Annotated in this window: 792 protein-coding genes, 6 tRNA genes, 3 rRNA genes, 9 pseudogenes and 1 riboswitch (2 of these 811 only partly in view); of the genes and pseudogenes, 421 read left to right on the forward strand and 389 right to left on the reverse strand. The window is 59.5% G+C overall.

What is annotated here, in order from left to right:
* Both AB4N44_RS04180 and AB4N44_RS04185 read right to left on the reverse strand, forming a co-directional pair.
* Positions 1–349, reverse strand: partial view of a GlxA family transcriptional regulator gene (locus AB4N44_RS04180; protein WP_150751049.1) — the beginning only. It extends 677 nt beyond the left edge of the window; only the first 349 of its 1,026 coding nucleotides appear in the window; it begins with the start codon at positions 347–349; its stop codon lies off the left edge, out of view.
* Between the two features lie 46 nt (positions 350–395).
* On the reverse strand, positions 396–1,340 hold the full coding sequence (locus tag AB4N44_RS04185; protein ID WP_160040420.1) for a LysR family transcriptional regulator: 945 nt from the start codon (positions 1,338–1,340) through the stop codon (positions 396–398).
* Between the two features lie 113 nt (positions 1,341–1,453).
* Between AB4N44_RS04185 and AB4N44_RS04190 the strand changes: the two genes are divergently transcribed.
* From AB4N44_RS04190 to AB4N44_RS04225, 8 genes are all read left to right on the forward strand, one after another.
* Positions 1,454–1,846, forward strand: a complete 393-nt coding sequence (locus AB4N44_RS04190) for a RidA family protein (protein ID WP_150751047.1) — start codon at positions 1,454–1,456, stop codon at positions 1,844–1,846.
* Positions 1,847–1,935: 89 nt separating this feature from the next.
* A complete protein-coding gene (locus AB4N44_RS04195) occupies positions 1,936–2,655 on the forward strand; it encodes an SDR family NAD(P)-dependent oxidoreductase (RefSeq protein ID WP_460110102.1) in 720 nt (239 codons plus the stop codon).
* Between the two features lie 129 nt (positions 2,656–2,784).
* Entirely contained in the window at positions 2,785–3,648 is an 864-nt protein-coding gene (locus AB4N44_RS04200; protein WP_160040426.1) for a putative selenate ABC transporter substrate-binding protein, read from the forward strand.
* Entirely contained in the window at positions 3,645–4,442 is a 798-nt protein-coding gene (locus tag AB4N44_RS04205) for a phosphonate ABC transporter ATP-binding protein (protein ID WP_127928208.1), read from the forward strand. The genes AB4N44_RS04200 and AB4N44_RS04205 overlap by 4 nt, the downstream gene beginning before the upstream one ends.
* Positions 4,436–5,260 (forward strand): PhnE/PtxC family ABC transporter permease, encoded by an 825-nt coding sequence (locus AB4N44_RS04210; protein WP_127928210.1) that lies wholly within the window; start codon positions 4,436–4,438, stop codon positions 5,258–5,260. Before AB4N44_RS04205 ends, AB4N44_RS04210 begins: the two co-directional genes overlap by 7 nt.
* Entirely contained in the window at positions 5,257–6,024 is a 768-nt protein-coding gene (gene phnE / locus AB4N44_RS04215; RefSeq protein ID WP_127928212.1) for a phosphonate ABC transporter, permease protein PhnE, read from the forward strand. Before AB4N44_RS04210 ends, phnE begins: the two co-directional genes overlap by 4 nt.
* Before the next feature lie 188 nt (positions 6,025–6,212).
* On the forward strand, positions 6,213–7,892 hold the full coding sequence (locus AB4N44_RS04220) for an MFS transporter (RefSeq protein ID WP_150774738.1): 1,680 nt from the start codon (positions 6,213–6,215) through the stop codon (positions 7,890–7,892).
* Between the two features lie 114 nt (positions 7,893–8,006).
* Entirely contained in the window at positions 8,007–8,222 is a 216-nt protein-coding gene (locus tag AB4N44_RS04225) for a hypothetical protein (protein ID WP_127928216.1), read from the forward strand.
* 184 nt (positions 8,223–8,406) lie between these two features.
* Here AB4N44_RS04225 and AB4N44_RS04230 read toward each other — a convergent pair whose 3' ends face one another.
* Complete coding sequence (locus tag AB4N44_RS04230; RefSeq protein ID WP_460110099.1) at positions 8,407–9,156, reverse strand: DUF72 domain-containing protein; 750 nt, start codon at positions 9,154–9,156, stop codon at positions 8,407–8,409.
* 154 nt (positions 9,157–9,310) lie between these two features.
* Positions 9,311–11,098 (reverse strand): thiamine pyrophosphate-requiring protein, encoded by a 1,788-nt coding sequence (locus AB4N44_RS04235; RefSeq protein ID WP_460110098.1) that lies wholly within the window; start codon positions 11,096–11,098, stop codon positions 9,311–9,313.
* A 185-nt stretch (positions 11,099–11,283) separates the two neighbouring features.
* Between AB4N44_RS04235 and AB4N44_RS04240 the strand changes: the two genes are divergently transcribed.
* On the forward strand, positions 11,284–12,054 hold the full coding sequence (locus AB4N44_RS04240; RefSeq protein WP_316916511.1) for an APH(3')-II family aminoglycoside O-phosphotransferase: 771 nt from the start codon (positions 11,284–11,286) through the stop codon (positions 12,052–12,054).
* 135 nt (positions 12,055–12,189) lie between these two features.
* On the opposite strand, the gene AB4N44_RS04245 is transcribed toward AB4N44_RS04240, so the two are convergent.
* Complete coding sequence (locus AB4N44_RS04245) at positions 12,190–12,465, reverse strand: DUF2798 domain-containing protein (protein ID WP_127928222.1); 276 nt, start codon at positions 12,463–12,465, stop codon at positions 12,190–12,192.
* A 123-nt stretch (positions 12,466–12,588) separates the two neighbouring features.
* Between AB4N44_RS04245 and AB4N44_RS04250 the strand changes: the two genes are divergently transcribed.
* The 7 genes from AB4N44_RS04250 to AB4N44_RS04280 all read left to right on the forward strand — a co-directional run bounded on the left by AB4N44_RS04250 (position 12,589) and on the right by AB4N44_RS04280 (position 20,414).
* Positions 12,589–13,500, forward strand: a complete 912-nt coding sequence (locus AB4N44_RS04250) for a LysR family transcriptional regulator (RefSeq protein ID WP_150751038.1) — start codon at positions 12,589–12,591, stop codon at positions 13,498–13,500.
* An 88-nt stretch (positions 13,501–13,588) separates the two neighbouring features.
* Complete coding sequence (locus AB4N44_RS04255; protein ID WP_460110096.1) at positions 13,589–14,665, forward strand: alpha/beta hydrolase family protein; 1,077 nt, start codon at positions 13,589–13,591, stop codon at positions 14,663–14,665.
* Between the two features lie 2 nt (positions 14,666–14,667).
* Entirely contained in the window at positions 14,668–15,078 is a 411-nt protein-coding gene (locus AB4N44_RS04260) for a GFA family protein (RefSeq protein WP_127928228.1), read from the forward strand.
* A gap of 54 nt (positions 15,079–15,132) precedes the next feature.
* Entirely contained in the window at positions 15,133–15,516 is a 384-nt protein-coding gene (locus tag AB4N44_RS04265) for a hypothetical protein (RefSeq protein ID WP_316916514.1), read from the forward strand.
* 258 nt (positions 15,517–15,774) lie between these two features.
* Positions 15,775–16,614, forward strand: coding sequence for a glutathione-dependent disulfide-bond oxidoreductase (gene yghU, locus AB4N44_RS04270; RefSeq protein ID WP_316916515.1), 840 nt, complete (start codon positions 15,775–15,777; stop codon positions 16,612–16,614).
* Between the two features lie 285 nt (positions 16,615–16,899).
* Entirely contained in the window at positions 16,900–19,080 is a 2,181-nt protein-coding gene (locus tag AB4N44_RS04275; RefSeq protein WP_127928235.1) for a TonB-dependent siderophore receptor, read from the forward strand.
* A 140-nt stretch (positions 19,081–19,220) separates the two neighbouring features.
* Positions 19,221–20,414, forward strand: a complete 1,194-nt coding sequence (locus AB4N44_RS04280) for a GAF domain-containing sensor histidine kinase (RefSeq protein ID WP_127928237.1) — start codon at positions 19,221–19,223, stop codon at positions 20,412–20,414.
* On the opposite strand, the gene AB4N44_RS04285 is transcribed toward AB4N44_RS04280, so the two are convergent.
* From AB4N44_RS04285 to AB4N44_RS04295, 3 genes are all read right to left on the reverse strand, one after another.
* Positions 20,411–21,052, reverse strand: coding sequence for a LysE family translocator (locus tag AB4N44_RS04285; protein WP_127928239.1), 642 nt, complete (start codon positions 21,050–21,052; stop codon positions 20,411–20,413). The genes AB4N44_RS04280 and AB4N44_RS04285 overlap by 4 nt on opposite strands.
* A 727-nt stretch (positions 21,053–21,779) precedes the next feature.
* Positions 21,780–22,121, reverse strand: a complete 342-nt coding sequence (locus AB4N44_RS04290; protein ID WP_460110093.1) for a hypothetical protein — start codon at positions 22,119–22,121, stop codon at positions 21,780–21,782.
* An 86-nt stretch (positions 22,122–22,207) separates the two neighbouring features.
* The gene (locus AB4N44_RS04295) at positions 22,208–22,852 is read right to left on the reverse strand and encodes an ATPase (RefSeq protein ID WP_127928243.1); all 645 of its coding nucleotides are present in this window, start codon (positions 22,850–22,852) and stop codon (positions 22,208–22,210) included.
* Between the two features lie 169 nt (positions 22,853–23,021).
* On the opposite strand from AB4N44_RS04295, the gene AB4N44_RS04300 reads away from it, so the two are divergent.
* The 3 genes from AB4N44_RS04300 (at position 23,022) to AB4N44_RS04310 (ending at position 25,099) form a co-directional block, all read left to right on the forward strand.
* Positions 23,022–23,270, forward strand: coding sequence for a hypothetical protein (locus AB4N44_RS04300; protein WP_127928245.1), 249 nt, complete (start codon positions 23,022–23,024; stop codon positions 23,268–23,270).
* A gap of 147 nt (positions 23,271–23,417) precedes the next feature.
* Positions 23,418–24,575 carry a GGDEF domain-containing protein gene (locus tag AB4N44_RS04305; RefSeq protein ID WP_460110091.1) on the forward strand — a complete coding sequence of 386 codons (1,158 nt, stop codon included), beginning with the start codon at positions 23,418–23,420 and terminating at the stop codon, positions 24,573–24,575.
* Positions 24,576–24,583: 8 nt separating this feature from the next.
* Positions 24,584–25,099, forward strand: coding sequence for a PaaI family thioesterase (locus AB4N44_RS04310; protein WP_160040471.1), 516 nt, complete (start codon positions 24,584–24,586; stop codon positions 25,097–25,099).
* A gap of 269 nt (positions 25,100–25,368) precedes the next feature.
* Here the strand turns inward: AB4N44_RS04310 and AB4N44_RS04315 are convergent, their stop codons facing one another.
* Entirely contained in the window at positions 25,369–27,567 is a 2,199-nt protein-coding gene (locus AB4N44_RS04315; protein WP_460110090.1) for an OsmC domain/YcaO domain-containing protein, read from the reverse strand.
* Between the two features lie 221 nt (positions 27,568–27,788).
* Here AB4N44_RS04315 and AB4N44_RS04320 point away from each other — a divergent pair, with 221 nt between their 5' ends.
* Positions 27,789–30,401 (forward strand): bifunctional diguanylate cyclase/phosphodiesterase, encoded by a 2,613-nt coding sequence (locus tag AB4N44_RS04320; protein WP_460110089.1) that lies wholly within the window; start codon positions 27,789–27,791, stop codon positions 30,399–30,401.
* A gap of 5 nt (positions 30,402–30,406) precedes the next feature.
* Here AB4N44_RS04320 and AB4N44_RS04325 read toward each other — a convergent pair whose 3' ends face one another.
* Together AB4N44_RS04325 and ppk2 are read right to left on the reverse strand one after the other, a co-directional pair.
* Complete coding sequence (locus AB4N44_RS04325; protein WP_316916522.1) at positions 30,407–30,622, reverse strand: hypothetical protein; 216 nt, start codon at positions 30,620–30,622, stop codon at positions 30,407–30,409.
* A gap of 265 nt (positions 30,623–30,887) precedes the next feature.
* A complete protein-coding gene (ppk2, locus tag AB4N44_RS04330) occupies positions 30,888–31,655 on the reverse strand; it encodes a polyphosphate kinase 2 (protein ID WP_460158183.1) in 768 nt (255 codons plus the stop codon).
* A gap of 235 nt (positions 31,656–31,890) precedes the next feature.
* On the opposite strand from ppk2, the gene AB4N44_RS04335 reads away from it, so the two are divergent.
* From AB4N44_RS04335 to AB4N44_RS04360, 6 genes are all read left to right on the forward strand, one after another.
* Entirely contained in the window at positions 31,891–34,017 is a 2,127-nt protein-coding gene (locus tag AB4N44_RS04335) for a TonB-dependent receptor family protein (protein WP_460110085.1), read from the forward strand.
* Between the two features lie 235 nt (positions 34,018–34,252).
* Entirely contained in the window at positions 34,253–35,044 is a 792-nt protein-coding gene (gene sseB / locus AB4N44_RS04340) for an enhanced serine sensitivity protein SseB (RefSeq protein WP_460110083.1), read from the forward strand.
* Between the two features lie 201 nt (positions 35,045–35,245).
* The gene (locus tag AB4N44_RS04345) at positions 35,246–35,623 is read left to right on the forward strand and encodes a c-type cytochrome (RefSeq protein ID WP_127928262.1); all 378 of its coding nucleotides are present in this window, start codon (positions 35,246–35,248) and stop codon (positions 35,621–35,623) included.
* A 67-nt stretch (positions 35,624–35,690) separates the two neighbouring features.
* Entirely contained in the window at positions 35,691–36,341 is a 651-nt protein-coding gene (locus tag AB4N44_RS04350) for a hypothetical protein (protein ID WP_460110081.1), read from the forward strand.
* A gap of 64 nt (positions 36,342–36,405) precedes the next feature.
* Positions 36,406–37,119 (forward strand): DUF695 domain-containing protein, encoded by a 714-nt coding sequence (locus AB4N44_RS04355; protein WP_224790121.1) that lies wholly within the window; start codon positions 36,406–36,408, stop codon positions 37,117–37,119.
* A 58-nt stretch (positions 37,120–37,177) separates the two neighbouring features.
* On the forward strand, positions 37,178–37,651 hold the full coding sequence (locus AB4N44_RS04360; RefSeq protein ID WP_460110079.1) for a DUF2059 domain-containing protein: 474 nt from the start codon (positions 37,178–37,180) through the stop codon (positions 37,649–37,651).
* Positions 37,652–37,756: 105 nt separating this feature from the next.
* On the opposite strand, the gene msrA is transcribed toward AB4N44_RS04360, so the two are convergent.
* The 3 genes from msrA to AB4N44_RS04375 all read right to left on the reverse strand — a co-directional run bounded on the left by msrA (position 37,757) and on the right by AB4N44_RS04375 (position 40,036).
* On the reverse strand, positions 37,757–38,263 hold the full coding sequence (gene msrA / locus AB4N44_RS04365) for a peptide-methionine (S)-S-oxide reductase MsrA (protein ID WP_095118586.1): 507 nt from the start codon (positions 38,261–38,263) through the stop codon (positions 37,757–37,759).
* An 85-nt stretch (positions 38,264–38,348) separates the two neighbouring features.
* Positions 38,349–38,642, reverse strand: coding sequence for a hypothetical protein (locus AB4N44_RS04370; protein WP_460110077.1), 294 nt, complete (start codon positions 38,640–38,642; stop codon positions 38,349–38,351).
* Between the two features lie 176 nt (positions 38,643–38,818).
* Positions 38,819–40,036, reverse strand: coding sequence for an MFS transporter (locus tag AB4N44_RS04375; RefSeq protein WP_460110075.1), 1,218 nt, complete (start codon positions 40,034–40,036; stop codon positions 38,819–38,821).
* 131 nt (positions 40,037–40,167) lie between these two features.
* Here AB4N44_RS04375 and AB4N44_RS04380 point away from each other — a divergent pair, with 131 nt between their 5' ends.
* Both AB4N44_RS04380 and AB4N44_RS04385 read left to right on the forward strand, forming a co-directional pair.
* The gene (locus AB4N44_RS04380) at positions 40,168–40,803 is read left to right on the forward strand and encodes a TetR/AcrR family transcriptional regulator (protein ID WP_460110073.1); all 636 of its coding nucleotides are present in this window, start codon (positions 40,168–40,170) and stop codon (positions 40,801–40,803) included.
* Complete coding sequence (locus AB4N44_RS04385; RefSeq protein ID WP_460110071.1) at positions 40,800–41,057, forward strand: hypothetical protein; 258 nt, start codon at positions 40,800–40,802, stop codon at positions 41,055–41,057. Before AB4N44_RS04380 ends, AB4N44_RS04385 begins: the two co-directional genes overlap by 4 nt.
* Positions 41,058–41,092: 35 nt before the next feature.
* Here AB4N44_RS04385 and AB4N44_RS04390 read toward each other — a convergent pair whose 3' ends face one another.
* Complete coding sequence (locus AB4N44_RS04390; RefSeq protein ID WP_460110069.1) at positions 41,093–41,347, reverse strand: hypothetical protein; 255 nt, start codon at positions 41,345–41,347, stop codon at positions 41,093–41,095.
* Positions 41,348–41,488: 141 nt separating this feature from the next.
* Entirely contained in the window at positions 41,489–41,869 is a 381-nt protein-coding gene (locus AB4N44_RS04395) for a hypothetical protein (protein WP_460111609.1), read from the reverse strand.
* A gap of 400 nt (positions 41,870–42,269) precedes the next feature.
* On the opposite strand from AB4N44_RS04395, the gene AB4N44_RS04400 reads away from it, so the two are divergent.
* From AB4N44_RS04400 to AB4N44_RS04410, 3 genes are all read left to right on the forward strand, one after another.
* Positions 42,270–43,067, forward strand: a complete 798-nt coding sequence (locus tag AB4N44_RS04400; protein ID WP_127928277.1) for an enhanced serine sensitivity protein SseB C-terminal domain-containing protein — start codon at positions 42,270–42,272, stop codon at positions 43,065–43,067.
* Positions 43,064–43,672 (forward strand): hypothetical protein, encoded by a 609-nt coding sequence (locus AB4N44_RS04405; protein ID WP_160040499.1) that lies wholly within the window; start codon positions 43,064–43,066, stop codon positions 43,670–43,672. The genes AB4N44_RS04400 and AB4N44_RS04405 overlap by 4 nt, the downstream gene beginning before the upstream one ends.
* A gap of 625 nt (positions 43,673–44,297) precedes the next feature.
* On the forward strand, positions 44,298–44,660 hold the full coding sequence (locus AB4N44_RS04410) for a DUF6124 family protein (protein WP_127928279.1): 363 nt from the start codon (positions 44,298–44,300) through the stop codon (positions 44,658–44,660).
* Positions 44,661–44,951: 291 nt separating this feature from the next.
* Here AB4N44_RS04410 and AB4N44_RS04415 read toward each other — a convergent pair whose 3' ends face one another.
* The 4 genes from AB4N44_RS04415 to AB4N44_RS04430 all read right to left on the reverse strand — a co-directional run bounded on the left by AB4N44_RS04415 (position 44,952) and on the right by AB4N44_RS04430 (position 48,694).
* Entirely contained in the window at positions 44,952–45,872 is a 921-nt protein-coding gene (locus AB4N44_RS04415) for a hypothetical protein (RefSeq protein WP_127928281.1), read from the reverse strand.
* Positions 45,873–46,106: 234 nt separating this feature from the next.
* On the reverse strand, positions 46,107–47,225 hold the full coding sequence (locus AB4N44_RS04420) for a hypothetical protein (protein ID WP_238704343.1): 1,119 nt from the start codon (positions 47,223–47,225) through the stop codon (positions 46,107–46,109).
* A gap of 112 nt (positions 47,226–47,337) precedes the next feature.
* On the reverse strand, positions 47,338–47,724 hold the full coding sequence (locus AB4N44_RS04425) for a hypothetical protein (protein WP_127928283.1): 387 nt from the start codon (positions 47,722–47,724) through the stop codon (positions 47,338–47,340).
* Positions 47,725–47,890: 166 nt separating this feature from the next.
* Entirely contained in the window at positions 47,891–48,694 is an 804-nt protein-coding gene (locus tag AB4N44_RS04430; protein ID WP_460110065.1) for a 2OG-Fe(II) oxygenase, read from the reverse strand.
* Positions 48,695–48,962: 268 nt separating this feature from the next.
* Here AB4N44_RS04430 and AB4N44_RS04435 point away from each other — a divergent pair, with 268 nt between their 5' ends.
* Positions 48,963–49,934, forward strand: a complete 972-nt coding sequence (locus AB4N44_RS04435; RefSeq protein ID WP_127928287.1) for an AraC family transcriptional regulator — start codon at positions 48,963–48,965, stop codon at positions 49,932–49,934.
* A gap of 683 nt (positions 49,935–50,617) precedes the next feature.
* Here AB4N44_RS04435 and AB4N44_RS04440 read toward each other — a convergent pair.
* Positions 50,618–52,537: a tyrosine-protein phosphatase gene (locus AB4N44_RS04440; RefSeq protein ID WP_460110063.1), complete on the reverse strand. Its 1,920-nt coding sequence runs from the start codon at positions 52,535–52,537 to the stop codon at positions 50,618–50,620.
* Between the two features lie 662 nt (positions 52,538–53,199).
* On the opposite strand from AB4N44_RS04440, the gene AB4N44_RS04445 reads away from it, so the two are divergent.
* Positions 53,200–54,711, forward strand: coding sequence for an EAL domain-containing protein (locus AB4N44_RS04445; RefSeq protein ID WP_460110061.1), 1,512 nt, complete (start codon positions 53,200–53,202; stop codon positions 54,709–54,711).
* A gap of 42 nt (positions 54,712–54,753) precedes the next feature.
* Here the strand turns inward: AB4N44_RS04445 and AB4N44_RS04450 are convergent, their stop codons facing one another.
* The gene (locus tag AB4N44_RS04450; protein WP_460110059.1) at positions 54,754–55,020 is read right to left on the reverse strand and encodes a hypothetical protein; all 267 of its coding nucleotides are present in this window, start codon (positions 55,018–55,020) and stop codon (positions 54,754–54,756) included.
* 143 nt (positions 55,021–55,163) lie between these two features.
* Here AB4N44_RS04450 and tspO point away from each other — a divergent pair, with 143 nt between their 5' ends.
* The 4 genes from tspO to AB4N44_RS04470 all read left to right on the forward strand — a co-directional run bounded on the left by tspO (position 55,164) and on the right by AB4N44_RS04470 (position 57,812).
* Positions 55,164–55,604 (forward strand): tryptophan-rich sensory protein TspO, encoded by a 441-nt coding sequence (gene tspO / locus AB4N44_RS04455; protein WP_007916213.1) that lies wholly within the window; start codon positions 55,164–55,166, stop codon positions 55,602–55,604.
* Positions 55,604–56,605, forward strand: a complete 1,002-nt coding sequence (locus AB4N44_RS04460) for an alpha/beta hydrolase (protein ID WP_460110057.1) — start codon at positions 55,604–55,606, stop codon at positions 56,603–56,605. Before tspO ends, AB4N44_RS04460 begins: the two co-directional genes overlap by 1 nt.
* A gap of 93 nt (positions 56,606–56,698) precedes the next feature.
* A complete protein-coding gene (locus tag AB4N44_RS04465) occupies positions 56,699–57,325 on the forward strand; it encodes a DUF3885 domain-containing protein (RefSeq protein WP_455806788.1) in 627 nt (208 codons plus the stop codon).
* A gap of 76 nt (positions 57,326–57,401) precedes the next feature.
* Positions 57,402–57,812 (forward strand): hypothetical protein, encoded by a 411-nt coding sequence (locus AB4N44_RS04470; RefSeq protein ID WP_150751008.1) that lies wholly within the window; start codon positions 57,402–57,404, stop codon positions 57,810–57,812.
* Positions 57,813–57,867: 55 nt separating this feature from the next.
* Here AB4N44_RS04470 and AB4N44_RS04475 read toward each other — a convergent pair whose 3' ends face one another.
* On the reverse strand, positions 57,868–58,062 hold the full coding sequence (locus tag AB4N44_RS04475; protein WP_093433302.1) for a hypothetical protein: 195 nt from the start codon (positions 58,060–58,062) through the stop codon (positions 57,868–57,870).
* A 235-nt stretch (positions 58,063–58,297) separates the two neighbouring features.
* On the opposite strand from AB4N44_RS04475, the gene AB4N44_RS04480 reads away from it, so the two are divergent.
* From AB4N44_RS04480 to AB4N44_RS04490, 3 genes are all read left to right on the forward strand, one after another.
* Positions 58,298–60,157: an ABC transporter ATP-binding protein gene (locus AB4N44_RS04480; RefSeq protein ID WP_460110055.1), complete on the forward strand. Its 1,860-nt coding sequence runs from the start codon at positions 58,298–58,300 to the stop codon at positions 60,155–60,157.
* Between the two features lie 127 nt (positions 60,158–60,284).
* Positions 60,285–60,581, forward strand: coding sequence for a hypothetical protein (locus tag AB4N44_RS04485; RefSeq protein ID WP_460110053.1), 297 nt, complete (start codon positions 60,285–60,287; stop codon positions 60,579–60,581).
* Between the two features lie 176 nt (positions 60,582–60,757).
* Complete coding sequence (locus AB4N44_RS04490; protein WP_158013183.1) at positions 60,758–60,922, forward strand: hypothetical protein; 165 nt, start codon at positions 60,758–60,760, stop codon at positions 60,920–60,922.
* Here AB4N44_RS04490 and AB4N44_RS04495 read toward each other — a convergent pair.
* The 5 genes from AB4N44_RS04495 to AB4N44_RS04515 form a co-directional block, all read right to left on the reverse strand.
* Positions 60,900–65,285, reverse strand: a complete 4,386-nt coding sequence (locus tag AB4N44_RS04495; RefSeq protein ID WP_460110051.1) for a response regulator — start codon at positions 65,283–65,285, stop codon at positions 60,900–60,902. The genes AB4N44_RS04490 and AB4N44_RS04495 overlap by 23 nt on opposite strands.
* A 43-nt stretch (positions 65,286–65,328) precedes the next feature.
* A complete protein-coding gene (locus AB4N44_RS04500; protein WP_160040538.1) occupies positions 65,329–66,486 on the reverse strand; it encodes an HD-GYP domain-containing protein in 1,158 nt (385 codons plus the stop codon).
* Positions 66,487–66,750: 264 nt separating this feature from the next.
* Complete coding sequence (locus tag AB4N44_RS04505; RefSeq protein WP_064118477.1) at positions 66,751–67,164, reverse strand: PaaI family thioesterase; 414 nt, start codon at positions 67,162–67,164, stop codon at positions 66,751–66,753.
* A 182-nt stretch (positions 67,165–67,346) separates the two neighbouring features.
* Entirely contained in the window at positions 67,347–68,747 is a 1,401-nt protein-coding gene (gene gabP / locus AB4N44_RS04510) for a GABA permease (protein ID WP_150751003.1), read from the reverse strand.
* Between the two features lie 313 nt (positions 68,748–69,060).
* Positions 69,061–69,543 carry an HIT family protein gene (locus AB4N44_RS04515; protein ID WP_127928316.1) on the reverse strand — a complete coding sequence of 161 codons (483 nt, stop codon included), beginning with the start codon at positions 69,541–69,543 and terminating at the stop codon, positions 69,061–69,063.
* A 293-nt stretch (positions 69,544–69,836) separates the two neighbouring features.
* Between AB4N44_RS04515 and AB4N44_RS04520 the strand changes: the two genes are divergently transcribed.
* Positions 69,837–71,366 carry a ComEC/Rec2 family competence protein gene (locus AB4N44_RS04520; RefSeq protein WP_127928318.1) on the forward strand — a complete coding sequence of 510 codons (1,530 nt, stop codon included), beginning with the start codon at positions 69,837–69,839 and terminating at the stop codon, positions 71,364–71,366.
* A gap of 222 nt (positions 71,367–71,588) precedes the next feature.
* Here AB4N44_RS04520 and AB4N44_RS04525 read toward each other — a convergent pair whose 3' ends face one another.
* On the reverse strand, positions 71,589–77,063 hold the full coding sequence (locus AB4N44_RS04525) for a trifunctional serine/threonine-protein kinase/ATP-binding protein/sensor histidine kinase (RefSeq protein WP_460110047.1): 5,475 nt from the start codon (positions 77,061–77,063) through the stop codon (positions 71,589–71,591).
* 29 nt (positions 77,064–77,092) lie between these two features.
* Entirely contained in the window at positions 77,093–77,764 is a 672-nt protein-coding gene (locus AB4N44_RS04530; protein ID WP_122660604.1) for a response regulator transcription factor, read from the reverse strand.
* Between the two features lie 200 nt (positions 77,765–77,964).
* Between AB4N44_RS04530 and AB4N44_RS04535 the strand changes: the two genes are divergently transcribed.
* The 5 genes from AB4N44_RS04535 to AB4N44_RS04555 all read left to right on the forward strand — a co-directional run bounded on the left by AB4N44_RS04535 (position 77,965) and on the right by AB4N44_RS04555 (position 82,599).
* Positions 77,965–78,981, forward strand: a complete 1,017-nt coding sequence (locus tag AB4N44_RS04535) for a GlxA family transcriptional regulator (protein ID WP_460110045.1) — start codon at positions 77,965–77,967, stop codon at positions 78,979–78,981.
* Positions 78,982–79,111: 130 nt separating this feature from the next.
* Positions 79,112–79,483, forward strand: a complete 372-nt coding sequence (locus AB4N44_RS04540; protein WP_127928324.1) for a response regulator transcription factor — start codon at positions 79,112–79,114, stop codon at positions 79,481–79,483.
* A 294-nt stretch (positions 79,484–79,777) separates the two neighbouring features.
* Positions 79,778–80,980, forward strand: coding sequence for an NAD(P)/FAD-dependent oxidoreductase (locus AB4N44_RS04545; RefSeq protein WP_150750998.1), 1,203 nt, complete (start codon positions 79,778–79,780; stop codon positions 80,978–80,980).
* 53 nt (positions 80,981–81,033) lie between these two features.
* A complete protein-coding gene (locus AB4N44_RS04550; protein ID WP_127928328.1) occupies positions 81,034–81,963 on the forward strand; it encodes an MBL fold metallo-hydrolase in 930 nt (309 codons plus the stop codon).
* 159 nt (positions 81,964–82,122) lie between these two features.
* Positions 82,123–82,599, forward strand: a complete 477-nt coding sequence (locus tag AB4N44_RS04555; RefSeq protein ID WP_460110042.1) for a short chain dehydrogenase — start codon at positions 82,123–82,125, stop codon at positions 82,597–82,599.
* Positions 82,600–82,645: 46 nt separating this feature from the next.
* Here AB4N44_RS04555 and AB4N44_RS04560 read toward each other — a convergent pair whose 3' ends face one another.
* Positions 82,646–83,080, reverse strand: coding sequence for an HhH-GDP family DNA glycosylase (locus AB4N44_RS04560; RefSeq protein ID WP_150774784.1), 435 nt, complete (start codon positions 83,078–83,080; stop codon positions 82,646–82,648).
* Between the two features lie 194 nt (positions 83,081–83,274).
* On the opposite strand from AB4N44_RS04560, the gene AB4N44_RS04565 reads away from it, so the two are divergent.
* The 4 genes from AB4N44_RS04565 to AB4N44_RS04580 all read left to right on the forward strand — a co-directional run bounded on the left by AB4N44_RS04565 (position 83,275) and on the right by AB4N44_RS04580 (position 84,758).
* Positions 83,275–83,523, forward strand: coding sequence for a DUF6555 family protein (locus tag AB4N44_RS04565; RefSeq protein ID WP_016984867.1), 249 nt, complete (start codon positions 83,275–83,277; stop codon positions 83,521–83,523).
* Between the two features lie 2 nt (positions 83,524–83,525).
* The gene (locus AB4N44_RS04570) at positions 83,526–83,918 is read left to right on the forward strand and encodes a GFA family protein (protein WP_460110039.1); all 393 of its coding nucleotides are present in this window, start codon (positions 83,526–83,528) and stop codon (positions 83,916–83,918) included.
* Positions 83,919–84,028: 110 nt separating this feature from the next.
* Positions 84,029–84,316 carry a hypothetical protein gene (locus AB4N44_RS04575; protein ID WP_127928336.1) on the forward strand — a complete coding sequence of 96 codons (288 nt, stop codon included), beginning with the start codon at positions 84,029–84,031 and terminating at the stop codon, positions 84,314–84,316.
* A 1-nt stretch (position 84,317) separates the two neighbouring features.
* A complete protein-coding gene (locus AB4N44_RS04580; RefSeq protein WP_460110037.1) occupies positions 84,318–84,758 on the forward strand; it encodes a hypothetical protein in 441 nt (146 codons plus the stop codon).
* Positions 84,759–84,857: 99 nt separating this feature from the next.
* On the opposite strand, the gene AB4N44_RS04585 is transcribed toward AB4N44_RS04580, so the two are convergent.
* Positions 84,858–85,865 carry an NAD(P)-dependent oxidoreductase gene (locus tag AB4N44_RS04585; protein WP_460110035.1) on the reverse strand — a complete coding sequence of 336 codons (1,008 nt, stop codon included), beginning with the start codon at positions 85,863–85,865 and terminating at the stop codon, positions 84,858–84,860.
* A gap of 492 nt (positions 85,866–86,357) precedes the next feature.
* Here AB4N44_RS04585 and AB4N44_RS04590 point away from each other — a divergent pair, with 492 nt between their 5' ends.
* From AB4N44_RS04590 to AB4N44_RS04600, 3 genes and pseudogenes are all read left to right on the forward strand, one after another.
* The gene (locus AB4N44_RS04590; protein ID WP_127928342.1) at positions 86,358–86,720 is read left to right on the forward strand and encodes a DUF6124 family protein; all 363 of its coding nucleotides are present in this window, start codon (positions 86,358–86,360) and stop codon (positions 86,718–86,720) included.
* Positions 86,721–87,586: 866 nt separating this feature from the next.
* Positions 87,587–88,134, forward strand: a pseudogene (locus tag AB4N44_RS04595) (nucleotidyltransferase family protein).
* Positions 88,135–88,233: 99 nt separating this feature from the next.
* Positions 88,234–88,701, forward strand: a complete 468-nt coding sequence (locus tag AB4N44_RS04600) for a thiol-disulfide oxidoreductase DCC family protein (protein WP_150774982.1) — start codon at positions 88,234–88,236, stop codon at positions 88,699–88,701.
* On the opposite strand, the gene AB4N44_RS04605 is transcribed toward AB4N44_RS04600, so the two are convergent.
* The 3 genes from AB4N44_RS04605 to AB4N44_RS04615 form a co-directional block, all read right to left on the reverse strand.
* Complete coding sequence (locus AB4N44_RS04605; RefSeq protein WP_127928349.1) at positions 88,685–89,176, reverse strand: DUF2269 family protein; 492 nt, start codon at positions 89,174–89,176, stop codon at positions 88,685–88,687. The genes AB4N44_RS04600 and AB4N44_RS04605 overlap by 17 nt on opposite strands.
* Position 89,177: 1 nt before the next feature.
* A complete protein-coding gene (locus AB4N44_RS04610) occupies positions 89,178–90,305 on the reverse strand; it encodes a saccharopine dehydrogenase family protein (protein WP_460110032.1) in 1,128 nt (375 codons plus the stop codon).
* Positions 90,306–90,378: 73 nt separating this feature from the next.
* On the reverse strand, positions 90,379–91,605 hold the full coding sequence (locus AB4N44_RS04615) for an NADH:flavin oxidoreductase/NADH oxidase family protein (RefSeq protein ID WP_127928353.1): 1,227 nt from the start codon (positions 91,603–91,605) through the stop codon (positions 90,379–90,381).
* A 250-nt stretch (positions 91,606–91,855) separates the two neighbouring features.
* On the opposite strand from AB4N44_RS04615, the gene AB4N44_RS04620 reads away from it, so the two are divergent.
* Positions 91,856–93,667: a P-loop NTPase fold protein gene (locus AB4N44_RS04620; RefSeq protein WP_460110030.1), complete on the forward strand. Its 1,812-nt coding sequence runs from the start codon at positions 91,856–91,858 to the stop codon at positions 93,665–93,667.
* Positions 93,668–93,792: 125 nt separating this feature from the next.
* Here AB4N44_RS04620 and AB4N44_RS04625 read toward each other — a convergent pair whose 3' ends face one another.
* Positions 93,793–94,242: a MerR family transcriptional regulator gene (locus AB4N44_RS04625; RefSeq protein WP_460110028.1), complete on the reverse strand. Its 450-nt coding sequence runs from the start codon at positions 94,240–94,242 to the stop codon at positions 93,793–93,795.
* A 280-nt stretch (positions 94,243–94,522) separates the two neighbouring features.
* Positions 94,523–94,728, forward strand: a riboswitch (cobalamin riboswitch).
* Between the two features lie 92 nt (positions 94,729–94,820).
* Between AB4N44_RS04625 and AB4N44_RS04630 the strand changes: the two genes are divergently transcribed.
* From AB4N44_RS04630 to AB4N44_RS04655, 6 genes are all read left to right on the forward strand, one after another.
* Positions 94,821–96,758, forward strand: a complete 1,938-nt coding sequence (locus tag AB4N44_RS04630; protein ID WP_460110026.1) for a TonB-dependent receptor plug domain-containing protein — start codon at positions 94,821–94,823, stop codon at positions 96,756–96,758.
* Positions 96,758–97,117, forward strand: a complete 360-nt coding sequence (locus tag AB4N44_RS04635; RefSeq protein WP_316916560.1) for a (2Fe-2S) ferredoxin domain-containing protein — start codon at positions 96,758–96,760, stop codon at positions 97,115–97,117. The genes AB4N44_RS04630 and AB4N44_RS04635 overlap by 1 nt, the downstream gene beginning before the upstream one ends.
* The gene (locus AB4N44_RS04640; RefSeq protein WP_460110023.1) at positions 97,114–98,031 is read left to right on the forward strand and encodes an ABC transporter substrate-binding protein; all 918 of its coding nucleotides are present in this window, start codon (positions 97,114–97,116) and stop codon (positions 98,029–98,031) included. Before AB4N44_RS04635 ends, AB4N44_RS04640 begins: the two co-directional genes overlap by 4 nt.
* A 54-nt stretch (positions 98,032–98,085) precedes the next feature.
* Positions 98,086–98,289: a PLD nuclease N-terminal domain-containing protein gene (locus AB4N44_RS04645; protein ID WP_127928365.1), complete on the forward strand. Its 204-nt coding sequence runs from the start codon at positions 98,086–98,088 to the stop codon at positions 98,287–98,289.
* Between the two features lie 181 nt (positions 98,290–98,470).
* Positions 98,471–99,535, forward strand: coding sequence for an NAD(P)/FAD-dependent oxidoreductase (locus AB4N44_RS04650; protein ID WP_460110021.1), 1,065 nt, complete (start codon positions 98,471–98,473; stop codon positions 99,533–99,535).
* Positions 99,536–99,638: 103 nt separating this feature from the next.
* Complete coding sequence (locus AB4N44_RS04655) at positions 99,639–101,039, forward strand: aminotransferase-like domain-containing protein (RefSeq protein WP_460110019.1); 1,401 nt, start codon at positions 99,639–99,641, stop codon at positions 101,037–101,039.
* On the opposite strand, the gene panB is transcribed toward AB4N44_RS04655, so the two are convergent.
* Positions 101,040–101,855: a 3-methyl-2-oxobutanoate hydroxymethyltransferase gene (gene panB / locus AB4N44_RS04660; RefSeq protein WP_150750985.1), complete on the reverse strand. Its 816-nt coding sequence runs from the start codon at positions 101,853–101,855 to the stop codon at positions 101,040–101,042.
* 304 nt (positions 101,856–102,159) lie between these two features.
* On the opposite strand from panB, the gene AB4N44_RS04665 reads away from it, so the two are divergent.
* The 3 genes from AB4N44_RS04665 (at position 102,160) to AB4N44_RS04675 (ending at position 104,827) form a co-directional block, all read left to right on the forward strand.
* A complete protein-coding gene (locus tag AB4N44_RS04665; RefSeq protein ID WP_460110017.1) occupies positions 102,160–102,582 on the forward strand; it encodes a bleomycin resistance protein in 423 nt (140 codons plus the stop codon).
* A gap of 52 nt (positions 102,583–102,634) precedes the next feature.
* Positions 102,635–103,144 carry a GNAT family N-acetyltransferase gene (locus AB4N44_RS04670; protein WP_127928373.1) on the forward strand — a complete coding sequence of 170 codons (510 nt, stop codon included), beginning with the start codon at positions 102,635–102,637 and terminating at the stop codon, positions 103,142–103,144.
* A 141-nt stretch (positions 103,145–103,285) separates the two neighbouring features.
* Complete coding sequence (locus AB4N44_RS04675; protein WP_150774991.1) at positions 103,286–104,827, forward strand: class I SAM-dependent methyltransferase; 1,542 nt, start codon at positions 103,286–103,288, stop codon at positions 104,825–104,827.
* Between the two features lie 120 nt (positions 104,828–104,947).
* On the opposite strand, the gene AB4N44_RS04680 is transcribed toward AB4N44_RS04675, so the two are convergent.
* Positions 104,948–105,424, reverse strand: coding sequence for an anti-virulence regulator CigR family protein (locus AB4N44_RS04680; protein ID WP_191630206.1), 477 nt, complete (start codon positions 105,422–105,424; stop codon positions 104,948–104,950).
* Between the two features lie 190 nt (positions 105,425–105,614).
* On the opposite strand from AB4N44_RS04680, the pseudogene AB4N44_RS04685 reads away from it, so the two are divergent.
* Positions 105,615–106,002, forward strand: a pseudogene (locus AB4N44_RS04685) (alpha/beta fold hydrolase); the annotation flags it as partial.
* 147 nt (positions 106,003–106,149) lie between these two features.
* Entirely contained in the window at positions 106,150–106,305 is a 156-nt protein-coding gene (locus tag AB4N44_RS04690) for a DUF2986 domain-containing protein (protein ID WP_150750981.1), read from the forward strand.
* A gap of 81 nt (positions 106,306–106,386) precedes the next feature.
* Here AB4N44_RS04690 and AB4N44_RS04695 read toward each other — a convergent pair whose 3' ends face one another.
* Positions 106,387–107,271 carry an EamA family transporter gene (locus AB4N44_RS04695; RefSeq protein ID WP_460158184.1) on the reverse strand — a complete coding sequence of 295 codons (885 nt, stop codon included), beginning with the start codon at positions 107,269–107,271 and terminating at the stop codon, positions 106,387–106,389.
* Between the two features lie 108 nt (positions 107,272–107,379).
* Here AB4N44_RS04695 and AB4N44_RS04700 point away from each other — a divergent pair, with 108 nt between their 5' ends.
* A complete protein-coding gene (locus AB4N44_RS04700) occupies positions 107,380–108,147 on the forward strand; it encodes an AraC family transcriptional regulator (protein WP_160040588.1) in 768 nt (255 codons plus the stop codon).
* On the opposite strand, the gene AB4N44_RS04705 is transcribed toward AB4N44_RS04700, so the two are convergent.
* The 7 genes from AB4N44_RS04705 to AB4N44_RS04735 form a co-directional block, all read right to left on the reverse strand.
* A complete protein-coding gene (locus AB4N44_RS04705; RefSeq protein WP_460110014.1) occupies positions 108,107–108,853 on the reverse strand; it encodes a class I SAM-dependent methyltransferase in 747 nt (248 codons plus the stop codon). The genes AB4N44_RS04700 and AB4N44_RS04705 overlap by 41 nt on opposite strands.
* Before the next feature lie 114 nt (positions 108,854–108,967).
* Positions 108,968–109,405 (reverse strand): SRPBCC family protein, encoded by a 438-nt coding sequence (locus tag AB4N44_RS04710; RefSeq protein WP_137219559.1) that lies wholly within the window; start codon positions 109,403–109,405, stop codon positions 108,968–108,970.
* Between the two features lie 56 nt (positions 109,406–109,461).
* Entirely contained in the window at positions 109,462–109,848 is a 387-nt protein-coding gene (locus AB4N44_RS04715) for a nuclear transport factor 2 family protein (protein ID WP_077572513.1), read from the reverse strand.
* An 81-nt stretch (positions 109,849–109,929) separates the two neighbouring features.
* Entirely contained in the window at positions 109,930–110,673 is a 744-nt protein-coding gene (locus AB4N44_RS04720) for an SDR family oxidoreductase (RefSeq protein WP_150750976.1), read from the reverse strand.
* A gap of 46 nt (positions 110,674–110,719) precedes the next feature.
* On the reverse strand, positions 110,720–111,823 hold the full coding sequence (locus tag AB4N44_RS04725; protein WP_127928387.1) for an alkene reductase: 1,104 nt from the start codon (positions 111,821–111,823) through the stop codon (positions 110,720–110,722).
* A 117-nt stretch (positions 111,824–111,940) separates the two neighbouring features.
* A complete protein-coding gene (locus AB4N44_RS04730; RefSeq protein WP_127928389.1) occupies positions 111,941–113,197 on the reverse strand; it encodes a cation:dicarboxylate symporter family transporter in 1,257 nt (418 codons plus the stop codon).
* 112 nt (positions 113,198–113,309) lie between these two features.
* Complete coding sequence (locus AB4N44_RS04735; protein ID WP_026000724.1) at positions 113,310–113,735, reverse strand: VOC family protein; 426 nt, start codon at positions 113,733–113,735, stop codon at positions 113,310–113,312.
* A gap of 156 nt (positions 113,736–113,891) precedes the next feature.
* On the opposite strand from AB4N44_RS04735, the gene AB4N44_RS04740 reads away from it, so the two are divergent.
* The 4 genes from AB4N44_RS04740 (at position 113,892) to AB4N44_RS04755 (ending at position 118,255) form a co-directional block, all read left to right on the forward strand.
* Positions 113,892–114,770 (forward strand): LysR family transcriptional regulator, encoded by an 879-nt coding sequence (locus AB4N44_RS04740; protein WP_127928391.1) that lies wholly within the window; start codon positions 113,892–113,894, stop codon positions 114,768–114,770.
* Between the two features lie 123 nt (positions 114,771–114,893).
* The gene (locus tag AB4N44_RS04745) at positions 114,894–115,043 is read left to right on the forward strand and encodes a hypothetical protein (protein WP_460110009.1); all 150 of its coding nucleotides are present in this window, start codon (positions 114,894–114,896) and stop codon (positions 115,041–115,043) included.
* A 168-nt stretch (positions 115,044–115,211) separates the two neighbouring features.
* Positions 115,212–117,596: a DUF3772 domain-containing protein gene (locus tag AB4N44_RS04750; protein WP_460110007.1), complete on the forward strand. Its 2,385-nt coding sequence runs from the start codon at positions 115,212–115,214 to the stop codon at positions 117,594–117,596.
* A gap of 197 nt (positions 117,597–117,793) precedes the next feature.
* Positions 117,794–118,255 (forward strand): DUF3574 domain-containing protein, encoded by a 462-nt coding sequence (locus AB4N44_RS04755; protein ID WP_460110004.1) that lies wholly within the window; start codon positions 117,794–117,796, stop codon positions 118,253–118,255.
* Positions 118,256–118,371: 116 nt separating this feature from the next.
* On the opposite strand, the gene AB4N44_RS04760 is transcribed toward AB4N44_RS04755, so the two are convergent.
* From AB4N44_RS04760 to AB4N44_RS04855, 20 genes are all read right to left on the reverse strand, one after another.
* The gene (locus tag AB4N44_RS04760) at positions 118,372–119,772 is read right to left on the reverse strand and encodes an APC family permease (protein ID WP_460158185.1); all 1,401 of its coding nucleotides are present in this window, start codon (positions 119,770–119,772) and stop codon (positions 118,372–118,374) included.
* A complete protein-coding gene (locus tag AB4N44_RS04765; RefSeq protein WP_127928401.1) occupies positions 119,762–122,149 on the reverse strand; it encodes a TonB-dependent receptor plug domain-containing protein in 2,388 nt (795 codons plus the stop codon). Before AB4N44_RS04765 ends, AB4N44_RS04760 begins: the two co-directional genes overlap by 11 nt.
* Before the next feature lie 427 nt (positions 122,150–122,576).
* On the reverse strand, positions 122,577–123,242 hold the full coding sequence (locus AB4N44_RS04770; RefSeq protein WP_460109997.1) for a sulfite oxidase-like oxidoreductase: 666 nt from the start codon (positions 123,240–123,242) through the stop codon (positions 122,577–122,579).
* Positions 123,243–123,400: 158 nt separating this feature from the next.
* Positions 123,401–124,456 carry a substrate-binding domain-containing protein gene (locus AB4N44_RS04775; protein ID WP_460109994.1) on the reverse strand — a complete coding sequence of 352 codons (1,056 nt, stop codon included), beginning with the start codon at positions 124,454–124,456 and terminating at the stop codon, positions 123,401–123,403.
* A 23-nt stretch (positions 124,457–124,479) separates the two neighbouring features.
* Entirely contained in the window at positions 124,480–125,505 is a 1,026-nt protein-coding gene (locus tag AB4N44_RS04780) for an ABC transporter permease (protein ID WP_160040603.1), read from the reverse strand.
* Positions 125,498–127,054: a sugar ABC transporter ATP-binding protein gene (locus AB4N44_RS04785; protein WP_460109992.1), complete on the reverse strand. Its 1,557-nt coding sequence runs from the start codon at positions 127,052–127,054 to the stop codon at positions 125,498–125,500. The genes AB4N44_RS04780 and AB4N44_RS04785 overlap by 8 nt, the downstream gene beginning before the upstream one ends.
* 8 nt (positions 127,055–127,062) lie before the next feature.
* Positions 127,063–127,734: a methionine ABC transporter permease gene (locus tag AB4N44_RS04790; RefSeq protein WP_007950374.1), complete on the reverse strand. Its 672-nt coding sequence runs from the start codon at positions 127,732–127,734 to the stop codon at positions 127,063–127,065.
* Positions 127,731–128,531, reverse strand: a complete 801-nt coding sequence (locus AB4N44_RS04795) for a methionine ABC transporter ATP-binding protein (protein ID WP_460109989.1) — start codon at positions 128,529–128,531, stop codon at positions 127,731–127,733. Before AB4N44_RS04795 ends, AB4N44_RS04790 begins: the two co-directional genes overlap by 4 nt.
* Complete coding sequence (locus AB4N44_RS04800) at positions 128,528–129,337, reverse strand: MetQ/NlpA family ABC transporter substrate-binding protein (RefSeq protein ID WP_460109986.1); 810 nt, start codon at positions 129,335–129,337, stop codon at positions 128,528–128,530. Before AB4N44_RS04800 ends, AB4N44_RS04795 begins: the two co-directional genes overlap by 4 nt.
* 27 nt (positions 129,338–129,364) lie before the next feature.
* A complete protein-coding gene (locus AB4N44_RS04805) occupies positions 129,365–130,411 on the reverse strand; it encodes an isopenicillin N synthase family dioxygenase (RefSeq protein WP_460109985.1) in 1,047 nt (348 codons plus the stop codon).
* A gap of 495 nt (positions 130,412–130,906) precedes the next feature.
* Positions 130,907–131,824, reverse strand: a complete 918-nt coding sequence (gene catA / locus AB4N44_RS04810; protein WP_460109984.1) for a catechol 1,2-dioxygenase — start codon at positions 131,822–131,824, stop codon at positions 130,907–130,909.
* Positions 131,825–131,993: 169 nt separating this feature from the next.
* Positions 131,994–132,284: a muconolactone Delta-isomerase gene (gene catC / locus AB4N44_RS04815; RefSeq protein WP_127928417.1), complete on the reverse strand. Its 291-nt coding sequence runs from the start codon at positions 132,282–132,284 to the stop codon at positions 131,994–131,996.
* A 15-nt stretch (positions 132,285–132,299) separates the two neighbouring features.
* Positions 132,300–133,421 (reverse strand): muconate cycloisomerase family protein, encoded by a 1,122-nt coding sequence (locus tag AB4N44_RS04820; RefSeq protein WP_460109981.1) that lies wholly within the window; start codon positions 133,419–133,421, stop codon positions 132,300–132,302.
* A 22-nt stretch (positions 133,422–133,443) separates the two neighbouring features.
* Positions 133,444–134,205: a 1,6-dihydroxycyclohexa-2,4-diene-1-carboxylate dehydrogenase gene (locus AB4N44_RS04825; RefSeq protein ID WP_460109979.1), complete on the reverse strand. Its 762-nt coding sequence runs from the start codon at positions 134,203–134,205 to the stop codon at positions 133,444–133,446.
* A gap of 21 nt (positions 134,206–134,226) precedes the next feature.
* A complete protein-coding gene (gene benC, locus AB4N44_RS04830) occupies positions 134,227–135,240 on the reverse strand; it encodes a benzoate 1,2-dioxygenase electron transfer component BenC (RefSeq protein WP_127928423.1) in 1,014 nt (337 codons plus the stop codon).
* Between the two features lie 20 nt (positions 135,241–135,260).
* Positions 135,261–135,749, reverse strand: coding sequence for a benzoate 1,2-dioxygenase small subunit (gene benB / locus AB4N44_RS04835; protein ID WP_150750959.1), 489 nt, complete (start codon positions 135,747–135,749; stop codon positions 135,261–135,263).
* Complete coding sequence (gene benA, locus AB4N44_RS04840; RefSeq protein WP_460109976.1) at positions 135,749–137,104, reverse strand: benzoate 1,2-dioxygenase large subunit; 1,356 nt, start codon at positions 137,102–137,104, stop codon at positions 135,749–135,751. Before benA ends, benB begins: the two co-directional genes overlap by 1 nt.
* Before the next feature lie 152 nt (positions 137,105–137,256).
* A complete protein-coding gene (locus AB4N44_RS04845) occupies positions 137,257–138,213 on the reverse strand; it encodes a helix-turn-helix transcriptional regulator (protein ID WP_460109973.1) in 957 nt (318 codons plus the stop codon).
* An 880-nt stretch (positions 138,214–139,093) separates the two neighbouring features.
* Positions 139,094–140,017: a bifunctional helix-turn-helix transcriptional regulator/GNAT family N-acetyltransferase gene (locus tag AB4N44_RS04850; protein ID WP_160040633.1), complete on the reverse strand. Its 924-nt coding sequence runs from the start codon at positions 140,015–140,017 to the stop codon at positions 139,094–139,096.
* 67 nt (positions 140,018–140,084) lie between these two features.
* The gene (locus tag AB4N44_RS04855) at positions 140,085–140,360 is read right to left on the reverse strand and encodes a hypothetical protein (RefSeq protein WP_127928433.1); all 276 of its coding nucleotides are present in this window, start codon (positions 140,358–140,360) and stop codon (positions 140,085–140,087) included.
* A gap of 138 nt (positions 140,361–140,498) precedes the next feature.
* On the opposite strand from AB4N44_RS04855, the gene AB4N44_RS04860 reads away from it, so the two are divergent.
* Together AB4N44_RS04860 and AB4N44_RS04865 are read left to right on the forward strand one after the other, a co-directional pair.
* On the forward strand, positions 140,499–141,335 hold the full coding sequence (locus AB4N44_RS04860; protein WP_460109970.1) for an AraC family transcriptional regulator: 837 nt from the start codon (positions 140,499–140,501) through the stop codon (positions 141,333–141,335).
* 54 nt (positions 141,336–141,389) lie between these two features.
* A complete protein-coding gene (locus AB4N44_RS04865; protein ID WP_127928437.1) occupies positions 141,390–141,986 on the forward strand; it encodes a LysE family translocator in 597 nt (198 codons plus the stop codon).
* A 118-nt stretch (positions 141,987–142,104) separates the two neighbouring features.
* On the opposite strand, the gene AB4N44_RS04870 is transcribed toward AB4N44_RS04865, so the two are convergent.
* Positions 142,105–142,875, reverse strand: coding sequence for an AraC family transcriptional regulator (locus AB4N44_RS04870; protein WP_123593317.1), 771 nt, complete (start codon positions 142,873–142,875; stop codon positions 142,105–142,107).
* A 231-nt stretch (positions 142,876–143,106) separates the two neighbouring features.
* Between AB4N44_RS04870 and AB4N44_RS04875 the strand changes: the two genes are divergently transcribed.
* The 7 genes from AB4N44_RS04875 (at position 143,107) to AB4N44_RS04905 (ending at position 151,557) form a co-directional block, all read left to right on the forward strand.
* The gene (locus AB4N44_RS04875) at positions 143,107–144,732 is read left to right on the forward strand and encodes an APC family permease (RefSeq protein ID WP_460158186.1); all 1,626 of its coding nucleotides are present in this window, start codon (positions 143,107–143,109) and stop codon (positions 144,730–144,732) included.
* Positions 144,733–144,754: 22 nt separating this feature from the next.
* Complete coding sequence (locus AB4N44_RS04880) at positions 144,755–145,681, forward strand: 4-hydroxyproline epimerase (protein ID WP_460109966.1); 927 nt, start codon at positions 144,755–144,757, stop codon at positions 145,679–145,681.
* A gap of 55 nt (positions 145,682–145,736) precedes the next feature.
* On the forward strand, positions 145,737–146,684 hold the full coding sequence (locus tag AB4N44_RS04885) for a dihydrodipicolinate synthase family protein (protein ID WP_460109965.1): 948 nt from the start codon (positions 145,737–145,739) through the stop codon (positions 146,682–146,684).
* Between the two features lie 72 nt (positions 146,685–146,756).
* Complete coding sequence (locus AB4N44_RS04890) at positions 146,757–148,349, forward strand: aldehyde dehydrogenase (NADP(+)) (protein WP_460109964.1); 1,593 nt, start codon at positions 146,757–146,759, stop codon at positions 148,347–148,349.
* Positions 148,339–149,601 carry an NAD(P)/FAD-dependent oxidoreductase gene (locus AB4N44_RS04895; protein WP_460109961.1) on the forward strand — a complete coding sequence of 421 codons (1,263 nt, stop codon included), beginning with the start codon at positions 148,339–148,341 and terminating at the stop codon, positions 149,599–149,601. The genes AB4N44_RS04890 and AB4N44_RS04895 overlap by 11 nt, the downstream gene beginning before the upstream one ends.
* Positions 149,602–149,773: 172 nt before the next feature.
* Entirely contained in the window at positions 149,774–150,607 is an 834-nt protein-coding gene (locus AB4N44_RS04900; RefSeq protein WP_460109958.1) for an oxidoreductase, read from the forward strand.
* An 11-nt stretch (positions 150,608–150,618) separates the two neighbouring features.
* Positions 150,619–151,557: an AraC family transcriptional regulator gene (locus AB4N44_RS04905; protein WP_460109956.1), complete on the forward strand. Its 939-nt coding sequence runs from the start codon at positions 150,619–150,621 to the stop codon at positions 151,555–151,557.
* A gap of 5 nt (positions 151,558–151,562) precedes the next feature.
* Here the strand turns inward: AB4N44_RS04905 and AB4N44_RS04910 are convergent, their stop codons facing one another.
* From AB4N44_RS04910 to AB4N44_RS04920, 3 genes are all read right to left on the reverse strand, one after another.
* Complete coding sequence (locus tag AB4N44_RS04910; RefSeq protein ID WP_460109953.1) at positions 151,563–151,775, reverse strand: hypervirulence associated TUDOR domain-containing protein; 213 nt, start codon at positions 151,773–151,775, stop codon at positions 151,563–151,565.
* Between the two features lie 29 nt (positions 151,776–151,804).
* Positions 151,805–152,005, reverse strand: coding sequence for a hypothetical protein (locus AB4N44_RS04915; RefSeq protein ID WP_127928457.1), 201 nt, complete (start codon positions 152,003–152,005; stop codon positions 151,805–151,807).
* 168 nt (positions 152,006–152,173) lie between these two features.
* Positions 152,174–153,100 (reverse strand): Gfo/Idh/MocA family protein, encoded by a 927-nt coding sequence (locus tag AB4N44_RS04920; protein WP_460109951.1) that lies wholly within the window; start codon positions 153,098–153,100, stop codon positions 152,174–152,176.
* 188 nt (positions 153,101–153,288) lie between these two features.
* Here AB4N44_RS04920 and AB4N44_RS04925 point away from each other — a divergent pair, with 188 nt between their 5' ends.
* The 6 genes from AB4N44_RS04925 (at position 153,289) to AB4N44_RS04950 (ending at position 157,977) form a co-directional block, all read left to right on the forward strand.
* On the forward strand, positions 153,289–154,338 hold the full coding sequence (locus AB4N44_RS04925; protein ID WP_127928461.1) for an NAD(P)-dependent alcohol dehydrogenase: 1,050 nt from the start codon (positions 153,289–153,291) through the stop codon (positions 154,336–154,338).
* 123 nt (positions 154,339–154,461) lie between these two features.
* Positions 154,462–155,157 (forward strand): tRNA (adenine(22)-N(1))-methyltransferase, encoded by a 696-nt coding sequence (locus tag AB4N44_RS04930; protein ID WP_318186567.1) that lies wholly within the window; start codon positions 154,462–154,464, stop codon positions 155,155–155,157.
* A gap of 168 nt (positions 155,158–155,325) precedes the next feature.
* A complete protein-coding gene (locus AB4N44_RS04935) occupies positions 155,326–155,541 on the forward strand; it encodes a tautomerase family protein (RefSeq protein WP_095111896.1) in 216 nt (71 codons plus the stop codon).
* On the forward strand, positions 155,538–156,194 hold the full coding sequence (locus AB4N44_RS04940) for a DsbA family oxidoreductase (RefSeq protein WP_460109948.1): 657 nt from the start codon (positions 155,538–155,540) through the stop codon (positions 156,192–156,194). The genes AB4N44_RS04935 and AB4N44_RS04940 overlap by 4 nt, the downstream gene beginning before the upstream one ends.
* 49 nt (positions 156,195–156,243) lie before the next feature.
* On the forward strand, positions 156,244–156,954 hold the full coding sequence (locus AB4N44_RS04945; RefSeq protein WP_460109946.1) for an SDR family NAD(P)-dependent oxidoreductase: 711 nt from the start codon (positions 156,244–156,246) through the stop codon (positions 156,952–156,954).
* A 93-nt stretch (positions 156,955–157,047) separates the two neighbouring features.
* A complete protein-coding gene (locus AB4N44_RS04950) occupies positions 157,048–157,977 on the forward strand; it encodes a LysR family transcriptional regulator (protein WP_460109944.1) in 930 nt (309 codons plus the stop codon).
* A 57-nt stretch (positions 157,978–158,034) separates the two neighbouring features.
* Here the strand turns inward: AB4N44_RS04950 and ycaC (AB4N44_RS04955) are convergent, their stop codons facing one another.
* Positions 158,035–158,667 carry an isochorismate family cysteine hydrolase YcaC gene (ycaC, locus tag AB4N44_RS04955; RefSeq protein ID WP_460109942.1) on the reverse strand — a complete coding sequence of 211 codons (633 nt, stop codon included), beginning with the start codon at positions 158,665–158,667 and terminating at the stop codon, positions 158,035–158,037.
* Between ycaC (AB4N44_RS04955) and AB4N44_RS04960 the strand changes: the two genes are divergently transcribed.
* Entirely contained in the window at positions 158,666–158,830 is a 165-nt protein-coding gene (locus AB4N44_RS04960) for a hypothetical protein (RefSeq protein ID WP_460158187.1), read from the forward strand. The two genes, ycaC (AB4N44_RS04955) and AB4N44_RS04960, sit on opposite strands and share 2 nt — an antisense overlap.
* Before the next feature lie 26 nt (positions 158,831–158,856).
* Here AB4N44_RS04960 and AB4N44_RS04965 read toward each other — a convergent pair whose 3' ends face one another.
* Positions 158,857–159,867, reverse strand: coding sequence for a LacI family DNA-binding transcriptional regulator (locus tag AB4N44_RS04965; protein WP_127928473.1), 1,011 nt, complete (start codon positions 159,865–159,867; stop codon positions 158,857–158,859).
* 204 nt (positions 159,868–160,071) lie between these two features.
* On the opposite strand from AB4N44_RS04965, the gene AB4N44_RS04970 reads away from it, so the two are divergent.
* The 3 genes from AB4N44_RS04970 to AB4N44_RS04980 are packed head-to-tail and all read left to right on the forward strand — an operon-like array spanning position 160,072 to position 163,588.
* Positions 160,072–161,235 carry a Gfo/Idh/MocA family protein gene (locus tag AB4N44_RS04970; protein WP_460109940.1) on the forward strand — a complete coding sequence of 388 codons (1,164 nt, stop codon included), beginning with the start codon at positions 160,072–160,074 and terminating at the stop codon, positions 161,233–161,235.
* Positions 161,225–162,307, forward strand: a complete 1,083-nt coding sequence (locus AB4N44_RS04975; protein WP_460109938.1) for a sugar phosphate isomerase/epimerase family protein — start codon at positions 161,225–161,227, stop codon at positions 162,305–162,307. Before AB4N44_RS04970 ends, AB4N44_RS04975 begins: the two co-directional genes overlap by 11 nt.
* A gap of 42 nt (positions 162,308–162,349) precedes the next feature.
* Complete coding sequence (locus AB4N44_RS04980; protein WP_460109936.1) at positions 162,350–163,588, forward strand: nucleoside permease; 1,239 nt, start codon at positions 162,350–162,352, stop codon at positions 163,586–163,588.
* An 82-nt stretch (positions 163,589–163,670) separates the two neighbouring features.
* On the opposite strand, the gene ycaC (AB4N44_RS04985) is transcribed toward AB4N44_RS04980, so the two are convergent.
* On the reverse strand, positions 163,671–164,303 hold the full coding sequence (gene ycaC, locus AB4N44_RS04985; RefSeq protein WP_007916011.1) for an isochorismate family cysteine hydrolase YcaC: 633 nt from the start codon (positions 164,301–164,303) through the stop codon (positions 163,671–163,673).
* A 128-nt stretch (positions 164,304–164,431) separates the two neighbouring features.
* Positions 164,432–165,028 (reverse strand): TetR family transcriptional regulator, encoded by a 597-nt coding sequence (locus AB4N44_RS04990; RefSeq protein WP_127928479.1) that lies wholly within the window; start codon positions 165,026–165,028, stop codon positions 164,432–164,434.
* Positions 165,029–165,168: 140 nt separating this feature from the next.
* Here AB4N44_RS04990 and AB4N44_RS04995 point away from each other — a divergent pair, with 140 nt between their 5' ends.
* Genes AB4N44_RS04995 through AB4N44_RS05010 form a run of 4 tightly spaced genes read left to right on the forward strand, consistent with a single transcriptional unit; the run spans position 165,169 to position 169,012 of the window.
* The gene (locus AB4N44_RS04995) at positions 165,169–166,269 is read left to right on the forward strand and encodes an alkene reductase (protein ID WP_460109934.1); all 1,101 of its coding nucleotides are present in this window, start codon (positions 165,169–165,171) and stop codon (positions 166,267–166,269) included.
* A 60-nt stretch (positions 166,270–166,329) separates the two neighbouring features.
* A complete protein-coding gene (locus AB4N44_RS05000) occupies positions 166,330–167,112 on the forward strand; it encodes an SDR family NAD(P)-dependent oxidoreductase (protein ID WP_150750930.1) in 783 nt (260 codons plus the stop codon).
* Between the two features lie 5 nt (positions 167,113–167,117).
* Positions 167,118–167,957, forward strand: coding sequence for an alpha/beta fold hydrolase (locus AB4N44_RS05005; protein ID WP_460109933.1), 840 nt, complete (start codon positions 167,118–167,120; stop codon positions 167,955–167,957).
* Positions 167,958–168,013: 56 nt separating this feature from the next.
* Positions 168,014–169,012 carry an NADP-dependent oxidoreductase gene (locus AB4N44_RS05010; protein WP_460109931.1) on the forward strand — a complete coding sequence of 333 codons (999 nt, stop codon included), beginning with the start codon at positions 168,014–168,016 and terminating at the stop codon, positions 169,010–169,012.
* A gap of 532 nt (positions 169,013–169,544) precedes the next feature.
* Here the strand turns inward: AB4N44_RS05010 and AB4N44_RS05015 are convergent.
* Together AB4N44_RS05015 and AB4N44_RS05020 are read right to left on the reverse strand one after the other, a co-directional pair.
* Positions 169,545–171,671: a TonB-dependent siderophore receptor gene (locus AB4N44_RS05015; RefSeq protein WP_460109928.1), complete on the reverse strand. Its 2,127-nt coding sequence runs from the start codon at positions 171,669–171,671 to the stop codon at positions 169,545–169,547.
* A 166-nt stretch (positions 171,672–171,837) separates the two neighbouring features.
* On the reverse strand, positions 171,838–172,422 hold the full coding sequence (locus AB4N44_RS05020) for a TetR/AcrR family transcriptional regulator (protein ID WP_150750925.1): 585 nt from the start codon (positions 172,420–172,422) through the stop codon (positions 171,838–171,840).
* 212 nt (positions 172,423–172,634) lie between these two features.
* On the opposite strand from AB4N44_RS05020, the gene AB4N44_RS05025 reads away from it, so the two are divergent.
* From AB4N44_RS05025 to AB4N44_RS05040, 4 genes are all read left to right on the forward strand, one after another.
* Entirely contained in the window at positions 172,635–173,312 is a 678-nt protein-coding gene (locus AB4N44_RS05025) for a type 1 glutamine amidotransferase domain-containing protein (protein WP_150750924.1), read from the forward strand.
* 103 nt (positions 173,313–173,415) lie between these two features.
* Positions 173,416–174,540, forward strand: a complete 1,125-nt coding sequence (locus AB4N44_RS05030) for an alkene reductase (RefSeq protein WP_460109926.1) — start codon at positions 173,416–173,418, stop codon at positions 174,538–174,540.
* A 279-nt stretch (positions 174,541–174,819) separates the two neighbouring features.
* The gene (locus tag AB4N44_RS05035; protein WP_460109923.1) at positions 174,820–176,358 is read left to right on the forward strand and encodes a cryptochrome/photolyase family protein; all 1,539 of its coding nucleotides are present in this window, start codon (positions 174,820–174,822) and stop codon (positions 176,356–176,358) included.
* A 127-nt stretch (positions 176,359–176,485) separates the two neighbouring features.
* Positions 176,486–178,948 (forward strand): PAS domain-containing protein, encoded by a 2,463-nt coding sequence (locus AB4N44_RS05040; RefSeq protein WP_460109920.1) that lies wholly within the window; start codon positions 176,486–176,488, stop codon positions 178,946–178,948.
* Here AB4N44_RS05040 and AB4N44_RS05045 read toward each other — a convergent pair.
* Entirely contained in the window at positions 178,910–180,457 is a 1,548-nt protein-coding gene (locus AB4N44_RS05045; protein WP_127928510.1) for a sensor domain-containing diguanylate cyclase, read from the reverse strand. The two genes, AB4N44_RS05040 and AB4N44_RS05045, sit on opposite strands and share 39 nt — an antisense overlap.
* 265 nt (positions 180,458–180,722) lie before the next feature.
* Here AB4N44_RS05045 and AB4N44_RS05050 point away from each other — a divergent pair, with 265 nt between their 5' ends.
* On the forward strand, positions 180,723–181,973 hold the full coding sequence (locus AB4N44_RS05050; RefSeq protein ID WP_160040699.1) for an MFS transporter: 1,251 nt from the start codon (positions 180,723–180,725) through the stop codon (positions 181,971–181,973).
* 81 nt (positions 181,974–182,054) lie between these two features.
* Here AB4N44_RS05050 and ycaC (AB4N44_RS05055) read toward each other — a convergent pair whose 3' ends face one another.
* On the reverse strand, positions 182,055–182,687 hold the full coding sequence (gene ycaC, locus AB4N44_RS05055) for an isochorismate family cysteine hydrolase YcaC (protein ID WP_460109916.1): 633 nt from the start codon (positions 182,685–182,687) through the stop codon (positions 182,055–182,057).
* Between the two features lie 211 nt (positions 182,688–182,898).
* Between ycaC (AB4N44_RS05055) and AB4N44_RS05060 the strand changes: the two genes are divergently transcribed.
* A complete protein-coding gene (locus AB4N44_RS05060; RefSeq protein WP_460109913.1) occupies positions 182,899–184,485 on the forward strand; it encodes a sensor domain-containing diguanylate cyclase in 1,587 nt (528 codons plus the stop codon).
* Between the two features lie 135 nt (positions 184,486–184,620).
* Complete coding sequence (locus tag AB4N44_RS05065) at positions 184,621–185,367, forward strand: response regulator transcription factor (RefSeq protein ID WP_150750917.1); 747 nt, start codon at positions 184,621–184,623, stop codon at positions 185,365–185,367.
* A 260-nt stretch (positions 185,368–185,627) separates the two neighbouring features.
* Here the strand turns inward: AB4N44_RS05065 and AB4N44_RS05070 are convergent, their stop codons facing one another.
* The 5 genes from AB4N44_RS05070 to AB4N44_RS05090 form a co-directional block, all read right to left on the reverse strand.
* On the reverse strand, positions 185,628–187,586 hold the full coding sequence (locus tag AB4N44_RS05070; protein ID WP_127928524.1) for a MacB family efflux pump subunit: 1,959 nt from the start codon (positions 187,584–187,586) through the stop codon (positions 185,628–185,630).
* 2 nt (positions 187,587–187,588) lie between these two features.
* A complete protein-coding gene (gene macA / locus AB4N44_RS05075; RefSeq protein WP_455806904.1) occupies positions 187,589–188,737 on the reverse strand; it encodes a macrolide transporter subunit MacA in 1,149 nt (382 codons plus the stop codon).
* Positions 188,738–188,803: 66 nt separating this feature from the next.
* On the reverse strand, positions 188,804–206,650 hold the full coding sequence (locus tag AB4N44_RS05080; protein ID WP_460109910.1) for a non-ribosomal peptide synthase/polyketide synthase: 17,847 nt from the start codon (positions 206,648–206,650) through the stop codon (positions 188,804–188,806).
* Positions 206,647–219,663, reverse strand: a complete 13,017-nt coding sequence (locus tag AB4N44_RS05085) for an amino acid adenylation domain-containing protein (RefSeq protein WP_460109908.1) — start codon at positions 219,661–219,663, stop codon at positions 206,647–206,649. The genes AB4N44_RS05080 and AB4N44_RS05085 overlap by 4 nt, the downstream gene beginning before the upstream one ends.
* 257 nt (positions 219,664–219,920) lie before the next feature.
* Positions 219,921–226,331 carry an amino acid adenylation domain-containing protein gene (locus AB4N44_RS05090; protein ID WP_460109905.1) on the reverse strand — a complete coding sequence of 2,137 codons (6,411 nt, stop codon included), beginning with the start codon at positions 226,329–226,331 and terminating at the stop codon, positions 219,921–219,923.
* Between the two features lie 477 nt (positions 226,332–226,808).
* Here AB4N44_RS05090 and AB4N44_RS05095 point away from each other — a divergent pair, with 477 nt between their 5' ends.
* The 4 genes from AB4N44_RS05095 (at position 226,809) to AB4N44_RS05110 (ending at position 230,273) form a co-directional block, all read left to right on the forward strand.
* On the forward strand, positions 226,809–227,603 hold the full coding sequence (locus tag AB4N44_RS05095; protein WP_150776092.1) for a helix-turn-helix transcriptional regulator: 795 nt from the start codon (positions 226,809–226,811) through the stop codon (positions 227,601–227,603).
* Between the two features lie 33 nt (positions 227,604–227,636).
* Complete coding sequence (locus AB4N44_RS05100) at positions 227,637–229,031, forward strand: efflux transporter outer membrane subunit (RefSeq protein WP_460109904.1); 1,395 nt, start codon at positions 227,637–227,639, stop codon at positions 229,029–229,031.
* Positions 229,032–229,188: 157 nt separating this feature from the next.
* On the forward strand, positions 229,189–229,794 hold the full coding sequence (locus AB4N44_RS05105; RefSeq protein WP_008079652.1) for an SCO family protein: 606 nt from the start codon (positions 229,189–229,191) through the stop codon (positions 229,792–229,794).
* Positions 229,794–230,273, forward strand: a complete 480-nt coding sequence (locus tag AB4N44_RS05110; protein WP_460109901.1) for a copper chaperone PCu(A)C — start codon at positions 229,794–229,796, stop codon at positions 230,271–230,273. Before AB4N44_RS05105 ends, AB4N44_RS05110 begins: the two co-directional genes overlap by 1 nt.
* Before the next feature lie 79 nt (positions 230,274–230,352).
* Here the strand turns inward: AB4N44_RS05110 and AB4N44_RS05115 are convergent, their stop codons facing one another.
* Positions 230,353–230,850: a hypothetical protein gene (locus AB4N44_RS05115; protein ID WP_460109898.1), complete on the reverse strand. Its 498-nt coding sequence runs from the start codon at positions 230,848–230,850 to the stop codon at positions 230,353–230,355.
* 233 nt (positions 230,851–231,083) lie between these two features.
* Here AB4N44_RS05115 and AB4N44_RS05120 point away from each other — a divergent pair, with 233 nt between their 5' ends.
* The 3 genes from AB4N44_RS05120 to AB4N44_RS05130 all read left to right on the forward strand — a co-directional run bounded on the left by AB4N44_RS05120 (position 231,084) and on the right by AB4N44_RS05130 (position 233,297).
* Positions 231,084–231,458 (forward strand): hypothetical protein, encoded by a 375-nt coding sequence (locus AB4N44_RS05120; RefSeq protein ID WP_127928539.1) that lies wholly within the window; start codon positions 231,084–231,086, stop codon positions 231,456–231,458.
* Positions 231,455–231,652, forward strand: a complete 198-nt coding sequence (locus AB4N44_RS05125) for a helix-turn-helix transcriptional regulator (RefSeq protein ID WP_093430734.1) — start codon at positions 231,455–231,457, stop codon at positions 231,650–231,652. Before AB4N44_RS05120 ends, AB4N44_RS05125 begins: the two co-directional genes overlap by 4 nt.
* A 103-nt stretch (positions 231,653–231,755) precedes the next feature.
* Complete coding sequence (locus AB4N44_RS05130; protein ID WP_160040719.1) at positions 231,756–233,297, forward strand: alkaline phosphatase D family protein; 1,542 nt, start codon at positions 231,756–231,758, stop codon at positions 233,295–233,297.
* A 33-nt stretch (positions 233,298–233,330) separates the two neighbouring features.
* On the opposite strand, the gene AB4N44_RS05135 is transcribed toward AB4N44_RS05130, so the two are convergent.
* Positions 233,331–234,347 (reverse strand): ABC transporter substrate-binding protein, encoded by a 1,017-nt coding sequence (locus AB4N44_RS05135; RefSeq protein WP_038365959.1) that lies wholly within the window; start codon positions 234,345–234,347, stop codon positions 233,331–233,333.
* Positions 234,348–234,754: 407 nt separating this feature from the next.
* Between AB4N44_RS05135 and AB4N44_RS05140 the strand changes: the two genes are divergently transcribed.
* Positions 234,755–236,965 carry an LTA synthase family protein gene (locus AB4N44_RS05140; RefSeq protein WP_460109895.1) on the forward strand — a complete coding sequence of 737 codons (2,211 nt, stop codon included), beginning with the start codon at positions 234,755–234,757 and terminating at the stop codon, positions 236,963–236,965.
* A gap of 82 nt (positions 236,966–237,047) precedes the next feature.
* Here the strand turns inward: AB4N44_RS05140 and AB4N44_RS05145 are convergent, their stop codons facing one another.
* Complete coding sequence (locus AB4N44_RS05145; protein WP_460109892.1) at positions 237,048–239,084, reverse strand: TonB-dependent receptor; 2,037 nt, start codon at positions 239,082–239,084, stop codon at positions 237,048–237,050.
* A 335-nt stretch (positions 239,085–239,419) separates the two neighbouring features.
* On the opposite strand from AB4N44_RS05145, the gene katG reads away from it, so the two are divergent.
* Complete coding sequence (katG, locus tag AB4N44_RS05150; RefSeq protein ID WP_150750904.1) at positions 239,420–241,690, forward strand: catalase/peroxidase HPI; 2,271 nt, start codon at positions 239,420–239,422, stop codon at positions 241,688–241,690.
* Positions 241,691–241,990: 300 nt separating this feature from the next.
* Here katG and pepN read toward each other — a convergent pair whose 3' ends face one another.
* From pepN to AB4N44_RS05180, 6 genes are read right to left on the reverse strand one after another with little or no spacing between them, the layout of a single operon-like run.
* Complete coding sequence (gene pepN, locus AB4N44_RS05155) at positions 241,991–244,648, reverse strand: aminopeptidase N (RefSeq protein WP_460109890.1); 2,658 nt, start codon at positions 244,646–244,648, stop codon at positions 241,991–241,993.
* Positions 244,649–244,658: 10 nt separating this feature from the next.
* Positions 244,659–245,489, reverse strand: coding sequence for a DUF2797 domain-containing protein (locus AB4N44_RS05160; protein WP_460109889.1), 831 nt, complete (start codon positions 245,487–245,489; stop codon positions 244,659–244,661).
* Positions 245,486–245,746: a YeaC family protein gene (locus AB4N44_RS05165; protein ID WP_007919229.1), complete on the reverse strand. Its 261-nt coding sequence runs from the start codon at positions 245,744–245,746 to the stop codon at positions 245,486–245,488. Before AB4N44_RS05165 ends, AB4N44_RS05160 begins: the two co-directional genes overlap by 4 nt.
* 32 nt (positions 245,747–245,778) lie before the next feature.
* A complete protein-coding gene (locus AB4N44_RS05170; RefSeq protein WP_127928555.1) occupies positions 245,779–246,648 on the reverse strand; it encodes a rhomboid family intramembrane serine protease in 870 nt (289 codons plus the stop codon).
* A complete protein-coding gene (locus tag AB4N44_RS05175; protein WP_007919225.1) occupies positions 246,645–247,616 on the reverse strand; it encodes a metallophosphoesterase in 972 nt (323 codons plus the stop codon). Before AB4N44_RS05175 ends, AB4N44_RS05170 begins: the two co-directional genes overlap by 4 nt.
* Entirely contained in the window at positions 247,616–248,506 is an 891-nt protein-coding gene (locus AB4N44_RS05180; RefSeq protein ID WP_003224174.1) for an NAD(+) kinase, read from the reverse strand. Before AB4N44_RS05180 ends, AB4N44_RS05175 begins: the two co-directional genes overlap by 1 nt.
* 115 nt (positions 248,507–248,621) lie before the next feature.
* On the opposite strand from AB4N44_RS05180, the gene AB4N44_RS05185 reads away from it, so the two are divergent.
* Complete coding sequence (locus AB4N44_RS05185; protein ID WP_127928559.1) at positions 248,622–249,572, forward strand: DUF1853 family protein; 951 nt, start codon at positions 248,622–248,624, stop codon at positions 249,570–249,572.
* Positions 249,573–249,702: 130 nt separating this feature from the next.
* On the opposite strand, the gene AB4N44_RS05190 is transcribed toward AB4N44_RS05185, so the two are convergent.
* Together AB4N44_RS05190 and AB4N44_RS05195 are read right to left on the reverse strand one after the other, a co-directional pair.
* Entirely contained in the window at positions 249,703–250,986 is a 1,284-nt protein-coding gene (locus AB4N44_RS05190; RefSeq protein WP_127928561.1) for an arsenic transporter, read from the reverse strand.
* 165 nt (positions 250,987–251,151) lie between these two features.
* Positions 251,152–251,709 carry an NADPH-dependent FMN reductase gene (locus AB4N44_RS05195; protein ID WP_108226072.1) on the reverse strand — a complete coding sequence of 186 codons (558 nt, stop codon included), beginning with the start codon at positions 251,707–251,709 and terminating at the stop codon, positions 251,152–251,154.
* A 184-nt stretch (positions 251,710–251,893) separates the two neighbouring features.
* Here AB4N44_RS05195 and AB4N44_RS05200 point away from each other — a divergent pair, with 184 nt between their 5' ends.
* Together AB4N44_RS05200 and AB4N44_RS05205 are read left to right on the forward strand one after the other, a co-directional pair.
* Positions 251,894–252,124: a hypothetical protein gene (locus AB4N44_RS05200; RefSeq protein WP_127928565.1), complete on the forward strand. Its 231-nt coding sequence runs from the start codon at positions 251,894–251,896 to the stop codon at positions 252,122–252,124.
* An 85-nt stretch (positions 252,125–252,209) separates the two neighbouring features.
* Positions 252,210–253,103: a LysR family transcriptional regulator gene (locus AB4N44_RS05205; protein ID WP_460109885.1), complete on the forward strand. Its 894-nt coding sequence runs from the start codon at positions 252,210–252,212 to the stop codon at positions 253,101–253,103.
* On the opposite strand, the gene AB4N44_RS05210 is transcribed toward AB4N44_RS05205, so the two are convergent.
* From AB4N44_RS05210 to AB4N44_RS05230, 5 genes are all read right to left on the reverse strand, one after another.
* Positions 253,069–253,683 carry a GNAT family N-acetyltransferase gene (locus tag AB4N44_RS05210; RefSeq protein WP_034152338.1) on the reverse strand — a complete coding sequence of 205 codons (615 nt, stop codon included), beginning with the start codon at positions 253,681–253,683 and terminating at the stop codon, positions 253,069–253,071. The two genes, AB4N44_RS05205 and AB4N44_RS05210, sit on opposite strands and share 35 nt — an antisense overlap.
* Positions 253,684–253,697: 14 nt before the next feature.
* On the reverse strand, positions 253,698–255,953 hold the full coding sequence (locus tag AB4N44_RS05215; protein WP_127928569.1) for an Orn/Lys/Arg family decarboxylase: 2,256 nt from the start codon (positions 255,951–255,953) through the stop codon (positions 253,698–253,700).
* 189 nt (positions 255,954–256,142) lie between these two features.
* Complete coding sequence (dnaQ, locus tag AB4N44_RS05220) at positions 256,143–256,901, reverse strand: DNA polymerase III subunit epsilon (RefSeq protein ID WP_150774720.1); 759 nt, start codon at positions 256,899–256,901, stop codon at positions 256,143–256,145.
* Positions 256,902–257,093: 192 nt separating this feature from the next.
* Entirely contained in the window at positions 257,094–257,564 is a 471-nt protein-coding gene (gene rnhA / locus AB4N44_RS05225) for a ribonuclease HI (RefSeq protein WP_007910572.1), read from the reverse strand.
* Positions 257,565–257,654: 90 nt separating this feature from the next.
* Entirely contained in the window at positions 257,655–258,413 is a 759-nt protein-coding gene (locus AB4N44_RS05230) for a class I SAM-dependent methyltransferase (RefSeq protein ID WP_007910573.1), read from the reverse strand.
* Positions 258,414–258,479: 66 nt separating this feature from the next.
* On the opposite strand from AB4N44_RS05230, the gene gloB reads away from it, so the two are divergent.
* The 9 genes from gloB to AB4N44_RS05275 all read left to right on the forward strand — a co-directional run bounded on the left by gloB (position 258,480) and on the right by AB4N44_RS05275 (position 272,728).
* Complete coding sequence (gene gloB / locus AB4N44_RS05235; protein ID WP_316916622.1) at positions 258,480–259,247, forward strand: hydroxyacylglutathione hydrolase; 768 nt, start codon at positions 258,480–258,482, stop codon at positions 259,245–259,247.
* 99 nt (positions 259,248–259,346) lie between these two features.
* Entirely contained in the window at positions 259,347–260,810 is a 1,464-nt protein-coding gene (locus AB4N44_RS05240) for a transglycosylase SLT domain-containing protein (RefSeq protein ID WP_102899186.1), read from the forward strand.
* Positions 260,811–261,249: 439 nt separating this feature from the next.
* Positions 261,250–263,082, forward strand: coding sequence for an extracellular solute-binding protein (locus AB4N44_RS05245; protein WP_460109881.1), 1,833 nt, complete (start codon positions 261,250–261,252; stop codon positions 263,080–263,082).
* Positions 263,079–264,920 (forward strand): extracellular solute-binding protein, encoded by a 1,842-nt coding sequence (locus tag AB4N44_RS05250; RefSeq protein WP_127928575.1) that lies wholly within the window; start codon positions 263,079–263,081, stop codon positions 264,918–264,920. The genes AB4N44_RS05245 and AB4N44_RS05250 overlap by 4 nt, the downstream gene beginning before the upstream one ends.
* Positions 264,921–264,924: 4 nt before the next feature.
* On the forward strand, positions 264,925–265,998 hold the full coding sequence (locus tag AB4N44_RS05255; RefSeq protein ID WP_110719911.1) for a microcin C ABC transporter permease YejB: 1,074 nt from the start codon (positions 264,925–264,927) through the stop codon (positions 265,996–265,998).
* Between the two features lies 1 nt (position 265,999).
* Positions 266,000–267,019 carry an ABC transporter permease gene (locus tag AB4N44_RS05260; RefSeq protein ID WP_064118586.1) on the forward strand — a complete coding sequence of 340 codons (1,020 nt, stop codon included), beginning with the start codon at positions 266,000–266,002 and terminating at the stop codon, positions 267,017–267,019.
* 1 nt (position 267,020) lies between these two features.
* Complete coding sequence (locus tag AB4N44_RS05265) at positions 267,021–268,631, forward strand: ABC transporter ATP-binding protein (RefSeq protein ID WP_095111844.1); 1,611 nt, start codon at positions 267,021–267,023, stop codon at positions 268,629–268,631.
* Between the two features lie 19 nt (positions 268,632–268,650).
* A complete protein-coding gene (gene fabI / locus AB4N44_RS05270) occupies positions 268,651–269,445 on the forward strand; it encodes an enoyl-ACP reductase FabI (RefSeq protein ID WP_007910591.1) in 795 nt (264 codons plus the stop codon).
* Between the two features lie 151 nt (positions 269,446–269,596).
* Positions 269,597–272,728: a hypothetical protein gene (locus AB4N44_RS05275; RefSeq protein ID WP_460109878.1), complete on the forward strand. Its 3,132-nt coding sequence runs from the start codon at positions 269,597–269,599 to the stop codon at positions 272,726–272,728.
* 67 nt (positions 272,729–272,795) lie between these two features.
* Here AB4N44_RS05275 and AB4N44_RS05280 read toward each other — a convergent pair whose 3' ends face one another.
* The 4 genes from AB4N44_RS05280 to AB4N44_RS05295 all read right to left on the reverse strand — a co-directional run bounded on the left by AB4N44_RS05280 (position 272,796) and on the right by AB4N44_RS05295 (position 277,045).
* The gene (locus AB4N44_RS05280) at positions 272,796–273,761 is read right to left on the reverse strand and encodes a GGDEF domain-containing protein (RefSeq protein ID WP_150750892.1); all 966 of its coding nucleotides are present in this window, start codon (positions 273,759–273,761) and stop codon (positions 272,796–272,798) included.
* 63 nt (positions 273,762–273,824) lie between these two features.
* Complete coding sequence (locus tag AB4N44_RS05285) at positions 273,825–274,403, reverse strand: hypothetical protein (RefSeq protein ID WP_038366052.1); 579 nt, start codon at positions 274,401–274,403, stop codon at positions 273,825–273,827.
* A gap of 1 nt (position 274,404) precedes the next feature.
* Positions 274,405–276,567, reverse strand: a complete 2,163-nt coding sequence (locus tag AB4N44_RS05290; RefSeq protein ID WP_460109875.1) for a xanthine dehydrogenase family protein molybdopterin-binding subunit — start codon at positions 276,565–276,567, stop codon at positions 274,405–274,407.
* 22 nt (positions 276,568–276,589) lie between these two features.
* Entirely contained in the window at positions 276,590–277,045 is a 456-nt protein-coding gene (locus tag AB4N44_RS05295) for a (2Fe-2S)-binding protein (protein ID WP_003224136.1), read from the reverse strand.
* Positions 277,046–277,311: 266 nt separating this feature from the next.
* On the opposite strand from AB4N44_RS05295, the gene AB4N44_RS05300 reads away from it, so the two are divergent.
* Positions 277,312–278,142 carry an alpha/beta fold hydrolase gene (locus tag AB4N44_RS05300; RefSeq protein ID WP_116029616.1) on the forward strand — a complete coding sequence of 277 codons (831 nt, stop codon included), beginning with the start codon at positions 277,312–277,314 and terminating at the stop codon, positions 278,140–278,142.
* Between the two features lie 143 nt (positions 278,143–278,285).
* Here the strand turns inward: AB4N44_RS05300 and AB4N44_RS05305 are convergent, their stop codons facing one another.
* Complete coding sequence (locus AB4N44_RS05305; RefSeq protein ID WP_460109872.1) at positions 278,286–278,678, reverse strand: GFA family protein; 393 nt, start codon at positions 278,676–278,678, stop codon at positions 278,286–278,288.
* Between the two features lie 628 nt (positions 278,679–279,306).
* On the opposite strand from AB4N44_RS05305, the gene AB4N44_RS05310 reads away from it, so the two are divergent.
* The 10 genes from AB4N44_RS05310 (at position 279,307) to AB4N44_RS05355 (ending at position 288,329) form a co-directional block, all read left to right on the forward strand.
* Positions 279,307–279,672 (forward strand): DUF6124 family protein, encoded by a 366-nt coding sequence (locus AB4N44_RS05310; protein ID WP_212621679.1) that lies wholly within the window; start codon positions 279,307–279,309, stop codon positions 279,670–279,672.
* Positions 279,673–279,900: 228 nt separating this feature from the next.
* On the forward strand, positions 279,901–280,569 hold the full coding sequence (locus AB4N44_RS05315; protein ID WP_371044027.1) for a class I SAM-dependent methyltransferase: 669 nt from the start codon (positions 279,901–279,903) through the stop codon (positions 280,567–280,569).
* Between the two features lie 418 nt (positions 280,570–280,987).
* Positions 280,988–281,512 carry a sigma-70 family RNA polymerase sigma factor gene (locus AB4N44_RS05320; protein WP_460109870.1) on the forward strand — a complete coding sequence of 175 codons (525 nt, stop codon included), beginning with the start codon at positions 280,988–280,990 and terminating at the stop codon, positions 281,510–281,512.
* A 4-nt stretch (positions 281,513–281,516) separates the two neighbouring features.
* Positions 281,517–282,482 (forward strand): FecR domain-containing protein, encoded by a 966-nt coding sequence (locus AB4N44_RS05325; protein WP_460109869.1) that lies wholly within the window; start codon positions 281,517–281,519, stop codon positions 282,480–282,482.
* Between the two features lie 90 nt (positions 282,483–282,572).
* Positions 282,573–284,993: a TonB-dependent siderophore receptor gene (locus AB4N44_RS05330; RefSeq protein ID WP_460109867.1), complete on the forward strand. Its 2,421-nt coding sequence runs from the start codon at positions 282,573–282,575 to the stop codon at positions 284,991–284,993.
* A 94-nt stretch (positions 284,994–285,087) separates the two neighbouring features.
* Positions 285,088–285,591, forward strand: coding sequence for a VOC family protein (locus AB4N44_RS05335; protein WP_460109865.1), 504 nt, complete (start codon positions 285,088–285,090; stop codon positions 285,589–285,591).
* Between the two features lie 35 nt (positions 285,592–285,626).
* Entirely contained in the window at positions 285,627–286,460 is an 834-nt protein-coding gene (locus AB4N44_RS05340; protein WP_460109863.1) for a helix-turn-helix transcriptional regulator, read from the forward strand.
* Between the two features lie 190 nt (positions 286,461–286,650).
* On the forward strand, positions 286,651–286,953 hold the full coding sequence (locus AB4N44_RS05345) for an ArsR/SmtB family transcription factor (RefSeq protein ID WP_077572353.1): 303 nt from the start codon (positions 286,651–286,653) through the stop codon (positions 286,951–286,953).
* A gap of 61 nt (positions 286,954–287,014) precedes the next feature.
* On the forward strand, positions 287,015–287,998 hold the full coding sequence (locus tag AB4N44_RS05350) for a zinc-dependent alcohol dehydrogenase family protein (RefSeq protein WP_460109860.1): 984 nt from the start codon (positions 287,015–287,017) through the stop codon (positions 287,996–287,998).
* A gap of 22 nt (positions 287,999–288,020) precedes the next feature.
* The gene (locus tag AB4N44_RS05355) at positions 288,021–288,329 is read left to right on the forward strand and encodes an antibiotic biosynthesis monooxygenase family protein (protein WP_095118403.1); all 309 of its coding nucleotides are present in this window, start codon (positions 288,021–288,023) and stop codon (positions 288,327–288,329) included.
* Positions 288,330–288,450: 121 nt separating this feature from the next.
* On the opposite strand, the gene AB4N44_RS05360 is transcribed toward AB4N44_RS05355, so the two are convergent.
* The 3 genes from AB4N44_RS05360 to AB4N44_RS05370 all read right to left on the reverse strand — a co-directional run bounded on the left by AB4N44_RS05360 (position 288,451) and on the right by AB4N44_RS05370 (position 292,133).
* Entirely contained in the window at positions 288,451–289,038 is a 588-nt protein-coding gene (locus AB4N44_RS05360) for a LysE family translocator (protein WP_316916636.1), read from the reverse strand.
* A 246-nt stretch (positions 289,039–289,284) separates the two neighbouring features.
* Positions 289,285–291,522, reverse strand: a complete 2,238-nt coding sequence (locus AB4N44_RS05365) for an ATP-binding protein (RefSeq protein WP_455806611.1) — start codon at positions 291,520–291,522, stop codon at positions 289,285–289,287.
* Complete coding sequence (locus AB4N44_RS05370) at positions 291,519–292,133, reverse strand: biliverdin-producing heme oxygenase (RefSeq protein WP_150750882.1); 615 nt, start codon at positions 292,131–292,133, stop codon at positions 291,519–291,521. The genes AB4N44_RS05365 and AB4N44_RS05370 overlap by 4 nt, the downstream gene beginning before the upstream one ends.
* A 275-nt stretch (positions 292,134–292,408) precedes the next feature.
* On the opposite strand from AB4N44_RS05370, the gene AB4N44_RS05375 reads away from it, so the two are divergent.
* The gene (locus AB4N44_RS05375) at positions 292,409–293,029 is read left to right on the forward strand and encodes a LysE family translocator (RefSeq protein ID WP_460109855.1); all 621 of its coding nucleotides are present in this window, start codon (positions 292,409–292,411) and stop codon (positions 293,027–293,029) included.
* On the opposite strand, the gene AB4N44_RS05380 is transcribed toward AB4N44_RS05375, so the two are convergent.
* On the reverse strand, positions 293,026–293,439 hold the full coding sequence (locus AB4N44_RS05380) for a VOC family protein (RefSeq protein WP_460109853.1): 414 nt from the start codon (positions 293,437–293,439) through the stop codon (positions 293,026–293,028). The genes AB4N44_RS05375 and AB4N44_RS05380 overlap by 4 nt on opposite strands.
* Positions 293,440–293,650: 211 nt before the next feature.
* On the opposite strand from AB4N44_RS05380, the gene AB4N44_RS05385 reads away from it, so the two are divergent.
* Genes AB4N44_RS05385 through AB4N44_RS05395 form a run of 3 tightly spaced genes read left to right on the forward strand, consistent with a single transcriptional unit; the run spans position 293,651 to position 296,194 of the window.
* A complete protein-coding gene (locus AB4N44_RS05385) occupies positions 293,651–294,733 on the forward strand; it encodes a bifunctional transcriptional activator/DNA repair enzyme AdaA (RefSeq protein WP_460109850.1) in 1,083 nt (360 codons plus the stop codon).
* A gap of 32 nt (positions 294,734–294,765) precedes the next feature.
* Positions 294,766–295,563, forward strand: a complete 798-nt coding sequence (locus AB4N44_RS05390) for an isocitrate lyase/PEP mutase family protein (RefSeq protein WP_460109848.1) — start codon at positions 294,766–294,768, stop codon at positions 295,561–295,563.
* 1 nt (position 295,564) lies between these two features.
* On the forward strand, positions 295,565–296,194 hold the full coding sequence (locus tag AB4N44_RS05395) for a DNA-3-methyladenine glycosylase family protein (protein ID WP_460109846.1): 630 nt from the start codon (positions 295,565–295,567) through the stop codon (positions 296,192–296,194).
* A gap of 320 nt (positions 296,195–296,514) precedes the next feature.
* Here AB4N44_RS05395 and AB4N44_RS05400 read toward each other — a convergent pair whose 3' ends face one another.
* From AB4N44_RS05400 to AB4N44_RS05410, 3 genes are all read right to left on the reverse strand, one after another.
* Positions 296,515–297,612, reverse strand: coding sequence for an extracellular solute-binding protein (locus AB4N44_RS05400; RefSeq protein WP_160040779.1), 1,098 nt, complete (start codon positions 297,610–297,612; stop codon positions 296,515–296,517).
* A 2-nt stretch (positions 297,613–297,614) separates the two neighbouring features.
* Positions 297,615–298,724: an agmatine deiminase gene (aguA, locus tag AB4N44_RS05405; RefSeq protein ID WP_455806604.1), complete on the reverse strand. Its 1,110-nt coding sequence runs from the start codon at positions 298,722–298,724 to the stop codon at positions 297,615–297,617.
* A 104-nt stretch (positions 298,725–298,828) separates the two neighbouring features.
* The gene (locus AB4N44_RS05410; protein ID WP_455806603.1) at positions 298,829–299,713 is read right to left on the reverse strand and encodes a LysR substrate-binding domain-containing protein; all 885 of its coding nucleotides are present in this window, start codon (positions 299,711–299,713) and stop codon (positions 298,829–298,831) included.
* A 351-nt stretch (positions 299,714–300,064) separates the two neighbouring features.
* On the opposite strand from AB4N44_RS05410, the gene AB4N44_RS05415 reads away from it, so the two are divergent.
* Positions 300,065–300,580 (forward strand): HvfX family Cu-binding RiPP maturation protein, encoded by a 516-nt coding sequence (locus AB4N44_RS05415; protein WP_460109844.1) that lies wholly within the window; start codon positions 300,065–300,067, stop codon positions 300,578–300,580.
* A 3-nt stretch (positions 300,581–300,583) separates the two neighbouring features.
* Here AB4N44_RS05415 and AB4N44_RS05420 read toward each other — a convergent pair whose 3' ends face one another.
* A complete protein-coding gene (locus AB4N44_RS05420) occupies positions 300,584–302,200 on the reverse strand; it encodes a L,D-transpeptidase family protein (RefSeq protein ID WP_460109842.1) in 1,617 nt (538 codons plus the stop codon).
* Between the two features lie 151 nt (positions 302,201–302,351).
* On the opposite strand from AB4N44_RS05420, the gene AB4N44_RS05425 reads away from it, so the two are divergent.
* From AB4N44_RS05425 to AB4N44_RS05440, 4 genes are all read left to right on the forward strand, one after another.
* Entirely contained in the window at positions 302,352–303,062 is a 711-nt protein-coding gene (locus AB4N44_RS05425) for a murein L,D-transpeptidase catalytic domain family protein (protein ID WP_007918401.1), read from the forward strand.
* 241 nt (positions 303,063–303,303) lie between these two features.
* Positions 303,304–303,561 carry a DUF2790 domain-containing protein gene (locus AB4N44_RS05430; protein ID WP_122600320.1) on the forward strand — a complete coding sequence of 86 codons (258 nt, stop codon included), beginning with the start codon at positions 303,304–303,306 and terminating at the stop codon, positions 303,559–303,561.
* Between the two features lie 9 nt (positions 303,562–303,570).
* Positions 303,571–304,242, forward strand: a complete 672-nt coding sequence (locus AB4N44_RS05435) for a heavy metal response regulator transcription factor (protein ID WP_127928635.1) — start codon at positions 303,571–303,573, stop codon at positions 304,240–304,242.
* Positions 304,239–305,642, forward strand: a complete 1,404-nt coding sequence (locus AB4N44_RS05440) for a heavy metal sensor histidine kinase (protein ID WP_460109839.1) — start codon at positions 304,239–304,241, stop codon at positions 305,640–305,642. The genes AB4N44_RS05435 and AB4N44_RS05440 overlap by 4 nt, the downstream gene beginning before the upstream one ends.
* 507 nt (positions 305,643–306,149) lie before the next feature.
* On the opposite strand, the gene AB4N44_RS05445 is transcribed toward AB4N44_RS05440, so the two are convergent.
* Positions 306,150–307,562, reverse strand: a complete 1,413-nt coding sequence (locus AB4N44_RS05445; RefSeq protein ID WP_460109837.1) for an MFS transporter — start codon at positions 307,560–307,562, stop codon at positions 306,150–306,152.
* A gap of 103 nt (positions 307,563–307,665) precedes the next feature.
* Here AB4N44_RS05445 and AB4N44_RS05450 point away from each other — a divergent pair, with 103 nt between their 5' ends.
* Positions 307,666–308,553 carry a LysR family transcriptional regulator gene (locus AB4N44_RS05450; RefSeq protein ID WP_127928642.1) on the forward strand — a complete coding sequence of 296 codons (888 nt, stop codon included), beginning with the start codon at positions 307,666–307,668 and terminating at the stop codon, positions 308,551–308,553.
* On the opposite strand, the gene AB4N44_RS05455 is transcribed toward AB4N44_RS05450, so the two are convergent.
* Complete coding sequence (locus AB4N44_RS05455; RefSeq protein ID WP_150750869.1) at positions 308,550–309,170, reverse strand: cell wall hydrolase; 621 nt, start codon at positions 309,168–309,170, stop codon at positions 308,550–308,552. The two genes, AB4N44_RS05450 and AB4N44_RS05455, sit on opposite strands and share 4 nt — an antisense overlap.
* A gap of 208 nt (positions 309,171–309,378) precedes the next feature.
* On the opposite strand from AB4N44_RS05455, the gene AB4N44_RS05460 reads away from it, so the two are divergent.
* Complete coding sequence (locus AB4N44_RS05460) at positions 309,379–310,221, forward strand: CAP domain-containing protein (protein WP_460111606.1); 843 nt, start codon at positions 309,379–309,381, stop codon at positions 310,219–310,221.
* A 724-nt stretch (positions 310,222–310,945) separates the two neighbouring features.
* Here AB4N44_RS05460 and AB4N44_RS05465 read toward each other — a convergent pair.
* From AB4N44_RS05465 to AB4N44_RS05480, 4 genes are all read right to left on the reverse strand, one after another.
* Positions 310,946–311,101: a DUF2474 family protein gene (locus tag AB4N44_RS05465; RefSeq protein WP_095118385.1), complete on the reverse strand. Its 156-nt coding sequence runs from the start codon at positions 311,099–311,101 to the stop codon at positions 310,946–310,948.
* Positions 311,088–312,104 (reverse strand): cytochrome d ubiquinol oxidase subunit II, encoded by a 1,017-nt coding sequence (gene cydB / locus AB4N44_RS05470; RefSeq protein ID WP_460109833.1) that lies wholly within the window; start codon positions 312,102–312,104, stop codon positions 311,088–311,090. Before cydB ends, AB4N44_RS05465 begins: the two co-directional genes overlap by 14 nt.
* A 3-nt stretch (positions 312,105–312,107) precedes the next feature.
* Positions 312,108–313,511: a cytochrome ubiquinol oxidase subunit I gene (locus AB4N44_RS05475; protein ID WP_460109830.1), complete on the reverse strand. Its 1,404-nt coding sequence runs from the start codon at positions 313,509–313,511 to the stop codon at positions 312,108–312,110.
* A gap of 106 nt (positions 313,512–313,617) precedes the next feature.
* Entirely contained in the window at positions 313,618–315,942 is a 2,325-nt protein-coding gene (locus AB4N44_RS05480) for an FdhF/YdeP family oxidoreductase (RefSeq protein WP_460158188.1), read from the reverse strand.
* A 354-nt stretch (positions 315,943–316,296) separates the two neighbouring features.
* On the opposite strand from AB4N44_RS05480, the gene moaA reads away from it, so the two are divergent.
* Complete coding sequence (gene moaA / locus AB4N44_RS05485) at positions 316,297–317,295, forward strand: GTP 3',8-cyclase MoaA (RefSeq protein WP_160040797.1); 999 nt, start codon at positions 316,297–316,299, stop codon at positions 317,293–317,295.
* 36 nt (positions 317,296–317,331) lie between these two features.
* Complete coding sequence (locus AB4N44_RS05490; protein ID WP_077572313.1) at positions 317,332–318,228, forward strand: bestrophin family protein; 897 nt, start codon at positions 317,332–317,334, stop codon at positions 318,226–318,228.
* 403 nt (positions 318,229–318,631) lie between these two features.
* Here the strand turns inward: AB4N44_RS05490 and AB4N44_RS05495 are convergent, their stop codons facing one another.
* Positions 318,632–319,837 carry a molybdopterin molybdotransferase MoeA gene (locus AB4N44_RS05495; protein ID WP_460111603.1) on the reverse strand — a complete coding sequence of 402 codons (1,206 nt, stop codon included), beginning with the start codon at positions 319,835–319,837 and terminating at the stop codon, positions 318,632–318,634.
* Positions 319,834–320,373: a molybdenum cofactor biosynthesis protein B gene (moaB, locus tag AB4N44_RS05500; protein WP_038365659.1), complete on the reverse strand. Its 540-nt coding sequence runs from the start codon at positions 320,371–320,373 to the stop codon at positions 319,834–319,836. Before moaB ends, AB4N44_RS05495 begins: the two co-directional genes overlap by 4 nt.
* A gap of 289 nt (positions 320,374–320,662) precedes the next feature.
* Here moaB and AB4N44_RS05505 point away from each other — a divergent pair, with 289 nt between their 5' ends.
* The 8 genes from AB4N44_RS05505 to AB4N44_RS05540 all read left to right on the forward strand — a co-directional run bounded on the left by AB4N44_RS05505 (position 320,663) and on the right by AB4N44_RS05540 (position 328,697).
* Positions 320,663–321,562 carry a LysR family transcriptional regulator gene (locus tag AB4N44_RS05505; RefSeq protein ID WP_095124581.1) on the forward strand — a complete coding sequence of 300 codons (900 nt, stop codon included), beginning with the start codon at positions 320,663–320,665 and terminating at the stop codon, positions 321,560–321,562.
* Between the two features lie 216 nt (positions 321,563–321,778).
* Complete coding sequence (fdhD, locus tag AB4N44_RS05510) at positions 321,779–322,624, forward strand: formate dehydrogenase accessory sulfurtransferase FdhD (protein WP_127928658.1); 846 nt, start codon at positions 321,779–321,781, stop codon at positions 322,622–322,624.
* Positions 322,621–323,106, forward strand: coding sequence for a cyclic pyranopterin monophosphate synthase MoaC (moaC, locus tag AB4N44_RS05515; RefSeq protein WP_460109828.1), 486 nt, complete (start codon positions 322,621–322,623; stop codon positions 323,104–323,106). Before fdhD ends, moaC begins: the two co-directional genes overlap by 4 nt.
* Complete coding sequence (locus AB4N44_RS05520) at positions 323,103–323,354, forward strand: MoaD/ThiS family protein (RefSeq protein ID WP_460109826.1); 252 nt, start codon at positions 323,103–323,105, stop codon at positions 323,352–323,354. The genes moaC and AB4N44_RS05520 overlap by 4 nt, the downstream gene beginning before the upstream one ends.
* 2 nt (positions 323,355–323,356) lie before the next feature.
* Positions 323,357–323,818 (forward strand): molybdopterin synthase catalytic subunit MoaE, encoded by a 462-nt coding sequence (gene moaE, locus AB4N44_RS05525; protein WP_460109824.1) that lies wholly within the window; start codon positions 323,357–323,359, stop codon positions 323,816–323,818.
* Between the two features lie 330 nt (positions 323,819–324,148).
* Entirely contained in the window at positions 324,149–325,492 is a 1,344-nt protein-coding gene (gene chrA, locus AB4N44_RS05530; RefSeq protein ID WP_460109822.1) for a chromate efflux transporter, read from the forward strand.
* 407 nt (positions 325,493–325,899) lie between these two features.
* On the forward strand, positions 325,900–327,264 hold the full coding sequence (locus tag AB4N44_RS05535; protein ID WP_127928666.1) for a glutamine synthetase family protein: 1,365 nt from the start codon (positions 325,900–325,902) through the stop codon (positions 327,262–327,264).
* 149 nt (positions 327,265–327,413) lie between these two features.
* Positions 327,414–328,697, forward strand: coding sequence for an NAD(P)/FAD-dependent oxidoreductase (locus AB4N44_RS05540; RefSeq protein ID WP_460109819.1), 1,284 nt, complete (start codon positions 327,414–327,416; stop codon positions 328,695–328,697).
* A gap of 174 nt (positions 328,698–328,871) precedes the next feature.
* Here AB4N44_RS05540 and AB4N44_RS05545 read toward each other — a convergent pair whose 3' ends face one another.
* Together AB4N44_RS05545 and AB4N44_RS05550 are read right to left on the reverse strand one after the other, a co-directional pair.
* The gene (locus tag AB4N44_RS05545; RefSeq protein WP_460109817.1) at positions 328,872–329,657 is read right to left on the reverse strand and encodes a DeoR/GlpR family DNA-binding transcription regulator; all 786 of its coding nucleotides are present in this window, start codon (positions 329,655–329,657) and stop codon (positions 328,872–328,874) included.
* 253 nt (positions 329,658–329,910) lie between these two features.
* Positions 329,911–330,804 carry a LysR family transcriptional regulator gene (locus AB4N44_RS05550; RefSeq protein ID WP_038365641.1) on the reverse strand — a complete coding sequence of 298 codons (894 nt, stop codon included), beginning with the start codon at positions 330,802–330,804 and terminating at the stop codon, positions 329,911–329,913.
* Between the two features lie 85 nt (positions 330,805–330,889).
* Here AB4N44_RS05550 and AB4N44_RS05555 point away from each other — a divergent pair, with 85 nt between their 5' ends.
* Positions 330,890–331,666 carry an NAD(P)H-dependent oxidoreductase gene (locus AB4N44_RS05555; protein WP_460109814.1) on the forward strand — a complete coding sequence of 259 codons (777 nt, stop codon included), beginning with the start codon at positions 330,890–330,892 and terminating at the stop codon, positions 331,664–331,666.
* A gap of 336 nt (positions 331,667–332,002) precedes the next feature.
* Here the strand turns inward: AB4N44_RS05555 and AB4N44_RS05560 are convergent, their stop codons facing one another.
* The 4 genes from AB4N44_RS05560 to AB4N44_RS05575 all read right to left on the reverse strand — a co-directional run bounded on the left by AB4N44_RS05560 (position 332,003) and on the right by AB4N44_RS05575 (position 334,620).
* Entirely contained in the window at positions 332,003–333,022 is a 1,020-nt protein-coding gene (locus AB4N44_RS05560) for an AbrB family transcriptional regulator (RefSeq protein WP_460109812.1), read from the reverse strand.
* A 50-nt stretch (positions 333,023–333,072) separates the two neighbouring features.
* On the reverse strand, positions 333,073–333,720 hold the full coding sequence (locus AB4N44_RS05565; protein ID WP_150650431.1) for a hypothetical protein: 648 nt from the start codon (positions 333,718–333,720) through the stop codon (positions 333,073–333,075).
* Positions 333,721–333,792: 72 nt separating this feature from the next.
* Positions 333,793–334,215, reverse strand: a complete 423-nt coding sequence (locus AB4N44_RS05570) for an HD domain-containing protein (protein ID WP_150750854.1) — start codon at positions 334,213–334,215, stop codon at positions 333,793–333,795.
* 15 nt (positions 334,216–334,230) lie between these two features.
* Positions 334,231–334,620 (reverse strand): hypothetical protein, encoded by a 390-nt coding sequence (locus tag AB4N44_RS05575; RefSeq protein ID WP_150650429.1) that lies wholly within the window; start codon positions 334,618–334,620, stop codon positions 334,231–334,233.
* A gap of 165 nt (positions 334,621–334,785) precedes the next feature.
* Between AB4N44_RS05575 and AB4N44_RS05580 the strand changes: the two genes are divergently transcribed.
* Positions 334,786–335,217 (forward strand): hypothetical protein, encoded by a 432-nt coding sequence (locus AB4N44_RS05580; protein WP_460109809.1) that lies wholly within the window; start codon positions 334,786–334,788, stop codon positions 335,215–335,217.
* Between the two features lie 78 nt (positions 335,218–335,295).
* Here the strand turns inward: AB4N44_RS05580 and AB4N44_RS05585 are convergent, their stop codons facing one another.
* Positions 335,296–335,580 (reverse strand): hypothetical protein, encoded by a 285-nt coding sequence (locus AB4N44_RS05585; RefSeq protein WP_127928684.1) that lies wholly within the window; start codon positions 335,578–335,580, stop codon positions 335,296–335,298.
* A gap of 442 nt (positions 335,581–336,022) precedes the next feature.
* On the opposite strand from AB4N44_RS05585, the pseudogene AB4N44_RS05590 reads away from it, so the two are divergent.
* From AB4N44_RS05590 to AB4N44_RS05600, 3 genes and pseudogenes are all read left to right on the forward strand, one after another.
* Positions 336,023–336,106: pseudogene (locus tag AB4N44_RS05590) on the forward strand (hypothetical protein); the annotation flags it as partial.
* Between the two features lie 54 nt (positions 336,107–336,160).
* The gene (locus AB4N44_RS05595; RefSeq protein ID WP_460111601.1) at positions 336,161–336,436 is read left to right on the forward strand and encodes a fructose-bisphosphate aldolase; all 276 of its coding nucleotides are present in this window, start codon (positions 336,161–336,163) and stop codon (positions 336,434–336,436) included.
* A 585-nt stretch (positions 336,437–337,021) separates the two neighbouring features.
* Positions 337,022–338,422 carry an RNA-binding domain-containing protein gene (locus AB4N44_RS05600; protein ID WP_460109807.1) on the forward strand — a complete coding sequence of 467 codons (1,401 nt, stop codon included), beginning with the start codon at positions 337,022–337,024 and terminating at the stop codon, positions 338,420–338,422.
* A 161-nt stretch (positions 338,423–338,583) separates the two neighbouring features.
* Here the strand turns inward: AB4N44_RS05600 and AB4N44_RS05605 are convergent, their stop codons facing one another.
* The 4 genes from AB4N44_RS05605 to AB4N44_RS05620 all read right to left on the reverse strand — a co-directional run bounded on the left by AB4N44_RS05605 (position 338,584) and on the right by AB4N44_RS05620 (position 344,112).
* Entirely contained in the window at positions 338,584–339,132 is a 549-nt protein-coding gene (locus tag AB4N44_RS05605) for a cupin domain-containing protein (RefSeq protein WP_007950154.1), read from the reverse strand.
* A 511-nt stretch (positions 339,133–339,643) separates the two neighbouring features.
* Positions 339,644–340,927, reverse strand: coding sequence for an NAD(P)/FAD-dependent oxidoreductase (locus AB4N44_RS05610; protein WP_095124565.1), 1,284 nt, complete (start codon positions 340,925–340,927; stop codon positions 339,644–339,646).
* Between the two features lie 49 nt (positions 340,928–340,976).
* Positions 340,977–342,467 (reverse strand): aldehyde dehydrogenase, encoded by a 1,491-nt coding sequence (locus tag AB4N44_RS05615; RefSeq protein WP_460109804.1) that lies wholly within the window; start codon positions 342,465–342,467, stop codon positions 340,977–340,979.
* A 268-nt stretch (positions 342,468–342,735) separates the two neighbouring features.
* Positions 342,736–344,112: a glutamine synthetase family protein gene (locus AB4N44_RS05620; protein WP_064120847.1), complete on the reverse strand. Its 1,377-nt coding sequence runs from the start codon at positions 344,110–344,112 to the stop codon at positions 342,736–342,738.
* 282 nt (positions 344,113–344,394) lie between these two features.
* Here AB4N44_RS05620 and AB4N44_RS05625 point away from each other — a divergent pair, with 282 nt between their 5' ends.
* From AB4N44_RS05625 to AB4N44_RS05645, 5 genes are all read left to right on the forward strand, one after another.
* Positions 344,395–345,156, forward strand: coding sequence for a gamma-glutamyl-gamma-aminobutyrate hydrolase family protein (locus tag AB4N44_RS05625; protein WP_150750846.1), 762 nt, complete (start codon positions 344,395–344,397; stop codon positions 345,154–345,156).
* A 365-nt stretch (positions 345,157–345,521) separates the two neighbouring features.
* Positions 345,522–346,664: an ABC transporter ATP-binding protein gene (locus AB4N44_RS05630; protein ID WP_007919249.1), complete on the forward strand. Its 1,143-nt coding sequence runs from the start codon at positions 345,522–345,524 to the stop codon at positions 346,662–346,664.
* A 29-nt stretch (positions 346,665–346,693) separates the two neighbouring features.
* The gene (locus AB4N44_RS05635; protein WP_410479230.1) at positions 346,694–347,575 is read left to right on the forward strand and encodes an ABC transporter permease subunit; all 882 of its coding nucleotides are present in this window, start codon (positions 346,694–346,696) and stop codon (positions 347,573–347,575) included.
* The gene (locus tag AB4N44_RS05640; RefSeq protein WP_122598593.1) at positions 347,572–348,447 is read left to right on the forward strand and encodes an ABC transporter permease subunit; all 876 of its coding nucleotides are present in this window, start codon (positions 347,572–347,574) and stop codon (positions 348,445–348,447) included. The genes AB4N44_RS05635 and AB4N44_RS05640 overlap by 4 nt, the downstream gene beginning before the upstream one ends.
* Positions 348,448–348,602: 155 nt before the next feature.
* On the forward strand, positions 348,603–349,700 hold the full coding sequence (locus tag AB4N44_RS05645; protein ID WP_034155530.1) for a polyamine ABC transporter substrate-binding protein: 1,098 nt from the start codon (positions 348,603–348,605) through the stop codon (positions 349,698–349,700).
* Positions 349,701–349,936: 236 nt separating this feature from the next.
* On the opposite strand, the gene thpR is transcribed toward AB4N44_RS05645, so the two are convergent.
* Positions 349,937–350,458, reverse strand: coding sequence for an RNA 2',3'-cyclic phosphodiesterase (gene thpR / locus AB4N44_RS05650; protein WP_316916663.1), 522 nt, complete (start codon positions 350,456–350,458; stop codon positions 349,937–349,939).
* Positions 350,459–350,565: 107 nt separating this feature from the next.
* Between thpR and AB4N44_RS05655 the strand changes: the two genes are divergently transcribed.
* Positions 350,566–350,760, forward strand: a complete 195-nt coding sequence (locus AB4N44_RS05655) for a hypothetical protein (protein ID WP_150750843.1) — start codon at positions 350,566–350,568, stop codon at positions 350,758–350,760.
* A gap of 165 nt (positions 350,761–350,925) precedes the next feature.
* Here AB4N44_RS05655 and AB4N44_RS05660 read toward each other — a convergent pair whose 3' ends face one another.
* Entirely contained in the window at positions 350,926–351,279 is a 354-nt protein-coding gene (locus AB4N44_RS05660; protein WP_095118352.1) for a DUF1428 domain-containing protein, read from the reverse strand.
* Between the two features lie 2 nt (positions 351,280–351,281).
* Positions 351,282–352,364: a hypothetical protein gene (locus tag AB4N44_RS05665; protein WP_460109799.1), complete on the reverse strand. Its 1,083-nt coding sequence runs from the start codon at positions 352,362–352,364 to the stop codon at positions 351,282–351,284.
* A gap of 286 nt (positions 352,365–352,650) precedes the next feature.
* Between AB4N44_RS05665 and AB4N44_RS05670 the strand changes: the two genes are divergently transcribed.
* Complete coding sequence (locus AB4N44_RS05670; RefSeq protein ID WP_160040831.1) at positions 352,651–352,926, forward strand: hypothetical protein; 276 nt, start codon at positions 352,651–352,653, stop codon at positions 352,924–352,926.
* Positions 352,927–352,997: 71 nt separating this feature from the next.
* Here the strand turns inward: AB4N44_RS05670 and AB4N44_RS05675 are convergent, their stop codons facing one another.
* Both AB4N44_RS05675 and AB4N44_RS05680 read right to left on the reverse strand, forming a co-directional pair.
* On the reverse strand, positions 352,998–354,062 hold the full coding sequence (locus AB4N44_RS05675; RefSeq protein ID WP_150750840.1) for a hypothetical protein: 1,065 nt from the start codon (positions 354,060–354,062) through the stop codon (positions 352,998–353,000).
* Positions 354,063–354,178: 116 nt separating this feature from the next.
* Positions 354,179–354,382: a hypothetical protein gene (locus AB4N44_RS05680; RefSeq protein WP_007918829.1), complete on the reverse strand. Its 204-nt coding sequence runs from the start codon at positions 354,380–354,382 to the stop codon at positions 354,179–354,181.
* Positions 354,383–354,625: 243 nt separating this feature from the next.
* On the opposite strand from AB4N44_RS05680, the gene AB4N44_RS05685 reads away from it, so the two are divergent.
* The 4 genes from AB4N44_RS05685 (at position 354,626) to paoC (ending at position 360,553) form a co-directional block, all read left to right on the forward strand.
* Positions 354,626–356,380, forward strand: coding sequence for an L-lactate permease (locus AB4N44_RS05685; RefSeq protein WP_150750839.1), 1,755 nt, complete (start codon positions 354,626–354,628; stop codon positions 356,378–356,380).
* 401 nt (positions 356,381–356,781) lie between these two features.
* Positions 356,782–357,405, forward strand: coding sequence for an aldehyde dehydrogenase iron-sulfur subunit PaoA (paoA, locus tag AB4N44_RS05690; protein ID WP_160040835.1), 624 nt, complete (start codon positions 356,782–356,784; stop codon positions 357,403–357,405).
* Positions 357,402–358,358, forward strand: a complete 957-nt coding sequence (locus tag AB4N44_RS05695) for an FAD binding domain-containing protein (protein ID WP_460109795.1) — start codon at positions 357,402–357,404, stop codon at positions 358,356–358,358. The genes paoA and AB4N44_RS05695 overlap by 4 nt, the downstream gene beginning before the upstream one ends.
* Entirely contained in the window at positions 358,355–360,553 is a 2,199-nt protein-coding gene (paoC, locus tag AB4N44_RS05700; protein ID WP_150774658.1) for an aldehyde oxidoreductase molybdenum-binding subunit PaoC, read from the forward strand. Before AB4N44_RS05695 ends, paoC begins: the two co-directional genes overlap by 4 nt.
* A 199-nt stretch (positions 360,554–360,752) precedes the next feature.
* Here paoC and AB4N44_RS05705 read toward each other — a convergent pair whose 3' ends face one another.
* Positions 360,753–361,229, reverse strand: a complete 477-nt coding sequence (locus tag AB4N44_RS05705) for a (R)-mandelonitrile lyase (RefSeq protein WP_460109793.1) — start codon at positions 361,227–361,229, stop codon at positions 360,753–360,755.
* Between the two features lie 97 nt (positions 361,230–361,326).
* Between AB4N44_RS05705 and AB4N44_RS05710 the strand changes: the two genes are divergently transcribed.
* Positions 361,327–362,220 carry a LysR family transcriptional regulator gene (locus AB4N44_RS05710; protein WP_127928724.1) on the forward strand — a complete coding sequence of 298 codons (894 nt, stop codon included), beginning with the start codon at positions 361,327–361,329 and terminating at the stop codon, positions 362,218–362,220.
* Between the two features lie 19 nt (positions 362,221–362,239).
* Here AB4N44_RS05710 and AB4N44_RS05715 read toward each other — a convergent pair whose 3' ends face one another.
* A complete protein-coding gene (locus AB4N44_RS05715) occupies positions 362,240–363,184 on the reverse strand; it encodes an aldo/keto reductase (protein WP_460158189.1) in 945 nt (314 codons plus the stop codon).
* Positions 363,185–363,296: 112 nt separating this feature from the next.
* On the opposite strand from AB4N44_RS05715, the gene AB4N44_RS05720 reads away from it, so the two are divergent.
* Together AB4N44_RS05720 and AB4N44_RS05725 are read left to right on the forward strand one after the other, a co-directional pair.
* A complete protein-coding gene (locus AB4N44_RS05720; protein WP_160040841.1) occupies positions 363,297–364,067 on the forward strand; it encodes an alpha/beta hydrolase in 771 nt (256 codons plus the stop codon).
* Positions 364,068–364,155: 88 nt separating this feature from the next.
* Entirely contained in the window at positions 364,156–365,022 is an 867-nt protein-coding gene (locus tag AB4N44_RS05725; protein ID WP_137216463.1) for a CAP domain-containing protein, read from the forward strand.
* A gap of 187 nt (positions 365,023–365,209) precedes the next feature.
* Here the strand turns inward: AB4N44_RS05725 and AB4N44_RS05730 are convergent, their stop codons facing one another.
* Positions 365,210–366,493, reverse strand: a complete 1,284-nt coding sequence (locus AB4N44_RS05730; RefSeq protein ID WP_160040843.1) for a Zn-dependent hydrolase — start codon at positions 366,491–366,493, stop codon at positions 365,210–365,212.
* A 136-nt stretch (positions 366,494–366,629) separates the two neighbouring features.
* Positions 366,630–368,114, reverse strand: a complete 1,485-nt coding sequence (locus AB4N44_RS05735; protein WP_460109790.1) for an NCS1 family nucleobase:cation symporter-1 — start codon at positions 368,112–368,114, stop codon at positions 366,630–366,632.
* A 626-nt stretch (positions 368,115–368,740) separates the two neighbouring features.
* On the opposite strand from AB4N44_RS05735, the gene hydA reads away from it, so the two are divergent.
* The 3 genes from hydA to preA all read left to right on the forward strand — a co-directional run bounded on the left by hydA (position 368,741) and on the right by preA (position 372,990).
* On the forward strand, positions 368,741–370,180 hold the full coding sequence (gene hydA, locus AB4N44_RS05740; protein ID WP_460109788.1) for a dihydropyrimidinase: 1,440 nt from the start codon (positions 368,741–368,743) through the stop codon (positions 370,178–370,180).
* A 167-nt stretch (positions 370,181–370,347) separates the two neighbouring features.
* Entirely contained in the window at positions 370,348–371,715 is a 1,368-nt protein-coding gene (locus AB4N44_RS05745; RefSeq protein ID WP_460109785.1) for an NAD(P)-dependent oxidoreductase, read from the forward strand.
* On the forward strand, positions 371,716–372,990 hold the full coding sequence (preA, locus tag AB4N44_RS05750; RefSeq protein WP_460109783.1) for an NAD-dependent dihydropyrimidine dehydrogenase subunit PreA: 1,275 nt from the start codon (positions 371,716–371,718) through the stop codon (positions 372,988–372,990).
* 289 nt (positions 372,991–373,279) lie between these two features.
* On the opposite strand, the gene AB4N44_RS05755 is transcribed toward preA, so the two are convergent.
* A complete protein-coding gene (locus tag AB4N44_RS05755) occupies positions 373,280–373,900 on the reverse strand; it encodes a TetR/AcrR family transcriptional regulator (RefSeq protein WP_007919317.1) in 621 nt (206 codons plus the stop codon).
* A 139-nt stretch (positions 373,901–374,039) separates the two neighbouring features.
* Between AB4N44_RS05755 and copC (AB4N44_RS05760) the strand changes: the two genes are divergently transcribed.
* Entirely contained in the window at positions 374,040–374,402 is a 363-nt protein-coding gene (gene copC / locus AB4N44_RS05760; protein WP_127928742.1) for a copper homeostasis periplasmic binding protein CopC, read from the forward strand.
* Between the two features lie 3 nt (positions 374,403–374,405).
* Positions 374,406–375,263, forward strand: coding sequence for a copper homeostasis membrane protein CopD (gene copD / locus AB4N44_RS05765; protein WP_460109780.1), 858 nt, complete (start codon positions 374,406–374,408; stop codon positions 375,261–375,263).
* Positions 375,264–375,378: 115 nt separating this feature from the next.
* On the opposite strand, the gene AB4N44_RS05770 is transcribed toward copD (AB4N44_RS05765), so the two are convergent.
* Positions 375,379–376,521: an HlyD family secretion protein gene (locus AB4N44_RS05770; RefSeq protein ID WP_460109777.1), complete on the reverse strand. Its 1,143-nt coding sequence runs from the start codon at positions 376,519–376,521 to the stop codon at positions 375,379–375,381.
* Complete coding sequence (locus AB4N44_RS05775; RefSeq protein WP_460109774.1) at positions 376,518–378,173, reverse strand: MFS transporter; 1,656 nt, start codon at positions 378,171–378,173, stop codon at positions 376,518–376,520. Before AB4N44_RS05775 ends, AB4N44_RS05770 begins: the two co-directional genes overlap by 4 nt.
* A 295-nt stretch (positions 378,174–378,468) precedes the next feature.
* Between AB4N44_RS05775 and AB4N44_RS05780 the strand changes: the two genes are divergently transcribed.
* From AB4N44_RS05780 to AB4N44_RS05805, 6 genes are all read left to right on the forward strand, one after another.
* Entirely contained in the window at positions 378,469–379,764 is a 1,296-nt protein-coding gene (locus AB4N44_RS05780) for an OprD family porin (RefSeq protein WP_150811774.1), read from the forward strand.
* A 281-nt stretch (positions 379,765–380,045) separates the two neighbouring features.
* Positions 380,046–380,870 carry an NAD-dependent epimerase/dehydratase family protein gene (locus tag AB4N44_RS05785; RefSeq protein ID WP_127928752.1) on the forward strand — a complete coding sequence of 275 codons (825 nt, stop codon included), beginning with the start codon at positions 380,046–380,048 and terminating at the stop codon, positions 380,868–380,870.
* Between the two features lie 30 nt (positions 380,871–380,900).
* Entirely contained in the window at positions 380,901–381,794 is an 894-nt protein-coding gene (locus AB4N44_RS05790; protein ID WP_127928754.1) for an SMP-30/gluconolactonase/LRE family protein, read from the forward strand.
* A gap of 63 nt (positions 381,795–381,857) precedes the next feature.
* Positions 381,858–382,829, forward strand: a complete 972-nt coding sequence (locus AB4N44_RS05795; protein ID WP_127928756.1) for a TRAP transporter substrate-binding protein — start codon at positions 381,858–381,860, stop codon at positions 382,827–382,829.
* Positions 382,830–382,905: 76 nt separating this feature from the next.
* Entirely contained in the window at positions 382,906–383,433 is a 528-nt protein-coding gene (locus AB4N44_RS05800; protein WP_038365548.1) for a TRAP transporter small permease, read from the forward strand.
* Positions 383,433–384,713, forward strand: a complete 1,281-nt coding sequence (locus tag AB4N44_RS05805; RefSeq protein ID WP_460109770.1) for a TRAP transporter large permease — start codon at positions 383,433–383,435, stop codon at positions 384,711–384,713. The genes AB4N44_RS05800 and AB4N44_RS05805 overlap by 1 nt, the downstream gene beginning before the upstream one ends.
* 49 nt (positions 384,714–384,762) lie before the next feature.
* Here AB4N44_RS05805 and AB4N44_RS05810 read toward each other — a convergent pair whose 3' ends face one another.
* The 3 genes from AB4N44_RS05810 to AB4N44_RS05820 form a co-directional block, all read right to left on the reverse strand.
* Complete coding sequence (locus AB4N44_RS05810; RefSeq protein ID WP_102899274.1) at positions 384,763–385,563, reverse strand: sulfite exporter TauE/SafE family protein; 801 nt, start codon at positions 385,561–385,563, stop codon at positions 384,763–384,765.
* A 9-nt stretch (positions 385,564–385,572) separates the two neighbouring features.
* On the reverse strand, positions 385,573–386,817 hold the full coding sequence (locus AB4N44_RS05815) for an NAD(P)/FAD-dependent oxidoreductase (protein WP_460109767.1): 1,245 nt from the start codon (positions 386,815–386,817) through the stop codon (positions 385,573–385,575).
* Between the two features lie 169 nt (positions 386,818–386,986).
* Complete coding sequence (locus tag AB4N44_RS05820) at positions 386,987–387,328, reverse strand: ArsR/SmtB family transcription factor (RefSeq protein WP_460109764.1); 342 nt, start codon at positions 387,326–387,328, stop codon at positions 386,987–386,989.
* Positions 387,329–387,419: 91 nt separating this feature from the next.
* Here AB4N44_RS05820 and AB4N44_RS05825 point away from each other — a divergent pair, with 91 nt between their 5' ends.
* Entirely contained in the window at positions 387,420–388,283 is an 864-nt protein-coding gene (locus AB4N44_RS05825) for an MBL fold metallo-hydrolase (RefSeq protein WP_460109762.1), read from the forward strand.
* A 125-nt stretch (positions 388,284–388,408) separates the two neighbouring features.
* On the forward strand, positions 388,409–389,266 hold the full coding sequence (locus AB4N44_RS05830; protein WP_127928765.1) for a tyrosinase family protein: 858 nt from the start codon (positions 388,409–388,411) through the stop codon (positions 389,264–389,266).
* Positions 389,267–389,269: 3 nt separating this feature from the next.
* Here AB4N44_RS05830 and bkdR read toward each other — a convergent pair whose 3' ends face one another.
* On the reverse strand, positions 389,270–389,758 hold the full coding sequence (gene bkdR, locus AB4N44_RS05835; protein ID WP_016985245.1) for a Bkd operon transcriptional regulator BkdR: 489 nt from the start codon (positions 389,756–389,758) through the stop codon (positions 389,270–389,272).
* 185 nt (positions 389,759–389,943) lie between these two features.
* On the opposite strand from bkdR, the gene AB4N44_RS05840 reads away from it, so the two are divergent.
* The 5 genes from AB4N44_RS05840 (at position 389,944) to AB4N44_RS05860 (ending at position 396,126) form a co-directional block, all read left to right on the forward strand.
* Complete coding sequence (locus AB4N44_RS05840; protein WP_127928767.1) at positions 389,944–391,179, forward strand: 3-methyl-2-oxobutanoate dehydrogenase (2-methylpropanoyl-transferring) subunit alpha; 1,236 nt, start codon at positions 389,944–389,946, stop codon at positions 391,177–391,179.
* A gap of 1 nt (position 391,180) precedes the next feature.
* Positions 391,181–392,239 (forward strand): alpha-ketoacid dehydrogenase subunit beta, encoded by a 1,059-nt coding sequence (locus tag AB4N44_RS05845; protein WP_003224000.1) that lies wholly within the window; start codon positions 391,181–391,183, stop codon positions 392,237–392,239.
* The gene (locus AB4N44_RS05850) at positions 392,240–393,511 is read left to right on the forward strand and encodes a dihydrolipoamide acetyltransferase family protein (RefSeq protein WP_150750815.1); all 1,272 of its coding nucleotides are present in this window, start codon (positions 392,240–392,242) and stop codon (positions 393,509–393,511) included.
* 7 nt (positions 393,512–393,518) lie between these two features.
* Positions 393,519–394,892, forward strand: coding sequence for a dihydrolipoyl dehydrogenase (lpdA, locus tag AB4N44_RS05855; protein ID WP_150776142.1), 1,374 nt, complete (start codon positions 393,519–393,521; stop codon positions 394,890–394,892).
* Between the two features lie 214 nt (positions 394,893–395,106).
* Positions 395,107–396,126, forward strand: a complete 1,020-nt coding sequence (locus AB4N44_RS05860) for a branched-chain amino acid aminotransferase (protein ID WP_007915073.1) — start codon at positions 395,107–395,109, stop codon at positions 396,124–396,126.
* A 249-nt stretch (positions 396,127–396,375) separates the two neighbouring features.
* Here AB4N44_RS05860 and AB4N44_RS05865 read toward each other — a convergent pair whose 3' ends face one another.
* From AB4N44_RS05865 to AB4N44_RS05875, 3 genes are all read right to left on the reverse strand, one after another.
* Entirely contained in the window at positions 396,376–397,209 is an 834-nt protein-coding gene (locus tag AB4N44_RS05865) for a TIGR03915 family putative DNA repair protein (protein WP_150650387.1), read from the reverse strand.
* The gene (locus AB4N44_RS05870; protein ID WP_160040869.1) at positions 397,206–398,426 is read right to left on the reverse strand and encodes a putative DNA modification/repair radical SAM protein; all 1,221 of its coding nucleotides are present in this window, start codon (positions 398,424–398,426) and stop codon (positions 397,206–397,208) included. Before AB4N44_RS05870 ends, AB4N44_RS05865 begins: the two co-directional genes overlap by 4 nt.
* 156 nt (positions 398,427–398,582) lie before the next feature.
* Positions 398,583–399,335: an ArsR/SmtB family transcription factor gene (locus AB4N44_RS05875; RefSeq protein ID WP_460109759.1), complete on the reverse strand. Its 753-nt coding sequence runs from the start codon at positions 399,333–399,335 to the stop codon at positions 398,583–398,585.
* Between the two features lie 79 nt (positions 399,336–399,414).
* Between AB4N44_RS05875 and AB4N44_RS05880 the strand changes: the two genes are divergently transcribed.
* Positions 399,415–400,518, forward strand: a complete 1,104-nt coding sequence (locus tag AB4N44_RS05880; RefSeq protein ID WP_460109757.1) for a cytochrome P450 — start codon at positions 399,415–399,417, stop codon at positions 400,516–400,518.
* Positions 400,519–400,647: 129 nt separating this feature from the next.
* Here the strand turns inward: AB4N44_RS05880 and AB4N44_RS05885 are convergent, their stop codons facing one another.
* Together AB4N44_RS05885 and AB4N44_RS05890 are read right to left on the reverse strand one after the other, a co-directional pair.
* On the reverse strand, positions 400,648–401,967 hold the full coding sequence (locus tag AB4N44_RS05885) for an Nramp family divalent metal transporter (protein ID WP_127928780.1): 1,320 nt from the start codon (positions 401,965–401,967) through the stop codon (positions 400,648–400,650).
* A gap of 72 nt (positions 401,968–402,039) precedes the next feature.
* Positions 402,040–402,576 carry a chalcone isomerase family protein gene (locus AB4N44_RS05890; RefSeq protein WP_127928783.1) on the reverse strand — a complete coding sequence of 179 codons (537 nt, stop codon included), beginning with the start codon at positions 402,574–402,576 and terminating at the stop codon, positions 402,040–402,042.
* A gap of 147 nt (positions 402,577–402,723) precedes the next feature.
* Between AB4N44_RS05890 and AB4N44_RS05895 the strand changes: the two genes are divergently transcribed.
* Both AB4N44_RS05895 and AB4N44_RS05900 read left to right on the forward strand, forming a co-directional pair.
* Positions 402,724–403,497, forward strand: a complete 774-nt coding sequence (locus AB4N44_RS05895) for a hypothetical protein (protein ID WP_150776578.1) — start codon at positions 402,724–402,726, stop codon at positions 403,495–403,497.
* 84 nt (positions 403,498–403,581) lie between these two features.
* Positions 403,582–404,139, forward strand: a complete 558-nt coding sequence (locus AB4N44_RS05900) for a DcrB/PsbP domain-containing protein (protein ID WP_007915061.1) — start codon at positions 403,582–403,584, stop codon at positions 404,137–404,139.
* Here the strand turns inward: AB4N44_RS05900 and AB4N44_RS05905 are convergent.
* The 4 genes from AB4N44_RS05905 to AB4N44_RS05920 all read right to left on the reverse strand — a co-directional run bounded on the left by AB4N44_RS05905 (position 404,129) and on the right by AB4N44_RS05920 (position 407,885).
* Positions 404,129–404,845, reverse strand: coding sequence for an alpha/beta hydrolase (locus AB4N44_RS05905; RefSeq protein ID WP_460109753.1), 717 nt, complete (start codon positions 404,843–404,845; stop codon positions 404,129–404,131). The two genes, AB4N44_RS05900 and AB4N44_RS05905, sit on opposite strands and share 11 nt — an antisense overlap.
* A 180-nt stretch (positions 404,846–405,025) precedes the next feature.
* Positions 405,026–406,138 (reverse strand): M14 family metallopeptidase, encoded by a 1,113-nt coding sequence (locus AB4N44_RS05910; RefSeq protein WP_460158190.1) that lies wholly within the window; start codon positions 406,136–406,138, stop codon positions 405,026–405,028.
* A gap of 201 nt (positions 406,139–406,339) precedes the next feature.
* Positions 406,340–407,119, reverse strand: a complete 780-nt coding sequence (locus tag AB4N44_RS05915) for an ABC transporter substrate-binding protein (protein ID WP_016775210.1) — start codon at positions 407,117–407,119, stop codon at positions 406,340–406,342.
* Between the two features lie 337 nt (positions 407,120–407,456).
* Entirely contained in the window at positions 407,457–407,885 is a 429-nt protein-coding gene (locus AB4N44_RS05920) for a rhodanese-like domain-containing protein (RefSeq protein ID WP_460109749.1), read from the reverse strand.
* 101 nt (positions 407,886–407,986) lie between these two features.
* Between AB4N44_RS05920 and ftrA the strand changes: the two genes are divergently transcribed.
* Complete coding sequence (gene ftrA / locus AB4N44_RS05925) at positions 407,987–408,964, forward strand: transcriptional regulator FtrA (RefSeq protein ID WP_460109747.1); 978 nt, start codon at positions 407,987–407,989, stop codon at positions 408,962–408,964.
* A 155-nt stretch (positions 408,965–409,119) separates the two neighbouring features.
* Here the strand turns inward: ftrA and AB4N44_RS05930 are convergent, their stop codons facing one another.
* A complete protein-coding gene (locus AB4N44_RS05930) occupies positions 409,120–412,041 on the reverse strand; it encodes a hypothetical protein (RefSeq protein ID WP_460158191.1) in 2,922 nt (973 codons plus the stop codon).
* Between the two features lie 307 nt (positions 412,042–412,348).
* Positions 412,349–415,267, reverse strand: coding sequence for a hypothetical protein (locus AB4N44_RS05935; RefSeq protein ID WP_460158192.1), 2,919 nt, complete (start codon positions 415,265–415,267; stop codon positions 412,349–412,351).
* A gap of 539 nt (positions 415,268–415,806) precedes the next feature.
* Here AB4N44_RS05935 and AB4N44_RS05940 point away from each other — a divergent pair.
* Positions 415,807–416,187 (forward strand): DUF6124 family protein, encoded by a 381-nt coding sequence (locus tag AB4N44_RS05940; protein ID WP_460109741.1) that lies wholly within the window; start codon positions 415,807–415,809, stop codon positions 416,185–416,187.
* 2 nt (positions 416,188–416,189) lie between these two features.
* Positions 416,190–416,459, forward strand: coding sequence for a hypothetical protein (locus tag AB4N44_RS05945; protein WP_116030089.1), 270 nt, complete (start codon positions 416,190–416,192; stop codon positions 416,457–416,459).
* 139 nt (positions 416,460–416,598) lie between these two features.
* Here AB4N44_RS05945 and AB4N44_RS05950 read toward each other — a convergent pair whose 3' ends face one another.
* Positions 416,599–417,012 carry a hypothetical protein gene (locus tag AB4N44_RS05950; RefSeq protein WP_127928799.1) on the reverse strand — a complete coding sequence of 138 codons (414 nt, stop codon included), beginning with the start codon at positions 417,010–417,012 and terminating at the stop codon, positions 416,599–416,601.
* Between the two features lie 34 nt (positions 417,013–417,046).
* Positions 417,047–417,385, reverse strand: a complete 339-nt coding sequence (locus tag AB4N44_RS05955) for an FKBP-type peptidyl-prolyl cis-trans isomerase (protein ID WP_127928801.1) — start codon at positions 417,383–417,385, stop codon at positions 417,047–417,049.
* Positions 417,386–417,527: 142 nt separating this feature from the next.
* On the opposite strand from AB4N44_RS05955, the gene AB4N44_RS05960 reads away from it, so the two are divergent.
* On the forward strand, positions 417,528–418,571 hold the full coding sequence (locus AB4N44_RS05960) for a M4 family metallopeptidase (protein WP_460109737.1): 1,044 nt from the start codon (positions 417,528–417,530) through the stop codon (positions 418,569–418,571).
* A gap of 14 nt (positions 418,572–418,585) precedes the next feature.
* Positions 418,586–418,897, forward strand: coding sequence for a protealysin inhibitor emfourin (locus tag AB4N44_RS05965; RefSeq protein ID WP_095118301.1), 312 nt, complete (start codon positions 418,586–418,588; stop codon positions 418,895–418,897).
* Position 418,898: 1 nt separating this feature from the next.
* Here AB4N44_RS05965 and AB4N44_RS05970 read toward each other — a convergent pair whose 3' ends face one another.
* A complete protein-coding gene (locus AB4N44_RS05970) occupies positions 418,899–419,411 on the reverse strand; it encodes a hypothetical protein (protein ID WP_127928805.1) in 513 nt (170 codons plus the stop codon).
* 86 nt (positions 419,412–419,497) lie between these two features.
* Positions 419,498–419,806 carry an RcnB family protein gene (locus AB4N44_RS05975; RefSeq protein ID WP_127928807.1) on the reverse strand — a complete coding sequence of 103 codons (309 nt, stop codon included), beginning with the start codon at positions 419,804–419,806 and terminating at the stop codon, positions 419,498–419,500.
* 431 nt (positions 419,807–420,237) lie between these two features.
* Here AB4N44_RS05975 and tcuC (AB4N44_RS05980) point away from each other — a divergent pair, with 431 nt between their 5' ends.
* Together tcuC (AB4N44_RS05980) and AB4N44_RS05985 are read left to right on the forward strand one after the other, a co-directional pair.
* The gene (tcuC, locus tag AB4N44_RS05980; RefSeq protein ID WP_127928811.1) at positions 420,238–421,530 is read left to right on the forward strand and encodes an MFS transporter; all 1,293 of its coding nucleotides are present in this window, start codon (positions 420,238–420,240) and stop codon (positions 421,528–421,530) included.
* A 12-nt stretch (positions 421,531–421,542) separates the two neighbouring features.
* Positions 421,543–422,313, forward strand: a complete 771-nt coding sequence (locus tag AB4N44_RS05985; protein WP_460109734.1) for a substrate-binding domain-containing protein — start codon at positions 421,543–421,545, stop codon at positions 422,311–422,313.
* Here AB4N44_RS05985 and AB4N44_RS05990 read toward each other — a convergent pair.
* Positions 422,303–423,217 (reverse strand): LysR family transcriptional regulator, encoded by a 915-nt coding sequence (locus tag AB4N44_RS05990; protein ID WP_127928815.1) that lies wholly within the window; start codon positions 423,215–423,217, stop codon positions 422,303–422,305. The two genes, AB4N44_RS05985 and AB4N44_RS05990, sit on opposite strands and share 11 nt — an antisense overlap.
* Positions 423,218–423,468: 251 nt before the next feature.
* Between AB4N44_RS05990 and AB4N44_RS05995 the strand changes: the two genes are divergently transcribed.
* Complete coding sequence (locus AB4N44_RS05995) at positions 423,469–425,277, forward strand: monovalent cation:proton antiporter-2 (CPA2) family protein (RefSeq protein WP_316916696.1); 1,809 nt, start codon at positions 423,469–423,471, stop codon at positions 425,275–425,277.
* Positions 425,278–425,395: 118 nt separating this feature from the next.
* On the opposite strand, the gene hcnC is transcribed toward AB4N44_RS05995, so the two are convergent.
* The 5 genes from hcnC to AB4N44_RS06020 all read right to left on the reverse strand — a co-directional run bounded on the left by hcnC (position 425,396) and on the right by AB4N44_RS06020 (position 430,307).
* Positions 425,396–426,655 (reverse strand): cyanide-forming glycine dehydrogenase subunit HcnC, encoded by a 1,260-nt coding sequence (hcnC, locus tag AB4N44_RS06000; RefSeq protein WP_460109731.1) that lies wholly within the window; start codon positions 426,653–426,655, stop codon positions 425,396–425,398.
* Complete coding sequence (hcnB, locus tag AB4N44_RS06005; RefSeq protein WP_316916697.1) at positions 426,648–428,057, reverse strand: cyanide-forming glycine dehydrogenase subunit HcnB; 1,410 nt, start codon at positions 428,055–428,057, stop codon at positions 426,648–426,650. Before hcnB ends, hcnC begins: the two co-directional genes overlap by 8 nt.
* The gene (gene hcnA / locus AB4N44_RS06010) at positions 428,054–428,371 is read right to left on the reverse strand and encodes a cyanide-forming glycine dehydrogenase subunit HcnA (RefSeq protein ID WP_127928823.1); all 318 of its coding nucleotides are present in this window, start codon (positions 428,369–428,371) and stop codon (positions 428,054–428,056) included. Before hcnA ends, hcnB begins: the two co-directional genes overlap by 4 nt.
* 240 nt (positions 428,372–428,611) lie before the next feature.
* Positions 428,612–429,151: a hypothetical protein gene (locus AB4N44_RS06015; protein WP_127928825.1), complete on the reverse strand. Its 540-nt coding sequence runs from the start codon at positions 429,149–429,151 to the stop codon at positions 428,612–428,614.
* Positions 429,152–429,377: 226 nt separating this feature from the next.
* Positions 429,378–430,307, reverse strand: coding sequence for a hypothetical protein (locus AB4N44_RS06020; protein WP_127928827.1), 930 nt, complete (start codon positions 430,305–430,307; stop codon positions 429,378–429,380).
* Positions 430,308–430,614: 307 nt separating this feature from the next.
* Between AB4N44_RS06020 and AB4N44_RS06025 the strand changes: the two genes are divergently transcribed.
* Positions 430,615–431,298: a response regulator transcription factor gene (locus AB4N44_RS06025; protein WP_016986226.1), complete on the forward strand. Its 684-nt coding sequence runs from the start codon at positions 430,615–430,617 to the stop codon at positions 431,296–431,298.
* Positions 431,276–432,670 (forward strand): sensor histidine kinase, encoded by a 1,395-nt coding sequence (locus AB4N44_RS06030; RefSeq protein ID WP_127928831.1) that lies wholly within the window; start codon positions 431,276–431,278, stop codon positions 432,668–432,670. The genes AB4N44_RS06025 and AB4N44_RS06030 overlap by 23 nt, the downstream gene beginning before the upstream one ends.
* Before the next feature lie 129 nt (positions 432,671–432,799).
* Here AB4N44_RS06030 and AB4N44_RS06035 read toward each other — a convergent pair whose 3' ends face one another.
* The 3 genes from AB4N44_RS06035 to AB4N44_RS06045 are packed head-to-tail and all read right to left on the reverse strand — an operon-like array spanning position 432,800 to position 435,048.
* Positions 432,800–433,210: an SRPBCC family protein gene (locus AB4N44_RS06035; RefSeq protein ID WP_460109723.1), complete on the reverse strand. Its 411-nt coding sequence runs from the start codon at positions 433,208–433,210 to the stop codon at positions 432,800–432,802.
* Between the two features lie 21 nt (positions 433,211–433,231).
* The gene (locus tag AB4N44_RS06040; protein ID WP_460109721.1) at positions 433,232–434,029 is read right to left on the reverse strand and encodes an SDR family NAD(P)-dependent oxidoreductase; all 798 of its coding nucleotides are present in this window, start codon (positions 434,027–434,029) and stop codon (positions 433,232–433,234) included.
* Entirely contained in the window at positions 434,026–435,048 is a 1,023-nt protein-coding gene (locus tag AB4N44_RS06045; protein WP_460109718.1) for an aldo/keto reductase, read from the reverse strand. The genes AB4N44_RS06040 and AB4N44_RS06045 overlap by 4 nt, the downstream gene beginning before the upstream one ends.
* Before the next feature lie 112 nt (positions 435,049–435,160).
* On the opposite strand from AB4N44_RS06045, the gene AB4N44_RS06050 reads away from it, so the two are divergent.
* Together AB4N44_RS06050 and AB4N44_RS06055 are read left to right on the forward strand one after the other, a co-directional pair.
* The gene (locus AB4N44_RS06050) at positions 435,161–436,057 is read left to right on the forward strand and encodes a LysR substrate-binding domain-containing protein (RefSeq protein WP_095118275.1); all 897 of its coding nucleotides are present in this window, start codon (positions 435,161–435,163) and stop codon (positions 436,055–436,057) included.
* Positions 436,058–436,671: 614 nt separating this feature from the next.
* Positions 436,672–437,331, forward strand: coding sequence for a methyltransferase family protein (locus AB4N44_RS06055; RefSeq protein ID WP_127928840.1), 660 nt, complete (start codon positions 436,672–436,674; stop codon positions 437,329–437,331).
* Positions 437,332–437,452: 121 nt separating this feature from the next.
* On the opposite strand, the gene AB4N44_RS06060 is transcribed toward AB4N44_RS06055, so the two are convergent.
* Complete coding sequence (locus AB4N44_RS06060; protein WP_460109715.1) at positions 437,453–438,118, reverse strand: HAD family hydrolase; 666 nt, start codon at positions 438,116–438,118, stop codon at positions 437,453–437,455.
* Between the two features lie 67 nt (positions 438,119–438,185).
* Positions 438,186–438,599, reverse strand: coding sequence for a response regulator (locus AB4N44_RS06065; RefSeq protein WP_095118272.1), 414 nt, complete (start codon positions 438,597–438,599; stop codon positions 438,186–438,188).
* Between the two features lie 199 nt (positions 438,600–438,798).
* Here AB4N44_RS06065 and AB4N44_RS06070 point away from each other — a divergent pair, with 199 nt between their 5' ends.
* Positions 438,799–439,740, forward strand: a complete 942-nt coding sequence (locus AB4N44_RS06070; RefSeq protein ID WP_127928844.1) for a class I SAM-dependent methyltransferase — start codon at positions 438,799–438,801, stop codon at positions 439,738–439,740.
* 121 nt (positions 439,741–439,861) lie between these two features.
* Here the strand turns inward: AB4N44_RS06070 and AB4N44_RS06075 are convergent, their stop codons facing one another.
* On the reverse strand, positions 439,862–440,638 hold the full coding sequence (locus AB4N44_RS06075) for a helix-turn-helix transcriptional regulator (RefSeq protein ID WP_460109712.1): 777 nt from the start codon (positions 440,636–440,638) through the stop codon (positions 439,862–439,864).
* A 110-nt stretch (positions 440,639–440,748) separates the two neighbouring features.
* Between AB4N44_RS06075 and AB4N44_RS06080 the strand changes: the two genes are divergently transcribed.
* Together AB4N44_RS06080 and AB4N44_RS06085 are read left to right on the forward strand one after the other, a co-directional pair.
* Positions 440,749–441,864, forward strand: coding sequence for an extracellular solute-binding protein (locus AB4N44_RS06080; RefSeq protein WP_460109710.1), 1,116 nt, complete (start codon positions 440,749–440,751; stop codon positions 441,862–441,864).
* 150 nt (positions 441,865–442,014) lie between these two features.
* Entirely contained in the window at positions 442,015–443,133 is a 1,119-nt protein-coding gene (locus tag AB4N44_RS06085) for a DmpA family aminopeptidase (RefSeq protein ID WP_150750787.1), read from the forward strand.
* A 350-nt stretch (positions 443,134–443,483) separates the two neighbouring features.
* Here the strand turns inward: AB4N44_RS06085 and AB4N44_RS06090 are convergent, their stop codons facing one another.
* The gene (locus AB4N44_RS06090) at positions 443,484–444,116 is read right to left on the reverse strand and encodes a TetR/AcrR family transcriptional regulator (RefSeq protein WP_316916707.1); all 633 of its coding nucleotides are present in this window, start codon (positions 444,114–444,116) and stop codon (positions 443,484–443,486) included.
* Between the two features lie 163 nt (positions 444,117–444,279).
* On the opposite strand from AB4N44_RS06090, the gene AB4N44_RS06095 reads away from it, so the two are divergent.
* Positions 444,280–444,720, forward strand: coding sequence for a hotdog fold domain-containing protein (locus tag AB4N44_RS06095; RefSeq protein WP_150750785.1), 441 nt, complete (start codon positions 444,280–444,282; stop codon positions 444,718–444,720).
* Positions 444,721–444,784: 64 nt separating this feature from the next.
* On the opposite strand, the gene AB4N44_RS06100 is transcribed toward AB4N44_RS06095, so the two are convergent.
* Positions 444,785–445,471, reverse strand: a complete 687-nt coding sequence (locus AB4N44_RS06100) for a GNAT family N-acetyltransferase (RefSeq protein WP_127928856.1) — start codon at positions 445,469–445,471, stop codon at positions 444,785–444,787.
* A gap of 151 nt (positions 445,472–445,622) precedes the next feature.
* Here AB4N44_RS06100 and AB4N44_RS06105 point away from each other — a divergent pair, with 151 nt between their 5' ends.
* Entirely contained in the window at positions 445,623–446,108 is a 486-nt protein-coding gene (locus AB4N44_RS06105) for a DUF3592 domain-containing protein (protein ID WP_150750784.1), read from the forward strand.
* A gap of 9 nt (positions 446,109–446,117) precedes the next feature.
* Here AB4N44_RS06105 and AB4N44_RS06110 read toward each other — a convergent pair whose 3' ends face one another.
* Both AB4N44_RS06110 and AB4N44_RS06115 read right to left on the reverse strand, forming a co-directional pair.
* Positions 446,118–446,675: a YceI family protein gene (locus AB4N44_RS06110; RefSeq protein WP_316916709.1), complete on the reverse strand. Its 558-nt coding sequence runs from the start codon at positions 446,673–446,675 to the stop codon at positions 446,118–446,120.
* 74 nt (positions 446,676–446,749) lie between these two features.
* Positions 446,750–448,105 carry an MATE family efflux transporter gene (locus tag AB4N44_RS06115; protein WP_460109705.1) on the reverse strand — a complete coding sequence of 452 codons (1,356 nt, stop codon included), beginning with the start codon at positions 448,103–448,105 and terminating at the stop codon, positions 446,750–446,752.
* Between the two features lie 199 nt (positions 448,106–448,304).
* Between AB4N44_RS06115 and AB4N44_RS06120 the strand changes: the two genes are divergently transcribed.
* The 3 genes from AB4N44_RS06120 (at position 448,305) to AB4N44_RS06130 (ending at position 451,143) form a co-directional block, all read left to right on the forward strand.
* Positions 448,305–448,865, forward strand: coding sequence for a chorismate mutase (locus AB4N44_RS06120; protein ID WP_460109702.1), 561 nt, complete (start codon positions 448,305–448,307; stop codon positions 448,863–448,865).
* Between the two features lie 123 nt (positions 448,866–448,988).
* Positions 448,989–449,351, forward strand: coding sequence for a hypothetical protein (locus tag AB4N44_RS06125; protein WP_160040928.1), 363 nt, complete (start codon positions 448,989–448,991; stop codon positions 449,349–449,351).
* Between the two features lie 148 nt (positions 449,352–449,499).
* Positions 449,500–451,143 carry a sensor domain-containing diguanylate cyclase gene (locus AB4N44_RS06130; RefSeq protein WP_460109699.1) on the forward strand — a complete coding sequence of 548 codons (1,644 nt, stop codon included), beginning with the start codon at positions 449,500–449,502 and terminating at the stop codon, positions 451,141–451,143.
* Here the strand turns inward: AB4N44_RS06130 and AB4N44_RS06135 are convergent, their stop codons facing one another.
* From AB4N44_RS06135 to AB4N44_RS06145, 3 genes are all read right to left on the reverse strand, one after another.
* Complete coding sequence (locus AB4N44_RS06135) at positions 451,144–451,437, reverse strand: hypothetical protein (RefSeq protein ID WP_460109697.1); 294 nt, start codon at positions 451,435–451,437, stop codon at positions 451,144–451,146.
* 91 nt (positions 451,438–451,528) lie between these two features.
* The gene (locus tag AB4N44_RS06140) at positions 451,529–452,617 is read right to left on the reverse strand and encodes a polyamine ABC transporter substrate-binding protein (protein WP_460109694.1); all 1,089 of its coding nucleotides are present in this window, start codon (positions 452,615–452,617) and stop codon (positions 451,529–451,531) included.
* A gap of 51 nt (positions 452,618–452,668) precedes the next feature.
* Entirely contained in the window at positions 452,669–453,970 is a 1,302-nt protein-coding gene (locus tag AB4N44_RS06145) for an NAD(P)/FAD-dependent oxidoreductase (RefSeq protein WP_460109691.1), read from the reverse strand.
* A 160-nt stretch (positions 453,971–454,130) separates the two neighbouring features.
* On the opposite strand from AB4N44_RS06145, the gene AB4N44_RS06150 reads away from it, so the two are divergent.
* Positions 454,131–455,033: a LysR substrate-binding domain-containing protein gene (locus tag AB4N44_RS06150; RefSeq protein ID WP_460109689.1), complete on the forward strand. Its 903-nt coding sequence runs from the start codon at positions 454,131–454,133 to the stop codon at positions 455,031–455,033.
* Between the two features lie 59 nt (positions 455,034–455,092).
* Entirely contained in the window at positions 455,093–456,742 is a 1,650-nt protein-coding gene (locus AB4N44_RS06155) for a hypothetical protein (protein ID WP_460109686.1), read from the forward strand.
* A 63-nt stretch (positions 456,743–456,805) separates the two neighbouring features.
* Here AB4N44_RS06155 and AB4N44_RS06160 read toward each other — a convergent pair whose 3' ends face one another.
* Positions 456,806–457,213 (reverse strand): c-type cytochrome, encoded by a 408-nt coding sequence (locus AB4N44_RS06160; RefSeq protein ID WP_460109684.1) that lies wholly within the window; start codon positions 457,211–457,213, stop codon positions 456,806–456,808.
* Between the two features lie 52 nt (positions 457,214–457,265).
* On the reverse strand, positions 457,266–458,597 hold the full coding sequence (locus AB4N44_RS06165; RefSeq protein WP_150775046.1) for an aminotransferase-like domain-containing protein: 1,332 nt from the start codon (positions 458,595–458,597) through the stop codon (positions 457,266–457,268).
* 89 nt (positions 458,598–458,686) lie between these two features.
* Between AB4N44_RS06165 and AB4N44_RS06170 the strand changes: the two genes are divergently transcribed.
* Positions 458,687–459,580 carry a DMT family transporter gene (locus AB4N44_RS06170; protein WP_127928875.1) on the forward strand — a complete coding sequence of 298 codons (894 nt, stop codon included), beginning with the start codon at positions 458,687–458,689 and terminating at the stop codon, positions 459,578–459,580.
* Between the two features lie 3 nt (positions 459,581–459,583).
* On the opposite strand, the gene AB4N44_RS06175 is transcribed toward AB4N44_RS06170, so the two are convergent.
* Complete coding sequence (locus AB4N44_RS06175; protein WP_127928877.1) at positions 459,584–460,399, reverse strand: AraC family transcriptional regulator; 816 nt, start codon at positions 460,397–460,399, stop codon at positions 459,584–459,586.
* 131 nt (positions 460,400–460,530) lie between these two features.
* On the opposite strand from AB4N44_RS06175, the gene AB4N44_RS06180 reads away from it, so the two are divergent.
* Positions 460,531–461,043 (forward strand): carboxymuconolactone decarboxylase family protein, encoded by a 513-nt coding sequence (locus AB4N44_RS06180; protein ID WP_150750776.1) that lies wholly within the window; start codon positions 460,531–460,533, stop codon positions 461,041–461,043.
* A gap of 496 nt (positions 461,044–461,539) precedes the next feature.
* On the opposite strand, the gene AB4N44_RS06185 is transcribed toward AB4N44_RS06180, so the two are convergent.
* On the reverse strand, positions 461,540–462,985 hold the full coding sequence (locus AB4N44_RS06185) for a SulP family inorganic anion transporter (RefSeq protein ID WP_150750775.1): 1,446 nt from the start codon (positions 462,983–462,985) through the stop codon (positions 461,540–461,542).
* A gap of 157 nt (positions 462,986–463,142) precedes the next feature.
* Between AB4N44_RS06185 and AB4N44_RS06190 the strand changes: the two genes are divergently transcribed.
* Together AB4N44_RS06190 and AB4N44_RS06195 are read left to right on the forward strand one after the other, a co-directional pair.
* Positions 463,143–463,460, forward strand: coding sequence for a DUF7693 family protein (locus AB4N44_RS06190; protein WP_127928882.1), 318 nt, complete (start codon positions 463,143–463,145; stop codon positions 463,458–463,460).
* A gap of 53 nt (positions 463,461–463,513) precedes the next feature.
* Positions 463,514–464,059 (forward strand): hypothetical protein, encoded by a 546-nt coding sequence (locus tag AB4N44_RS06195; protein WP_007908120.1) that lies wholly within the window; start codon positions 463,514–463,516, stop codon positions 464,057–464,059.
* Positions 464,060–464,101: 42 nt separating this feature from the next.
* Here AB4N44_RS06195 and AB4N44_RS06200 read toward each other — a convergent pair whose 3' ends face one another.
* Positions 464,102–464,737 carry a hypothetical protein gene (locus AB4N44_RS06200; RefSeq protein ID WP_150775043.1) on the reverse strand — a complete coding sequence of 212 codons (636 nt, stop codon included), beginning with the start codon at positions 464,735–464,737 and terminating at the stop codon, positions 464,102–464,104.
* A 127-nt stretch (positions 464,738–464,864) separates the two neighbouring features.
* On the reverse strand, positions 464,865–465,323 hold the full coding sequence (locus AB4N44_RS06205) for a GNAT family N-acetyltransferase (protein WP_160040940.1): 459 nt from the start codon (positions 465,321–465,323) through the stop codon (positions 464,865–464,867).
* Between the two features lie 143 nt (positions 465,324–465,466).
* Here AB4N44_RS06205 and AB4N44_RS06210 point away from each other — a divergent pair, with 143 nt between their 5' ends.
* Positions 465,467–466,111, forward strand: coding sequence for a TetR family transcriptional regulator C-terminal domain-containing protein (locus tag AB4N44_RS06210; RefSeq protein WP_460109681.1), 645 nt, complete (start codon positions 465,467–465,469; stop codon positions 466,109–466,111).
* A gap of 19 nt (positions 466,112–466,130) precedes the next feature.
* Here AB4N44_RS06210 and AB4N44_RS06215 read toward each other — a convergent pair whose 3' ends face one another.
* From AB4N44_RS06215 to ggt, 3 genes are all read right to left on the reverse strand, one after another.
* A complete protein-coding gene (locus AB4N44_RS06215) occupies positions 466,131–467,144 on the reverse strand; it encodes a lysozyme inhibitor LprI family protein (RefSeq protein ID WP_160040944.1) in 1,014 nt (337 codons plus the stop codon).
* A 166-nt stretch (positions 467,145–467,310) separates the two neighbouring features.
* Positions 467,311–467,844 (reverse strand): cysteine hydrolase family protein, encoded by a 534-nt coding sequence (locus tag AB4N44_RS06220; RefSeq protein WP_150775039.1) that lies wholly within the window; start codon positions 467,842–467,844, stop codon positions 467,311–467,313.
* A gap of 66 nt (positions 467,845–467,910) precedes the next feature.
* Complete coding sequence (gene ggt, locus AB4N44_RS06225) at positions 467,911–469,638, reverse strand: gamma-glutamyltransferase (protein WP_127928894.1); 1,728 nt, start codon at positions 469,636–469,638, stop codon at positions 467,911–467,913.
* Positions 469,639–469,791: 153 nt separating this feature from the next.
* On the opposite strand from ggt, the gene AB4N44_RS06230 reads away from it, so the two are divergent.
* The gene (locus tag AB4N44_RS06230; protein WP_127928896.1) at positions 469,792–470,307 is read left to right on the forward strand and encodes a methylated-DNA--[protein]-cysteine S-methyltransferase; all 516 of its coding nucleotides are present in this window, start codon (positions 469,792–469,794) and stop codon (positions 470,305–470,307) included.
* Between the two features lie 98 nt (positions 470,308–470,405).
* Here the strand turns inward: AB4N44_RS06230 and AB4N44_RS06235 are convergent, their stop codons facing one another.
* The gene (locus AB4N44_RS06235; protein WP_160040946.1) at positions 470,406–470,993 is read right to left on the reverse strand and encodes an NUDIX domain-containing protein; all 588 of its coding nucleotides are present in this window, start codon (positions 470,991–470,993) and stop codon (positions 470,406–470,408) included.
* A 194-nt stretch (positions 470,994–471,187) separates the two neighbouring features.
* Between AB4N44_RS06235 and AB4N44_RS06240 the strand changes: the two are divergent.
* Positions 471,188–475,966 (forward strand): annotated as a pseudogene (locus AB4N44_RS06240) (RHS repeat-associated core domain-containing protein).
* Entirely contained in the window at positions 475,963–476,382 is a 420-nt protein-coding gene (locus AB4N44_RS06245) for a DUF6896 domain-containing protein (RefSeq protein ID WP_460109679.1), read from the forward strand. Before AB4N44_RS06240 ends, AB4N44_RS06245 begins: the two are co-directional and overlap by 4 nt.
* Positions 476,383–476,451: 69 nt before the next feature.
* Here the strand turns inward: AB4N44_RS06245 and AB4N44_RS06250 are convergent, their stop codons facing one another.
* The 3 genes from AB4N44_RS06250 to AB4N44_RS06260 form a co-directional block, all read right to left on the reverse strand.
* Positions 476,452–477,510, reverse strand: a complete 1,059-nt coding sequence (locus AB4N44_RS06250) for a chitinase (RefSeq protein WP_460158193.1) — start codon at positions 477,508–477,510, stop codon at positions 476,452–476,454.
* Positions 477,511–477,553: 43 nt separating this feature from the next.
* Complete coding sequence (locus tag AB4N44_RS06255) at positions 477,554–478,189, reverse strand: lytic polysaccharide monooxygenase auxiliary activity family 9 protein (RefSeq protein WP_127928902.1); 636 nt, start codon at positions 478,187–478,189, stop codon at positions 477,554–477,556.
* Positions 478,190–478,410: 221 nt separating this feature from the next.
* Positions 478,411–478,848, reverse strand: a complete 438-nt coding sequence (locus AB4N44_RS06260; RefSeq protein ID WP_127928904.1) for a hemerythrin domain-containing protein — start codon at positions 478,846–478,848, stop codon at positions 478,411–478,413.
* A 148-nt stretch (positions 478,849–478,996) separates the two neighbouring features.
* Here AB4N44_RS06260 and AB4N44_RS06265 point away from each other — a divergent pair, with 148 nt between their 5' ends.
* Positions 478,997–479,422, forward strand: a complete 426-nt coding sequence (locus AB4N44_RS06265; RefSeq protein WP_127928906.1) for a GNAT family N-acetyltransferase — start codon at positions 478,997–478,999, stop codon at positions 479,420–479,422.
* 117 nt (positions 479,423–479,539) lie between these two features.
* Here the strand turns inward: AB4N44_RS06265 and AB4N44_RS06270 are convergent, their stop codons facing one another.
* The gene (locus tag AB4N44_RS06270) at positions 479,540–479,890 is read right to left on the reverse strand and encodes a hypothetical protein (RefSeq protein ID WP_127928908.1); all 351 of its coding nucleotides are present in this window, start codon (positions 479,888–479,890) and stop codon (positions 479,540–479,542) included.
* Positions 479,891–480,024: 134 nt separating this feature from the next.
* Here AB4N44_RS06270 and AB4N44_RS06275 point away from each other — a divergent pair, with 134 nt between their 5' ends.
* The 8 genes from AB4N44_RS06275 to AB4N44_RS06310 all read left to right on the forward strand — a co-directional run bounded on the left by AB4N44_RS06275 (position 480,025) and on the right by AB4N44_RS06310 (position 484,751).
* Positions 480,025–480,354, forward strand: coding sequence for a DUF6388 family protein (locus tag AB4N44_RS06275; protein WP_016987055.1), 330 nt, complete (start codon positions 480,025–480,027; stop codon positions 480,352–480,354).
* A 25-nt stretch (positions 480,355–480,379) separates the two neighbouring features.
* On the forward strand, positions 480,380–481,084 hold the full coding sequence (locus tag AB4N44_RS06280) for a YoaK family protein (protein ID WP_460109676.1): 705 nt from the start codon (positions 480,380–480,382) through the stop codon (positions 481,082–481,084).
* A gap of 200 nt (positions 481,085–481,284) precedes the next feature.
* Complete coding sequence (gene tusD, locus AB4N44_RS06285; protein WP_150751082.1) at positions 481,285–481,677, forward strand: sulfurtransferase complex subunit TusD; 393 nt, start codon at positions 481,285–481,287, stop codon at positions 481,675–481,677.
* A gap of 1 nt (position 481,678) precedes the next feature.
* On the forward strand, positions 481,679–482,035 hold the full coding sequence (gene tusC, locus AB4N44_RS06290) for a sulfurtransferase complex subunit TusC (RefSeq protein WP_127928914.1): 357 nt from the start codon (positions 481,679–481,681) through the stop codon (positions 482,033–482,035).
* Positions 482,035–482,328, forward strand: coding sequence for a sulfurtransferase complex subunit TusB (gene tusB / locus AB4N44_RS06295; RefSeq protein WP_460109673.1), 294 nt, complete (start codon positions 482,035–482,037; stop codon positions 482,326–482,328). Before tusC ends, tusB begins: the two co-directional genes overlap by 1 nt.
* On the forward strand, positions 482,325–482,660 hold the full coding sequence (locus tag AB4N44_RS06300) for a TusE/DsrC/DsvC family sulfur relay protein (protein WP_150775033.1): 336 nt from the start codon (positions 482,325–482,327) through the stop codon (positions 482,658–482,660). Before tusB ends, AB4N44_RS06300 begins: the two co-directional genes overlap by 4 nt.
* On the forward strand, positions 482,657–483,658 hold the full coding sequence (locus AB4N44_RS06305; protein ID WP_460109669.1) for a glycosyl transferase family protein: 1,002 nt from the start codon (positions 482,657–482,659) through the stop codon (positions 483,656–483,658). Before AB4N44_RS06300 ends, AB4N44_RS06305 begins: the two co-directional genes overlap by 4 nt.
* A 91-nt stretch (positions 483,659–483,749) precedes the next feature.
* Entirely contained in the window at positions 483,750–484,751 is a 1,002-nt protein-coding gene (locus AB4N44_RS06310) for a glutathione S-transferase family protein (RefSeq protein ID WP_460109666.1), read from the forward strand.
* A gap of 116 nt (positions 484,752–484,867) precedes the next feature.
* Here the strand turns inward: AB4N44_RS06310 and cysG are convergent, their stop codons facing one another.
* The 6 genes from cysG to AB4N44_RS06340 all read right to left on the reverse strand — a co-directional run bounded on the left by cysG (position 484,868) and on the right by AB4N44_RS06340 (position 492,493).
* Complete coding sequence (gene cysG, locus AB4N44_RS06315) at positions 484,868–486,262, reverse strand: siroheme synthase CysG (RefSeq protein WP_127928925.1); 1,395 nt, start codon at positions 486,260–486,262, stop codon at positions 484,868–484,870.
* Entirely contained in the window at positions 486,263–487,543 is a 1,281-nt protein-coding gene (serS, locus tag AB4N44_RS06320; protein ID WP_160040960.1) for a serine--tRNA ligase, read from the reverse strand. It lies immediately after the preceding gene.
* 15 nt (positions 487,544–487,558) lie between these two features.
* Positions 487,559–487,933, reverse strand: a complete 375-nt coding sequence (gene crcB / locus AB4N44_RS06325) for a fluoride efflux transporter CrcB (RefSeq protein ID WP_064390665.1) — start codon at positions 487,931–487,933, stop codon at positions 487,559–487,561.
* On the reverse strand, positions 487,933–489,255 hold the full coding sequence (locus AB4N44_RS06330) for a replication-associated recombination protein A (RefSeq protein WP_064587012.1): 1,323 nt from the start codon (positions 489,253–489,255) through the stop codon (positions 487,933–487,935). The genes crcB and AB4N44_RS06330 overlap by 1 nt, the downstream gene beginning before the upstream one ends.
* Positions 489,256–489,396: 141 nt before the next feature.
* The gene (lolA, locus tag AB4N44_RS06335; protein WP_127928929.1) at positions 489,397–490,017 is read right to left on the reverse strand and encodes an outer membrane lipoprotein chaperone LolA; all 621 of its coding nucleotides are present in this window, start codon (positions 490,015–490,017) and stop codon (positions 489,397–489,399) included.
* 67 nt (positions 490,018–490,084) lie between these two features.
* Positions 490,085–492,493: a DNA translocase FtsK gene (locus tag AB4N44_RS06340; protein WP_034155142.1), complete on the reverse strand. Its 2,409-nt coding sequence runs from the start codon at positions 492,491–492,493 to the stop codon at positions 490,085–490,087.
* A 309-nt stretch (positions 492,494–492,802) separates the two neighbouring features.
* Between AB4N44_RS06340 and trxB the strand changes: the two genes are divergently transcribed.
* The 4 genes from trxB to infA all read left to right on the forward strand — a co-directional run bounded on the left by trxB (position 492,803) and on the right by infA (position 495,602).
* Complete coding sequence (gene trxB / locus AB4N44_RS06345) at positions 492,803–493,762, forward strand: thioredoxin-disulfide reductase (RefSeq protein WP_460109663.1); 960 nt, start codon at positions 492,803–492,805, stop codon at positions 493,760–493,762.
* A gap of 63 nt (positions 493,763–493,825) precedes the next feature.
* Positions 493,826–494,506, forward strand: coding sequence for a leucyl/phenylalanyl-tRNA--protein transferase (gene aat, locus AB4N44_RS06350; protein WP_150751088.1), 681 nt, complete (start codon positions 493,826–493,828; stop codon positions 494,504–494,506).
* Between the two features lie 57 nt (positions 494,507–494,563).
* Positions 494,564–495,271 carry an arginyltransferase gene (locus AB4N44_RS06355; protein WP_110719379.1) on the forward strand — a complete coding sequence of 236 codons (708 nt, stop codon included), beginning with the start codon at positions 494,564–494,566 and terminating at the stop codon, positions 495,269–495,271.
* A gap of 112 nt (positions 495,272–495,383) precedes the next feature.
* Positions 495,384–495,602 carry a translation initiation factor IF-1 gene (infA, locus tag AB4N44_RS06360; protein ID WP_002553999.1) on the forward strand — a complete coding sequence of 73 codons (219 nt, stop codon included), beginning with the start codon at positions 495,384–495,386 and terminating at the stop codon, positions 495,600–495,602.
* Positions 495,603–496,582: 980 nt separating this feature from the next.
* Here the strand turns inward: infA and clpA are convergent.
* Positions 496,583–498,853, reverse strand: a complete 2,271-nt coding sequence (gene clpA / locus AB4N44_RS06365) for an ATP-dependent Clp protease ATP-binding subunit ClpA (protein ID WP_016987404.1) — start codon at positions 498,851–498,853, stop codon at positions 496,583–496,585.
* Positions 498,854–498,883: 30 nt separating this feature from the next.
* Positions 498,884–499,267 (reverse strand): ATP-dependent Clp protease adapter ClpS, encoded by a 384-nt coding sequence (clpS, locus tag AB4N44_RS06370; protein ID WP_016987405.1) that lies wholly within the window; start codon positions 499,265–499,267, stop codon positions 498,884–498,886.
* 224 nt (positions 499,268–499,491) lie between these two features.
* Here clpS and AB4N44_RS06375 point away from each other — a divergent pair, with 224 nt between their 5' ends.
* Positions 499,492–499,773: a cold shock domain-containing protein gene (locus AB4N44_RS06375; RefSeq protein ID WP_127928935.1), complete on the forward strand. Its 282-nt coding sequence runs from the start codon at positions 499,492–499,494 to the stop codon at positions 499,771–499,773.
* Between the two features lie 77 nt (positions 499,774–499,850).
* Here the strand turns inward: AB4N44_RS06375 and icd are convergent, their stop codons facing one another.
* A complete protein-coding gene (gene icd, locus AB4N44_RS06380; RefSeq protein WP_034155137.1) occupies positions 499,851–501,107 on the reverse strand; it encodes an NADP-dependent isocitrate dehydrogenase in 1,257 nt (418 codons plus the stop codon).
* A gap of 481 nt (positions 501,108–501,588) precedes the next feature.
* Here icd and AB4N44_RS06385 point away from each other — a divergent pair, with 481 nt between their 5' ends.
* From AB4N44_RS06385 to AB4N44_RS06500, 24 genes are all read left to right on the forward strand, one after another.
* The gene (locus AB4N44_RS06385; RefSeq protein ID WP_460109659.1) at positions 501,589–503,814 is read left to right on the forward strand and encodes an NADP-dependent isocitrate dehydrogenase; all 2,226 of its coding nucleotides are present in this window, start codon (positions 501,589–501,591) and stop codon (positions 503,812–503,814) included.
* Positions 503,815–504,012: 198 nt separating this feature from the next.
* Positions 504,013–504,459, forward strand: coding sequence for an NUDIX hydrolase (locus AB4N44_RS06390; protein ID WP_102358980.1), 447 nt, complete (start codon positions 504,013–504,015; stop codon positions 504,457–504,459).
* Positions 504,460–504,518: 59 nt separating this feature from the next.
* On the forward strand, positions 504,519–505,643 hold the full coding sequence (mnmA, locus tag AB4N44_RS06395; RefSeq protein ID WP_127928939.1) for a tRNA 2-thiouridine(34) synthase MnmA: 1,125 nt from the start codon (positions 504,519–504,521) through the stop codon (positions 505,641–505,643).
* On the forward strand, positions 505,640–506,263 hold the full coding sequence (gene hflD / locus AB4N44_RS06400; protein WP_127928941.1) for a high frequency lysogenization protein HflD: 624 nt from the start codon (positions 505,640–505,642) through the stop codon (positions 506,261–506,263). The genes mnmA and hflD overlap by 4 nt, the downstream gene beginning before the upstream one ends.
* 127 nt (positions 506,264–506,390) lie before the next feature.
* Entirely contained in the window at positions 506,391–507,761 is a 1,371-nt protein-coding gene (purB, locus tag AB4N44_RS06405) for an adenylosuccinate lyase (protein ID WP_460109656.1), read from the forward strand.
* Between the two features lie 86 nt (positions 507,762–507,847).
* The gene (locus AB4N44_RS06410) at positions 507,848–509,017 is read left to right on the forward strand and encodes a ribosomal protein uL16 3-hydroxylase (RefSeq protein WP_102899355.1); all 1,170 of its coding nucleotides are present in this window, start codon (positions 507,848–507,850) and stop codon (positions 509,015–509,017) included.
* The gene (locus tag AB4N44_RS06415) at positions 509,010–509,435 is read left to right on the forward strand and encodes a GNAT family N-acetyltransferase (protein WP_034155132.1); all 426 of its coding nucleotides are present in this window, start codon (positions 509,010–509,012) and stop codon (positions 509,433–509,435) included. The genes AB4N44_RS06410 and AB4N44_RS06415 overlap by 8 nt, the downstream gene beginning before the upstream one ends.
* A gap of 233 nt (positions 509,436–509,668) precedes the next feature.
* A complete protein-coding gene (locus tag AB4N44_RS06420) occupies positions 509,669–510,430 on the forward strand; it encodes a secretin N-terminal domain-containing protein (RefSeq protein WP_095113686.1) in 762 nt (253 codons plus the stop codon).
* A gap of 474 nt (positions 510,431–510,904) precedes the next feature.
* Positions 510,905–512,230 carry an isocitrate lyase gene (gene aceA, locus AB4N44_RS06425; protein ID WP_007920195.1) on the forward strand — a complete coding sequence of 442 codons (1,326 nt, stop codon included), beginning with the start codon at positions 510,905–510,907 and terminating at the stop codon, positions 512,228–512,230.
* 646 nt (positions 512,231–512,876) lie between these two features.
* Positions 512,877–513,290 (forward strand): NADH-quinone oxidoreductase subunit A, encoded by a 414-nt coding sequence (locus AB4N44_RS06430; RefSeq protein WP_003223812.1) that lies wholly within the window; start codon positions 512,877–512,879, stop codon positions 513,288–513,290.
* A gap of 10 nt (positions 513,291–513,300) precedes the next feature.
* The gene (locus AB4N44_RS06435) at positions 513,301–513,975 is read left to right on the forward strand and encodes a NuoB/complex I 20 kDa subunit family protein (RefSeq protein ID WP_007920192.1); all 675 of its coding nucleotides are present in this window, start codon (positions 513,301–513,303) and stop codon (positions 513,973–513,975) included.
* 73 nt (positions 513,976–514,048) lie between these two features.
* Positions 514,049–515,833 carry an NADH-quinone oxidoreductase subunit C/D gene (gene nuoC, locus AB4N44_RS06440; protein WP_064117789.1) on the forward strand — a complete coding sequence of 595 codons (1,785 nt, stop codon included), beginning with the start codon at positions 514,049–514,051 and terminating at the stop codon, positions 515,831–515,833.
* A gap of 2 nt (positions 515,834–515,835) precedes the next feature.
* Positions 515,836–516,333, forward strand: a complete 498-nt coding sequence (gene nuoE / locus AB4N44_RS06445) for an NADH-quinone oxidoreductase subunit NuoE (RefSeq protein ID WP_007920186.1) — start codon at positions 515,836–515,838, stop codon at positions 516,331–516,333.
* Entirely contained in the window at positions 516,330–517,685 is a 1,356-nt protein-coding gene (gene nuoF, locus AB4N44_RS06450) for an NADH-quinone oxidoreductase subunit NuoF (RefSeq protein WP_007920184.1), read from the forward strand. Before nuoE ends, nuoF begins: the two co-directional genes overlap by 4 nt.
* 133 nt (positions 517,686–517,818) lie before the next feature.
* Entirely contained in the window at positions 517,819–520,533 is a 2,715-nt protein-coding gene (gene nuoG / locus AB4N44_RS06455) for an NADH-quinone oxidoreductase subunit NuoG (RefSeq protein WP_460109654.1), read from the forward strand.
* Positions 520,530–521,537, forward strand: a complete 1,008-nt coding sequence (gene nuoH, locus AB4N44_RS06460) for an NADH-quinone oxidoreductase subunit NuoH (RefSeq protein ID WP_007920179.1) — start codon at positions 520,530–520,532, stop codon at positions 521,535–521,537. The genes nuoG and nuoH overlap by 4 nt, the downstream gene beginning before the upstream one ends.
* Before the next feature lie 11 nt (positions 521,538–521,548).
* Positions 521,549–522,097, forward strand: a complete 549-nt coding sequence (gene nuoI, locus AB4N44_RS06465; RefSeq protein ID WP_007920177.1) for an NADH-quinone oxidoreductase subunit NuoI — start codon at positions 521,549–521,551, stop codon at positions 522,095–522,097.
* 9 nt (positions 522,098–522,106) lie between these two features.
* The gene (gene nuoJ / locus AB4N44_RS06470; protein WP_007920176.1) at positions 522,107–522,607 is read left to right on the forward strand and encodes an NADH-quinone oxidoreductase subunit J; all 501 of its coding nucleotides are present in this window, start codon (positions 522,107–522,109) and stop codon (positions 522,605–522,607) included.
* A gap of 3 nt (positions 522,608–522,610) precedes the next feature.
* Positions 522,611–522,919, forward strand: coding sequence for an NADH-quinone oxidoreductase subunit NuoK (nuoK, locus tag AB4N44_RS06475; RefSeq protein WP_003223790.1), 309 nt, complete (start codon positions 522,611–522,613; stop codon positions 522,917–522,919).
* Positions 522,916–524,769 carry an NADH-quinone oxidoreductase subunit L gene (nuoL, locus tag AB4N44_RS06480; protein WP_460109652.1) on the forward strand — a complete coding sequence of 618 codons (1,854 nt, stop codon included), beginning with the start codon at positions 522,916–522,918 and terminating at the stop codon, positions 524,767–524,769. Before nuoK ends, nuoL begins: the two co-directional genes overlap by 4 nt.
* A 39-nt stretch (positions 524,770–524,808) precedes the next feature.
* Complete coding sequence (gene nuoM / locus AB4N44_RS06485; RefSeq protein WP_016986254.1) at positions 524,809–526,341, forward strand: NADH-quinone oxidoreductase subunit M; 1,533 nt, start codon at positions 524,809–524,811, stop codon at positions 526,339–526,341.
* A 7-nt stretch (positions 526,342–526,348) separates the two neighbouring features.
* The gene (nuoN, locus tag AB4N44_RS06490; RefSeq protein ID WP_007920173.1) at positions 526,349–527,812 is read left to right on the forward strand and encodes an NADH-quinone oxidoreductase subunit NuoN; all 1,464 of its coding nucleotides are present in this window, start codon (positions 526,349–526,351) and stop codon (positions 527,810–527,812) included.
* Between the two features lie 447 nt (positions 527,813–528,259).
* Complete coding sequence (locus AB4N44_RS06495; RefSeq protein ID WP_460109650.1) at positions 528,260–529,585, forward strand: OprD family porin; 1,326 nt, start codon at positions 528,260–528,262, stop codon at positions 529,583–529,585.
* Between the two features lie 179 nt (positions 529,586–529,764).
* Complete coding sequence (locus tag AB4N44_RS06500; RefSeq protein ID WP_127928948.1) at positions 529,765–530,952, forward strand: acyltransferase family protein; 1,188 nt, start codon at positions 529,765–529,767, stop codon at positions 530,950–530,952.
* A gap of 156 nt (positions 530,953–531,108) precedes the next feature.
* Here AB4N44_RS06500 and AB4N44_RS06505 read toward each other — a convergent pair whose 3' ends face one another.
* The 8 genes from AB4N44_RS06505 to AB4N44_RS06540 form a co-directional block, all read right to left on the reverse strand.
* Positions 531,109–531,630: a hypothetical protein gene (locus AB4N44_RS06505; protein ID WP_127928949.1), complete on the reverse strand. Its 522-nt coding sequence runs from the start codon at positions 531,628–531,630 to the stop codon at positions 531,109–531,111.
* Positions 531,588–531,878: a type II toxin-antitoxin system TacA family antitoxin gene (locus AB4N44_RS06510; RefSeq protein ID WP_127928950.1), complete on the reverse strand. Its 291-nt coding sequence runs from the start codon at positions 531,876–531,878 to the stop codon at positions 531,588–531,590. The genes AB4N44_RS06505 and AB4N44_RS06510 overlap by 43 nt, the downstream gene beginning before the upstream one ends.
* A gap of 289 nt (positions 531,879–532,167) precedes the next feature.
* On the reverse strand, positions 532,168–532,548 hold the full coding sequence (locus AB4N44_RS06515; RefSeq protein WP_127928951.1) for a DUF6124 family protein: 381 nt from the start codon (positions 532,546–532,548) through the stop codon (positions 532,168–532,170).
* 389 nt (positions 532,549–532,937) lie between these two features.
* Positions 532,938–533,270 (reverse strand): DUF2790 domain-containing protein, encoded by a 333-nt coding sequence (locus AB4N44_RS06520; protein WP_127928953.1) that lies wholly within the window; start codon positions 533,268–533,270, stop codon positions 532,938–532,940.
* Positions 533,271–533,349: 79 nt separating this feature from the next.
* Positions 533,350–533,553 carry a co-regulatory protein PtrA N-terminal domain-containing protein gene (locus AB4N44_RS06525; RefSeq protein WP_127928954.1) on the reverse strand — a complete coding sequence of 68 codons (204 nt, stop codon included), beginning with the start codon at positions 533,551–533,553 and terminating at the stop codon, positions 533,350–533,352.
* A gap of 212 nt (positions 533,554–533,765) precedes the next feature.
* The gene (locus AB4N44_RS06530; RefSeq protein WP_460109645.1) at positions 533,766–536,915 is read right to left on the reverse strand and encodes a CusA/CzcA family heavy metal efflux RND transporter; all 3,150 of its coding nucleotides are present in this window, start codon (positions 536,913–536,915) and stop codon (positions 533,766–533,768) included.
* A 14-nt stretch (positions 536,916–536,929) separates the two neighbouring features.
* Complete coding sequence (locus AB4N44_RS06535; protein ID WP_460109642.1) at positions 536,930–538,126, reverse strand: efflux RND transporter periplasmic adaptor subunit; 1,197 nt, start codon at positions 538,124–538,126, stop codon at positions 536,930–536,932.
* A 49-nt stretch (positions 538,127–538,175) separates the two neighbouring features.
* Positions 538,176–539,423: a TolC family protein gene (locus AB4N44_RS06540; protein WP_134176547.1), complete on the reverse strand. Its 1,248-nt coding sequence runs from the start codon at positions 539,421–539,423 to the stop codon at positions 538,176–538,178.
* 443 nt (positions 539,424–539,866) lie between these two features.
* Here AB4N44_RS06540 and AB4N44_RS06545 point away from each other — a divergent pair, with 443 nt between their 5' ends.
* The 4 genes from AB4N44_RS06545 to AB4N44_RS06560 all read left to right on the forward strand — a co-directional run bounded on the left by AB4N44_RS06545 (position 539,867) and on the right by AB4N44_RS06560 (position 542,914).
* Positions 539,867–540,541: a heavy metal response regulator transcription factor gene (locus tag AB4N44_RS06545; RefSeq protein WP_095048087.1), complete on the forward strand. Its 675-nt coding sequence runs from the start codon at positions 539,867–539,869 to the stop codon at positions 540,539–540,541.
* Positions 540,538–541,944: a heavy metal sensor histidine kinase gene (locus tag AB4N44_RS06550; protein WP_460109640.1), complete on the forward strand. Its 1,407-nt coding sequence runs from the start codon at positions 540,538–540,540 to the stop codon at positions 541,942–541,944. Before AB4N44_RS06545 ends, AB4N44_RS06550 begins: the two co-directional genes overlap by 4 nt.
* A gap of 257 nt (positions 541,945–542,201) precedes the next feature.
* Entirely contained in the window at positions 542,202–542,540 is a 339-nt protein-coding gene (locus AB4N44_RS06555) for a type II toxin-antitoxin system Phd/YefM family antitoxin (RefSeq protein WP_224790125.1), read from the forward strand.
* Entirely contained in the window at positions 542,537–542,914 is a 378-nt protein-coding gene (locus tag AB4N44_RS06560; protein WP_008083738.1) for a type II toxin-antitoxin system VapC family toxin, read from the forward strand. The genes AB4N44_RS06555 and AB4N44_RS06560 overlap by 4 nt, the downstream gene beginning before the upstream one ends.
* Positions 542,915–543,148: 234 nt before the next feature.
* Here AB4N44_RS06560 and AB4N44_RS06565 read toward each other — a convergent pair whose 3' ends face one another.
* From AB4N44_RS06565 to AB4N44_RS06590, 6 genes are read right to left on the reverse strand one after another with little or no spacing between them, the layout of a single operon-like run.
* The gene (locus AB4N44_RS06565) at positions 543,149–544,891 is read right to left on the reverse strand and encodes an ABC transporter substrate-binding protein (protein WP_064389298.1); all 1,743 of its coding nucleotides are present in this window, start codon (positions 544,889–544,891) and stop codon (positions 543,149–543,151) included.
* Between the two features lie 47 nt (positions 544,892–544,938).
* Positions 544,939–545,211, reverse strand: a complete 273-nt coding sequence (locus AB4N44_RS06570; protein WP_007912485.1) for a DUF2160 domain-containing protein — start codon at positions 545,209–545,211, stop codon at positions 544,939–544,941.
* A 10-nt stretch (positions 545,212–545,221) separates the two neighbouring features.
* The gene (locus AB4N44_RS06575) at positions 545,222–546,022 is read right to left on the reverse strand and encodes a carbohydrate ABC transporter permease (RefSeq protein WP_090284391.1); all 801 of its coding nucleotides are present in this window, start codon (positions 546,020–546,022) and stop codon (positions 545,222–545,224) included.
* Positions 546,023–546,031: 9 nt separating this feature from the next.
* The gene (locus AB4N44_RS06580; RefSeq protein WP_007912484.1) at positions 546,032–546,898 is read right to left on the reverse strand and encodes a carbohydrate ABC transporter permease; all 867 of its coding nucleotides are present in this window, start codon (positions 546,896–546,898) and stop codon (positions 546,032–546,034) included.
* A complete protein-coding gene (locus tag AB4N44_RS06585) occupies positions 546,895–548,004 on the reverse strand; it encodes an ABC transporter ATP-binding protein (RefSeq protein ID WP_460109637.1) in 1,110 nt (369 codons plus the stop codon). Before AB4N44_RS06585 ends, AB4N44_RS06580 begins: the two co-directional genes overlap by 4 nt.
* A complete protein-coding gene (locus AB4N44_RS06590) occupies positions 548,004–549,098 on the reverse strand; it encodes an ABC transporter ATP-binding protein (RefSeq protein WP_007912480.1) in 1,095 nt (364 codons plus the stop codon). Before AB4N44_RS06590 ends, AB4N44_RS06585 begins: the two co-directional genes overlap by 1 nt.
* Before the next feature lie 380 nt (positions 549,099–549,478).
* Here AB4N44_RS06590 and AB4N44_RS06595 point away from each other — a divergent pair, with 380 nt between their 5' ends.
* Entirely contained in the window at positions 549,479–551,317 is a 1,839-nt protein-coding gene (locus tag AB4N44_RS06595; protein WP_127928963.1) for a sigma-54-dependent Fis family transcriptional regulator, read from the forward strand.
* Positions 551,318–551,622: 305 nt separating this feature from the next.
* Here the strand turns inward: AB4N44_RS06595 and AB4N44_RS06600 are convergent, their stop codons facing one another.
* The 3 genes from AB4N44_RS06600 to AB4N44_RS06610 all read right to left on the reverse strand — a co-directional run bounded on the left by AB4N44_RS06600 (position 551,623) and on the right by AB4N44_RS06610 (position 556,394).
* A complete protein-coding gene (locus AB4N44_RS06600) occupies positions 551,623–552,840 on the reverse strand; it encodes an MFS transporter (protein ID WP_460158194.1) in 1,218 nt (405 codons plus the stop codon).
* A gap of 458 nt (positions 552,841–553,298) precedes the next feature.
* Positions 553,299–554,681, reverse strand: coding sequence for a cysteine--tRNA ligase (gene cysS / locus AB4N44_RS06605; RefSeq protein ID WP_016986558.1), 1,383 nt, complete (start codon positions 554,679–554,681; stop codon positions 553,299–553,301).
* Between the two features lie 15 nt (positions 554,682–554,696).
* Positions 554,697–556,394: a glutamine--tRNA ligase/YqeY domain fusion protein gene (locus tag AB4N44_RS06610; RefSeq protein WP_122600546.1), complete on the reverse strand. Its 1,698-nt coding sequence runs from the start codon at positions 556,392–556,394 to the stop codon at positions 554,697–554,699.
* A gap of 266 nt (positions 556,395–556,660) precedes the next feature.
* Between AB4N44_RS06610 and AB4N44_RS06615 the strand changes: the two genes are divergently transcribed.
* Both AB4N44_RS06615 and lpxH read left to right on the forward strand, forming a co-directional pair.
* On the forward strand, positions 556,661–557,167 hold the full coding sequence (locus tag AB4N44_RS06615) for a peptidylprolyl isomerase (protein ID WP_095118204.1): 507 nt from the start codon (positions 556,661–556,663) through the stop codon (positions 557,165–557,167).
* Positions 557,164–557,910: a UDP-2,3-diacylglucosamine diphosphatase gene (gene lpxH / locus AB4N44_RS06620; RefSeq protein ID WP_150774799.1), complete on the forward strand. Its 747-nt coding sequence runs from the start codon at positions 557,164–557,166 to the stop codon at positions 557,908–557,910. Before AB4N44_RS06615 ends, lpxH begins: the two co-directional genes overlap by 4 nt.
* Before the next feature lie 180 nt (positions 557,911–558,090).
* Here lpxH and AB4N44_RS06625 read toward each other — a convergent pair whose 3' ends face one another.
* From AB4N44_RS06625 to AB4N44_RS06660, 8 genes are all read right to left on the reverse strand, one after another.
* Positions 558,091–559,620, reverse strand: coding sequence for a DHA2 family efflux MFS transporter permease subunit (locus AB4N44_RS06625; protein WP_127928968.1), 1,530 nt, complete (start codon positions 559,618–559,620; stop codon positions 558,091–558,093).
* Positions 559,621–559,756: 136 nt separating this feature from the next.
* Positions 559,757–560,959, reverse strand: coding sequence for an HlyD family secretion protein (locus AB4N44_RS06630; RefSeq protein ID WP_460158195.1), 1,203 nt, complete (start codon positions 560,957–560,959; stop codon positions 559,757–559,759).
* 15 nt (positions 560,960–560,974) lie between these two features.
* Positions 560,975–562,444 (reverse strand): efflux transporter outer membrane subunit, encoded by a 1,470-nt coding sequence (locus AB4N44_RS06635; RefSeq protein ID WP_460109631.1) that lies wholly within the window; start codon positions 562,442–562,444, stop codon positions 560,975–560,977.
* A complete protein-coding gene (locus AB4N44_RS06640; protein WP_077573642.1) occupies positions 562,434–562,916 on the reverse strand; it encodes a MarR family winged helix-turn-helix transcriptional regulator in 483 nt (160 codons plus the stop codon). The genes AB4N44_RS06635 and AB4N44_RS06640 overlap by 11 nt, the downstream gene beginning before the upstream one ends.
* Positions 562,917–563,171: 255 nt before the next feature.
* Positions 563,172–564,491 (reverse strand): hypothetical protein, encoded by a 1,320-nt coding sequence (locus AB4N44_RS06645; RefSeq protein WP_127928970.1) that lies wholly within the window; start codon positions 564,489–564,491, stop codon positions 563,172–563,174.
* 118 nt (positions 564,492–564,609) lie between these two features.
* Positions 564,610–568,284, reverse strand: coding sequence for a translocation/assembly module TamB domain-containing protein (locus AB4N44_RS06650; protein ID WP_460109628.1), 3,675 nt, complete (start codon positions 568,282–568,284; stop codon positions 564,610–564,612).
* Positions 568,281–570,008 carry an autotransporter assembly complex protein TamA gene (locus tag AB4N44_RS06655; protein WP_460109626.1) on the reverse strand — a complete coding sequence of 576 codons (1,728 nt, stop codon included), beginning with the start codon at positions 570,006–570,008 and terminating at the stop codon, positions 568,281–568,283. The genes AB4N44_RS06650 and AB4N44_RS06655 overlap by 4 nt, the downstream gene beginning before the upstream one ends.
* 66 nt (positions 570,009–570,074) lie before the next feature.
* Positions 570,075–570,725 carry a GNAT family N-acetyltransferase gene (locus tag AB4N44_RS06660; protein ID WP_150652300.1) on the reverse strand — a complete coding sequence of 217 codons (651 nt, stop codon included), beginning with the start codon at positions 570,723–570,725 and terminating at the stop codon, positions 570,075–570,077.
* A gap of 303 nt (positions 570,726–571,028) precedes the next feature.
* Between AB4N44_RS06660 and xthA the strand changes: the two genes are divergently transcribed.
* Together xthA and AB4N44_RS06670 are read left to right on the forward strand one after the other, a co-directional pair.
* Entirely contained in the window at positions 571,029–571,841 is an 813-nt protein-coding gene (xthA, locus tag AB4N44_RS06665) for an exodeoxyribonuclease III (RefSeq protein WP_008082104.1), read from the forward strand.
* Between the two features lie 191 nt (positions 571,842–572,032).
* A complete protein-coding gene (locus AB4N44_RS06670; RefSeq protein ID WP_127928974.1) occupies positions 572,033–573,367 on the forward strand; it encodes a substrate-binding domain-containing protein in 1,335 nt (444 codons plus the stop codon).
* Positions 573,368–573,486: 119 nt separating this feature from the next.
* On the opposite strand, the gene AB4N44_RS06675 is transcribed toward AB4N44_RS06670, so the two are convergent.
* Positions 573,487–574,716 carry an acyl-CoA dehydrogenase gene (locus AB4N44_RS06675; protein ID WP_127928975.1) on the reverse strand — a complete coding sequence of 410 codons (1,230 nt, stop codon included), beginning with the start codon at positions 574,714–574,716 and terminating at the stop codon, positions 573,487–573,489.
* Positions 574,717–574,873: 157 nt separating this feature from the next.
* Here AB4N44_RS06675 and AB4N44_RS06680 point away from each other — a divergent pair, with 157 nt between their 5' ends.
* From AB4N44_RS06680 to AB4N44_RS06690, 3 genes are all read left to right on the forward strand, one after another.
* On the forward strand, positions 574,874–575,803 hold the full coding sequence (locus tag AB4N44_RS06680; protein ID WP_016986544.1) for a LysR family transcriptional regulator: 930 nt from the start codon (positions 574,874–574,876) through the stop codon (positions 575,801–575,803).
* Between the two features lie 196 nt (positions 575,804–575,999).
* Positions 576,000–576,398, forward strand: a complete 399-nt coding sequence (locus AB4N44_RS06685) for a MerR family transcriptional regulator (RefSeq protein WP_007917234.1) — start codon at positions 576,000–576,002, stop codon at positions 576,396–576,398.
* A gap of 147 nt (positions 576,399–576,545) precedes the next feature.
* Positions 576,546–577,445 carry a hydroxymethylglutaryl-CoA lyase gene (locus AB4N44_RS06690; RefSeq protein ID WP_095124471.1) on the forward strand — a complete coding sequence of 300 codons (900 nt, stop codon included), beginning with the start codon at positions 576,546–576,548 and terminating at the stop codon, positions 577,443–577,445.
* A 668-nt stretch (positions 577,446–578,113) separates the two neighbouring features.
* Here AB4N44_RS06690 and AB4N44_RS06695 read toward each other — a convergent pair.
* Positions 578,114–579,811, reverse strand: a complete 1,698-nt coding sequence (locus AB4N44_RS06695) for an AMP-binding protein (RefSeq protein WP_460109622.1) — start codon at positions 579,809–579,811, stop codon at positions 578,114–578,116.
* Positions 579,812–580,105: 294 nt separating this feature from the next.
* On the opposite strand from AB4N44_RS06695, the gene AB4N44_RS06700 reads away from it, so the two are divergent.
* From AB4N44_RS06700 to AB4N44_RS06715, 4 genes are all read left to right on the forward strand, one after another.
* Positions 580,106–581,269 (forward strand): isovaleryl-CoA dehydrogenase, encoded by a 1,164-nt coding sequence (locus tag AB4N44_RS06700; protein ID WP_122590347.1) that lies wholly within the window; start codon positions 580,106–580,108, stop codon positions 581,267–581,269.
* A 97-nt stretch (positions 581,270–581,366) separates the two neighbouring features.
* Positions 581,367–582,971, forward strand: coding sequence for a carboxyl transferase domain-containing protein (locus AB4N44_RS06705; protein WP_460109619.1), 1,605 nt, complete (start codon positions 581,367–581,369; stop codon positions 582,969–582,971).
* Positions 582,972–582,984: 13 nt separating this feature from the next.
* A complete protein-coding gene (locus AB4N44_RS06710; protein ID WP_127928979.1) occupies positions 582,985–583,800 on the forward strand; it encodes a gamma-carboxygeranoyl-CoA hydratase in 816 nt (271 codons plus the stop codon).
* Complete coding sequence (locus AB4N44_RS06715; protein ID WP_150751117.1) at positions 583,800–585,749, forward strand: acetyl/propionyl/methylcrotonyl-CoA carboxylase subunit alpha; 1,950 nt, start codon at positions 583,800–583,802, stop codon at positions 585,747–585,749. The genes AB4N44_RS06710 and AB4N44_RS06715 overlap by 1 nt, the downstream gene beginning before the upstream one ends.
* A 40-nt stretch (positions 585,750–585,789) precedes the next feature.
* Here the strand turns inward: AB4N44_RS06715 and AB4N44_RS06720 are convergent, their stop codons facing one another.
* Positions 585,790–586,449 carry a LexA family protein gene (locus tag AB4N44_RS06720; protein ID WP_224794656.1) on the reverse strand — a complete coding sequence of 220 codons (660 nt, stop codon included), beginning with the start codon at positions 586,447–586,449 and terminating at the stop codon, positions 585,790–585,792.
* A gap of 130 nt (positions 586,450–586,579) precedes the next feature.
* Here AB4N44_RS06720 and AB4N44_RS06725 point away from each other — a divergent pair, with 130 nt between their 5' ends.
* The 3 genes from AB4N44_RS06725 to AB4N44_RS06735 all read left to right on the forward strand — a co-directional run bounded on the left by AB4N44_RS06725 (position 586,580) and on the right by AB4N44_RS06735 (position 589,892).
* Positions 586,580–586,918: a DUF6124 family protein gene (locus tag AB4N44_RS06725; RefSeq protein WP_093434137.1), complete on the forward strand. Its 339-nt coding sequence runs from the start codon at positions 586,580–586,582 to the stop codon at positions 586,916–586,918.
* 480 nt (positions 586,919–587,398) lie between these two features.
* Positions 587,399–588,550, forward strand: a complete 1,152-nt coding sequence (locus AB4N44_RS06730) for a M14 family metallopeptidase (RefSeq protein WP_460109615.1) — start codon at positions 587,399–587,401, stop codon at positions 588,548–588,550.
* A 148-nt stretch (positions 588,551–588,698) separates the two neighbouring features.
* Positions 588,699–589,892, forward strand: coding sequence for an MFS transporter (locus AB4N44_RS06735; RefSeq protein WP_460109613.1), 1,194 nt, complete (start codon positions 588,699–588,701; stop codon positions 589,890–589,892).
* On the opposite strand, the gene AB4N44_RS06740 is transcribed toward AB4N44_RS06735, so the two are convergent.
* Together AB4N44_RS06740 and AB4N44_RS06745 are read right to left on the reverse strand one after the other, a co-directional pair.
* On the reverse strand, positions 589,889–590,434 hold the full coding sequence (locus AB4N44_RS06740) for a cytochrome b (protein WP_123594163.1): 546 nt from the start codon (positions 590,432–590,434) through the stop codon (positions 589,889–589,891). The two genes, AB4N44_RS06735 and AB4N44_RS06740, sit on opposite strands and share 4 nt — an antisense overlap.
* The gene (locus AB4N44_RS06745; protein WP_455806452.1) at positions 590,431–591,537 is read right to left on the reverse strand and encodes a catalase family peroxidase; all 1,107 of its coding nucleotides are present in this window, start codon (positions 591,535–591,537) and stop codon (positions 590,431–590,433) included. Before AB4N44_RS06745 ends, AB4N44_RS06740 begins: the two co-directional genes overlap by 4 nt.
* Before the next feature lie 157 nt (positions 591,538–591,694).
* Here AB4N44_RS06745 and AB4N44_RS06750 point away from each other — a divergent pair, with 157 nt between their 5' ends.
* Positions 591,695–592,201, forward strand: coding sequence for an RNA polymerase sigma factor (locus tag AB4N44_RS06750; RefSeq protein ID WP_460109610.1), 507 nt, complete (start codon positions 591,695–591,697; stop codon positions 592,199–592,201).
* Positions 592,198–592,953 carry an anti-sigma factor family protein gene (locus AB4N44_RS06755; protein WP_150751122.1) on the forward strand — a complete coding sequence of 252 codons (756 nt, stop codon included), beginning with the start codon at positions 592,198–592,200 and terminating at the stop codon, positions 592,951–592,953. The genes AB4N44_RS06750 and AB4N44_RS06755 overlap by 4 nt, the downstream gene beginning before the upstream one ends.
* Positions 592,954–593,076: 123 nt before the next feature.
* On the opposite strand, the gene AB4N44_RS06760 is transcribed toward AB4N44_RS06755, so the two are convergent.
* From AB4N44_RS06760 to AB4N44_RS06790, 7 genes are all read right to left on the reverse strand, one after another.
* The gene (locus AB4N44_RS06760; protein ID WP_110719340.1) at positions 593,077–594,048 is read right to left on the reverse strand and encodes a Csu type fimbrial protein; all 972 of its coding nucleotides are present in this window, start codon (positions 594,046–594,048) and stop codon (positions 593,077–593,079) included.
* Positions 594,045–596,402 (reverse strand): fimbria/pilus outer membrane usher protein, encoded by a 2,358-nt coding sequence (locus AB4N44_RS06765; protein ID WP_460109609.1) that lies wholly within the window; start codon positions 596,400–596,402, stop codon positions 594,045–594,047. The genes AB4N44_RS06760 and AB4N44_RS06765 overlap by 4 nt, the downstream gene beginning before the upstream one ends.
* Positions 596,403–596,481: 79 nt before the next feature.
* Positions 596,482–597,270 carry a fimbrial biogenesis chaperone gene (locus tag AB4N44_RS06770; protein ID WP_460109606.1) on the reverse strand — a complete coding sequence of 263 codons (789 nt, stop codon included), beginning with the start codon at positions 597,268–597,270 and terminating at the stop codon, positions 596,482–596,484.
* A gap of 34 nt (positions 597,271–597,304) precedes the next feature.
* A complete protein-coding gene (locus AB4N44_RS06775; RefSeq protein WP_122607800.1) occupies positions 597,305–597,805 on the reverse strand; it encodes a Csu type fimbrial protein in 501 nt (166 codons plus the stop codon).
* A 4-nt stretch (positions 597,806–597,809) separates the two neighbouring features.
* Positions 597,810–598,346, reverse strand: a complete 537-nt coding sequence (locus AB4N44_RS06780; RefSeq protein ID WP_150775909.1) for a Csu type fimbrial protein — start codon at positions 598,344–598,346, stop codon at positions 597,810–597,812.
* A 20-nt stretch (positions 598,347–598,366) separates the two neighbouring features.
* Complete coding sequence (locus AB4N44_RS06785; protein WP_127928992.1) at positions 598,367–598,900, reverse strand: Csu type fimbrial protein; 534 nt, start codon at positions 598,898–598,900, stop codon at positions 598,367–598,369.
* A 102-nt stretch (positions 598,901–599,002) separates the two neighbouring features.
* Positions 599,003–599,506: a Csu type fimbrial protein gene (locus AB4N44_RS06790; RefSeq protein ID WP_160042560.1), complete on the reverse strand. Its 504-nt coding sequence runs from the start codon at positions 599,504–599,506 to the stop codon at positions 599,003–599,005.
* Between the two features lie 304 nt (positions 599,507–599,810).
* On the opposite strand from AB4N44_RS06790, the gene zapE reads away from it, so the two are divergent.
* On the forward strand, positions 599,811–600,941 hold the full coding sequence (gene zapE / locus AB4N44_RS06795; RefSeq protein WP_460109602.1) for a cell division protein ZapE: 1,131 nt from the start codon (positions 599,811–599,813) through the stop codon (positions 600,939–600,941).
* A 149-nt stretch (positions 600,942–601,090) separates the two neighbouring features.
* Positions 601,091–602,404: a leucine-rich repeat-containing protein kinase family protein gene (locus AB4N44_RS06800; RefSeq protein WP_460109599.1), complete on the forward strand. Its 1,314-nt coding sequence runs from the start codon at positions 601,091–601,093 to the stop codon at positions 602,402–602,404.
* A 112-nt stretch (positions 602,405–602,516) separates the two neighbouring features.
* Here the strand turns inward: AB4N44_RS06800 and AB4N44_RS06805 are convergent, their stop codons facing one another.
* A complete protein-coding gene (locus AB4N44_RS06805; RefSeq protein ID WP_099756686.1) occupies positions 602,517–603,221 on the reverse strand; it encodes a YebC/PmpR family DNA-binding transcriptional regulator in 705 nt (234 codons plus the stop codon).
* A gap of 221 nt (positions 603,222–603,442) precedes the next feature.
* Between AB4N44_RS06805 and AB4N44_RS06810 the strand changes: the two genes are divergently transcribed.
* Complete coding sequence (locus tag AB4N44_RS06810) at positions 603,443–604,840, forward strand: type VI secretion system Vgr family protein (RefSeq protein ID WP_127928996.1); 1,398 nt, start codon at positions 603,443–603,445, stop codon at positions 604,838–604,840.
* 38 nt (positions 604,841–604,878) lie between these two features.
* Here the strand turns inward: AB4N44_RS06810 and AB4N44_RS06815 are convergent, their stop codons facing one another.
* Positions 604,879–606,270: an FAD-dependent oxidoreductase gene (locus AB4N44_RS06815; RefSeq protein WP_460109597.1), complete on the reverse strand. Its 1,392-nt coding sequence runs from the start codon at positions 606,268–606,270 to the stop codon at positions 604,879–604,881.
* A 72-nt stretch (positions 606,271–606,342) separates the two neighbouring features.
* Entirely contained in the window at positions 606,343–607,668 is a 1,326-nt protein-coding gene (locus AB4N44_RS06820) for an MFS transporter (RefSeq protein WP_095118172.1), read from the reverse strand.
* A 281-nt stretch (positions 607,669–607,949) separates the two neighbouring features.
* Here AB4N44_RS06820 and AB4N44_RS06825 point away from each other — a divergent pair, with 281 nt between their 5' ends.
* Positions 607,950–608,822, forward strand: a complete 873-nt coding sequence (locus tag AB4N44_RS06825; RefSeq protein WP_460109594.1) for a LysR family transcriptional regulator — start codon at positions 607,950–607,952, stop codon at positions 608,820–608,822.
* Between the two features lie 96 nt (positions 608,823–608,918).
* On the opposite strand, the gene AB4N44_RS06830 is transcribed toward AB4N44_RS06825, so the two are convergent.
* On the reverse strand, positions 608,919–609,779 hold the full coding sequence (locus tag AB4N44_RS06830; protein WP_160041021.1) for a LysR substrate-binding domain-containing protein: 861 nt from the start codon (positions 609,777–609,779) through the stop codon (positions 608,919–608,921).
* Positions 609,780–609,891: 112 nt separating this feature from the next.
* On the opposite strand from AB4N44_RS06830, the gene AB4N44_RS06835 reads away from it, so the two are divergent.
* Entirely contained in the window at positions 609,892–611,001 is a 1,110-nt protein-coding gene (locus AB4N44_RS06835) for a 2-aminoethylphosphonate--pyruvate transaminase (RefSeq protein WP_127929001.1), read from the forward strand.
* Between the two features lie 141 nt (positions 611,002–611,142).
* Positions 611,143–611,970, forward strand: coding sequence for a phosphonoacetaldehyde hydrolase (phnX, locus tag AB4N44_RS06840; protein ID WP_127929002.1), 828 nt, complete (start codon positions 611,143–611,145; stop codon positions 611,968–611,970).
* An 87-nt stretch (positions 611,971–612,057) separates the two neighbouring features.
* On the opposite strand, the gene AB4N44_RS06845 is transcribed toward phnX, so the two are convergent.
* Positions 612,058–612,624, reverse strand: coding sequence for a hypothetical protein (locus AB4N44_RS06845; RefSeq protein WP_238786294.1), 567 nt, complete (start codon positions 612,622–612,624; stop codon positions 612,058–612,060).
* Between the two features lie 384 nt (positions 612,625–613,008).
* Between AB4N44_RS06845 and AB4N44_RS06850 the strand changes: the two genes are divergently transcribed.
* Entirely contained in the window at positions 613,009–613,557 is a 549-nt protein-coding gene (locus AB4N44_RS06850) for a cytochrome b (RefSeq protein ID WP_007917296.1), read from the forward strand.
* Between the two features lie 3 nt (positions 613,558–613,560).
* Here AB4N44_RS06850 and AB4N44_RS06855 read toward each other — a convergent pair whose 3' ends face one another.
* Positions 613,561–614,487 carry a 1-aminocyclopropane-1-carboxylate deaminase/D-cysteine desulfhydrase gene (locus AB4N44_RS06855; protein WP_460109590.1) on the reverse strand — a complete coding sequence of 309 codons (927 nt, stop codon included), beginning with the start codon at positions 614,485–614,487 and terminating at the stop codon, positions 613,561–613,563.
* Positions 614,488–614,631: 144 nt separating this feature from the next.
* Positions 614,632–616,671 (reverse strand): NADPH-dependent 2,4-dienoyl-CoA reductase, encoded by a 2,040-nt coding sequence (locus AB4N44_RS06860; protein WP_127929004.1) that lies wholly within the window; start codon positions 616,669–616,671, stop codon positions 614,632–614,634.
* 209 nt (positions 616,672–616,880) lie between these two features.
* On the opposite strand from AB4N44_RS06860, the gene AB4N44_RS06865 reads away from it, so the two are divergent.
* The gene (locus AB4N44_RS06865) at positions 616,881–618,011 is read left to right on the forward strand and encodes a carbon-nitrogen hydrolase family protein (RefSeq protein WP_460109588.1); all 1,131 of its coding nucleotides are present in this window, start codon (positions 616,881–616,883) and stop codon (positions 618,009–618,011) included.
* Between the two features lie 3 nt (positions 618,012–618,014).
* Positions 618,015–619,055: an AraC family transcriptional regulator gene (locus AB4N44_RS06870; RefSeq protein ID WP_460109586.1), complete on the forward strand. Its 1,041-nt coding sequence runs from the start codon at positions 618,015–618,017 to the stop codon at positions 619,053–619,055.
* A gap of 410 nt (positions 619,056–619,465) precedes the next feature.
* Here AB4N44_RS06870 and AB4N44_RS06875 read toward each other — a convergent pair whose 3' ends face one another.
* Both AB4N44_RS06875 and AB4N44_RS06880 read right to left on the reverse strand, forming a co-directional pair.
* The gene (locus AB4N44_RS06875) at positions 619,466–620,320 is read right to left on the reverse strand and encodes a DUF2242 domain-containing protein (RefSeq protein ID WP_460109583.1); all 855 of its coding nucleotides are present in this window, start codon (positions 620,318–620,320) and stop codon (positions 619,466–619,468) included.
* A 92-nt stretch (positions 620,321–620,412) separates the two neighbouring features.
* Positions 620,413–621,312 (reverse strand): LysR family transcriptional regulator, encoded by a 900-nt coding sequence (locus tag AB4N44_RS06880; RefSeq protein WP_127929008.1) that lies wholly within the window; start codon positions 621,310–621,312, stop codon positions 620,413–620,415.
* A gap of 118 nt (positions 621,313–621,430) precedes the next feature.
* Here AB4N44_RS06880 and AB4N44_RS06885 point away from each other — a divergent pair, with 118 nt between their 5' ends.
* Positions 621,431–622,636, forward strand: coding sequence for an MFS transporter (locus tag AB4N44_RS06885; protein WP_460109579.1), 1,206 nt, complete (start codon positions 621,431–621,433; stop codon positions 622,634–622,636).
* 1,057 nt (positions 622,637–623,693) lie between these two features.
* Here the strand turns inward: AB4N44_RS06885 and AB4N44_RS06890 are convergent.
* The 10 genes from AB4N44_RS06890 to AB4N44_RS06935 form a co-directional block, all read right to left on the reverse strand.
* Positions 623,694–625,565, reverse strand: coding sequence for a SurA N-terminal domain-containing protein (locus AB4N44_RS06890; RefSeq protein WP_460109576.1), 1,872 nt, complete (start codon positions 625,563–625,565; stop codon positions 623,694–623,696).
* 228 nt (positions 625,566–625,793) lie between these two features.
* Complete coding sequence (locus AB4N44_RS06895) at positions 625,794–626,066, reverse strand: HU family DNA-binding protein (protein WP_003183171.1); 273 nt, start codon at positions 626,064–626,066, stop codon at positions 625,794–625,796.
* Positions 626,067–626,214: 148 nt separating this feature from the next.
* Positions 626,215–628,611: an endopeptidase La gene (gene lon / locus AB4N44_RS06900; RefSeq protein WP_127929012.1), complete on the reverse strand. Its 2,397-nt coding sequence runs from the start codon at positions 628,609–628,611 to the stop codon at positions 626,215–626,217.
* A gap of 163 nt (positions 628,612–628,774) precedes the next feature.
* Positions 628,775–630,058, reverse strand: coding sequence for an ATP-dependent Clp protease ATP-binding subunit ClpX (clpX, locus tag AB4N44_RS06905; protein ID WP_003223632.1), 1,284 nt, complete (start codon positions 630,056–630,058; stop codon positions 628,775–628,777).
* A gap of 112 nt (positions 630,059–630,170) precedes the next feature.
* Positions 630,171–630,806, reverse strand: coding sequence for an ATP-dependent Clp endopeptidase proteolytic subunit ClpP (gene clpP / locus AB4N44_RS06910; RefSeq protein WP_007951559.1), 636 nt, complete (start codon positions 630,804–630,806; stop codon positions 630,171–630,173).
* 93 nt (positions 630,807–630,899) lie between these two features.
* Entirely contained in the window at positions 630,900–632,210 is a 1,311-nt protein-coding gene (gene tig, locus AB4N44_RS06915) for a trigger factor (protein ID WP_127929013.1), read from the reverse strand.
* 402 nt (positions 632,211–632,612) lie between these two features.
* Positions 632,613–632,688 (reverse strand) — tRNA-His (locus tag AB4N44_RS06920).
* A gap of 77 nt (positions 632,689–632,765) precedes the next feature.
* Positions 632,766–632,850 (reverse strand) — tRNA-Leu (locus AB4N44_RS06925).
* Positions 632,851–632,906: 56 nt separating this feature from the next.
* A tRNA-His gene (locus AB4N44_RS06930) sits at positions 632,907–632,982 on the reverse strand.
* A 32-nt stretch (positions 632,983–633,014) separates the two neighbouring features.
* Positions 633,015–633,091 (reverse strand) — tRNA-Arg (locus AB4N44_RS06935).
* Positions 633,092–633,366: 275 nt separating this feature from the next.
* On the opposite strand from AB4N44_RS06935, the gene folD reads away from it, so the two are divergent.
* Together folD and pbpG are read left to right on the forward strand one after the other, a co-directional pair.
* On the forward strand, positions 633,367–634,221 hold the full coding sequence (gene folD / locus AB4N44_RS06940; RefSeq protein WP_038362797.1) for a bifunctional methylenetetrahydrofolate dehydrogenase/methenyltetrahydrofolate cyclohydrolase FolD: 855 nt from the start codon (positions 633,367–633,369) through the stop codon (positions 634,219–634,221).
* Positions 634,222–634,451: 230 nt separating this feature from the next.
* Entirely contained in the window at positions 634,452–635,390 is a 939-nt protein-coding gene (gene pbpG, locus AB4N44_RS06945) for a D-alanyl-D-alanine endopeptidase (protein WP_127929014.1), read from the forward strand.
* Positions 635,391–635,443: 53 nt separating this feature from the next.
* Here pbpG and AB4N44_RS06950 read toward each other — a convergent pair whose 3' ends face one another.
* The 3 genes from AB4N44_RS06950 to AB4N44_RS06960 all read right to left on the reverse strand — a co-directional run bounded on the left by AB4N44_RS06950 (position 635,444) and on the right by AB4N44_RS06960 (position 636,631).
* Positions 635,444–635,650, reverse strand: a complete 207-nt coding sequence (locus AB4N44_RS06950) for a hypothetical protein (RefSeq protein ID WP_127929015.1) — start codon at positions 635,648–635,650, stop codon at positions 635,444–635,446.
* 12 nt (positions 635,651–635,662) lie between these two features.
* The gene (locus AB4N44_RS06955; RefSeq protein ID WP_127929016.1) at positions 635,663–635,869 is read right to left on the reverse strand and encodes a DUF6021 family protein; all 207 of its coding nucleotides are present in this window, start codon (positions 635,867–635,869) and stop codon (positions 635,663–635,665) included.
* A gap of 90 nt (positions 635,870–635,959) precedes the next feature.
* Complete coding sequence (locus AB4N44_RS06960; protein ID WP_460109572.1) at positions 635,960–636,631, reverse strand: peptidase C39 family protein; 672 nt, start codon at positions 636,629–636,631, stop codon at positions 635,960–635,962.
* 234 nt (positions 636,632–636,865) lie between these two features.
* Here AB4N44_RS06960 and AB4N44_RS06965 point away from each other — a divergent pair, with 234 nt between their 5' ends.
* Positions 636,866–637,036: a hypothetical protein gene (locus AB4N44_RS06965; RefSeq protein WP_191629857.1), complete on the forward strand. Its 171-nt coding sequence runs from the start codon at positions 636,866–636,868 to the stop codon at positions 637,034–637,036.
* Positions 637,037–637,292: 256 nt separating this feature from the next.
* Here AB4N44_RS06965 and AB4N44_RS06970 read toward each other — a convergent pair whose 3' ends face one another.
* Positions 637,293–638,042 (reverse strand): TerC family protein, encoded by a 750-nt coding sequence (locus tag AB4N44_RS06970; RefSeq protein WP_150751142.1) that lies wholly within the window; start codon positions 638,040–638,042, stop codon positions 637,293–637,295.
* Between the two features lie 29 nt (positions 638,043–638,071).
* On the reverse strand, positions 638,072–638,314 hold the full coding sequence (locus AB4N44_RS06975; protein ID WP_034154673.1) for a hypothetical protein: 243 nt from the start codon (positions 638,312–638,314) through the stop codon (positions 638,072–638,074).
* Between the two features lie 133 nt (positions 638,315–638,447).
* Here AB4N44_RS06975 and nhaR point away from each other — a divergent pair, with 133 nt between their 5' ends.
* On the forward strand, positions 638,448–639,347 hold the full coding sequence (gene nhaR, locus AB4N44_RS06980) for a transcriptional activator NhaR (RefSeq protein ID WP_127929019.1): 900 nt from the start codon (positions 638,448–638,450) through the stop codon (positions 639,345–639,347).
* On the opposite strand, the gene AB4N44_RS06985 is transcribed toward nhaR, so the two are convergent.
* Positions 639,342–640,505: an MFS transporter gene (locus AB4N44_RS06985; protein ID WP_127929020.1), complete on the reverse strand. Its 1,164-nt coding sequence runs from the start codon at positions 640,503–640,505 to the stop codon at positions 639,342–639,344. The genes nhaR and AB4N44_RS06985 overlap by 6 nt on opposite strands.
* A 336-nt stretch (positions 640,506–640,841) precedes the next feature.
* Here AB4N44_RS06985 and sstT point away from each other — a divergent pair, with 336 nt between their 5' ends.
* Positions 640,842–642,074 carry a serine/threonine transporter SstT gene (gene sstT / locus AB4N44_RS06990; protein ID WP_141128110.1) on the forward strand — a complete coding sequence of 411 codons (1,233 nt, stop codon included), beginning with the start codon at positions 640,842–640,844 and terminating at the stop codon, positions 642,072–642,074.
* A gap of 240 nt (positions 642,075–642,314) precedes the next feature.
* Here the strand turns inward: sstT and AB4N44_RS06995 are convergent, their stop codons facing one another.
* Positions 642,315–642,824, reverse strand: a complete 510-nt coding sequence (locus AB4N44_RS06995) for a DUF1993 domain-containing protein (RefSeq protein ID WP_150652255.1) — start codon at positions 642,822–642,824, stop codon at positions 642,315–642,317.
* Positions 642,825–642,949: 125 nt separating this feature from the next.
* On the opposite strand from AB4N44_RS06995, the gene AB4N44_RS07000 reads away from it, so the two are divergent.
* Positions 642,950–643,597, forward strand: coding sequence for a YceH family protein (locus AB4N44_RS07000; RefSeq protein ID WP_110719311.1), 648 nt, complete (start codon positions 642,950–642,952; stop codon positions 643,595–643,597).
* Positions 643,598–643,797: 200 nt separating this feature from the next.
* Here the strand turns inward: AB4N44_RS07000 and AB4N44_RS07005 are convergent, their stop codons facing one another.
* A complete protein-coding gene (locus AB4N44_RS07005) occupies positions 643,798–644,616 on the reverse strand; it encodes a shikimate 5-dehydrogenase (protein WP_150751145.1) in 819 nt (272 codons plus the stop codon).
* Positions 644,617–644,872: 256 nt separating this feature from the next.
* Here AB4N44_RS07005 and AB4N44_RS07010 point away from each other — a divergent pair, with 256 nt between their 5' ends.
* From AB4N44_RS07010 to AB4N44_RS07020, 3 genes are all read left to right on the forward strand, one after another.
* Complete coding sequence (locus AB4N44_RS07010; protein ID WP_007917357.1) at positions 644,873–645,232, forward strand: hypothetical protein; 360 nt, start codon at positions 644,873–644,875, stop codon at positions 645,230–645,232.
* A 230-nt stretch (positions 645,233–645,462) separates the two neighbouring features.
* Entirely contained in the window at positions 645,463–645,657 is a 195-nt protein-coding gene (locus AB4N44_RS07015) for a hypothetical protein (protein WP_016984641.1), read from the forward strand.
* A gap of 102 nt (positions 645,658–645,759) precedes the next feature.
* On the forward strand, positions 645,760–645,942 hold the full coding sequence (locus AB4N44_RS07020; RefSeq protein WP_007917359.1) for a hypothetical protein: 183 nt from the start codon (positions 645,760–645,762) through the stop codon (positions 645,940–645,942).
* Here AB4N44_RS07020 and AB4N44_RS07025 read toward each other — a convergent pair.
* Positions 645,939–647,000: an AI-2E family transporter gene (locus AB4N44_RS07025; RefSeq protein ID WP_064389213.1), complete on the reverse strand. Its 1,062-nt coding sequence runs from the start codon at positions 646,998–647,000 to the stop codon at positions 645,939–645,941. The genes AB4N44_RS07020 and AB4N44_RS07025 overlap by 4 nt on opposite strands.
* Before the next feature lie 155 nt (positions 647,001–647,155).
* Here AB4N44_RS07025 and trhP point away from each other — a divergent pair, with 155 nt between their 5' ends.
* On the forward strand, positions 647,156–648,487 hold the full coding sequence (gene trhP / locus AB4N44_RS07030) for a prephenate-dependent tRNA uridine(34) hydroxylase TrhP (protein WP_460109568.1): 1,332 nt from the start codon (positions 647,156–647,158) through the stop codon (positions 648,485–648,487).
* 269 nt (positions 648,488–648,756) lie between these two features.
* On the opposite strand, the gene AB4N44_RS07035 is transcribed toward trhP, so the two are convergent.
* Positions 648,757–649,623 carry a LysR family transcriptional regulator gene (locus tag AB4N44_RS07035; protein WP_127929026.1) on the reverse strand — a complete coding sequence of 289 codons (867 nt, stop codon included), beginning with the start codon at positions 649,621–649,623 and terminating at the stop codon, positions 648,757–648,759.
* Between the two features lie 101 nt (positions 649,624–649,724).
* Between AB4N44_RS07035 and AB4N44_RS07040 the strand changes: the two genes are divergently transcribed.
* Positions 649,725–650,621, forward strand: a complete 897-nt coding sequence (locus AB4N44_RS07040) for a DMT family transporter (protein ID WP_460109566.1) — start codon at positions 649,725–649,727, stop codon at positions 650,619–650,621.
* A gap of 137 nt (positions 650,622–650,758) precedes the next feature.
* Here AB4N44_RS07040 and AB4N44_RS07045 read toward each other — a convergent pair whose 3' ends face one another.
* Positions 650,759–650,992, reverse strand: coding sequence for a hypothetical protein (locus AB4N44_RS07045; RefSeq protein WP_186616236.1), 234 nt, complete (start codon positions 650,990–650,992; stop codon positions 650,759–650,761).
* A gap of 92 nt (positions 650,993–651,084) precedes the next feature.
* The gene (locus AB4N44_RS07050) at positions 651,085–651,798 is read right to left on the reverse strand and encodes a FadR/GntR family transcriptional regulator (RefSeq protein WP_127929029.1); all 714 of its coding nucleotides are present in this window, start codon (positions 651,796–651,798) and stop codon (positions 651,085–651,087) included.
* A gap of 346 nt (positions 651,799–652,144) precedes the next feature.
* Here AB4N44_RS07050 and AB4N44_RS07055 point away from each other — a divergent pair, with 346 nt between their 5' ends.
* Together AB4N44_RS07055 and gudD are read left to right on the forward strand one after the other, a co-directional pair.
* The gene (locus AB4N44_RS07055; RefSeq protein WP_460109564.1) at positions 652,145–653,491 is read left to right on the forward strand and encodes an MFS transporter; all 1,347 of its coding nucleotides are present in this window, start codon (positions 652,145–652,147) and stop codon (positions 653,489–653,491) included.
* A 39-nt stretch (positions 653,492–653,530) separates the two neighbouring features.
* A complete protein-coding gene (gene gudD, locus AB4N44_RS07060) occupies positions 653,531–654,874 on the forward strand; it encodes a glucarate dehydratase (RefSeq protein WP_102901669.1) in 1,344 nt (447 codons plus the stop codon).
* A 128-nt stretch (positions 654,875–655,002) separates the two neighbouring features.
* On the opposite strand, the gene AB4N44_RS07065 is transcribed toward gudD, so the two are convergent.
* Positions 655,003–655,875, reverse strand: coding sequence for a LysR family transcriptional regulator (locus AB4N44_RS07065; RefSeq protein WP_095050837.1), 873 nt, complete (start codon positions 655,873–655,875; stop codon positions 655,003–655,005).
* A 160-nt stretch (positions 655,876–656,035) separates the two neighbouring features.
* On the opposite strand from AB4N44_RS07065, the gene ampC reads away from it, so the two are divergent.
* A complete protein-coding gene (gene ampC, locus AB4N44_RS07070; protein WP_460109562.1) occupies positions 656,036–657,202 on the forward strand; it encodes a class C beta-lactamase in 1,167 nt (388 codons plus the stop codon).
* 92 nt (positions 657,203–657,294) lie between these two features.
* Here the strand turns inward: ampC and AB4N44_RS07075 are convergent, their stop codons facing one another.
* Entirely contained in the window at positions 657,295–657,561 is a 267-nt protein-coding gene (locus AB4N44_RS07075; RefSeq protein WP_016984652.1) for a hypothetical protein, read from the reverse strand.
* A 16-nt stretch (positions 657,562–657,577) separates the two neighbouring features.
* On the reverse strand, positions 657,578–657,904 hold the full coding sequence (locus tag AB4N44_RS07080) for a DUF6124 family protein (protein WP_460109560.1): 327 nt from the start codon (positions 657,902–657,904) through the stop codon (positions 657,578–657,580).
* A gap of 423 nt (positions 657,905–658,327) precedes the next feature.
* On the opposite strand from AB4N44_RS07080, the gene AB4N44_RS07085 reads away from it, so the two are divergent.
* Positions 658,328–659,512: an AAA family ATPase gene (locus AB4N44_RS07085; RefSeq protein WP_460109558.1), complete on the forward strand. Its 1,185-nt coding sequence runs from the start codon at positions 658,328–658,330 to the stop codon at positions 659,510–659,512.
* A 176-nt stretch (positions 659,513–659,688) separates the two neighbouring features.
* Here the strand turns inward: AB4N44_RS07085 and AB4N44_RS07090 are convergent, their stop codons facing one another.
* Positions 659,689–660,252 (reverse strand): DUF4174 domain-containing protein, encoded by a 564-nt coding sequence (locus tag AB4N44_RS07090; RefSeq protein ID WP_316916767.1) that lies wholly within the window; start codon positions 660,250–660,252, stop codon positions 659,689–659,691.
* 208 nt (positions 660,253–660,460) lie between these two features.
* Between AB4N44_RS07090 and AB4N44_RS07095 the strand changes: the two genes are divergently transcribed.
* Positions 660,461–660,925, forward strand: a complete 465-nt coding sequence (locus AB4N44_RS07095) for a GNAT family N-acetyltransferase (protein WP_150751154.1) — start codon at positions 660,461–660,463, stop codon at positions 660,923–660,925.
* 67 nt (positions 660,926–660,992) lie between these two features.
* Here AB4N44_RS07095 and AB4N44_RS07100 read toward each other — a convergent pair whose 3' ends face one another.
* The 3 genes from AB4N44_RS07100 to AB4N44_RS07110 all read right to left on the reverse strand — a co-directional run bounded on the left by AB4N44_RS07100 (position 660,993) and on the right by AB4N44_RS07110 (position 664,199).
* Positions 660,993–661,778, reverse strand: a complete 786-nt coding sequence (locus AB4N44_RS07100) for a sulfite exporter TauE/SafE family protein (protein ID WP_077573721.1) — start codon at positions 661,776–661,778, stop codon at positions 660,993–660,995.
* 228 nt (positions 661,779–662,006) lie between these two features.
* Positions 662,007–663,221 (reverse strand): MFS transporter, encoded by a 1,215-nt coding sequence (locus AB4N44_RS07105; RefSeq protein ID WP_460109555.1) that lies wholly within the window; start codon positions 663,219–663,221, stop codon positions 662,007–662,009.
* A 228-nt stretch (positions 663,222–663,449) separates the two neighbouring features.
* Positions 663,450–664,199: a hypothetical protein gene (locus AB4N44_RS07110; RefSeq protein WP_460109553.1), complete on the reverse strand. Its 750-nt coding sequence runs from the start codon at positions 664,197–664,199 to the stop codon at positions 663,450–663,452.
* 278 nt (positions 664,200–664,477) lie between these two features.
* Here AB4N44_RS07110 and AB4N44_RS07115 point away from each other — a divergent pair, with 278 nt between their 5' ends.
* The 3 genes from AB4N44_RS07115 to AB4N44_RS07125 all read left to right on the forward strand — a co-directional run bounded on the left by AB4N44_RS07115 (position 664,478) and on the right by AB4N44_RS07125 (position 667,099).
* Positions 664,478–665,626: an aldose epimerase family protein gene (locus AB4N44_RS07115; protein WP_460109551.1), complete on the forward strand. Its 1,149-nt coding sequence runs from the start codon at positions 664,478–664,480 to the stop codon at positions 665,624–665,626.
* 155 nt (positions 665,627–665,781) lie between these two features.
* Positions 665,782–666,603 (forward strand): aldo/keto reductase, encoded by an 822-nt coding sequence (locus AB4N44_RS07120; RefSeq protein WP_460109548.1) that lies wholly within the window; start codon positions 665,782–665,784, stop codon positions 666,601–666,603.
* Between the two features lie 25 nt (positions 666,604–666,628).
* Complete coding sequence (locus AB4N44_RS07125) at positions 666,629–667,099, forward strand: DUF1810 domain-containing protein (RefSeq protein WP_460109545.1); 471 nt, start codon at positions 666,629–666,631, stop codon at positions 667,097–667,099.
* Here the strand turns inward: AB4N44_RS07125 and AB4N44_RS07130 are convergent.
* On the reverse strand, positions 667,064–669,424 hold the full coding sequence (locus AB4N44_RS07130) for a DNA polymerase II (RefSeq protein WP_460109542.1): 2,361 nt from the start codon (positions 669,422–669,424) through the stop codon (positions 667,064–667,066). The two genes, AB4N44_RS07125 and AB4N44_RS07130, sit on opposite strands and share 36 nt — an antisense overlap.
* 198 nt (positions 669,425–669,622) lie before the next feature.
* Between AB4N44_RS07130 and AB4N44_RS07135 the strand changes: the two genes are divergently transcribed.
* The gene (locus AB4N44_RS07135) at positions 669,623–670,063 is read left to right on the forward strand and encodes a CBS domain-containing protein (protein ID WP_007918278.1); all 441 of its coding nucleotides are present in this window, start codon (positions 669,623–669,625) and stop codon (positions 670,061–670,063) included.
* A gap of 130 nt (positions 670,064–670,193) precedes the next feature.
* Here the strand turns inward: AB4N44_RS07135 and AB4N44_RS07140 are convergent, their stop codons facing one another.
* Positions 670,194–670,817 carry a glutathione S-transferase gene (locus AB4N44_RS07140; protein WP_064117678.1) on the reverse strand — a complete coding sequence of 208 codons (624 nt, stop codon included), beginning with the start codon at positions 670,815–670,817 and terminating at the stop codon, positions 670,194–670,196.
* A gap of 1,196 nt (positions 670,818–672,013) precedes the next feature.
* Here AB4N44_RS07140 and AB4N44_RS07145 point away from each other — a divergent pair.
* The 12 genes from AB4N44_RS07145 (at position 672,014) to AB4N44_RS07200 (ending at position 685,339) form a co-directional block, all read left to right on the forward strand.
* On the forward strand, positions 672,014–672,835 hold the full coding sequence (locus AB4N44_RS07145; protein ID WP_316916769.1) for an energy transducer TonB: 822 nt from the start codon (positions 672,014–672,016) through the stop codon (positions 672,833–672,835).
* Between the two features lie 67 nt (positions 672,836–672,902).
* Positions 672,903–673,589, forward strand: coding sequence for a MotA/TolQ/ExbB proton channel family protein (locus tag AB4N44_RS07150; RefSeq protein WP_371857975.1), 687 nt, complete (start codon positions 672,903–672,905; stop codon positions 673,587–673,589).
* Positions 673,589–673,990 carry an ExbD/TolR family protein gene (locus tag AB4N44_RS07155; RefSeq protein WP_007918272.1) on the forward strand — a complete coding sequence of 134 codons (402 nt, stop codon included), beginning with the start codon at positions 673,589–673,591 and terminating at the stop codon, positions 673,988–673,990. The genes AB4N44_RS07150 and AB4N44_RS07155 overlap by 1 nt, the downstream gene beginning before the upstream one ends.
* Positions 673,991–674,196: 206 nt before the next feature.
* Positions 674,197–676,908, forward strand: a complete 2,712-nt coding sequence (locus AB4N44_RS07160; RefSeq protein WP_460109539.1) for a TonB-dependent receptor — start codon at positions 674,197–674,199, stop codon at positions 676,906–676,908.
* A 151-nt stretch (positions 676,909–677,059) separates the two neighbouring features.
* A complete protein-coding gene (locus AB4N44_RS07165; RefSeq protein ID WP_460158196.1) occupies positions 677,060–678,925 on the forward strand; it encodes an extracellular solute-binding protein in 1,866 nt (621 codons plus the stop codon).
* Between the two features lies 1 nt (position 678,926).
* The gene (locus tag AB4N44_RS07170) at positions 678,927–679,991 is read left to right on the forward strand and encodes a microcin C ABC transporter permease YejB (RefSeq protein WP_127929047.1); all 1,065 of its coding nucleotides are present in this window, start codon (positions 678,927–678,929) and stop codon (positions 679,989–679,991) included.
* Entirely contained in the window at positions 679,991–681,013 is a 1,023-nt protein-coding gene (locus tag AB4N44_RS07175; RefSeq protein ID WP_460109536.1) for an ABC transporter permease, read from the forward strand. Before AB4N44_RS07170 ends, AB4N44_RS07175 begins: the two co-directional genes overlap by 1 nt.
* A 1-nt stretch (position 681,014) precedes the next feature.
* Positions 681,015–682,649, forward strand: a complete 1,635-nt coding sequence (locus tag AB4N44_RS07180; RefSeq protein WP_127929048.1) for an ABC transporter ATP-binding protein — start codon at positions 681,015–681,017, stop codon at positions 682,647–682,649.
* 168 nt (positions 682,650–682,817) lie between these two features.
* Complete coding sequence (locus AB4N44_RS07185; RefSeq protein ID WP_116030600.1) at positions 682,818–683,339, forward strand: DUF3455 domain-containing protein; 522 nt, start codon at positions 682,818–682,820, stop codon at positions 683,337–683,339.
* Positions 683,340–683,504: 165 nt separating this feature from the next.
* Positions 683,505–684,038, forward strand: coding sequence for a sigma-70 family RNA polymerase sigma factor (locus AB4N44_RS07190; RefSeq protein WP_316916773.1), 534 nt, complete (start codon positions 683,505–683,507; stop codon positions 684,036–684,038).
* Positions 684,035–684,727 (forward strand): anti-sigma factor, encoded by a 693-nt coding sequence (locus AB4N44_RS07195; protein WP_316916774.1) that lies wholly within the window; start codon positions 684,035–684,037, stop codon positions 684,725–684,727. Before AB4N44_RS07190 ends, AB4N44_RS07195 begins: the two co-directional genes overlap by 4 nt.
* Positions 684,728–684,859: 132 nt before the next feature.
* Complete coding sequence (locus AB4N44_RS07200; RefSeq protein WP_316916775.1) at positions 684,860–685,339, forward strand: phage infection protein; 480 nt, start codon at positions 684,860–684,862, stop codon at positions 685,337–685,339.
* Between the two features lie 70 nt (positions 685,340–685,409).
* Here AB4N44_RS07200 and AB4N44_RS07205 read toward each other — a convergent pair whose 3' ends face one another.
* Complete coding sequence (locus AB4N44_RS07205; RefSeq protein WP_316916776.1) at positions 685,410–686,501, reverse strand: DUF1615 domain-containing protein; 1,092 nt, start codon at positions 686,499–686,501, stop codon at positions 685,410–685,412.
* A gap of 293 nt (positions 686,502–686,794) precedes the next feature.
* Here AB4N44_RS07205 and AB4N44_RS07210 point away from each other — a divergent pair, with 293 nt between their 5' ends.
* On the forward strand, positions 686,795–688,999 hold the full coding sequence (locus tag AB4N44_RS07210) for a TonB-dependent receptor (protein WP_316916777.1): 2,205 nt from the start codon (positions 686,795–686,797) through the stop codon (positions 688,997–688,999).
* Between the two features lie 311 nt (positions 689,000–689,310).
* Positions 689,311–690,846: an FAD-dependent oxidoreductase gene (locus AB4N44_RS07215; RefSeq protein WP_316916778.1), complete on the forward strand. Its 1,536-nt coding sequence runs from the start codon at positions 689,311–689,313 to the stop codon at positions 690,844–690,846.
* 124 nt (positions 690,847–690,970) lie between these two features.
* On the opposite strand, the gene hemB is transcribed toward AB4N44_RS07215, so the two are convergent.
* Together hemB and AB4N44_RS07225 are read right to left on the reverse strand one after the other, a co-directional pair.
* Positions 690,971–691,945 carry a porphobilinogen synthase gene (gene hemB, locus AB4N44_RS07220; protein WP_047300672.1) on the reverse strand — a complete coding sequence of 325 codons (975 nt, stop codon included), beginning with the start codon at positions 691,943–691,945 and terminating at the stop codon, positions 690,971–690,973.
* 248 nt (positions 691,946–692,193) lie between these two features.
* Positions 692,194–692,892 (reverse strand): glutathione binding-like protein, encoded by a 699-nt coding sequence (locus tag AB4N44_RS07225; RefSeq protein ID WP_316916779.1) that lies wholly within the window; start codon positions 692,890–692,892, stop codon positions 692,194–692,196.
* A gap of 341 nt (positions 692,893–693,233) precedes the next feature.
* On the opposite strand from AB4N44_RS07225, the gene AB4N44_RS07230 reads away from it, so the two are divergent.
* Positions 693,234–693,908: a histidine phosphatase family protein gene (locus AB4N44_RS07230; RefSeq protein ID WP_150651608.1), complete on the forward strand. Its 675-nt coding sequence runs from the start codon at positions 693,234–693,236 to the stop codon at positions 693,906–693,908.
* A gap of 119 nt (positions 693,909–694,027) precedes the next feature.
* Here the strand turns inward: AB4N44_RS07230 and mnmH are convergent, their stop codons facing one another.
* Both mnmH and selD read right to left on the reverse strand, forming a co-directional pair.
* A complete protein-coding gene (mnmH, locus tag AB4N44_RS07235; protein ID WP_460109528.1) occupies positions 694,028–695,131 on the reverse strand; it encodes a tRNA 2-selenouridine(34) synthase MnmH in 1,104 nt (367 codons plus the stop codon).
* Positions 695,131–696,165, reverse strand: a complete 1,035-nt coding sequence (gene selD / locus AB4N44_RS07240) for a selenide, water dikinase SelD (RefSeq protein WP_460109525.1) — start codon at positions 696,163–696,165, stop codon at positions 695,131–695,133. The genes mnmH and selD overlap by 1 nt, the downstream gene beginning before the upstream one ends.
* Positions 696,166–696,318: 153 nt before the next feature.
* Here selD and AB4N44_RS07245 point away from each other — a divergent pair, with 153 nt between their 5' ends.
* From AB4N44_RS07245 to AB4N44_RS07255, 3 genes are all read left to right on the forward strand, one after another.
* Entirely contained in the window at positions 696,319–697,311 is a 993-nt protein-coding gene (locus tag AB4N44_RS07245; protein WP_127929059.1) for a hypothetical protein, read from the forward strand.
* A 13-nt stretch (positions 697,312–697,324) separates the two neighbouring features.
* Positions 697,325–698,983: a hypothetical protein gene (locus AB4N44_RS07250; RefSeq protein WP_460109522.1), complete on the forward strand. Its 1,659-nt coding sequence runs from the start codon at positions 697,325–697,327 to the stop codon at positions 698,981–698,983.
* 106 nt (positions 698,984–699,089) lie between these two features.
* Positions 699,090–700,496 carry an OmpA family protein gene (locus tag AB4N44_RS07255; RefSeq protein ID WP_460109519.1) on the forward strand — a complete coding sequence of 469 codons (1,407 nt, stop codon included), beginning with the start codon at positions 699,090–699,092 and terminating at the stop codon, positions 700,494–700,496.
* Positions 700,497–700,567: 71 nt separating this feature from the next.
* On the opposite strand, the gene AB4N44_RS07260 is transcribed toward AB4N44_RS07255, so the two are convergent.
* Positions 700,568–711,091: an autotransporter-associated beta strand repeat-containing protein gene (locus AB4N44_RS07260; RefSeq protein WP_460109516.1), complete on the reverse strand. Its 10,524-nt coding sequence runs from the start codon at positions 711,089–711,091 to the stop codon at positions 700,568–700,570.
* A gap of 514 nt (positions 711,092–711,605) precedes the next feature.
* Here AB4N44_RS07260 and AB4N44_RS07265 point away from each other — a divergent pair.
* Positions 711,606–712,565 carry a nucleoside-specific channel-forming protein Tsx gene (locus tag AB4N44_RS07265; RefSeq protein WP_460158197.1) on the forward strand — a complete coding sequence of 320 codons (960 nt, stop codon included), beginning with the start codon at positions 711,606–711,608 and terminating at the stop codon, positions 712,563–712,565.
* 15 nt (positions 712,566–712,580) lie between these two features.
* Positions 712,581–713,603 (forward strand): purine-nucleoside phosphorylase, encoded by a 1,023-nt coding sequence (locus AB4N44_RS07270; protein ID WP_460158198.1) that lies wholly within the window; start codon positions 712,581–712,583, stop codon positions 713,601–713,603.
* Positions 713,604–713,727: 124 nt separating this feature from the next.
* Here the strand turns inward: AB4N44_RS07270 and AB4N44_RS07275 are convergent, their stop codons facing one another.
* The 3 genes from AB4N44_RS07275 to AB4N44_RS07285 all read right to left on the reverse strand — a co-directional run bounded on the left by AB4N44_RS07275 (position 713,728) and on the right by AB4N44_RS07285 (position 715,896).
* Positions 713,728–714,684, reverse strand: coding sequence for a quinone oxidoreductase family protein (locus AB4N44_RS07275; protein WP_460109514.1), 957 nt, complete (start codon positions 714,682–714,684; stop codon positions 713,728–713,730).
* Between the two features lie 31 nt (positions 714,685–714,715).
* Positions 714,716–714,889: a DUF1427 family protein gene (locus AB4N44_RS07280; protein WP_007969534.1), complete on the reverse strand. Its 174-nt coding sequence runs from the start codon at positions 714,887–714,889 to the stop codon at positions 714,716–714,718.
* 224 nt (positions 714,890–715,113) lie between these two features.
* Positions 715,114–715,896 (reverse strand): AraC family transcriptional regulator, encoded by a 783-nt coding sequence (locus tag AB4N44_RS07285; RefSeq protein WP_127929066.1) that lies wholly within the window; start codon positions 715,894–715,896, stop codon positions 715,114–715,116.
* Positions 715,897–716,032: 136 nt separating this feature from the next.
* Here AB4N44_RS07285 and AB4N44_RS07290 point away from each other — a divergent pair, with 136 nt between their 5' ends.
* Both AB4N44_RS07290 and AB4N44_RS07295 read left to right on the forward strand, forming a co-directional pair.
* A complete protein-coding gene (locus AB4N44_RS07290; RefSeq protein ID WP_150751180.1) occupies positions 716,033–716,260 on the forward strand; it encodes a DUF6555 family protein in 228 nt (75 codons plus the stop codon).
* Between the two features lie 39 nt (positions 716,261–716,299).
* A complete protein-coding gene (locus AB4N44_RS07295) occupies positions 716,300–716,572 on the forward strand; it encodes a hypothetical protein (RefSeq protein WP_095121132.1) in 273 nt (90 codons plus the stop codon).
* Between the two features lie 23 nt (positions 716,573–716,595).
* Here AB4N44_RS07295 and AB4N44_RS07300 read toward each other — a convergent pair whose 3' ends face one another.
* The 3 genes from AB4N44_RS07300 to AB4N44_RS07310 all read right to left on the reverse strand — a co-directional run bounded on the left by AB4N44_RS07300 (position 716,596) and on the right by AB4N44_RS07310 (position 718,653).
* Positions 716,596–716,763: a metallothionein gene (locus AB4N44_RS07300; RefSeq protein ID WP_150751181.1), complete on the reverse strand. Its 168-nt coding sequence runs from the start codon at positions 716,761–716,763 to the stop codon at positions 716,596–716,598.
* Between the two features lie 948 nt (positions 716,764–717,711).
* Positions 717,712–718,164, reverse strand: coding sequence for a DMT family transporter (locus tag AB4N44_RS07305; protein WP_460109510.1), 453 nt, complete (start codon positions 718,162–718,164; stop codon positions 717,712–717,714).
* 3 nt (positions 718,165–718,167) lie between these two features.
* On the reverse strand, positions 718,168–718,653 hold the full coding sequence (locus AB4N44_RS07310; RefSeq protein WP_150651597.1) for a DMT family transporter: 486 nt from the start codon (positions 718,651–718,653) through the stop codon (positions 718,168–718,170).
* A gap of 113 nt (positions 718,654–718,766) precedes the next feature.
* Here AB4N44_RS07310 and AB4N44_RS07315 point away from each other — a divergent pair, with 113 nt between their 5' ends.
* Complete coding sequence (locus AB4N44_RS07315; RefSeq protein WP_460109507.1) at positions 718,767–719,702, forward strand: LysR family transcriptional regulator; 936 nt, start codon at positions 718,767–718,769, stop codon at positions 719,700–719,702.
* Between the two features lie 208 nt (positions 719,703–719,910).
* Here AB4N44_RS07315 and AB4N44_RS07320 read toward each other — a convergent pair whose 3' ends face one another.
* From AB4N44_RS07320 to AB4N44_RS07330, 3 genes and pseudogenes are all read right to left on the reverse strand, one after another.
* Complete coding sequence (locus AB4N44_RS07320) at positions 719,911–720,732, reverse strand: methyl-accepting chemotaxis protein (protein WP_410479232.1); 822 nt, start codon at positions 720,730–720,732, stop codon at positions 719,911–719,913.
* Between the two features lie 84 nt (positions 720,733–720,816).
* Positions 720,817–721,593, reverse strand: a pseudogene (locus tag AB4N44_RS07325) (cache domain-containing protein); the annotation flags it as partial.
* Positions 721,594–721,795: 202 nt separating this feature from the next.
* Positions 721,796–723,112 (reverse strand): Na+/H+ antiporter family protein, encoded by a 1,317-nt coding sequence (locus tag AB4N44_RS07330; protein ID WP_095121127.1) that lies wholly within the window; start codon positions 723,110–723,112, stop codon positions 721,796–721,798.
* A 1,528-nt stretch (positions 723,113–724,640) separates the two neighbouring features.
* Between AB4N44_RS07330 and AB4N44_RS07335 the strand changes: the two are divergent.
* A pseudogene (locus AB4N44_RS07335) lies at positions 724,641–724,787 on the forward strand (HAMP domain-containing protein); the annotation flags it as partial.
* A gap of 102 nt (positions 724,788–724,889) precedes the next feature.
* A complete protein-coding gene (locus AB4N44_RS07340) occupies positions 724,890–725,645 on the forward strand; it encodes a methyl-accepting chemotaxis protein (protein ID WP_371044236.1) in 756 nt (251 codons plus the stop codon).
* Between the two features lie 341 nt (positions 725,646–725,986).
* Here the strand turns inward: AB4N44_RS07340 and AB4N44_RS07345 are convergent, their stop codons facing one another.
* Genes AB4N44_RS07345 through AB4N44_RS07360 form a run of 4 tightly spaced genes read right to left on the reverse strand, consistent with a single transcriptional unit; the run spans position 725,987 to position 728,588 of the window.
* Positions 725,987–727,300: a sensor histidine kinase gene (locus AB4N44_RS07345; RefSeq protein ID WP_127929075.1), complete on the reverse strand. Its 1,314-nt coding sequence runs from the start codon at positions 727,298–727,300 to the stop codon at positions 725,987–725,989.
* The gene (locus tag AB4N44_RS07350) at positions 727,297–727,965 is read right to left on the reverse strand and encodes a response regulator transcription factor (RefSeq protein ID WP_016986295.1); all 669 of its coding nucleotides are present in this window, start codon (positions 727,963–727,965) and stop codon (positions 727,297–727,299) included. Before AB4N44_RS07350 ends, AB4N44_RS07345 begins: the two co-directional genes overlap by 4 nt.
* A gap of 3 nt (positions 727,966–727,968) precedes the next feature.
* Entirely contained in the window at positions 727,969–728,280 is a 312-nt protein-coding gene (locus AB4N44_RS07355; RefSeq protein ID WP_038362521.1) for a PepSY domain-containing protein, read from the reverse strand.
* Positions 728,280–728,588: a PepSY domain-containing protein gene (locus tag AB4N44_RS07360; RefSeq protein ID WP_455807019.1), complete on the reverse strand. Its 309-nt coding sequence runs from the start codon at positions 728,586–728,588 to the stop codon at positions 728,280–728,282. The genes AB4N44_RS07355 and AB4N44_RS07360 overlap by 1 nt, the downstream gene beginning before the upstream one ends.
* Before the next feature lie 243 nt (positions 728,589–728,831).
* Here AB4N44_RS07360 and AB4N44_RS07365 point away from each other — a divergent pair, with 243 nt between their 5' ends.
* The 5 genes and pseudogenes from AB4N44_RS07365 to codA all read left to right on the forward strand — a co-directional run bounded on the left by AB4N44_RS07365 (position 728,832) and on the right by codA (position 734,194).
* Positions 728,832–729,911, forward strand: coding sequence for a patatin-like phospholipase family protein (locus AB4N44_RS07365; protein WP_127929077.1), 1,080 nt, complete (start codon positions 728,832–728,834; stop codon positions 729,909–729,911).
* A gap of 85 nt (positions 729,912–729,996) precedes the next feature.
* On the forward strand, positions 729,997–730,353 hold the full coding sequence (queD, locus tag AB4N44_RS07370) for a 6-carboxytetrahydropterin synthase QueD (protein WP_007915588.1): 357 nt from the start codon (positions 729,997–729,999) through the stop codon (positions 730,351–730,353).
* A gap of 201 nt (positions 730,354–730,554) precedes the next feature.
* Positions 730,555–731,374 (forward strand): annotated as a pseudogene (locus AB4N44_RS07375) (alpha/beta fold hydrolase).
* A gap of 285 nt (positions 731,375–731,659) precedes the next feature.
* Complete coding sequence (gene codB, locus AB4N44_RS07380) at positions 731,660–732,931, forward strand: cytosine permease (protein WP_460109504.1); 1,272 nt, start codon at positions 731,660–731,662, stop codon at positions 732,929–732,931.
* Between the two features lie 15 nt (positions 732,932–732,946).
* Positions 732,947–734,194, forward strand: coding sequence for a cytosine deaminase (gene codA / locus AB4N44_RS07385; RefSeq protein ID WP_460109501.1), 1,248 nt, complete (start codon positions 732,947–732,949; stop codon positions 734,192–734,194).
* A gap of 191 nt (positions 734,195–734,385) precedes the next feature.
* On the opposite strand, the gene AB4N44_RS07390 is transcribed toward codA, so the two are convergent.
* Positions 734,386–735,366, reverse strand: coding sequence for a diaminopimelate epimerase (locus AB4N44_RS07390; RefSeq protein ID WP_460109499.1), 981 nt, complete (start codon positions 735,364–735,366; stop codon positions 734,386–734,388).
* A gap of 283 nt (positions 735,367–735,649) precedes the next feature.
* On the opposite strand from AB4N44_RS07390, the gene AB4N44_RS07395 reads away from it, so the two are divergent.
* Positions 735,650–736,801, forward strand: coding sequence for an MFS transporter (locus AB4N44_RS07395; RefSeq protein ID WP_316916797.1), 1,152 nt, complete (start codon positions 735,650–735,652; stop codon positions 736,799–736,801).
* Between the two features lie 85 nt (positions 736,802–736,886).
* On the opposite strand, the gene AB4N44_RS07400 is transcribed toward AB4N44_RS07395, so the two are convergent.
* The 9 genes from AB4N44_RS07400 to asnB form a co-directional block, all read right to left on the reverse strand.
* Positions 736,887–739,313 carry a TonB-dependent siderophore receptor gene (locus tag AB4N44_RS07400; protein ID WP_160041127.1) on the reverse strand — a complete coding sequence of 809 codons (2,427 nt, stop codon included), beginning with the start codon at positions 739,311–739,313 and terminating at the stop codon, positions 736,887–736,889.
* Between the two features lie 97 nt (positions 739,314–739,410).
* The gene (locus AB4N44_RS07405) at positions 739,411–740,394 is read right to left on the reverse strand and encodes a FecR family protein (RefSeq protein WP_316916798.1); all 984 of its coding nucleotides are present in this window, start codon (positions 740,392–740,394) and stop codon (positions 739,411–739,413) included.
* 88 nt (positions 740,395–740,482) lie between these two features.
* Positions 740,483–740,974, reverse strand: a complete 492-nt coding sequence (locus AB4N44_RS07410) for a sigma-70 family RNA polymerase sigma factor (RefSeq protein ID WP_460109497.1) — start codon at positions 740,972–740,974, stop codon at positions 740,483–740,485.
* Positions 740,975–741,197: 223 nt separating this feature from the next.
* A complete protein-coding gene (locus AB4N44_RS07415) occupies positions 741,198–742,490 on the reverse strand; it encodes an MFS transporter (RefSeq protein WP_460158199.1) in 1,293 nt (430 codons plus the stop codon).
* A 107-nt stretch (positions 742,491–742,597) separates the two neighbouring features.
* Positions 742,598–743,857: an ATP-grasp domain-containing protein gene (locus AB4N44_RS07420; RefSeq protein WP_127929087.1), complete on the reverse strand. Its 1,260-nt coding sequence runs from the start codon at positions 743,855–743,857 to the stop codon at positions 742,598–742,600.
* The gene (locus tag AB4N44_RS07425) at positions 743,854–744,816 is read right to left on the reverse strand and encodes an EamA family transporter (protein ID WP_460109488.1); all 963 of its coding nucleotides are present in this window, start codon (positions 744,814–744,816) and stop codon (positions 743,854–743,856) included. The genes AB4N44_RS07420 and AB4N44_RS07425 overlap by 4 nt, the downstream gene beginning before the upstream one ends.
* The gene (locus AB4N44_RS07430; protein WP_460109487.1) at positions 744,803–746,887 is read right to left on the reverse strand and encodes a GNAT family N-acetyltransferase; all 2,085 of its coding nucleotides are present in this window, start codon (positions 746,885–746,887) and stop codon (positions 744,803–744,805) included. Before AB4N44_RS07430 ends, AB4N44_RS07425 begins: the two co-directional genes overlap by 14 nt.
* Positions 746,884–747,747, reverse strand: coding sequence for a TauD/TfdA dioxygenase family protein (locus AB4N44_RS07435; protein WP_460109484.1), 864 nt, complete (start codon positions 747,745–747,747; stop codon positions 746,884–746,886). Before AB4N44_RS07435 ends, AB4N44_RS07430 begins: the two co-directional genes overlap by 4 nt.
* Positions 747,748–747,795: 48 nt before the next feature.
* Positions 747,796–749,661: an asparagine synthase (glutamine-hydrolyzing) gene (gene asnB / locus AB4N44_RS07440; protein WP_127929091.1), complete on the reverse strand. Its 1,866-nt coding sequence runs from the start codon at positions 749,659–749,661 to the stop codon at positions 747,796–747,798.
* Between the two features lie 861 nt (positions 749,662–750,522).
* Here asnB and AB4N44_RS07445 point away from each other — a divergent pair.
* The 6 genes and pseudogenes from AB4N44_RS07445 to AB4N44_RS07470 all read left to right on the forward strand — a co-directional run bounded on the left by AB4N44_RS07445 (position 750,523) and on the right by AB4N44_RS07470 (position 755,930).
* On the forward strand, positions 750,523–751,914 hold the full coding sequence (locus AB4N44_RS07445) for a M48 family metalloprotease (RefSeq protein WP_150776347.1): 1,392 nt from the start codon (positions 750,523–750,525) through the stop codon (positions 751,912–751,914).
* 16 nt (positions 751,915–751,930) lie between these two features.
* Complete coding sequence (locus AB4N44_RS07450) at positions 751,931–752,626, forward strand: class I SAM-dependent methyltransferase (protein WP_127929093.1); 696 nt, start codon at positions 751,931–751,933, stop codon at positions 752,624–752,626.
* Positions 752,627–752,663: 37 nt separating this feature from the next.
* Positions 752,664–753,923 carry a diaminopimelate decarboxylase gene (locus AB4N44_RS07455; protein ID WP_150751194.1) on the forward strand — a complete coding sequence of 420 codons (1,260 nt, stop codon included), beginning with the start codon at positions 752,664–752,666 and terminating at the stop codon, positions 753,921–753,923.
* Positions 753,924–754,754: a 2,3,4,5-tetrahydropyridine-2,6-dicarboxylate N-succinyltransferase gene (locus tag AB4N44_RS07460; protein WP_460109481.1), complete on the forward strand. Its 831-nt coding sequence runs from the start codon at positions 753,924–753,926 to the stop codon at positions 754,752–754,754. It abuts the gene before it with no gap.
* Positions 754,751–755,335, forward strand: a pseudogene (locus AB4N44_RS07465) (aminotransferase class I/II-fold pyridoxal phosphate-dependent enzyme); the annotation flags it as partial. The gene AB4N44_RS07460 and the pseudogene AB4N44_RS07465, both read left to right, overlap by 4 nt.
* A 112-nt stretch (positions 755,336–755,447) precedes the next feature.
* Positions 755,448–755,930 carry an aminotransferase class I/II-fold pyridoxal phosphate-dependent enzyme gene (locus AB4N44_RS07470; protein WP_460158200.1) on the forward strand — a complete coding sequence of 161 codons (483 nt, stop codon included), beginning with the start codon at positions 755,448–755,450 and terminating at the stop codon, positions 755,928–755,930.
* Here the strand turns inward: AB4N44_RS07470 and AB4N44_RS07475 are convergent.
* From AB4N44_RS07475 to AB4N44_RS07485, 3 genes are all read right to left on the reverse strand, one after another.
* On the reverse strand, positions 755,927–757,102 hold the full coding sequence (locus AB4N44_RS07475; protein ID WP_460109479.1) for a M20 aminoacylase family protein: 1,176 nt from the start codon (positions 757,100–757,102) through the stop codon (positions 755,927–755,929). The two genes, AB4N44_RS07470 and AB4N44_RS07475, sit on opposite strands and share 4 nt — an antisense overlap.
* Before the next feature lie 196 nt (positions 757,103–757,298).
* Positions 757,299–761,768 carry a hemagglutinin repeat-containing protein gene (locus AB4N44_RS07480; protein ID WP_460109477.1) on the reverse strand — a complete coding sequence of 1,490 codons (4,470 nt, stop codon included), beginning with the start codon at positions 761,766–761,768 and terminating at the stop codon, positions 757,299–757,301.
* Between the two features lie 98 nt (positions 761,769–761,866).
* A complete protein-coding gene (locus tag AB4N44_RS07485; RefSeq protein ID WP_460109475.1) occupies positions 761,867–763,594 on the reverse strand; it encodes a ShlB/FhaC/HecB family hemolysin secretion/activation protein in 1,728 nt (575 codons plus the stop codon).
* Between the two features lie 414 nt (positions 763,595–764,008).
* On the opposite strand from AB4N44_RS07485, the gene AB4N44_RS07490 reads away from it, so the two are divergent.
* Together AB4N44_RS07490 and AB4N44_RS07495 are read left to right on the forward strand one after the other, a co-directional pair.
* On the forward strand, positions 764,009–765,118 hold the full coding sequence (locus AB4N44_RS07490) for an HlyD family secretion protein (protein WP_460109473.1): 1,110 nt from the start codon (positions 764,009–764,011) through the stop codon (positions 765,116–765,118).
* Entirely contained in the window at positions 765,115–766,707 is a 1,593-nt protein-coding gene (locus AB4N44_RS07495; protein WP_460109470.1) for a DHA2 family efflux MFS transporter permease subunit, read from the forward strand. Before AB4N44_RS07490 ends, AB4N44_RS07495 begins: the two co-directional genes overlap by 4 nt.
* A gap of 138 nt (positions 766,708–766,845) precedes the next feature.
* On the opposite strand, the gene AB4N44_RS07500 is transcribed toward AB4N44_RS07495, so the two are convergent.
* Positions 766,846–767,286, reverse strand: coding sequence for a carboxymuconolactone decarboxylase family protein (locus AB4N44_RS07500; protein ID WP_150751202.1), 441 nt, complete (start codon positions 767,284–767,286; stop codon positions 766,846–766,848).
* A gap of 186 nt (positions 767,287–767,472) precedes the next feature.
* Between AB4N44_RS07500 and AB4N44_RS07505 the strand changes: the two genes are divergently transcribed.
* Positions 767,473–767,772, forward strand: coding sequence for a hypothetical protein (locus AB4N44_RS07505; RefSeq protein WP_150751203.1), 300 nt, complete (start codon positions 767,473–767,475; stop codon positions 767,770–767,772).
* A gap of 145 nt (positions 767,773–767,917) precedes the next feature.
* On the opposite strand, the gene AB4N44_RS07510 is transcribed toward AB4N44_RS07505, so the two are convergent.
* The 3 genes from AB4N44_RS07510 to AB4N44_RS07520 all read right to left on the reverse strand — a co-directional run bounded on the left by AB4N44_RS07510 (position 767,918) and on the right by AB4N44_RS07520 (position 771,157).
* On the reverse strand, positions 767,918–769,489 hold the full coding sequence (locus tag AB4N44_RS07510) for a sensor domain-containing diguanylate cyclase (protein WP_460109467.1): 1,572 nt from the start codon (positions 769,487–769,489) through the stop codon (positions 767,918–767,920).
* Between the two features lie 177 nt (positions 769,490–769,666).
* Complete coding sequence (locus AB4N44_RS07515) at positions 769,667–770,440, reverse strand: aldolase (RefSeq protein WP_127929104.1); 774 nt, start codon at positions 770,438–770,440, stop codon at positions 769,667–769,669.
* Between the two features lie 12 nt (positions 770,441–770,452).
* Complete coding sequence (locus AB4N44_RS07520; RefSeq protein ID WP_460109464.1) at positions 770,453–771,157, reverse strand: haloacid dehalogenase type II; 705 nt, start codon at positions 771,155–771,157, stop codon at positions 770,453–770,455.
* A gap of 109 nt (positions 771,158–771,266) precedes the next feature.
* Here AB4N44_RS07520 and AB4N44_RS07525 point away from each other — a divergent pair, with 109 nt between their 5' ends.
* Positions 771,267–772,124: a LysR family transcriptional regulator gene (locus AB4N44_RS07525; RefSeq protein ID WP_460109463.1), complete on the forward strand. Its 858-nt coding sequence runs from the start codon at positions 771,267–771,269 to the stop codon at positions 772,122–772,124.
* An 86-nt stretch (positions 772,125–772,210) separates the two neighbouring features.
* On the opposite strand, the gene AB4N44_RS07530 is transcribed toward AB4N44_RS07525, so the two are convergent.
* Positions 772,211–772,876, reverse strand: a complete 666-nt coding sequence (locus AB4N44_RS07530) for a ribonuclease T2 (protein WP_123595092.1) — start codon at positions 772,874–772,876, stop codon at positions 772,211–772,213.
* A 165-nt stretch (positions 772,877–773,041) separates the two neighbouring features.
* On the opposite strand from AB4N44_RS07530, the gene AB4N44_RS07535 reads away from it, so the two are divergent.
* Positions 773,042–773,512: a hypothetical protein gene (locus AB4N44_RS07535; protein ID WP_127929107.1), complete on the forward strand. Its 471-nt coding sequence runs from the start codon at positions 773,042–773,044 to the stop codon at positions 773,510–773,512.
* A gap of 9 nt (positions 773,513–773,521) precedes the next feature.
* Here the strand turns inward: AB4N44_RS07535 and AB4N44_RS07540 are convergent, their stop codons facing one another.
* A complete protein-coding gene (locus AB4N44_RS07540) occupies positions 773,522–774,373 on the reverse strand; it encodes a LysR family transcriptional regulator (RefSeq protein WP_460109461.1) in 852 nt (283 codons plus the stop codon).
* Positions 774,374–774,474: 101 nt separating this feature from the next.
* On the opposite strand from AB4N44_RS07540, the gene AB4N44_RS07545 reads away from it, so the two are divergent.
* From AB4N44_RS07545 to AB4N44_RS07570, 6 genes are read left to right on the forward strand one after another with little or no spacing between them, the layout of a single operon-like run.
* Positions 774,475–775,155 carry an FMN-dependent NADH-azoreductase gene (locus AB4N44_RS07545; protein WP_127929109.1) on the forward strand — a complete coding sequence of 227 codons (681 nt, stop codon included), beginning with the start codon at positions 774,475–774,477 and terminating at the stop codon, positions 775,153–775,155.
* A 52-nt stretch (positions 775,156–775,207) separates the two neighbouring features.
* The gene (locus tag AB4N44_RS07550) at positions 775,208–776,905 is read left to right on the forward strand and encodes a copper resistance system multicopper oxidase (RefSeq protein ID WP_460109459.1); all 1,698 of its coding nucleotides are present in this window, start codon (positions 775,208–775,210) and stop codon (positions 776,903–776,905) included.
* 11 nt (positions 776,906–776,916) lie between these two features.
* On the forward strand, positions 776,917–777,786 hold the full coding sequence (locus AB4N44_RS07555) for a copper resistance protein B (RefSeq protein ID WP_460109458.1): 870 nt from the start codon (positions 776,917–776,919) through the stop codon (positions 777,784–777,786).
* 30 nt (positions 777,787–777,816) lie between these two features.
* Entirely contained in the window at positions 777,817–778,191 is a 375-nt protein-coding gene (gene copC, locus AB4N44_RS07560) for a copper homeostasis periplasmic binding protein CopC (RefSeq protein ID WP_460109456.1), read from the forward strand.
* 3 nt (positions 778,192–778,194) lie between these two features.
* The gene (copD, locus tag AB4N44_RS07565; protein ID WP_460109455.1) at positions 778,195–779,064 is read left to right on the forward strand and encodes a copper homeostasis membrane protein CopD; all 870 of its coding nucleotides are present in this window, start codon (positions 778,195–778,197) and stop codon (positions 779,062–779,064) included.
* Positions 779,065–779,123: 59 nt separating this feature from the next.
* The gene (locus AB4N44_RS07570; protein ID WP_460109453.1) at positions 779,124–779,915 is read left to right on the forward strand and encodes a transporter substrate-binding domain-containing protein; all 792 of its coding nucleotides are present in this window, start codon (positions 779,124–779,126) and stop codon (positions 779,913–779,915) included.
* Positions 779,916–779,918: 3 nt separating this feature from the next.
* Here the strand turns inward: AB4N44_RS07570 and AB4N44_RS07575 are convergent, their stop codons facing one another.
* Positions 779,919–780,131 (reverse strand): hypothetical protein, encoded by a 213-nt coding sequence (locus AB4N44_RS07575; protein ID WP_038362448.1) that lies wholly within the window; start codon positions 780,129–780,131, stop codon positions 779,919–779,921.
* A 118-nt stretch (positions 780,132–780,249) separates the two neighbouring features.
* Positions 780,250–780,750 (reverse strand): Lrp/AsnC family transcriptional regulator, encoded by a 501-nt coding sequence (locus AB4N44_RS07580; RefSeq protein ID WP_093433799.1) that lies wholly within the window; start codon positions 780,748–780,750, stop codon positions 780,250–780,252.
* 119 nt (positions 780,751–780,869) lie between these two features.
* On the opposite strand from AB4N44_RS07580, the gene AB4N44_RS07585 reads away from it, so the two are divergent.
* The 3 genes from AB4N44_RS07585 (at position 780,870) to AB4N44_RS07595 (ending at position 784,549) form a co-directional block, all read left to right on the forward strand.
* Positions 780,870–781,904 carry a histone deacetylase family protein gene (locus AB4N44_RS07585; RefSeq protein WP_455806982.1) on the forward strand — a complete coding sequence of 345 codons (1,035 nt, stop codon included), beginning with the start codon at positions 780,870–780,872 and terminating at the stop codon, positions 781,902–781,904.
* Between the two features lie 49 nt (positions 781,905–781,953).
* Positions 781,954–783,006, forward strand: a complete 1,053-nt coding sequence (locus tag AB4N44_RS07590) for an ornithine cyclodeaminase (protein WP_460109450.1) — start codon at positions 781,954–781,956, stop codon at positions 783,004–783,006.
* A gap of 127 nt (positions 783,007–783,133) precedes the next feature.
* Positions 783,134–784,549, forward strand: a complete 1,416-nt coding sequence (locus AB4N44_RS07595) for an amino acid permease (RefSeq protein ID WP_460109448.1) — start codon at positions 783,134–783,136, stop codon at positions 784,547–784,549.
* A gap of 44 nt (positions 784,550–784,593) precedes the next feature.
* Here AB4N44_RS07595 and lepB read toward each other — a convergent pair whose 3' ends face one another.
* From lepB to AB4N44_RS07610, 3 genes are all read right to left on the reverse strand, one after another.
* Positions 784,594–785,391, reverse strand: coding sequence for a signal peptidase I (gene lepB, locus AB4N44_RS07600; RefSeq protein ID WP_150776234.1), 798 nt, complete (start codon positions 785,389–785,391; stop codon positions 784,594–784,596).
* Positions 785,392–785,472: 81 nt separating this feature from the next.
* Entirely contained in the window at positions 785,473–785,880 is a 408-nt protein-coding gene (locus tag AB4N44_RS07605; RefSeq protein WP_150751219.1) for a hypothetical protein, read from the reverse strand.
* Between the two features lie 147 nt (positions 785,881–786,027).
* Positions 786,028–786,390, reverse strand: coding sequence for a DUF6124 family protein (locus tag AB4N44_RS07610; protein ID WP_460109445.1), 363 nt, complete (start codon positions 786,388–786,390; stop codon positions 786,028–786,030).
* Between the two features lie 852 nt (positions 786,391–787,242).
* Here AB4N44_RS07610 and AB4N44_RS07615 point away from each other — a divergent pair.
* The 4 genes from AB4N44_RS07615 to AB4N44_RS07630 all read left to right on the forward strand — a co-directional run bounded on the left by AB4N44_RS07615 (position 787,243) and on the right by AB4N44_RS07630 (position 793,619).
* Positions 787,243–790,755: an NACHT domain-containing protein gene (locus AB4N44_RS07615; RefSeq protein WP_460158201.1), complete on the forward strand. Its 3,513-nt coding sequence runs from the start codon at positions 787,243–787,245 to the stop codon at positions 790,753–790,755.
* 870 nt (positions 790,756–791,625) lie between these two features.
* A complete protein-coding gene (locus tag AB4N44_RS07620) occupies positions 791,626–792,000 on the forward strand; it encodes a hypothetical protein (protein ID WP_460109438.1) in 375 nt (124 codons plus the stop codon).
* 176 nt (positions 792,001–792,176) lie between these two features.
* Entirely contained in the window at positions 792,177–793,172 is a 996-nt protein-coding gene (dusA, locus tag AB4N44_RS07625; RefSeq protein ID WP_460109435.1) for a tRNA dihydrouridine(20/20a) synthase DusA, read from the forward strand.
* A 75-nt stretch (positions 793,173–793,247) separates the two neighbouring features.
* On the forward strand, positions 793,248–793,619 hold the full coding sequence (locus AB4N44_RS07630; protein WP_460109434.1) for a DUF2388 domain-containing protein: 372 nt from the start codon (positions 793,248–793,250) through the stop codon (positions 793,617–793,619).
* Here the strand turns inward: AB4N44_RS07630 and AB4N44_RS07635 are convergent, their stop codons facing one another.
* Positions 793,620–794,453 carry an undecaprenyl-diphosphate phosphatase gene (locus AB4N44_RS07635; RefSeq protein ID WP_150648565.1) on the reverse strand — a complete coding sequence of 278 codons (834 nt, stop codon included), beginning with the start codon at positions 794,451–794,453 and terminating at the stop codon, positions 793,620–793,622.
* Positions 794,454–795,039: 586 nt separating this feature from the next.
* On the opposite strand from AB4N44_RS07635, the gene AB4N44_RS07640 reads away from it, so the two are divergent.
* The 3 genes from AB4N44_RS07640 (at position 795,040) to AB4N44_RS07650 (ending at position 798,476) form a co-directional block, all read left to right on the forward strand.
* Positions 795,040–795,780, forward strand: coding sequence for a winged helix-turn-helix domain-containing protein (locus AB4N44_RS07640; RefSeq protein ID WP_460109431.1), 741 nt, complete (start codon positions 795,040–795,042; stop codon positions 795,778–795,780).
* Positions 795,781–796,059: 279 nt separating this feature from the next.
* Positions 796,060–796,692 carry a winged helix-turn-helix domain-containing protein gene (locus AB4N44_RS07645; RefSeq protein WP_122596996.1) on the forward strand — a complete coding sequence of 211 codons (633 nt, stop codon included), beginning with the start codon at positions 796,060–796,062 and terminating at the stop codon, positions 796,690–796,692.
* Positions 796,693–797,081: 389 nt separating this feature from the next.
* Complete coding sequence (locus AB4N44_RS07650; protein WP_007950006.1) at positions 797,082–798,476, forward strand: undecaprenyl-phosphate glucose phosphotransferase; 1,395 nt, start codon at positions 797,082–797,084, stop codon at positions 798,474–798,476.
* An 870-nt stretch (positions 798,477–799,346) separates the two neighbouring features.
* Here AB4N44_RS07650 and AB4N44_RS07655 read toward each other — a convergent pair.
* The 6 genes from AB4N44_RS07655 to galE all read right to left on the reverse strand — a co-directional run bounded on the left by AB4N44_RS07655 (position 799,347) and on the right by galE (position 805,546).
* Complete coding sequence (locus AB4N44_RS07655; RefSeq protein WP_460109428.1) at positions 799,347–801,425, reverse strand: YjbH domain-containing protein; 2,079 nt, start codon at positions 801,423–801,425, stop codon at positions 799,347–799,349.
* Complete coding sequence (locus AB4N44_RS07660) at positions 801,422–802,180, reverse strand: capsule biosynthesis GfcC family protein (protein WP_460111594.1); 759 nt, start codon at positions 802,178–802,180, stop codon at positions 801,422–801,424. Before AB4N44_RS07660 ends, AB4N44_RS07655 begins: the two co-directional genes overlap by 4 nt.
* Entirely contained in the window at positions 802,180–802,845 is a 666-nt protein-coding gene (locus tag AB4N44_RS07665) for a YjbF family lipoprotein (RefSeq protein WP_460109426.1), read from the reverse strand. The genes AB4N44_RS07660 and AB4N44_RS07665 overlap by 1 nt, the downstream gene beginning before the upstream one ends.
* Positions 802,846–802,856: 11 nt before the next feature.
* Complete coding sequence (locus AB4N44_RS07670; protein WP_174245072.1) at positions 802,857–803,972, reverse strand: polysaccharide biosynthesis/export family protein; 1,116 nt, start codon at positions 803,970–803,972, stop codon at positions 802,857–802,859.
* Positions 803,973–804,062: 90 nt separating this feature from the next.
* Positions 804,063–804,299 carry a hypothetical protein gene (locus tag AB4N44_RS07675; RefSeq protein ID WP_007910552.1) on the reverse strand — a complete coding sequence of 79 codons (237 nt, stop codon included), beginning with the start codon at positions 804,297–804,299 and terminating at the stop codon, positions 804,063–804,065.
* 230 nt (positions 804,300–804,529) lie between these two features.
* Positions 804,530–805,546, reverse strand: a complete 1,017-nt coding sequence (gene galE, locus AB4N44_RS07680; RefSeq protein ID WP_127929130.1) for a UDP-glucose 4-epimerase GalE — start codon at positions 805,544–805,546, stop codon at positions 804,530–804,532.
* 393 nt (positions 805,547–805,939) lie between these two features.
* Here galE and galU point away from each other — a divergent pair, with 393 nt between their 5' ends.
* Both galU and AB4N44_RS07690 read left to right on the forward strand, forming a co-directional pair.
* On the forward strand, positions 805,940–806,773 hold the full coding sequence (gene galU, locus AB4N44_RS07685) for a UTP--glucose-1-phosphate uridylyltransferase GalU (RefSeq protein WP_108225788.1): 834 nt from the start codon (positions 805,940–805,942) through the stop codon (positions 806,771–806,773).
* A gap of 29 nt (positions 806,774–806,802) precedes the next feature.
* Positions 806,803–807,207: a mannose-1-phosphate guanylyltransferase gene (locus AB4N44_RS07690; RefSeq protein WP_102902263.1), complete on the forward strand. Its 405-nt coding sequence runs from the start codon at positions 806,803–806,805 to the stop codon at positions 807,205–807,207.
* Positions 807,208–807,349: 142 nt separating this feature from the next.
* Here AB4N44_RS07690 and AB4N44_RS07695 read toward each other — a convergent pair whose 3' ends face one another.
* The 8 genes from AB4N44_RS07695 to AB4N44_RS07730 form a co-directional block, all read right to left on the reverse strand.
* On the reverse strand, positions 807,350–808,480 hold the full coding sequence (locus tag AB4N44_RS07695; protein ID WP_160041187.1) for an SGNH/GDSL hydrolase family protein: 1,131 nt from the start codon (positions 808,478–808,480) through the stop codon (positions 807,350–807,352).
* Between the two features lie 186 nt (positions 808,481–808,666).
* A complete protein-coding gene (locus AB4N44_RS07700) occupies positions 808,667–809,713 on the reverse strand; it encodes an acyltransferase family protein (protein WP_460158202.1) in 1,047 nt (348 codons plus the stop codon).
* Positions 809,714–809,725: 12 nt separating this feature from the next.
* Positions 809,726–810,829, reverse strand: coding sequence for a hypothetical protein (locus AB4N44_RS07705; protein WP_016986717.1), 1,104 nt, complete (start codon positions 810,827–810,829; stop codon positions 809,726–809,728).
* Positions 810,820–812,052, reverse strand: a complete 1,233-nt coding sequence (locus AB4N44_RS07710; RefSeq protein ID WP_460109424.1) for an MATE family efflux transporter — start codon at positions 812,050–812,052, stop codon at positions 810,820–810,822. The genes AB4N44_RS07705 and AB4N44_RS07710 overlap by 10 nt, the downstream gene beginning before the upstream one ends.
* Entirely contained in the window at positions 812,049–813,161 is a 1,113-nt protein-coding gene (locus tag AB4N44_RS07715; RefSeq protein WP_460109423.1) for a polysaccharide pyruvyl transferase family protein, read from the reverse strand. Before AB4N44_RS07715 ends, AB4N44_RS07710 begins: the two co-directional genes overlap by 4 nt.
* A 15-nt stretch (positions 813,162–813,176) precedes the next feature.
* On the reverse strand, positions 813,177–814,259 hold the full coding sequence (locus AB4N44_RS07720) for a glycosyltransferase (RefSeq protein WP_160041191.1): 1,083 nt from the start codon (positions 814,257–814,259) through the stop codon (positions 813,177–813,179).
* Between the two features lie 40 nt (positions 814,260–814,299).
* Entirely contained in the window at positions 814,300–816,528 is a 2,229-nt protein-coding gene (locus AB4N44_RS07725; RefSeq protein WP_160041193.1) for a polysaccharide biosynthesis tyrosine autokinase, read from the reverse strand.
* 39 nt (positions 816,529–816,567) lie between these two features.
* Positions 816,568–817,008 carry a low molecular weight protein-tyrosine-phosphatase gene (locus tag AB4N44_RS07730; RefSeq protein ID WP_127929137.1) on the reverse strand — a complete coding sequence of 147 codons (441 nt, stop codon included), beginning with the start codon at positions 817,006–817,008 and terminating at the stop codon, positions 816,568–816,570.
* Between the two features lie 293 nt (positions 817,009–817,301).
* On the opposite strand from AB4N44_RS07730, the gene AB4N44_RS07735 reads away from it, so the two are divergent.
* Positions 817,302–818,258, forward strand: coding sequence for a glycosyl hydrolase family 5 (locus tag AB4N44_RS07735; protein ID WP_460109419.1), 957 nt, complete (start codon positions 817,302–817,304; stop codon positions 818,256–818,258).
* A gap of 202 nt (positions 818,259–818,460) precedes the next feature.
* Entirely contained in the window at positions 818,461–819,387 is a 927-nt protein-coding gene (gene tal / locus AB4N44_RS07740; RefSeq protein ID WP_038362268.1) for a transaldolase, read from the forward strand.
* A gap of 189 nt (positions 819,388–819,576) precedes the next feature.
* Here tal and rssC read toward each other — a convergent pair whose 3' ends face one another.
* Together rssC and rssB are read right to left on the reverse strand one after the other, a co-directional pair.
* Entirely contained in the window at positions 819,577–820,059 is a 483-nt protein-coding gene (gene rssC / locus AB4N44_RS07745; protein WP_003226553.1) for an anti-sigma factor antagonist RssC, read from the reverse strand.
* Positions 820,059–821,240 (reverse strand): two-component system response regulator RssB, encoded by a 1,182-nt coding sequence (rssB, locus tag AB4N44_RS07750; RefSeq protein WP_016986724.1) that lies wholly within the window; start codon positions 821,238–821,240, stop codon positions 820,059–820,061. The genes rssC and rssB overlap by 1 nt, the downstream gene beginning before the upstream one ends.
* 275 nt (positions 821,241–821,515) lie before the next feature.
* Between rssB and AB4N44_RS07755 the strand changes: the two genes are divergently transcribed.
* Complete coding sequence (locus AB4N44_RS07755; protein WP_127929139.1) at positions 821,516–821,815, forward strand: PilZ domain-containing protein; 300 nt, start codon at positions 821,516–821,518, stop codon at positions 821,813–821,815.
* A gap of 52 nt (positions 821,816–821,867) precedes the next feature.
* On the opposite strand, the gene AB4N44_RS07760 is transcribed toward AB4N44_RS07755, so the two are convergent.
* Positions 821,868–822,557 carry an MlaA family lipoprotein gene (locus AB4N44_RS07760; protein WP_038362262.1) on the reverse strand — a complete coding sequence of 230 codons (690 nt, stop codon included), beginning with the start codon at positions 822,555–822,557 and terminating at the stop codon, positions 821,868–821,870.
* Between the two features lie 198 nt (positions 822,558–822,755).
* Between AB4N44_RS07760 and AB4N44_RS07765 the strand changes: the two genes are divergently transcribed.
* From AB4N44_RS07765 to AB4N44_RS07775, 3 genes and pseudogenes are all read left to right on the forward strand, one after another.
* Positions 822,756–823,376, forward strand: coding sequence for an HAD family phosphatase (locus AB4N44_RS07765; RefSeq protein ID WP_150776370.1), 621 nt, complete (start codon positions 822,756–822,758; stop codon positions 823,374–823,376).
* 108 nt (positions 823,377–823,484) lie between these two features.
* Positions 823,485–823,748 carry a DUF4404 family protein gene (locus AB4N44_RS07770; RefSeq protein WP_077573823.1) on the forward strand — a complete coding sequence of 88 codons (264 nt, stop codon included), beginning with the start codon at positions 823,485–823,487 and terminating at the stop codon, positions 823,746–823,748.
* A 64-nt stretch (positions 823,749–823,812) separates the two neighbouring features.
* Positions 823,813–823,911: pseudogene (locus AB4N44_RS07775) on the forward strand (metal ABC transporter ATP-binding protein); the annotation flags it as partial.
* A 26-nt stretch (positions 823,912–823,937) separates the two neighbouring features.
* Here AB4N44_RS07775 and queF read toward each other — a convergent pair.
* Together queF and copI are read right to left on the reverse strand one after the other, a co-directional pair.
* Positions 823,938–824,768, reverse strand: a complete 831-nt coding sequence (gene queF, locus AB4N44_RS07780) for an NADPH-dependent 7-cyano-7-deazaguanine reductase QueF (protein WP_460109415.1) — start codon at positions 824,766–824,768, stop codon at positions 823,938–823,940.
* 61 nt (positions 824,769–824,829) lie between these two features.
* Entirely contained in the window at positions 824,830–825,363 is a 534-nt protein-coding gene (gene copI, locus AB4N44_RS07785) for a copper-resistant cuproprotein CopI (RefSeq protein WP_127929142.1), read from the reverse strand.
* Positions 825,364–825,531: 168 nt separating this feature from the next.
* Between copI and AB4N44_RS07790 the strand changes: the two genes are divergently transcribed.
* Positions 825,532–826,212 (forward strand): heavy metal response regulator transcription factor, encoded by a 681-nt coding sequence (locus tag AB4N44_RS07790; RefSeq protein ID WP_064392816.1) that lies wholly within the window; start codon positions 825,532–825,534, stop codon positions 826,210–826,212.
* Positions 826,212–827,558 carry a heavy metal sensor histidine kinase gene (locus tag AB4N44_RS07795; RefSeq protein ID WP_150776373.1) on the forward strand — a complete coding sequence of 449 codons (1,347 nt, stop codon included), beginning with the start codon at positions 826,212–826,214 and terminating at the stop codon, positions 827,556–827,558. Before AB4N44_RS07790 ends, AB4N44_RS07795 begins: the two co-directional genes overlap by 1 nt.
* Positions 827,559–827,677: 119 nt before the next feature.
* Here AB4N44_RS07795 and AB4N44_RS07800 read toward each other — a convergent pair whose 3' ends face one another.
* From AB4N44_RS07800 to AB4N44_RS07810, 3 genes are all read right to left on the reverse strand, one after another.
* A complete protein-coding gene (locus AB4N44_RS07800) occupies positions 827,678–828,922 on the reverse strand; it encodes a lipoprotein-releasing ABC transporter permease subunit (protein ID WP_034156425.1) in 1,245 nt (414 codons plus the stop codon).
* A 63-nt stretch (positions 828,923–828,985) separates the two neighbouring features.
* Positions 828,986–829,684 carry a lipoprotein-releasing ABC transporter ATP-binding protein LolD gene (gene lolD, locus AB4N44_RS07805; RefSeq protein WP_007910506.1) on the reverse strand — a complete coding sequence of 233 codons (699 nt, stop codon included), beginning with the start codon at positions 829,682–829,684 and terminating at the stop codon, positions 828,986–828,988.
* Positions 829,677–830,927: a lipoprotein-releasing ABC transporter permease subunit gene (locus tag AB4N44_RS07810; RefSeq protein WP_007910504.1), complete on the reverse strand. Its 1,251-nt coding sequence runs from the start codon at positions 830,925–830,927 to the stop codon at positions 829,677–829,679. Before AB4N44_RS07810 ends, lolD begins: the two co-directional genes overlap by 8 nt.
* A 94-nt stretch (positions 830,928–831,021) precedes the next feature.
* Here AB4N44_RS07810 and AB4N44_RS07815 point away from each other — a divergent pair, with 94 nt between their 5' ends.
* Together AB4N44_RS07815 and AB4N44_RS07820 are read left to right on the forward strand one after the other, a co-directional pair.
* Positions 831,022–831,603 (forward strand): PilZ domain-containing protein, encoded by a 582-nt coding sequence (locus AB4N44_RS07815; protein ID WP_016986736.1) that lies wholly within the window; start codon positions 831,022–831,024, stop codon positions 831,601–831,603.
* A gap of 14 nt (positions 831,604–831,617) precedes the next feature.
* On the forward strand, positions 831,618–832,340 hold the full coding sequence (locus tag AB4N44_RS07820) for a glycerophosphodiester phosphodiesterase (protein WP_460109409.1): 723 nt from the start codon (positions 831,618–831,620) through the stop codon (positions 832,338–832,340).
* Positions 832,341–832,382: 42 nt separating this feature from the next.
* Here the strand turns inward: AB4N44_RS07820 and sthA are convergent, their stop codons facing one another.
* Positions 832,383–833,777: a Si-specific NAD(P)(+) transhydrogenase gene (gene sthA / locus AB4N44_RS07825; protein WP_127929145.1), complete on the reverse strand. Its 1,395-nt coding sequence runs from the start codon at positions 833,775–833,777 to the stop codon at positions 832,383–832,385.
* Between the two features lie 197 nt (positions 833,778–833,974).
* Entirely contained in the window at positions 833,975–834,919 is a 945-nt protein-coding gene (locus AB4N44_RS07830; protein ID WP_460109408.1) for an FAD:protein FMN transferase, read from the reverse strand.
* Positions 834,920–835,081: 162 nt separating this feature from the next.
* On the opposite strand from AB4N44_RS07830, the gene tcuC (AB4N44_RS07835) reads away from it, so the two are divergent.
* Complete coding sequence (tcuC, locus tag AB4N44_RS07835) at positions 835,082–836,383, forward strand: MFS transporter (protein WP_316916835.1); 1,302 nt, start codon at positions 835,082–835,084, stop codon at positions 836,381–836,383.
* Between the two features lie 170 nt (positions 836,384–836,553).
* Here the strand turns inward: tcuC (AB4N44_RS07835) and AB4N44_RS07840 are convergent, their stop codons facing one another.
* A complete protein-coding gene (locus tag AB4N44_RS07840) occupies positions 836,554–838,017 on the reverse strand; it encodes a glyceraldehyde-3-phosphate dehydrogenase (RefSeq protein WP_016986741.1) in 1,464 nt (487 codons plus the stop codon).
* A 354-nt stretch (positions 838,018–838,371) separates the two neighbouring features.
* Between AB4N44_RS07840 and mfd the strand changes: the two genes are divergently transcribed.
* Genes mfd through AB4N44_RS07855 form a run of 3 tightly spaced genes read left to right on the forward strand, consistent with a single transcriptional unit; the run spans position 838,372 to position 845,100 of the window.
* Positions 838,372–841,821, forward strand: a complete 3,450-nt coding sequence (mfd, locus tag AB4N44_RS07845; protein WP_460109406.1) for a transcription-repair coupling factor — start codon at positions 838,372–838,374, stop codon at positions 841,819–841,821.
* 10 nt (positions 841,822–841,831) lie between these two features.
* Positions 841,832–842,398: a CsiV family protein gene (locus AB4N44_RS07850; protein ID WP_127929149.1), complete on the forward strand. Its 567-nt coding sequence runs from the start codon at positions 841,832–841,834 to the stop codon at positions 842,396–842,398.
* Positions 842,399–842,409: 11 nt separating this feature from the next.
* On the forward strand, positions 842,410–845,100 hold the full coding sequence (locus AB4N44_RS07855; protein ID WP_460109403.1) for a DEAD/DEAH box helicase: 2,691 nt from the start codon (positions 842,410–842,412) through the stop codon (positions 845,098–845,100).
* 124 nt (positions 845,101–845,224) lie between these two features.
* Here the strand turns inward: AB4N44_RS07855 and AB4N44_RS07860 are convergent, their stop codons facing one another.
* The 4 genes from AB4N44_RS07860 to AB4N44_RS07875 all read right to left on the reverse strand — a co-directional run bounded on the left by AB4N44_RS07860 (position 845,225) and on the right by AB4N44_RS07875 (position 851,152).
* Positions 845,225–848,518 (reverse strand): DEAD/DEAH box helicase, encoded by a 3,294-nt coding sequence (locus AB4N44_RS07860; RefSeq protein ID WP_460158203.1) that lies wholly within the window; start codon positions 848,516–848,518, stop codon positions 845,225–845,227.
* Positions 848,519–848,527: 9 nt separating this feature from the next.
* A complete protein-coding gene (locus AB4N44_RS07865) occupies positions 848,528–849,265 on the reverse strand; it encodes an S-methyl-5'-thioinosine phosphorylase (protein ID WP_127929152.1) in 738 nt (245 codons plus the stop codon).
* A gap of 10 nt (positions 849,266–849,275) precedes the next feature.
* Positions 849,276–850,286, reverse strand: coding sequence for a beta-N-acetylhexosaminidase (nagZ, locus tag AB4N44_RS07870; protein ID WP_127929153.1), 1,011 nt, complete (start codon positions 850,284–850,286; stop codon positions 849,276–849,278).
* Between the two features lie 158 nt (positions 850,287–850,444).
* Positions 850,445–851,152, reverse strand: a complete 708-nt coding sequence (locus AB4N44_RS07875; protein ID WP_007910473.1) for a TetR/AcrR family transcriptional regulator — start codon at positions 851,150–851,152, stop codon at positions 850,445–850,447.
* A 229-nt stretch (positions 851,153–851,381) separates the two neighbouring features.
* Between AB4N44_RS07875 and lexA the strand changes: the two genes are divergently transcribed.
* Positions 851,382–851,990, forward strand: coding sequence for a transcriptional repressor LexA (lexA, locus tag AB4N44_RS07880; RefSeq protein ID WP_003226590.1), 609 nt, complete (start codon positions 851,382–851,384; stop codon positions 851,988–851,990).
* A gap of 10 nt (positions 851,991–852,000) precedes the next feature.
* Entirely contained in the window at positions 852,001–852,474 is a 474-nt protein-coding gene (gene sulA / locus AB4N44_RS07885; RefSeq protein WP_150751290.1) for an SOS-induced cell division inhibitor SulA, read from the forward strand.
* Between the two features lie 93 nt (positions 852,475–852,567).
* Here the strand turns inward: sulA and AB4N44_RS07890 are convergent, their stop codons facing one another.
* The 7 genes from AB4N44_RS07890 to AB4N44_RS07920 form a co-directional block, all read right to left on the reverse strand.
* The gene (locus AB4N44_RS07890) at positions 852,568–852,801 is read right to left on the reverse strand and encodes a hypothetical protein (protein WP_003226592.1); all 234 of its coding nucleotides are present in this window, start codon (positions 852,799–852,801) and stop codon (positions 852,568–852,570) included.
* A gap of 106 nt (positions 852,802–852,907) precedes the next feature.
* Positions 852,908–853,432: a DUF6586 family protein gene (locus AB4N44_RS07895; protein ID WP_460109398.1), complete on the reverse strand. Its 525-nt coding sequence runs from the start codon at positions 853,430–853,432 to the stop codon at positions 852,908–852,910.
* A 143-nt stretch (positions 853,433–853,575) separates the two neighbouring features.
* On the reverse strand, positions 853,576–856,206 hold the full coding sequence (gene topA, locus AB4N44_RS07900) for a type I DNA topoisomerase (protein WP_034156438.1): 2,631 nt from the start codon (positions 856,204–856,206) through the stop codon (positions 853,576–853,578).
* Positions 856,207–856,320: 114 nt separating this feature from the next.
* Positions 856,321–856,557, reverse strand: coding sequence for a DUF1653 domain-containing protein (locus tag AB4N44_RS07905; protein WP_017337558.1), 237 nt, complete (start codon positions 856,555–856,557; stop codon positions 856,321–856,323).
* Positions 856,558–856,655: 98 nt separating this feature from the next.
* On the reverse strand, positions 856,656–857,831 hold the full coding sequence (fadA, locus tag AB4N44_RS07910) for an acetyl-CoA C-acyltransferase FadA (protein WP_007910465.1): 1,176 nt from the start codon (positions 857,829–857,831) through the stop codon (positions 856,656–856,658).
* 29 nt (positions 857,832–857,860) lie between these two features.
* Entirely contained in the window at positions 857,861–860,008 is a 2,148-nt protein-coding gene (gene fadB / locus AB4N44_RS07915) for a fatty acid oxidation complex subunit alpha FadB (protein WP_122607489.1), read from the reverse strand.
* 518 nt (positions 860,009–860,526) lie between these two features.
* Positions 860,527–860,964 (reverse strand): hypothetical protein, encoded by a 438-nt coding sequence (locus tag AB4N44_RS07920; RefSeq protein WP_127929156.1) that lies wholly within the window; start codon positions 860,962–860,964, stop codon positions 860,527–860,529.
* A gap of 103 nt (positions 860,965–861,067) precedes the next feature.
* Between AB4N44_RS07920 and AB4N44_RS07925 the strand changes: the two genes are divergently transcribed.
* Positions 861,068–861,505, forward strand: a complete 438-nt coding sequence (locus tag AB4N44_RS07925) for a universal stress protein (protein ID WP_038369392.1) — start codon at positions 861,068–861,070, stop codon at positions 861,503–861,505.
* Positions 861,506–861,678: 173 nt separating this feature from the next.
* Here the strand turns inward: AB4N44_RS07925 and AB4N44_RS07930 are convergent, their stop codons facing one another.
* Positions 861,679–863,601: an ATP-binding cassette domain-containing protein gene (locus AB4N44_RS07930; protein ID WP_127929157.1), complete on the reverse strand. Its 1,923-nt coding sequence runs from the start codon at positions 863,599–863,601 to the stop codon at positions 861,679–861,681.
* 214 nt (positions 863,602–863,815) lie between these two features.
* Between AB4N44_RS07930 and AB4N44_RS07935 the strand changes: the two genes are divergently transcribed.
* Positions 863,816–865,744, forward strand: coding sequence for a transglycosylase SLT domain-containing protein (locus AB4N44_RS07935; protein WP_127929158.1), 1,929 nt, complete (start codon positions 863,816–863,818; stop codon positions 865,742–865,744).
* Positions 865,745–865,823: 79 nt separating this feature from the next.
* On the opposite strand, the gene AB4N44_RS07940 is transcribed toward AB4N44_RS07935, so the two are convergent.
* Both AB4N44_RS07940 and AB4N44_RS07945 read right to left on the reverse strand, forming a co-directional pair.
* On the reverse strand, positions 865,824–866,852 hold the full coding sequence (locus tag AB4N44_RS07940) for a Fic family protein (protein ID WP_460109392.1): 1,029 nt from the start codon (positions 866,850–866,852) through the stop codon (positions 865,824–865,826).
* A 57-nt stretch (positions 866,853–866,909) separates the two neighbouring features.
* Positions 866,910–868,694, reverse strand: coding sequence for an ABC transporter transmembrane domain-containing protein (locus tag AB4N44_RS07945; protein WP_460109389.1), 1,785 nt, complete (start codon positions 868,692–868,694; stop codon positions 866,910–866,912).
* A 255-nt stretch (positions 868,695–868,949) separates the two neighbouring features.
* Between AB4N44_RS07945 and AB4N44_RS07950 the strand changes: the two genes are divergently transcribed.
* A complete protein-coding gene (locus tag AB4N44_RS07950; protein ID WP_038369402.1) occupies positions 868,950–869,129 on the forward strand; it encodes a PA1571 family protein in 180 nt (59 codons plus the stop codon).
* A gap of 160 nt (positions 869,130–869,289) precedes the next feature.
* Here AB4N44_RS07950 and pdxB read toward each other — a convergent pair whose 3' ends face one another.
* Positions 869,290–870,432 carry a 4-phosphoerythronate dehydrogenase PdxB gene (gene pdxB, locus AB4N44_RS07955; RefSeq protein ID WP_460109386.1) on the reverse strand — a complete coding sequence of 381 codons (1,143 nt, stop codon included), beginning with the start codon at positions 870,430–870,432 and terminating at the stop codon, positions 869,290–869,292.
* A 159-nt stretch (positions 870,433–870,591) separates the two neighbouring features.
* Here pdxB and AB4N44_RS07960 point away from each other — a divergent pair, with 159 nt between their 5' ends.
* Positions 870,592–872,001, forward strand: coding sequence for an MATE family efflux transporter (locus AB4N44_RS07960; protein WP_127929161.1), 1,410 nt, complete (start codon positions 870,592–870,594; stop codon positions 871,999–872,001).
* Positions 872,002–872,136: 135 nt separating this feature from the next.
* Here the strand turns inward: AB4N44_RS07960 and tusA are convergent, their stop codons facing one another.
* Both tusA and rlmM read right to left on the reverse strand, forming a co-directional pair.
* Positions 872,137–872,388, reverse strand: coding sequence for a sulfurtransferase TusA (gene tusA, locus AB4N44_RS07965; RefSeq protein WP_127929162.1), 252 nt, complete (start codon positions 872,386–872,388; stop codon positions 872,137–872,139).
* 182 nt (positions 872,389–872,570) lie between these two features.
* Positions 872,571–873,644, reverse strand: a complete 1,074-nt coding sequence (gene rlmM, locus AB4N44_RS07970) for a 23S rRNA (cytidine(2498)-2'-O)-methyltransferase RlmM (RefSeq protein WP_127929163.1) — start codon at positions 873,642–873,644, stop codon at positions 872,571–872,573.
* Between the two features lie 221 nt (positions 873,645–873,865).
* On the opposite strand from rlmM, the gene acnA reads away from it, so the two are divergent.
* Positions 873,866–876,607: an aconitate hydratase AcnA gene (gene acnA / locus AB4N44_RS07975; RefSeq protein ID WP_455806933.1), complete on the forward strand. Its 2,742-nt coding sequence runs from the start codon at positions 873,866–873,868 to the stop codon at positions 876,605–876,607.
* Positions 876,608–876,932: 325 nt separating this feature from the next.
* On the opposite strand, the gene AB4N44_RS07980 is transcribed toward acnA, so the two are convergent.
* On the reverse strand, positions 876,933–877,745 hold the full coding sequence (locus AB4N44_RS07980) for an aminoglycoside phosphotransferase family protein (protein ID WP_177413872.1): 813 nt from the start codon (positions 877,743–877,745) through the stop codon (positions 876,933–876,935).
* A complete protein-coding gene (locus tag AB4N44_RS07985) occupies positions 877,735–878,223 on the reverse strand; it encodes an SRPBCC family protein (RefSeq protein WP_127929166.1) in 489 nt (162 codons plus the stop codon). Before AB4N44_RS07985 ends, AB4N44_RS07980 begins: the two co-directional genes overlap by 11 nt.
* A 197-nt stretch (positions 878,224–878,420) precedes the next feature.
* On the opposite strand from AB4N44_RS07985, the gene AB4N44_RS07990 reads away from it, so the two are divergent.
* Both AB4N44_RS07990 and AB4N44_RS07995 read left to right on the forward strand, forming a co-directional pair.
* A complete protein-coding gene (locus AB4N44_RS07990; RefSeq protein WP_460109382.1) occupies positions 878,421–879,341 on the forward strand; it encodes an ADP-ribosylglycohydrolase family protein in 921 nt (306 codons plus the stop codon).
* A 56-nt stretch (positions 879,342–879,397) separates the two neighbouring features.
* Positions 879,398–879,802, forward strand: coding sequence for a lysozyme inhibitor LprI family protein (locus tag AB4N44_RS07995; protein WP_016983718.1), 405 nt, complete (start codon positions 879,398–879,400; stop codon positions 879,800–879,802).
* 72 nt (positions 879,803–879,874) lie between these two features.
* Here AB4N44_RS07995 and AB4N44_RS08000 read toward each other — a convergent pair whose 3' ends face one another.
* A complete protein-coding gene (locus AB4N44_RS08000; protein WP_150776640.1) occupies positions 879,875–880,315 on the reverse strand; it encodes a MerR family transcriptional regulator in 441 nt (146 codons plus the stop codon).
* Positions 880,316–880,426: 111 nt separating this feature from the next.
* Between AB4N44_RS08000 and AB4N44_RS08005 the strand changes: the two genes are divergently transcribed.
* The 4 genes from AB4N44_RS08005 (at position 880,427) to AB4N44_RS08020 (ending at position 882,953) form a co-directional block, all read left to right on the forward strand.
* Positions 880,427–881,068 carry an NAD(P)H-dependent oxidoreductase gene (locus AB4N44_RS08005; protein WP_224794702.1) on the forward strand — a complete coding sequence of 214 codons (642 nt, stop codon included), beginning with the start codon at positions 880,427–880,429 and terminating at the stop codon, positions 881,066–881,068.
* Between the two features lie 307 nt (positions 881,069–881,375).
* Positions 881,376–881,981, forward strand: coding sequence for a hypothetical protein (locus AB4N44_RS08010; RefSeq protein ID WP_460109379.1), 606 nt, complete (start codon positions 881,376–881,378; stop codon positions 881,979–881,981).
* Positions 881,982–881,990: 9 nt separating this feature from the next.
* Positions 881,991–882,197: a helix-turn-helix domain-containing protein gene (locus AB4N44_RS08015; protein WP_003226632.1), complete on the forward strand. Its 207-nt coding sequence runs from the start codon at positions 881,991–881,993 to the stop codon at positions 882,195–882,197.
* 84 nt (positions 882,198–882,281) lie between these two features.
* Positions 882,282–882,953 carry a hypothetical protein gene (locus AB4N44_RS08020; protein WP_127929171.1) on the forward strand — a complete coding sequence of 224 codons (672 nt, stop codon included), beginning with the start codon at positions 882,282–882,284 and terminating at the stop codon, positions 882,951–882,953.
* Positions 882,954–883,011: 58 nt separating this feature from the next.
* Here AB4N44_RS08020 and mrdA read toward each other — a convergent pair whose 3' ends face one another.
* The 6 genes from mrdA to AB4N44_RS08050 form a co-directional block, all read right to left on the reverse strand.
* Entirely contained in the window at positions 883,012–884,904 is a 1,893-nt protein-coding gene (gene mrdA / locus AB4N44_RS08025; protein WP_150751306.1) for a penicillin-binding protein 2, read from the reverse strand.
* Positions 884,905–885,126: 222 nt separating this feature from the next.
* Positions 885,127–885,242, reverse strand: a 5S ribosomal RNA gene (gene rrf, locus AB4N44_RS08030).
* A 153-nt stretch (positions 885,243–885,395) separates the two neighbouring features.
* Positions 885,396–888,289: ribosomal RNA gene (locus AB4N44_RS08035) — 23S ribosomal RNA — on the reverse strand.
* 233 nt (positions 888,290–888,522) lie between these two features.
* A tRNA-Ala gene (locus AB4N44_RS08040) sits at positions 888,523–888,598 on the reverse strand.
* Positions 888,599–888,608: 10 nt separating this feature from the next.
* Positions 888,609–888,685: transfer RNA gene (locus tag AB4N44_RS08045), tRNA-Ile, on the reverse strand.
* 122 nt (positions 888,686–888,807) lie between these two features.
* A 16S ribosomal RNA gene (locus tag AB4N44_RS08050) occupies positions 888,808–890,344 on the reverse strand.
* Together the 16S, 23S and 5S rRNA genes with 2 tRNA genes alongside form the textbook arrangement of a ribosomal RNA operon.
* Positions 890,345–890,954: 610 nt before the next feature.
* On the opposite strand from AB4N44_RS08050, the gene rhtA reads away from it, so the two are divergent.
* Together rhtA and AB4N44_RS08060 are read left to right on the forward strand one after the other, a co-directional pair.
* The gene (gene rhtA / locus AB4N44_RS08055; protein ID WP_127929172.1) at positions 890,955–891,842 is read left to right on the forward strand and encodes a threonine/homoserine exporter RhtA; all 888 of its coding nucleotides are present in this window, start codon (positions 890,955–890,957) and stop codon (positions 891,840–891,842) included.
* A 168-nt stretch (positions 891,843–892,010) separates the two neighbouring features.
* Positions 892,011–892,292 (forward strand): hypothetical protein, encoded by a 282-nt coding sequence (locus AB4N44_RS08060; RefSeq protein ID WP_007917561.1) that lies wholly within the window; start codon positions 892,011–892,013, stop codon positions 892,290–892,292.
* A 1-nt stretch (position 892,293) separates the two neighbouring features.
* On the opposite strand, the gene AB4N44_RS08065 is transcribed toward AB4N44_RS08060, so the two are convergent.
* Positions 892,294–892,857, reverse strand: a complete 564-nt coding sequence (locus AB4N44_RS08065) for a TetR/AcrR family transcriptional regulator (protein ID WP_150750756.1) — start codon at positions 892,855–892,857, stop codon at positions 892,294–892,296.
* A gap of 91 nt (positions 892,858–892,948) precedes the next feature.
* Between AB4N44_RS08065 and AB4N44_RS08070 the strand changes: the two genes are divergently transcribed.
* On the forward strand, positions 892,949–893,677 hold the full coding sequence (locus AB4N44_RS08070; protein ID WP_127929174.1) for an SDR family oxidoreductase: 729 nt from the start codon (positions 892,949–892,951) through the stop codon (positions 893,675–893,677).
* A gap of 35 nt (positions 893,678–893,712) precedes the next feature.
* Complete coding sequence (locus AB4N44_RS08075; RefSeq protein WP_460109374.1) at positions 893,713–894,309, forward strand: 2-hydroxychromene-2-carboxylate isomerase; 597 nt, start codon at positions 893,713–893,715, stop codon at positions 894,307–894,309.
* Positions 894,310–894,352: 43 nt separating this feature from the next.
* Here AB4N44_RS08075 and AB4N44_RS08080 read toward each other — a convergent pair whose 3' ends face one another.
* The 4 genes from AB4N44_RS08080 to AB4N44_RS08095 form a co-directional block, all read right to left on the reverse strand.
* Positions 894,353–896,161, reverse strand: a complete 1,809-nt coding sequence (locus AB4N44_RS08080; protein WP_460109372.1) for an aminopeptidase P family protein — start codon at positions 896,159–896,161, stop codon at positions 894,353–894,355.
* A 56-nt stretch (positions 896,162–896,217) separates the two neighbouring features.
* Positions 896,218–897,384, reverse strand: a complete 1,167-nt coding sequence (locus tag AB4N44_RS08085; RefSeq protein ID WP_460109370.1) for an aminotransferase class V-fold PLP-dependent enzyme — start codon at positions 897,382–897,384, stop codon at positions 896,218–896,220.
* A gap of 205 nt (positions 897,385–897,589) precedes the next feature.
* Complete coding sequence (locus AB4N44_RS08090; RefSeq protein ID WP_095113070.1) at positions 897,590–898,204, reverse strand: LysE family translocator; 615 nt, start codon at positions 898,202–898,204, stop codon at positions 897,590–897,592.
* A 101-nt stretch (positions 898,205–898,305) separates the two neighbouring features.
* Positions 898,306–898,563 carry a hypothetical protein gene (locus AB4N44_RS08095; RefSeq protein WP_160041241.1) on the reverse strand — a complete coding sequence of 86 codons (258 nt, stop codon included), beginning with the start codon at positions 898,561–898,563 and terminating at the stop codon, positions 898,306–898,308.
* Between the two features lie 389 nt (positions 898,564–898,952).
* Between AB4N44_RS08095 and msuE the strand changes: the two genes are divergently transcribed.
* The 4 genes from msuE (at position 898,953) to AB4N44_RS08115 (ending at position 903,073) form a co-directional block, all read left to right on the forward strand.
* Positions 898,953–899,516, forward strand: a complete 564-nt coding sequence (msuE, locus tag AB4N44_RS08100; protein ID WP_016985421.1) for an FMN reductase — start codon at positions 898,953–898,955, stop codon at positions 899,514–899,516.
* 10 nt (positions 899,517–899,526) lie between these two features.
* Positions 899,527–900,672 carry an FMNH2-dependent alkanesulfonate monooxygenase gene (gene ssuD / locus AB4N44_RS08105; protein ID WP_007949711.1) on the forward strand — a complete coding sequence of 382 codons (1,146 nt, stop codon included), beginning with the start codon at positions 899,527–899,529 and terminating at the stop codon, positions 900,670–900,672.
* 76 nt (positions 900,673–900,748) lie between these two features.
* On the forward strand, positions 900,749–901,936 hold the full coding sequence (locus tag AB4N44_RS08110) for an acyl-CoA dehydrogenase family protein (protein WP_460109366.1): 1,188 nt from the start codon (positions 900,749–900,751) through the stop codon (positions 901,934–901,936).
* 36 nt (positions 901,937–901,972) lie between these two features.
* On the forward strand, positions 901,973–903,073 hold the full coding sequence (locus AB4N44_RS08115; protein WP_160041245.1) for a sigma-54 interaction domain-containing protein: 1,101 nt from the start codon (positions 901,973–901,975) through the stop codon (positions 903,071–903,073).
* Here AB4N44_RS08115 and AB4N44_RS08120 read toward each other — a convergent pair.
* Complete coding sequence (locus AB4N44_RS08120; RefSeq protein WP_460109364.1) at positions 903,070–903,423, reverse strand: antibiotic biosynthesis monooxygenase; 354 nt, start codon at positions 903,421–903,423, stop codon at positions 903,070–903,072. The two genes, AB4N44_RS08115 and AB4N44_RS08120, sit on opposite strands and share 4 nt — an antisense overlap.
* A 93-nt stretch (positions 903,424–903,516) precedes the next feature.
* Between AB4N44_RS08120 and soxR the strand changes: the two genes are divergently transcribed.
* The 6 genes from soxR to AB4N44_RS08150 all read left to right on the forward strand — a co-directional run bounded on the left by soxR (position 903,517) and on the right by AB4N44_RS08150 (position 909,466).
* Entirely contained in the window at positions 903,517–903,969 is a 453-nt protein-coding gene (soxR, locus tag AB4N44_RS08125; RefSeq protein ID WP_150775672.1) for a redox-sensitive transcriptional activator SoxR, read from the forward strand.
* 105 nt (positions 903,970–904,074) lie between these two features.
* The gene (locus AB4N44_RS08130) at positions 904,075–904,533 is read left to right on the forward strand and encodes a VOC family protein (protein WP_150750750.1); all 459 of its coding nucleotides are present in this window, start codon (positions 904,075–904,077) and stop codon (positions 904,531–904,533) included.
* A 129-nt stretch (positions 904,534–904,662) separates the two neighbouring features.
* Entirely contained in the window at positions 904,663–906,231 is a 1,569-nt protein-coding gene (locus tag AB4N44_RS08135) for a trypsin-like serine peptidase (protein WP_150775671.1), read from the forward strand.
* A gap of 16 nt (positions 906,232–906,247) precedes the next feature.
* Positions 906,248–907,480, forward strand: a complete 1,233-nt coding sequence (locus AB4N44_RS08140; protein WP_150775670.1) for a hypothetical protein — start codon at positions 906,248–906,250, stop codon at positions 907,478–907,480.
* Between the two features lie 135 nt (positions 907,481–907,615).
* Complete coding sequence (locus AB4N44_RS08145; protein ID WP_150750747.1) at positions 907,616–908,491, forward strand: alpha/beta fold hydrolase; 876 nt, start codon at positions 907,616–907,618, stop codon at positions 908,489–908,491.
* A 24-nt stretch (positions 908,492–908,515) separates the two neighbouring features.
* Positions 908,516–909,466 (forward strand): LysR substrate-binding domain-containing protein, encoded by a 951-nt coding sequence (locus AB4N44_RS08150; RefSeq protein ID WP_460109359.1) that lies wholly within the window; start codon positions 908,516–908,518, stop codon positions 909,464–909,466.
* A 127-nt stretch (positions 909,467–909,593) separates the two neighbouring features.
* Here the strand turns inward: AB4N44_RS08150 and leuD are convergent, their stop codons facing one another.
* Positions 909,594–910,208 carry a 3-isopropylmalate dehydratase small subunit gene (leuD, locus tag AB4N44_RS08155; RefSeq protein ID WP_460109357.1) on the reverse strand — a complete coding sequence of 205 codons (615 nt, stop codon included), beginning with the start codon at positions 910,206–910,208 and terminating at the stop codon, positions 909,594–909,596.
* Entirely contained in the window at positions 910,205–911,623 is a 1,419-nt protein-coding gene (gene leuC, locus AB4N44_RS08160) for a 3-isopropylmalate dehydratase large subunit (RefSeq protein ID WP_460109354.1), read from the reverse strand. Before leuC ends, leuD begins: the two co-directional genes overlap by 4 nt.
* A 404-nt stretch (positions 911,624–912,027) precedes the next feature.
* On the opposite strand from leuC, the gene AB4N44_RS08165 reads away from it, so the two are divergent.
* Genes AB4N44_RS08165 through AB4N44_RS08200 form a run of 8 tightly spaced genes read left to right on the forward strand, consistent with a single transcriptional unit; the run spans position 912,028 to position 918,291 of the window.
* Positions 912,028–913,227 carry a PepSY-associated TM helix domain-containing protein gene (locus AB4N44_RS08165; RefSeq protein WP_460109352.1) on the forward strand — a complete coding sequence of 400 codons (1,200 nt, stop codon included), beginning with the start codon at positions 912,028–912,030 and terminating at the stop codon, positions 913,225–913,227.
* On the forward strand, positions 913,224–913,766 hold the full coding sequence (locus AB4N44_RS08170; RefSeq protein WP_150775663.1) for a thiamine pyrophosphate-binding protein: 543 nt from the start codon (positions 913,224–913,226) through the stop codon (positions 913,764–913,766). The genes AB4N44_RS08165 and AB4N44_RS08170 overlap by 4 nt, the downstream gene beginning before the upstream one ends.
* Entirely contained in the window at positions 913,763–914,104 is a 342-nt protein-coding gene (locus tag AB4N44_RS08175) for a hypothetical protein (RefSeq protein WP_150750742.1), read from the forward strand. The genes AB4N44_RS08170 and AB4N44_RS08175 overlap by 4 nt, the downstream gene beginning before the upstream one ends.
* The gene (locus AB4N44_RS08180) at positions 914,101–914,676 is read left to right on the forward strand and encodes a DUF6162 family protein (RefSeq protein WP_150750741.1); all 576 of its coding nucleotides are present in this window, start codon (positions 914,101–914,103) and stop codon (positions 914,674–914,676) included. The genes AB4N44_RS08175 and AB4N44_RS08180 overlap by 4 nt, the downstream gene beginning before the upstream one ends.
* Before the next feature lie 35 nt (positions 914,677–914,711).
* Positions 914,712–915,641 carry a metal ABC transporter substrate-binding protein gene (locus AB4N44_RS08185; protein ID WP_127929192.1) on the forward strand — a complete coding sequence of 310 codons (930 nt, stop codon included), beginning with the start codon at positions 914,712–914,714 and terminating at the stop codon, positions 915,639–915,641.
* Positions 915,638–916,486, forward strand: a complete 849-nt coding sequence (locus tag AB4N44_RS08190) for a metal ABC transporter ATP-binding protein (protein ID WP_160041265.1) — start codon at positions 915,638–915,640, stop codon at positions 916,484–916,486. Before AB4N44_RS08185 ends, AB4N44_RS08190 begins: the two co-directional genes overlap by 4 nt.
* Positions 916,486–917,385 carry a metal ABC transporter permease gene (locus AB4N44_RS08195; protein WP_007917717.1) on the forward strand — a complete coding sequence of 300 codons (900 nt, stop codon included), beginning with the start codon at positions 916,486–916,488 and terminating at the stop codon, positions 917,383–917,385. The genes AB4N44_RS08190 and AB4N44_RS08195 overlap by 1 nt, the downstream gene beginning before the upstream one ends.
* Positions 917,386–918,291: a metal ABC transporter substrate-binding protein gene (locus AB4N44_RS08200; RefSeq protein WP_460109348.1), complete on the forward strand. Its 906-nt coding sequence runs from the start codon at positions 917,386–917,388 to the stop codon at positions 918,289–918,291.
* 185 nt (positions 918,292–918,476) lie between these two features.
* Here the strand turns inward: AB4N44_RS08200 and AB4N44_RS08205 are convergent, their stop codons facing one another.
* From AB4N44_RS08205 to AB4N44_RS08225, 5 genes are all read right to left on the reverse strand, one after another.
* The gene (locus AB4N44_RS08205) at positions 918,477–918,701 is read right to left on the reverse strand and encodes an MbtH family protein (RefSeq protein WP_016985437.1); all 225 of its coding nucleotides are present in this window, start codon (positions 918,699–918,701) and stop codon (positions 918,477–918,479) included.
* An 83-nt stretch (positions 918,702–918,784) separates the two neighbouring features.
* A complete protein-coding gene (locus AB4N44_RS08210; RefSeq protein WP_150775660.1) occupies positions 918,785–920,197 on the reverse strand; it encodes an aspartate aminotransferase family protein in 1,413 nt (470 codons plus the stop codon).
* 142 nt (positions 920,198–920,339) lie between these two features.
* Positions 920,340–920,825 (reverse strand): GNAT family N-acetyltransferase, encoded by a 486-nt coding sequence (locus AB4N44_RS08215; protein WP_127929196.1) that lies wholly within the window; start codon positions 920,823–920,825, stop codon positions 920,340–920,342.
* A gap of 128 nt (positions 920,826–920,953) precedes the next feature.
* On the reverse strand, positions 920,954–922,276 hold the full coding sequence (locus AB4N44_RS08220) for an ATP-binding protein (RefSeq protein ID WP_127929197.1): 1,323 nt from the start codon (positions 922,274–922,276) through the stop codon (positions 920,954–920,956).
* Positions 922,276–922,746, reverse strand: partial view of a response regulator gene (locus AB4N44_RS08225; protein ID WP_007908710.1) — the 3' portion only. The gene runs 210 nt beyond the window's last position; the window shows 471 of its 681 coding nt (coding positions 211–681); its start codon lies off the right edge, out of view — the gene reads right to left on this strand; it ends in the stop codon at positions 922,276–922,278. The genes AB4N44_RS08220 and AB4N44_RS08225 overlap by 1 nt, the downstream gene beginning before the upstream one ends.

Raw genomic sequence — 922,746 nt, forward strand, 5'->3', positions numbered from 1 at the left:
TCGCGCGCAGTTCGGTGCGATACCCGCCACACACTACCAGCAGATCCAGTTGCTGAAGCGCGGCCAAATCCAGACGTGCATCGGGCCGGATCACCAGCCCAAGATCACTGATGACTTCGCCGTCGCCCAAACCAAACGTGCGCGAAGAAAACAATCCTGGGCGCAGCAGATTAGTAGTGACAACGGTGTCCAGCGCCTGGGTAAAAGCCGGCAGTGAAAAGTGTTCGAGCAGCAGAAAACCGGTGCGGGTCAGGCGCGTGTCATCCGCGCCTTGCTCATTCAGATAGCGGAGGTTTTTCCCCTTCATGCCTCCGCTGAATTGCCGTCGTTCGATCAAGTTCGGGTCCATCGGTCATGTTGTTGTGCGCCGATAGTTGGCTCGAATGGCGTCAGAGTCAATCACCTGTCGTTGACCGCACCCCCAGCCGATCGATCAACGGGTCATGCTGCGCCATCACCTCGACAATCCAGTCGATGAACACTCGCAGTTTCAGGCTGACATGGCGGTTCGGTGGATACGCGATGTAGAGCGGCATCGACTCGAGTTTCCAGTCCTCGAACAGCGGCACCAGTTCGCCGCGCGCCTCGTGTTCGGCAGACATGTATTTGGGCAGCCACAGCACGCCCAGGCCCGCCAGACCTGCCGCGAGGTAGGCATTACCATCATCGACCGCGAGCACGTGACGGCCTTTGATTTGCAGGTTTTCACTGGCGTTGTGCAAGGCATACGGCACCGGTTTGCCGGTACGTGCCCAGAGGAAACCGACCACCCGATGATGGCTGCCTTCCAGCTCCCGTGGATGCGCAGGTGTGCCCGCGCGTGCCAGATATTGCGGTGCGGCGAATACACCCAACTGCAGATCGGCGACCTTGCGCGCCATCAGCGACAAGTCCATAAGCTCGCCACCGCGCACCACGCAATCGACATTCTCATCAATAATGTCGACGATGCGGTCGCTGACGCCCATGTCGATCTGGATATCCGGATAACGCGCGTGAAACTCAGGCAGGGCCGGCACCAGAATCAGCCGTGCCAGCGGACTCGGTACGTCCACGCGTAGCCGCCCCTTGGGCAACGCCGCCGCGCCGGGCAGGCTGGTTTCGGCGTCGTCCATATCCGCCAGCAACTTAATCACTCGCTCGTAATAAACCGCGCCATCGGTGGTGACGTTGACCTTGCGCGTTGTGCGGTTGAGCAGCTTGACCCGCAGCCGTGCCTCCAACTGTTGAACCAGTTGCGTCACGGTGGTTTTGCTCATGTGCAGGGTTTCGGCGGCTTTGGTGAAACTTCCGGCCTCGACCACCCGGGCGAACGCCTGCATTGCGTCAAAACGGTCCAAGGTGCGCCCTCGATTGTTTGGATTTCACAAACAGTGAACGCCAAGCTTGCGCGTTTATCGCCCGTCTGCAAATACCTACAGTGGCTCCATCAACTCACTGATGGAGACACACCATGACCCAGCGCGATGTTGTTTTCCCCCCTGCCCGCCGCGCCCTTTACGAGCGCCATCGTTATTCGCCGGCGGTGCGTTCCAACGGTTTTCTGTTTGTTTCGGGACAAGTCGGCAGCACCGAGGACGGCACGCCCGAGCCGGACCTGGAGAACCAGGTGCGTCAGGCTTTCACCAATTTGAATGCAATCCTCAATGAAGCCGGTTGCACGTTCGACGACGTGGTCGACGTCACCGTGTTCATCGTTGATCCGCAGTCGAAGTTCGAAACTATCTGGAATCTGGTGCTGACGGAATTTTGGGGCGAGGCGCCGCACCCGACTGCCACCGCGATTGGTGTGACGTGGCTGTATGGCTTTGATTTCGAGATCAAGGTGATCGCCAAACTGCCGTAAATATCCGGACACACCCATTCGTTTGCCATTTCAGAGGTCGTCTGCTTGCATGCTGTCCCACATCAGCATTCAGATCAGGGAGACGATCGATGAACATTTTGGTGGTCGGTGCCAGCAAGGGCTTGGGTAGAGCTTTGATTGATGGTTTGGGGAACGCGGGAGACACGCTGATCGGTGTTTCCCGCACGCGCCCCGAGGACTTGATCGTCGATGCCGAGCGCAACGTACGCTGGGTAGAGGCCGACCTGATGTTTGCGGCGAAAGCGGCGCATACCATTGAGCAGGCAGTCGCCAAGGATGGTCTGGATACATTGATTTACAACCTCGGCATCTGGGAAACCTTGGCCTTCGATCCAGCCTATGCGCTTCTCGATTCCCCGGACGAGGAAGTGCAAGCCATCGTCAGTTGCAACATCACCTCAACAATCCTGCTGATCAAACGTCTGCTCCCTCTGCTGCTGAAAAGCGCCCAACCCAGAATCATCCTCACCGGATCAACCTCGGGCCTGCCACAAAGCGGACGCCCGGAAGTCGCTTTCGGTGCCTCGAAATTCGCTCTGCGCGGGATTGCCGATTCATTGCGCGAAGGCTACCGACACCAGCGTCTGGCGGTGACCTGCCTGAACCTTGGGTATCTGAATACAGAGGATCCGCTGAGCACCCCGCCAGATCTGGCGGCGCAGCGTGGCGAGGGTCAATTGATTCCCGTACACGATGTCCTTCAGGTAGTGCGCATGATCCTGAGCCTGTCTGCGGCCAGCTACGTCAAAGAGCTCACGCTCCCGGCGATACTCGACGAACGTTTTTGACCACTCCAGCCCTGATGGCGCTGGTCTTTGCGCGTGGGAATACGTATAACCTCGCCGATTCGTCTACCCTCACGTAGCGCCCTGATTCAGCTCTTCACACTTTTTGACGCTCACGAAACGGAGAATTCCATGCTCAAACGAACACTGGCACTGACCGCCGGCCTGGCCCTGTCCTTTTCGACTTTGATGGTGCAAGCCGCCGACGTTTTGCGCGTCAGCGCGATTCCCGATGAAGCGCCGACCGAACTGCTGCGCAAATTCGAGCCGCTGGGTGCCTATCTGGAGCAGCAACTGGGCATGAAGGTGCAGTTCGTGCCGGTGGCCGATTACCCGGCAGTGGTTGAAGCCTTGGCGACCGATCGCCTCGACATGGCCTGGCTCGGCGGTTTTACCTTTGTGCAGGCGCGTTTAAAGACTGATGCAACGACGCCAGTCATTCCGCTGGTTCAGCGCGAACAGGACGCGCAGTTCACGAGCAAATTCATCACTGCTGACCCGAACGTGAAAAGCCTGGCGGATCTGAAAGGCAAGACCTTCGCTTTCGGTTCGGTGTCGTCGACCTCCGGCAGCCTGATGCCGCGTTACTTCATGCTGAAAAACGACAACATCAAGCCTGAGGCGTATTTCAGCCGTGTCGCCTACTCCGGCGCGCACGATGCCACCGTGGCCTGGGTGCAGGCCGGCAAGGTCGACGCCGGTGTACTGAACGCCAGCGTCTGGCAGAAACTGGTCGACGCCGGCAAGGTCGACACCACCAAGGTCAAAGTCTTCGCCACCACGCCGACCTACTTCGATTACAACTGGACCGTGCGCGGCACCCTCGATCCGGCTCTGGCGGCGAAGATCAAGAAAGCCTTCCTCGATCTGGACCCGGCCAACCCTGAGCAAAAGAAGATTCTTGATCTGCAAGCCGCCAGCCGTTTTATCGACACCAAGCCTGAGAACTACAAGGGCATCGAGGAAGCCGCCCGCGCTGCCGAACTGCTGAAATGACCCTGAGCCTCAACCAGGGCAGCCTGCGCCACGCCAATGGAGTCGACGCCCTGCGCGGTGTCGACTTGCAGATTGGCGTTGGTGAACAGGTCGCCATCATAGGCCCGTCCGGGGCTGGCAAATCGAGTTTGCTCAACCTGCTGGCCACCGCGTTGCGGCCCAGCAGCGGTGAAGTTGAAGTGTTGGGTGAGCGCGCCTGGCACTTGTCCGCCCGCCAGCGTCAACGCCTGCGTGCGCGAATCGGTCTGGTGCATCAGGCACCGCCGTTGCCGCCGCGTCAGCGCGTGGTCACGGCGGTGCTGGCCGGTAAGCTCGGCCAATGGAGTCTGGGCAAAAGTCTTCTGAACCTGTTGCATCCACTGGATGTGGCGGGTGCGCGCGCGGCGTTGGCGCGGCTGGATCTGGGTGACAAGTTGTTCGCGCATTGTCAGCAACTGTCTGGCGGCCAGTTGCAACGCGTCGGGATTGCCCGGGTGTTGTATCAGGCGCCGGAGATTCTGCTGGCTGATGAACCGGTGTCAGCGATGGACCCGGTGATGGCCGGGCATACCCTGTCGATCCTCTCGCGCCACGCTCGCGAGCACAACGTGACACTGGTGGCCAGCCTGCATGCGGTGGATCTGGCGTTGTCGCACTTCCCTCGGATCATCGGTTTGCGCGACGGGCAGATTCTGTTCGACAGCCCTTCCGGACAAGTCAGCCATGAAATGCTCGATGCGCTGTACGCCAACGAAAAACTGCAATCGCCGACGGCTGCGGTGACGCCTTTGACTGTGCAGATCCCCCGATGCTGAAAGCCGATTCACGGGATCCGGCGGCGTGGCCGCGATTGATGCTGACGTTGCTGGCGATAGCCTTGCTGTGGCCGGGCGTTCAGCTCAGCGAGCTGAATTTGGGTGTATTGCTGCCCGACAGCCAGAATGAAATGGGCCGTTTTGTCGCGCAATTCTGGCCACCTGCACACGACCAAGCGTTTCTCCAATTACTGCTCAAAGCCACTCTGCAAACCTTGGCTATCGCCACCGCCGGCATGGCTTTGGCGCTGTTGCTGGCGGTACCGGCGGGCCTGATTGCCAGTCGCGCGCTGTCGCTGTCCGCCGCCTCGCGCGGTGGCGTGCCGAGCCGACTGGGGCGTCTGCTGCGCTGGCCGGTTCGCGGTTTGCTGATCTTTTTGCGCAGCGTGCCGGAAATTGTCTGGGCGCTGTTGTTTGTGCGCGCTGTTGGAATTGGTCCGGCGGCAGGTGTGTTGGCGATCGCCATCACGTACAGCGGCATGCTGGGCAAGGTTTACGCGGAGATTTTCGAATCCACTGATCAGCGCCCGGCACACGCGTTGTTGCAGGCCGGCAGCGGCCGGTTGGCGGCGTTTGCTTACGGCACGTTGCCCAATGTTGCGTCGGAACTGCTGTCGTATACGGTCTATCGCTGGGAATGCGCGATCCGCGCATCCGTGGTGATGGGGTTTGTTGGCGCCGGAGGCTTGGGTCAGCAGATCGACCTGTCGATCCGCATGTTCGCCGGCGGTGAAGTCGCCAGTATTCTGCTGTGCTTCCTGATTCTGGTGTTGGCCGCCGATCAACTCAGCCGCTTGCTGCGCTGGAGGTTGACATGAATCGTTTGCTCAACCTGCTGCTGATCGCCGGTATTGCGCTGGCGGTGATCGCTTCCTTCGTTTATCTGGGGCTGGATCTTGGCGAACTGGGCAGCGCCACCAGCCTCAAGCAGATGGGCGCGTATGTGCAGCGCTTTCTGAGCCCGGATCTGAGCGCCGATTACCTCAAGGCAATCTTCCACGGTTCGCTGGAAACGTTGGCCATGTCGGCCCTCGGCACGTTGCTCGCCGCGGTGTTCGGTATCGCCCTGGCGCTGCCCGCCGCCGGGCGTTTCGGCTGGCCGCTGCAAAGTGCCTCGCGCTTGCTGCTCAACGCCTTGCGGGCGATTCCGGAACTGGTCTGGGCGGCGCTGATGGTGCTTGCCGCTGGCCTCGGCCCGAACGCCGGCACCCTCGCCCTCGCCCTGCACACCACCGGCGTGCTTGGCCGGTTGTTTGCCGAAGCTCTGGAAAATACGCCGCCGCAACCGGCCGAAGCCATTCGTTTGCAGGGCGGCAATCCGCTCCTTGCCTTCTGTTACGGCACGCTGCCGAACCTTGCGCCGCAACTGCTCGCCTACATTCTGTATCGCTGGGAAAACAACATCCGCATGGCCAGCGTGCTGGGTTTTGTCGGTGCCGGCGGGCTTGGGCAGATGCTCTATGTGAGTCTCAGCCTGTTTCAGGAAGCGCAGGCGAGTACGGTGATTCTGGCAATGCTGGTGCTGGTGTTTGTGGTCGACTGGCTGAGTGCGTGGAGTCGTCAGCGCTGGGTCAAGGCCTGATGCACGGGCCGGCGGGTGGATATCTGGCAAAAGCTGATTATGCTTCAGGAAACCTGGCAGCGATGCGAGGCGGTCAGACTGTGCAAGTTTCACGCGAGAGCAGTTGCGGCATACGCCACAAGGCCAGAGTGCGATAAGCGGTAACGGGGGACTCCGGCCTACGACAATAAGCACGACGGAGAACACCCATGCCCACAATCGACACAGCATCCACCGGCAGTCCACCGCGCAGCGGCGGCATCACCAAGGAGGAGCGCAAGGTCATCTTCGCTTCGTCCTTGGGCACGGTTTTCGAGTGGTACGACTTTTACCTCTACGGCTCACTGGCGGCGATCATTGCCAAGCATTTCTTCGCCGGCGTCAACGAAACCACCGCGTTCATCTTTGCTCTGCTCGCCTTTGCCGCCGGCTTCGCGGTGCGGCCGTTCGGGGCGATCGTGTTCGGCCGGCTCGGCGACATGATCGGACGCAAACACACATTCCTAATCACCATCGTCATCATGGGCATCTCGACAGCCATTGTCGGTATATTGCCTGGCTACGCGACCATAGGTGTCGCCGCACCCGTCATCCTGATCACCCTGCGTCTATTGCAAGGCCTGGCGCTCGGTGGCGAGTATGGCGGGGCTGCGACCTACGTGGCCGAACACGCGCCGCGCAACAAACGCGGGTTCTTCACCTCGTGGATTCAAACCACTGCAACGCTTGGCCTGTTCCTTTCGTTGCTGGTGATCCTCGCCTGCCGCACCGCACTGGGCACCGAAGCCTTCGAAGCGTGGGGCTGGCGGATTCCGTTTCTGCTGTCGATCCTGCTGCTGATCGTCTCGGTGTACATTCGCCTGCAACTGAGCGAATCACCGGTGTTCCAGAAGATGAAGGCCGAAGGCAAGGCGTCGAAAGCGCCACTGACCGAGTCCTTCGCGCGCTGGGACAACCTCAAAGTGGTGATCATGTCGCTGCTTGGCGGCACGGCCGGGCAAGCGGTGGTCTGGTACACCGGGCAGTTCTATGCGCTGTTTTTCCTGCTGCAAACGCTGAAGATCGACCCGCAGACCGCCAATCTGCTGATCGCCGGTTCACTGCTGATCGGCACGCCGTTCTTCGTGATTTTCGGCAGCCTCTCTGATCGTATCGGGCGCAAGCCGATCATCATGGTCGGCTGCATTCTGGCGGCGCTGACCTACTTCCCGATCTTTCATGCGCTGACCCAATACGGTAACCCCGACGTGTTCATCGCCCAGGAGAAGAACCCGGTCAAAGTCATCGCCAACCCCGACCAGTGCTCGTTCCAGTTCGACCCGGTGGGCAAGGCCAAATTCACCAGTTCCTGCGACCTGGCGAAGACCTTGCTGGCAAAACGGGCGATTCCCTATGAGAACGTGATTGCGGAGCCGGGCACCATCGCGCAAGTGCGCATCGGTGACAAAGTCGTCGAGAGTTTTGAAGGCAGCGCCCTGCCAGCCGCCGACTTCAAGACGCGCAATGATGCGTTCACCGCGACCCTCGGCACAGCACTCAAGGAGGCCGGTTATCCGGAGAAAGCCGACCCGGCGAAAACCAACTACCCGATGGTCCTGCTCCTGCTCACCGTGCTGGTGATCTACGTAACCATGGTCTACGGCCCGATCGCGGCGTGGCTGGTCGAGCTGTTCCCGACCCGCATCCGCTACACCTCGATGTCGCTGCCGTATCACATTGGTAACGGCTGGTTCGGTGGTTTCCTGCCGACGGTGGCGTTCGCCATGGTCGCCGCCACGGGGGATATCTATTACGGGCTGTGGTACCCGATCGTGATCGCGGTGATGACGGCGGTACTCGGCACGTTCTTCCTGCCGGAAACCAAGGATCGCGACATTCTCAAGGACTGAAAACCGTCAGCGCGCCCTCTCGCGGGAGGGCGCCATTCGGCACAACCCGGCAAAAATATCGAACGCCTGCCGCACTGCCTGCCTCCAATGTTTACACCACTGGAGGTCACCAATATGAACAGCGACGATAAAACCCCGAACGCCCCGCCCACCGATACGTCCGGCAAACCGGTGAACGTAGTCGAGCGCGATCTTGAAGACCGGGACGATGACAGCGAAGCCGTGGATGAAGTCATCACGCCTTCGTCCACAAGGGTGAAGGAACAGGACGCCGAGACGCTGCAGCGCAAGATCGATGAGATCGAACGCAAAGTGGCCGACGGTAATTAGTGGTATTGAAGGCGATCGCAACAGTCTGTTCGATCTCCCCCCTCACCCCAGCCCTCTCCCCGCGGGGAGAGGGGGAAAGGGAGCCGATTTGTGTGCTTTTCAAATCTTGCATTCAGCTCGGTCTTTCAAGTCGGCGTAACTTGCACAAACACCTCGGTCAGTCCCCTCTCCCTCTGGGAGAGGGTTAGGGTGAGGGCTTCTTCGCCAAGTTGAGTTTCACGGCCGCGCGAATCTGCGCAAGCGTCAAGGCGTTGCTCAGTGCTGCGCCGCTGGCGGTGTTGTCGAAAATACACCAGGTCGCCGCACCTGCAGCAGCCGCTGACTGCAAGGCTTGTGCGAGGTTTTGCAAGTAAAGTGAATCATAGGCGCTGTGGTAGATGCGCGGTGAACCGTGCAGGCGCCAATATCGGGTTCCCGCCCAGCCACTGGGCGCAGCATCACTGCTGATGCGCGAGGGATCGACGGCCGCTTGGGCGATCTGACAAGTCTTCAACATTGGCTCAGCGCTGACCCACGATGCATGCCGTGGCTCAAGCACCACAGGGCCGGAAAACCGCTGACGCAACGTCGTGAAAAAGGCGTAGGCGCTGGCTTCTTCGAACACCAGCGATGGCGGCAATTGCACCAATAAGCAGCCCAGGCGCTCGCCCAACCCGCCGCACTCAGCCAGAAACTTGTCCAGCGTCGCCTCGCAGCCTGCCAGGCGTAATTCATGGGTAATGTGTTTGGGCATTTTCACCGAAAAGCGAAAGGCCTCAGGTACGCCATCGGCCCAGCGCTCATAGGTTTGCCGACGGTGCGGGCGGTAGAACGAACTGTTGATTTCCACGGCGTTGAGGCGCCCGGCATAGCGCTGTAAATGCGTGCCCTCTACGGGAAATGCCGGCCAATGCTCGCGCCCCAGACTCCAGCCTGCACAGCCCACGAAAATCATAAACTCACCTCTTGTCGTGCCCACTCGATCGGTGATCGTTCCCACGCGCAGCAAAGGAATGCAGCCCGTCACGCTCCGCGTCACTGGACGCAGAGCGTCCCTAGAGGCATTCCCACGCAGAGCGTGGGAACGATCAAGCCTGCTCGCTAACCGGTTATTTTTTCCCGGGCAATACCGAGCCGAGCACCTGCTTGGCGGTTTGCATGATCACCCCGGCCTCATCCGGATCGCCCTTGAGCAACGTCGTGGCGAATTTCTTCGCCTGCTCAAGTTTGATGTGCGGCGGCAACGGCGGCACGTTGGGGTCAGTCTTGAACTCGATCACCACCGGCACTTCCGAGGCCAGTGCCTTTTCCCAGGCAGCGGCGACGTCTTCTTCGCGATCGACAAAAATGCCCTTCAGGCCAATGGAAATGGCAAACAAGTGATAAGGCACGTCCGGAATACTTTGCGAAGCTTCGAACTTTGGATCGCCCTCCATCACCCGCTGCTCCCACGTCACCTGATTGAGGTCCTCGTTGTTGAACACCGCGCAGATCCATTTCGGGCTCGACCATTGCCGCCAATACTTGGCGACGGTAATCAGTTCGGCCATGTTGTTCATCTGCATCGCACCGTCGCCCACCAGTGCGATCACTGCACGCTCGGGGTAGGCGAATTTGGCGGCAATCGCGTAAGGCACCGCAGCGCCCATGGACGCAAGTCCGCCGGACAATGAGCACTGCATGCCACGGCGGATTTTCAGGTCACGGGCAAACCAATTGGCGCACGAGCCCGAATCGCTGGTGACGATTGCCTCATCGGGCAGGCGCGGCGACAGCTCATACACCACCCTTTGCGGGTTGACCGGGTCGGCTTTGGCCATCGCGCGTTTTTCCAGGGTTTTCTCCCAGCTCCCGCGCCAGCCTTCGACTTTCTTGCGCCACTTGTTTGAGGTTTTCTGTTCGAGTAGCGGCAACAACGCCGCGAGGGTTTCCGCCGAATCTCCGACCAGATTGACTTCCATCGGATAGCGCAGGCTGAGCATGTCGGGCTGCAAATCGATCTGCACGCCACGGGCCTGACCCTCCTTGGGCAAAAACTCCGCGTAGGGAAAGCCCGAACCGATCATCAGCAAGGTGTCGCATTCGTTCATCAGCTTGTAGCTCGGTTCAGTGCCGAGCAGGCCTATGCTGCCGGTGACCCAAGGCAAATCGTCCGGCAGCGCGGCTTTACCCAACAGCGCTTTGGCGACGCCGGCGCCGAGTTTTTCCGCCACCGCGATGACTTCATCAGTCGCTTGCAATGCCCCGGCGCCAACCAGAATCGCGACCTTTTCGCCCGCGTTCAAAACGTCGGCGGCACGCTGCAGATCGGCGTCATAAGGCAACACTTTGGGTTTCGTATAACCCACACCGGAATGCGCAGTGCCATGGGCGCGCGCGGGTGCTTCGTATTTCAGATCCTGCAAATCGTTGGGCAGAATCAGCGCGGTCACCCGACGCTCGCCCACGGCCGTGCGCACGGCACGGTCGAGCAGATGCCGAACCTGCGAAGGCGCTGACGCTTGTTGCACGAATGCTCCGGCGACATCCTTGAACATCGACACCAGATCAAGCTCTTGCTGATAGTGACTGCCGAGCGCCGTGCGCGCCTGCTGGCCGACGATGGCCAGCACCGGCATGTGATCCATGCGCGCATCGTAGAGGCCGGTGATCAGGTGCGAAGCGCCGGGGCCGGAAGTGGCGATGCACACACCCAACTCGCCAGTGAACTTGGCATGCGCCGAGGCCATGAACGCGGCCATTTCTTCATGGCGTGCCTGGATGAATTCGATTTTTCCCTTGGCCCGGCTGAGCGCGCCGAACACGCCGTTGATGCCGTCACCCGGATAGCCAAAAATCCGCGTGACGCCCCATTGGCTGAGCCGCTCAACCAGAAAATCTCCTACGGTCATGGTCATCTTGATCCTCGTCTTTCTCCGCTGCATGAAGCTGTCCCGGCAGAACATCCGCCGTGTGCTGTAAGGGTCTGGACAGTCGGCTTGTCGGCGAAGTTTCGATTGATTTCCCTGAACCGATCCTTGTTTGCGCACCAAACCGCCAGAGCGGCACAATGCGCGCTTCGATAATCGCAAGGACAAAAGACATGGATTTCCCCGCAGCATGGCGCAGCCAATTTGCCGGTGCGGCCATTGAACAGCAGACCATTGGCGAGTCGCGCGCCGATGTATGGCGGATTACACCTGCCGGGGCGGCGCCGCAGTTCGTCAAAACCGAACAAGTGATGACTTGGGGCGAGTTGCCCGGTGAAGTGCAACGCTTACGCTGGATGGCGACTCAGGATTTACCGGCGCCGCGTGTGCTCGACACCACCACCGAAGCGCAACACAACTGGCTGTTGATGACCGCCGTGCCAGGTCGGGATCTTGCCAGCAGCGAGCACCTTTCGCCGGAGCAGATCGTCGCGCTCGCGGCGCAGGCATTGCGCACATTGCACGCGGTGGCGATCGACAGTTGCCCGTTCGATCACAGTCTGGAGCAGAAGATCACACGGGCCCGCGAACACCTGCTCGCCGGATTGATCGATGAAGAGGACTTCGACGATTCGCGCATTGGCCAATCCGCCGAAGCCGTGTTCCAGCAGATGCTCGCCGCACGCCCAGAGCACGAAGATCTGGTGGTGACTCATGGCGATGCATGCCTGCCCAACCTGCTCGCCGCCAATGGCCGCTTCAGTGGGTTTGTCGACTGTGGACGACTGGGCGTCGCTGACCGTTATCAGGATTTGGCGCTGGCCGCCCACAGCATCACGGACAACCTCGGCGCGCAGTGGCTGCCGCTGTTTTTCGAGGTCTATGGTGTGGAACCGGATCAGCAGCGGATCGCCTTTTATCAGTTGCTCGACGAGTTTTTCTGAGGTCCCCATAAGACCTCTGGGTCGGCAGTGAGGCCATTCGCGAGCAGGCTCGCTCCCACAGGGAATCGCGGTCTAAATGTGGGAGCGAGCCTGCTCGCGAAGACGTCAGAACAGTCACTGCTGAGACGGGGCCTTTCAACAATGCGGATGCACCGTCCACGCCACCAGTTTGATCACGATCGGCCGCACGACCAGGATGCACAGAAACGCCACGGGCATCGCCAGCTTGTAGGCGTGCAAGGCATTACTCAGGTAGTCGTTATCAATGCCCGAGTTGGCGGCAGTGATCACCAGCGACATCAGAAAGGCCATGATCGTCGCCATGTACAACGCAAACACATACGGCGTGGCACGCGGCGCCAGCTTGCGGCGACCGATGATCAAGGCTTCGGCGTTGGTTCTTTGATTCATATGGCTTTTCCATCCATTGACAGGGAGACCGCACGTTAGCAAAGCCGACCCAGCGCAACTAGACGCTCAACCGCAGGTACTTTATAAAGCAGATCTTACGAATCCACCCTCGGCAGGACATGGATGAATCTGTTAGCGGCGATTGCCAGTTTTATCAAAGTGGTCGAAGCCGGCTCGATTGTCGGCGCCGCCAAAATTCTCGGCGTCAGTGCAGCGGCGGTCAGCCAGACGATCAATCGACTGGAAGCGCACCTCGGCGTACGCCTGTTGCAACGCACCACGCGCAGCATGGCGCTGACCGAAAACGGCGCGGTGTACTACGAGAAAGTCCGGCGCATCGCCGCCGATCTGGAGGCCGCGCAAAGCTCGATCAGCCACGATGAAACCGAGTTGCAAGGCCGGCTGAGCATTGCCTCCACCTCAGCGTTCGGCCGCCATGTGCTGGCATCCCTGATCGCCAGTTTTGGCGCACTGCACCCGCGCCTGCTGATCGAACTCTCGACCACCAATGGCAAGATCAACCATATCCAGGACGGCATCGACCTGAGCCTGCGAATCAAGCCGCAACTGGAGGACGGCATCGTCGCGCGCAAGATCGTTTCACTGCCCTTCATCATGTGCGCCGCGCCGGCCTATCTTCAGCGCGCTGGATGGCCGCAATCACCCGATGACCTGCAAAACCACGCTTGCCTGGCCTTTCGTTATCCCTTGGACGGGCGTTTTCTGCGCTGGAGTTTTGTTCGCGACGGCCAGCGTTTCGACGCCCCTATCAATGCCACCGCCATCAGTGATGACATCGATGCCCTGGCGCAAATGGCTGTGCACGGCGCCGGGGTCACGCGACTGGCGGAGTTTGTTGCAGCGCCTTATCTGGCGAGCGGGCAATTGGTGCCGCTGTTTGAACACAGCGTCGTCCAGCCAATGGACATCTACGCCTGCGTACAGGAACGCGCGGCGATGACGCCCAAGGTCAAAGCCTTTCTGGACTATCTGACGGCGCATCTGGCCACGCGCTGGCCAATGGAAAATGTTTAAGACGCAGGGCTCAAAGAGGCTCGCTGAAGCGCGCGAAATCAGTCAAAGTCTACCTCGCCCATTCGGCCTATCACGGAAGATAACAACAATGAAAAAATCTCTCGGCGCGCTGCTATTGATCTGCTTGAGCAGCTACGCATTCGCTGACACCCGACCCGTCGGTTTCCAATACGCCACGCTGGCGGATCCAAGCAATGAGCGCCCAGTGGAAATGGTCGTCTGGTACCCGAGTGCGACCACCGATGCGACGCCGCAATTGTTCGGCGACAACCCGGTATTCGTTGGCGCACCTGCGGTGCTTGATGCCCCGGCCGCCAAGGGCGAGCATCCCTTGATAGTGATTTCCCACGGCAACGGCGGAAGCTGGATCAACCAGACCTGGCTGGCCAGTGCGCTGGCGCATCAGGGTTACATCGTCGCGGCAGTCAACCATCCCGGCACCACCAGCCGCGATCGCAGCCCACAAGCGGCGGCACAACTGTGGCAACGTCCGGTCGACCTCAGCCGCGCCATCGACGCGGTGACGGCGCAACCGGAAAAATTCGGCGCGGTGGCCAAGGATCGCATTGCCATCGTCGGCCATTCTCTCGGCGGCTGGACCGTGCTCGAAGCCGGCGGCGCACGCTTCGACCCCGAGCGTTTTGCCGAAGACTGCAAAATCCATCCGCAACTGGCCAGTTGCACGGCATACCTGCAGATGAACACTGCAAGCACCGCGCAATCGAAAGCCCGGTTGGCGGCCGACTGGCGTGACAAGCGCGTCACTGCCGTGGTTTCACTGGACCTGGGTCTGTCGCGCGGGATGACCGATGCCAGCCTGGCAAACTACCCCGTGCCGATCCTGGTGATCGCTGCCGGCGTGCCGTCGAAGGAACTGCCCGCTGAACTGGAATCCGTCGATCTCGCCAAACGCCTGCCAAAAACCTCATCGCGTTTCGTCGAGATCAGCGACGCCAGTCACTTCAGTTTCATGGCAATCTGCAAACCTGGCGCCGTGGCCATGCTCGACGAGGATGTACCGGGCGACAGCATCATCTGCACCGATGGCGAGGGCGGCCGCCCACGCGCAGAGATCCAGCAACAGGTAATTTCCCTGATTACCGGGTTTCTGGCGCCTTCACCTGACCGCTTGAAACCAGCCATCACTTACCAGGATCCCCGATAACAATGCTCACGCCCTCCCCTCAGACCTTCCGGGGCAGCTGCCTGTGCGGAGCGGTGAAATACCAGATCCGCTCACGGCCCAAAGCGCTTTCGCACTGCCATTGCAGCCAATGCCGCAAAAGCCACGGCGCAGCGTTTGCCAGTTATGGCAGCGTACTGCGTCAGAACCTGGAACTGCTGGAGGGCGCCGAACAGCTCAAGGCCTATCAGTCTTCGCAATCGGTACAGCGCCAGTTTTGCCTGAACTGCGGCTCGTCGCTGTTCTGGGCAAACAATCAGGGTGAGTGCCGCGACTGGATTTCGGTAGCCCTGGGCACGCTGGACACGACGTTCACCACGGAAAAACAGCAGCACGTCGAAGTGACGTCGAAGGCGCCGTGGTTTGAAATCAAGGATCAATGGCCGCAGCGCTGAGCCTGAAAGATTCTTCATCAGACGTTGCTTCACCCTTTGGAAACCCGAGATCAGATGAAACTCTCAAAAAAAGCGGCTTTCCTTGCGCTGGTAATGGCCGCGATACCTGTCATTGCGTTGCAGATATTTCTGTATGACGCCGAAATAACCATGGCTCAGGCATCCATGGGCAGCGTGCCTGTTCAATTGATCGCAGAAATACTGATCACCATCGCCACTCATCTGTTTGTCGTCCTGATGGCGCCAATGCTCTTGATCGCTTACAGGAAGTACCTCGCCGGCTATGCGGTGCTTGGCCTGTCCCTCGCTGCTTACGCCCAGATGACCACAGGGCTGGGTGTGATCGGGCCGATGATCGCGGTCATCGCCGTCTCGATCCTGGGGTTTTATGGCTTCAGAAAAGCCAGCGAATGGGTACGTTATATGCGCGCGAAATGAATGACGCGACCGCTCAATCGCACAGCAGACCACCGTCGTGCTGACGCGAGCAAGCGCTCATCGCTTCGCTCAGCCATGTCCTGAAGGCTGTGCTATTGGCGCAGTTCTCAAACGGCCGTGGTGATTTGGCCAGTCTCAGTGCCGTGGGCAATTGCAAGCACAGAAATCCATCGCGCTCTGGAACAGCAAGCGGGTTCTGTGGTGTCCTGTCCATTCTCAGCAGGTATTTTTCCACTCGCCAACGATGAGGCCCCTTACATGAGCAAAGCGCCGTACGTTCCGCCCCAGGTCTGGAAAAACGAAGCCCCGTCCGGTGGCCAGTTCGCCAGTATCAATCGGCCGATTGCCGGGTCGACCCATGACAAGACCCTGCCGGTGGGCAAGCACCCGTTACAGCTGTATTCACTGGCCACGCCCAACGGCGTCAAAGTGACGATTCTGCTGGAAGAGCTGCTGGCGCTGGGGCACAGCGCTGCCGAGTACGATGCGTGGCTGATCCGCATTGGCGAGGGCGATCAGTTTTCCAGCGGGTTTGTCGAGATCAACCCGAACTCGAAAATCCCGGCGCTGCTGGATCGCAGCGTCGAGCCACCGATCCGTGTGTTCGAATCGGGTTCGATCCTGCTGTATCTGGCGGAAAAGTTCGGTGCTTTTCTGCCGAAAGACCCGGCCGGCCGTAGCGAAACGTTGAACTGGCTGTTCTGGCAGATGGGCGCAGCGCCTTATCTGGGTGGCGGCTTCGGGCATTTCTATGCGTATGCGCCGGAGAAGATGGAGTACCCGATCAACCGCTTCACCATGGAAGCCAAGCGGCAGCTGGATGTGCTTGATCGACGTCTGGCCGAAAGCACTTACCTGGCGGGTGACCGTTACACCATCGCCGACATCGCGGTCTGGCCGTGGTACGGGCAACTGGTGCGCAACAATGTCTACTCCGCCGCCGAGTTTCTTGCGGCTCATGAATACACCCATGTACAGCGCTGGGCAGAGGAGATCGCCCAACGGCCGGCCGTCATTCGCGGGCAACGCGTCAATCGCACGTGGGGCGATGAGGCGACTCAAGTGCCCGAGCGGCACCAGGCCGAAGATCTGAACTGAGCCCTTTTCACCTCACGCTCATCCGCTGAGCGTCCCCCATCAGCAGCGCCGGCGCAGTTTTTTTGCGCCGGGCCGCTGCGCTTTGATTCACCCCTCGCACGCCCCCGAAAACTCCACTTCCCTGCCAATCCCTCGCGGTAGAGCCTCCGGTCAATTGTGAAAAATTCATTAACTAACTGAGCCGTACGGCTTTCTTCACCCGGAATGATCTGACACACTAATGCGAATAATTCCTACAAGCACTCGCACTTAATTCGTTTTCGTATCATTTGGGGAAGCAGATTGATGTCGTTTCACACCCTACACCGCCGCGCAAACCTCTCGCCCAACCTGTTGGCGCTCGCCATTTGCATGGCCAGCGTCGCACCTGCACTGGCCGATGAAACAACGCCCGCCACGCCTGAAAAAGCCGCGGCGACCGGCACGCTGGAGCTAGACGCGACCGAAATCGGCGCCACCCAGATGAGCAGCACCACCGAAGACACCCAGTCCTACACCACTGGCCCGATGCGCACGGCGACCAAACTGTCGCTGACCATGCGCGAAACGCCTCAGGCGGTGACGGTGATTACCCGTCAACGGATGGACGACCAGAACATGACCAGCATCAACGACGTGGTGAAAGGCACGCCGGGGTTGTTCCTCAGCCAGGCCAGCGGCCCGGGCCGGCAGACCTACAGTTCGCGCGGCTTCGACATCGACACTATCATGTACGACGGCCTGCCGAGTTCGTACTCGCCGTTCTCGATGGCGGTGCAACCGAACCTGGCGATGTTCGACCGCGTCGAAATCGTCCGTGGTGCGACCGGCCTGGTCACCGGTGCCGGCAACCCTTCGGCGGCGATCAACCTGGTGCGCAAACGCCCGACGGCCGATCAACGCGTGACCCTCACCGGTGCCGCCGGCAGTTGGGATGACTACCGTGGCGAGATCGACGCTTCCAGCCCGTTGAACGAAAGCGGCACCTTGCGTGGTCGCGTGGTCAGCTCCTATCAGGGCGCCGACAGTTTCCGCGACAAGGAAGAGAACGACCATGGCTTGTTCTACGCCATCGGTGAAGCCGACCTGAGCGACAGCACCACTGCGACCCTCGGTTTCTCGCGGCAGAATGAACAAACCAACTATTTCTGGGGCGGCCTGCCGATCGGCACCAATGGCCATCACCTCGATCTGCCCCGCTCCACCTACCCGGGCACCGATTGGGAAAACCGCAAGCTGCAAATCGACACCGTGTTCGGTGAAGTGGAACATCGTTTCGACAACGACTGGAAACTGCACGTTGCCGGCTCGACCTCAACCCTCGACGGCGAGTTCTCCGGGACTTACCTGTCGCGTTACGCCGGCCCGCTGGAAACCACGGCCTATCAATCCCATCACACTGACAAGCAGCGCTCGCTCGATGTGTTCGCCAGTGGCCCGTTCGAAGCGTTCGGCCGCAGCCACGAACTGGTCGTCGGCGCCAGCAACCGGGTGTATGACGCGACCACCAAGGAATACGACCCGTACACCACCGCCTGGCCGATTGGCGCACCCAAACCTGACTTCGTGCGGGACGGCAAAACCCGCAACGTCACCACCCAGGATGCCGTGTACCTGACCACCCGCCTGAGCCTGGCCGATCCACTGACGCTGATCCTCGGCGGCCGTCTCGACTGGTATGACTACGATGACCGCTCCGGCGATGGCGACTACAAGGTCACCCGCAACCTCACCCGCTATGCCGGCCTGATCTACAAACTTGACGACCACCACTCGGTGTACGCCAGCTACACCGATATCTTCACCCCGCAGACCCAGAAGGATCTCGGCGGCAAAGTGCTCGACCCGATCGTCGGTGAAAACTACGAAGTCGGCATCAAGGGCGAGTACTTCAACGGCGCCCTCAACGCCAGTCTGGCAGTGTTCCAGATGGACCAGACCGGCCGTTCCACTCTGGCCGACAACCAGTTCGGCTGCCCGGTCATGACCTGCTACAACTCATCGGGCAAGGTGCGCAGCCAAGGCGTCGATATGGAATTGCAAGGCGCCCTGACCGACAACTGGCAGGTCGGCGCCGGCTACACCTACACCCGCGCGCACTACATCAAGGACGAAAACCCGGCCAACAACAATCAGCGTTTCGAAACCGACACGCCAGAGCATCTGTTCAAAGTGTCCACCGTGTACCGCTTCCAGGGTCCGCTGCAACACCTGCGCGTGGGTGGCAACGTTTACTGGCAGAGCCGCATGTACAACGATGTCGCCCTCGCCAATAACGGTAGCTACCGCCTGGAACAGGGTGGCTATGCGGTCACCGACCTGATGGCCGGGTACGAAGTCAACAAACACCTGGATCTGCAGGTCAATGCGAACAATATCTTTGACCGCGTCTATTACTCCGCCATTGGCTCCAATGTCACGTGGGGCTCCAACGATAACTATGGCAACCCACGCAGCTACATGCTGACTGCCAAGTACAAGTTCTGAGTTACAGACGATCAATTGCTTAACCAATACCAAGGGCGCCCGGAAATCCGCGGCGCCCTTGTTTTTTTCCGCCCGCCGCATTAGTCATGAACGGCAATACCAGATAGTCTCTGAGCGAACTCATCACAAAGCATCGCCCCATGACCAACCCGGACTTTGCACCCGACATCGAAGCCATCCGCAGTATTGACTCGGTGCCGGTCATCCTGAGCATGGTCAAACACCTCACGGGCATGCGGTTCGCTGCGGTCGCTCGGGTCACCGAAAGCAACTGGGTGGCATGCGCCGTCGATGACTCGATTGATTTCGGGCTCAAACCCGGTGGCGAACTGGTGCTCGAATCGACCATCTGCCATGAGATTCGCCAGCATCAGCAGCCGGTGATCTTCGGTCATGCCAGTACGCACCCGATCTTTTCCTTGCACCACACGCCGAAAACCTATGGGCTGGAAAGTTACATTTCCATTCCCATCGTCAAAGCCAACGGCGACTTCTTCGGCACGCTGTGCGCCATCGACTCGGTCCCGGCCAATATCGATGAACCGGCCATTACCAAAACACTGACCCTGTTCGCGCAATTGATCGCCATGAACCTGGACACGCAACGCCATCTGGAAGCGACCCAAATCGAGCTGAACAACGCCAATGAACTCGGGCGTCTGCGCGAGCAGTTTATCGCCGTACTCGGCCATGACCTGCGCACCCCACTGAGCGCGGTGCGCATGAGCGCCGACCTGCTGCAAAGCAAAACCGAAGACAAACGCTCACTCAACCTGATTGCGGCGATTCGCAACAGCTCGGTGCGCATGGGCGTGTTGATCGAAAACATCCTCGACTTTGCCCGAGGACGACTGGGCGGCGGAATTCCGGTGCAGCGCAAGCTGGTGGATGACTTGCAGCACACCTTGCAACTGACCCTTGCCGAGGTTCAGGCGTCCCATCCGCAGGCGAATTTCATCCATGAACTGGATGTGCCGGCAGGCGTCTATTGCGATGCGCTGCGGATCAGCCAGTTGCTTTCCAATCTGCTGGGCAATGCGGTTACCCACGGCTCGAACAGCACACCGATCGTTCTCAAAGCCTGTGCAGAAAACGACGAGATCGTGATTTCCCTGACCAATCAGGGCACACCGATTTCAGCGCAGCTGATGCCGCTGCTGTTCGAACCCTTCTCCCGCGCCGAAGCCGGGCAACGTTGCGAGGGCTTGGGACTGGGGCTTTACATCGCCTCGCAGATAGCGATGGCACACAACGGCACGTTGAGCGTTACCTCAAGCGCCGAGTCGGGAACCTGCTTCGTGGCGAGATTCCCGGCCCGGTTCAAATGGGTTTAAGCGGTCTGCCGACGCATCGTCAGAATCGCCGCGCCAAAACCGATAAACGTAGACCCGACCACCCGACTGACCCAACGGGACAACGCCGGACGAGTCAACACGCCCTTGGCCCGCGAGGCCAGCGCGGCATAAACGCTCAGTGACGATACCGACAACGCCATGAAGATCGAGGTCAGGATCAGAAATTGCGGCAACAGTGCGGCGCCCTGATCGATGAACTGCGGGAACAACGCGGTAAAAAACATCGTCGCCTTGGGATTGGTCACCGCCGTCAGAAACGCCGACTTGTACAGCTTGCCGCGAGTCGGCCGCCCCTTGCTCGCCTCCCCCTCGATAGCCTCCGGGAGCATCGGGCCCTTCTTGAACAGCTGCTTGACGCCGAGGTAGAACAGATACCCGGCACCGATGATCTTCACTGCGTTAAACAGGATTTCCGAGCTGGCCAACAACGCCCCCAACCCCAACATCGCCGCCGCCGACAGACAGAACAGACCGCTGGCATTACCCAGCGACGACCAGATCGTGCTGCGCTGCCCATGCGCGAGACTGTTATTGATCGCCATCAGCGTCGCCGGTCCCGGGCTGGCGATGGCAATTGCGGCGACCAGAGTGAAGGTCAATATCGAGTGAGAATCCATTTTCGCTGCTCGCAAGATTGAAGTTGCCGCATCTTACAACAACCGGCTGCATAGCCCAGATCAAAAGCCCCTCACCCTAGCCCTCTCCCAAAGGGAGAGGGGACTGACGGTGGTGTTTGGGAGAGTTACGCCGACGTGCGATACCGCGTTGAGCTGAGGCCTTGAAAAGCACACAAATCGGCCCCCTCTCCCTCGGGAGAGGGCTGGGGTGAGGGGCAGCTCCAACACAAATCCCAAGCCGACCACGCCCCGCTCTTCACCACTCAATAGGCCGAGTGTCAGCTCGCCTGCTTTTGATCTTGATCCACGGGCGACGTCGGAAGGCTGAGTGGAGGGATTGATCCGGGCGTGGGAGCGCAGCGACCGTTTGGCGCAGCCAAACACAGCGAGAGGAGGTGCAGCGAAGCAAACCGTAGGCGCTGCGCCCGGATCGATCCCGGAGCGAAGGAACCCCGAGCCCCAGCGAGCGGGCCGCACGCAGGAGCAAGCGTTTTTTGCTTACTTTTTTTGGCGTTTGAAAAAAAGTGAGTCGCCGTAAGGGCGAAACCGTAATAAGCCATCACCGCAGCAACGGATATTCACAAAGAACACCCCGAGCATGGTCGGCCCAAAGGCCGCCAAGCCCAAACAAAAAAAGCCCCGCAAACCGAATGAAAGGCGCGGGGCAAAAAATTGGTTGGTTGCGGCCAACCAAAGGAGCTCAGTCAAATACGTACAAAAGCGAAAATCAGATGCAATCCTGCGCAGCCCGCTCAAAACTCGAAGGCAAAAGATTCGAAGCCAACAAATGCCGCTCGTAGATAAACACCTTGCCGCCATTGCCAGCCTTGTAAGCCTCCAGCACGTTGTCAGCCGAAATCTTGCTCGGCACCACAATCCGGTAACTACGCTGAGTCTGCGAAACCGTCGGATTCATCGCACTGCCCTGCAACTTCGGCACCACGCAATCAGCGTATTGCGCAGGCGTCTTGCTGGTCTGCAGAGTAAGGCTCGGATTGTTCGGCGCCGAAGCGCAACCAGCGAGCAGCAAAGAGGCAACGGCCAGAGCAGGCACAAAGAAAAGACGCATCGGTGTCATCCTGAAAATAAAGGTTCGGTTCAACCGGCAACGGTTCAGCCTCACGGAGCCGCCGTCGCCATTTATGTTTTAAGTGTTCAGCTCGACGCCACCAGCGCCTTGAGCGACACATCGAATTGCCTCAAAGCGTTGAGTTGCAGGTCACGCTGTTTGTCGATCTGCGCGGCAATGGCCGGTGCCGCCTGGTGATGCACCCAGACCGATGGCAGCTGTTTCTCGACGGCGCCTTCAGCCTTGCCGATGTATTGCAGGTCGGCGTCGTAGAAACGTGCGGTGAAGCGCGCTTCGACCAGGCTGTTTTGCTGCGTCAGCAAGCGATTGAAGGTGTCGAGCTTCACCACCACGTCGGGATGCGCCTGTACCAATGCGTCGAGGTTGTCGTAAACGGTCACCGACAAGAACTGTTGTTGCAGCGAACTCACCAGCCAGTCGATGGCCAGTTCCGGATCGGAGCTGCTGACGAAGGCTTCACGAATCCGCGAGTCGAGCGCATCTTTCGCGCCGTTGACCGCCATGTCGTGGTAACGCTCAAGGTATTGCAGGTTGTCCAGGGTGTTCTCGCTGAGCAACACGCCGACGGTTTGCGAATGCTGCAATGTCGCGCTGCTGCCGGTGAGAGTCTGGAAGTGACACGACCCGGCGTCGGCTGCGAACGTCGGTGCAGTGAAGAGTGCTCCGCCCGTCAGCAGGGCGACCATAGCCAGTCGGGTCAATGTGTTCATCGCGCAAATTCCTTGAGCTGCGTGTTCGATGGAGGCGATTTTCCGCCGATTGCCGACAAAGCAGAACTTGCGTTTCTTGATGGTCACTATTACTTCTAGCAATAGTTGCGCGACGTGCAGACTGATACACACTCAATACAAGTAGAAAAAGACCCATGAGGAACCTTCCTTGAGAACGTTTGACCTGATCCGAGACGCCGTTCTGCCCGACTTCCGCGAGCGCGTGGCCGAGTACCTTGTGCAGTACGAAAGCATATTGCTGGACAAAAACCTCACCGACCCGCAGCTCATCACAGACACCGCCAATCAGTTACGCGGTTACCTGCGCGGGCTGAACACCACCCGCGTGCTGGGTATGGCTTATTGGGAAGAACTGGATCGTCGAGTCGTCGACACCTGGCTCGCGCCGGAGCAATGACCAATCCGCGCAGTGGTTGGGGCGGCGGCGAGCAACCGCGCCCTCCCCGTTGCCAGTGGTCTGCGCGGCAACGCGACCTCTGCGAAAAAACCGCCCGAACGCTTACAATCGCCGGTCTCACTGCCAATCAGACAGGCGCATCAAGAAATGCCGCTCGACCCACCTACGATGTTGACCATTTCCATCGCCCTCGCAGCCGCCGCCGCGCTGTATCTGGCGATCGAATGGCGCAGCATTCGTGAGCCATCGCTACTGTTCTGGAGCGCCGGTTTCGCCACCATCACCGTCGGTTCCACCCTGGCCCTGCTGCGCAGCAGCGGCTTTTTGCTGATCGGCATCTGGTTCGCCAACGGGCTGCTGGTGACCGCGCATTTCCTGTTCCTGCTCGGCGTGGCGCGCTTCACCCAGATACGCCTGTCGTCGGCCTGGTACCTGATCTTCGTGACCTGGCTGGTCATGCTGTTGTTGCCGGACGGGCCGCTGTGGTCGAAGGTGATGCTGGCGGCCAATTCGTTGCTGGTGGCGCTGTCGACCCTCAAGGCCAGCTCGCTGCTGCGCCCCCACGGCAAATCGTTGAGCGTCGGCGCGGTGCAGTTGCGCTATGTGCTGCTCGGTCACGGGATTTTCTACGTGGCCAAAGCCCTGACCGTGGTGATCCCCGGCACGCTGATCGATCTGGCGGCGTTTCGTGGCGAGATCATCCAGATTTCTCTGGTCGAGGGCGCGATGGCAATCATGTTGATCGCCTTGTCGATGACCGGCACCGAACGTTACCGCCGGGAAAAACAGATCGCCCGGCTTGCCGAGCGCGATCCACTGACCGCTTTGTACAACCGCCGCGCCCTCGAGAAACGTGCGCCGCGCCTGCTCGAACAGGTATCGCCCGAGCATCCCGGCGCCCTGCTGCTGATCGACATCGACAACTTCAAACTGGTTAACGACCAGTATGGCCACACCGCCGGTGACCGTTTGCTGATTGCCCTGAGCGAGCTGATCCGCTCGGTGCTGCCGCGTAATGCGCTGACAGCCCGTTTGGGTGGTGACGAGTTCGTCATTCTGCTCAACAGTGCTTCGAGTGAGCGCGTCATGGAACTGGGCAACACGCTGCGCGAGCAGTTTCTCAGCACCACTTCGCAGACATTCCCCACCACCGCTGCCGTTACCCTGAGCATCGGCGCCAGCCTGTTCGACAACCAGCCGGCCAACCTCACCGCGCTGATCGAACAAGGCGACGCCGCCCTCTACGAATCGAAACGCGGCGGGCGCAATCGCTTGCGTCTGACCGGGCTCACCACTCCAGGATAATAAAAAACATGTCCAGCCTCGATACGCCTCTGCAAGACCTCGCCGCGCCCGAAGGCGTTTGCTACGGCTGCGGCGGCCGCAACCCGCACGGCCTGCACGTCAAAAGCCATTGGCACGAAGACGGTGTGCACGTGATTGCCGAACACCTACCGGAGGCCAAGTACTGCGGCTGGCCGGATCTGGTCTACGGCGGTCTGATTGCGATGCTGGTTGATTGCCATTCCAACTGGACGGCGATGGCGTACCACTATCGAGCGGAAAACCGCGAACCCGGCAGCCTGCCGCGCATTGATTGCGTCACCGGCAACCTCGGGATCAAGTTCATCAAACCGACACCGATGGGTGTGCCGCTGGTTTTACGGGCGAAAGTCGAAGGTGAAGTCGGGCGCAAGACGCGGGTGATTTGTGAAGTGTTTGCCGGTGACGTCCTCACCGCCGTGGGTGATTCGGTGTTTGTGCGAGTGGATACCGGGCAATTGGCGAATGCGGCGCATGGGCGGAAAAGCCAAAGCCCCTCACCCTAGCCCTCTCCCAGAGGGAGAGGGAACTGACCGAGGTGTTTGGTTGAAATACGCCGACCTGAGATATCGAGCCGAACTCGGGTTTTGCAAAATCCTCACCTCAGCCCTCTCCTTGGGGAAAGGAGACTGACCGAGGCGTCTGGTTGAAATACGCCGACCTGAGATATCGAGTCGAACTAGGATTTTGAAAAGCCCACAAATTAGCTCCCTCTCCTAGGGGAGAGGGCTGGGGTGAGGGGTGAATTCACCACCGAACCCAATGTGAAACAGGCTTAAACCTGTTTCACATTCGCCCGCGCCGTATGCAGCTTTTTATAGCTCTCGATCAAACGCAAATGCCGATCCAGCCCTTCCAGCTTCATGCTGGTCGGCGTCAAACCGTAGAAACGCACGCTGCCGTTAACCGAACCAATCGCCGCATCCATACGCTCATCGCCAAACATACGACGGAAGTTAGCCTCGTAGTCTTCCAGTTCCAGATCCTCGTCCAGCTCCATCTCCAGCACCACGTTGACCGCTTGATAGAACAAGCCGCGCTCGACGGTGTTGTCGTTGTATTGCAGGAAAGCTTCGACCAGATCCTTGGCCTGCTCGTACTTCTGCAGGGCGAGGCAGATCAGCAAGCGCAGTTCCAGAATCGTCAACTTGCCCCACGGCGTGTTGTCGTCGAACTCGACGCCGATCAGTGTGGTGATCTCGGTGTAATCGTCCTGCTCGCTGTTTTCCAGGCCTTGGGCGAGGTTGCGCAGGCCGACTTTGCTCAGGTTGTGCAGGTTGAGGATGTCGGCACGGAACTGCAGGGCCTTGTTGGTGTTGTCCCAGATCAGGTCTTCGACCGGGTAGATTTCCGAGTAGTCCGGCACGAGGATGCGGCAGGCCTTGGCACCGATGTGCTCGTAGACCGCCATGTAGACCTCTTTGCCCATGTCTTCGAGGATGCCGAACAGCGTCGCGGCTTCTTCGGCGTTGGAGTTTTCACCCTGGCCGGAGAAGTCCCACTCGACGAATTCGAAGTCCGGTTTGGCACTGAAGAAGCGCCACGACACCACACCGCTGGAGTCGATGAAGTGCTCGACGAAGTTGTTCGGCTCGGTAACCGCCTGACCGGAGAAGGTCGGCTGCGGCAAGTCGTTCAAACCTTCAAAGCTGCGCCCCTGCAGCAATTCGGTGAGGCTGCGTTCCAGCGCCACTTCCAGGCTCGGATGCGCGCCGAACGAGGCGAACACGCCGCCCGTACGCGGGTTCATCAAGGTCACGCACATCACCGGGAATTCACCGCCCAACGACGCGTCCTTGACCAGCACCGGGAAGCCCTGCTCTTCCAGGCCTTTGATGCCGGCAAGGATGCTCGGATACTTCTCCAGCACTGCTTGCGGCACGTCCGGCAGGGCCATTTCGCCTTCGAGGATTTCACGTTTGACCGCGCGCTCGAAGATCTCCGACAGGCACTGCACCTGCGCTTCGGCGAGGGTGTTGCCGGCGCTCATACCGTTGCTGAGGTAAAGGTTTTCGATCAGGTTAGACGGGAAGTACACCACTTCATTATCCGACTGGCGCACAAACGGCAGCGAGCAGATGCCGCGCTGGGTATTGCCGGAGTTGGTGTCGAACAGGTTCGAGCCGCGCAGTTCGCCGTCACGGTTGTAAATCTTCAGCGTGTAGTCGTCGAGGATCTCGTTCGGCAACTCGTCTTTCGGGCCCGGTTTGAACCATTGTTCGTCCGGGTAGTGGACGAATTCGGCGTTGGCGATTTCTTCGCCCCAGAACTGGTCGTTGTAGAAGAAGTTGCAGTTCAGGCGCTCGATGAATTCGCCCAGTGCCGAGGCCAGTGCGCCTTCTTTGGTCGCGCCCTTGCCGTTGGTGAAGCACATCGGCGAATGCGCATCGCGAATGTGTAGCGACCAGACGTTAGGCACGATGTTGCGCCACGAGGCGATTTCAATCTTCATGCCCAGATCGGCGAGAATGCCCGACATGTTGGCGATGGTCTGCTCCAGCGGCAGGTCCTTGCCGGCGATGAAAGTGCCTGCGTCCGAACCGGCAACCGGCATCAACAGCGCCTGGGCATCGGCGTCGAGGTTCTCGACTTCTTCGATGATGAATTCCGGCCCGGTCTGCACGACCTTCTTCACCGTGCAGCGGTCGATCGAGCGCAGGATGCCCAAACGATCTTTCTCGGAAATGTCCGCCGGCAACTCGACCTGGATCTTGAAGATCTGGTTGTAGCGGTTTTCCGGGTCGACGATGTTGTTCTGCGACAGGCGAATGTTCTCAGTCGGAATGTTGCGGGTGTCGCAGTACAACTTCACAAAGTAAGCCGCACACAACGCCGACGATGCCAGAAAGTAGTCGAACGGCCCCGGTGCCGAACCATCGCCCTTGTAGCGGATGGGCTGATCGGCGATCACCGTGAAGTCGTCGAACTTGGCTTCAAGTCGAAGGTTGTCGAGAAAGTTGACCTTGATTTCCATGCGGGATTACCAGAATACGGCTAAACGAATGGCCGCCATTATCCGGTTTTTGCGCGGGAAGTCTTGCCCTTTCGGGATTGGCCGCTGATCGGCGTCCTGCACTTGGGAAGACAAATCACGCGGGGTTCACTACGCTTTCAGAGCAGTCGCCGAGAACAATCTGAACATTGCGCCCACGCCGTGGTTCTAGATTCAGAAGACAGCGGATCAAGGACGAGCACATGGACCTTTCCAGCTATGCAGCCCCGCTTCCACCACGCCAGAGCGCGGTCACCCGGCGCCTGGCCTTCGCGGTCGGAGCGCTGTTTGTCAGCGGCGTGATTGCGGCGGCGGTCGCTTTGCTGGGTATCGCCGAGCGCCTGGACAGCGAAGAGATCAACAAAACCGGCTTTTACTCGGCTCGCGCGCTGGAAAACCGCATCACTGCCTCGAAAAACTACATCACCAGCTACGCCTACTGGACCACCGCCTACGAGCATTTGAGCGGTCAGGTCGACACCGACTGGGCCTACACCGAGCAGAACCTCGGCAAAACCCTGTTCACCAGTGACGGCTATGACGGCGTGTTCGTCCTCAACCGCGAAGGCACCCGTTACGCGGTGGTGCGCGGGCAAATGGTCGATGCCGAGCTGTCCGCGTTCGTTCAGGTAAGCGCCACGGAGTTACTCGATCAAGTGTTGGGCCAAGGTGATCTGACCAAGCCAGTCAGCCGCTATTCACTGTTCGAAGGCTGGCCGGCGCTGGTGTCGGCGGCGACGATCATTCCCAACGATGAACGACCACTCGGCGATCCGCAGACTTCTTCGGTGCTGGTGTTCGTCGACAAACTCACGCCGACCAAATTGCGCCTGATCGGCAGCGGTTACGGCTTGAATAACCTGACCCTGGCACTGGACGATACGCTCGACCCGAAACGCCCTCGCGTGCCGCTGGACAGCACCGGTTACAGCCTGATCGCTGATCTGGAACGGCCCGGACAACATTTACTGTGGTCATTGCTGCCGCCACTCGGCGCGACGATTGTGGTGCTGATGCTGCTGACCGCGTACTTCTTCCGTCACGCCTTGCGCTCATCGCAGTACGTCGACCAGAGTTTTGCCGTCATGCAAACCTCCAATCAAGCACTGGAAAACGCCAACCGGGAGCTGGAAGCCAGTGAAGAACGCTTTCGCGCCGTGGCCGAAGCCGCGTCCGACTGGATCTGGGAAGTCGACCGCCACCTGGCGCTGACGTACCTGTCGGCGCGCTTCAGCGAAGTGACCGGTTACCCGCAAACCCTGTGGCTGGGTCAGAACATCGGCCAACTGTTGAGCTGTGACACCACGCCACTGGAACTGTGGCTGAGAAACCTCACCGAGGAGAACAGCGCCAGTGATTTGCGTTGCACCTACCGTGACCACTCCGGCCAGCAACGCCACTGTCGGTTGTCCGCCCGGCCGATCTTCGACAAACACACGGTGATCGGCTATCGCGGTACCGCCAGCGACATCACCGACGAAGTCGCTGCTCATGCGCAGATCCAGCATCTGTCGATGCACGACGCCCTCACCGGCCTGCCCAATCGCAACAAACTCGCGCGTTATCTCGATGAAGCGCTGCTGCTCAAGGAGCACGCGCCGCCGCTGTCGCTGCTGATGATCGACCTCGACAACTTCAAACCGATCAACGATTCGCTCGGCCATCCGGCCGGTGATGCCGTGCTGCAGGAAGTCGCCACGCGCCTGCGTGAATGCACCCGCGAACACGACATCGTCGCGCGTCTGGGCGGCGACGAGTTCATCGTGGTGCTCAACGGCATGGACAGTCCGCACGAAATCGACAAGTTCTGCACCCGCCTGATCGGCAGCCTGCATCAACCGGTGGTGTTCGAACATCATCCGCTGCACATCGGCGCCAGCATCGGCATCTCGCTTAGTCGCCGCCACGGCTACGTACCCAGCGACCTGATCCGTTACGCCGACATTGCCCTGTATCAGGCCAAGTCCGAGGGCAAGAACACCTGGTGCTATTTCGAAGCGCACATGAGCGACCAGATCCAGACCCGTCGGCAGATGGAAGACGACCTGCGCCATGCGCTCAAACACAACGAATTCATCCTGCACTATCAACCGCGCTACAAGATCGATGGCAAGCACATCGTTTCGGTCGAAGCGCTGGTGCGCTGGCAACACCCGACCAAAGGCCTGCTCGGCCCGGACCTGTTCATACCGCTGGCGGAGCAGACCGATCTGATCGTGCCGCTCGGGCGCTGGGTGTTGCGTGAAGCCTGCGAAACCGCGCTGGGCTGGCCGGAAGACATTCTGCTGTCGGTGAATCTGTCGCCAGCGCAGTTTGCCGTCAGCGATGTGGTCGAGGATGTTCGGGAGGTACTGGTGCAAACCCGCTTCCCGGCCAGTCGCCTGGAACTGGAAATCACCGAGAACGTGATGCTCAACGACACCGACGGCGCGTTGACCACCATGAATGCCCTGAAAGAACTCGGCGTGCGCCTGAACATGGACGACTTCGGCACCGGTTACTCATCGCTGGGTTACCTGCGCGCTTATCCTTTTGACGGGATCAAGATCGACAAGCGCTTCATCGCCTCGATCAGCAGCGGCACCAATGATCGCGCGGTGGTGCAGGCGATCATCGGCCTGGGCAAAGCCATGGGCCTGACTGTCACCGCCGAAGGGGTCGAGACTGAAGAGCAACTGGATATTCTCGGGGTCGATCAGTGCAATGAGGTGCAGGGTTATTTCATGAGTCGGCCGATCGACAAAGTCGCGTTTGCGCGGCTGTTGCAGGACTCCAGAGGTGTACAGCTGAAATCAAAAAAGGGTCGGGTAACCTGAGCGTTTCAGCTGTGTGTTCGACCCGATTCGCCGGTAAACACATTGCCCGCATCACGCACCAACTGCCGCCACTCGGCGCTGGTGATCAGACCTTGCTCTTCCATTTCATCGGCGGCCTTGAGCAGCTCGTCGTACTGCTCTTCCGGGTCTAGACGCATCTGCGATTGCGTCGCCAGTTTTCGCCATGCCGCCAGTTTTTCTTGTTTGCGCTGATTGAACATCGGGGAATGATCTCGCGAAGGAATACCTTGATAGAAAGACGTGAGATCCCAGTGGTTCAGCGTAATCGACGGATGGACTGTTTGCCTCTGAAGGGTTTGTGCTGATCAGCAATGATGGATACACCACCGAATACTGTAGGAGTGAGCCTGCTCGCGATAGCGGTGTGTCAGGCAACACACCCGCCACAGACAATCCGCTATCGCGAGCAGGCTCACTCCTACAGGGATTTGTGCTGGCCTGCTCCCCTGCGTCTGACGCAATTCGTCAGAACTTTTGCGCTACACGTGTGTAGGGATAATCCGGATCGCGGTACTTGCCCGGCTTCTGCCGCTTGGGCAGCTCGACCTTGTCGCGCTTCACATCCTCATACGGAATGCGGCTGAGCACATCGGTGATGATGTTCAGCCGTGCGCGGCGTTTGTCGTTGGAGTCGGCCACCAGCCACGGCGCATGTTCAGTGTCGGAGTATTTGAACATTTCGTCCCGCGCCCGTGAGTAGTCGTACCAGCGGCTGTAGGACTTGAGGTCCATCGGTGTCAGTTTCCAGGTCTTGCGCCCGTCGTTGATTCGCGCCTCAAGCCGGCGGGTTTGCTCTTCAGGGCTTACTTCCAGCCAGTACTTGAGCAGGATCACTCCCGATTGGACGATGGCGTGTTCGACCCAGGGAATCGATTTGAGGAATTTGTCGGCCTGCTCGTCGGTGCAGAAGCCCATCACCCGCTCGACACCGGCGCGGTTGTACCAGCTGCGATCGAAGATCACCACTTCGCCTGCCGCCGGTAGATAAGGCAGATAACGTTGCACGTGCATCTGGCTTTTCTCGCGATCGGTCGGCGCCGGCAGCGCCACCACGCGAAAGACACGCGGGCTGACGCGCTCGGTCAATGCCTTGATGGTCCCGCCCTTGCCAGCGCCGTCGCGGCCTTCGAAAACGATGCAGACCTTGACGCCCTTGGCAATCACCCATTCCTGCAACTTGACCAGTTCGACGTGCAGTTTGCGCAAATGCTCGAGGTAATCCTTGTTTTTCAATTTCGGACTTTCAGGCGCCGTGGCGGCCTTCTTTTGCCTTTTGCCATGACCTTGGCCTCTCTCCAATAAATGCAGAAACAGAGTGTTGATTGACGGGATACACCAGACACGTGAGGTTAGTTCATGACGTGCCGTTTGCCATGGCCGGGCAAAAAGCCAAATTGCCATGTGTTTCGTTCGTTCTTTGTTACGTCGCACTGTTCATTGCCCGTTCTTGCCTGCCTGGAGTTTTTCGATGCCGTCGTCCAAATCCCTGCCCACCGCCCTGCTTGGCCTGGCGCTCGCCTGCCCGGCGATGGCCGAGACTCAAGGTCTGGAATTGGGGCAAGTACTGATTTCGGCCGAGGATCGCAACGGCAGTGATGTCTCTGTTGAGGAAGCCAAGGCCCGCCTCGATCAGGTGCCCGGCGGCACCAGCGTGGTCGACATGCGCCAGCCATTGCAGGGCCGCGTGGCGAGCAATCAGGATGTGCTGGCGTATCAGCCGGGGGTTTATGCGCAGTCGGCGGGCAACGAAGGCGTGAAAATCTCGGTGCGTGGCTCAGGCATCAACCGCGCACCGGGCGCTCACGCGTCGGGGCTGTACACGATGCTCGACGGTCTGCCGTTGACCGGCCCGGGCGGCACGCCTTACGAATTGCTTGAACCGCTGTGGGTCGATCACGTTGAAGTGCTGCGCGGCGCCAACGGCTTTGATCGCGGTTCGCTGGCCTTGGGCGGCGCCATCGATTACGTCAGCCACACTGGCTACAACGCGCCGAAACTGCAAGTGCGCTACGCCACCGGCAGCCACGGCTATCAGCAGCGTCAGGTCAGTTCCGGGCAAGTGCTCGGCGATTTCGATTACTACGTGTCGCTCACCGATTCCAACGCCGACGGCTATCAGGATCACACCGCCAGCGAGAGCAAAGGCCTGATCGCCAACTTCGGTTATCGCTTCAACCCGAACCTGGAAACCCGCTTCTATATCCGCTACCGCGAGACCGACAACGACCTCGCCGGCCGCGTAACCAAGCACTCCATCGAACACTCGCCTCGCGCGGCCAATCCGTCCTACGTGGCGCGCGACGATAGCCGCAAACAGCCGGGCAGCACCTTCATCGGCAACAAGACCACCTATTACATCGACGACGATTCGAGCATCCAGACCGGCCTCGTTTATCACGACTACCCGATGGACCTGCGCGAAGGTCCGAACCGTTTGAAGGTCGCCTACACCGACGTCAGTGGCACCTTCGACTACAAACGCCGCGACACGATTTTCGGCATGGAAAGCCGCAGCAACGTCGGCCTGCGCGTGACCAAACACCTACCCAACGACGGCGCCAGCGAGTTCGTACGCATCCCCAGCGGCAATACCGCCGGCTACGTGCCCGGCACGCGCATGCGCAACTTCACCTATCAGGGTTCGGACACGGTTCTGCACTTTGGTAACGATCTGGAAATCGCCGACGACCTCTGGCTAACCACCGGTCTCGCCGCCATCTACACCCGCCGCGAAAGCGACGTGACCTACCCGCAAAGCGGCGGCAAAACCAGCATGAACGACTGGGATTACGCGCCGCGCCTCGGCCTGCGCTACCAGATCACCCCGGATCTGCAAGTGTTCGGCAACCTCAGCCGCTCGGTTGAAGCGCCGCACCCGTGGTCGCTGATCTACAGCTCCAACGTGCGTTTCCCGGCCGGCAGCGGCGCCGCGACCGGCACGCAGAAAGACCCGATCAAACTGCAGAACCAGACCGCGACCACGCTGGAACTCGGCGGCCGTGGCGACAGCGCTGTCGGCGAATGGAGTCTGGCCTGGTACTACGCGCAGGTGCGGCATGAATTGCTGTCGGTGCTGCCGGATGCCACCGCCGTCACCCCTTACGAGCTCAACGCCAGCCCGACCGTGCACCAAGGCATCGAAGCCAGCCTCAACAGCAAACTCTGGTCGGCTGCTGATGGCCGCCAATTGAGCTTGCGCCAGGCGTATACCTTCAGCGACTTCCACTATCGAGATGATGATCGTTTTGGTGACAACCGCCTGCCCGGTCTGCCAATGCATTACTACCAGGGTGAGCTGCGTTACGACTGGCCGCAGGGGTTCTTTGCGGCGGTGAATACGCAATTGGTGTCCAAGGTGGCGGTGGATTACGCCAACAGCTACTACGCCGATCCGTATGCACTGTTCGGCGCGACGCTGGGTTACAACGCGCCGAAGGGTGACTGGCAGACGTGGGTGGATATGCGCAACCTGACCAACAAACACTACGCAGCAACGGTCACACCGGGGTATGACGACAAAGGGCTAGATGCCGCGAGGTCTACGCCGGGTGAAGAAATGGGAGTTTATGTCGGGGTGTCGTGGAGCTTGCTCTGACACCTCCCTTGTGGGAGCTAGCCTGCTGGCGATGGCGGCGAATCTGTCGCGAAGAAGCTAACTGACCTACCGTCATCGCTTGCAGGCAAGCTCCCACAGTGATTTGCGCTGTACCCGAATTTTGTGATCTATACACAAACCTGTGGCAACAGGTTTGCCCGCGAAGGCGTCAGCCGAACACGCGTCGATGTAAATGTTCTATGCCCTGTTTCAGAACGAGTCACGGATGAACACCATGGATTCCCAACCAGAAAACCTGCTGGAAAAAAGCCTCAAACGGGCCGCCGACGAACCGGCACATCGTCCGGAGTTTTTCAACACTCTGTTGAATTCGAACGTTTATATTCTCGGCACCGCCGGAGAGGCAGACGGCCACGTCAATCTCCAAGCCGGCAGCAACATCAGCATCGCCCATTGGCAAAAACCGGATGGCACCCCGGTCATCCCGTTTTTCTCGTCCCTGCAAACACTGCAACAGTCCATCGACAGCGAGCAGACCTACCTCGAAATACCCGCCCGATCGTTGTTCGAAATCACACTGGGCGCCCTGCTCTGTCTGAATCCGAAGTCGCCGTACGGCAAAGAGTTTTTCCCGCAAGAGGTGCACAATTTGCTCGCCGATGCCGTTGGCCAGACCGCCACGCAACGCACGGTCGAGAAAGAAACCAACGTGCTGCTCGGCCAGCCTGCCGAATACCCGTCACAAATGGTCCACTCGCTCACGCAACTGCTCGCCAAACATTCCAATGTGAAGCGCGGGTTTCTGGCATTGATGCATGACACCTCGGTGGACGAAAAACCGCACTTGATCGTGGGCATTGAGGCGGACGGCGATATTGAGCGGGTTATGCGTGAGGCGGGCAATGTTGCCGGGGATACCGCGCCGCAGGGCGAGCCGGTTGATTTGTGCCGGGTATCCCAAGGTGAAGCCGGCCTGAGTGATTACTTTCTCAGGGAAACCACGCCCTTCTATGAGCGCAAGTGGGGCAATAAACTGCGTTCTTTTCTGGGATTTGGTAAGGCGTGATTGAACATGCACCGGGACCCTGGGTTCTCGACGAGACCGCCGAGGTCACGGCCGGACTTGCTGATTTGATCGCGGCGATTGCCAAAACCGAGCGATCGCAAATCCTATGAGTCCGGGCTGGAAACACGGGTTCACGCTTGAAAACTGAGTGATCGTAAAATGTGGACCGGGTTGACCGGTCCGCCACAAGGACCGTGAAAAATGAAAGTATTGCTCATCGCTTCGCTTGCAATTTTGTCGATAACTCAAACATCTTTGTCCTTCGCCGATAACGCCAATGGCAAAAATCTTTTTTTACAGCGATGTGCGGTGTGCCATGGAGCAGATATCAAGGCAACAGGCCCCTTGGCGAATAAAAGCCAACCGCCGACGCCTGACCTGACAACAGCCATCTTCAAGAAGCGACTGCATGATTATCCAGGCGTCATCGTCTCCTCGATCATTCTTCGCCCCAATGGCGACCTGATTCCAAGAACCCTGCGGGACAACGGCATAAAAATCGCGCCGCACGCCTGGAGCGTTCAGGACTTTCGCGACTTGAATCAATACATGAGTCGTGTGATTTCAGAGAGTCGGTGATTTGATAAAACGACGACGTTTGAACCGGAACACCCCCTTCTCCAATGCCCACTTGGTCAGGAAATGAATGAACTTCACCGATGAAATGGCAACCGCTTTTCCTGCGGGCAATCCAATGCCCGCACGTCTTCGCCAAGCACTTGAGTTGTTGGAAGAACATGGTTGCGTGCGCAGTCACCGCGATGGCACGCGCTATATGACGCTGCATCCGGAACCGGCACACAGCGATGTGGCGACAACCGCTTTTTACCTGCCAGTGCCTGCCGACACCGCCCGCTGGACTAACAGCGATGATCCTGAGGTAAACCAGCGCCTGACCCTATTCCTCAGAACCGGTGGGGACGGCTCGTGGGCCGGGCTGTGGCTGGACGACAGCGGGCAACAGCGATTCGTCCATCTGGGATCAGGGTCCGGGTCAACGATGCTTTGCGTCCTGACCGACACGATTGAAGACTTGCTGAGGCTGTTGGCTATCGGTTACGACGAGCTCTGCTGGCCGGAGCAATTTCAACTGACCCCGGATCAAGTACGCGAAAAAGAATACGCCGAAGACGATTACCCTCCTCCGCCTCTTCTGTTGCGAAGCCACGTCGAGCGAACGCTCGGGCTGAGCATACCGGCGCGAGCAGCGGATCTGGTCCGCGGTACAGCGTGCATGGATGTGAGCGAATCGAACGACCCCTTCTGGAACTGGCTCAAGCAGGTCAGCCGGCATTAATGGCGACACTGCTCGATCACTTCCACTCCAAACCAGTCCTCGCCCCTCCCAAGGAAGGCATGTTGTGAATGACGTCAAACCCGACAATCGAAATACCCTGAATCGCGCTTGGCCGCTGTTTTTGCTACTGGCATCGACAGCTCTGCTTAACACGGGCTGTTCCCACCCCCCGCCACCGATCGAACGCGACCCCTGCCTGGATGAAGGCCCACTCCACAGTGCGGCTTACGATGACTGCGTGGCTGACCGTAAGGACGCAAGTGATGCTGCACTCAAAGCCATTCTGGGCGATGCCCCTGATCTTTACACACAAACGCGCCTAGCCGAGCCGGGCGAGGAAACTTTCCAGAAGTCCGACTATCCGGACACCCCCAGCCCCATGAGTTACCGGACTGCTCGCTCAATTTCCGCGACGGAGCAGCAGGCGCTACCGTTCAAGATGAGAGTCCGCTGGAATTACACCTCCAGGAAACTCCTGCCGCGACCTCGTGATCTTGTACGCATGAATGAGATGGAGGCCCTTTTACTGTCGGCCGCGGCGGATGACGGGCTCGCGAAGTGGGTGTGCACGGTCACTGGAGAACACCGTCGGGAGTGGATCTTCTACGCCCGAAGTGACACTGATTTCATGAACCGGATGCAGACGCTGTTGGCACCCAGCGGACCTTATCCTGTCGAATGGAGCGGTCGTAAAGAGCCTGCGCGCAGTGCCGAGGGGGCCAATAGTGCCGACCCGTCCGGGGAAATCCGCATGACCCCTAAACGGTGTTTGGAGTGAGAGACAGGGACACTTGTGGCGCTCTCTGCACTTACAGATCATTCAAGGAAAAATGCTCATGAGCATGAAAAAAATTATGCTGGCTGTATTGGCCGCAGCGGCGCTGGCGGGTTGTGGGGGTAACAAGGACAAGGCGCAGGCGTTCGTCGAGTCCAGTGGCATGACCAAGCAATACGCCAGCATGGTCGAGACCGCGTCCAGCGGTTATGCGTCCCGCTACCCGATGCTCGAACACGAGCAAGTTCGCAACGTTGTACGAGAGAACATCGATCCTGACGACCTGAAGGGCATGGTCGTGGAAATCTATGCCAATCACTTCAACAACGATGAGCTTGACCTGCTGACTCGCGCCAACCAGCATCCCGAGCAGGCGATGACGATCATCCTGAGTTCGAAAAAGGGCCGCGATCTGGCCGAAAAATTCATGGCCGTCCAGAGCACCCTCGCTAAAGATATGCGAGATGCAATGGCCGACAGCGATGAGGCGATCATCGATGCGCTGGATGATTTGAAGGATCAAGCGCAGGGCTAAAACGGCGCCATGGGCACTCGCCGCTTCGCGGGCTTGCCCGCGAAGTCGGAAACTCATTCAGCCTCGCAACCACTGAAGTGGCGCGGAATGAGCGGCGTGCCCCCCTCACCCGCGCTTCGGCAGCTTCCAGTTCGGGCGAATGAAATGGCAGGTGTAGCCATTCGGAATACGCTCGAGGTAATCCTGGTGTTCCGGCTCCGCTTCCCAGAACGGCCCCGCCGGTTCGATCTCGGTGACCACGCGACCCGGCCACAGTTTCGAGGCGTCGACATCGGCAGCCGTGTCTTCAGCGACATCGCGCTGTTCTTCACTGAGGTAGTAAATCGCCGAGCGATAGCTGCGTCCAAGGTCGTTGCCCTGCCGGTTGGGCGTGCTCGGGTCGTGAATCTGGAAGAAAAACTCAAGGATCTGTCGATAGCTGATCACCGCCGGATCGAAGGTGATTTCGATAGCTTCGGCGTGGTCACCATGGTTGCGATAAGTAGCGTTCGGCACGTCGCCGCCGGTGTAACCGACGCGAGTCTGCAACACGCCGGGATAGCGCCGCAGCAGATCCTGCATGCCCCAGAAGCAGCCGCCGGCGAGGATGGCGGTTTCGGTTTGAGTGGTCATGGCGTGTCGTTCCTCTTCGGGGTGTTGGGTATAGCGATGGTTATGAGGGCGGGTTGGCGGATTCCAAGGGGCTGAGCCAATAGAACTACTGACGCGCTGAAACCTGATTGGCTTCCTCGAGCAAAGAACCCGTAATCCTTCGGCCGCTGTAATCACTGACAAAGTAATTGATTCGGTTAGCCAGATACTGCATCGATAACCAGCCCAAACCGTGGTAGTCACGCATCTCCTCAGCATTGAGCTTGATCATGGACTGGTACCCCACAAAAGACGCTTCACATTCAACGAGGATGTAGACAGAACCATCTTCAGCCTTGAAAAGTCGCCAGTAGCTGTCGTCGGTGTGATATTGCGCGGGGGTGAGTCGAACCAGTTCCATGATTGAATTCCGTGGGCTTTCTTTTGGTTTCGAGACCATAACATGGCTGCAAAGCCACGGTTTTAGATGAGACGCTTCTGGCCGGTTGCCGACGTTGACGACATTCAGATTCAGGTCAAAAGCGCTAAGCGTGCCATGGTCGCCCTCGAGGCTCACGCAGTGCGCGCATCCGGGCATCAGTGCCCGGCAACCCCAACCGCTCCAGCAACACGCGGCCCCGATCTGAACCCATGCACCCGCGCGCCGAAGGCAATGGCAAACCCTACGCTCACCAGCACCACCATGGCCCAGGGAAACGAGGCGACGCCCCAGCGGTCGAGCAACACCCCGCCGACCACCCCGCTGCCAGCAATCGCGCTGTTCCAAGCCACCACATTCAACGACAGCGCGACATCGGCGCCGTCACCGGCAGCATCCGCCAGTGCCGTCTGCAACAACGTCGCCGCGCCGCCAAAACTCAATCCCCACACCAACACGCCGAGGTAAATCACCTGCGGTACACGCCCCCAAAAGCCAAACACCACGCAAACCAATGCAAACGTCGCCAGACTCACCAGCACTGTCTTGCGCAACAGCGGCTCAACCAGTTTCGCGGTCAGCCAGATCCCCGCCAACGCTGCGAGACCAAACACCAACAACACCAGATCTACACGATCCGCCAGCCCCGCCGGCGCCACAAACGGTGCGATGTAGGTGTAGAGAATGTTGTGCGCCAGCATCCAGCTGATCACCACCGCCAGCACCGGCCGCACACCCGGCGTGGTCAACACGCGGCGCAACGACAGACGCTGATGCGCAGGCTGCGGCGGATAATCCGGCACCTTCACCAACACCCAAACGATCAGTATCAACGTCAGGGCCGACATCAGGCCAAACGTCGTGCGCCATCCGACGAGGCCACCGAGCCATGTGCCGAGCGGCACGCCTAGTGACAGGGCAATCGGCGTACCGACCATGGCCAGTGCCAACGCTTTGCCCTGCTGATCAGGCTCAACCATGCGCCGCGCATAACCGGCCAACAAACTCCACGCCAACCCGGCCGAAACCCCGGCAAAGAACCGCGCCACCAGCGTCACACCATAGTGCGACGACAGCGCCGTGATCGAGTTGAACAGCAGAAAACCAACGATGGTCAGCAACAGCACATTGCGCCGACGCCAGCCGCGCGTGGCGATGGTCATCGGGATCACCGCCAGCACCGAACCCAGTGCATACGCGGTCACCATCTGCCCGGCCATCGAAGGCGAAATCGCCAGACCATCACTGATCAGCGGCAACAGCCCGGCGGGCAGGGTTTCGGTGACGATGCAGATAAAACCGGTCATGGCCAGCGCCAACAGCGCGCCGATGGGCAGGCGTTTGGGCGTCGCCGTAAGAGTCAATGAAGGTGTCACGGGAAACTCCTTGAGTTTGGAAATTCAGACTTGCGTACCGATCGATATAAAATACTGGCGGCAGCCGAGGCACGTTGTCAACGACTTATGTATCGACTAGTATCCAAATCACTTTCCGAGGAGTTTCAGCTATGGCCAGAACCGGCCGCCCCCGCGCATTCGATCGCGACGACGCCGTCGACCAGGCCATGCAATTGTTCTGGCAACACGGCTACGACTCGACATCCCTTTCACTGTTGAAGGCTGAACTGGGCGGCGGCATTTCCGCACCGAGTTTCTACGCCGCGTTCGGCTCAAAAGAAGCCCTGTTCGACGAATGCGTGCAGCGCTACCTGACGACCTTCGCCCAAGTCACCGAATGCCTGTGGGACGAAACCCTGCCGCCCCGCCAAGCCATCGAAACCGCACTGCGCCAGTCAGCACGCATGCAATGCGACGACGGCCACCCCAAAGGCTGCATGGTCACCCTCGGCGTCATGAGCGCCCCGAGCCCGGAAAACGCCCACGTCGCTCAAGCCCTCACCCATTCCCGAGCCCGAACCCGCGCGGGGATTGTGGCGTGCGTCGAGCGGGGTGTGAGTGAAGGATTGTTAGCAGACGACACGAACGCGGCCGCCATAGCGACGGTGTTCGACAGCTTCCTGCAGGGGATCTCCATCCTTGCTCGGGATGACACGCCGATCGAGAGCATTGATGCGGCGATTACGCAGGTGATGCGGACTTGGGATGTGGCCCGTACCACCGCACCTGCACCAGAACAGGCATGAAAGGCGTCTGGATGCTCAAACAGCATAAGGAAAACCAGCCATTGCAAATCCACGTTATTTACACCCACACCGAGGTGCTGCTCTCCAGACACCCTTACGCCTCATGGAGAGAAATTCAGAATCAGTACCCTGACTACATCACATCGCTCGGCCCCTGGGATGACCAAGCCGTTATCGAATACCTGATCGATGAATACCCCGAACTTTCTCCCCAATCCGAAAGAGCAGGTCGCAGCGCTCATCGCGGATACTGAAGAGACAAAAGTGATAACAACAGTACATTCACCGGCTAGACAGCCTTAGACGCGAGCTCCAGCATTCTGGCGAATTGAGCAATCGCCAGATGAATCTCATCCTGAGTGTCGCCATCCCAATCCTCAACCGTCGACAACTCGGTCCTCAGCGCGTCAATGCGACTGCGTATTTCAGCAACCTCTTCGTCCCCACACTGCTGCGCAATTGCCGCCCACTTCTCATCCGAAATACGCTGCTGCACGGACAGCCCCGCACTCGCTTGCGCGATCATTGCTGACAGTTTGCTCATCAAATATCCCTACTCTATTCCTTGCAGACAGTCGGCCCAATGCTTACACCGGAAATAAACAGGATGTAATTGCCCATGCTAAAGCGCAGCGCTTCATAATCTGAACAGACGATCAAAATCAGCGGGCTGAACGAGCCGGACCTATGTCGACAGACAGTCCGGGTATACCTCAAAGTAACTCGACTCCCCGCCTCCACTAGCACCGGACAACCACCCCCACACAAAGCTCAACGTCGTTCGCCCTCCGTCGTCCACCCCGACAATGCCACGGGACCAACCGGACAAAATCTCGTCCTCAGTCGTCAGGCAATGAAACAGCAACTCTATGGTGTCAGGACCAGTCACGCGGCCAACCTGATGCCCCATACGAATCCGCCCGCCTTGGTAAGTGCTGGAAATGCCCGAACCCTCAACACGGTAATGAAACACCGTCCCGCTACCCGACAGCCCCTGCGTGTTATCCGCTACCGCGAATCGACGATCATGCAAACGTTCGCTGACTTGAGAAAAGAGAGCTTCCATAAATGTCGCGACCTTGATGAAGAAGGCTATTCCAGTGTGTGAGCATCCTACCCCATCAAATTTCAGATTTATCAGAAGGCTTTTCTTCACGTTTTCACAGGCACGTAAAAACCTGCTCACGATTCTGCCGGGCAAGCCGTTACAACAATGGAGGCGTATGAAAGTTTTAAACGCGAAGATATCACGCAACTTGCCAGCGAGATGATGCGACCTGCACATGTCAATGAGGCTGACCAGATAAGCGCCTTCATATACGTAAAGGGGCGCCCGGGTTATCCGGTTTTCTGGGAGTTTGCCTACGACGTACACGCTGAAGGGAAACGCTGGATCCTGCTGGGGTGCAGCAGCGACTGATCCACTCTTTGCCATTCATTTTTTGTCTGTTTTTATGGAACCACCGATGGACATCAGCAATACCCAGGAAGAAAACACACTAGAACAATCGCTCGAGTTGGCTGCGAAAGAACCAGCCCGCCGACCTGATTTTTTCAAGACGCTGTTGAACTCAATGGTTTATGTCCCGGGCTCGACCGGCGCAGGCAAGGGGCACATTGACCTTGAGGCTGGCAGCCAAATCAGCATCGCACATTGGGAAAAGCAGGACGGCACGGCAGTCATCCCGTTTTTTACCTCGCTGCAAACGCTGGAGCAGTCCATAGCTCGTGGCGAGTCCTACCTGGAAATTCCGGCCAGATCCCTGTTTGAAATGACGCTGGGCACTCCGCTTTTCCTGGAACCGAAGTCGCCCTATGGCAAAGAGTTTCTCCCGGAAGAAGTGCAAAGCCTGCTGTCCGCCGAGATTGGCCGGACAACACAACGCACATTGGAAAAAGACGCCCACGTGCAACTCGGGCAGCCCGCGCAATATCCAACAAAAATGGTTAACGCGCTCACGCAGCTATTCGCCAAACATCGCAACATCAAGCGTGGGTTTCTGGCGCTTATGTACAACGTAACGACGGATGAAAAGCCTCACCTGGTGGTTGGCATCGAAGCGGACGGCGATATTGAATTGATCTTGCGCGAAGCCAGTCAAGTTGCCAGGGACACCGCACCCGATGGCGAAGACGTTGGCCTGTATCGCATTCAGGAAGGTGAGCAGGACCTGAGCGATTACTTCTTTACACAAACCACTCCGTTCTATCAGCGGACGTTGGGCAGCAAACTGCGTTCATTGTTTGGTTTTGGTAAAGCGTGACCGAGTTCAACCCCAAACTGACCGCAGATCAGGCGTGCGCAATCGTGCTCGCGCTGTTTGACGGTGTGATGAGAGATGGCAAACCCGAGCGGTTTGTCATTCAGAACTGTGAGCTGTCCGCCAACGGTGATTACTGGGTCATTCGCAGCAACAGCGAGGACTACGTCGTCCACGGCATGACAGAGTTCTGTTATGTCGGTGTCAATGCGCACTTGATCAATGTGGTGACCGGCGAGCGCGAGACGGTCGCCAATTGCTTCAGTGTCGAGGAGTATCTACAGGACAAATACGACCTGACCGCGGCGACGGGCAAACAGTATGTACTGACCCCGGCACTCGACCGGGCGAATAAACCCGCGCTGATCAATCTGCGCCGAAAACTGCAGTGCACCTACCCGCAAACCCTCGCGTTGCTGACGGGCCCGCAACGACTATGGCTCACGGGTACACGCAGACGTCTGCAAGACGCACAGCGACTGCTTGGCGAGCAAGGCATCATCACTCAAATCGAGTTAGTGCCTGATGCCAGTGAAGCCGTCGCCATCGGCGTCGAAACCTGGTACATCGAAGCGGTGTTGAAAGCGGTGCGCAAACGCTTGGGTTAAGCGGTGAATTACCCGCCGCTGCCTTTCAGACTCAGTCGATCAATTTGCTCAAGACTCGGTGCCCATCAGGGTTGCATGCTGTCGGTGGGTGAAGGCAAGGTCTACCAAATGAAATGGGGCGAAAAGGCCGATCAAAGCTGCCGCATCGAACTGGACGTGAGCAAAGCACCGCTGGTGGATGGTTATCGCGTGGCGGATGCCGTGTGTAGGTAAAACCGGGGCTTGATGCGCGGTGATGATCGACGCGGTTTAAGGGTGCTAGGCCTCACACGCCGGCATTTCAACGACCGGTTTAAAAACGTTCCGAGATACGTCCGACAGGCTACAACGCCTTGCGCCGTTGCCTACGACTACGCCAGAATCCGCCGGCTTGTGCGCCGGGTGGGCGGGTTCTATTGTGGGTCGGTCACTGAATAGCAGTGATCGGGTTTGGTAGCCCGGCTTACCTGTCGCATCGCAGATCTATTTGCACGGACGTCTTCGTCCGCTGTTTATGGTGGCCATGCGTAGGGCGTCTTCGGACGCGCCGGGTATCCAGGTGACCGGTCTACCAACCTGCGTTTGGCCACCACCCTCGTTTGGTAGCGAAAGTGATGGCTCCATTTTTCATCCTGGAGTTTCATCTATGTTCAAAATTACGCCGAATCCACCAGAAACCGATCCAATCTCAGGCGACGAATCCCCCGACACCAAGAAATTCAACGAAGCCGTCGACCGCGCCCTCTCCCATTACCTCGGCCCTGCCCCGGAAATCATGCTCACCCCGTACCAAACCAACAAGATGTTCATCGCCAACCCGAACACCAAGACTGAGGAATTGCTGGTGAATGCCAGTGAATCGCTCGGCTCGGCCTCTGTAATGTTGGGCGATGTAATCGGTCTGGTTCACGGACCGGCACGCAAGACACTGCAAGGCATTGCGCAGGTGGTAATGCTTGGGGAGTTAGCGGTGAATCGGGCGTTGGATAACGTAGTGCCGACGGAGTAACGAGAACTCCTCCATGACGGTCGGGATGTCGTCATGGAGGCAGACCAGACAGACCCACCAAGACAGAAAATAAATCAGCCCCCTTTATTCTCGTTTTATTGCCGTTAGCAACTCAGGGCGAAAGCCGAATACAGAGGGCACAACGGCAATGTGGTGTTTTCCTGGTTTTCAGGCTTTGGCGGGCTCCGAAGTGATCGGACGCAGGTTCGAATGGCCAAGAGCAGGAATGCAGTGCAACAGCCACGAAGGTTCGCGCAAGAGGCGCACGCCGAATCCACCTCTATCCAACCGCTAGATCGGAAATACCGGAACCTGACCTCCTTTGATTTCAATTTTATGTTCTGAGTAGAACGCCACCGCCCCTTTGCACTCTGCGACCGGGCGGTGGCCTTTTGAATTGGGCTTGAGGAAAACATCCGCTTTACCTGCGACAACAACTCTCGCTTCAGCGGCCCCTCTGATCGCTATGGCAACTTCATCGCCTCCGGGCGAGCACGCAAAGTTGCAGGCGTAAATGCCAATACCCAATTTAGGGCCAAACAGTTTCTTCAACAGCACGCCAAATGATTCCGGATTGATAAAATCCTTTCCGGATTCAGACCGGCCCAACACTGCAGCAAAATTTCTCTTTACAAATATTTCGTCCGCATTACCCAGCCACATCTGCCCGATATAACCATGTGTGACGATCAGTACAGTGTCGATCCAACCGTCAGCCACCTCTGCCACGCTGGTCAGTTTTACAACCAGCTCTTCATATGTGCCATCGGCATGAACCAGGTGCGACACGCCTGAAAACGTCTCAACATAGCTCTCGACACCTTTAGCAAAAGCACTGCCCGAGTTGCCCTTTTTGATCTCTTCTGAAAAATCGTGGTAGATCACCACTATTTCACGCTGATAAGGATCGACGAACTCTTCCTCATCAATTCTGAATTTGAAATCCCCGCGAAAAGCGGCATAAGCAGGCACCAGCTTTTCTTCCTTTTGCTTGAAAAATACAATTAATGCTCGCCCGACAATGACCGATTCTTTTTCGGTTTCTGCGACCCACGGCGTTCCTATCAACCAATCGGTTAACTTGTTGACAGGGTCTAGAACTGCCAGTTTTAGTGTCGTAAACGGGATCAGTGCTTCGCTCCCGTCAAGCATGTTTTTTATGACGACGCCGGCTTTGACTTTTCTTTCGACAACTGCATTCCAGCAGATCATGTGAAGCTCCTTGAATAAGCGTGTAGTCGAAAACCGTAAATCAGTGTAGTCGTTAGTTGGCGAAGTGCCCGGTGCTGTGGCGATGAACCGGGCACTGGATAACGTGGTGCCGACGGAGCAATGAAAATTCCTCCATGACGGCTAGGATGCCGTCATGGAGGAGGATCAGATATACGCACCAAGACTGAAAATTAATCCGTCCCCCTTTTTCACCGTCCCTTTTTCACCCCGTGATTACCAAGCCCATGGTTGCTCAGTCTGCCCCATAAACTTCGAACCATGCAGGAACGTATTACGCTCCTGCGTAGTGGTCAGCGCAAATCGGGCCCAATGCGAATGGGCGATCACGTTCAATTCCTCTTGCCACTGCTGCTTGATTTCCAGCTCTTGGATGTTTCGCCCTTCAAGCACCTCTTCTGAGAACAAATCCACAAGCTCAATGGGTATCGCATTAGCCGAGCCTAGACGAGATCGTATGTTTACCGAGCAAAGCTCCACGACCAATCCGGCAACGCCTTTTTTCATCAACTGCTGTAGCACTCTAAGCTTTTCGCTTGCAGCAAAATTCGTTTTTTTCAGTAGGGTGTTGTAGCGCGGCTTGAAATAATTAATCAACGCCGCTTCTGCCAGGGATACCACCTCATGTCGCTGCAGTCGGACATCCCTAAGACGATTGAAATGGGCAGAATCTTGCGCATCAGTGGCCTGAGCTTCCACATTGAAGTCGCCTCCATTGCTGATGATTGTCCTCCGATGCTCGAACCGATAGAGCAAAAGTAAAACCTCGCGCTCCGGGGAATGTGTCGAGTTCTCGGCGAGAATTTGCTGAAACTTGGTATGCGACAACAAGCGATTCAAAGCAGTCAGGGTATTCGTTCGTCCGATGCTCTGGCCAACATAGAGCACTTCCATATCCGTGTCGGGACGCGTCAATTCACTTTCGGCAGCCGCAACGATGACGCTGACGGCAATCATCTGATCTCCTTCGGAAGTCATCACGACCATCGATGATCCGTTGGCGGCAACGGCGACACCTAAAATGTCTGCGGTACCCGCAGTTGTTGGAAGACGAATCTCATAAGTAAAGGGGACCCGCGTCACCCCGTGTTCGCGCAATACCAAAAACTCACCCAAAACGATCCGTCCATTGCGAGATAGACTTTCAGGATTCAGGTAAATGCGATGACGACTGACGATGAGATAAATGTTGGAGCCGGCGAGCGCGGCCTTATGAACTGGATTGTCCTTTATATGGTAAAGGTCTGCCGGCGTCAGCATCGATGGAAGGCTCGAGTAGAGATGGGTTGCCCCTTCCATTGAAAAGAGCCTGATAGTTTCACTCAGATCGATCACGCATCGCTCCTGTGAAGTGCATTGAAATAATTGAAGCCCACCCCAGCTCAGGGGTATTCCGTCCGTAAAAACCATTCAGAAATGGACGAACGAGGACGCGCAGGCACCGACTTCAAAGACGATGCAGCCCTGTAGCATCTCGCCAGTACAAGGTTTCTTCGAATTGGAAGCTAATAAGAAAGAAGGCCGAACACGACTGAGATATGGATTGAGCGATTTTATCCACATCTTCCATAGACGATTCCCCCTCAGGTTCGGGGCCTTTTAATCTGATGGTGCAACGCAAAGCGACAGGAAAGTCGAGTCCCTTTGTATTCTCAGCATAGATCGTAGAGTCATCTGTTACATCACCGCCATTCAATCTAAGCCCCGAGGCAAATACAGCGGACAAGCCATTACCCGCCACCTCTATTTCCCAAGCCCCCGCATTCTCAACGGCGCATTTCAGCGCTGTAATTGTGAGTGTACTATCAGCTTCCAAGCACAGATCAAGACTCATGAATCCTCTCTTTTTCCTGCCTGAACAGTTACACCAAAATTTTGAGTACGATCTTCGCGATAGTGTATTGGGCTAGTGGCTTGAACGTCTCCTTCTTGCCGTAAACTGCACCAGCTGCTCACCACCCAGTCCAAAAAACGGCTGCTTCCCTGATTACGCGGCCTCCTCACCCCTTCTTCTTAAACAATTTATTCAAGTAATACTTCAAACTGACACGATCCTTCGGCCGCGGCTTATAGTGCGTTTTATTCCTCTGCCCCGGCTCCCCGCCCACCCCACTCGCCGTGTAGTAATAAAGCGCAATCGACCGCCGAGTGATGTGTTCCGGCGTAGTCAACGGCTCCGGATGCCCATGGTTACTATCCTTATCCGTATTGAAAATCACGCACCGGTTATAAATCGGCAGTACCTTCTTCAGGCATTTCTTCATCCCCACATCCCAAAGCTCCAGGTTGCCGCCGTACGCTTCCTGCCAGTCCTCGGTCAGGTAAATGATCACGTTCAGCCGCCGCTCAACATTGAGTTTTTTGTTCAGCCGAAAATCCGAGTGCACGCCGAGGAAGCCGCCGGTTTTGGTTTCGTGCAGGCCGCCGCCCGCGAAATAAGGGTCTGGGATCAGGCCTTGTATACCGGTGAGTTTTTCGAGGAATTCCAGCATGGGGGCGGAGTTGAAGGTGTTGAAGACGTTCTTCAGGTACGGGCTGCAGGCGTTGGGGCTGATCTGGCGTTTGAGTTGGCCTTTGTAGCCGCGCTCGTAGATCTGTTCGTTGTTGGTCGGTTCGACCGGGAAGTGTTCGCGGATGCTGGCGATGACGTCGGCTTGCAGGAAGTTGTCGATGACGATGTGCGGGAATGGCGTGGCTTGGGTGTATTCGTGGTTCAGCGATTCGCCGAAAGCGCTGGCGGCGTTTTGGTCGAAGTCGAGTTCGGGGGTCAGGGTGATGGGGAGTGTTTGTGTGTTGGCTTGCATTGCCGCTCCAATTAACTTGAATGCTTTCAGGTCATGTCAAACAGGGCCAAGCGCTGAGTGCATCGCCGCTATTTGTTTGCTGAGTACAGTTGCGAGCAGGTTGCCATGTTGGCCTTTGCCTGCCGAGTGTCCTTGTTCCTAAACGTGGTGCGGCGCTGTAACGGCATGTTTCTGGCTGTCACAAACTCGTCATATATCCTCTGCTAATCTCCTCGGCGCCCTGCCCTACACCCCAGTTCTAGAGCCCCCAACCGAAGGTGCCGCCAAGGTGTTTCCGACTCCCGTTCGCCAACAAATCATCCTGCGCTCCGACAACCTCCGTTCGGACGACTTCGGTGCATTGTTTTCCAGATTGTTTGGCAATCGTTATGCCGACAATCCGCCGCTGCCGTCGAACATCATTATCGGCGGCGTTTACGGGCGGCACGATGGCGTGAGTTTTCGGCGGATGCATTATCACGGTGATTTCACCGTCGCTTTCCCCGATCCACAGGATGAGATCACCTTCGTCATTCCCACTGCCGGCAAGATCGTTTTCAACCACGCCACCGAGTCTATCGGTATGTCGCACGTGGGGCTGGCGATCGATAAGGCGGATATCCGTTCGATGCGCTTTCTGGATGACCACGCGCATCACGGGATGTCGATCAATCGGCATCAGCTCACTGAGCGGTTGTCGACGCTGTTGGATAAACCGATTCTGCAGAAGATTGTTTTTGAGCCGAGTGTGGATCTGAATTCGGCAGCGTTTCAGGGGATCAAGGCATTGATCGATCTAGCCACAGGGACGGAGTTTGATCTGTTGCTCAACAGTGGAACGCTGATGCCGTCGCGGTTGCGCGAGATGTTGATTGATGCGGTGCTGGAGGCGTGGCCGCACAATTTTTCCGAGGCGTTGCGGCGGCCGACGGCGATGGTTGCGCCGCGACATGTGAAGTTGGCGGTGGAGTTTATTCAGGCGCATCCGGAGCAGTTGGTCAGTGGTGTGGATCTGGCGCGGTTGAGCCATGTCAGTCATCGCGCGTTGCAGGAGGGCTTTCGGCGGTGTGTCGGGATGTCGATTGTGGGGTATCAGCGGCAGGTGCGGCTGGAGCGGGCTTATGAGGTTTTGAAGCGGCGGGGTTCGGGGTCGGTGACCGAGGTGGCGTTGCGGTTCGGGTTTAGTAATGTGGGGCGGTTTTGCCGGTATTTTCAGGGGGCTTATGGGGTGAGTCCGGCGGAGTTTCGGGCTCGGGGGTGATTGGGTAACAGGTTTGCAAGGTAACTTGTGGTGAGAAGATTTAGCTAAACGTCGCACCGCGCCGATGGGTCGCTAAGCGTGGGGATGGCACGCCGACGCGGTTGTTCGAGGAGTGGGCGCGGAGGCGTTTGACCGAGTTGGCCAGTTGATTTTGCGGTAACTGCTTTCCCCTCACCCTAGCCCTCTCCCCAAGGAGAGGGAACCGAGCCGGGGATATTGAAGATCTACACCGACCTGAGAGTCTTGTTTTGAATCCATAATCGCCTCGATCTTTCAGGTCGATGCATGACGCAAGACGCCTCGGTCAGTCCCCTCTCCCACAACTTCATATACCAGCGCAAGGGACACTCGCAGGTTTTGTGGTGGGGCCGCCCCTCATCGGAACGCCGCCCGCCCATCCCTCTCCCGAGGGAGAGGGAGCCGATTGGTGGGCCTTTCAAAATTTGAGCTCGACTCGGTATGCCACGTCGGTGTAACTCTTCCAATCCACGCGGTCAGTCCCCTCTCCCTTCGGGAGAGGGTTAGGGTGAGGGGCTTTTGTGGGAGCGAGTTTGCTCGCGAAGGCGGTGGGTCAGTCGATGTTGGTGTTGACTGGACTGGCGCTTTCGCGAGCAGGCTCGCTCCCACATTGGGTTTTGGGGTGTTTGTTGGATTGGGGGGTCATCCTTGATCCCGTGTGTCTTTTAGAAGGCGTAGCTGGCCTTGAGACCGCCGTTGAAGCCGTGGCTGTCGCCGCCGCCATTGGCGCCGATTTCTGCGCCAAGACTCAGGGCGCCCAGGCTGGCCATCACATTCACACCGCCGCTGAATTGGTCGCGATTATCAAACGCGGCGCGTTGTTCGATGTCGAGGCCCAGCAGGTGGCTTTGGCTGTCGACCTGGTTGTCGCCCAGTGTGCGTTCGTAACCGACTTGTACGCCGGGCACCAGTTGCCATGCGCCCATCGTCACCGGGGCGAAACCTACGTTGAGGTTGGCGACGGCACTGCGGCGGGTGGCGCTGTTGTCGTCGACATCGAGTGAGAGTTCGCTGCCCTTCTCTTTGAAGCCGTTGAGGTCTAGGTGGCTGATGCGCAAACCCAAGCTTGGTTCGAAAGTCATGCCGTTGACCGGGGCGCGGTAGCCGAGGGCGACAGTGGCGCCGGTGAGGTTGCCGTGGGTGTCGCCTTTCGCGGTACCGAGGCCGCCGCCGAGGTCGCGTTTGCTGTTGTAGTCGACGTAGCCGGCGCTGGCGTTGGCGTCGAGAAACAGGCCTTGTTCGAGGCTGGTGAAACCGTAGCGGGCGCCGATGTTGAGGAAGGTGAAGTCGGTATCGGCTTCGCCACCCGCGCCGCCGACGCTGCCCTTGCTGTAACCGAAACCGCCGCGTGCGCTGAGTTGTTCGCTGAAGCGTTGTGTGATGCCGACCATCAGACCTTGGCTGTGTTCGTTGCTGCTGTCGGCATGGGCCGAGCCGTCGGTGCCGAGGTAGCCGGCGAGCGCGGTGGTCCAGAGGCGGTATTGGCCGACCTTGAGATCAGTGCCGCTGGCGAACGGCGCGGCGGCTTGCTCGATCATTGCGTTTTGGCGCAGCAGGTAGCTGGCGGCGTCGGCGTGCACCTGGCCGCCGACCTGGGATTCGACACCGCCGAGGGTGCCGGCGTCGATGGCCGATTGCAGGTAATAGTTGTAGGCGCTGTAGGTGCCGGACAGGTTGGTGTTCTGCAATTCGCGGAGCAATTCGGCGCCAGCAGCGGCGTTGCCAATCAACCCGGCCTGACCCGGCAGGCTGTTGTATTCGACCAGTTTGCCGCGCAGCACATAGATCGTTTCCTGCGACAGACCGAGACCTTGTTTGAGGTAGTTGTCCATGCTGCCGTATTGCGCGGTGACTTCATCGAGGCCGGCCTGAAGGTAGCTGGCCTGCACACCGAGCAGCGGCTCGTAGATGGCGGCCATGCTTGGCGGTAGCGCTTTCAGTGTGGCGGCGACACGGGCGGCAGTGTAGTCGTTGGTCGCCAGGTAGTTGGCCATGATGGTGGCGTTGTCGACGCCGGCAATGCTCTGCAACACGGCGGCGGTCCAGCCGGTGCGATCCTTGCCGGCGGTGCAGTGGAACAGTTGCGCGGCATCGACACTGGCCAGTTCATTGAACAGCACGCCGAACTGGCCGCGCATGCCGGCGTCGCTGACGAAGGCGCGGTTGGTCTGCTCCATCATGGCGATGGCGTCGGCGGCACTTTTGAAGGAGATATTGGTGATGTTCGCGCCGGAGGTGGTGCTGCCGATGATGTCGATGTTCTGCCAGGTTGCGCCGCTGATCATCGTGTCGGGGGTGGCGGCGATTTCGCTGGGGGTACGCAAGTCGTAAACGGCTTTGATGCCGAGGCCGTTGAGAATCGCCAGATCGGCCGCGGTCGGCGTCAGCGCGTTGGAACGGTAGAACACCCCGGCGCGCATCGTGCCGTCGTGGGCCGTGGTGTACGCGGTGGTGATGCCGGCGACGTCGCGAAAGTTGTCGATGCCTTGCAGGCGCGGCGTGTCGAGCGGCACAGACTCGGCAGCATGGGCGGCGGCGATGGACAGGCTCAGTACGGACAGCGAACACAGAAGACGTTGAAACACGGTGCAGCCTCATTTCGGTTAGCGTTGGGCTGCCTACTATCTGCACTGAATTGACACGAAATATGACAAATTCGCGTAGCGCGAAAATGCCTGCGCGAATGGGCCGTGGGGTGCGTGAATTGTCCATCGGGTCGGATGGTGGAGTTTGAGCGGCGACACTGTGGGAGCGAGCTTGCTCGCGAATGCGGTGGGTCAGCTAAGGTGATGTTGGCTGACAGGGCCCCTTCGCGAGCAAGCTCGCTCCCACAGGGTTCTTCGGGATGCTGGATATCTCGGTTTTCACCCAAAAACTGTAGGAGCTCGGGAGTGCTGGATATCCTGGATTTGACACAAATTTTGTAGGAGTGAGCCTGCTCGCGATAGCAGGGTGTCATCTAGCACATCAACGGCCTGACCCACCGCCATCGCGAGCAGGCTCGCTCCTACACAGGTACGTGGTGTTCGCAGAATCGGCGGTTGAACATAACCACTCGCGCAGTCAGCCTGGTTGATCTACAGCAATAGTTGCCCCACACAGCGGCGTTATTCTGCAGTGGCTGAAAACAGCCGTGCTGTGCGCACGTCACAGGCCTTGTGGCCAAGGTGGCGCCATGAACAAAAAACGCATTGTCTGGGGGAGCGTTCTCCTGGGCCTTCCGTGTGTCTTGCTTCCGCTCCTTTTGATGGGTTACGTCGCCTGGATGTTGAATCTGGCGGCGGCGCAACAGCGCCTGGAAACCCTCGCTTCCGTCGCTTCCAGTCGCGCCCACGGGACTTTCAGTGAAGCGGCCGGCGCACTGAAATCCATCGCGGGTTCGCGGCTCGCGCCGTGCACGCCAGAAGGCATCGACGAGATGCGTCTGCTGACCATCAACACCCTCTCGGTGAAGTCGATCGGTTACGTCGAAGAAGAGATTTACGCCTGCGGTTCCTGGGGACCGGTCGGGCAGCACGCGACGCCATGGCGCGAGGACTTCACCACATCGGACGGCGTGCGTGTGTCGCTCGGCGTGCAGTCGCGCATCGTTGCGGCGAAACCGATGATGGCGCTGCAATATGCGGCGTTCAACGTGCTGGTCGATCCCGAGCAGTTTCTGCAGGTGATGCTTGATGAGGATTTGCACTTGGCGGTCGGTACCGCGTCCGGGCAATTGATCAGCACCTCGCGCCCGGGTGCGGAACACTTCCTGGCTCGCGTGCATTCCGGCCCGCATTCGGGCCTTGCCGACGGCTATCTCTACACCCTCGTGCACAGCGGCGACTGGGTCGCCATCGCCGCGCTGTCGCGCCATGAGCTGATGCAAGGCTTGATCCACCGGGAATTACTGCTGTTGCCCATCGGTGGTTTGCTCGCGGGGGTGCTGGTGTTGCTGATCGTGCGCCGCACCCGGCAACGTCTGTCACCGCTGGCGGAACTGCAACTGGCGGTGCGCAATCGCGAGTTCGTTGTTCACTATCAACCGATCATCCGCCTCAGCGACGGTGCCTGCGTCGGCGCAGAGGCACTGGTGCGTTGGCAGCCCCCGGACGGTACGCGGGTCTGCCCCGATGCGTTTATCCCACTGGCCGAGCACAGCGGTTTGATTCTGCCGATCACCGATCAAGTGATTGACCACGTGATGGACGACCTCGGTCCGCTGCTGGTCGAGGAACGCAGCCTGCACGTGGCGATCAACCTGGCGGCGAAGGACGTCAGCAGTGGGCGCTTTCTGCCGAAACTGGAAGCCGCTTTGCGTCGCGCTGATGTGCAGCAGAAGCAGATCTGGCTGGAAGCGACTGAACGCGGTTTCGTCGAGATCGACGCTGCCCGTGCCACCGTCAATCGCGCCCGGGAGTTGGGTTATCTGGCGGCCATTGACGATTTCGGCACGGGTTTTTCGAGTCTTCAGCATTTGCAGCAATTGCCGCTGGATGTGCTGAAGATCGACAAATCGTTCGTCGACAACATCGATCAGGATGCAGCCACCGGATCAGTGACTGGCCACATTATCGAAATGGCCAAGAGTCTGCGTCTGCAGATAGTCGCCGAAGGCATCGAGACCGAAGCCCAGCGCGATTACCTGCGCGATCACGGTGTGCAGTTTGGTCAGGGCTGGCTGTTTGGCAAAGCGATGCCGGCGGAGGAGTTTTTGCGTTTCTATAGAGAGTGCGCGCACGTAGAGCACGGTGCGCTGGAAGCAGCGATACCGGTCTAAGCGCGAAGAACCTTGCGCATGAGCCAACGTCTGCTTCGCGCTTCAGTTGGTCTGGCTGACAACCGTTATTTGCGTAATCCCTACCCGCTCTGCATGTTCAAGAATCTGCTCGGGCGTTGAATCCGCTGTGGGCATGATCAGGCCGTTTTCCGCGTCGCCCAAGTGCAGTTCCAGCAGATGCATCGCAGCCTCATGCTCGGCCAACTGCTGTTCCTTGAGTTCAAGCAGAAAAGTCCGCGGCTCGTCGTTGAATCGATATTCGATGTGATAGGTGTACATGATGTCATCCGCGTCAGTAGGAAAAGGCAACTGATCATCCTGACGCAGTGGTCAGTTTTTAGTTCAAATTGAATATCCCCTCCGGCCATTCTGAAATTCATGGCAAACTTTTCGCGCGCCGGGGCGTCCTTTTCTTAAACCCCTTACCGGCTGATTTCAGCCAAGGACTGGCGATGACCTTTTTCATTTTTCTTCTGGCCTGCGCGGCTGCGGCAACCACCGGCGTGATGTTCAAACCGGGGCCGTGGTACGAAGGGCTGAACAAACCCGGTTTTACCCCGCCCAATTGGGCGTTCCCCGTGGCCTGGACGATTATCTATCTGCTGCTGGCCTGGGCCGGTTACCGCTTGAGCCTGATCCCCGGCAGCCAGACGGTGCTGGCCCTATGGGCGGCGCAGATTGCGTTGAACACGCTGTGGACGCCGGTGTTCTTCGGCGCGCATCAGGTGTTGGCGGCGATGGTGATTCTCACCGTGTTGTGGCTGGTGGTCGCGGCGATGGTGGTGCTGGCGATACAACTGGACCTGATCACTGGTTTGATCCTGTTTCCTTATCTGGCGTGGCTGTGCGTGGCGGCGGCGTTGAATTTTTCCATCCTGATCAAGAACCGCTGATGACCAATGCCAATTGGGGTGCTGAAACACCGTGGCCGCAAGGCGAGCGTGAGTTGGCGCAGGTGCGCGCCTTCAACCGGAAGCTTGCTTGGCTGCCGCGTTTCAAGGTCCGTAATCGCCTGACGCCGCGTTTGATTCAGGCGCTGTTGCGCGTCAGTCAGGTCGGCGGCTCGGGGAAGTTGCGCACGCATGGCCTGACGGCTGAGCAGAAGCTGATCGGTAACGTGCCAGTGCGGATCATCCGGCCCAAAGGCAAGACAAAAGGCGTGGTGCTGGACTTTCACGGTGGCGGCTGGGTGATCGGCAATGCGCAGATGGATGACAATTTCAACATCGCCATCGTCAACACCTGCCAAGTGACGGTGATCTCGGTCGATTATCGATTAGCGGTCTCGACGCCGCTTGAAGGTCTGCTGGAGGACTGCCTCAACGCTACTCGCGGAGTATTGAGTGATGCCGAATTTGCCGGTCTGCCCGTCGTAGTGGTCGGTGAATCGGCGGGCGGTCATCTGGCGGCGGCGACGTTGCTGGCGCTGAAGCAGTGGCCGGAGTTGCTGCAACGCATCAGCGGCGCGCTGCTGTATTACGGCGTCTACGACCTGACCGGAACCCCAAGCGTACGCAGCGCGCCTGCCGATACACTGGTGCTGGACGGCCCCGGCATGGTCGAGGCACTGCGCTTGCTCACCCCGGAACTGACTGACGAACAGCGCCGCCAGCCACCGTTATCCCCTCTGTACGGCGACTTCAGCGGTTTCCCGCCCGCCCTGCTGTTTGCCGGTGAACTCGATCCGCTGCGCGACGACACCCTCGACATCACCAAACGCTGGGCGCAATCGGCGCCGGTCGAAATGTACCTGCTGCCCTCCTCGCCCCACGGCTTTATCCACTTCCCCACGGCGATCGCTCAGGGCGTTCTGGCCTACAGTCGGCAATGGATTTCGGCGCGTGTCGAGACCGTTGGTTCGCCACAAACGCCAGCAGCTGCAGCGTCTCGTTGAGTTCACCGACTTAGCTCAAGCGTCAGGGTTAAAGTAAGATCTGTCCGCAGCTCCTTGGCCGAGGAGACAGGCGAATGAATACGAAGGGATAACGTGAACCTACGAGATAAAATCGAGAGGACTTTTCAAGGCAAAGCCTTCGCCCGACCTCTTTTCTATTCCTGCCCCGGAGGACTGCGCTTCGAGCTCTCCGAAACGGGCGGGATCATCGAGCAGTTCCTGACTGCCCTACGAAAATCGACAACGATCTGCAGCGATATCTTTGCTGATGCAGAAACGTTTGTGGTGTGTCTGCGCACTCACTCAGGCAGCCATGGATTTATGCATCGGGCCGCGATTCGCGCATTTCGATCTGCCGGCATTGATATTCCTCCTGAGCGCTCAATCTGGAGCGAGGAGATAGATGTCGAAGAATGGTATTGCGAAGAAGAGCCTGAGTACTGGATCAACATCGCGTTCGAAGCACCGATCACAAGCCTTCAAGCATTTCTCTGGTGTGCATTGGCTAAAGATTTTGGCGCTATTGAGCCCAATCCCCACTGTGATGTGTATCTGTTCAATCTGCCGAAACAGGTCATGGTCTTCCCCTACGACGACAGAGGCATGGATGTCGTCGGCCTTAATGCACCACTGCTTTCGCAACTCTACGAGCGGCACAATCAATACCTGCTGGACTATGACCGCTCGGCCATGGACGTCACGTTCGCAGGGGTGCGTTAGGCGCTATTTATGGCGCTCACATCAGCGAGAATTCAAAAAGGGTGTTTCTGGGCGTGAGCAATACTGGATGCGCGACATGGAAATAGATCGTCTGCTGAAGAAGCGGCAACTCAATGTGCAGGAACAGAATGCGGTGACTGCCCATCGCCTGACGGAAACCGCTCGATTCTGGCGTGATGCCTGTATTCCCGAGGCCTTGGCACGTTTCGGCGAGCGCCAAGGTATTGATTGGTCAGGAACGGTCGTAATCGATCTTGAAGTCGACTTCCCTGGAATGCCACGCCTGTATGGCTTGATCCTCGATCAAGCGGAACGGTTCATAGCGTTTCAAATTGACACCGACAGTGATCATCAACACGTTGAGTTCGTAAGCCAATGGGAGGATGTCTCGGCGCATCAGAACTATACGGCTTCCGAGCGCGGCACTGGCCAAGGGTTTGCTGTGATTGCTTTGCAGGTCAGGCGTGAAGTGCTTGCACAAGGATAGGTATCGGTTTTCAGGCATAGGTTTCCTCTCTCTGGAAGGCCGACAACCGCCGCGCTCAGGCGATGTAGAAAAAGTACAGCGCCAAACCCAGCAACTGCATGAGCAGCAGGATGGAAAGCAAATGATTACAGCCCTTCCAGACATTGCTCACCGGTTTGTTTCTGGCGACTCGGTAGCGAAGATAACTGTCGAGTGAAAGCGACGCCGTGGGGATCAACACGAACAAAAACGTCAAAAAGAAATTAAACATTTCCTTTGCCCGTCGACTCCCAACATGAAACCGGATTTGTTCGCTGCATCGTGCACTGCTCAAGTCGTCTGAGCAGACAGCTTAGCTGATCGGCATGTACCCGGGATCCTTGGGGTTCTGCACCGCAGTGATCCCGGGCATTAACACTTAGTGGGGACACGCCGGTGACGTGCGATGCCTCAAAGCCGCCATTAAGTGGCAAAATCCCCCGACCCTGATCATTTCGGAGACCACAATGCTTCGCGTGTTTGAACAACGGCTCGACCCATTTCCTCCCGACGAAGCACCACCTCCGCCCGTCGGCCTGATGCGGTTCCTGTGGGCCTGCACGCGCGGCGCTCGCGGTTATATCCTCGCATTGGCGCTGCTCAGTGCCGGTGTGTCGATCTACGAAGCCTGGCTGTTTTCCTTTCTCGGCCAAGTCGTCGATCTGCTCTCGACGTGGCAGGCCGGTGGCGGTGTCAACGCACAAGAAAGTCGCGTGCTGTGGGGCATCGGCATCGTGTTGTTCATCAGCATTGGCCTGGTGGCGCTGCGCACTATGGTCCAGCACCAGATATTGGCAATCAATTTGCCGCTGCGGCTGCGCTGGGATTTCCATCGGCTGATGCTGCGGCAAAGCCTTTCGTTCTTCTCCGATGAGTTCTCCGGACGGGTCACGACCAAGGTCATGCAGACCGCGCTGGCCGTGCGCGAAGTCCTGTTCACCCTGATCGAAATCGCACCGGGCATCGGCGTTTACTTCATTGCGATCATCGCCCTGGCCGGCGGTTTTGCCTTGAAACTGATGCTGCCGTTCATTGCCTGGCTCGCGTTGTTCGGGCTGGCCATGTTGTATTTCGTGCCGCGCCTGGGGAAGGTTGGCCAGGAACAGGCCGATGCGCGATCGTCGATGACCGGGCGCATTGCCGACGCCTACACCAACATCACCACGGTGAAACTGTTCTCGCACTCCAAACGTGAAGCGCATTTCGCCCGTGCGGCCATGGAGGATTTCAAGCTCACCGGTTTTCGCCAGATGCGTCTGGTCAGCCAGTTTGAAATCGTCAATCAGGCATTGGTGGTCGGGTTGATTCTGGGCGCCGGCGGCTACGCGCTGTGGCTGTGGCACCTGGGCCAGGTCGGTACCGGTGCGGTGGCGGCGATCACCGCCATGGCGCTGCGCATCAACGGCATGTCGCACTGGATCATGTGGCAGATGACGTCGCTGTTCGAAAACATCGGCACCGTGCAGGACGGCATGGCCACCCTCACCCGTGGCCCCAAGGTTCAGGATGCGCCGAACGCCGGCGTGCTCGTGCCGGCTGGCGGTGCGGTGTCTTTTGAGCATGTGAGTTTCAACTACAACGGCGAACGCCAGGTTCTCGACAACCTCAGCCTGCACATCCGCCCCGGCGAAAAAATCGGCCTGGTCGGCCGCTCCGGTGCGGGCAAATCGACGCTGATCAATCTGCTGCTGCGGTTTTACGATGTCGACAGCGGCGAGATTCGCATCGATGGGCAAAACATCGCGCACGTGACGCAAGACAGTCTGCGCAGCGCGATCGGCATGGTCACGCAAGACACGTCCCTGCTCCACCGCTCGATACGCGACAACATCGCCTACGGCCGCCCGGACGCCACCGACGAAGACATCCGCCGCGCCGCCGCCAATGCGCAGGCCGATGGCTTCATCAGCCAACTGAGCGACAAGCAAGGTCACAGCGGCTACGACACCCTGGTCGGCGAGCGCGGCATCAAGCTCTCCGGCGGCCAGCGCCAACGCATTGCCATCGCTCGCGTGATGCTGAAAAACGCGCCGATCCTGTTGCTCGACGAAGCCACCAGCGCGCTGGACTCTGAAGTCGAAGTGGCCATTCAGGAAAGCCTCGATGAAATGATGCAGGGCAAAACCGTGATCGCCATTGCCCATCGGCTGTCGACGATTGCGGCGATGGATCGACTGATTGTGATGGATGAGGGGCGCATTATCGAACAGGGAACACACACTGAATTGCTGCACAGAAACGGCATTTATGCGCGGCTCTGGCAGCATCAGAGCGGTGGGTTTCTGGGTGAGGAACAGGGTGTGGCGGCGGCGATGGATCAGGCTTGAGGGTATGGGGTGGGGAGCAGTTGTTTATAAGCGACTGCTTTCGGCCAGAAGCAGACATTGGCTTCAGTCGCATGCATTCGCCGAAACTGGCCTGTAGTAGGATACGGATTTAATCGAAAGAAGCTTCATGATGGATGTTCGCGCACTTGAACAAAGCAGCGTCTTGTCGATCACGGTGGACCAAGCCCATCTCTACTTCGAGATGGTTGTGAGACTGGATGACGGGATCAAAAACAAACTGATGGCATGGAACGCGGACGGCACAGAGCTAGCTATCAGACTTGGCGCGCTTCACGTTCAAAATGCAAGCGAGCTCGGAGAGCTTGAAGGGATAAACATCGTTGATAATGTTTTATTCCTTGAGGGTGATTTTGGAGATATCGCAATTCAAGCCACTTCGATTTCCATTGAAAAGTTGGTGTAACTACCGTTCTGCAGGCTACTTCGAGCTGAAGGTTACCTCTCATGGATGTCTGCTTCTGGCCAATAGCGGCCACTCACGAACGACCTGTTTCGGCCAGAAGCGGACTGTAGACAGGTCGCCGCTGAGATCTCTACGCTGATCGATCTGGTGACAGCACACCCTAAAAAGGAGCCGTCATGTTGGTAATTCCCATTGATCGAGATAGCGTTCATGCGGGGGATGATCTGAAAAGCCACGCAATGTCGATCACACTCGATCCATCAGCAACACTGCGCACCTTAATCAAAGTGATACAAGATATGGACTACCTGCCTTGTATCAGTGGAATTTATCCTGAATGAGCTGCAAGGCGCGATCAAAGTCGAACAGTTCCACCTGCGCCGCGGCGAGTGCCAGCCGTTCTGCCAACGCTCGATCGAGTGGCATATTGCGCAGTGCCACCAGCACTTCCGAAGCCGCCGTATCACCTTCGTCCAAAAGAACAATAAGCCTGTTCAGTTGCTCGCTGATTGCCGAGTCGTCCAGCGGGTAGCCATCCATGGAGGCCGGTGTGTTTGCCTTAAGGTCGGCCAGAGCCGCCAGGGTCGGGAGCAAGCAATGCTCGACCTGCATCGCTAGCGCTTGCACTACCGTAGCCGGCTCGCCGTTCTGGCAGGCCTGTTCTAACAACGTGCATGCCTGCGCCACGGCCTTGGCGCCGATGTTGCCGGCGGTGCCGCGCAAACTGTGCGCCAGCCGTCCCGCGGCACCAGGATCCGGATCGATTCGTGCGGCCTGGAATTGCTCGGTAAAGTCTGTCTGAGTATCGCGAAACTTGCAGAGCAGACGTAAGTAGAGATCCCGCCGCCCCATGCAAGTGGCGAGACCCGCCGCCAGATCAATGCCCTCAAGACGATCTGGCAAGCCATCGGCGAAGCCTGCGTTCAGCGGTGCTTGAGCGGCTCTTGGTTTAATCCACTTTGCCATTGTCGCGAACATCGTTTCGACATTCAGTGGCTTGGAGATATGGTCGTTCATGCCGCATTCGAGCGCTCGCTCGCGGTCACCGTCCATAGCGTTGGCGGTCATGGCGATCACTGGCAGATTGCTGAAGCGCGGTTGCTGGCGAATTTGCCGGGTGGCCGTGTAGCCATCCATTACCGGCATCTGGCAATCCATCAGCACGCCATCGAAGTCGCCATCCTCGCCGAGGATATCCAAGGCCTCTTGGCCGTGCGTGGCGAGTCGCAAGCGTATTCCGACACTTTCCAGCAGCTCGCTGGCCAATTCCTGATTCAGCTCGTTATCTTCGACCAGAAGCAGCCGCGCGCCATTGAGACTGGCTACGGTACTGGCATTCTGTTGGGAGCGTTCGCCAGCCCGAGTGTCGCTGTGCGTGTCTCTGCCCAGCACGACACCGATGGCTTCGAGTAACGAGGACGGCGTGACGGGTTTGGTCAGTATCACCGGCAACTGGAGACCCTGACGTTCGGCTTCTTCGCGAGCTTCCTCACGGCCAAAAGCGGTCACCATGATGACCGATGGTGTGCGCATCAGACTGGCGGAATGCATTCTGCTTACGGCTTCCATGCCATCCATGCCGGGCATCCGCCAGTCCATCAAGACCAGATCGTAAGGCAGGACCTTGTGCTCGGCGTCGGCCAACATGCGCAGCGCCAGACTACCGCTCTGCGCGACATCCACTTCCAGGCCAAAGCTGCGTGCCATGCCCGAGAGAATTTCACGGGCACTGGTGTTGTCATCCACGACCAGTACCCGCATACCAAGCAGTTCGCCGGCCTTGAACATACGGCGCGGCTGCACGTTTTGCTGCACGCCGAGTTGCACCTGGAAATGGAATGTGGAGCCGATCCCCGGTTCACTTTCGACCCAGATTCGGCCGGCCATCAGCTCCACCAGTTTCTTCGAGATAGACAGCCCCAGCCCGGTGCCACCGTATTTGCGGGTGATCGAACTGTCCGCCTGGCTGAATGACTGAAACAGGCGTGAACACTGCTCGACAGTCATGCCAATGCCTGTGTCGCGCACCCAGAAATGCAGTTGCACACTGTCCGTGTGCGCCCCCACTTCTTCCACTCCGACCACGATTTCGCCGTGCTCGGTGAATTTGGCTGCGTTGTTGCCCAGGTTGATCAGCACTTGCCCCAACCGCAGAGGATCACCCAGCAGTGCCGTGGGCAAGTCGGGAGGGATCTGGAACAACAACTCGAGGCCTTTGTCCTCGGTCTTCAGGCCAATCATCGAGGTGAAACTGTCGAATACGTCCTCCAGGCGGAAAGGCACGTGTTCGAGGCTCATCCTGCCGGCCTCGATCTTGGAGAAGTCGAGGATGTCGTTGATGATTCCCAGCAGGTTCTCCGCTGATCGGTGGACCTTTTCAATGTAGTTGCGCTGGCGTTTATCCAGTTCTGTACGCAGCGCCAAGTGGCTCATGCCGATGATGGCGTTCATCGGTGTTCGGATCTCATGGCTCATGTTGGCGAGGAACTCGCTCTTGGCCAGCGTGGCCTCTTCCGCTGCAGCCCTTGCCTCTGCCAGCGCGGTGACGTCGATGTTGATGCCGGTTGCGCGCAATGGTTTGCCGTCAGGCGTGCGTGAGAAGCGATTCAGCGAGCGGAACGTGCGCACCTGCCCATCGTTTTTACGCACGATCCGGAAGTCGAACTCGACGCGATCATCGCCACTCTGAACGGCGTTCTCGAAGGTGCTGCTGACTCGTGCCACATCCTCGGGATGCACCAGCGCTTTCCAGTGCACCAACGAGCCACCGAAGCCGCCAGCCTCAAGTCCGAACAGCGTTTCAAGCTGAGGAGTCCAATAGTTGGTGCCGCTGACCAGATCGACGTCGAACAACCCGATGTCACCGGCCTCTTGTGCCAGGTTCAGGCGATCGCTGGCAGTTCGCAGCCTGGCTTCCATCGCCCGGCGCTCACTGACATCGCGCACCGAGGCGCACACACAGACGCCACGACCCTCGAGCCGGGGCAAATGGGAAAGGCCGATTTCCACGGAGAACAGGCTGCCGTCTTTGCGTACTCCGCTCAAATCGTCCAGATCGCCGCCCATCTGCCGGGTTCCGCCGCTGGCAATGAAGCCGTCGCGTAACCTGACATGCCGCTCGCGAGCAGCCTGCGGTACCAGACGCTCGATACTGGCGCCAATCAGCTCGCCGGGGGCGTAACCAAACAGGGTGTCCATTTGCGGGTTGGTCATCAGGATGCGGCCGTCGGCTCCCAGCACCAGCATGCCGTCCGGGGCTGCCTCGATGATGCCGCGGTACCAGGCCTCGGTGGCGCGCAGTTCGGCCTGCTGGGCCTCCAGCTCTCTGGCCTGGTGTTCCAGCAGCAAGGTTTGCGCGCCCATTTCGTCAGCCTGGCGCCGTGTTTCCTGCAGCAGCGCCTGGGCTGCCTCGCTGCGTTCCATAATGGCCATCGCACCGGCCAGCCTGGGCAGGACTTCTTGCAAGAGCAACGCCTCTTTCTCCTCCAGCGAGTGAAAGCCAGCCATTTCCACAACCCCGAGCAGGCGCTCGCCACGCAGCACCGGCTGCACCATCAGATGGCTGGCGGCTGCTGCGCCCAACTGCGCGCGCACATGCCAGAACGATTCGGGCAGATCCTCAAGCTGACGGGGTTGGCGATCCAGTGCGCACTGGCCAAGCAACCCCTCACCGAGTTCAAGCTCGGCGGGCAACGGGTGCTCACTGTCCACCGCATAACCGCCGACTAATTGCAGGCGCGACGCGCCCTCATAGAGCACGTAAAGCGCCCCCTGGCACATGCCCAAACGGGGCGCGATGCGGCTGAAAAAAGCCTGGGCCAACTGCTGTGGCGTCTCTGCCTGTTGCAGATCCACTTGCAGGAGCGAGGCATGGCCTTTCACCCAACGCTGACGTTCAAGTTGACAAGCCTCCACTTGCAGCGTGGCAATGGCCCGCGCCAGGTCGCCGGTTTCGTTGCGCAGGTCGGTGTGGGGGATCTGGCCGTCCAGCTTGCCCGACGCCAATTCATCAACCGCCACGCGGACGCGGTTGAGCGGCACACGAATGGAATAACTGACCAGCCAGGTCAACAGCAAAGCCAACGTTGAACCGCCCAACAGCAAGACATAGGTGATCATGCTGCTGCGCTGGGCGTACTCTGCGAGGTTCTTCGCCGTATCGTGGATGTCGGCTTCCTTGTTTTTCTCGATCTGGTTGAGCAACCCGTCGCCGCCCTGTTCCAACGCAAGAAAATCCTTACTGTTGAGCAACATCAAGGCCTGACCCAAGGAACCCTTGCCGGCGAACTCCAACGCTTCATCGCCATCTTTTTGCAGACGCTGTAATACCCGTTCGAATTCCAGCAGGCTGCTGATGCTGCTTTGTCTGCGCAGAGTTGGACGAACCTGCTCCAGCGCGTCATGGAGTCGCGCCTGGGCGACATCCATCTGGGCTCTGGCGCTGATACGGATGTCCGCGTTGTTGGTAGCGATTGCACGTTGCATGGCGAGCAACAGATGCGGCAACTGTACCCGAACCTCCTGCACATGCTGGATACCCACCAGATCCTGTTGGTACAACTGCTGCATTTCGTTTCTGAGCGAATACTGGGTGCGCAGGCTTTGCACGCCGAGTATCAGGATCAATGTCATCAACGCCGCGAAGCCGATGATCAATTTGCTGCGCAGGGACAGGCGCTCGAGCATCTCGAACAGTCTGTTCATAAACGGCCTCTTTCAGCTGGATGTGCAGAGTGATGCGCGGGGCTCAGGGACGATCAGCAATTTGTTCAAGCAGGGCTAACTGCCTGGCCATGTCCTGGTCGCTGTCGGCAAATCGCTCGGCAATTGCGCGGAACTGTTCGGCATTGGCGAGAAACGCGTCACAGATGTCCGGATCAAAATGCGAGCCCCGGCCTTCGCGGATGATTTTCACCGCCTGCTCGTGGGGCATGCCGGGCTTGTACACGCGGCGACTGATCAGCGCATCGTAGACATCCGCCACGGCCATCAATCGGGCGCTGATCGGGATGTCGTCAGTGGCCACACCTTGCGGATAGCCACTGCCATCCCACTTTTCCTGGTGGCCGTAGGCAATTTCCTTGGCCAGATGAAGGAAGTCGACGTTTATTCCCAACTGATCCTCGGCGTGCTGGATGGCGTCGCGCCCCAATGTGGTGTGGGTTTTCATGATCTCGAACTCTTCGGCGGTCAGCCGCCCCGGTTTCAGCAGGATGCGATCAGGAATGCCAATCTTGCCGATATCGTGCAGCGGTGCCGATTTGAAGAGCAGTTTGATCGTGTCCTCGTCGAGGAAGTCCCGGAAGCGCGGGTGATTGCGCAACAGTTCAGCCAGGCGTTTGATGTAGTGCTGGGTGCGGCGAATGTGGTTGCCGGTTTCGTTATCACGGGTTTCGGCCAGCGAAGCCATGGCGTGGATCGTGACATCCTGGATGGCGATCACCTCGCGGGTACGCCGTTGCACTTCCTGCTCCAGAAAATCGTTCTGATTGCGCAGGAAATCGGCAACGGCCTTGAGCTTGATCTGAGTCTCGACCCTGGCCATTAGAACCGGGGGAATGATCGGCTTGGTGATGTAATCCGCAGCGCCCAGGCTCAAGCCGCGAATCTCGTCCTCCGTAGCGGTCATCGAGGTCAGGAAAATGATCGGGATATGGCGAATGCGAGCGTCAAGCTTGAGCTGTTCGGCAACGTCATAACCGGACAGGCCGGGCATCATGATGTCCAGCAGAATCAGGTCGGGAAGCGGGTCGGCCTGCAGCAGGCGCAGGGCCTTTTCGCCGCTGTTGGCGGCTTTGACCCGATATTTGTCCTTGAGCAACTCGGCGATCAGCATCAGGTTATCGGGTGTATCGTCGACCACCAGAACGGTAGCTGATGGGTAAACGTCCTGCATGCTATCCATGTATGTTGGCTCCCGTGTGCGCAATTCAAGAGCAGGCGCACTTACGCCAATCTCTTGCTGGCAAGCGTAGCTAGAAAAGCTGCAATCGCTAGGTGAAGATCGGCAGGTTGGTTCGAAGAAACACTAAATCGAATGTCTGCGCTTGGCCGAAAGCAGTCGTTAGCAAGCCACTACCGGCTACAAGCCGTCATTCAACGGGGCAACACTCACTCGATCAGCAGCATGATGTGGTCTGCGGACCAACGCCTTGATGGCCATGCCTTTTCAACCCATTGGCACAGCAAACACCGCACTGGCCCGCGCCACCGTTCTCTCCCCGACATGCAGGCTGACAGCGGCAAACGCCAGTTGGCGTCCTTTTTTCGAGTACTCGAGGCGCACTTCCAGCCACTCGTTCATTTTTACGGCACCGAGATAATCCAGGGTCATGCTCGCGGTGATCAATGGCTGCGGAGGGTCGCTGGAAAAGGCCATGGCGTAACCCATACCGACATCGGCCAACGTCGCCAGTACACCGCCATGCAAGGTACCCCGGCCATTGGCATGGCGGGAGTCGGTCAGCAATCCCAGTTCCAGTTGCAGGCCGCTGCCCCTCGCGTAGATCGGGCCAAGCAAATCAAGCAACGGACTGCTGCGGGTAAATGGGGTGAATCCTTCGGGAATTGCGGTGGCGTCCATGGTCCCTCCGTGTGCCAGCGACTCACCGGCTTCATTGACCTGAATACTTCGATGCAACTGGAGGGTTTATGGGGAATGATGTAACGGGGCAAGCACTATACGGATGCGAAATCTGCAGTGATAAAGCGTGCACCCTGCCCCTCCGACCTTACCGAAGGGAGTCTCAGGTTCGACGCCAACGCCTAACCCGCCGACGTGACCCTTGCCGCCGGCGCTGGATGACGCGAAGTCACCAGGCCGATAAAGGAAATCGCCAGCGCCAGGCCAATGGTGGTGGTGACTTCGGTGCGGTGCTCCGGGGTAATCATCATCACCGCCAGCGCGGCGCAGATGAACACGATCACCAGCCAGGTCAGCCACGGAAACAGCCACATGCGAAAGGTCAGCTCGACGTTGCGCTGACGCAAAATCCGGCGCATGCGCAACTGCGACACCGCAATGGCCAGGTACACCAGCAAGGCAATCGCGCCGGAGCTGGCTAGCAGGAATTGAAACAGCCCGGCGGGCATGAAGTAGCTCCACACGGTGATCAACGCGCCGAGCACGGTACTGGCAATCACTGCTGCGCGTGGCACGCCTGCCGAGGAGGTCGCCTTCAGCATCTTCGGCGCATCGCCGCGCCGGCCCAGCGAGAACAGCATGCGCGAGGCAATGTAGATCGAGGAGTTCATGCAACTGGCCACGGCGATCAGGACGACGACGTCGACCATGAACTTGGCATGGGGAATGTTCATGATTTCCAGGGCGCGCTGATAAGACCCGACCGAGGCCAGCAACGGATCATTCCAGGGCACCACGGAGATCACCACGAAGATCGACAGCAGGTAAAACACGCCGATGCGCCAGATCACCGAGCGCGTGGCCTTGGCAATGTTTCGCGACGGGTCATTGGATTCGGCGGCGGCGATGGTCACCGCTTCAGTGCCGATGAAACTGAACATGATGGTGATGAACGCGCCGACAACCGCCGACAAACCGTTAGGCGCAAATCCGCCATGTTCGGCCATCAGCCCGGTCAAGCCGCTGACTTCGCGATCGGGCACCCAGCCCATCAACACGGCAAAACCGACACCGATGAAACCGATGATCGCCACAACCTTGGCCATGGCGAACCAGAATTCGAACTCACCGTACTTGGACACGCTGAACAGGTTGGTCACCACCAGCGCAATGATCGAGCCCAAGGCGAACAGCCAGGCATCGACCTGCGGAAACCATTGGTTCAACACATGCCCGGCCGCCAATGCTTCGATGGGAATCACCAACACCCAGAACCACCAGTAGAGCCATCCGATGGTGAAGCCCGCCCAACGCCCGATCGCCTGATCGGCATAGGTCGAGAAAGAACCGGTGTCCGGATTGGCGACCGCCATTTCGCCGAGCATGCGCATGACCAGCACGACAAGCAGACCCGAGAACAGATAAGCCAGCAGAACCGCCGGCCCCGCCGCTGCAATGGCGTGCCCTGAACCTACGAACAATCCGGCGCCGATAATCCCGGCGATGGACAGCATGGTGACGTGACGAGGCTTGAAGCCCTGCGCCAATTGGCTACTCGAATCCATGGAGTTCGGGCTGATCATTGGTTTTTTTATTCTCTGCTGATCGACATTCAAGCAAGTTGACTGGGCAAACGAGCACGATCGTTGCCTGCTGAACCTCCCGAAAGAAGCCCGTTCAACCGCCGCAGTTCTTATCAACCCCATGATCTGGATGGGGTTATTTTGATGTGAAGACGCATCACCTTACCCGGCCTGCCGGACCACTCAATAGCCTGATTGCGCCATGGTTGTGTCTGATATCGACATGCAAAGACCGAACGGTCGGGATCGACACCAACCAGTCAGCGAGAAGTCGCAGAATAGTTTGCGGGTTCGTTGCGCCTTGTTCCAACAATCAGCCAAACGCAATACGCAAATGTTTGATCACTTCTTCAATGGAAGGGCCGTGCGCCTTCGGTGGTATCGGGTTTTCACCAAACTCCCGCCAGACGAATAACGTCAGCTCTGCACCGTCAGTCGCTGATGCAGCGCCTTCAGCGTGGGCAAACGTTTCGAGGAGTCGATATCGCGTGTCCTGCCAGAACAGCGCTTCGACCCAGTGATAAACCGGAATGAAATGGAAGTGGATCGGTAAACCCGGCTGATGCCCGTAGCGACCGATGTAGAGGTGTTTTGGCGTGAGTTGTCGCTCGATGACTTGCTGGGTTTTGGCAAGCAAACCGCCCAACTCGCTCAAGGCATCGGATGACAACTCGGCCAGCGATGTGGTTTCGACCTTTGTCCCCAGCATCAGATAGCCGGGAAGCGTGCTCGCCAGATGGTGATTGATGATCCAGTGTTCGGTTTCATGAATGATGAAATTCGGGGCAATTTCCATGTGCCGGAGGTCCTGAAGCAAATGAGGTGCCAGCGTAACAAAGGCTGCTTTACGATGCCTGCTGCGTAGTTTGTCGCGTGTTCGAGGAAACGCCCGTAACGAATGGGACTTGTGGTTAGATATCCAGTCTCCGCTTGAGGCCGAGTGGAAAAATTTCAAGAGGCAGAACGTATTTGGAAATCAGATTCTGCTCACTTACAGCATGTATTTCAGGAACGCCAATAGCGCATTGCAAGAGTAGAAACCATTCAGACATATGACATGTCTGTCGCGGAATCCAAAGGACCGTAACAATGAACAATCATTTTCGCCCTACCCCTCCCAACGAAGATTATCCAGTTACCAGGCTTCCCACTCGTGCATACGCCCGCTTCGATCACCTCGAGGTCATCTCGGGTACCAACTCTGTCCTGCTGGCATTCGACTTGGTCGATGGAGAATGGCTGGACCAGGAAGGACAAAAAAACCCGTTACTCAATGTCGAGCAACCCAACGAGGTTGCAAAGGCGTGGAGTAACTGGAAACAACTTCCTTTGCACCAAGCCCCCAATCCTTTCGAAGCCATGCCAATGTATCGGTTGGAATTCGAACTGTCTGACGGACGTGGATTTTTTGGATTACCACCACTCCCCTCGACAAATGATCTACGCGCCCTACGCAACGCAGCGGGAGATATTGAGAGGCTGTGGTTTGAGCTGGAAATTTACAATCAGCGCGGACAGGGACTCGAAGTGGCACAGCTTTATCCCGGACTCTTCGCTAACCCCGTCCAAGTATATATAAAGGGAAAAATGCCAAAAGCGCGAAAGAATAAATCCCTGTCCACCGTTTTTTCCCTGAACCGTCTGCCGACCATCTCCACGGGCCAGTTGGAAATTGAGCTTTCCAGCGCCACTGCCGACCTTTTAGCGGTGTATGACGTGGGGCAAGGCAATGCAAATGCGCTGATGTCGACTGAACAGTTCCCTGCTGGGTTACCGACACACTATTACGACCTTGGCGCTGGCGTTTACAGAAACAAGCACACAACGCCTCACCCGCTAGCGTTTTGTTTCACCCAATCGCCGTCGATCATACTTTCCCATTGGGACGCCGATCATTGGGCTGGAGCCTACGCGCTTAACATCAACAACAATTATCCCGCGCTCAAGCGCAAGTGGATTGCACCACTTCAAGAGGTCGGTCCTCTGCACATCGCGTTTGCCCACGACGTCATCAATAACGGTGGAGAATTTCTCATCTACTCCCCGCTTCCCGGGCAGATCGGTAACGCCAAGCTATCGAAACAACGGCGTATCAGATTTATGTGCGGTCAAGGCAGAGACCGCAATGGCACCGGGATCGTCATGGCAGTGGAAGAGCCTGACAATATCCCTGCAAGAAGCTGGCTGCTTACTGGTGATTGCGACTATCTGCACTTCGTTAAACAACTGAGCCCGTTACCACCCGTGGGTATGGTTGCACCGCATCATGGCGCCGATCTGGACAGCAAGAGCCCCATCCCTAAACCACCAAGCAACGTGAATTACAAGCGGCTGGCATACTCGTTCGGCCCGGGAAACAAACACGGCAAAGCGGCAGTCCGGCATCCGACATCGCAAGGTGTGACACTTCACAACCATGCGGACTGGGATCACTATTACTGGAATTTGATAACTCCCGGCGACCGTATTCCCAGAGGCGATATTTTGGCGACTTGTGAGCATACAATCGTAACTGCGCGCGGCGGTGCATTGATCGGGTGGGATTCTCCCCCCGGAGCTCTAAGCGCGCCATGCCACGGCTTCGCAATCCAATGTTCCGCACCGCTCATCCAGAGCTAGCGGAGCCACCGTCCTTTCCCTGGATGACCTGTAGAACGGAAGGCGAGTATGCATACGCATTGACAGTAAGACTGACAGTCTCGCCTTCGGAGCTGCTCCTCCAGGAATTTATTCCGTTGAAGTCCTGCTGTGCACCAGCATGACGATAATCGAACCCCAACTATTTCTCTGCTGTTGATCTGTCATAAACATCAGATCTTGAGACAGATGGGATTTTCAGATCTACATCTCTCCCTCCCCCATCGGCAACGCCAACACAACCCGCGCCCCACAAGGCGCATTCACCTCCGCCCACAAGCGTCCGCCATGCGCCTCAATGATCGACCGGCAGATCGACAGCCCCATCCCCAGCCCGGTGGATTTGGTGGTGTAGAACGCAGTGAAGACCTCCTCCACCCGATTGCAGGCGAATCCCGGCCCGGAGTCGCTGACGGTAATCCGCACGTTTCCATCGGCACGATCGCTGGTGATAGACAGCCGACGCTCGCCCTCCTCCATCACCGCCATGGCCTCCAAACCATTGACGATCAGGTTGAGCAGAACCTGTTGCAACTCAACCCGGTCGGCCAATACCGCCGGCAAGTCGCTGGCCAGTTGCACGGACACCACGACCCCATATCGAGTCGCTTCACTGCGCGTAAACCCGACCATCTCATCCACCACCGCATTGAGATCCAGCGTTTGCCGTTGCGGTGGTGTCTTGCGGATCAGCGCGCGGATGCGACCGAGCACGTCGGCTGCGCGGTTGCCATCGTTGATGATGCGCTTGAGCCCCAGTTCGACTTCATCGGTGTTCGGCGGTTGTGCGCCGAGCCAGCGCAACGCGGCGTTGGCATTGGTCACGGTGGCGGCGATCGGCTGGTTGACTTCGTGAGCGATGGACGCCGCCAGTTGGCCCATGGTCGCCACGCGGTTGGCGTGGGCCAATTCCGCTTGCACCTCGCGATACCGGCGTTCGCCTTCGCGCACTTGTTCTTCCGCCTGTTTGCGTTCGCTTAAATCAAGCACGAATGCCACGCCCTGTTGCTGACTGGCTTCGAACGCGGCCAGACCGACAATCACTGGCAGCCGACTGCCGTCCTTGCGGATGTATTCCTTCTCGAACGGCTGGGCGCGCCCGGTGCGGATCGCCGTCGCCAGCGCCGCTTCGCTTTCGGCGCGTCGTGCCGGCGGGGTCATGTCGCGCCAATGCACGTTTCCCGAGAGCAGATCATCGCGTTGGTAACCGACCATGCGCAGGAAAGCGTCATTGGCCTCGATGATTTCTCCTTCGACACTCCAGACAATGATGCCGATGATGTTGGCGTCGACCAGCCGGCGAATCTTTGCTTCACGCTCGGCGACGTCGCGATACAGCCGCGCGTTGTCCAGCGAGATTGCCGCTTGTGAAGCGACCAGCCGCAAAACGGCAATGCGCGCCGGGCTGAACACGCCGGCCGACAGATTGTTTTCCAGGTACAGCGCCCCAGCGACCCGACCTTGATTCATCAATGGCAGGCACAGGATCGAGCGGACGCCGTGCTGTTGCATGTACGGATCAGCGGCGAATGCCGGATCGGCGACGGCATCGTCCAGACATAGGTTTTCGCCGGTGCGCAGGGTCTGGTAGAGCACCGATTCGGCCAGCGCGGTTGCGTTGATCGGCTCATTGCAGAGTAATGTGCTGCTGTCGCCAATGCGGGTTCGCGCGGCGATATACGGCGTCTCGCCTTCGGTGAGAATCAGCACACCCTGCTCGGCGCCGGCCTGTTCGATGGCGGTGCGCATGACCGTTTCAATCAAGCGGTCGAGAACAATTTCGCCAGACACGGCCTGGGACACCTTGAGCACTGTGGCCAGATCCAGATGCTCAACGGCGGTGATGATGGTCGCTGTCGCGCTCGGCTGCGCGTCTTCCTGGCGCAGAAAACGGTGCCGCCGCTCCAGTTGCCGCACCTTGCCATCGGCCCCCCAACGCAGGTAACCGTAGCGCGCGTCTTGCAGGTAGACGCGGGCGATTTTCGCCAGACCGCGAGCACCGTAGAAACGCGACGCCAGTTCGTTGGCCAAAGCCTCAATGTGAACGAAGCCGCTATCCACCGCCAATTGAATCGCCCGCTCGTACAGCAACTCTGCTTCGATCGGTTGCCCCGCAACCCGAGCGATTTCGGCACCGACCAGCGCTACATGACTGGCGAAGGTTTCGGCACACTGTTGTGCCCAGATTTGCAGTTGATCGTGGTGCTCTGCCAAGCGTTGCAGTGGATCGGTATCGGCGTCGCCATGAACAGCCAATGTCAGCGCTGCGTAGAAGTGGTATTCGGCCTCCTCGAAAAACGAAGAAATTACCCACATCAATTCCCGGGCCTGGGCCGCGCATTCAGCCGCTGCCGCGTAATCCCCGGCCAGATAGCGCGCCTGCAACTTGCGCACCCAATATTTGCCACGGGCCAACGCCAGATCAGGCGCAGCGAGGTTCGTCTCGAAGCGCGTTTCATCAAATTGTTCATCGTTGAAACTGCCAAATTCCACAGTCTGCCCGCGCAGCATGCGGATCAATGCTCGTTGGCAACTCATGAAGCTCACCACCAACCCGAAGCGGATTTTCTGCGCGTAGGCCAGCCCCGCCTCGGCCTGAACCTGCACCTCCGCCAGCGGCTCGCCAATAAACAGCAGGTCAGAAATCAGGCTGTTGCCGGCATAGGCCGCGTAGGGCAAATCGCCGATGCGGTTCGCGGCGCTAAGTGCACGGCGCAGCAATTCGCGGCACTCGCGCACTGGGCGCATCCAGCGCACCACGAAGATCGAGAAGCACAGATAAGTGCTCGCCTCGTAGCGTGTCAGGCCGCGGCGGTCGACCAGATCACACCCCAAACGGCCAAAGTGGTAGCCAGCGGCATAGTCGCCGAAGCGCCGCCCGGCGACACGGGCAACGTTGGCGTAGAGCACGCAAGAGGCGTCGCAATTACCCTGTTGCAGGCTCAGGCTGACGGCTTTGCAAATGGTAAGGCAGGCAAGGTTCGCATCTGACTGCAACGCCGGAGCGAACAGTTTGCTCAACGCATCCAGCGTCACCAGTGAGGCCGGATCTTCCATCAACGGCAAGTCGATCAGTTGTTCGATGCTGCGTTCGCCCAGTTGCACCCAGATCTGCTGGTATTCCCGGCGCACTTGCTGATCGTCCGGATGTGCCGTCCAGTCGATGCCAACCTGGCGCAGATAGGCCAGGCAGACGGCAACCGCGCGGTCGCTGCGATCGAGCAAAAGGTAGACATCCATGTGCAGACACGTCACCGCGGCGCGCTCCACTGTGTTTGCCGCGCGCTCGGCCAGAACCTGCAATCGGGAGTCGGCCAGCGCCAATTGTCCGGTAAGAAATTCGCACTCGGCGCGGTTCAGCTCCAGGGCAAACGCCAACTCATGGCGGCTGTCATAGCCTTGTTCGCCAAGCACCGTCGCGCCCGCGCCCAAATAGGTCAGCGCGGAGGTGTAAGCGGTCGAAGCCTTGGCACGCTGACCGGCGAGCAGGTTGAATTCGGCCAACTGCTCACGCTCGGACCGGGCGCTGATCAGGCTGGCGCCGCGATTGAGCTGGCCGACGATTTCAAAGATTGCCTCTTCGCGGCCCTCGCCCGGCGTTTGCAGCGCCAACAGCCGGCCGATGCGCAAATGCGCCTGCGCGCGCTCGGCTTCGGCAATCAGCGAGTAAGCCGCCTCGTGCACACGGTCGTGTGCAAACGCACAGGCGCCGTCCAGCCGTTCAACCAGATCCTGGCGCACCGCCGGCCACAACGCCGCGTGCACGCGAGCCGTGGACAGATCGAGGACAGTGGCCAGCGTATCGATCCGCGCGACGTTCCCCAGGCACGCCAGTTGTTGCAGGGCCTGGCGGGTTTCCAACGGCAAACGCGCCAGCTTGCCGACCATCAGATCGACAACGTTGTCGGTGTAACCTTTGCCGTTGATCAACTCCAGATCCCAGCGCCAACGGTTGAACTGATGGTCGTAAATCAGCAGTTCTTCCTCGGCGAGAGCCTGGAGAAACTGGATAACGAAAAACGGATTGCCGCCGGTCTTGTCCAGTACCAGCCGCGCCAGAGTGACGATGCTCGCGGGTGGGCAACGCAGGGCTTCGGCAATCAGTTGTTCGATGTGCACACCGGCGAGCGGGTTCAGGCGAATCTCGTCGATGTGCGCGCCGGCATTGCGAATGGCTTTGAGTTTGCCGCTGAGCGGATGGTCGGCATCAACCTCATTATTGCGGTAGGCGCCAACCAGCAGCAGATAGCCAACCTCCGCGCGGGTCAGCAGATCTTCGAGCAGATCCAGTGTCGCCGCATCCAGCCATTGCAGGTCATCGAGGAACAGCGCTAACGGGTGTTCAGGTCGGGCGAAGACGCTGATAAAACGCTGTAGCACCCGCATGAACCGCTGCTGAGCTTGTTGCGGTTCAAGTTCCGGCACCGGTGGCGGCTCGCCGATAATCAGTTTCAATTCGGGGATCAGTTCGGTCATCAGACGCGCGTTCGGTGACAGTGCCTGCAACAGCGCCGCGCGCCATTCAACGAGCACTTCGCGGCGCTTGCCCAGCAGCGTACGCACCAGCCCCTGAAAGGCCTGAACCAGCGTCGCATAGGGAATATCGCGCTTGTACTGGTCGAACTTGCCGCAGGCAAACAAGCCGCGCGAGGGCACCAGCACTTTATGCAACTCGTTGACCACAGAGGACTTGCCGATGCCGGAATAACCGGAGACCAGCACCATTTTCGGCGATTGGGTTTGTACCATGTGGGCGAACGCATCAATCAGCGTTTGCACTTCGCGCTCGCGACCGTAGAGCTTTTCCGGGATCAGCAGGCGATCGATGGCGCCCTGCTCGTTCAGCGTGAATGTCTCGATGTGCCGGTCGCGGCGCCAGTCGTCCAGGCAACGGCGCAGGTCATGCTCGACACCGGCAGCGGTTTGATAGCGCTCTTCAGCGGTCTTGGCGAGCAACTTCATGACCACCCGCGAGAGCATCACCGGCACGGTGGCCACCCGTTGACAGGCCGGCATCGGCAACCGCGCGATATGGCAATGCACCCACTCCATCGGGTCATTGGCGCTGAACGGCAGCGAACCGGTGAGCATTTGATAAAGGGTCACGCCAAAGGCATACAGATCACTGCGCGAATCGATCGAGCGATTCATCCGCCCGGTTTGTTCAGGCGCCATGTAGGCCAGGGTGCCGGCGATGGTTTCCGGTGGCTCCGGCGCCTGCCGTTCACGGGGCAGACGTGAGGCGAGACCGAAGCCGGTCAGCCGTGCCTGGCCGTCGCTGCAATTGACCAGAATGTGTTGCGGCTTGAGGTTTTTGTGCACCAGACCGCACTGGTGCAGACGGCCCAGCGCCACGGCGATATTGATTGCCAGCAGCAGGGCGGTCTCGGTGTCCAGCGGAGCGGTCAGCAAGCGCGACAGCGGCTCACCGCCGGGGTCGTCGAACACCAGGCATGTCGTTGCGCCTGCGCGTTCAAGGACTTGCGGTTGCAGCGCCCATTCAGCGTTGAGATCGTCCTTGAGGCTGTATTCATGCGCCAGGCGATCAAGGGTCGCAGGCAGCGGCTGAGCGAGGGCCGGGCGCATCACCAGAACACTGTGACGGCCCTCCCTCTGGTCGCGTTCGCGAGCAAACACCCGTTCGCCGTCGTCCCACAACATCTGCTTTTTGCTGGCCATCTGTGTCGACACCGTCAATGGGTTGCTGCTCAACCGTTGCGGCGCGCGGGCTCGATGCCCAGGGCTTCGGCTATACGCACCAGATCCGCCACTGAGCGGGCTGACAGTTTTTTCATCACCTGGCCGCGATGGACTTTCACCGTCACTTCGCTGAGGTTGAGTTGCGCGGCGATCTGCTTGTTCATCAGCCCTGCGATGACAAACCCCAGCACCTCACGCTCACGCACGGTCAGCGTCTCGTAAGCCAGACGCATAACCGCGCCAGACTGCTCGGCAAGCAACCGCGCACTGTCCCGGGCCAGCGCGCTGGCCACGGCGTCGAGCATGTCCTGATCGCGAAACGGCTTGGCGAGAAAGTCCACTGCACCGGCCTTCATCGCCTTGACGGTCATGGCGATATCGCCATGACCGGTCATGAATACGATGGGAATGCGCACGCCGGTCTTTTCCATCTGCTCCTGAAAGGTCAGGCCGCTTTCACCCCGCAGGCGCACATCGAGCACCAGACAACCGGGGACATCGCGTTTGGCCGATGCAAGAAAATCCTGGGAGGTTTCGAAGGTCTGCACCTGCAGGCCGATCGAACGCAGCAAACCGTCGAGAGCCTGACGCATGGAGGCGTCGTCGTCGACCACATAAACCACCGGTTCCCTCAGCACGGGCGGGCTTGCGCTGGGGCTGGAATGCGACCACAGAGTCATCGTGAGTCCTCGGCGAGATCGCAACGCGTGCGATGTGCAGGTGAATAAATCTAGTCCATGATGGCAAACGCAGCCAGATGCCAGCCAAACGGTCGCGCAGCAGGCTAGCAGTCGGCGCACGTTGCCGACAGGCCAGAAAACCCTGAATATCGGCCATGCCGCAACCGTCCCACTTCAGCCGATTGAACAGGCAGATTTCGATGCCCAGCGTTTCCCCGCAGCCCGGCACTTCAACCGCGCAATCACGCGACGTGGTTTTCATCGCCTACCCGCGAATGAGCCTGCTCGACCTCAGCGGTGCACAAACGGTGTTCTGGGCCGCGAGCAAAGCAATGTCCGAACGCAGTCAAGCGGGCTATCAACTGCACACCGCCAGCCTTGAAGGCGGGTTGGTGCACACCGTCGAAGGTTTGGCCGTCGACACCCGCGCGCTACGCGATCTGAACATGGCCGCACTGGATACCCTCGTCGTCCCCGGTGCCCCGGACATCTGCCAGACCCTAGACGAGCATGGCCAACTGACCGACTGGCTGCGTCGCGAGGCGCCGAGCGCGCAACGCGTGGTCTCGGTGTGCAGTGGCGCGTTCCTGCTGGCCAAGGCTGGCCTGCTCGACGGCTGTCGCGCCGCAACGCACTGGGCCATGTGCGAGACCTTGCGCGAACGCTTCCCGACGATCGAAGTGGATGCCGATGCGATTTTCATCCAGCAAGGGGCGGTGTGGACATCGGCGGGGGTCACGGCCGGTATCGATCTGGCGCTGGCGCTGGTCGAGGCGGATGCCGGCCGCGAAGTGGCCTTGCAGGTAGCCCGCGAGCTGGTGGTGTACCTCAAACGCCCCGGTGGTCAGGCGCAATACAGCACGTTGCTGCAAGCGCAGGTGCAGGACAGCCCGTTGTTCGAGCCGCTGCACCTGTGGCTGATGGACAACCTCGGCGATCCCAGACTGAGTGTGGAGCGTCTCGCCGAGCAGGCCAGAATGAGCCTGCGCAATTTCACCCGGGTCTACAAACAGAACACCGGCCGCACGCCATCCAAAGCCATCGAACTGTTCCGCCTCGAAGCGGCCAAGCGTCTGATGGAAAACTCGGCGCACAACATCGACAAGGTCGCGCGCCTCTGCGGTTTCGGTGATGAAGAGCGTCTGCGCGCCTGCTTCCAGCGTCACCTGTCGATTTCTCCGCGTGATTACCGTAGTCGCTTCACTCGTGAAGGCTGATCGCCGGAAGCGCTGACTATCAAAGGGTCTCGACGCGCTATACCTAGGTATAGTTTTGCGCCAGCGCGGACGGCGTATGGTGCAAGAACGACAGGAGTCGTCACGCTTGCCCATCCGGTCAGGGAGCCCTATGCACAACACGGTTGTCATTGCAGTGGTTGACGACGACGAGGCCATTCGCAGTGCGCTGGAAAGCTTGTTGCGCGCCAGCGGTTATCGGGTACGGACCTTTCCCGACGCCCGCACCTTCCTTGAATCAACAGGGCCTGAGCAGGCGCACTGCCTGATTTCCGATATCCAGATGCCCGGCATGAGCGGCCTGCAACTCAATGAGGCGTTGCAGGCGCAAGGTTGGCGCATCCCGGTGATTTTCGTCAGTGCTCATCCCGATGACGTGAACACCCGAGTCCCCGGAGTGGTGGCTTGCCTGCCCAAGCCCTTCCAGGCCGATGACTTGCTCAGCCATATCAAACAAGCCCTGAATAGAACCCCTCCCGTGTAGGAGCTGCCGAAGGCTGCGATCTTTTGATGTTGCCTTTTAAAAGCAAGATCGACAGATCGCAGCCTTCGGCAGCTCCTGCAGTTCGATACCTTCGTATACCTCCCTTCGACCCATGCGTAATCCACGCACACCGATGGACAACTGCGCCCGCGCCTCCCACGCCATAGCATTGCTTTCGACAGCGGGCGATTAAGCGCCATGCAGTACGGCAAGCAGTTTGCGGCGGCCAGTGATCGTCACGCCAAGGTCGAAACGACCCGGTTTTATCCATCCATCAGCGTCAGGGAGCACATTATGAAACAGCAATTATTGGTGATCGGTGCAGGGTTCGGTGGGCTATGGAGCACGTTGAGCGCCGCGCGTTTGCTGGATATGCATGACCGCAACGATGTGGAAATCACACTGCTCGCCCCGCAAGCCGAACTGCGCATCCGTCCGCGTTTCTACGAACCCGATGTGCACAGCATGTACGCGCCGCTGGATGCACTGTTCGCTGCCGTCGGTGTGCGTTTCGTCAAAGGCACCGCCGAGAGCATCGACGGCCAGGCACGTCGCGTTGGTTATCGTGATGAAAGCGGTCGTCCGGGTGAGCTTTCTTACGATCGACTGGTGCTGGCCAGCGGCAGCCAACTGGCCCGTCCGCCGGTGCCGGGGCTGAAAGAGCATGCGTTCGACGTCGACCAGATCGAATCGTCGGCGCGCCTGGAACGCCACCTCCATTCGCTGGCCAGTCAACCGGTCAGCAAGGCCCGCAATACCGTGGTCATCGCCGGGGGTGGTTTCACCGGTATCGAAACCGCGACCGAAATGCCGAGCCGTCTGCGCGCCATTCTCGGTGACGATCAAGACGTCCGGGTGATCATCGTCGACCGCAGCAAAGACATCGCCGCGACCATGGGCGACGGCATCCGCCCATCCATCATCGAAGCATCAAAAGCACTGGGCATCGAATGGATCGTCGACGCCAGCGTTGCCGCCGTGGATGCCAACGGCGTCACCCTCGCCGACGGCCGTCACATCGAGAGCAACACGGTGATCTGGACCGTGGGTTTCCGCGCCAGCCCGCTGACTGAACAGCTCAATGCCGAGCGCGATGGCCAGGGTCGTCTGCACGTCGACGGCAACCTCAAAGTGCAAGGCCTTGAACACGTGTTCGCCGCCGGTGATGTCGCCCGCGCCGCCACCGACGACGTCGGTAATTTTTCGGTGATGTCCTGCCAGCACGCGATCAGCCTCGGCCGTCACGCCGGCAACAACGCCGTCGCCGATCTGCTCGGCTTGGCACCGACCACCTACCGTCAGCCGAAATACGTGACCTGCCTCGACCTGGGCGCCTGGGGCGCGGTGTACACCGAGGGCTGGGATCGCCAGCTGAAACTGGTGAAAGACGAAGCCAAGGAACTGAAGACGCAAATCAACAGCGTATGGATCTACCCGCCGGTCGCCGAGCGTAGCGCCGCTCTAGCCGCTGCCGACCCTGCGATTCCGGTGGCCTGATCTGCCCCGAGCGCCCAAGAACCGATGTCTTGCCTGATAAAAAGGAGAACACCATGACCATGCATCTGGATTCCTTCACCGCCAACAGCGCCACCCTGCAAACCCCGACCGAAGAGCTGGTGCCGTCGCGCTACGCGCTGCGCCTCGGTGACATCGACGTGATGGTAATCAGCGACGGCGTTCTGCCGCTGCCGACCCAGACCATGTCGACCAACGCCGATCCCGCCGACCGCGCTGAGTGGTTCAAAGAGATGTATCTGGGCCCCGACGCGTTCGACTGGGCACTCAATGTGCTGGTGGTACGCAGCGGCGAACAGGTGATCCTCGTCGACGCCGGACTTGGCGGCCAGTTCCCCGGCTTCCCCCGCGCCGGGCAGTTTCCCAAACGCCTCGCGGCGGCCGGCATCGACCTCGCAGACGTCACCGATATCGTCATCACCCACATGCACATGGACCACATCGGCGGACTGCTCGTCGACACGGTGAAAAACCGCTTGCGCGACGACGTGCGCATCCACGTCACCGCCACCGAAGTCGACTTCTGGACCTCGCCGGACTTCACCAGCACCGACATGCCCGCGCCGGTGCCGGACGTGCTGCGCTCGACCGCCAATGCGTTCATCCAGCAGTACCAAAGCAAGCTGCGCATCTTCGAAGACGCGTTCGAAGTCGCCCCCGGCGTAGTCGCCAAAATCACCGGTGGCCACACCCCGGGCCACTGCGTGGTCTACGTGACCTCCGGCGCCGAACGCCTGACTTTCGCCGGCGACGCCCTGTTCCCGGTGGCCTTCGACCACCCGGACTGGCACAACGGCTTCGAGCACGACCCAAATGAAGCCGTGCGCGTGCGCGTGCGCCTGCTGCAGGAAGCCGCCGCCAGTGGCGAACTGTTTGTCGCCACACACCTGCCCTTCCCGTCGGTCGGCCGCGTTGCCGTCAATGGCGAGGCGTTCCGCTGGATTCCGGCGATCTGGGATTACTGATTGAGCTAGCGCCACACCGCTTCGCCCGGCCTTGGTCGGGCGAAGTTGTTTTCGCCTGTTACAGATCCGTTCCGGGACAACCGCTACCTTTCCTCTTTTACATGGAACGACGCTCGATCCTTGTTCTCTACCGCTGAACCTACAGCGGAGGGATTGACCATGATTGCCCCTGAAACCGGTATGAAACCGGGTGAGCGTTATCGCATTGAAAGCGTCGAGCGCGCGCCGCAATTTCCTGGGTTTTTCCTCGACGGCAAGTATTACCTGGGCCCCGAGTTGCAGACGGCCGTTGGCTGGCTCGAAGGGCAGCATTTCCTGTATGACCAACTTGATCCCAATGGCGAACCGGTTTATCCAGACAGAATCGTTGGCACGATCACCGCGCGGACACTGGAGTTGTCAGATGAGCTGCGTCTGAGCATCGAGGAAATGCCCTTTCAGGCAGAAGCTATTACGCCATTCCACACGCTTGACGAAGCGACCGTTGAAACCCGACCACTGGCGATATCGCAGCGACGTACAGCCACTGGCTTTCGACAGCCGATGCAGCCTTCGGCGCTCCTGGTTGCAGGTGCAGCATTGCTGGTCGGGCTGTGCCTGTTGGCGATCAATCGTTCTGGCCGTCGAGTCAAATAGGCTTTGCACGACCTGGGCGGTGAGCGCTTTTCGTCACGGCCCACGATCAAAGGCTGATCACAGCGTTTGCCTCGCGCATGAAGATTTCCACGGTCTTCGGGCCGATGCCGTCGAATTCCGCCAGTCGCTTCTCAAACGCCGGGCGATCAGCGCTGACCTCGACCATATGGCTGACCGTGCCCGCGTACTCGTCGTTAAGCTTGCGTGCCAAGGCGTGCAGCCGCACGGCGGTGGTCTCGTCGTAACGCACGTAATGCGCCTCCCCGAGCATCGCGACCAGCTCACGATGGCTGCACGCAGCCAGTTTGCGCGGTGTATCGCGCCCGTGTTTATCGGCAATCACCCGATAGGCTTCGGCGGCTATTTCGGCCTGTATCCGCTTGCCCATCAGGAAACTGGCAAGCAGCCATTTGAACAGTGCAGCGTCATCGTTGTGCTTGAGCTGAATGTTCAAATCCCTGGCGCTGATCGTCTTGTTCACCGGGTACCTCCGGGGTTGAAATCGAGGGGATTTTTCGTGTTCTGTCTGCTTGGCAAAGGCTTGATCTTTAGGCCGCCGCCGGTTCCAACCGTTCAAAGCAAAACAATTGTCAGCAGCCTGAAACAAACCCCGAAAATCCTTTGAATTTTTTCCGTCGGCAAAACTCATTTGCGTATGAGCGTAAGGAGGAACGCATGAGCAACGTCGACATCTTCGTCATCGAATACAAACTTCACGGCCAGCCAAAGTCATTCGTCATCCGCGCAAAAACCATGCGCAACGCCGACGCATGGCATTGGGCGAGTTGCGATGCCGGCATTGCGCCGATTCCCAAACCCGGCAAGCCACCGTTGAAAGTCATCTCCAAACCCCAGGCCGAGCGGTTCGGCATCACCGAGGTGAAATGGCGCGAAACGGCGACGGTGGACTGGATGGAGGCTTAGTCATGCTCAAACACATAGGGAACACGCTGATCCGCCGTGACCACCGCGCGAGTTGCCATTGCGGCGCCGTCATTCTAGAAATCCACCTGCCCGAAGGCCTGCCCACGCCCCACCGCTGCGACTGCTCGTTCTGCAAACGCCGAGGCGCAATTGTCGCCGCAGTCCCGGCGGCTGACCTGAAAGTGATCCGCGGTAAGTCTGCGTTGTTGAAGTACAGCTTTGGCCAGCAAGTGGCAGAGCATTTTTTCTGCGGGAATTGCGGCATTTACACCCATCACCGACGTAGTACCAATCCGCAGGAGTTTGGTTTCAATGTTGGCTGCCTTGAAGGGGTTAATCCTTACGATCTGGGTGAGGTGCCGGTGGCGAATGGCGGGGCTTGGCAGTCGCCGTGAGATTCCTGTGGTTAATGTGACTGGGTTAAGCTCATTTGATTGAGGGGTGAGTTTCATCTCCTCCGAACAGAGCGAATCGCCTGGCCCGTTAGTCTGACTTCAGGAAGTTTATGACCTCAAAATTGGCAATCTCGAATCTTTTAGGGCCATGGCACGGGGATGTCCATACCGGGCTGATGCAACGCTGCCAGGAGTCATGGGATACACCGCTAGTGCATTTGAGCGATCTGATGGTCGCTACTTTCTTGAATCAGAATATCGCTCCCGAACAGCTGTTGATCGAGGCAAAAGAGCGCATCGAAGTGCGCGAAAGAGATGGCTCCGAGTACTTCGACGGCCAGCTTCTCGAAGCGATAGAAAATGTGAAGTCTCGGGGGCTGGATTTTTCTGGAGTTTGATATGGGGTTCTCCTCCACGCTATGGGCTTGGTACGGCCAGAATGAGTACAAGCAGGTTCTTGCCGCGTGCGAAGTAATCGAAGCGCTTGGGTTTCTGGCCCAACCCTCGGACATACAGCAGACAACTATCCCGGATTGCCCCGCCTGTGAAGTCTGGTCCGAGATGATTCTTCCGATAGAAAAGCTACTTTCAATCTGCCGCAGAGGGCTACCGGAGGACGTGAAGAGCCGGCTGGAAGACATTTGGCAGCGATGCAATAGCCTTACCGAGGCCGCATTTCATTGCCATGAACGCCTGATCTTTGAGCATGAAGAATGGATGCCCATCAGGACGCGAGCCACAGAGCTGATGGCTTTAATGGAGTCGTCGGAAATCCACCCATTCCTGGGTGACCTGCAATTGGACTGTAAAAAGTTGCTCTCGGAACAATTCGCTGAGTAGTTCACGCTTACCAGATCGGTTTTACGCTTCAACAGTTGAGTGAATGCGCATCACCGCCGACCTGAATGAGCGGCAAGTCGGCGGTGCTGCGCATGACGGTTACTGCACTCGTAGCTCCAGCAGCTCACCGCCCTCTTTGTTCAGACGCTGCAGATATGAACCGGCGTCGAGCAACTGATAAGGAAAGTAAAGACCTGCCGGAGTGGGTGGTTTGCCATCCAGCCCAAGCAGTCGTTCCAATAACATGGCCACGCTGAGCCCTGTCAACGCTGCGGCGCCTGCCGGGTGAACGACGGCATGCCGTGTGTGCAACGCCCGACCCTTGCGATCCTCGCCGACCATTTCGATGAGGATCTCGGTCGACATCGGCCGACCCGCGCGTCGCGAAGAACTCACCCCGCTGGCCAGATTGAACTGCACATTTGGCGCGTCGGTGGCGGCAGCCAGCCCGGTAACATCAATGGACGAGAAGCCAGAGGCTTGCATCGACGTGCCGTCCACCGCCCGGAAGCTGACGTTCTGCTCCTCACCTTCACGCCAGACGTAATTGCCATCGCGCCGCGTCAGGGCGGCGGGCAGCATTTTGCTCAAGTGTTCAAAATCTTTAGCCACGGTCGGCCCGCCGCCGTCCTGCTCGTCAACCAACGCATCAATGCGAATATCGCGCACCCGGGCAAACGCCTCAGCAATGTGCAGCGCCGCCACCGTCGTCGCGCCCACCATCCATTCGTAACCCAGCACGATGGGGGACGCGTCAGGGCGATGGATGTAACTGGCGATTTGCGGCGCAATCTCGAAAATGCCGGACGAAATGCTCAGATGCGGCACCTTGCGCTGCTGCGCAAAACGCAGCCCGACCAGGGAATGATCCATGTAGAAAACCGCCACAGCGCTGATCGGGCGATCACCCAGCCCCAAGTCATCGGCAGCAGGATCAATGACTACGCCCTGCGCCCCGCCCATTTCTTGCGCGGCTTGTTGAGCCTTGGCCAGGTCGCGGCCGCCGATCAGTAACGGTACGTCAGGATGCGCGGCGCGCAACGCTTCGGCAGAACGGTGGCCGATGGCGCCGGAGCCACCCAGAAACAAAATCGGATGAACTGACATGGGTATCCTTCCTCGTCTTTTTGGGATGCAACTTAGTGTTGGTGCGTGCCCGGGCGTGAGGGTTCCAGGCCATTGCCTGAGCTGGAGGGCGGGCCGACGAATGTCATTTTGAACGGCGTGTTGATGAGGCGTGTTTAGGAGTTTTTTGTGGTTGTTTAAAAGACACGTCGCGTTACCGGCTCAAGGCTACAACTTCTTGCGCCGTTGCCTACGACTACGCCAGAATCCGCCGGCTTGTGCGCCTCAAGGGCCACCGGTAACTTGGTTCGCGTCACTGATTCCCAGTGATCGGGTTTAGTAGCCCGTGGTAAATGAAAGTGCACAAGCGTCCGTCAAAAGGTATTTACGTACCTGCACTTGATGGCGGCTGTGCGTAGGGCGCCCTCGGGCGCGCCGGCTTTCTTCTTTTCCCCGGTCTACTAACCTGCGTACAGCTGCCACCCCTTGTTTAGTAGCTCGGTGCGGCGGCCACACCACAGGAAAAAGAAGAACATGTTCAAGATCACGCCGAACCCGCCGGAGACAGATCCGGCCTCCCCGTACGAATCTCCCGATTCCAGGAAATTCCACGAAGCCGCCGAACGCGCCCTTGATTACTACCTCACACCAACCCAACGCATCATGGGCAGCGACAAAAAACACGCCCCCATGTTTCTAGCCAACGCCGACTACGACAGCGAGTCCCTGCTCGTCAACGCCAGCGAGTCCCTAAGCTCAGCCACCGAAATGCTCTGCAACTTCGCCGCCCTCTTGGACCCAGGCCACCGCAAAACTGCGCTGGGGATTGCGCAAGTGGTGATGCTGGGGGAATTGGCGGTGAATCAAGCACTGGATAAAGTTGTGCCGGTGGATTGAGGGGACATCCCTTTGTGGCGGCGGTCTGGCTGCTGTCACAAAGGGATCAAGATTGCATTGGGCGTCTGCTTTCGGCCAAAAGCGGACATTTAGAGCAGGTATGATAGATCCGTCGTTTTTCTTCCCTATTTGGCAATTTGCGGACACGCCTTTACATTCTCAGAGCTGGAAAACGAAAGTTTAAAAATCAACTAGCTGCCTTTTAAAGTAGGTGCCGATGGTTACTCCCCTTGATGTTGAGGGCTTTGATGTTGGATGGATCGCTACTGACGCCATCGGGCACATTGCGTTGTTCACTACGGCTGGTCGGGGTCCGATTCCTGACTCCGCACTTCCCTCCACCGAGGACTGCGAAGAATGGGTCCTTTCATTGTCGGAGGTGTCCGATGTAAATTCAGTCACTTCCATGTCTGGCGCAAACGCTTTCGTCGCCTTTGCCAAGCGTGGACTCTTTGCCTATGACTGGTCGGACGTCCATCGCGCTGCAAGCCAAGCCTTGAACGGGTATGAGCTACAATACCGTCCATTAAGTCCACTAACACTTGACGATTTGCCTACCCCTTTACGGCCGTTGGCTGAGCTTACCCGGCTATCTGGCGTAACGTTCGGAGTATCTATCATAGTGATGGCTGATCGGGTTTCTTAGCCATTATTGGGCGATCAGTGCTGTTTTTGGCTGACTGCTGTCGACCACTGAGGGCAACTCAGAGTCGTTATCAGACGAATCGAACGTCCGCTTCTGGCCGAAAGCAGACATTCACGACGATCCGCTTCAATCTGAAAACAGTCGAAAGCATTCATCAAATGTCACGATTGTGGATACCTTTGCCAAGATCCACATGACCAAGCGCAATGAGAAACACCCAATGCAGCACGAAACACAGCTAAAAACCCTGCTCACTCAGGATCCTGTAAGGATGAAAATCCTGCGCATGGCTCGCGAGCTGAACTTGCCGGATTGCTGGATTGGCGCCGGCTTCGTGCGCAGCCTGGTGTGGGATCACCTGCATCAGCGTTGCCCGCAGACATCGATGTCATCTGGTTCGACCCGGCACGTGCCAGTGCGCAAACCGATTCGGCGCTGGAAAGCACACTCTCGAGCCTCTGCAGTGAAGTGAACTGGTCTGTAAAGAATCAGGCTCGAATGCACTTGCGCAACGCCGATGCTCCCTATCGCTCCGCTGCCGATGCGATGACCTGTTGGCCCGAAACGGCAACTGCCGTTGCTGTCAGACTTGATCGTCAAGACGAGATAGAGGTTTCGGCGCCGTTGGGGCTGGATGATCTGTTCTCGCTGGTGGTACGGCCAACAGAACGATTCAGAATCGAAAAACATGCCATGTTTCTGGATCGCATTCGAGCCAAGGCGTGGCGTGAGACTTGGCCCGACTTGATGTTTGTCACCGAACGGTGAGTTCTCACCTCAGCCGGTTCCTGCCAAGTACGGCCATTCGCAGACAGCAACTTCTAAGGCTATGATCGCAACATTCCAGCCTCTCCCGAACCCAACCCCATGCCCACCTCAAAAACCCGCCCAATCCCCGCCCCGCTCCTCAACCCCGGCGAATCCGTGGTCCTCTTCGACGGCGTGTGCAAACTCTGCAACGGCTGGGCACGCTTCCTTATCCGCCACGACCACCAACGCCGCGTGCGTCTGGCCGCCGTGCAATCGCCCGAGGGTCAGGAGCTTCTGGCCTGGGCCGGTCTGCCCATAGATCAATTCGACACCATGGCCGTTATCCGTGACCGCCACTACTGGGAACGTTCCGACGCTTTCTTCGAAGTCATCAGCCAATTGCCCGCCCGCTGGCAGCCGTTGCGACTGCTGCGCATTTTCCCCCGGGGCCTGCGCGACTGGGCTTACGACCGCATTGCGCTGAATCGCTATCGCCTGTTCGGCAAATACGACACCTGCCTGCTGCCCACTCCAGACCACGAACAGCGCTTTCTGAAAGCAGCGGCGTCTACATCAGAAAGCTGAACAACTGCACGGGTGTCATCTTCGTCACCATCATCAACACGATGACGAACATCCCGGAAAAACCGAGCACGCCCATCCAGAACCATTTGCGGTAAACCGCCTGATAATGCTCATCAAGCCCCGCCCCCGCTTCGCTCGCACTCGTCGCCATCACATACAGTCGCTTCTGCAACAGCAACACCGGCAGCCACAGCGAGCCGACGCAGAGGAAAATGATCAACGACGTCAGCACCCACTCGGTGCTCATGGTCAAGCCTGAAAGCCGCATCAGCAGATAACCGCTGATGATCTGCACGAACCCGGCCGGTGTGGTGATCCAGGTGTCGAAGCGCACGACCATGCGTGCGACATGCGCGATCACTTGCGGGTTGGCCGTGCGACTGGCGGCGATCAGGTAGAGGTAGGAGCCCATGCCGAAGCCGAACAGGAAAATCGCCGCGATGATGTGCAGGTACTTCAGGCACAGATAGAGCATGTCAGCGCTGCCCGTCCGAGAAGTTCACGGCCAGGCTCAGGTTGGCCGGGTCGTTGATCGCGGCCATGTACTCGGCGACGCTGATTTCGCCCACGCAAGGTCGGGCGCCGGCGGTCGGCACGTAGCCTTGGGCCATTTTCGTCGCCAGTGCTACGGCGGCGCAGCTGGGGATTTCCGGGCCTTTGTCGTTCAGGGCGGTGAGTTGCGCGGTCATGGACAGCGGTTTGCCGTCAATGCCAAGGCCTTGCACGTCGATGTACATCGCGCTTTTGCCATCGCCGAAACGCTCGAAGCGCGTGCCCAGGCGATGCAATCTTGCGGCCCACAAAGCATGGTCGCGCACCAGTCCGATTTTGAGTGCCTGAGCCAGCAGACCATTGGCGATACCGCCGAGCTTGAGCCCGGCGCCCGCCTTGAAACTCAGGGTCTGCGCGCCATAGCGCCTGGCGAAGATATCCATGTCCGGGACATCGACGTTGGCCAGCAGCCGCGTGCCCATCTGCGGCATTTTGCGCAAGGTCAGGTCCAGCCAGCCGGACACTTCGTGCACCTTGCCGTTTTTCAGTTGTTTGATCGGTTTGCCGGCATAGGCGAGTACGCCTTCGATGGTCGACAGACCCGGCATTTTCGCCGATGAGGAAATGCCGTGTTCGATCGAGTCGATGCGTGAAAAACGCTGGCGCTGTTCATCGATGATTGCGGACGACAGCGTCGGCACCGAGCTGCAACCGCTGAGGATCGCCACGCCGGCCTGCTTCGCCCGTGTGTCGAGAACGTCGATGCCATTGACGAACGTGCGGCAGTCCGCCAGATCGCAGTAGTTCACGCCAGCGTCGATGCAACTCTGCGCAACGGCATAGGATTGCCCCTGAAACGGCCCGCCGGTATGCACGACCAACTGAATGTTCAGCGCACGCAATGCGGCCTCGAACTCTTCGCCCATGGCGTCGCCGCACCAGCCTTCGCAGACATTGCCCGATTGGCTGTTCAGCTCATCGAGTTTGCGCTGCAATTTGCGCGGGTCACGACCCGAAAGCACCAGACCGATGTCCGGCATCAGCGCCAGATGGCGGCACACGATGCTGCCGAAATTTCCGTAACCACCGACCACCATCACCCTGAACGGCATGCAATTCTTCCCTAAATCAATCCATCAAACAGGCGTGCAGGATATAGGGCTGAACGTCAGCAAGCCATTCAGATCAGTTGCTCGCCACCCACTTGCGGTACTGGCGGGTACGCAAGGCGTTGCCGATTTGCTGCATGATCAGCGCGCGCAGCGGTGACACGTGCGGATCTGGTGTTTTCGCCTGACTGAGTTTGCGCAACTGGAACTTGACCACCGCCATGTTGGCCAGCGACGCCATGGCCTTGTTCTTCCAGGTGATCGGCGGCAGTTCGGGGGCACTGTCCCTGCCCTGCAGCCAGTCACGCGGCAGGTTCGGATCGATGGCCAGTGCCGTGCCGATGCCGACCATGTCCACACCACTGTTAACGACCATTTCAGCGATGGGCCGACGACGTACGCCGCCGGTAACCATCAGCGGCATCCGCGCGACTTTCTGCAGGTCCTGGGCGAACTCGACGAAGTACGCCTCACGTGCCAGGGTACGACCATCTCGCGCCTCGCCCTGCATGGCCGGGGCTTCGTAGCTGCCGCCGGACAATTCGACCAGATCCACACCCAGATCGTTGAGCCATTCGACGACTTGTCGCGCCTCATCGGCGCTGAAGCCGCCGTGTTGGAAGTCGGCGGAATTGAGTTTCACCGCCACCGCAAACTGCGCAGAAACCAGTGCACGCACAGCCTTGACGATGTCCAGCAACAGCCGCGCGCGGTTCTCCAGCGAGCCGCCCCACTGGTCCGTGCGCTGATTGGTCAGCGGCGACAGAAACTGACTCAACAGATAACCATGGGCGGCGTGGATTTCCACACCGGTGAAGCCGGCATGCTCGCCAAGCTGTGCGCTGCGGGCGAAACGCTGAACGACCTTTGCAATCACACTGGCAGTCATCGCATGGGGCGTGGAGAAATGTTTGGACAGGCTGCCCATGTTGAGCGGGACCGCCGATGGCGCCCAGGTTTTCTGCCCGAGGTTGGCCTGCATCTGTCGGCCGGGATGGTTGATCTGCAGCCAGAACTGCGCGCCGCCCGAGCGGCCAATCTGCGCCCAGCGCTTGAACTTGGCCAATTGCTGATCGTCCTGCAGCACCACGCCGCCCGGCCCGGTCATCGCGCGGCCATCGACCATGACGTTGCCAGTGATCAACAGCCCGGCACCGCCATCGGCCCAAGCTTGATACAGGCGCATCAGTTCTTCCGAAGGTGCCTGATCGGCGTCGGCCATGTTTTCTTCCATGGCGGCTTTGGCAATGCGGTTCTTGAGGGTCGAACCATTGGGGAGCATCAGGTTGTCGAACACGTTCATGAGGAGTCCTCGATTGGGCGTGGGACAACCATAAGATTAAAGCCAACTTTAGGGTCAATCGTTTTTTCGAAAGCTTCCGGATAAGATTCCAGACGCGGGAGGGTGTCTGAAAACGGGCAAAGGGATTGCGCTGCCCTTAATGAAAAGTAGACACTGCGCATGATGGCTCTAGGCCAGAATCCGCATTTAACGCTAGAGAAAATTTCTACTGCATTTTTAATATCGTTCGAAATTCATAGGGAAATGACACATGACCGAATCAGTCAACGAAAATATCGAAACGAATTTACTTCACTACCTAAATAGCAAACACTCGAGCCAAGCCATTTTACTCACCGGGAATTGGGGTTGTGGTAAAACTCACTTCATCAATTTTTTTGTCACAAACAACAAAATTAAAAACCTTAAACTGGTTAAAGTCAGCCTGTTTGGACTCCACAAAATATCCGAAGTGGAAGACCGCATACTAGGATTCTTTTATCCTGTCATGAACTCCAAAGCAATGAAACTCTTGGGGAGCTCGGTCAAAAAACTGGCGACCGCAATAAAGCTGGAAGCGCCCGGAGAAATGAAAACTGAAATCTCCATGAGCGCTAATGCAGGAGATATCAATTTATACAACCTGCTCATCGATGGAAAATCCGACTACGCGCTGATTCTTGACGATGTTGAACGCTCTAGAATCCCGCTCCAGGATTTACTAGGCTACATCAACCACATCGTAGAAACCTGCCAGATAAAAACCATATTGATTGCCAACGAAGCGGAACTCGAGAGAGGGCAGGAAGAGAACTATAGAAAATTCAAAGAAAAAGTTATCAGCAAAACTTTTCTGGTCAATCACAGTGCTGAAGACGTCATTGAGCGATTCCTCCATGACGACGCAGATAACATCCAGCAATTCAAAAAAATAATTGTAGAAGCCTATGCCGCGTCAGACTGTCGCAACCTCCGATCGCTAAAACAGGCAATCGACGATTTCTCCCAAATGTGGGATACCCTTGAACGTAAATTTCAAGACCATGAAAAATACGCAAACTTGCTAGCCAAAACCTTTTTTGCACTCAGCATGGAAGTCAGGTCTGCCAAGATTCGTAAGGAAGACCTGTTATGCAATAATATTTTCCAATCAGGCACGGCTTTCACAAAAAAATACTTCCCTTCGGAACTACCAATCTTGAGAGATAACTTTTGGTTCGATGTTCTGTTTAACGGCGACCACTCAAAAATCAACTTACTCTCCGAGTCACTGCCATTTTTTGCAAAACAGGAGACACCCGAGCAGGACACGCTGGAAAAAATCAACTACTTTCATTCTCTGGAAGATGATGAGTTCCTCCTCCTCAACAATACGCTGGAAAGTGAAATTTTAAGCCTTGATGATGAACACCCGCTAAAATTCCTTAGAAAGGCGGAGTTGATGGCGAAGTTAATTGAACATGACTTGAGTCATATGGAAGCCACTGACCTGGCTAACTGCATAAGTGCTTATCCGAGAAAACATCAAGGTTCCGACAGTTGGAAAAATTGCAATCTCAATGATTTTATTCAGTGGGAAGTGGCCAACCTGAAGAGCAACGAAAAACTGGCACACTCGTTCGAGTTTTTTATAAGTGCGCACGCGGACGCTTTCAAAAAAGCCCAGATTGAAAAATCCAAAACTCACGCTTCAGACAAACTTTCTAGCTTCTATACGGCCATTAAACAAGGCACCCGGACGACACTCGTTAAATTACTGATCACCGAGCACCGCCATACTGTGTTCTTCACGGATGTTGATGTGGATTTGTTCGTTACTGCGCTTGTCGAGGCTCCTAATACAGCCATTGCTGACTTCATTGAGATTGCCTCAGAGCGTTATCTCACGGACCGTTTAAGATCCAATCATGGCAGCAACGAACTCACACTCGAACTGGACTTTTGGGAAAAGGTAAAAATCGCAATCGAAGCGCGTTTTGACAACGTGGGGCCCTTGAAAAAATATAACCTGAAAAAACTCATTGACCCGACGATTGCCAATTTCCAGAGCATGTTGGCACCCGTAGTTCACTCTTACCAGTAACTATCACATACCCGCTTGGCATCCTCTCATGACAGTGATGCCAAGCGTTGACTCTCATTGAACTCAAACTAGAGTCTCTAAATCTATCGGCCAGCACCGTCAAACGGCGGCCTTTCAATACGCTTTTACTTCCCGGAGGCCATGCCACGCAGGCCGGAAATCACCGGCGCCTTCTCCTCGCGGATCTGGCTGATCAACAACTGCGCGTTGTCGGCACAGCCGACGTCGGCCGGTTTGCTCTCGATGCCGTGAATGACCCGCAGCAACTGCGCCTTGTTATGCGCCAGGCGTTGCTGGAGGATTTTGATTTCTTCGACCCTGCGTTTGAGCCCGACCAGCATTTCTTCGTGCTGCCATTCCTGCGCGTTCACCGGCAGTAACTGGCGGATTTCCTCGAGGGAAAAACCCGCTGACTGCGCGCCGGTGATGATATGCAGGATCCACTCGGTTTCCGGGGCGTAGTCGCGATAACCGTTGGCCTTGCGCTCGACCGACTTGATCAGCCCGCTCGCCTCATAGAAGCGGATGCGCGAAGGCGCCAGACCGCTGATTTTTGCCAGTTCGCCGATTTTCATGATTGACCTGAGCTGCAAATGACTTTGAAGTGAACTTTAAACCTTCAAGGATTTGACGGCCAATGCTGGCGGACAGGATCTACACCAATCTTGTGCCCCTGTAGGAGTGAGCCTGCTCGCGATAGCGGAGTGTCTGCACCGAATAGGTTGACTGACCCTGCGCAATCGCGAGCAGGCTCACTCCTACAGGGTATTGCGGTGTATGCAGACATCCTCATGGCTATCGCCGTCGCCCCCCAGCCGATAATTGGCAAGTTGACGAACGGTCATTCGAATGTTCAGATGCCGCCCAGTTTCAGGTGTCCCATGCCGCCGTGCATGGGGTGAAACGGGAAACCGGTACGTTCTTTTCGAACAAGTCCGGTGCTGCCCCCGCAACGGTATGCGCGTGATGCTTTCGATACACCACTGTGGCCGCACGGCCATGGGAAGGTGAAAGCCTCGATACGCGCGAGCCCGGAGACCGGCCTGAATTGCTGTTTGGCAAAATCCTGCGGTGGGCGGGCATGGGCCGGTATTGGCTGTGCGCGATGCCTTCTCCTGCATGCTCTTCTGCGAAGATCCTTTTCGAGAAGACAATGATTCGACCTTTCTACACCTCGGCTCCAACCCTTCTGTTCGGCTGTTTGTTCAGTCCCCTGCTGCTGGCAGATGACACGCCGCTGGAACTCAATCAGCAAATCGTTTCCGCACCGTCGGTGGAGTCGACCACGGTCGCCGAGATGGCGAAGTTCGGCAGCAAGGTCGAGATCGTCAGCCGCGAACAGATAGAGCGCGCTGGCCCCAGTGCCGATGTCAGCCGCGTCATGCAGATGTTTATTCCCGGCCTGTATGTCGCGCCGAAAAACGGCCCGTTCGACTACGGCACCTATTCGCTGCTGGGCGGGCGCAACGATGACACGCTGATCCTGCTCGACGGCGTGCGCCTGAACAATCGCCTGTACGGCGGCCTCTATCTGGACACCCTGCCGGCCAACGCCATCGAGCGCATCGAAGTGCTCAAGGGTGGCCAGAGTCTGTTGTTCGGCACCCAGGCAGTGTCGGGGGTGATCAACATCGTCACCCGCAGCCCGCAATCGCGCAAAACCTCCGGCGAAGTGAATCTGGGCGTCGACAGCTTCGGCGGCACCACCGAAGACGCTCGGGTCGAAAACATCTTCAGCAACGGTTTCGGCGATCTCGGTTTGCTCGCGTACGTCAGCCACAACGTCTCCGACGGTTACCAGCCCTATCGCAACCGCGACATGAAAAACGTCAGCGAGAAGAACCGCGCCTACGAAGTCACCACCTTCGGCGGCAAGGCGATTCAGTCGTTTGGCGAGGATGCGCGGCTGGAACTGTTCTACCAATACGCCGACGCCAACCTCGACTTCGCCCGTCCGGTCGACAATCACAAGACCACCAACGACCGCGTGCAGCAGATCGCCACGGCGACTTTCGAGCAGACCATCAATGAGCGTCTGAGCTACTTCGTCAAAGGCCATATCAACGACTGGGACACGCGCTACACCCGGGTCAACAACATCGCCGGCGGCGGCACCAAAGTCATCAACCACAACGACTATTGGGGCTTCACCGATTGGGGCGTGCAGGCCGAAGGCAAAGCAGAATTGCCCGGTGGCCATGTGTTGGTGTTCGGCACCGACAACCAATGGTTCAAGGGCCAGGACGATGTGCTGATTATCGACAACGACAAGGCTGAAGCGCACGCGTTCTACACGCAACTGCGCCCGCAGATCGACGCCCTGCCCGACTGGCACCCGAGCATCGGCGTGCGTCACGAGGCCATGAGCGGCGGCGACAGTGCCACGGTCGGCATGCTCACTTCGCTGTATGACCTCAATGACAACTGGGCGGTGCGCGGTCAGTACGGCAGCGCCTACAAACTGCCGAACGCCGAGCAACTGTTCGTCAACGAGCCGGGCGACGAGATCGGCAACCGCAATCTCAAACCGGAAAAAAGCCGCAACGCCGAACTGGGTGTCGACTACAAAGGCTTTCTGCTCGACCGCGAATTCAGCGCCAGCGTGACCCTGTTCAAACGCAAGATCGACGACCTGATCACCCTCGATGACATTCAGTGGGTCAACGGTGAAGGCACGATCCAGATGCGCGGTTTCGAGGCCGACGCCAAACTGGCGCTCAACGATCAGTGGAGCCTGCAAGCGGACATGACCCGCAACCTCACCGAGTCGCGCAGCGGTGTGACGATCAACGACATCCCGAGCTTCTTCGCCCGTTCACGCGTGGGTTATGAATCGGAAAACCGCCTGTGGGGCGCCGGCGGTGCGATCCGCTATATCCGCGACATCAAAAGCTCGAAGCAGGTCGAGTACGGCAACTATTCAGTGGTCGACGCCGACGCTTATCGCTATCTCGACAACGCCCACCAACACCGCGTCAGCCTGCTGGTGGAAAACCTCTTCGACCGCGATTACGTCACCAGCCGTTCGAGCAACGTCGATAACCTCGGCCGGCCGTTCACCTCCGAAGTACGCTACACGTACCGCTTCTGATGAGTGACATCAAAACCGTCGACGGCGTCGACACGCACCCGGACTGGTCGCACGTGCCCGAGCACGCACGCCATGTGTTCCTCTGCACCGGCCCGCGCTGCACCCAACGCGGCGCCTTGCAGTTATGGAAAACCTTGCGCCGGCATTTACTCGCGCACGATCGCATCGAGAAGCCGGGCGGTGTTTTGCTGACCCGCACGCATTGTCAGTTTCCGTGCAATCTGGGGCCGATTGTGACCGTGTATCCGGAGCGCTGCTGGTATGGCGTGCGCAGCCATGAAGATGTGCAGCGGCTGGTCGAGGGGCATCTGGTGGACGGTGAAGTGGTTGCGAACTTGCTGATCAAGGCGCGGCCATGAACAGGTTGTGGATGTTATTGAGTGCCCTGCTCTGCGCGGCCCCCGCGTACGCCGACCATTACCGTAATTGCGGCGAAGACTGGCGCGCCGCTGCGCCCTCACGCATCGTCGCGCTCAATCAGCATGCGGCGGATCTCGTGCTGGCACTGGGTGCCGGGCCAGCGCTGGTCGGCGTGGCTTATCTGGATGACACCGGTGCCGGGCAGCGCCAAGCCGAGTATTTCGGTGTGCCGGTGATCGCGCGGCAATACCCGGCCAGCGAAGTGCTTTACGCTGCGAAACCGGATCTGGTGATCGGCGGTTTTGCCACGGCGTTCGGCGACGGGGTGACCTCACGCTCGGGACTGGCGCGCAATGGCGTGGGTTCGTATCTGCTGGAATCCGCCTGCAACGGGCACTCGCTGGATTATTTCGCGCATGTACGCAATGACTTGCTGACGCTGGGCAAGCTGCTGCACCAGCAGCAAAAAGCCCAAGCGTTGATCGACTCCATGGAAAAGGACATTGCCGGCGCCCGAGCCTTGGCCGGTGCGGGTAAACCGTTGTCCGTGTTCTATCTCGACAGCGAAGTCAAAGGCCTCGACAGCGAAGGCCGACGCGGATTTGTCACTCCGCTGCTGGCGGCTGCCGGGGCACGCAATGTGTTCGCCGACATCAACCTGTATCGAGTCACCGCCAACAGCGAAACCCTGCTGGCCAGCGACCCGGACGTGATCCTGCTGGCCGACGCCGAATGGTCGCCCGCCCGCCGCAAACGCTACCTGTTGACCCACGACCCGGTCCTCTCGCAACTGCGCGCGGTGCGCGAGAACCGCATCATCGAGATCCCTTTCACCCACCTGCTGCCAACCTACAACAGCGGCCGCGTCGCCTTGCAACTGGCCCGCCAGCTCAACGCGCTGGACAAAAAATAAATGAACCCGCCGCACCGCACGCCACCTAACGAACAGACCATCAGGAGGTAGCCAATGCAAATCGAAACCGTGTGGATCGTACTGGCGGCAGTTCTTCTGCTAATCGAACTCTGGGCCATCAATCGGGTGCGCAAGAGTCAGGGGAAATCGAGCAACAAAGGTGTATGGATTGTGCTGATCGTGTTTGTGCCGTTGTTCGGCTTGATTGCCTGGGCGTTGGCGGGGCCCAAGCATGTCAGTCGGCATTCGGCGTCGTAACCTGACTCTTGATCCATAGCGACTGAGCATCCGTCACGGACTGGCATGCCAAATGCCCGCGGGAAATATGGCCGCTTAACCCGTTGCAGGTTTACGAGCCCTGCTTTGGCCGGGCTCTTTTCTGTTTGCTCCCATCGTCACCCTGTTGCAGGATCAGCCGTCGACAACAGGGAATGTTGAAATGGATCAGAAAGCATGTGGGCGAATTGTGGTGGTGGGTGCAGGCATCGTCGGCGCTTCCCTTGCGTATCACCTGTCCGGTAAAGGTGCGCAGGTCACGTTGATCGAGGCTGACGAGATCGCGAGCGGCGTGACGGCAAGCTCTTTCGCCTGGATCACTGCCACGCACGCCGGCGCTGATCCGATTGCGCAGTTGCGCGGTATGGCCATAGAAGCATATCGACGACTCGAAACCGAGCTGCCGGATTTGCAGATTCGCTGGACCGGGGCTTTGTCGTACAACGAATCAGCAGAGTATCCGGCGTCGGCGACATTGTTATCGTCTGCCGAGGTGCTTGCCCGCGAACCCAATCTGAAAAATCCCCCACCGTGCGCGTTATTTCGCGCTGACGAAGGTGCGCTCGACGCCGTGCAGACCACCCACGCCTTGATTGCCAGCGCCCGGGCGCTGGGGGCGGAATTGCTCACGCACACCCGAGTGACCGCTTTCAAAACCTGCAACGCAGATGTCACTGGCGTTGAAACCACAGCGGGCACGTTTGAGGCCGACCTTGTTGTGCTTGCCGCGGGGACTGGCACCCGGCAGTTAACACAGATGCTCAACGTTTCCTTGCCCATCGACGCCTCACCGGCCATTTACATCCGCTACAAGACCCAACCGGGCCTCGTCAAAGGCATCATTTCCAGCCCTGAAATGGAGGTCCGACAAGGTGCCGACGGCACGTTGCTGGCCGCTGAAGATTATCTGGGAGAAGCGCCGGGTAACTCGCCGACGGACATCGCCCGGCAAACCGCCGAAGCCATACGCAAAGAACTTCACGGGGTGGTTTTGATTGAGCCGCAAACCGTCGCCGTCGGAATCCGGCCCATGCCCGCTGATGGCATCCCCGTGGTCGGTTACCTGCCCGGCGTCGGCGGAGTTTACGTTTGTGCGATGCATCCCGGTGTAACGCTGGCGGCAATCGTCGGGCGCCTCGCCAGTGAAGAAATCCTTGATCGCCAGTCATCTGCAGCCCTTGTGCCGTGCCGTCCTCAGCGCTTTTTCAAGAACTCGGGCGATGCTTGATTTAGACTCGCCGACGTCTTGCAGCAAGGAATGCGCACCGGCAACGCATGGTCATTTTGCGCAACTCGGACAGCGAAAAATCGCAGTGAAAAGGAGAACAACATTGCCGGCCCCCAAGCACACCGCGTTCGCCTATCAAGCGGTCTATCACTACATCGTCGGCCTGATCGAGGCGGCCAGTGGCACGACTGAGCAGAAACTGCCGTCCCTGCGACAACTGGCCCTGCGCCTCGGCGTTTCGGTGTCGACGACCAAATACGCCTATGCACTGCTCGAAGACGAGGGCCGAATTTACGCCAAAGCCAGGTTCGGCTATTTCACCCGGTCGATGCCGGCGGCGCCTGTGACAGCCAGCTCCGGCAATCTTCTGGACCACGTCTTCGCCAGCGCCCGTCAGCCCGGCATGCTGGCGTTGAGCAGCGATGCGCCGGCGATGTTGCTGTCGCTGCAGGGGCCGTTGTTGCTGATCGAGCGTGAGCTGACTCGCCAATACCCGCCCTCGAATGCACCGCTCTATCAGCCACTCGGCGAGCCGGAATTACGCGCCGCCCTGGCTGAACGCTACACCCGTTCCGCTCACAACCACTGGCAGGCCGAGCAGGTGTATATCGGCGCGGAGCTGCGCAGCGTATTGGAGTTGTCGCTCAGTGCCTTGAATCTCGGTGGCACTGTGGCGCTGGTGGAGTCGCCCTGCTCGTGGGCGATTCTGCGCCAGTTGCAGGCGGCCAATATCCGCGTCATCGAAATGCCCCTCGGCGATGATGGCCGCTTCAACCTGCCCGCGCTGAACGAACTGCTCACACGCGAACCGGTGCGCCTGGCGGTGCTCTCCTTCACGGTGAATATTCCCCAAGGCCAGTTGATGCCAGCACAGGATAAACAGCAGATCTGTCACTGGCTGGCCGAGCGCGATGTCTGGCTGTTCGAAAACGATGCTTGGGGCGAGTTATGTTTCTCCGATTCACCCGCGCGCTATCGCGATTTTGCCGACCCGGACAAGCTGCTGGTGTTCTCGACGTTCGACAAGATCATTGGCGGCGAAGCCCCGTATGGTTATGTGCTGTGCCGCCAGCATGCACCGCAATTTCATCGATTGTTTATGCAGCGTGGGTTTCGCCTCTCGCCCATTCGGCAGAAAGCGATTGCCAGACTCTACAGCTCCAGGCGCATCGACCAGCACCTGACCACCCTGCGAGCACTGTTGCGCAAGCGCATGCAACAGCTACAGACCTTGCTGGAAGAACACGGTAACGGTCAGTGGCAGGTAGTCGCCCCACAGGGCGGTGCGAGCTTCTGGCTCAAGGCTGTGCGTCCAATCGACATGCAACGGGTGTTCGAGCGTTTGCTGACCGAGCGAATCGTCATCGCCCCCGGCGAGATCTTCAGCCAGCAAGGCGCCTGGAAGCAGTACCTGCGCCTGAGTTACACCCTCGATTGGGACAAGGACATCGGCCATGCGGTGCAACGACTGGCGCAGGCTATCGGCGCAGAACATCACGCGTAATTAGAGTCCATAACAATGCCGCGCTTCCGGAAACCGGCCATGGCGCACATCGTCGGCAAACTGCGCGCAGGCCTCACTGATCACCGCGCCAACATCGGCGTAGCGTTTGACGAAACGCGGCAGATGCTCACCGCCCAGGCCGAGCACATCTTCGGTGACCAGCACCTGCCCGTCGCAAGCCGGTGAGGCGCCGATGCCGATGGTGGGCATTTTCGACTCCAGGGTAATCTGCCGCGCCACGCCCTCCGCCACACCTTCGAGCAACAGGCTGAAGGCGCCTGCCTCGAGATTGGCCCGGGCATCCTCGGCAATCACTGCGCCGGTCTCAGCGGTCAGGCCCTGGGCCTTGAAGCCGCCCATGACATTGACGAACTGCGGCATTAACCCGACATGGGCCATGACCGGAATACCACGTGCCACCAGAAACTCGACCGTTGGTGCCAAGGCCTTGTTGGCCTCCAGCTTCACCGCGTCGCAACCGGTACGCGCCAATACCTGAGCGCAATTACGAAAGGCCTGCTCGTGAGATTCCTGATAACTGCCAAAGGGCATGTCGGCCACCACACAGGCCAGACGCGTGCTATCGACCACCGCCCGCGTGTGGCCGATGATTTCTTCAAGCTGCATGCTCAGCGTCGAGGCGCGGCCATAACCGACCATGGCCGTGGAGTCGCCGACCAGAATGAAGTCGACGATCGGGTCGATCAGTTTGGCGATACTGCTGGAGTACGCCGTCAGCGAGACGATTTTCTGTTGGCCTTTCATGGCGACCAGTTGCGGCACGGTCAGGCGTTTGGTGCGGGTATGCAGGCTCATGGGCGGCTCCTTGAGGCAGCCGTCCGTAAACGATAAATGTCGCCGAAATCAACGCGAAAATCTTTCATACAGTGCTCAATTCCAAAGGTTTCGAGCGGTCGATTATTCGCCTGACGTAAAAACATTCAATGCACAGATCTACCTGAAAAAGCGACCCAGATGCACCCTGCTTCGGACGCTCTCGGTGAAATGCCGTAGGCGCCGGGATGTTTTATTCAGCCGTTTACCGCAGGATACGAAGCTTACGAAGGATTCAACCGATCGATTTTGATCACAGCTTACAACTCGAAACGGAAGTCACCTCATGCTCGAACGCAACAGACTGGTCCCGGAATTGATGGTGACCAACCTGCAAAACAGCCTGCGGTTCTGGGTGTCTTGCCTGGGATTCAGCATCGCTTATCAGCGGCCCGAAGACGGTTTCGCCTACCTGAATTTGAATGGCGCGCAGGTCATGCTCGAACAAGTTGATCCAGATGCCGGCCAATGGTTGACGGCTCCGCTGAGCAAGCCGTTCGGACGCGGCATCAACCTGCAGATCGACGTTGCTGAAGTCGCTTCGATCATCCGTCATCTCGGGCAGGCCGGTTTTTCGCTTTACCGTGATTGCCAAGACACTTGGTATCGCGCTGACAACGTTGAAGTCGGCCAACGCGAATTCATCGTTCAGGATCCCGATGGGTATCTGGTCAGACTGGTAGAGCGCTTGGGTGAACGGGCAATTTGAGCTTTACCCTGACGCAACGCTACGATTCCCGAACAACACAGGAGCGCCATTCATGGAAGAAGTCATTACCTACCGAACCGCCACCGCTGAAGATGCGCCGGCGATGTGCGAACTGGGCCAATTGCTCAATTCGGTTCACCACGCCGCCCGCCCCGATATCTACGCCGCCGCCACCGAAGATTTCACCCGAGATTTGCCGCACTGGGCCGGGGTATTTGAAAAGGCAGGCCAGATCGTCTTTATCGCCAGCGCCGGTGAACGGCCCGTGGCGTTCATTACGGCCACCCTCTCCGCCAGTTCCGGGCCGTTGATGCAGCCGCAGAACGTGGTGCGCATTGGTTCGGTGTGTGTCGCCGAACCGTTCTGGGGTAAAGGTATCGGTCGTACGCTGATTCAACGCGTCAAGGACTGGTCCATCGCGCACGATGCGCAGGATTTGCGCCTGACGGTATGGCCATTCAACGAGCGCGCGGTGCGCATGTATGCCGAGTTCGGGTTCGAGACCCGCGCCTTTGAGATGGGTGTGCGTTTGTCAGCAGCGGACAAGTCCGATCATCAATAACCTCTGCGAAATATCCGCATGCCCCCTATCGAATGCTGCCATCCTGCCGACAACATTCTGATGGACACCGAGAGGTTTTCACGACGCCAGTCCACCTCCCTGTAAGTGCCACTTCCTATTACGATTCAAGAGGCTGCACCCATGAGCAACGCCTGGAACGAAGGTTATTTCACCGACGAAGGCTACACCTACAGCTATAGCCGGGAAATCAATCCGGTTTTCCAGCGTTACTGCCTGTTGTTGCGCGGCTTTGCCGGGCTGGACAATCCCGACGGTTACCACTGCGAACTCGGTTTCGGTCAGGGTGTGTCAATCAATATTCACGCCACAGCCAGCCCTGCCGGTTTCGTCGGTACGGACTTCCACCCCGGTCAGGCGGCTCACGCGATTGAGCTGGCGGAACTCAGCAACAACGGCGCAAGACTCTATGACGACAGCTTCGAGCAACTGCTGGCGCGCCATGATTTGCCGCAATTCGACAGCATCAGCCTGCATGGCATCTGGACCTGGGTCAGCCGCGACAACCAGAAACTGATCGTCGAATTCGCCCGCCGCCACCTCAAACCGGGTGGTCATCTGTACGTCAGTTACAACGCATTCCCGGGCTGGTCGCCTTCAGCGCCGTTGCGCCAGTTGTTCAGCCTGCACGACCGCTTTGCCAGTCACTCGACGCGGGCGGATCAGCGCATCGATGCCGCGTTGCAGTTTTCCGAAGCGCTGCTGGCGGCCAACCCCAAGTACGCCATCGCCGCGCCGAGTCTGGGCGCCCGGCTGCAGACCATCAAAGGTCAGGACCGCCAATACGTCGCTCACGAATATTTCAATCGCGACTGGAACTGCATGTATTTCGCCGACATGGTGGATGCGCTGGCCCCGGCCAAGCTCGATTACGTCACGACGGCGGTGCCGCTGGATTCGGTCGACGTACTCAACCTGAGCGCCGAAGGCCTGGCCTTTCTCGACGGTATCGAGCACCCGATAATGCGCGAGCAGGCGCGTGACTACTTCGTCAACCAGGCTTTCCGTCGCGACCTGTACGTGCGCGGTGCCAACCGACTCAGCGCGACCGAGCGCCGGTCGCGCATGCTCAATACGCGATTTGTGCTGATGCAACCGACAGAAAACGTAGCGTCCAGCGTCACTGGCCCCGCTGGCGAAGCGTCACTGCAAGCGGAAATTTACGGCCCGGTCCTCGATGCACTCGCCGGCCAGACCTACGAAGCCAAAACGATGCAGCAGTTGCTCGATGCGGTGTCACCAATGGCCTACGACGATCTGGAACAGGCCATCGCCATCCTGGTCAGTATGGGCGCGGTAGCCCCTTGCCAGAGCGAAGCCGCCGAGGCGCTGGTGTACGAACGCTGCGCCGCGTTCAACCTGCAACTGTGCAAACGCGCGCTGTTCAATGCCGACATTCAGGTGCTGAGCAGCCCGGTTACCGGTGGCGGCGTCACCGTCAGTCGTTTCCAGCAACTGTTCCTGATTGCGATCCGTCAGGGCAAGCAGCACCCGGCGGAGTGGGCGCAACTGGCGTGGAGCGTCATCGCCGAACAAAACGAAGTGTTGGTCAAGGACGGCAAAACGCTGACCACCGCCGAAGCCAACATCGCCGCACTGACCGAACAGGCTCAGGCTTTTGCCGAGCAATCGCTGATCGTGCTGAGTGCTTTGAAAATCGTTTGATCAAGGTGGGTGGCGCGCAGTGGTGCAGGCAGGAAATCTGCTGCCACTCGCGCCATCGGCACAGGCCACTGCCGGCAGTCAAAAGCCCATGGCAAACGGCAGCATTTGCCAAGGGGCGCCTTAATCAAACGCCCCGTTGAGCACCTCATAAATCAGCCCGGTTGCCAGCGCGACGAGGATCAGATCCGTGCCCACCTGCTTCCATTCATAACCATCGTAATGCGGCAGACGACCGACCAGACGTCCATCGAGCTTTTTCGCGATCCCGGGCGGCAGCGGTTTGCCGCGCGCAAGGTTCTTTTGAATGCCCGGTGGCAGCGAAGGGCCCGGGCTCCAGTAGTCGCGGTAGCCGCCAACAATCCCGAGCACATTGCCGCGATCGATGCTTGGGCCATGACTCCAGTCACCACCGGAGTTGTTGCCCTTGTTGCCGCCATTGCCTTTCTGGTTACCGTGCCCCTGCACGTTCTGCGAATTGCCCTTGCCATTGCCATTGCCCTGACCCTTCCCATTACCGGGATCAGCCAATGCCATCGCCGAACTGAAAACCAGCGCAAGGGACGAAATCATTGCAATCAACGTACGTGACTTCAACATGCGGCGCGCTTTCATGGTGAGTTGCTCCTGTGTCAACTTGACGTTACACATCAGCTTAGTTTATTCCGGCTGACCGATCGTCGATTACAGCCCAGCCCATCGACACCGCCCAACAGGAGCTATTTCAAGGATTTAAAGTTCAGCCACATCGACGTACTGGTCAAAGACCTTGAACAAGCTTGTGCTTGCGGACATGGAGCGTCTGGTGGCCGGACGTGAGCGCATCTACCTCGACCGCTTCTGGAACGAGTTCGCCGGCACCCCGGCCAAAGTCGAAAGGCACCCGTCAGCACTACGCCAAGCTCTACGCCCGGCCCGGCGCCATGCACGCGGTTTTCGCGCAATTTCGCAGCATTCGTCAGGACGCCATCGACAACGCTCCCGTCCTGCAGAAACACTTGAGCATGCCGGTGCTAGCCGTGGGCGGTGAAAAGTCCTTCGGCAACAATGAAGCGATAGTCATGCGCAATGCCGCGGACAACGTCACCGAAGTGGTGATCCCGGCGGCGGGACATTGGTTGATGGAAGAAGCCCCGGCGCCGACCATCAAGGCGGTGCGCGACTTCATCGCAATGTAAGGAATGGCATTGCCTTGGACGGAGGCTTACGTCAGGATTCGCCCCTTTTCGAGGGCAAAGTGCAGCCTATCTCGTGGCTCGTCCATTGATGCGTACGTTCACGCCCTTCGCTAACCGATATTCAAACTTGCAGACCGGGTAGAAAACATGAATCGTCAAAAGAAACTCAAGCAGTTGTTCAAGGAAAAGGCCAAAAAGGCCAGCGCCAAACTCGCGCCGAAAAAGCCCAAGTACATCAGCAAGGCGGACCGGGCGAAACTGGAAGCTGAAACCGCAGAGCCAGTCGAAACCAGCGAAAGCTGAAATCCCTCTCGCCTGGCGAAAATCCTCTGCATTCTCCAACGGTCTGTCCAAGGCACAATGGGTCGCGTCAACTACTGAACGTTAATGCCGCACACTAAGGCGAAGAAACATTGCGTGCAGGTGCCCTGATCCCAAGGCGATTGCCAGTAACACCAGCAAAATCAAAAGCCAATCAGCAAGACCTGGGTACTGGCCGAAAATCGCCATCGAGCTGAAGATCCCCAACAGCGGAATCAACAGCGACAACGGCGCGACACGCGATATCGGGTATTCGCGCAACAGCAGGTTCCAGCCCCAATAACTGAAGTGCGTCGCGGCATAGACCTGAAACGCCAGCGAAAACACCGTCATCGCATTGAGCTGCGACGGCAATGCCGTGAACGGTGCCGAGCCATGCAACAGCCACGTCAGCAGCATGAGCGGGATGGGTGGAAACAGGCTCGCCCACACCACAAACGCGAAAATCTCACGCACCTTCGAGACCTTGATCACGACGTTGCCAATGCTCCACGCCAGGGCGCTGCCAATGACCAGTGCCAAACCCGCCACCGATGCGTCGCCGGGGCGACTCAATACGATGCCCATCAGGCCCGCGGCGGCCAACAAAGTGCCAAGCCATTGCAACCGGCCCAGACGTTCGCCGAAAAAAACCACGCCCCAACCCAAGGTAAAAAACGCACTGAACTGGATCAGCAGCGATGCCGTTCCGGGGGGCACGCCCCAAGCAATACCAAGGTTGATCAACGCCCACATCGCCACGCCGAAAATCAATCCGTAAGCAGCCAGCCAGTGGAACGCCACACGAGGACGCTCGACAAAAAACACCCAGGGCAATGCGGCCAACGTGAAACGCAGTGCGGTCAGCAGCAGCGGGTCGATAGCGGCCAGTCCGAGTTTGGTCACGGGGAAGTTCAATCCCCAGACAGCCGTCACCAGAACGGCGAGTACAAGATGCTTCTTTTGCATGGTCAATCTTTCCCGGCGCCGAGCGGAAGTACTCGGGCGCGGAGAAATATGCCGGCAATCGGCCTGGCCTGCTTTCAGTCACAGGCCAAACTTCATTAGAATCGGGCCATGCGAGAAATGACCCGTCATACTTACCAGAACACCCCACGCGATGCCGTCGTGACCGCCATTGATTACGCGGACGGCACGCTGTTCCCGCTGCACGATCATCAGCGTGGCCAATTCGCCTACGCCGCTAGCGGCGTCATCACCGTGTTTACCGATGACGGCAACTGGGTCGTGCCGCCGCAACGCGGTATCTGGGTTCCCGCGCGACTGCGCCACTCCATGCAAATGCGTGGGCCTGTCACGTTGCACAACACTTACATCCGCCAGCAAGCGGCGCAGCGCCTCGGACTGCCGGGGCAATGCCAGGTGCTCGATGTGTCGCCGTTGTTGCGTCATCTGCTGTTGAAAGCCATCGATGTACCGGCGCGCTATTCCACGCAAGGGCATGACGGCCATTTGATGGGCTTGCTGCTGCACGAAATCGCCAGCATGCCCGTGCTTTCGCTCAATGCGCCATTGCCGGCGGAACCTAGACTGGCAATGGTGTGCCGCGCGTTTCTGCAGCAGCCTTCGCTGGAGGTCGGTATCGACGACATGGCGCAACGGGCGGGCATGAGCCGACGCACCTTCACCCGACACTTTCGGCTGCACACCGGTATCAGCTATATCGAATGGCGCCAGCAAGCCTGTCTGCTGGCGGCGATTGTCATGCTCGGCAAAGGTAAGTCGGTCACACAGGTCGCCATGGACTTGGGCTACAGCAGCTCCAGTGCGTTTGCGACGGTGTTCAAGCAAGTGTTGGGGGAAGTGCCGAGTCGCTACTTTTAGAGGCGTCCGTTTTACACGTCAGCCACGCGCCCCAGAACAGACTGCTGAAAAACCGCGTCGCCTCGCCAAATCCAGCCTCGCGCAACAGCGCCTGAACTGCCGCCTCGGAATGCGGCGGATCGGCGCCTTGCAGAATCTTGCCCAGCTTGGCCTTCACCTCCTCCGCACTGGCACCCTGCTGGCGCCAACGCTGCCCCCATGCCTGCAGCAATAATGGTTGGCTGGTATAGGCGTAATGATTGCCCGCGACAATCAGCGGCGCGCCCTGCTTGAGACGTGCCTGAATCGTTTGCAGGATCTGGCGCTTGGGATCGTCACCGTTCAGATGATGGAGCACGCCGATCAAAGTCGCCGCGTCGAATTGCCCATCGGCCGGCAAGTCCTCGACATGCCCGAGATGAACCTGCGTCCGATGCAGCAAGTCGTTGGCCTCCAAATGCTGCACGGCGGCTTCAAGCATCGGCGCGGAAGGATCGACCGCGATGAAACGCCACTGCGGTTCCAGCGCCGCCATCGCAATGATTTCCTGCGCCGTACCGCCCGCGCCGACCACCAGTATGTTGGCCGGGCGCGAACCGAGACTGGCGGCCAACATGCAGGCCGCCAGATCGTGGCAGGCGTCGTAGCCGGCCAGGGCGATGCGGCTTTGCCGGGCGTATTCGCTGGCGCGCAAGGTGTCGAATTTTTCTGCTGATGATGGGTTCACGACGAGACTCCTTTCTGTTTCAGAAGAAACTACGCCGAGACATCAGATAAGAAAAATTCATTAATTTTATGCCCTGCATTCCTTACGGGAATGCGGGGTGTAAACGGTGTGATGTCAATGCTGAGCGATCAATGCCTGCAGCCCATTGTGACCCTCAACGATCAGGCTTTGGATCAGTGCCTGATAGTGCTCAGCGGTATTCAGCTCTTGAGGATCGAAACTTGCCGACCAACTGATGAGCGTTTTGTTCTGTCCCGTCAAAGCGACCAACTTCACGCTGGCCACGTAGTTATCCAGCGGTAAAGGTGCCTCTTCAAAGCGGTAGGACAGCGATAATGCTGAGTCATCAAGCGCCAACAAGCGTTCTCTGACAACCGCGCCATCGGTCAGCGTGAGGGTGCGAATACAACCCACCCTCTGCGCTGCACCGCCTTCGATCTGGCTGCTCACGATCGAAGGATGCCAGTTCTGAATCTGGCCAAACTGCTTCAACACGTTCCAGATCTTTTGTGCATCGCCGTCCACGACAGCGTCAAACTCAACCATCGGCATGACATAAATCCTCTTATGTTGATCCCCGGCAGCGAACTGCCGGGAGCGGTCGGTATTCAGACCTCGAACTGGTGATACACCTTGGCAATGACCTTCCAGACACCGTCGATTTTGATCAGGGTCAGGTAGTCGTTGTAGTCGGCACCAATTGCATCCGTTTCCATGTCCACACGTACCACCGCAGTGGTCGGGGTGATCGCCAGCACGTCGAGTCGCGTGCTGATTTCGGGGGCTGCGCCGTTCTTCTCGACAAAGTCGAACAGGTTCTTGATCGGGCCGCCGAGCAGTTCGCCGTTGGTGAAACCGTACATCACTGCCTCTTTATGGAAGGCTTGAGCGACGCCTTGCGCGCTGCCAATGCGCAGGCCTTCGACGTATTGATTGGCGGTCGCGATCACAGCGTTGTATTCAGCCGTCGGTACGGCTTTGATGTTCTTGGACATGGTTGTTTCCTATCGTTGGGGGTGAGTGACAAAGGCTGCCGGGAGCCGGGGTTGGCACTCGGCAGCGGGAGTAACCGACGTTCACCAATCCTGGCGCGTCGGCGAAATGATCAGGTCGTTGACGGTGACGTTTTCCGGCTGGTTGAGCGCGTAGATCACGGCACGGGCGATATCGTCAGGCGCAATGGCGATGCGGTTGAGTTCCTGGGCGGCCTTGCGCCCTTCTGGATCACTGACCTTGTCCGCCCAGCCGGTATTGATAACGCCGGGGCTGACCGTGTTGACGCGGATGCCGTGCTGCACGCCCAACTCCTTGCGCATGGACTCGGTCATGGCCTGCACGAAGAATTTGGTGGCGCTGTAAACACCCGCCGCCGGCCCGACCTGATGGCCGGCCACCGAGTCCATGTTGAGGATCTGCCCGGACTTGTGCTCGAGCATCATTGGCAGCACGGCTGCTGTGGCATTGAGATAGCCCTTGATGTTGACGTCGATCATCTTGTCCCAATCCGCCACAGCCAGATCGACCCAGTTGGAGAACAGCATCAGCCCGGCGTTATTCACCAGAATGTCGACAGCGCCATAGGTGTCCTGCGCGAATCTGGCGAGCGCCCGGGTTTGATCCGGCCGGGTCACATCAGTGGTAAAAGCGGCCACGTCGTGACCGGCTTCACGCAACTCGGCGACGAAGGCTGCCAGACCCTGTTCATCCAGCGCGGCAGCAACGACGCGAACGCCGTGTGCTGCCAGCGCACGAGTGGTTGCCGCCCCGATACCGGACGATGCGCCGGTGACGATGGCGACTTTGTTGTGCAGATAGTTCATGTTCCGTTCCTCTTTACAGTGAATGCGATTGCGTCCGGGCAGTCATTCAGGCGTTGGCGGTTGGCCAATCGATGTAGCCTTTGGCGCCCCCGCCGTAGTAACTCTCACGCGGCGCAATGGTCAGTTCGAGACCGCGCCGCAGACGTTCCACCAGATCGGGGTTGGCAATAAACAGGCGACCAAACGCCACCGCGTCGATGCGGCCCTGCGCCCGACGCTCAAGCGCCATCGCCAGGTCATAGTTGTTGTTGCCAATGAACGCGCCTTCGAACTGCGCACTCAGTGCGTCCAGGTCCACGCCCGCGGGCACGGTTCGAGATGTGGCAGTGGCACCTTCGACGAAATGCAGGTAGGCCAGATTGAATCGATTGAGTTGCTGGATCAGGTACCCGTATGTCGCCATGACGTTGCTGTCGGGCGGCGTATTGCCGGCATCGGGCGTTACAGGTGAAAGGCGGATACCGACGCGGTCGCTGCCCCAGATCGAAACCACCGCTTCAGTCACTTCCAGCGTCAGCCGCGCACGGTTTTCGATGGAGCCGCCATACCGATCGGTGCGCTGATTGGTCGAATCGCGCAGAAACTGGTCGAGCAGATAACTGTTGGCAGAATGCACTTCCACACCGTCGAAACCGGCGCGCTTGGCGTTCTCGGCAGCCAGTTTGTACTGCTCGATGATTCCCGGAATTTCCGAGGTCTCAAGCGCACGCGGCATCGACACTTCGACAAAACCTTTCTCGGTGTACGTGCTGCCCTCAGCCTTGATCGCCGAAGGCGCGACCGGTGCCTGGCCATTGGGCTGCAACTCGACACTGGAGAAACGCCCGACATGCCACAACTGGCTGACGATTTTTCCACCCGCGGCGTGTACAGCATCGGTGACTTTCTTCCACCCGGCGACCTGCTCTTGCGACCAGATTCCCGGGGTCATCGCATAGCCGCGCCCCTGAGCGGAAATGTTCGTCGCTTCGGCGATGATCAAGCCTGCACTGGCGCGCTGGGCGTAGTACGTCGCGTGCATTTCATTCGGCACGCCGTCTTCGGCCATCCGGCTGCGGGTCACCGGTGCCATGACAATCCGGTTGGCTAACTGCAGCGCGCCCATGGCCATGGGCGAAAAAAGGTCGGTATCACCAGCGTTATCAATCATAAGCACTCCAAATCAATAGACCGGTCGTCTAGTAAAAAGACCCAAAAAAACGCCCCTGTGCCAGCGGGCGTGCACTCGTCAAAAGTGCGATTGCAAAAGCGAATGTCCGCGAAAAACTCACACTTCGGCTGCGGTACGAGCACGTGAGGGTTCAAGCGCAGCCCTTTCCCACTTGGCAATCACCAGCGGTGCGATGGCATTGCCCAATACATTCAGCGTGGTCGTGCCGCTGTCGATGATCCTGAAAATACCTGCGATCAACGCCACACCCTCTAAAGGAAGACCGGCTGAAGCCAACGTTGCGGAGAGGATGATGATGGCAAACCCGGGCACACCCGCCGCGCCTTTCGAGGTCAGCACCATCGTCACCACCAGCAGGATCTGCTGCGACAGGGACAGGTCGATGCCATAGAGTTGCGCCACGAAAATCGTCGCCACGCCGAGGAAAATCGAGGCACCGTCCAGATTGAAGGCATACCCGACCGGTACCACGAAACTGACAATCCGACGCGGTACACCGTAACTCTCCAACCGAGTCATCAACTGCGGCATGACGGCGGCCGATGCGGCACTCGAGAACGCCAGAATCAATTCACTGCGAAAGTAGCGGATCAATTTGAAAATGTTCTCGCCAATCAAGTAGCAAATGCCACCGAGTATCACCAAGGCGAAGACCACCAGAGCCAGGTAAACCACACCAATCAACTTGAGCAGCGGCAACAGCGAGGCAAACCCAAACGTCGCGACAGTCGCGCCGATCATGCCGAAGACACCTATCGGCGCGTAGGCCATGACCATTGAGACCACTTTGAACATCGCGTCGGAAATGCTCTGAACCAGCGCGATTGCAGGTGCACTTTTCTCTCTCGGCAGCGCATTCAGGGCGAGGCCGAACAGCACGGCGAAGAACAGCACCGAGAGCAATTTCGCTTCCGACATCGCCACCAGAACATTGTCCGGCACGATGTTCTGCAGGATCACCAGTGCGCCTTTTGATGGCTCCATGTTGATCGACGCCGTGCCGTGGGACAGGCCGGAAATATCGGTGCCGGTACCCGGCTCGAAGATATTTGCGAAACACAGGCCGACCACAATCGCCAGCGCGGTTATCGCAAAGAAATACCCCAGCGACTTGATGCCCATGCGGCCAAACGACTTGTTATCGCCACCGCCGGCAATGCCCAGAATCATGCAACAGAACACAATCGGTACCACCACCATCTTCATCATCTTGATAAAGATGTCGCCCAGAGGCTTCAGGATCTCCACACTCACCCACGTTTGATACTGCGGATGGGTATTGAAATACCAACCGACGAGCACGCCAAGCAACAGCCCGGCAACGATTTGCCACACCAGGGGAATACGTTTCATGTCTAGCCTTCTTGTTGGAATGAAAGGTCTGCGCTAAGGGCAGTTGCTAGAGTCATGAGCTTCCAGCTCACTTGAGACCGAATGGCACAACCGGGTTGTGCCATGACGTTTGTCACTTGGCGAAGAGCTGGCTCATATCCTTGAAAGCCTTGAATTCCAGAGCGTTGCCGCATGGATCAAAGAGAAACATGGTGGCTTGCTCGCCAACCTGCCCCTGAAAACGAATGTACGGTTCGATCACAAACTCGGTGCCAAAGGACTTCAGGCGTTCGGCCAAGGCTTCCCACTGTTGCCAGCCCAGAATGATGCCGAAGTGCGGAACCGGAACGTCGTGACCGTCGACCGGGTTGCTGTGAACACTTTCCTGGGACGCGGTTTTCGGGTGTTCGTGAATGACCAGTTGGTGGCCATAAAAATCGAAGTCGACCCACTGAGTACTGGAGCGCCCTTCTTCAAGACCAAAGACTTCACCGTAAAAGGTGCGCGCTGCAGCCAGATCGTAAACGGGGATAGCGAGGTGGAAAGGCGAGAGGCTCATCAGAACTCCGATCATATTGTTGTGGGTTGGCGAACATTCCTACCGTCATCGGCGCCTTGGGTTCAGCCGCTGCCGGGGTATGGGAAACATCCTAGGACGGAAAACCAAACATAAAAATCAATATATATTTCTTAGAAACACAATTAATATTTGTGAATGATCAAAGAACTGAAGACACTTATCGCCGTCGCTCGCGAAGGTACTTTCGCTGCAGCAGGCAACAAAATCGGCCTCACGCAGGCCGCCGTCAGCGCACAGATCCAGCGCCTGGAAGCAGAACTCGGCTTCGAGCTTTTCGACAGAAAGGGGCGCTCGGCACACCTCAACAAAATGGGCCAGCAGATCCTCCTGCAGGCGCAAGAACTGCTCAGGCTCTACGACAGCCTCGGTTCGACAACGGTGGGATTGCCGCCCAGCGTGCTGGTCAACATTGGCGCGATTGCTTCGGTGCAGCGCTCTTACTTGCCTGACGCGCTGGCAAAGTTTCACCAGCACTGCCCGCAATGCCGATCCCGGGTAGTGCCGGGCTTGTCGATGGAACTGGTCAACCTGGTGGATGTTGGCGAGATCGACATGGCCGTGATCATCCGCCCACCCTTTTCACTGCAAAGCGACCTGCGCTGGACAACGCTGGCACTGGAGCCTTACCGATTGATCGTGCCCCGTGACGTGCCGGGCGATGACTGGTCCCAGTTGCTGTGCAGCCAGCCGTTCATTAGATATGACCGATCTTCCTTTGGCGGCAGGCAGGTCGACCGCTTTTTGCGGCAGATGCATTTCACACTGCGTGAGGTCTGCGAACTGGATGAGCTGGAAGCAATTATCAAACTGGTCGAAAACGGTGTCGGCGTGGCGTTGGTGCCGCAAACGGCGCCCGACTTTGCATGGCCTGCCGGTGTGCGGGTGCTCGACCTCGGGCAGCACACTTTCCACCGTGATATCGGACTGGTGCACCGGTCGCGGCAGACTTTTACAGAACCTGTGCGGATGCTGGCTGAACTGATCAGTGCTCAGGTGAAGATGGGGTATGAGTGAGGCCTTCAAAAAACAATCATTAACCGCATCAATAACAACCATTGATTCAATGAAGTTCTCTTATCAGGCTCGCGGCGTAAGATCGGCTCCAGACCTAACCACTACCCCACGGAGCACACACTCATGAAACGCCAAGCCCTTTTCAGCATCGCTTTCTCACTGTTCGCCCTGAATGCTTTTGCCGCTGAACCTGCCACCCAGACCGACCCACTGTTCAGCGACGCAGTCGCCGAAGGCGGTTCAGACCGTCTGCTCGAACGCCGCGCCGTCTGAATGCAGCGCTTCAGCGCAGTCACCGAAGAAAGGCCCGACCTTACCCGTCGGGCTTTTTTCGTTTGGCAGCGCTGCGCACCTGCCCTGCTCTGCCGGAAAGTTTTCCTCCTCGATCGGCTCGATCACCTAACCTCATAGACTGTGTGATCCATTCGAGCCGCCTCACCCATGCGCAACACATTGAACTCGTTGTTTTTTGTCGTATTCATGCTGCTGGTTGGCGGCAGTCCGCCGCTGTGGGCAGCCGACTTGCCGGCGCCGGTAACCACCGCTGCCGCGCCGTTGCCGGTGATTTCGCAAAGCGATCTGCAGGCCTTGCAACAGCGCCTCGATGGCCTCAAACAACAGATTTCCGCCGCGAACAACTACAACCAGCTCGAAGGCCCGCAGGATCGGGTGCAGTCATTCATTCTGGATGTCGACCGGTTGTCGGCGGCGTTGTTGCCGCAGCAGGCGCAACTGGCCGTGCAGCTAGGGGTACTGGGGGCCGCGCCGGACGCTGATCTGGCGGCGGAGCAGGCAGACATCGTCGCGCAACGGGCATCGCTGGCCGAGCAGAAGAACAAGGTCGACGGCACGCTGAAGAGTCTGGCGGCGCTGAAGCAGAGCGCAGCGGATCTGATTACGCAGATCGCCGGCATCCGTCGCACACTGCTGGAAAGTGAGCTGACGCTGGGCACTGACAGCGTGCTGAGCCCGAGTTTCTGGTCGCCACTGGTGAGTCCGACCGAGGATGATCGTCAGCGTCTGCGCTTTTTCGTCGCGCAGGTGCGCGACACATGGGCCACCGTGTGGGCCCCGGGCCAACGCGTCTACACCAGTGTGCTGATGGCGTTGGCGCTGATCATCTGGACGTTCGGGCGCAGGCTGGCTGAACGCGGTCTGACCTGGGTGTGCATTTACCGCATGCCCGAGGGACGTCTGCGCCGCAGTGCGCTGGCGTTCGCCTCAGCGCTGGCGACCATTGCCACCACCGGCATTGCCTTGCAGTTGCTGTTCTACGCCTGCACCCGCCACCAACCGTTACCCCCTGTGCTGGAAACGTTTTCCGAAGAGTTCGAGAAGGTTGTATATGCCTGCGTGCTGATCACCGGGCTAAGCCGCGCGTTGCTGTCGACCGAACATCCCTCGTGGCGCCTGCCGGCGATTGCCGATCAGGTGGCGCTGGCGCTCAGACCCTACCCGCGCATCTTGTCCTGCACGCTGCTGGTGCTGGTGACGCTGGTGCAGGTCAGCAATGCCACCGGCATGAGCAGCCAGATCGTGATCGCCGGGCGCGGGGTCATTTCGATCGTCGTGCTGGCGATCGTGACGGTCCTGCTGTTGCGCGTCGGCAAAGTGCGCAAGGCACTGGTCGCGGCCAATGATGCCTCGGCGGCCAACAGCACATTTGCCGGGGTGATTTACACCATCGCGAGCATCTCGATGTTTGTCTCGGCGATTGCCCTGCTCACCGGCTACGTATCACTGGCACGGTTCATCAGTTATGAGCTGGTGTGGGCGTACATTGTCTTGTCGGGTTTCTACCTGCTGATTCAATTGGTCAAGGACGTCTGTGAGCATGTGTTTTCACCCCGCCATGCGAGCGGCAAGGCGCTCAAACAGCTGCTCGGCATTGGTGATCGACGGCTTGATCAGATCGAGATTCTGCTGTCGGGTTTCAGTCGGGCAGCGCTGCTGTTGCTGGCGGTCATCGCCCTGTTTGTCGGCGGCATCGGCACCACGCTCGGGCAACTGGCGAGCAACATCATGGCGATCCTCGGCGGTGCCGGGCTGCGCAAGCTGAACATCGTCCCCGGCCACCTGCTCAATGCCGTGCTGGCGCTGATGATCGGTATCTGGCTGATCCGCGCCCTGCGCCGCTGGCTCGACAATGAGTTCCTGCCCAAGACCGACATGGACCCGGGCATGTGCGCCTCGCTGAGCACGCTGTTTTCCAACATCGGTTATGCCTTTGTGATTCTGTTGACGCTGTCGTCGCTGGGCGTGCAGTGGACCAATCTGGCGTGGATCGTCAGTGCGCTGTCGGTGGGCATCGGCTTTGGTTTGCAGGAGATCGTGAAGAACTTCGTTTCGGGTCTGATTCTGCTGACGGAACGGCCGGTGAAGGTCGGCGACTTGATCAGCATCAGTGGTGTGGAAGGCGACATCCGCCGCATCAACGTGCGCGCCACGGAAATCCAGCTCAGCGACCGCTCGATCGTCATCGTGCCCAACTCGCAACTGATCTCGCAGAACCTGCGCAACGTGACGCTGGGCGGCAGCGCGCAAGGCGTGGCGGGACTGGAACTCGTGTTCCCGCTGGACATCGATCCTGAAGAGGTCAAAGAGCTGTTGCTCAACACCTACCGGGAGAACGAAACCATCCTTGATAAACCGGCGCCGTTCGTGCGCTTCAGCAAATTGTCACCGGACGGGATTACCTTGTCGGTGACCGGTTATGTGGGCAGTCCGAGGATTGTCGGGGTGACCAAAAGTGATTTGCTGTTCGAGATTCTCAAGCGGCTGGGTGCGGCAGAGATTGCGTTGGCGAAACCACCGGCGAGTGGGTAATGAATCGGTGAAGCTGTGGCATGGAATATTTTCGCTGTCTGAAAAATCGCTTTCGCGAGCAGGCTCGCTCCCACATTTTTTGCGCGGTGAAGGGTTATTCCCGAAGCGCCTATATGCCTGCCTTTTAGGTCTTTATTGGCGGTCAGAGCGCAACCTTATACTCGAGCGGTTTACTCATCGTTCAATAAGGATGTTCCATGCCTCGACGTCTTCTACTGGCTGCACTGTTCATCGCAGTCGCCGGTTGCGCCAGCCCTCCTCCCGCCTCTGTTCACACCCACGATCCAGCCAGTTCCACTCTGCAAGGCGACGCCGCGCGTCCTGCGCAGGCGCAGTGGATTCGCACCGAGTTGTACTTTTCCGTTGGTTCGATCGATGGCAAGGACGGTGCAGTCAGCCCGGCGCGCTGGCGTGACTTTCTTGATCAGGAGGTGACGTCGCGGTTTCCTGATGGATTCAGTGTGCTTGATGCATATGGGCAGTGGCGGGATAAGGGCGCGAAGGAGCCTGAGCGCTTGAGCACCAAGGTGATTGTGATTTTGCATGAGAACAGCGCGAAGAATGGGGCCAGCATCGAAGCGATTCGACTGGCTTACAAGCGTATTACCGGGGACTTGTCGGTGCTGCGGTTGTCGCAGCCGGCGGAGGTGTCCTTCTAGAATCAGAAGCCCCTCACCCTAGCCCTCTCCCCGAGGGAGAGGGAACCGATCCGGGGATATTGGAGACGTACGCCGACCTGTATTTGCTTCTCTGAATCCATAATCGACTCGTTCTTTCAGGTCGATGTATCACGCAAGACAACTCGGTCGGCCCCCTCTCCCTCCGGGAGAGGGCTGGGGTGAGGGTTCGCTTTTAAACGGCTCAACCCGGCCAATAGCACGGCACCAACCAGCAACACCGCAATCCCCAAAAACGCGCCAACCCCCACCACCGTCACGCTGGAATACAGCATGTACAGGCACAACCCGAAGAACAACAACGGCAACAGCGGATACAACGGCACCTTCACCGGCCTCGGCACCTCGGGAAAGCGCCGTCGCAGAATGATCAGCGCCACGCTGCTCAAACTCAGAAACAGCCAATAGACCGGTGTCAGGTACTCGACCATGGTGTTGAAACCGCTCTGAGTAAAACTGCCAAACAGCACCAGCAACAACGCCACCGCACCTTCCGCCAGCAACGCTTTGCGCGGCACACCATGCCGGTCATCCCATTCGCCGAATCTGCGCAGTTGCGGTACATCGCGCGCAGCAGCGTAAGTGGTACGGGCGCCCACCAGCAGGGTCGAGTTGATGGTCGCAATCGCCGCGATACCGACCATCAGCAAAATCAGCATCACACCCGGTGCACCGAAGGCTCGGTTCAACAACTCAACGGCCGGCGCATTGCTGGCGGCCAGTCCAGCGAATCCCAAGCCCTGAACGAACGCCCAATTGAGCGCCAGATAGATGGCCATCAACACGCTCAGCGCACCGAGCATGGCGATGAAAATCCCGCGCCGGCCATCACGCACTTCCGCCGATAACGTCGCCGCATCGCTCCAGCCGCCAAATGCCAGAAAGACGAAAATCATCGCCGCCGAGAACCCGGCCATGCCGGTGTTTTGCGCGACGGGCGCAAGACTCGGCGCAGGCGCTTCGATGCCTTGCCAAGCCAAAAAAACGCCGGCACTGGCAATGCTCAAAAAACCTAGCGCCAGCAACCCCACCAACAAGGTTTGGGTGAGAAAGCCAATGTGCTTTCCAGTGAGATTGAGCAGTACCAGCGCCGCAATCACCGTCCCGGCAAACAACCCCGAGCCGTACTGACCCAGCGGCACCACCGCATTGACGTAATCGGCAAACATGAACGCCGACAAAGCAATCCACCCGGTGTGCATCACCGAAAACCGCGACCAGGCGAACAGGAATCCCATGCGCTCGCCATACGCCGTGCGCAGAAAGTGATAATCACCGCCCGGGTGCGGAAACGCCGTGGCCATCTCGGCAAAACACAGTGCGCCAATCATCGACGCGACACCGCCCAGCACCCACACCAGATAGAAATGCTCTGGCCCGACGTTGAGGGCCACGGTCGGCGCGGTTTTCAGAATATCGGTGGTGATCACCATGCCCAGCGTGATCAGCAACGCCTGAAACACCGGCAGATGCCGCCCCGGTCCCGCGTCAGAAACCATAGGTGGCGCGGGCGTAGTAGTAGGCGCCGTTAGTGCCGATCGGCGAGAGCACGTCGTACGGCAGGTTGCCGCCGTAGTTGATCGCCGAACCGGAGCGTTCCGGGTAGTTGTCGGTGAGGTTGTTGCCGCCCACGGCAATGTTGAATTTCGGGGTGAATTTGTAAGCCACTTCGGCGTCCAGCTGCCACACGGCACCGTAGGTTTGCTCCGGTTGCGAATCGCCGAAATCGAAGACTCGGGTGGTCTCGCCCTGGCGCGTCAACCTCCCAAGCAGGCCCCAGTGTTCGCTGGCCCAGTTGGCGGAAAAGATGAAGCGATCCTTCGGCGCTGCGTCGGTCAGGGTGTTGGTTTCTTCGACGCCAACAAGTGCATCATTGCCGATGCCCAGCGCCGTCAGTTGCGACGGCGTGCCTTTGGTGCTGGTGACTTTGGTGTGGTTGTAGGTGTACGCGGTGGTCAGGCCCAGTTGCCCTTCGTAGAACGGCTGGTGGTAGTTGAGCACCAGTTCGGCGCCGTCGGTGCTGGTGTCGGCGGCGTTGGTGAAGAAGTTGACGTCGTGCACGCCAGCAACGCCGAAGTTGTCATTGATGTAGTTTTCCAGCGCATCGCTGCCAATGCGTTGCGACAGGGTGATGCGGTCTTTGACGTCGATGCGGAACACGTCCAGCGAGGCGTCGAAGCGTTCGTTCAACTGAAAGGTCAGGCCGAGGCTGAAGTTCTTCGAGGTTTCCGGATCAAGCTTCTCGGCGCCCAGTGCGCGGGCGATCGGGTCGTTGACCGAGAGCACGCGGATGTCAGTCAGCGTGCCGCCATCGCCGAAGTTGCTGGTGGTGTTCTGGAAGCCGCTTTGGGCCAGCGACGGTGCGCGGAAGTTGTTCGATACCGCACCGCGCAAGGCCCATTGCTCGGTGAGCTTGTAGCGACCGCTGAGTTTGCCGGTGAGTTTGCTGCCGGCATCGTCGTAATGCTCCCAGCGGGTGGCGGCGTCGACAAAGAAGCGATCAGTGAGATCGCCGGACAACTCGGCGTAAGTGCCGAACACGTTGCGATCCAGATCCGACTCTTCGCTCGGGCGCAGGCCGTTGGCGCCGTCGGCTCCGGAGCCGATGTAGGAGGCCTCGTCACCGGCATAGGTGAGGTAGTTTTCGTAGCGGTATTCACCGCCGACCGCCAGTACGAACGAGCGCTCGCCAAGACGCAGTTCGCGGCTGAAATCGAGGTTGGTGGTGGTCTGGCGCAGTTCGTAATCGCCGGTGTCGAACTTCGTGGGTGAGTCTTCACCGAGGCTGGCGTTGAGCGTCTGCCGGGTCGAGCCATCGAAGCGGTTGCGACCGTGGGTGATGCTGCTGTCGAAATCCCACTCGTCTCCGAGCAGGCCTTTGAAACCGGCGGTGGCGGAGATGTCCTTGTTGTCGCCGAGCGATTGCGGCAAGTAGCCGTTGGGGTAGAACTGCGGCTGTTCATACGGGTAGCGATAGAACTCGGCGCCGGTGGTGTGGCGCTGGTTATAAGTACCGAAGCTGTAAGCCTTGCCGCCGGCCAGCGGCAGTTCGCTGTTGAACCAGAGGTTGACGTCGCGCGCGACGCCGTCGCCCATCACATAGTTGCGCTGGCCGGGGGTGTCGGCAAAACCGTCGAAACCGGCGCGGTTGGTCGGGTTGCGATCTTTGTATTCGGTGCCGCCGCGGATAAACCCGCCCTCTTCGCCCAGGCGCGTGCCGATCTTCGCAGTGGTCACGCTGTTCTGGCCGTCGGTGGTGGTCTTGTCGATAGCGTCCTGATGGGTGTGATAAGCGCCATAACTGGTCGACACTTCGCCGCCCTCGGGGGCGTCGTCGAGAATGATGTTGATCACCCCGGCAATCGCGTCTGAGCCGTACTGCGCGCCGGCACCGTCACGCAGCACTTCGATACGTTTGATCGCGCTGAGCGGGATCGAGTTGAAGTCGACCGGCGCAGTACCGCGACCAATCTTCGACGAGTCGTTGACCACCGCTGAGGTGTGGCGGCGCTTGCCGTTGACCAGCACCAGCACCTGATCCGGGCTCATGCCACGCAGTTGCGCGGCGCGCACATGGTCGGCGCCGCCGGAGTTGGACTGACGCGGCAGGCTGAAGGATGGCAACAGCGTCTGCAACGCCGCGCCCAGTTCACCATCAGCGGCGCCGGCGGATTTGAGGTCTTCGGCGGTGAGCACGTCGACCGGCACCGGCGAATCGAGCACGGTGCGCGAAGTGCCACGGGTGCCGGTGACCAGCACGGTACCGAGGCGGGATTCGCTGTCGGCGCTGACGGAAGTTTCTTCGGCGTTAGCGGGAAGTTGCCAAATAGCGGACACGACAGCGGCCGCCAGTAATGAACGGGAACGGTAATGCATATAACAGCTCCTTGAATCGCAGTTAATACCCGGCCGTTACCGACAATAAAGTTCGGCAAGCAATGCGCGGCAATGTCTGCTGTAGTTTTGGATTTCTGGAAGGCAGTAAAGCTTTTTTACGGTGAGTTGCAGTTTCCCCAGCGTGAGACGTTTCCCCTTGAAAGCCGATGCTAGACGAGCTGCCGCAACTCGTAAAAGAACCAATAACGCTTAGGTTAGATCGCTCCAAAGGATTGTTCTTAGTTCAGCAGAAGTGTTGCTGAGCCAACACTTCAACCAACTAAAAACAATTTTTAGACTGAAATACGGTTCCCTGTAGGAGTGAGCCTGCTCGCGATAGCGGTATATCAGTAAGAAAGTTGTCAACTGACACACCGCTATCGCGAGCAGGCTCACTCCTACAGTTTTGATCTGCATCAGACGCTACTTAGTCGAACTCTTTTTCCAGCCAGGCATCCTCGGCAATATCCAGTTCATCACCACTGAATCGCTGTTCGGCAAACGGATCGGCGTGCAGATGAAAGCCGTTTTGCTCCCAGAAACCCGCTTGTTCCTGTTCGACGAATTCAAGCCCGCGCAGCCACTTCGCGCTCTTCCAGAAATACCGCCCCGCCACCACCAGCCGCAGTGGCCAGCCATGTTGCGCGCTCAGCGGCTGGCCGGCGTAGTGGGTGGCCAACAAACTGTCGGGGTGTAACAGATCATCGAGTCGCAAGTTGGTCTGGTAATCGGGGTCGGCATGAGCCATGACGAACGCCGAGGTTGGCTGGATATCGAACGCCTGCAACAAATCCTGCAGATGCACCCCACTCCACTCGGTGTCGAACTTCGACCAGCGTGTCACGCAATGGATGTCGCAGCGCAGTTGTCGTTGCGGCAGTGCCTGCAGGTCGGCGTAACGTAATTCGATAGGCTGTGCGAGCGTGCCGAACAGGCGCAGCGACCAGTTGGCGAGGTCGTAGTCCGGGATTTCGCCTTCGTGGAGAATTGGAAATCGCTCCGTCAGCACTTGGCCTGGGGGCAGTCGTTTACCGAGTGCCGGATCGGTTTTCGGCGAACGGCTTTTGCGTAATCGCAAGGCTTTGTTGTGCATGTAAGCTCCAGAACTCCCTCAGTTTGCGCAACTACGCATTACCCCTGTGGGAGCGAGCCTGCTCGCGAAAGCGGTGGGTCAATCAACAGAGATATCAACTGATCAGACCTCTTCGCGAGCAGGCTCGCTCCCACATGGGCAATGTCGTGGCAAATGTTCTAGTTGGCCACGGGAATCCACGGGGCCCGCGCGACATTCGCGGTATCACCAAAGCTCGGGAGCTTCTGCGCCAGATCCCGAACGTTTTTCACATCCAGATCCAGCAACTGCTGACGGGTAATCAGCGTCGGCGGCACCAGCACCTGATGCCCCGGACTCTCCCCGGCAATCAACATCGCCAGACTGCGCACACTAATTGCCCCGGCCACTTGCGGATTGACCGCCGCCGTCGCCGCCCAGGCGCTGTCCGGCTCTTTCATGATCTGAATATCGGCGGTGGAAATATCGGCGCTGTAGATCTTCACCTTGCTCGTCAGCCCTGCTTCGTCGACGGCGATTTTCGCGCCTTTGGCGAACTCATCGAACGGCGCAAAAATCACGCTGATGCCCGGATTGGCGCGAAGCACGGCGCTGGCCTGATCCGCCACCGAGTTGGCGATCGGCGGATTCAGCGTGCCGAAGCGCGCCTTCTCGACGATCCCCGGATTGGCTTTCTTGACCTGACTCCAGATCTCGTCGCGGCGCTCCATCGGCGTAAAACCGCTGATGTACACGTAGCCGGCATCGAACTTCGTGCCGTTGTCCTTGACGACTTGATCGAGGGCCAGACGCGCCAACGCATGGTGATCCTGCTCGACCTGAGTCACTTGCGGGGTGTTCAGATCGACGTCGAAAGCGACGACCTTGATGCCTTTAGCGATAGCGCGATCAATCGGTGCTTTCAGGGTTTCGGCCAAACCGAGCTGGACGATGATGCCGTCGACGCCCAGATCGATCGCCTGATCGATCATCTCGCCCTGACTCGCCGCCTGCTGCCGGGCATCGAATACGCGCAGGTTGGCACCCAGTGCTTCGGTCTGTTTTTCGACGCCGCGCAAATACGCCTCGGGGAAGTCCCCGGAGAACAAATACCCCACCAGCGCGATCTGCACCTGACCTTTGTCGAACGGTGCGGGTGCGCCGGGCAAGGCTTTGGCCTGAGCGCTCAGTGCCATCGCCGAAAGCAACGCACCGGCGAGGCAATGACGGGCGAACTGTGTGATTGAACCGTGCATACAACATCCTTGAATGAAGCGGCTCAACGCGCCCGATGCGCGAGGCCGAAGGTGAACATCAGGGCCAGCACCAGCACCAGTCCCTTAACGAAATCCTGCGCGTAATACGGCGCGTTGAGCATGGTCAGACCGTTGAGCAGCGCCGCCACCAGCAGCGCGCCGACCAGGGTGCCAAAGGCGTTGGGCTTCTTCGCGCCGAGTACGGCAAACCCGATCAGCGCCGCGCCGAGGGCATCCAGCACCAGACCGTTACCGGAACTGACGTCACCACGGCCCAAGCGCGCCGCCAGCAACAATCCGCCCAGCGATGCGAGCAACGCCGAGAGCACGTAAGCCAATAATTTGAAGCGCTGCACCGGTGCACCGGCCAGTCGTGCGGCTTGCTCGTTGCCGCCGATGGCATAGAACAAACGACCAATGCGCGTACGTTCGAGAAACAGCCACACCGCCACCGCTACCACCGCCGTGATCAACACCGGAATCGGCACCACCTCCCACAACCGCCCACGCCCCAGCGCCAGAAACGCAGCACTGAAGGTACCTTCGGTTTCCTCACCGCTGGGCAAAGTCATGCCTACCGCAATCGAGCGCCCGCCAGTGGGAATCAGCTGCACGCCGATTACCAGAAACATGCTGCCCAGCGTCGCGAGAATGTCCGGCACCCGCAGTTTGACGATCAGCCAACCGTTGAGCAGGCCGACCAGCGCCCCACCGGCCAGACTGATCAATACCGCCGGCACCGCACCCCAGCCGAGCACGACCATCACGTAACTGGCGATCATCAGGCTCATCGCCGCCACCGCGCCAATCGACAGATCGAGGCCGCCGACGGCCATGGTCAGCGTCACCCCCAGCGCCAGCAGCGCGACAATCGACACCGATTGCAGGATGCTGAACAGGTTGCCGACGCGCAGGAATGCCGGCTCGGCCACACTGAAAAACACCACGATCAGCGCCAGCAGCCACAACAGGCCGTAGCGGATCAACCCGTGCAGCAGACGTTCGGCGCGTGCCGGCTCGATCGATAACAGTGAACTTGAATCAGGCACTCGCTCTGCTCCTTGGCGTGGCTTGAGGGGAAGGTTTGGTCACGTCGCTGCCGGCCAATGCAGCGACCAGATCAGCACGATTGAGGCCGGCGCGCGGGTACTCGGCGACCACCGCGTGATCGCGCACCAGCAGGATGCGGTCGGCAATTTCCAGGGCTTCATCGACATCGGCGCAAATCACCAGCGTCGCCCTGCCCTTGGCGCTGTCGCGCAGCAGTTGGCCTATGTCGCGGCGGGCACGCACGTCGACGCCTTGGAAAGGCTCATCAAGGATCAATACCCGCCCTTCGCCGAGCAGCCAGCGGCCGAGCACGACTTTCTGTTGATTGCCGCCCGACAGTGCGCTCATCGGCACATCGATACCGGCAGTCTTGATCCCCAGCGCCGCCACCTGTGCCTCGACCGCTGCCGCTTCGGCGCGGTTGCGGATGAAACCGCCGCGGGTAAAGCGTTCAAGAAACGGCAAAGTCAGGGTGCGACGCAAAGAAAAATCAGGTATCAGCGACTGACTGGCGCGATCTTCGGCCGCGAAGAAAACCCCGCTTTGAATGGCCTGGCGCGGTGAGTCCGCACGCCAGTCCGCGCCACCCAGTTGCACCCTGCCCGAGGCCGCTTTACGCAGACCGAACAGGACCTCAGCGATTTCACTTTTGCCGGCGCCCAACAGCCCGATCAGCACCACCACTTCATTCTCGTGCAGGCTCAGATCGAACGCGGCGGAGCGCGGCAGGATTTGCATGGCGCTGAGCTTCAATACCTCGCGCCCGGCCACGCGCGGCTGGTAAACATGTTCGGCCAGCGCCTGTCCCAGCATGGCACTCACCGCTTCCGGCAATTGCCGTGCCGCGAACTCGCCCGCGAACTGGCCATCGCGCAGAACGATGGCGCGATCCGCCACGCGTTGCAGGTCGGAGAGTCGATGGGAGATGTACAGAATCGCCACACCGCGAGTGCGCAAGGTGTCGATCAATCCAAACAGCCGCTGCGCCTCGGCATCGGAAAGCGCCGCCGTCGGCTCATCCAGAATCAGCAGGCGCGGCTGCAACGCCAAGGCTCGAGCGAGCACCACCAATTGCCGTTCGGCCTGACCGAGATGCTCGATCGGTTGCTCCAGCGGCAAGGTCAAACCCAGCCCGGCGGCGATGCTCGCAGCGCGTTCCAGCAGGCGTTGGCGATTGAGCCAGAAGTCCGCGTCTGGCTTGCACAGTTCATCGAGCAGGAGGTTTTCCGCGACGCTCAGACCCGGTGCGATGCCCTCGTTGATCTGTTGGTGCACCGCGACAATACCGAAGCGTCGCGCCGACAGCGGCGAACTGAAATGGCGTGGCGCGCCCTCCAGCCAGATCTCGCCCGCGTCGGCAGTCTGGCTGCCCGCGAGGATCTTCACCAGAGTCGACTTACCCGCACCATTGGCGCCGAGCAGCGCCACCACTTCGGCGGGATAGATGTCCAGGCTGACCGCGTCCAGCGCCCGGCTCGCGCCAAATATCTTGCTCAACTCACGTACACGAATCAGCGGTTCGCGGACGACGGCGACCGGCACACTCATACAATTCCTTAGCGGCGATGCGCCAGCGAACGAACCAATCGATCACCCAGGCTTTGCACGCCTTGGACGAGGATCACCAACACCACCACCGTGGCAACCATCACTTCATTGTTGAACCGCTGATAGCCGTAACGGATCGCCAGATCACCGAGCCCGCCACCGCCGATCACGCCGGCCATCGAGGAAAAACCGATCAGCATCACCAGCGTCAACGTGATCCCGGCCAACAACGCCGGCAGCGCTTCGGGTAGCAACACCTTGAAGATCACATGACCGATGTCGCCGCCCATGGCGAGGATCGCTTCGATGCGCCCCTTGTCGACTTCGTCCAGAGCGTTTTCGACGATGCGCGCGAAGAACGGAAACGCGCCGATGGTGATCGGTACCACAGCGGCGGTGCTGCCCAGCGTTGTGCCGACCACCAGCCGCGTCAACGGGATCAGGGCGATCAGCATCACCACGAATGGCAGCGAACGGCCGAGGTTGACCACGCCACCCAGCACGGCATTGAGGCGTGGCATCGGCAGCAGTCCATCGCGTCGACTGATAAACAGCAGCACGCCCAGCGGCAAGCCGATCAGCAGCGTGAACAGCCCTGCGAGCAGGACCATGTACAGGGTTTCACCGGTGGCGTTGAACACCAATTGCAGGATTTCATCCCAATTGACCGTGCGGTTCATGAGTGCGCCGCCCGTACGCCGTATTGTTTTAGAAAACTCAGGCCCGGCTCAGCGTGGCCCAGCGGCAGGCCGCAGGTCGGCCGCAGCGAAGCACCCAGTTGCGATTGCGCATCGGCCAGCAGACGTGGCACCGGCCCGGCTTCGACCAAGCGTCCATTGGCCATGAACGCGGCGTGGTCGCAGATCGACTTGACCACGTCCAGTTCGTGGGTGATCAGCACGATGGTCACGCCCAGTTGCCGGTTGATGTCGCGCAGCAGTTCAAGAATCGACGCAGTGGTTTCCGGGTCGAGCGCACTGGTGGCCTCGTCCGAGAGCAAATACGCCGGCTCAGCGGCCAAAGCGCGGGCAATGCCGACGCGCTGTTTCTGCCCGCCGGACAACTGCGAGGGAAAGGCCTGCGCCTTGTCACTCAAGCCAACCAGCTCCAGCAGTTCGCGGACCCGTACGTGGCGCCACGGCTTGCCCACCTTGGCGATCTCCAGCGGCACCGCGATGTTGTCGAAAACAGTGCGCGAATGCAGCAGGTTGAAGCCCTGGAAGATCATGCCGATGCGCTGGCGCTGCTGGCGCAGTTCGCTGACCGACAGCGTCGGCAGGTCGATGCCATCCAGCAGAATGCGTCCGCTGTCCGGTCGTTCGAGCAGATTGAGGCAACGCAGCAGCGTCGACTTGCCCGCGCCGCTACGCCCGAGAATCCCGTAGACCGCGCCGTCGGGAATGCTCAGCGAGACCTGATCGAGTGCCGGTTGCGCGGCCGAAGGATAAGTCTTGCTCAACTGCTCGACGGCGATCATGGCTTGCCGCCCGCCACCGGAATCACCGAACCGGCGAAGTTGTCGGTGATGTATTTGGCGACCTCGGGCGACGTCAGGTCCTTGGCCAGTTGCGCGATACGCGGGTCGTGTTCGAGCTTTGGTGTGGTCACCAGAATGTTGGCGTACGGGTTGTGCTCGGCTTTCTCCAGACCCAAGGCATCCTTGGCCGGCACCAGGCCTGCGTCGAGCGCGTAGTTGCCGTTGATCACGGCCAGATCGACGTCGTCCAGCGAGCGTGGAATCTGCGGCGACTCGATTTCCAGAATCTTCAGCTGTTTCGGATTTTCGGCGATGTCCTTGGGCGTTGCCTGATCGGCCGCAGGATCGTTGAAGCCGGGTTTGAGCTTGATCAAGCCGTTGTCCTGCAACAGGTACAGCGCCCGACTCAGGTTGGTGACGTTGTTGGGCACGGCGACGGTGCCTTTTACCGGCACGTCGGCGAAGCTTTTGTGCCGGTGCGAATAGATGCCCAAGGGTTCGATATGCACCGTGGCCGCCACCGCGAGTTTCTCGCCGAGGGCCTTTTCCTGGGATTTCAGGTACGGCAGGTGCTGGAAGTAATTGGCGTCGACATCACCGTGCACCAACAGTTCGTTGGAGTTCACACCATTGGGGATCTCGATGACTTTAAGATTCAGCTGCGGATCGATTTTCTGGATGTACGCCAGAATCTGCGCGTGGGGCACCGGGTCGGCAGCCACGCGCAACGGCTCCTGCGCCTGCGCACCGAACGACGTCACCAGCGCGCCGAGCACGGCCAGGGTCAAACCTGCTTTCTTGATCATGTGCGGAGTCCTTGAGCGGTGGTTGAGTCAGGCGGATTTACGAACGGGCGGTGGCGGCAGCAACGCATCGGCGTAGAAGCGCTGCGCGACATCCGGATGTGAGCGCAAACGACCCTTGAGGTAGTTCCAGCCGACATCGCGAAACAGCGGATTGAGCGGATCACTCGCCGGCCCGCGAGCCTCGCGCAACAGTGCGGTGGGCAGCGGATACAGCGGCACCACGGCGTCCAGTTGCGCACCGAGGAAGAACGCGACAGACAGGCGTTCACTGCCCGCCGGAGGCGAAACCACCCGGTGCACCGTGGCGCGCAGATAACCGTTGCTGGCCAGTTCGAGCAGTTCGCCGATGTTCACCACCAGGGTGTTTTCACGCGGCAACGCGTCGATCCAGCGCCCTTCTTCGATCTCGACTTGCAGCCCGGCCTGTTGGTCTTGCAGGAGGAAGCTGAGGAAACCGGAATCCTTGTGTGCGCCGACACCTTGATGGCTCGACTCGCTGGACTGGCCGGGATAGCGCATCAACTTGATGTGTTCGTTGGGCTTGTCGCCGTAGAGCTGATCAAACGCATCGGCGCGCAGCGACAACGCCTGAGCGAACGCACGCAGCAGGCGCAACGACATCCGCGTCATCGCCTCCTGCCATTCCAGCAGCAAAGGTTTCAGTTCCGGCAGTGCCGCCGGCCATTGGTTGGGGCCTTGCAGCCGCGCCCAGAACGGGCTGTCCGCCGTCAATGGCAACGCCTCGCGCTCGGCACCCAGATCGAACTGCTCACGCAGATCGGGCTGGCCACGGGTGATCTCCGAGGCGGCACGGTTGTAACCGCGAAAGTGCGGTGAATTGATCATGCCGACGGCGGTTTTTTCGCTCTCGGGCAAGGCGAAGAATTGCCGGGCGTGGGCCTGTACCTGCTTGAGCAAGTCGCTGTCGATACCGTGGCCGGTCAGGTAAAAGAAGCCGACGTCGCGCGCGGCGTGGCGCAGGTCTTCAAGAAATTCGTAGCGCTGTTGCGCCGTGCCTTCGAACAGCGACAGGTCCAGCGTCGGTAATGCGGTGATATCGAGGGTATGCGGCATGATTCACTCCCGTGTGAATCAAACCTGAAGAACCTGTGATCGATTCAGCGTGTGCCGTCATGGCAATCGGGGGTCTATCGGTTTGATGCGTTTTGATTCATCGTTGTGACAAAACTAAACGATCTTAAAAATACGTAGCCAATATCTTTTTCGCATTACCTTAGGCCTGATTTCCCCTCACCCCAGCCCTCTCCCGGAGGGAGAGGGAGCCGACCGAGGTGTATATCGCGATACATCGACCTGAACGACCGAGTCGATTATGGATTCGGCACAAACTGTTCAGGTCGGCGTAGCACTAAATATCGCCTCGGTCAGTATCCTCCCAACCCTCTCCCGGAGGGAGCCGACCGAGTTGTTTAGCGTTATGCATCGACCTGAACGACCGGGTTGGATTCGGTACAAAACGTTCAGGTCGACGTAGCACTCAAGGTCATCTCGGTCAGTCCCCTCTCCCTCTGGGAGAGGGTTAGGGTGAGGGAAACAGACGACTCGGTATCAAGCGTCTTGCAACGCACGCGGCCGTTGGCTGCGTTGTTCGGCACTGGCGTCCGGCGCCGGTTGCAACTGGAAGTCAAACTTCAGCTCGGCATAACGCCCCAAAACCGCGTCCTCGCGGAACACCACCTCCCCGACCAAACCTTCACGGGTGGCATAGGCGAAGTCATCCCACAAATACTGATCACCCGACAGATTGATCTGCGTCGTCAGGTGCCGATGCCCCGGTGCGCTGATGAAGAAATGCACATGCGCCGGGCGCTGGCCATGGCGGCCGAGCTGGTTCAGGCATTCCTGGGTCGGCCCTTGCGGGTCGCAGCCATAGCCGGACGGCACGATGCTGCGAGCGCGGTAACGGCCATCGGCGTCGGTGATGATGCGGCGGCGCAGGTTGTACTCGGACTGGCTCGGGTCGAAAAACGAATAGGTGCCCTTGGTGTTGGCGTGCCACAGGTCAACGGTGGCACCGGACAACGGCTGGCCCTGCAGATCGAACACTTGGCCTTCGAGGTGCATAACGGTGGCGACGCCCTCCTCGCTGCCGTCATCCATGCGGCACTCGCCTTCACACAGCGGCGCGCCGGCCACGTAGAGCGGGCCTTCGATGGTGCGCGGTGTGCCGCCGGTCAAGCCGATCTGTGCATCCTTGGCATCCTGTAGCAGGTCGAGAAAATGCTCGAGGCCCAGTCCCGCGACCAATAATCCTGCTTCCGAGCGAGCACCCAAACGGTTGAGGTAGTCGACCGCTTTCCAGAACTCGTCCTCGCTGATCTCGAGGTCTTCGATGATCTTGGCGCTGTCCTGCAAGATGCGCAGGACGATGGTTTTCAGCCGGGAGTTGCCGTCGTCGTTGGCAAAACCGGCGGCTTCTTTGAAGAACGATTGCAACTCGGCAGTGTGGGCAATTTTCACGGTCATGGTGGTTACCTCATCTTGTTGTTGTGTCGACGCAGTTCTTGGCTCCCCCATTCACCTGTGGGAGCGAGCCTGCTCGCGAATTCGGTGGATCAGTCGCTATTGATGCCGAATGACATATCGCTTTCGCGAGCAGGCTCGCTCCCACAAGGTTTTTGGGGCAGACCGGGATTTAGCGATCGTCGCTGTGGATCGACGACGGATGCCGGCAGAGGCCATCGACCTCGATGTTCATATAGGGAAACAGCGGCAAGCGCATCAGCGTGTCGTGCAGGGCCTCGACGCTCGGCACATCGAACACGCTGTAATTGGCGTAGTGCCCGGCGATGCGCCACAGGTGCCGCCAGACACCTTCGCGTTGCAGCCGTTGGGCCAGTTCCTTCTCGTCTGCCTTGAGCCGGGTGGCCAGTGACGGGTCCATATCGACGGGTAATTTCACGGTCATTTTTACGTGGAACAACATGCTGGTTCTCCTGATTCAGTGGCGACGAAAACGCGCCAGACGCTCTTCGTCCAGCGTCAGGCCAAGGCCCGGGGTTTGCGGGATGTGCAGGTGGAAATCGCGGTACTGCGGCGCTTCGGTGACGATGTCTTCGGTCAGCAACAACGGGCCAAATAGCTCCGTGTCCCAGGTCAGTTGTTTGAGCGTGAGGAAGGCGTGCGCCGAGGCCAGCGTGCCGATGGAGCCTTCGAGCATGGTGCCGCCGTAGAGCGCGATGCCTGCTGCTTCAGCGATCTGCGCAGTTCTGAGCACAGCACGCGGGCCGCCGTTCTTGGCGATTTTCAGGGCGAACACACTGGCGGCGCCGTCAGCAGCAAGACTGAAAGCATCCTCGACGCTTTCGATCGATTCATCGGCCATGATCGGCGCCGGGCTGCGCTGGTTCAGGCGAATCTGCCCGGAGCGGTTGACCCGCGAAATCGGCTGTTCAATCAGGTCGATGCCGTTGTCACCCAGTACCTGACAACCACGAATTGCCTGGGACTCATCCCAATACTGGTTAACATCAACCCGCACACTGGCGCGCTCGCCCAAGGCTTTTTTGATTGCCACCACGTGCTTGAGATCCTGCTCCAGCGGGTTGGCACCGATCTTCAATTTGAAGATGCGATGGCGACGCGCTTCAAGCATCTGCTCGGCTTCGGCAATGTCGCGCGCGGTGTCGCCGCTGGCCAGGGTCCAGGCCACTTCGAGGCTGTCCCGCACGCGGCCACCGAGCAGTTCACTGACCGGCAGGCCGAGGCGCTTGCCTTGAGCATCGAGCAGTGCACTTTCGATGCCGGACTTGGCGAAGGTATTACCCTTGGCGATCTTGTCGAGCCGCTGCATCGCCGCGTTGATGTTATTGGCCTCCATGCCGACCAGCGCCTGGGCCAGATGCGCGTCGATATTGGCTTTGATGCTTTCCGGGCTTTCATAACCGTAGGCGAGGCCGCCGATGGTGGTGGCTTCACCGATGCCTTCAATACCATCGCTGCAGCGCAGGCGCAGAATCACCAGGGTCTGCTTCTGCATCGTGTGCATCGCCAGTTTGTGCGGGCGAATGGTCGGCAGGTCGACGATGATCGTCGTCAGGTTTTCAATCAGAATTCGCTGCATTTCAATATTCCTTGAAAAGTCATCAACCGAGGTCGCCGCCACCGACCGGCAAAGTCACGCCGGTGATGTACGAGGCGTCATCGGAAGCCAGAAAGAGGATCGCGCCGACCTGTTCATCAAGGCTGCCGTAGCGTTTCATCAGGCTGCTGTCGAGGGTTTGCGCGACGATTTCCTGATACCAGGCCTGCTCCTGCGCCGACGGTTCGGCGGCATTGCGCGGGATGCGCCGGGGCGGTGCTTCAGTGCCACCCGGCGCGGTGGCATTGACGCGAATACCGCGCTCGGCGTTCTCGAATGCCAGGCACGCGGTCAGCGCATTGATGCCGCCCTTGGCCGCGCCGTACGGCACGCGATTGACGCTGCGGGTAGCAATCGATGAAACGTTGACGATGGCGCCGCCCCGTTGCTTGAGCATGTATGGCAGCGCGGCGTGGCAACACCACAGGGTCGGGAACAGCGAGCGGCGCACTTCCGCTTCGATCTGTTCGACTTCGTAGTGCTCGAACGGCTTGGCCCAGATCGTGCCGCCGACGTTATTGATCAGTATGTCGAGTCGGCCGAAGGTGTTGATCGCCTCGGCCATCACCCGCGCACAATTGGCGTATTGCTCAAGGTCGGCGGTCAACGCGAGAACGCCCTCGCCTTGCAGCTCGTGAACCAGCTCGGAGCGGTCGACGGCAACCACTTGCGCGCCTTCGCGCAACAGGCGTTCGCACACACGGCGGCCGATACCCTGCGCCGCGCCAGTGACCAGCGCGACCTTGTTGGAGAATCTGTTGTTCATGACAACCTCGAAAGAAGGGTTTCAGGCAGCCGCAGCGGCGAATTTTTCGTAGTAGAAATTCGCGGGAGTGATGCCCTGCTCGCGGATGTATTGGCTGACCGCTTCGACCATCGGCGGCGGGCCGCAGAGGTAGACGTCGACATCGCCTTCATTGAGGTGGCGCGGCTCGATGTGCTGGGTGACGTAGCCCTTCAGAGGATGCGCACTCTGCGGGTTGGCCACGCAGGCACCGAAACTGAAATTGGCGATCCGTGCGGCAAAGGACTCGAGACGATCGAGTTCCACCAGATCGAAATCGTTGGTCACGCCGTAGATCAAATGCACCGGGTGCGCGCTGCCCTGCTCGGCGATCTTTTCCAGCATCGCGGTGAACGGTGCCAGGCCGGTGCCGCCCGCCAACAACAGCAGCGGCCGCTTGATCTCGCGCAGGTAAAAGCTGCCCAAAGGCCCGGCCAGGTTCATGCTGTCGCCAGCCTTGGCCAGCCCGGTTAGGAAGCTGCTCATCAGGCCACCGGGCACGTTGCGGATCAGGAAACTGACTTCTCCGTCCTTCTGCAATGAGCTGAAGGAATAAGCGCGGGTCTGTTCGCTGCCGGGCACTTGCAGGTTGACGTATTGCCCCGGCAGAAACGCCAGTTTGCTCAGCGCTTCGCCCTTGATCGACAGCGCGATGGTGCTCTCGGACAACTGCCGGACAGCGCTGATCGATGCCTGGAAGTTCGCTTGTTCGGTCTTGCACACCTGCGAGCCTGCCGGCACTCGCACCACACAATCGCTTGCAGCGCGCATCTGGCAGGTCAGCACATAGCCTTGCGCAAGCTCGTCGTCGCTCAAGGCGTCTTCAATGAAGTTGTCGCCCATGTCGTACCGCCCGGCCTCGGCGAAACATTTGCAGGTGCCGCAGGCGCCATCGCGGCAGTCCAGCGGGATGTTGATGCCTTGGCGATACGCCGCATCGGCGACGGTTTCATGGCCGCCAGCCTCGATGAAACGGGTGACGCCGTCTTCAAAATTAAGCGCGATCTGGAAATTCATGGTGCACCTCGTCGTGTCGACTAGATGTGATAAATGTCGATGACCTGACGGACATAATCGTTTTTCAGCACGACTTTCTTGGCCTTGATCAGCGGCTGTTCGCCACGCAGATCGAGGATGTAGAAACTGCTGCCGAAGTAGCTGTCGGTGACCTGATAGCGAAAGCTCAGGGTGTGCCAGTTGAAGCGCACCAGGCACTGGTCTGCGCTCTGCTCGACGATTTCGATGTTGCTCAGGTTGTGGGAGGTGCGGGTGTCGGGAATGGTCGCGCTGGAGCGCTCGGTCTTGATCCGGAAAATGCGGTCTTCGAGGCCGCCACGGTTGCCGTACCAGATCAGCGAGATTTCGCTTTGCGGGTCTTCGGTGAGCGTGTCGTTGTCGTCCCAGGCCGGCATCCAGAAGGTCGCATCGGCGGCGTACAGTTCCAGCCATTGATCCCACTGGCCGTCATCGAGATAACGCGCCTCGCGGTAGAGAAAATCGCGCACGCTGTCGTAGAGGTTGCTCATCACACGGCCTCCACGGGGATCAACTGTGGCTCGGCGGCAGCGGCCTTGAGCATGGTTTCCTGCCAGTACTTGTGTTGCAGCACGAACAGGCCTTCGTCTTCGGTGCGCATGCCGGAGAGCAGCGGTTTCAGGTCGATTTCTTCGGCCGCTGCGTCCGCGCCTTCAACCCAGTGGGTGGCGCCACGGGACATATCATTCCAGCCGCGCCCGGCGCCGTAGCCGGTCTGGCATGAGCGGAACTCTTCCAGATCATCCGGCGTGGCCATGCCGCTGACGTTGAAGAAATCTTCGTACTGCCGAATACGTTTGGCGCGCGCCTCGGCGCTCTCGCCTTTGGGAGCGATGCAGTAAATGGTGATTTCGGTCTTGTTGACCGAGATCGGCCGGGCGATACGGATCTGTGAGCTGAACTGATCCATCAAGTACACGTTGGGGTACAGGCACAGGTTGCGTGAGTTCTCGATCATCCAGTCGGCGCGGGCCTGGCCGAAATCCCGGGCCAGTTCGTCGCGACGCTCGTAGGCCGGACGATCTTCCGGGTTGGCCCAGCGGGTCCAGAGCAGCAGATGGCCGTGATCGAACGAGTAGAAACCGCCGCCCTTCTTCGCCCAACTGCCGGCGCTCATGGTCTTGATCGCTTCGCCCGCTTCGCGCTGTTGACGCTGGTTCTGGGTGGCGGCGTAGTTCCAGTGCACCGAACTGACGTGGTAACCGTCGGCACCGTTTTCGGCGGTGAGTTTCCAGTTGCCTTCGTAGATATAGGAACTGGAACCGCGCAGTACTTCCAGGCCATCTGGCGACTGGTCGACGATCATGTCGATGATTTTTGCCGACTCGCCCAGATGTTCGGTGAGGGATTTCACATCGGCATTCAGGCTGCCGAACAGGAAGCCGCGATAGGACTCGAAACGCGCGACTTTGGTCAGGTCGTGAGAGCCTTCGCAATTGAAACCTTGCGGGTAACCCGCTTCGCTCGGGTCTTTGACCTTGAGCAGTTTGCCGCTGTTGTTGAACGTCCAGCCGTGAAACGGGCAGGTGTAGCTGGAACGGTTGCCGGACTTGTGCCGGCACAGCATGGCGCCGCGATGGCTGCAGGCGTTGAGAAAAGCGTTGAGCACACCGTCCTTGTTGCGCGCGATAAAAATCGGCTGGCGCCCCATGGTGGTGGTGAGAAAATCGTTGTTGTTGGGCAGCTGGCTTTCGTGGGCGAGGTAAATCCAGTTGCCTTCGAAGATGTGCGCCATTTCCAGTTCGAACAGCCGCGGATCGGTGAACATCTCCCGCTTGCAGCGGTAGGCGCCCTTCTCTTGGTCTTCTTCAAGCATGGCATTGAGGTAGTCGATTCCCAGGGACATGGCCGGGGCCTCCATTGTTATTGTTCAGGCCAGGTCAGATTAGGGAGGCGATGCACGGGGCAATAGCCGAATCCTGCAGATCGCTATCCGTTTTGCGCAGGACGGCGCGGCAGGTGATTCGGCGTGTTTCAGAGGGGGGTTAGCGCAGTGTTTTAGTGGCGGCGTTTGAAGGTCTGCGACGGCAGTTCGCCGTACTGTTGGCGATAGCTTTCGGAGAAACGCCCCAGGTGCAGGAAGCCGTAGTCCAATGCCAGTTCGGTGAGGTTGCGTACCGGGCAGCTCGGATCGCTGAGGCAGGCGTGGATGCGCGCAAGCTTGCGCTGGCGGATGTATTGCATCGGCGTGATGCCGAGCTGGCGCTCGAACAAGGTGTACAGCGAACGTGGGCTCATGCTCGCCTGCGCCGCTAGATGTTCGGCGGGCAAATCCAGTTTCAGATTGCGCTCGATGTAATCGAGAATGCGTTCGAAGCTTACGCTCGGTGCACTCAGACACTCACGGCTGACGTTGGTGTTCATCAGCGAGATCAGTTTGCTACCGATGATCTGCGCGTAATGCTCCTGCACCCGCAGCAACGGATCGCTGGCCTCGGCTTCCTGACAGATCATCGCGAGCAGGTTGGTGAAACCTTCCAGCTCATCGAGCCGATAGTGATTGCGCAGGAAACGGATACCGCTGGAGGGGTGCTGCCAGCGCTGCTCATCGCACACCGATTCGAGCACGCTGACCGGCACCTTGAGGATGAATTTCTCGCAGTCTTCCGAGTACGTCAGATCGACCGGATCATCGGGGTTGATCAACAGCAACTCGCCAGGCACCAGATGCTGTTCGTGCTTGTGCCCGCGCCACAGGCAATTGCCTTGCAAGAGCACTTGCAGGTGGTAAACGGTCTCCAGCGCCACGGAGGTCACGCGCACGCTGCCGCCATAGCTGATGCGGGCCAGATCGAGATCGGCGAGTTTGCGATGGTTGAGGCTGGCTTGCGGGTGGGTGGTTCTGGACAGGCCAATGAAGTGCTGGCCGACGTGCTGATTGACGTAGTCGGAGACGGCATAAGGGTCAGCGTGACGGAACACGCTGCTGCGATCGCTCAGCAGATGGCTGTCCATGGGGCATTGCTCGTTGTTGTCGTTATTTTGGGATCACGGGGTTTCAGGCATCACCACTCACAGTACGCCGGAGTGTCACAGTGGGCAATTGGACGAAGGTTTGGGTACTCGATAATCGAACACTTCTTGCGGATTACGGAGTGGTTTGTACAACGCCTACGCTCACCGAAGAAATACCCTACACGCCAAAAAAATCGATACAGAAAAATCCTACTAATGACAGTTGTATAAAACAAAAAAGCCCGTTTCAGTCGAAACTGAAACGGGCTTTTCCCAGATCAACGGCCTTTACTTCAGGTCGTCAAAGTGGTCTCGCAGGAACTCGTAAAAGCGAAAGGCTTTAAACAATCTCCATACAAGGCTCAGCGTACGCAGCAAAAGCTTCATACGTTTTGGCCTCCAGGGTTGGGGGCCAAACCTCCAGCAAGCTTACCGGATCATGCTTGCCTTCAGCATGCATGTCAAAGCAGCCAATGAGGCGGCCGGTTGAAAGCCCTCCGAAGTATCATTCCGGCACGGGTGCAAAACCGTGTCAGAGGGAATGAAATCGTTGAGTTGCCAGCCAAACCTCGTCGCTGCTTAGACATGTGAGCGTCGGCATCATAACCCTCAATAGAACGATACATGACCAGGTAATTCATCGGCTTTGTAAAACGTTATTTCTGCCAGCATTGCTCTTTTCAACATTGGATAACGTATGCATCCACCTGAAACAGAATATTAATGTTGCGAGGGGACGCAAAGACTCATACCATGAGCACATGTCAAAGCAGCTAGTGAAGCAACAAACCTCGGCCGCAAACCAAGGTTAAAAAAACCACCCCGCTAAGGTGGTTTTTTTTCGTCTGCCTTTTCACTGCACTCGACGACGAAAAACAGATCACAACGTCCGCGCCCACGTCTGACTCACCAGATCCTTGCCAAAGCTGTGAACCGCCTCCTCCTCCACCAATTCAAAACCGGCCTTCTGATAAATCTTGCGCGCAGCGGTCAGGTTACTGGTCGTCCACAAGGTCATTTTCTGGTACCCGATCTGCCGGGCAAAGCGCAGGCACTCCTCGACCAGACGGCTGCCAATGCCCAAGCCCCGCGCGCTGGCGTCGACGTAGAGCATGCGCAGTTTGGCGGTTGTTTCATCCTGGCGGACGATGAACACCGAGCCGATGACCTTGCCGTCCTTTTCCGCAATCCAGCAGCGCTCGCTCGTCGGGTCGTAATCACGCAGGTACTTGGCGACCACCTCGGCCACCAGCGCCTCGAACTCCGAATTCCAACCGTACTCACGGGAATACAGGGCCGCTTGTTGCTGCATCACCGTGCCCATGTCGCCGGGCTGCGGATCGCGTAATACGTAGGTTGCGTCTTTGTTGCCTTGCAGCAGTGCCTGGATCAACGTCATGGCGCCGATCAGTTGCTTCTGCTGCGGTTCAGGCAATCGCTCGAGCATGGCGACGATCTGTTCGCGGGAGGCCTTTTCCAGCGGAATCAGGATTTCACGGCCCAAATCGGTTAAGTGCAATTGCGCAGCGCGAGCGTCCGTGGGCGACGGGACTTTCTGGATCAAGCCGCGCTTCTCGAAACCGCTGATGATGCGGCTCATGTAGCCGGCGTCCAGGCCGAGCATCTGGCGCAGGTCGGCACTGGTCAGGTCACCGCGCGAGGCCAATTCATACAAGATGCGTAGCTCGGTCAGCGAGTAGTCGCTTTGCAGCAAATGCTCCTGCAATACGCCGATCTGATGGGTGTAGAAGCGGTTGAAGCCGCGCACAACGTCGGCTTGCTCGAGGAGATGGCTGCTGGACATGGCAGATACTCAGTTAATTGCTTAAAGCAACTATATATTTGCCTAAAGCAACCATGTCAACAGAAAGCTATCGGCACTTGGCCAACACCACCTGACAGGTGTCCGGCGTGCCCCCGGAGCGACCGGCATAACGAATACAGTTGTTCATCGATTTCTGCCGGGCCATGTTCAGACTGGAACCCCACGCCAGACCGCCCTCGCCGACCGACGGCAAGGCTTTGGCGTAGCAGGCGTCGCCAACACCCGACGGTGGATAGTGTTTTCGGCTGGAGCAACCTGCATTAAACGTCAGGCTAAGGCCGATCAGGGTAAGCATGCCCCAGAGCGTGCATCGGTTGAGCATCGTATTTCACCTGCCGCCAAAACGGGTCGTAACCTGCTGAGTCTAGCCCCCTCACCTGCACAAATCTTCTAAACGTCGATGACCATTGCGCGGTATTTTATGGGGCCGCACCTTTCAATGGCGAACACTGGAGCCTTCGTGGATAAACGCAACTGGATCGAGCTGTCCCAGGATGTCGACACCGGGATTGAATCGATTCGCGCTCACTTTGAGGGCCATGCCTACGATCCGCACTGGCATGACAGTTTCCTCGTCGGCGTCACCGAGCAAGGTGTGCAGCAGTTCAATTGCCGCCGCGTGCGCCATCGCAGTACGCCGGGAAACGTGTTCCTGCTGGAGCCGGGGGAAATCCACGATGGGCAAGCGCCGACCGAGGAAGGTTTTACCTATTCGATGCTCTACCTCGATCCGCACTGGCTGGAGCGTGAACTGCATGCGCTGTTCGAAGACGCACCGTCCGACAGCCAGCCCGGTTTTGCCGACACGCTGAGTCAGGACCCGCGTCTGGCCACAGCGATCAGTCACGCTTTCCATGCGTTGCATGACGGCGATCTGCGCATCGTCCGGCAGACCGCCGTCGATGGTTTGCTGAGCTCGCTCACGCGCCATCTCGACTGGCGCAAGCGCCAGGTTTTCGATCCGCGCCTGCCATTGGTGGCGCAACTGGCGCGGGATTATCTGCACGCGCACACCTATGAAGATATCGGTCTCGATGATCTCGCGCGGGTATGCGGGGTCGACCGTTTTCGTCTCACCCGCGCCTTCAAGTCGGCTTTTGGCCTGGCGCCCCACGCGTACCTGATCCAGTTGCGCCTGGCCAAGGCGCGACAGTTACTGGCCCGGGGTGAAACGCCGGCGCAGGTCGCCAGCGTGCTCGGTTTTGCTGATCAGAGTCACCTTGGGCGCTGGTTCCGCCGGGCCTACCAACTCACTCCCGCCGACTACCGCAAGCGCTGCTCAAACCTTCCAGACTGATCCACAACGACTGGCGATCATGGCTTCCTGTGTTTACTTCCAAGGAATCCGCCCGTGGCGTCATTATTGCCCTTCCTGCTGTTTGCTTTCGTTGCCTCGATCACGCCGGGGCCGACCAATATTCTGGTGTTGAGCCACAGTTCGCGCCAAGGCTTGCTCGCCACGCTGCCAATCATTTTTGGCGCCTGCGCGGCGGCGGCACTGATTGTATTGGTGGTCGGCCTCGGTGCCGGCGAAACCTTGCTGCGCTACCCGCGCGTGCAGCAAGCCATGGCCTGGGGCGGCGTGCTTTGGTTGAGCTGGTTGGCGTGGCAGATCTATCGCAGCACGCCGCCATCGCTGGACCCTACGGATACACAGGAAGAAAGTTTCAACGTGCTGGGCGCCGCCATGCTGCAACTGGTCAATCCCAAGGTATGGATGATGGCTGTAGCGGTGGTCAGCGTGTTTGTCGGCGGTGGTGACAAAACCCTGCGGCTGCTGGTGTTGTCGCTGGCGTTTCTGTTGGTGTCGCTGCCGTGCATGACGTTCTGGGCGTTGCTGGGTGTGGGCAGTGCGCGATTGATGGGATCGCCAAAGGCGTTCAAGCGGATGAACACGGCACTGGCGTTGTTGTTGCTGCTCTCGGCATGGCTGACTGTCCTGGCTTAACGCCCTCGTAGGAGCTGCCGAAGGCTGCGATCTTTTGGTTTTGTTTTTTAAGATCAAGATCAAGATCAAAAGATCGCAGCCTTCGGCAGCTCCTACATAGCGCTTCAATACCATTTCATCAGGGTGAGGTGGCCTGCCGGTACTCACGCGGCGTAAACCCGGTCGACGCCTTGAACTGCCGAGTGAAGGCGCTGTGATCGGTATAGCCGCATTGCAACGCCACATCGGTAATCGGCAAGTCGGTGTGCAGCAAGCGGTGCGCGTGTTCGAGGCGCACTTTCTGGATCATCTGCCGTGGCGTCAGGTGGAACACCCGTTTGCAGTAACGCTCCAGTTGCGCGACTGAAATACCGGCGATTCGCGTCAGTTCACCGAGGGTCACCCGGCGATTGAAGTTCGCGCGGATATGCTCATCGACAGCCGCCAGCCGCTCGAATGCCGGGTGCGTTTCACTGGCCGATTGCAGGTCCACGGAAATGCCCGCCAGGCCAATGATCACCCCGTCACGGTTGTACAGCGGCTGCTTGTGTGTCAGGCACCAGCCCGGTTCGCGACTGCCGTACAGATGCAGTTCGAGCTGATCCTCCAGCACAAAGCCCTCCTCCAGCACCTTGCGATCCTGCTCGGTGTAGCCCGGCCCGAGTTGCGCCGGAAACACCTGCGCACTGGTTTTTCCGAGCAACGGGCGTAAATCCTTCAAGCCACAGCGCTGCACCAGCGTGCGGTTGGCGAGCACGTAACGGGCCTGCACATCCTTGATGAAAATCGCCGCGTTGGGGATCACATCGAGCATCGGCAACAACAGCGCGGCGCCAGCCAAGAGTTCCTCAAGTGTTTGCGGACGATGCCCATCAATGCCTTGAGACAGGATCGAGAACGCCTGTTGCATCAAAGATTCCCCTCGTAACGTGGATGGACGAAGCGCCCGCCATGCGGTCTTCGCGTGCAGATTGCAGCATCGCTCAAGACCTGTCGAGGGCCACGTTTCGCCAGCGCGACTGTGCTGATTTCGTCATCGAAGCCGCCGCAAAACATCAATCGCCCCACCGTTGATAAGTTCAAAGTCTGGCCGTCCCAGTGACACAACTGCCTATCCAATAACTCACAAGAAGGCGATGCCATGTCAGGCCAAGGCAAGTTCAAAAAACAGCTTTCACTGATCGACCTCACATTTATCGGGCTCGGGGCGATCTTCGGTTCCGGCTGGTTGTTCGCGGCCAGTCATGTGTCCGCCATCGCCGGGCCGGCGGGGATTTTCTCCTGGCTGCTGGGCGGCTTTGCGGTGTTGTTGCTGGGCATCGTTTACTGCGAGCTGGGCGCGGCATTACCGCGTGCCGGTGGTGTGGTGCGTTACCCGGTTTACTCCCACGGGCCGCTGCTCGGCTACTTGATGGGCTTCATCACCCTGATTGCGTTTTCCAGTTTGGTGGCGATCGAAGTGGTTGCTTCGCGCCAATACGCGGCAGCGTGGTTTCCCGAGCTGACCAAGGCTGGCTCTGGCGATCCGACGATCCTCGGCTGGATGGTGCAGTTTGGTCTGCTTTGCGTGTTTTTCCTGCTCAACTACCGCAGCGTGAAAACCTTCGCCAAGGCCAACAATCTGGTCAGCGTGTTCAAATTCATCGTGCCGCTGCTGGTGATCGGTGTGCTGTTCACCTTTTTCAAACCGGCCAATTTCGAGGTACAGGGTTTCGCCCCGTTCGGCCTGTCGGGTGTGGAAATGGCGGTGTCGGCGGGCGGGATCATTTTCGCTTATCTGGGCCTGACGCCGATCATCTCGGTGGCCAGCGAAGTGAAGAATCCGCAGCGCACCATTCCCATCGCGCTGATCCTCTCGGTGCTGCTGTCGACGCTGATTTACGTGCTGCTGCAAATGGCCTTTCTCGGCAGCATCCCGACGGAAATGCTCGCCAATGGCTGGGCCGGTATCAGCAAGGAGTTCGCCCTGCCGTACCGTGACATCGCGCTGGCACTGGGCGTGGGCTGGCTGGCCTGGCTGGTGGTCGCCGACGCGGTGATCTCGCCGAGCGGTTGCGGCAACATCTACATGAACGCCACCCCCCGCGTGATCTACGGCTGGGCGCAGACCGGGACCTTCTTCAAAGTCTTCACCCACATCGATGAGAAGTCCGGCATCCCGCGCCCGGCGCTGTGGCTGACCTTCGCCCTGTCGGTGTTCTGGACCCTGCCGTTTCCGTCGTGGGAAGCGCTGATCAACGTGGTCTCCGCCGCGCTGGTGCTGAGCTACGCCGTGGCACCTGTGTCAGTCGCCGCGCTGCGCCGCAATGCGCCGGACATGCCACGGCCGTTCCGGGTCAAGTGCATGGGCGTGCTCGGGCCGGTGTCGTTCATCATCGCCGCGCTGATCGTCTATTGGTCGGGCTGGAACACCGTGTCGTGGCTGCTTGGCCTGCAAATCCTGATGTTCGTGGTGTATCTGCTGTGCGGCCGTTTTGTGCCGACCGCGCACCTGAATCTGGCGCGTCAGGTGCGCTCCTCGGCGTGGTTGATCGCCTTCTACGCGGTAACCATCGTGCTGTCGAAACTCGGCACGTTTGGCGGCCTCGGCATCCTCGCCCACCCGTTCGACACCATTGTCGTCGCTGCTTGCGCCACCGGCATTTATTACTGGGGCGCCGCGACCGGTGTGCCGGCGCATCTGCTGCGCCTTGAAGAGGACGACGAGGAAAGCGAAGCCACCGCCCCTGCCTCGACCGTTTCTGCACGCCCTGCCGGCGCCTACTGAAATCATCCAACGGGATCTAATCATGAAAGAACTACACGTCATTGATTCCCACACCGGCGGTGAACCGACGCGCCTGGTGATGAACGGCTTCCCCGATCTGCCCGGCAACACCATGGTGGAAAAACGCGATGCGCTGCGCACTGAGCATGATCAATGGCGCCGCGCCTGCCTGCTGGAACCGCGCGGCAACGATGTGCTGGTCGGCGCCCTGTATTGCGAGCCAGTATCGGCGGACGCCACTTGCGGGGTGATCTTCTTCAACAATGCCGGTTATCTGGGCATGTGCGGCCACGGCACGATAGGCCTGATCAATTCGTTGTATTACCTGGGGCAGATCGAACCGGGGGTGCACAAAATCGACACCCCGGTCGGCCCGGTCAGCGCGACGTTGCATGACGACGGAACCGTCACCCTGTGCAACGTCCCCGCCTACCGCCATCGCAAGCAGGTGCCAGTTGATGTGCCGGGATTCGGTCGTGTCTTCGGTGATATCGCCTATGGCGGCAACTGGTTCTTCCTCGTTTCCGAGCACGGTCAGACGCTGACGATGAACAACGTCGAACACCTCACCGCCTACACCTGGGCGATGCTCAAGGCCCTCGAAGACTCAGGCATTTTCGGCGAGGACGGTGCCGTCATCGATCACATCGAACTGTTCGCAGACGACTCCGTTGCCGACAGCCGCAACTTCGTCATGTGCCCCGGCAAAGCCTACGACCGCTCACCGTGCGGCACCGGCACCAGCGCCAAACTCGCCTGTCTGGCCGCCGACGACAAGCTGCAACCCGGCGCAACCTGGGTGCAGGCGAGCATCACCGGCAGCCAGTTCGAAGGCCGCTTCGAATGGGACGGCGAACGAGTCCGCCCGTTCATCACCGGCCGCGCTTACATGACCGCCGACAGCACCTTGCTGATCGACGAAGCAGACCCGTTCGCGTGGGGCATCTGAGCCACCGCGCTGACTTTTCACTTCACTTTGAATGATGTGCCAAGGAGTTAAAACAATGAGCGACAACATCTTCACCGGTTGCATGCCGGCCCTGATGACCCCGTGCACCGCCCAGCGCAAACCGGACTTCGATGCCCTGGTGGCCAAGGGTCGCGAGCTGATCGATATCGGCATGAGCGCCGTGGTTTATTGCGGTTCGATGGGCGACTGGCCGTTGCTCACCGAGGCGGAACGGCAGGAAGGCGTGGCGCGTCTGGTCGCTGCCGGGATTCCGACCATCGTCGGCACCGGCGCAGTGAACTCACGAGAAGCGGTTTCCCATGCAGCGCACGCGGCGAAAGTCGGCGCGCAGGGTCTGATGGTGATTCCGCGTGTGCTGTCCCGTGGTGCTTCGCCGGCCGCGCAAAAAGCCCACTTCGCAGCGATTCTGCAAGCCGCACCGAACCTTCCAGCAGTGATCTACAACAGCCCTTACTACGGCTTCGCCACCCGCGCTGACCTGTTCTTCGAACTGCGTCGCGAGTACCCGAACCTGATCGGCTTCAAGGAATTCGGCGGTGGCGCCGACCTGCGTTACGCCGCCGAAAACATCACCTCCAAAGATGAAGACGTGACCCTGATGGTCGGCGTCGACACCCAAGTGGTGCATGGTTTCGTCAACTGCAACGCCACCGGCGCGATCACCGGTATCGGCAACGCCCTGCCCCGCGAAGTGCTGCAACTGGTGGCGCTGAGCAAGCAAGCGGCCAAGGGTGACGCCAAGGCCCGTTGTCAGGCGCGGGAGCTGGAATCGGCGCTGGCGGTGCTGTCGTCATTCGATGAAGGCTGCGATCTGGTGCTGTATTACAAGCATTTGATGGTGCTCAACGGCGACAAGGAATACACCCTGCATTTCAACGAGACCGATGCGCTGAGCGACTCGCAGCGGCGTTATGCCGAGAAGCAGTACTCGCTGTTCCGTCACTGGTACGAGAACTGGTCGGCGGAACAGAACTTCGCCTGATCAACGCCTCCTCACCTGCCGCGATGCGTTGTGCTACGCGGCAGACATTTCCCTTTTTCTCAGGAAGACACCATGACTCTGACGGGCCACATGCTGATCGGGCAGCAATCCATTGCGGGAAATCGCGAGGCTGTTCGCGGGATCAATCCGGCCACGAATGAAGCGCTGGAACCGGCGTATGCCGGAGGATCGACGGAGCATGTCGAACAGACCTGCGCGCTGGCCTGGGCAGCGTTCGATGTTTATCGCGAGACAGCACTGAATCTCCGCGCCGAATTTCTGGAAAGCATTGCTGGAGAAATCGAAGGGCTCGGCGATGAACTGATCGAGCGTGCACACGCCGAAACCGGCCTGCCGCGCGCGCGTTTACTAGGCGAACGCGGGCGTACTTGCCAACAATTAAGAATGTTCGCCCGCACCGTGCGCGCCGGTGAGTGGCTGGATGTACGCGTCGATAGCTCGCAGCCGCAACGCCAACCGCTGCCGCGTGCCGATCTGCGTCAACGGCAGATTGCACTGGGGCCGGTCGCGGTATTTGGTGCGAGCAATTTTCCGCTGGCGTTTTCCGTGGCCGGTGGTGACACCACGTCAGCATTGGCCGCCGGTTGCCCGGTGATCGTCAAGGCGCACAGCGCGCATCCCGGCACCAGCGAACTGGTCGGCCGTGCAGTGGCGCAGGCAGTGAAAGCCTGTGGTTTGCCGGAAGGCGTGTTCTCGTTGCTGTACGGTTCCGGCCGCGAAGTGGGCATTGCGCTGGTCACTGATCCACGGATCAAAGCGGTGGGCTTCACCGGTTCGCGCAGTGGTGGCCTGGCGTTGATTCAAGCGGCGCAAGCGCGGCCCGAACCGATTCCGGTGTACGCGGAAATGAGTTCGATCAATCCGGTGCTGCTGTTTCCGGCGGCGTTGGACAATCGCACGCAAGCATTGGCGGAAGGGTTTGTGGCTTCGCTGACACTGGGCGCGGGTCAGTTCTGCACCAATCCGGGTTTGGTGATTGCATTGAAAGGACCGGCGCTGGACAAGTTTATCGCCGCCACCGCCGAGATCATTCAACGCAGTCCGGCGCAGACGATGCTGACACCAGGCATTTTCAGCGCTTACGAATCGGCGGTGAATGCGTTGGCCGAGAATGCCAGTGCGAACATCGCGGGTGTTGGTCAGAGCGGCAACGGCCCGAACCAGTGTCAGGCGCACATATTCGTCACAGAAGCGGCCGACTTTCTCGCCGATCACAGGCTGCAAGCGGAAGCATTCGGCGCGGCGGCGCTGATCGTGCAATGCAGCAGTGAGGCTGAAATGCGTCAGGTGACCGAACATCTGGAAGGCCAGTTGACCGCGACATTGCATCTGGATGACCAAGACCTGGAACAGGCGCGTGTATTGCTGCCGACGCTCGAGCGCAGGGCCGGTCGCTTGCTAGTCAATGGCTGGCCCACCGGGGTCGAGGTGTGTGACGCAATGGTTCACGGCGGGCCGTTCCCGGCCACGTCCGACTCGCGCACGACATCCGTCGGTACCGCGGCGATCCTGCGTTTCCTGCGCCCGGTGTGCTATCAGGACTTCCCCGACAGCTTGTTGCCGACCGCACTGAAACAAGGCAATCCGCTGCAATTACGCCGTCTGCTCGATGGACAAAGGGAAGCGCAGCACTATGGCGAATAACGTCTCCCACGACATCGCCGTGGTCGGCGCCGGCATCATCGGCGTCGCCTGCGCACTGCGTCTGGCACGCCAAGGATTGCGCGTGGTGGTCATCGATTCGCAGCAACCCGGCCACGGCGCCTCGTTCGGCAATGCCGGGCATCTGGCGACCGAGCAAGTGTTTCCGATCGCCGATGCGTCCATCCTCAAGCGCCTGCCGGCCATGTTGATGGACCCAATGGGACCACTGCGACTGGACTGGAAGTACCTGCCGCGCGCCTTGCCGTGGTTCACGCGGCTGCTGTTGAATCTGCGCCCGGCGCCTTTTCAGAACACCGTGGCAGGTTTGCGCGCGCTCAATGAAAACAGTCTGCAGGCTTGGCAGCGCTTGCTCGCCGACATCCAGCGGCCGGGCCTGCTGAAGATCGATGGCTCGTTACTGGTGTTCGAACGTCCCGAATCGCGTCAGGCAATCCAGGCATTACAGACTCGACTGCATCAGCAGCAGGTGCCGGTCGACTACTGGCAGGCCGCTGCCATACGCGATACCGCGCCGCAACTCAGCGAACAGCTTCAGGGCGGCTTGTTCTTCCCGCGCACCGGGCATTTCATCGATCCCTACCGCGTGGTGTGTGAATTGGTCGAAGCGGCCAAGGCCAGTGGTGTGAGTTTTGTCCAGCAACAGGTTCAGGGCGGCTATGTACAGGAGCACGGTGTTTCGCTGATCACCGGATCGGGTGGTTTGACGGCCAGCCGGGTGCTGATCGCCTGCGGTGCGCACTCAGCGAAACTCACCGCCGCCCTCACCGGCAAAAAAGTACCGCTGGACACCGAGCGCGGTTACCACCTGATGCTGCCGCAGGAACACGACCGACTGCCCTTCCCCGTCACCTCACTGGAACGCAAGTTCATCATGACGCCGATGTCCGAAGGCTTGCGTCTGGCCGGCACCGTCGAATTCGCCGGTCTGGAGAAGCCACCGAGCATGGAGCGCGCGTGGCAGTTGCATCGGTTGAGTCAGGGTTTGTTTCGCAAGGATCTGAGTGCTGAAGCGGCGACGCCGTGGATGGGTTTTCGACCATCGTTGCCCGATTCATTGCCGGTGATTGATCAGGTTTGTGAGGGCAAGGTGTTGCTTGCGTTTGGGCATCAGCATCTGGGGCTGACACAGGCAGCGGTGACGGCGGAGATGGTGGTGCGGATGACGGGCGCAGATGCAATCCCGGCAACGGCTTTGCCAAGTGGCGCGCCCTATCGATTGGCACGTTTCTGACGGCCACAGAACAGCAAGATCGACCGTGAGCGTGCTTAGCGGCGCTGCCACCGTTTTATCTGCACATCACGAGCGCCTGATAGGAATAGGCAAGTCTCCAAGACAAACCGGCATAGGTCACCGGTTGGGGGATGGCTACCATGACACCACACCCGAGTCATTGGAGACCGTCATGAAAACCAGCAAAACCCTGTTCATCACCGGCGTCAGCAGCGGTTTCGGCCATGCACTGGCCAAGGAAGCCATTGCCAACGGCCACCGCGTGATCGGTACTGTGCGCAATGAAAGCGACCTGAAAAACTTCCAGGCGCTGTCCCCGGACAACGCGTACGGCGTGCTGCTGGACGTTACTGATTTTGAGCGGATCGACAGCGTCGTTGCACAAGTGGAAGCCACTCACGGTCCGGTCGATGTGCTGGTCAACAATGCCGGTTACGGTCACGAAGGCATTTTTGAAGAATCGCCGCTGGAGGACATGCGCCGTCAGTTCGACGTCAATGTGTTCGGCGCTGTCGCCATGACCAAAGCCTTCCTGCCCTACTTCCGCCAGCGTCGCGCCGGCCACATCCTCAACATCACCTCCATGGGCGGCACCATCACGATGCCCGGCATTGCCTATTACTGCGGCAGCAAATTTGCGCTTGAAGGGATCTCCGATACCCTGAGCAAAGAGCTGCGGCCCTTCAATGTCTTCGTCACGGCGGTGGCGCCTGGCTCGTTTCGCACCGACTGGGCCGGCCGTTCGATGCAACGCACCGCGCGCAGCATTGCCGACTACGACGCCAGTTTCGACCCGATCCGCCAAGCCCGGGAAGCAAAAAGCGGCAAACAGCTCGGCGACCCGCAAAAGGCTGCGCAAGCGATGCTGCAGATCATCGATTGCCCCGAGCCTCCCGCCCATTTGTTACTCGGCAGTGATGCGTTGGGACTGGTGCGTGACCGCCTGCAACGGGCGCTCGACGAGATTGATCAATGGCAAGCGCTGAGCTGCTCCACCGATCACTGAGAGAGAAAACAATGACGCCGGCCGATACCAGCACCGCACGCATGGTGCAACTGATGGAAGTCCTCGCACCGGTCGAGGGCTACAATCTCAGCGCGCTCGATGACGTGCGCTTCCTGCGCTCGAATCGCCCACTGACCCGCACCCCGGTGTTGTACGACCCCGGCATTGTCATCCTCTGCCAGGGTCGCAAGCGCGGTTATCTGGGTGAGGACACCTACGTCTATGACGCGCAGCATTATCTGGTGGTGTCCGTGCCCATCCCCTTCACCATGGAGACCGACGCCACGGCAGCCGAGCCGATGCTCGCGATTTACATGCAACTGGATTTTCAGTTGGCCAGCGAGTTGATGTTGCAAGTCGATGAGGTGCATGGCGTCAGCGATGCTGAGCCAAAAGGCATGTACGCCTCGCCGATGGACGAAGCGCTGCGCACTACGACCCTGCGTTTTCTCGAGGCGATGAGCGTCGCCGGTGAAGCGCAAATTCTCGGGCCGGCGCTGGTACGCGAGATCTATTACCGCATTCTCACGGGCGAGCAAGGTGGATCAATGCGTGCCGCGCTGCACCGTCGCGGGCATTTCGGCAAGGTGAGTCGGGCGATCCGCAAGATTCACAGCTGTTATCAGCAGCGCCTCGACGTTGAGCAATTGGCCCACGAAGCGAGCATGAGCGTACCGAGTTTTCACCTGCACTTTCGCAGCGTGACCGATACCTCGCCGATGCAATACCTGAAGTCGACACGCCTGCATCAGGCGCGGCTGCTGATGCTGCGCCAAGCCATGAGCGCATCGGCGGCAGCGTTCGACGTCGGTTATGAAAGCGCCTCGCAATTCAGTCGCGAGTTCAAGCGATTTTTCGGCCGCACGCCGCAGGCGGAGATTGAATGGATGAAGGCGACGTACTCATTGCCGCCGCCGACAACGCCTTCCGAATTCGTATCGTCGCACTAGACCGGTCATTTCGCGGGATGAAGCGCCGCGCCGTGGTGCATCGCCAGATGTCCGGTCTTGTCACTTTTGACTTCGTACTGCGGTTCGTCCTTGGAAGCAGGCCGATGGCGGCCCATGAACTCGATATCCCGGGTGTGCACCTTGACCACCTTGCCGCGAATCTCCCCGGCCTCGCTGTTCCAGTGAACCGCGTCGCCGACCTTGAATGACGTGCTCATGGCCTGCCCCCCACACTTATTAAATACGGTCATTGCGACTCAGGATGCTCGCTCGACACCGAGTTGTTGGCCGCCACATCCGTCATGTCTTCATCGACCGGGGATTCTTCATCGGCGGGCAATGGAACCTCAGGCGGATTGCGTTCCGGATCATGCCCCGTCTCATTGTCCGTCGTCCGTGTCACGTTTTGCTGTGACCGGTTGCCCGGTGCATTTTCATCGATGTCCATGCTTGCTTCTCCGTTCTTGTACGCGGGATATCCGCGCTTAAACGTGAGAGGCAACGGCACAGCGCAAGTGCCGGGCACTGGACGAACGGTGCTCCAACGAAAAAAGCCTGCCGTTCAGGGCAGGCTTTCGCTTGGCGACTGAAATAATCGTGCCGGGCCAGCCGGACGCTAATCGTAGAACGCCTCAACCGACACTCGGCTGCCGACAAAGAAACTGTCCGCCACCAAGCGCAACGGCTGCACATCCAGGTCACTGGCCTTGTCGCCGATCAACTGCTGAAAATGCCGATACACTGCCGCGTACTCACCCTCCTCCGACACGGCCTGACGCACGCCATCGATGCTCAACAACGCCCCGCCGTTATCCAGACGCAGAACACCCTCGGCGCAACGAACTTCGATACTCCACAGCTCATCATGGCCATGGTCGAAGTCGAACTCCGCACGCACATCGAGTTGATGCGCATCAGCCATTTTGATCGAAGCGGCAATCGGCGATTGGCAGTTGCTCGGCACACGCAGTTCGGCGGATTCGACAAACAGCGGCAGCTTCAGCAGATGGGTGACGATCGACAAGGCATTGATCCCCGGATCGAACACACCGAGGCCGCCGGGTTGCCAGATCCAGGTCTGGCCGGGGTGCCATTTGCGCACGTCTTCTTTCCAGTCGATCTGCACGCTTTGCAAAGTGCGCGAGGCGAGCCAGTCGCGAGCCGCTTCGATACCGGGCGCGTAGCGTGAATGCCAGGCAAACAACGCGCTGACGCCCTGCCCGGCAGCCTGATCGACCAGCGCCAGCGCCTCGCCCAACGTGGCGCACGGTGGTTTTTCCACCAGCACATGTTTGCCGGCAGCCAGCGCCTCTTGCACCAAAGCAAAGCGACCTTGTGGCGGCGTGCAGAAGGCAATCGCGTCAACCTGCGGACCGTTTTCCAGCAGCTCGCTCAACGAACGGAAATTTTCGACACCGGGGCAAGGCTGGCCTTGGGTAGCGACGGAGACCAACTGGAAAGCGGGATTGGCGAGGATCGCCGGGACGTGTTGATCCTGGGCAATCTTGCCGTAGCCCACCAGACCGAGACGGATTGGTTGCATCAATGACTCCTGTTTTGATTTTGTTGTCGTCAGTGAACCGGGAGATTACCTGTAAACGCCACGAGCGTCTGTCCGCGCAATGTCACAACAACGCACAGTATCAGGCAAGGATTGCACAGGAATGCACTAGTGCCCGAAGCGCCGGAAAAGAAACAATGCCTTACGACAAACCGATCGAGGATGTTCCCATGCTTGTACAAGCCTACGGCGCCCACGCGGGCGACAAACCCCTTGAACCGATGCAGATAAACCGCCGCGCGCCGGCCGCCCATGATGTGCAGATCGATATCGCCTTTTGTGGCATCTGCCATTCGGATCTGCACCAGGTGCGCGCGGAATGGGCCGGTACACAATTCCCATGCGTACCGGGGCATGAAATCGTCGGTCGCGTTTCCGCCGTCGGCGCACATGTGTCGGACTATAAGGTCGGTGATCTGGTCGGCGTCGGTTGCATCGTCGACAGCTGCAAACATTGCGATGACTGCGAAAGCGGTCTGGAAAACTATTGCGACGGCATGATCGGCACCTACAACTTCCCGACCGCGGATGCGCCGGGCTGGACGCTGGGCGGCTACTCGCAAAACATCGTTGTGCATGAACGCTACGTGTTGCGCATCCGTCATCCTGAAGCGCAACTGGCCGCCGTCGCACCGCTGCTGTGCGCGGGCATCACCACCTACTCGCCGCTGCGTCACTGGAATGCGGGACCGGGCAAGAAAGTCGGCGTGGTTGGCATCGGTGGCCTCGGCCACATGGGCATCAAACTGGCTCACGCTCTGGGCGCCCACGTTGTCGCATTCACTACCTCTGAATCCAAACGCGAAGCGGCCAAAGCGCTTGGCGCCGATGAAGTGGTGGTGTCGCGCAATGCCGAAGAAATGGCCGCACACGCCAAGAGCTTCGACCTGATCCTCAACACCGTCGCCGCGCCGCACGATCTCGATGCATTCCTGGTGCTGCTCAAGCGCGATGGTGCGTTGACGCTGGTCGGCGCGCCTGCGACGTCGCATCCTTCGCCGAACGTGTTCAACCTGATCATGAAGCGTCGCACGATTGCCGGTTCGATGATCGGCGGCATTGCCGAAACTCAGGAAATGCTCGATTTCTGTGCCGAGCACGGCATCGTTTCCGACATCGAACTGATCCGCGCCGACCAGATCAACGATGCCTACGAGCGCATGCTCCAGGGCGATGTGAAATATCGTTTCGTGATCGACAACGCAACGTTGGCGGGCTAAGTCTCAGCGCCCATTGGCCGTTCAGCGCGGTCAATGGGCCATTGAATTCTGTCGCCGGGATTTGACAGGCCCGGCGTTGCTCGCCAGAGTCGCACCCCTTTGCCTGCCATCAAGGGGTTGCCGTTGAACGAACAGACATTGTCCATGCGCCTTGAGCGGGTGGCTGCCCACGTACCTGCCGGTGCGCGATTGGCGGATATCGGCTCGGATCACGGCTATCTGCCGGTGGCGCTAATGCGCCGTGGTCTGATCAGCGCGGCCGTGGCTGGCGAAGTCGCGTCGACGCCGTTCCACGCGGCTGAACGCACCGTGCGCGAGAATGATCTGCAGCAGCAAATCAGTGTGCGCCGGGCCGATGGTCTGGCAGCAATCAAACCTGACGACGGCATCACCGCCATCAGCGTCTGCGGCATGGGCGGTGAAACCATCCGCGACATCCTCGACAGCGGCAAGGCCCACCTCAACGGCCAGGAACGTCTAATCCTGCAACCCAACGGCGGCGAACAACCCTTGCGCCAGTGGCTGATGGAAAACGGCTACCGCATCCTCAGCGAAGAGCTGCTGCGGGAAAACCGCTTCGACTACGAAATCATCGTCGCCGAACGCGCTGAACCGGTGATCTATACCGACAAGGAACTGTACTTCGGCCCCTTGCAGATGCAGGCCCGCAGCCCCGAGTTTCTGCGCAAATGGCAGCACAAACTTCACCATAAGCAGAAGACGCTGAGCCAACTCGCCCATGCGCAACAAAGCCTGCCAGAGCAAAAGCTGCAAGACCTCGAACAACAGACACGCTGGATTACCGAGCTGCTGGCCTGAGCGCCAGCGTTTCGCGCAGAAATGCAGTGGGTTCTCAGGCCTGCATTTGATACACCACATCACAAATGATGTACCTCAAGCCCCATTTATCAATTCCCGCCTGCCTCTTAAAGTCCTCTCCAACAACTGCCCATCACTCCGACGGGCCAGTGACTGGAGATACCCCAAATGCCTTTCATCAGCGTACGTATCACCCGTGACGGCGTGACCCGGGAACAGAAAGCCCAGGTCATCAAGGAAATCACCGAAACGATGCAGCGGGTGCTGCACAAGGACCCGAAACTCACCCACATCGTGATCGAGGAAGTCGACACCGATAACTGGGGTTATGCCGGCATCACCACCACCGATTATCGCCAGCAATTAGCGGATTCGCAGTCGTGAACCGCACCGTGAAAATCGACTTTGTGTCGGATGTCGTTTGCCCCTGGTGTGCTTTGGGCGTTACCGCTCTGGAGCAAGCGATCAAGAATCTGGCGGGCGAAGTCGATGTGGAGCTGACCTACAAACCGTTCGAACTGAATCCTGACATGCCCGCCGAAGGTGAACACGCCATCGAGCACATGATGCGCAAATACGGGCGCAGCGCCGAGCAAGTGGCGGATCGCAACGCGATGATCATCGAACGCGGCGAGCAGATCGGTTTTCACTTCGACCTGGAAAAACGCAGCCATTTCCACAACACCTTTGATGCTCATCGACTGCTGTTCTGGGCCGCCACCCAAGGACGTCAGCGTGAGTTGAAGCAGGCCTTGCTCAAGGCCTACTTCACCGACGGCATGAACCCGAACGACCACGCCACGCTGGTGACACTGGTAGGCGCAGTCGAACTCGACAGCCAGCGTGCGCAAGAGGTTCTGGCCAACGCTGAGTTCAGCCAGGCCGTGCGCGAACTTGAACGGTTTTACCAGCAGCGCGGCATCGATTCGGTTCCGGCCATGGTCCTTGATGACAAACAGGTCATCCCCGGTTCCCAGTCCGTCGCTTATTACGAGCAAGCGTTACGTCAAGCCGCGCAGATTGCGGCTCACGCCTGACACCCAAACTTCGTTTTTTCAAACCATTCAGATTGCATGAGGAAACATCATGAACACGTCCAACAAAGTTGTAGTGATTACCGGCGCCTCGCAAGGCATTGGCGCAGGCCTGGTCAAGGGTTTCCATGAACGCGGCTATCAGGTTGTCGCGACCTCGCGCTCGATCAAACCCTCCACTGACCCGGATATTCTCGCCGTCGCCGGTGACATCGCCGACCCACAAACCGCCGAGCGGGTGATTCGCGAAGCCGTTGCTCGTTTCGGGCGCATCGACACGCTGGTCAATAACGCCGGGATTTTCGTCGCCAAACCCTTCACCGAGTACAGCCAGGCAGACTACGCACAAGTGGTAGCGACCAACATGAGCGGCTTCTTCCACATCTCGCAATTGGCCATTGCCGAAATGGAGAAAAACGCCAGCGGCCACATCGTCAGCGTCACCACCAGCCTGGTCGACCACGCGATTGACGGCGTACCGTCGGTGCTCGCGTCGCTGACCAAAGGTGGCATAAACGCGGCGACCAAATCCCTGGCCATCGAGTACGCCAAGCGCGGCATTCGGGTCAACGCGGTGTCGCCGGGCATCATCAAAACGCCGATGCACGGCGAAGAGACGCACGCCGCCCTCGGCAGCCTGCACCCGGTTGGGCATATGGGTGAGATCGACGACATCGTGCAAGCGATCCTTTACCTGGACAGTGCGAAGTTCGTGACCGGCGAAATCCTCCATGTCGACGGTGGTCAAAGCGCTGGCCATTGACACCTCCCCACGGCACTGCCGGTGTGTACCGGCGGTGCCGCTTCATGAGATAAACCTGAGAATGAACCGTCAGTTGATCCTCAGGCTTATTCCATGAAGCGCCACTTTGAAGACTTGCAGTTAGGCAGCATCGAACTCTTTTGCCTCGCCGCTGAAGCCGGCAGTTTCACCGCTGCCGCGCAGCTCGCGGGCGTGACGCCGGCCGCGGTGAGCCGGTCGATTCTTCGCCTCGAAAAAAGATTGGGTTCACGCTTGTTTGCCCGAACTACCCGCAGCATTCGCTTGACCGAAGCGGGCAGAAACTTTTTCGTCCAGTGCAGCCAGGCCCTGACGCAACTGGTCGAAGCGCAACAAGAGGTCATGGGCGCACAGACCTCACCGTCCGGTCAGTTGCGCATCAGCCTTCCCACCACTTACGGGCATCACCGCATTCTGCCGCTGCTGCCAAAATTCCGCGCGCTCTACCCTGACGTCACCGTCGACATCCACTTGGGCAACCGCAATATCGACTTCGTCGGCGAAGGCTACGACCTGGCGATCCGCGTCCGCGCGCAACCGGATTCGACCATGGTTGCGCGGCTGCTGGAGGATGCCAAACTGGTGGTGGTCGCCTCCCCCGACTATCTGAAAAAGGCTGGCACACCGAAGACGCTTGAGGATCTGGTGCAACACGAATGTATTCAGTTCGAACTGCCGAGCAGCGGGCGGCGGATCTCCTGGCTGTTCCAGGAAAATGGCCACGATCGCGAAGTGATTTCCGACGGCGGTTACTCCTGCTCCGATGACGTGCTCGGCGGTGTCACCCTGGCCAGACATGGTGCCGGGGTCTTCCAGACGTACAAGTTCATTGTCGAAAAGGAGCTGGCGGACGGCAGCTTGGTCGAGGTACTTAAGCCGTACGCCGGGCGCTCGCGACCTTACACCTTGCTCTACCCGCACGGGCGGTATGTGCCGCAACGGGTCAGGGCGTTTGTCGACTTTCTGTTGCAGTTTCGTGATGAGTGGGCGGTTGACGCTGATTGAATCGGCGCAACACAAAAGCCTGCTTTTCATGGCAGGCTTTTGTGTGGTCGCGCAGGCTTACTTCTGCTGTGCGGTCAGCGCCGAGTAGCTGTTCATCAGGTTGCGGTAGTTCGGGATCCGCTGCGACAGCAGGTTACCCAGACCTTCAATGTCGTTGCGCCAGTCGCGGTGCAGCTCACACGCCACCGAGAACCAGTTCATCATTTGCGCGCCGGCCTGAGTCATGCGACTCCACGCGGCTTGTTGCACGGTGGTGTTGAAGGTGCCGGACGCATCAGTCACCACAAACACCTCAAACCCTTCCGCCAGCGCCGACAAGGTCGGGAACGCTACGCAGACATCCGTGACCACACCGGCAATGATGATTTGCTTGCGACCGGTAGCTTTGATCGCCTTCACAAAATCTTCGTTGTCCCAAGCGTTGATCTGACCTGGACGAGCGATGTACGGCGCGTCCGGGAACATCTCTTTCAGCTCTGGCACCAGCGGGCCGTTCGGGCCTTGTTCGAAACTGGTGGTGAGGATGGTCGGCAGTTCGAAGAACTTGGCCAGATCCGCCAGGGCCAGCACGTTGTTCTTGAACTCGTTTGGCGAGATGTCCTGCACCAGGGAAATCAGGCCGGTCTGGTGATCAACCAGCAGCACGATGGCGTCGTCTTTGTTCAGGCGGTTATAGGTTGGAGTGGTCATGGTGGGCATCCCTTTTGAGTTTTTGAAGTTGTTGTTGCGTTCAAGTTGGGTACAGATTACTGACGCACAGGGACGGGATAAATCGGCTGAAAAGCGTTTCACCGTCAACTCAAAAGGGACAATTTTCCGGCTGCCGGTGAGTCTGAAAAACTGGCACCACTGACAAACCTGCGCGGAGCAGTCACGGGGTCATTTATCAGCTGCAGGTCCCCGCGCCGTGCTGTCGCGCTTCGTCAATGTGAACGGCAACACCACATGCCGTTGCGGCAACGGCTGTTTCTCGATCAGCGCAATCAGCATTTCCACGGCTTTCTCGCCAAACATTTCGGCGGGTTGAGCAATGGTCGTCAGCGGTGGATCGCAGTACGCGGCCATTGGAATATCGTCAAATCCGGCGAGCGAAATATCCTCCGGCACGCGCAGCCCCTGCTCTTTAATGCTCTTGAGCGCGCCGATGGCCATTTCGTCATTTTCACAAAACAGCGCGCTCGGTCGGTTGTCGAGCGCGAGCAGTTTCCCGGCACCCGAATAGCCAGCGTCCAGGGTGAAATCGCCGTGACAGATGAGCGTGTTGTCCAGCGCAAGACCGGCGTCGCGCAGGGCCGCCTCATACCCCGCCAGACGATCACGCGTGAGCGGGCTGCCTTTGGGGCCTTTGATCAGTCCGATGCGCTGATGCCCCATCGCGATCAGGTACTCGGTCATGGCTTTGGCCGCCGCAACGTTATCCAGACTGATCGTTGGATGCCGTCCGTGCCGGATGACTTCGCAGGCATTGACGATCGGGGCCAGTGCTGGCTCGGCGGTAGATTCTTCGAAGGGATCATAGGCGCGCAACTGAATGACGCCATCGGCTTGATGGGCGTGCACCAGATCAGCGAACTGGCGCTCAAGTGATGCCTGGCCCTGGGTGTCGCACAACAGCAACCGGTATCCGGCGGCCTGCGCGGCTTTCTGTGCGCCGCTGATCACCCTGGCGAAAAAGGTGTTGGCAATGGTCGGGACCAGAATCACCAGGTTGCCCGTTCTACGCGAGCGAAACTGCACCGCCATCAAATTCGGTCGATAGCCGGTTTGCTGGACGGCGGCCATGACCCGCTCGCGGGTATCGGGCAGCACACGCTCGGGGGACTTCAATGTTCTCGACACCGTTGCTACCGAGACACCCGCCAGCCGTGCCACTTCGCGGATATTGGACAAGACTGCCTCGCTCTTTCAATCAAATCGGCCGTCGAGCTTACCGCACAGCGTCACACGCCGAAACGTTGGCATTCGTCAGACACGGTTTGACACTCGCTGATTTCAGGCCTAGATTTCGCCGACGATGTAACCGGTTACATCATCTATGTTCCGCATGAATCCACTGAGACAATTGCCATGATTGCAGCAGGTAGAAAAATAAGAATGGGCTTCGTCGGCGGTGGTGAAGGCGCCTTCATCGCCCAGGCACACCGGCAAGCCGCCGGCCTCGATGGACGCTTCGAACTGGTCTGCGGTGCGTTCAGCCGCGACGCCCATAACAATCAACGCAGTGGTGCGGCGCTTGGGCTGCCTGCGCAACGCTGCTATGACGCCTGGCAAGACATGCTGGCCGCCGAACACGCACTGCCGGCCGATCAGCGCATGGAACTGCTGGTGATCGTCACGCCTAATCACCTGCACGCCCCTATCGCCAGTGCAGCACTGAGTGCGGGTTTCCATGTGTTCAGTGAAAAGCCCGCTGCGCTCAATCTGGCGCAAGTGCAGGACTTGGCCCGCGTGGTCAACAACAGCCAGCGGATCTACGCCTTGGCACATACCTACCTGGGGTATGCGATGGTCTGGCAGGCACGCGAGATGGTCGCCAACGGTGAAATCGGGCGTCTGCGCAAAGTCCTCGTCGAATACCCGCAAGGCTGGCTCAGCAGCGATGTGGCTGGCCAAGGCAACAAACAGGCGGGCTGGCGCGACAATCCTGAACAATCCGGCATCGGTGGCTGCATCGGTGACATCGGCACGCACGCGTTTTCCCTCGCGGAGTTTATCGCCGGTCAATCCATCCAGTTCATCAGCGCGATGCTCGGGTCGCATTTGAGCAGTCGCCAGCTGGATGACGACGCCTCGATGTTGTTCAAAATGGCCGACGGCGCCAGCGGCGTATTGATCGCCAGCCAAGTGTGCGCGGGCGAAGAGAATCCGCTGAAGATTCGCCTTTATGGCGACAAGGGCGGGCTGGAATGGCGTCAGGAAGAGCCCGCCAGTCTGATCCATCGCCCGTTTAATGAACCGATGCGCGTGCTGCGCTCAGGCGTTGGCCAGCCTTGGCTGTGCGAAGCCGCCACCCGGCGCATGCGCTTGCCCGCCGGGCACCCGGAAGGCTACCTCGAGGCCATGGCCAATCTCTACGGTGACCTCGCGCAGGCCATTTTCCAGGGTGCGAGCGGCCCTGACGCACCGGGCGTTCCCGGCATAGCCACCGGGCTGCGCGGCATGGCCTTCATCGAGACCGCCATTGCCAATCATTGTGGCGAAGCCAAATGGACTGCAATACCTGACCTTGCCAATGGAGCAACCGCCAATGAACGTTAATCAACAACGCCCGAGCGGGATGCGCGGCCCCGGTATCTTTCTCGCCCAATTCATCGCCGACGAAACGCCTTTCGATACCTTGGCCAACATCGCGCAATGGGCAGCTTCCCAAGGCTACAAAGCCATTCAATTGCCGACCCTCGGCACGCGCTTCATCGACCTTGAACGCGCCGCCGACAGTCAGGATTACTGCGACGAACTCATCGCCGTATGCGCCAAGGCCGGCGTGGTGATCAGCGAGCTGTCGACGCACCTGCAAGGCCAACTGGTCGCGGTGCATCCGGCGTTCGACGCACTCTTCGATGACTTCGCCCCGGCAGCGCTGCGTGGCAATCCGCAAGCACGCACCGAATGGGCGATAAACCAGTTGAAACTGGCGGCGCGCGCCAGTCAGCGCTTGGGGTTGACCGCCCACGCGACCTTTTCCGGCGCCCTGCTCTGGCCCTACGTCTACCCATGGCCGCAACGCCCTGCCGGCCTGGTGGAACAGGGTTTTGCCGAATTGGCGAAACGCTGGTTGCCGATCCTCGAATGCTTCGATGAGGCCGGGGTGGACCTCTGCTACGAGATCCACCCCGGCGAAGACCTGCACGATGGCGCCTCTTTCGAACAATTTCTTGAAGCGGTGAATCATCATCCGCGCGCGGCAATTCTGTATGACCCGAGCCATCTGTTGCTGCAGCAAATGGACTACCTGGGCTTCATCGATCGCTACCACGCGCGCATCCGCATGTTCCACGTCAAGGATGCGGAGTTTCACGCCAACGCGCGATCCGGCGTCTACGGCGGCTATCAGGGCTGGGTTGATCGCCCGGGGCGGTTTCGTTCATTGGGCGATGGCCAGATCGACTTCAAAGCGATCTTCAGCAAACTGACTCAATACGACTTCAACGGTTGGGCCGTGCTGGAGTGGGAATGCTGTCTGAAAGACGCTGCGCAAGGCGCTGCCGAAGGGGCGGCCTTCATCGAGCGACACATGATCACCCGAACCTGCAAGGCATTCGACGATTTCGCCAGTGTGAGCGCTGACGAGCAATCCAACCGGCGTCTGCTGGGCCTTGGCGAACGCTGATTACCACGCTGTTACCGACATAAAAATAATACGGTGATTGAAATGAACCTAATGAATGCGCGACTCAGCGTCATGATGTTTCTGCAGTTTTTTATCTGGGGCGGCTGGTTCGTCACCCTCGGCACTTTCCTCACCACGACACTGGCAGCCAGCGGCGGCCAGGTGGGAATGGCGTTCTCCACGCAGTCGTGGGGCGCGATCATTGCACCTTTTGTCGTAGGTCTGATTGCTGATCGCTTTTTCAATGCCGAACGCATCTTGGCGGTGTTGCACCTGCTGGGGGCGGTGCTGCTTTTTCAGCTTTATCAGGCAGCTGATTTCAGTGCGTTTTATCCCTATGTGCTGGCCTACATGCTGGTCTACATGCCAACCCTGGCCCTGGTCAACGCGGTAGCCTTCCGACAGATCAAAGACCCGGCCCGGGAGTTTTCCCGCATCCGCGTATGGGGCACCGTTGGCTGGATCGTCGCCGGCATCGTGATCAGTTTCGGCTTTGCCTGGGACGCTCAACAGGCGATCGCTGCGGGCGGTTTGCGCAACACGTTCCTGATGTCCGCCGTGGCCTCGCTGGTGTTGGGGCTCTACAGCTTCAGCCTGCCGAAAACCGCACCGTTGAAATCCACCACCGATACGCCTGGTATCAAACAGATGGCGGGGATGGACGCATTGGGACTGCTCAAGGATCGCAGTTATCTGGTGTTCTTTCTCGCGTCCATCCTGATCTGCATTCCTCTGGCGTTCTATTACCAGAATGCCAATCCGTTTCTGGCCGAAATCGGTGTCACCAACCCCACCGCGAAGATGGCTCTGGGTCAGGTCTCCGAAGTGCTGTTCATGCTTCTGCTACCCCTGTTCATCCAGCGTTTCGGCATCAAGATTGCCTTACTGGTCGGGATGCTGGCCTGGGCCTTGCGCTATGTGTTGTTCGCCTACGGCAACAATGGTGACCAAGCGTTCATGCTGCTGATCGGTATTGCACTGCACGGCGTGTGTTATGACTTTTTCTTCGTCTGTGGGCAGATCTACACCGATGCCAAAGCGCCCGAGCGCTTCCGCAGCTCGGCTCAGGGCCTGATCACCTTGGCCACTTACGGTGTGGGCATGCTGATCGGATTCTGGGTGGCGGGTCAGATCACTGACCACTTCACCGCGCAAAACGGCCACGACTGGAGAAGTATATGGCTGTTCCCGGCAGGATTTTCGGTGGTGGTTCTGCTGTGTTTCGCACTGGCGTTCAAAAGCCGTGGCGGCGAAAAGGAAGGGATGCCGTCGACCGTCTAGAAACGCCGTTCTGATAGGCGCAGCGCAGAAAACAGAAAAAGCCTGCTTTTCAGGGCAGGCTTTTCGTTTACATCGCGCAGGCTTACTTCTGCTGTGCGGTCAGCGCCGAGTAGCTGTTCATCAGGTTGCGGTAGTTAGGGATCCGCTGCGACAGCAGATTACCCAAGCCTTCAATGTCGTTGCGCCAGTCGCGGTGCAGCTCACACGCCACCGAGAACCAGTTCATCATCTGCGCACCAGCCTGAGTCATGCGGCTCCACGCGGCTTGCTGCACGGTGGTGTTGAAGGTGCCGGAGGCGTCAGTCACCACAAAAACATCAAACCCCTCCGCCAGCGCCGACAAGGTCGGGAACGCTACGCAGACATCCGTCACCACACCGGCAATGATGATCTGCTTGCGCCCGGTGGCTTTGATCGCCTTCACAAAATCTTCGTTGTCCCACGCGTTGATCTGGCCTGGACGAGCGATATACGGCGCGTCGGGGAACATCTCTTTCAGCTCTGGCACCAGCGGGCCGTTCGGGCCTTGTTCGAAGCTGGTGGTGAGGATGGTCGGCAGTTCGAAGAACTTGGCCAGATCGGCCAGGGCCAGCACGTTGTTCTTGAACTCGTTTGGCGAGAAGTCCTGTACCAGGGAAATAAGGCCGGTCTGGTGGTCGACCAGCAGCACGATGGCGTCGTCTTTGTTCAGGCGGTTGTAGGTTGGAGTGGTCATGGTGGGCATCCCTTTTGAGTTTTTGAAGTTGTTGTTGCGTTCAAGTTGGGTACAGATTACTGACGCACAGGGACGGGATAAATCGGCTGAAAAGCGTTTCACCGTCAACTCAAAAAGGACAATACCGATCAACCAGGCACTTCTGCACTGTCGGCAGATATCAGCAATGACGCGGTCATCTCAGCGTGGCATACCGCAAGGATTTCATCGGCCAGCGCTGAATCATCCGGGCAGGCACGCGACAGAATAATCGCGCCCACCGCCCGCGCCAGCATGTCGATCATTTTCACTCGCCCCTCACCAGATGCCGCGTCGGGCCCTGTCGGGTACTTGTCGCCGAGCGTCTGCAGCGTGCGTTCGATCCCCTCGGCAAACGCCGTTTTCACATCGTCAGACTGACGCGCTGCGTCGCCGCACAACGCTGCCATGGTGCAACCGCTGCCCCGCCCGTCCCGATGTTCTTTCGAGACATAAGCGTCGATGAAGCCTTGAACATCGACCATTTCGGCACCGACCAACGAGCGCGCAAGACTGTTGGCCGAAGCTTCGGACATCAGGTCGGCTTTCGAGCCGAAGTGTTTGTAGAAACCGCCATGGGTAAATCCGGCCGCCGCCATCAGGTCCGCGACGCCGACACCGTCAAAACCTCGCTCACGAAACAGCACCGAGGCGGTCTCGACGATGTGCTCGCGGTTTGCCTGCGCCTGGGCTTTGGTGACTCTCACGTGCAATACCTCCGCTGAAATTCATGCGCCGATGATACATAGATGTCAGCCATAATCAAAACCGTTGACAGTTTAGATTTCGATCATCATCCTAATTACAGAAGTTATCGCTGCTCATCCACAGGCACGGATCAAACCCCATGACCGATCAAAATCTGTTCACGCCGTACACGCTTGGCTCCCTGACGCTGGCGAATCGCATCGTTCTCGCGCCGCTGACCCGCAATCGAGCGGGCGAAGGCTTTGTGCCCAGTGAGTTCGCAGCCACCTATTACAGCCAGCGCGCCTCCGCTGGCCTGCTGATTTCTGAAGCGACGCAGATCTCCCGACAGGGCCAGGGCTATCAGGACACCCCGGGGATTTACACGCAGGCGCAGATCGATGGCTGGCGCAAGGTGACCGCTGCGGTGCACGAACAAGGCGCGAAGATCTTTCTGCAACTGTGGCATGTCGGTCGTGTTTCACATGTTGATCTTCAAGAAAACGGCGCCGCACCTGTAGCGCCCTCGGCGATACGCCCGGCGACCAAAGTGTTCGTCAACAACCGTTTTGAAGACGTTTCCGCGCCACGAGCACTGGAGATCAGCGAACTCCCGGGGATCGTCAACGATTTCCGCCAGGCAGCGGTCAACGCGATCGCCGCTGGGTTCGATGGTGTGGAAATCCACGGTGCCAACGGCTATTTGCTCGATCAATTCATCAAGGATGGCGCCAACGTGCGCACCGATGCCTACGGCGGCTCGATAGAAAATCGTGCGCGCTTGTTGCTGGAAGTGACGGCCGCGGTCGCCGCCGAGATTGGCGCAGATCGCACAGGCATTCGCCTCTCGCCGGTGTCGCCGGCCAACGGGGTGTCGAGCAGCGACCCGCAAGGGCAATTCGATTACATCGTCGAGCAACTTGATGCGCTGGGCATCGTTTATCTGCACGTGGTCGAAGGCGCAACCGGTGGGCCGCGCGATGTCGCGCCGTTCGATTTCGGCGCTCTGCGCCAGCGTTTCAAAAACACCTACATCGCCAACAACGGCTATGACCTCGAGCTGGCGAACGCGCGGATTGCCGAGGACCACGCCGATCTGATCGCCTTCGGTCGCCCGTTCATTGGCAATCCCGATCTGGTCGAGCGCCTGGCGGCCGGTGCGCCGCTGGCCGGTTTCAATCCCGCCACCCTGTATGGCGGCGGTGCGGAAGGCTACATCGACTATCCGACCTTGGCTGAATGGAGCGCTGCTGCTCAGTAAGCCGAGCCCCAGCGCATTTACTGCCTCTCCTTAATCGTTTTTGTGAAAAGAGATGACCCTATGAACGCCCACCCTACTGTTCTTATCACTGGCGCCTCGACCGGTATCGGCGCGGTTTACGCCGATCGCTTCGCCCAACGCGGGCATGATCTGGTGCTGGTCGCCCGCGATCTTCAGCGCCTGGAAACGCTCGCCGCGAAGTTGCGCAGCGAATACAGCGTCGCCATTGATGTGCTGCAGGCCGACCTGACCCAACTCAGCGATCTGCACACCGTCGAAACGCGCCTGCGCGACGATGCGCGCATTGGCATCCTCGTCAATAACGCGGGCGCCGCGCAGTCCGGCAACTTCATCGAGCAGAGCACCGACAAAGTGGCCAATCTGGTCGCCCTCAACACCACGGCACTGGTGCGGCTCGCCAGCGCCATCGCTCCCCGTCTGGCAAAGGCCGGTGACGGCGCCATCATCAACATCGGCTCGGTGGTCGGTCTGGCCCCGGAGTTCGGCATGTCGGTGTACGGCGCGACCAAAGCGTTTGTCCTGTTCCTGTCTCAGGGCCTGAGCCTGGAACTTTCGCCACTCGGCGTCTACGTACAAGCCGTGCTGCCGGCCGCGACGCGTACCGAGATCTGGGATCGCGCGGGCATCGACATCAACACTTTGAGCGAGATCATGGAAGTCACCGATCTGGTCGATGCGGCGCTGGTCGGTTTCGATCGTCGCGAACCGGTGACCATTCCACCGCTGCATGAAGGTGAGCGCTGGGATGCCTTGCAGACCGCGCGGCAGGGCCTGCTGGCACAGATCCGCCAGTCGGCAGTCGCGCAGCGTTACCTGGCGTGAGTCCGATGGAACCAATGCCTTTCGTCAAAGCCGCCAACCAATCGATTCTGGTTGGCGGCACGGCCTTCGCCTATCGCGACCTCGGCCCAAAATCGGCGGTGCCGCTGATCCTGCTCAATCATTGGGGCGCAGCACTTGACGACTTCGACCCGCGAATCGTCGATGGTCTGGCGCGGAACCGGCGCGTGCTCGCCATTGACTATCGCGGTGTCGGTGGCTCAGGCGGCACCGCGCCCCTGACCGTCGCGCAGATGGCCGACGACGTCATCAGCCTGATCGCTGCGCTGGAATTCACCAGCGTCGATCTGCTGGGTTTTTCCCTCGGCGGATTCGTTGCTCAGGACATCGCGCTCAAAGCGCCCGCGTTGGTGCGGCGCCTGATTCTGACCGGCACCGGACCGGCTGGCGGAGTCGGTATCGCCAAGGTCGGTGCGGTTTCCTGGCCACTGATGTTCAAGGGTTTGCTGACCCTGCGCGATCCCAAGTTCCACCTGTTTTTCACCACAACCGCCAACGGACGCCGGGCCGCGACAGACTTTTTGCAACGCCTGAAAGAACGCCGCAAAGACCGCGACAAGCGCCCGACACCCAGCGCTTTTCTACGGCAGTTGAGAGCCATCAAGGCATGGGGAAAACAGACGCCACAGAACCTTGGCGGCCTGCAAATCCCGACGCTGGTGGTCAACGGTGACAACGACATCATGGTGCCGACGGTCAACTCGATTGATCTGGCGAAGCGTATTCCCTACGCGCAACTGATCATTTATGAAGACGCCGGACACGGCGCGATTTTCCAGAACTACGCTGACTTTGTCAGCAAGGCGCAGGCGTTTCTCGACAACTGAACCAATCTGCTCAGGCAACCCTGACCTCCCCCAGAACCGTGAGAGCCGTCCCCACCATGAAAGCTTATTTTATCGATCGCTACGGCAAGCAGAACGGGCGTATTGGCGATGTCTGCGAGCCTGTACCCGGCGCCCATGACGTGCTGATTGAAGTCCATGCAGCCAGCGTCAACGTACTCGATTCAAAGATTCGCAGCGGCGAGTTCAAACTGATTCTGCCGTACTCATTGCCCTTGGTGCTGGGCAACGATTGTGCCGGCGTGGTGATTGCGGTTGGCGCAGCGGTCAAGGGTTTCAAGCCCGGCGACGCGGTGTATGCACGCGTGCCCGAACAACGAATCGGCACGTTTGCCGAGCGAATCGCCGTCGAGCAAAACGCCGTGGCGTTGAAGCCCGCCAACCTCAGTATGGAGCAAGCCGCCGGCATTCCCTTGGTTGCCCTGACAGCCTGGCAAGCGCTGGTCGACATCGCCCGTTTGCAAAAGGGTCAGAAGGTCCTGATTCACGCCGGTTCCGGCGGTGTCGGCAGCATCGCCATTCAACTGGCCAAACACCTCGGCGCGGTTGTCGCGACCACCACCAGCACCGCGAATGTCGAATGGGTTAAAGCGTTCGGCGCAGACGTGGTGATTGATTACAAACAGCAGCACTTCGAGGAGGAACTGCGCGACTACGACGTGGTGCTGAACAGCCTCGGCACCGACGTTCTGGAAAACTCGCTGAAGGTACTCAAACCGGGTGGCCAGCTGATTTCCATATCAGGCCCGCCAACTGCCGAGTTCGCCAAGGCGCAGGGCCTGGCCTGGCCGCTGCGGCAAGTCATGCGCTTGTTGAGCCTGAGCATTCGGCGCAAGGCGCGCAAGCAGGATGTCCGTTACAGCTTCCTGTTTATGCGGGCCAACGGTGCACAGCTGCAAGAAATCACCTCCCTGATTGAAGCCGGCGAAATAAAGCCCGTGCTGGATCGCACCTTCGCCTTCGAGTCAGCGGGCGAAGCCCTGACTTACGTCGAACAGGGCCGTGCGAAAGGCAAGGTAATCGTGCAGATCAAATAGTTGCCTGCCTGTAATCATCTGGCGAAAGAACCATGGATAACGTTGCCTGCGACACCGAAAAGCCCCCCGCCGACGAACTGCAAGACACGGAGAACAAACACCCACCTGAACCCGCGAACCACGAAACGCCTGACCCCAAGCGGCACAATGCGATACTTGGTGTTGCTCCGATCGTATGGCGGCCCTTGATGCTTGAGCCCTAGGTGTTCAACGCACAGGGGTGAGAGGGTGGTGGCGCGTTTGCTGGAAAGCTTTGCCGGGAAGACGCCGCAGGGTTGTGTCACTGGCTAAGTGGCGCGTGCCGAAACAGCTGCCCTCACCCTAGCCCTCTCCCCCAGGAGAGGGAACCGATTGGGGGATATTGGCGATAAACGCCGACCTGAAATAACGCCTGTGAATCCAATCCCGTCAAGCACTGCGGATGGGCCCGTAATCGACGCGATCTGTCAGGTCGATGCATAACGCCAGACACCTCGGTCGGCTCCCTCTCCCCCCGGGAGAGGGCTGGGGTGAGGGGACGCTGTGCTCCGGCTTACAAGGTGTAGGAAATCCCGACCTGCACGGTTCTCGGCGCGCCCGGATAGGCGTAGACATTACCGAACGCGCCCTCTTCATAATCCCGATCAAACAGATTCTTCACGTCAAGATTGAGCCGCACCTTCTCGTTGACCTTATAGAAGCCGAGCAAGTCGACAACCGTGTAGCTGTCCATCGAGAACGCAGTATTGGCGGTCTGTCCGGCACGCTCGTCGACGTACTTGAGTCCGGTACCCAGGCCCAAACCTTTAAGCGCTCCGTCCTGAAACTCATAGACGTTGAGCAGGCTGAAGCTGTTTTGCGGGATGTTCATCAACCGTGTGCCCGAACGGATCACGTTGTCCTTGGTCACTTCGGCATCCACATAGGCGTAGCCGCCGATGACGCGCCATTCGGGTGTCAGGTTGCCGGCGACGTTCAGGTCGAAACCACGGCTGCGCACTTCCCCGGCCGCGACGTTGAAGGTCGAATCCACCGGGTCGGTGGTCAGCACGTTGCGTTTTTCGATCTGATAGATCGCTGCGTCGACGCTCAACTGATGATCCAGCGCTTCCCACTTGACGCCCATTTCGTAGGACTTGCCTTTCTCCGGGGCGAAGCCTCCGCCCACGCGGCTCGCGCCGGTATTGGGCTTGAACGAGCGCGCCGTGTCGGCATAGACCGCCAGCGTGTCGGTCAGGTCGTAGGTCACGCCGAGGCGCGGAGTCACCGCGTTATCACTGGCCTGCCAGTTTTTACCGCCCGGCACGTAGGTTTCATAGTCGTGTTCGAAACGCTCAAAACGCGCCCCGGCCAGCACCTTCAGACGCTCGGTCAGCGCCACCTGATCCTGGACGAACGCGGCATAGGTCTTGAGATTTTCCTTGTCGTGGGTCGGGGTGCGGGTCAATGCCGGGCGCGGCTGGCCGTAGACCGGATCGAAGATGTCGATCGGGTAGGCGCCGACCGCGCCGCTGGAGCGCTGAATGATCGACTTGTAGTCGTAATCTTCGTATTCGATACCGGTCAGCAACGTGTGCTGCAAGCCACCGGTGCTGAAATGACCGGTCAGATTGAGTTGAGTGTCCTTGTCGGTCCACTCCAGTTTGCGGTAGTTGAAGTTGCGCCCCAGGGTTCGACCGTCATCGGCAATGCCGTTGGCTTCGATCGCATTGCCCTCAAGCGAGCCGTCGAGCCACTGGAAGCCACCGCCCAGCGTCCAGTCATCATTGAGCAGATGTTCGAAACGCAGTTGCGCCATGTTGTTGTCGTTGTGCAATTTGCCGGCGTCTTTTTCGCCGAAAAACGTGTCGCGCGAAGCGGTGCCGATCTGTTTGGCGTAACGCGTCACGCCACGATCCAGCGGGTGATTGTTGCGCATGAAATCACCCTCGAAGATCACCCGCGTGGCATCGCTGGCCTGCCAGGTCAGCACCGGCGTGATGCCGTAGCGTTCGGTCTCGACGTGATCGCGGAAGGTATCGCCGCCCTCGCCCACCACGTTGAGTCGATAGGCCAGGCGCCCCTCTTCATCCAGCGGGCCGGAAGCGTCCAGCGTGCCGCGCTTCATGCCTTGATCGTTCAACTGACTACCCAACGTTACCGTGCGCTCGGGCAACGGCTGCTTGGAAACGACATTGAAGGTGCCGCCGGGATCGCCACGGCCGTAGAGCATCGTCGCCGGCCCGCGCAGCACTTCCAGACGCTCGATGGTGTTGGCGTCGGGCATGTTCGGGTAGCCGCGATTGATCGGGAAACCGTTGCGGTAGAACTCGCCAGTGGTGAAACCGCGCACGGTGAATGTGGTCAGGCCCTGCCCGCCGAAATTGTTCGCGCGGCCCACGCCGCCGGCGTAATCCAGCGCGTCTTGCAGACGCGTGGCGCCGAGGTCTTCGACAGCATCTTTAGTGACCACGCTGATCGATTGCGGGGTTTCATGGATCGAGGTGTCGGTACGGGTGGCACTGGCAGAACGTGTGGCGCGGTAACCCTGCACCGGGCCGTCGGCTCGTTCGTAATCCGCTGTACCGACCACGTCGGTCGCCTCCAGCTCTAGCGCTGAGGATGTTGAATCGGCCTGTTCGGCCCATGAGGAAGAAGACAACGCCTGCAGCACGCAAATTGAAAGCAGAGTACGACGCATGAAATGAAAACCTTGTGAATAGGCCAGAACGAAGGGTAAAACCGCCAGAAAAGCGCCGCGGATGGTATACCAAGTGTTCCGTTATTGAAACTTATTCCCATTCGTATATTTGGCCGACCGAGTGCCGGCGGGTAGGTCATCCATTGCGTCGCACAAAAAACCTTGGTCAAACGTGCAAAAGCTGTTTCGTCATCGCCATCGAGGTGTCGAGCGACTGCCCGGTACGCTGCAATTTGTTCAGCAAACTGGCGCCCAACCACAGCTGATAAAGGGTTTCCGCCAGATGCCGGGCATCGCCCTTGGGCAGACTGTTTTCAGCCTGGCCTTGCTCGATGCACAGCGTTATGCGCGCCACCACTTGCTCGGCGCCATCGCGCAAGGTCAGGCGCATCGACTCCGACAAATCGGCGACTTCGGCACTGAGCTTCACCACCAGACATTCGTCACCGTGGCCTTCGAGAGTGCAGCGGTTCTGCCAGCCCTGCCAGTAATCCATCAGCCGCTCATAGGCGCTCAAGCCTGGCAGCGTCAGGCGCCGCTCCATGTCGGCGAGGTAGCCGACGAAGTAATCCGCGAGCAGCGCCTGGCCGTACAACTCTTTGGATTTGAAGTAGTGATAGAACGAACCCTTGGGCACACCGGCGGTTTGCAGGATCTCGTTGAGGCCGACACTGGTGAAGCCCTTCTCGGCCATCATCCGGTGGCCGGTGTCGAGCAAGTGTTGGCGGGTGTCGTCGTAGGTCGGTTTCATCGGGCGCACATTACCAGGCAATAGACCAGTCGTATTTTCGGAGGAACGGAAGTTTGCCATACCTGTCGATGAAAAACCGCAGGATAAAAAATTACTAGACGACTGGTCTAATTGGAATCTATGCTGCGCCCCGACAAACGTTTTCTGACCGGTGTGGCCGATGTGCGAATCCTTCGCTCAATCGAAGACACCTGATCGACTCAAGGTGCTCTATGAAAATCCTGATGGTTTTGACTTCCCACGATCAACTCGGCAACACCGGCAAGAAAACCGGCTTCTGGCTGGAAGAGTTCGCCGCGCCCTACTACGCCTTCAAGGACGCCGGCGCCGACGTCACACTGGTCTCGCCGGCCGGTGGCCAGCCGCCGCTGGACCCGAAAAGCGATGAGCCCGATGCGCAGACCGCCGAGACTGATCGCTTCCGCAAAGACTCCGCCGCGCAACAGGCACTGGCCAATACCGGGCGCTTGGCCGACGTCAGCGCTGAGGATTTCGATGCGGTGTTCTACCCGGGCGGCCACGGCCCACTGTGGGACCTGGCCGAAGACCAGCAGTCGATCGCGTTGATCGAGGCGTTTGACCGCGCCAACAAACCCCACGGTTTTGTCTGCCATGCGCCGGGGGTGTTGCGTCACGCCCTCACCGCTGACGGCAAACCGCTGGTCCAGCATCGCCAGGTCACCGGTTTCACCAATGCCGAAGAAGAGGCCGTTGGCCTGACAGACGTGGTGCCGTTCCTGATCGAGGACGAGTTCCAGCGTCTCGGCGGCCATTATTCGAAAGTGGCTGACTGGCAGGTTCATGTGGTCGCCGACGGGCAACTGGTCACTGGCCAGAACCCTGCCAGCTCGGCCGCTGTCGCCAAGAAGCTGCTGGAGATGCTGGGCTAACACCCGCGCAAAACCCTTGCAAACGCCGGGCGCGTCTCGCCCGGCGTTATTTTTTTACCCGATTAATAGACGACTGGTCTAATAAACTGCAAAAAGGTCACTCATGAACAACAACCCTTTCTTCACCCCCGCCAAACTCGGCCATCACACCCTGAAAAACCGCATCGTCCTGCCGCCACTCACCCGCCAGCGCAGCACCCAACCGGGCAACGTCGCCAATGAACTGATGGCCGAGTATTACCAACAGCGCGCCGGCGCCGGTTTGCTGGTCACCGAAGGCACGCAGATTGAACCTCGTGGCCAGGGTTATGCGTGGACGCCGGGCATTCATACGCCTGAGCAAATCGCCGGATGGCGCAAAGTCACCGAGGCCGTGCATGCCGTGGACGGGGTGATTTTCGCCCAGTTGTGGCACGTCGGCCGTGTCTCGCACACCGCGCTGCAACCCGACGGCGCAGCGCCGGTTTCGGCCTCCGCCGTGGCTACAGATCGGGTCAGCGTGTTTATCGAAACCGCGCCCGGCGCCGGTGAGCTGGTGCCGCCGTCGGCACCTCGCGCGCTGAGCACCGATGAAGTGCAGGAACTGGTTCAGCTGTACATCCAGGCCGCACGCAACGCCATGGACGCGGGTTTCGATGGCATCGAATTGCACTGCGCCAACGGTTATCTGGTGAACCAGTTCATCTCCGCCCACAGCAATTTGCGCGACGATCAGTACGGTGGTTCGCTGCACAACCGCCTGCGCTTTCTCAAGGAAGTAGTCGCCGGCGTCGCCGAGTGCATCGGCAAGGAAAAAGTCGGCGTACGGTTCGCGCCGCTGTTTACCACCACCGATGAAGCGCGCACTTACCTGGGCATGGTCGAAGAGGATCCGCACAGCACTTACATTGAAGCGATCAAAGTGCTGCAGGACGTGGGCATCGCCTATCTGTCGATTGCCGAAGCCGACTGGGACAACGCGCCGGCAATGCCCCTCACGTTCCGTCAGGCCGTGCGCGAGACCTTCAGCGGCGCGATCATTTATGCCGGGCGTTACACCGCAGAATCCGGCGCGCAACTGCTTGATTCCGGGCTGGCGGATCTGGTCGCTTTCGGCCGCCCGTTCATGGCCAATCCCGATCTGCCGGCGCGCATTGCCAATGACTGGCCGTTGAATGCGTTGAATCCGGCGACGGTGTATGGCGGCACCGCCGAGGGCTATACCGACTACCCCGTTTTTCCCGGCTAAGCCATTCAAGACAAAATAAACGCTTCCGAAATATCGGGAGCGTTTATCCGAGTCGGAGTGCAAGCCCCTGTGGGAGCGAGCCTGCTCGCGAAAGCGGCGTGTCAGTCACCCAAAATGTTGAATGGGACGACGCCTTCGCGAGCAGGCTCGCTCCCACAGGGGGATGTGAATATTCACCGCACAAAAACCTATACAACTACTATAATCTGTACAACTATCTGGACTTGATGTTTAAACGTCCACTCGGCAGCCTGCTGCTCATTACGCTGAATCCGTGAAATGAACAAAACCCATCGGCTGTGCCTCGTTCTGGGTGACCAGTTATCGTTTGATCTGGCTTCATTGGCAGGTCTGGATCGCAAACAGGATCGTGTGCTGCTGGTCGAGGTCATGGAGGAAGCGAGCCACGTTGCCCATCATCCGCAGAAGATCGCTTTAATCTTCAGCGCCATGCGTCACTTCGCTCAGGCGCTGGAGAACCAGGGCTTCCAGGTGCAGTACGTGACCCTCGACGACCCGCAGAACAGCGGCTCGGTGCCCGGCGAATTAAAGCGCTGGCAGGCGCTGCTGCAGGCCAACGAATTGCATCTGACCGAATGCGGCGACTGGCGTCTGGAGCAATCACTGAAGGATTGTGGCTTGCCGATCCACTGGCACGCCGACAACCGTTTCCTCTGCAGCCGCGATGAGTTTCGCGCGTGGGCCGCAGGCAAAAAGCAGTTGCGCATGGAGTTCTTCTATCGCGAGATGCGCCGCAAGAGTCGTCTGTTGCTCAACGGCGATGGCACGCCGGTCGGCGGCGCGTGGAACTTTGATGCCGACAATCGAAAAGCCCTGCCCAAAACCGTCAAGGCGCCCTACCCGGCGGGTTTTACCAACGATGCAATCACCCTCGAAGTCCTCGCACTGGTCAAAGATCGCTTCGCCAGTCACTACGGCAGCCTGGATGACTTCAACTATCCGGTGACCCACGCCGATGCCCAGGCGCTGTGGGCCTGGTTTCTCGATTACGGCCTGGCCGGGTTCGGCGATTATCAGGACGCGATGGCCAGCGACGAACCGTATCTGTTCCATGCGCGCATCAGCGCGGCGCTGAACATTGGCTTGCTCGATCTGCGTCAACTCTGCAGTGACGTGGAGTCGGCCTATTGGTCAGGCAACATTGCCCTGAATGCCGCTGAAGGCTTCATCCGCCAACTGATCGGCTGGCGCGAATATGTGCGGGGCGTTTATTGGCTGCACATGCCGGAATACGCCGAGGGCAATGCCTTCGGTAACACGCGGCGCCTGCCAGAGTTTTACTGGACCGGCGACACAAAAATGAACTGCATGCGCCAGGCCATCGGCCAAAGCCTCAAACACGCCTACGCCCATCACATCCAGCGCCTGATGGTGACCGGCAATTTCGCCCTGCTCGCCGGCATCGCACCGAGCCAGATCTGTGAATGGTATCTGGCGATTTATATGGACGCTTTCGATTGGGTCGAGCTGCCCAACACCCTCGGCATGGTCATGCACGCCGACGGCGGTTATCTCGGTTCCAAGCCTTATTGCGCCAGCGGTCAGTACATCAACCGGATGTCCGACTACTGTCGCGACTGTGCTTACTCGGTGCGCGAAACCACGGCGGATAACGCCTGCCCGTTCAACGCCCTGTACTGGCATTTTCTGATGCGCCACGGTGACCTTCTGCGCGGCAATCAGCGCATGGGCATGATGTACAAAAACCTCGATCGCATGCCGCCGGAAAAACAGCAGGCTTTGTGGCAACGCGGGCAAGGGCTGCTCGACAGACTGGATCGCGGCGAATCGCTATGAAAGCGCGCGAGCCTTGATCCCCGTGCAACTTAACCATGAGGCCCCGGGTCAATGGCTCACAAAGCTTGTGAAGCCGATGGTTTGAAACACACCCATTGAACGCAAGCCAACCATCAACGCATGAAGGGTGAACATCCTGAAACAGCTTACTCGCGAGGAGCTTGAGTCCGAAGTCACGCGCCTGCGTCTGGCCGTCAAGGCGACCTGCGACGCCGTTTGGGACTGGGATCTGCAAACCAACCAGGTCATCTGGAACGACTCGCTGCAACAGGCGTATGGCTACGCATCAACGGCCATAGAACAGACGTGTGACTGGCGGTTTGCGCAGATTCACACACAGGATCGCTCGCGCGTGACAACCTCGATTCGCTCGGCCATTGACGGCTCTGGCACGACCTGGAGCGCTGAGTACCGCTTCCTCTGCCACGATGGCTCATACGCCGAAGTCCTGGATCGCGGACATCTGATCCGCAATGCCGACGGCAAAGCCGAACGCATGATCGGTGCGATGCTCGACCTGACCCGTTCACGCAGTGCCGAAACCGCACTGCGCCAGAGCGAAGAGCGCTTCAGCACCATTCTGGAGACCATCGAGGCGGCGTTCGCCATCGTCAAAGTTAAATTCGACGCCAACGACCACCCCATCGACTATTACTTCGTCGAGGCCAACCCGGCGTTCGAACGTCAGGCCGGGGTCAACCTGCGGGGCAAGTGGGTCACCGAGTTTGCGCCCAACCTGGAGAAATTCTGGTTCGAAACCTACGGCCATGTGGCCAAGACCGGCGAGCCGGCCAACTTCGAAAACTATGCCAATACCTTCGAACGTTGGTTCGATGTGCGCGCCGTGCGTGTCGGCGATCCGGCCGATCGGCAGATTGCGATCTTCTTCAGCGATGTCACCGAACGTCGCGACGCGCAAGAACGCTTGCGCATCAGCGAGGCCGTCGCCCGGGAAAACGTCGAACGCGTCCAGCTCGCTCTGGCCGCCGGCGCCATTATCGGCACCTGGCACTGGCACTTGCCCAGCGATCGTTTCAGCGTCGATGAAGCCTTCGCGCGGGTGTTCGACCTCGACCCGGCCTGGGGTCTCGACGGTCTGAGCCTGGAGCAAGTGGTGATGACCGTTCACCCGGATGACAGGGAAGGACTCACAGCCGCGATCAACGAAGTCATTGCCCGTGGAGGTGCCTATTCGCACCAATACCGAGTGCGCGGCGCGGATGGCCAATACACCTGGATTGAAGCGAACGGCCGCGTCGAATGTGCTGAAGACGGCACACCTGTACGCTTTCCCGGCGTGCTCATCGATGTCGAAGACCGGCGCAACGTCGAAGCCGAGCGCGACCGGGTCACCGCCGCATTGAAAGCCCTCAACGACACACTGGAACAACGGGTCTCGGCGCGCACCGCAGACCTGATGCAGGCCGAAGAAAAGTTGCGCCAATCGCAGAAAATGGAAGCGGTCGGGCAACTCACCGGCGGTCTGGCCCATGACTTCAACAACCTGCTGGCAGGCATCTGCGCCTCCCTTGAACTGATGGAAAAACGCATCGGCCAAGGCCGTCTGAACGACATCGACAAATACATGCTGATCGCTCAGGACGCGGCCAAACGCGCCACCGCCCTGACCCATCGCCTTCTGGCCTTCTCCCGGCGACAGACCCTCGATCCACGGCCAACTGAGGTTAACGCGCTGATTGCTGGCATGACCGAACTGATCCAGCGCACCGTCGGCCCGAGCATTCGCCTGAAGACGGTCGTCGCCGCCGATCTGTGGCCGGCGCTGGTCGATGCCAGCCAACTGGAAAACGCCCTGCTCAACCTGTGCATCAACGCCCGCGATGCGATGCCCGATGGCGGCAGCATCACCGTCGAGACCGCCAATCGAACCCTGGATGCTGAATCAGCGCGCGTACGGGAAATGCCCGAAGGGCAATACCTGTGCTTGTCGGTCGCCGACACCGGTACCGGTATGAGCGCTGAAGTGATCGCCAAGGCCTTCGACCCGTTTTTCACCACCAAACCGTTGGGCCAGGGCACCGGGCTCGGGCTGTCGATGATCTACGGTTTCACCAAGCAATCCGGCGGGCAGGTGCGGGTGCAATCGACCGTGGGTCAAGGCACCACCATGTGCGTTTACCTGCCGCGCTATCTCGGCGAAACGCAGCGCAATCACGATGACGCGAAAAGCTCGGCAACCCTGCAGGCCAAGCCCGGCGAGACCATCCTGATTGTCGACGACGAACCCACCGTTCGCACGCTGCTCAAAGACGTGCTGAACGACCTCGGTTACAACCTGCTCGAAGCGGCCGACAGCGTTGAAGGGCTGGAAGCACTGCGCTCCAGCGCGCACATCGATCTGCTCATTACCGATGTCGGTTTGCCGGGCGGCATGAACGGCCGGCAGATGGCCGATGCGGGCAGGCAAATCAGACCGAAGCTGAAGACTTTGTTCATTACCGGGTACGCGGAAAACTCGGTGATCGGCAACGGTCAGCTCGGTCCGGGCATGCAGGTGCTGACCAAACCCTTTGCCGTCGACACGTTGGTGTCACGGGTAAGTGGTCTGCTGACCATCGACTTCGATTGAAGGGTGCGCAGCGAACCTCATGAACCTGTTGCGCCCTGCCGTCTTCGCTTGATACAGCGCCTGATCAGCGCACTCGATCAGCCCCTGCACCGGGTCCAGATGTGAACCACGCGCAGCGGCGATGCCGATGCTCAGGCTCACGCGGGTCACGGGACTGGTGGGGTGGGCAATGTTTTCCTGCTGCAAGCGCTGAAGAATCAGCTGCGCCACTACCGCAGCACCTTCAATGTCCGTGTCGGGCATGATCACCGCGAACTCTTCGCCACCGTAGCGCGCCACCAGATCCGACGGCCGTCGCACACACGCATCCAGCACGTGACCGACGGCCTGCAGACAGGCGTCACCGGCAACGTGCCCAAGCGCGTCATTGAACCGTTTGAAATAGTCGATATCGATCATCAACAAGGCCAGCGACGAGCCGTCGCGCTGTGCCCGCCGCGCCTCTGTGGCGAGGGTTTCGTCGAAGCAGCGCCGATTTGCCAGCCCGGTCAGCGCATCCTTCATGGCCAACAGTTCCAGCTGCCGATTGGAGCCGAGCAACTGCTGCTGAGCGATGCGCAGTTCGCCTTCAACCTGGGTCCGGCGACGGATATCGAGGATCAAGAACCAGCCAATCAGACCGGTGAGCCCCAACAGCCCCGCCACCACCACCGCCGACAACAGCGCCTCGGTTCGCCACGCCGTGAGCGCTTCACGCTTGCCGATGGCGACTGTGGTGATCAGCGGCAATTTCTCGCTTTTGCGAAAGGCGTAGAGGCGTTCGACGCCATCCAGGCTGGAGGTATACGACGCGGTACCGACCGATTGATCGACCAGGTACTTGGCGTAGATCGGCGACTTGGAAAAGTTGCGGCCCATGTCCTGTTCGCGGAAAGGATAGCGAACCAGCAATGTGCCGTCGGTATAGGACAAGCCTATGGCGCCGTCCTGGCCGATATCGAGTTTGCCGAACAGACGCAGAAAGTTTTCCACGCCCAAGGTCACGGCCACGACCCCGGCAAACTCACCGTGATCATCATTGAAACGGCGGCTGACGGTGATCACCCACTCCTGATTGGAACGGCTACGGATGGGTGGCCCGATAAAGGGTTCGCGGCTCGGGTCGTCGCGGTGATGAATGAAGTAGGCCCGATCACTGCTGTTGGCCCCCGCCGGGATCGGTCGATTGGACGACATCAGCCAATGACCCTGACGGTCATAGATGGTGATCCCGCTCATTTGTGGCATCAACGGCTGCTGGCGGTTGATCAGCGCACCCAGCCGCTGAATCTGCGCGGGGCCGCTGCCTTCGGTTTCCAGGCGTTCGACCAGCCCGAGCAGCAGCAGCGAACTTTGCCGGACAATGCCTTCGGAATAGGTCTCGAGTGCCTGGGTCAGGTTCAACCCGTGCACGTTGACTTCCTCCAGCGCGCGATCGCGCGAGGACAGCACTTTCCAGATGGTCAGCGACGCCAGAGAGCAGCCGATGACCAGCAGCAAGAGGATGACGAGGTGGGTATCACGCTTCACGAAAGTACCTAATGGAAAGTCCGGTTTCCCGTTCCGGCCGTTACTGATTCAAGGCAATAACAGCGGTCGTATGTCCTCGACCGGCGCAAGGATACAAGTAGCGCGTCGAACGTGCAGCAACCGTATGACGGAACGTCGTTTTCAGCCCCTTGGCGTTGTTTCGCAACGACACAGCGGCGGCCTGCAACTTATATTCGTGGCCGCAGGTCATTAGGCTTGCTGAGGTTGAATCCATCCGCAAACCTCGAATATTGAAGACACTGCCGTGGCCGCTGACCTCGATCGCCGCAATAACCTGTCACTGGACAGCCTGAACTTTTTCCTCGCCGACGTGCGCGACGGTCTCGGCCCCTATCTGGCCATTTACCTGTTGGCGGTGCATCACTGGGAGCCGGCCAGTATTGGCCTGGTGATGACCATCGCCGGGGTCGCCGCGCTGATCACCCAGACACCCGCCGGTGCCTGGGTCGACAACAGCCGGCGCAAACGTGCGTTGATTGCGATCGCCGCGCTGTTGGTGACCGGCAGTTGCCTGCTGCTGCCGTTCGTAACGTCGTTCACTTGGGTGGCGTTGACGCAAACCCTGAGTGCGATGGCCGCTTCAATATTCGCCCCGGCCATTTGCGCAATTACCCTGGGCATGACCGGGCCACGGGCATTTACCCGCCGAACCGGGCGCAACGAAACCTTCAATCATGCCGGCAATGCCTGCGCCGCCCTGCTGGCCGGGGTATTCGCGTATCTGTTCGGCCCGGTGGCGGTGTTCTATCTGATGGCGGCCATGGCCCTGGCCAGTGTCATCGCCATTGCCTGCGTGTCGCCAGACGCGATCGACCATGATCAGGCCCGCGGACTGGACCCGGCCGACGCTGGCCATCGTCAGCCTTCCGGTTTATCGGTGCTGCTGGGCAACCGCTCGCTGTTGCTGTTCGCCATTTGCTGTGCGCTGTTCCACCTGGCCAATGCGGCGATGTTGCCGCTGGTAAGCCAAAAACTCGCGCAAACCAATTTGCAGATGGCCACGCCGCTGACCTCCGCCTGCATCGTGGCCGCGCAGTTGGTCATGGTGCCTGCGGCGTTACTGGTCGGAGCAAAAGCCGATGTGTGGGGACGCAAACCGCTGCTGCTGGCCGGTTTTCTGATCCTGCCGTTGCGCGGTGTGCTCTATACGCTGTCGGACGATGCTTATTGGCTGGTCGCGGTGCAGATGCTCGACGGTGTTGGCGCAGGCCTGTTCGGCGCCTTGTTTCCGATCATGGTCAAAGACCTCACGCAAGGAACCGGGCACTTCAACATCAGCCTCGGCGCACTGACGACTGCCTTCGGACTCGGCGCCGCGTTGAGCAACGGTCTCGCCGGGTTGGTTGTGCAAGAGGCCGGTTACAGCGCGGCGTTTCTGACACTGGCCGGTATTGCAGCAGTAGCGGTTGTCCTGCTCGGTATCGGGGTGCCAGAAACCCAGCGCGCTGGGCGTCAGGCTGAAACCGGAATGGTCGAGGCCGCTGCAGAATCCTGAACGTACCCTGCTGTTCAGCTTTAACGTACAGACACGACAAAAGCCTGCTTTCAGGGCAGGCTCTTGTTTGGTCGCGTCGGCTTACTTCTGCTGAGCGGTCAGCGTCGAGTAGCTGTTCATCAGGTTGCGGTAATTCGGGATCCGTTGCGACAGCAGGTTGCCCAGCCCTTCAATATCGTGGCGCCAGTCACGGTGCAGCTCACACGCCACCGAGAACCAGTTCATCATTTGCGCGCCGGCCTGAGTCATGCGACTCCACGCGGCTTGTTGCACGGTGGTGTTGAAGGTGCCGGACGCATCAGTCACCACAAACACCTCAAACCCTTCCGCCAGCGCCGACAAGGTCGGGAACGCTACGCAGACATCCGTGACCACACCGGCAATGATGATTTGCTTGCGACCGGTAGCTTTGATCGCCTTCACAAAATCTTCGTTGTCCCAGGCGTTGATCTGACCTGGGCGAGCGATGTACGGCGCGTCCGGGAACATCTCTTTCAGCTCTGGCACCAGCGGGCCGTTCGGGCCTTGTTCGAAACTGGTGGTGAGGATGGTCGGCAGTTCGAAGAACTTGGCCAGATCGGCCAGGGCCAATACGTTGTTCTTGAACTCGTTCGGCGAGAAGTCCTGCACCAGCGAAATCAGACCGGTCTGGTGATCAACCAGCAGCACGATGGCGTCGTCTTTGTTGAGGCGGTTGTAGGTTGGAGTGGTCATGGTGGGCAGCCCTTTTGAGTTTTTGAAGTTGTTGTTGCGTTCAAGTTGGGTACAGATTACTGACGCACAGGGACGGGATAAATCGGCTGAAAAGCGTTTCACCGTCAACTCGAACAGGACAATCAGGCAATAAAACACGCTCCGCTCCGAACTTCCTGGCGATCCTTGTCATACTGTTGCGATGGATTACGTATGAAAAAAGGAGAGGTTCATGCTCGGACGCCGTCCGCCAGAGCCGAACACCGAAGACTCAAGCAGAGCCGCCTCTGCCCGCAACGCCGTGCGCGCCGGCTCGACATTCCGCCTGACGGTCAGCTTTATGCTGGTAGTGGTACTGGCCTTTCTGACGGTCGAGAGCTGGCGCACCTGGCGCGACTATCGCGCTGCATTCGCCTCCGCGCGCGATTCGGTAACCAACCTGGCCCGCGCCACCGCACAGCATGCCGAAGACACCATCCGCCAAATGGACGTGCTGACCGCAGCGCTGAGTGAACGGGTCGAAGGCGACGGTCTGCAGAACCTCGACGTGCCGCGTATTCACAAACTGCTGGTGCAGCAATCGAAAATCATGCCGCAGCTGCATGGCTTGTTCATCTACGGCGCGGATGGGCAGTGGATCGTCACCGACAAGGAGGTCACGCCCGAGACCGCCAACAACGCCGATCGCGATTACTTTCAATATCACCGCAGTCATGATGATCGACAGGTGCGCATCGGTGAGGTGGTTGAAAGCCGATCGACCCATGATCTGATCATTCCCGTCTCCCGCCGCCTGAACAATCCCGATGGCTCGTTCGCCGGTGTGCTGCTGGGCACGGTCAAGGTCAGCTACTTTGTCGACTATTACGGTGACTTCAGAATCGATGACAAAGGCGCACTGGTGCTGGCCAGACGCGACGGCACCATTCTCGTGCGCCGGCCGTTCATCGCCTCGGTGATCGGCAAAAGCCTGGCCAACAGCGAGATCTTCAAGGTCTACCTGCCCAACGCCAACGCCGGCATTGCGCAAGTGCGCGCGGTGGTCGACGACACTGAGCGGTTGTATGGCTATCGCGCGCTCACCACCTATCCGCTGGTAGTCGAGGCCGGGCTTTCGCGGGAATCGATCATCGAACCGTGGCAGCAGGATTTGCTGAAAAACGGCTTCGTGCTGGTGTTTCTGATTTTGGTGCTCAGCGGTTTCGGCCTGGTCGTGCTGCACCAGTTGCGCCAGCGCATGGCCATGGAGCGGGAAATTCGCTACGCGCACCAGACCATGCGCGACATGGCGCTGACTGACAGCCTCACCGGACTGGGCAACCGCCGACGTCTGGACAATGCATTGATCGACGAAATTCGTCTGGCGCGGCGACAGGGTTCGGCGCTGTCATTGATCATGCTCGATGTCGACCACTTCAAACGCTACAACGACCAATATGGCCATGCGGCCGGCGATGATTGCCTGAGCGCCGTCGGGCAGGCGATCCAGCAAGCGGTCAAACGACCGAGTGACCTCGCGGTGCGCTACGGCGGCGAAGAATTCACCGTGCTGCTGCCCAACACCGACAATGCCGGCGCCATTCAGGTTGCCGAAGACATTCTGCAAGCCATCCGCGCACTGAAACTGGAGCACGCCGGACATCCATTGGGCTATGTCACCGCCAGCGCTGGAATTACCACACGGCACCCGGTCGATGACACGGTTACCCCGGCAACTTTGTTGAAAGCAGCCGATACCTGCCTGTATCAAGCCAAGCAACAGGGCCGTAATCGCTGGTGCTCACAGGGCAAACAACCCGACATCGCGGTTATGAGCTAATAACACCTTCATTAAACCGTCGCTCAAACGTTGTACTAGGATAGGATCCAAGTCTGCGGTATTTCGTCGACCAAGGAGATCGTCGACAGTGCTGCAGACGTTTTTGAATTAACGCCTCTCAGGGATGACACGCATATGAATTCACACTTGTTCCCCCACATCGGCAAGGTCATCGCCAGCACCGGCAGCCGACACTTTCCGCGCATGCTGCATGACCTGATCCTGACGCAACTGGCGGTAGACGCCACGCACATCCGGCAGATGCGTGTCGAACCGCTGGGCCGCGCGTCGAGCCGCAGTGAGCCGGAGCCGCTGAAAGAGCCGGCCCTGCTCGCCGAAACGGTGTTTTCCGAACACAGTGCGGCGGCCCACCACTTACAGAATCCGCCGGCCGCGACCAGCGCGGACGCCTCGCAACTGCACCTGACCCGGCGCAAGGACGGCTACCGCTACGTGATTTCGGTGTACCGCAACGGCGAGTCGCAGCGCTTTTCCGCGCAGGAGCGCAGCCTGTTGCAGGACATCTCCCCGGTGCTGCTGCCGATGGTGGAAAAACACATCAACGCCCTGCAACCGGCCAGCCCTGATCCACAAAGCCCACCCGAGTCCGCAGAAGGCAGCGGCCTGGAAACCTTGCGCTTGCGCTTTGACGAGCGTCTGGAGCAACTGGGGCTGAGTCTGTCGAACCGCGAAACCGAAGTGTGTGTCGGCCTGCTCGCCGGGCGCACGGCGCCGGAATTGGCCGAGCAGTTAGCGCTGAAGGTCAACACCGTTGAGAGCTATCTGAAACGGGCGGCGATCAAGTTGGGTATCAGCGGACGGCATTCGTTGATGCGCTGGATGTATTCGCCGTTGGAGGCGTTGGCGTCGAGTGCGGCGTGATACGCAAGGATAGTGAGAGTTTCGGTTTCTTGGGTGTGTCAGTGAGATTCCCCCCTCACCCCAGCCCTCTCCCCCCAAGGGGGGCGAGGGGGAAAGGGAGCCGATCTCGGTTGAATTCGAAACTGAGTTCGACTTTTGAGCCGATCTTTGTGCTTTTCAAAACCTGAGTTCGGCTCGCTGTCCCACGTCGGTGCATTTCCAGCAAACACCGCAGTCAGTCCCCTCTCCCTCCGGGAGAGGGCTAGGGTGAGGGTCAGCTTTTAATCCCGCGCCAACGCCTCAATCGGATCAAGCCGCGAAGCATTCCGCGCCGGCACAAAGCCAAAAACAATGCCGATCAACGTCGAGCACACCACCGCCGTCAGCACCGACGCCAGCGAAAACACCATCTCCCATTCCTTGATAAACACCGAAAACAGATGCCCGATCGCATACGACAGGGAAATCCCGATCGCCCCGCCCAACAGACACACCATCACCGCCTCCACCAGAAACTGCTGACGAATGTCCGACTGCCGCGCGCCCACCGCCATGCGAATACCGATCTCCCGCGTACGCTCGGTCACCGACACCAGCATGATGTTCATTACCCCGATACCGCCCACCACCAGGGAAATCACCGCAATCAGCGACAGCAACAACGCCAGTGAGCGACTGGTTTTCTGCACGGTCTGCAAGACGCTGTCGAGGTTGTTGGTGAAGAAATCCTTGGTGCCGTGGCGTTGCAGCAACAGTTGAGTGACGTGTTCTTCCACCACTTTGCTCGGCTGGCCGTCCTTCATGCGCACGCTGATGCTGTCCAGATAACGCTGGCCCAACACCCGCCCGGCCGCCGTTTCATAAGGCACCCAGACGTTGAGGGTCTTGCCCGAGGCGAACAGGCTTTTATCCTGCGCGGCCACGCCGATTACCGTGCACGGCAGGTTGCCGATCAGGATCACCTGGCCCAACGGATCGACGTCTTGCCCGAACAAACGCTGCCGGGTGTTGTGATCGATGACCACCACTTGCGCCTGGCGCCGCGCATCGCTTTCGCTGAAGGGGATGCCGGCGGCCATCTTGATCCCGCGCACCTTGAAGTACTGATCGCTGACGCCGTTGACCTGCGCATCCAGGTCGATATTGCGGTAGCGCAGCAACAGGCTGCGGCCGATCATCGGCGTGGCACTGTCGACGTAATACAACTGATTCAGCGCGGTGACATCGGCCGGTGTCAGGGTTTCGATAGCGGCGGCACGTTTGTCGCCATAACTGCTGCCCGGATAGACATCGATGGTATTGCTGCCGATGGCGGCGATGTCCTTGAGCACATAGTTCTTCGCGCCCTCGCCCACCGCCGAAATCGACACCACCGAAGTGATGCCAATGACGATGCCGAGCATGGTCAGCAAGGTGCGCATGCGGTGCGAGATCAACGCCACCCAGGCCATGGCGAACGCCTCTTTGAACAGCCCGAGGCTGGCGACCAGACGCCGTGAGGCGGTGGCTTTCGGGGCCACCGGTTCATCGCTGAGCAGGTGCGTGGTGTCGCGTTCGTTGGCGCGGTCGCTGAGGATTTCGCCGTCGCTGACTTCGATGATGCGTTCGGCATTGGCCGCGACTTTCGGGTCGTGGGTCACCAGAATCACCGTGTGCCCCGCCGCGTGCAGCTCCAGGAGGATGCGCATCACCTCCTTGCCGCTGGCCGTGTCGAGAGCGCCGGTCGGTTCGTCGGCGAGGATCACTTCGCCGCCATTCATCAAAGCCCGGGCGATACTCACGCGCTGCTGCTGACCGCCGGAAAGCTGGCTCGGCCGATGCGTCAAATGCCCTTCCAGACCCAGCCGCGCTAACAATTCACGGGCGCGGGCATGACGCTGAAGCTGCGGCGTGCCGGCGTAAATCGCCGGCATCTCGACGTTGTGCATCGCACTCAAATGCGGCAGCAAGTGGTAACGCTGGAAGATGAAACCGAAGTAGTCGCGGCGCAGCTCGGCCAGGGCCTGATTGTCCAGATCGCGGGTTTCCTGGCCGTTGATTTTGTAGCTGCCGGCGGTGGCATAGTCGAGGCAGCCGAGGATGTTCATCAGCGTCGATTTGCCAGAACCCGAGGCGCCGATAATCGCGACCATTTCCCCGGCATTGATCGTCAGATTGATGTTCTTCAGCGCCAGAAACTCGCGGTCGCCAGCGGTGAAACTGCGGGTGATGCCGGTCAGCTGTAGCAGTGGTTCAGTCATGTTCAGGCCCCTGCCACATTGGTCAACGGATCACCGATCACCACACGATCGCCTTCGGCCAGACCGCCATTGATCTGCACTTTGACGTTGTTGTTGATCCCGGTCTGCACATTGCGCGACTGCGCGTGGCCGTTGGCGTCCAGCACCCGTACCGGAAAACTGCCATCGGCATTGCGCGGCCCGAGCGCCGCCACCGGTACGGTCAGCACCGACTTGGCGGTGTCGAGGATAATGCGCACCTGCGCGGTCATCGAAATGCGCAAACGATGGTCGGGGTTCGGCACCTCGAACAAGGCGTTGTAGAACACCGCGCTACTTTGCTTCGGCGTGCCGGCGGGTGGCGTTTCGAGGAAGTTCTGCGGCGCCGGGTCCGTGCCGCGCAGTTTCGCGTAGTAGCGTTTGTCCTCGCCGAGAATGGTGAAATACACCTCTTGCCCCGGGGCGATGTGAATCACGTCGGCTTCGGACACCTGCGCTTTCACCGTCATGGTGTCCAGATCCGCCAGTTTCAGCAGGACCGGCGCCAGTTGGCTGGCGATCACCGTTTGCCCCTCTTGAGTGACCACGCCGACCACGTCGCCATCGATTGGCGCGACGATGCGCGTATACGCCAGATTGACCTTGGCCGTGTCGATCTGGATATGCGCGCTTTTGATCTGCGCATCCAGCGACATCAGATTGGCCTGCTGCACCTGATAGTTCGACTCGGCGTTTTCAAAATCCTGGCGCGAGATCGACGCGTCGTCCTGCAAGTTCTTGTAGCGCTCGTAAATCGCTTTGGTCTGCCTCAGTTGAGCCTGGGTCGCGCGTTTTTGCGCCTGCAGGTTCTCCTCATCGACCTGGGCCTGACGCAGCGTATTCTGCAACACCAGCGGATCGATTTCCGCCAGCCACTGGCCCTTCTTCACCTTGTCGCCGACCTTGACCTTGAGCGACTTCAATTGCCCGGACACCTGCGCGCCGACGTCCACTTGTTTGATGCCTTCGAGCAACCCGGTAGCGAGCACCGCGTTTTCAATGTCACTGCGTTCCACCGGCGCGGTCAGGTATTGCGGCGCCTCGGCCGGTGCCTGCACCGCGTAGAACGCCAATCCCGCTACTGCCACTAACGCCAAACCCATACCGACTTTGCGCAACTTCGACTTTTCCATAAATGACCACAAGTCCGTTCAGGGGTGAACCCGGCCAGCGGCCGGGCTCTGGTAGATAAACAACAATCAGGAAACCACTTGGCCAGCCGGCACTTTCAGGCCGTCATGCCACCACGCTGCGAGACTGAAGACGTTGGGCGCCTTGAGAATCGTGAAGTGGTTGCCCGGCCCGTACCACACCGCCAGATCCGCGACCTGGCGCTGCCAGCCTTCGACCATCGCCGCTTGCTCGCGCTGATTGCCCCACGCATCCAGCGTCGGGTCATCGACCAGCGCCAGCCGCACCGGCCCGGTGTAGGCCCGTTGCGGTTGATAGACCGTGCGCAGGGCGGTGGCGAAGGTGCGGACCGGGCCGTGCATGGCCTGAGCTGACGAACGCGCAGACAACACACCGGCGCGCACCATGCCCTCGTGCAACAGGCGCATTTGCGTGGTGTCGTCAGCCTCGGCGAACGCCAGCGGATCAATGCCCAGCGACTTGCCACTGGACAGTTGCAGCGTCTCGATCAAGCGTTCCAGCGCGGCAGTCGTGGTGTACGGTTTGCCCGCCTTACCGTTGCCGCCGGGCGATTCGCTGTCGATCAGGGTCAACGACGCCACCTCGCGCCCGGCTGCCTGCAACTGTGCGGCCATGGCATGCGCGACCCAACCGCCGAACGAATGGCCGATCAGGTGCACCGGGCCTTGCGGATACAACTGCTCGACGGCTTGCAGATAACACGCGGCTGCCGCTTCTACCTGACTGTGCGGCACGCCGTTGCCATCGAGCCCGCGCGGTTGCAGACCGATGATCGGCCACTCCGGGCCCAAGGCCTCGGGCAAGTGAATGAATCCGGTGACACTGTCGCCCGCCCCCGGCACGCAGAAGATCGGCGCATGCCCGGGGTGTCCGCTCTGAATGGTCAACAGCGGCTGATAGGCCTCTGGCTCCGGAGCCTGCGCAGCGGCCATTACCTGACTCAAGGCCTGACCGAGCGCCTGAATATCCGGTGCTTTCATCATGCTGCGGTGATCACCCGGCACATCGATGCAGCGCAGCAAACCTGTACCGACCTTGTTCTCCCAACCACGGGTCGGACTCGGCTGTGCCTGCCCCGGCATTAATCCCTGCGCGCGGAACAAGTGCACCGGCTGAATGGCCGGGCTGACCCGGTAATGCGCCAGCGCCAGGCCATGAGCGGCCTCACGATCAAAGTAACTCCAGGCATCCGCTGCACTCAGTGCGGCCAGTTCCGGGTCAGGCAATTGCTGTTCGCAGCAGCGTTGGAACAGTGCGTCAAACGCAATGAGTTCGACTTCAGCCTCCAGCCGCTCGACCTCAGCCAACGCCGGCAGCCCTTCTGCACCGCGCATCTGCGAACGCGCGCGGCAATGCTCCAGTAACTGACGTTTGTCGCGATGCTCGCCGCTCCAGCGGGTTTTATCCTGGCTGGCCGGATGCGGTGCGTAGGTATCGAGCAGGCCGACAAACGCCACCGCCTCATCGAGGCCGAGCAATTGCTGCGCGATTTCATACGCCAGCAAGCCACCAAACGACCACCCGGCCAGACGATACGGCCCATGCGGCTGCACCGAGCGGATAATCCCAACCATCCGCGTGGCCATGCACTCAAGGGTGCGCAGTTGCGGTTGCCCCAGTGGCACACCGGGCAAGCCGTAAATCGGAAACTCGCCCTCGATATGCAGGCCCAATGCAGGGAAGTACACGTCCCGTCCGCTGAACTCATGGATCAGGAACAGCGCATTGCCGCCCTCGCCCGGTCGTACCACGACCAGTCCTTCCGGCTGCGCGGGCACGGCATGGCGTTGACTGAGCAGCGCAGCCAGCGACTCGACACTCGGACGCTGGAACAGCTCCGCCAGCGTCACCTGTTGCCCCGCACGTTGCAGCAGGTTGACCAGACGAATCGCCAGTAGCGAATGCCCGCCCAACTCGAAGAAGTTGTCATGGCGCCCGACCTGCTCGACCTTGAGCACCTCGCCCCACACCTGCGCGAGCGAGCTTTCAACCTCGCCTTGCGGTGCTTCGTAGTGGCGGCTGAGCACCGCGTCCAGGCCCGGTGCCGGCAGCGCCTGGCGGTCGATCTTGCCGTTGGGACTCAACGGCAAGGCGTCGAGCGCAACAAACGCTCCCGGCACCATGTACTCCGGCAACTGCTCGAGCACGAATGCGCGCAACGTGTCGATAGCAGGCACAACGTTGCCCTCGCGCGCCGTGAAATACGCGACCAGACGCTCGTCGCGCATCAGCACCACCACCTCGCGCACCTGCGGGTGCTGGATCAACCGTGCTTCGATTTCACCGAGTTCCAGGCGCAAGCCGTGCAGCTTGACCTGGAAGTCGTTGCGCCCGAGGAATTCGAGGTTGCCGTCAGCGCGGTACCGCACCAGATCGCCGGTGCGGTACAAGCGATCACCGGCCACAAACGGACTGTCGATAAAGCGCTCGGCCTGCATCTGCGGCAGCCCCCTATAACCGCGCGCCACGCCGATGCCGCCGATGTGCAACTGGCCAATGACGCCGAGCGGTACCGGTTGGTCATGCGCATCGAGCACATACAGGCGGGTGTTACAGATGGCTTTGCCGATCGGCAATTCAGTGGACGGCACGGGCATGTGCGGTTCCAGTGTCCATGCCGTGCTGTCGACCGTGGCTTCCGTCGGGCCATACACGTTATGCAGGCGCACCCACGGCAGTTGCTGGCGCACAGCACCAGCCAGCGCCGCCGTGAGTTCTCCGCCACCACAGAACACATCGGTGAGGCTGGTGCACTGACTGACATCCTGCAGTTCAACAAACTGCTGCAACAACGCCGGCACAAACTTGACCACGGTAATTCGTTGCTGACGAATCACTTGCGCCAGATACGCCGGCTCTCGATGACCGCCCGGCCGTGCCAGCACCAGGCGCACACCGGCCGTCAGCGGCCAGAAGAACTCCCACACCGAGCCATCGAAACTGAACGGCGCTTTCTGCAACAGCGCGCCGTCCGCGATCGGCGGGCAGATCTGCGAGCCCCAATGCATCAGATTGCACAAGCCACGATGTTCCAGCATCACGCCTTTTGGTGTGCCGGTCGAACCCGAGGTGTAGATCATGTAGGCCAGATTCGCAGGGCGAAGGCCAGGCACCTGCGGATTGCTTTGCGACTGGTCATGCCAGGTGCATTGATCAAAGTCGATCAACGCCACCTCACTCTCGACGAACAACGATCGGGTGGCTGTGTGGACCAGCACCGCCACCGGCGCGCAGTCCCTGAGCATAAAGTCGAGGCGCTCTGCCGGATAAGCCGGATCCAGCGGCACGTAGGCGCCACCGGCCTTGAGAATGCCGAGCAGCCCGACCACCAGATCGAGTCCACGCTCGACGCACAGCGCCACCCGCGCATCCGGCCCCACGCCTTGCTCACGCAGGTGATGCGCGAGGCGGTTGGCACGGGCATTCAGCTCGCGATAGGTCAGGCTGTGTTCGCCCGACTGCACGGCGATGGCGTCCGGCTGACGCTGCACCTGCGCTTCGAACAGGCTCTGGACCGGTTGTTCGACCGGGCAATCGACTTGCGTCGCGTTGAAATCACCGAGCAAGCGCTGCTGTTCATCCGCCGCAAGCAGATTGACCTGCGTCAACACGGCCTGATCATCACTGACCAACGCCGCCAGCAAACGCTGCAAGTAACCGCTAAAACGCCGCACGGTCGACTCATCGAACAACGCCGTGGCGTAGCGCAGCGCACCACGGATGCCTTGCGGGTTTTCCCCCAGGCTCAGCGACAGGTCGAACTTCACAAAGTGATTTTCCCCGGCCAGACCTTCCAACGTCAGACCGCCCAACGCCAGGGCGGGCGCGACGCTGCTGTCCCAGCTCACCAGGGTCTGGAACAACGGGGAGTGGGAAAGACTGCGCACCGGCCGGGTAATCTCCACCACGTGTTCGAACGGCAGATCCTGATGCGCCTGCGCCGCCAACGTCTGCGCCTTGACCCGTGCCAGCAGCGCTGCACCGGTCAGATCGCCCGAGGTATCGATGCGCAACGCAAGGGTGTTGACGAACATGCCGATCAACCCTTCGATTTCGGCGCGGGTACGGTTGGCCACCGGCGAGCCAATGACCACATCGGACTGCCCGGACAGGCGCGCAAGCAACATCGCCCAGGCGCTCATGAGCACCATGTACGGCGTCACGCCGTGGCGCTGACACAACGCCTTGAGACCGACGCTGGTCTGCGTGTCCAGCACAATCTCGACACTGCCGCCGTGGTGATCCTGTTGCGCCGGACGCGGGCGGTCGATCGGCAGGCTCAACAATGCCGGGGCACCGGCCAGCGTCTGCTGCCAGTAATTGCTCTGGCGCTGCAACACCTCGCCGCTGAGCCAGCGCCGCTGCCACACCGCGTAATCCGCGTATTGCAAGGCCAGCGGCGGCAGCGGATCGTCCTCGCCGTGGCTGAACGCCTGATACAACGCCATCAATTCACGGGTCAGCACCCCCATCGACCAGCCGTCGGAGATGATGTGGTGCATCGTCAACAAGAGCACATGGTGCTCATCGGCCAGACACACCAACCGTCCGCGAATCAACGGGCCGTCCTGCAAATTGAACGGTCCGCGCGCTTCAGTTTCGATCAGCGCGCGCAAGGCCTCGTCGGTCTGCGGTTGTTGTCGCCAATCCTCCTCAAGCAGCGGCAGGCCAGTGTCGACCGGGGCAATCAGCACCTGCGCTTCGTCGTTCAATTGCGCAAAACGACTGCGCAGGGTTTCGTGACGAGCGACGATCCGCGCCAATGCCCGTTGCAGGGCCACGGCGTCGAGTCGACCACGCAAATGCAAGCCCAAAGGAATGTTGTAGGCGGTGTTGCCGCCGTCCATCTGCGCGAGGAACCACAAGCGTTGCTGGGCGAAGGACAACGGCAGCGCCTGATCGCGCGGCGCCGGCAGGATCTGCGGCAAGCTGCTGCGTTCGGCCTGACTCAGCACTTGAGCGACCGCCGCCAGTTCCGGGTTGGCAAACAGATCGGCCAGCGCCAGTTCCACACCCAATTGCTGGCGCACCTGGGAGAGCATGCGCATGGCCAGCAATGAATGGCCGCCGAGTTCGAAGAAGTTGTCATGGCGACCGACCTGTTCGACCTGCAACACCTCGGCCCAGACCTGCGCCAGGCTTGCTTCCAGTGGATTGGCCGGTGCCTCGTAGACCCGACTGAGCAGCGCCTCCTGAGTCGGTGCCGGCAGCGCCTTGCGATCAACCTTGCCGTTGTTGTTCAGCGGCAACACCTCGAGTTGCACCCACGCCGTCGGCAGCATGTATTCCGGCAGACGGGCATGCAATTGCGCGTGCAGTGCGGCGCTGTCCAACAGTCCCGCGTGCGCCGTGTAGTACGCCACCAGACGCGGGGTGTTCTGACCATCACGGCGCGCCAGCACCACCGCTTCCTTGATGCCCGGGCAATTGAGCAGGCGATTCTCGATTTCTCCCAGCTCGATACGGAAACCGCGAATCTTCACCTGATCATCGTTGCGCCCGATGCAATCGAGTTGCCCCGGCGCCAGCCAGCGCGCAAGGTCGCCGGTGCGATAGAGCAACGCGCCCGGCGTCTCGCTGAACGGATCGCGGAGGAATTTATCGACGGTCAGATCCGGCCGGTTCAGGTAACCCAGCGCCACGCCCTGCCCGCCGATATACAGCTCGCCGGTGACGCCCATCGGCACCGGTTGCTGATACGCGTCGAGCACGTACACCTGCGTGTTGCCGATGGGGCCGCCAATCGGCACGCTCTCGGCGTTTTCTGCCACTTCGCGCACTTCAAAGGTGGTGGCGTAGGTGGTGGTTTCGGTCGGGCCGTAGCAATGCACGATGCGCAGCGCGGGTGCCTCGGCCAACAGTCGACGGAACGCCGCCGGATCACCACGTTCACCGCCACACAAGAGGATGCGCAAGCCCTTGAGCGCCTGCGGAATCAGTTGCACGTACTGGTTGAACAGCGCGGTGGTGACAAACAGGATCGTCGCGCCACTGGCACTCAGTTCGCGGCCGAAGGCATTCGGATCAAGCAAGGTTTGATGGTCAATGATCACCACGCGACCGCCATTGAGCAGCGGCCCCCAGATGTCCATGGTGCTCGCATCGAACGCCGGGTTCGAGGCGAAGACCACTCGATCCTGCGCATTGAAATCGGCGTAACCGTTATTAAGCACCAAGCGGCCGATGCCCCGGTGCGGCACCATCACCCCTTTCGGCGTGCCGGTAGAACCCGAGGTGTACATGATGTACGCCAGCGCCTCGGAGGACTGCAGCAGGTTTGGATTGTGCGTCGGCTGACCGTTGAGGGTCAGCGTGTCCAGATCGATACGCGGCGCGGCGTAGTCGATGACTTCGTTGCTCAAAGTCAGCAGCGCCACCGCCCGACAATCCTCGACCATGAACGCCTGGCGCTCGCTCGGTGCATTGATGTCCAGCGGCACATAGGCCGCCGCGCATTTGGCAATGGCCAGTTGCGCCACCAGCAACTCCAGCGAACGCGGCAGCAGGATCGCCACGTGGTCGCCCGGTTGCACGCCCTCTTTAACGATCAAATGATGGGCCAGACGGTTGGCCTGAGCGTTCAGCTCAAAGTAGCTCAGCGAATGTGCGCCATGCACCGCTGCCACAGCTTTGGGATGCGCCGCAGCCTGCTGTTGGAAAACTCCGTGTACGGTCAGCGTTTGCGGGTAGTCACGCGCTGTGGCGTTGAATTCGCCGAGCAAGCGCTGACGCTCATCCGCCGCCAGCAACGGCACGCTTTCCAGCACCACTTGATCACTGGCAATCATTGCTTCGAGCAGGCGCTCGAAATAACCGATGTAACGCCTGATCGTCGACGCATCAAACAGCGCCGTGGCGTAGTTCAGCGCGCCACGAATCACCCCGTTGACCTCACCCAGTGTCAGCGTCAGATCAAACTTGGCGACCTCGCCCGGCCCGGCAACGCCCTCCAGGGTCAAATCGCCCAACGCCAGTTGCGGGCCGACGCTGCTGTCCCAGCTCAGCGTGGTCTGGAACAACGGGCTGTGGGCCAGGCTGCGCACCGGCCGGGTGATTTCCACCACCTGCTCGAACGGCAGGTCCTGGTGCGCCTGCGCCTCAAGTGTCCGCGCCTTGACCTGTGCCAGCAGCGCTTCGACGCTCGGGGCGCCCGAGGTGTCGATGCGCACGGCCAGCGTATTGACGAACATGCCGATCAGGCCTTCGACTTCAGCGTGGCTGCGGTTGGCCACCGGCGAGCCGATCACTACATCGGATTGCCCGGACAGGCGACTCATCAGCATCGCCCAGGCACTCATCAGGGTCATGAACAGGGTCGCGCCGTGACGCTGGCTCAACGTTTTAAGGCCAGTGCTCAAGCGTTCGTCCAGCAACACCTCGACGTTGCCGCCGGTGTAATCCTGCTGCTCCGGTCGCGGGCGATCGGTGGGCAACGTCAACAAGGCCGGCGCGCCGTCGAGGGTCTGCTGCCAATAGTCGCTTTGCCGCTGCAGCACTTCACCGCAGAGCCACTGACGTTGCCACACGGCGTAGTCACCGTATTGCAGGGTCAGTGGCGGCAGCGGATCAGGCTGACTGTGGCTGAACGCTTGATACAACGCCATCAACTCACCGGTCAGCACGCCCATCGACCAGCCGTCGGCGACGATGTGATGCACGGTCAACAGCAACACATGGTGATCGTCGGCCAGGCGCACCAACCGCCCGCGAATCAACGGATCGTTGTGCAGATCAAACGCTGTCGAGGCTTCCTGCGCCATCAATCCCTGCACGGTGTGCCCGGCTTGCAAGTCTTCGCGCAGGTCTTCCACGCGCAAGAGCAAACCGCTGTCGACCGGGGCAATCGACACGTGGGCGCTGTCGTCGAGGCTGATGAAACGGCTGCGCAGGGTTTCGTGACGGGCGACGATCCGTGCCAGCGCCGCTTGCAGGGCATCAACGTTGAGGTGACCGCGCAGGCGCAGGCCGAGAGGAATGTTGTACGCCGAGTTGCCACCCGTCATCTGCGCCAGGAACCACAGGCGCTGTTGGGCGAAGGACATCGGCAACGCTTGATCACGCGGCACCGGCACAATGTCCGGTAGCACGCTGCGCCCGGCGCGATTCAATACTTCGGCGACTGCGCTCAATTGCGCGTCGGCAAACAGATCATTCAGCGCCAGTTCCACCCCGAGGCGCTGACGGATCAGCGAGACCATGCGCATCGCCAACAGCGAATGACCGCCGAGCTCAAAGAAGTGATCGTGACGACCGACCTGCCTGACTTGCAGCACGTCGGCCCAGATCTGCGCCAGTGCGGTTTCCAGTTGGCCTTGCGGCGCCACGTATTCGCGAATCGGCAGCGCGGCCAGATCAGGTTTCGGCAACGCCTTGCGGTCGACCTTGCCATTGGCGGTCAGCGGTAAAGCCTCGAGCCGGACAAACGCGGCGGGCACCATGTAATCCGGCAACTGCATGAGCAACTGCGCGCGCAATTCAGCCACCGCCAGTGGCTCGGCCCCCGCCCGTTCGGTGAAATACGCCACCAGTTGCGGCTGGCCGGGTTGGTCCTCGCGAGCCAGTAGTACCGCTTCGTTGATACCGGGGAGCTGATTGAGGCGGGTTTCGATTTCACCCAACTCAATGCGCATGCCACGGATTTTTACCTGGTCGTCGTTACGCCCCAGATAGTCGAGCGAGCCGTCTTCGCGCCAGCGGGCAAGGTCACCGGTGCGGTACATGCGCGCATTCGGCAAGGGGCTGAACGGGTCGTGCAGAAAGCGCTCGGCGGTCAGATCGGCGCGGTTCAGATAACCCCGGGCCACGCCCGCGCCACCGACGTACAACTCGCCCATGACGCCCATTGGCACCGGGCGTTGCTGCTCGTCGAGCAGGTAAACCGCAGCGTTCGCCACCGGTTTGCCGATGTGCAACGCCGCACCGACGTCGATACGCCCGGAAGTGGCGACCACGGTGGCTTCAGTCGGGCCGTAATTGTTGATCACGTCGAAGCGCAGGTCGCGATTGAACTGGCGCAAGCGGTCGCCACCAATCAGCAAGGTGCGCAAAATCGGGTGATCGAGGTTCTGGCTGAATGCGTATTCAGCAATCGGCGTCGGCAGGAAGCTCACATCCAACGGTTGCCCGCGCCACCATTCGAGCAATGCGTCGATGTCTTCGGTGCCGTCATGGTTCGGCGCCAAGTGCAAGGTCGCACCCACACACAGGGCCGGCCAGACTTCCCACGCCATCGCATCGAAGCCAAACCCGGCAAGGCTTGAGGTGTGGCTGCCAGCGCGCAGATCAAAAGCGTCACAGTGCCAGTCGACCAGGTTGGATAACGTCTGATGCTCGACCATGACTCCTTTGGGCAAACCCGTCGAACCCGAGGTGTAGATCACGTACGCCAGGTGCGCAACGCTCAGGCCCGGCACCGCAGGGTTGTGTTGCGCCTGTGCCGGCCATGCGCACAGGTCGACATCGATCACTGGCACGGTCAGCAGCGGCAGCCTCTCGCGCAGATCGCTTTGCGTGAGTACCGCGACCGGCGCGCTGTCGCCGAGCAAATAGCTGATCCGCTCGGAGGGATGCGCCGGATCGATCGGCACATAGCCGGCGCCAGCCTTGAGGATGGCGACCAGCCCGACCAATGTGTCCAGACCACGACGGGCGACGATGGCCACACGATCATCGGGTTTCACGCCTGATTCGATCAAGTGATGCGCCAACGCATTGGCCCGGCGATTGAGCTGCAAGTAAGTCAGTGGCTGTCCGGCAAACACCGCTGCAATAGCCTGCGGACGCTCGGCGACCTGCGACTCAAAGCGCTGGGCAATCGTCAGCTCACGCGGGTAGTCGGCTTCGGTCGCATTGAAATCCATCAGCAACTGTTCGCGCTCTGCTGCCGGCAGGATCGACAACCGATCAAAGCCCACGTGCGGCGTGTGCTCCAGCGCGTTCAGCAAAGTCATCAACGCACCCTGCATGTACCCGCAGATACGCCGTGCATCAATGCCCGCCCCGGCCAATACCTTCAGGCGGAAGTCTTCGCCGAGATCATCAACGCTGAGGGTCAGGCGATAGTTGCTGTGCTCCTCGGCATCGAGCAATTGCATGCCGTGCCACGCCGTTTGCACCTCGGCGGATATCGGCCCGACCGGGGTGCTGTGACGATAGTTGAGCAGCGTGCTGAACAGCGGCGTGCCCGCCGGCATCGCGCTGCACTGTTGCACCTTCGCCAGTTGCGCGTACTCGTGGGCGAGCAACTGACTCAGGCGTTCGTGGGTCGCCAGTGCGGCGCCTTTGACGCTATGGGCGTTCAGCTCGATGCACAGCGGCAAGGTGTTGATGAACACCCCAAGCGCGCGTTCCGAGCCTTCACCGCCCTGCAATCTCCCGAGTAAGACGGTGCCGAAGACCACGGCGTCGCGCCCGGACAATTGCCCCAGCACCTGCGCCCAGGCGAGGTGCATCAGGCTGGCGGCGCTGACACCCAAGCGCCGTGCCTGTTGCCGGACGCTGTGGCTGATTGTGTTTTCCAGCGTCAACTGCGCTTCTTGCGCGGGACCGTCATGGGCAAGATTTTGACCGTAGGGCAAGGTCGGTTCATCGATCGCGCCGAGCATTTCGCGGAAGAAGCTTTCGTGCTCTTGCTCACTCAGACCGGCCAGGGTGTGCGCCACGTAATTGCGATACGGCACCGGCTCGCTCAAGTGTGCGGCGTTGCCCAGCAGAAACGCCTGCATCTCGTGCTGCAACACCTCGAGCGCGACGTGATCCATGACCAAATGATGGAACAGCAACAACGCAACCACGCGTTGATTGGACACATCGCAGCTGTACACCACGCGCATCAGCGGTGCCTCGGTGACGGGCATGCGGTAGTTATCGATGGTGAAGCGGTCACGCAACTGGCTCAGCGCATCGCCCGCTTCGGCGTCCAGCTGCAAGGCCTCGCAGCCCAGCGAAGCCTCACGCCAGACCACTTGCACCGGTTCTTCCAGACCCTCCCAGAACAGCGAGGTGCGCAGAATGTCATGGCGCTCGATCACCCGTTGCAGTGTCTCGGTGAATACCTGCAAACGCTGCTCGTCGGCGAAGGCAAACTGCGCCTGCAACACGTACGGATCGCCCTGCGCGGCCGACAGATGATGGAACAGGATACCGGTCTGCAAAGGCGCCAGCGGATAGATGTCCTGCACGTTGCGCACACCGCCGGGGACACTCGCAACGATGCGGTCAATCGTCGCTTGATCCAGCGCCACCAGTGGCAGCAGTTCGGGCGTGATGCGCGTGCAATCGGCCGGAACAAGATTGGCCGGCACCGCAGCCTCAGGCTCTCCGCCCACCGCCGCTGCCAATGCGGCCAGCGTCGGTTGATCGAACAGCACGCGGATATCCGCCGACAGGCCGGCCCGGCGCATGCGCGCAACCAGATTGACCGCCAGCAGCGAGTGGCCGCCCAGCTCGAAGAAATGATCGAAGCGCCCGACCCGCTCGACCTTAAGCAGCTCGGCCCAGATACCGGCAATAACGGTTTCGACTTCACCGATCGGCGCTTCGTACGCGCGGGTCAGCCGTGCAGTCTGGTCGGGAGCCGGCAAGGCTTGGCGATCCAGTTTGCCGTTGGGGCTCAGCGGCAAGGCCTGCAAATACACAAACACGGCAGGCACCATGTAATCCGGCAGATGCGTGAGCAATTGACTTCGCAACTGATCGTTCTCAAAACACTCGCCGCTGTAATACGCCACAAGTCGCTGATCGCCTGGCACGTCTTCACGGGCCAGCACCACCGCTTCGCGCACGCCGTCGATGTGCGCCAGGTGCGCCTGAATCTCGCCCAGTTCAATGCGCAAACCACGGATCTTCACCTGATCGTCGTTGCGCCCCAGATACTCGATGTTGCCATCGGCCAGATACCGCGCGACGTCGCCGGTGCGGTACAAACGCGCGCCGGGCTGATCACTGAATGGATCGTCGAGGAAGCGCTCGGCCGTCAGCTCAGGCCGATTCAGATAACCCCGCGCCACCTGCACCCCGCCCAGATACATCTCGCCGACCACACCCAACGGCGTCGGTTGCTGATGAGCATCAAGGATGTACACGCGGGTGTTGCACAGCGGTTTGCCAATCGGCGGCGCGCCTTGCGGTACCGGCGATTGCGGTTCCAACGTCCACACCGTGCTGTCGACGGTGGCTTCGGTCGGGCCATACACGTTGTGCAGGCGCACCTGCGGCAGACGCTCGCGGACGCTGCGCACCAACGCGGCGGTCAGCTCACCGCCACCACAGAACACATCGCTCAGGCTACTGCACTCACCGACTTCTTCCACTTCAATGAATTGCTGTAACAGCGCCGGCACAAACTGAACGACGTTGACCTGTTGCTCACGAATAAGCTGCACCAGCGCGGCCGGATCGCGGTGATCGTCCGGGCCGGCGAGAACCAGACGCATGCCGCAGGTCAACGGCCAGAACAGCTCCCACACCGAGGCGTCGAAACTGAACGGGGTTTTCTGCAACAGCGCGGCGCCGACCGCAAGCGGACACAGGCTGGCGCTCCAGTGCAGCAAATTGCCCAGGTTGCGGTGCTCGACCATCACGCCTTTCGGCGTGCCGGTGGAGCCGGAGGTGTAAATCACATAGGCCAGGTTCGCCGCGCTCAGGCCCGGCACCTGCGGATTGCTCTGCGCAAGGTCTTGCCAGGTGCACTGGTCGAAATCGACCAACACGCCTGCCCACTCACCGATCAGCCCACGCGTCGGCGCATGCACCAGCACCGCCACGGGCGCGCTGTCCTCGAGCATGTAAGCGAGACGCTCGGCGGGATAACCCGGGTCCAGCGGCACATAAGCACCGCCGGCTTTGAGAATCGCCAGCAGACCGACCAACAACTCCGGCCCACGCTCGACGCAGATCGCCACCCGCGCATCGCTGCCCACGCCGCACTGGCGCAGGTGATGGGCGAGTTGGTTGGCACGGCGGTTCAACTCGGCATAACTCAAACGCAATTCACCGGTCACTACGGCATCAGCGTCTGGCGTGCGCATCACTTGGGCTTCGAAGCGACCATGAGCGGTCTGCTCGAGATCGTGGGCGACGGCGGTGGCGTTCAGATCAACCAGCAAATGCTGACGTTCGTCGTCGGCCAATAACGCCACCTGCTCCAGCACCGCTTGATCATTGCTGACCATCGCCTGCAACAGTCGCTGGAAGTAACCGACATACCGCTCAATGGTCGATTCGTCGAACAGGGCAACGGCGTACTCCAGCACACCGCGAATCCCGTCCGGCGACTCCGCCAGCGTCAGCGATAAATCGAATTTGGCGAAGTGGCTCGGCTCGGCGACGCTTTCCAGTGTCAGCTCGCCCAGACTCAGGCTGGCGCCGTGGCCGCTGTCCCAACTGAACATCGCTTGAAACAACGGGCTGTGTGCCATGCTGCGCAGCGGCCGGGTGATTTCCACCACTTGCTCGAACGGCAGATCCTGATGCGCTTGCGCATCCAACGTGCGCGCCTTGACCCGCGCCAGCAGCGCCTCGGTGCTCAAAGCGCCCGAGGTATCGATACGCAAGGCCAGCGTGTTGACGAACATGCCGATCAAGCCTTCGATCTCGGCGCGGGTACGGTTGGCCACCGGCGAACCGATGACCACTTCCGATTGCCCGGACAAACGACTCAACAGACTCGCCCAGGCACTGAGCATGAGCATGTACATGGTAACGCCGTGACGCTGGGCCAAGGCCTTGAGTCCGGCGCTCAGGCGTTCGTCGAGCACCACATCGACGGTGTTGCCGGCGTAATCCTGCTGTGCCGGCCGCACGCGGTCAGTCGGCAGCGTCAACAGTGCCGGAACGCCCGCCAAGGTCTGTTGCCAGTATTCACTCTGGCGCTGCAACACCTCACCGCTGAGCCAGCGCCGCTGCCACACCGCGTAATCGGTGTATTGCAGCGTCAGCGGCGGCAGTGGATCCGCCTGACCCTGGCTGAACGCCTGATACAGCGCCATCAGTTCGCGGGTCAAAACGCCCATCGACCAACCATCAGAAATAATGTGATGCATCGTCAGCAACAGCACGTGATGATCGTCGGCCAGACGCACCAGCCGTCCGCGAATCAGCGCATCGTCCTGCAAATCGAACGGCCCCGAGGCTTCGCCCTGAATCAGCGCCTGCAAGGCCTGGTCCGGTTGCGGGTGTTGGCGCAGGTCCTCGACGCGCAGCAGCAGACCGCTGTCGACCGGAGCGATCAGCACCTGTGCCTGATCATTGAACTGGGCGAAACGGCTGCGCAGGGTTTCATGGCGAGCAACGATCCGCGCCAGTGCACGCTGTAGCGCAGCGTCGTCGAGGCGGCCACGCAAACGCAGGGCCACGGGAATGTTGTACGCGGTATTGGCGCCTTCCATTTGCGCGAGAAACCACAAGCGTTGCTGGGCGAACGACAGCGGCAAGGCGCCGTCACGGGCCACCGCGACAATCTCCGGTTGCGTGCTGCGCCCGGCCTGCGCCACCGCCTCGGCAACCGCGGCCAGCTCGGCGTTGGCAAACAGATCGCCCAGCGCCAGCTCCACGCCGAGGCGCTGGCGAACCTGGGACACCATGCGCATGGCCAACAGCGAATGGCCGCCGAGTTCGAAGAAATGATCCTGACGCCCTACTCGCTCGACCTGCAGCACCTGCGCCCAGATCTGCGCCAAGGCGCTTTCCAGTTCGTTGTGCGGGGCCTCGTATTCGCGGCTGAACAACGCCGCACGCTCGGGTTTCGGCAAGGCTTTGCGGTCGACCTTGCCATTAGCGGTCAACGGCAACGCGTCGAGTCTGACGAAGGCCACCGGCACCATGTACTCCGGCAACTGAGTCAACAGGTGCGCGCGCAACTCGGCTACGGCCAGCGGTTCGACCTGGCTCTGCTCGGTGAAATACGCCACCAGGCGTGGCTGACCGGGTTCATCTTCGCGCGCCAGCAGCACCGCTTCCTGAATGCCGGGCAACTGGTTGAGGCGGGTTTCAATTTCGCCGAGTTCGATGCGCACGCCACGGATTTTCACCTGATCATCGTTACGCCCCAGGTACTCGATCGTGCCGTCGGCGCGCCAGCGTGCGAGGTCGCCGGTGCGATACATGCGCGCATTCGGCAAGGCGCTGAACGGGTCATGGAGGAAGCGCTCGGCGCTCAAGTCGGCGCGATTCAAATAGCCGCGAGCGACCCCGACACCGCCAACGTACAACTCGCCCATGACGCCAATCGGCACCGGCCGCTGCTGTTCATCCAGCAGGTACACCGTGGCGTTGGTCACCGGTTTGCCGATGTGCAAGGCATCGCCCGCCTCGATGCGTCCAGAGGTGGCGACCACGGTGGCTTCGGTCGGGCCGTAGTTGTTGATCACATCGAATTGCTGGTTGCGGCTGAACTGGCGCAAGCGGTCGCCACCGATCAACAGCGTGCGCAACGTCGGGTGCTCGAGGTTCTGGCTGAAGGCGTATTCGGCGACGGGCGTCGGCAGGAAACTCACGTCCAGTGGCTGCGCGCGCCACCACTCGAGCAACGCATCGATATCCTCGGTGCCTTCGTGAGTCGGTGCCAGGTGCAAGGTCGCGCCGGCACACAACGCCGGCCAGACTTCCCAGGCCATGGCGTCGAAACCGAACCCGGCAAGGCTTGAAGTGTGGCGCCCGGCGCACAGATCAAACGCGGAGCAATGCCAGTCGACCAGATTCGACAAAGTGCGGTGTTCGACCATCACGCCTTTGGGCAGACCGGTGGAACCGGAGGTGTAGATCACGTAGGCCAGGTGCGCGGCGGTCAGGCCCGGCACGTGCGGATCAGAGGTTTCGCTCAGCGGCCAGGTCAGCGGATCGAGATCGATCACCGGCACCTGCAGCGCCGGCAAGCGGTCCCGCAGATTATTCTGGGTGAGCACGGCGACGGGGGCGCTGTCGCTGAACAAGTAGTGCAGACGCTCGGCCGGGTGCGCCGGGTCGACCGGTACATAACCGGCGCCGGCCTTGAGAATGGCGACCAGCCCGACCAGCGTATCGAGGCCACGGCGGGCGACGATGGCGACGCGATCATCAGGCTTCACCCCAAGCGCGATCAGGTGATGGGCCAAGGCGTTGGCATGCCGGTTGAGTTCGGCATAACTCAATTGCTCACCCAGGCACTGTGCTGCCAGCGCTTCTGGTCGCTGCGCCACTTGCGCCTCGAAACGTTGGGCAATGGTCAACGTTGCCGGGTAGTCGGCCTGAGTGGCATTGAACGCCAACAGCACCTGCTCGCGCTCGGCCGCCGGCAGAATCGGCAACTCGTTGATTGCGGTATCGGGCGCCTGCTCCAGTGCCAGCACCAGACTTTCCAGGGCGCAGTGCAAGTAATCGCAGATACGCTGTGGATCGACCTCGGTGGTGGCCAGCAAGGTCAGGCTGAACGCATCGCCGAAATCATCAACGCTCAGGGTCAGCGGATAGTTGGTGCGTTCTTCGGAGCTGATCGTGCTGATGCCTTCCCAGGCGGCAAGCGTCTCGGCACTGGCAGTCGCCGCCGTGTGGCTGTGACGGTAATTGAGCAAGGCACTGAACAACGGCGTCGGCGCGACCACACCACTGCAACGCTGTGCCAGGGCCAGCGGCGCGTGTTCGTGGCGCATCAGCGTGGTCAGGCGTTTGTGGGTCGCCTCCACCGCCGCACGCACGCCTTGCGCATCGACATCGACCCGCAGCGGCAAGGTGTTGATGAAAATCCCCAGCGCCCGTTCGGTGGCTTCGGCGCCCTGCATGCGCCCCATCAGCACCGTACCGAACACCACGTTTTGCTTGCCAGTGAGCACCGCCAGTACCTGCGCCCAGCCCAGATGAAACAGGCTCGCGGCACTCACGCCGAGCTGCCGCGCCTGCGCGCGCAGACGCTGGCCGAGCAACGGGTTGATCGGCAGGCTCAGTTCGGCGATGCCGAGGCCGTCACCCTGCACATCCTGCAAACCGTAGGGCAGCGTCGGCTCGGCAATGTCAGCGAGCATCTCGCGGAAAAAAACCTCGTGCTCGGCTTCGCTGATGCCCAGCCGCGCTTGCGCCACGTAATTGCGAAACGGCACCGGGCGCCCGAGCGCTTGATCCTGGCCGGTGAGGCAGGCGAGCAGTTCGTGGCGCACCACATCGAGTGCCGAGTGGTCCAACGCCATGTGATGGAACAACAACGTCGCGACCACGCGCTGACCGTCCTCGTCCCACGCGTAGGCCAGGCGCATCATCGGCGCGCACCGGACGTCCAGACGGAAATGCCGCGCATCGAAACGCTCGTGCAGTTGCTGCAGCGCAGCGCTTGCGCCGTCTGCCAGCACGACCTCTTCGATCGGCAACTGTGCCTGACGCCAGACCACTTGCAGTGGCACGTCCAGCCCCTCCCAATGCACCGCTGTGCGCAGGATGTCGTGGCGATCGATGACTTTTTGCAAGGCTTGAGCGAAGTCCTGCAGACGCTCATGGCTGCTGAACGCGAAGTACGATTGCATGACGTAGGGATCGCCCTGCTCGTTGCTCGCGTGGTGATAGAGAATCCCCTCCTGCAACGGCGCCAGTGGGTAGATATCCTGCACGTTGGCGGCACCGCCCGGTACCTCGGCGAGCAAGCGATCAAGGGTCGGCTGATCGACTTCAGCCAAGGTCACCATCGCGGGCGTGATGTGCGGGGTGCCGGGAAGAATGCCGTTGGCCGGGACTTCGACTTGACCGGCCTTGGTGGCCGAGTATTGCCCGGCCTTGATCAGTTCGATCAGCGCCGGTTTGTGTTCGCGCAACAGCGCCAGCAACGACGGATCGCTCAAGGCCTGCTTGTTGCCGTTCACCCGCAGCTGATCATCGGTGACCGCCAGTTGGATGTCTTTAGCCTTCAATGTGGCCAACAGTTCGATCACGTTCACAGGACGATCTCCATTCTTTCCGTAATTGCGGCGTAGCCGGCCAGGGTCGGTTGTTCGAACAACGCCCTGACATCGGCCTCCATGCCTTCCTGACGCAACCGGCCGATCAGACTGACCGCCAGCAGCGAGTGACCACCCAGTTCAAAGAAGTGATCGTGACGCCCTACCCGTTCGACGTTGAGCAGTTCGGCCCAGAGCCGTGCGAGGGTGATTTCGACTTCACCGACCGGGGCTTCGTATTCGCGGGTTTTCAACGATTGCTGATCCGGCGCCGGCAGGGCCTTGCGGTCGAGCTTGCCGTTGGGACTCAGCGGCAAACCCTCGAGATGCACGAACACGGCGGGCACCATGTAGTCCGGTAAGTGCTCGAGCAAATGACTGCGCAGCAGGTCGATTTCCAGGCGTTCGCCGGTGTAATAGGCGACCAGACGTTTGTCGCCCGGCACGTCTTCACGGGCCACCACCACGGCTTCCTGCACACCGTCGATCCGGGCCAGGCGTGCCTGAATTTCACCCAGTTCAATACGCAGACCGCGGATCTTCACCTGATCATCGTTACGCCCCAGGTACTCGATATTGCCGTCCGGCCGATACCGCGCGACGTCGCCGGTGCGGTACATGCGCCCGCCAGACTGGAACGGATCGTTGAGGAAGCGCTCGGCACTCAGCTCAGGCCGGTTCAGATAACCACGCGCCACCTGCACACCAGCGATGTACAACTCGCCAATCACGCCTTGCGGCACCGGCTGCTGTTGCGCATCGAGGATGTACAGGCGGGTGTTGGCGATCGGTTTGCCGATCGGCGTGTTGTCCGGGGTCTGGTCGATGGACCCGGCGCAATCCCAAGCGGTGACGTCGACGGCCGCTTCGGTCGGGCCATACAGGTTATGCAAACCGCTGCCCGGCAATTGCAGTTTGAAACGTCGCACCAGACTGCCCGGCAACGCCTCACCGCTGCACATCACCTGCCGCAGGCCGTCGCAGCGTGTGGTGTCACTGTTAGCGAGGAATACGTCGAGCATCGACGGCACAAAGTGCAGCGTGGTGATGTTTTCGGTTTCGATCACTTCAGTGAGGTATTGCGGGTCCTTATGCCCGTCGGGCCGCGCCATGACCAGTCGCGCACCGGTCATCAGCGGCCAGAAGAATTCCCACACCGACACGTCGAAACTGAACGGGGTTTTCTGCAACACCGAATCGGCCGCCGTCAGCTGATAGGCGTCCTGCATCCACAGCAAGCGGTTGACCACACCGGTGTGTTCGTTGACCACGCCCTTTGGCTGACCGGTCGAGCCGGAGGTGTAGATCACGTACGCGCTGTGCTGGGGTGTCAGCGCCGGGATTTGCGGATTGTCGGTGGACAGGGATTGCCAGGTGTTCTGGTCAAGATCGACCACTGCCGCTTTGACATCCCCCAGCAACCCGCTGGTAGCACCGTGCACCAGCACCACGGCCGGCGCGCTGTCCTCGAGCATGTAGGTCAGGCGCTCCGGCGGATAGGCCGGGTCCAGCGGCACATAAGCGGCGCCGGCCTTGTTGATCGCCAGCAGGCCGATGACCATTTCCAGACTGCGTTCGACGCAGATCGCCACCCGCGAATCGACTTGCACGCCAAGGCTGATCAAATGCCCGGCCAAGCGGTTGGCGCGCTCGTTCAGTTGCGCGTAGCTCAATGCCTGTTCGCCGGCGACGACGGCGACAGCCTGTGGCGTACGTCGCACCTGCGCTTCGAACAAGCCGTGCAGCGTCTGCTGCAAATCGTAATCGACGTCGGTGTCGTTGAGGCCGAGCAGCAACGCCTGCCGCTCCTCGTCCGACAACACCGTCAGGCGATTCAACGCTTGCTGTGGGGTGTGCTCCAAGGCTTCAACCAGCGCGATCAGCGCGTTGTGCATGTACTGACCGATGCGTGCGGCGCCGATGCGCGACGGCGTCATCACTGTCAGTTCAAAACCGCTGCCCAGATCGTCGACGTTGAGGGTCAACGGGTAATTGGTGCGTTCCTCGCCGGCAAGGGATTCGATGCCCTGCCAGGATTCACGCTTGGCCTCTTGTCGGGTTTCATTGTCGCTGTGCCGATAATTGAGCATCGCGCTGAACAGTGGCGACGGCGCCGCGACACCGCTGCAACGCTGGGCCAGCGCCAGCGAAGCATGTTCGTGGGCCAACAGCGCACTGAGCCGCGCATGGGTCGCCTTGACCCCGGCGCGCACCTCGGTTTCGTCGACATCCACGCGCAATGGCAAGGTGTTGATGAACATGCCCAGCCCGCGATCCGCGCCCGCGCCGCCCTGCATGCGGCCAAGCAGCACCGTACCGAACACCACCCGCTCCTGAGCGGACGTTGCCGCCAGCACCCGCGCCCAAGCGAGATGGAACAGGCTGGCGACGCTGACGCCGAGCAACCGTGCCTGACTGCGCAGACGCTGCGCCACCACGGCGGGCAGTGCTTGACTGACTTCCTCGATGTCATTGCCGTCGCCGTGCACGTCCTGCAAGCCGAACGGCAGCGTCGGTTCGTCGATGTCGCCGAGCATTTCGCGGAAGAACGCTTCGTGCTCTTGTTCGCTGACGCCAAGGCGGGTCTGCGCGACATAATTGCGGTACGGCACAGCGTCTACCGGCAATCGTTCATCGCCGCGCAAAATCGCCTGCATTTCTGCGCTGACCACCGCCAGCGCGGTGTGGTCCATGGCGATGTGGTGGAACAACAGCATGGCGACGACACGCTGATTGTCCGGATCGAGGGCATACACCAAACGCAGCAGCGGTGCCTGATCCAGGTCCAGACGCCAGTGCCGCGCATCGAAGCGTGCCCGCAGTTGATCGATGGCTTCACCCTGCGCAGGCTCCAGCGCCACGGCTTGAACCGGCAACTCCGCACGCCGCCAGACCACTTGCACCGGCGCCGCAAGGCCTTGCCAAACTATCGAAGTGCGCAGGATGTCGTGGCGCGCCATGACTTGACGCAGCGCCGCAGCGAACCCTTGAAAACGTTCAATACTGTCGAACGCCAGACACGATTGCAGCAGGTACGGATCGCCTTTCACGGCGCTGAGGTGGTGATACAGAATCCCTTCCTGCAACGGCGCCAGCGGATAAATATCCTGCACGTTGGCCGCGCCACCCGGCACCGTGGCGACGATGCGTTCGATACTGGACTGATCCAGTTGCACCAGTGGCAGCATGTCCGGGGTGATGTGCGTGCAGTCGGCCGCAATCAGATTCTCCGGCACTGCAACCTCGCGACCACTGCCCACCGCGGCCGCCAGCGCGGCCAATGTCGGTTGGCTGAACAGCACGCGCACATCGGTGCTCAGATCAACCTGACGCATGCGTTCGATCAGCGTCACCGCCAGCAATGAATGCCCGCCCAGTTCGAAGAAGTTGTCGTGACGGCCGACCTGTTCAACGTTCAAGACGTCCGACCAGATCTGCGCCAGGGCGATTTCCACCGAGCCTTGCGGTGCGGCATATTCGCGGCTCAGCCACGCCGTTTGATCCGGCTCCGGCAGCGCTTTGCGGTCGAGTTTGCCGTTGGCAGTCAGCGGTAGTGCTTGCAGGCGCACGTAAGCGGCGGGCACCAGGACCTGCGGCAACTGCGCTTGCAGATGACTGCGCAAATCCTCGATCTCGACGTTCAAACGTTCGGTAAACCACGCCAGCAACTGGCCGTCGCGCACCAGCACCACGCAATCCTGCACGGCCGCGTGACGACTCAACGCCGCTTCGATTTCCCCCAGCTCGATGCGCACACCGCGCAGTTTGACCTGATCATCGTTACGTCCCAGGTATTCGACGTTGCCGTCAGCCAGCCAGCGCGCGAGGTCGCCGGTACGGTACATGCGCGCCTGCGGTTCGTCGCTGAACGGGTCGTCGAGAAAGCGTTCGGCAGTCAGCTCAGGGCGATGCAGATAACCGCGCGCCACACCCGCGCCGCCGACATACAACTCGCCAGCGACGCCGATTGGTACCGGACGCTGCTGATCGTCGAGCAGGTAAATCTTCGCGTTGGCCATCGGCCGACCGATGTGCAGCACCTGCCCGACCTCGACCGCGCCAGAAGTCGCAACCACCGTGGCTTCAGTCGGGCCGTAGTTATTGATCACCGCGAAGGTCTGCTCGCGGGGGAACTGGCGCAGTTTGTCGCCACCGATCAGCAGCGTGCGCAAGGTCGGATGGCCGAGGTCGCGACTGAAGGCGTATTCGGCCACCGGCGTCGGCAGGAAACTCACCTGCAACGGCTGCGCACGCCACCATTCCAGCAACTCGTCGAGGTGCTCGTTGCTCACCGTCTGCGGTGGCAGATGCAGGGTCGCGCCGACACACAGTGCCGGCCAGACCTCCCACGCCATCGCATCAAAACCGAATCCGGCGACGCTCGATGTGTGGCTGCCGGCGCGCAAGTCGAAGGCCTCGCAGTGCCAGTGCACAAGGTTCTCCAGCGTCGCGTGTTCGACCATTACACCTTTCGGCTGGCCGGTGGAGCCGGAGGTGTAGATCACATAGGCAAGATGCGCCGGGGTCAGCGTCGACAGTTGCGGAATGCTCTCGGACAACTGCTGCCAAGTGGGATTGTCCAGATCAATCAGCGGCACGGCGCCGAGCAAATCAGCCGTCGAAGCCTGCGCCAGCACCGCCATCGGCGCGCTGTCCTGCAACAGATAGGCGATGCGTTCCGCCGGATACGCCGGGTCAACCGGCACATAACCGGCGCCAGCCTTGAGGATCGCCAACAGCGCGACGAGCATGTCCGGGCCACGGCGCAGACACACGGCGATACGGTCATCGGGCTGCACGCCGAGCCCGAGCAAGTGATGGGCCAGGCGATTGGCGCGCTGATTGAGCTGAGCGTAGGTCAGATGCTGATCGCCCTGCAGCACGGCCAGTGCCTCCGGCTGCTGCTCGGCCTGAGCCTCGACCATCCGCTGAATCGTCGTGCCACGCGGGTAGGCTGCTGAGTGCTGGTTGAAGCCGACCAGCAAGTGCTCGTATTCCGCCACCGAAAGCACCGGCAAACGGTTGAGCGGACGTTGCGGTGCTTCTTCCAGTGCGGTCACCAGATGTTCCAGTGCGGTGTGCATGTAACTGCAAATCCGTTGCGCACCAATCTCGGCGAGCGCCAGCACGTCGAGGGCAAACCCTTCGCCCAGATCATCCACCGACAGGGTCAGCGGATAATTACTGCGCTCCTCGCCGCCGAGCATGCGCACGCCCTGCCAGATACCCTGGCCGTCGCGCGGCTGTTGTGCGGCGGCACTGTGTCGATAGTTGAGCAAGGCGCTGAACAGCGGCGCGGAACCGGACATGCCAGTGCATCGTTGAGCCAGCGCCAGTGATGCGTGCTCATGACCCAAAAGCGCTGTCAGCCGCGCATGAGTAGTTTTCACCCCGGCGCGCACGCCTTCAGCTAGATCAACCCGCAGCGGCAAGGTGTTGATGAACACCCCGAGTGTCCGGTCGGCGCCCTCACCGCCCTGCATGCGCCCCATCAACACGGTGCCGAAGACCACGTCGCGGCGTCCGGAGACCACACCCAGCACCTGCGCCCAGGCCATGTGCATCAGGCTCGCCGGGCTGACGCCCAACTGCCGCGCCTGTTCGCGCAGGCGCAGATTGAGCGCCGCATCGACCGGTTGCAGCGCTTCTTCGATGCCACGTCCATCGCCCTGCACATCCTGCAGACCGAAGGGCAAGGTCGGCTCGTCGATATCGCCAAGCATCTCGCGGAAGAACGCTTCGTGCGCCTGCTCATCGGCGCCCAGGCGGGCCTGCGCCACGTAATTGCGGTAAGGCATCGGCGGCGTCAGCGTGTCGAGCTGATCGAACATCAATGCGTGCATTTCCCGACCGATCACGTCCATGGCGGTGTGGTCGAGAATCGAGTGATGGAACAGCACAATGGCGACGACTTGCTGTTGCGCCGGATCCTCGGCGTAGACCATGCGGATCAGCGGTGCCTGATTCAGATCGAGGCGGTAATGCCGCGCATCGAAACGCGCCTGCAACTGCTCGAGGATGTCGCCGTCACGGCCCTCCAGAGGCACCTGTTGCACGACCATCTGTGCCTCGCGCCAGACTACCTGCTGCGGATTGGGCAAGCCTTCCCAGACCACGCTGGTGCGCAGAATGTCGTGACGCGCGATGACCTGCTGCAAATGCGTGGCGAAGGTTTGTAAACGCTCGAGACTGTCGAAGGCCAGACGCGATTGCAGCAGATACGGATCGCCCTGCTCAGCACTGAGGTGGTGATAAAGAATGCCTTCCTGCAACGGCGCCAGCGGATAGATATCCTGCACATTCGCAGCACCGCCCGGCACCGTCGCAACAATACGATCAATGCTGGCCTGATCCAGCGTGGTCAGGGTCAGCATATCCGGGGTGATGTGCGTGCAATCGGCCGCAATCAGATTGGCCGGCACGTCAATTTCCCGGCCACTGCCCAAGGCACGCGCCAGCGCGGCCAGACTCGGCTGGTTGAACAGCACCCGCACATCGGCGTTCAGACCGGCCTGACGCATGCGTTCGATCAGGCTCACCGCCAACAGCGAATGGCCGCCGAGTTCGAAGAAATTGTCGTGGCGGCCGATCTGTTCGATGTTGAGTACGTCGGCCCAGTTCTGCGCCAACGCGATCTCGACCGGGCCTTGTGGCGCTTCATATTCACGGCTGAGCCACGCGTCCTGATCCGGTTCGGGCAAGGCCTTGCGGTCGAGTTTGCCGTGAGCCGTGAGCGGCAGGCTGTCCAGTCGCACATAGGCAGCCGGCACCAAAGTGTCCGGCAGTCGCGCTTGCAGATGGCGGTGCAAGTCGCCGATCTCGACCTGCTCGATGTCAGTGAACCACGCAACCAGACGCCCGTCGCGTACCAGTACCACGCATTCGCGGACCGCGTCATGAGCGCTCAACGCGGCTTCGATTTCGCCGAGTTCAATACGCACACCGCGCAGTTTCACCTGATCGTCGTTGCGCCCCAGGTATTCGATATTGCCGTCGTCCAGCCAGCGCGCGAGGTCACCGGTGCGGTACATGCGTGCGTGCGGCTCGTCACTGAACGGGTCGTCGAGGAACTGCGCAGCGGTCAGTTCCGGACGATTCAGATAACCCCGTGCAACCCCGGCGCCGCCGACATACAACTCGCCTTGCACACCGGTCGGCACTGGCTGCTGCTGGCGGTCCAGCAGATAAATCCGCGCATTGGCGATCGGCCGGCCGATGTGCAAAACCCGCCCGGGCTCGATGCGCCCGGACGTCGCCACCACCGTGGCTTCGGTCGGGCCGTAGTTGTTGATCACATCGAACGTCTGATCTCGCGGGAACTGGCGCAATTTATCGCCACCGATCAGCAATGTGCGCAGGGTCGGATGGCCCAATTCACGACTGAAGGCATATTCGGCCACCGGGGTCGGCAGAAAGCTCACCTGCAACGGCTGCGCGCGCCACCACTCGAGCAGTTCGTCGAGGTGTTCATTGCCGATCGCGGACGGTGGCAGATGCACGGTCGCGCCGACGCACAACGCCGGCCAGACTTCCCAGGCCATGGCATCGAAACCGCAACCGGCGACGCTGGCGGTGTGGCTGCCGGCGTGCAGATCAAAGGCTTCGGCGTGCCAGTGCACGAGGTTTTCCAGAGTGCGGTGCTCGACCATCACGCCTTTCGGCTGCCCGGTAGAACCCGAGGTGTAAATCACGTAGGCCAGATTCGCCGGGGTCAGCCTCGACAGTGCCGGGTTGGTGTCAGGCAAGTGCCGCCAGTCGTTGGCGCCCAGATCGATCACGGGTACAGCGCCAAGCAGGTCGCGCGTCGATGCCTGCGCCAGCACTGCGATCGGGTCGCTGTCCTGCAACAGGTAGGCAATCCGTTCTGGCGGATAATCCGCATCGATCGGCACGTAACCCGCGCCGGCCTTGAGAATCGCCAGCAGTGCGACGAGCATGTCCGGCCCGCGACGCAGGCACAGCGCGACACGGTCGTCGACTTGAACGCCGAGGCCAATCAAGTGATGGGCGAGACGATTGGCGCGCTGATTCAGTTCGCGGTAGCTGAGCTGTTGCTCGCCCTGCACCACCGCCAGCGCCTCGGGATGCGCCGCCACTTGTGCTTCGAAAAGGCGCGGCACAGTCTGTGCGGGAGGATATTCACGACCGCTGATGTTGAAACCGACCAGCACCCGTTGCCGCTCGCCCGGCGACACGATCGTCAGTTGCTGCAACGGCGCCTGCGGTGTGTACTCCAGCGCCGTGACCAGACTGTGCAAGGCGGTTTGCAAGTAGTCGCAGACCCGTGCGCCATCCACCTGCGGCACCGCTTGCACGCTCAAGCGGAAACCTTCGCCAAGGTCGTCGACACTGACCACCAGCGGATAATTGCTGCGCTCGCGCGAGCTGAGAATCTGCACGCCGTCCCACATGACAGCCGCCGATTGCGGCGCACTGTGGCGGTAGTTGAGCAAAGTGCTGAACAGCGTTTGCGAACCAGCGACACCACTGCAACGCTGGGCCAGCGCCAGCGAGGCTTGCTCATGGCCGAGCAACTGCGCCAGGCGCGCATGGGCGGCACGCACGCCGCTCTCTACCGAATCCGTACCGACGCTGACGCGCAACGGCAAGGTGTTGATGAACATGCCCAACGCCCGATCCGCGCCCTCTCCACCTTGCATGCGTCCGAGCAATACGGTGCCGAACACCACGTCTTGCTGGCCGGAAACCTGCGCCAAGACCTGAGCCCAGGCCTGATGCACCAGACTCGCGACGCTGACACCCAGCCGCCGTGCCTGCTCACGCAGACGCTGGCCAAGGCTGGCGTCCAGCTCGGAATGACTGTCGAGGATCGCGCTGCCGTCGCCGTGCACGTCCTGCAAACCGAAGGCCACGGTGGGTTCGTCAATGTCAGCAAGCATCTCGCGGAAGAAGACTTCATGAGCCTGATCATCGGCACCGAGCCGCGCCTGCGCGACGAAATTACGGTACTGCACCGGCGGCGGCAGGTCGCTGCTGCGGCCGAGCATGACGTCGTTCATTTCCGCGACCAGCACTTCCAGCGCGGTGTGATCGAGGACGATATGGTGCAGCAGGAGAATGCCGATCCAGCGGTTGTGCGGCTGATCTTCGGTGTAGACAAAGCGCATCAGCGGCGCGCGATTGAGGTCGAGACGATAGTGGCGCGGATCGAAACGCGCCTGCATCTGCTCGAGCACGTCGCCGTCGAGTTCGTCGGCATCGACGCGTTCCAGCGCCAGTGGCGCTTCACGACAGACCACCTGTACGGCTTCTTCGAGCCCCTCCCAGACGATGCCGGTGCGCAGAATGTCATGGCGTTTGATCACGCCGTTCAAGGCACGAACAAAGTCTTTGATCTGCGCCAGACCGTCGAAGGCAAATTGCGCCTGCAACACATACGTATCACCGGCGCTGGTGGCCAGATGGTGATAGAGAATCCCCGCCTGCAACGGCGCCAGAGCATAGATATCCTGCACATTGGCGATGCCACCCGACACAGTTGCAACGACACGGTCGATCGCTGCTTGATCGAGATTGGCCAGCGGCAGCATCGCCGGAGTAATGCGCGTGCAACCCGGTTCGATCAGGTTGTCGGGAACGACGATGACGCGTTCGCTGCTCAGGGTCGCCGCCAGCGCGGCCACGCTCGGCTGACCGAACAGTACGCGCACGTCACAGTGCAGATCCTGTTGGCGCATGCGTTCGATCAGCTTCACTGCCAACAGCGAATGACCACCGAGTTCGAAGAAGTTGTCATGGCGACCGACCTGCTCGACACCGAGTAACGTCTGCCAGAGTCCGGCAATCAGGTTTTCCACGGCACCAACCGGCGCTTCGAAACCACGCCGGGCGAATGCATCGCTGTCCGGTGCCGGCAAGGCTTTGCGGTCGAGCTTGCCATTGGTGGTCAGCGGCAAAGCGTCCAGACGCACGAAGGCGCTCGGCACCATGTAGTCAGCCAACACTGCCAACAGATGATCACGCAATTGCGCCACATCCGGCGCCGCACCTTCGTCGGCCAGCCAGTACGCGACCAGACGCTGATCGCCGGGGCTGTCTTCGCGAGCGATCACCACAGCTTCGCGCACGCCTTCGCAGGTAGACAGGCGCGCCTCGATCTCGCCCAGTTCGATGCGGAAACCGCGAATCTTCACCTGATCGTCGTTACGCCCCAGGTATTCGAGGCTGCCGTCCGCCGCCCAACGCGCAAGGTCGCCGGTTTTATACAAGCGCGCACCGGCGTTTTCGCCAAACGGATCATTGATAAAACGCTCGGCCGTCAGTGCTTCGCGATTCAGATAACCGCGTGCCACCCCGGCCCCGCCGACGTACAACTCGCCAATCACGCCGACCGGAACCGGTTCGTACTGAGCGTCGAGGACATACAGTTGCAGGTCGGGAATGCGCACGCCAATCGGGCTGACGCCAAGCAACTGCGCGTCGGCGGCCTGCAACGGCCGATATGTCACGTGCACCGTGGTTTCGGTGATGCCGTACATATTCACCAGCCGTGTTCCGGCATTGCCGACCCGCGCATACCACGGTTTGAGCAAGCCCGGCTCCAGCGCTTCGCCGCCGAAAACCACTTCCCGCAAGGAATGCTGCAAGGTGCTGCGGCCCTGGGCGGCGATCAGTTGGCGGAATGCGCTCGGCGTCTGGTTGAGCACGGTGACGCCGGTTTCGCACAGCAGCGCATAGCAGTCGTCCGGCGAGCGGCTGACGGCTTGCGGGATCAACAGCAGTTGCCCGCCGAACGCCAGCGCGGCCCAGATTTCCCAGACCGAGAAGTCGAACGCGAAGGAATGGAACAGCACCCCGATGTCTTGCTGGTTGAACTGGAACCAGTCATGGGTGGCAGAAAACAGCCGCGCCACGTTGCGGTGCTCGACCATCACGCCTTTGGGCAGACCGGTGGAGCCGGAGGTGTAGATCACGTACGCCAGATGCGCCGCCGTCAGCTCGGGAATCTGCGGATTGCTCTCGAGTTCGGCCTTGAGGTGAGCGCTGTCGAGGTCGATCTGCGGCACCTCGAGAGCGGCCACACGATCGCGGGTCGCCGCCTGCATCAGCACCGCCGCCGGGGCGCTGTCCTGCAAGGTGAAACTGATTCTGTCCAACGGATAGGCCGGATCGATCGGCACGTAACCGGCGCCGGCCTTGAGAACACCGAGCAGGCCGATGATCATTTGCGGGCCGCGCTCAACGCAGATGGCGACACGGTCATCGGGGCGGATGTTCAGCGCCAGTAAATGATGGGCGACCTGATTGGCGCGACGATTGAGTTCGCCGTAGCTGAGCGTCTGCCCTTCAAAGATCAACGCCGAGGCGTCAGGTCGGGCCTGCGCATGGGCTTCAAATTGCTGGTGGATCAGCGGGATTTCAGGAAACTGCGCCAGCGGGAAATTGACGCCGCGCAGCAAGTATTCACGTTCGCCGGGCGGGAGAATTTTCAGCGTCTGCAGCGCCACATCGGCGGTGCTTTGCAGGGCCGCGACCAGACTTTCCAGCGTTGTGTTCAAGTACGCGGCCATGCGCTCGGCACCCAGCGCCGCATCCGCCAGCGCGGTGATGCGCAAGTCTGCGCCGAGGTCATCGATGTTGATCGTCAGCGGGTAGTTGGTGCGCTCACGCGCGCCGAGCACCTGCACACCGGGGGCAATGTCGACCACGTCCGCGACTTCTTCGACGCTGCTGTGCCGGTAGTTGAGAATCGCGCTGAACAGCGGCGTCGGTACCGCGACGGCGCTGCAGCGTTGTGCCAACGCTAGCGAAGCTTGCTCATGCGCCAGCAACGCGGTCAGGCGCTGATGGGTCGCCCGCACGCCGGCGCGCACGCTTTGCTCACCAACATCAACGCGCAGCGGCAAGGTGTTGATGAACATCCCCAACGCCTGTTCACCGCCCTCGCCCGCGTCCATGCGCCCCAGCAGTACGGTGCCAAACACCACCGCCGTGCGCCCGGACAATTGCCCCAGTACCCGCGCCAGCGCCAGATGCGTCAGGCTCGCGACACTGACACCCAACTGCCGCGCCTGCTCGCGCAACTGCCGGCTCAAGCGGCTGTCGAGCATCAGCGCGGCTTCCTCGATGGCGTGGCCATCGCCCTGCACATCCTGCAAGCCACATGGCAGTGTCGGCTCGTCGATATCGGCGAGCATGTCGCGGAAAAACGCTTCCTGCGCCTGCTGATTGCTGGCATTGCGCGCCTTGGCCAAGTGATCGCGATACGGCACCGCCGCTGGCACTTGCGCAGTCTGCCCGAGCAGACAGGCCTGAATTTCCCGGCGCAGCACATCCAGCGCAACGTGATCCATGATCATGTGATGAAACAGCAACAGCGCGACCACGCGGCCCTGAGCGGGATCCTGCGCATAGACCATGCGCAGCAGTGGCGCTTGCTGCATGTCGAGGCGGAAGTGCTGCGGGTCGTGGCGTTCGAGCAGTTGCGTGAGCACGTCTCGGTCGCTGTCGACGGTAATTGCCTGACACACCAGCGGCGCCTCGCGCCAGACCACTTGCACCGCCTCGTCGAGGTACTCCCAGACAAATGAGGTGCGCAAAATATCGTGGCGCTTGACCACCCAGCGCAGCGCCTCAGCAAAGGCGTCCAGGCGTTCCTGGCTGTCGAACACGAAGCGCGCCTGCGAGATGTAAGGGTCACCGGCAGCGGCCGAGAGGTGGTGATACAGCATGCCCTCCTGCAACGCAGACAGCGGATAGATGTCCTGCACGTTGGCGGCGCCGCCCGGCACCGTGGCGACGATGCGGTCAAGGGTGTCCTGATTCAGCTTCACCAGCGGCAGCATGTCCGGAGTGATGCGAAACGCAGGGCTCAGCCAGTCGCCGCCGTGTTCGGCGACCAGCTCCAGCAGTTGCGCCTTGTGCGCCGCGAGGCTGTCCCACAACGCGTCATCCAGCGCGTCGTCGCTGCCCAGAATGACCAGGTCTTCATCTTCCTGTTGAAGGCGGATCGCATGGGTGGAAATAACAGCCATCAGTTCGCTGAAATGCATGAGGTAACCTGCTGTAAATACGGAAAAAAGGAGCGCGCAGCAGCGAGTCCGTGCACGCGGCGCGCAGCCTGGAAAAACTAAAACATCGGGGCGTGGGTGTCTGACATGGGAAGCGGGGACAAGCCGCCGGCGTGAGCACCGCAAGCCTCCTGTGGGAGCGAGCCTGCTCGCGAAAGCGGTGGGTCAGTCGACATCATCATTGACTGAACCAACGCTTTCGCGAGCAGGCTCGCTCCCACAGGGTTTGTGTCCGAGGATCAGAGACGGCGTTTGCGGTTGAGGTTGGGGATGGTGGTCTGGGCGATCTCGACCTGCTTGGCCTGCCGCGAGGTCTGTGCCGCCAGCGCGGCCAGCGTCGGCTGGCTGAACAGCGTGCGCGCATCGACATGCAGGCCGGCCAGACGCATGCGCGCGACCAGACTCACCGCCAGCAACGAATGCCCGCCCAGCTCGAAGAAGTTGTCGTGACGCCCGACCTGCTCGACGTTGAGCACCCGCGCCCAGATCTGCGCCAAAGCACTTTCCACGTCACCTTCGGGTGCCTCGTAGGGACGGCTGAGCAGCGCCTCCGCTCCCGGCTCCGGCAACGCCTTGCGATCGATTTTGTCGTTGGGCGTCAAAGGCAACGCCGCCAGCATCACGTAGGCACCGGGCACCATAAACTCCGGCAACCGCGCCAACACATGCGCGCGCAACGCTTCCAGCGTGGGCGCAGTGACCTCGGCCCGTACGCTGTAATAAGCCACCAGCCGCTCATCGCGCACCAGCACCACCGCTTCACGGAGGGCCGGGTGTTCAAGCAAGCGCGCCTCAATCTCGCCCAGCTCAAGACGCACCCCGCGCAGCTTGACCTGAAAGTCATTGCGACCGAGAAACTCGAGATTGCCGTCAGCGCCATACCGCACCAGATCACCGGTGCGATACAAGCGATCACCGGCCACGAACGGACTGTCGATAAAGCGTTCGGCCTGCAATTGCGGCAGGCCCAGATAGCCGCGCGCCACGCCCACTCCACCAATGTGCAAATGCCCGCTCACGCCAAACGGCACCGGCTGATCGCAGGCATCGAGCACATACAGGCGCGTGTTGCTCAGCGCCTTGCCGATCGGCACCAGTGTCGGCGGCACCGGCTCGCCGGGCTCCAGGGTCCAGCCGCTGCTGTCGACCGTGGTTTCGGTCGGCCCGTAGACGTTGTGCAGGCGCACCCACGGCAGGCGCTCGCGCACTTGCCGAGCCAGCGCAACGGTCAACTCGCCGCCACCGTTGAGCACGTCGGTGAGGCTGGTGCACTGGCTGACATCATCCTGTTCGATGAACTGCTGTAACAACGCCGGCACGAACTTCACTACAGTGATGTTCTGTTCGCGGATCACTTGCGTGACATAAGCCGAATCGCGATTGCCATCGGCCCGCGCCAGCACCAGACGCATGCCCGAGCACAGCGGCCAGAAGATCTCCCACACCGAACTGTCGAAACTGTACGGGGCCTTTTGCAGCAGCGCCCCGTGTTCAGTCGGCGGCGACAACTGCGAACCCCAGTACACCATGTTGCAGGCGCTGCGGTGCTCGATCATCACGCCCTTCGGCGTACCGGTGGAGCCGGAGGTGTAGATCATGTAGGCCAGATTCGTCGCGCCGAGGCCCGGCACATGAGGATTGAGGTGCGGCTGGTCCTGCCAGGCGCCGAGGTCGAGATCGATCAGCGGCAGGCCGGGTTCGCCGAGCAGGTCACGCGTCGCGGCATGCACCAGCAGTGCGATCGGTGCGCTGTCCTGCAACATGTAGTTGAGGCGTTGCGCCGGATAATCGGGATCGAGCGGCACATAAGCACCGCCCGCCTTGAGAATGCCCAGCAGACCGATCACCAGTTCCGGCCCGCGCTCGACGCAGATCGCGACCCGCGAATCCGGTTGTACGCCGAGCCCACGCAGATGATGGGCCAGGCGGTTGGCCTGCTCGTTCAGCTCGCGATAGGTCAGGCGCTGTTCGGCGAATTGCACGGCGATGGCATCCGGCTTGCGCTGCACCTGTTGTTCAAACAGCGCCTGAAGTGGCTGGTCCATCGGGCAGTCGACGGCGGTGGCGTTGAACTCGATCAGCAACCGTTGCAGTTCTTCCGGTGGTAACAACGGCAGGCTATTCAGCGGCCGCTGGGGTTCGGTCTCCAGCGCTTCGACCAAACCGTTCAGCGCCGACTGCACATAACTGCAAATCCGTTGCGCGCCGATGGTCGACAAGGTTCGGGTGGTCAGGCGCAAACCCGTGCCGAGATCATCGACACTCAGGGTAAACGGGTAATTGGTGCGTTCCTCGTTGGCCAGAGTCTCGATGCCCTGCCAGGTTTGCCGGGAGGTTTTTTGCTCGACGTCATCGCTGTGCCGATAGTTGAGCAAGGCGCTGAACAGCGGCGCCGGCGCAGCGACGCCACTGCAACGCTGAGCCAGCGCCAAAGAGGCGTGCTCATGGGCGAGCAACGCTGTCAGGCGGGCATGCGTGGACTTCACCGCCGCGCGTGCGCCTTCGCCGACATCGACCCGCAGCGGCAAGGTGTTGATGAACACCCCCAGCGCCCGGTCGGCCCCCGCGCCGCCCTGCATGCGCCCCATCAACACCGTGCCGAACACCACGCTTGGCTGGCCGGATGTCGCCGCCAACACTTGCGCCCAGGCGAGGTGGATCAGGCTGGCGACACTCACGCCGGCCAGACGCGCCTGCTGCTGCAAGCGCTGATAGAGACCGCTGGCCAGGGTTTGCTCGGCTTCTTCGATGTTGCTGCCGTCGCCCTGCACATTCTGCAAAGCGAACGGCAAGGTCGGCTCATCGATGTCAGCGAGCATCTGGCGGAAAAACGCTTCATGCTCCTGTTCACTGACACCCAATCGCGTCTGCGCCACGTAGTTGCGATACGGTACTGGCGGCGCCAGCGTCTCCGAGTGCCCGGACAGGCTCGCGTGAATTTCTTCGCGCATCGCTTCCAGCGCGATGTGATCCATCGCCAGGTGATGGAACAGCAGGATGCCAACCACCCGGTTGTGCGCAGGATCACGGGCATACATCAGGCGCAGCAGCGGTGCCTGACTGACATCGAGGCGATAGCGCCGTGCGTCGAAACGCTGGTGCAATTGATCGATGATCTCGCCGTGGGCAGGATCCAGTTCGACCTCCTGCACCGGCAGAATTGCCTCGCGCCACACCACTTGAACCGGTGACGTCAGCCCTTCCCAGACCACCGCCGTACGCAGGATGTCGTGCCGCGCCATGACCTGACGCAGCGCAGCGGCGAAGGCCTCGACCCGTTCGAGACTGTCGAATGCCAGCAGCGATTGCAGCAGATACGGATCGCCCTGCGCGGCGGTGATGTGGTGATAGAGAATGCCTTCCTGCAACGGTGCCAACGGATAGATGTCCTGCACATTGGCGGCACCGCCCGGCACGGTGGCGACGATACGCTCGATCATTGGCTGATCCAGTTGCACCAGCGGCAGCAGCTCAGGCGTGATGTGCGTGCAGTCGGCAGGAATGCGATTGGCCGGCACCTCGACTTCGCGGCCGCTGCCCTCCGCTGCAGCCAGCGCCGCCAGTGTCGGCTGGCTGAACAACACGCGAACATCGCTGCTCATGCCAATCTGGCGCATGCGTTCGATCAAGCCCACAGCCAACAACGAGTGCCCGCCCAGCTCAAAGAAGTGGTCGTGACGCCCTACCCGTTCGACCTGCAAGACCTCGGCCCAGATCTGCGCCAAAGCGATTTCGACGTCACCTCGCGGCGCCTCGTACTGACGACGGATCAACGCTTCCGGCCCCGGCGCCGGCAAGGCCTGGTGATCGAGCTTGCCGTTGGCGGTCAGCGGCAACGTCGCCAGGCGGATGTAGGCGGCGGGCAGCATCGCGGCTGGCAAACGCGATGTCAGGTGCGCGTGCAAGTGCAGGATGTCCAGCGTTTCGCGCTCGGTAAACCACGCCAACAGTTGGCCGTCACGCACCAGCACCACGACTTCCTGCACCGCATCATGGCTGGCGAGTGCCGCTTCGATTTCGCCCAGTTCGACACGCACACCGCGGACTTTCACTTGGTCATCATTGCGACCGATGTACTCAAGATTGCCGTCGGCGCGCCAACGGGCGAGATCGCCGGTGCGATACATACGCGCATCCGGCTGTGCACTGAACGGGTCGTCGAGAAAGCGTTCGGCGGTCAGCTCCGGGCGATTCAGATAACCCCGGGCAACCCCGGCGCCGCCGACATACAGCTCACCGATGATGCCGATCGGCACCGGGCGCTGCTGATCATCGAGCAGATAAGCCGTGGCATTGCTCAGCGGTTTGCCGATGTGCAACGCCTGCCCCGGGGTAATCAGCCCCGAGGTGGCGACCACCGTGGCCTCGGTCGGCCCGTAATTGTTGACCACCGCAAAACCCTGCGCACGGTTGAACTGGCGCAGGCGATCACCGCCGATCAGCAAGGTGCGCAACGTCGGGTGATCCAGTTGTTTGCTGAAGGCATATTCGGCAATCGGCGTTGGCAGAAAGCTGACGTCCAGCGGCTGGGCACGCCACCAGTCGAGCAGCGCGTCGATGTCTTCGCTGCCTTCGCTTGCGGGTGACAAATGCAGCGTCGCTCCGGCACACAGCGCCGGCCAGACCTCCCACGCCATCGCGTCAAAACCGAAGCCGGCGAGGCTCGAAGTGTGCTGCCCGGAGCTGAGCCCGAATGCCTCGCAGTGCCAGTCGAGCAGATTGCCCAGCGTACGGTGCTCGACCATGACGCCTTTTGGCAACCCGGTTGAGCCGGAGGTGTAAATCACATACGCGAGGTTGCTCGTGTTCAGCTCCGGCACGTCGGGATCGGTCAAGTTGTCGAGCGACCATTCGCGCCGATCAAGCTCGATCACTGGCAGCGCTGTGGCGGGCAAGCGATCACGCAGATCGCTTTGCGTCAGCAACGCCACCGGAGCGCTGTCGCTGAGCAGATAACTCAGGCGCTCGGGCGGATGCGCCGGGTCGATCGGGACATAAGCGGCACCAGACTTGAGAATCGCCAGCAGCCCGACCAGTGTGTCGAGGCCCCTGCGCGCGACGATCGCCACCCGGTCATCGGGCCGTACGCCGAGGCCCAGCAGATGATGAGCCAACGCATTGGCTTGCCGGTTCAGTTCGGCATAACTCAGGGTTCGTCCCTGATACGTCGCGACCACGGCGTCCGGTTGTTCGGCCACTCGGGATACGAATCGCTGATGAATCAGTGGGCCTTGCGGATAACTGACGCGGGTGTTGTTCCACTCATCGAGCAGGGCCAGTTCTGCCGGGCTATTGAGGTTGAAATCGGCGATCGCGAGTTCCGGGCATTCCAGACCCTGCTCCAGTATCAGCAACAAGCGCTCGGTGAACGACGCGATCTCGTCAGCCGTGAAATAGGCCGGCGAGTACACCAGATGCAACCAGGCCTTGTCGGTGTAACGGTTGCTGCGCAGGTGAATGGCCAGCGGAGTCGCCTCGTGCTGGTTGGAGACCTTGACCGAGTGTCCCGACGCCTCACCGTAGCGATAATCATGGTCGTCCTGTTCGTAGGACACCGACAGCTCGAACAGTTGCGAGCGGTCTTCACGCAATAGGCCGAGCGCGCGGTTCATCTCGCTCAGCGGGTAGCGTTGATGACGAAAATCCTGCTTCAGACCATCGCCGATTGCCTTGATCAATGCGGCGAATGACAACGCTCGACCGAAGCCCATGTGCATTGCACTGACCTGGGTGAACAAGCCCAAAGTGCTTTTGAAACGGGCGCCGGAGCGATTGAGAATCGGCAAGCCGACCACCCACTCGTCACGTTGGGCGGTGCGACTGAAATACACATGCAGCGCCGCCAGCAAGACATGAAAGGCCGAGCCACCGAATCGTCGCGCGCAGTCTTTCATGCGCTCGTGCAGCACGGCAGGAAAAGCCTCGACGTGGATGCGGCTTGGCGCCGATTCAGCGTCGAGGGGTTCGTGATGGCGGGACGTCAACAAGCGCTCGGGAAGGCTACGGTACTTGTCCAGCCAGTAGCGTTGGTCGCGTTCATAGCGGGGTGACTGATGGTAGCGCGCGTCATCTTCGATAAAGCCGACATAGGACGGTGCCGCCCTGCGCGGGCGCTCGCCACGGCACAACGCGCTGTAGATCTCGCCCACCGACTTGAACAGCAGCGCGAACGCCCAGCCATCGATGATCAAGTGATGGGCCTGGGCTGCCAACCAGTGGCGATGGCGATCGAGGCGAATCAGACAGAAGCGGAACAACGCTTGCCCGCTCAATACAAAGGGCAGCGCCATCTGCGCTTCGACCAGCGCCCGAGCCGCCGACTGTGGGTCAGGGTGGCCACTGCAGTCATACAGCGGCATGGCCACGGGCAGCGCCTGGGCAAAACCTTGCAACGGCAGCCCGTCGCGACCAACGTCCGCTCGCAGAACAATGCGCAAGGCATCATTGGCTTCAACCAGAGATTCAAGCGCCGATTGCAGCAATGCCGGATCCAGCGGCCCGCTCAGTTCGACGTAACCGCCAATGTTATACAGCGGCGAATCTCCGCGGCTCAGTTGGTCCAGCCAGATATCCCGTTGAGCGGCAGTCAGCGCGAATGTCTCGACAGGCACGGACAGATCGTCCGCCACGTTGGCAGAAGTAGGCTGCATAAGATCCTTCTCATGTAATTTTGCCCGTATTCAAGCATCGGCCCCCGCGCCGACATGACACCTGAAACCCGGACAACCACCACCCTGATAGGCGCCATGGGCGTGGTTATCGCAGGCAACGTCTAAAAATTCGGAGAGGAAATACTGAAAAGCTTGTAGGAAAAAAACCACATACCAGCGCCGCCATTTGCCCGAGCGCTGCCGATCAGAATTGACCATCGCCCGGGTTTCCGGGGCTTGAGCGTGACTGAACAGTCACGCTCGCCGATATGCCAGTGATCAACACCGTCAGAACCCCGGCGCCAACAATCAGAAATAGTGGCACTTTGTGTCCCTGTTTTCCCCTACAGACGTAGGACAAATCCATAGGCTTAAATCCCGCTCCAGATCATATTCAAGGAGAAATGACTGCGTGGGCGGCTTTTACAGAGACGGCAGACGATTCAGTGATGGCTCTGAACCAGGGATGACAAGGATATGAATCTGAGCGGCAGTATTCGCAATATGGAAAACCCACACTTCTACTGGCAACTCGGTGAGCTGATTGCCAGTACCGGCGATGATCACTTCGCCACGAACATGTTCCAGTTGGTCGACACGCTGGTGCCGGTCAACCGGGTAGATCTCAGTGAGTGGACGCTGGATGAGCGTCAGGCCAGCGTGGTCGACATCAAACCGTTGGGCAGCGCCGGTCTGACGCAGACCTGCGCACCGGCCGATCCGCTGGAAAGCCCCGACGACCATCCGTTGTTGCAGAAAATGATCGAGATGAACGACTCGCTGCTGATTCAGTTACGCGCCTCGCTGCAGCCTCGGCATCCGCAACACAGCGCCCACCAGTGCAATCTGGTCTCGCGCACGTCCAACCGCCGTTGCGTGATTTCGTTTTACCGACCGCATACGCAACGGGTGTTTTCCCTGCCGGAGCTGTCGTTTCTCAAAAGCCTGTCCGACACCCTGCTGCCACTGATCGAACGCCACGCACAGATCAGCCGGCAGATCCTCGCCCGCCAACCCCGCCAACCGTTGGCCGAACTGGATCAGGCACCGCTGGCGCAAGTGTTCGATGAGCGATTGGCGCTCAGCGACATCGCCCTGTCGGTGCGCGAGAAAGAAGTCTGCCTCGGCCTGTTGACCGGCGGCACCGTGCCGCAAATGGCGGAAAAGCTGCGGGTGAAAAACAGCTCGATCGAGACGTATCTCAAGCGCGCCACCGCCAAGCTCGGGGTCAGTGGCCGCCATGGTCTGGCGAAATGGATGGCCGGGGCCTGAGCACAACGCTCTTTATATGCATGAGGCAGTTCGATGTTGACGTCGCGACTTTCCCTGCTGTCCATGGCAATGCTGATGGGCGGTTGTTCATTGATTCCTGAGTATCAACGGCCCGTTTCACCCAGTGCCGCGCAATATCCGACAGCAACCCAAGCGGCCACGAACAGCGAGGACTGGCGCACGCTGTTCACCGACCCGGCGCTGCAACAGCTGATTGAAAGCGCCTTGGTCAACAACCGCGACCTGCGCGTGGCGGCTCTCAACGTCGAAGCCTTTCAGGCGCAATACCGCATTCAGCGCGCCGACCTGTTCCCGGCGGTGTCGGCCAACGCCAACGAGTTGCGCCAGCGGATGCCGCCGAGCGTGACCCAGGGTAAAGCGCTGATCAACTCGACGTACTCGGTCAACCTTGGCATCAGTGCCTATGAACTGGACTTCTTCGGTCGCGTGCGCAGCCTCAGCGAACAGGCGTTGCAAACGTGGCTGGCCACCGAACAGGCGCGGCGCAGTGCGCAGTTGAGTCTGGTGGCCAACGTCGCCAACGCCTACCTGACCTGGCGCGCTGATCAGGAACTGCTGGAACTGACCCGCGACACCCTCGCCGCCGATGAGCAGAGCCTGCACCTGACCACGCGCAACCGCGAGGCTGGCAAGTCGTCGGCGCTGGAGCAGGCCCAGGCGCAGACCAGCGTCGACAGCTCACGGGCCAATCTGGCGCGCTACCAGCGGCAGGTCGCGCAGGACTTGAACAGCTTGACCTTGCTGGTCGGCGCACCGGTGCCGGACTCACTGCCCGCGCGTCCTCTGGCCAGCGATCTGGTGCAACAACTGCCGGCCGGGTTGCCTTCGGATCTGCTGCAACGGCGCCCGGACATTTTGCAGGCTGAATACAAACTCAAAGCCGCCAACGCCAACATCGGCGCGGCGCGGGCGGCATTTTTCCCCAGTGTCAGCCTGACGGCGAATGCCGGCACCTCCAGTCGTGACCTGTCCGGACTGTTCGGCGCGGGGTCGGGCGCGTGGACCTTTCAGCCGCAGATCAGCCTGCCGATCTTCAATGCCGGCAGCCTGCGCGCGAGCCTGGATTATTCGAAGTTGCAGAAAGACGTCGCGGTGGCCGAATACGAAAAATCGATTCAGACCGCCTTTCAGGAAGTCGCCGATGGTCTCGCCGCACGCAGCACGTATCAGCAGCAATTGCAGGCGCAGCGCGATCTGGTCGCGGCCACCCAGACTTATTACAACCTGGCGCAGAACCGTTATCAGAACGGTGTCGACAGCAGCCTGACGTTCCTCGATGCGCAGCGCTCGCTGTTCAGTTCGCAACAGGGTCTGATCACCGATCGCCTCGCGCAACTGGTCGCCGAGGTCAATCTGTACACCGCGCTGGGCGGCGGCTGGAGCGTTGAGGATTCGCGGGTGCGGTGAGTCCGTCGTCACTTTTTCTTACACCTTTTGTCGCTCGATCCTGCGCCGTGCGGCGATCCGTGGCCGGCCTCTGCCCTCAGTTTGGTATCATGCGCCGCTTTTACGGTTAACCCCCCGCCAGTCCTGCTGACTGACGGGCTGCAAAAGGCGGTATTAGATGACGGCTTTGTTGACTCGCCGCAAGGTGCTTGCGGGAATGGGCGTGCTCGGGCTAGGCCTGCTCGCCGGCTGCGACACCCGTGGCCAATTGTCGTACAAGTACGGCAAGGATCTGAGTAACAAGATCATGGGACGTACCTTCAAACTGAAGAACACCGACGGCGAAACCATGACGCTGTCGAGCTTTCGCGGCATGATGCCGATGGTGTTTTTCGGCTTCACCCAGTGCCCGGCAGTCTGCCCGACCACCCTCGCCCGCGCGGCCAAAATCAAGAAGCTGATGGGCGCTGATGGCGACCGTTTGCAGGTGATTTTCATCAGCCTCGATCCCGAGCGCGACACGCCGGAAATCCTCGACGCCTACATGAAAGCCTTCGACCCGACGTTCGTTGCGCTGTACGGCACGCTTGAGGAAACAGCGGCCACGGCCAAGGAATTCGACGTGTTCTACGAGAAAGTCCCGGCCGGCGACACGTACACCATCTCGCACACCGCCACCAGTTACGTTTACGACTCCAACGGCGGCTTGCGCCTGGGTCTGTCCACCTCGCTTTCGGCAGAACAATGCACGGAAGATTTGCTTACTGTTATGGAGGTTTGCTGATGCAACCTGTGCTGAACCAGATCAAACACGTCGTATTGGGTCTTTCGCTGCTGGGCCTGGCATTCCAGGTCTCGGCGCAGACCAAGGTCGACGACGCCTGGGTCCGTGCCACCGTGCCGACCCAGTCCGCCAGCGGCGCGTTCATGACCCTCACCGCCGACAGCGACAGCAAGTTGCTCAGCGTCGCGACGCCAGCGGCCAAAGACGTGCAGATCCACGAAATGACCATGAAGAACGACGTCATGAGCATGGGCCCGGTGAAGTTCGTCGAGCTGCCGGCCGGCAAAGCCGTCAAGCTTGATCCGAACGGCTACCACGTGATGCTGATGGGCCTGACCGGTCAGCTGAAGGAAGGCGAAAGCGTGCCGCTGACCCTGACCGTGGAAAACGCCAAGGGCGAGAAAGAAACCATCGAAGTCAAAGCGCCGGTTCGTGCGCTGACCAACATGGAAGGTCACGATCACAGCAAAATGCACTGATCTGACTGAGCGGCAATAAAAAAGGGGCGGCCTGATCGATGATCAGGCCGCCCCTTTTTTGTATTTGATCTGCGCAGTATTAACGCTTGCGGGCCAACGCCTTGCGTACGCTTTCCCGTGACATCCCCGAGCCGGAACGGGTCACGGTTTTATCTATGGGCGCCTTGGCCAACTGTTCCTTGCGTTGTGCCACCTGACGCCAGTGGTAAGCGAAATATCCGCCCGCCACCACAATCCCCAGCCAACCGAACACCGAACTGACGAAGAACCACAGCGCCAGTGTGATCCACACGGTTTTCGAGTTGAACAACTTCAGACTGTCATCGGCAGGCAGCGATTCAACCGGTTCAATCGCTGCCTGCGTCACGGGTACTCTGTGCACGCCATCCAGATCAATGCGCCAAGCGAAGTCCGCGCCGGCCACCGGAATGTCTAGCTGATTGCCTTCAGCACGATGCACCCGAATTTCGCCATCGACAAGCGACATGGAGCTGAAACTGATCTGGGCTTCATAGTGAATCTCGCCGTTGACCTGGGTCACGACCGTTCGTTTTTGGTCGATGGGGGTGTCGCGCATGCCGACTCCTTGAGCGTTGCACGTCGGACGACGTGCGAAGGGATAATCCGTTGGGCTCGAATGCTACTGAGTGGCTATTACGCTGTCCAGAAAGTGTGCCCCAAAGCTGCAGACCTACACGAAATCCTCCGGCATGAGTCTGTTCGAGGCTACCAGCCATGATGGAAAGCGTGCTTTACATCGGGCAAATCTTCGGCGACCATGTAAAGGGTCTTTTACATAGGAAGTAAAGAATGAACCGCTACTACCTCGAATTGGGCGCAGCATTAATCATCTACATGCTGGTACTGACAGCCTCATTGATTGCCTCGCAATACCTGATGGACGCCCCCATCGTGCTGCGCTCGGCCGTCGCACTGACGCCGGTCATTCCGGCGGGACTGATGTGCTGGGCCATTGTGCGTAATATGCGGCGCATGGACGAAATGCATTTGCGCATCCAGTTCGAAGCATTGGGGTTTGCCTTCGCCGCCTCGGCATTGTTGACCTTCAGCTACGGTTTTCTGGAAAACGTTGGCGCCCCACATATCCCGTGGACGTGTGTGTGGCCGGTGATGGGGCTGATGTGGATTGTCGGCCTGCACATTGCGCGGCGCCGCTACCAATGAAAAACCGCCTCAAGGAATTGCGCGCCGAGCGCAAATGGTCGCAGGTCGATCTGGCTGAACGCCTGAGCGTGTCGCGTCAGACGATTAACGCTATAGAAAACGAACGCTACGACCCGAGTCTGCCACTGGCCTTTCAGATTGCCCGGGCGTTCGAGTTATCAATCGAAAGCATTTTTGATGATGGCATGAACTGAAACGCTCCCCTCGCGTCCTCGCTACTTGCAAAAACGGACTACGCTCGGTGACACCACGGCATTGCGTGGCATCCGTTTTTCTATTGTCAGCGAGGACGACAACATGAGTCCCTTTGGCCCGGTTTTGAGCTTTCGCGGTATTCAGAATCAGAAATACTGTGTATCTGCCCTGCTGGTGCAAGACCTCAACGCGCCGGCACCCACTACGCAGGTCGCGCAGGCACACAATCCGACGATCAAACGGATTGCCCGGATTCCCTTGATCAAACCGCGCATGGCCGTCTGGAGACTGGACATGCAGATCCAGCAAAGTAAAACGCAGTTGAAGATCGACTATGACTTGGGAGATGTGTCGGGCTCATTTCACGTCCCGCCTCTGGATCAGGCTCCCCGCATCGCTTACACCTCGTGCAACGGTGTGTCGGACGTCAAATACCTGAATTCGCTGGCAGATCGCTATGCCGAACGCTGGAGTCATCTCGCGCAGACCCACAAACAAGCCGAGTACCATCTGTTGGTCATGGGAGGCGATCAGATTTACAGCGATGAACTGTTACAGACTCAAGGCCCCTTGAATGAATGGTACAAACAGTTCTCCTGGAATCGCGATGACACACTGTGGACTGACGAAATGGAGATTCAGGCAGACGAGTTTTTCGCCAGTGTTTATCCGCGATACTGGGCCAGACCTCAGATACTGAACATGCTCAGTAGCGTTCCGACCCTGATGATGTGGGACGATCACGACATCATCGACGGTTGGGGATCCTATCCCCAGGCCCTGCATGAAAGTCCCGTACACCAGGGGCTGTTCCGCATTGCCAGTTATTATTTTCGTCTCTACCAATTACAGGTTGACGAAACCGAGAGCCGCCCGGGAGCGATTACTCGTCAAGGGCATACCTTCGCTTTTGAAGGCCTCGGTGGCCTCGCCATTGTCGTTCCCGACCTCAGGTCTGAACGTGCGCCCGACATCAAAGGCAGAAACGGCCAGCTCAAACAGCCCACGCAAATCATGTCGCAAAAAAGCATCTCGCAGATGTTTACCTGGATCAAAAGCCTGACGGCCAGCAAACCTTCACACCTGCTGTTCATCTCCAGCGTTCCGGTATCGTTCGTCAACCTTGCGCTGCTTGAGGCCCTGATCGGATGGATTCCGGGGGAGATCGGGCCGGAGGATGATTTCCGGGACCATTGGCGCCATCAGCCGCACAAAAACGAGCGTAAGCAACTGATCAATGGATTGCTCGATTTCGCCAAGTTGGCGAAGTGCAAAGTCACCATTGTCTCCGGGGATGTGCATGTAGCGGCCGCCAGCGTCATTCGTTCGGCCAACCCCCGGCATATCGACAATGGTGCAGAAGTCATCCATCAGCTGATTTCAACCGGCATCGTCCATCCTCCTCTGCCTGTGCTGACGATCAGAAGCCTGGAAACGATCACCGGTACCCGGGAAAAGATCGACACCGACCTTACTGCCGAGATGCAAGCCATTGGATACGACGGAAATTGCCTGATTGCCAGTCGTAACTGGCTGTCCGTCGAGCCAGATAAAAGTTCCGACGGGCGCAATCGGTTGTGGGTGAAATGGCACGTCGAGGGGCACGATCACCCTATTACGCGACTGATCGAGCCTGCCGGTTGAGTTCCGGAAATCCCCTGCACCGGGCCGGGTTCTTCAGCTACCGGCCCCACCATGCGCCTCTTCAAAGAAGTAATCCTTCCAGCTGTCGGCCTTGTTCTTCAGCACGCCCAGTTCCTGCAATTTCTCGGCATAAATAAAGGTGCGCTGCGGCACCACGGTGAAATCGATTTCCGGGTCCTTGACGATTTGCTCGACCAGAGCCAGCGGCAACTTCGACTGCTCGACACGAATGTACGCCTGAGCCGCCGCCGGTTTGTCGGCCTTGATGATTTTCTCAGCCTCAGCCAAAGCGTCGTAGAACGCCTTGTAGGTCTTCGGGTTTTCGTCGTGGAATTTTTCCGTGGTGTAGAGCACGTTGAACGTCGCCTGGCCGCCGAGCACGTCGTAGGAACTCAGCACTTTGTGCACGTTGGGATTCTGCAGAGCCTGATACTGGAACGGTGGGCTGGAGAAGTGCGAGTTGATTTCCGAGCCGCCGGCAATCAGCGCGGCCGTTGCATCAGGGTGCGGCAGGCTGACTGAGATGTCGTCGAACTTCTTGTACTGCGCGTCACCGAACTCCTTGGCGGTTTCGATCTGCAAGGTGCGCGACTGGAAGCCGACACCGGCGGCCGGTACGGCAATGCGGTCCTTGTCGGTGAAGTCCTTGAGCGTCTTGATGTTTGGATTGTTGGTCAGCAAATAGTTGGGCATCGAACCCAGCGCGGCAATGGCTTTGACGTTCTGTTTGCCTTTGGTGCGATCCCACACGGTGAGCATTGGCGGCACACCGGCAGACACCACGTCGAGCGATCCGGTGAGCAGCGCTTCGTTCATCGCCGTGGCACCGGAAATGCTGTTCCAGTCGACCTTGATATCGAGGCCCTGCGCCTTGCCATGTTTTTCGATGAGGTTCTGATCGCGCACCACATCGAGGATCAGGTAACCGATGCCGAATTGCTGGGCGATGCTGATCTTGCCTTCAGCCTGAGCGCCGGTGCTGAACAAGGCACTCGCCGCGAGAGAAGCGGCCAACAGAGTCAGTGCGGAACGTTTGAACGGTGTGGCCATGACAACCTCGCAGCATGGGGTGGTTTGCTGAAAGGCCTGACTTTATAGATATAAAAAACATAAATTAAATATCTTTATCGCATATCGATAGCACGGGTTGTTGAGCGAACCGAGGCGGCGGGCTTTTGATTCTGAGGTTTGAAAAGATCGCAGCGTTGCGCAACTCCTCCATTGGATACCGGTGATGGTTTGGTGGCTTAAACAGCCTGAAACAATAAATCCGTCGGTGGCAATATCGCCGATTGCTGTTTGACCCGAGGGCCGGTCAGGGCTGCAGACGCGACATCACCTTTGAAAGCTCGCGCACCAGCGCCTCAGTTGAGCGTTTAAAAGGGCGATCAGACAGCCCACCCTTGGTATCATCGCGCACACTTTTATGACGATTTAATGGCTGGAAGGTCTTTTTTGTGAGCGCTCTTTTTAACCGGTTGCGGCAGCCACATGCCCGCCTCTTTTCGTTGATCTTTCTCGTGCTGATTGTGCCGGTGTGCCTGCGTGCGGCACTCGGCTGGTCGACACCGCTGGGCTATGTGTCGGATCTGGCCATCGGCAGTCTGTTGGTGGTTTTGCTGCATCGCCGGGCGTGGTGGCTGGCTTTGCCGGTGCTGGTGTTCTGGGGCTTGCTGGCCGTGGCGACGGCTGAACTGGTCAGCGCCGTCGGGCGTCTGCCGACGCCTTCGGATATTCATTACCTGATCGACCCGCAGTTCGTCGAGAACTCCACCGGTGGCGGGCTGGCGCACCCTGCGCTGGGTATCACTTTGCTGCTGGCCTTGGTGTTCTGGCTGCTGACCCAATTTGCTGGCCGTGGCATGCCGCGCCCGTCACTGCCCCGCGCAGTCTGGAGCGCGCCGCTGGTATTGTTCGCCGCACACTGGGGCGCGCAGAACCTGTGGCCGAGCGAAGCCGATCCATGGCGCCAGTACAACCTGCCGCACCAGTTGCTGGCCACTGAAGTTGCTGATCTGCAGATTCGGGGCGAGGAATGGCTGGACGGTGATATCGAAGAACCCGCGCCGGCCATGGCCGGGCTCACCGATGTCGACCTCAATGGGCAGAAACTGCTGGCGGCACCGGGGCAAGCGCGCAATGTGCTGATCATCGCGCTGGAAGGCATTCCCGGGGCCTACATTCGCGCCAACCGCGAAGCCATCGGCAGTCATTATCAGGAAGACCTGATGCCCAACCTCAGCCGCTGGGCCGAGCGTGGCATGAACACCCCGGATTACGTGCTGCATACGCACCAGACCATTCGCGGTTTGTACTCCATGCTCTGCGGCGATTACGACAAGCTCAACAACGGCACGCCCAAAGGCGTGGAGATGCTCACCCTCAACGAGCGCAATCAGGCCTGCCTGCCGGCGCAACTGCGTGAGCACGGCTTCAGCACGCACTATCTGCAAGGTGCCGGCCTGCGCTTCATGGCCAAAGACAAGATCATGCCGCACATCGGTTTCGATGCGACTCATGGCCTGGAGTGGTTCAGCAACAGCAACTATCTGGAGTTCCCGTGGGGCAAGGATGACAAGGCCTTCTTCGAGGGCGCGCTCGATTACGTCGGCCAACTGAAAAAGCAGAAAAAGCCGTGGATGCTGACATTGCTGACCGTCGGCACCCATCAGCCCTACTCCGCGCCCGAGGAATATCTGGAGCGCTACGAAACGCCGAAACAGGCCGCTGTCGGTTATCTCGACGATGCGCTGCAACAGTTCCTCAACGGCCTCGAGCGTCAGGGCGTTCTGAAAGACACGCTGGTGGTGATCACCTCGGACGAATCCCACGGCATCGACGGCGTGCGCCTGGCCTCGTCGTGGGGCTTCAATCTGACCCTGGCACCGGAGCATGAACAGCTGCCGCGACTGAACAAAGGCGTCTACGGTCACGTCGATCTGAGCACCTCGATCCTCGACTACTTCGACCTGCCGGTGCCTTCCGCGCTAAGCGGTCGTTCACTGTTTCGCGACTACGACAGCGGCCGCGAAATCATGTCGTTCACCAACGGCAAGCTGCGTTATCACAACGGTCAGGGGATCTTCTCCGAGTGCGACATGCCGCGCCGCTGCCGTTACTACGAAAGCGCCGGTTTCATTGCCGAAAGCGCGACGTACAAAGGCAACTACAGCGGTCACCCGGCCCGGCAGATCGCCGCTCGTGCCAATGCCCTCGACCTGTCACTGCTGCGCACGCCGCTCAATCATCGCTATCAGTTCGGCAGCACCAACGTCATCCCGCTGCAAGCGCAGATCAAGGATGACTGGGCCGACAACCTGATCGGCGCGCAGTACCTGGAAATGCCCAAAGGCTCGCACACCCGCGTGCGTCTGACCGTACGTTCAGTCGATCCGCAACAGGCAGCGTACATTCAGCTCAAGGCCAAGGAGTTTGAACAGGACGTGCAGATCGGTCTGCCGCAGGAGATGGTCGCAACCGCCGAGCAGCCACTGGAAATGAACTTCAGCTTCGACAACCCGCAAGAGCGCAAAGCGTTTTCTTTCCATTTGCTGGGGTATGGATTGGGCGCAGTTGAAGTGACGGACTTCAGTGTGATCACTGAATTGCCGGGGCAAGAGGACATTCTTGACGACGTGCCGGAGGATGACACCGCTCAATCCACCTGATCACGCCCGTGTCGGAGCTGCCGCAGACTGCGATCTATTGCTTTTAAAATAGAGATCAAAAGATCGCAGCCTTCAGTGATTATCAGAACGTCGTGCGCAAGCCGACCTGAATGCTGCGCCCTTCTGCCGGCGCAATGTCGCGCAGGATCGAACTGGCATAACGCACGGTTTGATTGGTCAGGTTCTCGGCATTGACGAAGGCCAGCCATTGGCTCTGACCGACATCGAAGTGATACCCGACATTGGCGCCCAGTGTGGTGTAGCCGTCAGTGCTGCTTTCATTGTCCGGCACGCGATGTTGTGAACTGGCGTGTTCGACATCGATGCGCGCCTGCCACTTGTCCAGTTCCCACAGCAGCCCGGTGTTGAGCCGCAGCGGCGCGATGCGCGGCAAATCTTCGCCAGTGTCGAGGTTCTTCGCGCGGGTGTAATCGCCGGACAACTCCAAGGCAAACTTGCCGTAGGCGCTTTCGCCGAGTTTCCAGTGATCCTGGGCTTCAATGCCGCTGAAGCGCGCCCGCACGCCGGAGTAGGTGTATTCAGGGATGCCGTCGGCATCCTCTTCGCCCTCGTCATTCAGCGTTCGGCCCGTGCCGAGCAAGCCGATGTAGTTGGAGAAGTGGCTGTAAAACACACCGACACTGCCCTTGTGCGTACCATTGTCGAAGCGCAGCGCAAGGTCACTGGACACGGCTTTTTCTTTCGACAGCCCGGCATCGCCGACTTCATAAGTGCCGGTCGCGACGTGAGCTCCGTTGGCGTACAGCTCATAAAATGTCGGCGCACGTTCGGTGTAACCCAGCGTCGCGGCCACCGACCAGATCGGCGTCAGCGTGTACACCGCGCCAGAGGAAAGACTGCCGGCGGTGAAACTGCTGGATCGATCGGCGCTGGCGAAGCGCTCGTTACCCTTGGCGTTCGGATCGACCGTGGTGTGCTCAAGGCGTCCGCCGAGGGTGAACAGCAGTCGGTCGGTGGCTTGCCACTCTTCCAGAATGAACAGCGCAGCGGCATCGGTATCGGTCTGCGGCACGAATGCTTCTTCGCCGAGTGCCGAGAACTCGTTGCGGCTGACCTGCGCACCGATTACACCGTTGAACGGCCCCAACGGCTGGTGCCGAGCCTCGCCCCGCGCCTCATAACCTTTGTTCTTGAACGTCGTGCCGACCTCGCCACCTTCGATTTCGCGGTGTTCGTAATCGGTGTAGCCCGCATCCAGCTTGATCGAACTGAATGGCCCATCGAGATTGCGTATCTCCGAGGCGAAGGCGTAGTGCTCCTGTTGCATGCGGATGCGCACGTCTTGCTCAGCGGGCGAACCGTAGTTGGAATCGTAGTTGCTGTAGGACAGGCCGGCGTATCCGTCATCCCAAGTGTAAGACCCGCCGACAGCGCCGCCGTCCTGGCGACCATCACTGTTGCCCAAACGATGCTTTTTCGAATCACCGTCGTCGTTCGCGCGCTCGCGGCTGGTTTTCGCGTAGCCGGGGATTTTCAGGTCATTGAACTCGCGGGCACTGGCGTCCAGATGCAAGGCGAATTGACCGTTGCCAGCCTCGAGTTTGCCGGCACTGCTGCGCGTGGTGTCGGCACCGCCGTAGCGCAACTCACCGGCGCCGTGGATGCCATCAATGGCCTCGGTCGGAATGCGGTTATCGAAGGTGTTGACCACTCCGCCAATGGCACTGCCGCCGTACAGCAGTGCTGCCGGGCCACGGACGATTTCAACGCGCTCGACGTTGACCGGGTCCAGCGGCACCGCGTGATCGTAAGACAGCGACGAGGCATCCAGCGCGCCGACGCCATTGCGCAAGATACGGATGCGATCACCGTCCTGACCGCGAATGATCGGCCGGCTCGCGCCCGGGCCGAAGTACGACGAGGACACCCCGGGCTGTTTGTTCAGGGTTTCGCCGAGGCTGCCCTTCTGTTGGAAGGTGAGGTCGTCGCCGCTGAGCACCGTCGAGGGCGAAGCGAGTGTCTGGCTGCCGAGCGGATTGCCGGTGATGACTTGCGGTTGCAGTTCGAGGGTTTCAGCGGCGAACACCGGGGATGCAAAAAGCAGCGCGGCGGCCAACGGATTGAGGCGTCGTTGCAAGGGTTTAGAACGGGCAGGCATTGCGGAATTTCCATGCGCTGAAAAGTGAGGATCGCTGCCAGCGTTTTGCTTTAACGCTGGTAGAAATAGAATGAAACGAATTTTATGTTATACAGTAACATTTCTTCCTGTCACCCCGATTTTCACTTTTTGTTTTTTTGCAGAGGCTCAACAACGCCTGTTTCAAGCAGGCAGCCGCTATCGGCTGATCCGTGAAGTGCTCCGAAAAACGCTGAAAGACTTTGCCTATCAGCCTCCAATAGTCGGCCTATTAGCTGACTCTCCAAGTCGGGTCTAGCCTTACTAGTCCGAAGTCGGCACGAGCCGGCCGTAGCAGACCTGATAAGGACCCGAACATGGCAAACGAATCGAAATGCCCGTTCAACCACGCCGCCGGTGGTGGTACGACGAACCGTGACTGGTGGCCGAATCAACTCAACCTGAAAATCCTGAGTCAGCACTCGCCCAAGTCCGATCCGTTGGGCAAGGACTTCGACTACGCCAAAGCCTTCAAGAGCCTCGACTTTCAAGCCCTGAAACAAGACCTCAATGCGCTGATGACCGACTCCCAGGACTGGTGGCCAGCCGACTTCGGCCACTACGGCCCCCTCTTCATCCGTATGGCCTGGCACAGCGCCGGCACCTATCGCACCGCCGATGGCCGTGGTGGCGCCGGCTCCGGTCAGCAACGTTTTGCGCCGCTGAACAGCTGGCCGGACAACGTCAGTCTCGACAAGGCCCGCCGCCTGCTGTGGCCGATCAAACAGAAATATGGCCGCAACATTTCCTGGGCCGACCTGATCGTTCTGACCGGTAACGTCGCGCTGGAATCCATGGGCTTCAAGACCTTCGGTTTCTCCGGTGGCCGCCCCGATGTGTGGGAGCCGGACGAAGACGTCTACTGGGGTTCGGAACACGAATGGCTGGGCGGCGACAGCCGTTACGGCAAAGACAAGTCCGCCATGCAGGAGCCCGGTGACGGCACGCTGGTCGCCGAGCCCGACTTGCACGGCAAAGAAGAAAGCCGCACCGATCAGGGCGAACGCAATCTGGAAAACCCGCTCGCAGCGGTGCAAATGGGCCTGATCTACGTCAACCCTGAAGGCCCGGAAGGTAATCCTGACCCGGTCGCTTCAGCCCACGATATCCGCGAAACCTTTGGCCGCATGGCCATGAACGATGAAGAAACCGTCGCGTTGATCGCTGGCGGCCACGCCTTCGGGAAAACCCACGGCGCCGGCCCTGCCGATAACGTCGGGCCTGAGCCGGAAGCGGCCGGCCTCGAAGAACAGGGCCTCGGCTGGCGCAACGCGTTCGGCACCGGCAAGGGTGGCGACACCATCACCAGCGGTCTGGAGGTGACCTGGACGACCACACCGACGAAGTGGAGCAACAACTACCTGGAAAACCTGTTCGGTTTCGAGTGGGAGCTGAGCAAAAGTCCTGCGGGTGCGCATCAGTGGATTCCGAAGAACGGCGCTGGTGCCGGAACCGTTCCGCATGCCCATGATCCGAGCAAAAAGCTTTCGCCGACCATGCTCACCTCCGACCTGGCGCTGCGTTTCGACCCGGCTTACGAGCAGATCTCGCGGCGCTTCCTCGCCAACCCGGATCAACTGGCCGACGCCTTCGCCCGCGCCTGGTACAAACTGATCCACCGCGACATGGGCCCGTTGTCGCGCTACCTCGGCCCGGAACTGCCGAACGAAGAGCTGCTGTGGCAGGACCCGATTCCTGATGTCACACACCCGTTGATCGAGGACAGCGACGCGGCTGCGCTGAAAAGCAAAGTGCTTGCCTCGGGTTTGTCGGTGTCGCAACTGGTCTCCACCGCCTGGGCGGCACTCTCGACGTTCCGCGGTTCAGACAAACGCGGCGGCGCCAACGGCGGTCGCCTGCGTCTGGCGCCGCAGAAGTTCTGGCAGGCCAACCAGCCCGAGCAACTGGCCAAAGTGCTGCAAACCCTCGAGGGCATTCAGGGCGAGTTCAATGGCGGCGGCGCTGGCAAAAAAGTCTCGTTGGCAGACCTGATCGTGTTGGCGGGCAATGCCGGGATTGAGCAAGCAGCGAAAAACGCCGGGCACTCCGTCTCCGTGCCGTTCAATCCGGGGCGTACGGACGCCTCGCAAGAGCAAACGGATGTTGACTCGTTTGGCTTCCTTGAACCGATTGCCGATGGTTTCCGCAACTACAGCAAAGGCAAATACACCGTGTCGGCCGAGGCGCTGCTGATCGACAAGGCACAACTGCTGACTCTCACGGCGCCGGAAATGACTGTGCTGCTGGGTGGTTTGCGGGTGTTGAACACCAACGTCGGGCAGAGCCGGCATGGCGTGTTCACTTCGCAGACCGAGGCGCTGACCAATGACTTCTTCACCAACCTGCTGGACATGGGGGTGGAGTGGAAACCAACTTCGAGGGATGCGGATGAGTTCGAAGGACGCGACCGTAAAACCGGCAGCGTGAAGTGGACGGCGACGCGGGTTGATCTGGTGTTTGGTTCCAATGCGCAACTGCGGGCGTTGGCTGAGGTGTATGCCAGTTCGGATGCGATGGAGCAGTTCGTTAAGGACTTTGTTGCGGCGTGGACGAAGGTCACCAACCTCGACCGTTTCGACCTGAAGTAACTTTTAGTCAAAAAAAACGCCGCATTGATTAATGCGGCGTTTTTTTGTGCGTACGGCTTGGGGAGTTGTGTTGATGCATAAATCTTACCCCCTCACCCCAGCCCTCCCGAAACGTCGGACCGCCCCCAAGGTGGCGAGGGGGAAAGGGAGCCGATCTTCGTGCTTTTCAAGTCCTGAGTTCGACTCCGGACTTTCAGGTCGGCGTATAGCGCAAAGACACCTCAGTCAGTCCCCTCTCCCACTGGGAGAGGGTTAGGGTGAGGGCCGGTCCACAGCTGGAATACCGACTCCAATCCACCATCAAGCCAGACTCTTGCTCACCACCTCATACACATCACTCGACAACTGCCCCGACGCCCGAATCCGCTCCAGCTCGCCTTTCATCAACGCCTGACGCGCATCGTCATATTTGCGCCAGCGAGTCAGCGGTGCCAATTGGCGAGAAGCGATCTGCGGGTTGAAGCCGTTCAGCTCGATCACCAGATCCGCGAGGAAGCGATAGCCGGAGCCATCCGCCGCGTGGAAGTTGATCAGGTTCTGCCCGGCAAACGCGCCGACCAGCGCACGCACCTTGTTCGGGTTCTTGATGTTGAACGCCGGGTGCTGCATCAACGCTTTCACGCGCTCCAGACCGCCCGGCAAGGTGCTGCCGGCCTGCACGCTGAACCACTGATCCATGACCAGAGGATTGTCCTTGAAGTGCTCGGCGAAACTGGCCAGCGCCAACGCTTTCTGCTCTTCGAACGGCGAGTTCACCAACACCGCCAGCGCCGTCAGACGCTCGGTCATGTTGTCGGCGCTTTCGAATTGCTCCAGCGCCGCCGCCAGTACTTCCGGCTTGCCGCTGAGCATCAGGTACGACAGCGCAATGTTCTGTAGCGCGCGACGGGCAAAGTGCTCGGCTTCGGCCACGTACGGGGTTTTCTTCGACAGGTCACGATTGGCCTGATAACGCAGCCACAGTGCCTCGAACAACCCTTCGGCCAATTGCTTGCGCGCGAACTCACGGGCGATATGGATCGCATCGACGTCAGCCACTTCGCTGATTTCAGTGAGGTACGCCTCACCCGGCAGCGAGAGCATTTCCGCGACCATGGCCTGATCCAGCGATTCGTCCGACAGCACCGTACGCAGTGCCGAGACCAGACGCGGATCAAGCTTCAGGCTCTCGCCCTTCTGCTGCTGGCCAATCAGTTCTTGCAGCACCTGCACTGACAGTTGCTGACCGGCATCCCAGCGGTTGAAACCGTCGCTGTCGTGCTGCATCAGGAACATCAGTTGATCGCGGTTGTACGGGAAGCTCAGTTTCACCGGCGCCGAGAAACCACGCAGCAGCGAAGGCAGCGGCTGTTCAGCGATGTCGACGAAGGTGAAGGTCTGCTCGGCCTCGGTCACCGAGATCACGCGGGTGGTGCCTTGCGCCGACGCTTCACCGCTCAGACGCAGGGCAATCTCGTTGCCTTGGCTGTCCAGCAGGCCCAACTCGACCGGGATCACGAACGGCAGTTTTTCGACTTTGTCCGGGGTTTCCGGGCAGCTCTGGCGGAAGGTCAGGCTGTAGGTTTTCGCAGCGGCGTCGTACGACTCGCTCACCGCCAGACGCGGTGTGCCGGCCTGGCTGTACCAGCGCTTGAACTGGCTCAGGTCGACGCCGTTGGCATCTTCCATGGCCTTGATGAAGTCGTCGCACGTCACTGCTTGGCCGTCATGGCGCTCGAAGTACAGATCGCTGCCCTTACGGAAGCCGTCGGCACCCAGCAAGGTATGGATCATGCCGACCACTTCTGAACCCTTTTCATAAACGGTCAGGGTGTAGAAGTTGGAAATCTCGATGAAGCTGTCCGGGCGCACAGCATGAGCCATCGGGCCGGCGTCTTCGGCGAACTGGTGGGTGCGCAGGTAAGCCACGTCCTGAATGCGCTTGACCGTGGCCGAGTTCATGTCGGCCGAGAAGCCGGAATCACGGAACACGGTGAAGCCTTCTTTCAGCGACAGCTGGAACCAGTCACGGCAGGTCACGCGGTTGCCCGACCAGTTGTGGAAATATTCGTGGGCGACGATTGCTTCAACGCGCTGGTGTGCAGCGTCGGTGGCGGTTTCGGCGCGAGCGAGCACGGCGCTGGAGTTGAAGATGTTGAGACCCTTGTTCTCCATCGCGCCCATGTTGAAGTCGTTGACCGCGACGATCATGAAGATGTCCAGATCGTACTCGCGACCGTAAACCTCTTCGTCCCAGCGCATCGATTTCTTCAGGCTGGTCATCGCATGCTGGCACTTGTCGATGTTTTCCGGTTCGACGTAGATGCGCAATGCGACGTCGCGGTCGGTCATGGTGGTGAAGCTGTCTTCAACGCACCACAAATCACCGGCCACCAGCGCGAACAGGTACGCCGGTTTCATGAACGGGTCTTCCCAGGTCGCCCAGTGCCGGCCGTCTTCGCCCGGGCCCGAGGCGATCGGGTTGCCGTTGGAGAGCAGCACCGGATAGCTGTGCTGTTCGGCGACCACGGTGGTGGTGAACTTGCTCATCACGTCCGGGCGGTCGAGGTAATAGGTGATCTTGCGGAAACCTTCGGCCTCGCACTGGGTGCAGAACATCGTGCCGGACTTGTACAGGCCTTCCAGCGCGGTGTTGGTTTCCGGGTGGATCTTGACGCTGGTGTCGACCGTGAACGTCTCCGTGGTCGGCTGCAGGGTCAGATGATTCTCGGACAATTGATAGTCAGCAGCGCCAAGCTCTTTATCGGCCAGGGTCACCGAGAGCAACTCCAGCTGCTGACCATCGAGCACCAGCGGCGGCAGGCCCGGGCCACGTGCCGGGTTGCGGCGCATGACCAACTGCGCGTGCACCAGGCTGTGATCCTCGAACAACTCGAAGGTCAGGTGAGTTTCATCGATCAGGTACTCGGGCGCCTGATAGTCCTTCAGGTAAATCATCTTCGGTTGTTCGGTGCGCATGCTGGAGTCCTTATTGATGCACGGCGAGCTGATAAGCCGTGTACTTGCGAATATTGATCACGCCGGTATCGAAGATCAGGTACTGGCCCTTGATCCCCAACAACGTGCCTTCGGCAATCGGGTTCTTGTCCAGGTTGAAGCTGACGATTTTGGCCGGGTATTGCTCGACCGGATAGCGGATTTCCAGCGGTTCGACATCGGCAATGGTCTGAATCGCCTGCAGGCCGAATCGCTCCTGCAAACCTTGCAGGCCTTCGGCGCAGCTTTCGAATAACTGGTCACGTACCTGCGCCAGATCGACCGCCGCCGCATCGCCCTTGAGCAACGCGCGCCAGTTGGTCTTGTCAGCCACCTGACTGCGGAACAGGTCTTCAACGAAGCCCGATTGCTGCCGTGTCGAGACGCGCATGATCGGCAATGCCTGACACGCACCCTGATCGATCCAGCGAGTCGGCAGTTGCGTAGCACGAGTAATGCCAACCTTGATGCCCGACGAATTGGACAGGTAAACCACGTGATCGGTCATGCAGAACTGCTCGCCCCACGCTGGATCGCGGCAGGTGCCGGCGTCATAGTGGCAGCGCTCCGGGCTCATGATGCACAGGTCGCACTGCGCCAGTTTGGTCATGCACGGGTAGCAGTAACCCTGGCTGAAACTGGTTTTGGTCTTGCGCCCGCAATGGGTGCAGTGGATCTCCCCCAGGTATTCCAGACGCACCGTGCTGCCGATCAACGGGTTGACCGGCACCTCGACGTCATCCAGACGAAACGCGTATTGCACATTCGGCCCGTCCAGGCGCGCCGACATTTTGCTGATTGCACCGCGGCCAATCTCGATCAATGGATGGCATCCGATTTGAATAGGATGTTCGGCACTTCGATCGACTTCGACGCACATTCCTGCGGACCCATGTAACCGGTGCGCTGGTCTTCCGGCAGGTTCTGGATTTCCCAGGCGATCATCGCCTGCAACGACAGCTCGCGCTGCTCGGCGGTGAGTTTGCCGCCGTCGGACCACTTGCCGATTTCCACGGCCAGTTTCAGGCTCTCGTAGATGTCCGGGGTAATGTTGTTGATCATGTCGTTAAAAGAGGACATCAGGGTCTCCGTGCTCTTTATCTACTGAAATTTTAGGCGGCCAGTTTACGGCGGTTATACAAACCGCCCAACAAACCGGTGAAGCATCCGATGAGTAACCCGCCGACATGCGCGGCGTTGGCGATTTCGCCGAAGCCGATCACCGAGATCAGCCCGGACATGCACACCAACAACCAGATCAGCATCATTGCCAGTACACCACGCGGCAGACGATAGGCCGGGTTCGGCGCCAGCAGCTGGAAGATCCAGCAATGCCCGAGCAAGCCGTAAAGTACGCCGGACAGACCACCGAACAAGGTCGCGCCGCTCCAGACAAACTGCGCGTAGTTGGAAACGAGGCTGAACAGCAGCGTCAGGCCGATCAGGTTGATGCTGCCCTGACGCGACTCGATGCGCCGGCCCAGCTCCCAGTACCACATGCCGTTCATGGCCAGATGCAGGATGCCGAAGTGGATCAGCATCGGCGTGACCAGACGCCACCACTGCCCTGCCGCCAGGCTGTCGGCCAATGGTGTGAAATGGATGTACTCGCCGACTACCTGAAAATCGAGGAAAGTCAGCCAGCGCAGGGTTTGCAGGTTCTCACCGAGGTACGTCAATCCGCCAACGATCAGGCACAACAACAGGATGAACCCGGTGGCCTTGGCGTATTTCAGTTGCTCGGTGAAGCTCGGCCGCTTGAAGGTCGGCGCGACGGGAATGTCCATTTGCTGATCGGGATCACCCGCCGGGAAGCGTTCGTACAAGGAGCGCACGTCTTCGCTGATTTCCGCCGGTGCCCACAGCACTTGTTCGCCGGCCTCTTCGCTGACCCGATGCGGGACCTGCATGCGTTGCAGCAGCTTGACGAAACCACTCAAGTCCACCGCCAACGGCAGACGCAATACCGCTACCGCACTCATTGCAGCACCTCCGGCCGCTCGACATCGACCCAGACAAATTTATGCGGATCCAGACGTGTTTCCTGATCCAGACGATAGGCGACCAGTTTGCCGTAGAGCACCGCGCTGTAATCCAGACACGCGAGATTCGGGCGGATCGGCGCCGGTTTGCCGCTACGCCAGTAGTGGCCGACGAACAGCAACGGCTCGTCGACGCCGTAGCGCAGCAGGTTGTTTTTTTCGCTGGAGGTCAGCGGCTTCTGCGCCACCGGGTCTGGCAGTGCATCCGGCTGGAAAACGATATCGCCGTAGGTCTTCGGATCGTCTTCCCAGAACTTGGTGCGGAAGAACGAACGCACCAGACCGTCGCCGCTGGTCATGGTCAGACCATCCGGCAGGCGCATATCGGTGCCGCGCAACAAGCGGTCGAATACGGTACAGGCGAAACTGTCCGGAACCGCCGAGGCCTGCAGGAAGTGTTCGTCGATGCAACCGTTGGGGAACAGCGCGCGCAGCGGTTCGATCAGGCCAGCATCCCAGCACGCGTGGACGACGCGGAAACGCCCAGCGTCGACAAACAACGGCAGCTCATAGAACCAGCGCTGGAAATCGTGCCAGTCGCCGGGGTGGTCTTCGAACTGGGTCAGGGTTTCATGCAGCAGGCGCGCATGGCGCGGCGTGTGTTCGCGGACGAACTGCTTGCCGCTGCCCGGTAGCGCCGGGGTGCTCCAGCCCAGTGCGTTGAATTCGTGGTTGCCCATGATGCACAAGGCCTGACCGGCCTCGACCATGTCGTGAACGATGTGCAGAGCCTCGCGAATGCGCGGGCCACGGTCGATGATGTCGCCGACGAACACGGCCATGCGCGAAGGATGCCGCCAGACCCCGCCCTGCTTGTGATAACCGAGACGGTCCAGCAAGTGTTCGAGGGTCAGGGCGCATCCGTGCACGTCACCAATCAGGTCATAACTGCGCGCGGGATCGAGCATCAGTCGCCTCCACCGCCCAGCTTGCTGCCCCAGCCGAGCTTGGTGCGGCAGACTTCGTAGTAGTTGTGATCGAGTGGGTGAATCAGGCGCAGCTTCTGCGCTTTTTTGCTGACGGTGATGGTGTCGCCCGGCGCGCAGGTGAAATGGTTCTGCCCATCGCAGGAGACTTGCGGGTAAATCTGCATGTTTTTCGACACGACGATTTTCAGCTCACTGTTGCCATCGACCACAATTGGTCTACTGGACAACATATGGGGGTACATCGGCACGATCACAATGGCATCGAGCTTGGGGTGCATGATCGGCCCGCCGGCAGACAGCGCGTACGCGGTGGAACCGGTCGGCGTGGCGACGATCAGGCCGTCGGCCTTCTGGCTGCAGACGAACTGGCCGTCGATGTACAGCTCGAACTCGATCATCCGCGTCGACTTGCCCGGGTGCAGCACCACGTCGTTGAGCGCATCGCCCTGGCCGATGGCCTCGGCATGCCGGCGCACTTCGGCTTGCAGCAGGAAGCGGTTTTCCACCAGATAGTGGCCGTCGAGCACCTTGGCGACTTCGACTTCCAGCTCGTCCGGGCGAATATCGGTGAGGAAACCGAGGCTGCCACGGTTGATACCGAGCACCGGAATATTGTGTTTGGCCAGCGCTCGCGCGGCGCCGAGCAGGCTGCCGTCACCGCCGACGACGATGACCATGTCGCAGACTTCGCCGAGCATCTTGCGCGACGAGGTTTGCAGGCCGTGGCCCGGTAGCACTTCAGCGATGGTGTCTTCGAGGATCACATGCAGGTGACGATCGAGCAGAAACCGTTTCAGTCGGCGGACGGTATCCAGCACCTGGGAACTGCCCAGGCGACCGATGATGCCGATATTACGAAATTGCTCCATGGGACCTCTGCGGACAATCGAAAACGCGAAAAACCCGATTATGGGCGAAAGCGCCGGTTAGACAAAATCCTTTCAGCCTCAAGGGTGCGCTCGTGTTTACGGCTATGCTCGCAAGATGATCCTATTTCCTGACTTGCTGCAGTTGCCCCACCAATTACGCCATCCGGAAGTGCGCGATCTGGCGTGGGTGATCCTCGCCCCGCCGATGCTCGCCACCACACCGTGGCCGCAGCGTCATCCGCTGGCGGGCAGCGACTGGGTGCACGATCCCGAACGCCTGGAACACTGGTTGCGTCAGCTCGACCGTGACAGCTATGGCTTGCTGCATTGGCTGTCGCAGGCACGCACGCGACGTCTAGGCCTCTATTACGAGCGGCTGTGGCAGTTTGCCGTGGAGCATGCGCCGGGTATTGAGCTGATCGCGGCCAATCTGCCGATCCGCCGCGAGGGCCACACCCTCGGTGAACTGGACATGTTGTTGCGTGACCGCGATGGCGTGCATCACCTCGAACTGGCGATCAAGCTCTACCTCGGCCCGCAGAATGGCGACGGCCGTGATCCGGCGCAGTGGCTGGGGCCGGGTTGCCACGATCGGCTCGATCGCAAACTGGCGCACCTGGCCGAGCATCAGTTGCCGATCTCGGCCCGTCCGGAAAGTCGCGAAGTGCTGGCGGCGCTGGATATCGAGGTGTTCAGCGCGCAACTGTGGCTCGGTGGTTATTTGTTGTACCCGTGGCCGGGACAGGCTGAATCACCGAGCGGCGCACATCCGCAGCATTTGCGCGGCAGTTGGTTGCATCAGAAGGATTGGCCCGCCTTTGTGGCGCAACGTCCGGCCGGACGCTGGCAACCCCTGCCCCGGCATGCCTGGCTGGCACCGGCGCATTACCCGGCTGATCAGACCTGGACGTTGGAGCATTTACGGATCTGGCTGAAAGATCTTGAACCGCTGGCCCCGGCGCAGTTGATGGTGCGCCTGACCGAGAATGCGCGGGGAGAATGGGAAGAAGCGGAGCGGTTGTTTCTGGTCTCGGATCTTTGGCCAAATGTCCCCGGCCAGGCCTGAGTTTTTTGGTGTTTGATATGGCCCCTTCGCGAGCAAGCTCGCTCCCACATTTGGACTGCATTTCAAATGTAGGGAGATGAGATGCATTCCCCTGTGGGAGCGAGCTTGCTCGCGAAGGGGGCGACTCGGTTTAAAGGGATAAACGCAAAGCCAAAGCCGCCAACGTCACCAACAACACCGGCACCGTCAACACAATCCCGACCCGGAAGTAATAGCCCCAGCCAATGTGAATGCCCTTGCGCTCCAGCACATGCAGCCACAACAACGTGGCCAGACTGCCAATCGGGGTAATCTTCGGCCCCAGGTCACTGCCAATCACGTTGGCATAGATCATCGCCTCCTTGACCACTCCGCTGGCCTGACTGGCATCGATCGACAACAAGCCAATCAACACCGTCGGCAAGTTATTCATGATCGACGACAGCAACGCCGTCAGCACCCCGGTGCCCATTGCCGCACCCCAGACGCCATGACCGGCGAAGACATCCAGCCAACCGGCCAGATACCCGGTCAGCCCGGCATTGCGCAGGCCGTAGACCACCAGGTACATGCCCAGCGAGAAAATCACGATCTGCCACGGCGCTTCTTTCATCACCTTGCGCGTGGAAATCTTGTGGCCGCGAGCGGCGATGCCCAACAGCAACGCGGCGCACACCGCGGATATCGCACTGATCGGGATGCCCAGCGGCTCCAGCGCAAAGCAACCGATCAGCAAGATCACCAACACCGCCCAACCGGCATAAAACGTGGCTTTGTCGTGGATCGCGGTCTCTGGATGCTCGAGTTGCTCAGGGTCATACGTCGATGGAATGTCGCGGCGGAAAAACCACAGCAACATGCCCAGCGTCGCCGCCACGCTGACGAAGTTGACCGGCACCATCACTGCTGCATAGCGGTTGAAACCGATGTGAAAGAAGTCCGCCGAAACGATATTGACCAGGTTCGACACCACCAGCGGCAGGCTCGCGGTATCGGCGATAAATCCCGCGCCCATCACGAAGGCCAAGGTTGCCGCCGGGGAAAAGCGCAGCGCCAGCAACATCGAAATCACGATCGGCGTGAGAATCAGCGCCGCGCCGTCGTTGGCAAACAGCGCCGACACCAGCGCGCCGAGCAGCACCATGAAGGCAAACAGCTTGCGCCCGCTGCCCCGCCCCCAGCGCGCCACGTGCAATGCGGCCCAGTTGAAGAACCCCGCCTCGTCGAGCAGCAGGCTGATGATGATCAGTGCGACGAAAGTGCCAGTGGCATTCCAGATGATCTGCCACACCAGCGGGATATCGCCGAGATGGACGACACCGAAAATCAGCGCCAGTACTGCGCCAAGCGTCGCACTCCAGCCGACGCCGAGGCCTTTGGGTTGCCAGATGACAAGGGTAATGGTCAGCAGGAAAATCAGTGACGCAGCGAGCATCCGCAACAGCCTTAAATTAAGTAGAAGAGCTAAACACTAAAACCTGTGGGAGCGAGCTTGCTCGCGAAGGCGGACTGTCAGTCACTCATGATGTGTGGCTGATGGCCCCTTCGCGAGCAAGCTCGCTCCCACAGGATCTCTGTTGTGCCAGGGATTTCGGTGAGCTTACTTCTTGTGTTGCTCTACGAATTGTCCGTACGCATTGATAAAACTCTGCAGAAAAGGTTTCACCGATTCGCTCAACTTACCCGCCTCATCAAACGCCGAACCCGCGCCGCCCAGATACGCTTCCGGCTGCTGCATGCACGGTACATTGAGAAACACGAACGACTGGCGCAGATGCTGATTCGCGCCGAAACCACCGATTGCACCGGGCGATACACTGATCACCGCCCCCGGTTTGCCACTCCAGACAGCCTTGCCATAAGGCCGCGATCCAACGTCAATGGCATTCTTCAACGGCGCCGGCACCGAACGGTTGTACTCGGGGGTGACAAACAGCACCGCGTCGGATGACGCCACTTTTTGCCTGAAAGTGCTGTAGGCTGCCGGCGGTGAATCACCGTCGATGTCTTCGTTATAAAGTGGCAAATCGCCAATTTCGACAATCTCAAGCTTGAGGTTGGCCGGGGCCAGCTCTGCCAGTGCCAGAGCGACCTTGCGGTTGATCGATGCTTTGCGCAGGCTACCGACCACTACAGCGACGTTGTAGACATTGCTCATGGAAGACTCTCGATGGTCCGTGGGAGGAGCCAGTAGTTATAGATGATCCGGTGACGATTCCACCAGCACCCGATGGGAAAATCCCGCGAGCTGATTATTTTTTTCCTGTAGGAAAACTTACAGGCCTTGATGGCGGTCTACCAAGCCGCAAATCAAGCGTTTTATCTCCAGAGGTTCTAAGCAGATGGCAGCAGTACTCGTCGGTCAGTTCCATGCAAGAGATGCGGAAGGCCGCGTTTATTCCGTGCATGAGTTCCAGGAATCCAACCCGTCGGCAGACGGTTCCACTGGCTCGGAGCCGATTTACAAACTGGCCATTGGCGATCGCGTCAACAAGGTCAGTGAGAGCGAGTTTCTTCTGGTTCAGTCAGGCATCACCCTGATCCGCGAACCTGAGCCAACCGTCGCTTCATAACTGGCCGTTATGAGCAGAAGTCATATGCGCAGACTTGGGGTAGGATTCAGCCACTGACCCCACCTGCTGAACATGGACTTCACGCATGCGTTTACGTCATATCGAAGTGATTCAGGCGCTCTTGCAGACCGGTCACCTGGGCACCGCGGCCGAATGGCTGCAGTTGCCGGTGACCGAGGTCGAAGAGCGTTTGCGCGAAGCCGAGAGTCAGTTGGGGTTCATGCTGTTCGCCAGCGTGCGCGGGCGCCTGCAATCGACGCCCGAAGCACGGGCGTTGCAGGTCGAAATCGCCCATGTCTATGAAGCGCTGGAGCCGGTGCAGCGCCTGGCCAGCAGCCTCAAGCAATACCTCGCCCCGCCCTTGCGCATCATCGGCACCCCGCCGCTGGCGCAACAATTACTCCCACACAGTCTCGCCGCCCTGCGCCGACGTCTGCCCGATGCACCGTGCAGCCTGCTCAGCGCACCGACCCGCGAGATCGTCCGCAGCCTGTTATTGCGCGAAATTGATCTGGGCTTGAGCCTGCACGATCCCGAACATCCCGACATTGATTGCCGGCCACTGGCCCAGGGCAAGCTGCAACTGCTCGCGCCCCACGGCTGGCTGCAACCGAAACAGAAATACATTTCCCTGCAGGATCTGGCGGGTCAGGCCATGGTCGGCCTTGAAGGCCAGGACCCGCTGAGCCCGGCGCTGGAAAACAAGCTCCAGGCCCTGCGTCCGGCGCCGAGCATCCAGACCCGCGTACAAACCCATCAGATGATGCGCAGCATGGTCGAGGCCGGCGAAGGCCTGGCCATCGTCGACCCGTTCACCGCACTGGGCGCGCGCGCCGCCGGACTCGACGTGTGCCCGCTGTCGCCGGCCGTGCCGATCAGCCTCTATGCCCTGACCTTCAAGCACTCCGCGCCGTCATCAGCGATTCAGACGTTACTGACGATCATCACGGAACAAGCCGAGGCGATGCTGTCGAGCTGAGCGGGTTTTCCAGCGGATTATCGAACAATCGATACCAGAACAGCGCCACTTCGGCGGTGTTCGGGTCGATGCCGCGATAGCGCAATTGGTCGACTCCGCCAATCACATAACCGCAGCGTTCATACAATCGACAGGCCCCGAGGTTGTTGTTCTGGGTTTCGAGCATGATCCCCGGCAGCTTTTTCTTGCGGCTCCAGAACTGGGCGACATCGAGCAGTGCCTTGGCCACACCATGCCGACGCGCCGGCGCGTGCACCGCCAACTCGTCGATATGCGCAAACCCATTCCAGTTGGTGCTGATCACCAGATGGCCGACCGGTTCATCGTCCAGATACGCCATGAAAATCGCGCTGTCGGGCGCATTGTGAAAGGCGCTGAACTCCTCCGGATCGATGCCGTAGCACTTGCGATAAGGCACGATCGGCGTGACCCGCCACTGCTCAACGGGCTGACCAATCACGGCCGCGCCATAGGCGGCGACTTCGAAACTGAAGTCGCTGCCCCAGATATACGGCGCAAAGCCTTCATCGGCGACACGCACCGACAGCCCTGGGTATTTCGGATTCATGACCGGTTGCATACTGGGAAAAGTCCTCATTCCTTGACGCAATCGACGGTGTACTGCCGTCCATTGCCTTCATCTTCATGTTGAAGTCCATGCACATCAGCGACAAAACCGGGGAAGCTGCTATCGAACGTGCGAGCAAATTTCAGGTAATCGATGATCGAGCGAGTCGACTCGGTAAAGCGTTCGCCGGGCATGATCAGCGGAATCCCCGGCGGATACGGTACGAGCATGACCGCTGCAATCCTGCCTTCCAGCTCATCGATCGGCACCGCTTCGACTTCGCCACGCACCAGATGATCATAGGCGTGAGCCGGCTTCATGGCGATTTCCGGGAGCACGGTGTACATGCGTTTAAGGTGTTTGGCCGTGGCATTACTGCGATAACAGGCGTGCAACTGATCACACAAATCGCGCAGGCCCATGCCGCGATAACGCGCGGTGTCTTGCTGGGCTACGCACGGCAGGCAGGTATCGAGGCGTACGTTGGCATCGTAACTGCGTTTGAACTCCAGCAGCTCGGTGAGCAATGTGCTCCATTTGCCTTTGGTAATGCCCATGGAGAACAACACCAGAAATGAATACAGACCGGTTTTTTCAACAACCAGGCCACGTTCCCATAGAAACTTGCTGACCACCGCAGCCGGAATACCCTTCTCGCTCAGCGCACCGCCGGCATTCAGCCCCGGCATCACCAGCGTGACCTTGATCGGATCAAGCAAGACGTAATCGTCACTGACCTCGCCGAAACCATGCCAGTCGGCATCCGGTTGCAATAGCCAATCCTCGGTCTGTACGCGATCAATGCCTTCGACACCCGGCGGCTGCCAGATCGAAAACCACCAGTCATCGGCGGCAATGTGCTGGCGCAGATTGGCCAGCGCGCGACGGAAGCTCAGCGCTTCATCGAAGGTTTCCTGCAACAGCGAACGCCCGGCCGGGCCCTCCATCATCGCCGAGGCAACATCGAGTGAGGCGATGATGCTGTACTGCGGCGAGGTCGAGATGTGCATCATGAACGCTTCATTGAAACGATCACGATCGAGTTGCCGCGCGCCGCCGTCCTGCACATGAATCATCGAGGCCTGACTGAAGGCAGCGAGCAGTTTGTGCGTGGAATGGGTAGTGAACACCAGCGGACTGTCGTCACTGCGCGAGGTGGCCATGCCGTAACGCCCGGCGAAGAACTCGTGAAACGCCGCGTAGGCGTACCAGGCCTCATCGAAATGCAGCACTTCGACGCTATTGCCGAGGCTTTGTTTGATCAGCTCGGCGTTGTAGCAGAGGCCGTCGTAAGTCGAGTTGGTGACCACCGCGAGTTTGACTTTCGGTGCGCGGCCCTTGGTCAGCGGGCTGGCGTCGATCTTCGCTTGAATCGATTCGCGGCTGAATTCGCTCAGCGGGATCGGGCCGATAATTCCCAGTTCATTACGCTCCGGGCACAGGTACAACGGGATCGCGCCGGTCATGATGATCGCGTGCAACACCGACTTGTGGCAGTTGCGATCGACCAGCACCAGATCGTCACGGCCGACCATCGAGTGCCAGACAATCTTGTTAGCCGTTGAGGTGCCATTGATCACGAAAAAGGTGTGATCGGCGCCGAAATTGCGCGCCGCGCGCGCTTCAGCTTCGGCCAGTGGCCCGGTGTGATCGAGCAGCGAGCCAAGCTCCGGCACCGACACCGACAAATCCGAACGCAGGGTGTTTTCGCCAAAGAACTGATGAAACGCCTGCCCCACCGGACTCTTGTGATAGGCCACCCCACCGCCATGACCGGGGGTGTGCCAGGAATAATTGGAGTCGGCGGTGTGCTGCACCAGCGCCTTGAAAAACGGCGGCAGCAAACCATCCAGATACTTGCGCGCCGCCCGCGCGACTTGCCGGGCCAGGAACGGCACGGTGTCTTCGAACAGATAGAGAATGCCGCGCAGTTGATTGAGCTCGGCCATGGCATCGGCCGGAGCGTTTTCCAGAGTGACTTGCTCGCCGAGGGCGAAGATCGGCAGATCCGGTGCGCGCACCCGCGCCAGACCGATCAGTTCGGCCATGTTCTGCAACAGATGCGAGTTGGTGCTGGCGTCCTCGGCGGCAATCAGCATGCAGGCGAGGCCATGGTGGGTGGATGCCACCAACCGCCCTTCGGTGTAGTCGATGGCCGAAACGATATTGAACCCTTCCTGCTCCAACTCCCGGGCGATGCCACGGATACGGTCACCGGCGACCGTGTCGGCCTTGATGTCGCGATGGACGATCAACACCGGAAACTTCAAATCTTTGTACATGAGGCTCAGTGTCCCGAGGCGGCAGAATTGAATCGGCCAATGCACTCAGGGTAGAGGGTTGCAGGCAAAGTGGCGAGGGTGGCCACTTGGCTTCATACCGCCAAAAACAAAAGATCGCAGCCTTCGGCAGCTCCTACAGAGGATCGCATTCCAATGTAGGAGCTGCCGAAGGCTGCGATCTCTTGATCTTCAAGCCTGAGCGTCCGCCTCGGCGATCTGCGTCCACAACGCCGGGCCACCGGCAGACTTGGCAATGATTTCCAGCCGCACCTGATGCGCCGCCAATTCATCTTCGGTCGCACGAATGATCCGCGCTGGCTGACGATCCGCAGGCAAGCGACGAATCTCGGTCGCCGAGTTGTCCGCGCCATCGCCCGTGCCGTTACCGTCAGACGCATTGCCCGCCAGCGACAGACTGGTCTGGCCGCCGGTCATGGTCAGGTAGACGTCGGCGAGAATCTCCGAGTCAAGCAAGGCGCCGTGCAGTTCACGGCCCGAGTTGTCGACGCCATAACGTTTGCACAACGCATCGAGGCTGTTGCGCTGCCCCGGGTGACGTTCCCGGGCCATCATCAAGGTATCGAGGATCGAGCAGTGCTGGGTGATGTCAGCGCGATCGTGCTGGCCCATCAAAGCGAATTCGTTGTTGATGAAGCCAACGTCGAACGCCGCGTTGTGGATGATCAGCTGTGCGCCCTTGATGAATTCGAAGAACTCATCGGCCACTTCGGCAAACCGTGGTTTGCCAACCAGGAACTCGTTGGTAATACCGTGGACGCCGATGGCGCCTTCATCACTCTCGCGATCCGGTTGCAGGTAAACGTGAAAATGCCGGCCCGTCAGGCGTCGGCCGATCAGTTCGACACAGCCGATTTCAATGATCCGGTGACCATCGGTCACCGGCATGCCGGTGGTTTCGGTATCGAGTACAACGGATCTGGTGGCCATCAGTGTTCAGCTCTCAACGGGTCGATCTTGCAAAAAACGCGGATGTTAACACGCTCGGTGGGGTGTTTCAGGTGGACCGTGGCGCCCCATTCGCGAGCAAGCTCGCTCCCACAGTGGATTTGTGTTGTGAACACGATCCAGTGTGGGAGCGAGCCTGCTCGCGAATGGCCGCGCCACGGTTCCGAGGCGAAATCAGCTCTGCTTGTAACCGCGAACCTCATCGACGCCACGGTTCGCCAACTGGTCCGCCCGCTCGTTACCGTGATGGCCAATGTGCCCACGCACCCATTTCCAGGTGACCTTGTGGCGGTTGACCTGCTCGTCCAGCTCTTTCCACAGATCAGCGTTCTTCACCGGCTCTTTGGCCGCGGTTTTCCAGCCACGTTTTTTCCAGTTGGCCATCCACTCGTTGATGCCCTTCATCACGTATTGCGAGTCGGTCACCAGCAGCACTTCGCACGGGCGCTTCAAGGCTTCGAGGCCGCGGATCGCGCCGAGCAGTTCCATGCGGTTGTTGGTGGTGTTGGCTTCGCCGCCCCACAGTTCCTTTTCGACGCCCTTGCACACCAGCAAGGCGCCCCAGCCGCCCGGGCCGGGATTGCCTTTGCAGGCGCCGTCAGTGAACAGTTCTACAGTGTCGACGCTTTCAACGCTTTCGCTCATGCCACTCTATCCAGAAAAATGCCTGTCTTGCCGATCACGGATCGACAATGACCGAGGCCGGGACAAACCCGGCCACAAATAAAAGAAGGTTTACGGTTCGATGCGCCGGCGATTGACCTTGGCCATCGGCAGCGGAATCAGCTTGCCCATCGGCTCGCGGCGCTCCTGACGTAACGGTCGCAGCCCGACCACAATCTTGCGCGCGACCAACAAATAGAAGCCGCCGCCCGACAGTTGCCAGTCACCGGCCTTGCGTTCCCAGCCGGCCAGACGGGCCTGCCACTTGGGCGACGCGAGCGGCGGACGATAGCACCCGAAGCGGCGTTTCTCCAGCGCGAAGCCGAGCAGATTGAGCCAGTCAGCGACCCGTGACGGTGAGATGCAGCGCGCCTGACGCAAGGCGTCGTGGGCGAAAACATGGCGCAAGCCCCAGGTGCTCCACGGGTTGATGCCGATGATCAGCAAATGCCCGCCGGGGCGCACGCTGCTCGCTGCTTCACGCAGCAAACCGTGGGGCGACAGGCAGAAATCCAGGCCGTGCTGCATCACCACCACGTCGGCGGCGTGCTCGCTCAGCGGCCAGGCCTGCTCTTCGCAGACAATCTCGACCCCCGGCAACGGCGCACCGAGGCGCACATTGCGCTGAACTTGCGGCGCCGCCGGCGGGGTTTCGGCCGATGGACCGTAATGCACCAGATAACCGCCAAAGAATCGGCCCAACTCGTCTTCGAGCATGCGCCGCTCTTCATCGAGCAGAAATTGCCCGAGCGGGCCGGACAGCCATTCACGGGCTGCACCGATCAGGGCCAGCCAGTCAGGATCAGCCTGTGCGAACGCTTTATCACTCATCGCATTCTCCAAAGCGCCAGGAACTACTAAGATGCGCCAATGTTTTCCGCTTGGCGAATTCCGACGATGATACAGATCAGTGCCCTGCCCGCGTTCACCGACAACTACATCTGGTTGTTACAGGATCACCGTACCCAGCGCTGCGCGGTGGTCGATCCCGGCGATGCCGCACCGGTACAGGCGTGGCTTGCAGCGCACCCAGGCTGGGTCTTGAGCGACATCCTGATCACCCACCATCACCATGATCACGTCGGCGGCGTCGAACGCCTGAAAGCCGCGAGCGGCGCGACCGTTTACGGCCCGGCCAGCGAAAACATCCCCGGGCGCGACGTGGCGCTCAAGGACAACGACAGCGTCAGCGTGCTCGGCTGGGATTTCGACGTCTATGCGGTGCCCGGTCACACTTTGGGACACATCGCCTATTACCACCACGGCTTGCTGTTCTGCGGCGACACCCTGTTCGCTGCCGGTTGCGGCCGCTTGTTCGAAGGCACACCGGAGCAAATGCACCACTCGCTCGGGCGACTCGCCGCGTTACCGGAAGATACGCTGGTCTACTGCACCCATGAATACACCCTGAGCAATCTGAAGTTTGCCGCCGCCGTCGAACCGAGCAACCCGGACATTGCCGCCCGTCTGGAAAAAGTCACCCAGCAACGGCAAAACGGCGTGATGACCCTGCCCTCGACCCTCGCTCTGGAAAAACTCACAAACCCGTTTTTGCGTACCACTGAAACATTAGTTACACAAAAAGTGGACGAACGGGCAGGCGCTCAAAACCGGGCGCCGAGTGAGGTATTTGCGGCTCTGCGGGCTTGGAAAGATAAGTTCTAAGTACCCCGCTGCCTGGTACAAAAATTCTGAATGGTTGACCGCAAGGGGTGCGCTTTCTAGAATCGCCCGACATTTTTGCCCGGAACTTACTTCCAGCCAATGTCGTCATCCATACGTAAGTCCGTCAATTCAGACGCATTGACCCGCCTGGCGCAAGCCATCGCGGTGGCTGTGTCCGCCACGCTGGCGGGCTGTTCCAGCCATGCTCCGCAGACTGAAGCGACCCATACGCCGAACATTGCTGCGCGAGCCAAGCAGAAGCCGATCTGGCTGACCGAAAAGCCCAGCCCACAGGTTCCCCAGGACATCTGGGAACGCATGCGCCAGGGCTTTCAGCTGCAGGAAGGTCTCGGCGTCAACCCGCGCATCGAGCAACAGCGCCTGTGGTTCGCCAGTAATCCCTCTTTCCTCGAGAATGCCGGCGAACGCGGCAGTCTCTATATTCACTACATCGTCGAACGCCTCGAAGAACGCAACATGCCGCTGGAACTGGCCCTGCTGCCAGTGATTGAAAGCGCCTACAACCCGATGGCCTATTCGCGCGCCGATGCGGTGGGTCTGTGGCAGTTCATTCCGTCCACCGGGCGTTACTTCAACCTGCGTCAGACCCGCTTCTATGATGGCCGTCGCGATATCACCGCCTCGACCACCGCAGCGATGGACTACCTGACCCGCCTGCACGACATGTTCAACGGCGACTGGCTGCTGGCCCTGGCGGCGTACAACGCCGGCGAAGGTACGGTCAGCCGTGCCATCGAACGCAACGAAAAGCTAGGCCTGCCAACCGACTACTGGAACCTGCCGCTGCCGGCAGAAACCCAGGCGTACGTGCCGAAGCTGCTGGCGCTGTCGCAAGTGGTACTGGCGCCGGAAGCCTACGGGGTCAACCTCAACCCGATCGCCAACGAACCGTACTTCCAGGTCGTCGAAATCAACCAGCGCATGGATCTGTCCAAGGTCGCCGCGGTTGCCAATATCGACGAAGACGAACTGTTCCAGCTCAACCCGGCCTTCAAGCAACGCACCACCATCGATGGCCCTCAGCATTTGCTGGTGCCAACGTCGAAGGCGCAACTGCTGACCGCCAGCCTGCAGACCATGCGGCCTGACGAGCTGATCAGCCCGCGTTCGCTGAAGCCGGTGTTCGAGGGTGCCGATCCTTCCGAGGTGGCAAAACTCAAGCGTGCTTACCGCGTGAAGCGTGGCGACAACCTCGGCTCCATCGCCAAGGCCAACAAGGTCGAAGTCAAGGATCTGCAGCGCTGGAACAAGCTGACCGGCAAGAACCTCAAGGTCGGCCAGACCCTGGTGATGCAGGACACCAGCAAACGTGCGCCGGCTCGCAAGTCTGGCCGCGTCAATACAGTGATTGCGGCCAACAGCAAGAGCAAAGGCAAGGACGACAGCGCGCAGCAGACCCAGTACAAGGTCAAGCGCGGCGACACGCTGTACGTCGTGGCCAAGCGATTCAACGTTGAGATGCAGCATCTCAAGCGCTGGAACCCGGGTGCGGGTAAAGCGTTGAAGCCGGGGCAGATGCTCACGGTTTACCAGCCGCATTGATCGAAGAGCCCCTGAGTTTGCAGGGGCTTTTTTTTGGATCACATTTTTGTGGTGTGCTTTAGATCCATCCCCCTCACCCCAGCCCTCTCCCCCCAAGGGGGCGAGGGGGAAAGGGAGCCGATCGGGGGCTTTTCAGATTCTGAGTCCGGCTCGGTATCGCACGTCGGTGCAATTCGCCCAAACACCACGATCAGTCCCCTCTCCCTCCGGGAGAGGGTTAGGGTGAGGGGCTTTTCAAAACGTGAGTTCGACTCGACAGCTCAGGTCGGCGTAGCTCGAAGAAACAACTCGGTCAGTCCCCTCTCCCTCCGGGAGAGGGTTAGGGTGAGGGGCTCTTCGCGCAAACGATTAACCGCGCATTAACTCCCATCTTTTTCCAGTCCAGACAAGCTGTTACTGTACGGCCCACTAAGCCCAAGCCGCCTGGATCGGATCTGACTTGAAGCGTCCCCTCCTCCTGCTCCTGATCAGCCTGGCCTTGAGCTCAACCGCAAGCGCGACGATTACCGAAAGTCACGGTTATGCGCAGTTCGGCACGCTCAAGTACCCGGCCAGATTTACCCACTTCGACTGGGTCAACCCGCAAGCGCCCAAGGGCGGTACGTTGCGGGTGATGGCGTTCGGCACCTTCGATACGGTCAATCCGTACACCTTCAAGGGCACCAGCCCGGTCACTACAGCGAATTTCCTCCAATACGGCATCAATGAGCTGAACGAGCCGTTGATGGTCGGCACCGGTCAATATTCGCCATCCGGTGACGAGCCCGCCTCGAGTTACGGCTTGATCGCGCAATCGGTGGAGTACAGCGAAGATCGCAGCTGGGTGGTGTTCAATCTGCGCCCGGAAGCGCGTTTTCACGACGGCACGCCAATCACTGCCTACGACGTAGCGTTCTCCTATCGAACGCTGCTCAAGGACGGTCATCCGCTGTACCGCACCGCGCTGCAGGAAGTGCTGCGCGTCGACATTCTCAACAAACAGCGCATCCGCTTCGTGCTCAAGCGCTCGGGCAATCCGCTGCTGATCCTGCGCCTCGGTGAATTGCCGGTGCTGCCGCAGCACTACTGGAAAGACCGCGACTTCAAGGCCACCACCTTCGAACCGCCACTGGGCAGCGGCCCCTATCGCATCACTTCGGTGACGCCGGGTCGGCAGTTGATCTTCGAGCGGGTCAAGGATTACTGGGGCAAGGACCTGCCGGTCAATCGCGGCAAGTACAACTTCGATCGCATGGAAGTCGAGTTCTACCGCGACAGCGATGTCGCCTTCGAAGCGTTCAAGGCCGGCGAGTTCGACATCTACATCGAGCATCAGGCGAAGAACTGGGCCAACGGCTACAACTTCCCCGCCATCCGCCGTGGCGACGTGATCAAGGCGCAGATCCCGCATCAGATCCCGACCCAAAGTCAGGGTCTGTTCATGAACGCCCGCCGCGCCACCTTCGCCGATGTGAAAACCCGCGAAGCGCTGGGCCTGATGTTCGACTTCGAGTGGACCAACCGCGCACTGTTCAGCGATGCCTACAAGCGCACCACCAGTTACTACCCCAACAGTGAATTCACAACCTCCGGCCTGCCGGTCGGGGGGGAATGGCTGATGCTCAAGCCGTACAAGGATCAACTGCCGGCCAAGCTGTTCACCGAGCCGTTCACGTTGCCGCAAACAGACGGTCGCGGCATTCCCCGGGAAACCATGCGCAAGGCATTGGCGTTGCTCGCCGAAGCTGGCTGGAAGCTCAACGGTCAGCGCCTGCAAAATGCTGACGGCCAACCGCTGCGCTTCGAGCTGTTGCTGGTCAATCCGAACCTGGAGCGCCTGTACCAGCCCTACATCGAGAACCTCAACAGCATCGGCATCGACGCGCGCCTGCGCACCGTGGATCGGGCGCAGTACAAACAGCGCCTCGATCAATTTGATTTCGACATGATCTCGATGACGCTCAACCAGACCTTAAGCCCAGGCCTTGAGCAGTGGCAGTACTTCCACTCCAGTCAGGTGAACGTCAAGGGCAGCAAGAATTACGCGGGGATCGCCAATCCGGTGGTCGATCACCTGCTCGAACAATTGCTCGCCGCGCGCACCCGCGACGAACAGGTCGCCGCCGGCAAGGCGCTCGACCGTGTGCTGCTCTGGCAGCACTACAGCATTCCCAACTGGTATCTCAATTATCACCGTCTGGCCTACCGCAACCGGTTGGCCTTCGTCACCACGCCGCCCTACACCCTGGGCCTGAGCGCATGGTGGCTGAAGTCTTCGGAGAAAGATCAATGAAACCGATCCGCGCCCTGCTCGTCCAGGCCAGCGGCTTGCTGTTCGCCGGGCTGGCCTTGGCCGCCCCGCAACACGCCGTGACCCTGTACAACGAGCCGCCGAAATACCCGGCCGATTTCAAGCATTTCGACTACGTGAATCCCGACGCGCCCAAGGGCGGCGTGTTCCGTCAGGCCGGCTTCGGCGGCTTCGACAGCCTCAACCCGTTTATCAGCAAGGGTGTGCCGGCCGATGACCTCGGGCAGATCTACGACACCCTGACCAAGCACAGCCTTGACGAGCCATTCACCGAATACGGCCTGATCGCCGGCAAAATCGAAAAGGCCCCGGACAACAGCTGGGTGCGCTTCTATCTGCGCCCCGAAGCACGTTTCCATGACGGCCACCCGGTGCGCGCGGACGACGTGGTGTTCAGCTTCAACACCCTGACCAAGGAAGGCTCGCCGATGTTTCGCGGTTACTACAACGATGTCGCCGAAGTCGTCGCTGAAGATCCGCTCAAGGTGCTGTTCAAGTTCAAGCACAGCAACAACCGCGAGTTGCCGCTGATCCTCGGCCAGTTGCCGGTGCTGCCGAAACACTGGTGGGCCGATCGCGATTTCAACAAGGGTAACCTGGAGATTCCGCTGGGCAGCGGCCCGTACAAGGTCGCCGAAGTGAAGGCCGGACGTTCGGTGCGTTACGAGCGGGTCAAGGATTACTGGGGCAAGGACCTGCCGGTCAATCGCGGTTTCTACAATTTCGACACGATGACCACCGATTACTACCGCGACAACACTGTCGCCCTTGAAGCCTTGAAGGCCGGCCAGTTCGATTACTGGCTGGAGATGGCCGCAAAAAACTGGGCCAACGCCTACAACATTCCGGCCGTCACTGAAGGCCGCCTGATCAAGGAGCAGATCGCCAACAGTAACCCGACCGGCATGCAGGGTTTCGTCTTCAACCTGCGCCGCCCGGTGTTTCAGGATGTGCGCGTGCGTCAGGCGCTGGGTCTGTTGTTCGACTTCGAATGGACCAACAAACAACTGTTCAACGGTGCCTACTTCCGTACCCGCAGCTATTTCGAGAACTCGGAAATGGCCGCCACCGGCCTGCCCGACGCCGATCAACGAGCGATCCTTGAGCCGTTCCGCAGCAAGCTGCCGGCGCAGGTGTTCAGTGAAGCGTTCGACAATCCCAAGACCGACGCCAGCGGCATGATCCGCGCCCAGCAGCGCGAGGCCTACCAACTGTTGCAAGAGGCCGGCTGGAAGATTGTCGACGACAAAATGGTCGACGCCACGGGCAAACCTGTTGTGATCGAATTTCTCTTGGCGCAGACCGAGTTCGAGCGCGTATTGCTGCCGTTCAAGCGCAACCTCAGCGACCTCGGCATCGATCTGGTGATCCGCCGCGTCGACGTTTCGCAGTACATCAACCGCGTGCGCTCGCGGGACTTCGACATGATGGTCGGCAGTTTTCCGCAGTCCAACTCGCCAGGCAACGAGCAGCGCGAGTACTGGATGAGCGCCGCTGCCGATAAATCGAGCAGCCGCAATACCTTGGGCTTGAAAGACCCGATCGTCGATCAACTGGTCGAGAACCTGATCAACGCTGACTCGCGCAAAAGCCTGGTGGCCCACGCCCGCGCACTCGATCGTGTGCTGCAATGGGGGTATTACGTAGTGCCCAACTGGCACATCAAGACCTGGCGCGTGGCTTACTGGAATCACATCGGCCACCCGAAGGTCTCACCGAAATACGACATCGGCATCAGTACCTGGTGGGTCAAGCCGAACGCAAAACCTGCGATAGAAGTCGAAACCAAACTGCAAACCGACCCTGCGGGCACGGAGTAATCAGATGCTGGCGTATATTTTTCGGCGACTGCTGCTGATCATCCCGACCCTGTTCGGCATCCTGCTGATCAACTTCGTGATCATCCAGGCCGCGCCCGGCGGCCCGGTGGAACAGATGATTGCCAAGCTCGAAGGCTTCGAAGGCGCTACCAGCCGGATTGCCGGCGGCGGTGCCGAGGTGTCGGTGGCCGGCTCGTCCTATCGCGGCGCGCAGGGTCTGGATCCGGCGCTGATCAAGGAAATCGAGCACATGTACGGGTTCGACAAGTCGGCCCCGGAACGTTTGTGGATCATGGTCAAGAACTACGCGCAGCTGGATTTCGGCGACAGTTTCTTCCGCGACGCCAAGGTCATCGACCTGATCAAGGAAAAGATGCCAGTGTCGATCTCGCTGGGGCTGTGGAGCACGCTGATCATGTACCTGGTGTCGATTCCGCTGGGGATCGCCAAGGCCACGCGGCACGGCAGCCACTTCGATGTGTGGACCAGTTCGGCGATCATCGTCGGCTATGCGATCCCGGCGTTCCTCTTTGCGATCCTGCTGATCGTGGTGTTTGCCGGCGGCAGTTATCTCGACTGGTTCCCGCTAAGGGGCCTGACCTCGAACAACTTCGATGAACTGAGCATGGGCGGCAAGATCCTCGACTATTTCTGGCACCTGGCGCTGCCAGTGACGGCGCTGGTGATCGGCAACTTCGCGACCATGACCCTGCTGACCAAAAACAGCTTCCTCGACGAGATCAACAAGCAATACGTGGTCACCGCCAAAGCCAAAGGCCTGACCCGTCATCGCGTGCTCTACGGCCACGTGTTCCGCAACGCCATGCTGCTGGTGATTGCCGGGTTCCCGTCGGCGTTTATCGGCATTTTCTTCACAGGCTCTCTGCTGGTGGAAGTGATTTTCTCCCTCGACGGTTTGGGCCTGATGAGTTTCGAAGCGGCGATCAACCGCGACTACCCGGTGGTGTTCGGCACGCTGTTCATCTTCACCCTGCTCGGGCTGGTGGTGAAACTGATCGGCGACCTCACCTACACCCTGGTCGATCCGCGCATCGACTTCGAAAGCCGGGAGCATTGAGATGAACCTGTCCCCTCTCAACCGCCGCCGCTTCGAACTGTTCAAGGCCAACAAGCGCGGCTGGTGGTCGCTGTGGCTGTTTCTGATCCTGTTCGGCCTGAGCCTCGGCGCCGAGCTGATCGCCAACGACAAGCCGTTGGTGGTGCATTACGACAACAATTGGTACTTCCCGGCGATCAAGCGCTACCCGGAAACTGCGTTCGGCGGCGAATTCCCGCTGGAAGCCAACTACAAGAGCCCGTACATCCGCGAACTGCTCAAGGCCAAGGATGCCTGGGTGCTGTGGGCGCCGATTCCCTATAACTACCAAAGCATCAATTACGACCTGAAAGTCCCGGCCCCGGCGCCACCCTCGGCGGACAACCTGCTCGGCACCGACGATCAGGGCCGCGATGTGCTGGCGCGGGTGATTTACGGCTTCCGGATTTCGGTGCTGTTCGCGCTGACGTTGACCGTGTTGAGTTCGATCATTGGCGTGATTGCCGGCGCGTTGCAGGGTTTCTATGGCGGCTGGGTCGATCTGGCCGGGCAGCGTTTTCTGGAGATCTGGTCGGGGCTGCCAGTGCTGTACCTGCTGATCATTCTCGCCAGTTTCGTCCAGCCGAATTTCTGGTGGCTGCTGGGGATCATGCTGCTGTTCTCGTGGATGAGTCTGGTCGACGTGGTGCGCGCCGAGTTCCTCCGTGGTCGCAACCTCGAATACGTGCGTGCGGCGCGGGCACTGGGTATGCAGAATGGCGCGATCATGTTCCGCCACATCCTGCCCAACGCGATGGTTTCGACCATGACGTTTATGCCGTTCATCCTGACCGGCGCCATCGGCACCCTCACCGCGTTGGACTTCCTCGGTTTCGGTTTGCCGGCCGGCAGTCCGTCGCTGGGTGAACTGGTCGCCCAGGGCAAATCCAACCTGCAAGCGCCGTGGCTGGGCATGAGCGCGTTTGCCGTGCTGGCGCTGATGTTGAGTTTGCTGGTGTTTATCGGCGAGTCCGCTCGCGATGCCTTCGACCCGAGGAAGTGAAATGAATCAGGACAATCTGATCGAAGTGCGCGACCTCGCCGTCGAGTTCGGTTTCGGCGAGCGCGTACACCGGGTCGTCGAAGGCGTGAGTTTCGACATCAAGCGCGGTGAAACCCTCGCGCTGGTGGGCGAATCCGGCTCGGGCAAATCGGTGACCGCGCATTCGATCCTGCGTTTGCTGCCCTATCCGATGGCCCGTCATCCGGCCGGCAGCATCAACTATGCCGGGCAAAACCTGCTGGGTCTGAGCGAAAAGACCATCCGGCACATTCGCGGCAACCGCATCGCGATGATCTTTCAGGAGCCGATGACCTCGCTGAACCCGCTGCACTCGATCGAGAAGCAGATCAACGAAGTCCTCGGCATCCACAAGGGCCTGACCGGCAAAGTCGCGACCAAGCGAACGCTGGAGCTGCTGGAGATGGTCGGCATCCCCGAGCCGCACAAGCGCCTCAAGGCCCTGCCCCACGAACTCTCTGGCGGTCAGCGCCAACGGGTGATGATCGCCATGGCCCTGGCCAACGAGCCGGAATTGCTGATTGCCGACGAGCCGACCACCGCTCTGGACGTGACCGTTCAGCTGAAAATTCTCGATTTGCTCAAGGAATTGCAGGCCAGATTGGGCATGTCGCTGTTACTGATCAGTCACGATTTGAACCTCGTGCGAAGAATTGCGCATCGTGTATGTGTCATGCAGCGCGGTTGCATCGTCGAACAGGCATCGTGCGCAGAGCTGTTCCGTTCGCCGCAGCATCCGTACACTCGGGAATTGCTCGGCGCGGAGCCCAGCGGAGGCCCGGCGAGCAATAAAATCGGCGCGCCGTTGCTCGAAGTCGAGGACTTGAAAGTCTGGTTCCCGATCAAGAAAGGCCTGCTCAAACGCACGGTGGATCACGTCAAGGCAGTGGACGGCATCAATTTCAGCCTGCCTCAGGGTCAGACTCTGGGGATTGTCGGGGAAAGCGGTTCCGGCAAATCCACGCTGGGTCTGGCGATTTTGCGGCTGATCGGCAGCAAAGGCGCGATCCGCTTTGAAGGCAAGCAGCTAGACTGCCTGACGCAGAACGAGGTTCGCCCGTTGCGTCGGGAGATGCAGGTGGTGTTTCAGGACCCGTTTGGCAGCCTGAGCCCGCGCATGTGCGTCAGCGATATCGTTGGCGAAGGCCTGCGGATTCACAAGATGGGCACCGCCGAGGAGCAAGAAGCGGCGATTATTGCGGCATTGAAGGAGGTAGGTCTGGATCCGGAAACCCGGCACCGCTACCCCCACGAATTTTCCGGTGGGCAACGGCAACGAATCGCCATTGCCCGGGCTTTGGTGCTGAAACCGGCGCTGATCCTGCTGGACGAGCCGACGTCGGCGCTCGACCGGACGGTGCAGCGGCAAGTGGTGGAGCTGTTGCGTTCACTGCAAGCCAAGTACAACCTGACGTATTTGTTTATCAGCCATGACCTGGCTGTCGTCAAAGCGCTGAGCCACCAGTTGATGGTGGTCAAGCATGGCCAAGTGGTCGAACAGGGAGACGCGCAAAGTATTTTTGCCGCCCCCCAACATCCGTATACACAGCAGTTGCTGGAAGCCGCTTTTTTGGCACCAGCCACTGCGCAATAACCTGAAAGAGGAGCAACACATGGGTTTTCTCGCCGGTAAGCGCGTACTGATCGTCGGTGTCGCCAGCAAGCTGTCCATCGCATCCGGCATCGCTGCCGCCATGCATCGCGAGGGCGCTGAGCTTGCCTTCACTTATCAGAACGACAAACTGAAAGGTCGTGTTGAAGAATTCGCCCAAGGCTGGGGTTCGAGCCCTGAGCTGTGCTTCCCGTGCGACGTGGCCAGCGATGAAGAAATCGCCAAGGTCTTCGAAGCACTGAGCAAGAAGTGGGACGGCCTGGACTGCATCGTCCACTCCGTTGGTTTCGCCCCGGGCGACCAACTGGACGGCGACTTCACCGAAGCCACCACCCGTGACGGTTTCCGCATCGCTCACGACATCAGCGCCTACAGCTTCGTGGCCCTGGCTAAAGCCGGCCGCGAAATGATGAAAGGCCGCAACGGCAGCCTGCTGACCCTGTCGTACCTGGGCGCCGAGCGCACCATGCCGAACTACAACGTGATGGGCATGGCCAAGGCTTCGCTGGAAGCTGGCGTCCGTTACCTGGCCGGCTCCCTGGGCCCGGACGGCACCCGCGTCAACTGCGTATCGGCTGGCCCGATCCGTACCCTGGCAGCCTCGGGCATCAAGAACTTCCGCAAGATGCTGGCCGCCAACGAAGCGCAAACCCCACTGCGTCGCAACGTCACCATCGACGAAGTCGGCAACGCCGGCGCCTTCCTGTGCTCCGACCTGGCGTCGGGCATCAGCGGCGAAATCATGTACGTCGACGGCGGCTTCAACACCACCGCCATGGGCAACATCGAAGAGTGATCTTCGCTTAGCCAATAAAAAACCCGCCGATCTGGCGGGTTTTTTTATGCCTGAGATAAACCGCCCCTGCACTACATATGTACCGCCCGGTCTGCTGTCCCTCGCTCGATAATCGGCGCTTGATGCCTGTCAGCCGCCAAGGAGAGCACAGATGAGCGACACACCACCCACCCTGCCCCCGCAACAGACCCTGATTCAAAACCTTATTGCCGAGCTGACCGCAGCCCCCGTGGTTACGCCCGGCGCCCCTTTACGTACGCTTGAAATCCCTCGCGCATGCCTGTTGCGCGAATGGATGGAGCTTTACTGGGCAGCCCTTGAGCGTCCCGAGTTTCTGGACTGGGCCAGCCGCTTCCACATCGATCTCGATACCTTGCGTCTCAAGGGCGACACCCTGCAAGCGCAGATTCCGTCAAACGGCACCACGAGTCTGCGCACATTCACGCTGGAAGATGACTCCGGCTGGTGGCAGATGGCGCCGATGTTATTGTCCATCGCCCAGCACATCGACCCCGGCAGACTCGGCTTGCCTTACATTGGTGGTAAATCCGCCAATCCGCTGTATCGGTTTCCCCGTGAAGTGGTACTGGCGTTTTACGGGTATCCGGAGCCGCAAAACACGCTTCAGGCCAAAATGATCGTCGCCGAACTGAAGGCTGTCGGACTTGCTGGAATCGATCAACACGGCAACACCACCTCTGCGGTGGTCAAGGAACGTACCGCGCAGTTGCAGGACATTAAAGTCATCGCCGAAACCATCGATGAAGTGGTGCGCACCAGCGATCCGTTCGAGCAACGCAGCCTCGCCAACACTCCCGTGTCACTCAAATCGGCGTCCGTCCTGGCCACGCGCGGCGGCCCGCGTCTCAAGCTCGGTCAGCTTCTGGCGAGCTATGGATGGCCTCAACCGGAAAATGTCGAGGAGGCTCGGGCGCTTGCGCAACGCTTGCGACAGCACAACTGGCCGCCGCTGCCCTACGTCAGCGAATATGTACAGACGGGAATCCGGATCAAGCACTATCAGGATGAATTCGCCGATATCGAAGACTGTCGGCATATCGTCCGGCGTCTGGAAGACCTGAGCTGGAACAAGACCCCCACGGCGAAAATTGATCTGGAAGAACTCAGTGAACCGATTACGGTTTCGGCGCTGGGTGAACGTATCGCAATAGGCCAGCGTGAATTGCTCAAGCTGCGGTCCGAACCGGCGTTCCAGGCTATTTTGCAGCAACACAAATTGCCTGCGGACAGTCAACTGCTGCTGACCAGTACCGGTCACGTCGGTACGTCCAGCGAGCACGGCTGGGTAACGCTGACACCGCAAGTGGAAAAACACGCCGGCCTGAAATCCTATCGTGATCGACTCAGGACCCAGGCACGTGAAGCCGGTGGTGCTTTGCGCGTCAGCGGCCAGGTCAGCCTTGCGCAAATGCTGGGTTTCTACCAGATATCACTGCCCAAAACGGTGCAGCAAGCACTGCTCATCGCCAAATGGGAGAGGACAAACCTGCACATGCGCCCCGGGCACATGAATCACTGGTATTTATTAGGTCAGCCCGGCAAGCAGACCGAGCGTTTCACTGCCGAGCAACGGCGAATCATCGTTGAGACCACCCGTGCGTTCTTGCCCAAGGACTCGGCACCATTGATCGATTATTTGAGCGAAGGCGTCGATACCGATCTGCCTCTCGCCACCCTCAAGGCCAAAGCCGATTATCTGATCAGCCGGATTCTGATCACAGCGCGAGCCCAGGCATTGGGCAATGAATTACTCGACAAACTTGCCGCGCCTGCTCACACCAAGGCACTTCTGGCCACCAATCGCGAGCGCCTGCTCATCGCGGCGCTGATTCTCAGCCTCGACACGACGGCGGGTGAGCATCTGGACCGCATCATCGGCCAGCCCTTGAATGACAATTTCTTCTGGGGCGAGAGTTACGAGGAGGTGCGACGCTTTATCGATCACCAATTCGGTCTGACGTTGGTAAAAAACAAGACACTGGCCACCCATCTTTTGTTGTCCGGCCTCGCCCCGGAATTTTTGATCCGTGATATTCCCGCAAACATCAATTACATGAGTTGCGTGCGCTGGGTCAGGTTGAAACAGATCGTGCTTTATATCGAAAACCGTTTTCCGGGCGTGGCACGCCTGATGACGTACAAACAATTGTCCGCGCTGACCAAAGGGCCGGTCCCGGCTGACTTCTACACGTTCCTGCGCAGTGATGCCTGCGCCTCGGCTGTGCTGGACTGGGCAGTGGTCAGAGGCTTGATCCAGCGCGAATCCGAAAGCTCGACGACCCTCTATGACGCCGTCTCGTTGAAGCGCGCCGATATTGCCTTTCGCAACCACAATCGACAGATGAGCCAGTTTTACCGCCGGGCTTTTATCGCGACATTCCCGACGCCCGCCACGGTCGCCCTGCATGATCTGCGCAAGGTCTTCGTCGATAATGCGCATCTGGAGGACAAGGCCCTGTTCCTTCCAGCAGCGAAAAATGACTGTTACTCGCTGATCGAAATGCATCTGGCCGCCAGGCTATCCACTGATATGCAGGCCTGGCAATCGAACCATGCGCAAGTCTCGTTGACATCAATGAGCGCGTCATTTGCCAGGCTTCGTCACGTGCCGACGCTCTTTCATGCGGCACTTGCTGCTCGCCTCAAGCAGATGAAAGACGCCCATATCACCCTGATCAAGGAAGCCTTCTGCCGTTTGCCGCTGGCGCAACGGCTCGACATCGAAGACAACACCGTGGAATTGCTCGCTCTGCAGCCACTGCCCACCTCAGCAAAAAACCTTGCGGGACAAATAAAACCCGCTGGCGACACCGCACCGTTCGCCATCATTGCTCTGTTACGCGGAACGACGCACAGGGTGTTCGAAATTTTCACCCGACGGTCAGAGGTTGTCCTTAGGCGCGATATCGATATCGCCCTGCTGACACCGTCTGCTATGAACGCGAAGGCGAAATCGCTGCCTTTCGATGCCCAGGCCTATAGCAACGGAACCTTGCCCAACGCCAACGCCACGTGCAACGCACTCATCACCCGCCTCGAGGTTCACGGTGCACCCTTGCCGCAGCAGACGCGCAGCGATGTTCCCGATACTTTCTCCTCGAAAAAGGTCGACGCCATCGCCAGCACCGCGGTCCGGCATCTGTTCGATGCCTACGAAAGCCAGGCACTGCAACACGCCCTGATCGCACCGGCGCTCAAGGATACCGATGACAGTCAGGACCAATGGCTGAAGTTTTACGCGACCCTGACTCCGCCCAAATAATGCCGTGTCGTGCATCGGCGATGCCTGGATTCACCGCCAATCCTACAGGGGATCTGCGGTGCATTCGCTAGCAGCGTTTCAGGGCCTGCTTGTGCGCATACATCGCGCCATCGGCATCCGCCAACAGCCGATCCACGGTCTCATGGCGTTTGGCGTCGTATTCAATCTGGCCGACGCTGAAGCGAATCGCATAACCCCGGTGCAACGTGGCGTTGCGCTCTTCGAGAATGTCCTTGAGCCGCGCCATGATCGTCGTGGTTTCGACATGGCTGGAACCTGTGAGCAGTGCGACAAACTCATCCCCGCCCAAGCGCCCGACCACATCACTCTCGCGAAAGGCAATGCGCAGCACATCGGCAAAGGTCTTCAGCGCACTGTCGCCCTCGGCATGGCCATAAAGATCATTGATCTGCTTGAAATCATTAAGATCAAAAAACAGCAAGGTTGCCGGCCGTTCCAGCCGCGCGCAGGCGTCCAATGCATGCTGCGCCAACTGCTTGAAACCACGGCGATTGGACAACAACGTCAATTCATCCATGCTCGCGATCTGCACAGCGGCCAACTCTTGCTCGGCCATTTCCGCCAGATCACGCAACAGCGCGCGTTCTTCCTCGTCGAGGTCGCGGGGCTTGGTGTCGATCAGGCACAGCGTGCCCATTTTATTGCCGTTGGGCACGGTCAACGGGTAGCCGGCATAGAAGCGGATATTCGGCGCACCGGTCACCAGCGGGTTGTCATGGAAACGCACGTCCTCCCTGGCGTCGGGCACCAACAGCAGGTCGTTCTGAAGTATCGCGTGGCCGCAGAACGAAACATCCCTCGGCGTTTCAGTGGCATCCAGGCCCACACAGGACTTGAACCATTGCCGATCCTTGTCGACCAGTGTCACCAGTGCAATCGGCACGTTGAACAGGCGCTTGGCCAGTCGCGTCAGTCGGTCGAACCGCTCCTCCGGCGCCGAGTCAAGCAGGTCAAGGCCGTGCAGCACTTGAAGACGTGCAGCCTCATTGGCGGGTTTTCCTGGAACCAGCATTCGCACACTCCGTTGGCATCAATGCTCTTCAGCGTAGCGTTAAATCCGCGTGGGTTCCTCTCATCAGATCCCCGCCACCGGACACGGCCCGCCGGCATCGGCCCACAGCTTGAATTGCGCGACAAAAATATCGTGCGGCACCGGCACCGGCGCGCGCCCTGCTCCGGGGTTCCAGCCCCACAGCACCAGTTTGTCTTCGCTGACGTGTTTGATCAGCGCGGCAAAGTCGCGATCACCATTGCTCGAGCGATCCTTGATCATCGCGCAGAGCTTGTCCGGTGGCAGGCCGATCCAGGCCATTTTGTGTGCCGCCGGTGGCAGGCTCCAATGCGGCGCACCCGGTGGTGCATGCGGGCCGTAACTGGCCGGCGGATTGTTTTCCGCGTGACAGGTCGCACACGGCAAACCGGCGGCACCCTTGCCGTCCATGCCGCGCACCACGCTCATGGCGTGGGGAATGCCGGCGTCGAACTGCAACGGCGAATCACCGGGAATGTGGCAATTCTGGCAACGCGGACTTTGAAAGACTTTCTGCACCGTGCCGAACGCCTTCAGCGCTTCCTGATCATCGGCAAACAGATCCGAGGCATAACCGCCCAGCCCCAGCAAAATCACCGTGCCCAACACTAAATGTCGTTTCATCTCACACCCCCGACAGTTGCAGCGGCAACTCGCGCAGGCGTTGCCCGGTCAGGGCGAACACCGCGTTGGCCACGGCTGGCGCGGTCGGCGGCACACCGGCTTCGCCGATGCCGCCAGGTTTGTCGCTGCTGGGCACGATGTGCACTTCCACCACCGGCATCTCGTTGAGCCGCAGCACCTGATAATCGTGATAGTTGGACTGCACGACCGCGCCATCCTTGAGCGTCAGTTTGCTGTGCAGCGCCATGCCCAGACCGAAAGTGATGCACGACTCCATCTGCGCAGCGATGCTCTGCGGATTCACCGCGATCCCGCAATCCACCGCACAAACCACGCGGTGCACGCGAATCGCCAGATTGTCCTGCGACACTTCGGCGACCTGCGCCACGTAACTGCCGAACGATTCGTGTACTGCCACGCCCAGCGCATGGCCATCCGGCAATGGGGCTTTCCAGTTGGCCTTTTCCACCGCCAGATTGAGCACACCTAAATGCCGAGGATGATCCTTGAGCAAGGTTCGTCGGTACTCGACCGGATCCTTGCCCGCCGCCGTGGCCATTTCATCGATCAGCGATTCCATGACGAAACCGGTATGGCTATGGCCCACCGAGCGCAGCCACAACACATTGATGCCGGTTTGCGGCGAATGCAGATCGACTTGGTGATTGGCCAAGCCTTTGACGTAAGGACTGTCGGAAACGCCTTCGACCGACGTTGCATCAACGCCGTTCTTGACCATGGTTTTTTCCAGCATCGTGCCGGCCATGATCGACTGCCCGACCAATACATGCTGCCAGCTCGAAGGCAAACCATCGGCACCTAGCCCGATCCGCGCCTGATGCAGGAACATCGAACGGTAGTAACCGCCGCGAATATCGTCCTCGCGCGACCACACGGTTTTCACTGGCATCGCGGCGGCTTTCGCCACCTGCACGGCTTCGGCGACGAAGTCTGACGTTGGGTTGGCGCGACGGCCAAAACCGCCGCCGAGGAATTCGGTGTGGATTTCCACCTGCTCCGGTTTCAGTCCGGTGATTTTGCCGGCGACCATTTGATCGAGCGTCTGAAACTGCGTACCGGTCCAGATCTCGCATTTCTCGGCGCTGATCTTTACCGTGCAATTGAGCGGCTCCATCGGCGCGTGAGCCAGATAGGGCACGCTGTATTCGACGTCGATCTTCTTCGCCGCTTTACCGAAACTGCCCTTGGCATCCCCGGCCTGACTCGCCGAGGTGCCTTGCGTGCCGGCCAGTTTGCGGAAACTCGTCAGCAATTTTTCGCTGCTCAGATCGGCATGCGGGCCCAGATCCCAATCGATCTTCAGCGCATCGCGACCCAGTTTCGCCGCCCAGTAATGATCAGCGATCACCGCAACGCCCGTCGGCACTTGCAGCACTTTGTGCACGCCCGGCACCGCCAGCGCTTCAGCGCCTTCGAAAGATTTCACGCTGGCGCCGAATACCGGAGCGCGCGCGACCATAGCCGTCATCAAGCCCTCAAACTGCACGTCCATGCCGAACTTGGCGCGGCCGGTGATTTTCTCCGGCGTGTCGAGGCGTTTGGTCGGTTTGCCGATGACTTTCCAGTCCTTGGCTTCCTTGAACGTAATCGACTTCGGATCCGGTACCGGCAGTTGCCCGGCGGCATCCGCCAGCTCGCCGTAAGTTGCGCGTTTGTCGCCCGCGATCACCACGCCCGATTCGGTGCGAATCGCCGATGGCGCCACTTCAAAGCGTTTCGCCGCCGCCTCCACCAGCATCTGCCGCGCGGTCGCGCCTGCCAGCCGATAACGGTCGAACTCCATCCACGTCGACGTCGAGCCGCCGGTAATCTGCATGCCGCCAAACCCCGGCATGCCGTAATCCGCCGCTGACGCCGGTGAGTGCTCGACGCGGATCTTCGACCAATCGGCATCCAGCTCCTCGGCAATCAACATGGTCAGGCCGGTCCAGATGCCCTGGCCCATCTCTGAATGCCCGAGCAACACGGTGACGCTGTTGTCTGCGGCAATGCGCAAAAACGCATTGGGCGCAAAGACCTTGCCTTCATTTTCGGCTGCATAGGCAAACTTGTGGCCGCCGGGGACGACAAACGCCACCACCAGCCCGCCACCCAACACGGCACTGCCTTTGAGAAAACCCCGACGCGATACAGGACTGTTCATCACCTATCTCCCACAGATTGAATCAGCCGATTTCCGACGCACGCTTCACAGCTGCGCGAATGCGGGGATAGGTGCCGCAACGGCAGATATTGCCGGAGAGCGCCTGATCGATATCGCTGTCGGTGGGTTTGGGGATTTTCGCCAATAAGGCGGCGGCAGACATGATCTGCCCCGACTGGCAATAACCACACTGCACCACGTCGAGTTCGGCCCAGGCTTGCTGCACCGGGTGCGAGCCGTCGGTGGACAGGCCTTCGATGGTGAGGATTTTCTGGCCGTGGGCCACCGCTGTTGCGGGGGTGATGCAGGCGCGCAACGGCGCCCCGTCAACGTGCACGGTGCAGGCCCCGCACTGGGCCATGCCACAGCCGAATTTGGTACCGGTCAGGTGCGCAACATCGCGCAGGACCCAGAGCAACGGCATGTCCGCGGGGACATCGAGCTCCTGATCCTTGCCATTGATATTCAAGGTCAACATCGGGGAAATTCCTCAGACTCACGGTGTTCTGAAGGGGCGTCGCTGTGGCCATCAATGCCTACGCGCGCCTCGGCTTATCCCTTTCAGCAAAGCCTAATTTGCGCGTGAAGCCAGACGTTGCGACCACCGGTCATGCAGATGTCGACTTTAATCCTACAGTTGATAACGGCTCGCACTGAGCCATCGCAGTGGAAAACTCGTCATGAGCGAAACCGGTCCGCGCTGACCGCGCGGGTTACCCATCAGATTGGTCTGGAGTTGCGAACATGGGATTTGTCACCAGCAAAGACGGCGTCGAGATTTTCTACAAGGACTGGGGCCCGAAAGACGCGCCGGTGATCCACTTCCACCACGGCTGGCCGCTCAGCTCGGACGATTGGGATGCACAGATGCTGTTCTTCCTCGGCAAAGGCTTCCGGGTGGTTGCCCATGATCGCCGCGGGCATGGGCGTTCGAGTCAGGTCTGGGATGGCCACGATATGGATCATTACGCCGACGATACGCTGGCGGTGGTCAACCATCTGGGTCTGAAGAACGTGGTGCATGTCGGCCATTCGACCGGTGGCGGTGAGGTGATTCATTACATCGCCCGGCATGGTCAGGACAATGTGGCCAAAGGCGTGTTGATCAGTGCGGTACCACCGTTGATGGTGCAGACCGAGAGTAATCCGGGTGGTCTGCCGAAAGCGGTGTTCGATGATTTTCAGGCACAACTGGCGGCGAATCGCGCGCAGTTTTATCGCGACATTCCGACCGGGCCGTTTTATGGCTACAACCGGCCGGGTGCCACACCTTCAGAGGGGATTATTGCCAACTGGTGGCGGCAAGGGATGATTGGCGGAGCGAAGGCGCATTACGACGGGATCGTCGCGTTTTCGCAGACCGATTTCACCGAGGACTTGAAGAAGGTCACGGTGCCGGTGCTGGTGATGCATGGCGAGGATGATCAGATTGTGCCGTATGCGGATTCGGGGCCGTTGTCGGCGAAGTTACTGCCCAATGGCACGTTGAAGTCGTATCCGGGATTCCCGCACGGGATGCCGACGACGGAGGCCGAAACGATCAACGCGGATCTGCTGGCGTTTATTCGCGGCTGAAATCATTGGCAGCCATACACTTCCCCCTGTGGGAGCGAGCCTGCTCGCGAATGCGATCTGTCAGTTGAACTTGAGCTGAGTGACCCACCGCTTTCGCGAGCAGGCTCGCTCCCACAAGCGGGATGTGATGGGGCTCACGTCCATTATTCTTCTGTGCGACTTGTACTCTCGCGATCACGCTCGTAGTGGTGGGCCAGTGGAAGCGCCGGTAGCCACGACTCGCGGCGGATGGTCCAGAGTTCGTAGGTGGGTTTGAACTGATTAGGCTCATCGAGCGATCCGACGTTGACCTCCACTTCATCTGCCGAACGCGCGAACACCGGAGAGCCGCAGCGCGGGCAGAAAAAGCGCCCGTTGTAGTCGCGGATTTCGCCGGTGACCTTTAACGCATCCTCGGGAAATATTGCCGAGGTGTGAAAGAGCGTGCCGTGACGTTTGCGGCAGTCGAGGCAGTGGCAGATGCCGACACGGTAGGGCTGACCTGTCACTTCGAAACGGACATCGCCGCACAAGCAACCGCCAGTCAATCGATTCATGTCACACCTCCTCTTCAGAATTCGAAATTACCGACAGCCCTCACCCTAACCCTCTCCCAGAGGTAGAGGGAACTGACCGCGCTGAATGTGCAAGTTGCACCGACTTGAGATACTGAGTCGAACTCAGGCCTGGAAGTACATGGAGATCTCGCTCCCTTCCCCCTCGCCCCCTTTGGGGGAGAGGGCTGGGGTGAGGGGGGAATCGCACTGACACACCGCAAAACCCAAAGCCCCCGCCATCCAGTATTTTCATCAATAAACACGAAGCCGTGATCACGTTTAAAGCACACAAACCGTTACGCCATCCTCCCTACAACACCTTGCGTCGTTACCTACGCGTACGCCAGAATCCGCCGGCTTACACGGCTATGGGCCGGGCTATATCGTTGGCCTGTCACTGCAAAACAGTGATCGGGTTTGGTAGCCCGCTTTAAATTGTCGTTGTTGCGACACCGTCGATGCTGTCTCCTTTTTTTGAGGTATGGCTTTGTATGGTGGGCATGCGTGGGGCTCATCCGTGAGCGCCGGGTTACCCAATTTGACCGGTCTACCAACCCGCGCATGGCCGCCACCCGCCGTTTGGTAGCGAGGGTGATGGCTCCCATTTTTTCAAATTGGAGCTTTATCTATGTTCAAGATCACGCCAAATCCACCGCCCACCGATCCAATCCCTCACGACCCAGCGCTTAACCCGCAAAAGGTCAAAGAGGCAACCGACCGCGCCCTCGACTATTACCTTCGACCCGAAGCCCTGGGCGCTCCACCAGGCTCGCCCCCGTTTCGCCCCGTCTACCTCGTCGACCCGACGCTGGATGAAGAAACCCTGTTGGTCGAAGCCTGTGAGTCGCTTTCCTACGCCCACTCCATGGCCGGTAACATCGCCAACTCAATAGGCGGCCCGGAGCGCAAACCGCTGCTGGCGCTGCAACAGGTGATCATGCTGAACGAGCTGTTGGTCAATCGACTGCTGGACAAGCTGCGCGTGCCGCAGTAGTCAGCAGACCGAATGAGTGAGGGGTTCCCTGCCCCTCACTTTCGCTTCGCCCCTCCGTCGCTTGATGAGCAAAACCCATCAAGCCATCGTGCTGATCCGCACAGTCACCTTCTTTACTATCCAAATCGCCGTGAACATACGTCACTGTTTAGGGTTGCGATTGGTGCGCGTAAGGCTCGCCTGGCGATCAACGTCCATACTGTGGTTTTCGATACAGTGGACACCGCCATGCCCTCCCCCGAATCCAGCCTTTTGCAGAGCTGGCACGACAACGCTGAGGCCTGGATCGAAGTGATCCGCAGCGGCGCTATCGAAAGCCGTCAGCAGGTAACCGATCAAGCGATTCTGCTGGCGATCATGGGCCGGCAGCCGCAGCGCGTACTTGATTTGGGTTGCGGCGAAGGCTGGTTGTTGCGGGCGCTGGCGGATCGCGGGATTGATGCGATCGGTGTGGATGGCGATGCGCAGCTGATCGAGGCGGCACGTTTGGCGGGGGCGGCGCGAGTGCATGTCGCGAACTATGAAGCGCTGGTCGATGGCAAGGTCGATATTGGCCGTGACTATGACCTGATCTGCGCCAATTTCTCATTGCTGCATCAGGACATTATTCCGCTGCTGGCCGCGATGAATGGGTTACTGATTCCTGGCGGTGCTTTGGTTATCCAGACATTGCATCCATGGGCCGTCGCGGCAGGTGATTATCAGGATGGCTGGCGCGAAGAAACCTTCGCCGGGTTCAAGGGCCAGTGGCAGCCGATGCCCTGGTATTTCCGCACACTGCCGAGCTGGCTTAATGCGCTGGACATGGCCAAGTTCCAACTGACCAGCCTGCAAGAGCCACAACACCCGCAAAGTCCCGTGCCGCAGTCGTTGCTGATAATGGCTGAGCGCCGCTGAGCTCCCAGATTTTCCACCATCCATTGTAGGAGTGAGCCTGCTCGCGATAGCGGTATGTCAGGCAATACAGATTCAGACTGTGCCAACGTCTTCGCGAGCAGGCTCGCTCCCACAGGGTTTTGCGTTAACCAAATATCCAGGGAACGCTGCTGCCCATTGTGGGAGCGAGCCTGCTCGCGAAAGCGGTGTGTCAGGCAATTCAAATACAGACTGTGCTGACGCCTTCGCGAGCAGGCTCGCTCCCACACGAATCAAGCAAGGTGGCGGATCACTGGTCATTACGACTACGCCAAGCCAGAAACCAAAAACCCTCCACCTAAAAGCAAACCAATATCATTTGCGCACTCCCCGTCCTTTTGCTTTAATCGCGACCCATTCCTATTTAGACCGGTAACGGTCGCCCTGGACGCTTGCGCTGATGACCGTCGCCGATGCCTCGCTCGTGCACAATCTCTACCTCAGCCACCATCGCTGGCTGCACGAGCTATTGCGTCGACGCCTGAGCAATGCGATGGATGCCGCCGACCTCGCCCACGACACCTTCGTGCGCGTGCTCAAGCGCCCGCAGGCCTTCAATGGCGAAGTCCATGAGCGCTCCCATCTGGCGACCATCGCCCGGGGGTTGTGCGTCGATCACTGGCGCCGTCGGCAACTCGAGCAGACCTGGCTCGACACCCTCGCCAGCCGCCCGCCAGCCTTGCAGCCCTCCCCCGAGCAACAGGCAATCATCGTCGAAACCCTGCGCGAAGTGGACGCCATGCTCCAGCGCTTGCCGCAACGGGTCAGCGAGGCGTTCATCCTCGCCCAACTGCACGGCATGCCGTACAAACTGATCGCCGCACAGATCGGCGTCAGCGAGCGGATGATCAAGAAGTATCTGGCGCAGGCGATGATGCATTGCGCGATCCTCGAAGCTGAACTCGACGGGTTGCTGATTGAGTAATCCGGTGAATACGCTCAGCCACGCCAGCCTTGAGCAGGCGGCCAACTGGTACGTGCAATTGCATGACGAGCAGGTTGCCGAGCCTGAGCGTCTGCGTTGGCAGGCGTGGCTGGCGCAAAGTCCCGAGCATCAGGCGGCATGGCGCTATGTCGAACGGGTTGGCCAGCGGTTTGCGCCATTGCAGAGCGAAAGCGAAGCCGTCAGCCACACCCTGCGCAACAGCGCGCGCACTTTGATCAGCCGTCGTCAGTCGCTCAAAGGCTTGCTGATTCTCGCGGCCACCGGGCTCGCGGGTTGGGCGGTCGGGCGCAATACGACGCTGCTGGACTCGATCGAACGCTTGAACGCCGACCTCTCCACCGGCACTGGGGAAACTCGCGAAGCGACGCTGAGCGATGGCAGTCGAATCTGGCTCAACGCCTTGAGCGCCTTGAATGTGCGTTTCGATGCCCGCCAGCGTTTGCTGCAACTGCGCGCCGGCGAAGTGCTGATCGATACGGCGAAAGACCTTGGTCGCGCCTTTTGGGTCGAGACCGAGCAGGGCCGGATGCGGGCGCTGGGGACGCGTTTCAGCGTGCGCCAGGCTGATCGCAATACGGTACTGAATGTCTACGAAGGCGCCGTTGAGGCCACTAACCACCAAGGCGTAAGCCAAGTGGTGCAGGCCGGGCAGCAACTGGTGTTCAGCGCAGGCAGGTTGAACATCCCGACCGTGGCGGACCCATCCCGCGAAGCCTGGCGGCGCGGCGTGTTGCTGGCCGATAACCTGCCGCTGGGCGAGCTGATCGAAGAACTCAGCCGCTATCGCCCGGGGCATCTGCATTGTGATCCGACGGTGGCGAACTTGCCGGTGATGGGTTCGTTCCCGCTCAAGGACACCGATCAGGCCTTGCGTCTGCTGGAAGCGGCGCTGCCGATCCGCATCGATAAAACCTTCAACTGGTGGGTCAGTGTCGGACCTAAAGCCTGAGGATTTTTTTCGCGCCACGGTTCCCTTTTTGCGGGTTCATTCGGTTAACCCACAGCAGACCTCAATTCGTTGACCGCCCCCGGGAACTCCATGTTGCGCGCCACCCTCGCCCGCTGTCGTTTTACTCTGGCCATGGCATCTGCCGTGCCGGGGTTGTGCGTGTCGATGGCGCTGGCAGATGTGCAGACGCAGCATTGCGCAGTGGCGCCCGGCTCCTTGGTCACCGCACTCAACCGCTTCGCCGAACAGAGCGGCGTGTTTATCGCCGGGCACAATGATCTGGCGGCAGACAAACGCAGCGCCGGTCTGAGCGGTGATTACACCCCGCAACAGGCTTTGCACATCCTCCTCAATGGCAGCGGTCTGCAAGCGCAGCGGCAAAGCGGCGGCGGTTACGTCCTGCGCAGCACAGCCTCTGCAGCCCCACTGCAACTGGACGCCACCACCATCAGCGGCAAAACCCTCGGCGCCATCACCGAAGACACTCACGCCTACACCACCGGCCTCAGCGCCTCCGCCACCGGTCTGCCGCTGTCCCTCCGCGAAACCCCGCAATCGGTCACGGTGATCACCCGCCAGCAACTCGACGATCAGGGCGCCAACGGCATCGCCGACGTGCTGCGCCGCGCGCCGGGTATCAGCGTGCAGAACTACGACAGCGAACGTTGGGAGTTTTCCAGCCGTGGCACGCCGATCACCAATTTCCAGTACGACGGCGTCAACACCGATTACGACGGCGTCTACGATTACGGCACCACCAGCACCGACATGGCGACCTTCGATCGCGTCGAAATCATCAAGGGTGCCACGGGCCTGATGACCGGCTCGGGCGACCCGTCGGCCACGGTCAACCTGATCCGCAAACGGCCGACGCCCACCGTCAAAGCCGCACTCAGCGCCAGCGTCGGTTCGTGGGACAACTATCGCAGCGAATTCGACATCGCAGGGCCGCTGAACGACAACCTGCGCGCCCGTTTCGTTGGCGTTCATCAGGAACGCAGCGCTGACGCCGATCACTACCAGAACAGCAAGGACATCGCCTACGCCATCGTCGAAGCCGATCTAAACCCGGACACTCTGTTGACCGTAGGTTTCGATCAACAGAACACCCGCTCACGCGGCGCCACCTGGACCGGTTTTCCGATGTTCTACAGCGACGGTTCGCGGACGAATTTCTCGCGCTCGTTCAACCCGGCAACCGACTGGAGCCGCCGCGATTTCATCAACCAGACGCTGTTCGCCTCCGTCACCCGGCAACTGCAAAACGACTGGGCCTTGAAGCTCAGCTACGACCGCAAACACCGCGAGCACGACACCCTGCTCGGCTCCGCCAGCGGCGGCAATCCGGACCCGCTGAGCGGCGACGGCATGTTCCTCTACATGGGCCAATTCAAGGGCGACGAGGTGCAGGACAATGTCGATCTCAACCTCGGCGGGCCGTTCAGCCTGTTCGGTCGCGAGCATCAGTTGCTGGTCGGTTTCATGTCGATGAACACCCGCCAGGACAACCCGGTTTACGGCTCGGTGTACCCGCCGCTCAACGGCAGTATTTTCGCCTGGCATGGCGAGTTCGCCAAACCGGATATCCCGCAGATCGGCACGGACACCATCCGCCAGCGTCAGACCGGCGCGTACCTCTCCACGCGCTTCAAGACCAGCGACGATCTGGCGCTGATCCTCGGCGCACGGGTCAGCGATTTCAACGCCAGCGACCACCTCGACTACAGCGACCCGAACACCGCCAATGTCCGCGACGGTTACCGCCAGACCGGTGTGATCACGCCGTATGCCGGCGCCGTCTATGACCTCGATGACAGCTACTCGCTCTACACCAGTTACACGCGCATCTATCAACCGCAACTGAGCAAGGACGCCACGGGCCAGATACTCGACCCGGTGCAGGGCGACAGCTACGAAGCGGGGATAAAGGCCGAATATTTCGACGGCCGGCTCAACGCCAGTTTCGCCGTGTTCCGCATCGAGCAGGACAACGTCGCCGAACAGGTCAGCGGCTTCGACAATCAGGCGGTGTACCGCGCCGTGCAAGGTGCGACTACAAAGGGCTTCGAGTTCGAACTGGCCGGTGAAATCGCCGAAGGCTGGAACCTCTCCGCCGGCTACGCCTACAACCACACCCGCGATGCCAAAGGTGATCCGGTGTACGCCACGATTCTACAAACCACCGCGCCCGAGCAATTGGTGCGGGTGTTCAGCAGCTATCGCCTCCCCGGCGTCTGGCAAAACCTGACGCTGGGCGGCGGTGTCAGTTGGCAGAGCGAATTCTTCGGCGACGTATTCCAGCCCGGCGCCAAGCAGAACGTGCGCATCACGCAGGACAGTTACTACCTGGTCGATGCGATGGCCCGCTATCGCTTCAACGAGCACCTGAGCACTTCGCTCAACATCAAGAACCTCTTCGACAAGACCTACTACACGGGCCTTGGCAACTTCGGCACCGGTTTCTACGGCGAACCGCACAACCTGCAACTGACGGCGCGCTGGGATTTCTGACACACGGCAACTTGTCGATCTACGGCACCGGCAATCGACCAAGGACTGACTACGCTGTTAATCCAGCGTGTCTAACCTGCCGAGGATGACTGCCATGCAACGCTTTCAGAAACTCACGCCCTGCCTGTGGTTCGACGATCAGGCCGAAGCCGCCGCGAAGTTTTACTGCTCGATCTTCGATCACGCGAAAATCACCGGCCTGACCCACTACAGCAAGGTCGGCCAGGAATTTCACAGCAAGCCGGAAGGTGCGGTGATGACCGTCAGTTTCGAGCTCGACGGCCAGACCTTCACCGGGCTCAACGGTGGGCCGATGTTCAAATTCAGCGAGGCGATCTCGTTTCAGGTCAACTGCCAGAATCAGGAAGAAGTCGACCATTTCTGGGGCAATCTGTCCGAGGGTGGCCCTGTCGAAGCCCAGCAATGCGGCTGGCTCAAGGACAAGTTCGGTGTGTCATGGCAGATCGTCCCGGTGGCGTTCATGCACATGATGCTGGATGCCGACACCAGCAAATCGCAGCGAGCGATGCAGGCCATGTTCACGATGAAAAAACTCGACATTGCCGAACTCGAACGGGCCTTTGCCGGCCAGAGCTAATACACTGGCGCACTGGCCTGCCCGGAATAACAACGATGAAACACGCTGCCGCCAAAAACCCTGAAAAAGCCCCGCGCTTCTGGCGCGACGCGGCGCTGCCATTCATTGAAGCGCGGGCCATCGCCGATGGTCGCGAGGTCTGCTATGCGCGGCATTCCCATGCGCACTTTTCCATTGGCGCAATCACCGCCGGGCGCAGCACGTATGTGCATGAACAGGCGCAGTTCGATGTCGCGGCGGGCACCGTGGTGCTGATGAATCCCGGTGATGTGCATGCGTGCAATCCGATTGATGACCAGCCTTGGTCGTATGTGATGCTGTACGTCGAGACGCCGTGGCTGACGGATCTGCAGCATCAGTTGGGGTTCAGTGCCGAGCTCGAGTTTCGGCGGTTTTCCGACACGCACTTGCAGGAGGCAGAATTGTTTCGCGACCTGATCGCGCTTTACGACGTACTGGTCGACGAGCAACAGGATGTCTTGCGCAAGCAAAGCGCGGCGGTGGAATTCTTCAGCGACCTGCAACTGCGCCTCAACCCTGCCGAACCGTCGTTGCGCGAGCCGAATTTCAAACTGGAACGCGCGGCTGACTTTATCCGCGAGCACTGCACCGAGCTGCTGAACCTCGACGACATCTGCGCCGCGGCACAGCTGTCACCGTCGTACCTGATCCGCGCCTTCAAACAGCATTACGGCATGACGCCCCACGCGTTTCTGGTCAACCAGCGCATCCAGTTCGCCCGCGAGCGATTGCGCGACGGCCAGTTGATCGCGGATGTGGCGCTTGAGGCAGGGTTTGCCGATCAGGCGCATTTTCAGCGGGCGTTCAAGCAGCACCTGGCGGCCACGCCCGGCCAATATCGCGGCTGACACGTCATCTGAAACTCAACACCTCCCCTGTGGGAGCGAGCCTGCTCGCGAAAGCGCTGTGTCAGTCACGGGAATATTGACTGTGCCACCGCTTTCGCGAGCAGGCTCGCTCCCACAGGGTCAGAGTGATTGCCTGATCGGTTTCACATTCAGATATTGACATATCGGTAAATTCCGATATCTTCGCGGCATGGAACTACTCGAAATCTTCAAAGCCCTCTCGAACCGCACACGCCTGGAAATCCTCAAAGGCTTGAAGGATCCCGAGAAACACTTTCCTCCGCAGGATGAAGGTGACGTGCACACGGTGGGCGTTTGCGTCAGCAGTATTCAGGAAGGCGTCGGGCTGTCGCAGTCGACGGTGTCTGATTATCTGGCGACGCTGCAACGCGCCGGCCTGGTGGAAGTCAGGCGCATCGGCCAATGGACCTATTACAAACGCAACGAAGCAGCGATCAGTGCGCTGGCCGAGATCATCGGCAGCGAGCTGTAATTTTTTACCCCATGATATCGAAATTTCCCGATATCCCTTTTTACCGAAACGAGGCAATGCAATGAAAGCGATGATCCTTACTTCATTTGGCGGCGCGCAATCGTTCGAACTGCGCGACGTGCCCAAGCCAGTGCCACAAGCGGGCGAAGTCCTGGTACGGGTGCACGCCACCTCCATCAACCCGCTGGATTATCAGGTTCGCCGTGGCGACTATGCCGATCTGGTGCCCCTCCCCGCCATTACCGGGCACGACGTTTCTGGCGTTATCGAAGCCGTTGGGCCGGGGGTGACGGCCTTCGTACCGGGCGACGAGGTCTGGTACACCCCGCAAATATTTGCCGGCCCGGGCAGTTATGCCGAGTACCACGTTGCGGCGCAAAGCATTGTTGCCAAGAAACCGCCCGCGTTGAGTCACCTCGAAGCGGCCAGCCTGAGCCTGGTGGGCGGAACCGCGTGGGAAGCATTGGTCGTGCGGGCCGCGCTCAGAGTCGGCGAAAGCATTCTGATCCACGGCGGTGCAGGCGGCGTCGGCCATGTTGCGATCCAGCTGGCCAAAGCCATCGGTGCGAAGGTCTTCACCACCGTACGCGAAGCAAATTTCGAGTTCGCCCAGCGCATGGGCGCCGATGTGCTGATCGACTACGAAAAGGAAGATTACGTCGAGGCGATCCTGCGCGAAACCGAGGGGCGCGGCGTCGATGTGGTGTTCGACACCATCGGCGGCAACGCCTTGTCACGCAGTCCTGACGCGCTTGCACAGCTTGGCCGCGTGGTGTCGATCGTCGACCTTGCCCAGCCACAAAACCTGATTCAGGCGTGGGGCAAGAACGCCAGTTATCACTTCGTGTTCACCCGGCAAAACCGCGGCAAGCTCGATGAACTGAGCGCCTTGATCGCAAACGGTCAGTTGCGTCCACACGTTGGCGCAGTCTATCCACTGGCCGACATCGGCCTCGCCCATGCCTTGCTGGAAACGCCTAACAACGGCGTCCAAGGCAAAATCGCGATTGCCGTCGCGCCGTCGCCCGAACTCGCCAATCGCTGAACTCAGTTCCGAGGAGAACATCATGATTTATGAGATCGCTTTACTGCCCGTTCACACAGGGAAAACCGAAGCCTTCCGGCAGGCGTTTGCCGAGGTCGAGCCGTTGCTCAAACGCGCCAAGGGTTACGGCGGGCACTTGCTTGCGCAGGGAATTGAAACGCCTGAGGTGTTCAATCTGATTGTGCGCTGGCAATCCCTTGAGGATCACACGCCTGGGTTTGAAGCGAGTGAGGACCACCGGCTGTTCATGCTGGGGCTGGAGGAATATTTTTCAGAGGAGCCGAAGGTCTGGCACATGGAAGGTGGCGCGTTTCAGCAGCCGTTCAACTAATCAATCTCTCGGCTACCCGTGATCCATTGTAGGAGTGAGCCTGCTCGCGATAGCGGTCTATCAGTCGACATTTATATTGACTGATAGATCGCTATCGCGAGCAGGCTCACTCCTACAGGGTTTACGGTAGCAGCAGGTATATCGCGCTGACGGTCAACAACCCCGCCATGCTCCGGTTGAACCAACGCATCCCCGCCGCGTTGCTCAGATACCCACGCAAAAACGTCCCGGCATACACCCAGCAGCCGACCGACAGATAACAGATCACCAGATACACCGCCGCAAACTGCCACACCAGCCGCGCCTCGCCATCGGCGACAAACGCGCCCATACCCGCGACGCAGGCCATCCAGGCTTTCGGGTTAAGCCACTGCATCACCGCGCCGTACAGCATCGACGGCGCCCGCCCCGATTCACGGGCATTCAATTGCCCGTCATCCATGGCCAGTTTCCACGCCATGAACAGCAGAAACGCCACACCGGCCAGTTGCACCACGCGGGTCATGAATGGCCAGAGCTTGAGCACCTCGTGCAGACCCAACCCCATCAGCACCAGCAGCAACACAAACCCCAACGTGGCCCCGGCAACATGCCGTTGACTGGCGCGAAAACCGAACTGCGCCCCGGAACTCAACGCCACAATGTTCACCGGCCCCGGCGTGATCGACGCCGCCAACGCAAACGCCGCCATGGAAACAATCAGACTCATCGCACACCTGCTTCAAATCGAGGAACAAGGTGCTCACGGTATCGAGCGCCCGATCCTGGGTATTGAAGAAAATGCCCCTGTGATCCTGATCGTTCCCACGCTCTGCGTGGGAATGTAGCCCGGGACGCTCCGCGTCCCTTCCAGAGCCGAACGCAGAGCGTCCGTTGAGGCATTCCCACGCAGAGCGTGGGAACGATCAAACAATCCCATTCGCGAGCAGGCTCGCTCCCACATGAAAATCGACGCTCAGTCCAAACGTGGCACGGTGAAGCGGAACTCGCTGCCCTGCCCCGGCTCGCTCTCGGCGAAGATCCGCCCGCCATGGGCTTCGACGATGCCTTGGGTGATGTACAAACCGAGACCAGTGCCGGTCGGGTTGCCCTCTTTCACCGTCCAGTAACGATCGAACACGTGCGGCAGATGCTCCTTGGGAATGCCTTCGCCGCTGTCGCGCACGGTGAAGACAATGTCATCGCCGACCGACGTGGCATGCACGCCCACCCTGCCCAGGCGCGGGGTGAACTTGATCGCATTGCCGACCAGATTCGACAGCACCTGAAACAGCCGCTCCGGGTCGGCATGAATGCGCAGATCAGGATCGGCGTCGAAGGAAATGCTGATGTCCTTGTCCAGCGCCAGCGGCGCGAGCAGTGCCTGCGCCTCCTCGAACATCTGCCCGACGTCAAGTTTCTGCGGGGTGATGGAGTAGCGCCCGGCGTCGATTTTCGAGGTATCGAGCAAATCCTCCAGCAGCGTATTCATGCGGCCGGCAGCCTGTTGCATGGTGTCGATGGCCGTCGAGATGCGCCGCGAAGTGTGCGGGCCGTCCGAGCTGAAAGCCTTCTGCATCATGCCGCAAAGCATCGAAATCACGGTCATCGGGTTGCGCAGATCGTGGGATACCACGGCCACCAGCTCATCGCGGGCGCGCACCGCTTCCTGCTCACGACGCACTTGCCGCGCCAGATCATTTTCCAGTGCCGAACGCCGTAGATCGTTGGCGGCGAACAGATCACCGTGGCTCCACTTGGTGGAGATCCCGGCCATCTCGACTTTCCAGATTTCAAACGAGGTACGCGGGCGCAAACGCAGGCCGGCGTCGGAGTTTTCCAGGTCCAGTGGCTTGCGCGGATCGCCGCTCCAATTGATGTTTTCCTTGACCTCCGGACGGAACCAGAACACACCGTTGTCCACCGGTTTCGGCAAGCTCATGGCGAGCACACCGCTGGCCACCTGCTGATACTGCGCGGCCGGCGGGTAGACGCTGGCCAGGTGATGACTGGCAAACACCGCCTCGCCGCTGTCCTGCAACCACTTGTGCAACGCGCGGATTTCTTCCGGCTCCGGGCAGTTGCCGTAACGGTGCAGCTGCTTGTCTTCGATGATTGCAATACCGCCGGCATTGGTCAGCGCCAACAGGGTCTGTGGCTGATTGGCGAGGCCGTCGAAGACATTTTGCGGCGAGTCGATCATCGCTTGATTGAGCAGCGCCAACGCCTCGACTTTCTCTTCACGCTGACGGCTGATCTCCAGCGCTTCCATGGCGCTGATCTGCAGCGACAGCACCTGGCCGATGGTCTGACACGCGGCGCGCAATTCGTGCGGCACATGCAGTGGCTGACGATTGCCGCAGCTGATCAGGCCCCAGAGCTTGTCACCCTTGAGCAGGGAAATGCTCATCGACGACAGCACGCCCATGTTCTTCATGTACTGGCAGTGGATCGGCGATACGCTGCGCAGGGTGGCGAAACTCAGGTCTAGCGGCGTGTTCGTGTCCGGGCGCAGCTTTGGCAGCAGCGGCACCGGTTGGTAATCGGCATTGGGGATGATCCGCAGCCAATTGGTGCGATACAGCTCGCGCGCCTGTTCGGGAATGTCCGACGCCGGGAAAAACAGGCCGTTGAACACTTCCATCGACGGGTCCGAGGCTTCGGCGATGACCTGACCGTGGCCCTCCTCTTCGAAACGGTAGATCAACACCCGGTCGTAACCGGTCATGGCCTGGATTTCCTTGACGCTGATGTCGTACAGCGCCTGCAAGGTGGTGGCCGCTTGCAGACGCTGAAGCATGCGCCCCAGATGGGTCTGGTTGCCGGCGACGTTGCGCGGCTGGAAATTCTCGACGTGGATTTCCAGCTCCAGAATCAGCACGCCCTGATGGCGATGCAGCAGGCCCTCGAACGCGGTGCCATTGAGCCGGAAGCGCAGCGGCTGCAAGTCGGACAGCGACGGTTGCAGCAAGGCTTCGCGCACTTTTGCCGCTTCGGCGTCGCCGATCAGGCTTGCCAGCGGCTGGCCGATCAGGCTTTGCGGCTCTCGGGCCAGCAACGTTTCGACATTGGCGCTGACCTGAATGATCGCCAGCTCAGGCTCGCTCAAGGTCAGCAGCAAACCGTGGGGCTGGATCGCACCGGGGAAACGGATCGGCTCGTCGGCACAGTTGGCCAGCAGTTCTTCAAAGTCTTGTTTGTCTTGCGGGTTCATGCCAGTACCTCCCGGCTTTCGAGCCAGTGCTCGAAACAGCTGAATGTGGTTTGTGCTGCCGTGACGACAGCGGCGCGCTCGGCGGCGCTCATTGGCCGACTGCCGAGGTATTCGATAAAGTCCCGCCAGCGCCGGCCCGTGGCGGCGCCGTAGATATCGAGAAAGGCCGCGCCGTTATCGGCTTCCAGGCCTAACCGGGTGGAGATTTCCCGGCGCAGAATCTGCCCGCCGAGCGTCGCGCCCTCGAGCACGTAGAGCACGCCCAGGCAGGCAGCGCTTGAATCGATGACCGGCAACTGCTCGCACTGCGGCAGGCCTTGCAGCGCTTCGGCAGATACGCCCAGCGCGTGCAGATCAGTGCGCAAGGTTGGCGCTTTGAGTCGAGGCGTCAGTTCAAAATCGGCAGGCATTGCATCGCTGCGTAGCAAAGCGTTTTCCAGCGGCAGATAGAAGCCGTAATAAGCCTGCATCAGCCGCACAAAAGCCTGTGTATCGAGAAAATCGGAGAAAAAAGGAAGGCGTTTTTCCAGTGCGATGTGCAGTTCGGCAGTGCCGGCTCGCAGATCTTGCAGCACCGGTGGCACATAAACTTCACGGGCCTTTGCTTGCATGTAGATCGCTCTTGGTGGGGCCGCCTGGGGCCAAACGGGGTGGGTGCAACGTCGGCGAAATTTTACACGGCTATCGCCGTATCTGACCGGATGGATAGTTTTTTCTGACGAAACCATCACCCTATGACTGATACAGAGTGAAGGCATCTGCAAAAAGTTCGACCGCGTTGCCCAACAGCGCGGGGCGCTGTACCGCGACAGCGCTGCGTGACTGTATGGGTCTGAGCGCGTGGGGGCTGTGATAAAAACATGGTCCTCGTTACTGGAGTGCCGTCATGGATCTCGCCACCCTCACCCTGTTTCTTCCGGCCTGTTTCGCCCTGAACATGGCCCCCGGGCCGAACAATCTGCTGTCGGTCAGCAACGCCACGCGTTATGGCTTTCGCCGCGCGTGCACGGCGGGCATCGGGCGGATTCTGGCGTTCGCCGGGATGATTGCGCTGGCCGGTGCGGGCCTGTCGGTGGTGCTGCAGACCTCGGTATGGCTGTTCCATGCGATCAAGATCATTGGCGCGGCGTATCTGTTGTATCTGGCCTGGCAGTTGTGGCGGGCCAATCCTGAGGCCGAGCAACAGGTAACGGGCGCGACCGTTGGTTTCTTTGCGTTGGCGCGGCAGGAGTTTCTGGTGGCGGCGGGCAATCCGAAGGCGATCCTGTTGTTTACCGCGTTTCTGCCGCAGTTCGTCGACCCGGCGCGCCCGGTGCCGGCGCAATTCGCGGTGCTGGGCGTGCTGTTTCTGTTGCTGGAGTGGATCGCCATCAGCGCCTACGCCTGGATGGGCCTGCACATGCGCCGCTGGTTCGCCCAGCCGCGCGGCAAACGGATCTTCAATCGTTGCTGCGCAGGCCTGCTGTCGGCGGCGGCATCGGTGCTGTTGACGGCGAAACGCGCTTAAGCCTCGGACGGGCCTTTGAGTTCTACCTGATTGCCATCCGGGTCGAAGCAATACAGCGACAGCCCTTTGCCCTCGGCGCCGAAGCGTGATTCGGCTTTTGCCACAGTCAGGCCGAAGGTTTGCAGGTGTGCAATCAGCGCTGCTTCATCGAACGGTTCGATGCGCAGGCAGAAATGATCAACGTTACGCCGCTCGGCCCCGGCCGCCCCGCCGCCCTTGCGGCCGAGTTCGCCTTGCAGGCCGACGAGGTCGATCATCGAAGTGCCGGCGCGCAGGTGGATCAGGCCCAGCGGCTCGTTGCGCTTGACCACTTCGGCGCCGAAGACCTGGTTGTAGAAGTCGATGCTGCGTTGCAGATCGGCGACGCGCAGGACGATGTGATCAATGTGTTGGATGGAAAACGGATGCATCGGGCACACCTCAACAAACGGTAGGAGCTGCCGATAGCGGCGATCTGTGGATTTTGGGGCGCGGAGCGTCCCGGGCTGCATTCCCACGCAGAGCGTGGGAACGATCAAGATCGCAGCCTGCGGCAGCTCCTACACGGTAGTTCAGGGGATTTGAAAATTCACTGTCGATTTTTCGGTGGAGCCATCGACAAACTGGTTTTACTCTCAGCCCATGAACATACAAACCGCTGTCCTGCCGCCCCACGCCGAGATGGTTCGCGCCATGCTCGAACGCGACACTGCCTATGAAGGCGTGTTCTTCACGGCGGTGAAAACCACCGGGATCTTCTGCCGCCCCAGTTGCACGGCGCGCAAGCCGAAACCGGAGAACGTCGAATTCTTCGCCCATGCCGACGAATGCCTGTCTGCCGGCTATCGCGCCTGCCTGCGTTGCAAGCCGCTGGACGCCGCGGCCATCGCGCCAGACTGGGTGCAGCGCCTGCTCAAAGCCGTGGAGGCCGATCCGGAGTTGCGCTGGAGCGATGCGCAGTTGCTCGCCGAAGGTATCGAGCCACTGAAGCTGCGGCGCTGGTTCAAGCAGCATTTCGGCATGACCTTCCATGCGTGGCTGCGTACGCGCCGCTTGGGCATGGCGCTGGGCGGGATCAAGCAAGGCACCTCGATTGATCACGCCGCGTTTGATTCGGGTTATGAATCGCTCAGCGGTTTTCGTGATGCCTTTCAGAAGTCCTTCCACATCACCCCCGGTCGCGTCGAACACAGCGAGCCGCTGCTGTTCACTCGGTTGACCACGCCGCTGGGGCCGATGATTGCCATGGCCGAACGCCGTGGCTTGGTGTTGCTGGAGTTTCTTGATCGCCCGGCACTGACCCGCGAAGTCGAAGAACTGCAGCAACGTTACGGCTACGCGGTCGCGCCGGGGCACAACGCGCATTTGCAGCAGATCGAGCAGCAACTAGCGGCGTATTTCGCCGGCAAACTCAGCGATTTCAGCGTGCCTCTGCACTTGCCCGGCAGCGAGTTTGCCCGGCAGGTCTGGTCGGCGCTGCGGCAAATCCCTTACGGCCACACCAGCACTTACGGCGCCATCGCCGCCGGTTTGGGCAAACCCGGCGCCAGTCGCGCGGTCGGTCTGGCCAACGGGCACAATCGGTTATCGATTGTGGTGCCCTGCCATCGGGTGATCGGCGCGGATGGCTCGCTCACCGGCTATGGTGGTGGGCAGCCGCGCAAAGCGTTTCTGCTGCGGCTGGAAAACGCCGCCGTGCAGCTCACCCAACAACTGGCATTCTGACCAACCTCATCAACTGACAAGAAGGATTTTTGATGAACGCGCTCGCTACGCAGTTTCACCAGTTGCACCAGCAAGGCCTGTTGATGCTGACCAATGTCGCCGACGCCACCGGGGCGCGACTGGTCGAGCATCTGGGCGGTAAAGCCGTGGCCACCAGCAGCGCGGCGGTGGCCTGGGCCCACGGGTATCCGGACGGCAACACCCTGCCCCTCGAACGTCTGGTGTCGACGGTGGAATCCATCGCCCGGGTGATCAGCATTCCGTTGACCGTGGATGTCGAGGCCGGGTATTCCGATGACCTCGGGCGCGTGGCCGAAGTGCTGGATGCGGTGATCGCGTCGGGTGCCGTCGGGATCAATATCGAGGACGGTTCTGCCGATCCTGAGCTGCTCGCGCGCAAGATCGAAGTGGTGCGACAGGTTGCCAACAAACGCAATGTGCAGCTGTTCATCAATGCGCGCACCGACGTGTATCTGAAAAACCTCGTCCCGGCCGAGGATCGCGTCGCCGAAACCCTGCATCGGGCGGCGCTGTATCAAGCGGCCGGCGCTGATGGTTTGTTCGCGGCGGGCGTCACGTCGGCCTATGAAATCGAGGCCATCTGCAAGGGCACTGCGCTGCCAGTCAATGTCCTTGGTTTCGCTTGCCTGCCTTCGCCTGAAGAACTGCAAGCGCTGGGCGTGCGCCGCTTGAGCGCGGGTTCCGGCATTGCCGAATTCCTCTATGGCGCGATGGGTGGGCTGGTGAAAAGCTTTCTGGCCAACGGCAAACTCGATACCCATGACCTCAAGGCGTTCAGCTACGGCGAAGTCAACGGTTTGCTGAAATAACATGGCCGACGCCTATCCAGCAGCCAGCGCGTTTCTGGCCGCGCTCGATGCAGATTGGCAGCGTCACATTGCTGCGGTCGGCCCGTGCCTGCATCAACCGCATCCGGCGCGTGATCCGTACGAGTCGCTGGTGCGGGCGATTGCTTATCAGCAACTGCATGCCAAGGCTGGGGATGCGATTGTCGGGCGGTTGGTGGGGTTGTTTCCCGGGCAGTCGTTTCCGCGGCCCGAGCAGATTCTTGCGACGGATTTCGAGCGAATGCGCAGTTGCGGGTTTTCCGCTGGCAAGATTGCGACGATTCAGGGCATTGCCCAGGCAGCGCTGGGGGGTGTGGTGCCGGATTACGCCACCGCGCTGGCGATGGATGACGAGGCGCTGATCGAACGGTTGGTCAGTTTGCGCGGGGTGGGTCGCTGGACCGTGGAGATGTTGCTGATCTACAGCCTGGAGCGCATGGATATTCTGCCGGCGGATGATTTTGGTGTTCGCGAGGGGTATCGGCGGTTGAAGGGGCTGGAGGTGCAGCCAACGCGCAGGCAGATGGTTGAGATCGGGTTGGCGTGGAGGCCGTATCGGACGGTGGCGGCGTGGTATTTGTGGCGGGTGCCTAAACCGCTGCCCTCACCCTAACCCTCTCCCCGAGGGAGAGGGGACTGATTGGGGGAGATTGGAGATTTACGTCGACCTGAAATAACGTCTTTGAATCCATGATCGCCAAGACTTCTCAATTCCATAATCGACTGCCCTCACCCTAACCCTCTCCCGGAGGGAGAGGGGACTGATTGGGGGGAGATTGGAGATTTACGTCGACCTGAAATAACGTCTTTGAATCCATGAACGCCAAGACTTAGATCCATAATCGACTCGTTTTTTCAGGTCGATGTATAACGCAAGACACCTCGGTCGGCTCCCTCTCCCTCCGGGAGAGGGCTGGGGTGAGGGCCCGCTTTTCAAAGCCCGGATTTCAACCGGCTGAACGCCCGGATCAACGCCCGATTGAACGCCTTGCCATTGTCATTCTTGCTGTACAGCGAAGCCCTGACCTGCGCGGACGGATACGTCCCCGGATCATTACGAATCGACGCGTCCACCAAACCATCCGCCGCCGTGATCGCATTGGCGTAATGAATGGTGTCGGTGATCGGCGCAATCACTTCCGGCGTCATCAGATAATCCATCAGCGCCAACCCGGCCTGGGGATGCGGTGCGTCCTTGGGCACGACCATGGCATCGAACCAGATCAACGTACCCTCTTTCGGAATCCGGTAACTCAACTTGAACGGCTTCTTCGCCGCTTCCGCCTGCCCCGCCGCGATGGCGACGTTGCCGTTCCACGACATCGCCACACAGGTGTTGCCGTTGGCCAGATCGCTGATATTCAGGTCGTTATCGAAGTAACGAATATACGGCCGGATCTTCGCCAACTGCTGCTCGGCAAGTTTCAAGTCATCGAGATTCTGCCGGTTGATGTCCAGCCCCATGTACTTCATGACAGCGGCGAATACCTCGTTGGGATCGTTGAGCAGACTCACCCCGCAATCGGCGAATTTCGCCACCACCGCCGGATCGAACAACATCGCCCAACTGTCCGTCGGTGCATCGGGCGCACGGTGCTTGATTGCCTCTTCCTGATAGCCGACGCCAGTGGTGCCCCAAGCGTAAATCCCGGCGTAACGATTGCCCGGATCGAACACCGCCATGTGCTGACGAAACTCCTCGCCAACCCCGACAAAATGCGGCACCCGGGCCTTGTCCAGCGGCTGGATCGCGCCGCTCTCGATGGCGCGCGACAGGTGCTGGCCAGCGGTTAACACCAGGTCGTAACCGCTGCGCCCGGTAAGCAGTTTGGTCTCTACGGTTTCCAGCGAATCAAAGTGATCGGCGACCACATGAATACCAGTCTTTGCCTCAAAATTCTTCAGCGTATCCGGCGCCAGGTACTCACCCCAGATGTACAGATTAACCACCGGTTTGGCGGAGTCAGCAGCCTGCACACACAGGGGTGCAAGCACCAGCAATAACGCTTGAGTCAGTTTGTGCAGGCCCATGATTACACTCCTTTGCCGGCGTATTGCGGCATGGTGATGCACGCGACGTTGCCGCCACCGAGGAGGATTTCCCGGGAGTTTTCGATGCCGACGATTTTGTGCTGCGGGAACAGTTCGGCCAGCGTCGCCAGCGCCACTTGATCGTTGCGATCACCAAACAGCGGCACCACGATCGAACTGTTGCCAGCGTAATAGTTGATGTACGACGCGCAGATTTTCGTGCCGGCCTGACGGGTGTGGGTGCTGTCCTGCTGATCGAGGCCGTCGGCTTCTTCGGCGGTCCATTCCAGCACATCCGGTTGCGGCAGTTTGTGCACGATCAGCTCGCGCCCTCGGCTGTCGCGGGTGCTGCGCAGGATGTCGTAGGCCTCCTGGTAGATTTCCCATTGCGGATCGTCGCGGTTGTCGGTCCATTGCAGCACCACTTCACCGGGACGCACGAAACAGGCGAGGTCGTCGACATGGCCGTCGGTTTCGTCGAACTTGCAGCCGCGTGGCAGCCAGATGACCTGCTCTGCGCCGAGGTAATCGGTCAGGCGTCGGGTCACTTCGTCCTTGCCCAGATGCTGGTTGCGATTGCGGTTGAGCAGGCATTGTTCGGTGGTGAGGATGCTGCCCTGGCCGTCGCTCTGGATGCCGCCCAGCTCGGCAATCAGCGGCGCGCGGTAGCGGTCGAAGCGCTCGATTTCGAGGATCTTGCTGGCGATCTGGTCGTCCTTGTCCCACGGGAAATACAGGCCGCCGTCAAGACCGCCATAGGCGTTGAATTCGAAGTCGACGCCACGCACTTCACCGCTCTGATCGTTGACCACAAAGCATGGGCCGCTGTCGCGGAACCAGGTGTCGTTGCAGGTCATCTCGACCACGCGCACTTGTGGCGGCAACTGCCGACGCGCCGTGGCGAACTGCGCGGCTGAGGCGCACACGGTGACTGGTTCGCTATGGGAGATGGCGGTGACGATCTGCACCCAGACTTTCTGCGCCGGTTTCGCACCGTTGCGCCAGACGTCGGTGCGCTCCGGCCAGCCCAGCCAACAGCCGGACTTGGCTTCAAATTCGCCGGGCAGATGGAAGCCGTCGTGTTTGGGGGTGGAGTCGAGCAAGCGTGCCATGGTCAAACCTCGTCTTCGCGATGGGATTGGAATGACCACAGGCTAAGGGCGCGCGCACTGCGCCCGCCAACGATGATTATTACGGAACAGTTGAATTCAACTCATCAATCGACCAGTTGATCGTTGAACCATTCGAGCATCTGCGCCACCGCCGGGCGCTCCAGCCGCAGCCGTTCGCAGACCAGTGCGTATTGGCCGAGGGCGGTCATACTGGAGGCGAAGGGCCGCACCAGCCGGCCACTTTGCAGATCTTCTTGCGCGGTGAGGTTGTCGCCCATGGCCACGCCCTGCCCTTGCGCCGCCGCTTCCAGCGCCAGACCGGCGTGGGCGAAATACAGCTGACGCTGCGGGCGCAGATCACCGGCGTGGCTGGTCAGCCACGCGGTCCAGGTCTTGCCGTCCTGGTCGTCGTGCAACAGACAGTGGCGGGCCAGATCCTTGGGTGTTTTCAAGGTGCCCTGGTTGAACAGACCGGGGCTGCACACCGGGAAGAACTGCAGGGCTGGCAGAGGCCGCACGAAGTAGGCACTGCTGTCGACCGGGCCGGTGCCGTAGGTGATCGCCAGGTCGATGTCTTCGCCCGGTGCACTGGCGTCGATCGGTTGTTCGTAGAGGTGCAAGGTGATGTGCGGATAGCGCGCATAGAAATCGCTGAGGCGACTCATCAGCCACTTTTGCGCGAGTTCGGCGGTGACGGCCAGTCTGAGCACGGCCAGCGAGGATGGGTCACGCAGTTCATCGCAGGCATCGCCGATCAGTTCGAAGGCTTGTTGCAGGCTTTGCATCAGGCGTCCGGCGGCGATGGTCGGGCGGATTTGTCGGCCTTCGCGGATGAACAGTGAGACGCCGAGTTGTTCTTCGAGCTGGCGGATCTGATGGCTGACGGCGCTGTCGGTGACGCACAGTTCGGCGGCTGCACGGCCGAAATGCGCGTGGCGGGCGGCGCATTCGAAGGTGCGCAGGGCGGCCAGGGAGGGAAGTCGTCGCATGGGGGGCTGGTCCGTTTTTTTGGCCATGCTGACTGGGCTGTGGGTCTGCGTCCAGCCCTGTTGCCCTCACCCCAGCCCTCTCCCGGAGGGAGAGGGAGCCGATCGGGGGATATTGAGGATGTACGCCGACCTCAACGTGCTTGGGTGAATCCATAATCGACTCGGATTTTCAGGTCGATGGATGACGCAAGACACCTCGGTCAGTCGAGGGGCCTCTGACTGTATCGCACTGTATACCCCGAAGCCGCAGACACACCAAAAGCACAATCCCCCACCCCGCCGACACATCCCCGATACACCCCGACGCTGAAATACCCCGGTCGATTTCACTCAACTCACCGGAGCTGCATCATGACCACCCCCCTTTCAAGCGCCGTCAAAGGCCTGCACCTGAACCTCGACCGCGCCGGTACCTGGCTCGCGCCTCTGACCCTGCGTCTGTTCATCGCCTGGGAATTTTTCGAATCCGGGCTGGAGAAATTCAACGGGCAGAACTGGTTCGAAGACATTCAGGACAAATTCCCCTTCCCCTTCAATCACCTGCCGGCAACGTTGAACTGGGAACTGTCGATGTGGGCCGAACTGATCTGCGCGCTGGCAATTCTGGTCGGCTTCGGGACACGGATCTCAGCGATTTCGCTGATGGTGGTAACAGTCGTCGCCACCGCTGCCGTGCACTGGCCTGCCGATTGGTCGTCGCTGAGCGAGTTGGCGCAGGGTTATGCGATCACCAACAAAGGCTTCGGCAACTTCAAGCTGCCGGCGATTTACCTGGCGGCGCTAGTGCCGCTGGTGTTCGCCGGGGCGGGCAAATTGAGTGTCGATGCGTGGCTGGCGCGGGTGTTCTGGAACAGAACCACCCGCTGAGACTCAATGCGCCCGGTCAAGCCCGACGAGCAAGGCGCTGTCACGGCTGTAGATGTCCGGCGCGTAACGCACGTTTCCGCTGCTGTCGACCTGCGCTGTCCAGTAGGTCATCAGGATCGGCACCGGCGCCGACAGGCGAAATTCGTGGGTGGTGCCGGTGGCCAGCAGGGTTTCAGTGCGGGCCTTTTCCGCCGGGGTGAGCAGCAGATCACGCAGTTGCATCGGATGCTCGACCCGCACGCAGCCGGAGCTGAAGGCACGCGGGCCTTTTTCAAACAGCGCCTTGCTTGGCGTGTCGTGCAAGTACACCGAGAACGGATTGGGGAAGCGGATGACCATTTGCCCCAACGGATTACGCGGCCCGGCGTCCTGACGCAGCATGATGTTGCCGGGGTTGTCCCAGTCGATATCCGCTGCCGCCAGCGGCTGCCCGTTGGCGTCAAGCACTTGCAGGTTCTGGCGGCTGAGGAAGGTCTGGTCCTTGCGGATTTCCGGCAGCTTGTCTTCCTTCCAGATGGTCGGCGGTACGGTCCAGGTCGGGTTCAGGGTCAGGCGCGTCACCCGCGATTTCAGTAGCGGCGTCTGGCGCTCCGCGCGACCGACCTGCGTGCGGGTCTGCCACACCGGCACGCCGCCCTGATACAGCGTCAACTCAGCGGCGGCGACATTGACCAGCAAGCCATCGGGCTCTATGTCCTGGGCCATCCAGCGGAAACGCTCAAGGTTCACGCGCAATTGTTCACGGCGGGTCAGCGGACTGATGTTGAGTTCGGCAATCGTACCCGGCCCGACCACACCGTCGGCCTGTAACGAATGATTGGCCTGAAAACTCTTCACGGCGTCGACCAGCACGCCGTCATACGCATTGCCGGACGTACCAATGATCTGAGTCAGATAGCCTTCGCTGTACAGACGCTGAGCCAGTTCCGGCACGCGTTTGTCTTCCATGTCCGGGCGCAGCAGCGGCCCGCTGCCGACCGACTGCCATTGCGGCAAGGCTGTGAGCCGTTGCGCGGCGTAGAGCTGACGCAGGTTCTGGTATTGCGCCAGGCGCGGACGGGCCAGATCAAACGCGGCGGGAATGTCGTGCATGCCCGGTACGGCGATCGCCAACAATTCCGCCTGACGGTCACGCGGGCTGGCGTCGGCATGCCACAGCGGTTCGAAGTGTGATTGCAGCAGGCTTCCGTAGTGCAGATCCTGCAGGGCCTGGAGGTAGTTGCGGCTGATGTCGATGTCGGCACACAACTCGCCATCCTGAGGCGCCGTGGTTGCGACCGGATAGCGTTTTGGATTGAGACCATCATCGGCCAACAGCTGCAATTGCGCGCGCAACACCGGCAATCGTGCCGATTCACTGGCCCACACCGGCATCCAGTCCTGCTGCTGGTAGAACGCCTGCAATTGCGTCAGCGCCGGGCCGTTGAGATGCGCGGCAATCGCCGGGCACGACTGCGGCAGACTGATCATTACAGCCTGCAAGGGACTTTGCGGCTCGACCGGCATCTCGGCCGGTGGCGTTGGCAATGTCCCCAGCGGCGGCAACGGCTCATCGGCACAAGCGACAAACGGCGCAGCGAGCAAACAAATGCTCAAGTAGCATGCGTACTTTTTGAACAACTGCTTTACTCCAATCCATGGCCGTCCAGATGATGGCCAACCTTACATCAGGTGCGCTTGAGAGTCAGGCTCGATCAACGGGCTTGCGGGTATTGACTGGGAGTCAGGAGCCAAAGTGCCAAATATGTAGCAAGTGAGGACACTTTATAAAATGTTGACGTTTTTGCGCCGACTTCTGCTGACTGCCACCGCTATCGTCGTGACCAGTCCAGTTTTTGCCGCCGGCAAACCATCGCCGGTTCTCTTCACCAGCCTCGCGCACGCCGCGCCAGAACTCAATCCCCAAGCGCTGAAAGGTGCTTTGAACGCCATGCAATGCGCGGTCAACAACGGTGCGAAGCCGTCCCGCCATCTGGCGATCATCGACTATTCGCAACCGTCCACCGAACGCCGCCTGTGGATCTTCGACCTGAGCAAAAAGAAATTGGTGCTGCGCGATCTGGTCGCCCACGGCTCCAACTCCGGGGAAAACTTCGCCACGCAGTTTTCCAATGTCGAAGGCAGTTACCAGTCCAGCCTCGGCCTGTTCCGCACCCAGGAAAGTTACAGCGGCACCCACGGTTATTCGCTGCGCATGGACGGTCTGGAGCCGGGTTTCAATGACATGGCCCGCGATCGCGCCATCGTCATTCACGCCGCCAGTTATGTGAATCCGTTGTGGAGCAAGAAACAAGGACGTATCGGCCGCAGCCAGGGTTGCCCGGCGGTACGACCGCAGATCGCCAAGCAGGTGATCGACCGCCTGAAGAATGGCCAGTTCATGTTTTCGTGGTACCCGGATCAGCGCTGGTTGAAGTCCTCGCCTTATCTGAACTGCCAGCCGCAGCAGGTGGCGAGCATCCTCAATACCCACGCGAGCTGACCGACCACCCCAAATCCCCTGTAGGAGTGAGCCTGCTCGCGATAGCGGTGTGTCAACCAACACAGATGGTGCCTGACACACCGCTATCGCGAGCAGGCTCACTCCTACATTTGATCCTTGTCAGCCCCATGTTTCATTACAACTTTGTCATTCAGCTGTCGGTTTGCCGTGCGGATCGCTCGGTAGCCTGAAGTTGTCCCGGCGCCAATGCCGATCAACTTCGACCACTGAGTGACTGACCATGAAAACCCTCCTGCTCGCCTTCACCGCCCTCCTCGCCACTGGCAGCGTGTTCGCCGCGAACATGCCAGACAGCGCCGTGATTCATGACAAATCCGGCTTCTACGTCAATCTGGATGTCGACAAAGTCCTGTCCAGCACCGATATTTCACAAGCGTGCGGCGTGGTCCCGGCGCAATTGAATTACCTCGACCATCAGGGCCGCGAACATGTGCTGGACTATCAGGTACAAGGCAGCGGCTGCATCAATGACCATTGAGACTGATCGATGAATATTCTGGTTGTCGAAGACGAACCCAAGGCCGGCAATTACCTGCTCAACGGTTTGCAGGAACTGGGTTACAGCGTCAGCCTCGCCCGCGACGGTGCCGACGGCTTGCACCTGGCGCTGGAACACAACTTCGACGTGATCGTGCTCGATGTGATGATGCCGAAAATGGATGGCTGGGAAGTCCTGCGCCGGCTGCGCAAGGAAGCCGACACACCGGTGCTGTTTCTCACCGCCCGCGACGATATCGCTGACCGCGTCAAAGGCCTGGAACTGGGCGCCGACGATTACCTGATCAAGCCGTTTTCCTTCGCCGAACTGGTGGCGCGCCTGCGTACCCTGACCCGGCGCGGGCCGATCCATGAAGACGAACAGCTGCAGGTTGCTGATCTGCAGATCGACGTGCTCAAACGCCGCGTGAGCCGCGCCGGGGTGCGTATCACCCTGACCAACAAGGAGTTCGCGCTGCTGCAATTGTTCGCCAGCCATACCGGGCAAGTGCTGGCGCGCTCACTGATTGCTTCGCGGGTGTGGGACATGAATTTCGACAGCGACACCAACGTCGTCGATGTCGCCGTGCGCCGCTTGCGGGCGAAGATCGATGACCCGTTCCAGCTCAAGCTGATCCACAGCGTGCGTGGCATCGGCTATCGCTTCGATACGCAGCCATGAGCCCCCATCGCCCGTATTCACTGACCCTGCGCCTGGCGCTGGCCTTCGCCCTGCTCGCGTTCGCCTCACTGGCCGGCCTCGGCGCGGCGCTGTATGGCGAACTGGAAGAACAGCTGACCCGCCGCGACGACATCTCACTGGTTAGCCGCGTCGATCAACTGCGCACGTTCCTCAACGACAGCAACACCCTGGAGCTGATCAAGAACAAACCGGCACTGTTCCAGAACATGCTTGGCAACCGCGAAGCGCTGCTGACCATCGGTGCGCCGGGGCAACCGCCGCTGCTGGTGGTCAACCCGGGCAATCTGAGCACGCCGACGTTGCCGGCGGTGCCCATCGACCAGGCGATGACGCTGAAAGACGTGCAGCACCTGCCGAGTGTCGACGGTGTGCCGTTTTCGGCGGTGGCGGCGAGTATCGATTCCGGCGAATTGGGCAATCTGCAAGTCACCACCGGGCGCCTGATGAGCGAGCGCACGGCGATGCTTGCCAACTACCGTTTGAGCGTTTATGGCCTCGCCTCGCTGGCGGCGTTGTTGCTGGCGGTGGTGGGCTGTTTGTTGGTGTATCGCGGGTTGTTGCCGTTGCGGCGACTGGCGCAACACGCTCATGGTATCGGTGTCGGCAACCTCGGCGAACGCCTAGACAGTCACGGTGCGCCGCGAGAGTTGCAGCCGATGATTGAAGCGTTCAACGCCATGCTCGATCGGCTCGCCAAGGGCTTTGCGCAGTTGAGTCAGGTGTCCACCGACATGGCCCACGAGTTGCGCACGCCGATCAACAATCTGCTCGGCGAAACCCAGGTCGCGCTGCAGCAGAACCGTAGCATCGAGGCCTATCAGCAGTTGCTCGCCTCCAACGTCGAAGAGCTGGAGCGCCTGACGCGGATGCTCGACAACATGCTGTTTCTGGCCCGCACCGATCCGGCCAGTGCCTTGAGTCAGCGCCAGGAGCTGGATGCCGCGGATGAGATGCAGCGCATTGCCGATTACTTTGAAGGCCTGGCGGCTGATGTCGGGGTGAGTATCGAGGCCAGTGGTAGCGGTGTGATCTGGGCGGAACCGATGTTATTACGGCGGGCATTGGCCAACCTGTGCGCCAATGCGATCAAGTACGGTGAGGCGGATTCGACGGTGCAGGTGGAGGCGATTGCCGAGGCGGATGGCAGTTATCTGCGGGTCAGAAATCAGGGCGCAACCATTGCCCCTGAACACTTGGCGCGGTTGTTCGAACGTTTTTACCGCGTCGATGAGTCACGCGAGCGCTCGGCGCAATCCAATGGCCTGGGCCTGTCGATCGTGGCAACCATCATGCAGTTGCATCAGGGCCGCTACAGCGCCAGCAGTGCCGATGGCATCACCTGCTTCGAACTGTTCTTCCCCGCCCGCCAATCAACATAAATCGCCCACACACCACAAATTCCTGTGGGAGCGAGCCTGCTCGCGAAAGCGGTGCGTCAGTCACTGGAGATGTTGGTTGTGCCGGCCTCTTCGCGAGCAAGCTCGCTCCCACACTTGATCTCGGTTCGGCCGAAGACCGACTGATCAACCCGCCCCCCTGTGGGAGCGAGCCTGCTCGCGAAAGCGGTGTGTCAGTCACCGGAGATGTTGGCTGTGCCGGCCTCTTCGCGAGCAGGCTCGCTCCCACATTTGATCGCGGTTCGGCCGGAGACCTACCAATCAACCCGCTCCGACACTTGATCTCGGTTCGGCCGAAGACCTACTGATCAACCCGCCCCCTGTGGGAGCGAGCCTGCTCGCGAAAGCGGTGTGTCAGTCACCGGAGATGTTGGCTGTGCCGGCCTCTTCGCGAGCAGGCTCGCTCCCACATTTGATCTCGGTTCGGCTGAAGATCTACCGATCAAATCGACCCCCTGTGGGAGCGAGCCTGCTCGCGAAAGCGGTGTGTCAGTCACCGGAGATGTTGGTTGTGCAGGCCTCTTCGCGAGCAGGCTCGCTCCCACCGTTGAACTGCGCTCGGCTGATGATCAACGCCACGAGCATCAACGCCACCGCGACGCCAAAAGTGATGTGCAATCCGCTGGCAATCGCCGTTGCAGGCGCCTGTGTCGGATCCCCCGCTGCAAGCGCAAACACCGCGCCCATCACTGCCGCGCCGGTGATCAACCCAAGGTTGCGCGCCAGCCCGAGCATCGCCGAAACCACGCCACGCTGATCCTGACTGACCCCGGCCATCAATCCGGTGTTGTTGGCCGCCTGGAACAACGCGTAACCGACAGCTATCACCATGATCGGCAGTACGTACGCGGGCAGTCCCATACTCATGGGCAGGAGTGCCAGCAAGCTGCAACCGCCGGCCATCCCGAGCAACGCGCCCGGCACAATCCGTCGCGCGCCGAAGCGATCTACCAAACGTCCCGCCGGTACCCCACTCATTGCGGACAACAACGGTCCGATCGATAACGCTACTCCGACCATTGTGCTGCTGAGACCCAAACCCTGGTGCAGGTAAAACGGCCCGACCACCAGCGTGGTCATCATCACCGTCGTCACCAGCAAGGTCAGCGTCAGGCTGCTGCTCAGTCGCGCGTCGCTGAACAGCGACAAACGAATCAGCGGCGACTTGGCCTTCATCTCGACCACGATGAACAATCCTGCGCCGCACAGGCTGGCCAACAGCAACGGCACGGTGAAACCTTCAAGGGTCATTGCCAGCGCATAGGCCGCCAGCGTCAACACCAGCACCACGCTGCCAGAATAATCGAACGCGACTCGCGGCCCGGCGGCCCGATCCGCCGGCAAATAGCGGTACACCAGCCACGCATTGAGCAAGCCCAACGGCACGTTGAGCAGAAAAATCGCCTGCCAGCCGACATGCGTCATCAACAGCCCGCCCAGCGACGGCCCAAGACTGGTGCCCGTCGCCGACATCGTTGCCAGCAAGCCCATCGCGCTGCCCGCCCGCGATTTGGGCACTGCTTCTGACACCAGCGCCACCGTCAAGGCGAACATGATCGCCGCGCCAACACCTTGCACCGCCCGTGCGCCAATCAGCCAACCGAGTCCCGGAGCCAATGCGCAAGCCAACGAAGCGCTGGTGAAAATGCCGATCCCGATCAACAGCAATCGACGCCGACCGAAGCCATCGCCCAGACGACCGACACTGACAATCAAAGTGGTGATTGCCAGCAGGTAAGCGAGCACGATCCATTGCACTTGCTGAAACGTCGCCTCGAATGCGGTCGCGAGGATCGGCAACCCGGCGTTGGCAATGCTGGTGTCCAGTGACGGCATCAACATCGACAAGGCCAGGCTGGTCAGCGCCCAGCGGGAGGGAGTGCTCAGGGGGTCTCGGGACATGGGAGGCTCGCAGCGCAAAAGTGATCTGCCATAGCCTGAGCCTCGACAAGACACGGCGCAAGACGCATGCTTTGCACTCGATACCTGCACGGAACGCCATGTCATGAGTACTCCGGATCTGAACCTGCTGATCACCCTCGACGTGTTACTGCGTGAAGGCAGCGTCGCCCGCGCCGCCAAATGCCTGCGGTTGAGCCCGTCAGCCATGAGCCGCGCCCTCGCCCGTCTGCGCGAAACCACGGGCGATCCGTTATTGGTGCGAGCGGGTCGTGGCCTGGTGCCAACACCGCGCGCATTGGAATTGCGCGAACGGGTCAGTCATCTGGTGCAGGACGCCGAGGCGGTTTTACGGCCTGCCGAAGTACTCGATCCCGGCCGCTTGCAACGCACCTTTACCTTGCGCAACACCGACGGCTTCGTCGAAACCTTCGCCGCCGCCCTGCTCGCCCGTATCGCCGAAGAGGCGCCCGACGTACGCCTGCGTTTTGTGCAGAAAGCCGACAAGGACAGCACGCCGTTGCGCGAAGGCCGTGTCGATCTGGAAACCGGCGTGGTCGATGACAGCACCGACCCGACGCTGCACAGTCGCATCCTGTTTCAGGATCAGTGGATCGGTGTGGTGCGTGAGGGGCATCCCTTGAGCACGGGAAAAATCACTGGCAAGCGCTTTGCCGGCGGCGAGCACATTCTCATTTCACGGCGCGGGCGCAGCAGTGGCCCGGTCGACGAAGCGTTACTCGCGCTAGGGCTGACACGAGACATCGTCACCTCATTCGGTGGATTCTCGGCGGCGCTGACGCTGGTGCGTGAATCAGACCTGATCGCCACGGTCCCGCAACGTCATACCAGCAAACTGCGCACGGGCCTGCACAGTTTCGCCCTGCCCTTCGCGATGCCGGCCATCAGTGTGTCGATGCTCTGGCATCCGCGCATGGATGCCGATCCGGCGCATCGCTGGTTGCGCGAGTGTGTGCGGCAGGTCTGCGCTTAACGCGCGTCGCCACCGGCAGGTTTGTAGAAGAGGAATTTTTTCGTTTCGGCGGTCTTGCGGTACTCCCTGGCCCAGCTCGGATGCACGTTGCGGTCGTGGAAATACAGCGCGCCGTTGGTGCGATCCTTGAGCTGGCGGTTCAGCGCTTTGCGGGCGATATCCTTGGCCAGCGTGTATTCGGCATCTTCCTTGACCTGATCCGGACGCCCGTCGCACCACCAGGAAAACTGGCAGCTCTTGGTTTCCGAACCTTGTTTGACGACAGCGCACACCGTGTCGGGAAAGCCTTCGTGGCCGAGGCGATTCATCACCACACTGGCCACGGCTTCCATTTCCGGCGTGTCCTTTCCCTTGGCTTCCCAATAGATACTTCGCGCCAGACAGGTGATCGGATCGTCCAGCGGCGCCGCGCCGGCCGGGTCGACCGCCTGCACTTCGGTAGGGGTGATGGCCTCGGCTTTCGGTGCTGGTGCGGCGCTGATTTTGTCCGCTGCTTTCTCTTCCAGCACTTGGGCTTTCTCTTCAGCCTTCGCTTTGATCGGGGCCTGATCGGTGGCCCACACGGAGCCTGCCAACAGGGTCAATACAAGACAACCAGCCCAGCCTTTCAATCCCATGTCTGTTCTTCCGGCAGCGCCCGAGTCGGGCAAGGTGTTACGTCGGGGAGACACCCGGTTTCCGGGGCCTTCGGTGAGTGTAGACGGCAAATACAGAGGCAAAGTTGCGCAGAAAATCCACTGAATGAAGAAAAAAGACATTGCACTCACCGGGGGCCTTTCGCGCATCATGGGCGCATTCAGCTCAAGGGAGATTTCCATGCGCTTCATGCCATTCGTTTTGCGTTGTGCCGCGTTGTCCGTGGGCGTTGTGTTTGCCATTCCGGCGCTGGCCGGCGATGAGTCGCAGTTGATCGAGTCGATCAACAGCTACCGCAGCCAACCGCAGCGTTGTGGTTCGCAGGCGTCCAATGAACTGCCGCCGCTGTCGGCTGATCCACGGCTGAGATTACGCGCCACCGGTGCTGTCGATCTTCAGCAAGCCATGGCCAGCGCCAGTTATCCGATGGTCAATGTGCAGGCGATCACGCTCAACGGCCCACGTGATGCGGCGTCGGCGATGCAGGCGATCAAAGAAAGTTTCTGTCAGGTGGTGCTCGATCCGCAGTTTGTCGATGTCGGTGTCAGCCGCGACGACCGTGACTGGCGCATCGTGCTGGCGCGGCCGCTGCTGTCGGCCAAGCTGGGGGATGCGCAAAGTGAAGGACAGAAGTTGCTAAGTGAACTCAACGTCGCCCGCAGTCAGGCACGACAGTGTGGGGGTCAGGCTTTTGCCGCTGCCGCACCGCTGGCCTGGAACACGACACTGGGCACGATCGCCCAGGATCACAGCCGCGACATGGCCAACAACAATTACCTGGATCACAAGGACCGCGACGGCCGCACCCCCGGCGATCGCGCGGAACTCGCCGGTTACAGCGGCCAACAGGTCGGCGAAAACATCGCCGCCGGGCAAGACACCGTGCACAAAGTCGTCGAAGGCTGGCTCGCCAGCCCCGGCCACTGCGCCAACCTGATGAACCCGCAATACCAGGAACTCGGCGCAGCCTACGCGACCGATCCGAAAAGCAGTGCCGGCATTTACTGGACCGCCATGTTCGGCGCCCAGTAAGCCCAATCGCAAAAACACCACAATACCTGTGGGAGCGAGCCTGCTCGCGAAGAGGCCTTTACAGTCAACATTAACGTTGTCTGAGCTAACGCCTTCGCGAGCAAGCTCGCTCCCACAGGGGATCGGGTTGATCAGTCGATCTTCGGCCGAACCGAGATCAAATGTGGGAGCGAGCTTGCTCGCGAAGAGGCCATTACACTCAACACCGATGTTGTCTGACCTGACGCCTTCGCGAGCAGGCTCGCTCCCCCAGGGGATAGGGTTGATCATTAGATCTTCGGCTGAACCGGGATCAAATGTGGGAGCGAGCCTGCTCGCGAAGAGGCCATTACACTCAACACCGATGTTGTCTGACCTGACGCCTTCGCGAGCAGGCTCGCTCCCACGGGGGATCGGGTTGATCATTCGATCTTCGGCCGAACCGAGATCAGATGTGGGAGCGAGCTTGCTCGCGAAGAGGCCATTACACTCAACACCGATGTTGTCTGACCTGACGCCTTCGCGAGCAGGCTCGCTCCCACAGGGTTCGGCGATGTTTACATATTCTCCAGCTACCACAAATCCTTGTAGGAGTGAGCCTGCTCGCGATGAGGCCGGCACAGTCAATATCTACATTGACTGATCCACCGCAATCGCGAGCAGGCGAAGGCCTACAGGGGGTAGTCAGTGACCTCAAGATCGGCGGCAATAAAAAACCGGAGCCTGGCTCCGGTTTTTCTTGGGGTCAGTGGGTTCTCATGCCCGCTGCGTACATCGCCAGTTTCAGCACGCTGGCGACAACCGCCAGCGACACCACGCTGCCCAGCCAAATCAACAACAGCCAGCCCAGACGCTTGTACCACCGGCTGCTTTTCACTTCACGCGAATCAATGGTAGCCATCGCCAATCCTCACTTTGCCGCGGAATACGTAGTAGCTCCAGAAGGTGTACATCAGGATCACCGGCAGGATGAACAGTGCGCCGATCAGCGCGAACAACTGGCTCGACGGTGGTGACGCGGCGGCCCAGATGCTCACCGACGGCGGGATGATGTTCGGCCAGATGCTCAGCGCCAGGCCGATGTAACCGAGCAGCATCAGCACCAGCGTGAACACGAACGGCCAGTGCGTATGCCGCTGACGCAACGTGCGCAAAAGCCCGAACAGCGACAGCAACGCCAACACCACCAACCCGGCAAACACCTGCAGATGCCCGTGCGTCGACCAACGCGTCGCCAGTTCTGGATGCAGTTGCAGGGTCCACACGCCAATCACCAGCACCATCGCCATCAACAGCAAGGCCAGCGGCCGGGTGAACAGACGCATCCGCGATTCCAGCATGCCCTCGGTCTTGACCAGCAACCAGGTGCTGCCGAGCAACGCATACGCGATCACCAGGCCCACACCACACACCAGCGGAAACGGTGCCAACCAGTCCAGACCACCACCGGCAAACTGCCGATCGACCACCGGAATCCCGGACACATACGCGCCGATCACCACGCCTTGGGCGAACGTCGCCAGCAGCGAACCACCGATAAACGCCTTATCCCACCAATGACGCTTTTGCGGCGACGACTTGAAGCGAAACTCGAACGCCACACCGCGGAAAATCAACCCGCAAAGCATCAGGATCAGCGGCAGATACAGCGCCTCGAGAATCACCCCGTACGCCAGCGGAAACGCGCCATACAACGCCGCGCCACCGAGCACCAACCACGTCTCGTTACCGTCCCAGACCGGCGCGACGGTGTTCATCATCACATCGCGTTCCTGCTCATCCGGGATCAGCGGAAACAGGATCCCCAGCCCCAGATCGAAGCCGTCAATGATCACGTACATCATCACCCCGAAGGCGATGATCACTCCCCAGATCAACGAGAGATCGATACCCTGAATAGCCATAACTCAATGCTCCTTCATAGGGGCGATAGCCGCCGAAATCGGTCGACGCGGCGTCTGCAATTCATCGCCCTCAGGCGGATGTTCGTGGTGCGGCTGCGGGCCTTTTTTCACCAGTTTCATCATGTAGCCGATGCCCACGCTGAACACCGTGAAATAGATCACCACGAACAGCGCCAGCGACGTACTCATCTGCGCCACCGAGTGACGCGACGCGGCATCGTGGGTGCGCAGCAAGCCATACACCACCCACGGCTGACGCCCGACTTCCGTGGTGATCCAACCGGCCAGCAGCGCAATCAAGCCGCTCGGCCCCATCAACAACACAAGACGCTGGAAGCCGCGATGCCGGTAAAGCTTGCCGCCACGGCGCAACGCCAGACCGAGCAAACCAACGAGAATCATCAACATCCCCAACCCCGCCATGACGCGAAAGCTCCAGAAGATCACGGTCGAATTCGGCCGGTCCTCTTTCGGGAAGCTCTTCAGCGCCGGGATCTGCTTGTCGAGGCTGTGGGTGAGGATCAGGCTGCCGAGGTACGGAATCTCCAACGCATACCTGGTCTTCTCCGCGTCCATATCAGGAATACCAAACAGCACCAGCGGCGTCGGGCCGTTATCGGCGTTTTCCCAGTGGCCTTCGATGGCGGCGATCTTCGCCGGTTGATGCTCCAGCGTGTTCAAGCCATGGGCGTCACCGACCACCGCTTGAATCGGCGCAACGATCAGGGCCATCCACAACGCCATGGAAAACATCTTGCGCACCGGCGCCGTGTTATTGCCGCGCAGCAAATGCCAGGCAGCCGACGCACCGACGAAGAACGACGTCGCCACAAACGCGGCAATCGCCATGTGCGCCAGACGGAACGGAAACGACGGGTTAAATACAATGGCCAGCCAGTCCAGTGGCATCACCCGACCGTCGACAATCTCGAAGCCCTGCGGCGTCTGCATCCAGCTGTTTGACGCAAGAATCCAGAACGTCGAAATCAATGTGCCGATGGCGACCATCACCGTGGCGAAAAAGTGCAAACCCCGGCCGACACGGTTCCAGCCAAACAACATCACCCCGAGGAACCCGGCCTCAAGGAAGAACGCGGTCAGCACTTCATAGGTCAAAAGCGGCCCGGTGATGCTCCCGGCAAAATCCGAGAAGCCGCTCCAGTTGGTGCCGAACTGGTACGCCATGACCAGCCCCGACACCACGCCCATGCCAAAGTTGACCGCAAAGATCTTCGACCAGAAATGGTAGAGATCGCGGTACGTGTCGTTATGGGTTTTCAGCCACAGACCTTCGAGTACCGCAAGGAAACTCGCCAGGCCAATGGTGATCGCCGGGAAAATAATGTGGAACGAAACCGTGAACGCGAATTGAATTCGCGCCAGGTCCAGTGCCTCCAGATTGAACATGATGATGTCCTCATCCAGGCTGAAAAGCGGCAGCACGAACCCGGGCCACCGCCAGGCGCGAACGCCTGCAGCCAGTAAAATTGCCAGTGTTTTTATGAGTTGCGGATTACGCCACCGACGACGGAATCAGGTTGCTGACCTTCGCGGCTTCGAGGCGGATCGCCACAAATTTGGAAGTCGGCGTGTAGGTTCGGTCACCGTAGCTTTCCAGCGGTACCAGAGGATTGGTCTCCGGGTAATACGCCGCCGCCTGCCCTGCCGGAATGTCGTAAGCGATCAGGGTGAAACCGCTGACCCGACGTTCACGTTCGTCATCCCACAGCGCCACCAGATCAACCTTCTGCCCCGGCTCGAACCCCAAGCGCTGAATGTCCTGTTCGTTGGCGAAGATCACATCGCGCATGCCATAGACCCCGCGATAACGGTCATCGAGGCCATACAGCGTGGTGTTGTACTGATCGTGGGAACGCATGGTTTGCAGAATCAGGTGTGGCTTGACCGGCAAGTTGCGCACGCCTTCGCTGATCAAGTGCTCGGGCAGCACGCACGGGGTGAATTGAGCCTTGCCGCTGGCGGTGTTCCAGACCCGATCCGAGGCGTCGTTGCCGAGGTGGAAGCCCCCCGGAATCAACAGCTTCTCATTGAAGTTTTCGAAGCCCGGAATCACGTCGGCAATCAGGTTGCGAATGCGCCCGTAGTCGCCCACCACCCACTCCCAATCGATCGGGTGTTTGCCCAAAGTCGCGGCGGCGATCCCGGCAATGATCGCCGGCTCTGATTTCAACTGCGCCGACTTCGGCTTCAACTGACCGAACGACAAATGCACCATGCTGAACGTGTCTTCGACGGTTACGCCTTGCGGACCTTCAGCCTGGATGTCGATGTCGGTACGCCCGAGGCACGGCAGGATCAGCGCGTCGCGACCGGTGACCAAATGGCTGCGGTTGAGCTTGGTCGCGATATGCACGGTCAGATCGAGTTTACGCATGGCGGCGTGGGTGCGCGGGGTGTCCGGCGTGGCTTGGGCGAAGTTGCCGCCCAGACCGATAAACACCTTGGCGTCGCCACGTTCCATGGCGCCGATCGCCATCACCGTGTTGTGCCCGTGCATGCGCGGCACGTCGAAGTTGAAGCGTTTTTCCAGCGCGTCCATCAAGTCTTTCGGCGCCAGCTCGTTGATGCCCATGGTGCGGTCGCCCTGCACGTTACTGTGTCCGCGAACCGGGGAAAGCCCGGCGCCCGGACGGCCGACGTTGCCGCGCAGCAGTTGCAGGTTGATGACTTCCTGCAAGGTCGCCACGGAGTGCACGTGCTGGGTCAGACCCATGGCCCAGCACATGATCACGCTTTTGGCGCGGCCATACATGCGCGCGGCCAGTTCGATGTCATGCAACGGCACGCCAGACTGCTCGAGAATGTGCTCCCAGCTTGTCGCCTCGACTTCAGCCAGATAGCTGTCGAGCCCTGTGGTGTGCTCGGCAATGAACGCATGATCGAACACCGGTTCGCCACCAGTGGCCTGGGCTTCGCGTTCCCACTGCAGGAGGAATTTGACCATGCCGCGAATCATCGCCATGTCGCCACCCAGCGCCGGGCGGAAGTACGCGGTGTTGGTCGCTTCCCAGCCGTTGCTGAGCATTTCGATCGGGTTCTGCGGGTTCTGGAAACGCTCCAGGCCACGCTCTTTCAGCGGATTGATACAGACCACTTGGGCGCCGCGCTTTACCGCTTCACGCAACGGTTCGAGCATGCGCGGGTGGTTGGTACCGGGGTTCTGGCCAATGACGAAAATCGCATCGGCGTGATGCAGATCCTCGTAGACCACGGTGCCTTTACCGACGCCAAGGGTTTCGATCATGCTCACCGCGCTGGCTTCGTGGCACATGTTCGAGCAGTCGGGGAAGTTGTTGGTGCCGAACGCGCGGACGAACAATTGATAGAGAAACGCCGCTTCATTGCTCGCACGACCGGAGGTGTAGAACTCGGCCTCGTGCGGCGATTTGAGGTTTTTCAGGTGATCAGCGATCAGCGCGAACGCATCTTCCCAGCTGATTTCCACATAGCGGTCGACCCGCGCGTCATAGCGCATCGGGTGGGTCAGACGACCCTGATATTCCAGCCAGTAGTCGCTCTGCTCGGCCAGGCTCGACACCGTGTACTTGTTGAAGAACGCCGGGTCGACCAAACGCCCGGTCGCTTCCCAGTTCACCGCTTTCGCGCCGTTTTCGCAGAACTTCAACATGCTCGCGCCGGGCGCTTCACCCCAGGCGCAACCCGGGCAGTCGAAGCCGCCGTTCTGGTTGGTCTTGAGCATGGCGCGGATGTTTTTCAGGGCGTTTTCACTGCCCAGCCAGCTCTTGGTCAGGCTGATGACAGCGCCCCAACCGGCAGCGGCGCCTTTGTAGGGTTTGTAACGGTCGACTTGTGACATGGGACTCTCCATGACGATGCACACAGGCATGAACCTGATTCGGTTAAACAGCGACGGCCGACTTTCAAGGTTGAAAAGTGGTCGTTGGGTTTGCCGGGGCAAGGATATGAACCGTTACAAAACGTTGTCTAATCGCTATTAATGACCGCCCTATCGAAAGCATCTATCACGGCTAAAAACCCTTTATTTACGGGGCCTTGCGGAAATAACGAGACAACTTTCGGCGAAAAATAATTTATCATCGACGGCATCAATCAGCTGTTCATTAACAGTGATTGGACGGCACTTGAAGTTAGCCATAACCTGCGCTGACCCAACTCCTTCAACCGGGGTTTTCATTCCTGCGAGGCTGTCATGTCAGAGCGTGTCTTGATCGATGGTTACAACCGCCGCGTCGACTATCTGCGCATGTCGGTGACCGACCGCTGCGACTTCCGCTGCGTCTATTGCATGGCCGAAGACATGCAGTTTCTGCCACGGCAAAAAATCCTCACGCTGGAAGAGATCTATCAACTGGCGCAGAGCTTTGTGGCGCTCGGCACGCGCAAGATTCGCCTAACCGGTGGCGAGCCGCTGATCCGTCCGGGCGTGGTCAAGTTGTGCGAGCAGATCGCCGCCCTGCCCGGCCTGCGTGAACTGTGCATGACCACCAACGGCTCACAACTGGGCAAACTCGCTGCGCCGCTGTTCGACGCCGGGGTCAAACGCCTGAATATCAGCCTCGACAGCCTTGATCCGCAGCGCTTCAAACAGATGACCCGCACCGGCGATCTGGCGCAGGTGATCAACGGCATCGATGCCGCGCGCAAGGCCGGTTTTACCCGCACTAAACTCAACGTCGTGGTGATGCAGGGCCGTAACGATCAGGAGATCAACGATCTGGTCAGTTTCGCCATTGACCGTCAGCTCGACGTCTCTTTCATCGAGGAAATGCCGCTGGGGATCATCAGCGAACACAGCCGTGCCGAGTCATTTTTCTCCAGCGCCCAGGTGCGCGAAAAGATTGCCGAACGCTATACCCTGATCGACTCGGCGGAGTCGACGCAAGGCCCGTCGCGCTACTGGCGGCTGGCCGAGGCACCGGAGATTCGTCTGGGCTTTATCTCGCCGCACAGCCACAACTTTTGTGGCACCTGCAACCGCGTACGGCTCACCGTCGAAGGGCGCCTGCTACTGTGTCTGGGTAACGAGCATTCGGTGGATCTGAAAGCGCTGCTGCGCGCCCACCCGGGGCAACCGCAGCGGCTGGAGAAAGCCATTGTCGAGGCGATGAAACTCAAGCCGTATCGGCATAATTTCGAAGTGAACGATGATGTTCAGGTCGTGCGCTTCATGAACATGACCGGCGGCTGATCCCGCCAGTTTCATCGGTTATCGGAACCGCACAGCATGATCATCAGACCCAAGGTCAACCAGTTCGCCATTCTCTTCACCCTCAAGGGTTCGATCGCCAAGCGCATCGCCCTGCGCACGTTGATGGTCACCCTGCTGGCTTCGGCCATCGTGCTGGTGGAAATCCTCCATCCAAGCAACTTCACCAAAGTCAACGCCACGCCGTTTACTTTGCTCGGTTTGTCGCTGTCGATCTTCATGAATTTTCGCAACAACGCCTGCTATGACCGCTGGTACGAGGCGCGCAAGGCCTGGGGCGAAGTGATCGTGCACATTCGCTCGGTGATCCGTGAAACCCATGTGATTCGTGAATCGGCTGAGCGCAAGCCGTTGTTGCTCAACCTGTGCGGCTTTGCCCATGCGTTGAACGCGCGATTACGCAAGGAAAGCGAGGCCGATGCGAGCAGCCAATGGATCATGCCGAAACCTGATCCGCAGACCCCGGACTACAGCGGACGCATTTTGCAGACGGTCGGCCAGCAGTGTTCCGATTTGCATCAGAACGGTGAACTGACTGAGTGGCGCTACATGCTGCTGGCCAATCACCTGACCAGCCTGACCCAGGCGCAAGCGGTATGTGAACGGATCAAAACCACGCCGCTGCCGTTTCCTTACACACTGCTGTTGCACCGGACGATTTATCTGTTCTGCATCCTGCTGCCGTTCGCCATGGCGGAACCGCTGGGCTGGCTGACGCCGCTGTTCACGGCGATAGTCAGCTACACGTTCTTTGGCCTGGATGCGATTGCCGATGAGCTGGAAGACCCGTTCGGCCGCGATGAAAACGACCTGCCCACCGATGCACTGGTGCGCACCATCGAACGCGATATCCTCAGCGAACTGGGCGCAGACGTACCGCCGGCGCTGAAGCCGGTTGACTATGTGCTGAGCTGATCCTTCTCTCCATACACCCCGAAACCCTGTGGGAGCGAGCCTGCTCGCGAAGGGGCCCTATCAGCCAAAATCAATGTTGACTGACACTTCGCATTCGCGAGCAGGCTCGCTCCCACAGGTTTTGCGTACACCGCGGATATTGTTGAGCACCACAAAACCATTGTAGGCCTTCGCCTGCTCGCGATAGCGCCGGTGCAGTCAACATCTTCGTCGACTGACCCTCCGTCATCGCGAGCAGGCTCACTCCTACAGGTTTTGCATTCACACCCGAGTATTGATGAGCGCCAAATCCATTGTGGGAGCGAGCCTGCTCGCGAAGGGGCCCTATCAGCCAAAATCAATGTTGACTGACACTTCGCATTCGCGAGCAGGCTCGCTCCCACAGTTTTGATTGGTGGTGAGGTCAGAAGAGTTCGTTGAACGGGATGAAGCGCAGCGGATCGCCGGCGTTGTGCGGGCTGTTCTCAGGGATTTCCACCAGGCCATCGGCCCAGGTGGCGCCGAGCAGGACGCCGGAGCTTTGATTGGGATAAAGCACTGCGTGCCCTGCTTCCAGCTTCACCCGCAGGTATTCACGACGGCTGCCAGCCTTGTGCCAATCGAAACCTGCATTGACCGTGAAACTCAATGGCATGACATCTTCCACGCCTTGAATGCGCAGCAAATACGGCCGCGCCAACAATCCGAACGTCACCAGCGCCGACGTCGGATTGCCCGGCAAACCAATCACCGGCACCGTGCCGAAATGGCCCACGGTCAACGGTTTGCCAGGCTTGATCGCCAGTTTCCACAACAGCGGTTTACCGCTGTCACGCAGCACTTGCCCGAGGCAATCGGCATCACCGGCAGACACGCCACCCGTGGTCAGAATCAGATCCGCGCTCACTTGCAGTTGCTCAAGTTTGAGCCGCGTCTGCGCCGGGCGATCCGGGAGGATGCCGGCGTCGATCACCTCGCAGCCCAACTCCCGCAACCAGTGGCCGAGCAATACGCGGTTGCTGTTGTAGATGCTGCCGGGGCGCAGCGGCTGGCCCGGCTCGACCAGTTCGTCACCGGTCGACAGCAGCGCCACACGCGGGCGACGCACCACGTGCAGTTGCGCCAGCCCTTGCCCGGCGGCGACTGCCAGTTCGAACGGCCCAAGACGTTTGCCGGCGCGCAGCAGGATGTCGCCGACGCGATTTTCCTGACCTTGCCCGCGGATATTCTGCCCCGCCTTCAGCGGCTGCAAGAAGCGCACGCGGCCGTCCTCCAGCACTTCGACGTTCTCCTGCATCTCGACGCAGGTGGCGCCGGGCGGCAGCGGTGCGCCGGTAAAAATCCGTGCGCAGGTGCCGGGCAGCAACGTGTCCGGCGCCAACCCGGCATAAACCTTTTGCGAGACCTTCAGCGGTTGTCGGTGCAGATCGGCGAGATTGAGCGCGTAACCGTCCATGGCGCTGTTCGGCCACGGCGGCAGGTCGAGTGTCGCCACCAGATCACTGGCCAGCACCCGCCCACGCGCATCGTCGAGCGCCAGCACTTCGCTTTCGGCCAGACCTTGCTCATTGGCCATGCCAAGCAATTGGTCGAGGGCGTCCTCGACCGGCATCAGCGGCGCCTTGCTCATCCGCGTGGCCCGCAGGCTTGCACGGCTTTCAGGTGCGGGACGAAATTGCATGGGCGATGACGGTTATCCAGTTGCTCGGCAAGAATGCCTTCCCACGCCGTACGGCAAGCACCGGTCGAACCTGGCAGACAGCACACCAGCGTGCCGTTAGACAGCCCGGCCAGCGCGCGGCTTTGCACGGTGGATGTACCGATATCCAGAATCGAGATCGCGCGAAACAGTTCGCCGAAACCATCGATTTGTTTATCGAACAAGCAGGCCACAGCCTCCGGCGTGCTATCGCGACCGGTAAACCCGGTACCGCCAGTGATCAGCACCACTTGAATGCCTTCGTCAGCAATCCAGTTCGCTACCTGAGCGCGGATCTTGTACAGATCGTCCTTAAGCAGGTTGCGCTCGCTCAGCGTATGACCGGCCTCCAGCAAGCGACTGACCAGCAACTGGCCCGACGTATCGCTGGCGTAATCGCGCGTATCGCTGACCGTCAGTACGGCAATATTCAGGGGGACAAACAGGGCATCGGCTTTGGCGCTCATGGCAGTTCTCCGGCAGCAGTCAATCAACATTGCCGAGCAGCCTAAGTGCCACTTATGAGTACTGTCTAATCACTCTGGCCAACCACATTATCGACCGCCTCTATCGGTGCCTTTCACGTTGTTCAGGGCCAGTAAAACCGGGCCTGATAGAGCCGATCGATAGTCCCTTAAACACTTCCGATTGGACGAACAACCGTTCAGATGAGATCGTCGCACCCTGCGCTTTTCGTGCGCCTCGCGCATCTGCGTCAATACTCAATCAAAAAATCCTCATCGAGCAGGTGCCATCGTGGACATCAAACAACTCAAGTTCCTGATCGCGCTGGACGAAACCCGCCACTTCGGCCAGGCCGCCGCACGCTGCCACATCACCCAACCGACGTTGTCGATGCGCCTGCGCAATCTGGAAGACGAACTGGATCTGGTGCTGGTCAACCGTGGCCAGCGCTTTGAAGGTTTCACCCAGGCTGGCGAGCGTGTGCTGGCCTGGGCGCGCACCTTGCTGGCAGCTCACGACGGTCTGTTCGCCGAAGCGGCGGCGTGTCGCGGGCAATTGGTCGGTAGCCTGCGTCTGGGTCTGGTGCCGCTGAGCAGCTTCAACCCGGTCAATTACATTCAGGGGTTGTCGGGGACGTATCCAGAGTTGAAGTTCAGCCTGTCGTCGCTCAGCTCCGACGAGATCATTGCCGGGCTGGGCAACAATCAGCTTGATCTCGGCGTGTGCTACCTCGATCACGTCAACCCGAACTATTTCGAGTTTTTCGAGATCGGCGAAACCCGCGTCGGCTTGCTTTACGACAACCGCCATTTCCATTTCGAAGGCTCGGAAATGAGCTGGGAAGACGCCGCCGAATTGCCGCTGGGGATGATCACCGCCGGCATGCATTATCGTAAATCCATCGATTTGAGTTTCCGCAGCCGTGGCCTCAGTCCACAGCCGATCATGGAAAGCGATTCGACCTATCAGCTGTTGCAGGCGATTCACCAAGGCTTCTGCTGCGCGATCATGCCGCTGGACAGCGGGCTTGAGGAGCCGATCGAGCACCTGTCGTTCATGCAGTTGCCGGATGCCAGTGTGCTGGCGCCGCTGGGGCTGGTGATGCGCAAGACCGAACCGCGCTCGGCGATTGCCGAGAAGTGTTTTGCCGAGGCGCGGAAGTTGTTTGGGGTAGAAGTGCCCGCTGAATAATTGATGTTGGATGTCAGACCGCCTTCGCGAGCAGGCTCGCTCCTACAGGGGAACGCATTCCAAATGTAGGAGTGAGCCTGCTCGCGATGGGGCCTGACCCGACAACACATATTTTGGTTGATCGACCAAAGCAATCACCACATCGGAACAAGCGATTGGACGCATTTTTAACGCCCCCGTAGCCTGAACACTCTTCAGCGCCTCGGGACTTTCAAGATGCTCTGCCAAGTCGAAACCGTCACAGAATCCACCAGCGAACCCAACGCTCCAGCACCGCAACCGGCGCAGGTGGCGTTTCGCGAATACCTGCCGGATGCCGCCCTCTCCCACGCAGCGCTGGCCTCGGAAATCGCCCTCGCCATCAGCTACAACGGCCTGAGCCAGGCAGTGATGATGGTCTCGCCCGGCAACCTCGAAGACTTCATCCGTGGCTTCAGTTTGAGCAACGCGATCATCGACAGCGTCGACGAGATCTACGACATCCGCCTCACGCATTTCGATCAGGCCTGTCAGGCCGAGGTGCAGATTTCCAGCCGGGCGTTCTGGGCCTTGAAGGATCACCGGCGGCAAATGACCGGCACCAGTGGCTGCGGCATCTGCGGCGTCGAAGCGCTGGAACAGGCGTTGCCGCAACTGCAAATTCTGCAACCTTCACCGCTGCCGCCGGCTGAGCATTTCGACGGCATTCGCCAACGCATCGAACAGGCCCAGCAACTGGCGCGCAGCAGCGGCGCCCTGCACGCCGCGCTGTACTTCGGCGCCGACGGTGAAGCGCTGCTGTGCCGCGAAGACATCGGCCGCCACAACGCCCTCGACAAGCTGATCGGCGCGATGCAGATCGACGCCATCGATGCGGCTGAAGGCTTCGTCGTGGTCACCAGCCGTTGCAGCCTCGAACTGATTCACAAAGCCGTGCGTGCGCGCCTCGGCACCCTCGTCAGTCTTTCGGCACCTACCGCGTTGACCGTGCGTTGGGCGCTCAAGCACCGACTTAATCTGATCCATGTGCCGCACCGCAACGCCCCGCGAATTTACAGCCCGATCCAGGAGTATTCCGCATGAGCCACACCCTCACCCACCTCGACGATCAGGGCCGCGCCAACATGGTCGACGTCAGCGATAAAGCCGCGACCCGCCGCGAAGCCAGCGCGCAAGCCTGGGTGCAGATGCGCCCGCAAACCCTGCAGATGATTCAGGCCAACGGTCATCCGAAAGGCGATGTCTTCGCGGTGGCGCGGATTGCCGGAATACAAGCGGCCAAGCGCACTCATGAACTGATCCCGCTGTGCCATGCGCTGTTGCTCAGTTCGATTCACGTCGAACTCAAGGCCTGCGAACCTGACCGGGTGCAGATCACCAGCACCTGTCGCCTCACCGGCCAGACCGGCGTCGAACTCGAAGCGTTGACTGCCGCCAGCGTCGCCGCGCTGACCATTTACGACATGTGCAAAGCGGTGGACCGGGCGATGGTGATTGGCGATATCCGCCTGCTCAGCAAACAGGGCGGACGCTCGGGGAACTTTCAATGGGAGGACGCGCAATGATCCTGATCAACTACTTCGCCAGCTACCGTGACCGGTTGAATCTGGGCGGTGAAAAAATTCCGCTGACTGAGGCTTTGGGCAGCGTTGAAGATATCCGGCAAATGCTGATGCAGCGCGGTGAGTTGTGGCGCGAAGTGCTCGGCGCCGGCAACCTGATGTGCGCGGTGAATCAGCAGCTGTGTCAGCCGAGTCAGGTGATTGAGGATTTCGATGAAATCGCGTTTTTCCCGCCGGTCACCGGGGGTTGATGATGACGATTCGAGTCCAGCACAAAAGCTTTGATGTCGGCCAGTTGACCGCCGATCTGCATGCGCGCAATCCACGGGTGGGCGCGGTGGTGAATTTTATTGGTTATGTGCGTGATCTGAATATTGGCCAGAGCGTGAGTGAACTGTTTCTTGAGCACTATCCGGGTATGACCGAAAAGGCCCTTGAGCAGATCGCCGCAGAAGCCCGTGAGCGCTGGCCGCTTTTGGGGGTGGAGATTGTGCATCGGGTCGGTGCGTTGGCGGTGAGTGAGCCGATCGTGTTTGTCGGGGTCAGCAGCAAGCATCGGCATATGGCGTTCGAGGCCTGCGCGTTCATCATGGACGTGCTCAAGACCCGCGCGCCGTTCTGGAAGCGCGAGACTACGCCTGAGGGTTCGCACTGGGTCGAGGGCCGTGAGAGCGATCGGGATGCGGCGTTGCGCTGGAGTCTGGCGCATGCCTGAAGAGCAAAAGCCCCTCACCCTAGCCCTCCCGAAACGTCGGACCGCCCCGAGGGAGAGGGGACTGATTGGGGGATATTGCAGAAGTACGCCGACGTGAAGGAGTTGTGGTGAATCCATAATCGATGGGATCTTTCCAGTCATGGAGAACGCCAGACACCTCGATCGGCCCCTTCGGGTGACCATCAAATCCATAATCGACTCGATCTTTCAGGTCGATGTAAAACGCCAGACACCTCGGTCGGCTCCCTCTCCCTCTGGGAGAGGGCTGGGGTGAGGGTTGAAAGTCTGGTTAGATAGCCACTCCGCCAGGATTCAACTCCGGAGTCTCGCTTGAGCACAGCGCCGAACAACCTGCCCCGCCCCGATCCCGTCACCCTGCGCCAGGCCTGGCGTTTCTGGCTGAAACTCGGCTGCATCGGTTTCGGCGGGCCGGCCGGGCAGATCGCGATCATGCATCAGGAGCTGGTCGAGCGCCGGCGCTGGATCTCTGAAAAACGTTTCCTGCACGCACTCAACTACTGCATGTTGCTGCCCGGCCCCGAGGCTCAGCAATTGGCGACGTACATCGGTTGGCTGCTGCATCGCACCTGGGGCGGTGTCATCGCCGGTGCGTTGTTTGTGCTGCCGTCGTTGTTCATTCTGATCGCCTTGTCCTGGCTGTACGTCGCTTTCGGGGATGTGCCAGCGGTGGCCGGGGTGTTTTACGGGATCAAACCGGCGATCACCGCGATAGTGCTGCACGCCGCGCATCGCATCGGCTCGCGTGCATTGAAGAATGCCTGGCTGTGGGCGATTGCCGGGGCGTCGTTCGTGGCGATTTTCGCCTTCAACCTGCCCTTCCCCTTGATCGTCCTCGGGGCCGCGTTGATCGGCTATCTTGGCGGACGATTCGCGCCGCAGCGGTTCAGCAACACGGGGGCGCGCAACAGCGAGAAATCCTTCGGCGCGGCGTTGATCGACGACGATACACCGGCCCCCGAACATGCCCGTTTCAGCCCGATGAAGTTGCTGCGACTGGTATCGGTCGGCGCAGCGTTATGGTGTTTGCCCATGGCATTACTGACCGCGCTGTTCGGCTGGGACGGCACGTTCACGCAAATGGCCTGGTTCTTCACCAAAGCCGCGCTGCTTACCTTTGGCGGCGCTTACGCGGTGCTGCCTTACGTCTATCAGGGCGCCGTCGGGCATTACGGCTGGTTGACGGCAACGCAGATGATCGACGGCCTCGCCCTCGGCGAAACCACGCCGGGCCCGCTGATCATGGTGGTGGCGTTTGTCGGTTTCGTCGGTGCCTACGTGCAACCGGCGTTCGGCCCCGAACATGCCTTTGCCGCCGGGGCGCTGGCGGCAACGCTGGTGACCTGGTTCACCTTCCTGCCCTCGTTTCTGTTCATCCTCGCCGGCGGGCCGTTGGTGGAATCGACGCACAACGAACTGAAGTTCACCGCACCGCTGACGGCGATCACCGCCGCCGTGGTCGGGGTGATTGTGAATCTGGCGTGTTTCTTCGCTTATCACGTGTTGTGGCCGAACGGTTTTGCCGGGGCGCTGGATGTGTTTTCGCTGATGCTGACAGTTGCGGCAGCATTGGCCTTGTTCGTTTTCAAACGCGGCGTGATCAGTGTGTTGATCGTTTGCGCCCTCGCCGGGCTGGGCTTTCACCTGATGCGCTGAAGCGTGGCCTGCGAATCTCCCGTTTACACGCCCGGGAATTCCCCCTTACTATCCGGGCACACCGGTCGGCGGCTCAGCCCGCCACCGACGTTTTCCGCCAACGGAAACACGCGTTATGAGTACGTCACTACAACAAGCAGAAGCGTTGAACGTCTCTACCCTGCGCGCCCTCTCCCACAGGGGCGGCGTATGAATCGTATCGTCAATCTCCCCATGGCCCTGCGCCGTTCCAAGCTGCGTCACTCCGCACGCCCGCCGGATATCACCCGGTCTGTCTGATCGCGTCCGTTAAAAAACCGCGACAGCCCCCTACTTCTTGATATCCCTGCCAGGACAGTCGCGCCTATTGCCGCGTCGTGTCCGGCCCGAATCTGCGCGCCTGTGCGGCGCCATCGTGAGTGATCGTTATGAAATTCGCAGCCCTTGAAGACGCAAGCCTGTTCCTTGAACAGAACCCCGATATCGACATGATCGAGTTGTTCATCCTCGACGCCAACGGCGTGCCACGCGGCAAGCTGTTGCACCGCGAAGAACTGCTTGCCGTGTACCAAAGCGGTCGGCCGCTACCCAGCACCATCCTCGGTCTGACCGTGCAGGGTGAAGACGTCGAGAACTCCGGTCTGGTCTGGGACGTCGGCGATATCGACTGCCGCGCCTATCCGCTTGAGGGCAGTCTGGTGCGCCTGCCATGGCGGCAGATTCCGACCGCCGCCGTGCAGGTCAGCATGCACCCGACCGAGGGCATGCCGGCGAGCATCGCCGACCCACGCCACCTGCTGATCAAGGTCATCGACGGCCTCAAAGCCGAGGGTTATTACCCGGTGATGGCGTGTGAACTGGAGTTCTATCTGCTCGACGCCAAGCGCGATCACAACGGCCGTCCGCAACCGGCACTGGACGCCGACGGTGGTCGACCGCGACACACTCAGGTTTACGGTTTGCGTGAGCTGGAACAGATCGAACCGTTTCTCGCCGACCTCTACAGCGCCTGCAAACTGCACGGCATTCCGGCGCGCACGGCGATCTCCGAGTACGCGCCGGGTCAGGTGGAAATCACCCTTGAACACGGTGACGCGCTGGAGGCGATGGACCAGGCCGTGCGCTACAAACGTCTGGTCAAAGCCATCGCCCACAAGCACGGCATGCAGGCGACCTTCATGGCCAAGCCGTTCGATGATCTGGCCGGCACCGGCATGCACATGCACGTGAGTCTGGCCGATGGCGCGGGGCACAATCTGTTCGCCTCCGAAGACCCGGCCGGCACGCCGCTGCTGCGCACGGCGATTGGCGGCATGCTCGCGTCCTTGCTCGATTCGCTGCTGCTGTTCTGCCCGAACGCCAACTCGTACCGGCGCTTCCAGGCCAACAGCTACGCACCGTTGGCGCCGACCTGGGGTGTCGACAACCGCACCGTCAGCCTGCGCGTACCGGGCGGCCCGGCCAACACCCGGCACATCGAACACCGCATCTGCGGCGCCGATGCCAACCCGTATCTGGCCGCGGCGGCGATCCTTGCCGGGATTCATCGTGGCATTCGTGAAGACCTTGATCCGGGTGCGCCGGTTGAAGGCAATGGTTATGCGCAGGCGAAGGAGTTACTGCCGACCGATTGGCTGACCTCGCTGCAGGCGCTGGAGAATTCGGTGTGGGCGCGGGACGCCTTGGGGCAGGAGTTTCTCGGGGTGTATCTGGCGGTGAAGCGTGCCGAGTACCGGCAGTTCATGGCCGAGGTGGGTGAGCAGGATTGGCGTTGGTATCTCACCGAGGCTTAACGATCCGACACCGAACCTGTGGGAGCGAGCCTGCTCGCGAAGGCGTCGTCACATTCAACATGTTGGGTGACTGACACGCCGCTTTCGCGAGCAGGCTCGCTCCCACAGGGGATTGCACTCCGACTCCCGAATTTTGTGTGGACACTGACATGACCGAACGCTGCAATTCCTACTACACCGCCACCCTAAACCAGGACACCAACTACCCGACCCTGCAAGGCCGGCACAAGGTCGACGTGGTGATCATCGGCGGCGGCTTTACCGGCGTCGCCACCGCTGTCGAACTCGCCGAAAAAGGCCTGAAAGTCGCTATCGTCGAAAGCCACAAGATCGGCTGGGGCGCCACCGGGCGCAACGGTGGCCAAGTCACCGGCAGCCTCTCCGGCGACGGCGCGATGCGCAAACAGATGCGTCCGAAACTCGGCGACGAGGTCGATGATTTCATCTGGCACCTGCGCTGGCGCGGGCATGAAATCATCCAGCAACGCGTCGAGAAATACGGCATTCAATGCGACCTCAAACACGGCCATTTACACGCGGCGTACAAGCCCAGTCACATGACTGACTTGCGCAAGGATTATGAAGAAGCCGTACGGCGCGGATTAGGTGATGAAGTCAGCCTGCTCGACCGCAGCCAAGTGCGTGACCTGCTGCAAAGCGACCTCTACCACGGCGCAATCAAGAATACGCGCAACATGCATCTGCACCCGCTCAACCTGTGCATCGGCGAAGCGCGGGCGGCGGAAGGTCTGGGGGCGCTGATCTTCGAAAACAGCGAAGTGCTGGAGATCATTCACGGCGCTACGCCGGGCGTTCGCACGGCTCACGGCCAGATCGACGCCAAGCAAGTGATGCTCGCCGGCGACGTCTATCACAAGCTCGAACCCGGTCAGCTCAAAGGCAAGATTTTCCCGGCCATGGGCGGCATTGTCACCACCGCGCCGCTCGGCGATCTGGCCAAGCAGATCAACCCGGAAGATCTGGCGGTGTACGACTGCCGCTTCGTCCTCGACTACTACCGACTCACTGCCGATGGCCGCCTGTTGTTTGGTGGCGGCGCCAATTACAGCGGCAAGGATTCACGGGACATCGCCGCCGAACTGCGCCCGTGTATCGAGCAAACCTTCCCGGCGCTCAAAGGCGTGCAGATCGACTACCAGTGGAGCTGCGCGATGGGCATCGTGATCAACCGCATCCCGCAACTGGGCAAGCTCTCGGACAACGTCTGGTATTGCCAGGGCTACTCGGGGCACGGCATCGCGACGACGCACATCATGGGCGAAATCATGAGCCGGGCGATCACCGGGCAGATGGAGCAGTTCGATACGTTTGCCCAGTGCCAGCACATACGCGTGCCGATGGGGGATTTGCTCGGTAACCCGTTGTTGGCTGCCGGGATGTGGTATTACCAGATGCTTGAGCGCCTTCGCTGACACACCCTCCAGTTGTAGGAGCTGCCGAAGGCTGCGATCTTTTGATCTTGTTTTTAAAAATCAAAATCAAAAGATCGCAGCCTTCGGCAGTTCCTACAGGGTCATCGATTCACTGAAGATCCATTGTGGGAGCGAGCCTGCTCGCGATGAGGCCATCAGGCCCACCACAAAACCTCAATCCGGCAACTGCTCGACCACAATCCCCAACCGCCGGTAATCCTCGACACTCCCCGACGCCACATGCCGCTCGGTAATCAGCGTATGCAGGCGCGAACACGGCGCCACCACAAACGGCTCCACCGCCCCCAACTTATCCGCCGTGGTCACCGCAATCACCCGCGCGGCGCCATCGAGCATCGCCTGCTTCACCGGCACTTCATCAAAATGCAGCGAGGTAATCCCCACTTCCGGATGAATCGCACACACGCCGGTAATCGCCAGATCCGCCCTGATCCCGGCCAGCAGTCGTAGCGCCTCATGCCCACCCGCCGCCATCGTTCGCGGGTTCAACTGGCCGCCGGCGAGAATCACTTTCACAGCCTTGAATTCAGACAAGGCAATCGCCGTCATCGGCGAAGCCGTCACCGCCGTGATGCTGATATCTGCACGCAACGAGCGCGCCACTTGTAGCGTGGTCGAGCCGGAATCGAACAGCACAATCTGCCCGTCTTCAATCTCCTGCGCCGCCCGTTGCGCCAAGCGGATTTTCACCTCATCCGTCTCGTCCAGCCGCGTGAAGTAATCCTTGCCGGAGTCTTTTGGACGCGGCAGCGCCCCGCCGTGCACGCGTTGCACCAGCCCGGCGTTGTCCAGTTCGGCGAGGTCGCGGCGGATGGTGTCCTCGGACACCGCGAAGTGCTGGCTCAACTCGGACGCCATGACCTTGCCGTCGCGTTCGAGGAGCAAAAGAATTTTTTGTCGACGCAGGGACGGCAGTTCAGCCGCAGAATGATTGTGCATGGTTATGCCTGTTTATGCTTGTAATTGCAGGTTTCGCGAGACTAACCAAAGCCTCGCGCAAACACAAATCGGCAGGTATCGATTGTTTCGATCATTGGAATCAACAAGGCGAATTTTTTCTTTGCTTTCAACCTGTTCAGAATGGCCCCACTCTAAAAGGCTCAGGATGAACACCTCATGAATCTCAATTTTGCGTTTGCGTGCATGATCGTCGTGTCGTTTGCGATTGCCCTCGGCCACGCCTGACAGTGCCTCATACCGACGCCAACAAATGCTCACGCAGCCATTTATGCGCCGGATCGCGGTGCGAACGTTCACCCCAGAACATCGCCATCTCGTAGCCCGGCACTTCCAGCGGCGCGTCGACCACTTGCAACGCCGGGTTGCCGCGCACCAGGCGTGACGGCAGCATCGCCACCAGATCGGTGCTCGCCAACACCGACATCGCCATCAGAAAGTGCGGCACCGACAACACCACTTTTCTCATCAGCCCAACATCGGCCAACGCCCGGTCGGTCACCCCGAAAAAGCCCCCGCCCTCGCGCGACACCATCACGTGCTCCAGCGCGCAGAACTGTTCGCGGCTCGGCGCCTGCATCAAACCTGGATGCCCGACTCTACCGGCCAGCACATAACGCTCGGTGAACAGCGGACGTCGATGCAACTCCGGCGGCGCGTCTTCGCTGATGTGCAGCGCCAGATCGAACACGCCCTGCTCGGCCTGTTTGACCAGATGCGCCGGCGTCAGATCGATCACCGCCAGCCGCGTGCCCGGCGCCTGTTCACGCAAACCGCCCAGCGCTGGCAACACCACCGTCGACTCGCCGTAATCCGTCGCGGCGATTTTCCAGGTGTGCGTCGCCAGCGCCGGGTCGAACGCGCTGGCCGGCGCCACCGCTCTCTCCAACGCTTCCAATGCCTCGCGCAACGGTTCACGCAATTCATCGGCGCGCGCCGTCGGGCGCATGCCGCGCGGCCCGGGCAACAGCAGCGGATCACCAAAGATGTCGCGCAACTTGGCCAGATGCACACTCACCGAAGGCTGCGACAGGTTCAGGCGCTGCGCCGCGCGGGTGACGTTATGCTCCGACAGCAACACATCGAGGGTCAGCAACAGATTGATATCCAGCCGTCTCAAATTATTCATGGCTATACCAGACATATCAGACATTCATTTCCAATATACCGATTGAACGCCGATCCTGCAGTCACTCAGCTAACGGAGCTTCAACATGAACGTGCTACTGGTTTACGCCCATCCAGAACCGACTTCCCTCAACGGCGCGCTGCGCGACTTCAGCGTCCAGCGCCTGCAAGCCGCCGGCCACACCGTGCAGGTCTCCGACCTCTACGCGATGAACTGGAAAGCCAGCCTCGACGCCGACGACGCCCCTGAGCGCGATGCGACGAAACCGTTCCACGCCTCCCTCGACTCGAAAATCGCTTACGCCGAAGGCACCCAAGCCGCTGACATCGCTCGCGAGCAGGAAAAACTGTTGTGGGCGGATGCGCTGATCCTGCAGTTTCCGCTGTGGTGGTTCACCATGCCGGCGATTCTCAAAGGCTGGGTTGATCGGGTGTATGCATACGGCTTTGCCTATGGCGTCGGCGAACATTCCGACAGTCGTTGGGGCGAGCGTTATGGCGAAGGAAAAATGAAAGGCAAACGGGCGATGTTGATGGTCACCACTGGCGGCTGGGAATCGCACTATGCGCCGCGTGGGATCAATGGGCCGATGGATGATCTGCTGTTTCCGATTCAACACGGGATTTTGTACTACCCCGGTTTTGAAGTGGTGCCACCGTTTGTGGTGTATCGGACTAGTCGGATGGACGCTGCGCGCTATACCGAGACTTGCGAGGAATTGGGGCGGCGGCTGGATGAATTGTGGAGTGCGCGGCCGATCGGGTTTCGGCAGCAGAATGCGGGGGAGTATGAGATCCCTGCTTTGACCTTGAAGAGCGATATCGCGCCGGATAGCGAAGGCTTCGACGCACACATCCGCTAGCGCCGCATCGACCACGCAGAGCAAAAGCCCCTCACCCTAACCCTCTCCCATAGGGAGAGGGGACTGACCGAGTTGTTTTTTCGAGCTACGCCGACCTGGTATATCGAGCCGAACTCAAGTTTTGAACAGCCCACAATCGGCTCCCTTTCCCCCTCGCCCACCTGGGGGAGCGGGCTGGTTTTTTTTCGAGCTACACCGACCTGGTATATCGAGCCGAACTCAAGTTTTGAACAGCCCACAATCGGCTCCCTTCCCCCTCGCCCCCCTGGGGGAGAGGGCTGGGGTGAGGGGGATGGATCTAACTGACACACCGCAACACATTGGCATCAGCTCGAGTCATGTTTCCTCGCGCGCCCGTCGTACCTGCACCAACAACGCCGGGGCAAAATGCAGCAACACCATCCGGCTCAAATGATGAGTCAGGATAAACACCACATTCAGCCCACCACCAAACGCGACAATCGCAATCGTCTCAATCGCACCTGGCATGTACGCCAGCCACAGCGACAGCGGATCACTGCCCAACCAGCGTGCCGCGACTTCAGCAAATACTGCAGCAACCACGATCATCAAACCGACCGAGACCAACGCCGTGCGGCCGTGACGCCCCAGCTCCGCGACACCCAGCCCCTGAAAACGTGAACCGATCCGCACGCCGAGAATCAGCGCCGCCAGATTCAGGCTCCAGTCCGGCATATGAAAACCGTGCAGCCATCCCGCTTTCACAAACACCGCCGTGATGATGATCGCGGTGAGCATGAACGGCGCCGGCACGCCGATCACCAGCAGCAAGCGTCCGAGCAGTACACTCAGCGCAATCACCGAACACGCGGTCAGCGCCATGCCCGTCGTCAATGGGTCACCATCGGCAACCGCGATGGCCGCTTGGCCGGGAATCAGGAAACTCACCAGCACGGTAATCAGCAGCAAGCGCATCAGGTGCACGATGATGACCTTGCTCGACGCCTTTTCCGACTCGAGTAAATCGAATACTGCTGCCAGCGCACCGGGATAAACCGCCAACAGCGCATCGGTGCGATTCCAGCCCGCGCCGCGCGTCAGCCACCATCCGGCCAATGCGATCTGCACTGCCAGGCAAATCAGCAACACGCCGAGGCTCGGCAACATCGTCGTGGCCGTCTCACTGTCCCACGCTTCGAACATCAGCCCGGTTGCGATGCCCAACGTAACCTGAATGTAGCCCAGCCCATAAGGTGTTGCCGGCGCGATACCAGTTTTGCTGGCAAACAACGCGGTAACAACAATCGAACCCAACAGCAGGCCATGGGGTACGCCTTCGAACTGCAACAGTGCGCCGAAACCAGCCGCAATCAACAAACACAGAATAGATTTCATCAATCCTCCATCGACTTGAAAGTGTGACTTACGTCGTCTGAACCAATGAGTCAGGATGTACTTTCATGGCGCGTGATCGATGGTTTCTTCGGTGTTTGCGCAACCAGTATTCTGCGGGTGTGCTGTTCCTGTGACTGAACCAGCTTCTCGCCCTTGATAATCTTCAGGCATTCAAGCAACGAGCTGACACCAAAGAAACCCGCGACCGGCACGGTGATCCCCATCCAAAAGGCGAATTTCGGTTCAAGCCCCATTGGCTGGATCAACAGGAGTGGAGACATCGCAATAGCGGACCACACGATATACAGGGTGAAACTCCAGGCTTTTCTCCAGATCCTGGAAAAACGCTTTCTATACTTCGGGCGGAAATCAATCCTGTGGCGCTCGACATCAAGCTCAACGTACTTTCTGGAAAGCACATAGTCCCTGAGGTTTCTGGCCGGATTAACGAGGGAAATCAGATACGCGACATCGGCGGGATTGATCGTCGACGTACCCGCGATAGCCAGGTAGCCGCGCTCCCTGACCAAAAGAGGTAAATCAGGATTTTGCTCAATATCCTTCAACACCTCTTTCGCGACCCGGTACTCCTCCGCAAGCCGGCTCTTGCCCATAAACGATAATTCGCGAATCACCTTTGTCGCAGCAGCGACGACTCCGATTACCGTCAGTAGCTGAACGATCGTTGCAAACTCCATCCTTGGTTCCTCCCTCTGTGCCTTGCATGGCAGTAAATCGATCGGGAAATGACCTGAGCGGGCAATCCCCTGTTAACCGCGCAACCGTCCCATTGCCCGGCGGTATTTTTCGACCCGTTCCAGATCCTCCCAGCTCGGCGAGGCAATCCGCGACAGGTCGCTGTTCTCTTCCAGATCCGCCAGCTTCACCACCCGACCGATCGGGTTCTGTGCGGCGCGCTCGACAAAATCCTCGTAGGACTCGCCCGGCACTTTGCTCACCGACTCAATCGCCATCAGCACCTCTTCGCTGAAACCCTCCTTGCGCAAGTCATCGAGGCTGACACCGCAATCCTCAACCACATCGTGCAGCACGGCGACGATGCGTTCTTCCAGCGTGCTCATGCGTAACATGACTTTCAGCGGATGCAGAATGTACGGCGCACCGCCCTTGTCGACCTGCCCGGCGTGGGCCGTGGCGGCGATGGCGATAGCACGTTCGAGGGTCTGGGTCATGGGATTCTCCGAGGGTTAAACGCCGTAGCGGCCGCCGACGTGGATGTTGCGCTTGAGCCAGTTGCCGATTGCCTTCAGCCGTCCGACTGGCTTCGCAGGCCCGGAATGACGCTGAAGAATCAACGACACGATGGTGATTTGGTCAGCTTGCGGATCGGCATCGATTATCTCAGCGACCCAGGCGCAATCAGCCTTTCTCAGATGCTCGCGCCAGTCACCGGGCCAGGCGTCCAGCTCATCCAGCGCCAGCCACCGCGCACCGCCCTGCTCGGCATGCCCGCCACCTATTGACTGCTCGAAACACAAAGGCGTAGCCGGCCGGGACAGGTCGAGGCTGAAAATGTAAACGTCGTGGGTTTTATGTTGCGGTGTGGGAGCGTTGTTGCGGCTGCCGATAACCATCATGGCGATGTTCCAATCCTTGGGCGCTGAATGTTTCCGATTGTTTCGCAGTGTACGCCACGGGAGCAAATCAAAAACCCGATGGAACCTCCCTCCTCCACGCCGCCTCGAAACTTTAAAGCGCCAAAATCATCGATCAGACCCGGCGCCCCTGAAGAGGAAACCCCGATGAACATTCGCTTCCTGCTTCTGATCGCCACCTTCGCCATCATCCCCACCTGCGTCATGGCCGAAGGCTGCGACGTCCAGACGCAATCCTCCAGCGCCTCGGTGCCTGCGGTGGAAACCCACAGTTGTTATGAATACGAAGGCATGCCGGTGAATTCAATCGACTGGTCGTGCAGCAACGAAAGCAAGGACATGCTGAGCAGCACTAAAACCAAGGTTGAACACTGCGCCGACCACTATCAGGCCACGTGTATCGCCGCGATTACCCAGGAATCCCTGGCCAACCCGCACTCCACCAGCAAAGACAAAAACGCCAAAGCGTTGAACATCCCCGACAACGCCCAAGTGACCACGTATTACTACGACGTGGAGCATTTGGCGCAGGCGCGGATTGATTGTGAGAATGGTGGCGGGCATTGGAAAACCAAGTAAATGACTGATATCCATGCTTGCGACAGACAAAGAAAAGCCCGGCTTAAAAGGACCGGGCTTTTTAGTGCGCAATATCCGTTAACCACCGCCATTACCACCACTGCTGCTACCGGACGGTTGACCCGCAGGGCTGGGTTTGGAGGCAGAAGGCACCGGCCCATTGTCGGTCTTGCCACCATCACCACCCTTGGGCAGCGAATTGGCATCCGGGTCGGCATTGGTGGCAGGGGACGCCGGTTCACGAGTCTGGCTGTTGCCGTCGTTAGCCGTCGGAGTCGGCGTTTCGCCGGCCGCGATCGCGTACAGCGAACTGCCGGACAGCAACGCCGCGAGGGTAAACGCCGCGATTTTATGGTTCAGCATGGTGGCTCTTCCTTTGTGTGGGGAGTTACAGCATTGGAAGAATGTGTGCGGCGAAGGTGCGGCGTGTCGGACGAATGGTTATCGCCCAAATGGCTCGCGCAATTTCGACGTCTGAAAACTTCGTAGGAAAACACCCCATGTGGCGAGAGAGCTTGCTCCCGCTGGGCTGCGAAGCTGCGCCAAAACCGGATAGTCCGTTTCTCCCAGACATACCGCGCGCCCCGAATTACGACGGATGCGTCGCCGAGCCGGAGCAAGCGCGCTTGCCACGGGTACGGGTTTCACGTCCTACAGGTCGGTTGTGGCTGCCGAAATTGCTGCCTAGAGTAGGTCTGTCGCTGAGCAAATTCAGCACCAGGGTTTCGCAGCCCCGACGATACGTGTAGTAACCTAGCGCCCTCTAAAAACGGTGCCGGTCGCACTAGCGCCCGAAATCCGCTCAATGGTGGCTGTGTGTGGGAGACCTTCGGGTCTGCCGGGTTCCTCGTATCCTCGGTCTGCGAACCCGCACATAGCTACCACCCTTCGACTCGCAGCGAATGGCGGTAGCTTCTCTCCCAGATACGAGGAAGTTTTACTTATGCCAACTGATAAACCGCGTCACCACTACGCAAAAATGTCTCACCCAGCCACCGACCACCCCGTCCTATTCATAGACGCCAACGCCCCACTACGCGACCTCCATGCCTGCGCGGCCGAACGCCTCAACGCCGTCCTCAAATACCTCGACCTCATCGCCTGCACCCGCCTCCCCGACCATGCCGAACACGACATCAACACCGTCACCAACATCGCCAGGATCATGGTGCAGGACGTAAGTGATGTGTTTCGGGTGATTGAGAAGCGGGGGGACTGATGCTTGTTCGTAGAGAATGCTTCGCATCAGCTATAAAAATTCAGCACTATTTCAAATTTTCTAGCGTGCCGGTAATGCAAAGCACTCGTCCGGGGTTAGGACCTTTATTCAAAAAGGGGATAGAAATAGCGATATCAATTTGATAGCTTCGACATCAGCCATTGGCCATCAGCAGTTCGGTTTGGTTCCATCCAATTCGCCGAGTTTTTAGTGACTCGTGGTTGTAATTTTTCTTGCAATCCACTACGTGACGTAAGGAGAAAACATGACGAACAGAAGACCTATCAATCCAAACGTAACCGTACCTAAGCCTGGAGGTGGTGATCAGCCACGTTCAAGAAATAACGATGGTCAAATTCGCGACAAACGCAGTGATGCGGGAAAACCTAGGAAAAAGTAAGTGAATAACTGGCGGTCTCTTCCAAGAAGAGACCGCCGCTCCTTGTTGGAAACCAAAAAACCAAGTAGCAACTGAAGACAGAGAAACATTTATTCCTAACAGCCCCATGCCTAAACCGCCTATAAAAAACGAATATTTATACGCAGAAAGAAAAACAAGACCGCGACGGATAGTGGAGAAAAAACTTGAGCACCAGAATCAATCCGCACCTCCTAGAACTCAACGACGATGAAGTTTTATTTTATTGCACTGCACAAGAAGATGATTTCTTTGATAGAAAAGCCTTCGGAGTAAAAGGTGATAAATTACAGAAAATCGCTGTCGCCTTTGCTAATGCCGATGGTGGAGAAGTACTAATTGGTGTTAAAGATGAAGGCGATGAAGATGACCCAATAAAACGCTGGTCGGGACCTAGCAGAATTGAAGACTTCAATTCAGCCCTTCAAGCCATGTCAGATGTTCGCCCCGCAATTGATTTTCGTCATGAGTTCCTAAAAAGACCAGGACTCACCTCTAGCTACGTATTAAAAATAAAGATAAACAAAGGCCTAACAGTTCACTACACCGCAAGCGAGGAAGTTTACATTAGACGAGGCGCGAGCAGCCAAAAACTAAAATCCCCAACTCAGATTTTAGAGCTATCTCACGCAAAAGGCCATCAATCCGCCGAAGATTTGGATGCACCGGATGCAAGTCCTGACGAGATAGTTTTTGGGGAACCCATTAGTGAGTATCTTGAACAATTACCGATAAAAAACAAAGATGCATTAGATTTTTTGCTACAAGAAAATCTCATAAACAGGGATACGCTCACCCCCAGAACCGCCGCCGTGTTACTGTTTTCACCATCTCCAGAAAGCGCGCTTTCAAAGCAATGTTCAATCAGGATTGCAAAATACGACACGAGAGAAGAGGAGTCGAGAGACTCCCTTGTCGAAAACCATTTAATCGAAGGCCCACTTTACGAACTCATACATAATTCCTATGTAAAAATCGAAGAAATCCTTCAGGAAAACCAAGCCTGGACAATGGATGGATTGAAGTCAATTAACTTCCCAAAGGAAACCATTTGGGAAATTTTGGTTAACGCCGTAATCCATCGAGACTACTTAATCTCTGACAATGTTCTCGTCAGCATATTCAACAACCGAATTCAGTTCAAAAGCCCAGGTCGATTCCCTGGATTCGTTACTAAAGAGAACATACTGGAAAATCGGTTTTCCAGAAACTCTAAAATCGTTCGACTCTTGGCAAAGTACCGAAACGCTCCAAACCAAGAGATGGGCGAAGGCATGAATACAGCTTTCGAAAAAATGGCTGTTCGCGGACTAAAACTGCCGGTTATTTCCGAACACGAAAACTATGTTACAGTCAGCTTATATCACGCACTAAACCTACCACCAGAGGTGGCAGTCATGAATTTCATTGATAAATTTGGCGACGTAAACAACCGACAAGTTAAAGACCTTCTCGGATTTGAAAAATCAGAACAAGCTACAGCCACACTTACAAAAATGAAAACCCAAGGACTAATTCAAAAAAAGGACGAGTCCACGGGAATAAATGTTTCTTGGATAAAAATCTAAAATGGTAAAGATTTTTTAAACCTACTAAACCATCGCTACAGCGTTAAAAAACTGAAGCAGCGGCAGATCTATTAATTAAATAGATCCGCCCCCCCACATCATCAAACGGACCGAGATAGAAATCTAAAACTACGTTATTAAATCTACCTAGATCGTGCCAGTCAAAAATTCGCCGGCGTATTCGCACTAATAATCTCAGCCTCATCCGCCCCAATATTCCGAAACTTATGCGGCAGCGTCGTCGGAAAGTAATACCCATCCCCCGCATTCAACACACTCACCGATCCATCCACGGTCAGCTCAACCGTGCCACGGGTGACAAGCCCACACTCCTCACCCTCGGCATGCACAATCGGCTCTTCCCCGGAACTCGCACCTGGTGCGTATTGCTCACGCAGCAAGCGCATCTGCCGGCTGGGTACGGAGGCGCCGATAAGCAGCAGGCGCAGGCCGTGGCGGCCGAGGTCGGGTTGTTCGTTGGCGCGGAAGACGTATTGGTGTTCGCGCGGGGGTTGGTCGAAGGTGAAGAAGTCGGCCAGGGACATCGGTATGCCTTCGAGCAGCTTTTTAAGTGAGCTGACGGAGGGGCTGACGCGATTTTGTTCGATCAGGGAGATGGTGGCATTGGTCACGCCGCTACGCCGGGCCAGCTCGCGCTGGGAGAGTTTGTAGCTTTCGCGTACTAGTTTGAGTCGAGAACCCGTATCCATGACAGCCTTATGTGAGAACGACTTAAGGGCGATGGGGGTGGGTGGCGGGTGACGCGCCGAGGGCGCGGATCACGTTGCTCCCGTGTCCCGGAACCGTGAAAGGCGGCTATTAAATCACGTTTGCCGGTGTTGCTCAGCAGGTTCGATGGACGGTGGGGTAAAAGTCCTTGTTGCCTTGGTAATGCGGACCTGTAGGAGTGAGCCTGCTCGCGATTGGGTGGCACATTCAACATTATTTTTGACTGGATGACCGCCTTCGCGAGCAAGCTCGCTCCCACAGGGTTTTGTTGTTTCTGTGGGAGGGGTAGTGGCTGGGTTGGCCTCATCGCGAGCAGGCGAAGGCCTACAATTTGATCTTTGGTATTTCAGCAGGATTGATTTTGCCTTTGCTGGCCTCTTCGCGAGCAGGCTCGCTCCCACAGTTGGATATCTGGGTGTCAGTGACATCGGTGGTGTTGCTGCAGCATTAAAAAACCGGCGGGGTCTTGGGGACCGCCGCCGGGGAGGTAACTTAAATGCCGAAGCGGTCGCGCAGTGAGTAGTAGACGGCGCCGAGGGCGGTGAGTGGGGCGGAGAAGGTGCGGCCGCCGAGCATTGGCATGTGCGGCAGGGATGCGAAGGCGTCGAAGCGTTCGGCGTCGCCGCGGATCATTTCCGAGATCAGTTTGCCGGCCAGGTGCGAGCAGGTGACGCCGTGGCCGCTGTAGCCTTGCATGTAGTAGGCGTTCTTTTCGATGCGGCCGAATTGCGGCATGCGGGACATGGTCAGCAGGAAGTTGCCGGTCCAGCGGTAGTCGATCTTGACGTCTTTGAGCTGCGGGAAGGTCTTGAGGATCTTCGGGCGGATCAGTTGTTCGATGTCGTCCGGTTCCCGCGCGCCGTAGACCACGCCGCCGCCGTAGAGCAAGCGGTTGTCGGCGGTGAGGCGGTAGTAATCCAACAGATAGTTGCAGTCTTCGACGCAGTAGTTGTTGGTGATCAGGCTCCGCGCCTGCTTCTCGGTCAACGGCTCGGTGACGACGATCTGCGAGCCGCACGGCATGCTTTTCGCGGTCACGCGGTTGTCGAGACCTTGCGGCAGGTAGGCGTTGCCGGCGATCAGCAAGTACTTGGCGCGGACCTGGCCTTTGGCAGTGCGCACGACGTTGGGCTCGCCGTATTTGATTTCCACGGCCGCCGATTGCTCGTAGATCTTGCCGCCCAAACGCGTGATCGCAGCCGCCTCACCGAGCGCCAGGTTCAGTGGGTGAACGTGGCCGCCCTGCATGTCGAGCAGACCACCAACGTAAGCATCGGAGCCGACTTCGCGACGAATGTCAGCCGCGTCGAGCATCTTCAGATTGCGGTTGCCGTAACGTTCCCAACCGCGCTTCTGCTCGGCCAGACCGTTGAGTTGTTTCTTGTTCATCGCTGCAAAGATACCGCCCGGGCGGTAGTCGCATTGGATGTCGTATTCCTTGATGCGCGAACGGATGATGTCGGCGCCTTCGAAGATCATGCTGCCGAGAATTTCTGCAGTCTTGTCGCCATAGCGCTCTTCGATCACGTCGACATCGCGGCTGTAGGAATTGACCAGTTGACCGCCGTTGCGACCGCTGGCGCCGTAGCCGACTTTCGCCGCTTCCAGCACCGTCACTTTGTAGCCGGCTTCGGTGAGGAACAGCGCCGAGGACAGGCCGGTGTAGCCCGCGCCGATGATGCAGACGTCGCACTCGACCGACTCTTCCAGAACCGGAAAGTCGATGACTTCGTTGCGGGTGGCGGCGTAGTAGCTGTTTACGTGTTGCTGTTTCATACGTTTCTCCGAGGGCCGCCCATAAACCGCGACCACCGCTGTAATAGAGTCAGAGCTTGATCCAGGTCGCTTTCAGCTCGGTGTACTTGTCGAACGCGTGCAGCGATTTATCGCGGCCGTTGCCCGACTGCTTGAAGCCACCGAACGGTGCGGTCATGTCGCCGCCGTCGTACTGGTTGACCCAGACGCTGCCGGCACGCAGGCCTCGGGCGAAGGTGTGCGCCTTGCTGAGGTTGCTGGTCCAGACGCCGGCGGCGAGGCCGAAGATGCTGTCGTTGGCGATCTGCAGCGCTTCTTCCGCGGTGTCGAAGGTGATCAGCGACAGCACCGGGCCGAAGATTTCTTCCTGAGCGATTGTCATTGCGTTGGTCACGCCGTCGAAGATTGCTGGCTGCACATAGAGGCCACCGGTTTCTTCAAGCGTGCGTTGACCGCCAGCAATCAGCTCGGCGCCCTGCTCGCGACCGATGCTGATGTAGCGCAGCACGTTGTCGAGTTGACGCTGATCGACCACGGCACCGACGGTGGTTGCCGGATCGAGTGCGTGACCCGGTTTCCACGCTTGCAGCGCTTCCACCAACAGCGGAATGAACTGCTCGCGGATCGAACGCTCGACCAGCAAGCGCGAACCCGCCGTGCACACTTCGCCCTGGTTGAAGGCAATGGCGCCGGCCGCCGCTTGTGCTGCCGCGCGCAAATCCGGTGCGTCGGCAAACACCACGTTCGGGCTCTTGCCCCCTGCTTCGAGCCAGACGCGTTTCATGTTGCTTTGGCCTGCATAAATCATCAGTTGCTTGGCAATCGCCGTGGAGCCGGTGAAGGCCAGCACGTCGACGTCCATGTGCAACGCCAACGCCTTGCCGACGGTGTGGCCGAAGCCTGGCAGGACGTTGAACACGCCTTTCGGAATGCCGGCATCCAGTGCGAGCTGGGCGATGCGGATCGCCGTCAGCGGCGATTTTTCCGAAGGTTTGAGAATGAACGAATTGCCCGCTGCCAGCGCCGGGGCGAATTTCCAGCTGGCCATGATCAGCGGGAAGTTCCACGGCACGATGGCCGCAACCACGCCGGAAGGTTCGCGGGTGACGAGGCCGAGTTGATCGTGCGGTGTGGCGGCGACTTCGTCGTAGATCTTGTCGATGGCTTCGGCGCTCCAGCGGATCGCGTTGGCGGTCGCCGGGATGTCGATGCTCATCGAATCGCTGATCGGTTTACCCATGTCGAGGGTTTCGAGCAGCGCCAGTTCTTCCTGGTTCTGCAGGATCAGATCGGCGAAGCGGATCAGGATGCGTTTGCGCTCGGCCGGGGCTTTTTTCGCCCAGATGCCGGATTCAAAAGACTGGCGTGCGACTTCGACGGCGAGGTTGGCGTCGGCTTCATCGGTGCTGGCCACGGAGGCGAGGAAACGGCCATCAACGGGGCTCAGGCATTCGAAGGTATCGCCACTGATGGCCGGGCGGTATTCACCGTTGATGAATGCGCGGGCTTCGATGGTCAGGGACTGGAAGCGTTGTTCCCAGTCGTTGCGGGTCGTTGTCATTGTTGTGGCTCGACAAGGGGGAATTGGGGGTGTCGGGGTGTTGAGTCTGGCTTGAGATGGCTGCCCTCACCCTAGCCCTCTCCCAGGGGTAGAGGGGACCGACCGAGTTGTATCGGGAGTTGCACCGACCTGAACGACCGAGTCGATTATGGATTCGGCAAAAATCGTTCAGGTCGGCGGATTGCCCGAGCATTCCCGAATCAGTCCCCTCTCCCTTTGGGAGAGGGTTAGGGTGAGGGGCTCTTCGGCTTTTGAGGGCCTCAACCCATCACACCGTATGCAGATACCAGTTGTACTCAAGGTCAGAAATCGAGTTCTCGAACTCGGCCAGCTCGCTCTCTTTACACGCGACAAACACGTCGATGTACATCGGGTCGATATAGCGGGCCATGACCTCACTGTCGTCCAGCTCGCGCAATGCGTCGCGCAGGTTGTTCGGCAGGCTCTGTTCGTTCTGCTCGTAGCTGTTGCCTTCCACCGGGGCGCCTGGCTCGATCTGATTGGTCAGACCGTGGTGAATACCGGCCAGCACCGAAGCCATCAGCAGGTAGGGGTTGGCGTCAGCGCCAGCAACGCGATGCTCGATACGTACGGCGTCCGGCGAACCGGTCGGTACGCGCACGGCCACGGTGCGGTTGTCGATGCCCCAGCTCGGCGAGTTCGGTACGTAGAACTGCGCGCCGAAGCGGCGGTACGAGTTGACGTTCGGGCAGAGGAAGGCCATTTGCGCAGGCAGGGTCTCCAGCACACCGCCGATCGCGTGACGCAGTGCGGCGTTCTGCTCGGGATCCTCGCTGGCGAAGATGTTGTTGCCTTCTTTGTCCAGGATCGAAATGTGTACGTGCAGACCGTTGCCCGCCTGGCCCGGATACGGCTTGGCCATGAAGGTGGTGTCCATCTCGTGGTCGTAGGCGATGTTCTTCACCAGACGCTTGAGCAGGACGGCGTAGTCGCACGCCTTGATCGGGTCGGAGACGTGATGCAGGTTGACTTCGAATTGCGCCGGGGCGCTTTCCTTGACGATCGCGTCAGCCGGGATGCCCTGCTCTTTCGCGCCTTCGAGGATGTCTTGCAGGCAGTCGACGTATTCGTCGAGATCGTCGATCAGGTACACCTGAGTCGATACCGGACGCTTGCCGGACACCGGCGAACGTGGCGATTGCGGACGACCGTTCACGTTGTCCTGGTCGATCAGATAGAACTCGAGTTCGAATGCCGCGCAAATAGTCAGACCGAGGTCGTCGAATTTGCGCACGACGTTAGCCAGCACTTCACGCGGGTCAGCGAAGAACGGCTGGCCTTCGATCTCGTGCATGGTCATTAGAAGTTGTGCGGTTGGGCGCTTCTGCCACGGCTCGATGCTCAGGGTGCCGGGAATCGGATAGCAGATGCGGTCAGCGTCGCCGATGTCCAGACCCAGGCCGGTGCTTTCCACCGTGGAGCCATTGATGTCGAGGGCGAAAAGCGAGGCCGGCAGGTTGATGCCTTTCTCGTAAACCTTATGAAGACTGGTGCGTTCGATGCGCTTGCCGCGCACCACACCGTTCATATCCGCAATCAGAAGGTCGACGTACAAAACCTCAGGATATTTCTTAAGGAATGCGTTTGCTTCGTTGAGTTGAACGGTACGCAGAGGGACCGACATGATGCACCTATTTAGCTGTTAATTATTATGTTCACTGCTGTTTCGCCGAGCCAGTCAACCCGAACGGCAAAGTGAAGTCAATAGCGAACAGATGGCCGCTCAGGGTTTATTTTTCGGGCTTTTTTTAACACTTGCGTGCCAATACAGGCGCCGCAGCCCCGGAAATCATGAAGATATGATGAACGGCGTTTAGAATTTTTTACATGGCAGTTGTTAATTAAAATCAACGAGGCTAAGCTCCGGAAAAGCTCGTTCAAGTGTCAAACTTCGAGGTGAATAAAAATGGCATTCAAGCCATTGATCGGCGTTACAGCGTGCGTCAAACAGATTGGCCTGCACCCCTATCACATCAGCGGCGACAAGTACGTACGTGCTGTCAGCGTTGGCGCTAACGGGCTGCCAGTGGTCATTCCTTCCCTTGGCAACCTGACTGAAATCGAAGACCTGCTCGGTCAACTCGACGGTCTGCTGCTGACCGGCTCGCCCTCGAATGTGGAACCTTTCCACTATCAAGGCCCGGCCAGCGAACCCGGCACGGATCACGATCCGGCGCGGGATGCCACCACCCTTCCTTTATTGCGTGCAGCCATCGCGGCGGGCGTTCCGGTGCTTGGCATTTGCCGGGGCTTCCAGGAAATGAACGTGGCGTTCGGCGGCAGCCTGCATCAGAAGGTGCATGAGCTGCCGGGCATGCTCGATCACCGTGAAGCCGATAGCCCTGATGTGGCCGTGCAATACGCACCGGCCCATGCCGTGACGGTATTGAGCGGCGGCGTGTTCGAAGCACTGGAGTTGCCGGGCGAGTTCCAGGTCAACTCGATTCACAGCCAGGGCATCGACCGCCTCGCCCCCGGCCTGCGTGCCGAAGCGGTGGCGCCGGACGGTTTGATCGAGGCGGTCTCGGTCGAGCACAGCCCGACCTTCGCCCTCGGCGTGCAATGGCACCCGGAATGGCAAGTGCTCGATAACCCGAACTACCTGAAGATTTTCCAGGCATTCGGCGAGGCTTGCCGGCAACGGGCGGCGCGGCGCAACAAACGCTGACTCAACCCAAGAATCCATAACGATTTACTGCCCCCACGGACGTCGGGTGTGCCTGCGCACATCCGTCATTCGTGAACAGCAACACCCGTAATAACAACAAGTACGACCCAGGCAGCCAGGACGGCGGCGCCGAACAAGCCCTCGGCAGTGCAAGGTCAGTCAGGCATGCGCAATTCCCCTGTAGGAGTGAGCCTGCTCGCGATAGCAATAGACCAGTCAACAGAGATGTCGACTGACATGGCCTCATCGCGAGCAGGCTCACTCCTACAGGGGATGTGTAATGACTGAGATTGCGCTTGCAGGCTTGCAATCCACTTAAGCCCGGCCACATTGGCCCGGCGAACGAAACCTGTTGGGAGTTTCACATGGCAAACGCCTCCAGCACTTACAGGAAGGCACTTGAAGGTCATCAGCAACCGAAAAAGGTGCTGGTGAAAGTCGACCGTGTCACCAAGAAGTTCGACGAAACCGTGGCCGTGGACGATGTGTCCCTGGAGATCCATCAGGGCGAAATCTTCGCCCTGCTCGGTGGCTCCGGTTCGGGCAAATCGACCCTGCTGCGCATGCTCGCCGGTTTCGAGCGCCCGACCGAAGGGCGGATTCTGCTCGACGGCGTGGACATCACCGACATGCCGCCGTACGAGCGGCCGATCAACATGATGTTCCAGTCCTACGCGCTGTTCCCACACATGACCGTCGCGCAGAACATCGCCTTCGGCCTCAAGCAGGACCGTTTGCCCGCCAGCGAAATCGACGCCCGTGTCGATGAAATGCTGCGTCTGGTGCACATGACTCAATACGCCAAACGCCGTCCGCACCAGTTGTCTGGCGGCCAGCGTCAGCGCGTCGCCCTCGCCCGCTCGCTGGCCAAGCGTCCGAAGCTGTTGCTACTCGATGAGCCTATGGGTGCGCTGGACAAAAAGCTGCGTTCGCAGATGCAACTTGAGCTGGTGCAGATCATCGAACGCGTCGGCGTGACCTGCGTGATGGTCACCCACGACCAGGAAGAGGCCATGACCATGGCCGAGCGCATCGCGATCATGCACCTCGGCTGGATCGCCCAGATCGGCAGCCCGGTCGACATTTATGAAGCACCGGTCAGCCGCATGGTTTGCGAGTTCATCGGCAACGTGAACGCCTTCGACGGCACCGTGGTGGAAGACCTTGAAGGTCACGCGATCATCCACAGCCCGGACTTGCAGCAGAAGATCTACGTCGGTCACGGCGTCAGCACCTCGGTGCAGGACAAGTCGGTCACCTACGCGATCCGTCCGGAAAAAATGCTCGTCAGCACCACCCAACCCGAGTTCCGCTACAACTGGTCCGAAGGCAAGGTGCATGACATCGCCTACCTCGGCGGTCACTCGGTGTTCTACGTCGAATTGCCCGGCGGCAAAATCGTCCAGTCGTTCATGGCCAACGCCGAACGCCGTGGCGCGCGTCCGACCTGGGACGACAAAGTCTACGTCTGGTGGGAAGACGACAGCGGCGTGGTACTGCGCTCATGAGAACCTTCAATCAGCAATTCCTGCGCCTGGTGCCCAGCGGGCGAAAACTGGTGATCGGCATTCCGTTCATCTGGCTGTTCCTGTTCTTCATGCTGCCGTTCTTTCTGGTGATGAAGATCAGCTTCTCGGAAGCCGCGCTGTCGATCCCGCCGTACTCGGAGATCTACACCTACGCCGAACAGAAATTCCAGCTGCTGCTGAACATCGGCAACTACACCATGCTCGGCGAAGACGAGCTGTACCTGTCGGCCTACCTCGGTTCGCTGAAGGTCGCGGCGCTGAGCACGATGATGTGTCTGCTGATCGGTTTCCCGATGGCCTACGCGATCACCAAGACCGGCAAGGAAACCCAAAACGTTCTGCTGCTGTTGATCATGATGCCGACCTGGACCGCGATCCTGATCCGCGTTTATGCGTGGATGGGCATCCTCAGCAACAACGGTTTGCTCAACGGGTTTCTGATGTGGACGGGGCTCACCGATCACCCGATCGAGATCCTCAACACCAACACCGCCGTCTATATCGGCGTGGTCTACGCCTACCTGCCGTTCATGGTGTTGCCGCTGTACGCCAACCTCGTCAAGCACGACGGTAGCTTGCTGGAAGCCGCGCAGGATCTGGGTTCGAGCAACTTCAACAACTTCTGGAAAATCACCGTACCGCTGGCCAAGAACGGGATTATTGCCGGCTGCATGCTGGTGTTCATTCCGGTGGTCGGTGAGTTCGTGATTCCGGAACTGCTGGGTGGCCCGGAGACCCTGATGATCGGTCGCGTGCTGTGGCAAGAGTTCTTCAATAACCGCGACTGGCCGGTGGCGTCTGCGCTGGCGGTGGTGATGCTGTTGATCCTGATTGTGCCGATTCTGCTGTTCAACCGCAGCCAGGCCAAAGAGATGGAGGCACGGGGATGAAACGCTTCGGTTTTTCCAAGTTCATGCTGATCTTCGGTCTGATGTTCATTTATCTGCCGATGCTGATTCTGGTGATCTACTCGTTCAACGCATCCAAACTGGTGACGGTGTGGGGCGGCTGGTCGGTGAAGTGGTACGTCGGTTTGCTCGACAACACGCAACTGATGGGCTCGGTGGTGCGCTCGCTGGAAATCGCCTGCTACACCGCGATTGCTGCGGTCGCGTTGGGCACCCTCGCCGCTTTCGTGCTGACGCGAGTGACACGCTTTAAGGGTCGCACGCTGTTTGGTGGTCTGGTCACTGCGCCGTTGGTGATGCCTGAGGTGATCACCGGTCTGTCGCTGTTGCTGCTGTTTGTGGCCATGGCGCAGTTGATCGGCTGGCCGCAGGAGCGTGGCATCGTCACGATCTGGATCGCCCACACCACGTTTTGTGCCGCTTATGTCGCGGTGGTAGTCTCCGCCCGCCTGCGCGAACTGGACCTGTCGATCGAAGAAGCAGCGATGGATCTCGGTGCGAAGCCGTTCAAGGTGTTTTTCCTGATCACCATTCCCATGATTGCGCCGTCGCTGGCCGCGGGCGGGATGATGTCGTTCGCCTTGTCGCTGGATGACCTGGTGTTGGCCAGCTTCGTCTCCGGCCCGGGTTCGACCACGTTGCCGATGGAAGTGTTCTCGGCCGTGCGTCTGGGTGTGAAGCCTGAGATCAATGCCGTAGCCAGCCTGATTCTGCTGGCGGTTTCGCTGGTGACCTTCCTGGTCTGGTACTTCGGCCGCAAGGCAGAAGCCAACCGCAAAAAAGCGATTCAGGAAGCGATGGATCAGACGGCGAACGAGTCGTGGCAGCAACCGCAACAAGCCGCCACCGCTTGATCTGTAGGAGCTGCGGCACGCTGCGATCTTTTGATCTTGATGTGAAAGATCAAAAGATCGCAGCCTCGTTTCACTCGACAGCTCCTACACATGCAGGCGCTGTTAACCGAGTTTTGGCTTTGTGTTTTTTGAATAAAAAGAATGGAGTTGTACCGATGAAAATGTTTGGCAGGACTCTGCTGACACTGTCCTTAATGGGCGCAATGGTCATGGGCGCCCAGGCCAACGACAAGGTGCTGCGTGTTTACAACTGGTCCGATTACATCGCGCCGGATACCGTCAAGAAGTTCGAAGACGAGACCGGCATCCGCGTGACCTACGACGTCTTCGACAGCAACGAAACCCTTGAGGCACGTTTGCTGGCGGGCAAATCCGGTTACGACCTGGTCGTGCCGTCGAACAGTTTCCTGGCCAAGCAGATCAAGGCCGGCGTCTATCAGACGCTGGACAAATCCAAACTGCCGAACTGGAAGAATCTCAACCCGGTGCTGCTGAAAAATGCCGCCGCCAGTGACCCGGACAACGCCCACGCGTTCCCGTACATGTGGGGCTCGATCGGCATCGGTTTCAACCCGGCCAAGGTCAAGGAAGTGCTCGGCGCCAACGCCCCGACCAATTCCTGGGACTTGTTGTTCAAACCGGAAAACGCTGAAAAGCTGAAAGCCTGCGGCATCAGTTTCCTCGACTCGCCGACCGAAATGATCCCGGCCGCCCTGCACTACCTGGGCTACCCGGTGAACGACAAGGACACCGCACACATCAAGGAAGCCGAGGCGCTGTTCATGAAGATTCGCCCGAACGTGGCGTATTTCCACTCTTCGAAATACATCTCCGATCTGGCCAACGGCAACATCTGCGTGGCGGTCGGATACTCCGGTGACGTGCTGCAGGCCAAGGCCCGCGCCGTGGAATCGGGCAACAACGTGGTGATCGACTACAGCATTCCCAAGGAAGGCGCCGGCAGCTTTTACGACATGGTCGCGATCCCGCGCGATGCCGCCAACGTCGAGAACGCTTACCTGTTCATGGACTTCCTGATGCGTCCGGACATCATCGCCGAGATCACCAACAGCAACGGCTATAGCAACGCCAACGCGGCGGCTACGCCATTGGTGGATGAAGCGATCCGCAACGACCCGGGTTCGTATCCGTCGCAAGCGGTGATGGCGACGTTGTACGCGGTGCCGGATCAGCCGATTGCCACCCAGCGAATCATGACCCGTGGCTGGACCCGGGTGAAGCTCGGTAAGTGAGCCGATGATCGTTCCCACGCTCCGCGTGGGAACGCAGTCCGGGACGCTCTGCGTCCCAAAGCGTGACGCGGAGCGTCACAAGAGGCGTTCCCACGCAGAGCGTGGGAACGATCAGTGTAAAAATTTCCCGTTCACGCAGCGCCTTACCACCGTTGCACCCTGCTATGAACGGCCTCACCTGGCTCCCTCGGCTCAGGTGAATTCTCAGGCGCCTTCGGGCGCCTTTTTTTGTGCCTTCAGATCAGCGGCCAATCCTGCAGGATCCGATAGCGGCCCTTGTGTGATTCGAACAGGGCGAAGCGTTCGGCACGCAGGAAAAACTCCGGCGGCGTTGCGGATTCCGGCTCCGGCGCACGGTAGTCTCTAGCCAACGTCAGGTGCGGGCGAAACTCGCGGGGGGTCTCTTCAAAGCCAAACGGCAACATCGCTTGCTCCAGCGCATAGACCAAGCGCAGCAACGCCTGCGGGGCCTGCTCCGGCGCCAGCGACAACACCCCGGCGCGATGCCAGACCTGCAAACGATCCAGCGAAATCTTCAACGCCTCTCCTGGCGTACGCACTTGCCCGGCCGCCTCGCAGACTTCGTTGATCTGCGCCAATGGCACCGCGCCGAGAAACAGCAACGTCAGATGAAAGTTGTCCGCCGGCACCGGTTTACCGGTTCGCAACCCCAGATCCCCGCGCCATTGAGCGATCGCCTTGCGTTGCGCCGGCGGGCAATCGAGGGCGAAAAACAGCCGCTTCGCTTCATCGGTCATGGCCCTGCTCCCCTGTTCATAGTGATCCGCCGGATTCTACACAGCCTGATCTGACGACTCGTGACAGGAAGCTATAGTTCAAGGATTGCCATCAACCGGAGGCCGCCATGCGCGAGGTCCTCAGCAAAGAACCGTGGTGGGCCCGACCGCCGCAACCCGGACAGGACGAAACCGAACTGGAATGGGGCTGGCTGGTGCATTACAGCGAGGGTGAGCCGCGTTTCGAGTTTGTCCGCGAACGCCCGACGGACGAGCAGATTCGCAACCGCAAAAGCTGCCGCATCACCCCCTCTGCCGAGTAAACACAGGCATTTTTCACTCACCCTGTGGGAGCGAGCCTGCTCGCGAAGGCAGTGTGTCAGGCGACAAAAAGTTTATTGATACACCGCTTTCGCGAGCAGGCTCGCTCCCACAGGGTTTCGTGGCGAACCATGATTTTTTTGCCCATACCCGGATTTGCGGTGGCCTCAGGGCTCGATGAGGTATTGGAAGCCGCCGTAGATCATCCGCTGGCCATCGAACGGCATCGGGTTCACATCGGGCTGCATGCGCGGGTCCTCCATCATTTTTGCCATGCCGGCATCACGGGTGGCTTTGTCCGGCCAGATCAGCCAGCCCGAGGCGACGGTTTCGCCTTCCTTGAGCTTCACCGCCATCGGGAACGAGGTGAGCTTGCCGTCCGGCACGTCATCTCCCCAGCATTCAGCAACGCTCAGGGCGCCGTACTCCTTGAACAGTACGGCGGCAATTTCGGCGTGCTTTTTGTACTGCTCACGATTGGCGGTTGGCACCGGCGCTACGAAAATATCGATGTAAGCCATGATCACTCTCCTTGCACGTTGGGTTCGATCTGCTGATTGGTCGATTGCGGTGGCCGCCATTCGACACGATTCACACCCAACCCGACCGACGGTTCATCGTCCCCACCCAGATTGCGCTCGACCTGCCCGGCGATGTGCAGCGTGCCGGCCATGACGCCGGTGGTCGGGTTCTGCACCAGCTTCAACCACGCCTTGTCGAAGGTGCTGCCCAGGCTGCTGCGGATCAGTGCCTCACTGTCGGGCCGGTCATTGGCCTGGATGATCGCGCGTATACCCGCCACACCGACCGAAATCAGTCCGCCAGCCAGTTTTCCGGCGGCGGCAGCGACCGCACTGGCAGCCCCGCGCGGGGCCATTTCCGCTTCCATCCGTTGGCTGGCGCGTTTGGCCACCGGCGCCATGCCGGCATCCGTCGAGGCAATGCCCTTGGCGCCACCTTCGGTGTGAATCTTGTCGATCAGCGCGGCATAGGCCGGCAGCGTGTTCAGCGGCTCGGTACTGATGACCTGATACAGCGAAGCATTGCGCGCCGGCGGCGGGCCCAGCGCAATGGCGGGGACTTTCTGCAAGCGTCCGTTGAGCTGACCAACGGGCACACCATGACGTTTTGCGATGAGCGGCATCTGCTGTCCCATCAGCTGCGCATAGAACGCCGTGGCCTGGCCGAGGATCGCATCCGGATCGATCTCCACCGCCACCGGCGCCAGCACCCTTTCCTGATATTGCTCAAGCAGATACGCCGCCAGGCGCTTGGCCGACGCGTCCTGCTCGCCACCGGCATTGATTGTGTACCAGCTGACCTTCATCGACAGCCATTCCTGGGTCCAGTAGCTGCTGAACCACGGGATGAAATTTTCTTCAGTTTGCTGATAGACCCGAGTGCGCCAATGTTCCATCGAACCACGGGCGAAGACTTTGACTTGCTCGGTGGACTGCTGCGAAGCGCTGACGATTTCCCGGTCGATCTGCTGCCAGGTGGCCGGCGAGACAAACACGGCCTGCGGCGCCGACACCGGCGCCCGCGCCGAGGTGGCGCAGCCGGCCAGCAACAACAGTGCGGCGACGAGCAGCGCACGCGGGTTCACGGTTGAGGTTTCCTTTAAAAGGGCGGAAGCAGATTTGAGTATAGGTGTGTGCGCAGGGCCGCTTGTCCGGTTTTGGCTGGCCTGGCGCCTTCGCGAGCAGGCTCGCTCCCACAGGGGAATGCGTGTCAACGTGGGAGCGAGCCTGCTCGCGAAGGCGCCATCAGCAACACCCCAAAAACCCCAACCATCACTGCCATCGATATTCACCATCGCCACGATTGCCTTCCGCCCACCGCTCATGAAAGGCACGATTAGCCCATCCGAAACACAACGAGGAGTTCACAGCATGATTCACACCCACGTCACACTCTCCGTGAGTTTCCCGGTGTTCGGCAGCAACTATTACGACCAGCACGCCGTGTCGCACAAGGCACAGGCACTGGTGTTCAACGAAGATTTCGAAGATCTGCTGATGCCCGCCGCGAGCAATCATTTCAGCAATGAAGTGGTCGGCCTCAACGATCAGTTCCGTTTTCTGAGCGACATTCTCGCCACCCATTTGCTGGACATCGAGGCCTCCGTGCCTGCGCGATCCAGCGTCCGGGCGAGCGCTCACTTTTAATTGCAACACGCACAAAAAAGCCCACTGGCCGTATCGGCGCAGTGGGCTTTTTCACATCAGGATTGCGCCGTTCAGCGCTTCCAGCACTCAGCGTAACGCGAGCAGACATTGTACTGCGCATCCATTTTGGCCATACGGTCGAGATGGCGTATGACGGTTTCGCCCATGACCTCCTTGGACGACTGGAAGTAGTACGTGATCATGCTGGTTTCCATGTCGGCCTGCACCGCATTGCCACGCTTGCCGGAAGTACCATCGACGGCGGACCATTCTTTCAAGCGCTTGTCGTCGATGCTGCGCAGACGTTTGCGATACTCGTCGCTGGACCGGGTGATCGCCTCGCTGGAAATCGCGGAACCCTCAATGTTGAACGCGTCTAGATTCTGACGGTACAGCGTCCAGTAATCGTCTGGCAGTTCAAAGCCCATTTTCGCCTTGCGCTCGCTGACCAGCGAATCGAGTTTTTCCGGCGTAAACGTCGTCGCGGCGCGCGTCTTCGCGTCGGACTTCAACACCACGAAGAGGCTGCCATTGACGATGCGGTCGATCATGACCGTCCGCTCCGGCGTATCCGGCAGCAGCACTGGCGGCTTGGGAAAGATCGGGTTGCGCCCGGCACAGGCCGCCAGCCCCTCGCGTTTCATCGGGAGCGGCGTGCGTACGTCCTTGCCATCGATGCGCTGCACGCGCTGCATCAGCGTCGAACACTGGCGGCCCTTGAGGTCGAAGGTCAGCTCATATTCTGTATCGCGCTGAGGTTTGAAGCTGAAACCCGACCCGCACACGGCATAACCGGTCTGGGTGTTGACCTTCAGGTACATTTCCTTGTCGGGCGGCAGCTTGATTTCCAGGTAGCTCTTGGCCTTTTCCGGGGGCGCCACGCTCATGCCGACCCGGCGCGCGCTGTCGACGATGAACAGGTTGTTGAGCAAGCCGGTGGTCTGGCCATCGCAATGCTCTGCATCGTAATAATCCACCGACGCGTTATCGGTGCTGGCGACAAAGCGCAGCTTGGCGGCATCAGGTGCGACCGAATCCTGATAGGTTCCCAACTGGGTGCACCCCGACAGCAGCAGGCCCGACAGAACTGCACTGATAACAACGGGTATACGGCGCGACAGCAAAGCCACAGACATGATCATCCTTGGGGGAGAAGGGGCAAAAAAAACGGCGATGCTACTTAATTGCCATCATTGCGTCCACTCCCCCGCGTCTGCGCGACTGTTCTGCTAATGGCCCGCGCAGAACTCAGTCAATCATCATCCCGATCACGGTAGTAACGACGCCCGTCGCGGCGATCATCGCGATCATCCCAACGCCGGTCATGGTCGTAATTGCGGCCATGATCGCGGTCGTAATGCCGGCCATGGCGGTGGTCATCATCAAAATCCGCGACACAGCCGCCGAGCAATACGGCGGCGGTCACGGTCAGCAGCATCGTTGTTGCGCGCTTCATTCAACACTTCCCTAAAACCAAGGTCTTGACGACGGAATCGGCCACGCTGCCCGCGCCTTCAGGACGCGGTGCGCGCAGCCGCAGATACGACCGGGTAAAACGCCGTTGATTCAGTGGCCACTAGCGACCGTTTGTCGCCCCGACCGCCGCAGCCAAACGGCGGCGTATTGCCACCTATACTGCTTGCAACCAAGCACCACGCAATGGATCTGCGCCCTCAATAACAACAAGCAGAGGTGGACCATGGTCTGGCAGCAAATCTACGATCCGTTCGGTAACCCGGTGATCTCCACGCTCATGGCCGCCGTACCGGTGGTGGTGATGCTCGCGGCGCTGGCGTTCTTTCATGTCAAAGCGCATCTGGCGGCGCTGCTGGCGCTGGCGTCCGCCCTGCTGATTTCGATTTTTGCCTTCGGCATGCCAGCGAGCATGGCGGGCTCTGCGGCGTTGTTTGGCGCGGCCAATGGCTTGTTGCCGATCGGCTGGATCGTCCTCAACATCATCTTTCTGCATCGCCTGACCACCGAGAACGGCTCGTTCAAAGTGCTGCAGGATTCCCTTGCGCGCATCACTGATGACCGCCGTTTGCAGTTGCTGCTGATCGCGTTCTGCTTCGGTGCGTTTTTCGAAGGCGCGGCGGGGTTCGGCACGCCGGTGGCGGTGACCGGGGCGATTCTGATCGGACTTGGGTTTTCGCCATTGGCCGCGTCCGGTCTGGCGCTGATCGCCAATACCGCGCCAGTCGCATTCGGCGCGCTAGGCACGCCGATCATTACCCTGGCCAAAGTCACCGGGCTGGATGAAATGGAGCTGTCGATGATGGTCGGTCGGCAGTTGCCGTTTTTCTCGGTGCTGGTGCCGTTCTGGCTGATCTGGGCGTTTGCCGGGTGGCGCAAGATGCTGGAGGTCTGGCCGGCGATTCTGGTGGCGGGGGTGAGTTTCGCCGTGCCGCAATTTCTGGTGTCGAACTACCACGGGCCGATGCTGGTGGATGTGATCGCCGCGTTGATTTCCATGGCCTGTCTGACGCTGTTTTTGAAGGTGTGGAAACCGGCGACCATTCACACCTCGGCAGCGCTGTCTGGGCGCGTCGACAACTCCAAAGTCGAGGAGGAAAAAGTCACCGCCAGCGCCGCGTTCAGCGATCAGGCGCGCCCGGCGGTGATGCGTGCGTGGATGCCGTGGATCATCCTCACCGTGTTCGTGTTTGCCTGGGGCACGCAGGGCTTCAAGAATATGTTCGACACCCGTCCGGCGATTGATCCGGTCACTCAATCGGCCAAGCTTGATCCCGCCGGCAAACCGCTGCGCGAGGCCAACCCGATTTTCGCCCCGGCCGTGACGTTCACCAGCCTGCACCTGCAAATCGAAAAAGTGCCGCCCGTGGTTGCCGCGCCGAAAGCGGAAGAAGCGGTGTACAAATTCACCTGGCTCACCGCCACCGGCAGCGGGATTCTGCTGGCGGCGATTGTCGGCGGTTTGCTGATGGGCTATTCGATTCCGCAACTGATCAAGCAATACCTGCGCACGTTGTGGGTGGTGCGGTTTTCGCTGATCACCATTGCGGCGATGCTGGCGCTGGGCTTTCTCACGCGCTACTCGGGACTCGACGCGACCATGGGCCTGGCGTTCGCGGCGACGGGGATTTTCTATCCGATGTTTGGCACTTTGCTCGGTTGGCTCGGCGTGGCGCTGACCGGTTCGGATACGGCGTCAAACGTGTTGTTTGGCGGCTTGCAGCGGGTGACCTCGGAACAGCTCGGGATCAGTCCGGTGTTGATGGCGGCGGCCAACAGCTCCGGCGGGGTGATGGGCAAAATGGTCGATGCGCAATCGATCGTGGTCGCCTCCACCGCGACCCGATGGTACGGGCATGAGGGCGAGATTCTGCGCTATGTGTTCTTCCACTCGATTGTGCTGGCGATCCTGGTCGGCGGGCTGGTGACGTTGCAGGCGTATGTGGCGCCGTTTACACATATGGTGGTTGGCGGGCATTAGGGCTACACCTATCCAATGTGGGAGCGAGCCTGCTCGCGAAGGCGTCCGGTCTGCCAGTGAAGATATTGGCTGTGCCGGCCTCTTCGCGAGCAGGCTCGCTCCCACCGGGTTCAGGTTGTTAGTGAAATGGTGGTTACCACACAGCCTGCTCGCGATAGCGGTGTGTCAATCGCCACATTGCTCACTGGTCTATCGCTATCGCGAGCAGGCGAAGGCCTACAGTGGATCTGTGTTGGCCAAGCGATTAATGAGCCAGCTGCATAACTCTATAGCGCAAATCCGCAAAAACCTTTTCCTCTCATCAGCAGTCACTCCTTAACGAGACCGGCGATGACGCTGGCTGCCCGCTTGGGCCTTCTACGACCCTGCTGCCCTGATGAAGAGAGAAAAGGAATCGAACCATGACGATTTCCCGACGCAGATTTCTGATCCTCGGCGCCGTGACCGCCACCGCCTTCGCGATGCCGCCGTTTATCAGCCTCAAGGCCTACGCGGCCAATCTGGAGCAACCGGCCATGAGCAAAGTGACGATCAACGTCAACGGCAAGCCGCGTGCGCTTGACGTCGACACCCGCACCACCCTCCTTGATGCCTTGCGCGAACACCTGCACCTGACCGGCAGTAAAAAAGGTTGCGACCACGGCCAGTGCGGTGCCTGCACGGTGATCGCTGATGGCCGCCGGATCAATTCCTGCCTGACTCTGGCGGTGATGCACGAAGGCAGTGAGATCACCACCATCGAAGGTCTCGGCATGCCCGACAAGCTGCACCCGATGCAGGCCGCGTTCATCAAGCACGACGGCTATCAGTGCGGCTATTGCACGCCGGGGCAGATCTGCTCGGCAGTGGCGGTGATCAAGGAAATCCGCGATGGCATTCCCAGCCATGTCAGTGAAAGCCTCACCGAAGCGCCACGGTTGATTGCCAGTGAGTTTCAGGAGCGCATGAGCGGCAATATCTGCCGCTGCGGCGCTTACTCGAACATCATCGAAGCCATCACTGAAGTCGCGCAGGTGCAATCATGAGACCGTTCAATTACAGCCGCGCCGACTCCCCCGCCGCTGCCGCCGCACAAGCTGCGCAGGTCGAAGGCGCACGGTTTATCGCTGGCGGCACCAATCTGCTCGACCTGATGAAACTCGACATCGAGACCCCGTTGCACCTGATCGATGTCAATCACCTCGGCCTGGATCAGATCGAAGCCACGCCAGAAGGCGGACTGCGCATCGGCGCGCTGGTGCGCAATACCGATCTGGCGGCTGATCAGAGGATCAGAAAAGACTACGCCCTGCTCTCCCGCGCTTTGCTCGCTGGGGCTTCCGGGCAGTTGCGCAATATGGCGAGCACCGCCGGCAACCTGCTGCAACGCACGCGCTGCCCGTACTTTTACGACACAAATCAAGCCTGCAACAAACGCCAACCCGGCAGCGGTTGTGCAGCGATTGGCGGGGTCAGTCGGCAGTTGGGGATTATCGGCGTCAGCGACGCGTGCATCGCCACGCACCCGAGTGACATGGCGATCGCCATGCGCGCCCTCGATGCGCAGATTGAAACGGTAAAGCCCGATGGCACGACCCGCAGCATCGCCATGGCCGATTTCCATCAGTTGCCCGGCACCACGCCGAACATCGAAACCAGCCTGACGCCCGGCGAATTCATCACCTCGGTGACGCTGCCCGCACCGCTTGGCGGCAGCCACGTTTATCACAAAGTGCGCGATCGCTCGTCCTACGCGTTCGCCTTGGTGTCGGTCGGTCTGATCCTGCAAAAGGACGGCAGCGGCCGCATCGCCGTCGGCGGTATCGCGCCGAAACCATGGCGGGTTGAAGCCGCCGAAGCGTTGCTGCCCCAAGGAGCCAAAGCCGTCAGCGCACGCCTGCTCGACGGCGCCACACCGACCCACGACAACCAATTCAAACTGACCCTGGTCGAGCGCACGCTCGGTTCGGTGTTGGCGCAAGCGAGGGATGAAGCATGAAATTCGACACGCCCGCCACCACCAACCCGATCGACCAGTTGAAGGTCATCGGCCAACCCACCGATCGCATCGAAGGCCCCCTAAAAACCAGCGGCCAGGCGCCTTACGCCTATGAACAGCATGAGGCAGTGGACAATCAGGCTTACGGCTTTATGGTCGGCTCAGCCATCGCCAAAGGCCGGATCAACAACATTGATCTTGAACAGGCGAAAGCCGCGCCCGGTGTGCTCGCCATTGTTACCGCTGCCAACGCCGGCAAGCTCGGCAAGGGCAAATACAACGCCGCACACTTGCTGGCCGGGCCTGAAATCCAGCACTACCACCAGGCGGTTGCGCTGGTGGTCGCCGAGACGTTCGAGCAAGCCCGTGCGGCTGCGCAGATGGTCAAGGTCGATTACGTCGCCGCCAAGGGCGAATTCGATCTGGCCAGCGTGCGCGATAAAGGCGTCGAGCCGAAAGAGGAGCTGCCCGACGTCAGCCACGGTGATTTCGCCAAAGCGTTCACCGCCGCGCCGGTGCAGTTCGATCAGACCTACACCACGCCGGATCAGTCCCACGCGATGATGGAGCCGCACGCCACACTGGCGGCATGGAAAGGCGATCAACTGACCTTGTGGACATCCAATCAAATGATCGCCTGGAGCGTCGGTGACATCGCCACGACGCTCGGCTTACCCAAGGAAAAGGTGCGGCTGATTTCGCCCTACATTGGCGGTGGTTTCGGCGGCAAACTGTTCGTGCGCGCCGATGCGATCCTTGCCGCCCTCGGTGCGCGGATGGCCGGCAGGCCGGTGAAGGTCGCCCTCGCCCGCCCGCAGATCGCCAACAACACCACCCACCGCCCGGCGACGATTCAGCGCATTCGCATGGGCGCGACAGCGGACGGCAAACTCACGGCGATTGCCCACGAGGGCTGGTCGGGCAACTTGGCTGAAGGCAAGGTCGAGGTCGCGGCGCAACCGAGTCAGTTGCTGTACGCCGCCGAGAACCGGCAGGTCAGCATGCGTCTGGCGCCGCTGGATCTACCCGAAGGCAACGCCATGCGTGCGCCCGGCGAAACCCCAGGGCTGATGGTGCTGGAAATTGCCATGGACGAGATGGCCGAACAGCTCAAACTCGATCCGATCCAGTTCCGCATTCTCAACGACACACAAGTCGACCCGGTGAAAACCGAGCGGCCGTTTTCGCAGCGGCGCCTGATCGAATGCCTGCAGACCGGTGCCGAGAAATTCGGCTGGGACAAGCGCAATGCGCAACCGGGAACACGTCGAGAAGGTCGCTGGCTGATCGGTATGGGTGTCGCGGCGGCAATCCGCAACAACCTGTTGGTCAAGTCCGGTGCGCGGGTGCGGCTGGAGCGCGATGGCAAAATCACTGTTGAAACCGACATGACCGATATCGGCACTGGCAGTTACACGATCATCGCGCAAACCGCCGCCGAGATGATGGGGGTTGGCTTGAAGGATGTGAGCGTGCATCTGGGCGATTCGAGCTTTCCGGTGTCGGCAGGTTCCGGCGGGCAATTCGGTGCCAACTGCTCGACCGCCGGGGTGTACGCCGCGTGCATGAAACTGCGTGAAGCGGTGGCTGGCAAGTTGGGCATGACGGCGGAACAGGCGGAGTTTGTCGACGGTCAGGTACAGGTCGGCAGCAAGAGCGTGCCGTTGCGCAATGCGGCTGAAGGCGGCGCACTGGTCGGCGAGGACAGCATCGAGTTCGGTGATCTGGCCGAGAAATATCAGCAGTCGACCTTTGGTGCGCATTTCGTTGAGGTGGCGGTGGATGCCGCGACCGGTGAAGTGCGTGTGCGTCGCATGTTGGCGGTGTGCGCGGCCGGGCGGATTCTCAACCCGAAAGCGGCGCGCAGTCAGGTGATCGGCGCGATGACCATGGGCGTCGGTGCGGCGTTGATGGAAGAGTTGGCGGTGGACAAGAAACTCGGCTTTTTCGTCAATCATGATCTGGCCGGGTATGAAGTGCCGGTGCATGCCGACATCCCGCATCAGGAGGTGATTTTCCTTGATGAGACCGATCCGGTGTCTTCGCCAATGAAGGCCAAGGGTGTTGGTGAATTGGGGATTTGCGGGGTCAGTGCGGCGGTGGCGAATGCGATTTACAACGCTACGGGGGCTAGGGTGCGGGAGTATCCGATCACCCTCGATAAAATCCTCTCTTCACTGCCGGAGATGATCTAAACGCCTGAAAAGAGCCCCTCACCCTAGCCCTCTCCCAAAGGGAGAGGGGACCGATTGGGGGATATTCAGGAGCTGCGCGGACTTGAACGTCCTGCTGTGAATCCATAATCGACACAGCCATTTCAGGTCGATGGATAGCGCAAGACACCTCGGTCGGCCCCCTCTCCCTCCGGGAGAGGGCTGGGGTGAGGGAAGCGCTTCACTCGGAACGCGAATACTGCTCATCACTCACCTGCTCCATCCAATCCACTACTTTGTCATCCAGTACTTCAGCGATAGCGATATGGCTCATCGCCGTGGTGGGCGCCGCCCCGTGCCAATGCTTGGCTCCCGGCGCGATCCACACCGTATCGCCAGGGCGAATCTCACGCACCGGCTGCCCCCATTCCTGCACAAAACCGGAACCGGCCGTGACGATCAATGTCTGCCCTAACGGATGGGTATGCCACGCAGTACGCGCCCCTGGCTCAAACGTCACCGTCGCGCCACTGACTCGCGCGTCTTCAGTGCCTTTGAACGGCCCATCGACACGGACAGTGCCAACGAACCAGTCCGCCGGGCCTTTGGCCGAAGGTTGCGAACCATTGGGCGTGACCGTCACACGCGGGGATTCATTGGCCTGCACCTCACCTGCCAACAGGGAAAGGGTCAACGCAGAAGCGGCAATCGGGTTCATGGCAATTCCTCCAGATAATCAATGCCACTACTTTACCCAGCCGAACTCTTCCGATAATCGACTAGAATTCAAAAAAACTTATGCAGGACACTCATCAATGCTTCGGGAAAACGCCACCGATCTGCTCGCCTTCCTCGCCGTGGCCCGCGAGCGCAGTTTCACCAAAGCTGCCGCCAAACTCGGCGTTTCTCAATCGGCGCTGAGCCATACCATCCGCGCACTCGAGGCGCGTTTGGGCCTGCGCCTGCTGACCCGTACCACCCGCAGCGTCTCGCCCACCGAAGCCGGCGAACACCTGCTGCAAACCATCGGCCCGCGTTTCGAAGAAATCGAAGTGGAACTCGCCGCCCTGAGCAACTTGCGCGACACCCCGGCCGGCAAGATCCGCCTCAACGCCACCGACCATTCGCTGGATTGGCTGCTGCGCCCGGTGCTCAAAACCTTTCTGCCCCAGTACCCGGACATCAGCGTTGAGGTGAGCTGCGACTATGGTTTCGTCGACATCGCCGGCCAGGGTTTCGACGCTGGCGTGCGTCTGGGCGAAGACGTCGCGCAAGGCATGATCGCCACCCGCATCGGCCCGGACATGCGCATGGCTGTAGTCGGCTCACCTGCCTATTTCGCCAAACGAATCCCGCCGCAAACGCCACGCGACCTGACCGAGCACGCCTGCAACAACCTGCGCCTGCCCACCAATGGCGGGTTGTACAGCTGGGAGTTCGAGAAGGATGGCGAAAGCCTGAAAGTGCGGGTCGCCGGACAGGTCACCTTGAACGGCGTCTACCCGTTGCTGGATGCCGCATTGGACGGTTTCGGACTGAGTTACATCCCGGAAAACATCGTCGCGCCGTATCTGGCGGATGGCCGTCTGCTGCAAGTGCTGGAAGACTGGTGCCCGACGTTTGCCGGTTATCACCTGTATTACCCGAGCCGGCGCCAGGCGGCACCGGCGTTTGCGTTGCTGCTGGAGGCGTTGCGCTATCGCGGTTGAGCACCGTCTACGAGATCGATCAACCCAGCAACGCAATCAACTGATGCCGTTGCGCATCGGTGAGCATCGGCCCGAACCCGGCCTTGGCGTTGTCGGCCATGTAACGCGGATTGCCCGTGCCGGGTATCACGCAAGTCACCGCCGAATGCGAAAGCAGAAACTTCAACGCCAGTTGCGGCCAGCTGTTGACCTGCACATCCGACACCCAGCCCGGCAGCGGTTTGCCTTTGAGCCGCGCCAGCAGTCCCCCGCCGCCGAACGGCCGATTACAGATCACCGCTACACCGCGTTCGCGGCACAAAGGCAGAATGCGTTTTTCCACGCCTCGATCATCGAGGGCGTAGTTGATTTGCAGAAAATCCAGTTGTTCGGCCTTCAGCACCGCCTCGACTTCCTCGTAGGCCGAGGGCGTGTAATGGGTGATACCGATGTAACGGATGCGCCCCTGGGCTTTCCATTCACGCAAGGTTGGCAGGTGGGTTTGCCAGTCGAGCAGGTTGTGGATCTGCATCAGGTCGATGCGTTCGGTGCGCAGCAGGCTGAACGACTGCTCCATCTGCGCAATGCCTTCCTTGCGCCCGCGCGTCCACACCTTGGTCGCCAGAAACGCCGGCGAGCGTGGTTCGTGGATCGACAGCAGTTCGCCGGTGGTCTGTTCGGCACGGCCGTACATCGGTGAACTGTCGATCAGCGTGCCGCCCTTGGTGAACAGCTCATCGAGCACTGCCGGTAGTTGCCGATAGGCCGGATCACCGGGGGCGACATCGAAACCGCGATAGGTGCCCAAGCCCACGATGGGTAGCAATTCGGAGCTGGACGGGATGGCGCGGGTCTGCATGGCGTGGCCTCCGGTGGTCGCGGGCGTCGTCGCGGTGGCCAACGCCCGATCAAAGGTGAAGACCGCCGAAACCCCGGCAGCCAGCGTGAGCAATCGGCGACGGGAGTAACCCTCAGTGTGGCTCATGCTGGTTCCCCTGCTGCGTGGATCTGTTGCCTGTTGTGTGTGCGAGCGGCCCGGTTGCAGGGCTGGACTACACTGCGACAGCGATCCTTCACACACCGTTAAAAGTAGCCGAATGTCCCGAACCCTGATGTCACTCGTCGCATTGATCGTTGCCGTGTACCTGGTGCTGTGTGCGGCGCTGTTCTTTTTTCAGCGCTCGCTGATCTATTTTCCGCAGCCCAATGCCGTCAACACCGCTGATTCCCGGATAACCCTGTCGATGCCGGATGCGCAGGTTTCGGTGGTCACCCGCGAGCGTGTCGGGCCGCGGGCGCTGATCTATTTCGGTGGTAATGCCGAGGACGTGTCGCACAATCTGCCGGAGTTTGCCGAGGCATTTCCGAAATACGCGGTGTATCTGCTCAACTATCGCGGCTTTGGTGGCAGCAGTGGTTCACCGTCCGAAGCGGCGATTGCCGAGGATGCCTTGGCGCTGTTCGATCAGGTGTACGCCAGCCACCCGCAGATTTCGCTAATTGGCCGCAGCCTGGGATCGGGCGTCGCCGTGCGTCTGGCCAGTCAGCGACCGGTGCAACAGCTGATTCTAGTGACGCCTTACAACAGCCTCGAAGAAATCGCGGCGCAGCAATATCCGTGGGTGCCGGTGAAATGGTTGCTCAAGGATCGCTTCGAATCCGGCAAATACGCCGCGCATATCCGCGTGCCGACTTTGCTGCTGGCGGCCAGTGACGACGAGGTGATTCCGCGCGCCAGCACGCAGCGTTTGCTGGAGAACTTCCCGCAAGGCGTGGCGGTGCTCAGGGTGGTGCCGGATTCGGGGCATAACTCGATCTCGGATCGTGCGCAGTATTTGCAGTGGATGGGGGATGTGTTGAATCGGTGAACCAAGTCCCGATTCCCCAGTCCTACTCGCGCCGCTTTCTGCGGTTCACTCAACTTTTGCGCTGTCCTCCTTCAGAGCTGCCCGTCTCATGCGCCACGCCGTTCGTTCGTCTCGCTTGGTTTCGCTGTGCCTGCTGATCCTTTCGCCGCTGTTCGCTGAAACCGCCCTTGCCGGTGCGGAGCGGCAACTGGTGGCTGCCATCAACGACTATCGTGCCCATCCGCAACGCTGTGATCGACGCCCGGCGCAACGGCTGGCACCGTTGGCGCTGAAGTCGAACCTGGCCTTGCCGATCGGTTATCGCTACGCCGGGGGCATGCGTGAAGCGTTGAAGTCGTCCGGTTATTCCGCCGTGGCGGTGCGCAGTATTCGCGTGGTCGGCGCCGAGGACGCCGAAGAGGCTTTCGACCTGCTGCAAGACGAGCACTGCGCCGCGCTGCTGGATGCGAGCTACGCCGACATCGGCGTCAGTCGTTCGCGCAATGAATGGCAAGTGGTGTTGGCGCAACCGGTGCTCGACAGCCGCGTTGGCGATAACCGCAGCGTCGGCAAGGCCTTGCTCGCTGAGGTCAATGCCGCGCGCGCCCGGCCACGGATGTGCGGACGCCAGCGCTTCGCCGCCGCCCGGCCGTTGAGCTGGAACGCCGCGCTGGGCGCCGCCGCACAGGGGCACAGCAAAGCCATGGCTTACGGCAACTACTTCGCCCACCGCGATCCGGACGGCGACATGCCCGCCGATCGCGCCCGCGCGGCCGGCTATCGCGGTCGGCAAATTGGCGAAAACATCGCCGCCGGACAGAGTTCACCGGGCAAGGCCATGGCCGGATGGCTGGCCAGCCCCGGGCATTGCGCCAATCTGATGAACCCGATGTTTACCCAGGTCGGCGCCGGGTTTGCCAGTGAGGCACGCAGTGATGAAGGGGTTTACTGGACGATGGTGTTTGGTGCGCAGTGATTGATCGCACCAAGCCCCAGTGTCAGCCATTCCTTGCGCAACATTGACGGCGATACAACGGCTATCGCGACCCATCACATTTTCATGACGCTGTGGTGACAGCAAAAAGATCGCAGCCTCCGGCAGCTCCTGCACAGGACTTAGGGTTTCCCCGTAGGAGTTGCCGAAGACTGCGATCTTTTGATCTTCAAGCCGCCCGCTGCCCTCCCGCGACCATCGCCGAAGCCGCCAGCATCGCCCGCAACAACACCGCGCACCCGGCCGCCAGATCATCCGGCGCGGCGTTCTCGATTTCGTTGTGGCTGATGCCGCCTTCGCACGGCACGAAAATCATCCCGGCCGGGCCGAGTTCGGCGAGGAAAATCGCGTCATGGCCGGCGCCGCTGACGATGTCCATATTCGACAAACCCAGCCCTTTCGCCGCGCCGCGCACGGCTTCCACGCAGCCTTTTTCGAAGTACAGCGGCGGGAAGTCAGCGGTCGGGGTCAGTTCATAAGTCAGGCCGTGTTCTTCGCAGGTGGCGTCGATGACTTGCTTTACTTCAGCGATCATCGAGTCCAGACGCGCCGGTTCCAGATGACGGAAATCGAGGGTCATGCGCACTTCGCCGGGGATGACGTTGCGCGACCCGGGATAGGCTTGCAGGCAGCCGACGGTGCCGCAAGCATGCGGTTGGTGGCCAAGGGCGGCGCGGTTGACCGCACCGACGATCACCGAGGCGCCGACCAGTGCATCTTTGCGCAGGTGCATCGGCGTCGGGCCGGCATGCGCCTCGACGCCCCGCAGCTTGAGGTCGAACCACTTCTGCCCCAATGCACCGAGCACCACGCCGATGGTTTTCTGCTCATCTTCGAGGATCGGACCTTGTTCGATGTGCGCCTCGAAATACGCGCCGACCTTATGCCCGCTGACCTTGCGTGAACCGGCGTAGCCGATCGCATTGAGCGCTTCACCCACAGTCACGCCGTCAGCATCGACTTTGGCGAGGGTTTCTTCGAGGGTGAATTTCTCCGCAAACACGCCGGAGCCCATCATGCACGGAGCGAAACGCGAGCCCTCTTCGTTGGTCCAGACCACCACTTCCAGCGGCGCTTCGGTTTCTACACCGAGGTCGTTGAGGGTGCGCAGGACTTCGACACCGGCGAGCACGCCGAAGCAGCCGTCGAACTTGCCACCGGTGGGTTGGGTGTCGATGTGGCTGCCGGTCATTACTGGTGGCAGGTTGGGATTGCGCCCGGGGCGACGGGCGAAGATGTTGCCGACCGCATCGACCGTGACGCTGCAACCGGCGTCCTTGCACCATTGCACGAACAGGTCGCGGGCCTGGCGGTCGAGATCGGTCAGGGCCAGGCGACAGACACCGCCCTTGACCGTGGCGCCGAGTTTGGCCAGTTCCATGAGCGACGCCCACAGGCGGTCGCGGTTGATGTGCTGATGGGTTGATTGCAGAACGTCTACGGCTGCGTTCATGGGGATCTCCTCAGTGCTGATACCGATAGTTCCCACGCTCTGCGTGGGAAATTATCCATGGACGCTCCGCGTCCGCTGTTGGGACGCGGAGCGTCCCGGGCTGCATTCCCACGCAGAGCGTGGGAACGATCATGTGTTACACCGCTGTTTTAACGGCAGAGGGCTGCGCACGCATCACGCACAACCCGTAATAAATAATCCCGCCCAGCGCCGAGCCGGTGAACCAGCCATAGCTGTAGAACCAGCTGAACGCATCGCTGCCCAGCGACAGCAAGGTCAGCACCACCGGCACCCCGAACGCGAGAAACCCGGCCCAGTTCCACGCTGGATAGACGTCGTCGCGGTACAACCCGGCTAGGTCCAGTTGCTGTTTCTTGATCAGGAAATAGTCCACCACCATGATCCCGGCAATCGGCCCGAGCAGGCTCGAATAACCCAGCAGCCAGTTGGAATACACGGTTTCCAGGCTGACATCGGAGACGATCAAACCGAGTTTTTTCAGCAGTTCATGGCCCATCAACAACAGCCCGACAACTCCGGTCAGCAACACCGCTTTGGTGCGGTTGATCACCTTGGGCGCGATGTTCTGAAAGTCGTTGGTCGGCGAGACGATATTCGCCGCCGTGTTGGTCGACAGCGTGGCGATGATGATCAACGCCATCGCCACCGCCACCCACACCGGGCTCTGGATATGCCCGATCAGAGTGACCGGATCGGAGACGGTCACACCGACCAGTTTCACCGACGCGGCAGTCATGATCACGCCGAGGGACGCGAACAGAAACATGGTCAGCGGCAGGCCGAAAATCTGCCCGAGGATCTGATCTTTCTGGCTCTTGGCGTAACGGCTGAAGTCGGGAATGTTCAGCGACAACGTCGCCCAGAAACCGACCATCGCGGTCAACCCGGCGGCAAAGTAACTCACCACACTGGCGCCCTCCGGACGCTTCGGCGGGATCGCCAGCAGTTCAGTCATCGACACATTGGGCATCGCCCACACCAGCAGACCGATGCCGACCGCCACCAGCAACGGCGCCGACAAGGTTTCCAGCCACTTGATCGACTCGGCACCGCGAATCACCACCCACAGGTTCAGCGCCCAGAAGATCATGAAGCCAATCACCTCCCCCGTGCCGCCGAGGGATTTCCAGCCCTCGAAAATCGAGCCGAGAAACAGGTGAATGGCCAACCCGCCGAACATCGTCTGGATACCGAACCAGCCACACGCCACCAGTGCGCGGATCAGGCACGGCACGTTGGAGCCGAGAATGCCGAACGACGAGCGCAGCAGCACCGGAAATGGAATGCCGTACTTGGTGCCGGGAAACGCATTGAGCGTCAGCGGGACCAACACGATGATGTTGGCGAACAGAATTGCGAGCAGCGCTTCACCAACAGTCAGGCCGAAGTACGCGGTGAGCACGCCACCGAGGGTGTAGGTCGGCACGCAGATCGACATGCCGACCCACAGCGCGGTGATGTGCCATTTGTTCCAGGTTCGTTCGCGCACCTTGGTCGGTGCCATGTCGTGGTTGTAACGGGGACTGTCGAGGACGTCGCTGCCGGCTTCAAGCTCGAACAAGCCGTCGCGCTCGGTCACTTGCGATCTGATCTGTTGCATGGCCGCTCCACTGTTCTTCTGATTATTTTTTTGCTCATCAGGCGGCTTGCACACGAGGGTGCGAGCCGGACGATGGCCGGAGGAACTGACAACTTTCGTGCACCGGCCATGGTGTCAGCGGCGGCATCAATAAACGTGCCGGGTAACCCGCTAGCGCATCGGGCGGTGTTTCAAACGCTGTGCAACTTTCTGATATTCATCAATTTTAATTATTCACCGGATGAGTTCGCGGAAACTTGTCTGGGTGCTCAGGCTAAACACTTGGCAAGTTGTCCGAACAGACAGGACTCAATCTGGTGCACTGCATTTATTTTCATCGTGAGCGAGCAACCGCAGCTCAACTTCAAGCGGCTGATTTCACATAGGAAATCTTGCTCATATTTCCATCCTGTCAAGTGCGTCAAAATGGTGAACGGCCTCACCATTTTGGTGATTTACAGTTTTTATCGTTATTTTTCATATACTTAAAACAGTCATAAGCTTATAAAAAATAATCTTGATCTATTGCAAATCTGCGACTAGCTTCTATTCCTGACAGCGCTGACAGGAATACGACCTGTAACGCTGTACATCAATAAAACATCTAGAACCGGCACAAGTCGGTCAATGCCTGCGAGGAACTCGGAATGTCTCTGTTGATCCATGGCGCCACCGTTGTTACCCATGATGAAAGTTATCGCGCCGACGTCTATTGCGCCGACGGCGTGATCAAAGCCATCGGTGAAAACCTTGATGTTCCCGCCGGCGCCGAAGTCCTCGACGGCAGCGGCCAATACCTGATGCCCGGCGGCATCGATCCACACACCCACATGCAACTTCCCTTCATGGGCACCGTGGCCAGTGAGGATTTCTACAGTGGCACGGCGGCCGGTCTGGCCGGCGGCACCACGTCGATCATTGATTTCGTGATTCCCAATCCGCAGCAGTCGCTGATGGAAGCCTTTCATCAGTGGCGCGGCTGGGCGGAAAAGTCCGCCTCCGACTATGGCTTCCACGTCGCCATCACCTGGTGGAGCGAGCAGGTGCGCGAGGAAATGGCCGAGCTGGTCAGCCATCACGGCATCAACAGCTTCAAGCATTTCATGGCCTACAAGAACGCGATCATGGCCGCCGATGACACGCTGGTGGCGAGTTTCGAGCGCTGCCTGGAACTCGGCGCGGTGCCGACCGTGCACGCGGAAAACGGTGAATTGGTTTATCACCTGCAACGCAAGTTGATGGCCCAAGGCATCACTGGCCCGGAGGCGCATCCGCTGTCGCGTCCGTCGCAGGTTGAAGGTGAGGCGGCGAGCCGAGCGATTCGTATTGCCGAAACCATTGGCACACCGCTGTACCTTGTGCACGTTTCGACCAAAGAGGCCCTCGACGAAATCACCTATGCGCGCAGCAAGGGTCAGCCGGTGTACGGCGAAGTGCTGGCCGGGCATTTGCTGCTCGACGACAGCGTCTATCAACACCCGGACTGGCAGACCGCTGCCGGTTACGTGATGAGCCCGCCGTTCCGTCCGCGCGGTCATCAAGAGGCGCTGTGGCACGGACTGCAAAACGGCAATCTGCACACCACCGCGACTGACCACTGCTGCTTCTGCGCCGAGCAAAAAGCCGCCGGGCGCGATGACTTCAGCAAGATTCCCAACGGTACGGCCGGCATCGAAGATCGCATGGCGGTGCTTTGGGATGAGGGGGTTAATTCCGGGCGTTTGTCGATGCAAGATTTCGTCGCCCTCACCTCCACCAACACCGCGAAGATCTTCAATCTCTATCCGCGCAAAGGTGCGATTCGCGTCGGCGCCGACGCCGATCTGGTGCTGTGGGATCCGCAAGGCACCCGCACCATTTCCGCCAAGACCCACCATCAGCAGGTGGATTTCAACATCTTCGAAGGCAAGACCGTGCGCGGCGTGCCGAGCCATACCGTCAGCCAGGGCCGGGTGGTCTGGGCCGATGGCGACCTGCGCGCCGAGCGCGGTGCCGGGCGGTATATCGAACGGCCGGCGTACCCGGCGGTGTTTGATTTGCTGAGCAAGCGGGCTGAGATGCACCGGCCCACTGCTGTGAAACGCTGATCCCCAGAAGATGATCGTTCCCACGCTCTGCGTGGGAATGCAGCCCGTGACGCTCCGCGTCACTGGACGCGGAGCGTCCCTAGAGGCATTCCCACGCAGAGCGTGGGAACGATCAAACCACTGCCCGACAGAGGCAGAGAACCTCAAAAACCGTGAGGCACAAAACCGTGATCGAGACCCTGAACCATCTCCCCCACCCGCACGAAAGCGCGGCCGCCCTCGCCGGGCATTTCACCGATCTGGCGCCACCGCTCAACGATCGGCAGGCACATCTGGAAGCCTCGCGCTGCCTGTATTGCTACGACGCACCGTGCGTGAATGCGTGCCCGAGCGAGATCGACATCCCCTCGTTCATCCGCAACATTCATCAGGACAACGTCCCCGGCGCGGCGCAGAAAATCCTCTCGGCGAACATCCTCGGTGGCAGTTGCGCCCGAGTCTGTCCGACAGAAATCCTTTGTCAGCAAGCCTGCGTGCGCAACAACGCTCAGGAATGCGCGCCGGTGCTGATCGGCCTGCTGCAACGCTACGCCGTGGACAACGCACACTTCACCGAGCACCCGTTCCAGCGCGCCGCCGCTACCGGCAAAAGGATTGCCGTGGTCGGCGCCGGTCCTGCCGGGTTGTCCTGCGCTCACCGCAGCGCCATGCACGGTCACGACGTGGTGATTTTCGAAGCACGGGAGAAGGCTGGCGGTCTCAATGAATACGGGATCGCCAAGTACAAACTGGTCGACGACTACGCGCAGAAGGAACTGGATTTCCTCTTGCAGATCGGCGGCATCGAGATTCGTCATGGGCAAAAACTCGGCGAGAATCTGACGCTCAGCGAACTGCATCAACAGTTCGACGCGGTGTTCCTCGGCCTCGGCCTGAATGCCAGCAAGCAACTCGGTTTACCTCACGAAGATGCACCCGGTCTGCTCGCCGCCACCGATTACATCCGCGAACTGCGCCAGGCCGATGACCTCACGCAACTGCCGCTGGCCGAACGCTGCATCGTCCTCGGCGCTGGCAACACTGCGATCGACATGGCCGTGCAAATGGCCCGCCTCGGTGCCCGTGATGTGAATCTGGTGTACCGCCGTGGCGCGGCGGACATGGGCGCAACCGGTCACGAACAAGACATCGCCAAAGCCAATCAGGTACGCCTGCTGACCTGGGCGCAACCGGAAGAGGTGCTGCTCGACGCTCAGGGCCATGTGCGCGGCATGCGTTTCGCCCGTACCGACCTGGTCGACGGTCGCCTGCAAACCACCGGTGAGACCTTCGAACTGGCCGCCGATGCGATCTTCAAAGCCATCGGCCAATCCTTCGACAGCAGCGCCCTCGCCGACCCGTTGGCCCGTGAACTCAAGCGTCAGGGCGAACGCATTCAGGTCGATGAAAACCTGCGCACCAGCATCCCCGGCGTGTATGCCGGCGGCGACTGCACCAGCCTCGATCAGGACCTCACCGTGCAAGCCGTGCAGCACGGCAAACGCGCCGCCGAGGCGATCAACGTTCAACTGATGCTTAACGTGGAGGCTGCGTAAATGGCCGATCTGTCGATTGTCTTCGCTGGCATCAAAGCGCCGAATCCGTTCTGGCTGGCCTCCGCGCCACCGACCGACAAAGCTTATAACGTCGTCCGCGCTTTCGAGGCGGGCTGGGGTGGCGTGGTCTGGAAAACCCTCGGTGAGGATCCGGCGGCGGTCAACGTGTCGTCGCGTTATTCGGCGCATTACGGCAATAACCGTGAAGTGCTGGGCATCAACAATATCGAGTTGATCACCGACCGTTCGCTGGAAATCAACCTGCGCGAAATCACTCAGGTGAAAAAGGATTGGCCGGACCGCGCGCTGATCGTTTCGCTGATGGTGCCGTGCGTCGAGGAGTCGTGGAAACACATCCTGCCGCTGGTCGAAGCCACCGGTGCTGACGGCATCGAACTGAATTTCGGCTGCCCGCACGGCATGCCCGAGCGTGGTATGGGCGCGGCGGTCGGTCAGGTGCCGGAGTACGTCGAGCAGGTGACGCGCTGGTGCAAGACCTATTGCTCGCTGCCGGTGATCGTCAAACTGACACCGAACATCACCGACATCCGCGTCGCCGCCCGCGCGGCCCATCGCGGTGGCGCCGATGCGGTGTCGCTGATCAATACGATCAACTCGATCACCTGTGTCGATCTGGAGCACATGGTCGCCCTGCCCACCGTCGGCAGCAAAAGCACCCATGGTGGTTATTGTGGCTCGGCGGTGAAGCCGATTGCGCTGAACATGGTCGCCGAAATCGCCCGCGATCCAGAGACGCAGGGCCTGCCGATCTGCGGCATTGGCGGCATCGGCAGTTGGCGCGATGCGGCGGAGTTCATGGCGCTGGGCAGCGGCGCGGTGCAGGTGTGCACGGCGGCGATGCTGCATGGTTTTCGCATTGTCGAGGAGATGAAGGACGGGTTGTCGCGGTGGATGGACAGTCAGGGTTACGCCAACATTGCCGAGTTTTCCGGGCGTGCGGTGGGCAATACCACGGACTGGAAGTACCTCGACATCAACTATCAGGTGATCGCGAAGATTGATCAGGAGGCGTGCATTGGTTGCGGGCGTTGCCACATTGCTTGCGAGGACACTTCACACCAGGCGATCGGCAGTCTGAAGCAGGCGGACGGCACGCATAAATATGAAGTGATTGATGACGAGTGTGTGGGTTGTAACTTGTGCCAGATCACTTGTCCGGTGGCGGATTGCATCGAGATGGTGACGATGGAGACTGGCAAGCCGTTTCTGGACTGGAATCATGATCCGCGGAATCCGTATCACGTTGCGGTCTAGATCGCCGACTGATCCAACAGCCCCCTCACCCTAACCCTCTCCCAAAGGGAGAGGGGACTGATTGGGGGATGCTGCAAAACTCCGCCGACTTGAAAGTGCTGTTGTGAATCCGGCATCGACTGGGGTTCACAGGTAAGGAGGCTTTATATCCATAATTGATACATGCACAGGCACGAACTGCCTTGAATCCATAATCGACTGGTTTTTTCAGGTCGATGTACCTCTCAAGACACCTCGGTCGGCCCCCTCTCCCTCTGGGAGAGGGCTGGGGTGAGGGTCAGCTTTTGCTTCAGGGCTCCAGCCCGATCCCACGCAAAATCACACTCGTCACCGTCTGCACCGCCCGCTCAAACTGCATGTCCGACAACGGCTGATGTTCATTCAGAATATTCACCTGATGATCAAAGTCGGCATAGTGCTGGGTCGACGCCCAGATCATGTACAGCAGACTCGACGGCTCCACCGGCAGAATCCGTTTATCCTCGACCCACTGGCGAATCTTCGCTTCCTTCATCTTCGCCCAGTCATACAGGCTGACATCCAGCGCCTCGCCCAACGTTGGCGCACCGTGGATGATTTCGTTGGCCCAGACTTTCGAACCATACGGCCGACTGCGCGAGTGATTCATCTTGGCGCGGATGTAACTGCTCAGCACCACGCGCGGGTCGTCGAACATTTCGAAGCACAGCGCGTCCTGTTTCCACACTTCCAGCAGGTCGAACAGCACCGCGCTGTACAGCTCGCTCTTGGTTGAGAAGTAGTAATGCAGGTTGGAGCGCGGCAATTGCACTTCAGCGGCGATGTCCGCCATGGCGGTGCCGCCGAAGCCTTTTTCGGCGAAGACTTTTTCCGCCGCCAGGAGGATTTTCTCGACGTTATTGCGACGAATCTCGATCTTGTGATTGCCCATGAGGGCTCCCTGACAACAGCGTTGCCCAAGACTAGCATCCGCTCTGGTCCGCGGGCGACCGCTGCAAACAAAACTTCGTACTGGCGCGAGCGGATGGCTAAACTGACGGCTCTTTGATCCTGCCTCAGAGGTATTTGCGATGCTGTTCAAGAACGCCATGACTGCCACTGCCCTGCTCGCTTCGCTGTTCGCCGCATCTTCGGTATTTGCCCACGCCCACCTGAAAAGCCAGACCCCGGCGGCCGACAGCACCGTCGCCGCACCCGCCGATTTGCGCCTGACCTTTTCCGAAGGCGTGGAAGTCGAGTTAACCAAAGTCACCGTGACACACGATGGCGCACCGGTCGTGCTCAAACCCTTGAGAACCGAGAGCGACAAGAAAACCCTGATCGTCACCCCCGTCGCACCACTGACGGCTGGCGAATACAAAGTCGAATGGCGCGCGGTGTCGGTCGATACGCACAACAGCGAAGGCGCCTATCAGTTCAAGGTGGGCCAGTAATTCATGAGTGAAGCGCTGGTGCTGTGCCGCTTTGTGCATTTCATCGTGGTGTTGATGCTGTTCGGGGCCTGGCTGTTCAGGCCGTTGCTGCTCAAGGATGAAGCGCTGCAAGTGGACCGGCACCTGGCGCGACTGGCGCGTTGGCTGGCTGTCGTGGCGCTGCTCAGCGGGATTGTCTGGGCACTTTTGATAACTGCGAGCATGGCCGGTTCGGCAGCGGCGGCGTTTGATCCGGACACGGTTGCGCTGGTGCTGGGTCATACGTTTTTTGGTCAGGTGTGGCGTTGGCATCTGCTGATCAATGCTGCGCTGCTGGCGTTGCTGTTCACACCTTGGCGTTCAAGCATGCCGTTGCGGTTGGGTTTGAGCGGCTTGCTGCTGGCGACCCTAGCACCGGTCGGGCATGGCGCCATGCTCGATGGTGTGAGCGGGCAATTGCTGATTCTCAACCAGATCGTGCATCTGACCTGCGTGGCCGCATGGCTCGGCGGGTTGTGGTTGCTGGTGCTGATTTTGCGTCAGCCGACGGAGCCGATGCGTGAAGTGTTGCGGCGCTTCAGCGGAGTCGGTTATGCCTTGGTCGCGGGGCTGCTGATCACGGGTTTGATCAACGTGCGCGTGCTGACCGGCCAGTGGTGGCCAACGCCGTTGTTCAGCGGGTTTGCGTTGATTCTGTTGATCAAGGCGCTGATCGTGCTGGGAATGCTTGGGCTGGCGCTGTTCAATCGCTTGAGGATTGATGATTGCGAACAGCGCATGGGCGCGCTCAGGCGCAGTGTGATGCTCGAATGGCTGCTGGGCATTGGCGCGGTGGCGGCCGTCTCCCTGCTCGGCACCCTGCCCCCGATGACCGCTGGATAAACACAGTTCAAATGTGGGAGCGAGCCTGCTCGCGAAAGCGGTGTGTCAGATAAAGAAATGTGACTGATACGACGCTTTCGCGAGCAGGCTCGCTCCCACAAGGTTATGCATTGGGTCAGTGGGGTTGGGTGTCGCCTGCTGCGGTGTCAATGCTGACCACCACCGACATCCCCGGCCGCAACCGTTCCTCTTCCTGCTGATCCGCATCAATGGTGATTCGCACCGGCACCCGCTGAGCAATTTTCACAAAGTTGCCGGTCGCATTATCCGCCTGCAACAGCGCAAATTCAGACCCCGTCCCCGGCGAAATATGCTGCACATGCCCGGTGAATTTGCGGTGGTTCAAGGCATCGACAGTGAAGCGCACCGGTTGCCCGACCCGCACATTATCCATCTGGGTTTCCTTCATGTTGGCGATCACCCATTTCTGGTTCGGCACCAACGCCATCAACTGCGCCCCGGAGTTGACGTAGGCACCGAGGCGCACGCCGATCTGCCCGAGCTGACCATCACGCGGTGCAACGATGCGCGTATTCGACAAATCGATCCGCGCCAGTTGCACCGCTGCTTCGGCGCTGGCTACCGCCGCTTCCAGCGAGCCGCGATTGACGATCACCGTTTGCAGATCCTGACGGGCGATTTCCAGATTGGCCTTGGCCTGCGCCACCCCCGCAACACTTTGCGCATTCGCCGCCAGCGCTACATCCATCTCACGCTTGGACACCGAACCGTCGCGCACCAATTCCTGATTACGGCGCAGATCCGCTTCACTCTTGCGCAACTGCGCTTCGCTGTCAGCCTGTACGGCCTGACGCAATTTGATCGTCGCCTCGGCGCTGTTGCGTTGCTGCACCACATTGGCCAATGCAGCTTTCTGCACCGCCAGTTGCGCCAACGATTGATCGAGGCGTTGCTGATAGATGCGGTCGTCGAGGCGCACGAGCAAATCACCGGCCTTCACGTACTGGAAATCCTGCACCGGCACTTCATAGACATAACCGGCGAGTTGCGGGCCGATGATCGTCACCTGGCCACGAATCAGCGCGTTCTCCGTGGTTTCCACCGCACTGCTGAACGGCGGCAATTGCCAGGCATACAGCACGATCAACACACCGATGATGGCGATCGCGGCAAAGCCCAGCGAGGAAATAATCCGCACCCGCAGCGAGCGTGGCTCGGTATTCGGCGAGGACGGCGGCGCGACGCCTTCGGGCGTGGCGGCAATGGCATTGGTGGTTGTGGTGGTCGGTTCGGTCATGAAGTAGAAGCACCGCTAGGAGGTACGGAAGGCGCTGGGGCGACGGCTTTGGTGGTGCTCATCAGCCACAGCGCACGAATGGACAGCCAGATCATGGTCAGCACCGCAATCACGGCGATCAGCATGAACACATCGTTGTAGGCCAGCACGTTGGCCTCACGGGTGGCGGCGTTGGCCAGGCTGCGAATCCCCGCAAGGTTGCGCAGACTCGGGTCGGCCAACAGCGAACCGTACGCCGAGCCGCCGCTCTGCACGCGCGCAGCCACCAAAGGGTCAGACAGCGTCAGGTGCTCAACGATTTGACTGGAATGAAATTTTTCCCGGACGATCTGGAACGTGCCCAGAAGCGCCGCACCGAGCAGGCCGCCGAGGTTATTGCAGATCCCGAACAGCACGGAAAAACTCACCAGATTGCGCGGATTGGTCAGCACGTTGCGCGTGCCGAAGACCATGGTCGGGCCGAGGAAAAATGTGCTGCCGAACGCCAGCAGAAACTGACTGAAATAGAGATTTTCCGGGCGGGTCAGGTTGTTGGAAAAGCTGTCCATCACCGACCCGGTGGCCATCAGACCCAGCGAGATGATCAACGGCATCAGCAGGTGTTTGGGGTCGATCGTCAGTGCGCTGGTCACCAAACCCGCGACGCTGCCGATCAGCATCACCACATACAGGCTGTGCAACTGCTCGTAGCCCATGTTCAGGTTCTGCATGAAACCGACCGCACCGGTGGACTGCTCCGAGGTGACCATGCGAATCAGGGTCACCGCCAGCGCCAGCCGGATCATCGTCCCGCTGCCCAGCCAACGGGTCATCAGCAGCGGGTTGCTGCGGTTATGTTCGATCGCCAGGCCGGCGATGATCAAGGCAATCGAAGCAGCCAACGCATAGCCGATCCAGTCGGCCTCCAGCCACCAATCGATCCGCCCCAGCGACAACACCGCGCACAACAACGCCACACCCGTGGCGAGAATGGCGAAGGTAAGGAAGTCGAGTTTTTCGAAGGTTTTGAAACGGTCGCCCGGCGGCAATTTGAGCAGCAAAACGCAGCCGAGCGACAGTAACGCCATGCCCAATTCGAACAGGTACAAGCCGCGCCATTCGGCGATCTGCAGCAAGTCTTCGGAAAACAATCGCGCCAACGGCAGCGCCAGTTGTGACGTGCCGAGGCCGAGCACCAGCGCCTTCAGCCGCCACTTCGCCGGGAAGGCCTGGACCATGTAATACAGGCCCAGCGAGCTGAGCGCCGCGCCGACCATGCCGTGCGCCGCCCGCACCGCCACCGCCGAATTGAGGTCATTGACGAACAGATGGCCGAAGGTCACCAGCGCATACAACACCAGGAACACTTCGGTGAACGCGCGCAAACCGAATTGCTGGCGAAACTTCACCAGCAGCAGGTTCATCGACACGTTGGTCATCACGTACGCCGCCGGCAGCCAGGCCATTTCGGCGGTGGTCGCGCCGAGTGCACCTTGCAGATAAGGCAGGTTGGCCACCACCAGCGAGTTGCCCAAGCCACCGGTCACCGCCACCAGCACGCCCACCAGCGCATAGGCCAGGCGCTTGGGGTTGGAGTGCAACGGCGTCGAGGGGGAACCGGGCAGACTGGGCTTTTCGTGGGGCTGCCAGTTGCGCGGGGCGTATTGATCCATTGCAAGGCCTTGTACGGAGAGTGGGTGAAGTTTGCCGCAAATTCACGGTTAAAACACTTTCCCCCTTGTGGGAGCGAGTCTGCTCGCGAAAGCGGTGTGTCAGTCGACAACGTTGTCGGGTGAAAATCCGTATTCGCGAGCAGGCTCGCTCCCACAAGGGGTCTGCGTGGTGACAGATAGTCATCGCACAACTTGCTGTTGACATTCCCGTAAAACCTAGGAAATATCCGCACCCATGTTGTACGACGACGTATAACAAATAATAAAAACAACAAACGAAACAGGGAGCGTCACAGTGAGCACACTCGTCTGCAGTTCCGTCCGCCCTTCCCGTCTTTCCGTCACCCGCCCGCGTACCGCTTTAAGTCTGATCGGCTGCAGCAGCCTCGCCCTCGCCTTGCCGATGAGCGCCGAAGCCGAAGGTTTTCTCGACGACAGCAAAGCCACGCTGAACCTGCGCAACGCCTACTTCAACCGCAACTTCGTCAACCCGGCCAACCCGCAGGGCAAGGCTGAGGAGTGGACGCAGAACTTCATCCTCGACGCCAAATCCGGTTTCACTCAGGGCACCGTCGGTTTCGGCCTCGATCTGCTGGGGATGTATTCGCAAAAGCTCGATGGCGGCAAAGGCACCGGCGGTACGCAACTGCTGCCGATCCACGATGACGGGCGCCCGGCGGACAATTTCGGCCGGCTCGGTGTGGCGCTGAAGGCCAAGGTATCGAAGACTGAACTGAAGGTCGGCGAATGGATGCCGGTGCTGCCGATCCTGCGTTCCGATGATGGCCGCTCACTGCCGCAGACCTTTCGCGGCGGCCAGATCACCTCCACCGAAATCAATGGCTTGACCGTCTACGGCGGCCAGTTCCGTGGCAACAGCCCGCGCAACGACGCGAGCATGGAAGACATGTCAATGAACGGCCGTGGCGCGTTCACTTCCGATCGCTTCAACTTCGGCGGCGGCGAGTACAGCTTCAACGACAAGCGCACGCAGGTTGGTGTCTGGTACGCCGAACTCACGGACATCTACCAGCAGCAGTATTTCAACCTCAGCCACAGCCAGCCTGTGGGCGACTGGACGCTGGGCGCCAACCTCGGTTTCTTCACCGGCAAGGAAGACGGCAGCGCCCAGGCTGGCGACCTCGACAACAAGACTGCGTTCGCTCTGCTTTCGGCCAAATACGGCGGCAACACGTTCTATGTCGGCCTGCAAAAACTCAGCGGCGACGACGCGTGGATGCGGGTCAATGGCACCAGCGGCGGCACCCTCGCCAACGACAGTTACAACGCCAGTTATGACAACGCCAAGGAACGTTCCTGGCAGTTGCGCCATGACTACAACTTCGTCGTACTCGGCGTTCCCGGTCTGACCCTGATGAACCGCTACATCAGCGGCGACAACGTGCACACCGCCACCACCAATGACGGCAAGGAATGGGGCCGCGAGTCGGAACTGGCCTACACCGTGCAAAGCGGGCCACTGAAAAATCTCAACGTGAAATGGCGCAACGCGACGATACGCCGGGACTTCAGCACCAACGAATTTGATGAAAACCGGATCTTTATCAGTTATCCGATTTCGTTGTTGTAAAGCCAGGCGCCACACCGAGTTTCCCTGTGGGAGCGAGCCTGCTCGCGAAGGCGGCGTGTCAGTCGACATCAATTCTAAATGACACACCGCTTTCGCGAGCAGGCTCGCTCCCACAGGGGATTGCATTGCAAATACGGAACTGTGGTGATTGAAAAGAGGCCAGGCCTTCCGTCATCTACACCAAAAGTCGCGTTGACAAGTTCCGGAAACCATACCGATACTTCAGCGCAGTCATACGACAACCTACAACAAACCTAATAACAATCGTGTAAGGGATTGCCATGACATCTACCTCCACTCCCCGCGCCCCGTTCAACCGTCTGCTGCTGACCGGCGCCGCCGGTGGTCTGGGCAAAGTTCTGCGCGAACGGATGCGCCCTTATGCCCATGTCCTGCGCCTGTCAGACATCGCCGCCCTCGCCCCGGCCGTCGATGACCGCGAAGAAATCGTCCTCTGCGATCTGGCCGACAAACACGCCGTGCATCAACTGGTCGAAGGCGTCGATGCGATCCTGCATTTCGGCGGCGTCTCCGTCGAGCGGCCCTTCGAAGAAATTCTCGGCGCCAACATCTGCGGCGTGTTTCACATCTACGAAGCCGCGCGCCGGCATGGTGTGAAGCGAGTGATCTTCGCCAGCTCCAACCACGTCATCGGCTTTTACAAACAGGACGAACCGCTCGACGCCAGCTCCGCACGGCGCCCCGACGGCTACTACGGACTGTCCAAGTCATACGGCGAAGACATGGCCAGTTTCTACTTCGATCGCTACGGCATCGAGACCGTCAGCATCCGCATCGGCTCCTCGTTCCCCGAGCCGCAAAACCGTCGAATGATGCACACCTGGCTGAGCTTCGACGACCTCACGCAATTGCTCGAACGCGCGCTGTACACGCCGAATGTCGGCCACACCGTGGTCTACGGCATGTCCGCCAACAAAGAAGTCTGGTGGGACAACCGCTTCGCCAGCCACCTCGGGTTCGAAGCGAAGGACAGCTCCGAAGTGTTCCGCGAAAAGGTCGAAGCGCAGCCAATGCCGGCCGCCGATGACCCGGCGCGGATCTATCAGGGCGGCGCGTTTGTCGCGGCCGGACCGTTCGGCGACTGATCACCCTGACAACGACGCAAAGGAATGAGTATGCAAGCCGAATTGATCGTCGATGCCCGCAACGCCGTGGGCGAAAGCCCGGTCTGGGTGGCAGAGGAAAACGCGCTGTACTGGGTGGATATTCCCAACGGCGGCCTGCAACGCTGGAGCGCTGACACGGGCCATGTGCATGCCTGGAAAACCCCGGAAATGCTCGCCTGCATCGCCCGCCACAGCCGTGGCGGCTGGGTCGCTGGCATGGAAAGCGGTTTCTTTCATCTGCACCCGCACAGCGACGGCAGCCTCGACAGTGAGCGACTTGCCAGCGTCGAGCACGGCCGCAAAGACATGCGCCTAAACGATGGTCGTTGTGATCGCCAGGGCCGCTTCTGGGCCGGCAGCATGGTGCTGAACATGGGCCTGAGTGCGCCCGAAGGCCGGCTCTACCGCCACGGTGCCGGGCAGTCTGGCGTGATCGAAGCGCAACTCGACGGTTTCATCGTGCCCAACGGCCTCGGTTTCAGCCCCGACGGCAAGACGATGTACCTGTCCGATTCGCACCCCGATGTGCAACTGATCTGGGCGTTCGATTACGACACCGAGACCGGCACACCGTCGAACCGCCGGGTCTTCGTCGACATGAACCATTTTCCCGGACGTCCCGACGGTGCTGCCGTGGACGCCGAAGGTTTCTACTGGATCTGCGCCAACGACGCCGGCCTCATTCACCGTTTCGCGCCGGACGGCCGACTCGACTTCTCACTGGCCGTGCCGGTGAAAAAACCGACCATGTGCGCCTTCGGTGGAACCCGGATGGACACCTTGTTCGTCACCTCGATTCGTCCCGGCGACGACCACGACTCGCAATCCCTGGCCGGCGGCGTGTTCGCCCTGAATCCCAACGTCAAAGGCCTGCCGGAACCGCTGTTCGACGATTCGCTGTAACACCTGCCTCTGCTGCACCGCTGCGCCTTGAACACAACAATAACAAGACTGGAGACTCACCCCATGAACTTCAAACGCACCTTGCTGGCCGCTGCACTCCCGCTGATGTTTAGCTTCACTGGCGCCGCTCAGGCACTGCAACTCAAATTCGCTGACATTCACCCCGCCGGTTACCCAACCGTGGTGGCCGAAGAAAACATGGGCAAGACCCTGACCAAGGAGACCAACGGCGAACTGACCTTCCAATACTTCCCCGGCGGTGTGCTGGGCTCCGAAAAGGAAGTCATCGAGCAGATGCAAGTCGGCGCCGTACAGTTGTCTCGCGTCAGCCTGGGTATCGTCGGCCCCGTGGTCCCGGACGTGAACGTGTTCAACATGCCGTTCATTTTCCGCGACCATCAACACATGCGTAACGTCATCGACGGCGCAGTGGGCGACGAGATCCTCGACAAAATCACCCATTCAGAATTCGGCCTGGTGGCCCTGGCCTGGATGGACGGCGGCACGCGCAATGTCTACACCAAGAAACCGGTACGCAAGCTCGAAGACCTCAAGGGTATGAAAATCCGCGTGCAAGGCAACCCGATGTTCATCGACATGATGAACGCCATGGGCGGCAACGGCATCGCGATGGACACCGGTGAAATTTTCAGTGCCCTGCAGACCGGCGTGATCGACGGCGCGGAAAACAACCCGCCAACCCTGCTCGAACACAACCACTTCCAGAATGCGAAGTACTACAGCCTCACGGGTCACCTGATCCTGCCAGAACCGATCGTGATGTCGAAAATCACCTGGGAAAAACTGACGCCGGATCAACAGGCGCTGGTCAAGACAGCCGCCAAGGCTGCCCAGGCCGAAGAGCGCGTGCTGTGGGACAAGAAGTCCGCTGCCAGTGAAGAAAAACTCAAGGCCGCCGGCGTCGAGTTCATCGAGGTCGACAAAAAACCCTTCTACGACGCCACCGCACCGGTACGGGAAAAGTACGGCGCGAAGTATGCCGACCTGATCAAGAAAATCGAAGCCGTTCAGTAACGCCTCCCGCTCCGTCCTCATGAACAAGGCCCGGTGCGCCCGATGAATGCGGCGCGCCCGGTTACGGTGGAACCCGATGAAGAATCTACTGCTGCGTATCAACGACAAGATCTACATGACGTGCATCTGGGTCGCCGGCCTTTCCGTCCTGGCGATTTCCCTGATGATTCCCTGGGGCGTGTTCGCCCGCTACGTCCTGGGCACCGGTTCGAGCTGGCCCGAGCCCACGGCGATCCTGCTGATGATGGTGTTTACCTTCATCGGCGCCGCCGCCAGTTACCGCGCCGGCGCGCACATGGCCGTGGCCATGCTCACCGATCGCATGCCTCCACAACTGAGATCTGCAGCGGCGATATTTTCACAACTGCTCATGGCGGCGATCTGCATCTTCATGACGATCTGGGGCGCCAAACTGTGCATGTCCACTTGGAATCAGTTCATGGCTGCTCTGCCCGATCTGCGCGTTGGCGTGACCTACTTGCCCATTCCCGTGGGCGGCTTGCTGACGCTGATTTTCGTGCTGGAAAAACTCTTGCTCGGTGACCAGAGCAAACGGCGCGTCGTGCAGTTCGACCTGGTTGAAGAAAGTGAAGGTGCCGCTTAATGGACGCTCTGATACTGCTGGGCAGTTTTATCGCTTTGATCCTGATCGGCATGCCGGTCGCCTACGCGCTCGGCGCGGCCGCGCTGATCGGTGCATGGTGGATCGACATTCCGTTCCAGGCGGTGATGATTCAGGTCGCTTCGGGGGTGAACATATTCTCGCTGCTGGCCATTCCGTTCTTCGTGCTGGCCGGTGCGATCATGGCCGAGGGCGGCATGTCGCGTCGATTGGTGGCGTGTGCCGGGGTGCTGGTGGGGTTTGTCCGCGGTGGCCTGTCACTGGTCAACATTGTCGCCTCGACCTTTTTCGGCGCGATCTCCGGTTCGTCGGTGGCCGACACCGCGTCGGTGGGTTCGGTGCTGATTCCGGAAATGGAACGCAAGGGCTATCCACGGGACTTCTCCACCGCCGTGACTGTCAGCGGTTCGGTGCAAGCCCTGCTGACCCCGCCCAGCCATAACTCGGTGCTCTACTCCCTGGCCGCCGGTGGCACGGTTTCGATTGCCTCGCTGTTCATGGCGGGCATCGTGCCGGGCTTGCTGATGAGTGCCTGCCTGATGGTGCTGTGTCTGATTTTCGCGAGAAAACGCGATTATCCCAAGGGTGAAGTGATCCCGATGCGCCAGGCGTTGAAAATCGTCGGCGAAGCCCTCTGGGGCCTGATGGCGATGGTGATCATCCTCGGCGGCATCCTGTCCGGCATTTTCACCGCGACCGAATCGGCGGCCATCGCCGTGCTCTGGTCGTTCTTCGTGACCATGTTCATCTACCGCGACTACAAGTGGAGCGAACTGCCGAAACTGATGCACCGTACGGTGCGGACGATTTCGATCGTGATGATCCTGATCGGTTTCGCGGCGAGCTTCGGCTACATCATGACCCTGATGCAGATTCCGGCGAAGATCACCACGGCATTTCTGACCCTGTCGGACAACCGCTACGTGATCCTGATGTGCATCAACGTCATGCTGCTGTTGCTCGGCACGGTGATGGACATGGCGCCGCTGATCCTGATCCTGACGCCGATCCTGATGCCGGTGATTCTCGGCATCGGCGTGGATCCAGTGCAGTTTGGCATGATCATGCTGGTGAACCTTGGGATCGGATTGATAACGCCGCCGGTGGGTGCGGTGCTGTTTGTCGGTTCGGCGGTAGGCAAGGTCAGTATCGAGAGCACTGTGAAAGCGCTGCTGCCGTTCTATGCCGTGCTGTTCCTGGTGTTGATGTTGGTGACTTACGTGCCGGCACTTTCGCTGTGGTTGCCGCACTTGGTGTTGTAAGCCGATAGAAAGATCGCAGCCCTTGATGGGCTGCGATTTCTTCAGAACCTCACGCCCGCAACAACATATACCCCGCCACCACCAGACAGACACTGGCAAACCCCACCTGCAACGCCCGCGCCGGCACCCGCGCGCAGAGCTTGCGACCGATGATCATGCCGACAATGCTGGCGACAATAAACGCCGCGCCCTGCCCGTCAATCCGCACACCGGCGTGAAACGAACCGATCACGCCAATCGCCGAAATCAGGCTGATCACCATCAACGACGTGGCGACAATCCCGCGCATCTGCACATCGGTCAGTTGCTTGAACGCCGGTACGATCAAAAACCCGCCGCCGACCCCGAGCAATCCGGACACCACGCCGGTAATTGCGCCCAGCGCCGCCAACGTAGCGGTGCATTTGGCGGTCCAGTCAAAGCGCCCGGTTTCTTCATTGAGCATGCAATTCTTCTGGCCCCAGCTAGCGTGACCGTGATCGCTCGGCCCCTCCTGCTGGCGCTCGCGGCGCAGCATGCGCCAGGCCACCATGACCATCAGCAGGCTGAACAGAACCATCAGGATTTTCTCCGACAACTGGTGCGCGAAGTAAATGCCCAACGGCGAAAACACCGCCCCCAAAGCGGCAATCAACAACGCCGCGCGATAGCGCACCAGGCCATGACGCAAACCGTCGATAGCCCCGACCGCCGCCGCACTGCCGACCGCAAACAACGCCACCGGCGCTGCCTGCGTCATCGTCCAGCCCAACCCGAGCACCAGCGCCGGCACCGCAAGAATGCCGCCGCCGGCCCCGGTCAAGCCGAGAACCAAACCCATCACCACACCAAACAGACTTGCCAGTAACATAGGGTTTTCTCAGCCGACCGTGGACAGACGTGTCAGCCACTCGCGGCCCTTGAGCATGCCGTTCCAGTAGAACCATGGCAGCAGCGACGCCTTGAGAAACCACGCCGAACGCCGCGCCACCGTCGGGTCCAGTGGAAAAGTCGGCAGCAACTTCCCGGCATAACCGAACTCGGCGAGAATCACCTTGCCCTTCTCCACCGTCAGCGGGCAGGAACCATAACCGTCGTACTTCAGCGGCAGCGGTTGCTGCTTGCGCAGGGCCAGCAAGTTTTCCGCGACCACCACGACTTGCTTGCGCACCGCCGCGGCGGTTTTCGCGTTACTGGTGCCGCAGATATCACCGAGTGCGAACACCTCGGGAAAGCGCGGATGCTGCAGGCTGTGCGGGTTGACCTCGCACCAGCCGGCAGCGTCGGCCAACGGGCTCTGGGCAATGAAATCCGGCGCAACCTGCGGCGGCACGACGTGGAGCAGATCGAAGCTTTTCGCCTCGCGGGTGACATTGCCGTCAGCGTCCTTGATCTCGAACCACGCGGTTTTCGCCGGGCCGTCAACCTTGACCAGATTCGAATTGAACGCCAACTGTGCGTTGTACTTTTCGATGTACTTCATCAACGGCGGGACGAACGTCGCCACGCCAAACAGTGCAGCGCCGGCCAGATTGAATTCGACCTTGATGTTGTTCAGCACGGCGGTTTTAAGCCAGTGATCGCAGGACAGATACAACGCCTTTTGCGGTGCGCCGGCGCATTTGATCGGCATCGCCGGTTGAGTGAACAGCGCTTTGCCGCCACGCAGTTTCTGCACCTGATCCCAGGTGTACTGTGCGTGCTGGTAGCTGTAATTGGAGGTGACGCCGTGCTGGCCGAGGCTTTCCTGCAGGCCTTCGATCTTCTCCCAGGCCAGACGCAGGCCGGGGCAGACAATCAGGTTTTGATAGCTGACCGTACGTTGATCGTTGAGGGTGAGTTGGCGCTTGTCCGGGTCGATTGCGGTGACTGCCGCTTGCAGCCAATTCGCTTGCTTGGGCAAGACCTTGTTCATCGGCCGTGCGGTGTCTTTGACGTCGTAGGCGCCACCGCCGACCAGCGTCCACGCCGGTTGGTAGTAATGCTGGGCGCTGGGTTCGATCACGGTAACTTTCAGCGCAGGATCACGCTTGAGCAGGCTGGCGACGAAACCGATACCGGCCGTACCGCCGCCGATGACCACGATGTCCGCACTGATGGATGGGCCCCAGTGTTGATCGTTCATTGCTTGTTCCTTTTGCTGCACGCAAGGATTGTTCGAGCCAGCACACAAATCCCAATGTGGGAGCGAGCCTGCTCGCGAAGGCGGCGTGTCAGTCGATGCAACAATTGCCTGACCTAACGCTTTCGCGAGCAGGCTCGCTCCCACATTGAACCAGTGTCATGGCTGGCATTTATTGATGGCCCAGACTTTTCAGCACGGCTCCGCAATACAATCCGGAGAGGGTTTTCATGACCTGAATGACTTCCGGACTGGCAAGGCCGTAAAAAATGTACTTGCCTTCACGACGGGTCGCGACCAGCCCTTCATCGCGCAGGATGCCCAGTTGCTGGGACAGCGTCGGCTGGCGCACACCGGTCATTTTTTCCAGTTCGCCGACATTGCGTTCGCCCTGGGTCAGTTGACACAGGATCAACAGCCGATCCTCATTGGCCATGGCCTTGAGCAAGGCGCAGGCCTTGTAGGCCGAGGCACGGAGTTGGGCAACTTCACATTCGGTCAGACTGGATTGCATTTGCACGATGCCTTCAAGGTCACTTAAGCTGCGAACATTATGTTTTTAGATAAAGTGTTGCAACCCATTTCCCTTGTTCAGGTTGGTGTCCATGCCCGCGCAGATTGAAGCTTTCCTCGACCCCGCCTCTTCGACCTACAGCTATGTGGTCTATGAAGCCGATGGCGGGCAGTGCGCGGTCGTCGATCCGGTGCTCGATTACGACGGCGCCGCCGGACGCACCTGCACCGCCCAAGCCGACAAGATCATTGCCTTCGTTCGCGCGCACAACCTGCAGGTGCAGTGGCTGCTGGAAACCCACGCCCACGCCGATCACCTGTCCGCCGCGCCTTACCTGCGCCGGGAACTGGGTGGCAAAATCGCCATCGGTGAATCGATCAGCAAAGTGCAGAACGTGTTCAAGACGCTGTTCAATCTGGAGCCGGAGTTTTGCGTCGACGGCTCGCAGTTCGATCACCTGTTCGCGCCGAACGAGTCGTTCCGTATCGGCAACCTCAAGGCCACCGCTCTGCACGTCCCCGGCCACACCCCGGCGGACATGGCTTATTTGATCGATGGCGAGCAGATTCTGGTCGGTGACACGCTGTTCATGCCCGATGTCGGCACGGCGCGCTGCGACTTTCCCGGCGGCAATGCCCATCAGCTGTTTGCCTCGATCCACAAACTGCTGGCCTTCCCCGCCAGCGTGAAACTCTACGTTTGCCACGACTATCCACCCGAGAGTCGCGCCTCGCAGTGCCAGACCACGGTCGGCGAAGAACGTAAAAGCAATATTCATGTGCATGACGGGATTGATGAGGCAGCGTTTGTCGAAATGCGCACCAAGCGAGATGCCGGGCTGGGTATGCCGACGCTGTTGCTGCCGGCGATTCAGGTGAATGTCCGGGCCGGACATCTGCCACCAGCGGAGGACAACGGTGTGGTTTACCTGAAGATTCCGCTCAATTCCCTATAGGAAAAAACCGCTCGACCGGCCACCGGATTATTTTTCCTACGAACGCTGTCGAGGGTGATGAACTGGTGAAAATCCTGTAAGCGAGCAGACTCCATTGGGCAAACATTCAATGGAGTTTTCGCAATATGGATATTCGTCGTAATCACCGTGACATGACACCGCAACAGAAATCCGCATTCATCGATGCCATCCTGAGGCTGAAGAACAACGTCGACAGCGTCCTGCGACCCGGGCAGCAATGCCGCTATGATGATTTCGTCCAGATCCACAAGAATTCGATGGGCGGGGCCAGTCCGCTGGTACCCAATCCACATCGAAGCCCCTTGTTCTATCCGTGGCATCGCATTCTGATCCGCCAGTTCGAACTGGCCCTGCAGTCCGCCGCCAGTGATCCGACCATCACCCTGCCTTACTGGAACTGGCAACTGACCGGGGCCGACAACCCCTTCACCTCGCACTTCATGGGTTCGAACGGTGACAACCTGCAAGACCAGCGTGTCACCAGCGGCCCGTTTTCCAGGGAACAATCGCAATTCGATGTAAGGGTCTGGGACGAAGGCCTGGGCAACACGGGCATTCGTCGAAATCTCGGGGCAATCGGCGCACTGCCCAGCGCAGAGACAGTCATATCGACGCTCAACAGGGCGCCTTACTGGATGAATGGGAGTGGCTGGGAAAACGTCTCGGAAATCGAATTGCACAATCCGGTGCATGCGTGGATAGGCGGCAGCATGGGGGAAGCTTCCTCACCCAATGATCCAATATTCTTCCTGCACCACTGCTACCTCGACTTGTTGTGGGAACGCTGGAAACACCAGCATCCTGGCACTCCCGGCTTTACCAATGAGGCCGGCTCGACAGACATGAATGAAACCGTCCTGATCTTTCACCCCGCCAACGAACTGGCGCCCTGGGAGCAAACCTTTACCGTCCAGCAAACCCTCTTCACCACAGAGCTCGATTACCGCTATGAGTACATCTGACGTTCAACTGCCCAGCGTCAAACCGTTAGCGGGTAATGGCAGCGCGGTCTTGTAGCGCACCTGCTTGAGCGCAAAACTTGACCGGATATTCGCCACACCCGGCACTTTGGTCAGGAAGTCCATCATGAAGCGTTCGAGCGACTGAATGGTCGGCACCAGGACCCGGATGAGGTAATCCGGGTCTCCGGCCATGAGGTAGCACTCCATCACCTCCGGGCGATCGGAAATGGCTTCCTCGAAATGCTGCAGCGCTTCCTCGACCTGCTTTTCCAGGCTGACGTGAATAAACACGTTCACGTGCAGCCCCAGCAGATCGGCATCCAGCAGCGTGACCTGCTCGCGAATCAGCCCCAATTCTTCCATGGCCTTGACCCGGTTGAAGCACGGCGTCGGCGACAGGTTCACCGAGCGCGCGAGGTCGGCGTTGGTGATGCGCGCGTTCTCCTGAAGGCTGTTGAGAATGCCGATGTCGGTACGGTCCAGTTTGCGCATGAGACAAAACCACCTGTTTTTTATGTTTATGCAGAATTTCTATCTGCAAATCGTCTCCAGTGCAACGAAACAGAGATAAATATTCTTCTTGCCCGGGCCTATGATTGTTGTAGGACAAGATTTCTTCTACCGAAGAATGACTGCCAGCTCACTACAAGAAATTCACAAGATCGAGCGTAGAAGCCATGACCCAAGCGTATGAACCGCTGCGTCTGCACGTCCCTGAACCCTCGGGCCGTCCAGGCTGCAAAACCGATTTTTCCTACCTGCATCTGACCGATGCCGGTACGGTGCGCAAACCTTCCATCGACGTCGAACCTGCCGACACCGCCGACCTGGCTCGTGGGCTGATTCGCGTGCTCGACGATCAGGGCAACGCCCTCGGCCCATGGGCTGAGAACGTGCCGGTCGAGATCCTGCGAAAAGGCATGCGCGCCATGCTCAAGACGCGGATCTACGACAACCGCATGGTGGTCGCCCAGCGTCAGAAAAAAATGTCGTTCTACATGCAGAGCCTTGGCGAAGAAGCCATCGGCAGTGCTCAGGCCCTAGCCTTGAACATCGACGACATGTGCTTCCCGACCTACCGCCAGCAAAGCATCCTGATGGCCCGCGATGTGCCGCTGGTCGACCTGATCTGCCAACTGCTGTCCAACGAGCGCGATCCGCTCAAGGGCCGGCAGTTGCCGATCATGTACTCGGTCAAGGATGCCGGTTTCTTCACCATTTCCGGCAACCTCGCCACCCAGTTCATTCAGGGCGTGGGCTGGGGCATGGCCTCGGCGATCAAGGGCGACACCAAAATCGCCTCGGCGTGGATCGGTGACGGTGCTACCGCCGAATCGGACTTCCACACCGCCCTCACCTTCGCCCACGTATATCGTGCGCCGGTGATCCTCAACGTGGTCAACAACCAATGGGCGATTTCGACCTTCCAGGCCATCGCCGGTGGTGAAGCCACTACTTTCGCCGGACGCGGCGTCGGTTGCGGCATCGCCTCGCTGCGCGTGGATGGCAACGACTTCTACGCGGTGTATGCGGCATCTGCCTGGGCTGCCGAACGCGCCCGCCGCAACCTCGGCCCGACCATGATCGAATGGGTCACCTACCGTGCCGGCCCGCACTCGACCTCCGATGATCCGTCGAAATATCGTCCGGCCGATGACTGGAGCCACTTCCCGCTCGGCGACCCGATTGCCCGTCTCAAACAGCACCTGATCAAGGTCGGCCACTGGTCGGAAGAAGAGCACACCGCTGTCAGCGCCGAGCTCGAAGCCGAAGTGATTGCCGCGCAGAAACAGGCCGAACAGTACGGCACCCTCGCCGGCGGCCAGATTCCAAGCGCCGCGACCATGTTCGAAGACGTCTACAAAGAGATGCCGGAGCACTTGAAGCGCCAGCGTCAGCAGTTGGGGATCTGACATGAACGATCACAACAACAATATTCAGTTGGAAACCGCCATGACCACGACCACCATGACCATGATCCAGGCCCTGCGCTCGGCCATGGATGTGATGCTTGAGCGTGATGACAATGTCGTCGTGTTCGGTCAGGACGTCGGCTACTTCGGCGGCGTATTCCGTTGCACCGAAGGCCTGCAGACCAAGTACGGCACCTCCCGCGTATTCGACGCACCGATCTCGGAAAGCGGCATCGTCGGCGTGGCCGTCGGCATGGGCGCGTACGGTCTGCGTCCGGTCGCCGAGATCCAGTTCGCCGACTACGTCTACCCGGCGTCCGACCAAATCATTTCCGAAGCGGCGCGCCTGCGTTATCGCTCGGCTGGCGAGTTCACCGCACCGATGACCCTGCGCATGCCATGCGGCGGCGGCATCTATGGCGGTCAGACCCACAGCCAGAGCATCGAGGCGATGTTCACTCAGGTGTGCGGCTTGCGCACCGTGATGCCGTCCAACCCATATGACGCCAAAGGCCTGCTGATCGCCTCCATCGAGAACGATGACCCGGTGATCTTCCTTGAGCCGAAACGCCTGTACAACGGCCCGTTCGACGGTCACCACGACCGCCCGGTGACCCCGTGGTCGAAACACCCGCAAGCCCAGGTGCCGGACGGTTACTACACCGTGCCGCTGGACGTTGCTGCGATCACTCGTCCGGGCAAGGACGTGACCGTGCTGACTTACGGCACCACCGTGTACGTGTCGCAAGTCGCTGCCGAAGAAAGCGGCGTTGACGCTGAAGTCATCGACCTGCGCAGCCTGTGGCCGCTGGACCTGGAAACCATCGTCAAATCGGTGAAGAAAACCGGCCGTTGCGTGGTGGTTCACGAAGCCACCCGCACCTGCGGTTTCGGCGCCGAGCTGGTGTCGCTGGTGCAAGAGCATTGCTTCCATCACCTGGAAGCGCCGATCGAACGCGTCACCGGTTGGGACACCCCCTACCCGCACGCGCAGGAGTGGGCGTATTTCCCAGGGCCGTCCCGAGTGGGCGCGGCGTTGAAACGGGTCATGGAGGTCTGAATGGGCACGCACGTTATCAAGATGCCGGACATCGGCGAAGGCATCGCAGAAGTAGAACTGTCGCAATGGCACGTCAAGGTTGGCGATCTGGTGGTTGAAGATCAGGTGCTGGCGGACGTGATGACCGACAAGGCGATGGTCGATATTCCCTCGCCGGTACACGGCAAGGTGATTGCCCTCGGCGGTCAGCCGGGTGAAGTGATGGCGGTTGGCAGTGTGCTGATCAGCATTGAGGTTGAAGGTGCTGGCAACCTCAAGGAATCGGCGGCTCCTGCTCCGGTAAAAGAAGCACCTGCGGCGCCGAAGGTTGAAGCAGTCGTTGAGAGTAAACCTGCTCCAGCCGCCCCGCGCCCTGCTGCGGTTTGCCAAGGCCCGATGGTTGCCCGCGAAGCAGACGAACGTCCGCTCGCCTCGCCGGCCGTGCGCAAACATGCGCTGGATCTGGGTATTCAGTTGCGTCTGGTGCGCGGTTCCGGCCCGGCCGGTCGTGTGCTGCACGAAGACCTTGAATCCTACTTGGCGCAAGGTCAGTCGAACGCCTCGGCGCCGGCGGCCGCTGCTTACGCACAGCGTAATGACGAAGAACAGATTCAAGTGATCGGCATGCGCCGCAAGATCGCCCAGCGCATGCAGGACGCTACCCAGCGTGCCGCACACTTCAGCTATGTCGAAGAAATCGATGTCACCGCAATCGAAGAACTGCGCGCGCACCTGAATGAAAAACACGGCGCCAGCCGTGGCAAGTTGACCTTGCTGCCATTCCTCGTCCGCGCGCTGGTCGTTGCTCTGCGCGACTTCCCGCAGATGAACGCCCGTTACGACGATGAAGCGCAGGTCATCACCCGCCTCGGTGCGGTGCATGTCGGCGTCGCCACGCAAAGCGATGTTGGCCTGATGGTGCCGGTGGTGCGTCACGCCGAGGCGCGCAGCCTGTGGGACAGCGCCGCCGAGATCTCGCGTCTGGCCAACGCCGCACGCAATGGCAAGGCCAGCCGCGATGAGCTGTCCGGCTCGACCATCACCCTGACCAGCCTCGGTGCACTGGGCGGCATCGTCAGCACGCCAGTGCTGAATCTGCCGGAAGTGGCCATCGTCGGCGTGAACAAAATCGTCGAACGGCCAATGGTCGTCAAAGGCCAGGTGGTGATTCGCAAGATGATGAACCTTTCCAGCTCCTTCGATCACCGCGTGGTCGACGGCATGGACGCGGCACTCTTCATCCAGGCCATTCGCGGCTTGATCGAACAACCTGCCACTTTGTTTGTGGAGTAAGGCGCGCATGCAATCTCTGAACACTACGCTGCTGATCATCGGCGGCGGCCCCGGCGGTTATGTGACGGCGATCCGCGCCGGCCAACTGGGCATCTCGACGATTCTGGTCGAAGGCCAATCGCTGGGCGGCACCTGCCTGAACATCGGCTGCATCCCGTCGAAAGCGCTGATCCATGTGGCCGAGCAGTTTCACCAGACGCAGCATCACAGCCAGCATTCGGCGCTGGGCATCAGCGTTGCCGCGCCGACGCTCGATATCACCAAAAGCGTCGAATGGAAGGACGGCATCGTTGATCGCCTGACCACCGGCGTTGCCGCATTGCTGAAGAAGAACAAGGTTCAGGTCATCAATGGCTGGGCCAAAGTCATCGACGGCAAGACTGTTGATGTCGGCGACACGCGCATCCAGTGCGAGCACCTGGTACTCGCTACCGGTTCGACCAGCGTCAATCTGCCGATTCTGCCGATTGGCGGGCCGATCATCTCCTCCACCGAAGCGCTGGCACCGACATCCGTGCCGAAACGTCTGGTGGTGGTTGGCGGTGGTTACATCGGTCTGGAACTGGGCATTGCTTATCGCAAGCTTGGCGCTGAAGTCAGCGTGGTCGAGGCGCAGGATCGCATCCTGCCAGCCTACGACGCGGAACTGACGCAACCGGTACATGACGCACTGAAGCAACTGGGCGTGAAGCTGTACCTCAAGCACAGCGTGCTGGGTTTCGATGGCACGTTGCAGGTGCGCGATCCGGAAGGCGAAACCCTGAATCTGGAAACCGATCAGGTGCTGGTCGCCGTCGGTCGCAAACCGAATACCCAGGGCTGGAACCTTGAAGCGCTGAATCTGGATATGAACGGCTCGGCAATCAAGATCGACAGCCGCTGCCAGACCAGCATGCGCAATGTCTACGCGATTGGCGATCTGAGCGGCGAGCCGATGCTGGCCCACCGCGCCATGGCTCAAGGCGAAATGGTTGCCGAGTTGATCAGCGGCAAAACCCGCGAATTCAACCCGACAGCGATTGCTGCGGTGTGCTTCACCGACCCGGAACTGGTGGTGGTCGGCAAGACCCCGGACGAGGCCAAGGCTGCGGGGCTGGACTGCATCGTTTCGAGTTTCCCGTTCGCCGCCAATGGACGGGCGATGACGCTGGAATCGAAAAGCGGCTTCGTGCGCGTGGTCGCGCGTCGGGATAACCATGTGATTGTCGGCTGGCAAGCGGTGGGCGTGGGGGTTTCCGAGTTGTCGACAGCGTTTGCGCAAAGCCTGGAAATGGGCGCGCGGCTGGAAGACATCGGAGGCACCATTCATGCGCATCCGACACTGGGTGAAGCGGTGCAGGAAGCGGCGTTGCGTGCCCTCGGGCATGCGTTGCACCTGTAGGCCCCTTCGCGAGCAGGCTCGCTCCCACATTTGGAATGCGTTTCCCTGTGGGAGCGAGCCTGCTCGCGAATTCTTGAGGTCAACACGAACTATCTGTCTGTCATCCGATAGTCCGGGCTGCGAAACCGCTCAAGAATGAAGTATTGTTGTGCCCATCCAAAAAACGTCAGAAGCCTTGAACCGTTTCGGCGGTTGTTCAGTGATAGAGGGTGTCATGGGTAACGAAAGCATCAATTGGGACAAGCTGGGTTTTGACTACATCAAGACCGACAAGCGCTATCTGTCGTACTTTCGCGATGGCGAGTGGGACAAAGGCACCCTGACCGAAGATAACGTGCTGCACATCAGCGAAGGCTCGACTGCCCTTCACTATGGCCAGCAGTGCTTCGAAGGCATGAAGGCCTATCGTTGCAAGGACGGCTCGATCAACCTGTTCCGCCCGGACCAGAACGCCCTGCGCATGCAGCGCAGCTGTGCGCGTCTGCTGATGCCGACAGTCGACACCGAGCAGTTCATCGAAGCGTGCAAAGCCGTGGTTCGCGCCAACGAGCGCTTCATTCCGCCTTACGGCACTGGCGGCGCGCTGTACCTGCGCCCGTTCGTGATCGGCGTGGGTGACAACATCGGCGTGCGCACTGCACCCGAGTTCATCTTCTCGATCTTCTGCATCCCGGTCGGCGCCTACTTCAAGGGCGGCCTGACCCCGCACAACTTCCAGATCTCCAGCTACGACCGCGCGGCCCCACAAGGCACCGGCGCAGCCAAGGTCGGCGGCAACTACGCGGCCAGCCTGATGCCGGGCTCGAAAGCCAAGAAAGCCAACTTCGCTGACGCGATCTACCTGGACCCGATGACCCACACCAAGATCGAAGAAGTCGGTTCGGCCAACTTCTTCGGGATCACCCACGACAACAAGTTCATCACCCCGAACTCGCCGTCCGTGCTGCCAGGCATCACCCGCCTGTCGCTGATCGAACTGGCCAAGACCCGTCTGGGCCTGGAAGTGGTTGAAGGCGACGTGCTGATCGACAAACTGTCGGACTTCAAGGAAGCCGGTGCTTGCGGTACGGCTGCGGTGATCACCCCGATCGGCGGTATCAGCTACAACGATCATCTGCATGTGTTCCACAGCGAGACCGAAGTGGGTCCTGTGACCCAGAAGCTCTACAAAGAGCTGACTGGCGTGCAGACCGGCGACATCGAAGCGCCAGCGGGCTGGATCGTCAAGGTTTGATCTGACGCCTGCTGATGTAGAAAAGCCCTCCACCGAGTGATTGGTGGGGGGCTTTTTTATGGCGCTTGGCGCAGTATTTGTGGCGTGCTTGAGGTTCTTTCCCCCTCACCCCAGCCCTCTCCCCCAGGGGGGCGAGGGGGAAAGGGGGCCGATCTTTGTGCCGTTCAAAACCTGAGTTCGACGTGATTGTTCAGGTCGATGGATCAAGTCCGAACACCTCGGTCAGTCCCCTCTCCCTCTGGGAGAGGGTTAGGGTGAGGGGCTTTTCAGCGTTATCCGTTTACCAAGTCGCTCAGCAATCCCGCTCGCCTGCCCATTCTGCTGCTTACCCATCCGCGCCTGCGTAATCAATCCGGGAATCAACTCCCCCTCCGGCAAGTTCTTCCAGAACCGCGCCGGCAAATGCCCCTGCATGACCTTCTCGTTCAACCGCGCTGGATTAAAGATGTGGCTGTAATAAGTCAGCCACAGATCCCCATGAGGATCGTCGACATTCTGCGCCAACTGCTGCCATTCCAGCGGGCATTGACGCTGATGGATCAGTTGCTCGCCATCGTAATAAACCCCGTCGCGCGGCGTGGCGATCAACCAGCGATGACGGCCCATTCGCCCGATGAAATGCTCACTGGCGCTGTGCAAAATGTCATGGGCCGGTTCATGCCAAGCCACATATTGCGGACCCGCGCTGGATGAAGGGCGTTCGATGAAGCGCACAAACGCATGCAGATGATGGGCTTCGCGATTGACTTGTTTGATCCGTCGCTGCAGTTCACTGCCGAGTTTGTCCCCGGCCATCATCGCCGTGCGATCGCCATGGCTAACGCGCCACAACACTTCATACAACAGGCTCCAGCGTTGATCGCCGCGATAGCGCGAGGCTTGCTCAAGTGTGTCGAGCAACGCTCGCGGAATGCGCGCCTGAAACGGCCCCTGCCCCTCAGGTACCGGCTCATCATTGGCAAACAGATCACCGACACCCTCCGAGGCCCAGCTCACCAGACTCGGGTCGACTTCATGGCTCAGCAACCAGCGCGCCTGCTGGCGCCAAGTATCGAACAGATCATCGCAATCGAGATTGATCATCCCCACAGCCCCATCTGCTGCGGCATCGGCCGGTCACGCAATTGCTGATAGAGCAAATGGCTGGTGACCTCGGCCTGCTGCGGGTGGTAGTCGCTGGTGATGATGAACGGCTTGGCCTTGGCCAGCACACAGCGCATACGCGCGACGTCTTCGTAGCGGATTCGCCGCTGGCGGCGTAGCTCGACCAGACGTTCAGTGGTGCGCAGGCCGATACCGGGAATACGCGCGATCAGAGACGCTTCGGCACGGTTCAGATCCAGCGGGAACACTTCACGATTCTGCAACGCCCAAGCCAGTTTCGGGTCGATGTCCAACGCCAGATTGCCCGGGCCCTTGAGCAACTCATCGGCGCTGTAGCCGTAGCTGCGCAAGAGAAAATCGGCCTGATACAAACGGTGTTCACGCATCAGCGGCGGCGCAGCGAGAGGCACGCTTTTCGGGCTGTCGGGGATCGGGCTGAAGGCCGAATAGTAGACCCGGCGCAGACGGAAGTTGCCGTACAAGGCCTGAGCGCTGTGGAGGATGGTGCTGTCATCGGTGTCGTCGGCGCCGACAATCAACTGCGTGCTCTGCCCGGCCGGGGCGAACTTCGCCGAGCGCGGTTCGTTCAAAACCGTCTGCACGCCGGTGTAGATGGTGTTCATCGCCTGTTTGATCGAGGTGATGTCCTTTTCCGGCGCCAGCACTTGCAGGCTGGCATCGGTCGGCAATTCGATGTTGACGCTCAGGCGATCCGCATAACGCCCCGCCTCTTCGATCAATGCCGGATCGGCTTCGGGAATGGTCTTGAGATGGATGTACCCGCGAAACTCATGCTCTTCGCGAAGCAGCTTCGCCACCCGCACCAGTTGCTCCATGGTGTAGTCCGCCGAACGAATGATCCCCGAACTGAGGAACAATCCGCTGACGCAGTTACGCCGGTAGAAATCCATGGTCAGCGCCACGACTTCTTCGGGGGTGAAACGGGCACGCGGAACATCGCTGGAGCGGCGATTGACGCAGTACTGGCAATCGTAAAGGCAGAAATTGGTCAGCAGAATCTTCAACAACGACACGCAGCGCCCGTCCGGCGTGTAGCTGTGGCAGATGCCCATGCCATCGGTCGAACCCAGCCCGCTCTTGCCCTCGGAGCTGCGCTTGGGCGCACCGCTGCTCGCGCAGGAGGCGTCGTACTTGGCGGCGTCGGCGAGGATGCTCAGCTTGTCGATGATTTGCATGGCGCGGGCCCTATACTGTTTGCATATACAGTATAGAGTCGACTGCGGTGACACAAGGAGGCAAATGCGCCCCTCGTCGGTCAGAAGCTGAAAATCAAAAGATCGCAGCCTTCGGCAGCGCCTACAGGAGTCGCGTACACCCAATAAATCTCAGCCCTACCCAATCCATGTAGGAGCTGCCGAAGGCTGCGATCCTTTGATCTTGTGGTTTTCAATCGGCAACTCAACACCAAACCGCGCACCGATCTCCTTGCGCCCCAGCGCCGTCAACGCCAACGCCCGACTGTCCAGATCCTGGGTCACCCACTTGCGCTTCAACGCGGTCTGCAACAGCGCCGCCCCCAGCGAACCCCCGAGATGCGGCCGGCGCATGCTCCAGTCCAGGCACGGGCAGGCAAATTTGCGGCGCAGGGTCGTCAAATCCTCCACCTCGATGCCCAGACCGAGAAACAACGCCTCGCCCGTGTCACTCAGGCGATACGCCTGCTCGTCGATTTGCACCAGCCAACCACCTGCGATCAAACGGTCATGCAGCAACACCGCCAGCGTCCCGGCCATGTGGTCGTAGCAAGTGCGGGCGAATTGCAGGCGATCCGGCGTATGCGCCTTGAACGTCGGCGCGGCGTTCTGGCCGATCACCATCAACGCTTCCAGCGCCTGCGCCACCCGCTGATCGGCGAGGCTGTAATAGCGATGGCGGCCCTGCACATGCAGGCGCACCAATGCCAGATCCTTGAGTTTCGCCAGGTGCACACTGGCGGTGGAGGCGCTGACCTCAGCGATCGTCGCCAGCTCCGTGCTGGTGCGGGCGTGGCCGTCCATCAGCGAACAGAGGATTTTGGTTCGCGCCGGTTCGGCGATGGCGGCGGCCACCTGCGATACACCGATGTCTTGATGTTCTGCGTGCATAGTTCGCTCCCGGACGAATCGTCGTCGTTGCGCAGTGGAGATAGTAGCAACACTTTCCCTGCCGACAAGGATGCAAACCATGAACCCGATCAGCGCCACAACGCATGCCGATCCTTATCCCTACTACGCCGAACTGCGCGCAGCAGGTGGACTGACGTTTCATCCGGATCTGAAACTGTGGGTCGCCAGCAGCGCCCGTGCGGTGTGTGCGGTGTTGGCCCACGCCGATTGCCGGGTGCGTCCGGCGCAGGAGCCCGTGCCCAAAGCGATTGCCGGCAGGATGGCCGGCAAAGTCTTTGGCCAGCTGATGCGGATGAATGACGGCGAACGCCAGCGCTGTCCGCGTTCGGCCATCGAGCCTGAGCTGGCAGCGCTGGACCTTGAGACGATCAATGCTTTGGTCGCCGCACGGCTGATCACAGCGGACGCCGACGGTGTGTACAAGGCAATGTTTCGTGGCCCGGTGTGCGTGGTCGCGGCGCTTTTGGGATTCACGCCGGCGCAGGCGCGGGTAGTCAGCGAGCTGACGGCGGACTTCGTCGCTTGCCTGTCACCGTTGAGCGATGACCTGCAATTGGCCGCAGCGGATGCAGCGGCCGAACAACTGCGCGGCTACTTCATCGAATTACTCGCCGAGCCTGCCAGCAATTTGTTGAGAGCCATCCAGCAGCGTTTTGCCGGCGATGGAGAAACCCTGATCGCCAACCTGATCGGCCTCTGTTCGCAGACGTTCGAAGCCTGCGCTGGGCTGATCGGCAACACGCTGTTGGCGTTACGTCGTCAGCCGGCGTTGCGCGGCGAATCCATCGAAGCACTGCTTGGCGAAGTCCAGCGCTTCGACCCGTCCGTGCAGAACACCCGACGCTTTGTCGCCGCGCCCTGCGAGATTGCTGGTGTGCGGGTCGAAGCAGGTGATGTGATTCTGGTTTTACTGGCCTCCGCCAATCGTGATCCGGCGCTTAACGCACAGCCTGAGCAGTTTCTGGTGCAGCGCGAGAACCGCCGCAGTTTCAGTTTCGGCAGTGGTCGGCACGAGTGTCCGGGGCAAGCGTTGGCGATGAGTATTGCCGGGGCGACGGTGCGGGAAGTACTCAAAAACGGCACCGATCTGAATCGCCTGAACTGGCACTACAAGCCTTCGCTCAATGGGCGCATTCCAATATTTAGCGATGTCGGCGCCTGAAACTCCGCATTCGCGAGCAGGCTCGCTCCCACATTAGCTATCGGTGATCACAATAGTGTGCACACCCGATAACCCTGTGGGAGCGAGCCTGCTCGCGAAGAGGCCAGCCCAGTCACTACAAATGCTGGCTCAAGCCGCCCACTGCAAAATCAACCAGCTGTTAGCGCCACTGATCACCACAAACAACCCCCACGCCAATACCCGGGTTGGCCAGCGATTCACAAACGGCCCCATCAGCTGTTTGTCGTTGGTCATGCGAATCAATGGATACAGGGCAAACGGCAGTTGCAGACTGAGCACCACCTGACTCAGCACCAGCAACTTGCCAATCGCGTTATCGCCCATCAGCCACACGCCGATAAACGCCGGAATCAACGCCAGTCCGCGAGTAATCAAGCGTCGCTGCCAGCACGGAATCCGCAGGTTCAGGTAACCCTCCATGATCACCTGGCCGGCGATGGTGCCAGTGAAGGTCGAACTCTGCCCCGACGCGAGCAACGCGACGCCGAACAACACGCTGGCCAGCGCACCGCCGACCAGCGGATCGAGCAGGTGGTAGGCGTCCTGAATGTCCACCACCTCGGTGTGCCCGGACTGGTGAAACGCCGCTGCCGCAAGAATCAGGATCGCCGCGTTGACCAGCAACGCCAGCGCCAGCGAACCGATGGTGTCGATACGCGCCAGTTTCACCGCGTCCTGCTTGCTCGCCAGGTCCTTGCCGATCATCCGCGTCTGCACGATCGAGGTGTGCAGATAGAGGTTATGCGGCATCACCGTCGCACCGAGAATGCCGATGGCCAGGTACAACGGCGCCGCCTCGCTGATCGCCGCCAGCGACGGTTTGAAGCCTTGGGCGACATCCGGCCAGTACGGTTTGATCAGCAACAGTTCAACGAAAAAACACACGCCAATGGTCGCGACCAATACCAGCATGATTGCTTCCAGCCTGCGGAAACCGCGATTTTGCAAGGCCAGCACCAGCAAGGTGTCGAACGCCGTCAGGGCAATGCCGAAGGTCAGCGAACAGCCGAGCAATAAATGAAACGCCAGCGCACAGCCGAGCACTTCGGCCAGATCGGTGGCGATGATCGAGATTTCCGCCAACACCCACTGCAGGCGCGCGGTCGGTGTGCTGTAGCGCTCACGGGACAGCTGCGCCAGATCGCGCCCGGTGGCAATGCCCAACCGCGAACACAGGCATTGCACGACCATGCCCGCCAGACTCGCCAGCAACACCACAAACAACAGGCTGTAACCAAAGCGTGAACCGGCCTCGATGGCGGTGGCCCAGTTGCCCGGGTCCATGTAACCGATCGACACCAGCAACCCGGGACCGGCGAAACGCAGCACGCGTTTGAAGAACGACGCATTGGGATCAACCGCAACACTGCCAGCCACTTCCGGCGGACAAAACGGCGCGGTGGCGATTTTGGGCAAACTGAATTTCACACACACATCCAGAAACAAGTCGGAAAGACGCAGCTTAGAGGTTTCAGCCTGAGCCTTGAAGCGCAAAAGAATCTATCGACTCACCCCCAACAACTGTTCGCGCAACTCCGGACTGCGCGTGCGCGGATCGAGCCAGATATCGAAAAACGCGCGGGCAAACAGCGGGTCATCGATCTCATGCTGCAACTGCTGACCGACAAAAAACCGCGCGCCCTGCCCCGGCAGATAGACGCCGGTAATGCGCGTGCCGGCTTGCACATCGACGAACGATTGCTGCATCTGGATCTGCCAACCGGCCAATTGCGCCGGGCTGACGCGGCCATCGGCCAGGCGTTTGATTTCGTCGACGCTGGCCTTGACCAGATCGTCGCGGGAAATGCTGCGGCGGTAGATCAACTCCAGCGCAAACGGCTGGCCCTCGGCCAAGGGCCGCGCGGCACTCCACAGGCGCGCGTTGTAGACATCGAAACCGAACACACTGTAATCGCCGGTACCGATGATCTGCGCGCCGGGCACGGCGTCCTGCCAATTGGCCCAGGTTGGCGTCAGCAATAGCGCCCACAAGCCGATGCCGCAACATCCCCGTAACACCTTGGGTGTTCTGTTCATCGCGGTATCGACTCCGGCAAGCCCTGATAGTCAAAGCATAGCCGGGTATCGCCGTCGGCACTTTGTATACAAAATCTGCGCACATAGGCAGCAATCGCCGATCGACAATGCTAACGTGGCGAACCCTCAACGGATGGAGACTCCTGCGTGCTGATCCTCAAACTGCTGCTGATTCCCGGTTTTCTGCTGCTGATTTCCCTGGCGGGCAAACGCTGGGGGCCAAGCGTGGCCGGGTGGCTGTCGGGATTGCCGGTGGTGGTCGGGCCGATTCTGTTTTTCCTCGCCATCGAGCAGGGTCCGGCGTTTGCCGCGCAATCAGCGGTGGCGGCGTTATCGGCGATGTTCGCGATGATTGCGTTCTGCATCACCTACGCGCAGGTCGCGCAACGAGCGGCTTGGCCGCTGGCGCTGACGGCGTCGCTGTCGGTGTGGGCCGTGATCGCTTGGGTGTTGTCACTGATTCCGGCGTCGCTGCCGTTTTCGATGGTGGCGGCGGCGATTGCGTTGCTGGCATCGCCTTATCTGTTTCCCACGGTGCAACCGGTGTTGAACGGCCCGGCGCCGAAGTCGGACAGACTGATCTGGCGAATGATCGCCGGCGCCGCGTTGACCCTGGTGGTGACGATGCTCGCCAGCACCGTCGGCGAACGCTGGAGCGGTTTGCTTGCGGTGTTCCCGGTACTCGGCAGTGTGATGGCGGTGTTCTCGCAACAGACGCGCGGCCCGGCGTTTACCGCCGCACTGTTACGGGCGACGGCGACCGGCATGTATTCGTTTTCGGCGTTTTGTCTGGTCTCGGCATTGACCTTGCCAACCATGGGCCTGAGCGGATTTGCCGTCGGCGTCGCGGTGTCGGTGGCCATGCTCGGCGTGACCAAACGCCTGTTGGCCCGTCCGTTGGCGAAAGCGCAGGCGCAGTAACCGCTCGGATGATTCGCGCTGGAACGCCCGCCCCCCTCCGTGGGATGATCGCCCGCCTCGCGCGACCATCCACCGGAGATTCACATGTCATTGTTGAGCAAAAAAGCCGTTGTCCTGCTGGTGGCGGCCCTCGCCGGTTTCGGCGCCCTCCACGCGCAAGCGGCCAAGAAAAATGCCGGCACCGAGAAAGTCTCGATGCTCGATGGCAAGTTCACGTTTGTGCTGCCAAAAGGTTTCGTCGCCGACCCGCTGCCGACCAGCCCGAGCGGGACCACGGGCACGATGTACACCAACGAGGCCACAAAAACCGTGGTCATTACCGCTGAAAACAAGATTCCCGAAGGCCAGCACGTCAAGGACAACGACGGGCAGTTCCTCGATGGCAGCGTGTCGAGTTTCATCGAAGATCAGCGCAAGGCCCTGCCTGACTTCAACAAACTCAGCGAAAAAAGCCTGACCCAAAAAGGCACCGGCCTGGGCCTGCGTCAGGTCGACAGCACCGCGACCCAGGGCGGTGGCCAGACCCTCAACACCACGCTGATGGCCGGCTCCGGCACGAAGATGGCGCTGGTGCAGGTGATCTCCCGCGCCAGCGACAAGAAAGGTCACGATGCGCTGGTGAAAACCATCCTCAAGGATTGAGCTGCTGCAACCAGCCATTCAAATCGCGCAACTCGGCCGCACTGATACTGTGGCCGACGCCGGGATAGGCGTGAAACTGCGGTTTGTAACCGAGTTTCTGTAGTTGCGTGTTGGCCTCGGTGCCGTTTTTATACGGCACCGGATCATCGGCGGTGCCGTGGCCGATAAAGATACTCAGCGGCAACGGCTGCTGCTCGCCTTTGAGTTCAGCTTTCAACACTGGCAATAAACGCCCGCTCAACGCAGCGATCCCGCCGACAGCGACTGGCGGCCGCAGCCCCACTTCGTAGGTCATCATCGCGCCTTGGCTGAAGCCGATCAGGTACACCTTGTCCGGGGTGGTGTGATATTTCTGCGCTGCTTGCGCGATAAAGTCGCGCAGCTTCTGGCCACTGACCTTCAGATCATCGGTCTCGCCGTTGTAGGCGCCTTCACCCTTCTTGCGAAACCACTGGAAACGTCCTTCACCCAATGACAGCGGCGCCTGCACCGACAGGTAGTTGTATTGCGGCGGCAGTTGGAATTTCATGCCGATCAGGTCGGCTTCGTTACTGCCGTAGCCGTGCAGGAAAATCACCAGCGGACGCGCCTCGGCGTCGGCATGCACCTGTTCGAGGTACTTGAGCGGCAGATCGGATTGCAGCGTGGTTTGCGCCTGCACGGCGGTGGACGCCAGCAGGGTCAACAGGGCAAAGACCTTCAACATAGAGCCTTCCTTCACGGAGAGTCGGGTTCGGGGGGAGCCTAACATCCTGCGGCGTGGATCCAAATTCGGTGTGATTGCCAATGGCCCCTTCGCGAGCAGGCTCGCTCCCACAGGGGAATGCATGTCCAAGGTGGGAGCGAGCCTGCTCGCGAAAGGGCCACTGAATTCAGCGAAAGGCTGTCAGTCGTTCGTCAATTTCCCTGTCCGAAACGCCACCCGCCCCGCCACTTTCGCCTGCCAGATCCCCGGCTCGGTATAACGCCCACGATCAAGCGCAAACAACACCCCACTGGTGCCCGCGCGCACGGTGGTCACGCGATCCTGCAACGGATCCACCACCTCAAACAACGCATCACCCTGCTCCACCCACTCGCCGGCATTGCGCAAGAAACTCACCACGCCATGGTGCGGCGCGAACAGGTACTCGGTGCCCTCGAACGGCAGGCCTTCGCAGCACTCGTTCGGCGCCGCCGGCCATTCGCCGCTGATGAAACCCTGCTCCGCGAGGAAACCGAGAATCGCCTCACAATTGGCCTGCGCCTGATCGACCCGGGTGTCGCCCATGCTGCCCAGTTCCAGCGTGGTCGCCAGATTCGCCGCTGGAATCGCGGCATTCGGGAACGCCCGCGCCAGACGCAGCCACGGCGTCGAGCAGGATTCATCGAACGAGCTGCCGCCGGAATCTTCACACAGCAGCGCCACACCGGCCTTCAAACGTGCCGCCAGCGATTGCCACTGTGGCCAGTGCTGCGGCAGCGCGTACAAATGAATCGCCGCGTCGAAATCGCAATGCAGATCGAGGGTGATGTCGGCATCGCAGGCATGGCGCAGCAACAAACGATGCAACGCTTCCAGTTGCGAGGCCGGGGCCGGCAGCTCATCGAACACCTGGCCCATGGTTTGGCGGATCAGCGCGACGTTGGCCTCGGCATCAGCACCCAAACGCTCACCAATCAACGCCGCGACCGGTGCGCTAAGTTCCACGAAGGCGCGGTTGAAGTTCTTGCCGCTGCCCAGTTCAAAGCGGCCCATGTGCGCGCCTTGCACGTGTTGATCAAGGCCGATCGGGTTGGCCACTGGCACCAATTCGATCACGCCCTGCAAACGGCCTTGCTGCTCTAACTCATTGAGGCGCTGCTTGAGTTCCCACGCGGTGCGCATGCCCGGCAGTTCATCGGCGTGCAGGCTGGCCTGGATGTACACCTTGCGGGTGCCCGCGCCATAGCGAAACACGCTGAGCGAGCGCTCGCTGCCCAAGTGGCTCCAGGGCAGAACATGGTCGATGCGTTGCATGGGAAAATCTCCTCAATTTCCGGATCACACTGATCCCCTGTGGGAGCGAGCCTGCTCGCGAAGGCGGTGTGCCAGACAACAAAGATGTTGAATGTTAAACCGCTTTCGCGAGCAGGCTCGCTCCCACAAGGTTCTGTGGTTTTATCAGAGCGCAAAAAAAGTGGCCACCGCGCAAACGGGGCCACTTTTTTCTACGGCGTATTAATGGCCGTACACATCAAAGTCGAAGTACTTGTCCTGGACTTTCTTGTACTCGCCATTGGCGCGGATTTCGGTGATGGCTTTGTTGAATTGCTCGGCCAGCGCGGTATCGCCCTTGCGCACCGCAATGCCAGCGCCGCCGCCGAAGTACTTGGCGTCTTCGTAGGTCGGGCCAACGAATTCAAAACCTTTGCCGGCGTCGGTTTTCAGGAAACCGTCGCTGAGGTTGACCGAGTCGGCCAGCATCGCGTCGATACGCCCGGAAACCATGTCGAGGTTGGCTTCCTGTTGCGAGCCGTAACGCACCAGGTCGATCCCGGCCGGCACCAGCACTTCAGTGGCGTAACGGTCGTGGGTACTGGCACGCAGCACACCGACTTTCTTGCCTTTGAGCTCGGTCAGCGGGTCTTTGACACCGGAGCCTTCCTTCATCACGAAGCGTGCCGGGGTGTGATAGTACTTGATGGTGAAATCGACGTTCTTTTTGCGGTCATCGGTGATGGTCATCGACGACAGAATCGCGTCGATCTTCTTCACTTTCAGCGCCGGGATCAGGCCATCGAATTCCTGCTCGACCCAGGTGCATTTGACTTTCATCTGCGCGCACAGCGCATCGCCGATATCAACGTCGAAACCGGTGAGTTTGCCGTCAGGGGTTTTCATCGAGAATGGCGGGTAACCGGCTTCGATACCGATGCGGATCGGCTTGGCGTCTTCGGCCACAGCGGTCAGGGACAACATCGACAGTGCCAGGGCACCGAACATCACTAGCTTCTTCATTTATAACTCCTGTGGGCGGAGGCTTTTATTGGCAGCTTTCGATTCAGCGTTCGGTCATGGCCAATTGGCCACAAACACCGAAGTGGCCGGCAGTCTATGGCGGCGCGCACAGGGTAAATTGTGTTTAAGCGACAAATACTTATGAAAGATCGGCGCACCGATTGACCGGGGTCAACGGGTGCGCCGTCGTGGTGCAAAGGCTGTAGGACAAGCGCATTTCCAGCGCAGAAAATCGCTGATTTCCCTGTAGGAGCTGCCGCAGGCTGCGATCTTTTGATCTGTTTTTTTAACCATCAAGATCAAGAGATCGCAGCCTTCGGCAGCTCCTACAAGGGGATCAGCATTCGCAGCCGATTGCGGTTTTGGCGGCTTGCTCAACGCTTAGTTGAAAGCCTTCATCCAGCCATCCGGTAACCCCGCCGATCATCTCCTTGACCGGATAACCCAGCGCCGCCAGTTTCACCGCTGCCTTGTTCGCGCCGTTGCAGTGCGGGCCGGCGCAATAGACCACGAACAGCGTGGTTTTCGGGTAACTCGCCAGTTCCGCCGCCGTCAGCAAGCGGTTCGGGATATTGACCGCGCCCGGCACATGCCCGCGCTCAAAGGCCAGCGGGCCGCGAACGTCGACCAGGACAAAATCGATCTCGCCAGCCTCCTGGCTACTGAAGACGTCGGAACAATCGGTCTCGAAAGTCAGACGATTACTGAAGTGCATCAGGGCGATCGCCGACGGTGCCGCAGGGATGTCGCGAACCAGACTGACCATGGGTGTTGCTCCTTTGTCTGAACGGGTGTGAGCAGACTTTATCGAGCGGCCGCTTGCGGCTACAGTGGCGCACAAGACACTCACCGGGAATTTTCCGCCAAATGCCGACATCACCAGGTCTGGTTGCGATTCTGGCCTACGACGGTCTCTGCACATTCGAGTTCGGCATCGCCGTGGAGGTCTTTGGCCTGACCCGGCCGGAGTTCGATTTCCCGTGGTACACCCACGCCATCGCGGCGGTCGATCAAGGCCCGATGCGCGCCTTGGGCGGGATTCAGGTATTGGCCGATGGCGGCCTGGAATTGTTGGCCGAGGCGCGCACCATCATCATTCCCGGCTGGCGTGACCGCAACGCGGCGGTGCCGGATGAACTGCTCGATGCATTGCGTCAGGCCCATGCCCGGGGTGCGCGATTGCTGTCGATCTGCTCCGGTGTATTTGTGCTGGCGGCCACCGGCCTGCTCGACGGCCACGGCGCCACAACCCATTGGCGTTACACGGCGGAACTGGCGCAGCGCTTCCCGGCGATTGCCGTCGATGCCGATGTGCTTTACGTCGATTCCGGCCAGTTGATCACCTCGGCCGGCAGCGCTGCCGGGATCGACGCCTGCCTGCATCTGGTGGCACGGGACTTCGGCACGCAGGTCGCCAACTCGGTGGCGCGGCGCCTGGTGATGTCGCCGCAGCGCACTGGCGGTCAGGCGCAGTTCATTCCGACCCCGGTCAGCCCGACGCCGCGCAACGATCTGTCGCGGGTGATGCAGTGGGCGCGCGAGCGTTTGCATGAACCGCTGGAAGTGCGTGATCTGGCCAGCGAAGCGGCGATGAGTGAGCGCACGTTTCTGCGGCGTTTTACCGAGGCCAGTGGGCAGTCGCCGAAGGCGTGGTTGCAGCATGAACGGTTGGCGCGGGCGCGGGAGTTGCTGGAGAGTACGCCGCATAACACCGAGCAGATTGCCGAGCGTTGCGGTTATCGGTCGGTGGAGAGTTTTCGTGTGGCGTTTCGTGGTGTGGTGGGGGTGCCGCCGTCGGTGTATCGGGAGCGGTTTGGGCGTGGGGTGAAGGCCGTCGGTTCCTGAGGGAATCTTGAAGGCCCTTTAACGAGCAAGGGTAATGCATTCCGCGTCAGGCTTTTTGAGATTAAGGCCCGTTGCAATCTTTAGTTTGCTACGGGCCAAACCAAATTGATCATTCCGAACTCTGCTCGAAATGATCAATGAATGCGATTCCTATGCTAAAGCTTCGCTTTCCATTTTAAGCGAATATCATCAATTTTTGACGGTCCATAGTTGTAATAATGAGCGCCAAAATAAATTGTCAATACTCTCGGAGATGCAGGAGATATGTTATTCGGCGTGAAAGTTGTCAAAATTTTCTCCCAAGCATACGCACGAGGAATCTTTGCATGATAGTATGTGGTGCTGTCGATTATTATGACGAGTGTTGAAACATCTGGACACTGATAGATGAAGCTTAATTCGTACTCTTGATTATTCTCGATATCACTGAAAGACTTCATCATGCAAGTGTGATTATCTTTATTATTGGATTGAACAAAATATTCCTCTCCTGAACGAATAATAGACGACGGATATTGTGGGTAATGTTTCCAGCCATCCCAATTGAACAAGTCAAAAGTCGTAAGATAATCAAACCCGACTCTCACCGAATAAACCCTTCGCTGACAATCCACCGCATCAACCAAATCCCCCCCTTCAAACAACCCCACCTTCAACACAATCGTTACTGTCGAATCCGCCTTGCACTCACGCAACCACTGCACTTCAGTCGTGTAAATCAATCCACTTCCCTGATCATGCGTCACCCCCACCAACTGCTCTTTGGTGCGTGAACTGTCATCCGTTCTGGTTTCCACATAACTCAACCACACAGGCAGGCCCGAACGCTGAAACGGCCATTTGTCGCACAGCACTTTGGTATCGTCCTCGATCAACCCAATATCCAAAACCTCCCCGGTCATCCCTTCGATCAACGGCTGCGGCATGTTTTTCTGCAACAAAACACCAATGGTCAGCGGCCGTGTTTCTCCAGGAGCAGGTTGCCCGGCCTGAAACGTCCTGTAGCTCAACGCCACATCGCGTCCCAGATTGGCGCCGGTGATGGCCGCGGCGATATTGAAATCCAGATAAGGCTGGCCGCTCGCACCCTTGCGCACTGGCGCCGTCGAACCATCGCCGGGGCGACCGATGACCGTCAGTTCGATTTCGTCATCGGGCTTCAGTTTCGAAGTGTCGAAGCGCACGGTGAAACCCTGTTGATACTGGTTGGGATCGAGTACGTAAACCGGAGCTTCGATGACAGTGGGCGGTGGCACTTCGGCCTGCGCGTTGCCGACGCTCAGCGTCAGTTCACCGGATGTACCGAGCAGTTCGCCGTTACGCACGATGGTGTAAGTCGCTGCAACTTTTCCGTTGAGATTGGCCGTCACATAGGGTTTGGCCACAGTAAACTTCACCGGACTGCCCGCCGAATGCGAGGTCAGGTCGGCGAAATCACTTGTGCTGCCATTACTGCCTGAGCCGCGCCAGATATACGTCACGCGGTCGTGCGCCAATGTGCCCAGATGCGGACAAGTCAACGTGACACCGGCGGGCGGCACCTGCTCAGGATCGAGCGTGCCGTCCTGGGCTTCCTCCACCTCTGGCGGGGCGAATGTCGGCAACGCCACACCTACCTGCAGCAACAACGGCAACGAATCGCGCACGTTCTGCAGCAGCAGATCGTCGTTGGCCACCGTGTAATGCACCCTCACCCGCAACCCGTTGAACCTGCGGATGACTGCATGACTGACAGTACGCAGGATCGGCGTATTTTCCGGCACATTGCCGACCGGACGCGGATCCGAGTAATACTCCACACCGCCGCCAGGCAGCGCGGCTTCCCAGATCAGGTCGATCTGATCGCCGCTTTTACGTCCCGCATACCAAGGGATTTCGTTGGTTGCCCATGGCGCCTCAGGGTCCAGAAAACCGCCAGGCGCCTCGATCACAGTGGGCGCCGCCAGTTGACTGATTTCCCCTTGCACATTGACGCTGGCGACCATCGAAGAGGCCTCGTCCTCGCCTGTTCTCGTGCGTACATACCGGACCGAGGCCGAACCCTTGGCAAGGGCTCGGACCGAGGCATTGGGAATCACGAACTCATAGGCAAACTCGGTAAAATCGACGAATTGCTCCGCGGGGATAACGATGATCGGTTTACCCTGCGCCGGCATACCGGTCCAGGTCACTTTGATCCGGTCGTCCACGTCGAAGTGTTCTTCACGTGCATAAACACTGACGATGACGTCCTTGTCACCCAACTGCTCGAGATCAATGACGGTTGTGACGGGTCTGTTGTTGACCAGAATTCTCGGCTGGGGAAGCCGCGTTCCCTTCGCATCCACCAGGACCCGAGTGATTTTCGCCCAAGGCGCGCGCTCATCCGGATAGTTGCCAACGCGGTCGATCACCTGAAAAGTCACCGCTACATCCGGGCCATCGCCAGCGCTCTCGATCACGCCTTTAGCGAAGGTGATCAGGATCGGATGATTTACCGGGTCGTCGACCTGCTCCTGAGTCACCGGATAGTAAGGTACTTCCTGACTACCCCAGCGGCACAAGATGTAATCGAAAGCAGCCATGTTTTCGTAGGGGAAAACATGCATCTGAACGCCTTTCTCGGCTATGTCCGGAGTGACCCCGTGCGTCAGGTCCGGTATCAACGTGTACGTGAGACCGGAATGACCTTCTTCGGGGTCGTTATCAAAGCCGCCGGGGCGCTGGAATTTGGCCAGCAGAATCAACGTTGGCTCGGAATCCTGGAACGTCTGTCCAACTCGCTTTACGCGATAAAACGCCTTGACCTCGCCCTCCAGAACAAAACCTTTAGCAATCCTGAACACCAGTCGCTTGTTGAGATCTTCGGCGTCGAGTTCCTTGCTCCACACCGCGACCGTCAAATTGCCCAGAAACATTTCGAACTTGTCCCCAATGCTCATCACCAGCCACGGGTCAACGATGACTTGCAAATCCCCCTCGACAGCGCGAATGGGAATACCGCCGTGGTAATGCTCCGGCGTTCGCAACTCGGTTCTGCCGGTGATATGCGGTGGGTTCAAGGCCAATGGCTGGTTTTCAACCAGGGGTGTGTTCATGGTGATGCTCCTTCGTAGTGGACTGGCGGCAGTCGACGTAACGCTGGAGCTATCAGAAAGGAATTTATCGATGAGGGGTACTGACAGATCTGACAGGTAGGAAAGGTTTTCCGACAGATGGTCTGTTTGAATGGACGAGCTGGAGCAGAGAAAAAATGGCGAAGGCCTGATTGGGTTTTCGTCGAGGAAAGGTGATCTCGGAGACACTACGGGCCCGGGGAGCGCGCTTGCTCGCGAACACTACGGGCCAAACCAAATTGATCATTCCGAACTTTGCTCGAAATGATCAATGTATGCGATTCCTACGCTAAAGCCTTGGTTCCCATTTTAAGCGAATATCATCAATTTTTAACGGTCCATGTGTGCTGCCAGACCGACCATGAATATACATTAACAATACTCTCGGAGATGTTGGATTTAGGAATTGCGGCATGAAAGGTATCAAAACTTTCTCCCAAGCATACGCATGAGGAAACTCTAAATAATAGAAATTGGTGTTGTCGAGATATAAGGAGACGATTATAGCAGTTGGACACTGATAGATGAAGCTTAATTCGTACACTTGGCTATTCTCAAGATCACTGAAAGACCTCTTCAACCAACACCTAGGAGAATCGTTCCTGGATTGAAAAAAATATTCCTCTCCTGAACGGATAATAGCCGCCGATGGATCTTGTTCGTTCCAGCCATCCCAATTGAACAAGTCAAAAGTCGTAAGATAATCAAACCCGACTCTCACCGAATAAACCCTTCGCTGACAATCCACCGCATCAACCAAATCCCCCCCTTCAAACAACCCCACCTTCAACACAATCGTCACTGTCGAACCCGCCTTGCACTCACGCAACCACTGCACTTCAGTCGTGTAAGTCAATCCACTTCCCTGATCATGCGTCACCCCCACCAACTGGTCTTTGGTGCGTGAACTGTCATCCGTTCTGGTTTCCACATAACTCAACCACACAGGCAGGCCCGAACGCTGAAACGGCCATTTGTCGCACAGCACTTTGGTGTCGTCCTTGATCAACCCAATATCCAAAACCTCCCCCGTCGCCCCTTCAATCAACGGCTGCGGCATGTTTTTCTGCAACAAAACACCAATGGTCAGCGGCCGTGTTTCTCCAGGAGCAGGTTGCCCGGCCTGAAACGTCCTGTAGCTCAACGCCACATCGCGTCCCAGATTGGCGCCGGTGATGGCCGCCGCGATATTGAAATCCAGGTAAGGCTGGCCGCTCGCACCCTTGCGTACTGGCGCCGTCGAACCATCGCCGGGACGGCCGATGACCGTCAGTTCGATTTCGTCATCGGGCTTCAGTGTCGAAGTGTCGAAGCGCACGGTGAAACCCTGTTGATACTGGTTGGGATCGAGGACGTAAACCGGAGCTTCGATGACAGTGGGCGGTGGCACTTCGGCCTGCGCGTTGCCGACGCTCAGCGTCAGTTCACCGGACGTCCCCAACAACACGCCGCCGTGCACAATCGTGTAAGTCACCACGACTTTGCCGTTGAGGTTGGCAGTGACGAACGCCTTGGCTACCGTGAATTTGACGGGTTTGCCCGCTGTGTGGGTCGTCAGGTCGACGAAGTCACTGGTGCTGCCGCCACTGCCTGATCCGCGCCAGTGATAGGTCACGCGATTGCCGGCAGACGTGCCTTCGTGTGGCGCGATCAACGTTACACCCGCGGGCGGCACGCGTTCGGGGTCGAGCGTACCGCCCTGCGCCTCCTCCACTTGCGGCGCTTCAAATCGCGGTAACGCTTGTCCCACCTGCAGGAACAACGGCAACGAATCACGCACGTTTTGCAGCATCGCGTCGTCGTTGGCCACCGTGTAACTCACCCTCACCCGCAAGCCGTTGAACCGGCGGATATCGACGTTTTTTACGGTGAGCAGAACCGGCGTGTTTTCCGGCTGATTGCCGACCGAACGCGAGTCGGAGTAATACTCGGTACTGCCGTCAGGACGATCGCCCTCCCAGCGCAGAGTCACTTGGTCGCTGTTCTTGCGCCCCGCATACCAAGGAATTTCGTTGGTTGCCCAATCCGCCTCAGGGTCCAGAAAACCGCCAGATGCCTCGATCACGGTGGGCGCCGCCAGTTGACTGATTTCCCCTTGCACATTGACGCTAGCGACCAACGATGGGACCGCCACCTCCCCCTCTCTGATCCGCTCATACCTGACCGAGGCCGAGCCCTTGGCAAGAGCGCGGACCGAGGCATTGGGAATCACGAAGTAATAGGTAAATTCGGTAAATTCGACGCATTGCTCCGCAGGCGTGACGATGATCGGTTTGCCTTGCGCTGGCATACCGCTCCACGTCACCACAATCTTGTCGTTTACTTCGAAGTGGTCTGCCCGCGTGTAAACACTCACGATGACATCGTTGTCGCCCAGTTGCTCGAGATCGACCGTTGTGACGGGCTTATTGTTGACCAGGATTCTCGGTTCCGTGAGCCAGGTGCCCTCCGTTCTCACCAATACCCGAGTGATTTTCGCCCAAGGCGCGCGTTCGTCCGGGTAGTTGCCGACGCGGTCAATCGGTTGAAACGTCACCTGCACGTCCGGACCGTCGCCGTGCGCCTTGATCAACGCCTCCTCGAATTTGATGAGGATCGGGTAATTGACCGGGTCGTCGACCTGCTGCCGGGTGACAAAATGGGGAGGCGCCTCCTGGCTCCCCCAGCGGCAAATAATGCAATCGTCAAAAGCCATGTTTTCGTAGGGAAAAACATGAATATCAACGCCGGCCTTGGCTATTTCCGGCGTAACCCCGTTCGGAAGGTCTGGTTTCAGTGTGTACTTGAGACCGGAATGACCGTCTTCGGTGTCATCGTCAAACCCGCCGGGCCGCTGCAGCTTGACCAGCAGAATCAACGTAGGCTGGGAATCCTGCGGTGTCTGCCCGACGCGGGTCACGCGATAAAATGCCTTGAGGTCGCCTTCAAGAATAAAACCCCGCTCAACCCTGAACACCAGCCGCTTGTCGAGGTCGTCAGCGTCGAGTTCCTTGCTCCTCACGGGGACTGATTGGTTGCCAATGAACAATTCGAGCAAGTCCCCAATGTTCATCACCAGCCACGGATTAATGATGACTTGCAAGTCCCCCTCGACAGCGCGAATCGGAATACCACCGTGGTAATGCTCCGGGGTTTGCAACGCGGTGGTGCCGGTGATTTGCGGTGGAATCAAGGCGAACGGATGGTTATCAGCAAGGGAATTGCTCATGGTGATGCTCCTTCGTAGTGGACTGGCGGCAGTCGACGTAACGCTGGAGCTATCAGAAAGTAATTTATCGACGAGGGGTACTGACAGATCTGACAGGTCAGCACGGTTTTCCGACAGATGGTCGGTCTGAATGGACAACTCAAGGGAGCGGAAAAGATGCGAATGTCGGATTGGGCAAACGCTAAAGCGCCCGGTAAAACGCAGCATCATTTAGACATCAGCCATGAGGCTACAGCGCCTTGCGCCTTTGCCTACAACTACGCCAGAATCCGCCGGCTTGTGCGGCTTGGGGGCTGCCGGTAACTTGGTTCGCGTCACTGAATGTTCAGTGATCGGGTTTAGTCGCTCGGTGGTTTATTGGCAGCATACAGTCCGTTCAGTCAGGCATTTTCGCGCCTGAGCTTAATGGTAGCTGTGCGCAGGGCGCCTTCGGGTGCGCCGGGACTGCTTAGAACCACCGGTCGACTAACCTGCGCATAGCTGCCACCCATTTGTTTAGTCGCAATGAACGTGTCGGCCTCATTAGAAGGTTCTAAGAAATGTTCAAAATAACGCCGAATCCGCCCGAAACAGAAGCGGAAATCGATCCAAACCCAACATCCCCCTACTCCACACCGGGCTCCAGAAAACTCCACGAAGCCGCCGAACGCGCCCTCGATCACTATCTGAAACCCACGCCGCCGTCACCACCGCGCAGACCCAGCACCATGTTCCTCGTCGACCCCAACACCGGCGCCGAAGACCTCATGGCCCATGCCTGCGAATCCATGGCTTCGGCCAGTGTCATGCTCAGCGACTTCGCCGCCCTGCTCGACTCGCCCTACCGCAACACCGTGCTCGGCATCCAGCAAGTGGTCATGCTCGGCGAACTCGCGGTCAACCGCGCCCTCGACAAAATCGACCCCGCCCTGAGGCAATAATCATGTCCAACAAAACAGATGCACAAGTCGTCGCGGCACTGGTGGCCATGGGTTTCAACGAGCGGGACGGACGCTGGGCACAGAACGCCTGCCTGGTGCTGTTCGAAAGCGAACGCGAATCCATCGTCGCCTCCGCCGTCACCGTCCTTCCCCAACTCGATGAACTGGAAATCGACGCCGTGCTACCCGCACTGCGCCGCGTGACCCGCCGGTTCCCCTCACTGCAAAGAACCGTGGCCGACACACTGGCCGAGATGGCGCACGCAGCCTGATTGACCGCGTGATCGCTCTTCGCGAGCAGGCTCGCTCCCACAGTTGTTCGCGGTTGCTCGCGGTATTTGAGTACACCGCCGTGCCAATGTGGGAGCGAGCCTGCTCGCGAAAGCGTTCTTTCTACATCGGACGCGTGAGTCACGACGCTCGAAAATCCGCGAGGATAAAGGGTGTGTGGTCACGCAAGTAAACGTCGACATCGTCCAGCGAGTGCAACGCTTCACTGGATGACTCCACGCATTCTTCATCGTCATGGCGAATGACCGTGACGAAAAAGGTTTCTGCCTGTCGGACCAACGTCGCAGTGCGTTTGACCGGCCGCCCATCCTCCTGGGCAAAGGACATCGCACGTAACGTTTCATTTTGCAGAGCTTCAGACACGTTTGCTTTGAGAGCCTTGCGTTTGGCGAGCAGTTCTTTCGCGACTACCCAGCTGCCAACTGCAGCGGCAGCGGAAACGAACAACATATAGTTGTAGGTCGATCCCCTGCGAGTCGCATGCCTCTCAACCAGCCAATCGGCAACTTGTGAAACCACCTGCCACACATCCATCGCATTTATTCCCAAGCGTAAAAAAGACCCGGTTTCAATCCTCCCGCGTCAGCACTTCCAACAACTCAATCTCAAACACCAGATTCGAATTCGGCGGAATCTTGCCCATCGTTCGCTCGCCGTACCCCAAATGCGCCGGCACCAGCAATTTACGTTTGCCCCCCACCTGCATCCCCATCAAGCCCTGATCCCAACCCTTGATCACCCGCCCCGTGCCAATCACGCACTGAAAAGGTTTGCCACGGCTGTAGGAAGAATCGAACTCGCTGCCGTCTTCCAGCCATCCGGTGTATTGGGTGGTGATCAGTGCGCCTTTGACGGCGGCTTTGCCTTCGCCGACCTGAAGATCGATTACCTGCAGTTCATCTGTCATGTTCGTGGACTCTTTGTGGTTGGCCCCGTCGGGCGCGGAGGGCGTTTTTCGCAGAATCCGTTGCCAATGGCAATCCATGGAACCGAAACACGCGCCATCGCTCACATGTTTATCGACATCGTATTAAGCCAGGGAAGCTCTGATGACCGACTCACTACTGCGCAGTTTCATTCCACCGTACATTCTCAACCGCATCATCGCTCACGGTTCAGCGCCGCAACGTTCGGCAGCGATGCTCACGCTCAACCATGTACGCAGCCTGTTGCCGAATCCAGGCGCACCCGCACAACCACCGGCACGGGCGATCCTGCCTGAGAAGAGCAAGCCCGGCCTGGCCGAACGCAGTGTGCATGATGCGCAGAACAAAATGCTCTTGCCGGGCAAGCTCGTGCGCCTCGAAGGCCAGCCGCCGAGTGGTGATGCGGCGGTCGACGAGGCTTATGATGCGCTGGGCGCCAGCTATGATTTCTTCTGGAAAGTGTTCGGTCGTGACTCGATCGACAATCAGGGCTTTGCCCTGGTCGGCAGCGTGCATTACGGCCAGGGTTACGAAAACGCTTTCTGGAATGGCGCGCAAATGGTCTTCGGTGACGGTGACGGCGAAATCTTCCAGCGCTTCACCCGCTCGCTCGACGTCATCGGCCATGAACTGGCCCACGGCGTTACCGAAAGCGAGGCCGGGCTGATTTATGCCAACCAGTCCGGCGCGTTAAACGAGTCGCTCTCGGATGTGTTTGGCGTCTTGACCAAGCAATACGCGCTCGGCCAGACAGCCGAACAGGCCGACTGGTTGATCGGTGCTGACCTGCTGATGCCGAAGATCCAGGGCAAGGGCCTGCGTTCGATGTCGCACCCCGGTACGGCGTATGACGACCCGTTGCTGGGCAAGGATCCGCAACCGGAGCACATGCGCAAGTTCGTCATCACCAGCGAAGACAATGGCGGCGTGCACATCAATTCCGGCATTCCCAATCGCGCGTTTTATCTGGCAGCCCGAGCGTTTGGCGGCTTCGCCTGGGAAAAGGCCGGACGAATCTGGTACGACACACTTTGCGATAACCGCTTGAGCCAGGACGCAACGTTTGACGCGTTCGCAAAATTGACCATCGACCACGCGGGCCAGCGCTTTGGCGCTGAAGCAGCCGACGCAGTGCAGCAAGCCTGGGCGCAGGTCGGCATCGAATAATTCGAGGAGGCTGTATGAAAACGCTACCCGAGCTGGATGACGATTCCGTTTTGCGCGTATCTCGCCAGGGTGGCGTTGCAGCGATTCACAGCCTGAGCCGCCCACGTGAAATCGAATTTGCACAATGCGACATCAGTCAGCGTTCAAGGATCTGCTCGGTGCTGGAGGGCTGCCTGCCATTGGACAGCAGCGAATCCGGACGTGGGGATCAACGCTTCTATCAGATAGAAGTGCGCTATCAGTCCGGGGAAATGGTGTTGAAGGTGCCGGAGGATCGGGCGCCGGGGGATCTGGTGCATTTGTGGGACAAGGGGGAGTTGCTGTGATTCATGCAGGCGAGTCTTCTGCACCGACACCTGGCAATTTGCGTGGGCCAAAGCTTTCCGTTTGGCCGAAAACAACACCGTTGAATGTATGCGTACAGCACTCGCAACGCGGCGTCATGTCCTGCGCCTTCAGATTCGGATTGACCATTTGCAGGCGATTCTGCTCGTCGACATACAGCCCACTGAAATAACTGGATTCACCCAATCGCACGATTTCCTGACGATCTTCTTCATCGATGGCAACCATCCAGAACACTGGGGCCGATTGATCAAGTCGCGCGACAGCCTCGCTGAAAATGGAATCCCATTGACCGCCAACGCGAGACAACAAGAAGCGAAAAAGCGGGGTGTAGTCTCTTCCGTATTGCTTGCCTGGATGCATCGAACTTCGCATGGCTTCGCTGCGGCTTGCGGTTTTGGTATTGCGTTGATCGCGGTAACGGGCGACCAAATCATTGCGGCGAACACCCCAGGTGCGAGTGTTGATTTTGCGGTAAAGCGGTTTCTTGTCCAATCCCTTGCCCCTTATCCAGAGGTCCGCTGTTTTACAGGAACGGCGTTCGAATGCAATCGGCCATCCGTGGCCAATTATGACCGGGGTTAACGCTCGACCGGTTGCATCTCGACAATTGTCCCGTTGGTAATCATCACCATCACGTACTTGTCGTTGATCTGCACCCATTGGGCCTGATCGATGGGTGCTTTCAGACCTTTGGCTTTCCAGTTTTGCAGGGCCTTGTCCTTGCGCTGATACATTTCAGGCGCACGGTCGTTGACCTTCAACTCTCGATCGCTGGTCGGCGATTGCACGGCCTGTTCATTTGAGGTTTGCGCCGCTTGAACAAGTGGGCTGATCCCGGCAATGCCGGCGACGAGGGCCAGGCTGGCGATTAGGGTTTTGCTGTTCATCGGTGAACCTCCTGAGATGTGTGCTACCTGAACTCGGACTGCCGGGTTCGGGAATCATTCCTTGTTTTTTTGCCTGGGCTGGCTGGGGATTGTAGTTGTCAGTTGGGCCGCTATCGCGAGCAGGCGCAGGCCTACAGATTCCGTGGTGTAAGCAGAATTTGCAGTTGCCACGAAAACCTGTGGGAGCGAGCCTGCTCGCGAAGGGGCCGGCACATTCAACATCTTCATTGTTTGGGCCACCGCTTTCGCGAGCAGGCTCGCTCCCACAATGGTCCGCGGTATCGACATAGTCGAATTGATCCACTCTGCACATCAATCCATGCCAACAATGCAATTAACATCCTGTTACACCTGAGCCACCATCCGCCTCAATAAAAACCGTGCGCCGCCCTCCCGTCGCGCACGTCATAAAAGCGGTGGAGTACTTTTCTATGACAGCCTCAATCCCACACAACGGCTCGCGGGCCGGCGCCATTTTCCGGGTGACCTCGGGCAACTTCCTCGAACAGTTCGACTTCTTTCTGTTCGGCTTCTACGCCACGCAGATCGCGGCGGTGTTCTTTCCGGCGAGCAGTGAGTTCGCTTCCCTGATGATGACCTTTGCGGTGTTCGGCGCAGGCTTTTTGATGCGTCCGCTGGGCGCCATCGTGCTCGGTGCGTACATCGATGATGTCGGTCGACGCAAAGGTTTGATCGTTACCCTGTCGATCATGGCCAGTGGCACGATCTTGATTGTGCTGGTGCCCGGTTACGAAAGCATCGGCCTGTTTGCGCCAGCGCTGGTGTTGATCGGGCGCTTGCTGCAAGGCTTCTCGGCCGGGGCGGAATTGGGCGGTGTGTCGGTGTACCTCGCCGAGATCGCCACGCCGGGTCGCAAAGGTTTCTTCACCGCTTGGCAGTCGGCCAGTCAGCAAGTGGCGATCATTGTCGCCGCCGCGTTGGGCTATGCGTTGAACGCGTGGATGGCGCCGGAGGTGGTGGCCGATTGGGGCTGGCGGATTCCGTTTTTCGTTGGCTGCATGATCGTGCCGTTCATCTTTTTCCTGCGCCGTAACCTGGCGGAAACCGAAGAATTCGCTGCACGCAAACACCGCCCGAGCATGGGCGAAGTGTTCCGCACCCTCGGCCAGAACTGGGGCGTGGTACTTGGCGGCATGCTGATGGTTGCGCTGACCACCACCGCGTTTTACCTGATCACCGTGTACGCGCCGACCTTCGGCAAAACCGTGCTGCATCTGAGTACTTCGGACGCGCTGTTGGTGACCTTGCTGGTCGGTGTGTCGAACTTCTTCTGGTTGCCGATTGGCGGCCTGTTGTCCGACCGTGTTGGCCGTCGCCCAGTGCTGATCGCCATGTCGCTGCTGGCCCTGGCCACCACCTATCCGGCGCTGTCGTATCTGGTGCAGGCGCCGAGCTTCAGCCACATGCTGCTGTCGCTGTTGTGGTTGTCGTTTATCTACGGTTTGTACAACGGCGCAATGATTCCGGCGCTCACCGAGATCATGCCGGTCGAGGTTCGCGTTGCCGGTTTCTCCCTCGCCTACAGCCTGGCAACCGCCATTTTCGGTGGCTTCACCCCGGCGATGTCGACCTTCCTGATTCAGTACACCGGCGACAAAGCCGCGCCGGGTTACTGGATGAGCATCGGTGCGCTGTGTGCCTTGTGCGCCACTCTTTATCTGTACCGCCGTGCCGGTGGTCGTCTGCAACCTGTCGCGGCCTGAGGAAAACTCGCCATGAAAAAACTGTTTACTGTCACCGCCCTGCTCGCCGGTCTCGCGTTCAACCTCGCGGCCCAGGCCGAAGAATTGAGCGTGATGACCTCCGGGGGCTTCACTGCCGCCTACAAGATTCTCGGGCCGAAATTCGCTGCCAGCAGCGGCAACACCCTGACCACCAGCCTCGGCCCGTCGATGGGCAAAGCACCCGAGGCGATCCCCAATCGTCTCGCCCGCGGTGAGCACGCCGACGTGGTGATCATGGTCGGCTACGCCCTCGACGACTTGATCAAACAAGGCAAGGTCGACCCGGCCTCGCGCGTTGAGCTGGCGGATTCGCGGATCGGCCTGGTGGTGCGCGAAGGCGCGCCGAAACCGGACATCAGCAGCGTCGCCGCCTTGAAGAAAACCTTGCTCGACGCACAGTCGGTGGCCTACTCCGACAGCGCCAGCGGCGTGTACATCGAGCAGCAGTTGTTCAAGAAACTGGGCATCGAAGATCAGCTGAAACCGAAGGCAAAAATGATCCCGAAAGTACCGGTCGGCTCGGTGGTTGCCACTGGCGACTATCAACTGGGCTTCCAGCAGGTCAGCGAATTGCTGCCGGTGCCGGGCGTGAGTTTCGTCTCGAAGATTCCGGAATCGGTGCAGTCGGTGACGCGTTTTGCCGCCGGGATTCCAGTCGGCGCGCAGCATCCAGAAAAGGCCAAAGCCCTGCTCGCCTACCTCGCCGCGCCGGCCGCACAAGCTGACGTGCAAGCCACCGGACTGGATTCGGTCAAGCGCTGATTGTTGGCGGCTGGACTTTCATTTCTATCACCAGCCGCTCCAGTTCCAGTGCCGCCGGGGTCAGCGTACGACCCCGGCGCTTGATGATGCCGACACTGCGCATCACCTGCGGATCGGTCAGTGGCACCCGCGTCAGGATCGGATGATCCGGCCCGGGCATCGCCATCAGCGGCACCGCCGCCACGCCCAACCCCGCCTCCACCAGACCGATCATCGTCGTCACATGCCGGGTTTCGCAGATGCTCGAACGCTGCGGCACCACCGTGCTCAACGCCTGATCGAGCAGAAAACGGTTGCCGGAGGTCTTGTCCAGCGAGATGTAATCCTGCTGATAGAACTCGTCCCAGCTCACACTGCTGCGTTCGGCCAACGGATGATCGCGGCGACAGGCGACGACGTAGCACTCCTGCACAAGCGGTTCGAACTCGACTTTGGCATCCTGCGTGCCGAGAAAACTCAAACCGAAATCCGCCTCGCCATTGACCACCGCACTCAACACATCGTGCGCGCTGGAGTCGAGCACTTTGACTTTGATGCGCGGGAATTGCTGGTGATAGCGCGCGATCACACGGGGCATGAAGTAGTACGCCGCCGAAGGCACGCAAGCGACGGTGACATGGCCCAAACGGGTCGAAGCGACTTCGCTGATGCCCAGCAACGCGACATCCAGATCATCGAGCAAACGCTCAACGCTGGGCATGAAACCGCGCCCGGCCTGGGTCAGGCTGACCTTGCGCGTGGTGCGTTCGAAGAGTTTGACACCGAGGGCGTCTTCGAGCTTTTCGATGCGCCGGCTCAAGGCCGGTTGCGACAGGCGCACGGTGTCGGCGGCCTTGCGGAAACTGCCCTGCTCGACCACGGCACGGAAGGCTTGCAGGTCGTTGAGGTCGAAGTTGATGGCCATGGCGGGACTCGGGGATTGATACGCAGAGGTTATAAATGTAACTAATTGATGCAAATTATTACAGGTTAAAACCAAGATCCCTGTGGGAGCGAGCCTGCTCGCGAATGCGTTCTGTCAGTGACAACTATGCTGGCTGACACTCCGCATTCGCGAGCAGGCTCGCTCCCACAGGGGATCTTCGGTGGATGAAAAGTCGCTGTAGCCCTTATCCTTGTCACCCCCCGCCGTACCGTTGTCAGGAGTAACCCCCCATGCCCCATGAAGGCAATCTGTTGCAAGCCGCCGTCGTCTTTCTGTTCGCGGCCGTGCTCACCGTGCCTTTGGCCAAACGTCTGCAACTGGGCGCCGTGCTCGGTTATCTGTTTGCCGGGGTAATCATCGGCCCTTCAGTGTTGGGCCTGATCGGCAACCCGCAAAGCGTCGCGCACATTTCCGAACTGGGTGTGGTGTTGCTGCTGTTCATCATTGGTCTTGAGCTGTCGCCACGACGTTTGTGGGTGATGCGCAAATCGGTGTTCGGCGTCGGTCTGGCGCAGGTGCTGCTGACGGCTTCGGTGATTGGCGTGTTGGCCTTGTCGGTGTTTGGCCAACCGCTGAACAGCGCGATTGTGCTTGGCCTTGGCCTGGCGCTGTCCTCGACGGCATTCGGGTTGCAAAGTCTGGCCGAGCGCAAGGAACTGACCAGCCCCCACGGGCGGTTGGCGTTTGCGATTCTGCTGTTTCAGGACATCGCCGCGATCCCGTTGATTGCGCTGGTGCCGATGCTGGCCGGTGGTGCACACGACACCAGCAATGCCGAAAGTCTGAATCACGCGCTGCAAGTGCTCGGCGGTATCGCGGTGGTCGTGGTCGGTGGGCGTTATCTGTTGCGTCCGGTGTTCCGCGTGGTGGCGAAAACCGGTCTGCCGGAAGTGTCGACGGCCACGGCGTTGCTGGTGGTGATCGGCACGGCGTGGTTGATGGATTTGGTCGGCGTGTCGATGGCACTGGGGGCGTTTCTTGCCGGTTTACTGTTAGCGGATTCGGAATATCGCCATGAACTGGAAGCGCAGATCGAGCCATTCAAAGGGCTGCTGCTCGGGTTGTTTTTCATCAGCGTCGGCATGGGCGCCAACCTCAGCTTGCTGCTGAGTGCGCCGATCACGGTGTTGGGGCTGACGCTGCTGTTGATCGGTCTGAAATTGCCGTTGCTGTTTGTCGTCGGGCGTCTGGCCGGTGGCTTGAACAAGGTCAGTGCAATACGCCTCGGTATCGTCTTGGCGGCGGGTGGTGAATTTGCCTTTGTGGTGTTCAAGATCGGTCGTGATCAGGGTCTGTTCGAACCGCGCCTGTATGACTTGCTGGTGCTGACCATCACCCTGTCGATGGCGGTGACGCCGTTGTTGCTGCTGATCTGCGCGCGGCTGGTCAGCCCGAAAGTGCAGCCGGTGGAAGTGCCGGAAAAATACCGTGAGATCGACACTGACACCCCGCGTGTGGTGATCGCCGGCATGGGCCGGATGGGCCAGATCGTCGCGCGGATTCTGCGGGCGCAGAACATCAAATTCGTCGCACTGGACACTTCGGTGGAAACCATCGAACTGTCGCGCAGTTTCGGCGGTGTGCCGGTGTTCTACGGCGACCCGATGCGCCCGGAAATTCTCAATGCGGCCAAGGTTGGCGAGGCGGAATATTTCGTGATTGCCACGGACGATCCAGACACCAACATCAAGACCGCCGAGGTGGTGCGCAAGCTGTATCCGCACATGAAGATCATCGCCCGGGCACGTAACCGGCAGCATGTGCACCGTTTGGTGGATGTTGGCGCGGAGGCGATTCGTGAAACCTATTACTCGAGTCTGGAAATGAGTCGACGCACCTTGGTCGGCCTCGGTTTGACCCAGGCCCAGGCCGATGCGCGGATCAAGCGCTTCAAGCACCACGACGAACAGGTGCTGGAGGCACAGCACGCGATCTACGACGACGCGGCCAAAGTCCTGCAAACCGCCCAGGAAGCCCGGGCGGAACTGGCGCGGTTGTTCGAATCCGACCAACTCGAAGAAGAATCCCGCAAATCCTGAGCCACACCCAGAACCCCATGTGGGAGCGAGCCTGCTCGCGAAAGCGGTGTGTCAGTCAACTTATTCGTTACTGACAGATTGCCTTCGCGAGCAGGCTCGCTCCCACAGGGGATTTGAGTCAAGCAGGCTCTAGCGTGCGCTCCTGCTTGACCGGGGCTGCTGCAAAGCGATCCGCCAGAAACGGCGTGATGTCCAGCGGCAGCGGTTCATCGTTGACCAGCTTATCCAGCAACACGCCAGTAATCGCCGAGGTCAGAATCCCGGTGCGGAAATGCCCGCAGGCATTCAAATACCCCTCCACCCCACGCATCGGCCCGAGAATCGGCAACTCATCCGGCGAGCCCGGACGCAAGCCCGCCCACGTGCGTTTCAGATTGACGTCTTTGAGTTCCGGCAGACACCGCACCGCGCCCTGCACCAGTCCGGCGATTTCCGGGTAGGTGGTGGTGACGTCGAAGCCTTTGTCTTCGGTGGTGCTGCCGATCAGGATCTCGCCATTGTCCTTCTGCGCCACGTAGCAGTCGCTGGTGGTCAGGCAGCCGTTGAGGATTTTCGGCATGCGCTCGGTCAGCAGGATCTGGCCTTTCACCGGCTTCACCGGGATGCGAATCCCCGTGGCCCATTCACTCAAGTCCGCCGCCCAGGCACCGCCGGCGTTGATCAGCGTCTTGCAGTGGAACACGCCCTCTTCGGCCGTTTGCACACCGGTGACGCGGCTGCCGTGGTGCAACACGCCGGTGACGTTGGTGTTGACGAAAATGTCGACGCCGTTCTGCCGTGCGCCTTCCATGTAGGCGTCGGCGAGGCGGAACGGGCTGACCTGATGGTCGCAGAGAAACTCCAGCGCCCCGCGTGCTTCATGGCTGACGCCCGGCTCGGACTCGCGCAGCGCCGCCTGATCGAGCCAGCGCACCTGATCGGCCAGATGCGGAATGCAACCGACGATGTGCTCGGCGTAGAGCCGGTCTTCATCGTCATAGATGACGAACTTCAGCCCGGTCTTTTCGAACTTGAAATCCATGCCGTGATTGTCTTTCAGCTCTCGGTGCAACGCCGGGTACAACGCGTTGGACTGCAAAGCAAAATCGAAAAACGACTCCGGCAGAATGTGCGGCGTGCTCGCATCCACCGCCACCGCCGCGCCCTGGGTTTCGCGCTTGCGGTTGGCCGACATCATGCGGAAGAAAATCACCCCGCAGCCGAGGCCGACCGACTCACCGATCGCCCACAAACCACCGGCCGAAGCACGCGTCGCGTTGCCCGGTCGCTTGGCATCGATCAGCGCGACCTTGAGGTTTTTGCGCTTGGACAATTGATAGGCGCAGGACGCCCCGATCACGCCGCCACCGGCAATGACCACGTCATAGAACTTACTCATGGGCAGCGGCCTCCGTGCCGACAGACTGGAACGCGGAAAAAGGAATCGGATCGATCGGGAAACGCGGGCGCAACCAACCGACATCCTTGCGCCCGGTAGCCTGACGCAAGCGATCGCTGCAGTAGCCGACACACATGCGCCCCTGGCAATCGCCCATGCTCACGCGGGTGCGCATTTTCAGACTGGCGATGTCTTGCACGCCCTGCTCCAGCGCCAGGTCGATGTCGGCGCGGGTGGCGTGTTCACAGCGACAGATCACCGTGTCGGCGGCGGGCAATGCAGTCTGGCCGACGCCACGTTCGGTGTAGCGATCCACGGCGGCGCGGAAACGCACGATGGCTTTGAGTTTGCTCAGATAACGGTCACGACGAACCCGCGCCAGCTCTTCTTCGAGCACACCGCGTTGCAAGAGAATCGAGGTCGCCGCGATCTTGCCGGCGAGCATCGCTGCTTCACCGCCGCGAATCCCGCCCATGTCGCCGGCCAGATGCACGTGCGGTTCATTGCTTTGCTGCCAGACGTTCGCGTTGGCGCGCAGGTAACCGTCGTCGCTGAAGCCGTGATCCAGGCACATTTGCTGGCTCAGTTGGGTGCGTGGAATAAAGCCGTAACCGACCGCGAGGGTCTTGGCTTCGAAGCGCTCGACGCGGCTCATGTCCGGTTCCCAAGTGGCCGAATATGGCGCGACGCTGACGCTTTTCAGCTCGCCCTCGCCGTGGGCCTCGACCACGCCCCAGCCGTAGTTCATCGAGATACCGTGCAGTTTCAGGTAGGCGAGCATGCTCAAACCGTCGAGAAACAGCTGCGGTTTATTCAGCAGCGCCAGACTTTCACGGGCGATCTTGCCGAACGCACAGGCCTCATACACGCCCGCAACGCTGACGCCCGCGGCATGCAGTTGTGTCGCCACCAGCGGCAGCAGCGGCCCGGTGCCGGCGATGATCACCGGCCCTTGCGGCTTGACCACACCGCTTTTGATTTGCAGTTGCAGGCCGCCGAGCATGATCACCCCCGGCAAGGTCCAGCCGGGGAACGGCACGCTGCGTTCGTGGCAACCGGCGGCCAAGAGCAATTGCGGATACTCGATCTCGTGCAGTTGCTCGTCGCCATCGAGCACCACCAGCGCGCGGGTGCCTTCGGCGCCGACCACGCGATGGTTGAGGCGCACGTCGATCAGCCCGGCCTGCTCCTGAAAATCACCGTGCAGTTTGCCCAGCGCTTCGGAGTAACGCGGGCCGAGATAATCCAGTTGCACGCCGTCACGCAACGGCCCGCGATAGACCACGCCGCCAAGGCGCGAAGCTTCTTCGAGCAAGGTGCAGCGCACACCGTGGCGCGCCAGTTCGATGGCCGCCGCCATCCCCGCCGGGCCGCCGCCGACAATCACCGGTTGCAGGCTCATACAACCACCTCCTGCGCGGTGATGCGGTTGACCTGAGTTTCGATCTGCATGCCGTCACGCACCACGGTCTGGCAGGCACGACGTTTGTGCCGGCCATTGATTTTCACCAGACAGCACTGGCACACGCCCATGCCGCAATAGGCGCCGGTGATCTGGTTGTGATCGTTACGTGCGATCTGGCGTACGCCGAGAGACTGGATAACGCTGAGTACGGTTTCGCCGATGGCGGCGGTGACCGCTTGGCCGTTGATGTGAACGGTCATATCCGCCTGCGCCAAAGGCTGGATATCAAAAGATCTTGGTTGGCAGTGCATTGCAATGTTCATCCGTGAAGGTTCGGTTGAGGTGGTGTCAGCTCCTTGCTGCACTACAGCGTGTCGACGCGTTTATTGTTGCTGTGATTGGGGCGTCGACGCGTACTCCGTCAGCGCAACAAGGTGCGCGTGAAGCACTGTAGTTCATACCTCAGCAAAGGCCGGGATCATTTACGTTAGGCGATCTCGCCGCTCGAAATATTGATCCAGGCCAGTGAAAGCAGTTGGATTGTCCAACGATCAGTTGGAGAAGACGAACTGCCCTTTGATCTTCTTCGCGCCGATGAAGCCCAGGTCCGGGAACAGCAGGGATTTGATCCAGGCGGCGTAGAACACCATGGCCAGGGTGATGCCGACGGCAATCACGGTCGACAGCGGATCTTCCTCATAGCCCTTGAACATGCGTGACACCTGACTGATGGTGAGGAGCACGTAAACGGTGTAAGCCGCCGCCACGTTCTTGTAGAAGCCCCATGCAAACAACAACGGAATGCCACCAGCGATCAGCAACATGGTCAGTGCCAGACCGGCGCTTGCGTCGTAGAACAGGAAGAAACCGACGACTGAGCCGATCAATGCCTGAATGCAGGTCAACACGATCAGCAGGGTGACTTTGAGTGAATGCTTTGCTCTGAGGGCCGGATCCGAACGCCCCCCGATCCAGGCCGCCAACACGCGATCTTTGACCGCACCGCCCGACAACGCTTTGAACGTTTCGGTTTTCGAGCGCCCGGCTTCGAGCATCTCAACCAACTGGCGTTTGATTTCCTTCTTGTCCAACGTGTTCATCCTTAAAGAGAGGTAAAAGCGGCCAATCCACTTCCGGCGGCGATTCTCGCTTTTGCCCCCGAAGAAAGCAAAAAGCCGCTTCCACCCGAAGGTGGAAGCGGCCGAGGCATGGGCCTCAATGGAGCAATCAGTGCACGAACAGGGCGATCAGGATGATGATCGGGATCGGTACGCCAAGGAAGAACAGCAGTAGTGAGCGCATGGTGATGCTCCTTGTTTAACGGACTGGAGTGGTCGTGGTGTAAGTGTCGACTTCAACGTACTCGACCGCATCGCGGCGGCGACCGCCGAAGGTGGCTGCGAGGCTGGCGAAGAACGCACCGGCCAACAGCGAGACGAACATCCACAGCGAGGTCCAGGCAGCGACTTTCGCGGCGGTGTCGGCAGCTTGTTGAGCTTTCAGCTTGGCGTCGGCCAGGGCTTTCTGAGTGCGGGCGTAGATCTCATCGACGCGGCGCTCGGCATCGGCTTGAGTCAGGTTGGTCCGTTGGGCGACCAGTTGCGCAAGGTAGGTACGGTCTTCGGCACTCATCTGACCGTTGGCCAGGCTTTGCGCAAAGATCCGGGCCACGGCACCATGGGCCGCGTCATCGCTGACGGACGCCGGACGGTCATCGCGGAACAGGCTGTCGATGTAGTAACCGTACTGGTTACTGTCGGTGTTCGCCGCAGCGGTACCGGCCGCTTGGGTCATCGCGCTGGCAGCACCGCCAGCAACACTGGCACCGGCCTGGACACCACCACTGATGACGCTGCTGACCGAACCGACCACCAGCACTGCGGTAACCAATGTAGCCACACACCAGGCAAGGAAGCCGTGCGCGGTGTCGCGGAAATACACTTCATCGCCGTGCATGTTCGCCCACTTCACCCGCAGGCGACCGGCGATGTAGCCGCCCATGCCGGAAGCGATGATTTGCGTCGCCGCCAGCCAGACGATCGTGGAAATGCCCAAGCCCTTGGCGCTGACGCCCTCTCCGGCCCACGGTGAAACGGCAGAGAAACCCAAACCGAATCCGAGCAACACCAAAATCATCGACAGTGCAGCGGCAGCCGCCGCACCGGCGAAGATCGCGCCCCAGGACACGCCTGAAACGCTGCTCGACTCTTCAACGGCGGGATAAAACCCATCAGGGGATCTATTCATTGTTGTTCTGCTCCAGGCATGAAAAATGGTGTTACAACTCGTCATCAGAGGAATTGCAGTGACCGTGCCAGTCGCGAGAATTAAATAAGTCGTTTAATTTCAGCCAGTTATAAAGAATGAACTTCCGAAAACCTTGCAATTTGCAACAACTGCCGGATAACAGCGGGTTTTATGCATTGGCCTCAAATACCCATCACGCTCGAAATTTGCGTTTGTGACAGGTGAACATGAAAGTTAATTTAAAGCGTCAGCGGATTTTCTTGGCAAAATGCTGCCATTCCGTTTGAACCGATCAGCAGGCCTGCCTATGACTCGTATCTTGACCATCGAAGACGACGCCGTGACTGCGCGGGAAATCGTCGCCGAACTGAGCAGCCACGGGCTGGAAGTCGACTGGGTCGACAATGGCCGCGAAGGCCTCGACCGCGCCGTGAGCGGCAACTACGACCTGATCACCCTTGACCGCATGCTGCCCGAACTCGATGGCCTGGCCATCGTTACCACCCTGCGCACCATGGGCGTGGCCACACCGATTCTGATGATCAGCGCCCTCTCCGATGTCGACGAGCGCGTACGCGGCTTGCGGGCCGGCGGCGATGACTACCTGACCAAGCCGTTCGCCACCGATGAAATGGCCGCACGGGTTGAAGTGTTGCTGCGTCGGCAGAACAGCGGCGCGACTCAAGCGACGACCCTGCAGGTAGCCGACCTCGAACTGGACTTGATCAGCCACGAAGCGCGCCGTGCCGAACAAGTGCTGACGCTGTTGCCGACCGAGTACAAGTTGCTCGAATTCCTCATGCGCAACAGCGGCCAGATCCTTTCGCGGATGATGATTTTCGAAGAGGTCTGGGGTTATCACTTCGACCCCGGCACCAACCTGATCGACGTGCACATCGGCCGTCTGCGCAAGAAGATCGACGCCGTCGGCCATGTGCCGCTGATCCGCACGGTACGGGGCTCCGGCTATGTCATTGCCGAACCCGTCTGACGGCTGGCGTTCCTCCAGCAGCCGCTTGCTGGCACTGTACAGTTCGCTGTTTGTGGCCTGGAGCGCGATCCTCATGGGGGTCATGTATTACGAAGTCTCCGGCTACCTCGATAACCTCGCCAAACATTCGCTGATGCAACGTCAGCACCTGTTCTCGCACTTTCGCGGCGAACAGCTGGAAGACGCGCTCGCCGCCAGCATGACTTTCGATATTCGCGGCATCGATGCCTATGGCTTGTTCGATGCCGACGGCGTTTACCTCGGCGGCGCGTTGCAGCAGATCCCCGAGGGTCTGCCGCTGGACGGCAAGATCCACATGCTCGCCGACTGCGCCAATTCCGATGATCCGACCTTGCCCAATGACAGCTGCGACGCGGTGGCCACGCAAACTCGCGACGGCCGCTGGCTGGTGTTGCTGCGCGACAACGGCTCGTTGTTCGCCGTCACGCGGATCATTTTGCATGCGTTGTTCTGGGGCGTGTCGCTGACAATTCTGCCGGGCATTGCCGGCTGGCATTTGCTGCGGCGCCGGCCATTGCGGCGGATTCGAGCAATTCAGGACAGCGCCCAGGCGATTGTCGCCGGCGATCTGACCCACCGTTTGCCCCTGTCCAATCGCCGCGATGAACTGGACATGCTCGCCGCGATCGTCAACGCCATGCTCGAACGCATCGAGCGTTTGATGAATGAAGTCAAAGGCGTCTGCGACAACATCGCCCATGATTTGCGCACGCCGCTGACGCGCCTGCGCGCGCAGTTGTATCGCATGCAGCAGCAGGCCGGCGAAGGCTCGCAGGAAGCGGCGCAGCTGGATCTGGTGCTGGCGGAAGCGGATACGCTGATGGCGCGCTTTCGCGGGTTGTTGCGGATTTCCGAACTGGAGGATCGTCAGCGGCGCTCGGGTTTTGTCGAACTCGACCCGGTGCAATTGCTGGAAGAACTGCATGAGTTTTATCTGCCACTGGCCGAGGAAGGCGAGCTGCGTTTCGAGCTGAACATGCCGGAAACATTGCCGGCGCTGAATGGCGACCGGGCGCTGTTGTTCGAGGCGTTGGCGAATCTGCTCAGCAACTCGATCAAGTTCACGCCACCGGGCGGCACGGTGATGCTGCGTGGAGTCAACGCGGGTGGGCAAACGCGGATTGAAGTGCACGACTCAGGGCCGGGGATTCCCGAGGCCGAACGTGAAGCGGTGTTCCAGCGGTTTTATCGCGCCGAAGGTGGGCAGCCGCAGGGTGGCTTTGGTTTGGGGCTGTCGATTGTCGCGGCGATTGTCAGCTTGCATGGCTTCAGTCTTGAAGTTGGCAGCAGTGATCTCGGTGGGGCGAAACTGGTGCTCGATTGTCGGCAGAGCCTGATCGAGAACTCCTGATTCTCGACATGATCGTTCCCACGCTCTGCGTGGGAATGCCTCAAGGGACGCTCCGCGTTCCAGCTTGAGAATGGGACGCAGAGCGTCCCGGGCTGCATTCCCACGCAGAGCGTGGGAACGATCATCAGCTCAGGCGGGGTAATTGGCTCTGAGTGCCTCGAGGCCACCCTGGTAGATGCCGCTGAACAGCGCCACCACTTCCTCATCACTCACGCCTTTGGCATTAAAGCGCCCCGACCACGTCACCCGGGCGCCCTGCCCTTGGGCTTCAACCTTGATCGTCGCCAGATAATCAGTCGCCGGGAACGGTGCCTGTTCGATCGAATAGCTGTAAGTCCTGGCCGCGTTGTCGAACGCTTGCAGTCGCTCAACAACCACAGCGCCGTCAGCGGTTTGCAAGGTGCGCACGCGGCCGCCGTCGCTCAGTTCACTGTTGGGAATAAAGGGCAGCCAGTCCGGCAGCGTGTTGAAGCCGCCGATCAATTGCCAGACCTGATCGGCCGAGGCCGGGATGTCGATGGTTGCGGATGCTGTTGGCATAAATAAACGTCTCTCCAGAATTCAGATAGTCAGGCTGTCGACCACGCCGCCATCGACGCGCAACGCGGCGCCAGTGGTGGCCGACGACAGCGGCGAAGCAATGTAGGTCACCAGATGCGCGACCTCTTCGACATCCGCTACGCGCTGGATGATCGAGGTCGGGCGGGCCTTGCGTACAAAGGCGTCGGCTTCATCGCGCAGGTTACGCCCGGATTCGGCGGCGGCATCCTTGAGCATGTCTTCGAGGCCATCGGTGAAGGTCGGCCCCGGCAGGATCGCATTGACGGTCACCCCGGTGCCAGCCAGACGTTTGGCCAAGCCGTGGGACACCGCCAGATTGGCGCTTTTGGTTACGCCGTAGTTAATCATGTCGGCTGGCGTGGCCACGCCGGATTCCGAGGACAGGAAAATCACCCGCCCCCAGCCCTGCTCGACCATCGCCGGCACGTAATGCCGTGCCAGGCGCACGCCGGAAATCACGTTGACCTCATAGAAACGCGTCCACTCGCTGTCCGGCGCTTCGAAGAAATCCACGGCGTCGAAGATGCCGAGGTTGTTCACCAGAATGTCGGCACGCGGCTCAGCAGCGAACAGTTTTTGCGCGCCTTCGGCGGTGCCCAGATCCGCGGTCAAACCACGCAACTGCGCGCCCGGCACTTTCTCGCGAATGCTCGCCAGCGCCTGCTCGACCTTGGCCGTATCACGGCCGATCACCACCACCGTGGCGCCGGACTCGGCCAGCGACTGGCTGATGCCCAGACCGATGCCGGCGGTGCTGCCGCTGACGATGGCCAGTTTTCCACTCAGATCAATCTTCATGCTTTCACCTCATCGATTGGCAATGGTGCACGTTCGCTAACCAGTCTGGCGTCGCGCATGGCCTGCCAGAAACCGGCAGGAATAATGGCTGACAAGGCGGCGACATCTTCAGCGATTCGACCGGGTTTGCTCGCGCCGGGAATCACTGCGGCGACCGCCGGATTGGCCAGCGAAAACTGTAGCGCAGCGGCTTTGATATCGACGTTGTAAGCGGCGGCGATGCGTTTGATCTGCTCGACCTTGGCGATGATCTCAGGGCTGGCCTGCTGGTATTCGAAGTGCGCACCACCGGCGAGGATGCCCGAGCTGTAAGGGCCACCGACGACGATCTCAACGTTCTGCGCCAGCGCCGCATCCATCAGGCGTTGCAGCGGGCGTTCGTGGTCGAGCAGCGTGTAGCGACCGGCCAACAGGAAGCCATCCGGCTGCGCTTCGCTGAGGTCGAGGGTCAGTTCGCACGGCTCGACTTTGTTCACGCCCAGCCCCCAGCCCTTGATCACGCCTTCCTCGCGCAAGCGGGTGAGGACTTTGAACGCTCCGGTGCGGGCCTGATTGAAGTATTCCAGCCATTGATCGCCATAGAAGTCCTGCGCGATGTCGTGCACCCAGACGATGTCGAGGCGATCGGTTTGCAGACGCTTGAGGCTGTCTTCGATCGAACGCAGGGTTGCGTCGGCGCTGTAGTCGTTGACGATCTTGTTCGGGCGACCGTGTTCGAACACCCCGCTCTTCTCGCCGAGATCGCGGGCGGCGGCGTCTTCGATTTCATCGAGAATCACCCGGCCGACCTTGCTGCTCAGCACATAGTCGTCGCGCTTGTATTGCTTCAGTGCTTCGCCGAGGCGGATTTCCGATAGACCGGAGCCGTAAAACGGCGCGGTATCGAAGTAACGCACGCCGGCATCCCACGCGGCATGCACGGTGGCTTGCGCTTCGGCTTCCGGGATGGCGCGGAACATGTTGCCCAGTGGCGCGGTGCCGAAGCCCAGTTGGCCGGGCAGTTTGTCTTTCAAACTCATTGGATTTTCCTCGTAGGTTCTGAGTCGGTGTGACCGTTGAGCAGATCCTAGATTGCGACGCCGAGACCGTCCAAGACATAATGCGCAGCACTTGAGTCCCTATAGGTCTGACATGATCGACATCCGCCAATTGCGCTACTTCGTTGTAGTCGCCGAGGAAGAACACGTCGGCCGCGCTGCCGAACGGCTGCATATTTCCCAGTCACCGCTGAGCCGGCAAATCGCCCAGCTCGAAGAGCGACTGGGCCTGACCCTGTTCGAGCGCAGCCAGCAACGCATTCGCCTGACCCGCGACGGTCAGACCTTCCTCGCCGAAACCCGCGCCCTGCTCACCCACGCCAATCGCCTGGAATCCCTCGGCAAACGTCTGGGTCGCGGCGAAGAAGGCGGCCTGTGCATCGGCTATATCGAAAACGCCATGCACGCCGGTGTCCTGCCCAATGCCTTGCGCGTGTTGCGCGCCGATCGGCCGAATGTGCATGTCGCGTTGTACAACCTCAGTTCCGCCGAGCAGTTGGAAGGCCTGCGACAGCGTAGTCTCGATATTGCCTTGGTGAGTGAACCGCCGACCGACGACGATCCGGATCTGCTGGGCTTTCAGGTGCTGGATGAGCCGATGCTGCTGGCGTTGCCGGAGCATCATCCTTTAGCCCGACAGGCCTCGTTGAGTCCGCAGGATCTGGCCGAGCAGGAATGGATCGGCGTGCAGCCGCGTCAGGATGCCAACGATGAGTTTGTCAGCGCGTGCATCCGCGCAGGGTTCACTCCGGATGTGCGCATGCAGGCGACCGAGCCTTTTACCGCGCTGGGCTTGGTAGCGTCGGGGCTGGGGATTGCGATGATCCAGAAAGGCTTGAGCCATAACGCACCGCCGGGTGTGGTGTTGCGGGAACTGCCGTGGCTGACGCTGACTACGCCATTGTGGGCGGCATGGCACCGGATAAATTTGCGGCCATTGGTGGAGACGTTCCGCAAAGTCCTGACTGACGACAAGGTATCTGCTGACTGACATGGCCCCTTCGCGAGCAAGCTCGCTCCCACAGGTTCAGAAGTGATCTCGCATTCTGTGTACGACGCAGATCCCTGTGGGAGCGAGCCTGCTCGCGAAAGGGCCGGCACATCCAACATCGAATTTGACTGACCCAACGCCTTCGCGAGCAAGCTCGCTCCCACACTTTCAGATGTGATCTCGCATTCTGTGTACGACGCAGATCCCTGTGGGAGCGAGCTTGCTCGCGAAGGGGCCGGCACATCCAACATCGAATTTGACTGACCCAACGCCTTCGCGAGCAGGCTCGCTCCCACAGGTTCAGATGTGATCTCGCATTCTGTGTACGACGCAGATCCCTGTGGGAGCGAGCTTGCTCGCGAAGGGGCCGGCACACCCAACATCGAATTTGACTGACCCAACGCCTTCGCGAGCAGGCTCGCTCCCACAGGTTCAGATGTGATCTCGCATTCTGTGTACGACGCAGATCCCTGTGAGAGCGAGCCTGCTCGCGAAAGGGCCGGCACATCCAGGATCAAAATTGACTGATCCAACGCTTTCGCGAGCAGGCTCGCTCCCACAGGTTTTGCGGTGGATCTACACTCAACGGATACGTACCCAGCCGTGAGTTGACCATGAAAATGTCTGCACAAATGACCGTCGTCGCGGTACTCGCCACCCTCGCCTGGCTGGGTCTGGCGGTGTGGGGCATTGGCGGTGTGGCGATGTTCTTTTCCCACGGTTCGCTGGTGATCGTGGCATTGGCGACGGTGGCGATGGTGATTGCTTCACTGTTCAGTGAGGTCAACCTCAGTTCTGGCGAACGTGAAGATCGCGCCAATCGCTGGGTGATTCCGGCCTTTGGTGTGATTGGTCTGGTCAGTGGTTTCTTGCCAGCCTATTGCGACCGGATGAACTTCTGGACGTTTGGTGGTGAAGGCGTGCGCTGGCTCGGCGCTTTGCTGTTTATCGTCGGCGGCGCGCTGCGACTGTGGCCGGTGTTTGTGCTGGGGCGGCGCTTCAGTGGATTGGTGGCGATACAGCCAGGGCACCGCCTGGTGACGGATGGCATCTATCAGCACCTGCGCAACCCGAGTTATCTGGGGCTGGTGATCAATGCCGTGGGCTGGGCGCTGGCGTTTCGTTCGGTGGTGGGATTGTTGCTCGCGGCGCTGACGTTGATCCCGTTGATTGCCCGGATTCATTCGGAAGAAGCGCTGCTGCGTGCGCAGTTTGGGGCGGAGTACGAAGCTTATTGCGCGCGGAGTTGGCGGTTGGTGCCGGGGGTTTATTGATTTGCGAACACCGTCCCCCTGTAGGAGTGAGCCTGCTCGCGATAGCGGTGGGTCAGTCAAATCCATGTGTCTGACAGACCGCTATCGCGAGCAGGCTCACTCCTACAAGGGATTGTGTTTGTCAGTTGCGTTGCAGGTGCAGGCCGTCGCTGTCGACTTTGACGCTGACCGCAGCGTAACTGGCCAGCGTCGCGTGCGCCGTTTCCAGCGGATGCTGATGCGTCGTGGTGATGATCATCAACGCCGCGCCAGCCCCTTCGGCCGCTTGAATACCGACAGTGGCGTCTTCGAAGATCAGGCAATCATGCGGCTCCTGGCCAAGACGTTTCGCAGCCAGTAAATAGCCGGCCGGATCAGGTTTGCCGGCCTTCACATCTTCAGCCGTGATCATCACCGCCGGCGCTGGAATCCCCGCCGCCGCCATCCGCCGTAAGGCCAGATCCCGTGGTGCCGAGGTCACCATTGCCCAGCGATCTTTGGGCAGGCTGTTAAGAAATTTCGCCGCGCCGGGAATCTCGACAATGCCTTCAACGTCTGCGATTTCCGCCTCGGTGATGAACGCCGCTTGCGCCTCGGCATCCACGCCCGGCAGGTTCAGGCGATTGATCGTGTCGATGGCTCGCGCGCCATGAATGGTCGGCAAAAAGGTTTCCACATCGACACCATGGCGCACGGCCCAGGCTGACCAGATCCGCTCGGCGGCAGCAATGGAATTGAGGACGGTGCCGTCCATGTCGAACAGAAACGCGCCGAACGCGCGATCAAATACAGCATCGTGAGCAGACAAAGGGTCGCATCCTCTGGCAAGAGACCGGGCGGGCAATGTAGCACTTGCCCGCCCGTTCCACCCAGCGTCAGTGCAGACGCGGGGCCTTGGATTTGAACGCGCTGTCGACGCAGTCGAGCAATTGACCGATGGCCCAGGGCTTCTTGATGAACGCCACCGAATGCTTGACCCCGGAGGTCTCTGGCGTTTCGTAGCCGGACATGACCATCACCGGCTTGTCCGGCCAGCGGTCGCCGACCAGGTTGGCCAGATCAGCACCATTGAGGGTGCCGGGCATGGTGATGTCGGTCAGCAGCAGCGCCACTTCCGGCGCGTGTTGCTCGAGATATTGCGATGCGGCGTCGGCGCTGGTGTGCGGCTCGACCTTGAAACCTTCCTCCTGAAGAATTTCGCAAAGAAACTCCAGAATCAACGGATCGTCCTCGACTACCAGAATCAACCCGCCAGGAAGGTGCGCATCCGCCGTCGGTGTTGGGCACATGGAACTGCACTCCCTGAATTGCATTAACGATTTAGCGGCTTGAATCCGCTGCTTATCTGGTATGAGCGGCGGGCTCTGCAGAAATTCATTTTTGATACAGGTCTTTTGCGAAACGGCGTTTTTGCCCGTCAGCGGCAATCGTTCGCGACGGTGTATTTGTGGTTAAAATGCCGGCCCTTTTGCTTGCCGATCCTGACCGATGAACCCTGAAGCCCTCGCTACCCTCCACGCCCATCTGCTGCCGGCCCTCGCGGCAGCGCCGAGCGAAACCCGCCGCCTGTTCCACGGGCGCGGCCGCTGCTGGCCGGGGCTGGAGCAGTTGACCGTGGACTGGCTGCAAGGCGTGGTGCTGGTGTCGCTGTTCAAGGAACCAGCGCCTGAGCAGCTGGACAATCTCAAGGCGCTGCTGCTGGAACTCACCGGTTCCGCCGAATGGAAACAGTCCGGCGCGCACACCTTGCTGATCCAGCATCGCTACTTGCCGCAGAGCACTGCCGAATGGTTGCAGGGCGATGAAATCGACGAAATGAGCATCGTCGAGGGCGGCTTGCAGTACCGCGTCGATCTGGGTCGCAAGCAGAACGCCGGGCTGTTTCTCGACATGCGTTACGGGCGCAACTGGGTGCGCGAACAGGCCGACGGCAAACGCATCCTCAACCTGTTCGCCTACACCTGCGGGTTTTCCGTGGCGGCCATCGAAGGGGGCGCCAGCCATGTGGTCAATCTGGACATGTCGCGCGCAGCTCTGAGCCGGGGTCGCGACAATCATCGCTTGAACGGCCATGACTTGAGCAAAGTCAGTTTCCTTGGCCACGACCTGTTCAAGTCCTGGGGCAAGGTGATCAACAGCGGCCCCTACGATCTGGTGATCATCGATCCGCCGTCGTTTCAGAAAGGCAGTTTCCTGCTGACCAAGGACTACCAGCGCGTGCTGCGTCGTCTGCCGGAATTGCTCACGGCGCAAGGCACGGTGCTGGCGTGCATGAACGATCCGGCGTTCAGTTCGGACTTTCTGATCGATGGCGTGACGCAGGAAGCGCCGGGTTTGCGCTTTGTAGAGCGGCTGGAGAATCCGCCGGAGTTTCCGGACATTGATCCTGAAAGCGGTCTCAAGGCCCTGATCTTCCAGCGCACTATCTGACACCCCGAAGATCCCTTGTAGGAGTGAGCCTGCTCGCGATAGCGGTCTATCAGTCAAATAGGTGATATCTGACACACCGCTATCGCGAGCAGGCTCACTCCTACAGGGGGATTGTGTTGGGTCAGGGAGTTGGTGGGCGCAGCACCAAAGCAAACAACTCACCATGCCCGGTGACATTGAGCTTGTAATACAGATTGCGCCGATGCACCTTCACCGTTTCCGGCGAAATACCCATCTGCTGGGCCATCGCCTTGCTGGAGAAACCCTGCAGGATCAGCCGTGCCGTGTCGACCTCACGCACCGTCAGCCGCGCATCGAAGCGGTCAAGCAACGTCGCCAGATCACCCACCGTTTGCGCCACCGCGCCCTGCGGCGGCAACAACTGCACATGCCGACGCATCGCCGCCAGCACCCAGTCGCGCACGCACAGCAGCCGACCCTGCTCGGCCATGTCGAACGGCGTCGAGCGACCCAATGACAAACCGAGCACGCCGCCCTCGACGTTGATCATGAACTGCAACTCGTCTTCACCGACCATCAAACGAAAGTAGCTCTGGTAATACTCGCTGTGCAGAAACTGGTCCGGCGCTACCGAGGCGAGGCTGTGCAAACCGTCGGCAATGCCGGTCGAGGCGGCTTGATAAAACGGATCGAGCAAGTACATTCCGGCGCAGTATCCGGCGAGTTCCTCTTGCTCGTCGGCGCGGCCTTGGCTGTCGAAGTCGATCAGCAACTGCGGCGCCTGCCCGGCTTGCATCAGCGCCACCAGCGCGTTGTCCAGCGGCACCAGCAATCGCAAGGTGTCCACCAGCGCGCGCCAGAAACCAGCCTGACCGACAGCGGCAAATACCCGCGCCAGACTTTGATGCACTGGCAGTTCCTGCAGCAACGCGTCCACGCACTACCCCTTTTGAGTAACCCATGATGGGAATGGGTCAGGCCTGGCCGGCCCGATAGGCTGACCACTCTTGTTCATCACCGGCCTGTACAGGCCAGGAGTGCCGCATCATGCGTCGTCGCCGTGGCTGTATCAACCTCAGCATTAAACTGGGCCTGCTGGCCGGAATTGGCGCCAGCTCGATCGCCTTGGCTGCCGACGCGCCGAGCGTGCACGTCTACAACTGGTACGACTACATCGGTCCGAACACCCTCCACGATTTCCAGCGTGACAGCGGTATCCAGCCGGTCTACGACACCTTCGACAGTGCCGAAGTCCTCGAAGGCAAACTGATGACCAGTCGCAGCGGCTACGACGTGGTGGTGGCAAGCAACTTCAGCCTGCCGACGCTGATCAAGGCCGGCGCCCTCGCCCCGCTGCCGCGCGAGCAACTGCCGGGCTGGAAGAATCTCGACAGCGACCTGCTGGCGAAGCTGGCCAACAACGATCCCGGCAATCAATACGCGGTGCCTTATCTGTGGGGCACAAACGGCATCGGTTACAACATCGATAAAGTGCGCGCGGCGCTGGGCGACAAGGCGCCGGTGGACTCGTGGGATCTGGTGTTCAACGAAGCCAACCTCGCCAAACTCGGCCAGTGCGGTGTGGCGATGCTCGATTCGCCGTCGGAGATGCTGCCGGTCGCCCTGCATTATCTGGGGCTGCCACCGAACAGCACCGATCCTGAAGACTATAAAAAAGCCGAAGCGCTGCTGCTGAAATTGCGCCCGCACATCGCTTACTTCAACTCGTCGAAATTCATTAGCGACCTGTCCAACGGCAACATCTGCGTGGCGGTCGGTTGGTCGGGCGCGATGCTGGAGGCCAAGACCAATGCCGAGCAAGCCAACAACGGCGTGAAGATCGCCTACAGCCTGCCCAAGGAAGGCGCGCCGGTGTGGTTCGACACGCTGGTGCTGCTCAAGGACGCACCGAATCGTCCCCAAGGCCTGGCCTTTATCGACTATCTGCTGCGCCCCGAAGTGATCGCGCCGGTCAGTGATCACCTGTCTTATCCGAATGGCAATCGTGCGGCGACTGCGCTGGTGGCCGCCGCGACTCGGGACAACCCGGCGGTTTATCCGTCTGCTACGGCAATGGCCACGCTGTACACCCTTGAACCGTTGCCGAAAGCCACCGAGCGAGTGCGCACGCGGGTGTGGAGCAAGGTCAAGAACGGCCAGTAAGACCAACACAATCCCCCCTGTAGGAGTGAGCCTGCTCGCGATAGCGGTCTGGCTGATAACACTGTTTTGCCGGACAAACCGCTATCGCGAGCAGGCTCACTCCTACAGGTTTTGTGCTTTACCAGACATTTTTTTGAGAGACAGAAATCAATGAAACCTCGTGCCCGTGACCTCAACATCCGCATCGGCCAACTGCCGCCCGGCCCGCTCAACGCCATCACCGATGTACCCGGCGTGCGCGTCGGCCACAGCAATGTGCGCGGACGCAGCAGCGCCGGGCGGGACATCTGCACCGGCGTCACACTGATCGAACCGCGCCCGGGCTCGACCAATCAGCAGCCGTGTTTTGCCGGCGTGCATGTGCTCAACGGCAATGGCGACGCCACCGGCCTTGAATGGATTCGCGAGGCGGGTCTGCTGACCAGCCCGATTGCCTTCACCAACACCCATAGCCTTGGTGTAGTGCGCGATGCATTGATTGCCCTGGATCGCCAGCAGCAACCCGACGACGGTCGCCTCTACTGGAACATGCCGGTGGTGCTGGAAACCTTTGACGGTTTGCTCAACGACATCAACGGTTTCCACGTCCAGCCTGAACACGTCGCCGAAGCGCTGAGCGCAGCCGTCGACGGCCCCGTCGTCGAGGGCGCGGTCGGCGGTGGCAGCGGCATGATCTGCCATGAATTCAAGGGCGGCATCGGCACCTCGTCGCGGCGGTTGAGCCGTGCTCAGGGTGGCTGGACCGTCGGCGCGATCGTGCAGGCCAATCACGGCATTCGCAGTGAGTTACGGGTCGATGGCTACCCGGTCGGGCGCTACATGGAACAGAAAGATTCGCCGTTCTTGCGCGCAGCGTTACCGCATCCGGGCATGGGTTCGATTGTTGTGTGTCTGGCCACCGACGCGCCGCTGTTGCCGCATCAATGCACACGTCTGGCACAGCGCGCGAGCCTGGGTCTGGCCCGCACCGGCGGTGGCAACGAGGATCACAGCGGCGACATTTTCATCGCCTTCGCCACCGGCAACGATCACGTGCCGCCCGCCGCCTACGAAGGCAAAGGCGCGCCGACCTGTGACGGCTTGCGCATGGTCAACAATGACCACATCAGCGAGCTGTTTCTCGCCGCGACCGAGGCGGTTGAAGAGGCGATCATCAATGCTTTGCTGGCCAGCGACAGCACCGAGGGCAACGGGCATTCAGTGCCGGGACTCGACGCCGACACCCTGCTCGCAGCCCTCGAAAAATCAGGTTGGCCCGGCGCCCGTTGACACCGCGTTTCCCCTGTAGGAGTGAGCCTGCTCGCGATCGCGGTTTGTCAGTCGAAGTTGATTTGACTGACCCACCGCGATCGCGAGCAGGCTCACTCCTACACAGGATCACGTCAGTATTTGTGTACCAGGTTCTCGCCGCCGCCCGGGCGACTGGCGGTACTTGAGCCGCCACTTGCACACTCCTAGGATGGAATCACGCAGTGGCTCCGCTCTATTGAGCGCTGCGTAGGCACGGGTGCTCTGAACCCCAATCAAGCCCGTGTCTGGCTTCATGCGCATCTTGAGCCTCGAGGGCTCTACTTCCTCCCCATCAAAGAGCTTTGAGGCTCTTTTTTTGTCTGCGTAAATCAGCAGTCCGGCAGCGCATCGACGCGAATCGAGCGCCAGGCCGCCTGCGCCAGCAACTCGCGATAATCCGCCGGACTGCCCTTCACCCGCCCCGCCAGCCAGGCACGGCAGTAACTGTCGGCCTGACCAATGATCAACGACGGCAAAAGTTCGGCGGGCAGCGCCTTGAGTTCGGCAACTCGCCCTGATTCGGCCAGCCAGTCGCGCAGACGCAGATTGCGGGTTTTGTTGCGCTCGGCCAGTTCGTCTTTGAACGGCCCTTTGGTCACGGCAAACCGCGCGTGGTACTGGAAACGCGCCCATTCGGGTTGACACTCGACCCAATCGACGTAGCTGAACACCAGCGCCTGCACACCTTCCTCGGTGGTTTGCGCTGCATCCAGATAGGCATCGCGCAGGCGCGCCTGATCCTCCAGCGCGGTGAAAAACAACGCCGCGACCAAGCCCTCCTTGTTGCCAAAATGGTGATAGATCGCCCCGACGCTGGTATCGCACTCGGCGCGAATCATCTCGATAGTGGTGGCCTCGATCCCCTGCTCGTTGAACAGGCTTAGCGCCTTGCGAAAGATATCGCGCTTGAGTTCGGCGCGGCGGCCGGGGTAGCTGCGTTCAAGTAGATCTGCGGTGTCCATGCGGCTCACTGCCTGAAAATCGGGATTGAAAGGCACACGTCGTGCCCATGAAAAAACACGCACAGGTTGACAGATTTCCCGCAGACCGAATACCGTTCCGTTACAGAACATTATTCTGTTACGGAACATCATTCTGCAAAATCACTTTCCGCGAGGCGTTTCCATGAGTCAGTTTCTCAGCATGTTCAACAGCGCAGGCCCGCAAGCGTTCAGCCAGATGGCCTGCCAGGTCGCGCCGTACTTCAGCACCATCAACCCGCTGGTGACCGAGCTGCGCGCGAACTCGGCGACGGTACAAGTACCGTTTCGTCGTGAGATCACCAACCACCTCGGCACCGTGCATGCGATTGCCATGTGCAACGCGGCGGAACTCGCCGCCGGGATGATGACCGATGTGTCGATCCCGGCCGGCGCACGCTGGATCCCCAAAGGCATGACCGTGGAATATCTGGCCAAGGCAAAAACCGATGTGACGGCGGTGGCCAGTGGTGAAGGCGTGGATTGGCAGAGCGAAGGCGACAAGATCGTCACCGTGGACATTCACGATACCGAGAGCAAAAAAGTGTTCACGGCGCGGATCACCATGAACGTCAAACTCGGCTGAATCGGGGACACAAAAAAGCCCTTGCTGCGCCATTCACAGCAAGGGCTTTTTCAGCGATGTGTGGTCAGTGCACGGTCAGGCGCTGGCGGACAAACTCCTCGACATGGCGGGTGGTCTGGTCGAGGTGTCGGTCGCGCTGTTTCTCGGCGTCGAGCATCGCGCGCTTGCCGTTTTTCTGCAGCAGATAGGTGTGAATCTGCTGCACTTCCAGCGACCGGTAAATCGGTGTGGTGTCGATAAACCCGCGCAGGCCGTTGCTGCGGTAATGCCGGGTGCTCATCAATACCTGCGTTTCCCGTGAACCGATCACTTCAAAACCCAAGGCTTCAAAGTACGGGACTTTACCCACGGTGCAGGCCAGTTCCGCGTGGGGATAACGCCCGACCATTTCGCCGATCAGCGCCCGCGCCACGCCCTGACGCCGATGCCCTTCGCGCACCGCCATATAAGCCACGCTGCAGGCTTCCCAATCGCCCTGCACCGGCAGGTACAACAGAAAACCGATCACTTGCTCCGGATCATCCTCGTCGGTGGCGACCAGCAACTCGACATCGGTGCCCTTCTCGCCATTCAACGCTTCCAGATACAGATGCACCTCATAGCCGACCGCGTACTGATAGACGTTGTACAGCAGGTTGCTCGGGCCGAGACCGACCGCGCTGATGTCGGTCAGGTAGTCGACGACCATCTGCAGAATCTGGCTGTTGACGCCTTCGGGGCATGGGGATTTGTAGTGGGTGATGCGTGGCATGACGAACTCCGACGGTAAAAAGCGTTGCCGACCGGCGCAGCGGTCGACGAGCCGCGACATCATACCGTGACCGGCCGGCTCGACGTCTAAAGTTCCTGCTCCAAGCGCCGATGTATCGGTCTCCTACAGAAGTCACCACCAGGGATCGGCCATGTACTACCCGCGCGAAGCTGCCAAGGATCACCTCTACAACCGTATCGTCATGCTGACCGTTGCTTGCTGCGTGGTGCTGCTGCTCGCTGCAATGGCTCACAAGTCGGGCATGCTGTATGGGGCGCTGAGTTTCAACGGTGTGGAAACCCGTGGCAGCGTCACGGCATTGGAGCAGATTCCAATGAACGCCAATGGCAAGGTCATTCACTATCAATACACCGATGCCCAAGGCCAGACCCATGAAGGGCAACACGCCGACGAACGCTACGTTGAGCATACCCAGTACGAAGTCGACGGCCCGATCACCCTGCTGGTGTCCCCGTGGATGCCAGATAAAAGCTGCATCGCCAGCCAGTTGCAGAGTTACCGTACGAGCTTCTGCATCATGACCGGCGGTGTGTTGCTCGCGCTGCTGTTTCTGCTGATCTCGGGCAGAACGTTCTGGCAGATTCAGGCGATGAAAGAACAGGACCGGTTTTATTGACTGGCGAGGTCACTGCTGCGGCGCCACCACTTTGAATTTGATGGCGATGTCCTTGGACACCACGGTGTCCGCCCACTCCCCCGCGCCGAGGCCGTACTCGTCGCGCTTAAGCACCAGGTCACCGTCGAAAATGCCGATGGCACTGCCCGGTTTCAATTCCACCGGCACCTGCACTTCGCGCGTAATGCCCTTGAGGGTGAGTTGTCCGTCGATCAGATAGCGACGCTCGGCCACTTGGGTGAAACGTCGGGATTCGAACACCGCCACGGGAAATTTTTCGGTGTTGAACCACGCTGGTTTCACCAGCTCGGTGTTGGCGTCTTCACTGCCGGCATCGATGCTGTTGAGGTCAATGTGCAGCGTGGTACGGGCGTTGGCGAGGTTGTCGGTATCAAAGTCCAGCGTCGCCTCGAACTTGCCAAAGGTGCCGTACATCGGCGAGCCCATCTGGTTGTAGGTAAAACTGATCTGGCTGGCGGTGGTGTTGACCCGCGTGTATTCGACAGCCTGCGCGGCAGAGATGACGCACAGCGAACACGCGGCAGCCAGCAGCAATCGGATCGACATGGGATTCTCCGGGCGGGGCTGGCCGTCGAGGGCCTCGATTGACTTAAGCAAACATCCACGCGTTACGCCAGCGCCTAAACCAGCCGCTCGATCTTCTGATGCTGCCAGACCAATTTGTAATACAAGGTCTGCAACACCAGCATGCCCAGATACGCCACCGGAAACGCCATCCACACCCCCTGCAAACCGTACTGCCCGTCCAGCCAGTACGCCGCCGGCAGTTGCACGCCGACCACGCAAATGATCGCAATCACCACCGGCACCAACACCGTGCCGCTGGCGCGCATGATCCCGCCAATGATTGCCTGGAAGCCGAACACCAACAGGCTCCACAACATGATGTGCAGCAGATGCTCAGCCATCGCCCGGGTCGAATCCTCGGTCAGGAACAGGCCCAGCAACCAGTGCGACAACAGGTAACCGAGCACAATCAAACCGCCGGTCAGGCACACGTTGATCAGCAGCCCGGTGCGCAGAATCGGCCCCATGCGCTCCAGTCGCCCGGCGCCGATGGCCTGCGCACCGAGGATCGACGCGGTGATCGCAATCGACAAGGCCGGGAACTGCACATAGTTGACGATCTGTGTCACTGCGCCATAGGCCGCCGTCGCTTGCGAACCGTGCTGGTTGACCAGCGCCAGAATCACCAGCTCCGACAGCGACAGCACAATCATCTGCACCCCGGTCGGCAGGCCGATGCGCAACACCTTGCCGAGAATCGCCCCGTCGAGCCGTAGCGCGGCAAAAAACTCGCGATCCGGCGCCAGTGCATGGCCCTTGCGAATCAGCCGCCACGCCAGCCACGCCATTGCCGCCAGGTTGCCGGCCAACCCTGCGTACGCCGCACTCTGAATGCCCAGTTGCGGCAGGCCGAACCAGCCGCGAATCAGCGCTGGGGTCAGGGCCAGCCCGACACAGGTCGAGACCATCAGCGCCAGCAACGGCGACAGCGTATCGCTGACCCCGCGCAACAATTGCGTGAACAGTACGAACACCAGCAGCGACGGCAAGATCCACATCATCACGTGGGCATACGCCACTGCATCGTCGAGCACATCCGCTGGCGTCCCCAAACCCGCCAACGCCTGTCGCGCGAAAACGCTGCCAAGCACCGCCGCCACCAGACCAATCAACACGCCGAGCAACAACGTCGCCCCGGCAATCGCCTTGACCATGTGCGGTTCGCGCGCGCCCCACGCCTGACCGATCAACACCCCGGCGCCCGCACCGAGGCCGATCACCAGTGCGATAAAGAAGAACACGATGGGAAACATCCCCGACACCGCCGCCAGTGCCTGGGTGCCGAGCATCTGGCCGATGTAGATGCTGTTGACCGTGCCCGACATCGATTGCAGAAAATTCGACAGCACCATCGGCGCGAGGAACAGCAGGTAGGTGTGCCAGAGTGGGCGTTGGGCGACGGCTTGCATTGAATAGAGGTCCATCTCGACGGCGGGAGGGCTGATTGAGGATAGCTTCGGTGAGTTGCTCGCGGGGTGCAATTAACATTTCAAATCGGTGTTTATTACCGGTGCCCGCACCTGTGTAATGAGCACGGATCTATAGGTGTCGGTTCAGCGCTGTGGTAAACAACTGCCCACTTCCATTGCTCTCATTGAGGCTCTGTTCATGCCGCACGTTGCCAATCTGTTGACCGCCAGCCTACTCGCCCTGCTCGCCACCAGCGCTCACGCCGCCGCGCCCGCCGAAACGTTGAAGCCGTTGCTGGAAACACTCAACGAACGCCTGAACATCGGCGACCTCGTCGCGCTGACCAAATGGGACAGTGGCAAGCCGATTCAGGACAGCCCGCGTGAGGCGCAGGTCATTGCCAATGCCCGAGCGCTGGCCGCCGAGCACAAGCTCGACCCTGAAGACGTGGCGCAACTGATCGCGGCGCAAATGGAGGCGAACAAATTAGTGCAGTACGGGTTGCTCGCACAATGGCAGGCGGCCGCTGCCGCACCAGACACCCCGCGCCCCGACCTCGGTAAACAGATCCGCCCGCGTCTGGATGAACTGCAAACCCGTCTGCTGCAGCAATACGCCGAGTTCGCGCCGTATCGCCATGACGCGAATTGCCCGGTCTGGCTGGCCAAGGCGCGCAGTGGCCTGACCCACGATGCGTTGCATGAGTTGGCTTTGACGCGGGCGACCGGTGAGCTGTGCGTGCGATCAACCACCCCATGAAACGGGGGCTCGGGCATACATTGCTGGCGTCGATAGTCACCATCACGTCAATGAAGTTCTCATAAAAAATCCACGGCGTAACATCGGCTCCAGACAAACAACTACCCCTTGGAGCACACGATCATGAAACGCCAAACCCTTCTCAGCATCGCTTTTTCGGTTTTCGCCATTAACGCTTTTGCCGCCACCCCGGCACATACCCAGGTCGCTGAAGGCGGCTCGGACAAGTTGATTGAAAGTCGTGTTGCTGAGGGCGGTTCTGATCGTCTGCTCGAACGCCGCGTTGCTGAAGGCGGTTCCGATCGTCTGATCGAACGCCGCGTCGCCGAAGGTGGTTCCGATCGTCTGATCGAACGCCGCGTTGCCGAAGGTGGTTCCGATCGTCTGATCGAACGCCGCGTTGCCGAAGGTGGTTCCGATCGTCTGATCGAACGCCGCGTTGCCGAAGGTGGCGCTGATCGCCTGATCGAACGCCGCGTCGCCTAAACCACTGGCTTCATCGCAACCCCAAGAAAAAGCCCGGCCTGATCAGCCGGGCTTTTTCCTGCCCGCAACCATCCATTCCCCGACTGGTCACCCACCGCCCATTGCGCATACCATGCGGCCACAACTCCAAAACAGACCTCGCCTGCCCATGCTCAAAGCCAGTCTGCGTAGCCACCTCACCCTTTGGTTTGCCGGTTTGTCCCTGCTGACGCTGCTCAGCGTGGGCTTCTATGTCGGCCACATCGCCACGGAACAGATGAAGCAGGCCAGCGGCAATGCCTTGCTCAACACTGCGCGCTCGGCGGCGTCGTTACTGGGTGAGCAACTGCGCGAACGCCAGTTGGAGGTGTATCTGCTAAGCCGCGCGCCGCATCTGGAGCGGGGCGATCTGGACAACCCGGCGATTCTGAAATCGATGCAACTGCGTACCCAGGCCCGCGCCGAGTATGCGTGGATGGGCGTCACCGATGCCGAGGGCAAGGTGCATCAAGCGGTGAACGGCTTGCTGGTGGGTCAATCGGTGCAACAACGGCCGTGGTTCCAGGCCGGGTTGCGCGGGGAGTACACCGGCGATCCCCATGAGGCGGTGCTGCTGGCGAAAATGCTCCCGGGACTGCCGAACGGTGAACCACTGCGTTTCATCGATTTCGCCGCGCCGATCCATAACGCCGACGGCCAGGTGATTGGCGTACTGGGCGCACACGCGCACTGGAGCTGGGTGACACGCATTGTTGAGTCAGCGGCGTTTTCACATAAAAACTCAACACCGGATATCGAGGCGTTGATCATCGATCACGATGGCAAGATTCTCTATCCGGAAGCGCTGGCGGGTCAGCAACTGGCGGCGACGGACTCGGAATTGCAGGGGTGGACGGCGGGCAACGGCTTTCTCACCAGCATGGTCACCGTCCCAACGCCGTCGAGCACGGCGCTGTCGTGGTCGATCGCCGTGCGCCAGCCATTGGAAACTGCGCTGCAACCGGCGCGACTGCTGCTCTACAAACTGCTGATACTGGGCGTGGTCGCGGCCGTGCTGTTTGGCCTGGTGGCCTACTACCTGGCGCTGTATCTGAGCCGACCGATCGAACAGCTCGCGCATTCGGCCAGACAAGTCCAGAACAAACAGCCCGGCGCACAATTCCCGCTGCAACACCCGGTGCGAGAGATTGCTCAGCTCGGCCAGTCCATCGATGCAATGACGCAATCACTGCTCGGCAAAGAGCGCGAACTGCAAGAGGCCAATGCCTCGCTGGAAGCAACCGTCGCGCAACGCACCGCTGCGCTGACGCAGGCCAATGCCGAATTGCTGAGTCTGGCGACCCACGACAGTTTGACCGGCGTTTACAACCGTCGCCGTTTCGACGAGAAACTCACCGAATACACACTGCTGTTCCGCCGCACCGGACGTCCGTTTTCCCTGCTGCTGATCGATGCTGATCACTTCAAACGAATCAATGACACCCACGGTCACGCCGTGGGTGATGAGGTGCTGCAACAGTTGGCGCAGTTGATTCAGAGCAGCCTGCGCACCACCGATTTCGTCGCTCGTTACGGCGGCGAAGAGTTCGCCGTGCTGTTGCCGGAAATCGCCCAACCCGACACCCCGGAAGTGGTCGCCGAGAAGATTCGCGCGGCGGTTGCCGAGGCCGGTTTTCCTGCGGTCGGAAATGTGACGGTGAGCATCGGTGTCGGCCTGGCAGACCCGGCCGACAACAGCCACAGCGCACTGATCAAGCGCGCCGATCAGCAGCTCTATCAAGCCAAAGCGGCGGGTCGTAATCAGGTGGCGTGATCAGCCCTTCTTCACTTCGCAAATCCCGTTGGCCCTGTTCTTCCCGGTGTACGACACCGCAGGCGAACCGTCGGGATTGATGCTCAGGGAAATGGTCACCCCCGCACCTTTTGCTTCGAAGTAGTTGTCGTTGAATTTCTTCAACTGGCCTTCCTTGCCATTGATGTAGATCGGCCCGCCTGCATCCGCGTGCACTTCGATCTTGCCCGGGCACGTGGCGTTGAACATGGGGATGCTCGCGTGGGCGATTCCGGTGACCAGCAACAGTGGCGCTGCCAACAGCAAAGATTTCATGGTGGATTCCTTGAGTGCGACGGTGTGCCGACGCCTTAAGCAATACCGCAATTCCCTCTGCCCGGCCAGTGCCTTGTTGCCACACTCACGGTCAGGTATTGGTCTTCAACTTCGTCCACAAGCGCGTCGTCAGCCGCGCAATCTTCGCCGGCAATTCCTCTACCGTGAACAACTTCTCCATCACGCTGTTCGGTGGGTAGATCGCCGAATCCTGCCGCACGTCCGGATTGAGAAACTCACCGGCGGCAGCATTCGGATTGGCGTAATGAATGCTGTTGCTGATGTTGGCGATTACCTTCGGTTCAAGCAGGTAATTCATGTAGGCGTAGCCGTTGTTTTCATGCGGTGCGTTCTTCGGCATCACCAGCATGTCGAACCACAGCGTCGTGCCTTCGTCGGGGATCGAATAGGCGATGTCGATGCCGTTTTTGGCTTCCTTGGCGCTGGTAGCGGCCTGGACGATATCGCCGTTGAAGCCGATCACCACGCAGACGTTGCCGTTGGCCAGATCGCTGATGTATTTCGAAGCGTGGAAGTACTGAATGTACGGGCGGATTTTCAACAAGGCCTGCTCGGCTTTCTTGTAGTCCTCAGGCTCATGGCTGTGTGGTGGCAACCCCAGATAGTTGAGGGTGATCGGCAACACCTGCGTCGGGTTATCGATGAACGCAACGCCGCACTGGCTGAGTTTCTTGATGTTGTCTTCATCGAACAGCAGCTTCCAGGAGCGGGTGACATCGGTGTTGCCGAAGATCGCCTTGATCTTTTCGACGTTGTAACCGATGCCAGCGGTGCCCCACATATACGGGTAGCCGTACTGATTGCCGGGGTCGTTGACTTCAAGTTTCTGCATCAAGACCGGGTCGAGGTTCTTCCAGTTCGGCAGTTGCGCTCTGTCGAGTTTCTGGATTGCACCGGCCTTGATCAGACGCGACAGAAAGTGGTTCGACGGGCTGACCACGTCGTAACCGGTGTTGCCGGTCATCAACTTCGATTCCAGCACTTCGTTACTGTCGTGAATATCGTAGGTGGTTTTGATGCCGGTGGTCTGGGTGAAATTGGCCAACGTATCTGAGGCGATATAGCTGTTCCAGTTGGAGACGTTCACGGTTTCGTCGGCGCGGGCCGAGGTTGACGCAGCCGCGACGACGACGGCCAGGGAAAGTGGGTGGATGCGCATGGTCTGTCACCTGAGTTGAGTGGCTTTTGTTGTTGTGCGATAGGCGGAATTTCAGATTTCTGTTCTGGCCCTGACCGCCTCCACGCGCATGCGTAGCATGGCACCGATGTCGAAAAACGGACGCGGCGGCAGCCAGCCGGGATCGGCGCGCTGCATCACCGATTGCAGCAGCGGCGCGTCGATTCCCGAGGCCAGTTCCGCGAGCAGACGGCCCCATAACGTGCCGCGCGCCACCCCTGAACCGTTGCACCCGGCCACGGCGAAGACGCCCTCTTCCACCCGATCAAAAAACGCCTGACCGCTGCGACTGGCACTCAAGTGGCCGGTCCAGGTGTACTGAATGTCTTGCGCGCCGAGAAACGGGAAACGTCGTTGCAAGCCGCGAACATGATGCTGACGACGCACAGCGAGTTCGCGGCTGGAAAGGTCGCGCGTGCGGTATTCGGCGGTGTTGCGAATCACCACGCGACGATCCGGGGTCAACCGCACCGTGGCGCCCAGCGGTCGCGTCGACAGCACGCCCCACGGCTCAACTGCACCGATGGCGTTGAACTCCTGATCGGTTAGCGGCCGCGTGAGACTGGCGCTGAGTTCCATCGCAAATGTCGCGCTGTCGGCAATCCCGACCCGAGGAATAAAAGCGTTGAGGCACACCAGAACGCGATTGGCTTCGATGCTGCCTTGCGCACAATTGGCGCGCAGTCGCCCCTTTGCGAGGCGCTGCAGACCAGTGATGTCTGTGTTTTCGTAAACGCTGATATTGCCCGGCAAGGCATTGAGCAAACCTTTCACGTATTTCGCCGGTTGCAACAGGGCATTGCCGTTGCCACACCAGATCGCTGCCTCGTAGTGACCGGTGCCGAGCTTCTGCGCCAGTGCCGAACCTTGCACAAACTCCGCACGAGCGCCGAGCGCGCGCAGGGTCGCCAGTTTCGCGTCGACATGCTCGAGTTTGGCGCGGTCGTTGACGGCAAAGTAATAACCGCTGTCACGAAAATCGCAGTCGATCGCATGATGGGCGATTCGTTGTCGCACTTCCTCGCTGGCCGCGCGGGAAATCATCGTGTCGATTTCAAAACCGGCAAAACCCGGAGCGCCGATCAACTCGCTGTGCGCCGGATGCTCATGGGCGACTACGAATCCCGAATTGCGCGCCGAGGCGCCGTGCGCCGCACGTTGGCGATCGACCACCACGATGCGCGCCTGCGGATGCAGATCGGCAAGCGCATGGGCGGCACTCAGCCCGGTGATCCCGGCGCCGATCACCAGCCAATCGGCTTTTTGCGCGTCGCTCAGGCAACCGCGCTGCGGCGAACTGCCGGCCTGTGCGATCCAGCCACATACGTTTTCCATGCCCCACCTCATTCGACTGTCGTTCTGCGGCTTGCCTCTGCACATCCTTCATGCGTGAATCGCATGCAAGGCTTGAGAAGATCATCGCCAGAGATAGAATCTATAAGGTCTACAGCAGGCCGACCAACGCTATAAAATCATTGAGCCATTCAGAAAAAGCATGGATAAAATTCGCCACGTTCCTTCGCTACAAGCACTGCAAGCACTGGTTGAAGTCGCCCGCTGCGGCAGCTTCACCCGCGCTGCGCAAACCCTGTGCCTGACGCAAAGCGCAGTGAGCCGGCAGATCCAGCAACTGGAAAGCCACTTCAACGTCGCGCTGTTTCTGCGCACCAGCCGCAACCTTAGCCTGACCGCTGAAGGCGAACAGGTGCTGGCCAGCGCTCGCAGCATCCTTGAACAACTGAAGACGCTCGAGGAACGTCTTGCCCCGCAGCAACGCCCCTTCCGCATCCGCATGCATGTGTCGCTGGCGGTGCGTTGGCTGCTGCCGAAACTCAGCGACTTCTATCTGCGCCACCCCGACGTATCGCTAGCGATAGAAACCGTTGCCACCGAAGTTGTCGAACCGGGATATGAAAGTGACGCCTACATTCTTTATTTGCCGCAGCCATCGAGCGATCCGGATTGCCTGACGCTGTTCGAAGAAACGCTGGTGCCGGTGTGCTCCCCCACCCTCGCCGGGGCGCCGCGCTCGATCGACGAGTTGTTGCGCTTCCCGTTACTGCATCGCTCAGCCGATCGTCAGGCGTGGATTGAATGGCTGGCGGCGAATGAGGGAAAGCCGCTGGAGGATTACCGGCACATTCCATTCAACCTTGATGAATTGGCGCTGGACGCAGCGGCGCGGGGATTGGGCGTGGCGGTGACGGACATGACCCTGGCGGCAGAGTCGATCGAGCGTGGGGTGTTGGTGGTGCCGTTTGGCGAGCCGTTGAGGACGGGCGGGGTTTATTCGTTGTATTTGCAACCGGCGGCCGCTTCGCATCCGGAATGTAAGCGAGTTTTGCAGTGGTTCTCCGGACAAGCAAGTAACCCAGAACTGACGTCAGAGGCTTTCTAAAAAGCAACACAAGCCGTTACGATAAAACCTGTCAAACCAGGTTTTTTAGGAAAGAACATATGGAATTGGGAATCGCAACTGAATTTAGCCAACAGGAACTATTAAGGGCGCTCAAGGAGCCGTCCTTAAAGGTTGTGGCGCTTACTGGAGCCTGGGGGACGGGTAAAACATTTTTGTGGCGCGAGTCCAGCAAGGAAATCGCAAATCAGAAGCCGCTTGAGGTATCGGCATTTGGCATAACGTCGATTCTCGAACTAAAAAAAAGACTACTTCATGCTCTCCTCCCTACGGAAAATAATGTAGTCATAGAGTCAATAGACGCCGTCACCCAAGGACTAAAAGACGTTTTTAAAAAATTTTCCGGGATTACACTGGATGACGTAGCCTTACTAACTCTGCCAAGCAAGTTAAACGGGCGCATCATTGCGATTGACGACATAGAGCGAAAACACAAAAACCTAGACATAGAAGAGCTGCTTGGCTTCATAAACGAATACTCAGAAAAGTACGATACGCGCTTTGTACTTTTATTAAACACAGACGAACTTGAAGACAATAAAACCTGGCAAACGCTTCACGAAAAAGTAATAGACACAGAAATAGTTTTAAGCCCTCTGCCTGAAGACTCATTCAAAATCGCCGCACACGGAGAAAACGCCGAATACCTGGAACAAGTAAAAAATGCAATAACACTCCTTAAAATCACTAACATCCGGGTAATAAAAAGAGTTCTACGGGCGACATCGCTAATCCTCGAGAAACAAGCCGACCTGAATACCAGGGTTTATGAAAGCATTATCCCGCAGATTGTACTATTATCGTCCGCCCACTACCGAGGTATTAGAAACGAAATAACACTGGACTACATTCTTAACTTTAGTTATGCCCAATCCGGCGAGACCATAACACCACTAGAGATAAAGTGGAACAATACGGTCAATGATGTCAAATATAACCGAGATACTTTTAGCAGCCTAGTAGCTCAATATTTGAAGACAGGTGTAGTCAACCATCAGGAAATCACAAAGTACTTAGCACCCAGAAATAAAAACCTGAAAAAAAACCAACTCTCACAAAATGTTTCCACATTCCTGACAAATTATTCCTGGGACCCATTATTTAACACTCAGACAGCGATTAAGTTTTACGACTATGTAAAGCCTGTCGCCTATGAAGTAGAGGCTAGAGAGATTACCGAACTATGCCACTGCCTTCAGGAATTCCAGCTAGAAGAACAAGCACAATCTTTAATTGATCTTTGGATCAGCGCATTGCAGGATGATCCAAACGGAGCAAACAGGATTAGCCACTCCAACCCAAACTATCTTCACCCTAAAATAGTCGAAGTAAAGGAGCTCCTTAAAGAGCCTCCTCGCGAAGCTCCCACGCTGGAGCAAGCCATAAAAAACCTTAGCCTATCCGGCATAAAAGACCCAGAAGAATACACCTTCAAAAACTCAACTAGGCAACAATATATCGAAATCCTGGAAAGACTTCGCGGTGAAGACCTAAAAGTCTTCGCCGAATTTCACTTATATCGTGAAACCAATGAAAGAAGAGCGTTATGTATTGCAAGAGCTAACTTTAAAGCCGCTTGCTGGGAGATATTCGAGAAAGATCAAAACTCTCGGTTATCGAAGATACTGGAACGCGCTTTCCGCAGCGTCAAACTGGATATCACCAAAGAACCGGCAGAGTTAGAGAAATGATCCGATAGTGAATACCATTGGGCATCGAGCACTTTTTGAGGCGTTTTTTATACTACGCCTTACTCAATGCCCAATATCAACTTCACCAACGGAAAAGCTCTCTAAATAAGCCAACAGGTTGTCGAGCTTTTCCTCATCGCTCAGCCCCCAGAAAATCATCCGCGTACCGGGCACCACACCTTTCGGGTCCTTCAGATAGGCAATCAGCGTTTCACGATCCCAAGTCACCCCCGAGTTCTTCATCGCCTCGGAATACACGTAATTAGCCGAGGTACCGGCGGGCCGCCCGATGATGCCGTTGAGTTGCGGGCCGAATCCGGGACGGGCCGATTCGCCAACCTGATGGCAGCCGCCGCACAGACGCGGGAAGATTTTCGCCCCGGCTTCGGGGTCGCCTGCGGCATGGCTGAACGTACTGAACAGGCTGGTGGCGAGCATCACGGCGAGTGACAGTGCAGCGGTGTTTTTCATCGAGGGTTCCGGGTCGGTCTGCATCGGGCGGCGCAAGGGTAGCATTTTGTTTTTACCGGTAAGCGCCAATGATCCTGCTGATTTTGATCAATGCCTGGCGCAACACATCCATCTCTACCGAACCCAGCGCAAGCCGAATCGCATGCGGCGCATGGCCCGACACCGAAAACGGCTCGGCGGTGGTGACGGAAATCTGCTCGTGCATCAGCTCGACGACAATCTGGTCGGCGCGCACATCCTCCGGCAACGGTAGCCACAGGAAATACGACGCCGGATGGCCAACACTGGGCAATCCTTTCAACACTTCGGCCGCCAGCGCCTGCCGCGCCTTGGCATCTTTGCGTTTCTGCTCCTCGAGCAACGTCACTGTGCCGTCGTCGAGCCAGCCACAGGCGATGGCGGTCATGACGCCCGGCGTGTTCCAGGTGGTGGCGCGGATGATGCGTTCCAGTGCTGGCACCACGTCGGTCGGGGCGGCAATGAAACCGACGCGCAGGCCGGTTGCGATGTTTTTCGACAGACCCGAGACATACACCGTGCGCTCCGGTGCCAGATCGATCAGCGTACGCGGTGGGTTTTCCACCAGAAATGCGTAGGCCGCGTCTTCGATGAGGGTCAGATCATGCCGTCGGGCAATCGCCACCAACTGCTCGCGCTGTGCCAATGGCGTCACCCAGCCCAGCGGATTGTGCAACGTCGGCATGCTGTACACGGCACGCACCGAGCGGCTGCGGCAGAGTGTGTCCAGCGCCGCGAGATCCGGCCCTTGCGCGCTGACCGGAATCGCCACGACTTCCAGATGCAGCGCTTCGGCCAGTACCTTGAAGCCGGAATAGGTCAGGGCGTCGGCAGCAATCACATCGCCGGGTTTGAGCAATGCCATCAACGTGACGGCGAGGCCTTGCTGGGCGCCATTGACGATCAGTACTTGCTCAGCGTCGACAGTCACCCCGCGCGTCAACAGATGCCGAGCGACCGACGCACGTTCGTGGGCACGGCCGGCGTGCGGTTGATAACGCAACAACGCTTCCAGGTCGCCCGACAACGCCAATTGGCGCAACGCGCTGCGCAACAAATCGGCCTGACCGGGCAACGACGGGTAATTGAAATTGAGGTCGATCATGCCGACCGCCACGTCTTTCTGATCGATGCCCTGCCCCGGCGACAGCGAGGTTTCGCGGACAAACGTGCCGCGCCCGGTTTCGCCGCTGACCAGGCCCATGGCCTCCAGCTCCGCATACACCCGCGAGGCCGTGACCAGCGCCAGCCCTTCCTCAGCAGCCAGTTGCCGGTGAGTTGGCAACCGCGTACCCGGCGGCAACTGCCCCGAACGAATGTCGGCAGCATAGGCATCGACGATGGTCTTGTAGCGCGAACGTGGCATGCCTGATGTATCCATGACAATTCTTTGATTGTGCTGATTCTCGGCTCTAGCATGACCGCAACGCAACCCACTTCTGAGCGTGATCTGCTATGGAACGGACTTCGAATCTGACGACCCCGGCACTGGAAAAAACCAGTGGCTGGATCAATGGTTTTATCGGCGTAGTGATCTTCAGCGGTTCGCTGCCGGCCACGCGTCTGGCGGTGCTGGAGTTCGATCCGGTGTTTCTCACCGTGGTCCGCGCTGCCATCGCCGGGGTGTTGGCTGTCGCGCTGTTGTGGCTATTTCGCGAACGGCGCCCGGCGCGCGATCAGTGGCTGTCGCTGTTGATTGTCGCGCTGGGCGTAGTGCTCGGTTTTCCTCTGCTGACCGCCCTGGCGCTGCAACACGTGACGTCGGCGCACTCGATTGTGTTTGTAGGATTGCTGCCACTGGCCACAGCGATTTTTGCTGTGCTGCGCGGCGGTGAGCGGCCGCGACCGGTGTTCTGGATTTTCTCCACTCTCGGCAGCGCTTTGGTCGTCGGTTTCGCCTTGGCACAAGGCCTGACTGCCTCACCCACCGGTGACCTGCTGATGCTCGCCGCCATTCTCGCCTGCGGCCTCGGCTATGCCGAAGGCGCGAAGCTGTCGCGCGCCCTCGGCGGCTGGCAGGTGATTTGCTGGGCGCTGGTGCTGTCGCTACCGCTCATGGCGGTTTTGAGTCTGTGGCTGGCGCCCGCCTCGTTCAACACAATCAGTCTGTCGGCGTGGCTGTGTCTGGGCTATGTGTCGCTGTTCAGCATGCTGATCGGTTTTGTGTTCTGGTATCGCGGTCTGGCCCAGGGCGGGATTGCCGCGGTCGGTCAGTTGCAATTGCTCCAGCCGTTTTTTGGCCTGGCGCTGGCGGCGACGCTGCTGCATGAACACGTCAGCCTCGGCATGCTTGCCGTGACGCTGGGTGTGATCCTGTGCGTGGCCGGGGCGAAGAAATTCGCCAAATGATCCTCAGGCGCCGGCCTTCCACTCGCGAGGGCTGAGCCCGGTCTTGCGCCGAAACGCCCGGGCCAGCGCCGAAGGACTTTCGTAACCGACCTCCTCGGCAATCAGCGCAATCGGCTTGCCTTCACGCAAGCGTTTCTGCGCCAGACTGACCCGCCAGCTCAGCAGATAATCGGCCGGAGTCTGCCCGACGACCCGGCGAAACTGCTCGGCAAATCCGGCGCGCGACAGGTTGGCGACAGACGCCAGATCCGCCACGCTCCAGGGCTTTTGCGGTTGCTCGTGCATCAGGTTCAAGGCGCGGGAAAGACGCGGATCGGCCAGCCCGGCGATCATCCCCGGTTGCTGCTCGCGACTGCTGATCAAATGCCGCAACAGCAGAATCACCAGCAGTTCGAACAGTCGATCCATCACCGCCACGCGCCCGCAATGCCCTTCGAACGCTTCCTTGAACAGCCATTCGACGGTGTTGGCCAGCTCCGGAATGTCCGTCAGTTTCAGCACCAGGTAATCCGGCAGTGCCGCCGCCAGTGCATTACCGGAACCGCCATCAAACATCAGCGTTGCGCAAACCACCTGAGTGTCCATGGCTTCGTCGGCAAACATGCGATGGGCGAAGGGTCTGGGGAAGAAGATCAGCGACGGCTCACTGAGGCGGATCTCGCGTTCGCTGCCCGGCTTGAGCAGCAACTCGCCGGCCTGCAACAAATGCACATGGCCGACCGGTTCATTTTCATGAACCGCGACGCCGCAGAACGTGCCGCTGTGAAAAGTGCCGGCCGTCACACCGAAATGGCTGAGCAATGTTGAAAGGCGATCCATGGACGACTCCAAGGGCATATCTGGACGATCTGCCGCATATCCTCGACGATTTGCCGCCAATCCACCAGCCTCGCTCAATAACATGGCCTCCATCCCCGGCGCACTACGCACCGGACTTTCGGAGAATCACCATGAGCCGCATCCACGCAATCAGCCTCGAAACCGCCACCGACGCCACCCGCCCTGTGCTGGAAGGCGTGAAAAAGAAAATCGGTTTCCTGCCCAACGTCTTCACCACCCTGGCCAAAGCGCCGGTGGCCCTCGAAACCTACGTGCAAGCCTCGGCGATCCTCGGCAAAACCTCGCTGAGCGCCCAGGAAAAAGAAGCGGTGTACCTCGCCACCTCCCAGGTCAACGGTTGCGACTACTGCCTGGCGGCCCACACCTTGTTTGCCGGCAAGGCCGGGCTCTCGGCGCAAGACATCGTCGCCGCCCGCCAAGGCGAACTCAACGCCTACGCCACCCTCGCCCGTCAGCTGACCGAAAGTCGCGGCCATTTGAGCGATGCACAGATCGCCGCAGCCCGCACTGCCGGCATCGACGACGTGAAGATCATTGAAGTGATTGCACTGGTGGCCGTGCAGAGCCTGACCAACTACCTGAACAACGCGGCGCTGACCGATATTGACTTCCCCGCCATCTGAGTCCGGCCACACAAAACCTGTTGGAGCTGACCTGCTCGCGATAGCGGTGTGTCATTCAAAGCATCTTTGAGTGACACACCGCTATCGCGAGCAAGCTCACTCCCACAGAAAAGCAAAAAATAACGCCCACTTCACACCGAGGAGCTTCTAACCACTCAACAGGATGAGCGTTAGCTCGGCTGCAGCTCTTGATCTTGATCCACGGGCGACGTCGGAAGGCTGAGTGGAGGGATTCATCCGGGGGTGGGAGCGCAGCGACCGTTTGGCGCAGCCAAATGCATCGAGAGGAGGTGCAGCGAAGCAAACCGGAGGCGATGCGCCCGGAGGGATCCCGGAGCGAAGGAACCCCGAGCCCCAGCGAGCGGGCCGCACGTAGGAGCAAGCGTTTTTTTGCTTACTTTTTTTAGGCGTTTGTAAAAAAAGTGAGTCGCCGTAAGGGCGAAACCCTAAGCCGCCGTGACCGCAGCAACGGATATGTACCCGGTCAGCCAGATAATCAGTGATGCTCCTCACCCGCCCGCTTCAGCAACTTCTTGCACCGCTCAGACAAATGAAACACCTGCAAATGCTTACCCGCCTTCGCATAGCGCTCGCGCAAAGTCTTCAACGCCGCAATCGCCGAATAATCAACAAAACTCAAATGCCGACAATCCAAAGTCACCCGAGCCGGATCATTGGCCGGATCGAACTGATTGAGAAACGGCGCAGTCGAGGCAAAAAACAACGTGCCATGCAGACGATAAAGCTTGCTGCCGTCAGCCTCCAGATGCTCATCGGCATACAGCTCACGGGCCTGCTGCCAAGCAAAGTTAAGCGCGGCGATAATGATGCCGCACAGCACCGCAGTGGCCAGATCAGTGAACACGGTGATAGTGGTCACAGCGATGATCACCAGCACATCGTTGAGCGGCACTTTGTTCACCACCCGCAATGACGCCCAGGCAAAAGTCTGCTGCGACACCACAAACATCACACCGACCAGCGCCGCCAGCGGAATACGCTCGATCAGCGGCGACAGGAACAGAATGAACAACAGAATCAGCACCCCGGCGACCACACCGGACAAACGCCCGCGCCCGCCGGAACTGAGGTTGATCACGGTCTGACCGATCATCGCGCAACCGCCCATGCCGCCGAACGCACCCGAGACCATATTCGCCGCACCGAGCGCCACGCACTCGCGATCCGGGTAGCCACGGGTTTCGGTTATTTCATCGGTGAGGTTCAACGTCAGCAGGGTTTCCAGCAGACCGACCAGCGCCATCAGAATCGCGTAAGGCGCAATGATGCGCAGGGTTTCGAAATTCCACGGGATGTCCGGCAAAGCGAAGGTCGGCAAGCCACCGGCGATGTGCGCCATGTCGCCAAGGGTGCGGGTCGGCAGGCCGAACAGATAGACCAGCAGGCCGACGCCGAGGATCGCCACCAGTGCCGGCGGCACCGTTTTTGTCAGACGCGGCAGAATGTAGACGATGGCCATGGTCAGCAGCACCAGCCCGGTCATCAGGTACAGCGGCGTACCGCTGAGCCAGTCTTCGCCGCTCTTGAAATGCTCCAGTTGCGCCAGGGCAATGATGATCGCCAGGCCGTTGACGAAACCGAGCATCACCGGGTGCGGCACCATGCGCACCAGTTTGCCCAGGCGCAGCAGTCCGAACGCCATCATGATCAAACCGCCGAGCAACACCGTCGCCAGCAAATACTGCACACCGTGCTGCACCACCAACGCGACGATGACCACCGCCATCGAACCCGCCGCGCCGGAGACCATGCCCGGCCGGCCGCCGAACAACGCCGTCAGCGTGCAGATGATGAAAGCGCCGTACAAGCCCATGAGCGGATTGAGGTGCGCCACCAGCGCGAACGCAATGCATTCGGGCAACAGGGCAAACGAGGTGGTGAGTCCGGCCAGGACATCGGCGCGCAGACGAATCGGTTTCATGGCTTACCTGACTGAGCGGCCGACGAGCGCGGCCGCGGGTGTTCGGGGAAAAGAGGGTTGCGGATGTTACGGAATTGTTCCGGATCGAGCCAGTGAACGCTGACACCTGTCGGCTCGGGCTTTATGCTGGCGCGCTCCTGTATTCATCGAGTTCGACATGTCTGCATTTCTGACGTCCCGCGAAGTGTGCCAGCGTTTGCGTGAAGCGGCGCTCGGTGTGCTCGCGTTCACAGTCTGCGAAGCACCTGCCGAGACTGGGCTGGTCACAGTCGATATCGACGGCTGGCGCCTGCTGCTGGATTTTGCCGGGGGGCGATTACATCACTGTGAACACGCCCGCAGCGACGATGGACAAGAAGGCTCGCTAGAGCGCTGGCAGCGTTTTGGCACCGACCCGGTGAGCCTGCTCAGTACCTGGGAATTGGCGCAGATCGAGCAATTGCTCAAAGCGCCGACGAACGAGGTTGCTCAATGATGGCACTCTGCCCATAATTCGCGCCCTCCTCTATTCCCACGCAAGGAACTGCCGTGAAGAAGTCGCTGTTGTTGATCCCGATGCTGGCTCTGCTGCTGCAAGGGTGTGGCATGACCATGACCCGCTACGAGCCGAGTTTCGAGAACGTTCAGAAGCTCAAGCAAACCCCGCCGCTGCATGCGATCAGCAACCCTCAGGTTACCGCCGAATCCGGTGAAGGTTCGCTGGTGGTGCGTGCCAATCCGGTTCGCTCACCGTCTGGCAGCATCCCGGCGCACATTCAGGACGCGATCACCGAAGAACTGCGCAAGGCCGGTCTGCTCGATCCGCAGGCTCAGCGTCAGTTGAAAGTGCTGGTGGTGAAGAACGAACTGTCCGCCGGCATGGGCACGGGCGACGGCAAACTGGCTGCTCGCTTCACCCTGCTCAATGGCAACGATGTGGTGTACGACGCGACCAAGAATGTCAGCAGCCAGTGGAGCAGCAGCTTCTTCGGTTTCATTGCGATCCCGAACGCGGTCAACGCTTACAACCCGATGGTGCGTGACCTGCTGAAGGAACTGTACAGCGATCCACAGTTCATTCAGGCCCTGAAGTAAGGGCAAAAAAAAGAGCCGCGATTGCGGCTCTTTTTTTTCGCTTCAAACCCGTGGAATACCGGTTTCGAGCGCCGAGTACTTCAGGTTTTTGTTATCAACCATTTGCTTGAGCAACGCGTTGACCTGACGGGTAAAGGTGTCATTCACCGCGTCTTTAGGCGTGTTGGCCATCAGCGGAATGAACCAGATGCCGATCCAGGTGCCGATCGCATCGTGGTTGCTGGCGGTGGTCAGGGCCTGACCCGATCCGTCCACGGCTTCGAGGCTCATGGTGTACTGATCGGTGCCGTACGCCGGGATTACCATCATGCTGAAGCCGCTGATGAAGGCCAGCACCATGGAGCCTGCATTCGGCGGATGGTTGTACATTTTCAGACGCAGGCTGTAGTCGCCCGGCTGCTTCTGGAACTCGTCCAGAGTGACACGGCCGAACAGGCCCGAGTCAGTGAGGATTTTTTGCAGCTGTGGTTTCAGTTGATCACGTGCCTGCGGCACTTCCACGGCGGAACCACTTTTCGGCTCGCCCTGATAGAAATCGAAATCGACGTAGACGTTTGGCTTGTTGGCGTAGCTGGCCATCGACGGCATGGTCACCGGCGCCACTTCGTCTTTGGTGAAACTGGCACAACCGCCCAGCGCAAGTACCAGCCCCAGCGCCAGAATTTTCCCGAATTGCATGATGTCCGTCCCTATGTGTACACGACCAAATGATGGCATTGAGCCTTCATTGCGAAGGCCGGGCGGATTCTAGAGAGAGAGGCCTTCCAGCGAAAGCCTGAATTGGCGAAATCGGCAAAAAAATTGCTCAGCCCTGCCGCAAGTCGAGGATGTAGGTGTAATACCCGCTGTCGCGTACGTAACCGAGGGATTCGTACAAGCCTTGCGCCTTGAAGTTGTCCGTGGCGGTTTCCAGCACCAGGCCCTTGGCACCGGTCGCCAAGGCAAAGTCACGCGCAGTGTTCATCAACAGTCGGCCAACCCCGCGCCCACGGGCGGCGGGTGCAGTGAACAGGTCGCTGAGCAGCCAGGTGCGGTGGGCATCGATTGACGAGAATGTCGGATACAGCTGCACGAAACCCAGCGCTTCACCGTGTTCATCCTGAGCAAGAAAAATCGCCGATTCGCTGGCAGCCATGCGCTCAGCGATGAAGGTTCGCGATTGCACAAGGTTCGCCGGCTGCTGGTAAAAACCTCGATAAGCGTCGAATAACGCCGCCACCGCATCCAGATGTGTCGCGTCGGCTCGCACGGCCTGAAGAGTCATACGCCCGCTCCGTTTCCAATCAATGATCGAAACAGCATAGCGCTGCCCTTCGAGTATGCTGGCCTCCTCGCTATATAGTTTTGTATATTGCGAAACCGAAATCGCCAGAACCTTTCCATGCCGTCCAGCCAACCTGTGTGTCCATGAGTGCCATCCGCGTACGCAACGAGCAGTTGATCCTCGCCGCCGCCAGCGAAGAATTCGCCGCCAACGGCTTCGACGCCACCCAGACTCGCGACATCGCGGCACGTGCCGGGGTGCCCAAGGCCAATCTGTATTACTACTTCCAGACCAAGGAAAACCTCTACGGCAAAGTGCTGCTGGGTTTTGTCGAACCGCTGCTGGAAGCCTCAGCGGCGCTGCGTGAAAGCGATGATCCGCTGACGGGGCTGCGCGCCTACATTGCCGCGCGGATTCGGATTGCCCGCGAGCATCCGGCGATTGCCAAGGTGTTCAGTGGCGAATTGCTGCTGGGCGGTCGACAGTTGCCCGACGAGTGCCGCGATCTGTTGCAGGCCGAAGCGCGGCGCAATGTTGAATGCCTGCGCAGCTGGATCGAGCGCGGTTTGCTCGCGCCGGTGGATCCGGAACATTTGATGCTGTTCATTTGGTCAGCGACGCGTACGTACACCAATATTGGCTGGCAGATGGGCCGGATCATGGGGCTTGAAGTGCCGCAGGATGAGGACTATCAAACGGCGGCGCAGACGATCACGCGGATGGTGCTGGAGGGCGTGGTCGTAGCGCCGCGAGTCGGCGAGATTCGTGGGGTTTTGTTTGCGACTTGAGGGAGGGCTGCTGCGCAGATCAGGGCATGAAGTCTACGGGGAGTTCCAGATGATCTTTCATGCGCTCGTTCCAGTCGTGCAAGGCGTCGGGTAGACGTTTTTTCCATTTCGCAGCATTAGTGTAATAGCGCAGACGCGAGTGGCCGGTACTGTCACAGGTCACCAGCAGCACCCAGAAATGGCCAGCGGTTGACCGCATCACGACGCCGGTACCGCCGAGGCCGCGCATCCACATCTCCCAGACCTGACTGCCCGGCACATCGGTGCCTGGCTCACCCGTCATCAGGGAGCCGGACTTTTCCACCAGTGTCTGATAATCACCTTTGAGCAAGGTGTGCAGTGCCTGGTTCTCTTCCGGTGTTTGCGCCAGGCCCAGGCTGAGCATGTCGTAATCCAGCATCAGCGGTTGCTGCGAGGCGACAAAACGACCGGTGTAGTAGACGCCCAATCCGGCACTGCAATATCCGCCTGCGCCCACGAGCGAAATATCCAGCACACCGTTGATGGGAGTGAACGACAGGGTGCACTCGTCTTCCGAGTAAACGGCCTTACCGTCCTTGAGTGTGGCGATGCCATCCAGATCACCGGAGTTGGCGCCCTCAGCTGCCGTAATGTCGATGCTGATGTGCGTAGCATCGCGGCGCTGGGTTATCACCGTCGCCGAGGTTGAAGTCCCCGGCGGAACAAGCTGCCAGGTCGCGTCCCAACTGAAGGGCTGGGTGGCGTGTTCAAGTTCGGTCAGGCGCATCAGGTACTGGCGGCGCAAACAGGCCGTCTGCTCACCACAGGCGTTGCGATTTTTCAGCCACTGCCGCTGGTCCGTCTTGAGAGCTTGGGCATCGGGGACATTAGCCAATGTCGAATGCCACAGCTTGCCCAGCGTCTCGTCGAGCAGCGAAATCTGCGGGTCACCACAAATGGCTTTTTCAGTTTTGCTGTTGGCCGTGGCGCAATCGAAACTGCTGGCTTGGGTAACAGAGGCAAACGCAACGGACATCAGCACCAAGGCATGACGCAGGGAGATGGCGAACATCGAGAGATTCCATTCTTCGGACGGCGCGCAGTATGCCAGTGCTGCTGCCGGAAATCCCCACTGTAGGAGTGAGCCTGCTCGCGATAGCGTTCTGTCAGACGATGCTGCGCCAACTGACACACTGCTATCGCGAGCAGGCTCACTCCTACAGGTTTTGTGTGGGTTGTCAGAACGTGATGTCGGCTGCGGGTATGACGTCGATCCGCGCCACGGAGCCGGTCAGGTGCGCCAGATCCTTGTTGTGTTCGGCGATGATGTCTTCGGCGCTCATGTTGCCGTTGTCGACCGTGGAATGCGCGTCGGCCACAAGCACCACGTCATAACCCAGTTGATGGGCCTGACGCACGGTGGCGTTGATGCAGTAATCGGTTTGCAGACCACAGATGACCAGTTTTTCGAAATCTTCGCTCGGCAGCAGTTTGCGCAAGTCTGTCTGGTAGAACGAATCCGGCGTGGTCTTGCGTACGCGCAAGTCCTCAGGCGATGTCTCAAGCCCTTCGGCCAGTTGCCAGCCTTCGGCGCCAAGGGCCAACGGGCTGTCCTTTTCTTCATGCTGGATCAGCACCACTGGCACACCTGACTTGCGCGCCCGGGTGCTGAGACCGTTGATGGTGTCGATCACCCGGTGAATGTCATGGCACTGATATTCGCCCGAGCAGAGGGCGCGCTGGACGTCGATGATCAGTAATGCGGTGGTCATGATGAGCCTTCCTTGATCAGTCCTCGAGACAGGGGCGGACGTGAGCCCGCCCCCTTTTTACGCCCCTCAGTAACCCAGTGACAAGCCGGTGTTGCGGCGCGGATCATTGGCGCCGTAGAAACGGTTTTTGCCAACGGGCTTACCGCCCAGCGAAGGTGCCCCCACCAGAATCGCGGCGATGTGGTTGGCGTCCTGCGGGCCGGCGAACTTGTGGCCCCAGCTCTCGAGAATCTTGCGCGTATCGGGGCTGGCGGCGAAGTCCTCGAGGTTGGTTTCCTCCGGCATCCACTGCTGATGGAAGCGTGGCGCATCGACCGCTTCCTGAAGGCCCATGCCGTAGTCGATGACGTTGAGCATGGTCAGCAAAGTCGCCGTGATAATGCGGCTGCCACCCGGTGTGCCAACCACCATCACCACTTTGCCGTCCTTGGTGACGATGGTCGGGCTCATCGATGACAGCGGTGCCTTGCCCGGCGCTATCGCATTGGCTTCGCCCTGCACCAGACCGTACATGTTCGGCACGCCGACCTTGGAGGTGAAGTCGTCCATTTCATCGTTGAGGATTACCCCGGTCTTGCTCGCCATCACGCCCGCGCCGAACCAGTCGTTGAGGGTGTAAGTCACCGACACGGCATTGCCCCACTTGTCGACGATCGAATAGTGGGTGGTGTTGCTGCCTTCATGGGGCGCTACGCCGGGCTTGAGTTCAGCCGACACGCCGGCCTTGTTCGGTTGGATAGCGTCGCGCAGTTTGGTCGCGTAGTTCTTGTCCAGCAGGTGCTCGATCGGGTTTTTGACGAAATCCGGATCGCCGAGGTAGCTGTTGCGATCGACATAGGCGTGGCGCATCGCTTCAATCTGATAGTGCATACCCTGAGCCGAATGGAAGCCCAGATCCTTCATCGGATAGCCTTCGAGGATGTTCATGATCTGGCAGATCACCACGCCGCCGGAGCTTGGCGGTGGCGCCGAGACCACATGATAACCACGGTAGTCACACTCCACCGGCGCCAGTTCGCGGGTCTTGTATTTGTCGAGGTCGGCCTGAGTGATGATGCCTTTGTTGGCCTGACTGGAGGTCACGATGGCATCGGCGACCCAGCCTTTATAGAAGCCGTCGGCGCCTTTATCGGAAATGCTCCGCAGGGTTTTGCCGAGGTCCTTCTGCACCAGTTTCTGCCCGACCTGCATCGGCTCGCCGTTGTGCAGGAAGATCGCGCCGGAATCGCGCATGTCCTTCTTGAACACGTCGGTGGCGTACTCCAGCAACTCGACGTCACCCTGCTCCAGCGCAAAGCCGTCTTCCGCCAGTTTGATCGCCGGGGCAATCATCTCCTTGCGCGGCTTGGTCCCGTATTTGCTCAGCGCCAGTTCCATGCCAGAGACCGTGCCGGGCACACCCACCGCCAAATGGCCACGGGTGCTCAAGTCGGGAATGACGTTGCCTTCCTTGTCGAGGTACATGTTCGCGGTGGCCGCCAGCGGCGCTTTTTCGCGGAAATCGAGGAAGGTCTTGCGCCCGTCCGCCAGTTGAATGGTCATGAAGCCGCCACCGCCGAGGTTGCCTGCTGCGGGATACACCACCGCCAGCGCGTAACCCACGGCGACTGCCGCATCGACGGCATTACCGCCACTTTTCAGTACGTCGACACCCACATGGGTGGCCAGATGTTGCGCGGTGACCACCATGCCGTTTTCGGCGGCAACCGGTGCGACTGACGCCGCGTGAGCCATGAGACAGCTGAGTGCCAGTGAGGTCGCTATCAGCGATTTGGCCAAAGGTTCGTACTTCATGAGTCGATCTCTTTTTTTGTTTTCAGGGTCTGTGCAAAACAGAGGCGGAACGCTTCAAGAGCATCAAGCAGTATGGTCGGCTTTGCGTATTGCGCCTCCCCGATCAGGCAGTATGCTGGGCACTGTTGCTGTCCTGATCCGGAGTCTGCCGTCATGCCCTATACGTTCATCACCCTGCCCTCGCCCGTCGGTGAGCTGAAGCTGGTCGCGAACGGCTCACGACTGGCGGCCATCCTCTGGGAAAACGACAAACCGAACCGCGTGCGCCTCGGACCGATGAGCGAGGCACCCGACACTCCGATCCTGATTCGAACGGCTCGACAACTTGAAGAATATTTTTCCGGGACGCGTGACTGTTTTGATCTGGAACTGGATTTCGCTGGCACCGACTTTCAGAAAAAGGTCTGGGCGGCGCTGCTGACCATTCCATTTGGCGAGACGCGGACCTACAGCCAGATTGCCGAACAGATCGGCAACCCCAGCGCCGTGCGGGCAGTGGGAGCCGCCAACGGACGCAACCCGATTTCCATCGTCGCGCCGTGTCATCGGGTGATCGGCGCCTCGGGGAAGCTGACCGGGTTTGCCGGTGGGCTGGAGGCGAAAGAGCGCTTGCTGACCCTTGAAGGTGGCGACTGGTTGCAGATTGGCAAAACCGGGGATTTGTTTTAGTCAGTTAATACGAATCAAGAGATCGCAGCCTTCGGCAGCTCCTACCTTGGAATGCATTTTCCTGTAGGAGCTGCCGAAGGCTGCGATCTTTTGATTTATCAGTTAAACAAGTTATTCATCGCCGCATACTGCAACAGCATGATGGTCTTGGCGTCGCAGATCTCACCGCGCTGAAACGCTGCCAACGCTTCGTCGAAGCTCCACTCCAGCACTTCCAGTTCTTCGGTTTCTTCTTCCAGACCGCCACCGTCGCTGACCTTCGATGCAGCGTCGTATTCGGCAATGAAAAAATGCAGCTTCTCGGTCACCGAACCGGGACTCATGTAGGCCTCGAACACCTTCTTCACATCGTGCACGCGATAACCGGTTTCCTCCTCAGCTTCATCGCGAATCCGTTGCTCCGGCGCCGCGCCTTCGAGCAACCCGGCCGCCACCTCGATCAACAGACCATCATGACCATTGACGAACACCGGCAAGCGAAACTGCCGTGTCAGCACCACCGTGCGCTGCTCGCGGTTGAACAACAGAATCGCAGCGCCATTGCCGCGGTCGTAGACCTCACGGGTCTGACGCTGCCACTCGCCATTGTTGCGGTGATAATCGAAGGTGATTTTCTTCAGCAAATACCAGTCATGGGACAACACCTGAGTGTCGACGATGTTGACCCGCTCGGCTGTGTTGGACATGACGTCTGATCCTTTTGTCATTGAAGGCTCCCGGGTAGGTAAAAGCCCATTTTTGTGAACGAAAAAATGAAACCGTATACCGCCCCACAAACTATGTCGAAACATCCTACATACATCACCTACTCGCCCGACTTCTTTCCTGTTTGATCCCCCGCAAAGTCCGCGCACCTTTTTGATGTGCGCGAGAACTGCGAATGCTTCCAACCGATCGGCTGCTGGCCCTGAACAACAGCATCGGCCTGCTCGTCGTTGCTGCTTTGAATCCCGATGAGCCGGATTTTGACAACCTGATCTACGAGTTCCGCCTGTGTCTGAACAACTACGAGGCCTGGGCAGAGCAGTTCTGGACAGGCACCGCGCTGGATATCGAGCAGGTGTTCACTGTCGGCAACGACGTGCGCCTCAGCGCGCCGATCAAGTCGCGTCAACCGCTCAGTTCATCGGTGGTCATGTGCCCGGCCAGCGGAGCGTTGACGCTGGTGCATATGTTCGAGGCCGCGCGGTTCGTGCCGATCGGCGATACGCCGGTGACGCTCGAACCGGTGCTTGCCGATGTCGGTGGCGTGCTGACTTTCGGCGAACCGCTGCACCACACCATCGGCCCCAGCGGCATTCTGCAGGTGACCGACTGCGATCGGGGCCAGCGTTATCGCATCACCTTCTTTCCCGATGTGTCCACCGACCATGTGCGTGCGCTGTATGCCTCTTATGAAAGTGTCATTGCAGGCCTGGAAGGCTGGCTGCGCGCTGAGTGGGCAGGGTTTCAACCCCAGTGGACGGAGTTTTCCAGCGCCGGGTTTCTTCAGCGTTACGGTCAGTTGCAACAGGCCGACTGGCGCGGGTTCGAGAAAGCCCTGAATGGCGTTTGGGACGACATTAAACAGGTATTCGCCCTCCTCGCCGACCTGCAGGCCAACAGCGAAAAGCTTCTGGAATACCTCAGCGAGGCCGAGCTTGAGGCGTTATTGAATGCCTCCAGCGACGCCATTGCCAACGGCTTGTTGATCCTCAGTGACGAACCTCTTCTGTTTATTCATCTGGCCGCGTTTACCAGTTGGCTGAAGATGCTACCGCCGCAGTATCTGGCTGAAGTGGTGGCCGAGGTGCGGGTCGAACTGCTGATCAGCTTTCTGTTGATGGGGTTGTCGGGTGGTGTCGGCGTGCCGGTGCGCCTGAGCAGCAAGGTGCTGGCGAAGGTCAAGTCGCCGCGGGCGCGGGAATGGCTGGCGGCCTCGGCTTTGCGCTTGGCCGAACTGACGTCCTCGGCGGATTTGACGCGGCATGCCAGCGTTTTGAAGCCGCTGATGCTCAATGTGCGTGACGTTGAGTTGAAACCGACACCGGCGATACCGCTGAACATTCGTCAGGCCGATTCGCTGGTGTTGACCGTGCCGAATCCGGCGCCTGTTGTGCGTGACAAGTCTGGCGCTTCGAGCCAGTTGGAACGGCATGAGCCGCATGACGACTCGTCGGATCAGGCGAAAAACCCCAACGGCGACAGCGCCGATTGCGTGCCCTTCACCTGCACCAATGGCTGCCCGGTATCGATGGTCACCGGTGAGGAACTGCTGACCCTGAGCGATGCCGTGCTCGATGGCGTGTTGCCGTTTGAGTTCACGCGGTTGTATCGCAGCAGTGCCACCGAAATCGATGTTGGGCTGGGGTTTGGCTGGAGTCATTCGCTGGCGCATCGGCTGGAGTTTTTCGCTGATGAGGTTGTTTGGGTCGATCACGAAAACCGGCGCACCCGCTTTCCGCTGCCGAGTATTGAGCGACCGGCGATTCACAACAGCCTGTCGCGGGCGGCGATTTTCCTGGGCGATGAACCGGAAGAGCTGATCCTCGCACTGGCCGGGGACGCGGCGCGGTTTTATCACTTTCGTGCAGGACGGCTGACGGCGATCAGCGATGCCTATGGCAATCGTCTGACGGTGCAGCGCGATCGCTCTGACCGGGTGCAGCGCCTGGACAACGGTGCCGGGCGTTCGCTGCTGTTGCGGTATGAGCGGGCGCAGTTGCTTGGTGTGGATTATCAGGTGTTTCGTGACGGTGCCTGGAGCACCGAACAGGCGCTGGTCAGTTACCGCTACGACGCCTATCGGCACCTGATCGAAGCGACCAACGCCGTCGGTGACAGCGAGCGTTACGACTACGACGACGCCCACGTGATTCTGCAGCGGCAACTGGCCGGCGGCGCGAGTTTTTTCTGGGAGTGGGAGCGGTCGGGGAAAGCCGCGCGTTGCGTGCGTCACTGGGCCTCGTTTTCGCAGATGGACACGCGTTACGTCTGGAATGACGACGGCAGCGTCGCGGTGCATTACGTCGATGGCACCGAAGAGGTTTACGTCCACGACGAGCGTGCGCGGCTGGTGCGCAAGGTCGAGGCCGACGGTGGCGAGCAGCTCAAGGCCTATGACTCTTCGGGGCGGTTGATTGCCGAGCAGGATGCCTTGGGCGCTGTCACTGAATACCGCTACGACGAGGTCGGACGGCTGATTGCGCTGATTCCGCCGGATGACGCGCCCACGTCCTACGAGTATCGCAACGGTTTCCTGTTTCGCCGTTCGCGCGGTGATGCCGTGTGGATCTACCGGCGCAATGCCGAGGGCGATGTCACCGAAGCGGTCGACCCCGACGGTCAGGTCACCCATTACTACTACGACACCCGGGGTCAGTTGCTGTCGATCCGCTACCCGGACAGCAGTCGGCATCGTTTGGTCTGGAACAGCCTTGGCCAACTGACCGAAGAGACCTTGCCCGACGGCGGCGTGCGGCGGTTTTCCTACGATGCACTGGGGCGGCGGACCACCACCGCCGACGAACACGGAGCGGTCACCCGCCAGCATTGGGACGCCGTTGGCCGACTGATTCAGACGACTTTTCCTACCGGCAGCACTCGCGCCTACAGCTATGGCGCCTACGGTCAGGTCACCGCCGAGCGCGATGAACTCGGGCGCATCACCCGCTACGAATACGACGATGACCTGCACCTTGTCTCGCGGCGGATCAACCCCGACGGCACGCGGGTGCAGTACCGCTACGACCATGCGCAACTGCTGCTCACCGAGATTGAAAACGAATCGGGGGAAAAGTACCGGCTGGATTACACACCGACCGGGCTGATCCGTCAGGAAAGCGGTTTTGACGGCCGGCGCACGGCGTACGCCTACGACCTCAACGGGCATCTGCTGGAGAAGACCGAGTTCGGCGATGACGGCTCTTGTTTGCTCACTGCGTATGAGCGCGATGCTGCCGGGCGTCTGCTGATCAAGACCCTGCCCGACGGCCTCAAGGTCACCTACCAATACGACCGTCTCGGCCGTTTGATTGGCGTCGACGACGGCCAGCAACACCCGCTGGCCTTCGAGTACGACCGCCAGGACCGCTTGATCACCGAGCATCAGGGCTGGGGCACCCTGCGTTACCGCTACGACGCCTGCGGCCAGCTCAAACGCATGCGCCTGCCGGACAACAGCGTGCTCGACTACCGCCACGCCAAGGGCGGCGCGCTGACCGACATCGACCTCAACGGCACGCCGCTGACCCGTCACGTCTATAAGTCCGGTCGCGAACAACAACGTCAGCAGGGCCTGCTGCTCAGCGAATACTCCTACGACGATCAGGGACGATTACTCGCCCACGCCGTAGGCCATCAGCGCGATGCGTTGTACCGCCGCGATTATGCCTACAACGCCAACGGCAATCTCGCGCACATTGCCGACAGCCGCCACGGCCAACGCACCTACGGTTACGACGCCCTCGACCGGCTGATCCGCGTACGCCACTCACGCGACGAACTGCCGGAATCCTTCGCCCACGACCCGGCCGGTAACCTGCTGATGCAGGACCGCCCCGGCCCGAGCCAGATCCAGGGCAATCGCTTGCTCATGCAGGGCGACCGTCATTACGACTACGACGCCTTCGGCAACCTGATCCGCGAACGCCGCGGCCGCGCGCAGACACTCGTCACCGAATACCGCTACGACTGCCAGCACCGCCTGATCGGCCTGACCCGCCCCGACGGCCAGACCGCGACTTACGCCTACGATGCTTTCGGCCGACGCATCCGCAAAACCGTCGGCGACGCCACCACCGAATTCTTCTGGCAAGGCGACCACCTCGTCGCCGAAAGCAGCGAACACGAATACCGCAGCTACGTCTACGAACCCGGCACCTTCCGCCCCCTCGCGCTGCTCGACGGCAAAGGCCCGAAAAAAGCCTGCCCGTTCTACTACCAACTCGACCACCTCGGCACCCCGCAGGAACTCACCGACTACAGCGGCGACATCGTCTGGTCCGCGCAATACGACGCCTACGGCAAAGTCGCCGCACTGACCCTGGCCGGCGAGGACTACCTGAACCAGCCACTGCGCTTTCAGGGGCAGTACTTCGACGGGGAAAGCGGGCTGCATTACAACCGGCATCGATACTACGACCCGAGGCTGGGGCGATATCTGACGCCGGATCCGATCAAGTTGGCCGGTGGGTTGAATCAGTACCAGTACGTGCCGAATCCGACAGGGTAGGTAGATCCGCTGGGGTTGAGCTCTAACTGCCCACCGCCGAATAAGCCTGGGTGTGAGGTGCCGGGTGGGATTGACGGGGCCAAGGTTGATGAGGGTGAACCACAATTACCGGACTTAATCCATGGCATTGACCCACATTCAGTGAAGCGAACGCATGCAATTATGGGAAAAAAATCAACTAAAGACGTCGAAAAAATAAGGGATCAAATGCGAGCGGATGGCTACGATGTCAGCTACCCCATAGACGTAGCAGAACATCAGGGCACCTTCTATATTCTAGATGGACATCACCGTGCAGCAGCTGCAAAACAAACAGCAACGCCAATAACTATAAAATTGATCACAAATATCAGAGAGCATAAAGGACAACTTAATACGATCGAAGAAGTCATTGAATCAGCTAACAATGTCGGATACGACCGATTGGAGCATCACAGAAGAAGATGAAAACAGCCGATAAAAATCTTGAGGACCTAATAACTGACTTCCTTTCAAAAGTTGAAAGTGGAACAGAATTACTACAAAAAAAATTTGGCACTCGGAATATTTTAAGACTCTGGCGGAGCAAGCAAATCGAACGCTGCGGTGAAATAACTGATGAAATTCAATATGAGCTGCACGGCGTAGGGTGCGCCATTCATTTCCCATCAGAATCAGTGGACTTCGATTACGGCTCGAACAGCAGAATCGACGGCTTTGACGTATGGCGCCTTTACATTTACGCTTCGGACAGGCCGCTTACATATGAAAAATACTGCGACAAGAAAACACTCGAAAAAGAATTCAAAGAGCTTATCTATTTAAACAGAATCGAAAAAATGTCGATCAATGACAATCTTTACGTCCTAGTAAAAACCAAATAAAAATATACCCGCACGCATTCCAAACCAATAAAAAAGCCCGGCAGCGCTACCGGGCTTCTTTATTTGCAACTACCGAGCGATGAGCGATTGCATGTCACCGACAGCCTGCTCGGCAGCAGGAACCCCGTGAATCAACGGCCCATAACGCCTGCTGAACTCCCAGTTGTACGGCACGCCATCCTTGCTGGTGCCGTTGTCCCAATTCACCGACCAGGTCATCAAACCTTTAATCGACAGACCCTTGATCGCCAGACGCTTGAGGACATTCCCGACCACGGTTTTGTCGATCACATAACCGGTGGCCGCCGCATCGTTGTTGGCCGGCAGGCCGATGACGAACTTGTCCGCCGGGATCCGCGTGAAGCCGCGAGTGCCGGTCACCAGACTTTCGGTCAGGTAGTAAAGGAAATCCTCCTTCAGCGCATCGTTGTTCTGCGCAATCCAAGCACCCGCGCCATTGTTGGCTTCGGGCACCCAGACCCCGTCACCGCCCTGATTGTAGAACTGCGGGGCGATAAAGTCGTAGTAGCCTTCCAGTGCCTGCAGGTAGCTCACGTAGTTGCCGGTACTGGTCAGATACGGGAACTCCGGGGCCATGCTGATGATGAAGTGTTTGCCCTGGCCTGCGTAGTGATCCTTGACCCGTTTCAGCGCGGCCGGCAGGACGGTCTTGTTGGCAGCGAAATCAATCGCGCTCTGTTCAAGATCGATGTCCAGTCCATCGAAGCCATAGGTTTCCACCAGACGGATGATTTCGTTGGCCAGCGGCTGTTCCTGACCGCTGCGCAATTCGATATGCGCATCGGCACCGCCGAGGGAGATCAGCACGGCCCGACCCTGACTGTTGAGCACGCCGACCTGGCGGCGGAACTCGGCATCGGACACGTTGAACGGCTTGAAGGTCGGAATGCCGCTGCCCTTCATGAAGGCCACTGCAACGACGTTGTACTCCTTGGGCACTTCCTCCAGCGAGAGGCTGGCAAAGCGGCCTTGGCGATAACCATCGCTCGCCCCCGCTGGCCAGTTGTGCCAGAAGCCCATGAGGATCTTTTTGCCGGCAATGCTCGGCATCAGCGAAGCGGCATCGCTCGCCGGGTTTTGCATTAAAGAAAAGTCGATATTTGACATGTTCTAATCCTTCAGAACGTGTGGGTTTGACGACGCAGCGCCGTTATTTGAAGTCGACGTCGAAGGCCTGATAGAAGGCGTTACCGGTGTTGGCAACGATCCACATCAGCACGATCACGTGATGGCCCCTCTTGTTGGCTGGCAGTTTCACCGCGTGATTGACCTTGGCCTTCAGCTCATTCGGATAGCTGTAATAAGGCACCTGAGTGTAGAAGTCCTCGAAAAACGGTTGCGCTTCCAGTTGCGCGCGGCTGATGCGTTGTTTCGGGTCCCAGCCATCCTTGGTGATCAGCCAGCGGTAGCCGCGGGTGGTGTGCGGCGCGGTGTATTCCCACTTGATTTCGAGGGTCTGCCCCGGCGTGACATTGAGCAGCGGCCAGGTAAACGGGCGAGCGAGTTTCTTGCTCATCTCTTCATTGGTGAAGTTCACGCAATCGCGGGCATCGTTCTTGCCGCCGCTGAGAATGTAGCCGTCGGCCGGTGGCGTGACACTGTCCGAGTCGCTCTGGTAAGGGGCCGGAAACGGCCCCGCTGCCAGTGCCGGGAAATTCTTCCCGCCTTCCATTTCGTTGACCTGCCAGGCGCCGAGCAATCCTTGCTCGATCGCCACCGCACCGCGGCTTGCAGGGGAGATGACACGACCGTGTCGCAGTTGGGTTTGTGCTTGTGGTTGATTCATGTTTTTCACTCCGTTGATTTAAGAACTCTCCTTTCCGAGGAGAGGCCTTCAAGCTAACGGAGACGAATTTTTTGTCCATCGGCGGTTTTGTCGCAGTCGACGGCCTCAAGACGTAAAAACACTGAAAATACTGGATGTATATACAGTCAATTACGATAACGCCCACCCGAGATGGCGCCAAAAGATTACACGCCAATGCTGCAAAAACTGCCATTCAGTACTCACGGTAACTGTGCCTTGAACTCCTTTTCGTACTGCCCGGCAAGCTGTTCTTTCTGTTTCTCGTTGAGCAATTTTCCGGCCATCTGGAAGAACTTCTGCTCTTCTTCCTTTAAATGATGATGAACCTTGTCCGACAGCTTCTTCGCGGTTGCCAACCACGCCGGACTGGACATCTCGGTCTCGTCGAGTTCTTCCATCATCTCGTCCATTTCATGGTGTTCAGCGATGGCATGGCGACTCAGATCGACACCGTCATCAAGCTCCATCAGCGGAATGTAGAAATGGCGCTCTTCAGCAGTTTCATGAGCCTGGAGTTCTGCCTTGAGCTGTTTGTAAGCTTCGACCCGTTCCGGCGTATCGCCGCTGGTTTCGATCAGGGTTTTGGCGTAGCTACGCTGGCGGTCATGGCTTTCGCGAAGGGCTTCGAAAATATTCATGGGGGATCCTCATCAACCGCGTGCTGGAATGACGCTGTAAAGGCTAGACCCCGACGCGAGAGCGGCAGTTCCACCGGGTTGCGGCAGGGCTTGGAAGACAGGCGCCGGGCAGGATAGGCTGCGGGTTCAAACTACAAGGAAGTCACGTATGAATTTGCGCATCGAGCTGTCACAAAACCCGAGCGAAGAAGAACGCACAGCCATCCTCGCGCCGCTGCGTGCGCACAACGTTGCCAAAGCCGGACCGTCGACCTTCGAGCCGATCGCTCTGTTAGTGCGTGATGAACACGATGCGATCCTCGGAGGTTTGTATGCCCACACGTTCTATCGTTGGCTGTTCATTGAGTTATTGGCCGTGCCGGAACAGGGTCGCGGCAAAGGTATCGGCTCGCAGTTGATGCAGAGGGCGGAAGATCTGGCACGGGAAAAAGACTGCGTTGGCATCTGGCTCGACACCTTCTCCTTCCAGGCTCCGGAGTTTTACAAGAAGCTTGGATTCAGCGAATGCGGAGAGATTCTGGATTACCCCTTGGGGCATAAGCGGCATTTCTTCCAGAAGCGACTGATTGGTTGAATGTTGCGGCCCCTTCGCGAGCAGGCTCGCTCCCACATTGGAACGCATTGCAAAATGTGGGAGCGAGCCTGCTCCGGGCGGCGTTCCGACGAAGGTGGCAGCCGCTTCAGCGCATGATCAGAGGCAGGTCGCTAAAGCCGCCAACCGGCGCTTGGCGACAAAGTCATCCTTCTGCGCGTAGTAATTCAGCGTCGTGCCCGAAGCTTCAGTGATCACGTCGACAAACGACTCCGCCGAACGGGTATACACCGTCGTACCGCCCGATTTGCGCGGTTCCAGATACGCCGCCGCATCGACGCCGAACACCGCCTCGTCCTGCCAGCCGAACTGCACACACTGCGCCACGACTTTTTCGGCTTTGTCCGAAGTCAGTACTTTATAGGGGGTTTTGGTGCGAGCATCGTCCATCACCGAGCCTGCGCAACCGGCCAGCAGCGTCGCCGCCAGCGCTACCATCAGAATTCGCATTGCATTCGCTCATTCAGAAAAAAGCGGACTGTATCACCGCAGCAGCAGAAATCGTTCTGCTTTACTGCATTTATAGCGCGACACGCGCAGGCCGCTGCGGCAACCTAAGGTCATCAGCCTCACAAGGAAAACACATGGCGCCTACCGACCAGCGACATGAACATGCCCTGAAAGTGTTTCTCGACGCGCGTCCCGAACTGCGCGAAACCCTCGACCACCTCAACCCGTTGCTGGCCCAGGCCAAAGGCGAAACGCAGGCGCAGTATCGTGAAGAACGACTGCATGAAGCGTTTGAGGCCGAGGCGGAAAGTCTCGGTCTGTTCGCCTGGGAGTTGACCTTGCAACTGACCGCTGATTCGCCTGAGGAGTATCAGGCGCAGCGTCTGGAAGTTCACCGTGAAGTCGCAGAAATGGCCGGTATGGATTGGCTGGAATATTGCGATCTGTATGGCATAGAACCGTAACCACCGCGAAAGGACACCGCCACTCATGCTGCCATCCGCCTCGACTCACCGCGCCAGCCCCGGCCATCTGCACACGCAGAAGTGGCGCGGGCGGGTGGGTCTGGCACTGGTGGCCAGCCTCTCGGTACTGGCCGGAATGACCGACGCCATCGGTTTTATGGCCAGCGGCGACTTCGTCTCGTTCATGAGCGGCAACACCACTCGACTCGCTGTGGCGATCAGTGATGGCGATGTCGGGCTGACCGTGCGTCTGGTGATTCTCGTCGCAACTTTCGTTGTCGGTAATGCTTTGGGTGTTGTAGTTGCGCGCTTGGGTGGACGCCGGGCGCTGCCGCTGCTGCTATGTATCGCTACCCTGCTGTGCGCAGCGGCGGTCTGGCCATTCGACACGCAACTGCCGGCGCTGATGGCGGCAATTATTGCGATGGGCATGCTCAATGCGGCGGTCGAAGAGGTAAACGGCTTGCCGGTCGGGCTCACTTACGTGACTGGCGCATTGTCGCGATTCGGCCGTGGATTGGGCCGCTGGATGCTTGGCGAACGGCGCAGCGGCTGGCGGGTGCAACTGGTGCCATGGAGCGGGATGTTTATCGGCGCGATTCTGGGGGCGGTACTGGAACATCATCTGGGGCTCAAAGCGATGTTCGTCAGCGGGTTGCTGGCCGCGATGATCGGGCTGCTCTCCCTGAAAATCCCGCGGCGCTGGCAGTTGGGTTACATGCCTCGCTAATCAACGCCTTCCCCGGTTTCCCTGTAGGAGCTGTCGAGTGAAACGAGGCTGCGATCTGTTGATCTTGTTTTTCAGAATCAAGATCAACAGATCGCAGCGTGCCGCAGCTCCTACAGAGATCGTGCTTCCCTGTAAGCGCTGCGATCCTTTGCGGTCTGCAATGCTTTATCATGGCCGCAGTTTTGCTGATCGAGTCCGTCATGAAGTTCGCCATTGCGCTGTTTTCCGCCGCCCATGCGCCCTCCTCGCGCCGCGCCCTGCTGTTTGCGCAGGCTGCGCTGGCCGGTGGGCATGAGATTGTCCGGCTGTTTTTCTATCAGGACGGCGTTTATAACGCTTCGGATGCGCTAGTCACCCCGCAGGACGAACTGGATCTGCCCAAACAATGGCGCACGTTCATCAGCGAGCAGAAGCTGGATGGCGTGGTGTGTATCGCCGCCGCCCTGCGCCGTGGTGCGCTGAACGCTGAAGAGGCCAAGCGTTATCAGCGTGAAGCGATTTCGGTCAGCGCGCCGTGGGAATTGTCCGGCCTCGGTCAGTTGCATGACGCAGTGCAAGATGCTGACCGCTTGATCTGCTTCGGAGGTGCGTGAGATGGCCAAGTCCCTGTTGATCATCAGCCGCCAATCGCCATGGTCAGGCCCCGGTGCCCGCGAAGCGCTGGACATCGTGCTGGCCGGCGGCGCCTTTGATCTACCGATCGGTTTGCTGTTTCTCGATGACGGCGTGCTGCAACTCAGCGCCGGGCAAAACGCCAAGGCCCTGCAGCAGAAAGACCTCAGCGCCAACCTGCAGGCGCTGCCGATGTTTGGTGTAGAAGAGCTGTTCTATTGCGCTGAGAGCGCCATCACTCGCGGTCTCGACAACTTGTCGCTGGACGAAGCACAGCCGCTGGCCGCCGAGCAAATCACCGCCCTTATTGACCGTTACGACCAGGTGATCACCCTCTGATGTCGACTTTGCATGTGTTGTCTCATTCCCCTTTTGGCGACGATCGTCTGACCAGTTGCCTGCGCCTGATCGGCAGTACTGATGCTTTGTTGCTGTCCGGCGACGCGGTCTACGCGTTGCAAGCGGGCACTTCTCCGTTTAGCGCACTGCAAAGCCGCCAGATCAAATTGTTCGTTCTGGCCGAGGATGCACAGGCGCGCGCCATCGAAGTGCCGGACTGGGCCAAAGCCATCGATTACCCGGCCTTCGTCGAGCTGTCGATCCACCACGACAAGGTCAACAGCTGGTTATGAAGGCCATGACCGTCGGCGCCCGCGCCATCGAACTGGACAAGGACGGCTTCCTCGTCGACCTGAGTGACTGGTCGGCTGATGTCGCCAGTGCGCTCGCCGCCGCCGAAGACATCGAGTTGACGCCCGAGCACTGGGAAGTCCTCGAACTGCTGCGCAGCTTCTACGAAGAATTCCAGCTGTCCCCGGCCACCCGGCCGCTGATCAAGTACACCGCGTTGAAACTCGGCCCGGACAAAGGCAACAGCCTGCACCTGAACCGACTGTTCAAAGGCACCCCTGCCAAACTCGCCGCGAAACTGGCGGGCCTGCCCAAACCGACGAATTGCTTATGACCGACTTTCCAGCGCTGACTCTCGAAACGCCCACCGAGCATCCCTTCGCCCAGTTCGTGCGCATCCTCGGCAAAGGCAAACGTGGCGCTCGCGACCTGACGCGCGAAGAAGCCCGGGAAGCCATGGGCATGGTGCTCGACGACAAGGTTGAGGACACCCAGCTCGGCGCGTTCCTGATGTTGCTACGACACAAGGAAGAAAGCGCCGAGGAAATGGCCGGCTTCACCGAAGCCTTGCGCGCACGTTTGCAGGCACCCACGTTGAACGTCGATCTGGACTGGCCGACTTACGCCGGCAAGAAGCGCCATCTGCCGTGGTATCTGCTGGCGGCGAAGTGCCTGGCGCAGAACGGAGTGCGCATTTTCATGCACGGCGGCGGCGCTCATACCGCCGGGCGTCTGTACAGCGAGCAGCTGCTCGGTGAGTTGAACATCCCGTTGTGCCGCACCTGGCAGCAGGTCGGCACAGCACTGGACAACGGCGGACTGGCATTCATGCCGCTGGTGGACTGGGCGCCGCCACTGCAAAAGATGATCGACCTGCGCAACACCTTGGGTCTGCGCTCACCGATTCATTCGCTGGCGCGGATTCTCAATCCGCTGGGCGCGCGTTGCGGGCTGCAAAGTATTTTCCATCCTGGCTATCAGGCCGTGCATCGCGATGCCAGTGGTTTGCTTGGCGACACGGCGATTGTGGTCAAGGGCGACGGCGGCGAAATCGAAATCAACCCGGATGCCGACAGCCACCTCTACGGCACCACCGGCGGCGAAAGCTGGGACGAGGAATGGCCACAGTTGTCGGCGCAACGCCACGTCAAACCGGCGACCCTGGACGTTGAACATCTGAAAGCCGTGTGGCGTGGTGAGGTGGTCGACAGTTACCCGCAAATGGCCCTGATTGCGACCATGGCCCTGGCCTTGCGCGGCCTCGGCCAACCCCGCGAACAAGCCTTCGCCACCGCCGAGCAATACTGGACTGCGCGGAACAAATCGATTTAACCGATCATTCGCGCCCGATCTTTGCGCTTTTTGTTCGAACTCATCGGAATAGACTCGACTCCAACGATTATTGGTTTACGGAGTCTTGATCATGGGTTTACTCGTCGATGGCCGCTGGCAGGACAAGTGGTACGAAAGCAGCAAGGACGGCGCGTTTCAGCGCGAACAGGCCAAACGCCGTAACTGGGTCACCGCCGATGGCCAGCCCGGCCCGAGCGGCGAAGGCGGTTTTGCCGCTGAAGCCGGGCGCTACCACCTCTACGTTTCCCTCGCCTGTCCATGGGCACATCGCACGCTGATCCTGCGCAAGCTCAAAGGTCTGGAAAGTCTGATCGACGTTTCGGTGGTCAGTTGGCTGATGCTGGAAAACGGCTGGACCTTCGACACGGCGCTCGGCTCAACCGGCGACAAGCTCGACGGCTTCGACTTCATGCACCAGCGCTATACCGCCGACACGGCCGATTACACCGGGCGCGTCACTGTGCCGGTACTGTGGGACAAAAAACTGAAGCGCATCGTCAGCAATGAATCAGCGGAAATCATCCGCATGTTCAACAGCGCGTTCGATAATCTGACCGGCAACGATCTGGATTTCTACCCGGCGCCATTACGCGGCGAGATTGATGCGCTGAACGAGCGGATCTATCCGGCGGTAAACAACGGTGTCTATCGCGCAGGCTTCGCGACCTCGCAACAGGCTTATGAAGAAGCGTTCGATGAGGTGTTTGCCGAGCTGGATCATCTGGAGCGGGTGCTGGGCGCCAATCGCTACTTGTCGGGTGAGTACCTGACCGAAGCCGATATCCGCTTGTTCACTACAATGATTCGGTTTGACGCGGTGTACCACGGCCACTTCAAGTGCAACCTGCGGCGGATTTCCGATTACCCGAATCTGTCGAACTGGCTGCGTGAGGTGTATCAGTTGCCGGGGATTGCCGAGACGGTGGATTTCCAGCACATCAAGAATCACTACTACGGCAGTCACAAGACGATCAATCCGACTGGGGTTGTGCCGAAGGGGCCGGAGCAGGATTTCACAGCGGCCCATGATCGGGCGCGGTTGAGCGGCAAAGGGGTTTGGCGCCGGGGCTGAGATCTGCATCGTTTTTGAAGACCTCTTCGCGAGCAGGCTCGCTCCCACAGGGGATTTGTGCACGACACAGATCCAATGTGGGAGCGAGCCTGCTCGCGAATGGGGCGACTCGGTTTTCAGACTTGCGCCTGAGCCCCTTCGAACCAAGCCAGCTTCTCGCGCAGTTGCACCACTTCACCAACGATCACCAGTGTCGGCGCATGCACTTCATGCTCCGCCACCAATCGTGGCAGATCGGCCAGCGTGCCGGTAAAGACCCGCTGATTGACCGTGGTGCCCTGCTGAATCAACGCCGCCGGGGTATCCGCTGAACGACCATGCTTGATCAGTTGTTCGCAAATGACCGGCAAGCCGACCAGACCCATATAGAACACCAGCGTCTGCGCCGGGGCGACAAGGTCGGCCCATGGCAGATCGGTGGAACCGTCCTTCAAATGCCCGGTGACAAAACGCACCGACTGCGCGTAATCACGATGGGTCAACGGAATCCCGGCATACGCCGCACAACCGCTGGCCGCTGTGATACCTGGCACGACCTGAAACGGAATACCGTGAGCAGCCAGCTCTTCGATCTCTTCACCACCACGACCGAAGATAAACGGATCGCCGCCCTTCAACCGCACCACGCGCTTGCCGGCCTTGGCCAGATCGACCAGTTGCTGGTTGATCTGATCCTGCGGCACGGCGTGATCAGAACGACGCTTGCCAACGTAGACCCGCTCGGCATCGCGACGGCACAATTCTAGAATCGCTGGCGCCACCAAGCGGTCGTAAAGCACCACATCGGCTTGCTGCATCAGACGCAAGGCCTTGAAGGTCAGCAGATCCGGATCGCCCGGGCCCGCGCCGACCAGATACACCTCGCCGGTGGTGACCATGGCCTCGCCATCGATCTTGGCTTGCAATAGACGCTCGGCTTCAGCGCCCTGCCCGGCCAGTTGACGATCGGCAATCGGCCCCTGAAACACGTCTTCCCAGAAGCCACGACGCTGCTGCACATCCGGAAACAGGCTTTTCACCTGATTACGGAAACGCGCGGCGAGTCCGGCCAACTGACCGTAAGTCGACGGAATCCAGGTTTCGATCTTGGCGCGAATCAACCGCGCCAGCACCGGCGCATCGCCGCCGCTGGACACGGCAATGATCAGCGGCGAGCGATCGACGATCGCCGGGAAGATCACGCTGCACAAGGCAGGCGCATCGACCACGTTGACCGGCACGCAGCGCTTGTGAGCATCGGTGGAAACTTGTGCGTTCAGCGTCTCATCGTCGGTGGCGGCAATGATCAGCCCGCAACCGTCAAGATCCGCCTCAACGTAACCGCGCAACAGGCATTCACCGCCAGAGGCAGTAACCAGTTCACGCAGTTGCGTTTCGATTTCAGGTGCGACCACCCGCAGCAGCGCACCGGCATCGGCCAGCAGACGGGATTTGCGCAAGGCAATTTCCCCCCCACCGACGACCAACACACGACTGCCGCGCAGGTTGTGAAACAGCGGCAGATATTTCATTTAGCCGATGACCTCAAGGCCACCCATGTACGGCTTCAGCACGTCCGGCACACGGATCGAACCGTCGGCCTGCTGGTAGTTTTCCAGCACGGCCACCAGAGTACGGCCAACCGCCAGACCGGAACCGTTCAAGGTGTGCACCAACTCAGGCTTGCCGGTTTCCGGGTTGCGGAAACGCGCTTGCATACGACGGGCCTGGAAGTCGCCGCAGTTCGAGCACGACGAGATTTCGCGGTACTTGTCCTGGCTCGGGATCCACACTTCGAGGTCATAAGTCTTGACTGCGCTGAAGCCCATGTCGCCGGTGCACAGCGCCAGCGTGCGGTAAGGCAGGCCGAGCAGTTGCAGGACTTTTTCGGCGTTGGCGGTCAGGCCTTCCAGCGCTTCCATCGAGCTCGACGGCTCAACGATCTGCACCATTTCAACCTTGTCGAACTGGTGCTGACGAATCATGCCGCGAGTGTCACGACCCGATGCGCCGGCTTCACTGCGGAAGCACGGAGTATGGGCAACGAACTTGATCGGCAGCAGTTTCGAGTCGACGATTTCGCCGGCAACGATGTTGGTCAGCGACACTTCGGCAGTCGGGATCAAGTACAGATCGGCTTCGCCTTCGCGAGCGATCTTGAACAGGTCTTCTTCGAACTTCGGCAGTTGACCGGTGCCTTGCAGCGCCGGGGCCTGAACCAGATAAGGCGTGTAGGCCTCTTCGTAGCCGTGCTCGTTGACGTGCAGGTTAATCATGAACTGTGCCAGTGCGCGATGCAGACGGGCGATCGGGCCACGCAACAGGGCGAAACGCGCGCCGGACAGTTTGGCGGCGGTTTCAAAGTCCAGCCAGCCGAACTTCTCGCCCAGCGCCACGTGGTCTTTCACTTCGAAATCGAATGCAGTCGGCGTGCCCCAACGGCGCACTTCGACGTTGTCGTCTTCGTCTTTGCCGACCGGCACGGATTCGTGTGGCAGGTTCGGGATGCCGAGCAGGATCGAATCCAGTTCGGTCTGGATCGCGTCCAGTTCGACTTTACCGGCGCTCAGTTCGCCCGCCATGCGCTCGACGTCCGCCATCAACGGCGCGATGTCTTCGCCGCGCTGCTTGGCCTGACCGATGGATTTGGAACGCGCGTTACGCTCAGCCTGCAGTGCTTCGGTGCGGGTCTGGACGGTCTTGCGCTGTTCTTCCAGCGCTTCGATGCGCGCGGTATCCAGGGCAAAGCCACGGGAAGCCAGGCGGTCCGCTACGTCCTGAAGGTTGCTACGTAACAGTTTGGAATCGAGCATGTCGGTTTCTCGTTATCAAAGTTTGGTCAAAGACAGGCCAGCCCACGTCGCGAGCAGCCCGCCGAATACGCTGAGTGCCGCATAGCCCAGGGCCAGCGGCACTTGCCCGCTTTCCAGCAGGCGCACCGTATCCAGTGAAAAGGATGAAAAAGTCGTCAGCCCCCCGAGGAAGCCGACCATCAACCCGGCACGCACCTCGATCGGCACCTCCGGGCGTATCAAAAACAGGCCGTACAACACGCCAATCAACAGACAGCCCACGATATTAACGGCCAGCGTCGCGGTATAGAAGTGCCGCGGCCAATTGGCGTTGACCCAATTGCCGGTGGCGAAGCGCAACAAGGTGCCGGCGACACCGCCGACGGAGACCGCAACAATCAATGGAAGCACTATTTTCTCCGCTGCCGAGGGCTTAAACGATCGAGTTGGGCGAGGTGGTTGAGCTTCTCGCCGATCTTCAATTCCAGGCCGCGCGGCACAGGCTGGTAGAACGGAATCGGTTCGAGCTCTTCCGGGAAATAGTCTTCGCCGGCGGCGTAAGCGTCCGGCTCATCATGGGCGTAGCGGTATTCGTCACCGTAGCCCAATTGCTTCATCAGTTTGGTCGGCGCGTTGCGCAGGTGCAGGGGTACTTCCAGCGAGCCGTTTTCAGCAGCGGCACGCAGAGCGGTTTTGAAGCCCATGTACACCGCATTGCTCTTCGGCGCGCAGGCCAGATAAGTGATGGCCTGGGCCACGGCCAACTCGCCTTCCGGACTGCCGAGGCGCTCCTGCACCTCCCACGCCGCGAGGCACAGGCTGAGGGCGCGCGGGTCGGCGTTGCCGATGTCTTCACTGGCCATGCGCACCACACGGCGGGCCAGGTACAGCGGATCGCAACCACCGTCGATCATCCGCGCAAACCAGTACAGCGCGCCGTCGGGGTTGGAGCCGCGTACCGATTTGTGCAGCGCCGAGATCTGGTCGTAGAACGCTTCGCCACCCTTGTCGAAACGTCGACGAGTATCGCCGAGCAGGCTTTGCAGCAGCTCGGTGCCGATTTCGCTGTTGTCTTCAGCCAGATCGGAGGCGTTTTCCAGCAGATTGAGCAGACGTCGGCCATCGCCATCGGCGGCGGACAGCAGCATTTGGAAGCCTTCGTCGTTAAGCGTCAGGTTGCGCTTGCCCAGCCCACGCTCTTCAGTGAGTGCACGATGCACCAGTTTGCGCAGCGCCGCTTCGTCGAGGCTTTTCAGCACGTAGACGCGGGCCCGCGACAACAGAGCGTTGTTGAGCTCGAACGAAGGGTTTTCGGTGGTGGCGCCGATGAAGATCAGCGTGCCGTCTTCAACGTACGGCAGGAACGCGTCCTGCTGGGATTTGTTGAAACGGTGCACTTCATCGACGAACAGAATCGTGCGCTTGCCGTACTGGCCGGCCTGCTGCTTGGCGATTTCAACGGCCTGACGGATCTCCTTGACCCCGGCGAGCACCGCCGAGACCGTTTCGAAGTGCGCATCGGAGACTTCCGCGAGCAATCGTGCAAGGGTGGTTTTACCCACGCCCGGCGGGCCCCAGAAGATCATCGAATGCAGTGCACCCTGCTCCAGCGCCTCACGCAGAGGCTTGCCGCGAGCGAGCACGTGCTCCTGACCGACGTACTCATCCAGATTGGTCGCACGCAAACGCGCGGCCAGTGGCTGGGCAATCGGTGCACTGCGAAACAGATCCATCACGTAGCGTTGAAACCTCTATTTTGCCGATCATTGACCCTGTAGGAGTGAGCCTGCTCGCGATAGCGGTGGGTCAGACGATGAAGATGTGACTGACAAATCGAATCGCGAGCAGGCTCACTCCTACAAAGGGTTTCGTGTTTATTCCTGGATCACGTCAGCACCCTTGGGGATGTCGAACTTGAACTTGGACGGCGACACCGGCTCGTTGGCCTTGACCCCGGTAAACAGGATGTTGGTGCGCTGGCCGACGCTGTCGATCAGCTGCATATCGTTAAGCAGACCGTTGCGGAACGACAGACGCAGGTTGTCGAACAGGGTGTCCTTGGTTTTCGGCTTGAGGGTGAAGTCGATCACGCCGCCCGCCTCTTTCGCGCTGATGTCGAAGCTCTGGCTGATCTTCGACACATCACCGGACAGCAGCAGTGCCGGGGTCTGGGTCAGGCGCTCGTCGAGTTTCTTGATGGTCGCCTGTTCCAGATCCGGGTCCCACAGGGTGACTTTCTTGCCGTCGGAGACCATGGTCTGCTCGGCCGGCGCGTTGGTGTGCCAGTAGAACAGGCCCGGACGCTGCAGGGTCATGTTGCCAGTGGTTTCCTGCAACTGCGTGCCGCTGCCGTCGAGGGTCAGCTGCGAGAAGTTCGCGCTCAGGGTCTTGGATGTTTCCAGCAATTGGGTCAGACGCGCCACGTCCTTGTCATCGGCGTGGGCCGTGAGAGTGGTCAGCGCCAGTACTGGCAGCAGCATGCGGATAAGACGCATGGGAGTCCTCTTGAATACTCGTTGGGAGAGCGGCGGCACATCATTGTCCCGCCTCTTGCGTTTGCAATCAGTCGCGTACCGGGCCCGGGGCCAGGACTTCACGGGAACCGTTGGTGTTCATCGAGGTGACGACCCCGGCCATTTCCATGGCTTCGATCATCCGTGCGGCACGGTTGTAGCCGATCTTCAGCTTGCGCTGTACAGCGGAAATAGAGGCACGACGGCTTTCGAGTACGAACTGTACGGCTTCGTCATACAGCGCGTCGGCTTCCGGATCATCGCCATCGCCGCCACCGCTGCTGCCCTCAAAACCGCTGCCGGCTTCTTCGACACCGTTGAGGATGTCATCGTTGTATTCCGGCGCGCCGCGCAGTTTCCACGCTTCGACCACACGGTGTACTTCATCGTCGGATACGAACGCGCCGTGAACCCGGATCGGCAGGCTGGTGCCCGGTGGCATGTAAAGCATGTCACCGTGGCCGAGCAGTTGTTCAGCACCACCCTGATCGATGATGGTGCGGGAGTCGATCTTGCTCGACACCTGGAACGCCATACGCGTCGGAATGTTGGCCTTGATCAGACCGGTGATCACGTCCACCGAAGGCCGCTGGGTCGCGAGGATCAAGTGAATACCGGCCGCACGGGCCTTCTGGGCGATACGGGCGATCAGTTCTTCAACCTTCTTGCCGACAATCATCATCATGTCAGCGAATTCGTCGACCACTACAACGATGGTCGGCAGCTTTTGCAGCAATGGTGCTTCGTCGTGAATGCTTTCACGCTTGTACAGCGGATCGCTCAACGGCTCGCCGGCGTCCTGGGCCTCCTTGACCTTGGCGTTGAAGCCGGACAGGTTACGCACGCCCATCTTCGCCATCAGCTTGTAACGGCGCTCCATCTCGGCAACGCTCCAGCGCAGGGCGTTGGCAGCGTCCTTCATGTCGGTCACGACCGGGCACAGCAGGTGCGGAATGCCTTCATAGATCGACAGTTCCAACATCTTCGGGTCGATCATGATCAGCTTGGCGTCTTCCGGGCCGGACTTGAACAGGATCGACAGGATCATCGCGTTCACACCCACCGACTTACCGGAACCGGTCGTACCGGCCACCAGCAAGTGCGGCATCTTCGCCAGGTCAGTGATTACCGGTTTACCACCGATATCGTGACCGAGTGCCAGGGTGACCGGCGATTTGAAGTTGTCGTACTCAGGCGTCGACAGCACCTCGGAGAAGCGCACGATCTGCCGGTCTTCGTTGGGAATCTCGATACCGACGGTGGTCTTGCCCGGAATCACCTCGACCACACGCACGCTGGTCACGGCCAGGGAGCGTGCAAGGTCTTTCGCCAGGTTGGCGATGCGGCTGACTTTTACGCCGGCGGCAGGCTGAATTTCGTAACGGGTAATCACCGGGCCCGGGTGGATCGAATCCACCGTGACCTCGACACCGAACTCTTTGAGCTTGATCTCCAGCAAGTGGCCGACCGCCGCCAGGGATTCCGGTGAGTAATTGAGTTGTTTCTTTTCCGCAGGATCGAGAATCGAGATCGGCGGCAAGGTGCCTTCCACGGCGCTGTCGACGAACAACGGTACCTGTTTCTCTTTCTGCACGCGCTTGCTTGGCTCGGGCGCCTTGGCCGGGGCCGGTGCGATAACCGGCGGAACTTGTTTCTCGCGATCGGACATGTGCTTGCTGAGGGCTTGCTCACGTTCGATCAGGCGTTCTTTGACTTTGGCCTGCTCACGCTTGTCGGTGACCGTCGGCGCGACCACGTCATGCACGCGATCATCGACTTCACGCAGTTGCGCAACCAGTTGTTTGCGTTCGGTACGTGCCGACCACCAGCGATTGAGCGCGCCCTGGAACAGCTCGAACAGATCGAGGGTGATCTTGCCGGTGATGTCCATCACCTTGAACCACGACAGGTCGGTGAACACCGTCAGGCCGAACAGGAATAGCGCGATGAACAACAGCGTGCTGCCCTGAATGTTCAGCGCGTTCTTTGCCAGATTGCCGAGGCTTTCGCCCAACGCGCCACCGGCCCCCGCTGGCAGACCCGACGCTGCATGGAAATGCAGATGTGCCAGCGCCGCGCCGGACAGCACCAGAAACACCAGACCGATCAGGCGCCAGGAAAACAGCCAGCCGCTCCACTGCCACGGCTCGTGGCGCTGGCGAAAGATCTGGTAGGCCTTGATCGCCAGCAGCAACGGGAAGATATAAGCGAAATAACCCAGCACCATGAACAGGATGTCAGCGCTGTAGGAGCCCGCCGGGCCGCCGAAATTCTGTACATCGTCGATCTTGCTGTTGTGGCTCCAGCCCGGATCGTCCTTGCCGTAGGTCAGCAAAGCCATCATCAGGAACAGGCACAAGGCGCCAATGGCGATCAATGCACCTTCCTTGAGCCGGTAGTGCAATTGTTGGCGCCAGAGCGGAACGACTGTTTTTGGTGCTTCGGTGGATTTCTTCAAAACGCTTCTTTTCCTGCGCCCGAGGCGCGTCCATCTATTGAATGACGATAAAAAACTGCCCAATCCAGGCAGGTAAAAAAGTGAACGAGCGCAACTGAGACTACTTTTAACACTGTGCTGCCGGTTTTATAAACACAGCCATGAATACAGCGCACCGCGAATATTCTGTAACAGCCCGGCATTGTACGGGTTTGTGCGTCCGATGCCATGCTTCAAACCCCAGGATCAAGCATAGTCAAGCACACAAGACCTGTGGGCCAATTTGAGCATGCATTACCTTTTGTGACAAAGGCTTATGAGGGGTATTTGATGAACGTAGCGAAGCATTCACGCCTGATCATCCTCGGCTCCGGCCCGGCCGGTTACAGCGCTGCCGTGTATGCCGCCCGCGCCAACCTCAAACCCGTGGTGATTACCGGCCTGCAGGCCGGTGGCCAGCTCACCACCACCGTCGAGGTCGACAACTGGCCCGGCGACGTCGAAGGCCTCACCGGCCCAGTGCTGATGGAGCGCATGCAGAAGCACGCCGAACGCTTTGCCACAGAGATCGTTTACGACCACATCCACACCGCCAAGTTGCAGCAGCGCCCGTTCGAGCTTATTGGCGACAGCGGCACTTACACCTGCGATGCGCTGATCATCGCCACCGGCGCCTCGGCGCAATACCTGGGGCTGCCTTCGGAAGAAGCCTTCGCCGGCAAAGGGGTTTCCGCGTGCGCGACCTGTGACGGCTTTTTCTATCGCAATCAGGTGGTCGCCGTGATCGGCGGCGGCAATACGGCGGTTGAGGAAGCACTGTACCTGTCGAACATCGCCAAAGAGGTGCACCTGATCCATCGCCGCGACAAACTGCGCTCGGAGAAAATCCTCCAGGACAAACTGTTCGAGAAAGCCGCCAACGGCAACGTACGCCTGCACTGGAACCAGAATCTCGACGAAGTACTCGGCGATGCCAGCGGGGTCACCGGCGCGCGACTGCGTGACAGCCATACCGGCGAAACCCGCGAACTGGCACTGGCCGGCGTCTTCATCGCCATTGGCCACAAACCCAACACCGACCTGTTTCAAGGCCAGTTGTCGATGCGCGACGGCTATTTGCAGGTCAAGGGCGGCAGTGACGGCGACGCGACCTCCACCGGGATTCCCGGGGTGTTTGCCGCCGGCGACGTGGCCGACCACGTTTATCGTCAGGCGGTGACGTCGGCAGGCGCCGGCTGCATGGCCGCGCTTGATGCCGAGAAGTATCTGGACGACATTCCTGTCATTTAACGGCACACTTTATTGCGGGCCGAACAGCCCGCACCGCCCTCCCCTTCTGCAAGCCTGGATGCCATGCTGACTTGGTTACAACGTAATTCACTGACTTTTCCACCACTGGAAAAGGCCATGCGCGACCCCAACGGATTGCTCGCCGCTGGTGGCGATCTGTCGGCCGATCGGCTGATTCAAGCGTATCGCCATGGCTGCTTTCCGTGGTTTTCCGAGGGCCAGCCAATTCTCTGGTGGTCGCCGGATCCGCGCACAGTGTTGTTTCCCGACGAACTGCATGTCTCGCGCAGCCTCGGCAAATTGCTGCGCCAGGAACGCTATCAAGTGACCTTCGATCAGGACTTCGACGCGGTAATCCGCGCCTGCGCCGCACCACGGGATTATGCCGACGGCACCTGGATCACCGAGGCGATGCAGGACGCCTACGTCGAACTGCATCGTCGCGGCTTCGCCCATTCGGTGGAGGTCTGGGACCAGGGAGAGCTGGTCGGCGGCCTGTATGGCCTGGCGATGGGCCAACTGTTTTTCGGCGAATCGATGTTCAGCCGCGCCGACAACGCCTCCAAATTCGGCTTTGCCACCCTGGTGCGCCATCTGCAAGACTCGGGATTCGTGCTGATCGATTGCCAGATGCCGACCGATCATCTGCACAGCCTCGGCGCGCGGGCGATTCCTCGTCAGCAATTCGCCGACTTTCTGGCAAATCACCTGGATCAACCCAATCGTGCCACCTGGGTTTGCTGAGCGACTTTTGCGCGCGTGGCTTACACTTAATTCACCAGCTTATCCCGAGGGTTGATCATGACCGAGTTGGCGCGTTTGAAGTTCTATGCCACTCAGCCTCACTCTTGCAGTTATCTGCCCGAGGAGCAGGCCACGACCCTGTTTCTCGATCCGAGTCAGCCCATGGATGTGCATGTCTACGCAGACCTGTCGGAAATGGGCTTTCGTCGCAGCGGCGATCATCTGTACCGCCCGCATTGCCAGAACTGCAATGCGTGCGTGCCTGCGCGCATCCCGGTAGCGCAGTTCACACCCAATCGCCAGCAGAAGCGGATCTTCAAACGCAATACGGATTTGCAGGTGCGCCCGGCCAAACCGCAATTCAGTGAAGAATATTTCGATCTGTACCAGCGCTACATCGAACAACGCCACGCTGACGGCGACATGTACCCGCCAAGCCGTGATCAATTCTCGACTTTTCTGGTACGTGATCTGCCCTTCTCGCGCTTTTACGAGTTCCGACTCGACGGACGGTTGCTCGCCGTGGCGGTGACCGATTTACTGCCGAACGGTTTGTCGGCGGTATACACCTTCTACGAACCCGACGAAGAGCGCCGTAGTCTTGGCCGATTTGCCATTCTCTGGCAAATCGCCGAGGCACAGCGCCTCGGGCTTGAGGCGGTGTACCTCGGGTACTGGATCAAGAACTGCAAAAAGATGAACTACAAGACGCAATACCGACCCATCGAATTGCTGATTAATCAGCGCTGGGTCATCCTCAACTAAACCCAAGCCGTAAACCCCTTGGCGTAAACACCATTTTTCGGGCACAATGCACGCCGCTTTTGCCTGGCGCAGTTGCACCGGGCCATTCATTGGATACCGAGGGCTTTACTGCATGTCGAAAGAAGACAGCTTCGAAATGGAAGGCACTGTCGTCGACACCCTGCCCAACACCATGTTTCGTGTGGAGTTGGAAAATGGGCACGTCGTAACCGCGCATATTTCCGGCAAGATGCGCAAGAACTACATTCGTATTCTTACCGGTGACAAAGTGCGCGTCGAGCTGACGCCCTATGACTTGAGCAAAGGGCGCATTACTTACCGCGCTCGTTAATCAAGTCAATACAGAACGCCCGGTTTATGCCGGGCGTTTTTGTTTGTCTGCGTTTTGGGGTTTGGGGTTTGGGGTTTGGGGACATATCCGTTTCTGCGGGTGTTGCCGCTGGCGGTTTCGCTCTTACAGCGACTCACTTTTCCAGACGCCGAAAAGTAAGCAAAAGGCTTTGCTCCTGGCGTACGGCACTTCGCTTAGGCTCAGTGTTCCCTCGCTACGGTGTCCATCCGGGGGCATCGCCTACGGTTTGCTTCGCTGCACCTCCTCTCGATGTATGCGGCTTCGCCGCACGGCGCTGCGCGCCTACCCCCGGATGAACACCTACGCTCGGCCTGCCGATGGGGCAAAAGATCAAAAGCCAAAGCAAGATCAAGTGCCAGATCAAGAGCCCCTCACCCTAGCCCTCTCCCGGAGGGAGAGGGGACTGACGGTGGTGTTTGGGAGAGTTACGCCGACGTGCGATACCGCGTTGAACTCAGATATTGAAAAGCACACAAACCGGCCCCCTCTCCCTCGGGAGAGGGCTGGGGTGAGGGGAAGCACCACCACAAATCCAAAGCCGACCACGCCCCGCTCTTCACCACTCAATAGGCCGAGTGTCAGCTCGCCTGCTCTTGATCTTGATCCACGGGCGACGTCGGAAGGCTGAGTGGAGGGATTGATCCGGGCGTGGGAGCGCAGCGACCGTTTGGCGCAGCCAAACACAGCGAGAGGAGGTGCAGCGAAGCAAACCGTAGGCGCTGCGCCCGGATCGATCCCGGAGCGAAGGAACCCCGAGCCCCAGCGAGCGGGCCGCACGCAGGAGCAAGCGTTTTTTGCTTACTTTTTTTGGCGCTTGAAAAAAAGTGAGTCGCCGTAAGGGCGAAATCGTAATAAGCCATCACCGCAGCAACGGATATTCACCCAAAAACCCCAAACAACAAATAACAAATAACAAATAACAAAAAGGCGCCCGAAGGCGCCCTCTTGATCCAAGGCCATCAGGCCATTTCTGCGGTGGTCTCGAAGTCAAACGTCAACTCACCATCCTTGATGTCGATGTGAACCACACCGCCATGCTCGGCCAGCTCGCCAAACAGAATCTCCTCCGCCAACGGACGCTTGATCTTGTCCTGGATCAGACGCGCCATCGGACGTGCGCCCATCGCCGAGTCATAACCACCCGCCGCCAGCCAACTACGCGCGGCATCAGTGACCTCAAGCAGCACACGCTTGTCTTCCAGCTGCGCCTGAAGCTCCGTAAGGAACTTGTCCACCACACTTTTGATAACCTCATGACTGAGGCGACCAAACTGGATAATGGTGTCCAGACGGTTACGGAACTCCGGCGTGAAGCTCTTCTTGATCACTTCCATCGCATCAGACGAGTGATCCTGATGGGTGAAACCGATCGAAGCGCGAGCAGCCGTCTCGGCACCAGCGTTGGTGGTCATGATCACGATCACGTTGCGGAAGTCCGCCTTGCGCCCGTTGTTGTCGGTCAGCGTGCCGTGATCCATCACCTGCAGCAGCAGGTTGAAGACTTCCGGATGCGCCTTCTCGATTTCATCGAGGAGCAATACGCAGTGCGGCTGCTTGGTGATCGCTTCGGTCAACAGACCGCCCTGATCAAAGCCGACATACCCCGGAGGCGCACCGATCAGACGCGATACGGTGTGACGCTCCATGTACTCGGACATGTCGAAGCGCACCAGTTCGATCCCCAACGCCTTGGCCAACTGCCGCGCAGCTTCGGTTTTACCAACACCGGTCGGGCCTGCGAACAGGAACGAACCGACTGGCTTGTCAGGCGATTTCAGCCCGGCGCGAGACAGCTTGATCGCAGTCGACAGCGAATCGATCGCCGCGTCCTGACCAAACACCGTCAGTTTCAGGTCACGCTCCAGGTTACGCAGCAGTTCCTTGTCGGAACTGGTGACGTGCTTAGGCGGAATCCGCGCGATTTTCGCGACGATGTCTTCAACCTGCGGCACTTCGATGCGCTTCACACGTTTTTCTACCGGTTGCAGACGCTGGTAGGCGCCCGCCTCGTCGATCACGTCGATGGCCTTGTCCGGCATATGCCGGTCATTGATGTAGCGCGAGGCCAGTTCAGCAGCGGCGCGCAACGACTCATCGCTGTATTCGATGTTGTGGTGCTGCTCGAAACGCCCTTTCAGGCCGCGCAGAATACCGATGGTGTCTTCCACCGACGGTTCGACAACATCAACCTTCTGGAATCGACGTGCCAAGGCACGATCTTTCTCGAAGATGCCGCGGAATTCCTGGAACGTGGTCGAGCCGATGCAGCGAATGTCGCCAGACGACAGCAGCGGTTTGAGCAGGTTCGAGGCATCCATTACGCCACCGGACGCAGCGCCGGCACCGATGATGGTGTGGATCTCGTCGATGAACAGGATCGCCTGCGGACGTTTTTTCAATTCATTGAGCAACGCCTTGAAGCGCTTCTCGAAATCACCGCGATACTTGGTGCCCGCGAGCAGGGCACCGAGGTCGAGGGAGTAAACAACGCTGTTGGCCAACAGATCCGGCACCTGGTTGTCTACAATGCGCTTGGCCAGGCCTTCGGCAATCGCGGTTTTACCCACGCCTGCTTCACCAACCAGCAGCGGATTGTTCTTGCGTCGACGCGCGAGAATCTGCGCGACACGCTCGACTTCCGACTCACGGCCGACCAGCGGATCTATTCGACCCTGACGCGCGAGTTCGTTGAGGTTGCTGGCATAAGCATCCAGAGGATTGCCTGAAGAAGAAGACTCACCGCCCTCGTCGTCCTGCATATCTTGTTCACCTTCAGAGTGATCGCCATGCCCCGGCACTTTGGAAATGCCGTGTGCGATGTAATTGACGACATCGATGCGCGCAACGCTCTGCTGTTTCAGCAGGAACACTGCCTGACTCTCTTGCTCACTGAAGATGGCAACCAGCACGTTGGCGCCGGTTACTTCGCGTTTGCCCGAGCTCTGTACGTGGAAAACAGCACGTTGCAGTACACGCTGGAAGCCCAGGGTTGGCTGGGTTTCGCGATCTTCGTCATGAACGGGGATCAATGGCGTGGTGGAGTCGATGAACTCCTGCAGGTCATGCTTGAGTTTGTCGAGGTTTGCGCCGCAGGCACGCAAAACGGTGGCGGCAGCCTCATTGTCCAATAGGGCCAGCAAAAGGTGTTCGACGGTCATGAATTCATGACGTTTCGAACGAGCCTCCTTGAAGGCTAGATTGAGGGTGACTTCGAGCTCGCGGTTTAACATAGCTTCACCTCATACCCAAGTGGTCGGCGATTAACCGTCCTTCTCGATTTCACAGAGTAGCGGATGCTGGCTTTCCCTGGCGTACTGGTTGACCTGCATGGCCTTTGTCTCGGCGATGTCGCGGGTAAACACTCCACATACTGCCCGTCCTTCTGTGTGGACGGCCAGCATGACCTTGGTCGCCAGCTCGCGATTCAGGTTAAAAAACACCTCGAGCACTTCGACGACGAAATCCATCGGTGTGTAGTCATCGTTGAACAAAACCACCTTGTACATCGGCGGCGCCTGTAACGCAGGCTTTGCTTCCTGAACAGCAACGCCTGCCGAATCGTCGTCGTGCTCCTCTGGAAGATCCTTTTGGAGAAGCGGGCGATCCTGATTGAATGTTAGTCGAATCTGGCTGATTGCATGCATGGAAAGAAAGGTTCGTCAGTTGTGCAAATACAGTGGTGGGGGCGGTTGTCCACGTTTTCAACTCCGACTGCCCGGTCACCTTGACTATCGGGAAAACGGTGTTACAACCAATAGAGCCCACAGTGGGTAAAAAAGATCCGCGGAGTCAATCCTTTTAACGGATTAGATTGCGGATGAATTGGATGATACTCCAGCGATGGAGTCTGTTGCAGAGGGATTTGAGCATGGCTGTCGGCAAGGTGAAATGGTTCAACAATGCCAAGGGATTCGGCTTTATCAATACCGAAGCCCGCGAAGGCCGCGATGAGGATGGCAAAGATATTGATTTCTTTGCGCACTACTCCGCCATTGAGATGGACGGGTATAAAACCCTGAAAGCGGGTCAGGCAGTGAAATTCGAGATCGTGCAAGGCCCCAAAGGCCTTCACGCGGTGAAAATCTGCTCGGCAGACGTGGTCAACGAAGCGACCCCGGCCGCCCCCGCAGCGCAAACGGTATCCAGCTGACGCCTCAGAACCTTCAGCCATAAAAAAACCGCCTGCCTCAATTCATCGAGGCAGGCGGTTTTTTATGTGCCCGCGTTTTACATATGCGAAATCAACGCATCCCCAAAGCCCGAAGACGAAACCAGCTTGGCCCCGTCCATCAGACGTTCGAAGTCATAGGTCACAGTCTTGGCACCAATGGCGCCGTTGGTGCCCTTGATGATCAGATCCGCCGCTTCGGTCCAGCCCATGTGGCGCAGCATCATCTCGGCCGAGAGAATCAGCGAACCCGGGTTGACCTGATCCTTGCCGGCGTACTTCGGCGCAGTACCGTGAGTCGCTTCAAACATCGCCACGGTGTCGGACAGGTTGGCGCCCGGAGCAATACCGATGCCACCCACTTCCGCCGCCAAAGCGTCGGAGAGGTAGTCGCCGTTCAGGTTCAGGGTCGCGATCACATCGTATTCGGCCGGGCGCAGCAGGATCTGCTGAAGCATGGCGTCGGCGATGGCATCTTTGACCACAACGTTCTTGCCGGTTTTCGGGTTTTTGAACTGCATCCACGGGCCGCCGTCGAGCAGGGTCGCGCCGAATTCTTCAGCGGCCACTTCGTAGGCCCACTCTTTGAAGGCACCTTCGGTGAACTTCATGATGTTGCCTTTGTGCACAATGGTCAGCGAATCGCGGTCGTTATCGACCACATACTGCAGAGCCTTGCGTGCCAGGCGCTTGGTGCCTTCCAGCGAAACCGGCTTGACGCCGATGCCGCAGTTTTCGTCGAAACGGATCTTGGTGACGCCCATTTCTTCTTTAAGGAATTTGATGACTTTGGTGGCTTCCGGCGAACCGGCCTTCCACTCAATGCCCGCGTAGATGTCTTCGGAGTTCTCGCGGAAGATGGTCATGTCGACGTCACCAGGCTTTTTCACCGGGCTTGGCACGCCTTCGAACCAGCGCACCGGGCGCAGGCAGACGTACAGGTCGAGTTGCTGACGCAGGGCCACGTTCAGCGAGCGAATGCCGCCACCGACCGGGGTGGTCAGCGGGCCTTTGATGGAAACCACGTAATCCTTGACTGCATCGAGAGTTTCCTGAGGCAGCCAGGTGTCCTGATCGTAAACCTGAGTGGCTTTTTCCCCGGCGTAGACTTCCATCCAGGAAATCTTGCGCTTACCGCCGTATGCCTTTTGAACTGCAGCATCGACAACCTTGATCATCACCGGACTGATGTCGACACCAATGCCGTCACCTTCGATGAAGGGGATGATCGGGTTATCAGGAACATTGAGAGAATGGTCTGCATTGACGGTGATTTTGTCGCCGACGGCTGGAACCTGAATCTTCTTGTAACCCATGCTGAACTCCATTGTTTGGATTGAACATCTGGCTTGGTTCGAGCGTAACCCAGTTAAATCAACACGCAAACCCTCTGTTCGTGGCACGGCTACATCTCGTTTCGTACAAGCCTGAAAGCAAAGGGAAAAGCGCCAAACTCAAGCATTCGCGACGACTCTACGCCCGACCCCGCCCTGCGACCTTTAGACCAATGGACGAGAATCGTTGCATATGAACCATCGGCAGATTGCCAGCTACCTATGTATAATGCCGCCCGCTGACCACAGGGTCACGACGGCTGGCCTCTCTAGCACGAGACTTTCCGCCTGATTGGTCGGGTTGTTACCGCAGCCTGACTGCTTGACGCTCTACTGATGCACCCAACATCACCGCGAAGAATCTCGACATTCGGTTCATGGATGACTTTGAACGAACGCGCTTACCCGGCGCCCCTCGAGTTTCTGCGCACGCTTTAGCAAAGAAGAGAGAGTTAATCCGAATATGCCCACCCGCTCGAAGATCATCTATACCTTCACCGACGAAGCTCCAGCCCTCGCCACCTATTCCCTGCTGCCGATCATCGAGGCGTACACCGCTTCGGCCGATATCGCCGTGGAAACCCGCGATATCTCTCTTGCAGCGCGCATCCTGGCCAGCTTCCCCGAGCAACTGGGCGACAAAGTCGTAGCCGACCACCTCGCCGAACTGGGCGACCTGGCCGTTACGCCTGAAGCCAACATCATCAAGCTGCCGAACATCAGCGCTTCGGTGCCACAGCTGCAAGCCGCGATCAAAGAGCTGCAAGCTCAGGGTTACAACCTGCCGGACTACCCGGAAACCGTGACCAGCGACGCTGACAAAGACGCCAAGGCGCGTTACGACAAGGTCAAGGGCAGCGCCGTGAACCCGGTTCTGCGTGAAGGCAACTCCGATCGCCGCGCACCGCTGTCGGTGAAGAACTACGCTCGCAAGCACCCGCACAAAATGGGCGCCTGGGCCAAAGACTCCAAGTCCCACGTCGCTCACATGAGCACCGGCGATTTCTACGGCAGCGAAAAAGCTGCCCTGATCGACGCCGCTGACGCCGTGAAGATCGAGCTGATCGCCAAGGACGGTACCGCGACCGTTCTGAAAGAAAAAACCACCGTTCAGGCTGGCGAGATCCTCGACTGCGCCGTGATGAGCAAAAACGCCCTGCGCGCGTTCATCGCTGCTGAAATCGAAAGCGCCAAGGCGCAAGGCGTGCTGCTCTCGGTGCACCTGAAAGCGACCATGATGAAGGTCTCCGACCCGATCATGTTCGGCCAGATCGTTGCCGAGTTCTATAAAGACGCCCTGACCAAGCACGCTGACGTGCTGGCCGAAATCGGCTTCAACCTGAACAACGGCATCGGCGATCTGTACGCGCGCATCAAGGCCCTGCCGGCTGAGCAGCAAGCTCAGATCGAAGCTGACATGGCCGCGGTCTACGCTGCTCGCCCATCGCTGGCGATGGTCAACTCCGACAAAGGCATCACCAACCTGCACGTGCCGAGCGACGTGATCGTCGACGCCTCGATGCCAGCGATGATCCGTGACTCCGGCAAAATGTGGGGCACCGACGGTCAGCTGCACGACACCAAGGCGGTCATCCCGGATCGTTGCTACGCGACCATCTACCAGGCTGTGATCGAAGATTGCAAAGCCAATGGCGCTTTCGACCCGACCACCATGGGCAGCGTGCCAAACGTTGGCCTGATGGCAAAGAAAGCCGAAGAGTACGGCTCGCACGACAAAACCTTCCAGATCAAGGCTGACGGCGTTGTTCGCGTCACCGACAGCAAGGGCAACCTGCTGATGGAACAGACTGTTGAAGCCGGCGACATCTTCCGCATGTGCCAGACCAAAGACGCGCCGATTCAGGACTGGGTCAAACTGGCCGTCAACCGTGCTCGCGCAAGCAGCACCCCGGCGATCTTCTGGCTGGACCCAATGCGCGCTCACGATGGCGTAGTGATCGAGAAAGTTCAGGCTTACCTGAAGGATCACGACACGGCCGGTCTGGACATCCAGATCATGGCACCGGTCGACGCGATGAAGTACACCCTGCAGCGCACCCGCGAAGGCAAGGACACCATTTCGGTGACCGGCAACGTACTGCGCGACTACCTGACCGACCTGTTCCCGATCATGGAACTGGGCACCAGCGCGAAGATGCTGTCGATCGTGCCGCTGATGAACGGCGGTGGCCTGTTCGAAACCGGCGCCGGCGGTTCGGCTCCGAAGCACGTGCAGCAACTGGTTGAAGAGAACTTCCTGCGCTGGGATTCGCTGGGCGAGTTCCTCGCACTGGCAGCGTCCCTTGAGCATCTGGGCGTGAACTACAACAACCCGAAAGCACTGGTACTGTCGAAGACTCTGGATCAGGCGACTGGCCAGTTCCTCGACAACAACAAGTCGCCATCGCGCAAAGTCGGCAACATCGACAACCGCGGCAGCCACTTCTACCTGGCGATGTACTGGGCTCAGGCTCTGGCCGCCCAGACTGAAGACGCTGCACTGCAAGCGCAATTCGCCACTCTGGCAAAAACCCTGACCGAGAACGAAGCAACCATCGTTGCCGAGCTCAACGCCGTTCAGGGCAAGCCAGTCGACATCGGCGGTTACTACCACGCCAATGCCGAGCTGATCAGCAAGGCCATGCGCCCAAGCGCAACCCTCAACGCGGCGATTGCTGCGCTGGTTTAAGGTTGTAGCGCTGTAATCGAACCCCGGCCCTGTGCCGGGGTTTGTGTTTCCAGAGCTCACACAATTCCCCTGTGGGAGCGAGCCTGCTCGCGAAAGCGGTTTATCATTCAGCATCTGCATTGACTGACACACCGCTTTCGCGAGCAGGCTCGCTCCCACAGGGGGATTGGGTTTCAACTCTATATTTGAGGACATCCTATGGAATGGCTCCCCCACATCACCGTCGCCACCATCGTCGAGGACAACGGTCGCTTCCTGATGGTCGAAGAACACAAGGCCGGGCGTAATGTGCTCAACCAGCCCGCCGGCCATCTCGACCCGGACGAAACCCTGATCGATGCAGCCGTGCGCGAGACCCTCGAAGAAACCGGTTGGGACGTCGAACCCACCGGCGTCATCGGCATTTACCTGTACACCGCGCCGAGCAACGGCGTGACTTACCAGCGCGTGTGCTTCAGCGCCAAAGCCGTCAAACACCACCCGGATTATCAACTCGACGACGGCATCGTCGGTGCCAAGTGGCTGACCCGCGACGAATTAATCGCCCAACGCGACAACTGGCGCAGTGAGCTGATCATCCGTTGCATCGACGATTATCTGGCCGGCCATCACTTCAGCCTCGAACTGATCCGCCCTTCTCTTTAGCCTTGAGGCCGCGAGCCTGCTAGAATCGCGTCCTTTTTCAAGACACTCATTGAATCCCTATGCGTGATCCAGCCCCTTCTGACACATCCAAGAAGCGCGTCATTGTCGGCATGTCCGGCGGCGTGGACTCTTCCGTTTCCGCTCTCCTGCTGATCGAGCAGGGTTACGAGGTGGAAGGCCTGTTCATGAAGAACTGGGAAGAAGACGACGGAACGGAATACTGCACCGCCATGGACGACCTGGCGGATGCTCAGGCTGTCTGCGACAAGATTGGCATCAAGCTGCACACCGCCAACTTCGCCGCCGAGTACTGGGACAACGTGTTCGAGCACTTTTTGGCCGAGTACAAGGCCGGACGCACGCCGAACCCGGACATCCTCTGCAACCGCGAGATCAAGTTCAAGGCGTTCCTCGACTACGCCATGATGCTCGGCGCCGACCTGATCGCCACCGGCCACTACGTGCGCCGCCGCGACATCGATGGTCGTACCGAACTGCTCAAAGGCCTCGATCCGAACAAGGATCAGAGCTACTTCCTGCACGCCGTCGGCGGTGAACAGATCGCCAAGACCCTGTTCCCGGTCGGCGAACTGGAAAAGCCGGAAGTGCGCGCAATTGCCGAGAAATACGAGCTGGCGACCGCCAAGAAGAAGGATTCCACCGGGATCTGCTTTATCGGCGAGCGTCGCTTCAGCGATTTCCTCAAGCAATACCTGCCCGCGCAACCGGGCGAGATCAAGACCACCGAAGGCGAAGTCATCGGCCGTCATCACGGTTTGATGTACCACACCATCGGTCAGCGCCAGGGCCTCGGTATCGGCGGTTTGAAAGACGCCGGCGACGAGCCTTGGTACGTGCTGCGCAAGGATCTCGACACCAACGAACTGATCGTCGGCCAGGGCAACAACCATCCGTGGCTGTTCTCCGGCGCCCTGCTCGCTTCGGAAATCTATTGGGTCAACCCGATCGACCTGAGCCAACCGCTGCGCCTGACCGCCAAAGTGCGTTATCGCCAGAGCGATCAGGCCTGCACCCTGGAAAAAACCGCCAGCGGTTACCGCGCCGTGTTCGACGAACCGCAACGCGCGGTCACGCCGGGCCAATCGGTGGTTTTCTATGACGGTGAAATCTGCCTCGGTGGCGGCGTGATCGAAGTCGCCGAGCCGTGGAGCGGCCAGGCATGAGCCCGACTCAGGAACAACTGACGGCGCTGGGCGGCGTGTTTCTCGCCGCCGTGCTGGTCGACCGGATCGCCAAGACCGGCCAGACCAGCGAAGCTGGCCTTAGTTGCATGCTCGGCAGCCTGCTGGTGCGCGACCCGAAGGACACGCTGGACGTGTACGGCGGCGATGACCTCAATCTGCGCGAAGGCTATCGAGCGCTGATCGGTGCACTGGAACGCGACCCGAGCACGTTGCAACGCGAGCCACTGCGCTACGCCCTGTCGATGCTCGGCCTGGAGCGTCAACTGGCCAAGCGCAATGACATGCTCGACATCATCGGCAAGCGTTTGCCGCAGATCCAGTCGCAAGTCGAGCATTTCGGCCCGGCCCACGAAAACGTGGTCGCGGCTTGCGGCGCGCTGTATCAGGACACCCTGAGCACCCTGCGCCAACGCATTCAGGTGCACGGCGACATGCGCAACCTGCAGCAACCGAGCAACGCCTCGAAGATCCGCGCCCTGCTGCTTGCCGGCATCCGTTCAGCGCGCCTGTGGCGGCAGCTCGGCGGCCATCGCTGGCAGTTGGTGATCAGCCGGCGCAAGCTGCTCAAAGAGCTGTATCCGTTGATGCGCAGCGAGTAATCCGCCCTGCAATAAAAGCTTTGTAGTCTGTAACGCGTAATACGCCGGTCAGTTGGCAACGGACCGGCGGATTTTTTCATGTATGATACGCGCCCCATTTCGTTGCCCGACTGTCCGAGAACACCCCATGCAGCTTTCTTCGCTCACTGCGGTTTCCCCTGTTGACGGCCGCTACGCCGGCAAAACCCAGGCCCTGCGCCCGATTTTCAGCGAGTACGGTCTGATCCGTGCCCGTGTTCTGGTTGAAGTGCGCTGGCTCCAGCGCCTGGCCGCCCACGCGGGTATCCCTGAAGTGCCAGCCTTCTCCGCCGAGGCCAACGCCGTTCTCAATGAACTGGCTGAAAACTTCTCGCTGGAGCACGCCGAGCGCGTCAAAGAGATCGAGCGCACCACCAACCACGACGTCAAAGCGATCGAATACCTGCTCAAAGAGCAGGCGGCCAAGCTGCCGGAGCTGGCCAAGGTCAGCGAGTTCATCCACTTTGCCTGCACCAGCGAAGACATCAACAACCTGTCCCACGCCCTGATGCTGCGCGAAGGCCGTGATGACGTGATGCTGCCGCTGATGCGCCAGACCGCCAACGCCATCCGCGAACTGGCCATCCGCTTTGCTGACGTGCCGATGCTGTCGCGCACTCACGGCCAACCAGCCTCCCCGACCACTCTGGGTAAAGAGCTGGCGAACGTGGTTTACCGTCTCGAGCGTCAGATCGCTCAAGTCGCTGCCGTGCCGCTGCTGGGCAAGATCAACGGCGCTGTCGGCAACTACAACGCGCACCTGTCGGCCTACCCGCAGATCGACTGGGAAGCCAACGCCCGCGCCTTCATCGAAGACGAACTGGGCCTGGGCTTCAACCCGTACACCACGCAGATCGAACCGCACGACTACATCGCCGAGCTGTTCGACGCAATTGCGCGCTTCAACACCATCCTGATCGACTTCGACCGTGACATCTGGGGCTACATCTCCCTGGGTTATTTCAAGCAGCGCACCATCGCTGGCGAAATCGGTTCGTCGACCATGCCGCACAAGGTCAACCCGATCGACTTCGAAAACTCCGAAGGCAACCTGGGCATCGCCAACGCATTGTTCCAGCACCTGGCGAGCAAACTGCCGATTTCCCGCTGGCAGCGCGACCTGACCGACTCCACCGTACTGCGCAACCTCGGTGTCGGCTTCGCCCACAGCGTGATCGCCTACGAAGCCAGCCTCAAAGGCATCAGCAAACTGGAGCTCAACGAGCAGAAGATTGCCGCTGACCTCGACGCTTGCTGGGAAGTATTGGCTGAGCCGATCCAGACCGTGATGCGCCGCTACAACATCGAAAACCCGTACGAGAAGCTGAAAGAACTGACCCGCGGCAAGGGCATCAGCCCTGAAGCGTTGCAGACTTTCATCGACGGCCTGGACATGCCAGCGCAAGCGAAAGCCGAGCTCAAGCAACTGACTCCGTCCAACTACATCGGCAACGCTGTAGCGCAAGCCAAACGCATCTGATCGACCGCTTGATCCGTTTGAGACGCCCGGCCGCGCCGGGCGTTTTTATTCCCGTCTGAAAAGTGCTTTTTTTCAATAGGTTACATATGAATCCCGATATTCCTCTTCAACTTCTGGGCGGCATCACGGCACGCGAGTTCCTGCGTGACTACTGGCAGAAAAAGCCATTGCTGATCCGCCAGGCGATTCCTGATTTCGAAAGCCCGATCGACGCCGACGAACTGGCCGGCCTGGCCCTGGAAGAAGAAGTCGAATCGCGCCTGGTGATCGAGCACGGCGAGCGCCCTTGGGAACTGCGTCGCGGCCCGTTCGCTGAAGACGAGTTCAGCAAATTGCCGGAAAAAGAGTGGACTCTGCTGGTACAAGCGGTTGACCAGTTCGTGCCGGAAGTCAGCGAACTGCTGGAAAACTTCCGCTTCCTGCCGAGCTGGCGCGTTGACGACGTGATGATCAGCTTCGCCGCCCCGGGTGGCAGCGTTGGTCCGCACTTCGACAACTACGACGTGTTCCTGCTGCAAGGCCACGGCAAGCGCAACTGGAAAATCGGCCAGATGTGCGATTCCGAGAGCCCACTGCTGCAACACGCGGATCTGCGCATCCTCGCCGAATTCCACGAGACCGAAGAGTGGGTGCTGGAACCGGGCGACATGCTCTACCTGCCACCGCGTCTGGCTCATTGCGGTGTCGCGGTCGACAACTGCATGACCTACTCGGTCGGTTTCCGCGCACCAAGCGCTTCCGAAGTGCTGACTCACTTCACCGACTTCCTCAGCCAGTTCCTGACTGACGAAGAGCGCTACACCGATGCCGACGCGCAGCCAGCAGCCGATCCACATCAGATTCAACATGATGCACTGGATCGCCTCAAAGCTCTGCTCGCCGAGCACATGAGCGACGAACGCCTGCTGCTGACCTGGTTCGGCCAGTACATGACCGAGCCACGCTATCCGGAACTGGTGGCCGGCCCGGAAGAAATCGAAGAAGAAGACTTCCTCGCCGCCCTGCAGGATGGCGCCATTCTGATCCGCAACCCGAGTGCGCGCCTGGCCTGGTCGGAAGTCGATGACGACCTGCTGCTGTTCGCCAGCGGCCAGAGCCGTTACCTGCCGGGCAAGCTGCGCGAACTGTTGAAGCTGATCTGCGCCGCTGACGCCCTGCACACTGACAACCTCGGTGAGTGGCTGAACGACGAAGACGCTTGCGGCCTGCTGTGCCAGTTGGTCAAGCAAGGGAGCCTGGGGTTCGCCGATGAATAAGATTCGCGTACGTGTCGCAGACTGGCAGAAGGACATCGCCGAGATCCGGCGCATTCGTGAAACGGTGTTCATCGCCGAACAATCGGTGCCACCTGAGCTGGAATGGGACGCGGATGACGCGACCGCCGTACATTTTCTGGCGTTTGAAGGCGACTTTCCGATTGGCACTGCGCGCTTGTTGCCCGACGGGCACATTGGCCGGGTTTCGGTGCTGAAAGACTGGCGCGGCATGAAAGTCGGTGATGCGCTGATGCAAGCGGTGATTGCTGAAGCTGAAGAACGTGGATTGAAGCAGCAAATGCTCAGCGCGCAGGTTCAGGCCACCGCGTTCTATGAGCGCTTGGGCTTCAGCTTGGTCAGCGAGGAATTCCTCGAGGCCGGGATTCCGCATGTCGACATGGTTCGCCATTCGGCCTGAGACCCGCCCTGATCGTTCCCACGCTCTGCGTGGGAATGCCTCTCGGGACGCTCCGCATCCCTTGCGGCATGTGACGCAGAGCGTCACTGGCTGCATTCCCACGCAGAGCGTGGGAACGATCACGCCCCGACATCAACCGATGCCGGGGCGCTTTGCTGTCTACGATTCAACTTGCCCCACCCCAGGCCGACAAACTGGCAATATCAAGCCTTTCGAAAGCGGAGATAACGGACATGTCCCTACGCACCCTGCTCACCACCCTGCTGCTCGGTTGCAGTTTTTCGGTGATGGCAGCCACAGAAATCGTGCCTCTCAATTACCGCACCAGTACCGACATGCTGCCGATGGCGCAAGACTTCCTCGGCAAGGACGGTCAGGTCAGCGCCTACGGCAACCAGCTGATCATCAAGGCCGAGCCGGACAAGATTCAGGAACTCAAGGCGCTGATCACCCAACTGGACACTGCGCCCAAGCGCTTGCTGATCACCGTCGACACCAATGAAAACAATGGCCGTGGCGACGAAGGTTATTCGGTCAACGGCGCTCAGCCGAATCAGACCCGCATCATCAGCCGCAGCACCACCAGCCGCGAAGGCGGCGTCCAGCAGGTTCAGGCCACCGATGGCATGCCGGCGCTGATTCAAGTCGGCCAAAGCGTGCCGCTCACCAATGTTCAGAGCGATTCCTACGGCGGTTACAACAGCCAGACGCAATACCGCAACGTCACCCAGGGTTTCTATGTCACCGCCAGCGTCACCGGCGACATCGTTCACCTGGCGATCAGTACCAACCGTGACCGCATGAGCCAGGAACGTCCCGATGTAGTGAACGTGCAAAGCACCGACACAACTGTCAGCGGGCGCCTCGGTGAATGGATCACCCTCGCCGGTGTCAATCGCCAGACTCAGGCCGACAAACAGGGCCTGACCCGCAGCTACTCGACTCAAGGCCGGGATGACATGACCTTGCGGGTGAAAGTCGACGCTCTGGACTAAAGCACCGAAAACTGACTGATTAGTCGTATTAGACGAAAGATGTAGTGCTTGAAAAAAAGCACTACAAAACGTTTGACGGGGTAAAAAAGCGAAGGCATGATGGCCTCGCTCCCGCTAATCAGAGGCCCTGGCAAGGGCCTTCGAAGCGATGTTCGCACCTACCCCGCGAACCGCTTCGTGTCTGTACCGCCCACAAGGTGTGTTTGACGAGGTTGCCGACTGGAACGAAGTTGTCCCGAGGGACGGAAGCGTAATTAGGTAACCCGGCTTCACACTGTAGACCGTATAAAGGCCCACGACGCCCGAATGCGCCCGCAGTCCGCCACTACCTGCTCACTTCCCCTCGAGCCCATCGTTCATCCCGTCGCCTACCCCGCCGAATCCGTCTTGACCACCTAAGCTTCTGGTCAGCGAGCGCAGGAATTTTCCACCGCAGAACAACTTTTCATAAAAGACGCGACGAGGTTTATCTCCATGGCACTGACACGCGAACAGCAAATTGCAGCCCTCGAAAAAGACTGGGCTGAAAACCCGCGCTGGAAAGGCGTGACACGCACTTACTCCGCTGCTGACGTCGTCCGTCTGCGTGGCTCGGTTCAACCTGAGCACACCTTTGCAAAAATGGGCGCCGACAAGCTGTGGAACCTGGTCACCCAGGGTGCCAAGCCGTCCTTCCGTCCTGAGAAAGATTTCGTCAACTGCATGGGCGCCCTGACCGGCGGCCAGGCTGTTCAGCAGGTTAAAGCCGGTATCCAGGCGATCTACCTGTCGGGCTGGCAAGTGGCTGCGGACAACAACTCCGCAGAATCCATGTACCCGGACCAGTCGCTGTACCCGGTGGACTCGGTGCCAACCGTGGTCAAGCGCATCAACAACTCGTTCCGTCGTGCTGACCAGATCCAGTGGAAAGCCGGCAAGAACCCGGGCGACGACGGCTACATCGACTACTTCGCGCCGATCGTGGCTGACGCTGAAGCCGGTTTCGGCGGCGTACTGAACGCCTATGAGCTGATGAAGAGCATGATCGAAGCAGGCGCCGCCGGCGTTCACTTCGAAGACCAACTGGCTTCCGTGAAAAAATGCGGTCACATGGGCGGCAAAGTTCTGGTTCCTACTCAGGAAGCCGTACAGAAGCTGACCGCTGCGCGTCTGGCGGCTGACGTTGCCGGTACTCCGACCATCATTCTGGCCCGTACCGATGCTAACGCTGCTGACCTGCTGACCTCCGATTGCGACCCGTACGACCAGCCGTTCGTGACTGGCGAGCGCACTCAGGAAGGTTTCTACAAGGTTCGCGCCGGCCTCGATCAAGCCATCGCCCGTGGTCTGGCGTACGCGCCATACGCCGACCTGATCTGGTGCGAAACCGCCAAGCCGGATCTGGACGAAGCTCGCCGCTTCGCCGAAGCGATCAAAAAGGAATACCCGGACCAACTGCTGTCGTACAACTGCTCGCCTTCCTTCAACTGGAAGAAAAATCTGGACGACGCGACCATCGCCAAGTTCCAGCGCGAACTGTCCGCCATGGGTTACAAGCACCAGTTCATCACCCTGGCCGGCATTCACAACATGTGGCACAGCATGTTCAACCTGGCGCACGACTACGCCCGCAACGACATGACTGCCTACGTGAAGCTGCAGGAGCAGGAATTCGCTGACGCCGCCAAGGGTTACACCTTCGTGGCTCACCAGCAGGAAGTCGGCACCGGCTACTTCGACGACATGACCACTGTGATTCAAGGTGGCTCGTCGTCGGTCACCGCACTGACCGGTTCGACTGAAGAAGAACAGTTCCACTGATTCGGCTTCGCTGAGCAAACGGCCTTTGCGGATCGTATAGAAAGCTAACCGCAGAGCCGCAAAACTGACGCCCCGACTGGTTCGGGGCGTTTTTTTGCTCGAGATAATCTCCCAGACACCATCAATCCCCTGTGGGAGCGAGCCTGCTCGCGAATGCGTTGTGCCAGCTTGCACATGCGGCGACTGACCCACCGCATTCGCGAGCAGGCTCGCTCCCACAGGTTTTCTCTTCAGCCCGCGAGACAAAACATTGATCCAGCGCGGTACATCCGTCAGAAAAATCCGCTAAAACGGGCGCCGTCGCTACTTGCAGTAACGTGCAAGTAAGACAACTTCCCAACTGACATCCCGTTAAACAGTTACAAAACACCCGCAAACGATATTAATTATCATTTAGCCACAACTATGTTCGTTACATTCCCTACAAAACATTATTTGCATAAACCCGCCTAATGCCCGCAACGCATGGGCTGCAGGGCATTGGAGATGCGCTATGCCCTTATTCCAATAAATAATTTCGCTATAGGAATTTTACTTGCAGGGTGTTTAGCCATAAAATCAGCGCGATTGATTGCTGCGACATATCGTCACTGCCTATTTCTTTATCAAGCTCAGAGACCTTTGCTCTCTGTTAAGGATTACCAGCATGCCCGAAGCGACAGGACTCATGGCCCACAACTGGGGCTTTGCCATTTTCCTTCTGGGTGTCGTCGGCCTGTGTGCCTTCATGCTTGGCGTCTCCAGCCTCCTTGGGTCAAAAGCCTGGGGTCGCAGCAAAAACGAACCGTTCGAGTCCGGCATGCTACCTACCGGTGGCGCCCGCTTGCGGCTCTCAGCCAAATTCTATCTGGTCGCGATGCTCTTCGTGATCTTCGATATCGAAGCCCTCTTTCTCTTTGCATGGTCTGTGTCCGTCCGCGAAAGCGGCTGGACCGGATTCGTCGAAGCTCTCGTTTTCATAGCAATTCTGTTGGCAGGTCTTGTCTACCTGTTCCGAGTGGGCGCCCTTGACTGGGCTCCGGAAGCTCGTCGCAAGCGGCAGGCGAAGCTGAAACAATGAGGCTTTGGCAATGCAATACAATCTCACCAGGATCGACCCCGATGCTCCTAACGAGCAGTATCCGATTGGCGAACGGGAAACCGTTTCCGATCCGTTAGAAGATCAAGTCCACAAAAACATTTTCATGGGCAAGCTGGAAGACGTGCTGAGTGGCGCGGTCAACTGGGGACGTAAGAACTCCCTGTGGCCGTACAACTTCGGCCTGTCGTGCTGCTACGTGGAAATGACCACCGCCTTCACGGCGCCCCACGACATCGCGCGCTTTGGCGCCGAAGTGATCCGGGCATCGCCGCGTCAGGCCGACTTCATGGTTATCGCCGGGACCTGCTTCATCAAGATGGCGCCGATCATCCAGCGTCTCTACGAGCAGATGCTCGAGCCGAAGTGGGTTATCTCCATGGGTTCGTGCGCTAACTCCGGTGGCATGTACGACATCTACTCTGTGGTTCAAGGGGTGGACAAGTTCCTGCCCGTGGACGTCTACGTACCTGGCTGCCCTCCCCGTCCGGAAGCATTTCTGCAAGGCTTGATGCTGCTGCAGGAATCGATCGGCAAGGAGCGTCGTCCGCTTTCCTGGGTCGTTGGCGATCAAGGCGTTTATCGCGCCGACATGCCTTCGCAGAAGGAAGAGCGCCGCGAACAGCGAATCGCAGTCACCAACCTGCGCAGCCCTGACGAAGTCTGATCCAGATCTGTTCTGACAAAGAAACGAGAAGCTGGCTTCATTCTTTACGTTGACCGAAAGCGAAAAAATAACCATGACTACAGGCAGTGCTCTGTACATCCCGCCTTATAAGGCAGACGACCAGGATGTGGTCGTTGAATTGAACAACCGTTTTGGCGCCGAAGCGTTCACCGCTCAGTCGACCCGCACCGGCATGCCGGTACTCTGGGTCGCGCGCGCCAGGCTCGTTGAAGTCCTGACTTTCCTGCGCAACCTGCCCAAGCCGTACGTCATGCTCTATGACCTGCACGGCGTGGACGAGCGTCTGCGCACCAAGCGCCAAGGGCTGCCGAGCGACGCTGAGTTCACCGTGTTCTATCACCTCATGTCGCTGGAGCGTAATAGTGACGTGATGATCAAGGTCGCCTTGTCCGAGAGCGACCTCAGCTTGCCGACCGTCACCAGCATCTGGCCGAACGCCAACTGGTACGAGCGTGAAGTCTGGGACATGTTCGGTATCGATTTCAAAGGTCACCCGCACCTGTCGCGCATCATGATGCCGCCGACCTGGGAAGGTCACCCGCTGCGCAAGGACTTCCCGGCGCGCGCCACCGAATTCGATCCGTTCAGCCTGAACTTGGCCAAGCAACAGCTTGAGGAAGAAGCCGCGCGTTTCCGTCCTGAAGACTGGGGCATGAAGCGTTCCGGCCCGAACGAGGACTACATGTTCCTCAACCTCGGCCCGAACCACCCTTCGGCGCACGGTGCGTTCCGCATCATTCTGCAACTGGACGGCGAAGAAATCGTCGACTGCGTGCCGGACATCGGTTACCACCACCGTGGTGCCGAGAAGATGGCCGAGCGTCAGTCGTGGCACAGTTTCATCCCGTACACCGACCGTATCGACTACCTCGGCGGCGTGATGAACAACCTGCCGTACGTGCTCTCGGTCGAGAAGCTGGCCGGCATCAAGGTGCCTGAGAAGGTCGACGTAATCCGCATCATGATGGCCGAGTTCTTCCGGATCACCAGCCACCTGCTGTTCCTCGGGACTTACATCCAGGACGTTGGCGCGATGACCCCGGTGTTCTTCACCTTCACCGACCGCCAGAAGGCGTACACGGTGATTGAAGCCATTACCGGTTTCCGTCTGCACCCGGCCTGGTACCGCATCGGTGGCGTCGCCCACGACCTGCCGCGCGGCTGGGAAAAACTGGTGAAAGACTTCGTTGAATGGCTGCCAAAACGCCTCGACGAATACACCAAGGCTGCCCTGCAGAACAGCATTCTCAAGGGCCGTACCATCGGCGTCGCCCAGTACAACACCAAAGAAGCCCTGGAATGGGGTGTCACCGGTGCTGGCCTGCGTTCGACCGGTTGCGATTTCGACCTGCGTAAAGCGCGTCCGTACTCCGGCTACGAGAACTTCGAGTTCGAAGTACCGCTGGCTGCCAACGGCGATGCCTACGACCGCTGCATGGTTCGCGTCGAAGAAATGCGCCAGAGCATCAAGATCATCGACCAGTGCATGCGCAACATGCCGGAAGGCCCGTACAAGGCGGATCACCCGCTGACCACGCCGCCGCCGAAAGAACGCACGCTGCAGCACATCGAAACCTTGATCACGCACTTCCTGCAAGTTTCGTGGGGCCCGGTGATGCCGGCCAACGAATCCTTCCAGATGATCGAAGCGACCAAGGGCATCAACAGTTATTACCTGACGAGCGACGGCGGCACCATGAGCTACCGTACCCGGATCCGCACTCCAAGCTTCCCGCATCTGCAACAGATCCCTTCGGTGATCAAAGGCAGCATGGTCGCGGACATGATTGCGTACCTGGGTAGTATCGATTTCGTTATGGCCGACGTGGACCGCTAAGCATGAATAGCACGCTTATCCAGACAGACCGTTTCACCCTCAGTGAAACCGAGCGCTCGGCCATCGAGCACGAGCTGCATCACTACGAAGATCCGCGCGCGGCGTCGATCGAAGCCCTGAAGATCGTTCAGAAGGAACGCGGCTGGGTGCCGGATGGCGCCTTGTACGCGATCGGCGAGATCCTCGGCATCCCGGCCAGCGACGTTGAAGGTGTGGCGACGTTCTATAGCCAGATTTTCCGTCAGCCGGTTGGCCGTCACATCATTCGCGTCTGCGACAGCATGGTCTGCTACATCGGCGGCCACGAGTCGGTGGTCAGCGAAATCCAGAACAATCTGGGCATCGGCCTGGGTCAGACCACCACCGACGGTCGTTTCACCCTGCTGCCGGTCTGCTGCCTCGGCAACTGCGACAAGGCACCGGCGCTGATGATCGACGACGACACCTTTGGTGATGTGCAGCCTGCTGGCGTCGCCAAACTGCTCGAGGGCTACGTATGACCCTGACATCTTTCGGTCCTGCCAACCGCATTCAGCGTTCGGCCGAGACTCACCCGCTGACCTGGCGTCTGCGTGATGACGGCGAAGCCGTGTGGCTCGACGAGTACCAGGCCAAGAACGGTTACGCTGCTGCGCGCAAAGCCTTCGCCGACATGGATCAGGACGCTATCGTCCAGACCGTGAAAGACGCCGGCCTCAAAGGTCGCGGCGGTGCAGGTTTCCCCACTGGCGTGAAGTGGGGCCTGATGCCCAAGGACGAATCCATCAACATCCGCTACCTGCTGTGCAACGCGGATGAAATGGAGCCGAACACCTGGAAAGACCGCATGCTGATGGAGCAACTGCCCCATCTGCTGATCGAAGGCATGCTGATCAGTGCTCGCGCGCTGAAAACCTACCGTGGCTACATCTTCCTGCGTGGCGAATACACCACCGCCGCCAAGCACCTCAACCGTGCCGTGGAAGAAGCCAAGGCTGCTGGCCTGCTGGGCAAGAACATTCTGGGCAGCGGTTTTGATTTCGAGCTGTTCGTCCACACCGGCGCCGGGCGTTACATCTGCGGTGAAGAAACCGCACTGATCAACTCCCTCGAAGGCCGCCGCGCCAACCCGCGCTCCAAGCCGCCCTTCCCTGCCGCCGTCGGCGTGTGGGGCAAGCCGACTTGCGTGAACAACGTTGAGACCCTGTGCAACGTGCCGGCGATCATTGCCGACGGCGTTGACTGGTACAAATCGTTGGCCCGCGAAGGCAGCGAAGACATGGGCACCAAGCTCATGGGCTTCTCCGGCAAAGTCAAAAACCCGGGCCTGTGGGAGCTGCCATTCGGCGTCACCGGTCGTGAGTTGTTCGAAGACTATGCCGGCGGCATGCGCGACGGCTTCAAGCTCAAGGCCTGGCAGCCAGGTGGCGCCGGTACCGGTTTCCTCCTGCCTGAACACCTCGACGCACAAATGTACGCCGGCGGCATCGCCAAAGTGGGCACCCGTATGGGTACCGGCCTGGCCATGGCGGTGGACGACAGCGTCAACATGGTGTCCTTGCTGCGCAACATGGAGCAGTTCTTTGCCCGTGAGTCGTGCGGTTTCTGCACCCCGTGCCGCGATGGTTTGCCATGGAGCGTCAAGCTGCTGATGGCCATCGAACAAGGCCGGGGTCAGCCAGGCGATATCGAGACCCTGCTGGGTCTGGTCAACTTCCTCGGCCCGGGCAAGACCTTCTGTGCTCACGCACCGGGTGCCGTGGAACCGTTGGGCAGTGCCATCAAATACTTCCGTCCAGAGTTCGAAGCCGGTATCGCGCCAGTCAGCGCCGCCGTCCCGCCTCTGGCAAGGCCGATCGTAATCGGCGCGTAAACGCTTAACAGGTGAAGGGCCTGGGCCCTTCTCCTCCTGCGATGACGCCTTTCGAGGCTGGTTTGATTCGCACGGATAACAAGATTCCATTAGCCACGCCCGCTGACACCGGGCCAACGAAGACCTTTGAACCATGGCCACTATCCACGTAGACGGCAAAGCGCTCGAAGTCGACGGGGCAGACAACCTGTTACAGGCATGTCTGTCGCTGGGCCTCGACATCCCTTATTTCTGCTGGCACCCCGCGCTTGGTAGCGTCGGGGCTTGCCGCCAGTGCGCGGTCAAGCAGTACACCGACGAGAACGACACCCGTGGTCGCATCGTCATGTCCTGCATGACCCCGGCCACCGACAACACCTGGATCTCCATCGAAGATGAAGAATCCAAGGCGTTCCGCGCCAGTGTTGTTGAATGGCTGATGACCAACCACCCGCACGACTGCCCTGTGTGCGAAGAAGGCGGTCACTGCCACCTGCAAGACATGACCGTGATGACCGGCCACAACGAGCGCCGTTATCGCTTCACCAAACGCACGCACCAGAACCAGCAACTGGGCCCGTTCATTTCCCACGAAATGAACCGCTGCATCGCTTGCTACCGCTGCGTGCGTTTCTACAAGGATTACGCTGGCGGCACCGATCTCGGTGTGTTCGGCGCCCACGACAACGTGTACTTCGGTCGCGTTGAAGACGGCGTGCTCGAAAGCGAGTTCTCCGGCAACCTCACCGAGGTCTGCCCGACCGGTGTGTTCACCGACAAGACTCACTCCGAGCGCTACAACCGCAAGTGGGACATGCAATTCGCGCCGAGCATCTGCCATGGCTGCTCGAGCGGTTGCAACATCTCCCCGGGCGAGCGTTACGGCGAACTGCGTCGCATCGAAAACCGTTTCAACGGTTCGGTGAACCAGTACTTCCTGTGCGACCGTGGCCGTTTCGGTTATGGCTACGTCAACCGCACCGACCGTCCACGTCAGCCGCTGCTGGCCGACGGCACCAAGCTTGGTCTGGATGCTGCACTGGATAAAGCGGCTGATCTGCTGCGCGGTCGCAACATCGTTGGTATCGGTTCGCCGCGTGCCAGCCTTGAAAGCAACTACGCGTTGCGTGAACTGGTGGGCGCCGAGCACTTCTACTCGGGTATCGAAGCCTCCGAGCTGGAGCGCATCCGTCTGGTCCTGCAAGTGCTGAAAGACAGCCCGCTGCCAGTGCCGAACATGCGCGATATCGAAGACCACGACGCGATCTTCGTGCTCGGTGAAGACCTGACCCAGACCGCCGCCCGTGTGGCGCTGTCGCTGCGTCAATCGGTCAAAGGCAAAGCTGAAGACATGGCCGAAGCCATGCGCGTTCAGCCTTGGCTTGATGCCGCCGTGAAGAACATCGGTCAGCACGCGCTGAATCCGCTGTTCATCGCCAGCCTGGCGGAAACCAAGCTCGACGACATCGCTGAAGAATGCGTACACGCCGCTCCTGACGACCTGGCGCGCATCGGCTTCGCCGTTGCTCACGCGCTGGACGCAAGCGCCCCGGCCGTTGAAGGTCTGGACGCCGAAGCACTGGAACTGGCTCAGCGCATCGCTGACGCACTGCTCGCTGCAAAACGTCCGCTGATCATCGCCGGTACTTCGCTGGGCTCCAAAGCCTTGATCGAAGCCGCCGCGAACATCGCCAAGGCACTGAAGCTGCGCGAGAAGAACGGTTCGATCAGCCTGATCGTGCCGGAAGCCAACAGCCTCGGTCTGGCCATGCTCGGTGGCGAGTCGGTGGATGCTGCGCTGCAAGCTGTCATCGACGGTAAAGCCGACGCGATCGTTGTGCTGGAAAACGATCTGTACACCCGCACTGCCAAAGAAAAAGTCGATGTCGCACTGAACGCTGCGCAAGTAGTGATCGTTGCTGACCATCAGAAAACCGCTACCAGCGACCGCGCGCACCTGGTTCTGCCAGCCGCGAGCTTCGCTGAAGGCGACGGTACTTTGGTCAGCCAGGAAGGTCGCGCCCAGCGCTTCTTCCAGGTTTTCGACCCGCAATACATGGACGCGAGCATCCTGGTTCACGAAGGCTGGCGCTGGCTGCACGCCCTGCGCGCGACCCTGCTGAACCAGCCGATCGACTGGACGCAACTCGACCACGTCACCGCTGCCGTTGCTTCGAGCACCGAGCAACTGGCGCGTATCGTCGACGCTGCACCATCGGCAGCGTTCCGCATCAAGGGTCTGAAACTGGCGCGTGAGCCGCTGCGTTATTCCGGTCGCACCGCGATGCGCGCCGACATCAGCGTTCACGAACCGCGCACCCCGCAAGACAAAGACACCGCGTTCGCCTTCTCCATGGAAGGTTACTCGGGCTCTGCCGAACCGCGTCAGCAGGTGCCATTTGCATGGTCGCCGGGCTGGAACTCGCCACAAGCGTGGAACAAGTTCCAGGACGAAGTCGGTGGTCACATCCGTGCAGGCGACCCGGGCACTCGCCTGATCGAAAGCACCGGTGATTCGCTGAACTGGTTCGCTGCAGCTCCGCGCGCATTCAATCCGGCGCCGGGCACCTGGCAAGCCGTGCCGTTCTTCCACCTGTTCGGCAGCGAAGAAAACTCTTCGAAAGCCGCGCCGGTTCAAGAGCGTATTCCGGCTCCATACGTGGCACTGGCCAAGTCCGAAGCGGATCGTCTCGGCGTCAACGACGGTGCCCTGCTGAGCCTGAACGTGGCCGGTCAGACCCTGCGTCTGCCGCTGCGCATCAATGAAGAACTGGGCGCCGGTCTGGTGGCATTGCCTGCGGGCATCGCCGGCATTCCACCGGCATTCGCCGGCGTATCCGTCGACGGTCTGCAGGAGGCAGCGCAATGACCTGGTTCACCCCTGAAGTGATCGATGTGATCCTCTCGGTCGTCAAAGCCATCGTGATTCTGCTGGCCGTAGTGGTTGCGGGCGCGTTGCTCAGCTTTGTCGAACGTCGCCTGCTGGGCTGGTGGCAGGACCGTTACGGTCCGAACCGCGTTGGCCCGTTCGGCATGTTCCAGATCGCCGCCGACATGCTGAAGATGTTCTTCAAGGAAGACTGGACTCCGCCGTTTGCCGATAAAGTGATTTTCACTTTGGCGCCGGTGGTGGCGATGTCCGCCCTGCTGATCGCGTTTGCGATCATCCCGATCACCCCGACCTGGGGCGTCGCGGATCTGAACATCGGCCTGCTGTTCTTCTTCGCCATGGCCGGTCTGTCGGTCTACGCGGTGCTGTTCGCCGGCTGGTCGAGTAACAACAAGTTCGCCCTGCTCGGCAGCTTGCGTGCGTCGGCGCAGACCGTGTCCTACGAAGTGTTCATGGGCCTGGCCCTGATGGGCATCGTGGTGCAGGTCGGCTCGTTCAACATGCGCGACATCGTCGAGTACCAGGCGCAGAACCTGTGGTTCATCATTCCGCAGTTCTTCGGCTTCTGTACCTTCTTCATCGCTGGCGTCGCCGTGACTCACCGTCACCCGTTCGACCAGCCGGAAGCGGAACAGGAACTCGCCGACGGTTACCACATTGAATACGCCGGTATGAAATGGGGCATGTTCTTCGTCGGTGAATACATCGGCATCATCCTGATCTCGGCGCTGTTGGTCACCCTGTTCTTCGGTGGCTGGCACGGTCCGTTCGGCATCTTGCCGCAACTGGCGTTCGTCTGGTTCGCACTGAAGACCGCGTTCTTCATCATGCTGTTCATCCTGCTGCGCGCTTCCATTCCGCGTCCGCGTTATGACCAGGTGATGGATTTCAGCTGGAAATTCTGCCTGCCACTGACCCTGATCAATTTGCTGGTGACCGCTGCGGTCGTGTTGTGGAACACGCCTGCAGTCGCGGTTCAGTGAGGATTTGACCCATGTTCAAATATATTGGCGACATCGTTAAGGGTACTGGTACCCAGTTGCGCAGCCTGGTCATGGTCTTCGGCCATGGCTTTCGCAAGCGCGACACCCTGCAATACCCGGAAGAAGCGGTCTACCTGCCACCACGCTACCGTGGTCGTATCGTCCTGACCCGTGACCCCGATGGCGAAGAGCGCTGCGTAGCCTGCAACCTCTGCGCCGTGGCTTGCCCGGTGGGTTGCATCTCGCTGCAGAAAGCTGAAACCGAAGACGGTCGCTGGTACCCGGACTTCTTCCGTATCAACTTCTCGCGCTGCATTTTCTGCGGTCTCTGCGAGGAAGCCTGTCCGACCACCGCAATCCAGCTGACACCGGATTTCGAGATGGCCGAGTTCAAACGTCAGGACCTGGTGTACGAGAAAGAAGATCTGTTGATCTCCGGCCCCGGCAAAAACCCTGATTACAACTTCTATCGTGTTGCAGGTATGGCAATCGCTGGCAAGCCGAAAGGCTCCGCGCAGAACGAAGCCGAACCGATCAACGTGAAGAGCTTGCTGCCTTAAGGAAGAACGATGGAATTCGCTTTCTATTTCGCATCGGGTATCGCTGTTGTGTCCACGCTTCGCGTAGTCACCAACACCAACCCTGTGCACGCCCTGCTCTACCTGATCATCTCGTTGATCGCTGTGGCCATGACCTTCTTCGCACTCGGCGCACCGTTCGCCGGCGTGCTGGAAGTGATCGCCTACGCCGGCGCCATCATGGTGCTGTTCGTGTTTGTGGTGATGATGCTGAACCTCGGCCCGGCCTCGGTTCAGCAAGAACGCGTCTGGCTCAAGCCCGGTATCTGGGCTGGCCCGGTGATTCTCGCCGCGCTGCTGCTGGCCGAACTGCTGTATGTGCTGTTCGCTCACCAGAGCGGTCAGGCCATCGGCCACACCACCGTAGACGCGAAAGCCGTGGGCATCAGCCTGTTCGGTCCGTACCTGCTGGTGGTCGAACTCGCCTCGATGCTGCTGCTCGCCGCAGCCGTCACGGCGTTCCATTTGGGCCGTAACGAGGCGAAGGAGTAAGACATGCCTGCTATCCCTCTCGAACATGGTCTGGCGGTTGCCGGGATCCTGTTCTGCCTTGGTCTGGTCGGCCTGATGGTCCGCCGCAACATTTTGTTCGTGTTGATGAGTCTGGAAGTGATGATGAACGCCTCTGCACTGGCGTTCATTGTTGCAGGCGCCCGTTGGGGCCAGCCGGATGGACAGATCATGTTCATCCTGGTGATCAGCCTTGCAGCCGCCGAGGCCAGTATTGGTCTGGCGATCCTGCTGCAACTGTATCGCCGCTTCCACACGCTCGATATCGACGCTGCCAGTGAGATGCGCGGATGAATCTTATCTTTCTGACTTTCGTATTCCCTCTGATCGGTTTCCTGCTCCTGTCGTTCTCACGTGGACGCTGGTCGGAAAACCTCTCGGCGCTGATCGGCGTGGGTTCCATTGGCTTGTCGGCGATCGTCGCCGCCTACGTCATCTGGCAATTCAACGTCGCACCACCCGAAGGCGGTCACTACACGCTGGTACTGTGGAAGTGGATGGCGGTCGAAGGCTTCAAGCCTGACTTCGCCCTCTACGTCGACGGCCTGTCGATCACCATGCTCGGCGTGGTGGTGGGCGTGGGTTTCCTGATCCACCTGTTCGCGTCCTGGTACATGCGCGGCGAAGCGGGTTACTCGCGTTTCTTCTCGTACACCAACCTGTTTATCGCCAGCATGCTGTTCCTGGTGCTCGGCGATAACCTGTTGTTCCTGTACTTCGGCTGGGAAGGCGTGGGCCTGTGCTCGTACCTGTTGATCGGTTTCTACTACAGCAACCGCAACAACGGTAACGCCGCACTCAAGGCCTTCATCGTGACCCGGATCGGCGACGTGTTCATGGCCATCGGCCTGTTCATCCTGTTCCAGCAAGTGGGCACGTTGAACATCCAGGAACTGCTGGTGCTGGCACCGCAGAAATTCCAGGTCGGCGACTTCTGGATCACCCTGGCGACTCTGATGCTGCTGGGTGGTGCGGTCGGTAAATCGGCACAACTGCCGCTGCAAACCTGGCTCGCGGATGCGATGGCTGGCCCGACTCCGGTGTCGGCACTGATCCACGCCGCGACGATGGTTACTGCCGGTGTCTACCTGATCGCCCGTACCCACGGTCTGTTCACCCTGGCGCCGGAAATCCTCCACCTGGTCGGCATCATTGGTGGTGTGACCCTGGTACTGGCCGGTTTCGCCGCACTGGTACAAACCGACATCAAACGTATCCTCGCCTACTCGACCATGAGCCAGATCGGCTACATGTTCCTGGCGCTGGGCGTTGGTGCATGGGATGGCGCGATTTTCCACCTGATGACCCACGCCTTCTTCAAGGCCCTGCTGTTCCTTGCTTCCGGTGCGGTGATTGTTGCCTGCCACCACGAGCAGAACATCTTCAAGATGGGCGGTCTGTGGAAAAAACTGCCACTGGCCTATGCCAGCTTCATCGTTGGTGGTGCTGCCCTCGCCGCTCTGCCACTGGTCACCGCCGGCTTCTACTCCAAGGACGAAATCCTTTGGGAAGCGTTCGCCAGCGGCAACCACGGTCTGCTCTACGCAGGTCTGGTCGGCGCGTTCATGACGTCGCTGTACACCTTCCGCCTGATCTTCATCACGTTCCACGGTGAAGCCAAGACTGAAGCCCACGCCGGTCACGGCATCGCTCACTGGCTGCCATTGTCGGTGCTGATCGTATTGTCCACCGCCATCGGCGCGATGATCGTTCCGCCACTGCACGGCGTACTGCCAGAAAGCGTTGGCCATGCTGGCGGCGAAGCCAAGCACAGTCTGGAAATCGCGTCGGGCGCCATCGCCCTGGCCGGTATCCTGCTGGCAGCGCTGCTGTTCCTCGGCAAGCGTCGTTTCGTCACGGCGATCGCCAACAGCGGCATCGGCCGTTTCCTTTCGGCCTGGTGGTTCGCTGCCTGGGGCTTCGACTGGATCTACGACAAACTGTTCGTCAAGCCTTACCTTGCGATCAGCCACGTACTGCGCAAAGACCCGCTCGACCAGACCATCGGTCTGATCCCGCGTATGGCCAAGGGGGGTCACACCGCCCTGAGCCGCACCGAGACCGGTCAACTGCGTTGGTACGCTGCTTCGATGGCTGCTGGTGCCGTGCTGGTGATCGGCGCCATCGTGCTGGTAGCGGTCTGATATGAACCTTGCGAATTTGCGAAAGGAAACGAGCCCGTCATGATTCTGCCTTGGCTAATCCTGATCCCCTTCATCGGCGGCCTGCTGTGCTGGATGGGTGAGCGCTTCGGCGCTACCCTCCCGCGCTGGATTGCGCTGTTGACCATGACCCTGGAACTCGCCCTCGGCCTCTGGCTGTGGGCCCACGGTGACTATTCATTTGCGCCGGCGCCTGGCGCCGATCCGACCTGGGCGCTTGAGTTCAAGCATGTCTGGATCCAGCGCTTCGGCATCAACGTGCACCTGGCCCTCGACGGTCTGTCGCTGTTGATGATCCTGCTGACCGGTCTGCTGGGTATCCTCTCGGTACTCTGCTCGTGGAAAGAGATTCAACGTCACGTTGGCTTCTTCCACCTGAACCTGATGTGGATCCTGGGCGGCGTTGTCGGCGTGTTCCTCGCCCTCGACCTGTTCATGTTCTTCTTCTTCTGGGAAATGATGCTGGTGCCGATGTACTTCCTCATCGCGCTCTGGGGTCACAGTTCTTCGGACGGCAAGAAAACCCGGATCTACGCGGCAACCAAGTTCTTCATCTTCACTCAGGCTTCCGGCCTGATCATGCTGGTGGCGATCCTCGGTCTGGTGCTGGTCAACTTCAACAACACTGGCGTGATTACTTTCAACTACGCCGACCTGTTGAAAACCAAGATGTCGATGACCACCGAGTACATCCTGATGCTCGGCTTCTTCATCGCCTTCGCGGTCAAGCTGCCGGTCGTACCGTTCCACTCGTGGTTGCCTGATGCCCACGCCCAGGCGCCGACCGCCGGTTCCGTCGACCTCGCCGGTATCTTGCTGAAAACCGCTGCCTACGGTCTGCTGCGTTTCGCTCTGCCGCTGTTCCCGAATGCTTCGGCCGAGTTTGCGCCGATCGCCATGACCCTCGGTCTGATCGGGATCTTCTACGGCGCGTTCCTCGCTTTCGCACAAACCGACATCAAGCGTCTGATTGCCTTCTCGTCCGTTTCCCACATGGGTTTCGTGTTGATCGGCATCTATTCCGGCAGCCAACTGGCGCTGCAAGGTGCAGTGATCCAGATGTTGGCGCACGGTGTGTCGGCGGCGGCACTGTTTATCCTCAGCGGTCAGTTGTACGAGCGTCTGCACACTCGTGACATGCGTGAGATGGGCGGTCTGTGGTCGCGTATCGCTTACCTGCCGGCGATCAGCCTGTTCTTTGCAGCCGCGTCCTTGGGTCTGCCGGGTACCGGTAACTTTGTCGGTGAGTTCCTGATCCTGATCGGCTCCTTCGCAAGCTGGCCGTGGATCACTGCGATTGCCACTTCCGGTCTGGTGTTCGGTTCGGTCTACTCGCTGATCATGATCCACCGTGCCTACTTCGGTCCGTCGAAATCGGATTCGATCCTGCACGGTATGGACGCTCGCGAACTGATCATGGTGCTGGGCCTTGCGGTGCTGCTGGTTTACCTCGGCGTCTACCCGCAACCGTTCCTCGATACTTCTGCCGCCACGATGCATGGCGTGCAGCAGTGGCTCGGCACCGCCTTCACTCAACTCGCTTCGGCCCGGTAAGAGCGCTATGGAATTCACGATTCAACACTTTATTGCGCTTGCGCCACTGTTGATCACCAGCCTCACCATTATCGTGGTGATGCTGGCAATCGCCTGGCGCCGCAACCACTCGCAGACCTTCCTGATCTCGGTCGCCGGTCTGAACCTGGCCTTGCTGTCGATCCTGCCAGCCCTGAAAGTCGCGCCTCTGGCCGTGACCCCATTGCTGCAGATCGACACCTTCGCTTGCCTGTACATGGCGCTGATCCTGGTCGCCACCCTCGCCTGCGTCACCCTCGCCCACGCCTATCTGGGTGATGGCGGCTCGGGCTACCCGGGCAACCGTGAAGAACTGTACCTGCTGATCCTGATGGCCGCCGCCGGTGGTCTGGTTCTGGTCAGCGCGCAGCACCTGGCCGGTTTGTTCATCGGTCTGGAACTGCTCTCGGTACCGGTCTACGGTCTGGTGGCTTACGCCTTCTTCAACAAGCGTTCGCTGGAAGCCGGCATCAAGTACATGGTGCTGTCGGCCGCCGGTTCCGCGTTCCTGTTGTTCGGTATGGCGCTGCTGTACGCCGACTCGGGTTCGCTGAGCTTCGTCGGTATCGGTCAGGCTCTGGCTGCGACTGGCCTGCCTAGCTCGCTGGCTCAGTTGGGTCTGGGCATGATGCTGATCGGTCTGGCGTTCAAGCTGTCGCTGGTACCGTTCCACCTGTGGACGCCGGACGTCTACGAAGGTGCTCCGGCACCGGTGGCGGCGTTCCTCGCGACCGCTTCCAAGGTTGCGGTGTTTGCGGTGATGGTGCGTCTGTTCCAGATCTCCCCTGCTGCGAGCAGTGGCGTACTGAGCGACGTGCTGACTGTTATCGCCATCGCCTCGATCCTGTTCGGCAACCTGCTGGCCCTGACCCAGAGCAACCTCAAGCGTCTGCTCGGTTACTCGTCCATCGCGCACTTCGGCTACCTGCTGATCGCACTGGTGGCGAGCAAGGGTCTGGCGGTGGAAGCCATCGGCGTGTACCTGGTGACTTATGTAATCACCAGCCTCGGCGCCTTCGGCGTGATCACCCTGATGTCCTCGCCGTACAACGGCCGTGACGCGGATGCCCTGTACGAATACCGCGGCCTGTTCTGGCGTCGTCCGTACCTGACCGCCGTGCTGACCGTGATGATGCTGTCGCTGGCGGGTATCCCGCTGACCGCGGGCTTCATCGGCAAGTTCTACATCATCGCTACCGGTGTTGAATCGCACCAATGGTGGCTGGTCGGTTCGCTGGTGCTGGGCAGCGCCATCGGCGTCTTCTACTACCTGCGCGTGATGGTCACCCTGTACCTGATCGAGCCAAACCTGCGTCGCCACGACGCCCAGCTGCACTGGGAACAGAAGGCAGGCGGCGTAATGCTGCTGGCCATCGCCCTGGTCGCGTTCTTCCTGGGTGTGTACCCGCAGCCATTGCTGACACTGGTTCAGCAGGCGGGTCTGGCGGGCTGATTGCTTGGCTGGCTAGAAATGAAAACGGCACCTTCGGGTGCCGTTTTTGTTTTTGTGGGATTTAACATCTTGAACACTTGCGCTGGCCTCATCGCAGGCGCGCCCGCCTCCCCGGGTTTGTGCGTCGCTCACAAACTCCGGGCACACCCAAAAACCATTGTGGGAGCGAGCCTGCTCGCGAAGGCGTAGGCACTTTTAACATCTTGATTGGCTGACACTCCGCTTTCGTCGGAACGCCGCCCGGAGCAAGCTCGCTCCCACAGGTTTGTGTGGCGTTCACTCAATTCATATAACCACATGACGAAATTGTAATTCCCTCATCACCTTGGCGTTATCCGCAGCTTGCAACGATGTCACCCGGCGACCATGCCGGCGGGCCCTGCCCCGCCGAACAATAAAACCCACGCCGAAGCACGTTCCCGTTCTGCCGAACCCAAGGAGTGTTTGATGGTTAACCCTACAAAAATATCGATGGCCGCTTTAGCGGTGGTGGTCGGCGCCGGGCCGTCCACGGTGTTTGCTGAAGACAAGCCTGAAGGCTTTGTCGAAGGCAGCAGCCTGACAGTGCTCAACCGCAACTTCTACTTCAATCGTGATCATCGCAACGGCCAGTCCAGCCCAACCGGCAACGGTTACTCCGAGGCTTGGGCGCATGCCGTGATCAGCAAGTTCGAATCCGGTTTCACCCAAGGCACCGTCGGGGTCGGTGTTGATGCGTTTGCAATGATCGGGCTGAAACTCGACACCGGTGACGGCCGCAACGGTGGGCGCAGTTCGTTTGATGTGATGCCGGTCAACAGCGACGGCGAGGCGCGGGACGAATACACCAAGGTCGGCGGCGCTGCGAAAATCCGGGCGTTCGATACGGTGGTCAAGGTCGGTGATGTGTTCCCGGCCAACCCGATGGTCGCGGCGGGCGACTCGCGCTTGCTGCCGGAAAGTTTTCGCGGGGTGACGGCGACCAACACCAGCATCGAAGGTCTGTCGGTGCAGGGTGGCCGGTTGCACGCGATGAGCCAACCGGTGTCCAGCGACATGCGCGAGAACTTCGCGACGTTCTACGCAGGCCCGGTCAACTCGCCGTGGATCGCTTATGGTGGCGGCGATTACGTGCTGAACAAAAATCTCAGTTTCAGCCTGTATTCCAGCCGTCTCAAGGATGCGTGGAATCAGTACTACGCAGGCACCGCCTGGACCTATCCGCTGTCCGAAGACCTGTCGCTGTTCGGTGGTTTGAACTATTACAAAGCCGTCGATGAGGGCAAACAACTGCTCGGCGAGTTCGACAACAACATCTGGAGCGGCCGCGTTGGCGTCAAGCTTGGTGCCCACTCCGTCGCCCTCTCCCACCAGCGCAACAACGGTAATGACGACTTCGATTACCTGCGCCAGTCCGACTCGATCTTCCTCGACAACTCCATCCAGTACAGCGACTTCAACTCGCCGAAAGAACGTTCGTGGATGGTGCGTTATGACCTCGACATGAGCACTTATGGCGTACCCGGTTTGTCGTTCATGACCCGTTACGCGCGCGGCACCGACGCCGATTATTCCAACGCCAACGCCGTGTACATGCGCCGCGATGCCGAGGGTAATCCGCTGACCGATCAGAAGCGCTGGGAACGCGATGTGGAAGTCAAATACGTGGTGCAGAGCGGTTCGATGAAAGACCTCTCGCTGCGCCTGCGCCAGGCCACCACCCGCGCCACGGCGTTCGAGTCGGACCTGGAGGAAGTGCGAGTGATTGTCGAGTACCCACTGGCCATTCTCTGACTGCATGGTCGATGCAAATTCACCTTTAGAAGCTCCTTGCTCCTTTGGTAAGAGGTGAATCTTTTGGCGTCCTTCGGGGCGCTTTTTTTTGCTCTGCACAAAGCCATCGTTGGCTTGACCGCAGCGCCGGCCACCTGCCATCTTCACCTGCGCTGAACAACAAGAATAACGAGGGACCGATGAGTAGCCGCAAGAACCTGGAAATCGAGTACCTGCGAGGCGCGGCCGTCGGCCTGACCTTTTTCAGCCATGTCACCATGATGCTGCCGTTCCATACCGACACGCTGCTGAGGATGTTCTCGATTTTCATGCCGTGGACCGGGGTGGACCTGTTCTTCTGCATTTCCGGTTTCGTGGTGAGCAAGGCTTATCTGGACTACTTCGACAAGCACCGCGCGCAGGGTCAGTTTGGTCTGGCCGCCGCGTGTTTCTGGTTGCGGCGCGCCTACCGTCTCTTGCCCACAGCCTGGCTGTGGATGCTTATACCGCTGTGCTTCTCTCTCGTGTTCAACCAGTCGAACGCCTTCGGTTCGTGGTTCGACAACCTGCGCAGCTTCACCGCTGTTGCGACCTTCAGCGCAAACCTGGCACATGGTTACGGCTCACTATTGGCTTCCAGCCCGCACTACTGGAGTCTGGCGCTTGAGGAGCAGTTCTACTTCGTCTTGCCGTTTTTTCTGTTGTTTATCACGGCGCCGCGCTGGCGGGTCATTGCCCTGTTCGCGCTGATTTCCTTGCAGTTCGGTCTGGACCGCAACCCGTTCGGCACCCCGGCCAGCACCATGCTCACCAACTTCCGCCTCGACGCCATGCTCTGGGGAATTCTGCTGTGCCTGTTCACACGTAGCCGCCTCTATCAGCAGATAGAACCGCTCGGATTGGCTAAGGGGCCATTCAAGCCGCTGCTGTGCACGCTGTTTCTGCTCTACATGCTCGGCGCCGTGGCCATACAACTGATTGCCCTGCCGATTGCCGTGGGCATGGTCGCGATCATCGCGGTCGTGATTGTCTGGCTGGCGAGTTACCAGAAAGGCTACATCTATTGCCCGCAGTTCATGCGCGGTTTCATGCAGTGGCTCGGCTCGCGGTCGTATGGCCTGTACGTGATCCACGTGTTTACCAATCACCTGAGCACCGAAATCTGGACGCGCGTAGCCGCCAGTCAGGGCGTGCCGCTGGATGGGCGTTTTACCCTTGAGCTGATCGTCACGTCGGTGGTTGTGCTGGTGATCTTGAGTGAACTCAATTACCGCTTTATCGAAACGCCGCTGCGTCTGCGCGGCGCAGAGATTGCCCGACGCAAACTGAACCATGAGGCCGCGTCAGTGCCGGCCGTTGTGGATGCGGCGCCGTTGCCAGCCAAATAGCGCTCAGGCAGAAACGCGGCCCCTGCACAGGGCCGCGCTCCTTTGGTAAGAGGTGAATCTTTTGGCGTCCTTCAGGTCGCCTTTTTTTGCTCTGCGGTCGCGACATAATCAACCCGCTATCGAGACAACCTAGCGGGTAGTTGATTAAACCAGGCTTTAGCGTAAAGGCAGCATCAGGGTTATAGGGGAAATATCGGGGCACGGAATGAACCCTGCGTACTTGATATAAAAGCTCGACAGCCGATCATTCAAGGGATGAACAATTATTGCGCTGGATCCGATCGACTGAGACGCGTTGAGAGCTCTTTCAATAGCATCTTGCAGTAAATCGATGGCGAAGCCCTGGCCCTGAGCTTCCCGTGTCACGCCCATACGCCCCAATAGAGTTACCGGATGGACACTGGGCGAATTGCGTTGACTGCTTTTCGGCATGACGCTGGCACGGGCGACTGATCCGCTGGAGAGCGTGTAATAGGCCATCACATTCGACGTACCTTTGAGGCAACTGACGTAAACAACAGCCTGCTTGGTGGATTGGGCTTTTCGCGCCTTCCTCAGCAGGTATTGGTCAATGGTCACCTCACCAGAATCGAAGGCATCGAGTTCGTGTCGGTCGTTCAGCTTCTCGGGGGCGGTCAACTCCAACGTTTTGGACGTGCGAGCAGTTGGTGCAGGCATTCGTTACCTCGAGCCGGATTGGCTTCAATAGCCTGTTCGAATGCGTCAAATGCGCCGTCGTCGAGAAGGAACAGTCGTTTATCCAGAATCACCTCTTCAGCTTTTTGGCAGGCAGCTTCCAGGATAAAACTTGTGCGATCACGACCAGACATGGCAGCCGCCAGATCGATCAGATTACGTTTCTTTTCGTCCGCTCTCATGTTGATTGGAACGGGTTTGGATTTTTCAACACTTTCAGTTGTGGACATTGTTCTGTTTCCCATCTGGGTAGGTGATGCTGGAACTGGAGCCTCCTTATGGCGTTAGCACATCAGCTTTTGTTTATTTTTCATTTTCTGACTCCTTGAGTGGCCCGGAGAGGTTTAGGCCATGCTCTTAACGTGAGATCTAACGTTTGAGGTGCGAAACCATGAGAGCGGCTTCGGAGTCGATTCTATACCGACCGTGTAGCCAATGCATATACGCGTATAGCTTTCAGATACACGGTCGTTTTGTTTATCTATTGCGAGAAAAAGCCCCCCGCCAAAGGACCTTCGCCTACGTCGTGACCTCCACGTTATCCAGCGCTTTGTTTACCGCCAGCTCGCCAAGCATGACGACCTGCGCGATCCCCAACAGTGTCTTGCGGTGGGTGCCTTCCAGCATCGCCGCGAAGTCACCGAGCATCACCGTGGCCGACGACAGCGATTCGCTGGCGTTGGCCAGTAATGATTCGGTATCGGCTTTGGGATTGACCAGGAACATCTGGTTGGGGATGTACGGCGCGGACATGATGGCGGCTGATGGTTTGAGGTAGAAGTCGAGGGCGCGGTCGGCGGCTTCGTGGAGTTTTCTGGTCTCAACGCAGACGTAGGGGGATGTTGAGGTGGCGTCAGGGGTGACGTCTGTTTCGGGGGGATTGGGTGTTGGCTTTTTCATGATATTTCTCCTTCATAACGTTGAAGCTGATCCATTCGGTTCCACGCGAAGGGGTGGCAGCTGTACGCAGGTTGGAACCCGGGGAACGGAGAAACCCGGCAGACTCGAAAGTCTCCCGCGCACAGCCGCCATAACAGACTGCACACCATGAAGGTGAGCAAGCATACGTCATGAAAGACGCTTTGGCGCTGACACGTTCTCCGGGGTTCCAATCCCGATCGCTGAATTGGCAGCGACCCGTACAGGCTAGAGAGCTGACGTCCGACGGACAACCTGAAAACATTGTGGGAAGGTTCCGCACTTCCCACACAACCTTTAAACATCACGAATTGAAATACGAATCGTGATACTGCAGCTCCTACAGGGGACCGCGATTAGACGTTACAGATTCAGCTGCCGCCGTTCCGACACACGCCCATCACGTTGTACTTGATGGTGTTGAGCTGACCTTTGGAATCCTCGTAGGTCATCGCGGTGGGCACGACATTGCACGCAGCCTGCGGCTTCACCACGCTCACCACTTTGACCACGTCCAGCTTCATGCCATACGCGTAATCCTTCACCACCGGCGGCGCTTTGCCCTGGTTGGCGGCGTACTGTTCCATGGCTTTGCTGTTGGCGCTGAGCGCGCGTTCAAAGGTCCGGTCACCGCCACCTTCAGCCAGCACATTCACAGACATCGCCATGACAGCGGCGAATGCGATCAACTTGAGTACTTTCATATCCATTTCCTTCCCGTCCGGGCTTGAAAAAAAGCCCGGCATCGATGCGCGATAACGGGCTTGTTCAGATGCAGCAGGCTTACAGATCGCGGGTCTTGTCATCTTTCTTGTCGTTGACGACCACCGGGTTGCCGGCGGCTTTTTCCTTGGCGACGAAGAGCTCCATGGAACGGTCGTTGTTGGTCATCATCCGCTCGAATGTGCGGTCGCCACCGCCTTCGGCCAAGGCCACGGAAGAGATCGCCAACGCCACAACAAAAGTACCCATCTGTACGATTTTCATCTTTGATTCCTCGTTTAAGTAACTGACGGGATCAAGGTAACAATCCGAACCTATCGTCACGGTGGCGGGGAAATTACATATCCGTTATCTCCCGGATCAGTGCACGGAACCCCTGTGGGAGCGAGCCTGCTCGCGAAAGCGGTGGTTCAGTCACATCATTGTTGACTGACAGATCGTCTTCGCGAGCAGGCTCGCTCCCACAGGGGGATTAACTATTGAATTGGAACGGTGTCCTCATCCCGGCGATGGGCGAGTTGGTAGAGCGCCGGCAAGATCAGCAGCGTGAGGATCGTCGAGGACAGGATTCCGCCGATCACCACGGTCGCCAGTGGCCGCTGCACCTCCGCGCCTGTGCCGGTCGCAAGCGCCATGGGAATGAAACCCAGAGACGCCACCAACGCCGTCATCAACACCGGCCGCAAACGCGTCAGCGCACCTTCGTGAATGGCATCGGACAGCGAACGCCCCTCCTCGCGCAAATTGCGAATGAAGGCAATCATCACCAAACCGTTCAACACCGCGACACCGGACAACGCGATAAACCCGACACCCGCCGAAATCGACAGCGGAATATCGCGCAGCCACAGCGCCATGACCCCACCGGTCAAGGCAAACGGAATCCCGGTAAACACCAGCAAGCCATCCTTGAGATTGTTGAACATCATGAACAGCAATCCGAACACCAACAGCAGCGCCACCGGCACGACAATCTGCAAGCGCTTGGCCGCCGATTGCAGTTGCTCGAACTGGCCGCCCCAACTGGTCCAGTAACCGGCCGGAACCTGCACGTCACGTTCGATCACTTCGCCGGCCTCGCTGACGAACGAGCCGATATCACGCCCGCGCACGTTGGCGCTGACGATCACCAGACGCTTGCCGTTCTCGCGGCTGACCTGATTCGGCCCGAGCACCAGGTCGAGGCTGGCGACTTCTTGCAGCGCAATGAAACCGATCTGATTCGCCGAACCATTGACCGCAGGCACCGGAATCAGCAAAGCCGACAGCCCATCGATGTCCTTGCGCATGGCATCGGACAAACGCACAACCATGTCGAAACGCCGATCGCCCTCATACAACGTCCCGGCCTGCCGCCCGCCCACCGCGACCGCGATGGTGTCCTGCACATCACCGACATTCAGCCCATATCGCGCAGCCTTGTCGCGATCAATGTTGATGGTCAGCACCGGCAGCCCGGTGGTTTGTTCGACCTTCACTTCAGAGGCACCGTTGACCTTCTGCATCGCGGCGGCAATTTTCGCAGCGGTGGCGTTGAGTACGTCCATGTCATCACCGAACACCTTCACCGCGACATCACTGCGCACCCCGGAGATCAGTTCGTTGAAGCGCAGTTGAATCGGCTGCGACAGTTCATAGTTGCTGCCCGGCAACGTCGCGGCGGCGGCTTGCAGTTCCGCCATCAGGGTTTCGCGGGACTTGCCCGGGTCTGGCCACTGATCTTTCGGTTTGAGCATCACGTAACTGTCGGAGATATTCGGCGGCATCGGATCGGACGCGATTTCAGCGGTGCCGGTACGGGCAAAGACGCGCTCGACTTCCGGCACCTTCGCCAGAATCAATGTCTCCAGGCGCTGCTGCATGTCCACCGATTGCGTCAGGCTGGTGCCCGGCACGCGCAGCGCCTGCAAGGCAAAATCGCCTTCGCTGAGGCTCGGCACAAATTCGCTGCCCATGCGGCTGGTGAGCACACCGCTGAGCACAATCACACCCAAAGCAGCGCCCACCGCGACAGTACGATGACTCATCACCCAGGCCAGCGCCGGCGCATAAACGCGACGTGCGCCGCGCATCACCGCGCCCTCTTCTTCCTTGACCTTGCCGGTTACGAACAACGCAATCGCCGCCGGCACAAAGGTCACGGAAAGCAACATCGCGCCAAGCAAAGCGATGACCACCGTGAACGCCATCGGGTGGAACATTTTCCCTTCGACGCCGCTGAGCGCGAAAATCGGCAGATAGACGACCATGATGATCAACTGCCCAAAAATCAGCGGTCGCCGCGCTTCCTTCGCCGCCGCGAACACCTCCTTGAAACGCTCGGCACGGGTCAACAAACGCCCGTGATGCTGCTGCGCATGAGCCAAGCGACGCAGGGTGTTTTCGACGATGACCACCGCGCCGTCGACGATGATGCCGAAGTCCAGTGCACCGAGGCTCATCAGGTTGGCGCTGACCTTGTTGCTGAACATGCCGGTGAAAGTGAACAGCATCGACAGCGGAATGACCATCGCGGTAATCAGTGCCGCGCGAATGTTGCCGAGGAACAGGAACAGAATCGCGATGACCAGAATCGCGCCTTCGATGAGGTTCTTTTTCACCGTGGCGATGGCTTTGTCGACAAGGTGCGTGCGGTCGTACACCGGCACGGCGATCACGCCTTGGGGCAAAGACTTGTTGATCTGTTCCAGCTTGCTGGCCACCGCTTGCGAGACGGTGCGACTGTTCTCGCCGATCAGCATGAACACGGTGCCGAGCACCACTTCACGACCGTTTTCCGTGGCCGCGCCGCTGCGCAATTCGCGACCGATTTCCACGCTAGCGACGTTTTTCACTCGAATCGGTGTGCCGTCGACATTGGCCATGACGATGTTGGCGATGTCCTCGGTGCTCGCCACCTGGCCCGGCGCGCGGATCAGCAACTGCTCGCCGCTGCGATCGATGTAGCCGGCGCCGACGTTAGCGTTGTTACGCTCAAGTGCGGTGACCAGATCGGTGAGGGTCAGCTTGTACGCGGCCAAGCGTTTCGGGTCCGGCGCAATCTGGTATTCCTTGGCGAAGCCGCCGATGGTGTTGATCTCGGCCACGCCCGGGACGTTGCGCAACTGCGGCTTGATGATCCAGTCCTGAATCACCCGCAGATCGGTCGGTGTGTACGCGCTGCCGTCGTCCTTGAGCGCGCCCTCCTTCGCCTCGACCGTCCACAGAAAAATCTCGCCGAGCCCGGTGGAAATCGGCCCCATCACCGCTTCCGCGCCTTCAGGCAATTGCTCCTTGGCGATCTGCAAGCGCTCGTTGACCAATTGGCGGGCGAAGAACAGGTCGGTGCCGTCCTTGAAGATCACCGTGACTTGCGACAGGCCCGAGCGCGACAGTGAACGGGTCTGTTCAAGTGCCGGCAAACCGGCCATCGCGGTTTCAATCGGAAAGGTGATGCGCTGCTCGGTTTCCAGTGGCGAGAACCCGGCGGCGCCGGTGTTGATCTGCACCTGGACGTTGGTGATGTCGGGCACGGCGTCGATCGGCAGCTTTTGATAACTGGCGATGCCGAGGCCGGCCATGAGCAGAACGGCGAGCAGCACGATGATGCGCTGCTCGATGGCAAACTGGATCAGGCGTTCGAACATGGGAGTCTTCCAGATCAGTGGCTGTGCTCGGCTGAGGCTTTGCCCAGCTCCGACTTGAGGACGAAGCTGCCGGCGCTGGCGACTTGCGCGCCCGGTTCCAGCCCTTGAGTGATTTCCACATGGCCGCCTGCGCGACTACCCAGCTCAACCGCGCGAGCTTCGAAACCGTCGTCGGTACGCACGAATACCGTGGGCTTGTCCTCGACGGTCTGGATCGCGGATTCCGGTACGGCGACTTTCGCTTCGCGGCTATCGGTAGCCACCAGCGCGGTGACGAACAGACCGGGGCGCCATGCGCCTTGCGGGTTTTCCAGCGTCACGCGTACGGTTGCGGTGCGCGTCTGTTCGCCGAGCAAACTGCCAACGTAAGCCACGCTACCGGTGACTTCCGCGTTCAACTCCGGGGCACTGACGGTGACCGCTTTGCCTACTTGAACCTTGTTCAGATCCTTCGGTGAAACGCCGAACGTGACCCACACTCGCGACAGATCCGAGAGCGTGAATGCCGCGGTGGTTTCATCGACCACCTCGCCCGGCGTCAGGTGTTTTTCCACCACCACGCCGTCGAACGGTGCGCGCAATTCGTAGCGATTGCCGCCGGTGGCGACCACGCTGCCGCTGAGTACGCTGATCTTTTGCCGCGCATTGCTCACGGCAATTTCCGCCTCTTGCAGTGCCTGGCGCGCCTGGAGGAAATCCTGCTCGGCGGAGATTTTGTCCTGCCAGAGTTTTTTCTCGCGCTCGTAGGTGGTACGCGCCAAGGCCAAACGACGTTGCGCGGCGGCTTGTTCGCTGCGTTGATCAGAGATCTGCTGACTGGCGATCACCGCCAGCAACTGGCCCTTTTTCACCGTTTGCCCGAGGTTGACCGCCACCGCCTCGACCACGCCCGGCACGCGCGGCACGACGTGGGCGGTGCGGTCTTCGTCGAAGCGCACTTCGCCGGGGAATGGCAGGCCGCGGCTGATGTTTTGCGGCTTTGCTTCGGCCAGTTGAATGCCGGCGGCAGTGATTTGCTCGGCACTCAATTCGATGTGCCCTTCTTCGCCATGTTCGCCGTCCGCGGCTGCGCCTTCTTCAGCGTGATCGGCATGTTCGGCAGCCTCATCGGCGTGGGCATCGATGCTTGTTGCATTGCCCGGCAACATCGAACCGATACCAATGCCCAGTGCCAATGTCGCCACCGCGACCACCATCAGTTTTTTATCCATGGAAACTCCTCTGCGCCGTGCCTGCGCGCAGTTGTCTGAAAAGTGAAATTCAAGGGCGGACGCTGAGGTCGCCGAAGATCCGTTCGATGCGTACGCGGGCGTCGGTCGCTTCGCTGACGGCCTGGATGTACTGGCTGCGGGCGCTGATCAACGTGCGTTGCGCATCGAGCACATCAAGGAAGCCGAACTTGCCCATTTCGAACCCGCGCGTGGCGCTGTCGACCGCACTTTGCGCGGCGGGCAGGATGGTCTGGTTGAACGCGGTGACTTCGCCGTTGGCGGTCTGCCATTGCTCGAGGCTGGTCTGGACTTCGGTGCGCAAACGCAGCTCGGTGGCGTTGCGCAGATCCCGCGCCTGATCGGTTCGGCGAGCGGCGGCGAGCACGTTGCCCTGATTGCGGTTGAACAACGGAATCGGCATCGACAGCCCGACCACGTTGACCCGCTCGCGCTCGGTTTCGCTGTACTGGCTGCCGATGCTCACGGTGAGATCAGGAATGCGCTGGGACTTTTCCAGGCCCAATGACGCTTCACGCTGATCGATCTGCAACTTGGCCAGACGCAGTTCGGCGGTCTCGTTCAGACGTTCGAGCAATCTTGTCGGTGGAGGAACGGCCGGCATGCTTTGCGTGGGTGCCTGCACCTTGGTCGATGTCGGCAACGGTGTGCCCATGACTTGCGCCAACTGCTGATAGGCATTGGCCTGATCGCGTTCGGCGCGGCTCAGCTCCAGGCGCACTTCCGAGAGCTGCACTTGCGCCCGCGTGCCTTCGACCGGCGACGATTTACCCGCCTCGATGCGCCCCTGCGCCACACGCAAACCGTGCTCGGCCAATTGCAGCGACTGCCGGGATAGCTGCAAGCGTTGCTGCGCAGTCTGCGCGCTGTTGAACGCCTGAATCACATCGGCACGCAAGGCATTGCGCTTGCGCGCAAGCTCGATGCCGGCAGCGTCCTGCGCACGGCTGGCGACGTCGATGCGTGCACCGCGTTTGCCGCCCAGTTCGATCGGCTGACTGAGCATTACCGTGGTCGTGCGCGACTCGCGGCGAGTGTCTTCGGCTTCCCACGACACTTCGGGGTTGGGGATCAGGCCGGCCTGTTGGCGGTCACCTTCGGCGATGCCGATTTCCCATTGCGCAGCGGCCAGTTCCGGGTTGCCGGCGAAGGCACTTTGCAGGGCTTGATCGAGGGTCAGGGTCGAGGCACTGGCCAGGCTCGCACTGGCCAACAAGAGCATGCCGCTGACGGCTTTTTGCAGGCGTGATCGCGCCGTCCGTTCAATTAAACCGGGCACTGGAAGACTTCCTTTATTGAAGAATCTTTGATGCCGCCACGGTAGGGTTTTGAACTTATCGACAAGGTGACTGAAACATTACAAATCCGTTATCCACGGTTTGCAGAAGTTGTTTTGCTCTAGGATGCGAAGTGCAAAGGGCATTGCCGTAATACATCGAAACAAATACACCGTAGTTATCCGCTGAACAGCACTTGCCGGGATCAAAGCCACGCAGGTTTTGGCTTTTCTGCTGCGACAGACTGTCGCGAGTGGCCGATTTAAAGCCATCACGCGTTGACTCTGTAGCCACTTCAGCCTTTACCGTGCACGCCTGCGCAGTGAGAAATCCCTGTAGGAGATTACTTGCAAGACAGACAACGCCATCCGGAAGCCCCTACAAAAACAATAACTTTCCCGGCCACCTTAATTAAATATCCATTAAATAAAAGTGGTGATAGATCATGCGAATCCTTGTCGTCGAGGACGAGCTTAAAGCTGCCGAATACTTGCATCAGGGTTTGACCGAAAGTGGTTATGTCGTTGACCACGCCGCCACTGGCGCCGATGGTTTGCATCTGGCGCAACAGCAGGCCTATGACCTGATCATTCTCGACGTGAACCTGCCGGAACTCGACGGCTGGGGTGTGCTGGAACAGTTGCGTCGCACCCATTCGACGCGGGTGATGATGCTCACCGCGCGCGGGCGTCTGGCCGACAAGATTCGTGGCCTTGATCTGGGCGCCGATGATTATCTGGTCAAGCCGTTCGAGTTTCCCGAACTGCTGGCGCGGGTGCGCACATTGATGCGCCGTAGCGAAAACATCCCGGTGCCGCAGGTGTTGAAAGTGGCCGATCTGGAACTCGATCCGGGCCGCCATCGCGCGTTTCGCGGGCAACAGCGTATCGACCTGACCACCAAGGAATTCGCCCTGCTGCACCTGCTGATGCGCCAGTCCGGCGAAGTGCTGACGCGCACACAAATTATCTCGCTGGTGTGGGACATGAATTTCGACTGCGACACCAACGTGGTCGAAGTGTCGATCCGCCGTTTGCGGGCGAAGATCGACGACCCGTTCGACAGCAAACTGATCCACACCCTGCGCGGTGTCGGCTATGTGCTGGAGGCGCGGGAATGAAGCCCGCCAGCCTGTCGATGCGCCTCGGTTTGACGGTGAGTATTCTCGGCGCGCTGCTGGTGGTGTTTCTGGCGATCCTCGCCTACTTCGCTCTGACCCATGAACTGAATGCGCTATCTCGAGACAGCCTGGAAAAGAAGATGGCGCAGGTGGAGCACAGCCTGTCGCTGTACATCGATGCCAATGAAATCAGCGGTAAACCGCACATCCTGCTCGATCAGGTCATGGGCCATGACAACCTGACTTTGACGATTTATGACCGTTTGAACCTGCGCTCGCCGCTGCTCAAATCGGGTAGAGGTCTGACTGATCCACGGGTTGAATTGAAAGCAGTGCGCGCGACCACTGATCAACTGGCGTATTCCGACAGCCTGGATGCTGAAGGCGCGAAATTCCTCACCGCTTCGAAGCTGATTCGTCTCAAGGACGGCAGCAGCGTGCCGGTGCTGCTGTCGATGGACAACGCCCACGATCAGGCTTTGCTCAGCGCCTACCTGCGCTCGACGCTGATTGCCTTGCCGTTGCTGCTGGTATTCATCGGCCTGACGGCCTGGGGCGCGGTGCAGCGTGGGTTGGCACCGCTGCGCGAATTTCGCAAAGTGGCGGCGATGGTCTCGACCCAGGACCTGGAACATCGGCTATCGGTGGTGAACATGCCGCAGGAACTGAGCGAACTGGCGCAAGGCATCAACTTCATGCTGCATCGGCTGGATGCCGGGGTGCAGCAGTTGTCGCAGTTTTCCGATGATCTGGCGCATGAACTGCGCACACCGATCAACAATCTGATGGGCAAGGCGCAGGTCACGCTGTCGCGCGAGCGCTCGGTGGAGGAATACAAGGATGTGCTGGTGTCGTGCACCGAGGAGCTGGAGCGCGTGGCGCGGATTGTCTCGGACATGTTGTTTCTCGCGCAGGTGAGTCATCCGTCGGCGCTGGCGCCGTTTGAAACGGTGGCGCTGGAGGTTGAAGTGGCGAAGGTCGCGGAGATGTTTTCGTTGTCGGCGCAGGACAAGGATATTCATTTGAATGTGCTTGGCAGTGCCTCGATGCTGGGCGACCGGTTGATGATTCAGCGAGCGATTTCCAATCTGCTGTCCAACGCGTTGCGTCATTGCCCGAACGGGAAAACCGTGACGTTGCTGATTGAGCAGAGCGCAGCGCAGGCATCCCTGCTGGTCAGCAACCCCGGCGCCGGGATTGAGGCGCAGCATCTGCCGTATCTGTTCGACCGCTTCTACCGCGTCGACAGCAGCCGCTCCAGGTCGCAGGGCAGCACCGGGTTGGGCTTGGCAATCGTACGCTCGATCATGAGCCTGCATCAGGGTGTGGCGGAGGTAAAGAGCTTGCCGGGGGCGATGACCGTGTTCCGGCTGGGCTTCCCCACCCCCGAATCATCCGTGTAGGAGCTGCCGCAGGCTGCGATCTTTTGCTCTTGTTTTTAAATCAAGATCAAAAGATCGCAGCCTACGGCAGCTCCTACATAGATTTTCGGACATCGTGTCGGTCGATATTTTTGTACGATTTTTTACCGATTTGCTCCCGTCCCCACACAAACGCCGAAAGCTCTCGCCGCAACCTCCGTTTTGTCCTACAGCCAGTTTTGAGTAGATAGCTCTATGGTGGAGGCCTTGGCAGATGGAATACCGACGAGAGGCTAAAAATGAACAGGGATATCGTTTGCGAATGGGCTGAGGAAGTCTATGGTTTGGCAGCGTTGAAATATTCTGGCTATATTTGTCCAGAATACAGGGGTGAGCTGATGATCATCGTTCCGCTGGCTGAAGCCAAAAACAATTTATCCAAACTCGTAGATGATGCCGCTGCTGGCCAAGTCATCACGATTGCCAAGCATGGGCGGGCGATGGCTCGCCTCGTTCCCGTAGGAAAACCCAGCGCTCAGCGTATTGGCGCAATGAAAGGCAAACTGGTGTTGCCCGACGATTTCGACTCACCATTGCCCGATGACATGCTTGATACATTTGAGGGCACTCAAGCATGAGGCTTCTGCTCGACACGCATATTTTGCTCTGGACGCTCAGTGATGACGCCAGATTGTCCGGCAAAGCCAGAAAATTGATTGAGAACGCCGCCGAAATCTACATCAGCGCCGCCACTTTCTGGGAAATGGCAATCAAGGTCGGGCTCGGCAAGCTGAATGTTGATCTGGAAGAAGTCCGCCAATATTGTCTCGACAGTGGCTTTATCGAACTGCCAGTGACTGCAGAGCACGCCATCGCCGTGAAGGATCTTGAGCACCATCATCGCGATCCGTTTGACCGCATTATCGTGGCCACAGCAATGACCGAACCGATGAAGTTACTCACGGCTGATGCTTTGGTTGCTCGTTACACAGATCTGGCTGTTCTGGTCTGATCAAGACACATCCAGTACCGGCACACATCAATGCTGGCGGCGGGTCAGTCGATATCTTTTTCGTCTGACACACCGCAATCGCGAGCAGGCTCACTCCTACAGGTTTTTGTGTCGTTCACAAGCGATGCGTACGCCTCAATCCCCTGTAGGAGTGAGCCTGCTCGCGATTGCGGTAGATCAGACGCCAAAAAAAACGGCACCTTCCGGTGCCGTTCGCCTTTCACATTTCAGCTGTTACTTACGCGCATCCGCCCATGATTTCAGCAGTTCGTTGTAGCTCACGGTCTCACCTTTCGGCTTCTCGTTGGCCAGTTTCGGTTTCGGTGCGCCCGGTTGATCAAACCAGTACTGGGCATCGCGCTCCGGGTTCATCTTCGGAGCGCAAACGGCCTGGGCCTTGGAGCGTTCGAGGCGCGTCATGATCGCGTCCTGGTCCTTGGCCAAACCATCCAGTGCCTGTTGCGGGGTCTTCTCGCCGCTGGCCGCTTCGGCGATGTGGCTCCACCACAGTTGCGCCAGACGCGGATAATCCGGCACGTTGGTCCCGGTCGGGGTCCATTGCACGCGGGCCGGGCTGCGGTAGAACTCGACCAGACCACCAAGTTTCGGCGCCAGATCGGTCATCGCCTGCGAGTTGATGTCCGACTCGCGAATCGGCGTCAGGCCGACGATGGTTTTCTTCAACGAGACAGTTTTCGAGGTGACGAACTGCGCGTACAGCCACGCCGCCAGTTTCTGCTTTTCAGGCGTGGATTTCATGAACGTCCACGAACCCACGTCCTGATAACCGAGCTTCATGCCCTCCTCCCAATACGGCCCGCGTGGCGATGGCGCCATGCGCCATTTCGGCGTGCCGTCGGCGTTGACCACTGGCAGCCCCGGTTTGGTCATGTCGGCGGTGAACGCGGTGTACCAGAAGATCTGCTGCGCAATGTTGCCCTGCGACGGCACCGGGCCGGACTCGGAGAAGGTCATGCCCGCCGCTTCCGGTGGCGCGTACTTCTTCAGCCAGTCGACATATTTGGTGGTGGCGAACACCGCCGCCGGGCCGTTGGTATCGCCGCCACGGGTCACGCTGGAGCCGACCGGGTGGCAGTCCTCGACACGAATCCCCCACTCGTCCACCGGCAAGCCGTTGGGGATGCCTTTGTCACCGCCACCGGCCATGGAGAACCAGGCATCGGTGAAGCGCCAGCCCAGCGACGGGTCTTTCTTGCCGTAATCCATGTGCCCGTAAACGCGTTTGCCGTCGATTTCCTTGACGTCTTCGCTGAAGAATTTGGCGATGTCTTCATAGGCTGACCAGTTCACCGGCACGCCCAATTCGTAGCCGTACTTTTCCTTGAACTTGGCTTTCAGGTCGGCACGCTCGAACCAGTCGGCGCGGAACCAATAGAGGTTGGCGAATTGCTGGTCGGGCAGTTGATAGATCTTGCCGTCCGGCGCGGTGGTGAACGAGATGCCGATGAAGTCCTTGATATCGAGCGTCGGCGAAGTGAAGTTCTTGCCTTCGTTGGCCATCAGGTCGGTGATCGATTCGGTCTTGCCGTAGCGAAAGTGCGTACCGATCAGGTCCGAGTCGTTGACCCAGCCGTCATAGATGTTCTTGTCGGACTGCATCACCGTCTGCATTTTCTCGACCACGTCGCCTTCTTGCAGCAGGTCGTGGGTGAGTTTGATCCCGGTGATTTCGCTGAAGGCCTTGGCCAGCACTTTCGACTCGTATTCGTGGGTGGTCAGGGTCTCGGAAACGACCTTGATGTCCATGCCGCGAAACGGCTCGGCGGCCTTGATGAACCACTTCAGTTCTTCGAGTTGCTGCTCGGCCGTCAGGGTCGACGGTTTGAATTCACTGCCGATCCATTTTTTCGCCGCGTCCTCGTAGGCATCGGCCCAGGCGGATGCGCTCAAACCGCTGAGTGCCAGCATGGCTGCCAATGAAATGCTATGTCGCAGCTTATTGTTTTTGTCGAACATAGAGACCTCCTGTTTAAGTTGTGGAGCCGCGTTGCCGAACGACTCGACTAGCCCCAACGCATCACAGCCAACAGCCACACCAGGGACAACGCGGACGCCACCCAGATGCTCCAGTCGGTGGCGCCGATCACCAGCAAATGCAGGTAGGCGCTGCCGAGAAGACCGATAAACAAACGATCACCACGGGTGGTGGCAATCGGCAGAAAACCTCGCCGCAGGATGCTCGGCGAACGCAATTCCCACGTGGTCATGCCGACCAGAATCAGGCCGATGACGATGAAGAATGCGGCTGTCGGGGTGGTCCAACTCATCCATTCCATCATCAGCTCCTCAGACCCGACCGAGGGCAAAGCCCTTGGCCACGTGGTTGCGAACAAACCAGATCACCAGCATGCCCGGCAGAATGGTCAACACCCCCGCCGCCGCCAGCACGCCCCAATCGATACCCGACGCCGACACCGTGCGCGTCATCACGGCGGCGATCGGCTTGGCGTTCACCGAGGTCAACGTGCGCGCGAGCAGCAGCTCGACCCAGGAAAACATGAAGCAGAAAAACGCCGTGACGCCGATGCCCGAGCCAATCAGCGGGATGAAAATCTTCACGAAGAACTTGGGGAAACTGTAGCCGTCGATGTAGGCGGTTTCGTCGATTTCTTTCGGCACGCCGGACATGAAGCCCTCCAGAATCCACACCGCCAATGGCACGTTAAACAGGCAATGCGCCAACGCCACGGCGATATGCGTGTCGAACAGGCCAATCGACGAATACAACTGGAAGAACGGCAGCAGAAACACCGCCGGCGGCGCCATGCGGTTGGTCAGCAGCCAGAAGAACAGGTGCTTGTCGCCGAGAAAACGATAGCGGGAAAACGCATAGGCCGCCGGCAACGCCACGCTGAGGGAAATCACCGTGTTCAAACTCACGTAATACAGCGAGTTCAGATAACCGGTGTACCAGCTCGGATCGGTGAAGATCACCTTGTAGTTCGCCAGCGTGAAGGCCTGTGGGAAAAGCGTCAGGCCACCGAGGATTTCGGTGTTGCTCTTGAAGGACATGTTCAGCAGCCAGTAGATCGGCACCAGCAGGAACAGGATGTACACCAGCAACGGAATAAGCTTTCTTTTGCTCATGGCCGGGCCTCAGCGGTTGGCGTCGGAGTGCGTCATGGCGGTGTAGAACAGCCAGGACACCAACAGGATGATCAGGAAGTACACCAGCGAAAACGCCGCTGCCGGACCGAGGTCGAATTGCCCTACGGCCATCTGGGTCAACGTCTGACTCAGGAAGGTCGTGGCGTTACCCGGCCCGCCGCCGGTGAGCACGAACGGCTCGGTGTAGATCATGAAACTGTCCATGAAGCGCAGCATCACCGCGATCAGCAGCACGCTCTTCAGCTTGGGCAACTGAATGTGCCTGAACACCGCCCAGGCCGAGGCGCGATCGATGCGCGCGGCCTGGTAATACACGTCGGGAATTGCGCGCAATCCGGAGAAACACAGCAGCGCCACCAATGAAGTCCAGTGCCAGACGTCCATCACCAGCACCGTCACCCAGGCGTCCATGGTGTTGGCCGCGTAGTTGTAACTGATGCCCATGGCGTTGAGGCTCGACCCCAGCAAACCAATGTCCGCGCGGCCGAAAATCTGCCAGATCGTACCGACCACGTTCCACGGAATCAGCAGCGGAATCGCCAGAATGATCAGCACCACCGACGACCAACGGCCCTTGGTCGGCATGGTCAGCGCAACGGCAATGCCCAGCGGAATTTCGATCAGCAACACACACGCGGAGTAGATGAACTGGCGCAGCAATGAGTCATGCAAACGCGGATCAAGCAGCACTTGCTTGTACCAGTCAGCGCCGACAAAGTAGCGGCTGGACTGGTCGAAGATGTCCTGCACCGAATAGTTGACCACGGTCATCATCGGGATCACCGCACTGAACGCCACCAGCAGGAACACCGGCAACACCAGCCACCAGGCCTTGTTGTTCTGCACCTTGTTCATGGCTGCACCTCTTCATCGGCTTCGAGCAGAAACTCATCGGCATAGACCATCAGCCACTGCGCCGGAAAACTGATGTACGCGATGCCCTGTGGCACCGGTTTGTCTTCCGCCAAACGTACTTTCAACGGCGCGCCGTCGAGGTCGAGGGTCATGATCTTGTAGGTGCCGAGGTCTTCGACGTGTACGACCCTGGCCTGCATCGCGTCATCAAACGGCTCGTCCCAGACATGAATAAACTCCGGGCGGATGCCGACCTTCAGATTTTTCCACTGGCCGTGTTCGATATGGCGCTGCATGGCGTCGGATAACGGCAGGTGCGTCGAGGCGAAACCAACGCCGCCGGGCTGCGGCTGCACGTCGATCAGGTTCATCCCGGGGCTGCCGATGAAATAGCCGACAAAGGTATGGCTCGGCCGCTCGAACAGTTCCCGTGGCGTGCCGAACTGGACGATCTGGCCGCCGTACATTACCGCGATCTTGTCGGCGAAGGTCGAGGCCTCGAGTTGATCGTGGGTGACGTAGACCATGGTGATGTTGAACTGCTCGTGGATCTGCTTGAGCTTGCGCCGCAGTTTCCACTTCAGGTGCGGGTCGATCACCGTCAGCGGCTCGTCGAAGAGGATTGCGGAAACGTCGTCACGCACTAGGCCACGGCCCATCGAGACTTTCTGTTTTTCGTCGGCGGTGAGGTTGCGCGCCTTTTTGCTCAGCAGGTTTTGCAGGTCGAGCACTTCGGCAATTTCCTGCACCTTGCTGTGCACTTTCGCCTCGGCCATGCCCTGATTGCGCAGGGGGAAAGCCAGGTTGTCGAACACGGTCATGGTGTCGTAGACCACCGGAAACTGGAAAACCTGAGCGATGTTGCGCTTCTCCGGCGTCAGGTCGTTGACCGCTTTGCCGTCGAACAACACGTGGCCCTGCGAAGGGCTGAGCAGGCCGGAGATGATGTTGAGCAAAGTTGATTTGCCGCAACCCGACGGCCCGAGCAAGGCGTAAGCACCGCCCTGCTCCCAGACGTGATCCATCTCGCGGATCGCGTAATCCTCGGCGCCGCTCGGGGTTTTGCTGTAGCTGTGGGCGAGGTGCTGCAAACGGATTTCGGCCATCAGGCAACCCTCGCGACACGCCGGCCCGGTGCTTGCACCAGACGGCCCTGCGCATCGAAAACGAACAGTTTGTGGGTCGGGATGTAAATGCGGATCGGCGCATCGACGTCGTATTCGTGAACGCCGGGCAAGTGCAGCACCAGCAGGAAATGCTCGTTGCGCACGTGCAGGAAGGTTTCCGAACCGCTGATCTCGGCGACTTCGACGGTGACTGCCAGTTCGAGGTCATCATCGTTGCTTGGCACCAGCGAGATGTGGCTGGGGCGCACGCCAAAACGGAACTCACCCTCGCCCACCGGGCGCAGATCGACGTTCAACGGGAAGTGCACAAAGTTGGCGAAGCTGACTTCATTGCCGGCGATGCGTCCGGGCATCAGGTTGATCGGCGGTTCGGAGAACAATTCGGCGGCGAGCACGGTTTGCGGCTGGTGATACACCGAGGTCGACGGGCCGCTCTGAATCACCCGGCCTTCGTGAAGAATGGTCGTGGTGCCGCCCAAGGCCAGCGCTTCGTTGGGTTCGGTGGTGGCGTAGATGGCGATGGTGTGGCGCGCCTTGAACAGCTCGCGCATTTCCTGGCGCAGCTCTTCGCGCAGTTTGTAATCGAGGTTGACCAGCGGCTCATCGAACAGAATCAGCTCGGCATCCTTGACCAGTGCGCGGGCCATGGCGGTGCGCTGCTGTTGGCCGCCGGAGAGTTCCAGCGGATAGCGTTGCAGAAACTTTTCGATGCGCAGCATCTTCGCCGTCTCTTGCACTTTGCTATGGATGATTTCTTTCGAGACACCAGCCTGACGCAACGGCGAGGCGATGTTCTCGAACACGGTCATGGTCGGGTAATTGATGAACTGCTGATAGACCATCGACACGTTGCGCAGGCGCACCGGGCGCTGGGTGACGTCGACGCCGTTCATCAGGATGCGGCCGCTGTCAGGTTTGTCCAGACCGGCCATTAAACGCATGAGGCTGGTTTTGCCGGACAGGGTGCGGCCGAGCAAAACGTTGAACGAACCGGGTTCGAATTTCAGACACGCATCGTCGATCCAGGTCTGGCCCTCGACGGTACGGCTGACGTGCTCCAGGGTGAGTGACATGGCTCGGCCTTTTTATTATTGGAGTCAAGCGACCTGTGCACGGGAGCGAGTTCCGTGCCAGAAATGGCAAGTGGTTGATTTGTCGTGAAAATCGTTGAAAGCGTGGGCAACGGGCGTTCATTGCTGAACACATTTGAACAAGTGGGCGATTGACAATGAACAATAGTGAACAACACTCTATGAACGCTTTTTGCCCGATCTCGTAAACACGGAAGATCCCTGTAGGAGTGAGCCTGCTCGCGATAGCGGTGTGTCAGTCAATGCAAATCCGTCTGATAGACCGCTATCGCGAGCAGGCTCACTCCTACAGGAATCTGTGCAGGTTTCGAAAATCGGGTTCATAACAACAATAAAAATCGCTGCATCAGAGGCCCACTGCCATGGCCGCACCTGCCCCGCCGCTGTCCCACGACGCGATCGTCCAGACTTCCTGGCAACGTTGCCGTGCGTTCGGTCTTGACCACCAAAGCACGCCGGCCTTCGATCAACTGCCCGCCGCCGGCATTGCGCAGTTGCTCGACAGCCATCACTCGCTGGTGCAGACCACTCACCAGGAAGTCCTGCCTTATTACGAAAACATCCTCAGCAATTCCAACTGCCTGATCATGCTCGCCGACAATCAAGGCCAGGTGCTGACCTCGTGGGGTACGCAGCGCTTTATCGAGCCGAATCTGGCCCGGGGTTTTCAGGCTGGTGCAAGTTGGGTCGAGCGCACCAGCGGCACCAATGCGATCGGCACCGCACTGGCGTGTGAACAAGCGGTGCATATCGAACACGATGAACACTTTCTGAAAGCCAACCGCTTCATGACCGGTTCCGCAGCGCCGATTTTCGACGCCGAGCGCAAAGTCATCGCGGTGCTTGATGTGTCCAGCGACAGCTACCTGCCGCCCTCGCACACGCTGGGCATGGTCAAGATGATGAGCCAGACCGTGGAGAACCGGCTGATTCTCAACCTGTTCCATGGCCAGCATTTTCAACTGACCTTCAACACCGGGTTGAACAACCTCGACAGTCAGTGGGCGGGGTTGTTGATCTTTGATGAGAGCGGTCAAGTGCTGTCGGCCAATCGCCGTGCCGATAATCTGCTGGGCGTGCGTTTGTCGCGGGTCAGCGTTGAGAGCCTGTTCAAAGTGTCGTTATTGGAGTTGATCAATCAGCCGGACGGGTTGCCGTTTGCCTTGCAGACGTCCGGGCGCAACCGTTTTCAGTGTTTGTTGAAGCGGCCGAAGCAGGCGTCGGTTCAACCGCGCGTTTTTGCTGTTGAAGCCAAAACTGCCGCGCCCACCGCGATCAGCCTCAACACCTTGCACTTCGGCGACGCTCGCGTGGAAAAAGCCGTGCGGCAGGCTGAGCGTTTGCTGGAGAAAGACATTCCGTTGCTGATCCATGGCGAAACCGGGGTCGGCAAAGAGGTCTTCGTCAAAGCCCTGCACCAGGCCAGTTCACGCAGCAAACAGGCGTTCATTGCCGTCAACTGCGCGGCGATCCCCGCCGAACTGGTCGAGTCGGAATTGTTCGGATACGAGAAAGGCGCGTTCACCGGCGCCAATCAGAAAGGCAGCATCGGGCTGATTCGCAAGGCGGACAAAGGCACGTTGTTCCTTGATGAAATCGGCGATATGCCGTTGCCGACTCAGGCGCGGTTGCTGCGGGTATTGCAGGAGCGCTGTGTGCAGCCGGTGGGCAGCAGCGAGTTGTTTGCGGTGGATCTGCGGATTATCTCGGCGACTAACCGCTCGCTGCGTGAACAAGTGCAATTGGGACGGTTTCGTGAGGATTTGTATTACCGCATTGGTGGTTTGACCCTGGAACTGCCGCCGCTGCGGGAGCGCAGTGATAAAGAGGCGTTGTTTAAACGACTGTGGGAGCAGCATCGTGAGCCGACGCAGTGGGCGGGGTTGAGTCAGGAGGTGCTGGAGCTGTTCAGTCGTCATCCGTGGCCGGGGAATTTGCGTCAGGTCAGTAGCGTGATGCAGGTGGCGCTGGCGATGGCTGAGGAGCAACCGGTCAGGCCTGAGCATTTGCCGGATGATTTTTTTGTTGATCTGGAGATGGAGCCGGTTGAGAGCGCGGCGCCGTTGGGGCTGGATCTGAATGATGTTGAAGCGTTGAACCGGGAGCTGAAGGCTTCCGGGGGCAATATTTCGCATCTGGCGCGACGTTTGGGGGTGAGTCGGAATACGCTTTACAAGCGGTTGCGGCAGATTGAGGGTTGAGTGAACCCCATGCCCCTCACCCCAGCCCTCTCCCCCAGGAGAGGGAGCCGACCGAGGTTTCTGGCGTTGTACATCGACCTGAAAAAACCAGTCGATTATGGATTCAAAGCATCCCGTTCAGGTCGGCGTATCTCTCGAACATCCCCCATTCAGTCCCCTCTCCTGGAGGGAGAGGGAGCCGACCGAGGTGTCTGGCGTTGTACATCGACCTGAAAAACCAGTCGATTATGGATTCAAAGCATCCCGTTCAGGTCGCTGTATCTCGTGAACATCCCCCAATCAGTCCCCTCTCCTGGGGGAGAGGGCTAGGGTGAGGGCGAAAATTCCGGCTCAACATGCGCAACCGAAGCCGCCTCCAATGTGCGCAACCCGACCAGCACAACCACCACCATCATGATCCCTGCACCAATGGCCACGCCGAACCCTGCCCGCGCGCCCCAGGCATCAATGACCAGCCCCGCCAGCATGCCGCCCAGCGCAACGCCAATGCTGATGCCCGTGGTCATCCACGTCAGCCCTTCGGTGATCCGCGACGGCGGGATGATGATTGTCCCCAGCTTCATGACCACGACCATCGTTGGCGCAAACGAGATGCCGGCGATGAACAGCGTCGCTGACAGGACATACACGTCGGCTGCAAAAATCGGCAACACCCCGGTCAACGCCGTGACCAGGATCCCGATCAGGAACTGTTTTTCTATCGCCAGCGAAACCCTCATCGCACCGAACGTCAAACCCGCCACCAGTGAACCGAACGCATAGGCGGCGAGGATAAAGGTCGCCGACGCTGGCCAGCCCTGCGCATTGGCGAACGCGACGACGGCGACATCGATTGCTCCGCCAATGACACCCATCGCCAACAGCGCCAGCACAATGGTGCGTACACCGGGAATCAGCAGGGTTGAGCCGCCATGACTGGCGTGGCCCACGACAACTTTAGGTTCAGTCTGGCGTTGCAGGAGGAACGCCGTTACCCCGACGGCCAGCAATCCGACCGCGACCAGTGGCCCGGCTTCAGCGAAAAAACTCACGCTCAAACCGATCGCCAGTGGCGGGCCGACGATGTAGGCCATTTCGGTGAGGACGGTGTCCAGCGAGAAAGCCGTGTGCAGTTGAGGCTTACCCCGGAACAACTGCGTCCATCGCGCGCGAATCATCGACGGCATGCTCGGCATCGTTCCCGCCAGTGCCGCCAGCACAAACAGCAATGCGGCTGGCGCACGCAAGTAGACGGCGATGATCAGCGCCAGCAACATGACAATGCTGAACGCTGTGACGACGGGCAGCACGCGGCTCTGGCCATGTTGATCGACCAGTTTCGAGATGTGCGGGCCGAGCAGCGCATTGGCCAGGGTGAACGTCCCGGCGACGGCGCCGGCCAGCCAGTACACACCGGTTTGCTGGACCAGCATGGTGATGATGCCGATGCCGATCATTGCCTGCGGCAAGCGGGCGATAGAGCTCGCGAATACTAGCCCGGTGGCACCGGGGGTCGTTAGCAGTTCGCGGTAGTGATTGGCCATGGTGTTTCCCTTACATGATCGTCACCGCTCAGCATCCGGCTGAACGCGTTGCCGACATCAAGACCTACGCGAACGTCAAAAGCAACCCTCACCCCAGCCCTCTCCCAGGGGGAGAGGGAGCTGACCGAAGTGTCTGGCGTTGTGCATCGACCTGAAAAAACCAGTCGATTATGGATTCAAGGCAGGTTCAAGTCGGCGTGTCTCTTTGACACCCTATCCCTCACCCCTGCCCTCTCCCGGAAGGAGAGGGAGCTGACCGAGGTGTCTGGCGTTGTGCATCGACCTGAAAAACCGAGTTGATTATGGATTCGACAAAAATCGTTCAAGTCGGCGTACCTCTCCAGCATCCCCCATTCAGTCCCCTCTCCCTCTGGGAGAGGGCTAGGGTGAGGGGCTTTTCCAGCGTCCAAACAAAAACCCGCACAAGGCGGGTTTTGTTTTGAAGCGAAACACAGCTATCAGTCAGCCAAACGCCAGGTAGTCCCACCCTTACCGTCTTCCAACACAACGCCCATCGCCGTCAGCTGATCACGGATACGATCGGACTCAGCCCAATCCTTACCCGCACGTGCCGCCAGACGCGCCGCAATCAGCGCATCAACCTCTGCCGCATCGACACGCCCTTCAGCGCCCGCCTGCAAAAAGTCATCTGCTTCGAGCTGCAACACACCCAGCACGCTCGCCAGCTCTTTCAGACGTGCCGCCAGACCCGCCGCCGCATCAAGATCGCTCTCACGCAGACGGTTGATCTCACGCACCATCTCAAACAGCACGGCACAAGCTTCCGGCGTGCCGAAGTCGTCGTTCATCACCGTGGTGAAACGCTCGACGAAGGCTTCGCCGCCCGCCGGCGCCACGGTCGGCAGGCCTTTGAGCGCGTGGTAGAAACGCTCCAGAGCGCCTTTGGCGTCCTTGAGGTTGTCTTCCGAGTAGTTGATCGCGCTGCGGTAGTGGCTCGACACCAGCAGGTAACGCACGACTTCCGGGTGGTACTTTTCCAGCACGTCGCGAATGGTGAAGAAGTTGTTCAAGGACTTGGACATCTTCTCGCCATTGATGCGAATCATGCCGCAATGCATCCACGCGTTGGCGTAGGTCTTGCCGGTGGCCGCTTCGCTCTGGGCGATTTCGTTTTCGTGGTGCGGGAACTCGAGGTCGCTGCCGCCGCCATGAATGTCGAAGGTCTCGCCGAGGCAGCAGGTGGACATCACCGAGCACTCGATGTGCCAGCCCGGACGCCCGGCGCCCCATGGCGACTCCCAGCTCGGCTCGCCCGGTTTGGCGGCTTTCCACAGCACGAAGTCGAGTGGGTCCTGTTTCGACTCGTCGACTTCGATGCGCGCGCCGATGCGCAGGTCTTCGATTTTCTTGCGCGACAGCTTGCCGTAACCCATGAACTTGGCAACGCGGTAGTACACGTCGCCATTGCCCGGGGCGTAGGCGTAGCCCTTGTCGATCAAGGTCTGGATCATCGCGTGCATGCCCGGAATGTGATCCGTGGCGCGCGGTTCCATGTCCGGCTTCTTGATGTTCAGGCGCGCTTCGTCTTCGTGCATCGCGGCGATCATGCGCTCGGTCAACGCTTCGAACGATTCACCGTTCTCGTTGGCGCGGTTGATGATCTTGTCGTCGATGTCGGTGATGTTGCGCACGTAGGTCAGGTCGTAACCGCTGAACCGCAACCAGCGGGTCACCAGGTCGAACGCGACCATGCTGCGGCCGTGGCCGAGGTGGCAGTAGTCGTACACGGTCATCCCGCAGACGTACATGCGCACCTTGTTGCCATCCAGCGGCTTGAAGACTTCTTTGCTCTTGGTGAGCGTGTTGTAGATCGTTAGCACGTTAAATCCCTTGAATCACTGGCCCCACGAATCACGCAGGGTCACGGTACGGTTGAATACCGGCTGACCTGGTTTCGAGTCCTTCAAATCGGCAACGAAGTAGCCTTCGCGCTCGAACTGGAAACGGTCTTCCGGCTGTGCATTGCCAAGCGATGGCTCAGCACGACAACCGGTGAGTACCTGCAGCGAATCAGGGTTGATGTTGTCGAGGAAACTCGCGCTGTCTTCGGCCTTCTCTGGGTTGGCCGAACGGAACAGACGATCGTACAGACGCACTTCGCACTCGACGCTGGCCGCGGCCGGCACCCAGTGGATCACGCCTTTTACCTTGCGGCCTTCCGGGTTCTTGCCGAGGGTTTCCGGGTCGTACGAGCAACGCAGTTCAACGATGTTGCCATCGGCGTCCTTGATCGCTTCGTCGGCACGGATCACGTAGCTGCCGCGCAGACGCACTTCACCGGCCGGCTCCAGGCGCTTGTAACCCTTCGGCGGCTCTTCCATGAAGTCGTCACGGTCGATGTAGATTTCCCGAGCGAATGGCAGCGCGCGTACGCCCATGTCTTCTTTCGGGTGGCGCGGCAGTTCGAGGTTCTCGACCTGGCCTTCCGGGTAGTTGGTGATGACCACTTTCAGCGGACGCAGTACGCACATGGCGCGCGGTGCGGTCTGGTCGAGGTCGTCACGGATGCTGAATTCGAGCATGCCGAAGTCGACCACGCCGTCGGAACGGTTGGTGCCGATCATTTCGCAGAAATTGCGGATCGATTTCGGCGTGTAGCCACGGCGGCGGAAGCCCGACAGCGTGGACATGCGCGGATCGTCCCAGCCGTTGACGTGCTTTTCATCGACCAGTTGCTTGAGCTTGCGCTTGCTGGTGATGGTGTAGTTGAGGTTCAGACGGCTGAACTCGTACTGACGCGGGTGCGCCGGCACTGGCAACGCGTCGAGGAACCACTCATACAGCGGACGATGGCTTTCGAACTCAAGGGTGCAGATCGAGTGGGTGATGCCTTCGATGGCGTCCGACTGACCGTGGGTGAAGTCGTAGTTCGGGTAGATGCACCACTTGTCGCCGGTCTGATGGTGATGGGCGTGACGGATGCGATACATGATCGGGTCGCGCAGGTTCATGTTCGGCGAGGCCATGTCGATCTTCGCGCGCAGCACACGGGCGCCGTCCGCGAACTCACCGGCACGCATGCGGGCGAACCAGTCGAGGTTCTCTTCAACCGAACGGTCGCGGAACGGGCTGTTCTTGCCCGGCTCGGTCAGGCTGCCACGGTATTCCTTGGCCTGCTCCGGGGTCAGGTCGTCGACGTAGGCTTTGCCGGCCTTGATCAGCTCGACGGCCCAGTCGTGCAACTGGTCGAAATACTGCGAGGCGTAGCGCACTTCGCCGGACCACTCGAAGCCCAACCATTTGACGTCGCTTTCGATCGCGTCGATGTATTCCTGGTCTTCCTTGGCCGGGTTGGTGTCGTCGAAACGCAAGTGCGTGACGCCGCCGAACTCCTGGGCCAGGCCGAAGTTCACGCAGATCGACTTGGCGTGGCCGATGTGCAGGTAGCCGTTGGGCTCAGGCGGGAAACGGGTAACGATCTGGGTGTGCTTGCCCGAGTCCAGGTCTGCCTGGATGATCGGCCGCAGGAAATTGACCGGCACGGCAGGGCCGGACTTGGCATTCGAGGTAGGGTCGACAGTGGGCTTGCTCATAGGATCCTTGACTTACATGTGCGCGGCCGCAGAGGGGGCCAGACAAAACAAAGCCGCTATCATAGCCGATGCTGTCAAGGGGCTGACAGAGCACGGCCTATAAAGGAGCGCATTTAATCGCAGGGATTTGGAAAAACAGCCTCGAAATTCGCGCCTGTCACGCTAAACTGCGCACCTTGGCCCACGGGCTGAACCGGTAACGGGCGCAAATGTCCCATTGCCCACGAATTCCTTATAAAACGCTTCATTGAAAAAGAGCACCGATCATGACTCAAGTTAAATTGACCACCAATCATGGCGACATCGTCATCGAACTGAACGCTGAAAAGGCGCCGATCACCGTCGCCAACTTCATCGAATACGTCAACGCCGGTCACTACGAAAACACCGTTTTCCACCGCGTCATCGGTAACTTCATGATCCAGGGCGGCGGTTTCGAACCAGGCATGAAAGAAAAGAAAGACAAGCGTCCAAGCATCCAGAACGAAGCTGACAACGGTCTTTCCAACGAGAAATACACCGTTGCCATGGCCCGCACCATGGAGCCGCATTCGGCATCCGCGCAATTCTTCATCAACGTTGCCGACAACACCTTCCTCAACCACAGCGGCAAGAACGTGCAGGGCTGGGGCTACGCGGTATTCGGTAAAGTGACCGCCGGCACCGACGTTGTCGACAAGATCAAAGGTGTTTCGACCACTTCCAAGGCCGGCCACCAGGACGTACCAGCAGACGACGTGATCATCGAGAAAGCCGAGATCATCGAAGCGTGATATTGCTGATTTCAGACTTGCATCTGGAAGAGGAGCGCCCGGACATTACCCGGGCGTTTCTGGATTTGCTCGCCGGACGCGCCCGCTCGGCGAGTGCGTTGTACATTCTCGGCGACTTCTTCGAAGCGTGGATTGGCGACGACGCCATGACGCCCTTCCAGCGTTCCATCTGCCAGGCCCTGCGCGAACTCAGCGACAGCGGCACGGCGATTTTTCTGATGCACGGCAATCGCGACTTCATGCTCGGCAAGGCCTTCTGCAAGCAGGCCGGCTGTACGTTGTTGAAGGACCCGAGTGTCGTGCAGTTCTATGGCGAGCCGGTGCTGTTGATGCACGGCGACAGCCTCTGCACCCGCGACGTCGGCTATATGAAGCTGCGTCGTTACCTGCGTAATCCGATCACGCTGTTTGTCCTGCGCAATCTGCCTTTGAGCAGCCGCCATAAACTGGCGCGCAAACTGCGCAGCGAAAGCAAGGCACAAACGCGGATGAAGGCCAATGACATTGTCGATGTCACGCCGGAGGAGATTCCGCGGATCATGCAGGAATATGGGGTGAAAACCCTGATTCACGGGCACACTCATCGCCCGGCGATCCATAAGCTGCAGCTCGGTGAGCAAGCGGCGAAGCGCATTGTGCTCGGGGATTGGGATCGGCAGGGTTGGGCGTTGCAGGTGGATGAGAGCGGGTATGCCTTGGCGCCGTTCGACTTCGCCCCGCCACTGGCTTTGCCGCACGGCTGAAGATCGCTCCCCCCTCACCCCAGCCCTCTCCCCCAGGGGGGCGAGGGGGAAAGGGAGCCGATCTCTGTGCTTTTCAAAACCTGAGTTCGGCTCGGTATTGCAAGTCGGTGTACCTCGAACAATCAACTCGGTCAGTCCCCTCTCCCTCGGGGAGAGGGTTAGGGTGAGGGGCTTTTGACCTTAATGTCCTGAAGCCGCAGGCCCCGCCTTGGCAGCAAACGGCGGCTTCGCCAGCCACACAATCAGAATCAACCCCATAAACCCCCAACCCAGCAACGTGAAGTAATCCACGGTGGAAAGCATGTACGCCTGGCTGGTGAGAATCTGATCCATCTGCGCATACGCCGACTGGCTCGCCCCACCCAAAGAATGCAAGGTCTCGCGAGTCGCCGGCTCGAAGGTACTGATGCTTTCGCTCATATACGCATGATGCTGATCCGCCCGACGAATCCAGATCCACGTGGTCAGCGATGCAGCAAAACTACCGCCCAGCGTCCGCAGGAAAGTCGCCAGACCCGCGCCGTCGGCAATCTGGCTAGGCGGCAAGTCCGACATCAGAATGCTCAAGGTCGGCATAAAGAACAGCGCCACACCAATGCCCATGAACAACTGCACCAGCGCGATATGCTGGAAGTCGACCTCGTTGGTGAATCCGGCCCGCATGAAGCAACTCAGACCAATCGCCAGAAACGCCAGCCCGGCCAGCAAACGCAGGTCGAACTTGTTCGCGTACTTGCCGACAAACGGCGACAGCAGCACCGGCAGAATGCCGATCGGCGCGACGGCCAGACCGGCCCAGGTCGCGGTGTAGCCCATTTGCGTCTGCAACCACTGCGGCAGGATCAGGTTGATGCCGAAGAACCCGGCGTAACCCAGCACCAACACCAACGTGCCGATGCGGAAGTTACGGTGCGCAAACAATCGCAGGTTGACCACCGGATGCTGGTCGGTCATTTCCCAGATGACGAACACCGCCAGCGCGATCACCGAGATCGCCGCGCCGATGATGATGAAGTTCGACTCGAACCAATCCAGATCATTGCCCTTGTCGAGGATCACCTGCAACGCGCCGACACCAATGATCAGCGTGATCAGACCGACGTAATCCATCGGTTGACGGCTGGTTTCCACCGGACGTTTGGCCAGTTGCGAACGCACCACCATCACCGCAAAGATGCCGATCGGCACGTTGATGAAGAAGATCCACGGCCAGCTGTAACTGTCAGTAATCCAGCCGCCAAGAATCGGCCCGGCAATCGGCGCAACCACCGTGACCATCGCCAGCAACGCCAGGGCCATACCTCGCCTGGCGGGCGGATAGACCGCGATCAACAGGGTTTGCGTCATCGGGTACAACGGCCCGGCCACCAGACCTTGCAGGACGCGGAAGCCGATCAGTTCCGGCATCGACGTCGAGATACCGCAGAGAAACGAGGCCAGCACAAACAAAATGGTGGCCCAGAGAAACAGCTTCACCTCGCCGAAACGGCGGCTGAGCCAACCGGTCAGCGGCAGCGCAATCGCGTTGCTCACGGCGAACGAAGTGATCACCCAGGTGCCCTGCTCCGAACTCACCCCGAGGTTGCCGGAAATCGTCGGCAGCGCCACGTTGGCGATGGTGGTGTCGAGCACTTGCATGAACGTCGCCAGCGACAGGCCGATGGTGCTGAGCAACAGGCTGGGCGGCGTGAAAGAGGCGTTATTGCTCATTGTGAATCCTATGAAACCTGATTAGCGCCGGGCCCTTTGTGGGAGCGAGCCTGCTCGCGAAGGCGGCCTTTCAGACAAATAAATGCTGAATGACACACCGCTTTCGCGAGCAGGCTCGCTCCCACAGGGTGAGGGATCAGCGTTGCGCGGTTTTGCTGACCGCAGCGCTGTTGTCGTGGATCAGCTGCGCAATCATCGCGTCGGCTTCAGCCAGTTGGCGGTCGTAAACGTTGGTGCTGAACGAGGCTTTTTGCGGCGGCTGCTGCGCCAGCACCGGGCCGCTCTGGTCGTGCAGGTTCACTTCAACATTGGTCGACAGACCGACGCGCAGCGGGTGCTTGGCCAGTTCTTCGGCGTTGATGTGGATACGCACCGGCACACGCTGGACGATCTTGATCCAGTTACCGGTGGCGTTCTGCGCTGGCAGCAAGGCAAACGCGCTACCGGTACCGGCGCCGAGGCTGTCGACGGTGCCGCTGTACTTCACATCGCTGCCGTAGATATCGGATTCGATATCGACCGGCTGACCGATGCGCATGTCACGCAACTGGGTTTCCTTGAAGTTGGCGTCGATCCACAGCTGATCCAGCGGAATCACTGCCATCAACGCCGTGCCCGGCTGCACACGCTGACCGAGTTGCACGGTGCGCTTGGCGACGTAACCGGTGACCGGCGCGATCAAAGTGCTACGAGCATTGGTCAGGTAGGCCTGACGCAGATCTGCAACCGCCGACATCACGTCCGGATGCGACGACACCACGGTGTCATCGACCAGCGCGCTGGTGGTTTTCAGCTGCTGCTTGGCGTTGGCCAGGGCGTTTTGCGCCGAGGTCAGGTCGTCGCGAGCGTGGGACAGTTCCTCCTGGGAAATCGCCCCGCCCTGCGCGAGGTTTTTCCGGCGGTTGTAGTTGTCCTGGGCTTTCTGTACTTCGGCCTGTTGCGCGTTGACCTGGGCTTTCATGCCATCAACATTGCTGTACAAGCCGCGCACCTGACGCACAGTGCGCGCCAGTTTCGCCTGCGCACTTTGCAGGCCGACTTCAGCGTCGTTCGGGTCGAAGTTGATCAGCACCTGACCTTCGTGAACCAGATCGCCATCGTCAGCACCGATGCTGACCACGGTGCCGGTCACCAGCGGAGTGATTTCGACAACGTTACCGTTGACGTAGGCGTCGTCGGTGCTTTCGTTAAAGCGCCCGATGAATTCGTGATACGCCCAGACGCCGGCGCAGGCGAGTGCAACCACAACGGCCAGCACCAGCAGCATGACTTTGCGCTTGCGCGGGTTGCCGGTGTCCGGGGTGTTGCCTTGAGCTTGGGTGTTTTCGGCAGTGGCCATGACAATTACCTTGAATTAGTTGTGCGGCGTGGCTGGGCTGGCGTTGGCTGCGGTCAGGGTTTGCCCCTGGAAGCCGCCGCCCAGCGCTTGCATCAGTTGAATCGACAGGTCGATCTGCTCGGCATTGAGGGTGGCCAGTTGACGCTGGGCCTGCAGCAATTGCTGCTCGATGCTGAGCACGTCCAGGTAGTTGCCGATGCCGGAACCGTAACGCTGGACGACGGTGTTGTAAGAGTCCTGAGCGATGTCGGTGGCGTGTTGCTGCGCACCGATCTGCCGGCCGATGTCACGCAACTGGTTGATCGTGTCGCTGACATCGCCCAGTGCTTTCACCAGACTTTTGTTGTACTGCGCCACCGCCAGGTCGTAATCGGCGTCGCGCGCATCGAGGTTGGCGCGCAGGCGTCCGCCGTCGAAGATCGGCACCGAAATGGTCGGGGCAATGTTGAAGAAGCGACTGGCCGAACCGAACATCGCGTCACCCAACAAAGACTCGGCACCGGCCGAGGCCGACAGGTTCAAGTTGGGATAGAAGCGGGTTTTCGCCGAATCGATGTCCTTGCTCGCCGCTTCTACGCGCCAACGGGCGGCAACCAGATCCGGGCGACGACCGAGCAGTTCCGCCGGCAATACCGACGGCACGGCGACAGCGCTGGCTTGCAGGACTTTCGGTCGGGCGATTTCGTTGCCGCGATCCGGGCCTTTGCCGAGCAGCACGGCCAAAGCGATCTTGGCGCTGTTCAGGCGTTTTTCCGCATCGATCAGACTGGCTTCGGAACTGGCTTCCAGACTTTGCGTTTGCTGGAACTGGTACTGACTGTCGATCCCGGAACTCAGGCGGCGCTGGCTCAGGTCGAGCATTTGTCTGGTGCGCTTGAGGTCTTCGTTCGCCAGGTCATAAACGATGTGCGCCTGACCGAGATCGCTGTAGGCACGAGCGACGTCGGCGGCGAGGGTCAGTTGTGCAGCCTGACGATCGACTTCAGCGGCGCGAGCCTGACCGAGTGCTGCTTCCCAGGCATCACGCTGACCGCCCCACAGGTCGAAGTTGTAATTGAACCCGGCGCTGACGTTACGCACGGTGGCGTAAGCGTCGCCCTGCCCCAGCGGGTCCTGATCCTTAGCCAGGCGCGAACGGCTGATGCCGGCGCTGGCGTCGAGGGTCGGATAACGTTCGGCATCGGCGGCGTACGCAGCGGCGCTGGCCTGATGCGCGCGAGCTTCGGCGATCTGCATGTCCGGGCTGTCGTGCAGGGCTTCGCGAATCAGACCGTCGAGTTGCGGGTCGCCGAGGCTGGTCCACCAGTCGCTCTTCGGCCACGCGGCCGGCGACAGGGTCACGCCGTTGAGCGATTGGCCGACTTCCAGGCTTTTTGCATCAAGGCTCGCGCCCGAAGTGTCGAGGCCGCTGTAGTTGGCGCAGCCAGCGAGGATCATCGCCGACAGCACCAGGGTCAGGCTGCTGCGCAAGGTTTTACCGCTCATTGTGTTCACCTAAACGCTGGATGGTGATCGGGTCACCGGCTGCCAGCAGGATTTTCTTGAGGATGTATTCCAGGGTCTTCAACTCGTCCGGGGTGACGGCGCCGGCCAGTTCATTCATCGCGTCGGCGCCGATGTGCGGCAGGCGATCGGCCAGTTGCTGGCCTTGCTCGGTCAGCTTGAGTTGCACCTGACGGCGATCGCCTTCGCTGCGCTGGCGAGCCAGAAAGCCTTTCTGCTCCAGACGATCGAGCATGCGTGTCATCGAACCGCTGTCCAGCGACAGATGCCGGCACAGCTCGGCCGGGGTATCGACGCCGAACTGGGCCATGATGATCAACACCTTGAACTGCGCGGCGGTGATGCCGTGGGGTTCCATGTGGGTGTCGATGATCCGGTCCTTGAGCAGCGCCGCACGGCCAAGCAACAGGCCGAGATGGCAGTGTTTGAATTCGTCCGGGGTGAAATGCTTCATTTGCTCACCTAATAACTGCCTAGGCAGTGAATGTATGTCGAGATGTTACTGCCTAGGCAGCGAATGTCAACGCAATAGTTAGGTTGCTTTGCAATTAGTTGACCAATGGACTGGGTTTTTGTGGCGCCCGCGCTGACGCCTTCGCGAGCAAGCTCGCTCCCACAGGGTCTTGCGTCAGCCAGAAAATATTGGCAACGACACAAAACCTGTGGGAGCGAGCTTGCTCGCGAAGGGCGCGACTCGGTGTAAGTTCGGTCAGGAATCGTCGGAAGGATGCACGGGTGGCGGCTGCACAGGATGCACCTCACGCCCCCGCAAGGCAGTGGCCACATACCCAAACGCACGCTTGCTCACCGCATAAATGCTATGCCAGCCCGGCGGTGCCGGTTCGATGGCGGCATGCAACGCTCGCGCATAATCGAGCACCAGTCCGGGCGTCCAGGCCATCGCCTCGGCGCGTTTGCGCACTTGCGCGGCAACCCAGAACTCGGGGCTGAAGATGATCCGGGCAAAATCCAGCATGCTCGAATGCCCCCGGTTCATCGCCCCTTCAAGGGCCGCTTCGAGACTATGGGCAACAGCGCTGGAACAATTGCGACTGGTCAGGTTGTACGTGCTGCTCTGGCGATAGCCCGCCCAGAACGCACTGAGTCGCCGGGCATCGTAGCGGGCAAAACTGACCTGCACCGAAGACGGACACCAGTCCGCCACCTCGCCGGCATAGTCAGGCAGAAACCTGCCGGCAACATCGTTGTTCGGCGTAGCCCGCAGCAAGCGCACAAAATCCCCCGCCGAGCGATCGATGTCGTCCTGCGGGTAATGGCTGATGTAAATGTCCGGGCCACATTCCAGTGCCGCGTGACCGGCGGAGATAACGCCGTTGATATCGACCGCCGCGATGTAGCGGTTGAGCAGGCGATTGCGCACCAGGGTGTCGTCGACGGTGCCGCTGGGGGTCCAGACGTGAATCACCAACGCATCGCTGCTGGCCGGCGCACTGACCGACAAAGGGCTTGTCAGCGGCGGCTGGTTTTTGAAGCGCACCGCTTGGCGCAACAAGGCACAGCCCGAGAGAAACAGGCTCATGCCAATGCAGAACGGCACCGTGCCCTTGTACAGCGTCGGATACGGCTCAAGGATAAATACGCCAAAGCCGATTTCGAACAATCCCGCCAGCAGCGACACTTGCCAACCGACAAAGCGCACCACCAGCGCCGCCGCCAGCCGAAAACCGCCATCGAGCAAAAAAGCCCCGCCAAACAGCACCGCCAGAATCAGCCCGGCAGCATGTTGCCGGTCGACGATCAGCAGTCCCAACAAGAGAAACGCCAACCCTCGCGCTTTGCGCAGGGCCGCAGCGGTCCCGGCTTGCGGTGCCGGCACCAGCAGCAGGATCAGCGCTTCGAGCAACAACAGATAGCCGAAGAGATGCAGCGGGAAATACAGCACGCCGTCCAGCGCATCAATGAAGATGCCCACACCGGCCGCGCCCCAGACAATGCCCGTCAGCGCCAGCGCAGACCAGCGTTTGCGGACAAAGTCGTGACCGAGCAAGACCATACTCAAGCGGACCATTTGCGCCCCCGTTATCTTCGGGCAGCCGCCAACCGCGCTGCTTTCAAGTTGCGGTGAGTCTAATCCATTCTGCAAAAGCCGGATCGCAGCGACGCGACCCGGCTATGGGGAACGCGCATTAGAAATCGCGCTTGTAGAAGATATCCAGCGAACTCGCGACGCCACTGGCCGCCTCGACATAGACCTTCTTGCTCAGCTTGTAGCGCAGCGCGATGGTGCTGGCCGGTTCAAACACGCCAACGCCATAACGCAAACTGAGCTTCTCGGTAATATTGCCGCTGGCCACAACACTGGTGGCATCGCCGCTGCCTGCAGTGTCGAGCTGGAAATCCTGAATCCCCAGATCCTTGGCCAGACTGCTGGTGACCCCGGAGCTGCCCATCAAGCCCAGACCCAACGCCGCTTGCGCGAGCATGTTGTTGTCTTCGCCATTGGTACTCAGCGGACGACCGAGGACCAGATAGGACAACGCCTGTTCCTGACTCATCGCCGGTTCCGAGAAGATCTGCGTGGTCGGCTGCTCGGCGCTGCCGCTCAGGCGAATACCGGCGATCACGTCGTCGGTCTGGCGAATCGCTTCGATGTCCAGATATGGCTGATCGAGGGGACCGGCGAACAACAGACGCGCACGGCGCACTTGCAGGCGCTGGCCGTAGGCACTGTAGCGGCCGTCGTTGAGCCACAGTTCGCCACGGGTATCCATGTTGTCGCCGATGTGCACATGACCTTGCACGTTGGCGGTCAGACCAAAACCGGCGAAGGCCAGTTTGTCTTCACCGACCACCACGTCGATGTCCATTTTCATCGCCATCGGCGGTTTGCCCTCTTCGGTCTGCGCACCGACGATGATCGTGTCATCGGAGACTTTCACCGTTGACGGCGGCAGCTCACGCACGGTGATTTCACCTTTGGGCACCTGCACTTTGCCGGCGATTTTCAGCTCGTCGCCGGCCATGGAAATCTTCAGATCCGGCGCCACTTCAAGTTTCGCGTACGGCTCGACGGTGACCGGCAATTGTGTGCCTTTCAAAGCCAGATCGACCACCAGCGCCTGACCCCAGGCAACGTTACCGTTGAGGCTGCCCTGCCCGCTCTTGCCGCTTTTCCAGCCGCCGTCGAGGCGTACCGATTCGCCGGCAATCAGGGCGGTGAGTTGCAGGTTCTGCAGCTCCATCGGCAACTCGGCGCCGGACACTTCGCCGTCGCTGAGTTGCACGGTGCCGTTGACCAGCGGCGCCAGCAATCCGCCGGAAATGGTGCCGCTGCCGTTCAGACGCCCGGTGAGTTTCTCGACCATCGGCACAAACGGCCGCGCCACCGACAAATCCAGCCCACTGAGACGGAACGAGCCGCTCAGCGGTTTGTTTTTCGGCAGTGGATTGAGCTGCGCCTGCACCATCAATTCGCCGAGTTTGCCGCCAACGAAATTGAGTTCGGTGTCGACGCGCTTGGGCGTGAGTTTGCTGGTGAGTTTAAGGGTCTGGTAGGGGAAATCCAGCCACTGATCCTTTTCCTTCATGCGCAAGGTGCCGCCGCTGGCGTCCACACTGACCACACCATTGGGGCCGCTGGCCGGCAGATCCAGTTGCAGATCGGCGTTGAGCTTGCCCTTCCAGGCAAAGTCTTTCGGCAGCCATTGCGCCAGACTTTCGATCGGAAATTGCTTGAGGTGGTAGCGCAGTTTCGGCTCCGGCATCAGCCGTTGATCTTCACCGCACAGGCTGGCATTGCCGGACATCCAGCAATGCGCGCCAAAGTTGATTTTGCCGTCAGCCAGACGTTCGAGCTTGGCCGGGCTTTGCAGTTTCCAGTCCTGACCACCGGCCTGAATATCGCCGCTGGCCAAGCGTCCGCGCCAGTTGCCTTTGTCGAGATTGCCGTCCAGACCGAGGGCCAGTTTCAGCTTCGGCCCAATCAGGTCGAGGTTGAGTTTCTGGCTCTTGATGTCGCCCTGAGCGCTGGCGGTCAACACGCCCAGGTTGGTGTCACCGGCCTGAATGCCAGCGCCTTTCAGATCGATCTTCGCCCGTTGCGCGCTGTCGAGTGTGGCGTCGAGGTTGAGGCTTTGCAGGCGATTGTCCTGAAACGCCAATTGCGAACCTTGCAGGCCGAGTTTGCCCTGAGGCGCTTGCAGCGTACCGGTCACATTGACCTGACCGGTGACCTGCCCGCGCAGTTGCGGCCAGAGCTGGGCCAGACGCGACAGCTTGATGTCGATCTGCCCGGTGAGTTTCTGTTGCAGGCTGCCCTTGCCGCTGATGCTGTTGTCGCCGAGGCGGATTTGCAGGGCGTTGAGATTCCACTGCTCACCAGCGCCGTCAGCCTTGGCCTGGAGGATTGCCGGTTGCCCGCGCAGTTTGCCTTTCAAGTCGAGGTCGGCGGTGAGGCTCAGGCGCTCGTTCTTCATTTCGCCTTGGCTTTTCAGCGGTCCAGCTAACGTGCCCGGCAACTCGGCGACCCAGTACGCCGGGTTCAGTGCCGACAGCTCCAGCGCCGTGTCCCAGGCGATGCCATCGGCGAACTGCACATTGACGTGACCTTCCGCCTTGCCCTGCCCGGCTTCCATTTTCAATTGCGGCAAAGCGATCTGTTTAAGGCTGCCGCTGAACGGACTGCTCAGGGTAAACGCACCCGCCGGGCCATCCATTGCGGCGGCGAAGTTGCCGAGGTATTGGCCGTCGGTGTAGGAGACTTCGCCAGTAAACGTACGCAAGGCGACTTGTGGCTCGTCGATTTCGTTATAGAGCCGATGCCACGGGAAATCCTGCCAGTTGATATTGGCTTGCGCGGTGAGGCCTTTGCTCCAATCGACACTGCCAGTGAGTTTCAGGCTTTGCTTGTCGTTGGCTGTCAGATCAAGGCCGGCGATCTGCGCGCCGCTGGCGTCGACTTTACCTTTGAGCAACAGCGCCACCGGGCCTTTGTCGGCGGGCAGCGTGGCGTTGCCGTTGAGCTGGTAGCCGTTTTTCAGGTCGCCTTCGCCGGTCAACACCAGTTGATTGAGTTGCAGGGTGTCCGGTAAATCAGCGCTCGGTTTGAACGCCTCGGAGGTGATGCGCACTTTCGCCGGCAGGTTTTCCGCCAGCGGTTGCAGTTCGCCGCTCAACTGGCCGTCAAGGTAACCCCGGCTGTCGGCGTGCAGGTTGAGGGTTTTCAACAGGTCGCCGTCGATCTTCAACGCCAGTGTCCACGGCCCCGCGCCCGGTGACGGCAATGTCAGGTCTCCGGCGATGTTCAGCGGCCAGTTGCCGGTCGGCGTGAGTGTGCCAGACAGGTTCAGGCTGAGGTCGTCGCGCTGCAATTTAACGCTGTCGATCTGCATGCCCTGAGCGGTCCAGTGCGCCGCCAGTTGCAAGCCCTTGAGTTGTTCGCTGCCGTTGAACAGCAGACTGCCAACCTGCACGTCGCCCAGTTCGATGGCAACCGGCAATTGCAGATCCGGCAGTTTGATCGGGCCGCTCTCGGTGGTTTCTTCGCTCGGCGGGAATTGCAAAATGACCTGATCAGCCTTGAGCTGTTCGATGCACAAGGTCATGCGTGTCAGGCACAGCGGTGACCAGGCGAAGATTGCCTTGTTCAGCTCGACGCGACTGCTGTCCTGCTGCCACAGCAGATGATCGGCACTCCATTGCCCGCCGAGACGGCCCTGAAAATTTTCCACCGTCAGCCCCGGCACGAGGCCCAGCACCCAGCGGCTGCCGGCCGCCGTGCCGAGTACGGCGGTGACACTCAATACAATCAACAACACCAGCGCCAACAACGCCAGCGCCGTAATTTTCAAACCACGCTTCACAGCTCAGGCCCCATGGAAAAGTGCAGCCGGATGCCGCCATCGTCGTCGAGTGCGTGGGCCAGATCGAGGCGGATCGGCCCGACCGGCGAGACCCAGCGCACACCAATGCCGACCCCGGTCTTGAGGTTCGGCAGTTCGAGTTTGTTGAAAGAGTTGCCCTGATCGACAAAGGTCGCCACGCGCCATTTCTCGGCGACCGAGTATTGGTACTCGACGCTGCCGGCGACCATGTAGCGGCCACCGATGCGATCACCCTTGGAGTTTTCCGGGGACAGACTCTGGTAGTCGTAACCGCGCACGCTCTGATCGCCACCCGCAAAGAACCGCAGCGATGGCGGAATCGAGTTGTAGCCGTTGGTGGCGCTACCGCCGACCTGCACGCGACCGAGGAAGCGGTGTTTGTCGAATACCGTGGTCAGGCCTTTGACCAACGCCGTGCCATATAGAAGGTTGTTGTCCGAACCCAAGCCTTCCTTCGCCACTTTGCTTTCGAAGCTCAGGCGATAGCCATTGTGCGGGTCGATACGGTTGTCGCTTTTCAGGTACGAGTAACTGATGCCAGGCATCAGCAAGGTACTCAGGCCCGAGTCGTCGCCGAGTTCATATTCTTCGCGCTGCCATTTCAGCGAGATCACCCGCTGCCAGCCACTCGGCAATTTGCTGTGCCATTCCGGGCCGAAGGTCAGCAGCTTGCTGAGCGTGTCGGAACCGTCGATGTCTTCGAACTGATAACCGCCGGCCCAACGCAGTTTGTCGGTCAGTGGCGGGTCGAGCGGGATGTCGTAGAACAGCCCGACGTTTTGCCGTGGCGCCGACAGCTCGGCTTCCCAGCCATAACTGTCGCCTTGCGGGTTGACCCAGTGGCGGGTCCAGTTGGCTTTGATGCGCGGGCCGACGTCGGTCGAATAACCGAGGCCCAGACCCATGGTGCGCGGCTTGCGCGTGTCGAGTTTGACGTCCACCGGGATCACGTCGTTCTTCGCGGTGGTCGGTGCGGCATCGACGCGTATGCCTTCGAAATAACCGCTCGATTGCAGATCGCGATTGAGCTCGGCGATCAGCTCGGAGTCATACGGTTCGCCTTCCTTGAACGGCACCATGCGTTGCAGCAGGTCTTCGTCGAACGGCGTGTCGCCTTCGAATTTGACTCTGCCCAGCGCATAACGCGGGCCGCTTTCGTAGATCAGTTCGACGTCGGCGACACCGGCGCGCGGGTCGACCAGGAGTTTCTGACTGGTGAAATGGCCACTGAAGAAACCGAAGCGCGAGGCCTGATTCTGAATAAGTCTTTTGGCGTCTTCGTAACGCCCATGATTGAGCACCGCGCCGGACTTGAGCACGTCACTTTTCGGTACACGAAAGGATTTGAGGGAGGCAGCCGGGCCGTCGACACGAATGGTGACGTTGCGCAGGCGAATCGGCTCGCCGGGATCGATGTTCAGCACCAGACGCGGTTTTTTGCCGCCCTTGACGTCACTTTCGATCTGCGGCTGGTAGTAGCCCAACGCCTGAGCCGCTTTGCGCGCCTGCTCTTCGGCACCGCGACTGAAGCGCTGCAGGGCTTCTTCGTCACGATCGCCGAGGCTGCCGATATAGCCTTCTATATTGGCCTTGAGTTCATCGTTGGACGGTTTGATCCGCACATCCAATTCACTTTGCGCCAGCGCCGCGCAGCTGGTTAACAGCAGGAGCACGCCACTGGTAAATCTTCCTGGAAACTTCATAGGCGCGGATGCTATCACGGGCTTGGGAGCGTGATAGAACAGGAAATTTCCCAAGAAGTTCGATTGTCATGCTGTTGCAGTTTGTAACACCTGCGGATTGGCGTGGAAAAACACGTGTTCGCGCACCGGGCCGACGGCAACTTCGCCGATCTCTTCGTAACCCTGCCTTTTATAGAATTCCAGATAGCGTGGGTTGCCGGTGTCGAGCACCACGCCCTGCGAGGTTTCGTCCACCGCGCACCAGTTGTGTACGGCGGTCAGCAGTTGCTCGCCAAAGTGCTTGCCCTGAAATTGTGGGTGGATGCCCAGCAGCGGCAGCATGTGCACCGAATCACTGGGCACACACGCGGTGACGGCGTCGTGGTAATCGAGATAGCGGCGGGTGCAGCGAAAACCGGTGCTGAGCACCATGCGCAAACGCCACGCCCAACTTTCGGTGATGCCCAAACGGCGTTGCGGCGGCGCGATCAGGGCGATGCCGATCAGGCGGTCGTTGACCAGCAGGCCGATGGCGGGCAGATCCTGCAGAAAGTGTTGTTTGACCAGTTCGCGCACCGTCGCCCGCACGCGCTGTTCGTAGCCGGGGCGCTCGGCTTCGAACAGGTAGCCGAAGGTCGGTTCGTGGCGATAGGCCTGATAGAGCAGTGAGCGGGCTTCGCGGGAATAACCGCGGTCGAGCATATGAATGTCGGCGATGGCGGTCTGGGTTTCAGGCATGACGGTGATTCTCCCCGGGGCGCGTTCAAATGGCGGCGCTCTTGGTGGTACGAACCTTTTGCGGGTGGCGTGGTTCCCCACAGGTATAGACCAAGTCGGGATCTTCATCGATTTTGCTGGCCTCTTCGCGAGCAGGCTCGCTCCCACATTTTGGAATGCGTTCCCCCTGTAGGAGTGAGCCTGCTCGCGATGGCGCCATTGCTGACAACACAAATCCCACAGACAAAATTGATTTCTCCCACCCCACACTGGCCCCCATCCCACATGTCAGCTAGCATCGCCCTTTTGCCAGGACTGCCGACCATGAAGATCGTTTCCTTCAACATCAACGGACTGCGCGCCCGTCCGCATCAGCTGGCAGCGCTGATCGAAAAACACCAGCCGGACGTCATCGGCCTGCAGGAAACCAAAGTCCACGACGACCAGTTCCCGCTCGAAGAAGTCCGCGCCCTCGGTTACCACGTGTACTTCCACGGCCAGAAAGGCCATTACGGCGTGGCGATGCTCTCGCGTCAGGAACCGATTGCGATCCACAAAGGTTTCGCCACCGATGAAGAAGACGCCCAGCGCCGCTTTATCTGGGGCACGTTCGCCGACGCCAATGGCGTGCCGGTGACGATCATGAACGGCTACTTCCCACAGGGCGAAAGCCGCGACCACCCAACCAAATTCCCCGCCAAGCAGCGTTTCTACAGCGATCTGCAAGCGCTGCTGGAAAGCCAGTTCCACAATGAACAGCCCGTAGTGGTGATGGGCGATGTGAACATTTCCCCGGAAGACTGCGACATCGGCATCGGCCCGGACAACATGAAGCGCTGGTTGAAAACCGGTAAATGCAGCTTCCTGCCGGAAGAGCGCGAGTGGATGGCACGCCTGAAGAACTGGGGCCTGACCGACAGCTATCGCCACTTGAACCCGGACGTGACCGACATGTTCAGCTGGTTCGACTACCGCAGCCGTGGTTTTGAGGATGAGCCGAAGCGTGGCCTGCGCATTGACGTGATTCTGGCGTCGCATGGTTTGTTGCCGCGGGTGAAGGCTGCGGGTGTCGACTATGAATTGCGCGGGATGGAAAAACCGTCCGATCATGCGCCGATCTGGCTTGAACTGGCCTGATCTTCGAATCGCCTGAAATCCCCCCTGTGGGAGCGAGCCTGCTCGCGAAAGCGGTGTATCAGAAACATTTTTGTAACTGACACACCGCTTTCGCGAGCAGGCTCGCTCCCACATTTAGATCGCTGTCATCTCCAAGTAACTTTTCTGACTTAATCTCCCCGGCAATCCCCTTGGCTTGATTCGGTGCCGGCATGACCCTGCGTGTTCTGTGCGTTTTTCTCTTGAGTGCGTGGCTGTCGGTTTCTGCCACCGCCCTGCCCCTCCCTGAAAACGGCCCGGCGCTGCGCATTCAAGGCTCCAACACCATCGGCGCCGAACTCGGCCCGGCACTGGTCGAAGGCCTGTTGCAAGAACAGGGTCTGCTGAAAATCCACCGCGAAACCCCGGACACCGCCAACGAACTGCGCATCGTCGGCCAGACCGCTCAAGGCAAACGCGTGGTCGTCGAAGTTGCCGCCCACGGCTCCAGCACCGGTTTCACCGCGTTGAAAAACGCCAGCGCCGATCTGGCCGCGTCTTCCCGCGAGATCAAGGACAGCGAGCTGCAGACCTTGCAATCACTGGGCGATCTGAAAAGTCCTGCCGCCGAACAAGTCATCGCTATCGATGGCCTGGCGATCATCCTTCATCCCGATAATCCCCTCCAGCAACTGGACACCGAGCAACTGGCGCGGATCTTCAGTGGCGAAGTGAAAACCTGGGAAGACCTCGGCGGGCGTGGCGGTGCGATTCATTTATATGCACGCGATGATCAGTCCGGCACGTTCGACACGTTTAAGGAGTTGGTCCTCAGTCGTCGTGGGAAAAGTCTGAGCAGCAACGCGAAAAGGTTTGAGTCCAGCGAGCAATTGTCCGACGCAGTCAGTACGGATCCTCAGGGCATCGGCTTCATCGGTTTGCCTTACGTGCGTCAGGCCAAAGCGGTGGCCATTGCCGATGGTGCGTCGCAATCGATGTTGCCGCTGAACAGCCTGATCGCCACAGAAGACTATCCGCTGTCGCGGCGTTTGTTCTTCTATCTGCCACCCGACAGCAAGAATCCATGGGCGCAGGCCTTGGTGACGTTTGCGCAAAGTCGTCAGGGCCAGGCAATTGTCGCCGCCAATGGGTTCATCAGTCAGACCGTGCACGCCATGAGCGTCGCGCCGAATGCGCTGATGCCCGAGGGTTATCAATCCCTCAGCCGCCACGCCCAGCGTCTGACGGTGAACTTCCGTTTTGAAGAAGGCAGCGCGAACCTCGACAACAAGGCGCGTCAGGATCTGGCGCGAGTGTTCGACTATATAAAGCGCCACGACAAGACCGAGCGCGCGGTGACATTGGTTGGGTTTGGTGATGCCAAGGATGACCCGGCGCGGGCGGATCTGCTGTCGAAGCTGCGGGCGATGGCGGTGCGGCGTGAGTTGGTGAAGAACGGCGTGGTGTTGCGTGAGGTTCGCGGCTTTGGTGCGTTGATGCCGGTGGCGGCGAACAATGCGGATGAGGGCAGGATCAAGAATCGGCGGGTTGAGGTTTGGGTGTATTAGCCCTACCCGATCGTTCCCACGCTCTGCGTGGTAACGCCGCCATGGACGCTCCGCGTCCACTGTGACGCGGAGCGTCACGGGATGCATTCCCACGCAGAGCGTGGGAACGATCAGGTGGATCAGCGTTCGCTACGCAGCATCTCCTTCGGCACATACTTGCCGATTTCAAACTTGCCGATCGCCGCGCGGTGCACTTCGTCCGGGCCGTCGGCCAGGCGCAAAGTACGTTGCATGGCGTACATGTAGGCCAGCGGGAAATCGTTCGACACACCGGCTCCACCATGCATCTGGATCGCCCGGTCGATCACCCGCAATGCGACGTTCGGCGCAACCACCTTGATCTGCGCAATTTCGCTCTTCGCCACTTTATTGCCGACGGTGTCCATCATGTACGCGGCTTTCAACGTCAGCAGACGTGCCATGTCGATTTCCATCCGCGAGTCGGCGATCTTGTCGACGTTACCGCCCAGACGCGCCAGCGGTTTGCCGAAGGCAGTGCGGCTCACCGCGCGTTTGCACATCAATTCCAGTGCCCTTTCAGCCATGCCGATCGAGCGCATGCAGTGGTGAATCCGGCCTGGGCCAAGACGACCCTGAGCGATTTCGAAACCGCGGCCTTCACCGAGCAGAACGTTTTCGTACGGCACGCGCACATTGTCGAAGAGCACCTCGGCGTGGCCGTGTGGCGCGTCGTCGTAACCGAATACCGGCAACGGACGGACGATCTTCACGCCGGGAGTGTCGACCGGCACGAGGATCATCGAGTGCTGGGCATGGCGTGGTGCATCGGGGTTGCTCAGGCCCATGAAGATCAGGATCTTGCAGCGCGGATCGCAGGCGCCGGAGGTCCACCATTTTTTGCCGTTGATCACCCACTCGTCGCCATCACGCACGGCGCGGGCCGCCATGTTGGTAGCGTCGGAGGAAGCCACATCCGGTTCGGTCATGGCGAACGCCGAGCGGATCTCGCCTCGTAGCAACGGTTCGAGCCAGCGTTGTTTCTGTTCTTCGTTGGCGTAGCGCACCAGCACTTCCATGTTGCCGGTGTCTGGCGCCGAGCAGTTGAACGGCTCCGGCCCGAGCAGCGAGCGGCCCATGATTTCCGCCAGTGGCGCGTATTCGAGGTTGGTCAGACCGGCACCGAGCTCCGATTCCGGCAGAAACAGATTCCACAGGCCTTCGGCCTTGGCCTTGGCTTTGAGCTCTTCCATGATCGCCGTCGGCTGCCAGCGATCGCCTTCGGAGACCTGGCGCTCGAACACGGCCTCGGCCGGGTAAACGTAAGTGTCCATGAACGCGGTCACGCGCTCACGCAGTTCTTGCACCTTGGGCGAATAAGCGAAATCCATGATCAATTACCTTCTTGGGCAGAGGTTGTTTAAGTCATGCAATCGATGCTAGAACAGCGCTGATAATTTACCTAGCCTATTCTCGGCGTGTATAAACATTCATCACCGATATATGATCCAGTGATCGCCAGCCCTTAAAAACAAGAGAAGCCGCGTTATGAATCTGAGCAAGGTCGACCTCAACCTTTTCATCGTCTTCGACGCGATCTACACCGAAGCCAACCTGACCCGCGCCGGGCAGATTGTCGGCATCACTCAGCCGGCGGTGTCCAACGCCTTGGCGCGGTTGCGCGAAACCTTCAACGATCCGCTGTTCGTGCGCACGGCTCAGGGCATGGTGCCGACGCCGATGGCGCAGAACATCATCGGCCCGGTGCGCAACGCTTTGTCGCTGCTGCGTGTGTCGGTTCAGGAAAGCCGCATTTTCAACCCGGCGCAGGCGGTCAAGACCTACCGCATCAGCATGACCGACCTCACCGAAGCGGTAATTCTGCCGCCGCTGTTCCAGCGCCTGCGCCGTCTGGCGCCGACCGTGATTATCGAAAGCTTTCTGTCCAAGCGCCGCGAGACCACCAAGGAACTGGCCGCCGGGCGTCTGGATTTCGCCGTGGATGCGCCGCTCAACACCGACCCGCAGGTGCGCCACGTCAAGCTGATGGAAGACCGTTACGTCTGTGCGATGCGCAAGGGGCATCCGATGGCAGGCAAGGAAAAGCTCTCGCTGGATGATTACCTGTCGCTGACCCATATCCATATTTCCAGCCGTCGCAGTGGTCTGGGTTATGTCGATCTGGCGCTGGGCAAAATGGGCATTCAGCGCAAAATTGCCCTGCGCTCGCAGCACTATCTGATGGCGTCGCAAGTGATGCAGCAGACCGACATGGTCATGACGGTGCCGGAGCGCTTTGCCCGTCGGCATGAACTGCAGGCGTTTAATCTGCCGGTGAATGATGTGCCGCCAGTGGAGACGCATCTGTATTGGCATGAAAGCACTGACCAGGATCCGGCGAATCGCTGGATGCGCGAGCAGATGATCGAGTTGTGCCAGCAGGTGACGGCGCAGGAGAAGAAGCTGGATAAGGTGTAGGGCTTTTTACCGCGGCGCTGCCATCGCGAGCAGGCTCACTCCTACAATTGGTTGCATTTCTTCAGATGAAACACGGTCAACTGTAGGAGTGAGCCTGCTCGCGAAGGGGCCATCAAATACAACAAAAATCATCCCGCTTGACGTAAACGTCAACCTGCCATTAGCTTAGCGCCAAGACCTTTTTCCGAGCGCTTCCATGAGCAGCCAGACTTACAGCATCTCCGACCTCGCCCGCGAGCTGGACATCACCACCCGGGCGATCCGCTTTTATGAAGAGCAAGGCCTGCTCAGTCCTGAGCGCCGAGGCCAGGAACGCATCTATTCGCCGCGCGACAAAGTCAGCCTGAAGCTGATCCTGCGCGGCAAGCGCATCGGTTTTTCGCTGGCCGAATGCCGCGAACTGATCGAGCTTTACGACCCGTCCAGCGGTAACACCAAACAGCTCAACAGCATGCTGGCGAAAATCACTGAGCGCCGCGAGCAGCTGGAGCAGCAGTTGCTGGACATTGAGCAGATGAAGCTCGAGCTGGATACCGCCGAGGAGCGCTGCGTACAGGCGCTGGAGCAGACGCTCAAGAGCCAGCAGGCCATTTAGCCAACAACACAAATCCCCTTGTAGGAGTGAGCCTGCTCGCGATAGCGGTGTGTCAGTCGGAATAAATGCTGACTGACACTGCGCTATCGCGAGCAGGCTCACTCCTACAGGGGTTCTCCACGAATTCAAAAGAGCAGGTCAACCGCCATGTCCCTCCCCTCCCAAGTACGCCTGATCGAAGTCGGCCCGCGCGATGGCCTACAGAATGAAGCCCAACCGATCAGCGTGGCCGACAAGGTGCAACTAGTCGATGCACTCAGCGCTGCCGGCCTTGGCTATATAGAAGTCGGAAGTTTCGTTTCACCGAAATGGGTCCCGCAGATGGCGGGTTCGGCCGAAGTGTTTGCACAGATCCAGCGCAAGCCGGGCGTGACCTACGGCGCACTGGCGCCGAACCTGCGTGGCTTCGAAGATGCCATCGCCGCAGGGGTCAAGGAAGTCGCCGTGTTCGCGGCCGCGTCTGAGGCGTTCTCGCAGCGCAACATCAACTGCTCGATCAGCGAAAGCCTGGCGCGCTTCGCACCGATCATGGAAGCGGCGCAACAGCACGGCGTTACCGTGCGCGGTTACGTGTCCTGCGTGCTCGGTTGCCCGTACGAAGGCACGGTCGCGCCGGAACAAGTGGCGATGGTCGCGCGCGAGTTGTATGCGATGGGCTGCTACGAGGTTTCGCTGGGCGACACTATTGGCACCGGCACCGCTGGCGCGACTCGCCGCTTGTTCGAAGTGGTGTCGGCGCAGGTTCCGCGCGACAAGCTCGCCGGGCACTTCCATGACACCTATGGTCAGGCCATGGCCAATATCTACGCCAGCCTGCTCGAGGGCATCTCGGTGTTCGACAGCTCTATCGCGGGCCTCGGCGGCTGCCCGTACGCCAAAGGCGCGAGCGGTAACGTTGCTACCGAAGACGTGGTGTACCTGCTCAACGGCTTGGGTATCGAGACCGGTATCGACCTGGACGCCTTGATTGCTGCGGGTCAGCAGATCAGCGCGGTGCTCGGCCGCCCGAGCGGTTCGCGCGTGGCCAAGGCTCGTAGCGCACAGTGAAGGGGAAAGGTGTTACCGCTGAGTCTGGAATGTGGGGCTCAAGCGAGTAACACGGAAACAAATTGTCTGGTTTCGCTGGAGTGAAAATTTGCTGAAATTCTCAAATCATTGATTTATAAGGATTTTTAAAAGTTGGCACGGCTTCTGCTATCTCTATGGCATAACAAGAATAAAAAGCAGCAAACCAATAAAAATAAGACGTACCGACTCTGACATAACAAAAACAACACGGCAGAGACGCAGCTAACAGATTTTTTTGGAGAAGGTGTGCTTTTCAGGGTGCTCTCAGGAGTAACCCGCAACCGGGCAGAGAACAATAAAACTACCTTCAGGTAGCTCCCGAATCGGTTGGATCGTTTAACGAGAAAGCAGATCAGCGCTCAAAAAAATACGTTTGCTCTTGACCCCGGATGGGGGTCGCCAAAAACAGCGGTAAAGGGCAACGGTTGCCAAAAACAACAACAGACCGACCCTCAATAATAAAAAAGAGCACGCGACGACAAAATTAAAGGGGAGCTTCGGCTCCCCTTTGTGCTTTCTGTGATTTGTGTTTTCACTGCGTATCCCCTGTGGGAGCGAGCCTGCTCGCGAAAGCGTTGTATCAGACACATCTGCCCTGAATGACACACTGCATTCGCGAGCAGGCTCGCTCCCACATTGAATCCTCGTCAGGCGTGCTTTTCGCGTAGCTCTTCGATGCTTATTTCCCGCATGCGGAATTTCTGAATCTTGCCCGTGACCGTCATCGGAAACTCTTCAACGAACTTGAAGTGCCGTGGCGTCTTGAAGTGCGCGATGCGCTCCTTGCACCAGGTTTGCAGTTCCAGTTCGGAAGCGCTGTGGCCGGGGTGGAACTTGATCCAGGCAACAATCTCCTCGCCGTAACGCGAGCACGGAATGCCGATCACCTGCACGTCCGCCACTGCCGGATGGGTGAAGAAAAACTCTTCCAGCTCACGCGGATAAACGTTCTCGCCACCGCGGATGATCATGTCCTTGTTACGCCCGGCGATGTTGACGTAACCCTCCTCGTTCATGCTCGCCAGGTCGCCGGTGTGCATCCAGCCCGCCTCATCGATGGCTTCGGCGGTGGCCTGCGGATTGTTCCAGTAGCCGAGCATCACGCTGTAACCACGGGTGCAGAGTTCGCCGATGGTGCCGCGCGACACGAGGTTGCCGACCTCGTCGATGATCTTGCTTTCCAGTTGTGGCTGGGTGCGGCCGACGGTGGTCACGCGCAGCTCCAGTTCATCGTTCGGCCCGGTTTGCAGCGACACCGGGCTGGTTTCGGTCATGCCATACGCAATCTGCACTTCGCTCATGTGCATCTCGCTGATGACCCGGCGCATCACTTCGATCGGGCAGGTCGCGCCGGCCATGATCCCGGTGCGCAGGCTCGACAGATCGAATTCGCCGCGTTGCGGCTGGTCGAGCATGGCGATGAACATGGTCGGTACGCCGTAGAGGCCGGTGGCCTTTTCTTCGGCGACGGTTTGCAGGGTCAGCAATGGATCGAAGGCATCGTTGGGGTAAATCATCGTGCTGCCGTGGGTGATGCAGCCGAGGTTGCCCATGACCATGCCGAAGCAGTGATACAGCGGCACCGGGATCACCAGGCGATCGCGCGGGGTCAGGCCGATGCTTTCGCCGACCATGTAACCGTTGTTGAGGATGTTGTAGTGGCTGAGGGTCGCGCCCTTGGGGAAACCGGTGGTGCCGGAGGTGTACTGAATGTTGACCGCTTGATCGAAGTGCAGGCTGTCACTGTGTTCTTGTAGTTGTTCTTCAGAGACACTGGTTGCCATGTCGGACAATTGCGACCACGGCAGGAAACCTGACGGTGGCTGCGCGTCGAGGCTGATCACCCCGCGCAACTCTGGCAACCGCTCGCTGCGCAATTGGCCGATGGATTGTTCGGCCAGTTCCGGCACCAGGCCTTGCAACATGCCGTGGTAGTTCGAGGACTTGAATGCCCCGGCGCAGACCAGCCATTGGCAGCCGGATTGCTTGAGCACGTATTCGAGTTCGGAACTGCGATAGGCCGGGTTGATGTTGACCAGGATCACGCCGATTTTCGCCGTAGCGAATTGGCTGATGCACCATTGCGCGCAATTCGGTGCCCAGATACCGAGGCGGTCACCGGCCTGCAAACCCAAAGCGAGCAACGCTCTGGCATGCAGGTCTACCGCATCGGCCAGTTGCCGCCATGAGTAGCGCAACTGCTGATGGCGCACCACCAGCGCTTCACCGTCCGGGTATTGCGCAACAGTCTGATCGAACTTTTGCCCGATGGTCATCGCCAGCAAGGCTTTGTCCTGAGAACCACGGGTGTAGCTGCGCTGCGGGTTTGCACTGGGTTGATCCATGACGACCCCTATTGTCTTTATTTATGGGTTGCCGACGATCACTTGTAGGAGTGAGCCTGCTCGCGATCTCGATCCATCAGTCAACATTTACGTCGACTGACACAACGCGATCGCGAGCAGGCTCACTCCTACAAAAACCAATCAGCTTTCAATCTTGAACTGCCCCTACTCTCGCTCAAGTTGACGTTAACGTAAAGGGTGATTGACGGCCATCCGTCACAGGCTTACGTTAACGTAAAGGTGAGAGCCGAGTGACCGCCCTCCCCACCCTACAAAAAAGCCAAAAGGTGACCCATGAGCTATCCATCCCTGAACTTCGCCCTCGGTGAAACCATCGACATGCTGCGCGATCAGGTTCAGTCCTTTGTCGCCAAGGAGATCGCCCCGCGCGCGGCGCAGATCGACAGCGACAACCTGTTCCCCGCCGACATGTGGCGCAAGTTCGGTGACATGGGCCTGCTCGGTATCACTGTGCCGGAAGAGTACGGCGGCGCTGGGCTGGGTTACCTGGCACACGTGGTGGCGATGGAGGAAATCAGCCGCGGTTCGGCCTCTGTAGCGCTGTCCTACGGCGCGCACTCCAACCTCTGCGTCAACCAGATCAACCGCAACGGCAACCATGAACAAAAAACCAAATACCTGCCGAAACTGATCAGCGGCGAACACGTCGGCGCGCTGGCGATGAGCGAGCCAAACGCCGGCTCCGACGTGGTCTCGATGAAACTGCGCGCCGACAAACGCGGCGACCGCTTCGTCCTCAACGGCAGCAAAACCTGGATCACCAACGGCCCTGACGCCAACACTTACGTGATCTACGCCAAGACCGACCTGGAAAAAGGCCCGCACGGCATCACCGCCTTCATCGTCGAGCGCGACTGGAAAGGCTTCAGCCGCAGCAACAAATTCGACAAGCTCGGCATGCGCGGCTCCAACACCTGCGAGCTGTTCTTCGATGACGTCGAAGTGCCGGAAGAAAACATCCTCGGCGTCCTCAACGGCGGCGTGAAAGTGCTGATGAGCGGCCTCGATTATGAGCGTGTGGTTCTCTCCGGCGGCCCGACAGGGATCATGCAGTCGTGCATGGATCTGATCGTGCCGTACATCCACGACCGCAAACAGTTCGGCCAGAGCATCGGCGAATTCCAGCTGATCCAGGGCAAAGTCGCCGACATGTACACCCAACTCAACGCCAGCCGCGCCTACCTCTATGCAGTCGCCCAGGCCTGCGAACGCGGCGAAACCACCCGTAAGGACGCCGCCGGCGTGATCCTCTACACCGCCGAACGCGCCACACAAATGGCCCTCGACGCGATCCAGATTCTCGGCGGTAACGGTTACATCAACGAATTCCCGGCGGGTCGTCTGCTGCGCGACGCCAAGCTGTACGAAATCGGCGCCGGCACCAGTGAGATCCGGCGCATGCTGATCGGTCGCGAACTGTTCAACGAAACGAAATGAATTTCGTCAGCTGCGAGCCGCAAGTTTCAACCTTTAAGAGAACCGCTTTAACTTGCCGCTCCAAGCTTGCAACTCGTAGCTGCTTACGGAGTAAGCCATGATTCTGCACACTCAGCTCAATCCTCGTTCGGCGGAATTCGCCGCCAACAGCGCGGCGATGCTCAAACAGGTCGACGCGCTGCACACCCTGCTCGCCCAAGTGGCGCAAGGCGGCGGCGCGAAAGCTCAGGAGCGCCACACCTCGCGCGGCAAACTGCTGCCGCGCGAGCGCATCAACCGCTTGCTTGATCCGGGTTCGCCGTTTCTGGAAATCAGTCAATTGGCCGCCCACGCGGTTTACGGCGAAGACGTACCCGCCGCTGGTGTGATCGCCGGGATCGGTCGTGTCGAAGGCGTCGAGTGCATGATCGTCGCCAACGACGCAACGGTTAAGGGCGGTTCGTACTACCCGCTGACCGTGAAAAAACACCTGCGCGCGCAGACCATCGCGCAGCAGAATCGCCTGCCGTGCATCTATCTGGTGGACTCCGGTGGCGCCAACCTGCCCCGTCAGGACGAAGTGTTCCCGGACCGCGAGCACTTCGGGCGGATCTTCTTCAACCAGGCCAACATGAGCGCGATGGGCATTCCGCAAATCGCTGTGGTCATGGGCTCCTGCACTGCTGGCGGCGCCTATGTGCCGGCGATGGCTGACGAAGCGATCATGGTGCGCAATCAGGCCACCATTTTTCTCGCCGGCCCGCCATTGGTGAAAGCTGCGACCGGTGAAGTGGTCAGTGCCGAGGATCTGGGCGGCGCCGATGTGCACTGCAAGATTTCCGGGGTCGCCGACCATTACGCCGAGAGCGACGAACACGCCCTCGCCCTCGCCCGCCGCAGCGTCGCTAACCTCAACTGGCGCAAGCTTGGTGAAGTGCAGCAACGCGCGCCGATTGCGCCGCTCTACGCCAGCAATGAGTTGTACGGCGTGGTTTCCGCCGATGCCAAGCAACCGTTCGACGTGCGCGAAGTGATTGCGCGACTGGTCGACGGTTCGGTGTTCGATGAATTCAAAGCGCTGTTCGGCACTACCCTGGTCTGCGGTTTCGCGCATCTGCACGGTTACCCGATCGCGATTCTGGCCAACAACGGCATCCTCTTCGCCGAAGCCGCGCAGAAAGGCGCGCACTTCATCGAACTGGCCTGCCAGCGCGGCATACCGCTGTTGTTCCTGCAAAACATCACTGGCTTCATGGTCGGGCAGAAATACGAGGCCGGCGGCATCGCCAAGCACGGCGCAAAACTGGTAACCGCCGTTGCTTGCGCAAAAGTGCCGAAATTCACCGTGATCATCGGCGGCAGCTTTGGCGCCGGCAACTACGGCATGTGCGGGCGCGCCTATGATCCACGCTTCCTGTGGATGTGGCCGAACGCGCGGATCGGCGTGATGGGTGCCGAACAGGCCGCTGGCGTGTTGGTGCAGGTCAAGCGCGAACAGGCTGAGCGCAGCGGTCAGGCGTTCAGTGCCGAGCAGGAAGCCGAGATCAAGCAACCGATTCTCGACCAGTACGAAGAGCAGGGTCACCCCTACTATTCCAGCGCACGGCTGTGGGACGACGGCGTCATCGACCCGGCGCAGACCCGCGATGTGCTGGCCCTGGCCTTGTCCGCGTCGTTGAACGCGCCAATCGAACCGAGCCGCTTCGGCGTGTTCCGGATGTGATCGGGAGAATCTCATGAGCGACTTCAATACCCTCGAACTGCAAACCGACCCACGGGGTTTCGCGACGCTGTGGCTCAACCGCGCCGAAAAGAACAACGCGTTCAACGCCGAAATGATCCGCGAGTTGATCCTCGCCCTCGACAAAGTCGCCAGCGACGCCAGCCTGCGTTTCTTGCTGGTGCGTGGACGCGGCAAGCATTTCAGCGCCGGCGCCGATCTGGCGTGGATGCAGCAATCGGCCGAGCTCGATTACCACACCAACCTCGACGACGCCCGCGAACTCGCGGAGCTGATGTACAACCTCGCCAAGCTGAAAATTCCCACAGTCGCCGTGGTCCAAGGCGCGGCGTTCGGTGGTGCACTGGGGTTGATCAGTTGCTGCGACATGGCGATTGGCGCCGATGATGCGCAATTCTGCCTGTCGGAAGTGCGCATTGGTCTGGCCCCTGCGGTAATCAGCCCGTTCGTGGTGCAGGCCATCGGCGAACGTGCTGCGCGGCGCTATGCGCTGACCGCCGAACGTTTCGGCGGCCAACGCGCTCGGGAAATCGGCTTGTTGTCCGACAGCTATCCAGCCGCTGAACTGGAACAACAAGTCGAACAGTGGATCAACAACCTGCTGCTCAACAGCCCCGCCGCGATGCGTGCCAGCAAGGATTTGCTGCGTGAAGTCGGCAACGGCGCGCTGACCCCGGCACTGCGCCGTTATACCGAAAACGCCATCGCCCGTATCCGCGTCAGCCCCGAAGGCCAGGAAGGTCTGCGCGCTTTTCTGCAAAAACGTCCGCCGAGCTGGCAAGCCGCAACCACCACCAAGGAGCCGCGTTGATGAGCGCACCTGTTCTCACCACCCTGCTGGTGGCCAACCGTGGCGAAATTGCCTGTCGCGTAATGCGCACCGCCAAAGCGCTGGGCCTGACCACGGTCGCCGTGCACAGCGCCACCGACCGTGAAGCGCGGCACAGCCGTGAAGCCGACATTCGCGTCGATCTCGGTGGCAGCAAAGCCGCCGACAGTTATCTGCAAATCGACAAACTGATCGCGGCGGCCAAGGCCAGCGGCGCGCAGGCGATTCATCCGGGTTACGGGTTTCTCTCGGAAAACGCCGGTTTCGCCCGAGCTATCGAAGCGGCCGGTTTGATTTTCCTCGGCCCGCCCGCTTCGGCCATCGATGCCATGGGCAGCAAATCCGCCGCCAAAGCGCTGATGGAAACCGCTGGCGTGCCACTGGTGCCGGGTTATCACGGTGAAGCGCAGGATCTCGAGACCTTCCGCGATGCTTGCGAGCGTATCGGTTATCCGGTGCTGCTCAAGGCCACGGCCGGCGGTGGCGGCAAAGGCATGAAAGTGGTCGAGGACGTCAGCCAACTCGCCGAAGCCCTCGCCTCGGCACAGCGTGAAGCGCAGTCATCGTTTGGCGATTCGCGGATGCTGGTGGAAAAATATCTGCTCAAGCCGCGTCACGTGGAAATCCAGGTGTTCGCCGATCAACATGGCAACTGCCTGTACCTCAACGAGCGTGATTGCTCGATTCAACGGCGCCATCAGAAAGTCGTCGAAGAAGCTCCGGCCCCGGGCTTGTCCCCGGAACTGCGTCGGGCGATGGGCGAGGCGGCTGTGCGCTCGGCGCAGGCGATCGGATATGTCGGCGCCGGTACTGTGGAATTTTTGCTGGATGCGCGCGGTGAGTTCTTCTTTATGGAGATGAATACGCGCCTGCAAGTGGAGCATCCAGTGACCGAGGCCATCACCGGTCTGGACCTGGTCGCGTGGCAGATCCGCGTAGCCCGTGGTGAAGCGCTGCCGATCACCCAAGCGCAGGTGCCGTTGAACGGTCATGCGATTGAAGTGCGCTTGTACGCTGAAGACCCTGCGAATGACTTCCTGCCGGCGACCGGGCGTCTGGCGTTGTATCGCGAATCAGCTGAAGGGCCTGGGCGCCGGGTCGATAGCGGAGTTGAAGAAGGCGATGAAATTTCGCCGTTTTACGACCCGATGCTCGGCAAACTGATTGCCTGGGGCGAGGATCGTGAGCAGGCGCGCCTGCGTCTGTTGAGCATGCTCGACGAATTCGCGATTGGCGGATTGAAGACCAACATCAACTTTTTGCGGCGGATCATCGCCCATCCCGCGTTTGCGGCGGCGGAGCTGGATACCGGGTTTATTCCGCGCTATCAGGAGCAATTGCTGCCTGCCCCCGGCACGTTGAGCGATGAATTCTGGAAAGCGGCGGCTCAAGCGGTGGCGCAAAGCCTGCCCCAGCTTGTGCGTCAGGATGACCCTGCTTCGCCGTGGTCATTCAATAGTGGTTTACGTGCAGGTCTGCCACTGGAAATCACCCTGCATTTGAGTTGCGAGGGCCAGGATCGCGCCTTGACGCTGAATGCCGCTGATCACGCCAGACTGTCGGGTGAAACACTCATCGTCGAGCACGACGGAGTCCGTCGTACGTTGCGCGCCATTCGCCAGGGCGATGCGCTCTATCTGCAATGGGAAGGCGAGTTGCGGCGCATCGAGACGTACGACCCGATCAGTGCCGTCGAAGCCAGCCACAGCCATCAGGGCGGACTGACCGCGCCAATGAACGGCAGCATTGTCCGTGTGCTGGTCGAGGCTGGGCAATCGGTAGAGGCCGGTGCGCAACTGGTGGTGCTGGAAGCGATGAAGATGGAACACAGCATCCGTGCGCCGCATGCCGGGGTGATCAAAGCGCTGTATTGCCAGGAAGGTGAAATGGTCGGCGAAGGCAGCGCTTTGGTTGAACTGGAAGCAGTGTGAATATGAGGATCGATCCTACGCCTGGCGAGGATCGATCTGACTAGTAACGCGCCGTTGCCTGAACCACAACGCCGATGATTCGACACTCATCGGTCAGCAGGGCTTTCGGCCACGTCGGATTGAGCGGCACCAGGTAACGCTGGCCGCCCTCTTCGTCGAGCTTGCGAAAAATCGCTTCAGGGCTGTCGGGCCATTGTGCGATTACCAGTTTGCCGGGCACCGCCTCGGCCGCCGGATCAACCAGAATCAGCATGCCTTCGGCAATGCTCTGGCCACTGGGGGCGGTCATTGAATCCCCCGTCACCGTCAACCAGAACGCCGGACCACGCGCGTGGTAATCCGTCAGTTCGAAGCGCTGTTTGCCTGAAGGCTTGGCATAGGACGTGGCGTCGCTCTCGCGCACCTCGCACGTCGTCTGCCAATCGCTGACCGGGTAACGGAAATACGGGTTGTACTTCTGCGCCAGCGGCATGTCGTCGTCAGGTGTTATTTGCGGTTCCCGGATCACCAGCACCACTTCCAGAAAATCCATGCCCAGCGCTTGCAGCACGCGATTCATTTGCGTGATGCCGGGTTCGCGACGCTTGTTCAGCCAATGGCCGATCCCGCCCTGGGACATGCCGACGCGCTCTCCGAGCTCTGTTTGAGTGATTTTGAGTTCACTCATCTTGGCCTTGACCAACTCAATCCATTTATCCATGTGCAGCACCTTACGTCGACGCCTTCGGCCAGCAAAACACATATTGTAGTATTTAAATTCTGGTCACAACTACACAGAGTACTATTCTGAAGGCACGGATTTTCAATCGACCAAGGAGTGCCTCTTCATCATGAATATCAGCAGCAAAGACTTGCCCGATCTGCAAATGGACACCACCTTCACCTCGCCTCAGGGCAATGCAGCGGCGCAGCGAGCGTTGGACTATTACTTGAAACCAGCTGTGTCAGAACCCGAGGTCGACGAACGTTTTTTCGATGTCAGGCGCCATCTGAGCGGCGAAGAAGCCCTGGTGCACGCCTCGGATCTGTTGCGCTGTGCCGCAGCCACGGCGTTCAAGGCAGCCGAAAACCTGCAAGGCGCGAGTCGCGATCTGGCGTTTTCAGTGGTGCACATGGTGGATATGGCGCGGGCAATGGTCGACCATTCGCTCGATGGCGATGAAGCTTGAGCAACGGGACACCGGACGGACAGGAAAGAATTTTCCAATCGCGCAGATAAAAACATTTGACTTGCAAATGATAATGATTATTATTGCATGCAGCTGGTCGCGAGATCAGTCGATGGACCAGAGACCTTAGGTCGGTCTTCTGGACTATCTCCTCATCAGGCTAATCACGGTTTTTGACCCGGCTTTTTGCCGGGTCTTTTTTTTGCCCGTTTTTCGGGCTTGTGGCTTCAGGCTAATGAAGTCTTTAGGTGTTGCGAATTCGATGGCGCGGATAATATCAAAAGAATATCGCTTGGCAAGCCGAGCCCGGCCACATTGGGGCAAACTAATGACAATTAGCACTTGAGAATCAATCGCACAGTCTCTAAGCTGCATCCGCGTCATGGAGGACGCCCCCCGCCACACCCCGCAATTCCCCTCGGTTTCAGACCTGCCTGCGTGTAAAGTAACGGCCATAAAAATCATATTCAGGAATCGATTATGACCGTGGCCAAATCCTCGTTCGACATCAGTGCCAACTTCGACAGCGGCAACATCCAAGTCATCGACATCAGCAATCCGCTCAATCCGGTTCTGGCCATTCGCCCGGATACCCGCAGCGCCCATTTTCAGTGGTTCCACTTCAAGGCCAGCGGCCTGCATGTTCATCAGGAACACTGGTTTCGCCTGGTCAACGCCAGCCAGTCCTCCTATAACAAAGCCTGGACCGGCTATCAGGCAGTCGCCTCCTACGACCACGTCAACTGGTTCCGCATTCCAACCAGTTTTGAAGGTGACAGCCTGCGTTTTTGCCTTGAGGCGGAGCAAACCCATGCATGGTTTGCGTATTTCGAACCCTACAGCCGTGGCCGTCACGACTGGCTGATCGACCAGGCCCTGAGCAAGGCCGGCACCGAACTGCTGGCCACCGGCAAGAGCGTCGAAGGTCGCGATATTCAACTGCTGCACAAAGGCACCGGCGCCGAAGGCCAGCGCAAAATCTGGATCATTGCTCAACAGCATCCGGGTGAGCACATGGCCGAGTGGTTCATGGAAGGCGTCATCGAACGTCTGGAAAGACACGACGATCCTGTGCTGAACAAACTGCTGGCCAGCGCTGATTTGTACCTGGTGCCGAACATGAATCCCGACGGTGCGTTCCATGGACACTTGCGCACCAACGCGATGGGCCAGGACTTGAACCGCGCCTGGCAGAACGCCAGTCAGGACATCAGCCCCGAGGTACTTTTCGTACAACAGCAAATGGAAAAGTACGGCGTCGATCTGTTCCTCGACGTACATGGCGACGAAGAAATCCCCCACGTATTCACCGCCGGTTGTGAAGGCAATCCGGGTTACACGCCGCGCATCGAAAAGCTCGAAGAGCATTTCCGCAGCCACCTGAAACACACCACCAAAGACTTCCAGACCAAGTACGGCTACACCCGCGACGAACCGGGCCAGGCCAACATGACCCTGGCGTGCAACAGCGTCGGACAGAAATACGACTGCCTGTCACTGACCCTGGAAATGCCGTTCAAGGATCACGACGACCATCCCGACAAGGTAACCGGCTGGTCGGGCAAACGCTCCAAACAGTTGGGCAAAGACGTGCTGACCACCATCGCCGACATGGTTGATACCTTGCGCTGATCCCCTCCTCCGTCCCTCAAAAGATCGCAGCTTGTCTGCGATCTTTTGCTTTCTGCCATTCGTACTTTCGCGCAAACAGGTTGCAAAATAAAACCTGAATCAATACCGTGACCAAGGTTTTATTTTGAAACCTAAAAGGATGCGGGATATGAAACCTCTCAACAGCAGCGCCGTTTTGCTTTTCTCTGTGGCCTGCGGTCTGGCCGTGGGCAACGTGTATTACGCCCAGCCATTGCTGGACGCCATGGCTGAAGCGTTTGCGATGTCGCCGGCGACTATCGGCATCGTCATCACCCTGACGCAAATCGGTTACGGCATCGGCCTGGTGCTACTGGTGCCCCTCGGCGATCTGCTCAATCGACGCCGATTGATCGTCACTCAAACCCTGCTGTCGGCAGCGGCGTTGTTGATGATCGCGCTGGCGCCCAGCAGTGTCTGGCTGCTGCTCGGCATGACGTTGACGGGGCTGCTCGCCGTGGTGACGCAGGTGCTGGTGGCTTACGCCGCCACACTGGCGATCCCGACACAACGCGGGCGCGTGGTCGGTGTGGTAACCAGCGGCATCGTCGTGGGCATCTTGCTGGCACGCACGGTCGCCGGCGGCATGGCCGATCTGGCCGGCTGGCGTGCAATCTACTTTCTGTCGGCAGGGCTGACACTGTTCATGGCGTTGCTGCTGTTTCGCGTCCTGCCCAAGCGCGAATCTCCACAACCGGCGACTGGCTACATCGCACTGATCGCCTCGGTATTCAGTCTGTTCAAAGAAGAACCGGTACTGCGCCAACGCGCATTCCTCGCACTGCTGACCTTCGCCAGCGCGATGGTGCTGTGGACGCCGATGGTGTTGCCACTGGCCGCGCCGCCACTGTCCCTGTCGCACAGTCAAATCGGTCTGTTCGGTCTGGCCGGCGCAGCAGGTGCGCTGGCCGCCGCACGGGCCGGACACTTGGCGGATCGCGGCCTCGGGCAATGGGTCAGCGGACTTTCGCTGTTGCTGATGCTCGCCTCTTGGCTGCCGATCGCCCTCACCCAATCCTCGTTGTGGGCATTACTGCTGGGTGTGATCACCCTCGATTTGGCTCTGCAAGCCGTGCACGTCACCAGCCAGAGCATGATCTACAGTGTGCGCCCCGAAGCACAAAGCCGCCTCACTGCCGGTTACATGCTGTTCTACTCGATCGGCAGCGCACTCGGCTCCATCGGTTCGACCGCGATGTACGCGTGGGCCGGCTGGATCGGCGTGTGCCTGCTCGGCGCCGGCATCAACGCCGTGGCGCTGGCTTACTGGTGGTTGACCCTGAAAAGCGGCGCACCGGCACGATGCGCCACTCCGATGAGTTAACTGCGATCGCGACCACGCAACATGCTGTCGAGCACTTCGTCACGGCGCACCCAGCCATGGAACAACGCCGCCGCCAGATGCAGCAGCACCGTCAGGAACAACAGATAGGCCAGATACCCGTGAGCCTTGCGCAAAAACGCGAACAACTGCGCATCGGCCGGGACGATCGATGGCAACTGCAACGTTGTGCTGAGCATGACCGGCTCACCCGAGGCGCTGATCATCGCCCAGCCCAGCAACGGCAACACCAGCATCAACGCGTACAACAACAGATGCGAAGCCTTGGCCGCCAGCACTTGCCAGCCTGGCAGATCCGCGGGCAACGGTGGCTGGCGCGTGGTGAGCCGCACCAGCAAACGCACAATCACCAACGCCAGAATCGCGATGCCCAGCGGTTTGTGCAGATGGATCAGCCATTCATGCCGCTCGGAAACCGAGGTGACCATACCCGCACCGATAAACAGCATGGCAATGATCATCAGCGCCATCAGCCAATGCAGCAGTCGCGCCAACAGGGCGAAATGCGTCGGTTGAGTGCTCATGGACGAGCCTCCTGTTTAGCGGCGGGCAACTGACTGACTTCGCTGGTGCGACGCAGGTAGGAATTGGCGTAACCGGCGGAACGGGCCGCGAGCAACGGGTCGTCGGAACCTTGAATCCCGGCCGGCAACACCAGCGGGTCATAGTTGATATCACGGCATTCGCCGCTCAGTTGTGGCTGGGTCTTTTCCAGCACCAGCGTGCCGGCATTCAACACCTTTCGTCCTTCGGGCCAGGTCTTGCTGGCATCGCTCACCGGATCCTCAGGATTGGCCAGGGTGATGTTCAACTGAAAGCGCAGCGGCGCTGAGGCCAAACGTTGCACCAGATCCTTCTCGAGAAAATCGCCACCCTCAGGCGCAGTGTCGCCCGCAGCGTCCCGTGCCAACGGTGTCATGCTCCAGCGTACGGCCTGCTTTTTACCGCTGGCGTCGACCAGATAAAACGCGTTGACGCTGTTGTAAGTTTCGGTGGCGTAACTGGCCGACGGCTTGGCGGTTTTCACCCAGGTCAGAAACGGCACGGCTTCCGGGTGCGAGGCAAAGAATGCCGGGACCTTGCTCGGATCAGGTTTACCCGTGGCTGGATCCGGCGACTGTGCCTGCTGCAATTGATAAAACGCCTCAGGCGTACCGACCGGGAACACCGGCATGCTGTTCATCCCGGTGCGCCACTGCTGCCCGTTGGCCTGGGTGAACCGCAGCGCCAGACTGCGAATCGGCACGCTGCTGTCCGGTGCATACGGATTGCCCGCCGGCAGCGCGAATCGCCCAACCACCGGAGTCTGCGGCTCGTTGAACACTTGCGCAGTGGAAAACACCCGCGCCTCGCCACTGCTCTCGAAATGCCCGATCACGCACACGCCTTTGGCATGGTTACGGCGAAACCCGGGGTGTACGCCGTTGTTCTTCTCCAGCACATCGACCAGCGCTTTTGGCGTCAGGCGTTGTGGGTCGAAGTTACCGTGAACGTAGGCAAACGCCCCGGCCACCGCGGCGACTACCACAGCAATGCCACCCAGACGCAGAACCAGGCTCGCCGCACTCAGTGGCGGGCGCTGTGGGCCGCCGGGCGGTGCAGAATCGGGTGATGAACGATCAACCATGAAAGACTCCAGGGCCATCGGCCACAAGTAGGAAGAATCAGCAAGACGCACCTCGTGTGGATTTATTCCCCGCCTCGGTATTTATTTTTCCGAACGTGGAATAACCTCCAACGACGGACGTCTCCCTAGTCCACAGCGTAGTGACTAGCAGAATTTCATGAGCGAATTCGACGAACAGTTGAGAGAAATCATTCCCAGATTGCGCCGCTTTGCCGTGTCACTGACACGCAACAGCAGCAGCGCCGACGATCTGGTGCAGGCGTGCCTTGAGCGGGCGCTGTCGAGTTGGGGCGACAAACGCGCTGAAGGTGACTTGCGTGCCTGGCTGTTTGCGATCCTCTATCGGCAGTTTCTCGATGCCCATCGCCGCTCGCGACGCTACGCGCGGATGCTCGAGTTCTTTACCGGTCGCGACGATGCCGAACCCTCGGCGGAGCGCACAGTCATCGCCCAATCGACCCTGCAAGCCTTCGACTGTCTACCCACCGAACAGCGCGCCCTGCTGCTGATGGTCTCGGTGGAAGGCCTTTCCTATAAAGAGGTCGCCGAGATTCTCGACGCCCCGATCGGCACCGTGATGTCGCGCCTGTCCCGCGCCCGCCAGGCATTACGCCAGCTCAGCGACGGCGAAATCAGCAGCCCTTCTTTGCGGATACTCAAATGATCAGCCTGCCTCCCAACGAGCGTGACTTGCACGCCTACGTCGACCACCAACTCAGCGACACCGACCGGCGCGTGCTGGAGACCTGGCTGGCCAACCATCCGGACGAAGCGGCGCAGGTTCGCGCCTGGCAACAGGATGCCCAACAATTGCGCGCGGCACTCAGCGGTGCGTTGCAGCAACCGGCCAATCCGGCCCTTGACCCTGCCATGATCCGTCAGCGCCGCCAGCGTCAGTCACGGCGTCATCTGGCCAGCGCCGCGGTGTTGCTGATCGCAGTGAGCATCGGAGGCTTCAGTGGCTGGCAGGCTCGCGAAATGACTCTCGTGCGCCCATCCATGTTACCGATGACCGACGCCTTGCAAGCCTATCGCTTGATCGCCCAGCAAGGGATGCTGCCGGCCGATTACAAGGTCGACAATGACGGCGACATGCAACGCTGGCTCGATCGTTATTTCAACCGGGCCAGTCGTTTACCGGACCTGAAGGCGGCCGGGTTCGAACCGGTCAGCGGACGCTTGCTCAGCACTGACGAAGGCCCGGCGGCGATGGTCATGTATGAGGATGGCAGCGGGCATAAGGTGAGTTTCTACGTGCGCCCGCCGGGGCCAAAGAACACCTTTTTGCCCCGTGGCAGCCGCAGTGACGGAGACTTGCAGGCGCAGTACTGGTCGGGCGACGGGTACAACTATGCGATGGTCAGCCCGGTTGATACGCCGGCGGCGCAACAGCTCAAGCAATCACTGCAATTCTGAATCCAGTGAGGACTCCAATGTGGGAGCGAGCCTGCTCGCGAATGCGGTGGATCAGCAACACTGTTGTCGACTGACATCCCCATTCGCGAGCAGGCTCGCTCCCACAAGGGTTCAGCGTCAGGCTCAGAAACCTACGTCGAGCACCACATTGTCCAGATAGGTTCCCGCCGGTGGCGTGGTCTGGTCGGTGTAGATCTTCGCGTTGTAGTTGAAGATCTGGCTGCCCGTGCCCAACCCGTTACCCGGATTGACCTCGGCATCGGTACTCGCCCGCCGCGCCGCGCCGACACTGCCCCAGCGCGTAGTGCCGGCGCTTTTGAAAATGTCGTAGGCCAGATAATTGCTCCCGGAAATCATCCGTCGCCGGCCGCCGACACTCACCGCGTTCTGCCCGTCGCTCAATCCCACTGTATAAGCACTGCCCTTGGTGCAGGCCAGATTGATGGTCTGTCCGGTCACCGGCGTGAACGCGCTGACCACCGGCGCGCTGCCGAACGCGATGTTCGGCGCAGTAATCGTGCAGTCATTGGACACCGTCAGATTCACCGTCAGCGAAGTCGTGCCGTTGGCGATATCGCGCCCGAGACAGATAGCGCCAATGCCGATCCCAGAGCAGTAATTCCAGTTCCAGAAAATGCTCAGCGTCTCGGTATACACCCCGGCGGCAACGTTGCTGCCAATGGTTGTACCGAGGTAGAGCGGCACCGTTTTCGGCGTCGTACCATTGAGCAGGCCCAAGGCATCGATGATGCCGTTGCGCGCAAAGTCATAGGCCGTGCCGCGGGTCAGCGGGTAACTGGTGCTGTTGTTGGCGTAGATCGTGTAGCTGATGACATCGCCGGTCGGCCCGACCAGCCCCCCTTGAGTCGAAGACACAGTGCCCCAGAAGTGGTCGTTACTGGTCAGCAGGGACAGTAGCGAACCGGTGCAACTCAAACCCGCATTCAGTGTGGAACTGGGCTGCGAAGTCGTGCGCACGGCAATCGAACTGAGCGTACCGAACGCCGCCGGTGTGGTGCTGACCACCGAGCACGCGGCCTGCACCGCCCCCGGCAGCATCAGCGCCAGCATCAATAGCCATCGCCTGAACATCATTGACACACCAACGGCCCGAGCAATGGCACCTGATCCTGATTCAGGTCGACGCTGAACTGTGCCCGACAGGTCTTGCCGTCGCCCAGCGTGACCAGCAGCGAATTCTGCGCCTGCAGGTTCTCCAGATAAACCAGCCCATCCCAACCGACCACCGTCCGCGTGCCGCTCTGCTCATGCAGCACGCCCGCGCCCAGCGGCAGCTCGCGCTGCTGCGCATCGACCAGCACGATGCTCGCGGCGATCACCCGGCTCAGCGGAAACTCCAGCAGATAACCGCTGCCTCGGCGCACGGCAATGCGCTGTTCGACGTTGGGGCTGCGCACGTTGGCCGGCAGATTCAGTGGATCGATTTCATACTTGCCGCGGTAATACGCGCTGCTCCACGGCACCAGCAAATGACCGTTCTTGTCGGTCTGACCGACCTGCTGGTTTTCGTAGCGCACCGGAATGTCGGCGAAACCCTCGGTGCTGACCACCACAAACGCATCGTCGATGCGGTTGGCGGCGAACACCTGGCGATCCATCCACACCAGCGAACCACTGGCGTCGGCCCAACGGGTTTCGGCGTCGGAAGTGCCATAGACCCCGGCCTGCAATTGCACCGACTGCAGGCGCCAGGTCACGTCAGCCTGACGATAATCGGCGCCATCACCCTTGGCGTAACCCAGATTGAAACCTACGCCACCCTCAGTCGGCACCGCACGACTGTAGTTGACCCGCTGCTGGCTCTGCCCGGTTTTACTGCGCTCGGTGCTGATCGCCAGACTGCCGCGCAGATCGAACGGGACCACCAGTTGCGCCTGCACAGCCCAGTTGCTGTCGCCGATCTCGCGGTTGGCCGAGAGGTAGAAACTGCTGTTGCGCCACAGCGGTTTGCTCCAGCTAAGGTTGAGCAGACGCGTGCGTGAATCGTCCGCTGCACGCACATCGAAATAGCCGGCGCCGAGGCTGCCCCAGCGGTCGAGATTGAGGCTCAAGGTCGCCTGTTCGCTGCGCCGGCTCAGGCTGATATAAGGGCTGTCGACCACGGTCAGGTCGGCGTATTGATCATGCCGTTGCAGGCGCTGATAAGAAAAACTGAAACGCTGGTTGCTGTACTGATAGCCCAGGCTTAATTGCTGACCGCCCTCGCCGTCGAAACGGCTTTGACTCACAGCGCTGTTGAGTACACCGAAGTTACCCAGCTGCCAATTGCCGCCGAGGCCGCCCAGTGTCAGCGAGTCGGCTGCTTCGGCATGGCTTTCCAGAGTAAAACTGTCGCTGACGCCATAACGCAGGCTGCCGGACGTGACACCCGGGCCATAGTTGAAATCCTTCAAGCCGTAGTCGCGGCGCAACGTACCGGCGGCCACGGAAAAATCGCTCAAGCCCTTTTGCAGCAAGGTGCTGGTGACATAGAACGGCACCGTGGTCGACACCTGCCGGCCCAATGCATCGGTGGTCACCACCACCGCTTCGCCCGCGCCGTTGATGAACGGAATGTTGGTCAGCGTGTAGGGCCCAGGCTGTAAATCTGCGCTGCTGGACTTGTAGCCATTGATGAACAGATCCACCGAGGACGGCACTGCTGCTTCACCGGCAAATTGCGGCAGCGGATAGGTCACCAGATCCGGGCGCACCGCAAAATCCCGAGAGAACTGCACGCCGCCCAAACGCACCGAACTGCTCCACGGCAACGCACCGCTGATCACGTCACCGGCCTCGTAGGTGAGCATCCGCTCGTCATCGGAGTAACGCCAGGTGGTGTCGTAACGCAGGTAGCCATTGTTCAGCGTGTTGAGTGAATCACCGGACAAGATGCGCCGGTATTGCCCGGTATTGGACAACGTGCCCCAACTGTCAAACAGCCGCACTTCGTTCCACGCCGCCAGATAAGTGCCGGCATCGTCGGTGTCGTTGAGGTACAGGTCATAGTTGAACAGCGCGCCGAAACTGCTCAATGCCGGAGTGCGCGGGTAAGCCTGGCGATTACCGATGAACTGTTCCGGCAGCCAGTCCGGCGGCACGTCCAGCAGCAGGCGCTGACCGACACTGTCATAGTCGCTGTGCAGCCCCGGCAGGCTGTCGAGATCGACCTCGACGGCGAGGTTGTCGGGCAGTTTCATGCCGGTTTCGCGCAACGCCGTCGCCGGTACAAACAAGCGCCCGTCGCGCTGCTGCACTGCCACGACGCGTCCGGTATTCATCTGGTTGACCACCAGTTCCAGAAACAACTGTGCATCACTCACGGCCTCCATGCCGCTGGGCGGCGGCGGCAGATCGCCGGCCCCGGATGGTTGAACGAACATCAGGCAACACGCGCCGGTGATGAACCACAACGGACGCTGAATACGGCGAGCCAATCCCGGGCTCATACACGTTTTACGTCCGTCAATGGACTGAATCCTCCTGATACCGCTTTAGCCGCCGCCAGATGTTGGCACGACGACTCACTCACTTGGCCGGCGTAATGCTCTGCACCTGCGCCGCACCATTGACCCGCACCTGCAACGCCGACTCATTCGACAGCGCCGCCGGTGCCGGCCAGCGCATCACTGCGCCCGGCAGCACGTAGCCCAACAGCCCTTCGGCCAACGGTTTGCTCTGCCCAGCCTGTTTGATGGCCACGTCGGTCAGCCGCGCATGCACCGCGCCCTGATTGCGCACCTCGACATAAGGCTTGCCGTCCACGGCCACCGTGCGCCAGCTCAACTGCGGCAGGCCCACGCCTTTGGGATCTCGTGCGCGAGTGCTGTCTTCTTTGCTCCACAGCCCGGCGCCATAGGCAAACAGCGGCACCGAGTAACGCATCTGGAAACGGATCGCCGCAGCGGTTTTGCCACCGTCAGCGCTCGCTGGTTGTGCGGAAGGAATTTCATCGATGATGATCCGGTAGGCCAGTTCCTGCCCCGGCGGCACCTCTTTGGTCCGGGTCAGACGCACCAATTGTTTCTCCCCCGGTTCGATCTTCGCCACTGGCGGGCTGCCGATCACGTCGCGCTGATTCTGGTACTGCTCCGCGAAACCGCTCTGGCTCCAGCCGAATACGCGGATCTGCAGATTGGCGGTTTCGCTGCCGCGGTTCTCCAGCCACAGCGCACTGGCCTGTTGATCGGCCTCCAGCACCGGATCGATCGGCCAGATCAGCACCGAACTTGCAGCGTTTACAGAATTCATCCCCAGCATGAGCAAGGCCGCTATCGCGCAAACCCTGAGCGAACGCCCTGACGTGTAACACTGCATAAACCTGCTCCTTGTCGGCAATCCTGACTTCGCCTCACCACGACAGTTGCACCTGCAACACATCGCTGTACGTCCCCCCAGGCTGATTGCCCGGCAACTGCACCTGACCGTAGATTGGCAGGCTGATATTGTTCGCATCGCTGTAAGCCACCGCCACACTCTGGCCAATGCCCAGGCTCTGGCTGTAGGCCGCATCGCGAAACAGCGCATACGCCACCCGCGCACTGCCGCTGTTGACCTGCATGTGCCGGCCGCTGTTGTTGTACTGGCCGCCATCGACGCTCATGTTCAAGGTCACGCCCGGCGTACATTGCAATTGCACGCCCCCCGTCAGCGCGACCTGCACCGTGCCGGTGGCCAACGCTGAACGTGAACCGAAATTCAGCCCGCCGTAGTTCGACACCCCGCCCACCACCAGACATCCCGCAGTGACCGTGGCGCTGACCTGAAAGCTCTGGCTGGTCGCGGCGGTCAGCGGCAGCGGCGCACTCCCCGCACAGAGCAGGAGCAGCGCGGCACAGCCATGACGACGCATGGCATCAGAACGTCAGTTCAACAGCGACGGTGTCGGTGTAAGTCCCCGCTGGCAAACCGGCCTTGCCCACCGCCTGACCGTAGATGTTCACCGTCTGCGCGACGCCGGTGCTGGCGGCGAGGTTGATCGTCCCGTCAATCGCCAGCAGTTGCGAGTGCCCGGCGTCGGTGTACAAGTCGTACGGCACGTAGTTGGCCACCCCGTCGTACAACGCTCGGGTGCCGCCCGGCGACATGCCGTCATGGGAACCGGCGCGCACCTTGACCGTCGGCGTGGTGCCACTGGAACAGAGAATCGACAGCGCCCCGCCACCGCCGCCCAGCACTTGCCCGGTGGCGGTGGTGAACAGGCTGTTGGCGGTGCCGAAGTTCAACGCACCGAAGTTCAGACCGGTCGAACCGCCGGCGCCGTTGACCTGGCAGCTGCTGATCAGAATCAGGCTGGAGGTGATCTGGCCGGTGACCGTGGTGGCGGCGTTGGCACTGGAAACCAGCGCCAGGCCGAACAGTGACAAACCTATCCTTGATGCAAACGTACGCATGGTGTCCGTCCTCTACGGGGTTACCAGTCGAGCGTCACCGTCAGGGTGTCGGTATAGACCCCTGCCGGCACCGCGCGGGTATTCGCCACCACCGAGCCAAATACCGGAATGGGTATCTGCGCAGCGCTGGTGACAGCGAAATTGTGTTGCTGGCCGATGCTGTAGCTCCGGGCGCCGGAGGGATCGACGAACAGCTGATAGGGAATGGTCTGGCGGCCGTTGCTCAGGCGCCGGGTGTTGCCGTCACCGTGGGTGCCGCCATCGATGGTGACGGTGAAACCGGTGACCGACGGATTGCAGGCGACGTTGAGCTTGCCGCTGCTGTCGCCATCGAGGCTGGCCTTGATCGGCGCGTTCCAGGTGGGCCCCTGCAGGCCGAAATCGAGGGTACCAAGATTGCTGACCGGGCTGGCGGGACTGGCGTTGTTGGTGACTTCGCAACCGGCAATCAGGATCAGCCGCGCATTGATCTGCCCACTCATCGCCGCTTGCGCGTCGTCGGCGAGCAATACCAGCGTCCCTGCTACGACCACCATCCAAAGCTTGCCTGTCATTGCGTCCGTCCCTGCTCCTTGATGGTGACTCATCCACCGCGCTCGTCATCGAACGCCTTCCTTGCACGCCCCGCGTCCACCGGGTGCCTGTTGAAACCGTGATCACCAGGTGACCGTCACCTTGACCAGATCCGAGTAACGGCTGACCTGTGGCACTTCGGCCAGCGGCTCGATCCGCGCGTACAACGGTAATTCCACGGTGCCGCTGTCCGGCACCCGCCCGCTGACCGGCACATCCACCACCAGCGGCACCCGCCTGGCCGCGTCCTGATACAAGCGGTACGGAATCGGCTTGCTGCCCGTCGAACCAGCCATGTAGCGGACTTCACCGACCCCGCCATGCAAACCACCGTCGACGCGCATCTGGTACGGCGTGTCCGGGTTGCACTCCAGTCGTGGCAGGCGCTGATTGGTCAACGCCGCGCCCAATGGCCCGGCCGGGTCGTCAAGGCGCGAGGTGCTGCCGAAGTCGAGCACACCCAGTTGCTCGATGCCGGCGCCACGCTGCTGGCCGATCAACTGGCAGCCACGCTGCACGTCAACGCGCACTTCGACCTGAAGATCCGCCGCATAGACGGGCGCAACGAGCACACCCAGCAATCCCATGACCACCTGTACTTTCACTGCGCCGTTCCTTGTCAGCGATCGCTTGCGACGTCGTTTCTGTGATTGAGGTTAGCAACGGTCGACGATTCCGCCAGTCGATTGGATCCATGGATCGCCCGGGATATGTTTCGAAAGGTTGGCAAGTGGTCGGGCCAACTCGCTAAAAATAGCTGTACGCACCAGACAAAATCGTCCAATAACCGCCCACTCTCTATTCGTCGCGGTGGCTGGCGAACTCGGCGTCTGGTTACACTACGTCGCCGCGCTTCCGGGAGCCGGTTCTACGAATACGGAGACGCCCACAGTGCCTGCCCAACCGCCGAAACGATCGCGACTGACCCAGCGCTGGCCGGCGTTGCGCCGCTGGTTCGGCAAGGGTTTACCAGCCAGCGCCGGGCATGACGCCAGTGCCCAGTCGATCCGCGATTACTTCCGGCACAAAGCCAGCGCTCAGGGCTACACCCTCAGCCACAGCCAGCAGCACGTCATCGATTGCATGGCGCAACAGGCCAGTCTGCTGTTTGGCGCCAGTAGCCGAACCGCGCCGAGCCTGTATCTGTTCGGTGCCGTCGGACGTGGCAAGAGCTGGCTGCTCGACGGTTTTTTTCATGCCTTGCCGATCACCCAGAAACGACGCCTGCATTTCCATCAGTTCTTCGCGCAATTGCATCAAGGCATGTTCAGCCATCGCGCGCAGGACGATGCCCTCGAAGTCGCCCTCGACGAACTGCTGGAGGATTGTCGGGTGCTGTGTTTTGACGAGTTTCATGTGCATGACATCGGCGATGCCATGCTCATCACCCGGCTGTTCAAGGCATTGTTCAAACGGCGGATTCTGCTGCTGGTGACCTCCAACTATGCGCCCGAGGGCCTGCTACCCAATCCGCTCTATCACGCCCGTTTCAAACCGGTGATCGAGCTGATCAACGCGCACATGCAAGTGATGGAAGTCGGCGGCCCGCATGATTACCGCAGTCACACACGCCACTCTGCGCAGCAGATATTCACTCAGGGGCATTACGTGTGGCCCGCCACGCCCGCACAACGCGCCGCGCTGGAGCTGCCGCCTGCAGATGCGCCAGCCATCAGGTTAGCGGTTGGCACCCGACAGTTTCAGGCGCGGCTGTGTGACGCACGGCGTGTCGGTTTTACCTTCAGCGATCTGTGCGAACAGCCGACGGCGGTCATGGATTATCTGGAATTGTGTCGACGTTTCGACCGCTGGATCATTGATGATCTACCCGAGCTGGGAGAGTGCTCGATCGCTGCGCAACAACGCTTCATCAACCTGATCGACGTGCTCTACGACCAGGACAAACACCTGACGCTGCTCGGTCGACTGCCGTTGCGTGAAAGCCTCGACGGCCATGCCATTGACCTGGCGCGCACACGCAGCCGCTTGGGGCAGTTGCAGGAGATACACGACAACGACTGACCACTCCGGCCCTGTGGGAGCAAACTCTCTCCCACAGGGTTTGTGGCGTTTTCAACATGCAACTCAGGCCCAGAACCTGCTTTGCCGTTATCATGTCGCCCATCCTCAGCGCCCCAGCGTCGCTCCACTGATCAATAGCGAACACCAACATGCACACCCTTGCTCAATTACGCGCCGGCGAGTTGTCGGGCATCACGCGACTGGACCTGTCTTGTGGCCTGACCGAATTCCCGCGCGAGATTTTCGACCTGGCCGACACGCTGGAAATCCTCAACCTCAGCGGCAACGCCCTGAGCAGTCTGCCGGATGACTTGCACCGTCTGACGCGCCTGCGCGTGCTGTTCTGTTCCGACAACCCGTTCACTGAACTGCCGGCCTGCCTCGGCCAATGCGCGGCGTTGACGATGATCGGTTTCAGGGCCAATCGCATCGTCAACGTACCCGGTGCTGCCTTGCCGCCACAGCTGCGCTGGCTGATCCTGACCGACAACTGCATCGAACACCTGCCGAACGAACTGGGTGAACGTCCTGCCCTGCAGAAACTCATGCTGTCCGGCAACCGTCTGCAAATGCTGCCGCCCTCCCTGAGCAACAGCCATAGGCTGGAGCTGCTGCGCATTTCCGCCAACCGCCTGACCGAACTGCCGCAGTGGCTGCTCGCGCTGCCGAGCCTGAGCTGGCTGGCCTACGCCGGTAACCCGCTGGAAACCGAGGCGGACGCCGCCGCGCTGCAGGCGACGGCGCAAATCCCCTGGTCGGCGCTACGTCTGGAGCAACGCTTGGGTGAAGGCGCCTCGGGGGTGATTTCCCGGGCGAGCTGGCAGCGCGACGATGGCTCAGTGACGCCGGTCGCGGTGAAACTGTACAAGGGTGAAATGACCAGCGACGGCTCGCCGCTGCACGAAATGAATGCCTGCATCACCGCAGGTCTTCATCCCAATCTGATCCGCATCGAAGGGCGCATCAGTGACCATCCCCAGGGCCAGCAGGGATTGGTGATGCAACTGATCGATCCGTCGTTCAGCAACCTCGCCGATCTGCCAAGCCTGGCATCCTGCTCGCGAGATGTGTATGCCGATGATTGCCGATTCGGCGCCGAAGTTGCGCTGAACATTGCCAAAGGCATCGCTTCGGCAGCCGATCACTTGCACCAGCAAGGCATCACCCATGGCGACCTCTACGGGCACAACATTCTGCTGAACGAGCGCGGCGATTGCCTGCTTGGGGATTTTGGCGGGGCGTCGTTCCATGCAGTCGCCGACACAGTAGAAACGCGCGCGTTGCAACGCATCGAAGTGCGTGCGTTCGGGATTTTGCTCGGTGAATTGCTGGCGCGCATCGACTCGGGGTTGAGTGATGAGCGGCGTCGGGCTCTTGAGGAACTGGAGCGACGTTGCTGTCAGGCGGATGTGCTGGCGCGGCCGGGGTTTGCTGAGGTCATGAAGCAACTTGAAGATCTGTGACCGCTGCGCGGTCAATCGCTGGCAGGCTAGCTCCCACACTGGATCTGTGGCGTTCACAGATCCCCTGTGGGAGCTAGCCTCCTAGCGATGAGGCCATCACTGAAGAAACAGATCAGCCCGCCAGGCCGACAAACATGTCCTGCACGTCATCATGGTTGTCGAGGCCTTCGAGGAACGCTTCAACTTCAGCCATCTGCTCATCGCTCAAACCGCTGACCGGGTTCTTCGGCTGGTAACCCAGCTTGGCCGACAGCACGGTGAAACCTTGCTCTGGCAGCGCCTTCTGCACCGAATCCAGATCGGTAGGATCGGTCAGAAACAGCGTCGCGCCGTCTTCGCCCGGCTCGAAATCCTGAGCACCGGCTTCGATGGCGGCCATTTCCGGATCGGCGTCCGGGGTGTCCGGCGAGGCTTCGATCATGCCGACGTGGTTGAAGTCCCAGGCCACGGAGCCTGAGGCACCCAGTTGGCCTTTACGGAACGCTACGCGGATTTCGGCGACGGTACGGTTGATGTTGTCGGTCACGCACTCGACGATCAGCGGCACCTGGTGCGGGGCGAACCCTTCGTAGGTGACGCGATGGTATTGCACGGTTTCACCCAGCAGACCGGCGCCTTTCTTGATCGCGCGATCCAGGGTTTCTTTTGGCATCGAGGCTTTCTTGGCCTGTTCGACCACCAGACGCAGGTGTGCGTTGGTGGTGGTATCGGCACCGTTGCGGGCAGCGATGGTGATTTCCTTCACCAGTTTGCCGAAGATCTTGCCCTTGGCGTTAGCTGCCGCTTCTTTGTGTTTAACCTTCCACTGTGCGCCCATTACTCACTCTCTTGATCTGTGGCGCCGAGACATCTATTGGCCGACGCGTGGCGCCAAGTTTATACGGCCTAAAGTCGGCAATCGACCAAAAAAATGCAATGCAGAATCGACATCTTCACTAGAGCTTGTAGGGGGATTCTGAAAAACGGCTTTGACATGACCATTCAGCGCTGTGGTTTCGTACCCTCTCAGGCCCGTATTGCCTGACAGAGCCTGTTCGAATGCTCAATGACAAGGAAAGTCCTTTTACCCTGACCCTGACCGACAGCGGCCTGAGCCTGCCGGTGCTGCGTTTTCAAGGCGAAGAAGCGCTCAACCAGCCTTACCGTTTCGACATCGAACTGATCGGCCTCGCGCCCGCCATGGCGCCGGGTACATTCCTGCACCAACCGGCCTTTTTGCGTCTGGACGATCATCATGGGGTTCACGGCATGATCGACAGTGCCAGTTGCGAACATCGCGGCACGCACCGGATCGGCTATCGACTGACCTTGGTGCCTCGTCTGCAAAGGCTGGCCCAACCGGGCAAGCGGCGGGTGTTTGTGCACCTGAGCGTGCCGCAGATTCTCCAGCAATTGCTCACGGAAAATGCCCTGCCCATTAATGGTTACCGGATTGAAATGACCGTCGGTCAATACCCGGCCCGGCCGTTTTGCATCCAGTACGAAGAAAGCGATCTGGCGCTGCTGGACAGGCTTTGTGAAGAAGAAGGCATTCACTATCACTTCGAACACCGGGTCGACGGTCACGTTGTCGTGTTTGCCGATGACAGCCTGAGCCTGCCGCAAATGCCGGCGCTGCTGCCGTTCAAAGTGTGCGAGCAAACACCGTCACCCTGCGTCAGTGCGCTGTTTCAGCACCATCACGCCGCGCCCATCGCCACACTGCATACCGTGCGCAATCGAGGGCAGCAGACAAGCCGTGACGATGCCGCCAACCACGGCACGGCGACCGCCCTGCCGCCAATACCCTCCCTCGAACAACGTCACCACGAACAACGCAGCCGTCGACATCTGGAGAGGCAACGCGGTCAGCATCGGACGATCAACGGCCGCAGTGACCGGGTCGGTTTGCTCAGTGGGCACCTGCTACAAGTGTCGGCGCATCCGGTCAGCCACTTCAATGAACAATGGCGGCTCACCGCCCTGCGCCATCACGGGCAGCATCCGTCGATTCTTGACCCTGGCCCAAACGTCCATCGTTACCACAACGACTTCAGCGCCCAGCCCTGGTCATCCGACTTTCGCCCGGCGCTCAGACAACCCCGGCCCAGCGTCGCCGGCTATCACCTGGCCCGGGTGCTCGGGCCTGCCGGGCAACCGGCGCAACTCGATGACCAGGGCCGAGTCGCCGTGCGCCTGTGGCCGTCGGATACCGAGCACACGCTTGATCACCACGCGATCTGGCTGCCCATTGCCATGACCCGGACCCATCGCCGAATCGCACAGGACGAATTGCCCTGCACCGGCAGCGAAGTGTGGGTGAGTTTCCTCGACAGCGATCCAGACCGACCGATTCTGTGCCTGGGCAACTCACGCAACCCTACGCCTCGCGAGCCACCGCCCGCGCGCGACAACAGCTTATTGCTGGACTGGCTGTTCAATAGCGACGCCCGCTGATCCAGCCTGCGGCAGCTCCTGCATCAGTCAGCAGTGCTTCAGGCTTTGTCAGCCTTGCCCGCCGCCGCGGCGAATTTCGCCAGACGCACATCCAGGTGCCGAGGTCGCCGCCCATGATCCTCGGCGCGCTCCTTGCGGCGGATGGCGTTGCGCACCATCAACGAGCCGAGGTAGCGGATCGGCTCCGGCGGGAAATACCCCAGCGGCCCGTTGACCAGCGGCGAGCGCGTCCACGGGTTGTCGAGACCTTGCACCAGGGCGGCAAGAATCTGCCCGCCCATATGACAAGGGCCGACGCCGCTGCCCGAATAACCGAAACCGTAAAACACATTGCCGGCGCTGCTCATCTGGCCGAAGAACGGTAATCCGGTGACTGAGCGATCCGACGGGCCATTCCAGGTGGCATCGACTTTCACATCGGCAAAGGCCGGGAAGAAGTCCGCCAGGCTGCTTTTGAGCAGGCCGGCATACGGCGACGGCTGATCGAACACCGGCAGCATGCGCCCACCAAACGCGAAGGTATTGCCGCCCTTGCCGAGCATGATCCGACCGTCCGGGGTGTTGTGGTAGTAGTGCACGAAAATCCGCGAATCGAGCACCGTCACGCCGCTGGTCAGGCCGATTTCCTGCAACAGATCCGGGCGCGGTTCGGTGATCAACATATCGCTGGAGACAATCGCCACGCTGCGCTCGAATTGCGGGAAAGCACGGGCCATCCACGCGTTCATCGCCAGCACCACGCGATCGGCAACGATACTGCCGTTCGGCGTTTGCAGGCGTGCGGGACGCCCTTCTTCCAGCCCGGTCATTGCCGTGTTTTCGTGAATCTTCACACCCAACTGCATTGCCACCCGACGCAAGCCACGCACCAGTTTGCCCGGCTGCACACTGGCCGCTGCCGGCGAGAACCAGCCTTCCAGATGCTTGCTCGAACCGGCCATGCGCTGCACATCGGCGAGCGGACGCTGAGAGAACGAGTTGATGCCATTGCGTTCCAGTGCGGCGATGACTGCGTCGGTCGAGCCGACCTGCGCGCGGTTGGTCGCGGTGTACAGCGTGCCGTCGAGACGGTAATCGGCATCGACGCCGTACTGCTCACAGAACTCGCCGATCGCGTGGATACTGCGCTCCGATTCCTTGACCAGACGCACCGCTTCCTCGACGCCAAACAAGCGCTCAAGGGTGAAATATTTCGCCGACCACGACAACGCACATCCGCCATTACGGCCACTAGCTCCGGCGCCGCAGATGTCCGCTTCGATCAACAACACCTCGAGTTCGGGGTTCTGCTGCTTGAGCATGATTGCCGTCCACAACCCGGTGTAGCCGCCGCCGACAATGCACACATCGGTGCGTACTTCGCCCTGCAACGGCGGGCAGGTTTCAGAGGTCTCGGCCTGCAAGGCCTGCTCCAGCCAAAACGGTCTCATGGGTTTTCTCCAAGTCAGATGGCCACAACCCAGCCTGCCGCGAGCACCGCAGCAGGCCGCGAGGCAAGGGTTTCAGGAACGCAGGGGTTTGATCGTCAGCGGGCAATTGGGGATCGACGCACGCGGTTCCATCACGCCAACCGGGCGGCTGTTCCAGTGCGGAATCAGCACCAGCGCCGAGAACAGTGCGCAACCGGCGAAGACGATAAACACCGTCACCGAGTCGAAGTAACCCGGCAGCAAACCGCCAAGTACCGCACCGACCGAGCCGCAGCCGTTGACGAAACCGGCCGCGGTGGCGCCGGCCTTGGCTTTGCCGAAATCGATCGCGGCGGCACCGCTGATCATCGAGTCCGGCCCGTACAGGGTCAGGCCCATGACGAACAGCAGCGCGACCACCAGCAACACACTGCCGCTCTGCAACGCAGCCATGAACAGCGCCAGCGTCACGGTCAGCGCCAGCAGGCTCAACACGCAGGCCGGCATGCGCCGGGCACCGAACAGTTTGTCCGAGGCCAGCCCGATCAGGATCGGCCCGAGCAACCCGGCCAGTTCGAAGGACGTGGGAATGATCGCCGCGCCGACCTTGCCGACACTGGGCATCTGTTCAAAGACAATCACCGGGCCCCACAACAGAATCGCGTAACGCGCCGGTTTCAACATGAAATACGCCAGGCCCAGCACCAGCACCGTGCGGTTACGCAGGATTTCCTTCAACGGCTCCCAAACGCTGAGTTTGCTGTTGGCCTCGGTTTCTTCCGCCGTCAGTTCCGGCTCCGGCTCGACCGCCGGCAAGCCGACATCTTCCGGTTTATTGCGCTGGAAGATAAAGAACAACACCGCCACGACGGCGACCACCACCGCACTGGAAATGAACGCCGCGTGCCAGGTGCCCATCAAGGTGTACGCCCACCAGCCGGCGAACGGCGACGCCACCAGACCACCAAAGGCGTAGCAGGAACTCCATAACCCGAGCACTCGCCCGCGTTGTTGGGAGGGGAAAAAACTGCCGAGGTTTTTGCACAATCCCGACCATCCAGTGGACTGCGCCAACCCCTGAATCAACATACAAGTAGCGAAGATCGGCAACGTGGCGTAACTGCCCATCACCAGCGCCGCTGCCGCGGAAATCAGCAGACCACCAAGCACCACGACCCGAGGACCAAAGCGGTCGGCGAGCATGCCCCAGGTGAACTGGCCGAGGGCATAAGCCGCCAGATAAATCGCATCGAGGTTGGCCATGGCCATCTTGTCGAGCATGAAGGTCGGGTCTTCAGCGATGCCGAGTTTGGCCACCGAAAATGCTTTGCGGGTGAAGTAGAAAGCGGCGTAAGCAAGCCAGGTAATCGCGAAAATCTGCACGCGCCAACGCGCAATGGTGCCGATGTGCTTGTTCATGGTGGTTCTGACCTCAGGGTGTGAGTGTGCCGGCAGAATCGTTAAGCAAAACGCCTGTGTTTTTATTGTTGAGCACTGCGATATCACCCCGTCCCTACGGCGATATCGGTCAGATGAGTCCTGCTGTTGCACGCACAGGCTCATGGCCAACGTGCTGCCCGAGCGGACAGTCAGCGATGGCGTGAGCCGATCAAAGCAATTACTGTTTAATAAATAAAATCGATTTATCGTATTTCACACATAAGCTCAGCTTGTTACTGACTAAACGATCAGGTGACTTCATGTCGGTGTCCCACGCCCAACTCAAAGCCTTCCACGCCGTGGCCGTGCATGGAAGCTTCACCAAAGCCGCCGGGCGCCTTTTTCTCACGCAACCGGCGATATCCGACCAAGTGCGCAAACTCGAAGAGCGTTTCGGCGTTTTGCTGTTCCACCGCAATAAACGTTCCGTACGCCTGACCGACTTGGGCGAGCGCTTGCTGGCGATCACCCAGCGCCTGTTTGTGATTGAAGCCGAAGCACAGGAACTGTTGCAGGAATCCCAGGCGTTGCAGACCGGCAGCCTGATCCTCGCAGTGGATGCGCCGGTGCACGTGCTGCCGCAGATCGCGCGGTTCTGCGAGCGCTATCCGGGGATCAGCGTGAAGATCGAGACCGGCAATACCGATGAATCGCTGTTTCGCCTGTTCAACTATCAGGCCGACCTGGCGTTGCTCGGGCGGGATGTCAGCGATGAGCGCTTGCTCTGTGTGCCGCTGCGCAATGATCCGATGGTGGCGTTCGTTTCGCGCAATCATCCGTGGGCCGAGCGTGAATCGATCTGCCTGCAAGATCTGGATGACACGCCGCTGGTGCTGCGTGAACACGGTTCGGTGACGCGGCAGACGCTGGAAGAAGAAATGGCCCGGGCCGGGTTTCGCATTCGCCCGGCGATTCAGGTCGAAGGACGGGAAGCGGCGCGCGAGGCGGTGGTGGTCGGGATTGGTGTCGGCGTGGTTTCGGCAGCAGAGTTTGGCGCGGATTCGCGGGTGTGTGCGTTGCCGATTATCGACTGCACGCGACGGCTGACGGAAACGCTGGTGTGTTTGCGTGAGCAGAGCAATCGACGGGTGGTGTCGACCTTCCTCGATATGGTTCGCGACAGTCTCGTGTGAACCATGATGGCCCCTTCGCGATCAGGCTCGCTCCCACATTTGGAATGCATATCCCTGTGGGAGCGAGCCTGCTCGCGAAGGGAGCACCACGGTTTATCAGGTTGGCGCGAGGCCAAAGAACGCCTGAATCAGGCGCAATTCCCGTCGCCGTTCCATGCAGCCGATCATGTGCCGATTCACCAGCCCAGCCCCGACAATCGGAATCGCCACCACCCGCGGGTCATGACTAACCTCAACCGATGACACCACGCCAACGCCCAACTCAGCCGCGACGGCTTCGGTCACCGCCTCACGGCTATCGAGCTCCAGCAACACCCGTGGATGGATCGACGCCTGCGCGCACGCCTGATCAAACGTACGCCGGGTGATCGAACTCGGCTCGCGCAGCACCATGATCACCTGATCCAGTTCCTTGAGCTTCACTTCACCGACCCGCATCGCCCATGGGTGCCCCGCCGGCACCAGCGCGCAAATCCGCGATTCGCTCAACGCTTGCAAATGCAGGCCTTTGCGCGGTTCGACTTCGGTCAACACCGCCACATCGGCGTGTTCCGACAACAACGCCGCGAGGGTTTCCTGGGCATTGCCCAAGCGCAGATTCACCGTGATCCCCGGATACCGCGCGCGCAGGCTGGCGAGCATCGGCATGACCATGTGCGGCCCGTCCGCCGCCACTTCCAGCCGTCCGGTCAACAGCTGCCGGTTGGCCTCGAGCATCGTCTGCGCCTCTTCCGCGAGGCCAAACATCGCGCGGGTGATCGCCGCGAGTTTGGTGCCTTCCTCGGTCAGTTCCACCCGTCGCGCGGTGCGCCGCAGCAGGGTGATCTGATAGTGCTCTTCCAGCGCCTTGATGTGCCCGGTGACCGCCGGCTGACTAATAAACAAGCGCGCGGCGGCCCGGGTGAAACTGCCTTCACGGGCCACGGCGTCGAACGCGCGAAGCTGGAACAGGTTCATGAATAACTCTCGCTGATGGCTGGCATAACAACAAACAATTTGATTGATGCAACGGCGAATTGCAACGTATGCCCCGTAGCTTCATCCCACAGCGCAATCCGAGGACACACGAATGAGTATCGCCGAACCCATCCTGCTCACTCCCGGCCCGTTGACCACTTCGGCCCGCACCCGCCAGGCGATGATGGTCGACTGGGGGTCATGGGATGACCGTTTCAATCAACTGACCGCCAGCCTTTGCGAACAATTGCTGGCGATTCTCAACGGCGCCGCCACTCACCACTGCGTGCCATTGCAGGGCAGCGGCACCTTCGCCGTTGAAGCGGCGATCGGCACCTTGGTGCCACGTGACGGCAAAGTGCTGGTGCTGATCAACGGCGCCTACGGCAAGCGTCTGGCGAAGATCTGCGAAGTACTCGGCCGCTCGTTCAGCACCTTCGAAACCGCTGAAGACGAACCGACCACCGCCGCCGACGTCGACCGTCTGCTGCGCGCCGACAGCGACATCACTCACGTCGCGCTGATCCATTGCGAAACCAGCACCGGGATTCTCAATCCGCTGCCGGAGATTGCCCAGGTCGTCGCGCAACACGGTAAACGCCTGATTATCGATGCCATGAGTTCCTTTGGCGCACTGCCCGTGGATGCGCAACAAGTGCCGTTCGACGCGCTGATCGCCGCGTCCGGCAAATGCCTGGAAGGCGTACCGGGGATGGGTTTTGTCTTCGCACGTAAAGAGGCGCTGGCCGCTGCCGCTGGCAATTCGCATTCGCTGGCGATGGACCTGTACGACCAGCACGCCTACATGATGAAAACCGGCCAATGGCGCTTCACCCCGCCGACCCACGTGGTCGCGGCGCTGCACGAAGCGCTGCTGCAATACAACGAAGAAGGTGGCTTGCCGGCGCGGCATGCGCGTTATGACGCCAACTGTCAGGCGTTGATGGAGGAGATGGGCAAACTCGGTTTGCGCAGTTTCCTGCCGGCGGCGATTCAGGCGCCGATCATTGCCACGTTCCATGCGCCGCAAGATCCGCGTTATCAGTTCAAGGATTTCTACGAGCGGGTCAAGGCCAAGGGTTACATCCTCTATCCGGGCAAACTGACCCAGGTCGAAACCTTCCGCGTCGGTTGCATCGGCCATGTCAGCCCGGACGAAATGCGCCAGGCCGTGGCGGCGGTCGGCGAAGTGCTGCGCGAAATGGAAGTCCTCGAAATCTGAATTACCACGATCCCTGTGGGAGCGAGCCTGCTCGCGAAAGCGGTCGCACATACAACATAGATGTCGACTGACACCACGCCTTCGCGAGCAGGCTCGCTCCCACATTTTTGAATTGCATTTCAACTCAGGAATTTGATTGCCATGAACTACGAAAACCCAAACAAGCTGCAAGCCGCGATCCTCGACTGGGCCGGCACCGTGGTCGATTTCGGCTCGTTCGCGCCAACGCAAATCTTCGTCGAAGCCTTCGCCGAGTTCGACGTGCAGGTCTCCATCGAAGAAGCTCGTGGCCCAATGGGCATGGGCAAGTGGGATCACATCCGCACGCTCTGCGATCAGCCGCAAGTGGCCGAGCGTTATCGCAAGGCGTTCGGCCGCACGCCGACCGATGACGACGTCACCGCGATCTACAACCGCTTCATGCCGCTGCAGATCGAAAAGATCGCCGAACACTCGGCGCTGATTCCCGGCGCGCTGGAAACCATCGCCAACCTGCGCCAGCAAGGCATCAAGATCGGCTCCTGCTCCGGCTACCCGAAGCAAGTGATGGACAAGGTCGTCGAACTGGCCGCCAGCAACGGCTACGTCGCTGACCACGTGGTTGCCACTGACGAAGTACCGAACGGTCGCCCGTGGCCGGCTCAGGCGCTGGCCAACGTGATCGCGCTGGGCATCGACGATGTCGCGGCGTGCGTGAAGATCGACGATACCGTGCCGGGCATCCTTGAAGGCCGCCGCGCCGGGATGTGGACGGTTGCGCTGATTTGCTCGGGCAATGCGCTGGGCCTGGATTACGCCGGTTTCCGTGCTTTGGGCAGCGATGAGCTGGCCAGCGAACGCAAGCGTATTCACGCGCTGTTCGAAGGCTCGCGCCCGCACTACATGATCGACACCATCACCGATTTGCCAGAAGTGATTGCTGACATCAACAAGCGCCTGGCCAACGGCGAGATGCCGCAAAACGCTTGAGGCAGAAAACGAAAACACCGCTGATGCATGACAATCAGCGGTGTTTTTTTTGCGCTGTATAAACCCAGGACAACGTTCGGCAATTAATTACTCCGAAACAAGATTGCCCTCTGCATCGTACGCCAGGCCATCGGGATGTTTAATACTTCCATCCGGCATCTGTTCAGTTCCATCTTCCCAAACAATACGTCCATCCGGATATTCAACGGTATTATCCGGCCAGATGATTCGCCCGTCCGGATACTCTACCCGGCCATCTTCATATTGAATGATGCCATCGGGACGCTTGATTAAAGTTCTATCGGCGTCAATCACACTACCGTCAGGCAGTGTGGTCGAACTATCGACATTGACTGTCGCACCGAGTGTCTGGATTAGCGTTATCAATGCCACCGGATCGACGTTGACGTTAATGGTCGGCCATGGCATTGGCGGGCGCTTGGCCTCGGTCGGCGTGGCAGGACTGGTCGGACGCACTGGCTTGGTCGGTGCCACCGGTTTGGTCGGTGCCACCGGTTTGGTCGGTGCCACTGGCTTGGTCGGCGCAACTGGCTTGGTCGGTACCACCGGTTTGGTCGGCGCTACCGGTTTGGTCGGCGCAACTGGCTTGGTCGGTGGCACCGGTTTAGTCGGTGCTACCGGTTTGGTCGGCACAACCGGCCTGGTTGGAACTACTGGCTTTGGCACTGTAGTAGAAGGGCGAGGTTTCGAAATCGGTTTTTTCATATTAATACTCAACTTTAAAAATATATTTTTAATCTTTAACAACCCAATAAAGATTCGACCCGACAATAACCACTTAAAACAAACCACTCAAACCAAAAGTAAACACAAGATATAAACAACACAACGTCACACCTGCCAAAACCACATACAAAACTTAACTTCAAGTAACAAGCAAATCAAAACCGGGCATTGAATACTTTTCTTTCTTGCAAAAAACATCACGAGCTCCGGGCAAAAACATCCCGGCAGGTTTACAGTGAAACAAGTGCCGTGACGATGGCCTGATTGCACTCCGATCCCGAGGAATTTCTTATGCCGTGGACAAGCTCAGAATCGCGTTACAGCACCGTATCGGTCCTGTTGCACTGGCTGATGCTGGTGTTGTTGGTGCTGGTGTACGCCAGCATGGAGCTACGCGGCCTGTTCCCCAAAGGCAGCGGCGGGCGCACGCTGATCCGCGAAGTGCACTACATGCTTGGCCTGACCGTGTTCGTGCTGGTGTGGTTTCGCCTGCTCGCACGCAGCATTGGCCCGGCGCCGAAAATCTTTCCCGCGTCGCCGCAATGGCAGACCGTGCTGGCGCGGCTGATGCACTGGGCGTTGTACCTGTTCATGATCAGCATGCCGATTCTGGGTTGGCTGATTACCAGCGCCGAAGGGCATCAGGTGATGTTCTATGGTTTTGATCTGCCGCTGCTGGTCGCGGAGAACAAGGATTTCGCCAAACAGGTCGAGTACTGGCATGTGCTCATTGCCACGATTGGCTACTGGCTGATCGGGCTACATGCGCTGGCGGGGATCTATCACCATTATGTGGTGCGCGATAACACCCTGCTGCGGATGATGCCCAAGCGCGGTTGAATTTCAGGGGTTGCCGATAAAACCGCGCCGCCCCTGCAAACCACCGGTATGAATGAAGATCAGCCGCGTGCCAGCTGCGAATCTGCCCGCCTCGACTTGCTGCTTGAGCGCCAGCAATGCCTTGCCGGTGTACAGCGGCTCCAGAGGAACGCCGCTGGCCTGCTCGGTTAGTTCGATGAACTCATGCAACGCCGGATCAACCCTGGCGAAACCGCCACGGCTGGCGTCGATCAGTTCATAGCTCCCGTTGCCCTGCCCTGCGGTTTGCAGGATCGACTCGACTTGCGGCGCCACGCCGTGGTCGTCCGGCACAGCCAGCGCACCATAGACCGGGTGCGCCCCTGCTTCGGCGAGCACCAATCCCGCCAATGTCGTGCCGGTGCCGCAGGCCAGCCACCAAGCGTGATAATCACTCCAGCCCAGTGTGTGCAATTGCGCCTGCGCCTGCTGTTTGATGGCCGCACAACCAAGCGCCCCCGTTAAGCCGCCACCGCCCTCGGGCACGGCATACAACTGCGGATACTGCGCGTGCCAAGGCGCCCAGAATCCCGGTTCATTGCGCGCGCGATAGCCGCCGTAACCCAACCAATGCAGTTGCATGCCGAAGGCTTGCAGATCCTGCACGGTCGGCGTTTCCTGCGCATGCCCGCGCAGCAGCCCCACGGTTTGGAAGCCCAGCCGTTTCCCCGCCGCCGCCAACGCGTGCAGATGATTGGAGTGAGCACCACCGAGACTGATGATGCCTTCGGCACCCGCACGATCCGCGGCTTTGAGGTGCTCGACGAGTTTGAACCATTTGTTGCCGCTGATCAGCGGGTCGATCTGGTCGAGGCGCAGGATGGCGACTTCAATGCCGGCAGCGTTCAGCCAGTCCAGATGAAAGTGTTCGAGGGGGGCTTGGGGTAGCCAATCGGAGGGAGGCAAAAGCATAGGCGGCGATTCGATCTGGACAGAGCCGGCATTCTAGTCGCTCACAAGCCGCCATCGCGAGCAGGCTCACTCCTACATTTGAAATGCGTTCCCTGTAGGAGTGAGCCTGCTCGCGATGGCCATTGGCACGCTAGACCTGCTAAATCAGAGCTCCGCGGCCAGGCGCGAACCCTGGTTGATCGCACGCTTGGCATCCAGCTCCGCCGCAACATCGGCACCACCGATCAGGTGCACGTTCTGCCCCGCTTCAACCAAGCCATCGTGCAGTTCGCGCAACGGATCCTGCCCCGCGCAAATCACAATGTTGTCCACCGCCAGCACTTGCGGCTCGCCGGTTTCGCCAATACGAATGTGCAGGCCCTGGTCATCAATGCTCAGGTATTCGACGCTGTTGAGCATCTGCACCTGCTTGTTCTTCAGACCGGTACGGTGAATCCAGCCGGTGGTTTTGCCCAGACCATCTCCGACCTTGGTTTTCTTGCGCTGCAACAGGAACACTTCGCGGGCCGGCGCATGCGGTGCGGCTTTGATCCCGGCCACGCCACCACGAGCCTCCAGTTGCGTATCGATGCCCCACTCTTTCCAGAACGCGGCACGATCCTGACTGGTCGCTACGCCTTCGTGAACAAGGAACTCCGAGACGTCGAAACCGATGCCGCCGGCGCCGATCACCGCCACGCGTTTGCCAACCGGTTTGCGCTCGAGGATCACGTCCAGATAGCTCAGCACCTTGGCATTGTCGACACCCGGAATCGCTGGCAGACGCGGCGCAATGCCGGTGGCGAGGATGATTTCGTCGTAACCGCCTTCAACCAGTTTCGCCACATCGACGCGGGTGTTCAGGCATACCTCAACATGCGTGGTCTGCAACTTGCGTTTGAAGTAACGCAAGGTTTCGAAGAACTCTTCCTTGCCCGGCACGCGTTTGGCGATGTTGAACTGGCCGCCGATTTCGCTGGCCGAATCGAACAAGGTCACCTGATGGCCACGCTCAGCCGCCACGGTTGCGGCAGACAGACCCGCAGGGCCAGCGCCCACCACGGCAATCTTCTTGATCTGTTGCACCGGCAAGTAGTTGAGTTCGGTTTCGTGGCAGGCACGCGGGTTGACCAGGCAACTCGTGAGCTTGCCGCCAAAGGTGTGGTCGAGGCACGCCTGATTGCAGCCGATGCAGGTGTTTATTTCATCGGCGCGGCCTTCAGCAGCCTTGTTGACGAAATCCGGATCGGCGAGGAACGGCCGCGCCATCGAAACCATGTCGGCATCGCCTTCGGCGAGAATCTGCTCGGCGATTTCCGGGGTGTTGATGCGGTTGGTGGTGATCAGCGGGATCTTCACCGAGCCACGCAACTTGGCCGTGACCTTGCTGAACGCCGCGCGCGGCACTTTGGTGGCGATGGTCGGAATCCGCGCTTCGTGCCAGCCGATACCGGTGTTGATGATGGTCGCGCCGGCCTGCTCGATGGCCTTGGCCAGGGTGACGATCTCGTCCCAGGTGCTGCCGCCCTCGACCAGATCGAGCATCGACAGACGGAAAATGATGATGAAGTTCGGGCCGACCGCTTCGCGAACGCGACGAACGATTTCCACCGGCAGGCGCATACGGTTTTCGTAGCTGCCGCCCCAACGGTCGGTGCGGTGGTTGGTGTGCGCGGCGAGGAACTGGTTAATGAAATAACCTTCCGAACCCATGATCTCGACGCCGTCATATTCGGCGGTTTGCGCCAGTACCGAGCAGGTGACGAAATCGCTGATCTGCTTCTCGATGCCTTCTTCGTCCAGCTCTTTAGGCTTGAACGGGTTGATCGGCGCCTGGATCGCACTCGGCGCGACCTGCTTCGGGCTGTAGGCATAACGCCCGGCGTGGAGAATCTGCATGCAGATCTTGCCGCCCGCCTCATGCACCGCGCGGGTGACGATGCGGTGCTTGAGCGCTTCTTCCTCGGTGGTCAGTTTGGCCGCACCAGAATAGACGCCGCCCTCGTCGTTCGGGCCAATGCCGCCGGTGACCATCAGGCCGACACCGCCGCGCGCACGTTCAGCGAAGTACGCCGCCATGCGCTCGAAACCACCCGGTTTCTCTTCCAGGCCGGTGTGCATCGAGCCCATCAGGGTGCGGTTGCGCAGCGTGGTGAATCCCAGGTCCAGCGGGGCCAACAGGTGCGGGTAATGAGCGGCGGTCATCGGTAACTCCACAACGAGCGATCACGGAAAAAGTTGCGGGCGCTCTGCGGCCCCCGTCAGTCATGTGCCACAGACTAAGAGTCGCATCGCTGTCACTCAATGACCGTAACTGACAACTTATTGATCCAAATGCGCAGCGCCCCTTGGCAACCGGAGCCATGGGCCCTACCCTAGTCGCCACACCCTGTACCCGGTTGTTGTTGGTTTTCATGCGCAAACTTTTGTACCTGACGTTTTCCATGGCCCTGGTGGCTGTCCTTACTACCTACGCCATGTGGGCGGCGGACCGGCCGGCGGGGCATTACCTGGCGGACCTGCGCATAAAAGTGGCGGTTGATCAGGGCACGCCCGGCGACCGTGGCAATCTGCTCGGTATCCAGCCCGAACTGTTCCCCACTGACTATCAAAGCCCCGAACGCTTGCACCGCAAACTCGCGGCGTATTTGCAGCAGGCCCAAGACCAAGGCCTGCTGAACGATAAAACCGTGGTGGTGTTGCCAGAGAACGTCGGCACCTGGTTGCTGCTCAGCGGCGAGAAAGACGAGCTGTATCAGGCGCCGTCCCTCGCCGAGGCGATGAACTGGCTGGCGGCGAGCAATCCGTTGTTGTTCGCCCGCGCCTGGCTCAGCGCCAACGGCAGCGACCGCCTCAACGACGCGTACCTGCGCATGAAATCCAAAGCGATGGCCAAGGATTACCAAGCCCTCTTCGGCGGCCTGGCCAAGGAGTTTCACGTGACACTGGTGGCCGGTTCGATCGTGCTGCCGGAACCGAGCATCCGTGACGGCCGGCTGAAACCCGGCAGCGGCGCCTTGTTCAACAGCAGCGTGGTGTTCGGCCGCGACGGCGTGCCGCTTGGCCAGCCACAGCGGCAGATGCACCCGGTGTTCGATCAGCGTGAAGTGATCGAAGGCGCAGGCAAACACCAGATCAACGTGGTCGACACCCCGGCCGGACGCCTCGGCGTGCTGATTGGCAGCGACAGTTGGTATCCCGACAACTACCGCACACTCGACGAGCAAGGCGCGCAATTGGTCGCGGTGCCGGCGCAAGTATTCGGCCAGGGTGCGTGGAATCAACCTTGGCGCGGCTACAAAGGTTCAAGTACACCGGGATCGGTCAGTCTCAAACCCGGTGAAGTCACCGAAGGACAGGCCTGGCATCGTCTGACGCTGACCGCACAACCGCCGAGCAGTCGGGCGATTGCCGGCATCAGCGTGTTCCTGCGCGGGCAGTTCTGGGACAAAGCCAGTGCCGGTCAGAGTTTCCTCAGCAGCAACGGCCAGCAGTTCGCCGATGGCGAGGCCCGTGGCGCGCGTTTGTTGAACATCTGGTTGTAAGCCATGAAGCCCCTGCCGATGCGCCTCGGGGATCTGTCGGTGGGCTTTGTGCACAGCCTCGCCGACGCGGTGCGCAGTCATGCCGCCGACCCGCAGCCGCTGCTGGAACAATATGGCCTCGACGCCGCACGACTGGCCGAGGCCGGGGCGCGCTTGTCGATTCCGCGTTACATGCGCCTGGGCCACGCGGCGATTCAGTTAACCGGTGACCCGGCGCTGGGCTTGCGCATGGGTCAGCTCAGTCGCCTGAGCCAGGCCGGACTGGCCGGCGTTACCGCCGCACAGGCGCCAACCGTGCGCGAAGCCGCGCGCTGTCTGATCCGTTTCGAGGCGCTGTACGGTTCCAACTACCGTGGTCAGTCCAGTTTTCACGAAGATGCCAATGGCGCGTGGCTGCGTTTCTATTCGATCAGCCCGTACAACGCCTATAACCGTTTTGTCGTGGATTCGATCATCGCCGGATGGCTGCACCAGCTCTCCAGTGTCAGCCGCGAACCGCTACGCGCTGAACGCATCGACATCGAATTCGAAGCGCCGGATTATCGCGAGGCTTACAGCGTACTGGGGGATTGCCCGATCCAGTTCGGTGCCGAGCGCAATCAACTGCGCCTGAACCTCAACAGCCTCGCACTGCGAAACCCCGAGCATTGCCCGAGTACCTGGCGGCATCTGCTGCAGTTGTGTGAGCGGGAACTGGAGCAATTGACCCGAACCCGCAGCCTGCGCGAACGCATCACGCAATTGCTCGGGCCGTTGCTCAATGGTGGCCGGGAACCCGACCTGGAAGAAGTGGCGGCACGTCTGAAGCTGCCGACATGGACGTTGCGGCGCAAACTGGCCGAGGAAGGCACACAGTTTCGCGCGATCCTCAACGACACGCGCCGGGATCTGGCCATGACGTATATCCGCGACACTGAACTGGCCTTCGGCGAAATCGCCTACTTGCTGGGTTTTGCTTCAGCCGAAGCGTTCCAGCGAGCCTTCAAACGCTGGAGCGGCCAGACGCCCGGCGAATTCCGCCGCAGCCATCGCAAAACGGCTTAAAAGCAGCTACAAGCTTCAAGCTGCAAGTCAAAGCTCGGTGGCGTCTTCAGCGGGTTCCAGAGGATCCAGTTCAAAGGCCTGGTATTCGAGCAGCTCTTCTTGATATTCATCCATCGTGTAATCCCCCTGCTGCTCTCTTGAATGGGCCTGGGCAAATGCCCAGTGCCTCGAGCTTAACGTGCTCGTGTGAAGGAAAAGTGAAACCCGGCCTTCATGAATAAAACGTAGCAGACGGTCAGGAATTTATCGCGGGACTTTTGTCCGGGGAATGTAACGAAATTTAAGGCGACCCAAAAACCACTGTGGGAGCGAGCCTGCTCGCGAAGGCGTCGGACCCTTCAGCACACAGGTGACTGAAAGTCCGTCTTCGCGAGCAGGCTCGCTCCCACAGGGATTTGGGGTCAGGCTGGTTATTGGCCGGACGCAGGCATCGCCGGAATCGGCTCGGATGGCGGCGGGATGTCCGGGTTGGCCGGTGGCGTGATGGTTTCGGTGGCCGGTGCCGGCTCAGCGCTTGGTGCCGGAGTGATCGGCGCCGCCTCTGCGGGTGGCGCGACCGGTTCCGACGTCACTGGAGCGACTTCAGCAGGCGCCGGAGCCGGCTCGGTAGCAGGTGCAGGCGTTGCGGCGGGCGCAGGTGCTGGCGTCGGTGTTGGCGCCAGCGCTGCCGGAGCAGCCTTCACCTCAGGGACACCCAGATCAGCCTTCGGCTTCTCTTCGATATGCGCCGCTTTCTTCGCATCCGCCGGCAGGAACAATTCCACCAACGTGAAGAAGCGCTCATAGAACTTCTGCGACGTCACCGTCTCGCTGGCAACCTTGACCATCGAATCGTCGGACGAGCCGATCGGCATCGACACCGAGCCCAGCACACCCACGCCAAGACTGGCCGAGTTGTTGGTCTTCTTCAGTGCGTAACGATCCTGCAAAGCGTTGGCGAACATCGTCGCATGGTGCCCGGCGCTGCCGTCATCGGCGCAGACCACGTTGAAGCTGATCTCCATGTGGGTGTCGCCGGTTTGCTGAAAACTCTTGTGGCCGCTGACCAGTTTCGGGTCGCTGCTGGTAATGATGTAACCCTGGCTGAGCAACGCACGACGGGCCGCTTCGCAACTGACCGAGTCGGTCACCGGGTAATTGCGCGAAAACGTACCGGAGTCATCGAAGTTCTCATGCTCATACATCGGCTTGTCTTTCGAACAGCCGGCTACAGCGGTCAACAACAGCGCCAACCCGACTACACGCATGGGAGTGGAAATCAACATTGAACATCCTGAGAGAAAACAGTCCGGGGCGTATTGTGCAACAGATCGCTGCCGCGCTGCGCATGGATTAGTGTCTTAAAGCAGTTACAACTCTATCGACCCTCGGTTGCGGGAAAAAGTCGCAACGCCAGATGATCGATAAACACGCGCAACTTCGCCGTGGCGTGGCGACTCGATGGCCATAGCACCCAGAACTGCCCGGTGTGCTCCAGATGCGCGTCGAGCACCCGATGCAAGCGGCCTTGCGCCTCGGCCTCACGCGTCATGAAATCAGGCAGACAGGCAATGCCCATGCCGGCCAGCGCCGCATGACTCACCGCTTCGATCGACGTGCTGACCAAGCGGGTCGGCAACGTCGGCTCAACGGCGCCCTCCTCGCGTATCAATGGCCAGGTTTCCAGTTTGCCGGTGGCATGAAACGTATGCCGAAGGCACGCGTGAGCCGCCAGATCGGCGGGCGTCTGCGGCACACCGCGTTGCGCCAGATACGCCGGGCTGGCCACCAGCACCATGTGAAACTCGCCCAACGGTCGCGCCATCAGTCGTGAATCCCGCGGCTTGCCGGTGCGGATCACGGCGTCGAAACCTTCTTCAACCACATCGACCATGCGATCGGTCAAATCCAGATCCAGCTCGATCTGCGGGTACAAGGCCAGAAACTCAGTCATGACCGGCATCACCAAACCATGCACCTGCGGCAGGCTGATGCGCAATTTGCCGTGGGGTTTGGCAGCGGCATCGCACAGTTCGAACTCCGCCGCCTCGACTTCCGCGAGGATCTTGCGACAGCGTTCGAGAAAAAGCGCCCCTTCACTGGTCAGCGTGACACTGCGCGTGGTGCGCTGAAACAAACGCACGCCCAGTCGCGCTTCCAGCCGCGCAATGCTTTTGCCCACCGCCGACGATGACACCCCTTGCAGCCGGCCGGCCTCAGTGAAACTGCGCGTCTCGGCGACCTGAACAAACACCGAAATACTGCCCAGGCTATCCATACCACCCTCCCATTGCTGACATCCGTGTCCGATATGTTCGGAACCTTAACCCGTTTTTCACCGGTGCGCAGCGCCCTACCCTGTGCTCCTCGTCAACACTGCACAAGGATGCCGGCTCATGAACGATGCCCAACTCGGTTGCCCCGCACTTGAACAACCCGCAGATCGCCGTGAGCGATTACCCCTCGCCGCGCTCCTCGCACTGGCCACCGCCGGATTCATTACGGTCATGACCGAAGCCATGCCCGCCGGCCTGTTACCACAGATGAGCAGCGGACTGAATGTTTCCCAGGCGCTGATCGGGCAATTGGTCACGCTGTACGCGATCGGCTCGATCCTGGCAGCGATACCGCTGACGATCGCCACCCGCGGCTGGCGAAGAAAACCTCTGCTGCTGGCCGCCATCGCAGGCTTTGCCATCGCTAACAGCATCACAACCCTGTCGGAATGGTACTGGCTGACGCTGATTGCACGGCTTATTGCCGGCGTATTTGCCGGATTGCTGTGGGCGCTGCTGGCGGGTTACGCGAGCCGCATGGTCGCCCCGCACTTGCAAGGCCGCGCCATAACGGTAGCGATGCTCGGCGCGCCACTGGCGCTGTCGCTGGGAATACCCGCAGGCACCCTGCTCGGCACCTTGGTCGGCTGGCGCCTGAGCTTCGCTATCATGAGCGGACTGACCGTTGTGCTGGTGATCTGGGTGCACTGGCAAGTACCGGACTTCGCCGGCGAACGCGCGGGAAGCCGCCTGCCACTGCGTCAGGTATTTACCCTGCCCGGCGTGCGACCCGTCCTGTTTGTCACGCTCACCTACGTCGTTGCGCACAACCTGCTGTACACCTACATCGCCCCCTTCCTGCAACCGTCCGGGCTGGACGCCAATGTCGACCGCGTATTGCTGGTATTCGGCCTCGCCTCGGTGCTGAGCCTATGGATCGTCGGCAGCCTGATTGATCGCTGGCTGCGCGAACTGGTGTTGACCAGTGCCGGGTTGTTCATGCTGTCCGCGATAGCGCTGGGCCTGTGGCGCGAATCGCCGAGCGCGGTGTACATCGCCACTGCTGTTTGGGGAGTGGCGTTTGGGGCAATGCCATCGCTGCTGCAAACCGCCTCGGCGAAAACCGCAAAGGAGGCTGCCGATACGGCGCAATCGATGTTGGTTACGCTGTGGAATGTCGGGATTGCGGGGGGTGGTTTGGTCGGAGGCTTGTTGCTGGGGAACCTTGGGGTGGGGGCATTCCCGTGGGTTGTTGCAGGATTGCTGGTACTGACCCTGTCAGTAGCGATCAAAGCTCGGAGCCACGGTTTTCCAACAGCCGAATAAGACCGAATGAGTTGTTGGATTGAGGCCAGACAGCTGAAAACCGGTCGATTGACAGGCCGCCATCGCGAGCAGGCTCGCTCCTACAATTGGATTGAGTACATCTGACAGAAGATTGGCCGGCTGTCAGGCCGCCATCGCGAGCAGGCTCACTCCTACAATGGAACTGAGTACATCAGACAGAAAACTGGTCGGCTGGAAGGCCGTCTTCGCGAGCAGGCTTGCTCCCACAATTGGATTGAGTACAGCAGACAGAAAATTGGCCGGCTGTCAGGCCGCCATCGCGAGCAGGCTCACTCCTACAATGGAACTGAGTACATCAGACAGAAAACTGGTCGGCTGTCAGGCCGCCTTCGCGAGCAGGCTCACTCCTACAATGGGATTGAGTACATCAGACAGAAGATTGGCCGGCTGGAAGGCCGTCTTCGCGAGCATGCTCGCTCCCACAATTGGATTGAGTACAGCAGACAGAAGATTGGCCGGCTGGAAGGCCGTCTTCGCGAGCAGGCTCGCTCCTACAATTGGATTGAGTACATCAGACAGAAGATTGGCCGGCTGTCAGGCCGCCATCGCGAGCAGGCTCGCTCCCAAAGGTTTAATTCGTGTGCGGCCCACGCGGCAAAGCCGCCCCACTCAACAGGATGAGCGTTAGCTCGGCTGCAGCTCTTGATCTTGATCTGAAGGCCCGTCGGCAGGCTGAGTGGAGGGATTGATCCGGGGGTGGGAGCGCAGCGACCGTTCGACGAAGTCGAACACATCGAGAGGAGGTGCAGCGAAGCAAACCGTAGGCGATGCCCCCGGATCGATCCCGGAGCGAAGGAACCCCGAGCCCCAGCGAGCGGGCCGAACGTCAGGGCACAGACCTTTGGTTACTTTGGGGCGTTTGCCAAAGTGACCCGCCGTAAGGGCGGAACCGCCAGCGGCAACACCCACAGCAACGGATATCCCCCCAAAACCCCAAGAACATGGTCGGCCCAAAGGCCGCCACTACCCAACGCCCAAAAAAAAGCCCCGACCATAAGGCCGGGGCTTTCACATCACATCACAGCTCAATCAACCATCAAAACCGCTTGATCTCAGCCTGAGCTTCCAACTGCTTGCGATACGCCGCAAAGTCCTGCTGTCCCTCACGCGAAGCAAGGAAGCGACGGTACTGAACCTTCTCTTCATCCGTCGGCGCAGCCGCTTCGTTAACGCCGTTCAGACGCACGATCATCAAACTACCGTCCGGCAGGGTCACGCTGGTGAACGTCGGCTTGTCCTTGGCAGCCGGCTTCGGCATACGGAACAACGCTTGCAGCACCGCCGGATCAACACCTTCCTGACCACGAGTGGCCGCTTCGGTAGCTTTCCAGTTCTGCCCGTCAACCGCCTTGTCCAGAGGAGCCTTGCCGTCACGCAGATCAGCAATCAGCTTCTCGGCCTTGGTCTTGGCGGCAGCACTGGCATGCTCTTTGGTCAACTGAGTGCGGATCGCCGCATTCACGCTTTCCAATGGCAGTTGCGCAGGCTTCAGGTGCTCTTTGGAACGCAGCACGATCACGGTTTCCGGATCCAGCTCGATGGCGGTGCTGTTGGCACCTTCGTCGATCACTTCGGTGCTGAATGCTGCGGTGACCACAGCACGGTTGGCTGCAACACCTTCGCCACCTTCACGGCCGAACGGCTTGGAGGTGTGCACGGTCAGCTTCAGATCCGCCGCTGGCTGAGCCAGGTCAGACGCTTCGAACGCCGAGTCTTCCAGTTGCTTGGTCGCCTCGACAAAACGCTGCTCGACCTGCGCGGCTTTCAGCTCGCGGGTCAGCTTGTCTTTCAGGCTGGCCAGGGTTGGCACTTCCGGCGCTTCCACACCCAACAGCTTGATCAGGTGGTAACCGAAGTCGGTACGAATCGGCTCGGACACCTGGTCTTTCGACAGCGAGTACAGGGCTTTTTCGAACGCTGGATCATAAACGCCAGGACCTGCGTAACCGAGGTCACCGCCATTGTTGGCCGAACCCGGATCCTGCGAGAACTCTTTAGCCAGCGCTTCGAACTTCTCGCCCTTGGCCAGACGCGCCTGGACGTCGTCAATCTTCGCCTTGGCCTGAGCTTCAGTGGTCTTGTCGTTCACTTCGATCAGAATGTGCGCAGCACGACGCTGTTCCGACAGGTTGGCAATCTCTTTCTGATACGCCGCCTGCAAGTCTTCGTCCTTGACGGCGACCTGATCGAAGAACGAAGACTTCTTCAGTTCCACGTAATCGATGATCACTTGATCCGGAGTCATGAACTCCTTGGCGTGCTCGTCGTAGTAGGCCTTGACCTCGTCGTCGGTCAGCTTGACCGCAGCCGGGTCAGCCTTGACGTTCAGGGTGGCGAAATCGCGGGTCTGTTTTTCCAGACGGGCAAATGCCAGCACTTCGGCGTCGGTGACGAAACCGCTGCCCGCCACACCGGCGCGCAGTTGGCCGATCAGCATTTCCTGAGCCAGCATCTGGCGGAATTGCATACGGCTGTAACCCAGTTGACGGATTACCTGGTCGAAACGCTCGGAGCTGAACTTGCCGTCCACCTGGAACTCAGGCGTCTGCAGGATCACTTGATCCAGTGCGGCTTCGGAGAAAGCGAATTTCGCTTGCTCGGCGCCTTGCAGCAGCAGCTTGCGATCGATCAACCCCTTGAGGGCCGATTCGCGCAGCATTTTCTCGTCCAGCAAGGAAGCATCGAAGTCCTTGCCCAGTTGTTGCATCAGCTGACGGCGTTGCATATCAACGGCCTGGCTCAGCTCGTTCTGGCTAATTTCTTCACCGTTGACCTTGGCCGCCTCATTCTTGTGAGTCGTGGCCTGGAAAATGGCGTCGAAACCGGTCAGAGCCATCAGTGCAACGATGACCCCGATAATGGTCTTGGCAATCCAGCCTTGTGAATTGTCCCTGATATTCTGCAGCATGCGTCCCCCAGAAACGGTTGAACTTCAAAATTAGGCAACCGTGGAGCGTGGGTAGAATCCGGATAGAAGAAAGGCGCATCCGAGGATGCGCCTTCTCGTAACTGGCGGAGCGGACAGGGCTCGAACCCTCGATCCCGGCGTTACAGGCCAATGTTTCAGCGACCTGCTCTACCGCTCCGCTGCCAAGTCAGGCATGACCCCGACCCGGATGGGTAAAAACCTGAAAACTTAGTTAACAGCTTCTTTCAGTGCTTTACCGGCTTTGAAACCTGGCTTCTTGGCAGCCGGGATTTCCAGAGTCTTGCCGGTCTGAGGGTTACGACCGGTACGAGCCGGACGGTCCGTCACGGAGAAAGTACCGAAACCAACCAGAACAACGGAGTCGCCAGCCTTGAGAGCGCCAGTGACGGATTCGATTACAGCGTCCAGCGCACGGCCAGCAGCAGCTTTCGGGATATCAGCGGATGCAGCGATAGCATCAATCAGTTCCGACTTGTTCACTCTAAGTCCCCTTATATCTATTTTGAGATGATTCTAAGTTTTTTGGTGAAAGCAAAAACGAGTGCTGAATGGCCTACAGACACTTAAGAGCCGCTTTATAACAAGGGCTCTAAAAAACTGTCAAGGAAGCCCCCCAGGCAAAAGCATATTAATGCGTGCTAATTCTTTCCTTAGAGTCAGACTCACGTTTTTCGTCCTTGGCAACTATCTCCGGAGCCACATCCGGCAAGGGCTCCGGCGCGTATTGCAGCGCAATTTGCAGGACCTCGTCAATCCATTTAACCGGTTTAATCTGCAGATCCTGCTTGATATTGTCAGGAATCTCCTTCAGATCACGCACGTTCTCTTCCGGAATAATCACGATCTTGATTCCGCCGCGGTGAGCCGCCAGCAGTTTTTCCTTCAGACCACCAATCGCCAGCACTTGACCACGCAGCGTAATCTCGCCCGTCATGGCGACATCAGCGCGCACCGGAATGCCGGTCAATGCCGACACCAGCGCCGTGCACATGCCTACGCCGGCGCTAGGGCCGTCTTTCGGCGTCGCCCCTTCCGGCATGTGGATGTGCGTGTCGCGCTTCTCGTGGAAGTCCAGAGGGATGCCCAGGCTCTTGGCGCGGCTGCGCACCACGGTGAGCGCGGCAGTGATCGATTCGACCATCACGTCGCCCAGCGAACCGGTCTTGATCAACTGACCTTTACCCGGCACAACAGCGGCTTCGATGGTCAGCAATTCGCCGCCCACCTGAGTCCAGGCAAGGCCGGTCACCTGACCGATCTGATCCTGTTGCTCGGCCAGACCGTAACGGAATTTGCGCACACCGAGGAAATGTTCCAGCAGGTCAGCTGTCACTTTCACCGAGAAGCGTTTTTCCATCGCGTGCTCTTTGACCGCTTTGCGGCAGACCTTGGCGATCTGACGCTCGAGGCCACGCACACCCGCTTCACGGGTGTAATAACGGATGATGTCGCGGATCGCTTCTGCATCGAATTCCAGCTCGCCTTTCTTCAGACCATTGGCAGCGATCTGTTTTGGCGAGAGGTATTTGACGGCAATGTTGATCTTCTCGTCTTCGGTGTAGCCCGGCAGACGGATAACTTCCATGCGGTCGAGCAGCGCCGGCGGGATGTTCATCGAGTTCGAGGTGCACAGGAACATCACATCGGAGAGGTCGTAATCGACTTCCAGATAGTGGTCGTTGAAGTTGTGGTTTTGCTCTGGATCGAGCACTTCCAGCAACGCCGACGCCGGATCGCCACGCATGTCGCTGCCCATTTTGTCGATTTCATCGAGCAGGAACAGCGGGTTGCGAACGCCAACCTTTGTCATCTTTTGAATCAATCTTCCCGGCATCGAACCGATGTAAGTCCGGCGGTGACCACGAATTTCCGCTTCATCACGCACGCCACCGAGGGCCATGCGCACGAATTTACGGTTGGTCGCGTGGGCGATCGACTCGGCCAGCGAGGTTTTACCCACGCCTGGAGGACCGACCAGGCACAACACCGGACCTCGGATTTTCTTCACGCGTTTTTGCACGGCGAGGTATTCAAGGATACGTTCCTTGACCTCTTCGAGACCGTAGTGATCGGCATCGAGAATGTCTTCTGCACGCGCCAGGTCCAGGCGTACCTTGCTCTGAGCCTTCCACGGCACCTGCACCAGCCAGTCGATGTACGAGCGCACCACGGTGGCCTCAGCGGACATCGGCGACATTTGCTTGAGCTTGTTCAGCTCGGCAGTGGCTTTGGCCAACGCGTCTTTCGGCAGACCGGCAGCGTCGATACGCTTTTTCAGGTCTTCGATTTCGTTGTGGCCTTCGTCGCTGTCACCGAGTTCTTTCTGAATGGCCTTCATCTGCTCATTCAGGTAGTACTCGCGCTGACTGCGCTCCATTTGCTTTTTGACGCGGCCACGAATGCGTTTTTCGACTTGCAGCAGATCGATCTCGGCATCCAGCAGCGCCAGAACGTGCTCGACCCGGGCCGACAAATCGATGATTTCGAGGATTTCCTGCTTCTGCTCGATTTTCAGCGCCATGTGCGCGGCCATGGTGTCGACCAGACGACCCGGCTCATCAATGCTGTTGAGCGACGACAGGACTTCAGCCGGGACTTTCTTGCCCAACTGTACATATTGTTCGAACTGCGACAGCAGTGTGCGCACGAACACTTCGGATTCGCGCTCGGCGGCGTCGACTTCTTCGATCAACGAGACTTCGGCACGGCAGTGGCCGTCAATTTCGCTGAACCGCTCGACAGTGCCGCGCTGCTCACCCTCAACCAGCACCTTGACGGTGCCGTCAGGCAGCTTGAGCAGTTGCAGAACGGTAGCGATGGTACCTACGCGATAGAGAGCGTCTTCACCGGGATCGTCGTCCGCCGGGTTTCTCTGGGCCAGCAACAGGATCTGCTTGTCGCCCGTCATCGCAGCCTCGAGGGCTTCGATGGATTTCTCGCGCCCCACGAACAGCGGGATAACCATGTGCGGATAAACCACGACATCACGCAATGGCAGGAGAGGCAATTCGATGGTTGTCTTCATGATTTCGCCTCTACGGCGGCCATATGGCCGTAATCAGATGGAATTGAGCTTGAAACCAAGATGGGGGCTGCCTTGAAAAAAAACAAGCGCAAAGCGGGTGTAAAAAACGACATAAAAAAAAAGAGGCCCGAAGGCCCCTTCTTTATTCCAGCAGACTGGACGCTTACGCGTCCGGCGCTGCCTTGGCCGTCGGCTCACTGTTTTCGTAGATATACAGTGGCTTGGACTTGCCTTCGATCACGCTTTCATCGATCACGACTTTGCTCACCTCGGACTGCGAGGGGATTTCATACATCGTATCGAGCAGTACACCTTCGAGAATCGAACGCAGGCCACGGGCACCGGTTTTACGCTCCAGGGCACGCTTGGCGACCGATTTCAGCGCGTCTGTGCGGAACTCCAGATCCACGCCTTCCATCTCGAACAGCTTGGCATACTGTTTGGTCAAAGCATTTTTCGGCTCGGTGAGGATCTGCATCAACGCAGCCTCGTCGAGTTCGTCCAGCGTGGCGAGGACCGGCAGACGACCGACGAATTCCGGGATCAGACCGAACTTGACCAGATCGTCAGGCTCGACTTCACGCAGGGATTCACCGACTTTCTTGCCTTCTTCCTTGCTGCGCACTTCTGCGTTGAAGCCGATGCCGCCCTTGGTGGAACGGTTTTGAATAACCTTTTCCAGACCGGAGAACGCACCACCACAGATGAACAGGATGTTACGGGTGTCGACCTGCAGGAATTCCTGCTGCGGATGCTTGCGGCCACCTTGCGGCGGTACGGAAGCGACCGTGCCTTCGATCAACTTGAGCAAGGCCTGCTGCACGCCTTCACCGGAAACGTCCCGGGTGATCGACGGGTTGTCGGACTTGCGGGAAATCTTGTCGATTTCATCGATGTAGACAATACCCATCTGGGCCTTTTCTACGTCGTAATCGCACTTCTGCAGCAGCTTCTGAATGATGTTCTCGACATCTTCACCTACATAACCCGCCTCGGTGAGGGTAGTTGCGTCGGCGATGGTGAACGGAACGTTCAGCAAGCGGGCCAGTGTTTCGGCCAGCAGGGTTTTACCGGAGCCTGTCGGGCCGATCAGCAGGATGTTGCTCTTGCCGAGTTCGACGTCGTCAGCCTTTTTGTCACGCTGGTTCAGGCGCTTGTAGTGGTTGTACACCGCTACGGCCAAAACCTTTTTCGCACGCTCCTGACCAATGACGTACTGGTCAAGGATGCCGCTGATTTCTTTAGGCGAAGGCAATTTATGCGCGCTGCTTTCGGCCTGGGCTTCCTGCACCTCCTCACGGATGATGTCATTGCACAGGTCGACGCACTCGTCGCAGATAAAGACCGAGGGGCCGGCAATCAATTTGCGCACTTCATGCTGGCTTTTGCCACAGAAGGAGCAATAGAGCAGCTTGCCGTTGTCCTCGCCGTTGCGGGTGTCAGTCATTCGTTCGATCCAAATCCGATAGGCTTGCAACACAAGATGAAGGCTATTGCGGGCTTTTTCAAGCCCGCCGCTGATCAGACAAGCCGACCAAGCCTATTTTGAGCTGCTTATTTTAAGCTGGGCGCTGGTTGATCACTTCGTCGATCAGGCCATATTCCTTCGCAGCTTCTGCACTCATGAAGTTGTCGCGATTGGTATCGCGCTCGATTTCTTCCAGAGTACGCCCGCTGTGCTTGGCCATCAGCGTGTTCAGACGCTCGCGAATGAAGAGGATTTCCTTGGCGTGGATTTCGATGTCCGACGCCTGGCCCTGGAAACCGCCCAGTGGCTGGTGAATCATCACGCGCGAGTTCGGCAGGCAGAAACGCTTGCCCGGGGCACCTGCAGTCAGCAGGAACGCGCCCATGCTGCAAGCCTGACCGATGCAGGTGGTCGATACGTTCGGCTTGATGAACTGCATGGTGTCGTAGATCGACATGCCCGCTGTCACCGAACCGCCCGGAGAGTTGATGTAGAGATGGATGTCCTTGTCCGGGTTTTCCGCTTCAAGGAACAGCAGTTGCGCGCAGATCAGGTTGGCCATGTAGTCCTCTACCGGACCAACCAGAAAGATCACTCGCTCCTTGAGCAGGCGCGAATAGATGTCATAGGCGCGTTCGCCACGAGCAGATTGCTCGACAACCATCGGGACCAGGCCGCCGGCGGCCTGGATATCAGAGTTCTGCTGAATATAAGAATTACGGAACATGCTCTGCAGTCGCTCCCAAATAGTTATGTCTTGAATACGCATAAGCCAGCTCGAGAGCTGGCTTATGGTGTGTACTTCTTAACGCGGAATCAATCAGTCGGCTTTTGGAGCTTCTACCGGCTTGACTGCTTCTTCGTAAGAGACCGCTTTGTCGGTCACACTAGCTTTCTGCAGAACAGTATCCACAACTTGTTCTTCCAGCACAACCGAACGCACTTCGTTCAGTTGCTGCTCGTTCTTGTAGTACCACGACACAACCTGCTCAGGCTCCTGGTAAGCCGAAGCCATTTCCTGAATCATTTCGCGAACGCGAGCTTCGTCAGGCTTCAGGTCGAACTGCTTGACCACTTCGGCCACGATCAGACCCAGCACGACGCGGCGCTTGGCTTGCTCTTCGAACAGCTCGGCCGGCAGTTGATCAGGCTTGATGTTGCCGCCGAACTGCTGAACAGCCTGCACGCGCAGACGGTCAACTTCGTTGGACAGCAGAGCCTTAGGCACTTCGATCGGGTTGGTGGCCAGCAGACCGTCCATTACCTGATTCTTGACCTTGGATTTGATCGCCTGACGCAGTTCACGCTCCATGTTCTTGCGAACTTCGGTGCGGAAACCGTCGATGCCGCTTTCCTTGATGCCGAATTGAGCGAAGAACTCTTCGTTCAGCTCTGGCAGCTTAGGCTCGGACACAGTGTTGACGGTCACGGTGAACTCGGCGGTTTTGCCAGCCAGGTCCAGGTTCTGATAGTCCTCAGGGAAGGTCAGATTCAGAACGCGCTCTTCGCCGGCTTTGGCGCCAACCAGGCCTTCTTCGAAGCCCGGGATCATGCGGCCGGAACCCAGTACCAGCTGAGTGCCTTTGGCGGAGCCGCCAGCGAAGACTTCGCCGTCAACCTTGCCCACGAAATCGATGTTCAGCTGGTCTTCGTTCTGGGCAGCGCGATCGGCCACTTCAAAACGAGTGTTCTGCTTGCGCAGGATGTCGAGCATTTTGTCCAGGTCAGCGTCAGCCACGTCAGCGCTCAGGCGCTCAACGGTGATGCCTTCGAAACCGGCAACGGTGAACTCAGGGAACACTTCGAATACAGCAACGTATTCCAGATCCTTGCCAGCTTCGAGCGACTTAGGCTCGATCGATGGCGAACCAGCAGGGTTCAGCTTCTGCTCAACCACAGCTTCGTAGAAGGAGGACTGGATCACGTCGCCTACAGCTTCCTGGCGAGCATCAGCACCGAAACGGCGCTTGATTTCGCTCATTGGCACTTTGCCTGGACGGAAGCCAGCAATCTTGGCCTTTTGGGCAGTCTGCTGCAGACGCTTGTTGACCTGAGTCTCGATGCGCTCAGCCGGCACGGTGACGCTCATGCGGCGCTCGAGAGCAGTAGTATTTTCAACAGAAACTTGCATGGATATTCCTCGTTGCACAGACGTTAGCCGGCCGTTTCCGACCCCAGAATCAAGGGCATGCATTCTAGTGGGTCAAACTCAAGAAGTCACCCTACTGAAAACGGGTAAAAAAACAGCAGGCATTTTATCGGGACCGCCACACTAGTGCAGCGCGCCCCACAGGCGAATACAACCAATCTCGCCAGGGCTCTGCGCCAACCGCTTCTATATATAGAAGAGACTGCCAATCACTCCCTGACGGCCGTTCTTGCAAGCAAGCCCGGCGAGCAGCGCTGCATCATCGAGCAACATAAATACGACGAAGCGCCCTGCCCTTGCACCTGGAAACCGACAATCGCCGGTTTTCAGAACCGCTAAAACAAAAAAGGCGCCAGACTGTTAAATCTGGCGCCTTTCGAAATATGGGGTGGACGATGGGGATCGAACCCACGACAACGGGAGTCACAATCCCGTGCTCTACCAACTGAGCTACGCCCACCATATTGCGTAACAAAAAAGCCAAACAACTTCTTTGTTGGAACCTCACCAGCCCGAAGACATGAATGAAGCTTTAATTGGTGCGGATGAAGAGACTCGAACTCTTACGCCTCGCGGCGCTGGAACCTAAATCCAGTGTGTCTACCAATTCCACCACATCCGCAGGTGAAGCTTTAAAGCAAAGGCGCCAGACTGTTACATCTGGCGCCTTTCGAAATATGGGGTGGACGATGGGGATCGAACCCACGACAACGGGAGTCACAATCCCGTGCTCTACCAACTGAGCTACGCCCACCATATCGCGTTACTTGTGCCAAAGCTGCCTAATGGCGCACCCGGCAGGACTCGAACCTGCGACCATCCGCTTAGAAGGCGGATGCTCTATCCAGCTGAGCTACGGGCGCCTTATTAATCTGTACTCTTAAAGGACTACAAACTAAGTGCTTTCCAGTGTCGAAGAACCTTGATTCCGCTTCACCTTCTTAACCAGTGCTAGGCTGTGCCCGACAAGTGCGACGAATAGTATAGAGCGCTCCGAAGGTCGTCAAATCCTTTTTGAAAAAAATTCATTTAATTAAAGGAGTTAGAGGAATTTGCTGACCAAGCGCCTTTGCCCTCACCGCTCGACATGCGAGAATGCGTTCTCATTTTTTCCCCTCTCGATGGTTAATCACGCGCAATGACTGCACAACTAATCGACGGCAAATCGATCGCCGCCAGCCTGCGCCAGCAGATCGCCCAACGAGTTGCCGAGCGTCGCCAGCAAGGCCTGCGCACTCCCGGCCTCGCGGTGATCCTGGTCGGCAGCGATCCTGCCTCTCAGGTTTATGTCTCGCACAAGCGTAAAGACTGTGAAGAGGTTGGCTTCCTCTCTCAAGCCTACGACCTGCCCTCCGACACCACGCAAGACGCGCTGACCGATCTGATCGATCGCCTCAATGACGACCCTGCAATCGACGGCATCCTGCTTCAGTTGCCACTGCCCGAGCACCTGGACGCCTCCAAACTGCTGGAGCGTATCCGCCCGGACAAAGACGTCGACGGCTTCCATCCTTATAACGTCGGCCGCTTGGCCCAGCGCATTCCGCTGCTGCGTCCATGCACACCTAAAGGCATCATGACGCTGCTGGAAAGCACCGGTGCTGATCTTTATGGCATGGACGCAGTGGTTGTCGGCGCTTCCAACATCGTCGGTCGCCCGATGGCGATGGAATTGCTGCTGGCCGGCTGCACCGTGACCGTGACTCACCGCTTCACCAAGGATCTGGCCGGCCACGTCGGTCGTGCCGATCTGGTGGTAGTGGCCGCCGGCAAGCCGGGCCTGGTCAAAGGCGAGTGGATCAAGGAAGGCGCGATCGTGATCGACGTCGGCATCAACCGTCAGGACGACGGCAAACTGGTCGGTGACGTTGTTTACGAAACCGCCCTGCCCCGCGCTGGCTGGATCACTCCGGTGCCGGGCGGCGTCGGTCCGATGACCCGTGCCTGCCTGCTGGAAAACACCCTTTATGCGGCAGAAACCCTGCACGCCTGATCGGTACTTTCAGCAATAAGAAAAACCCGCCTTGTGCGGGTTTTTTCATGCCTGAGAAAAAACTGTAACCGTTCGCCGGAAACCCCTCTTTTTACAGGCCTTTTCACGAGATTTTCAGGTCACTCAAACAACCATCGACAGATCTTCAGCCATACTCCTAGAATGCGACGCTTTGAAGAAATAACCCGTTACAAACTAACGGAATATCCAACCTTTGTGAGTTCGCCCGCGTGAAAATTCGTCTCTCGATTCTGAGCCTGTTTTTTGCAGTTTCAGGCACTTTCATCACGCCAACGATCAACGCTGCGGAAACCACCGCTGCCCCACGTGACGCTTCGACCCTGAAGATCGCCTCCGGCAGCGCACTGCTCATGGATATGCAGACCAATAAAGTCATCTACTCCAGCAACCCTGACGTGATCGTGCCGATCGCCTCTGTCAGCAAGTTGATGACCGGACTGGTTGTGGTTGAAGCCCGGCAGAACATGGACGAATGGATCAATGTCGATATCAGCAACACACCGGAAATGAGGGGTGTGTTCTCCCGAGTCAAACTCAAGAGTGAACTGCCGCGTCGCGAGATGTTGCTGATCGCCTTGATGTCTTCGGAGAACCGCGCGGCTGCCAGCCTTGCGCACCACTATCCGGGCGGTTACGCCGCCTTTATCGCGGCGATGAATGCCAAGGCCAAGGCACTGGGCATGACCAGTACGCACTTCGTCGAGCCGACAGGCCTGTCGGAGCGTAACGTTTCCACCGCCCGCGACCTGAGCAAGCTGCTGGTGGCCGCGCATAAGTACCCGCTACTCAGCGAACTCAGCACTACCAAGGAAAAGACCGTGTCGTTCCGCAAACCCAATTACACCCTGGGTTTCCGCAATACCGATCACTTGGTCAATAAAGCCGACTGGGACATCAAGATCACCAAAACCGGCTTCACCAACCCCGCCGGTCATTGCCTGGTGCTGGTGACGAAAATGGGCAATCGCCCGGTCGCGTTGGTAATTCTCGACGCGTTCGGCAAGTACACCCACTTTGCCGATGCCAGCCGTATTCGCAGTTGGGTGGAAACTGGCAGGAGCGCCAACGTTCCTGCAGTGGCTCAGCAATACAAGGCCGAGAAAAACCTCAAGTCGCGCCAGAGCGGTGTGGTTGAAGCTTCCAAGTAATCCGTCGCACAAGAAAAAGCCCCGAATCCTCGGGGCTTTTTTTCACCTGTAAATCAGTCATTCGGCAGCGGCATCTTGTCGTCATCGGGAATGCCATCGCCTGCACTCGGATCCCGTGCAGGCTCGGGTGTCAGCACATTAGGCCGAGCCATCGGGTCACGCATCGGGCTGTCCGGATCCAGCACCGGATCAATCTCTGGCTCCGGCGTTGTAGGTACGCTGTCCGGTTTTTGGTCATCGAAGCTTGAATCGGTACTCATACGCACCTCACATCAAGGTTTCAGATTGGCTAACGGGTCATAAGGTTTGGCCGGTTTCTTGTCGTCCTCACCAGGCTTCACGTCTTTCGGCGCTTTGGCTGGGCCCACCGGGTCGACTTGCGGATCGTCAACATCCGGCGAATCCGGGTCAAAGCCCAGATCATGACCCGAAGAATGTTCGGTCGAATGCGGCCCTTTCGGGGATGGGGAATCTGCCATGTTCGCCTCCTGATTCACCCGCAAACAACGGGCTCTATAGATAGGAGGCGTGCCGGGCGCCGTGGTGCCCGGCAGATGACGAACGGGAACTCAGTGCGCCGTCAGGGCCTTGCGCGCCTGCGCGGCTTCATTTTCCTGACCGGCCTGGGCCAGTTCATCGGCCGCTTTGAGCCAGCGTTGCCGGTCGACGGCTGCCGGAATCTGCGACGGCTTCTGAATCAGCACGGCCCAGCCACCAGACTTTTCCAGCGCCGATTCAAAGGAACTGAAACTCATCAATTCGCGGCGGTTCATGCCGGCGCGCAGCAGTACCTTCTGTTTGTTGCGGTCATAACCGGACAGGATCGCGTACCGCGACTCGGCCCAGAACGCCGAACCCTCGCTGAAACGCACCATCACCGGATAACCCGCCGCCACTTGCGTCAACAGCGCAGGAAGATTGCTGTCCAGGGGATAAACCACCATGCCGTAGTCGCGGGCAAGGTTCTGGATATTCTGCTGCAGTTTGTCTTCGGCGCCCGGCAGGTGCAGTGGTTTTTCCAGCAAGCCCGGGGTGATCACGATGCCTTGCTGCGACAGGAGACTGGCCAGCACTTGCGGCCCGCTCTGATTGGCTTCGCCGCGATAGAACGTACCGCTCAGTTCAACTCGCTCCGGCAGACGCTTGACCTCGGGCGCCACACTGCCTGCACATCCGGCCAACACCGCCGCGCAACCGGCCACCAGCAGCGCCGCACGAATTCGAGAAAATACCTGCACCATCGTCACTCTCTGTTCAGACGCCGGTCATCGTGTTCCGGCAACGCCTGCGATCATAGGGCCGCGCCAGGCTGCGGTATAGCCTTAAGCGGCAGACACTTCGATTGCATAGAGCAAACTGATTGGTCGCCACCGACCTTTGGTCAATAGTCTGCAACACCCCATTGTCTAGACTGTCACTGAAACAGAGCGAATTGAAAAAGTGGGTGCCCGAAGCAGGGCGAAGAGGAGGCACTGATGAGCCTGACCATGACTATTGTGATGTTGATTGCCGGCTGGCTGGCCGTGGCTGCCGCCATGTTGTGGGGGGTGCTACGGATTTCGCGGCGCCATCATCACCATCCGGTTCAGCCTGCTGCGGCTGAGAAAGCCGAGGAACACCGCGTGAGGCATGCTACTGCGCACTGAGGTTCAACATCAAAAGCGAAAAGCCCCTCACCCTAGCCCTCTCCCCGAGGGAGAGGGGACTGACCGAGTCGCTATTGAGAAGTACATCGACCTGAGATATCGAGCCGAACTCAGGTTTAAAAACCACGCAGATCGGCTCCCTCTCCCTCGGGAGAGGGCTGGGGTGAGGGGCTGGTTCTATTCGACACGGCAAATCTCGAATCAAAAAAAACCGCCTGATCCCTAAGAGTTCAGGCGGTTTTTGTACTTTCAGCAGTTACACCTGCTCAGCCAACTTCTTCTGCCTAGCCCTGCGAGACATCATGTTCAGCACTTCAATCGAAGCCGAGAATGCCATCGCTGCATACACATAACCTTTCGGTACATGGGCGCCGAAGCCTTCGGCGATCAGGGTCATACCGATCATGATCAGGAAGCCCAGAGCCAGCATCACCACCGTCGGGTTGTCGTTGATGAACTTGGCCAGCGGTTCAGCGGCAAACAGCATCACCAGCACCGACACCACCACCGCGATGATCATGATCGGCAAGTGTTCGGTCATGCCGACCGCAGTAATGATGCTGTCGATCGAGAACACCATGTCGAGCATCAGGATCTGGCCAATAGCGGCAGCGAAACCCAGGGTAACCGTCGAGGTCGCCGACTTCGGATCTTCCGGTGCCGGGTCCATGCTGTGATGGATCTCGGTCGTGGCTTTCCAGACCAGGAACAGACCACCGGCGATCAGGATCATGTCTTTCCAGGAGAAGGCCTGGCCAAGAATCTCGATCACCGGCGCGGTCAACTGCACGATGAAGGCGATGGTGCTCAACAGCGCCAGACGCAGGATCAACGCCATGCCGATACCGATCCGGCGCGCCTTCTGCTGGTACTGCTTGGGCAATTTGTTGGTCAGGATCGAGATAAAGATCAGGTTATCGATGCCGAGCACGATTTCCATCACCACCAATGTGGCCAAAGCAACCCAAGCGGTGGGGCTGGCGGCGAGCTGTAACAGATATTCCATGGGTCAGTCCTGACTCTGTGTAAGACGAATTAGATGGTCTTGGAGGAAGATTCGGAGTTTTCCGCGTCTTTTTCCGGTGTTTCTTTCTTCTCGATCAACCCGCCGGTGGCATCACTCAGGGCTTGTTCGGCGGCCTTGTGCGTGTCGTCGATCGCTTGCTTGGCGCTTTCGGCGGCTTTGCCCATCAGTTGCTGGGCGCTTTTTTCAGCCTGATCGCAACCGGCCAGAAGCAGTAAAGACGTAAACATCAATGCTGGGATTGTGTATTTCATAAAGTTTCCTTCGAATGAACAGACAGGCTCACAGACCGGCCGTCGATGGCTGGGCATTCTAGGGAGACAAACACTTCAGGAAAATTCGTATTTTTAGCGGCTATACTTCGATTTTCACGAACTGTAGACCGCCATGCTCAACTACCGACAACTGCATTACTTCTGGGTCGTGGCCAAGACCGGCAGCATCGTGCGCGCCTGCGAGCAACTGAACCTGACACCACAGACCATCAGCGGGCAGATTTCCCTGCTCGAACAGACTTATGGCATCGAGTTATTCAGACGCGTAGGCCGGCAACTGGAGTTGACCGAAGCCGGGCGACAAGCCCTGCCCTACGCCGAGCAGATGTTCCAGCTCGGCGGCGAACTGGAACTGATGCTGCGCGCCCAGCCCAACGAACAGCAGATTCTGTTCCGCGTTGGCGTGGCGGATGTGGTGCCGAAATCCATCGTCTACCGCCTGATTGCGCCGACCATGGAGCTGAACGAGCCGCTGCGCATCACCTGCCGCGAAGACAAACTCGAACGCTTGCTGGCCGATCTGGCCATCCAGCGTCTGGACCTGGTGATTTCCGACAGCCCGATGCCCTCGCACCTCGATATCAAGGGCTACAGCCAGAAGCTCGGCGAGTGCGGGATCAGTTTCTTCGCCACCCCGGAACTGGCAGCCAGATACGGTCAGGACTTCCCGCGCAGCCTGCACGGCGCACCGCTATTGATTCCCGGGCCGGAAACCGTGGTGCGCAGCCGCTTGCAGCGCTGGTTTGCCGAGCAGCAGATCCAGCCGCAAATCGTCGGCGAGTTTGATGACAGTGCCTTGATGCAGGCGTTCGGCCAATCCGGCAGCGGGATTTTTATCGGCCCGAGCGTGATTGCCGATGAAGTGAAGCGCCAGTACGGCGTCGAGCTGATTGGCCAGACCGACGCGGTGACCGAGTCGTTCTATGCCATTTCGGTGGAGCGCAAGGTCAAGCACCCCGGCATCGTTGCGATTACCGAAGGTGCCCGACGCGAGCTGTTTACTGCGTTATGAGGCCTCGGCGCACATTTCGCGCGGCTTGAGCGTCATCAACACCATGGCGAGGAACACCGACAGCAGAATGAAGCCGGCGGCGGCAAAGCCGAGGAAGCCCAGACCCGCACTGTCGATGACCCGGCCACCGACAATGGCGCCCAGACCGATCCCCAGATTGGCCCCGGCGATGTTCAGCGAAGCAGCAAAGGCCGGCGCTTCCGGCGCGGCTTTCATCAGGCGCACATGGCTGACCAGGAACAACGCGGCCTGGGTGATACCCCAGATCCCCATCGCCACCGCCAGCCCCAGCGGCGAATGAATGTTCGGCACCAGCGAGACCATGCCGGCAATCATGAACGCACAGAACAACACCGATGCCCCCAACGGATGGCGGTCGACCGCACGACCACCCAGCGAGTTGCCGATCAACCCGACCGCGCCGAAGGCCATCAGGCACCAACCGACCACGGTGCCGTTGAAGCCGGCGAGGCGCTCAAGAATGTCGGCCAGATACGTGTAAGCAGTAAACATGCCGCTGAACACCAGAATCGACAGCAGGATATGGCCGATCATCAACGGGCTGCGCAGGATCTTGAACTGCGAGCGGAAGCTGACCTGATGCTGGTGCAGGCTGGTTTTCGGCAAGTAGACAAACAGCAACAAAGCCTTGGCAAAGGCTATCACCGCCAGAATGCCAAAGGCACTGCGCCAGCCGAAGGCGTCGGAAATCAGCGTGCCGACCGGAATGCCGAACACCGTGGCGCAGACAATGCCGAAGCCGATTTTGGCGATCGCACGACCGGCGAAATCCGGGCCGACGATGTCCACTGCCGTCTCACTGGCCAAGGCCCAAAACACCGGCAGACCGAGCGCCGGAATCAATCGGGCAATTGCCATCACCCAGATGTTCGGCGCCAACGCCGCCACGGTATTGGCCAGGCCAAACATGATCAGGATGCTGATAAACAGTTTGCGCCGCTCGAAGCGGGCGAAATATGCGGTCAGGAAAGGCCCGAACATCGCCACGGTAAAAGCGAACAGCGTCACCAGCAGCCCGGCCTGCGGGATGGTGACTGCGAGGTCTCGGGCAATCGCCGGCAACAGGCCGACGATGACGAATTCCGTGGTCAGCACCGTGAACCCGGCGGCGGACAACAGAAGAATGGGCAACAGCATGCGCAACTCCAGCAAAACGACGACACCAGCGTTGACCCGGAGGCCCGCTGGCAGAGTTTGAAAATAAGGATGCGCAATCTTAACAGAGTGTGTCCGGGCTGACTTGCACAAACCTGTCGACTTTGTTGCCTGATCCGGTGGCAGATCGTCACAGGCCTGAAGGATAAGGCCCACGCTGTGATAAAGTCCGCGCCCTGAAAAACGTACAGCTTATTCAACGACCGGTTTATTGGCGTTGATCTCGCGTCAGCCCTTTCGGTGCGTGACGGTGGTCTGCCCCCGATGTCCACCGCCCTCACGCCACCTTGCACCCTATAAAAAATCAGAGATGCCGTTATGACTGCTTCGTCCCCTTCTCTATTGCAGCGCCTGAAGAACCTGAGCCTGGTCGCCCAGATCCTGATCGGCCTGATTGCCGGTATCGCTCTGGCGATGTTCGCCCCGCAAGTGGCAAAAGACACCGCGTTCATTGGCAAAGTGTTCGTGTCGGCGTTGAAAGCCGTCGCGCCGATTCTGGTGTTCGTGCTGGTAATGGCCTCTATTGCCAACCACAAGCACGGCCAGGAAACCCACATCCGCCCGATTCTGTTCCTCTATCTGCTGGGTACCTTCGCCGCAGCAGTGGTGGCCGTCGTTGCCAGCATGGCGTTCCCGTCGCACCTGGTGCTGTCCACCGAGAACGTTGCGGTCACTGCGCCCGGCGGCATTGGTGAAGTGTTGCAAAGTCTGTTGCTGAGCGTGGTCGACAATCCGGTGAAGGCGCTGATCGAAGCCAACTTCATCGGCATTCTGGCCTGGGCGATCGGCATGGGCGTCGCGATTCGCCATGCCGGTGACACCACCCGCGAAGTGCTGGGCGATCTGTCCAACGGCGTGACCTTGATCGTGCGTGTGGTGATTCGCTTTGCACCGCTGGGCATTTTCGGTCTGGTCGCTTCGACACTGGCCACCTCCGGTTTCGGCGCTCTGATCGGTTATGCGCACCTGCTGGCCGTGCTGCTCGGTTGCATGCTGTTCGTGGCGCTGGTGATGAACCCGCTGATCGTGTTCTGGAAGCTGCGTCGCAACCCGTACCCGCTGACCCTCAAGTGCCTGCGTGAAAGCGGTATCACCGCGTTCTTCACCCGCAGCTCGGCGGCGAACATTCCGGTGAATCTGGAGTTGAGCAAGCGCCTTGGCCTGCATGAAGACACTTACTCGGTGTCGATTCCGCTGGGCGCGACCATCAACATGGCCGGCGCGGCGATCACCATTACCGTGCTGACCCTGGCGGCCGTGCATACATTGGGTATTGCCGTGGATATTCCTACGGCGATTTTGCTCAGCGTTGTCGCCGCCATTTGCGCCTGTGGCGCGTCGGGTGTGGCGGGTGGATCGCTGTTGCTGATTCCGTTGGCGTGCAGCTTGTTCGGGATTCCGAGCGAGATTGCCATGCAGGTGGTGGCGGTCGGTTTCATTATTGGCGTGTTGCAGGATTCGGCAGAGACCGCGCTGAACTCGTCGACTGATGTGCTGTTTACCGCTGCGGCTTGCCTGGGTGAAGAAGCGAAAGCCCAACGCACGGCTTGATATTCGCTGTAATCAAAAGCCCGCCATGGTGTGAACCTTGGCGGGCTTTTTTGTGACTGAGATCTTTTCCCCCTCACCCCAACCCTCTCCCCCAAGGGGGCGAGGGGGAAAGGGGGCAGACCGAGTGCTGTTCAAAACCTGAGTTCGACTTGATATTTCAGGTCGGCGTATCCCGAACAAACAACGCGATCAGTCCCCTCTCCCTCCGGGAGAGGGCTAGGGTGAGGGGCTTCTGGCGATTTAGAACGCGCCCATGTAATCACGCTTGCCCACTTCAACACCGTTATGACGCAGCAACGCATAAGTAGTGGTGACGTGGAAGAAGAACTGCGGCAGGCCATAAGTCAGCAAGTACGACTGGCCACTGAAGCGCTTCTCTTTTGGCGTGCCCGGACGAGTAACGATTTCGATGCCTTCCTTGCCGTCGATCTGCTCTGGCTTGATCTCGCCAATGTAGGCCAGCACCTTGGCGATCAAGGCTTGCAGCTCGGCGAAGGTGGTTTCGGTATCGTCGTACTTCGGCACTTCGACTTCAGCCAGACGTGAGGAAACGCCCTTGGCGAAGTCGACAGCGATCTGCACCTGGCGGGTCAGCGGGAACATGTCCGGGTACAGACGTGCCTGCAGGAAGGCGTTCGGGTCGATGTTTTTCTCGGTGGCGTGGGCTTCAGCCTTTTTCAGTACATCGCTCAGGGCGTTGAGCATCTGTTGAAAAACCGGGACGGATGCGGCGTACAGGGAAATGGTCATGGCAGTCTCGAGTAGTGGCTGGGTGGAACAAGGAGGCGATTATAGCCATGCTTGATGACCACACGGCTTGCCTTTTGTTTGGCAAGGATTAGGCTAGGCGCCTTCGACTGCAAAGGGAACGCGCGATGACCACTGAACCAGAATCCACCTTCGACGAGCCACGGCTCAATGCCACGGAAATCCGCATCCTCGGCTCGTTGATCGAGAAACAGGCAACCAGTCCGGAAACCTATCCGCTGACCCTTAATGCGCTGGTCACGGCGTGCAATCAGAAAACCAGCCGCGAACCGGTGATGAACCTGACTCAGGGTCAGGTCGGGCAGAGCTTGCGCGCACTGGAAGGTCGCGGTTTCGCCAAACTGGTGATGGGCAGTCGCGCCGACCGCTGGGAGCACAAGGTCGACAAGGCACTGGAACTGGTGCCGGCGCAGGTGATTCTCAGCGGTTTGATGTTTTTGCGTGGCCCGCAGACCGTCAATGAGCTGCTGACCCGCAGTGGCCGCATGCATGAATTTGAAGACACCGAGCAAGTGGTGCATCAGCTTGAGCGCTTGATTGCGCGCGGGTTGGCCGTGTTGATTCCGCGCCAGGCCGGGCAACGTGAAGATCGTTACACCCATGCGCTGGGTGATCCGGCGGATATCGAGGCGATCATGGCGGCACGGCAGAATCCGTCGGATCGCGGTGCGAGCAGTGGTGTTTCGGTTGAGCGTATTGAAGAACTGGAAGCGCGGATCGCAGCGCTGGAAGAGCGCCTGGCCCGCCTCGAATAACCACCACCGTTTTATTGTGGGAGCGAGCCTGCTCGCGAAGAGGTTCTGTCAGCTACATCATTTTTGAATGACACACCGCATTCGCGAGCAGGCTCGCTCCCACAGGGGATCTACAGCGAGCACACAATCTGTGTATGACAAAAATTCAACTGTGGGAGCGAGCCTGCTCGCGAAGAGGCCCGCCCAGCCACCACAACCCATCAGCTCCGGGCAAACTCCACCGCCGCCGCAAACTGAGCTTCATTCGGGCGCACGCCGGTGTACAGGACAAACTGCTCCAGCGCCTGAATCGCAATCACCTCAAGCCCGGTAATCACCTTTTTGCCTTCGGCCCGAGCACGCACGATCAGCGGCGTCTCCGACGGAATCGCGACCACATCAAATACCGTCTCAGCCGCAGCAATAACTTGAGGCTCGAACGCCAACTGCCCCGCCTCCGGCCCGCCATCCATGCCCACTGGCGTCACATTGATCAGCATCTGTGGACGCTCCTCGCCCAGTTCCGCCTGCCAGCGATAACCCAGCGAATCCGCCAATGCACGCCCGGCACGCTCGTTGCGGGCGACAATCAAACCGTTTTTGTAACCGCCATCGCGCAAGGCGCTGGCCACCGCTTTGGCCATCCCGCCGCTGCCACGCAGGGCGAAGGTCGAATCCTTGGGCACCGCGTGGGTTTCCAGCAACTGCGCGACGGCAATGTAATCGGTGTTGTAAGCCTTCAGATGGCCGTCGGTATTGACGATGGTATTGATCGACTGGATCGCTGCCGCTGACGCATCCAGCTCATCGACCAGCGCAATGCACGCTTCCTTGAACGGCATCGACACGCCGCAACCGCGAATGCCCAAAGCGCGAATGCCGCCCACGGCACCCGTCAGATTCTGACTGCTGAACGCCTTGTAATAGAAATTCAGGCCCAACTGCTCATACAAATGGTTATGAAAACGCAGACCGAAATTGCCTGGGCGCCCTGACAGGGACATGCACAGCTGAGTGTCTTTGTTCGGGTTCATCTGCATGAAACTTCTCCTTCAAACGCACTTTCGGATAGACGGGATTAGCCAGCCCATCGGGTTCTGAACGATCATTGAGGCCTGTTTTAAAGGTGTCTTTTGGCCCTTGCCTGGCCCGGTAAAGAAGCCGGTACAGACCTTACACAAAATTTACCCAGCGGCTGTGCTGATTTTCAGAATTTCGCTGTCTTAGAAGTATCCCCGCGACAACTGTGGGCCTGGTGCAGGCCCTGCCGCCGGGTCGAAGAACCGAGGATTTATCATGATTCGTAAACTCCCCATTCTGGCCTTGTTGATTGGCGCACTTGCGGTCACAGGTCAGGCAGAAGCCGGTGGTGGCCACGGCTGGCAAGGCCCTGCGGTGTTTGGCGCGATCGTCGGCTCGGCCATCATCGGCTCGGCACTGATCAATCAGGATCGGCCGGTGTACGTGCAACAACAGCCGGTTTATGTGCAGCCACAACCGGTCTACGTGCAGCAGCCGCCACCACCGGTCTACTACCAGCCGGCACCGGTGTATGTACAACAACCGGTGTACATCCAACAGGCCCCCGTCTACTACGGCCCGCCTCGCGGTTATTACGGCCGGCCACATGGCTACTACGGCGGCCCACGCTGGTAATCGCAACACTGAGCCCTGCTTTTATAGCGGGGCTTTTTTATGACCGTTGGTCGGCAAACGTCTGAAAAAATCTCGCCAAGGTCGCTGTGAGGACAGTTTCACCGGCTAAAGTCGGCATGATTGAATGACCGCTATGTAGATTTCCACAAAACGGTCACTTTTTTGTCATGACGGAGCTGCAATCTGAATCCGTCCGTAAACAACAGGTTGATAACAACAAGGACGACTGTATGCCAACACAAAACCCGCACCGCATCGTCGGCCTGTGCACCTCCAGCAAGGTGTACAGCGCGCTGACAGAACTCAAGCACCTGGAAGGCCATCGCTGCGCGAAATTTCTCTCGCTGCTGGCGGAAAACCTGGTGCACAAGGGTTTGCTCAATGAGCGCGAAGTCATGCACATGCTTGATCAAGTGGTCGACTGAGCCAGCCCTCAACGGCGTCAATGACCACTATCGAAAGCGTTGATTGTCCGTAGAACCGGCGAATCTCTAAGGTAGCTCCATTGATAGATGGAGGTACTCGTCATGGCTCAGGTTCAAATCATGTCCGTTATCGGCAGCGCCGTTCCCGCTTCGCTCAGGGCCTCGGGCTTGCTCGCCTGCTGGTATCTGATGCGCGACGGCGAAGCGATCAGCGGCCCGCTCACTTCGCTGCCCGCCGCGCAGGCACTGTCACAAAAAATCGTCAGCGAGCCGTTCCACGCTTAAGGCAGTTGCACCTTGGGCTTGGTCTCGGCGAACAACGCCCAGCTCGACATGAACAACGCCGCGATCAGCGGCCCAATCACAAAACCGTTGAGGCCGAACACTGCCAGACCGCCAAGGGTCGAGATCAGAATCAGGTAATCGGGCATTTTGGTGTCCTTGCCGACCAGAATCGGTCGCAGCACGTTGTCCACCAGACCGATCACGAAAACCCCGAACAAGCCCAGCACCACGCCCTGCCAGATCATCCCGCTGAGCAGGAAATACACCGCCACCGGCGCCCAGACAATCCCCGCGCCGACTGCTGGCAGCAACGACAAAAACCCCATCAACACCGCCCACAGCAATGCGCTGGGGATGTCGAGAAACCAGAAAATCGCTCCGCCCAGCGCGCCTTGAGTCACCGCGACTACGAGATTGCCCTTCACCGTCGCCCGTACCACGCGGTTGAACTTCAACTGCAAGCGCCGCTTGTGGCCTTCCTCCAGTGGCACGGCGGTCCGCACCTTGCGCGCCAGTTCGGCGCCGTCACGCAGAAAGAAAAACAGCAGATACAGCATGATGAAAAAACTCACCACGAACTCGAACGTACCCTGACCAAAACTGAACGCTTGAGTGGCCAGGACCTGACTGCCCTGCATCGCCGATTTGACGATTTTCTCGCGCAGGCCGTTGAGTTCGCCCATGCCGAAACGGTCGAGCAAGTGCTGAAAGTATGGCGGCAAGCTGTGCTTGAACTGCGCCAGATACGCGGCAATGTCCAGCTCACCGCTTTCGATATTCTTGTAAACCGTCGCCCCCTCCTGCACCAGCAACACGCTGACGATGATCACCGGCAAAATCGCGATGACCAGACAGATGCTCAATGTGCACAGCGATGTCAGGTTACGTTGCCAGCCGAATTTCGCCTGCAATTTGCGTTGCATCGGCGCAAACAGAATGCCGAGGATGACCGCCCAGAACACCGCACCGTAGAACGGCAACAGAATCCAGATGAAGGCCACCGTGACCAGCACCAGCAGCACCGTCAGGGATTTGAATTGAAGGCTTTTTTCGTTCATGTCCGGTCCATGTCAGTCAGGCGTCATGCACGCCCCGCTCCTTAGTCAGCCGCGGCGCGCACGAGTGCCATCTTTATTCATGGAGCATAGATCCAGATCAACAAACCCTCACCGCATCTGACTTACCCTGCCGCGCTTTTGCGACCGACACCGCCATGACCCCGATCCTCGCCACTCCCGAACTGCTCGCCCCCGCCGGCACCCTGAAAAACATGCGCTACGCCTTCGCCTACGGCGCCGATGCAGTCTATGCCGGTCAGCCGCGTTATAGCCTGCGGGTGCGCAACAACGAGTTCGACCACGCCAACCTGGCGCTGGGTATCCGCGAAGCGCAGGCGCAGGGCAAGCGCTTCTACGTGGTGGTCAACATCGCGCCGCACAATGCCAAGCTGAAGACTTTCCTCAAGGATCTGGCGCCGGTGATCGAGATGGCGCCGGATGCACTGATCATGTCCGACCCGGGGCTGATCATGCTGGTGCGCCAGCATTTCCCGCAGATGCCGATTCACCTGTCGGTGCAGGCCAATACGGTGAACTGGGCGAGTGTCGAGTTCTGGCAGCAAATGGGATTGAGCCGGATCATCCTGTCGCGAGAATTGTCGCTGGAAGAAATCGGTGAAATCCGCGAACAGGTGCCGGGCATGGAGCTGGAAGTATTCGTCCACGGTGCACTGTGCATGGCCTATTCCGGGCGCTGTCTGCTCTCGGGTTACATGAACAAACGCGACGCCAATCAGGGCAGCTGCACCAATGCCTGTCGCTGGAAATACTCGGCGCAAGAGGCCACGGAAAACCAGCTCGGCGACATCGTCCAGACCTTCCAGCCCGAGCCGACCCTGGGCCTCGGCGCGCCTACTGATCAGGTGTTCCTGCTGCAGGAAGCCAATCGTCCTGATGAGTTGATGCCGGCGTTCGAGGACGAGCACGGCACTTACATCATGAACGCCAAGGACCTGCGCGCGGTGCAGCATGTCGAGCGTCTGACGCGCATGGGCGTGCATTCTCTGAAGATCGAGGGCCGGACCAAATCGCACTTCTATTGCGCGCGCACTACCCAGGTTTATCGCCGGGCGATTGATGACGCGGTGGCCGGGCGCGAATTTGATCGCAGCCTGATGACGGACCTGGAGTCACTGGCGCAGCGCGGCTACACCGAGGGTTTTCTGCGTCGGCATGTGCATGACGAGTATCAGAATTATCAGCACGGCAGCTCGGTGTCGGAGCGTCAGCAGTTTGTGGGTGAGTTGACCGGCGAGCGGCGTGAGGGGCTGGCCGAGGTCAAGGTGAAGAATCGTTTTGGTCTTGGTGATCATCTGGAGTTGATGACGCCCACGGGTAATTTTCATTTTGATTTGCATGAGTTGCAGAGTGTTAAGGGTGAGGCGATCGACTTGGCACCGGGGGATGGGCATACGGTTTATGTGCCGATTCCGGAGGGGGTGGATTTGCGGTTTGGGTTGTTGATGCGGGATATCGGTAGCGTCTGAAAAGCCCCTCACCCTAGCCCTCTCCCAGAGGGAGAGGGGACTGATTGGGGGATATTGGAGAGATCCACCGACCTGAGAATTCGTCGGTGAATCCACAATCGACTCTTCTGATCAAGAAAATCAGACTTGGCTGAATCCATAATCGACTCGATTGTTCAGCTTGTCTAAATCCATAATCGACTCGGTCGATCAGGTCGATGTATAACCCATGACACCTCGGTCGGCCCCCTCTCCCTCCGGGAGAGGGCTGGGGTGAGGGAAAGCTTTTCCTACGCAACAAACTCCTCCCGCAACATCGCCACAAACGCCTCCCGCGCCGGATGCACCCCGGCGTTTTCATGCCAGTAGAACAAGTTGTCGACGGCCGTCAGTTCAGCGAACTCATACCCCACACACCCAGCTCCTTTCGCGTACTGCTCAAACACGCCTTTGGGCACCAACGCCACCCCCGCCCCGGCACTCACACAACCGACAATCGCCCCATAACTGGCGAGACTGACGATCGGCAGCGACAACCCCTGACGCAACAGCCAATGCTCCAGCGCCGCCCGATACGGGCAACCTTGCGGCCACATGAACACGGTTTTGTCCTGCAGATCATCAATGCCGCGCACCGGCCCGAACGAGGTAGATGCGATCAACAACAACTCTTCGCGATACATCGGCGTGCGCTTGAGCTGCGAACGTTCGACATCCACCGCGACAATCGCCCCGTCGAGGCGATGGCTGACGGTGTCGTCGAGCAACTGCGCCCAAGTGCCCGTGGTGAGTTCCAGCGCCACTTGCGGATAACGCTGGTGAAACTTTGCCAGCAAGCGCGGCAAGCGCCCGGTCGCCGAAGATTCGATCGCGCCAATGCGCAACGGCCCGGACGGTTCGGACGAAGGATCAACCGCGCGTTTGGCCTCGGCGGTCAGTGCCAGAATCTTTTCGGCATAGGCGAGAAACGTCTGCCCTGCCGGGCTGATGCGCAACCCGCGGCCCTCACGCAGAAACAGCGCAACACCCAACTCTGCCTCCAGCGCCTTGATCCGCGCGGTGATGTTCGACGGCACACAGCAGAGCTTTTCTGCCGCCCGCGCGATGCTGCCGAGCTCGGCCACGGTCTTAAACATACGGATTTGCGCCAGCTCCATATCCATCACTCTGAGTGAACATTACGCGCAGTATAAGTCAGTTGTGGCGAATGATTGGCGACCCGGATACTCGGCGCATCGACAGCAACGAGCGCCTGATCATGCCGCACCCTTCCCCGTTGAAAATCCTCTTGGCGATGGCCTTCGTCGTTGCTTGCTGGGCGTATTCGCCGACCGGCATTCACATCGGACTGCAAGCCTACGAACCCGGGCATCTGGCGTTGCTGCGGTTTCTGTTGGCGTCGTTGTTCATGGCGCTGATCGCCGTGTTCAAGGGCATTTGCCTGCCGCATTGGCGCGATGTGCCGCTGTTGTTTGCCTTGGGTTTCTTCGCCGTCAGCCTGCACCACGTCGCACTCAACATCGGCCAGCAAAGCGTCAGTGCCGGGGCTTCCAGCGTGCTGGCGCAATCGAGCCCGTTGTTCAGCACGTTGCTGGCGCGGTTTGTGTTCAAGGATCAGGTCAGCGCCTGGCGCTGGAGTTGTGTGTTGCTCGGGTTTGTCGGCGTGGTGATCGTGGTCAGCGGCGATAAGGGCTTGGGCGATATCGATGCGCACGCACTGCTGATCCTGTTGGCGGCGGTTTCATGGAGCGTTTACTTCGCCCTGCAAAAACACCATGCGCGGCGTTACGACGGTTTCAGTCTGGCGTGTTACGCGGTGTGGTCGGGGACGTTGATGCTGCTGATTTATCTGCCGGGGCTGGGTCAAGCTGTGCTGAATGCGCCGTTGCGGGTGCAGTGGGCGGTGTTGGCCTTGGGCGTTTTTCCCAGTGCACTGGCCTATCTGGCGTGGGGCTTTGTGCTCAAGCATGTGGATTTGAGCCGGGCGACAATGACGTTGTATTTGATACCGCCGACGGCGATGGGGATTGCTTCGTTTGGTTTGGGCGAGCGGCCGACGTTGCTGGTGTTGGTGGGGTCGGTGGTGGTGTTGATCAGTGTGTTGGCGTTGAATCTGGAGCGGCGGGTTGGTCTGGTCAGGACAGCCCGGATCTGATCTGAAATCTGTTTTGAAGCGTATGCCGTCTTCGCGAGCAAGCTCGCTCCCACAGGGAAATGCGTTCCAATGTGGGAGCGAGCCTGCTCGCGAAGGGGCCAGCACAGACAACGCATTAATCAAATGCCAATCACCGATCAGCGCCGATCATCCGACAACGGCGTCGGCTCATCTGCCGGCGGCACATCCTCATCATCAGCCGGCGGATCCTGCCAATCCTCCGGCCGATCAGCATCGCTCAACGGATCACGCCCCGGGTTCATCCCCGGCGGTGCATCATGATCAGCCAGGGTCGGTTCATCGGTACCAGGCAGCGGCCGGGTTGGATCGGTCGGCAGCACTCCGCCCTGAAACAGCAAATCGTTAGCCATGACGCACCTCACTCAGGAGGTCCGGAATACCCGGGCCGTACAACTTGGAATCAGCCCTGTGTACGGCGTGCTATCGAACAGACCAACGGCGTTCAACCCTGCGCGGAAAAGCGGTCGCGGCTGTTGGTCAGGTGCAGCCACATGGCCGCCCGCGCGGCATCCGCATCCTGACGCTTGATCGCGTTCAAGATCGCCTCGTGCTCCAGATGAGCCAGTTGCCCGAGCTTGCTCAGATCCGCCGCGCCGCGTTCGGCGGCGTTGAGCCGGTTGCGCGGAATCATCGCACTGCCCAGGTGCTGCATGATTTCACTGAAGCAGACGTTGCCGGTGGCCTCGGCGATGAGCAGATGAAAACGTCGATCGGCTTCGACGCAACTGTCGTTGTTGTCCAGTAACCGCTGGTAGTCATCCAGCGCCTGACGCATTTGCAGCAATTGCTGCTCGCTCCGCCGCTGTGCCGCCAGTGCCGCTGCCTGGGTTTCCAGGCCCAGGCGCAGTTCAAGAATGCTGCGCACCCCGAGCGCTGTGTCGACATTCAGGCGCAAGCCCTGCTCAGGCGCGCGCTCGATGACGAACGTACCGATGCCGTGGCGCGTCTCCACCAGTCCCGAAGCCTGCAACTTGGAAATCGCCTCGCGCACCACGGTGCGGCTGACGCCGTGTTCCTGAACGATGGAATTCTCCGACGGCAGCTTGTCGCCGGGCGACAACTGGCCGAGCAGGATGCTCTGGGTGAGCTTCTCGACCAGGTCATGGGCGAGGTTGTGCGCACGTTTGCGAGCAGGAGCGTCGAGGTCTTCTTGCATGGTCGGTTCCGGTGATCGGGGCTTGCGGATCGTAGCACTGTGCGAGAGCGGACGAGATTGATTCTAGCGCCACAACTTGTATGACAACATTCAAATTAGAGCACGATAGCTTCATACCTTTCTGGCGATCTGAACCGGTATACCGTAAAAACAAATCACGCACCGCCAGCCACAAACCCTAGCAAACACTGGATAAAAATACTAAAAAGCATAAAAACACGACCTCTCAGAGAAAATTAATCACTCCTCCCCACTTGTAGGACAAAAATTCTCAGTTGTATGATGTCTAGCAACAACGCCACACCTGCCCTACCCCGCATAAAAATAATCAGTGGGAGAAAACCAAGTGAAAACCTCCGTCTCCGGGATGAACGAGGGCGTCGATTCGACACTCGCGTCCGCCATCTCGAAAGTGAAACGCCACGTCCTGCCGCTTTTCGTGATCATGTTCATCGTCAATTACATTGACCGGGTGAACATCGGTTTCGTCCGCACTCACATGGAACATGACCTCGGTATTGGTGCCGCCGCGTACGGCTTCGGCGCCGGTCTGTTCTTCATCGGTTACGCGCTGTTCGAAGTCCCGTCCAACATGCTGCTGCAGAAAGTCGGCGCACGCATCTGGCTGACCCGCATCATGTTTACCTGGGGCCTGGTCGCCGCCGGCATGGCGTTCATCCAGAACGAAACCCACTTCTACGTGTTGCGCTTTTTGCTCGGCGTGGCCGAGGCCGGGTTCTTTCCCGGGGTGATCTACTACTTCACCCGTTGGCTGCCCGGCGCCGAACGCGGCAAGGCGATTGCGATCTTCCTCAGCGGCTCCGCCGTGGCTTCGTTGATCTCCGGACCGTTGTCCGGCCTGCTCCTGCAAATCAACGGGCTGGGCATGCACGGCTGGCAATGGATGTACTTCATTGAAGGGATGTTCTCGGTGTGCCTTTGCGTATTTGTCTGGTTCTGGCTCGACGCCAAACCTCACGACGCGAAATGGCTGAGCCGCGCCGAACAGGACGCACTGGTCAACGCCATCGACGCGGAACAGAAGGCCCGCGAAGCCGCGACACCGATCCGGCCATCGATGGGCAAATTGCTCAAGGATCGCCAGATCATCCTGTTCTGCCTGATCTACTTCTTCATTCAACTGACCATCTACGCCGCTACATTCTGGCTGCCGAGCATCATCAAGAAAATGGGCGAGATGAGCGACTTCCAGGTCGGCCTGTTCAACTCGATTCCGTGGTTGCTGTCGATCATCGGCATGTACGCCTTCGCTTCGTTCTCGGCCAAGTGGAAACACCAGCAGGCGTGGGTCGCCACCGCACTGTTGATCGCCGCTGCGGGGATGTTCATGTCCACCACCGGCGGGCCGATCTTCGCCTTCGTCGCGATCTGCTTTGCCGCGCTGGGTTTCAAATCCGCTTCGTCGCTGTTCTGGCCGATCCCGCAGGCCTATCTGGATGCACGCATCGCGGCAGCGGTGATCGCGTTGATCAACTCGGTCGGCAACCTTGGCGGCTTCGTTGCGCCGACCACGTTCGGCCTGCTCGAAGAACACACCGGCTCGATTCAGGGCGGCCTCTATGGCCTAGCCGCGACCTCGATCATTGCCGCGATCATTGTCTTCTTCGCACGCACCACCCCGAAACCTGCTGCTGACATAGCCGTGGCCGATGCCGTGCCAAAGCACGCCTGACGTCCATTTTTAAAGATTGCGTATTGAAAGGATAAGAACATGACCGCACACGACACCGCCAAAGCCCCGATCATCACCGACATGCAAGTCATCCCGGTGGCCGGCCACGATGGCATGCTGCTCAATCTGAGCGGCGCCCACGGGCCGTTTTTCACCCGCAACATCGTCATCCTCAAGGACAACGCCGGCCACACCGGCGTCGGCGAGGTGCCCGGTGGCGAGCGCATTCGCCAGACCCTCGAAGATGCACGCAGTCTGGTAGTCGGCAGCCCAATCGGCACCTGGCAGAAGATCCTCAATCAGGTGCGCCAGACCTTCGCCGACCGCGATGCCGGCGGTCGTGGCCTGCAGACGTTCGATCTGCGCATCACCATTCACGCGGTGACTGGCCTCGAAGCCGCCCTGCTCGATCTGCTCGGTCAGCATCTTGATGTACCGGTGGCGGCGCTGCTTGGCGAAGGCCAGCAACGCGATGAAGTGAAGATGCTCGGCTATCTGTTTTATGTCGGTGATCAACGCGAAACCGACCTCGCCTATCGCAGCGAACCGGACGCCGACAATGACTGGTTCCGCGTGCGTCACGAGAAGGCCATGACCGCCGAAGCCGTGGTGCGCCTCGCCGAAGCGGCCCATGCGAAATACGGTTTCAAGGACTTCAAGCTCAAGGGCGGTGTGCTCAGCGGCGATGCGGAAATCGAAGCGGTCACAGCGCTGGCCGAACGCTTTCCTGATGCGCGCATCACCCTCGATCCGAACGGCGCATGGTCACTGAAAGAAGCCATTCGCTTGTGCCGCGACCAGCATCAGGTGCTCGCCTATGCCGAAGACCCGTGCGGCGCGGAAAACGGTTATTCCGGCCGCGAAGTGATGGCCGAATTCCGTCGTGCCACCGGGCTGAAAACCGCCACCAACATGATCGCCACTGACTGGCGCGAAATGGGTCATGCGATCCAGTTGCAGTCGGTGGACATTCCACTCGCCGACCCGCACTTCTGGACCATGCAGGGTTCGGTGCGCGTGGCGCAGATGTGCCATGAATGGGGGCTGACCTGGGGCTCGCATTCCAACAACCACTTCGATATCTCGCTGGCGATGTTCACCCATGTCGCCGCTGCTGCGCCGGGCGAGATCACCGCGATCGACACCCATTGGATCTGGCAGGATGGCCAGCGTTTGACCAAGGCCCCGCTGCAAATTGTCGATGGTCTGGTGCAGGTGCCGAAGAAGCCGGGGCTTGGCGTGGAACTGGACATGGACCAGGTGGCCAAGGCTCATGAACTGTATAAAGGCATGGGCCTCGGCGCGCGGGATGACAGCGTGGCGATGCAGTTTTTGATTCCGGGGTGGAAGTTCGATAACAAGCGGCCGTGTCTGGTGCGCTGAACCTGATCTCCAATCCACCACGGTCCCTGTAGGAGTGAGCCTGCTCGCGATAGCGGTGTGTCAGTTGATGTAAATGTTGACTGACACACCGCTATCGCGAGCAGGCTCACTCCTACAAGGGTTTTGCATTAACCAGAGATTTGCAGCAGCCAGGTTTTGAACGCTGTCATCGCCGCCGTTTCCGGCCGCGACTGCAACCGCGTCAACCAATAACTCCCCGTCGTAATCTCGATCGCAAACGGCTGACAAATCGCCTCCGCCGCCAGTTGCCGGGCGAACATCAGCGGCGGCGCCAATGCCACCCCACCGCCCTGCAAAGCCGCCTCCATCATCGCCAGCGACGAGTCGAAAACGATGCTTTGCGGCGGTGCCGCTTGAGTCGCCAACCCGGCAGCCTGAAACCACTCCGGCCATTCGTCCGTACGATAGGAACGCAGCAGCGTCTGCTGCAGCAAGTCCCCCGGCGAATGCAATTGCCGAGCAATTTCCGGCACGCACAACACCGACAGCGGTGCCTCAAGCAACCGCGTCGCTTCGATACCATGCCACGCCCCGGCGCCAAAGCGGATCGCGTAATCCAGCCCTTCTGCCGCCACATCCACGCGATTGTTGTTCGTCGACAGCCGCAAATCTATGAGCGGATGTTTCGCGCGGAAGTCCGCCAGCCGCGGCAACAGCCAACCCACGGCAAACGTACCGACCGCGCCGACGGTCAGCATTTCGCGGTACTGTCCACCGGCGAGGCGTTCGAGAATCTGCGCGATGTGATCGAACGAGGTGCTCAACACCGGTAGCAAGGTTTCGCCTTCACTGGTCAGCATCAGCCCACGGGGCAGGCGTTTGAACAGCGTGACGTTGAGTTGCGCTTCCAGGCTTTTGACCTGGTGGCTGACCGCAGCCTGGGTGACGCACAGTTCCACGGCGGCGCGGGTGAAGCTCAAATGACGCGCCGATGCTTCAAAGGCGCGCAGTGCATTCAGCGGCAATTGCGGTCGAATCATGCCCAGTCCCAAATTTTTCTAATGGCTCGTGCGAGTTTTCGTCGTTTGTCGGTTGGCACCGCGCTGACTAAATTGGCGGCGCTGATCAGTCGCCCAACACAGAAATCGCCCGCAGTGTAGCGGGATAACGCTAGCAACACTCATGGAGAGTGGTTCATTCATGTCATCCATTCAATCGAGCAACCTCATTTCCTGCGCCGCATTCAGCCTGTTTTTCGGGGCCTCGTCCTGCATGGCCGCCACGCCAACCGACGCGCAGTTACAGGCGTTGGTCAACGACGCTGTGACGCCAGTAATGCAACAACAGAACATTCCCGGCCTGACCGTAGCGCTGACCATTAATGGCCAGCCGCATTACTTTAACTACGGGGTTGCCGCGAAAGACACCGGACAGACAGTCAGCGAAAACACCCTGTTCGAAATCGGCTCGGTGAGCAAAACCTTCACCGCCACCCTCGCCGGTTACGCCCAAGCGACCGGCAAACTCGATCTGTCGACCAAGGCCAGTCAGCTCTGGCCTGAATTGAAAGGCAGCGCTTTCGACAACATCAGTGTGCTGCAACTGGGCACCTACAGCGCCGGCGGTTTGCCGCTGCAATTCCCGGGCAACGCGGATTCGTCTGACAAGATGCTCGGCTATTTCCAGCAGTGGAAACCGGTGTATCCGGCAGGCAGCCATCGCCAATACTCCAACCCGAGTTTGGGACTGTTCGGCTATCTGGCGGCGAAAAGCCTCGGCCAGCCGTTTGATCAGGCGATGACGCAAACCTTGCTGCCGAAACTCGGTTTGCAGCACACCTACCTCAGCGTGCCTGCCGCGCAAATGGGCCTTTATGCGCAGGGTTATGACAAGAACGACAAACCGGTGCGCGTCACCCCCGGTGCGCTGGACTCGCAGGCCTACGGCGTGAAAACCAGTGCCGTGGACATGCTGCGTTACGTTCAGGCCAACCTGAAACCTGAAACGCTGGAAGCCTCCCTGCAAAAAACCATCGCCAACACCCACACCGGTTACTACACGGTCGGCGATATGACTCAGGGTTTGGGTTGGGAAATGTACCGCTACCCGATCAGCCTTGATCGCTTGCTGGCGGGCAACTCGACGGAAATGGCCATGCAGGCGCACAAGGTGCAGTGGCTGAATCCGCCGCGACCGCAACCGGATGACGTGCTGATCAACAAGACTGGCTCTACCGGTGGTTTCGGGACTTATGTGGCGTTTGTGCCGAGCAAGGACATTGGCATTGTGATCATGGCTAACAAGAATTTCCCGATTCCTGAGCGGGTGAAAATCGCCCATACAATTCTTAGCGCTGTTGCTGACTGAAAATCAAAAGATCGCAGCCTGCGGCAGCTCCTACAGGATCGGGTTTTCACTCGGTCGATGTAGGAGCTGCCGCAGGCTGCGATCTTTTGTCTTTAAAGCTGCGCCTGCAACTTCCAGCCGATGACATCCATCAAGTCACAGCTGTCGCGCAACGGAATCGCCATCACCCGGGCGAAATCCTGCAGCAGCAAAGCGTCGTGGCCCTTGCCGTCCCCCAGCGCCAGGGTTTCCATCAATTGCGTCACACAGCGCAAACGGTAAGCCGCCGTGCCATGCAGCACATCCACCGGTGCTTCGCGGTCGATCAGCAGGCAGGGAATGGTGCAATCGATGCCGGTTATGGGTATGTATCGAGCCATGTTTGAACCTCCCTGTTCAATGTTGCGTCGCCGCTGGTGGGTCGAGATTGTCCAGCGCACGGTTGACCAGCAACTCGCCGAGGATTGCCAACTGCTGAATCGACAAGGCGAGACTGCGCGCTGAACCTTGCAGTTCAGCGGCCAGGTCGGTGGTCAAGACGTTCAGTGAAGCGAGGGTTTCACAAGCGTGGCAGAGCAGCGTGGGCGTATCGATATCGGGGAGGATGGTGAAGAGATGGCTGATGGGATCGGGGTGATGCGGGTTGCGTAAGCGGGGGTTGTTGGCGTCGGAGGATCCTGAATCCATGGGGGATTCGGGAGGGTTTGGCGTGTGTTTTTTCATAAGTAAATGACCTCTAAGCATGGGAGAAAAAACTGCCAAACTCACTTCCACGAGAGGGTGGCAGCTTTGCGCAGGGGTGGAAGTCCGGGGAGGTCGAGAGACCCGGTGCACTCGAGAGTGCTCCTGCGCATAGCTGCCATAAGCAAACAATGTTGGCATAAAAACCGCCAACATGTGTTCACAGGCGCACATGCGCTCACGACCAACACCGGACTTCCACACCCGACCACTGTGTTTTGCAGCGGCCAAAGAAGACTATCCCTCCTCTCCCAACCCCACCAGTTCACCACTGCCGCCGCGACTTGCAGGAAAAATCCGCAGGCCCTGAAGGAGCTTTGTGTCAGACATTTCCGCCGGCACATGCTGCAACGACTTTGGATTAGCGGATGAATTTGTTGTATCTACACTGCATCGAGTCAATCTATGGACGAGGATGGCGTCGGGCAAAAAAACAGTCATCCGAAGGGCACAATGATGGAAATCAAAAGTTTGAAGCTTACGGATGTCGGACACTTTGGAGACATGGATATTCAGTTTGCCCCTACCCTGACACACTGCTCGAACATCACGGTGCTGGTGGGAAACAACGGCAGCGGAAAAACCACCATTCTTAAATCCCTGAATATCTGTCTGAGTTGGCTGATAGCAAAAATTCGCTCCAATAGAGGCAATGGCAAATACCTTGTCGATGAAGACATTCGCAACGGCGCCTCAGGAGCCGTCCTTTCGATTGGCATCACAGACGTTTCGCACCCGCGCGCAACTGACAGTGATGCGGGTTCCGAAAGCGAATTGTTCGTATGGGGCGCTGCCCGAAGTCGCCAAGAAGGTGCAGTCTCGGGCCGTGGATATTTAAACGAAGTCAGACTGCTTGCAGACCACTACCGCACTCAACTCACCGCCGACGATAGCGCCTCGCTCCCGCTGATCGCTTATTACCCAGCCGAACGTTGCGTTCTCGACATCCCGCTTGAAATCACCAGCAAACAAGCCTCTGATCAACTCGACGGCTACGACACCAGCTTCAACGGTGGCGCCGACTTTCGCAGTTTTTTCGAATGGTTTCGTGAACGTGAGGACAGCGAAAACGAGGACGGGATTTCCGATACCGCACTGGCCGAAGTCGCGGAAAAATTCGGTACTGACAGCGACGTTTATAAAACGCTCGCCAACGTGAAAGCCTCCTCCCGCGACCGCCAGTTGACTGCCGTGCGTTCGGCCATCGCCGTGTTCATGCCGGATTTCTCCAACCTGCGTGTGCAACGCAAACCACATCTGCATATGGCAGTCGACAAACATGGCGCGACATTCAATGTCACTCAGCTCTCGCTTGGCGAAAAGTCGATGATTGCGTTGGTGGGTGACATGGCCAGGCGTCTGGCGATGATGAACCCGTCGATGGACAACCCACTGCACGGCGACGGCATTGTTCTGATTGACGAGGTGGAATTGCGCATGGATCCGCAATGGCAGCTCGGTCTGATTGCACAATTAAGTACGACCTTTCCCAATTGCCAGTTCGTGCTGACCACGCATTCTCCATTGGTCATAAGTGATACCAAAGGTGTGCTGGTTTACCTGCTTGATGAGGGCGATAGCCGTGGGTAGACAAGTTGCGGTGAGGGCGTCGGTGTCCGCAAATATGCGGGTAACGGAATAAACATTGTAGGAGTGAGCCTGCTCGCGATAGCGGTGTATCAGTCAACGCTGATGGTGACTGATACACCGCTATCGCGAGCAGGCTCACTCCTACAGGGGACGCGTTTTATTCAGTGACTGCGCGATCAGTCATCCGGCATTTCCGGTGGCTTGCTCGGTTTCGCAGGCTTGGTCGGCTTGGCATTCTTGGCACCTTTCGCCGGTTCCGGCGTAGCAGCAACCGGCGCCTGAGCCGCGGCGGCCGCTTCCTTCTCGGCCATTGGCATGGCGTCGATGGTGTCGAAGATTTTCTTCAGGTCCAGCGCTTTCGCCTCATCCCCCGAAGCCGAGAGTTTGGTCTCGCCGTCCTTGCCCACCAGGAACACTTTCGGATACGCCCCGGCACCCAGCTTCAGCGAACGCAACAGCGCCATGGTGTCTTGCTGGCCCATGTCCTTGCCGTCGAGCTGGCCGGCCATGTTGAGGATGGTGTAGACCTTGATGTTGCGGTCGGCGACGCCCTTTTTGTTGGCCGGATCTTCCAGCGACTTTTTCAGGGCCACCCACACAGGGTCGACGGTGCTTTGTGCGATCACGATCAGCGGTCGGGCGCGGCCCATATCCCCAGCGATGGGCGAATCGTTGTCAGCGGCGAACAAGGGGCCGGCAATCGCCAGCAAGAGTGTCAGGGTCAATGACCTGATGAGCATGCGCATCTCCTTTTGATATCCACGCTCTAATGATTGCGCATCGTGGCGATTGTTCCGGGACAACCCGGCAAATATCTTCCGCCTAGTCAGAAGCTTAGGACAGGCGCGACATTGCGCAACATATCCGAGGTGATCGCAACGCGGATTTGATTACCTTTTATGACCGCATTAGGGTGGTGGTTCTGCCCATGAAATGGAGTTCACCCGCATGCACATCGATTACCTGTGCGATCACCCCGAATTGATCGAAGAACTGGCCACACTCAACTTCAAGGAGTGGGGCGAGTTTCGCCCCGGGCAAACCGTCGAGGACCGTATCGAACACATGCGCGAATCCTGCGGCAAAGGTGCAGTGCCGAGTGTCGTGGTAGCGCTGGAGGGTTCGCGACTGCTGGGCGGTGCGCTGCTGATCGAAAGTGATCTGAAGCTGCGCCCGAATCTGACGCCATGGCTGGCCGGGGTTTATGTGAAGGCTGAAGAACGCGGTCGCGGGATCGCTTCGCAACTGGTCAATCGCGTGGTTGCAGAAGCGGCGGCGCTGGGCGTGCCTGAGTTGTATCTGTACACCGACACATCGCAGTCGCTGTATGCACGGCTGGGTTGGGAAGTGGTTGAAGAACTGGTCTACGACGATTTGCCGGTGACGGTGATGAAATACACCTTCCAACGCTGACCCGTGTGGCGACGGCGCTTGCTCCCTCGCCACAGCTTGATGTTCCGTTGCAGAAATTGAAGTCGGATCAGAACGCCAGTTTGTAACCGATCAGCACCAGCATCGTCGCCAGGCACGGGCGCAGGACTTCATCGGAGATGCGTCCGGTCAGGTGGCTGCCGAGCCAGATGCCTGGCAGCGAGCCGACCAGCAAAAAGCCCAGCACGCCCCAATCCATGTTGCCCATGCTCGCGTGGCCGAGGCCGGCGACCAGCGTTAGCGGCACGGCGTGGGCGATTTCGGTGCCAACCAGGCGACGGGTCGGCAGCAGCGGATAAAGGATGAACAGCGCGACAGTGCCGAGGGCGCCTGCACCGATCGAGGTCAGCGCAACCATGGTGCCGAGGACCAGACCGGTGATCACGGTCATCACGTTCAGGCGCGAACCGCTCGGGTTATAGTTGCCGCCAGCGCGTTTGTGGGCGAACTCGAGCAAGCGTTTCTTGAAGAAGATCGCCAGTGCCGTGGCGAACAGGACGAAGCCCAGCGCCTGTTTGATGATGGCGTTCATCGCGTCCGGCGCGGTGTGCAGGGTGCTGAGGAACCACAGGGTCATGGCCACCGCCGGCACGCTGCCGAGGGTCAGCCAACCGGTGATGGCCCAGTCGATGTTCTTGTTTTTGCGATGAACGAGGACGCCGCTGGATTTGGTAATGGCGGCATACAGCAGGTCAGTGCCCACCGCCGTTGCCGGGTTGATGCCGAACCACAGCAGAATCGGCGTCATCAACGAACCACCGCCGACACCGGTCATGCCGACAATAAAACCCACCACCAGCCCGGCAATCACCAGGCCGAAATTCGCCAATTCCATTAACACGTCCAGAAAAACGACAGGAAAAATCTGGCCCGCAGCATAGCGATTTTTCTTATAACCACATATATCGATGCGGTCTATCGTTATGCCATATCGAACTCACCATTGCCTTACTGTAGGAGTGAGCCTGCTCGCGATAGCGGTCTATCAGTGATGGATTCAGTGACTGATCCTCCGCTATCGCGAGCAGGCTCACTCCTACAGGGTTAGGTGGTGGATGCAGATTCAGTGCACCCGCCGTCCCGGTTTGAAGCTGTGGGTTTTGTTGATCCACACCGTGGCCAGCGCGATCAGCGACAGAATCAGCAGCGCCCACGGAAACGACATCGCCCCTGCCCGATCCAGCAGCAAGCCGCCGAACAAGCCGCCACCGGCGATCGCCACGTTCCACGAAGTGGTGAGCATCGCCTGCACCACGTCGACGTGATCACCGGCCGAGTCCGCCGCCGAGGTCAGCAGCAACGTGGCCGAGCCGCCAAACGACAATCCCCACACCGCCATGCAGGCGTAAATGACCAGCGGTGACGGCGCCGCCAATGCCAGTACCAGCGCCGTCAGCGCAAACACCGCGAGGCTGATCAGCGTCAGCCAGCGCAGCCAGCGATCCACCAGCATGCCAATAATCCAGATCCCCACCAGCGAACACAGACCAAACACCAGCAGCACCAGATCGACCCGGTCAGCCAGCCCGGCCTGCATCAGAAACGGTGCAATGTAGGTGTAAAGAATGTTGTGCCCGAGCATCCACGTCAGCACCACGAACAGCACCGGCCGCACGCCGGGCAGACGCAGCGATTCGAGCAGCGGCAGGCGCTCAGCACTGGCCTGTCCCGGACGATCCGGCACCGCGATAACAATCCACGCGGCCAGCACAAGGGCCAGTGCCGACATGATCCCGAACGACGCGCGCCAGCCGATCAGATTGCCCAGCCACGTCCCCGCCGGCGTGCCCAACGACAACGCCACCGGCGTGCCGAGCATGGCAATCGCCAGCGCCCGCCCCTGTTGATGCACCGGCACGATGCCGCGCGCATAACCGGCCATGATCCCCCACGACAATCCCGCCGCCATCCCGGCGAGAAAACGCGAAGCCAGAGTCAGGCCGTAATGGCTGGAGAAGGTGGTGACAGTGTTGAACAGCAGAAACCCGCCGACCGTCATCAATAAAACCCGGCGCCGAGGCCAGCCCCGCGTGGCGACGGTCAGCGGAATCGCCGCGACAATCGAACCGAGCGCATACAGCGTTACCAGTTGCCCGGCAAGCACTTCACTGACGTTGAGCCCGGCGCCGATTTGCGGCAGCAGCCCGGCGGGCAGGGTTTCGGTGAGGATGGCGATGAAGCCGGTCATGGCGAACGCCAGCAACGCGGCATAGGGCAGTTTGTCCGCACGGGCGGTGCGGTCGACGCGGCTGAAATCGGCGCTGGCGGGGTCGGTCATGACGGGTGCGGCTCCATTTTGATCAATAGCGGTGACGGATTGTATACAAAAACAACCTTCACTATTGGATCAATGTGGGAGCGAGCCTGCTCGCGAATGCGCTAGTTCAGTCAACACTTCAGCGCCTGAAGGACCGCATTCGCGAGCAGGCTCGCTCCCACATTGGATCTCTGCAAACCACAAACCCTTGTGGAAGCTGCATAGATCGTCATCACCGCCCCACCAAACTCACTGCACCGGCAAGAAATTCAGGAACAGCAAACTCTGCGCGTAGTTAAGGCCGATCCGCCGGTAACGCTCGTCGAGCATCTGCGTGAGCAGATCCAGGCGCGCAACGATCTTGCTGAACTCGGTGGCGAAGCTCAGGTTGGTGCCCTCCTCCGAGATCTCATTGGAAAACAGCAGCGGCTGGCCTTCCTTGTTCTGCCGCTGGGACAAAATCCACGTGGCTTTTTCGATATTGCGTGCAGCGTTGTGAACGAACGTCGGGTTGATCGCGTCGGTCATGTAGAACTCGGTGCGATTGCCGTGGGCGGTGACCAGCATGCTGCCGATGGCATAGATGAAGGCGCCGACGCGATCGCCAAGGAACTCCGGACTCATCGCATAGCTGAGCGCCGCCAGATCCTTGCGACCGCCAAGCACCGGCAACGGCTGTTGCTGCTCGATGGCTTGGCGCACCTGTTTCACGGCCGCATGGATGTTGAGAAAGCCTGACTTGCGCAGTTCTTCCGGGTTGCGCAAGTACAGTTTGCCCTGCAAGCGATAGAGACTGTTGAGGTTGTCGCGCATCGCCAGTGTGGCCATGCGGTCGACGCTGGTCTGCAAGAACTCCTGCGGCTTCCCCTCACGCATCTGGTTGAAGAAACCGTTGCCGTCCTGGTGACTGCAACCGCTGAACAGCAGCGACGACAGACAGGCCAGCAACAGGCACGGGCGGCGGAAAAAAGCAGCGATCGGGGCAAAAACTCTCGGCATGAAATCTCGAACAGGCACATTCCTGTGCGGCGGGAGTCACCGCATCCTGGCCATGGATAGAGCCGCCGATTGCGAAAAAGTGCAGTGCGCCGAATGCCCGGTCGTCCTTCGACCAACCCCGACCTGCAATTTAGTCTGTCTTTATTGTTGAAATAAACGACTAATCAGCTATAAATTTTCACTTGCTGAGCATTTAGTATGACTACTTTGTTTTTTCGGTGATTAACATACCGATAGAACGCCGCTTTCAAAAACAACAACAAAAAGGAAGGTCAACCATGCTTCAATCCCGTCACCTGCTCTCCGGCCTCGGACTGTCCCTGATGATCGCCACCCTCTCCGCCAACGCAGCCGGCCTCAGCGCCGAACACAAAGCTTTCGGCAAAACCAATGACGGCACGCCCGTCGAGCAATACATCCTGCGCAACAGCCACGGCATGCAAGCCACCGTCATCACCTACGGCGCGACCCTGCAATCGCTGAAAGTCGCCGACAAGCACGGCAAGTTCGACGACGTCGTGCTCGGCTTCGATGATGTGCAGGGCTACCAGAAAGGCACCGCCTACTTCGGCGCGACCATCGGCCGCTTCGGCAATCGCCTCGCCGAAGGTGCGTTCGAACTCGACGGCAAGCGCTATCAAGTGCCCCAGAACGACAAAACCAACGCACTGCACGGCGGCACATCGGGCTTCGACAAGAAAGTCTGGACAGCCCAGGAAACCAAGGACAAGGACTCAGTCGGCGTGACCCTGACCTATCTGTCGGCGGACGGCGAAATGGGTTTCCCCGGCAACCTCACCACCGAAGTGACCTATCGCCTCACCGACAACAACGAACTGCGCATCGACTACAAGGCCAGCACCGACAAACCGACCGTGCTCAACCTGACCAACCACAGCTACTTCAACCTCGCCGGCGCCGGCAATGGCGACATCCTCAAACAGGTCGCCACCCTGCACGCCAGCCATTACACCCCGGTCACCGCCAAGCTGATCCCGACCGGCGAACTGGCACCCGTGGCCGGCACACCGATGGATTTCAGCAAGCCAACCGCGATCGGCACGCACATCAAGGCTGATCATCCGCAGTTGAAATTTGCCGAGCCGAAACAGGGTGGCTTCGATTTCAACTGGGCGCTGGATACCAAGGGTGATATCGGCAAAGTTGCGACTGAGGTGAGCGATCCGCAATCCGGTCGCGTGCTGCAGTTGTTCACCACGGAACCGGGTGTGCAGTTCTATACCAGCAACTTCCTCGACGGTACGGTCAAGGGCAAGGGTGGCAAGGTGTATCCGCACTGGGGCGCGTTTACCCTGGAGACTCAGCATTATCCGGATTCACCGAATCAGCCGGACTTCCCGAGCACTCGGCTTGATCCGGGGCAGACTTACAGCCACAGCGTGGTGTTGAAGTTCTCCGCCAAGTAAAAACGAAGATCAAAAGATCGCAGCGTGCCGCAGCTCCTACAGTTAAGCGTTTTCCTGTAGGAGCTGCGGCACGCTGCGATCTTTTTGCTTTTTGAACCCCTGAGCTATCCTGCTGCCCACTAAAAGGTATCGACACATTCAGCAAGGAGGTTTGCATGCGTACCCTCGAACTGGCCGGCGTCCAGGTTCCAGTCATTGGCCAAGGCACCTGGCGCATGGGCGAAGACCGTTCGGCGCACAAGCGTGAAGTGGCCGCCCTGCGCACGGGTATCGAGCTGGGTATGACCCTGATCGACACGGCGGAAATGTACGCCGAGGGCGTTGCTGAATCAGTCGTAGGCGAAGCCATTGCCGGCCTGCGCGATCAGGTGTTTCTGGTGAGCAAGGTCTACCCGCACAACGCCAGCCGCAAGGGCATCCCGCAAGCTTGCGAGCGCAGCCTGCGGCGGCTCGACACCGACTACATCGACCTCTATCTGTTGCATTGGCGCGGCCAGTATCCGCTGGAAGAAACCGTCGAAGCCTTCGAACGCCTGCGCGAAGACGGCAAGATCGGCCGTTGGGGCGTGTCGAATTTCGATGTCGATGATCTCGAAGAACTCTCCAGTTCGGTATGCGCGACCAATCAGGTGCTCTACAACCTCGAAGAGCGCGGCATCGAATTCGATCTGCTGCCGTGGTGCCAACACCAGCGCATGCCGCTGATGGCTTACTGTCCGATTGGCCAGGGCGGTGCCCTGCTCGCCGAGCCGGTGTTGAAAGACATTGCCGCTCGTCATGGCGTAACCCCCGCACAGGTTTCGCTGGCGTGGATTCTGCGTCAGGATGGGGTGATTGCGATTCCCAAGGCTGTGCGACCGGAACACGTGCAACTCAATGCACAAGCCGCGCAACTGCAACTGGAGGCAGGGGATCTGGCGGCGCTGGACCAGGTGTTTCAAGCGCCACAACGCAAGCAGCGGCTGGCCATGGTCTGAGCCAGCGGCTGGCGAGGGCTTCGCGATGAGAAGCACTGATCAGTACGACCCGTTCAACCTGCAACGTTTTGTCCAGGCTCAGGATTCGGTATTCGAGCGCGTGCAACGCGAACTCGACGAGGGCCGCAAACGCAGCCACTGGATGTGGTTTGTCTTCCCGCAGTTTGCCGGCCTGGGCGGCAGCGAAATGTCCCGGCGCTACGCCATCGGTTCGGCCGAGGAAGCCCGGGCTTATCTGGCTCACGAGCTGCTCGGCGCACGCCTGCGTACTTGCACGCAGTTAGTGCTGAAGGTGCAACAGCGTTCGATCGCGGAGATATTCGGCCATCCCGATGACCTGAAATTTCATTCCTCGATGACCCTGTTCGCTCAGTTCGCCGCTGAAGACAGCGTGTTCACCCAAGCGCTGGAGCGCTACTTTCACGGCATTCTCGATGAATGGACGCTGCAACTGCTCGACTCAAAACAGGCCCAGTTGCCCGCCGATCAGGGTTGAGAAATCGTCGTCGACAAACGGCAGAATCGCGTCCGCCACCGGTTGCAGTTGCCGGGTGATGTAGTGGTCGTAGTCGATCGCGGCGCGGCGCACTTCCAGCGGTTCGGGACCTGCCAGGGTGATGACGTAGCTGATCCAGCCGCCATTCTGGTACTGCCGTGGGCGCCCGTGCTGGGCGTTGTAGTCATCGGCCAGCCGTGCGGCGCGCACGTGGGGCGGCACGTTGCGCTCGTAATCGTCGAGAGTGCGGCGCAGGCGCTTGCGGTAGACCAGTCGATCGTCGAATTCGCCAGCGAGGGTTTTACGCACATAGTCGCGCACGTAATCCTGATAGGGCTTGCGCTGGAAGATCCGCTCGTAGAGTTCCTGCTGAAATTGCCGGGCCAGCAGCGACCAGTCGGTGCGCACGGTCTCCAGGCCTTTGTAGACCATTTCATCGCTGCCATCAGCGCGGGTGACGAGGCCGGCGTAGCGCTTCTTGCTGCCCTCCTCCGCGCCGCGAATGGTCGGCATCAGAAAGCGTTTGTAGTGAATTTCGAATTGCAGTTCGAGGGCGCTTTCCAGTCCGTATTCATCACGCACATGCGCGCGCCACCAGTCGTTGACGTGCTTGACCAGCGCATGACCGATGCTCGCCGCCTCTTCCTGTCCGTGCGGGCGACGCAGCCAGACGAAGGTCGAGTCGGTGTCGCCGTAGATCACCGCGTGGCCCTGCTCTTCGATCAGCTTGCGCGTGCGCAGCATGATTTCGTGGCCGCGCAGGGTGATCGATGAGGCCAGCCGCGTATCGAAGAAGCGGCAACCACTGGAACCGAGTACGCCGTAGAAGGCGTTCATGATGATTTTCAGTGCCTGCGACAGCGGTGCGTTGTGCTCGCGCTTGGCGGTCTCACGACCTTCGGCGACGCGCGAAACGATGGACGGCAGGCAATGGCGGGTGCGCGAGAATCGGGCGCCACGGAAGCCCGGCACGGAGTCGGCGTCATCCGGGTGCTGCAAACCTTCGATCAGCCCCACCGGGTCGATCAAAAAGGTGCGGATGATCGACGGGTACAGGCTCTTGTAATCAAGGACCAGCACCGACTCGTACAAGCCCGGTTGCGAGTCCATAACGAAACCGCCGGGGCTGGCCTGTGGCGGATTGGTGCCGAGGTTCGGCGCGACAAAACCCTGTCGGTGCATCAACGGCATGTACAAATGGGTGAACGCGGCGACCGAGCCGCCGCTTCTGTCCGCCGGCAGTCCGGTGACACTGGCGCGCTCGAGCAGGAAGGTCAGCAGCTCGGTCTTGGCAAAGATCCGCGTGACCAGTTCGCAGTCCTTGAGGTTGTACTTGGCCAGCGCCGGTTTGTCCTCGGCGAACATGCGGTTGATTTCGTCCATGCGCTGGTACGGGTTGTCGATGGACTTGCCTTCACCGAGCAGGGTCTGCGCGACGTTTTCCAGACTGAACGAGGGGAAACTCCAGGTCGCCGAGCGTAGGGACTCGATACCATCGATGATCAGTCGCCCCGCCGCCGAGGCGAAGTAGTGATTGCGGCTGCCGTGTTCGCGCCATTGCATCTCTTCGCCGCCACGGCCGATTTTCAGCGGCACACCGAGGCGTCGCGCGTGTTCGTGGAGAATGCGTAGATCGAACTGCACGACGTTCCAGCCGATGATTGCGTCTGGGTCGTGGCGTGCGAACCAGTCGTTGAGCTTCTTCAGAATGATCGTGCGCGAGTCGCAGTATTCGAGGTCGAAGTCGACGATGCTGGCGTCGCCATTCGGCGCGCCAAGCATGTACACCTGACGCTCGCCGCAGCCTTCGAGGGCGATCGAATACAACTCGCCGGTTTCGGTGGTTTCGATGTCGAGCGAGACCAGCCGTAGCGTCGGTCGGTAATCGGGGTCAGGTTTGAGCTGGGCGTTGAGCAATACGCCGTCGGCATCGGGCGTACCGCTGAACCGCACCGGCGCGGTGATAAAGCGCTCCATCAGATAGCGCTCCGGCGGGCGAACGTCGGCTTCGAAGACGTCGACACTGTTGCGGTTGAGCGCGGTTTCCAGGCGCATCAACTGGCCGTGTTGCTGGCAATACAGACCAAGCACCGGGCGATGTTCGAAATCCTGCAGGGCCAGCGGGCGCAGTTCTACATTCTTTTCGTCGTGCAGCAGGCGTTCGGCCGCTTCGCGCTGCTCGGCAGGAATAAACGCCACCGACGGCTGATGCGGCAGGCGCACACGGCGCGGCCCGGCGTCGGTCGCCAGCCAGAACTCGACTTCGGTGCCGGCCGGGGTATCGCGCCAATGCCGGGTCAGGACGAAGCCCTGCGGTAAATCCACCACTGCAACCTCAGGAATTGAATCAGAGAGGCATTCTACGCGGCATTGCCTGGGATGACTCTGGCGATAAATTGCCACCCGCCACGGAAAAAACCGGCAAATGACGTTTTTTGCGTGTTATCTGCCGCTTTGCCACCTTGCCCTGCGCGCTTGCGTCTACGATGCTTGGATAACAACGACAACACCTGAGTAACCGCCATGAAGACCGTCGCCCAACTGCTCAAGCTCAAAGATCAGAAAAATCAGGAAGTGCACCAGATCAAGCCTGATCACATGGTGCTCGAAGCGCTGATGAAGATGGCCGAGAAAAACGTCGGCGCCTTGCTGGTGGTCGAAGACGAAAAAGTGGTCGGCATCATCAGCGAACGCGACTACGCGCGCAAACTGGTGCTGCATGGCCGCTCATCCGTAGGCACGCCGGTGCGCGACATCATGGTGGCGAACGTGATCACCGTCGACACCCATCAAACCGTCGACACCTGCCTGGGCATCATGTCCGACAAACGCCTGCGCCACTTGCCGGTGGTCGAGAACGGCAAGTTGATCGGTTTGCTGTCGATCGGTGACCTGGTCAAGGAAGCGATTGCCGAACAGGCGGAGCTGATCAAACAGCTGGAGCAGTACATTCGCGGGGAATAAATCCCGTCCTCCTCATGATCGTTCCCACGCGCAGCAAAGGAATGCCTCCTGTGACGCTCTGCGTCACGCTTTGGGACGCAGAGCGTCCCGGGCTGCGTTACCACGCAGAGCGTGGGAACGATCACCTCTGTCAGGACGGCCAATGCCGGGCAAAGACCGGTGCCAGCACCGGGTGCCGGTCAATCCGCTGCAACCACGCATAAAACCCCGGTCGCGTCTGACGCAAATGCTCGCGGCTGCCCGCCCAGCGCGTCACCACTGCCGCCAGCACATCCAGTGCCCCCGGCGTTTCGTCATCCAGATACAGCTCGGCAGAAAACTGGTCGGCAAACACCTCCCAACTCCAATGCAATCGCTCACGCGCTCCGGCCACCAGATTCTGCCGCGAGGCTTCGTCAGGCATCAGCAGCCAGCGCTCCGGATAATCGATGACGCCGATCGCCGCATAACAGTTGCTGACGATGTAGACCAGACCGCGAATCGCCTGATCACGGTCATCCGCCTTGGTCGGCAGCAGGCCGGACTTGGGAAACGTCAGGCCCAGATGAATCAGGATCGCCGCGCTCTCGGTGATGGCGCTGCCATCGGGCAGTTGCAAGGTCGGTATCTGTTTGAGTGGATTGAGCTGGGCCAACGCCTCGGCGGCTTCGGTGCTGGCCTCGATATCAATGAAACGGTAAGCGATCTGGCACAGCTCCAGCGCCGCTTCGATGGCGGCTGCGCCCGAATTTCTGTGCCCATAGAGCTGGTACATATCCAATCCCCCCGAAAAGACCATTGCCACAGGGTAGATGGCTGTAGCGTGGATGTAGAAAAATTCTGCCTGTGTATCGGTTTTGGCACGGTTTTCCCATTCACTCGCGACTTGCGAATTCAAACCTCGCAAAACAGCGCTGGCGGTGCCCATCCCGCACCAAGAGCAATCATCGAACGCTATCCGCGTTCTTGTAAGGTGCGATACCGAACCAAAAGTTCGCGTATCCGAGCTGGCAACAAGGAGTTCACCGCGTGAATCTTCAAACGCTCTGCCGTTCGCCCCTCTCTTTGCTTCTTCGTGCACAACGCCGAGTTCATCTGAACAGTCCCGGCGGCCAACGCACTTACTTTATTACCTGACGCAGCCACCAAGCACTGTATTCGGCGATGACGTATTCGCCGACAGCAGCGTGCTATTTATTTTTTAAATATGACTCGAAAGATTATTGCCCAGCCTCTGTATTAAACGAGCGAAAAGAGGATTGTCGAACAATAACTTCCAATGACTTTACAAATGCACCAAAACCGCTCCAGCGACTTCAACTATCAAGCATTGCAGACATTGATTCCATTTAAACAAGAACAAGGAACATGCCCCGTGACCCGCTAAAACATTGACCCGCACCAAATCGGTCCGCCGCGCACCAGCAAGTGCCCAGGCCGCAAGCCACGCAGCCGCTCTATCCCGCCAATCAGCCGGATACCGCGTACAGCCTGACTCGCCTCTGAAAAAGCTCCGTTAACCGGAGTAACGGGAATCCGTGTGCCAGAGAAAAACCACGGCGATGGCAAAACTTATATAAATGCGACATGGGTAACACTGATGAAATAACCGCTCTACATTTCGGCAATATCTGGCACAGCCGTTGCAAAACAGAATTCGAGTTATCAATTGCAGGAGCTGCCGAAGGCTCGGGCCGCGATCGGACGATCTTTTGATCTTGATCTTTAAAGGCAGAATCAAAAGATCGCAGCCTTCGGCAGCTCCTACATAGAACAACACCAGGGAATGGCTAATGAACGCAGAAAGTCGATAGCGCTAAGCCCGTAAGTTTGCACAAGCCTTGTTAACCGGATAGTTCAACTAACTATCGGCTTCTGCTCACCTTGAAGAAAGTTGCACCCACCCACTCGAACATCCCCCGGATGTTCGGACGGCACCTTATTGCCCTTCATCCACCCGAGGGAGCTTTAATGAACGATGCGGTAAAGCACAGAACCCTGCCGGGGCCGTTGCGGGAAGCTCCAGTTCCGCCGCCACCGGGCAGGCTGGCGTTTAAAGCCAACACGTCGCAACCCGGCGGTCTGAATAAACAGCAGATGGTGTTGCTGGTGGCTGTGTCGGCGCTGATACATGGCGGCGCCTGGTGGTTTCTCCAGCAATCCAAAACAGAGCCACTGCCAACGCCGCCGCAGATTCCGGAAATGACCGTCGAGCTGACCAGCCCGACGCCACCGGCACCACCCACCCCGGAACCGCCGCCGCCTCCTCCGCCACCACCGCCGGAACCTGAACAACCGGTGGAAGACGAGGACGCGGTCAAGCCACCGCCAAAACCGGTGGAGAAGCCCAAGCCGATCGAAAAACCGAAACCGGTCGAGAAGCCGAAACCGGTGAAAAAGGTCGAGCCGCCGAAAGCTCCACCGGCCCCGGCCGCACCCGCTGCACCCGCTGCCCCGGCCACCCCGAGCGCACCGCCGGCACCTGCCGCTGCACCGGGTCCGGTCAAGGAGTCGGCAGCGATTTCCGGCCTCGCCAGTCTCGGCAACCCGCCACCGGAATACCCGTCGCTGGCGCTGCGGCGCAACTGGGAAGGCAGCGTGGTGCTGCGCATTCAAGTGCTGGCCAACGGTCGCGCAGGATCAGTGACGGTGACCAAATCCAGCGGTAAACCGCAACTGGATGACGCGGCTGTTGCCGCCGTGAAGAACTGGAAATTCATTCCGGCCAAACGCGGTGACACGCCGATCGACGGCTTTGCCACCCAGACCATCGATTTCAAATTGCCGCAATAACCGAATGCTCAATCAACGCACAACCGAATAACGCAAGCGAGGTATCACCATGAACGATTTGTCTTCGATGATTGTCCCCGGCGTGCTCTGGGGTCTGGTGCTGTTTTCCGTGGTCAGCTGGGCGATCCTGCTGGTCAAGTCGGCGCAGTACCTGCGGCAGAAAGCGCAGAACAAACAATTCACCAAGGCCTTCTGGGGCGCGCCGGATCTGCTCACCGCCGCCGAACACGCCAGCCAGTATCCGGGCTCGCTGGCGCGCATCGCCAGCAGCGGTTTCGAAGCGCTGCTGGTGGAAGATTCGCCGCGCACCACCCAGCAACTGGCGCACACCATCAACCGTTCGGATCGCCTGGAACGCAACCTGCGCCAGCAGATCCAGAAGGAACGCCGCTCGCTGGAAAACGGCCAGGCGATCCTCGCCAGTATCGGCAGCACCGCGCCGTTCATTGGTTTGTTCGGCACCGTGTGGGGCATCATGGAAGCGCTGAAAAGCATCGGCGAAACCGGCTCCGCCAGCCTTGAAGCAGTGGCCGGGCCGATCGGTCACGCGCTCATCGCCACCGGTGTCGGTATCGCCGTCGCCGTACCGGCGGTGCTGATTTACAACTTCTTTCTGCGCCGACTGAAACTGGCCTCGGCGGACATGGATGACTTCGCCCACGACTTCGACGCCCTCGCCTCGCGCAGCGCGTTTTCCATCAGCCGTCAGGCCATCGCCAGCAAAACCACTGCCGCCGTGCGGGAGGCCAGCTGATGTCGTTCTCCACTCAAGACAGCGATGAAGTGCTCAGCGAAATGAACGTCACGCCACTGGTCGACGTGATGCTCGTGTTGCTGGTGGTGTTCATCGTCACCGCGCCGCTGATGACCAACGCGATCAAAGTCAACCTGCCGAAAACCGATGCCGTCGCCCCCGCCGAAAAGAAAGACCCGGTGGTGGTCAGCGTCGATCAGGACGGCAAGTTCTATCTGGCCAAGACCGAGCTGGCACCGGAATCGCTGGAAGCCAGCCTCAAGGAGGTCAAGGCCAAGGACGCCGAAGTCCGCGTGCAGTTGCAGGCCGATTCCGCCGTCAATTACGGCCAGGTGGCCAAGGCCATGGCGTCGATCGAACGCTCGGGCATTACCAAGATTTCGGTGATGACCACCCACTGAGTACGGTGCCGGGCGCGCAGTGAAAGACGCGCCCGGCACCGCCCGCTGAATCCTGTCGCAACCAGCCGACCGAAAAACGCCACGCGTCTTCGGAGGGGATCGGCTTGCTTGAAGAAAGTGGTTTTCCGCACGCGGTATCACCGATAGCGGAGCAATGAGGGGCTCACAAGGCCAATTCGATAACGTCTAAAAAGTCGGAAATAACCATGCTGATGAACACTCCACGCTTCACGCTCAAACCCTTGGTGGCAACGATTTCTCGCCACCGTTTTGTTCCGTTGTATCTGGTGGCCATGGGGATGGGCGCCGGGACTGTGCAGGCGGCCGAGAACGACAACACCAGCGTCCCGGCGGCTGCGGCGGTGGTGGCGCCGACCACGCAACTGCAACGGGTCGAAGTGACGGGCTCGGCGATTCGCCGGGTCGATGCGGAAACGGCGGTGCCGATCACCATTCTCAAGGCCGAAGAACTGCGCAAACAGGGCGTGACCACCACCGCCGAACTGGTGCAGCGCATCACCGGCAGCCAGTCGATCAACAACAGCGCAGGCTCCGTGGGCGCAGCCACTGGCGGCGCCTCGTTCGCCGACATGCGCGGCATCGGCGCGAACAAGACGCTGGTGCTGCTCAACGGTCGACGCCTGGCCAACAACGCCTTGTCCGGGACCAACTCGGCCGGCGGCGCGGTAGACCTGAACATGATCCCGTTTGCCGCCATCGAACGTGTGGAAGTCCTGCGCGACGGTGCCTCGGCCCTGTACGGCACCGACGCCATCGGCGGCGTGATCAACTTCATCACCAAGAAATCCCTGACCGACGGCCAATTGACCCTCGGCGGCGAAACCCCGACCCACAGCGGTGGCGGCGCGACCAAAGACATGAGCGCCAGTTGGGGCTACGGCGACCTGGAAGAAGACCGCTTCAACGTCCTCGGCGTGTTCAATTACAACAAGCAGCAGAACCTCGACGCCAACGACCGCTCTTTTGCAACTGACTACGCGCCTGGTCGCGGTCTCGATCAGACCTCGGGCACCGCGTTCCCCGGCAACTACAGCCAGAACGGCAACGCGACCAACCCGTTGGCCAACAGCAATTGCAACGGGCCGAACCTGATCGCCCGCGACGGCTTGTGCCGCTTCAGCACCCGTGAATACATCGATCTGGTGCCGCAAACCGAAAAGACCTCGTTCTTCGGCAAAACCACCGGCAAGCTTGGCGACGATCACAACGTCAACCTCGAATACTTCTGGTCGCGCAACAACAACGCCACGGCGATCGGCCCGGCGCCACTGACCGGCCTGAGCCTCGATTCTTCGTCGCCCTACTACCCCGGCAACGGCATCACCCCGGCGCCCACCGATTTCGCCCTCGACCCGACGCAACCGGTGGACGTCAACTGGCGTGAAACCGCGGCCGGCCCGCGTGAATCGAAAGACCAGAACACCAGCCAGCGCTTCCTGCTCAGTTTCGATGGTCTGGTTGGCGGCTGGGATTACAACGTCGGCGCCTCGTACAACCAGAACAAAATCGTCTCCAGCGTCACCAGTGGCTATGTCAGCGATCAGGCGATGATCGCCGGTCTGGCCAGCGGTCTGCTCAACCCGTTCGGCCCACAATCTGCCGCCGGTCAGCAATACATCGATAACGCGGCGTATCACGGCGCCTATTCCACTGCTGTGGGCCGTGTAGCCGGTTTCGATGGTCGTATCAGTCGTGAAATCGGCGACTGGTTCGGCGCCGGCCCGTCCGGTCTGGCCCTGGGTGGTGAATACCGAAAAGAGAAATTCCACCAGGATTTCGAGTCGTTCGCTGGCGACATTCAGAGCCTCGGTATCGACCCGGCGGGCAGCGTCGAAGGCGACCGCAGCGTGAAAGCCGCCTATGCCGAAATCAACGTGCCGGTGCTCGACAGCCTCGAACTGTCCGCCGCCGTGCGCCATGACAAATACAGCGACTTCGGCAGCACCACCAACCCAAAATATTCGTTCCGTTATCAGCCGTTGAAAGAGCTGGTGGTGCGTGGCGCCTACAGCGAAGGCTTCCGTGCGCCATCGCTATATGAGCTGTATTCGCCGCGCAGCATCACCTTCACCCAGGGTTACTACAACGACCCGGTGCTGTGTACCGGCGGTGTGGTGCAACCGGGCGGCAATGGCGGCCGCGATTGCGGTCAGCAGTTCCTCAACCAGATTGGCGGCAACGAAGATCTGGCCCCGGAGAAGGCGCGCAACGTGACCCTCGGCTTCGTGTATCAGCCGATCAACAACCTCTCGGTAGGTCTGGATTTCTGGTGGATTCACATCTCCAACCAGATCCAGCCGTTCCCGGAATCCACCGTGTTTGATCAGGCCGGTTCCTACCCGGATCGCTTCGTGCGCAACGCCGACGGCACGCTCAACTACATCGTCACTGGCAACGCCAACCTCGGCATCGTCGAAACCAACGGTGTCGATGTGTCGCTCGACTATCGCTTCCCGAACACGCCGTACGGCCAGTTCGGTCTGGGCCTGCAAGGCACCTATGTTGACGAGTACGACTTCCAGAGCACCATCAAAGGCCCGTTCACTGACAAGGTCGGCGACTTTCAGGGTGACGGCGTGATCGCGCGCTGGAAACACAACCTCACCGGCAGCTGGACCTTCGGCGCGGCGCGGGCGGCGCTGACCAACCGCTTCACCACGGGTTACAACGACTACGACCGCGACACCCACGCGCGCGTGGCGTCGTATTCGGTGTGGGATCTGTCGGCCGGCTACACCTTCAACAAGGTGCTGGATGTCGATGCCGGGATGAAGAACGTGTTCGACCGCAACCCGCCGTTCTCCAACCAGGCCTACAACTTCCAGAGCGGCTATGACCCGCGCTACACCGACCCGCTGGGCCGCACGTTGTTTGCGCGCATGACTTACCACTTCTAACCGGAAACAGAACACATCCCCCTGTGGGAGCGAGCCTGCTCGCGAAAGCGGTGGATCAGCAAGAGAGATGTCGGCTGACTAGACGCCTTCGCGAGCAGGCTCGCTCCCACATTGGGTCCGTGGCCTTTCAGGGATTTTCAGGAGTGACTTCATGAGTTTTTTGCGCAATATGGCTGGCCTGCTGCTCGGCAGTGCGCTGCTGTGCACCGGCACCTTGGCGCTGGCCGCTGGCAGTTATGCGCTGACGGTGTACGGCGAGGCGCCGAAGTATCCGGCGAACTTCCAGCACTTTGATTTCGTCGAGCCCAAGGCGCCCAAGGGTGGTTCACTCAGTCGCGCGTCGATGGAGATCGGCCAGTACAACTACATCAGCCCGTATGCCGATCAGGGCATTTCCGTGGTGCAGGTCAATGACTGGGTGTATTCGCCGCTGGCGTTCCGTTCACTCGACGAGCCGTACACCGTTTACGCACTGGTCGCGCAGCAGATCGAGCGCGACCCCGAAGGCTTGTGGGTGCGTTTCACCCTCAATCCAAAAGCACGTTTCGCCGACGGCACGCCGATCACTGCCGAAGACGTGCGCTACACCTTCAACCTGCTGATGACCAAGGGCAGTCTGAGTTATCGCCAGCAATACGCCGATGTGCAGGACGTGCTGATCGAAGGCCCGCGGCAGGTGCGCTTCACCTTCAAGAACAATCTCAACCGCACCTTGGCGCTGGACCTGGCGACGATGCGCATCGTCCCCGAGCATTGGTGGAAAACCCGCGACTTCGCCAATGGCGGCGGTTTCGAGCCACCGCTGGGCAGCGGCCCGTACCGGGTGAGCAAGGTCGACGCCGGGCGCAGCATCAGTTTTCAGCGCGACCCGGACTGGTGGGGCAAGGACCTGCCGGTCAGTCGCGGCATGTACAACTTCGACAATCTCACGGTGAATTTCTACGGCGACACCGACGTTGCCCGACAGCTGCTGCAGGCCGGCGCATTCGACTACAACCGCGAGTTCTCCTCGTCTGGTTATGTGGTCGGCTATGACAGCCCGGCGTTGCGCGACGGCCGCTTGCAGCAGTCGATCCTCGCCCCGGACAAACCCACTGCCGCTCAGGGCTTCGTGTTCAACCTGCAGAACCCGTTCTTCAAGGATCGCCGGGTGCGTCAGGCGATCAGCCTGCTGTGGGATTTCGAGTGGACCAACAAACAGATGATGCGCGGCTTCTACGTGCGCCAGAACAGCTTCTGGCCGAAGAGCGAAATGGCCGCCACCGCCCTGCCCGACGCTGAAGAATTGAAGATCCTCGAACCGCTGCGCGGGCAGGTTCCCGACGAGGTTTTCACCACGGTGTATGAGGCACCGAAAACCGATGGCAGTGGCTACATCCGCGACAAACAACTGCAAGCGCTGAAGCTGCTCGCCGAAGCTGGCTGGACGCCGCAACACAATCGTCTGGTCAACGCTGCGGGCGAGCCGCTGGAGTTCACCTTTCTCGACGGTCAGGGCGGCTTCGACCGCATGTTGCTGCCGTTCAAACGCACCCTCGCGCAGATCGGCATCACGCTCAATCTGCGCCGGATCGATTCGGCGCAATACATCAACCGCCTCAACGCCCGCGACTACGACATGATCGTCGTCGCTTTCCCGCGCAGCGGCGATCCGATCGTCTCTCCCGGCCGCGAGTTGTACAGCCTGTACGCCTCGCAAAGCGCCACGCAAGTCGGCAGTTCCAACTCGATGGTGCTGGCCAATCCGGCGGTCGATCAACTGATTGACGGGCTGGTCCAGGCCAACACCCGCGAGGCCATGGTGCATTACGCCCGCGCCCTCGACCGGGTGCTGCAATGGGGTTACTACATGATTCCCAACTACTACTCCAAAGGCACGCCGACGGTGTATCAGAACCGCTTCGGCATGCCGCCCGTGCAACCGGCGTACGACGAAGGCCTCAACACCTGGTGGGAGGTATCGGCCAAGGCGTTGACCACCCAGCAGATGCACAGCCAGCTCGCGGGGGGCCAGTGACATGCTGCGTTATCTGAGTCGACGTTTGCTGCTGATCATCCCGACGCTGTTGTGCATTCTGGTGGTGAATTTTCTCATCGTGCAGGCCGCGCCGGGTGGGCCGGTGGAGCAAGCCATCGCTCGTTTGCAAGGTTTCGGCGGTCACAGCATGGGCGGCGGTGGCGAGGTTGCTGCGGTTGGCGGCGCGGGTCGCAGCAGCCGTGGCCTCGACCCGGCGCTGATCGAGGAGATCAAACACCACTACGGCTTCGACAAGCCGATGCACGAACGCCTGTGGCTGATGCTGAAAAACTACGCGCAGCTGGATCTGGGCAGCAGTTTCTTTCGCGGCGCCAAGGTCACTGATCTGATCGTGCAGAAGTTGCCGGTATCACTGTCGCTGGGTTTGTGGGCGACGTTGATCACTTACCTGATTTCCATTCCGCTGGGTATCCGCAAAGCGATCAGGAACGGCAGCGCGTTTGATGTCTGGAGCAGCACGGCGATCATCATCGGCTATGCGATGCCGGCATTTCTGTTCGCGATTCTGTTGATCGTGGTGTTTGCCGGTGGCAGCTACGTCAACTGGTTCCCGGTGCAGGGGCTGGTCTCGGACAACTTCGACAGCCTCAGCACCTTGGGCAAGGTCGGCGACTACCTCTGGCACTTGGTTCTGCCGGTGACGGCGTTGGTGATCGGCGGCTTTGCGACGTTGACGATCCTGACCAAAAACAGCTTCCTCAACGAGATCAGCCGTCAGTACGTGATCACCGCGCGGGCCAAAGGCCTGACCGAGCGCCGCGTGCTCTACGGCCATGTGTTTCGCAACGCCATGCTCTTGGTCGTTGCCGGTGTGCCGTCGGCGCTGATCGAGGTGTTTTTCGCCGGTTCCTTGCTCATCGAAACCATCTTCAACCTCGACGGCCTCGGGCGCATGAGTTACGAGGCGGCAGTGTCGCGGGATTACCCGGTGGTGTTCGGCGCGTTGTTCCTGTTCACCCTGTTCGGCCTGTTGATCAAGCTGATCGGCGACCTTTGCTACACCCTGCTCGACCCGCGCATCGACTTCTCGGCGAGGACTGCCTGATGTTCACTCTTTCTCCCCTTGGTCAACGTCGCGTTGCGCAGTTCAAGGCCAATCGGCGCGGGCGCTGGTCGCTGTGGCTGTTTATCGGTCTGTGCCTGATTTGTCTGGGCGGTGAGTTGATCGCCAACGACAAGCCGTTGGTGATCCGTTACCACGACGCCTTTTACTTCCCGATCCTCAGCGATTACCTGGAAACCGATTTCGGTGGCGAGCTGCCGTTTCAGCCGGATTACGCCAGCGGTTACGTGCACAAACTGATCGAGGATCAGGACGGCTGGATGCTGTTTCCGCCGATCCCGTTCAGCTATGACACGGTCAATTACGATCTCAGCGAACCGGCGCCGAGTCCGCCGTCATCGAGCAATTGGCTGGGCACCGATGATCAGGCGCGCGATGTGTTGGCGCGGGTGATTTTCGGCACACGGATTTCGATTCTGTTTGCGCTGATTCTCACGGGTATCAGTGCGTTGATCGGCATCGTTGCCGGGGCGTTGCAGGGTTATTACGGCGGTTGGGTCGACTTGCTCGGGCAACGGGTGCTGGAGATCTGGTCGGGGTTGCCGGTGCTGTACCTGCTGATCATTTTGTCCGGGTTTGTCTCGCCGAGTTTCTGGTGGCTGCTGGGGATCATGGCGCTGTTTTCCTGGCTGGCGCTGGTCGATGTGGTGCGCGCCGAGTTTCTGCGTGGACGCAATCTGGAATACGTCAAAGCCGCGCGAGCGCTGGGCCTGACCGACAACGAGCTGATGTGCCGGCACATCCTGCCCAACGCGATGACCTCCACCCTCACCTACCTGCCGTTCATTCTGACTGGCGCGATTGCGACGCTGACTGCGCTGGATTTTCTTGGCTTCGGCATGCCGGCCGGTACTGCTTCGCTGGGCGAATTGATCGGTCAGGCCAAGCGCAATCTGCAAGCGCCGTGGCTGGGGCTGACGGCGTTTTTTGCCCTGGCGCTGATTTTGTCGTTGTTGGTTTTCATCGGTGAAGCTTGCCGTGATGCATTTGATCCCCGGAGCTGACATGAACGACAACCTGATTGAAATTCGCGATCTGCGTGTCGCATTCGCCGGACAGGAAGTGGTGCACGGATTGAACCTGGATATTCGCCGTGGCGAATGCCTGGCACTGGTCGGAGAGTCCGGCTCGGGCAAGTCGGTGACCGCGCATTCGATTCTGCGTTTGTTGCCGGGCAAGAACGTCAGCAGCAGCGGCGCGATCCGCTATAACGGCGTGGATTTATTGCACGCCAGCGAGCAGCAGATGCGCGGCTTGCGCGGCAACCGCATTGCGATGATTTTTCAGGAACCGATGACTTCGCTCAATCCGTTGCACACGGTGGAAAAGCAGGTCAGCGAAGTGCTGGAGATTCACAAAGGTTTGAAGGGGCGCGCGGCACGTGAGCGGACGTTGGAGCTGCTGGAGCTGGTGGGCATCCGCCAGCCGTTGCAGCGCTTGAAAGCCTATCCACATCAACTCTCCGGCGGTCAGCGGCAACGGGTGATGATTGCCATGGCGCTGGCCAACGAGCCGGAACTGTTGATCGCCGATGAGCCGACCACGGCGCTGGATGTCACGGTGCAGCAGAAGATTCTTGAGCTGCTGATCGAGTTGCAGCAACGCCTTGGCATGTCGCTGTTGCTGATCAGCCATGACCTCAATCTGGTGCGGCGCATTGCGCAACGGGTGTGCGTGATGCGCCATGGCGAGATCGTCGAGCAGGCCGATTGCGAAACGTTGTTTGGTGCGCCGCAGCATCCTTACAGTCGCTTGTTGATCGAGGCTGAACCCAGCGGCGCGCCGGTGCCCAGTGAGTACGAGCACAACTTGCTTGAAGTCGATGATTTGAAGGTGTGGTTTCCACTGCCCAAGGCGTTGTTCAGCCGCCAGCAGGATTACATCAAAGCGGTGGACGGCGTGAGTTTCACCCTGCAACGGGGCAAGACCTTGGGCATTGTTGGCGAGTCGGGTTCAGGCAAGTCGACGCTGGGTCAGGCGATCCTGCGACTGGTCGAATCGGAGGGCAATATACGATTCGGCAACAAGCAATTGAGCCTGCTCAATCAGCGCTTGATGCGACCGTTGCGCCGGCAGATACAGGTGGTGTTCCAGGACCCGTTCGGCAGCCTCAGCCCACGGATGTCGGTGCAGCAGATCATTGCCGAGGGGTTGCTGACCCATGGCATCGGCACTGAAGCCGAGCGTGAGGCGGCGGTGATTCGCGTATTGGAGGAAGTCGGCCTCGACCCACAGAGCCGCCATCGCTATCCCCACGAATTTTCCGGTGGCCAGCGCCAGCGCATTTCCATCGCCCGTGCGCTGGTGCTGGAACCGGCGCTGATTCTGCTCGATGAGCCGACCTCGGCGCTGGATCGCACGGTGCAGAAGCAGGTGGTGGAGTTGTTGCGGCAATTGCAGATCAGGCATGGACTGACCTATTTGTTCATCAGCCATGATCTGGCGGTGGTGCATGCGTTGGCGCATGACTTGATGGTGATCAAGGATGGCAAGGTGGTTGAGCAGGGTTCGTCGCGCGAGATTTTCGCCGCGCCGCAACATCCCTACACCCAGGAACTCCTGAACGCCTCCGGCCTCAAGCCCGACACAAAACCCTGTAGGAGTGAGCCTGCTCGCGAAAGCGGTATCCCAGTGACATGAGTGCTGCCTGACACACCGCCATCGCGAGCAGGCTCACTCCTACAGGGATGGTGGTGAGTCATTGAAATTTATTTTCCGGGCACTGCATCCAAACGCCTCCGTCACGGGTAGTCCTTGTAACAGCCCTCTTCGGCTGTCAGCGGTCTACCCTTTTCGGAGATAACACTGATGAACATCACCCAGCTGATTGGCCTCACCGGTTTGCTCGCCCTGTCCTCGACAACCTTCGCCCAAGGCAGTTACCCCGACGCGATCAAAGTCCCGGACGGCCACAAGATCGCGATGGAAACCACCGGGGTCGGCGAGATCACCTACGAATGCCGTGACAAAGCCAATACCCCCGGACAGACCGAGTGGACGTTTGTCGGCCCGAAAGCGGTGCTCAATGATCGCAGTGGCAAGCAGGTTGGAACCTACTTTGGCCCGCCCGCCACCTGGCAAGCCAAGGACGGTTCGAAAGTCACCGGCACGCAATTGGCCGTGGCGCCATCAAGCCCGGGCAACCTGCCCTATCAACTGGTCAAGGCCAATCCCGCAGAAGGCAAAGGCGCGATGAGTGGCGTGAGTTACATCCAGCGTGTCGCACTCAAGGGCGGCGTGGCGCCGGGCAGCGAATGCACAGCGGCGAACAAGGGCAAGCAGGAAGTGGTGAAATATCAGGCCGATTACATTTTCTGGGCGGCGAACTGATCTCCGGACTTACCGAGATCCAAAGTGGGAGCGAGCCTGCTCGCGAAGGCGGTGGGTCAGAGAAGGATGTATCGGCTGACACGCCGCCTTCGCGAGCAGGCTCGCTCCCACAGGGTGGAACTGGATTGTGTGGATGTTTGCGGAATGTAAGCTAGATTGCACGACATGCCTTTAGCCGAATCCACATTCGATTACGAAGCCCGCCTCGCAGCCTGTGCCCGAGGCGAGCGCGCGGCCCTGCGCGATTTGTATGTGCAGGAAGGCTCGCGTCTGCTCGGCGTGGCCAAACGGCTGGTGCGCGATACGGCGCTGGCGGAGGACATCGTTCATGAGGCGTTCATCAAGATCTGGAACGGCGCGGCGGGTTTCGACCCGGCGCGCGGTTCGGCGCGTGGCTGGATGTTCAGTGTGACCCGGCATCTGGCGCTGAATCTGCTGCGAGATCAGGGTCGTGAAACGTCGCTCGGGGTTGAGCACGAAACAGTCGGGGATGCTGACGACTTCGATGCCCATGCGCATTCGGCACGCATTCATCGTTGCCTCGAACAACTCGAGCCACAACGCCGCCACTGCATCCTGCATGCCTATGTCGACGGCTACAGCCACGCGCAGATTGCCGCGCGTTTAGACACGCCGCTGGGCACGGTCAAAGCGTGGATCAAACGCAGCCTCAACGCATTGCGGGAGTGCATGGGATGACCAGCGAATCAGCGCAAGACCGCGATGAATTGGCCGGCGAATATGTGCTCGGCACGCTTTCTTTTGAACAGCGGATCGAGGTGCAACGACGCTTGCCGAATGATCCTGAATTGCGTGCAGCGGTGGATGCCTGGGAACGGCGTCTGCTGGAGCTGACCGAGCTGGCGCCCGTGCAACAACCCTCGGCGCTGTTGTGGCCACGGATCGAACGCAGCCTTGAACGATTCGCGCCAAAAACGTCATCGACCTCATGGTGGAATCTGCTGCCACTCTGGCGCGGGTTGAGTGCGGCCGGACTGGCCGCCACATTGACTTTGGGCTCGGTCCTGCTGACTCAGACCACGCCGAGACCGAGTTATCTAGTGGTGTTGGTGGCGCCGCAAGACAAAGCCCCGGGCTGGGTGATTCAGGCGAGCAATTCGCACGAGATTCAGCTGATTCCGCTCGGTGTGGTCGAAGTGCCAGCCGACAAGGCGCTGGAATTCTGGACCAAGGCTGACGGCTGGCAGGGGCCGGTGTCGCTGGGGCTGGTCAAGCCAGGCGAAGCTTTATCGGTGCCGCTGGACAAGCTGCCGCCGCTGCAACCCAATCAGCTGTTCGAGCTGACACTTGAGGGCGCCAATGGCTCGCCGATCGGCAAACCGACCGGGCCGATTCAGGCGATCGGGCGCGCGGTGAAGGTGCTGTAAGGCTCTGCTCTGCGGCTCCTGGCTACCATCATCGGCATCGATGTTCACCATCACGGCAATGAAGTTCTCATAAAAAATCCCGGGCGTAACATCTGTTCCATACCAACCAACAACACCCCGGAGCACACAATCATGAAACGCCAGACTCTTCTCGGTATCGCTTTCTCGGTCTTCGCTATCAACGCTTTCGCCGCTACCCCGGCCCACACCCTGATCGCCGAAGGCGGCTCGGACAAACTGATCGAAAGCCGTGTGGCTGAAGGTGGCTCGGATCGTCTGATCGAACGTCGCGTTGCCGAAGGTGGTTCGGATCGTCTGATCGAACGTCGCGTTGCCGAAGGCGGCTCGGATCGTCTGATCGAACGTCGCGTTGCCGAAGGCGGCTCGGATCGTCTGATCGAACGTCGCGTTGCCGAAGGTGGTTCGGATCGTCTGATCGAACGTCGCGTTGCCGAAGGTGGTTCGGATCGTCTGATCGAACGTCGCGTTGCTGAAGGTGGTTCGGATCGTCTGATCGAACGTCGCGTTGCCGAAGGTGGTTCGGATCGTCTGATCGAACGTCGCGTTGCCGAAGGTGGTTCGGATCGTCTGATCGAACGTCGCGTTGCCTGATGATTGGCTGTAAGCGCAACACCTCAGAAAAACCCGGCTGCCCTGGCCGGGTTTTTTATGTCTGTGTGTTTTATCTCGCCTTGGCCATGCAGCGCTTGTAGCGCTCGTCCACGCGCTTGGCGAACCAGGCTGTGGTGAGTTTTCGGGTGATCTTCGGGCTCTGCAGCACGATTCCCGGCAACACCGCACGCGGCAGCTTTTTCCCCTCCGCTTGCTCCGCCAGTTCAAACACCCGTTGATAGAGTCTGGTCTCTTCGAATTCCAGGGTTTTGCCCTTCTCCAGTTGATCGCGAATGGTCGGGTTGCGCATGCCCAATGACTTGCCGAGGGTGCGCACCGCCAGTTCCGTGCCGCCGGGCATGATCGAGTCGTAGCGGATCAGGTCGCCATCGAGTGCCAGCGGGATACCAGAAGCACGGCTGACCGCATTCTGGAAAGCGGCATTACGGCTGGCGTACCAGCCGGCATTGAAATCAGCAAACCGATACAGCGGCTCGCGATAGCTCACCGGATAACCGAGCAAATGCGCGATGCCGAAGTACATGCCACCACGGCGGCTGAACACTTCGCGGCGAATCGTACCGTCTACCGGGTATGGATAGTCTTTGGCGTGCTGTTCGGCAAATTCGATGCTGACCTGCATCGGCCCGCCCGTGTGCACCGGGTTGAAGCCGCCGAACAGTGTGCGGCCCATCGGAACACGACCGATGAAGTCGTCGAAGATCGCGCTGAGTTCTTTTTCACTGCGCGCCGCATTCAGGCGCTCGCTGTAGGTCTTGCCGTTGGTTGAGCGCACTTGTAGAGCACCGCTGACCAACAGGCTGGGGATGTGCACTTTCGCGGCGCGGCGGTCAATTTCGTCTCGAGCGATTTTGCCCAGGCCGGGCACCGTGGGGTCGGCCTGGAAGGTGGATTCCTGCTCGGCCACGGCCAGCACCGAGCAGAGGTTTTGCGTGGTCGGGCTGATGTTCTGCGCGGCAAATGCGGCGTAGATGTCGGTGGCCCAGCCTTGCCGATCGGCCGTCTTGGCCGGCATCAGCCGCACGATCTCAGCCTTCACTTCGGCAGGCGCCCGCGGCACCGGTTCCTGACTGCGCTGCCCCGCGCAACCGGCGAGCGCCAGCAGTGCGGCGAGCGTGATCGGTAATTGAAAGTTATGCATGGAACTTCATCCAGTCTGTTAAGCCCGAACCACGATACACAATCCGTGTAGGAGCTGCCGAAGGCTCGGGCCGCGATCGGACGATCTTTTGACTTTGATTTTAAAAACAAGATCAAAAGATCGCAGCCTGCGGCAGCTCCTACACAGGAATGCGGGTTTTGAAGGGGTGATGACAAACTGATTGCAAACCGTTACTGAGAAAATCTATCATTTGCACCTGGAGTCGCATTTGCGCAAGGAGTTCCCGCGCCGCCCTTATTTTTCTCACCGGCCGTGCGCCTCCAGGTATCTACATGCCCGCTCCAGCTCGACTCGCCGTCCCGTTTCGCCCGACGCTTCTCGCCCTGCTGTGCTCCCTGACTGTCACCGCTCACGCCGCCGAAGGCGATAACAAGGCGCTGGTGCTGGACGACGTCAACGTCAATGCCCAGGCCCCGACGCCCAACGCCCTGCCCCCGGTTTACGCGGGTGGCCAAGTAGCCCGCGGTGGGCAACTCGGCGTGCTCGGCAATCAGGACATGATGGACGTGCCGTTCAGCGCCGCCTCCTACACTGAGCAATTGATTCAGGACCAGCAGGCCGAAAACGTCGCCGACGTGCTGCTCAACGATTCGTCGGTGCGTCAGGCCTCGGGTTTCTCCAACCAGGCGCAAGTCTTCATGATCCGTGGCCTGCCGCTGAACGGCGATGACATTTCCTATAACGGCCTGTACGGCGTGCTGCCACGGCAGATCATTTCCACCGACGCCCTGGAGCGCGTGGAAGTGTTCAAAGGCCCCAATGCCTTTATCAACGGCGTGACCCCGACCGGTTCCGGCATCGGCGGTGGCGTCAACCTGCAACCGAAACGCGCCGGCGACGTGCCGCTGCGGCGTTACACCACCGATATCAACAGCGAAGGCCGTATCGGTCATCACTTCGACATCGGCCAGCGTTTCGGTGAAGACAACCGCTTTGGCGCCCGGATCAACCTGTCTCAGCGCGAAGGCGACACCGGTATCGATCACGAGAACCAGCGCTCGAAACTGTTCGCCATCGGCCTCGACTATCGCGGCGATGCCCTGCGCATTTCCGGCGACTTCGCCTATCAGAAAGAGCGCGTCAACGGTGGCCGCAGCTCGGTCAACCTCGGCACTGCCACGCATATTCCGGACGCGCCGTCAGCCGACACCAACTACGCGCCGAAGTGGGGCTACACCGACATCGAAGACACCTTCGGCATGCTCCGCGCCGAGTACGACCTGAACGACAACTGGACCGCTTATGCGGCCGGCGGCGCCAAGCACACCCGCGAAGTCGGGCGCTACAACTCGACCACTTTGGTTGGCAACAGCGGTGCGTCGTTTACCACGGGTTCGTTCGTCCCCCACGATGAAGACAACACCAGCGTGATGGCCGGACTCAACGGCAAATTCAACACCGGCCCGGTCAGCCATAAGCTCAATTTCGGTTTGACCGGCATCTGGGCCGAACAGCGCAGCGCCTACGATTTCGACCTGACCCAGTACGCCAACAACATCTATCACCCGGTGCAAACGCCGTCGCCGGTCGGCAACTTTGCCGGCGGCGACTTGAATGATCCGGGGATCGTCGGCAAGACCTTCAACCGCAGCATCGCGATTTCCGACACCCTCGGTTTCTTCGATGATCGCCTGCTGGTCACCGCCGGCCTGCGCCGTCAGCAACTGGTGGTCCAAGGTTACAGCTACGCCAGTTATGGCAGCGGCCCGCGCTCCTCGAGCTACGACGAGTCGATCACTACGCCGGTGTACGGCGTGGTGTTCAAGCCATGGGAACATGTGTCGTTCTACGCCAACCACATCGAAGGCCTGGCACAGGGTCCGACCTCGCCGACCAGCTCCGGTGGTTTCCGTGTGACCAACGGCAACGAGGTTTACGCACCGGCCCGCTCCAAGCAAACCGAGGCCGGGGTGAAAGTCGACATGGGCACTTACGGCGCGAGCCTGGGTGTCTATCGCATCGAACAGCCAAGCGATGGTTACTGCGAAATCGACAGCGCCACCACCTGCACCTACGTACGTGAAGGCGAGCAGGTCAACAAAGGCGTAGAAATGAACGTGTTCGGCGAGCCGATCCAGGGCCTGCGCCTGATCAGCGGCCTTACCCTGATGGACACCGAACTGAAGAACACCCTCAACGGCGCCAACGACGGCAATCGTGCGATCGGTGTGCCGACCTTCCAGTTCAACGCTGGCGCGGATTGGGACGTGCCGGGTCTGCAAGGTGTAGCGCTGAATGCGCGGATGCTGCGCACTGGTGGTCAATACGCGGATGCGGCGAACAACCTCAGCCTGCCGACCTGGAACCGCTTCGATGCCGGTGCGCGTTATGCGTTCAAGGTGTCGGAGAAGGACGTGACCGTGCGTCTGGGCGTGGAGAATCTGGCGAACAAGAAGTACTGGGAATCGGCTCAGGGTGGGTATCTGACTCAGGGTGAGCCGCGGGTTGCCAAGTTGTCCGGCACCATTGATTTTTAAAGCTGAAAAGCCCCTCACCCTAGCCCTCTCCCAGAGGGAGAGGGGACTGACCGTGGTGTTCTTGCAAGTTACACCGACCTGAAATATCGAGTCGAACTCAGGTCTTAAAAAACACACAAATCGGCTCCCTCTCCCTCGGGAGAGGGCTGGGGTGAGGGGCCCGGATCTACGCCACGCAAAAGCCCCCCAGCCGAACACCCGAAAAAGGCCCCACAGCCTCACCGCTGCGGGGCCTTTTCCGTCTGGCCGATCAACTGGCCACCCTCTCCTTCTGATCCATACTTGCTGCACAGCAAAAGGAGGACAGGCCCATGAACCGCAGCGACGTTCTGATCATCGGCGCCGGCCCGACCGGACTGGCACTGGCCCTGTGGCTGAGCAAACTCGGCGTGCGCGTGCGCATCATCGATAAAACCTCCGCGCCCGGCACCACTTCGCGAGCGCTGGCGGTGCAGGCACGCACCCTCGAGTTGTACCGCCAACTGGACCTCGCCGACACCGTGGTGCGCAACGGTCATCGGGTGGCCGCGGCGAATTTCTGGGTCAACGGCAAACCGGTCGCGCAATTACCGCTGAACCGCATCGGCGAAGGCCTGACACCCTACGCGTTCGTCGAAATCTTCCCTCAGGATCAGCACGAACGGCTGCTGATCGAGCGCCTCGAAGACTACGGCGTCACTGTTGAGCGCGATACGACACTGGAAAGTTTCGAGGAAACCGGCGACGGCCTCACCGCGCATTTGCGCCTGCCCGATGGCGAGCAGGAAATCTGCCAGGCCTGTTATCTGGCCGGCTGTGACGGCGCCCGCTCAATCGTGCGCAAAACCCTCGACAGCGGTTTCCCCGGCGGCACTTATCAGCAGATTTTCTACGTGGCCGACGTCAAGGCCAGCGGCCCGGCGATGAACGGCGAGTTGCACCTGGATCTGGATGAGGCGGACTTTCTCGCCGTGTTTCCTCTCGCCGGCGAAGGCCGCGCAAGGCTGATCGGCACCGTGCGTGACGAACGTGCGGATCGCGCCGAAACCCTGGAATTTTCCGATGTCAGCAGCCGCGCCATCGAACATCTCAAGGTGCACATCGAAGACGTGCACTGGTTCTCGACCTACCGCGTGCATCACCGCGTGGCCGAGCATTTTCGCAGTGGCCGCGCGTTTCTGCTCGGCGACGCGGCGCATGTGCACAGCCCCGCCGGCGGTCAGGGCATGAACACCGGCATTGGCGATGCGATCAATCTGGCGTGGAAACTCGCCGCCGTGCTCAGCGGCGCAGCCGAACCACGCCTGCTCGACAGCTACGAAACCGAACGCATTGCCTTCGCTCGTCGACTGGTGTCGACCACCGACAAGGTCTTCAGTTTCGTCACCGCCGAAGGGCGTATGGCTGATCTGCTGCGCATGCGTGTGGCACCGTTTCTGATCCCGAAAATGGCCTCGTTCGAGGCCAGTCGCGAGTTCCTTTTTCGCACCGTTTCGCAGGTCACCCTCAACTATCGCGGCATGCCGTTGAGCCAGGGCGCGGCCGGCCACGTCCACGGCGGCGACCGCTTGCCGTGGGCGCATGATGGTGAGGGAGACAATTACGAACCGCTCAGACAGCCATGCTGGCAGGTGCATGTGTACGGTGACACCAGCGACGAAATGATCGCCTGGTGCCAGGAACATCATTTGCCGCTGCATGTGTTCGACTGGCGCCCGGCGTTTGAAACGGCAGGATTGGGGCGTAATGGCTTTTATCTGCTGCGCCCGGATACGTATGTGGCGATTGCCGAGAACAGCGCGGATCCGAAGGTGATTGAACGCTACTTCCGCGATCACGGCATCCGGACCTACTTCAACTGCCCCTGACCCACCACAAATCAAATGTGGGAGCGAGCCTGCTCGCGAAAGCGTCGTGTCAGTCAACACTAATGTCAGCTGACAAACCGCTTTCGCGAGCAGGCTCGCTCCCACAGGGGTAACGCGTTGGTCGTCAGATCCCGGCCAATGCCAGATCCATCGCAAAGTAAGTGAAGATCAAATCAGCACCCGCACGCTTGATCGCGCCCAGGCTTTCACGCACCACGCGATCCTCATCGATGGCCCCTGCCTGTGCGCCGAACTTGATCATCGCGTACTCACCGCTGACCTGATACGCCGCCAGCGGCAGGTTCGAGGCTTCGCGGATGTCGCGGATGATGTCGAGGTACGCACCGGCCGGTTTGACCATCAGCGCATCGGCGCCTTCCTGCTCGTCGAGCAGCGATTCGCGCAGGGCTTCGCGGCGGTTCATCGGGTTCATCTGATAGCTTTTGCGATCGCCTTTCAGCGCGCTGCCACCGGCCTCGCGGAACGGGCCGTACAGAGCGGAAGCGAATTTGGTCGAATAGGCCATGATCGGAATCTGAGTAAATCCGGCCGCATCCAGCGCCTGCCGAATCGCCCGCACCTGACCGTCCATCGCCGCCGACGGCGCGATCACATCAGCACCGGCACGCGCCGCCGCCACGGCTTGCTTGCCGAGGTTGATCAGGGTCTGGTCGTTGTCGACTTCATGGTTGTGCATCACGCCGCAGTGGCCGTGATCGGTGTATTCGCAGAAGCACGTGTCGGACATCACGATCATCTCCGGCACTGCGTCTTTGGCAATGCGCGACATGCGCGAAACCAGGCCTTCTTCGCGCCAGGTGTCACTGCCGTTGCTGTCCAGATGGTGGGACACGCCGAAGGTCATCACCGACTTGATGCCAGCACGGGCATAACGCTCGATTTCGCTGGCCAGTTTGCGCTCGGGAATGCGCATCACACCGGGCATGCTTTTGATCGGGACGAAGTCGTCGATTTCTTCCTCGACGAAAATCGGCAGCACCAGATCATTCAGACTGAACTCGGTTTCCTGGAACAGGCTGCGCAGGCTCGCATTGCGGCGCAGACGGCGGGGACGTGCTTCGGGGAACTGACTGGACATGGGGCCTTTCCTGAAAACGGCAGATGAGACGAAAGTCGTAGGGGGCGAAGCTTATGCCTTGCGGGGGCTGGCGTACAAACCTGGATCAATCAAGAGTGCATTACCGGGGGTGTAATAATCCCTCGGACTTTGCACATTCCCTTGTAGGAGTGAGCCTGCTCGCGATAGCGATGTGTCATTCGACATCAATGTTGACTGACACATCGCTATCGCGAGCAGGCTCACTCCTACATGGGGTTTGTGTTTAGTCAGGAAGGAATGGTCAGGCCTCGAACCACGGCCGGACGCGCGAGGAAACGCTCAAGCACACGGGTGACATTCGGGAAGTTGCTGATGCCAACCAGATCACCCGCCTCATAGAAGCCAATCAAATTACGCACCCACGGGAACGTGGCGATATCGGCAATGGTGTAGCGCTCACCCATGATCCAGTCACGGCCTTCCAGCCGACCGTCGAGCACTTTGAGCAGACGTTTGCTTTCGTCGACATAACGATCACGCGGACGTTTGTCTTCGTAGTCCTTGCCGGCGAACTTGTTGAAGAAACCGAGCTGGCCGAACATCGGGCCGATGCCGCCCATCTGGAACATCAGCCACTGAATCGTTTCGTAGCGCAGCACGCCTTCCTGCGCCAGCAACTGACCGCTTTTGTCGGCCAGATAAATCAGGATCGCCCCCGACTCGAACAGCGGCAGTGGCTGGTCCCCGGGGCCGTGCGGATCGAGGATCGCCGGGATCTTGTTGTTCGGGTTCAGCGAGAGAAACTCAGCGGACAACTGATCCCGGTTATCGAAAGCAACCTTGTGCGGCTCGTACGGCAGGCCGATTTCTTCGAGCATGATCGAGACTTTCACGCCGTTGGGCGTCGGCAAGGAATAGAGCTGAATCCAGTCTGGGTACTGCGCCGGCCATTTCTGGGTGATCGGGAACGCGGACAGATCGGTCATGGGAAGCATCCAGTCACAAATTAAAGGCTGATCATAATGTAGGCGCCGCGCAGGCCGCGATCTTTTGATCTTGAGCCTTTGCAGCCTGCAAAAAATCGCAGCCTGCGCCAGCGCCTCCATGAACCGTAACATCCTGTCGTTAACCTGCCACCAGGCCGCTGAACATAGCCGTTAGAGTGCTGCGCACTCTGACGATCGAACCAAACGGCCCTCAGGGGACTCTGAGCTATGCCTTTATTGCAAAGGAAGCCGTTCACGACAGGGAAAACACCCGGTGCTGGGAGCCCGTGGTGTAAAGGTTTGTCAGCCTTAATTGAATCAGCTGAAGAACTTTCTATTTCATGACGAACCTTATGCGTTTCGCCAAACGCTTCAAACATCGCGCGTATGTGGCCCTGCCTTCCCTGCTGGCTGTCAGTGCGCTGTTCCTGTCGCTTGAGTCCAGCGAAAGCCGTGCGCAACCGGTGGACGGCACCCAGACGCTGGTGTTCCTGCGCCACGCAGAGAAACCCGAGGGCGGTCTTGGTCAGCTCAACTGTCAGGGCCTGAACCGCGCCATCGACCTGTCGACCCTGCTGCCGGAAAAATTCGGCAAGGCCGATTACGTGTTTGCCGCCAATCCGACGCGCAATGTCGAGGAAGGTGAGCTGGACAACTCCTACAGCTACATCCGCCCACTGATGACCATCAGCCCGGCGGCGATCAAGCTAGGCCTGCCGGTGAACATCGAGTTTTCGGCCAACGACACCAGCGATCTGGCCCGCGAACTGCTGGAAGACAAGTATCACAACTCGACGATCTACACCGCCTGGTCGCACGGCTATCTGCCAGAGTTGATCAACAAGGTGGCGGGCAAAGCGGTCGGCGAGAAGCAGAACATCACCGAGGACTGGGCGGGCAACGACTTTGACTCGCTGTATGTACTGACCCTGACCTGGCACAACGGCAAGGCCAGTCTGCAAAGCCACAGCTACAAGCAGGGGCTGGATAACGGCAAAGATACCTGTCCGACCTGAGTTTTGTGTGGCCTGGCCCGGCCCTTTCGCGAGCAGGCTCGCTCCCACAGGGGATTTGTATTTCACGCAGATCCAATGTGGGAGCGAGCCTGCTCGCGAAGGGGCCCGCCGCTACAACCTCAAAGCGTCTGATTCACCCGCTCACGCAAATACTCAAGCACCGCCTCACGCTCCCCGGCAAACTCGATCCGCCCGCCCTTCTTCTCACGCTGAAACACATACATCGGGTCGTAATAGTCGCGCAGCAATACACCGATCCACTCACGGAAGAGCTCGACCGAACCGTTGCGCGCCTGTTCGGACAGCGCCGCTTCCATCTGCAAATACATGCGTTGATAGCGCTCGCCACCCAGTCGTCGCTGAATATTGTTCAGGCTGGAAATCAATCGCTCCGCATACAAAGCAAAACCGAGCTCGCCATGCACAGCGACGAACTCTGCATGCAGGTCGATTACATAATCCTGCAGGATCCGCTCGACCCGATTGTCGAGGCTGTCTTCTAGCCAGACCAGAGGCGCCGCTTGCATGCCCCGATAAAGTGACAATGGCAAAGCACAGCTACCGACCACCCGACTCTCGTCTTCCAGGACAAATTGCCTGGTCCCGCCGGCACGTTTTTTCAGCACATCAACGGCCAAGCGATTTTCGAAATCGATGTTCGTCGGTTGCCCGGTGGCGCGCTTGCCAAAACTCGAGCCTCGGTGATTGGCATGGCCTTCCAGATCGAGACTATTGCTCAGCTGCACCAGCGCCTCAGTCTTGCCCGTGCCAGTCATACCACCGAGCAAGACCAAGTCGCATTCGGCCACAGCCTGATCGACCGTCTCCAGAAGGAACGTGCGCATTGCCTTGTAGCCACCGCCGACACGCGGGTAATCGATGCCACCCTCATCCTTGATCCATTGCTGGACGATCTGCGAACGCAGGCCGCCGCGAAAACAATACAGATAACCATCGGGATTGTTACGGGCAAACTCGACCCAGCCTTGAATGCGTTGCTCCCGTATCTCGGCGGACACCAGCCGCTCACCCAAGGCTATCGCGGCTTGCTGCCCATGCTGTTTGTAACAGGTGCCAACCTGTTCGCGTTCACGGTCGTTCATCAGCGGCAGATTGACTACCCCGGGGAACGCACCGTGGGAGAACTCGATCGGCGCGCGGGCATCCATCAGCGGCCGGTCGTTGAGGAAAATGTCTCGGTAGTCAGTGCAGTCGCGGAGCATCAAATCACCTCGACTGCGTTCGTCTGTCGCTCAACCAGTTCGCCGATTGGCGCAAGGTTCAGGCCCAGTTCGGCGGCGATAGCAAGGAATTCTTCATTGCCTTCAGGCGTCACGGCGATTAGCAGACCACCACTGGTTTGCGGGTCGCAGAGCACGCGTTTATGCAGCTCCTGCACACGGCCGACCTTGCTCGCGTAGCTGTCGAAATTGCGCAGCGTACCGCCGGGCACGCAGCCCTGATCGAGGTAATACTCGACGCTGTCCAGACGCGGCACCCGGTCATAGGCGATGCGTGCGGTGAGCTTGCTGCCGTCCGCCATTTCCACCAGATGCCCGAGCAGGCCAAAACCGGTGACGTCGGTCATTGCCGTGACACCGGCGAGTTTGCCGAAGCGGCTGCCGGGTTTGTTCAGGGTGCACATCCAGTCGCGGGCTACGCCGACATCGGCGGCACGCAATTTGCCCTTCTTCTCGGAGGTGGTGAGGATGCCGATGCCCAACGGTTTGGTCAGGTACAACAGGCAACCGGCGGTGGCGGTGTCGTTGCGCTTCATGTGGCGCTTTTCCACCAGTCCGGTGACGGCGAGGCCGAAGATCGGCTCCGGCGCATCGATCGAGTGCCCGCCCGCCAGCGCAATGCCCGCCGCGTCGCAAACGGCACGGCCGCCGCGAATCACTTCACGCGCCACTTCCGGCGCCAGCACATTGACCGGCCAGCCGAGAATCGCGATGGCCATCAGCGGATCACCGCCCATTGCATAGATGTCGCTGATCGCGTTGGTCGCGGCAATGCGGCCGAAGTCGAACGGGTCATCGACGATCGGCATGAAAAAGTCCGTGGTCGACACCACGCCGCGCTCGGCATCGATCTCATACACCGCCGCGTCATCGCGTGAGGCATTGCCGACCCACAGTTTCGGATCAAGGTTCTGGGCACCGCTGCCGGCCAGAATCACTTCCAGCACCTGCGGGGAAATCTTGCAGCCGCAACCGGCGCCGTGGCTGTATTGGGTCAGACGAATCGGCTCGCTCATGGGGGAGTCTCAGGCTGTTGATGGGGGCGATTCTAGCAGAGGTCCAAATCAGTCCGGCGGTGTCAATCCCTCTTAAGATAACTGAAGGCATATTGACATCACCCTTCAACCAGGGAGAATCGCGCAACGCTTCATTCAAAGTCAGGGACTACTATGAAACAACGCGCCTCCAAACCAACCGAAACTGGCTCCTTTATCGATTCTTGGCGACGCGAACCCGAGCCCTTTTGTCCAGAAAGTTTCAACACGACATTTATTTTCTCCTCTATCACCAGCGCGGTCGGCCGCGCATTCGATGCGACCCGCGAGACCGTTGCAGAAGCCGCTGACATCGTTGGAGACAAAGTCGGCGATCTGTATGGCGCCACCGTCGAAACGATTTCCGATGCCGCCGATGCGGTGACTGACGTCGTGACTGAAGCAGCCGAAAAGGTTGGCGATGCCGTATCCGATGCCTACAACTCCACTGTCGAAACCGCCTCCAACGCCGCCGACGTTGTGGCAGACGTTTACACCGCGGCCGTTGAATCCGTTGTGGACGCTGCTGACAAAGTGGGCGATGTCCTGAGTGATGCTTACGATTTCACCCGCGAAACCATCACCAGCGGTTACGACAGTTCCCGGGACTATGTAGCCGACTTCGGAACCTCGATGGCGACCTATTGGAATGCCAAAAAAGAACTGGAAGAGCGCAAGGAAAAAAATGCTGAAACTCGCGGCGAGAACCGCGAAAAGGCGAAGAGTGAGGTCAGGGAAAGGCGCTTCTGCGAGGCGCTCGCAAAAGCCAAGGCATGCATTGACAGCCATGAAGCCTATTTCCGCATGCTGATTGCCATGCAAGCCGTTGCACAGGCGAGTGCCGCGTGCAATGGCGGCGCCAGTGAAGAGGATAAGCAGCAAATCAATGAGTTCCTGCTGGGCATGGGTAGCGACTTCCTGCCCGCCAAAGTTCAAGCAGCGATGAATCTGCTCGCTAGCAATCCTCCGACGCTCAAGGAGGCTTTCATCCGAGCGCGAAAAACCGGAATTGAGGCGCAAGCGTTGTTCGATGAAATCATCGATTTCGTCACGACGCTGAACGGTGAAATGAGTGAGCCGCAGAAAGCGTTTCGCTCGGGATGGGCGCAGTTGTCTGCCGCTGCTTGAAAGGAGAACTGCCATGACGGATCGAATCGAACGTTTCAAAGCCCGGCAACGCCAGCAAGCAACGGTTGCCAGTGCGACCCGCCTCGTCGGGTTGCCCGAGGCTGACCTTGCTCGACAATTGCTTGAGGAGCCCCTGAGCCCTCTGCTGTTGGAGGGCGATTTTCTTGCCGCTGATTTTTCGGTGGAGCTTGACGTCACGGATGATGAAGCCCAGGAAGCGCTCAAAGGCTACTCGCAAGCGTTCAATCAGGAACGTTTCGAGCAACTCATCGGGGACAGTAGACGCGAGGTGTTGCAGGCTATTGCGGTACCTTTCGGGTTGGGTCGAGTGCTCGCGGTTTACGATAAAAAAGGCGGCAACGTCGACACCATCAATAACGCGAGGAATGAGGTGTACGCCAGCGATGCTGCTGCCAGGAAGTACACCGACTTGCCTGCTTATGATTCGGACAAATTTCACAAGGACAAGGCTTACACCGACAAAAACGCCAAAGACACGCTGGCTCAGCAATCGGGCACCCTCAAGGACGCCTACACAAACGAGACCTTCGGCCAGAACAAGAAGCAGGATCCGCGCAACCTCGACCACACCATTTCAGCCAATGAAATTTATACCGATCCGGGACGAGTGCTGGCCGATCTCGATGCACCGAAACTGGCAAATGTCGACTCCAATCTGAATCCGACGAAGAAAGCGCTTAACCAGTCAAAAGGTAAATTGAGTGCCACCGAACTTGTTGAAAAGCTGCAGACGCAGTCGGTCAGTCGTCGGGAGGAAATGCAGCGGCTGTCGGAGAAAACCGAACTGACGCCTAAAGAAGAAAATCGCCTCAATCTGCTCAAACAGCATGAAGCCATCGCGCAGAACCCTGATCTGCTGCTGGCGAAGGACAAGGCAGCACGTGCCGAGTATGAAAAGAAACTCAACGACGCCTATTACAAAAGCGACAAGTTCAAAGCGGACCTTGCCAGGACCAGCCTCAAGGAAGGCGGCAAAATGGCGTTTCAGCAAGCCTTCGGCGTCATGCTGATCGAGTTTTTCAGCGCAACGTTCGACGAACTGATGGACCTGTACCGCCATGGCCGAAGCCACGAATCGTTGGTCCCGGAGCTACGCGCGCGCCTCGGGCGCGTTGCCAAACGAGTCGGCAATCAATGGCAAACGGCGCTGGCTGCCGGTGGCGCAGGCTTCGTGGCCGGCGTACTGGCCAACCTAGTCACCACCCTGATCAACGTCTTTGTCACCACGGGCAAACGTGCTGTGCGCATGTTCCGTGAAGGATTCCTGTCGTTGCTCAAGGCACTGAAGACACTGTTGCTGCCTCCTGAGGGACTCACCCTGCGTCAGGCAGCACACGAGGCGATCAAGATCACTTGCGCCGGAGGTGTGATCATTGCCGGTGTCGCACTTGAAGAAGTCATCGAAAAACAAATGCTGCTGATTCCCGGGCTCGGCACTGTGGGGGCGATTTTGTCTGCGGTCATCGTCGGCGCACTGACAGGGCTGGCCAGCACTTTTGTTGTTTACCTGGTGGACAGGCTTGATCCTCTAGGCGTGAACCGCGACCGCGAAATCATCGAGGTGGGTGAAAGGCTTGACCGGAGTCTGGCGCAGGCGATGGAAGAAAATGACCGGTTGCTGCTTGAGTTGGAAAGCAGTCTGGCGACTTGATCCAAGACGTAGCTAACGCCTTCTTTAAAAGAGTGGTGAAGTACACCATCCACCACAAGGTAGTTGTAACCATCCAACTACCTTATAAATACATCCAGGGATATACGTGTCCGAACTAATTGAGAATCTCGCAAAAGCCGGTTCGTTTTCAGTCAAGCTCATCATCGCACTTGGAATTTTCATTACATGGGGATATTGCGCTTTTCTTATCAACTTCTTCCCTACCGGACTTAATCTTGCCGACAGTCTTGTCTTTATCTTTATTGCTTTAGGATTTGGCTTCTTGTATTCCTACTGGCTAGGAGCAAGCTTTCTGGCTTTTAATTTTGCCTATTCAGCAATAAAAGAAAAAAACGGATTCGAAAAAATATTCGCTGCAATCTTCAGCTTCATATTTTTTGCCGCACTGGGACTCGTTGCCTATCTTCTCGCTGACTGGACGGCACTCGCAGCATCCGCTGCAAGCGGCTTTATGCTGCACATTTCTATCAATTTGTGGAAATCCGACTTACCAGGTGAAGACGCGGCTACCAAGCGAAAAAGAACATGGCAAAGAGTGCTTGTGTTTTTCCTGGCGTTCATCATACCTGCAGCATTGGTGCCTCCTCTTCTGGGAAAATTCATTGATGGCACTTTTGGCTTCATTGGTGTGCAGCAAAAAAATGTTTCCCTCGTGCTAAGTGAAGACAATCAGAAAATTGTAAGCGATGTAGCAAAAGAGCTTAATCTTTCAGTGTATGGCTGTACGAAAGACGGCAACCAAACCAACATTGTTCATCATTTCAATGTTCTTTGGCATGGATTGGGAGAACGCAGCTTGGTCCAGTTGCTTACCTACAATAAGGAAAGTCAAAAATGGGATAAAAAAGTTGCAAAAATCGAGCTTGATCGCAGCGGCGTGAAGGTATTGACGCAAGAAAACAAGAACGACAGTTTCAATACCTGCGTGACACTCAATACCGATACTCTTTTTGACATTTATGTAGACAAAATCAGCGACGATGGAAAAGCCCGGCTGGGTGAATTCGCTACGGATACAAGAAACAAGCTTGAAACCGATCATCTGAGAATACTGTCGGCCACCATTACTGGTCACACCGACAGGCTACCAGTGCTAAAGGAAAACGATTCCAATGTCGCTCTCTCCCTGCGTCGCGCTAACAGCGTGTATATGGAAATCAAAGATCTGTTTAACGCAGACAAAAATTTTCACGTGAAAATGTTGGGTCAAGGTTCTTTGCAACCCAAGTCAGAATGTCCGCGAAATATAAGTATTCCCGAACAGAAGGAATGTCTGGCAGTGGACCGTCGCGTTGAAATCGAACTGAAAGTGCAAATGAAAGAAAAAGATCCAGTGCCCGCCGAGAATGACGCATTGAGCAAGGCTAAGGCGGCTGACCACTCGGATACGAAGACGCAAGCGTGCACTGACGAAAAAATTTCTGCCGACGCGTCTCCTGCCGCTGCCAAGCAGAACCCCACGAACTGCGGACCGGCACCCGTCACGCCATAGCAAACCATGCGATGTTTTGAACCCCAAAAAAAACCGCCCTTACGGGCGGCTAAAAGTGCTTCGACCCTAAATCAGAAGCCAAGGCTGAAGCTGATGGTCATCGCATGGTCATTGCTGTCGTTCGACAGTTGTCCGGAATAGCCGACCCCGAGTTTGCCGGTCGGGCTGATCTGGAAGTCGACTCCCGCTTCAACGATGGCGCTGTCCTTGGCGATCGGCACACCTTGGGTGCTGAACGAGGCGCCGCCGTCGATGAAGGTCAGATCAGCATCAGGCTTGGTGTCGCCGAAGGCATGGCGCCAGCCGATGGCCGCGCGCGGGGTGAACTGCCCGCCGTTGGCCAGGGTGATGACTTTGCCGGCGCGCACACCGAGGGTCGAGAAGGTGATGTCTTGATCAGCATCGGCTTCCAGGCGCCCTGCTCCGCCTTTCTCCTTGGCCTTGTCGGTGTCGTAGTTGACGTAGGCGAGCCCTGCGAACGGCTCGAGGGCAATGCCGCCGGCTTCAATGGTGTAACCGACTTCACCGAACACCTGCGCGCTGCGTGCGTCGTAGTTGGCTTTCAAGCGATCGTTGTAGCTGCCGACGCTGACGTTGCGTTTGGTCTCGATGTCGTGCCAGCTGTAAGCCGCGCCGAGGCGCACCGCCAGGGCATCGAACTGCGAGTTGAGGTACGCCGCCAGGTGGTAGCTTTCGACGGTGGCATCCGAGCGACGGTCATGGGCATCGAGGTCGCTGCGGGTGTAACCGGCGGCCATGCCCACGCGCCACTGGTCATCGAGTTGCTTGTCGGTGCCGAGCATGAAGCCGCTGAGGTTGCGGTCGAGCTTCGCCGCGTTGCTGTCGCCATCCGACTCGCCCCATGCGCCGAGTGCCCGCGCCCAGCCGACCATCTCGCCGTGGCAACCGTTGCTGCTCAGTTGATTGCCACTTGGCGCCAGGGCGCGGCGTGGATCATCCGCCGCGCTGCATGACGGTTGACGCATGCGATCGTTGACCGCGTCACGCACATAGCGCGAATCCTCAAGGATGGCGCTGGCGGTGCTGGCGTGGATCTCACCGGACAGACTGTCGAAGGCGTTACGCGCACCGGCGACACTGAGGTTGACGATCTCGTTCTGCAACGTCGCGCCGGCCGGGCCGTTGTTCGACAGCGCGGTGGCGGTTCTGAACTGGTTGTCAGTGGCGGCGACATCGGCAAAGGAATTGCCGTTGCGGCTGACCACCAGGTTCACTGCGTTGGCGTCATACACCAGTGCGGTATTGAGGAACGCGTATTGCGGCAGATCCGCAGCGCTGAAGGTGCCATTCACGCCACCGCCCGCCGTGATCAGCGAGTACGTGGTGTTGCCGGTGAACGGTGCCAGCGAGTTCACTTGCAAGGCGCCGCCCAGATTTGCCGTGCCGCCGATTGCCAGTGGCGTCGCGGTTGGCGAACTGACCGTCAGCGCCAGCACACCGTCGCTAGCGTTGGTCAGGTTACCGGCCACGCTCAGGGTGCCCGCTTCGGAGCCCGAGGCGACAACGCCATGGTTGACCACCGAGCCGACACTGCCGTTGCCGCTCAGACCGGCGCCGTTGGCCACGGTGACTTGCCCACCCAACGAAGCGCGCGCCGCAAGGCTGCCGACTTGCAACACACCTTGATCGACCGCGACCGTGCCGCTGAACGGATTATCACCGGTCAACAGCAAGGTGCCGGTACCGCGTTTAAGCATCGCGCCAAGTCCGCGCAGCGATCCATTGAACTGACCATTGAAGTTCTGCAAGAAGAGCAGCGATGCGTTGTTGAGGATATTGCCCTGCAGGCTGGTGGTGTTACCGACCAGCGTACCGCCGCTGACCGTGGTGCCACCGCTGTAGGTATTGGCGCCACTGAGCACCAGCGTGCCGGAGTCGAGTTTCTCGATCCCGCCAGTGCCCACCAGCGGCGCGGAGATTTCCGCACTCGCGCCGGCGTTGACCCGCACCGGTGCTAGGCTGCCGTCCGTACCGTTGACCGGGGTCAGCGTACCGCCAGCCCCCGGGACCAGGCTGTAGCCGCCGGCGAGGAATTGCAGGCCGGTGAAGTTCTGATTGCCCTGCACGGTCACCGTACCTGCCTGACCGCCGAACACCGCGAACTGCCCATTTGAAGCCAGGGCCTGAGTACCGCTCGGATCGGTCCAGTTGGTGTCCGGTCCCCACACACCGCTGCCGCCACCGATGCTGCCGTCCGGATTGGTGGTGCCACCGTTCCAGAACTGCACCTCACCCGGGGTGCCTTGCACCAGCAGGTTGATCTGATTGGCAATCGCAGTTTGCAGGGTCAGATTGGCCGCCGACACCGGCAGGCTGCCATACACCAGACCGTTGTCGGTCAGACTGCCGCCGTAGCTGAACAGTTGATAAACCCCGGTGCCGAAGCCGCCGGCGTTGCTGATGTTCAGCGTACCGTCGAGGGTCAGATTGCCGGCGACATTGACCACGGTGGTCGAACTGGCCGCCGAGCCGAGGCTGAAGTCCAGATTGGTCCCTGAGGACAGTGCCAGCGAACCGACCGACAACGGCGTCGCGGTGCCGCCACCGGCCAGCGTCGCACCGTCAGCCAGTTGCACAGCGCCACCGAGCTGACCGCCACCGCCGATGCTCGCGCCGCTGGCGACACTGACGTTGGCGCTGTTGAGCACACCATTGACGATCAGATTGCCGGCCTGCACCGACGTGTTGCCGGTAAAGCTGTTGTTGCCAGTCAGCAGCAACTCACCGGTACCGGTTTTGTTCAGCGTGCCGGTACCGGTGAGGTTACCGGTGTAGCTGCCGTCGGCGTTTTGTTCGAAGGTCAGCGTTGCGTTGTTGACGATCGCACCTTGCAGGCTGCTGGTGTCACCGCGCGTAGTGCCGGCATTCAACGTGGTACCGCCGCTGTAGGTGTTGGCGCCGCTGAGCACGAGATCGCCGGCACCGTTTTTCGCCAGACTGCCGGTGCCGGTCAGAGCACCGATCAGCGTGGTGTTCTGATTGCCGGCCAGGGTCAGTTGCGCGCCAAGGTTGACGGCGTTGGCCAGTTGCAGCGCCGAGGTGCTGTCGAGCGTGCCGTCACCGGTCACGTTAAGCGCAGCGCTGCTGATCGCACTGTTGTTGCCAAGAACCAGCGTGCCGCCAGCGAGCTGAGTGCCGCCGCTGTAAGTGTTGCTGCCGTTGAGGGTCAGGCTCGATGCGCCGGCCTTGATCAGGCTGCCGCTGCCGCTGACCACGCCGTCGAGGGTCAAGGCATTGGAGCCGGCAACGGTCAGACCACCGTTGACGACCACGTCGTTGCTCAGACTGACGGCCGCGTTGCTGTCCAGCGCTGTGCCGTCGGCAGCAGTCAACACGCCAGTGCCGAGCGCCGCGTTGTTGCCGACCACAATCTTGCCGCCATTGAGCGCCGTGCCGCCGGTGTAGCCGTTGGCCGCGTTGAGCACCAGCGTACCGCTGTCGTATTTGCCCAGCGTGCCGCTGCCGTTGAGCGCAACACCGATGGTTGCCGTGGCGTTCGGGTCAACCCGCACCGTGGCATTGCCCAGCGAACCGTTGACCAGATTCAGCGAGCCCGCCGTGCCATTCACCAAGCTGTAGCCGTCAGTGACGAACTGCATGCCAGTGATGGTTTGTGCGCCGTTGACAGTGACCGTGCCGGCCGCGCCCTGGAACACCGCGAAGCTGTTGGTCCAGGCTTGGTTGGTGGTGCCGTTGACGTCGGTCCAGTTGGTGGTGCCGGTGCCCCAGGTGCCGCTGCCGCCCTCCACCGAACCATTGGCCACCAGTTGATTGCCGTCCCAGAACTGCACGGTGACGCCCGGTGCAGTCACCAGCAGGTTGATCTGATTGGCCAGTGCGGTTTGCAGTTGCAGATCGCCCGGGCTGACGCTGCCCGGCAGTGTGCCGAAGAGCATGCCGTTGTCGGTCAGGCCGCCGGTGTAGTCGATCAGGCGATAGACGCCGCTGCCAAAACCACCGATATCACTGACATTGAGGGTGCCGTCGAGGGTCAGGTTGCCGCCGACATTGACCAGCGCATTGCCGCCACCGGACACCGGTGTGCCGAGGCCGACGTCGAAGTTGGAATTGCCGTTGAACAGCAGCGAACTGACGCTCAGCGTACTGCCGGTGACGCCCGCCAGATGACCTCCATCGGCCACCGTCACGGCACCGGTCAACGTGCCGCTGCCACCGAGATTGCCGCCGCTGTTGACCAGCACGTTGCCACTGGCCAGTGAGCCGTTGACCTGCAAGGTGCCGGCGTTGACGTTGGTGTCACCGCTCAGGTCGCTGATGCCGCTGAGGGTCAGGGTGCCGCTGCCGAGTTTGCTCAGGCTGCCGTCGCCGCTGAGGATGCCGGCGAAGGTGCTGCTGACGTTGTTGCCGCCGAGGCTCAGCGTATTGCCCGTGCCGATCAGCGCCGTGCCGCTGCCAGTAAGGCTGGCGAGGCTGCCAGATACACCGAGATTCAACGCCGCGCCGCTCGCGAGATTGACCGTGGCGTTGTTGCCCAGCGCCGCGCCACTCAGTGTGGTCAGGCTGCCGGACGCCACATCGAAGGTGCCGCTGAAAGTGTTGCTGCCGCTCAACGTCACGTCGGACAGACCGTTCTTGGTCAACGTGCCGGCGCCGGCAATCACGCCACCGAGGGTCAGGTTGTTGTTACCGGCCAGGGCCAGATTGGCATTGACGTTGAGGTTGTTGGCCAGCACCAGTGGCGCGGAGTTGTCGAGGGTCGAAGCGCCGGCCACCGTCAGCGCGCCGCTGCCCAGAGCGCCGCCGGTGCCAAGGGTCAGCGTACCGGCATTCAGTGTGGTGCCGCCGGAGTAAGTATTGATGCCATTGAGGGTCAGGTTCGACGCGCCGTCCTTGATCAGCCCGCCCGCGCCGCTGACGACACCTGCGAGGGTCAGGTTGTTGCTGCCGGTGTTGCTCAGATTGGCGTTGAGCACAACGTTGTTGCCCAGGCTCAGCGCGCTGTTGCTGTCCAGCGCCGAGGCGCCCGCCACGGTCAGGTTGCCCAGGCCCAGCGCCGAGTTGCTGCCGGCGGTCAGGGTGCCGGCGTTGAGGGTGGTGCCGCCGAGGAAGTTGTTGTTGCCGCTGAGGGTCAGGTTGGCTGCGCCGTTTTTGCTCAGGCTGCCGGCGCCGTTGACCGTACCGGCCAGGGTCAGATCCGCCGTGCCGCCGATGCCGAGATTGCCGGCCAGGTTGACCGCGTTGTTTACCGAAACCGCAGTGCTCGCATCCAGCGTGGTGCCGCCCGCCGCGTTCAACGTGCCGGAGCCGAGTGCCGAGTTCGACGCCAGAATCAGTCCGCCGGCGTTCAAGGCTACCGGGCCAAGAAAGGCATTGTTACCGCCGAGGGTCAGGTTCGCCGTGCCGGTTTTGATCAGGCCACCGGTGCCGCCAATCACGCCGTTGAGGGTCAGCGCATTGCTGCCGACCACGGTGAGGTTACCGTTGAGCGTCGCGGCGTTGGCCAGTGTCACCGCTGCATTGCTGTCCAGTTGCGTGCCGGCATTCGCCGTCAACGTACCGGTGCCGAGCGCGGTGTTGCTGCCGACGATAATCTTGCCGCCGTCCAGTTGCGTGCCGCCGGTATAGGTGTTGGCACCGCCGAGCACCAAGGTGCCGGCGTCGAGTTTATTGAGGATGCCGCTGCCATCGATATTGGCATTGATGGTCGCCGTCACACCCGGATCGACGCGCAACGAAGTGGTGCCGCCAGTGCCGTTGACCGCTGTGAGTTGCCCCGCTGCACCGTTGACCAGGTTGTAACCGTCGGTGAGGAATTGCATGCCGGTGAACGCTTGCGTGCCGCTCACCGTTACCGTGCCGGCGGTGCCTTGGAACACCGCGAAATCACCGGCCCACGGCTGATTGACCAAACCATTGGCATCGGTCCAGTTGGTGCCGACCGCATTCCACGTGCCGCTACCGCCATCGACCACGCCGTTGGCGATGGTCTGGCTGCCGTCCCAGTAACGGATGTTGCTGTTCGGCGCGGAGACTTGAATGTTGATCTGATTGGCCACGCCGGTTTGCACCAGCAGATCGCCGAGACCATAACCGACCGGCACGCTGGCCACGTCCAGACCGAGGTTGGTCAGGGCGCCGGTGTAGTTGAACAGGCGATACACGCCGACGCCGAAACCGCCGGCATCGCTGACATTAAGATTGCCGTCGAGGGTGAGGTTGCCACCGACATTCATCAGCGACGCGGTCGACGGTGTGCCCAGTGCCACATCAACGTTGCTGCCGGCGCCAAGCGTCAGAGCACTCGCCGACAAGGTGTTGCCCGACGACAACGCCAGATGCCCACCGTTGTTGATGTTGACCGCGCCGAGCGCCGAGCCGGTACCGGTCAGCGTGCCACCGGTATTGACGTTGACTTGCGCACTGCCCAGCGAACCACTGAGGTTCACGATACCGCCATCGATCGCGGTGTTGCCGGTAATGCCGTTGATCCCGGTGAGGTTCAAGGTGCCGGTGCCGACTTTGACCAGGCCGCCGCTGCCGCTGAGATCGCCGTCAAAGGTGCTGGTGACGTTGCCGGCGCCGACGGTCAGGGTGTTACTGCCGGTCAGTTGCACACTGCCGCTGCCGGTCAGCGCGCCGAGGCTGGCGTCACTGCCCAGATTCAGACCGGCGCCGGCGCTGATGTTGACCCCGGAAGTGCTGCCCAGCGCATTGCTGTTGAGCGTGGTGACGCTACCGGACACGATATTCAGCGCCCCGGTAAAGGTGTTGCTGCTCGCGAGGGTCAGATCCGACAGACCGTTTTTGGTCAGGCTGCCAGCGCCGTCGATGATGCCGTTCAAACTCAAATCGTTGTTGCCGGCAACGGTCAGCCCGGCGTTGAGCGTGATCGCATTACCGATGCCGAACGAGGCGCTGTTATCCAGAGTCGCCGCACCGCCGACGATCAATGCGCCGCTGCCCAGACCGTTGGCATTGCCAAGGGTCAGCGTGCCGGCATTGAGCGTGGTGCCGCCGCTGAAGGTGTTGTTGCCGTTAAGCGTCAGGTTGGCTGCGCCGTCCTTGATCAACTGGCCGGTGCCACTGGTGACGCCGCCGAGGGTGAGATTCTGCGTGCCACCCACGGTCAGCGCCGCATTCAATGCGACCGCGTTGTTGAGGCTGACCAGCGGCGAGTTGCTGTCCAGCGTTGCGGCGCCAGCGACGGTCAATGCACCGGAACCCAGCGCCGAACTGTTGCCGACGGTCAGGGTGCCGGCGTTCAGCGTGGTGCCGCCAAGGTAATTGTTGGCCGCATTGAGAATCAGATTGGCCGCGCCGTCTTTCACCAGACTGCCGGCGCCGCTGACCAGACCGGTCAGGGTCATATTCGCCGTGCCGCCGATGTTCAAGGCACCGGCGAGTGCCACGGCATTGTTCAGGCTGACCGCCGTGTTGGCGTCCAGCATGGTGTTGGCCGCCGCGTTCAACGTACCGGAACCCAGCGCGGTGTTGCTGCCGACGGTCAGTTTGCCGGTGTTCAACGCGGTGTTGCCAAAATAAGTGTTGGCGCCATTGAGGGTCAGGTCGGCAGCGCCGTTCTTGGTCAGTCCACCGATACCGGCGACCACGCCGCCGAGGGTCAGCGCATTGGTCCCGCCCACAGTCAAGGTGCCGGCGAGGTTGACGTTGTTGGCCAGCGTCGCGGCGGCGCTGGCATCGAGGGAGGTGCCGTTCGAGGCGTTCAGTGTGCCGGTGCCGAGGGCGGTGCTGGAACCGACAATCAGTGAACCGGCATTCAGCGCCGTGGTGCCGGTGTAGGTGTTGTTGCCGTTGAGGGTCAGGCTCGATGCGCCGGTCTTGATCAAACCGTTGCCGCCACTGATCACTCCGCCGAGGGTCAGCGCATTGGCGCCGCCAGCGGTGAGGTTGGCGTTGAGAATCACGTTGTTGTTCAGGGTCACGGCCGAACTGCTGTTGAGCGTGCCCGCACCTTCCACCGACAAGGCGCCGGTGCCCAGTGCCGCGCCGTTGCCGACCGTCAGGCTGCCGGCATTCAGCGTGGTGCCGCCGCTATAGGTGTTGACGCCGCTGAGCGTGAGATTGGCCGCGCCGTTTTTGACCAATTGGCTGGCGCCGCTGATCACCCCGCCGAGGGTCAGCGCGTTGCTGCCGCCAATGCCCAGGCTGTTGTTGAGAATGACCGCGTTGTTCAGCGTCACCGCCGCATTGCTGTCGAGGCTGGCGACGCCGCCGACGGTGATGTTGCCGCTGCCGAGCGCCGCGTTGGCGCCCGCGGTGATCGTACCGGCGTTCAACGCGACGGCACCGAGGAAGGTGTTGGTGCCGTTGAGAATCAGGTTGGCCGCGCCGTTTTTGGTCAGCCCGCCGCTGCCGCTGACAATCCCGCCGAGGGTCAGGTTGGCGCTGCCACCGACGGTGAGGTTGCCGCCGAGCGAAACCGCGTTGGTCAGCGCCACCGCCGTGCTGGCATCCAGCGTAGTGCCTGCCGCCGTGGTCAAGGCGCCAGTGCCCAGCGCGGTGTTGGAGCCGACAATCAGCGTGCCGGCATTCAGCGCAGTACCGCCAGAGAAGCTGTTGTTGCCACTTAGGCTGAGGTTCGCGGTGCCGTTTTTGATCAGATTGCCGGCGCCGCTGACGACGCCACTCAGGCCCAATGCCTGCGTGCCGCCAAGGGTCAGATCGCCTGCCAGCGCGACGGCGTTGGCGAGGGTCACCGCCGTGGTCGCATCCAGTGTGGTGCCAGCCGCCGCATTCAGCGCGCCGGTCCCCAGCGCGGTGTTGCTGCCAACGAACAGGCTGCCGGCATTGAGCAGCGTGTTGCCGCTGTTGGTGTTGTTGCCGGTCAACGTCAGGCTGGCACTGCCGGATTTGGTAATCGCGCCGGTGCCGGACAACACGCCACCGAGGGTCAGGGCATTGCTGCCGAGCACGTTGAGCGCGCCGGTCATCGCGATGTTGTTGGCCAGAGTGACGTTGGCGGTGCTGTCGAGACTGGTGCCGGCGGCGGTGTTCAGTGCACCGCTGCCCAGCGAGTTGTTGTTGGTCACCAGCAGACTGCCGGCGCTGAGGGTGGTGGTGCCGGTGAAACCGCTGTTGGCGCCGCTGACGGTCAGGCTGCCAGTACCGGTTTTGGTCAGGCCGCTGCTGCCGCTGATCAAACCGCCGAGGGTCAGTGCGCCAGTGCCGCCAGCGGTCAAGCTGCCGCCGAGGCTGATGGCGTTGGCCAGGCTGATGGTGCCCGGTGCGCTCAGGGTCGTTGCGCCGGTGACGTTGAGGGTGCCAGTGCTGAACGCCTGATTGTTGCCCAACTGCACGGTGCCGCCATTGAGCGTGGTATTGCCCAGATAGGTGTTGGCGGCGCTGAGATTAAGCTGGCCGGTACCGGCCTTGGTGAAACCGCCGCTGCCGGAAATCACCCCACTCAGGGTGGTCGCGTTGCTGCCTTGCACGGTGACGCCGCCGGCGCCGAGGGAGATCAGATTGCTGATGTTCAACCCGGCATTGCTGGCCTGCAGAGTCCCGCCGTTGGAGGTGATTACGCCGCTGCCGAAGGTGGCGTTGTTGTTGAAATTCGCGATACCGCCGTTGAGCGTGGTCGCGCCGCTGACCAATGGCCCCTGCAAGGTCCAGGTGCCGCTGTTGAGGGTCAGGTTGTTGAAGTTGATGTAGGTGGCGCTCGATGCCGTGCCAGTCCCGGTGATACCGCCGCCGACGCCAGCCGGGTTTTGCAGGATCAGGCTGTTGGTGCCGCCCGCACCGCCATCGACCGTACCGGTCGGGGCGAAGGTCAGGTTGATGCCGATCAAACCGCCGAGGCCGACGCTGATCTGTACACCGTCACCGACGTTGACGCTGGAGCCGGTCACCGCAGTGAAGGTGTTGGTGCTCGCCGCGCCCATCGACACACCGCCGGTAATCGCACCGGCGTTGGTGAAGGTGTTGCCCGCCGCCGAGGTTTCGAACGCGATCCGGCCGTTGATCACACCGGTGCTGCTGTTGGTCATGTTGACCTGCGAGCCACCGTAAACGCCGATCACCGGGGTATCCGCCAACGTGATGCCGCCGATCGAGAGTCCGGTCGAGGTGATGGTGCCGTTGTTGGTGATGCTGGTGGTGCCGGTTGCCGCGTTGTTAACCGAAAGGGCCAAGCCGTCGATGCTGGTCAGGTTGAGCCCGAGCAGCATGCCCGTACCACGGATGATTCCGCTGGCGTTGTTGAGCACACTGACCGTGCTTGTTGCGCCAGTGCCGATGAATGCACCGCCACTCAATACCGAAACCAGACCCAGCAGCGCCGGGTCAATCGTCCCGGAGTTGTTCAGCGAGATATTCACCCCGGTCAGGTCCATCACGTGGCCGCCGAGGGTCGCGTTCATCTGCGCCCCGCTGTTGACGTTGACCGTCAGGCCACTGGTGGCACTGGAGAAGTTGTTGAGAAACAGCGGCAGACTCGGCACGCCGGTACAGGTCACCGTCGAACCCGCCGTGGAGCACGTGGCCAGCGCAGGTGCGCTGACCCCGCCGAACAGCAGCCCGGCGACGCTCAAGTGCACAGCAAGGGAAAGAGGGGAAAAGCGCGAAACGAGGGCGACACCAAACCTTGCTTCCACGGGCTACTCCTTGTCGTGGCCAATTTCTTCCTTGAGGGCGCGTAGAACCGTGCTTATTCCACACGCGAATCAAGACTGCGACGGTCATCACAAAACCGCGTTATTGGGGACAACGCTAGTAGACGCCCGGCAATGGGGCACGGATTAAATGGTGTTAATACTTTAATACTAGAGGGGTCTGGAATCGGTGTTTCAGCCAGCCAGCACTGGTCTTGAGGGCGATACAAAACCTGTGGGAGCGAGCCTGCTCGCGAAAGCGGTGGGTCAGCTGAGAGCTACTTTTCTGATATTCAGCCTTCGCGAGCAGGCTCGCTCCCACAGGGGGCTTGGGGTGCGCAAAACCGTACCTGACCGCCCCATCAGCAAATGCTGCGAAACCTTCGAAATTTCAGAGCATTGAGAAAACTGGTACGCCTTGTGCAAACGTTTGCGTAACGTCAATACCAACGTTTTCGTAACAAAACCGTACAAGCCCACGGAACACGGGCCTCGATCCGCAAAAAAAGGACTTTGAATGCCCATCGCATGCCCTTTTCGCGCACCGTTTGCGCGCACGCTCGCTGTTTCCCTGCTACTGACCGGCGTTACCGGAGTTCTCAGCCACAGCGTTCTGGCGCAACCGGTGCCAGCCGAAGAATCCGCCCAGGGCGAAGCCCTCAGCCCCGAAGCCAGTCCGCCGAAAAAAGGTGCCTATCTGTCGGACTGGTACAACCAGGACCTGATGTTGATTGGCAGCAAGGACATCAGCTTCGGCCCGCAACCGGCCGACGATATCTATCTGGAATACGAGTATTTCGGCCGCAAAGGTCCGTTCGAACTGTACGGCTATGTCGACATTCCGAAGATCTTCAACATCGGCAACAGCCACGACAAAGGTGTGTGGGATCACGGCTCACCAGTGTTCATGGAACACGAACCGCGTATCTCCATTGATTACCTCGCCGGCCGCAGCCTGGCCATCGGTCCGTTCAAGGAATGGTACGTCGCGTTCGACTGGATCTACGACCACGGCAGCCGCAAGGAGAACCGCGCCAACACCCTCTACAGCGGTTTCGGCACCGACATCGACACCCACTCGCGGGTCAATCTGTCGGCCAACCTTTACGGTCGCTATCAGTGGGAAAACTACGGCGCCAGCAACGAATATTCGTGGGACGGCTACCGCGCGCAGCTCAAGTACATCGTGCCGATCGACAAATTCAGCAACGGCGCTTCGCTGACCTACATCGGTTTCACCAACTTCGATTTCGGCTCGGACATCCATAAAGACAACCCGGCACGCACGGCCAATGCGACGGTGGCGACCAACGTCCTGCTCTACTCGTTCACCCACTTGCGCTTCACCCTGGTTGGCCGTTATTTCCACAACGGCGGCAACTGGGAGGACGGCAGCGAGCTGAATTTTGGCGATGGCAATTTCCGTGCGCGTTCAAACGGCTGGGGTTACTACGCCGGCGTCGGTTATCAATTCTGAATCAAGGAGTTTTTCATGCAAGCAATGATGCGTTTGACCTTGGCCGGCGCGGCCCTGCTCTCTTCCACCGCATGGGCGGCCGAGGCCCCGATTCAACCGAAAGTCGTGCTGATCACCATGTTCGCCCCCGAGGCACAAAACTGGATTGATCGCCTGGAGTTGAAGCAGGAAATCCGCGTGCCGGGCCTGTCCGCCGAGTACCCGAGCATCCGCTGCAACACGCAGCAGGTGTGCCTGCTGACCACCGGTATGGGCCAGACCAACGCGGCCGCCTCGACATTAGCGTTGGCCTTGTCGCCGAAATTCGACCTGCGCAAAAGCTACTTCCTGATCGCTGGCATTGCCGGGATCAGCCCGAAACACGGGACCATCGGCACCGCTGCATGGGCGCACTATCTGGTGGAATTCGGCACGCAATGGGAGATCGATTCGCGCGATGCGCCATCGAGCTGGCCGACCGGGTATCTGGGCATCAACACCAAAGGCCCGAACGAAAAACCGCCGCTGGATTACAAGACTGAGGTCTTCGAGCTCAACCCGAAGCTGCAGGACAAGGCGTTCGCCCTGAGCCATAAAGTCGAACTGAGCGAAAGCAAGGAGTCCGCCGCGTGGCGCCTGAAATACCCGTCGGCCCCGGCCAACCAGCCACCGGTTGTCACCCGCTGCGACACGCTGGCCGGCAACACCTGGTTTTCCGGCACGCGCCTGAGCGAACGGGCCGAGGTCTGGACCAAACTGCTGACCGACAACAAGGGCGAATACTGTACGACGCAGCAGGAAGACAACTCGACCTATGAGGCGTTGCTGCGTGCCAGTCGTGAAGGTCTGGTCGATGTGCAACGCCTCGCCGTGGTGCGTGCCGGCTCCGACTTTGACCGCCCGGAGCCGGGTGGCAGTGAAGTGGACAACCTGCTCAAGTACGCCGATCAGGGCGGTTTTGTGCCGGCGCTGGAGAACCTCTATCGCGCGGGTAATCCGCTGGTGCAGGACATCCTGAAAAACTGGTCGGCGTGGGAAAACGGCGTACCGCAATCCTGAGCTACACACAGTAAAAATGTGGGAGCGAGCCTGCTCGCGAAGAGGTTGTGTCAGTCGATCAAGATGTTGGCTGACAGACCGCTTTCGCGAGCAGGCTCGCTCCCACAGGTTTTTTTGGGGTATGTCAGGGGATAAGTATGACCTTGTCGCCACTGCCTTGATTGACGTCGGCGTAGCGCGCCAGGCCATCAGCCAACGGCGCCTCGACCAACCCTTGCGGCAACGGCAACAACCCTTCATCAAAGAACCGCCCGAACTGCTCCAGCATCGCCGCACAGGCTTCTACGCCATACAGCAGCGAATTGATCCCGACCACCGAACCGCCCTTGCGATACAGCGCCAGTGCCGGCAATTGCACATGCCCGTCCACCGGCGCGGCGATGATCGCGATCCGTCCGAAGGTGGCCAATGCCGCCACCGACGCCGGCAACCAGAAACCGGTGGTGTCGAAGATCACATCGGCGCCGCCGCGATACACCGCATTGACTTGCGCACCGAGGTCTTCGGGTTTATCCAGCTGAATCGTCTTATAGCCCTGCGCATGCAACTCCGCCACCTGCTCCGGGCGCCGCGCCGCTGCCAGCAACTGCGCGCCACGCACTTTTGCCAGCGCCAATGCTGCCGTGGCCACCGCACCGCCACCGATCACCAGCAAACGTGTTTCAGTCTTTACCAGACTGCGTTCCAGCGCATCCCACGCCGTCGTGTACGGCACGCCGAGGCTGGCGGCCTGAGTGAAACTCAGGTGCGACGGTTTGTGCGCCACGCCATTGGCCGGCAGTTTGACGAATTGCGCGTGAGTGCCGTCGGCGAAAAAGCCCAGCTCACGGCCAGTGCCCCAGACTTCCTGACCGATCAAGGCCTGCGGGCCTTCGACGACAACGCCGGCGAAATCGCGGCCGGGAATCCGTGGCAGCGTGGTGTACGGAAAACGGCCGAGGACGTTTTTCACATCGCTGGGGTTGAGGCCGGCCGCCTTGATCTGCACCAGCACTTCGTCAACGCCGGGTACCGGGGTCGGTACCTCGACACAGCGCAAGGAAGACAGGTCGCCGGTTTTATCGAATTGCAAAGCTTTCATGGACACATCCACCGAAGGAGAAAAAGGGAATTCAGGACAACCAGCCCGCGACCAGTTGCCGGCCCATCGGCCACAGCTGCTCACCGGCCAACATGCCGAGTAAACCGACCAACGCGATGGCCGGTGGCGCCGGAGAACGGAAATCCAGCGCGCCGTAGAGCAGGCCGACGCCGAGACCGATGGCCAGCGAAATCAGGTAGTTCATGGGGAGTCACTCCGCCGCTTGAAGGGAATGGGCAGAGTTTAGGGAACCGGCCGGGATGGCATCGGCCAAGGACTTCTGAATTTCGGACAAGTATCGGATGCACACCACAGAACCCTGTGGGAGCGAGCTTGCTCGCGAACGCGGTGTGTCAGTGAAGGATGAGTCAGCTGACCCACCGCATTCGCGAGCAGGCTCGCTCCCACATTGGATCTGCGCTGGTTTGATTAATCCTGTTCCACTACGAATTGTGAGGGGGCGACACCCAATTCACGGCGGAACATGTCGCTGAAGCTACTGGGTGAATAGCCGAGCTCCCGGGCAATCACACTCACCGCCACGCCCTGAATCAACTCCGCCACCGCTGTCGCCAGTTGCACCTGCCGCCGCCATTCGGCGAAACCCATGCCGAGGCTGTCCTTGAACAACCGCGCCAGGGTGCGCACGCTGGCTCCGGCATTTTCCGCATGTTGCTCGAATGGAATCGCCAGCGACGGCGCCGCCATCACCGCCTGACACAGATTCATCAAGCGCCGGTCGGAGTCGTCCGGCAGCGGGATCTTCAACTGCGAACGCCTTGCGCGTTTCAGCTCCAGTAACGCCAACCCGACCAACGCCTCGTAATACGCCGGATCACCGCTATCACCCTGCTCCACCAGCCCGACAATCAATTCGCGCAGCAAACCGCCGACCTCGATCACCTGCACCGTCTGATCCAGCGTCGCCGCCAACGCCGGGCGCAAGTAGATATTGCGCATCTGCAGATCCGAAACCACCCGAATCCCGTGCGGCACGCCGGGCGGCAACCACACCGCCCGCTGTGGCGGCACCACCAACGCTTCGTGCGGCGTCTCGACCCACATCACCCCGCTCATCGCATACAGCAACTGGCCCCAGACATGCTCATGCGGCTCGATAAACAAGCCACGCGGATAGGTGCGCGCCACACGTTGCACGGGCACATCGGTATCACTGAGATCGGGCGGTGCGGCAAGGGCCATGACGGGCATTCATTGGGGTTGGCGGGAACGCCATGGTAACCAGTGCGCCACGGCGTCGCCAACGATAGAGACCGTCGGACAATCCGAATGAATTTTCCCGGTGCGCCGCGATCCCTCTATTACCACAGGGAGGAATACGGGCTTTATGAACAACGCAAAACTCTATGTCATCGAATACACCCTTCACGGCACGCCCAAGTCGTTCATTATCCGCTCGGAAAAAATGGACAACACCGAGGCGTGGCATTGGGCGAGTTGCGACGCCGGGGTCGGCCGCATCCCGCGCTTTGGCCGTGAGAAGGTGCAGAAGACCAGCAAACCGATGGCGGAAAAATTCGGCGTGGAAAACGTCGTGTGGCGACCGACCAGCTAAGCTCAGCCTGGCGATCGGCATCATTCGGGGGAATGCACAATGACCAATATCAGCAGCCCGGCGCATCTGGACTACGGCCTTGATACGTTGTTCGGGCGTATCACCAAAAGCGTGGATTGCCGCGTTGGGCTGGAGGCGGTCGAGGATGATCCGTTTCGCTTTGCGCTGCGGGTGCCGGCACCGCTGCCGGAAGACCTCGACCAGGCGAAAACCGTGGTGGTCAGGGTTGAAGGGCGAAGGCTGCAAGGTACGGTAAGGCATGCGGAGCGGCTGGATGATGAGAGCCTGAAACTGGAAGTGGAGCCTGATTAGGCTCCACTTTTTTATGGGTGCTGTTATTTCGAATCCCCGCAGTGACAACCTTTGCTGGAACACGCTTTGTCATCCTTGTGATGGTGGGCGCAGGCTTCGCAGCAATAGTGTTTGCCGTGGACGGCGTAGGCATGTTCGCCTTCCTTGATGGTGCATTTGCAGTTGGGACAATCGCATTTTCTATCGGGCATGGGGCAGACTCCTTGGGTGGGGGTTGTCTGGGGCTTGAAGGGCAAGCCTTAATAACCAGTGTAGGAGCTGCCGGAGATTTGGGGATTTGGGGATTTGGGGGGTTGGGGGCATATCCGTTGCGGCGGGTGTTGCCGCTGGCGGTTTCGCTCTTACAGCGACTCACTTTTTCAAACGCCAAAAAGTAAGCAAAAGGCTTTGCCCCTGGCGTACGGCACTTCGCTGAGGCTCAGTGTTCCCTCGCTACGGTGTCCATCCGGGGGCATCGCCTACGGTTTGCTTCGCTGCACCTCCTCTCGATGTATGCGGCTTCGCCGCACGGCGCTACGCGCCTACCCCCCGGATGAACACCTACGCTCGGCCTGCCGATGGGGCAAAAGATCAAAAGCCAAAGCCAGATCAAAAGCCGGATCAAAGCCAGATCAAGAGCCCCTCACCCTAACCCTCTCCCGGAGGGAGAGGGGACTGACCGAGGTGTTTGGGAGAGTTACGCCGACGTGCGATACCGAGTCGAACTCAGACTTTGAAAAGCCCAAAAATCGGCTCCCTCTCCCTCGGGAGAGGGCTGGGGTGAGGGGAAGCACCACCACAAATCCAAAGCCGAACACCCACGCTCTTCACCACTCAATAGGCCGAGTGTCAGCTCGCCTGCTCTTGATCTTGATCCACGGGCGACGTCGGAAGGCTGAGTGGAGGGATTGATCCGGGCGTGGGAGCGCAGCGACCGTTTGGCGCAGCCAAACACAGCGAGAGGAGGTGCAGCGCAGCAAACCGTAGGCGCTGCGCCCGGATCGATCCCGTAGCGAAGGAACCCCGAGCCCCAGCGAGCGGGCCGCACGTAGGAGCAAGCCTTTTTGGTTACTTTTTCGGCGTCTGGAAAAAGTGACCCGCCGTAAGGGCGGAACCCTAATCAGCAACACCCGAAGCAACGGATATGCCCCCAATCCAAATCACTCAGCAGCACGCGAACTGCGATACATAAACACCAAAGCTCCCCCCAAACACACCATCGCCAAAATCCGCGAACCAGACAGCTCAATCGCCGGATTCCCCAACCAGCCAAAATTATCAATCAGCATCCCCATCCCCAACTGCCCGACAATCACCGCCACCGTCGCCACAGCCGTCCCCACCACCGGCACCGCCCCCACCATCACCATCATGTACACCACGCCAAACAGCGCCCCGGTCAACTGCCACTTCGGCACATCCAAAAGACTCACCGCATGCGCCGGCTCAAAAAACAAAATCAGCAAACCGGTCAAAACCGCGCCCACAACAAACGTCAGCAAACTACTGCGCAACACCCCAACGCTCTCGCCCAGACGCCCATTGATCGCCGCCTGCACACTCAACACCGCACCGGCCAACACCACCACCGCCAACAAAATAATCAGACTCATCACTCACCCCCGCGCAATCAAAACCAAAGCCACCACAATCAACCCCAACGCCAGCCACCGCTCGGCATTGACCTTCTTGCGAGTCGCCCCGAACCAACCGAAATGGTCGATCAACACACTCTTGCCAACCTGCCCGGACAAGATCGCAATCATCGTCATCGCAATGCCGATATGCGGTGTTGCCAGGGTCAGCACCACCACATACATCGGTCCCAGAAACCCGCCGATCAACTGCCAGCGCGGCAGATCAGTCAGGGCCGGGCCTTTTTGCGGGCCAGCGAACAACAGCAGCAAAAACAGAATCGCCGAGCCAACCCCGAAGATGCTCAACGTCGCCCACAGATGCCCGACCTGCACACCCAACGGCCCGAGCAACCCCGCCTCCACCGATAACCCCATGCCCGCCAGAATCACCAGCGGCAGTAACAACAGGCGCAGCCCCGCCTTCTTCACCGGCGCCGCAACGGCGACCTCATCCAACGTCTGCATAAACAACCTTCCACTCAAGTAAACGATGGCGCGGATTATCGGCTGGCGAAGCTGTGCGATAAATGGGAGCATCCGGACAACACTTTTGCGCAACTCGCACAGCAGGACGAACGATGCACGGGCTAAACGAACTCGGATTCAAGGCACTCAGGCTGTTTGTCGCGGTACTCGACCACGGCAGTTTTTCCGAAGTCGCCCGCCGCGAAGGTGTGGCGCCCTCGTCGATTTCCCGGCAGATTCAATTGATGGAGCAAGCGCTGAACCAGCAATTGCTTTACCGCCACACCCGCGCCGTCACGCCGACCGAAGCCGGGCGCATGCTCGGCCATCATGCGCGGCTGGTGCTGATGCAACTGGAAGAAGCCGAACAGGCGTTGCAGGAACAGCAAAGCGAACCCACCGGTCTGGTGCGCATCAACGCCCCGGTGGTGTTCGGCCAGCGGCATCTGACGCCATGGCTGGGCAAGTTGTGTGCGCGTTATCCGAAGCTGCAACTGGATATCCAGCAGACCGACCACTACGTCGATCCATTGCAGGAAGGCGCCGACCTGCTGTTCCGCATCGGCCCGTTGCACGACTCGAGCATGCAGGCGCGGATTCTCGCGCCGCATCGCTTTCAGGTCGCGGCCAGCCCGGCGTATCTCAAGCGCCACGGTACGCCGCAAAAACCCGAAGATCTGGCGCAACACCAATGCCTGGCTTACAAAGGCGCGACCGGCCAGCAACGCTGGTTTTTCCGCCGTGATGGCGAGGACTGGACGCCCTATTCGGTCAAAGGCCCGATCACCGGCAACCACGCCGACACCCTCACCCAAGCCGCTGAACAGGGTTTGGGGCTGGTGATGTTTCCGTCTTGGCTGATTGGTGAAGCGGTGCGCGACGGCACGCTGGTGCCGGTGTTGGGGGAATATCAGGTGTCGAACAGTCTGGAGCCGCAGCAGATTGCGGTGTTGTGGCCGGGGAGCCGCAGGTTGTCGGTGAAGGTGCGGACGGTGATTGATTTCTTTGTCGAATGCTTTGGCGAAGTGCCCTACTGGGATCGACCTTGAGTCTTTGAAGATCAAAAGCCCCTCACCCTAGCCCTCTCCCGGAGGGAGAGGGGACTGATTGGGGGATGCTGTGGAACTACGCCGACCTGAAACAGCTTTACCGAATCCATAATCGACTGAATCTTTCAGGTCGATGTATGACGCAAGACACCTCGGTCAGTCCCCTCTCCCTCCGGGAGAGGGCTAGGGTGAGGGGCTTTTCAAGCTGTCAGATCCGGAACTGACCCACGAGTTTGCCAAGGCGCTGCCCCAACTCCGCCAGACTGCGCGAAGTCTGCGCACCCAACTGCGTTTCATCGGCCACGCTGTCCACCGCCACCGCAATCTGATGCACGCTGCGGTTGATCTCTTCGGCCACCGCCGTTTGCTCTTCCGCCGCACTGGCAATCTGCGCGTTCATCGAGTTGATCGTCGCAATCAACGATGCCATCGCATCCAGCGACGCCCCGGCCTGATTGGCCTGTTGCGAAGTACCGTCACCCGCCTCGCTGGACCGGCGCATCGCCTCGACCGCCGACTGCGTGCCCGCCTGCAAGCGATCGATCATCCCCTGAATTTCCTGGGTGCTGATCTGCGTGCGGCTGGCCAATGCCCGCACCTCATCCGCCACCACGGCAAAGCCGCGCCCGGCTTCACCGGCGCGCGCCGCTTCAATCGCGGCGTTCAGCGCCAGCAGGTTGGTCTGTTCGGCGATCGAACGAATCACCCCGAGCACACCAACAATCGAGGTCACGTCCTGCTGCAAGCTATCGAGCGACACGCCGCTGCTGCGAATGTCATCGACCAAGGCATGAATCTGTTTGATGCTGCCCGCCACCACACGCTTGGCGCTCTGGCCTTCTTCGTCCGTCTGCTGGGCGGCGACGGCGGCGTTCTGCGCGCTCTTCGCCACTTCCTGTGCGGCGGCGGACATTTCATTGATCGCCGTGGCGACCTGATCGGTCTCATGGCGCTGACGCTCCATCGCCTGATCGGAACGCTGGGCCTGATCGGACACTTGCGTCACCAGCCCAGTCAGTTGCGTGGTCATCTCGGTGATCTGCCGCACCAGACCATGGATCTTGTCGACGAAGCGATTGAACGAGCCGGCCAGTTCGCCGAGTTCATCCTGGCTGGTGATATTCAGTCGACGGGTCAGATCGCCCTCGCCTGCCGCGATGTCATCGAGGTTGGCTTTCATCAGGGTCAACGGACGCAAAATGGTATTGGCCAGCAGCATTCCCGCCGCCGCGATCACCAACAGCACCACCACGGCCACGCCGACGATGCTCAGCACCACGCCTTGCATGCGTTCCTGCACTTGGGTTTCGACCTGTGCGACTTGCGCTTCAATGCCGTCAAGGTTGACCGACGTACCGACCGCCATGTCCCATTTCGCCAGATATTCGGTGTAGCCGAGTTTCGGCACCAGCACCTTGGCATTGCCAGGCAGTGGCGAGCTGTACTGCAGATAGTGCGTGCCGTCCTTCGCCACTTTCACCAGACCGAGATTGACGTAGACGCCGTTCGGGTCGCGGTTGTCCTTGAAGCTTTTGCCCACGCCTTCGGGGTCATTGGCCTTGAACAGGCGTACGGTCTCGGAGTCGTAGCCGAAGAAGTAGCCGTCCTTGCCGTAGCGAATACCCGAAAGCAACCTGATCGCCTGCGCCCGCGCCTCGTTGTCACCCGGCGCGGCCGCGTCGTACAGCGGTTTGATCGTGGTCATGGCCACGGCGACGTAACTTTGCAGGGTGGCTTTGGCATCGCCGAGCAGGCGCTCGCGGGTCTGTTCGACCTCTTTGTGCGCTTGTTCCTGGAGGATGAACAGCGTGGTCAGGCTGATGACCAGCGCAAAGAGCAACACCGGGAGAACGGCGAGGGACAGGACTTTAGCCTTGAGGCTCAGGCGCATTTTTGGGGCTCACTCTTTTGGTTTTATTGGCGTGGTTAAAGGCTTTAACGGCACGCCAGATCAAAAGTTGAGCTTCGATATGAGGATCGTTCCCACGCTCTGCGTGGGAATGCAGCCCCGGACGCTCCGCGTCCAACAACGTGACGCAGAGCGTCACAAGAGGCATTCCCACGCAGAGCGTGGGAACGATCACCGGCGGGGTTCAGAGGACCATCGCGGCCACCCAGCCGAACGCCAGCAGCGGCAGGTTGTAGTGCAGGAACGTCGGCACCACGGTGTCCCAGATGTGGTGATGCTGGCCGTCGATGTTCAGACCGGAGGTCGGACCGAGAGTCGAATCCGAGGCCGGCGAACCGGCGTCGCCCAGCGCACCAGCGGTACCGACGATGCACACGATAGCGATCGGGCTGAAGCCCAGTTGCACGCACAGCGGCACGAAAATCACCGCCAGAATCGGTACGGTCGAGAAGGATGAGCCAATGCCCATGGTCACCAGCAACCCCACCAGCAACATCATCAAGGCACCGATGCCCTTGCTGTGATCGATCCACGCCGCCGACGTTTGCACCAGCGTCTGCACTTCGCCGGTAGCCTTGATCACTTCGCCGAAACCGGAAGACGCGATCATGATGAAGCCGATCATCGCCATCATCTTCATGCCTTCGGTGAACAGATCGTCGGTCTCACGCCACTTGACGATGCCGGACGCCGAGAAGATCAGGAAGCCAGCCAGCGCCCCGATAATCATCGAGTCCAGCAACAACTGAATAATGAACGCGGCGGCAATCGCCACACCGGCAATCATCAGGCTGAGCGGGTTGTACTGCACCGCGACCTGTTCAACCTGCTCGATCTTCGCCAGGTCGTAAACGCGTTTTTTGCGATAACTGATAAACGCAATGCCCAGGCCCACCAACATGCCCAGCGCCGGAATACCCATGGCGTGGGTGACATTGATGCCGCTGATGTCGACGCCGCTGCGCGCAACATTCGCCAACAAAATCTCATTGAGAAAAATGTTACCGAAACCTACCGGGAGGAACATGTACGGGGTGATCAGACCGAAGGTCATGACACAGGCGATCAGGCGGCGGTCGAGTTGCAACTTGGTCAGTACATAGAGAAGTGGCGGTACCAGCAGCGGAATGAACGCGATGTGGATCGGCAGGATGTTCTGCGAAGCGATCGCCACGACCCACAGCAAGCCGATCAGCAGCCATTTGACGCTGCCACCGCCGGTCGCATGCTGGCGATCAACCATCGCCAGCGCCTTGTCAGCCAGCGCGTGGGCCAGGCCCGACTTGGCAATCGCCACGGCGAAAGCGCCGAGCAACGCGTAGGACAACGCCACCGTCGCCCCGCCGCCCAGGCCGCTGTTGAACGCCTTGAGCGTGGCATCGATGCCCAGACCACCGGTCAGGCCGCCGACCAGCGCGCCAACGATCAAGGCGATCACTACGTGCACGCGGGACAGGCTGAGAATCAGCATGACGCCGACTGCCGCTATGACTGCATTCATTTCACTACCTCAAAAAACACTGCGGTGGAAAACCGACCGCCAGACAGAATGAGTCCGCCAGCGTTTGATTGGCGGATTTGCAAAGAGGGTCTTATTAGAAGGGCGCGCACTGTGCCGCAGCGAACTTCCCTTGTCAAAGCCGACACCGCCTCCAGTGATCGTTCCCACGCTCTGCGTGGTAACGCCTCAATCGACGCTCTGCGTCCGCTTTGGGACGCGGAGCGTCTCGGGCTGCATTCCTTTGCTGCGCGTGGGAACGATCAAGAACAGGGTTTCCAGCCCCCGGATGCGGCAATTGGTCATATTGTGTTTCAAGGATAAAGAATGCCGAAACGCGGCCGTTACAGTGCAAAGTCTCAGATATTTATCGAATAAGGACGTCTCCATGTCGCTCAGACAACTTTCCATCCAATGGAAAATCACCCTGCTCGCCGGCCTCTGCCTGGCCGGTATCGTGACCCTGTTGGTCGGTCTTTCGCTGTATCGCATGGAGCACAGTTCTGCACTGGTGAAAGCTTCGAGCATGGAAATGCTCACCGAGTCGGCGCAAGCGCGCATCGAGTCGCAAGGCGAAGTGCAGGCTACCGGCATCCGCCAGCAGTTCATGGACGCCTATCAGTACGGCCACGGTTTCTCGCGCCAGGTTTTGTTCCTGCGCGAGCAGGCCGAGAAGCGTTTTCTCGATGCTTTCGATCTGCGTGAAGACATGACCCGTCAGGTCAAATCGGCGTTGCAAGCCAACCCGGAGCTGCTCGGCCTGTCGCTGGTGTTCGAAGCCAACGCACTGGACGGCAAGGATGAACTGTTCGCAGGTCAGGCTGAACTGGGCAGCAACGACAAGGGCCGCTTCGCCCTGTACTGGTCGCAACCGACCCCAGGCAAAGTCACCTCGATGGCCCTGCCGGAAAGCGACATGGCCGACACCAGCACCGGCCCCAGCGGTCAGGCGGCCAACGCCTGGTTCACCTGCCCACGCGCCACGCTCAAGCCGTGCGTGATCGAACCGTACTTCTATGTGATCGACGGGCAGAAGGTGCTGATGACCAGCATCGTCTTCCCGCTGATGGTCAACGGTAAAGTCATCGCCTCGCTGTCGGTCGACATCAACCTCAACAGCCTGCAAGCGATCAGTCAAGGCGCGAGCAAGAAGCTCTATGACGGCCAGACCGCCGTGAGCATTATCAGCCCCGCCGGCCTGCTCGCCGGTTACAGCCCGGATGCCGGCAAACTCAGCCAGCGTCTGGATGCCGTGGACACGATCAGCGGCGCCGAACTGCTGAGCAAACTCGCGTCCACTTCCAGCGTGAGCAGCCTGCACAGCAAAGGTCAGTTGAAAGTGCTGTCGCCGTTCCCGCCGATTCCCGGCGGCCCGGCGTGGGGCGTCTTGCTCGATGTGCCAGAGAAAGTGCTGGTCAGCCGTGCCGAAGCGCTCAAGCAACAACTGGATGCCAGCAACACTTCCGGCACGCTGATCGAATTGAGCCTGGGCGTATTGGCCGCGTTGATCGGCCTGCTACTGGTGTGGCTGATGGCACGCAGCGTGACCAAGCCGATCCTCGGCGTGGCGCACATGCTCGAAGACATCGCCAGCGGCGAAGGTGATCTGACCCGTCGCTTGGCCTACGACAAAAAGGACGAACTCGGTCAACTGGCCGGCTGGTTCAACAAGTTCCTCGACAAGTTGCAGCCGATCATCGCCGAGGTGAAACGCTCGGTGCAGGACGCGCGCAACACCGCCGATCAGTCCTCAGCGATTGCGACCCAGACCAGCGCTGGCATGGAACAGCAATACCGTCAGGTCGATCAGGTCGCCACCGCGTCCCACGAAATGAGCGCCACTGCGCAAGACGTCGCCCGCAGCGCCGCGCAGGCTGCCGAAGCGGCCAAGGATGCCGATCGCGCTACCCGTCAGGGCCTGACCGTGATCGACCGCACCACCGCAAGCATCGACACCCTCGCCGCCGACATGAGCGCAGCCATGGTGCAAGTCGAAGGCCTTGCCGCCAACAGCGAGAAAATCGGCGCCGTGCTGGAAACCATCCGCGCCATTGCTGAACAAACCAATTTGCTGGCGCTCAACGCCGCGATCGAAGCGGCCCGTGCCGGTGAGGCCGGCCGTGGTTTTGCCGTGGTCGCCGACGAAGTGCGCAACCTCGCGCGCCGCACGCAAGAGTCGGTGGAAGAAACCCGTCAGGTGATTGAGCAGTTGCAGAGCGGTACGCAGGATGTGGTCGGTTCGATGGGCAACAGCCATCGTCAGGCTCAGGGTAGCGTTGAACAGGTTGGCCAGGCTGTGACTGCGCTGCGTCAGATTGGTGATGCGGTGACGGTGATCAGCGACATGAACCTGCAGATTGCCAGCGCCGCTGAGGAGCAGAGTGCGGTGGCCGAGGAGATCAACAACAACGTGGCGACGATTCGCGATGTCACCGAGTCGCTGTCCGGGCAGGCGAATGAGTCGGCGCGGGTGAGTCAGTCGCTCAATAGTCTGGCGAATCAGCAGCAGAGTTTGATGGATCAGTTTCGGGTGTGATTCGAAGGTTGTGGGGTGTCAGTTGGATTCCCCCCTCACCCCAGCCCTCTCCCCCCAAGGGGGGCGAGGGGGAAAGGGAGCCGATCTCCATGTCATTCAAAACCTGAGTTCGACTCCATATTTCAGATCACGATGATGCTTTCAAAACCTGAGTTCGGCTCAGCATTTCAGATCACGAGGATGCTTTCAAAATCTGAGTTCGGCTCGGTATTTCAGATCACGAGGATGCTTTCAAACCCTGAGCTCGACTCGGTATCTCACGTCGGCGTACCTCTCCCAAACAACGCGGTCAGTCCCCTCTCCCTCCGGGAGAGGGCTAGGGTGAGGGGCTTCTAGAAGGCTCACCGCCGAGGCAACTCGATCACCACCTTCAACCCGCCCCACTCACTCTCGCCCAACACCAGCAACCCGCCCCAAGTGTCGACGATGTCGCGCACAATCCCCAATCCCAAGCCATGCCCGTGAGTCTGTTCATCCAGCCGCGTGCCACGACTGAATACCTGAGCGCGCTGTTCTTCGGGAATCCCCGGGCCGTCATCTTCCACGCTCAAGGCAAAGCCATCCGTGCGTTCGATCACACTCAGGCGCACCTCGGCATCCGCCCATTTGCAGGCGTTGTCCAAAAGATTGCCGAGCAATTCGAGCAAATCCTCACGATCCCACGGCAACTGCAACCCCGCCGGCGCGACATAACTCAACGCCAAATGCTCGCCGTGAATCATGTTCAACGTAGCGAGCAACCCCGGCAGTTCCGCGTCACAATCAAACAGCGCGCCCGGCAACGCATCCCCGGACAGTCGCGCACGGTTCAGTTCGCGATTGAGCCGTTGTTGCACCTGCTCCAGCTGTTCTTTGAGCACCTTGCGCAACTCAGGATGAGCATCGAGTTTTTCACTGGACGCCAGGCTCAACAACACCGCCAGCGGCGTTTTCAACGCGTGCCCGAGATTGCCCAAGGCATTGCGCGAGCGCTTGAGGCTGTCTTCGGTGTGCGCCAGCAAATGGTTGATCTGCGCCACCAGCGGTTCCAGCTCCACCGGCACCTGATCATCGAGTTGCGAACGCTGGCCTTGCTGCAATTGCGCGATCTGTTCGCGAGCCCTTTCCAGCGGTTTCAACGCGCGGCGCACGGTCAAGCGCTGCAAGAACAGAATCAACAACAATGCCGCCAAACCGAGGCCGAGGCCGATCTGACGCATGCGCTGAAAGCTCTCGCGCACCGGCGTGTAATCCTGCGCGACGCTGATCGAAATCGACTGGCCCAAGCGTCGATAATCCGAGCGCAGCACCAGCAACTGCTGACCGTCCGGGCCCAGTTGCAGATTGCTGTGCAGCCCGGGATGGTCGAGCAACGGCAGATCCTGATCCCACAACGAACGCGAGCGCCAATGGCTGTCGGCAAAATCGATACGGAAATAATGCCCGGAAAACGGTCGCTGATAGGCCGGCGACAGATGCCGCTCATCCAGTTGCAAGCCTTGCGGTCCGCGCACCAATGCCACCAGCAGACTTTCGCTGTCGTTGCGCAGACCCGCTTCGAGATAGCGCTGCAAACCCACTTCGAACAACCACAGACTGGTTTGCGCCAGCACCACGCCGACGATCACCATGACGCTGATCAACCCCAGGCTCAAGCGGCGCTGGATTGACCTCACGAAGCTTGCCCGCCGAACAGGTAACCCTGGCCGCGACGGGTTTCGATCACGCTTTTGCCGAGCTTGCGGCGCAAGTGATTGACGTGCACTTCGAGGACGTTGGAGTCACGTTCGGTTTCACCGTCGTAGAGGTGTTCGGCGAGGTGGCTTTTGGAGAGGATCTGTTCCGGGTGCAGCATGAAATAGCGCAGCAGGCGGAATTCAGCGGCGGTCAGTTGAATGTCGGCGCCATCGCGAACCACGCACTGACGGCCTTCATCCAGATGCAGCCCCGCAGCCTGCAAGGTCGGTTGATTGGACTGGCCCTTGGAGCGGCGCAACAGCGATTGAATGCGCAACTGCAACTCTTCGGGGTGAAACGGTTTGGTCAGGTAATCATCGGCACCGGCCTTCAGGCCTTCGATGCGCTCGGCCCAGGAATCGCGCGCCGTGAGGATCAGCACCGGAATCGCCAGGCCGCCGGCACGCCACTGCGCCAGCACCTCAAGCCCCGGCACACCGGGCAGGCCGAGGTCGAGAATGATCAGGTCATACGGCTCGCTGCTGCCCTGATACAACGCATCACGACCATCCGCCAGCCAATCCACCGCGTAGCCTTGACGTTGCAGGCCGGCGAGCAGTTCGTCGGCCAGCGGTACGTGGTCTTCCACCAATAGCAAACGCATCGATCAATCTTCCTTGTCTTTCACAAGTTCGCCGGTATCGGCCTTCAAGTGCAGCTCACGGGCGACACCTTCGACGGTCAGCAGCTCGACTTCATAAATGTAGACGTCGTGTTTTTCTTCCAGCTCGACTTCCAGCAGTTTTGCGCCGGGATAGCGATCCATCGCCTGCTGCAGCACTTGCTCCAACGGCAGGATCACGCCCTTCTCCCGCAGACTCAGGGCCTCGTCCTGATCGAGGTCGCGGGCCATTGCTGCCGAGCAGAAAATCACCAGCGCCAATGCCGTACGGCTAGTGGCGCGAACATTAACCTTCATTACTTATCCTGATGATCCTTGAGAACCTGCCCAGTCACCGCGTCTAATTCCAGATCCCAATCGACGCCCTGCGCATCGCGCATTTCGATCTGGTAGATGTACTTGCCGTACTGCTCTTCCAGCTCGGTGTCGGTGATCGTCGAACCCGGGTGTTTGGCCAGCGCGGCGGCGTTGAGCTTCTCGAAGGAGACGATAGTACCAGCGTCGCGCAGACGCAGGGCTTCGTCAGGACCGAGATCGCGGGCGTGGGCGAGGCTGGCAGTGAAGCCGATGATCGAAGCAATGGACAGGGCAGTCAGGGTTTTCATGGGGTCTCCGTATTTTTATATGTTGCTTTACGGTGGGCACCTTAGCGGGATGAACTTAACTGAAACTGAATTGCCATCATTGCTCCAGCTCAACACATGCCCCCGTGTAGGAGCTGCCGCAGGCTGCGATCTTTTGATCTTGTCTTTTAAAAACAAAATCAAAAGATCGCAGCCTGCGGCAGCTCCTACAGGATTTTGCAACATGTGCTTATAATTGTTCGCTTGCTAACGATTGAGACCGGTATGACCGCCATCCACATCAAATTCCCCGCCCTCACCCTCAAGGCCGGCCCGCGCGCCATGGCGCGTATTCGTGCGCAAGGCCTGAACGCTGCCGACGTCGGCACCCTGCCCGGCGCCGCCGGTGGGCCGAAGGCGTTGGGGATTCAAGGGCTGGATCTGGCGTTGTTCGGCGAATGGCTGCCGAGCGCACCGCGTGAACGCTCGCTGATCGGCGCCTCGGTCGGTTCCTGGCGCTTCGCCAGCGCGTGTCTGCCGGACGCCGCCGAAGGCATCCGGCGCCTCGGTCAGTTGTACGCCGAGCAGAACTTCAACAAAGGCGTGACCATGGCCGAGATCAGTCAGAGCTCGCAGCGCATGCTCAACGACCTGCTCGACGGCCGCGACGCGAGCATCCTCGACAACGCCCATTACCGCTTGAACATCATGGTGGTGAAAAGTCAGGGACGTCTGGCCGATGACCATCGCGGGCGCCTCGGTCTGGCGCTGGGCTCGGTGATTGCCGACAACTTGCGCGGTCGCGCGCGGCTGTCGCGGCACTTCGAACGCCTGATCATCCACGACCCACGCCTCGCCCCGCCGGTCAATGCGCTGAACGATTTCCCGTCGCGCTTCGTCGCCCTGAATGCCGGCAACCTGCGCCAGGCCCTGCTCGCCTCGGGTTCGATCCCGATGGTCATGGAAGGCGTGCGCGATCTGCCGGGCGCCGGTGCCGGCACGTTCCGCGATGGCGGTCTGCTCGATTATCACCTCGACCTGCCGTACAGCGGCGACGGCATCGTGCTCTATCCACACTTCACCGACCGGGTGATTCCGGGCTGGTTCGACAAGACCCTGCCATGGCGCAAGGCCTCAGTGGAACGCTTGCAGGACGTGCTGTTGCTCGCGCCATCCAAGGAATATCTGGCGCGCCTGCCCTACGGCAAACTGCCCGACCGGAATGACTTCAAACGCTTCATGGGCGATGCGCCGGGCCGGCAGAAATACTGGCACGCGGCGATGGACGAGAGCCGTCGCCTTGGCGATGAATTCCTTGAACTGACTGCCAATGGTCGCCTCGCCGAGCGCTTGCTGACCCTTTAGTCAGCACGGCCAAACACAAGCTGGTAAACTCGCCGCCTGCCCGAATCGCTGCGGCGAACGCCATCTGAACAGAGCCAAAAATACCGTGGAAATCTTCAAAGAGTTTACCTTCGAATCCGCCCACCGCCTGCCGCACGTCCCGGACGGCCACAAGTGCGGGCGTCTGCACGGTCACTCGTTCAAAGTGGCGCTTCACCTCAGCGGCGACCTCGATCCGCACACCGGCTGGATCCGCGATTTCTCCGAAATCAAAGCGATTTTCAAGCCGCTGTACGAGCGTCTCGATCACAACTACCTGAACGACATTCCCGGTCTGGAAAACCCGACCAGCGAAGTACTGGCCAAATTCATCTGGAATGAAATGAAGCCGTTGCTGCCGGAACTGAGCGCGATCCGTATTCACGAGACCTGCACCAGCGGTTGTATCTATCGCGGTGAGTAACTTCTGACACCCCAACTATCCCTGTGGGAGCGAGCCTACTCGCGAAAGCGGTGTGTCAGCCGACATTGATATCGACTGATACGCCCTCTTCGCGAGCAGGCTCGCTCCCACAAGGAAACAGTGATTTGCCAGAGAACAGCCTTCACGGCTGTTTTTTTACGCCTATGCTTTTTGGCTCCCACCCGCCAAGAGGACAGGCCGATGACAGACTGGCTGCTGGATCAGGTCTTTGACTTCAACGGGCACCACATTCGTTACGCCGTGCGCGGCGACGGCCCGCCGCTGGTGTTCGTGCATGGCACGCCGTTTTCGTCATACGTGTGGCATCGGATCGCGCCGCACTTTTTCGCCACGCATCGCGTGCATTACTTCGACCTGCTGGGTTATGGACGCTCCGAACAACCCGACGCCGACGTCTCTCTCGGTGTGCAGAACCAACTGTTGGCCCAACTGCTCGATCACTGGAATCTGCAACGCCCGGACGTGGTGGCCCACGACTTCGGCGGCGCCACCGTGCTGCGCGCGCATCTGCTCAACGGCAAGGATTACCGCAGCCTGACCCTGATCGACCCGGTGGCGCTGACGCCGTGGGGTTCGCCATTCGTGCAGCATGTGCGTCAGCATGAAGCGGCCTTCAGCGGCCTGCCCGACTACATCCAGCGCGCCATCGTGCCGACCTATATTCGCGGGGCGATTCACCGCGATATCCCCGACGACGAACTCGCACCCTACGTGCAGCCATGGCTCGGCGATCCCGGGCAAGCGGCGTTCTATCGGCAGATTGCGCAGATGGACGAGCGCTATACCCGTGAGGCCGAAAGTTTGTACCCGACGATCCGCTGTCCGGTACAGATTCTCTGAGGCGAAGACGATCAGTGGATTCCCATCGAAACGTGGTCGAGCGTTACATCAAATGATCCCGGGATCACAATTCCACCCGATTGCCAACGCCGGCCACCTCGTCCAGGAAGACGCCCCCGAAGCCATCGTCGCTGCCCTGATGCGATTTCTCTCACCTTGATCGTTCCCACGCTCTGCGTGGGAATGCCTCAACGGACGCTCCGCGTTCGGCTTTGGAGTGGGACGCGGAGCGTCCCGGGCTGCATTCCCACGCAGAGCGTGGGAACGATCTACCAGAACGCCTTCGCGAGCAGGCTCGCTCCCACATTGGGCTTGGGTGTATTCAGGTGCACCGCTTTCGCGCCAATCCGCGCGACTCGTCTATACATAACCCGCGCCACCCGGCATTTGGCACGACCGCTGCAACCCTCCCCCGCGTCTCCTCTATTCCAGCAAGGACCGCCCCATGACGCAGAACGATCCCGGCAACGATTACCCCCTCAGCGAAGTCCCCATGCATGCGCGCAAAGGCCTGGCCTCCACGGCGATGGTGTTACTAGGCTTCACGTTTTTCACCGCGACCATGTTTGCCGGCGGCAAGCTCGGTGTGGCGTTCAGCTTCGGCGAGATGATGGCGGTGATCATCGTCGGCAATCTGTTGCTGGGTCTGTATGCGGCGGGCCTGGGTTACATCGCTTTCAAGAGCGGCCTCAACTCGGTGTTGATGGGGCGTTTCTGCTTCGGCGAAGTCGGCAGCAAGCTCAGCGACCTGATCCTCGGTTTCACCCAGATCGGCTGGTACGCCTGGGGCACCGCGACTGCAGCGGTGGTGCTCGGCAAATACTTCGATCTCGACGAAGGCACGGTGCTCGGGCTGATGGTGTTGTTCGGTCTGGTGTTCTGCGCCACGGCCTATGTCGGCTATCGCGGACTGGAGATTCTGTCGTACATCGCTGTGCCGGCGATGATGTTGCTGCTGATGCTGTCGATGTGGGTGGCAACGGTAAAAGTCGGCGGCTTCGAAGGTTTGCTCAGCGTGGTGCCGAGCGGTTCGCTGGACTGGTCGACCGCAATCACCCTGGTGTTCGGCACCTTCGTCAGCGGCGCCACGCAGGCGACCAACTGGACACGTTTCTCGCGTTCGGCGCGGGTCGCGGTGCTGGCCAGCCTGATCGGATTTTTCATCGGCAACGGTCTGATGGTGTTGATCGGCGCGTACGGCGCCATCGTCTATCAGCAACCGGACGTGGTTGAAGTGCTGCTGTTGCAAGGATTCGCCATGGCGGCGATGGCCATGCTGTTGCTGAACATCTGGAGCACTCAGGACAACACCATCTACAACTTCGCCGTCGCTGGTTGCAACCTGCTGCGCACCGGCCGACGCAAAACCGTGACCCTCGCCGGTGCGGTGATCGGCACTCTGCTCGCGCTGCTGGGCATGTACGACATGCTGGTGCCCTATCTGATTCTGCTCGGCACGGTGATTCCACCGATTGGCGGGGTGATCATGGCGGACTTTTTCTACCGCTGGCGCGGGCACTATCCGCGTCTGGCCGACGCACGGTTGCCGGCGTTCAACTGGCCGGGGCTCGGGGCCTATGCGGTCGGCACCGTCGCCGCGTTCAGCTCGCCGTGGGTCGCGCCGCTGGTAGGGATCGCCGCTGCCGCGCTAACGTATGTCATCGTTACCGGCGTGCTCGGCGCTCGCAGCGCGACCGCGCCACTACAAGACCTATAAAAAAGGATTCGCCTGATGCACATCATCAACGCCCGTTTGCGCAACCAGGAAGGTTTGCACGAATTGCACCTTGAAGACGGTCTGATCCGCAGCATCGCCCGGCAGACCGAGGCACCGACCCTCGGCCCGGATGACCTCGACGCCGGCGGCAATCTGGTGGTGCCGCCCTTCGTCGAACCGCATATTCACCTCGACGCCACGCTGACCGCTGGCGAGCCGCGCTGGAACATGAGCGGCACGCTGTTCGAAGGCATCGAATGCTGGGGCGAGCGCAAGGTCACCATCACCGAAGAAGACACCAAGACCCGCGCGAAGAAAACCATTCAGGCGCTGGCCGCCCACGGCATCCAGCACGTGCGCACCCATGTTGACGTCACCGACCCGCAACTCACCGCACTCAAAGCCATGCTTGAGGTGCGCGAGGAAAGCCGTCACCTGATCGATCTGCAAATCGTCGCGTTCCCGCAAGAAGGCATCGAGTCGTTCCGCAACGGCCGCGAGTTGATGGAGGAAGCGATCCGCATGGGCGCGGACGTCGTCGGCGGGATTCCGCATTTCGAGTACACCCGCGATCAGGGTGTCAGTTCGGTGAAGTTTCTGATGGACCTGGCCGAGCGCACCGGTTGCCTGGTCGACGTGCATTGCGACGAGACCGACGACCCGCATTCGCGCTTCCTCGAAGTGCTCGCCGAAGAGGCGCGCAGCCGCGACATGGGCGCTCTCGTCACCGCCAGCCACACCACGGCGATGGGCTCCTACGACAACGCCTACTGCGCGAAACTGTTTCGTCTGCTCGGCCATTCCGGGATCAGTTTTGTCTCCTGCCCGACCGAAAGCATTCACCTGCAAGGGCGCTTCGACAACTTCCCGAAACGCCGGGGCGTGACCCGCGTGAACGAATTGCTCGAAGCCGGGATGAACGTGTGTTTCGGTCAGGATTCCATTGTCGATCCGTGGTATCCGCTGGGCAACGGCAACATCCTGCGGGTGCTCGAAGCCGGACTGCACATCTGCCACATGCTCGGTTACCGTAACCTGCAAAGTGCACTGGATCTGGTCACGGATAACAGCGCCAAAGCCATGCACCTGGGTGAGCGATATGGCCTGGAACAGGGGCGTCCGGCGAATCTGTTGATTCTGTCGGCGGACAGCGATTACGAGGTGATCCGCAGTCAGGGCTTGCCGTTGTATTCGATTCGCGGCGGCAAGGTGTTGATGAAGCGGCAGATGCCGGTGGTGGAATTCAGTGATGAGCTGAGCTGAGAGGCGCCCCGTAAATCCAATGTGGGAGCGAGCCTGCTCGCGAAGAGGTTGGCAGATCCGGCATCACCGCCTCAGACATAGCGCTTTCGCGAGCAGGCTCGCTCCCACTGGGTTCGGTGTTTGAACATGATATTTGTATTCAACACAAAACCCTGTGGGAGCCGGGCTTGCCAGCGATGGCGTGTTTGAATTCAGCCCATCAACCGCGCCGTACCGAACAATCTGACCCTCAGCAATTCACCGTCTGCTGCTTCGAGCAAAATCGGCGCCGTACCGCCGGGCATGACCACCTGCACTTCTCCCGCCGCGACCCAACCCACCCGCCACGCCGCCGACGCTACGGCACTGGCGCTGGTGCCGGATGAGGCCGTCGGCCCTTCGCCACGCTCGAACACCCGGGCGAGGACCCTCTGCGGTGACTCCAGCACGGCCCATTGCAGATTGACGCCTGCCGGGCATGGATCACCGGCACCGACGGGTGTGGCGTAGGCAATTTGGGTCAGGCCTTCGTTCAGTGGCGATTCACGCATCTGTTCATTGCTTGGCAACGCCGCTGCATCACCGAGCAGCGTGACGCAATGCGGATTGCCAATGCGTACGAATTGGCTGTGCGCCCAGTCGGGATCAAGTTGTGCCAAGGGGTGGACGTGGCTCACGTCTCGAGTGTTGAACTCAATGCCCTGAACCGTCTGCGCAGCGACGGCATCCGGCCCGAAACCGGGTTGGCCGAGATCGAGCCAGAAGCCTTGAACGCCTTCGACAACAGCCGGTTTTACTGAGGTTTCCACCGCGTTGCCCCTGTCATGATGCACGCGTAACAAGGCGCCCTCCTCCGGCATCAATCCTTGCTCGGTCAGTGCCTGCGAGAAAATCGTCAGGCCATTGCCACTGCGCTCGGCGAGCGTGCCGTCGGTGTTGACGATCAATACGTCGAACGGCGCGGACGTCTGGAACGGGCCGATCAGCAGGCCATCGCTGCGGTGGGATTTGCTGTTCGCCGGACGTTGGCCTTCGGGCCAGTCGCAGCAGAGTTTGATTGCCGCTGCGCTCCAGGACTGACGCGACGAGGCGCATTCGGTGGCGCTGGCGGGCAAGGCAATGCCCTCTGAGCGCAGCGCTTGCGGAGAAACCACGCCATAAATATTGCCGCGTGCATCGTAGAATTGCGTCATCCGTGTTTGCCCCTGTCACCGAAGAAGGCCACTGTAAAACGCAATCCCTTGTGGGAGCGAGCCTCCTCGCGAATGCAGTGTGTCAGTCGATATATTTTTCAGCTGACACTCCGCCTTCGCGAGCAGGCTCGCTCCCACAGGGGGATGTGCATGACCGCTTATTGGTGAGTCTCTGTTCCCACAGGTTAGGATGTCGTCTGCACATCCCCGAACACCCGCGATCGAACCTCATCGCTGAATCACTGTCCTTCGGGGGACGCGAAGTTTTTTGCCAAGGATCGATATGACCAGCCTCAACCCTCAAGACACCTTCGTCCCCGGACGCCTGCAACAGATGTCCACGCGCATCGCCTTTTTCATCGCCGGACTCGGCATCGCCGCGTGGGCGCCCTTGGTGCCGTACGCCAAGGCCCGCGCCGGACTCGATGAAGGCACGTTGGGGTTGCTGCTGTTGTGCCTCGGCGTCGGTTCGATTCTGGCGATGCCGCTGGCGGGGATTCTGGCCACGCGCTTCGGCTGCCGGCGCGTCGCCACCGGTGGCACCTTGTTGATCTGCGCGGCGCTGCCGTTACTGGCGACGGTGTCGTCGATACCGGCGTTGATCGCCACACTGTTCATGTTCGGCGCCGGCCTGGGCACGGTGGATTCGACGGTGAACCTGCAAGCAGTGATCGTCGAACGCGCCAGCGGCAAGAACATGATGTCGGGTTTCCACGGTTTGTTCAGTCTGGGCGGGATTGTCGGCGCGGCGGGTGTCAGTGCCTTGCTCGGCCTGGGTTTGACGCCTCTGACCGCCATGCTGGTAGTGGTCGTCGTGCTGATCGCGGCATTGTTCAAGTGCGTGCCGCACATGTTGCCTTACGGCAGTGAAAGCTCCGGCCCGGCGTTCGCCATCCCTCACGGGATCGTGCTGTTTATCGGCGGGATGTGCTTCATCGTGTTCCTGACCGAAGGCGCGGCGCTGGACTGGAGCGCAGTGTTTCTGGCGCAGGAACGCGGGATCGACACGGCGTATGCGGGGTTGGGTTATGCAGCGTTTGCACTGACCATGACGGCTGGGCGTTTGATGGGTGACCGGATTGTGCGGATCGTCGGTGCAACGCGGATTATTCTGTTTGGTGGTCTGTTGGCAGCGGCCGGTTTGTTTCTGGCGACATTTGCACCGAGCTGGGAAGCGGCGCTGTTCGGTTATGCGCTGGTCGGTGCGGGTTGTTCGAACATCGTGCCGGTGCTGTACACGGCGGTGGGCAAGCAGACGGTGATGCCGGAGAGCATCGCCGTACCGGCCATTACCACGCTGGGTTATGCAGGGATTCTGGCAGGGCCGGCGGTGATCGGCTTTGTGGCGCATGCCAGCAGTCTGAGTTTTGCCTTTGGCTTGATGGCGGTGTTGTTGGTGGCGGTGGCCATTGGCGGCAAAGTCCTTAAAGTCTAAAAGCTTCGCGAGCAGGCTCGCTCCCACAGGATTTCAGTGATCCATGTGGGAGCGAGCCTGCTCGCGAAGAAGGCGCCGCGGTTTATCAAAAACCGACGCTAGCCTGCACAAAGAACGTACGCGGCGCGCCCACATACATCCCCGAGTTGTTGTCGCTGGAGCGGGTGAAGTACTGCTTGTCGAAGACGTTTTTCACCCCGGCGCCCAGCTTCAGGTTCGACACCTGCGGCCCGAAGTCATAACCCCCACGCACGTTCCAGGTCACGTAACCCGGAATGTCGCCGTACTGCCCGTCCGCCGTGCCTTCGGTGATGTAGTTGCCGTTGAAACTGCCATCGGCATTCACACCGGTACCCGGCGAGCGCTGTTTCGACTGGGCGAAACCGTCGAGGTTGTAGGTCCAGCGGTTGATGTCGTAACGCAAACCGACGGTCGCCACCTGCCGCGAATAGAACGGCAGATCACGCCCCTTGAAGCCCGGAATCTCGCCCTCATAAGTCGCACGGGTGTAAGTGAAACCAGCATTGGCGGTCAAGCCATCGAGGCGTGGATCCAGTGCCGCCATGTCGTAGTGCACCGACGCTTCGATGCCTTGGTGCTTGGTCGCGCCAAGGTTGGTCCAACCCACGTCGTTGCTGATGTATTGCAGTTCGTCGTCGAAGTCGATGTAGAACAGCGTCACTTCCCCGCCCCACACATCGTCGTTGTAGCGTGTGCCGATCTCGTAGGTCTTGGCCTTTTCCGGCTCCAGACCATTGGCGGTCTGATCACCCGAACCACCTTGGCCGAGCTGGAAATACTGCAGGCTGCCAAACGAGGTTTCGTAGTTGGCGAACAGTTTCCACGCGTCCGACAGGTGATACATCACGCTCAGCGCCGGCAGCGGTTCGTTGCTTTCGATGCTGCGGTTTTTCGCCTGCACCGGTTTGCCGGCCGTGTCGAGCACCGCGCGGTCATGCCAGTCGGTGCTGATATGTTCAAAGCGAATGCCAGGGGTGATGGTCCAGTTGCCGACGTCGATTTTGTTGTCGAGGTAGACCGAGTTGGCCTCGGTGCCGCCCGTGCGGTCCTGGAACACATGGCCGTCGGAGGTCGGCGTGAGCACCGGCTGATTGTTGACCAGCGCCACACGGCTCGACGATTCGTGCATCGCCTCTTTCAAGTAACGGTAACCGACGCTGACTTCCTGGGTGGTCGGGCCGACATCGAATACCCGCGACACCCGTGGCTCGATGCCCAGCGTGTAATACGAACGCGGGTAAGAGCTGAGGGTTTTCTGATCGCGGGCGGCGATGGTGCTGCCACGGAAACTGTCGGTGTAATAGGTGAGGATTTCCGCCTGGGTGCGTTCGTCGATCTGACGGATCCATTTGAACGACACGTCTTTGCGCCGACCGGTGAACTGGTCGTAGTCACGCACCGAGTCATACGGTTTGTCGTCGTACTGCTTTTGCGTCAGACCGCCGGGCATGTCCGCCGTGGCGTCGTAGTAGTGAAAGTTGAGACTGAAATCGTCCTGATCGGTCGGTGCCCAGTGAGTCTTGAGCAGCACGTCGTCGATGTCGTTGCCATTGTTGCGCTCGCGGTAGCCGTTACCGTTGACGCCGGAATACAGCAACGCCACGCCCATGCCGTTGTCGGCGGTGCCGCCGAGGAACGCGGTGTCGATGTGTTTCCAGCCACCGTACTGAGTGGTTTCCAGGGTAGTGCCGATTTCACCGGTGGCTTTTTCCGGAATTGCGCGGGTGACGAAGTTGATCACGCCGCCAACGTTCTGCGGCCCGTAACGCACAGAGCCAGCGCCACGGACCACGTCAATGCTGTCGAGGTTGCCCGAGGAAATCGGTGCCATCGACAGTTGCGGCTGGCCGTACGGGGCAAACGCTGCCGGCACCCCATCGATCAACACCGTGGAGCGCGGCGACAGACGTGAAGTCAGGCCGCGCACGCCGACGTTGAGGGAAATATCGCTGCCGCCAGTGCCGTTGGAATCCTGCACCTGCACGCCCGGCACACGCTTGAGCACGTCGCTGACGTTCATCGCGCCCTGCTCGACCATCGCTTCGCGGCGGATCACCGTGCGCGCACCTGGGTGGTTCTGTACCACCGCGGCGTTGGCGTCGCCGAGCCAGTCGCCGACCACCTTGATGTCGGTCACGCCCAGTTCGAGCGGGCCATTGTTGGCGGCGGAAGTTGCCGCTGGCGACAGGGTCACCGAACCTTCGTTGATCTGGTAATCCAGACCGCTGCCCTGCAGCAATTGGCGCAACGCCTGCTCCGGCGAGATATCACCGTCGACTGCCGGCGCCTGTTTGCCGGCGACCAGGTCCGGGCTGAAAAACACTTGCAGCGACGTCTGCTGGCCCAGTTCGCTGAGGGCCTGGCCCAATGGCTGCGCACGGATATGAATGGCTTCACCGGCGAACGCCAGTGGCATGGCTGCGTTGACCGCCAGCGCAAGGGCCAGCGGCAGCCAAGGGGATTTTTTGTTGTTGGCAGGGGTGTTTTTCACGTCGTACGTAGTCCTGTGGATCGCAAGAGTGTGCGGCTGTTAATGCAAACCAGTTGCAGTTGACAGGAAGACGATGAACTCGAAAAAAACCTGAATTTTATTTTGCGATTATTTCCTGACTGCCATCCGCAAGGGTGCGAACGGCCACCGGGAGGATGCTCGGCAAGGCTTTGAGCAAGGCGTCGGTGTTGTCGGATTTGAACACGCTGGTCAGGCGCAGACTGGCCACGGCCGGGTTGGCGACGGTCAACGGTTTGTCGCGATAACGCGACACTTCGGCTGCGACTTCACTGAGGCGGGCATTATTGAAGACCAGTTTGCCGCTGCGCCACGCCGTCAGTTGCGTCGGGTTGACTGCATAGGCTGCGGCGACTTTGCCTTGCGCATCGACGTGAGTGCCGAGGCCCGCTGTCAGGTTGATGAACTGATCATCCGCTGCATCACGCCCCTGTACTTTCACCGTGCCCTGCTCCACCGCCACGCGGGTTTGCGTGACGTCGCGGCGCACATCGAAACGCGTGCCGGTGACCGTGACTTTGCCATTGCCGGTCTCAACCACGAACGGTCGCGAGATGTCGTGTTCAACGCTGAACATCGCTTCGCCTTCGGTCAGCTCGATGACGCGACGATCCTGTTCATAGCGCACCTGCAAGCGGCTGCGGCTGTTCAGATCGATCACCGAACCGTCCGGCAGTGCCACATGTTTACGTTCGCCCAGCGCCGTGGCGAACTCGGCGCTGTAGCCACCCGGATGATTCAAACCACTGAACAGTCCCAGGCCGAGCGCGACCGCCAGCACACTCGCGGCCACGGCATAACGCAACAACGGACGGCGTTCGCGGCGGGTTGGCGGTGTTTCAACGAGGGCTTTGAGGCGCGGCGCCGGGAGCAGATCGGCGGCCGACCACAAGCCCTGGAGCAACTGGAATTCGTCACGGTGCTGCGAATGTTCATTCAGCCAGGCGTCGAAGCGCTGTTGCTCGTCGGCATCAATGACCGGCTCCTGCAAACGCACAAACCAGCGAGCCGCGTCATCGCGCACCGTTGTTTGCCCGCACGCGCAATCACGAGTATCCATCATGGAATGTCCTGTCTGGCCGGGAATATAAAGACACACAGCCCCCTGTAGGAGCTGCCGAAGGCTGCGATCTTTTTGCCATGACGCACATTCACGATTGCAATCCGTCCAGTCGATCACGCAGATGCCGCAGGGTGCGGATCATATACTTTTCGACCATGTTCTTGGACAGCCCGAGGCGTTCGGCGATTTCCGCCTGGGTCAGGCCTTCGATCTTCTGCCAGACGAAGATCTTGCGGCAATTGACCGGCAGCTCGGCGAGCGCTCGTTCAATAGAGTCGGCCAACTGGATCGCATGCATGTAATGCTCCGGGTCGCCGGACGACGACTCACTGTGATCAAGGGCCTGCAACTCCATGGCGCCGCGCCGATCCTCACGCCGATAACCGTCGACCGCAATATTGCGCGCGGTCTGGTGCAAATACGCCCGTGGCTGCTGCACCGCCGCCGAATCAGACTCAAGCACCCGCACAAAGGTGTCGTGCGCCAGATCCTCGGCCTGCGCGCGATTGCGCAGACGGCGAGTCCAGGTGCCGATCAACTCTTCGTAATGCTCGAAAAAGCCGGGTCTGCGGGGACGCATGGGGGTTTGGGCGGCGTGCTGAGGAAAGGGCGTGAATAGTAATGCTTCGTATTAAGGCAAGGCAATGGATTTGCGAACGGGCGAAAACAATCGGAATCGCTACACCTGGTCGCCCCCATCACCGCAAGCACTCAGCAGGCCAACCGGTGCTGGTGCGGTTTTCCTCGCCCCCCTCCATTCCTGGGCAACCAAAGGTCGGATAAGCAATGCATGCCCTCTCATTTCAGGCGGCCTGGTCGTGGAAATCCCGAGCGCTGTTTGCTGCCTGTCGCTGACGCGCAACCATCAACGCGACAAAGCTCACCAGCGCCGCCGCCAGCAGGTAGTACGCCGCCATCATCGGGTCACCGGTGTGGCGATACAGCAAGGTCACCAACGTCGGGGTAAAACTGCCGAACAGCACCACCGAACTGGCGTAGGCCACGCTGATCCCGGTCGAGCGCACGGCCACCGGGAACAACTCCGCCAATGCCGCCGATGCCGGTCCGGCGTACAGCACCATTAACATCGCGAGGCCCGCCTGCAACAGCATCAATCCGCTGTCCTGCGGATTCTGCTTGAGCGCCAGGAATGCCGGATACGCCAGCGACAACACCCCCAGCGCCCCGAGCAACATGACGTTGTACCGCCCCCAACGATCCGACAACCAGCCGCCCAATGGGCTGAGCAAGGTAATGAAACCGACCAGGGTAATGCCGTAATAAGCCTTGCCGGCATCAAGATTGAGCATGGCCTGGGCGTAAGCCGGCATAAAGTTGATCAACTGGGTGCACACCGTCCACAGGGCAACGAATGCGATGCCCAACACAAGGCTGCGCCAATGCTGGAGGATTTCTTTCGCGGGGACTTCGATCCCCTGTCGGGCGTGAGCCTGGAATGCGCTGCTTTCATCAATGGTGCGACGCACGTATACGCCGACGAAGTAGATCAGCACCCCCAGGACAAACGGCACACGCCATCCCCAACTGCCCAGTTGCTCAGGCGTCAAAACGGTCGCCAGGATGCTCGCAAACAGGCCACACAATAAAAACGAGCCTGCTTGTGCCACCTGCTGGATCGAGGTGAAAAAGCCTCGCCGCGAGGCCGGTGCCGATTCGCACAGGTAGGCCAGCGCGCTGCCAATTTCGCCACCCGCCGCCAGCCCTTGAACAATCCGCGCCGCCACCAGCAGCACCGTGGCGCCATAGCCCAGCACGCTGTAGCCAGGACAAAAAGCAATCAGCACAGTGCCGACAGCCATCATGTTCATGGTCAGGATCAACGCTTTCTTGCGTCCGTGGCGATCGGCGTAGCGGCCGATGAGAAACGCACCAAGCGGTCGCGCCACAAAACCCACCGCCAAGGTGACGAAGGTCGCCAGCAGCGACATCAGTTGATCCTGGGCGGGAAAAAAAGTCTTGGCGATGTGCAGGGAAAAGATCGCGAACAAGGTGAAATCGAACCATTCCAGGGTCGTGCCTATTCCTACAGCCAGCAGTATCCTGCGCTGCTGCCGCGGCGAATCCGTATGCTTCATGGCGATGCTCTTCCAGACGTAGACGCGCAGGCCCGCGCGCACGGAATGCTTGGGTGCGGAGGAACACCAGACCCGTTCAGGCCTGGTGCACGGTCACTCCCGCAGGCTTACTGGACGCTGAACAGGCGCGAAGTGCGCTCCCATTCGCGTACGGTCTGATAGTCAGCATGGAGCACATTGCTGTCGGCATGGCTCATGAAGACGATGCCAGGGCTGGAGAACAAGTCGACCGTCTTGACCACGGCGTCGCCTTCTTTTGGCGCACGCTGCAGCCAGGCTTTGCTCTTGAGGGTCTTGAGCAACTCATCGTAGGAGGAACGAGTGACAACACCTTCCTGGCTGGAGATGAACTGCACCTGCCACAGCGGGTAATGGTGACCCTGCTGCGCATCGACGATGGAGTCGATGGCCGACTCCCCTTCCCTGACCAGCTTGCCCACCAGATCCAGCTGACTGGCACCGACCGCGTAGTTGGCCGCCGGACGATTGAGTCCCCCCGACAGACGCGAGGCACATTCGATCAAGGTCGGGCCTGCCTCGGTCACGATCAACTCGGTGTGGTTGGCACCGTAGCGGATACCCAAGGCATTCAGTACGCCGTGAACGTACTCGACGATCTCCTTCATTTCAGGAGACGTCGGGTCGAACAGCACGGCACGGTCATAGATCCAGCCACCGTCCGGTGCCGGCAGCTTGTCGGCGCGCCAGATCTCGGTGATCACATGCTTGCCATGGCCGCTGACGCCATTGATGAAATACTCCGGCCCTACCAGCAAGCGCTGCGCCAGCACCGCATCATTGCGCTCGCCCAATTGGTTGACCGTGCCGAAGAGCTTGTCGAAGCTGTCGACGAGTTCACCTTGATCGGCGCAGAAGGTCACCGAGTCGGTCCCGGCACTGGCCTGAGGCTTGATGACCACCGGCCAGCTGCCACTGGCGGCCCACTGGCTCAGCCCATCGCGGTCACGGGCCAGATAGTGATCCATGCTGCGCAGGCCAACGGCCTTGAGGCGCTCGTGCATGGTGTATTTGTCGCGGCGCGCCAGGCTGGTGGACGGATCGTTGCCTGGCAGTTGCAAGGCTGCGGCGAGCAGGTCAGCGACAATCACCCCGCTCTCGGTGCCCGGCAACACGGCGCTCGGGTGCAAAGCGTTGATTTCATCGGCGAGGCGCTGGATATCACCGTGGTACTCGAAGTGCGCTATGTATTCGTCCTTGTGGTAGGTGCGCAGGTAGTACTCCGGCGGATTGGGTGAACTGCTCACGTGAATGCACTTCCAGCCAGACTCGGCCATCAGCGCCGGCAATTGTGAGCCTGATGAATAACCATCGACTACAACGAGGATTTTTTCCTTGGCTTGTGTCATTTGCTGTCTCCCTTGAATTTCATCCATGTGCCAAACACCGTAACCAGAGCGATCACGGAACAGCCCAAAGCAGAGGTCATCGACCACTGGATTCGGGCATCAAATACTTGAAAGACGTAAGTGAGCAACGGCGCCCACGCCAGCAACGCCGCCACGGTAAAGGGTTCGGAAAGAAGGATGCCGCGCTGCAGCAGCCACAACGGAATGATGACCCCGAGCAGCGTCGCAATGGCCAGGCCACCCAATTGCGTACTTGAGGCAAACGCGAAGCCGGGACCGCTCCAGGCAAGCACCGCCGCGACGATGATCAGCAAGTAGAACCGATGCGCCATGATCCGTGTGGCAGTCCAACTGCGCTCGCCCAATTGTTTGGTCGCGATGGTGTTCAGCGCTTGCGATGCACCGCCGGCCGCGGCGGCGGCGAGGCCGATAACCGTGTCGCTGAAGTTGATCGGGCGAATCCCCGCCAGCCCCACCAGGGACGCCCACGCCAGCAACGCTGTGCCGGAAAGAATGCCCGCCGCGACCGCGTAGGTGTAAAGCGGCAACTGACGCCGCCGAACGATGCGCTCCAGCAGAATCGTGCTCACCGGCCCAAGCCCGCCCATGATGGCGCTGACGATGGCAGGTTCGATGTAGCGCAGGGCATAGAAGTAGCCGATCCAGTTCAGGGCGCTGGTGAAGTTCAGGACGGTCAGCGGGCCGGCAGCATCGGCACCGATTGCCAGGCCTTTGGTACCGGAACTCAGCAATAACCGCGACAGAAAGAAGCCGCTGGTGATTACAAAACTCCAGAACAGAAAGGTGAACGGATGCAGTTGCTGCAGCAGGTTGCCCGAGAACACCGCGTTGGCGTTGGCCAGAATCAGAAAGGCCGCCACATACAGAATGCCGACCCGCACCACACCACGGCTGACAGGCGTAGCCATGCCACTAAGGCTGACTTCAGGCTTGTTCATTGACGGTCTTCTCCATGAATACACTCAGCGGGTCTTCCCGGTAATCAGCGAACGGGCCGCGATCGCGAAAACCTGCGCGGCGGTAGAGCGAAATAGCCTCCGGCTGGCTGACCCCGGTCTCCAGCAACAAGGTACGGGCACCATTGCGATGGGCGAGCTGTTCAAGCCGCTTGAGCAACCGCGCACCCACGCCACGTCGACGGGCATTGTCGGCGACAAACATGCGCTTGAGTTCTGCCTGCCCTTCGCCGATCGCCACCACCGCTCCGCAACCCAGCACTTCGCCGCTATCCAACTCGCGGGCGACCACGAAGCTCACCCCCGGAGCCTTGAGCTGTGCGACGTCGAGCATGTGCACGCTTTCATCCGGGTACAGGGAACGTGCGTAATCTTCCGAGCGTTGAAGCAGCTCGGCGGTCTGCAATTCCTCGGGGTCACCCTCGTCGATGCTGTAGCCAGTCTGCCCGGTGGCCGACGGCGATGCGTAATCCTCCAGCACCATGGCAGCGCCTTTTTCGCCAATCATCAGGGATGCGGCGTTGGTATTGCCCGACACCATCGTCGGCATGATCGACGCGTCGATCACCCGCAAACCGTCGAGTCCGCGCACGCGTAGCCGATGATCGACCACGGCCAGCTCATCGTTGCCCATGCGGCAGGTACCCACGGGGTGATAAGAGGTGTCGCCCTGAGTACGGGCATACGCCAGCAATTCTTCATCGCTGGCGACCTGGGTGCCGGGGGACAACTCGTGATCACAGTAGGGCTGCAGGGCCGCTTGGGCAGCAATGTCACGGATAATGCGCATGCCCGCAATCATCCGCCGGCGATCATCCTCATGTTCAAGGAAACGCGACTCGATGACCGGTGCCTCGCCAGGGTCACTGGAGCAAATGTGAATACTGCCGGTGGATTCGGGCCGTAACGGATACAGGCCCACGGTCATGCCGGGCAAGGTGTCCAGACGACGACTGGAACCAGGGCCGTAACTGGCCGGGGCGAAATGAAACTGCAAGTCTGGCCGTGGCTCTTCCTCGCGTGATTTGACGAAGCCATGGCCCAGAGCAATCGGCAAACTGAGTACGCCGCGACGGCGAAAGACGTAGTTGAGCGTTTCCCTGAACAACGCGAAACCACGGGTGCGTTCGTTAAAGGTGATTTTCTGGCGAATGCGCCACTTCAGTCGGGACGCGAAGTGATCGCGAAAGTTCTCACCCACGCCCGGCAGCGCATGTCGCAGCGGCACGCCGGCCTTCGCCAGTACCGCTGGCGCACCAATGCCGGACAACTCGAGCAACTGAGGCGACTGGATGACCCCGGCACTGAGGATCACCTCACGCCGGGCCGTGGCCGATTGCAACGTGCCTTTGAGGTACTCCACACCCACACAGCGCTTGCCTTCCAGACGCAGTTTTTGCACCGCGGCCTCGGCAATCACCGTCAGGTTTGCCCGCTTGCGCGCCGGCAACAGGTAGCGGCCATAAGCCGAGGAACGACGGCCCTGATCATGGTTGACCTGGTAGTAGCCAAAGCCCTCCTGATCGCCGCTGTTGTAGTCGCGATTGCGTCGATACCCGGCTTCGCCGGCTGCCGCCAGAAAGGCATCGCACAACTCGTCATATTCGCGTGGCAATGCCACATGAATCGGCCCGTCCTGGCCACGACTCTCGCCGCTGACGTCCACGCTCGACTCCAGGCGTTTGAAGTACGGCAACACTTCGTCCCAGGTCCAGCCCGGGTTGCCTTGACTGGCCCACTCGTCATAGTCCTCGCGCTGACCCCGGACAAAGATCATCCCGTTGATCAGGTTCGATCCGCCCAACAGGCGCCCCCGTGGAATCTGCAGACGGCGTCCGCCCAGCGTCGGGTCCGGGCGGGTCTCGAAGCACCAGTCGTATTTCGGATTACCCATCAGCAGCACTTCACCGACGGGGATCGACAACAATGGACTGCGGCGTTCGGCCCCCGCCTCCAGCAGCAGTACCTTGATCGCCGGGTCTTCACTCAAGCGTGCAGCCAATACGCAGCCAGCCGCGCCGGCGCCGACGATGATGTAGTCATACTCGCTCATGCCCGTCGGTTCCTGTCCTGATTGTCGGCGGTGCGCGCACCGATGGTGGTGCGATGCAGCAGGCGACGATATTTGTCGTCATACACCGTGGCCTTGTGCATGGCGCTGCGGTTGTCCCAAAGAATGATGTCGCCCGGGGTCCAGCGATGCCGATAGGTGAATCGCGGCTGCACCGAGAACTCCTGCAGGAACGTCACCAGTGGCGCACTTTCCTCCAGCGGCAAACCTTCGATCCGCCACGGCACGTTGCCGCCGGCATACAGCGCCTTGCGCCCACTGACTTCATGGCGACGCACCAGCGGTTGCGGCACGTCGATCCACTCAGCCAGTTCCTGGGGAGATGGCGCAGGCCGGTCGGGGTAGTTGTAGGGCCGTGACTGAGTCCGGCTGATGACCACCTTGAGGTGTTCGATACGATCCTTGACCGCTTCCGGCAATGCTTCATAAGCGGCAAACATATTGGCGAACCACGTGTCGCCGCCTTCCGGCGGGATTTCCAGCGCATGCAGCATCGATCCGGCTGGCGGCACGTCCAGATAATGGCCATCGGTGTGCCAGACCCGACCGCTGACCGGCGAGCCGATCAGTTTTCCATCCTTGGTAATGTTCGACAGGATGAGGATTTCCGGCTGGGTCTGTTCGCTGAACTGCGAGCGGGTATAGCTGACCAGCTCACCAAAATTGCGGCTGAACGCCAGTTGCTGATCAGGACTCATCGACTGGCCACGAAACAGCAGGATGGTGCTGCTGATCCAGGCGTTGTAAAGCGCTTCGATCGTGTCGTCACTGAGCCTGGCATTGACGTCGATGCCACAGACTTCGGTGCCGATAAACTCAGTAACGGGGACTAACTCAAGCATGCTGCCTCCTTGGTCTTCATGGGATCAGACTTCCGTGCTGACCGTGTCTTACACCGCGATATCGTTGTCGACGATCCAGCGATTCATCTCCACCAACTGGATCAGCAGATGCGCGGGACTGGCACCGCCCGGCAGCATCGAAGCATTGAGCTGGTTCGCGGCGATCTGCTCGATCAGTGCGCTGAGACGCGGGGTATCGAACATCCAGGCAATCGGCGATTTGGGATCAGTCGCGATCCAGCGCGCTTCGCTGATGAGTGCCCGGTCATATTCAGAGTCCTGAATGTGCGGGTACGCGCTTTTCTTCCGATTCAAGGTAGTCGGCGGCAGGATGTCGTGCATGGCAGCCTTGAGCAAACCTTTCACGCCGCCACGGGATTTCATTTCCCACGGCACGTTCCATACGTACTGGATCAGTTCCGGATCGCAGAATGGCACGCGCACTTCCAGGCCTTGCGACATGCTCATGCGTTCCTTGCGATCCAGGATCACCGACAACGGGCCGGACATGCCGAGGAACAGCACCTCGCGCATGCGCGCCGCGTCGCCGCTTTCGCCAGGCAGGCGTGGCACCTGACTCAGCCAATAGTCGTAACGGGCACGTTCGTCCTCTGCCACGCGCTGTGCACTGATCAGGCTCGGCGACAGATAGTGGGCCAGCTTCGGGCCATCGCCCAGCCACGGGAACTGAGGACGGGCCAGCAGCTCGGGTTTGAAATAATAAGGGTAGCCGCCGAAGATCTCGTCGGCAGCCTCGCCAGTCAGCGCCACGGAGCAATTGCCGCGCATGCGTTCGAACAGCAGGTACATCGAGGCATCGAACTGCCCCCAGCCAGGCAGGCCGCGGGCCTTGCGCGTAGCCGGAATGACGCCGAGCAGATCCTGCATGGTTGCACTGAGTGTCGTGTGACGGGTACCCATGTATTCGGCGGCCAGCGCGGCGAAGGGTGCATCGATGTCAGGCCGCAGTTCGGTGGAGGTAAAGGCATCCTCGTCACTGTCGAACTTCAGGCAGAAGGTATCGAGTGCTGCGCCGCGGCCCTGGCTTGCCAGTTGCTTCATGACCAGCGCGGCGACCGACGTGGAATCGATGCCGCCGGACAACATCGCCGCGCAAGGCACTTCATGCACGTACTGGCGCGCCACGACGCCTTCAAGCAGTTCGCGGACGCGGTCCTTGGTCTGCTCGAAATCATCGGTATGCGCGGCGCTTTCCAGTTTCCAGTAACGATGTAATTCATGCCCACGTTCGTCAAAGGTCAGCACACTGGCGGGAGGCAACTCGTGCAAGCCTTGCAACGGGGTTTCGCCAGGCAGCGCCATGCGCGGCTGAAGCACGATGGCCAGCGCGCTCGTGTCCAGCCGGGCGGTAAAGTGGGGATGGGCTTTGATGGCGGTAGGTACGCTGCCAAAAATGACGCCGCCGTCACGCAGGGTGTAGTAAAGCGGTTGCAAGCCGAGGCGGTCTCGCGCCAGCAATAATCGGCGCTTCTGGCCGTCCCAGATCGCGATGGCAAACATGCCTTCGAGGCGTTCAACGAACCCGACACCCCACTGGGCATAGGCACGGCGAATGATTTCAGCGTAGGACCAGCGATCAGGTGCCGGACCCAGGCCAGCGAGTTGCTGCTGCAACTGCGCAGCGTTGTACAACTGTCCGGTGTACATGATAGCCACGGTGGCGCCATGGATCTCGCCAATCCACGGTTGCTCGTCCCAGTCATAACGCGAAGTGACTGTACGGCAATGTCCCAGTGCAACCTCAGGCCCCAGCCATACCGCATGCCCGTCCGGTCCACGCCCGGACATCGCAACGATCATTGCCGAGACAATTTCCGCGACTTTCGAACGAGGAATGTTTGCTTGCTGCCCAACACCGTGACGCAGGTCGACCCAACCGGCCATGCCGCTCATATAACACTCCTTGTCGAATTACCTACGGGCAACGCCTTTATTGGCGAAACCTGTTCCATGTAGATCAATGTGCCGCCTGGACTGACTAAAGCAATTTCATGCTTCGTTTTTAATATCTCTGTTCAGCCGGGGCACAAGCTACTTCAAGCAATACATCCCTGACAAGTGCCTTGTTAATCACAAATAACCTAATTGAAGGTGCTTATTACCTAATGTAATTTGCGCAAACTCAAAGCAACTCGCAGGCGCACCAGAACGGCGCAAAACAGCCACGCCACCTAGATTGACGCACTAAAAAAGCGCACAACTAAGCACCCTTGTTATTTCGCTCCTTATCATTCGGACGCGCGTAACACAGCCTGTCCCGAGGGCTCAAAACAAATCAATAAAAATATTATTCAGTAACCAACTACATAAAATCTATAGAGTTTTTAGTTTCGCCATCGCCGTTCTTTCGGCTCTTTGAGTTTTTTTTAGTTCTCCCTACTTGTCGTAAAAAAAATTCGCTGTTATGCTCCACGGCAAGCAGCGTGGTGCCCTGTGTGCCACACCTTCACATGGAATGTGATTCAAGGAATGTATATGGATATTCATCTGCCGGTCATCTACCCGTCTTTATTGCTGCGCCGTCCAGTTGCCATTGTACCTGGACGTTAGTGCCAGCACGGCTATCGATCAGCCAGTCATTCCAGGTCAAGCCTAACTAATCAACGCACTTGGCGCGCTGTTACCGACATGCGCCGCGACTATTAGTCATGCCCGCCCGGAACATCGTCCAGTTACTGAGTCCGTGCTTACTTGCGCCTGTTTGCAGGCTGAGTGGGCGCTGCCGTACATCAATAAGTAGAGGGAGTAATGAGCGTGAATCGGTTCGACTATTCAGGCAATCTTGCCAAGGCCACCTCCTACCGCGGTTATCGCAGCCCTTTCTGGCCGCCGGCGAGCAACTACAACCTGACCCTGCTTGATCTTGCGCCGACGAACCCTCGTCAAGACGCTGCTTGGCAAGAACGACTGGACGCGCTGAAGGCCGCCATCGATGAGCAATGGCGCAGCGCCAAGCTCGATGGCGTGGCAGAACGCACACGTTTCAGCAACCCCGGCGCCGTGGCGCAAGCCCTGCGCGCGCTGGAAAACGACCTCGAGCGAGCTCATGATCGCCAAGCTGTACAGCTCAGGGCCAAGGCCATCGAATACGGCTACAGCGACGAGATACTCAAGACCCTGGCCGGCCTGCAAGAAGAGGTTTCCCTGGTCGCCGGGCAGATCGCTACCTGGTACGGCAAGCAACCGGGAGGACTGCCGACAGCCTTTGGCTGCCGACGCAATCCGGCGCGACAACAGGACGTGGAACTGGCCATGAGCCTGGTGGATCAGATCCCCGCCTATCTCAAGCAGTTGCACACCAACCTGCGCCTGGGGGAGTTGCCGGCCTTCGCCGCCACTGATGTTTTTTTCATGGCCGGTGAAGGCAATCTGCACCCCAAGCATGTCGCCTACTTCCTGCCCGAAGATGAAGGCGTCAAACGTTCGCCGTTCAAGAAAACCTACTACTTCGCCAATACCCACGCGGCCATGGTCGAGCATTTGGCGGCGCCGCTGGCCCGGCAGTTCCTGTCAACCGGCAAACACTATGACCCGACTGGCGAACACCTGCGACGCATTCCTGCGTTGGGCGTGCTCAGCCATGAGCTGGGCCATTTCGTCCATCGCCCGGCCACCCAATACGGCCCGTTGAACACCCGTGACCGCTGGGCATCGGTGGTGCTGCAAGAGGTGGCAGCGGATGTCTATGGCATCCTCATTCTTGCCCAGGTATGGGCGCCTGCCCTGCAGATTCCGCCCGAGCAGGTGCTCGAGTACTACCTGGGCGAATGTCTGCGCTACCTCAACCGCGGACTTGGCCTTTTTCCCGATTGCGACGGCATGTACCTGCAGCTGTCGTACTTCGTCCAGCTCGGTGCCCTGACCCTGCGCCAGGACGACCCGCAACATCCACAACTGGTGGTCGATCACGGCGCCCTGCTGGCCGGTTTGCGTTCGCTGGCAAGAGTGCTGGCGGATGCCCTGCTCGGCGGCGACCCTGATGCCGCCGTTGCCTTTTACCAGTGCTACGGACCCGCACGGCCCCAGCCGTTGCAGGCACTGGTTGCTGCGCTGGCCAACGCGCCGGCGCAGTCCATCGAATACGTGCAAGAGCCTGTGCGTGTACCCACGGACTGCGACGCAACTCGCGCGCAAGCCCGACTCTAGACAAGGAGAGACAGAGATGACGAAGCCGATGCAGGACCTCCAACAGGTGACAGATTACTACGGCACCGCCCGCAAGTTTGGCGACAGCAACGCCACCATCTATGAGATATGGGAACAGGGTGGGGCCTTCAACGACTCGATTACGCCTTCTACCTACAGCCCGGAATATCGCTCGCACCTGGGTCTCAAGCTGAAATCGCTCACCCAGGAAGGTGCAACGATTTTCTCCATTGGCTGCGGCAACGGATTTGTCGAGGGCGATCTGGTGGAGGCCAGACGTCAGGTCAGAGCCATCGACTTCAATGACGAAGCCGTGATCCTGAGTCGCAAAAAAGGCGTCGATGCGCACAAGGTTGACTTCTTCAAGCTGGAGCCCGGCTCCCTCGCCGGGGTCAAGTCGGTTTACGCCGATGGCTTGCTGGGCCACCTCTTCCATCCCGAACTGGAACTCAAGCCGACCTTCGACAAGCTCAAGGAACTGAACCTGGACTCCGGCACGGTTCTGGTGTTCTCCAATGACTCGCCACGCGATCCCGAGGCTCTGTTTGCGGCCCACGATAAGGTCGATGGCTTCTGGTTCATTTCCAGGGACTATCTGCGTGATGCGCTGATCGAGGCCGGCTTCGAGATCCAGGAGTCGTACTACTTTCCCTACACGCGTCCGATCAGTGGCCTGCGCAATCGCACCATGTGCGTCGCTCTGGTGCCCTGAACCCGTCCACCCCCTGCGCCGCGAGGAGAAACCTGCTGTGCCAATATCCGAAAGCTTTGCCCGACGTTTGCTCCCCCTGCTTGATGAGTTGACGACACGTTACCCGACGCCCTTTCATCTCTACGATGAGCGCGCCATCGTCCAGACTCATCGACGCGTCGCGCAGGCTTTCGCCGACAGCGCGTTTCGTCAGTACTTCGCGGTCAAGGCGCTGCCCACTCCGGCGATTCTGGCCCTGTTGCTCAAAGAGGGCAGCGGGCTGGATTGCTCCTCGCCGGTCGAGCTGATGCTGGCCGAGCGACTGGGTGCGCGGGGCGACGACATTGTCTTCACCTCCAACAATACGGCGCTCGGCGAGTACCAGATGGCGCTGGACGCCGGAGCCCTGATTACCTTCGATGACCGCAGCATGCTCGACCGAGTGAAGACCTTGCCCGAAATTGTCGGGTTTCGCGTCTCACCTCATGGGGTCATCGCCCGCTCGTCACAGATGGGCAATGCGCAACAATCGAAATTCGGCGTGCCCGATGCCGATCTGGTGCAAAGCTATCGCCAGGCCTACGACCTCGGTGCCCGACGTTTCGGGATCCACGGCATGATGTGCGCCAATGAGCTGTCACTGGCGGCTGCAGTACAGGCCGGTGTGCAAGTCATCGAAGTGGCTGCGCGTGTAGCGCGCGAAGCCGACATCGAATTCGAGTACATCAATATAGGCGGAGGCCTGGGGATTCCTTACCGCACCGATGACCAGGCACTGGATCTGGACGCCTACGCCGCCGCGCTGAAACAGGCGCTCAAGCAAGCCTTCCCGCGCAACACGCCGAAACTTCTGATGGAGTTGGGCCGTTTCATTACCGGCCCGCATGGGGTGTTGGTGTCGCGGGTGATCAACCGCTGCAGCAAAGGCCGGGAAATCGTCGGTCTCGACGCCTCGATGTCCGCGCTGATGCGTCCCGGACTGTACGGCGCCTACCACCACCTGACATTACCTTTCGCCGGCCAACGCCGCGAAGGCGTGTTCGATGTGGTGGGCGCGCTATGCGAAAACTTCGACAAGTTCGCCATCGATCGCCCTTTGCCGACGCCGGCCATCGGCGACCTGGCGCTGATTCATGACACGGGCGCCCACGGCCATGCCATGGGTTTTACCTACAACGGCCGGCTGCGTCCGGCCGAACTGATGTTGACTGACAACGGCGATGTCGTGGAAATCCGTCGCGCGGAAACCTTCGACGACCATACCGGCCCGGTTCAATGGCAACCCGTCGACGTCTTCAACCCTCACAAGGATCGTTAAATGAGTAACCGTGCATTGATTGAAGAAGCCTTTGAACGGCGTTCGCAACTGACGTCTGCCGAGCTGCTGGCGCTGGTGCCAGTCATCGAAGACGGCCTCGCCAGACTGGAAAGCGGTGAACTGCGCGCAGCGCGCCTGGAAGAAGGCCAGTGGGTCGCCGATACGTTCGTCAAGAAACTCATCCTGCTGTCGTTCCTCACCCGCGAAAATCATGTGGGCGAAACCGCTCCATGGCGTCCGAAAAGCTACGACAAACTGCCCCTCAAATTCGAGCGCTGGGATGATGCCGCGTTCCGCGATGCCCGTATCCGCGTAGTGCCCGGCGCGGTGGTCCGGGCGGGTGCATACATTGCTCCAGGTGCGGTGCTGATGCCCTGCTTCATCAACATCGGCGCCTATGTCGGCGAAGGCACCATGATCGATACCTGGTCGACCGTCGGATCCTGCGCTCAGGTCGGCGCACGTTGCCATATCTCCGGTGGCGTGGGTCTGGGCGGCGTGCTCGAACCGATCGGCAACAACCCCGTGGTCATCGAGGACAACGTGTTCATCGGTGCCCGCAGCGAGGTCGCCGAGGGGGTGATCGTGCGCAACGGTGCGGTGATTGGCATGGGCGTCTATCTTGGCGCCTCGACCCCGATCATCGATCGCGAAACCGGCGACGTGCGCTTCGGCGAAGTCCCGGCCAATGCAGTGGTGATCGCCGGCAACCGCGCCGATCCTAAATTGCCGGGCGTATCCCTGGCCTGTGCGGTGATCGTGAAATATGTCGATGAGCGCACTCGATCGAAAACCTCACTCAACGATCTGGTCAGAGAGCTCAGCCGATGACCCCCGCAGGCAATGCCTTCGCCAGACTGCAAAGCCTGCTGGATGACCTGCCGCCCGCGACCGGGCAGCCGGTCATCGCCCTGCACCTGGGCGAAACCCGGCTTGGCGACCCGACGCCATTGCTGGCACCACTGTGCGAACTCGAGCAGTGGACGCGCTATCCGCCTCTGCCTGGCACTCCCCAATTGCGCGAAGCCTACAGTGGCTGGCTACGGCGTCGCTTCGGCGCTGGCACCTGTCTCGATGAAGAGCGTATCGCCATCGAGCCTACGCCCGGCACCAAACAGGCCGTCGCGACCTGCATCGCCCTCGCCGTGACACGCGCACGGGCACGTGGCGTCAAAGCACCGGTGGTGGTCCTGCCCAATCCGTTTTACCCGACCTATGTCGCCGCCACCGATGCCGCCGGTGCGCAAGCGCTGTTTTATGACGTGAACGACGCTGACCTGTTGGCCAGCCTCGCCTGCCAACTGGATCAGGCCGGTGACAGCATCGCGGCGCTGGTGCTGTGCAACCCCGGCAATCCGCTTGGCAACATACTGCCTGCAAGCACATTGATCAGCCTCAGCCACATGGCCTTCCACGCCCAGGCGACGTTATTGGTCGACGAGTGCTACACCGATCTCGTCCCGCACTCACCCCCCCGGCTATCTCAGCCTGGTGGAAGCCGATGCAGTTGCGCCGTGCCCGTTCGTGGTTTTACACAGCCTGTCGAAGCGCTCGGCGGCGCCGGGTTTGCGCAGTGGTTTCATTGCCGGCGATCCGTCCAGCGTCGCCGCTTATGCCGGCTTCAATCGCAGTTGCGGGGTCTCGCTGGCCTGGCCGGCGTGCAGCGCCAGCGCAGCGCTTTGGCACGACGAAAAGCATGTGCAGCGTCAGCAACAGGCACTGCAATGCAATTGGGACCTGGCCGATGAGTACCTCGCCGCAGTGCCCGATTACCGGCGCGCCGATGCCGGTTTTTTCTTGTGGCTGGCGGTCGGCGATGGTGAAGGGATCGCGCGCCGACTCTGGAGCGAACAGGGTTTGCGCGTGATGCCCGGTCGCTACCTGTGTCATGAAGACGCCGAGGGCAGCAACCCCGGCAAAGCGTTCGTGCGCATTGCACTGGTTCATCAGGAACCGGTCATGCGCCAGGCCCTGCTGCGCCTCAGGGCCGGGCTTGCAGGTCGTTAACGTTCGACGGGCTGCAGGCGTTGGCGGGCCAGCGCGACCCAATAGGCAACGCCCAGTGGCATGATCTCGTCGTTGAAGTCATAACGCGGGTTGTGCAACGAGCAGCCGCCTTCAGCGGAGCCATTGCCAATCCAGATGTAAGCGCCGGGTTTGCGCTCGAGCATGAAGGCGAAGTCTTCTCCGGTCATGCTCGGTGCGACCCCGGTACCCACGTTTTCGCGGCCCGCCACAGCACTGGCGGCAGCCACGCAATGGTCCGCGTGCTCGGCACTGTTGATCAGCGGCGGCGAGCCAAACTCGAAAAACTTCAGCGACGCTCGAACCCCCATCCCGGCGGCCAACTGCTCGACCATCTCGGCCATTCGACGCGATGCGATCTCGCCGGCCTCGGGGCGGAAGTAACGCATGGTGCCGCCCAGCCGTGCAGTGTCGGGCACAATGTTGTGGGTATCGCCGGAGTGGAACTGAGTGACACTGAGAACCAGCGCATCGGCAGGGTCGATATTGCGCGAGACGATGCTCTGTAACGCGGTCACCAAATGGGCCGCGGCCAGCAACGGATCGGCGCCCTGGTGAGGCATCGCCGCATGGCAACCACAACCGCTGACAACCATTTCGAACGGCCTCGCCCCCGCCATCGCCGCACCGTGATGAACCACGAATCGACCGGTCGCAAGACCGGGCCAGTTGTGCAGACCGTAGACGCACTCAGCGCGAAATTTCTCGAACAGGCCCGCCGTCATCATCGCCTTCGCACCCGTGCCGATTTCCTCGGCCGGCTGAAACACCAGATGAACCTTGCCGGCGAAACTGCGATCTGCCGCCAGTCGGCTGGCAGCGCCCAACAGCATGGCGCTATGGCCGTCGTGGCCACAGGCATGCATCCAGCCGTCGTGGACTGAGCGATGGGCGAAGGTGTTTTCTTCCTGGATGGGCAGCGCATCCATGTCGGCGCGCAGGGCTATCTCGATACCTGGTTGCTCGCCTTCGATGGTGGCGACAACCCCCGTACCGCCGATGCCGATATGCGGTTGCAAATCAAAGCTGCGCAATATTCCTGCGATGAAGGCGCTGGTCTTGCGCTCGGCAAAACCCGCTTCCGGATGTTGATGCAGCCAGCGACGCCAACCGATCATTTGTTCCTGCAGTGCGAAATCCGTTTCCGATGCCATCCTGACGTTCCTGTCCCTGGAGCTGCTCTGAGTCGCCACACTATTCTGTGTCATTGAACTTCGCAACTGGCACGGATGCACGTCATGAACACTGCCGCAGGGTGAGCTCACCACGCTTATGTGGGCGTCGGGCTTACCCGCTCCTGCAGGGTTTGGTGGTGGATGCCGATTCGCCTGCAACCACCACCCCTCGGGTTTAGCCTCGGTCGTCAATCCCCGCTTGCAGTGACTGGCCGTGCAGATGCCCGCTCAGCGTGACGGGGCCGACCTTCAGGTTGCCGTTTTCAAGGGAAACCTTCGGTGCGTTTTCTTCCTTCTTCTGTGGCAGGTCCAACCCGGCCTTCACACTGTAATCGAGGTTGCTCAGGTCAGTGCTGACGACCTTCGAGTTCCCCAGATCAACGTTGCCTTGCGTTGCCGAAATGCGTGCACCGGTCAGCTGCGTGGCACCACCGACCGTAAGGTTCACGCCTTGGCTGGCGCTGATTCCGGACGCCTGCGCCACGCTGTCCTTGTGCGCATATTCGCCCTGTGCTGTCAGCGTTGGCTTGTAGTCGGTGCCGGCGAGTTTTTCCTTGTCGCTCGGCGGATTTTTCTTCGCGGTCAGGCCCAGATCGACATCGACCTTGGCGTGGTTGCTCGAGTCCTGACGGCTTTCGACGGTCAGATCACCCGCGACCTTGCCGCTGACATCTTTAGCGTCGATCCGCGCCCCCGCCAGCTGTGCATCACCGGCACTGTTCAACACCACGCTGTCAGCCTTGATCTGGCTGTTCTGCTGGGTGCTGCCTTGCAGGTAATCCACGCCCACCTTGGCCCCGGCGTTGAAACCGTGATCGCTGCTGGCCTTCTCCTCAGCGGCGGTCGGGGTTTTGCGGCTCAGGTTGCCGCCGGCATTCAGCGCGACATTCCAGTTATTGCGGTTGTCGGTGGACTGCGCCGACTCCTGCACATAACCGCCCTTCTGCGCGTCGATGCTGACGTTCGGTGCGCTGACTTGCGTGCCTTGCAGGTGAATCGAATCACCGCTCAGCGCGATGCCGTTGTGGCTGTTGAATTGGCCACCGCTGAGGGTCAGCGACTGCTCGTTGATCCGACCGATATTGAAATTGCCGCTCAGATTACCACCCTGATCGCGGCTCTTCTCGCTGCTGGTTTTGCTGCCGCCGCCCTTCAAGCCGCCGCCGAGATTACTGCCGGTGGCGGTGTGAGTGTCGGTGGCCGCTTGCAGATCGAGCTCGCCGTCGGCGTGCAAATCGATGCCGCCAGCGCTGTCGATTTTCGTGCCTTGCTGCACCTGATTGCCGCCGCTGCGCAACTGCACCGGACCGTTGCCTGAGATGTTGGCAACGTGGGCCTGCGTATCAGTGGTCTGCTTGCCGGTGTGATCGAGCTGGAACCCGGCGCCGAGGTCGACATTGGTGCCATCGGTGCCCGGCAAGGTGCCGACCGTCAGCGAGCCACTGCCACGAAGGCTGCTGTCGTTGCTGTTCTGCCGGTCATTGGCCTGATTCAGCGCCAGATCCCCCCCGGTGTTGATGCTCACACCGCCCTGCCCGCCGTCGAAACGACTGCCGAAGAACTGCGCATCGCCGCCGACCTTGATGTTCACACCCTGGCTGCCGGCATAAGCGCCGACCACGGCGGTGGAACTGTCCTTGCTCGACGCACTGCTGCCACCCGCGCCGCTGCCGGCGACGTTCACGTCTTCACCGGTCTTGGTGTAGACGCGCACGTCGACCTTGGCGTCCACGGCATTAGCGCTGTTGCTGTGAGTGTTGCTGGCAGCATCGGCAAGCAGTTTGTCAGCGCTGATGTTCACTTGGCCGGCGCTGGCGTTGTATCCGGTGCCTTGGTCGTGCAGCGTGCCGGTGGTTTTCACATCGACAGTGCCGCCGTCAAAACGGCTGACCACAGCGTTGCTGCTTTGCTCGGTTTTGCTGGCGCTGCCGTGACCCACCGCAACGTCGATACCGACGTTCGGCTGACCGAGATTGGCCAGCGAGTCCTTGTCCGGCACCTTGCCGTTGAGCACGTCCTTGACTGCGCCCGCGATCGGCCGGGCGATGTCCTTGTACTCGACGTTGGCGCCGATATCCGCCGACCAGTTGCTGTCGTTGTGCGTGCTGCTTTCGCTGTTGCTGGCCACGCGATTATCGATCTCGTTGGCGGCGACGTTCAGACCGTTGCCAGCCTTGAGTTGCGCGCCTTCGGTGGCGAGTTTGTCGGCATTGATCGTCAGGCTGCCGCTGCTCTGTACGCTGCTGGTTTGCGCGGTGGTTTTGCTGGTCGAATCCTGCGCCGTGCTGTGGGCGAAATCGACGCCACTGCCGGCACGGTCGAGGCCGCCGGTGTAGTAGAAGCCACCGCCGGTGCTGGAGGTGTCGGTGGAGGTTTTGTGGCTGTCTGCTTCGGCCAGCAACGAGACGTTTTTGCCGCTCAACGTCGTGTCACCAGCGGTGGATTTCACTTCCGCGCCTTTGAGCGTGACGTCACCGCCCGCCTTCACCTGCACACTGCCGCCGCTGAGGCTGGAGCCTTGCTGGGTGACGTCGTTGCGGGTCACGGTTTGCTGTTTGTCTTCGTAGTGAATCCCGGCGCGATACTGCTCCGGCGTTTGCTCTTTCGCATAAGCATCGAAGCCACGGATTTGCGTGGTGTCAGTGCTGTCGTGAGTGTTCTGCGCGGAGGACACGTTGACGTCGCCCGCTGCATCGGCAGTCAACGCACCATCAGCCTTGACGGTCGAGCCCGCCACAGCAATGTCCTTGGCGCTCTTGAGCTTGAGGTTGCTGTCCGACACCAGTTCGCTGCGCACAGTGCTGCTGTCTTTGCTGTTCTGCCGCGACTCGTCTTTGGTGATGCCGAAGAACTTGCTGTCCTTGTCGTGGTTGTTACTGTGCGAGGTGTCCTGCACGCCGTCGATCACCAGCGAACCCTTGTCGCTGATCACGCTGGCGTCGGTGCCGCCACGTACCTGGCTGCCGCTGATGCGCACATCGTCAGCCTTGACGATCAGTTTGCCACTGGCGTTGACCTTGCTGCCCTGATGCTGGGTTTTGCCCTTGTCGGCATCACCGGTCTTGCCGAAGAAACCACCGCCAACCAGATCACCGGAGTAACGGTTGTCGCTGCTGCTATTGGTCCGTGTGGCGGTGGTGATTTCCACCTGTTTGCCGGCCAGTTGCACGTCGCCGGCGCTGGTCAACTCGGCGCCTTCGGAGCGCAAAAGTGCGGCGGTTTGCAGGGCGATGTTACCGGCCTTCAACTGGCTGGTGATGTTGCGCTGTTCCTCGCTGCTGCTGTTCCAGTCGGCTTTCCACAGGTGCTTGCGGTGGTTGCCTTGATCGGTCTGCGTGTGGCTTTCGGTGGCGGCGGTCAAGCGCAAGTCGCCGCCGCTGTGCACGTCGAGATTTTTCGCGGCTTCGATCTTGGCGGCTGTCAAATCGGTGTCTTTGCCGGACGACAGTTTGGCGTCGCGGCTGGCGATAATCTGGCTGCCATGCTGACGCGTTTCACTGTCAGTCTGGGTACGGTCGTAGGTTTCCCAAGTGATGCCGATGGTGCTGTTGTTCCAGTTTTCACGCTTTTCCTGAAGCTTGCGGCTTTCGACCGTGGACAGGGTCAGGTTGCGTTTCGCGTCAACGGCGACGTCGCGAGCGCTGACATCGGTAGCCGCCAACGTCAGGTCCTTGCCGCTGTGCAAAGCGACATCGCCCTGACTGCTGCGAATACCGGCGCGGGTCACGTCGAGGCTGTTGGCCACGGCCTCACCGCTGACACTCAAGTCACCGGCGGAACGAATCTGCACGCCGTCACGCCCGGCCACTTGCACCGCGCCAACCCGTACGCCGGCACCTTCGGCGGTGCTGACAATATTGATGCGCCCGGCCTGCATCGCGCCGAACAGGCTAGCGTCGATGCGTTGATCGCCGGTGTTGCCCGCCGGATCAACAGTTTTCACCTGGCCGCTGGCGTAATCGACCTGATTGCGCCCGACCGTGAGATTCAATTGATCGCGTGCAGTGATCGCGCCCTGGCTGTCGATACGCGGCGCGATCAGGTTGATCGAGCCCTCGCCGTTACGCAGGCCGCCGCTCTGAATCTGCAACTGACCGCTGGCGTCGCGGCTGTTCAGGCTTTGCAGTTTGCCGTCATTCAATTCCGGGCGACCGACCACCAGATTGGCGTTCGGCGTGTTGATGAAACTGCCGCCATTGACCGAGATGCCGTTAGGGTTGGCCAGCACGTAATCGGCGGGCCGGCCGAAGATTTCCTGCGCGCCATTGATGGCTGACGGGTTGCGGCTGATCACTTCGTTGAGGATCACGGTCGCCGCCTGGCCTTGCAGTTGCGGGTTGGCTGCCAGTTGCCCGGCCAGTTGCGATTGCCCGGCCTGCAAGGCGTTGTTCAGCACCAGGCCCTGACGGTCGACGTTGTAGTCGAGGAACTGGTTGTGCGACAGGCCCGAACCGTTGGGCGCGACGATGTTGACGATGGGCACACCGCCCTGGGTCTGCAATTGCGCGGTGCCGCCGGGTCCCGGTGCGACCACGACACCGCCGGCGATCGCGCTCGGCAGGTGCACGGCGAAGAACAGGCTGGCAATCGCCCAGCGCAATTTGCCCCGAGGCGAAAGATGAAATGCAAAGGTGTGTGCTGGCATAAAAACGTCTCCATGTGAGTACGGCATCACGTCGCGCGTTTAGTCTTGGCCGTGGCTGACGCGCTCGAGATCCGACGGCTGTTTGTTCACTGCGTTGCTCAGATTTGCAGGCCCACGCGCATCAGCCAGGTTTCAGGCTCGTGCTGCAGACCATTCGGGGTGTTGAGGGCGCGCTGGTAATCGACGTCCACTTGCAGATTCTTCCAGCCCAGATTCAGGCCGACACTGGCACCACTCAGGCGCTGGCCCTGAGCACCGTGATCAGCCTTGATCCAGCCGTGGTCGAGGCCCACGCGCGGGGTGATCTGCACCGGCCATTCGCGGCGCAGTGGCAGGCGCAAGGTGTTGCGCCAGATCGCGCCGCTGGCGCCGGAGGCACTGCTGACCCGGTAGCCGCGCACCGCTGAATCGTCGGTGCCGAGCAACTGTTCGATGGCCGGCAACGGATCCGGGCTGTACTGCACATTGAGCTGGCTCTGCCATTGCCAGGCCTGCGCGCCGAACTGACCGTTGCGCCATTGGCTGAGGCCGGCGCGGTACTTGCGGAACTGCGCCTTGGGCAGATTGTTGATCTGATGTTGTGAATCGTCGTCGGCGCCAAACCAGCGCAGGCCCTGGGCGTAATTGACGTCGAGGTTCCACACCGCGCGGTCGAGCCAGAACAGATTGAGTCCGGCCTCGGCCACGGTCAGGGTCGGGCTCTGTATACCGAGGCGAACATCTTGCAGATAGCTGTCGACATCCTTGTGCGCCAGTTGCAGGTTGGCGCTGAGCTGACGGCTCTGATCGCGCCACAACACGCGGTCGGCGCGCAGGCTCACCTGATCGGTAATGCCGGTGCTGTGAAAGGTCACGCTCGGCAATTTGAACGGCGCGCGATATTCGGCGTGGCTGGCGAACACGCTGTAGGTCCAGTAGCCGTAGGGGATCGCGTAATACAGGCTGGCGTTGCGGCTATAGCGGTCGCCCTGATTGAGCGTGTCGCTGGCGCTGAGGCTCAGCAGGTCGTTGAGTTGCAGCGGGCTGTCGAGGCTCAGGCTGATCGTGTCGCGATCACGTCCGGTGCTGGCGCTGCCGAGGTTGTCGATCCCGGCATTCAGGGCCCAACGTGACGGCGCAGCGCTGCGCGAGCGCAGGATGATTCGCGAGGCGCCGGGCTGGCTGCCGGGGGCGATATCAGCGGTGAGATCGATCGAACGCAGGCGATTCAACTGATCGAGGCCCTGCTCCAGATCGCGCAGGTTCAGCGGCTCGCCGAGCATTCCCGGGAACGCGCCGCCCAACGAAACCGGCAGACTTTGATCGGCCAGTTCGATGGACTCGATGTAACCTTCGTCAACGCGGATATCCAGCGACTGCCCGGCGGCCGGAGCGCTGAGCAGATACGGGCGGCTGGCGATGTAGCCCTTGTCGACGTAGATCGCGGTGATGGTCGCCAACAGATGATTGATCTGGCCGACGCCCATGCACGGTGCCAGCAGCGGTTTGATCCGGGCGTTGAGCTTGTCGCTGTCGATCAGCGTGACGCCGCCAATGCGCGTACCACTCAATGGCCAGCAACGTTCATCGGGGGTGACGGTTTGCGGGATGGCCGGAGTGATCGGCGTCGGACCGAATGCACCGCGCTCCAATTGCCGTTTTCTTTGCTCAAGTTGCAGTTGTTGCAGATCGCGCTGTTGCTGTTGTTGCTGGCGCAACACTTCCTGACCCGGCGCGGCAGGTTCGGCCGCTTCAATCGAGGAGGCACACACACTCAACACAAAGGCCGACAGCAGCGGGCAAAGCGCGGAACGACGGCGAAAAACAGCGCGAAACGGAAACGGCACGCAACATCCTTGCGATCATCAAATGGCGTAATGCCATGTCATCAATAACCGTGATAGTCGGAGCCCTCCTACACAAATGCAAGACGCTTCCTACAGCGCTTACATTTCTTAAACAATTGCTTTGCCTGGCTTTATTGTCAGCAGCAAGGCCACGGCGCTGCACGCTATCAGGGTTTCCCCGAGGGCCTGAGAGCCTTCGACGAGCGTCAGTCCGCCCTGACGGGGTTCAGGCGAACCTTGATTTCTGCCGTTGATAGATGCCTGGTGCCCCACGCTCCAAAACCCGAGCCCAGCACGAGCCGTCCTCGTTCAATCAAGCAACTGACGATCGGCGCCAGAAATCATTTGCGACTAAATATTACCTACGTCATATTACAGCCGTAATAACGCCCCCGTTGACTCAGGTAATCCGCCATGACCAGCATGCCCACCCTCGAACCTGTTGTGGTGAAGACCAAGCCGCCGCTGCTTAAACGCTTGCTGCTTCCCGGCGCCGGATTGCTCGCGCTGATCTTCGCCGGGGTCTACGCCGTACATTGGTGGGGCGCCGGGCGTTTTCTCGAAGAGACCGACGATGCTTATATTGGTGGCGACGTCACCGTGATCGGGCCGAAAGTCGCTGGTTACATCGACGAAGTGCTGGTCAGCGACAACCAGCACGTGAAGGCCGGCGACGTGCTGATCCGCCTCGACGCTCGCGACTATCGCGCCAATCTGGCCAAGGCGGAAGGCGCCGTCGCTGCCGAAGAAGCGTTGCTGGCCAACCTCGACGCCACCGAACAACTGCAGCAAGCGGTGATCGGTCAGGCTCGCGCCGGCATCGATGCCGCCGGAGCGGAAACCGCGCGCTCGCGGGATGACAATGCGCGCTACAAGCGCCTGGTCACCACCAATGCCGTGTCGGTAGAAAGCGCGCAACGCGCCGACGCCACCTTCAAAACCGCACAAGCCCTGAGCGCGCGCGCCCAAGCCGAACTGCTCGCCGCGCAACGCCAACTAGCGGTGATCGACACCCAGAAACAACAGGCCCGCGCCGCCCTCCAGCAAGCCCGCGCCGAACGTGATCTGGCGCAGTTGAATCTCGGCTACACCGAACTGCGCGCGCCGGTCGATGGGGTGGTCGGCAATCGCCGCGCGCGGGTCGGCGCCTATGCCCAGGCCGGTTCACAACAACTGTCAGTGGTGCCGGCCAGCGGTTTGTGGGTCGATGCCAACTTCAAGGAAGACCAACTGGCGCGGATGAAACCCGGGCAACGTGTGAGCATCCGCGCCGACGTCCTTTCCGGTCAGGAATTCCACGGCCGCCTCGACAGCCTTGCGCCAGCCACCGGGTCGCAGTTCAGCGTGCTGCCTCCGGAAAACGCCACCGGCAACTTCACCAAAATCGTCCAGCGTGTGCCGGTGCGCATCCTCCTCGACCCGGCAGACGGAGTGCTTGGCCACTTGCGTCCGGGGCTGTCGGTGACGGCGGAAGTCGACACCCGCGCGCAACCGGAAACCACTGCCGTAGCTGTCGTACCATGAGCACCACCCTCGCCGCCCCAGCGCAGCCGTTCAACGCCGCCGATATGGCGACCGCGACCAAAGTGTTCGCCTTCGCGACCATGTGCATCGGCATGTTCATCGCGCTGCTGGATATCCAGATTGTTTCGGCGTCGCTGCGTGATATCGGCGGTGGACTGTCCGCCGGCACCGACGAAACCGCGTGGGTGCAGACCAGTTACCTGATCGCCGAAATCATCGTGATTCCATTGTCGGGCTGGCTGTCGCGAGTGTTCTCGACACGCTGGTTGTTCTGCGCTTCGGCGGTCGGTTTCACCCTCGCCAGCCTGCTCTGCGGCGTGGCCTGGAACATCCAGAGCATGATCGCCTTTCGGGCGCTGCAAGGTTTTCTCGGTGGTTCGATGATCCCGCTGGTGTTCACCACGGCGTTCTTTTTCTTCACCGGCAAACAACGGGTAATCGCCGCCGCGACCATCGGCGCGGTCGCGTCATTGGCACCGACATTGGGGCCGGTAATCGGCGGCTGGATCACCGATATTTCCTCGTGGCACTGGCTGTTCTACATCAACCTGGTGCCAGGAATTTTCGTCGCCGTGGCGGTGCCGATGCTGGTGAAAATCGACCAGCCGGAATTGTCTCTGCTCAAGGGCGCGGACTATCTGAGCATGGTGTTTCTCGCGCTGTTTCTCGGCTGCCTGGAATACACCCTCGAAGAAGGCCCGCGCTGGAACTGGTTCAGCGACCAGACCATTCTGACCACGGCGTGGATCAGTGGCCTCGCCGGATTGGCGTTCATTGGCCGCACCTTGCACGTGGCCAATCCGATCGTCGATCTGCGCGCTTTGAAGGATCGCAATTTCGCCCTCGGCTGCTTCTTCTCGTTCGTCACCGGCATCGGTCTGTTTGCGACGATTTACCTGACGCCGCTGTTCCTCGGCCGCGTGCGCGGCTACAGCGCGCTGGACATTGGTCTGGCGGTTTTCTCCACCGGCGTGTTCCAGATCATGGCGATTCCGCTGTATGCCTTTCTGGCCAATCGCATGGACCTGCGCTGGATCATGATGATCGGTCTGGGTTTGTTCGCGGTGTCGATGTGGGAGTTCAGCCCGATCACCCACGACTGGGGTGCCGGCGAGTTGATGCTGCCGCAAGCATTGCGCGGGATTGCCCAGCAACTGGCGGTGCCGCCAGCGGTGACGCTGACCTTGGGCGGATTGGCACCGGCACGTCTCAAGCATGCGTCGGGCCTGTTCAACCTGATGCGTAATCTGGGCGGTGCGATTGGTATTGCGGCCTGCGCAACCATTCTCAATGACCGCACCAATCTGCACTTCACGCGGCTGGCCGAGCATCTGAACAGCCGCAATGAAGCGATGAATCAGTGGCTGGCGCAGGTCGGCGGCAACCTGGCGAATCTGGGCCAGAGCGGCGACGTCGGCGTCACTGCCAGCCTGCGCCAGTTGTGGCTGCTGACCTACCGCGAGGCGCAGACGCAGACCTACGGCGACACCTTTTTGATGATCGGGGCGTGCTTCGTCATCGCCACGGCGATGGTGCCCTTGATGCGCAAGGTGCAACCACCAGCGGCGCCGAGTGCGGATGGGCATTGATCACTATTTTCTGGCCATACCCATTTCCCTTGTGGGAGCGAGCCTGCTCGCGAAGGCGTCGTGTCAGTCACCATGGTTGTTATCGGACACTCCGCTTTCGCGAGCAGGCTCGCTCCCACAGGGGTTAAGCGTTGAGGCTTAAGCCTGTGGGGTTTTGCGGAAACCTACGGCCAGACGATTCCAGCTGTTGATGGTGTTGATCGCCACGCTCAGGTCGACCATTTCTTTCGGCGTGAACTGCGCCGCAACTACCTCGTAATCTTCATCCGGGGCGTGGGTCAAGCTCAGTTGCGTCAGCGATTCGGTCCACAGCAGCGCGGCGCGTTCGCGGTCGCTGAAGAACGGCGCTTCACGCCAAGCGGTGACCGCGAACAAGCGACGCGGGGTTTCACCGCCCTTGATCGCATCGGTGGTGTGCATGTCGATGCAAAAGGCGCAGCCGTTGATTTGCGAGGCGCGCAGCTTGACCAGTTCGATCAGGTTTTTTTCCAGCGGCAGCTTGGACACGGCGGTTTCCAGCGCGATCATCGCTTTCAAGGCATCTGGGGAGGCGGTGTAGAAATCGGTACGAGGTTGCATGGTGGCTCCGGGCAGCAAGTGAAGGTGTGGCTACGTTAGTCCTCGCACCCGGTTCGGCAAATAGCCAATATTCCAGAAGATCAGGAGGCCACTCGGTTTCGCTGCTGACCGCTCGTCAGCCACTGGGCACCAAGGGTTCTGCGCATCAGACCAATATCAGGTACATGCCCTTTGTGGAGACGGATCATGATCACGCGCAAATTCACCTCGTTATTACTCGCCGGCCTGCTGGCCACGGCATCGGCCGCCAGCTTCGCTGCCAATGATGGCGCTGACGCCACCGGCACCAAATCCGGTGGCCCGACCAGCACCACCACGCCGCCAGACAACACCCCGGGCGCGCCTTCGGGTGGTAGCGGTTCTTCGGGTATGGGATCCGGGACCGGCACCAATGGTGGCGCCAGCGGTTCCGGTTCAGGGGCTGGCGGCGGCACCGGCTCGGCGGGTGGCGGGACTGGCGGTGCGGGCGGTGGCACGGGCGGCTGAACGAACAAGAGCCATCCCGATTAGACAAGGTCCCTTGTGGGAGCGAGCCTGCTCGCGAAGGCGTTGTGTCAGATAACCTTTATTCGCCTGACACGACCTCTTCGCGAGCAGGCTCGCTCCCACAGGTTTTGTGTCAGCGTTTGGGTTAGCGATCAGAGCGCATCAATTCGGCCAAACCGCTGTCCAGCGACAGCACCGCCGCGCGATTGCGTCCGGCATTTTTTGCCTGATACAGCGCCGCATCGGCGCGCTGGATAAACACTTCCGGGCTGTCATTGCCACTCGGGATAAACGAATAACAGCCCAGACTCACCGTCAGGTAACCGGTCGGCGAGCCGCTGTGGATGATGTGCTTGTCGATCACGCTACGGCGGATCTGCCCGGCAATCGCCAGTGCGCCGTTGATGTCGGTGTCCGGCAACAGCACCGCAAACTCCTCGCCACCATAACGTACCGCCAAATCAGACTTGCGCTGGCAGCACGTCTGCAGCACCTGTGCGACCTGAGTCAGAGAATGATCCCCGGCGACATGACCATAAGCATCGTTGTAACGCTTGAAGAAATCGATATCGAGCATGATCAGGCTGACCGGGCTGACCTGCCGCGCGCCGCGAGCGAATTCGATCTCCAGCGAACGCTCGAACAAGCGGCGATTGGCCAATCCGGTCAGGCTATCGTGGGTCGCAATCTGCTCCAGTGCACGCTGGGCCTTGCGCAGGTTTTTCTCGATGCGCTCGCCATCGCGCACCTGATGAATGAACACCCAGCCAAACAGGCCGATGCCGAGAATCACCAAGGCGACGATCACACTCGACTGGAATGCGCGGGCGTACCAACCCTCGAGAATCGTATCGCGCGACGTCGCCGCCGACACCACCAACGGGTATGCCGACAGGCGTCGATAACCGTACAGACGCACCACGCCATCGACCACCGAATCGATCATTGCGGTGCCGGCCGAGGCTTCGGGCAGCAACGTACGATAAATCCGCCCTTGCGCCAGCGATGTGCCGATCAGCTTTTCATCAAACGGTCGGCGGGCGAGCAAGGTCCCGTCGCTCAGGCCAAGGAACATGATGCCTTGGTCATCGAGGCTGAAGCTTTCGAAGAAGCGGTCGAAGTACGACATCTTGATCCCGGCCAGCAGCACGCCCTGGAAATTGCCCGCATGATCATTGATGCGTTTCGAAATCGGGATGATCCACTCACCGTTCTCGCGACTGCGAATCGCCGGGCCGATGTGCGCCAGCGTCGAGACGTTCTGCTGGTGAAACTTGAAGTACTCGCGGTCCGCCACGCCATTGCCACGGGGCAGATCGGCAAACGAAGTAATCACCCACTGACCCTGCGTGTCGAAGAGAAAAATACCGTGCAACTGATCGAGTTGCTGCACGCGCCGGGCAAAGGTTCTCTGCAAGCGTGGCTTCTGCGCCGCGCCGTAACCGTCGTCCTGAATCCAGTCGACCAGGCTGGTCATCACCAGATCGGCGGCGAGGAACGTGTCCTCGGCCTGCTGCGCCATGGCCCGGGTCAGATTGCTTGAGGCTATTTTCGCCACTGCCAGATCCTGCCTTCGCGACTGCTCCAGTTGCAGGTACAGCAAACCGGACAGGCACAACCCCACCGCAACGATAAACAGCACCGCCGCTTTGCGCAGCGGCAGGCGTTTAAGAGTGCCTCCGGGGGCCTGATGCGGGTCGTGAATGGGGATAGGCAAAAGCAAGTCCTGGGCAGGTACGACAAGGGCGCCAGCGGGTAAACCCTTATGTTTGTGAGCGTAGCCCACCGGGATGTACGGGGCAAACGCCCCGGTCCCGCCCAGTTGTATCGGCGCGCAGCGAGATTGGATGATCGCTGTTCGTCGATTTATTTTCGATTGCCTCTTTAGGGTTAGTCAGTTGTGAAGGGCCAGGCGCCGCATCGCACTGTGCAGATGCGCCCGCGCACTTTGCGCATCGCCCTCGCGCATCTGCTCACAGGCCCGTTGCGCAATGGCATGAGGCACAGGCTTCAGTTCCCGTTGCGTGGCCATCGCCAGCAGTTGCACCTGGGCCGCGCGCTCCAGGTAATAGAGGTCGTCCCAGGCTTCGGCGATGGTCGGGGCGGCGACGATCACGCCGTGGTTTTTCAGGAACAGAATGTCGGCGTCGCCCATGACTTTGGCAATCCGGTCACCTTCGGATTCGTCCAGCGCCAAGCCGTTGTAATCCTCATCCACCGCCGTGCGCCCATAGAACTTCAGCGCGGTCTGCCCCAACCACAACAGCGGCGGACCTTGCAGCAGACACAACGCCGTGGCGTGGGGCATGTGCGTGTGAAACGCGACTTTCACCCGGGGCAGTTGTTTATGCAGGCGCGCGTGAATGTAGAACGCCGTGGCTTCCGGCTGGCCTTCGCCCGCCACCACGTTGCCCTCGAAGTCACAGACCAGCAGGTTCTGCGCGGTGATTTCGGCAAAGGCATAACCGTAGGGATTGACCAGAAACAGATCATCATGCCCCGGCACCATCGCCGAAAAGTGATTGCAGATGCCCTCCTCCAACCCATGTAGCGCGGCCAGTTGAAAGCACGCCGCCAGTTCGCTGCGCGCGGTGATGATTGCCTCTGTGTCGAGGTTCAACGCGGCCGGACGTAAGGCCCGCGCACTGACGCCAAGAGTGTGAGCCATGACGATTCTCCGTTACCAACCAAGGGATTTGAACAGCGGCAACACTTGATCGAGGCTGTTGAGGATCGCGTCGGGGCGATAGTCCGGCAGCAACTGGCGACCGGTGCCGCGATCGATCCACACACAGCGAAAGCCCATGTCCCGCGCGGCCGTGTGGTCAAGCATGGGACTGGCACAGATGTGCACCACTTCTGCGCGGCTGACGCCCAATTGTTCATGAGCGTAGTCGAACAGCCGTGGCGCCGGTTTGTAGGCGCCGGCCTGCTGTGCGGTGATCACCCGGTCGATGTAACCACCGAGTTGCGCGACGTTGCCGGCAATGATCTCGTCGTCGGTGTTGGAGACGATGCACAGTTTGAAACCCATGTTTTTCAATTCACGCAGGGTCTCGATCACCTCGGCAAACGGCGGCATTTTCGGGATCGCGGCGGCCAGACGCTGGCTGTCTTCGGGCAGGCTGGGCAGGCCCAATTCTTCCAGGGCCAATCGCAGGCCGAGGGTGCTTAGCTCGCGGAACGAACGGTGCGGCGGGGTCTGTTCGAGGCGATGTTCGTGGCGGTCATAGACGTCGATCAGCTGCCCGACATCAATCTGATGCTCGCCCTTCTCGCTAAGGATTTCCCCAACGACGGCTTTGAGGCCTTCGTCCCATTGAATCAACGTGCCGTAGCAATCGAAGGTCAGCCATTGCGGGCGTGGTGTGTGAGTCAGTGTCATTGGTCGAGTCCTCCGGGGTAAGGACTTCAGCTTATGAGCGCCCGGTGATAGTGTGAAATTAAATAAATAGCCAACCGTCAGTTGAATAACCACTATCGAGAGCACCACCATGCTGGATCTGGAACTGCTGAAAACATTTGTCTGCGTGGTCGACGAAGGCAGCTTCACCCGCGCCGCCGATCGCGTGCACCGCTCCCAGTCGACGGTCAGCCAGCAGGTGCGCAAACTCGAAGAGCTGGTCGGCCACGCTTTGCTGCTGCGCGACCGTACCGGGCTGAATGTCGCCGTTACCGAGCACGGCGAACTGCTGATCCACTATGCGCGGCGTTTGCTGGCGCTTTCGGCAGAAGCCACTGAAGCGCTGGCCAGTGACCTCGACCTGGAAATCCTGCGTATCGGCATGCCGGAAGACTTCGACGCGCGGCGCATGGCGCTGATCCTTGCTGGCTTCACCCGCAGCCATCCGCAAGCACGGCTGGAAACCCTCAGCGGCATGAGCCTCGATCTGCGCCAACGCCTCGATGCCGGCGACATCAACATCGCTCTGATCAAACGCGAACCCGACAGCGGCCCGGCGTGGGCGACCTGGCCGGAACGACTGGTGTGGGTCAAAGGTGCGGAGTTTGATTCGTCCACTGGCGTGTTGCCGTTGGCGTTGTTTCCGCAAGGCTGTCTGTATCGGCAGCGCGCCATTCGTTTGCTCGATGTTGCCCAGCGCCCCTGGCGGGTCGCGTTCGGCAGCCACAGCCTGACCGGGATTCAAGCAGCGGTGGCCTCAGGGTTGGGAGTGTCGGTGCTGCCGATGTCGGCGGTGTTGCCTGAGCATCTGGTGTGTACGGATCTGCCGGAACTGGCGCCGACGGAATTGGCGTTGGTCAGTCGTGAGGGTGTGTTAAGCGGGTTACAGCGCGGTCTGGTGGAGTTTTTGCGTGGGGAGTTGGGGGTGGATGCCGCTGGATTTGCCTGATAGCTCAGGCTTGTCGAAAACCCTGTGGCGAGAGAGCTTGCTCCCTCGCCACAGAGTCAGTGTGGTCCTTTCGACCTCGAGTCAGATCAACGCGACGGCGGCACCCGGATATCCCCCGCGCGACACTGGGTTTTCACGCCCTTGCCACACGCGCCGAACTGCAGATCCTTGCCCATGCACACGCGTACTTCCGACAACTCCGGGCCACTGCAAATGACGGCGATGCCATCCGCTGGAATCCCCGGGTTGGCCTTGCGGAACAGGTCGGCAATTTCCTGCGCTTCGAAGTAATACGAGGAGCTGAACGGTTGCAGCTCATCGGGGATTTTCACCGCTGCCACGGCTTTGTCCGCTTCATCCAGATAACCCATTGCGCCGAGGCCGCTGCAGGTGCCGTGCTTGGACCATTCGTGGTCGAGCAGTTTTTTGGTCGGGAACAGCGTCAGGCCCTGGCTGGTTTGCGCCGCGTTCAGCGTGGTCAGTGGTGGGCAGGATTCCGGCCAGCCACCCTTGGCGTATTGCGGCCACAAACCGTGAAGCACGAAGCCGTAGCCCTTGCCCGTGCACTGCGAGTCATCTTTGTGGGTCAGACAAAAGGTCGGCGACCAGGACAACGCCAGCAGGTAGTAATCGAATACCCCCGCCACCGATTCCGCCTGGGCTTTGCTCGACTGTGATTGCCGCGCCGAACTCAACCCGATGCTACCGGCCGTCAGCGCAATCACTGCCAAAATTGTAAACAGCTTTTTCATCTACCCGCTCCTTGGGACGCCTGCGTCCGTGGTTTTCGATCCTGACCAGACTTGGCCAGCGCTGATTTCGCCATGCTTGTGTTGCAAGCGCATGACGCAAGGCAACGCCGCACACCGTTGTAAGGTCTACGATTAACAGGCAGACATCAAACCAAGGGATCCGAAATGAGTAAAGCAGACGAACTCGCCGCCAAACTCAAGCAAACCCGGCACACCCATGCGGATGCCGCGCTGGAGATCGATTGCTGGCCAGCTCAGGTGTACGACTTGTACCACCGCATTGAGGCTTGGTTACAGCCAGTCACCGAGGTAGGCCTGAAGATTCGGCGCAATCCTACGCACGTTTGCGAAACGTCACCGGATGGTGAAGCGCATGACTACGCAATTGATCAACTGGTAATCGAGGCCAATCAGCAAAGCCTGACATTTGATCCCATTGCACGGTTCACCGAGGATGGCGCCGGGCGAGTGCAGATTACCCTGCCGGAAAGAAACACTTATCTACTGCGAACCGTCGATGAGCACCATGAAAGCCACTGGTGGCTGCAGACGGTTGAAACCGGTCAGGAGCTGGATGCCATCGCCCTGACCGAGAACAACTTGTTGCAGGTCGTGCAGGAGGGCCTCGGCCTCTAGCCCCGATTACTACCGCCGCGCCGAGCAAAACTCGACGATCACCTGCGATAGTGCATCGATCATCTGCGGCTCAGCGTGAGGCGCGACAAACAAGCGGAACTGCGCATCCGGCAACACCGGCAAGCCCAGCTCCGCACCCAGCGCAGCCAATCCCTGCCCCAGTTGACTGACCGGCATCGGCGCCACGGCAAATCCGGCCAGCGCCGCTGCGCGCAAGCCGGCGGTACTCGAACAGAGCATCGCGGTGCGCTGGGAAATGCCAGCCTGAGCCAAACGTGTCAACGCGGCTTCGCGGTACGGGCAAGGTTCGGGAAACAGCGCCAGCGGCAGAGGCGTTGGCAACTGTGTGACAGGCTGCGCGGCCCACGCCCACACCAGTGGTTCCTGCCAGAGTAATCGCCCCGATTCGCCGGTTTCACATAGCGAACCGATGACCATCTCCAGATCACCCTGTCGCATCTGGCCCAGCAACGTCCCCGGAATATTCACCTGCACATCAAGCTCCATGCCGGGATGCTGCGCCGCGCAATCCTGCAACGCGCGCAACAACCGCGCCTCGACAAAATCCTCGGACACGCCAATCCGCATCCGCCCCTGAAAAGGCGTGCGCGTGAGCTGCGCCCAGGCATCGCGATTCAACGCCAGAATCGTCCGCGCATAGGCGATCAGGCGTTCGCCGTCAGCGGTGAGTTGCTGAGAACGAGTGGTGCGTTTGAGCAACGGCTTGCCGACTTGCTCTTCCAGCCGGCGCATATGACCGCTGACCGCCGACTGCGTCAGATGCAGTTTTTCCGCCGCACGACTGAAGCCGTCCTCATCGACAACGGTGACAAAGGTCTTGAGCAACAGAGCGTCAAACATAGTTGGATACGTGATCAATGGATGATTTATTCACGATTTATAGTTTGAAGCGCGCTATGTTGCAATGCCTCGCACTCTCTCCCCGACTGCCGAGGCTTCACGTGACCACCCTTCTGCACATCGAATGCTCACCGCGCAAACAACGCTCCGCCTCACTGCAAGTGGCCCGCAGCTTTATCGATCGCTATCTGCAGCATCAGCCGCAGACCCACGTCGAAACCCTTGATCTATGGGGCACGCCGCTGCCGGAGTTCGGCGAGGAAGCGATGAACGCCAAGTACGCCGGCCTCAGCGGTACGCCGCTGACCCCCGCCCAGCAATCGGCGTGGAATGAACTCAAGCACCTCGCCGCGTACCTGCATCGTGCCGACCTGATTGTGCTGTCGGTGCCACTGTGGAATTTCAGCATTCCGTACAAGCTCAAGCACTTCATCGATCTGGTGTCGCAGAAAGACATCCTCTTCAGCTTCGATCCGCAGCATGGCCTGAGAGGTCTGCTGAAAAACAAAATCGCCGTGGGTGCCTATGCCTGCGGAATGGATTTTTCGGCGCAATCGGCCACGCCCGCCGAACGATTCGATTTTCAGAAGCCCTACGTCGCGGCATGGCTCGACTTTATCGGCATCAGCGATGTGCATGAGTTGCGCGTCGAGAAGACCATTCTCGGCGAAGACATTGATCGTGAGTCGCGGCTCGCGGCGTCACAACAGGCGCGGGATCTGGCCGATCATCTCGCTGCAACTGAAGCTGACAAAACTGTAATCCCCGCCTCAGCCAACTGAAAGCCGGCGCTGGTTAGCCTCCCCGTCATGAGTCAAACGGGGATTCCAGCGCATGCTTTCCAACCCATCACGACGCACCTTCGTCAAAGGCCTCGCCGCCGGCAGCCTGCTCGGTGGCCTCGGCCTGTGGCGCACGCCGGTCTGGGCGCTGAATGCGCCCGGTCAATCGCATGAACTGAGCGGCAGCGACTTCGAGTTGTTCATCGGCGAAACCCCGGTCAACTTCACCGGCAGCCCACGCACGGCGATGACCATCAACGGCAGCCTGCCCGGCCCGTTGCTGCGCTGGCGTGAAGGCGACACCGTGACGCTGCGGGTGCGCAACCGGCTCAGCGCCAGCACCTCGATTCACTGGCACGGCATTCTGCTGCCGGCGAACATGGACGGCGTACCCGGCCTGAGTTTTCACGGCATCGAACCGGGTGGCGTGTACGTCTATCAATTCAAGGTGCGGCAGAACGGCACCTACTGGTATCACAGCCATTCCGGGTTGCAGGAACAGGCCGGCGTATACGGCCCGCTGGTGATCGACGCCAAGGAACCGGAGCCGTTCCAGTACGACCGCGAGTTCGTGGTGATGCTCAGCGACTGGAGCGACGAAGACCCGGCCAGCCTGATGAAGACCCTGAAAAAACAGTCCGACTACTACAACTTCGACAAACGCACCGTCGGCGATTTCATCCACGACGTCAGCGAAAAAGGCTGGGGCGCCACCGTTGCCGATCGCAAGATGTGGGCAGAAATGAACATGAATCCCACCGACATCGCCGACGTCAGTGGCGCCACCTACACCTTCCTCATGAATGGCCTCGCGCCGGACAACAACTGGACCGGCCTGTTTCGCCCCGGCGAAAAACTGCGTCTGCGCCTGATCAACGGCTCGGCCATGACCTACTTCGACGTGCGCATTCCGGGGCTGAAAATGACCGTGGTCGCGGCGGACGGCTTGCACGTCAAACCGGTCAGCGTCGATGAACTGCGCATCGCCGTGGCCGAGACTTACGACGTCATCGTCGAGCCGGACGCCGAGGCGTACACCCTGTTTGCCCAGGCCATGGATCGTACCGGTTTTGCCCGTGGCACCCTCGCCACTCGCGCCGGGTTATCTGCGCCCGTACCGGGTCTGGACCCGCGCCCACTGGTGACCATGGACGACATGGGCATGGGCGGCATGGATCACGGCTCGATGGACATGAGCGCCATGGATCACTCGGCGATGGGCCCGATGCAATCCCATCCCGACAGCGAAAAAGACAATCCTCTGGTGGACATGCAAGCCATGACCACCGCGCCAAAACTCAACGACCCCGGCCTCGGTCTGCGCAACAACGGCCGTCGCGTGCTCACCTACGCCGACCTGCGCAGCACCTTCGAAGACCCGGATGGCCGCGACCCGAGCCGCACAATCGAACTGCACCTGACCGGCCACATGGAGAAATTCGCCTGGTCGTTCAATGGCATCAAATTCTCCGACGCCGAGCCTTTACGCCTGAAATACGGCGAGCGCATCCGCCTGGTGCTGGTCAACGACACGATGATGACCCACCCGATTCACTTGCACGGCATGTGGAGCGATCTGGAAGACGAAAACGGCGACTTCCAGGTGCGCAAACACACCATCGACATGCCGCCCGGCACCCGCCGCACCTACCGCGTGACCGCCGACGCACTCGGTCGCTGGGCCTATCACTGCCATCTCCTGTACCACATGGAAACGGGCATGTTCCGCGAAGTGCGGGTGGAAGAATGAAGGGGCCGCTGATGACTCGACTCACCGTATTTTCCTTGCTACTGGTCGGCAGCTCGGCGATGGCCGCCAGCGACATGCCGGGCATGGATCACAGCCAGATGGCCGGCATGGATCATTCCGCGATGCAAAGCATGGACGACGGCATGATGCAGCCCGCCGCCCCGACGGAAAGCCGCACGCCGATCCCGCCACTGACCGACGCCGACCGTGCCGCCGTGTTCACCAGCCCCGGCGGTCATCGAGTCCACGACAACGCGATCAACACGTACTTCCTCGCCGACAAACTCGAATGGCAGGACGCCGACGACGGCAGCGCATTGGCTTGGGATCTGTCCGGCTGGATCGGTGGCGACATCGATCGGCTGTGGCTGCGCTCCGAAGGTGAACGCAGCAACGGCAAGACCGAAGACGCCGAGATTCAAGCGCTCTGGGGCCATGCGATATCGCCGTGGTGGGACGTGGTCAGCGGCGTGCGTCAGGACTTCAAACCCGGCGCGCCGCAGACCTGGGCCGCGTTCGGCCTGCAGGGCATGGCGCTGTACAACTTCGAAGCCGAGGCCACGGCGTTTATCGGTGAAGGTGGCCAGAGCGCGCTGCGGTTCGAGGGTGACTACGACATTCTGCTAACCAACCGCCTGATCCTGCAGCCCACCGCTGAACTCAATGTCTACGGCAAAAACGATGCGCAACGCGGTATCGGTTCCGGGCTTGCCAACACCGAGGCGGGCCTGCGTCTGCGCTATGAAATCCGCCGCGAATTTGCGCCGTACATCGGCGTGACGTGGAACCGTACCTACGGCAACACCGCCGATTACGCCCGCGCAGAAGGCGAGGATCGCAGCGAAGCGCGCCTCGTCCTCGGCGTGCGGCTGTGGTTCTGAATCCCCTAAAAAACAACCCGGAGCTCTTGCATGCGCACCTTGAACATCACCCTTGTACTCGCCAGCGGCTTGCTCCTGAGCAGCCTCGCCCAGGCCCACCCGAAACTGCTCTCGTCGAGCCCGGCCGAAGGTGCCGACGGCGCCGCGCCCGGCAAGATCGAACTGCATTTTTCCAAGAACCTGCTGACAAAATTCTCCGGCGCCAAACTGGTCATGACCGAAATGCCCGGCATGGCCCATTCGCCGATGCCGATGAAAGCCAAAGTCAGCGCCGGCAGCGACCCGAAAAGCATGCTGATCACCCCGCTCGCGCCGCTGCCCGCCGGCACCTACCAAGTCCAATGGCGCGCGGTGTCGTCCGACACGCATCCGATCACCGGCAACGTCACCTTCAAAGTGAAGTGAGCGATGGCTGAACTGATCAACATCGTCCTGCGGTTTGCGTTGTATGTGGATTTGCTGCTGGTGTTCGGACTGGCGTTGTTTGCGCTGTACAGCGCTGATGCGTTGCTGCGGTGTCGACCGCTGTTGCGGGGGATGGCCTTGATCGGGGCGTTGTTGTCAGTGGCGGGATTGGTGCTGATGACCCGCGCCATGAGCGGAGAAACGGCGCTCGCGGCGCTGTGGCCGCACCTGCAAATGATGCTGCTGGAAACCGACGTCGGGCTGGCGTGGGCAGTGCGGATGATCGCGCTGATCGTGGTGTTGATCAGTCCGGGCGCGTGGCTCGCATCGGTGGCTGGTGCCATCGCCCTCGCCTCTTTGGCCTGGAGCGGACACGGGGCGATGGACGAAGGAACACTGCGGTTCTGGCATTTTCTCAGCGACATTCTGCACCTGCTCGCGGCGGGCGCGTGGCTGGGTGCGATGCTGGCGCTGGTGTTGATGGCGCGAGGGCCGCTCGATGAAGCTCGCATTCGTTCGCTGGCGTTTGCGGTTCGGCGCTTTGAGTGGATCGGTGCAGCGATTGTGCTGACGCTGTCGATCAGCGGCGTGGTGAACTATCTGTTCATCGTCGGCCCGAGGTTGGATGAAGTCTTGCTCGGCACTTACGGGGTGCTGCTCGCGATCAAGGTTTTACTGTTTGCCGGGATGTTGGTATTGGCGGCGTTGAACCGCTTTCATCTTGGTCCGGCGTTGGCGCAAGCGTTGAGCAATGGACACTCTGTCATCGCGGCAAATGCGCTAAGACGCAGCGTTGTCGTTGAACTGGCAATCGCACTGCTGATCGTGGCGCTGGTGGCGTGGCTAGGCACGTTAAGCCCGGAAGCAGGGTGACACCCGGGAAAGCCTTTCACTACACTGGGCCACCGTCCTTCTCAGAAGCCCCGATCGCAATGACAACACTAAAAAGCACGATGATCCTCTGCGGCCTGCTGACCCTGGCCGCCGGCGCCCATGCCGAGCAAACCCCTTCGCACCTCGACAGCATCCAGCAACAAGGCCAGTTGCGCGTGTGCACCACCGGCGACTACAAGCCCTACACCTTCAAACGCCCCGACGGCGATTTCGAAGGCATCGACATCGCCATGGCGCGCTCGCTGGCCGACAGCCTCGGCGTCAAAGTGCAATGGGTGCAAACCACCTGGAAAACCCTGATGCCGGACATGCAGGCCGGCAAATGCGACATCGGCATGGGCGGCATTTCGGTGACCCTCGAAAGGCAGAAAAAAGCCTACTTCAGCAACACCCTCGACACCGACGGCAAGATCCCGCTGGTGCGCTGCGCCGATGTCAGCAAGTACCAGACGGTCGAGCAGATCAACCATCCCAACGTGCGCCTGGTCGAACCCGCCGGCGGCACCAACGAAGCCTTCGTCCACGCCTTCCTGCCCAAGGCGCAACTGGCCCTGCACGACAACGTGACGATCTTCCAGCAACTGCTCGACAATAAAGCCGACGTGATGATCACCGACGCCTCGGAAGCGCTGTATCAGCAGAAACTCAAACCGGGCTTGTGCGCGGTGAATCCGCATCAGTACATGCAATATGGCGAGAAGGCTTACCTGCTGCCGCGCGATGACATCAGCTGGAAACTGTATGTTGATCAGTGGCTGCATCTGAGCAAAGTCACCGGCAAGTATCAGCAAACCCTGAGCGAATGGATTGCCGTACCTGCCGCGCAGTAATCCTTAATCGTCATGCAGCATGCCGGAGCTGTACTGATTGAGACTGCTGCCGATACTGTTGCCACCAAACTTCAACGTATTGGCGTTGCGCCCCTCCGGCGACTGACAGTCGCTGGAGAAACAACGGGTGGTGGTCAAACCACCCGCGCCGGAACAGGCACTCAACACCGATACTGCAGCAGCAATCAACAGCACTTTGACGACATTAAGGCGCATGGCACGATTCCCCTCGGGATGAACAGCGACGATCTTGTCTCAGCAGACTAGGCCTGCTTCGCACGCGGCAAGATGAAACTTTGCTGATCGACAGCGACGGTTCAGCATGCCTGCCCGTTCAGTCCTTTCCCGGTTTAGGAATCGCAATCCGGCTCCCAGTCTTGACCTCGCGCAACGCCAGGCTGGACTGAATCGAGGCAATCCCCACCTGACGCCTGAGCACCTGCTCGATGAAATCGCTGTAGCTATCAAGATCCTCCGCCAACACCTGCAACACATAATCGGCATCGCCGGTGATCTTGTGGCAGGCCACCACCTGCGGCAATTGCGCAATCACCGCCTCGAAAGCGTCTGGCGCGTGGTCGGCGTGGGTGGAAAAACGAATGTGCACGAACGCCATGATATCCAGCCCGAGCATCCGCCGATCAAGGTTGGCCTGATAGCCCTTGATGACTCCCGCCTCCTCCATGCGCTTGCGTCGCCGCCAGCACGGCGTAAGGCTCAGCGACAGCCGCTCACTGAGTTCAGCGTTGGAAATACTGGCGTCCTCCTGCAATAACTCAAGAATCGCCAAGTCGGTCTCGTCAAGGCTGATGCGTTTGGATATTTTTTTCTGCACGACGCCATTCCTGAGTAAAAACGCCCGAATAATCCACTGAATCCCGAACACAAAGCAAAGAAAGCGCAGCCCAGCCGGAACAGAATATTTGCACTGGCTAACAATAACGGATGCGCAGAATGTTTACAGTTTTCAGTGATTCCCACCGTTTGCACCACGGCACCGAATTGAAAGACGGCGTGCTCAAACCGTCGTTCGAACAACCGAGTCGGGCCGACACCGTGCACAACCGCGTCAAACAGGTTGGCCTCGGGCAGATCGTCGAACCGCGCGCGTTTGACCGCTCGTGCTACATCAACGCGCACAGCGAGCGCTACGTCAGTTTTCTCGAAACTGCCTGGGGCGAATGGTGCGCCACCGGTCGCACTCACGACGCCTTGCCGCTGGTCTGGCCGGTGCGCGATCTGGCCAACGAAGAGGTGCCGACGTTCATCGACGGCAAGCTCGGCTTCTATGCCATGGACGCCGGCTCGCCCATTACCGCGACGACCTGGCAAGCGGTGAAAACCAGCGCCGACATCGCCCTCACCGGCCTGGCCCTGCTCGATGAAGGCCACGACAGCGCCTTCGCCCTGTGCCGCCCGCCCGGCCATCACGCCGCGCGGGAATACATGGGCGGTTATTGCTACCTCAACAACGCCGCCATTGCCGCGCAACAAGCCATCACCCAAGGCGCCAAACGCGTCGCGGTGCTGGATGTCGACTTCCATCACGGCAACGGCACGCAGAACATTTTTTACCAGCGCAGCGACGTCATGTTCGTCTCGCTGCACGGTGAACCCGCGGTGTCCTATCCGTACTTCTCGGGTTACAGCCACGAAGTCGGCGCGGGTGTCGGCGAGGGTTACAACCTCAACTATCCCCTGCCGAAAAACACCACCTGGGAGAGCTATCGCAACGCCCTGCTCCACGCCTGCAAAAAACTCCAGCAATTCGCGCCTGAAGTGCTGGTGATTTCCCTCGGTGTCGACACGTTCAAGGACGACCCCATCAGCCACTTCCTGCTGGAAAGCGAGGACTTCATTGGCATCGGTGAACTGATCGCCAGCGTCGGTTGCCCGACCCTGTTCGTCATGGAGGGCGGCTACATGGTCGATGAGATCGGCATCAATGCGGTCAACGTGCTGCACGGTTTCGAGAGCAAACGCAGCTGAGCCGGCCCGCGCTCTACAACCTTCAATGACTGGATCGGAGAATAAGACCATGACGCTTTTTATTGATGTCGATGATGCTGCACGCCTGTTCACCCAAGTCGGTATCCGCCGCGCCATTCGCGAAATGGCTGGCTACATCGAAGCGGATTACGCACGCTGGGCGCAGTTTGATAAATCACCGCGCACAGCCAACCACTCTGCAGACGGCGTGATCGAGTTGATGCCCACCGACGACGGCCAGCAGTACTCATTCAAATACGTCAACGGCCATCCGAACAACGGCCAGCAGAATTTGCTCACGGTCATGGCTTTCGGTCTGCTGGCGGATGTGCAGAGTGGCTATCCGACGCTGCTCAGCGAACTGACCTTGACCACCGCCGTGCGCACCGCCGCAACCTCGGCGCTGGTGGCGAAATCGCTGGCTCGTCCGGGTGCGACTTCGATGGCCCTGATCGGCAACGGTGCGCAAAGTGAATTTCAGGCACTCGCCTTCCATGAAATGTTGGGCATCACTGAAATCCGCATCTTCGATATCGATCACGAAGCGTCCCTCAAGTTGAAGCACAACCTCGCCGCGTTCCCGGACATTGAAGTCATTCTGGCCGGCTCCGTGAAGGAAGCGGTCAAGGGCGCGGATATCGTCACCACGGTCACCGCCGACAAAGCCTACGCAACGATTCTGACGCCCGAGATGATCGAGCCCGGCATGCACATCAACGCGGTCGGCGGTGACTGCCCGGGTAAAACCGAGCTGCACGCCGACATCCTGCGCAACGCCCGGGTCATCGTCGAGTTCGAGCCGCAAACGCGCATTGAAGGCGACATTCAGCAACTGGAAGCCGATTCCCCGGTGATCGAGTTTTTCCGCATTGTGCTGGGCGAAGTGGCCGGACGCGAAAACGATGCGCAGGTGACGGTGTTCGATTCGGTAGGTTTTGCTCTGGAAGACTTTTCCTCACTGCGCTACCTCAACGACCTGGCTCAGGCGCAGCAAATCGGCCAACGCATCCACCTGGTACCGACACCGGCCAACATCAAAAACCTCTTCCAATTGCTCGATCCGCAACCGGCCAAAGCCTCGCGTCTGCGCACCGTCAGTTGATCGGTAATGACCGCCCCCCAGCCACCGGGGGCGACTCACCTTGTGATTAGCCGCTGCACCTCTAACAAGAACGCTCGACACCTACTTTCTGCCAAAACTCAAAAACATAAAATCAAGAGGTTTTGCAATGAAATCGACCCCTTCCGGGCTGCCTGAACAGCCCGCGCTGCAGCGCACGCTCAGCAATCGTCATATCCAGTTAATGGCCATGGGCGGTGCCATCGGGACCGGCCTGTTCATGGGCTCCGGGAAGATCATCGCGCTCTCCGGAACGTCGATCATCCTCATCTACATGATCATCGGCCTGTTCGTGTTTTTCGTCATGCGCGCCATGGGCGAAATGCTCCTGTCCAACCTCAACTTCAAAACCTTCGCCGACTTCGCCGGTGCCTACCTCGGCCCGCGCGCGGCGTTCTTCCTCGGCTGGTCGTACTGGCTGAGCTGGAGCGTGGCGGTGATCGGCGATGCCGTCGTGGTCGGCGGCTTCTTCCAGTACTGGTTCCCCGACGTCCCGGCGTGGATACCCGCCGTCGGCATGCTGGCGACCCTGTTCGCCCTCAACGTGCTGACCGTCAGGCTGTTCGGCGAAGTGGAATTCTGGTTCGCGATCATCAAGATCATTGCCGTCGTAACCCTGATCGGCGTCAGCACCGTGCTGATCGCCAGCTCATTCGTCTCGCCCAGCGGCGTCACCGCGTCCCTGAGTCACCTGGTGGACAAACAGGCGGCGTTCCCCAACGGTTTGTTCGGCTTCTTCGCCGGATTTCAAATGGCGATCTTCTCCTTCGCCGGCACCGAACTGATCGGCACCGCCGCCGCCGAAACCCGCTCGCCAGAGAGGACCCTGCCCAAAGCGATCAACTCGATTCCGCTGCGGATCATCCTGTTCTACGTCCTGGCACTGACCTGCATTATTGCCGTGACCTCATGGCAGCAGGTCTCCCCCGTCAAGAGCCCCTTTGTCGAACTGTTCCTCGTCGCCGGTTTCCCCGCAGCGGCCGGCATCGTCAACTTCGTGGTCCTGACCTCAGCGGCCTCCTCGGCCAACAGCGGCGTGTTCTCATCAAGCCGCATGCTTTTCGGGCTGGCCAACCAAGACAACGCCCCCGGCATATTCCGCCGACTGTCGAACAACAGCGTGCCGCTGCTGAGCCTGGCGTTCACCACGCTGTTGATGCTGGTCGGCGTGCTGGTGCTGTTCATCGTGCCGGAAGTCATGACCGCGTTCACCATCGTCTCCACCGTGTCGGCGATTCTGGTGATTTTCACTTGGTCGACCATCCTCGCGTCTTACATCGCCTACCGGAAAAAACGTCCGGATCTGCATGCGAAGTCGGCTTACAAGATGCCGGGCGGCGTGCCGATGGCTTGGTTCTCGCTGGCGTTTTTGGGGTTTGTGCTGTGTCTGCTGGCGTTGAGGCCTGATACGCGGATTGCGCTGATGGTCATGCCGGGGTGGTTTGTCTGGTTGGGGATTGCTTACCAGTTGACGCGGATGAGGAAGCCGAAATCTGCGGTTGAGTCGGCGGGTCAGTTTGGTTAGAGCTGCGAGCGAAAGCCGTCACCTTAAAGTGACGGCTTTTGGTCTCACTGGAAGGCTGTGCCAATCCTCGAGCGATCCTCTGAAAACCAGATTCCGGTGACTTTACCGGTAATGTCCTCGAGTGCGACCTGGCCCATAAAGCGGCTGTCGTTACTGACATCGCGGTTATCACCGAGCAGATAAACATGGTCCTTCTCGACCACCGTCGGCGGCGTTTGCAGATAACGAGGATCCTTCACGCGATCTGGCGGTGCAAAGAACAGCCCCATGTTTTCGCCGTTGCGAATGACCTTACCGTCAACAATCGACAAGGTATCGCCACCCACAGCCGCCACACGTTTGACCGCCTCAGTGCCGTTGTAGCGATAAGTCACAATGTCGCCCACCTGCGGCGCGTCGATGCGCATTTTGGTGACGATATAGTCACCGATCGAAAGGGTCGGAACCATCGAGCCAGAGGGGATGAAGTAAGTCTTGAACCCCAGCGTCGGGCCTCGCAATGGCCCCAAAAGCACCAGCGTGAGAATGACCAGCGCCACCACGTAAAACACATGGAAACGGGTACTTGGACTCGCTACCGGCCGGTCGTTTTTGCGCACAGATATCGCTGCTGCCGTGGCCGAGCCGAGTTTCACCAGAACGATAAAGGTAGCGAAGACATACAGACCCACTGGCGTGGCAGGCACCCCGCAAACACCGAGTAAAATCACACCGAGATAGAGCAAAGCGGCAACACGCACCGCCCACTTCACCTGACCGGCATACACCAGACCCCAGCCGGCCACCAGGCACGACATCACGAATGCTTGCAGCGGCAGCTTCGGCTTATCAGGAGCAGACATAAATTCTCTTCACGTAAATAGCTGAAAATCAAGCGCCCGGCCTATTCAGCCAACAGGGCGCTACGGACAATGCAGAGGGGGTTATTTAGCGGAAAAATAACCGGTCGTGCGCAATTGCAGGCTGTACACCCAGATACCAAACACCAGTGCATATTCCTTGAACATCGGCAGAGTGAGCAGATGCACAACCGAACCGCTGTTCATCTGCGACAGAGAAAAGGCAATTCCCAGGATCAACGCCAGAACAAAGCACAGAGAACTGATCTTCTTTCTCGCCAGCAACAGCAAGCCGCCGACAAACATCAACAACGCCACCACACAGACGTTCAGCAGCATCAGAAACGAAATATCCCCTTCCCGCGCTTGCTGAAACCCGTCATGAGCCACCCACAGTCCGGCCTGAATCAATACGACAAAGCAATAAAAAACGGCCATGAAGACAACGGCGGGACGTGTGTTGTACCAAGCTTGGGACGATGTAGCTTCCATGGTGCGGCGACTCCTGAGTAAAGGCGCGGAATGCTACTAAATGGCCATCACTGTGTCCATTTCCTCGCCCTTTTCCCGGCTGCCTTGCTCAGCGCCAACAGCCCCTCCGTGGCAACGGCTGAGCCGTTTGCCACAAAGGGAGCTGATTTACGCCTTCACCTCAACGTTATCCAACGCCTGATTCACCGCCAACTCCCCCAACATCACCACCTGCGCAATGCCCAGCGCGGTTTTGCGGTGCGAGGGGTCAAGTGCTGCGGCGAAGTTGTTGAGCATTTCCGAGGCGGAACTGAGAGTTTCACTGGCATTGGCCAGCAGGGATTCCGAGTCGTACTTTGGGTTGGCGAGGTACATGCGCTCGGGCTCGTTGACGCTGGCCATGATGTGGCCGGTGGGGAGGAGGTAGTGATCGAGGGCGCGCTCGGCGGCTTCGTGGAGTTTTTTGGGGTTGAGGGAATCGTAGGGGGATGCGGGATCGGTTTCTGGTGGGTTGGGCGTTACTTTGAACATAGATGGAACCTCTAGCGCGATTACTAAAAGAAGCCATCACCCACGCTACCAAACGATGGGTGGCGGCCATACGCGGGTTGGTAGACCGGTCGCACTAGAACCCGGTGCCCACGAATGGGCCCCACGCATGACCACCATGAAATCCGAGTCCTGAGGAAGCGACTGAAATTGGTGATGCAATGCATCTAGACACGAAGCGGGCTACCAAACCCGATCACTGGTTTTCAGTGATGTGAGGACGATAGAACCTGCGGGCTAGACGCACAAGCCGGGGGATTCTGTCTTAGGTGTAGGGCGAGGCGCAAGGTGGTGTAGGCTGAGGACTGCAGGAACAGGCTTCATTTAAACGGACGCCTTTTTTCTATTAGGGCTCTATAAGCACGATGCTCGATACAAGCCTGTGCAAAGAGCACTACGCTTCTTTTTCAAGCGCTGTCAGTCGCTCCTATGATGTATTGGACGTACCAACCGACATTGCAGATAGGGGACAATAGATCGTTGCTAAATCCCTCGTACCAATTTTTTACCGACAATATTGACTCTCCATCAAACCCCAGTTCCTATCTCACCCGGAGTAGCAAATTTGAGCAACCGTTTTCGGCTCTGATCATCGGCACTGTCGCTGCTATGCTTGTGCTCTTCGAACGATGAATTGGGTTCAGCTATCGGATTGGTCGTGCCCGCCAAAGGGCCGATTATCCGCGTTAGATACCCTGTACCATTTTCCATACCAGCACGAGCATCAACCGAACTCTTAGGTGCGGCATTGCTTGTCTGATCATGGCGCGAGAAGATCCGGCGTTAATGTCTGTTTAAGACAAGCCCTTTGAGCGGACGGGAATGAGTAGCTAAATGTCAGAGCTTGGTGGTTCTACAACCCAAGATGGTATTTTTTACCAAAATACGGTAGCGGCGGGATTTCTAGCCGACCTTCTTGATCTTCGCCCTCTCCCCCCTCGAGAGAGGGTGATCGAAGTTCGCCTAGAGGCTCCCGCCGATGTAGACGACATCGTTGTGCGGTACGCCGACGGACATCGGGAATGGATTCAGGCCAAAACACGTGTTCGTATTTCTGGAAATGCGTGGAAAGGTATGTGGGCTGACCTAGCTGCTCAATTCGTAAGCCCAGAATTTGCAGGTGAGGATCGCCTTTTGCTTGTACTGGGTGACGCTGACGATACTGCGCGCTCTGTTCGAGATTTGGCGGAGAGAGCATCAACGGCACCAGACGCAAGAGAGTGGGCAGAGCGCCTGTCAGCTCAAAATAAAAAAGTGCTTTCCGCCATCGAGCCTAATCTGAATAACAATGTCGACGCACTTGAACTGCTCCGGCGTATAACTGTTGAGATCCTGCCGCTTGAGGAAATTGAACGGGCATTCGAGCGACGTCGCCTTGGCACCGCTTTTTCTCTTCCAGTCCATTTTCTGTCAGTGCTACGCGACATCGCCGGAGGTGGGGCCCGCCGCAGGGCACTATTACTTGCTGTTGCGCTTCGCACGAAACTGGCAAACGAATTTGACATAGAATTGAAAGAACCTTCGGAATGGGGACTTCCAGCATACCGATCTACCATTCAGCGACTATCACGGATTGAAATCCCCGGTACGGGTGTTTCTGGAAGTAGCGAAGATCTTTTTGTTTGGCCACGTGCGCGAGATCTCGATCGTTCGGCCCCTGCAGACTTTGAAAATGAAGAGCCTTCCTTGGACTTCTCTAGCGAGAGAAGTAGCGTGGATCTCAAAAGTTTTCCAATACAACACACAGATCGGTACGTAATTGTTGCCGGGCCAGGATACGGAAAATCAGCATTGCTGAACGCGGTCGCAGCTCGGTTAGCTCGCACTCCTTATGTCCCAGTACTTGTACCACTGGCAACATTTGCGGCATGTGATGTTAGCGTTTTAGAATTCCTCGCTATTGAGATCAATCGCGAACTCGACATCCGTGTTGACTGGAGCCGACTTGCTGAGCAGGGCTCTGTAGTTCCTCTTTTCGATGGATTGGATGAGATTCCCTCTAACCGGCGTCTGCCGGTGCTTAATCGTATTGCCACCTTCTCAGCTAGGCATCCGCTTGTACCGTGGCTGATGACGGTGCGTGACCCTGCTGTTATTTCCGGACCAGCGGACGCTCGACTCATTGAGCTAATGCCTTTGGAGAGTTCGGATGTAGTTCGCTTCGCCGATGCAATGAAGAGTCGTATCCCTGATTTGAACAGTTGGGAGTTTGCCCGCCGCCTTGAAGCATATCCAGATGTCGCTCGCCTGGCCAAAATTCCGCTGTTTCTAACGATGCTCTTGGCGTTCACAGGCTCGGCGATGTCGATGCCTCGGGGGAGAGCTGACCTGATCGAAAGCTATCTCAAAACGCTGTTCTCTCCACATGAGCATAAAGCGCTTTTGCTCCCTCCATCCGACACATCTAGTTTGCGTAATGTCGCAGAGGCTTTGGCCTTTGGTCGCTTGGAGGCGCAAGAAATTGGGGCAACAGAACGCGAAGTCCTAGATGCTGCTGCTCGGATTGGAGTGCCTAAAGAATCAGTGGACACGGTCCTCGCCTGTTTGCTAACGCAGGGCGTACTGCGTCGGCAAAGCGCAATCAGATTGCAGTTTCCCTACCCCATCGTTCAGGAATACCTTGCCGCTTGCTACCTTATTCGCGTGCATTCTCAAACGCTTTCACAACGGATTGACGACGCGATACAACGTCCGTGGGCGCAAGTCGTTCAGTTCGCGCTGGAACTGCACCCTCAACCTTCACCTATCATTCGACAGATGTTGGGCCGCCGAGACGATGCATTCTCGACTGGCTTGCGGCTAGTTGCTCGATGTGTTGTCAACGGTGCAAAGGTCGACTCTGCGCTTAGAGATGAAATAGCGACACAGCTCGCCGCAGTGTGGGCCGAGTCATCTTGGTTTATCAGGGAGCGCATAGGTCGTGTTGTAGTCGACGGTTTTTCAAAACCACTCATTCCTGAAATCCGGATCCTGTTGAGCCAATACAGATTGATATCGAGTGGGGCAGGTGAAATCGTGACCCGAACCAACGATCCAATTCTTACTCGCGAAGTCCTGCTCGCCGTGCTTGAAGATGGACTCCAGCGCTTTATGAGTTTGCACTCACTTCAACCAGCAATAGATTGTCTGGGCGATGAAGCAATAAATATTTATATCGAAAAAGCGGCAGATCCGAATATTTCCGAAGAGCAGCTAAGAGGCCTAGCGGACCTGATTGGATCACTAAACCCTGACCGAATCACGCCAGAGCTCGCCCTCAACCTTGCTTGCAACGACGCTTTTACCGACGACTTTAGACTAGAAGCATTCTCTATCGCTGGAAAATCTCTCGACAAAAGGGCCTGGCCAGTTATCGAACGTACAATCCGTTCGGGAAGCGATCATTGGCCAGCTCTCAAGGCCGTATCGAGATGTCCTAATCCAAGGGGAGCCATCTTAAATTTTCTCCGCGATGAAAGCCTTGATCTACTAGTGCGAGAATCTATCGCGGGATCAGTTACCTATATTCTCAAAACTGACCAGGATAGAGTGTCATTCATTAGAGATTGTGCCCAAGATGTAAGCCTATCAGCCAGCCTGCGCTACATCATGTTGCTACTTTCTGCACGTTTTGGCGACGAACAGGCTTTCCGGATTATGGTTGGGAACCTAGCGACTATAGATCTTCGTTTCGCTGAAATGACCATCTCTCTTTTTGGGCATTATCCCATCCGCGATCTAGGGATCGCCGCCGCCACAGCGATAAGAGATAGGGTGAACAATTCACGAGTCGCTGCAGCATTCGCAGACCGCGCCGTGTTAGGTATGACATATATTTTTGAGATGGATAGTTTCGGTGGAGGGGCGCTTATGCCTGCTCCCCCCCATCCCGCACTCGATACATGGGCAGATCTTGTTGATAGTTGGATGGATCTAACCGACACCAGCGAGATACAGCGGATTACAATCGCACTATCTGCGGTGAAACTGGGCTCGTTAGGAGCAATAGATCGCCTGGAGCGGCTAGTTTACGCATTAGGGGATCCAGATGACGCCCGATTCGATGAAGAGGACGAGTATGGGCATAAAATTCGAAGTGCTGTCGACGAATTGCAGCGCAGGAGGAGCCTTCTTCCCCTCTCCTTTGCTGAACGTTTCGCGCGTTGTCAACGGCCAAATATTCCGTTTGCTGGAGTGAACTCTATCGTAGCGCATGGGAACCGCCCTGCGCTCGACCTGCTCATAACACTCTATAACGACCCATCTGTATCTAACCTAAAAAACACCCTGTTTGAGGCAATTGAACCGATCGCTGGCCGCCTCGGGGTTACGGTACTCAGGGCAGATCAACGCTTACAAATTGTTTAGCAAATCGCGTATCCAGTTTAAGCACACTCCGGTTTCAGCACGATATCTGCTCAATTCCAGCCGAATATTATTCCGGATGCAAACTCGTTATTAGCTTCCTGCGCTGATAACGAGGATTCGATTCTTCACCCACAATTATTTTCAAGGATTCCAGCGGAATGGATCACGCCCTCGTCAGCGCTCACCCTTCGCCGTCCTCGGACATTTGAAGAAATGCGGAAAAAAGATCAAATCTAGCCCGCAGGTGAGGAGGGAAGGAAAACGCCCCCCCCGAACTATCTGCAGCAGATGTGCACTCACCATAAAAATGTATGCAGGAAATGGATGGATTGGGGAAAACGAAAAATAATTTTCCAATGCTGAAAAGGGTAATAAGACGGGAATGGCATATAGCCATTGACTATACGCTATTGTGTAAAGAGAATTGCCGCCCTGAAAACTGATCAGGGCATCAGCCGTGGATATGGAATTTAAGTGGTTGGTAATGGAGGGGGTGATGCCGCTCCTTGGCGCAGCCGCGCTTTACACCGTCCTTGGGGCATGTACATACATAGTTTCAACATCCAAAGGGACGTTTGCTTTTCAATGGTCTCAAGCACTCGATTCACTTGGATGGCTGTATGGTGGGGCTATCCTAGCAATGCAGTCAGGGATGAAAGGATGGGATGTCCAGAACGTTGGTGTGCTTCCACAGACTTGCTTTGCTGTCGCGTTCGTGTGTCTGCTAATCTTGATTGCAGCAATGATGGAGAGGGGGAAGGATCCCACTTGGCAGCCTCCAAAGCTGCTAAAGGTATTTTCGTCTCTCCTGGTTGTCGCGATTTTATATGCAGGGTTTGAGACTCAGCTGATCATTAAGGGAGCTCAATTATGAACGCAGGTAAGAAACAAGAGGTCACGCCAAGCAAAAATACACAGCTCAATGAAGCTGATCTTGAGGCGATGCTTCATTACCTGCGGAGCGCTCATCCGAATCCGGAAGACTTAAAGATAAAAAACTTCAAGCGTTTTCTTCTCGATGCTAGAAAGCATGAGGCAGAGGACAAAGACACATCGGGTAAACATAGTGGGATTAAGTGGGCTACAGCACTGAGTGGGTCAGCAGCAGCAGGCTTGGCTACGGCAATCACTGCACCCACTACGCCTATTCTGGTCGTTTTTACCGCTGCTCTTGGATTGCTCGCAGGCTGGGTTGCTGTGACTAAAACCGAGGACGACGTTGTAGGGAACAAAAACGAAGAGTGAGTAAGCCGAATGAAGGCAAGGGGAACGAGGATGAATTAATTTAGAGATTTATTTACATCCCCACTGCTTTAGCGTGTAGATGAGCTTCTCCCCCAGATTGACTTCCCGAATCCCTGCCCAACCTTAAGCCTGATAAACTCCCCTTCTTCCCAGCCCCACCCAATCCAGAACCGCCAATGCCCCCTATCACCGCCACACCCGCCCCACTCTCCCGCCGCTTCTCCGTCGCCCCAATGATGGATTGGACCGACCGCCATTGCCGTTTCTTCCTACGCCTCCTGTCGAAGAACGCCTTGCTCTACACCGAGATGGTCACCACCGGCGCGCTGCTCAACGGCGATCACGAACGCTTCCTCCGTCACAACGAAGCCGAGCACCCTCTAGCCTTGCAGCTAGGCGGTAGCGTTCCGTTGGACTTGGCTGCCTGCGCCCGCATGGCCCAGGAACACGGCTACGACGAGGTGAACCTTAACGTCGGCTGCCCAAGCGATCGTGTGCAGAACAACATGATCGGCGCGTGCCTGATGGGTCACCCGCAACTGGTGGCGGATTGTGTGAAGGCGATGCAAGACGCAGTGACAATCCCGGTGACGGTAAAACACCGCATCGGCATCAACGGTCGGGACAGTTACGCGGAGTTATGCGATTTCGTCGGCACCGTCCGCGATGCCGGGTGCACCAGTTTTACCGTGCATGCGCGGATTGCGATTCTGGAGGGGTTGTCGCCGAAGGAGAATCGTGACATTCCGCCGTTGCGTTATGACGTGGCGGCGCAGCTGAAGGCGGATTTTCCGGGGTTGGAGATTGTGCTGAATGGCGGGATCAAGACGATGGAGGCTTGTCACGAGCATTTGCAGACGTTCGACGGTGTGATGTTGGGGCGTGAGGCTTATCACAATCCGTATTTGCTGGCGGAGGTGGATCAGCAGTTGTTTGGCAGTTCGGCGCCGGTGATCAGTCGGGCTGAGGCGTTGGCGCAGTTGCGTCCTTATATAGCCGAGCATTTGCTGGCCGGTGGGGCGATGCATCACATCACCCGGCATGTGCTGGGCCTGGGCACGGGGTTCCCGGGGGCGCGGAAATTCCGTCAGTTGTTGTCGGTGGATATTCACAAGGCCAAGGATCCGCTGGCGTTGCTGGATCAGGCGGCCGAGTTACTTGAAGGTCGTTGATTGATGGTTTGAGTGTGCGGGCGACGCATGAGCGTTGCCCGGCGTTTTGATGTACTGACAGGATGTCTTTCATTTATGCCCGCGTTTACTTTTTCTGCTTTCAAGCGCTTCACCCTCCTCGCCTTGTTCAGCTTCAATTCCGACGTTTATGCGCACTGCGATGGCTTTTGTATGGGCCGTACCGATACGCCGTGGGAGGTCACGCAGATTTCCGGGCTCACCTTGGTGTCTTTATTTCTCGCACCTTTTTCGGCTAGCCAGGAAACGACCGACAGTCACAAGCGTGTTTACTCCGCCGAGGAGCAGGAAGACGCGCGACTCTATCTGGCCAGCGACGGCATGCTGCAGGCCGCGTATTTCACCTCGGCCTTGCAGCGCTATCGCCAGGATTCGCCGGATTCGGCGCTAAACGATCTCGCCGTTGCGGCGTTGATTAGCGCTCAGTGATCAGGCGGCCGCTGCTGCGGTCCAGTTGACCCAGCCAAACAGCCACGTTGCCAGAATCAACAAACCAAACGCGATCCGGTACCAGGCGAACGCGGCGTAGCTGTGGTTGGCAATAAACTTCAGCAAGCCGCGCACGGCGATCATCGCAAAGATGAATGCGGTGACGAAGCCGAGGGCGAAGACTGGCAGGTCGTTGGGCTGGAACAGGTCGCGGTATTTGTAGCCGGAGTACACGGCGGCGCCGACCATGGTGGGCATGGCGAGGAAGAACGAGAACTCGGTGGCGGCTTTGCGCGACAGGCCGAAGAGCAAACCGCCGATGATGGTCGAGCCGGAGCGTGAGGTGCCGGGAATCATCGCCAGGCATTGTACGAATCCGACTTTCAGTGCGTGAGACCAGCGCATGTCGTCGACGTGCTCGACGCTGATCACATGGCTGCGCTGTTCGGCCCACAACATGATGATGCCGCCGACGACCAGTGCCACGGCGACGGTGATCGGGTTGAACAGGTATTCGTGGATCGCATCGGCGAACAACACGCCCAAGACCACGGCGGGCAGAAAGGCGATCAGCAAGTTGAGGGTGAAGCGTTGTGCATTGCGTTGAGTTGGCAGGCCTTTGATGATTTCGAAGATCTTCGGTCGAAACTCCCAGACAACGGCAAGAATGGCACCCAGTTGAATAATGATGTTGAAGGCCATGGCGCGTTCGCCGCCGAATTCCAGCAAGTCGGCTACGATGATCTGGTGGCCGGTACTCGAGATCGGCAAGAACTCGGTCAGGCCTTCTACCGCACCTAATATCAACACCTGGAAAAGGGTCCAGAAATCCATTAATCCTCCGTCAGAGCGCTCTTGATGAGCGACCGGGTAATAACACTCAGGGGTTGAGTATCTGAAGTTACACAATTGGCGCATATGAAGATCAAAAGATCGCAGCCTTCGGCAGTTCCTACAGGAGAATGCATTTCAAATGTAGGAGCTGCCGAAGGTTCGGGCCGCGATCGGACGATCTTTTGATCTCAAAGAATAGGTCTTATGAATTGCCACACTCAAGCCATGTTAGTAATCGTCGGCTGACGAACTACGCAGAAAATATTTAGGCCTTTCTGCAGAAAAAAGTTGCTCGGACAATAAAGTGTGATCAATATCACATTATGCAGAGATGGCCAGACAGTGGCAGATGGACATAGACAAAGCCATCGCAATAAGCTCAAAATAGTGGCACCATTGCATATCGCCACCATCTAAGCAGTAGTTCACCCCTTCGAGAAAATCAACTAAAAGCTTGAAAAGCTTAATTATTGTTAGAAAACTCGCGAGACACGTCTAAAATCCGCGCAAATGTTACCAATTGTCAGTCACAGATGAGAACCGGTGCTTTAACATCCCGATGTCAGCACTTAATTCGAGTCAATGCATGATGCTCTCAGGGAACTTAGCGACTAGAAGTCCGCGCCCGACAAACGACGAACCCGGTGTTCTTACTCTGGGTCGTACCCGTGGCGTGGCTGAACATTTCAAAGCGCTAGTCGCCCAGCATTTACGCACTGATGTGGCGCTCGAAGCCAATGCGTACACTAGTTCATATCAGTTGAATGAACAGTCTGGTTCGTATCGAGCGATATTCCTGGTTATCGACAGCCCACAGGCCCTCGAAGACAATCTGGCGTTGGTCGAGAACCTGCGCAGCGACAACTTGAAGCCGATCATTTGCGCGGTCATCACCGGTCGCGGCGCCTTCAACAAGATCAAATATTATCTGGCTGGCGCGGATGTTTGTATCAAGCTCAATACCCTTTCCGACGATAACGCCGAGTTGCTGGGGGAGTTCTTCAACAGCGAAGAATGGCAACGCGATATCGATCTGACGCTTGATCCCACCCGTATCTGCCTGATGGGCACCAGCAAGAAACTCGATATCTCGTTTGCCGAAATGAAGATCCTCGAAGCCTTCGCGCAAACCAGCAATCACATTCTGAGCCATGATGAAATCGCCAGCATCATGGGCCTCAACAGCAATTTCTACGACCCTCGCGCACTGGAAAAATCAATCAGTCGCTTGCGTGGAAAAATCAAGGACATGTATGGTACAAACGCGATTCAGAGCATTCGCGGCTATGGCTATCGCCTGCTGCGGGGTCTGATATCGACTGCCTGACTCTCGGGCAGCCTTCCCTTTTGCATACGTACGAAGGATCGTCTGATGCAACCATATAGCTCCCGTTCTGCTTCACGCCTGTTTGAAATCAAGCAATTGAATGAGCGCGACAACACGACCCATAACAATAAAACTCCATAACATAGCAGCAGATCGAGTGGAATTTATCGAGGGCCAATCTTGGGCCCAGACCCTGCCTATCGATTACTTCCGAGGAAGTCATTGCTCGCCTGCCGATTTTTCTTTTAGCCAATTTTGGTGTGTATTTAGGAGAGAGACATGGAAACTAGTACAACCCTCCCAAGGAAATATTTTGTTGTCGTGACTCACAGTACAACGTCGCAACGTGAACTGGAGAGCATGCTGTCCAGTGAACGCTTCAATTCGTTTGAAGGGGTGGATTCGCCCTCTTCCGCTCCAATGGTGATGGAGTTCACATATCCAAACATCAGTCGAAAAAATGTTGCGCGCAGTATTGAACACGATACTCAGCGGATATTGGCCACACTTGAGTCCGAATGGCGGGCAGCGCAATCGGCCAATCCCTTCCAGAATGTCCCGGCGATAAGCGCGGAAACCCGCAATATGCCGCCCGCCATTGAAGGTGATATGCCTGGCAATGAAACCTGGCATCTCAACCCTGATCAGGGTGCACTGGTCAAAGAAGGTGTTGAAATCAGCCTGACTGGCCTGGAAACAGCATTGGTCAGGAAAATGCTCAGCCATGAAGAGCGTGTTGTCAGTCGTGACGAGCTGATTCTCAGCATCGGTCGAGAACCGGAACAATATCGCGGCCTGGAAATGTGCCTGAGTCGCCTGCAAGACAAATTCAAAAGCGCCAGTAATGGTGAGCGACTGTTTCGTGCCGTCAGAAATCGCGGTTATTGCCTGATTCAGGAAGTCGTCGCGTAACCCGCAAGACCTCCACGAACAGAACAAACAGAAAAAGTGCGATTACAAAAACAACAAGAGCACTCTGTTTGGCTAGATCTTCCTCCCTGAATTAAACATTCCCTGCCTCCACCCTCCAACAGTAACAAATACAACATACTTTATTCACCCCTCGCTCTACGACCTTTTCTAACACCCTTCTATTTAATTATTAAAAAGTTGGCACTGTGCCATCTTGTTAGAACTCGTCAGACACCATTCCAGCCAATAACTTAGTCTATTGACTGACGACAGTTCGGCATATCGATGTTGTTACCTCAGGACACTCGTTAGAACAAAAACAATAAGTCTGCATAACAGCTCGGATTTCAACTGTTGAAACCTGAATGGACGTCTTTTGGGGATACCGTATGGATCTTTCTCTAAGTATCAATCGAAGCACAGGCCTCAAGGGACTGACCTTTTGGGGCCAATGGGCGCTGGCACAAGGCTTTGTGGTGACGCTGTTGTTCATACTCGCCGAGCAGCACACCGGGACGGTCGCGTTCTACTACCGGATGTGTGCAACGCTGGCGGTACTGGCGTCGGTGCCGGCTTATACGTTTAGCGGTGTGTATCGCAAGCGTGACAATTACCTGACCGGTCTTGGTCGGCTGTTTATGGGTTGGTCGATGACCATGGCGGCGCTGGCGTGCATCGCCTTTGTCTGCCAGGCCGATGAGCTGTTTTCGCGGCAGGTGATTCTGAGCTGGGCGGTGTATGGCTTCCTCGGCCAGGCGTTTCTCTACGCTCCGCTGCACGCGTTTTCCAAGTACTACCAGCGCTCGCGTAAAAGCGAGCACAAGACGCTGATCGTCGGCACCGGCGAACTGGCGTTGGGTCTGGCGAAGAAGCTCAGCCAACTGGAAAATCTGCCGTTGGTAGGTTTGGTCAGCAATGGCGATGTGTCTGCGCTGGGTTCGGATGCACCGCGCGTGGTCGGCGATCAGGAACAGTTGCTGGAACTGATCGAGGCGCATGACATCCGTCGTTTGTACATCACCCTGCCGTTGTGTGAAGCCGCGAAAATCGAGGCGATTTATGGTGACTTGCTAGGGGCCAACGTTGATGTGGTGTGGGTGCCGGATCTGAACAGTCTGACCCTGCTCAATCACTCGGTGAAGGTGGTGGACGGTCTGCCGGCGATCTACCTCAACGAGAGCCCGCTGACCAGCCGCCCTACTGCTGCTTTGAGCAAGAGTCTGGTCGAGAAAACCGTGGCGTTCCTGGCGATCATCGCGCTGAGTCCGATCCTGCTGATCATCGCGCTAGCGGTGAAGATCAACTCGCCCGGCCCGGTGTTTTTCAAACAGGATCGTCATGGCTGGAATGGCAAGGTGATCAAGGTCTGGAAGTTCCGCTCGATGCGTGTTCACGATGACCGTGATGTGAAGCAGGCCAGCCGTAATGATTCGCGCATTACCGCAGTCGGTCGCTTTATCCGCCGCACTTCGCTGGACGAATTGCCGCAACTGTTCAACGTGTTGCAGGGGCATATGGCCCTGGTCGGCCCTCGCCCTCACGCCGTCGCGCACAACAACTACTACTCGGGGAAAATCCTCGCGTACATGGCGCGTCACCGGATTAAACCGGGGATCACCGGCCTGGCCCAGATCAGCGGCTGCCGTGGTGAGACGGACACCATCGACAAGATGCAGAAACGTGTGGAGATTGACCTGCAGTACATCAACAGCTGGTCGTTGTGGCTGGATCTGAAGATCCTGGTGAAGACGCCGTTTACGTTGTTGTCGAAGGATATTTACTGAGGTTCAGCGCTGCATACCGCAAGGGGACGAAAGTCCCCTTTTTTGTGCGTGGGATTTGGGAGCGAGAGTGTTGTGGAGGGATGCAAAGAACTTGTGGGAGTGAGCTTGCTCGCGAAAGCGGTGGGTCAGGCAACGATGATGCTGACTGTGCTGACGCCTTCGCGAGCAGGCTCGCTCCCACAGGGATTCGGGAATGGTTCGGGATTTATGGCGTGACAGATATCCAATGTGGGAGCGAGCCTGCTCGCGAAAGCGGTGGGTCAGGCAACATTGATGCTGGATGTGCTGACGCCTTCGCGAGCAGGCTCGCTCCCACAGGGATTTGTGGATGGCTCGGGATTTGTGGCGTGATGAAAATCCAATGTAGGAGTGAGCCTGCTCGCGATGGCGGTGGGTCAGGCAACGGGGATGTCGACCGTACGGACGCTATCGCGAGCAGGCTCACTCCTACAGGGGATTTGTGGTTGGTTCGGGATTTATGGCGTGACAGATATCCAATGTGGGAGCGAGCCTGCTCGCGAAAGCGGTGGGTCAGGCAACATTGATGCTGGATGTGCTGACGCCTTCGCGAGCAGGCTCGCTCCCACAGGGATTTGTGGATGGCTCGGGATTTGTGGCGTGATGAAAATCCAATGTAGGCCTTCGCCTGCTCGCGATGGCGGGGGGTCAACTGTACGGACGCTATCGCGAGCAGGCTCACTCCCACAGGGATTTGTGGTTGGCTCGGGATTTATGGCGTGACAGATATCCAATGTGGGAGCGAGCTTGCTCGCGAAAGCGTTGGGTCAGGCAACAGTGATGTCGACTGGTCGGACGCTATCGCGAGCAGGCGAAGGCCTACAGGTTCCAGGGTGTTCGGGAGATCCGCGCTTACTCCGTGATCTTCTCGAAATTCCGATAAAACATGTCCCCTTCCCGGCTATCGGTCATCGAGTGCAGTTGGTAGCTACGGCTGAGTCGCGCACCACCGTCACGGGTCAGTGGGGCCCAGACCAGGTTGGCGCGGCGCATGGTCGACATGCTCATCATTTCGTCGAACGGGATCGACAGGTAGATGCCTTTGTCGAAACTACCTTCGCCATACTCGGCACTGCCCGCCGTGGTGATCGTCGCCCACGCACCAAAACGCACGCCGTTGAAAAACTCCCGCGAGATATCCAGCGTGCCGCCCCAGTCACCGGCCAGATAACGCCCGACGCTCACCGCCGCCAGCGTATCGAACGGCAGATCGGTATACGCCGTGACATGCCCGGTCACCACCGAGTAATCACGCAGGGCAAAACCCTGATCGAAATCGCGCTGACGCACCCAGTTCAGATCCGCGCCCACCGACCAGCGCTCACCGGTCGGGCGGAACAACACTTCACCGCCGACACCGGCAAACATCGATTCCAGATAACCGCCATACACCATGCCATACCAGTCTTTATCCAGTTGCTCGGCATGGCTGACCTGAAACAACGGCATGGTGATGTTAGATGTGGTCAGGTACTGACGCAAATCCGTGCGCACACGCGGCAAACCGCTCGGCGCGTCGTAGGTGAATTTGTCGAAGTTGTTGGCCAGGTTGGCGCTGAGCAAACCGCTCCACCAGGTGTTGCGGTTGAAGCGATATTCGGCGTCGGCATCGGCGCTCAATTGATAGAGCAAGCCATCCGGGCCACCGACGTTCTGCTTGAAGCCCAGCCCCACGCCATAGCTGAAATGCTGCGGTGCTTCGGTGTAGAGGGTCTTCTCGTTATGCGGCATCGCCGGGTTGATCTCGGTGGTGCGGTGCAGCGATTCAAGTGGCTCTTCGTTGTTGATCACCTCGCGGAAGGTCTGACGCGGCACGCTGGTTTCTTCCAGCGGCAAGTCGTAGCGCTTGTTGACCACGGTGAACCAGTCGATGTCGTCGTTGACGCTGTTGTCGAGAATCCGGCTCGCCCGCCCCACAGCCTTGGACGAATGGAAGTAACGCTGCTGCTCGCCATAGACGATCAGCTCGGAATCACGCTGCGTGATGCGCTCGACCTTGTAGCCGGCATTCTGCTGCAAACGCTGCGAGACGTTGGCCCAGTTGACCTGATCCATCGCCGTGGCCGGTGCCTTCGCCGGCAGCGGTTCCGGGGTCGGATCGTAAGTCTTCGCCGGTGCCTTGCGGCTGACGAAATTGGTGTGGAAGGTCACGCCGAACATCGCCGTATTACCGCGTTCCCACGCCGCGCTGACATCGACCGAATCGGTGACTTTGAACACCGCGCCAAGGTTGATCGGCGAGTCCTGCTTGATCTCGTTGTCCTTCGGCTCGTGCTTGTAGTCGTTGCCTTCGAATTCGAGTTTCAGGCTGAGGCGATCCCACGGCGTCTGATAGCTCACGCCACCGAAGAACGACGGCCGGCCACGAAAGTACGAACCCGAGTTGACGTCACCGGTGCCTTCCAGGGCCGGACGAGTATCAAAGCGATCGCTGACGTAGCCCAACGGGTTGTCGATATCGCCGCGATTACCGAGGTAACCCCAGGCAATCCCGGCGCTGAAATCGAAGTTGTCGTAGCGCTTGTTGGCGACGAAAAATTCACTGGAGAACAAACCGGTACCACCGATATCTCGGAAGCCCAGCGCCACGTCGGGCAACCAGTGACTTTCCTGCCACAGCCGGACTTTGACGTCGACCGCCTTGTCCTTATAGCTTTGACTACCGCTGAGGGCCTCCGAGCCGTATGGCCGGTTGGTGATCGCGGTGTAGCGAAACGAGCCTTCGAGCCAGTCCAGCGGCTGCAACGACACGCTGTAGCGACTGTACGGATCGGTGCGGTTGGCGTTGACGCTCAACTCGCCGGCCGGGGCCATGCGCGCGGTTGGCGTCTGCAACAGACCGGTGCCACCGAAGTCATTCTGGGTAATGCGCGGCTCGGCATGCGCCAGACCGCAGGGCAATAACAACACAGCTGCAAAACGTAACTTCAACGAACCACCTCGGCCAGCTGCGTGGCAATAAATTCGGCCAACTGCTGATTCAGTTCAGGAAGAGGCGGATCAAGATCATCATTTTTCAACGGCACCAGAATCTTGCTGCCGGCCACGGGAAAGTGCCCGCTCTCGCGATTCCAGTGGGCGATGCCGACGCGTTGCGAAGCGCCGTTGGGCTGGATCAGCCACAGGTAATCGGCTTCGGCATCGGCCAGAATCGAACAGCCTTGCAGGTATTCACGGGCCTCCTGCAACGGCTGATACGGCAAGTGGCACGGCTCGGCGACGGCACCGAGCACTTGCACTTCGTCGACGCGCTTCGGATAGATCAGACGATCGCCGTCATCGAGGCGAATGTTGCGCGCGAAGCCAACCTCCAACGCCACCGGATCGAGATCGGCGATCTGCCGGCCAGTCACCGGCATCTGCCGCACTTGTTCGGCAATGCGCTGCGCCAGTGCCGCCCGACTCGGCCGGTCGAACAGCATCGACATGCGTTGCAGCACATCCAGATCAAACAGCACACCGACCTTGAGCCGTGTCTGCTGCTCAATCAGCGACTGCCGCAGCAATCCGCCCGCCAGCCAATAGCCTTCGGCATTCGGCACGGCTTCGCTGATCACATCGAGCAAGCGTCCGCCCGGTGGCAACGGGACTGGCCCGGGATTGGCGACATCACCCGACACCGTGACGGCCGCCTGACTCACACTCGCGACCAGAAACAAACTCGCCGACAACATTTTCAGGCGCATCACGGCAGGTGCCTGCGATCAGGGGTCAGTTGCACAACCTTGACGCGCAACTGCGACGTCAGTTGCTGCTCGCTCTGCAAGATGAAACCGTCACGCGGGTCGACCCAGTAGCGATTGGTCGCGCTCAGGCCAATGGCCGGGGCGTCAATCTGCTCATCGACACGCAGCACGGTGTATTCCTTGTCGAGAATCTGCAGGGTCTGTTCGGAACGGCGGGAGAAGCGGCTGTTGACGATCACCCCGACTTCCTGACCCTTGTAGAGGTCGATCCAGCGCCGCGTGGTAAAACCGTCCGCGACGTGGTGCAGGCCTTGCTTGAACGGCGAGTCATCGGCCAGCCGCGTGCCATCGAGATCGCCTTCCAGGCCCAGACCAATGGTGCGCACGGCGAGGCCATTGCGCAGCAACAGCACTTGTTTGCCCGAGGCGACCCAGAACTGCAGGTCTTCACGCTCGCGCACCAGCGCCAGCACCCCGGAGCCGGACGGCGTGGTCAGTTTCATTTGCGGGTAATTGACCCCGGCGACTTCAGCCGCCGACACGTCGACTTCATCCGGGCCGACGACCGCCGCTTTAAGGTTGTTCAACGAAGCGCTCATCAACGGGTTACAGCCGCACAGCAACGAGGCCGCCATCAGGCAGACGCCAACTTTCAAAATATTCAAAGTCGGCGGCCTTATTTGCTGTTGTTACTGTATTCGCTCCAGTTCTTCGCAGCGGAAGCGCCGGTGCCGACAATCGATGCCGACGGCACCAACTGGCTGATCAAGCGATTCCAGCGAGTCACGTTGGCAGGCCCGACGTACACCACGTCCTGAGGACGCACTTCGAAGTGCGACGCGAGCGCCATGGCAGTCGGCGACTCGGCTTCCAGCTGGTAGATCTTCGCCGGTTCGACATCGAGGTTTTCTACGCCGCGAATGACGTACACCGCGTTGCCGTTGGAGGTGGTCTGGCTCAAGCCACCGACCGAACCGAGCACGTCGGTGAGGTTCATCGTCGCGGTCTTGAAACTCAGCGCACGCGGCTGGTTGACCTCGCCCATCACGTAGATGCGCTTGTTGTCGTTGTACGGCAGGTACAGCTGATCGCCGCCCTTGAGGAAGACGTTCTGCAACTCGGAATCCTGCTGATTGAGCGAGTCGAGATTGAGCGGATAGGTGCGGCCATTACGCGTCAGCAGAAGCCCGGACAGATCGGCGTTGTTGGTATCGATACCGGCGGAACCGAGGGCTTCGACCACGCTCAGCGGGTTGGTGGAAATCGCTTGCGGACCGGCCTTGGCCACCGCGCCAGTGACCACGACTTTCTGGCTGGCGAAACGCAACACCGCGACATCGACTTGCGGTTCGGCAATGAACGCCGACAAGCGTTGCTCGATGTCCGAGCGCAGTTGCTGGATGGTCCGGCCGGCGGCCTGGACTTCCTTGATGAACGGGTAATAGAGCGTGCCATCGGAACGCACCAGACGGCCGTTGGCATCGATCTGTTGTTGCGCGCCGGAGGGGGCCGTCAGCTCAGGGTGATCCCACACGGTGATGTACAGAACATCGTTGTTGCCGATGCGGTATTCGGCCGGGGTTGCCAGTAGCTCCGGCGGCAGCGACTCACGCTTTTGCGTGGAGCGATTCATGGCGATCAGCTTGGGTGTGATCGGAATCAGCTCGACCCGGCTGCTTTCGCTGGCACCCTGACGGGTGATGCTACTGGTGCTGAGGTATTGACCGGGGGAAAACATGCAACCTTGCAAAGCGAGACTTGCCAACATTAAAAGATAAACACTACGAGTCATAATGGCACTACGCTATTCAAGGGCGAATCCAAAAACAAAGTCACCCGACTTGCGTCGGGCGACCCTGTACTGCACTAACAGAACTTCCTGTTAGTTATGCGTGCCGGTTGTACCGGTGGTACCCGTCGTACCGGTGGTACCGCCGTTGGCACTGCCACCGCTGTTAGACGCCGCTACAGCACTGGCAACCATTGCAGTACTGGCTGCGGGCGCTTGAGAAGCCGCCACGTTGCCACCTACATTGGTTACCGCTGTCAGCGGTGCTTCAGCGGCGGCAGCCCAGTTGCTCAACATCGTCAACAGGGCAACTGCCATCACTTTTTTCATATCAACTCCTTTCTAACATTCGACCTGTTAAAAAACCGGCCTGAGTTAGCGGTGGTGAGTTCAAGTCCGCAAAAAGCGCGAACAAGATCCGTTGTTCTTTCACAGTCTTACCCAACTGATAAAAGTCGAACGGCAGGTTTATATCTACGGACTTGCAAAAGGCATTGCCAGTGTAATTTCCCGACGTTATCTAACAAGCTGACTGAAAATAACATTGGGTTAAATGGCCATCATCGCAAGTAGCCTTTGGGATGGTTCGATTGCCAGCGCCAAGTGTCGGTGACCATGTCCTGCAAGTTGCGCGTGGCTTTCCAGCCAAGTTCCTTCGCAGCCTTGGAAGCATCGGCCCAACTCTCGGCGATATCCCCGGAACGGCGCGGCATCATCCGATACGGCACCGGTTGCCCGCAGGCCTGTTCGAAAGCGTGAAGCACTTGCAGCACGCTGTAGCCATCGCCGGTGCCGAGGTTCCAGGTGTGAATGCCGGTACGCCCGGAGATCGACTGCAGCGCCTTCAAGTGCCCGTCCGCCAGATCGACGACGTGGATGTAATCGCGCACGCCGGTGCCGTCCACAGTCGGGTAATCATTGCCGAAGATCGACAGCTCTTGCAGGCTGCCGACCGCCACCTGACTGATGTAAGGCACCAGATTATTCGGAATGCCGTTGGGGTCTTCGCCCATATGGCCGCTGGCGTGGGCGCCGATCGGGTTGAAGTAGCGGAGCAAGGCGATGCTCCAGCGCGGCTCGGCCTGGCTGAGGTCACGCAACACGTTTTCGACGATCAGCTTGGACTGGCCGTAGGGATTGGTCGGATTGCCAGTGGGAAAATCCTCGCGGATCGGCATCTGCTCAGGCTCGCCATACACCGTGGCTGACGAGCTGAACACCAGGCGGAACACCCCCGCCGCCGCCATTGCCTGGCACAACGTAATGCTGCCGCTGACGTTGGTCTCGTAGTACTCAAGTGGTTTGCGTACGCTCTCGCCGACCGCTTTCAGGCCGGCAAAATGCAGCACCGCTTCGATGTTGTGCTCGCGGAAAATCCGGTCGAGCAGTGCGCGGTCGCAGACATCGCCGCGGATCATCCAGGCACTCTTGCCGCAGATGGTTTCAACGGCGTGCAATGCGGCTTCACTGCTGTTGCAAAGATTATCCAGCACGACAACTTCATAACCTGCTTCAAGCAATGCAAGTGTGGTATGCGAGCCGATATAGCCGGCACCACCCGTTACCAGAATCTTCATAGCGCGGTCCGTCTTTGGATAAGTGACAAGTTAGCGTGTCAAGCCTTATTGAATAGATATGTGTCACAATCCACACAAACGAGGCGACAACAACCGAAAACAAAACTAGTTCAATGACTGGCAATAAATATTTTTGCAGGTCAGACTGTATTGTCCGCTACTTATTAGCACTCCCCGCGCACTCATCACTATCAACAGATACCGACTAAAAATAACCATCAAGCAACTAACCGACATCTCATAACATTGTCGTGTTTTACCGTCACTGGCATTTGCCATTAATAACCTGACTCGGGTATTAAAGTAAGCCTTCAATCCCACATTGAAACTTGCACGCCCTGTATTAGTGCGCGCATCCGTCGCCTGTGTTCCATGACTGTCCAGGATACTTTTATGATTCGTAAATGTTTGTTCCCCGCTGCCGGCTATGGCACGCGTTTCTTGCCGGCCACCAAAGCCATGCCGAAAGAGATGCTGCCGATCGTCAACAAGCCGTTGATCGAATACGCCGTTGAAGAAGCGCGGGACGCCGGTCTGCAACACATGGCCATCGTCACCGGTCGCGGCAAGCGTGCGCTGGAAGACCATTTCGACATCAGCTACGAACTCGAACACCAGATCCGTGGCACCGAGAAAGAGAAATTCCTCGCCGGCACCCGTGAACTGATCGACACCTGCACCTTCTCCTACACCCGTCAGGTGGAAATGAAGGGCCTGGGTCACGCGATTCTCAGTGGCCGTCCACTGATCGGCGACGAGCCGTTCGCCGTGGTGCTGGCCGATGACCTGTGCCTGAACCTGGAAGGTGACGGCGTACTCACCCAGATGATTGAGCTGTACAAGAAATTCCGCTGCTCGATCGTTGCCATCCAGGAAGTCCCGGCCGACCAGACCCACAAGTACGGTGTGATCGCCGGCGAACTGATGTCCGAAGGCATCTATCGGGTCAACAACATGGTGGAAAAACCGGCCCCGCAAGACGCGCCGTCGAACCTGGCAATCATCGGCCGCTACATCCTCACCCCGGATATTTTCGACCTGATCGCCGACACCCAACCGGGCAAGGGCGGCGAAATCCAGATCACTGACGCGTTGATGAAACAGGCGCAGAACGGTTGCGTGCTGGCCTACAAATTCAAAGGCCTGCGTTTTGACTGCGGTGACGCCGAGGGTTACTTGCAGGCGACCAATTTCTGCTACGAAAACGTCTATCTCAAGGGCCGCTGAGACGGCTCCCTTCACCCAACGAGGCCACCATGAACATTGCACAACATTCCGTAGAGATTGAACGCGAGGTGGGTAACCTCGGGGTGATGAGCTGGTTGTCCCGCCATCAGCCGTTGCCCAGCGCCAACGAAACCTGGCTGGGCACGATTCTGCTGGTGGAGCGGATTGGCGTGTTTCCGGCGTCCGGTGATATCCGCCGGCCGCTGCGTGATCCCTATCCACTGCTCGCGCATTTGAAAAAGCTCTATGGCGAGCAGGCGTTGGAAATGGATGATCGCGATGGTCTGAAAGTGATCTTCAGCGACTGGCGTTTTCGCGTGCGGATTTGCTGCAATGACCCGGCGATCATCATCAACGTTGAGACTCGGTGCGATACGCGGCTGATGCCGCAGAAGATTGCGGAATTGCTCGAGCAGGTCGACGCCTTCGAATAACTCCCCTCACCTGATCGTTCCCACGCTCTGCGTGGGAATGCATCCAGTGACGCTCTGCGTCACACAGCGAGGGGACGCGGAGCGTCCCGGGCGGCATTCCCACGCGGAGCGTGGGAACGATCACCGCTCTGGGGTTTGCGTGTTATTTAGGGGAGGCGTCGCAACGATCCTTGGCGCCGGTGATCCAGCCATAGAAGTAGTCAGCAATCACCTTCCCGCCCGTGGCCGGTACCGGATGAATCTTGTCCGGGCCGATCATCGCAGCGGCGTAGCGTTTGACGTCCGGCCCGAACGCGCACTGCAGATTGGCATACCCCAGACGCTGCTCAAGCGCCCACGGTTCAAGCACCTGCGCGTACGCCGACATCGGATACGCACTGGAGCGCGTGGTGTCCTGACGCATGATCAGGTTGATGCTCGCCTGCGGCTGAATCTCACGCAGCATGCCCACCAGCCCCTGAACGTTCTGCAGATACTGCGCGGGCTTCACGCCGAAGCCCTGATCATTGCCACCGAGCATGATCAGGTAAACATCCGCGGGGATCTTCGACACGGCAGCTTTCCACTGCACCTGCCATTGCGGGTCCTGGTGATAGAAGTCCGCAGACGCCGCCCCCGATGCCGCGAGCTTCGAGACCCGCACGCCATTCTGATCGTTGCTCATCCACAGGCCGAACAACGTCGGCGCGCCCTTCACCACTTCCAGTTTGAAGGACCAGTCTTTCGCTGCCGAGAGGCCTGTCAGCGGTACTTCCTGCACGCCCGAACCTTCAAGCTTCAGGGGTTGCCAGTCTTGCGCGGGAGACCAGCGATAGCGGATCTCGCTGGATTCGCCGTTGCCCAGATAAAGCAGTTTCGCCTGAGTGACAGCGGTATCGATGCGCGGCGTCGGACTCGCATCCACTTGCAACCATGCGCCGGGCCGGCCTGTCACCGTGCGGCTGTCCGGACTCGCCTGGCCCAGGTCTGAAACCTTCCAGTCGCCGCCGAAGTACTTGTCACTGCTGCGGGTGTATTTGAAATGGGTGCCGCCCAGCGCCGCGCCGTGGTTGAAACCGACGTAACCCGGCCCGGCAAACCCCACCTCCCCGGCCACGCGCTGCACCAGTTTGTTCAGGTAAAAATCCTGTCCGGCGCTGTAGCTGTCGCCGATCACCGAGACCGACAAAACCTTGCCAGACTTGCCTTCACGCCACTGCGCAAAACGCTCGCGGGCATCGCCCACCTGAACCACCGACGCTGCGACGGGTTGAGCGTCATCTACTGCCAACATGCAAAATTTCCTTCAGTCTGAAATGGCCCACTGGATGCCGGGAGGTACACAGATCAACTGTAGGAGTGAGCCTGCTCGCGATAGCGGTCTGTCAGTCAGCATTTCATTACCTGACCCACCGCTATCGCGAGCAGGCTCACTCCTACAGGGATTGTGTTCGACAAAGATCCGCTGCTCGCGAAGCTCTTAGCTGTTTTGTGGTTGCACCACCGGAGTGACAGGCGCCAACAGTTTCTTCTTCGCCGCCCGCTCCCCAAGGAACAACACCGAAGTGAAATTGAACCGGCTGAAAACCATCGACAACACCACCGGCCCGAGCAAGCCAAAGCTCAGCCCGCCGAGCACCAGCAAGCTCTCATCCTTCACCCCCAACCGTCCCAGCACAAACCGCGACGTCGCCGCAAACAACACATGAAACAGGAAAATCGCATACGAATAACCACCGAGCCACGTCAGCGCCTTCGACCGTACATCACTCGACAGCAACGCGATGCAAGACACGCAACCCACGGTCAACCCGATCAGACTGCGACGATCGACAATCAGCTCACGATCAATCGCCGCGACATACAACAGCGTCAGCGAAATCAGCACAAACACCAGCGGCCCGATCACCTTGAAGCGCTGCTTCAACACGTCGACATTTTCCTGGCCAATCATCCCCGCCACGAAAAACGGCAACAGGTAAATCGCCCCGTTGATCCCGAACGCATCGAACTTGAACGGCGGCAACAAAAACAGCAGCGCCGCAAACGCAAACAGCCCATACAGCCGCGTCGCCGAACGCAGCATCCCGCGCCACTCCAGCAGCCCGACGAACATGAAAATGATGAACACCGCCTGCAGGAACCAGAAGTGGTTGATCGGCACCCAGAACGACAACAACGCGTCGATCACACCGACATCCTTGTTTACCCCCGGCCCCACCGCCTGCAACACCGAGAACGGTACACCCACGCAAAACAGCGGCACGATCAAGCGCCGAACCTTGCCGCTGAAGAACGCGGAAAAGTCGTTGCCACGAATTTTGTAGATCGAATAGATGTAACCGGAAATGAAGGTGAACAGCGGCATGCGCACGTACACCATCGAGTCGGCGATGACCCGGAACGGCGAGCCGATATCGATCTTCAACCCGCCGCCCAACGGCCCGATGACGTGATAGAGCACCAGCAACAGGCACGCCAGGCCACGCAGGGTTTCAATCTCCAGGGACTTTTTCTTGCTCGACATAAAGCACCCGCCTCAATTCAGAATTCTTGATTCAACCTGCACCGGTTTGTTCGCCCGCAGCATCAAGCCCAGGCCGACAAACAACACCGGCACCACCATCGAGAAGTGCCGGGCGAAGGAGCCGAAGTCTGGCTCGAACAGACCTTGCACCAGCAGAAACGCCAGCGGAATGGCGATCAGTTCCTTGGGTTTGGTCTGGATCGGCGCGCCCTTGTAATCGGTCGAGGTGATGACTTTGAACAGCAGCAAGGCGGTCATGATCATCAACGCGACGAAGATCACCTGACCCGGGCCGGACAGCAGAATCAGCTCGACCGGGAATGACAAGCGGAAGAAAATGATCATCGAGTCCAGCGCCTGCGAAACGAAGTCGCTGCCGCTGAGCCACGACACGATCAAGGATTTCGAGCCCTCCTCACCCGCCGTGCGCAGTTCGTTGTTACTGGCGCGAATCGACGACACCGGGAAGCCCAGTGCGAGCTGAATCGACATGGCTACCGCCAGGTAGAACAGAAACAGCATCAGAAAGAACGTCGTGCGCGACACATACTTTTTCATCACGCAGACGCCGACCCACGACAGCGAAAACAGGATCCAGTAAGGCCGGATCAGCACGCCGTAAATCACCGCCGAGAGAAAAAACCCGCCGCGATATTTACGCGTCAGCGAGCTGAGCAGAATGCTCAACACCGCCACCGACACAATGATTTCCTTGGTCAGGTTCTCCAGGAAAAACGAGCGCACAATCCCCCACAGACACAGGGTGCCGAAGATCGCCAACGGCATGCGCCGAAACACCACCACCGGAATCGCCGTGAGGAAAAAGTTGCAAAACATGCCGTAGGCCCAGGCATTGGTCAGGTTGATCCCGGTGGGCCGCAGCAGGAACGCCGAACACTCGTACGAAGAGCGATCGGGCGAGAACGGGTTCCAGAAGTTGCAGTTGTCGGCACGGGCGTAGGACGACCACAAGGTCATCGCATCCGGGCCTGGATCACGCGGAATCAGCAGCGGCATGGCCACCGACAGAAACAGCCCGGTGAAAAGGATCAGGAACGAGACATACGAATCGAGTCTCTTGCCACGAAACTCGATGCACGGCAGTTTCAGGCCCATGACAACGCAGCCTTTTTCGCAGCGGTTGCGCGAGTCAGCACGGCAATCACCAAGAGCTGCACGATGATCGCGAAGACGTTGCCCCACGCCGCGCCGTAGATCGAATAGTGCTTGATCAACAGATAGCTGACCGGCACCGAAACCAACAAGCAAATGGCAGCGCTGGCCAATGACACCCGGCTGTTTTTCGAAGCAATCAGACCACCCCAGACGATGTCGCCAATCGCGCGCAAGGCGAAGGAGAAAATCAGTACGCCGAGGATCGCATTGTCCGGACGCGGCACGCTGGTGGCGACGTAATCGAGCACCACGTTGAAAAACACATAGATCGCCACCGCCACCGCCGCCGACACCAGCAGCGAGCGCATCACCCACTTGTTGATGAACAGTTGCTTGACCGTGAACGCCTGTTGCTCAGCCTGAAAACGCTTGGCCAGCACCGGAATCCCGACCACCGCCACCACCGCATAGGACAACGCCTGCAAAGTGTTTGCCGCCGACCATGCGTACACGTATTTACCGAGGCTGGCGTAGGGTTCCAGGTCGATGATCAGAAAGCGCTCGGCGTACTGACTCAGCGCGATCAGCCCGGTGCCGAGGTAGAACGGCAAGCCGGCCTTCCATACGGTGCCCGTGGCCAGCGTCCCGGCAACCCGGCCCTTGTGCACGTTCACCACGATCAGATAACCGGCGATGATCACCAGCACGTTGGCAGCGACCCACAGCCACAGCACGCTGGCGATTCCCGAGACCCAATCGAGCATCATCCCGCCCACCGCCAACAGCGCCCACAGGCCGGTCTTGATGAAGAACAGCAATGCGCCCGCCGTGGCTTTCTGCGCAGAAAACACGAAAGAGTTGATCTCGAACGACAGGTGCTCAGTGAGCAAAACCAGCGTCACGCAAAGGATCAGCGCGGCCGGCGCTTCAACTGTCTGGAACAGTGAATAAATCAGCACCGTCGCTACCGACAACAACAACCCCACCGCCAGATACAGCAGCAGGACTTTATCGACCACCCGGCGCGAACTGCCGCCGACGCTGATCAAGCGATTGATCTCGGAACTGAAACCGACGCTGTAGAACTTCGACGCAATCAACGATGCCGCGACCACCACGCCGTAAAAGCCCAGTGCCTCATAACCGAGGTAATGGGTGATCGCCAACACCAGCAAAAACTTCGCGCCCAACGCTCCGCCGCGAAGCAGCAGCCGAAATATCATCGAACGACACCTTTGATGATCTCGTCCATGGCCACGGTTTTCGCTTCGATTTCTCGGCAGGTATCGGTCAGGCGCTTGCCGAAGTTCGACAGCGCATTCGGCGCATAAACCGTCTCGATAATGGTGTCGACATTGATGTCGCCGCCGTTGATCACCCAGTCCTCGACCCCCATGTCCTGATAGGCGCCGAAGCCTTTGCGTTCATAGCTGATGTGGTACGCCGGCACGCCGGAAAGCAGCGACTCGATGGCGCCGTGCAAGCGTACGGAAATCACCAGATCCGGTTGGTATTTGGCAATCGTCGCCTTCAGCGACAACAGGTCTTCGGTGATGCCCAGTTCGCGATAGAACGCGCCGTCATCGTTGCCGCGTACCGCGCTCTGTACGGCGCAGACCACTTTGCTTTTGTTCTTCAAACGCTGCAGCAGCACTTTCAGATTGGCCACGTAAGCGACTTTCTTTTCCTTGCTCCACTCCGGCGGCTTGCGCAGTACCACGCACACGGTGGCTGGCGAAGACGCGCAGCGGGTGAATTTTGCCTGCTGGAGGATTTTGCTCGCCAACGACTGCACCGCCAGATCCGGCGCGCGGTAGACGTTTGCACAGGCATCGAAAATCGCCGAAGAGCGATTGTCACGCACGAATACCGCATCGGCGCTAGCGTAGTGCTCGACGATCTTGCTGCTCTCGCCGTGGAACGGGCCGATGCTTTGCGGCAGGTACACCGACGGCACTTTGCTGAGGATCGCGGTTTCCAGTTGCTTGGCGTGGCCGAGTTTCAGCTTGATGTGTTCGAAGGCACTTTTCGAGCGCATGTAACCGCCGCCGACGCCGACGATCAGATCGGTTTTCTTCAACAGGTCAGCGAGCCCGGCGTAGGACTGATTGAGGAACACCGCTTGTTTGACCCGGCCCAAACCCTTGGCCGCCATCACCGGCGCGTCGAAACGCGGGTGCGGCAAGTAGCTGAAAGAGTCCGGGTCGGAGGCCACGACGCTGATCGCGGTGTCTTCGCCAAAGTTGCGCTGCACCAGCGCGATGGCCAGATCGACGAGCAAGCCGTCACCGGAGTTGGACGCACTGTAGCCATGCAAAATCGTTACGTTCATATGCTTGAGTTCTACTTAAAAAGTGGGAGCGCGATACAGGTCGTAGGTCTGGCGAATCATCAACGCGGCACTGAAGCGCTCGCGGACAATGCTGCGTCCTTGGTTGCCGAGGTCGAGCAGGCGCGGCTTCTGGATGATCGTCAGCACGTCGGCCAATGCCTGGTGATCACCGGACGGGAAGACATAACCGGAGACTTCATTGGTGACCAGTTCAGGCAGCGACGTGCAGTTGCTGGCAATCACCGGCAAGCCCATGGCCATGCCTTCCAGCGGCACCATGGCGAAACCTTCCCAGCGACTCGGCACGATCAGCGCATCGGATTGTTGATACAGCGCCTGCACTTCGCTCGGGGTGACCCACGGCAGGTACTCGACGCCATCCATCGGCGGGCACTCGACCGCGTCCTCATTGACGGCACTGCCAACCACGGTCAGTTTCATGTCGCTGCGCTGCACCTTGGCGTAAGCCTTGAGCAGCACATCGAAGCCCTTTTGATAATCGAGGCGACCAACGAACAGCAGATGAATCGGCTCGTTGCCAACCGCTTTCTGCGCGTCTTCCTTGCGATGAATGCCGTTGTAGATCAGCGTCATGCGCTTGCGCTCGATGCCGAAGCGCGCGGCTTTGTCGAGTTCGTACTGGCTGACGCAAATGATCACGTCGGTGACTTTCTGCAGCACCCGCTCGATCCACGCATAGACTTTCTGCTTGGTCGGCGAGCTTTCCATCAAGAACGAAAACGCGTGCGGGCAATAGACGATTTTCGGCTTGCGCCACGGTCGCAGCAGCACACACACGCACCGCCCGATCACCCCGGAAAAGGTGCTGTGCAAATGCACCACGTCGGGTTTTTCCTTGAGCATCACCTGGGTCAAGCGCCAGGCGAAACGCAGCAGCGACGGCACATTGCGCCCGGTACGCGGGAAGGTGCGGATCTGTTGCGCGCCGATGCCGTGCAACTCTTTGGCCTGATCATCCGGAACCAGATACACCAGCTCGTAGTTCGCCGCATCGCCTTCAGGCGAAGCCGAAATCGTCCGGATCACCGTCGCGACGCCACCTTTGATCGTCTCTGCCACGTGCAGTATTTTCTTCACAAATCACCCACTTCAAACAGGAAAAAACAGTCGCTGACAGTCAGGATTTGTCGGACGCGTATTCGTAGTTGTAATAGCCGTAACCGCCATTGCCGTAGTAGCTGGCCGCACGCTTCTCGACGCCGTTGAACACCGCGCCTTTCAACTCGATGCCGTTCTGCGCGAAGCGGCGAATGGTCAGTTCGATCTCCTTGGCCGGGTTCACCCCGAAGCGCGTAACGATCAGGCTGATCCCGGCTTCACGGCCAACGATGGCCGCATCAGTCACCGCCAGCAGCGGCGGCGTATCGATGATCACCAGGTCGTAGCGCTCACTCAGTTCGGCGAGCAAATCGCGGAAGTTGGCGTGCATCAGCAGCTCGGAGGGATTGGGCGGTACCTGGCCGCGACTGATGAAGTGCAGGTTGTCGACTTCAATTTTGTTGATCGCCTGATCGATGCTGCAGCGCTTGACCAGCAGGTCGGACAAACCGTTGGTGATCGGCGTGTTGAGGGTTTTGTGCAGGTGACCTTTGCGCATGTCGGCATCGATCAGCACCACGCGCTGGCCGCTCAGAGCCATGACGGCGGCGAGGTTGGACGAGACAAAGGTCTTGCCGACTTGCGGGCTCGGCCCGGAAATCATGATGCGGTTGTTGGTCGAATCGAGCCCGGCAAAGTGCAGGCAGGTGCGCAGGCTGCGGATCGATTCAATCGACAGATCCGTCGGATTACGCAGGGCCAACAGGTACGCCGGTTTGTCGACACCGTCGCGGGCGCGGCCTTTTTTGTTGTCTTCTTCATCCTGCAAGGCGCTGTACGGAATCGACGCGTACACCGGCAAGCCGAGTTGCTCGATGGCTTCCGGTCCTTCCAGACCGCGGCTCAGGGATTTGCGCAGCAGCACCAGCGCCACGCCGACAAAGGCGCCTAGGAACGTAGCAATCAGCACAATCAGGGCTTTTTTCGGTTTGACCGGGCTGGTCAGATCGACATCTGCTGCATCGACCAAACGCACGTTACCGACGGCACCGGCGCGGACGATGTCCAGTTCCTGGGATTTGTTCAGCAACTGCGTGTAGATCTGCGAAGCGACTTCGACATCGCGGGTCAGGTTGAGCAATTCCTGCTGTGTCGCGGGCAGATCGCCGACTTTGCCTTCCAGCGATTTCTGTTGCTGGGTCAGCTCGCCGATCTGGCTCATCAACGCGCGATAGGCCGGATGCTGTTTGGTGAATTTGCGGTCCATCTCCGCTTGCTGCATTTTCAGCTCGGAAATCCGCGTTTCCAGCGCCACCGACTGACCGAGCACCGACTGGGTTTCCAGCGAGATGTTCACGGTCTTGCCGTGGGTCTGATAGGCGTTCAACGCATCGCTGGCCTTGGCCAGATCACGCTTGACCTGCGGCAACTGGCTTTGCAGGAAAGCCAGACTTTGCGCCGCTTCCGCCGAGGTGCGGCGCACGTTCTGATCGACGTACAGCGCGGCGATCTTGTTGAGGATCTTCACCGCTTCAGCGGCGTCGCTGCTGGCCAGCGCCAGTTTGATAATCCCCGATTCCTTGCCCTGCTCGGAGATATCCAGTGCGTCCTGATAGCCCTGAATCGTCACGATCCGTGGGTTGCGCACCACTTCGAAACGCGTGCCGGGATTGGCCAACAACTGGGTGATCTGCCCTTCTACACCGTCCTGCGCGAACGCTTCGCCGGCGACGCCTTCCACCAGCAGGTTGTCGTTGTCATCGAGTAACTGGAAGTGCTTCTGTTCGCCGGCAATCAGGGTGAGTTTCTTGCCCAGCAGTTCTTTCGGCAGATTGAGCCGGGCAAACTCCAGGCGCTCGCCGCCCCACGCATAGCTGTTCAGGCCGAAACGCGGCGCAGCAACGCTGGTTTCGGTCTCGCCGCGATAACGCCGGGCGAGAAAGCCGCCAATCATCGGGAAGGTGTTGGGGGTGACATCGATGTCCAGGCGCAGGTCGTCGACGGTTTTGCCGATCACCGCGCGGGATTTGATGATGCCGATTTCGGTCACCGACGGCGATTGCCCACCGAGCATGCTGTTGAGGTCGGAGAAACCGAGCATGTCGTTCTTTTTCGGCTCGACCTGCACCAGCGCATTCGCCAGGTACACGGGCGTGGCCAATACCGCGTAGGCCACACCGGTGACCATGAAGGCCCCGGTCAGTGCGCCGATCAACCATTTCTGGTCGATCAAACTGCCGAATATACCGAGCAGATCAATACTGTCTTGATCATTGTCGCGGGTGCCGATTACGGACGGTAACTGCATAAGTCTGTTCTTACCATTCATTGATCTGAAGAATATTCATCAACGCGCGAGGCGTTGTGCCCATGAGCTGACAGCATCTTCAATCAATGCATGGGCATGAATAAAAGCGGCCTTGCCTTGACGATACGGATCTTGTATTTCGCGCTCGCTCTGCCATTTACCGAGCAGAAATACTTTGCCTCGGGCATGAGAGGCAATTTTCAGCACCTGATTTACATGCTGTTTTTCCATCACCAGAATCAAATCCGATTCATTGACAATGTCGGCTGTGAGTTGCCGTGCCTGGAATGTTTCGGCACTGTGTCCGTGATCTTCGAGGACCTGCCGGGCCGAAGCCTCGACACCTTCGCCGACCCGGGCAGCAAGTCCTGCGGACGCCACGGTGATGGGCGAGGAGCCCAGCGCATTGCGCAATAACAGTTCTGCCGTCGGACTTCGGCATATATTGCCAACGCAAACAACAAGGATCTTTCTGAACAAGGTTTTACTTTCCTGTGTAATGTCAAACGGCCAACATCCCGAGAGCAATTGAATGAACCCTCAAGATCTTCCTGCACTCAGAAATAGATTCGCCCTGTTAGTACTGGAGCATTAAGTACCACAGCGTCTAAAAGTCCCCCAACCACAATTAGCGGACTAAAAATAACTGTGATTTTCGGCTGTTTGATTTCCGACAAAAAATAACATTCACGCACTAAGTGCCATCATCTTGTTCGAAAACGGGGTAACGAGATCAATATTCGTAGTTGTCACTTCTCTTCGGGAGAGCAGACATGAAATCAGCACATCTCAAACGACTCGGCGCGCTGGCGCTGATGGCAATGGGTGCAACAACCCCGCTGCACGCCAGCGAAACGTTTCCAAACCTTCCGGCGAAGAACATTGGCGTTCAGGTGAAGATTCAGAACTTCACGGCTGCCGACGCCGCGCAGATCAAATCGGCCGGCTTCGGTTTTGTCCGCTTCGGCGTGTGGAGCGACAGCCTGACGGCCAAGGCTTATCAGCAACAAGTCAGCGATGCTTTTGCGGCGGCCAGGTCCGCCGGGCTGCCGGTTCTGCTGACGGTTCGCGCGATCAAACCCTTGCCCGCCGGGTCTACTGCCGACCTGGCCACGGCCGGTGAAGGCTTTGCCAAAGCGGTGACCGGACTGCAACAGTCGTACAGCGCGCAACTGGTCGCGATCGAACTATGGAATGAACCCGATCTGGAAACCTATTGGCCGACGGGCAAGTTCGACACCACGTTTGTGCCGTTCATGAGCGCGGTGTGCAAGTCGCTGCAAGGACAACCGCCATCGACGCCGGTGATCGGCTACGGTTTCGCCCGGCCACCCAGCGCAGGCTCGGCTTCCACCGTGGCGCTGAACCGCATTGTCAGTGAATACCCGAAATGCTTGAGCGCCGTGTCCTATCACCCGTATGGCATGACGGCCGCGCAGATCAGCAACGCGCAGACGTTTATTCAGCAGAACTTCCACCTGCCGGGCGTCATCAGTGAATGGGGAATCTCGGCACTCGCGTCCAACGGCGGTGCCGAAGGTCAGGCGAGCAAGATCAATGCGTTTATCGGCGATGTTAAAAAACTCAACATCCCGCTGACCTCCATCTACGAATGGAAGAACAGCGAGACGGGCAGCAATGAACGTGAGAAGAACTTCGGCCTGCTGATGTCCGACGGGCAACCGAAACCGGCGCGCATGTCGGTCGAAGCCCTGTTGAACGCCCAGTAGCACAGATACAACCGGCCTGTTCGCAGGTCGGTTGCTTTGAACCTGTTGGCTGTTTTGGCATCGTATTCATCGATAGCCCGCCCCACCTTTCAAACAATCGTTTTCAGGTTGTTGCCGCAGGGGCCATCGATACACGTACACGCCCTTGAGTGACCGTCAGCGCTCGGGTAATGTCATCAGACCCATAGGATAGAGCACGCCCATGACTTCCAAGCTGGAACAACTCAAACAATTCACCACCGTTGTTGCCGATACCGGCGACTTCGAAGCGATCTCCCGAGTCAAACCGGTCGACGCCACAACCAACCCTTCCCTGCTGCTCAAAGCGGCGGCCATTCCGGCGTACGCCGAGCTGCTGAACGCTTGCGTCAGCGACTGCAAGGGCGATGTCGGCCTGGCCAGCGACCGATTCGGCGTTGCGGTGGGTCAGGAAATTCTCAAAGTGATTCCGGGCCGCATCTCCACCGAAGTGGATGCGCGCCTGTCGTTCGACAAGGATGCCGTGCTGAAGCGCGCGCATCGCCTGATAGAACTGTACGACAAGGCCGGCATTGGCCGTGATCGCGTACTGATCAAGATCGCCTCGACCTGGGAAGGCATCCGCGCCGCCGAAGTGCTGGAGAAGGAAGGCATCCAGACCAACCTGACCCTGCTGTTCTCCTTCGCTCAGGCTGCCGCTTGCGCCGACGCCGGCGTGTTTCTGATTTCGCCGTTCGTGGGCCGCATCTACGACTGGTACAAGAAGGCCAACGGCAACGACTACACCGGCGCCGATGATCCGGGCGTGCAGTCGGTCACCCGCATCTACAACTACTACAAGGCCAATGACTACAAGACCGTGGTCATGGGCGCGAGCTTCCGTAATCTCAACCAGATCGAGCAACTGGCCGGCTGTGACCGCCTGACCATCAGCCCGGACCTGATCGACAAACTGGCGGCCGACACCGGCAAGCTGGAGCGCAAACTCGCCCCGGGCAACGCCGGTGAAGCCCGTCTGAGCCTCAACGAAGCGCAATTCCGCTGGTTGTCCAACGAAGACGCGATGGCCACCGAGAAACTGGCTGAGGGCATCCGTCAGTTCGCTCGCGACCAGGAGAAGCTTGAGGCGCTGTTGCAGGCCAAGCTGTGATTTGAGTTAGGGAAATGCGAAAAGGGCGAATCCTGGTGGATTCGCCCTTTTTTATGGCTGCTGGATAATTTCAGTGTTCTTGCGACCGCTTTCGCGAGCAGGCTCGCTCCCACAGTGGGATTTGTGATCGACGCCGCGTCAGTGTGGGAGCGAGCCTGCTCGCGAAGAGGCCCGTCCGGCCGGCATCACTCAATGCCGCTCGAGGGCATTCACCAGATCATGGAACGCTTCACGATTGGAATCGTTGAGGCCCATGAGGATCTTGTGCGCTTCGAGCACTTTGATCCGCACCACTTCTTCCGACTGGTCCTGATCCGGTAGATCGTCCAGGCACTCCGGGCACGGCACCGGGTGGTTGACGATGTTGAACACCTGCTCGAACCCCATCGATTGCAGCAGACGGGTGATGTCTTCGTGGGTGGTGACGACGGTCGGCAGCAGGCCGACCTTCTGCCGCGACAGGATCGACAGTTTGGCCAACAGGCCCAACGTCGTGCTGTCGATGCTGCGGGTTTCGGTCAAATCGATCACGATCGCGTTGAAATTCAGCGCGGTGAAGATTTTCTCAATAGTCGCATCCAACGCCGAACACAGGGTCAGGCGAACTTCACCGACGAACTTCAGGACAAAGGTGCCGTCCTGCTCGGCGAACTGGATTCTACCGGTACTCATTAAAGATTCCTGCTCAACACCAACAGGGCGATATCATCCGGCATCTCCCCTAGCGTGGCCAATCCAAACACTTGCCGCAGACCATCCAGGCTGCCGCCCGCCGACTTCACCCGTTGAGGCAAAGCGGCTTCTTTTTCTTTGAGCGTAGGTTCTGGCAAAAGATCCAGAATGCCATCGGACATCAGCGTCAGGCTGAACGTCGGCGGCAGCTCAAGCACGTGGTCTTCGTAGGTGGCTTCATTGAAGAGGCCCACCGGCAGACCACGCCCTTCGAGATAACGAACACTGTCAGGCGTGTACAACACAGGCAACGGCAGATGGCCGCCGATGCTATAGGTCAACAAACCGGTCTCCTCGTCGATGACTCCACCGACCATTGTGACGTGTTTACCCAGCTTACAACTGATCAGCCCCCGGTTGATATGACCAAGAACTTCCGAAGGCTTGAATTCCGGCAATGTGCCGTTGCGCTTGGATTCGAACAGCAAGCGCGTGGTCATGAACTTCAGCAGCACGGTGACGAAGGCTGAAGAGGCGCCATGACCGGAGACATCCGCCAGGTAAAACGCGACCCGGCGCTCGTCGACACGGAAATAGTCGACAAAATCACCCGACAGATACAGCGACGGGATGATCTGGTGGGCAAACTTGAACTCGTCGATGCTCCACGGGCTTTCCGGCAGCATGTTCATCTGTACCTGGCGACCAGCGTTCTGGTCTTCCTGGAGCAGGTTCAGGCTGGCCTCGAGCTCGCGGTTGGCCTTTTCCAGCTTCTCGCGGTAGCGCTGGTTTTCCAGCAGCAGGCGCGCACGATCCAGGGCCCGGCGCACAGAGTGCTCGAGCACAGCCAGATCTTCGAGAGGCTTGATCAGGTAATCCGCTGCGCCCAGGCGCAGGGCTTCGACCGCGTCGTTCATCACGCCGGCACCCGACACCACGATTACCGGCGTCTGCGGTGACCGCTCGGTGACCTGACGGATCAGTTCGAGACCGCCCATCTGCGGCATGCGCAGATCGCAGATGACCAGGTCGGGCGTGTCTTGCTCGAATACCTGAAGACCCTGTTGGCCGTTGCTGGCCTGCAGGACGCTGAAACCACTGTCTTCCAAATAGGCCGCGAGGCTCGCGCGCACTACTTCGTCATCATCGATTATCAGCAGCGTGGCACTGGTTTTTGGCATGTGGGCAAACGGCGCCAGAATTAGGTTGGCGTAGTTGGCGGGGCATCGGGCCCTGCGCAGACTACTGGATTCGCTTTCTAGCCTCTCTGCTGCACCGCTTTCGAGCATTGGCTGCAAGCGCGGTTACACCAGAGGTGCCCTTCTAAGGCGCAGACGGTACTCCCATCCGCAGAGCGTTTCAAGCATGCGCCGATGGTCGCTTGACGACTTTACTTGTCAAATCACCGAGAGTTATAAGAACAGCTCAAACCGTAACCCAATGGAAGGACGAACCTATGAGTCAAACCAGTCGGGACTACAGCGAAAAGCGCGATTTCATCCGCATGCGGGTCGATGCCGATGTCGTGTTGATTCATGAAGGGGATGAGGTTTCAGGGGTGTGCATCGACCTCTCCAGCAGCGGCATGCAGGTCGCAGCGCCGCGCCAGTTCGCGGTCGGCGACCGTTTGAGCGTGCGCATCGATTCCGAACACGCGGCGCTCAGTGGGCTTGAAGCCGAGACCGAAGTGGTCTGGATCAAGCCACAAGATGGCGGCGGCCAGAAGCTCGGCCTGACTATTCTGGAAATGAAATAGCTACACACAAAAAAGGCGACCCTGGGATCGCCTTTGTTTTTACCGGTCGAGATTAAAAATCGTCTTCGACCTGGCCATCCTTCACTTTGAACTCGCGGTTCTGCAAGTAAGCATTGCGGATGAAGGTGTACTTGTCGCCGCTGATCAGCTTTTCGCTCGACAGCAGGCTGGCGCGGGTGTCGACGATGTTCAGACCGAAGATCGAGTTACGCGTAGGTACGTGGTCGATGTAGCGGTACATGCCGGTGTAGCTGTCGACGTATTTTGACGGTGCGTCACGCAAAGTGCTCGGCCCCATCAGCGGCAGCATCACGTACGGACCGCTACCAACGCCCCAGTAACCGAGCGTCTGGCCAAAATCTTCATCGCTGCGGTTCAGGCCCATTTTGGTGCCGACATCAAAGAAGCCGAGCAGACCAAACGTGGTGTTGAAGATCAGACGTGCAGTGTCGACGCCAGCGGCAGCCGGTTTGGCTTGCAGGATGTTGTTGGCAAGGTTGGTGACATCACCGACGTTGCGGAACATGTTGTGGATGCCGTCTTCGAGGAACTGCGGCGTGACAAACTCATAGCCCTGGGCCAATGGCTTCAGCGCGTAAGTGTCAACGAAGTCGTTGAACTGGAAAATCGGGCGGTTAACGCTTTCCCAAGGGTCTTCTTCCGTTGCCGCCTGAGTGGCGAACGGCGCCAGCAACAGGCCGGCACATACACTTAGCTGAGCGAGCGGATAGCTCCAGCGCATAGAAAAACTCCTTGGATATGTACTGTCGCGGGCATCGGGGCCCGGGCATTAAGGCCGCTAGTATAAGCGCAAAAGCCCGTTTGGGCAGTCGGCCAATTGTGCAAAGTTGTAGGACCCCTCCCACGCCGCGGTTCACATAGCCGTCACGCAACTGTCACCTTGAATGACTAGCCTTGTCGCTATTTCAGGGACGCTGCCATGACACACGCCGAAACCTTGCCCGTCGCCGCGTCCAGCCTGACCGCCGTACTGTTTGGACTCAGCGGTTGTCTGGTGGATTTCGGTGCTCGCGCTCGTCTGAATACCGTCGCCCGTCCCGAATATGCCGAGGCCACGCCGGGCGCGCTCGACAGTCTGCACAGTTTGCAGCGCCAGCAGATTCCCTGTGCCTGGCTGGATGAACTGCCCCCTGCCCTCGCCCAATCGTTGTCGGCCTCACTGCCGGCGTCAATCAAACCCGCGCAACATTCGGCAACACTCAATCCGTGGCCTGCGCCGAATGCCTGCTGGCAAGCCTTGATGGACCTGAACGTCGGTTGTCTGGACGGCTGCGTGCTGGTCAGTGGCGAACCGCGCCTGCTGCAGGCCGGCCTGAACGCCGGGCTGTGGACCATCGGCCTCGCCTCCTGCGGCTCGCTGTGCGGCCTGGCACCGGGCGAATGGCAAGCGCTGAGCCAGAGAGAACGCGAACAACTGCGTGGCAAGGCGACGATGCAGCTATTCGGCCTCGGCGTGCATTCGGTGATCGATCACTTGGGCGAGCTCGACACCTGTCTCGCCGACATCAGCCTGCGCCGGCTCAAAGGCGAAAAGCCCTGATCGGGATCATGCAGGTTTGCCGGGAGTGGATTAATCTAAAGGTCAGCCATAGACCTTTGGCGCGCGGCTGCGGTCAATGCCAGTGCCTATTGATAAAAGGAAAACACCATGCCCGCCCAAGAACTGCAAAAACAGCTCGATACCCTGCGCGAGCAGCTGGAGCAGAATCCGCCGCTGTCGGAAGTCGAACGTGAAGACCTGCGTGTGCTGATGGCGCAAATTGAATCCGAAATTCAACTGGAAAATGCCACTCAAGACGCCAGCATCGCCGATGGCGTGAATCTGGCGGTTGAACGCTTCGAAGTCGAACACCCAGCGATTGCCGGCACCCTGCGCAATATCGTCAACGCGCTGGGCAGCATGGGGATCTGATTGCCCGCCACACAAAAAAAGCCCTGCCATCGTTGGCAGGGCTTTTTCATGTCTACGATTTGCAATGCAGTCCCCTGTGGGAGCGAGCCTGCTCGCGAAGGCGTCGTGTCAATCGACATCATCCTTGAATGACACACCGCATTCGCGAGCAGGCTCGCTCCCACATTGGACATCGCACATTCTGGATCTTTATTGGCGCACCAGGCGGTGATTCGGCAGCTGTACGCTTTCGGTGCTGCGATACGGGTTGATATCCAGACCACCGCGACGCACGTAACGGGCAAATACCGTCAGCTTTTCTGGCTTCAGCAGTCGTTGCAGATCAAGGAAAATCCGCTCCACACACTGCTCATGGAAGTCAGAGTGCTGGCGGAAGCTGACGATATATTCCAGCAGACTGGCATGATCCAGCGCCGAGCCGCGATATTCCACCACCACGCTGCCCCAGTCCGGCTGACTGGTCACCGGGCAATTGGATTTGAGCAGGTGGCTATAGACCGTCTCTTCGACAACCCGCGATTCATCGCAACGCAACAGCTCCGGGCGCGGATGCTCATAGTTGCTCACGCTGATATCCAGATCATCGATGCACACGCCCGGCAGCGCCACGACGCCCTCCGCTTCAACATCCTTCAGGCTGCGAACCCGCACGCCCACCGGTTTGCCGGCGGCGGCCGACAAATCCTTGACCAGTGTTGCTTCCAATGCAGCAACGTCGGCAAACGCGGTCTGGTTCAGCGAGTTCAAATACAACTTGAACGACTTCGATTCGATGATGTTCGGCGAGTCCGCCGGAATGCTGAATTCGCCAATCGCCACCACCGGTTTGCCCGACGGCAACAGCCACGACAGCTCGAAGCAGTTCCAGAAATCCACACCTTTATACGGCAGGGTTTCGGCGGTCAGACCCAGCTCGGCCCATTTCGCGGTGCGCGGAATCGGGAACAGCAGGGACGGCGTGTACGTGGCGATGTATTCGCTGGATTTGCCCAGCGGCGAGTGTTCGGCTACGGGATGCATGGCGGAAACCTGACTGAATAATCAGCGGATTCTACCAGCCTTTGCCCGCGCCTTTGAGTGCTTACTGACTGACAGTCAGTTTGCCGACCATGCCCGCCTGATAATGCCCGGGAATATTGCACGCGAATTCCAGGCTGGTGGCCTTGCTGAAGGTCCAGGTCAGCTCGGCGGATTTACCTGGCTCGACCAGCACGCTGTTGGGGTCGTCGTGCTTCATGCCATGGCCCATCGCTGCGTGATCCATGCCGGCCATGTCGTGGGACATTTCCTTCATGCCGGTAGGCGTAAGCATGCCGTTTTGCTGCATCTGCAACATTTCCTGCTGGTGTCTGGCGTGCATCGCCGCGTCGCCGAGGTTGAATTCGTGCAACAACTGGCCTTTATTCACCAGCACAAAACGAACGGTCTCACCGGCCTTGATCTGAATGGCTTTCGGATCAAACGACATATCACCCATCACCACTTCGATGCTGCGCGTGGCTTTGGCGGCAGGCGCTGGCTGGCCGAAGTCGTAGTTGTGTGCCGGCGCGGCCCACACTGGTGAACTCAACGCCAACAGACAGGCAGCCAACGTCAGGGATTGGCGTAAAAACATGGTCGTTCTCCAACAAGATAAGATTCAGCTTATGGGAAACTTTAGCCGGCCTGCGCTGGCATCTACCTGACAGGGAGATTACAACTTTGTCAGGTTGGCGTTTGTCGCCAGCGCTCACGGTATAAAGCTTTCGTGACTACAACACCCCCGAACCCACCCGAGTCGCCCATGAAACTGTTGATCGTCGAAGACCAAGCGAAAACCGGCCAATACCTGCGCCAGGGCCTGACCGAGGCCGGGTTCAACACCGAACTGGTGGCCGACGGCAACAGCGGTCAGCAACTGGCGCTGAGCGGTGATTACGCGCTGCTGATCCTCGACGTGATGCTGCCGGGTCGCAGCGGCTGGCAGATTCTGCAAGCGGTGCGCAGCGCTGGGCTGGATACGCCGGTACTTTTTCTCACGGCCAAAGACGCCGTGGAAGACAGGGTTCATGGCCTCGAACTCGGCGCCGACGACTATCTGGTCAAACCCTTCGCCTTCTCGGAACTGCTGGCGCGGGTGCGCAGCCTGTTGCGTCGCGGCAGCGCTACAACCCAGGAAACCAGTCTGCAACTGGCCGACCTGCGTCTGGATCTGATCCGCCGCCGGGTCGAGCGCAGTGGCCAGCGCATCGACCTGACCGCCAAAGAATTCGCGTTATTGGAGATGCTCCTGCGCCGTCAGGGTGAGGTGCTGCCGAAATCGCTGATCGCCTCACAGGTCTGGGACATGAATTTCGACAGCGACACCAATGTCATCGAAGTGGCGATCCGCCGTCTGCGTCTGAAAATCGACGACGAGTTTCCCAACAAATTGATCCACACCGTGCGCGGCATGGGCTACGTGCTCGAAGAGCGTGGCGCCTGATGCGTCGTTTGTCCCTGAGTTCGCGCCTGGCCTTGTTGTTTGCCGCTTGCACCGCTGTGGTTTCGCTGTTCGCCGGGGTGTTGTTCAACCGCGCCAGCGAAGCGCACTTTATCGAACTCGACCAGCAACAACTGGACGGTAAGCTGATTGGCCTGCGCCGCGCCTTGCAGGATGTTCAACCCGCTCAACGTGAGGCGCGGCTGGCGGATGAGCTGAGCCGTCAGGCCGATCTGTCGTTGCGCATTACCGGCACTGACGGCCAGCGCTGGTATGACAGTTCGACGCAAATCCCCAAGGATTTGCCGCAACAATCCGGCCTGTCGACCATAAGCCATGACGGCACCGATTACCGCGTGCTCAACGCCCCGCTCTACCCGGAAAAAGCCGATTCCCCGCAACTGACAATGCTGCTGGACATCACCCATCACCAGCACTTCCTGCAACGCATGCAGCATCTGATCTGGCTGACGGTCGGGCTGTCAGCGCTGGCCACCGCTTTGCTCGGTGCCTGGGCTGCACGCAGCGGGTTGCGTCCGTTGCGGCGCATGAGCGCGGTTGCTCGTGGGATTTCCGCACAATCGCTCAACGCCCGACTGCCGGAAGCGCAAATGCCACCCGAGCTTGCAGAAATGGCCCACAGCTTCAACGCCATGCTCGCACGCCTCGACGACTCGTTTCAGCGGCTCTCGGCGTTTTCCGCCGACATCGCCCATGAACTGCGCACCCCACTGTCGAACCTGCTGACCCACACTCAGGTCACCCTCACCCGCCCACGGCCGATCGAGGATTACCGCGAAGCGCTGCACAGCAACCTCGAAGAACTGCAATGGATGGCGCAACTGGTCAACGACATGTTGTACCTGGCCAAGGCTGACCACGGTTTGCTGATGCCCAAGCGCGAGCCGCTGGAACTGGCGGACGAGACCGATGTGTTGCTGGAGTTTTTTGCGCCGCTGGCGGAGGACGCCGGGGTCAGGCTGAGTCGAGGAGGCAACGCGCGGATCGAGGGTGATCGCAGCATGTTGCGCCGGGCCTTGTCGAATTTGCTCGATAACGCGCTGCGGTTTACCCCGGTCGAGGGCTACGTGAGCTTACGGATCGTTGATCAACCGAACGCGGTACGCATTTCAGTCGAAAACAGTGGCGAAGGGATTTCTGCGGAGTTGTTGCCACGCCTGTTTGATCGATTTTATCGGGCCGATCCGGCGCGGCAGGAAGGCAGCAGTGAGCATGCAGGGTTGGGGTTGGCGATTACTCAATCCATCGTCCGCGCCCATGGTGGGCAGATTCATTGCGAATCTGAAGAAGGATGGACGCGGTTTGTGATTGAGTTGCCTCGAACCTGATCGTTCCCACGCTCTGCGTGGGAATGCAGCCCGGGACGCTCCGCGTCCCTTCCAGAGCCGAACGCGGAGCGTCCGTTGAGGCGTTCCCACGCAGAGCGTGGGAACGAGCATGGAGTCGCTTACGAATATCTCAGGGCGTGAGCCGGTTCGATCTTCGCCGCCCGCCAGGCCGGATACACCGTCGCCAGGAAGCTCAGAATAAAGCCCGCCGAGCAGATCAACAGCACATCCCCTCCCTGCAATTCCGACGGCAGATTGCTGACGAAGTACACGTCAGAACTGAAGATATGCTGCCCACTGACTCGCTCGATCCAACCCACGATCTGACTGACATTCAACGCCGCAATCACGCCCAACACGCCGCCAATGATCGTACCGACAATGCCGATCACCGTGCCCTGCACCATGAAGATCGCCATGATCTGCCGTGGCGTGGCACCGATGGTGCGCAGGATCGCGATGTCCGCGCCCTTGTCGTTCACCACCATGATCAGCGTCGCGATGATGTTGAACGCCGCCACCGCGACGATCATCAGCAACAGCAGGCCGATCATGGTTTTTTCCATTTTCATCGCGCTGAACAGGCTGCCCTGGGTGTGGGTCCAGTCGTCAGCCTTGAAATCGGCGCCCAACCCGGCAGCGATGTCCGAGGAGACTTTCGGTGCGGCGTACAGATCTTTCACCGCCAGACGCACGCTCTGCACCTGATTCGGTTCCCAATGCTGCATGGTCGCGGCATCGGCGACGTGGATCAGGCCCATCGAGCCGTCCAGTTCAGCACCAACCTTGAACACGCCCACCACGTTCAGCCGCTGCATGCGCGGGGTGATGCCACCCGGCGCAGTGCTGACTTCCGGGACGATCAAAGTGATCTTGTCGCCGACATTGAGGCGGAAACGTCGTGCGGTGATTTCACCAATCACCACGCCGAACTCGCCGGGTTTCAAGGCATCCAGACGCCCCTGCACAATGTGCTGGGCAACAATCGACACCTTGCCTTCCTGCGCAGGATCGACGCCACTGATCTGGATCGGCTGCATCAGGCCCTTATAGGAGAGCATGCCTTCCATTTCGGTGAACGGCACGGCGGCAGTCACTTCGGGGTTTTTCATTGCAGCGGCGGCGACGGGCTGCCAGTCATCGATCGGCTTGACGCCAACGATGGTCGCGTGCGGCACCATGCCGAGGATGCGCGAGCTCATTTCGCGCTGGAAGCCGTTCATCACTGACAACACCACGATCATCGCCAGCACGCCGAGGGCGAGGCCGATCATCGAGGTCATCGAAATGAACGAAACGAAGCGATTGCGGCGCTTGGCGCGGGTATAGCGCGTGCCGATAAAGATCGATAACGGTCTGAACATTCGCTGGGGCACCGTATAAAAATAAAAGACCCGACGCCTTTACAGACGCCGGGTTTCAGCCAATCAGATAGGCGTGAGGCAACCTTCTTGCAGGTGCAATACGCGATCCATCTGGCGGGCCAGGTTCATGTCGTGAGTCACCACCAGGAACGCCGTGCGCATGGAGGTGCTGAGTTCCAGCATCAAATCCTGAATGCCTTGCGCGGTGTGCGAGTCGAGGTTGCCGGTCGGCTCGTCGAGCATCACCAGACCCGGCTTGTTCACCAAGGCGCGGGCGATGGCCACACGTTGACGCTCGCCACCGGACAGTTCCGCCGGTTTGTGCTCCAGACGATGACCGAGGCCGACGCGTTCCAGCAATGCCGTGGCGCGCTGACGGGCTTCGGGGATCGGCGTCTTGCCGATCAGCAGCGGCATGCAGACGTTTTCCAGCGCAGTGAATTCCGGCAGCAAGTGGTGAAACTGATACACGAAACCGAGCGCACGATTACGCAGCAGACCACGCTTCTTCTCGCTCAGTGCCGACAGCTCTTCACCGTCGAGCCAGACGCTGCCCTTGGTCGGCGTATCGAGTCCGCCCAACAGGTTGAGCAACGTACTTTTGCCCGAACCCGAGGTGCCGACGATCGCCACACGCTCGCCCGGGTGCAACTCCAGTTGCAGGCCGGCCAGTACTTCTACCGATTCCGGGCCTTCCTCGTAGGATTTGCCCAGGTTGCGGCAGCTCAAGATTGCTTGTTCACTCATGCCCGACTCACTCATAACGTAGCGCCTCCGCCGGCTGGGTGCGCGCGGCACGCCAGGCGGGATACAGGGTGGCGAGGAAACTCAGAACCAACGCCGCGGCACAGACCATGACCACGTCCTGGCTCTGCACCTGCGACGGAAGATAATCAATGAAATACACGTCAGCATTAAGGAATTTGTGGCCGATCAGGCCTTCCAGTGCCGAGATCGCTGCGCTGACATTAAGCGCCGCGAAAATGCCGACCACCGCGCCAATCGCTGTGCCGACCACACCGATCACCGTGCCTTGCACCATGAACGTGCGCATGATCGTGCCCGGCGTCGCGCCCAACGTACGCAGAATGGCGATGTCGCCCTTCTTGTCGTTCACCACCATCACCAGCGTGGAGATGATGTTGAACGCTGCGACGGCGACGATCAGCAGCAACAGCAGGCCGATCATGGCTTTTTCCATGCGGATTGCCTGATACAGATTGCCGTGGGTGCGGGTCCAGTCGCGGGCGTAGTAATGATCTTCGCCGAGTTGCTGGGCGATGTTCCATGCCACACGCGGTGCCTGGAACAGATCGTCGAACTTCAGGCGAATGCCCTGCACCTGATCAGGCTTCCAGCGGTGCATCTTCGCCAGATCCTGCAGGTTGGTGACGCCCAGATAACCGTCGAGCTCACCGGCGCCGACATGGAAAATGCCGACCACGGTGAAGCGCTTCATGCGCGGGAACATCCCGGCTGGGGTCACGCTGACCTCCGGCGCGACAAAAGTGACTTTGTCACCGATGCCCACGCCGAGCTTGGTCGCAGCCTTGTCGCCGATGACGATGCCGAAGCTGCCCGGCGTCAAATCGTCGAGTTTGCCCTGCTTCATGAAGTTGTCGATGATCGACACATTGCGCTCGAGCGCAGGGTCGATGGCATTGAGCAGCACCTTGGACACCTGACCGTTATTGGTCAGCAGGCCCTGCATCTGGGTAAACGGCGCAACCGCCGTCACCTGCGGGTTCTGCTTGACCTTGTTGGCCAGACTTTGCCAATCGTTGATCGGCTCAGTGGATTCAATGGTCGCGTGGGGCACCATGCCCAGCACACGGGTGCGCATCTCATGATCGAAGCCATTCATCACCGACAGCACGACGATCATCACGACCACGCCAAGGGCGAGCCCGATCATCGAAGTCAGGGAAATGAATGACACAAAATGATTGCGACGCTTTGCACGGGTATAACGCGTGCCGATAAATACGAAGAGAGGTCTGAACATGTCGGGGCTTGTTCGGAGGGAAAAGGAACGTCCTTGTGGCGGGGGTCGATAACCAGCTTTACACTCAGACCACCGCCGCTACCATGGGTTCGCCATGTCGACATTAGATGAAGAAGATCGCCGCGAATACTACCGTATCGAGGACACGATCGCACTGGAAATTCGGCCCCTGTCCGCTCCCGAAGCCGCAGGCCAGGAAGTGTTGCAGGATGCTTCCCCACTGTTCAACCTGCTCAGCGAACTGCACCTGAGCGAATTCGAGTCGCAGCACCTGTTGCGCCAGATCAGCGAGCGCGATCGGGCCATCGCCGCGTTCCTGAAATCGCAGAACAAACGCATCGACCTGCTCAGCCAGGTGGTCGCCCTGACCGTGCTCGGCCATATCGGCGAGCCGCAACCGGTGATCATCTCCGAAGGCGGGATCGACTTTCAGTATCCGACGCCGATTGCCACCGGTGCACACCTGTCGGTGAAACTGGTGCTGATGCCGCAAGCGCTGGGCCTGTTGCTGCGCGCCCGTGTCACCCATTGCGACCGCAAGGGCGAGGGGTACGACGTTGGCACCGAGTTCGAACACTTGACCGACGCCCAGCGCCAGTTGCTCGCCCGCTATATCTTGCAGAAGCAGGCCCAGGAACGACGTCTGGCCCGCGAACAGAACGAATCTGGCATTTAACTTAAGGAAGCACCGTGACCCTCATCTACGGCCACCGCGGCGCCAAGGGCGAAGCACCGGAAAACACCCTGAGCAGTTTTCAGGAATGTCTCAAGCACGGCGTGCGCCGCTGCGAACTGGATCTGCACCTGTCCAAGGACGGCGAGTTGATGGTCATTCACGATCCGACCCTCAAACGCACCACGGAACGGCGCGGCAAGGTTGTCGAGCACACCGCCGCCGAACTGGTGACCTACGACGCGCGCAAGGGCGGCCCCGGCTGGATCAAGCCGTGCCCGATTCCGACGCTGGAAGAGTTGTTCGAGAAATGTGATTTCGAGCACTGGCAGTTGGAGGTCAAAAGCGCTTCGCGTACTCGCGCGGCAACCACCGTGCTGGCGATTCGTGAAATGGCTCAGCGCCATGGCCTGCTCGACAAGCTGACGATCACCTCGAGTTCGCGGGAAGTGCTGAAAGCGGCGCTGGACCTCGTGCCGGATGTGTCACGGGGACTGGTCGCCGAATACGCCTGGCTCGACCCGTTGAAGGTCGCGGCCAGCTATGGCTGTGAGATTCTCGCGTTGAACTGGACGCTGTGTACGCCGGAACGCCTGCAGAAGGCGCAGCGTCAAGGGCTGCATGTGTCGGTGTGGACCGTCAACGAGCCTGCGCTGATGCGCAGACTCGCCGACTTCGGCGTTGACAGCCTGATTACAGACTTTCCCGGTTTGGCCACTGCCACCCTCGAGAGTTGCTGAAATCGGTCTCCCCGGCCGGCTCAGGCCACCGGCCGGAGCCCGTCAAAAAAGCCGGTTGAGGCCGTCGTACGCCGCTACCCGATAGGCTTCAGCCATGGTCGGGTAGTTGAACGTCGTGTTGACGAAGTACTTCAGCGTGTTCAGTTCGCCCGGCTGGTTCATGATCGCCTGACCGATGTGGACGATCTCCGACGCCTGATAACCGAAGCAGTGAACGCCCAGCACTTCCAGGGTTTCGCGGTGGAACAGGATCTTCAGCATGCCTTGCGGCTCGCCGGCGATCTGCGCACGCGCCATGCTCTTGAAGAACGCCTTGCCGACTTCGTACGGCACTTTGGCCTGGGTCAGTTCCTGCTCGTTCTTGCCGATCGAGCTGATCTCCGGAATCGTGTAGATACCGGTCGGCACGTCATTCACGAAACGCCAGCTACCGTTATCAACGATGCTGCCAGCGGCCGAACGGCCCTGGTCGTGAGCGGCACTGGCCAGGCTCGGCCAGCCGATCACGTCACCGGCACCGTAGATGTTCGGCACGCAGGTACGGTAAGCCTCGTCGACTTCGATCTGGCCACGGCTGTTGACCTTGACGCCGATGTTTTCCAGACCGAGCTGATCGGTGTTGCCGGTACGGCCGTTGCACCAGAGCAAGGCGTCGGCCTTGATCTTCTTGCCAGACTTCAGGTGCAGGATCACGCCGTTATCGACGCCTTCAACGCGATCGTAATCTTCGTTATGACGCACGGTGATGTTGTTGTTGCTGAAGTGGTAGCTCAACGCCTGGGAGATTTCCGAGTCGAGGAAGCTCAGCAACTGACCACGGTTATCGACCAGCTCGACCAGCACACCCAGACCGCTGAAGATCGATGCGTATTCGCAACCGATCACGCCGGCGCCGTATACGATCAGTTTGCGCGGGGTGTGGTTGAGGCTGAGGATAGTGTCGCTATCGTAGATACGCGGGTGGTGGAAATCGATGTCCGCCGGGCGATAAGGACGCGAACCGGTGGCGATGATGATGTGCTTGGCCACCAGTTTTTCGACCACACCATTGGCGCAGACCACTTCGATGGTTTGCTCGTCGGCAAAGCTGCCGGTGCCGAAGAACACGTCGACGCGGTTACGGGCGTAGTAGCCGGTGCGCGAAGCGACTTGTTTGGAAATAACCTTTTCGGCGCTTTTCAACACGTCCGGGAAGGAGAACCAGCGCGGCTCGCCGATCGCCCGGAACATAGGATTAGTGTTGAACTGCATGATCTGCCGCACCGAGTGACGCAGTGCCTTGGACGGGATGGTGCCGAGGTGGGTGCAGTTGCCGCCGACCTGGCGACGGCTGTCGACCATCGCGACCTTGCGCCCTGCTTTGGCGGCGTTCATTGCCGCGCCTTCTCCCGCCGGGCCGGAACCCAGCACCACCACGTCGTAGTTGTAGACAGCCATGCGTACTCCTCAGAACAGGCCGCGGTGCCAGCAGCACCGGCGGCTAAATCACGCCGAACGGCGGCGCGAAGGAACAATTGGGGGTCAATCAAGAACCCGGACACAGTCTATAGAAGCGTCAACGCCGCGCACATTAACCCTTGGTCGCGTCGTAGGCTACTTTTGCCTGCACTACAACGCCAGCTTTCGTATTGTTCTCAGTCAGTTTTCTTGCCACTGAGGCGTTCGAAAGCCGTGTTGGTACGAACGACAAAACCTGTATCGGCACGAATCACAAAGAATGCACCAATGTCATGTTTTTCGGCATAGTCCCAAGCCCTTTCCGGGCCGAGAATCAGCAACAGCGTCGATAGTCCATCGGCCATCAACGCTGAAGGATGAATCACCGTGACTGACGCCAGATCGTGTAGGACGGGTGCGCCAGTCCGCGCATCGAAGGTGTGGGAATAACGCCGGCCGCCCTGCAGGAAATAGTTACGGTAGTCGCCGGAGGTGGAAACGCCGTAGCCGTCAACATTGATGATGCGCTCGGCGATTTGTTGATCGTCGCGAGGCTCTTCCAGAGCGATGCGCCACGATGAGCCGTCAAGCTTGCGACCCTTTGCCTTTAACTCACCCGTGGCTTCAGCGAGGTAATCGTGAATGCCCAGCGCATCGAGCCTGGCCGCGATGGTGTCGACGGCATAACCGGCGGCGATGCTATTGAAGTCGACTTCGACGGCGGCGTCTTTGCACAACTGATCGCCATTGATGTGCAAGTGCTGATGACCGACGCGCGCCATCACCTCGGCCAGTGCGTCGGCACCTGGGACTTTCCCTTCGCGCCCCTGCGGGCCGAATCCCCACAGATTCATCAACGGCTCGACAGTGAGGTCGTAGGAGCCTTCGCTTTGCACTGACAGTTGTTCGCCAACGCGGACCAACTCAAGGACCGATGCAGGCATTTTCTGACAGCTGTTCGCGGGCAAAGCGTTGAAACGCTCGATGTCCGAATCATTGCGATAGGTGGACAACTGCCGATCGACTTCGCCGAGGACGCCCTCCACTTCACTGCGAACCTGCTTCACCCCAGGCATGCCAGCGTGACGCACGTACTTGATTGAATACGTGCTGCCCATGGTCGGCCCACCGAAATTCTCCATGGAATCGCCATTGCCGCAGCCCACCAAAAGACCTGCCAACACCACAAGCCAAAGCCATCGTCCAGTGAACAATTATTCATCTCCCTGCAAAACCGCGACGGCCATTATGAATTAAAGGATCTGCAACATCTTTATACAAAATCCAATAGTGAGTACCTGAACATGTCCTCCACCACGGGCAAAGGCAAAGCGATCTTTCGCGTTGTCAGCGGCAACTTCCTCGAAATGTTCGACTTCATGGTCTATGGCTTTTACGCCACGGCCATCGCCAAAACCTTCTTCCCGACTGACAGCGCCTTCGCTTCTCTGATGCTGGCGCTGGCGACCTTTGGCGCTGGCTTCCTGATGCGTCCGCTGGGAGCGATTTTCCTCGGCGCCTACATTGACCGCCATGGTCGTCGCCAAGGACTGATCATCACCCTCGCGCTGATGGCTGCCGGTACAGTGCTGATTGCCTGCGTGCCGGGCTACGCCACCCTCGGCGTCGCCGCACCGCTGCTGGTACTGTTTGGCCGTTTGCTGCAAGGCTTCTCGGCCGGCGTGGAGCTGGGTGGCGTGTCGGTGTATCTGGCTGAGATTGCCACACCGGGCCGCAAGGGCTTCTTCGTCAGTTGGCAGTCTGCGAGTCAGCAAGCGGCGGTGGTCTTCGCCGGATTGCTCGGCGTCGGCCTCAACCATTGGCTGAGCCCGGAACAAATGGGCGATTGGGGCTGGCGCGTGCCGTTCCTGATCGGCTGCATGATTGTGCCGGTAATCTTCGTCATTCGCCGTTCACTGGAGGAAACGCCGGAGTTCCAGGCCAGGAAACATCGCCCTACCCTGCGGGAAATTGTCCGCTCGATCGGTCAGAACTTTGGCATCGTCATCGCCGGTATGGCGCTGGTGGTGATGACCACGGTGTCTTTCTACCTGATCACCGCGTACACCCCGACCTTCGGTAAGGCTGAGCTGCACCTGTCGGACTTCGATGCGCTGCTGGTGACGGTGTGTATTGGTCTGTCGAACTTCTTCTGGTTGCCGGTGATGGGTGCAGTGTCTGACAAGATCGGACGTAAACCCCTACTGCTGGCGGCGACGATTCTGGCGATCCTCACTGCCTATCCGGCGCTGTCGTGGCTGGTGGCGAACCCGAGCTTCAGCCATTTGCTGATCGTCGAATTGTGGTTGTCGTTCCTGTACGGCTCGTACAACGGCGCGATGGTGGTGGCACTGACCGAGATCATGCCGGTGGAAGTGCGCACTACCGGGTTCTCGCTGGCTTACAGCCTGGCAACGGCAACCTTCGGCGGGTTTACCCCGGCGGCGTGCACGTATCTGATTCATGTGCTGGATAACAAGGCTGCGCCGGGGATCTGGCTCAGTGGCGCGGCGGTGTTGGGGCTGATTGCGACGCTGGTGCTGTTCCACGGTAACAAGCATGAGCTGCGCACCGCTCAAGCAGCCGTGCCCGGCGGCGCCCGATAAATCGCCTTCGCGAGCAAGCTCGCTCCCACAGGGGATTTTCTAAGCGACACAGATCCAGTGTGGGAGCGAGCCTGCTCGCGAAGGGGCCGGTACTGACAACACAGCTCTAAAAGGCACACAAACAAAAACGCCCCGACCAAAGCCGGGGCGTTTTCATGTGCAGCTATCGCTTAGCGCGGGAACGCTGGCGGATTCACATCAGCCATGTCTTCCATCACGCGGATCACCTGGCAGCTGTAACCGAACTCGTTGTCGTACCAGACGTACAGAACAACGCGGTTGTCCTGAACGATGGTCGCTTCAGCGTCGACCACACCGGCGTGGCGCGAGCCGACGAAGTCAGTCGAAACCACTTCCTGCGAATTGACGAAGTCGATTTGCTTGTGCAGATCGGAGTGCAGCGCCATGTAGCGCAGGTACTCGTTCATCTCTTCACGGGTGGCGGCTTTCTCAAGGTTGAGGTTGAGAATGGCCATCGACACGTTCGGCGTCGGAACACGGATCGCGTTACCGGTCAGCTTGCCGGCCAGCTCAGGCAGGGCCTTGGCAGCAGCGGTGGCAGCACCGGTCTCGGTGATCACCATGTTCAGCGCGGCGCTACGACCACGGCGATCGCCCTTGTGGAAGTTGTCGATCAGGTTCTGGTCGTTGGTGTACGAGTGAACGGTTTCGACGTGACCGTTGATGATGCCGAACTTGTCATTGACTGCTTTCAGCACCGGCACGATGGCGTTGGTGGTGCAGGAAGCGGCGGACACGATCTTGTCGTCAGCGGTGATTTCACCGTGGTTGATGCCGTGCACGATGTTCTTCAGCTTGCCCTTGCCAGGCGCGGTCAGAACAACGCGGTCGATACCCGGGCACTGCAAGTGCTGACCCAGGCCATCGGCGTCACGCCATACACCGGTGTTGTCCACCAGCAGCGCGTCTTTGATGCCGTACTGGGTGTAATCCACTTCAGTCGGGTTCTTCGCGTAGATGACCTGGATCAGGTTACCGTTGGCGGTGATGGTGTTGTTTTCTTCGTCGATGGTAATGGTGCCGTTGAACGAACCGTGTACCGAGTCGCGACGCAGCAGGCTGGCGCGTTTGGTCAGGTCGTTTTCGGCGCCTTTGCGCACGACGATGGCACGCAGACGCAGGCCGTCGCCACCACCGGTTTTTTCGATCAGGATGCGCGCCAGCAGACGGCCGATACGACCGAAGCCGTACAGCACAACGTCAGTGCCTTTACGTGCGGAAGCGTTTTGCTGGCCAACCACGTCAGCCATTTCTTCACGAACGAACTGCTCGGCGCTGCGGCCATTGCCTTCGTTACGGAATTTGAACGCCAACTTGCCCAGATCCACCGAAGCCGCGCCGAGCTTTAGCTCGCTCATGGCTTTGAGCAGTGGGAATGTTTCGTGGACGGAGAGTTCGCTGTCGTCGGAAGAACGGTGGCGAGCAAAGCGGTGAGCTTTGAGAATCGCGATGACAGACTGGTTGATCAGGCTGCGGCCATAGATCGAGCTCACCACGTTGTTATTGCGGTAGAGCTGACCGATAAGCGGAATCATCGCTTCTGCGAGTGCTTCACGGTCGATCCATTCACCAAGACACTGGTCGGGCTTCTGAGTCACGGTAACCTTCCACATGTAGGGGCAGAAAAAAGGGGCTACATTATGCCGCTGACAACCTCCTGTAGCAATGCGCGCTTGTCGCGAAATCGGTAACAAAATTCCGTTCAAAAAAATTACGCCCCTCTCAAGCCCAGTAAAACCGGGGCTTTCAGCGCAGTCAATTTTTCGACGACTGTTAGACGATGTCTGTAACCCTCCGTAACACCAGCCACTTTCGGCACTACATAACCACAAAAAAACGCCTGCTTTTTATGGTTACCACTACATTTCGTCCAAACAGCGAAGATAGACGTAGTCTGCAACTGACAGGCGGCACCCGACGCCGCTACAATTACCGACTTTGTCGCAAAGCCTGGAGCTCAACCTTCCGTGCCCGTTCTGCGTCTACCGCTACTCCCTGCCGAGGCAGGTAAACAGCATTGGGGCAATTTGCCCGGTGCTGCCCTCAGCCTGGCGATTGCCGAGGCTGCCAGCGCTGCCAAGCGCTTCACCCTGCTACTGACCGCCGACAGCCAGAGCGCTGAACGACTGGAACAGGAGCTGAGTTTCTTCGCCCCGGATTTGCCCGTGCTGCATTTCCCTGACTGGGAAACCCTGCCGTACGACCTGTTCTCGCCGCACCAGGACATCATTTCCCAACGCATCGCCAGCCTATATAGGCTGCCGGAGTTGGCCCACGGCGTGCTGGTGGTGCCGATTACCACGGCATTGCATCGCTTGGCGCCGACCAAATTCCTGCTCGGCAGCAGTCTGGTGCTGGATGTCGGCCAGAAGCTCGACGTTGAACAGATGCGTGCGCGCCTCGAAGCCAGCGGCTATCGCTACGTCGACACGGTTTATGAACACGGCGAGTTCACCGTACGCGGTGCGTTGATCGACCTGTTCCCGATGGGCAGCAAACTGCCGTATCGCATCGACTTGTTCGACGATGAAATCGAAACCCTGCGCACCTTCGATCCGGAAAACCAGCGCTCCATCGACAAGGTCGAGTCGGTCAAGCTGCTGCCGGCCCGCGAGTTTCCGCTGCAAAAAGACGCGGTGACCCGCTTCAAGGCGCGCTTCCGCGAGCGTTTCGACGTCGACTTCCGTCGCTGCCCGATTTTTCAGGATCTGAGCAGCGGGATTACCCCGGCCGGCATCGAGTACTACCTGCCGCTGTTCTTCGACGAAACCTCGACGCTGTTCGATTATCTGCCGCAAGACACCCAAGTGTTCTCGTTGCCGGGCATCGAGCAAGCAGCGGAGAATTTCTGGAACGACGTGCGCAATCGTTACGAAGAACGTCGCGTCGATCCTTCACGTCCATTATTGCCACCGGCGGAATTGTTCCTGCCGGTGGAAGATTGCTTCGCTCGCTTGAAGAGCTGGCCACGTGTGGTCGCCAGCCAGCAAGACGTGGAAACCGGCATCGGCCGTGAGCGCTTTCCTGCACAAGCACTGCCGAATCTGGCGATTGAAGCCAAAGCCACGCAACCGCTGGCCGCGCTTTCCGCCTTCCTCAATGAATTCCCCGGACGCGTGCTGTTCACCGCCGAATCCGCCGGCCGTCGCGAAGTGCTGCTGGAGTTACTGGAGCGCCTGAAGCTGCGGCCGAAAACCGTCGACAGCTGGCCAGACTTCGTCGCGAGCAAGGATCGCCTGGCGATCACCATTGCCCCGCTCGACGAAGGCCTGATGCTGGATGACCCGGCGCTGGCACTGGTCGCGGAAAGTCCGCTGTTCGGCCAACGCGTGATGCAACGTCGCCGCCGCGAGAAGCGTGCCGACGGCAATAACGATGCGGTGATCAAGAACCTCACCGAGCTGCGCGAAGGCGCGCCGGTGGTGCACATCGATCACGGTGTCGGCCGCTATCTGGGCCTGACCATTCTGGAAATCGACAATCAGGCAGCCGAATTCCTCACCCTCGAATACGCCGAGAACGCCAAGCTTTACGTGCCGGTGGCCAACCTGCATTTGATTGCGCGCTACACCGGCAGCGACGACGCCCTGGCCCCGCTGCACCGCCTCGGCTCCGAGGTTTGGCAGAAAGCCAAGCGCAAAGCCGCCGAACAGGTGCGCGATGTCGCCGCTGAACTGCTCGACATCTATGCCCGTCGTGCCGCTCGCGAAGGCTACGCGTTCGCCGACCCGAAAGCCGATTACGCGACGTTCAGCGCCGGTTTCCCGTTCGAAGAAACCCCGGATCAGCAATCGACCATCGAAGCCGTGCGCGAAGACATGCTCGCGCCGAAACCGATGGATCGACTGGTCTGCGGTGACGTCGGTTTCGGCAAGACCGAAGTGGCCATGCGCGCGGCGTTCATCGCTGTGCATGGCGGTCGTCAAGTGGCGATTCTGGTACCGACCACCCTGCTCGCCCAGCAGCACTACAACAGCTTCCGTGATCGCTTCGCCGACTGGCCGGTGACTGTGGAAGTGATGAGCCGCTTCAAGTCGGCCAAGGAAGTGAATGCGGCGATCGCCGATCTCGCGGAAGGCAAGATCGACATCGTCATCGGCACGCACAAGCTGCTGTCCGACGATGTAAAAATCAAAAACCTCGGGCTGGTGATCATCGACGAAGAACACCGCTTCGGTGTCCGCCAGAAAGAACAGCTCAAGGCCCTGCGCAGTGAAGTCGACATTCTGACCCTGACCGCCACGCCGATTCCGCGCACGTTGAACATGGCGGTGTCGGGCATGCGCGACCTGTCGATCATCGCCACGCCGCCGGCGCGACGCCTGTCGGTGCGCACCTTCGTCATGGAGCAGAACAAGAGCACGGTCAAAGAGGCCCTGCTCCGCGAACTGCTGCGTGGCGGCCAGGTTTACTACCTGCATAACGATGTGAAAACCATCGAGAAGTGCGCCGCCGATCTCGCCGAACTGGTGCCGGAAGCGCGTATCGGCATCGGTCACGGGCAGATGCGCGAGCGCGAACTCGAACAGGTGATGAGCGACTTCTATCACAAGCGCTTCAACGTGCTGATCGCCTCGACCATCATCGAGACCGGCATCGACGTGCCGAGCGCCAACACCATCATCATCGAGCGCGCCGACAAGTTCGGTCTGGCGCAACTGCACCAGTTGCGCGGTCGCGTTGGCCGCAGTCACCACCAGGCTTACGCTTACCTGCTGACGCCGCCGCGCCAGCAAATCACTTCGGACGCGGAAAAGCGTCTGGAAGCGATTGCCAATACGCAGGATCTCGGCGCCGGTTTCGTGCTCGCGACCAACGACCTGGAAATCCGTGGTGCCGGCGAATTGCTCGGCGACGGCCAGAGCGGGCAGATTCAAGCCGTCGGTTTCACGCTGTATATGGAAATGCTTGAGCGCGCGGTGAAGGCGATCCGCAAGGGCGAACAACCGAACCTCGATCAACCGCTGGGCGGAGGCCCGGAAGTCAACCTGCGGGTACCGGTGCTGATTCCGGAAGACTATCTGCCGGACGTTCACGCGCGCCTGATTCTGTACAAGCGCATTGCCTCGGCCACCGACGAGGAAGGCCTGAAGGATCTGCAAGTCGAGATGATCGACCGTTTCGGTCTGCTGCCGGAACCGACGAAAAATCTGGTGCGCATCACTGCATTGAAGTTGCAGGCCGAGCAATTGGGCATCAAGAAGGTCGATGGCGGCCCGCAAGGTGGACGTATCGAGTTCGAAGCGCAGACGCCGGTCGATCCGATGACGCTGATCAAGCTGATCCAGAGCCAGCCAAAACGCTACAAATTCGAAGGTGCGACGATGTTCAAGTTCCAGGTACCGATGGAACGTCCGGAAGAGCGCTTTAATACTGTAGAGGCGCTGTTTGAGCGCCTTCTCCCGAAAACTGTTTGAAGGACGCCCAATGCGCCTGTTTCGTTCGCTGACTTTGCTGCTGACCCTGGTAGCGCCTACGGCGTTTGCCGATGACCTATATCAGGTCGAGATGATTCTGGTTCGCCAGAACGCCGTGCCGGCGATCGTCAGCCGTGCCGCGCCGGAAGACTGGGCCGCTGGCGCCCAGCGCCTGGCCGATGACAGCCAGCGCACACCTGCGCTGAATGACGTCGTCACCAAGCTCACCGCCAGCGGCGACTACACAGTCTTGATGCACAAGGCCTGGCAGCAAACCCTCGGTGAGACGCCAGCCAAAGTGGCCGTCAGCGACGGCCAGGAGCAATTCGGTCAGTTCCCGATCGAGGGCACGCTGGAGATGAAGCTAGGGCGCTTCACCGATGTGAACGCCGACTTCTGGGTCAATCAGATCGACGCCAATGGCCTGGTCACCGCCAGCGAGCGCCTGAAACAGGACAGCCACACCAAGAACGGCCAACTCAACTATCTCGACAACGGCCATCTGGCCCTGCTGATCAAGATCACTTCCCTGACCGCGCCTGCGCCACGGGAAGCGCCTGAAGCGATTCCGGACTGATCGAAGTCCTTATGAACCCGCCGCTGAGTAAACCGTTGGCGCCCTCCTGGGTCAGCCGATTCAAGGAACAGAGCCTGGAGCGTGGCCGCCGTTACGCCCTGGAAAACCGGGTACGTATCGCCCAGGTCGGCGATGCAACGATTACCGCCAGTTGCGAAGGCTCTGGCGGTAACGTTTACCGTCAGACCATTCATTTGCGCGAGTCAGCCAAAGGCACTTTGTTGCTGGTGGACGCTGGCTGCACCTGCCCGGTGCGCACCAACTGCAAACACTGCGCCGCTGTTTTGCTGAAAGTCCAGGAAACCCTCGACTACCCCGCCGCCGCCAAAGACGCCGAGCTGCTGGAGAAACTCCAGGCCGTGCTGGAAAACCGTGGCCCGAAAGCACCGCCGCAAGTGCTGGTCGACAATGTGCAGCCGATGCCGCGCCTGTGGCTGGCCAGTGTCGAGTTCAGCGCTTTCGAACCGCGCAACGGCAAGATGCAGCGCTACATCCAGCATCGTGCGGCGCTGTCGTTCAGCTATCTCGACGAATACGTCAGCGGGCAGAAGAACAGCGACATCCTGATTCGTCAGGAAACCCAGACGCTGCGGATAAAACGTCACCCGGAAGTCGAACAGTCCTACCGCGAACAGTTAAGAATCCTCGGCTTTCGCATCGCCACGCGACAGAGCAAAGCGCTGCCGGAAAGTGCTGGCGAGCTCTACGAGATGGTCAATGACAGCGCCTGGCTGACGTTCACCCTCAACGATTTGCCGAAGCTGCGCAGCCAAGGTTGGGAGCTGCAGATCGATGAGGAATTCGGCTTCGATCTGACCGCCGTGGATGACTGGTATGCCACGGTGGAACAGGTGCCGGATCGCGACTGGTTTGATCTGGAGCTGGGGATCATCGTCAACGGTGAGCGCCTGAGCCTGCTACCGATTCTGCTCAACCTGATGCGCTCGCACGCGGAAATCCTCAACCCGGAACGCCTCGCGCGCCGCCGCGATGACGAGCTGATTCTGGTCAACGTCCCGCAACGCAACATTGAGCACGGGCCACTGCAGGTGGCGTTGCCACTGGGTCGTCTGAAGCCGGTATTGATGACGCTCGGCGAGTTCTATTTGCAGGAGCCAGGCGAAACCACCCTGCGCCTGAGCAAGGCCGACGCCACGCGCCTCAATTCGCTGGAAGGCCTGCCGCTGCTGTGGGAGGGCGGTGAGCAGATCCGCACATTCGCTCAACGCCTGCGCGACATTCGTGATTTCAGCGCTGAAGCGCCGCAAGGCTTGAACGCGACGCTGCGCCCCTATCAGCTCGAAGGCTTGAGCTGGATGCAATCACTACGGCAACTGGAGGTTGGCGGGATTCTCGCGGATGACATGGGCCTGGGTAAAACCCTACAGACCTTGGCGCATATTCTCAGCGAGAAAAACGCCGGACGCCTGGATCGGCCGTGCATGGTGGTGATGCCGACCAGCCTGATTCCGAACTGGCTCGATGAGGCGGCGCACTTCACGCCGCAATTGAAGGTGGTCGCGCTGTACGGCGCCACTCGCAAAAAGCATTTCGACAATCTGGCCGACTTCGACCTCATCCTCACTACCTACGCGCTGCTGCCCAAGGACGTTGAACGCCTGGCCAGGCAGCCGTTGCATGTGTTGGTGCTGGATGAGGCGCAGTACATCAAGAACCCCAACAGCAAAGCCGCACAAGCGGCGCGCGAGTTGAATGCGCGCCAGCGCCTGTGCCTCAGCGGTACACCGCTGGAAAACCACTTGGGCGAGCTGTGGTCACTGTTTCACTTCCTGCTGCCGGGCTGGCTCGGCGACGTGAAAAGCTTCAATGCCGATTACCGCGTGCCGATTGAAAAGCGCGGCAGCGAAGTCAGACTTCAGCACTTGAACGGTAGGATAAAACCGTTCTTGCTGCGCCGCACCAAGGAACAGGTCGCCACCGAACTGCCGCCGAAAACCGAAATCATCCATTGGGTTGATCTCAACGAAGCGCAGCGCGATGTGTACGAAACCATGCGTTTGGCGATGGACAAGAAAGTCCGCGACGAGATCACCCGCAAAGGCGTGGCGCGCAGTCAGATCATCATTCTTGAGGCGCTGCTCAAGCTGCGTCAGGTTTGCTGCGATCTGCGCCTGGTCAACGACGCCACCCTGCCCGCTCGCGGCAGCACCTCGGGCAAGCTCGACAGCCTGATGGAAATGCTTGAGGAGTTGTTCGAGGAAGGACGCAGGATTCTGCTGTTCTCGCAATTCACGTCGATGCTGTCGTTGATTGAGGAAGAGCTGAAAAAACGTAACGTGTCCTACGCGCTACTGACCGGCCAGACCCGTGATCGACGCACGCCGGTGAAGGAATTCCAGAGCGGCAAGCGTCAGATCTTTCTCATCAGCCTGAAGGCTGGTGGCGTCGGCTTGAACCTGACTGAGGCGGATACGGTGATTCACTACGATCCGTGGTGGAACCCGGCGACGGAAAATCAGGCAACCGATCGCGCGTACCGGATCGGCCAGGAAAAGCCGGTGTTTGTCTACAAGATGATTGCCCGGGGCACGGTGGAAGAGAAGATTCAGCACCTGCAAAAGGAAAAATCCGACTTGGCGGCAGGCGTGCTGGATGGGCGTAAGGCCGGAGACTGGAAGTTGCAGAGTGATGATATCGAAGCGCTGTTTGCGCCGTTACCGGACAAGCTCGACAAGCGTTGAGATATTTGTCGCCTGTTAAATAGCTTTCGCGAGCAGGCTCGCTCCCACGGTTGGAATGCATTTCCCATGTGGGAGCGAGCCTGCTCGCGAGTAGGGCGCCTCGGTCTAACGGTTAAAACCCGGCTCAATCCTTGGAAACCGGCAACGGTGCAAACAGCGCCTCAATGTCAGTCTGCTCCAGCTTCCAGCCACCTGTCGTCCCGCCTTCAAGCACCGCCCCGGCCAACGCTGCTTTCTCCTGCTGCAACGCCTGTATCTTTTCCTCTACTGTGCCGCGAGCGATCAGCTTGTAAACGAACACCGGGTTGTTTTGCCCGATTCGATACGCACGATCGGTTGCCTGATTTTCCACTGCGGGGTTCCACCAAGGGTCAAAGTGGATCACCGTATCCGCAGCGGTCAGGTTCAAACCGGTACCCCCGGCCTTCAGACTGATTAGAAACAACGGCACCTTGCCGCCCTGAAAATCCTTCACCGGTGTGCGACGGTCCGTGGTATCACCGGTCAGCAGCGAATAGGCAATGTCACGTTGCTGCAACTCTTGCTCGATCAACGCGAGCATCGAGGTGAACTGCGAAAACAACAGGATCCGACGACCTTCGCCGAGCAGCTCTTCAAGCATCTCCATCAAGCTGACCAACTTGCCACTGCCGGAACGCAGTGCCTTTGCTGTCATCGGCATCTTGATCAGGCGCAAATCGCAACAGACCTGCCGCAGCTTGAGCAAGGCATCGAGAATGATGATCTGACTGCGAGCCACGCCACTGCGGGCAATTTCGTCGCGGACTTTTTTGTCCATCGCCACGCGAACCGTTTCATAGACATCGCGTTGGCCGTCGCTGAGATCCACCCAATGCACGATTTCGGTTTTCGGTGGCAGCTCGGTGGCGACCTGGTCCTTTTTGCGGCGCAGCAAAAACGGCTTGATGCGCGCGGTCAGGTGCTGCATGCGCTGAACATTGCCGTGCTTCTCGATTGGCGTGCGGTAATCGCGATTGAAGGACTTGCTGTCGCCGAGCCAACCGGGCATGAGGAAATGAAACTGCGACCAAAGCTCGCCCAAGTGGTTTTCCAATGGCGTGCCGCTCAGGCACAAGCGCTGACGGGCCTGCAAGTCGCGTGCGGCCTGCGCGGCTTTGCTGAGCGGGTTCTTGATGTTCTGCGCTTCGTCGAGAATCAGCACGCTCCACGTCTGCGGCTGCAAGGTCTCCAGATCCCTCGGCAGCAACGCGTAAGTGGTCAGCACCAGATCGTACTCAGCCAGATCAGCGAAATCCTTTTGCCGACCCGAGCCGTGCAGCGCCAATACTTTCAACTGGGGAGTGAAACGCTCGGCCTCGTCGAGCCAGTTGGGAATCAGGCTGGTCGGCATCACCGCCAGAGCCGGACAATCAAGGCGACCGGCGTGTTTTTCCGTGAGCAGATGCGCCAAGGTTTGCAGCGTTTTGCCCAGCCCCATGTCATCGCCCAGAATGCCGCCGACCCCAAGTTCGCGCAGGGTCTGCATCCAGTTCAGGCCTTCAAGCTGATACGGGCGCAGTTGCGCGTTAAGGCCGGCCGGCGCAGCGACGTGGGTGTGACTGGAATTCTGCAGGCGCTTGGCAAAGGTGCGCAGCCGCTCGCCACCCTGCCAATCCAGCGGCACGCCATCGAGCATACTCAAGCGCGCTGCATCCGGGACACTCAAGCGCAGTGCATCGCCCTGATGACCGCCCAAGTACAACTCGCCCAGCGTGGCCATCAGCGGCTTGACCCGACTCAGCGGCAGCGCGACCTTGGCGCCCGAAGAGTCACCAAAACCGCTGGGTTTCAGTTCGATCAGGAGTTTTTCGTCATCGCTGCGTTGTGCCAGATTGACCGGGTCAAGCAAGCGCGGCTGAGTGCGCAACAAGTGCAGAAGGATTGGTAGCAAACTATAGCGCTGACCATTGACGACGATACCCAACTGCAAATCAAACCACTGATGCCCGGCCTCTTCTTCGACCTCGGCGTACCAGTGCTCAACCGGTTGCACATTGAAATGAAAGCCGGGACTCATCTCCACTTCCCAGTTCGAGGCGCGCAACGTGGCAAGCCCTTCGTGCATAAACTCAAGCCAGGCGGAATCATCCGGCAACGTGAACATCTCGCCGGGACGATCCAGCGAGCTCTTGCGCGTGGCTTTTTTAAAGCCGAACTTTTGCAGGAACTGGCGCAGTTTCTTTTCCACCGCAGGCTGGCGTTGAATGCGCTGGGTTTCGGTGCCGTTGAGGATCATCACTTCCGGGTTGCGATCCACCGTCGGCTGGCCGTTGTAGGTAAACACCAGAGCGGCGCGGTGCTCAAGAATGTACTCCCAGCGCGAGCGCTCCCGACCGCTGACGAGGGTGAGTTGCGGCTGCGGAAGTACGTCGTCGATGACTCGTTCGGTCAGTTGGTGTGGCGGCGGGATTCTCGTCGCGGCGCTCATGCGATGGCTGAACTGCATGGCCTGACGCGCCGGAATGTCCGGCGCCAGAGTCAAATGGCTGGCCAGTTTTTCTTCCAGCTCATTGAACAGAGGGCCAATCTGCCGCTGTTCACGATCCAGGTAATAAAGCGGCTCCAGCGCCAGCACAGTTTCCTGCGCAGCCTCGGCACTGCTCCACTGCGCGCGGAAACCGCCATCGGCCTGCTCGGCCCAGGCGAACTGACCGATGCGCTTCGCGCCCGGCACCAACGGTCGCAGATCCTCGAAATCGAGGAACAGCCGCGAGGTGCGCAGGAGCATTTCCAGCAGTTCGGCGCCGCTGCTGCCTTCCAGCGGATAGCCGCTGTAATAGGCGTGGCGAGAGTGCATGGCAACCAGCAGCCTGGCAACGCGCAGATCCAGCTCGGACAGGTAGCCGGGCTGACGCATGAGCATTTCCGCGAGCGAATACATCGGTTTGACTTCGCGTAACTCGCCGCTCTTGAGCTGGGAAACCTTGAAAATATCGAGCAGCCACTTGCCGCTCACAGGCGTTGGCTTGAGCTTGTAAAACAGGCGCGTGCCTGCGGTTTGCGCGCCTTCTTCAGCAGGCTTGGCCGGAACGGGGATGGTCGAAAGCCAATGTTCCAGCGCCCGACCCAACGGGATCTGTGCGTCACTTTCAGACGCATCATCAGCACTGCCCTGCAGGTGATAGAGCACCGCAGCGCAATGCTTGCAGTCGATTACGACAGGACAGCTGCACAGGCAACGCAAGTTGACGGAACCCAGCCGATCTTCGGACAGGTAAATGCTTTGTTCATACGCCTGATTTTCCGAACCGACGCAGAACGCCTCGATCTTTTTGTCATTGATCTCAATGATCTCTACCCGATCATCGGCGGCATAAGCGCGAGCCTTGGCCAGCGCCTTGCTACTGAATGCCTGAGTCCAGGCCAACGACTTGAGCTGTTCGATGAAAATGCTCATGGGCAGCCCTTAGCCGGCCAACACCCGCGCCAATGCCGACTTCACCTTGCCCATGCCGTCATGCAAGGCCTGCTCGATCTCGGCCATGGTGATCACTTCGGTGGTCTTGCCCGCTGCCGGGTTCACCACCAGTGCCAGACAGGCATAATCCAGATCCAGCTCGCGGGCCAGTGCCGCTTCCGGCATACCGGTCATGCCGACGATATCGCAGCCATCACGCTCAAGACGCACGATCTCGGCGACCGTTTCCAGACGCGGGCCCTGGGTGCAGGCATACACGCCCTGATCGCTGTACTCGCAACCTTCGGCGGCCACAGCGGCGATCAATTGCTGACGCAGCGGTTCGCTGTAGGGAAAGCTGAAGTCGATGTGGGTGACGTGCTCCAGATCATCGGCGAAAAAGGTGTGCTCGCGCCCGCTGGTGTAGTCGACGATCTGGTGCGGCACGCAGAAGTGCCCGGTGCCCATGGACGAATGGATCCCGCCCACGGCGTTCACCGCGATGATTGCCTCGGCACCCGCCTGCTTCAGCGCCCACAGGTTGGCGCGATAGTTGACCTTGTGCGGCGGAAAACGATGCGGGTGGCCATGACGGGCGAGGAACAGCACTTCCTTGCCTGCGTATTCGCCAATTTGCACGTCGGCCGATGGCGCGCCGTAGGGCGTGTCCACCGCCAGCGATTGGCGAATGGTCAAGCCTTCGAGTTGGGTCAGGCCGGTGCCACCGATGATTGCGTAAACCGTCATAGCAAAATCCTTAATCGATCAATTGAGCGTCTTTGAGCGCGCCGATGGCGGTGAGCCAGCGCGGATCCTGCCGGTAATCAGTACTGGCGAATGCCTGGCCGCGCATGCGCGCGATGCGCGCGGACGGCTTGACCTTCATGCGTTGTGCGGCGCTCAGGGCCAGTTCGGCAGCGGCGCGGTCGTTGCACACCAGGCCCATGTCGCAACCGGCAGTCAAAGCGGCTTCGATGCGGCTGGCGGCATCGCCAACCACGTGGGCGCCGGCCATCGACAGATCGTCGCTGAAGATCACGCCGTCGAATTGCAATTCGCCGCGCAGGATGTCCTGTAACCAGCGGCGAGAGAAGCCGGCTGGCTGCGAATCGACCTGCGGATAGATGACGTGCGCCGGCATGATCGCGGCCAATTGTTTGCTGAGTTTGGCGAAGGGTACGAGATCGTTGGCGCGGATCTCGTCGAGGCTGCGCTCGTCGTTTGGAATCGCGACATGAGAGTCTGCTTCAGCCCAGCCGTGGCCAGGGAAATGCTTGCCAGTGGCGGCCATCCCGGCGCTGTTCATGCCGCGAATGAATGCACCGGCGAGCACCGCAGCGCGCTCGGGATCACCTTCGAACGAACGAGTGCCAACCACGGCACTGCGCTGGTAATCCAGATCAAGCACCGGGGCGAAGCTCAGGTCGAGCCCGACCGCCAGCACTTCGGTGGCCATGATCCAGCCGCATTGCTCGGCGAGGTATTCAGCATTCGGGTTGTCGGCGATGGCGCGCATGGCCGGCAGACGCACGAAGCCCTGACGCAGACGCTGCACGCGACCACCCTCTTGATCCACCGCCAGCAGCAGATCCGGGCGAATCGCGCGAATCGACGCACTGAGCTCACGCACCTGGCGCGGATGCTCGATGTTGCGCGCGAAAATGATCAGGCCGCCCACTTCGGGCTGACGCAACAATTGGCGATCTTCAGCCGTCAGCCAGGTACCGGCGACGTCCACCATCAACGAGCCTTGCAGGCCAGCAGTCATAGAGATTCCTTGAAAACGAAAAACCCGACCCGCAGGAAATCGCTACCGTGAGCCATGCTCGGCAGGTCGGCAATTTCTATGAGGATCGGGTTCAGAACGTGAGTCGGCATGGGCGGCTAGCTTAGCGGATACAAGCTGCCACGCCCACCCGTGCGCGGTTAAACCTTGGCGGCGACCGGCGTTGATTTGCTGCGCGGACGCAGTTGTGCAGTAGCCATCGCCGCGTCGGTGACACCGGTCTCGGCACGCATGCCGGCAGCGAGGAACGGCACCATCAGGCGCATCACTTGCTCGATGGAGGTGTTGACGCCGAAATCCGTCTCGGCGATCGCCCGCAAAGCCTTGATCCCGGACATGCTGAACGCGGCAGCACCGAGCATGAAGTGCACGCGCCAGAACAGCTCGATCGGCGGAATGCGTGGTGCGGCTTCGTTGACCAGCAACATGTAGCGACGGAAAACCTTGCCGTACATGTCTTCCAGATAACGACGCAAGTGGCCCTGGCTCTGGCTGAACGCGAGGCCGAGCAAACGCATGAAGATCGACAGGTCGTTGCCGCTGCGTGGCTGAACCACGAGAGCCTGTTCGACAAGGATTTCCAGCAGCTCTTCTAGGGTTGGCTTGTTTTCAGGCTTGGCCTGACGCCGCTCCAGCTCTTTATCGAGACTGATGCAGAACGGCCCGAGGAAGCGCGAAAAAACCGCCTGGATCAGGGCTTTCTTCGAACCGAAATGATAGTTCACTGCTGCCAGGTTGACGCCAGCCTTGCTGGTGATCAAACGCAATGAGGTTTCAGCGAAACCTTTCTCCGCGAACAACTGCTCGGCAGCATCAAGAATGCGTTCAACGGTTTCCGACTGGGCCATGGCTACTCCGCCTGACAAACACTTGTTTGAAACATACGTTTCAGCCTGTGCCTTGTCAAGCCTGCCGGTTCGTTTTGGGAATGGTCGGTCAGCTATTTAACCACACAAGACCGATGCATTAATAAGCAAGGCTGCCGACCGTCTGGCGGCCGACAAAAAAACGGGCATTGCCAAGGGCGCTTCACTGTATATAATCCCAGTCACTGTATAAAAAGACAGAGCGATCAATATGCTAAAGCTGACGCCACGCCAAGCCGAGATTCTGGCCTTTATCAAACGTTGCCTCGAAGACAACGGTTATCCGCCAACCCGTGCGGAAATCGCTCAGGAACTGGGCTTCAAGTCGCCGAACGCGGCTGAAGAACATCTCAAGGCACTGGCCCGCAAAGGTGCCATCGAGATGACCCCTGGCGCTTCTCGCGGTATTCGCATTCCCGGCTTCGAAGCCAAGGCCGACGACTCCACCCTGCCGATCATTGGCCGGGTCGCTGCCGGCGCGCCAATCCTCGCCCAGCAGCACATCGAAGAATCCTGCAATATCAACCCGGCCTTCTTCCATCCGCGCGCCGACTATCTGTTGCGCGTGCACGGCATGAGCATGAAGGACATCGGCATTTTCGACGGTGACCTCCTTGCCGTGCACACCACCCGCGAGGCGCGTAATGGCCAGGTCGTCGTCGCCCGCATCGGCGATGAAGTGACCGTCAAACGCTTCAAGCGTGAAGGCAGCAAGGTCTGGCTGATTGCCGAAAACCCTGAGTTCGCCCCTATCGAAGTCGACCTGAAAGATCAGGAACTGGTGATCGAAGGTTTGAGTGTCGGCGTAATCCGCCGCTAAAGGAGGCTTTATGCAGTTCCCACACACCCCTCAGCAAACACAACTGCCTTTATTCGAAGCGTTTCTGGCGCAACCGATGGCGCCGATCCTGAAAGAGGTCGTCGAGCGCCCATGGAATGCCGAACCCGAAGTATTCAGTGAGCTGTCACTGCGGGGTGCTGCCGGGAACTGCCTGAACCTGCTAGCCCCGATCCTTCGCGAACTCAGTGAAGATCAGGACGCGCGCTGGCTGACGCTGATAGCGCCTCCTGCAAGTCTGACCCAGACATGGCTGCGGGATGCCGGCTTGAATCGCGAGCGTATTCTGCTGCTGCAACCAAGAGGCGCTCAAAGCGCTCAGCAACTGGCATGCGAAGCTCTACGATTGGGTCGCAGTCACACCGTCGTCACCTGGCTCAACCCGCTGAGCGCGAATTCGCGGCAACAACTGATCAGCGCCGCACGCACGGGCGACGCTCAGAGCCTGAACATTCGTTTGGGTTGATTGGCTGACAACATGCGCTGTGTGAAGCGCAGGGCTTCTCCAGGGACAGAGAAGCCGATCTGAAGCAGTAACGCTAAAAGAAAAAGACGGGGATCAATGAAGAACCCGCGGCCCCTCTTCCTTATCAAACTCGCCTTCGACCATGCGACCGGCCATTTGCACGCCGACGCTTAACATCGCCTTGGCGATCTCCACATGCTGACCTTGCAGGAACGCCTTGGCATCCTCGGAGAAATCCAGCGTCACCAGAGAACCCTCGTCCTCGGCCCTGCGCAGCTCAATTCGGCCGTCGGGTAACTCGACAATTTCTAGAAAGGACGTTGGCATAAAGGTCTGTTCTCCACGAAAGGCAGGGATTATATAGACATCATTCAGGCTTCGCTCGGGATCTTGACCAGCAGCATGTTTCAGATTGCCACCGTGTCAATCGCCCTCAGCACTCGTTCAAGCCTTCGCGGAAACGTATCGCCAGACCTTTCAAGTTCTGCCGCCAGCTCTCCAGCTCCTCTCGACTCAACTCTTCTGGCGCTTCTTCTTCATCCAGATTAATCGCCTGAATCAACGGTTGCGTCACATCACCCTTCGGCTTGTGCGGCACTCGTGGCGGTTGAAACAGCGCCGAATGCGCTGCCAGCAGTTTTGCCAACCAGGTTTCAGAATTGCCCGCCAACTCAACCATTTCCGCCAGTTCGGGAATTGCGATCGACTCCAGCACTTCACGCGTCAGCAGCATCTCGGCCCGCGGCGAATTGGCCTGCGGCAGACGATAGAAACCCGCGATCTCATGACAAAGCCCCAGCAAGGCGCCGTACAGGTGAAACAGCGCCGATTCACGCCCAGCCTGAATCAACGCCAGAGAATTCATCGCCCGCCCCTCTTCAGCGCGAGCCAAGGCTTCGAGCGACAGGCCGGCGAAATAGATCTTCTGGTTGGTGCGGGTATAGAGTTCGTGGGCCATGAAGGCAGTCTCCACTACGAAATATTTGCGTCACACAGGCCGGACAGTGTCGTGGATCAGCCGATCCCACCGCAAGCACAAAACAAAAAGGCCGCATGAAAACCCAAGGGTTCTCATGCGGCCTTTCAGTGTCGGACTAACGCTTACTCTGCTTTGGCCTTGGTACGCTTGTCTTCAACCGTCCACTTGCCACCGTCGAAGTACGCCTTCCAACCCGTAGGCTTGCCGTCGACTTCGGTCTGCACGTATTGCTCCTTGGTCTTGCGGCTGTAGCGGATGACCGCTGGCAGACCATCAGGATCCTTCTTAGGCGCGTCGCAGAGGAAGTGGTACTTCGGATCGATTTCGTCCTTGTGCGGCACAATCTCGATCACCAGCGGAGCACGGGTCTCACGGTTTTTCGGGAACTGGCTGGCAGCCAGGAACAGACCCGAGGCACCGTCACGGAGGATGTAGGTGTCGTTGACCTTTTCGCATTTCAGCTCAGGCATCTTCACCGGATCCATCTTCGGCGGCGCTGCATCACCGCTTTTCAGCAGTTTGCGGGTGTTCTTGCACTCAGGGTTGGTGCAACCGAAGAACTTGCCGAAACGGCCAGTCTTGAGCTGCATCTCGCTGCCACACTTGTCGCATTCCAGGCTCGGACCTTCGTAGCCCTTGATGCGATAGCTGCCCTCTTCGATTTCGTAGCCAGCACAATCCGGGTTGTTACCGCAGATGTGCAGCTTGCGCTTCTCGTCGAGCAGATAAGCGTCCATCGCCGTGCTGCAGATCGGGCAACGATGCTTGCCGCGTAGAACCAGAGACTCCGACTCACCCTCATCGTCCGCAGCGATCTCGTCGCCCGGCACCAGGTTGACGGTGGCTTTGCAGCGTTCTTTCGGCGGCAGGCTGTAGCCTGAGCAACCGAGGAACACGCCGGTCGACGCAGTCCGAATCTGCATCGGACGTCCACAGGTCGTGCACGGAATGTCGGTCATGACCGGCTGATTGGCGCGCATGCCGCTTTCAGGGTTTTCGGCTACTTCGAGTTTCTTTTTGAAATCGCCGTAGAACTCGTCCAGCACGCTTTTCCAGTCGCGCTCACCCTGTGCCACGTCATCGAGGTTCTCTTCCATGCCGGCAGTGAAGCCGTAGTCCATGAGGTTGGAGAAGCTTTCCGACAGACGCTCGGTAACGATGTCGCCCATCTTTTCCGAGTAGAAACGACGGTTGTGCAGAGTCACGTAGCCGCGATCCTGAATGGTCGAAATGATCGCAGCGTAAGTCGAAGGACGACCGATGCCACGTTTTTCCATTTCTTTAACCAGGCTGGCTTCCGAGTAACGCGCCGGCGGCTTGGTGAAGTGCTGCGATGGATCAAGCTTGATCAGCTTCATCACGTCGCCCTGCGCCATATCAGGCAGAACGTCGTCGTCGCCTGGCTTGGCAATTTGCGGCATAACGCGGGTGTAACCGTCGAACTTGAGGATACGGCCCTTGGCGCGCAGCTCGAAGTCGCCAGCGCCGACGCTGACAGTGGTCGACAGGTATTGCGCCGGCAGCATCTGGCAAGCGAGGAACTGACGCCAGATCAACTCGTAGAGGCGCTCAGCGTCACGCTCCATGCCTGCGAGCTTGCTCGGCGTGGTGTTGGCGTCGGAAGGACGGATCGCTTCGTGAGCCTCTTGCGCGCCTTCTTTGCTGCTGTAGACGTTCGGCGTTTCCGGCAGGTACTTCTTGCCGAACTCGTCTTCGATGTAGGTGCGCGCCATCGCCACGGCATCAGCCGAAAGGTTGGTCGAGTCGGTACGCATGTAAGTGATGTAGCCAGCTTCGTACAGACGCTGGGCCATCATCATGGTTTTCTTCACGCCGAAGCCCAGGCGGTTACTCGCAGCCTGTTGCAGGGTCGACGTGATGAACGGCGCCGAAGGCTTGCTGCTGGTCGGCTTGTCTTCGCGTTTGACGATGCTGTAGCTGGAAGACTTGAGCTTCTCCAGCGCAGCCATGGCCTGGGCTTCGTTGAGCGGCTTGAACGCTTCGCCTTTCTCGCGAGCCACTTCGAAACGCACGGTCGAGCCTTTGGTGGTGCCGAGATCGGCATGCACTTCCCAGTACTCTTCCGGGTTGAACGCACGAATTTCGCGTTCACGCTCGACCACCAGCTTCACAGCAACCGATTGCACACGGCCAGCGGACAGGCCACGGGCAATCTTCGCCCACAGCAGCGGCGAAACCATGTAGCCCACAACGCGGTCGAGGAAGCGACGCGCCTGCTGTGCGTTGACACGATCGATGTCCAGCTCGCCCGGCTCCGAGAAGGCTTCCTGAATCGCCTTCTTGGTGATTTCGTTGAACACCACGCGCTTGTAGCGGCTGTCGTCACCACCGATGGCTTCGCGCAGGTGCCAGGCAATGGCTTCCCCCTCGCGATCCAAGTCGGTTGCGAGATAGATGGTGTCAGCATCTTTGGCGAGCCGGCGCAGCTCTTCGATGACCTTCTCTTTACCCGGGAGGATCTCGTACTTGGCTTTCCAGCCATGATCGGGATCGACACCCATACGCGAGACCAGCTGCTTGCGCGCTTTCTCTTTCGGCGAGAGCACCGGACCTTCGCCCGCAGCAGCCTTGCCGCGCTTGGCGGCTGGCTCTTTGCTGGCGCTAGCCGAACCGCTGGTGGGCAGGTCTCGGATATGGCCGATACTCGACTTCACCACGTATTGGTTACCCAGATACTTGTTGATGGTCTTGGCCTTAGCCGGGGATTCCACAATGACCAGCGATTTGCCCATGGATCAGAAAATTCCTGAATTCTAGAAGTGAAAGGCGGTTGGCGCCTGACGCGGCACCGCTATATATAGTTGATACAAGGTGAGGTCAAGCACAGGGTTCTGTGCGCACTCGCCTTATGCCTTGGAAAAAAGGCTTGGTTCGGCTTGCACCAAAGCAAAGCGTGGCACCTGCTCGCCGTCAACCTCGACTGACTCGAGAAACATGCTCAGAGGGCGCACCCAAAAGCCGTAATCGCCATACAGGGCTTGGTAAAAGACCACTTCTTCTTCGGTCTCGGAATGCCGCGCAATACTGAATACGCGGTACTGCGGACCTTTGTAATGTTGGTAGAGCCCAGGTTGTATCGGCATGTGTTGGCCCTCACTCAAATTTTTTCAAAATAAAAACAAAATAAATCCACAAAAACAAAAACCGGGGCACTTGGCCCCGGCTTCCATCAACGAGACGCTTAGACGCGTTCGAAGACGGTGGAGATGCCTTGGCCGAGACCAATGCACATAGTAGCCACCCCGAAGGTGCCGCTATTCTGCTTCATCACGTTCAGCAAGGTGCCGGAAATACGGGCACCGGAGCAACCGAACGGGTGACCCAGGGCGATCGCGCCGCCGTGCAGGTTAACCTTCTCGTTCATCTTGTCGAGCACTTTCAGATCTTTCAGCACTGGCAGAGCCTGTGCGGCGAAAGCTTCGTTGAGCTCGAAGAAGTCGATATCGTTGATGCCAAGGCCCGCACGCTTCAGGGCTTTTTGTGTAGCCGGAACTGGACCATAGCCCATGATTGCCGGATCCACACCCGCCACTGCCATCGAACGGATAACCGCCATTGGCTGGATACCCAGATCCTGTGCACGTTGCGCCGACATCACGATCATGCACGAAGCACCATCGGTGATCTGCGACGAAGTACCGGCAGTCACGGTGCCGCCCTTTGGATTGAAGGCAGGCTTGAGGGCCGCCAGACTTTCCAGGGTGGTTTCCGGACGAATGGTTTCGTCGTAGTCGAACAGTTTCAGGAAACCGTTCTCGTCGTAGCCCTGCATCGGGATGATTTCGTCTTTGAACTTGCCTTCCACAGTTGCCTTGTGGGCCAGCTGGTGGGAACGCACGCCGAAAGCGTCCTGCTGTTCGCGAGTGATGCCGTGCATTTTGCCAAGCATTTCAGCGGTCAGACCCATCATGCCCGAGGCTTTTGCCGCGTACAGCGACATGTGCGGGTTCGGATCGACACCGTGCATCATGCTCACGTGGCCCATATGCTCGACGCCGCCAACCACGAACACGTCACCGTTGCCGGTCATGATCGCTTGTGCAGCGGTGTGCAACGCGCTCATCGACGAGCCACACAGACGGCTGACGGTCTGGCCGGCCGAAGTGTGCGGAATCTGGGTCATCAGCGACGCCATGCGCGCGATGTTCCAGCCCTGCTCCAGGGTCTGGTTGACGCAGCCCCAGATCACGTCCTCGACTTCAGCAGGATCGACCTTGGCGTTGCGTTCCAGCAATTTGCTGATCAGGTGCGCCGACATGTCTTCGGCGCGGGTGTTGCGGTGCATGCCGCCCTTGGAGCGGCCCATCGGAGTACGACCGAAGTCGACAATCACGACGTCTCTAGGATTCAAGCTCATAAGTTCACTCTCACTCTAGTTGGGGGCGCTTAACCGAAGAAGCTCTGGCCGTTTTTGGCCATTTCGCGCAGCTTCGCGGTTGGGTGGTACAGCGCGCCCAAATCAGCGTACTGGTCAGCCAGGGCAACGAACTCGGCAACACCGATCGAGTCGATGTAGCGCAGCGCACCGCCACGGAATGGAGGGAAACCGATACCGTAGACCAGACCCATGTCGGCTTCGGCGGCAGTTTCAACGATGCCGTCTTCCAGGCAACGCACGGTTTCCAGGCACAGCGGGATCATCATCCAGTTGATGATGTCTTCGTCAGTGACTTCGCGCTGCTCGTAAACGATCGGCTTGAGCACTTCCAGCACCGATGGATCGGCAACTTTCTTCTGCTTGCCTTTCTTGTCGGCCTCGTAGGCGTAGAAGCCCTTGCCGTTCTTCTGGCCCAGGCGCTTGGCTTCGTACAGCACGTCGATGGCCGAACGACGGTCATCCTTCATGCGATCCGGGAAACCTTCAGCCATCACGTCGCGACCGTGGTGACCGGTGTCGATGCCGACCACGTCCATCAGGTACGCCGGGCCCATCGGCCAGCCGAATTTTTCCATGACCTTGTCGATACGGACGAAATCCACACCGGCGCTTACCAGCTTGGCGAAACCGCCGAAGTACGGGAACAGTACGCGGTTGACCAGGAAGCCCGGGCAGTCGTTGACGACGATCGGGTTCTTGCCCATTTTCTTGGCGTAGGCAACGGTGGTGGCAACCGCCAGCTCACTCGACTTCTCGCCACGGATCACTTCTACCAGCGGCATCATGTGCACCGGGTTGAAGAAGTGCATGCCGACGAAGTTTTCCGGACGCTTGAGGGCCTTGGCCAGCAGGCTGATGGAAATGGTCGAGGTGTTGGACGCGAGGATGGTGTCCTCTTTGACCTGAGCTTCGACTTCAGCCAGTACGGCTTGCTTGACCTTCGGGTTTTCGACCACAGCTTCGACAACCAGATCGACGTGACCGAAGTCGCCGTAGGACAGGGTCGGACGAATGGCGTTGAGCACTTCAGCCATTTTCGCAGCCGTCATGCGACCTTTATCAACGCGGCCAACCAGCAGTTTGGCGGCTTCGGCCAGACCCTGCTCGATACCGTGCTCGTTGATGTCCTTCATCAGGATCGGCGTACCTTTGGAGGCCGACTGATAAGCGATACCACCACCCATGATGCCGGCGCCGAGTACAGCGGCCTGCTTCACATCTTTGGCGATTTCGTCGTAGGCCTTGGCCTTTTTCTTCAGCTCCTGATCGTTCAGGAACAGACCGATCAAGCTCTGCGCGGCAGAGGTCTTGGCCAGCTTGACGAAACCGGCTGCTTCGACTTCCAGCGCCTTGTCACGACCGAAGTTCGCGGCTTTCTGGATCGTCTTGATCGCTTCAACCGGCGCCGGGTAGTTCGGGCCAGCCTGACCGGCGACGAAACCTTTGGCGGTTTCGAATGCCATCATTTGTTCAATCGCGTTCAGCTTGAGTTTTTCAAGTTTGGGTTGACGCTTGGCCTTGAAGTCGAACTCGCCGGAGATGGCGCGTTTGATCAGCTCAAGAGCCGCTTCCTGCAGCTTCTCCGGAGCAACCACGGCGTCGACGGCGCTGACTTTCAGGGCGTCTTCAGGGCGGTTTTCCTTACCGGAGGCAATCCATTCGATGGCGTTGTCGACACCAATCAGGCGCGGCAGACGCACGGTGCCGCCGAAGCCTGGGTAGATGCCCAGTTTGACTTCCGGCAGACCGATCTTGGCCTTGGTGGACATGACGCGATAGTCAGCCGCCAGGCACATTTCCAGACCGCCGCCCAGGGCGATGCCGTTGATGGCCACTACGGTTGGGACGTTGAGGTCTTCGAAATCGCTGAAGATCTTGTTGGCTTCGAGATTGCCAGCAACCAGCTCGGCATCCGGCAGCTTGAAGTTGTCGACAAATTCGGTGATGTCGGCGCCGACGATGAACACGTCCTTGCCACTGCTGACGATCACGCCCTTGATCGAAGCATCTGCCTTGATGGTGTCTACGGCCTGACGCAGTTCGTTCAGGGTTAGACGGTTGAACTTGTTGACGGACTCACCCTTGAGGTCGAATTTCAATTCGACGATGCCACTTTCAAGAGCTTTAACCGTGATGGCTTTACCTTCGTAAATCATCAACTGATCTCCACGATATGGAAGCTGAACAGTACACGTCGGACGCAGGCGAATGGCTCGGCAGGACGTTTTTTCGTCGATGCTGACGCCAATCCACCCGGCACACCCGCCAACGCGATAGTCGGGATTCTGTAGGAGCAGTCTGTAAGACAAACGCTCAATTCATACGCCCGTTTGATTTGGGTACGTCACCTTCACGGAATTTCCGACAATTGTCAATCGCCCAAAATACGGGTTGAAATGCGACTTTGCGGTCATTTCTGTAAGACGAAGACCCGCAACACGCGTCTGCATGTGGACCCATTCATAGAATCAATAGTTAGAAAAGTCGCCCTAATTTGCAGCAGCCCCTGTTTAAAGGGCTACGCTGGGTGGACGACAGGAAAATGCGCTGACTGAACCTGCATCAGAAAAGATTTCCGGCCTGCCTGGCCAACCCCGCCCGATGAATCATGTCGGGCTTTTTATTGCGCGTCTGCCGGACCTTCCCCACCGTTGCAGTGGGAAAAGTCCGCGCGTCACGCCAGCGCTTTCAGAGTGGCATCGATATCCAGCAAAACCGTCGCTTCACCCTTCTCACCCCAATACAGAGCGATCATCTGCTTGTCCGCCTCGATTTTGAAAACATTGCCCGGCAACTTTTCGAAATGATTGAGCAGCGCCCGATCTTCACAGACTTCCTGCCACTGATTAACCCAGATACCCGGCGATTTCTGCCAGTAAGTCCAGCAGACAGGCTGCTTGCTGCGACGTGGCCGATGATACTGCGCACACGGATTCGGCGGCTCTTGCGCCAGCCAGTGCGGCCATTCCTGAGGCGCCAGCTGCATGGCCAGACCGATGCGTCGTGCCTCCATACGCAAAGCGATGCGACCGCTTTGCGCGCGCGATGGGCGCAACCACGCCAGCGGACTTAAAACCACCAGCAGGATTGACACCACCAACCAGACCGTCATATCTCTATTCCCAATTCTCGGTGAGCGCATTGTGTCACTTTGGAACCAATGCGCTTGAAACCAGCCATACTTAACAATATTGAAACCTCACGAGGAGCACCTCATGCCCTACCACCACATCCTGGTCGCCGTAGATCTGACCGAAGAGTGCGACCCTGTGATTCACCGCGCCCGCGAGCTGTCGGTGAGCAATAACGCCAAGCTGTCGCTGGTGCATATTGTCGAACCGATGGCCATGGCATTCGGCGGCGACGTGCCGATGGATCTGTCACAACTGCAACAACAGCAGTTCGATCAGGCCAAGGAGCGCCTGGAGCGTCTGAAAGCCAAATACTCAGAGCTTGAGGGCGCCAACTGCCACCTGACCTATGGCCAGCCACGCCAGGAAATCCATCATTTCGCCAAAGAACAAACGTGCGATCTGATCGTGGTCGGCAGCCATGGCCGTCACGGTCTGGCGCTATTGCTGGGCTCGACCGCCAATGACGTGCTGCACGGCGCGCCATGCGATGTATTAGCGGTACACCTGGTCAAACGCTGAAGCACTGATCATTGTGGGAGCGAGCCGGCTCGCGAGGCGCCGGCACATTCAGCATTAATGCCGCCTGACACACCACATTCGCGAGCAGGCTCGCTCCCACATTGGGTCTCCACCCGCATATGAAAAGCCCGGCGTTCATCACTGAACGCCGGGCTTTTTCACATCCGGATCAATCAGGCATCCAGCTCGGCCCAACGTTCCATCAACGCATCCAGCTCAGCCTGCAACTGCTCCAGCGAAGCAATCACCTTGGCCGTTTCTGCCGCAGGGCGCTGATAGAAGCCAGCTTCAGCCATTTCGGCTTCCACGGCAGCAATCTGCTGTTCCTTGGCGTCGATATCGCCCGGCAGCGCTTCCAGCTCGCGTTGCAGCTTGTAGCTCAGTTTTTTCTTGGCAGCCGGGGCAGCGGCGGCAGGCGCAGCAGCCACAGCCGGTTCAGCGGTGACCACCGCCGAATTCAGGTCAGCCTTGCCGGATTTGCTTTCGGTCACGCCCAGCAGACGCGGCGAACCGCCCTGACGGATCCAGTCCTGATAACCGCCGACGTATTCACGCACCTTGCCTTCACCTTCGAAGACCAGCGTGCTGGTGACCACGTTGTCGAGAAATGCCCGGTCGTGGCTGACCATCAGCACCGTGCCGTTGAAAGTCAGCAGCACTTCTTCGAGCAGCTCGAGAGTTTCCACGTCGAGGTCGTTGGTCGGTTCGTCGAGCACCAGCAGGTTCGCCGGTTTGCTGAACAGCTTGGCCAGCAACAGACGCGCACGCTCACCACCCGACAGCGCCTTGACCGGCGTGCGGGCACGCTGCGGGCTGAACAGGAAGTCGCCGAGGTAGCTCAGCACGTGACGGCTCTGCCCGTCGATATCGATGAAGTCGCGACCTTCGGCAACGTTGTCGATCACGGTCTTTTCCAGATCCAGCTGATGACGCAGCTGGTCGAAGTACGCCACGTCGATCCGCGTGCCCTCTTCCACTTTGCCGCTGGTCGGTTGCAGACCGCTGAGCATCAGTTTGAGCAGGGTGGTCTTGCCGGTACCGTTGGCGCCGAGCAGACCGATACGGTCGCCGCGCGTCAGCACCATCGAGAAATCCTTGATCAGGAACGGGCCGCCCGGGTGAGCGAAACTCACGTTCTCGAGGACCATCACCTGCTTGCCGGACTTGTCGGCAGTGTCCAGCTGAATGTTGGCCTTGCCGGTGCGCTCACGACGCTCGCTACGCTCGACGCGCAACGCTTTAAGGGCACGGACGCGACCCTCGTTACGGGTGCGGCGCGCCTTGATACCCTGACGGATCCAGACTTCTTCCTGGGCCAGTTTCTTGTCGAACAGCGCGTTGGCGGTTTCTTCGGCGGCCAGCGCGGCTTCTTTGTGCACGAGGAAACTGGCGTAGTCGCCGTTCCAGTCGATCAGGCCACCGCGATCCAGTTCGAGAATGCGCGTGGCAAGGTTTTGCAGGAAGGAACGGTCGTGCGTGATGAACAGCACGGCGCCCTGGAAATCTTTCAGTGCTTCTTCGAGCCAGGCAATCGCACCGATATCCAGGTGGTTAGTCGGTTCGTCGAGCAACAGCAGATCCGGCTCGGACACCAGCGCCTGCGCCAGCAGCACGCGACGACGCCAGCCGCCGGACAACTGGGCGAGGGTCTTGTCGGCCGGCAGTTGCAGGCGGCTCAAGGTGCTTTCGACCAGAGTCTGCAAGCGCCAGCCATCACGGGCTTCGAGGTCTTGCTGAACGTGCATCAGCTTGTTCAGGTCGTCTTCAGTGACGCAGTTCTGCGCAAGGTGATGGTACTCGGCGAGCAACGCGCCCACGCCATCAAGGCCCTCAGCGACCACGTCGAACACCGTCCGATCGTCGGCCACTGGCAATTCTTGCGGCAATTCGCCGATTTTCAGACCGGGGGCACGCCACACCGAGCCTTCATCGGGCTTCTGGTCGCCCTTGACCAGTTTCATCATGCTGGACTTGCCAGTGCCGTTGCGGCCGATGATGCACACCCGCTCACCACGGGCGATCTGCCAGGACACCTTGTCCAACAACGGCATAGCGCCGAACGCAAGGGACACATCGCTGAATTTGAGCAGGGTCATGAGCTTCTCCAAAAACCGGGCGCGCATTCTACCTGAGTTAGGGCTTCAGCAGGCCGGCAATTTGTCTGTCGAAGCACTCTGCACAACATTTGTTGCGAACTTGTGCTGCGAGGCCCGCAAAGCTTTCGCCGCTTGCTGGCAAAAGGCTAAGCTACAGACAATTCAGTGCTGATTCGTGTCGGCACTTGTCATGATTTCTCTGCCCGGATGTCTCATGCGCAGTCGCCTTTTCAGTGTTTTGTCCTGTTTGCTACTTACCGCCACTGCCGCTCAATCCGCCCAGGCGGTGGACCTGTCCACCCAACGCCAGTATTACGATGAAGCCAAGCGCGCGCTGGCCAAGGGCGATACCGGCCCGTACTTCCGCTACAGTCAGGCGCTGGCCGATTATCCGCTGGAACCTTACCTGGCTTACGACGAACTGACCGCGCGCCTGAAAACCGCGAGCAACGCCGAGATCGAGAAGTTTCTCGCCGAGCACGGTGACTTGCCCCAGGCCAACTGGATGAAGCTGCGCTGGTTGCGCTGGCTCGCCGACCGTGGCGACTGGGCGACTTTCGTCAAATACTACGACCCGAAACTCAACTTCACTGAACTGGACTGCCTGAATGCGCAGTACCAGATCACCCATGACAAAAAAGCCGAAGGTTACGCCAACGCGGACAAACTCTGGCTGACCGGCAAATCACAACCCGCCGCGTGCGACGCGCTGTTCGGCATCTGGGCGGCCGATGGCCAGCTCACCGAGCAGAAACGCTGGGAGCGCACCAAGCTCGCCGCTCAGACGCGCAACTATCCGCTGGCCAACAGTCTGGTCAACGGCCTGACCACCCTCGCCCCGCGCGGCCGTTTACTGGTGGATGTGGCGCAAAAGCCGGAACTGCTCAATCAGCCTTCACGCTTCACCCCGGCCGACGAGCCGATGTCCGATGTGGTCAGCCTTGGCCTGCGCCGCCTCGCTCGTCAGGATCCGGACAAGGCCATGGCGCTGCTCGACGGTTATGCCAGCAGCATGCATTTCTCCCGCGATGAAAAAGTTGCGATCGCCCGGGAGATCGGACTGACTCTCGCCCGGCGTTTCGACAGCCGCGCGCTGGATGTGATGACCAAGTACGACCCGGAACTACGCGACAACACTGTCTCGGAATGGCGTTTGCGCCTGCTCTTGCGTCTGGCCCGTTGGGATGACGCCTATCAGTTGACCCGCCGTCTGCCGCAGGATCTGGCCACCACCAACCGCTGGCGCTACTGGCAGGCGCGCAGTCTGGAACTGGCCCAGCCGCAAAACCCGGAAGCACAGACACTGTACAAAGGCCTCGCCCGGGAACGTGATTTCTACGGCTTCCTTGCCGCCGACCGCTCGCAATCGCCCTACTCGCTGAACAACAAGCCGCTGGTTCTCAGCCAGGCGCTGATCAACAAGGTGCGCAACACCCCAGGCGTGCGCCGCGCGCTGGAGTTCCATGCTCGCGGGCAGATCGTCGACGGTCGCCGCGAGTGGTATCACGTCAGCCGCCATTTCAATCGCGATGAAATGGTTGCCCAGGCGAAACTCGCTTACGACCTGAAATGGTATTTCCCGGCGATTCGCACCATCAGTCAGGCGCAGTACTGGGACGATCTGGATATCCGATTCCCGATGGCCCACCGCGAAACCCTCGTGCGTGAAGCCAAGGTACGTGGTCTGCATTCGAGCTGGGTGTTTGCCATCACCCGTCAGGAAAGCGCTTTCATGGACGACGCGCGCTCCGGCGTTGGCGCCAGCGGCCTGATGCAGTTGATGCCCGGCACCGCCAAGGAAACCGCGCGCAAGTTCAGCATCCCGCTGGCCTCGCCGCAGCAAGTGCTCGATCCAGACAAGAACATTCAACTCGGCGCCGCTTACCTGAGTCAGGTGCACAGCCAGTTCAATGGCAACCGCGTCCTCGCCTCCGCCGCCTACAACGCCGGCCCCGGCCGTGTGCGCCAATGGCTGCGCGGCGCTGATCACCTGAGTTTTGACGTCTGGGTGGAAAGCATCCCGTTCGATGAAACCCGTCAGTACGTGCAGAACGTGTTGTCGTACTCGGTGATCTACGGCCAGAAGCTCAACTCGCCACAGCCGCTGGTGGATTGGCATGAGCGGTATTTTGACGATCAGTGATCACGCGACTGACGCCGAGTAACAAAAAATGCCCGTATCGCGAGATACGGGCATTTTTATTGAGCTGTCGGCTGCAGACTTAACACTTCAACTTTTTAACCATCATTTTGCCAAGTTGAGTAAGCCGATATTTCTGGGTTGGACTCCTGGGTGATTGAGGATCGGTCATTTCGATCATTCCAGCGGTTAGGGCCGGCTTGAGATAGTTGGATCTGAACGTAGCCTTGTGGACCAGGCTCATCTCTGCCATCAGATCACTGATCCTCAGAGAACGGGGTCCCAGCGTTAACAATAATCTCGCTACTAGGTCGGTTACTGAGTCGGCTACTAGGTCGCTTGCTGACTCATTAGCGATGGCTTCAAGCAACGAAACATTTAGCGCATGCAGCATGTACTCGACAAAAGGCGTTGATTCTCCCTGCTGATCAGAAGCAGACAAGGCAGAGTAATAGGCATCCTGCTCCTCTCGAATAACCGCTTCGACCGGCAAATACGCCAGGACCGGGCGCCATTGGCTCAATATCAATGTTTGCCACAGCCGTCCCATTCGCCCGTTTCCATCAGCAAACGGATGGATGAACTCAAACTCATAATGGAATACGCAACTGATGATCAGCGGATGCCATTCAGAGCGCACAAGCCATGCCAACAAGTCATCCATCAGCGGTGATATGCGGCTCGGAGGCGGCGCCATATGAACCAGTTGTTCTCCGCGATAAATTCCCACACCCGCTCGACGAAAGTGCCCGCACTCGTCAATTAGCCCATGCATCAACAACTCATGCGCGTGAAGCAGGTTAGCCCTGTTGTCAGGCTGCCAGTGCGGCATGGTTTCATACGCTGCAAATGCATTGCGCACTTCTTGAATTTCCTTGGGCAAACCTAAAACCCGTTGCCCGGCGAGCACTGCGGTTACCTGCTCGACGCTCAATGTATTGTTTTCGATTGCCAAAGAGGCCTGAATCGTACGGATACGATTGCCTCGGCGCAGATGAGGCGTCTGCCGACTGTCGCCCCCAGCCGAAAGCTGACCGATTTGCTCGCTGATTTCGGCGATCAACGCAATCATTCGTGTGGTTAGGGTCAACGGCGGTTGGTAACGGCTCATGTCCTCATCCAGGCATTCCAAACAGGCCGCCATAATGCCCGATACGAGCAGTGTCCATCAGACTTGATCAACCGTTACTTTTCCATCATTGAACTGCAACGCCGCCAACCGCGCATACAGCGGATTGCTGGCAATCAGTTCCTGATGAGTACCAATGGCGACAAGCTTGCCCTGATCCATCACCGCAATCCGGTCAGCGTTTTTCACAGTGGCGAGTCGATGCGCGATCACCAGCGTGGTGCGGTTCTGCATCAGACTCGGCAGCGCTTCCTGAATCAAGTGTTCGCTCTGCGCATCGAGGGCGCTGGTGGCTTCGTCCAGCAGCAGGATCGGTGCGTCGACCAGCAACGCCCGAGCGATCGCCAGACGTTGGCGCTGGCCACCGGAAAGACCGAGACCGCCATCACCCAGATGGGTCTGGTAACCGTTGGGCATTTTCTCGATGAAGTCGTGGGCGTGAGCAATTTTTGCCGCTTCCTTGACTTGCTCCAGCGTCGCCCCCGGATTGCCGTAACGAATATTCTCTTCGACGCTGCCGAAAAACAGCGCCGGCGACTGTGACACCAAGGCAAAGTGGCGGCGCAAATCCAGCGGATCGAGGCTGGTCAGCGGCACGCCATCAATCAGGATCCGCCCTTCCACCGGGTCATAAAAACGCAATAGCAAATCGTACACCGTGGACTTGCCGGCGCCGGATGGCCCCACCAGCGCCAGCGTCTCACCGGCCCGGATGGTCAGGTTCAAGCCGTTGACGGCATAGCTTTCAGGCCGCGACGGATAGGAAAAACGTACTTCCTGCAGTTGCAGTTCGCCCCGCACGCGCTGCGGCAGGGTCACCAGCCCGGTAGTGGGCGGCTGAATGATATTTTCCGAACCCAACAGCTCAGCGATGCGCTCGGCGGCACCCGCCGCGCGTTGCAGTTCGCCGATGACCTCGCTCAACGTGCCTATCGCACTGCCGACAATCAGGCTGTAAAAAACAAACGCGGCCAGTTCGCCACCGGTGATGCGCCCGGCGATCACGTCCATGCCGCCGACCCACAACATCACTGCCACCGCGCCGAGCACCAGCACGATCACCATGGTGATCATCCACGAGCGCTGAAAGATGCGTTTGCGCGCCGTGTCGAAGGCGTCTTCAACCGTTGTCGCAAAACGGTGCTCATCCTGAACCTGATGGTTGTAGGCCTGCACGGTTTTGATCTGACCAAGGGTTTCCGAGACATAGCTGCCGATATCGGCGACCCGGTCCTGGCTCAGCCGTGACAGATTGCGCACGCGCCGGCCGAAAATCAGGATCGGGGCAACCACAAACGGCAAGGCGATCACCACGATGCTGGTGAGTTTTGCGTTGGTGACAAACAGCAGGATGACGCCGCCGATAACCATCAGCAGGTTGCGCAGGAACATCGACAGCGACGAGCCGATCACCGATTGCAGCAGCGTTGTATCGGCCGTCAGCCGCGACTGGATTTCCGAACTGCGGTTGTTCTCGTAAAAGCCGGGGTGCAGATAGACCAGATGGTTGAATACCTCACGGCGGATATCGGCCACGCAACGCTCGCCGATCCACGACACCCAGTAAAACCGCGCGAACGTGCCGACCGCCAGACCCAGCACCATCAGCATGAAGATGCCGATGCTCTGGTTGAGCTGGTGCGGCGACTGAGTCATGAAGCCGCGGTCGACCAACAGTTTGATCCCCTGCCCCATCGACAACGTAACGGCGGCGGTGACGATCAACGCTAGCAGCGCAGCGATGACCTGCCAGCGGTAAGGGGCCAGAAATCGACTGGTCAGACGCAGGGCGCGCCGGTGCCTGGAAGAAAGCTTCGGGGTCATTCAGGTACACATCCGTGTTGATGAAAGGGCTAGCGTAAACCTTCTTGCGGCGGAACTCTGTAAATCACAATGAGTCAGGTTAAATATGCCCCCAAAGACTAGGCCATAGTTACTATTGGTCTAAAGTCCCGGTTGAGACGAGCGGTCGTTTCTGTTTGAGTGGAGATGCCCCCACTGACAGACCGCAGGGAGTTGTCACAGCCCGGTCACGTGGCGGTTTTACCCTAGGCGCACAACCTGATGAGGAGACAGGCCATGTCCTTGCAACACAGCAGCGAAGACAAGATTGAAGTGATCCGCACCAAGCCCGGCCAATCTCTGGGTTGCTCGATACTGGACAAGGATGGGCGTGAAGTACCGATCACTGAAGAAATGATCCAGCAAGCGTGCAGCGAACTGGAGAAGCGATTGGTCAAGCCTGCCGAACAAGAGTGATATAGCCACCGTCTTCATGACCCGGTCCTTTTGACCGGGTTTTTTCTGTCTGCAGATCAGGTATTTGTGGCGCGGCCTTCGCGAGCAAGCTCGCTCCCACATGGACCTCTGAAGATCTCCTGTGGGAGCGAGCCTGCTCGCGAAAGGGCCGACCCGGTTTCTAGACGGCCACCGCCCCCAGCGCCGCCACGATCTTCGCCAAAGCCGGCGAATCCCCTTCAACCCGCACCTTCAGTCCTTCAATCTCGCGTCGCACCGGATACTGCTTGCGCAACACATCGAACGCCGCCCGCTGCTCACCGACATTACCTACAAGGCTGCGGCGAAAGTCCGCGTCATCACGGCGCGGGTCGTACACGCCTCGGCACAACATCGCCAGCGCCCAGGCCGGATCGCTGTCAGCATGCAGGGTCACTTCAGACAACCACGGTGCCGGCAAAAGATCACTGAGTTGAATAACTGCCGGTTGGCCGCTGAATTCGCAATACGCCTGATAAATCTGCGCCGTTCCGCGCTGTTTACCGTCGAGGCTGTAACCGGCAATGTGCGGCGTGGCCAATACGCAGAGCTCGGCCAGCGCCGCGTCAACCTCAGGCTCGGCCTCCCAGACGTCGAGAATGGCTTGCAGGTCTTCACGCTCCAGTAGCACTTCGCGCAGGGCAAGGTTATCCACCACTGGACCACGCGCCGCGTTGATCAACCACGCACCGGGCTTGAGCTGCTGCAAACGCTGCTGATCAAACAGATGCCAGGTCGCGACGGCACCGCTGCGGGTCAACGGCGTGTGCAGACTGATCACGTCGCACTGCTCGATGATCTGTTCCAGGCTGACATAATCGCCCCCTTCGGCAGCCTGACGCGGCGGATCGCAGACTTTGACGTTCCAGCCCAGGCCCTTCAGGACCTTGATCAGGCGCCCGCCTACCTCGCCGGCACCAACGACACCGTAAGTCCGTTGAGTGAGATCGACACCTTCGATTTCGGCAAGCGTCATCAGACTGCCCAGCACGTAATCGACCACGCCCCGAGCGTTACAGCCAGGCGCACTGGACCAGGTAATGCCGGCCTCACTGAAGTACTCGAGATCCAGATGATCCGTCCCGATGGTGCAGGTGCCGACAAAGCGCACCTTGCTGCCCTCAAGCAACGCGCGGTTGACGTTGGTCACCGAACGTACGAGCAAAACGTCAGCCTGCTCGACCGTCGCACGGTCGATGGAACGGCCTGGCACCCGGCGGATCTCGCCGAAACCGGCAAAAAAGGCATCGAGCAGCGGGATATTTTCGTCGGCAACAATCAGCATGGCGGGCTCCTTTGGCGGATCGGCAGTTTAGGTGCAGATCGGTCGCCGGGCCAGCAGGGTTTGCGCTTACAAATCCGCAACAGAGGATTTTTCCTGACCAAGGCGTCAGCGGCGTAGAATGCGGCGCCTTGCGCATCAACACCTGTGGACGCTTTGCCCGTGAATTCTGTAACTGATCAACCTGTCGCCGTCTCCCTCACCCGCCCCGCGCGTATTCGCCTGGAGTTCAAGAACCTGCTCGCCCTGGCGTTGCCGATCATCATCGCGCAACTGGCGACCACGGCCATGGGCTTCGTCGACGCCGTCATGGCCGGGCGCGTCGGGCCAAAGGATCTGGCGGCCGTTGCCTTGGGCAACTCGATCTGGGTGCCGGTATTCCTGTTGATGACCGGCACGCTGCTGGCAACTACGCCGAAAGTCGCCCAGCGTTTTGGCGCTGGCACTCACAGCGAAATCGGCCCGCTCGTCCGTCAGGCATTGTGGCTGGCACTGGTGGTCGGGCTGATTGCGACGGCGATGCTGGTCGCCGCCGAGCCGGTGCTGCACCTGATGAAGGTTGATCCCGAGCTGATCGGCCCGTGCATGCAATACCTGCATGGCATCGCCAGCGGCCTGCCGGCGGTGGCGTTCTATCACGTGCTGCGCTGCACCAGTGACGGCATCGGTCGCACGCGTCCGGCAATGGTATTGGGCCTGTGCGGTCTGGCACTGAACATTCCGCTGAACTACGTCTTCATCTATGGCCACTTCGGTGTGCCGGCGATGGGCGGCGTCGGCTGCGGTTGGGCCACGGCCATCGTGATGTGGGTGATGGCGCTGGGTCTGGCCGGTTATGAGCGCTGGGCGCCGGCCTATCGTTCGAGCGAAATTTTCAGCCGCTTCGACTGGCCGCAATGGGCGGTGATCAAGCGACTGCTGGCGATCGGCCTACCGATCGGCATCGCGGTGTTTGCCGAGTCGAGCATTTTTGCCGTGATCGCCCTGCTGATCGGCAGCCTCGGCGCCACTGTAGTGGCCGGGCACCAGATTGCGCTCAACGTCAGCTCGCTGGTGTTCATGATTCCGTACTCGCTGGGCATGGCCGTTACCGTGCGCGTCGGTCAGGCGCTGGGCCGCGAAGAACCACGCGAGGCACGGTTTGCCGCGGGCGTCGGCATGGGCACCGCGCTGGCTTACGCCTGCCTGTCGGCAAGCATGATGCTGTTGCTGCGCGAGCCGATTGCGGCGATCTACACCGCTGACCCGACGGTGATTCACATCGCGGCGATGCTGATCGTGTATTCGGCGCTGTTCCAGTTTTCCGATGCGATTCAGGTGACCGCCGCCGGCGCACTGCGTGGCTATCAGGACACTCGGGTGACGATGATCCTGACCCTTTTCGCCTATTGGGGCATTGGTTTGCCGGTGGGCTATGCCCTCGGTCTGACTGACTGGCTCGGCGAACCACGCGGCCCGAGCGGTTTGTGGCAGGGTCTGATCGTTGGCTTGAGCTGTGCGGCGTTGATGCTGTCGATTCGCCTGACGCGCAGTGCGCGCAAACGTATTCGGATCAGTCGTTCGGCGGGCTAAACCCTGACGCAGGACAAAAAATGTGGGAGCCAGCCTGCTGGCGAATGCGGTGTGTCAGTCGCCATTAATAGTGACTGAGATACCGCTTTCGCGAGCAGGCTCGCTCCCACATTTGGTTTTGCGTTCGCCTGGGATTCAGGCGTTCTTTTTGCGAATCCAGTACAGGTAGGTACCGGCCTCTTCGTGCTGGCTCACCAGTTCATGGTCGAGAAACACGCAGAATTTGGGGATATCGCGTTTGGTCGACGGGTCGGTGGCGATCACCTTGAGCAGGCCGCCGGGCGCCAGGTCACGGATGTGCTGGTGCAGCATCATCACCGGCTCCGGGCAATTGAGACCGGTGGCGTCGAGCGTGCCGTCGACCGGGGTATCGATCATTTCACTCATGATTCACTCCTGAAACTGGCCGGCATTGTCGCCCATTGCCGGGTATTCGGTCATCTGTGGCGTTACGCCACACCCCCTGTGGGAGCGAGCCTGCTCGCGAAGGCGTCGTATCAGCCAACATCATTGCTGGATCGGATTGCGCTTTCGCGAGCAGGCTCGCTCCCACAGGGTTTTGTGTTGTGTCAGCGCGATTTGGGCTTCTTGATGTCATGCCGACGCAGGTGGCAGGTCACTTCCTCACGATCGTGATACAGCTGTTTGCAGCCGATATCGACCTTGATCCCGCGCGCCTTGAAACCATCGGCGATACGTTCGAGCAAACGCTTCACCTCGGCGTAACGCTGCTTCATCGGCAGTTTCAGATTGACCACTGCTTCGCGGCAATGCCCCTCGCCGATCCACTCTTCGAGCATCGCGGCGTTGCGCGCCGGTTTCTCGACGATGTCGCAGACCATCCAGTCCACCGGTTGCTTGGGCTTGAAGGTGAAACCGTCGGCCATCAAGTGCTGCACCAGACCGGTATCCATCAGGCTTTCGGCCATCGGGCCGTTGTCGATGGCGGTCACCAGCATGCCGCGGTTGACCAGTTGCCAGGTCCAGCCGCCCGGTGCGGCGCCGAGGTCAACGCCGGTCATGTCGCTGTGCAGGCGATCTTCCCACTGATCACGCGGGATAAAGTGGTGCCACGCCTCTTCCAGCTTCAGCGTCGAGCGGCTTGGCGCTTCACGCGGGAACTTCAGGCGCGGAATGCCCATCGGCCACATCGCCGAGTTACCGGCGTCCGCCATCCCCAGAAACACTTCACGACCACTTTTGAAGGTCAGCAACAGACGCGGCTTGCTGGCGTCCTCCACCAGTTTGCCGGCGCCGGTCAGCGCCTTGCGCAACGGGCCTTCGAATTTCTTGCAGAAGTTCGACAGTTCCTTGCCGTCGTTGGTGTCGACGACTTCCAGCCACAGGCTGCCGCACACCGGAAAATCGGCCATGTGCGCGAGGATCACGCTGATGCGATCGTTTTCCGGCAGATCGATAAATACGCCGCGCGCCCACTGACGCGGGAAGATCAGTTCGGCAAAGCGCTGCCCGCGCATCAGGCGCTCGGCGCCGTCTTCTTCGGTGCAGACAAACTCGGCGCACGCAGTGGCGGCTTTGGCCTTGGCGTAGCCGGCCACATTGAGTTGCGCAGCGAGGTCGGAAATTTCCGAACAGACTTCGCCTTCGAAGCCGGGCCGGCAATGCATGAATAGGGTGTTCATTCTTACTCCTGGGCAGCGGGCGATCATTCGGCCGCTGCGCGATGCTCAGGCCTTGCGTTGAAGCAAAGCCTGTCACGAAAACCGGCGCATGATAGCCGATGTCGGAACCTTGGACTTGCCCATAGAGTCCAGTTATTAGCCAGCTACCTAAAACAGGGCTAGGTTTAAAGCTCTATTCGTCCCCCGATCCGTAGCCGTGCGGATTCAAAGGAGTGATTGTAATGCCGTCCCTCGATAGCCTGAAAACGCTCAAAACCCTGCAAATCGACGACAAGACCTACCACTATTTCAGTTTGCCGGATGCCGCCAAGAGCCTGGGCGATCTCGACAAGCTGCCAATGTCGCTGAAAGTCCTGCTGGAAAACCTGCTGCGCTGGGAAGATGAAAAAACTGTCACCGGCGCCGATCTCAAGGCGCTTGCCGCGTGGCTCAAGGAGCGTCGCTCCGATCGCGAAATTCAGTACCGCCCTGCCCGGGTATTGATGCAAGACTTTACCGGCGTGCCCGCCGTGGTCGACCTTGCCGCCATGCGTGCGGCGATGGCCAAGGCCGGCGGCGATCCGCAGCGAATCAATCCATTGTCACCGGTGGATCTGGTGATCGACCACTCGGTAATGGTCGACAAGTTCGCCACCGCCAGCGCGTTCGAGCAGAACGTCGACATCGAAATGCAGCGCAACGGCGAACGTTACGCCTTCCTCCGTTGGGGCCAGAGCGCCTTCGACAATTTCAGCGTGGTGCCGCCGGGCACCGGGATCTGCCACCAGGTCAACCTCGAATACCTCGGGCGCACCGTGTGGACCAAGGATGAGGACGGCCGCACCTATGCCTTTCCCGACACCTTGGTCGGCACCGACTCGCACACCACCATGATCAACGGCCTCGGCGTTCTTGGCTGGGGCGTCGGCGGGATCGAGGCGGAAGCGGCGATGCTCGGGCAACCGGTGTCGATGCTGATTCCGGAGGTGATCGGTTTCAAACTGACCGGCAAGCTCAAGGAAGGCATTACCGCCACTGACTTGGTGCTGACTGTCACGCAAATGCTGCGCAAGAAAGGCGTGGTCGGCAAATTCGTCGAGTTCTACGGTGACGGCCTCGCCGATCTGCCGCTCGCCGACCGCGCGACCATCGCCAACATGGCTCCGGAATATGGCGCGACGTGCGGCTTCTTCCCGGTTGACGACGTGACTTTGGAATATCTGCGCCTGTCCGGGCGGCCGCCGCAAGTGGTCAAACTGGTCGAGGCCTACACCAAGGCTCAAGGCTTGTGGCGTCTGCCCGGTCAGGAACCGGTCTTCACCGACAGCCTGGCGCTGGACATGGGCAGCGTCGAAGCGAGTCTGGCCGGACCGAAACGTCCACAGGATCGCGTCTCGCTGCCGAATGTACCGCAAGCCTTCAGCGACTTCATCGACTTGCAATTCAAACCCACCAGTAAAGAAGAAGGACGCCTGGAAAGTGAGGGCGGCGGCGGTGTCGCGGTGGGCAATGCCGATCTGGTCGGCGAAACCGAATACGAATACGAAGGCCAAACCTATCGCCTGAAAAACGGTGCGGTGGTTATTGCTGCGATCACTTCGTGCACCAACACCTCTAACCCGAGCGTAATGATGGCCGCCGGGTTGCTGGCGAAGAAAGCCGTGGAGAAAGGCCTGACGCGTAAACCGTGGGTGAAGAGCTCGCTGGCACCGGGTTCAAAAGTGGTTACCGACTACTACAAGGCAGCGGGATTGACGCAATACCTCGACCAGCTCGGGTTTTCCCTGGTCGGCTATGGCTGCACCACCTGCATCGGCAACTCCGGGCCGCTGCCCGAGCCGATCGAGAAAGCCATCCAGAAAGCCGACCTGACCGTGGCGTCGGTGCTGTCCGGCAACCGCAACTTCGAAGGCCGCGTGCATCCACTGGTGAAAACCAACTGGCTGGCCTCGCCACCGCTGGTCGTCGCCTATGCTCTGGCCGGCAGCGTGCGCAGCGATATCAGCAGCGAACCGCTGGGCGAGGACAAACAAGGTAATCCGGTATACCTGCGCGATATCTGGCCATCGAGCAAAGAGATCGCCGATGCGGTCAGTCAGGTCAACACGGCGATGTTCCACAAGGAATACGCCGAGGTGTTTGCCGGTGATGAACAATGGCAGGCCATTGAGGTGCCGCAAGCGGCGACGTATGTGTGGCAGGATGATTCGACTTACATTCAACATCCGCCGTTTTTCGATGATATTTCCGGCCCGCTGCCGGAAATCAAGGACGTCAAAGGTGCGCGGGTATTGGCCCTGCTCGGTGATTCAGTCACAACCGACCACATCTCCCCTGCCGGTAACATCAAGGCTGACAGCCCGGCCGGGCGTTATCTGCGCGAAAAAGGCGTCGAGCCAAGGGACTTCAACTCCTACGGCTCACGGCGTGGCAATCATGAAGTGATGATGCGCGGCACCTTCGCCAATATCCGCATTCGTAACGAAATGCTTGGCGGCGAAGAAGGTGGCAACACGATCTACATTCCCACCGGCGAGAAACTGGCGATCTACGATGCGGCGATGAAGTATCAGGCTTCGGGCACGCCATTGGTGGTGATTGCCGGGCAAGAATACGGCACCGGTTCCAGTCGCGACTGGGCGGCCAAAGGCACCAATTTACTGGGCGTGAAAGCGGTGATCGCTGAAAGCTTCGAGCGAATTCACCGTTCCAACCTGGTGGGCATGGGCGTGTTGCCGCTGCAATTCAAGCTTGATCAGAACCGCAAGAGTCTCAACCTGACGGGCAAGGAAACCTTTGAAATCCAGGGTTTGACCGGCGTCGAGCTGACACCGCGGATGAACCTGCCCCTGGTAATCACCCGTGAGGACGGGCGTCAGGAGAAAATCGAGGTGTTGTGCCGCATCGATACGTTGAACGAGGTTGAATACTTCAAGTCGGGCGGGATTTTGCATTACGTCCTGCGCCAGTTGATCGCCTCGTAACGCACATACCAATGTAGGAGCTGCCGCAGGCTGCGATCTTTTGATCTTGCTGTTAAAAGCCAAAGTCAAAAGATCGCAGCCTGCGGCAGCTCCTACATACAGGCGAAAAAAAACCCGCCGAAGCGGGTTTTTCCCAAGACCATTATCGACTCCCTGTCGGCAGCGATCCTTGCAAATGGTCGATCATCCGTGATCCTGAAACACTCCCTGTGTCTCAGTTGATGTGTGTAGATTACGCAGTGGATCCAATCGGCAATAGTCGTAAAAGCTACCAGTGCGTGTAAGACATTCGCCATAGCAACCCTTCCGAAAACCCTTAGCCCTGTCAGGCATCAAGCATCGAAGCCGCAATCTGCGCGACTTTCAGCTGCCCTGAAGCTTGTTCCAGCGCGTCATCCTCCAGAAACCACGCAGCGGACAAACCGGCAAACGCCAGCACCCATTGCAGCAGCCTCCGCCGATCCAGTCCGGCAGCCTCGACAATCACAGCCAGCTGCCGACGAAAGCGTTGGGGATCGGTGGCTGTCGGCAAGTCCGGGTTGCAAATCAGGTTGGCGTAGTCAAAACCGCGCTCGCCCCTGACTCGTTTCGGATCAATAGCCAGCCAGCCGCGCGATTCGAAATCCAGCACATTGTCGTGATGCATGTCGCCGTGCAGCACTACGACATCCAGTGGATCGGCGAGCAGGGCTTCGGCGGTTTGCAGGCTCAGGGTATAGAGGCCGCCATGTCGGGCCGCTGCGATGCGCAGCGACGCAAACCATGGCCCCAGCTCCAACAGCGGCGGTGGCTGTGTCGGACGCGGCGCATGCAATCGCGACAGCGCCGAACAGAGAATCCGGCTTGCCTCGTCGTCTTCGCCATTCAGCGCCATGTGCATCAGCGAGCGTCGGCCCATGGCACGCTCCATCAACAGGCCATCCTCGTGGTGCGCCAACACTTGCGCAGCGCCGTCACCCTCCCACCAGGTCATCAATCGATTGCCGTGTTTCTCATCGACATCCAGCGCCACCTTGAGCATGGCCGGCTTGTCGTTCAGGCGTACCGGCAGCAGTCGGCTGCCAAGCGTGATAATCGGTGCGCCGTCCGTCACTAATGACCAGCGTTGCAGCCACGGCTGGAAAAGATCAGCCGCCATCACGCTCCCTGGCTTTGGCGCTCTCGGCAAGAAACTGTTCGAGTCGGCTCAACTGTTCTTCCCAGCCACGGCTGTCCATGTAATACGCCTCTTTCTGGCGAATGTCGGGAATGTGCGCGAAGCCTGATTCAGACACCTTGAGCAACGTTCCCTCCTCGAAATCCTGCAGCTCGAACCTGACCAGCGTGGTCGGCTCCTGGGAATAGTCGATTTTCGGGTTCACCGCATACGGATGCCAGCGAAACGAAAACAACTGCTGCGGCTCGACCCGCTCGATCAGCACATTCCACAACACATGTTCATAACCCGGATACGTGACCTGCCCTTGCGTCCATTCACCGGCAATAAACCGCCGACCTTCCAGCGCCACACCAAACCACTGGCCAAACGCCTCGGCATCGACCAATGCACGCCAGACATGCGAACGCGGCGCCTTGAGCGTGATCTTGCGTTCGAAACTATTGGGTACTGGTTTCATACGTCACCTCCTGTTCTGAACACTAGGCCTGTATGACCACATGTCCAATGTGAAGTTGTATCAGAGCGGTGCAGTCATTCATCAGCAAGGAAACATCAAGCTGCAGTTTTCTGACCGCTGCAGTGATGGATCCAGCCCCCCTTCGCCCAACGAAACTGTTACCTTTTCCAGCGAATTTGAATCAACAAGGACGAATCATGCCGCCATCCCTCGCCGAACGTTACCGCGGTGCCCTGCTTGGTCTGGCATGCGGCGACGCTGTCGGTACTACGGTTGAGTTCAAACCACGGGGATCATTCCAACCGTTGACCGATATGGTCGGCGGTGGCCCGTTCCACCTCAAGCCAGGGCAGTGGACCGATGACACCTCAATGGCGCTGTGTCTGGCGGAAAGCTTGCTGAACAAAAATGGATTCAATGCCGCTGATCAGATGGGCCGCTACCTCAACTGGTGGCAATGGGGCTATCTCAGCTCGACCGGTGAGTGTTTCGATATCGGCATGACCGTCAGTCAGGCGCTGGCGCAATATCAACAAACCGCTGATCCCTTCGCCGGCTCGACCGACCCGTACAGCGCCGGTAACGGCTCGCTGATGCGTCTGGTGCCGGTGGTGCTGTTCTACTTTCCCGACGCCCGGAAAATCCAGAGCTTCGCCGCCGACAGTTCGCGAACCACCCACGCAGCACCTGAAGCCATCGAATGCTGCCAATTGCTGGCCGGGTTGATCGCCTGCGCGCTTGAAGGCGCGAGCAAAGCAGAACTGCGTCAGCTGCCACGTGCCAGCTTCTCGCAACCCAAGGTTGCTTCCATTGAGCGTGGCGATTTCCTCGGTCTGTCCGAGGCAGACATCAAAGGTAGTGGCTACAGCGTGCAGTCGCTGGAAGCGGCGTTGTGGTGCTTTCACCACACGGACAGCTTCGAAGCGGCCATTTTGCGCGCGGCCAACCTGGGCGATGACGCCGATACCACCGCCGCGATCACCGGCCAATTGGCCGGCGCCTATTACGGCGTGCGGGGGATTCCTGAACACTGGCTGGAAAAGCTGCACGACGTTGAAGAGATTGCGGCGACCGCCGACCGTTTGCTCGCGGCTTCCCGAATGCGCGCGCCTGAATAAGCGCGACGCAGCCGCTACACTGCTCGGCACTTACTTTGATACAGCGAGATTTGACTATGTCCCCACGCCTGCTTCTGGCCCTGACACCCTTCCTGTTCACTCCCCTCGCCCACGCTGCCGTCGACTGCGCCAATGCCAGCGACCAGGCGACAATGAATCAGTGTGCCGGGCAGGACTTCAAAGCGGCGGACAAGGAGTTGAACGCGGTTTATCAGCAGATCACCGGACGTTTGAAGGACAACCCGGATGGCAAGAAGCTGTTGGTCAGTGCGCAACGGGCGTGGCTGGGGTTTCGGGATGCCGAGTGCAAGTTTTCATCGTCCGGGGTAACGGGCGGGAGCGTTTATCCGTGGGTTTACAGCAGTTGCCTGACCGGCGTGACCAAGGTCCGGGTTGAGGCGCTGAAACAGTATTTGAAGTGTGAAGAAGGTGACATGAGCTGCCCGGTGCCCGGGGCCTGATTTTTGCCGCGGTTTTGAGGGATCTTTCGCGAGCAGGCTCGCTCCCACATTGGAACGCATTTCAAATGTGGGTCAACGCCCGTGCAATGCGTTGCGCGTGATCATGTTCTGCTCAGGCCGATACGACTCGGCCCTGTGCACACTCGCGCACACGACAGGAGCACCACTGCGCAAACTTTCCTCAAGCACATGCCGTAGCCGCAACAATCCCTCACGTTGCATCGCCAGGTTGGCCTCGATCTGGCGTATCTCATCCATACGGATATCGATTTGCTCGATGGTCAGCGATTTCGAACAACTGCCATCCTGCAAGAACAGACCGCGAATGGTCTCGAGAGAAAAACCAAGCCGTTGCGCGTCGCGCACCAGTATCAATCGTGCAACAGCTGCCTCGGCGTAGTGGCGATATCCATTGGCGTCACGGGTAGAAGGCTCCAGTAACCCTTGTTCCTCGTAATAGCGAATGGCCGAAGCGGCAACACCGGTGCGCTTGGAAACTTCTCCAATCTTCATAAAAACTGCTTGACCTTCAAGTTGGCTTTAATCGTTAGCATAAGCCCAGGCTCAGCACGACAGCCAGTCGTTATTGACCCACCTGAACATCTTTCACCTTTACGGAATTTGATGATGAGCACACTGACAGACCTGCTGAAATGGCGCTACGCAACGAAAAAGTACGACCCTTCCCGGACGGTGTCCGATGAAAAAATCGAGCGCATTCTGGAAGCGGTGCGGTTAACGCCGACATCAAGTGGACTGCAGCCTTTTGAATTGCTCGTAGTGACTAACGCAGAGATTCGCGAAAAGATCAAAGCCGTCAGCTGGAATCAGCAGCAGGTTACCGACTGCTCTCATTTGCTGGTGTTCGCCGCGTGGGACGACATCACTGCGGAGCGAGTCAACATGATGTTTGACCTGACCAATGAAGTACGCGGGACGGTTAACGAAGGATGGGAAAATTACCGTCAGATGCTCTTGGGTATTGTCGCGGGACGTGGCAAGGAAGCCAATTATCAGGCGGCTGCGCGACAGGCTTACATCGGTTTGGGCTCAGCTTTGATCGCCGCAGCGTTTGAAGAAGTCGATGCCACACCGATGGAAGGTTTCGACCCGGCAGCCATCGATGAGATCCTCGGGCTCTCGGCTCGCAACTTGCGCAGTGTGGTGATTCTGCCGTTGGGGCATAGAGCCACTGAGGGAGACTGGTTGGTCAACCTGAAAAAGGTGCGCCGCTCGCGGGAAAACTTTGTTACCGAGATCAAGTAACCCCGGTAAGAGCGGGCGACTGAAGCATGCCTCTAGCGTGTGTGCCCGCTCTAATCAATCCCTGAACCCCTCATCGATACCAGCGGCCACCGAGTGGATCGTTTCCCTCCTCTGCGCTCGACTTGTTTTGAATTCGAGAGCAAATCGACATTGAAATCCCCCCAGATCGATGGAACAGGGGTTCACTCTGTGGCCCCCGCACTCGATTCCACCTGTGTTCTTAACAAAACAAGAACAATTTATTATTGCCATTCGATAATTTAACATCGAGAATTAGTCATTCCCAATGGCACCGCAAGGATTTTTCATGAGTACTCGTAACAACGGATTGGCACTGCAGCGCATGCATTGGGTCGGATTACTGGCAGCGATTCTTGTCTGGGTTTTAGGGGTGACCGAGGTCAGTGGCAACGCATCGATCTGGTTCTTCAAAACGGATGAAATGCTCGCGGCTCTGCTTTACGCCTTTGCTGAAAACTCACCGCAATTGCTTGACCCGTTTGTCGAAGGCGCACTACTTGCGCCCGACACATGGCTCTCACCACTGGTCACCGCGCTGCTCATCTCTTTGGATTTCCTGCCCGTTCTGCTCTCGACTTACGTGCTCTGGCTGACAGGCCTGTTTTTCCTGCGCTTGTCCCGCGGTGAAACCTGGACCGAGCGCAATATCAGGGTTCTTTGGCGAGTGGGGATTCTGTGCATCATTTCTCCTGCAACCTACCCGCTGGTAGAGACCTTGCAAGGTTTGACGCTGTCTATCGATCTGCCCCCTGGGGAGCGCATCTTTCAGTTCTCGATTGGCCTGTCTTCCTCGTCGGCCTACGAGATCATCAAAGGGGTTTTGCTCTGTTTGTTTTCAATTATCATGCGTGACGCAAAAGTACTCAGCGATGAGCAAAGTCAATACATATAGAACAAGACAATGACCATTATCGTCCGCCTTGACGTTGTCATGGCCACGCAAAAAATTCGCTCGAAAGAGTTAGCTGCGCTGCTGGGCATTACCGAGGCCAACCTGTCGTTACTGAAAAATGGCAAGGTCAAGGGCGTGAAGATGGCCACCCTGGACAAACTCTGCGCCGCACTCGATTGCCAGCCTGGCGATCTGCTGGAATACCAGAAAGACTGAGCCTTGCGCATAAACGCGAGTTAATTACCGCCAGTCCCCACCGTTTACCTTTTATTCAATCCTTGGTTGTAAGGCGACTTTGTCATGACCCGGTTTTTACTTTGCGCGCTGTTGTTGCTGACAGCGTTGATCAGCGGCTGCGCGACACAATTGGACGTAGCGTTAAATGCGACACCTGATCCGGACTATCAATTTGATCGAAAGGCAACTGTGCTTGTGACATCAGCAGGCGGCAGCGACGAAAACTCTCTGAATGCCCGCTACTATCTTCGCGACATGGTTAACGCGCTGAAAGACCGGGGCTACCGGGAGGTCTACACCGACGCCAGCCTGCCAAAGAACCATGCGCCGATAAACATGACGGTCAGCCTCGATATTGGCAGTCGACAGGTGACTTATCGTTATACCGCCACCGAGTATGGGCACGTGCCGACCAGCACCTCTACCGTGTGCAAGAACAGCAAGAAAAAGGACGACCGACTGACCTGCACCAGTACACCCAACACGACCTACGGCCCGATAGGTACCTCGGAGCGAACAGGTTACACCACGCTCAGTACATTCAATGCCACGGCCCGGGATGAAGCCAGCAAACGCACGGTCTACCTGCTTCGGGCCTCGTCCTATAACGATGACTGCCAGTCCGCCAAGGTCGAAGCGTTTCTGGTGGAGCAAGGTTTGCAGAACCTGAGCTTTGAGGAGCGCGTACAGCGTAACTACAGCGTCACGATGCCCGAGGGTTACAGCTGCAAATAGGCTTTGCAGGACAACTCACAGCCTCGGCTCAAGCAGCATGAGCCGAGGCTGTGAACCATTAAACGTGCGGGTCACCCGGCGCCTTGGTCGGCGCCGCATATTGCGGCTTGAGATGGCCGTCCTGATCAAGCAGCCAGGCGTCCATGATCTGCCGCACCACGGGACCGGCGACACGACCACCGGCCTCACCGTTTTCGATCATCACCGAAATCGCGATCTTCGGATGCTCGGCCGGGGCGAAACCGACAAACAAGGCGTTATCGCGGTGCCGTTCGAGGGTTTTCTCACGGTTGTAGCGTTCGCCCTGCTTGATCGCCACCACTTGCGCCGTACCACTCTTGCCAGCGATGCGATATTGCGCACCGGCCGCTGCCGCGCGGGCGATGCCTCGGGCATCGTGCATCACCATCTGCATGCCGTGGTTGACCTGCTCCCAGTCACGCGGATCCTTGAGCAGAATGTTCGGCATCGGATGCTCGTCAACCGGAGCGACACCGTCGACGGTCTTGGCCAGGTGCGGACGATTCCATACGCCTTTGTTGGCGATCAACGCCGTGGCTTGAGCCAGTTGCAACGGCGTGACCTGCATATAGCCCTGACCAATGCCGAGGATGACCGTTTCGCCCGGGAACCAGGCCTGGCGGCGCGTTGCGCGCTTCCACGCTTGCGATGGCATCAGACCGGGCGACTCTTCAAACATGTCCAGCGAGACTTTCTCGCCGAGGCCGAACATGGCCATGTAATCGTGCAGTCGATCGATGCCGAGCTTATGGGCCAGATCGTAGAAGTAGGTGTCGTTGGAACGCATGATCGCCGCGTCCATGTCCACCCAGCCGTCACCGCTGTGGTTCCAGTTGCGGTACTTGTGATCGAAGTCCGGGAGTTGGTAATAACCGGGGTCGAAAACGCGGGTCTGCGGCGTCACGACACCGGCGTCGAGGCCGGCAATTGCCACTTCTGGCTTGATCGTCGAACCTGGCGCGTAGAGCCCGCGCAGTACGCGGTTGAACAGCGGACGGTCGATCGAGTCTCGCAGTGCCGAATATTCTTTGGAGCTGATGCCAGTGACGAACAGATTCGGATCAAAACTCGGATTGCTGACCATGGCCAACACTTCACCGGTCGAAGGATCGAGCGCGACCACTGAACCACGACGATCACCCAGAGCGGCTTCGGCCGCCTCTTGCAGCTTGATGTCGAGGCTCAGGACGATGTTCTGGCCGGGGACCGGGTCTGTGTGTTTCAAAACACGGAGTACGCGACCTTGAGCGTTGGTTTCCACTTCTTCGTAACCGACGTGGCCGTGTAACTGCGCTTCATAGAAACGCTCGATACCGGTTTTACCGATGGATTGGGTACCACGGTACTCGACCGAGTCTAGGCTCTTGGATTCTTTCTCGTTGATCCGGCCGACGTAGCCGATCGAGTGGGCGAAATGTGCGCCGAGTGGGTAATGGCGGACGAACTGCGGCTCGACATCGAGGCCCGGGAGACGGAACTCGTTTACGGCCAGTACGGCGATTTGCTCTTCCGTCAGTTCATAGAACAGCGTCACCGGCGTGAATGGGTGGCGGGACTGCTTCATGGCCTTGTCGAAGACGGTGTGATCTTCTGCTGGCAGGTGCAGAAGGTTGATGACTTCGTCCAGTTCTTGATTGACGTCGGTGGCGCGTTCGCGGGTGATGGTCAGGTTGAAACTGGGGCGGTTATCGGCGAGCAGCACGCCATTGCGGTCGTAGATCAAGCCGCGTGTCGGCGGGATCGGCAAGACGTGGACGCGGTTGTTTTCGGAGATGGTCGAGTGGTAGTCGAACTCCACCACTTGCAGGATGTACAGGCGCACGACCAGGGCGCAGCTGACGGCGAAGACGAACATGGCGCAGGCGATCAACCGTTTGTTGACCAGACGCGTCTCTTTTTCGTGATCCTTGATCGGGATGGGTTCAGGCATTTCTACAGCAACTCTTTAACATAAATGAGTGCCGATCCGTGGGCATGACATCAGTCCGTTAAAAAACGAGCTGCACCATACCAAAAACTGCCCGGTCACTTCAGAAGGAATTTCCCCAATGGCGATTTCTTGCGACGGTTGGGACAGCGTTGTCCCGCGAACACTTTCCTGCGGGCAAAACAAAACCCCAACTGCTTTCGCAATTGGGGTTTCGGAATTTAATCTTGACGATGACCTACTCTCACATGGGGAAACCCCACACTACCATCGGCGATGCATCGTTTCACTGCTGAGTTCGGGATGGGATCAGGTGGTTCCAACGCTCTATGGTCGTCAAGAAATTCGGGTACTGAGTCGTGGCCTTGTGGCCTCGCTTCAGCAAATTGGGTATGTGACAGCTTTCGGTGTTTTTTGTGAGATTCGAACTTTCGGTTCGTTTCGTCTTCACACACCGCAACTTGGCCTTTCGACACAAATTGCTTGGGTGTTATATGGTCAAGCCTCACGGGCAATTAGTATTGGTTAGCTCAACGCCTCACAGCGCTTACACACCCAACCTATCAACGTCGTAGTCTTCGACGGCCCTTCAGGGAACTCAAGGTTCCAGTGAGATCTCATCTTGAGGCAAGTTTCCCGCTTAGATGCTTTCAGCGGTTATCTTTCCCGAACATAGCTACCCGGCAATGCCACTGGCGTGACAACCGGAACACCAGAGGTTCGTCCACTCCGGTCCTCTCGTACTAGGAGCAGCCCCTCTCAAATCTCAAACGTCCACGGCAGATAGGGACCGAACTGTCTCACGACGTTCTAAACCCAGCTCGCGTACCACTTTAAATGGCGAACAGCCATACCCTTGGGACCGGCTTCAGCCCCAGGATGTGATGAGCCGACATCGAGGTGCCAAACACCGCCGTCGATATGAACTCTTGGGCGGTATCAGCCTGTTATCCCCGGAGTACCTTTTATCCGTTGAGCGATGGCCCTTCCATACAGAACCACCGGATCACTAAGACCTACTTTCGTACCTGCTCGACGTGTCTGTCTCGCAGTCAAGCGCGCTTTTGCCTTTATACTCTACGACCGATTTCCGACCGGTCTGAGCGCACCTTCGTACTCCTCCGTTACTCTTTAGGAGGAGACCGCCCCAGTCAAACTACCCACCATACACTGTCCTCGATCCGGATAACGGACCTGAGTTAGAACCTCAAAGTTGCCAGGGTGGTATTTCAAGGATGGCTCCACGCGAACTGGCGTCCACGCTTCAAAGCCTCCCACCTATCCTACACAAGCAAATTCAAAGTCCAGTGCAAAGCTATAGTAAAGGTTCACGGGGTCTTTCCGTCTAGCCGCGGATACACTGCATCTTCACAGCGATTTCAATTTCACTGAGTCTCGGGTGGAGACAGCGCCGCCATCGTTACGCCATTCGTGCAGGTCGGAACTTACCCGACAAGGAATTTCGCTACCTTAGGACCGTTATAGTTACGGCCGCCGTTTACCGGGGCTTCGATCAAGAGCTTCGCGTTAGCTAACCCCATCAATTAACCTTCCGGCACCGGGCAGGCGTCACACCCTATACGTCCACTTTCGTGTTTGCAGAGTGCTGTGTTTTTAATAAACAGTCGCAGCGGCCTGGTATCTTCGACCGGCATGAGCTTACGGAGCAAGTCCTTCACCCTCACCGGCGCACCTTCTCCCGAAGTTACGGTGCCATTTTGCCTAGTTCCTTCACCCGAGTTCTCTCAAGCGCCTTGGTATTCTCTACCCAACCACCTGTGTCGGTTTGGGGTACGGTTCCTGGTTACCTGAAGCTTAGAAGCTTTTCTTGGAAGCATGGCATCAACCACTTCGTGTTCTAAAAGAACACTCGTCATCAGCTCTCGGCCTTAAGATCCCGGATTTACCTAAGATCTCAGCCTACCACCTTAAACTTGGACAACCAACGCCAAGCTGGCCTAGCCTTCTCCGTCCCTCCATCGCAATAACCAGAAGTACAGGAATATTAAACTGTTTTCCATCGACTACGCTTTTCAGCCTCGCCTTAGGGACCGACTAACCCTGCGTCGATTAACGTTGCGCAGGAAACCTTGGTCTTTCGGCGTGGGTGTTTTTCACACCCATTGTCGTTACTCATGTCAGCATTCGCACTTCTGATACCTCCAGCAAGCTTCTCAACTCACCTTCACAGGCTTACAGAACGCTCCTCTACCGCATCACCCGAAGGTGATACCCGTAGCTTCGGTGTATGGTTTGAGCCCCGTTACATCTTCCGCGCAGGCCGACTCGACTAGTGAGCTATTACGCTTTCTTTAAAGGGTGGCTGCTTCTAAGCCAACCTCCTAGCTGTCTAAGCCTTCCCACATCGTTTCCCACTTAACCATAACTTTGGGACCTTAGCTGACGGTCTGGGTTGTTTCCCTTTTCACGACGGACGTTAGCACCCGCCGTGTGTCTCCCATGCTCGGCACTTGTAGGTATTCGGAGTTTGCATCGGTTTGGTAAGTCGGGATGACCCCCTAGCCGAAACAGTGCTCTACCCCCTACAGTGATACATGAGGCGCTACCTAAATAGCTTTCGAGGAGAACCAGCTATCTCCGAGCTTGATTAGCCTTTCACTCCGATCCACAGGTCATCCGCTAACTTTTCAACGGTAGTCGGTTCGGTCCTCCAGTTAGTGTTACCCAACCTTCAACCTGCCCATGGATAGATCGCCCGGTTTCGGGTCTATTCCCAGCGACTAGGCGCCCTATTAAGACTCGCTTTCGCTACGCCTCCCCTATTCGGTTAAGCTCGCCACTGAAAATAAGTCGCTGACCCATTATACAAAAGGTACGCAGTCACAGAACAAAGTCTGCTCCCACTGCTTGTACGCATACGGTTTCAGGATCTATTTCACTCCCCTCTCCGGGGTTCTTTTCGCCTTTCCCTCACGGTACTAGTTCACTATCGGTCAGTCAGTAGTATTTAGCCTTGGAGGATGGTCCCCCCATATTCAGACAAAGTTTCTCGTGCTCCGTCCTACTCGATTTCATGACTAAGAGATTTTCGCGTACAGGGCTATCACCCACTATGGCCGCACTTTCCAGAGCGTTCCGCTAATCTCAAAGCCACTTAAGGGCTAGTCCCCGTTCGCTCGCCACTACTAAGGGAATCTCGGTTGATTTCTTTTCCTCAGGGTACTTAGATGTTTCAGTTCCCCTGGTTCGCCTCTTGCACCTATGTATTCAGTACAAGATAACCATCTTATGATGGCTGGGTTCCCCCATTCAGACATCTCCGGATCAAAGTCTGTTTGCCGACTCCCCGAAGCTTTTCGCAGGCTACCACGTCTTTCATCGCCTCTGACTGCCAAGGCATCCACCGTATGCGCTTCTTCACTTGACCATATAACCCCAAGCAATCTGGTTATACTGTGAAGACGACATTCGCCGAAAATTCGAATTTCTCAATTAAGAGAACTCACAAATTTTACCTTAGCCTGATCCGTTACCAGTGAAAGTAACGTTCAGTCTATCTTTCTATCACATACCCAAATTTTTAAAGAACGAACTAGTCAAAGACTAGAAATCAATATTCTCAATGGAATACTCATTTCTAAGCTTTCAGAAGCAGTTATATGGTGGAGCCAAACGGGATCGAACCGTTGACCTCCTGCGTGCAAGGCAGGCGCTCTCCCAGCTGAGCTATGGCCCCATAACAAAATTGGTGGGTCTGGGCAGATTCGAACTGCCGACCTCACCCTTATCAGGGGTGCGCTCTAACCAACTGAGCTACAGACCCAATTTCGAGCGCGTAACTGTAGCTTGGAGCTATCAGCTTGGAGCTTAAAGCTGCTTCTATCGTCTTCTTCAATGAATCAAGCAATTCGTGTGGGAACTTATGGAGCAGCTGATGTCGTCGATTAAGGAGGTGATCCAGCCGCAGGTTCCCCTACGGCTACCTTGTTACGACTTCACCCCAGTCATGAATCACACCGTGGTAACCGTCCTCCCGAAGGTTAGACTAGCTACTTCTGGTGCAACCCACTCCCATGGTGTGACGGGCGGTGTGTACAAGGCCCGGGAACGTATTCACCGTGACATTCTGATTCACGATTACTAGCGATTCCGACTTCACGCAGTCGAGTTGCAGACTGCGATCCGGACTACGATCGGTTTTATGGGATTAGCTCCACCTCGCGGCTTGGCAACCCTTTGTACCGACCATTGTAGCACGTGTGTAGCCCAGGCCGTAAGGGCCATGATGACTTGACGTCATCCCCACCTTCCTCCGGTTTGTCACCGGCAGTCTCCTTAGAGTGCCCACCATTACGTGCTGGTAACTAAGGACAAGGGTTGCGCTCGTTACGGGACTTAACCCAACATCTCACGACACGAGCTGACGACAGCCATGCAGCACCTGTCTCAATGTTCCCGAAGGCACCAATCCATCTCTGGAAAGTTCATTGGATGTCAAGGCCTGGTAAGGTTCTTCGCGTTGCTTCGAATTAAACCACATGCTCCACCGCTTGTGCGGGCCCCCGTCAATTCATTTGAGTTTTAACCTTGCGGCCGTACTCCCCAGGCGGTCAACTTAATGCGTTAGCTGCGCCACTAAGAGCTCAAGACTCCCAACGGCTAGTTGACATCGTTTACGGCGTGGACTACCAGGGTATCTAATCCTGTTTGCTCCCCACGCTTTCGCACCTCAGTGTCAGTATCAGTCCAGGTGGTCGCCTTCGCCACTGGTGTTCCTTCCTATATCTACGCATTTCACCGCTACACAGGAAATTCCACCACCCTCTACCATACTCTAGCTCGACAGTTTTGAATGCAGTTCCCAGGTTGAGCCCGGGGATTTCACATCCAACTTAACGAACCACCTACGCGCGCTTTACGCCCAGTAATTCCGATTAACGCTTGCACCCTCTGTATTACCGCGGCTGCTGGCACAGAGTTAGCCGGTGCTTATTCTGTCGGTAACGTCAAAATTGCAGAGTATTAATCTACAACCCTTCCTCCCAACTTAAAGTGCTTTACAATCCGAAGACCTTCTTCACACACGCGGCATGGCTGGATCAGGCTTTCGCCCATTGTCCAATATTCCCCACTGCTGCCTCCCGTAGGAGTCTGGACCGTGTCTCAGTTCCAGTGTGACTGATCATCCTCTCAGACCAGTTACGGATCGTCGCCTTGGTGAGCCATTACCTCACCAACTAGCTAATCCGACCTAGGCTCATCTGATAGCGCAAGGCCCGAAGGTCCCCTGCTTTCTCCCGTAGGACGTATGCGGTATTAGCGTTCCTTTCGAAACGTTGTCCCCCACTACCAGGCAGATTCCTAGGCATTACTCACCCGTCCGCCGCTGAATCCAGGAGCAAGCTCCTCTCATCCGCTCGACTTGCATGTGTTAGGCCTGCCGCCAGCGTTCAATCTGAGCCATGATCAAACTCTTCAGTTCAAACATCTTTGGGTTTTTAAGAAACCCTAAACTTGGCTCAGCAATCGTTGGTTACATCTTTGATTTCTCGCGGAGTAACTTGTGATGCTGATAATCTTGTTGACTATCAGTCTGACTCCACAAGCACCCACACGAATTGCTTGATTCAGTTGTTAAAGAGCGGTTGGTTAAGATCTTTCGTCTCAACCGAGGCGCGCATTCTACAGCAGCCTCATTTGCTGTCAAGTGATTATTTTCAGAAGCTTTCGAAGAATTCTTCAACAACTTCAACCACTTGCGCTTCCGATCTCTCGTCAGCGGGAGGCGAATTCTACAGCGTTACACGCTGCTGTCAACACCTCTTTTTCAACTTCCTTTCGACTTCGATGAACTGAAGCAACCTGCTGCCGAAACATACATAACTCATTGAATCTCAAGGAGTTTTCCGTTTCGGCTGCGCCGGAAGTGGGGCGAATTATAGACATCTCAAATCTGCCGTCAACCGTTAATTTCAGTTTTCTATCGATGCTGGGAAAAAGCCTTCTCTATATAGACGTAACCGCAACGAATGCGCAGTATATTGCCCAATAACAAAACAAAACCTTGTTCTTACCTCGGACGATGCCACGCAATGAATGACCAGCCACGCTCTCTTGCCTCAATGTTGTTCCCGGTTGGCCTGCTATTAATAGCCATGGCGTCGATCCAGTCCGGTGCCTCACTGGCCAAAAGCATGTTTCCCATCGTCGGCGCTCAGGGAACCACCACACTGCGCCTGATCTTTGCCAGCGTGATCATGCTGTTAATCCTGCGTCCCTGGCGAGCCACGCTCACGGCCAAATCGCTGCGCACGGTCATCGTCTACGGGATGGCATTGGGCGGAATGAACTTCCTCTTCTATATGTCATTGCGCACGGTTCCGCTGGGTATTGCCGTCGCACTCGAATTTACCGGGCCACTGGCCGTCGCCATCTATGCCTCCCGCCGTGCCATCGATTTTCTCTGGATCGCCTTGGCCGCTGTCGGCTTGATGTTGCTGATTCCAACAGGCGCGACCAGTGCTGGAATCGACCTGGTGGGCGCCGGGTATGCGCTGGGAGCGGGTGCTTGCTGGGCGCTATATATTCTGTTCGGCCAGAAGGCCGGCGCCGATAACGGAATCACGACTGCAGCGTTGGGGGTGATGATCGCGGCGTTGTTCGTCGCTCCTATCGGCATCGTGCATGCTGGTGCAGCCCTTTTGACCCCCTCGTTGATCCCGATTGCCATTGGTGTCGCCATTCTGTCCACCGCCCTGCCTTACACGCTGGAGATGGTCGCCCTGACCCGGATGCCGGCACGCACCTTTGGCACATTGATGAGTATCGAACCGGCCTTCGGCGCGTTATCAGGACTGTTGTTTCTGCATGAATTCCTCACGCTGTCACAATGGATGGCGATCCTGTGCATTATTCTGGCGTCCGTCGGCGCAACCATGACGATGGGCAGTGCTGCGAAACCCGCAATCGCGGCTGATTGAAAGAGGTTTTGACGAAGGTCTGGCAATTGGCGCACATTTAGGCCATGTTTAGACCCGTAACCCAATGCCAGACATGGATTTTTTCGGACAGGGACTTCAAAAAGCTTAGAGCGCACGCGAACACAGGCAAACCCGAGCGTTAGACTCGTGGCCGCTATAAGGACGGTAATGAAACGAATTTTGATACTGATCGCCATACTGGCTGTTGCGGGTTGTGCGGCGACTTCGGAAACTCAGGTAAAACGCGGGAAAAAAGGGCTGCACATCAACTGTTCAGGGCTATCGTCCTCCTGGGACAAGTGCTACGCCAGTGCCGCCAATGCCTGCTTGCCGAAAGGCTACAAGGTCATCGCCAAGTCCGGTGACGCCGTGGAAGAACCCGGCGATTACCCGTTCGGTCTCAATCCTGCGGGTTACACCAGTCGCAGCATGATTGTCATCTGTAAATAGATCAGCGCTGCCCGGCAATCTGCCGGCCAATCTCTTCATGGCTGGACTTCAGCACCGCTTGCTGAACGTCCGGCGTGGCCAACATGCGCGCCACCACCAATGCTCCGACGCATTGCGACAGCACCGACCAGGCCAGGGTCTCGCTCTCCAGTATCTGTGCCCAACGCTCCTGGAGGCGACAAATCCACAGCTCGGCCTGTTCGCGCACCTGCACATCCGATCGGGCAATTTCTGCCCCCAGCGCTGGTAACGCACAACCGGCCTCAGGTTGTTCTACGTGGGCCATGCTCAGATAGTGTTTGAGACAACGCTCCAGTCGTTCACGATCCTGCGCCCCCTCTCCCCCCAACCGCTCAAGGCTTTGACCCAACTCTCGCTCGACGATAGCAGTGAACAACGCATCTTTGGACGAGAAGTGACTGTAGAACGCCGCCCCACTCAACCCGATAGCCTTCATCAAACCATCGACGCCCACCGTGGAAAAACCCGATCGCTTTGCTGACAACGCACTGCTCTGCAAGAGTTTTTCCCGGGTTTCCAGCTTGTGACTGGCGGAGTAACGCATGTGTTTGCCCTCGAATCGACTGCCTTGACGTTGCCCGGATCCTAGCATAACGTTCGTTCACTTAACGATCGTTTAATAAAGGGATTCACCCATGAACAACAAGAAGGTCGTATTGGTTGTCGGCGCCGGCGATGCCACGGGCGGAGCGATTGCCAAGCGTTTTGCCAAAGAAGGATTCGTCGCCTGCGTCACCCGCCGCAGCGCCGACAAATTGCAGCCACTGGTGGATGCAATCAAGGCTGAAGGCGGCGAAGCCCATGGCTTTGCCTGCGATGCGCGCAAGGAAGAAGACGTCATCGCCTTGATTGAAGACATCGAAACCCGCCTCGGTCCGGTCGAAGCCTTTGTCTTCAACATTGGCGCCAACGTGCCGTGCAGCATTCTTGAAGAAACCGCTCGCAAATATTTCAAGATCTGGGAAATGGCCTGCTTCTCAGGCTTTCTCAATGCCCGTGAAGTGGCCAAACGCATGGTCACGCGCAATCGCGGCACGATTCTTTTCACCGGTGCCACCGCAGGACTTCGTGGCGCATCCGGGTTCGCCGCTTTCGCTGGTGCCAAACACGGTATCCGCGCGCTGGCGCAAAGCATGGCGCGGGAACTGGGGCCGATGAACATCCACGTCGCCCATGTGGTGGTCGATGGTGCGATCGACACCGATTTCATTCGCAACAGTTTCCCCGAGAAGTACGCCACGAAAGATCAGGATGGCATCCTCAATCCCGAGCACATCGCCGAGAACTACTGGTATCTGCACAGTCAGCCACGGGATGCCTGGACGTTCGAGCTGGATCTGCGCCCTTGGAACGAACGCTGGTAAGACCCTGCCATAACAATAACGACAGAGACGCGAAAATGACGAAAACCGTGGAGTTCTATTTCGACCTCGGCAGCCCTGCAACCTATCTGGCCTACACCCAGTTACCGAAGATTTGCGCCGAAACGAACAGTAAACTGATCTACATCCCGATGCTGCTCGGTGGCGTCTTCAAGGCAACCGGCAACGCATCGCCGGCGATGATTCCGGCGAAGGGTCGGTATATGTTCGAGGATCTGGACCGCTACGCGAAACGCTACGGGGTGCCGCTGACATTCAATCCGCACTTCCCGATCAACACACTGATGTTGATGCGTGCGGTTACCGGCATCCAGTTGCGTCAGCCAGAACGCTTTCAGGCGTTTATCAATTGCCTGTTCACAGCACTGTGGGTTGACGGACGCAGCCTCGACGACCCCGAAACGGTTGCCGCCGTACTGAGCAAACACGGTTTCGATCCACGGGAAATACTGGCGTTAAGCAGTGACGAATCCGTCAAAGCCGTGCTCAAGGACAACACCGAGACCGCAGTTAAACGCGGCGTGTTCGGGGCACCCAGCATGTTCATCGGCAATCAACTGTTCTTCGGCCAGGATCGGCTCGACTTTGTTGAGGAAGCCTTGCGCCAAGGCTAAGCGATCATTCAGGCGCTGATAACAGCGCCTGAATTGCAACCGATCAGATGGCGGCAGTGCGGGTGTTAAGCCATTCCAGCGCGGCACCCTCAAGCAACGGACTCAAGCGCTCACGCACTTGCGCGTGGTAGGCGTTGAACCACTGTTTCTCTTCCTCCGACAGCAGCGCCGGCAGCAGGCAACGTGTGTCGATCGGGCACAGCGTCAAGGTTTCAAACTTGAGGAATTCACCGAATTCGCTGCTGCCCGCCTCGCGGTTCATCGCCAGGTTTTCGATACGCACGCCCCAACGACCCGGACGGTAAGTGCCCGGCTCGATCGAGGTGATCATTCCCGGCTGCATGGCCGTCTGCGGTGCCGGCGCTGCCTGATAGGCAATCACTTGCGGGCCTTCATGGACGTTGAGGAAATAGCCAACGCCGTGACCCGTACCGTGACCGTAATCCACGCTGTCGGCCCAGATCGGCGCACGGGCAATGGCATCGAGCAGCGGCGAGAGAATGCCTTTCGGGAACTGTGCACGCGACAGCGCAATCACGCCCTTCAACACGCGCGTGCAATCGCGCTTCTGCTCTTCAGTCGGCGTACCGACCGGCACCATCCGCGTGATGTCCGTGGTGCCGCCGAGGTATTGTCCACCCGAGTCGATCAGCAGCAAGCCGTCACCCTCGATCGCCGCATGCTCTTCTTCGGTGGCGTGGTAATGCGGCATGGCGCCGTTGGCGTTGAACGCGGCGATGGTGTTGAAACTCAGCGATACATAATCCGGACGACGTTCGCGGGCAGCGGTGAGCTTCTCGTCGATGGTCAGTTCGGTGATGCGTTCGCGGCCCCAGGCCGATTCCAGCCAGGCGAAAAACTCGCACAGCGCCGCGCCGTCCTGTTCCATCGCTTGGCGGATGTGCTGAGCATCGGCTTCACTTTTCTGCGACTTGGCCAACGTGGTCGGGTTCAAGCCTTCGACCAGCTTCACGCCGCTGTCGAGGTTATCCAGCAAGCCGCTGGTCACTCGCGCCGGGTCAACCAACAGGCTCGCGCCACTCGGCACGGCACGCAGGGCATCAGCGACTTCTGTGTAATCACGCAGCGTTACACCATCCGTCTCCAGCACCGCGCGCAAATCTGCGTCGACCTTGCTCAGCGCTACGAACAACGTCGCCTGCTGCTGACCGATCAACGCAAACGAAACAAACACCGGGTTGAACGACACATCGCCGCCACGCAGGTTGAACAGCCAGGCAATGTCGTCGAGAGTGGCTATGAAATGCCAGTCCGCCCCGCGCTCTTGCAAGGTTTCGCGCAGTTTGGCGAGTTTCTCGCCACGGCTGACCGTCGCTTGAGGTGGCAGATGCTGATAAATCGGTGCATTCGGCAGGCTCGGGCGATCGCTCCAGACTTCCTGCAACAGATCGATGTCGGTGCGCAGGCGCGCACCGCGTGCTTCGAGCTTGCTGCTCAGGGTACGCGCCGAGGCCACGGCCATCACCGCACCGTCGACCGCAACTACACCTCCTTCAGGTGTCTGTTCGGCAAGCCAGTCCAGCGGGCTCGGCTGACCCGGTTGCAGTTTGACCAGTTCGATGCCGCTGCCCTTGAGTTCTTTAGTCGCCTGCTCCCAATAACGGCTGTCGGCCCAGACGCCAGCAAAATCAGCGGTGATGATCAACGTCCCGACCGAACCATGGAAGCCCGACAACCACTGCCGACCCTGCCAGTAACCCGGCAGATATTCCGACAAATGCGGGTCGGCGGACGGCACCAGCAGTGCGTGAATGCCTTCGCGGCGCATCAGTTCGCGGGTGTGCGCCAGGCGCTGGGGCACCGATCCTTCGGTCGAGGTCTGGGTACTCATCATGTCTCCTGCTAATCACTTCATCGTTATTGTTCGTAGCCGTGAGGTCGGCTCGTTTAAAGCCCTGTCGCCCAGAATGCCGGAGCACTGGCGCAGGCGGTCTTGATCAGTTGAACAGCCTTGTCGATATCTTCGGCGGTGGTGAAGCGGCCGAGGCTCAGGCGAATGGTGCGACCGGCCAGATGTGCGTCATGACCCAGCGCCAACAGCACGTGCGATGGCGTGTTACTGGCGGAGTTGCACGCCGAAGTCGCGGAAAAGGCGATCGAATGACTCAACGCCGCGCTGTTGAATTCGCCTTCGCTGAAGGTCAGGCTCAAGGTGTGCGGAATGCGCTGAGTGGCGCAGCCGTTCAGGCTAACGCCCGGCAGGCTGAGCAATTGTTCGAGCAGGCGTTCGCGCAGTGCGACGATGGTTTTTTTCTCGGCCTCGAAGTTCTCGGCGGCCAAGGCAAACGCCGCGCCCATGCCGGCAATCTGGTGCGTCGCCAAGGTTCCGGAGCGCAAACCACCTTCATGACCACCGCCGTGAATCTGCGCCTGCAACCGCTGCTGCGCTCGTGGGCCGACATACAACGCGCCGATGCCTTTCGGGCCGTAAAGTTTGTGCGCCGAAAACGACATCAGATCCACCGGCCATTGCGCCAGATCGATGGCCACTTTACCGGCCCCCTGTGCCGCATCGACGTGGAACAACGCTTCACGACTGCGCACCACTTCGCCAATCGCTTGAACATCGTTGACCGTGCCCAACTCGTTGTTGACCAGCATCAGCGACACCAGAAAGGTGTCCTCACGCATGGCTTCACTGACCGCTTGCGGCGTGATCAGGCCATCGGCGTCCGGCACCAGATAGGTCACGGCGATGCCGGCGTCCTGCAATTGGCGGGCGGTATCGAGGATGGCTTTGTGTTCAATCTGGCTGGTGATGATATGGCCGCCGGAAACCCCGCGCGCCTGCGCCACGCCTTTGAGGGCGAGGTTATTGGACTCGGTGGCACCGGAGGTCCAGACAATCTGTTCAGCTCGGGCGCCGACCAGCTCGGCAACCTGCCGACGGGCTTGCTCTACCGTCTGCCGGGCCTGCTGGCCGTAAGCATGGGAGCTGGAAGCCGGGTTACCAAAATTACCGTGAAACCCCAGACACTCGATCATCACCTGGATGACCCGCTCGTCAACCGGGGTGGTGGCGGCGTAATCGAAATACAACGGACGTGTGTTCATAAAAGACTCGCAGAGCGTGTTCCGGGATCAGGAGGCTCGTGTCTGCAAACAGTACGGCGCAGCCTTGTGAGCTGCGCGCCGGTTCGAGAGCGTCATCAATACCTGATCGGATGCCGTTAAAGAAGAACAACTTCATTTAAAAGTGCGTAGGAACGCTCCTGAAGCCGAGCTTAACAGGCATCCGGCCTGCGGTTGAAGCGATGCGTCAGCTAAAGCTTTCGAGAAGTAACGGGTACAGCGAAATCACCAGCAATGCCGCCATGCCCCAGTTGAACACGCGCAACCAGCGCGGATCCTTCAGCACATTGCGCAACAACGTACCGCAGGCGGCCCAGACGCCGACACTCGGCAGGTTGATGATGGCAAACACCGCAGCAATCACCACGACATTGGTGAAATAGCCCTGCATCGGCGTGTAAGTGCTGATGGCGCCGATCGCCATGATCCACGCCTTGGGATTGACCCACTGAAACGCGGCGGCGCCAAGGTAGCTGATCGGCTTTGCCTCGCCCTCGGCGCTGTCACCGACGGGTCCCGAGTGAGCGATTTTCCACGCCAGATACAACAGATACGCCGCGCCGACATAGCGCAGAACCGTATAGAGAATCGGATAGTTCTGAAACACCGCGCCGAGGCCGAAGCCCACCGCGACAACCAGAACGAAGAAGCCACAAGTAATTCCGAGCATATGCGGGATGGTGCGGTTAAAGCCGAAATTCACCCCCGATGCCAGCAACATGGTGTTGTTCGGCCCCGGCGTAATCGAGGTGACAAGGGCAAACAGGGCAAAGCCCAACAGCAGGTCAAGCGAGAGGGTCATGGCAGGCAATCCATCAGGGTCATTCAGGTGTTGACCCTATCCCACACCGCCCGGCAAGCCCACGGACAGTTGGGTAAAACTTCTACCAGTACAGTTTGGTTTCAGCTAGGACGACCGTGCAGCTGTACGGCACGTTCGGCACTCATTTCAGCTTTCTTGTCGAACCGGGTCTGACCGAGCAATTGCGCTTTTTTTGCGTGATATTCGTCGAAGGACAAGCCGCTGCGATTCAGTGCTTCCATCGCCAACTCGCGGGATTCCTCATCGGTGTAGGGGCGCATTTCCGGCGAAACGTGTCCGGCACAACCGGCGAGTACGGAGACAGCGAGCAACAGGGAAACAGTCAGTAAACGATTCATGGGAGCGTCCTGGCGAGCAATGGGAGTCGATGGACAAAGGCTACGCCCGGGCACGCTCGCGCAGAAATCAACGCTCTCAATAGTGGCTATCAGGAAATCGACACGGGCCGGCATATATCTCCGAACGATCTATAAATATCGATTAACGTTCTTTTACGGAATAACAAACAGCCTTTATAACTTCATCCATGCGCTGAGCACTGTTGCTCCAGCAACTGTTGCTCAGCCAACACCGATTCAACAAAGCGCCTCGCTGCTCACAGGCGCGACCGCCACGCTAACGCTCAACGCCTTGTATACCGGGGCTTACAGGAATTGGTACAGCGCTTGCTCAGACTCGGTGACTCATTCACTGCTCGCTGAGCAACTGTTGAAAAAAGGAACTGATCATGTCGCGTCCCCTGAAAGTCGTCGCCCTCTCCGGCGGCACCTGGCGTCCGTCCCGTACTCTGGTGCTGACCCAAGCCTTGCTCGCCGAACTGGCCGGCCACCTCACCATCGAAAGCCATTTGATCGAACTCGGTGATATCGCTCGCCCGCTCGGCGGCGCGCTGTCGCGTCAGGAACTCAGTGCCGAGGTTGAAGCCGAGTTGCAGGCCATTGAACAGGCCGATCTGTTGATCGTGGCCGCGCCGGTTTATCGCGGCTCCTACCCGGGTCTGCTCAAGCATCTGTTCGACCTGATCGACCTCAACGCCCTGATCGACACACCGGTGCTGCTCGCCGCAACCGGCGGCAGCGAACGCCATGCGCTGGTGCTCGATCACCAGTTGCGGCCGCTGTTCAGCTTTTTCCAGGCCATGACCTTGCCGATCGGCGTGTACGCCACCGAAGCCGACTTCGCCGATTACCAGATCACCAGCGAACTGTTGAAGGCGCGCATCCGCTTGGCCGCCGAACGCGCGGCGCCGCTGTTCGCCACACAAATCAAACCCTTGCTGAAAATCGCCTGAGGAGCCGTTCATGGATGTTTTCTGGTTCCTGCCGACCCACGGCGATGGCCACTATCTGGGCACCACCCAAGGGGCGCGCCCGGTCACGCTCAATTATCTGAAACAGGTTGCGCAGGCCGCTGACAGCCTGGGCTACCACGGCGTGCTGATTCCCACCGGGCGCTCCTGCGAAGACTCGTGGGTGATCGCCTCGGCGCTGGTGCCGCTGACTGAGCGCCTGCGTTATCTGGTGGCGATCCGTCCCGGGATCATCTCGCCGACAGTCTCGGCGCGCATGGCTGCGACGCTTGATCGGCTGTCCAACGGGCGCTTGTTGATCAACGTGGTGACCGGCGGCGATCCGGATGAAAACCGTGGCGACGGCAGTTTCCTCAGTCACGCCGAGCGTTATGAAGTCACCGATGAATTCCTGAAGATCTGGCGTCGCGTGCTGCAAGGCGAAGCGGTAGATTTCGACGGCAAACATCTGAAGGTGCAGAACGCCAAAGCGCTGTATCCGCCGGTACAGAAACCCTATCCGCCGCTGTACTTCGGCGGTTCCTCCGACGCTGCGCATGATCTGGCCGCTGAACAGGTCGACGTCTATCTGACCTGGGGCGAGCCTCCGGCCGCCGTCGCGGAAAAACTCGCCGATGTGCGCGAGCGCGCGGCGCGGCATGGGCGCAAGGTCAAGTTCGGTATCCGCCTGCATGTCATCGTGCGCGAGACCGCCGAAGAAGCCTGGAAAGCCGCGGACAAACTGATCGAACACATCAGCGACGAGACCATTGAAGCGGCGCAGAAGTCCTTCTCGCGTTTCGATTCCGAGGGTCAGCGGCGCATGGCGGCGTTGCACGATGGTCGTCGCGACAACCTCGAGATCGCTCCGAATCTGTGGGCCGGCGTCGGCCTGGTGCGCGGCGGTGCCGGGACGGCGCTGGTGGGCGATCCGCAGCAAGTGGCGGCGCGGATCAAGGAATACGCGGATCTGGGCATCGAGAGTTTCATCTTCTCCGGTTACCCGCATCTGGAAGAGGCTTACCGCTTTGCCGAGTTGGTGTTCCCGCTGCTGCCCGAGCCTTACGCCAGTCTGGCCGGGCGTGGCGTGACCAATCTGACCGGGCCGTTTGGTGAAATGATTGCCAATGATGTGTTGCCCACAAAAGCCTCGGCGTAAACCGGATCTCTTGTGTAGGAGCTGCCGCAGGCTGCGGCAGCTCCTACATGGGCAGTTTGAATTCAGGAGTGTTGGTGTGACCGCCAAACCACAAAGTACTTTGTTATCCCCGCTGCAGACCGCCCGCCAGCTGGCCGCCGAGTTTGCTCTGACTGCCGTCGAGCGTGACGAGCGTGGCGGCACGCCGAAGGTCGAGCGCGATGCGCTGCGCGACAGCGGCTTGCTGGCCCTGAGCATTCCCACCCGCTACGGCGGCCTCGGCGCGAGCTGGAGTGAAACCCTGCAGGTCGTTCGCGAATTCGCCAAGGTCGACAGCTCGATCGCCCACGTCTTCGGCTTTCATCACTTGATGCTCGCCACCGTGCGCCTGTTTTCCCGGCCCGAACAATGGCAGCCGTGGTTCGAACAGACCGCGCGGCAGAACTGGTTCTGGGGCAACGCACTGAACCCGCTCGACACCCGTACCGTGGTCAAGAACCTCGGTGGCTGGCGCGAGTTTTCCGGGAAGAAAAGCTTCTGTTCCGGCGCCAGCGACTCACAAATGCTGATCGCCTCGGCGGTGGATGAAAGCGCCGGCGGCAAGTTGCTGATCGCGGCGATTCCCAGCGGACGCAGCGGCATCACCCTGCACAACGACTGGAACAACATCGGCCAGCGTCAGACCGACAGCGGCAGCGCCACGTTTGAACGGGTGCGCGTCGAAGAGTCGGAACTGTTGCTCGATCCCGGCCCACTGAGCACGCCGTTCGCCTGCTTGCGACCGTTGATTGCGCAACTGACCTTCACGCATATGTTTCTCGGGATTGCCGAAGGCGCCTTTGAAGAAGCACGGCAATATACCCTCAGCGAAACCCGCCTCTGGCACAAATCCACGGCGCGCGATGTGCGCGAAGATCCCTACGTGCTCGCGCATTACGGCGAGTTCTGGGTGGCGCTGGAAGGCATTCGCTTGTTGGTCGAACGCGCGGCGGCGTTGCTTGATGAGGCTTGGACCAAAGGCGCCAATCTCAGCGCCGAAGAGCGCGGCCATGTCGCCACCGCGATTGCCACCGCCAAAGTCGCCGCCAGCCGCCAGGGCCTGGAAATTTGCAGTCGTTTGTTCGAAGTGACCGGCGCGCGTTCGACCCACGCCTCCCTGCGCCTCGACCGTCACTGGCGCAACCTGCGCACGCAAACTTTGCACGACCCGCTGGATTACAAACTCCACGAATTGGGCGACTGGGCGCTGAATCAGTCGCTACCGGTGCCGACCTTCTATTCCTGACCTGCCTGCATTTGAACTAAAAAGAAGGACGAGCCCATGCAACTGCTGACCCTACCGCCCTCCCCCGCGCTCGCGACGTCGATCCGCGCCACCGCGCAGGTCTTCGAAGACCCGAAGTCCCAGGCCTTGCTCGCGCATTTGCAACAGGTCGCGCCGAGTGAAGCGAGTGTGCTGATCATCGGCGAGACCGGTACCGGCAAAGAGCTGGTAGCGCGGCATATTCATAACCTCAGCAACCGTCGTCATCGGCCGTTTATCGCGGTCAATTGCGGGGCGTTTTCCGAATCGCTGGTGGAAGCGGAATTGTTCGGTCATGAAAAAGGCGCGTTCACCGGCGCGCTGAGCGCCAAGGCCGGATGGTTCGAGGAAGCGGATGGCGGCACGTTGTTTCTCGATGAGATCGGCGATCTGCCGATGGCGATTCAGGTCAAGTTGCTGCGGGTGTTGCAGGAACGCGAAGTGGTCCGACTGGGCTCGCGCAAAAGCATTGCCATCGATGTGCGGGTGCTGGCGGCGACCAACGTGCAGCTGGAAAAAGCCATCAACGCCGGCCATTTCCGCGAGGATCTGTATTACCGCCTCAACGTGGTCAATCTGGAACTGAGCCCGTTGCGCGAGCGTCCCGGCGATATCCTGCCGCTCACTCGCCATTTCATCGAAGCCTACAGCCAGCGCCTCGGTTATGGACGCGTGAGTATCAGCCCCGGCGCCGAGCACAAGCTGCGCGCTTACAGTTGGCCGGGCAATATTCGCGAGCTGGAAAACGTCATCCACCACACTCTGCTGATCTGCCGCAATGGTGTGATCGAGCGCGACGATCTGCGGCTGTCGAACCTGCGCATCGAACGACCCGACGATCATGCCGGCGCCGACGATTCACCGGAGGCATTGCTGGAACAGGCCTTTCAAAAACTGTTTGCGCAACAAGCCGGCGCTTTGCACGAAAAAGTGGAGGACGCCTTGTTGCGCGCGGCGTATCGCTTTTGCCATTACAACCAGGTGCACACCGCCGCATTGCTCGGTCTGAGCCGCAACGTCACCCGTACGCGACTGATCAAGATCGGCGAACTGGCAGTGAACAAGCGGCGCCTCACGGAAAATCTGCAAGGCGAGCGTTTGATCCAGCTGTCGATCTAACCGACCAGATGGCAGTGCAGCGCATCGTCGTGACTGCGGGCGATGCTGCTCAGCACCTGGAACGAATTGAAGGTGATGGTTTTCGCCTGATGGGTGTGGATCAGTTGCCAGAAGTCCTGCTCGCCGCTCTCGAAGCTGCGAAAGGCCGCCTCCCCCGCCTCGCGGGTCTGCCATTGGAGAAAACTCAACACGCGCCGGCCGTCATCGCTGGCCTGCACACTGGCGCTGACAAAACCGGCATAACGCACGGCCAGGCGCTCGGTCTGCATCGATAACGCGGTCACCAGGGCGGGTTGTTGGCGTGGTTCGATTTCAAATTCAATCAATTGGGTAAAACTTCGGTTGTTCATGGAAAACCCCCACTCAACGTAAGACGAGCCTTGCGACTCGAAGGCCTGCAGGGTAAAACCTCTAGTTAAGTCAAGGTCAAGAGCATTTTTGCAATGATCACCAAGGAAACCGTGCACAAGCAGCTCACCGTCGGTGAAGTCGCAGCACGCAGTGGCGTGGCCGTCACCGCCCTGCACTTTTATGAATCCAAAGGTTTGATCAAGAGCCAGCGCAATGCCGGCAATCAACGGCGCTATCCGCGCGAAGTACTGCGCCGCGTGGCGTTGATCAAAGTCGCGCAGCGGCTGGGGATTCCGCTGGCGGAGATTGGCGAGGCGCTGAAAATTCTCCCGGACGATCGCGCACCCAGCGCGGCAGACTGGAAAATCCTCTCGCAGCAATGGCGCCGGGAGCTGGATGAGCGGATCGAGCAATTGACGCTGCTGCGCGACCGCCTCAATGGCTGCATCGGTTGCGGCTGTTTGTCGATGGAGGCCTGCCCGCTGCGCAATCAGGGTGATGTGCTGGGCGAACAGGGACCGGGACCGCACTTTCCCAAGGATTGACTGCTCGTCGGGCAAAAATCTGCACCGCGAGGACAGTTCTATAGTGACTCTTCCACAAATCCGGTGGAGTCCTGTCTCAAAGAACAACAATTCAGGGAGAACGTCATGAGCGTAAAACCCATTCCCGAGGGGTATCACAGCATTACCCCGTATCTCGGCATCCACAAAGCCGCCGAAGCCATCGATTTCTATAAAAAAGCCTTCGGCGCCACCGAAGTCATGCGCCTGGCCATGCCTGACGGCGGCATCGGTCACGCCGAGCTGCGCATTGGCGACAGCGCGATCATGCTCGGCTCGCCGTGCGATCAAGGGCCGTTGAGCAATCCTGATAAAGCCGTATCAGTTGGATTGCATCTGTATGTGACCGATGTCGACAAGTCATTTCAACGAGCACTGGATGCCGGGGCGACCTCGGTGTCCGAGGTCAAGGATCAGTTTTACGGTGATCGCAGCGGGACGCTGAAGGATCCGTATGGGCATTTGTGGTTTCTGGCCTCGCGCAAGGAAGATCTGACTGAAGAGCAGATCAAGCAGCGGGCGATGGAGATGTTTAGCCAGGGTTGAACCGTGTTGCAGCGCTCAGAATGGCGCTTGCCCCTCCAAAGCAGGCGTCATCTCCGTTCATCCGGTCACACTATTTTGTTGATCAGTGTCCTTTACTCGTAGAAGCAAAGTGCTATACCTGAATTCACGATGTCCAGCATTCATCGAATTCACCAACATGAATGCTGGCTGGCGGCCAAGGAAGATATCATGCGCCCACATCGTCAGGTCTTTCTGTATGCGGGAATGTTTCTAGCGATCTGCACTGCTAATAATCTTTATGCAAGGGACTACCTCTGCCATAACGATGCCGCTGAGCTAGCTGATAGACCAGCGGGTTTGACCAGCGAAACACCTTTGGTACAAATAGCTAAAGTTCCCAGTGCGTCGGGTACTCAACAGTACCAAGTAGTCCAGCAGTTCAACGGAACTGTCTATAAATCGATGGGAAATCAACCCAGCCTAGTCGCGCTGCCACGAGGACCAAAGCAGACATCATTCACCCGGCACCATTCATTTACATCAGAAGGTGGCACAGTCCAATTGCCCTCCGGAGTGATTGGATATTGGAAAGACTTGAACTCAGATGAGTCTTTTAATCTACCAAAAAACAAAATCCCTTCAGATGAACTTGAGGCGCAGACTCAGGGAGAATTACTCGCACTTTTCAAGCGCAATGACTTCACCAGCCATACCATCAGCACCGAGGATACAAAGAGTCAATTAAAAACATCCATGAGTACCCCCGCAGTTGGCAATGCAGCAGAGCTCATCAACAGATACAAAAGCAATGAGCTTTCAAGTTGTAATCAACGCGTAACCGATGAATACAGAGAGCAACGTATCGCCTTGTCTTCGATGGAGATTGGTAACGTACAAGCGATCGCGCGAATGTATTTGTCCGATAGAGAAGCATTTCTCAACCGATACACAGAGAAAGAAGTAAGGCAGGTGACAGAGAAATATGTCAGCGCACTGAAGTCGCTATTGGATAATTGCTACACACCAGCCGAGCAATCTGCGTTTGTAAAACAACACTCGCTCATGAATCGCCTGGGGAAAATCATGTGGTCAGACGATAACCTGTGTACAGGTTTGTCCGTAGGTAGCGGTACTTACGTGTTGACAGCAAGACATTGCTTCAAAAATTTGCCTAATGATTCAGATGTCTGGTTCCAGGCTGCCATGAGTCAGGATCGATTCCAAGTATGCGCAATCAGCCAAAAAGATGCATTGACCGAAGACAAAGTCAAGGATGTCGGACAGGACCAGGTACTGGTACGCATCGCGCCAGGTCTAAAGTCCCCTAGCGCGATCAATGTGCTGCAGAAGTCTGCTTTACGCACTATGACCGATCAGAAAAATGGCGACAGCGCCGCACCGACACTACTCACTCAAATCTCTCATATGCCACTTGCAAACTCGCTCGACCCTGAAAAATACCCTTCAGGCTTCGTCGAAGGTAAAGGCACGAAATGTGCCGCAAAAGCAAAGAGCGAAGGATGTTTCAGTCATGTTTGCAGCATGGAGGGTGGAGGCAGCGGATCGGCCCTGTTTGTCTCAGGCACACCTGTCCTGACGCTTGCCGCGACTCATATCGGTGAGTCCAATACAAGCAGTTTGTGTGATGAAAGCTACTCGCTGAACATCGCCACCTATATAAACAAAGCTTTTTTGAGTCCGTTTAAAAACTCGGTGAACTTTATCGAAACTCCCTAAATGCAAGGAGCGCATCATGTCTGCAAAAAGATATGTTCTTGGAAGCATACTGGTAATTCTTTCTGGCTGCAGCAGTTCTCCGGCCCCAATGTCTACCACAACCAAAGACACTGACCGAGGATATCAGATGCGAGTTGCTTTTCTCCCGGGCAGTAATTGTCCAGTGACTAGAGGCCAAGAAGAGGAATCAGGCGTATTTGCAGCAGCGGGCATAGCAATTGCTGCTGAAGTGGCAGGCAAGATTGTCGATAGTGCGGTAGATGCACTGGGAGACTATCTCAGCAAAGACCAGGCCATCAGTTACAGGGACAATAGCCGAATGGACGGCTTTGCTAAGGCAGACAAGCAAGGAAAAATCACCTCTAACAATAAAGAGACGTGCATGATCATTGCAATTGCCCAGGACTTTGGTAAAACACCTGATGGCGAGTTTGGCTCTTTTTTCTCCGACGAGTCTTTGAAGAGCGCTAGCAACTCAATCAATAAAGCAACAGGTATAAATGGGCCTTTGGCGCTTTATCTAGAAGCCAGAATCATATTTAGCGGAGAGGAGGGAAACACTCCAACGGCCTTTACTTTTGTTCCTGCATATTGGTACTACCCGAAATTCATCACACCTAACAGTTGGCGTTTCGGCTCTGAACGCGATGTCCTTCTGCGTGCGGAACTGAGTTTGCCGGGGCAAACCGCTAACTTTGGCTTATTGGAGTTACAGTGGAATTCGGTTAAATCAGGAAGTATCAGCACAGACTCGGTCTTGAGTAAAAAACTGCCGTGGTCGCCATTGCCAGAGGGATTATCGGAAGCCGCGACCAAGGTCACAACCGACAGTATGAAAACAATCCTCCCCATTAACGTCAAAGCCATTTTTACAGAAACAGCCAAACCATACGTACTGCTCAAATACACAGGTGATGCGCTGAAAAACCAAAAGACAGCACTGAATACCGCCACGCAGGACACAGTAACTCAAGCACTTTCTCAACAGGCACGTATAGTGGCAAGGCAGGCTGCCGTTGTTGACGTTGAGAAGAAATACACCGATTACACCACCGCATATGACACTGCGGCCGCGAGTTACGACGTTTATGAAAACGCAAACGGAAGTGCCAAAAACAAAGCTCTGGTGCAAGCCAGACTGGCTTATAAAAAACTCGACAACAGTCGGGCCATACTCCGTGCAACCTATAGTAATGCGGGAATCGGTTCGTTTGAGTCATTGCCGGCCTTGACACCGTTACCGAATTAAAGACTTACAACAAAAAAGACGCCAGTGGCAAGGCAACACACTTCATGAACCTGCCCACCACGCTTTGCCCCTTGCCGCGAACGCCGGACGATTTCAGGATGCATCCAATCAGAACCCTGAAAAAGGATCAGCCCGATGTTTGCCGGATTCCTCAAAGATCAGCGCCATGTCAACGGCGTCGACATCGCCTACCGTCTCGGCGGCAGCGGGCCGGGCCTGCTGCTGTTGCACGGGCACCCGCAGACCCACGTGATCTGGCACAAGATTGCCGGACAACTGGCCGAACACTTCACCGTGGTCGCCGCCGACCTGCGCGGTTACGGTGACAGCAGTCGCCCGGTCGCCGATGAGCAGCATGTCAATTACTCGAAACGCGAAATGGCCCGCGACAATGTCGAACTGATGCAGTCGCTGGGCTTCGAGCAGTTTTCGATCCTCGCCCACGACCGTGGCGCACGAGTCGCCCATCGCCTCGCGCTCGACCACCCCGCCGCCGTGCAGCGCATGATGCTGCTGGACATCGCGCCGACCCTGTCGATGTACGCGCAGACCAACGAAGCTTTCGCCCGTGCGTATTGGCACTGGTTCTTCCTGATTCGCCCGGCGCCTCTGCCGGAAACCTTGCTCGAAGCCGATCCCGAAGCGTATTTACGCAGCGTGATGGGCAGCCGCAGCGCCGGACTCAAGCCGTTTACCGATGAAGCCTTCGGCGAATACCTGCGCTGCCTGCGACAACCCGGCAGCGCCCGTGGCATCTGCGAAGACTATCGCGCCAGCGCCGGCATCGATCTTGCGCACGACCGCGCCGACATCGCTGCCGGGCATCACCTGAATCTGCCGTTGCGCGTGTTGTGGGGCGCCGAAGGCACCGTCGGAAGCTGTTTCGATCCACTCGAGGAATGGCAGCAAGTGGCGGCCAACGTCAGCGGTCAGGCATTGCCCGCCGGCCATTACCTTGCCGAAGAAGTCCCCGAACTGTTGCTCGCCGAAGCACTGGCCTTTTTGCGCTGAGCCGAGCCGCCAGATCTCGGTGCTATGCTGGCGGCTTCTGCCGCCAGTGTTCGTTTTGACATGTCCCAGAAGAAAGACACCGTGCCCTTGCCCGAAGACCTGCGCGTGCTGCTCACCGTGATCCGCAAGAACGGCTTTGCCGCCGCTGCGGATGAACTGGGCCTGTCACCGGCCTATGTCAGCAAACGCATCCAGATTCTCGAAACCACCCTCGGCACGCGCCTGCTGCACCGCACCAGCCGTCGCGTCTCGCTGACCGAGGACGGTGAACGCGTGCAGCGCTGGGCGTTGCGCATTCTCGATGATTTTCAGCAACTGCACGACGAATTGTCCGACGCCCACGACAGCCCGCGTGGGCGTTTGCACATTTGCAGCAGTTTCGGTTTCGGTCGCAATCACGTGGCCCCGGCGGTGTCGTTGCTGGCCGAACGTTATCCAGAACTGGAGATTCGCCTCGACCTGTTTGACCGGGTGGTGGACATCATCAATGAAGGCTTCGACCTGGAGATCCGTGTCGGCGACGACATTCCCGGTCAGCACATTGGTCGGCGTCTGGTCAGCAACCGGCGCGTGCTGTGTGCCGCCCCCGGTTATCTACAACGCCGCGGTACGCCGCAAACGCTCGACGAGTTGCAACAGCACGATTGCCTGGTGATCAAGGAGCGCGACAATGCCTTCGGTATCTGGAATCTGGATCGCGATGGCGGACAAGAGAACGTGCGGGTCAGCGGGCCGTTGTCGTCCAACAACGGCGAGATTGTTTTGCAGTGGGCGCTGGATGGGCGTGGGGTTTTGTTGCGGTCGTTGTGGGATGTGAAGCCACTGCTGGAACAAGGACGCTTGGTGCAGTTGCTGGAGGATTACAGCCAGAGCGCCAACGTCTGGGCGGTGTACCCGACGCGGCTGGCGCATTCCGGGAAGTTGCGCGCGTGTGTGGAGTTTTTGCAGGCGCATTTCAAAGGCTTGTCGCTGTAACCCGAAACCACACAAAACCCATGTAGGAGTGAGCCTGCTCGCGATAGCGGTGTGTCAGATACGAGAAGTCTGGCTGATCCACCGCTATCGCGAGCAGGCTCACTCCTACATGGGGGTCAGCGGTGAGTCAGGAAAGCCAAGGGTTGTTGGCCAGATGTTGGCGTTCGAAGGTTTTGATCTGCTCGCGCCGTTGCAAGGTACTGCCGATAGCGTCCAGACCGAGGAGCAACGCCGTCTTGCGCAGGGTGTCGATCTGAAAGTCGATTACGCTGCCATCCGCCAGGCCAATCTGCTGCGTCTCTAAATCAATACTGATCCGCGCCGTTTCAGGCTCACCGACAAGCCGTCCGATCCGCTGCACCTGCGCCTCTTCCAGCGTGATCAACAACACCCCGTTACGCTGGCAATTGTCGTAGAAGATCCCGGCGAAACTGCTGCCGATCAACGCGCGAATACCCATTTGCTGCAAGCCCCAGACCGCGTGTTCGCGGCTGGAACCGCAGCCAAAATTCGGCCCGACCAGCAGAAAACTTGCGCCCTGCCACGCTGGTTGGTTCAAAACGAAATCGGGGTTGGGGCTGCCATCGCGCAGAAACCTCAAATCGAAAAACAAGCCGCGATCGAGTCCCTGGCGATCAATGCCTTTGAGGAACTGCTTGGGCATGATCACGTCAGTGTCGACATTGGCCGCCAATAACGGCGCGGCCTGACCGCTGACTTGAGTGAAGGGTTGCAGGCTCATGGGCGTTCTCCAAAGTGGCGGATATCGGTGAGTCGACCACTGATGGCCGCAGCGGCGACCATTGCCGGGCTCATCAGATGAGTGCGGGCGCCGGCGCCCTGGCGGCCTTCGAAGTTGCGGTTGGTGCTGGATGCGCAACGGTCACCGGGCGCGAGCACGTCGTCGTTCATCGCCAGGCACATCGAGCAGCCGGACTGCCGCCATTCGAAACCGGCGTCGATAAAGATCTGCGCCAGCCCTTCGGCCTCGGCCTGCGCACGAACTTCGCTGGAACCGGGAACAATCATCGCGCGCACATGCCCGGCCACCTGCTGACCGCGCACGACGCTGGCGGCATCGCGCAGGTCTTCGATCCGCGCGTTGGTGCACGAGCCGATAAAGGCGTGGCTGATGACGATATCGCTGAGCGCCATGCCCGCTTCGAGCCCCATGTAGTTGAGGGCACGACGCATGTCCTGACGCAGGATCGGATCGCTGACCGCTTGCGGATCCGGCACCCGTGCCCCAATTGCGGCGGCCTGATCGGGGCTGGTGCCCCACGTGACCATCGGCTCCAGCACGCTGGCATCGAGGTGAATCTCGCGGTCAAACACCGCGCCCGGATCACTGCGCAATTCGCGCCACTTCTCCACTCCGCGCTCCCACGACTCACCTTGCGGCGACCGTGGCTTGCCCTTCAGATAAGCGAAGACCTTTTCATCCGGCGCCATGAATGCGCCCCGCGCGCCGGCCTCGACCGCCATGTTGCAGATGGTCATGCGCGCTTCAACGCTCAAGGCATCGATGGTCGAGCCGCAGAATTCAATGGCGTAACCGCTGGCCCCGGAAGCGCCGATGCGGCCGATCAGGGCCATGATCACGTCTTTGGAGGTCAGGCCCGGCGCCAGGTCGCCGTCGACAGTCACACGCAGGCTTTTCAGACGTTTGTAGACCAGAGTCTGTGAGGCCAGCAGATGCTCGATCTCGGACGTGCCGATACCGAAGCCGAAGGCGCCAAGCGCGCCATAGGTGGTGGTGTGGCTATCGCCAGCGGCGATCACCATGCCGGGCAGAATGAAACCCTGCTCGGGGGCGATCACATGTTCGATGCCCTGACGCTTGTCGAGAATGTCCAGTAACTCGATGCCAAAGTCCCGACAGTTCTGCGCCAGATACGACACTTGCCGCGCGCCACCCGCATCAGGCATTGCCGCGATGCGCACAGGCGTGGTCGAGTTGACGTGATCGACCACCGCCAGCGCCGTGCCCGGCCGCCAAACGTCGCGCCCGGCCGCGCGCAAACCGCTGAAGGCCTGCGGGCTGGTGTATTCGTTGATCACCTGGCGATCGATGTACAACAGGACATGGCCCTGGTCGTCGAGCCGGCACACGGTGTGCGAATCGATGTGTTTGTCGTAGAGGGTTCTGGCGGTCATCAAGGCGCTCACTCAGGCAATCAGGGTGATTTCCATCATAGGCAGCGCGCAGCGGCCATCAATTGCCTGACAGTGATGGCGTGGATCATGAATCGTGTTTGATCTGCAGATCAGCGCAAACCTGTGGGAGCGAGCCTGCTCGCGAGAGCGATAGACCAGGCACAGGATGAAGTGACTGACCCGGCGCCTTCGCGAGCAGGCTCGCTCCCACAGGGAAATCCGCAGTATTCGGGGAATTGGGAAACATTTGCTTTCATATCACCTTTCGGGATTTTCCTCACTCATCCGTCCTATAGAGATGCAGGCCGTTCGCGTAGGCAAAAGCCACGTCCGGCCTTTCGGGGACTCCCGTGCTGCGAAGCCCGTAGCCACGCGCCCTTTCACCGCTATCAAGACGCGCAATCATGTCGAAGAAATCCCGCTCCAAACTGTGGTTCCTCGTTCATAGCTGGCTGGCGTTACCGATCTGGTTTTTTGTCCTGATCGTCTGTGTCACCGGCACCCTGGCGGTGGTCAGTCAGGAAATCGTCTGGCTGGCCAACCCGCAGATGCGCGCCAGCCAGCCAGCGGACGATGCGCCGCGACTCGGTTATGAGGAAATCATAACGGCCATCAAAACCGCAGAACCGCTGGCACTGGTGCAACGCATCAGCCGCCCGGACGAATCCCATTTCGCTCTTGATGTCACGCTCAGCTATCCGGACGGGCGTTCGTTGGTGACCTACGTCAACCCGTATACGGGTGTTATTCAGGGTACGGCACCGCCATTCGATTTCCAGGCATTCACCCGCGCGCTGCATGGCTGGTGGCTGGTGCCTTTCACCAACGGTTATAGCTGGGGCTGGTATCTGGTATCGGCCCTGAGCTTTCCGCTGCTGGCATCGCTGATTACCGGGCTGGTGGTCTATAAACGGTTCTGGAAAGGCTTTTTCAGCCCCACGCTGCGTTTTCGTCACGGTGCGCGGATTTTCTGGGGTGACTTCCATCGCCTGAGCGGTATCTGGTCGATCTGGTTCATCGCGGTGATCTCCATCACCAGCACCTGGTTTCTGATTGAAGCGGCGCTGTCCGATAACCACATTTCCATTTCCAGCGAAGCGATCATTCCAGCCATGGCCCGTGACAGCGTGCCATTGACTGCCGATGGGCTGCCACCCGCCCGGATCAACCTGGATCGCGCCATCGAAATCGCCCAGCAAAAAATCCCCGGGCTGGAAGCCAGTGACATCGACATGCCGTTCAATGCCTACAGCCACCTCGATATCCGCGGTCGCGGCTGGTATCCCCTGATGTTCCAGAGTGCAACACTCAATCCTTACAGCGGCGATATGGCGTCCTCTCGAGTGCTGTCCGACCGCTCCTCGCTGGAATTTGTCACCGAATCCATGCGCCCGCTGCACACCGGTGATTTTGGTGGACTGTGGATCAAGCTGATCTGGTTCTTCTTCGGATTGATCCTGAGCATGATGGTGCTCAGTGGCTTGTTGATCTGGACCAAACGCACTGCCCTGGCCACCGCCAACGCGCTCAAGCGCGAGAACAAGAAACAACGCGCCAATGCGCAACCACTCATCAACCGTGAACCGTCGGAGGTCAACCTGTGAGCAAGATCACCACCGCCGTTCAACCTTCACGACTGAGCCTGTTCTGGCATAAATGGCGCTTTCACATCAACGTTCTGTTGCTGCTGATCCCGCTGGGGTTCATGCCCAAATACTTCTCCGACGCGGCGCTGTTTCGCGGTGACGCCGGCCTGGGCGAGCGTGAAATCGGTGAAATACAGGTCGGGCCGTGGAGCCTGCGCCTGGCCGAGCTGCGCAATGAAGCGCCACGCTCCGACGGTCCCGCCGGTTACCTGAAAGCCTTCAGCGCCGCGCTGTGCACCGCCTGCGTCGAGCCGGTCAAGGCAACTTACCTGCGTATCGGCAAACCGCGCAGTCTGCGCGCCGCCGGGGTGATTTTCTTCGGCACGCCTTACCGCATGGGCACGCAACTGCCGGTCCCGGTAAAAACCCCGGCCGACGCCGAACTGTGGATCACCATGGAAGGCTGGGACGGCAGCATGCATCAAGCCTCTATCCCCCTGAGTCAGGCATCGCCCGCCACGATTGCCTGGCTGAACAAACAAGGAGCCAAACCATGAGCTGCTCTTATCGCCTTTTGCGCCTGCACCTGAGTGCTGCGCTGCTGGTGCTGAGCGCCGGCTTCAGCGCCAGCGCCCTCGCCCACAACCCGATGTGCGAATGCAAAGCCATCGATGCCGAACAGATCAAATGCACCGGTGGCTTTTCCGACGGCAGCGGTGCGCCGGGGGTGACCCTCGATGTGATCGGCTACGACGAAACCATACTGGTGCCCGGCAAGCTTGGCAGCGACTCGACCCTGACGTTCAAGAAACCTGGCGCCGAGTTCTATGTGCTGTTCGACGCAGGCCCAGGCCACGTTGTCGAAATCGACCAAGCGGACATCGAATCCCCATGAGTACGCCAACCACACAAATCGTGCGCCCGGCCGGTGCAGGCCATGAAACCCTCAATGTGCTGCTGTTGTGCCTGTTGATCCTCGCGGTCGCTGGCTCAGTCGTCGCGTGGCGCGGGGTTTCCCATGAGCCGGAGCCCGTGGCGACAAATCAACTCGACGCGCGCCGCGACCTCAGCGCTTCCGAGCAAGGCATCTACGCCGACCTGCGAGTGACCCTCGACGAAATCCGCTTGCTGCGTGAAGAACAGCAAGCCCTGCCGACACCGCAGAATCTGGCCGACGAAGGCTTCGCGCCGTTTGCCCAGGATGCGAGTTCGGTCAGCCGTGGCGGTCATGCCTGGCAATTGCTGGCGGATACCGCCTATTTCGGCCATAGCCAAAACCCGGCCATCGCCGGTTCGTTCGTCATGCTGCTGAACAGCGATGACAAGGCTGCGCCAGACATCTGGCTCAACCGCGATGCCAGCCTGCAAGTGCCGACCGAATTGAGCGAAGCCGCCCTGTCCGCCGCCGGCTGGAAACAGATCGTCGCGCAATACGATGCCGGGGTTACCCGCGAACATCGCCATTGATTCCTCGCCCTCATCCGAGAGAAGACCGCTTGCCCATGTCCATTTCATCGCCTCGCCGTCCGTTGTTACGCCTTTTTTTAGCAGGCCTGTGTGCCTGCCTGCTGAGTCCGCTGGCCAGCGCCGATCAGGCCAAGCGCCTGCGCATCGGCATTACCTTGCACCCCTATTACAGCTATGTGGCGAACATCGTCGGCGACAAGGCCGAGGTGGTGCCGCTGATTCCTGCCGGTTTCAACCCGCACGCCTACGAGCCGCGCGCCGAGGACATCAAACGTATCAGCGGGTTGGATGTGATCGTGCTCAACGGTGTCGGCCATGACGACTTCGCCGACCGCATGATCGCCGCCAGCGAAACGCCGAACATCAAAACCATCGAAGCCAACGAAAACGTGCCGCTGCTGGCGGCCACTGGCGTCGCCGCCCGCGGTGCCGGCAAAGTGGTCAATCCGCACACGTTTCTGTCGATCAGCGCCTCCATCGCCCAGGTCAACAACATTGCCCGCGAACTGGGCAAGCTCGATCCGGACAACGCCAAGACCTACACCCAGAACGCCCGCGCCTACGGCAAACGCCTGCGGCAGATGCGCGCCGATGCCCTGGCCAAACTGACTCAAGCGCCGAACGCCGAACTGCGCGTGGCCACGGTACACGCGGCTTACGACTATCTGCTGCGTGAATTCGGCCTGGAAGTGACCGCTGTGGTCGAACCGGCGCACGGCATTGAGCCGAGCCCGAGTCAGTTGAAAAAAACCATCGATCAACTGCGCGAACTCGATGTGAAAGTGATCTTCTCGGAGATGGATTTCCCCTCCACCTACGTCGAAACGATTCAGCGTGAATCCGGCGTGAAGCTGTACCCGCTCTCGCACATTTCCTACGGCGAATACACCGCCGACAAGTACGAAAAGGAAATGACCGGCAACCTCAACACCGTGGTGCGGGCGATTCAGGAGTCTGGCGCATGACTTCCAGAGAAAACCTTTCCCCCGAAAACACCGAGTCCCCTGTGGGAGCGAGCCTGCTCGCGAAGGCGCCGGATCAGCCGACATCTTTGTTGAATGACACACCGCTATCGCGAGCAGGCTCACTCCCACAGGTTTCGGGGCCGACTTTGGATTTTGCGCAGGTTTGTCTGACGCTGGGGCGCACGACGATTCTGGACAAAGTCACCTTCCAGGTGCAGCCCGGCAGCGTGCATGCGCTGGTCGGCCCCAACGGCGGCGGCAAGAGTTCGCTGATCAAAACCTTGCTCGGGCAAATGCCCCATCAGGGCCAACTCAGCCTGCAATGGCCCGGCGAACCCGGCACCATCGGTTATGTGCCACAGGCGCTGGAGTTCGATCGCGGGCTGCCGATGACCGTCGACGATTTCATGGCCGCCATGTGCCAGCGACGCCCGGCGTTTCTCGGTTTGAGCAAGCGTTACGCCGGCGCCATTGGTGAGGCGCTGGAACGCGTCGGCATGCAGGACAAACGCAAGCGGCGCATGGGCGCGCTGTCCGGCGGTGAGCGGCAGCGGGTGCTGCTCGCTCAAGGTTTGATTCCGGCGCCGCAATTGCTGGTGCTGGATGAACCGATGTCGGCCCTTGATGAAGCCGGGATTCAAGTGTTCGAACGTCTGCTCGGCGATTGGCGTGCAGCGGGCATCACCGTGCTGTGGATCGAGCACGATCTGGAAGCGGTCGGGCGTCTGGCCAGCCGCGTCACCGGTCTTAACCGCCGCGTGCTGTTCGATGCCTCACCGCAAGAGGCGCTGACTCCGGAACGCCTGCTGACCCTGTTCTCGACCCATCCACGGAGCGCTGCCTGATGAGTTACGAAGCCTTTCGTTTGATGGTGCAAGGCTGGGCCTCGTCCGGTTATCTGCCGGAAGCGCTGGCCTACGGTTTCGTGGTCAATGCGCTACTTGCCGGGCTGCTGATCGGCCCGGTGCTCGGCGGCCTCGGCACGCTGGTGGTGGTCAAGCGCTTCGCATTTTTCTCTGAAGCAGTGGGTCACGCGGCGCTGACCGGTGTCGCCATCGGCATCCTGCTCGGCGAACCTTACACCGGCCCCTATGGCAGCCTGTTCGGCTACTGCCTGCTGTTCGGCATTCTGCTCAATTACCTGCGCAACCGCACCGGCCTGGCACCGGACACGCTGATCGGCGTGTTCCTGTCGGTGTCGCTGGCACTGGGCGCGAGTCTGCTGCTGATTCTTGCGGGCAAGATCAATGTGCACATTCTCGAGAACGTGTTGTTCGGCTCAGTGCTGACGGTCAACGGCAACGATCTGGCGGTGTTGGCCATTGTCGGTTCGCTGGTCATGGCCCTCGCCTTGCCGCTGTACAACCGCATCATGCTCGCCAGCTTCAACCCGCAGCTGGCGGCGGTGCGCGGGGTAGCGGTGAAGACCCTGGATTATCTGTTCGTGATTCTGGTGACGCTGATCACCGTGGCGGCGGTAAAAGTCATCGGCGCGATTCTGGTCGGCGCATTGCTGGTGATTCCTGCAGCGGCGGCGCGTTTGCTCAGCCAGTCGCTCAAAGGTTTCTTCTGGTGCTCGGTGCTGATCGCCACCGTCAGCACGCTGTGCGGGATTCTTGCACCCATTGTGTTCGATCTGCCGATTCCGTCCGGCGCCGCGATCATTCTGGTCGCCGGCATCGCTTTCGCCCTCGCCGCCATCGCGCGCGGGGTTGTCCCGAGCCTGAAAGGGAATCTTGGATAAATGACTTTTTCACTGCGCAAACTGACCCTGGCCATGACCCTTTGCGGCGTGATCTGCACGCCGTTGATGGCCGCCGAAAACACAAAACCGCTGCGGGTGCTGGCCTCCTTGCCCATCACCTTTGGCTTGGCTGAAGCGCTGCTCAAAGGCACCGATGTCAATCTCGAACGGGCGGCGCCAGCGAACCTGCCGGGCAGTCGTCAGAGCGCCTACTTCACGGGACGTGGCGCTCCGGCATTGAGCAAACTGGCAACCGCTGCCGATGCCGTGATTGGCGTGCGCTCGCTGTGGCCGGATGATCAGCTGTACCCGATCGCCCGCCGCAGCAATATCCGCATCGTTGAAGTCGATGCGGCGCGCCCGGTCGACGGCGCCCTGCCGGGCATTGCCGTGCAACCGGATCTGAAGGTCGATGGTTTGAACAGTCAGCCATGGCTGGCCAGCAACAACATGGGACGCATGGCGGACGTTATGGCGGCGGATCTGGTGCGCCTGGCACCTAGCGCAAAGCCTGCGATCGAGGCGAACCTGGCGACGTTGAAGCAACGTTTGCTTAAGCTCAGCGCCGACAGCGAAGCGCGACTGGCCAGCGCCGACAACCTGAGTGTGTTGAGTTTGAGCGATCATTTCGGCTATCTGATCGGCAGTCTGAATCTGGAGCTGGTTGGCCAGGATCCACGGCCTGATGCCGAGTGGACGCCCGAAGACCTGAAAAAACTGACGGCAACGCTCAAGGACAATGATGTCGCGATGGTGCTGCATCATCGGCAGCCATCAGACGCGGTGAAGGCAGCAATTGCCGAGTCGGGCAGCCATCTGGTGGTGCTGAGCACCGATGCGGCGGATCCGGTGGCGGAGCTGGAAGGCAATGTGGATTTGCTGCTTAAGGGTTTGAGCGGGGCTTAGTTTCAGCCGGACCGCGTTATCGTTCTTCGCGAGCAGGCTCGCTCCCACAGGGGTTTGTGCACGACACAGATCCAATGTGGGAGCGAGCTTGCTCGCGAAGAGGCCTGACCTGACAACACAAACTCAAGGCATAAAAAAACCCGCTGACTGTTTCCAGTCCAGCGGGTTTCTTTTTGCCCGGGCGCTTATTGCGCGGCGGCCTGCCCTTCCATCTTCTGGCGCAGGCTCAACGGACGCATGTCAGTCCAGACTTCTTCGATGTAGGCCAGGCATTCCTTTTTCAGGCCGCTCTTGCCTACGGTGCGCCAGCCTTGCGGCACGGCTTTGTAATCCGGCCAGATCGAGTATTGCTCTTCGTGGTTGACCACGACCTGAAAGAGGATGTCCTCGCGGTCGAATACTGACGTCATGCTGGTTCTCCATCGTTGTAAGGGTGGGCTGCACGAGGGGTGCAGCCGGGTATGTAGAAAGAACGTTCGGCGCGGCGAAAAATTTACAGCGCCGCCGTGGCAGCGGCCAAAGCGCGACCGAAGATTTCCGCAACGCGGTCGATTTCGGCGGCAGTGATCACCAGTGGCGGCAGGAAACGCACCACCGCACCATGGCGACCGCCCAGTTCCAGAATCAGCCCACGCTTGAGGCATTCGCGCTGGACCAGCGGCGCCAGTCGTGCAAACGCCGGCGGGTGGCCGAGCGCATCGAGTGTGCCGTTCGGCTCGACCAGTTCGACGCCGAGCATCAGGCCACGACCGCGAATGTCGCCCAGTTGCGGGAAGTCGCGTTGCAGGATGCGCAGGTGCTCGCTGAGGCGCTCGCCCATGGCAGCAGCGTGTTCGCAGACCTTGTGTTCAACCAGATAACGCATCACCGCAGAACCTGCCGCCATGGCCATCTGATTGCCACGGAAGGTGCCGGCATGCGCGCCCGGCTGCCAGGTGTCGAGCCAGTCGCGATAGACCACCACAGCCAATGGCAGGCTGCCGCCGATGGCTTTGGACAACACCACCACGTCCGGGGTAATACCGGCGTGTTCGAAGGCAAACATCTTGCCGGTGCGCGCAAAACCGCTCTGGATCTCGTCGACGATCAGCGCCACACCGGCCTTCTCGGTGATCCGGCGCAAGCCGCGTAGCCACTCGATGTCCGCCGGAATCACACCGCCTTCGCCCTGCACCGCTTCGACGATCACCGCTGCGGGCAGTTGCACGCCGGCTTCAGGGTCGTTGAGCAGGTTTTCCAGATAGCTCAGGTTGGCCTTGACGCCCGCCGCGCCGCCGAGGCCGAACGGGCAACGGTAGTCATACGGGAACGGCATGAACTGCACGCCACTGCTGAGCAAGGCGCCCAGCGGCTTTTTCGGCCCCAGGCTGCCCATCAGGCTCAGCGCGCCCTGGCTCATGCCGTGGTAACCGCCGGAAAACGACAGCACAGTGCTGCGCCCGGTCGCCGTGCGTACCAGCTTCAGCGCCGCTTCCACGGCATCGGTGCCGGTCGGGCCGCAGAACTGGATTTTCGCTTCAGCCGCGAGGGCCGATGGCAGCAGGCCGAACAGGTCCTGCACGAACTGATCCTTGACCGGCGTGGTCAGGTCGAGGGTGTGCAGCGGCAATTCGTCGGCCAGTACCTGCTGGATCGCTTCGATCACCACCGGGTGGTTATGCCCCAGCGCCAGCGTACCGGCACCGGCCAGGCAGTCGATGAAGGTGCGGCCTTCGACGTCTTCGACATACAGGCCTTTGGCACGCTTGAGCGCCAGAGGAATACGCCGCGGATAGCTGCGAGCATTGGATTCCTGCCGGGCCTGGCGGGCCAGCAATGGCGACTCATTGAACTGGTACAGCGTTTCGGCCGGCGCCGAGCTGACCCGGGCCGACGACTCTTCGATAAGGCTGGTGGCGACTGACATCTCTCGACCCCTCAATTGGCTATGGATAGTGACCAAAACAGCACACCGGACAGGTGCGCATTCCGATCGCGGGGCGCACTTGCAGGTTTTCCTGTTCTGGAAACGCTTAAGGGGCTTGAGGATTTAGCCTTTGATCGAATTGTCAGACCGGCGATGCCAGCGACTTGTGCATGGGCAGGGTTTGCAAGCCTTGGTATTCGAGGGGAGGCGCAGATTCGCGGTAGCCAAGTCGGTGATAAAACGCACGACCGGTACGCGTGCTGTTGAGGTCAGCATGAGAAGCGCCGCAAATCCGTAACCAGCCTTCCAGATCCTGGATCAACGCTCGCCCGACGCCCCGGCGAAATGACTCTGGCTGCACGTAACACAGCGAAATATCGCCACTGACCTCGGCCATGCCGACACCAACCGGTCTGTCCGCCCACAAAGCAATACATAGATAGAAGTGAGGATCGGCAAGTCGAGCGCTGATGAAATCGGCGCATTGCCGGCCGATCCATTGGCTGACGAGTAGCGGATCATTACGGTGGTCGAGCGCACAACCGATGCGAATCGAACGTTCGATGATGCGGCTGATGATACCGGCGTCGGCCAGGATGGCCGGACGAATGCAGATGGGTGCTTCCATGGCGCAGTTCCCTCAATCCATTGAGTCAAAGCTGCGTTGACCTTACCCCTCCCCCTGGCGGATAGCGAACGCCGAGAAGTTACATTTGATGTGTCTGGCGCGATTTCCTTCCACAGGCTGTGCTGAAATCAGACAGGCTGCAACGGCATGGTCAGCTCGACCCGCAGGCCATCCGGTCGGCTGTCGAAATGCAGGGCACAGTCGCAACGCTGGACGATCGCCTGAACAATTGCCAGGCCGAGGCCACATCCGGTGCTCTGGCCGTTGCGCCAGAAGCGTTGGGTCAGGTGTTGCAGATCATCCGGCGCAATCCCCGGGCCATGGTCGCGCACGACAAAACGCACGCGGTTGCCAATGGTTTCCAGGCTCAGCTCAACCGCGCAGTCTTCGGGCGTATGGCGCAGGGCGTTGTCGAGCAGATTGCGCAGCGCCGCAATCGACAGCACGGCCGGCATTTGCAGCGGTGCAACGGAAAGTCCGGTCGGCAGTTGCAATTTGATGCGCAGGCGCTCGCCCCCCGTGGCGTCCTGAATCGCCAGGCGTGCCACTTGTTCGGCGCTGCATTGCGAGCCGTCATCGAACGACAGACTGCCCTCGACCCGCGCCAGCAACAGCAGTTGTTCGAGGGTGCGATGCAGACGGTCGGCGCCCTCTTCGGCCCGCGCCAGCGACTGATCGCGGGCATTGCCTTCAGTCATGCGCGCGACTTGCAGGTGCGTCTTGATCGCCGTCAGCGGGCTGCGCAGTTCATGCGCCGCGTCACCGGTCAGGCGGCGTTCACGCTCGATGGTTTTGCCAATGCGCTGGAACAACTGGTTTTGCGTTTCGAGCAGCGGCTTCAGTTCACTGGGGAAGGTCTGGATCTGCAACGGCTCAAGCGAGTCGGCGTTGCGTCGCATCAGCGCTTCACGCAGGCGATTGAGCGGCGCCAGCCCTTGGCCGATACCCAGCCACAGCAGACACAGACAACCCAGCAACGCCACACCCACCGGCACCGACGCCGCCAGCAGGATCGACATGTTCAGGGCTTCGCGCTCGATCTGCCGGTCAGCGGTGGTAATCCGCACATCGCCTCGGGCAAGGGTGAAACTGCGCCACGGCGCACCGTCGATCATCTGATCGTGAAAGCCCATTTTCTCGGCTTCCAGCGCCTGTTCGGGGTTATTGTGACTGCGCGCGAGGATTTCCCCGCGCAAGGAGCTGACCTGACAGGCCATGCCACCGGGGATATTCAGTTGTTCGGCACTGAAATGCGTGCCCTCGCCTTTGCTCGGCAAAGTCGGCAATTGTTCCAGCAGCCCGGCGACCATGCGCGCCGACGCCACCAGACGCTGGTCGAGGGAAAACATCATCTGATTGCGCAGATCACTGAGCATCCAGGCCGCCGCCAGCGCCCAGATCAGCGCAAACGCAGCGCCCAAGGTCAGGCTCAGGCGCAGTCGCAGACTCATCACTTGCCTTGATCTCCACCGTCAGCCGGGCCGAGACGATAGCCCAGACCGCGCACGGTCTCGACGATGCCTTTGCCCAGTTTGCTGCGCAGGTGATGGATGTGCACGTTCAGCGCGTTGCTTTCCAGCTCATCGTTGAAGCCATAAACACTGTCTTTCAACTGTTCGGTGGACAGCACCCGGCCGCGATTGTGCAGCAGCGCCTGCAACAGCGATTGCTCGCGACGTGACAAGTCCACCGGTTGTCCGGCCAGAGTGGTTTCGCGACTGCTCGGATCGTACGTCAGCGCGCCGTGCTCGATCAGGTTGACGCTGCGCCCGGCGACCCGGCGCAACAAGGTTTGCAGACGGGCGAACAGTTCACGCAGATCGAACGGCTTGAGCAGGTAATCGTCAGCCCCGGCCTGCAAGCCGTCGACACGGTCGGTGACCGAGTCGCGCGCGGTCAGAATCAGCACCGGAATTTCCAG

Source organism: Pseudomonas sp. S3_C06, assembly GCF_054667675.1.

Coding starts and splice junctions, on each gene's coding strand:
- AB4N44_RS04190 (WP_150751047.1), top strand. CDS start 1,454: ATGACCCAGCGCGATGTTGTTTTCCCCCCTGCCCGCCGCGCCCTTTAC.
- AB4N44_RS04195 (WP_460110102.1), top strand. CDS start 1,936: ATGAACATTTTGGTGGTCGGTGCCAGCAAGGGCTTGGGTAGAGCTTTG.
- AB4N44_RS04200 (WP_160040426.1), top strand. CDS start 2,785: ATGCTCAAACGAACACTGGCACTGACCGCCGGCCTGGCCCTGTCCTTT.
- AB4N44_RS04205 (WP_127928208.1), top strand. CDS start 3,645: ATGACCCTGAGCCTCAACCAGGGCAGCCTGCGCCACGCCAATGGAGTC.
- AB4N44_RS04210 (WP_127928210.1), top strand. CDS start 4,436: ATGCTGAAAGCCGATTCACGGGATCCGGCGGCGTGGCCGCGATTGATG.
- phnE (WP_127928212.1), top strand. CDS start 5,257: ATGAATCGTTTGCTCAACCTGCTGCTGATCGCCGGTATTGCGCTGGCG.
- AB4N44_RS04220 (WP_150774738.1), top strand. CDS start 6,213: ATGCCCACAATCGACACAGCATCCACCGGCAGTCCACCGCGCAGCGGC.
- AB4N44_RS04225 (WP_127928216.1), top strand. CDS start 8,007: ATGAACAGCGACGATAAAACCCCGAACGCCCCGCCCACCGATACGTCC.
- AB4N44_RS04230 (WP_460110099.1), bottom strand. CDS start 9,156: ATGATTTTCGTGGGCTGTGCAGGCTGGAGTCTGGGGCGCGAGCATTGG.
- AB4N44_RS04235 (WP_460110098.1), bottom strand. CDS start 11,098: ATGACCATGACCGTAGGAGATTTTCTGGTTGAGCGGCTCAGCCAATGG.
- AB4N44_RS04240 (WP_316916511.1), top strand. CDS start 11,284: ATGGATTTCCCCGCAGCATGGCGCAGCCAATTTGCCGGTGCGGCCATT.
- AB4N44_RS04245 (WP_127928222.1), bottom strand. CDS start 12,465: ATGAATCAAAGAACCAACGCCGAAGCCTTGATCATCGGTCGCCGCAAG.
- AB4N44_RS04250 (WP_150751038.1), top strand. CDS start 12,589: ATGAATCTGTTAGCGGCGATTGCCAGTTTTATCAAAGTGGTCGAAGCC.
- AB4N44_RS04255 (WP_460110096.1), top strand. CDS start 13,589: ATGAAAAAATCTCTCGGCGCGCTGCTATTGATCTGCTTGAGCAGCTAC.
- AB4N44_RS04260 (WP_127928228.1), top strand. CDS start 14,668: ATGCTCACGCCCTCCCCTCAGACCTTCCGGGGCAGCTGCCTGTGCGGA.
- AB4N44_RS04265 (WP_316916514.1), top strand. CDS start 15,133: ATGAAACTCTCAAAAAAAGCGGCTTTCCTTGCGCTGGTAATGGCCGCG.
- yghU (WP_316916515.1), top strand. CDS start 15,775: ATGAGCAAAGCGCCGTACGTTCCGCCCCAGGTCTGGAAAAACGAAGCC.
- AB4N44_RS04275 (WP_127928235.1), top strand. CDS start 16,900: ATGTCGTTTCACACCCTACACCGCCGCGCAAACCTCTCGCCCAACCTG.
- AB4N44_RS04280 (WP_127928237.1), top strand. CDS start 19,221: ATGACCAACCCGGACTTTGCACCCGACATCGAAGCCATCCGCAGTATT.
- AB4N44_RS04285 (WP_127928239.1), bottom strand. CDS start 21,052: ATGGATTCTCACTCGATATTGACCTTCACTCTGGTCGCCGCAATTGCC.
- AB4N44_RS04290 (WP_460110093.1), bottom strand. CDS start 22,121: ATGCGTCTTTTCTTTGTGCCTGCTCTGGCCGTTGCCTCTTTGCTGCTC.
- AB4N44_RS04295 (WP_127928243.1), bottom strand. CDS start 22,852: ATGAACACATTGACCCGACTGGCTATGGTCGCCCTGCTGACGGGCGGA.
- AB4N44_RS04305 (WP_460110091.1), top strand. CDS start 23,418: ATGCCGCTCGACCCACCTACGATGTTGACCATTTCCATCGCCCTCGCA.
- AB4N44_RS04310 (WP_160040471.1), top strand. CDS start 24,584: ATGTCCAGCCTCGATACGCCTCTGCAAGACCTCGCCGCGCCCGAAGGC.
- AB4N44_RS04315 (WP_460110090.1), bottom strand. CDS start 27,567: ATGGAAATCAAGGTCAACTTTCTCGACAACCTTCGACTTGAAGCCAAG.
- AB4N44_RS04320 (WP_460110089.1), top strand. CDS start 27,789: ATGGACCTTTCCAGCTATGCAGCCCCGCTTCCACCACGCCAGAGCGCG.
- AB4N44_RS04325 (WP_316916522.1), bottom strand. CDS start 30,622: ATGTTCAATCAGCGCAAACAAGAAAAACTGGCGGCATGGCGAAAACTG.
- AB4N44_RS04335 (WP_460110085.1), top strand. CDS start 31,891: ATGCCGTCGTCCAAATCCCTGCCCACCGCCCTGCTTGGCCTGGCGCTC.
- sseB (WP_460110083.1), top strand. CDS start 34,253: ATGGATTCCCAACCAGAAAACCTGCTGGAAAAAAGCCTCAAACGGGCC.
- AB4N44_RS04345 (WP_127928262.1), top strand. CDS start 35,246: ATGAAAGTATTGCTCATCGCTTCGCTTGCAATTTTGTCGATAACTCAA.
- AB4N44_RS04350 (WP_460110081.1), top strand. CDS start 35,691: ATGAACTTCACCGATGAAATGGCAACCGCTTTTCCTGCGGGCAATCCA.
- AB4N44_RS04360 (WP_460110079.1), top strand. CDS start 37,178: ATGAGCATGAAAAAAATTATGCTGGCTGTATTGGCCGCAGCGGCGCTG.
- msrA (WP_095118586.1), bottom strand. CDS start 38,263: ATGACCACTCAAACCGAAACCGCCATCCTCGCCGGCGGCTGCTTCTGG.
- AB4N44_RS04370 (WP_460110077.1), bottom strand. CDS start 38,642: ATGGAACTGGTTCGACTCACCCCCGCGCAATATCACACCGACGACAGC.
- AB4N44_RS04380 (WP_460110073.1), top strand. CDS start 40,168: ATGGCCAGAACCGGCCGCCCCCGCGCATTCGATCGCGACGACGCCGTC.
- AB4N44_RS04385 (WP_460110071.1), top strand. CDS start 40,800: ATGAAAGGCGTCTGGATGCTCAAACAGCATAAGGAAAACCAGCCATTG.
- AB4N44_RS04390 (WP_460110069.1), bottom strand. CDS start 41,347: ATGAGCAAACTGTCAGCAATGATCGCGCAAGCGAGTGCGGGGCTGTCC.
- AB4N44_RS04395 (WP_460111609.1), bottom strand. CDS start 41,869: ATGGAAGCTCTCTTTTCTCAAGTCAGCGAACGTTTGCATGATCGTCGA.
- AB4N44_RS04400 (WP_127928277.1), top strand. CDS start 42,270: ATGGACATCAGCAATACCCAGGAAGAAAACACACTAGAACAATCGCTC.
- AB4N44_RS04410 (WP_127928279.1), top strand. CDS start 44,298: ATGTTCAAAATTACGCCGAATCCACCAGAAACCGATCCAATCTCAGGC.
- AB4N44_RS04415 (WP_127928281.1), bottom strand. CDS start 45,872: ATGATCTGCTGGAATGCAGTTGTCGAAAGAAAAGTCAAAGCCGGCGTC.
- AB4N44_RS04425 (WP_127928283.1), bottom strand. CDS start 47,724: ATGAGTCTTGATCTGTGCTTGGAAGCTGATAGTACACTCACAATTACA.
- AB4N44_RS04430 (WP_460110065.1), bottom strand. CDS start 48,694: ATGCAAGCCAACACACAAACACTCCCCATCACCCTGACCCCCGAACTC.
- AB4N44_RS04445 (WP_460110061.1), top strand. CDS start 53,200: ATGGGTTACGTCGCCTGGATGTTGAATCTGGCGGCGGCGCAACAGCGC.
- tspO (WP_007916213.1), top strand. CDS start 55,164: ATGACCTTTTTCATTTTTCTTCTGGCCTGCGCGGCTGCGGCAACCACC.
- AB4N44_RS04460 (WP_460110057.1), top strand. CDS start 55,604: ATGACCAATGCCAATTGGGGTGCTGAAACACCGTGGCCGCAAGGCGAG.
- AB4N44_RS04470 (WP_150751008.1), top strand. CDS start 57,402: ATGGAAATAGATCGTCTGCTGAAGAAGCGGCAACTCAATGTGCAGGAA.
- AB4N44_RS04475 (WP_093433302.1), bottom strand. CDS start 58,062: ATGTTTAATTTCTTTTTGACGTTTTTGTTCGTGTTGATCCCCACGGCG.
- AB4N44_RS04480 (WP_460110055.1), top strand. CDS start 58,298: ATGCTTCGCGTGTTTGAACAACGGCTCGACCCATTTCCTCCCGACGAA.
- AB4N44_RS04485 (WP_460110053.1), top strand. CDS start 60,285: ATGATGGATGTTCGCGCACTTGAACAAAGCAGCGTCTTGTCGATCACG.
- AB4N44_RS04490 (WP_158013183.1), top strand. CDS start 60,758: ATGTTGGTAATTCCCATTGATCGAGATAGCGTTCATGCGGGGGATGAT.
- AB4N44_RS04495 (WP_460110051.1), bottom strand. CDS start 65,285: ATGAACAGACTGTTCGAGATGCTCGAGCGCCTGTCCCTGCGCAGCAAA.
- AB4N44_RS04500 (WP_160040538.1), bottom strand. CDS start 66,486: ATGGATAGCATGCAGGACGTTTACCCATCAGCTACCGTTCTGGTGGTC.
- AB4N44_RS04505 (WP_064118477.1), bottom strand. CDS start 67,164: ATGGACGCCACCGCAATTCCCGAAGGATTCACCCCATTTACCCGCAGC.
- gabP (WP_150751003.1), bottom strand. CDS start 68,747: ATGATCAGCCCGAACTCCATGGATTCGAGTAGCCAATTGGCGCAGGGC.
- AB4N44_RS04515 (WP_127928316.1), bottom strand. CDS start 69,543: ATGGAAATTGCCCCGAATTTCATCATTCATGAAACCGAACACTGGATC.
- AB4N44_RS04520 (WP_127928318.1), top strand. CDS start 69,837: ATGAACAATCATTTTCGCCCTACCCCTCCCAACGAAGATTATCCAGTT.
- AB4N44_RS04525 (WP_460110047.1), bottom strand. CDS start 77,063: ATGGCCAGCAAAAAGCAGATGTTGTGGGACGACGGCGAACGGGTGTTT.
- AB4N44_RS04530 (WP_122660604.1), bottom strand. CDS start 77,764: ATGACTCTGTGGTCGCATTCCAGCCCCAGCGCAAGCCCGCCCGTGCTG.
- AB4N44_RS04535 (WP_460110045.1), top strand. CDS start 77,965: ATGCCCAGCGTTTCCCCGCAGCCCGGCACTTCAACCGCGCAATCACGC.
- AB4N44_RS04540 (WP_127928324.1), top strand. CDS start 79,112: ATGCACAACACGGTTGTCATTGCAGTGGTTGACGACGACGAGGCCATT.
- AB4N44_RS04545 (WP_150750998.1), top strand. CDS start 79,778: ATGAAACAGCAATTATTGGTGATCGGTGCAGGGTTCGGTGGGCTATGG.
- AB4N44_RS04550 (WP_127928328.1), top strand. CDS start 81,034: ATGACCATGCATCTGGATTCCTTCACCGCCAACAGCGCCACCCTGCAA.
- AB4N44_RS04555 (WP_460110042.1), top strand. CDS start 82,123: ATGATTGCCCCTGAAACCGGTATGAAACCGGGTGAGCGTTATCGCATT.
- AB4N44_RS04565 (WP_016984867.1), top strand. CDS start 83,275: ATGAGCAACGTCGACATCTTCGTCATCGAATACAAACTTCACGGCCAG.
- AB4N44_RS04570 (WP_460110039.1), top strand. CDS start 83,526: ATGCTCAAACACATAGGGAACACGCTGATCCGCCGTGACCACCGCGCG.
- AB4N44_RS04575 (WP_127928336.1), top strand. CDS start 84,029: ATGACCTCAAAATTGGCAATCTCGAATCTTTTAGGGCCATGGCACGGG.
- AB4N44_RS04580 (WP_460110037.1), top strand. CDS start 84,318: ATGGGGTTCTCCTCCACGCTATGGGCTTGGTACGGCCAGAATGAGTAC.
- AB4N44_RS04585 (WP_460110035.1), bottom strand. CDS start 85,865: ATGTCAGTTCATCCGATTTTGTTTCTGGGTGGCTCCGGCGCCATCGGC.
- AB4N44_RS04590 (WP_127928342.1), top strand. CDS start 86,358: ATGTTCAAGATCACGCCGAACCCGCCGGAGACAGATCCGGCCTCCCCG.
- AB4N44_RS04600 (WP_150774982.1), top strand. CDS start 88,234: ATGCCCACCTCAAAAACCCGCCCAATCCCCGCCCCGCTCCTCAACCCC.
- AB4N44_RS04605 (WP_127928349.1), bottom strand. CDS start 89,176: ATGCTCTATCTGTGCCTGAAGTACCTGCACATCATCGCGGCGATTTTC.
- AB4N44_RS04610 (WP_460110032.1), bottom strand. CDS start 90,305: ATGCCGTTCAGGGTGATGGTGGTCGGTGGTTACGGAAATTTCGGCAGC.
- AB4N44_RS04615 (WP_127928353.1), bottom strand. CDS start 91,605: ATGAACGTGTTCGACAACCTGATGCTCCCCAATGGTTCGACCCTCAAG.
- AB4N44_RS04620 (WP_460110030.1), top strand. CDS start 91,856: ATGACCGAATCAGTCAACGAAAATATCGAAACGAATTTACTTCACTAC.
- AB4N44_RS04625 (WP_460110028.1), bottom strand. CDS start 94,242: ATGAAAATCGGCGAACTGGCAAAAATCAGCGGTCTGGCGCCTTCGCGC.
- AB4N44_RS04630 (WP_460110026.1), top strand. CDS start 94,821: ATGATTCGACCTTTCTACACCTCGGCTCCAACCCTTCTGTTCGGCTGT.
- AB4N44_RS04635 (WP_316916560.1), top strand. CDS start 96,758: ATGAGTGACATCAAAACCGTCGACGGCGTCGACACGCACCCGGACTGG.
- AB4N44_RS04640 (WP_460110023.1), top strand. CDS start 97,114: ATGAACAGGTTGTGGATGTTATTGAGTGCCCTGCTCTGCGCGGCCCCC.
- AB4N44_RS04645 (WP_127928365.1), top strand. CDS start 98,086: ATGCAAATCGAAACCGTGTGGATCGTACTGGCGGCAGTTCTTCTGCTA.
- AB4N44_RS04650 (WP_460110021.1), top strand. CDS start 98,471: ATGGATCAGAAAGCATGTGGGCGAATTGTGGTGGTGGGTGCAGGCATC.
- panB (WP_150750985.1), bottom strand. CDS start 101,855: ATGAGCCTGCATACCCGCACCAAACGCCTGACCGTGCCGCAACTGGTC.
- AB4N44_RS04665 (WP_460110017.1), top strand. CDS start 102,160: ATGCTCGAACGCAACAGACTGGTCCCGGAATTGATGGTGACCAACCTG.
- AB4N44_RS04670 (WP_127928373.1), top strand. CDS start 102,635: ATGGAAGAAGTCATTACCTACCGAACCGCCACCGCTGAAGATGCGCCG.
- AB4N44_RS04675 (WP_150774991.1), top strand. CDS start 103,286: ATGAGCAACGCCTGGAACGAAGGTTATTTCACCGACGAAGGCTACACC.
- AB4N44_RS04680 (WP_191630206.1), bottom strand. CDS start 105,424: ATGTTGAAGTCACGTACGTTGATTGCAATGATTTCGTCCCTTGCGCTG.
- AB4N44_RS04690 (WP_150750981.1), top strand. CDS start 106,150: ATGAATCGTCAAAAGAAACTCAAGCAGTTGTTCAAGGAAAAGGCCAAA.
- AB4N44_RS04695 (WP_460158184.1), bottom strand. CDS start 107,271: ATGCAAAAGAAGCATCTTGTACTCGCCGTTCTGGTGACGGCTGTCTGG.
- AB4N44_RS04700 (WP_160040588.1), top strand. CDS start 107,380: ATGCGAGAAATGACCCGTCATACTTACCAGAACACCCCACGCGATGCC.
- AB4N44_RS04710 (WP_137219559.1), bottom strand. CDS start 109,405: ATGCCGATGGTTGAGTTTGACGCTGTCGTGGACGGCGATGCACAAAAG.
- AB4N44_RS04715 (WP_077572513.1), bottom strand. CDS start 109,848: ATGTCCAAGAACATCAAAGCCGTACCGACGGCTGAATACAACGCTGTG.
- AB4N44_RS04720 (WP_150750976.1), bottom strand. CDS start 110,673: ATGAACTATCTGCACAACAAAGTCGCCATCGTCACCGGCGCATCGTCC.
- AB4N44_RS04725 (WP_127928387.1), bottom strand. CDS start 111,823: ATGATTGATAACGCTGGTGATACCGACCTTTTTTCGCCCATGGCCATG.
- AB4N44_RS04730 (WP_127928389.1), bottom strand. CDS start 113,197: ATGAAACGTATTCCCCTGGTGTGGCAAATCGTTGCCGGGCTGTTGCTT.
- AB4N44_RS04735 (WP_026000724.1), bottom strand. CDS start 113,735: ATGAGCCTCTCGCCTTTCCACCTCGCTATCCCCGTTTACGATCTGGCT.
- AB4N44_RS04740 (WP_127928391.1), top strand. CDS start 113,892: ATGATCAAAGAACTGAAGACACTTATCGCCGTCGCTCGCGAAGGTACT.
- AB4N44_RS04745 (WP_460110009.1), top strand. CDS start 114,894: ATGAAACGCCAAGCCCTTTTCAGCATCGCTTTCTCACTGTTCGCCCTG.
- AB4N44_RS04750 (WP_460110007.1), top strand. CDS start 115,212: ATGCGCAACACATTGAACTCGTTGTTTTTTGTCGTATTCATGCTGCTG.
- AB4N44_RS04755 (WP_460110004.1), top strand. CDS start 117,794: ATGCCTCGACGTCTTCTACTGGCTGCACTGTTCATCGCAGTCGCCGGT.
- AB4N44_RS04760 (WP_460158185.1), bottom strand. CDS start 119,772: ATGGTTTCTGACGCGGGACCGGGGCGGCATCTGCCGGTGTTTCAGGCG.
- AB4N44_RS04765 (WP_127928401.1), bottom strand. CDS start 122,149: ATGCATTACCGTTCCCGTTCATTACTGGCGGCCGCTGTCGTGTCCGCT.
- AB4N44_RS04770 (WP_460109997.1), bottom strand. CDS start 123,242: ATGCACAACAAAGCCTTGCGATTACGCAAAAGCCGTTCGCCGAAAACC.
- AB4N44_RS04775 (WP_460109994.1), bottom strand. CDS start 124,456: ATGCACGGTTCAATCACACAGTTCGCCCGTCATTGCCTCGCCGGTGCG.
- AB4N44_RS04785 (WP_460109992.1), bottom strand. CDS start 127,054: ATGAGTGTGCCGGTCGCCGTCGTCCGCGAACCGCTGATTCGTGTACGT.
- AB4N44_RS04790 (WP_007950374.1), bottom strand. CDS start 127,734: ATGAACCGCACGGTCAATTGGGATGAAATCCTGCAATTGGTGTTCAAC.
- AB4N44_RS04795 (WP_460109989.1), bottom strand. CDS start 128,531: ATGATCGCCGTCGAGCAGTTGAGCAAGACTTATCCTTCGGCCGCGCAA.
- AB4N44_RS04800 (WP_460109986.1), bottom strand. CDS start 129,337: ATGATCAAGAAAGCAGGTTTGACCCTGGCCGTGCTCGGCGCGCTGGTG.
- AB4N44_RS04805 (WP_460109985.1), bottom strand. CDS start 130,411: ATGCCGCATACCCTCGATATCACCGCATTACCGACGCTGGACCTGTCG.
- catA (WP_460109984.1), bottom strand. CDS start 131,824: ATGACCGTGAAAATTGCCCACACTGCCGAGTTGCAATCGTTCTTCAAA.
- catC (WP_127928417.1), bottom strand. CDS start 132,284: ATGTTGTTCCACGTAAAAATGACCGTGAAATTACCCGTCGATATGGAC.
- AB4N44_RS04820 (WP_460109981.1), bottom strand. CDS start 133,421: ATGCAGCGAATTCTGATTGAAAACCTGACGACGATCATCGTCGACCTG.
- AB4N44_RS04825 (WP_460109979.1), bottom strand. CDS start 134,205: ATGAACAACAGATTCTCCAACAAGGTCGCGCTGGTCACTGGCGCGGCG.
- benC (WP_127928423.1), bottom strand. CDS start 135,240: ATGAATTTCCAGATCGCGCTTAATTTTGAAGACGGCGTCACCCGTTTC.
- benB (WP_150750959.1), bottom strand. CDS start 135,749: ATGAGCAACCTCTACGACAGCGTGCGCGATTTTCTCTACCGCGAGGCG.
- benA (WP_460109976.1), bottom strand. CDS start 137,104: ATGTCCCTGGGAATCGACTACCTCAATGCCATGCTTGAAGAAGACCAA.
- AB4N44_RS04845 (WP_460109973.1), bottom strand. CDS start 138,213: ATGGACAGCCATCTGCTGAGCGATCGCAGCAGCGTGTTCCGTCACGCT.
- AB4N44_RS04850 (WP_160040633.1), bottom strand. CDS start 140,017: ATGTCCAGCAGCCATCTCCTCGAGCAAGCCGACGTTGTGCGCGGCTTC.
- AB4N44_RS04855 (WP_127928433.1), bottom strand. CDS start 140,360: ATGCTCAACCGATGCACGCTCTGGGGCATGCTTACCCTGATCGGCCTT.
- AB4N44_RS04870 (WP_123593317.1), bottom strand. CDS start 142,875: ATGCAACAGGCGTTCTCGATCCTGTCTCAAGGCATTGATGGGCATCGT.
- AB4N44_RS04875 (WP_460158186.1), top strand. CDS start 143,107: ATGTCAGGCCAAGGCAAGTTCAAAAAACAGCTTTCACTGATCGACCTC.
- AB4N44_RS04880 (WP_460109966.1), top strand. CDS start 144,755: ATGAAAGAACTACACGTCATTGATTCCCACACCGGCGGTGAACCGACG.
- AB4N44_RS04885 (WP_460109965.1), top strand. CDS start 145,737: ATGAGCGACAACATCTTCACCGGTTGCATGCCGGCCCTGATGACCCCG.
- AB4N44_RS04890 (WP_460109964.1), top strand. CDS start 146,757: ATGACTCTGACGGGCCACATGCTGATCGGGCAGCAATCCATTGCGGGA.
- AB4N44_RS04895 (WP_460109961.1), top strand. CDS start 148,339: ATGGCGAATAACGTCTCCCACGACATCGCCGTGGTCGGCGCCGGCATC.
- AB4N44_RS04900 (WP_460109958.1), top strand. CDS start 149,774: ATGAAAACCAGCAAAACCCTGTTCATCACCGGCGTCAGCAGCGGTTTC.
- AB4N44_RS04905 (WP_460109956.1), top strand. CDS start 150,619: ATGACGCCGGCCGATACCAGCACCGCACGCATGGTGCAACTGATGGAA.
- AB4N44_RS04910 (WP_460109953.1), bottom strand. CDS start 151,775: ATGAGCACGTCATTCAAGGTCGGCGACGCGGTTCACTGGAACAGCGAG.
- AB4N44_RS04915 (WP_127928457.1), bottom strand. CDS start 152,005: ATGGACATCGATGAAAATGCACCGGGCAACCGGTCACAGCAAAACGTG.
- AB4N44_RS04920 (WP_460109951.1), bottom strand. CDS start 153,100: ATGCAACCAATCCGTCTCGGTCTGGTGGGCTACGGCAAGATTGCCCAG.
- AB4N44_RS04925 (WP_127928461.1), top strand. CDS start 153,289: ATGCTTGTACAAGCCTACGGCGCCCACGCGGGCGACAAACCCCTTGAA.
- AB4N44_RS04935 (WP_095111896.1), top strand. CDS start 155,326: ATGCCTTTCATCAGCGTACGTATCACCCGTGACGGCGTGACCCGGGAA.
- AB4N44_RS04945 (WP_460109946.1), top strand. CDS start 156,244: ATGAACACGTCCAACAAAGTTGTAGTGATTACCGGCGCCTCGCAAGGC.
- AB4N44_RS04950 (WP_460109944.1), top strand. CDS start 157,048: ATGAAGCGCCACTTTGAAGACTTGCAGTTAGGCAGCATCGAACTCTTT.
- AB4N44_RS04960 (WP_460158187.1), top strand. CDS start 158,666: ATGGTGGGCATCCCTTTTGAGTTTTTGAAGTTGTTGTTGCGTTCAAGT.
- ycaC (WP_460109942.1), bottom strand. CDS start 158,667: ATGACCACTCCAACCTATAACCGCCTGAACAAAGACGACGCCATCGTG.
- AB4N44_RS04970 (WP_460109940.1), top strand. CDS start 160,072: ATGGGCTTCGTCGGCGGTGGTGAAGGCGCCTTCATCGCCCAGGCACAC.
- AB4N44_RS04975 (WP_460109938.1), top strand. CDS start 161,225: ATGAACGTTAATCAACAACGCCCGAGCGGGATGCGCGGCCCCGGTATC.
- AB4N44_RS04980 (WP_460109936.1), top strand. CDS start 162,350: ATGAACCTAATGAATGCGCGACTCAGCGTCATGATGTTTCTGCAGTTT.
- ycaC (WP_007916011.1), bottom strand. CDS start 164,303: ATGACCACTCCAACCTACAACCGCCTGAACAAAGACGACGCCATCGTG.
- AB4N44_RS04995 (WP_460109934.1), top strand. CDS start 165,169: ATGACCGATCAAAATCTGTTCACGCCGTACACGCTTGGCTCCCTGACG.
- AB4N44_RS05000 (WP_150750930.1), top strand. CDS start 166,330: ATGAACGCCCACCCTACTGTTCTTATCACTGGCGCCTCGACCGGTATC.
- AB4N44_RS05005 (WP_460109933.1), top strand. CDS start 167,118: ATGGAACCAATGCCTTTCGTCAAAGCCGCCAACCAATCGATTCTGGTT.
- AB4N44_RS05010 (WP_460109931.1), top strand. CDS start 168,014: ATGAAAGCTTATTTTATCGATCGCTACGGCAAGCAGAACGGGCGTATT.
- AB4N44_RS05015 (WP_460109928.1), bottom strand. CDS start 171,671: ATGCGTCGTACTCTGCTTTCAATTTGCGTGCTGCAGGCGTTGTCTTCT.
- AB4N44_RS05020 (WP_150750925.1), bottom strand. CDS start 172,422: ATGAAACCGACCTACGACGACACCCGCCAACACTTGCTCGACACCGGC.
- AB4N44_RS05025 (WP_150750924.1), top strand. CDS start 172,635: ATGAAAATCCTGATGGTTTTGACTTCCCACGATCAACTCGGCAACACC.
- AB4N44_RS05030 (WP_460109926.1), top strand. CDS start 173,416: ATGAACAACAACCCTTTCTTCACCCCCGCCAAACTCGGCCATCACACC.
- AB4N44_RS05035 (WP_460109923.1), top strand. CDS start 174,820: ATGAACAAAACCCATCGGCTGTGCCTCGTTCTGGGTGACCAGTTATCG.
- ycaC (WP_460109916.1), bottom strand. CDS start 182,687: ATGACCACTCCAACCTACAACCGCCTCAACAAAGACGACGCCATCGTG.
- AB4N44_RS05060 (WP_460109913.1), top strand. CDS start 182,899: ATGCTCGGACGCCGTCCGCCAGAGCCGAACACCGAAGACTCAAGCAGA.
- AB4N44_RS05065 (WP_150750917.1), top strand. CDS start 184,621: ATGAATTCACACTTGTTCCCCCACATCGGCAAGGTCATCGCCAGCACC.
- AB4N44_RS05070 (WP_127928524.1), bottom strand. CDS start 187,586: ATGACTGAACCACTGCTACAGCTGACCGGCATCACCCGCAGTTTCACC.
- macA (WP_455806904.1), bottom strand. CDS start 188,737: ATGGAAAAGTCGAAGTTGCGCAAAGTCGGTATGGGTTTGGCGTTAGTG.
- AB4N44_RS05085 (WP_460109908.1), bottom strand. CDS start 219,663: ATGCATTTCAGCGAACTGATGGCTGTTATTTCCACCCATGCGATCCGC.
- AB4N44_RS05090 (WP_460109905.1), bottom strand. CDS start 226,331: ATGCAGCCTACTTCTGCCAACGTGGCGGACGATCTGTCCGTGCCTGTC.
- AB4N44_RS05095 (WP_150776092.1), top strand. CDS start 226,809: ATGAATCTGAGCGGCAGTATTCGCAATATGGAAAACCCACACTTCTAC.
- AB4N44_RS05100 (WP_460109904.1), top strand. CDS start 227,637: ATGTTGACGTCGCGACTTTCCCTGCTGTCCATGGCAATGCTGATGGGC.
- AB4N44_RS05105 (WP_008079652.1), top strand. CDS start 229,189: ATGACGGCTTTGTTGACTCGCCGCAAGGTGCTTGCGGGAATGGGCGTG.
- AB4N44_RS05110 (WP_460109901.1), top strand. CDS start 229,794: ATGCAACCTGTGCTGAACCAGATCAAACACGTCGTATTGGGTCTTTCG.
- AB4N44_RS05115 (WP_460109898.1), bottom strand. CDS start 230,850: ATGCGCGACACCCCCATCGACCAAAAACGAACGGTCGTGACCCAGGTC.
- AB4N44_RS05120 (WP_127928539.1), top strand. CDS start 231,084: ATGAACCGCTACTACCTCGAATTGGGCGCAGCATTAATCATCTACATG.
- AB4N44_RS05125 (WP_093430734.1), top strand. CDS start 231,455: ATGAAAAACCGCCTCAAGGAATTGCGCGCCGAGCGCAAATGGTCGCAG.
- AB4N44_RS05130 (WP_160040719.1), top strand. CDS start 231,756: ATGAGTCCCTTTGGCCCGGTTTTGAGCTTTCGCGGTATTCAGAATCAG.
- AB4N44_RS05135 (WP_038365959.1), bottom strand. CDS start 234,347: ATGGCCACACCGTTCAAACGTTCCGCACTGACTCTGTTGGCCGCTTCT.
- AB4N44_RS05145 (WP_460109892.1), bottom strand. CDS start 239,084: ATGCCTGCCCGTTCTAAACCCTTGCAACGACGCCTCAATCCGTTGGCC.
- katG (WP_150750904.1), top strand. CDS start 239,420: ATGGCAAACGAATCGAAATGCCCGTTCAACCACGCCGCCGGTGGTGGT.
- pepN (WP_460109890.1), bottom strand. CDS start 244,648: ATGCGCACCGAACAACCGAAGATGATTTACCTGAAGGACTATCAGGCG.
- AB4N44_RS05165 (WP_007919229.1), bottom strand. CDS start 245,746: ATGTCCTCTTTTAACGACATGATCAACAACATTACCCCGGACATCTAC.
- AB4N44_RS05170 (WP_127928555.1), bottom strand. CDS start 246,648: ATGAGTGCGGTAGCGGTATTGCGTCTGCCGTTGGCGGTGGACTTGAGT.
- AB4N44_RS05175 (WP_007919225.1), bottom strand. CDS start 247,616: ATGCTCGATCCCGCGCGCAGTTATGACCTGATTGGTGACGTGCACGGA.
- AB4N44_RS05180 (WP_003224174.1), bottom strand. CDS start 248,506: ATGGAGCAATTTCGTAATATCGGCATCATCGGTCGCCTGGGCAGTTCC.
- AB4N44_RS05185 (WP_127928559.1), top strand. CDS start 248,622: ATGATCCTATTTCCTGACTTGCTGCAGTTGCCCCACCAATTACGCCAT.
- AB4N44_RS05190 (WP_127928561.1), bottom strand. CDS start 250,986: ATGCTCGCTGCGTCACTGATTTTCCTGCTGACCATTACCCTTGTCATC.
- AB4N44_RS05195 (WP_108226072.1), bottom strand. CDS start 251,709: ATGAGCAATGTCTACAACGTCGCTGTAGTGGTCGGTAGCCTGCGCAAA.
- AB4N44_RS05200 (WP_127928565.1), top strand. CDS start 251,894: ATGGCAGCAGTACTCGTCGGTCAGTTCCATGCAAGAGATGCGGAAGGC.
- AB4N44_RS05205 (WP_460109885.1), top strand. CDS start 252,210: ATGCGTTTACGTCATATCGAAGTGATTCAGGCGCTCTTGCAGACCGGT.
- AB4N44_RS05210 (WP_034152338.1), bottom strand. CDS start 253,683: ATGCAACCGGTCATGAATCCGAAATACCCAGGGCTGTCGGTGCGTGTC.
- AB4N44_RS05215 (WP_127928569.1), bottom strand. CDS start 255,953: ATGTACAAAGATTTGAAGTTTCCGGTGTTGATCGTCCATCGCGACATC.
- dnaQ (WP_150774720.1), bottom strand. CDS start 256,901: ATGGCCACCAGATCCGTTGTACTCGATACCGAAACCACCGGCATGCCG.
- rnhA (WP_007910572.1), bottom strand. CDS start 257,564: ATGAGCGAAAGCGTTGAAAGCGTCGACACTGTAGAACTGTTCACTGAC.
- AB4N44_RS05230 (WP_007910573.1), bottom strand. CDS start 258,413: ATGAGTGATAAAGCGTTCGCACAGGCTGATCCTGACTGGCTGGCCCTG.
- gloB (WP_316916622.1), top strand. CDS start 258,480: ATGATACAGATCAGTGCCCTGCCCGCGTTCACCGACAACTACATCTGG.
- AB4N44_RS05240 (WP_102899186.1), top strand. CDS start 259,347: ATGTCGTCATCCATACGTAAGTCCGTCAATTCAGACGCATTGACCCGC.
- AB4N44_RS05250 (WP_127928575.1), top strand. CDS start 263,079: ATGAAACCGATCCGCGCCCTGCTCGTCCAGGCCAGCGGCTTGCTGTTC.
- AB4N44_RS05255 (WP_110719911.1), top strand. CDS start 264,925: ATGCTGGCGTATATTTTTCGGCGACTGCTGCTGATCATCCCGACCCTG.
- AB4N44_RS05260 (WP_064118586.1), top strand. CDS start 266,000: ATGAACCTGTCCCCTCTCAACCGCCGCCGCTTCGAACTGTTCAAGGCC.
- AB4N44_RS05265 (WP_095111844.1), top strand. CDS start 267,021: ATGAATCAGGACAATCTGATCGAAGTGCGCGACCTCGCCGTCGAGTTC.
- fabI (WP_007910591.1), top strand. CDS start 268,651: ATGGGTTTTCTCGCCGGTAAGCGCGTACTGATCGTCGGTGTCGCCAGC.
- AB4N44_RS05275 (WP_460109878.1), top strand. CDS start 269,597: ATGAGCGACACACCACCCACCCTGCCCCCGCAACAGACCCTGATTCAA.
- AB4N44_RS05280 (WP_150750892.1), bottom strand. CDS start 273,761: ATGCTGGTTCCAGGAAAACCCGCCAATGAGGCTGCACGTCTTCAAGTG.
- AB4N44_RS05285 (WP_038366052.1), bottom strand. CDS start 274,403: ATGAAACGACATTTAGTGTTGGGCACGGTGATTTTGCTGGGGCTGGGC.
- AB4N44_RS05290 (WP_460109875.1), bottom strand. CDS start 276,567: ATGAACAGTCCTGTATCGCGTCGGGGTTTTCTCAAAGGCAGTGCCGTG.
- AB4N44_RS05295 (WP_003224136.1), bottom strand. CDS start 277,045: ATGTTGACCTTGAATATCAATGGCAAGGATCAGGAGCTCGATGTCCCC.
- AB4N44_RS05300 (WP_116029616.1), top strand. CDS start 277,312: ATGGGATTTGTCACCAGCAAAGACGGCGTCGAGATTTTCTACAAGGAC.
- AB4N44_RS05305 (WP_460109872.1), bottom strand. CDS start 278,678: ATGAATCGATTGACTGGCGGTTGCTTGTGCGGCGATGTCCGTTTCGAA.
- AB4N44_RS05310 (WP_212621679.1), top strand. CDS start 279,307: ATGTTCAAGATCACGCCAAATCCACCGCCCACCGATCCAATCCCTCAC.
- AB4N44_RS05315 (WP_371044027.1), top strand. CDS start 279,901: ATGCCCTCCCCCGAATCCAGCCTTTTGCAGAGCTGGCACGACAACGCT.
- AB4N44_RS05320 (WP_460109870.1), top strand. CDS start 280,988: ATGACCGTCGCCGATGCCTCGCTCGTGCACAATCTCTACCTCAGCCAC.
- AB4N44_RS05330 (WP_460109867.1), top strand. CDS start 282,573: ATGTTGCGCGCCACCCTCGCCCGCTGTCGTTTTACTCTGGCCATGGCA.
- AB4N44_RS05335 (WP_460109865.1), top strand. CDS start 285,088: ATGCAACGCTTTCAGAAACTCACGCCCTGCCTGTGGTTCGACGATCAG.
- AB4N44_RS05340 (WP_460109863.1), top strand. CDS start 285,627: ATGAAACACGCTGCCGCCAAAAACCCTGAAAAAGCCCCGCGCTTCTGG.
- AB4N44_RS05345 (WP_077572353.1), top strand. CDS start 286,651: ATGGAACTACTCGAAATCTTCAAAGCCCTCTCGAACCGCACACGCCTG.
- AB4N44_RS05350 (WP_460109860.1), top strand. CDS start 287,015: ATGAAAGCGATGATCCTTACTTCATTTGGCGGCGCGCAATCGTTCGAA.
- AB4N44_RS05355 (WP_095118403.1), top strand. CDS start 288,021: ATGATTTATGAGATCGCTTTACTGCCCGTTCACACAGGGAAAACCGAA.
- AB4N44_RS05360 (WP_316916636.1), bottom strand. CDS start 289,038: ATGAGTCTGATTGTTTCCATGGCGGCGTTTGCGTTGGCGGCGTCGATC.
- AB4N44_RS05365 (WP_455806611.1), bottom strand. CDS start 291,522: ATGAACCCGCAAGACAAACAAGACTTTGAAGAACTGCTGGCCAACTGT.
- AB4N44_RS05370 (WP_150750882.1), bottom strand. CDS start 292,133: ATGCAAGCAAAGGCCCGTGAAGTTTATGTGCCACCGGTGCTGCAAGAT.
- AB4N44_RS05375 (WP_460109855.1), top strand. CDS start 292,409: ATGGATCTCGCCACCCTCACCCTGTTTCTTCCGGCCTGTTTCGCCCTG.
- AB4N44_RS05380 (WP_460109853.1), bottom strand. CDS start 293,439: ATGCATCCGTTTTCCATCCAACACATTGATCACATCGTCCTGCGCGTC.
- AB4N44_RS05385 (WP_460109850.1), top strand. CDS start 293,651: ATGAACATACAAACCGCTGTCCTGCCGCCCCACGCCGAGATGGTTCGC.
- AB4N44_RS05390 (WP_460109848.1), top strand. CDS start 294,766: ATGAACGCGCTCGCTACGCAGTTTCACCAGTTGCACCAGCAAGGCCTG.
- AB4N44_RS05395 (WP_460109846.1), top strand. CDS start 295,565: ATGGCCGACGCCTATCCAGCAGCCAGCGCGTTTCTGGCCGCGCTCGAT.
- AB4N44_RS05400 (WP_160040779.1), bottom strand. CDS start 297,612: ATGGGCCTGCACAAACTGACTCAAGCGTTATTGCTGGTGCTTGCACCC.
- aguA (WP_455806604.1), bottom strand. CDS start 298,724: ATGGCACGCTTGCTCGACTCCACCCCCAAACACGACGGCTTCCATCTG.
- AB4N44_RS05410 (WP_455806603.1), bottom strand. CDS start 299,713: ATGCGACGACTTCCCTCCCTGGCCGCCCTGCGCACCTTCGAATGCGCC.
- AB4N44_RS05415 (WP_460109844.1), top strand. CDS start 300,065: ATGACCACCCCCCTTTCAAGCGCCGTCAAAGGCCTGCACCTGAACCTC.
- AB4N44_RS05425 (WP_007918401.1), top strand. CDS start 302,352: ATGTTGACGTTTTTGCGCCGACTTCTGCTGACTGCCACCGCTATCGTC.
- AB4N44_RS05430 (WP_122600320.1), top strand. CDS start 303,304: ATGAAAACCCTCCTGCTCGCCTTCACCGCCCTCCTCGCCACTGGCAGC.
- AB4N44_RS05435 (WP_127928635.1), top strand. CDS start 303,571: ATGAATATTCTGGTTGTCGAAGACGAACCCAAGGCCGGCAATTACCTG.
- AB4N44_RS05440 (WP_460109839.1), top strand. CDS start 304,239: ATGAGCCCCCATCGCCCGTATTCACTGACCCTGCGCCTGGCGCTGGCC.
- AB4N44_RS05445 (WP_460109837.1), bottom strand. CDS start 307,562: ATGTCCCGAGACCCCCTGAGCACTCCCTCCCGCTGGGCGCTGACCAGC.
- AB4N44_RS05450 (WP_127928642.1), top strand. CDS start 307,666: ATGAGTACTCCGGATCTGAACCTGCTGATCACCCTCGACGTGTTACTG.
- AB4N44_RS05455 (WP_150750869.1), bottom strand. CDS start 309,170: ATGGGATTGAAAGGCTGGGCTGGTTGTCTTGTATTGACCCTGTTGGCA.
- AB4N44_RS05460 (WP_460111606.1), top strand. CDS start 309,379: ATGCCATTCGTTTTGCGTTGTGCCGCGTTGTCCGTGGGCGTTGTGTTT.
- AB4N44_RS05465 (WP_095118385.1), bottom strand. CDS start 311,101: ATGGCTACCATTGATTCGCGTGAAGTGAAAAGCAGCCGGTGGTACAAG.
- cydB (WP_460109833.1), bottom strand. CDS start 312,104: ATGGCTATTCAGGGTATCGATCTCTCGTTGATCTGGGGAGTGATCATC.
- AB4N44_RS05475 (WP_460109830.1), bottom strand. CDS start 313,511: ATGTTCAATCTGGAGGCACTGGACCTGGCGCGAATTCAATTCGCGTTC.
- AB4N44_RS05480 (WP_460158188.1), bottom strand. CDS start 315,942: ATGTCACAAGTCGACCGTTACAAACCCTACAAAGGCGCCGCTGCCGGT.
- moaA (WP_160040797.1), top strand. CDS start 316,297: ATGTCAGAGCGTGTCTTGATCGATGGTTACAACCGCCGCGTCGACTAT.
- AB4N44_RS05490 (WP_077572313.1), top strand. CDS start 317,332: ATGATCATCAGACCCAAGGTCAACCAGTTCGCCATTCTCTTCACCCTC.
- AB4N44_RS05495 (WP_460111603.1), bottom strand. CDS start 319,837: ATGAGCAAGGCGCCGCTGATGCCGGTCGAGGACGCCCTCGACCAATTG.
- moaB (WP_038365659.1), bottom strand. CDS start 320,373: ATGAGCGCCAAAGCCGATGCCCTGTTTGTCCCCCTGAATATTGCCGTA.
- fdhD (WP_127928658.1), top strand. CDS start 321,779: ATGCTCTGCCAAGTCGAAACCGTCACAGAATCCACCAGCGAACCCAAC.
- moaC (WP_460109828.1), top strand. CDS start 322,621: ATGAGCCACACCCTCACCCACCTCGACGATCAGGGCCGCGCCAACATG.
- AB4N44_RS05520 (WP_460109826.1), top strand. CDS start 323,103: ATGATCCTGATCAACTACTTCGCCAGCTACCGTGACCGGTTGAATCTG.
- moaE (WP_460109824.1), top strand. CDS start 323,357: ATGACGATTCGAGTCCAGCACAAAAGCTTTGATGTCGGCCAGTTGACC.
- AB4N44_RS05535 (WP_127928666.1), top strand. CDS start 325,900: ATGAAATTCGCAGCCCTTGAAGACGCAAGCCTGTTCCTTGAACAGAAC.
- AB4N44_RS05540 (WP_460109819.1), top strand. CDS start 327,414: ATGACCGAACGCTGCAATTCCTACTACACCGCCACCCTAAACCAGGAC.
- AB4N44_RS05545 (WP_460109817.1), bottom strand. CDS start 329,657: ATGCACAATCATTCTGCGGCTGAACTGCCGTCCCTGCGTCGACAAAAA.
- AB4N44_RS05550 (WP_038365641.1), bottom strand. CDS start 330,804: ATGAATAATTTGAGACGGCTGGATATCAATCTGTTGCTGACCCTCGAT.
- AB4N44_RS05555 (WP_460109814.1), top strand. CDS start 330,890: ATGAACGTGCTACTGGTTTACGCCCATCCAGAACCGACTTCCCTCAAC.
- AB4N44_RS05560 (WP_460109812.1), bottom strand. CDS start 333,022: ATGAAATCTATTCTGTGTTTGTTGATTGCGGCTGGTTTCGGCGCACTG.
- AB4N44_RS05565 (WP_150650431.1), bottom strand. CDS start 333,720: ATGGAGTTTGCAACGATCGTTCAGCTACTGACGGTAATCGGAGTCGTC.
- AB4N44_RS05570 (WP_150750854.1), bottom strand. CDS start 334,215: ATGACCCAGACCCTCGAACGTGCTATCGCCATCGCCGCCACGGCCCAC.
- AB4N44_RS05575 (WP_150650429.1), bottom strand. CDS start 334,620: ATGATGGTTATCGGCAGCCGCAACAACGCTCCCACACCGCAACATAAA.
- AB4N44_RS05580 (WP_460109809.1), top strand. CDS start 334,786: ATGAACATTCGCTTCCTGCTTCTGATCGCCACCTTCGCCATCATCCCC.
- AB4N44_RS05585 (WP_127928684.1), bottom strand. CDS start 335,580: ATGCTGAACCATAAAATCGCGGCGTTTACCCTCGCGGCGTTGCTGTCC.
- AB4N44_RS05595 (WP_460111601.1), top strand. CDS start 336,161: ATGCCAACTGATAAACCGCGTCACCACTACGCAAAAATGTCTCACCCA.
- AB4N44_RS05605 (WP_007950154.1), bottom strand. CDS start 339,132: ATGGATACGGGTTCTCGACTCAAACTAGTACGCGAAAGCTACAAACTC.
- AB4N44_RS05610 (WP_095124565.1), bottom strand. CDS start 340,927: ATGAAACAGCAACACGTAAACAGCTACTACGCCGCCACCCGCAACGAA.
- AB4N44_RS05615 (WP_460109804.1), bottom strand. CDS start 342,467: ATGACAACGACCCGCAACGACTGGGAACAACGCTTCCAGTCCCTGACC.
- AB4N44_RS05620 (WP_064120847.1), bottom strand. CDS start 344,112: ATGTCGGTCCCTCTGCGTACCGTTCAACTCAACGAAGCAAACGCATTC.
- AB4N44_RS05625 (WP_150750846.1), top strand. CDS start 344,395: ATGGCATTCAAGCCATTGATCGGCGTTACAGCGTGCGTCAAACAGATT.
- AB4N44_RS05630 (WP_007919249.1), top strand. CDS start 345,522: ATGGCAAACGCCTCCAGCACTTACAGGAAGGCACTTGAAGGTCATCAG.
- AB4N44_RS05640 (WP_122598593.1), top strand. CDS start 347,572: ATGAAACGCTTCGGTTTTTCCAAGTTCATGCTGATCTTCGGTCTGATG.
- AB4N44_RS05645 (WP_034155530.1), top strand. CDS start 348,603: ATGAAAATGTTTGGCAGGACTCTGCTGACACTGTCCTTAATGGGCGCA.
- thpR (WP_316916663.1), bottom strand. CDS start 350,458: ATGACCGATGAAGCGAAGCGGCTGTTTTTCGCCCTCGATTGCCCGCCG.
- AB4N44_RS05655 (WP_150750843.1), top strand. CDS start 350,566: ATGCGCGAGGTCCTCAGCAAAGAACCGTGGTGGGCCCGACCGCCGCAA.
- AB4N44_RS05660 (WP_095118352.1), bottom strand. CDS start 351,279: ATGGCTTACATCGATATTTTCGTAGCGCCGGTGCCAACCGCCAATCGT.
- AB4N44_RS05670 (WP_160040831.1), top strand. CDS start 352,651: ATGATTCACACCCACGTCACACTCTCCGTGAGTTTCCCGGTGTTCGGC.
- AB4N44_RS05675 (WP_150750840.1), bottom strand. CDS start 354,062: ATGTCTGTGGCTTTGCTGTCGCGCCGTATACCCGTTGTTATCAGTGCA.
- AB4N44_RS05680 (WP_007918829.1), bottom strand. CDS start 354,382: ATGAAGCGCGCAACAACGATGCTGCTGACCGTGACCGCCGCCGTATTG.
- AB4N44_RS05685 (WP_150750839.1), top strand. CDS start 354,626: ATGGTCTGGCAGCAAATCTACGATCCGTTCGGTAACCCGGTGATCTCC.
- paoA (WP_160040835.1), top strand. CDS start 356,782: ATGACGATTTCCCGACGCAGATTTCTGATCCTCGGCGCCGTGACCGCC.
- AB4N44_RS05695 (WP_460109795.1), top strand. CDS start 357,402: ATGAGACCGTTCAATTACAGCCGCGCCGACTCCCCCGCCGCTGCCGCC.
- paoC (WP_150774658.1), top strand. CDS start 358,355: ATGAAATTCGACACGCCCGCCACCACCAACCCGATCGACCAGTTGAAG.
- AB4N44_RS05705 (WP_460109793.1), bottom strand. CDS start 361,229: ATGAACCCGATTGCCGCTTCTGCGTTGACCCTTTCCCTGTTGGCAGGT.
- AB4N44_RS05710 (WP_127928724.1), top strand. CDS start 361,327: ATGCTTCGGGAAAACGCCACCGATCTGCTCGCCTTCCTCGCCGTGGCC.
- AB4N44_RS05715 (WP_460158189.1), bottom strand. CDS start 363,184: ATGAGCCACACTGAGGGTTACTCCCGTCGCCGATTGCTCACGCTGGCT.
- AB4N44_RS05720 (WP_160040841.1), top strand. CDS start 363,297: ATGTCCCGAACCCTGATGTCACTCGTCGCATTGATCGTTGCCGTGTAC.
- AB4N44_RS05725 (WP_137216463.1), top strand. CDS start 364,156: ATGCGCCACGCCGTTCGTTCGTCTCGCTTGGTTTCGCTGTGCCTGCTG.
- AB4N44_RS05730 (WP_160040843.1), bottom strand. CDS start 366,493: ATGAACGCAGCCGTAGACGTTCTGCAATCAACCCATCAGCACATCAAC.
- AB4N44_RS05735 (WP_460109790.1), bottom strand. CDS start 368,114: ATGCAACAGATCAGATCGCAAGTGACCGAGCGCGACGGCTTGTTCGAG.
- hydA (WP_460109788.1), top strand. CDS start 368,741: ATGTCTCTGTTGATCCATGGCGCCACCGTTGTTACCCATGATGAAAGT.
- preA (WP_460109783.1), top strand. CDS start 371,716: ATGGCCGATCTGTCGATTGTCTTCGCTGGCATCAAAGCGCCGAATCCG.
- AB4N44_RS05755 (WP_007919317.1), bottom strand. CDS start 373,900: ATGGGCAATCACAAGATCGAGATTCGTCGCAATAACGTCGAGAAAATC.
- copC (WP_127928742.1), top strand. CDS start 374,040: ATGCTGTTCAAGAACGCCATGACTGCCACTGCCCTGCTCGCTTCGCTG.
- copD (WP_460109780.1), top strand. CDS start 374,406: ATGAGTGAAGCGCTGGTGCTGTGCCGCTTTGTGCATTTCATCGTGGTG.
- AB4N44_RS05770 (WP_460109777.1), bottom strand. CDS start 376,521: ATGACCGAACCGACCACCACAACCACCAATGCCATTGCCGCCACGCCC.
- AB4N44_RS05775 (WP_460109774.1), bottom strand. CDS start 378,173: ATGGATCAATACGCCCCGCGCAACTGGCAGCCCCACGAAAAGCCCAGT.
- AB4N44_RS05785 (WP_127928752.1), top strand. CDS start 380,046: ATGACATCTACCTCCACTCCCCGCGCCCCGTTCAACCGTCTGCTGCTG.
- AB4N44_RS05790 (WP_127928754.1), top strand. CDS start 380,901: ATGCAAGCCGAATTGATCGTCGATGCCCGCAACGCCGTGGGCGAAAGC.
- AB4N44_RS05795 (WP_127928756.1), top strand. CDS start 381,858: ATGAACTTCAAACGCACCTTGCTGGCCGCTGCACTCCCGCTGATGTTT.
- AB4N44_RS05800 (WP_038365548.1), top strand. CDS start 382,906: ATGAAGAATCTACTGCTGCGTATCAACGACAAGATCTACATGACGTGC.
- AB4N44_RS05805 (WP_460109770.1), top strand. CDS start 383,433: ATGGACGCTCTGATACTGCTGGGCAGTTTTATCGCTTTGATCCTGATC.
- AB4N44_RS05810 (WP_102899274.1), bottom strand. CDS start 385,563: ATGTTACTGGCAAGTCTGTTTGGTGTGGTGATGGGTTTGGTTCTCGGC.
- AB4N44_RS05815 (WP_460109767.1), bottom strand. CDS start 386,817: ATGAACGATCAACACTGGGGCCCATCCATCAGTGCGGACATCGTGGTC.
- AB4N44_RS05820 (WP_460109764.1), bottom strand. CDS start 387,328: ATGCAATCCAGTCTGACCGAATGTGAAGTTGCCCAACTCCGTGCCTCG.
- AB4N44_RS05825 (WP_460109762.1), top strand. CDS start 387,420: ATGCCCGCGCAGATTGAAGCTTTCCTCGACCCCGCCTCTTCGACCTAC.
- AB4N44_RS05830 (WP_127928765.1), top strand. CDS start 388,409: ATGGATATTCGTCGTAATCACCGTGACATGACACCGCAACAGAAATCC.
- bkdR (WP_016985245.1), bottom strand. CDS start 389,758: ATGCGCAAACTGGACCGTACCGACATCGGCATTCTCAACAGCCTTCAG.
- AB4N44_RS05840 (WP_127928767.1), top strand. CDS start 389,944: ATGACCCAAGCGTATGAACCGCTGCGTCTGCACGTCCCTGAACCCTCG.
- AB4N44_RS05845 (WP_003224000.1), top strand. CDS start 391,181: ATGAACGATCACAACAACAATATTCAGTTGGAAACCGCCATGACCACG.
- AB4N44_RS05850 (WP_150750815.1), top strand. CDS start 392,240: ATGGGCACGCACGTTATCAAGATGCCGGACATCGGCGAAGGCATCGCA.
- lpdA (WP_150776142.1), top strand. CDS start 393,519: ATGCAATCTCTGAACACTACGCTGCTGATCATCGGCGGCGGCCCCGGC.
- AB4N44_RS05860 (WP_007915073.1), top strand. CDS start 395,107: ATGGGTAACGAAAGCATCAATTGGGACAAGCTGGGTTTTGACTACATC.
- AB4N44_RS05865 (WP_150650387.1), bottom strand. CDS start 397,209: ATGATCAATCTCGATTGCGATGATCTGTTCGATACTTGGCGCCAGCAG.
- AB4N44_RS05870 (WP_160040869.1), bottom strand. CDS start 398,426: ATGCAAATCATCGACAAGCTGAGCATCCTCGCCGACGCCGCCAAGTAC.
- AB4N44_RS05875 (WP_460109759.1), bottom strand. CDS start 399,335: ATGCACGCAGAACATCAAGACATCGGTGTATCGCAGGTGGCCGCCGCC.
- AB4N44_RS05880 (WP_460109757.1), top strand. CDS start 399,415: ATGAACCCGATCAGCGCCACAACGCATGCCGATCCTTATCCCTACTAC.
- AB4N44_RS05890 (WP_127928783.1), bottom strand. CDS start 402,576: ATGAACAGAACACCCAAGGTGTTACGGGGATGTTGCGGCATCGGCTTG.
- AB4N44_RS05900 (WP_007915061.1), top strand. CDS start 403,582: ATGTCATTGTTGAGCAAAAAAGCCGTTGTCCTGCTGGTGGCGGCCCTC.
- AB4N44_RS05905 (WP_460109753.1), bottom strand. CDS start 404,845: ATGTTGAAGGTCTTTGCCCTGTTGACCCTGCTGGCGTCCACCGCCGTG.
- AB4N44_RS05910 (WP_460158190.1), bottom strand. CDS start 406,138: ATGCAACGCATCGACCATGTTCTGCCCTGGAGCCACTTGGGCAGCGAG.
- AB4N44_RS05915 (WP_016775210.1), bottom strand. CDS start 407,119: ATGAAGAAGCTAGTGATGTTCGGTGCCCTGGCACTGTCGATGTTGTCC.
- AB4N44_RS05920 (WP_460109749.1), bottom strand. CDS start 407,885: ATGGTCAGTCTGGTTCGCGACATCCCTGCGGCACCGTCGGCGATCGCC.
- ftrA (WP_460109747.1), top strand. CDS start 407,987: ATGCCGACATCACCAGGTCTGGTTGCGATTCTGGCCTACGACGGTCTC.
- AB4N44_RS05930 (WP_460158191.1), bottom strand. CDS start 412,041: ATGAACACACCCCTGGTTGAAAACCAGCCATTGGCCTTGAACCCACCG.
- AB4N44_RS05935 (WP_460158192.1), bottom strand. CDS start 415,267: ATGAGCAATTCCCTTGCTGATAACCATCCGTTCGCCTTGATTCCACCG.
- AB4N44_RS05940 (WP_460109741.1), top strand. CDS start 415,807: ATGTTCAAAATAACGCCGAATCCGCCCGAAACAGAAGCGGAAATCGAT.
- AB4N44_RS05945 (WP_116030089.1), top strand. CDS start 416,190: ATGTCCAACAAAACAGATGCACAAGTCGTCGCGGCACTGGTGGCCATG.
- AB4N44_RS05950 (WP_127928799.1), bottom strand. CDS start 417,012: ATGGATGTGTGGCAGGTGGTTTCACAAGTTGCCGATTGGCTGGTTGAG.
- AB4N44_RS05955 (WP_127928801.1), bottom strand. CDS start 417,385: ATGACAGATGAACTGCAGGTAATCGATCTTCAGGTCGGCGAAGGCAAA.
- AB4N44_RS05960 (WP_460109737.1), top strand. CDS start 417,528: ATGACCGACTCACTACTGCGCAGTTTCATTCCACCGTACATTCTCAAC.
- AB4N44_RS05965 (WP_095118301.1), top strand. CDS start 418,586: ATGAAAACGCTACCCGAGCTGGATGACGATTCCGTTTTGCGCGTATCT.
- AB4N44_RS05975 (WP_127928807.1), bottom strand. CDS start 419,806: ATGAACAGCAAAACCCTAATCGCCAGCCTGGCCCTCGTCGCCGGCATT.
- tcuC (WP_127928811.1), top strand. CDS start 420,238: ATGACAGCCTCAATCCCACACAACGGCTCGCGGGCCGGCGCCATTTTC.
- AB4N44_RS05985 (WP_460109734.1), top strand. CDS start 421,543: ATGAAAAAACTGTTTACTGTCACCGCCCTGCTCGCCGGTCTCGCGTTC.
- AB4N44_RS05990 (WP_127928815.1), bottom strand. CDS start 423,217: ATGGCCATCAACTTCGACCTCAACGACCTGCAAGCCTTCCGTGCCGTG.
- AB4N44_RS05995 (WP_316916696.1), top strand. CDS start 423,469: ATGCCCCATGAAGGCAATCTGTTGCAAGCCGCCGTCGTCTTTCTGTTC.
- hcnC (WP_460109731.1), bottom strand. CDS start 426,655: ATGAGTAAGTTCTATGACGTGGTCATTGCCGGTGGCGGCGTGATCGGG.
- hcnB (WP_316916697.1), bottom strand. CDS start 428,057: ATGAGCCTGCAACCGGTGATTGTCGGCGGCGGCCCGGCGGGGATGGCG.
- hcnA (WP_127928823.1), bottom strand. CDS start 428,371: ATGCACTGCCAACCAAGATCTTTTGATATCCAGCCTTTGGCGCAGGCG.
- AB4N44_RS06020 (WP_127928827.1), bottom strand. CDS start 430,307: ATGAATAGATCCCCTGATGGGTTTTATCCCGCCGTTGAAGAGTCGAGC.
- AB4N44_RS06025 (WP_016986226.1), top strand. CDS start 430,615: ATGACTCGTATCTTGACCATCGAAGACGACGCCGTGACTGCGCGGGAA.
- AB4N44_RS06030 (WP_127928831.1), top strand. CDS start 431,276: ATGTCATTGCCGAACCCGTCTGACGGCTGGCGTTCCTCCAGCAGCCGC.
- AB4N44_RS06035 (WP_460109723.1), bottom strand. CDS start 433,210: ATGCCAACAGCATCCGCAACCATCGACATCCCGGCCTCGGCCGATCAG.
- AB4N44_RS06040 (WP_460109721.1), bottom strand. CDS start 434,029: ATGAAGATTGATCTGAGTGGAAAACTGGCCATCGTCAGCGGCAGCACC.
- AB4N44_RS06045 (WP_460109718.1), bottom strand. CDS start 435,048: ATGAGTTTGAAAGACAAACTGCCCGGCCAACTGGGCTTCGGCACCGCG.
- AB4N44_RS06050 (WP_095118275.1), top strand. CDS start 435,161: ATGATCGACATCCGCCAATTGCGCTACTTCGTTGTAGTCGCCGAGGAA.
- AB4N44_RS06055 (WP_127928840.1), top strand. CDS start 436,672: ATGAAAATGTCTGCACAAATGACCGTCGTCGCGGTACTCGCCACCCTC.
- AB4N44_RS06065 (WP_095118272.1), bottom strand. CDS start 438,599: ATGTGCCCAACACCGACGGCGGATGCGCACCTTCCTGGCGGGTTGATT.
- AB4N44_RS06070 (WP_127928844.1), top strand. CDS start 438,799: ATGAACCCTGAAGCCCTCGCTACCCTCCACGCCCATCTGCTGCCGGCC.
- AB4N44_RS06080 (WP_460109710.1), top strand. CDS start 440,749: ATGCGTCGTCGCCGTGGCTGTATCAACCTCAGCATTAAACTGGGCCTG.
- AB4N44_RS06085 (WP_150750787.1), top strand. CDS start 442,015: ATGAAACCTCGTGCCCGTGACCTCAACATCCGCATCGGCCAACTGCCG.
- AB4N44_RS06090 (WP_316916707.1), bottom strand. CDS start 444,116: ATGGACACCGCAGATCTACTTGAACGCAGCTACCCCGGCCGCCGCGCC.
- AB4N44_RS06095 (WP_150750785.1), top strand. CDS start 444,280: ATGAGTCAGTTTCTCAGCATGTTCAACAGCGCAGGCCCGCAAGCGTTC.
- AB4N44_RS06100 (WP_127928856.1), bottom strand. CDS start 445,471: ATGCCACGCATCACCCACTACAAATCCCCATGCCCCGAAGGCGTCAAC.
- AB4N44_RS06105 (WP_150750784.1), top strand. CDS start 445,623: ATGTACTACCCGCGCGAAGCTGCCAAGGATCACCTCTACAACCGTATC.
- AB4N44_RS06110 (WP_316916709.1), bottom strand. CDS start 446,675: ATGTCGATCCGATTGCTGCTGGCTGCCGCGTGTTCGCTGTGCGTCATC.
- AB4N44_RS06115 (WP_460109705.1), bottom strand. CDS start 448,105: ATGCAAGCCGTCGCCCAACGCCCACTCTGGCACACCTACCTGCTGTTC.
- AB4N44_RS06120 (WP_460109702.1), top strand. CDS start 448,305: ATGCCGCACGTTGCCAATCTGTTGACCGCCAGCCTACTCGCCCTGCTC.
- AB4N44_RS06125 (WP_160040928.1), top strand. CDS start 448,989: ATGAAACGCCAAACCCTTCTCAGCATCGCTTTTTCGGTTTTCGCCATT.
- AB4N44_RS06130 (WP_460109699.1), top strand. CDS start 449,500: ATGCTCAAAGCCAGTCTGCGTAGCCACCTCACCCTTTGGTTTGCCGGT.
- AB4N44_RS06135 (WP_460109697.1), bottom strand. CDS start 451,437: ATGAAATCTTTGCTGTTGGCAGCGCCACTGTTGCTGGTCACCGGAATC.
- AB4N44_RS06140 (WP_460109694.1), bottom strand. CDS start 452,617: ATGCGCATCCACCCACTTTCCCTGGCCGTCGTCGTCGCGGCTGCGTCA.
- AB4N44_RS06145 (WP_460109691.1), bottom strand. CDS start 453,970: ATGGAAAACGTATGTGGCTGGATCGCACAGGCCGGCAGTTCGCCGCAG.
- AB4N44_RS06150 (WP_460109689.1), top strand. CDS start 454,131: ATGGATAAAATTCGCCACGTTCCTTCGCTACAAGCACTGCAAGCACTG.
- AB4N44_RS06155 (WP_460109686.1), top strand. CDS start 455,093: ATGGAATTGGGAATCGCAACTGAATTTAGCCAACAGGAACTATTAAGG.
- AB4N44_RS06160 (WP_460109684.1), bottom strand. CDS start 457,213: ATGAAAAACACCGCTGCACTGTCACTCGCCGTGATGCTCGCCACCAGC.
- AB4N44_RS06165 (WP_150775046.1), bottom strand. CDS start 458,597: ATGCCACGTTCGCGCTACAAGACCATCGTCGATGCCTATGCTGCCGAC.
- AB4N44_RS06170 (WP_127928875.1), top strand. CDS start 458,687: ATGGAACGGACTTCGAATCTGACGACCCCGGCACTGGAAAAAACCAGT.
- AB4N44_RS06175 (WP_127928877.1), bottom strand. CDS start 460,399: ATGGATCGCCTTTCAACATTGCTCAGCCATTTCGGTGTGACGGCCGGC.
- AB4N44_RS06180 (WP_150750776.1), top strand. CDS start 460,531: ATGAGCCGCATCCACGCAATCAGCCTCGAAACCGCCACCGACGCCACC.
- AB4N44_RS06185 (WP_150750775.1), bottom strand. CDS start 462,985: ATGAAACCGATTCGTCTGCGCGCCGATGTCCTGGCCGGACTCACCACC.
- AB4N44_RS06190 (WP_127928882.1), top strand. CDS start 463,143: ATGTCTGCATTTCTGACGTCCCGCGAAGTGTGCCAGCGTTTGCGTGAA.
- AB4N44_RS06200 (WP_150775043.1), bottom strand. CDS start 464,737: ATGCAATTCGGGAAAATTCTGGCGCTGGGGCTGGTACTTGCGCTGGGC.
- AB4N44_RS06205 (WP_160040940.1), bottom strand. CDS start 465,323: ATGACTCTTCAGGCCGTGCGAGCCGACGCGACACATCTGGATGCGGTG.
- AB4N44_RS06210 (WP_460109681.1), top strand. CDS start 465,467: ATGAGTGCCATCCGCGTACGCAACGAGCAGTTGATCCTCGCCGCCGCC.
- AB4N44_RS06215 (WP_160040944.1), bottom strand. CDS start 467,144: ATGTTCGCCATCTCCCTGCGTCATGCCTTGGTGCTGATGTCCGTTGCG.
- AB4N44_RS06220 (WP_150775039.1), bottom strand. CDS start 467,844: ATGACCACCGCATTACTGATCATCGACGTCCAGCGCGCCCTCTGCTCG.
- ggt (WP_127928894.1), bottom strand. CDS start 469,638: ATGAAGTACGAACCTTTGGCCAAATCGCTGATAGCGACCTCACTGGCA.
- AB4N44_RS06230 (WP_127928896.1), top strand. CDS start 469,792: ATGCCCTATACGTTCATCACCCTGCCCTCGCCCGTCGGTGAGCTGAAG.
- AB4N44_RS06235 (WP_160040946.1), bottom strand. CDS start 470,993: ATGTCCAACACAGCCGAGCGGGTCAACATCGTCGACACTCAGGTGTTG.
- AB4N44_RS06245 (WP_460109679.1), top strand. CDS start 475,963: ATGAAAACAGCCGATAAAAATCTTGAGGACCTAATAACTGACTTCCTT.
- AB4N44_RS06250 (WP_460158193.1), bottom strand. CDS start 477,510: ATGTCAAATATCGACTTTTCTTTAATGCAAAACCCGGCGAGCGATGCC.
- AB4N44_RS06255 (WP_127928902.1), bottom strand. CDS start 478,189: ATGAATCAACCACAAGCACAAACCCAACTGCGACACGGTCGTGTCATC.
- AB4N44_RS06260 (WP_127928904.1), bottom strand. CDS start 478,848: ATGAATATTTTCGAAGCCCTTCGCGAAAGCCATGACCGCCAGCGTAGC.
- AB4N44_RS06265 (WP_127928906.1), top strand. CDS start 478,997: ATGAATTTGCGCATCGAGCTGTCACAAAACCCGAGCGAAGAAGAACGC.
- AB4N44_RS06270 (WP_127928908.1), bottom strand. CDS start 479,890: ATGCGAATTCTGATGGTAGCGCTGGCGGCGACGCTGCTGGCCGGTTGC.
- AB4N44_RS06275 (WP_016987055.1), top strand. CDS start 480,025: ATGGCGCCTACCGACCAGCGACATGAACATGCCCTGAAAGTGTTTCTC.
- AB4N44_RS06280 (WP_460109676.1), top strand. CDS start 480,380: ATGCTGCCATCCGCCTCGACTCACCGCGCCAGCCCCGGCCATCTGCAC.
- tusD (WP_150751082.1), top strand. CDS start 481,285: ATGAAGTTCGCCATTGCGCTGTTTTCCGCCGCCCATGCGCCCTCCTCG.
- tusC (WP_127928914.1), top strand. CDS start 481,679: ATGGCCAAGTCCCTGTTGATCATCAGCCGCCAATCGCCATGGTCAGGC.
- tusB (WP_460109673.1), top strand. CDS start 482,035: ATGTCGACTTTGCATGTGTTGTCTCATTCCCCTTTTGGCGACGATCGT.
- AB4N44_RS06300 (WP_150775033.1), top strand. CDS start 482,325: ATGAAGGCCATGACCGTCGGCGCCCGCGCCATCGAACTGGACAAGGAC.
- AB4N44_RS06305 (WP_460109669.1), top strand. CDS start 482,657: ATGACCGACTTTCCAGCGCTGACTCTCGAAACGCCCACCGAGCATCCC.
- AB4N44_RS06310 (WP_460109666.1), top strand. CDS start 483,750: ATGGGTTTACTCGTCGATGGCCGCTGGCAGGACAAGTGGTACGAAAGC.
- cysG (WP_127928925.1), bottom strand. CDS start 486,262: ATGAAATATCTGCCGCTGTTTCACAACCTGCGCGGCAGTCGTGTGTTG.
- serS (WP_160040960.1), bottom strand. CDS start 487,543: ATGCTCGATTCCAAACTGTTACGTAGCAACCTTCAGGACGTAGCGGAC.
- AB4N44_RS06330 (WP_064587012.1), bottom strand. CDS start 489,255: ATGGATCTGTTTCGCAGTGCACCGATTGCCCAGCCACTGGCCGCGCGT.
- lolA (WP_127928929.1), bottom strand. CDS start 490,017: ATGCGTCTTATCCGCATGCTGCTGCCAGTACTGGCGCTGACCACTCTC.
- trxB (WP_460109663.1), top strand. CDS start 492,803: ATGAACGTAGCGAAGCATTCACGCCTGATCATCCTCGGCTCCGGCCCG.
- aat (WP_150751088.1), top strand. CDS start 493,826: ATGCTGACTTGGTTACAACGTAATTCACTGACTTTTCCACCACTGGAA.
- AB4N44_RS06355 (WP_110719379.1), top strand. CDS start 494,564: ATGACCGAGTTGGCGCGTTTGAAGTTCTATGCCACTCAGCCTCACTCT.
- infA (WP_002553999.1), top strand. CDS start 495,384: ATGTCGAAAGAAGACAGCTTCGAAATGGAAGGCACTGTCGTCGACACC.
- clpA (WP_016987404.1), bottom strand. CDS start 498,853: ATGTTAAACCGCGAGCTCGAAGTCACCCTCAATCTAGCCTTCAAGGAG.
- clpS (WP_016987405.1), bottom strand. CDS start 499,267: ATGCATGCAATCAGCCAGATTCGACTAACATTCAATCAGGATCGCCCG.
- AB4N44_RS06375 (WP_127928935.1), top strand. CDS start 499,492: ATGGCTGTCGGCAAGGTGAAATGGTTCAACAATGCCAAGGGATTCGGC.
- icd (WP_034155137.1), bottom strand. CDS start 501,107: ATGGGTTACAAGAAGATTCAGGTTCCAGCCGTCGGCGACAAAATCACC.
- AB4N44_RS06385 (WP_460109659.1), top strand. CDS start 501,589: ATGCCCACCCGCTCGAAGATCATCTATACCTTCACCGACGAAGCTCCA.
- AB4N44_RS06390 (WP_102358980.1), top strand. CDS start 504,013: ATGGAATGGCTCCCCCACATCACCGTCGCCACCATCGTCGAGGACAAC.
- mnmA (WP_127928939.1), top strand. CDS start 504,519: ATGCGTGATCCAGCCCCTTCTGACACATCCAAGAAGCGCGTCATTGTC.
- hflD (WP_127928941.1), top strand. CDS start 505,640: ATGAGCCCGACTCAGGAACAACTGACGGCGCTGGGCGGCGTGTTTCTC.
- purB (WP_460109656.1), top strand. CDS start 506,391: ATGCAGCTTTCTTCGCTCACTGCGGTTTCCCCTGTTGACGGCCGCTAC.
- AB4N44_RS06410 (WP_102899355.1), top strand. CDS start 507,848: ATGAATCCCGATATTCCTCTTCAACTTCTGGGCGGCATCACGGCACGC.
- AB4N44_RS06415 (WP_034155132.1), top strand. CDS start 509,010: ATGAATAAGATTCGCGTACGTGTCGCAGACTGGCAGAAGGACATCGCC.
- AB4N44_RS06420 (WP_095113686.1), top strand. CDS start 509,669: ATGTCCCTACGCACCCTGCTCACCACCCTGCTGCTCGGTTGCAGTTTT.
- aceA (WP_007920195.1), top strand. CDS start 510,905: ATGGCACTGACACGCGAACAGCAAATTGCAGCCCTCGAAAAAGACTGG.
- AB4N44_RS06430 (WP_003223812.1), top strand. CDS start 512,877: ATGCCCGAAGCGACAGGACTCATGGCCCACAACTGGGGCTTTGCCATT.
- AB4N44_RS06435 (WP_007920192.1), top strand. CDS start 513,301: ATGCAATACAATCTCACCAGGATCGACCCCGATGCTCCTAACGAGCAG.
- nuoC (WP_064117789.1), top strand. CDS start 514,049: ATGACTACAGGCAGTGCTCTGTACATCCCGCCTTATAAGGCAGACGAC.
- nuoE (WP_007920186.1), top strand. CDS start 515,836: ATGAATAGCACGCTTATCCAGACAGACCGTTTCACCCTCAGTGAAACC.
- nuoF (WP_007920184.1), top strand. CDS start 516,330: ATGACCCTGACATCTTTCGGTCCTGCCAACCGCATTCAGCGTTCGGCC.
- nuoG (WP_460109654.1), top strand. CDS start 517,819: ATGGCCACTATCCACGTAGACGGCAAAGCGCTCGAAGTCGACGGGGCA.
- nuoH (WP_007920179.1), top strand. CDS start 520,530: ATGACCTGGTTCACCCCTGAAGTGATCGATGTGATCCTCTCGGTCGTC.
- nuoI (WP_007920177.1), top strand. CDS start 521,549: ATGTTCAAATATATTGGCGACATCGTTAAGGGTACTGGTACCCAGTTG.
- nuoJ (WP_007920176.1), top strand. CDS start 522,107: ATGGAATTCGCTTTCTATTTCGCATCGGGTATCGCTGTTGTGTCCACG.
- nuoK (WP_003223790.1), top strand. CDS start 522,611: ATGCCTGCTATCCCTCTCGAACATGGTCTGGCGGTTGCCGGGATCCTG.
- nuoL (WP_460109652.1), top strand. CDS start 522,916: ATGAATCTTATCTTTCTGACTTTCGTATTCCCTCTGATCGGTTTCCTG.
- nuoM (WP_016986254.1), top strand. CDS start 524,809: ATGATTCTGCCTTGGCTAATCCTGATCCCCTTCATCGGCGGCCTGCTG.
- nuoN (WP_007920173.1), top strand. CDS start 526,349: ATGGAATTCACGATTCAACACTTTATTGCGCTTGCGCCACTGTTGATC.
- AB4N44_RS06495 (WP_460109650.1), top strand. CDS start 528,260: ATGGTTAACCCTACAAAAATATCGATGGCCGCTTTAGCGGTGGTGGTC.
- AB4N44_RS06500 (WP_127928948.1), top strand. CDS start 529,765: ATGAGTAGCCGCAAGAACCTGGAAATCGAGTACCTGCGAGGCGCGGCC.
- AB4N44_RS06505 (WP_127928949.1), bottom strand. CDS start 531,630: ATGCCTGCACCAACTGCTCGCACGTCCAAAACGTTGGAGTTGACCGCC.
- AB4N44_RS06510 (WP_127928950.1), bottom strand. CDS start 531,878: ATGTCCACAACTGAAAGTGTTGAAAAATCCAAACCCGTTCCAATCAAC.
- AB4N44_RS06515 (WP_127928951.1), bottom strand. CDS start 532,548: ATGAAAAAGCCAACACCCAATCCCCCCGAAACAGACGTCACCCCTGAC.
- AB4N44_RS06520 (WP_127928953.1), bottom strand. CDS start 533,270: ATGAAAGTACTCAAGTTGATCGCATTCGCCGCTGTCATGGCGATGTCT.
- AB4N44_RS06525 (WP_127928954.1), bottom strand. CDS start 533,553: ATGAAAATCGTACAGATGGGTACTTTTGTTGTGGCGTTGGCGATCTCT.
- AB4N44_RS06530 (WP_460109645.1), bottom strand. CDS start 536,915: ATGTTCGAACGCCTGATCCAGTTTGCCATCGAGCAGCGCATCATCGTG.
- AB4N44_RS06535 (WP_460109642.1), bottom strand. CDS start 538,126: ATGGATAAAAAACTGATGGTGGTCGCGGTGGCGACATTGGCACTGGGC.
- AB4N44_RS06545 (WP_095048087.1), top strand. CDS start 539,867: ATGCGAATCCTTGTCGTCGAGGACGAGCTTAAAGCTGCCGAATACTTG.
- AB4N44_RS06550 (WP_460109640.1), top strand. CDS start 540,538: ATGAAGCCCGCCAGCCTGTCGATGCGCCTCGGTTTGACGGTGAGTATT.
- AB4N44_RS06555 (WP_224790125.1), top strand. CDS start 542,202: ATGAACAGGGATATCGTTTGCGAATGGGCTGAGGAAGTCTATGGTTTG.
- AB4N44_RS06560 (WP_008083738.1), top strand. CDS start 542,537: ATGAGGCTTCTGCTCGACACGCATATTTTGCTCTGGACGCTCAGTGAT.
- AB4N44_RS06565 (WP_064389298.1), bottom strand. CDS start 544,891: ATGTTCGACAAAAACAATAAGCTGCGACATAGCATTTCATTGGCAGCC.
- AB4N44_RS06570 (WP_007912485.1), bottom strand. CDS start 545,211: ATGGAATGGATGAGTTGGACCACCCCGACAGCCGCATTCTTCATCGTC.
- AB4N44_RS06575 (WP_090284391.1), bottom strand. CDS start 546,022: ATGAGCAAAAGAAAGCTTATTCCGTTGCTGGTGTACATCCTGTTCCTG.
- AB4N44_RS06580 (WP_007912484.1), bottom strand. CDS start 546,898: ATGAACAAGGTGCAGAACAACAAGGCCTGGTGGCTGGTGTTGCCGGTG.
- AB4N44_RS06585 (WP_460109637.1), bottom strand. CDS start 548,004: ATGGCCGAAATCCGTTTGCAGCACCTCGCCCACAGCTACAGCAAAACC.
- AB4N44_RS06590 (WP_007912480.1), bottom strand. CDS start 549,098: ATGTCACTCACCCTGGAGCACGTCAGCCGTACCGTCGAGGGCCAGACC.
- AB4N44_RS06595 (WP_127928963.1), top strand. CDS start 549,479: ATGGCCGCACCTGCCCCGCCGCTGTCCCACGACGCGATCGTCCAGACT.
- AB4N44_RS06600 (WP_460158194.1), bottom strand. CDS start 552,840: ATGGCCAATCACTACCGCGAACTGCTAACGACCCCCGGTGCCACCGGG.
- AB4N44_RS06610 (WP_122600546.1), bottom strand. CDS start 556,394: ATGAGCAAGCCCACTGTCGACCCTACCTCGAATGCCAAGTCCGGCCCT.
- AB4N44_RS06615 (WP_095118204.1), top strand. CDS start 556,661: ATGACTCAAGTTAAATTGACCACCAATCATGGCGACATCGTCATCGAA.
- AB4N44_RS06625 (WP_127928968.1), bottom strand. CDS start 559,620: ATGAGCAATAACGCCTCTTTCACGCCGCCCAGCCTGTTGCTCAGCACC.
- AB4N44_RS06630 (WP_460158195.1), bottom strand. CDS start 560,959: ATGGCCACTGCCGAAAACACCCAAGCTCAAGGCAACACCCCGGACACC.
- AB4N44_RS06635 (WP_460109631.1), bottom strand. CDS start 562,444: ATGAGCGGTAAAACCTTGCGCAGCAGCCTGACCCTGGTGCTGTCGGCG.
- AB4N44_RS06640 (WP_077573642.1), bottom strand. CDS start 562,916: ATGAAGCATTTCACCCCGGACGAATTCAAACACTGCCATCTCGGCCTG.
- AB4N44_RS06645 (WP_127928970.1), bottom strand. CDS start 564,491: ATGGTCCGCTTGAGTATGGTCTTGCTCGGTCACGACTTTGTCCGCAAA.
- AB4N44_RS06655 (WP_460109626.1), bottom strand. CDS start 570,008: ATGAAGTTTCCAGGAAGATTTACCAGTGGCGTGCTCCTGCTGTTAACC.
- AB4N44_RS06660 (WP_150652300.1), bottom strand. CDS start 570,725: ATGCCTGAAACCCAGACCGCCATCGCCGACATTCATATGCTCGACCGC.
- xthA (WP_008082104.1), top strand. CDS start 571,029: ATGAAGATCGTTTCCTTCAACATCAACGGACTGCGCGCCCGTCCGCAT.
- AB4N44_RS06670 (WP_127928974.1), top strand. CDS start 572,033: ATGACCCTGCGTGTTCTGTGCGTTTTTCTCTTGAGTGCGTGGCTGTCG.
- AB4N44_RS06675 (WP_127928975.1), bottom strand. CDS start 574,716: ATGGATTTCGCTTATTCGCCCAAGGTGCAAGAACTGCGTGAGCGCGTG.
- AB4N44_RS06680 (WP_016986544.1), top strand. CDS start 574,874: ATGAATCTGAGCAAGGTCGACCTCAACCTTTTCATCGTCTTCGACGCG.
- AB4N44_RS06685 (WP_007917234.1), top strand. CDS start 576,000: ATGAGCAGCCAGACTTACAGCATCTCCGACCTCGCCCGCGAGCTGGAC.
- AB4N44_RS06690 (WP_095124471.1), top strand. CDS start 576,546: ATGTCCCTCCCCTCCCAAGTACGCCTGATCGAAGTCGGCCCGCGCGAT.
- AB4N44_RS06695 (WP_460109622.1), bottom strand. CDS start 579,811: ATGGATCAACCCAGTGCAAACCCGCAGCGCAGCTACACCCGTGGTTCT.
- AB4N44_RS06700 (WP_122590347.1), top strand. CDS start 580,106: ATGAGCTATCCATCCCTGAACTTCGCCCTCGGTGAAACCATCGACATG.
- AB4N44_RS06705 (WP_460109619.1), top strand. CDS start 581,367: ATGATTCTGCACACTCAGCTCAATCCTCGTTCGGCGGAATTCGCCGCC.
- AB4N44_RS06710 (WP_127928979.1), top strand. CDS start 582,985: ATGAGCGACTTCAATACCCTCGAACTGCAAACCGACCCACGGGGTTTC.
- AB4N44_RS06715 (WP_150751117.1), top strand. CDS start 583,800: ATGAGCGCACCTGTTCTCACCACCCTGCTGGTGGCCAACCGTGGCGAA.
- AB4N44_RS06720 (WP_224794656.1), bottom strand. CDS start 586,449: ATGGATAAATGGATTGAGTTGGTCAAGGCCAAGATGAGTGAACTCAAA.
- AB4N44_RS06725 (WP_093434137.1), top strand. CDS start 586,580: ATGAATATCAGCAGCAAAGACTTGCCCGATCTGCAAATGGACACCACC.
- AB4N44_RS06730 (WP_460109615.1), top strand. CDS start 587,399: ATGACCGTGGCCAAATCCTCGTTCGACATCAGTGCCAACTTCGACAGC.
- AB4N44_RS06735 (WP_460109613.1), top strand. CDS start 588,699: ATGAAACCTCTCAACAGCAGCGCCGTTTTGCTTTTCTCTGTGGCCTGC.
- AB4N44_RS06740 (WP_123594163.1), bottom strand. CDS start 590,434: ATGAGCACTCAACCGACGCATTTCGCCCTGTTGGCGCGACTGCTGCAT.
- AB4N44_RS06745 (WP_455806452.1), bottom strand. CDS start 591,537: ATGGTTGATCGTTCATCACCCGATTCTGCACCGCCCGGCGGCCCACAG.
- AB4N44_RS06750 (WP_460109610.1), top strand. CDS start 591,695: ATGAGCGAATTCGACGAACAGTTGAGAGAAATCATTCCCAGATTGCGC.
- AB4N44_RS06755 (WP_150751122.1), top strand. CDS start 592,198: ATGATCAGCCTGCCTCCCAACGAGCGTGACTTGCACGCCTACGTCGAC.
- AB4N44_RS06760 (WP_110719340.1), bottom strand. CDS start 594,048: ATGATGTTCAGGCGATGGCTATTGATGCTGGCGCTGATGCTGCCGGGG.
- AB4N44_RS06765 (WP_460109609.1), bottom strand. CDS start 596,402: ATGAGCCCGGGATTGGCTCGCCGTATTCAGCGTCCGTTGTGGTTCATC.
- AB4N44_RS06770 (WP_460109606.1), bottom strand. CDS start 597,270: ATGCAGTGTTACACGTCAGGGCGTTCGCTCAGGGTTTGCGCGATAGCG.
- AB4N44_RS06775 (WP_122607800.1), bottom strand. CDS start 597,805: ATGCGTCGTCATGGCTGTGCCGCGCTGCTCCTGCTCTGTGCGGGGAGT.
- AB4N44_RS06780 (WP_150775909.1), bottom strand. CDS start 598,346: ATGCGTACGTTTGCATCAAGGATAGGTTTGTCACTGTTCGGCCTGGCG.
- AB4N44_RS06785 (WP_127928992.1), bottom strand. CDS start 598,900: ATGACAGGCAAGCTTTGGATGGTGGTCGTAGCAGGGACGCTGGTATTG.
- AB4N44_RS06790 (WP_160042560.1), bottom strand. CDS start 599,506: ATGGGATTGCTGGGTGTGCTCGTTGCGCCCGTCTATGCGGCGGATCTT.
- AB4N44_RS06800 (WP_460109599.1), top strand. CDS start 601,091: ATGCACACCCTTGCTCAATTACGCGCCGGCGAGTTGTCGGGCATCACG.
- AB4N44_RS06805 (WP_099756686.1), bottom strand. CDS start 603,221: ATGGGCGCACAGTGGAAGGTTAAACACAAAGAAGCGGCAGCTAACGCC.
- AB4N44_RS06810 (WP_127928996.1), top strand. CDS start 603,443: ATGCTCAATGACAAGGAAAGTCCTTTTACCCTGACCCTGACCGACAGC.
- AB4N44_RS06815 (WP_460109597.1), bottom strand. CDS start 606,270: ATGAGACCGTTTTGGCTGGAGCAGGCCTTGCAGGCCGAGACCTCTGAA.
- AB4N44_RS06820 (WP_095118172.1), bottom strand. CDS start 607,668: ATGAACAAGCACATCGGCACCATTGCGCGTTGGCGCGTGCAGATTTTC.
- AB4N44_RS06825 (WP_460109594.1), top strand. CDS start 607,950: ATGTCGGTGTCCCACGCCCAACTCAAAGCCTTCCACGCCGTGGCCGTG.
- AB4N44_RS06830 (WP_160041021.1), bottom strand. CDS start 609,779: ATGAACCTGTTCCAGCTTCGCGCGTTCGACGCCGTGGCCCGTGAAGGC.
- AB4N44_RS06835 (WP_127929001.1), top strand. CDS start 609,892: ATGAGTATCGCCGAACCCATCCTGCTCACTCCCGGCCCGTTGACCACT.
- phnX (WP_127929002.1), top strand. CDS start 611,143: ATGAACTACGAAAACCCAAACAAGCTGCAAGCCGCGATCCTCGACTGG.
- AB4N44_RS06850 (WP_007917296.1), top strand. CDS start 613,009: ATGCCGTGGACAAGCTCAGAATCGCGTTACAGCACCGTATCGGTCCTG.
- AB4N44_RS06855 (WP_460109590.1), bottom strand. CDS start 614,487: ATGCTTTTGCCTCCCTCCGATTGGCTACCCCAAGCCCCCCTCGAACAC.
- AB4N44_RS06860 (WP_127929004.1), bottom strand. CDS start 616,671: ATGACCGCCGCTCATTACCCGCACCTGTTGGCCCCGCTGGACCTGGGA.
- AB4N44_RS06865 (WP_460109588.1), top strand. CDS start 616,881: ATGCGCAAACTTTTGTACCTGACGTTTTCCATGGCCCTGGTGGCTGTC.
- AB4N44_RS06870 (WP_460109586.1), top strand. CDS start 618,015: ATGAAGCCCCTGCCGATGCGCCTCGGGGATCTGTCGGTGGGCTTTGTG.
- AB4N44_RS06875 (WP_460109583.1), bottom strand. CDS start 620,320: ATGTTGATTTCCACTCCCATGCGTGTAGTCGGGTTGGCGCTGTTGTTG.
- AB4N44_RS06880 (WP_127929008.1), bottom strand. CDS start 621,312: ATGGATAGCCTGGGCAGTATTTCGGTGTTTGTTCAGGTCGCCGAGACG.
- AB4N44_RS06885 (WP_460109579.1), top strand. CDS start 621,431: ATGAACGATGCCCAACTCGGTTGCCCCGCACTTGAACAACCCGCAGAT.
- AB4N44_RS06890 (WP_460109576.1), bottom strand. CDS start 625,565: ATGCTGCAGAATATCAGGGACAATTCACAAGGCTGGATTGCCAAGACC.
- lon (WP_127929012.1), bottom strand. CDS start 628,611: ATGAAGACAACCATCGAATTGCCTCTCCTGCCATTGCGTGATGTCGTG.
- clpX (WP_003223632.1), bottom strand. CDS start 630,058: ATGACTGACACCCGCAACGGCGAGGACAACGGCAAGCTGCTCTATTGC.
- clpP (WP_007951559.1), bottom strand. CDS start 630,806: ATGTTCCGTAATTCTTATATTCAGCAGAACTCTGATATCCAGGCCGCC.
- tig (WP_127929013.1), bottom strand. CDS start 632,210: ATGCAAGTTTCTGTTGAAAATACTACTGCTCTCGAGCGCCGCATGAGC.
- folD (WP_038362797.1), top strand. CDS start 633,367: ATGACTGCACAACTAATCGACGGCAAATCGATCGCCGCCAGCCTGCGC.
- AB4N44_RS06950 (WP_127929015.1), bottom strand. CDS start 635,650: ATGAGTACCGATTCAAGCTTCGATGACCAAAAACCGGACAGCGTACCT.
- AB4N44_RS06955 (WP_127929016.1), bottom strand. CDS start 635,869: ATGGCAGATTCCCCATCCCCGAAAGGGCCGCATTCGACCGAACATTCT.
- AB4N44_RS06960 (WP_460109572.1), bottom strand. CDS start 636,631: ATGGTGCAGGTATTTTCTCGAATTCGTGCGGCGCTGCTGGTGGCCGGT.
- AB4N44_RS06965 (WP_191629857.1), top strand. CDS start 636,866: ATGAGCCTGACCATGACTATTGTGATGTTGATTGCCGGCTGGCTGGCC.
- AB4N44_RS06970 (WP_150751142.1), bottom strand. CDS start 638,042: ATGGAATATCTGTTACAGCTCGCCGCCAGCCCCACCGCTTGGGTTGCT.
- AB4N44_RS06975 (WP_034154673.1), bottom strand. CDS start 638,314: ATGAAATACACAATCCCAGCATTGATGTTTACGTCTTTACTGCTTCTG.
- nhaR (WP_127929019.1), top strand. CDS start 638,448: ATGCTCAACTACCGACAACTGCATTACTTCTGGGTCGTGGCCAAGACC.
- AB4N44_RS06985 (WP_127929020.1), bottom strand. CDS start 640,505: ATGCTGTTGCCCATTCTTCTGTTGTCCGCCGCCGGGTTCACGGTGCTG.
- sstT (WP_141128110.1), top strand. CDS start 640,842: ATGACTGCTTCGTCCCCTTCTCTATTGCAGCGCCTGAAGAACCTGAGC.
- AB4N44_RS06995 (WP_150652255.1), bottom strand. CDS start 642,824: ATGACCATTTCCCTGTACGCCGCATCCGTCCCGGTTTTTCAACAGATG.
- AB4N44_RS07000 (WP_110719311.1), top strand. CDS start 642,950: ATGACCACTGAACCAGAATCCACCTTCGACGAGCCACGGCTCAATGCC.
- AB4N44_RS07005 (WP_150751145.1), bottom strand. CDS start 644,616: ATGCAGATGAACCCGAACAAAGACACTCAGCTGTGCATGTCCCTGTCA.
- AB4N44_RS07010 (WP_007917357.1), top strand. CDS start 644,873: ATGATTCGTAAACTCCCCATTCTGGCCTTGTTGATTGGCGCACTTGCG.
- AB4N44_RS07015 (WP_016984641.1), top strand. CDS start 645,463: ATGCCAACACAAAACCCGCACCGCATCGTCGGCCTGTGCACCTCCAGC.
- AB4N44_RS07020 (WP_007917359.1), top strand. CDS start 645,760: ATGGCTCAGGTTCAAATCATGTCCGTTATCGGCAGCGCCGTTCCCGCT.
- AB4N44_RS07025 (WP_064389213.1), bottom strand. CDS start 647,000: ATGAACGAAAAAAGCCTTCAATTCAAATCCCTGACGGTGCTGCTGGTG.
- trhP (WP_460109568.1), top strand. CDS start 647,156: ATGACCCCGATCCTCGCCACTCCCGAACTGCTCGCCCCCGCCGGCACC.
- AB4N44_RS07035 (WP_127929026.1), bottom strand. CDS start 649,623: ATGGAGCTGGCGCAAATCCGTATGTTTAAGACCGTGGCCGAGCTCGGC.
- AB4N44_RS07040 (WP_460109566.1), top strand. CDS start 649,725: ATGCCGCACCCTTCCCCGTTGAAAATCCTCTTGGCGATGGCCTTCGTC.
- AB4N44_RS07045 (WP_186616236.1), bottom strand. CDS start 650,992: ATGGCTAACGATTTGCTGTTTCAGGGCGGAGTGCTGCCGACCGATCCA.
- AB4N44_RS07050 (WP_127929029.1), bottom strand. CDS start 651,798: ATGCAAGAAGACCTCGACGCTCCTGCTCGCAAACGTGCGCACAACCTC.
- gudD (WP_102901669.1), top strand. CDS start 653,531: ATGACCGCACACGACACCGCCAAAGCCCCGATCATCACCGACATGCAA.
- AB4N44_RS07065 (WP_095050837.1), bottom strand. CDS start 655,875: ATGATTCGACCGCAATTGCCGCTGAATGCACTGCGCGCCTTTGAAGCA.
- ampC (WP_460109562.1), top strand. CDS start 656,036: ATGTCATCCATTCAATCGAGCAACCTCATTTCCTGCGCCGCATTCAGC.
- AB4N44_RS07075 (WP_016984652.1), bottom strand. CDS start 657,561: ATGGCTCGATACATACCCATAACCGGCATCGATTGCACCATTCCCTGC.
- AB4N44_RS07080 (WP_460109560.1), bottom strand. CDS start 657,904: ATGAAAAAACACACGCCAAACCCTCCCGAATCCCCCATGGATTCAGGA.
- AB4N44_RS07085 (WP_460109558.1), top strand. CDS start 658,328: ATGGACGAGGATGGCGTCGGGCAAAAAAACAGTCATCCGAAGGGCACA.
- AB4N44_RS07090 (WP_316916767.1), bottom strand. CDS start 660,252: ATGCTCATCAGGTCATTGACCCTGACACTCTTGCTGGCGATTGCCGGC.
- AB4N44_RS07095 (WP_150751154.1), top strand. CDS start 660,461: ATGCACATCGATTACCTGTGCGATCACCCCGAATTGATCGAAGAACTG.
- AB4N44_RS07100 (WP_077573721.1), bottom strand. CDS start 661,778: ATGGAATTGGCGAATTTCGGCCTGGTGATTGCCGGGCTGGTGGTGGGT.
- AB4N44_RS07105 (WP_460109555.1), bottom strand. CDS start 663,221: ATGACCGACCCCGCCAGCGCCGATTTCAGCCGCGTCGACCGCACCGCC.
- AB4N44_RS07110 (WP_460109553.1), bottom strand. CDS start 664,199: ATGCCGAGAGTTTTTGCCCCGATCGCTGCTTTTTTCCGCCGCCCGTGC.
- AB4N44_RS07115 (WP_460109551.1), top strand. CDS start 664,478: ATGCTTCAATCCCGTCACCTGCTCTCCGGCCTCGGACTGTCCCTGATG.
- AB4N44_RS07120 (WP_460109548.1), top strand. CDS start 665,782: ATGCGTACCCTCGAACTGGCCGGCGTCCAGGTTCCAGTCATTGGCCAA.
- AB4N44_RS07125 (WP_460109545.1), top strand. CDS start 666,629: ATGAGAAGCACTGATCAGTACGACCCGTTCAACCTGCAACGTTTTGTC.
- AB4N44_RS07135 (WP_007918278.1), top strand. CDS start 669,623: ATGAAGACCGTCGCCCAACTGCTCAAGCTCAAAGATCAGAAAAATCAG.
- AB4N44_RS07140 (WP_064117678.1), bottom strand. CDS start 670,817: ATGTACCAGCTCTATGGGCACAGAAATTCGGGCGCAGCCGCCATCGAA.
- AB4N44_RS07145 (WP_316916769.1), top strand. CDS start 672,014: ATGAACGATGCGGTAAAGCACAGAACCCTGCCGGGGCCGTTGCGGGAA.
- AB4N44_RS07150 (WP_371857975.1), top strand. CDS start 672,903: ATGATTGTCCCCGGCGTGCTCTGGGGTCTGGTGCTGTTTTCCGTGGTC.
- AB4N44_RS07155 (WP_007918272.1), top strand. CDS start 673,589: ATGTCGTTCTCCACTCAAGACAGCGATGAAGTGCTCAGCGAAATGAAC.
- AB4N44_RS07160 (WP_460109539.1), top strand. CDS start 674,197: ATGCTGATGAACACTCCACGCTTCACGCTCAAACCCTTGGTGGCAACG.
- AB4N44_RS07165 (WP_460158196.1), top strand. CDS start 677,060: ATGAGTTTTTTGCGCAATATGGCTGGCCTGCTGCTCGGCAGTGCGCTG.
- AB4N44_RS07170 (WP_127929047.1), top strand. CDS start 678,927: ATGCTGCGTTATCTGAGTCGACGTTTGCTGCTGATCATCCCGACGCTG.
- AB4N44_RS07175 (WP_460109536.1), top strand. CDS start 679,991: ATGTTCACTCTTTCTCCCCTTGGTCAACGTCGCGTTGCGCAGTTCAAG.
- AB4N44_RS07180 (WP_127929048.1), top strand. CDS start 681,015: ATGAACGACAACCTGATTGAAATTCGCGATCTGCGTGTCGCATTCGCC.
- AB4N44_RS07185 (WP_116030600.1), top strand. CDS start 682,818: ATGAACATCACCCAGCTGATTGGCCTCACCGGTTTGCTCGCCCTGTCC.
- AB4N44_RS07190 (WP_316916773.1), top strand. CDS start 683,505: ATGCCTTTAGCCGAATCCACATTCGATTACGAAGCCCGCCTCGCAGCC.
- AB4N44_RS07195 (WP_316916774.1), top strand. CDS start 684,035: ATGACCAGCGAATCAGCGCAAGACCGCGATGAATTGGCCGGCGAATAT.
- AB4N44_RS07200 (WP_316916775.1), top strand. CDS start 684,860: ATGAAACGCCAGACTCTTCTCGGTATCGCTTTCTCGGTCTTCGCTATC.
- AB4N44_RS07205 (WP_316916776.1), bottom strand. CDS start 686,501: ATGCATAACTTTCAATTACCGATCACGCTCGCCGCACTGCTGGCGCTC.
- AB4N44_RS07210 (WP_316916777.1), top strand. CDS start 686,795: ATGCCCGCTCCAGCTCGACTCGCCGTCCCGTTTCGCCCGACGCTTCTC.
- AB4N44_RS07215 (WP_316916778.1), top strand. CDS start 689,311: ATGAACCGCAGCGACGTTCTGATCATCGGCGCCGGCCCGACCGGACTG.
- hemB (WP_047300672.1), bottom strand. CDS start 691,945: ATGTCCAGTCAGTTCCCCGAAGCACGTCCCCGCCGTCTGCGCCGCAAT.
- AB4N44_RS07225 (WP_316916779.1), bottom strand. CDS start 692,892: ATGACCGATCTGTCCGCGTTCCCGATCACCCAGAAATGGCCGGCGCAG.
- AB4N44_RS07230 (WP_150651608.1), top strand. CDS start 693,234: ATGACGAACCTTATGCGTTTCGCCAAACGCTTCAAACATCGCGCGTAT.
- mnmH (WP_460109528.1), bottom strand. CDS start 695,131: ATGCTCCGCGACTGCACTGACTACCGAGACATTTTCCTCAACGACCGG.
- selD (WP_460109525.1), bottom strand. CDS start 696,165: ATGAGCGAGCCGATTCGTCTGACCCAATACAGCCACGGCGCCGGTTGC.
- AB4N44_RS07245 (WP_127929059.1), top strand. CDS start 696,319: ATGAAACAACGCGCCTCCAAACCAACCGAAACTGGCTCCTTTATCGAT.
- AB4N44_RS07250 (WP_460109522.1), top strand. CDS start 697,325: ATGACGGATCGAATCGAACGTTTCAAAGCCCGGCAACGCCAGCAAGCA.
- AB4N44_RS07265 (WP_460158197.1), top strand. CDS start 711,606: ATGCCCATCGCATGCCCTTTTCGCGCACCGTTTGCGCGCACGCTCGCT.
- AB4N44_RS07270 (WP_460158198.1), top strand. CDS start 712,581: ATGCAAGCAATGATGCGTTTGACCTTGGCCGGCGCGGCCCTGCTCTCT.
- AB4N44_RS07275 (WP_460109514.1), bottom strand. CDS start 714,684: ATGAAAGCTTTGCAATTCGATAAAACCGGCGACCTGTCTTCCTTGCGC.
- AB4N44_RS07280 (WP_007969534.1), bottom strand. CDS start 714,889: ATGAACTACCTGATTTCGCTGGCCATCGGTCTCGGCGTCGGCCTGCTC.
- AB4N44_RS07285 (WP_127929066.1), bottom strand. CDS start 715,896: ATGCCCGTCATGGCCCTTGCCGCACCGCCCGATCTCAGTGATACCGAT.
- AB4N44_RS07290 (WP_150751180.1), top strand. CDS start 716,033: ATGAACAACGCAAAACTCTATGTCATCGAATACACCCTTCACGGCACG.
- AB4N44_RS07295 (WP_095121132.1), top strand. CDS start 716,300: ATGACCAATATCAGCAGCCCGGCGCATCTGGACTACGGCCTTGATACG.
- AB4N44_RS07300 (WP_150751181.1), bottom strand. CDS start 716,763: ATGCCCGATAGAAAATGCGATTGTCCCAACTGCAAATGCACCATCAAG.
- AB4N44_RS07305 (WP_460109510.1), bottom strand. CDS start 718,164: ATGAGTCTGATTATTTTGTTGGCGGTGGTGGTGTTGGCCGGTGCGGTG.
- AB4N44_RS07310 (WP_150651597.1), bottom strand. CDS start 718,653: ATGCAGACGTTGGATGAGGTCGCCGTTGCGGCGCCGGTGAAGAAGGCG.
- AB4N44_RS07315 (WP_460109507.1), top strand. CDS start 718,767: ATGCACGGGCTAAACGAACTCGGATTCAAGGCACTCAGGCTGTTTGTC.
- AB4N44_RS07320 (WP_410479232.1), bottom strand. CDS start 720,732: ATGACCACGCAACTGACTGGGCTGGTGACGCAAGTGTCCGATCAGGCC.
- AB4N44_RS07330 (WP_095121127.1), bottom strand. CDS start 723,112: ATGAATGCAGTCATAGCGGCAGTCGGCGTCATGCTGATTCTCAGCCTG.
- AB4N44_RS07340 (WP_371044236.1), top strand. CDS start 724,890: ATGGAACAGCAATACCGTCAGGTCGATCAGGTCGCCACCGCGTCCCAC.
- AB4N44_RS07350 (WP_016986295.1), bottom strand. CDS start 727,965: ATGCGTTTGCTATTGGTGGAAGACCACGTACCGCTGGCCGACGAACTG.
- AB4N44_RS07355 (WP_038362521.1), bottom strand. CDS start 728,280: ATGAAGGTTAATGTTCGCGCCACTAGCCGTACGGCATTGGCGCTGGTG.
- AB4N44_RS07360 (WP_455807019.1), bottom strand. CDS start 728,588: ATGAAAACCCTGACTGCCCTGTCCATTGCTTCGATCATCGGCTTCACT.
- AB4N44_RS07365 (WP_127929077.1), top strand. CDS start 728,832: ATGACCGCCATCCACATCAAATTCCCCGCCCTCACCCTCAAGGCCGGC.
- codB (WP_460109504.1), top strand. CDS start 731,660: ATGACGCAGAACGATCCCGGCAACGATTACCCCCTCAGCGAAGTCCCC.
- codA (WP_460109501.1), top strand. CDS start 732,947: ATGCACATCATCAACGCCCGTTTGCGCAACCAGGAAGGTTTGCACGAA.
- AB4N44_RS07390 (WP_460109499.1), bottom strand. CDS start 735,366: ATGACGCAATTCTACGATGCACGCGGCAATATTTATGGCGTGGTTTCT.
- AB4N44_RS07395 (WP_316916797.1), top strand. CDS start 735,650: ATGACCAGCCTCAACCCTCAAGACACCTTCGTCCCCGGACGCCTGCAA.
- AB4N44_RS07405 (WP_316916798.1), bottom strand. CDS start 740,394: ATGATGGATACTCGTGATTGCGCGTGCGGGCAAACAACGGTGCGCGAT.
- AB4N44_RS07410 (WP_460109497.1), bottom strand. CDS start 740,974: ATGCGTCCCCGCAGACCCGGCTTTTTCGAGCATTACGAAGAGTTGATC.
- AB4N44_RS07415 (WP_460158199.1), bottom strand. CDS start 742,490: ATGAAGCATACGGATTCGCCGCGGCAGCAGCGCAGGATACTGCTGGCT.
- AB4N44_RS07420 (WP_127929087.1), bottom strand. CDS start 743,857: ATGACACAAGCCAAGGAAAAAATCCTCGTTGTAGTCGATGGTTATTCA.
- AB4N44_RS07425 (WP_460109488.1), bottom strand. CDS start 744,816: ATGAACAAGCCTGAAGTCAGCCTTAGTGGCATGGCTACGCCTGTCAGC.
- AB4N44_RS07430 (WP_460109487.1), bottom strand. CDS start 746,887: ATGAGCGAGTATGACTACATCATCGTCGGCGCCGGCGCGGCTGGCTGC.
- AB4N44_RS07435 (WP_460109484.1), bottom strand. CDS start 747,747: ATGCTTGAGTTAGTCCCCGTTACTGAGTTTATCGGCACCGAAGTCTGT.
- asnB (WP_127929091.1), bottom strand. CDS start 749,661: ATGAGCGGCATGGCCGGTTGGGTCGACCTGCGTCACGGTGTTGGGCAG.
- AB4N44_RS07450 (WP_127929093.1), top strand. CDS start 751,931: ATGACGAAGCCGATGCAGGACCTCCAACAGGTGACAGATTACTACGGC.
- AB4N44_RS07460 (WP_460109481.1), top strand. CDS start 753,924: ATGAGTAACCGTGCATTGATTGAAGAAGCCTTTGAACGGCGTTCGCAA.
- AB4N44_RS07475 (WP_460109479.1), bottom strand. CDS start 757,102: ATGGCATCGGAAACGGATTTCGCACTGCAGGAACAAATGATCGGTTGG.
- AB4N44_RS07480 (WP_460109477.1), bottom strand. CDS start 761,768: ATGCCAGCACACACCTTTGCATTTCATCTTTCGCCTCGGGGCAAATTG.
- AB4N44_RS07490 (WP_460109473.1), top strand. CDS start 764,009: ATGACCAGCATGCCCACCCTCGAACCTGTTGTGGTGAAGACCAAGCCG.
- AB4N44_RS07495 (WP_460109470.1), top strand. CDS start 765,115: ATGAGCACCACCCTCGCCGCCCCAGCGCAGCCGTTCAACGCCGCCGAT.
- AB4N44_RS07500 (WP_150751202.1), bottom strand. CDS start 767,286: ATGCAACCTCGTACCGATTTCTACACCGCCTCCCCAGATGCCTTGAAA.
- AB4N44_RS07505 (WP_150751203.1), top strand. CDS start 767,473: ATGATCACGCGCAAATTCACCTCGTTATTACTCGCCGGCCTGCTGGCC.
- AB4N44_RS07515 (WP_127929104.1), bottom strand. CDS start 770,440: ATGGCTCACACTCTTGGCGTCAGTGCGCGGGCCTTACGTCCGGCCGCG.
- AB4N44_RS07520 (WP_460109464.1), bottom strand. CDS start 771,157: ATGACACTGACTCACACACCACGCCCGCAATGGCTGACCTTCGATTGC.
- AB4N44_RS07525 (WP_460109463.1), top strand. CDS start 771,267: ATGCTGGATCTGGAACTGCTGAAAACATTTGTCTGCGTGGTCGACGAA.
- AB4N44_RS07530 (WP_123595092.1), bottom strand. CDS start 772,876: ATGAAAAAGCTGTTTACAATTTTGGCAGTGATTGCGCTGACGGCCGGT.
- AB4N44_RS07535 (WP_127929107.1), top strand. CDS start 773,042: ATGAGTAAAGCAGACGAACTCGCCGCCAAACTCAAGCAAACCCGGCAC.
- AB4N44_RS07540 (WP_460109461.1), bottom strand. CDS start 774,373: ATGTTTGACGCTCTGTTGCTCAAGACCTTTGTCACCGTTGTCGATGAG.
- AB4N44_RS07550 (WP_460109459.1), top strand. CDS start 775,208: ATGCTTTCCAACCCATCACGACGCACCTTCGTCAAAGGCCTCGCCGCC.
- AB4N44_RS07555 (WP_460109458.1), top strand. CDS start 776,917: ATGACTCGACTCACCGTATTTTCCTTGCTACTGGTCGGCAGCTCGGCG.
- copC (WP_460109456.1), top strand. CDS start 777,817: ATGCGCACCTTGAACATCACCCTTGTACTCGCCAGCGGCTTGCTCCTG.
- copD (WP_460109455.1), top strand. CDS start 778,195: ATGGCTGAACTGATCAACATCGTCCTGCGGTTTGCGTTGTATGTGGAT.
- AB4N44_RS07570 (WP_460109453.1), top strand. CDS start 779,124: ATGACAACACTAAAAAGCACGATGATCCTCTGCGGCCTGCTGACCCTG.
- AB4N44_RS07575 (WP_038362448.1), bottom strand. CDS start 780,131: ATGCGCCTTAATGTCGTCAAAGTGCTGTTGATTGCTGCTGCAGTATCG.
- AB4N44_RS07585 (WP_455806982.1), top strand. CDS start 780,870: ATGTTTACAGTTTTCAGTGATTCCCACCGTTTGCACCACGGCACCGAA.
- AB4N44_RS07590 (WP_460109450.1), top strand. CDS start 781,954: ATGACGCTTTTTATTGATGTCGATGATGCTGCACGCCTGTTCACCCAA.
- AB4N44_RS07595 (WP_460109448.1), top strand. CDS start 783,134: ATGAAATCGACCCCTTCCGGGCTGCCTGAACAGCCCGCGCTGCAGCGC.
- lepB (WP_150776234.1), bottom strand. CDS start 785,391: ATGTCTGCTCCTGATAAGCCGAAGCTGCCGCTGCAAGCATTCGTGATG.
- AB4N44_RS07605 (WP_150751219.1), bottom strand. CDS start 785,880: ATGGAAGCTACATCGTCCCAAGCTTGGTACAACACACGTCCCGCCGTT.
- AB4N44_RS07610 (WP_460109445.1), bottom strand. CDS start 786,390: ATGTTCAAAGTAACGCCCAACCCACCAGAAACCGATCCCGCATCCCCC.
- AB4N44_RS07615 (WP_460158201.1), top strand. CDS start 787,243: ATGTCAGAGCTTGGTGGTTCTACAACCCAAGATGGTATTTTTTACCAA.
- AB4N44_RS07620 (WP_460109438.1), top strand. CDS start 791,626: ATGAACGCAGGTAAGAAACAAGAGGTCACGCCAAGCAAAAATACACAG.
- dusA (WP_460109435.1), top strand. CDS start 792,177: ATGCCCCCTATCACCGCCACACCCGCCCCACTCTCCCGCCGCTTCTCC.
- AB4N44_RS07630 (WP_460109434.1), top strand. CDS start 793,248: ATGCCCGCGTTTACTTTTTCTGCTTTCAAGCGCTTCACCCTCCTCGCC.
- AB4N44_RS07635 (WP_150648565.1), bottom strand. CDS start 794,453: ATGGATTTCTGGACCCTTTTCCAGGTGTTGATATTAGGTGCGGTAGAA.
- AB4N44_RS07640 (WP_460109431.1), top strand. CDS start 795,040: ATGATGCTCTCAGGGAACTTAGCGACTAGAAGTCCGCGCCCGACAAAC.
- AB4N44_RS07645 (WP_122596996.1), top strand. CDS start 796,060: ATGGAAACTAGTACAACCCTCCCAAGGAAATATTTTGTTGTCGTGACT.
- AB4N44_RS07650 (WP_007950006.1), top strand. CDS start 797,082: ATGGATCTTTCTCTAAGTATCAATCGAAGCACAGGCCTCAAGGGACTG.
- AB4N44_RS07660 (WP_460111594.1), bottom strand. CDS start 802,180: ATGCGCCTGAAAATGTTGTCGGCGAGTTTGTTTCTGGTCGCGAGTGTG.
- AB4N44_RS07670 (WP_174245072.1), bottom strand. CDS start 803,972: ATGACTCGTAGTGTTTATCTTTTAATGTTGGCAAGTCTCGCTTTGCAA.
- AB4N44_RS07675 (WP_007910552.1), bottom strand. CDS start 804,299: ATGAAAAAAGTGATGGCAGTTGCCCTGTTGACGATGTTGAGCAACTGG.
- galE (WP_127929130.1), bottom strand. CDS start 805,546: ATGAAGATTCTGGTAACGGGTGGTGCCGGCTATATCGGCTCGCATACC.
- galU (WP_108225788.1), top strand. CDS start 805,940: ATGATTCGTAAATGTTTGTTCCCCGCTGCCGGCTATGGCACGCGTTTC.
- AB4N44_RS07690 (WP_102902263.1), top strand. CDS start 806,803: ATGAACATTGCACAACATTCCGTAGAGATTGAACGCGAGGTGGGTAAC.
- AB4N44_RS07695 (WP_160041187.1), bottom strand. CDS start 808,480: ATGTTGGCAGTAGATGACGCTCAACCCGTCGCAGCGTCGGTGGTTCAG.
- AB4N44_RS07700 (WP_460158202.1), bottom strand. CDS start 809,713: ATGTCGAGCAAGAAAAAGTCCCTGGAGATTGAAACCCTGCGTGGCCTG.
- AB4N44_RS07705 (WP_016986717.1), bottom strand. CDS start 810,829: ATGGGCCTGAAACTGCCGTGCATCGAGTTTCGTGGCAAGAGACTCGAT.
- AB4N44_RS07710 (WP_460109424.1), bottom strand. CDS start 812,052: ATGATATTTCGGCTGCTGCTTCGCGGCGGAGCGTTGGGCGCGAAGTTT.
- AB4N44_RS07715 (WP_460109423.1), bottom strand. CDS start 813,161: ATGAACGTAACGATTTTGCATGGCTACAGTGCGTCCAACTCCGGTGAC.
- AB4N44_RS07725 (WP_160041193.1), bottom strand. CDS start 816,528: ATGCAGTTACCGTCCGTAATCGGCACCCGCGACAATGATCAAGACAGT.
- AB4N44_RS07735 (WP_460109419.1), top strand. CDS start 817,302: ATGAAATCAGCACATCTCAAACGACTCGGCGCGCTGGCGCTGATGGCA.
- tal (WP_038362268.1), top strand. CDS start 818,461: ATGACTTCCAAGCTGGAACAACTCAAACAATTCACCACCGTTGTTGCC.
- rssC (WP_003226553.1), bottom strand. CDS start 820,059: ATGAGTACCGGTAGAATCCAGTTCGCCGAGCAGGACGGCACCTTTGTC.
- rssB (WP_016986724.1), bottom strand. CDS start 821,240: ATGCCAAAAACCAGTGCCACGCTGCTGATAATCGATGATGACGAAGTA.
- AB4N44_RS07755 (WP_127929139.1), top strand. CDS start 821,516: ATGAGTCAAACCAGTCGGGACTACAGCGAAAAGCGCGATTTCATCCGC.
- AB4N44_RS07760 (WP_038362262.1), bottom strand. CDS start 822,557: ATGCGCTGGAGCTATCCGCTCGCTCAGCTAAGTGTATGTGCCGGCCTG.
- AB4N44_RS07765 (WP_150776370.1), top strand. CDS start 822,756: ATGACACACGCCGAAACCTTGCCCGTCGCCGCGTCCAGCCTGACCGCC.
- AB4N44_RS07770 (WP_077573823.1), top strand. CDS start 823,485: ATGCCCGCCCAAGAACTGCAAAAACAGCTCGATACCCTGCGCGAGCAG.
- queF (WP_460109415.1), bottom strand. CDS start 824,768: ATGCATCCCGTAGCCGAACACTCGCCGCTGGGCAAATCCAGCGAATAC.
- copI (WP_127929142.1), bottom strand. CDS start 825,363: ATGTTTTTACGCCAATCCCTGACGTTGGCTGCCTGTCTGTTGGCGTTG.
- AB4N44_RS07790 (WP_064392816.1), top strand. CDS start 825,532: ATGAAACTGTTGATCGTCGAAGACCAAGCGAAAACCGGCCAATACCTG.
- AB4N44_RS07795 (WP_150776373.1), top strand. CDS start 826,212: ATGCGTCGTTTGTCCCTGAGTTCGCGCCTGGCCTTGTTGTTTGCCGCT.
- AB4N44_RS07800 (WP_034156425.1), bottom strand. CDS start 828,922: ATGTTCAGACCGTTATCGATCTTTATCGGCACGCGCTATACCCGCGCC.
- lolD (WP_007910506.1), bottom strand. CDS start 829,684: ATGAGTGAGTCGGGCATGAGTGAACAAGCAATCTTGAGCTGCCGCAAC.
- AB4N44_RS07810 (WP_007910504.1), bottom strand. CDS start 830,927: ATGTTCAGACCTCTCTTCGTATTTATCGGCACGCGTTATACCCGTGCA.
- AB4N44_RS07815 (WP_016986736.1), top strand. CDS start 831,022: ATGTCGACATTAGATGAAGAAGATCGCCGCGAATACTACCGTATCGAG.
- sthA (WP_127929145.1), bottom strand. CDS start 833,777: ATGGCTGTCTACAACTACGACGTGGTGGTGCTGGGTTCCGGCCCGGCG.
- AB4N44_RS07830 (WP_460109408.1), bottom strand. CDS start 834,919: ATGGAGAATTTCGGTGGGCCGACCATGGGCAGCACGTATTCAATCAAG.
- tcuC (WP_316916835.1), top strand. CDS start 835,082: ATGTCCTCCACCACGGGCAAAGGCAAAGCGATCTTTCGCGTTGTCAGC.
- AB4N44_RS07840 (WP_016986741.1), bottom strand. CDS start 838,017: ATGTGGAAGGTTACCGTGACTCAGAAGCCCGACCAGTGTCTTGGTGAA.
- AB4N44_RS07850 (WP_127929149.1), top strand. CDS start 841,832: ATGCGCCTGTTTCGTTCGCTGACTTTGCTGCTGACCCTGGTAGCGCCT.
- AB4N44_RS07855 (WP_460109403.1), top strand. CDS start 842,410: ATGAACCCGCCGCTGAGTAAACCGTTGGCGCCCTCCTGGGTCAGCCGA.
- AB4N44_RS07860 (WP_460158203.1), bottom strand. CDS start 848,518: ATGAGCATTTTCATCGAACAGCTCAAGTCGTTGGCCTGGACTCAGGCA.
- AB4N44_RS07865 (WP_127929152.1), bottom strand. CDS start 849,265: ATGACGGTTTACGCAATCATCGGTGGCACCGGCCTGACCCAACTCGAA.
- nagZ (WP_127929153.1), bottom strand. CDS start 850,286: ATGACTGCTGGCCTGCAAGGCTCGTTGATGGTGGACGTCGCCGGTACC.
- AB4N44_RS07875 (WP_007910473.1), bottom strand. CDS start 851,152: ATGGCCCAGTCGGAAACCGTTGAACGCATTCTTGATGCTGCCGAGCAG.
- lexA (WP_003226590.1), top strand. CDS start 851,382: ATGCTAAAGCTGACGCCACGCCAAGCCGAGATTCTGGCCTTTATCAAA.
- sulA (WP_150751290.1), top strand. CDS start 852,001: ATGCAGTTCCCACACACCCCTCAGCAAACACAACTGCCTTTATTCGAA.
- AB4N44_RS07890 (WP_003226592.1), bottom strand. CDS start 852,801: ATGCCAACGTCCTTTCTAGAAATTGTCGAGTTACCCGACGGCCGAATT.
- AB4N44_RS07895 (WP_460109398.1), bottom strand. CDS start 853,432: ATGGCCCACGAACTCTATACCCGCACCAACCAGAAGATCTATTTCGCC.
- topA (WP_034156438.1), bottom strand. CDS start 856,206: ATGGGCAAATCGCTGGTCATTGTGGAATCCCCGGCTAAGGCCAAGACC.
- AB4N44_RS07905 (WP_017337558.1), bottom strand. CDS start 856,557: ATGCCGATACAACCTGGGCTCTACCAACATTACAAAGGTCCGCAGTAC.
- fadA (WP_007910465.1), bottom strand. CDS start 857,831: ATGAGCTTGAATCCTAGAGACGTCGTGATTGTCGACTTCGGTCGTACT.
- fadB (WP_122607489.1), bottom strand. CDS start 860,008: ATGATTTACGAAGGTAAAGCCATCACGGTTAAAGCTCTTGAAAGTGGC.
- AB4N44_RS07920 (WP_127929156.1), bottom strand. CDS start 860,964: ATGACGGTCTGGTTGGTGGTGTCAATCCTGCTGGTGGTTTTAAGTCCG.
- AB4N44_RS07925 (WP_038369392.1), top strand. CDS start 861,068: ATGCCCTACCACCACATCCTGGTCGCCGTAGATCTGACCGAAGAGTGC.
- AB4N44_RS07930 (WP_127929157.1), bottom strand. CDS start 863,601: ATGACCCTGCTCAAATTCAGCGATGTGTCCCTTGCGTTCGGCGCTATG.
- AB4N44_RS07935 (WP_127929158.1), top strand. CDS start 863,816: ATGCGCAGTCGCCTTTTCAGTGTTTTGTCCTGTTTGCTACTTACCGCC.
- AB4N44_RS07940 (WP_460109392.1), bottom strand. CDS start 866,852: ATGAGCCGTTACCAACCGCCGTTGACCCTAACCACACGAATGATTGCG.
- AB4N44_RS07945 (WP_460109389.1), bottom strand. CDS start 868,694: ATGACCCCGAAGCTTTCTTCCAGGCACCGGCGCGCCCTGCGTCTGACC.
- AB4N44_RS07950 (WP_038369402.1), top strand. CDS start 868,950: ATGTCCTTGCAACACAGCAGCGAAGACAAGATTGAAGTGATCCGCACC.
- pdxB (WP_460109386.1), bottom strand. CDS start 870,432: ATGCTGATTGTTGCCGACGAAAATATCCCGCTGCTCGATGCCTTTTTT.
- tusA (WP_127929162.1), bottom strand. CDS start 872,388: ATGAGTGAAATGATCGATACCCCGGTCGACGGCACGCTCGACGCCACC.
- rlmM (WP_127929163.1), bottom strand. CDS start 873,644: ATGAACACCCTATTCATGCATTGCCGGCCCGGCTTCGAAGGCGAAGTC.
- acnA (WP_455806933.1), top strand. CDS start 873,866: ATGCCGTCCCTCGATAGCCTGAAAACGCTCAAAACCCTGCAAATCGAC.
- AB4N44_RS07980 (WP_177413872.1), bottom strand. CDS start 877,745: ATGGCGGCTGATCTTTTCCAGCCGTGGCTGCAACGCTGGTCATTAGTG.
- AB4N44_RS07985 (WP_127929166.1), bottom strand. CDS start 878,223: ATGAAACCAGTACCCAATAGTTTCGAACGCAAGATCACGCTCAAGGCG.
- AB4N44_RS07990 (WP_460109382.1), top strand. CDS start 878,421: ATGCCGCCATCCCTCGCCGAACGTTACCGCGGTGCCCTGCTTGGTCTG.
- AB4N44_RS07995 (WP_016983718.1), top strand. CDS start 879,398: ATGTCCCCACGCCTGCTTCTGGCCCTGACACCCTTCCTGTTCACTCCC.
- AB4N44_RS08000 (WP_150776640.1), bottom strand. CDS start 880,315: ATGAAGATTGGAGAAGTTTCCAAGCGCACCGGTGTTGCCGCTTCGGCC.
- AB4N44_RS08005 (WP_224794702.1), top strand. CDS start 880,427: ATGATGAGCACACTGACAGACCTGCTGAAATGGCGCTACGCAACGAAA.
- AB4N44_RS08010 (WP_460109379.1), top strand. CDS start 881,376: ATGAGTACTCGTAACAACGGATTGGCACTGCAGCGCATGCATTGGGTC.
- AB4N44_RS08015 (WP_003226632.1), top strand. CDS start 881,991: ATGACCATTATCGTCCGCCTTGACGTTGTCATGGCCACGCAAAAAATT.
- AB4N44_RS08020 (WP_127929171.1), top strand. CDS start 882,282: ATGACCCGGTTTTTACTTTGCGCGCTGTTGTTGCTGACAGCGTTGATC.
- mrdA (WP_150751306.1), bottom strand. CDS start 884,904: ATGCCTGAACCCATCCCGATCAAGGATCACGAAAAAGAGACGCGTCTG.
- rhtA (WP_127929172.1), top strand. CDS start 890,955: ATGAATGACCAGCCACGCTCTCTTGCCTCAATGTTGTTCCCGGTTGGC.
- AB4N44_RS08060 (WP_007917561.1), top strand. CDS start 892,011: ATGAAACGAATTTTGATACTGATCGCCATACTGGCTGTTGCGGGTTGT.
- AB4N44_RS08065 (WP_150750756.1), bottom strand. CDS start 892,857: ATGCGTTACTCCGCCAGTCACAAGCTGGAAACCCGGGAAAAACTCTTG.
- AB4N44_RS08070 (WP_127929174.1), top strand. CDS start 892,949: ATGAACAACAAGAAGGTCGTATTGGTTGTCGGCGCCGGCGATGCCACG.
- AB4N44_RS08075 (WP_460109374.1), top strand. CDS start 893,713: ATGACGAAAACCGTGGAGTTCTATTTCGACCTCGGCAGCCCTGCAACC.
- AB4N44_RS08080 (WP_460109372.1), bottom strand. CDS start 896,161: ATGAGTACCCAGACCTCGACCGAAGGATCGGTGCCCCAGCGCCTGGCG.
- AB4N44_RS08085 (WP_460109370.1), bottom strand. CDS start 897,384: ATGAACACACGTCCGTTGTATTTCGATTACGCCGCCACCACCCCGGTT.
- AB4N44_RS08090 (WP_095113070.1), bottom strand. CDS start 898,204: ATGACCCTCTCGCTTGACCTGCTGTTGGGCTTTGCCCTGTTTGCCCTT.
- AB4N44_RS08095 (WP_160041241.1), bottom strand. CDS start 898,563: ATGAATCGTTTACTGACTGTTTCCCTGTTGCTCGCTGTCTCCGTACTC.
- msuE (WP_016985421.1), top strand. CDS start 898,953: ATGTCGCGTCCCCTGAAAGTCGTCGCCCTCTCCGGCGGCACCTGGCGT.
- ssuD (WP_007949711.1), top strand. CDS start 899,527: ATGGATGTTTTCTGGTTCCTGCCGACCCACGGCGATGGCCACTATCTG.
- AB4N44_RS08115 (WP_160041245.1), top strand. CDS start 901,973: ATGCAACTGCTGACCCTACCGCCCTCCCCCGCGCTCGCGACGTCGATC.
- AB4N44_RS08120 (WP_460109364.1), bottom strand. CDS start 903,423: ATGAACAACCGAAGTTTTACCCAATTGATTGAATTTGAAATCGAACCA.
- soxR (WP_150775672.1), top strand. CDS start 903,517: ATGATCACCAAGGAAACCGTGCACAAGCAGCTCACCGTCGGTGAAGTC.
- AB4N44_RS08130 (WP_150750750.1), top strand. CDS start 904,075: ATGAGCGTAAAACCCATTCCCGAGGGGTATCACAGCATTACCCCGTAT.
- AB4N44_RS08135 (WP_150775671.1), top strand. CDS start 904,663: ATGTCCAGCATTCATCGAATTCACCAACATGAATGCTGGCTGGCGGCC.
- AB4N44_RS08140 (WP_150775670.1), top strand. CDS start 906,248: ATGTCTGCAAAAAGATATGTTCTTGGAAGCATACTGGTAATTCTTTCT.
- AB4N44_RS08145 (WP_150750747.1), top strand. CDS start 907,616: ATGTTTGCCGGATTCCTCAAAGATCAGCGCCATGTCAACGGCGTCGAC.
- AB4N44_RS08150 (WP_460109359.1), top strand. CDS start 908,516: ATGCTGGCGGCTTCTGCCGCCAGTGTTCGTTTTGACATGTCCCAGAAG.
- leuD (WP_460109357.1), bottom strand. CDS start 910,208: ATGAGCCTGCAACCCTTCACTCAAGTCAGCGGTCAGGCCGCGCCGTTA.
- leuC (WP_460109354.1), bottom strand. CDS start 911,623: ATGACCGCCAGAACCCTCTACGACAAACACATCGATTCGCACACCGTG.
- AB4N44_RS08165 (WP_460109352.1), top strand. CDS start 912,028: ATGTCGAAGAAATCCCGCTCCAAACTGTGGTTCCTCGTTCATAGCTGG.
- AB4N44_RS08175 (WP_150750742.1), top strand. CDS start 913,763: ATGAGCTGCTCTTATCGCCTTTTGCGCCTGCACCTGAGTGCTGCGCTG.
- AB4N44_RS08180 (WP_150750741.1), top strand. CDS start 914,101: ATGAGTACGCCAACCACACAAATCGTGCGCCCGGCCGGTGCAGGCCAT.
- AB4N44_RS08185 (WP_127929192.1), top strand. CDS start 914,712: ATGTCCATTTCATCGCCTCGCCGTCCGTTGTTACGCCTTTTTTTAGCA.
- AB4N44_RS08190 (WP_160041265.1), top strand. CDS start 915,638: ATGACTTCCAGAGAAAACCTTTCCCCCGAAAACACCGAGTCCCCTGTG.
- AB4N44_RS08195 (WP_007917717.1), top strand. CDS start 916,486: ATGAGTTACGAAGCCTTTCGTTTGATGGTGCAAGGCTGGGCCTCGTCC.
- AB4N44_RS08200 (WP_460109348.1), top strand. CDS start 917,386: ATGACTTTTTCACTGCGCAAACTGACCCTGGCCATGACCCTTTGCGGC.
- AB4N44_RS08205 (WP_016985437.1), bottom strand. CDS start 918,701: ATGACGTCAGTATTCGACCGCGAGGACATCCTCTTTCAGGTCGTGGTC.
- AB4N44_RS08210 (WP_150775660.1), bottom strand. CDS start 920,197: ATGTCAGTCGCCACCAGCCTTATCGAAGAGTCGTCGGCCCGGGTCAGC.
- AB4N44_RS08215 (WP_127929196.1), bottom strand. CDS start 920,825: ATGGAAGCACCCATCTGCATTCGTCCGGCCATCCTGGCCGACGCCGGT.
- AB4N44_RS08220 (WP_127929197.1), bottom strand. CDS start 922,276: ATGAGTCTGCGACTGCGCCTGAGCCTGACCTTGGGCGCTGCGTTTGCG.